The following is a 922,746-nucleotide window of genomic DNA, read 5'->3' as shown; positions in this document are numbered from 1 at the left end:
ACGAGATCGACCTTACGCTCTCCCGCCTGAACAGTTGTCGCAAAAAACGATGTGATGAGAATAGGGAAAAACGGACGGAAAGCGGGCAACTTGCTCATCGCCAATGGATTACGCAGGATTGTGCTCAAAAAAAGAGGGCGGCCGTGATTCCGCGGCCGCCCTCTTGGAATTCTGCGCTGTTCAGCTACTCAACGGCGATTGGGGCGCCCCATGAGGCCCATACGTAGACCGAGAAGAACAGGAACAGCCAGACAACGTCAACAAAGTGCCAGTACCAGGCCGCGGCTTCAAAGCCAAAATGCTTCTGCGGTGTAAAGTCACCACGAATCGAGCGTAGCAGGCATACCGCCAGGAAGATCGTGCCGATAATGACGTGGAAACCGTGGAAGCCCGTCGCCATGAAGAACGTGGCGCCGTAGATCGAATCCTTGAACGCGAATGGCGCATGCACATACTCGTAGCCCTGCACGAAGGAGAAGAGTATGCCGAGCAGAACGGTCAGCGTGAGGCCCGTGATGAGACCCTTGCGATCGTTGTGCAGCAGCGCATGATGCGCCCACGTTACGGTTGTGCCCGAGAGCAGCAGAATGATCGTGTTGTAGAGTGGCAGGTGCAGCGGGTCGAGTACCTCAAGCCCCTTTGGCGGCCACACTCCACCGGTAAATGCCGCACGAGCAACCTGCTCGACTTCTCCCGGGAACAAACTGGCGTCGAAAAAGGCCCAGAACCAGGCAACGAAGAACATCACCTCAGAGGCGATGAACATGATCATGCCATAGCGCAGATGCAGCGAAACGACCCGAGTGTGATGGCCTTCCTTGCTTTCCTTGATCGTGTCCGACCACCAGCCATACATCGTGTAGAGAATGATGACCAAGCCGATCGCGAATATCCAGGGGCTGGTGAGGTTGGCATTGAACAGCACGAGCTCGCCACCGCTGTTATAGCGCATGAAGGCAATGCCGCCGATTGCAAGCACAAATGCGCCAACCGACCCGAGGAAAGGCCAAGGGCTTGGATCAATGATGTGATAATCGTGGTTCTTCTGGTGCGTTTCGGCCATTCTAACCCCCGCAAGGTCTGTTATTGGTTTAGACACCGGCTTTCCAGCCGGCGCAGTTTAAAGCTGTCCCGATGTGCCGTTCTTCTTCACGTCGGTACTGGCAGCAAGCGGTGCTGGCATCGCGATTGGGAAGAACGTGTACGACAGGGTGATTGTGTTGACGCCCTTCAATTCTGGCGCATTGACGATATCCGGATCAACGAAGAATACCACCGGCATTTCGAGGTCCTCACCGGGCTTCAGGACCGTATCGGTAAAACAGAAGCACTCGACCTTGTTGAAATACGCCCCTGCCGCCTGCGGCGTCACATTGAAGGCCGCACGACCGGCCGTGGGCTTCTCGGCAATATTCCTGGCTTCGTACTTGATCAGCTTGGTCTCGCCGATATTCATCGTCACATCGCGCTGGACTGGCTCGAACTGCCAAGGTAAGCCCCCGGATGTATTGGCATCAAAACGGACCGTGATCTTCTTGTCGAGGATCGTGTCTGACATCTGTTCGACACGCTGGGTTGTTCCGCCATAACCGGTCACCTGACAGAACATCGCATAGAGGGGGACGGCGGCGAACGCCATTCCCACCATGCCGAAGAAAAATGCGAGGCACGAGATGGCTATGGTGCGATCCGAAACCTTGCGCTTCGGCACCACGGCGTTCTCGGTGATCTGATGCGTATCGTCAGTCATTTCTCCGCTCACATCGGCCTGATGAGAATATTGGCACCGAGTTTTGCCCAGGTACCGACATAGACGAGAATAACGAAGGCAGCCAAAGCAAGCGCGAGTGCTATCGAACGGCTGCGCTGCGCCTTCCGTTGTTTGTCGGTGAGAGTTACACGATCATTGCTCATATCAAGCACCTGCTACCAAGAGTGCTTTACGCACGAGAATTTCACCAAGAAGCACCGCATAGAGGCTGAAGAGATAGAAGATCGAGAATGCGAACATCTTCTTCGCCGGCTTCATCATCGCCTCGCCGACAGGGGCACGCCACACAGTCCAGGCGTATCCCAGGAAGGCCGCACCCATTGCTATCGAAAACACGCCATATACGGGACCGGCAAAGCCCATCATCCACGGCAGGACCGCAACGGGCGCAACGAGAAGCGTATAAAGGAAAATCTGGAACTTCGTCGATGCCTCACCCATGACATTCGGCATCATCGGGATTTTCGCCTTTTCATAATCGTCCGACATGAAAAGCGACAGGGCCCAGAAATGCGGCGGGGTCCATAGAAAGATGATCAGGAAAAGCACGATGCTTTCCATGCTCACCGAATTGGTCACCGCGGCCCAGCCGATCATAGGAGGGAATGCACCTGCAGCCCCACCGATCACGATGTTCTGCGGGGTCGAGCGCTTCAACCACATCGTGTAAACAACAGCATAGAAGAATATGGTGAAGGCCAGCAGAAAGGCGGACAAAAGGTTGACGAAGAGACCAAGCGTCACGACCGAAAAGGCGGAAAGCAACAGACCAAAAGTCAGAACTTCTTCGCGCGATATCCGTCCTGCAGGAATCGGACGCTTGGCGGTGCGCTTCATAATGGCGTCGATGTCAGCATCGTACCACATATTGAGCGCGCCGGACGCTCCTGCACCAACGGCAATGCAGAGGATAGCAATGGCAGCCAGGACCGGATGGATCTGCCCTGGCGCCGCCATCAAACCAACAAAACCGGTGAACACGACAAGCGACATCACCCGTGGCTTGAGCAACGCAATATAATCCGACGCATTGGCTTCGGAGAGGCCAATGCTCGTATCCAGGCTCGCGTTTTTCTCAACCAAAGGCATTCGTTCAATCTTGTCGTTTACAGGCGGCAATTGCGTCTTGGCGGATATCCGGGCCACTGGTTTCAACGGTCCGGACATCACATTTCCTACTTGATGCGCGGGAGCTGTTCCCACTGATGGAACGGCGGCGGTGAAGACAGCTGCCATTCGAGCGTGGTTGCGCCTGCACCCCAGGGATTGGCACCAGCTTCACGCTTCTTGGCAAACGCCTCGAAGACACCGAACAGGAAGATAAGGACCGCTACACCGGAAATATAGGAACCGATGGACGAAACCTCGTTCCAGCCCGCGAATGCATCCGGATAGTCGATGTAACGGCGCGGCATGCCCGCCAGTCCAAGGAAATGCTGCGGGAAGAACACCAGATTGACGCCGATGAACATCACCCAGAAGTGCGTATGGGCAATTGTGTGATTGTACATGTAGCCAGTCATTTTCGGGAACCAATAGTACCAGCCCGCGAAAATACCGAAGACAGCTCCCAGTGACAGCACGTAATGGAAGTGCGCGATAACATAGTAAGTGTCGTGCATGGCCCGGTCGAGACCTGCATTGGCAAGCTGGACACCCGTCACACCACCCACGGTAAACAGGAAGATGAAGCCGATCGCCCAAACCATAGGCGGTTTGAACTCGATGGAACCGCCCCACATCGTAGCGATCCACGAAAAGATCTTCACGCCAGTTGGCACGGCGATGACCATCGTTGCGAAGACGAAGTAACGCTGCGTGTCGAGTGACAAACCAACCGTATACATGTGGTGAGCCCAGACGATGAACCCGACGACACCGATGGCGACCATGGCGTAGGCCATTCCAAGGTAGCCGAAAATCGGCTTTTTCGAGAAGGTCGAGACGATGTGGCTGATAATGCCGAATGCGGGCAGGATCATGATGTACACTTCAGGGTGACCGAAGAACCAGAACAAATGCTGGAACAGCAGCGGATCACCGCCGCCTTCCGGCGAGAAGAACGTTGTCCCGAAGTTGCGGTCCGTCAAAAGCATCGTGATGCCGCCAGCCAGAACCGGCAGAGCCAGAAGCAGAAGGAAGGCAGTGATCAGTACCGACCAGGCAAATAGCGGCATCTTGTGCAGTGTCATGCCCGGCGCACGCATATTGAAGATCGTGGTGATAAAGTTGATGGCCCCGAGGATCGAAGATGCACCCGCGATGTGCAGCGAGAGGATGGCAAAATCCATCGCCGGACCTGGCTGACCCGACGTCGAGTAAGGTGGATAGATCGTCCAGCCGCCGCCTGTCCCGAAACCACCGGCCGGGCCCGGAACAAACATCGACAGAATCAACAGGAGAAGAGCCGGAGGAAGCAGCCAGAACGAAATGTTGTTCATGCGCGGAAATGCCATGTCTGGCGCACCGATCATGATCGGCACCATCCAGTTGGCAAAACCACCAATCAACGCGGGCATGACCATGAAGAAGATCATGATGAGGCCATGCGCGGTCGAGAACACATTGTACATTTGCTTGCCGGCGTCGATGGCTGCATCGCCTTCGTAGCCGTAAACCATGGACGCCAGACCATGGAAAATCTGAATGCCGGGCTGCTGCAGCTCGGCGCGCATGGCGATCGAAAGACAACCACCGATGATACCGGCAATGATCGCGAAGATCAGATATAGTGTGCCGATGTCCTTGTGATTGGTCGAATAGACCCAGCGCGTCCAGCCAGTTGGCTTATGAGCGTCATGGGCTTCGTGAGCTGCAGAACCTGCCATCAAAGTGCTCCCGTTCCTCAATAATTCGCGTCGACCAGCTTAGTTGCCGGCCACGTTTACGTTCTTGTCTGTGTCGATTTTAGCGGTCAGTGCCTTGTACGCACCCGGAAGATCTTTGCCGGCTGCAGCGAACCAAGTGTCGTACTGAGCCTGAGAAACGACGTGGATTGCGATCGGCATGTAAGCATGGTCCTTGCCGCAAATCTGCGAACACTGACCGTAGTACATGCCTTCCTTGTCTGCCTTGAACCAGGTTTCGTTGCTCCGGCCAGTGACGGCATCCATCTTCACGCCGAACGCCGGCATCGAGAATGAATGAATCACGTCGGCGCCGGTAACCAGAAGACGAACCGTCGTGTTCACGGGTACGACCATTTCATTATCGACAGCCAGCAATCGCGGATAAGCCTTGCGATCTTCTTTGCCAGCGGCAGCACGGTCTGCATCTTTCAGCAAAACGGAATCGAACGAAACGGGTGCGTCCCCAGCCTGGTACTCATATCCCCAATACCACTGATAGCCGGTTGCCTTGACAGTCAGCTTGGGTTCTTCGGGAGAATATTGTGCCGTCAGAAGCTGGAAGGATGGGATTGCAAGGAAGAGGAGGATAACAACGGGACCAACCGTCCAGACGATTTCCACTGCCGTATTGTGGCTGGTCTTTGAGGGAACCGGATTGGCACTGGCGCGATAGCGAATCATGACCCAGGCCAGTAGGACCATCACGAAAAGCGTAATCGGGATGATGAACCACAACGTGTAGCGTTCGAACCAAACGATCTGCTCCATAATAGCGGAGGCAGCGGGCTGGAAGGTCATCTGCCAAGGTTCCGGCTGTGCAGCATAGGCAGATCCGGCACCGAGCAGGCCACTCAGGACACCCATCAGCGTGACAATATTCTTCTTCACCTAGAAATCTCCCGAATGAAGCTTTGATTCCATACGTTAAGGCCGGGCGTAGACAAGGCCCGGGTATATGCCGCGTTCAAACCACACATTAGCTTACATCGCAAGGAAGGCGAACGTGATCTCATGCGGCATTTTTGCGCGCAGCTTCTCTCTTCTCGACGATGGGTATATACAATGAAGCGTGTTTTTTCTCGTTCGCGGTGATTTTGCTGCGTAAGGCGCGGGTTGGCTCACAATCCGGCCATTTTTGCACTACACCACAGATTGCTGGGCCGCTGTATGCTGGGGAGTGTTTGAGCGGCATTCTTTTCATCCGCGGCGTGGCGGTTTAACGTCTGGATGATCTCGTTTTGGAGCCTACATGTTCTCTTTCGCGCTACGTAGCATCGCCGTTGGTTTGCTCACCCTGTCCATGAATGCCTTTGCAGGCACTGCGATGGCAGCTCAGCAAAGCGGCACGGTCAAATCCACGCACGGGGCATGGTCTATCCTTTGCGACACGCCAGCGGGCGCCAAATCTGAGCAATGCGCGCTAATTCAGAATGTGGTTGCAGCCGATCGCCCGGAAATGGGACTTTCCGTCGTCGTTTTGAAAACGGCGGACAATAAAGCCAAGATCCTGCGCGTCCTCGCCCCACTTGGCGTTCTTCTTCCGAACGGCCTGGGTTTGAACGTTGATGGCAAGGATATCGGACGCGCCTATTTTGTGCGCTGCTTCGAAGACGGTTGCTATGCCGAGGTTATCCTGGAAGAACAGCTTGTCCAGACACTCAAAACTGGCAAGGCTGCAACATTCATCGTGTTCCAGACACCGGAGGAAGGCATCGGTATCCCCGTCGAGCTCAATGGCTTTGGTGAAGGCTTCGACGCCCTCCCCTGAGCTTTTACCAAGATTGCTGTTGTCGTGAGCCGATCGAAGGCCTACATCCGGTTTATGCAAATTGAACCGGAACGTTTATCATGAAAAGCCTGATCGACAGTTTTGACGCGCCTCGCGAAAAAATCCTCGATACCGTCAAGCAAAGTCTTGAGGGTGCCGATGATGGCGAGCTTTTCATCGAATACAGAGAATCGGAAGGTCTTGCGTTTGACAACGGCCGGCTGAAGAACGGCTCTTTCAATCAGGACCAGGGCTTTGGTCTCCGCGCTGTCGCTGGCGAAGCCGTTGGCTATGCCCACGCCGGTGAGTTGTCCCTTGGTGCCCTAAAGCGCGCCTCTGACGCGGCTTCGGCAGTCAGGACCGGACATGCCGGAACATATACAGCTGCGCCGCCCGGAACGAATCGCAGCCTGTACAGCGACGAAAATCCCCTCGGCTCGCCAAGCTTCGAGGCAAAAGTGAAGCTTCTGCAGGAAATCGACGCCTATTTGCGTGCCAAGGATCCGAAAGTCCGGCAGGTTTCCGTGTCGCTCGCGGCATCCTGGCAGCAGGTAGAAATCCTGCGTGCCGACGGCCATTTCGTTCGCGACGTTCGCCCGATGGTTCGACTGAACGTATCTGTCGTTGTTGGTGACGGCGACAGGCAGGAAAGCGGCACGTACGGTGCAGGTGGTCGCAAGGGCTTTGGCGAATTCATTGCTTCCGATAAATGGCAATATGCTGCCGACGAAGCACTGAGGCAGGCTCTGGTCAATCTGGAAGCCATTCCTGCACCCGCCGGAACATTTGACATCGTGCTCTCGAGCGGCTGGCCGGGTGTAATGTTGCACGAAGCCGTTGGCCACGGACTTGAAGGCGATTTCAACCGCAAGAAGACGTCTGCCTTTGCCGGACTGCTCGGCCAGAAGGTGGCCTCAAAGGGCGTTACCGTCGTTGACGATGGCACAATCTCGGAACGGCGCGGATCGCTTACCGTCGATGACGAGGGCATGCCGACCAACAAGACAGTGCTGATCGATGACGGCGTTCTGGTCGGGTATATGCAGGATCGTCAGAATGCACGCCTGATGGGAATGGAGCCTACCGGCAACGGACGGCGCGAATCCTACGCGCATGCTCCGATGCCACGCATGACCAACACCTATATGCTCGGCGGGGACAAGACCCCCGAGGAGATCATCGCGTCGATCAAGAAGGGCATATACGCTGTGTCTTTCGGCGGTGGCCAAGTGGACATTACCTCCGGAAAGTTCGTCTTCGGATGCACCGAGGCCTATATGATCGAGAACGGCAAGGTTGGCGCTCCGGTAAAAGGCGCGATGCTGATCGGCAACGGCCCCGATGCCATGCAACGCATTTCCATGATTGGCAATGATCTGCAGCTTGATACAGGCATCGGTAATTGCGGCAAGGGTGGCCAATGGGTACCGGTCGGCGTCGGCCAGCCGCATTTGCGCATGGATCAAATGACCGTTGGGGGCACCGCGGTCTGATCGCCTATTTCTTCGACAACAAGGCCACTGCTTCGACATGCGACGACCACAGAAACTGGTCGATCGGTACCACGCGGTCGACCTTGTAGCCGCCCTTGACGAGAATGCTCAGATCGCGCCCCAGGGTGACCGGGTTGCACGAGACTGCCACTACCTTCGATACCGATGATTTTGCAATTTCAATGGCCTGCGCTTCCGCACCCGCACGGGGCGGGTCGAACACAAGACCGGTGAACGGCGTCAGCTCTCTTGCCAGAAACGGCCGCCGGAACAGATCGCGCCGCTCGATAGTGACGGGCTTCAGGCCCTGAACGTAACGGACGCTGCGATCAATCGCAGCGACTGCCGCCTGATCACTTTCGACGGCATGGACAGCGGATTTTTCCGCTATCCTCAAGGCGAATGTACCTGAACCGCAAAAGAGATCGATCGTCTTCCTGGCCTTGGCAAGATGCCCTGTCACCAGAGCAGACATGGCTTCTTCGGCATCGACTGTTGCCTGAAGAAATCCGCCCGCAGGCAAAAACACCGGCACTTTGCCGAAGTGAATTATAGGTTTTCTCGGCTCGACAATAATTTCACCTTCGAAACTCAGACGGGCAAAATCCTTCTTGATTACCAGCGCGGTCAGTGCCTGACGCTTGGCAGCGTCGGGCGCAGCGCATCCGGATGCCGTAATATCGAGACCAGACGCCGTCGATGTTACAGTCAGTTTGAAGGGCTTCATGCCCCCGCCCAACACGGCGACGAGATCGCGAAGATCATCAAGGCGCGAAACGATTTCGGGAACTGTCACGGGACATTCCGAGATATCGATCAGTTCGTGGCTCAAATGCCGGTTGAAACCGAGAACCGCGCCATGCTCACTCGTCCGTACGGCAAACACCGCGCGGCGGCGCGTATGAGGTGCGCACGGGACGAGAGGATCGAGCGTGAACGCAAGTCCCCTGCCCGCCAGCGCATCTTGAACAAGCGATCGCTTCCAGTTCTGATAGGCGCCGTCCTGCCAATGTTGCAGAGCGCAGCCGCCGCATTCCTCAAAATGCCGGCAAGCGGGGGCAATGCGCTCCGGCGACGGCTCAAGCAGGGCCATGAGTGTAGCCCGCCCATGTTCCAGCGCGACATTGGCGACTTCACCTGGCAACGAAAACGGCACATAGGCGCTGCCAGCTGAGGTCGCGGCAATACCATCGCCACCGGCGCCCATTCGTTCAATCGTCACGCGCGTACTCATCAATCTTTTCTTTTCAATCTTTTATTTTTCAAGCTTCGCTTTTCAGGCCGGCCAGAAGAAATTCGCGATTGCCATCACCACCCTCGATGGGCGAAGGGCAAAGTCCGAGGGCTTTCCAGCCCGGCAATCCATCCAGCCAGTTCCTTAAATCATTTGCAACGCGTTCACCATCCTTGGGATCACGCAAAATGCCACCCTTGCCGATTGCTCCACGGCCAGCCTCGAATTGCGGCTTGACCAGAAGCACGCAATGACTCCCCGGTTCCGCCAGATCCAGTGCAGGCGGCAGGGCAAGCTTGAGCGAAATGAAGCTAACATCAGAAACGACCAGATCAACTATCCGCCCGCCCAGATGTTCGCGTTTCAGTTCACGCGCATTCAATGCTTCAAGATTGCTGACACGAGCATCAGTCCGCAGACTGTCGTGCAACTGATCATGCCCGACATCGACGGCGATGACATGATCCGCTCCGCGTTCGAGCAAAACCTGCGTGAACCCGCCAGTCGATGCGCCAACATCCAGCGCGGTGCATCCTTTTGCATTGATCGCAAAATGCTCGAGGCCCGCAATGAGCTTTAGCGCAGCGCGGGAGACGTAGGCGCTTGCTGGATCATCGACGCTGATTATCACCGTTTGGGGAATTGTTATCCCCGGTTTGGTGACAACAGCTCCATCCACTTGAACCGTGCCACGCACAATGGCATCGCGCGCTCTTGACCGGCTGGCAAACATACCTCTTTCAACAAGAAGCTGATCGAGGCGCATCAAACCGTCTTACGCACGGGCGGGTGCAATCATGTGGTCGCGGCCGAGCGCGCTAAATACCGTTTGCACGATACCTGCACTGTCCAGGCCAGAACGCGCATACATGGTTTCCGGCTTGGCATGGTCCAGATAGAGATCGGGCAATGTCAGGGCGCGAACACGAAGACCATTGTCGAGAAGTCCATCGCGGCTGAGGAAATGCAGCACGTGCGAGGCAAATCCACCAATCGCGCCCTCCTCAACAGTGACAAGCACCTCGTGCTCTCGCGCCAACCGGCGGATCAGATCTTCATCCAGAGGCTTGGCAAACCGCGCATCGGCAATCGTCGTGGAGAGGCCTGCAGCATCAAGTTCATCCGCGGCTGCAATGCATTCCTGCAGGCGCGTGCCAAACGATAACAGCGCCACTTTCGAACCCTCGCGGATAATCCGTCCCCGGCCGATCAGCAGAATCTGACCGCGTTCCGGTAGATCCACGCCAACCCCATCCCCCCGAGGATAGCGGAAGGAAATGGGGCCATCATCATATTCCGCCGCGGTGCGCACCATGTGGCGCAGTTCCGCTTCGTCGGATGCTGCCATGACGACGAACCCCGGCAAAGCGGCAAGGAAACCCGTATCGAACGATCCCGCGTGGGTCGCGCCATCGGCGCCCACCAATCCTGCGCGGTCTATCGGAAAGCGCACCGGCAGGTTCTGCAGCGACACGTCGTGCACCACCTGGTCATAGCCGCGTTGCAGGAATGTCGAATAGATGGCGGCGAACGGCTTGAAGCCCTCGCTCGCCAGACCCGCCGCAAAAGTCACGGCATGCTGCTCGGCGATGCCGACATCGAAAGTCCGTTCAGGAAAAACCTCGCCGAAAAGATCCAGGCCAGTGCCTCCCGGCATAGCCGCGGTGACCGCAACGATCCTGTCGTCGTGACGGGCTTCCTCGATCAGGCTGGTGGCGAAGACCTTCGTATAGCTCGGCGCATTGGCGGGCGGCTTCGCCTGGGCGCCTGTGATCACATCGAATTTGTTGACGCCGTGATATTTGTCCGCCGCCGCTTCGGCAGGGGCGTAGCCCTTACCCTTCTGCGTCACGACATGGATCAGAACCGGACCGTCCATCGTATCCCGGACATTCTTCAGCACGGGCAGCAAGTGATCGAGATTATGCCCGTCGATCGGTCCGACGTAATAGAAACCGAGCTCCTCGAACATTGTGCCGCCGGTCCAGAAGCCGCGCGCATATTCTTCCGAGAGCCGAGCCTTCTCCTGAAGGAATTTCGGAAGTTTCTTCGCAAGCTGCTTGGCAGTCTCGCGGAAGGAACGATAGGCGCGTCCGGAAACAAGACGGGCCAGATAGGCGCTCATCGCGCCGGTCGGCGGCGCTATCGACATGTCGTTGTCATTGAGGATGACGATTAAGCGTGCATCGAGTGCGCCGGCATTGTTCATCGCCTCATAGGCCATGCCCGCAGACATCGCGCCATCGCCGATCACCGAAATGACATTGCGCTTCGTGCCGGAAAGGTCGCTGGCGACAGCCATGCCGAGACCCGCAGAAATCGATGTGGACGAATGGGCGGCGCCGAACGGATCGTATTCGCTCTCGCTGCGCTTTGTGAAACCGGACAACCCGCCTTCCTGCCGCAGCGTGCGGATGCGATCACGCCGCCCGGTCAGTATCTTGTGCGGATAGGCCTGGTGGCCGACATCCCAAATGATGCGGTCATGTGGCGTATCGAAAACATGGTGCAGCGCAACGGTCAGCTCGACAACACCAAGTCCGGCGCCAAGATGACCGCCAGTCGTCGACACCGCATCGATCAATTCCGTTCGTAACTCGTGCGTGAGCTGCGGTAGATCGGATTCCGGCAATTGGCGCAGATCCGAAGGGATTTGCACGCGATCAAGCAGCGGTGTTTCAAAATTCTTGGCCAAAGCGCAGGTTCCAGTTCCAAGCTCAATTCTAGCCAGCCGTCCCTAAAGGAAAACCGTCAAACCAGCAAGAAGCAGAGAATCATCGGATCTCAAGTCAATTTTCGGGCAAGGGAATGAATTCTTCCTCGTCGCCGGGTACGATATCAAATCTGCCGGAACGCCATTCCTCTTTCGCCTGTTCGATCCGTTCTTTGGATGAGGAGACGAAATTCCACCAGATATAGCGTTTGGAAGGTAGAGCAGCACCGCCAAACAGCATGAAATGTGCCCCTTCCGGGGCGTGGATGACGATTTCGTCACGCGCGCGGAACACCAAAAGACGGTCTGCCGGGAACGTTTCACCCGCAATTTGCACCGATCCATCCAGCGTATAGATGGCCCGTTCTTCGGCAGCATCGGCCGGTATCTGTATGTGGCTTCCGGGTTGCAGCCGGATATCGACGTAAAGTGTTTCCGCGTGTTGCTTAACCACGGAACCGGCTCCATGAAACTTACCCATGACGACGCGCGCTTCCACACCGTTTTCGCGCAACATGGGCAGTTCACCGGCTGCTGTATTGGCAAAGGCGGGGTCGATTTCCTCCAGATGATCCGGCAGGGCCAGCCAGGTCTGCAAGCCCGAGATCGGCAAGGGTTCCGTCCGCAATTCTTCCGGCGAACGTTCCGAATGGACAATGCCGCGACCGGCGGTCATCAGATTGACGTCGCCGGGCCTGATGACCATTTCGGTCCCGAGGCTGTCGCGATGGCGGATGTTTCCGTCAAAAAGGTAGGTTACGGTCGAAAGGCCGATATGCGGATGCGGGCGTACATCCAACGCATCGGTCGGGCGAAGGATGGCCGGGCCCATGCGGTCGAAGAAAATGAAAGGTCCGACGAGGCGGCGCTTGGCACTCGGCAAGGCGCGACGCACTTCTAGTCCGCCAATGTCACTGGTACGTGGAATAATCAGCGTCTCGATTGCATCGACGGCTGTTGCATCGCCTGGCTTCGGATCTGGGCAGGGGTAAAAACTCATGGACGCTACTCCGGGTTTGTCGGAGTTCCCACCATAGCGTTTCAGAAAGGTCCTGAATAGCGCGCTGCAGTGTCACTCGGGATCGAGTGGTTCAGTACCGACAGGTTCGCCGTTGCGGCCAAGCCGAGATCTTTTCCACCTTGTCTTCGGCGGCGCGCAGCAGCGTATCGCAATGCTTCTTCAGCGCTTCGCCCCGCTCGTAAATGCGAATCGACTGTTCCAGTGGCACATCGCCACGCTCCAGATCGTCGACGATCTTTTCCAGCTGATCGAGCGCCTGTTCGAAGCTCATGGCGGCGATATCGGAATTGTTCTGTACGTCGGCCATGTGTCATCCTCCCATCAGGCGTTTGATATGTGCGCCCGCCGAGAGCGACATCCCCTTGAGGTCGTACCCGCCTTCCAGAAGGCTGACAAGGCGGTTTGACGCATAGCTCCCAGCTCTTTCCATGAGAGCGCCGGTTGCCCAGTCGAAATCGTCCTCGTTCAGATTGATTTCCGCTAACGGGTCGCGGTGGTGCGCATCGAAGCCCGCTGAAATAATGATCAATTCCGGCCGAAATTCATCAATGGCCGGGAGAATACGCGTGTTGAAAGCCTCTCGGAAATGATCGCTGCCCGTCTGTGGGCTAAGCGGTGCATTGACGATATTACCGACACCGGTCTCACTTTTGGCTCCCGTACCCGGATAAAGCGGCATCTGGTGTGTCGAACAATACAGCACCGAGGGATCGTCCCAGAAGATATCCTGCGTGCCATTGCCGTGATGCACATCCCAGTCAACGATCGCAACGCGCTCGATGCCATGGTTCTTCTGGGCATGGCGGGCGGCAATGGCAGCATTGTTAAATAGGCAAAAACCCATCGCCTTGTTGCGTTCCGCGTGATGACCTGGCGGGCGCGACGCCACGAAGACATTGTCCGCCTTGCCAGTAAGTACGTCATCGACGGCAGCGTTGGCTGCACCTATTGCCGTCAAAGCAGCCTCCCAGCTCTTGGGGCTTACCGTCGTATCTGAATCAACGCGAGTCAGTCCCTCCTCGGGGATCGCACTACGCACCCGCTCAAGGAACGATTCAGGGTGCACATAAAGTATCGCCGTCTCGTCACCGATCGGTGACTGAACCCGATCCAGTGCATCGAAAGCGCTATCTTCCAGCACCTTGTTTAGCGCACGCAACCGATCCGGGCGCTCCGGATGGCCAACAGGCGTCAGATGTTCGAGGTAGATCGGATGCGAATAGAGTCGGGTAACCATGGGAGCTTTCTGCAGCGGCAAATTGGCATCAGCATGGCCGGCACCGGCCATGCCCAAATTTGCACCAGCGCCTTGCTGTTATACAAGAGCGAAGTGAGAAGCGTTTATCAACTCTGCAGAATCATCCGCTCAGGCCACGCTTAGCGCCTGCGTCAGATCGGCGATCAGATCGTCCGGATGCTCGATACCGATCGACAGCCGTATCGTCGAGATCGAGTACGCCGATGCGTTGACGAACATCCACAGGCACGCCGGAATGGGTCATCGTCGCCGGATGACTGGCCAGCGATTCCGTACCGCCAAGGCTGACGGCCAGTTTCAATATCTGCAGCGCGTTAAGGAATTTGAATGCCGCCGGCTGGCCACCGCGAATGTCGAAGGAGAAGGTCGAACCGGCTCCGGTGCACTGAGCCGCAAAAGTGCGTCCAAGCGGCGATGACTCGTCGTGATACGGCAGATAGTGAATCTTCTCGCATTTCGGGTGTTCGCGCAGAAAATTGGCGATCACCAAGGCATTGTTGTTAGCCTTCTCCATGCGAATGCTAAGTGTTTCCAGGGATCGTCCGAGCATCCAGCAAGAGTGCGGATCAAGCTGCGTCCCGATTGCGCCACGCAGCGCCTTGACCTGTTTCATCACTGCCTTCGACCCGAGCGCAGCGCCGGCGATAAGATCGGAATGGCCACCGACATACTTGGTGAGCGAATAGAGCGATATGTCAGCGCCGTGCTCGATTGGTCGCTGGAATACTGGTCCAAGCAAAGTGTTGTCGCAGGCAATCACCGGGCGATGCCCCTGTTTCTCGGCGATTGCTTCGGCAATCCGCCGGATCATGGCGACATCGACGAGACTGTTTGTCGGATTGGCAGGCGTCTCGATGAGAATCACCGAGACACGACCCTTTTGCATCGCCTCTTCGGCTGCAGCCTGCACGGACTCTTCGTTCACTCCATCGGCGAAGCCCACCGCGGCGACGCCCATATTGAGGAACGTCCGGGCGAGAAGTGTTTCTGTACCGCCATAAAGCGGCTGTGAATGCAGGATTGAATCGCCCGGACGCACGAAAGCGAACAAGGTCGTGGCGATTGCGGACATGCCCGAGGAAAACACCGCACAACTTTCCGTTCGTTCATAGACCGCAAGCCGATCCTCGACGATCTCGCTGTTGGGGTGGTTGAAACGCGAATAGACCAGCCCCGCTCCTGTGCCGGCCGGCGGTTCACGACGGCCGGAGACAAAGTCGAAGAAGTCCCGTCCCTCTTCCGCTGATTTGAACACAAACGTCGAAGTCAGGAACACCGGCGGCTTAACCGCGCCCTCCGACAATTCCGGATCAAACCCGTAATTGAGCATCAACGTTTCGGGATGCAGTTCGTGATTGCCGATATGTGTCTTGGAGGGATGGGGAGCGGTCATGGCAGTCTCCTCGCTGGTATGAGCTTCAACCAGCGAGATTATAGCAAATGCAGCGACCAATCCTTGCTAATTCGAAGCGATATTCGCAAGACTCAGAGTGTTCAAACAGCGCACGAGAGCAGTCTAGATAATGTCCGTCTTGGTGATCTGGATACCGAAGCCCTCCAGGCCGACATAATGCCGCTCGCGTGACGAAAGCAGCCGGATCGACGTGATGCCAAGGTCCTTCAGTATCTGCGCGCCCAGACCAATCTGCCGCCACTCTTCTTCCCGCACCCGCGCTTCCGCATGGGCTTCCCGATCCAGCAAGTTTGTGCGGTTGCGGTCATCATCGCGGCCAACGCCCACTGATCCTTCACGCAGGTAAACGATCACGCCGCGCTTTTCCTCGGCAATGCGCTTCATGATGCTGTCGAGCGTGTTCCGGGCACCGAAAACGTCGCTCAAGATGTCCTCGCGCTGCAGGCGCACCGGAACATCTTCGCCATCGCGGATGTCGCCATAGACAATAGCGGCGTGGTGCATTGGCTCCCAGGGAAGAGCATAGGTAATCGCCTTGGCCTTGCCGGCACAGGTGTCGATTTCATATTCACCGATACGCTCGATAAGTGTTTCCTTGCGCTGGCGGTATGCAATGAGATCGGCGACCGTGACCTGCTGCAGGTTGTGGTTTTCTGCGAAGCTCGCCACCTGCGGGCCGCGCATTACCGAACCGTCATCATTGACCAGTTCGCATATCACGCCCACCGGAGGGAGCCCTGCGAGCTTGCACAGGTCAACCGCCGCTTCCGTATGGCCGGAACGCATCAGCACACCGCCCTCGCGAGCGACCAGCGGGAAAATATGGCCGGGACGAACGAAATCCGTCGCCCCGGCGTTGGGATTAGCGAGATTGCGAACCGTCAGTGTGCGGTCATCCGCGGAAATGCCAGTCGTAGTGCCATGCTTGTAATCGACGGTCACGGTGAAAGCCGTCGAATGCGGGGCATCATTGTCCGCCACCATTGGCGCAAGGTTGAGACGGCGCGCGTGATCGCGCGGCATTGGCGTACAAACGATGCCCGACGTATGGCGCACAATGAAGGCCATCTTTTCTGGCGTGCAGTGCACTGCGGCGACGATCAGGTCGCCTTCGTTCTCGCGGCCGTCATCATCCATGACGACGACGATCTCGCCACGTTCGAAGGCGCGAAGCGCATCGACGACCCGTTTTTGATTGTAAGCCATGGAAGCGCCCCTTGGTTAGATACGGCCCGTCTGGCCGCGATGTCTGAGATAATGATCGGCAATGGCGCAAGCAACCATCGCTTCGCCGATCGGTACCGCGCGAATGCCCACACAGGGATCGTGCCTGCCCTTGGTCATCACATCCACCTGGTTGCCATCGGCGTCGATGCTACGGCGAGGGGTCAGGATCGACGATGTCGGCTTCACTGCAAAGCGGGCAACCACGGGTGCACCACTGGAAATCCCACCCAGTATACCACCAGCGTGGTTCGACAGGAAAATCGGTTTTCCGTCATTACCCATGCGCATCTCGTCGGCATTTTCCTCACCCGTGAGTTTGGCCGAGATCAAAACCGTCGCCGATCTCCACGCCCTTCACGGCGTTGATCGACATGAGATAGCTGGCGATATCCTGGTCGAGCTTTCCGTAGACCGGCGCACCCAGGCCTGCGGGGACATTTTCCGCAACAACTTCGATGACGGCGCCGATAGACGAGCCCGCCTTGCGGATGCCGTCCAGATAGGATGCAAATGTTTCGACCGAGCCCGCATCCGGCGTAAAGAATGGATTGTTGTCAACCTCGTCCCAATCCCAGCGGCTGCGGTCGATGGCGTGAATACCCATCCCCACCAGCGCGCCGCGCACAATGAGGCCAGGCACGATCTTGCGTGCGATAGCTCCAGCCGCAACGCGGGCCGCGGTTTCGCGTGCAGACGAACGGCCGCCACCGCGATAGTCGCGGATACCATATTTGACGTCATAGGTGTAATCGGCATGGCCTGGCCGATACTGGCGGGCAATGTCGCCATAATCCTTCGAGCGCTGATCGGTATTCTCGATCATCATCGAGATCGGTGTTCCCGTCGAGATCATGGTGACGCCGTCATCCTGCAGCATCACCCCGGAGAGCACACGCACCTGATCGGGCTCGCGCCGCTGCGTCGTGTATTTCGACTGGCCGGGCTTGCGTTTATCGAGATAGGCTTGGATTTCAGCTTCTGAAAAGGCGATGCCCGGCGGGCAACCGTCCACCACGCATCCAAGCGCAATTCCGTGGCTTTCACCCCAGGTGGTGACGCGAAAAAGATGACCGAAAGTATTGTGCGACATTTACCTATCCGACATTTGTCAGGGGGTTTTATGGGCGTTTACTCCTGTGGTCAAACCCGCCGCTGAAATTCCTTCATCCCTGACGAAAAAAGCAATTGTTTTGCCACAAATGAACGATCTAACTGCAGCACTGACCGGAACACTGATTTGATCTAAAGAGGAAATCAAATGCGCTTCATTGTAGCAACATTCATGTTCGTCGCTTCGCTTTTTCCGGTTGGTGCACTTGCGGACGATGCGCAAGGAAAGATTACCAGCATCGACGCGGACAATTCGACGATCACGCTTCGATGATGGCAAGGTCTACAAATTGCCGGGCGAGTTTGATCTGAGCGTCATCGAAGAGGGTATGAAGGTGACGCTGATGTTCGACGTCGTCAACAAAGAGCGTTTCATCACTGACATCGAAGAGACACAGGAATAGTCACGTCCGGTCCGTTACAACCAGGTAAGTCGACCGTTTTCAAGACGGAGTATGTGATCCTGCGTAATAGCGAGGTTCGCGGCGTCATGGCCATCCAGCCCGTTGACCAGCTGGAAAATAGTTCTCAGACAACCGCCATGCGTTACACACACAGTGGGGCCGCGGACCTCTGCCAACCAGCTTGCCACCCGGACTCCCAGCATTGCGTAACTCTCTCCCGTGGGCCCGGGCGGAACGAAGTTCCACTTGTCCCGCGCCCGTTCTTCGACCAGCTCCGGCGTCTTGGCGGCGATGTCTTCAATCATGAAGCCCTGCCAGTCGCCGAAATTCACCTCCATAATCCGTGGATCTGTGTGGTATGCCATGGGATCGACTCCCATGCGCGTCCTTATCCGTTCCATGGTTTCGCGTGTGCGCCGCAATGGGCTGGCAACGAAATCGAACCCCGCACCATCGCCGATCAATGATTTCATCAGATCGCCGTTGCGATCCGCTTGCGCACGGCCGCGCGCATTGATGTCGATATCTTCCTGGCCCTGGATTCGCTCTGTCACGTTCCAGTCCGTCTCGCCGTGACGCGAGAAGTAGATCAACGAGTCAGGCAAAATCACTTGTGGTTTAATCCTTGACGACAGAGATATCCGGTGCGTCGACCGCTTTCATTCCAACGACATGATAACCACTATCAGCGTGATGTATCTCGCCCGTGACAGAGCGGGACAGGTCGGAGAGGAAATAAAGACCCGCATCTCCAACTTCCTCGATCGTCACGGTACGGCGCAGCGGCGCATTGTATTCGTTCCATTTGAGGATGTAGCGGAAATCACCAATGCCCGAGGCGGCAAGCGTCTTGATCGGACCGGCTGAGATCGCGTTGACGCGAATATTGTCCGGGCCAAGATCCACCGCAAGGTATTTAACGCTTGCCTCGAGCGCTGCCTTGGCAACACCCATAACGTTGTAATTCGGCATGACTTTTTCCGCGCCGTAGTAAGTCAGCGTCAGAATGGAGCCGCCATCCGTCATGAGCTTTTCAGCCCGCTTGGCCACAGCTGTAAGGGAGTAGACCGAAATCAGCATGGTCTTGCTGAAATTTGCTTCCGACGTATCGACGTAGCGCCCTGTCAACTCATCCTTGTCGGAAAAGCCGATGGCGTGGACGACAAAATCAAGCTTGCCCCATTCCTTTTCAAGCGCGGCGAAGCAGGCATCGATGGTTGACGCATCCGAAACGTCGCAATGGCCACAAAGATAAGCGCCGAGTTCCTGCGCAAGGGGCTCGACGCGCTTCTTCAAAGCATCGCCCTGATAGGTGAATGCAAGTTCGGCACCGGCATCGTGAGCTGCCTTGGCAATGCCCCAGGCAATCGACCGATTATTGGCGACACCCATAATGAGGCCGCGTTTACCCTGCATCAAACCAGTTTTGGCGGTCATATACCAACCCTTCATGAGACTTATGATTGATGTGCGGTATCGCACAGCCCGCGCCGGGCTTCAAGCGCACTGTCAACGTCGTTTTGGATTTTCAGTGACTGGTGTCGCGCAAGAATGCTTCAAGGGCAGGATCGCCGTTTTCCGGCAGCATGATGCGGACGTGCACGAACAGATCGCCGTGGCCCTCTGGTTTCTTCGATAAACCTTTGCCTCGAAGCCGTAAAACACGGTCGGAACTGGTCCACGGGGCTACTTTTACAGCGACGCGGCCGTTTAGCGTCTCTACTTCCTGTCGTGATCCGAGAGCGGCATCCCGCAGGGAAACCGGAAGTTCAACGTGAAGATCCCTGCCTTCGATGCGGAATTTCGAATGCGGTTTGAAGCGGACTGTGACCAAAGCGTCACCCGGCGTGCCACCTGGAATCTCTTCTCCCTGGCCTTTCAGGCGAATCGTTTGACCATTTTCCACGTGGGCCGGCAGCTTTATTGCCAAGCGTTTGCCATTTGGGAAAACCGCTTCGACCTTCTCGGCGCCTGCCGCCTGTTCGAGACTAATATCGATCGTTGCCTGCAGGTCGGCACCCTTGCGCGGTCCGGCGCGGCGCGCGCCACCACCTAAGCCGCCCATCCCGGCAGTCTCGCCAAACAGGCTGCTCAAAATATCTTCGGCGCCGAACCCGGAATTACCGCCCATTCCACTGCTGCGGAAATCAAACCCGCCTGAACGCTGCCGGGCGCCGCCGAATCCGGCAAATGGATCGCCTCCTCCCCCGGAAAAACCTTCAAATCCGTGCGGGACGCGCTGTTTGCCTTCAGCGTCAATCTCCCCCCGGTCAAACTGGCCGCGACGTTCCTTGTCGCCGACGATCTCGTAGGCCTGGTTTATCTCGGAGAATTTTGTCTGCGCCTTTGGATCATCCTGGTTCTGGTCAGGATGGTATTTCTTCGCGAGCTTGCGAAACGCCGATTTTATTTCTTCGGGCTTCGCCGTCTTGGCGACGCCCAGCACGGTATAGGGATCGCGCATGTGTCTGCCTTTCCTCGCCTGAGCGAGATACCTTGGGATTATTCCGCTGCTATATGTTCATGAATAGGAAGAAATTCCAGAGATTTGAAGCAAAAAAGCGGAAAAATGGCACAAGATTTACAATCGCCTACATAGGCGCGAAGGATTTCAAGGTCCATTGCCCGCCGTTCTGCATGCAGGTCTCGCCCTTATAGAGCATGACACCATCGAATGATTCGCGCGAAGTCTGGAACTCCCGGCAAAGACCTGTCTCGTCTTTTTTCTCTGCAATGGCGGTGATTGTCCCCTGGCTGCCCGTTTCAGGATTGGACCACGGCACGGGTTTGCTGCCCCATTGTGTGAAATTGAGCGCCGAAACGATGTTCCGTATGGTGGTTTGGTCGGATGAACCCTTGCTGTCAACAGGTTGTGCCGGCGCGACCGATCCCGTAACTGTGGCCTGGTCCGGAACCGCTTTGTCGATGCTGAAGCCCTTCATGGCGCAACCAGACAACAAGCATAGTGCAACACCGGCAACGAAGCCCGAACAAGGCCTGCACCAACGCCGTTTTGTTGCACCGAATTTCTTGCTATCAGATCGTAAAAACGCCAAACACATACCTCTCTTTAACAAGGTCAATCCGAAATGACTATGGGACTATGGATTAAATGAAGTTAACAAGCGATGACTTCACAGAGAAATCCGAGCCATTCGCGCTGTTCGACGAATGGCTCGCCGATGCGACCAAAACCGAGCCCAATGATCCCAACGCCGTTGCGCTGGCAACTGTTGACCAAGATGGGCTGCCAGACGTGCGCATGGTTCTCCTTAAAGGATCTCGACAGCAATGGCTTTGTTTTCTATACGAATTTTGAGAGCCAGAAGGGCCAGGAGATCCTTGGGTCGATGAAGGCCGCCATGTGCTTTCACTGGAAGTCACTTCGCCGCCAGGTCCGCATCCGTGGTCCGGTTGAGGTTGTCAGTGACGAGGAGGCTGACGCATATTACGCCACCCGGCCCCGGGGGAGCCGAATTGGCGCCTGGGCCTCAAAACAGTCGCGTCCACTTGAAAGCCGCTTTGCGCTGGAAAAAGCCGTGGCCGAATACACTGCCCGCTATGCGATCGGTGAAATTCCGCGGCCGGCGCATTGGTCGGGTTTCAGGATCCGGCCCACGTCGATCGAATTCTGGCACGACCGGCCATTCCGCCTGCATGACCGGATGGTTTTCAGTCGCGACGCGCCCGAAGGCGATTGGGACAAGACGCGGCTCTATCCTTGAGTCCAATCAATCTCTCTTGCGAGTGAGAAACGCCATCAAGGCGTTGCGCGCCTCCTCGGACTGGAGGCGTTCGGCGAAATGCTTTGCTTCCAGATTTATACGCTCTACTACCTCTTCGCGAGGCATGCGTAAGAGATCGCGCGAAATCTGCATCGCTTGCGGTGGTTTGGCTGCAATCTCTGTCGCCACTTTCAAAACCGTGGTTTCAAGCTCGTCTGTTTCGACCAGCTTGTAGACCAAGCCGGCTTCCCTGGCTTCCACTGCATTCAAGCCGTCGCCCATCGCCAGAAATGCAAAGGCCCGCTGGTGTCCCATCAAGGCAGGGGCAAGCAAGCTTGAGCCGGCTTCCGGCACCAATCCGAGATCAACGAAAGGTGCCTTGAAGAACGATTGCGGCGTAGCGAACGTCAGGTCGCAGTGGAAATGGATCGTCGTTCCAACGCCGATTGCAAGGCCGTCAACCCCAGCGAGAAGCGGCTTTTTCGCATTGACCAGAGCGATGAGGAAGTCAATGACTTCGCTGCCCATAGTCCCGGTTGTGGCAAAGGCCATGAAATCCTGCAGGTCGTTGCCAGATGAAAATGCCCCGGGTACCCCGAAGAACACATGAGCGCGAACAGCCGCGTCGGCATCACCATCGACAATCGCCTTGGTCATCGCAGCATACATGGCGCGGGTCAGAGCGTTCTTCTTGTCCGGCCGGTTCATGCGAATGGTCTGGACGGCGCCGTGGCGCTCGATTTGGATATGGTCTGGCATGGAATTCCCTTTATGACGCGAGAGCGGAACGAGCGCCAAGCAAGCTGGCCCCGCCGTGAATGATGCGATCTTTCAGCCCATTCGTTTCGGACAGGAGATTTTCGGCAAAGAATCGCGCCAGCGCTATGCGTCCGGCGTTTTCACCACCTAGTGCCCCTTTCGTGAGATAGGTGGCGCCGGCCGCCAGGCCAAAGAGGCGCAGATAGGGCGTGGCACCAGCATATGCCTCGCGGATTTCACCCTTGCCAATTGCCTGTTGCAGCCAGGCGCTGGTTGACTCAAGAGCGTCGAGAGCCGCCTGAAGGCGTTTTCCCGTGTCTCCGAAGTCGGCGCTGTTCAACGCAGTAACAGCATCCGCCACAATGCGCAGTTCGGCGATATAGCCCTTGATATGGTCGCCGCCGCCAAGCGGCAATTTGCGCTGGACGAGGTCGATCGCCTGGATGCCGTTGGTGCCTTCATAGATTGGCGCGATGCGCGCATCGCGGAGAAACTGTGCCGCGCCGGTTTCTTCGATGAACCCCATGCCTCCATGGATCTGGATACCGATCGAGGCAACGTCCACGCCGATGTCAGTCGAGAACGCCTTGGCAACGGGTGTCAGCAGATTGGCACGATCGGTCCAATAACGGGCATCGTCACCGCTACCTGTCTTCGCCATGTCGAGTGCGTGTGCGCAAGCATAGGCTATGGAGCGCGCGGCACCGGTTAGCCCCTTCATCGTCAGCAGGTTACGCTGGACGTCTGGATGTTCGATGATCGGGCTTATCCCCGCACCTGTCCAGCCTGGCGCGCGCATTTGACGGCGCTCTTGGGCAAAGGCAAGGGACTTCTGATAGGCAGCTTCGGCCACCGCTACCCCCTGAATGCCAACGGCGAGACGCGCGTTGTTCATCATGGTGAACATGCAGGCAAGACCACGGTTTTCCTCGCCGATCAGCCAGCCTACGGCGCCAGGCTCCCGATCCTTCGCAAATCCATCGCCGTAGATCATCGTGCAGGTGGGTGAACCGTGAATGCCCAACTTGTGCTCAATGCCGCCGCAAAAGACGTCGTTGCGCGCTCCGGGCGAACCATCTGCATTAACGAGGAACTTTGGCACCAGAAACAGCGAGATGCCCTTGGTACCGGCAGGAGCGTCGGGCAGCCGCGCGAGGACCATGTGAATGATATTCTCCGTCAGATCATGCTCGCCGTAAGTGATAAATATCTTGCTGCCGAAAATCCGGTAAGTGCCGTCCTCGGCCCGCTCTGCTCTGGTCCGCAATGCGCCGACGTCGGAACCCGCCTGCGGCTCTGTCAGGTTCATCGTTCCCATCCACTCACCCGAAACAAGCTTTGGCAGATAGGTTCGCTTCAGCTCGTCGGTCGCGTGGGCATCCAGCGCCTCAATGGCACCGAGTGTAAGAGTCGGACCGATACCGAACGCCATCGAACCCGAGTTCCACATCTCGAAAGTTGCAATGGCCAGCATCATTGGCAGGCCCTGCCCGCCAAACTCTTCCTTTCCGGTCAATGCATTCCAGCCGCTGGAACTCCATTCGTGATAGACGTCTTTCCAGCCCGGCGGCATCGTGACCGCGGCATCCTTGAGCGGCGTGCCGTGTTTGTCGCCAATTTCGAGCAACGGCGCGACGCGCGTCGAGGCAAACTTTCCGGCTTCTTCAAGGATGGCGTCAACCAGATCGTCCGACAGGTCGCCAAAACGGCCTTGCGCAATGGCCCTTTCCAGTCCGGCAACTTTCAGGGTGTGGGCGATTTCCTCGACAGGCGCGCGGTACATGGATCACAGTCTCCTCATGCGGTGATGCTTGTTGCGGGCCGCACATTGCAACTGCGAAGGTGCTCAAGGCAAGCGTATTTTTACGTAAACGTAAGATATTCATTCTTCGGGGTGGAGAATGGGTATCCGATTGCCATTTCAAAACCGCATTTAACGGTGAGTAACGGTATATTAACCGCGATGCAGTGACCATCGTCCGGTACTATGGGGCTGGAGACTTGACCGCGAAGGGTGAGGGAAACCGTATTTGACGATCGGCGTGCGTGCTTTTGCTTTGGTGGTTGCCGCCCTTTTTTCGGGCGGGCCGACGTTTGCGGAGTCCGAATTCCAGTCGCCCTGGTCAAACAAGGAACGGGCAATCGTTCTCGACGGATACGAGCAAAACTCCTTCAACCTGGCTGAAATCGTCAGGGACGAACGGGTCGCCGGCTTCATCCACAAGGGCTCTGATGGTATGCCCGCCAATTACCATTGCACGCGCATCAGGGATCCGATGCAGCAGGAGTTGTGCAAGCGCATATGGCGCAACTATTCGGTGTCGCGCGAATTGTACCAGACGCGCCGGGCCCTCGCTAAAGCGCTCGGTTTGAAATGGGGTGCCTATCACCTTGGGCGTCCCGGGAATCCGATCGAGCAAGCCAATCACTTTATCGACTACACCGAGCCAACCGCCGATGAATTGATCGCGATTGACATCGAGAACAACGACCCCGAGAAATTCATGTCCCTCCGCGATGCGGAGATTTTCGCCGAACACGTCAAATTCCGCGCCGGGCGTTACCCAATTCTTTATACAAATGGCATTACGGCGAAGTACATTGCCGATCACAGACTCGAATTCCCGATCCTCTCGCGCTTGCCGCTCTGGTATGCGCGTTATGAATCGGACATTGCTCCGCATTTCCCCAAGGGCAATTGGCAAGACTATGCGCTCTGGCAATTCACATCCCAGAGCAATTGCAACAAGCAGCGCTGTCCCTACCGCCCGCCCGGGACAAACCGCGACATCGACGTCAATATCGCCGACATGACGGTGCCGGAACTGAAGAGAGCCTGGCCCTTCGGTGAGCTTGTCAAAGCCATACCGCCCAATGATCTGCCAAAGCCCGATACAAAACCGGTCAGCCAGCCCAATGTATTGGTGGCCTCTGCGCGACCTTTGCTCACTGTCAATTCCGGCGGCAAGGCTGCGGTTGATGGGACGATGACGGCGTCCGTGCTGCTGCAGCCAATAAGCCGGTTTCGCGCCAAGACACTGACTGTGGATGCGTTGTCTGCTTCGTTAAGCCGATCCGTCGCCCACCAGATGGACCATATCAACCGCTATCCGATTTTTGCGGTGTCTCCGGCATGTCTGAAGAAAGTTGGCTCTACTTTAGAAGTGACAGACCTCATCCGCCACCCTGCCCTGACGCCATTCCTATAGGCTATCGCCCTTCTCACGCGCGATCGCTCGCCAGCCAATATCGTGCCGGTAGAAGCCTTGCGGCCAATCGATCCTGGCAATTGCGGCATAGGCTGCGTCTTGGGCTTCCTGCACAGTCTTGCCGCTCGCTGTTACGTTCAGCACGCGGCCGCCATTGGCGACAAGTTCGCCATTGTTTTCCGCGGTTCCCGCATGGAATATCTCGACCGCTTCGCTCTCAGCGGCTGCATCGACGCCCCTGATCACGCTGCCTTTTTCCGGCGCTGCAGGATAGCCTCTCGCCGCCATGACCACGGTCAGCGCAGGGTTGTCGTTCCAGCGCACCGACATCTGGTCCAGCGCACCGTCGGCTGCGGCCTTCAACAACAACAGGACGTCGTCCTTCAAGCGCAGCATCAGCACTTGCGTTTCCGGATCGCCGAAGCGCGTGTTGTATTCGATGAGCTTCGGACCATCCTTGGTGATCATCAGACCGGCAAACAGCACACCACTGAAGCGCGAGCCGATTTCCGCCATGCCGCGCACGGTCGGCTCGATCAGTTCGCGCATGGTGCGGTCGATAATGTCCTGCGTCATCACCGGGGCAGGCGAATAGGCGCCCATGCCCCCGGTGTTCGCTCCCGTATCGCCATCACCAACGCGCTTGTGATCCTGCGCCGTCCCGAAGGGCAGTGCCGTCTTGCCGTCGCACAGGCAGAAGAAGCTGGCTTCTTCACCATCCAGATACTCTTCCACCACAACCTCTGCACCGGCACCGCCGAACGCTCCGTCGAAGCATGCGTCCACCGCGTCGAGTGCTTCCTGAATTTCGAAAGCAACGACGACGCCCTTGCCAGCAGCAAGGCCATCGGCCTTGACGACAATCGGTGCGCCCTGCTGGCGGACATAGGCTTTGGCCGCTTCCGCTTGAGTGAAGCGCTGGTAGGCACCTGTCGGTATGTTGAAGCGGGCGCAGAGATCCTTGGTGAAGCCTTTGGAACCTTCCAGACGTGCCGCCGCCTTGGATGGTCCAAACACCGAGATGCCCGCCGCCCGCAGATCATCGGCGATCCCGGCAACCAGCGGAGCCTCGGGGCCAACGACCACGAAGTCGATGGAGTTCTGCTTGCAGAACGCAACGATCTCCGCGTGCTTGGCTGGATCGAGAGCGACACAGTCGGCAACGCTCGCAATCCCCGGATTGCCCGGCGCGCAGTAGAGTTTGGTCAGAACTGGCGAAGCTGCGATCTTCCATGCCAGCGCGTGTTCACGGCCACCGGAACCTATCAGCAAGACATTCATCGAGATTGCTCCGCATTGAGAAGATTTGCCGTGTCGGTATGGCCTTGAGGCCAAGGGGTCAAGCTTACAATCGCAAATTTGCCCTGAAAAACCGCGTATAGTGCTTGACTGCGGAGTTGGCCGCTGGCCAAGGTCAAACCATGACACCAGAAAAAGACATTATCCAGTCAACGGAAACCCGTGGCCGTGTTTTCGATGCGCCGTCGGGCCATTGGGTCTATCGCACCTTGCCGAACTGGCTCTGGCCCTATGCGCAGCTGGCACGCTGGGACCGGCCCATCGGCTGGTGGCTCCTGTTGTGGCCGTGCTGGTGGGCGACTGCGCTTTCGGCGAGCGCAGGTGCAAAAGTCGGCGACCCTTTCTGGTCGGTACTGCCTTCACCCTATCATCTGGCCCTGTTTCTGATTGGCGCCATAGCCATGCGCGGCGCTGGTTGCACCTATAATGATCTTGCCGACGAGGATATCGATAACAAGGTCGCGCGTACCCGCTCGCGGCCGCTTCCCTCCGGTCAGGTGACCCGCAAGCAAGCCAAGATCTTCCTGGTCCTGCAAGCACTGGCAGGACTGGCGGTTGTCCTTCAGTTCAACTTCTTCACAATTGTCCTTGCGATCGGATCGCTGGTGATTGTCGCCATCTATCCCTTCATGAAGCGAATCACCAACTGGCCGCAACTCGTTCTTGGCCTTGCCTTTTCCTGGGGTTCGCTTGTCGGGTGGTCCGCACATTTCGGCTCGCTCGACTGGCCAGCCGTCCTGCTCTATGCGGGATCGATCCTGTGGGTGATCGGCTATGACACGATCTATGCCCATCAGGACAAGGAGGACGACGCACTGGTGGGGGTACATTCGACAGCCAGACTATTTGGCAGCCGGACGCGCGAAGCCCTGGTGGTTCTCTATGGCGGCGCGCTGGGCCTGTTCCTAGGGGCTTTTGCCGTTGCCGAAGTGCAAATGCCCGCCGTTGCCGGGCTGCTGGCTGCCGGCGCGCATATGTACCGGCAGATCATGACCCTCGACATTGACAACCCGACCGAATGCCTGCGGCTGTTCAAGTCGAATACCATCGTCGGCTGGCTGATCTTCCTCGGCCTGGTATTTGGCGGGCTGTGGACCGTCGTCAAGCCACTCTTCTAGACCATCGCGATGTCAAAGAACCGGGTGTGGCTTTCCCCCGCCACGCCCTCATTCTCTGAGTCTGGCCATTGAGTGGTTAGGGAAGACGGGCGGTCGTCGAAGCGCGTCTTGGTAGAAGGTATATGCGATCCGAAGACCGCCCGCTGACGTTTTCCCCCTGCCGGCCGGCTTCTGCCTGTTCCGCGGGGCGAGTGGATGAGCGCCTGGAGTCCGGGCCCATCGTCGCCGTCGGTGCAGTGTCCGCACAATTGGCGTCGGCATCAACAACGCAGGCAATATCTGTGTGTCAGGCAGATTGACCTCCGAAGACGAACAGGTCGGCCGCTGCCCGGGTCCGTTGCCCGCACATCGACACGCCGTCCTCCCCCACTTTCGAACGGCTCCGGAAGCAGCTCCCCATGGAAAGGACGGGGTTAGGATAAACGAGGTTTGCAGGTGTTGGATAAGTTAGCAGCATTATTTTGCGTGCGGTGAGATCGTGCAAGGGTCGACAGGCACCTTCTTCTCCAATAATCGCAGGGTGTCTCCCTCTCCGTCATCCTCGGGCTTGACCCGAGGATGACGGAGAGGAAGGTGCTTTTCAACCACGGCGAGATCATCGCGAAACGATCCCTCTCTTGCGATTTCTGGCACTTGGCCAGCGCGACATCGCTGCCGGGTTAAGAACCGCTACTTCGCGCCCTGAGCAATAATCTCCTCGCCGCCAATCACAAGACGCAGGCCAAGATCGCCAACCTTGCGGCGGGCAAGAAAGCGAGGACGGCGGCGGCGCGGTTCGCGACCCTGACGACGCTCCTTTGGCGCTGAAACTGCAACCGGGCCGATGCTCTGATCGAGCTGCCGCGCAACACCGTCTTCTTCGACGAGCATCATCGGCAGTTTGAAAAGTGACGACCAGGCGCGCCAATCGGCCGCAATGTCATTGAGGTCATGCGCGACCAGCAGCGGCACCGAAAGATGCGGGTCTGTGTGCATCAGCTCCAGAGTTACGGTGATGTCCCCGATGTCATCTTCAGTGGCCCGTGCTGTCACGCCTAAAAAAGCGCAGGCCGGCAAGGCGAGCGAGACTGGCAGATGGCTCGCCGGCAACAACCGCTTCACCACAGCACCCCGTTCGTGCAGCGTGAAGGTGATGTCGCCGCGATCGTCGCGCGTGGCATAGGTGACCGTCTGTGGTAGATGGAATGGGTCAAGCCGGAACTCCCGACCTGCCCAAACCGGCTTGGCTCCGGTTTTCTTCATGTGACGCCTTCTGTCGATCCTGAGAGCCGGTTTTCCGGTCTTCTCTTTGTATTTCCCTGTAGAGCGGACCATTTTCTGGTCTCGTATGGGGAAACAATAGGCGCCAACTTTCCCAATCCCGCTTAACGAACTGGGTTAACTGTTTCTGATCAAAAAGGATGGTTATCGAAACCCAACCAGCCCCAAGATTTTGGTAATAGGCATGAACAAAAGATTGAGAGCCTGGAACTCTCCTGCGCCATTCATCTGACGTGATTTTCTGCGCCAGGTACTCACAGCAACCGCTGCGTTCCGGTTCCCGGAACTCACTCCATCTCAGTCTCCGCAGTGATTTTCCAAATGTGCTCTGAGAACTTCAGAGCACTTTGCCCGGATTCATTATGCCCGCAGGATCGAAGGATTTCTTGATCCGGCGCATCAGATCCAATGCCACGGGCGATTTGGTTTCCGAAAGCTCCTTGCGCTTCAACTGACCTATGCCGTGCTCGGCCGAGATCGAGCCTTTATAGGAACGGACAATGTCATGTACCCGCTTGTTGATTTCTACCCAGCGGGCAAGAAAAGCCTCCTTGTCGGCGCCGACCGGCTGGGAGATGTTGTAGTGCAAGTTGCCATCGCCCATGTGCCCGAAGCAAACGATGCGCGCACTGGGGATCAGATCGAGCACAGCCGCATCGGCTTCTGCGATGAAATCCGGGATCTTTGCGACCGGCACGGAAATATCGTGCTTGATCGATCCGCCTTCCGGTCTTTGCGCAAGCGACATGGCCTCGCGCATATGCCAGAACGATTTTTCCTGGGCCGTGCTGTCAGCGATTGCTGCGTCTTCTACAAGTCCCGCCTCGTAGGCTTCCATCAGAATTGCTTCAATGGTTTCGCGTGCATCTTCCGCGGATCGTGACGAGGAAATGTCGATGAGAACATACCATTGATGCGGGGCATCAAGCGGATCACGCACGCCGTCCGTATGAGCGACGGAGAACTCCACGCCAATACGCGGCATGAGTTCGAAACCGGTAAGCGATGGGCCTGCATGACCCTGCGCCAGTCCAAGGAGTTTCAAAGCATCTTCCGGACTGGCGAGGCCAGCATAGGCGACGCCTTTTCCTCTCGGTAGCGGAAACAGCTTCACCACTGCCGCTGTGATTACCCCAAGCGTACCTTCTGCGCCGACAAACAAATCCTTCAGATCATAGCCCGTATTGTCTTTCTTGACATAACGCAGATCGTTGAGGATCTCGCCCGTCGGCAGAACAACCTCGACGCCGAGGCAAAGCTCACGCGTATTGCCGTAGGCGAGAACCGCAGTCCCACCCGCATTGGAAGAGAGATTGCCGCCAATCTGACAGGAGCCTTCAGAACCGAGCGAGAGCGGAAACAGCCTGCCCTCGTTCTCGGCAGCGTCCTGCAGCGTCTTCAACACAACGCCTGCCTCGACAATGGCGAGATTACCGGCCGGATCGATCGAGCGGATCCTGTTCAACCGCGACAGGGACAGGATAACCTGCTGACCGCTTTCATCCGGCATTTGACCGCCGACGAGGCCCGTATTGCCGCCTTGGGGAATAATAGCCGTTCCGGTTGCGGTCGCCAGCTTGAGAATTGCCGAGACCTCTTCAACTTCGGACGGCCGCAGAACCATCGACGTCTTGCCACCGAATTTCTCGCGCGGCTCGATCAGATAAGGCTCGATATCGCGCGGATCGCGCAGCGCATTCTTTTCACCGACAATCGCAATGAAGCGTTGAACAAGGTCAGGCGTCAGGGTCATTTTATCTGTTCCACAGTCATCGAGGGTATCCGCGGCGCGGCAGCACGGACAAGCCGGTCATTGATGGCCTCGCCAAGTCCGTTAAAAGGGATCGGCTCTACGGCGATCACAGCACTGCCGAGGCGATCAAGGCGTTTCATGTAGTCAAAGAGGTTGGCGGCAGCTTCGCGCAGATTTCCGGCCTCGCTGAGATTGAGGCTTGCCGCGGCAAGGGCAGCGCCACTCGCGCGCACCGGCCCGAAGGCAAGCAAGGCCTCGCCTTCCCGCACCTCATGCACATTGAGCCGAACGCCCGCTGCTGGCGCATAATGCGAGGCCAACATTCCCGGGGCTTCAATGGCAGAACGCTGATCTATGCGTTCAAGCTTTTTGCCGATGAAGGCTTCTATGTCTTCCGCCGCCAGGCCGCCGGGACGGAGCAGCTGAACCGCATCGCCATCGACTTTGACGATCGTGGACTCCAGCCCCACCTCGGATGGACCGGCATCGAGGATCAGGGCAATCCTGGCGCCAAGGTCATCCTCGACGGCAGGCGCACTCGTTCCGCTGATCTTGCCGGATGTGTTGGCGCTGGGGGCCGCCAAGGGGCGGTCGAGGGCAGCGATGATCTTTCCGGCAACGCCGCGCGGCATGCGCAGCGCTATGGTATCAAGTCCCGCCGCGACCAGTGGATGGATTGCCGTGTCTGCCTTCAAAGGCAGCACGAGCGTCAGTGGCCCCGGCCAGAACGCGTCGATGAGCCGCCGCGACTGCGGGTCGATGACCGCATAGCGTTCCGCCATGGAGACATCCGAAACATGGCAGATCAGCGGATTGAAATGCGGCCTGCCCTTCGCCTCGAAAATGCTGGCGACTGCTTCGCCATTGGTGGCATCCGCAGCAAGGCCGTAGACAGTTTCAGTTGGAATGGCGACAAGTTTGCCCTCGGCGAGCACAATGGCTGCCGTCCGTACTGCCTGCTCATCTGTTCCCATGATCCGGGCCAAGGAAATCTCCGATCGTGAGCACTGCCTACACGATGGTGGTAACCTGCTGCAAGTATCAGCTGATGAACGCACTGAATGAGGTCATGCTTAAAATTGAATCGATCCGGCATAAGGCTTGGCAATGAATGGCTGTTAGGAGTGGTCAAGAAACGAACGGGGACTGATTGCCATGCTTCGCCAGATCATTGCCGCAACTGCCATTGCGCTGTTTACGGTATCCGTCCATGCGGGGGATTCCATCGAGGTGATGGGACCTGCGGCAAGGCCGAATTCCGTTTCTTATGTCGGCTATGACAGTTTCGATGCGGAGGGCAATCCGATTTGCACACCCTGTCAGGCCAAGCGTGCCGAAGAGGCCGCGCGCCTCAAGGCCTATGCGGCAAGGCGAGAACGCTCCCGGCAATATATGGCGCGCCTGCAGGGCAAGGAAGTTCCCGCCAGTTCCGACTCGCTGATCGCCGCCAATGCCGCGCCACTGGTTCCGGCCGGCCAGCCACCGCAGGAAAAGGTAATTGTTGACGTGGCGGCAACGCCGCTTCGCGCGGGGGTACAATAGCAAGGCGCGAAGTTTCGCGCCTATCTTCTTATTATCCAACGATTTTCGAGAAGTCCGCTACCGTATTTGTCGCGGTACGAATACGCGAAAGCAGTGCCAAACGGTTGGCGCGAACGTCCGGATTCTCGTCATTAACCAGTACTTTCTCAAAGAATGAATCAACTGGTTCGCGCAAAACGCTAAGCGCGATCATTGCGCCGGAAAAGTCTTCTTTTTGAATCGCTTGCGCTGCCTGGCTCTCAGCTTGATTCACCGCGGCATAGAGTTGCTTTTCCTCATCGAGACTGAAAAGAGCTGGAGCGACGGCGTCGGATACGACCGTGCCCTTCTTCTCTTCGGCGCTCAAGATATTGGCGGCACGCTTGGTGCCGGCCAGAAGGTTCTTGCCGTCTTCGGTGTTGAGGAAGACCACCAGCGCTTCGACGCGGCGTGCGATCAGCAACAGGTTGTCCGCGCCGTCGGTGAGGACCGCATCGATAAGGTCGTGACGGGCACCAAGATCACGCAGGTGCACTTTCAGACGCTCATGGAAGAAGGACAGCAGGTCGAAGAGAACCGGCCGAGCCCGTTGTGCCACCTCGTCGCGCACATGCTTTTCGAAGCTGGAGATCGCGTTGATGACGTCTTCCTCACCATCGACATCGCCGGACTGCTGCGCGGCCTGGCGATCTTCGAACTGTTCGACACGCTGTTCGATATTGTCTTCGCGCAACTGTGCGAAGGCCGAAAGGAAAACAGGCAGAAGTTCGATTTTCCAATCGCTCGAAAGCAGCAGACGAATAACGCCTAGAGCGGCACGCCGGAGGGCGAAGGGGTCCTTCGAACCGGTGGGCTTTTCGTCGATCGCCCAGAAACCGACAAGCGTATCGAGCTTGTCCGCAAGCGCGACCGTGACCGAGACCGAATCGGTTGGCACGAAATCGGACGGACCCTGCGGCTTGTAATGTTCCTCTATCGCGGCGGCAACCGAAGGATGTTCTTTCTGCAGCAGCGCATATTTGCGGCCCATGCCACCCTGCAATTCAGGGAACTCGCCGACGATTTCCGTCGTGAGGTCGGCCTTGGCCAGCACAGCCGCTCGCATGGCCAAAGCAGGATCGGCACCCACCAATGGGGCAATGTCGCGAGCAAGCGCCCTGATGCGGGTGACGCGCTCACCTTGTGTTCCAAGCTTGGCGTGGAATGTGACGTTCAGGGCATCGAGCCGGGCCATGCGCTGATCCAGCGGTTTCTTCAGATCGAGGTCAAACTTGATCCCTGCAGCGGCAAGCGTGTGCATGTCAGGCAGGTCGTGCTGATCGGTATTCCAGAAATACAGCGCATCGGACAGGCGTGCGCGAACCACCTTGCCATTGCCATAGGAGATTTCGCGGCCGCCATCGGTTGCTTCGATGTTGGAAATGAGAATGAACCTGTTCGACAGGCTTTCGCTCTCGCCCTGCTTGCGCGTGACAAAACATTTCTGGTTGGTCTTGATCGTCAAGCGAATGACTTCCGGAGGGATGGCGAGGAATTCTTCCTCGAACTCGCCCATCAGCACCACAGGCCACTCGACCAATCCCGACACCTCTTCGAGGAGCCCCTCGTCCTCGACCAGCTCAAGTCCGGATGCGAACGCAATATTTTGGGCATCGGAAAGGATCATTTCCTTGCGGCGATCAGCATCGAGAACAACCTTGGCCTTTTCGAGCTTCGCCACATAATCGTCGAAACGGCGAACCGTGATCGGCTGGCCGTCGCTCAGGAAGCGATGGCCATAGGTTACATTGCCGGCGCGGAGGCCGTCGATTTCGAAGTCGACGACAACCGGCTCTTCAGTTTCGGGACCGAAAGTGCAGACGATGGATTGCAGCGGACGCACCCAGCGGAGGCTGCCCGGCTTCGATGACGCAGCACCCCAGCGCATGGACTTCGGCCAGGGAAACTCGCGAATGATCTTCGGCATCAGCTCGGCGATGATCTCTTCGGCGCCGCGGCCGGGCCTGGTCAGATGGGCGACGTAGAAATCGCCCTTCTTCGGATCGGTATGAATATGGGCCTCGGAGATATCTGAGAGCCCTGCGGAACGCAGAAAGCCGGCGATCGCCTGTTCTGGCGCGTTGACGCTTGGGCCCTTGCGATCCTCATGCACATCCTTGGAGCGTGCGGTAAGGCCACGAATATCGAGAGTGAGGCGGCGCGGCGTCCAGTAATCGCCTGCAGCCTCGTAGGTCAGGCCGGCCTCCACCAGACCGTCGGTCACGAGCCTCTTCAGGTCTCCCGCGGCCTTGCGCTGCATGCGTGCGGGAATTTCTTCCGAGCGGAGTTCAAGCAAAAGATCAGGCATTATACGGACTCGCTTCTGAAATTGGCTCCGCCGGCTTCCGTCAGAAGGAAGGCCTCGCCACATTGACGAGCGAGGTTGCGTACCCGCAAGATATAGCTCTGCCGCTCGGTCACCGAGATGACGCCGCGCGCGTCGAGGAGGTTGAAGGCGTGCGAGGCCTTGATGCATTGATCATAGGCCGGGAGCACCATCTTGTGCATCGGGCTGTTGTCGCCCTCCTTGGGCGCGCCGGCTTTCAACAGTGCTTCACATTCGGCTTCCGCATCCTCGAAATGGCGGAGCAATGCCGTTGTATTGGCGTGCTCGAAATTGTGCCGCGAATATTCCTGCTCGGCCTGCAGAAATACCTCGCCATAGGTGACCTTCTCATCGCCTTCAAGGCCATTGAAGTTGAGATCATAGACGTTGTCGACGCCCTGAACATACATGGCGAGGCGTTCCAGACCATAGGTCAGTTCGCCGGAAACAGGGGCGCATTCGATGCCGCAGACCTGCTGGAAATAGGTGAACTGCGAAACCTCCATGCCGTCGCACCAGCATTCCCAGCCGAGCCCCCAGGCGCCCAGCGTCGGGCTTTCCCAGTCGTCCTCGACAAAGCGGATATCGTGCATCAACGGGTCGAGACCGATCGTCCGCAGCGAGCCGAGGTAAAGCTCCTGAAGATTGGCTGGAGACGGCTTCATGATGACCTGGTACTGGTAGTAATGCTGCAGCCGGTTGGGGTTTTCGCCGTAGCGCCCATCCTTCGGGCGGCGTGAGGGCTGTACGTAGGCTGCCTTCCACGGTTTGGGACCGAGCGAACGCAATGTGGTTGCGGGATGGAACGTACCGGCGCCCACTTCCATGTCATAGGGCTGCAGGATCACGCAGCCATGCTGCGCCCAATAATTATGAAGCGTCAGAATGAGCCCCTGAAACGAGCGGGTCGGCTGCATATGATCGGGAAGTGGAACGGACACCGGACGGCCTTTTTGACGAGAAGGAATGGAGTGCATATCTTGTTCGGGACACGATCTGATCCGAAAAGTCATGCAACTTTTCGGGATCATGCTCTAAGACCTGCACTCCAGCCGGTCAAGCAAAAGGAGAACTCAACCCTTCTTGTCGGGAGCTGGCACCGGCGCCGGTTCGACAGGTGGCTTCGGCGCGTCGACGCCGTTCTTCGCAACGCCCGGGTCCTTTTCATCGGGCAGGCCGTTCTTCAGCTTTTCCTCGATCTTCACGAGATCTTCAGGCTCAGGCTTGGAGTCACGCGCGTGCGCCCACTGGAACGTCGCCTCCAGCTTGCGTCCCGCCCGCCAGTAGGCATCGCCGAGATGGTCGTTGATCGTCGCATCTTCCGCCCGCAGTTTTACGGCCTGTTCAAGCTGGGTGACGGCATCGTCGTAACGGCCCAGGCGATAATAGGCCCAGCCGAGCGAGATCGACGATGTAACCGTCCTGAGGGCGGGCATCGACGGCTTTCTTGATGAGATCCAGCCCCTGTTCGAGCTTCGTGTTCATGTCGATCCAGGAATAGCCAAGATAATTGAGCACCTGGGGCTGGTCCGGATAAAGTTCCAGTGCCTTCAGGAAGTTCGGCTCCGCCTTGTCCCATTCCTTCAGCCGCTCATAGGCAATGCCACGCTGATAGAAGATCGTCCAGTCGTTGCGCACCGGCTGCTTGAGGACTGCCACGGCCTTGTCATAGGTATCAGCCGCTTTGCGGTAGTCCTTGTCCTGCGAGTAGATGCTGCCGATCGCCAGATAGGTGCGCATGTCCTGCGGATTGCTCTCCAGTAGTCCGTTCAGGTGCTGGATCGCTTCGTCGTTGCGCTTCAGGATCGCCAAGTTTATCGCGAGTTGCATTTGCGCATCGCGGCTATAGGCTGAATCGGCTGAGATCTGGCCAAAATAGTCGATTGCCTTGTCCGACTGATCCAATTTCGCGCTGATGTCACCGAGCTGAAACAGCGTTGCATCATGGTCGGGACGCAGGGGTAGCGACATCTGCAGATAAAGCTTCGAGAAGGCTTCTCCACCATTGCGATTGATTGCGGTAGCAAGTGTATAAAGTACTTCCGCGGCGCCCTGCTGCGGTGTCTGGATCAAGGGTTTGACGGTCTTGGCACCGGCGATCTGCTTGTTGAATTCGACGAGAACCATGCGCCCCGAAAGCATATCAGAGGCTTCCTTCACCAAAGCTTCCGCACCTGTCCGATCACCGGTGCGTATCTTGAAGGAAGCATAGGCTTCAACGAGACGCTCATAGGTGTCGGGCGCGGCAGAAACATTGGCCTTGTCATTGAGAGCGCTTTGATAGAAGGCGGCCGCCTTGTCTTTCTGTCCGGCCATATCGGCAATCAGTGCGGAACTATAGGTCTTGAACAGCGTAAAGCCTTCCGGCCCCTGCAACTTGTCAATCATGGACAAGGCTTCATTCGGCTTGCCGGATCCGGCCTTGGCCCAGGCAGAAATAAGTCCCGTGATCATGCGATCCAGGTCCGACTGGAGCGACAGCATCATCAGGGTGTTAACCTTCTGGTACTGCTTCCTGTTGAGGGCATCGATACCGAGAGCCAACCGCGAAAACCGTTCGATTTCCGGAACCGACTTAAGTTCTTCCGCGATTGGCAATGCCTGCTTGAACTGACCGTCAGTCAAAAGCACCAGCAACAGGCTCTGTCGCAACTCCGTGTTCTTCGGGTCATAGGCCAGGGCCTGACGATAGAAGGAAATCGCGCTGGCAAAATCGTTGCCGCGCTCCGCAGTTCGCGCAGAAAGAAAAGCGCCAGAGAGAGTGCCGGCATTCAAGGCCGGCGCTTTGGTTGTCGCTGCTTCGGCGGCGGCGGCTCCCACGGTAAACGCAGCAAGTGTTGCGCCCATGATCGAGCCAAGCAATTTACTGCGCTGCATAACAAAAACCCTCTTCATTGCCCAAATTTGACATGATTACCCGAATCCTCAAGGAAACCATGGCCTTTTTACGGTTTTCTCTCAAGGTTCATTGAAAGATTGGATCGAAACCGGGCCACGCACCATACAGGGCGTGTCTTCGCGAACCATCAATTGACCCGGCTGATGCAAAAATCGATGACTTCGAGAAGTGCATCTTTTTGCGGTGACTTATCGAGCGGAGCCAACGCGTCCCGTGCGATGCCGCCGAAATGCCGCGCGCGCTGTATTGTATCACCAAGTGCGCCGTAACGCGTCATCAATCCTTTGGCTTTTTCCAATCCCTTGTCGTCATTTGCACCGTTTTCCAGCGCATCCTTCCAGAAAAGCCGTTCTTCGGAAGTGCCGCGACGATAGGTCAAGACGACCGGAAGGGTGATCTTGCCTTCCCTGAAATCATCGCCCGTATTCTTGCCGAGATCCTTGGCATTGCCACCGTAATCCAGAGCGTCATCAACGAGCTGGAATGCCAGCCCGAGATTGAGGCCATAAGAGCGTAGCGCCTGCCGATCGGTCCGCGATGCGGATGCGACAATCGGACCTACCTCGGCGGCAGCAGAGAAAAGCGCGGCCGTCTTGGCCTTGATCACCGCAAGGTACTCATCTTCGGTTGTTTCGAGGTTCTTGGCCGCCGCCAGCTGCATCACCTCGCCCTCGGCAATCACCGACGCCGATGTCGCAAGCACATCGAGTGCTTCCAGAGAACCGACATCGACCATCATCTTGAAGGCCTGGCCAAGCAGGAAATCCCCAACGAGAACGCTGGCCTGATTGCCCCAGATCATGCGCGCCGTGCGCTTGCCGCGGCGCAGATCGCTCTCATCGACCACGTCGTCGTGCAGAAGCGTTGCTGTGTGCATGAACTCGACGCTGGTCGCCAGCTTGATGTGACCGTCGCCCTGGTAACCGAACATGCGGGCCGCAGCGAGCGTGATCATCGGGCGCAGCCGCTTGCCGCCGGATGAGATCAGATGGTTGGCAACTTCCGGAATCATCTCGACGTCAGAACCGGCCTTCGACAGGATAAGTTCATTGACGCGGCCCATATCCGCCTTGGTCAGGTCGATCAGCGGTTGCACTGATCCTGTGTTGTTTTTCTTATCTTCCAGACTGACAACGACGCCCAAAACGAAACTCCTACGGTTCTGGCATGATGCGGCGACACCTTATTTAGACAGCCTATAACCCGCAAGCGGCGAATTGGCGCGCAAAAATGGCACGAGTTACAAATTCGTGATAAGGGCCTGATCAGAATTTCATCTAATGAGGCACGGCGTTTTGCACCATGCCATAACGGGAATGACATGATTGAAATAATGCGCACCAACGATCCGGTACTGATTTCATTTGTGGAATCATTGTTGAAGGAAGCCGGGATCGGGCATTTCATTGCGGATCTGAACATGAGCATTCTTGAAGGTTCACTCGGAGTTCTCGCACGCCGGGTCATGGTGGACGGCGACCTTGAAAAGGAAGCACGGCAACTTCTCAAGGATGCGGGCATTGCACAGGAGCTGCGCGACTGACCGATGCTTGCTACCGACGTTACGATCGACGCATTTCATCGCGGCAGGTTTCATCTGCTGCAGCCAGCGGCGAAAGGACATCGCTCGGGCGTCGATGCCATGGTCCTCGCAAGTGTCGTGCCGAATGAATTTTCAGGCCGTGTCGCCGATCTTGGCGCCGGCGCCGGCGCCGCAGGTCTTGCCGTGCTTTCCCGCTGTCCGGACGCACAGGCAACATTGATAGAACGCTCGGAATTCATGGCTGATTTCGCCCGGCGTTCGCTGGCATTGGAGGAAAACAAAGCGTTTCGCGGCCGGGCCGAGGTCATCGAGGCTGATGTCACGCTGACCGGCAAGTCGCGCACGGCAACCGGCCTCAGCGACAACAGTTTTGATTTTGCCATCATGAATCCGCCATTCAACCTCCCGACCGACCGCTCCACGCCCGACCCGGTCAAGGCGGAAGCCCATGTCATGACGCACGGCATGATGGAACGGTGGATCAGGACTGCGGCTGCCATCGTCAAGCCCGGCGGCTCAATCGGTATCATTGCCCGACCTGCGTCGATCACCGATCTGCTTGATGCCCTACGGGGCCGCTTTGGCGGTTTGATCATCGTTCCCGTACAGCCAAGGCCGCAAGACGCTGCCATACGCATTGTTATCAAAGGCGTTAGCGGGAGCCGTGCGGGCCTGTCGCTATACCCGGCTTTGATCATGCATCATGAGGCGGGTAATGGATTTACCGAGCGGGCAATCGCCATCAACAATGGATTGACCTCGCTTTTTTAGACTGTAGTAGCATTGTGATTTTCCGCACGCCACCTACATGGTCCTGACGGCACCACTTCAAAAGGAGAGACGCTTGGTCCGATTCATCCGGAAATTACTACCTCGCCGCTGGCGTCCCGATTATCAGGAGATACCTGTTGTTCGTCTGCAGGGCGTAATCATGACGGGCGGTGGTCCCTTCCGGCAAAACCTGTCACTCGCGTCGACAGCTGCTGTTCTGGAGAAGGCATTCGCAGAGAAGGATGCACCGGCAGTGGCCATTTCCATCAATTCTCCCGGTGGATCGCCCGTACAATCGCGGCTGATTTACCGGCGTATTCGTGATCTGGCGACGGAAAAGAACAAGAAAGTCTATATGTTCGTCGAGGATGTCGCGGCATCGGGCGGTTACATGATTGCTGTCGCCGGCGATGAGATTATCGCGGACCCCTCGTCCATTGTCGGTTCCATTGGCGTCGTTTCGGCCAGTTTTGGCTTTACCGATCTCATCAAGAAAATCGGGGTTGAACGAAGGGTGCATACGGCCGGCAGGAACAAGGCCACCCTTGACCCGTTCCGGCCCGAAAACAAGGAAGACGTCGAGCATCTGAAGGCGTTGCAGCTCGAAATTCACGAGACCTTCATCAACCTGGTCAAGGAAAGGCGCGGTGAGAAGCTCAGCGACAATCCTGATTTGTTTACCGGCCTGTTCTGGACAGGAACGCGTGGGATGGAACTCGGGCTTGTCGATGGTCTTGGCGACATGCGCTCCTATCTCCAATCGCAATACGGTCCGAAAACCAGGTTGAGGCTGATTTCGGCCCCACGCGGTTTGTTCGGGCGCAAGGTTTCGTCAGTGGATATCAATGGAGGCGGGCTTGGTTCGGGTTTTGCCAACGGGCTCATCGAAGCCGCAGAAGAACGCGCGCTCTGGTCGCGTTTCGGACTTTGAGCGGGCAATAGAGTATTTGGGCCTAAGGCCGGGTCCGTGATATGGTAGGCCTAGGGAAACAATACCGGTAGTCGAGGGATAGACGATGGCACAGTTAATCTTTTTTGCGCTTGTCGGTGCCGCGGCGTACTACGGTTATCGTTCTTTCAAGCGAGAAGCACAACGGGTATCGCAGCGCGTGCGCGAGGCAGAAAAAGAAGTGCAGAACCGTGCACAGGGCACACTGGTGCAGGATCCCGAGACGGGTGAATACCATCTGCGCAAAGACTGACTGCAATGCTTGACAGTCTCGATGGCACGATCAGCCTGATTGCTCCGGCGAAGATCAATCTGGCACTGCATGTGACCGGACGGCGGAGCGATGGATATCATCTTCTCGACAGTCTCGTGGTGTTTGCTCGCTTTGGCGACAGGGTGAGCGTCAAGCGGTCCGCGGCCGATACATTTGAAATGTCCGGGACGTTTGGAAGCAGGTTGCCGGACGATGAAGACAACCTGGTGCTTCAAGCCAGGAATGCGCTGCGCAGACGCTTTCCCGAGCAGGCCATACCGGTCGCCATACACCTTGAGAAATATCTCCCGATCGCCTCTGGCATTGGCGGCGGGTCGAGTGACGCTGCCGCGACGCTGCGTGCTCTGGCGGCGCTTTGGCGCGTCGAAGCAGACGTGGCGCAACTGGCCGAAATCGGGTTGCCGCTGGGAGCAGATGTCCCAATGTGCCTGCAGGGCCGGCCGCTCGTCGCCAAGGGAATCGGCGAAGATATCGAGCGCCTGGCTGCTTTTCCGCACTTGCCCATGGTTCTCGCCAACAGCGGCGTATCAATTTCAACGCCGCAGGTATTTGCTGTGCTGGAAAGACGCGACAATCCTCCCCTGCCCGAAATGCCTGACCTTTTCACCGTTGGCGATGTCTGCACCTACCTGGCCGAGACCGGCAATCACCTGTTTTCAGCGGCTGAAAAGCTGACACCGGCAATCGGCGATACGATGAACGCGCTGCAAAATACCACCCCGCGGCTGGTGCGCATGTCCGGTTCCGGTGGCACGTGCTTTGCGATTTATGATAGCGACGCCGACGCTGAAGCGGCGGCCGCAAAGCTCAAACAGAGCAACCCCGACTGGTTCGTCGTCGCCACAAATAGCGTCATGGAAGGAGACTGAACTTGGCCCGCATCGATGAAACGCGCCCGTTTGTGCCGGTCAAGATCGCCCTCCTGACGGTATCCGATACGCGCACGCTGGAGGACGACAAATCGGGCAGTATACTGGCCGAGCGTCTCCTCGCCGCTGGCCATACATTGGCGCAGCGCGCCATCGTCACCGACGACCGCGAGAAAATTCGCGACCGCGTGCTTTCCTGGTCGAAGGATCCGCAGATCGACGTGGTAATCACCACCGGCGGTACCGGCTTTACCGGACGCGATGTCACGCCTGAAGCACTGGAACCGATCTTCGAGAAGCGCATGGACGGCTTTTCCGAAGTGTTCCACCGCATTTCCTATGACAAGATCGGCACGTCGACGATTCAGTCCCGCGCGACTGGCGGGGTGGTGAACGCGACTTTTGTGTTTGTGATTCCCGGCTCGCCCGGCGCTTGCAAGGATGCCTGGGATAATATTCTGCAATTCCAGCTGGATTACCGGCACATGCCGTGCAATTTCGTCGAGATCATGCCGCGGCTCGACGAGCATCTGAAGCGCAGTGGCGGCAAGAGTTAGAGCTACTATTTCAGCGCTGCTGGAATAATTTCTGCTCTGAGCCGCTTCATGGCGAGCCCACGCGCGAGATCAACCGCCGTCTTCCCGGGATTGAACAAAGCCATCGACTGGCGCTTTGAAATCAGCAGCCCTTCGGCCAGCGGATTGCTGGGTGAGAACACCCGGTTGAGAAATGGCCGGCGGTGCGTGTGAGACCGCGTGAAGCACGCAGGGCCCTGCATGCGCTCCACATGGACAGCCACCGGTTCCATCCATCCGTCGAGCAGCCTTGCTCCGGGTTCGATAAAAAGCAACCAGTCACTCCGAGCCCGCCGGAACCCGTCGATCAGAGTCTGATCCTGCAGGAAGATACAACCCGCCTGATCCGCAACACGGTGGGTTTGGTCAGTAGAGCCGTGGTCGATAATAACGACGTCGCTCAAGAGGCCTTCGACGGCGCCGCCGACAAGAGCGCCAAGCGTCCTGGCCAGGAGTTCATCCGAATTATGCGTTTCAATCAGGACGGAGATCATCAGGAGCCAATATAGTATTATTAAATGAATTTCCATCACTCCTTTTGGCGCAGATTGTTCTTGCTTTGTTCTCCAAATTTGATAGGAATGTATTCATGTTGCGGCCGTGACAAGCGACTCGTTTCGCTTCTTGCCAAGGAGAATGCAAATGAACATTGTGGTGCAAGCCGACAGGGCCGCTTTCGGGCAAGGCCGCGCACAGCATGCCAATGCCCTGATCGAAGAAGCCGGTCTGCGGATCGACCAGGAACGCCGGCGTGGCCGCGGCGCGGGGATGAATCCGTCCGGACGTTTCGAAGCGGAAAGCCGTCATGTCTACGACGATGGCTGGGAAACGATCGAGGATTTGCCGCCGTTCAAAACCGAAGTTCAGATCGAGAAGCCGCGCACCATCATTACCAGAAATGACTCGCCCGATATTGGTTTCGACCGCTCGATCAATCCCTATCGCGGCTGTGAGCACGGCTGCATCTACTGTTTTGCTCGCCCCACCCACAGCTATATGGGCTTGTCAGCAGGATTGGATTTCGAGTCGAAGCTTTTCGCCAAGCCAGACGCTGCCAAGATGCTGGACAAGGAACTGTCGCGACCGGGCTATACGGCAAAAACCATTGCAATTGGCACCAATACCGACCCCTATCAGCCAATCGAAAAGAAATGGCGCATCATGCGTGATATCTTGCAGGTTCTGGAGGCGCACCAGCATCCCGTTGGGATTGTTACCAAATCCGCCCTTGTGATGCGCGATCAGGACATTCTGGGGCGCATGGCAGAAAAAGGTCTCGCCAAGGTCGCCCTGTCAGTTACGACGCTGGATGGAAAGCTGGCGCGTACGATGGAGCCTCGTGCTTCGACGCCAACGCGGCGTTTGCAGGCACTTCGCAGCCTGTCCGACGCGGGTATTCCAGTCAGCGTGATGGTGGCGCCGGTCATTCCAGGGCTCAACGATCACGAGATCGAGCGCGTGCTCGACAGTGCCCGTGCAATGGGAGCGCTGGAAGCAGGATATGTGCTCTTGCGACTCCCGCTGGAAGTCAGCCCGATCTTCAAGGAATGGCTGTTGCGCAACTATCCGGACCGCTATCGCCATGTCCTGTCGCTCGTACGGTCCATGCGCGGCGGCAAGGATTATGACGCGGAATGGGGCAAACGCATGCGCGGCGAAGGCCCCTATGCCTGGCAGATCGGACGGCGGTTCGAAATAGCGGCCAAACGCCTAGGCCTCAACCTGAGCAAGCGGCGGCTGCGAACCGACCTTTTCTCGCCGGCGCCCGGAAACGAACAGCTGTCCTTGTTCTAGAGCGGCGAACATGCGCCGCTCCAGCCAGCACAATTCCGTCAGGCCGAATGCCCATCCCGCCTGACGTGACCCTGGGTAGCCCCGCCCCATCAGCTACCTAAGGGCTTGCAGAGAATCAGAACGAATGCGAGTTTCGTCGCAACATGACTCGATCGCGTTCTGATTCTTCTGCTTCTTCCCATCGAACCTGGCAAGCCTGACTATGCCAGCGAGCGGAAACTCATGCGCAGCGGCGTCGAGTTTATCGTCGGTATCGACGAGGCCGGCCGCGGGCCGCTTGCGGGTCCGGTGGTGGCCGCGGCGGTGATTTTGAACCCGAAGAAAATCCCGGAGGGGCTTGACGATTCAAAGCGCCTGACCGCGCAACGCCGCGAAGAACTCTTTGATATCATTACGGATACAGCGCTTGCCTGCGCTGTCGCCAGCGTTTCTGCCCCCGCCATCGATGCAACTGATATTTTGAAAGCTGCACTTGAGGCTATGCGCCGGGCTGTGTGCGGTTTGGCTATCTTGCCCGGCCACGCTCTCATTGACGGGCGCGATGTGGCACCCGGCCTGCCCTGCCCCGCTACCGCGCTTATCAAGGGCGACCAGCGTTCGGTGTCGATCGCTGCGGCGTCGATCCTTGCCAAGGTCACTCGCGACCGGATGATGGCTCAAACCGGGCAATACTTTCCTCTTTATGGTTTGGAATCGCATGCCGGCTATGGAACCGAGTTCCACCGCAATGCGATGGAGCTGCATGGCCCGGTCGCAGGCCTGCATCGCTTCAGCTTTTCGCCGCTCAAAGACCGCCAGATATAGTCAAAGCGCTCATCTCAACCCATCACCTTCAAATTTCACTCATTGGTTGAAAATTGTGGGCCAAAATCGCTGTTGTTGGAGCAGGATTTGCGGGCTCCCGGGCAAGAATCAAACAATTGCGAGCAAAACGCAGTGCCTATCCAGTTCGAGCCTGGGACACGCCAAAAAAGAAAGCCGCCTTGCGGCGGCTTCATGCAACTTGATTATTCCCGTTCTTAGTTGAGGCGGGATTTCACTTCAGTCAGCGATGACTTGAAGAGATCAGCCGATGTCTTGGCATCGACTTTGTCTGCGAGGATACGGCTGGCAGCGGCGACAGCGATATCGACTGCCGACGCGCGAACTTCGTTGACTGCCTCGACCTCGGCCTGAGCGATCTTCTGCTCGGCGAGCCTGTTGCGGCGGGCAACATATTCCTCGGTCTTCTTCTTGGCTTCCTCGAGCATGCCATGGGCTTCACGCTGCGCTATGGCAACGATCTCGGTGGCCTCTTTCTCGGCTTCCTTGCGCTTGCGCTGGTATTCTGCAAGCAGGGATTGTGCTTCCTCACGCAGGCGGCGTGCCTCTTCAAGCTCGTCGCGGATACGGTCAGCACGGGCATCGAGCGATTTGCCGACGACGCCCGGAACTTTCAGATAGACAACCAGTGCGAGGAAGATGACGAGACCGACCAGGGCGTAGAATGTTGCGTCCAATTCCATAGTAGTTCTCCCTTACTGCGCCATGCGCCCAAAAAGGACGCATCGAGGTTGCAGTAGAATCTAATAGTTTGCGCATAATTTCTTCAAAGACCGGATTTCGGTTTTCAGCAATTAGGCGCGGCTACGCACGGCTTTGACGGCAGCGGAAATGCTTGCCTTGTCGACAGTTCCGCCAACGATTTTCTTGACGATCTCGGCAGCGGTGTCCTCGGCAATCGTGCCGACTTCCTTCATTGCCTTGTCCTTGATGGCGGAAATGCTGGCTTCCGCGCCGCTCAGCTTCTTTTCCAGCTCCGCCGAAATTTTTGCCTGTTCGGCATCGGACTTGGCCTTGGCTTCGTCGTGGGCCGTCTGGGCAATACTCCCAGCCTTTTTCTTGGCGTCAGCGAGATCCTGCTCGTAAGCAGCAAGCGCATCGTCCGACCCTGCTTCATGCGGGCAGCCTGGTCAATATCGGTGGCGATACGATCACGGCGTGTCTCGATGATACCGCCGATGCGCGGCAGAACCACACGCGACAGAAACAGGTAAAAGACGGCGAATGTCAGGGCCAGCCAAAGGATCTGCGATGCAAAATGGCTGGAGTCAAAGGGCGGGAAAACGGCCTTTTCGTGAGCCACACCGGTTTCGGTATGAGTCTCGGCGGCGTGAGCGTCAGGCGTCGTCCCCGGAGCTACCGTTTCGGTATGCGCGGGCGTTTCGCTCTGAGCGACGATTGTTTCCGTTGTGGATGCGGCATGGGCCGATGACACAAACATGCGTTGTCCCCTTGAGTAGTCTTTAAACGATATACCGGCCGCGCAAGGCGCAGCCAGTATTAGCTGTTCTTTGAATTAAACAGCGAAGAGAAGCAGAAGAGCGATGAGCAGCGAGAAGATGCCCAAAGCTTCGGTAACGGCGAAGCCGAATACCAGGCGGCCGAACTGGCCGTCAGCTGCTGAAGGGTTGCGCAACGCACCGGAGAGATAGCTTCCGAAAATATTGCCAAGGCCGAGGGCCGTACCGGCCATACCAAAACAAGCGAGGCCCGCACCGATGTACTTTGCTGCTACCGGATCCATATTAAACTCCTTTGGATAGAATCGTTATTGATAGATTTGCATTTGGCGGAAACCCGCCGGTGACGTTTGCTGAACCGTGACCGTCTTCACCGAAGCCCGGTCACGACCCAATTCTTGGTTAGTGACCGCCGGGATGCACCGCGTCATTCAGGTACATGCAGGTCAGTACCGTGAAGACGTAGGCCTGAAGGAAAGCCACCAGGAACTCGAGGCCGGTCAGCGCGACCGTCATGGCGAGCGGCAGGATCGCGCCGCCGACACCGATAGCGCCCAGCGCGCTCAGTGAAGCAACGAAACCTGCAAAGACTTTCAGCGTGATGTGACCAGCCAGCATGTTGGCGAAGAGACGAACTGAAAGGCTGATCGGACGAGAAAGGAACGAGATGATTTCAATCGGCACCACAAGCAGCAGCAGCGGCGCGGGAACGCCAGACGGCACGAAAACACCGAGAAATTTGAAGCCGTGCTTGGCGAAGCCATAAGCAAGCACCGTTCCTATGACCAAAACCGCTAGGGCAAAGGTGACGATGATCTGGCTGGTAACCGTAAAGAAGTAGGGGAACATGCCGAGCATGTTGGCGACAAGCACGAACATGAACAGCGAGAACACGAAAGGAAAGAACTTCATCCCGGCACTGCCGGCCGATCTGCGCAAGGTTGATGCGACGAACTCATAGGCCATCTCGGAAACCGACTGCAGGCGAGTCGGGATAAGGCCGCGATTGGACGAGGTCAGATAGAGAAATGCCGAAGCTACGCCAACCGTTGCAACCATGAAGGCTGACGAGTTGGTAAAGGACAGATCAACACCGCCCACATGCAGGGGAACCCATTGCGCGATGTGGAATTGATGAATCGGATCGTTGGACACTCTAACCTCGTCTATCTCGTTCCATTCGTGACGGCATTTGCCGCCAAGACTTATTCCGGTTTGTCGCGATCTGCATCTTTAACAGACGTCAGACCACGGTTTTCCGCCACACGTCCCGCAGAGCGCAGGATATTGAGCGTTCCAGCACAAAAACCAAGGAGGAGCAGAATGATAAGCCCCCAAGGTGAAGTACCCAAAAATCGGTCAGCTAACCAGCCCAACCCCGCACCAACCAGAACGCCCGCGATAAACTCGCTCGACAGCTTCATGGCCTGCGCGACACCGGAGGCGGTTTCCGTCCCCTTGCCTTCCGAGCTGGCTTTCGTGCCAGCGCCCTTGGAAGCAAGCTTTGCTTCCAGAGAACGGCGGCGGCTTTCCAGCTCGTCCGAAGTCAGTATCTTCCCAGCACCCTGCGCCTTGTCGACAGAACCTGACTTGTCGGGATCTTTCCCCGTGGCCAATGGCATGTCCTTTACACGCTGAATGCGAGGCTTCACCCCCGCTTCGAAGTCGCGCGCAACATATTGTTACGATCCCCGCTAGTCAAGGCGCAGACCTTAGACTCTCCGAGGTAATTTTCATGGTAAAATTCAATAAGTTAGGCAAATATGACTTTATGTCTCACCTCTTTTGCGGAGATCTCGTGTTCGAATCTCCACTATTCCGGGGCGCCGGCACCGCAATTGCACTTGGCGTCACCCCGCAAATCCTTTTCAGATGCGAGCGAGTTTCATCTGAATGGAGTCGTCATGCCGGTTGGCATGTACAGCCAAGCTGAAGTGCCGGCAAGAACGGATCATTGTTCCCGGAATGCCCGATTGAACTGATCGGCAAGCGGCTTGGAGAGGAATGACATCGCTGTACGTTCCTCGGTGGATACGAACACCTCGACCGGCATCCCCGGAAGCAGCTTGGCGTCACCAAGCTTTTCGAGTTCATCGGCAGGCACAACAACGTCAGCGAGATAATAGACCTGACCGCTGGAAGGATCGCTGCTGGTCGCCGCAGACACATAAGCGACGCTGCCATGCAACTCGGGAGTGGTGCGCTGGTTAAATGCCGAGAAGCGCAGCTTGGCCGGCTGTCCGACGAAAACCTGGTCTATGTCCGTCGGCGATAATTTGGCCTCGATCTTCAAAGCCGCATCGGCAGGCACGAGCGTCACCAGTTTTTCCGCCGGTGAAATGACCCCGCCGATCGTGTGGATCGCAAGTTCGTTGACGGTCCCCGACAGGGGGCGCGGATGTCCGTGCGAGCCAGACGGTCTTCGATCGCCACGCGGCGCTCCCTCAGCTCGGAGAGCTTCGGTTCAATGGAACTCAGTTCGCGCTGCGCTTCCGTACGCGCGGTTTCATCGATCGCAATGATCTGGATGCGAATTTCACTCATCTTGGCTTTTGCGCGGGCAATACTTGCCTCGACCTCGCCCTTCTCACCGACAAGTTTCGCCATCTCACGATCGATAATGTATTTGCGTGAAGTCTCGATCAATCGTTTGTCGGTCAGACCCTTGATCTTGTCATGCTCGACCTTGACGAGGGCGATCTCATCGACCTTCGAATTGCGCTGCGACTCAAGTCCCCTGATCTCTTCGCCGAGCTGATCGATGCCGAGTTCCAGCTGTCCCTTCTGGCTCTGGCGATTCTGGCGGTTGCCTTCAAAGAGGCGGTTTTCGCCAAAGAACACATGCTGAAAATCGTCAAGCCGTGGCGCGAGTTCCGGCGAGAGAATAATCGCATCAAGGTTGTCACGTTCGGCCATCAAGCGGGCCTGCCTTGCCATCAACTCCACAAGCTGTGTGCGGACAATCGAAAGCTCTGCCCGTGTCTGCGCATCATCGAAGCCGCAACATGATCTGGCCTTTCTCGACGAAATCCCCCTCCTTCACGGCAATCTCGCTGACGATGCCGCCATCGCGATGCTGGATCGACTTCATGTTCTGATCGACCTTGACCATGCCCGGTGCGATCACCGCCCCCGTGAGCTGTGCAGTTGCCGCCCACCCGCCGGCACCAACGAACAGGAACACACCAAGCGTAACGCCAGCGAAAACGCGGGTAGCAACCGGGAAGGAACTATCCGTCTCTACGGATAACGGCGAGCGTTCATTTTTTTGATTTCGGCCGAACATTTCTCACTCCCATTCTTACTCAAGCGTTCTCGACGATCATCAGCACGTGATGCCCGGTCAGGTTGATGGTCATTTCGTAGTGTTGATCCTGATCCATATCGACCTCGATCAGTGTTTTCTTCAGCTCGTCCGTTCCCTCATGGCGTACCCGGATAGGGAGCGCTTCGGCGCTCTCCTGATCGCCGTAGACATCTTCGAACCGGTCTTCCAGGGTGTCGATCACTTCTTCGAATATCCGGTATTTCGACATCTCGATCCGGTCGCCGACCATGAAATCAAGGATCTGGTGAATGACCTCGGCGCCGGAGCTTCCGGCCGGAATCTGGAATTCGAAGGTGTCAGCCCCGCCTCCACCCTGCACGACCACCGCCTCCGCTCCGGCCGTGATCTTGTCGGCACCATCTCCGCAGACGACTTTTTCGAAGCCGTCAACGATGTCCTGGCCGATATCGAATCCCGTCGCTGCACCGGTATTGAGGTCGATGAGAACGCCATGCGCCGATTGCGAATAGTCGAGCGTATCGAAGCCTGTATCACCCTCATAACAATCATCGGCCATGTCGGCCGCGGCATGAACGACATCGTCACCAGCCCCGGCAAGCACCGCATCCGCGCCGAGGCCATCACTCATCACGTCGTTGCCGGCATCGCCCAACAGGGTATCCGCGCCGCCTCCACCGGTGATAATGTCGTCTCCCCCGCTGCCGACCAGCGTGTCGTTGCCGCCACTGCCGATAATTTCATCGGCCCCCGCGCCGGTCTTGATCACCTCGAAATTGGTAATGCTGTCGCTGCCGATCTCGTCACCGCTTGCGTTTGCGGCAACAAGGTCGATGACGACCGCCATGAGGGCTGCTGAATAGTCAAGTGTATCGATGCCTGCGCCGCCATCATAACTGTCGGTGGCCTGATCAAGGTCCCCGACGACGGTGTCGCTTCCGGCGCCGCCCTCAACCGTGTCTGCATCATCGCCGCCCGACAGATGATCACTGCCCTCGCCACCGAACAGGCTGTCATCGCCGCCAGCACCCGCGATCAGATCATCGCCGCTGTTGCCGTGGATCTCCTCATCCTCGGCACTACCCTGAACCTCGTCATTGCCCGCCCCGGCCATAAGAATTTCAAAGCTCGAAATCGTATCGTGTCCGATTTCCGTGCCGTTCGCGGTACCGGCCTCGAGATCTATGGTCGTGCCGTGCAATACTGCCGAATAATCGAGCGTGTCGGTTTGGCTGCCGCCATCATAACGGTCAGCCGCCTGATCCGCGTCGCCCGCAACAATGTCCGTTCCCTCACCGCCATTCACCACATCTTCGCCGTCCCCCCGGCGAGGAAATCGTTCCCCGAACCGCCGTCGACAATGTCGATCCCCGCCTGTCCAAGCACGATGTCGTCACCGCCGCCGCCGTCGAGCTTGTCATTTCCTTCATTGCCGTGGATCCGGTCATTGCCCAGATCGCCAGCCACGGTATCGTCGCCTTCGCCGCCAAACAGCAGGTCATCACCAGCGCCGCCACTGATGGCGTCGTTACCGCTTTCCCCTGAAATCGTATCACGGCCTTCATCGCCAAACAGGCGGTCATTGCCACTTCCGCCCCAAATCTGGTCGTCACCCAAGCCGCCAAGAACGATGTCATCACCTGCTCCGGCCATGATGATGTCATTGCCGCTACCGGCGACGATGTGGTCGTCTCCGTCACCGCCATTTACCGTGTCGCTGCCGCTGCGGCTGTCGATATTGTCATTCCCCTCACGTCCATCGATATCGTCGGCGCATTCGGTGCCAACCAGCAGATCGTCACCGGCGGTGCCAATGAGCGGCGGATTTCTGAGCACAGAGAACTGCGCGGTCTGGACCACGGAGAATTCGCCGTCGGTGATCCGATAGGTGATCGTTACAGGTCCAAGTGCTTGCGCATCGAAGTTCCACCCGCCGGCGGTCTGCACCAGCGTTCCCGATGAAACAGTGATGTTCTGGACAAGAAGAGGATCGCCATCGGGATCGGTGGCGCCGCGCAGCAGATCGGAAAGTCCGATCAATGCGATGGCGCAGCCATAGACATCATGCAAATAGACCGGGCCGCTGGTCCGCGGTGCGCGATTGACGGTCTTGACGTTGCCGGTGTCTTCGCCGGTATCGTCATCTTCGACATTTTCGTTCGGTGCGCTACTACTGTCCGGAAGCGCTGGTGCGTTGGCACCGCCGCCCCTTGCCGCGCCAAAATTTGCGACCTTGCCGCCAGCCCAGGCATTGTCATTTGCCGCGTGGAACGTAAAAGACATGCCGCCGAAATTTCGCAGCAGGGCCGACGCTGGAAGATTGAGGTCTTGAAAGTTGAATGCTGGCGAATCAGTGAGCGCATAGCCATCCGGCTTCCGGGAAACGAGCAGTTGCTCGCCGGAGCCCGTTGCTGCTTTTTCCTGCCTCGTTTCTTCACCGACTTCGGCGGACGGGTCCCGCGCCAACACCTGAAATACCTCGGGCGAGCCGGTTTGATCGTCTGACGGCTTTTGTTTGGCGTCCTCCTCGGGCACAGCATTGCCCAAACGCGGGAAAGCACTCTTCAGATAGAGTGCAAGCCCGGTCAGAAAGACCGTGAAGAAAAGCGGCGCTGCCGACCGTTTGTCCTGATTCTTGAAGACATACCGCTCGAAGGATTCCTCGGTATCCGGTTTGGCCGATTTGGTTCCCTTGACCTCGATCATCATGCTGAAACTCTCGATGTGACGCGCGGCGCATGTTGTGCTGCGGGCGCTGGCCTGTTGGCCGGTTCTGCGGGGACGGACGATTTGAGGATCTCGTCCTTTGGTCCAAAAGCCACCATCTTGCCGCTCTGGATAACGGCAACCAGATCGACGGCGGCCAGTGCGCTTGGCCGGTGCGCGATGACGATGGCGATGCCACCGCGTGCACGAATTGATTTGATCGTCTCGGTGAGCGCCAGTTCGCCCTCTCCATCGAGATTCTGAGTTGGGCTCGTCCATGATGACAATGAACGGGTTGCGGTAGAGCGCTCGCGCCAGTCCGATGCGCTGACGCTGACCGGCCGAAAGCGACGCGCCCTGCGGCCCCAAAGCCGTGCGATAGCCATCCGGCATGCGCACGATCATTTCATGAATGCCCGTCGTTTGCGCGGCGTCCACGATCGCGCGCGCGTCCACCTGCGGTTCAAGCCGCGAGATATTTTCTTCGACTGTTGCGTCAAGCAAGGCCACATCCTGTGGAAGATAGCCGACATATTGACCGAGATTGCTGTCCGACCACTGCGTCAGTTCCGCATCGTCCAGCCTGACGCTGCCGCGCAGCGTCGGCCAGATACCCGTCAGGGCGCGCGCGAGCGTCGTTTTGCCGCCGCCACTCGGGCCAATGATTCCTGAGAGCCTGGCCAGCCTTGATCTCGAAGCTCACATCGCTCAAGAGAACACGGCCCGAGCCTGGCGCCGCAACTGTAATCTTCTCGACTTTCAGCGAACCGGCAGGCGCGGGCAATTCCATTGGCGGTTCGCTTCCCGATAGCGCGATGACGGTTTCTTTCAACCGCTGAAAAGCGGTACGCGCCGCGACGACGCTCTTCCAGTTGCCAATCGCCAAATCAACGGGCGCGAGCGCGCGGGCCGAAGCCACCGACGCTGCTATGATGGCGCCGGCGGACAGTTCACCCTGAATCGTCAGCCATGCACCAAGGCCCAGAACGGCCGATTGCAGAACCATACGCAGCACGCGCGACAGTGCGCCGAATGTTCCGCTGATGTCGTTTGTGCGGGTCTGAAGTTCGAGATGCTCCTGGTTGGCGCGATTGAAACGATCGACCGCCCTTCCGGCGAAACCCATCGCCTTCAGGATATCGGCGTTGCGGGCATTGGAATCCGCTATGGCATTGCGCGCAATCGCGGCCTGATGGGTCGCGCTCGCCAAGCGGCGGGTCATCAGTTCCGTTGCGATTGTCAGCATGGACAGAATGAACGCGCCGCCAAAGGTGAGCGCACCCAGATAGGGGTGCAGCATGTAAACAAAAATGAGATAAAGCGGCATCCAGGGCAGATCAAACAAGGCAACCGGTCCCTGGCTGCCCAGAAAGCCGCGCACCGTATCCACATCGCGGCCGCGCTCCAAGGCTTCCGCCGTCGAAAAGCCGAAACGCGGCATATCGATCGCAACCTGATGCGCCATCGGCGCGATCTTGCTGTCAAGACGCGCTCCTACGCGCACCAGTACCTGTGAGCGGATAATGTCGAAAAGCCCCTGGAACAGATAAAGCCCGATGGCCAGGGCCGAAAGCGCCAGCAATGTCGGAACACTGCCGCTGGTCAAGGCGCGATCATAGATCTGCAGCATATAAAAAGAACCGGTCAGCGCCAGAATGTTGATGACGCCGGAGGTGGTGAAGAGAAAAATGAAAATCCCGCGAAAGCCTTGTGTCAGCTTTTCTGCGTTTTTCCGCTTGGTGCCGGTTAAAGGGGTCTTGGAACGCATTTTTCGCTACCGTTTTTGTTGTTGAGCTACTTGGCGCACGGACATCCACCGCCGCCTCGAAGTGGTCGATGTTCACAATTTCAAATTCAGATCCTTGAGGCTGTGTGTCCCCTTGATGCTGAGGCGCATCTCGGCATTGCTGTCGCCTTCGACGCGCCCGCGAATGACCGTGTAGGCTCCGTCTTGCCGTGTCTCGTAGGTTACGAACCAGTGAGCGGTAGCGCCGGCAAATCCCATTGCTTTCAACATCTGCTGATTTTGGGCGTTGGAATCGGCAATCGCCGTACGGACAAGAACCGCTTCATAGGCCGCATTTGCCAGGCGTCGCGTCATCAGTTCCGCTCCGATGGTCAGGACCGCCATCGCAACGGCGAAAGCGAGCAAGCCTGGATAGGGATAGAAAATATAGACAGCGAGGAGGTAAAGAGGCAGGCACTGCAGCTCGAAAGGAGCACTCAATCCTCCAACAGCCGGCACCTCACGTGCTGCATCGACCGCACGCGTCCGCTGCAGCGACCTGGCGGTCGCAAATCCGGGTCGCGGCATATCGATCGTGGCCGCCGGTACAATCCTGCTGTTCAAATGTTCACCAAGGGCGGCCAAAACCCGCATCCGACAAGTTCTGAAAATGTCCCGCGGTTGAAGGCCGGGTTTCTTGCCAGTTCTACTCACAAAAATTTGGGAACGCATTGTCATCACCACTCTTGTTCTTGTTGGTGTGCGGCGAGCCGGAAGTCCCGGCTCGCCGCGCCTCGGGCTACAGATTGAAGTCCGAGGTGGTCAGATTGTGCGTCCCCTTGATGCTGAGCCGCAGTTCTGTTGAGCTGTCCCCGTCAACGCTGCCTTGAACGACTGTGTACTCGCCATCGGCACGCGTCTCATGGGTCACGATCAGCTGGGCGGCGCCACTCAGTGCCGACGCAGTGACGAGCGTGAAGGCCTCATTTCCACCCGTACCATTGTTGGCGTCGATGCCGCTGAGATCGATCTTGTCGCCCGGCTGGAAGCTTACGATGGTGTCACCGTCAGCATTTGATGCCGATCCAAAGCGGAAGATGTCGTTGCCGGCACCGCCGTCCATCACATTCACGGCCGCACTTGCGGTAATCGTGTCATTGCCCGACCCCGTCACGACATTTTCGACGTTCCAGAGGGTATCGTGGCCGGATTGACTGCTCGAAGCACTACCCCGGCCAGAGAAGCCATTACCAAGATCAACGGTCAGGTTGGCAGTGATTGCCGCCATGTCGAGCGTGTCGCCGCCTGCGTCACCGTAGTATGTGTCGTCACCGTCGCCGGCGTCCGTCACAAACGTGTCGTTGCCCTCGCCACCCTGCGCGGTGTCATTGCCCGCGCCGGAATTGATCAGGTCATTTCCACCGTCGCCAAAGATGCGATCTGCTCCTGCATCACCATAGAGCATGTCGTTTCCATCGCCGCCGAGAACATCGTCATTGCCGGCACCGCCGAAGACCATGTCATTGCCGCTGTCCGCACTGAGGAAGTCGTCGCCATCATCGCCGCGCATGACGTCTGCTCCGCCTCCGCCCATGGCGACATCATTGCCGCCAAGTGCGACGATTGTCTCACCGTTCGCTGTGCCAAGAAGCACATCGGCGTTGGCCGTACCGACAACCGGTGCCCCTGTTGACGAACCAGTACCAGGCGCTGGCGGCGGTGTGTCGTCGTCGTCTTCTTCTTCGACCGGAGGATCTTCGTTCTCTCCGATACCCGGCAAGCCGTCGGGCGCGGTGAACGTGATGCTATGATCACCACTGGTCATGGTCGTCACACCATTTTCAGTCGTAGTCGTATAGTCCGCAGCAGTCTTGCCGTCTGGCAGTTCAATCACGTCCTCAGGACGAAGAGTTCCAAGGATGGTGTCATTGCCGCCATTGGATTTGAAGACAATGCGGTGAGCCGAACTCAGAGCCGAGATATCGATCGTATCGTCGCCCGCATTGCCATCGATGGTGATGGTATTGAGGCGAAGGCTCGTGCCTGAGAAGTCGCCGATAGCCAGGAAGCTGTCGCCTGCCCCCGCACCACCGCTCGGTCCTGTCGGATCGACGCTGTTGATGCGGATTTCCTCAATTTCCCGCAGCTCTGCGATGATCGAGGCGGCATTGGTGCCATTGCGCGTGATAATGATCTCCGTCGCGCCATTGATACCGAAGAGAGTGTTGCCGGGGACCGCATCAAAAGCCGCCCGCGTGTAGATGCGATAGGTTTCACCGCTCGCATTTCCGTTGACCACAAAGGTATCGCCGGGACCGCCTTCGGTACCGCCATCAACAACGTCGCGGCCATCGGTCGGTCCACTTGCGTTGGCGTTCCAGATGATCGTGTCATCGCCGGCCGCTCCGCTGATCGTATCGTTCCCCTGGAGGCCGATGATCGTATCGTTGCCGGCTGTGCCGTTCAGCGTGTTGTTCCCATTGGTTGCCCCGCCGACGGGGCCAGCGCCGCTAGCGAGGATATAGTCCGTAACGTCGATAGCGGTATTGGCGATACCGTTGATCTGGATTGTACCGATCGTCGCAAGACTTGCATCCCTGACGGTCAGCAGAGTGTTTCCACCGACTGTCGATCTCGATCACCCGCGCCGCCAGGTTCGCCGCCGTGATGCCCAGTGCACTCAGATCGATGCGGTCCTGTGTGGTCGCCGTGCCGCCCGTCGCGTCGAAGTTAGTAAGAATATCGTCACCGAACCCGCTCGCGTTATAGACGACGATGTCATTGCCGCCATCAACAGCAAGCAGGTTGATCGTATCGTTCCCCGCGCCACCGATGATGTTGTCGGTATCGTTGCCGATGCCGCCGCTCAGCGTATCATTGCCGGCACCGCCATCGATCAGATCGCTGCCATTGCCGCCGTCAACGGTGTCGTTGTCGCCGCCGCCGAAAAGCTGGTTGTTGCCAGTATTGCCGGTGATGACGTTGGCGCCGGCATTGCCGGTACCGTTGATTGCATTGCCGCCGGTCAGGGTAAGATTTTCGATACCAGCAGCCAATGTGTAGCTGATCGAGGCATCGACGCGATCCACGCCCGTTCCGCCGGTTTCGTTCACAACGTCACCCGCATTGTCGACAACGTAGATGTCATTGTCGGCGCCGCCCGCCATGTTGTCCGCCCCGGCACCGCCGTTGAGCGTATCGGTGCCAATACCACCGACAAGCGTATCGTCGTCATCGCCGCCGTTGAGCGTATCGTTGCCATCGCCGCCGTTGAGGGTGTCCTCGCCGAGGCCGCCATTCAATGTGTCGTTGCCGGCAAGTCCGTTCAGTGTGTCGGCCAGGTCACCGCCCGAAATCGTATTGTTGAGAGCATTGCCGGTGCCGACGAACGGATCGGCATCAAGGCCGGTATATTCAAGGTTCTCAACGTTTGCCATGAGTTCGATCGAGAGTGCTGCCATCTCGGTCTCGACCGTGTCCGTACCGGCGTTCAGGGCCTCCACCACCACGTCGGCGAGGTCATCGACAATGTATGTGTCGGAGTCAGCGCCACCGACCATTGTGTCGGCATCCAGTCCGCCATCAAGCAGATCGTTGCCTGAGCCGCCAACCAGCAGATCGTCGCCGGCACCGCCGTCAAGGTCATCGCCGCCGGAATGACCAAACAGGAGATCATTGCCGGTGTTGCCGATCAGATCGTCGCCGCCCGTCGTACCGGAAAGTACGGTATTGACGAGTGCCGCCGCCGTACGGTCGCCGTTGTCGTCGGTGCTGATGGCATAGTCGCCATCAAGCAGGTAGCCGTTAAAGGAGCCGCCATTGAAGTTGACGAACTCGACTGCTTCCCCGGCCGTATCGAAATGATCGACGACCGTGACAGACTGACCGTTGAACGCGATTATCAGATCGTCGTTTCCTGTGCCGACGATATTCTCGTTAAAATTGAGGTCAGTGTAAGCAGCTGCGGCAATCGATATCCGGTCATTCCCACTCGTCTCGACAATCCGGTCAGCCCCGTCGGAGAGACCGAAAGAGTAGGTGTCATCCCCGGCACCACCATTGAGATTGTCGTTTCCAGTGCCGCCAACGAGGATATCGTTGCCGTTATTGCCGTTCAACGTATCGTTGCCTGCGAGCCCCAGAATGAGGTCATCACCCGTGGTGCCGTTGAGCGTATCGTTGCCGGCTGTGCCGACAATCAATCCAACCGTGCCGTCGAGGAATTGCACTCGTTCGATGTTCCGCAATTTATCCGAACCATCCAGGGAGTCCTCGATCGCATGCGTGACAGTGACGTTGCCGTTTGCATCGCTTCCGAACGTGTATTCCGTGCGGTTGCCCTGGTACCTGGCAATATCGATATCGCCAGTGCCGTCGGCAGTCATGATTTCACGCACGATTCTGAGCCGGCCAGGATTGATCTCGCCGGAGAACATTCTCGCAGCCAGGGTCGTCATGCTGTTGTGGTATTCGAGGACCGGTCCGGTGTGCAGGAGATCATTCTCCGCATACACGCCGATGCGCACGTTCAGCCACTTGTCGCCGTCGATGATATCATCGCCGCCGCGGCCCATGATCGTGTCGCTGCCATCGCCGCCAAGAATGATCTCACCGGCACTGAAAGAGGTGACCCCCGCACCCAGGACTGCCTGCAATCCGGCGATAAGAGCAATGCCCTCGGCATCGAAGTGCGCTGCCGGTATATCCTTCCGTCCCGCTGATCTCAGGATCAGGATCGAATGGAAGGCGCTCCGCCGCTGTGACATCAGACCCGGTCAAAAGATCATTGAAAGCCGATCCTGACAGGCCTTCCACCGATCTGTACGCATCAAGCGTAGCATTGGCCGGAGGTGTCGGATTCTCGTCGAACACGATTCCGCGCGTGAAGTCGGCATTGACGCCTGCAGCGTTGTCCTTGTAGGTCGCCCAGTCCCAGCCGGACATGCCGGCCATCTTGCCGCGGCCCGCGCTGCCGACCATGATGTCGTCGCCGCCCTCGGCGATGAACTCGTCAAAGCCGCCATCGCCCAGGAACACATCGTGTCCGTCGATCGCATCACGGGCAAAGATTTCGTCGAAATTGTCGCCCGGGGCACCGTCGAAAGTGCCGGTCTCGATCCAGTCATTGCCTTCGTTGCCAAGAATGCGCTCGGCGTTCTTGTTGCCGTAGATGAAGTCGTTGCCCTCACCCGCGAAGACTTCCGAGCCCATGTCGGTACCGAGGAAGATGAAATCCTGCCCGGAATTGCCCATCACCAGATCGAGACCAGGTCCTGCATGGACCACGTCATTGCCGGCGCCGGCCTTGATGTTGTCGTCGCCGCCGCTGTCCTTGATGATGTCGTCTCCATCACCACCATTGATGATGTCGTTGCCGAAGCCGCCCTCGAGCCTGTCATTGCCGCCATCGCCGAACAACGTGTCGTCACCGATGCCTGCAATGAGGGTATCCGCCTGTTCGGTACCGCCGAGGAGGACATGCTCGTCACCCGTATAGCGCAGGTAGTTTGCTTCTACGCCCGCGGTTGCCGGGTTGTCGCGCAGGACAAGCGGTGTGAGAAGGCTGGTGCCGAGCGGATCCGCCGTGCCGAGCTCGGGGTTGTACTGCTTGGTTTGATCGACTTCGAGAATGAGGCCGGGTGTCGAGAAGACATCCGACGGCAAATGTGTTGCATCGGTGTTGCGCATGATCATGGCAGCGAAGGAATTGTTTTCCATTTCGCCGAACAGGTGCAGGCCATCCAGCCGCTGCAGATAGTAGAACCGGTCGCCGTTCTGCAGTTTTTCCATCTGCACTTCGAAGACGAAGTTGAACGTGGAGCCGAGCATGCCGCCGAAGGGCATGATTTCCTCGGCAAGACCACCGATCCAAAGATCGACGTTTTCGAGACCGCCGAGTACACCGCCCGCATAGGCGCCGGTCGCGTTGAGGAAATCGAGCCTGTCGGCAGGGACCGCCATCACGCCGTCCGCCGAGACGCCGGTGATGATGGTGAGTGCTGCGTCGCGCTTGCCCTCGAGTGTGGTCTGGCTGGTGATCAGCGTGTGGGTACCGTAGGCAGCGATGAAGTTGATGATGGACGCCTCATGTTTGAGGTGCCCGGCAAAATCGACCCAGCTTTCGTATGGCTTGAGCAAGACATCCTGATTGGTTGCCTCGTAAAAATCACGGCGGGCAGCATTCAGCGAGGGAACGCCGGTGTCGCGGCCACGGGCAAGGTTGATTGTCGCAAGGTCGAGAGGCAATCCGAGCAGGTTGTTGCGCAGGGCACTCGTCACGAATTCGTCGATTTCATTGCCGACCTGCCGGGTCATGCCGCGAATGATAGCGCCGGCTGCAATACCGTCCTCGATGGTATGATTGGAGTCGAACTGGACCGGATTGAGAAAGCCTTCGATCAGGCCAATGTCGTTCTCGGCAAAGCTCGGGTCGAAGCGATCAATCGACTCAGTCAGCATGGAGTGGCCGAAGCGGTAGACCACATGGGCAAACTCGGCGACGATCGACGGATCGATCGTGGTGTCAAAGCCGTCCGGAACCAGGAAGACGTTGATATTGGGTTGGATCTTGCGGGCGAATTCCTCAAATACCAGGTGCTGGTATTGCATCTCTGTGCCAAACTTCGCGGCCTGGAACAGGCGCTCGCCGTCCCAGACCAGGCTGGGGATTTGCGCCGCAGTCGGAAGAGCCGCGAGGTCGTCGGCCAGCCATTCGTTGATGAAGGCCAGATCGCCGGTCGCCAGGACCGCTTCCTTGGCGTGGTCGACGAGCCGGTTGTGCTCGGCGTGGAACACATGGTGGACGGCGGTCAGGCCGATATTTTCATTGACGCGGCCGTCGCCGGCGATGAAATGCGCGTCGAGCAGCTCGTTGTCGTATTCGGTATCGCCATTGCCCGGATTTGCCAGGCCGATCGTGATGTCGCCATCGGCGATCTTTCCGATCGGGACGGCTTCGTGGGCGATGTCGGCGAGGAAGGCGTGCCCGGTGCGCAGGGCACCGACCGTCGAAATCGGGGCGGCGGGATTGCCCTCGACCACGATATCGTCAGCCGTGTTGGGAATCCCATCGGCGCCGATCCCGGTGATCAACTGCGGGAAGCCGTTGGGACCGGGAATGAAATTGCCGTATTGATCAGTCCGCAACAGGGGCACGCTGCCCACGTCGCTATCGGTCAGGTCTATCCCGAGCAGAGTCCTGGCCTGCGCCTTGACCTCGCCCCAAGTGGCCATGCCCCCGGCCGCCGCTCCACCGCCTTCGATGAGTTTGCCGGTCGCGACCGGATCCCCAGCGGCGTTGAGAACATACTGGCGCAGGAACACCTGATGAGATGAATGGGACGTGTAGGTCTGGTTCTGGTCGACGAACGATGTTGTCGTGTTGACAGGACGCACGTCGTCATCCGTTCCGAACACACCGTCTGTGCCGGGGGAAACAGTGGCGCGCGTCAAAACCATGAAGTTGGTCTGGCTGCCCTCGACATAGAGGGGGTCGTCCGGCTGCAACGGAATGAACACCGTGCCGCTGCCTCCCTTGTTGACGAGATCGAGCCCGTGATCGAAGAACTGGCCGAACAACGTGAACCAGGAGTTGAATGAGGCCGACAGGCCTTCGTCGGGTGCGATGTTGGGGAGGTGAACGTTATCGCCGTCCATTTCAATGCCGAACGGCAGGACGGCCGCATCGCGCACCGCCCGGGCTCCTTCCAAGGCGGTCACCGTAACTGCATGAGCCGCGGTGGCATCGGCCAGGATGTCAAGGGCGGCCTGCTCTTCCGCCGTTGGAGGCGTGAGAGGATCGCCATCGCCGAGTTCGTCGGCTGCCTTCTTGGCATTCTGCATAACCACGCGCGCTTGATACTCAGCGTCGGAGAATGGCTTGAAAGTTTCATAGACGGCCGTGACGGAAGCCAGATCCGCCATCTGGTTAACCGCGCCGGCACGCTGCAGGGCGGTCAGGATCGCGGCCGGATTTCCCAGCGTCTGGTCGACCAGAAGATTGGAGATCGTGCGCAGGCTTGAATCGAACACCATCGAACCGGGATTGTTCGATGGGTTATAGGATGTGGGTACGGCTGGAGAACCAGGCGGCAAGAATGCAGGCGGAACATTTTCCGCCGGCCGGTAATTCGGATCGAGGAGCCCCGGAAACTGGTTGTCGGCCGCGCCCCACTCCTCCTGGCCGGGAAGCAGGTGATTATAGGTGCCATCGACGGTGCGCAGACCCATGGCAAGATTATATGCGGGCACAAGGCCACCCGGCCCATAGAGAGGCTGGCCAGCGGCGTGGGCCTCGGCAATCTTGATCTGTTCAAGGATGAAATCGAGATCAGAACGAATATAGGTGACCATTTTATTCTCCCTTTGGGCTCACACTAGAAATCGCCGGCTTAAGGCGATGATTCCGGCCTGCGCCTGCCCATGCAGACGCATCATGCGTTGTCCCGTGATCCGGTTTCTCTTGACCGCTCCCAAAACAAAGGAACAAACTGGAACAAAAGAACTTCGACACGAGTTTCGATGGTCGGATGGTGTAGGGGGAAAGGCGAACTTGATAGTTCGGAAGGTCCAGTCAAATGCAAAGACTTTTGTCGATAGAAGGGTGGGACTTTGGGCCCGGACGATGATGCGACCTATGGCCCTAGCGAAGTGAGGAATTCTCCAAACCGGGCGGGTTTCTTTCAACACTGGCAAAGCCTCAGCCTGACTGCTCAATTCCTGATCGTGGCAGCGCTTATCGTCTGCGGATCAATGGCCGTGCTCGGTGAATGGCTGAGCTCACAAATCGCCGCCAACCAGCTGCGAAGCCGGGCGGAATCCGGAGCACTCTATATGGAAGGCTTTCTGGCCCGCCATATCGAGGAGGTCGATGGCAAGCCCAGCGTTTCGGCCAAACGCCAGCAGGAGCTTGACGAGCTGCTGATCGGGACGGATCTCGCGCGGCGCGTGGAGGGGTTCAGGATCTGGGACCATGACGGCACAGTGCTCTACAGCACGGACAAATCCTTGATCGGGAAACGCCTTCCTTCGAAAGACATCGAACAGGCATTTTCCGGAACGGTCGTCGCCCAGTTGGAAATCGGGCATGACGACGATGAAGCCGGCGCCGAGCACCACTCCGACCGGCCGCTCATAGAGATTTACGCCCCCATCTACCGGCCCGGGACGTATGATGTGATTGCCGTCGGCGAACTCTACGAGGCCGCGGAAGAATTCGTTGCACAACGCAGCCAGGCTCAACGCCAGACGTGGGCAATCGTCGGTGCCACAACTTTAACGATCATGGGTCTGCTTTTTCTGATCGTCCGAAGGGCAAGCAGCATAATCAGCACGCAACGCATGACATTGAAAACCCAGCTGAAGAATGCGCAGGCACTGGCCGATCAAAACCGGATACTTCGCAAAACTGCCGACAAAGCCCGAATGGATGCGAGCAAGTCCAACGAGACGCTGCTGAATCGCATCGGCTCGGATTTACACGACGGGCCGGTGCAATTGCTGAGCCTGTTGATTTTGCGGCTGGGTAGCGGGTCTGTCGGCAAGGAACAAGAGCCCCATCACACAGCCCCGCAAGCGGCTGAACTTGAACCCGCGCGTCTGGCCGGTCAGGTGCTTACGGAACTGCGCGAACTCTCAACCGGTCTCGTGCTCCCGGAGATCGAAAACCTGTCACTGGAAGCGGCACTGCGCGTTGCCGTCGAACGTCACGAGTACGCGACCGGATCAGCTGTCGAAGCGAACTACAGCGGCCTTCCCGAACGCGCCGCTCACCCTTTGAAAATTTGCCTCTACCGGGTGATTCAGGAGGGACTGAACAATGCCTTCCGCCACGCAGCTGCGCGCGAACAGCGGGTAATTGCTTCGGCCGATGACAGTGCGATTACGGTTATTGTCAGTGATGCGGGTGCGGGCTCGGAGCAAACCACGGGAGCGACGGGGCGCAGGCACCCGCTGGGGCTTCAGGGTATCCGCAATCGTATTGAAGCATTCGGCGGCTTGATGCAAGTCCAGCAGGAACCAGGTGCCGGAACGCAACTTATCGTCACAGTGCCGTTAGAGAGCAACAGCGTCTGAGGGCGAGGTCTGACCTAATGGCGCGAGATTGGCTCCCCGCGATTGTCGACTTCCAGTTTCTGGGCGGCAATGAGCACTTCCAGGCGATTGCGCGCATGCAGTTTCTGCATCAGGATCGTCATGTAATTCTTGACTGTCTTTTCGCCTATTCCCAGACCGATCGCTATTTCGCGGTTGGTTCGCCCCCGCAACAGCAGACGGACGATTTGCTCCTCGCGGATGCTGAGCTTGATCGGCCCTGCCGCAACCTTCCGCATTGATGCTGTTCTCAACGCCTCGATCACCTTGTATGCAAAGCCTGGCGTAATATAGGTTTCGCCGCAATGGGCGGCGCGTACGCCTTGAAGAAGTTCCTCGGCGCTGCTGCCCTTCAGGATGTAGCCGCTTGCGCCGGCATTGAGCGCCCGAACCGCGTGGTCGCTTCCGGTCATGGCGGTAAAAGCTACGACCTTCGTGCCCGACGATTTCGTCACGATCTCGGAAATCACATCAAAAACATTTCCGGGCATGAACAGGTCCAGGACCATGACGTCCGGGCGAAGCTTCCTATTTAAGTGAAGTGCATCCTCAGACGTGGCTCCTTTGCCAACGACGACAAAATCATCATTTGTCTCGAATAAATTGACGACGCCCGCCAGCATTAGCGGATGATCATCGACCAGCGCGACTGAAATTCGACCCATTGTTATTTGCCCCCTACCCCCCATGCCTTTTCGGCACTTGTTGGCATATTAGGCGCCCGTTCTCGCAATCTGTCCATGTACCCAATTAGGATTAAGTCTTGATTCCTATGAAAGACCCAACGTGCGCCCGGCAAAATTGCTCACGTTACATCGGTTGATTGGCCAAGCGAGATACCGGCAAAAAGACGAAAACTCTGGTGGCAGATTGCGGGCCCGCTGGTTCGAATTCCATTCGCCGAGCCCCCTCAACGGGACCCTGACCCCTCAGTCGAGTCAATCCATTGACACATACCGACCGTATGGTATGTTTGTGTATGTCGAGACCTACCAAACAATCGCCCGAACGCGGCAGCGCAAGGATCCGGCTTCTCGAGGCGGCGCGGGATATCATTCGCGCGAAAGGCTTCGCCGCCACGACAATCGATGACATCTGCAATGCAGCCGACGTCACCAAAGGGGCCTTTTTTCACCACTTCCCGAGCAAGGACGCTCTGGGCGTCGCCGTGGCCGAGTTCTGGGCCGAGACCACCACTGGCTTTTTCGAAGCCGCGCCATATCACGATCCGGCCGATTCCCTGGAACGCGTTCTCGCCTATGTCGCTTTCCGCAAGGCGATCATCACGGGCGACATCGCCGAGTTCACCTGTCTGGCCGGAACCATGGCGCAGGAGATCTACGCAAGCTCCCCTGACATTCGCGATGCCTGTGGCCGCAGCATCTTCGGCCATGCGGCCACGCTGGAGGAGGACATTGAAACTGCGCGACGGGAACGCGGCATCACGGGCGGCTGGACGGCCGAAAGTCTTGCACGCCACACGCAAACGATCATCCAGGGCGGGTTCGTCCTGGCTAAGGCAGGGGACAATCCCGAGCTTGCGCGGGAAAGTCTCGATCATCTGGACCGGTACATCCGGCAATTGTTTCACGTCACGGAGGATGGCGCAAAATGAGCGGAACCACGAATATCGGATGCGTCTGCGGACGGACACGTCTGGAGGTGCTGGGAGAACCAATCCTCGTTTCCGAATGCCTGTGCAACAGCTGCAGGGCTGCTGCGGATCGTCTCGCGACGCTCCCCGGCGCAAGGAACATCCTTACAGCGTATGGCTCGACGCCTTGCGCAGAATACCGCAAGGATCGGGTTCGGATCCTGTCCGGCGCGGATCATTTGCGTGAATTCCGGCTGTCCGCCGATGCGGGTTCACGGCGCGTCGTCGCGACCTGCTGCAATACGCCGGTCTTTCTGGAACTGAAGGGCGCGCACTGGCTCAGTATCTATCTGCACCTCTGGCCGGACGAGGCACGCCCGAGAGCCGAAATGCGAACGATGGCAGGCGACCTGCCCGATGCTCCCAACCTGCCGGAAGACATCCCCAATCTGAGGAGCCATACGGTGTTATTCTACGCAAAGCTTCTGGGGGCGTGGATCGCCATGGGATTCCGCAATCCGAAAATCGAAGTCGCGGGGAAAATTGATGCCTGACGACAAGATCGCAATCGAGAACCCCAATACCCCTGGCCGGACTCAGCAGGCCGATCGCACGAAATACCTGGCAATACGCAAAGCGCTGGAAGAGCGACACTCCAACCTGCCCTAACTTAAATCCAGCCGCCGCCATAGGTGCGGTAGAAGATGTGCTGGCCGATCTTGTCGATGCGCTTCATCGTATGCGCCCAGTTGGCCCGGACATAAACCGCATGGTAATGCGTGGCCGAACCGATTTCGGGCAGGAAAATGCGCCCTGATGTGACAGCCATGGCAACTTCCTGCGCGACTTTCCATTGCTTGGGTTCGGTTACATTCAGCTTCCGGCCTTCGCAGGCAAAGGAAAACTGGCAGCGGTTGATCCAGTCGTTGTTCTGATAGACGACCTTGCAAATGGTCTTCGGATATGCCGGATTGCGGACACGATTGAGAATGACCTGCGCGACCGCAGCCTGTCCCTTGATGCTCTCGCTCCGCGCCTCGAAATAAATGCCTGTTGCCAGGCATTTCTGTTCTTCCCTGGTAAAGACAATCGCGGGCAATGGCGTTGCCAGCCAGTCATGATCACCTTTGCCCAGCTGTGGAATGAACCGGCCCGGCTGTTTTGGTTCGTTCAGGATAGTGTCGAACGGCGACGTCTTGGAGTAATCCGGGGCGGCCGGCGCATAACCCAGCGCCAGAACGTCGGGCTGGTCGTTATTGATCAAACTCGCCAACATTGGCGGGACGTCGTCGGTCGTTTTCACGGGCGCGCGATTGTGGAAGGCGAGTGCAATCTGGATTTCCTTACCGGCAATCTTCGGCTTGGCAAATGCCATCTCGACCTCGACGCCATGGGTCGGCCGGATCAGCATGCTGGAACGCTGCAGGATCGAGCCGGCGCTGAAGGCCTTGGGCGGAGCCTTCTTGCTTATCGAGACAATGCGGCCCTGTTTTTCCGCGCGGTTGATGCGGTCTTCATCTGGCGTCGCATCCGGCGATTTCTGCGAACCGTTGATGGCGATAGAGCCGATGCCGGGGGCCGCAATGCCGCTGGCAGGCACGCCCGAGGTGATCGCCTTCTCGTCGACGAACGACATATTGGCTTTCTGGATCGATCCGGCGGGGGATTTTTCGAGATAGGAGGTCCAGCGGCCCTGGCCCGATCTGGAACCCGACAAAAGGCTGGCCATATCCTGGTAGGCGGTGACAGTGGGCGAAAACAGAAAGATTGCCGCACCCGTGAGAGCAATCGCGCTTTTCTTCGAACCACGGACTTGCTCTCGACGCAATTCCCGACGGAAAACCGCCTGGCACTTTTCCTGGAATTGCCTTAGCGGCCCCATATACTGCCGAATTGTCCGATTCTTCAGCCGGGAGCCCGATGCCCGCAAAAACTCAGAGAAACGCACGCCGATACCCCACTCACAACCGAACAATTCTGGTCGTAAAAATGAAGCATTAACCTTGATGGAGAGTTAACGGCGTCCGGAGAAGTTTAACGGAGCGATGCCAACTTACCTCCCCTTGCGGGGTGGCCGCACCGCCTGACCAATTCTCCTAGCGCTTCTTCTTGGCACGTCCCGCAAAGGGATTGTCGGAGGTGCGCAGCACGAGGCGGATCGGCACGCCGGGCATGTCGAACGTCTCGCGCAGACCATTGGAAAGATAGCGCACATAGGACGTCGGAAAAGCTTCGGGACGCGAGCAGGAGATGACGAAGCCCGGCGGGCGGGTCTTGACCTGCGTGATGTATTTGATCTTGAGGCGGCGGCCGGCAACAGCGGGTGGCGGATGGTGCGTCGTCACGCCTTCCATCCAGCGATTCAACCGGCCAGTGGAAATGCGGCGGTTCCAGATCTCGTCAGTAGTAGCGACAGCGGCCATGAGCTTGTCGATGCCCTGGTTTCTTTCGCCAGAAATCGGCACGGCCCGGATGCCGCGTATCTGCGGCAGCAGCCGCTCGGTCTTTTCGCGCAGATCGGCCAGCACCATCTGCCGATTTTCGACGAGGTCCCATTTGTTGAAGGCGATGATCGGAGCACGGCCTTCGCGAATGATCAGATCGGCAATCTGCAGATCCTGCTTCTCGAAGGGGATCGTGGCATCGAGCACGATGATGACCACTTCGGCAAAGCGGATGGCACGCAAGGCGTCGCCGACGGACAGCTTTTCCAGCTTGCCCTGAACGCGCGACTTTCGGCGCAGACCGGCCGTGTCGAAGAGCTTGATCTTGCGGCCATTCCATTCCCAATCGACAGAGATGGAATCGCGGGTGATGCCGGCTTCCGGCCCCGTCAGCAGACGGTCCTCCCCCACCATCGTATTGACCAGCGTCGATTTGCCGGCGTTCGGGCGGCCGACAATGGCGATGCGCAGCGGCTTTGACGAGATCATAGGCCGGGACTTCCTCGGCATCCGGATCATCGATATCGTCGCCGATGAGATCATCCATGGAACGGGGCGTTGCCGGAATGGTGACGGCGACGGTATCCTCCGCATCAGGCTTTACGTGTTCATCGGGAAAGACGCGTTCCTCGCCCATGATTTCCACGATCGCATCGCGCAGATCGGGAAACCCCTGCCCATGCTCCGCAGAGATCGGACATGGTTCGCCGAGACCAAGCGCATAGGAATCATACATGCCGGATTCGGCGCCGCGTGCTTCGGCCTTGTTGGCCACGAGAATGACCGGCTTGCCCGAGCGGCGAACCAGGTCGGCGAAGGTCACGTCGGTCGGGGTGATACCCGCCTTGGCATCGACGAGGAAGAGGATGAGATCGGCCTCGCCGATTGCCAGTTCCGTCTGGGCGCGCATACGGCCTTCAAGAGATTCGCTGTCAACCTCCTCCAGACCCGCAGTATCGATGACATCGAACTTGAGGTCATAAAGTTTGGCGGCATTGACGCGGCGATCGCGGGTCACGCCCGGAAGGTCATCCACAAGGGCAATCTTGCGACCGACGAGCCGGTTGAACAGCGTGGACTTACCGACATTCGGACGGCCGATAATCGCGAGAGTAAAGCTCATCGGCTCAAAATTCCTATTCTGTTCAGCCAGCAGCCGCAGCGGGGGCGGCGCCGGTGCTCTTCAGCATATCGAGCATGGTGTCGGCAAACTGGCGAATATTGGCCGGCGCCGTCTGATCGTCGGAAATCTGCTGGAACAGCTTGGCTGCGTCTGCACCGCGGCCTGCCTTCCATGCGGCAAGGCCAAGCGCTTCGCGAGCGGAATGCCGCATCGGATTGCTATCGGAGGACAACGCCTCAACCCGGCTGGCCACATCATCGTAGGAGCCGGTGTCGACAAGGATAAGGGCAGCACGAAGCTTGGCAAGATCGCGGATGGCTTGCGGAATCGAAGTATCCGCGGACACTTTGTCGAAAGCGGCGACTGCGCCGGCCAGATCACCCTTCTGAGCGATGACACCTGCCGCCCGCATGCGGGCCAGCACCGGATAGGCGCCGTAGCCATCCTTTTCAAGCTGGTCGAGTGTCTTCAGCGCTTCGTCATTCTTACCGTCGCGGACGAGATTGAGCGCGGCGAGAAACTGGTCACCCGACTGCGACGCCTGCTTTTCCGTCCAATATTCGTAGAAGGCGAAGACGGCGGTGCCGACAACGATGGCGACCACGGCGCCGATGAGCAGCGAGCTGTAACGGGTCCAGATCGCCTTCACCTTGTCGGAACGCAGTTCCTCATTTACCTCACGGAAAAAGCCGTCGTCAGTCATGATGCCTCTTGGGATGGCTTGCGCCATCGGATCAATTGATAAAACGCGGCGCAGCTGGAGCCGCCCCGCGCAATGGAGTTCAGGCGCTTTTAGTCGGAAAACTTACAGGATGGTAGCCCTAAGTGAAAATTAGCACCCGGATACCGTTTGATTTCTCGCTTACATCGGCGAGACGCCGATCAAAAGAACGTGCAATTTCCACACGAAGAGTGCGTAGAGCACCAGGCCGACGACAATCGCGATGATGTCGTTGGAGACCGGGCCAGCAACGATATAGGGCGCCGCGAGGCCCGCCCGCTCCTGCCGCTTGATGGCGATGCGGTCGACGACGGCCCATGCCAGGAAGGATAGAAACAGGATGAGCGAGGCAAGGTCGCCATTGGCAAGGAGATGCGCCAATGCCCAGGTCTTGATGGCGATCAGCATTGGATGCTTGAGCGCCGGTTTCATCTTGCCGGGCTTGGCAATGAAGACGCCGAGGAAGATGAAGGCGAACAGCATCAGCAGTTCGGTGATGTGTTTCATCCACGCCGGTGGCTCGTAAATGATCGGCGCGTCAACGCGGGCCATGCCGTAACCCCAGACGAGGAGCACAAAACCGATCAGCGATATCAGCGAATAGAAGCCTTTCCATCTGCCCTCGCCCCATTCAGCTATCTTGGCGAGGCGCCACTCCGGCGCGACGATGCGCACCGAGTGTACTCCAAGAAAAACGATGATCCCAAGAATCAGTACCAGCATGACCGCTCTCCTCGAATGATGGCGCAGACTATAGCGAGACTGGAATAGTTCCAAGCTGATCGCTTGCGGTGGATCGCCGCGTCCGATCATCGCCACAATTGCCCTGTAGCGACATCGCTTCCCTCCCGGAGCCGCGTCTCAATCATCATGCGTTCGATATGCACCGTTCTCGCTACATCCCTCGCTTTCTCCCTGTCCGTTCCCGCCTTGGCAAACAGCGGCGCGGAGCTGCGTGGCTCTATCGACGCCAAGCCGCAATATGTGCTGATCTCGTTCGATAATTCCGGCAGCAACGCGCTTTGGGATCGAAGCCGGTCGCTGGCCGAGCGTTCCAATGCGAAGTTCACCTATTTTCTCTCGTGTGTGTTCCTGATCGACCATGGCGACCGCAAGAGCTATCAGGCACCGGGGGAGGCGCCGGGCCGCTCGAATATCGGCTTTGCCGTATCGAAAGAGGATATCGCCAAGCGGCTGGACAACATCTGGCGCGCCCGCAACGAGGGCAACGAGATCGCCAGCCATGCCTGCGGCCATTTCGATGGCAAGACCTGGACCAAGGCGGACTGGAAGCGCGAACTGACCACCTACAAGGACGTATTGCGGGACGCCTGGAGCAGATATGGCAGCGATCCCGAGCCCGAAGGCTGGAAGAGTTTCGTGGACAGGGAAATACGCGGCTTCCGCGCACCCTACCTTTCAGAGAGTCCCGCGCTGATCGCCGCTCTCAGGGACATGGGCTACGTCTTTGACGGGAGCGGCGTTTCAAAAGGCCCTGCCCTGCCCGTCTACGCCAATGGCGTCTATCAATTCGGATTGCCGACCATCAATGAAGGTCCGCAAAACCGGCCGGTCATCGCCATGGACTACAATCTGTTCGTTCGCCATTCCGGCGGCTTCGAGCGTACCGATCATCTGAATGAATTCGAGAATCGCGCCTACGATGCATTCAAGGGTGCGTTTGACCGGCAATACCAGGGCAAGCGCATTCCATTCCAGATCGGCCTGCATTTCACCCTGATGAATGGCGATGCCTATTGGCGGGCGCTGGAACGCTTTACCACCGAAGTCTGTACCAAGCCGGATGTGCGCTGCACGACCTATAGCGCGTATTTGAAGGAAACGGGCGCCGCGATTCCTGTCGCCGGCGCGGACTTCAAGCAACCGGTAACGAGCGGCGGCATGTAACCGCCACTCGTTTTCTCGAATATCAAACCTCTTCAGATTGCGTCCGCAGATAACGCTGGTCGATCTCCGGCAAGGGTTCGTCGTAGATCACTGCCTCGAATGCCCGAAGGCGCTTGTAGATGGACAACAGCTCGACGATCGTTGACCACGAGGTGACAAGATACTGGAACGAATTGCTGACCTGACCAAACGCCGTCGCAATCTGCTGCCAGAGACCCAGTGTAATCTTGCCGGTGACAATCGTGGGAATGAGCATGACGTTGAGGAAGATCGCGTCAGCCTGTCCGTATAATCCTCTGGCGACGTTGAAATAAGTGTAGTGAAAATACAGTCGAAAATAGTTGCGGCGGACATTCCGGAACAATTCGGTAACAGTGAGTGGCTGCGCCCTCTTCTCGTCGTCCTCACCAAATACGAGTTCCTTGCGATAGGCGGCCTCGACGCGCTGGTTCTTGAACTCCAGACCGGGCAATTTGATACCGACCACAGCGAGAAGAATGGTGCCCAGCAGCGACCAGCCGATTGCAAGAACAACCAGCGAATAAGGTATTTGTCCAATTATCGGCAACGACGTTATGTGAAGAGAGAGTTGGGCCAACAATGGCAAGAAGGCGATCAGAGTCATCGCCGCCTGAATCAGATTGACGCCAAGACTTTCAACGGTTGTGGAAAATCGCATCGTATCTTCTTGAACGCGCTGAGACGCTCCCTCGATATGGCGCAAGCGGCTCCAGTGATCCATGTAGTATTCGTTCATGGCGGAGCGCCATCGGAAGACGTAGTGGCTGATAAAATAGTTGGAGAAGACGAACAACATTATACTGAGGAAGCCGATTCCGGCGAACAGCCACTGCATCCAATACAATTCTGATGCCGCGACAGAATTGGGTGTCGTTATGGCTTTTTGAAACAGATCGAAGAATGGACCACGCCAGGTATTCAACGCAATATTCAGCTGCACGTCGAAATAGGTAGTGAAAATGATCAGCGCAGAACCCCAGATGGACCACATCTGCCATCGATGCGGCGCATACCACATCCAGAAGGCGGCAAATATCCCGACACATACACCGAAATATATGTAGAGCCAGATAAACGCTTTTGTCGCAAAAACCGAAACACCGACAATTGGTGGAGCATTCGGATCTGCTGGCGGCAGGCCAATATAAGCTCCTAACTGTTCACCGGCGTAAAGCCAGAATAGGACAGCAGCTAGCGACCAAAGCACCGCTGAAATAAAGAAGAGCTTTGGCTTGGGGAAAAATGAGACAAACACGGTGGTAGGTTCCTCGAGTGAAAAGTCCAGCAATGCAAACTTGCACGGAATTGAACTTAACGCACGAATAGGGCAAAGCATGAACCGCAGCAATTAAATTGCTGTAATCTTCAGAGACCCCTCGAAAAACCGCACCAGCTGACCTCATCAGGTTGAATTCTCAAACTGTCTCACGCTCTCCCTGGCGTCTTGCCGCAAACGCGAAAAGCGCCGCCACGACGAGACCCGCCGCGGCAACCAGCGTGGCGGAAGTGAAGTTGCCGGTAATATTGGCGAGGTAGCCGGCGATCAGCGGCCCAATGATCTGGCCGATCCCAAATGCCGCTGTCATCACCGCCATGACCCGGCGCTGCGAATGCGGCAGAAGGACACGCCCGGCCTGAAACCCGAAGGCCGTGATGACGATGAAGGTCAGCCCGAGGAGAACGCCGCCAAGCAAGGGGCCAACGGGCGACGGCAGAACCACACTTGCCGCAACGCCGACGGCCTGGACCGCGCAACCGAGTGCCAGGGCGACGAAGGGACCGACCCGGCGGAGCAATGGCGTCCACAACCAGACGGAGATGGCGCCGGAAACACCGGTCAGCAGCCACACCAGCGCTTCCATCCACGCGCCGCCATGACTGGAACGGACAATGGCGATAATGAATGTGGCGGTAATTATGTAGCCAAAGCCGAAGATGCCATAGGCGATGTTGATTTTGACGAAGGCGGGCGTCCAGACGATGGGCGGCTCCGATACAGCGGAGCCATTGCGGGCCGGGCCCTGGCGGATCAGCATCAATACAGCCAGCAGGCCCAACAGCGAAAGAATTGCCGCGCCGATCCAGTCTTCGCGCCAGCCGAAGCCATTGGCGGAACTGAAGGCGACGAGCAGCGAGGAAATGGCTATGCCGGTGCCGACGCCGCCGAAATGCAGGGCCTGCAAGTCCTGACGGTTGGCCGCGGCCAGGTGGCTGAAAACAATCGTCGCGGTGAACACCAGCATGAAAGCACTGGCCATGCCGGCAAAAAACCTGACAATCGAGAACATGACGACGCCGTCACTGATGCTCATGGCAAAGCACAGGGCAGCGCTCAGCGCGAGTGAAAGATAGACCAACGGCCGCTCGATTCCCGAGGCCCAGCCAAAGCCGGCAACGATGGCGCCGAGAAGATAACCGACATAATTGGCCGAGGCGATAATGCCCGCATCAGCTGGCGTAAGGCCAAGTTCACTCATCATGCCAGGCAGAGATCGGGGTGAAGATAAACCGGCCTATGCCCATGCCGATGGCCATTGCCACGAGACCGCCGAGGGCGAAGCGGACCGGAGAGGATGCGGGTGGATTCATGCGCGGGACATTATCGCCGCGCCGTGCTGTGACAAACCAATTAATTTGATCGTCTGATTACTTTGAGTGATCGGTTATGGCGCTGCAGGGATGTGATGCACGGCCGGAGCCATCGATACGGCATCTGGCGGTCAATGCGCGGCTTTACGCGCCCTGATCACGTAGCGATGTTGAACCGCCCTTGCCCATCCCTTGAACAAGCTGAAATTGCTGGCCTGAGCACGGTGGATCGCACGCATGTTCGTATCGATCGTGATATCGACAAAACCGGTGCGGCGTAGCAGATCCGCCACTGCTTCGGCACGCGCGCCTTGCGAGAAATATACGCGCGAAAGGATGCTGCGGTGCGTCTCCAAAAGTTCATAGGAGGATCTGGCCGGTTCGCCGCTCGCAAGTCCGAAGCGCTGGCAAAATCCCGACAACCGGACAATCAGCTGCTCCAGCCGGTTTGAATTGACGAAATCGCCATCAACGATAAGTAATGTGCCCCCGGGATTGAGCACACGCAGCCATTCGCTGAAAGCCGCCTCCGGGTCTACCAGCGTCCAGACCAGATGCCGGTTGATGATGACATCGTAATGGTTGGATGGTTCCATGGTGTTCTCGGCGTCACCGAGGCGAAAGGTAATCTTTCGTCCCCGCGCCTTCGCCTTGGCACGGGCAAGCTCAAGCATTGGCTCGGCCCAATCAATCCCCGTCACGCTGAAGCCGAGATCATCCATCAGGTGCGATACGACGCCCGTGCCGCTGGCGAGATCAAGCGCGGGACGCCCCTTGCCCTCCCCCAAATGCCTGAGGATGAGTTTATGCCATGCGTCGCGCTCCGCCTCGGAGAAAATCTCATGTCCTGGCGACTGATCAAAAGCCGCCGCGCGCTCGGACCAATAGGCTTTGATTTCGTCGCGAAGATTAAAGTTCGATCCGTCAGCTAGGCTGTCCATCGTGGCTATCCCATGAATTGACTTGGAAGCGTTCTAAAAGATAAATGTTGACTGATAAAGTCATCAAATAATAGAACGCACCAGCTTTTCCACTGGAGTTACGAAGAATGCGGTTGTTTGACAAGGCAGCTTTAGCCGCCATGGGTCTATGCGTTTTCTTTTCCGCCAACGCGTTCGCCGAAAAGATTACCATCAAGGATGTGACCGGGCGCGATGTCGAAATAAATGCACCTGTCGAGCATGTGATTCTTGGCGAGGGCCGCCAGATTTATTTCGCCGCCGTGCTCGACCGGGATGAACCGTTCAAGCGTATCGTCGGCTGGCGCGACGATTTGCCGAAGGCAGATCCGGAGAGTTACGCGGCCTATCTGGCGAAATATCCCGGCATCGCCAAGCTGCCGACCTTTGGCGGCATGAAGGATGGAACGTTCGACGTGGAACAGGCGGTGGCGCTGAAGCCGGACGTCATCATCATGAATGTCGATGCAAAGACCGCGACGGAAGAAGCTGGTTACATCGAAAAACTCGGCAAGGTTGGTATTCCGCTGGTCTACGTCGACTTCCGCGAGAAGCCGATGGAAAACACCGAGCCGAGCATGCGCATCATTGGCAAACTTTTCGGCAAGGAAGACAAGGCCGAGGAGTTCATCAAGTTCCGCGCCGACAGCATCGCCAAGGTCACTGACGTTCTTGCCAGGAAGAATCCGGCAAAGCCGCTCGTCTTCATTGAGCGGGCAGGTGGTTATTCCGATGATTGCTGCATGTCGTTCGGCAATGAGAATTTCGGCAAGATGGTCGAATTCGCCGGCGGCACCAATATGGCGAAGGATATCATTCCCGGTACATTCGGCACGGTGAATCCGGAACAGATCATCGCGTCCAATCCAGATCAGATCATCATTACCGGCGGCAACTGGCAGGGCTATGTGCCCGGCGGCAATTGGGTCGGTGTCGGCTACGGCGCCGATGAGACGGAAGCGCTGCGCAAGCTGGAAAATCTGACGAAGCGCCCGGCCTTTACCGGCGTCAAAGCCGTCCGGGACGGCAATGTCCACGCAATCTGGCACCAGTTCTACAACAATCCCTATCAGTTTGTCGCCATTCAGGAAATTGCCAAGTGGCTGCATCCGGATCTGTTCAAGGATCTCGATCCCGAAGCAACATTCAAGGAGTTGCACGAGCGCTTCCTGCCGCTTCCCTATAAGAGTGGCTATTTCGTATCGCTGCGCGCCGACGGCTAGTTGACCTTCAAATTTTTCTCTAACGGGGTTTTCAAATGATGATTTTGAACAAAGCCATTTTGATGCTTACCGTGGCTTTGCTCCTGGCGGCAACGCCGGCCGTCGCTGAAAAGGCAACCATTACCGACGTCACGGGGCGCCAGGTGGAACTTGAACTTCCAGCCAAGCGCGTCCTTATTGGCGAGGCGCGGCAGATTCACGTGATCGCCGCGCTGAAGGGCGAGCACCTGTTCGATACGATCGTTGGCTGGCGCGATGACATGATCAAGAAGGATCCTGATTCCTACGAGGCTTACCGCGAGCGCTTTCCCGCACTCGAGAGCCTGCCGCAGACAGGCTACATACCCAGCGGGACCTTCAGCCTTGAGGCCGCCATCGCCCTCAACCCGGATGTTCTCACGCTCAATCTCGAAGCGCAAAAATCGGCACAGGAATCCGGCATCGAGGAAAAGGCCGCAGCAGCAGGCATTGCAATCGTTTACCTCGATTTCCGGGTTGATCCGGCGAAGAACAGCGAAAAGAGTATCGAACTGCTTGGCAGCATCTTCGGAGAGAAGGCGAAGGCAGAGGAATTCATCGCCTATCGCCGCGCCCAGATTGCACTTGTCACCGAACGTCTCGCCAAAGCGGGTAATGTTGTGCGCCCCAAGGTCTTCATCGAACGCTCCCCTGGAATCTCCGGCGACAATGTCTGCTGCAGAACCTTCGGGCCGGCCAATTTCGGTGAAATGGTGGAGCTTGCGGGTGGCCACAACATTGCCACCGATGTGATCAGCACCACCTTTGGCGATCTCAATCCCGAGCAGATCATCGTAAGCAATCCGGACCATGTCATTGTTACGGGCGCCAACTGGGCGGCGGAATCCGACATCGACCAGTTTGTCCATGTGGGCCGCGGCGCTGACCCGGCAAATGCCCGCAGCAAGCTCCACGACTTGATGGAACGTCCGGCGTTTTCCAGCCTCACCGTGGTCAAGAATGGCAACGTGCACGCCGCCTGGCACCAGTTTTACGGCGTTCCCTATGAGTTCATACCTATCCAGCAATTTGCCAAGTGGTTCCACCCCGATCTGTTTGCTGATCTCGATCCGGATAAGACGTTCCGGGAATTTCACGAGCGCTTTTTGCCAATAGCCTACCGCCCGGGATATTTTGTTTCTCTTCCGGAAGGCAGCGAATGATGGTCGCTGACGTGGACAAAATGGCAGGTATCGAAGGGCACGGCCGCTACCGTGCCCTTGTCTTGCGCCGGATACTCCTCATCGCCGGGTTGTGCATTGCGCTGTTCCTTTCGGTGGCTATCGACATGGCGCTTGGTCCGGCGAATTATGCCCTTGCCGATGTGCTGAAAGCCCTGTTTCAACCGGGTACCGTCAGCGATCAGCTCCGCGTGGTGATCTGGGATATCCGCATGCCGATTGCACTGATGGCGGTGACGGTCGGCGCTTCTCTTTCGGTGGCGGGCGCGCAGATGCAGACCATTCTCGCCAACCCGCTGGCCAGTCCATTTACCCTGGGCATTTCCGCAGCGGCAGGCTTCGGCGCGGCGCTTGCACTTGTTGGCGGGATCGCGGTTTTTCCTGTCGCAACGCAGTTCATGGTGCCCATCAACGCCTTCCTCATGGCGATGCTGGCGGCGCTCTTCATCCATTTTGCCTCCACCATGCGCGGGGTGACAGTTGAGACAATCGTCCTGCTCGGCATCGCCCTGGTCTTTACGTTCAACGCACTGCTGTCACTGCTTGAATATCTTGCCTCCGAACAGGCACTTGCCGCCGTCGTCTTCTGGACCATGGGGAGCCTCACCAAAGCGACTTGGCCGAAGGTCTGGGTCACTGCTGCCGTCTTGATTGTCACCGTTCCGTTGTTTGCCCGCCGCGCCTGGGCTTTGACGGCCCTGCGGCTCGGCGAAGACAAGGCGGCCAGTTTTGGCATCAATGTCCGCCGCCTGCGGCTTGAGACCATGCTGACCGTGAGCCTTCTTGCCGCCATTCCCGTTTCATTCGTTGGCACGATCGGCTTCGTCGGTCTCGTCGGTCCGCATATTGCACGCATGCTGGTCGGCGAGGATCAACGCTTCTTCCTGCCCGCGTCGGTTATCTGCGGCGCACTGCTCCTGTCGACCACCTCTGTCGTCAGCAAGACGCTTATTCCGGGCGCGGTCCTTCCCATTGGCGTCATAACGGCGCTGGTCGGCGTACCATTCTTCTTCGCCCTCATTTTCACACACCGGAGGCGCTCATGGTAAGCTTGGCGCTGGAAAATATCGGAGCCAAATATGGCAAGCATACGGTGCTGTCCGATGTGAACACGGGATTGCTGGCCGGCGGTGGCATGACCGCTGTCATCGGGCCCAACGCTGCAGGAAAATCCACCCTGTTCAAGCGCATTGCGGGTCTGGCCGCAGGACCGGGCATCGTCCATCTGTCCGACACGGTCAAAGGTGCGGAAACCATCTGCTACATGCCGCAGGATACGGGCGCTAACGCGGTGCTTACCGTTTATGAATCCATTCTGCTCGCATCCAAGCAGGGTTCGGGCTGGAAGGTCCATGATAGCGAGCTGCAGGATATCGACCGGATCCTCGGGGCGCTCAGGATCGATGACCTGGCCTTCCGCAGTCTCGGCGAACTCTCCGGGGGCCAGCGGCAGCTTGTATCCATCGCCCAGGCACTGGTCCGGAAGCCTGAAATTCTGCTAATGGACGAGCCGACATCCGCTCTGGACCTTTTCCGCCAGATTGAGGTTCTCAGCTTCATGAAGAGCCTCTCGTCGCGGTCGAACATGGCGGTGATGATTGCACTGCATGATCTCAACCATGCGTTGCGCTACTGCGACAATACGATCGTCATTGCCAATGGGAAAATGATTGCCAGCGGGCCGACCGGCGAAGTGATCACGCAGGATCTGCTGCGTGACATTTATCGCGTTGATGCCCGGATCGAAAACTGCTCCCAAGGGCGGCCAGTCGTCATCGTCGACGGCTCGCTTGTCTAGGCTCCAGTATCTGGTCAGTAGCTCGCGTCAAGAAAGGGCTTGCCGAGCAACTCCAGATCGACGTCGATACCAAGACCCGGACCATCGGGAATGCCCATTCGGCTGCCAATAACAGGCGGCGCATTTCTGGCGGTGCGGACCGTGACCCATTCATGGAAGGCAATGGCGTGCAGCCGCCGTTCCTCGGGCGTCGATAGCGAGAGATGTGCCATGGCGGCCGTGTCCACCTCCGCCCCGCCCGTATCCTCAACGGTGACCATGAAACCAAGATCGACCGCAAGATCGCGGATCTGGCGGGTCTTCGTCACGCCGCCCAGACGGGAGATCTTCAGGGTCAGCCCGTCTGCAGCTCCTCTGCGGTGAATGTCCAGCATCTCCTCGAGCGATGTGACGGACTCGTCCAGCACCATCGGTTTGTCGAGGGAACGCCGGACCGAAAGACAATCATCTATGGATACGCAGGGCTGCTCCATCGTGTAATCGATTTCACGCGTGGCATCGACGAACTGCCGCGCCTGATAGGCGGACCATCCGGCGTTGGCATCGCAGAAGATCACCGTGCCTTTGGGAACCGACGCCGCAACCGCCGCAACCCGTTCAATATCGTCGTGAACGATGCCACCCACCTTGACCTGCAGGCGATGAAAGCCCTCCGAGACTATTTGTTTTGCATTGGCCGCCATCGTCTCGACCGGACCATGTGTAACGACCCTGTAAAGATCTGCCATATCGCTTTCCCGGCCGCCGAACATTGTCACAAGCGGAACGCCTGCCGCACGCGCGGTCAGATCCGAGCAAGCCATGTCGAGTGCCGACTTGATATAGGGGTGCCCCTTGAACACGGTGTCCATCAGCCTGTTGAGCCGGGTCAGCGCGCGCGGATCTTGCCCGAGAAGGTGAGGTGCGATTTCGGCGACACCGGCCTGAGCTCCTGCCGCAAAGGCGGCGGAATAGAAATTGCCGAGCGGTGCCATCTCGCCCCACCCGGTCAGCCCGGTGTTGGAGGTGACTGACACGATGACCGCGTCGAACCCATCGGCGCCACGCCCCTTCGACATGTTGTAGCGACCCTCAACGAATGGCTGCATGAGGCGGTAGGCTTTTATGGTCTCGATATGCACGATGGACAATCCCAAGGCTGGAGAACAGAAACGGTGTCGAAGCGGGCTCACGCTGCGACTGGTTCGAAAATTCGGAAATGGCCCCGGCCACTTAGTGCTGCGCCGCCATTCAGCCTGACTGCAGCCTTCAGAGAACGAGCCTGAACAAGGCGAAGCCCTCCGAGCCTTCGCCGGCATCCTCGATCCTGACGCTCTTCACATCGGCAAGAAACTGCCTTGCCTTCGGGCCGCTCTCAAAAATCGCCGTCGTGCCCGGCAAAGGCTTGAAGGTCCAGTTGCTGTCGGCGGATGGATTGACGGTACCTGCCTCGACGATATAGCGCACGATAACATCGCGGTTCGTATCCGGCGCTACGAAGACCACCTTGTCGGACGCTATCTCCGGGAACTTGCCGCCACCGCCGGCGCGGTAATTGTTAGTGACAACCACGAATTTCTGTGCCGAATCAATTGGCTTGCCCTCAAATTGCAGATTCTGGATACGATTTGCCTCGTGATTGATGACCTGTCCGTCATTATCAAACCTGCGCGGCTGCGAGAGATCGATCTGGTAAGTGACGCCGTCGATGATATCAAAATTGTAAGACGGAAAATCTTTATTCAGGAGAGCAGCATCCTTGGCGCCTGCTTCCATGTGATTGAACATGCCCGCCGACATTTCCAGCCAGTTTCTTACCTGCTCACCGGTGATGACGACCGCCTGTACCGTGTTGGGATAGAGGTAGAGATCAGCGACATTCTTGATGGCGATATCGCCTGCAGGAACGTCAGTATAGTAATCCGCCCCGCCCCGGCCGCCGGCTTTGAAGGGCGCCGCCGCGGAAAGCACCGGGAGGTCCTTGTGCTCGGTATCCTTCAGCATGTCCTTGATGTACCAGGTTTGCGCCTGGGATACGATTTGCACGGAAGGATCATCGGCAACGAGTGCGAAATAGGAATATAGCGGCGCGGATGTTTTGCCGACCGGCGTGCGGACATAGGTCAATGTTGCCTCATGCTCGGCTTTGGCGGCTTCGATCACTTCCGGCTTGTCGGCAACATCGGCGACGACCTTCTTCTTGTCATCGCGGTGATAGATCGGACGGGCTTCCGCCGTGAAATCGGCGATCTTCCAGCTATTGCCGTCCTTCTCCAGCAACAGGTCGATAAGGCCGAGATGCGATCCCCAGAATCCGGCCATGACCGCGGGCTTGCCGGCGAGAGTGCCCTTCACCGGATCGGTATTGGCGATGCCGTCCCAGCTCTTCGGACCGGGGAAGACCAGATGCTGGTGACCGGTGAAGATCGCATCGATACCTTCGACACCTGCGAGATAGAGCGAGGCATTTTCCATGCGCTCCAACGGGGCGGCTCCGTCGATGCCGGAATGAGACAGCGCTATGACAATATCGGCGCCCTCCTCCTTCATGGCCGGGACCCACGCTTTGGCAGCTTCGACGATATCGCGGGTCTGAGCCTTGCCCTCAAGGTTCTTGATATCCCACAGCATGATCTGCGGCGGAACAAAACCGATAAAGCCGACCTTGACCGGGCTTTCCGCGCCTGCGCCGTCCTTGATCAGTGTTTCGATGATGACATAGGGTTTGAAAAAGAGAGCGTCCTGCTTCGGATCCGAAGCGAGCTGGCCCTTCGTCAGATTGGCGCAGACATACGGAAAATTCGATCCACCGACCACTTTGAACATGTAGTCGAGGCCATAATTGAACTCGTGATTGCCGAGCGTGCCGACATCGTAACCGAGCACATTCATCGCCTTGATGACGGGGTGGACGTCGCCCTCCTTCATGCCGTGCTGATAGGCCATGTAATCGCCCATCGGATTGCCCTGCAGGAAGTCGCCATTATCGATGAGCAGTGAGTTCGTGGCCTCGGCGCGGATGGAATCAATGATCGCAGCCGTGCGGGCGAGACCCATCGTATCGTTCGGCTTGTCGGCATAATAGTCATAGGGGAAAACATTGACGTGAATGTCCGTCGTTTCCATCAACCGTAAATGGGCCTGGTTGGCCGCCGCGCGCGCGGAAAACGGATGCAACAGCACAAGCGCCGATGCGGCCGCCATGCCACTGAGCAAGGAGCGGCGCGAAATCGGGTGCAAATGGAAATTGGAAGACATGGAACACTCCTTCGGGAAACTCGGCATTGCTCAACCCGCGGCAGACTATGACGATTTTGCGAGCCGCGCATCCGTAAAATGACCAGCGCGAAACATGCGGCCAATTGTGATATGCACCCCGTCATTCCAGCACGCCGCACGCGGTGATAGTATCCTCCACTAGGGTTGGTCGCGCTCAATGGAGGCTGCGATGGAAGCTAAAGAGCAGGCTATGCTGGTTCGTATCCATGGCAGGGTACAGGGTGTCAGTTTTCGCGTCTGGACCCGCATGGAAGCCGAAAAGCTTGGGCTTGGCGGCTGGGTTCGCAATGAGGATGACGGGACCGTACGCGCCCTCATCGCAGGACCCGAGCCAGCTATCTCAAAGATGCTGGAGAGATTCTGGCAGGGACCTCCTGGAGCCTCGGTTGCCAACGTCACGTTTGAAAACGTTGACGTTTCCGAGGGCACCGGCACGTTCAGGATCACCACTAGCTAGGTCCAGGCAGAGGAACGTCCCCATGCGCAGATTAATGCTTCTCAGGCATGCCAAATCCGACTGGCCCGACGGCGTCGAGGATCATGAGCGCCCGCTGGCGGAGCGGGGCCGCAGGATGAGCCCGCTGATGGGGAGATTCATGGTGGAAAAAGGGCTATTGCCTGATCTTGCCATGGTCTCGACGGCGCGACGTGCCATGGAGACCTGGAAACTGGTGCATGCCGCTCTTGGGCAGGATATCGTGCATAAGGACGAGCCGCGCATTTACGAGGCCCGGGCGCAGGCGATCCTCGATACTGTCAAGCAAACGCCAGATCGTATTCACGCATTGCTGCTCGTCGGACACAATCCGGGACTTCAGGACCTCGCCCTCCAACTCATTGGAAAGGGACGCGAACCCGATCTTTCGCGGCTGCAGCGAAAATACCCGACCGCAGGGCTCGTTGTAATCGACTTCGATGTCAAACACTGGCGCGAAATATCCGGCGGCCTCGGCCGGCTTGAACGATTCGACACGCCGAATTCCATAGGTCACCGCTGACCCGGAGCGCCTTCAATCAGCGGCCAGAGCGCCCGCCTGCGGACAGGCTCAATTTCATGTGGCGGTTAACATCCTTGTAAAGGAGATAACGGAATTTGCCTGGACCGCCAGCGTAGCAAGCTTGCGGACAGAACGCCCGCAGCCACATGAAATCGCCGGCCTCCACTTCAACCCAGTCCTGATTGAGGCGGTAAACTGCCTTACCTTCGAGCACATACAGCCCGTGCTCCATTACGTGCGTTTCCGCAAACGGGATCACTGCGCCCGGTTCGAACGTAACGATTGTCACATGCATGTCATGGCGTAAGTCAGCGGGATCGACAAATCGCGTTGTCGCCCACTTCCCGTCGGTGCCAGGCATTGCTGTCGGCGTGATATTGGCTTCATCGGCGAAGAAGGCTTCGGGTACGCCAATACCGTCCACGAATTCGTACGCCTTGCGTATCCAATGGAAACGCACCGGCCTGTCACCCTCATTGCGGACCGTCCACTTGCTCGATGGAGGAATGAAAGCGAAGCCGCCGGGTTGCATGACATGTTTCTGGTCGTCAACAACAACGCTCAACTGACCTTCAAGCACAAACAAGACGCCTTCCGCGCCAGCGTCGGGCTCCGGTTTGTCGCTGCCGCCCCCCGGTGCGACTTCCATGATGTATTGCGAGAAAGTCTCTGCGAAACCAGACAGCGGACGGGAGAGTACCCAAAGCCTGGTATTGTCCCAGAATGGCAGGTAGCTGGTGACGATGTCCATCATCACCCCCCTTGGGATGATGGCATAGGCTTCGGTGAACACCGCGCGATCGGTCAAGAGTTGCGTCTGTGCGGGTGCACCGCCGCGAGGTGCAAAGTATGTTCGTCCAGCCATTTCCAGTTCCTTTAGAGGGGTGATATTCTCGCCTCGGCAAAGTGATATTCTCTGCCAACTGGCAGAGAGTTTTTTGTCACCGCGCCTTACTCAATAATCAAAGAATGGCGAATTCATTCCCCTCGAAAATTTTGAAAGTCTTGTGCGATTATGCCATTTCCACTTGGTCAATGCGGAGGAATGCCGAATGGACCCGACCGGCATCGCCCAATAGCCTCATTCCCACTCGATCGTGCCGGGCGGCTTTGACGTGACATCATAGACAACGCGATTTATGCCCTTGACCTCATTGATGATACGCGTGGCCGCCTGACCGAGGAAACTCATGTCGTAGTGGTAGAAATCCGCAGTCATGCCGTCGACCGACGTAACGGCGCGCAGGGCGCAAACGAATTCGTAGGTGCGGCCATCGCCCATGACGCCAACGGTCTGCACCGGCAGCAGCACGGCGAAGGCCTGCCAAATGACATCGTAAAGGCCAGCCTTGCGGATCTCGTCGAGATAGACCGCATCAGCCTCGCGCAGGATCTCCAGTTTTTCGCGGGTGATACCGCCAGGGCAGCGAATGGCAAGACCGGGACCAGGGAAGGGATGGCGGCCGATGAAATGATCCGGCAGGCCAAGCTCCTTGCCGAGCACACGAACCTCATCCTTGAAGAGTTCGCGCAGCGGCTCGACCAGCTTCATGTTCATGCGATCCGGCAGGCCGCCGACATTGTGGTGCGACTTGATCGTCACCGAAGGACCGCCTGTGAAGGACACGCTTTCGATGACGTCGGGATAGAGGGTCCCTTGCGCAAGGAAGTCAGCGCCGCCAAGTTTTTTGGCTTCTTCTTCAAAGACTTCGATGAAGAGCCTGCCAATCGTCTTACGCTTCTTTTCCGGGTCGGATTCGCCTTCGAGCGCGCTGATAAAGCGCTCCGATGCGTCCACAAGAATGAGCGGCAGATTGTAATGTTCGCGGAACATGGCGACGACGTCTGCCGCCTCGTTCTTGCGCATCAGGCCATGGTCGACAAGGATGCAGGTCAGCTGGTCGCCGACCGCCTCGTGGATGAGCAATGCCGCGACGGACGAATCGACGCCGCCGGACAGCGCACAGATCACCTTCTTGTCGCCGACCTGCTTGCGGATAGCATCGACCGCGTGTTCGCGGTACGCATGCATGGTCCAGTCGCCCTTGATGCCGGCGATGCGGTGGACGAAATTCTCAAGGAGTTTCGCGCCGTCTGGCGTATGCACAACTTCCGGGTGGAATTGCACGGCGTAGTATTTCCTGGCTTCGTTGGCGATCGCCGCAAAGGGCGCGCCTGTCGATGTGCCAACAACCTTGAAGCCATCGGGTATTTCGACAACGCGGTCGCCGTGGCTCATCCACACCTGGTGGCGTGTTCCCTTGGCCCAGACGCCTTCAAACAGCGCGCATTCTTCCTGAATGTCGAGGAAAGCGCGACCGAATTCGCGGTGATGCCCGCCCTCCACCTTGCCTCCGAGCTGGGCGCACATCGTCTGTTCGCCGTAGCAGATGCCGAGAACCGGGATATTGGCTTCGAAGATTTGCTGCGGCGCGCGCGGACTGCCGATATCGACCGTGGAATGTGGACTGCCGGAAAGGATGACCGCCTTCGGATTGATGCGGCGGAAAGCTTCATCTGCGGATTGAAAGGGAACGATCTCGGAATAGACACCGGCTTCGCGCACGCGTCGCGCAATCAGCTGCGTTACCTGGCTGCCGAAATCGACAATGAGGACTGTATCGGGATGAGTGGGTGTGTTCATGGCGGGCCTTTAAAGCAATTGTCGAGTCGGCGCAATGGGTTACCGCAAGTGACTGAAAAACTGATTCCGTTTGTTCACAAGGCGGGTGAAGCCATTGCGAATTTGATTCAGAAGACGGCGGTAGGGATCACAGAATCAACACCCTGTCCGCAATTGCCGAGCCCATAGCCTCAACGGCCAGTGCCAGCTTTTCATCGATCACGTGCAGATACTCCGTCCAGTCGCTGACATGGCGCAATTCCTCCGATCCGTCAGAAATGCCGCGCAGACCAATGAGCGGAATTTCGAAACGCTGGCAGGCGCGCAACACAGCGAAGGTTTCCATCTCGACCATATCGGCTTCGATCGTGTCATAGGCCCCGCCGGAAACGATATTGGCGCCGGTTGACAGCGACGCTTCCTTTACGCCCGGAATGCGGTGGCGTAGCGGGACTGTTACTGGCAGGTCGAGGAAGGGCGTTGCCCCTTTCTTGAAGCCAAGCGGCGATGCGTCCATGTCGCGGTAGGAGACACAGGTCGCCTGATAGATTTCCGCCTGTTCCAGAGTGCGCGACCCGGCAGAGCCCAGCGACACGACAAGATCTGGCAGAGATTGGTTGGCGGCCAGACTGGCCAACGTCGCCGAGACACTGACAGCAGCCTCCACCGGGCCAACGCCGGTGATCAGCGGCGTGAACAGACGCTGCAGATGCGGACCATATTCCGCATCGACAGCCATGGCAAAAAGAACTTTTTTGCCGGCAACCGGCGTCAAATAAGCGAGCATATCAACCTGCATTGAGGGTCCAGAGTGACGCATTGAGTAGTGTCGCGAAGGCCACCCAGAGAAGATAGGGCACAAACAGCAGTGCCGATACCCGCTCGGAATTCCAGGTCACGCTGATGAAGCCAACGATCGCGACAAGCAATAGGACGATGACGGCCAGCGCGAGGCCCATCTTCTGGAACCCGAAGAAGGCGGGTGACCAGAGGAAATTCAGTACAAGCAGCGCCCACCAGAATTGTTGGGGTGCTGTCAATTCCCGGTCCCAGACTCGCCAACCGGCAATGGCGATGAGGATATAGAGCACGGTCCAGACGGGGGCGAAAATCCAGTTCGGCGGATTGAACGAAGGCTTGACGAGACCGGCGTACCATTCGCCCGGGAGGGTGAGATATCCTATGGTAAGTCCGCCGCCCACAACCAATACAAGAAACAATAGAAGCGCCTGGGAACGGGACATGTGACCTCTCTCACGCGAAGGATACGGTCACATTTGTAGCTTTATTTTTCCCGTCTGAGAACTGAAATGAAGAAGCCATCAGTGGATGTGGACAAGGGTGAAAGAATGGCTGTTCCATCCTTGAACAGGGGTTGCAATCCGGTCTTTGCAGGTACAGCCTGATCCCAGAGCGGTTGCGTATCGAGGACGCTGTATTCGGGGTTGCCTTCAAGGAAAGCCGCAACCTGGTTGCCATTCTCCGGCGCGAACAGCGAGCAAGTAATATAGACCAGGCGTCCGCCGGCCTTCACATAGGTCTTGGCCGCATCCAGCACCTCGCGCTGTTCCACCTCGCGGCGTTCCAGCTGCTGGTCGCTCAGGCGCCACTTGGCATCGGGCCTGCGCCGCCATGTACCGGAACCCGTGCAAGGTGCATCGACGAGAACCAGATCCATCTGGCCCTCCAAAGGGGCAAGATCGCCAACATTGGCGTGGGCCTGGGCGTTGCGCACCCCTGCGCGCTTCAGCCGATCGAAGATCGGCGCCAGCCGGGCGCGTTCGGCATCATAGGCATGGATCTGGCCCTTGTTGCCCATCTCCGCAGCGAGAGCCAGAGTTTTGCCTCCAGCCCCGGCGCAATAGTCGAGCACCTGTTCGCCAGCCTTGGCGTTGCTGAGTTTTGCAGCGAGTTGTGAACCCAGATCCTGGACTTCGAACAGCCCACGCTGGAAGGCCGGCTCTGCCTGGACGTTGGGATGACGGCCCATGGCGCGCAGCGGCGGCACGCGCACTGCGGTTTCCAATAAAGGCGCGGGATTGGCACCCGCACGGGCGAGCTCCTTCAGCACTTTCTCGCGATCAGCCTTCAGCGTGTTGACGCGAAGGTCGACGGGCGGCCGGTCGCTAAGCGCAGCGGCTTCCTCCACCCAGTTGTCGTTAAAGATGGCCTGGAAATGCGGTACGCACCATTCCGGCACATCGGCGCGGACATGGTCGGGTGCAGAAGCGAGGTCGCGGGATTGCCATGCGGCCATACGCCCGGCCTCCAGCGGTTCGGGGGCAAACTTGTCGCCATCGAGCGCGGTGCCGACCTCGTCAATGTTGAGTTCCGCATCGGAAAGCAAAACGCCAAAGGCGATATGCCGCGCGGCGTCACTGTCCATGCGCCAGCCCAGCGATAGTTTCCGCCTGAGGGCATCATAGACGATATTGCCAATGACAGCGCGGTCCCCGGCACCGGCAAAGCGGTGTGACAACCCCCAGTCCTTCAAAGCGTCGGAGGCCGGCCGCTTGCGGTTTTCAATATCGTCCAGAACTTCGATTGCCGCCTGCAGGCGTCCACCAAGTCGCATGTGCATTCCTTTGTTTTTCTTTGAGTGTCGCATACATGGCTGCGGCAGTAAAAGAAAGCCGGAGCATGGAGCCCCGGCTTTCCTATTTTTCATTTCAGACAGTTTGAGCGCTGATCGGCAGCTGCAGTTGCCGGAAACAGGCGGGTAATTGCTCTAGGCTGTTGGAGGCACCGCGATATGCAGCGCCAGGAGGATCCACAGCATTCCATTGAGGGCACAACCGATTGCAAAGATCGGCTGACGCAATCTGAGCCGGTTTGTTGTGACATGAACGAGGGTGTGGGCGATGCGCATGGCAACAAAACACCACGCGACAATAACCGCAAGCAAGGTAGCGCCGTTTACTGCATAGAGCGCCAGGCAGACCACGTAGAAAAGCATGGGCAATTCAAAAAGATTGATCAGGTTCCGTATGGCCGTGACACTGGCTTCCGGTTCATTGAGGGGAAGCTTGAAATCACGTCGCGGCAGCTTGTCCGCTCGTCACAGCCTTCCTGCGCCGAAGCAGAACCAGTGCATAGACCAGATAGATCAAGGCCGTCAGTGCGATCATCGGCCAGAAAATTGCGGTTTGCGACATGATGCCCTCCTGAACTTGCCTATACGTTCTTTTCAGGGATGTGGACCATGCGCAAGCCCGGCACCTGTTTGAGACCAGAGGCCAGATGATCGATGAAGGCGCGCACCTTGCGCGGCATGAATCGAACAGTCGCATAGACCACATGAATCTCCATCGGCGCATAGGAATAATCCGGCAGCACCCGTACCAGCTTGCGCTCGTCGAGGAGCGATTTAATCAAGGGCACCTGCGCGCCGCCGACGCCAAGGCCAGCGCAGAGTGCTTCATTGAGCACGAAGGCGTTGTTGGCAAGAAAGCTCGAGCGCACCGGCACGGTAACCGGACCGCCCGGCCCGACAAGCGGAATTGCCTCGCCCTGCGGCGACCAGACAAACCGGATGTGCCGGTGCTGCGAGAGATCATGCGGCGTCTGCGGATTGCCATGAGCGGCAAGGTAGGCCGGCGAGGCGACGAGAACACGCTCGAATGTCGCCAGTTTTCTGGCGACGAGATCGGAAGATTTCAGATCGCCGAAGCGGATCGCGACGTCGACACCTTCGGCGATCAGATCGGCAAAACGGTCATCGAGAACAAGTTCGATTGTCAATTCCGGATGCAGACGCTGGAACTTCGATGACAATGGGCGAAAGGTGCATCTGGCCAAACCCCACCGGTCCATGCAACCGCAACTTGCCACGCAGGCCCGCCGAGAATTCACCTGTGCTTTCTTCCGCCTCGTCGACCGCCTGCAGGATCTGCCGTGCATGCTGGTAATAGGTCTCACCACCTTCCGTCAGGGCAAGCTGGCGGGTCGAGCGGTGGAACAGCCGTGTACGGAGGTGCCGTTCCAGCGCCGCGATCTGCTGGCTGACGGCCGGCTGGGTCAGACCAAGCTCGCGCGCCGCAGCTGACAAGGTTCCAAGCTCCGCGACGCGGAGAAAGGTCTTCATCGCAGCGAATCTGTCCATAATTACCTCAAAGAATTTCTTATGAACGATATCAATACTTCGCTACTACGCAAAGATATATGATGGATCATATCTGGTTCAGTGATTTGAACCGGAGATTTCGAAATGACCAAGAAAGCAGTTGTTGTCGGCGCCAATGGCATTATCGGCGGCAATCTCATCACGCATCTCGTTGAGCTCGGAGGTTGGGAAGTCGTTGGCCTGTCGCGGCGCGGCGGTGAAACCGCCGGGAAAGTCAGGCATATTGCAGTCGATCTACTTGATGCGGTAGATGCGAAGGCGAAACTCGCTGATCTTACGGACACGACGCACATCTTCTATGCGGCCTATCAGGACAGGCCAAGCTGGGCAGAACTCGTGCCGCCCAACCTCGCCATGCTGGTCAATGTCGTCAATGCAATCGAGCCGATTGCGCCCGGTCTGGAGCACATCAGCCTGATGCAGGGCTACAAGGTCTATGGCGCGCATCTCGGTCCGTTCAAGACACCGGCGCGCGAATCCGATGCCAACCACATGCCGCCGGAATTCAACATCGATCAGCAAGACTTTCTGGAGGCATCGCAGAAGGGCAAGGCCTGGACCTGGTCGGCGCTGCGCCCGTCCGTCGTTGTCGGCTTTGCGCTCGGCAATCCGATGAACCTCGCTTCTGTTATTGCGGTATATGCATCGATGTCCAAGGAACTTGGGATTCCGCTGCGCTTTCCCGGAAAACCCGGCGCCTATGACAGTCTTCTGGAAATGACCGACGCAGGACTGCTGGCGCGGGCGACAGTGTTCATCGCGACGAACCCGCAATGCGGGAACCAGGCCTACAACATCAATAATGGCGACCTCTTCCGCTGGAGCGAGATGTGGCCAAAGATCGCCAAGTTCTTCGATCTGCAGCTCGCCCCGCCGCTTCCCATGTCGCTAACCGTCGTCATGTCCGACAAGGAGACGCTGTGGAACAGGATGGTCGACAAGCACAGTCTTATGCATACGCCCTACAGCGATGTGTCATCCTGGGGATTTGGCGATGCCGTCTTCGGCTGGAACTATGATTTCTTTGCCGATGGCACGAAATTGCGGCGCGCCGGCTTTCACGAGTATGTCGATACGGAAGAGATGTTCCTGCGCGTGTTCAGCGATCTGCGGGAGCGGAAGATCATTCCATGAGTTGGGAGCCTTACTCCGTAAATGGCTCACCCTGCCGTCGCGGCTTGTCATAGTTCAGGAAGAATTCGTCGAGCTGCGGCGGTGGAACGTTGGTCCCCGCCAGCATGGCATGTGCCTGCCCGCGATGATGAATCTGGTGAACGAAGAGATGCGACAGCACCAGGTAGATGGGTTCCTGCGACGTCTCGCCGGTGCCCCATGTGATCGAGATAATCCTGTCGAGGTCTTCCGGAGCGAGATCATCGCAAAAGCCGATAAGGCTGTTGTCGAACTCGGTCTGGGCAAGCTTTAGTTCCGTAGCTTTCGGATAGGGAATATCGCCAGCGAGGCCAATATTCTTGCGGCCCTTGCCGATCATATCGGCCATGTAAATGTGATCGACGATAAGATTGTGGTTGAGGGTCAGCTGGATGGATGGGAAGAAACTGGTGCGCTCCTGCGCGAATTCCGCATCGGTGAGCTGCTCACAAGCACTCAGGAGCCGATGATCTCGACCAGGCACTGTTGCGGGCCATGGTCGAGAAATGATCGCGAAGGGCGGTGTCAGACATCGCGCCCTCCGCGTTGTTTGTCAGTTGCCGCCCGGATAGTTCGGGCTCTCACGGGTGATGGTGACATCATGGGTGTGGCTCTCGCGCAGGCCAGCATTGGTGATGCGCACGAATGTAGCCTTTTCGCGGAATTCTTCCAAATTCTTTGCGCCTACATATCCCATGGAAGCGCGAAGGCCACCCGCCAGCTGGTGCAGGACGCCGGAGACCGGCCCCTTGTAGGCAACCTGACCTTCGATGCCTTCGGGCACGAGCTTTAGTTCATCACGCACTTCGGCCTGGAAATAACGGTCCGCCGAGCCACGAGCCATGGCGCCAACAGAGCCCATGCCGCGATAGGCCTTGAAGGAGCGGCCCTGGTACAAATAGACCTCACCGGGGCTTTCTTCAGTACCGGCCAGCGCCGAACCGGCCATGGCAGCAGCCGCACCGGCAGCGAGCGCTTTGGCGAAATCACCGGAATACTTGATACCGCCATCGGCAATGACCGGCACGTTCGACTTATGCGCAGCTTCGACTGCGGACATGATGGCGGACAGCTGCGGGACGCCGACACCGGCGACGATACGCGTGGTGCAGATCGAGCCCGGTCCAATGCCGACCTTGACCGCGTCGGCGCCCGCATCGATGAGCGCCTGCGTTCCCGCAGCCGTTGCCACATTGCCGGCGATGATGCGCACGGCGTTGGACATCTTCTTGGCGCGGGTAACGGCATCCAGAACGCGCTGGGAATGGCCGTGGGCCGTATCGATGACAAGCACGTCGACGCCAGCGGCAATGAGGCGCTCGGCACGTTCGAAACCGTCCTCGCCGACGCTGGATGCGGCGGCGACGCGAAGCCGGCCTTGCGAATCCTTGGCGGCATTCGGGTTGAGCTGCGACTTCTCCATGTCCTTGACAGTGATCAGGCCAACACAATAGCCCTTATCGTCGACGACCAGCAGCTTTTCGATACGGTGCTGATGCAACAGGCGCTTGGCTTCTTCATGCTCAACATTGTTTTCGCGCACGGTGATCAGGTTTTCGCGCGTCATCAGCTCGTAGATTTTCTGAGCGGGATCGGAGGCGAAGCGCACGTCGCGGTTGGTGAGGATGCCGACGAGACGGCCTGGCTTGCGGCTGCCCTCTCCCGCATTCTCAACGACCGGAATGCCGGAAATGCCATGGGCACGCATCAGCGCCTGTGCATCGGCCAGTGTCGCATCCGGTCCAATGGTGACGGGATTGACGACCATGCCGGATCTCGAACTTCTTCACCTGGCGAACCTCTTCGGCCTGCAGCTCAGGTGTGAGATTGCGGTGAATGACGCCCATGCCACCTGCCTGCGCCATGGCGATGGCGAGACGCGATCTCGGTGACCGTGTCCATGGCTGCCGACAGCAGCGGCAGATTGAGTTCGATATCGGGTGCGATGCGGGTGCGGATGTCGGTCTGGCCGGGCATGACCTCGGAGTGACCGGGCTGCAGCAGGACATCATCAAATGTCAGTGCGAGTGCGCCTGTCGCGGATTCAACGATTTTTGCCATGACCAATTCCTTACAATACGGCTGATACGACTAAAGGGCGCACCACGGTGGTGGCGCGCCGAGTCAGTTGTGTTCAAGTGAATTGGCACGGGCTGGTAACATGGATATGCCGGTTTGAAAAGACGTAAACGCAATTACTGGCACGCCTGCGACTATCGAGGCGCATAATATTGACGATTCTCGAATCGTGCGGTCCAACGCACGCGCGCCGAACATCACGATCTGCCTAAACATCGAACTGATAGGTAGCCGGTACGAAGCGGTAGCCCGTCTCCTGTTTTTCGACATAGCCGACGGCCGGGAACGGCATATGGTAGCCGATGAAAGGCACTTTGTCGGTCGCGATCATGTCGAATACTTTTTTGCGCGTGGCCGCACCCATCGGCTTGTCGGTGTCGAAGGCGACCTCCCAATCGGGACGCTGCAGCGAAGCGACATAGTGATTGGCTGTATCGGCCGTCAGGACAATATGTTTCCCGGCCGATTCAATATGGAAAATCATGTGTCCCGGCGTATGACCATACGCCGCCTCGCTGGCAATGCCTGAAACGACAGAATCACCAGCCTTGATGAAGGTGGTTTTTTCAGCGAGTGGCTTGACCTTGGCGCTGACACCCTTCGCACCGTTTTCTGCCGGCGTTCCCGTGCGGGCAGGATCGGTCCAGTAGTCATATTCGACCTGGCCGGCGACATAGCGCGCATTGGCAAAGCCTGGCGTCTCGCCATTCATGAGACCGCCAATGTGATCGCCGTGCATATGCGTAATAACGACAATTGTGACCTGGTCCGGTGTATATCCGGCAGCCTTCATATTGGCCTCCAACTGGCCGAGCCCATTTTCGCGGCCGCCGGCGCCAAACCCGGTATCGAACAGCACCAGTTCAGACCCCGTATTCACCAGAACAGGCGTAAAACCATTGACCATTTTTGTTTCTGGCAGAAAGTTCGCCTTCATCAGTTCGGCGACCGCCTCGGGCTTCTGGTTGGCACCAAAGGTTGGATGCGGGCCATCGCCGGGCCGCAATCCGTCAAGCAATGTGGTGATCTCGAAATCTCCCAGCTTGAACCGCTTGAAGCCCGGAGTCTTGGCATCTGATTGCGGCACGGCTGCATCGGCAGTTGTGGTCATTAGTTGCGGTATTACCAATCCTCCTGCCATCGCACTGGAAGCAAGGAAAAGGTCGCGGCGCGAAATCTCGAATGTCGACATGAATTATCTCCTTGAGGCAGCCATTGATACTGCCGCAGTCTACACCGCGCCGCATGGACGTCGCTGGTCTGCACCTTCCAAATCGATCACAAGAACCGGCGGCTGGATCACTTCTGTTTGATCGACGCTTGAGCAAGTACATCTGCAATGCTATCGGAACTCGCACCAACAGACTCAAGTCCCTCCTTCTGGACCTGCCTCCTGTTTTCCTGATCTGTGAGAACTGGAATCCATCGTGAATCGCATCGTTCCGCTCGTGCTTGCCGTAGCTCTGTTTATGGAGCAAATGGACTCGACCGTTATCTCGACGTCGCTGCCGGCGATCGCCGCGGATATCGGTACGAGCCCGATCGCATTGAAACTGGCCCTGACGGCCTATCTCGTTTCCCTCGCCGTCTTCATTCCGGTCAGCGGCTGGATGGCTGACCGATTCGGTGCGAAAAACGTGTTCCGGGCGGCAATTGTAGTATTCGTCCTTGGATCCATCGCCTGCGCTGTGTCTGACTCATTGCTTGCATTCGTTGTATCGCGCTTCTTTCAGGGCGTTGGCGGGGCGATGATGACGCCGGTCGGACGCCTGGTTCTGGTGCGGTCGACACCGCGCAGCGAATTGGTCGGAGCAATGGCCTGGCTGACGATGCCTGCCCTTATCGGACCGCTGCTGGGGCCACCTGTCGGGGGCTTTCTAACCACCTATTTCAGCTGGCACTGGATCTTCCTGATCAATGTGCCGATTGGCGTGATCGGCATCTGGTTTGCCACACGCTATCTTCCCGCGGTCGAAACTCTGATCCAGCGGCCGCTCGATGTCACCGGTTTTTTCCTCAGCGGCATCGCGGCCTCCGGCATCGTCTTCGGCTTGTCCGTCGTCAGTCTTCCGGCCTTGCCCTCATGGGTGGGCCTCTCGACGCTTGCCGTCGGGATCGTATCGGCCATCCTCTACCTCCTGCACGCTCGCAGGACGGCAGAGCCACTGCTGGCCCTCAATCTGTTCAACAATCAGGTGTTCAGGGCGGCGATAATCGGCGGCAGCCTGTTCCGCATTGGTGTTGGCGCCGTGCCATTCCTGCTGCCTCTAATGTTTCAAATCGGTTTCGGCATGACACCATTCCAGTCGGGCATGATCACCTTTGTGTCGGCGCTCGGCGCCATGAGCATGAAGCTCGTGACTACATGGTTCTATCGCAAGACCGGGTTCCGCAATTCGCTGATGTACGGATCGCTGGTCGCTGCTGGCTTCATCGCCATCAACGGGTTCTTCACCCCGGAGACGCCGTACTTGCTGATGATCCTGCTGCTTCTGGCTGGCGGATTCTTCCGTTCGCTGTTCTTCACCGGCACAAATGCCCTCGCCTATGCGGATATTCCGAACGAGCAGACCAGCCAGGCAACCCCCATCAGTTCCGTCGCCCAGCAGATTTCCATCGCACTTGGGGTTGCGGTTGCGGGTGGCATTCTCGAGGTTTCCACCAATATCCATGGCGGACCGCTGCAGCTCTCCGATTTCCACATCGCCTTCTTTATCGTGGCAGCTGTGTCCGCCCTGGCCTGCCTGTCGTTCAGAGGCTTGAACCCGGACGCAGGTGCTGAGGTATCGGGGCATCGGCCACTGATCAAGATTGCAGCGCCGGCCGAATAAGACGCAGCACAAACCTTGCGTTTCCAGTGTACGGCGCGGTTTTGCCTGTGTCCAAGATCGCGGCTCGAGCGTAAGTCAACCCTTGAAGTCGCGCGCCAGCAAATAGAGCTCGACGGACTCCGCCCGGGATGCGGGTGGTTTGACGTGATGCACGGATTTGAAGTGCTTCTTCAACAGGGTAAGCACCTCGTTTTCGGTCCCCCTTGAAATGTCTTGGTGAGGAAATGTCCACCGGGGCTCAGAACGGCAACAGCAAAATCCGCGGCGACTTCGCACAGGTGCGTCGTACGGATGTGATCCGTGCGGCGGTGGCCGGTCGTCGGCGCCGCCATATCCGAAAGCACGATATCAGGCGCTCCGCCAAGTGCTTCCATCAGCCTGTCAGGCGCCGCATCATCAAGGAAATCCATTTCGAGCAATGTTACCCCCGGCAGGGGATCGACATGCAAATAGTCGATGCCGACCACCGTCGGAAAATCATCCGGGGAACCGACGATCGAGGCGGCAATCTGGCTCCAGCCGCCCGGCGCGGCCCCAAGATCGATAATGCGCTGGCCCTTTTTCAGTATTTTGTAGCGATCATTGATCTCGATCAGCTTATAGGCCGCACGTGATCTATAGCCATCCTGCTTCGAGCGCTGGACATAGGGATCGTTGATGTGACGCTCCAGCCAGCGGCGTGAGGATTCCTTGATCGTGCCGGCCTTCTTCTTGATTTTGGTGTGCAGGCCGCGTGTGCCGGTGCCACCGCGACCGCCTGTTGTTGTCTTAGCCATGTGCACTCCGATTTTACGCCCCTTGGGCGCGGTGCCAGCGATTACGCCACGCACCATCGCGCGACATGAGTTCGGTTAGAATACCTTCGCGCAAACCGCGATCGGCCACGCGCAACTTCTGGCTTGGCCAGACATTGCGGATGGCGTCAAGAATGGCGCAACCGGCGAGAACGAGGTCGGCGCGATCAGCGCCGATGCATGGATTGGCAACCCGCTCATCAAAACTCCAGGACAGGAGCCTGCTGGTCATCTCCGTAACATCGTCATTCTGCATCCAGATACCATCGATGCGGCGGCGGTCATAGCGCTCGAGCCCAAGATGAATGCCCGCAAGCGTCGTTACCGTGCCGGACGTGCCGAGCAGGTGAAAGTTCTGGCTCTTGACCAGATCGCCGAGTTTGTGACGCTCGGAAAAATCATTGAGAAGATCGGCGACATGATTGACCATGACGGCGAAATTATCCGTCGTCACATCGCGCCCGCCAAAACGTTCCGCCAGCGTCACCACTCCCACCGGCAGCGATGTCCAGGCGATGATGTGCTCGGCGAGACGCGGCGAGCGGCGTTCGGAAACATCTATCAGGGCGATCTCGGAAGAACCACCGCCTATGTCGAACAAAACGACGGCATCGGTTTCCCGCTCGACCAGGGTACCGCAGCCCGAAACTGCGAGCCGAGCTTCGGTCTGGCGATTGATGATCTCCAGTTCCAGTCCGGTCTCGTCTTTCACCCTGGCAAGAAACTCTGCCCCGTTCTCAGCCTGACGGCAGGCTTCGGTAGCAATGAGACGGGCCTTGCGCACGTCGTGATTGTCGAGCTTGTCGCGGCAGATCTTTAGCGCCTCGATGGCGCGGTTCATGGCATTGGCACTCAGACGCCCGGTAGCACCGAGACCTTCACCGAGACGAACGATTTGCGAGAAAGCATCGACGACGCGAAACTGTCCGGGACGCGTCGGCGACGCTACCAGAAGCCGGCAATTGTTGGTGCCCAGATCAAGAGCTGCATAAAGCGATGCGCCTATGTATTTGGGTTCATGCCGAGGCATTTCCCGTGGAGGTTGTAGAGACCCGCTCGGCAGTGCCGAAACGGCGGGTGCAACGTCAGCCGGCTTGACACCCGAACGTCCTCGACGGCGAAACCTGTTGGGTCGCCGCTTCTTGCCCGTCCGTTGCGGCGCGTTGCTGGCGTCAGCGGCGGCAGCAACGGCAGGCGTTGCGGCAAGCACCTGCTCTGCCGGAACAGTGATCTGTTTCGACTTGCCTCGCCTGCGACGGCGTGCGCGTTTCTTTGGGCTCTTGTCGAAGCGTCTGCCTTCAGAATCGGACTGGCTTTCCTGCTTGTGCGGAGCAGGATCCCCATGTGGCCCGGGTCCGTTCTTGGCGGAATCTGCAGTGCCGTTGAGCACTTTACCACCAGACGCCCCTCCATTCGGCGCGTCTGACACGCCAGATTCGGGGTCTTTCAAAATCTTATCCTTCGAGCGCCGCGCGAACCATCAAGGACGCAGGCAGGACGCTTTGTAATTAACGTTAGCGTTAATGTAACATGCTTTGCCAAATATCCAAGGGCTCGGGGCAAAATAGGAAACGTGCAAGAATACGAACGCCCGCGGTCGATATTCTCCCGCTGTTTCCGATCCGTTCGCACACCTATAGCTCCAAGGGATTAACTTATCGCGGTGGGGCTTGAGATATTTCCGTGCTAGCTTTCGCCGCGGCCCATTGCTTCATTTGAGCTCCAACCCCTTCTTTTGATCGCCCGGCCAAACACATGTTCTTATTGATAATTCGCGCATAAGTTGTATAAGGCGCTCAACACAATTTAGAGACGTACAGAATGTCCGAGCGAGATCACCAGCCGGTTACGATCACCGGCCTTTTGTTGTTGGCTGCGATCGCTTTGATATTTTTAATAGCTATTTGGCTGATCGGATCGGCATTTGCCCAAAAGGCCACACAAGCCGCTCAGATTATTGGAACCAGTTGTCCCCTCGCGCGTTATATTGGGCTGACCCAAATTCTGTCAGCGGGGGCTTGGCGCGGCGCAACTGCAACTTAAACCCTCCCCAGTCGGGCCAAGCCTCACCGCTGCAAAGATGCGAGGCTGGGTGCCTTGAGACTGCACCGGCGTGAGCAGCGGCAGAAGAATGCGCATATCTCCGTTGATTTTACGCAGAACTGAAGTGTGACAGCTTGGCTGAAGCTTTGACTATCGTTTGGTTCCACGATCAGGCCAAAAACCGGCGCCGTGTGAAAACGGCACCGGCGCGACTTGGCAGTTTGTCAGATCAGGCGGTTATGCTCGACAAGCTGCCGCATGCGCCGCAGCTTCCCATCGCTATCCGGGTTTACGCGCCGTGCGAGTGGCCCAACAGACGACGCCGTGGTTTTCACGATTGTTTTCTGTGGTCTGGGAACGGGTGCCTTCAGCTTCTTCAGGAACGTCATTGCGTGCATAAACATCATGGGGCCTCCAAATGCCATAGAACCGCGGTGGGGCGGTGACCCCAGCGGAAAATCGTCGGTTTTTTCGGCAAGTGGCGGCACTCTAACACCATTCGCTTTACCGCGATAGTCTGGCGCCAGGTTGCCAGTCTATTGCTCTTGCCGGATGTGCTACGCTTGAGCCGCAATAAAACCGCAAATGACGGCGAACAATGTTGAATCGTCTTTTGGCCAAGCTTGGCTCTTCGCGGCGTCAGAGGTTCTCGACCCGCCAATCTCATTCCAAAGTGCCGATTTCATACGCACCCAGTTCAATCTGTTTCAATCGGTAGGAGAGCATCATGGCCAAGGGTCAACAGCGCAGCAATCGCGAAGTACGAAAACCAAAAAAGGAAAAGGTTGCGGCCAAGGCGGAAGTGCCCTTCAGCTCAATGCTGAAGAAGGCGGAGAGCGCAACGCCAAAGGGCAAGCCGAAGAGCTGAACTGCCATTTGACGAAATGATCGCCCCGGCAACGCCCGGGGCTTTTGTTGTTAAAGTACCTGGAAGTGCAAATGGGTGACCAGCGGCGACTCGATGACTGCTGTGCGCTTCAAGTCGATCTGTTGGCTGCCAATACGATCGAACAGGCGGATGCCTCGCCCGAGGAGAATGGGCGCAATCTGAAGAACGATCTCGTCTACCTGTCCTGCTTCCAGCAGTTGCTGGGCAACATTTGCCCCCATGACGACAACATCCTTGCCGGCCGCCGCTACCTTTGCTTGCTCCACAACGCTCTCGACGCCATCGGTAGTGAAAGTAAACGTGGCACTCTTCATTTGCATTGGTTCGCGCGTTTCGTGGGTGAGAACGAAGCTTGGAGCGGGAAACGGCGTATCCTCCCAGTGCTCCAACCCTAAATCGAAGGTGCGCCTGCCGAGGATGACCGCACCAACGCGCGAGAAGATGCCGTTCGCCATTTCCTGGTCAACTTCCGACGTCTTGTCGAACAGCCATTGATGCAATTGTTCGCCACCCTCACCCATCGGTTCTTGCTCGCCAACATTGGGCCCGGCGATAAAGCCGTCCAGAGACATCGTAAAAGAGAGTACGACTTTGCCCATGGTCTGCCTCCCGGCTTGATGCGGATCGTTGCCCGTCCTGCAATTTCGACAAACGAGACTAACTTCGCTGGCGTCCCATAACAACTGCTCCGCGTTCAGTAACTATCAATGGCGGCATCGATCTGCGTTCAGATTGATGCCACTGGAAATGTGAACAAAACAGGAACAAATTCCTTTTCTTATATGCCCGGTTGTGGCAATCTTTCCTGAGAAGGAGATTCTGATGAACGCCATATCCAAACAACCGGAAGATGAAATCAATGAAGCACTGGCCTATCATCAGGGCGATGTTCGGGCCACGATTGCCGCCCTTCTAGCCGAACGGGAGTTCCTGTTGCGAGAGATTGAATACGCCTCGCTTGCCATGTCCTATGGATCTCGCGCGAGGCTGGAAGCCTGGTCAGCAAAAGTTTGCACGATAGACTTGGAGGGCCGCGCGTGCGATGGTTGCAAATCCAGCAATGCGAGATGCAATGAAACATAGTCCAAAACAGATGCCTGAAGTTGGTGTCCGACCAAAACGGGTTTTAAGTCCTTCGGAACAGAAGAGTCTGGCAACCACCGCTGCCGCAGCCGCCATCATTAATGATGAAACTGCGAAATGGGAAAACAAGACAGCACGCCTGAAGGCATTGCGTCTTGCCAAGGAAGCCGAAGAGCAGGCGGAGATCGCCGCAAGGCCGCCCGCGGCCGCCAAGACAAAGGCGAAATCTGGCCGTACCGCCAAAGCCAAATAACGCCCCGGAACCGCACATCAAGGCAACATTCGACCGTTCGATCCCTTTTCGAAACGATTTGCGCTGAGCAAATTTGAAGCGTTATACAGCGCCAGTACCGGGATGATGCGAAAATATATCATAATAAAAAGTGCCGAAGGAAGGACGCTTTTTCTGTTTTCCGAATTATTTCTTCAACCTTGGCATTGACGGAACAGCCACTTAGCCCTATGTAACAACCATCGGTATTTGGTAGTTTGTTACTAACTTTTTTGCGCTTCAGGCGCTCTGAAAGATCCTTCTTCAAAAATCGAGCTAAAAACTGCATGGCGCGTCGTGCCCTGTATTACAATATTTCCATTGAAAGGGTTCATCATGAGCACTGGAACAGTTAAGTGGTTCAATTCCACAAAAGGCTTCGGCTTCATTCAACCAGATGATGGTTCAGCAGATGTATTCGTACACATCTCTGCCGTTGAGCGCGCTGGCATGCGCAGCCTCAATGACGGTCAGAAGATCAGCTTCGAGCTGGTCCGTGACAACAAGTCCGGCAAGATGACTGCTGATCAGCTTCAGGCTGGCTAAAAATAATTCGTCTTCGCGTCTTTGACCACGGATGTACTGGCACTGATAGCAGAGATGAATTTGAGAAGGTCGGGTTTTCCCGGCCTTTTATTTTGTCCAAATTCTGGATGAATGGCAAAAAACCAAGACATTTCAGCGCATCGCCAAGAAAAGTCTGGAAAGAAATATTTCGCCATCACACAGTGCGAGTCATCTCTACTGCCCTCTCAAACGGGTATCGCATTGTCTGAAGGAGTCTCCTCATCATGAAAGTTCTTGTCCTTGGCAGTGGCGTTGTCGGTGTCACATCGGCCTGGTATCTGGCGCAGGCGGGACATGAAGTCGTGGTGGTCGACCGGCAGCCTGGACCAGCGCTGGAAACAAGCTTTGCCAATGCAGGGGAAATATCACCCGGTTATTCGTCCCCGTGGGCCGGACCTGGCGTGCCGATCAAAGCAATCAAATGGATGCTTATGCATTTTGGCCCGCTGGTCGTGCGGCCGAAATTCGATCCCTATATGGCGCTTTGGCTCGTGCGTATGCTGCGCAACTGCACCTCTGCACGCTATGCCCGCAACAAGGCGCGCATGGTGCCACTTGCCGAATATAGCCGCGATTGCCTGAAGGCGCTTCGTTCGGAGGTCAGTATTGCCTATGACGAACGCACCCAGGGGACGCTGCAGCTTTTTCGCACGCAAAAACAGTATGACGGTACGGCTGGGGACATCGAGGTGCTAAAGCAATTCGGCGTTCCATATGAGCTTCTCGACCCGGCCGGGTGCATGGCGGCCGAGCCAGCGCTTGCCAATGTCAAAGGCAAGTTCGTCGGCGGTCTGCGCCTTCCCGGCGACGAAACCGGCGACTGCCAGATGTTCACCGAGAAACTGGCGGCCCTGTGTGCGGAGAACGGCGTTACGTTTCGCTTCAACACGACCGTTACCTCCATCAACACGAGCAGCAATCGCATTGCCAGCGTGTCAACCGAAACAGAAGAATTGACGGCGGACGCTTATGTTGTGGCCTTCGGCAGCTATTCGCCCTTCCTGCTGCGCCGGGTCGGGGTGCATATCCCGGTTTACCCGGTAAAGGGCTATTCCATCACCGCCCCGATTGCCGACAAGGATGCCGCGCCTGTCTCCACCATTATGGACGAAACCTACAAAGTCGCAATTACCCGGCTTGGAGACCGCATCCGTGCGGGCGGTACGGCGGAGATTTCGGGCTATGATCTCAACTTGCGGGATGCGCGGCGGGCGACATTGCACCATTCGGTCGGCGACCTGTTCCCTGGCGGCGGCGACCTCAGCAAAGCGACTTTCTGGACGGGATTGCGGCCGATGACGCCGGACGGACCGCCGATCATTGGCGGCGTCACCAAATATTCCAATCTCTACCTCAACACCGGGCACGGCACACTTGGCTGGACGATGTCGTGCGGGTCCGGCAGGGTTTTGGCAGATCTGGTCTCAGGCAAATCGCCGGATGTCGATGCTTCTCCGCTCAATATCAGCCGGTATGGCTGACATTGCACGGGCGAAACAGCAATCAGTGCTAACCCATTTGAAACATTACAAATTATTTAGGTTGGCATTCAGTTTTCATTCATCTCGTCGGGCCTAAAACCAGAGCGTGTCCCCAAGACAACTCGTGGTTTTTAATCCCCACGCAACTGACGAGGAAACGGAATGAAAAAGATCGCTCTGGTAGCACTTGCCATCTCCCTGATCGCAGCACCCGCTGCATTCGCGCAGCAGCAGAATTACAAGGGCCATCTCTATGGCCACCAGCAGAAGCACGTCATCGTCAAGAAGAAGGTCGTGGTAAAGCATGGCAGCCGCTGGTCACGCGGTCACGCCCTTCCTTCGAGCTACCGCCGCAATGTCGTGCGCGACTATCATCGTTACCACCTGCGCACGCCACCACGCGGTTACCAGTGGGTAAGGGCCGACAATGACTACGTGATGATCAGCGTCGCCTCTGGTGTAATTTCGGCACTCGTTCAGGCTCGTTAAGGTCAGAACCTCGACAACAACAAAGGCGGTGTCATCAGACGCCGCCTTTCCAATTCAATCGACGAATATGCGGACACTGGCTGCACGGCCAACTGAGTCAATCACGGTCAACGTCGAATAACCACCACCATCTGGCACCCACTGATTGACGCGGCGACGCGAGGTTTCCGGCAGAGGCTTGCCGTTGGCGAGCCAGCGGAACGGCGCTCGCCCTCCCTGCAGCTTTAATGCAAGCGGCATGATGTCTCCGCCAGCTTTTGCACCAAGTTCGACGCGCGCTCCCTCTGGCGGAAAGATAATCTGCGGCGCGGGTTCGCGCGTTGACGCGGCCAGCAACCCGCTCGCATTCATGGAAAAGCGCCGCTGACTGACCGGCAACTGCGCCTGCGCGATGCGCACGGCCCCGGCGGGTGCCGGTGGCAGTGGTGTAACGGCAATGCCGGACTTGGCAAAGCCTTCGAACAGGATCGGCGCTGCGGCTCCATAACCGGTCAGGCCGGGTACAGCACCATTATCCGGCCTGCCGACCCAGACGCCCAGCACATAATTGCCGTCAAATCCAACCGACCAGGCATCGCGGTAGCCGTAGCTGGTGCCGGTCTTATAGGCGATGCCACGCTGGCCCGCGCCTGCAGGCGGCAAAACGTCCGAGAGAATATCGGCAACGTTCCACGCAGCCACCGGCTCGAGCAGCGGCTCACCTTCGATGGTTTCGGGCTTGTCCTGGATGCCATCGCCAAGCTGCATCGGTCTGCCGCGATTGGCCAGCCCCGCATATAGCTGCACCAGATCCTTCAGCGTGATACCAACACCGCCAAGGCCAATGGCAAGACCCGGCGCCTCGTTGGGCGGCAGGACCGGCCGGACATCTGCGCGGCGAAACCGCACCATCAGCCGCGTTGGGCCGACAGCATCGAGCAGGCGCACCGCAGGCACATTGAGCGACAATTGCAGCGCCTGCCTGATACTGACATCGCCTTGATAGCTCATATCGAAATTGCGTGGCCGATAGCCGAAGAAATCGGACGGCCGATCCTCGATGATTGTTTCCTGGCTGACCAGCCCGTCTTCGAAGGCAAGGCCATAGATAAATGGTTTCAGCGTCGAGCCCGGCGAGCGGTTGATCCGGGTCATGTCGATCCAGCCAGAGCGGCTGGCATCGAAATAATCGGCAGATCCCACCTCGCCGACAATCTCACCAGTGCGCACGTCGGCCATGACCATGGCAACGGAGACTTTCGCTCCCAGCTTGCCTGCTGCATCTTTCGCGACCGTTTCGAGACCCTGCTGGATAGACCGGTGCAATGTGGTCTGGTGGCGCTTGACGTTCGGTTCCTTGCGCTGCGCAGCTTCCGCCAAATGCGCGGCATAGGCCGGCAATTGCAACCGGCGCGACGGGATCGGCGCAAGGCCGGCCCGCTCCGCTTCCCCCTCACCTACAACCTTCTCTACCGCCATGCGCTGCAGCACGCGGCCACGCGCGATTTCGGCCAGAGCCGGATTGCGATCGGGCCTGCGCCGCTCCGGGAGCTGCGGCAATGCAACGAGCAATGCGGATTGCGCTACGGTCAGGCGGCGCGGCTCCTTGCCGAAATAGGCAAGGCTTGCAGCACGGATGCCTTCCAGATTGCCGCCATAGGGTGCAAGCGTCAGATAGAGGTCAAGAATTTCCGGCTTGCCCAGACGGCGCTCGATCTGCAGGGCGCGCACGAGCTGCTGGAATTTTGCGGTGAGAGAGCGTCCCTCTCGCGGTTCGATCAGCCTGGCCACCTGCATGGACAGCGTCGATGCACCCGAAACGATGCGGCCATTGCCGACGAACTGGACCGCAGCGCGGGCCAGGGCGATGGGGTCGACCCCACGATGCTGCCAGAAACGCTGATCCTCGTAGGCGATGAGCATGCGGACGAATTGAGGATCGACATCCGTGGCCGTCGTGCCAAGGCGCCAACGCCCCTCTGACGTCGCGAAAGCTCGCAGCAGTTGGCCCTCGGCATCGAGCACTTCCGCTGAGATCTCCCGCGCATTTTCCAATGGCGGCGGGAAGGCATGATCGGCTGCATCAAGACCAAAGGCCAGCACTGTTGCCAAAACCAGATTGGCCGATACGCCGATGCAGAATATGCGCCAAGCCGCCATTATTGTCCTGCGACGACCTCCATACGACCGGTCGCGGTGCGGGCCGAGTACTGCGGACGGTACATATCCTCGACACTGGCGGCCGGATGATCATAGGTGCCAGGTGTTACGGCGCGCACCACGTAGGCCAGCGTGATTTCACCATTATCGCCGGATGTGCGATCGAAAGCGGCGACGAAACGATCGCTGCGGAATTCCGTATGCGCGGCTTCCACTTCGCCGACCCAGTCGAAATTCGACAGGCTCGCGCTGTTAACGAGGCCAGGATTATCGATCTCGAAACCGGCGGGCAGAAGGTCGGTGATCAACACACGCGACGGCCAGTTGTTGGTTTCCGTCACCTTCAGAACGACCACATAGCGTTCGTTCTGTCTTGCCTCACTGACATTGGCCTGCTGGCCGTCGAGCGTGTAGTAGGTACGTTCGATGCTGAAGCCATCGCCGCCTGCCGGCAGCGGCTGCGACGGAGAAGCAACAGTCGTAACGACGGCAGACACGGGTTCTGCCGAAGCATTGGTGATTGTGACAGGTTGGGCGAGAAGTTCATCACCCGTCAACCGCGCGACATAACCACCGGCGTGTGCGGCGCCGTTTATATCGAGCTTAAGATCCGCATCGCCGCCCTGTATGGCACGTGCTGCCAGAAGCATCCACGTCTGTTCCTGCGTGCTCGTATAAATCTTGCGCTCCCATGCGTTGGCGACGATCTTGGACAGTTGCGGAATGATCGGCGGGACCGGACGGCTCTCGGCTGCTAATGCCAGAACCGCCGCGTCGTCGCGCAACGATGAACCATAGTCGGAGCGGACCAGGCTGACATTGGTCACCAGTGTCGACTGTTGCAGGGCATTGGTGAAAATGCTCTGCGAGCGCTGCGCATCGCCATAGAGCGACAAAGCAGCCGCCAAGTGAGCCCGCGCCAACGGCGTTGGAAACTCAGCGAGCTTGGTGTCGGCATAGTAGCGCAGATCGCTGATCGCGGCCTTGCGGTTGCGCGCCAGAACATAGAGGGCATAGGCAATCTCATTGCCCTGATCCTTCACGTTCACATCATAGCTCAGTGAGTTCTGCAGGTTTTCCAACGCTTGAACCAACGCCTGTTCCGGCACTTCATATTTCTGTTCACGGGCACGGGTCAGGAAATCAGTGACATAGGCATCAAGCCATAAATCGCCTGAACCCGGACTCCACAAGCCAAAGCTTCCAGACGAAGACTGGTATGACAGGACGCGGTGGATGGCCTCTTGCACGCGCTTCTGCACCTCGCCGTCTTCGGCAATGCCGGATTGCTTGGCGAGTTCGCTCATGTAGAGCAATGGCAAGGCGCGGCTGGTGGTTTGCTCGGCACAACCATAGGGGTAGCGGTCGAGCGTCATCAGCAGAGCTGGAATGTCAAAGGCCGCAGAACGGGTGACGTTCAGGCTGACAGAAGCCCCCTGCAGGATGCTGCCCGCCAGGAGTTCGCCATCCACCTTGAGGCTACTGTTCGGTGCCACCCTGATTGGCTTGCGCAACGTGACCGGCAGCGTGGCCGGCCGGACAGGGACATTCAGCGTCTGCTCAAGCGACAGCCCGGCGGCGTTGGATAGCTTGACCGAAACAACACCATCGCCCGGATGCTCGCCGGTCACCGGCAGCGTGATATCGAACTTGCCACCTGCTGTCAGGTTAACCGTCTGTGATGCTCCGGGCTGATCGACGCTCACGACCGGATTGCTTGTCACCTGCAGCTGGTAGTCGCCGGCCGGTGCATCAGTGTTGGCGACATCGAGCCGCAACGAAGCCTTGTCGCCAGGAGCGAGGAATTTCGGCAGGCTCGCGGTGACAACGACCGGATCGCGAATGACCACGTCGGACGTCGCATGACCGACACCGGTCTTTGACCAGGCAACAGCCATGACGCGGGCGGTGCCGTTGAACTGCGGAATGTCGAAGCTGACATTCGCCTTGCCCTGCGGGTCCAGTTTTACAGGACCAGAGAAGAAAGCGACGAGTTTTTCGGTGGGCGGGCTACCCTGCATCGGCATTTGCGCACCATCACCGCCGGTTCGCAGTTTCCCCAGCGCTCCCAATGAACCGTCGATCAGCCGGCCGTAGAGATCGCGAATCTCAAGACCCAATTGGCGCTGGCCGAAATACCAGCCATCGGGATTCGGTGCTTCGTAGCGGGTCAGATTGAGAATGCCGACATCGACCGCGGCAACGGTGACAAAAGCGTCTTCATTGGCGCCAGCGCCCGTTACTTGCAAAGCGATATTCAGCGGCTTGCGCGGCTCGGTTTTCTGGGGCGCATCGAGCTTCATGGAGAGGTGGCGGTCGCCCGGGCTGACATTGAGCCATTTGATGCCAATAGCGCGCATCGGCATGTGGGTTTCCTGTGCATTGCCTGGACGGAACAGAGTGGCGGTGACATAGGCACCGGCGCCCCAATCGGCGTTGACGGAGAATTCCACTTCACCGCCCTCAGCAGGAATGCTGGCCTTCTTGGTTGCCAACAGGTTTTCGGCACCGACCGTGATGAGCAGCTCACCAGCAAAACGCGGCGAAACTTTAAGCTTTGCCGTATCGCCGGCAACGTAATTGTCCTTGTCGAGCGCAATCTCTAGCCCATCTGGCGTTTCCGTCGATGTCGCGGCCACATAGTAGCCGGCATCGAATTCCACGCTCGAAGCCGGGCCATCCGCTTCGGCGCTTTCCACCTCGAGGCGAAAACGTCCCCAGGTGACCGGTACCGAAATCTCAGCGCCGTCCGGTGTTGTACTCACCTGCCCGTTGGCGATCTGCTTGGTCGACAGAATCGGCTCATATTTCCAGGAACTTCCATCACGGTACCACTGGTAATTGCGCTCGACGCTGAGGAGTTTCCACTCCAGACCTTGCATGGCCTGTTTCTGGCCATTCTGGTCGACGGCAATGACATGGAACTTACCAACGGAATTCTCCGCAAGGTCGCCGGAGAATTCCGGCTTGATGCCAATCATCGATCCCTGTGGTTTGACCGGCAGCGTCAGTGTGCGTTCGACGGCACGGCCCCCGGCCTCCTGCATTCGCACGACAACATCGGCGTTGAGCAACTGCGTCGTCGAGGGAACGTCGTTCAGCGAGACGTCGAACGTTGCCTTGCCATTGTCGTCAAGCTGGGCCAAATCCTCCAGTGGGATGCGCGTGTCCTCGCTTGCCTGTTCGTCTGCAAGGCCGAAGAAGTAACCCTTGAAGTCAGTGCTTTCACGCGTCGGCTTGACGGCGATTTCGCCTTCAAGGTCAAGCCCGGCGGCAGGAGCACCATAGAGATAACGCCCGTCGACTTTAACCGGCGTGGATTTGCCGACTTCCAAAGACTTTGCATCGCTGGTCAAATCGAATTCAACCCGATCCGGAACAAAGTCCTCGACCAGAAACTGCTTCTCCGATATCGGCGATCCCTTGGGATCGGTGTATATCTGCATGGTCCAGGTGCCACGCATGGAATTGGCTTGAAGGACAAGGTCCAGCGTATGACCGCCGAGATTGGCACCATCGCTGACCATGCGCCGGTCTTCAACGCCATCCGGCCGCTTGAATACGAAGGTTAGCGGCAACTTCTCGATAGCATTGGCCGCATTGTCACGCGCCAGAGCAGAAGCATGCACGGTTTCTCCAGCGCGATAAATGCCGCGCTCGGTCCAGGCCAGAATGTCTATGGCGCCGGGAGCGGCGCGGCCAGTGACACCGCGATCCGACAGATCGAAGCCCGCGCGGGTCATGTCGAGGAAGACATAATCCGCATCGCCGTTCTTGGCGGTAATGACCGCCGGACCCATTGCCGCCGTGCCACGCATCAGGCCCGCGGTGAAAGTTGCCCTGCCCTCGGTGTCGGTAACGGCGGTGCCGAGAATTTCATTGTTCTTGGCGAGCAGTTGCAATTCGACGCCAATGAGCGGCTGCGCTGTGGCGAGCGAGCGGGCAAAGACGTTGAGGCCGTCGGTGCCCGCATAGGTGGAAAGTCCGATATCGGAGACGACGAACCACTGCGTTGCCTGCGCGTCCCATTCCTCGGTCTTCGCGTCGGGCGAAACCGCAGTCAGCACATAGACACCGGGTTTGCGCTGCGGCAGTGCCTCATCGACAGGGAAGCTGGTGACGACATCCTTGTTAAGGTCAGTCTGGATATCGATGGCGCCTTGCCACACCAGTTCGCCCGCTTCGTCCTGCAGCCGCTGCGCATTGTAGCCGTCAATTTGCGTCAGAAACTGCGAGCTGGTCAAAAGTGGCGCAAGGCCGCGATCACCGATGCGGTAGAGCTTGAGATTGGCGCTCGTCGTGTTGACCGATACGATTGGAATACCACGGCGTGCTGTGCTCGGCAGGACGAAACTGTCGCCGGCAAAGCGCACCATGGCGGAGCGATCCTTGATGTAGATGTCGAGATCAACCGGTGCTTCCAGCGATTCTGCCCACTGATGACGGCAAGCCCGGGCGAAAGGCCAGCTTGTAGCGCTGGCCATGCTCGAGACCTTCGACACAAATCTCGCTTCCCTTGGCTTCGACGGCCTTCGGCGCCGCGCCATTGAGCGTCACGAATGGAGCATAATCCGTGCCCATTTTCACCAGCGGATCAGAGAACTGCACGCAGGCACGCGGCGTGGCACTGTCCGCGTCGATCGTGTGATTGACGACACGGAAACCCTGTCGTGCCCTCAGATCGAGATAGGCGGCCTCTACGGTCTTGTCGTTGACCAGCGTCAGGCTGGTTTTATATGCGCTGAGCGCGGCGCGGTAGTTTTCGACGTTCTGCAGCGCTGCCGCCAACGCCGCCAGCGCGTCTGCCCGGCTCTGCGCAGTGCGCGTCAATTGATAACCGTTCAATGCCGCAAGCGATGCCTGCCCGGCAACGTAGGTGTTCTTGCTATCGCGGTTGGCAGCGCGAGCTGTCTCGATCCACAACGCACCATCGTCGGGTGTGATGGCCAGCGCGCCCTTGAAGGCATTGAGTGCGCTGGCCACATTACCTGCGCCAAGCTCCCGCCGCGCTGTCGCGACGAGCCCATCGACGCCCTGCGCCTTCTGTTCGTCGGTCAGGAACAGGCTTGCCTTGACCTGACGCGCGTCCTGAACGAGCTGGTCGGAGACAAATTGCAACTTCGGCGGAGCACCGATATCGGGTTCGGCAGCAGTTTCGATTACCTTGCCGGCAACCGAGCCCGGCGCGCTTTTCAATTGATTGAAATCAGACTTGAGGAAACACCATTTCACCTTTGGGTTGTAGGTGAAAGCCTTGCAGGACCGGTCCGCAAGACAGACCAGTTCGCACTGATCGAGCGTGACATCCTGTTCCGTGCGCAGGTCAAAACCGAAATAGTCGCCATCCTTCGTCGTGACGACATCGCGATTGGTTTCTGCAGCGCCAGCCGGAATTGCGGCAGCGAAAACGGAGAGAAGAAACGCCGAAAACCCGATTACCGCGCGCATAGACATAGAGCCCTCCAACCGCTGCTAATCCAGATGAGCGGCACTCTTCAAACTTCAGTATAATTTGTCAACAGATCAAACAGTTTAGAGCATCAGACGATGTTCTGTGGTCGCATTGCCCTGTGCAATTTCGCTTCGTATCCAGTTCTGAAAATGAAGCATTTGCGGCGTTGGTTTGCGATTTTTCGGCGAGACCAGCCAATAGGCGATCGACGATGGCACCCGGGTTGGAAATGGCGCGACCAGCCGGCCATCGGCAAGTGCGTCTTCGACAAAGAGATCCCAGGCCAGCATGATGCCCTGGCCGCTGATCGTCGCTTCGAGACCGAGCCATGGGTCGGAGAATGTTGGTCCATCGAATGGCAAGGGACCTGCAAGACCGGTCGCCGCCTGCCAGTCATCCCAGCTGAACATCGGGTTCTCGTAGCAGATGATCGGCTGGTTGAAGATGTCGGCCGGTCCGCGCAAACGTTCGGCAAAGGCGCGGGTGCAAACGGGGAACATTTTCTGCGGCAGCAGACATTCCGGGGTGCCGTCCTGCCAATCGCCACTACCGAGTCTGATCGCCAGGTCGATATCGGAACTTTTGAGATCAAGCACGCCGGGAGAAGGATCGATGCGGATTTTCAGATCCGGATGCGCGGCTCGCAACCGCCCGAGGCGCGGCACGAGCCATTTCGATGCGAATGTCGGGGCAACGGAAAGCAGCAATGTCTGGTCAACGCCATCGGCAAGTGCCACGGCCCTGGAAAGCTGCTGGAACCCTTCCTCGAGCCTGGCGAGAAGGGTCTTGCCAAAGGAGGTCGGAACCAGGCCCGCTCGCGTCCGGTCGAAGATCGCCTGGCCCATCTGTCCCTCGGTGCGTATCAGCTGCTGGCTGACCGCACTCACCGAGACACCGAGTTCCTCGGCGGCCCTTGGCAGCGACCCGAGGCGCCCGATCGCCTCCACTGCCTTCAAACCGTTGAGATGAAACCTGTTGAGGTTCTTCATGAAGATTTTCTTTATAATGGTTTCGGCAATCTTGATTGTGATCGGCACTAATTGCAGACAAAATAGCACATGTTTCCGTGGTCATGGATATGTCAGATGAAGATTTTCTTGTTGATACGAGGCTTGGAGATGTGGCTTCGCAATGGTCTAACCCAGTCTGACCGCGACCCTGCGAATGACTGGTACAGGGATCCGCTATCGCATCCGGCGCTGGAGGCCATGGAGCTCGATGAACTGGCCGACCTGCCCTTCGATCCCCAGGCGGTCCACAGACAATAGGGCAGATAAGAGAACAGGCCCCGACGGGGGCCTGCTGTTGGTTGGTTATTTCCCATACGTCTATTTCTATTTGGCTTCCGCATCCGCGGCTGTGAATGCCAAAGCCATATCCGATACATCCCAGCCCATCCAGTCTGTGTCTGCATTTGTTGTTTCCCTGATGTCACCTGGCACCGGGCCGAAGAATTCCCGATACAGTTCCCGATGCTTGGATGCCTTCATTAGAACGTCCTTCGCTTCCGCCACACTCTTTTTGAGGCGCTCATGAACCCAGAAGGCCGACATTTCTTGAGAAACATTGATCAGACGCTCAATGTAAATATAGTCATAGGGTCTGAATATGCGCGACGGTGTAAGTCCGACAATCTGCACCACGGGATTTGGAATGTCGTCGGCTCCATGCCAAGTGAAATATCCGATGCCTGGGAATGTCTTCGACAGGCCGGCATTAATATAGTCTGGATTAATCTGATTCCCTGGGAATCCTGCCAGATGGCTCCACTGCGTATATTGAATCCCGTTAGGTATCGTCCCGATAGAAGAATAAAGCGCCAATCTTCGCAGATAGGAATTGTATATTTCAGGCGAGGTTTTACCAATGCTCGTGTAGTTATTGGGCAGGAAGTTCCTTGGGGTATAATAGAATTCTGTTCCCTCGGCATCAATCCATTTAGATTCTGGGCGATTCTTGATTTGAAGAAATGACTTGTCGAACCAATCTTGCCATCTTACGATTCCAATTTCGGAATTAGCACCCTGGTACAAACCGGGCATCCCATTAACCATATGTATGCCGTCATCCCACATCCAGACATGCGTAAACCCATCCTTGTTCTGTGGAGTTTTCTTGATCCTGTCATATAGTGTATTGATGTATTTGATCGTATCCGGATACTTGTTTGGGTCGGCTTCGTCACCGCCAATATGGATCGTGTCTGATTTGAACCAAGGCCTGAAATCCCGTATAAGGCTTTCAAAATAAGTGACTGTATTTTCCAGATTTTTACTAGGTGTCCACCGATCACCTACATCATTGGTCAAAATTGAATCAGAGATCGCCCAAGGTTTTGAAAGTAGAGTAAGTCGATCAACAGGAGCATATTGGAGTGAACCAGCACCATCGTCCTTGAACGCACTGGCATGGCCAGGAGCGTCAAATTCAGGGACAAGCTTGATGCCATAGCGGTAGGCTGCCTTTTCGAGATTGGCCCAATCTTTGGAATCGTAAACTGTTTTGCCGGCAGCAAAATCCGGTTTTCCATCTTTTATCGGCTGATCAGCTGGTATCAAAAGTTCACGCGGTTTGGACTCGTTATATAACCGGAAATAACCATTTTTTGCTCCGCCGAGCTCCGGAGCAGTGCTGTCATTGAGATGCAAATGCAACTCATTGAGTTTGTGCATGCTCATCTTGTCCATATAGCCGATGAGCTGATCGACCGGTACAAACTGGCGCGCGACATCCAACATGATGCGGCGGTTTTCATATTGCGGATAGTCGAAGCCGTTTATCCCTTGAATCGTTCTATGTGTTCCAACAGCTTTATCATCATCGTTCATCACCATCAGCGCCGCTGTCTGAAAGCCGCGAAACCCGCCCAGCGTCTTGGCATAGGTGATCGTCAGTCCCGTAGCGTTTGCTGAAAACAGATAGCCCTCTTGCTTATAATTCTTCGTAATCTTTTTCTTTGTTGAATTGGGATCGCTGGGGTTGGCAACCACAAACATACCGTAGCCTGGGGCGATGAAATCAACCGAGTCTACGGGAACCCTCCTGAGGACAATGTCGGATGCTTTCCCGTCCGAGACGTTAGAAACAATCTCCAATTCAAAGCCGGTCGCATAGCGTAGTTTCTGCGCCCAGCCGCGCGGCTCATCCAGAAGCGCGGCAAGGTCGCCCTTGCCATCGGTCTTTCCATTTTCTTCCAGCTTCTCGTCAACATCGCCGACCACGATAATCCTGCTGGCGCTCGTCAGCATAAAATCTCCGGTTATTGAGGAGGGCCACGTTGATTTCAAAAAGAACTCACCGTCCGATATGGCCGCAGCAAACGGCGTCGCGGGCGCTACACCAAGCATCGCCATTGCAAGACACAGACTGAGGCATGTTCGGGATAAAAATCTGAATGGGTTATTTCCCATGGAATCATTCTCCAAATTCATTTGATTAAAACAGTGCAATATTCAATTGGTTCGTCAGTAAGGTATTAGATTGGTTTTAATATACTCCAATCCGTTTCATCGTAGACGCAACCCGGGGAATTTATCAAGTTGCGTATTGAAATAATATGAGCAATACGCAAATGACACTTTTACCAATACCATACCAATTGCGCAGGCGCTCAGAAGGCATCGGGTGTAAGTACCGGGAAGTGCGAAAGCGTTAGACCGGAACCGGGCCCGGCTTGCGGATGTGCTTTGCTGCTTCGACAACGAGTGGATCAAGACCGTTATCGGGTTGCTCAAGTATCGTGAAAAACTGCGCGCGCATGCGCGGCTCCCAAAAATGATTGATGTGATCGGCAACACCTGCCACGGCTTCGTCCTTCGGCTGTGTGTGGAAGAACGTGGCGATCTGGTTGGCCATATAAACCAGCTTGTCTGCGGTCGATTTGTGACTTTCACTATCCATATTGCACCAATCGTACTGTGGGACTTTGAACGAGGCTCGATGCGGCAGAATCCGGATTGGGTTTGGTGGCCGGATTGTTCAGCGTGACATCCTCCGCGAGCGTTTCGCCGGCCAGCGGAATGCGCTCATGCCGCGTGAAAATATCGAACTCGTCGCCGCGCACCAGCGCAATCAGGGTCATTCCAGCTGCCTGCGCCGTGCGGATCGCCAAGGAGGTTGGTGCGGAAACCGCAATCAGGATGGGCGCGCCGATAATGGCTGTCTTCTGCACCATCTCGATGGACACGCGGCTGGTGATGACGACTGCACCGGTTTCACCTCTCATTCCGGTGCGGCAGAGCGCCCCGGCAAGCTTGTCGAGTGCATTGTGGCGGCCGACATCCTCGCGTGCCGCAACGATGCCTTTGCCCGCAACATAGAACCCGGCGGCATGGGCAGCACCCGTCTCACTATGCAGTGGCTGGACCGCTGACAAGAGCCTGACTGCCTCGGCGATTTCGTCCGGCATGAGTTTGAGCCTGGCCCTGTCGACCGATGCGACCGGCTTCAGCGCCTGCTCGATCGACTCGATGCCGCAAAGGCCGCAGCCAACGGGTCCGGCCATGCGGCGGCGGCGATCGGTGAGCTCCTGCCCCGCTTCGCTGGCGAGACGTATCTGGATATCGACGCCATCATCATGTTCCTCGACAGCAATTTCGCTGATCTCTTCGATCCGCGAAATAATACCTTCTGACAGGCTGAAGCCAACGGCGAAATCCTCCATATCGGCCGGAGTCGCCATCATGACCGCATGGGTTGTGCCGTTATAGCTAAACGCAACCGGCGTCTCCTCGGGCACTATCCGCCTGTCCGTCGCATAGACTTCACCGGCACCCTTGCGGCGGCGGGTGATGCGCGGAACAGATAGCCGTGTGAGGCGCTCGACCATGGCTACTCGGCCGCATCCAGAACGGGTGCGATCCTCCGGCTCTGGCGCGCCTGTTCGTCATAATTGACCTGCCAATCGCTCGGACCGTTCGAGGCACCGACCTGAACGGCCGTGACCTTGTATTCGGGACAATTGGTCGCCCAGTCGGAAAAGTCAGTGGTGATGACGTTGGCTTGCGTCGTTGGATGGTGGAAGGTCGTATAGACCACTCCCGTCGATACGCGGTCGGTGATAAGCGCCCGCAGGGTGGTTTCTCCCGAACGGCTGGTGACCTTCACCCAATCGCCGTCGCGGATACCGCGCTGCTCGGCATCGTGGGGGTGAATCTCAAGCCGGTCCTCTTCATGCCAGATGACATTATCCGTGCGGCGAGTCTGCGCACCGACATTATACTGCGAGAGAATGCGGCCAGTCGTGAGCAGCAATGGAAAACGCGGTCCGGTACGCTCGTCCGTTGCAACATATTCGGTGCGGATGAACTTGCCCCGTCCACGAGCAAAGCTCTCAATATGCATGATCGGTGTGCCCAATGGCGCCTTTTCATTGCATGGCCACTGCACCGAACCCCTCCCGATCGAGGAGGTCGAAAGACACACCAGCAAAGCTCGGCGTCGTCAGCGCAACTTCGTCCATGATCTCGGAGGGATGCTGGTAGTTCCAGTTGAGACCCATCGCCTTGGCAAGGTTTTGCGTGACTTCCCAATCGGCATAGCCGTTGAGTGGACTCATCACCTTGCGTACACGATTGATACGGCGCTCGGCATTGGTGAAAGTGCCGTCCTTCTCAAGGAAGGTCGATCCAGGCAGAAAGACGTGTGCGTAGTTGGCGGTTTCGTTGAGAAAGAGATCGTGCACAACGACACATTCCATCGCAGCAAGACCGGCAGCGACATGCTTCGTGTCCGGGTCGGACTGGAGAATGTCTTCGCCCTGGATATAGATGCCCTTGAACGTACCATCGACGGCCGCGTCGAGCATGTTGGGAATGCGCAGCCCCGGTTCATCCTGCAGCTTGATGCCCCAGAGCTTGTCGAAAATATCGCGCGTAGATTCATCGGAGATATGGCGATAGCCCGGCAATTCGTGCGGGAAGGAACCCATATCGCAAGAACCCTGCACATTGTTCTGGCCGCGCAGAGGGTTCACACCGACGCCCTTGCGTCCGATATTGCCGGTCGCCATGGCGAGATTGGCGATGGCCATGACAGTCGTCGAGCCCTGGCTGTGTTCGGTGACGCCAAGGCCATAGTAGATCGAGCCATTGCCGCCGGTGGCGAACAGACGAGCGGCCTCACGCAGCAACTGCGGAGAAACGCCGGAAATCTGCTCGATCGCTTCCGGGCTATGTTCCGGAGAGGATACAAAGGCGGCCCAATCCTGGAATTCGGCCCAATCGCAGCGTTCCCGAATAAACTTCTCGTCGAAGAGACCTTCGGTGACGATCACATGCGCCATGGAGGTGACGACGGCGACATTGGTGCCGGGACGCAGCGGCAGGTGATACGAGGCTACCACATGCGGCGAGCGCACGAGGTCGATGCGGCGCGGATCGACGATGATCAGCTTTGCGCCCTTACGCAGGCGTTTCTTGAGGCGCGAGGCGAAAACCGGATGGCCATCGGTCGGATTGGCGCCGATGATAATCACCACATCGGTATGCTCGACGCTGTCGAAATCCTGTGTGCCTGCCGAAGTGCCAAAGGTCTGCTTCAGGCCGTAGCCCGTTGGCGAATGGCAGACGCGGGCGCAGGTATCGACATTGTTGTTGCCGAAGCCAGCGCGAACCAGTTTCTGGACAAGAAATGTCTCTTCATTGGTGCAGCGCGAGGATGTGATGCCACCAATGGAATTGCGTCCATACTGGTACTGGATACGGCGGAACTCGTTCGCCACGTGCTTGTATGCTTCATCCCAAGTGACTTCGCGCCAGGGATCCGAAATCTTCTCGCGGATCATAGGATTGAGAATGCGGTCCTTGTGGGTCGAGTAACCATAAGCGAAGCGGCCCTTGACACAGGAATGACCGCGATTGGCCTTGCCATCCTTCCACGGCACCATGCGCACCAGTTCCTCGCCGCGCATCTCGGCCTTGAACGAGCAGCCGACGCCGCAATAGGCACAGGTCGTGACTTTCGAATGTTCCGGCTGACCGATCTGAATGACTGATTTTTCCGTCAGCGCCGCCGTCGGGCAAGCCTGGACACAAGCGCCGCAGGACACACACTCGCTCTCGATGAAGCTTTCACGCGCGCCGGAAGCGACCCGGCTGTTGAAGCCACGGCCTTCAATGGTCAGCGCAAACGTGCCCTGCACTTCCTCACAGGCGCGCACGCAAAGCGAGCAGACGATGCATTTCGATGGATCATAGGTGAAATAAGGGTTGGATTCATCCTTCGGCAACCAGCGGTCATTGGCAACAACACCGGCTTTCGCGAAAACGTGGTTGTCACCCTCATAGCCATAGCGAACATCGCGGAGGCCCACGGCTCCTGCCATATCCTGCAATTCACAATCGCCATTGGCAGCGCAAGTCAGGCAATCGAGCGGATGATCGGAAATATAGAGTTCCATCACACCCTTGCGGATGTCTTTCAGCCGCTGGGTCTGAGTGCGGACGACGAGACCTTCCACCGCGGGTGTCGTGCAGGATGCAGGAGTGCCATTGCGGCCTTCAATCTCGACAAGGCAGAGGCGGCAGGAACCGAATGCATCGACCATGTCAGAAGCGCAGAGCTTCGGCACCTTTATCCCGGCTTCCATGGAAGCACGCATAATAGACGTACCTTCGGGCACGGTAACCTCGTTTCCGTCGATGGTCAGCGTGATCATCTTCTCCGAGGTACTGGCGGGTGTGCCGTAATCGATTTCTTGAATCAGGGACATCTTATGCTCCTATTCCGCCGCCACGGCGGCAAAATGCGTGCTTGGCGCCGGGCGGAAATCTTCAGGAAAGTGCGTCAGCGCACTCATGACAGGATAGGGAGTGAAGCCGCCCAGGGCGCATAGCGAGCCGAACTTCATGGTATTGCACAAATCGGTCAAAACTTCGATCTGCTTTTCAGGTTCAATATTGGCCGAGATGCGATCAACGACCTCGACACCGCGTGTCGAGCCTATGCGGCAAGGGGTACACTTGCCGCACGACTCCACCGCGCAGAACTCCATGGCAAACCGCGCCATTTTCAGCATGTCGACGCTGTCATCAAACACCACCAGGCCAGCATGGCCGATCAGGCCATCCTTGGCGGCGAAGGCTTCATAGTCGAACGGCGTATCGAAAAGTGCGCGCGGGAAGTACGCGCCAAGTGGACCACCGACCTGCACGGCCTTGACCGGGCGGCCAGTAGCGGTGCCGCCGCCGATATCATCGACTATTTCGCCGAGTGTGAGGCCAAAGGCAGTTTCGTACAGCCCCGCGTGCTTGACGTTGCCCGCAATCTGCAGCGGGATCGTACCGCGCGAGCGGCCCATACCGAAATCCTTGTAGAAAACCGCTCCCCTGTCGAGAATGACCGGAACGGAAGCGAGCGAGATCACATTGTTAATGACCGTCGGCCTGCCGAAAAGGCCCTTATGCGCCGGGAGGGGCGGCTTGGCCCGAACGATACCACGGCGACCTTCGAGGCTTTCGAGCAGTGCGGTTTCCTCGCCGCAGACATAGGCACCTGCACCGACGCGCACTTCAATGTCGAAAGCATAGGAGGACCCAAGTACGGAAGCACCAAGAACACCCGCCTTGCGGGCAACGTCGAGCGCTTCGTTCATGACGGCGATGGCATGGGGATACTCGGAACGTGTGTAGATGTAGCCTCTGGTGGCGCCGACGGCGATGCCGGCAATGGCCATGCCCTCGATCAGGACGAAAGGATCGCCCTCCATGATCATACGGTCGGCAAAGGTGCCGCTATCGCCTTCATCAGCATTGCAGACGATGTATTTCTGTTCGCCTTTGGTATCGAGAACAGTCTTCCATTTGATCCCGGTCGGGAAACCCGCACCGCCGCGACCGCGCAGGCCGGATTCCGTCACCTGCGCCACAATCTCAGCGGGTGTCAACTTAAGCGCGTTCTCCAGACCCCTAAGACCGTCATGTGCGCGGTAGTCCTCAAGCGAAACTGGATCAGTTATGCCGCAACGAGCAAAAGTCAGGCGAGTCTGTTTCGCGAGAAACGGCATTTGGTCGGTCAATCCGAGCCAAAGCGGATGCACCCTGCCCTCGGCGATGCCGTTGTCGAGGAGCGCAGCCACATCGGAGGCCTTGACCGGGCCATAGGCGACACGACCGTTCGGCGTCTCGACCTCAACCATGGGCTCAAGCCAGTAAAGGCCGCGCGAGCCGTTGCGGACAATCCGCGCATCGAGATTGCGCGATTCGATTTCTGCCTGGAATTTCCTGGCGACCTTTTCGGCGCCCAGCGCAAGAGCGCCAGAATCACGCGGAACGTAGAAGGTGACCGTCATAGCCGTACCTCGGTCGCGATTTCTTCAAGCGTGTCGGCATTGAGACGACCGATGACCTCGCCATCGAGCATTGCCGACGGTGCGCAGGCACAAAGGCCGAGGCAATAAACCGGCTCAAGCGTTACGGCACCGTCAGGGGTGGTTCCATGCCAATCAACGCCGAGAAGCTGACGCGCCCTGTCTGCCAGCGCTGCGCCGCCCATGGACTGGCAAGCTTCGGCCCGGCAAAGCTTCAGCACATGCCTACCCGCGGGATGATCGCGGAAGTCATGATAAAAAGTGAAAACACCATGGACTTCGGCGCGCGAAATATTGAGGGCTGTCGCAATCAACGGCAGCGTTTCCTGCGGCACATAGCCGAATTCGTCCTGCAACTCGTGCAAGATGGGAAGCAGAGGACCTTCTTTGCCCTTCAGTTGATCGATAATGCCTATCGCTCTCGCCGCGATATCGGTACTTGCGCTTTGCATACGGTGCAAGGCCCTCCCTTGTTTTCTTCTCCCCGTTCCTTAGAACAGATCAAATATACCACGAGATATCAATACAGCAGACTCGTTGATCGATAGAAGATTTCTATCGATCTTTATTCAGGCTCAATGCAAGTGCCCTGGCCTCGTGCAGGAGTGCAGAGACCAGCGGCGTGTGGGGCTCACGATCTGCCGCAACGAGGCCGACAAGGTGGCGCGCATCGGGCTCTACAATCGGAATGGAACGGATCGGCTCGGCGAACCCCAGCGTTTCTGCAAGATTAAGCGGCATGATGCTCGCCCATTTTCCGGTGCGGATATGCGAGAAAAGAACGATCATGGAGTTTGATCTGAGCGTGGGGTGAACCTCTACGCCTGCCTCTTCAAGGTGCTTGTTGATAAGGCGGCGGTTCTGCATATCCATGGTCAAAAGGCAGAGCGGCAATTGCCCGACCTCGGCCCAGGTCACCGACTCCCGGTCAGAGTAGGTATTCCCCGCCGAAGTAATCAACTGGTACCGCTCGGAATACAGCGGCACGGAGGTCACGCGTCCGAGTGGTTCATTGTCGAGATAGCTGATACCGACATCGATCTCGAAATTACTGAGCAGCGTAAGCACTTCGAGTGAAGTGCGCGATGTCACTGAAAATGTCACATCCGGGTGTTTTTCGCGGAATGGCGTGGTCAACCGCGAGACCATGGCAAGCGCCGTCGGAATGGCAGCAATTTGAACATGGCCCGCAAGACCAAATCGGGCAGCGCGAATTTCCTCTCGCATGGTGCGCGCATCACCAACGATACGCCGCGACCATTCAAGCACGCGCTGACCTTCGGACGTCAGCCCCTTGAAGCGCGAGCCGCGCTGAACCAGGACGACCCCGAGTGTGTCTTCAAGCTGGCGGATGGCGGCTGAGAGCGTGGGCTGGGTGATACCGCATTCTTCCGCGGCCCTGCCAAAATGCCGATGGCGCGCCAAGGCGATGAAAAATTCCAGCTTGTCTATCATAGGGGTCCATCCTCCGGGGCGACCCTAACGATGATTATATCGTGTCAGCAAGGCAAGTTTTCAAACAGTCAGGAACTTGCGCACTTCCGGCCTGTCAAGACTGGCGGCGTCGCCGGAATGGACGATCTCGCCGCGGTCCATGATGTAGACATGATCGGCAAGTTCACGGCAGAAATCGAGATATTGCTCGACCAGAAGGATCGCAAGGCCGGCCTGATCACGCAGGAACTGGATCGCCCTGCCGATATCCTTGATAATCGATGGCTGGATGCCTTCTGTGGGTTCGTCGAGGACGAGAAGTCTTGGTCGCGTCACCAGTGCTCGGCCAATGGCAAGCTGCTGCTGCTGGCCGCCGGAAAGATCGCCACCGCGTCGCCCGAGCATGGTTTTCAACACCGGAAACAGTTCGAAGACTTCTGGCGGCACAGTGCGATTGCTGCGACTTGCAGCCGCAAAGCCGGTTGCCAGGTTCTCGCGTACGGTGAGCAAGGGGAAAATCTCGCGTCCCTGCGGGACAAATGCGATGCCGGCGCGAGCCCGGTCGTAAGGCGGTTTCTTTCCGAGCGGCGTCCCATCGAAACTGATCGAGCCGGACGATAGCGGATGCTGCCCTACGATGGCTCTCAGCATGCTGGTCTTGCCGACGCCGTTACGCCCGAGGACACAAGTGATCGAGTTCGGCTTCACCTCGAGCGACACACCCCGCAAGGCCTGGGCCGCACCGTAATGAAGGGAGGCATTTTCAACGGTCAGCATGAGACACTTCCTTCTTCACCGGCCAAGATAGACCTCGATCACCCGCTGATCGTTGCTGACGAAATCGAGCGAGCCTTCGGCCAGCACCGTACCTTCATGCAGGCACGTTACCTTGACGTCGAGCTCCCGCACAAAATGCATGTCGTGCTCGACGACGAGCACCGAGCGCGTCTTTGCTATCTCGCGGAGCAGTTTCGCCGTCTCGGCCGTTTCGGCATCGGTCATGCCGGCAACAGGCTCGTCCACCAGTAACAGCTTCGGGTCCTGGGCCAAAAGCATGCCGATTTCGAGCCATTGCTTCTGGCCATGCGACAGGTTCGCAGCGAGCCAGTCACGCTTTTCGCTGAGGCGGATCGTATAAAGAATATCATCGATCCTCTCGGCCTCATCCCGGCTCTGGCGATGGAACAAGGTCGAGAATGCTGACCTTGGACCCGACAAGGCCAACACCAGATTGTCTTCCACCGTATGACTTTCAAACACTGTTGGCTTTTGAAACTTGCGGCCGATCCCGAGCAGCGCAATTTCCGCCTCATCATATTTGGTGAGATCCACATCCCCATTGAAGTAGACGTCGCCTGCATCTGGCCTGGTCTTGCCGGTGATAATGTCCATCATCGTCGTCTTCCCAGCGCCGTTGGGGCCGATGATCGCGCGCATCTCGCCGGCCTGAAGCACGAGCGAGAGATTGTTGATGGCGCGGAATCCGTCGAAGGAGACCGAAACGCCATCGAGATAGAGCAATGTATTCTGAGCTTTCATGATCTATTCCGCTGCCTGAGGTTCGGGGATCTGCAGGGTCTCGTCGGCGGCCGCTGGCGCGCTCTCCTTTTTCCGCGCAACGTGATCAGAGTTCCGCGCCTTCCACGAGCCATAAACGCCGAGAATGCCCTTCGGAAGGAACAGGGTGACGACAATAAACAGCGCCCCCAAGGCAAAAAGCCAGATTTCCGGGAAAGCTGCGGTGAAATAGGTCTTGCCGAAATTGACCAGCACCGCGCCGATGATGGGACCGATGATCGTACCACGACCGCCAACAGCCACCCATATGACCGCCTCGATGGAATTGGCGGGTTCGAATTCCGAGGGATTGATTATGCCAACTTGCGGCACGTATAGCGCCCCGGCGATGCCCGCCATCATGGCCGAGATTGTCCAGACGAAAAGTTTGTAGCGATCGACCCTATAGCCGAGGAAGCGCATGCGGCTTTCCGCATCGCGGACACCGACCAGCACCTTGCCGAGCTTGGATCGGACGATGAAGCTGCTTACAAAGACCGCGAGCGCCAGGAACAGCGCTGTTGCGGCGAAGAGCGCGGAGCGGGTGCTGCCCGCCTGCACGTTAAAGCCGAGTATGTCCTTGAAGTCGGTGAGACCGTTGTTGCCGCCGAATCCCATATCGTTGCGGAAAAACGCGAGCAGCAGCGCATAGGTCAGGGCCTGGGTTATGATCGAGAGATAGACCCCAGTGACGCGCGAGCGAAAAGCCAGCCAGCCGAAACCGAATGCCAGAATGCCTGGCACCAGCACCACCATCAGTGCCGCAAACCAGAAATTGTCGAATCCATGCCAGAACCACGGCAAATCCTTCCAGTTAAGGAAGACCATGAAATCCGGAAGGATCGGGTCGGCATAGACGCCACGCGGCCCGATCTGGCGCATCAGATACATGCCCATGGCATATCCACCGAGAGCGAAGAATGCGCCGTGGCCAAGTGAAAGAATACCGCAGAAGCCCCAGACCAGATCAAGTGCGACTGCCAGCATGGCATAGGTGAGATATTTGCCGATCAACGAAACCAGATAGGTTGGAATATGAAATGGCGAAGTGACCGGCAGTAGTAGATTGGACAGCGGGACCAGCAAGCCGAGTGCAACGAGCAGTACGATGGCAACGCCGCCGCGCCGGTCGACATGGGTGAAAAACCATTGGGTTATCATGCCTCTATAGCCCTTCCCTTGAGTGCGAAGAGACCGCGCGGACGCTTCTGGATGAACAGGATGATCAGGACGAGCACGAGGATTTTCCCGAGGACCGCGCCGGCGAATGGCTCGAGGAACTTGTTGGCGATGCCGAGCGACATGGCTCCGACCAGCGTGCCCCAGAGATTACCGACGCCGCCAAAGACCACGACCATGAAGCTGTCGATGATGTAACCCTGGCCGAGATTGGGACTGACATTGTCGATCTGGCTGAGCGCCACACCGGCGATACCGGCGATACCGGAACCAAGGCCGAAAGTCAGAGCGTCAACCCATGGCGTCCTTATGCCCATGGACGAAGCCATGCGCCGGTTCTGCGTGACGGCACGCATGCGCAGGCCCAGCATGGTCTTCTTTAAAAGAAGTTGCAGAATGGCAAAAACAGCCAGGGCAAAAACGATGATCCACAGCCGCGACCAGGTTAAGGTCAACAGCCCAAGGTCGAACGATCCGGCCATCCAGGATGGATTACCGACTTGCACATTCGATGCGCCGAACCAGGAGCGGATTGCTTGTTGCAGCACCAGGGAGATGCCCCATGTGGCGAGCAATGTCTCAAGCGGACGTCCGTAGAGAAAGCGGATGACGCTCCGCTCGATGACAACGCCGATGGCGCCCGAAGCCAGAAAGGCGGCAGGCAGAGCAATAAGGAGCGAATAGTCGAAGAGCCCAGGTGCAGACGTGCGGATGATCTGCTGAACCACGAACGTGGTGTAGGCGCCGATCATAACCATCTCACCATGCGCCATGTTGATGACGCCCATAACACCGAAGGTGATGGCGAGACCGATAGCGGCGAGCAGCAGAACGGAACCTAAAGACAGGCCATACACAATATTCTGGATGCCGTTCCAGAGGGCGAGTTTAGAGTTGATGCTGTCAATCGCCGCGCGGGCAGCTTCGCCGACCGGACCTTCAACCCCGGCAAGCGGAGTGAGCAGACCCAACGCATCGCGACTGTTACCGGCGCTGACTTCGGCAATGGCCGCGATCTTCACTTCACCGGTGGCGCCCGAATTGAGTACCGCGGCAGCCTTGGCCTGGTTCATCAGTAATTTGATGCTCGCATCCTTTTCCGCAGCAATAGCCTTGTCGAGCAGCGGAATCGATTCCGGGTCTCTGGTCTTCAATATGGCTTCGGCGGCCGAACGGCGCTCATCGGCCTTATCGCTCATCAGCGTCAAACCGCCAATCGCAGCAGCAATATCGCGGCGTAACCGGTTGTTTACCTTGATCTTTTCGGCAGCAGAGCGAGGTACCGGGGCGAGTTTGGAACCCGTAATTGGATCAATTGCGGCATAGTCCGAACCATCGCGCTTGCCGATAAATACCGTCTTGCCGGCCTTGGCAACGTAGAGATCACCAGCGCTAAGGGCATTCAGGATGGAAGATGCGCGCGGGTCACCGGACTTGACCAGATCTGAAACGGCCCTGGTGGTATCGTCGAAATTTTCGCCTGCGAGGGCCTGAATGAGAAGCCCCAATGTTCCGTCATCAACGGTTTGCGCATTTGATCCAACAGTGTGGACAAGGATGCCGAGCATCAGGACAAGTGCAGACAGCAAGCGTGTGAATTGCATGGAATAATCCTGCGTTGAAGGTCTCCAGGGGGTTCCACCCCCGCCGTGGCGGAGGTGGAACCGGCTTCGGACGATGCCCCTGACCCGAAGCCTGGGAGGAGTTCGAACCCTAGTTGGTGACCCCACCGCACTTGCCGCTGACAACGTTGAAGTTGCCGCACGACATCGGCTTGCGCCAATCGGAAATCAGGTCCTTGGAGCCCGGCAGGTAGTCGGACCATTCGTCACCAACGACGAGGCCAGGTGTCTGGTAGACGATGTCAAACTGGCCATCATCCTGCACCTCGCCAATGAGCACCGGCTTGGTGATGTGGTGGTTTGGCATCATGGTGGAAGAACCACCGGAAAGGTTCGGAACCGAAACGCCAACGATGGTGTCAATCACTGCGTCGGAGTCCGTACTGCCTGCAGCTTCAACAGCCTTCACCCACATGTTGAAACCGATATAGGTTGCTTCCATGGGATCGTTGGTCACGCGCTTGTCGTTTTTGGTATAGGCATGCCATTCCTTGATGAATTCGGCATTGACATCGGCATCGACCGACTGGAAGTAATTCCAGGCCGCGAGGTGTCCTACAAGCGGCTTGGTATCGAGACCGGCAAGCTCTTCTTCACCAACAGAGAAGGCAACGACCGGAATGTCTTCTGCCTTGATGCCCTGGTTGGCGAGTTCCTTGTAGAATGGCACATTGGCATCGCCATTGATGGTTGATACAACGGCCGTCTTCTTGCCTGCGGAACCGAATTTCTTGATGTCGGAGACGATCGTCTGCCAATCGGAGTGACCGAATGGCGTGTAGTTGATCATGATATCCTCATCCTTGACGCCCTTGGCGTTGAGATAGGCTTTCAGGATCTTGTTGGTGGTTTGCGGATATACATAGTCAGTACCAGCGAGCACCCAGCGCTCGACGCCCTCTTCCTTGGCAAGGTAATCGACGGCAGGGATGGCCTGCTGGTTTGGAGCCGCGCCTGTGTAGAAGACGTTGCGCGAGCTTTCTTCACCCTCATACTGGACTGGGTAGAACAACAGTGAATTCAGTTCTTCGAATACCGGAAGAACGGATTTGCGCGAGGATGAAGTCCAACAGCCGAATACGGCCGCAACCTTGTCCTGTTCAACAAGCTGACGTGCCTTTTCAGCAAAAAGCGGCCAGTCGGAGGCAGGATCCACAACCACCGCTTCCAGTTTCTTACCAAGAACACCACCTTTCTTGTTCTGCTCATCGATCAGGAACAGCATCGTGTCCTTGAGCGTGGTCTCGGAGATCGCCATCGTCCCGGATAGCGAATGCAGAATACCGACCTTGATCGTTTCCTCTGCGGCTGTCGCCGGCGACAGGGCCAGCGACGCGCCGATTGCCGCGGCTGCCAAGGTACCAATAAATCTGGCTGTTAGATTGCACATTCAGGTAAACCCCTCTTTTGGTTGTATGCACCAAGGGAGTCAAAGCAACGACCATGCCAACTCGGCCGCGTAGGGCATGTTTTATGGATTGTTCAAAATTATCAGCATATTATCGACTTTTGCCTGAGTGCCGCCCGCAATCAGAATTAGACCCGCGAAAGCGGGTGTTCCCGCACAGCTTATACTTTAGTCATGTAAATTAATTTGATTAATTAATAGGCACATACCAATCGTGAAATTGCTTTGATATGGCGTTAACCTTCTTTTGATGTATGGTGGTGTCGACATTAACTCTCTCCAAGGACAGAAAATGGATATCCGTCGAATTGACGAAGGCTTTGCCGTGACCGGGCAGATTTCACCGGATGATGTGCGCGATATTGCTGCTGCGGGCTATAGTGCAATTATTTGCAATCGTCCCGATGGCGAAGCAGCAGATCAGCCTGAATTCGCCGAGATTGCCCAAGTTGCCGAAAAAAGCAGGCATTCCGGTCTATTATGTTCCCGTCGTGTCGGGTCAGTTGACCCAGGATGATGTTGACGCCATGGCCACCGCCCTGGAAGAAGCTGAAGGACCGGTCCTCGCCTATTGCCGCTCCGGCGCACGGTCGACCAATATTTACGGCATTGTTCAGCAGCAAAAAGGCTGAGTGGACATGGTTACAATTGCTGATTTGAACGCCGATGACCTGCAAACGCTGCGCAATAAGGTCCTGGGTGACTACGAAGCTTTTCGTGCCCGCGGCCTCCAGATCGATATGACGCGAGGCAAGCCGAGCCCGGAACAGCTGGATCTTGCCAATGGAATGCTTGCGCTGCCCGGGAATGGCGATCACTTCAGCGAAGCTGGCGAAGACGCACGCAATTACGGTGGTCTGCAAGGCCTGCCGGAGGTGCGCTCGCTGTTTTCCTCAATCATGGGTGCGCCTGCCGACCGCATCGTGGTCGGAGACAATTCCAGCCTTGCTCTCATGCATGATTGTCTTGTTTGGTCGCTGTTCAAAGGCGTTTCAAACGAGATTGAGCCATGGTCGCAACAATCGGGCACACCAGCCTTCATCTGCCCAGTGCCGGGGTATGACCGGCATTTCGCTATTTGCGAAGAATATGGCATTCGCATGCTCCCTGTTCCTCTGACGGGACATGGACCGGATATGGACATGGTCGAGGAACTGGCCGCCGATCCCGATGTAAAGGGCATGTGGTGCGTTCCGAAGTATTCGAACCCTTCGGGAGAGGTCTACTCGACTGAGGTTCTGGAGCGTCTTGCATCCATGCGGACGGGAGCACCTGACTTCCGGCTGTTCTGGGACAATGCCTATGCGGTGCATCACCTGACGGTACATCGGCACGAAATCGCCAACATTCTCGACTTGTGCGAGCAAGCGGGCAATCCTGACAGGGCCTTCGTCTTCGCCTCTACATCGAAGGTAACACTCGCCGGCGCTGGCCTTGCATTGTTCGCGTCTTCCGCAGCGAATGTGAAGTGGTATCTCGCCCGCGCCGGGAAACGCACGATAGGACCCGACAAGCTCAACCAGATCAGGCACGTGCGTTTTCTGAAAAACATCGACGGCCTGCATCAGCACATGGAAGCGCACCGCGCCCTGATTGCTCCAAAGTTTAATACGGTCATCGAAGCGCTGGAAAAGCGGCTGGCCGGGACCGGTGTTGCTAACTGGACCAAGCCCGAGGGCGGCTACTTCATCTGCGTGGACGCCATGGAAGGGACGGCCAAGCATGTTGTCGATCTTGCGCGGCAGGCTGGCGTGGTTCTGACGCCGGCTGGTGCCACCTCCCCGTACGGCCGTGATCCGCACGATCGCACCCTGCGCCTCGCCCCGACCTATCCATCACTTCAGGAAGTTCGGCTGGCTTCGGAAGGCATTGCGCTATGCATTCTTCTGGCCGCGCTTGAAAAGCACTGTACGGCCCTCGCTCACAACCCGTGAATTAATAAGTCTGACCATCGCGATCGATGGTCAGACGTCCACTCCATGCTCAGAAGAACGCCTGAATACCGGTCTGCGCACGGCCAAGGATAAGAGCGTGCACGTCATGCGTGCCTTCATACGTGTTGACCGTCTCGAGGTTCTGCGCGTGGCGCATCACGTGATAGCCGATCTGGATGCCGTTACCGCCATGCATATCGCGGGCGACGCGCGCAATATCGAGTGCCTTGCCGCAATTGTTGCGCTTGACCAAGCTTATCATTTCCGGCGTGACCTTGCCCTCATCGAACAAGCGGCCAACGCGCAGCGAAGCCTGGAGGCCCAACGCAATTTCCGTCTGCATATCCGCGAACTTTTTCTGGAAAAGCTGCGTTGCCGCAAGCGGCCGGCCGAACTGTTTGCGGTCGAGGCCATATTGCACCGTTCGCTGCCAGCAATCTTCCGCGGCACCCAGGACTCCCCAGGAAATACCGTAGCGGGCGCGATTGAGACATCCGAACGGACCCTTCAATCCCGAGACGTTTGGCAGCAGTTGCTCTTCACCAACGACGACGCCATCCATAACAATTTCGCCGGTGATGGAGGCTCGCAGGGAGAGCTTACCGCCGATCTTCGGGGCGGAAAGACCTTTCATGCCTTTTTCCAGCACAAAACCACGGATCTGGCCATCGTGCGCATCGGATTTTGCCCAGACGACGAAAACGTCGGCAATCGGAGAATTGGATATCCACATTTTCGAACCGGACAGGCGGTAGCCATCCGCCACTTTTTCCGCGCGGGTCTTCATGCCAGCAGGATCAGAACCGGCATCGGGTTCGGTCAGTCCGAAACAACCGATCCACTCACCAGATGCGAGCTTTGGCAGGTACTTCTTTCGCTGCTCTTCCGAGCCATATGCATAAATCGGATACATAACCAGCGATGATTGGACGCTCATCATCGAGCGATAGCCACTGTCAACTCGCTCGACCTCACGCGCTACGAGGCCGTAGGCGACATAGGATGCGCCGGCGGTTCCATATTCTTCGGGTAGGGTTACGCCGAGAAGGCCCGATTCACCCATCAGCCTGAAGAGCTCCGGATCAGTCTTTTCCTCAAGATAGGCCTCTTCGATGCGTGGCAAAAGTTCGCCCTCCGCGAAGGCGCGCGCGCTGTCACGGATCATCCGCTCGTCTTCGGTCAATTGATCTTCCAAGAGAAAGGGATCAGTCCAGACAAAGGACGGCTTGGAATTGGCCATGGGTTTTCCTCCTTGATACTTGGAAAAGACCTACCATCAAAATCGTGGTGCTGACCAGATGTTTTCAGCTTAAAATATTTTCCGGGGACTTGTGAAGCGGCCGGATTTCCGCAGTGAACCGAATCCACTATATGTCTTAAATGGCCATCAAACAGCTCACAGAAACCATCATCAACCAGATTGCCGCAGGTGAAGTCATCGAACGGCCCGCGAGTGTCGTGAAGGAGCTTGTCGAAAACGCCATCGATGCGGGTGCGACGCGCATCGAGATCGTCACGGCAGGTGGCGGTAAGAACCTGATACGTGTCACCGACAATGGTTCAGGCATTCCTTCGAACGAGCTGTCGCTAGCCGTTTCACGTCATTGTACATCCAAGCTCACGGACGACGTTCATGATATTCGCGCACTGGGGTTTCGCGGTGAAGCGTTGCCATCGATCGGTTCGGTATCGCGGCTGTCGGTCAAATCACGCAAAGCAGAGGCCGATTCCGGTTTCGAGATCAGCGTGCATGGGGGGAGAATGGATGGTCCGCGCCCAACGCCGATGAATGGCGGAACCATCGCAGAGGTACGCGATCTGTTCTTCGCAACCCCCGCGCGACTGAAATTCATGAAGACGGACCGGGCAGAAGCTTCCGCGATCAGTGACGTGGTGAAGCGCGTCGCCATTGCATTTCCGCATATTCGCTTTTCCATCGCCGGTAGTGACCGTACGCCACTGGACCTCGCCGCAACGGGTGAAGGCTCGGCCGGAATGCTGGAGCGCATTTCGCAAGTGCTGGGTAAGGAGTTTCCGGAAAACGCTATTGCGATCGACGCCATGCGTGATGGTGTGCGTTTGACCGGTTTTGCCGGTATTCCTGCGTTCAATCGCGCCAACAGCCTGCACCAGTTTGCCTATGTCAACGGCCGGCCGGTCCGCGACAAGCAGATATGGGGTGCTATCCGCGGCGCCTATGCCGACGTGATTTCACGCGACCGGCATCCGGTCGTCGTACTTTTTCTTAATCTCGATCCGGCGCTGGTCGACGTCAATGTGCATCCGGCCAAGGCTGATGTACGCTTCCGGGACCCCGGACTGGTGCGTGGGCTTATTGTCGGCGCCATCCGCGAAGCTCTTGGCCAATCGGGCATTCGAGCGGCAACGAGCGGCGCCGAAGCCATGCTGAATTCATTCCGCCTCGGTGGCATGGAACCCAGCCCACCGGGTGTCACCGGGCAGCACTGGCAGGGCGCAAGAGCGGTCAATCAGAATTACCATGTGCAGCGGTCGCCCTATCGCCCGCTTGAGCCGGAATCCGGTTTCAAGAACAGCGAAAATGGTTTTGCCGAAACGGTTCAGACATTCCTCTACGATCGAGCAGAGGCGCTCGCGGCTGATGCGCGCGCCGGAACGATAGAAGTCGCACCGGACCTGCTGTCGAATCCACTCGGCGCGGCCCGAGCGCAAATTCACGCGAATTACATCGTCTCGCAGACCAAGGACAGTCTGGTGATTGTCGATCAGCACGCCGCGCATGAGCGGCTGGTTTACGAGGCGCTTAAGAACGCTCTGCATTCGCGGCCCCTGCCGGCCCAGATGCTGCTCATCCCGGAGATCGTCGATCTTCCCGAGGAGGACGTCGAACGGCTCGTCGCGCATGCCGAGACTCTAGCGCGCTTCGGCCTCGGCATCGAATCCTTCGGCCCTGGCGCTGTTGCGGTGCGCGAGACACCGTCGATGCTAGGTGAAATAGACACGCCGCAGCTCATTCGCGATCTAGCCGACGAGATCGCCGAGCATGACACATCCAATGGCCTGAAAGCCATTCTCGACCATGTCGCGGCAACCATGGCCTGCCATGGTTCAGTCCGGTCCGGCCGGCGCTTGAAACCCGATGAGATGAACGCGCTGCTGCGGCAGATGGAGGAAACGCCGGGTTCCGGCACGTGCAATCATGGCCGGCCAACCTATATCGAGCTCAAACTCAGCGATATTGAGCGGTTGTTTGGCCGCCGCTAAGTCTTGACCGGCGTGACCGCTGGCGCGTAAATGACCCTGAATGATTGAACTGGAACAAATTTAATGAACAGATTTGAGGGGCCGGGCTCCCGTGAGGCCAAAATTCGCTATCTCGACGGCGACTTTCAGGTCCTGTCACCAGGTTCCTATGTGCTCTGCGCGGTGACTTCGGAGAAGATCCCGCTCGACGAGCTCAAATATTGGAGTGTCGCGCGCCAGGAAGCTTATGCGGACGCGCGGATTTCACTGGAGCGAGAAATCCAAATGAATCCCGCCCTGCGCCAGCGAACGAAGGCCTGACAAATGACATCCCGGCGCGCGGCCCTGACTTCAATATTCGCCCTCGGGCTGTTTGCAGTCAGCGCCTGTACGACCGACGGCGCAAGCCGCGCCCCAGCCTACAGCGGACCGACGAAAACCATTCGCGGCTACTTGCAAGGGCCGCCCTATTATCAGCTTACGGCAAGTTCGGTCGTGTTCGTGGCGGCCCATGATGCCACCGGCGGCAACTCTGCGCCCATGCCCAAGCTCGCCTCTACCAGCTTCACTCTCGGTCGCAATGTTACGTTTCCGGTTGGTTATGAGATCGCGGTGCCGGCGTCCGGGCCGAAACGCGTCGCGCTGGCGGTTGAAATTCGCCGCGCAGGCGCGGTGATCTTCTCCAATGATCGGATGTACAGTCAGACGACGGGCAGCAATCTTGATATCCCGATGCGTGAAGCCCCACCAAAGCTCAAGCTCCGCGGAAGACTATGAGCGCTTGATCTCGCGCATCCGGGCGCGCTCACGCGTTTCACGAATAATGCGCGAGGCAGTTTGCGGATGGCTGAAAGCCAGTTCGATTTCCAATACCAATATGCGCTCGGCAAATGCCCTCGAGGCCAGGCCGCCATCTAACAGCCTCACGTGATCTTTCGCCGTAGTGATCAGTGTGAGACCATCCTTGTCGGCGGCATTTATCAACTCTTCGATGTTCTCATTCGTATAGGGGTGATGATCGGGAAATGACCTTGTTTGCGCAACCGTCGCACCTGCCTCCTGCAGTGTCCTGAAGAATTTGGAGGGATCGCCAATACCCGCGAAGGCAAGCAACGGCTCGCGCGAAATCTCTGCTGTCCGGGGTTTCAATACCGCTTCATAGATAGGCTTAGCAGCACGTGCAGCACTACGCACGAGTTGGTCGGCACCACTGGCGGTGCCAATTTTCAACAATGCGTCGGTACGGACAAGCTGGTCAGTCAACGGCGCGCGCAGCGGACCTCCGGGAAACACGCGACCATTGCCGATGCCACGTCCGGCGTCGACGACCATCAAGGCATAATCAAAATGAAGCCGGGCACTCTGGAAACCATCGTCCATGATGATGAAGTCGCAGCCAGCCGCCTGCAGGGCCTTGGCACCGGCCAGTCGATCCGCAGAAACCACCACTGGAGCATGGCGCGCTAGGAGCATGGGCTCGTCGCCGACGTGGCGTGCACTGTCATGATCAGGATCAACGCGGTGCAGGCCGGAAAATGCCCCGCCGTACCCGCGTGAGACTATCCCCGGCTTGAGACCGGCGGCAACAGCCGCTTGCGCAAAGGCGATCGACGTCGGGGTCTTTCCCGCACCACCCAGGGTAAAATTGCCGATACACAGGACCGGCAAGGGCACAGCAGGAGGATTGGCGCGGCGAATGCGCCGGCCCGCGACGGCACCATAGATTCTCGACAAAGGGCTCAAGGCCCGAGCGCGCCAATCCGGCTTTTCCCACCAGAATGGAGGCGCTTCGCTCGTCATTTCCAGCCGCCTTCGCGATTGCTCAGCCGGGCCTGCAACACAAGAGGCTGGATAAACGGTTCCAGGGCCGTCATGGTGCGCGTCAGAGAGCCGCGCATATCTTCGACCGTTTTCAATCCGGCATCGATCATCACCTGGCGCTCTTCCGGATTGTTGAAGAGGTAATTGACCGCACCCGCAAGCATATCCTTGTCGCGCACAAGCTTCGCCCCGCCATTCTTGATGAGACGCTGGTACGAATCCCGGAAGTTCTGGACATTGCGTCCCGACAGGATAGCCGATCTGAGCATGGCCGGTTCAAGCGGATTTTGACCGCCTTGCGCAGTCAGCGAGCGGCCGACAAAGGCGACTTCCGTCACGCGGAGATAAAGCCCCATGTCGCCGATCGTGTCGCCGAGATATATATCCGTATCCGGCGCGATCTGATCGCCGCGGCTACGCAACGCAACCTTCATCCCCATCTTCTCGATTTCAGCAGCGATTTCTATCGCTCGATCCGGGTGGCGCGGTACAATGATCGTGAGCAAATCGCGATGCCGCGCTTTCAACATATGGTGGACCTGCGCCACGATCTGCTCCTCACCCTGATGGGTGGAGATGGCGGCCCAGGTTTTCCGCGATCCGATCATCCGTTGCAACGCGCTTAGTTCCGCGTCGTTCACAGGCGGGATCGCCGTATCGACTTTCAGATTGCCAGAAACCGTTACCGGTCTTGCGCCCAGCGTACGAAACCGTTCACCGTCGATTTCAGACTGCGCTACGACATGCGCGAGGTTTTCGAACAGAGCTTCCGCTATCGAAGGGCGCTTATGCCAGTTGGCAAAGGACCGATCCGACAAGCGGCCATTGACCAGAACCTGCGGAACCCTGCGGGTCCCCAATTCGAGGATGGTCATCGGCCAGATTTCGGATCTGCAGATAATCGCGAGATCCGGCTGCCAATGAGTAAGGAAACGGTCAACAGCGGGCTTTAGATCGAGCGGAACATACTGGTGGATAACACGATCGCCCAACCGGTCCTGAACCATTTTCGCTGATGTAACCGTACCCGTCGTCAACACAACGTGGATGCCCATATCGACAATTGCTTCCACCAGCGGAGTGACTGCGGAAGTCTCGCCGACACTGGCAGCATGGACCCAAATCAGCGGACCGGAGGGGCGTGCGACGCTGGCGACACCATAACGCTCACCATGACGTCCGCGTTCTTCCTTGCCTTTGCTGGCGCGGAACGCAACATAGGCGCCAACAACCGGGAAGGCCGCTGCACCCACCCATCGATAGGTACTCAGGACCAGACGCGCCCATCGCTCACTCATGCCGCGCCATCCACGAGCTCATGCACCCGTCTAGTGTTCTCATTCAAGCTATCAGTCAACTCAACACGCTTGGCTTCCAGCATCGCATCATCGGCGTCCTCGGGAACAAAGATTGGGTCGCCGACAATCAACCCCGATTTGCCGAATGGCAAGGGAATGGTGGTCTTATCCCAGCTCTTCTCCAGAACTTTCCGGCGAGACGTCAGATAACAAATCGGAAGAATAGGACGACCAGACAATTTCGCCAGGAGAATGACGCCAAATCCCGAGTCACGCGGCGTCCCATGAGGAATATCAGCAATCATCGCCGCCGTCTTACCCTCCTTCAATGCCTTTTTCAGAACGAGAAGCGCTCTCGCGCCTCCCTTCTCCGTTCCTCTCGCGCGCTCCCCTCCCCCCAGAGCCGCGCACGATTTCCACCCCGAATCGTTCCGCAACCCGTGCATTGAGTTCCGCATCCTTGCTTTTGGAAAACATCGCAACGAAACGAACGCCACGGGGCATAAGAAATGGCGCCATCAAATGCTGTCCATGCCAGGCAACAGCGATAAACGGTTCGCCGCCGCGCTTCATGTCCTCCAAGTCCGAGGAACCACGCAGCCGGGGATTGGTGATGTGCACGAGCCGGAAAAACTGGGTGATCAGCCAGACGATCAGGGACCGAACCATAGGCGAGTTTGCCAAGGGCCCCCGTACCGACCGCCAAAAACGTTTCAGTGCCCCACCTTTGCGCCGGGGGGCCTTGGTTGTTGCTGAGCTGTTTTCGATCATGCCGTTGTCAATTCGGGACCGCGACGCGCGATCAACCTGCCTTACCCGTATTGGGGTCCAGCAATTTGTGCATGTGGACGATGAAATAGCGCATATGGGCATTGTCGACGGTTTGCTGTGCCTTGGATTTCCATGCGCGCTGCGCGGTCTCGAAATTGGGATAGATGCCGACAATGTCAAGCTTGTCGAGATCGCGGAACTCAACGCCGCCCAATTTTTTCAGCTCGCCACCAAAAACCAGATGCAGCAGCTGTTTCGGCTCGGATGTGTTTTCGCTCATGGTTGCCCGTCCAAAAATTGATCGATGATGATTGTTGCTTGTTTAGCCGAAGGCGGTTTCTGCGACAACGTCCAACATGTTATCCATTAGTAGCCCGCTTGCTGCGACGAGCGCACCGTGGCGGTAATCACCGGTGCTGGTGTTGCGCAAGCCGTAAGTGAGCGCCTTGCCCTCGGCTGTCAAGACATTGCCACCCGCTTCCGAAAGGATGAGATCCGCCGCTGCCAAATCCCAGTCATGGGAATTGGGGCGCACGAACGTCCCGGCAATATCGCCCCGTGCCACCATTGCTATCCTGTATGCCAGAGAGGCTACGTAGGGAGCATGTTCCATCGATGCAAGGAAACGCTCCGGTAGCCGCTTCAGGAATGCGCCTGGTCCTGCAACCTTGAATGGCCTGGTTTCGGCCTGAACTCGAATGACATTGCCATTCTGCTGCGCGCCATGACCAGGCAGTGCGGTAATGATCTCGTTACGGGCGGGGCATTCAAGGACACCTGCGACAGGGCGGCCATTTTCGATGACTGCGACGCTGACGCACCAGACATCAGACCCCTCGATGAAAGCGCGAGTCCCGTCGATTGGATCGACGACAAAGAAACGCTGACGCTGTGACACCGCCCGCTCGTCGTGTGTTTCTTCCGATATCCAGCCGTAGTCGGGCCGGGCCGTCAGCAACATGTCCTTCAGGTATTTGTCCGCCGCCAGATCGGCTTCCGTGACTGGCGAGTTGCCGGTCTTCATCCAGATTTGCGGAGCCTGCTTGAAATAGGACAAGGCAATCTTGCCAGCCCCTTCCGCTGCCTCACGTATAAGCTCGAGATCGTCGCGATTTTGCTTATTTGCCGGCAAGTGTCATGCCTTCGATTACGAGGGTCGGGCTGGCCACGCCGAAATTGCGGTCGATGTCACTGGCTGCGGTAAGATTGAGGAACATCTCTTTCAAATTGGAAGCAATAGTAACTTCGCTCACCGGATAGGAGATCTCGCCGTTCTCAATCCAGAAACCCGATGCGCCGCGGCTATATTCGCCGGTAATCATATCGACACCATGGCCGAAAAGCTCTGTCACATAGAAGCCCGTGCCGACGGCGCGTATGAGCTCTCCCGGGTCCTGTTCACCTGGCTCGATGGCGAAATTTGTCGAAGACGGGACTACCGTGGAACCGGAACGGACGCCCCGGCCATTGGTCGTAAGCCCCAGTTCCTTTGCGGTCGATGTCGACAAGAACCAGTGCTTGAGAACACCATTTTCGATCATGTTCAACGGCACACCCTCCAGACCTTCGCCGTCAAAGGGTCGTGACGAAGGGCCCCGAACCCGCAAAGGATCGTCGGTGACGGTGATTGTTTCGCTCAGTATCTTTTCACCCATGCGATCCTTCAGGAAGCTGGTCTTGCGTGCCACCGATGCGCCATTGATTGCGCTGGCCAAATGGCCGGCCATGCCGCGCGCAACACGAGGATCATAGACCACGTTGACGCGGCCAGTCCTGGCTTGACGTGCGCCAAGCCGCTTGACCGCACGTTCCCCGGCCGAACGGCCGATGGCCGCAGCATCTTCAAGTGCATCGTAATATATTCGTGACGAAAAATCATAATCCCGTTCCATTGCCGTACCACTTCCGGCAATGGCGCTCACGGAACGAGAAAAGCGTGAACCCATATATTGTCCAGCAAACCCATCCGAGGTGACGAGTACGAGCCCCCCATGCCCGCGGATGCGGAGCCGCCACCCGAGTTGGTTACGCCTTCGACTGCGAGTGCCGCCGCTTCGGCGGCAAGGGCAACCTCAGTCAATTGCGCGGCATCGACGACCGTGGCATCGTAGAGGTCGAGATCGCGTATGTTGCGTACTAGATTTTCCCGTGCCGCCAAGCTCTCATAGGCGTCGTCCGGCGAGACTTTTGCCATGGCGACTGCACGCTCGGCGAGCACCTTTGGGTCAGCACCGGCATTCGCCGATATGCTTGCCACCTTACGGCCCACAAAGACCCGCAGAGAAAATTCGTCGCTTTCCGACGATCTCGGTGGACTCAACCTTTCCCAATCGAACGCTGACGCCGGAGGAACGCGACCGTACGACAACCGCATCGGCTGCATCCGCTCCCGCACGCCTGGCAGCTTCGACAAGCGCAGTGGCATTATCTACGAATTCGCGCGAATTTACAGGCTCTGTCATATTCGTCTCTAAGGTTGATTGCATGATAGGATGCAAGGACTTATCTGACACAGGTCAGACGCATACCTTCCTATATGGTGCAAATTGGGGTCTATCAAGGCAACCGAACGCAACAATCTCCCAGTCCGGATAACGAACCTATGCTTTCGCAAAGCGGCAACCTTTATTTTCAGGCATTGGCACTGCTTGCCGGCGCAATCATCGCGGCCCCGCTTTTCAAGCGGCTGGGGCTCGGAACAGTTCTTGGCTATCTCGCCGCGGGTCTGTTGATCGGGCCACTTGCCAATCTTATAACGGATGGCGAACAGGTCCTGCATTTTTCCGAACTCGGCGTCGTGTTCCTGCTTTTTGTAATCGGATTGGAGCTCAAGCCTTCCCGGTTATGGACACTTCGCCACGCGATTTTTGGGTTAGGAGCCGCACAGGTCATCGTCACGGGCGCTGCCTTGACGGCCGTGATCCTGGCATTCAATCTGATGATGTGGCAAGCGGCTGTCGTGACCGGCTTTGGTCTCGCCCTTTCCTCAACGGCATTCGCCATGCAGATTTTGGAAGAACGCGGCGAAACAGCAACGCAGCACGGCCAGACTTCGTTTGCCATCCTGCTGTTCCAGGATCTGGCAATCGTGCCACTCCTCGCAATGATTCCTGTTCTTGCGCCCGACTCGGCGCAGCACCAAGCCGATCCGCTTGGCCAATTTCTCATTGCGGTTATCTGCATTGGCGCGATCGTCGCTGTTGGCCGCTATCTGCTCAATCCACTTTTCCGCTTCATCGCCAATACCGGCGCGCGCGAGGTCATGATTGCGGCCGCACTTTTCGTCGTGATTGGCGCTGCTGTGCTGATGCAGTTCGCCGGTCTCTCCATGGCGATGGGCGCTTTCATTGCTGGCGTCCTTCTGGCGGAATCGTCCTATCGGCATGAACTCGAAGCCGATATCGAACCGTTTCGTGGTGTTTTTCTCGGCCTGTTCTTCATCGCCCTCGGGCTTTCGCTTGACCTTGAGGTAATTCTCAATAATTGGGTCGACATTCTTCTGGCCGTGCCGGTATTCATGGCCATCAAGGCGCTTCTCGTCTACGCACTGGCGCGGCTGTTTCGCTCCAGTCACAACGACGCCATCCGCATCGCCTTCTTCCTGCCGCAGGGTGGTGAGTTCGGTTTCGTATTGTTTTCGACAGCTGCAGCGGCGGGATTGATGAGCGGCTCCACTGCGTCCGAACTGATCGCCGTCGTAACACTGTCAATGGCCGTCATGCCGCTATCCGTTGCGCTCGGAAACAAGTTTCTGGTCAATCATGACACCGATGTTGAAATCGACGAGGATTTTGAAGGTGCTGGCTCCGACGTTATGATGATCGGATTCTCGCGTTACGGGCAGATCGCCGCGCAAATCCTTCTGGCAGGCGGTAGCGATGTGACCGTGATCGATGCTTCGGCCGATCGTATCCGGGCCGCGGGGCGATTCGGGTTCCGCATCTATTTCGGCGACGGTACGCGCAAGGAAGTGCTGGAAGCGGCGGGAATCAGACAGGCGAAAATCGTTGCGGTTTGCACGCACAAAAAGGAAACAACTGACCAGATCGTTGAAATGATCCAGGCGGAATATCCGGACATCAAACTTTTCGTGCGTTCCTATGATCGCGTCCACACACTGAAATTGCGGGCACGCGGCGTTCACTACGAGTTGCGTGAAACGTTCAGAATCCGGTCTGGTCTTTGGCCGCCGGACGCTGGAAGAGCTCGGAGTCAGCGAAGAGCTCGCTTACGAGATCATGCAGGACATCAGGCGTCGCGACGAGGACCGACTGCATATTCAGGCGTCGGAAGGCCTGACAGCCGGCAATGATCTGCTGTTGACTCGGCCTGTTACGCCTGAGCCTTTGATCAGGCCGACCCGTGAAGCCAAGCGTATCGATACGGTAAAAGACGAAGAAATGGATATTGCGGTCGAGGCCGATGCAACACCGGCTGAGTAAGTCCTTTCACTCGGGCTCCCGACGTTCGGCATAGGTGATGGCTGCATCAACGGCCCGCTTCAATTCGTCCTTGATGCCAGCAGAATCCCTCAGAACCTGTTCGACCCTCAGGAAATCGAGGACGCCAAACCGGGCAACGCTCGGACGCAGGAAAATCGCCGGAGGATCAGTGCGAAGCCGTGTTGCGATAATCGACTGCATCATCAATTGGCTGGCCCCGAACATCGCATCAATCGATGATGGGAACCTGCCAATATCCCCTTCTGGGCCGCCGACGACATCAATGGCAATGACAAACTGCGCCTTGTGCTTCAAGTGGTCGAAGGGAACGGGATTGTAGATGCCGCCGTCGATCAGAATTCGATCATCACGCCTGACGGGCCGGAACAATGCCGGTATGGCTGCCGAAGCGCCAATGGCGCTGAAGAGGTCGCCATTGGCGATTGGCACTTCGCGCTGCCCATAGAAATCTGTAGCGGTGACACTCAAGGGAATGCGTAGTTCTTCGAAGGTGTCGGGGATCCGGTCTGGAAGGAAGTTTCTCAGGACCCTTTCGATATTGAATTGGCCGAGCCGGATTCCCCCGCCGAACATTTCTCCGAAACTTGCTGGCCGCAGGCGCCACAACCGGGCAACAATTTCGGCGCGGCGCGACAGCGTGGCCACAGCATATTCATGGATATCGCGCCCGGACATGCCCGCCGCCATGCCGGCTCCCATGATTGCTCCAATGGAGGAGCCGGCGATTGCCACCGGGCGGATGCCAAGTTCATCCATTGCCTCAATGACATTTATATGTGCAAGGCCCCTCGCTCCCCCACCACCGAAAGCGATGGCGAAAGTGGGTTCTCCGGTTGCTCCGGCGTCTTCGGTTGATCCATTTCCCTCGGCCAGACCGCGTGCAACCATGACGTTTTACTCAATCAGGATTGCGGCGGTCCGACGATCAAAACGGCCGGATCTGTATCAAGAAGTTTCCTTGCCACTGTCTTCACCTCATCCAGCGTCACTGCGTTGATCAGGTCCGCGCGCTTGTCTATGTAGTCCCGTCCAAGGTTTTCATCCTGCAGGCCAAGCAGCGTGCTGGCAACTGCCGACGACGAGTCAAGATTGTTCACCGCATAGGAACCAACCAGATATTTCTTGGCCTCGACCAGTTCCTCTTCCGTGGGGCCGTCCTTTGCCATCTTGGCGATTTCCGTTTTCAGGATCTGCAGGGTTTCGTTGGCACGATCTGCCCTCGTGGCGGTCGATATCATGAGGGCCGCCATGTGGTCGCGATTGACCAGGTTTGAACCCGCCGAATAGGCAAGGCCGCGCTTTTCCCGTACTTCATTGTAGATGCGCGAAGAGAATGTGCCGCCGCCCAGAATGTGGTTCATGATGTAGGCAGGGAAGAAATCCGGATCCTGGCGGCGTATACCCGGATAGACCATGGAAATCGAAGTCTGCGGCAGAGCATAGTCGACGCGCGTCGTCTGACCAAAACCGAGTTTGGCGTCGCTTACCGGCTGGAGCTCGGCTTTCGCAGGCAGATCGCCGAAAACCTTGTCGAGAAGCGGGGCCAAATCTTCTGGACTGATCGAGCCGACCACGCCGACGATCAGGTTATCCCGCGCAAAGTTGCGCTTGTGGAAGGCAACCAGATCGTCACGGGTTATCGTGGTCAGACTCTGCTCCGTGCCGTCGGATTGGCGCGCATAGGGATGATCACCATAGAGGGCTTCGGCGAATTTGCGTCCGGCAATCGTATTCGGATCACGTTCGGATGCCTTTATCCCGGCAACCACCTGCTGGCGGATCCGATCGATGGGTGCCTGATCGAAACGAGGCTCGTTGACCGCAACTGCAAGAAGATCGACGGCGGTGTCACGTTTGTCAGCAAGCATGCGAATAGAGCCGGTGATGCGGTCATCATCGGCGTTGAATCCCATTTCAGTCCCGACGTCGTCGAGCTTCGCCTGAAACGTGTCCGAATCCAGATCTCCTGCGCCTTCATCAAAAAGCCCGGTCATCAAATTGGCGAGACCTTCCTTGCCTTTCGGATCTTGCGAAGAGCCCCCCTTGAACGAAAAGCGCATAGAGATCAGAGGCACGAAATCATCCTGCACCAGCCAGGCCCGGATGCCTTTGGGCGAGACGACTTCCTTGATTTCAACGGCGTGGCCCGGCGAAACTGCAAAAAGCATCAACAACAGCGTGGCAGCAAGTCGCCTAAACATTGGTGCGGTCATTGAACGACTCCCTGCGCCGGCGGTTCCGGCAATTGTGTTTCTCCGGCCGCAGGTGTCTCTGCCTCAACCTTCTGGTCAGGCTTGCCTTCCTCGGGCATCAGATAGCTGGTGACTGAGCGGCCATCGACGAGATAGCGCTTCGCAACATCCTGAATGTCCTGAACTTTCACCGCGCGGATCCGGTCCGGCCATTCCTGGATGTCCTTTATGGTTTGCCCGGTAGAGAGCGTGGAACCATAGATACGGGCCATACTCGACTGGCTGTCACGGGCAAAGATCATGCTCTTGAGAAAGCGGTTGCGTGCCTTTTCAAGTTCGTCAGCAGTAATGCCGTCCTTGATGATTCTGGCGATTTGCGCGTCGATGCCGGCCTCGACATCAGTTAGCGTGGCGGAACCGCGCGGGGAACCATAGATACCGAAACTTCCGTCATCAAGCGATCCGCCCTGATAATAGGCACCGGCGCTGGCGGCGAATCCATCCTGTACGACCAGCGCCTGATAGATCCGGCTGCGAGACGAACCGCCGAGCACCTCACTCAAGAGATCAAGCGCCTCTGCTTCGCCAGGTCTTGCACTCGTATAGGACGGCACGAGCCACATTTTCTGGAAACTGGGCTGCGACACGCGCGGATCGGCCATGGAAACCGTCCGTTTGGTGTTCTGTTCCGGCTCTTGCGGACGCACGCGCGCGCCGGGATCCGCCCGGCGCGGTACCTTGCCATAGGTCTTTTCCGTCAGAGCCTTGACCGTATCAAGATCGACGTCACCCGAGACAACCAACGTGGCATTGTTGGGCGTATAGTATTTTTCATAGAATGCCAGCGCATCCTTGAGGTTGAGTTGCTCCATTTCATGCAGCCAACCAATCACTGGCATCCTGTAAGGGTGGTTCTGATAAAGCGTTGCATTGACCTCTTCCGCGAGAAGGGCTCCCGGATCGCCATCTATGCGCGAGCGGCGTTCCTCCAGCACGACATCGCGCTCCGTCTTGACCACGTCCTCATTGAGTATGAGGTTTTCCATGCGGTCCGCCTCATAGGTCATGACCATTTCAAGCGCTTGCGGCGCGACCTGCTGGTAGAACGCGGTGTAGTCATAGGAAGTGAACGCATTTTCCTGACCACCGATCTCGGCAACCTTGCGCGAGAATTCCCCGGCGGGATAGGTCTTGGTGGCCTTGAACATCAGGTGTTCGAAAAAATGGGCAATGCCGGACTTGCCCGGTTCCTCATCCGCGGATCCGACATGATACCATAGCATATGCGTGACCACCGGCGCGCGATGATCGGGGATCACCACGACTTCAAGGCCATTTTCCAAACGAAAAGATGAAACGTCGTCCTCATCAGCCTTGTCGGCTGTTACCGGCGCTGTGGCTAATGTTTCTGCTCTTGCCGCAAGAAAGGAAGCCGGGGCTGTAAGGGCGCCGATCAAGACAAATGCCGCAATCGCGCGGCTCGGAGCAAAGGACATTCAGATCTATCCAGTTCTGTTTCAGGATGACGATACAATCGCGGTCTTTACGACTTCAATGTGACAAGCCTTATAACCGTTCCGCCGTAGGGACGCTCCTCAACAATGCGGAATCGCGGATCGAGATCGACCATCGCCTCGGCCTCTTCTTCAAGCACCAGAAGTGTGTCGGGATTGAGCCAGCCGCCGTCAAGCGCGGATTTGAATGCCATTTCGCCAAAGCCCCTGCCATAGGGCGGATCGGCGAAAACCAGATCAAACGGCTCAATGGTTCCCGCATCTCCAAGCTTGGTCGCGTCGCGACGGAAAATCTTGGTGTTGCCGAGCAGGCCAAATGTTTCGACATTGGTGCGGATCAGCCCACGCCCTTCTGTCGATTCCTCGATGAAAACGCCATAGCGTGCACCGCGTGACAGGGCTTCAAGACCAAGCGCACCCGTCCCGGCGAAAAGATCGAGAACGCGAGTCGATTCAAATTTTTCCGGATAATTGTGTACCAGAATGTTGAAGAGGCTTTCACGCGTCCGGTCGGTCGTCGGCCGGATCGCGTTGGAGCCTGGCGTCGCCAAAGCGCGCCCGCGAAATTTTCCGCCGACAATCCGCATCAGAGCATGCCCTTAAGATTTAGGCTTGTTGCCGCGTGGCGGGCGACCCGCACCACCGCCGGAGCCACCACGTGGTGAGCCGCTACGAGGTGCTGCACTTTTCGGGCCACCATAAGGCCGGTCGCCGCCCTTGCCATCCTGACGGCCAGGAGCACGCGTCGGCTTGCCGCTGGCGCCGTAGGGACGTTCTGAACGGTTTGGCCGCTCAGACTGGGCTGGTTTGTCGCCCCGAGCTTCGCGCTCTTTCAATTCGGCACGTTCTCTCTTGCCTACGCGTGGCGGGCGAGCGGGACGCGTGTCTTCGCGTGTACCTTCGGGTCGGTTCGATCCGAAAGCCCGCTTCGGACGCTCTGCCCCGTCATCATCACCGCGCGGCGGGCGCGGAGAATAGCTGCGCGGCTTGTCGCCGCCGGCAAATCCACCGGCAGGACGGTCCGTTCTTGGCCTGTCGCGATCTTCCCGGGGGCGATCCCCGGCCGAGCGTTCACTGGGAGAACGGGCTGGGCGCGCCGCGCCTTCACCGAAACGCTTTGGCTTGTCGGGACTCGCGCCCTCCGAACGATTGCGCTGGTTACGCGATTCCACAGCTTTGGCACGCGCCGCACCCATGGGACGGGCGCCGGGCGCCATCCAAACATTGGCCGAGCGGGATTTACGCGGAGCAAGTGCCTCGTCCTCCTTGCGCTCGCGATCCGCTTTCGATGCGACGCCGCCGCGTGGCTTTTGTTCACCGTCGCGGGGTGGCCGGGCTGGCCGCTCGTCGCGAGCTCCCCTTGCTGGCCGGTCATCACGGCTCGCGCGCGGTGCTGCCGGTCGGTCCGTAGGGGCCGTCGTCCAGCGCGAAAGATTCTCTTCCCGCTGTTCATCTTTGGATTTGCGCGGCGGGCGCTTCTTAGCCACAGGCGCGCTTGAAATCCATTCGGACGAGCGGCGCACAGGACGTTCGCGTGCTTCTGCAGATGGCTGCTGCACGGCCTCGCCTTTCACAGCTTCGTTTGAAAACACATTGATGATCGGTGCATCGAAATCCGCACCCGACTCTTCGATCAGCCGTTCGCCGAGCTGGTCGCGCAAGGTGCGACCGTTCATTTCCCGTACGGAGCCTTCCGGAAGGTCGCCAAGCTGGAACGGCCCATAGGATATGCGGATCAGGCGATTGACCGAAAGTCCAAGTGCGCCGAGCACATTTTTGACTTCCCGGTTCTTGCCCTCGCGCAGCCCAACCATGATCCAGACATTCGAGCCTTGTTCGCGCTCCAGCCGCCGCTTCGATTGCGCCGTAGAAGACGCCATCGACAGCGATGCCGTCTTTTAATGTATCGAGCTTTTCCTGGGTGACGCTGCCATGCGCGCGAACGCGGTAACGGCGGAGCCAGCCGGTGGAAGGCAACTCCAGCGCGCGGGAAAGTCCCCCATCATTGGTCAGAAGCAAAAGGCCCTCAGTATTAATATCGAGGCGGCCAACGGACAGAACGCGCGGCATATCCTTGGGCAACGATTCAAAGACCGTCTGGCGCCCTTCCGGGTCGCGGTTCGTCGTCACCAAGCCCGCAGGCTTATGATAGAGCCACAGCCGGGTACGCTCCTTTTCCGGCAGCGGCTTGCCATCCACTTCGATGCGATCGGTGCGCAGAACATTGATGGCGGGGCTTTCCAACCGCTTGCCATTTACGGAGACACGGCCGGCGGCAATCATGGTTTCGGCCTCGCGCCGCGAAGCTATGCCGGCACGGGCCAGACGCTTGGCAATTCGCTCACCTTCTTCGACAGGTGCTTGGTCATGCGATGTGCGTGCTACAAAACCGCGCTTTGCGGGAGCTGCATCATCGAACTTGCGTGGCCCCTTGGAACCGAAATGGCTGCCGCCGCCGTCCTTCTTGTCGAAGCTGCGCTTTTCAAAGGGGCGTTTCCCGCCCTTTTTGTCGTCATTTGAACTTGTCATGGAATGTTTGCCTTTCAGCAGGGCTCACTACCAGCTATGACGTGCTCTTGCGAGTAAATTCTGGACAATGAGACGGCGTGAACCAAAAAACTGACCCAATGAGTGTGGCTTTGACTGAAGCGCATGGCGCCGCAGCGCGTGGCGAAGTGCCCATCGGTGCCGCTCTGGTCAAGGATGGAACCATCCTTGCCAGCGCGGGAAACCGTACGCGCGAGTTGAACGATCCCACCGCTCATGCGGAAATTATTGTTATTCGCGAAGCCTGCCAGATTCTCGACAATGAACGCCTTACCGGGTGCGATCTCTATGTGACGCTCGAGCCATGCACCATGTGTGCCGCCGCGATCTCGTTCGCCCGCATCAGGCGGCTCTACTACGGCGCGCAAGATATCAAGGGCGGCGGGGTGGAAAACGGGGCTCGGTTTTACGCGCAGCCCACCTGTCTGCATGCGCCGGAAGTCTATTCCGGATTCAAGGAGCAGGAGGCGGAAGTCATTCTCAAGGAATTCTTCCGCACCAAAAGACTCTAGTTTTCAACGCGGATTTTCGCAGAGAAATCCGGATCATTATCGGCATCCAGGGCGCGCTGGTTGATCAGGGCTGATTTGATCACCTCGACCAGCGGCCGCTGCCGGTCGATGGCGCCAAGGTCGTAAAGGTAGCCCGGCAGATAGCCCGACAGGACAATACGATAGTCGAGCGGAATATCCGGCGTTATCGCACGCACCATGTCGAAAATTACGCTCGTGCAGTTGGCCGTTATCGTGTTGTAGAATTTTGCAGTCGTGGCCAGTTGGTTGGCATTGTTGAGGTAGGACAGAAACAGCGCCTGGCGGGTCTCCGGCTTGAGGTTGATGCGGTAGCGATAGACGTCTTCCTTGCGGATATTGGTGCGCAGGCGAACGATGTCGCGCTCGTCGGCAGCGATCATGGCCAGTTCGAACTCCTTGAAGAAACCACCAATTTCCGAAAATTGCTCGTGCCGTTCCTTGCGGATTTCCGCCGAAAAAACAACGTGATCGCCATTGTTGAAGCCGAAGCTGACCAATGTATGGGCAATGGCAGGATTGGACCAATAGGACAGAAACACATCGACCGATGCCAGATCCTGAAGATCATAGGTACGGACCTCCCAGCGCGGCGTGAAATCCGCCGGCGTCCGCCATTCGAAATTGCGCACATTGGACAACGTCACATAGTTGCCGTTGAGCGTACCGGTCACGGTCTGCGCTACATCTTCAGCCCAGATACGGTTCAGGGACGGCGTGATCGTACTCCACCAGTATCCAAGGCCAATCATCAATGGGATCAAGACGATCAGCGCACGGCGCGGGCGTCCCTTGAATTCAAGCCACAGCACCGCGAAGCCGGCAGCTGCCCAGAGAATAAGACAGCCAATATTTCCGGCAACACCAAATGGCAATTGGTACCAGAGCGCAAATCCGCCCCAGAGGAAACCAAACAACGTCAGCAGGACAAGCAGGATCAGTCCAAGAAAGCGCAGGATGAACAATTGTTGCGGTCCTCGATTGGAAGGATGGAAGCGACGCATTATCCTTATAGAGGAAAACAATGGACCGAGGCATCTGTCCGTTCAATTTTTTGGACGAGGTGGTTCAGACTAGAATCGTACGGTCAGATCGGCCCGCACGCCATGGTCCTGAACCTCGCTGGCAACCTGTCCCTGGTAGTACAGGCTGAAGGTTGTAGCCGATGCGAGATCGACATCGAATCCCACTTCGAGCAGCGCCGCATCGCGCGCTATCGGGAGTCCAGAAATTTCGAACGCATTCATTCCCGTAAAAGCAAGGCGCGATAGCGGTGTGATATCGCCATAAGCATGGCGCCAACCAATCATACCGCGCATCGTCGCTTCCATCGACCCTATTGGCAGCTGCGTCGATGCACGCAGCCCGAGCGTGCTGAATGTTATGTCGGTGTTTGAGGAGCTGGCCGAAAGTACGGCAGAGCCGCCCTCTTCAGCAAAGCCGTCGAGGTGGAGATTGGCATAGGACAGATTGGCGAAAGGTTCGAGGTCGACACTCCCGGCCTTGATCCGATAGCCCAATTCGCCGAAAATCTGGGCCGTTCCGCCATCATAGTCTGCCGTTAGACGCTCCCGCGATCCCGTGAACTGAACCAACCGATCAGTGCTGATATCGTGCCACGTATAGCCTGCGCCGGACCGCAGACTTAGCGCGCCGAATTCTGCGCCACCGTAGATGCCAAGATGGATACTATCGATCGAGGAGGAGGCATCAAGGCTGGTTTCATCGATACTGGCGTAACTATAGCCTGCGAGAATACCTAGCCGCCCATTATCCCCGATGGGAGCGTCGCCGCCGATCAGAAGACCGCCCAGGGATCGGTCCACACCTGGTACATTATCGTTGCTGTCCCAGTCTGCCCATGAACCGAAGCCCTGTCCCCATACAGCAAACTGATCAGTTGCTACGGCATCGGGTTCGGTGCCGGCCGGACCGTAAGCCAGTATTGGTATTGCCGGCGCGGCAACACCACCGAACGCGGCACGCAGCCGATTATTCTCGGCATCCCTGATGAACCGGCTGTCATCGAGCAGCACACTTGTTATGGAGACATGGATCTCGCCCGGAAGCTGGGCAATAGTCAAAGGCGCAGTTGCAGCATCGAGTCCCAACATGTTCTGGACCAGAGGATGATCCCCAGCCGGATTGTTCGCGATAAAATCGTCAATGGACTGCGCGGCATTCCGCTGATTGGGCGTTTCCGCCAGATCCGAAATGGCAATATTGTTGCGGCGCAAAGTCAGCATGACGTTGTTCGGGTCATAGGTCAGCGTGGGATCAAGGAATTGTAGATTGGACGAGACATCCGTGAACCGAGTGCCATTCAAACCCCCCATAGCGGAAAGAATGGTGTAGTCCGTCTGAAAGCGCCATTTTCCTGTTGACGCGATGACATCAACATGTCCGGCGAGGGCGGCAACTCCGGAGACGAGTGTCTTGTCGTTGCTGCCAGCCGGATCGACCTCCACGCGATAGACCGATCCTTGATTGGACGTGAGATCGCCATTAACGCTGATTGTGCCGATGGAGTTGCCCGGCGAGAGCACACCGCCATCGCCGATCGCCGTGGAGCCTAGTGTGCCGTTGCCGCCCAGCAAGGTGCCAGCGCCAATATCGATCACCCCGCCAAGCGTACCGTTGACGATGAGTTGGCCACCCATGACATGGGTGCTACCGGTAAAGCCACCGCTGTTGCCGGTCAGGATTGTCCTGCCGGAGGCCATATTCAACGTTCCGGCACCGCTCATACCAGGCGAGAACACGTACGAGATCTGATTGTGATTGAAATTGATCGCGCCGGTGCCTTGCCCGAAGGCGATGGTATCAGCCTGCAAGGTGCCACCTTCGAGATTGATGGTACCGTTTGCAGCCTGTTGCAGGGCGATACCGATCGATCCGCTGCTTACCACAGCGCCTTCGCCGACCGTCAACGTCCCATTGCCCCGCGAACCGACGTTGAGCACATCGCCGGCCGCAAGGATCGAACCGCTTCCGGTTACGACAACAGTGCCGGTTCCTGCCCCCGGGAGGATGCTCTGAGAGGCAAGACCTTCTCCCCCGCCGATTTCCGTGATTCCGGCACTGCGGACGGAACCACCATTCGCCACAGTCATGGAGCCTGTGCCACCCAGCCCCACAAACAGGTTCTGGCCTGTATCCAGCAGCGCATCTGTCCCTTGAACGGTGACTGTCCCATCACCTCCTGCCAGCCTTCCGATTGCAACTGCAACGGAACTTTGAACGGTACCGCCGGCGGCGATCCCCAACGTGCCGGTTCCGCCTTGCCCAACCAACAGGCGTTCGCCGGGGGCCCAGAATGAATCCGTTCCTGCAACGCGAACGACGCCTATGCCGCCCGGACTGAGCCCTATCGCCGATCGGGGAACAGAGCCATCAATGGCGATACCGTCATTGACCACCCTGGCACCATTCTCGATTGTCAACGAGCCTGTCCCGCTTTCGCCGACGACAAGAAGATTCCCAAAATTGAAAGTGGAACCCTCTCCCGTCACAATGACATCGCCGACGCTTCCGGAGAATACGCCGATGCGGGAATGTTTGAATGACCCGGTGGGATTGTCCGTTCCCAGGAAGACAATACCACCATTGCTGATGGATAACGCGCCCTGTTGCGACGCTCCTACGTAAAGGACATATCCGGCATTCCATGGGTTCGGTTTGACGCCCACGCCGGCATCAGGGTCGGTAAGCACGTCGCCGCTGACCACAACCTCTTGCGCAATGGCGTTATCCCGCACCTCCGCGAGGCCGATAGTGAGCAGGATAAGAAGCAGGTATTTTTTCCAAATACCCCTATTGATCTTGTCCGCCAGTGATCGCGTCACCGGAACAGAAACCACATCAAAACCGCCACCATGGTGAATTTCGCTCATCTTTGCCTTGGCAGTGAAAAACAGCCAATGCCAGAGAACAGAGCGCCCCCAATTCAAGCATGGGGATAATACTATAGTATTAGTGTCATCACAATCTATGCATTTTGATGTAGTTGGTTGTACTTCTGCAATAGCAGCAAGCCTGCCACGCGACCTGCATATCCGGGCACATACTGCCTGTTAAACTGATTCAGAACCTCACATTGAGGTTGGCCCTCAAACCGTGGTCCTGAACCCTGCTGGCGATCTGCCCCTGATAGGACAGGCCAATCGTCGTATTTTGAGCTATGTCCATGTCGAACCCCGCCGCCAGCAATGCCGCGTCGCGCGCGATGGGCAGACCGGAGATGTCAAAGATATTGGCTCCAGCAGAGGCGCTCGTGGAAACAGGTGTGATATCGCCGTAGGCATGACGCCATGCGGCCGTGCCCCGCAGCCTGGTATCGGCAAAACCAAATGATAGTTCTGTCGATGCGTGCAGGCCGAGCGTGGTGTAGGTCACATCATTGTTGGATACCGCACCCGATAGTGCCGCCGTTCCGCCCGTCTCGCTGAAGCCGCCGGATCGCAGATTGGCATAGGCGAGACCGGCGAAGGGTTCAAAATCGACCTTGGCCGTCTTGATATTGTAACCGGCCTCGGCAAAGGCTTGTGCGGTTGCCGTATGATAGTCTGCGGCGAGATACTCGCGCGTGTTGGTGAATTGTACCTGGCGATCGATGCCGATATCGTGCCAGGTATAGCTGGAGCCGGAGCGCAGATTAAACGCGCCCAACTGCGCGCCGCCATAGACACCAAGATAATAACTGTCCACCGAGGCCGAAGCGGCGAGATCCGGTTCATCGAGCTTCGTGTGGCTGTAGCCGCCAACGAGGCCGAGGCGGGCATGATCGCCAATCGCCGCATCGCCGCCGGCAAATATGCCGCCGATGGAACGATCAAGACCGGTAAAGGCCTCGTCGCTCTTCTTGTCTTCCCACGAGCCAAAACCTTGCGCCCACAGCGCGAAACGATCGGTCGTGGCGGCCTGCAGGTCCGCGCCGTCCGGCCCGAAGGCCAGCACGGGCAAGGGCGCGGACGAAACCCCAAAAGCCGAGCGCACCCTGTTGTTGACCGCCTCGTTGATGAAGCGGCTGTCATCGAGCAGCACACCGGAGAGCGAAGGATGAATCCCGCCTTGCACCTGCGCAACGGTGCGTGGTCCCTTTTCCTTATCCAGTTTCTGCAAATTTTCGACCAGCTCAGAATTCCCGTCAATCGGGAGTTCATCCTGCTTCAGGAACAGGATGACGGTATTGGCGTCCGGGTAGCCAATCTCCGGCTTAAGAAAGTAGCGGTTCGTTTCAACGCCGCTAAAATGCCCCGCCACACCCCCGGAAGCCGTGAGGATCGTGTAGGTCGTCGTCGGCTGCCAATTGCCGCTATCGGCTTCAACCTGTACATGCGCGCCATTCAGCGTCGCCACACCGGAAATCTCCGTCTTGTCACCGGTGCCGCCGGCGCTGGTTTCAACCCGATAGGTCGATCCGGAGTTGAAGGTGAGATCGCCCTTGACATGGATCGTACCGATAGAGTTGCCCGGCGCCAACGCCGCCAGATCTTCAATCGTCGTAGAACCCACAGTGCCGATGCCACCGAGTACCCCGCCGCCCAGCACATCGAAGCGTGCCGCCAAGGACACCATTGACGGAGAGAACACTTTTATCGAAGACCTGCGTCCTGCCGCTGAAATTGCCGCTGTCGCCAATCAGATCGACATGGCCGGATTGAATGTTCACATTGCCTGCACCTTCCATGTCGGTTGCGAAGGCATAATCGGCTTTCGTATCGAAATTGAGCGTCCCGGCACCATCGCTGAAGGTTAGAAGGTCGGTATTGAAGGTGCCGCCCTCGCCAATATTGATGGAGCTGGCGTTTGTGATCGCAAGGATCGTCGATTGGCTGTTGACCACGCCGCCATTGCTGATATTGAGCGTGCCGGTGCCGGCGTCACCGACAGTCAGAACACTTTCCGTGTTCCATTGGGCACCCTCTCCGCTGACATTGACCGTGCCGGTTGAACCGGACTGACCCGGTATTACAGACGATTGGCTGGTGACCACGCCGCCGTTGCTGATATTGAGCGTGCCACTGCCGTTCTCGCCAACTGTCAGTACAGTTCCAGTTGTCCATTTTGAGCCCGCTCCGCTGACGCTGGCGATGCCCGCTTCACTCGCTGTCATACCAATCTCAGATGACGCGCCAACGCTGACAAGACCGCCATTCGTAATGTCAAGCGAGCCGCCGAGTTTCATATCAGTGCCCGTATTAAATCCTGACCCGGACCCGTCCACTGTGACAGTGCCCCTACCCCCGACATATGTCTCCCCGGCATTATCGACAAACCCGCCGTCGGTGATCGTCAATCGAGCTGTCCCTCCTACAGCGATATCAAGGCCAGTGCCCGTTTTCCAGACGGATTTTGAACCGTTTACTTCCACTACACCCGTACTGGGGAGGTCACATTGGAAAAGCCGATGGCAGAAAAATACTCTACACTCACGCTTGCGCCATTTTCGATAATCAGGGTGCCAACCCCACCTCTACCACTGCCAACCGCCATCGCACCGTCTGTTGTCTCCCAGGACGAACCGGGACCACTGACACGAACTGTTCCAATACCCCCATTTTCTGTTCCAATCTGAGAGCTTCCCATGCTCTTTACCGTGCCGCCTTTCTCAATGATCAGATTTCCGCTGCCAAATTCCCCCACAGTCAAACCAAAGTGAGTGTTACGCGCCGAACCATTGGCCAATAGTGACGAACCCGGGCCCGACACGATAATTGCTCCGTTGCTACCCATCTGCTGGCCAATCGCCGCGCGTCCAGCAAGTTCGACAACACCGCCAGCTTCGATGAGAAGCCCGCCCTTGCCATTTAGGCCGACCATCAGTCCTATACTGTCTGAACTCCCTTCCTCAGACCACTTTGAATCCGGGCCTGTCACAGTCACCGTTCCGAAGCTGCCCGCCTCGTTGCCGATAACCGCCAGTTCCGTGTGTTTGACAGAACCGCCACCTTCTACCGTCAACGTGCCGGTGCTGGTATTGCCTATGATAAAATTCGTCTTTGCATCCCACTCGCTTGCGGGGTTGGGATCTGTCACCAGCGCATTATTGGAGAATACGTCGCCGCCTACAGTGATCTGCTGCGCAAAAGCCGCTTGCCCCATGGCGGCGAGCGCTAAAGCTGAACATGCTTGCTTCCCGAGATGGCAACGTCAGGTTGTCAAAGGCACCCATGCATTTTGATGAAAGCCGCTGGAGAAATGCTCAAAATTACTTCCTTGGGAAATAAAAGTCCGATTAATTGGCATCACGAAATAGACTTCAATTTGTAGAGTATAATCCGTGTAGTCTGGTCAAAAAAGCCAAGTCAATTAGACCTTGGTAGCGTTGTATGAAAATGAATAGGCAATTGAGGGATGTGTTACCGTCGCAGGAAACCGCCAAAGCCAATTGATATTGATTGTTTATAACTATTTGAAATGATTAATTTATCTGGATTGCGATCATTGCTGCGGCGATGATCAATCAACCTCTCGATCGCCCAAATGCAACCAAAATATTTTCTGCAATCTGCACTAGAAAAAGTCGCTCAAAGTGAGAAATGGAACGCAATTCTGACTTGTTGGATTCAGCCGCTTTATTTGCCTATGGCGTCACGATTCGTGTTTTTGTAGTCACCATATGACAGAAAATAAGCATGCGCTGGTTTTATACTTTACTCGTGTAAACTTTATTCGGAAGCCCTTGCAGGGCGCCGCGCGCATTCTAGACCAGATGGGTGGGACGGCCTTACTCCCAAGGAATAAGGTTGCGCCAGCTGAAGCCCTTGTCCTTGCGGGCAGCTGCCTTGCGCTCGCGCTCTTTCTTGGCTTCGTCCTCACCAAGATCATCGGCAGCAGCGGTGGCCGCGGGCGCGCGGTATTCCAGCGGCGGTTCACTTAAATAGCGGCGTGTCGTGGGCGACCCTGCGGTCGAGGCAAGCTTGCGCGCACGAAACTCGGCGCTTTGGTCCGTTTGCCCGTGAGGTACAACCTTTGGCACCTTGTCACCGAAGAAACCATAATCGGATTTATCCGCATCCGCCTTGGCAAGCGGCATGTCATTCTCGACTTCAGGCGTGAAGTTCGGATTGTTCTGATTTGCCGTTGCCGTGTCGCGGATCCGTTTACGGCGTGCCTCAGGCGACTCAGGCCAGTTTGGGTTGCCCGCCGTATCGACAGCAGCCTGCGGAGCGGGCAATTGCGCCGCTTTGCCCTCGGCAGGACGGACCAGTTCCGGACGCGGGTTGTAGGCGATCTGATTGCGCTTTTTCGGTCCAAACGATGCGAGGTTAGAAACGTCATCCAGCAACTGGCCACCGGCAGTCTTATCCGTGCCATAGGTCGGCGAAGAAACGCAGCCGCCAAGCGCCAGCGACGCGATCAATGCACCGAAAACCGTAATGCGTCCGTTCAAATCCATGCTTGCCACTTCCAACCCGAGCCTTGAGCAGATTGCCTGCTGATCAAATTTGCTTGATCTATGCCCTGCCTCTAAAATCAGGCAGTTCAATGGCAATCCTTTTACATGAGGCCAACTAGTTTAAGCAAGCCAGTGAAAGTTATTGTCAAGAAAGATGCGGATTACGGGAAATCACGATCCGCATCTCTTTTTCAAGCCACCAGCTTTCCGAGTTTGGCCAGTTCGCGCAATGCGGCGGCGTCGCGGGCCGAAACATCAGGATAGGCTGCGTCCGACCCGACATCATGGGTATAACGCCATGAACGGGCGCATTTCGTACCTGTTGCGCGTTCGGGCACCACGGCAACGCCTTTGACTTCATCCGCGATGAAAGCGTCCGCAGGAGCAGTCTCGCCCTTGATTGTGATCGCACTGGTGATGCAGATCTCGGCCATGTCGAGGTCCTTCACCGCGGCCAGCAACTCAGGATCGGTGATGAAGACGACAGGTGCCGCTTCCAGCGACGAGCCGATACGCTTGTCAGCGCGCTCCAATTCGAGCGCGCCAGTGACGACGCGGCGCACGTCGCGCACCTTGCGCCATTTGGCAGCAAGTTCGTCATTCCTCCATTCTGGTCGCGTATCCCGGAACTGCTCAAGATGCACCGATACGGCATCCTTGTGCAGGTCGAGCCATGCTTCCTCGGTCGTGAATGGCAGCATGGGCGCCAGCCATGTGACGATGCGGTCAAACAGGTGGCGGACAACCTGCAGCGCTGCCTTGCGCTTGATGCTCGATGGCGCATCGCAATAAAGGGCGTCCTTGCGGATGTCGAAATAGAACGCCGAGAGTTCGACATTCATGAAGTCGATCAAGGCACGGGTGATGCGCTTGAACTCGAACGTATCGTAACCGGACCGCACGAGTTCATCGAGCTCCGCAAGACGATGCAGCATCAGCTTTTCAAGTTCCGGCATGTCCGCATAGGCAATCTCGTCGCCCTCGTCATGAGCGAGCGTGCCAAGCATCCAGCGGATGGTGTTACGCAGCTTGCGGTAAGCGTCGATATTGGTCTGGATGATGTTCTTACCAAGGCGCTGGTCTTCCCAGTAATCCGTCGTCATGACCCAGAGACGCAGAATATCCGCGCCGGAATCCTTGATGACGTCCTGCGGCGTCACGGTATTGCCGAGCGACTTCGACATCTTACGGCCCTCCTCGTCCATGGTGAAGCCATGGGTGACGAGGGTGTTGTAGGGCGCACGGCCGCGGGTGCCGCAGCTTTCCAGCAGCGAAGAGTGGAACCAGCCGCGATGCTGGTCCGAGCCTTCGAGATAGACATCGGCTGGCCATTTCAGGTCCGGCCGGTCTTCCAGGGTGAAGACATGCGTCGAGCCGGAATCGAACCAGACATCGAGAATGTCGCGAACCTGCGTCCACGGCTCATTCGCCTTCTCGCCGAGGAAGCGCTCACGAGCGCCTTCGGCAAACCAGGCATCGGCGCCCTCCTGCTCGAACGCTTCGAGGATGCGAGCGTTGACACCGTCGTCCTTCAGGACATTGCCGTTCTCATCGGCAAAAACGCAGATCGGCACGCCCCATGCCCTTTGACGTGAAAGCACCCAATCCGGCCGGTCTTCGATCATGGCGCGGAGGCGGTTCTGGCCGCCGGCCGGCACGAAACGGGTTTCGTCGATGGCAGCAAGAGCCCGGGATCGCAACGTGGTCCGGTCGCCGAGATCCTTGTCCATGTATACGAACCATTGCGGCGTGTTGCGGAAGATAACGGGTTTCTTCGAGCGCCAGGAATGCGGATAGGAGTGCTTCAGGCGGCCGCGCGCGAAGAGCGCATTTCGGGAGATTAGTTCATCAATAACAGCCTTGTTCGCGTCACCCTTCTTGCCATTGTCGTCGATGACACGCGCAGCCCCGCCTTCTCGATCCGGACCAAAGCCCGGCGCGTCCTTGGTGTAGTAGCCTGCATCGTCAACCGCGAAAGGGATTGCAGGAGAGATGCCACGTGCTTCGAGGTCGCGCGCGGCATTCATCCAGGCTTCAAAGTCCTCTCGGCCATGGCCGGGGGCGGTATGCACAAAGCCCGTGCCCGCGTCGTCGGTGACGTGATCGCCGTCCAGCATGGGCACCACGAATTCGTAGCCGCCGCCAAAACCTTCAAACGGATGGAGGAGAGTGATCGCCGCGAGCTCATCGGCGGAGACGGTCCGGATACGCTTGAACGTCAATTTGGCCTTCATCGCCGATTCCTCGGCAAGCGCATCAGCAAGGATCAGTTTCTCGCCAGGACGCGGTCCGAAATCATTCTCGACCGCCTCGACCTCGTAGAGGCCATAGGCGACTCGCGGCGAGTAGCTGACGGCACGGTTGCCCGGGATGGTCCAAGGCGTGGTCGTCCAGATGACGACATGCGCCGATGATAAATCAGACGGTCCTTTCGCGACCGGGAACTTCACCCAGATCGTGTCACTTTCAATATCGGCATATTCAACCTCGGCCTCGGCCAAAGCAGTGCGCTCGACCACCGACCACATCACCGGCTTGGAGCCGCGATAAAGCTGGCCGGACATGGCGAATTTCAGCAGTTCGCCGGCGATGCGGCTTTCCGCATGGAAAGCCATCGTCGTGTAAGGGTTTTCGAAATCGCCCTCGATGCCGAGCCGTTTGAACTCCGCCGACTGGACCTTGATCCAGTTGGTGGCGAATTCGCGGCATTCCTTGCGGAACTCGTTGATCGGAACGTCGTCCTTGTCCTTGCCCTTGGCGCGATACTGCTCCTCGATCTTCCATTCGATCGGCAGACCGTGGCAATCCCAGCCCGGCACGTAATTGGAGTTGTAGCCGCGCATCTGGAACGAGCGAGTGATAACATCCTTGAGGATCTTGTTCAGCGCGTGGCCGATATGGATGTTGCCGTTGGCATAGGGGGGCCGTCATGCAGGACATAAAGCGGGCGCTCCCGGGCGTCCTCGCGCAGGTTCTTGTAGAGGTTCATCTCCTGCCAGCGCGCAACGAATTCCGGCTCCTTGGCGGGCAGGCCGGCGCGCATGGGGAAATCCGTCTGCGGCAGATAAAGGGTCTTCGAATAATCGAGTGTCGTGGATTTATCGGTCATTTTTCCAGCTTGTATAAAGGCCCGCGCGTGGTCACAGCAGGCGGGAATCTAAAGAAATCACAATGAAGCGCAACGGCGCCGCCCCGGACCTTCCGCACCGCAAAGCCGAAGCTTCAGGAATGCGGCAAGGCCGGGCCAGTAATTCGTATCGCCTGAATAGGTATGGACTGCACGCAAGTCCAGAAAACGGTTTTCATGACCGCGCTTTTAGCAACGACGCCTGCGAGAATAAAGGGGCAGCCGCAATAAACTTCACGTTTGCCGTCCTGTCCTTCAAAGCGAGAAATCGAAACGATAGGTTGCCTGGACGCCAAACGTGGCTTGATTGGCAGAACCGCGTTCTTTCACCAGGCTGGAGTCTGCTGCCGAGCCCATCAAGCGGCTGTATTCGGCATAGGCGCTGGTGGTGATCTTCTCGGTCGTCTGCCAGGTGATCTGGCCACCGACCCCAAGCGATTTGAGACCGCCACCCGGCGAATATTGCGCGAGGCCGGAGGCCGCCGACTCGCTGGCATTTACCCCGTAATATTCCTTGAAATAATCTTTTGTGGCGAACGTTGCGCGGGGACCGGCGGACACGCGTACGGTCTGCGTCAAGTCCTGGAAGGCATCGATTGCCACATCGGCAACAACACCGTCGTGTGCACCAATGCCACGGCGCACGTCAACGCGGCCACGAATATTGTCCGTCGGATAGAACTCGGCAAAACCACCCAACTCGACGCCCCAGTCGACATCGTTCAGGCCCTTGAGGTCATCGGAATCACCATCATCACGGCCAGTGATCAATTTACCCGTCAGACCGGCACGGAAAACGCCGGTATCGATGAAGCCCAACGATGCATTGTCGTTGAGTGACGAGAAACGAACTGAACTTCCGGCGCGACCGAGCGAGATCACTGGGGCGGCGCTCAGGAGATAGTCCTTGGCGCCCTCGTAACGCGGCGCGACGAAGCCTTTTGCCCCCAGCGTCAGATACCAGTCACCCGACCACCAATGCTCGCCGCGCGGGCTGCTGGTTGTCTGGTTGTCAGCGTAATATTCATCGGCAAAGACTGCTGCTGAGCCCGCAAAAACTATTGCGCTCGAAAGAGCGCCAATAAGACGAATGGACATGAAATCACTCCGGAATCTTGCCTGGGAGGCGGCAAGCTTTGGCGCGAAGCTACTGAAAGATAGATAAAATTGGATTTATTCTTTTGGTAAACGATTTGCCAATTCAATCAAAGTTGATCGTCTGGTCGAGAGCGGAAAGCGGCTTCACGCCCTGTAGAAGCGCTCGCGCTTCTTCCTCATCACGCCTGATCTGCTGCATCATCGGCTCAAGGCCATCGAACTTTTCCTCGCCGCGCAGATATCCAAAGAATGACACCGCACAGATTTCACCGTACAGATCGCCGTTGAAGTCGAAGACGAACGTTTCGAGCAGCGGCTCGCCATCGGTATCGACTGTCGGTCTGCGGCCAAAACTCGCAACGCCGTCGTAAAGCGTGCCGTCCGCACGACGGAAGCGTACGGCGTATATACCATGTTTCAAATGGGTTTCGGGCGGCAAAATCATGTTGGCCGTCGGAAAACCGATAGTCCGGCCAAGCTGCTTGCCGGCAACGACTTCCGCCCTGATCCGGTGACGGTAACCGAGGAGACCGGCAGCTTCCACCACCTCTCCTTCACCAAAAAGCTCACGGATGCGGCTCGACGATATCGCCTGCCCGCCTTCATCGCGAAAAGCATCAACCAGGGTGACGTGAAAGCCGCGTTTCTCGCCGGCGTCCATTAGAAAGGCAGGTCCACCCTGGCGGCCTTTGCCGAAATGAAAATCGAAGCCGGTAACGATGCGGCTTGCCGCCAAGCCACCGACCAGAATCTGATCAACGAAGACATCCGCGGTCAGTTGAGAAAACTCACGGGTGAAATGACATTCAACCACCGCATCGAACCCGAGCGCTTCCAGAATTAAAGCTTTTTCAGCGGCGGGTGTCAGCCGGTCGACCGGTTGGTCCGGGACGAATACGCTGCGCGGATGCGGCTCGAATGTCAGGACGAGTGAAGGTTTACCTGCTGAATCCGCCGCTACCAATGCGCGTTCGAGAACGGCCTGATGTCCTCGATGCACACCATCAAAATTGCCGATCGCCACGACTGCATCCTTGAGATGCTCTGGCAGATGGGATGGATCAGTCAGACGCAAGATCGGCATATAATACCTCAGGCCAAAGCGGGCATCGTGGCGACGGGATTACTGCCATGCTTGTCGAGAAACGCCAGCAGTTTCTCAAGATCATGGACACCGCCCATCACATAGTCCCCCGCATGAATACCGCCGGATATATAGAGCGCATCGATGCCGAATTGGTCGGCACCTTTGATATCAGTCAGCATGCCATCGCCGATAGCTAAAATACGCGAACGATCGACAGGTTTGCCGCGTACTGCTTCAGCGGCGGCAACGGACGCCTCGTAAATCGGGCGGTGCGGTTTGCCGGCAATCAGCGTGCGGCCGCCGAGCTGACTATAGTCGCGAGCAAGCGCGCCAGCGCACCAGATGAGACGATCTCCACGCTCGACGACAATATCGGGATTGGCGCAGATGAAAGGCAGGTTGCGCGAGCGAAGACGCGTCAGCATTTCAGCATAGTCTTCGGGTGTCTCCGTCTCATCGTCGAAAAAGCCTGTGCAGACAACAACGTCCGCTTCACGCTCCTCGACGAGTTCGATATCAAGCCCGTCATACAACGTTTCATCACGATCCGGCCCAAGGTGGAAAATCTGGCGCGGCGCATTTCGGATCAGTTCGCGCGTTACATCTCCGGATGTGACAATGCGATCATAGGACGCTTCTGGCACGCCGAGTGCGTGGATCTGCTGAGCAACGCCAGCGAATGGTCGCGGCGCATTGGTGATGAGAACCACCGTCAGACCGGCCTGCCGCGCGCGCGACAGGGCGCTGGAAGCAGCGGCGAATGAATCCACACCGTTATGCAGGACGCCCCAGACATCGCACAGAAGCACGTCATAACGATCCATCAATGCGTCGAGACGCTGCAAATGTACCATGTCGGTCATGCCGATCCTTTCAGAAGGCGGGTGGTGTTGGCTCCGAGTCCCAGAGATGCAATCGCTTAACCGATCGGGCCAAACGTGTCACGCGGGATTGTGGTGAGGACAGGCGCTCAGGCTGCCTTTGCGTCGCGATGTCTGGTCAGGCGCTCACCGCATTCGCCAAGGACATCGACCAGCGAGCGCAAACGCAGCCCCTCTTCGGTGAGACTGTATTCAACGCGCACGGGAACCTCAGGGTAGACGGTGCGGCGGACGTAACCAGCGGCCTCCAGTGCACGCAAATCCAGCGTCAGCATGCGCTGGGATATCTTTGGCATGTCGCGGCGAAGGTCGCTGAATCGCTTGGTCCCCTCCAGGAGATAATAGATCAACAGGATGCGCCAGCGTCCGGCAAGGACGAGCATAGCGTTTTCAACGGGGCAGTGTGAAACCGTGTCCTTCATTTTCGTCCAATCTTTAGATGCTGGTATAAATTTTGTACCATCATGACATTTTTGTGCCTTCTTTACAATAGTTACCGCCATCGCCATGTTCCATTTCACCGCGGCTCGTGAACTCAAAATCAAGGAAATTGGAAATGGAACCTGTACTGTTTTATGGCGTGCCGCATGGCTGCTCATTCGGATCGATTGTTGCGCTGGAATGGCTGGGACAGCCCTATCGCCTGAGCCGGATCGACATGCTGGCCAAGACGAAGAGCAATATTTATGGGCGCGTCAACAGCCACCAGCAGACGCCGGCTCTGCTTCTGGAGGAAGGCAAACCGCTCAGCGAAAGCTTCGCCATTCTGCAAAACATCGCGGCACGTGATCTGAGCCTCAAGCTGGGGTTTGCGCAGGGAACGAAAGAGTCCGACCGGCTCAACCAGATGCTTGCCTATCTGCACACGAGCTTTCATTCCGCCTTTGCGTCTGGCTGGGTTGCGTTCAAGTTGAAGGATGGCGATCCGGCGATCAAAATACTGCGTGACCTGGCCCGGGAAAAGGCTGCCGAAGGCTACGCCTATCTGCAAACGCATATGAAGGGTCGCGAGTGGCTTGTCGGGGACAGCAAGACGATTGCCGATGCCTACCTCATCGGCATCGCACGCTGGGGCGAAGACTTGAGGCTTTTCGATCTGAAGGTCGAGTATCCAGGGCTTCAGCGCTACCTGCAGAAACTTGAAACAGACAGGGGCGTTATCTTTGCCCACGCCATCGAGGATGGTCAGCCAGCAGTGACAAGCGGCCAATTCCTCGGCCATGTGGATCTCGCCGAGATCGAGCCACGACTCGCCGCATAGGCACTCCCCGATCACGATCCACCGGCCCCGGCGCCGGTGGATCAAATGCTCTGCCCGCCGTTGACAGTAGACATATGAACAAGTATTGATATGTTTGTTAGCAACGAGAGCAAGCCATGTCGCATTCGCACGAAGGTCACGATCACGCGCCGAAGATCACGGCGGACAACCAGCGTAAGGTGTTGATCGCCTTCTTTATTACCTTTGCCTTCATGATCGTTGAAGTGATCGGCGGACTTCTGTCGGGCTCGCTGGCGCTGATTGCCGATGCCGGGCACATGGTAACCGATGCGGCAGCCTTGGCCCTTGCCTATGCTGCCTTCCATTTTGGCAAGCGGGCTGCCGATGAGCGGCGCACTTTCGGTTACTTGCGGTTTGAAGTCATCGCCGGACTGATGAATGCGATCGCGCTCTTTGCCATACTTGTGTGGATTACCATCGAAGCTGTCGATCGTTTTCGCAATCCGGGCGAAGTTCTGGCCGGTCCCATGCTCATCGTGGCGACCATCGGATTGATCGTCAATATAGCGGTGTTCTGGATCTTGACTCGAGGCGATAGCGAGCATGTCAACATCAAGGGCGCTGTGCTGCATGTTCTGGGCGACCTGCTCGGTTCGGTGGGTACCATCATTGCCGCGATCGTCATTTATTATACGAGTTGGACGCCCATCGATCCAATCCTGTCGATCTTCGTCTGCTTGCTGATCCTGCGCAGTGCCTGGGCCCTTCTTCAAAATTCGATGCACATCCTTCTCGAAGGCGCTCCGGCAAATGCTTCGCCGGAAGAAATTGAACAGTATTTGAAGACGACCATTCCTGGCATCGCCAATGTGCGGCATGTCCACGTCTGGATGATCACGTCAGGCAGGGCGCTCGCCACATTGCATGTGCTGCCAAAGGCCGATACCGACCCGCGTCTTCTGGTTAAGGCGGTCGAGGCCGAACTCGCGAAAAAATTCGACATCGAGCATTCGACGATCGCCATCGATTGGCCCGATATGGCCACTGACGACTGCTGTCTCGGTACGAACTCCAACGGCGAGCATGAGCACAGCCACGACCACGGGGACCATGATCACAGCGACCACGATCACGGTGTTCACGCCCACAATCACGAGGGCCACAAGCATTGAGCAAGGTGGTCCTTCCCTCGCAGCCAGAGACGACGATCCTCGCCGAGACATTCCGGCTGCTTGGCGATTCCACGCGTTTGCGTATTCTGTTTTTCTGCCTGGAGGCGCCAAGATCCGTGGGCGACATCGCAGCAAGCCTCGACCTGTCGCAATCGCTGGTCAGCCATCATTTGCGGCTTTTACGGGGTGCGCGTCTGGTGCGTGGCAACCGGCAGGCCAAGCAGATTTTCTACGAGCTGGCCGATAAACACGTCAGCGATATGCTTGTCGATATGGCGCACCACGTCTGCGAGGAGAGTGGCGACGACTAAACCAAGCGGGATTGCCCATCGGTGAACACCCCGCATACGACCAATTGCCAATTGACAGGCTCACCTCACAATAGGAATATTTTCCTTTAAACGGGAAAATATTTCATGGGCTTATCATCCTACCAAATTTCCGAAATCCTTTACCTCAGGTCAATGGTCACCGCTGAGACTGAGCGGTTGAAGCTGATGCGGTCGGCACCGCCAAATACCTATCCCCGCATGGAAATCCGCAAAGTGGAGCTCGGCCTCGATTTTAACCGGTCGAGATTGCGCGTAATGGAGGAGGTCGCCCGCAAATACGACGCAAACCAACCGCGTGTACCGGCGGGTAATCCCGATGGCGGCCAATGGACCGATGGCGGGAGGTTCGGCTCTTTTCGATCGAGCCCATCTGTTGACCCGATCAAGACAGACGCTACATCGGCTCAGCGGCGCAGCAACAACGGTCGTGTCAAACCTGCTTCATATTCCGGTCGAGGACAGCACAGCAATCTTGAATTCAATGAAAGCCAGAAGGCCGAACTCAGAAGCAAAATCGGCAGCGGAAAAGGTGCCTACGTCGAAGCGTATAAATATCTGCATCAGCAAGTTCAAAATCGTCTGCAGAACCCTGGTTTGAGTATTATGGACCGCAAAGAGTTCGAAGCGCAGGAGTTCTGGCTGCGCAAGGCGGGAGAAATCAACGCCGACGATCCGAACAGCCAAGCCAGTTTCTTTATTCGCAACGTAACCCGAAACGGCTTACGTTTTGATGGCATGCCTTTTGATCCTGTGAAGATACAGGCGAACTCCAATCTTATTGGCGAGCATGTCATGGGAAGCGTTTTACAGGATGGCAAGCTGCCATCCATGCAAGAAATCATTGCCAAAGATGCTCTCTCCGCAACAGACCAAGAACGGGGGCACCAAACGATTGGAGGATGGGGCGGAGCTTTCAATTATTGGGATATACCATTGTCAAATGAAATAGGAGATACGGTGGGCTCCCGTATTTCTAAATACCCCGCCGAATATGAAAAGTTCATTTCGGTCAATGCCAAGGCCCTTGCTGATACCGTCAGAAAATTCAGACTTGATCGCTATCCAGAAAATTCAGCCCAAGCGATAATTCAAGGGCTAAACGCACAGGTGCCGGCAAAGATAAAATCTGACATCCTTGATCGCGCAATTGATGGAATCAATGGTGAGCGCGGCGGTTTTGCCGGAGATCCTAATAATATTGATGGCTATCGTCCCCGCTTTGACGAAAATGACAACGTGATCGGCTGGTTTTCGCGGGATAAGCGTCTTAAGGAAATCGACGTAACCGATGGGTCAAAAATCGAAAGGCTCAATATGCGTTACCACATTCGGCAAAGCAAAGGAGAATTTCACCCCTGGCAGAATGCAGATTAGGCCCGAACCCAGCTTACGACGAACGTCGCATTGCCGCGTGACGTTCATCGTTTTAGACTAGGCTTTCCTCTGGGTGAATCTGATGCGGAAGAATACGTTCACCCGTCTGTATATGCTGATCATGTTCGTGTTCGGAACCGCGTCCTTTTGCACGTTCGCTATGGCCGAGGACTACCCGTGCAAGCCTGAAGGTGACATCGAGTCTGCCTGGTTCAGAGTAGAGAATATGGACCCCACATATCCCGTTTTTCGCCGCTTGGAAGATGGGGCGCAGGCTTTCAACATTCCCTATGCTTATCTTTTTTTCAGGCCAACGCCGGAACGTGTAAATTGTTATCCGGATCGTTTTGACTTCGCCTTCTGGATGCCAACCCTCGCTCCCTCGAAGAAAGAAGCATTCTATGCTAATGGATGGACTCCTGAAGAAGGGTATCCTCCAGGCGGGTCCTATCTCGTTCGTGTTCCGTATGTGCGAACCATTCCAGACGGCAAGGATGCACCGGGATTTCCGTTCTCAAGCATTGAATTCATCATGGACATGTACAAGGAGCGCATCCCTTTCAAAAACGAGTTAACCCGAGATCTCGGCTCTCGATTTTTGGTCAGAAATCTACGTAAATCTTGATCAAAAGCAGGGGGACACACGTCTCGATTGCTTCAACATAGGTTGCGAATTCACTTTCTATTTCAGAGATTTGAAAATCGCCGTACAGGGCTCCTTTGCAAAGGATAAGCTGCTGCAATGGAAAGCGATCAAAGCCGGCACCCGCACTTTGCTTGAGCGCTGGATTGTTCGATGATTATGGGAGGCTGCTTTTCGTCTCTGCCGCTTGAATTCCGGAACGGCTTAGCCCCGGAAAGGCAGCTATCCTGAAACTGCTGTCATGAAAATTTCGCACGGCTTTCCCTTGACTCTTCAGCGCCATCCCACTATCTCCGGCCGCAGTTAGCACTCACCTATGGCGAGTGCTAATAACGGGGATGGCGCAGCCGTCCGCGACATCGTTTTGACACCAACATCAAGGGTTCTAACCATGGCCAAGACCAAGTTCCGCCCGCTTCATGACCGCGTCGTTGTACGCCGCGTCGAGATCCGAAGCAAAGACTGCAGGCGGCATCATCATTCCGGATACTGCCAAGGAAAAGCCACAGGAAGGCGAAGTCATCGCTGTAGGCACTGGCGCTCGTGACGAAGCCGGCAAGCTCGTACCGCTCGATGTCAAGGCAGGCGATTTGATCCTGTTTGGCAAGTGGTCCGGTACGGAAGTCAAGATCGGCGGCGAAGACCTGCTGATTATGAAAGAATCCGACATTCTGGGCATTCTCGGCTAATCGCCGGCTGTCCTTTCACCAACGAATTTAGATCAAACCGGGATAACCCCCAGGAGAGATACAATGGCTTCCAAAGAAGTAAAGTTCGGCCGCGACGCGCGTGAGCGCATGCTGCGCGGCGTCAATATCCTTGCAGACGCTGTCAAGGTAACGCTCGGCCCGAAAGGCCGTAACGTTGTCATCGACAAGTCCTTCGGCGCTCCGCGCATCACCAAGGACGGCGTAACTGTTGCCAAGGAAATCGAACTCGAAGACAAGTTCGAAAACATGGGCGCACAGATGGTGCGTGAAGTCGCTTCGAAGACGAACGACATTGCCGGCGACGGCACCACGACCGCTACTGTTCTTGCCCAGGCCATCGTTCAGGAAGGCGGCAAGGCTGTTGCTGCCGGCATGAACCCGATGGATCTGAAGCGCGGCATCGATCTTGCTGTTGCAGAAGTCGTCAAGCAGCTCGGCAAGAGCGCCAAGAAGATCAAGACTTCGGAAGAAGTTGCGCAGGTCGGCACGATCTCTGCCAATGGCGAATCCGAAATCGGTGAAATGATCGCCAAGGCGATGCAGAAGGTTGGCAACGAAGGTGTTATCACCGTTGAAGAAGCCAAGACCGCTGACACCGAGCTGGAAGTTGTCGAAGGCATGCAGTTCGACCGCGGCTACCTGTCGCCATACTTCGTGACCAACCCTGAAAAGATGGTTGCTGACCTCGAAGACGCCTACATCCTTCTCCACGAGAAGAAGCTTTCGAACCTCCAGGCTCTTCTGCCGGTTCTTGAAGCTGTCGTTCAGACCTCCAAGCCGCTCGTCATCATCTCTGAAGACGTCGAAGGCGAAGCGCTTGCTACGCTCGTCGTCAACAAGCTGCGCGGCGGCCTGAAGATTGCTGCTGTCAAGGCTCCTGGCTTCGGCGATCGCCGCAAGGCCATGCTCGAAGACATCGCCATCCTCACCGGCGGTCAGGTCATCTCCGAAGATCTCGGCATCAAGCTCGAAAGCGTTACGCTCGACATGCTCGGCCGCGCCAAGAAGGTGTCGATCACCAAGGAAAACACCACGATCGTTGACGGCAATGGCAAGAAGGGCGAAATCAACGCCCGCGTCGGCCAGATCAAACAGCAGATCGAAGAAACCACTTCCGACTACGACCGCGAGAAGCTGCAGGAACGTCTTGCCAAGCTCGCTGGCGGTGTTGCCGTTATCCGCGTTGGCGGTGCAACGGAAGTTGAAGTGAAGGAAAAGAAGGACCGCGTCGACGACGCCCTCAACGCAACCCGTGCGGCTGTTGAAGAAGGTATCGTTCCTGGCGGTGGCGTTGCCCTCCTGCGCGCTTCGGCTGGTCTTACCCTCAAGGGCGCCAATGCCGACCAGGACGCAGGTATCAACATCGTTCGTCGCGCCCTGCAGGCTCCGGCCCGTCAGATCGCAACCAACGCAGGTGATGAAGCTTCGATCGTTATCGGCAAGATCCTCGACAACAAGAAGGAAACCTTCGGTTACAACGCTGCCAACGGCGAGTATGGCGATCTGATCGCACTCGGCATCGTCGATCCGGTCAAGGTTGTCCGCACCGCCCTGCAGGATGCTGCATCGGTTGCTGGTCTTCTCGTTACGACGGAAGCCATGATCGCCGAAGCTCCGAAGAAGGACAATGGCGGCGCTCCCCAGATGCCAGGCGGCGGAATGGGCGGCATGGGTGGCATGGACTTCTAAGAAGTCCTGTCCCAACGACATATGGAAAAAGGCGGGTTTCGACCCGCCTTTTTTCATTCGTCCGGCGAATGGAGCTATTCAGCAGCTTGTGCGAAGGGAGTCTGGGGTTCCTTGCCGCCGTTAGCTGCATCAGAATCGAGCGCGGGCTTCGCTGACGCGCTGCTCGTTTTTGATCGCCCAATCTCCAAGCGCTTTTACCGGCACCAGCAGATCGCGTCCCAAATCCGTCAGCTCGTAATCCACACGTGGCGGAATGGTCGGATAAACTGTCCGGGTCACAAATCCGTCGCGTTCAAGACCACGCAACGTACTCGTCAGCATCTTTTGAGAGATACCATTGATTGTCCGCTTCAGCTCGTTGAATCGCATCGACCCATTGCCGAGATACTTGACGACCATCACCGTCCATTTGTCGCCGACGCGTGCGAGGAGATGGTGAACCGCCGCACATGCAGGGGTTACTTCGAAGTGATCTGGTTTCAAAAAAGTGCCTCCTTGCGACCGTTTCGAACAGTCACTTATATAGCGCCGGTCACAAATAGTTACCATCCCCCAAGATGAAGGATTCATGAAATGGCTAAAGCTAAAATCGGTATCATTATTGGCAGCACACGTATCGGCCGTTTCGCCGAATTTCCTGCCAAATGGATCGCTGAGGTTGCCGGCAAGCGTGACGATGTCGAGGTGGAGATCGTCGATCTTCTTGACTATCCGATGCATTTCTTTGCTGAAGAGCGTACCACGACGGAGCAAAACGAAACCGCGGAGCGGTGGAAGAAAAAGCTGCGGGAATTCGATGGCTTCGTCGTGACCGTCGCCGAGTACAATCACGGCCCGACCGCCGTGTTGAAGAACGCCATCGATCTTGGTGAGTTCTCGCAACGTCCCGTCGGCTTTGTCGGCTATGGCGGCGTGGGCGGTGCCCGTGCAGTGGAACAGCTTCGTCTGATCTTCGTTGAAATGGGCTCGGCGTCGGTCAAGACCGGGGTTCATATCTCTTATCCCGAATATCTGACCGTCGTTAAAGGCGAGAAGAAACTTGGAGATTATGCGCATCTCAATGAGGCAGCCGACAACCAGCTCGCCCAGCTTGTCTGGTGGGCGAATGCTTTGAGAGCTGCTCGCGCAGCCTGATTCTCGGAAGGGCGGCGGCTTCGGCTGCCGCTCGTTTCATTTGCGGCCATCATCCGGAGAACCATGCCTTGTCTTCCCTCACCCTCATCAGCCATCCTCTTTGCCCCTATGTGCAACGCGCAGCTATAGCCCTTGCCGAAAAAGGCGTTCCATTCGAGAAAATTTACATTGACCTGCAGACGAAGCCCGACTGGTTCCTAAAAGTTTCGCCGCTTGGAAAGGTACCGCTGCTGCAAGTTCCCCGGCCGGATGGCAGCGACGCAATTCTCTTCGAGAGCTCGGTCATTGCCGAATATATCGATGAGTCTCAACCCGGACCGCGCTTGCACCCGCAAGACGCCCTGACGCGTGCCCGCCATCGCGGCTGGATGGAATATGGCTCCTCCATTCTCTCCGAGATATGGGGGCTGGAAACGACCAGGGATGTGCGTGTCTTCGAAGAAAAGCGCAAGGCTCTCATCGACAAATTCGGGCGTGTAGAAGACGAACTCGGCGATGGCCCCTTTTTTGCGGGCGCCAATTTCAGCCTGGTCGATGCGGTCTTCGCGCCCGCCTTCCGGTATTTTGATACGTTCGATGAGATCAGCGACCTTGGGGTGTTTGCGAACTATCCCAAAGTTCGCGCATGGCGCAAGGCACTTGCGGCGCGGCCTAGCGTGCAAACCGCAGTAACGGTCGAGTATCCGCAGCTGTTACGCGAGTTTCTGAAGAAATACGACGCTTACATGCTGACACTGGCGTCCTGATCTGGATCCTATTTATCTGACCAGACCGCAAGCTCATATCCATCGGGGTCGGCGAAATGAAAGCGCCGGCCGCCGGGGAAACTGAATACGGGTTTCAGGATTTTTCCGCCCGCTTTCTCGACTCGCTTCAATGCATCTGCAAGATTATCGGCAAAGAGGATGACCAGCGGGCCGCCCGATCGGACTTCGCCTTCTGACGTAAAGCCGCCCTTAAGACCACCATCGGAAAATTCGCAATAGCTGGGGCCGTAATCAGTGAAGGTCCAGCCGAAGGCATCGCCATAGAAGCGGCGCGCGCGCCCAATATCACTCACATTGAATTCGATATAGTCGATACGTTTGTCTTTGCCTGAACTTGCCATATCTTTTCTCACTCTATGAGTTGTGCTTCGAGCAGATCCTTGAGCTTCTGCAGATCTCGCTTCACCCACGCGGCATCGGCAGTGAATTTCTCATCGTCCATGCCCGGCAGGCGAAACAGGGTGAAGGTGACCTCGCAGCTGTCACCATTGGCAACCGCCCGCAGCGGAATATAGACTTCCTCACCCGTTTCTGTGGTCACCCAATGATCGAGAACACCAAACTTGTTATCAGGTGCGAACCGCAATCGAAGCTTGCCAGAGGGACTATCGGCCAGCCATTCGTCACCGGATTTCTGCAAGCCGGATGTAAGGCCTGACGCCCATTCTGGCAGGTGTTCCGGAACACTGGCGTAGTCATAGACATCACGCCAATTGCGGCCAATGGAAATCTGAAGGGTTCGCGCTTCATGTGTTGCCATGATGTCCTCCCCACACATCAAACTTTCAATTCAAAATTAGCACGAACCAGGAAATTAGTCAGATAATGTCACTCGCATGCGTACTTTCAAATGACCAAGGCAGTCTTGCGAATAGGGCGCTAGCCGTTGCGCACATGTGCGGGGCGCCTCAAGTGGCTTTTTGCCTTTAATCGATTTTATCCCAAACCCGCGTGAATTCCAGGTCGGCATTCCACTCTCGAACCTTGCCTCTCGCGGAGCTTCGCAGTAGTGCTTGCGCCAACTCCCAACAGGAAAAATACACGATGAGCTCTACCCGTACCGAAACAGATACTTTTGGACCCATCGAAGTCGCTTCGGACAAGTATTGGGGCGCACAGACGGAACGCTCGCTGCATAATTTCAGGATCGGCGGCGAGAGGATGCCGATCCCGCTCGTGCGCGCCCTTGGCATTGCCAAGCGAGCCGCTGCGGAAACCAACATGGCACTCGGGAAGCTCGACGAAGTGCTTGGCCGCGCCATCACCGTCGCTGCGGAAGAAGTCATCGAAGGTAAGCTCGACGAGCATTTCCCGCTGGTTGTCTGGCAGACGGGCTCGGGCACACAGTCGAACATGAATGCGAATGAGGTCATTTCCAACCGCGCCATTGAAATGCTCGGCGGAACCAAGGGCTCGAAGAAGCCGGTTCATCCAAACGATCACGTCAACATGAGCCAGTCCTCCAACGACACGTTTCCGACTGCGATCCATATCGCCACGGCCGTGGAGGCAACCGAACGGCTCTATCCCGCGCTGGACCATCTGACTGCCGCGTTGGCGAAGAAGGAAAAGGCATTTGCCGACATCATCAAGATCGGCCGAACCCACACGCAAGATGCAACGCCCGTTACACTCGGTCAGGAATTTTCGGGCTATCGCGCGGCGCTGGAATTCGCGCGCAAACGCATCGAGCAGAGCCTTGCCGACGTCTTCCTGCTGGCACAGGGGGTACGGCCGTTGGGACCGGCCTCAATGCGCCTGTCGGCTTTGAAACAGGTTTTGCCGAAGCGGTTTCCGATATTACCGGCCTGCCGTTCAAGACCGCCCCAAACAAGTTCGAGGCACTCGCGAGCCATGGCGCCCTGGCTAACTTCCATGGCAGCCTCAATGCACTGGCAACGGACCTGTTCAAGATCGCCAATGACATCCGCTTCCTCGGTTCTGGTCCGCGTTCCGGTCTCGGCGAATTGAAACTACCGGAAAACGAGCCCGGCTCGTCGATCATGCCGGGCAAGGTCAACCCGACGCAGGCCGAAGCGCTGACCATGGTCGCGGCGCAAGTTTTCGGCAATCAAACAACGGTCACTGTCGCTGCCAGCCAGGGCCACTTCGAACTCAACGTGTTCAAGCCGGTCATTGCGCTGAACGTTCTTCAGTCGATCCGCCTGCTCTCGGATTCCATGGTCTCCTTCGCAGACAACTGTGTCGAAGGCATCGAAGCTGATGAAGCCCGCATCAAGGACCTGCTTGAGCGCTCGCTGATGCTCGTCACAGCACTGGCGCCGGCGATTGGCTATGACAATGCGGCAAAGATTGCCAAGACTGCCCACAAGAACGGCACGACCTTGCGTGAAGAGGCCCTCGCCAGCGGTCACGTCTCGGCTGAAGATTATGACCGCCTTGTTCGTCCAGAACGTATGATCGCACCAGAGTAGGAATCGAATATCATTTTACTGTGAACAATCTGTCGAGAAAATGGTGGCTTTGCTTGACAATCGAATCTAGATATTGGGCTGTAACGACAAACCCCGGAGAAGTTTCCTAATGTCCAACAATGCTATTGTTACGCTTGTCAGCCGCATCCTGCTTTCGATCCTGTTCATTCCCGCTGGTTTCGCCAAGCTCACAGCTATTGGCGGCACAGCGGGCTATTTCGCCTCCAAGGGGCTCCCACTGCCAACAATCACTGCCGTTATAGTCGGCCTGGTTGAACTTCTTGGCGGTCTCGCCGTTCTGGTTGGCTTCCAGACTCGCTACGCCGCAGTCCTGCTCGGTTTGTTCACGATCGGCGCTGCCCTCGTCGGTCATCTGGTTCCCTGGGATCAGGCGAACCAGATAAACTTCTACAAGAACCTCGCGATTGCCGGCGGTTTTTTTGTGCTGGCTCAGCATGGGGCAGGCGCACTATCTATCGACGCCAAGCGCGGCTGATCGATCCGATACTGAACAAGAAAAAGGCCGCTTCGAGCGGCCTTTTTTGTTGCGTTGTCTCAGTTCGACGCTTTGTTCTCACTGACCAGCACAGGGTTGTCGCGGTAATCCTGCGGGAATAATTTGCTCAGGTTTTCGATCTTCGGGAGATCGTAGTAAGCGATGTAAGGCTGCGAAGGATGGATCGTCGCATAATCCTGGTGGTAGGCTTCGGCGGGGTAGAATTCTTCCAGCGATGAAACCTTCGTAACGATCGGACCCGAGTAGACCTTGGCCTTGTCGAGCTGAGCGATATAGGCTCTCGTAATCTTCTCCTGCTCGCTGCTGGTCGTGAAAACCGCCGAGCGATACTGTGTGCCGGAATCCGGTCCCTGCCGATTCAACTCCGTGGGATTGTGCACCACGGAAAAATAGACTTGCAGTATCTTGCCAAGGCTGACGACTTTCGGATCAAAGGTTACTTCCACCGACTCCGCATGTCCGGTGTCGCCGTTGCTCACAAGTTCATAATTTGCGGTTTCCTTCTTGCCGCCCGAATAACCGGAGACAGCGCTCGTTACACCCTTCATGTGCTGGTAGACCCCTTGGACGCCCCAGAAGCAGCCACCGGCAAGGACGATGGTCTCAGGCTTCGCGGAGGCCGTCTGATCGACCGCAGGTGGCGGAACCATGGTGACAGTTTCGCCAGCAAGCGCGCATCCGGGAGAAATCAAGATCGTCGCAGCGAGCAGGAAATGATAAACTTTCATGGATCTGGGTCCTTTGCTATCTCAGGCAGCTGCCGGTTTGAATGTCAACGCGACGCCATTCATGCAGTAGCGCAGGCCAGTCGGCTTTGGCCCGTCATCGAAGACATGACCGAGATGGCCACCGCAGCGATGGCATTCGACCGCTGTACGCGTCATACCGAAGGAAGGGTCGGGAATCTCGTTTACCGCGCCCTTGATCGGCATCCAGAAACTCGGCCAGCCGGTGCCGCTTTCGAATTTCGTATCTGAATCAAAAAGTGGGAGGTCGCAGCCGGCGCAGGCAAAAATGCCTTTACGCTTTTCGTGATTGAGCGGGCTGGTGAACGGGGCCTCCGTCCCCTCCTCGCGCAGCACGTAATATTGTTCGGCGGTCAGGAGTTTCTTCCACTCCGCATCCGTATGCTTGATTTCGAACGGGCCTGCCGCACGCGCGACTGGTGCGCCAGCAAATCGTGTCGCGACGAATGCGCCGAGCCCCGCTATCGCACCGCCAAAAAGCGTTCGACGTGTCATCATGACTGAACTCCTAGCGTTACTATACCGATCATATTCGGTCTTCTGCTGGGAAATACGTATGGATCGCTGGAAAGGTTACAGAACTCGCTCTAAATCACGCAGAGTTGATAGGATCAGCCGGCCAGAGCCGCCTTAATGCGCTGAGATAGTTCCTCAACAGCATTGGCGTCGGTGGTGCCGCGCGACGAAACCAGGCACGCCTGCGATTTGAGGATCACGCCATCATCCAGAACCTTGAGATGGTTGGCGTGCAAAGTCGATCCGGTCGAGGTGATATCCACAATGATATCAGCGGAACCTGAAGCAGGAGCGCCCTCGGTCGCGCCGAGGCTCTCGACTATGCGATAGACCTGGATTCCATGCATTTGCGAGAAGAACTGCTGGGTCAACCGCCAGTATTTCGTGGCAATGCGCAGACGGCGGCCATGGCGCTGGCGGAAATCCGCGGCGACGTCATCGAGATCGGCCATTGTCGACACGTCATACCAGACGTCCGGCACGGCAACGACAACATCCGCATGGCCAAAGCCGAGGCGGGCTTCGACTTGCACCCGCTCATCGGCAGACGACAGCGTTTCGCGGATGAGATCTTCACCTGTCACGCCAAGATCAACGCTGCCATAGCCAAGCTCGCGAGCAATCTCGGATGCCGAGAGAAACAGGATATCGATCTGACTTTCGCCTTTGACCTGCGCCCGGTAGCTGCGCTGATCTTTCGGCAGGATTACGCTCAAGCCCGCGTTTTCAAGGACTTCGAGGGCCTTTTCCTTGAGGCGGCCTTTGGAGGGAAGCGCCAAGGTGATGGTCATTGCGCATCTCCTGAAACACTCTCGGCAATTTGCTCGAGCCGGTCGAGCCAGATCGAAAATCCGACACCCGGAATGGACCCTACGGCGCCGAGCATCGTCAACAGACGATCATAGCGGCCGCCGCCGACAATAGCGCCTGTGCCGGCGTATTTCAGCGCACGGGTCTCGTAGACCAGCCCGGTATAATAGTCGAGCGGGCGGCCGAATGCGGCATCATAGATGATCGTCTCGTGCCCGATTCCCGCCTCGATAACAGAGGCCGCGCGCGCCTCGAATTGTTCAAGTGCAGGGCCGAGGTCGAATTCGTTCGAACGCGCGAAGCTGAGCAATTGGCCCGCGGCAGATTGCAGCGGCACGCGAATGGCAAGAAAGGTTTCCAACGCCGAGAATGCCTTGGCCGGCAACTTTACCGAAGCGAGCGTTGATTTCTCGATCAGCCGACGCGCAATTTCTATCGGCGCGCGACCAGCACCAGGCGAAATCCCCGCGATTTGCATATCCTGTTCCAACTCAGCCGCCAAACCGGCTTCGTCGCCCTTTGCCACGAGCACTGCAAGACGATCCGGCAGCGCGCCATTTTGGCGATCGGAGGAAAGGTCTTCAAGCAAACCTTTCAATTGCCCAGGATTGCCGAAGGCGCGTGCAAGCTTCTTCTGCCAGCCGCGCGGCAAGCCAAGTGCTGCCAGCACTGCCTCAAAAATTGCCTGGTCACCGAGCAGGGTTTCCAGTTCCGCGTGCGGCGCAACAAGCCGGATGGCAGCCAAGGCATCGGCAAGCGAACGCGCATCGGCACGGGCCCGGTTGGCATCGCCAAGATCCTCGATCCCGGCCTGAAAGAACTCGTTGCCGCCCTCGCGGCGCTGGCGGAACACCTCACCGAGGTAGGCATAGCGTTTCGGCGTCGCGGCGTTGCGTTCGATATGATTTCGGCAAACGGGAATGGTAAATTCGGGCCTGAGGCACAGGCTCTGGCCGTTTTCGTTCTCGGTCAGAAAAATCCGGCGGCGCAGGTCTTCACCGGCCATGTCCAGAAACTGGTCTGCCGGCTGGATGACCGGAATATCGACAAGCTCCGCATCCCGCCCAGCGATAAGCGCGGCAAGTTCGCCAGAAAAAGCAGGGGCGCGTGAAGCGGTCATCGGAAACTACTGACCCTTCGATGCGTTGGCACGATCTTCGGCCTGCGCCTCGAGTATCTTGCGCACCTCGGCCACGAGATCGCCTTCCTTGGCGGTGACCTGCGCCGGACGGCTTTCACGCCACGTGACATTGTCCTCGATCTCAGCCGAAAGGCGTGCGCCTTCGATCAGGTCCTTGATCTGAACTTCGCCGTTGTCGCGTTCCTGCGACCCCTGAATGATGACGCAGGGTGCGCCACGGCGATCAGCATATTTCATCTGCGGCTTCATGCCCGAACCGCCGAGATACATTTCGGCGCGAATACCGGCCTGACGCAGATCCGAGACCATCCTCTGGTAGCGGCCGAGGCTTACTGTATCACGGTCCATGACCAGAACGACGACAGGGCCGATGTTGTCGGAAGTGTCGAGCTTGCCGAGGTTCTTCAGGGCGGTCATCAGGCGCGAAACGCCGATCGAAAATCCGGTTGCCGGAACCGGTTCGCCGCGGAAGCGCGAGACCAGGCCGTCATAACGCCCGCCACCGCCAACCGAGCCGAAGACAACTTTCTCGCCCTTTTCATTCGTGACGTCGAAGGTGAGTTCGGCTTCGAAGACCGGACCAGTGTAATATTCCAGACCACGTACGACCGAGGTTGTAATCCTGATGCGCTGTGTCCCATAGCCCGCTGCTCTCACGAGGCTGCTGATTTGGCGAAGTTCGTTCAACCCCTCTTGGAAAAGCGACAGCTTGTGGGAACCGCTCCTCATAGACGTCAAGAAAGCGGGGATTGGCGATGACTAAGGGTTGTGAACTCTGGCCGCCTTGCAGCAATGCATCATCCTGCATCACTTCATCGGGAGACATTTGCATAAAAAAGTCGGGTGCACGGTCGCTCGCGTGCGTGAAAAGGAGCATGATCGTATCAATGGATTCTTCGTCGAGCCCCGCACCCTTCGTGAAATCGCCCTCACCTTCCTTACCGCCATCCCACCGGCCGGCGCCAAGCAGCAGGCGCACGCCTTGTGGGCCGAATTTGTCGAGCTTGTCGATTGCCCTGAGCACCGTCAGCCTTCGGCCAACATTCTCGTCGCCGCCGAGGCCGATTGCCTCCAGCACCCCGTCGAGAACCTTGCGGTTGTTAACGCGGATCACATAGTCACCGCGCTTGATGCCCAATGCCTCCATGACATCGGCCATCATCATGCACATTTCCGCGTCCGCCGAGACAGAAGGCGCACCGACCGTATCGGCGTCGAACTGCATGAACTGGCGGAAACGGCCCGGGCCCGGCTTCTCATTGCGGAACACCCAGCCGGCACGATAGCTGCGATAGGGCTTTGGAATACTCTCGAAATTCTCGGCGACATAGCGTGCCAGCGGCGCGGTCAGATCGTAGCGCAACGACAACCACTGCTCGTCATCGTCCTGAAACGAGAACACGCCTTCGTTGGGACGATCCTGATCCGGCAGGAACTTGCCGAGCGCATCGGTATATTCGATCAGCGGAGTTTCGACGGGCTCGAAGCCATAAAGTTCGTAGACCTTGCGGATCTGCGCCATCATCTTTTCGGCGGCGCGCAGATCATCGGGCGCACGGTCCACGAAACCGCGCGGCAGCCGCGCTTTTACCCTGTCTGCCTTTGTTGCCATGATGATGATCCAAACCTTTGAAATTCTAGCGATTGCCGGAGCGCGTTTGCTCTAGACTATCAACGCTTCAAGGGCAAGGATTGATGACCCTGACAAAGGATACGCGACTCTATGAAGCCGGAACCGGTCTCTTGAACCTGGCTCGCAGCCTCTCGATCTCCTGGCGGCACTTGCAACCTTCAATGTGATCATTGACAAGGCCCATCGCCTGCATGTGCGCATACATCGTCGTCGGACCAACAAAGGTCCAGCCACGCTTCTTCAGGTCCTTGGACAGGCGGATCGAGGTTGGTGATGTCGGGTTTGCAATGAGGGTGGGATAGTCGACAATCTTGGGGCGCTCGTCTGCCGGTGGCTCAAACTGCCAGAAATAGGCAGCGAGTGATCCCGTTTCCTTGACGAGTTCAATGGCGCGCTTGGCGTTGTTGATCGCGGAATTGATCTTGCCGCGATGGCGGATGATACCTGCATTGCCCAGCAGCCGCTCCACATCCTTCTCGCCATAGCGCGCGATACGATGATAATCGAAACCATCAAAGGCTTCGCGGAAGTTCTGGCGCTTGCGCAAGATGGTCAGCCAGGAAAGGCCGGATTGAAATCCCTCGAGGCAAATCTTCTCGAAAAGCCGGGTGTCGTCGGTGACGGGCCTGCCCCACTCATGATCGTGATAGTGAACATATTCAGGCAATGTTCCGGGCCAGAAGCACCTGATGTCGCCATCCTCGCCGGTGATCAGGCCAGTCTTGACCGGGGTATCGTCTTGCATTTCGCCTGCCTTTTTCGAATGTTAACCAGTTTTGAAAACCTGCCGGTAACCACACCAAATGGTTTCCGCAAAGAATCGCATTTTATTGATCGCGATTCACTTTTTTCTACCTGAGCGCAGGCAAACTCAATCCGAAAACTGACAAGACCTGTCAGCAGAGTTTGCACGCCTAGAGAAAAGACCCGATGAGAATTGCATATTTGCTACTGACATCCTGCCTAACGGCCGGCATTGCCACCGGGGCGATGGCGAGTGAACGCTACGCAACACGCCCGCCAGTTGTCATGAGCCCGGATCTCTCGGCACCTTGGGTGATGCAGCTGCGCGCAAGGCCAGTGGGCTCGCCGGTCAATCCGCGCAATTATGTGGTTTTCAGCGAGCCTCCTGCACGCGGATATACCAAGCAGCGCAATCGTAAAGTTGCCCCAGCAGCCGGAAATCCGGCAGTTCGCGAAGTGTCATTCCAGCGCCCCGAATCGCCCGCGAACGACCGGCAGCCGAAGAAGCGGGCGATGGACCCTGAATTCCTGCCGCAGACAGTTGCCTATGACGGCCCCGAGAAGCCTGGCACCATCGTTATCGATACGTCACAACGTTTCCTTTTCCTGGTTGAAGCCGGCGGAACGGCCCAACGCTATGGAGTCGGTGTGGGCAAGGAAGGTTTTGGCTGGTCCGGCACCAATACGATCAGCCGCAAGGCCGAATGGCCCGACTGGAATCCACCCGCATCGATGATAGAACGCGAGCGACAGAAGGGGCGCATCATACCAGCGCATATGGAAGGCGGTATCGCCAATCCTCTTGGTGCACGCGCGCTTTATCTCGGCTCGACCCTGTATCGCATTCACGGCACCAATGCTCCCTGGACCATTGGCCATGCCGTATCCAGTGGCTGCATTCGCATGCGCAACGAAGACGTCACGGACCTCTACGAGCGCGTCAATGTCGGTACCAAGGTTATTGTGAGATAGCAGTTCTGGGGGCCGGCACCGGGGGCGGTGCCGGGAACTGGGCAGCGGTTCCCTCGGAACCGCTGCCCTCTTTTATTCCGCCTGCAAGAACGCTGGTGCGGCGATACCTTCCGGCTTGGGGCCGCCATAGGCCCAGTCGAGCAACTCCACGGTATGCACAATCGGCAGCTTCGAACCGCTGGCGATCTGGGTGATACAGCCAATGTTGCCGGTAGCGATGAGGGTGGCTCCTGTAGCTTCAATGTTCTTCACCTTGCGGTCACGAAGCGTACGCGCAATCTCTGCCTGCATGATGTTGTAGGTACCGGCCGAACCACAGCAAAGATGACCCTCAGCGGGCTCCTTGACGATGAAACCTGCCGCTTTAAGCAAATCCTTCGGCTGGCGCGTGATCTTCTGCCCGTGCTGCATCGAACAGGCGGAGTGGTAGGCAACGGTGAGGCCCGCCGGTTGCTTTGGCGCCGGCAGGTCGAGCATTGCCAGATATTCGGTGATGTCCCTGGCCAGTGCGGAAACACGTGCTGCCTTGTCCTTATAGTCGGGATCGAGCCGCAGCATGTAGCCGTAATCCTTGATCGTCGTGCCGCACCCCGACGCCGTTACCACGATCGCATCGAGACCGCCCGCATCGAGTTCACGCATCCAGACGTCCACATTGCGGCGGGCCTCGTGGAGTGCTTCTTCCTCGCGGCCCATATGGTGCACCAGCGAACCGCAGCAACCCTCGCCCCCTGGTACGACGACTTCGATGCCAAGCCGTGTCAAAAGCCGGATCGTTGCCTCGTTGATGCCTGGCTTCAACACCGGCTGGGCGCAGCCAGTAAGAATTGCAACCCTGCCTTTTTTCGCTATCTGAGATGCATGCGAACCGGGCCGGGCAAAGCGCGATTTCGCGGGAACGGACTTGGGCGCAAGCTCGAGCATTGCGGCCATCGGCTTCAACGCCGGCACGGATCTGAACAGTGGAGCGAAGGGACGGCCAAGTCTTGCAACACTGAGGGCGAAACGAAAACGGCCGGGATAGGGCAGGACAAGAGCAAGCAGCGCGCGGGTCAGCCGGTTGATGACCGGGCGCTTGTAGGTCTTCTCGATGTGGGCACGGGCGTTATCCACGAGGTGCATGTAGTTGACACCCGAAGGACAGGTTGTCATGCAGGCGAGGCACGACAGACAGCGATCGATGTGCTTGACGATCTGCTCATCCGCCGCGCGGCCATTTTCCAGCATATCCTTGATGAGATAGATGCGGCCCCGCGGGCTGTCGAGCTCATTGCCCAACGTAACGTAGGTCGGGCAAGTGGCGGTACAGAAGCCGCAATGCACACATTTGCGCAGAATCTTTTCCGACTCTGCGACGCCGGGGTCCAGCAACTGCTCGGGGGTAAAGTTTGTCTGCACGTCTATACTCCTGCGACCATGCGGCCCGGGTTCAATATTCCGCTCGGATCGAACTGCTGCTTCAGCCGCTTGGAAAGGGCGGCCAGGGACGCTGGCTGCGGTTCGAATACCGGCAGCGCTGCCCGTATGCTCGTCGGCGCGCGCACCAAAGTTGCATGACCGCCACCATATTTGCGGACCAGCGCACGTACGGCTTCTGCTTCTGGCTCACCTTCCATGCGCAACCAGACGAGGCCGCCCTGCCAATCGTAATAGGCATCGACAGCGGCTCCCATGCGGAGGGAGGCGACAAGCTTGTAGGCTTCCATCGGCACCATGGAAACCCGCCACACCGGGCGCTCGGTGCCGTCGGCAAACGGGACGACGTCACGGATTTCCTGCCAGAGCTTGCGGGATCTTTCGCCGGAAATGGTATCAATCGTCCCGGCAGACGCCAGAAGGCCCTTCAACATTGCCACTCGATCAGCGACGGAGGGCGCGAACCCCTCAAGGCGCAGCACGGTCGAAGCCTCCCCATTCAGCGCTCCGTCGAGGACCCGCCCTGCAACATTGATTGGCAAATGCGCCGCAGATGCCACCTCGCCGCTTGAACCCATGGCAATCGCCATGGCGCGGCCTGCTTCATCGTCGGCAAGACCGCGAATGACAAGCGTCGTCTCGGTCTCCGGAGCAGGGAGGACCTTGAACGTTATTTCCGTGGCGATGCCGAGTGTCCCCCAGGAATTGGCCATCCCCTTCGACAAATCATAGCCCGTGACATTCTTGACGACACGGCCGCCGGATTTGAACAGTTCGCCACGTCCCGACACCACGCGCACGCCCAGCACATGATCACGGGCGGAACCGGACTTCAGGCTACGCGGTCCACACAAATTGGTCGCCAGGAGGCCGCCGAGGCTGCCCTGCCCCGCAAGCTTTCCCAACAGCGGGCCATAATCCATCGGCTCGAACTGGAATGCCTGGCCATTGGCCGCAAGCAATGCTTCCAGTTCGGCGATCGGCGTACCTGCCCTGGCGCCAAGGACCAATTCGTCTGGCTCGTACAACGTCACGCCCGAATAACCCGAGAGCATAATTGTATGCTCGGTCTGTAAAGGGCGGCCGAGATCCCGCTTGGAGCCCTGACCAACGATTTCGACAGGCGCCTGCTCTGCAACCGCCCATTGGACAGCTTCGACGATCTCGCCTTCGGCGTGAGGATTGAATGTGGTCACGCCTAGAATCTCGGAATGTCAGGAAACGGCACCTGACCATGATGCACGTGCATACGGCCAAGTTCAGCGCAGCGGTGCAATTGCGGAAATACCTTGCCGGGATTGAGCAAGTGCTTGTCATCGAAAGCGCATTTGACCCTGATCTGCTGCTTGAGATCGGTTTCGTTGAACATCTCCGGCATCAGGTCGCGCTTTTCCACACCGACGCCATGTTCTCCCGTCAATACACCGCCGACCTTGACGCAGAGCCGCAAGATATCGGCGCCAAAATCCTCGGCCTTATGCAGCTCTTCCGGTATATTCGCATCGTAGAGGATGAGCGGATGCAGATTGCCATCGCCAGCATGGAAGACATTGGCAACGCGCAAGCCATATTTCTCTGACAGTTCGCGCATGCCCGCCAGCACTTTCGGCAGCTCTTTTCGCGGGATCGTTCCGTCCATGCACAGGTAGTCTGGCGAAATGCGCCCGACTGCCGGAAAGGCCGCCTTGCGCCCTGCCCAGAATGCCATGCGCTCCTCTTCGCTTTGCGACACCACGCAGGTCGTTGCACCATTTTTCCGTCCGATTGTCTCAACCATACTGATCAAGTGATCAACTTCGACCACGGGACCATCCAGTTCGATGATCAGCAGGGCTTCCACATCGAGGGGGTATCCCGCATGGACGAAGTCCTCGGCAGCGTGAATGGCAGGGCGGTCCATCATCTCCATGCCGCCCGGAATGATGCCAGCCGCGATGACATCGGCGACGCATTGACCAGCTTCTTCGCTCGTTGGAAAACCCACCATCAGCGCGCGCGCACTCGTCGGCTTCTGCAGGATGCGCACGGTCACTTCCGTGACAACTCCAAGCAGCCCTTCCGAACCGGTCATCAGGCCGAGAAGGTCATAACCTTCGGAATCAAGATGCTTTCCACCGAGCCGCACAACTTCGCCGGTGATCAGCACCATTTCGAGGCCGAGCACGTTATTGGCAGTGAGACCATATTTGAGGCAATGCACGCCGCCGGAATTTTCCGCCACGTTACCTCCAATCGAGCAGGCGATCTGCGACGACGGATCCGGCGCGTAGTAAAAGCCTTCATGCTCGACTGCCTTGGTGATGCCGAGATTTGTCACGCCCGGCTGCACCACGGCAACACGGTTTGGATAGTCGATTTCGAGGATCCGGTTGAAGCGCGACAGGACCAGCAACACCGCATCTTCCAAGGGCAAAGCCCCGCCTGACAATGACGTTCCGGAGCCGCGAGGGACGACTTTCACATTGTTTTCGTAGCAATATTTGAGGACTCGTGATACCTGCGCCACCGTTTGCGGCAGGACGACGACCAGGGGCAGCTGGCGATAGGCCGTAAGGGCATCGGATTCGAAGGCGCGCATTTCGTTGGTGACATCAACCACGCCTTCGCCCGGCACGATGGCTTGCAATGCCGCAACAATCTCTGCACGGCGAGACATGGTCGCGTTATCGGCTTTCGGCATGAGCAATCCGGCCATCTAATCTCGTACTCCCTCGCACCACTGGTAAACTATGTTTACCTCTTGCGCTTCAGTCTTGTAAAGATGCGTTTCTTCGCACGCCCGTCTTTGCACTTGACCTTATCATGGACCGCCGGAAGAGTGCGCGCATGAGCGAGTTCAACGATATGGAAATTTTTGCGCGCGTGGTTTCTGCCGGGAGCATGTCGGCGGCAGGACGGGAGCTTGGACTTTCTCCCGCTGTCGTTTCCAAGCGGTTGCGGCGTCTCGAAGAGCGGCTGGGTACTCGGCTTCTGCAGCGCACGACAAGGCAGATCGCCCTGACGGAAACCGGTCAGGGGTATTACCAGCGCGTGCTGGCGATCCTGTCAGGGGTCGAGGAAGCAGAGGCCTTCGTCTCGCGCCGCTCGGAGCAAGCGCACGGGCTGCTGAAGGTCGCCGTGCCGACGACATTTGGGCGTATGCATATTGCTCCGCATCTCGAGCCATTCATGCGAGCAAATCCCGACCTTTCAGTCAATCTCGTGCTTGCCGACGAATTCGTCGATATTGTCGGCGAGGGTTACGACCTTGCCATCCGCATTGCCGAACTATCAGATTCAAGTCTCGTGGCGCGCAAGCTCGCGCCCGTAGAGCGCTTCCTTGTAGCAGCACCGCGCTATGTCGCAGAACATGGGACACCGAGATCTTTTTCCGATCTAGAGAATCACGTCTGCCTTGCTGCCCACAACGGCGATCCATGGCGGCTTGTCGGGCCCTATGGTGCCGTCAGTTGGCGCCCGGCTGGTCCGCTCCTGACGAACTCCAGCGAGGTGGTGCGGGAAGCCGTGCTCGGCGGACTGGGTATTGCTTTGCGCTCAACCTGGGATATCGGGCCGGAACTCGCAGCAGGCTTGCTTGTGAGAGTTCTTGGAGATTACGCGGCGTCACGCAACATCGCGATCTATGCCGTGTATCCCTCGCGGCAGTACCTGCCGGCGAAAGTACGGCTCTTCATCGACTATCTCGCGGCGCTTTACGGACCAATCCCGCCTTGGGATCGGAATTGATCAATCGTCCGCGTGGGATTTGCGTATGGCCTTGACGACGTACCACATGGCCAGAATGGCGATGGGAACAAAGATCGCCGTCAGCACAGAGGCATGCAGTTCGGGAATATAAGTTTCCGCACCCTTGGCGAGATAGTAGAACAGCCCAACGACATAATAGGAGATCGCTGCAACCGAGAGCCCTTCGACCGTACGCTGCAATCGCAACTGCAATTGCGCACGCTTGTCCATTGAACTGAGCAGGTCACGGTTCTGGCGTTCAAGCTCCACATCGACGGATGTGCGCAGCAATGTCGCGGCGCGGGAGAGCTTTTCTGAAAGGCTCTCCTGGCGTCCACTGACCGAACGGCAGGTCCGCATGGCCGGTGCCATGCGCCGCTGGATGAATGCTCCCCACGTTTCATATCCCGTTACCGGCTCTTCCTGCAGTGCGGCCAAACGCTCCTGGACGATGCCGTTATAAGCTCGGCTCGCACCAAAGCGATACAGGCTGGACGCCGCGTCGGCTTCCAGTTCCGCCGCAAGGGAGGTCAGTTCATCAAGCAATTTGTGGCTGTCTGAAGTCGAATCGCGCATTTCGTTGGTAAGGCCGGCTAGCCGGTCTTCGATCCGCCGGATCTCGCGGCGAAAGCGAATGTGCCAGCGGCAAGCCAAGCATGGCGAGCGTCCGGTAGGTTTCGATCTCGATGACGCGTTGCGATAACGCTCCGGCACGAGCGGGCGACAGGCCATTGTCGAGAATCAGGATGCGCGTCATACCATCGCGGTCCTGCCGGAAGTCAGTAACGATCGAGGCCAAGCCGTTCTCGACATCGCTGTAGCACAGGCTCGCAGGATCGAATTCCGAAACCAACGCGAGCGCATTTCGATCCTTCTTGATGATCTCCAGCCGCACGCCGTCAATCACCGTGCCGGGTGGGTTGAAACCGTGTCCGAAAGGATGCTGGGCAGCATTGTTGTTACGCGGTACCGGACCTTCCCAAAGGTAGGTCGAGAACTCCGTATGCCGCTCCCAGCGTAATGTGCCATTGCCCCACGGCATGATGTGGTGCCGGGCGTCGCGGGCCGGCGGCGCAATGCCAATACTGCGACTGAGTTCTCCCAGTACAGCGTGATCGACGCTCGATCCGCCTTCGGTCATGAAGGCGAGCTGGATCAACAGGCGCGGCGTATCCACCAAGGGGTAGGGTCGCGCATGTACTTCGCCAAGCGCAATGGCGCGCTCCGCATGCGCGGGAAATCCCATGACACCACCTGGGCTCGGCGCAGCGCTCGCAAGCGCTGTTACTGGCTTCAATCTCTTCCCCATCGTCCCCTGACCGGTCTTTTCTTCGCTGATCGGCTGTCACGGGATCGTGAACGGATTGAGCTGCGCTTTCAACCGTTTCTCATACCAAAGGCTGCGGCAAATAGGACCACGATCCCTTCAGAAATTGGATCATTTAATTGACCAGTTTCGTTCTTTGCCGGTACGATATGACTGCAAGTGTTTTCTGCGGATCGAGATCATCCATGAGCAGCAGCCCCATCTTCGCCCGCATCCAGTCTACGCGCACGGCTACTGACATTGTCAGCCAGATCGAGACGCTCATCCTTGAAGGAGTGCTGCGCGTTGGCGACCGTCTGCCGGGAGAGCGTGATCTCTCCGCTCAGTTCGATGTTTCGCGACCTATCCTGCGCAGCGCGCTCAAAACACTGGAAGCCAAGGGCCTGCTCACGACTCGCCATGGCGGCGGAACCTTTGTCGCTGATGTCATTGGCGAGGTGTTTTCCAAGCCGATGATGGACCTCATCTCCAGCCACCGCAAGGCGGCGGCGGATTATCTCGAATATCGCCGCGAAATCGAAAGCATCGCGGCCGACTATGCGGCCCAGCGTGCCACCGAGGATGACCGGCTTTTGCTCCACCGCATCATGGCGGCGATGGAGCAGGCTTACGAGACCGATGACTTCAAAAGGGAAGCGGAACTCGATGTGGAGTTGCACAATGCCATCGGCGAGTGCGCGCACAATATCATCCTGTTACATACGCTGCGCTCGTGCTACCGGCTGCTGGCCGATGACGTCTTCTACAACCGTACGGTAATTTATGGATTTCCCGGTGCACGCGCCAAGCTCCTTGCACAACACCGGGCGATATTCGATGCGATCATGGCGTCGGACCCGGCAGGAGCGCGTACAGCCGCACGCGAACACATCGACTTCATAGAGCAGGCACAAAGAGAAGCGGTGCGCAGCAGCGCCTGGCAGGACGTCTCCCGGCTGCGGCGCAATCAGCGGGAGTTGAACTCGAAATGAACACCGTCGACTTCAAACATGCGCGCGGTCCGGACAAGTTGCGGGTCTATGCGATTGGCGATGTGCATGGCCGGCTGGATCTATTGCAGGCGATGCACCGGCGCATTCTGGTTGAGAATGAAAAATCTCCGCCGTTTGACTGGGTCGTTGTCCACCTCGGCGACTATGTCGACCGGGGCCCCGATTCAAAGGGCGTGCTCGATCTATTGGTCAAGCTACAGAAGAAGACACACCGAATGTTGACGCTCGCGGGAAATCACGACGTTGGTTTACTCGAGTTTCTTGCTACAGGCGACGGCTACGGGCTTTTTGCGCGTAATGGCGGGCGTCAAACAGCGCTTTCCTATGGCATTAATATCGATTTCGAAGACCCGGGTTCTGTCGCAGCGGGACGGAAGGCGCTGGCCGATGCAATTCCACAGTCGCACGTCCAATTCCTGCGCGGTTTGCAGCGATCAATGGTTTTTGGTGACTTTTTCTTTTGCCACGCCGGGATCCGGCCTGGCGTCGACCTTGACCATCAGGACCCCGAAGATTTGATCTGGATCAGATGGGAATTTCTGGAAAATCCACATCTTCACCCCAAAATCATCGTCCATGGCCACACGCCTGTCAGCGACGTGGAAGTCAGGACGAACCGGGTCAATCTCGACACCGGCGCCTATGCCAGTGGCAGGCTCAGCGCGATTGCGATCGACGCAGGAAACAAGTTTTTCCTGGAAGTGAGCGTGTAGAACTGACCTCAGCGTGAAGCCGTGCTGACGCCGTAGCCGTCGCTGGAAACCGCATGTCCACCGGCATCGACCGAGAACAGCCCTGCGCCCATGAAGAGAATGGCTGAGAGCATTACGGCGGTCAAAAGTGCAGCACTCTTGGTGGTCATTTGGTCGTTTCCATCGTTTGTCTTGGCCTGGCTTCATGCCAGTTAACCAGTGCGGCCACTACAGGACACGAACATTACCAACTAGTGAATCAAAGACACGCTCCACATGAATCGTGGCGGGGGGATCTAACTCAGAATTGGGCTGTTGCAGAGTTGCAACTGAATCGCGGAGTCACGCGATCAACTTGACCCACGCGCGAGCAAGCTCCAGGCCAGCCGCATCTGCAGCGGTTCCATGACGGCCGGCATGAGCTTCGAAGTCATCCAGCCATTGCGCATGATTTGTTGCGATCTGATCATGGAAGACATGCGTCCACTCTTGCACGAGCCTTGTGTCGGCTTCGAAGTGAAACTGGATGCCGTAGACAGCGCGGCCGATACGAAAAGCCTGGTTTGCTGTCATGGCACTGGACGCGAGGTGAACTGCACCGTCGGGCAACGAGAACGTATCACTATGCCAGTGAAAGATCGGAAATTGCTGGGGGACTGACGAGAGAACGGGATCTGACACAGCCTCAACCCTACACGTTACCTCATGCCAGCCGAATTCAGTCGGCCGGCCAATAATATTGTGCCCACCGTAGCCGCGCGCGACCAGTTGGCTGCCGAGACAAATGCCGAGTACGGCCTTGTTGGAATCGCCGAACCGCTTGATGAGCCGCGCCAATGCGGGAAGGTAGGGATAGTCGTCGTCGGCAAGGGCATTCTGATCGCCGCCGAGGACGACCAGCGCTTCATGATCAGAGGCATCGGCGGGCAGAGCTTCTCCAAGATAGGCTTGACGCAGATCAACCATAGCGCCCGCCTCGTCCAGTGCGTGGCCAACCTGTCCTAACCCGGTATGCTGATAGTTCTGAACGACGAGAACGCGCATGAAGCCTGCCTGACTGATCGCAATGACTGGGATTCTCGGATAGCATGGGCCCCCAAGAGTCGGAAGCCGTCAAATGCCCCTGCAAAACCGTGTCACGCCCTTTGGCGATATTGTCGCAGTTCCTCAGCGCGGTTTGCTGATGGGCAATCGCGGCATCATTCACGATCCGGCAACCCGGACCTTGCTGAAAAGACGCTGGACGACCCGAGCCTGGATTATCTGCGTGTGTGAATTCAAAGATGTGCGGCGGGACGTGATGGCTCGCCGCAGCTGGACCGAACTGTTCTTCTTTGACGAAGCGGCGGCGCTGGCGGCGGGGCACCGGCCCTGCTTCTATTGCCAGCGGCAACGGGCAAAATCCTTTCAGGCGGCCTGGGCGGAAGGAAATACAACCGCTGCTTTATCGGCTCCAGCGATAGATAAAGTCCTGCATGGTGAGCGGATCGACGCCAAAGGCGGCAAACGGCATCATCATATCGAAGGTTCGATCGCTGATTTACCAGATGGCACCATGGTTGCCAGCGGCGACACTGCCTATGTAGTCATGGAGGGCGAGACGCATCTTTGGTCATGGGAAGGCTATGCACCATCGCAGACACCCCCCATGAATGTCTCGCTGCTTACGCCGCCTTCGACCGTTCGGGCCTTGAGAGCGGGCTATGATCCGCTCATCCGCTTGTAGTCAGGCCCTGATATCGGCGGGGACTGATCTGCGGAATGTCCAGCCGAGGCTGGTGCCGGCAGCGGCGATCAGGATAGCGGCGGAACCGACCAACTGGCTCGGCTGCAACGCATGTCCGAACGTAATGTAGTCCACCATAATGGCAGCGATTGGATAGATGAAGGACAGGGAGCCGGTAATGTGCGTCGGCAGCCTTTGGATTGCGCTGTAGAGCAGGATATACATCAAGCCGGTGTGAACCACACCAATCGTTACAATACTTGCCCACTGGCCTGTGCTTTGCGGCAGGCTCGTGAAGTCGGCAAGCGGCACGAGCATGATAATACCGACGCAGACCTGGATAAGCGCGATAAGGTGCGGCGGCGTACCCTTCAGGCGCTTCGCAACGATGGAGGCGATCGCATAGAGGAAGGCAGCACCGAGCGACAATGCAATACCGGTCATGTAGTCCGAGCCGCTATAAGCACCACCAGGCTTGGCCTGCACGATCAGGAGCATGCCGGCAAAGGCAAAGCCAAGCCAGAACAGCTTGGTGGCCGTGAGCTTCTCCTTGAAAATTAATGCGCCCAAGCCAACCAGCATGAACGGCTGGACATTGTAGACCGTCGTGGCGATGGCGATGGATGCGCGGGAATAGGCAGCAAAGAGCAGCACCCAGTTCAGCACGATCGCGACGCCGCCAATGACGGCAAGGCCGAAAAGCTTGCGCGAGATGACATCTGGCCGCAGCAGGCCCAACGCTGCACAGACCGCGAGCAGCGTGACGGCTCCAATGGCGCAGCGCCAGAAGACGACGGACAAAACCGGCTGACCGGACATCAGTACGAACCAGCCGATTGTCCCTGAAATGATCATGGCGGCAGTCATTTCGACACTGCCTCTGAACAGATCTTTTTCCATGTCACCGCTCCATTTCAACAATGGGTGAAGACTATGCGGCGGACATCCAATTTGATATAAGTTGTGAAAGGCGAAAATTGCACTTCACCTTTATATTGCAGGTAAATTTGGCGAAGCACCTTACGAGGAATCCATGCTTGACGAACTTGACCGAACGATCATCGAGATTCTCATCGATGACGCACGCATATCGTTGAAGGAACTCAGCCAGAAGGTGGGGCTTTCTTCTCCGAGTGTTTCGGAGCGTTTGCGGCGGCTGGAAGAAAAGAAGGTGATCCGCTCGTTCACCGTTGATATCGATCCGGTGGCGCTCGGCTACAGCCTGACGGCAATCGTGCGGGTTCGTCCCCTGCCCGGCATGTTGCATATCGTCGAAAGGCTGATCAAGGAGACGCCCGAAATCACTGAATGCGACAAGGTCACGGGCGATGACTGTTTTATCGGAAAACTGCAGTTTCGAACGATGGAGCAACTCGATACGATTCTTGACCGGCTGGCGGAAAAAGCCGAGACAAACACCTCGATCGTCAAGTCATCACCGGTCAAACGCCGCTTGCCGCCTCTCTCCTGAACCGCTGCTCCACTGGAAATACCATGCGTGCCAACTACAAAATGCAGAGGCTCTATGTCACCGCCGGTCTGACCGCTGGAAAGCGCGCCGAGACCGGTCCTGAGGCCATCAATTACCTTGCCAATGTGCTGCGGATGAAGGAAGGCGATGAAATCCTTGCCTTCAACGGTCGCGACGGCGAATGGCGCGCGGCGCTGCGGTTTGAGAGCAAGAAGAAGCTGTCACTGGAGCCACTGGAACAGACGCGCGAGCAGCCTGCCCCACCCGATCTCATTTATTGTTTCGCCCCGCTGAAACAGGGCCGGCTCGACTATCTGGTGCAGAAGGCGGTGGAAATGGGCGCCGGCACCTTGCAGCCGGTCGTCACCCAGCACACACAGGTCCCACGTATTGGAATCGAGCGTATTGAAGCCAATGCAATCGAGGCAGCAGAACAATGCGGGGTACTGGCGATCCCGCAGACGCGCGAGCCGGTGAAGCTGGAAAAACTGCTCGAAGGCTGGGATGGCAATCGCCGCCTCATCTTTTGCGATGAGGGACACGAGACGTACAATCCCCTGCCACTGTTGCAATCACTTCCACGAGGGCCGCTTGGTGTCCTCATTGGACCGGAGGGCGGCTTCTCGGATCATGAGCGTCAAGTTCTGCGTAAATTGCCCTTTGTCACCGCAATCCCGCTTGGCCAGCGGATCCTGCGCGCGGACACAGCGGCCGTTGCAGCACTCGCTCTGATTCAGGCGACAATCGGCGATTGGTGAGATACAAATTCTCTTGATAAGAGCATAAGCGAAATTTGCTTGCGCTCCTGACCGAAAACCGCCAATCACGCGCAACAATCTCATCTTATCGGAAAGCACCATCCATGGCGCGCGACACGACAGACGAAACACCCATCTCCGGTACCGAAGAACTGGCAGTGTACCTTGCGCAGGGATCCAAGCCGGAATCGGCATGGCGCATTGGTACCGAGCATGAAAAATTCCCGTTCTACACGGAAGACAACAGCCCGGTTCCCTATGATGGCCCGCGTGGAATCCGCGCCATTCTCGAGGGCATGCAGTCGAAGCTTGGCTGGGAACCGATCATCGATGAGGGCAATATTATCGGCCTCGTCGAGCCAACGGGTCAGGGCGCCATCTCGCTCGAACCCGGCGGCCAGTTTGAGCTTTCCGGTGCGCCGCTCCTTTCCATTCATCAGACCTGCCGTGAATCCAATGCGCATCTGGCGCAGGTGCGCGAAATTGCCGAACCACTCGGCATTCGCTTTCTCGGCCTTGGCGGCAGTCCGAAATGGACGCTTGCGGAAACGCCGCGCATGCCGAAATCGCGTTACAACATCATGTCCAACTACATGCCGAAGGTTGGCAAGGATGGGCTGAACATGATGTATCGCACCTGCACGATCCAGGTGAATCTCGACTTCTCGTCCGAAACGGACATGCGCCGCAAGATGCAGGTCTCGGTCAAGCTGCAATCGATCGCAACGGCGCTCTTTGCCATGTCGCCCTTCACCGAAGGCAGGCCGAATGGACTTCTCTCCTGGCGGTCGAATATCTGGCGCGACACGGACAACAATCGCTCCGGTGTCCTGCCCTTCATTTTCAATGAAAATTTCGGCTTTGCCGATTATGTCGAATGGGCGCTAGACGTGCCCATGTATTTCGTCATGCGCCATGGCCGCTATCACGATTGTACCCACGTGACGTTCCGGCAGTTCATGAACGGCGCACTCAAGGATGATATTCCCGAGGGCACGCCCAATATGGGCGACTGGGCAAATCACCTGTCAACGCTGTTTCCGGAAGTACGGCTGAAGCGCTTTCTCGAAATGCGCGGCGCCGATGGTGGCCCGTGGCGGCGTATTTGCGCCCTCCCCGCCTTCTGGGTCGGGCTGCTCTACGATGCCGAAGCTCTCAGTGCCGCCGAGGCGCTAACCCGCGACTGGACCTATCGCGAAGTCCAGGCATTGCGCGATGAGGTTCCCGCGAAGGGCCTGCGGGCAGCTTTGCGCAATCGCACGGCGCACGATATTGCCCGTGATGTGCTGGCAATTTCGCGTCTCGGCCTGACGAACCGTGCGCGGTTGAACAGCGAGGGCTTTGACGAGACGCACTACCTCGCGTCCCTGGAGGAAGTTGTCGCGCGTGGCACGACCTCCGCCGAACAAATGTTATCACAGTACAATACTGCCTGGGGCAGTTCAGTCGAACCGGCCTTTCTGGAATACGCCTACTGATCAAGCGGGGAGGATCATCGATGACCAAGACCATTCTGATTACCGGGGCCAGTCGTGGCATCGGCCGCTCTGCGGCAATCCTCGCCGGCCGGAGGGGCTGGTCTGTCGGCGTCAACTATGTTGGCAATAGATCCGCGGCCGAAGAAGTCGTCAGCGCCATCACCGCCGCCGGTGGCAAGGCGAAGGCCATACAAGGCGATGTCGCCGTTGAAGCCGAGGTAATCTCGGTGTTCGAACAAGCAGCCGAACTCGGCAAACTTCGATGGCGTCGTAGTCAACGCCGGTATCGTAGCACCTGCCTCGCGGCTGGTGGATATGGACATCGAGCGCATGCGCCGCGTCTTCGACGTGAATATTCTCGGCGCCTATCTTTGCGCGCGCGAGGGCGCGCGCCACCTTGCACGCTCCCGCGGAGGAAACGGGGGCTCGATCGTACTCCTTTCCTCTGCTGCTGCACGGCTGGGCGGACCTAACGAATATGTGGATTATGCAGGATCGAAAGGGGCAATGGATTCGCTCACCATCGGCCTCTCCAAGGAACTCGGGCCTGAGAGTATCCGTGTCAATGCCGTTCGCCCGGGGCTGATCGAGACTGACATTCACGCCAGCGGCGGCCAGCCGGACCGGGCGCAGCGTCTCGGCGTTACCGCACCGCTTGGTCGTGCCGGTACTGCCGATGAAGTCGGCGAATCCATCGTCTGGCTGCTCAGTGATGCATCGTCATATGTGACCGGTGCTCTCCTCGATGTGACAGGCGGCCGCTGAAAGCCTGCAGATTCCGACGATTTAGACTCGCGTCGGCGGCCATATGTGTTATGCGGGGGCCGGATCATTTTCAATCGGATTTCTGAACCATGCCGAAACACAAAGCGCTGTCCGAAGCCTATATTCCCGAACTGCCGAACTATTATAGAGGCAAGGTTCGCGAAAATTACGACCTGCCGGATGGACGTCGCATTATCATCGCGACCGACCGCATCAGCGCTTTTGACCGTATCCTTGCGTCCATACCGCTCAAGGGTGAGGTTCTGACCCAAACCGCGCGCTACCAATTCGAGCAGACACAGGACATCTGCCCCAATCATGTTATTGAATATCCTGACCCGAATGTTCTGATCTGCCGCAAGCTGACCATCCTTCCTGTGGAGATCGTCGTGCGCGGCTATCTTGCCGGTACCACCGGAACGTCGATCCTGACGCTCTACAAGACCGGCAAGCGCGATATGTACGGCTTCACTCTGCCCGATGGCATGCAGGACAATGAGAAGCTGCCCGCACCCATTATCACCCCGACCTCCAAGGCCTTCGACGGCGGCCATGACGAACCCCTCACGGCGGATGCCATTTTAGCCCAGAACCTGCTGAGCAAGGAGCAGTGGGAAGCGGTTTCGAACTATGCCCTCAAGCTCTTCGCCCGGGGCCAGGAAATTGCTGCTAGCCGTGGTCTGATCCTCGCCGATACGAAATATGAATTCGGCACCGACGATGAAGGCAACATCGTGCTGGCTGACGAAATCCATACCCCCGATTCGAGCCGCTACTGGTTTGCCGACAGTTATGCCCCCGGCAAGCGGCCGATGAGCTTTGACAAGGATTTCGTCCGCAACTGGGTGGTTGAGCGCTGCGACCCATACAAAGACGACATTCCGGAAATTCCTGAAGACGTGATCGATGCGACAACCAAAGTCTATATTCAGGCCTACGAGACGATCACCAACCGGAAATTTGAACCGGGCGATGCGGCGATAGATCCACTACAGCGCATCCGCAAGAATCTGGCGCGCTTTTTTCTAACTCCATAAAAAGATTGAAGTTCGCGCACTTGCGGCGCTAATCTTCCACGTGCCCAGCGCGAAGGAGGATCTGCGCCATGAATCTCATAGATATGTTCCTGAAGGGACAAGGGGGCCAGAATATCGACGCTCTCGCCCGGCAGTTCAACCTTTCCCAGCAGCAGACGGTTGCAGCGCTCGAAGCACTGATGCCGGCATTTTCGCAAGGTCTGCAGCGAAACGCCGCCGATCCGATGGGCTTTGGCGCGTTCGTCCAGGCTTTGTCGGCCGGCCAGAACGTCAACTATTTTGATAATCCTCAAGCGGCCTTTAATCCATCGGGCATTGCCGATGGCAATTACGTCCTTGGCCAGCTCTTCGGTTCGAAAGACCTGTCGCGCGCCATAGCGGATCATGCTGCCAGCGCAGCAGGTGTCGGCGCCGCCACCTTGAAGCAGATGCTGCCGGTGGTCGCCTCGATGATGATGGGAGGATTGTACAAGAAGTCGACCGGTCAGTTTGCGGCTGCCGGTCTTGGCGGCGGCAATGTCATTGGCGATCTCATCGAGCAGATGATGCGGCAAGGTGGCGGGCAGCCATCCGCCTCCCAACAAGGCGGTGCACCCGCTGCCAATCCTTGGGGCCAGATTCTCGAAGGAATGTTTGGCGGAGGGACTGCGGGACAGCAGCAAGGCCAAACAAATCCACTAGGCGACAATCCACTTGGCAAGATCTTCGAGGAAATGATGCGCGGTGGTATTCCCGGCGCCGCTACACCGCAAGCGCCAACGCCCCGCAGCAGAGCTCCGCAGGACGATCCACCTCAAGACACCGCACAAGGACAAAATCCTTTCGGTGACAATCCGTTCGGCAAAATTTTCGAAGAGATGCTTGGTGGCGGGGCGCAGCGGCGTTCTGCCCCCGAAGCGCCGCCTCAGCCGCAACAACCACAGCAAAAAACTGCTCCATCGGACAACCCGCTGAAAGACATACTCGGCCAGATGTTCGAAACTGGAAAACAGGCGAACGATCAGTACCAGAAGGGTCTGGAATCCATTTTCGATCAATATTTGCGCGGCATGGATCGGAACCGCTAAGCAAGAAAAAGCCCGGCCACGTTGCATGTGCAATGTGGGCCGGGCAGGAGGCAGGCTGGGCGCCGGGAGGGGATTCCGGCGTGAATGGGCGCCTGCTAAACAGTCAAATCGTCAGCCTAGACAATCGAGCGGGCGGCGCGAAGCCGGGCCCGGACATCAGCCAGGGCGCCAAGCCGTTCGCTTGGATCGTCGAGCAGCGAAGTGCCAATAGCCGAATGCAGATCAGCACGCGTGACGCCGATGTCATGCAGCATTTCGTCATTCCATTCGCCGAGGCTCAAAATCGTTTTACGATTACGGCGAGCGACGATCATTCGGGTGACAAAGTTGGCGGCCTGCGACGCAAATGCTGCGATCGAGCGGGTGAAACCATTTACTTCAGTCATTCTCGTTGTCGTCGTCATCGCCGTTACTCCTTTTGAAGGGCGCTGATCAAGAAAGTTAAACCGCGTGGAAACCATTTCTCACGCACCACGCTTCGTACCACTGGCACCGGCGCTTCCTGAACATCTGTAGAATGATCCATAAAAATTGATTATTCAAACGAATGTTTTTAATGTAAACGTTCAATAATAATGATGGATCAAACATACGGGAACACCGCTATGAACGCACCGCTTGATCTCGACCAATTGCAGACATTCACCGCCATCGCCGATCTTGGCAGCTTTACCAGGGCTGCGGATAAGGTGAACAAGACCCAATCTGCCGTATCCATGCAGATGCGCAGGCTTGAAGAACGTGTTTCAAAAGCACTTTTTGAACGGGATGGCCGCACGAACCGGCTCACCGAGGATGGCGAGCGCCTGTTGGCATATGCGCGCCGGATGCTACAGCTCAACAATGAAACCATCGCAGCTTTTGATGATACCCAGCTGCAGGGTCACATCCGCATCGGCACGCCCGACGACTATGCCGACCGTTTCCTGCCCGAAATCATGGCGCGGTTTTCGCGCTCCAATCCGCGCGTCGAACTCTCCGTTGTCTGCGAACCGACGGTCAATCTCGATGAGATGATCCGCAAGGGTCAGCTCGACCTTGCACTGGTAACCCAATGCGACGAGCACCGGCGGTCCGAAGTAGTGCGGAGTGAGCAGCTGCTCTGGGTCACCTCAGCGCATCATAATGTGCATGAAGAACTCGTGCTTCCCCTCGCCGTCGGCCGCCCAACCTGTATCTGGCGGGCAGCCGCCATCGAGGCGCTGAATTCCAAGCACCATGACTACCGAATTCTCTTCACCAGCTGGTCGGCGACGGTGCTTGCCGCCGCCGTGCTGGCTGGCCTTGCCGTTTCCATATTGCCTGAATGCGCCTTGCGTCCTGGAATGCGCGTTTTGACGGAAGCGGACGGATTTGGCCGCCTGCCGGAATTCGGCATTGGTATCATGCGCGGTCACACGAAGCCTTCGGCCATTGTCGATGCACTGGCACAGCACATCGTTGAAAGCCTCGACAATCTTTCGATGCCCACTCCCGTCACCATATCGCAGGCTTCCGCACCAATTCTGGCGAACCAGCGGCTGCGGCAGGTACGCGCGACAGAACTCGTTCCAGGCTGGTAACGCGGACTACATCCCGCCTTGCCAGGCCTTGATCGCGTCCAGAGGATAGAGAAGCATCACGATGTTGAGGGTGAGGTTGTCGCGGATGACCCACCCTGCCAACAATTCAAAGAATATCGCAAGGATCACTGTCAGCCAGACTGGCGCCCGAGCTGCGAAGAAGAAGCCGAGGACCATGAACAATATGTCGCTGACGGAGTTCAGCACACTGTCACCGACATAGCCGAGCGCGATGGTCGCCTCGCGATAGCGGTTGATGACCATGTCGGTGTTCTCGAAGATCTCCCAGGCCGCTTCGACCACAATGGCGACCAGCAGGCGCGCGCCGACCGGCCATTTGCGCGCGGCCAGCCATAGAATTCCGTAGAACAGAAAGCCGTGGATGATATGCGAAAGCGTATACCAATCGGCGATGTGCTGGGAATTGTCGGATGAATTCGTTTCGGCCACCCACAACTTTATCGTACCGCAGGTACATATCGGGTTGCGTCCCATCAGCAGCAGGATTGCGGCCGCTGCCGCAATCAGCAACGCTGCGATCAACAGATAATGGCGCAATTTCAGTCCCTTGGCGGTGACAGACGCTGTTGCTGACATGTTGGCTCCTTTTCCCCCACTTAAAGGCGATATTCTACGCGCTGGCAATGCTGCAATCGACGATTGCCGAGGCTTGACCTTGATCACCACGCGACTAGGAATAGGACATGAGTGAAAAGCCCGAATCGGCATCCAACGTCGCCGAATATACAGTTTCCGAGATTTCCGGGGCGCTCAAGCGTACGGTCGAGGATACTTTTGGTCATGTTCGCGTCCGTGGCGAAATCTCGGGCTTTCGTGGTGCGCATTCATCCGGCCATGCCTATTTCTCGCTGAAGGATGACAAGGCACGCATTGAAGCCGTGATCTGGCGCGGCTCGATGAGCAAGCTGCGCTTCCGGCCGGAAGAAGGCATGGAGGTCATCGCCACCGGAAAGCTGACGACCTATCCAGGCTCGTCGAAATACCAGATCGTCATCGAGCAGATGGAGCCGGCCGGAGCCGGCGCACTGATGGCGCTGCTCGAGGAGCGCAAGCGCAAGCTCGGCGCCGAGGGCCTTTTCGACCCGGCAGCCAAGCGGCGATTGCCATACATGCCGCACATCATCGGCGTGATAACGTCGCCAACCGGTGCGGTTATCCGCGACATTATTCATCGTATCACTGACCGCTTTCCGCTGCATGTTCTCGTCTGGCCGGTGCGCGTGCAGGGCGAGACGTCAGGCTCTGAAGTTGCCAATGCGATCAATGGTTTCAATGGGTTACAGCGTGGTGGAGCTCTTCCAAGACCCGATGTCCTGATCGTCGCGCGCGGTGGCGGCAGCCTCGAAGACCTGTGGGGCTTCAACGACGAAGCCGTCGTGCGCGCCGTCGCCGCCTCGCAAATCCCGCTCATTTCCGCGGTCGGCCACGAGACCGACTGGACGCTGATCGACCTTGCGGCGGACGTCCGCGCCCCGACGCCGACAGGCGCGGCGGAAATGGCGGTGCCGGTCAAGGCGGATTTGCAGGCAACAGTGGCGACATTGGGCGCCCGCCTATCTGCCGGCATGTCGCGCTACCTCGACCGCCGCCGCCAGGCGCAACGGGCGCTGGCCCGCGCCCTGCCCTCGGCCGATCAATTGCTGGCGCTGCCAAGACGGCATTTCGACGAAACGGCGGCACGCCTCGGCCGCGCATTACAGGCAAACACGCAGAAGAAGCGCGGCGAATTCGACGGCTGCGCACGGCAATTGTCACCGCGCCTCCTCGAACAGCGTATCCGCGAAAAACGCCGTGAAATCAGCATCTTATCGTCGCGGCTCCCGCGCGGACTCAAGGTATTCGTGCGTGATCGACGATCGCTTTACGCCAGACGTGCAGGCCGCCTTTCCATCGAACCAACGGCGCGACTTGCCGAACGCGGCCGTCAGCATTTGCAGCAGTTGGACCGCCGTCAAATACAGGCCGTCGGCCTTGTTCTAGACCGGGCGAAACGGCGGAGCGGCGAACTCGAGCGCCTGTTGAAAACCCTGTCATATCAAGGGGTTCTGGAGCGGGGATTTGCGGTTGTTCTTGATCCTTCAGGCGTCCCTATCAAACGGGCGGCAACGATCGCAACAGGTGATGAGCTGACCCTTAAGTTCCAGGATGGTGAGGTCCAGGCCGTGGCGAAAGAGGGAGACGAGCGTCCGCCACGGATACGAACGGAGCGTCCCTCCCCGGTGAAAAAGCCACCCGTTCCGAGCGGGTCGCAAGGTTCGCTGTTCTAGGAACAGCTCGCGTCACCACAACCATTTTTCGCGCTTTGATTGAAGAAGTCGGGTACAGATCGATAATTGTCAGGCCAGAATCGGCCGGTCGCAGGCCAATTTCAAACATTCTTGCGCAAACTTCCCGCCGCAATCGCTCTGGGTCGGTCCGAGAGTGAATCCGCTACTCGCGTGTCCAGGCCGGACTGTTCAACTCAATCAGGGATTGTGACCAGTCCTCGATGAAGCGTTGGCGTTGTGCCCTGTCCTGCACGGCAAGGAGGGCCGGTCCGATGCGGATCGGCTGGGCGATGCCAGACTCTTTCAAGTTCTGCGGACCGTCCACATCCGGCGGCAAACCGCCGGTCTCGGTGAAATAGAAGGCATTGGTGCGGGCGATGGACTGGCCCCGTTCGGACAGGAGATAGTCGAGGAACCGAGCGCCAAGATCGGCCCCCTTGGCACCCTTCGGAATGAGAGCGCCGCGGCTGAGCACCAGCGTATAGTCGCGTGGCACGACCACGCGAAGGTCCGGGTGACGCAGCGCTGCTTCATAGGCATAGGAGCCGAGCATATTGTAGCCGATGTAGAGATTGCCCTTGGCGACCTCCTCCAGAATTTCGCCGGTGCAGCAGCGCGCCACGGCTGAGGCGCGCGCCATGCTTTCCAGCAAGCGGCCGAACACGGTGGTGGTCTGGCGGGCGTCGTTGAAGGCGAGCAGGTAGCCGATGCCGGACAGGCGGATATCGTAGGTGCCGACACGCCCGCGATAATACTCGAGCCGTTCCCGCAGAAGGTCCGCGAGCTCGACATGGGTGCGCGGCACTTCCGCCGGCGGCACAAGTCGCGTGTTGTAGACGAAGACGGCGGGCTCATAGGTGAAGCCGAACACCTCGTCGCGCCAGTTCGCCCAATCGGCAACGCGGGCGGTCTCGAGCGATGTATGGGCCTCGGCACAGCCATCATTGGCAAGCTTCAGCAACTGGTCGACCGACGATGACAGCAACAGATCGCCGAGCGGCTCCTCCTTGCGGCAGGCCTCGCTGGCAAGGGCATTCAGCTCATTGGTCAGATATTCGATATAGTCGATCGCCACGTCCGGGGACGCTTTCTGAAAATCCTCGATGAGCGGCTTCATCGCCGCCAGGTCCGTCGTCGAATAGATCGTCAGCCTGCCAGCTTCGGTCTGCGGTGCAGGGAACCGCGTTTTGTTATCCTCAGCAGCGAGAGCCGCGGTGCCAATCAAAACAGGAATTATGATCGCGAGAAATGTGCGGATCATCTCGCGTCACCCTTATACAGCGGCAGGGTCAACACGACGGTAAATCCCCTCTCGTCGCGGGCCCGGAAGCTCAAAGTGCCGCCATGGGCGCTGGCCACCTCTTGAGCAATGGCGAAGCCGAGACCCGAGCTTCCCTCGTGCGACTTCGATGTGGCGAAGCGCTGCGTCGCCTTCTCCCAGCCTTCGGGCGGAATGCCCGGCCCGTCATCCTCGACCTCCACGAAGGCCTGTTCTGCATTCGCGCCGACGCGCACCTCCAGCCGCTGGTCCGCGCCATGGCGCAGGGCATTGTCGATCACGTTGACAATGGCCTCGCGCAGACTGACCGCATCGCCAAGCACGAAGGGTCGATCATCCGGTGCCTCGAACGAAATGACGATATCGGGATCGACCGTGACCGGAATGGCGGCGCGATAGGCGCGGCGCGCCACATCGACCAGGCTGATCGGCTCCAGCTGCACGGAATCGGCGCGGTGGATGACCATGGCGTGGCTGAGGAGCTGGTTGGTCAGGCGCGCAAGTTCACCCGTCCGTTCCCGTACGCGCTCGTAATGCTGGCGCCCGGCCTTGTCGAGCTTGTCAGCACCGAGCAGATCAATCTGTGCGGACAGGGCGGTCAATGGGGTTCGAATCTGATGGGCAGCATCGGCGATGAAGCGCTGCAGCAAATCGACCCGCTCGTTGAGCCGCCCCATGAAATGGTTGATCGAGCCGACGAAGGGATCGAGTTCCCGCGGCACATCGACGGAAACCGGCGTCAAATCATGGGGATCGCGACAGCCGAACCGCTGCTCCCAGCCGTTCCACCGGCTGCAATGCGTAACGAATTGCGAACATGGCGCCGACGAAAGCCAGCAGGCTCATGATAAAGACAAGGATCGTCGCGCGCAGCGTCAATTCGCGGGTCAGCGCCGATCGCGCCTCGTTGGTCTGCGCCACGATAACGTAGGCCTGGCCCGAGACGGCAGGATCGGCAAGAACGCGCGTTGCCCGGGCGATACGCACCGGTTCGCCCTTGTAGATGCCCTCTTCCACGCTCGATACATCATTGTCCGCATCGAGCGGCGTCGGGCTTTGCAGATCGTCATAGCCGGTCAGGGTCTGACCATGTGTATCGATGACGCGATAGAAAATCCTGTCGCGCTCGGCAAGGCCGAGCAGCTCGAATGCCGATGTCGGCAGGCGGACGGTGAGCGTGCCATCTTCAACGGAGAGGCTCTCGGCCATCTGCAATGCTGCACCCACGAGCAGGCGGTCATAGGCCTTGTTGGCGGCGGTCTCGGCATAATACCAGGCGGCGGTAACGAGCAGTGCGGCGCCGATGCCGAGCACCACGGAAATGCGCCGGGCAAGGCGCGCGAAAAGCGAAGGCTCGTTTCTGCCGGTTTCAGGGCGCATCGTCGGACACCAGTTGATATCCGAGACCGCGCACGGTCACGATGCGCGCCTTGGCGCCTTCCAGCTTCTTGCGCAAGCGGCCGACATAAAGTTCGATCGCGTTGGCGTTCGCGGCTTCGTCGAAGCCGAAAATCTGGTCGAGCAGTTCATCCTTGCTGAAGACGCGGCCAGGACGGGCCACGAGAACCTCAAGCAGCGTGAGCTCACGCCGTTTCAGCTGCACTTCGCGCTTGCCGACATGGACGGAACGCGCGGCACGGTCGACAGCAATGTCGCCGCACTTGATCAGGTTGGTCGCCTCGCCGCCGGTGCGCCGACGCATAAGGACGCGAGCCCGCGCTTCGAGCTCGCGGAAGTCGAACGGCTTGACCAGATAGTCGTCGGCTCCAAGGTCCAGCGCGCCAACACGATCATCGATCTCGGAACGCGCGGTCAGAACGAGAACGGGAACTGCATTGCCTGACTTGCGGATATGTTTGAGAATTTCGAAGCCATTCATGCCCGGCAGCATGACATCGAGGATGATCAGGGCGTATTCGGTGAAATCGATGATCTCGGCTGCGTCACGGCCATTGGTTTCCCAGTCGACGGCATGGCCTGTCGCTTCGAAACGTTTGCAGATGGCTTCCCCCACATCGTGCGTGTCTTCTACGAGCAATATACGCATGGCGTTTCATTCGCATGAAACCGCAAAGCTCGCAAACGGTATGACGATGCGCCATTGATGTGGTTCAGGAGGAGAGCGACGCCAAGCGCCACGCTGCACGCAGGGTTCGTCCGGATGCAATACCGGGGCGCTGCACTTTGAAGGGGCAATGAAGATGGGAGAAATGGTACGGACGGGTGGATTCTGAACCACCGACCTCAGGAGCCACAATCCTGCGCTCTAACCAACTGAGCTACGACCGCGTACCGCCAAGTATTTTTGACAGGCGTCACATACGAAGGATTGACGCTTTTTGCAAGCGCCCGATGCAACAAAAACCACTAGAAAATAGAAAAAGGCCGGAGTAACCGGCCTTTTCAGTATTCGATGTCAGGCGCCTGATCAGGCGACCTTGACGTCCTTGATTGCCTTCTCGACAGCCGACTTGACCGGTGCGGAGATTTCTTCAACGGCCTTGGTGGCAACAGCCTGGAATTCCTTGGCCTGACCAGAGATGGCTTCTGCCTGCTTGCGTACGAATGCGCTCTGCAGTTCGATTACTTCACCGAAAGACTTCACGCCAATCAGGGCTTCGATATGCGCGAAGCTGGCTTCCGTGTTGGCGCGCAATGCAGCCAATGCCTTCAGGGAAAGAGCAGCGGTATTGGACTGGGCGGTCTCGAAAGTGGTTTCAAGCGTCTTCTGTGCAGCTTCGGCCTGATCCTTGATCTTGGCATAAGCTTCCTTGGACTGCGCAACGCCCTTTTCGGTGAATTCGCGAACCTGGTCGGTTACAGCGGTGGCATCGAAAGCAGGGATCGAGAAAGCATCGGCAGTCTGTTTGGTGGTCTTGCTCATGATGGTGTCCTTCCTTGGTGCAGACGGTCGTTTACCTCTGCGCTGATTTGATGAACCGTATATACTTCATTTTTTTGTGCGTTGCAACATTTATTTTGCAGTGCACCATCTGGTACCTCTTTCAACGTGGAAATTATTATGTGGACGGTTGTCCCCCTGCGCCGGAAGTTAACTAAACCAGGAGAAAGGCATGTAAGATAAGGGGCTGCGAGTGGACGAATGGCGACGGGATCACTATTAACAAAGTATTAAGACGGCCGCGTGAACACGGTTGTTCACCCTTGGGAATACTGGTCACATATGGCATCTGGCACCTACCCATTCATCGACATCGCCGTACTGGACGAAATCCGCGAGCATTTCGCCAATGGCGATGCGCTCGTCGTCATTTCGCCGGATCTGGAGAACGTCATCTGGGCGAATGGCCAGGGTGCGGCGATGCTTGGCTATGGGGCGATCGACGAAATCCTGAGCGGCGGCGCAGTGTTCGACATACAGGCGCGGCGGCAGCTCATGGCACTGGATGGCTTTCCGGCCATAGGCCATGGGCGCACCGTTTCACTGCGCGTCGCGCTCGGCCTGTCGAGCCGTATCCTGACATTTCAGGCCAGTGATCTTGCTTTGCCGCGCGGCGAACGCGCCATTCTTCTGTGCATTGCCAATGCCAACCGCACAGGTTCGGAAAAGCAGACTGCTTCCCTCGCAATCAAGGGCTTTGGCGACCAGACCACCCATGCAGCGATGATCGACTCCGCCGGTACTGTCATCGCCGCCTCGCATCGGTTCCAGAATCTGGGTTTCGACGACAAGATACTCGGCGATCTCGTCCGCGAAGTACGGCTCGAACGGAACCGCCTCGTCAAGCGGCCCGTTCAGACCCCGAAAGGCGTGGTGCCTACCGGCATTGCGAGGCTCACCGATAGCCCCGCACTGCACCTGCTCTTCGCGATTGAACCGGAACTTGCAGAAGAGCAAGCGACATTCGCTGTTGCAGATGAAGCACGGCCCGTTGCTGCTCCTGAAACGGGATCAGCGAATAAAAGTGCCCGCGACGCCGATGAGGAAAAGCAGGCACAGTCATCGCTGGCATTGGAACGACCCACGGATCTGCCCATGCCATCCGCTACCGGCGGCCAGCACTCGAACCCGAACGAACGATCATCGGACACCTTTCGGTACACGCCGTCCAAGACGCCGGTTCGCTTCGCGTGGAAGGTTGATGCGCAGGCGAATTTCAGCGAGATTTCACCCGAGTTCGCGGCTGCGGTTGGGCCAGCATCGGCTTCGATCATTGGCAAGTCGTTCCGCGACGTAGCTGCCGGTTACGGGTTTGACACCGGCGCGGAAATCGCCGAATTGCTGGAACGGCGCGATACCTGGTCCGGACGGACTGTACTCTGGCCTATCGAGGGAACCGATCTGCGTGCGCCAATCGACCTTGCCGCGCTGCCGATCTATTCGCGCGACCGTGCATTCATGGGATTTCGCGGTTTTGGCGTGGCGCGAATGGGCGACGTGACCGGCGATCCCAAAGCTGTCGGCATGATGCTGACGGGTGCGCCCGGCGCCGGTGAAGAACAGCACGAAGTGCCTGTTTCCAACGAGGCAGCGGCGAGCGGCGACGCGTTCAACGGCGAAAAGCCTGCACTGACCATTACCGCGGATGTTGCGGGCAATGTCATTCCGCTCAGAACACAGCGCACACCCCGCGATGAAGGCCGGCTGAACGAGGCCGAGCGCAATGCATTCCGCGAGATTGCCGAAAAGGCTGCGCCGCGAAGTATTGGCCGAGAACCCGAAAGACGCCAGCGAGCCCGCGGCGATTTCGGCCGAGGCCGCCGGTGAAACGGGAGAGGCTCCCTTCGCGGCGCGAAGCCAGACTGCGACTGCAAAGATACCCGACGCGGAAGTTGTAGGCCCGGGCTTCGCCAGTGCCAAGGGCACTGAGAAGGACACCGGGCCGGTCCAGGCCAAAGCGCCTGGCGAAGACTTTGCCGAGGATATCCGCACGCAGGCGCGGCAAGGCGTTGACACGTCGATTCTCGCTGCCTTGCCGGTGCCCGTGCTGATCCACCGCCACGGCCGGATCCTTTATGCCAACCCGGCATTGCTCGAGGCAATACGCTATCCCTCCCCTGAGGCCATCAACGAAGTGGGCGGCCTGAGCACGCTCTTTGCCGATGGAGCCGACGACGACGAGGACGAGGCCGGCATGAACCTGCGCCGCAGCGACGGCTCGGTTACGCGGGTGCAGGCACACCTGCAGGCGGTTCGCTGGGATGAAAACGGCGAACGGGCCCTGCTGCTGGCGCTGTCACCCCAAACCCAGACAATCAGTGATTTCGATGCCGGTGAAAGGCAGCTGCTGCAGACACGCATCGACGAGCTCAACGCAATTCTCGATACAGCGACCGACGGCGTAATCCTGCTCGATTCATCGGGCGCTATCCGGTCGATCAATCATTCCGCCGCAGCGCTTTTTGGCTATGAACCGGAAGAAGTGACCGGCAAAGCCTTCTCGCTGCTCTTCGCCATCGAAAGCCAGCGCGCGGCGATGGATTATCTGAACAGTCTTTCGGAAAATGGTGTCGCCAGTCTTTTGAACGATGGACGCGAGGTCATCGGACGTGAAAGCCAGGGACGCTTCATCCCGTTGTTCATGACGATCGGAAAACTCGATGTGTCCAAGGGATATTGTGTCGTGCTGCGCGACATCACCCATTGGAAACGGGCCGAAGAGGAGTTGATCAGCGCCAAGCGCGAGGCTGAGCGCACATCGAGCCAGAAGAGCGAATTTCTCGCGCGTATCAGCCACGAGATCCGTACACCGCTCAACGCTATCATCGGTTTTTCGGAGTTGATGGCGGACGAGAAATTCGGACCCATCGGCAGCGAGCGCTATCGCGACTACCTCAATGACATCAGCCGTTCCGGCAACCATGTCCTGTCGCTCGTCAATGATCTCCTCGACATCTCGAAGATCGAGGCAGGTGCGGTGGAGATGGATTTCGAAGCGGTATCGCTCAACGATGCGCTGACCGAAGCCGTTGCCATCATGCAGCCCCAGGCCAACCGCGAACGCGTCATTATCCGCTCAAGCCTGACCTCGCGGCTGCCCGACATCGTCGCCGATCACCGATCGATCACGCAGATCGCGCTGAACCTGTTGTCAAACGCGATCCGCTTTACAGGGCCTGGCGGACAGGTAATCGTATCGACCAGCTATGAGGCCAGCGGCGACGTGCTTTTGCGCGTGCGCGATACGGGTATCGGCATGACCAGGGCGGAGGTCGAGCAGGCCTTGCGCCCATACAAGCAGATCACGACGCCCAAGCATGCGCGCAGCGACGGTACAGGTCTTGGCCTGCCGCTGACCAAGGCAATGGCCGAAGCCAACCGCGCAAATTTTACGATCGATTCCACGCCCGGACGCGGAACAATGGTCGAGATTACATTCCCTTCGACACGTGTGCTGGCGGAATAGATTGCGCCGGCGGGGCGCTCACTCCCGAAAAGCACGCAATTGTTTCAATATGCAACAATTTGACCGTAATGGGCCTATACCGACTTGAATTGCCCTGCATGATCGCTAAACGGTGGATGGCGAAGCACAGATCCTGCCGGTGCGGATAACCGGCGGGATATGAAATATCGGAAACGCTCATGTCCTGGTACCGGCCGAGGCACTTTCTCGCAACGATCTTGACGATGGCTCTCGTTGCCGGGGGCATCCTTCTCGCCTTGCCGTATCTCGTCAGCACGGATCTGATCCGGGCAAGGCTGATCCAGGAGATCAGCAACTGGACTGGCTACACCGTCGATCTCGCGTCAAACGCCTCAGATATCGTTTTTTCCTGTTTTCAGCGCATCGCTGGGCGAAGTGACCATCCGCAATCCATGGCAAAGTGAAGGCGCGCCGTTCATGCAAGCGGAACGGATCGAGGTTGATCTGTCGCTGATATCGGCTTTGGCCGGCAACATCGAATTCACCGAGACCAAAATCGTCCGGCCGCGGTTTGTCATCGATGAACCAATCAAGAGCCTGTCACAAATCGGCGAGGCTCTGGCCAAGAGTGACGGGCGGATCGGGGATGTCGTGCGGGAAGCGCGAGCGGCCGTTGAAGCCGATCCGGCTAAACCGGACATGAGCACGGTGTCGTCGCAGCCGTTCGGGCGCGTGCGGCTCGAAGATGCGATGGTGACATTCAAACGGCCGATCAATGGCGCGGAGGAACAGATATCGAGCATCAGCGGCGTCTTTGACTGGCCGCAAACATCCGGTGTCGCCAGTTTCCGCGGGACGGCGATATGGCATGGGGAAGAAACGGAAATCGACAGTTCCGCTACCAGGGCATTGCTGCTGCTGGCAGGAGGAACCAGTCCGCTTCAAGTGAATCTCAGTTCGACACCTCTGACATTGTCTTTCAACGGATCGGCAAATATTTCCCGGGATCAATTCTTCGAAGGAACCCTGTCGCTGACCTCGCCCTCGCTGCGCAGGACGCTCGAATGGTCGAGAATGGCCTCGGTGCCCAATGCACCGATCGGCAGCTTCGCGCTGGATGCTTCCGTCTCCGGCTCCGCCAACCGGATGAAGCTGGATGGATTGACGGCCACGCTGAACGACAATCCGGCCAAGGGTGGCATCGAGGTCGTGCTCAACGAGGGCGCGCCAAGTATCACAGGCACCCTCGCCTTTGAAACGCTTGATCTTCATTCGGTTTTCTCGGGTTTCATGCCTCTGCCCGGCGGTTCGACAAGTTCAGATTCAGTCATCAGCACCGACTTCCTGAAACAGCTCACGCTCGACCTGCGCCTTTCCACCCAAAAGGCGACGCTTGGACCAGTAAACCTTTCGAAGGTCGCCGCAACGGCGCAAATCCGCAACGGCCGGGCCATCTTCGATATTGGTGAGGCATCGGCCTTCGACGGTTCGGTGGCCGCCAGCTTCCAGCTTGCGGACGAAGGCGACGGTGTAACGCTGGGAGAGCTGCGCCTCAACGGGACCGACGTGAACAGCACGTCAATCGCATCATTGGTTGGCCTTGGAAGTCGCTTCGAACTCGGAAAGGGTACGATGTCCCTCGTGCTGAAAGGGCCAATATCGCGCTGGTCCTCGGCACTGGCCAACGCGAAAGGAACACTGAGCATGCGCTTCGGCTCGGGTCAGATCCGCAGCCTGGATTTCAACAGCCTGCTCGGCAAGGCGAAGTCCGACCGCTTCTTCAGTCTTAACGAAAAGACTGATGCCTGGCTGGCTTTCGACAGGCTGGAGATCAAGGCCAATATCATGGATGGCGTCGCCGCACTCGATACGGCGCAGATGCAGACCAAATCGGGTATGCTGAACTTCGCCGGCATTGTGACGCTGATCGGCAAGAGCCTCGCGCTGACCGGTGATTTTGCCGCTCCTGTGGCGGCGCCGGCGCCCGCAGAGGGCGCAGCCGCCGATGCACCCAAACCCGAACCGGCATTCAGCCACACGCGCTTCTTCATCGGTGGTTCCTGGGATAATCCTTTTATTTCACCGATCATTTCCCAGTAGACGAAAGACGCTCAGGACGGCAGGGGTTCACTTCAAGAAGAGGGTGATGCCCAGCGGTTCCGCTTTGCATAGGACCGGATCTTGGGTGGAGACGCTATCTCCGGCTCGGGTTGTCCGGGTTTGTCAGTTCCGGGCGGCTGCCTGTTCGTCACGGGCCTTTTGCACTTCACGGCGCTTGTTGGCGATCGATGCAATGATCACACCGACTGCGACGATTGCAATCAGGATGGTACAGGCGGCGTTGATCTCCGGCGTCACGCCGAGCCGGACCTGCGAATAGATGCGCATCGGCAAAGTGGTGGCCCCGGGCCCGGAGGTGAAGCTCGAAATCACGAGATCGTCAAGCGAGAGCGTGAACGCGAGCATCCAGCCGGAAACGACGGCTGGAAGGATTACCGGCAAGGTTACCTTGAAGAAGGTCGTAACCGGCGTTGCACCCAGATCCATGGCAGCTTCTTCCAGGGAGCGGTCGAACGTAACCAGTCGCGACTGCACAACCACCGCCACGAAGCACATGGAAAAGGTGATATGAGCGAGCGTGACCGTCCATATGCCACGATCGAAACCGATCGCCACGAACAGGAGCAGCATTGAAAGCCCCGTGATGACTTCCGGCATGACGAGTGGTGCATAAATCATTGCCGAGAACAGCAGGCGCCCGCGGAAACGCGTGTAGCGGGTCATCGCCAGGGCGCCAAGCGTTCCGAGGACCGTTGCGACCGTTGCCGAGATGAGGCCAACGCGTATTGTCACCCACGCTGCATCGATAAAGCTCTGATTGTTGAACAGCGACACATACCACTTGGTCGAGAACCCGGCCCAGACTGTGACGAGACGGGATTCATTGAACGAATAGACGACCAGAAGCACGATCGGCAGATAGAGAAACGCGAAGCCGAGAACCAGCGAGGCAATATTGAAGCGGGACCATGTGGTGTTCATTTTTATTTCTCGCTTTCCTGCGCCCGTGCTTCAGCCCGCTGGAACAGGACGATCGGGACGATCAGCAGCAGCAGCAAGACCACCGCGACCGCCGATGAAACAGGCCAGTCCCGATTAGAGAAAAACTCGCTCCACAGCGTCTTGCCGATCATCAGGGTCTGCGACCCGCCGAGAAGATCCGGAATGACGAATTCGCCGACAGCCGGAATGAACACCAGGAAACAGCCGGCGATAACGCCCGGCATCGACAGGCGAAAGGTTATTTTCCAGAAAGCGAGTATCGGCGGACAGCCTAGATCCTCGGCTGCCTCAACCAGCGAGTAGTCCATCTTCTCCAATGCCGAATAGATCGGCAGGATCAGGAATGGCAGATAGGAATAGACAATCCCGATAAAAATCGCGGTGTTGGTATTGAGGATGTTGAGCGGCGTGTCGATGACGTGCGCCCACATCAGGAACTGATTAAGCAGGCCTTCGGGCTTCAGGATACCGATCCAGGCATAGACGCGGATCAGGAAGCTGGTCCAGAACGGCAGGATGACCAGCATCAGCAGCGTTGGCCGTATCGTCGCCGGGGCACGCGCCATACCATAGGCGATGGGATAGCCGACGATGAGCGTCAAGACCGTCGAGACGGCGGCGATCAACAGGCTTGACAGGTAGGCCTTGTAATAAAGCGGATCCTCGACAAGCCAGATGTAATTGTCCCACGAGAACTGTCCGAAGCTGTCCTTCAGCCCCTGCCAGCCCGCCGACAGATCAAACGCCGGAGCATAGGGCGGGATCGACATCGCCACTTCCGACAAAGAAATTTTGAAGACGATGATGAAGGGAATGAGAAAGAAGATCAGGAGCCAAAAATAGGGGACCGCTATGACCAGCCGGCTTGCAACGGACGCTATGAATTTCTGCATGACATCGCCTCCTTACGACGTCAGCACGATACCGGCATCGGTATCGAAATTAACCCAGACCATATCGTCATAGCCGAGCGGGTCCTCGACCGTGCGCACCGCGTTCAGGCTCGCAGCCTTGATGATCCTGCCGCTCTCAAGCTTCACGTGGAAAACGGTCATATCGCCGAAATAGGCGATATCCCACATTTCGCCATGGGCGGAATTGATCGACGGGTCTGCTGGCTGCTTGCGGCTAATGCGGATTTTCTCGGGTCTGATGGCAAAGCCCACGGGCTGGCCGACGGCACAGCTTTTCAAAGCGTCCGTGCGGATCGTGAAGTTTTCCGGCTCGACGGCGATGTCGATTTTGCCGTTGGCCACCGCTGCGGCCGTACCTTCGAACATGTTCACATTGCCGATGAAGTCGGCGACAAATTTCGAGTTGGGAGCTTCGTAGACTTCGGCCGGCGTTGCCACCTGCATGACCTTGCCCTTGTCCATGACTGCGATCCGATCGGCCATGGTCATCGCCTCTTCCTGATCGTGGGTCACCACCACGAACGTCAGGCCGAGCTTCATCTGCAGGTCCATCAGTTCGAACTGGGTCTCCTCGCGCAGCTTCTTGTCCAGCGCGCCCAGCGGCTCGTCGAGCAGCAGGACCTTCGGCCGCTTGGCGACGGCGCGAGCAAGCGCCACACGCTGGCGCTGGCCGCCGGAGAGCTGATGCGGCTTGCGCTTGGCGAAGCGTTCCAGCTTGACGAGTTTGAGCATTTCGCCGACGCGCGCCTCGATGTCGCCCTTCTGCATGCCATCCTGCTTGAGTCCGAAGGCGATATTGCCTTCGACCGTCATGTGCGGGAACAGCGCATAGGACTGGAACATCATATTGACCGGACGCTTGTAGGGCGGGATGCCTCGCATATCCTGGCCATCGAGGAGGATGCGGCCAGCGGTCGGTTCCTCGAAGCCGGCAAGCATGCGCAGCAGCGTGGACTTGCCGCAACCTGAGGCACCCAGGAGCGCGAAGAACTCGCGATTGTATATATTCAGGGACAAGTCATCGACGGCTGTGAAATCGGCGAACTTCTTGGTGACGTTCTCGATGGCAATGAAGGGCTTTGCTTCGGGATCATTCCAAGGTGCGAATTTGCGGCGAAAACTTCCCAATGATTTCATGATTTGCCCCGGTATTTCCATTCACCATGTGAAAGACCCCGGCACTGGATGCCGGGGTCTTTTTCTTTGAGTTATTGGCCTGTGACCACTTTCGTCCACAGCCGTGTGACCACACGCTGCACCTTGGTATCATAGGGCGCCACGGTGAAAAGCTTGGCCAGCACCTCCGGTGTCGGATAGATCGCCGGGTCATCCAGGACGTCCTTGTTGATGAACTGCTGCGATGCCTTGTTGCCATTGGCGTAGAAGGTGAAATTGGAGGCCTTTGCAATGACTTCCGGCTTCATCATGTAGTTGATGAATTCATGCGCTTCGGCGACGTGCGGAGCATCGGCCGGAATGGCCATGACGTCGAACCACATCTGCGCACCCTGCGGAGGAATGGAATAATCCACCGTTACGCCAGCCTTGGCTTCCGCAGCGCGGTCGCGGGCCTGGAAAATATCACCCGAGTAGCCGAGGGCCAGACAGATGTCGCCATTGGCCAGGCCATTGATATATTCCGAAGAATGGAATTTACGCACATAGGGGCGGATGGTTTCCAGCAGCGCCCCGGCCTTGGCCAGTTCGTCAGGATCATGGCTGTCGGGATTAAGGCCGAGATAGGCGAGAGCGGAGGGCAGAACATCGGAAGCCGAATCGAGGATATGGATGCCGCAATCCTTGAACTTTGCCGCCAATTCCGGCTTGAACAGCACGTCCCACGTCGGTTTCTCGTCGGTTCCGAGGATAGCCTTCGCCTTGTCGACATTGTAGCCGAGACCTGTGGTGCCCCACATATAATCGACAGAGTACTCGTTGCCGGGGTCGTATTTCTGGATGCGCTCGCTGATCACGTCCCACATGTTGGAGAGGTTCGGCAACTTCGACTTGTCGAGTTTCTGGAACACGCCGGCAGCGATCTGGCGCTGCAGGAAGGATGCGGTTGGAACGACAACGTCGTAACCGGTGCCGCCGGCAAGAAGCTTGGTTTCAAGAATCTCGTTGGAGTCGAACGTGTCGTAGACGACCTTGATGCCCGTCTCCTTGGTGAAATCCGTCAGGATGGAATCATCGATATAATCCGACCAGTTATAGATATTGACAACACGCTCCTGTGCCCATGCCGAACTGGCGAGACCAAGTGTCAAAGTGGCCGTCAATAGAACAGATTTGATACCCATTTATTTCTCCGTGCTGCCGGCACGCCAACTTCTGGCAATGCCCCATGGTTCCCGTTGTTACCCCACCTTTTTAGATTGCGAAGGGTTCGTCAACTGGCTTGAAGCAACACCTTTGTCTAAATTTGCGCAAATGCGAAGTTACGACGAGAGGATGGGCTGAGTCTGACGTTGGCGGCGGTATTCCCAGCCGAGGTGCAAGAGCAGCGCGCACAGGATGATAGCGCCGCCGACGATGGTGCGGGGTGCTGGAACCTCGTTGTGCAGAAGCCAGACCCAGACCGGGCCGAGCACCGGTTCGAGCGTGCTGATCAGAGCGGCCAGTGCCGAAGGGATAAGGCGGGCGCCGCTGACGAAAAGCGCAAGGCCGAGGCCGAGATTGACTGCACCCAGCGCAAAAAGCAGACCGAAGTCGCGTGCGCTTGCGGAAAACCCTCCTGCCAGGAGCGATGCGACACAGGCCGCGATGAACACGCCGAGGAAAACCGCCGGCGTCATCCGCAGATGCGCCTTGCGGCGGGTAATGACAGTCGCCGACGCAAAGGAGACGGCGATCAACAGCGCCAGCATGTCGCCGATGGGCGAAACAGCGCCATCGAGTGAGTCCGATACCATGATGGCAACACCGGCAATGACGACGGCGATGGCGATCCAGGTCGCGGCGCTCACCCGCTCGCGGAACAGCACCCACGAGATCAGGGCCGCAAGCAGCGGCACCCCGGCCTGCAGCAGCAGCACATTGGCGACGGTCGTATAGGATAGCGCGATGATGAAGGAGGATGAGGCGGTGGCGAAGCAGATGGCGACACCGAGACCAGCCAGCCCCATGTGCTGGAAGAGCCGCAACGTTCCGCGCGGGCCATCCCGGACCAGCATGAAGCATAGCAAGAACAATGCGGCAAAGAATGACCGCCAGAAAACAACCGTCCAGTTGTCGCTGACCTCGAGGAAGCGGGTCAGGGCTCCGCCGGTGCTCCAGGCAATCGCTGCACCCGCCACCAGCAAGCAGCCGATCGCTGCTTCCGAAGAGCTTTTTGCAGGGTCAGGCCCGGTGACAGGGGGCAGTGGAACGGCGGAGACACTCATGCGCGCACAATGCCAAGCCTGCATGCAAGGTCAAGACCGGATCACGACCTGATATTGTCGATTTCGCGCCACGTTGACGCTCACCCGGCCATCGTGCGGATCATACGCTCGATCCAATTGAAAATCCTGTGGCTGCCGTTGCCGAAGCGAACGTAGAATTCATCTTCGGTCAGCGTGCGCGGATCGCGGCCCGCGACTTCCCGAAGGGCGAGTGTCCATAGCAAGCAAGGGTCCATGTTTATCTCCATTGAAAATCAACTTGCGGTGGATGCTTAAATTGATCAGAATTTTCGCGATTTCTACAACCGCAGCTGAAATGTGTTTTTCAAAAATGAAAAATGACAATTGGGACGATCTGAAGTTCTTTCTGCATGTTGCGCGTGAGGGCGGGTTGTCTGGCGCGTCGGAGAAAACCGGTATCAGTCCGGCGACAATCGGCCGGCGCGTGCTGGCGCTGGAACGGCAGATGGGGCGCAATCTCTTCGTGCGGCGGCAGACCGGCTATTCGCTGACCAAGGACGGCCAGTCATTGCTGTCGCATGTGGTCGCGATGAACGAGGCCGCCCAGTCGATCAATGCCTGGAACGAAGACGTCCATGAACTGCCGGCGGTGCGCATTTCAGCGGGCAGCTGGATGTCCCATTTCATGGCGGTCAATCTGGACCAGCTTTGGACGCCGGACGACCCGTTCCGGATATGCTTCAAGACAGCGGAAATCCGGCTCGATCTCGTGCATCGCGAGGCCGATATCGGCATTCGCAACCGTTTTCCCGAAAGCGACAATCTGGCGGCCAAACCGGTCGGAGACGTCGCCTACGCGCCCTATTGCGCCAGTCATTTCAACATGGTGCGCGATTGCAACTGGGTGGGCATCGGCGCAGACGATGCCGTGACCCCATCCGCACGCTGGCTGCTGGCGCAAAAGGATTTGTGGGTGACGATCTGGGCCAACACGCCGCGCATGCTGCACGACCTTTTGCGCAGCGGAGCCGGACGCGGTGTCCTGCCCTGCTTCGTCGGCGATGCCGACGCCGCCTTGCTGCGCGCCGGAGGTGAGATCAAGGATCTCTATCACCGGCAATGGCTTGTCATGCACAATGACGACCGGCATCGTCCGGAAATCCGCACGCTGGTCGAACGGCTGGCTCAACTGATCGAAAAGCAGCAACCGCTTTTTCGCGGGCAGAGACCGCGGGCGTGAGGTTGCTGAACAAGCGGCAAACGGTTTGGCGAGCACTTGACACAGAGGCAGCCGGAGGACCCTCTGCTCCCCCGGCAGTTCGTTTGCAATTTGCGATGCGCCTCACTCCTTGTCGTCGGTGGCGAGATCTCGTTTCAGTGGAATCGACTACAAAGACTGCCAAAAGCCGTGCGGGTCGCGTATCGCTATCATTGGCGCTAACGCCATGATGGTCGCCGGGTACTTCAGCGAAGCTCTCGCCGGCTCGATATACTTTCTCCGGGCCGTCATTGACTTTGCTCCGGATCGCGCCCTCGAGGACCGTCGCGTAGATGAACGCAGAGTCGGGGTGGGTGTGTGCCGGCGATGAGCCACCGCGTTCATATTCGACCAGCACACCTTTCATGCTTTTACCCGGGACGTTCGGAAGCGCGTGATCGAAGACCAACGTGATTTTGGACTTGTCGCTCGAAACGTCATGGGCGAATGCTCCAGTCAGGGAAAGCGCCGTCAGTGCAACTCCGCACAGCAATCTATTGAACATTGGATTTTTCCCTGGCTTGAGCTGCGGAATAGCTGAGCCAGTCCTCAAAACGGGTCGAGCCGATACGGGGATTGTCGCCCGGGTTAAGCGATTGATCATTCAACTCGGTGCCAAAATACCGGGCGTGGACATCGGCAACAACTGTCCGCGGGTCGTCCGTGGCATGCAAGTATCGACGCACAATTTCGTCGAGGGGCAGCCGTTCCGGACCTGCGATTTCGATAGTGCCGTTCGCCGGCACGCCAATTGCAATTTTGGCCATGGCGTTTGCAACGTCATCCGACGCGATAGGCTGGAGAAGGGCCGGTGAGAGGCTGACTGTCTGCCCGACGGTGGCCGCCTGGGCAATGCCGCTCATGAATTCAAAGAACTGTGTCGAACGGACGATCGTGTAGGGAATATTCGCGCTCTTGATCAGATTTTCCTGAGCCAGCTTCGCACGGAGGTAACCGCTCGCAGGAAGGCGGTCGGCGCCGACCACCGACAGCGCAACATGATGAGACACGCTGGCGGCGGCTTCCGCAGCAAGCAGGTTGCGACCGGACTTTTCGAAAAACTCCAGCACGGCCTTGTCCTCGAATGAGGGCGAATTCGCCACATCCACGACAACCTTCGCGCCCATGAGCGCTTCAACCAATCCCTCACCCGTGATGGTATTGACGCCCGAATTGGGTGACGCGGGCAAGACCTCATGCCCATGCTGGCGCAGGTTGTTGACCAGCTTCGTTCCAATGAGGCCAGTGCCTCCGATAACGACTATTTTCATGGCTAGATTTCCCTATGATACCGGCCGCATCAATTGCGATCGATTGCCATAGAGATTGCCCGCAAGATGACCGGGAGTCCTTGTGGGGACCTTGCATTGCAATTGACTTAACATTGTAAATTTGTCCAAGAGCCAAGCAGCGATCCGTTCGTGAGGCAGCGAGTGTGGTAGCAATAGCTCGCCACCGACCAGTCCAGCCCCCGGTTCCGTGCCCCGCAAATGGTCTTAAGGAGCGTCCCAGTGCAATTCGTGTTCGCGGACTACATTCTCAACACTGACAAACGGGAACTCACCAAGGGATCCGAGGTGGTTGCTATCGGCCCGAAAGTATTCGACCTGCTGGTTCACCTGGTTGAGAATCGCGAGCGGGTCGTCAACAAGGATAGTTTGCTGGACTCGATATGGGGTGGCCGGATCGTTTCTGAGTCAACCATAACCAGTCATATCAATGCGTTACGCAAGGCGCTCGGCGACAGCGGCGGGGAGCAGCGCTTGATCCGGACAGTCGCTCGCAAAGGCTTCCGGTTTATTGGCGACGTCCGGGAAGTGCCATCGCCGGATACATTCAATCCCCCGGAGACGGAGCCCGCCGAGACGGACGAGCCATCTGGATTTGGCCTGGCCCTGCCCGACAAACCCTCCATTGCCGTGTTGCCGTTCCAGAACTTGAGCGGCGATCCGGAGCAGGAATATTTCACTGAAGGCGTGGTCGAAGACATCATCGCCGCGCTGTCCCATATCCGCTGGCTGTTCGTCATCGCGCGCAATTCGAGCTTCACATATAAAGGCCGGGCGGTTGACGTGAAGCAGGTTGGCCGCGAGCTGGGGGTGCGGTACGTGCTTGAAGGCAGCGTGCGCAAGGCGGCAAACCGCGTGCGCATCACAGGGCAGCTCATCGATGCGACGACCGGCGGGCACCTCTGGGCGGACCGCTTCGAAGGCACTCTCGACGACATTTTCGAGCTTCAGGATCAGTTGGCCGCGAGTGTCGTTGGCGCGATCGCGCCCCAACTCGAGAGAGCGGAGATCGAACGCGCGAAACGAAAACCAACCGAAAGTCTCGACGCCTATGACTGCTATTTGCGTGGAATGGCGAAACTCCAAAAAGGGGCAAGGGAAGACGTCAACGACGCACTGCCGTTCTTCTATAAGGCCATGGAACTCGATCCGGATTTCGCGTCGGCCTACGCTATGGCGGCCTGGTGCTATTTCTGGCGCAAGGTCAACGGCTGGATGACGGACCGGCGGCAAGAACTGGCCGAAGGCACCCGATTGGCCCGCCGGGCCATCGAATTGGGCAGAGATGATGCGGTGGCCCTGACGCGAAGCGGGCATGCGCTTGGCCATCTCATGGGTGACCTCGATGGCGGCATCGCATTGATCGACCGGGCGCTGATGCTCAATCCCAACCTTGCGGCCGCATGGTTCCTGGGCGGCTTCCTCAGAACCTGGCGCGGGGAACCAGACGGAGCCATCGAGCACTTCACGCGCGCAATGCGCTTGAGCCCGCTGGACCCGGAGATGTATCGAATGCAGGCAGGAATGGCCATGGCGCATTTGTTTGCCGGCCGGTTCGACACAGCCTCGTCATGGGCGGAAAAATCGTCCAGGGATTTGCCGAACTTCCTGATGGTCATCGGCATTATCGCAGCAAGCCATGCCCTTGCCGGCCGTGCGGACAAAGCGCGGCAAGCAATGCAGCGCTTGCAGCAGCTCGATCCGGCGCTGCGCATATCCAACGTTACGGATTGGCTTCCGATACGCCGGCCGGAAGACCTCGCAATGTTCGTCGAGGGCTTGCGAAGAGGCGGGCTTCCGGAATGACAGCCGGATACAAGCACCTTGTCCAAATTCAGGGCACGCGCCGCGCTCTACGCCTTACTCATTGAAAATCAAACGCACTCAGCCCGGTCACCATCTCGTCCAGCCCCAGCGGGCGCGTCACCGGCGGTTCGGCGCGGGAGAGGCAGGCCGAGCGCTCGCACAGGCGGCAGGCGGGGCCGACCGGCGTCGAACCAACGAAACGCCCGAGCGGCGGTGCGCTGATGCTCCGGTTGCCGAGTGCGCTGCCATAGACCGTCTGGTCGGCATATTCGATGTCGCAGCCGAGAAGGATCGCCGTGCGGCGCGGGCGCTCGTTGAAAGCGCCCTGCGGTCCTTCCAGCGTGCGGGCGAGGGTCAGGAACTCGGCGCCGTCCGGCATCTCGACGGCCTCGACAAGGATCTGCCCAGGCTGGGCGAAGGCGGCGTGGACGGGAAGCTTCGGGCAATCGCCGCCAAAGCGCGATTGCGGATAGCCCTGCGCCCCTCCCCGGCGGAAACGGTTGCCGGCATGATCGACCTCGAGCATGAAAAACGGAATATCGTTCTTGCCCGTAAGGGTTGTCAGGCGGTTGGCCGCCTGTTCGAACGAAACGTGGAAGCGCGACCGGAGAACGTCAATATCGTAGCGTGCGCGGGTGGCAGCGGTCTGGAATGCCTGCCAAGGCATCATCAGCGCGTGCGCGGCATAACGCCCGAACTCAAAGCGGGCGATGCGCCTCGCCTCATCGGAAGAGAGTTTCAGGTCCTGGATTTCGGCGGCGATGACCACCTGCATGCGCATGAGCACTGCTTCCATCGCCACTTCACGCAGCTGGTCGAAGGGTGACAGGCGTTCGGAGATGAACAGGCGCTGCGAATGGCGGTCATAGCGGCGGCGCCAGTTCGGCATGGTCGCCACGGGAAGAATGCGCACAGATATGCCATGTTCGCTCTTCAGCCAGGCTTTGAGTGCTCCGAACAGATCGTCACCCGGCTTGATCAGGCTGGCGAAACTGTCGACCTCGCCTTCGATGCGCGCAAAGTGGTTGGCGCGGCGCTCCAGCACCTCACGCACCTCATTCAGCGGCAGGCGCGTGGCAGACAGGGAGGGTGCGCGGCCATCCCTGGCGAGGAGTTCCGACAGATCGGAAAGCCGCTCCTGCTGTTCCTTGTAGGCACGATAGAGCTTGATGAAGCCGGTGGTCGCGTTAGGGGCCGCATCGCTGATTTCGATGAGCTCCTGATCGCCCGGCAATTCGCCATTGAGCAGAGGATCGGAAAACATCTCTTTCAGTGCCGCCATGGAGGACCCGGTTTCCATCTGCAGCGTATCGAGCTCGATCTTGTAGGTGAAGGAGAGCTTAAGCAGCAGCTGGACGGTCAGCGGCCGCTGATTGCGTTCGATCAGGTTGAGATAGGACGGCGAAATGCCCAGCGCCTCAGCCATCGCCGTCTGGGTCAGACCGCGTTCGTTGCGAATGCGCCTGATGCGCGGTCCGGCGAAAATCTTGCCTTCGGCCATGGGACTCCTCTACCCTACGCGTTTCGGGGTATTCTTGACAAGATTTACACAAAATTCTCTCAGATCGCAATATTACAATCTTTACAAATTTACAATTCCACTTTGTCAATCACTAGACAGAATAACTCGATAAATTGGCATGAAACCGCGATATTTCTGGACCATATCGCGCCGCAATGTAAATTTAGTCATATCAACGCAGCCGCCAAACTCCCTATCAGGCAGGTTGCGGCGGGACAAAACTCTTTGTGGAGACGATAATGACTGATTTTTACAGCCTCGTACCAAATGCACCGGAGGGCCGCTATGATGGTATCGAACGCCCCTATACACCTGACGATGTCAAGCGCCTGCGAGGCTCGGTTCAGATCAAATATACTCTCGCTGAGAACGGTGCCAACCGGCTCTGGAAGCTCATCCACGAAGATGGTTTCGTCAATGCGCTGGGCGCTCTCTCGGGCAACCAGGCTATGCAGATGGTTCGCGCAGGCCTCAAGGCAATCTATCTTTCCGGATGGCAGGTCGCGGCGGACGCAAACACAGCTTCAGCCATGTATCCTGATCAATCGCTCTACCCGGCCAATGCCGCGCCGGAGCTGGCCAAGCGCATAAACAAGACGCTGCAGCGCGCCGACCAGATCGAGACGGCGGAGGGCAAGGGCCTTTCGGTCGACACCTGGTTCGCGCCGATCGTTGCCGATGCGGAAGCCGGCTTCGGCGGCCCCCTCAACGCCTTCGAGATCATGAAGGCTTTCATCGAGGCAGGCGCTGCCGGTGTCCACTATGAAGACCAGCTCGCTTCGGAAAAGAAGTGCGGCCATTTGGGCGGCAAGGTGCTGATCCCGACGGCAGCGCATATTCGCAACCTGAATGCTGCGCGGCTGGCCGCCGACGTCATGGGGACGCCGACACTGGTCATCGCCCGTACCGACGCGGAAGCCGCCAAGCTTCTGACCTCGGACATCGATGAACGGGACCAGCCCTTTGTCGATTACGATGCGGGCCGGACGACAGAAGGCTTTTATCAGGTCAAGAACGGCCTTGAGTCCTGCATTGCCCGGGCGATAGCCTATGCGCCGCATGCGGATCTCATCTGGTGCGAGACATCGAAGCCCGACCTCGAACAGGCCAGGCGTTTTGCAGAAGGCGTGCGCAGGGAGCACCCGGACAAGCTGCTCGCCTATAATTGCTCGCCTTCCTTCAACTGGAAGAAGCATCTGGACGAGGCGACGATCGCCAAATTCCAGCGCGAGCTGGGCGCGATGGGTTACAAGTTCCAGTTCATCACGCTGGCCGGGTTCCACCAGCTCAACTTCGGCATGTTCGAACTGGCTCGCGGCTACAAGGAACGCCAGATGTCGGCCTATTCGGAACTGCAGGAGGCGGAATTCGCCGCCGAGGTCAACGGCTACACCGCGACCAAGCACCAGCGCGAAGTCGGCACCGGCTATTTCGATGCGGTTTCGCTGGCAATCACCGGCGGCCAGTCTTCGACCACGGCGATGAAGGAATCGACCGAGACGGATCAGTTCCGCCCGGCTGCCGAGTAAGACCCAATACGGACAGGCGGCACGGCCCACATCTGCCGCCTTTCCATCCCGGACGATCAAGGGATCGTTCGCTGCAACGCCAGAAAAGGAGAAGATCATGGCACCGCAGACACGCGTCAAGGAACGGGCCGAGGAGCAATCATCGGCCATGAATGCAGACCAGCAGGCTGTCATTCGCATGGTCGCCAATGACCTGCATCGCCTCAACCAATCCGTCATGAAGGCGGTCGACGCCGGCGTGTCCGTTGAACTGGTCCGATCCGCCCGCCATCATGGCGGCGACGGCAACTGGGGCGATCTGCTGATCCCGGTGGTCGTTACAAGGCAGTAGATCTGCTTTCGCAATTCCGGACGGAGAACCGGTTACCGCTTTTCCCGGGAAGAAGCTGCCGTGGCCTTCTCTGGTTTCGGTCTGGAACCAGCACGGCACGCAGAACCGCTCGCAAGCAATTGCGGGCGGTTTTGCTTTTGGTGATTGAAGTCACTGCGTGGTCCGGTGAGCCTTTCGAACCACGCAGTGCTAACCGGAGCGACCGACCCCACGCCCGTCTGCTCCGATACGTCGTCCCTCCCAAATAACCGCTGTATCGCGTCTTCCCACAAGCTATTGCAGGAACAGCTCTTTTACAGCTTGCACCGATACAGTTTTTTCAATTTGCTGGTCCGCAGCATAGGCAAGCACCAATCCAACGATTGCTCGCGTCGTCTCCTCCGACTGCCATCCGGCTTCGGCCGCCTCGGCGGACAGGCAATCCATGACCCATGTGAATCTTTGACTCAGCGCGATCTGACAATCATAGGCCCGGCGAGGATAATCAGTCGGACGCAGCGGTTTTGCAATATTCATGCCTCCTCCAATCCGCTAGACAACGAACCACTTGAGAATGGCAATTAACGCGACCTGCGTTTGCGTTAGTGGGACTTTAAAAGCCTCAGTTGCATTCGCTCACGCCTCTTGGCCTTCCGCAAGGCTGGCCTTTCGAGCCCCTTTGTCACGGTTAGAGCTTTGAGAAAGAAACCCATCAAATACCTTTCAGTATCGTGGCGTATTCTGACGATATGGCTTCGATCGTGATACGGCCGAACTCCGTAGCTCGCAAAATAGCAAACGTTCTGCACCTAAATCCTTCTCCCAAAAGAAAGAAATATAAAAACCACATATTTTTCAGTTATATTACAAGATTTCGAGTTTATGCTCAATTTTGTGTACGTCAATAGACAATAGTCATTACAAAATTGTTCCGAATGTGGTTTCTAATCTATCAAATCACCCCAATCGGCGTCCCAAAGATCGAGATTTTCGATAATAACGATGACCTTCGCAAAACCGTAATTCTGCCTCACATCCTCGGCCCGTTCGAGCGCGACCGGCACGTATGTCGCATACAAATACGTGCCTGCGCCGGTTTGACCGTTCTCATCCCAGAAAATATCTGCGACTGTTTTTCCTCCATTTTCGAACACGAATACTTTGACTGCGTCATTATTTTCATAACTATCCAAAGTAAATCTTTTATATTTTGCAAAATGTGTCATAATGAAACTCAGAGAAAATATCGCCGATCTTTCGGGAATATATTGATAGACAATGCGAGAATTGTCCATTGGCAGACAATGCATTGTGTCACTTTTTTATTTCGATATTTATACCATTTCATCACGCAGGATTCTCTGTTCCCGCGGGAAGGGAATAGGATGCTAACTCCACAGTCTGCGTATGAGAACAGGCTTCTCAGGCATATGCGTGCAAGCGATTTGGATCTGCTCGCGCCGCATCTCGTGGCCCAGAAACTGCCGTTGAGACACATCGTCGAGAAATCGCAAACACCGGTTGCCGAGGTTTACTTCCTTGAATCCGGTCTGGCCTCGATTGTCGCCAAAATGCCCGACGGCCGTGATATTGAGGTCGGCATTTCCGGCAATGATGGAATGACCAGCTCCGCGGTCGTTCTTGGCGGAATGCAATCGCCGCACGACAGCTACATACAGGTCGCTGGCGACGGTTACAGTATCGCTACCGTGCACCTTCAACATGCCATGGAGACGAGCAAGACATTGCGCAACTACCTGTTGCTCTATGTCCATACAATGATCGTTCAGACTGCATCGACGGCTTTGGCGAATGGCCAGGCCAGTGTTGCGGCGAGAATGGCCCGTTGGCTGCTCATGGTGCATGACCGCACACATGGCCCTGAAATCGTGCTGACGCACGAGTTTCTGGCGATCATGCTTGGAGTAAGGCGGCCATGGGTGACGGAAACACTGCACGTCCTGGAAGACAAGCGGCTGATCCGCGCCAAGCGCGGACTGATAACGATTGTAGATCGCGCAGGGCTCATTGCGGAGGCCGACGGCTTCTATGGGGTGGCCGAGAAAGAGTACAGGCGCCTTCTGGGTGTCAATCTGGCGCGATAAGCGCCTGGACAGGGGCTCGCGACCAGGCGTCGCGCGGCCATTCCACAATTTTCACCGCCCCGCCTCCCATCCCGTCATAATTTGTTCTATCATCCTGTCACCGCAACTCATTCTGGTGATTGATGCCTTCCGAAACTCCTGAAAAGAAACCCGCACGGACGACCACCCGGCGGCGTACGCCCGCTTATGTCAAGGCAACTCGCGGCGTGAAAAACTGGCGTGAAGCTTCCGAGTGGCTGGCCTGGCGGGATATCGAAGACATCGAGTGCATCACGCCGGATCAGGCTGGAGTAGCGCGCGGCAAGATGATGCCGTCGAAGAAATTCACCTCCAATACATCGCTGGCCCTGCCCTCCGCGGTCTTCATGGCGACGATCTCCGGCTCCTATCCGGAAGACGGGCATGGTTTCTCCTATCCGGAAGACGATGGCGACCTGAAGCTGATGCCGGATCTATCCACGCTTTCGGAAGTGCCGTGGGAAAGCGACCCGACCGCGCAGGTCATCTGCGACCTCGTCAACAAGGACGGGCAAGCTGTGGAGTTCACGCCGCGCAATGTGCTGAAGCGCGTGATGGCCGCTTACAGCAAGAAGGGCCTGAAGGCGGTCGTCGCGCCGGAAATCGAGTTCTATCTTGTCAAGAAGAACCCGGATCCGGATTATCCACTCACCCCGCCAGTCGGGCGCTCAGGCCGCGCCATCGGCGGCGGTCAAGGCTACTCCATCGCGGGCGTCAACGAATTCGACGAATTGATCGACGATATCTATCATTTCTCCGAAAGCCAGGGCCTCGAGATCGACACGCTGATCCATGAGGAGGGCGCGGCGCAGCTCGAAATCAATTTGCGTCACGGCGATCCGATCGAGCTTGCCGATCAGGTGTTCCTGTTCAAGCGCACCATCCGCGAGGCGGCGCTGAAGCACGACATGTACGCAACCTTCATGGCCAAGCCGATCCAGGGCCAGCCGGGATCGGCCATGCATATCCATCAGTCGATCATCGACAAGAAGACAGGGCGCAATATCTTCTCCAATCCCGATGGCACGGAGAGCGAGGCCTTCCGTTTTTTCATCGGCGGCATGCAAAAACACGTCCCGGCTTCGCTGGTGATGTTTGCGCCATATGTGAATTCCTACCGGCGATTGACGCCGGCGGCCTCCGCGCCTGTCAACGTCAAATGGGGCTATGACAACCGCACCACGGCCTTCCGCGTGCCGCGTTCCGACCCGGCAGCGCGGCGCGTCGAGAACCGCATTCCCTCCTCCGACGCCAACCCCTATCTGGCGCTGGCGGCCTCGCTCGCCTGCGGCCTTATCGGCATGAACAACAGGATCGAGCCCGATGCGCCGGCTTCGACGACAGTCAATGACAGCCTGATCGAGCTGCCGCGCGGACTGATCGAGGCAACGATCCTGTTCGAGCATGACAAGGATCTCATCGCCATGCTGGGCGAGATCCTTCGCCATCACCTACGCCGCGATCAAACGCGCCGAGTTCGAGACCTTCATGGAGGTTATCAGCCCGTGGGAGCGCGAATTTCTGCTGCTCAATGTGTGATGCTGCAGCCTTATCTCCCTTTGCGGGGAGAAAGCGATTTCAGCATCTTAGCCTGGCTAAGTGCCAGAAATCGCAAGAGAGGGGGTAGTGCTCCGCACATAGAGACAAATCCCCTCACTTGGATTTTCCAAGGATTTAGCAAAGAAGCTAAATCCAAGAAAATCCTTTCTCTCCCACATGGGGAGAGATAGAGCAGCGCCAGTATTTCCAGATCGGAATGCACAATAATGCACTATCAGTCCCCCATCTCCCCCGGCATCTCCTGGTACGAAACCACCATCGATGATCGCATCGAATACCCGGCGCTGGACGGATCGCGGAGCGCCGACGTCGTTATCGTGGGTGGCGGTTTCACCGGCCTGTCGGCCGCCGTACATCTGGCGTCGGCGGGTGTCGACGTCGTCCTGCTTGAGGCCTGGCGCTTTGGCGATGGCGCTTCGGGGCGCAATGGCGGGCAGCTTGGCACCGGACAGCGCGCCTGGGCGGAAGACCTCGAAGCGCAATATGGCTTCACGCGCGCCAAGGCGCTGTTCGATCTGGCCGAGGACGCCAAGGCACATCTGCTTGAATTTGCCGGAACCCACAGGATCGATATCGAATATGTGCCGGGCCAGATGTCTGTCGTGCACAAGAAGCGTTACCTGAAGGACTATCAGCGCCACGCCGAGCTGATGGCCACGCGTTTCGGCTATCCGCACATCCACTACATGGACGCGAACGAGACCGCCGAGCGCCTGGGCTCCACGCGCTATCTCGGCGGCACCTACGATAAGGGCACCGGCCATATCCAGCCGATGAAACTGGTCGTCGGAACCGCCAAGGCTGCGGCACAGGCAGGTGCGCATCTTTACGAGAACACCAAGGTAACCTCCATCAAATCGGAAAATGGCCGGGTGATTGTCACGACGCCATTCGGCAATGTGACGGCAGCGAAGGGCCTGATCGCGGTCAATGCCTATGGCGGCAATCTCGAACCCATCAGCGCGTCGCATGTCATGCCGATCCGCTCGTTCATCGGCGCAACGGTGCCGCTGGCCGACGACAGTCCGGTGCTGCCTGGCGGCGAGAGCGTCGACGATTCCCGCTTCGTCGTGCGCTATTTCCGCCGTTCGAAGGACGGACGGCTGCTATTCGGCGGGCGCGAGGCCTATACGGCGGACAATCCGCTCGATATCAGCACGCATATCCGCCGCCAGATCGCCGAAATCTACCCGGCGCTCGCCAATGTCGAGATCACCCAGGCCTGGGGCGGTTCTGTCGGCATTACCCTGCCGCGCCAGCCTTTCGTGCGCGAGGTCATGCCCAATGTGATCTCGGCAGGCGGCTATTCCGGGCATGGGGTGATGCTGTCGAACTTCGTCGGCAAGCTCTACGCCGAGACGGTGGCGGGCAATCGCGACCGGTTGAAATTGCTGGAGGAGCTGAAAATCCCGGCCTTCCCGGGGGGCGTAAGTTCCGGGCGCCGCTGCTGTTCCTGGCACTCAGCTGGTATGCGCTGGTGGACAGGATTTGATGGGGTAACTGCAAAAATCGGCGTTGAAAGCAAATAAGCCAATAAATACAACGCTCATTTTAGTACAAAAGCATTAGGTCAACAGCAACAATTCATCCTGAACGAACACAAAAATACACTGTTTGATTTATACGCAAACAAAGAGTATTCTACATACGTACGTATTCTCCAGTATAAATGTGGCGAATCACGCAGATAACAGCAAAACAAATTAATGAGATTTACTATTGCAGGGTCAAAGAGCCCCGCGATGGGGTTTGCCCTGCGATAGGATCAGGGAGGGTAACGTTATGGCTACTCAGAATGTATTGGATGCATTTTATATGGGCCTGCTGGGCGTAGGGAATGCAACACCCCAAATCGGCACGGCACGGGGCGACACACAGGCGTTTCTTCTGACTTTGAATTCCAATCACTATTATCAGGGTCTCGACGGCAATGACACCATTACCGGCGGAACCGGAAACGACTACATCGAGGGTGGGGGCGGCGCGGATATCATTCTCGCCGATCTTGGCGGTAACAGCGACACACTTGGATATTTCAATTCCGACGCTGGCGTTAATGTGACACTCAGCTTGCTGGGTGGCATCCAGAGTGCGTCCGGCGGACATGCGCAAGGTGATACTGCGGTCGCCGGTTTCGAAAATCTCGTCGGCTCGACTTTCGGCGACACGCTAACGGGCAATGACGCGCCGAATGTGATTTTCGGTATGGCTGGCGGCGACATCATCAACGGCATGGGCGGCAACGACTCATCATTGAGTGGCCAACAGGGCAATGACACGATCGACGGCGGCGGCGGTAATGACACGCTGTATGGCGGCAGTAATGATGACACGCTTCGTGGCGGTATCGGTAATGACACGCTCAATGGCGACGCTAACAATGATCGGCTCGAAGGAGGCGCCGATAGTGACCAGCTCTTTGGCGGAGATGGTGATGACACGCTGATCGGTGGTCCTGGCGGTGATCTCGTCCAGGGGGGGACTGGCAATAATACGGTCAGCTACGAGACTTCACTGACGGGAGTAAACGTCAGCTTCAACTCAGGAGGCGGAACCGTCAGCGGTGGCGACGCCGAAGGCGACACCATCTTTCAGTGCATTAACATCATCGGCAGCGGGTACGGAGACGACCTCAGAGGCGATCAATTCAGCAATATTATTAGTGGTCTTGCCGGGAACGACGAGCTTCATGGCAGAAGTGGCAGCGATACGCTTAACGGTGGCGATGGTGACGACCGCCTGTGGGGAGACAACAATAATGATACGTTGAATGGAGGCAATGGCAATGACATCCTGCGCGGCGGCGGGCAAGCGGACATAATGAATGGCAATGCTGGAGCAGACACCTACACATTCGACAGTTGGGCCGAGTTGAGCAACAGCGGTAGCACCACGACGCCAACCATATACATGGATAATCTCGACAAGATCGATTTTTCTGCAGTCGATTACTCTGGGCTACCCGGACAGCAGCACCTGGTGTTCAGGGATCATGTTACGGGGGGTATATCCTGGGTTGAGTCTGGTTCAGGATACGACGTCACGATATGGGCGAGCAACCTAACCGTCCAAGGCGAGATAAGGATCGAAGATCCCAGCCATACGCTGAGTCAAAGCGATTTTATCTTGTAGGTCGCTTCGACACTCCAAGCTTCTGTAGCGCAAAGAAGAAACCTGTTTAAACAACAGGTTTCTCTTATCTTCTACACCTTCCGTACAATCACGCTGCCCACAGAATACCCCGCCCCGAACGAGCAGATCACTCCGAGGCTGCCGGGCGCGAGGTCGTCGGAATATTTGGAAAAGGCGATGATCGAGCCTGCGGACGACGTATTGGCATAATCCTGCAGGATGTTCGGCTGTTCGCCAGCCTGTGGCTCGCGGCCGAGCACCTTGACGCCGATCAGGTCGTTCATGCCCTTGTTGGCCTGGTGCAGCCAGAGCCGCGACAGGTGCGCCGGTGCGATGTTCTCGTCAGCAAGGTGAGTGAGGATCAGATCAGCAACGATCGGCACCACCTGCTTGAACACCTTGCGGCCCTCCTGGCGGAATAGCATGTCGCGCCGGTCGGCCATGTGCCCTTCCCGCGTGCGGCGCAGGAACCCGTTATTGTTGCGAATATTGTTGGAAAACTGCGTGAGACAGCGGGTCGAGACGATTTCGAACCGGTCAGCGGCGGTGGCGAGGTCGTCGCGCTCGAGCAGGACGGCGGTGCAGACATCGCCGAAGATGAAGTGGCAGTCGCGGTCGCGCCATTCGAGATGCGCCGAGCAAATCTCCGGATTGACCATGAGGATGGCGCGGGCAGAACCCGAGCGGATCATATCCGCTGCCGCCTGGATGCCGAAGGTCGCCGAAGAACAGGCGACATTCATGTCGAAACCGAAACCCTCGATTCCCAGAGCCTGTTGCACCTCGATGGCGATGGCGGGATAGGCGCGCTCGTGATTGGAGGCGGCGCAGATCACCGCGTCGACCTCCGAGGCCGTCCGTCCGGCTTTGGCAAGTGCCAGCATTGCAGCCTTCACCGCCAGTTCGGCCATCACCGACAGTTCGTCATCGCTGCGTTCGGGGAGAACGGGATGCATGATATCCGGATCGAGAATGCCAGACTTGTTCAGCACATGGCGCCGCTTCGATGCCGGAAGCGCGTACAATGAAATCCTCATTGGACATGGTCATCGGCTCGCGGGTGCCCGCGGCGATCCCGTCAGCATGAATTTCGTTCTGCCTTGTGGCATAGGTATTGAATGCCTCGACGAGTTCGGCATTGCTGATGGACTGTTCCGGCGTGAAGACGCCCGTACCGCTGATGACAACTTTATGCATGGCGCTTCCAGAATTTCTCACTCAAGAAAAGCGATAAAGATTCCCTGCGTTTCACGCAAGGTATCCCGCGTTGTCATCAAGGGTTCACGCCGCGGTCATAGCCTTTGTTCAGCATTCATCAACCACCGGGGATCTGGCCATGACGCTAAGCAATGCAACCGATGCCGGCCTGCTGAAAAGTGAACATCCGCTTGAGAAGCCAAAAAGCCTGGGCAACCTGCCCAACTACGCCGTAATCGCAATCCTGATTGCCGGCCTTTTCTATGTGGGCTATTCGCTGACGCAGGATCTGACCAGTGCCGTCGCCGTTCCGTGGATTTTGCTCGGACTGGCACTTGTCACGGCTCTCGGTTTCGAATTCGTCAACGGTTTTCACGATACCGCAAACGCCGTCGCAACGGTGATCTACACCAACTCCATGCCCGCCGAGATCGCTGTCATCTGGTCCGGTTTCTTCAATTTTCTCGGCGTCCTGACCGCGAGCGGCGCGGTTGCCTTCGGCATCATTTCCCTGCTCCCCGTCGAACTCATCATGCAGGTTGGTTCCAGCGCCGGTCTGGCCATGGTGTTTTCGCTGCTGACGGCGGCGATCCTGTGGAACCTCGGCACCTGGTATCTCGGCCTGCCGGCCTCCAGTTCGCACACTCTGATCGGTTCTATCGTCGGTGTCGGCCTTGCCAATCAGTTTCTGGCACCGGCCGGGACGGCCACCAGCGGCGTCGACTGGTCGAAAGCCACCGAAGTTGGCATGTCGCTGCTGATTTCGCCGCTTTTTGGCTTTGGTGCGGCTGCCTTGCTGCTGCTGGCAATGAAGCTCTTCATCAAGAACAAGGCGCTTTATGAGGCGCCGAAGGGAAGTACCCCGCCGCCATTGTGGATTCGCGCGTTGCTGATTTTCACCTGCACAGGTGTGAGTTTTGCACATGGGTCGAACGATGGCCAGAAAGGGATGGGCCTTATCATGCTTATCCTGATCGGTGTTGTACCAACCGCTTTCGCACTAAACCGTACGCCAGACGTCAACTATCTGGACGCATACAAGTCCGCCGCCACGCAGGCCGGCGCTGCGCTGAAGAAGTATGAAAAGCCCGGGGTCGTCGTGACCGATGCAAAGGCCGTGGTCAGCGAGGCGGTTCGCAACAAGACGTGGAGCGATCAGACAACGGTCGCTATCCAGCAGTTCATCACCGAGACCAATGCAAACATTTCGCCCTATGGATCCGCCGCCAATGTACCCGTCGGCATGGTCAGCAATACGCGCAATGACATGTATCTCACGGGTGAGGCGCTGAAACTGATCGACAAGAAAAAACTACTGCCGATGGACGCGGCGGACCTTGCGACGATCAAGACCTATCACCAGGCGATCGACAATGCGACTAAGTTCATCCCGACCTGGGTCAAGGTGGCGGTGGCGCTGGCACTTGGCCTCGGAACAATGGTCGGTTGGAAGCGTATCGTCATCACCGTCGGCGAGAAGATCGGCAAGACGCACCTCACCTATGGTCAGGGGGCTTCGGCCGAGCTGGTGGCCATGGGCACGATCTTCACCGCGGATACACTCGGGCTGCCGGTCAGCACCACGCACATATTGTCATCCGGCGTCGCCGGCTCGATGGTCGCCAATGGTTCCGGACTGCAGATGTCGACGGTACGCAATCTGCTGATGGCATGGGTACTGACTTTGCCAGTCTCGATCGCGCTGTCCTTCACGTTGTTCGTGATTTTGCGGAATCTGATCTAGAAGCATGCCCAGAAACAAATTGGCCGGCTTTCGCCGGCCACTTTTTTACCAGATTCGGGCAACCCAACCTTTGTGATTGGCAAGCGCGTCGAATGTCGTGTCCGCAGAAACTAATGGCAGATCATGATGGATGGCCGTTGCAGCAAGCATCCGGTCGAATGGATCGCGATGTGCCCAGTCCATCACCGCAGCGGCCAGACTTATTTCCGGCGTGAGCGTTGCAACTTGCGCTCCTGCTTCGTCCAGCAAAATTATTAGCCGGTCTAAGAAAGGTTCCATCTCTGGCCATTTGCCAAGGTGGACTTTCTGACCGATTTCGAAAAAGCTGACTGGAGAAACAAAAACCACGTCAGCCTGTTCGATGATGGATGCAGATTTTGTGGACAATCTTGGGTTTCTATTGAGGGTCCATGCCCACGTATGGGTATCGAGAAGAACCGAGTTCACTCGCCGCCTTCCCAAAGTTTAAGTTCCTCCTCGGACATGGGCTCAAAGAAATCAGGACCATCACCGAGCAGCTGCCCTTCCAATATTCCGATCTTGAAACGGCTCTTGGGAATGGGAACGATCTTGACGACCGGATTCTTGCCTTTGGCGATGATGACCTCTTCACCCGCCAAGGCTGCGTCGATCAGTTTCGAAAGATTGGTCTTGGCTGCGTGAACTGTGACCTGCATTATCCTGCTCCATTAGCTAACTTAGCTAATACCATTGATTTCCGATATCTTCCATCAAAAATTCACGCAGCCATGGGCCTTAAGCCTCCGGATAATCCGCCCCTACGGTAACTTTCTCCCAGGCATCGAAATCGCGCTGCAGCTCGCCGATCTTGTTGCGGGCGTTCTGAAGTGCCTGCTTGCCGAGCAACAGACGCAGCGGCGGATCCTTGGCTTCGACCGCCTGGACAATTGCCTTGGCGGCACGGACCGGATCGCCCGGCTGATTGCCGCTTATGTCCCGTATCATCTGGGCGCGCTGACCCGAGGTGGAACGGTAGTCCTCTATCGTCGAAGGGACCTCGTTGGCGGACCGGCCGGCCCAATCCGTGCGGAAGGGACCCGGCTCGACGATAAGCACTTTGAGGCCAAGCGGCGCGACTTCCTTTGACAGGGCTTCCGACAGGGCTTCGACGCTGAACTTGGTTGCCGTGTAGAAGCTGACGGCCGGGTTCGCCACAAGTCCGCCTTGCGAGGAAATGTTGACAATTGTTCCCGAACGCTGCTGGCGCAAGGTGGGCAGGACAGCGCGCGTCATGTTGGCAAGGCCCCAGACATTGATCTCGAACATCTTGCGGACTTCATCCATTTCGCTCTCTTCGAACGAGCCAAAATATCCAATGCCGGCATTGTTGACGAGCACGTCGATGCGTCCGAAGCGTTCCACCGCGGCCTTGACGGCGCTTTCAATGTCTTCGGCCTTCGTCACGTCGAGCTGCAGGATAAGGCCATTGTCTTCATGTCCCTTGGCGAGGTCCTCGATCTGCGCCGTATTGCGGGCGGTAACGACGGTCGGATAACCGAGTTCCAGTGTATGGCGCGCGAGTTCGCGGCCAAAACCGGTTGAACAGCCAGTGATGAACCAGACAGGTTTCGATGTCATGATAGTGTCCTTGAGAGGTGGGAGCGCCACGGGGTCGCACGGGCCAGGACAGCGCTATGGGAAAATCGGGCTACCCGAACAATGTAGCCCGATCCGATCCTGTTTCAAGGGTGAAGCCGCACTTCACTCAAATGCAGCGGCCGCCATCGACCTCAAGCGCAACACCGGTGATAAAATCAGCCTCGCTGGAGGCAAGCCATAGCGCGGCATTGGCGATATCGAGCGGCGTGGAAAGCCGGCCAAGCGGTACGGTTGCCTTGAACTGCGCACGCTTTTCCGGCGTGTCCTCACCCATGAACAGGCCAAGCATCGGCGTTTCACCGGCCACGGGACAGAGGCAATTGACCCGGATGTTCCTCGGGGCAAGTTCGATCGCCATGGACTTGGTAGCGCTGATGGCCCAGCCTTTCGACGCGTTGTACCATGTAAGACCGGGACGCGGACGCAGCCCGGCCGTCGAGGCGGTGGTGATGATGGACCCGCCCCCTGCATTTCCATGATCGGCACCACGGCGAGCGCCGAATAGTAAATCGCCTTCATGTTGACTCCGGCGATGAGGTCAAAAGTGCTTTCATCGACATCGAGCATCGAGCCGTTGCGGTGGGTGAAGCCGGCATTGTTGACCATGATGTCGATGCGGCCGAATTCATCCATCGCGGTCTGCACCATGGCATCCACTTCCTCCTTGCGCGAGACATCCGCATGAACCGCAATGGCTCCCTTGCCAATATCCCCGGCAACCTTCTGCGCACCCTTCAGATTGAGATCGGCGACAAGAACCCTGGCGCCCTCTTCGGCAAAGCGCTTGGCCATCCCCTCGCCAAAACCTGATGCTGCGCCGGTGATGATTGCTGTCTTGCCTGCCAAACGGGTCATGTTTTCTCCTCATACATGCTGGTGATGGATGTCATGGTTTGCGATCAATCGTGACGGAAGATGATCGTTTTGGTTGCGGACATGTCGTAGAGCGCCTCGAAGCCCTTCTCGCGGCCATGACCGGATTTCTTGAAGCCGCCAAACGGCAATTCGATGCCGCCGCCCGCACCATAGGCGTTGACGAAAACCTGACCGGCCCGAATGCGTTTGGCGGCGCGATGCTGTCGCGCACCATCCTTGGTCCACACTCCCGCAACCAGGCCATATTCAGTACTGTTTGCGAGCCGGATCGCATCCTGTTCATCGTTGAAAGCGAACAGCGAAAGCACCGGTCCAAAAACTTCCTCCTGCGCAATGATGGCCGAGGGGTCGACTGCGCCAAAGAGCACCGGCGCAACATAGAAGCCGGCGGCAGGTGCATTGCTATCTATGGAACCGCGCCCGGCCACATCGATTCCTGCCTCCGCCGCTGCCCTGACATAATTCTCCACACGGCGCTTTTGTGCAGGGTTGATCATGGCGCCGAGATCAAGATCGGCATCGTGGGGGCCGGCAACGAGTTTGTTGAACCTTTCCCCGAGCGCTGTGGCGACCTCGTCATAAATGGGGCGTTCGATGAGGATGCGACTGCCCGCCGAGCAGGTCTGGCCGCCATTCTGGATGATTGCATTGACGAGTACGGGCAGCGCTCGTTCGATATCGGTATCGGCGAAGACGATTTGCGGCGACTTGCCGCCGAGTTCCATGGTGACGCCGCGATTGTTGGTGGCCGCTGCCTGCTGGATCGCCGTGCCGGTCGTGGGGGAGCCGGTGAAGGTCACATAATCGATACCGGGGTGCGACGACAGGGCGGCGCCCGCCTCGCGGCCATAGCCGGTGATGACGTTGAGCACACCATCGGGGAAACCGGCGTCGACGGCAAGTTCGCCGATGCGGATCGTGGAGAGCGATGCGTCTTCCGCAGGCTTGACGACCAGCGTATTGCCCATGGCAAGCGCCGCACCCACCACCCGCGCCATGATCTGCATCGGATAATTCCAGGGAATGATGCCCGCAACAACGCCATGCGGTTCGCGTAAAGTCAGGGCCGTATACCCATCGAGAAATGGAATGGTGTCGCCATGAATCTTGTCGCCCGCCCCGCCATAGAATTCATAATAGCGCATGGCCGCCGCCACATCGGCCCGGCCCTGGCGTATCGGCTTGCCGGTATCGCGCGACTCGAGTGCCGCCAATTCATCGCCATGCTGCTCTATCAACCGACCAAGGCGCGTCAGCAGCCGCCCGCGCTCTACCGCAGTCATCCTCGACCACGGGCCATGATCGAAGGCTTCGCGCGCTGCACTGACTGCCCGGTCGACATCCCCGGCACTGCCGGCCGGAATGGTTGCAAACGCCAGACCATCCGACGGACACAAAACAGTGATCGTTTCTTGCGAGAGTGCAGCAACACGCCGGCCATTGATGATGTTCAGGAAATTCTTATCCTGTGCGATAATTCTGGATAGATTTTGTACCATGACTGCTTCCTGTTCGTTGCAATGGTATTGGAAAGGACGTGAATTGGAAATGCATTTTGACGCAGTTCGCGTATCAGGACTGGTCATTTTAAATCGATTAGATTATACAACCCAGCATCTTCGGACGCGCAGTTCAGGCATAGCGAGATTGTTCTCATGACAAGTCAGATTATCCCGGTTGATCCTTTTGATTGTATTGTTTTCGGTGGTACCGGCGACCTCGCCGAGCGCAAGCTGATTCCGGCATTGTACCAGCGTCAGCGCGATGGCCAGCTCTCGGAACCAACACGCATCATCGGCGCATCGCGTTCGGCCATGTCGAATGCTGATTACCGGAAGTTTGCCGAAGCGGCGATCCGGGAACATGTAAAGGCCGACGAAATCGACGAAAAGCAGCTCGACAAGTTTCTGGAGCGTCTTTCCTATGTCGCTGTCGATGCAACGTCTGACAATGGCTGGGAAGAGCTCAAGGCCGAAGTCGGCAACGATACAAAGAAAATCAGGGCATTCTATCTCGCGGTCAACCCTTCGCTGTTCGGCGATATCACCGGCCGCCTGAAGGGCTACAAGCTGGTTCACGATCACACACGCATCATCGTCGAAAAGCCGATCGGCCGCGATCTTGATTCCGCAATCGCCCTCAATGATACAATCGGACACGTCTTCCACGAACAGCAGATTTTCCGCATCGATCACTATCTTGGCAAAGAGACAGTGCAGAACCTGATGGCATTGCGTTTTGCCAATGCGCTCTATGAGCCGTTGTGGAACTCAGCGCATATCGACCATGTGCAGATCACCGTGGCGGAAGCGGTCGGGCTCGAAAACCGTGCCGGCTATTACGATACGGCCGGAGCACTGCGCGATATGGTTCAGAACCATATGCTGCAGCTTCTCTGCCTCGTGGCGATGGAACCGCCGTCATCGATGGATGCCGACGCGGTGCGCGATGAAAAGCTGAAAGTGCTGCGGTCGTTGAGCCCGATCAATTCCAAAAATTACGAGGAGCTTACCGTACGCGGCCAGTATCGAGCAGGTGCCTCGGCGGGAGGCGCGGTCAAGGGCTATCTGGAAGAACTTGGGCACAAGAGCAATACCGAAACCTTTGTTGCGATCAAAGCCGAAATCGCCAATTGGCGCTGGGCCGGCGTGCCGTTCTACCTGCGCACCGGCAAGCGCCTGGCGACACGCGCTTCCGAAATCGTCGTTTCGTTCAAACCCATTCCGCATTCCATCTTCGGCGAAAGCGCCGGCCGGGTCGTGGCCAACCAGCTGGTTATCCGGCTGCAGCCGGACGAAGGCGTCAAGCAGTGGATGATGATCAAGGATCCGGGCCCCGGTGGCATGCGCCTGCGCCACGTACCGCTCGATATGAGCTTCGCCGAGATCTTTCCAGGCGCGCAGCCCCGACGCCTATGAACGGCTGATCATGGACGTGGTGCGTGGCAACCAGACATTGTTCATGCGGCGCGACGAAGTGGTCGCCGCCTGGACCTGGGTGGATCCGATCCTCAAGGCCTGGGCCGAAAACGATCAGCCACCCTACGGCTACACCGCCGGAACCTGGGGCCCTTCGGCATCGATCGCGCTCATCGAGCGCGACGGCCGCACCTGGCACGAAGCATCATAGAAATTGGTCGCATGGCAATGAAACACGAATTGCACAGTTTCGCAGATGGTGATGCGTTGGCCGAGGCCTTGGCCGCGGCCATCGCCGGACGCCTCGCCGAAGCCTGCAATGCACGCGGTCAGGCTGTCCTCGCCGTGTCAGGGGGCACAACGCCGGCCCGCTTCTTCAAGGCGCTCTCGCACAAGAAGCTGCCCTGGGACCGCATAACGGTGACGCTGGTGGACGAGCGCTTCGTGCCGCCTTCCAGCGACCGCTCGAACCAGAAACTCGTCACCGGCACACTTCTGCAGAATGAAGCGGCCAAGGCGAAATTCGCCGGCCTCTACAATGACGCGCCGGATGCCGAGGAAGGTGCTAAAATAGCGGCTGAGGCAATTGCAAGGCTTGGACAGCCGTTCGATGCGGTCATTCTCGGCATGGGCGGCGACGGACATACTGCATCGTTCTTCCCCGGCGGCGACCGCCTCATCGATGCGATTTCGCCGGAGCAGCCGGCGCTTGTCCTGCCGATGCATGCCGGGGGCGCTGGCGAGCCACGACTGACGCTGACGCTGCCGGTAATCGTCAAGGCGCGGTTCGTCGCGCTGCATATTGAAGGCGCTGCCAAGAAAGCTGTTCTCGAGGAAGCGCTCGGCGACGGCGAGACGGCGGATATGCCGATCCGCGCGGTGCTGCGGCATGAGCCGATCGCGCTTGAAATTTTCTGGGCGCCCTGAAGCCTGGAGTGTGTGATCCATCCGGACAGCTCCCAACGTCCGGATAGACGCCTAGAGGAGATGTAAGATGACCGTCCTGCAACGGGTGAAAAGCATTACCCATCGCATCTGCGAACAGTCGAAGCCGACGCGCGATGTCTATCTCGACCATCTGCGCGAGGCGGCATCGCGCAAGCCCAAACGCTCGGCGCTAGCCTGCGCCAATCTCGCCCATGGATTTGCCGCCTGCAGCCCTTCCGACAAGGCGGCGCTGGCCGGCGACGTGGTGCCCAACCTTGGCATCATCACCTCGTATAATGACATGCTGTCGGCACACCAGCCGTTCGAGACCTATCCTCAACTGATCAAGGCAGCCGCCAAGGAAGCTGGCGGCGTAGCGCAGGTTGCGGGCGGTGTGCCAGCCATGTGCGATGGCGTGACCCAAGGGCAGCCGGGCATGGAGCTTTCCCTGTTCTCGCGCGACGTGATCGCCATGGCGACGGCCATCGGCCTGTCACATGACATGTTCGACGCTGCAGTCTATCTCGGTGTCTGCGACAAGATCGTGCCGGGGCTGACCATTGGCGCTTTGACCTTCGGTCACCTGCCGGCTGTATTCATTCCGGCAGGCCCGATGACCACCGGGTTGCCCAATGACGAGAAGGCGAAAACCCGCCAGCTCTATGCGGAAGGCAAGGTCGGCCGCGATGAACTGCTGGAATCCGAGTCCAAATCCTATCACGGCCCGGGCACCTGTACATTTTACGGCACAGCCAACTCCAACCAGATGCTGATGGAAATCATGGGCCTGCATATGCCGGGCTCCTCGTTCATCAACCCGGGCACCCCCTTGCGCGACGCACTGACTCGCGAGGCGGCAAAGCGCGCGCTCGCCATCACCGCACTCGGCAATGAATACACGCCTGTCGGCGAAATGATCGATGAACGGACCATCGTCAATGGCGTTGTCGGCCTGCATGCCACTGGCGGCTCGACCAATCACACCATGCATCTTGTCGCCATGGCGGCCGCTGCAGGCATCAAACTGACCTGGCAGGACATATCCGACCTCTCCGATGTGGTACCGCTGCTGGCCCGCGTCTATCCGAACGGTCTTGCCGATGTGAACCATTTCCATGCGGCGGGCGGCATGGGCTACATCATCCGGGAGCTACTTGATGCCGGCCTGTTGCATGAAGACGTGAAGACCGTATGGGGTGGAACTGAGGGTCTGCGCGCCTATACGATCGAACCGAAACTCGGCGAGAACGGGACCGTGGTGCGCGAACCGGTCGCTGCGGAAAGTGCCGACAAGAAGGTGCTTTCAACCTGCAAGCAGCCGTTCCAGGTTACCGGCGGCCTGAAAATGCTGAAAGGCAATCTCGGTACGGCGGTGATCAAGACATCGGCGGTCAAGGCGGACCGGCATATCATAGAAGCGCCGGCCATCGTCTTCGACAGCCAGGCGGCGCTGCAGGATGCATTCAAGGCGGGTAAGCTCAATCGGGACTTTGTCGCGGTGGTGCGCTTTCAGGGACCCCGCGCCAATGGCATGCCCGAACTGCACAAGCTGACCCCTGCGCTCGGCGTGCTGCAGGACCGCGGTCACATGGTGGCACTGGTCACGGACGGGCGCATGTCAGGCGCCTCCGGCAAGGTTCCGGCAGCGATCCACGTGACACCGGAAGCGCTTCGATGGCGGCATCATCGGCAAGATCCGTGACGGCGATGTCGTCAGGCTCGATGCCGAGATCGGTACGCTCGACGTGCTGGAGGATCCTGAGGTTCTCGCAGCCCGCCCGACGCCGGAAGTGGATATCAGCCACAACAGCTATGGGATGGGGCGCGAACTTTTCGCGGCGTTCCGCAACGTGGTCGGCAAAGCCGAGAACGGGGCATCGGTTTTCGGGTGATGGATTAGAGCGGTTTGCCCTCATATGGGATCATTCCGCCGGAGAGAGTTCGCGGACAATATCGAGGGATTTGGCGAGGCCAATGCCTTTCCATCGGTGCCGCGCCGGCAAACCGGCGCGGTGCTGGTTCTAGGCGGAAGGACGTGACGATCAGGACTTACCCCGGATCACACGATCTGGATGGAACCGGCATGTGACGAAACGCAGGCCCTGAACGTGTCCACAGTGTACCCTTCCAGCTTTGTGCAGCCATTCCAATTATTGAGAACAACACCGCTTCCGTCCGAGGCCTGCAACACACCGTTCAACACATCCTGTGCGCTGCCATAAAAGGTTGCGGCTGAACTTCAGCACGTCATTGCCATTGACGAAATCGGTGATCGTGTCATCGCGGAAACCCCAGACATTTATCGTATCAAACATCCCAAAGGTCCCATGGGATAGCCAGCCAAACTCGTAATACGCGCCCGGCGAACCGGGCTGCGACCATCCACTGGGCGTATCTGTGCTGATGCCGGGAAACAACACATTCGCGAGCCCCCTTATCCAGCCGGGGACATCAAGCAGATTCAGTTTCAGTGCAAGATTGACGTTCTGATACTGCGCATCTCCTCCTCGAAAATAACATTTGTCAAAATCAGGGCAACGACCAGCCATTGCCGGTTTGCAAAACGCAAACCGGCTCGTTCATCTGCGAATGGAAATTACGCGAACAGAAAAGCGTTCAGGCGTTAATGGACGTCCCCACTCCTCCGGCTTCCCTCACAGCTCCTCCAAGCCAAACGTGAGTTCGAAAGCCGACAAACAATGCACATTGCCCAATATCTTGGCAAGACATTGAATCTATTAGTATTTTTACCCGTTTTAGTTGAAAAAAATTGTATTGAGTTGCGTTTTGCGCAGATCGTGAGCAAAAAAACTGACGAAAAAATGCGCGGCTGGTCTTGGGCCTTTTAGTAGGTTGTGCGCCGCTCGTCCGAGGGAGAACGCCCGAACTGCGCCCGGTAACTTTGGGCGAAATAGGAATGCGACGTGAAGCCCGTTGCCAATGCGACATCGAGAATGGGGGGAATGGGTCTGACGCAAAAGTTCGCGCGCGCGCTCCAGCCGCAGGCTCATGTAGTAACGGCCCGGTGTCATGTTGAGATGGCGCAGGAACAGACGCTCCACCTGCCGGACCGACAAGCCAACCGCCTTGGCGAGCCGCACCGCCGATTTCGGTTGTTCCAGATTGTCGGCCATGAGCTCGACGATCTTGCGCAGCTTTTCCGACTTGCCGGTAAGGTCGCGCTCCGGCCCGATGCGCTGGCGGTCGGTCTGCGAGCGGATGCGCTCATGGTGAAACTGGTTCGCCACTTCATTGGCGAGTGCGGGGCTGAAATCCTGCTTTATGATTTCGAGCATCAGGTCGATCGACGTCGTGCCGCCAGCGCAGGTATAGCGCTTGCGGTCGATCTCGAAGACATTGCCGGTGCAATCGATCTGCGGAAACCGTTCCTGAAATCCGGCGCGGTTTTCCCAGTGGATGGTGCAGCGGTGACCCTCAAGCTGGCCGGCCTCGGCGAGAATGTAGCTGCCGATATTGAGACCGCCAAGCGATGCACCCCGGCGTCCGAGACTGCGCAGGGTCGCGATGACTTTCGGCTTTTCTGCGAATTCGGTCGTCAACCCGGCACATATGAAGAAGATATCAGCCGAAGGAAGGTCTGCCAGCGCGTATTGTACGTTGATCTGCAAACCATTCGAAGCGGTCACTGCTGAGCCGCTGGCAGAAACGGTGATCCAGGAATAGAACGGCTGCTCCGACATGCGATTGGCGGTGCGCATGGTGTCGATAGCCGCCGCGAGGCTGAACATCGGGAATCTGTCGACGAGCAGAAAGGCGAAGGTTCTGGTGGCTTTCAGAGCTTCAGGCATGCGCTTTTCTAACCGGATTCCCCATTAGAAGCGAGGCGGAGTCTTGCCTGCCGAGCGATAGGCAGCAACGAGCGTATTGGCCATGAGCATGGCAATCGTCATTGGCCCGACGCCGCCCGGAACCGGCGTGACGGCCGCGGCGACGGTGGATGCATCGGCAAAATCCACATCGCCGACGAGGCGCGTCTTGCCCTCACCCTTTTCCGGCGCAGGAATGCGATTGATTCCCACATCAATGACAGTTGCGCCAGGTTTTACCCACTCGGCCTTGACCATTTGCGGCCTGCCGACCGCAGCAACCAGAATATCGGCATTGCGGCAGATGCTGGCGAGATCCTTGGTTTTACTGTGCGCGATAGTGACTGTCGCATTGTGTGCAAGCAACAAGTTGAACATCGGCTTGCCGACGATGTTGGAGCGGCCGATGACGACAGCATTGAGGCCGGAGAGATCGCGGCCGAGAATGCGTTCGATCAGAAGCATCGAAGCCAGCCGGCGTGCAGGGCACGAATGCAGTTTCGATCTCACCCGTACCGAGCTTGCCAACATTGATGAAATGGAAGCCGTCGACATCCTTGTCCGGCGAGATCGTCTGGATGATGCGGCCTGAATCGATGTGTTTCGGCAAGGGCAACTGCACAAGAATGCCGTGGATCAGCGGATCGGCATTGAGCTTTTCAACGAGCGCGACCAGTTCGTTCTCGGAAGTCTCTTCCGACAAAGTATATTGGACGGAGTGAAAGCCGCATTCACGCGCCTTCCTGCCCTTTGACGCAACATAGACCTGACTGGCAGGGTCTTCGCCGACGATCACGACCGCAATGCCGGGAGTGATGCCGCTGGTTTCAATCAGGTCAGCGGCGGATGCCTTGACCTTCGAGACCACGTCCTCGGCAATCTCCTTGCCATTGATCGTCACTGCCATGTGCTGCTCCTGAAAATCAACCCTTGGGGGATCAATCAACATACTGTTGATTTTGCGGCCGAATAATACCGTCAAAACGGCGTTCACTGACGCAATAGCGAAAGCGGTACTCAAGGGCAATGCGATGATGTGCCTCAACGATCGATCTTAGGGGCTTGGCGAAGGCAAAAAAGCCAAGCATGATCGATAAACTTCATCCGAATCCGGAATCTCTCATGCGTTATTCAGCTTTCAACCTTCTTAAGAACGCCCTCAACGGCAACAAGGACTGGAAGCCCGCCTGGCGCAAACCCGAACCGAAACCATCCTATGATGTGGTGATCATAGGCGGCGGCCACGGCCTTGCCACTGCCTACTACCTCGCCAAGGAACATGGCATCCGCAATATAGCGGTGGTGGAAAAAGGCTGGCTCGGCTCCGGCAATATCGGCCGCAATACAACGGCGATCCGCTCGAACTATCTGCTGACCGAGAACCAGCACTTCTACGAAGCCTCGATGAAAATGTGGGAGACCTTGTCCCACGATCTCAACTATAATGTGATGTTCTCGCAGCGCGGCGTGGTCAATCTCGCTCACACCCTGCCCCAACTGGACGTCTATGCGCGGCGTGGCAACCAGATGCGATTGAATGGCATCGACTGCGAGCTTATGAATCCGCAACAAATCAAGAAACTGATCCCCGGACTCGATATCAGCGATTCGGCACGCTTTCCCATTCTCGGGGGCCTGATGCAGCGCAGTGCCGGTACCGCGCGGCACGATGCCGTCGTCTGGGGTTATGCCCGCGCCGCCGACCAGCGCGGCGTCGACATCATCGAGAATTGCGAAGTGACCAGCTTTTTGAAAGATGGCGATACTGTTACCGGAGTCATGACGACGCGCGGTCCAATAAAAGCGAAGAAGGTCGCGTGTGCTGTTGCAGGCCACACCAGCGAACTCATGCGCCGCGCGGGTATTGATCGCCTTCCGCTCGAATCGCATGTACTGCAGGCGTTCGTCTCCGAAGCGCTGAAGCCGGTCGTCGATACGGTGGCGACTTTTGGCGGTGGACACCTCTATTTCAGCCAGTCGGACAAGGGCGGCCTGGTCTTTGGCGGCGATATCGACGGCTACAATTCTTATGCCCAGCGCGGCAACCTGCCGGTCGTCGAGGATGTGATGAGCGAATTCGTCGCGCTCATTCCGGCACTGGCACGCGTCAAGCTCCTGCGATCCTGGGGCGGCATCATGGATATGTCGATGGATGGCTCTCCGATCATCACCACCGGCCCATTGCCGGGCATGTATCTGAATACGGGCTGGTGCTATGGCGGATTCAAGGCGACGCCAATTTCAGGCAAATGCTTCGCCTGGACCATCGCCAAGGACGAGCCGCACCCGCTCTCCGCGCCGTTTACGCTGGACCGGTTCTACCGTGGTTATGTGATTGACGACAAGGGGCAAGGCCCAACGCCAAGGTTGCATTAGGTCCACCGCGCGCCGTTATTCTTCCGCGACTAACTGGCTTGCCGGTCAGCGCGAAGCCGCAGAACTTCGCGGATTTCGGCAATATCGGCCAGCATTTCCTCGATATTGGAATTGTCGTGATGCCGCGGCGTGAGCAAATCGGCATGAGCATACAAGAACTCGGCAACCGCGATCTGGTCGGCGACCGCTTGCGCTGCCACGCCGGCTTCAATCACGCCCAAGTCGGTCTCGTCCGAGAGAATGGCCCGAGTCTGCGCGCGTCTGATGGCAGCGCCGAGACGAGATTCCGACGATGCGGCCGGTGCAGGCTCTCCGCCTTCGGCATGCCCGGTGCGCTTGCCGCCGGAGGGTGGTGCCGGATCGACGGGGGCATCGTCTTCGGGATCAACGGGACGGTTGCCGGCGCGAAAGCTCTCGATCATGCCCAGCAGCACGGCGATGCCGAGACCCGTGAAGAGACCGCCCAGCAACCCGGCTATCGCCACGAGCTTGCGCGAGCCGCCAGTGCTTTCAAGTGCGGGACGCGCCGGCGAGATCACCCGTATGTTCGTGGTGTTCATGCCCTCGAGTTCGCCGGTCTCCTTGGCGCGCAGCAGGAACGCTTCATAGACTTCGCGCTTGGCGGTGACTTCCCGTTCGAGTTCGCGCAGCTGGACCATATCCTCGTTGGTGCTGGCCGTACGCGCCTTCAATTGTGCCAACCGCGCGGCCAGATCCTGCTCCTGCTGCACCGAGCGCTTGAGCTCGACCTGCACCGAAGAGGCAATCCGGTTGAGTTCATTGCGGATTTCGTTGCGGATGCCGTCGACTTGCGACTGCGCCTGGATGAGCTGCGGATGGCGCGGCCCCAGTTTTGTGGCAAGACCGTCGGCTTGCTGTTTCAACGCGCCATATTGCGAGCGCAGCGCGACGATGACGCCTGAACGGAATTCCTCCGGTAGCGTATTGCCACCGCCAAGAACGCCTTCAACCGAGGCGCTGCGAATGGAGGCAGCCTGTGCATTGAGCCGGATCGTCTGGTTGCGTGCTGTCGTGAGCTCATCGTTGGTGCGGGAAATCTCATCGTCGCTGATCAGACGCCCTTGCACATCGACAAGATCATTGTCTGCCTTGTATTTCTGCACGGCATTTTCAGCCTCTTCGACGCCGGTGCGCAGATCGTTGAGGCGCGCGGTCAGGGATCTCTGTTGCCTGGCGGGCGGTATCTGATTGAATATTGCCCTGCTCCTCGCGGAACACGTCGGATACCGTATTGGCGATGACGGCCGCTTTTTCCGGGTCGCGCGATTTGACGGTGATATTGAAGATGAAATTCTTGGTGCTGCGCTCGACCTCGAGATGATCATAGAGGTTGCGCAGGAGCAAGGTCTCCCGCGTCGTCGCGTCCGGGGTGCTGTCGGTTGAGAACAGGTCCCGTACAGAGGCGAGGATGCCTCTGTCGCTCAGATCACCGTTGAATTCCGGATCTTTGGCCAGACCTGTACGGTCGATCACCTTGGTCAGGACACTGCTCGACTGGATTACACGCAGCTGGCTTTCAGCAATGGCCAGAGAGGCGTCGACAGGAAGCTGGCTCGACGATATTTCCTTGTCTACGATCTTGAGGTCGCGCGGATCGACCAGCACCTCGACCGTCGATGCATAGAGCTTGGGCAACGTCATGGCATAGCCGGCGCCAAGCAGCGTGCCGAGGATCGTGGTTGCAACGATAAGCGACTTGGAACGGCCAACGCGATTGAGGACAACGCGCGGGTCGACAAGCGGCTTCCATTCGTCGCTTTGCACTTCGATCTGCCGTATTTCTGTCCGGCGGGGCTGCGGCCGGTCAACCGGCATTGGCGCGACAGGTTCGGGCGCGACAGGTTGGGCAATGGCCGGTATCTCCGCCGGTGTTGGGGCCGGTTCATCCGGCAATGGCGGAGGCGTTTGGCGCAGCGGTATGACATGTTCATCGGCATCAACGCGCCGGTTGAGTTCCGCCTTGATTGCCGCCATGTCCGCACGCATGCGGTCAATCGCTTCCTGCTCGGCTTCTTCGGGCGTCAGACCTTCAGAAAAAGCCGTCAGCGCAGGCTGGATTTCGCTGCCAGCAGCGAGACGCAAGGCGCGCATGCGATGATAATGGTCGAGACTGTCTTCGTTACGTACAGGCGTTGTAACGGGTTCGGGGTCGACATGCGTCTCCCCCGCTGGCCCCGGCTGACTGGCAAACGAGAGAAGCGAGCGCCGCGGCCGCTTTGGCATCTCGTTTTCACGATTACTCATCCGTACCTGAACTCCAAAACCGCTGCCTGGCCCGATTCAATAGCGGACCGAACGATCCACGGTTAATTCAACCTAAAGTTCTATGGAAAATAAATGGTTAATTGTCGGCACAGCAAGAACCAAAGCACTTGCGTGTTGAGCACCCTGCATATCACAGCTTGGAGTCGACAACACCAGCCGTTAAGCCTTTTCATATAGAAATCCGCAAAATTGATGTCTGATGCAAAAGGGCGGAACAGTCCAGTACTTCTGGCGTACTCCAACAGGAAAAGAAATTGGTTGCACGCCACTTGAAAGCCAATGCGGGACTTATCCGCGATTACTTCTCGGTGATCAGCGGATCGGCAGGACGGCTTGTCATTTCGCTCGCCTATTTCGTCGCGCTCGCCAATACGCTGTCGATCGCCGAGTTCGGGCTGTTTGCCACCGCATCGGCGACCGGCGTGGTGTTGTCGCGCCTCGTATCCTTCGGCTTTGTCTCGCCGCTTTACCGCATATCCACCGTCAAGCCGCAACTGATCGGCGCCTATACCGGCGGGTTTCTGGCAGCGGTCGTCGTGTCACTGCCGATCTTCATTGTGGCGGCCTATCTGACCCATCTGGCATTCTTTGGCGCCGATCTGGCGCTTGGCACCTATGCCGTCATCGTCGCGGCGGAAGCGCTGTTGTGGCGGTCGCTGGAAGTGGTGGTTATCGTCAATAATGGTCTCAACCGTTTTGGCCGCGCGGCCCTTCTGGTTATCATTGGCACGGCATTGCGCGCTGCCGCCGCCGTCCTCTTTGCCTTCTCGGCAGTGACGACGCTCGCCGCATGGGGCTGGTGGTATGCGGCGGCCAATGGACTGGCGTTGATAATTGCGGTTGTGTTCTTCTATCCAAGGGTACGGCTGCGGCTCGTCCCGCAGCTTTATCGCAGAAGGCTGGCGGATTCCTTTGCGGTCACGGGCGCAGAAGTGCTGTTTTATGTTCAATCGGAGCTCGACAAAGTGCTTGTCCTGGCCGTTGGCGGGCCGCAGACTGCCGGTGTCTACGCAATTATCATGCGCCTCGTCGATCTTACCGCCCTGCCCGTGCGTTCTTTCAACATGATGCTTGTGCAGAAGCTGATGCGAACGCCCGACATGCTCAAATCAATGAAGATTCTGTGGCGGCCTTGAGGCGGGCGTCTTTCTGGTGTCGACGCTTGGCCTGGCGGCGCTTGCCGTGTTTCTGTATATATTCCCGCGGGCGCTGGGTGCGAACGTCGCTTCCGTGATTTCACTGTTGCCACTGGTCCTTCTGGTGCCTGGGCTGCGCAATCTCATTGAATATCAGGCGGAGCTGCTCTATGCGCGCGGTCAGTCCGGATTGCGCGCGATCAATCTCGCGCTGCTGGGACTGGCGAAAGCGGGGCTGCTTTCGTGGATTCTCGTGACATTTCTCGACACCCACGACTGGATGATCTGGCTGAACGCGATGTTCGCGGTGCTTTACCTGTTGTCGGCATCCCTGACCTATCGCGCGATCAAAAAGCCCGCGCGCCGGGTCTGAGAATTTAACCAGCTGGCTCATCAGCCAAAAATTCAAAACTTTGGGCTACGCCAGCAGTTTGCGGATGCGCGCCGTATCATCGCCAATGAATGACTGCATGCCTATCGCAACCTGTTCCGGAGTCATGGCTCCTACGAAGGCGACGAATTCTGCATCCGTCGGAGCCGGGGCAAACCAGTAAACCCGGCAAAACTCGGCGCCGTCGTGATAGTGTCCCGCAGCCATCAGGACTTCATCGGCATAGCGGCCGTAGATCATGCATTCGGAAAAGCGCCGCGATCGGCCGATCGCCGCGATCCAGTGGCGGCCGCTCACCTCCTCGATATGCTTGCACATTGTCAGCAAAGTATCACGCCGCCAGGCAATGAGGGTCCCGATATAGTCATGACCGGCAGGGTTGACCGGACAGATGCCCAGCACCTTTCCGGCATGTTCCGACCAGATCCGCTGATCGCCGGGCACGGGTCGCAACAGATCGCCGTCACGCCGGAACAGCCGCAGATCCTTGCCGTGCCAGACCGATGTGCAATCGAATGGCTTGAGAAAAGCGACATCAGGATCGACGTAGAAGAACGCGTCTTCCTCCGCATGTGCTGCGATGGCGATGCGCCGGAATTGCTGCACATGCCAGCCGCGCAAAGGCAGGGTTCGCGGCGAGATCCAGACACGGCGGCCAAAATTGCTGGGATCGGGAAAGGACTTGATCCAGCCTGGCAAGAGATCGTTCTCATCGATCACGACGCGGTGCGGGCCCTCAAGTTGCCGGAACAGCGCCACGTCACGATGCTCGACAAGGATGTAGTGGTTGGTGAACCCCGTGACAAAACGGTCGATCGTCTCGCAGAGCAGCCTGCAACGCTCGAAATCCGGCGCATAACTCGCCGTGACAAGTGCCGTTCTCATTATGCGCCCCTGCTGCCCTTTAGCTTTGCCCGCATGACGCGTAGCAGAAAAAGCGGATTGCCGACAATATAGCGGCGCCAGAGGCGTGCCGGTTCCTGCGCGAGGCGATAGAGCCATTCAAGGCGGAGCTTCTGTACAAGGCGCGGTGCGCGCGGCACGGCACCGGCTCTGAAATCGAACAACGCCCCGACACCGAAGGCCAGCAGGCAATGTTCGGCCGTAAGGTGCTTCGCCATGAACATTTCCTGTCTGGGAACGCCCATGGCCACAAGAAGGATATGGGGGTGAAAATTCTTCAGGATCTCCAGAATGCGCGGCTCGTCTGCCGTCCTGAAAAACCCGTCGCTTATGACGCGGAACTCATGCTGTGGCGCCAACTGTCTGAAACTTGACGCCGCCTTTTCCACAACATCCGGTCGTGCGCCAATCAGGCCGACGCGCAAGGGATTGATCTGCGCCTGCAACAGGGCCGGCGTGAAATCCGTGCCATTGAGATTGGCCGGAAACGGTGCGCCATGCAGCAGCTTTGAAGCGATATCGACACCCACGCCGTCGGGCAAGACCAGAAAACGTGCGAGTGCCTGGCGGAAATCGTCATTTTCGTGCGCGAGATTTGCGTTGTGGGCGTTCAACCAGGTGATGAGAGCGAAACGCTTGCCGGCAATCATGGCGTGCATTGTCTCAATGGCCCCGTCCCATGGCAACGCAACGACCGGTACGCCAAGAATGGCCCGACGCGGCAAATCCGTCTCACCAGACCGGCCATATGCGCTCATGCCGCAACACGTCCACTGGTGAGTTGGGTTTCGAGCCGGCTCAGACCAAGCAGCATCTGCTGGTCGAGCCGTGCAAGCTGAGCGGCACGAAATGCTTCGCCTGAACGGGTCAGGTCCTCACCAGAACGGACCCGTGCGACCATGGCGTTGATCGCTTGCGCAAAGCGGACAGGATCGTCGGCGACGACGCAATTGTCGGGGAGATCAGCGATGCCGCGTATGGAGAGCGCGGTCGCAACACTCGGCAAGCCCATTTCGAATGTTTCGATCGTCTTGAGCTGCACACCGCTTCCGGCGCGACTGATCAATGGAATGACCGCACAACTGCGGACGAAATCAACAGCGTCGGGCACACGCCCGGCGAAATTGACATTCGGCCATGCAGCCTTCAGATCGGCTGGCGTACTGCCGGCGACGGTAATCGCGATATTCTTTTCCAGGTGCGGCGCGACCTCATGCAGGAACCATTCAAGGCCAATGCGGTTGGGCTGCCATGTCCACGTTCCGATCAGGCCAAGATCGCGTTGGATCTTGCGCCCGGTCATCTTCGCCGTGTCGGCGCCGGTTACGAGGGGAAGTGCGGCGGCGCGGCCGGTTCCCGTCAGTCCCAGCGCGTCAATATCTTCGTCGGCAAGGGTGAAGACAAATGACGCCTTGCCGCATAGCCGCCTCTCGAGCTTGGCCAGCAGGTTGGACTCACGGTTGAACAGATATTTCTGGATGGGGCTCGTTGCGGCATCGGCATTTTCCCGTGCGGAACGATGCTCGACATTGTGGGCGATGAAAACTTGAGGCTTGTCGTTGAAACAATCCTCGAAGGCACCCGCCAGCGGCACGCCATTCAGCACATAGGCATCGAAGGGCCCGGCAGAGGCGATGGCCCTGCGCAACCTTTCCCTCGAGATGATGCGCAGTTTCACCGATGAGACGGTGAGCCCCGCCAGGACGGCCTTGCCCAGCCAGCGCAACTTTTGCGAAAGGTTTGCCGTATCATTGCGCACATCCACTTCGCCAAGGACAATAGTGCTGCCGGGATCGAGAGGCGCGCTGCCCGGCCAGGTAAAGCCAATTACGGTTACACGAGCACCGGCGCGCACCAGACCGTCGATGATAGCCTTGTTGGCGATCTCATAGCCTGTGGTCGGCTTCCCGTCGGGAACCAGGGATGTTACGAACAGCAGATGCGCCATTTGAACCTTGAATTGAGTTTACCACCTGGGCTCGGTACCCTGTGGGGACAAATTACCCATTATTGGATTTGATCGCAGAATGTAATGAAATGTTGAACAACCTGCTCCTATAAGTTGCAAGCATAGCTAACGGGTAAATATTCCGGTGATGAACCTGGACAACCTTCACGCCAATATCAGCGTTGTTGCGCAATCGCCGGACCTTGATCCGGAGTCGGTGGACGTTGTCGTGACGCTACCGACATTCAAGCGGCCGGAGCATTTGCTGAAGACGCTGGCGTCGTTGAAGGCGCAGGTGACCAAGCGCCGCTTTGCGATTATCGTCATGGAGAACGAGGCGGAGAAACGCGAAGGTGCCGAGGCAGCGAAACAGCTGTTCGAGATCGGCGAATACACAGGCCTGTTGATCATCGCCCATGACCGCGGAAATTGTAATGCTTACAATGCCGGATGGCTCACGGCCCTGAAGATGTTTCCAAATTTCTCGTCTTTGCTCGTGATCGACGACGACGAGATTGCGGATGCCAGCTGGATTGAAAACATGTGCATCACGCGGCAGAGCTATGGCGTGGATTTTGTCGGCGGGCCGCAGCTTCCGGTCTTTGCCAGGCAGGAGCATGCCATATGGTCGGCGCATCCGGTTTTCAGCCCGCACTACACGCAAACCGGCATTGTACCGATCATCTATTCATCCGGAAATCTTCTGATTGGCCGCAATGTCCTGGAAGCAATGCCGTTTCCGTTTCTCGACCTCACCTTCAATTTCATGGGCGGCGGCGATCTGGATTTCATCAGCCGCAGCGTGGTCAAGGGCTTCACCATCGCCTGGTGTGCCGAAGCGCCGGTCTACGAAACCATCCCGGCGCGGCGCGTCGAGGCCGACTGGATCAGGGCGCGCGCCCTGCGCAATGGGGTGATCTCAACCCTGATCGAAAAACGCAAGCGGGCGGATGAACCCTTTGGCGCAGCGAAAACGGTTGCGAAAAGCCTGGTGTTACTCGCCCTCTCGCCGTTTCGAGCCGTGGTGAAGGTGGCGCAGACAGGCTCGCTGTCCATCGGAATCTATCAGGTCTATATTGGCCTCGGCCGCGTTCTGGCGGAATTCGGATATTCCAATGAGCAGTATCGACAACCTGAAAAGAACTGACGCACCGGCGATACCAATGCGACTGGCCGCCAGCCTCGCCGCGGCGTCCATTCTGTGCGTCCTGCTGATTTCTTTTCGCCCTTTCCAGCCTGCGAGCACGGCCATCGCCGGCAGCGGTGGCGATCTCGTCAATCAGCTCGGATTCGGCGCACTCGGCGGCCTATCCCTGCTCGGCATGCTGGTGTTCGCCAATCCGCGCACCCTTTTTACGCTCATCAGTCCCATGTGGATCATCATGTTCGGCTTCCTCTTCCTGTCGACCTTTGTGGCGATCGATCCTGGGGCGGCGCAACGTGCGGTCGTTTTCACGCTGATCGGCGTGCTGTGCGTCGTTGCCGTACTGGCACTGCCGCGTGATGCGGATGGGTTTTCGCTGGCGCTGGCCATAGCGGCCTTTGCAGTGCTTGCGCTATCCTATGCCGGTCTCCTCATCGTTCCAGATCTGGCAAAACACACCACCAGCGAGATTGAGGCCGAACACGCTGGGCTTTGGCGCGGCATCTTTGCGCACAAGAACATTGCCGGGCCGGTGATGGCGGCCTTCTCGTTCGGCGGCATCTATCTGATCCGTCGCAGCTGGCGACGTATGGGGATCGCGCTTCTGCTGCTCGCGCTGTGGTTTGTTGCGCATACCGGTTCCAAGACTGCTACGGCGCTCGTGCCAATCGTAATATTTCTCGTCCTGTTTCCGGGCCTGTTCGGCTTGCGCATGGTCGCTGCGCTCCTCATCGGCATCGCACTAGCTGGCTTTTTCTTCTTCACGATCGGCTCGATGTTCTTCCCCGCGTCGCACGATCTCCTCGTCCAGATGGGCGCGGACGCAACTTTTACAGGCCGCACTTCCATTTGGCAGTTTGCACTGGAAAAGCTCGCTGCAACGCCGTGGCGGGGCTATGGCTTTGAAAGCTTCTGGGAAGCGCCCGTCGTGCGGCAGGCCGAGAACCCGAGCTATTATCTCGATTGGGATGTGCGCGGTATCGTCCACGCCCATAATGGCTACCTCGACATCGCTGTCGCCATGGGCTTTCCCGCGATGATCTGCGCCCTCATCGTGCTCGTGTTGCAGCCGCTTTTCGACTATGCCCGCTGCTTGCGCAAGCGGGAGAACGTATTCATGGCGGACTTTTTCATGATGTGCCTGACTTTCTCGCTGATGAACGCCTTTCTCGAGAGCTTCTTCTTCCGCCGCGCCGACCCGGTCTGGCTGCTGGTGGTCATGGCATGCTTCGGATTGCGGATGACTGCGCGTATTCCCATCGCAACGCGCGTGTAAATCGTTATTGCCCTGTTGACCCGGCGCACCACGGCGGACCAAAGTGCCGGCAAACAAGCGGGAGAATAGAATGGTCGATAATGTAGTGCTCGTCGGATGCGGCAATATGGGTTTTGCCATGCTCAAAGGCTGGCTGGATGCAGGCATATTGAAGCCGGACCAGGTTTATGTCGTCGAGCCGACCGATGCTTTGCGCGAACGTGCAGCAACGCTTGGCGTCCATGCCCACGCCGATGCCGGCAGGCTTGAAACGGACCTGTCACCCCGTGTCATTCTCATCGCGGTAAAGCCGCAGGTGATGCGCGATGTCTTGCCCGCCTATGAGCGCTTTGCTGACAAGACAACTTTTGTCAGCGTCGCTGCCGGTATAAAGGTCGCGCTCTTCGAACAGTATCTCGGCGATAAGGCCGCGATAATCCGTACTATTCCCAATACGCCCGCTGCGATCGGCAAGGGCATGATCGTCACTTTCCGCAATGCGCATGTAAGCGGCAGCGATGCCGGGTTTGTCGATACCTTGCTGAAGACAAGCGGTGAAGTTGCCGCAGTGGATGACGAGAGCTTGATCGATGTGGCAACGGCTGTTTCCGGCTCCGGCCCGGCCTATGTGTTCCATTTCATCGAATGCCTGACCGAGGCTGCCGTTGTGGCGGGCCTGGAGCGGAAGACTGCGGAACTGCTGGCGATGCAGACTGTCTACGGCGCCGGCGTCCTGGCGGCCTCCAGCGAGGACACGCCTACGAAACTTCGCGAACAGGTGACGAGCCCCAAAGGTACGACCGCTGCCGCCTTGGACGTGTTGATGGGTCACGACGAGCTCAAGCGCCTGATGATAAGGGCCATATCCAAGGCACACCAGCGCGCCATAGAGCTTGGAAGCCATTGAACTTTCGCGATTTCACCCATTGGTCTGGCGTCTTGAGATGAATGATCATTCTTCCCTCGACCTGACCTTTGAAGCCAGACCACAGCGTGCGTACGGCTCGGCGCGGCTTGCTGTCAAACCAGTCAATGGCCGCACGCGTATCGGTACGCTTTACCAGGAAGGTTGCGCCAAGATCCGCTTGCCGGATACCGATGACCTTTCGCTGGAAGCGGTAATGATCAATACGTCGGGCGGCCTTACGGGCGGCGACGAGATGCGCTGGCAATTCGCGGTTGCGGACGATTGCAGAGCGCAGATCACCACGCAGGCCTGTGAACGCATCTACAGGGCATCCGCCGGCGTCGCGGATGTTGCAAGCGCACTCGAAGCGGGAGAGCAAGCCTCGGTCGCCTGGCTGCCGCAGGAAACGATCCTGTTCGAAGGATCGGCGCTGAAACGGACCCTTACCGTCGATCTTGCGGAGACCAGCCGCGCGCTCATTGTCGAGCCGGTGGTTTTCGGGCGCAAGGCCATGGGTGAAGACGTGCGGAACTGCACCTTCCGCGATCGCTGGCGTATCCGGCGGGGTGGAAAGCTGATCCATGCCGAAGACTTCCTGATTGGTCCGGATGCGGCCTCGATGCTGGGCCGTGCGGCGATGTTTGGGGGAATGCGAACCATGGCCACGATCTTGTTGCTCGATGCGGATGCCGAACGATATCTCGAGCCCAGCCGAAAAATAATTGGAACAAAAGGCGGTGCTACCAGCTGGTCTGGCAAGCTTCTTGCGAGGGTGATCGATGGTGACGCCTATTCGCTGAGGAAGAGGCTGGTGCCGCTGATCGAACTGCTGAACAAAAAGGCAGGCGTGCCTAAAGTATGGTCAATTTAAGCTGCGACCAAAGAGTGATGCCCAAGGGAAAAAATGAATCTGACGCCGCGTGAAAAAGACAAGCTCCTCATCTCCATGGCGGCCATGGTGGCACGCCGCCGCCTCGAGCGCGGTGTCAAGCTCAATCACCCGGAAGCCATTGCCCTGATTAGCGATTTTGTCGTCGAGGGAGCACGCGATGGCCGCTCCGTCGCCGACCTGATGGAAGCTGGCGCGCATGTTCTCACCCGCGATCAGGTAATGGAGGGCATCCCGGAGATGATTCACGATATCCAGGTCGAGGCGACATTTCCTGACGGGACCAAGCTTGTCACCGTACACGAACCCATCCGCTAGGTGACCAGCATGATCCCAGGTGAAATCATTACGGCCAAGGGCGAGATCGAGCTCAATACCGGCGCGAGCAATCTAACGCTGAAAGTGGCAAATACCGGCGACCGTCCGGTGCAGGTCGGGTCGCACTACCATTTCTTCGAAACCAATTCGGCGCTGGCGTTCGAGCGCGACAAGGCGCGCGGCATGCGTCTCGACATTGCCGCCGGAACCGCGGTCCGGTTCGAGCCGGGACAGGAGCGCGATGTCACGCTCGTGCCACTTGGCGGGAACCGGACCGTCTATGGGTTTCAGCAGAAGATCATGGGAAAGCTTTGACCGGCCCGCTTGATTTCGTACCGCAATGCGACCGGGAATGTGCCGATCGCAACGCATACGCCAAAAGCTGTTGGAGCGGGGCCCGCAGGTCAGCTTGGCTTCTTCGTGACGAGGGTCAAAAGGCCCTTGGCATCGAGACTGGCGATGACCACAGCCGCGGAAGTCAAACCCTTTTCCTTCAGTGCCGCTGCAACTTCCGGCGACTTGTCGATCGAGCTGCGCAGTTTCTCCACGTCCGTGTCGCTACGCTTGGCGATAGCTTCATTGACCTGGTTCTTGGTCGCTTCTGGCAATTCGTTGATGTCGACGATGTTGATCGTCGTAATCTGCGTTGCGCCCGGCTGGGCGGGCGTTTCGCTCTTGCCAGCGGGCTGCTGGGCATCGGGAGCCTGCGGCGCTGCGGACTGCGCGTAGGCAACGGAAGTTGCCAGCGGGAATGCCGCACAGAGCGCGAGGACTATCATCTTTCGCATCGTTGTTCCTTTCACATGATTGGCGAACGATCATCTACTGATGATGCGCGCACTTCACATGCCGAATTCGATCTGAAGCGGTCGCTGATCGGGTTATTCCAAGGCAATGTCGCGGCAGAAATGTGGCAAGAGCCCGCAGTCGCCCATGGCACAATTCACCCAAGAGGGAAGTTTCATGCCCGCTAAAATCACTCGTTCCGCCTATGCCCGGATGTTCGGCCCAACCACCGGCGACAAGGTTCGCCTTGCCGATACCGAGCTCTTTATCGAGGTGGAAAAAGACTTCACCGTCTATGGCGAAGAGGTGAAATTCGGTGGCGGCAAAGTCATTCGCGACGGCATGGGCCAGAGCCAGGTGGCTCGCGCAGATGGTGCTGTCGATACTGTGATTACCAATGCGCTGATCGTCGATCACAGCGGCATCTACAAGGCCGACGTGGGCCTGAAGGACGGGTTGATCGTTGCCATCGGCAAGGCGGGCAATCCCGACACACAGCCGGGCGTGACCATTATCATCGGCCCTGGCACGGAGATCATCGCCAGCGAGGGAAAGATACTTACCGCCGGAGGGATGGACGCGCATATTCATTTCATCTGCCCGCAGCAGATCGAGGAAGCGCTGATGTCCGGCATCACCACCATGTTCGGTGGCGGCACAGGTCCGGCACATGGAACATTGGCAACCACCTGCACGCCTGGGCCGTGGCACATGGGACGGATGATCCAGTCTTTTGATGCGATCCCGATGAATATCGGCCTCTCCGGCAAGGGCAACGCGTCGCTGCCGAATGCACTGGAGGAAATGATCCTCGGCGGCGCATGCTCGCTCAAGCTGCATGAGGACTGGGGCACGACACCCGCTGCGATCGACAATTGCCTGTCAGTTGCTGACCAATACGACGTTCAGGTAATGATCCACACCGACACGCTGAACGAGAGCGGCTTTGTCGAGGACACGGTTGCCGCATTCAAGGGCCGTACCATCCACGCCTTTCACACGGAAGGCGCCGGCGGCGGGCATGCACCAGACATCATCAAGATCTGCGGCCTGCCGAATGTCATACCCTCGTCGACCAATCCGACGCGGCCCTATACCAAGAACACCATTGCCGAACATCTCGACATGCTGATGGTCTGTCATCATCTGTCCTCCTCTATCCCGGAAGACGTGGCCTTTGCCGAGAGCCGCATCCGCAAGGAAACGATCGCGGCCGAGGATCTCCTGCACGATATCGGCGCGTTTTCGATCATCTCTTCCGACAGCCAGGCGATGGGACGGGTCGGGGAAGTGCTGATCCGCACCTGGCAGACTGCCGACAAGATGAAGCGCCAGCGCGGGAGTCTGCCACAGGAGACAGGTGACAACGACAATTTCCGCGTGAAGCGCTATATCGCCAAATACACCATCAACCCGGCTATCGCACAGGGCGTTTCGCGGCATGTTGGCTCCATCGAGGTTGGCAAACGTGCCGATGTCGTGCTTTGGAATCCGGCCTTCTTCGGTGTGAAACCAGACATGGTCCTGATTGGCGGCTCGATCGCCGCCGCGCCGATGGGCGATCCGAATGCGTCGATCCCGACGCCACAGCCGGTACACTATCGCTATATGTTCGGTGCCTATGGCAAGAATGTCAGCAATTCGTCGGTGACATTCGTCAGCAAGGCTTCGGTTGAAGCCGGTTTGCGCCAGTCGCTTGGCATCGACAAGCAGTTGATCGGGGTCGAGAACACGCGGGGCGGCATTTCCAAGGCCTCGATGATCCACAATGATGCGACCCCGCATGTGGAGGTCGACCCGGAGACCTATGAAGTGCGCGCCGATGGTGAACTGTTGACCTGCGAACCCGCGACGGTATTGCCGATGGCGCAACGCTATTTCCTGTTTTGAGGACAATGCAATGAAAGACCATTTTCGGCGCCTCGCCTATTACAACAGATGGGCCAATGGGCGAATTTACGCGGCTGTCGCGACACTCGACCCGGAAGACTATTTCGCGGACCGGCGCGCCTTCTTCAAATCCGTCCACGGCACGCTCAACCACATTCTGGCGATCGACAAATTATGGTTCGGGCGTTTTACCGGCAACCTTTATGCCATTCCATCGCTCGACGTTATCCTGCACGACAACTTCGGCGACCTCCATGCCGCCCGCATTGCGCTCGATGATCACATCGTCGGCGTGATCGAGGGCATGAATGAAGCATCGCTCACGGGAGTCTTTCGCTGGATCACCACCGAAGGTGAGCCCTATATCTCAACGCTCGATCGCTGCCTGACACAGATTTTCAACCACCAGACCCATCATCGCGGGCAGGTGCATACGCTGCTGTCACAATTGACTGGCCACGCGCCGCCAATCGATTTCTTCCTGTGCATGAACCACGATTTCAACCCGGAAAACCCAAAATGAAGCGAGTGACGGATCACGGCCACGCCGGACATTATCACGGCACGGCGTTCGATCATGTGGTGCTTGCCCATGACGAGCGGCATTTGCGCCGCAAGGTGCTGACCTTATCAAGGGGCGAGCAAATCCTTGTCGATCTGCCTGATGCGATCGCGTTCGGCCATGGCGATGTGCTCATTCTCGAAGACGGGCGGATGGCAGAGATCATTGCGGCCAATGAGTCGCTCTACGAAATCACTCCTCGCAGCCGGCAGCATTTAACGGAACTGGCCTGGCACCTCGGCAACCGGCATCTGCCGGCTCAACTCGAAGAGAATCGCATCGTCATTTTGAGAGATCACGTCATAAAAGGGATGCTGGAAGGGCTCGGCGCCAAAGTTATCGAGATCACCGCTCCATTCCATCCGCTGCGCGGAGCCTATCACAGCGGGCACGGCCATTCGCATGGGCATGACGATCATGAGCACCACCATCATCACGCCGATGACTGACCTTGACCCAAACGCGGCGCTTTTGCGCCTGATGACGTGGCTCTCCCCGGCCTTCCCGGTCGGGGCGTTTTCCTATAGCCACGGGATCGAGCGGGCCGTGCATGACGGACTGATCCATGACAAGACCTCACTGCAGAACTGGCTGTACGATTTGATGCACCACGGTTCGGTGTGGAATGACGCTGTTCTGTTTGCGGCAAGCTGGCGGGCGTCGGACAGCGGTGTCGATTTCCAGCACATCGCCGAACTCGGCGAAGCCATGGCGGGTTCGAAAGAACGGCATATGGAAACCATGCTCCAAGGCAACGCATTCCTGCATGCCATACGGCATTGGGGCGTAAAAGAATCCGCCTTCGCCGATGACATGCCCTACCCCGTCGCCGTCGCCGCCATTGCTGCCAGCAACGGCGTTTCGCTGAAGCCTGCGCTAGCGGCGTTTCTGCATGCGGTTCTTTCGAACCTTATTCAGGGTGCTGTCCGTCTAATACCGCTCGGTCAAAGCCACGGCGTCGCCCTGATGGCAGCGATGGAAATGCAGATCATAACGATCGCTGCGCAGGCGGCAGATTCTGAATCTTGATGATCTCGGCTCAGCGACCATCATGTCCGACATCATGGCCATGCAACATGAAACACAATATTCGAGGGTATTTCGCTCATGATTTCGCAAAACGGACCGCTCAGGGTTGGCATTGGCGGGCCAGTCGGCTCCGGCAAGACCACTGTCACCGAGATGCTGTGCAAGGCGTTGCGTGACCGCTATTCCATTGCTGTCGTCACCAACGACATTTATACCAAGGAAGACGCGCTGATCCTCAACCGGCTGCAGGCGCTGCCCGAAGACCGCATCATGGGCGTGGAAACAGGGGGCTGTCCGCATACCGCCATTCGCGAGGATGCAACCATCAACCTGCAGGCAATCGCCGAGATGAACAAGCGGCATCCAGATCTCGATATCGTCTTCATCGAGTCGGGCGGCGACAATCTGGCGGCAACCTTCTCGCCCGATCTCGCCGACCTGACGATCTATGTGATTTCCGTCTGCCAGGGCGAGAAAATACCGCGCAAGGGCGGGCCCGGCATCACCCGGTCAGACCTGCTGATCATCAACAAGAAGGATCTGGCGCCATATGTCGGGGCAAATCTCGACGTTATGGACGCCGATACCAGGATTCAGCGCGGCGCCAAGCCCTATGTCTTTACCGACATGCTGCGCAGGAACGGCCTCGACGAAGTCATTGCTTTCATCGAGGCAGCAGGTGGCTTACGCCAAGCGGCTTAGGGGTGCGGCTTCAGGTCGCTTGATCATGACCTCGGCAAGAATCTCGTAGGAGCGTATTCGCGCCGTGTGATCAAAGATCTGTCCTGTCACCATAATTTCATCCGCACCCGTGCGCTGGATAAAATCCTCGACACCGGCTTTGACGGTCTCCGGTGAGCCGACCACAGTGCATGACAGCGCCTGGCGCAAGATCGCCTTGGCATGCAGGTCCAGGGTTTCCTCATAGCCTTCCATGGGCGCAGGGAGCTGGCCGGGGTTACCCGTACGCAAGTTGACGAAAGCCTGCTGTTGCGAGCTTTGCAGCAGCTTCGCCTCGGCATCGGTCTCGGCCGCAAAGACATTGAGGCCCAGCATTACATAAGGCTTGTCGAGGTATTCGGACGGCTCGAACCGGGTGCGGTAGATCTCGATGGCGCGCTCCATTTCCGCCGGGGCAAAATGCGACGCAAAGGCATAGGGCAAGCCGAGCGCCGCTGCGAGCTGCGCACCGAACAGGCTCGAGCCCAGTATCCACACCGGCACCTTGAGCCCCGCTCCAGGCACGGCGACAACGCGCTGGCCAGGTTCGGGATCGCGGAAATAGCCCAGCAGTTCAACCACATCCTGCGGGAAACCGTTAATGTCCTGATCCAGATTGCGCCGCAGGGCCTGGGCGGTGATCTGATCCGTACCGGGTGCGCGGCCAACGCCGAGATCAATCCGGTCCGGATGAAGAGAGGCAAGTGTACCGAAGGCTTCGGCGACCATCAGCGGGGAATGGTTTGGCAGCATGATACCGCCCGCACCGAGGCGAATCTTCGAGGTGCCCGCGGCCACGTGGGCAATCACCACAGCCGTCGCGGCGCTGGCAATTCCGCGCATACTATGGTGCTCGGCGAGCCACAGGCGATTATAACCGAGGCGTTCTGCATGTTGCGCAAGATCGAGCGAGTTGCGGAGAGATTGCCCGGCATTGCTGCCAGCGGTAATCGGTGAAAGGTCGAGGACAGATAAAGGGGTCATTGGCTTCATATAGGCAAGCACCTATCGCGCACAATGAGCGCAGGCGATTTCATGATTCACAAATATTGAAGCTTGATTGAATGGGAGAGATTGCGAGAGCTAGACAGGGCGTGACGATTGCAGACGCAGTTCGAGACCAGCGACAGCACGGGTTTCCTGCGACAATTGCTCATCGGCCTCGCGAATTGCGGTTTCGATAAAGTAGGCGATCATTTCGAAACCTTCATTGTCTGCAACCGTGCACAATTTCGAGAGCTCCGTTTTCAGTGCTTCCAGTGTTTTTGCTCTCTTGCTCATGCTGTTCTCTCCCATATCCCGTGAACCGCAATGGTGAACTACCCCTCGCACCAAACGTTCTCGCATCAGTGTGCAGGCAATAGCCATGCGACCAATGTGCTTATCAACAAATTCCGCGATACTTTCGTGGAAAATTTTGTCGATGGTTAATTGTGCTTGCTGATCGCGATATGACTTTATATCTCACATTAATAGCAAAACAACTGGTTTGAAAAGCCCAGACATTGCTTCAAATATCTGTGATCCTGCAGCGCTTCTATCAAATTTTGTTAAAATTTTACAAAACTATACGTAAGTGCCTGGATGTGTTCAATATTTAATTTGACCATCGAACAATCCCTGCTAGAAATTTGAAAGTTGAACTTTCGCTTTTCCGCATAAAGCTCTCGAGCCTGTCTCTTCTGCCTTGTCGATTATTCCCGAGGCCAGATCAGAGACAATTTCGACCGCTATATCTTCCGGCAGTCCGGTCTCCTTCATTCCCGCCGTCATGGCAGCTTCACTGGCTTCGTCAGTTCCGCAGATATAGGCCCGTGCTTCGAGCACGGCCGCCTGTTGAAACCTTTCATTGCTGACGTCAGTACTCTCCGTAGATGCCTCCGTTTGGTTCTTGATATTGAATGCATGCACCGGAGCCACTGCAGCAGTAGACGCTATGAGCGCCGCAGCCAGAATGGGGATAGATGATCTATAAAATTGCATTGCCCGCCCCTCCCGATCACACTTAGAGGCCCCAGCGGTTATCGCTATTTTTGCCTCGTTCATGGATTATTAACGGATTGGGGACTGGTTCCGTTCCCTATGCATAGTCAACAGCCCGTGATTGGAGCGTGACGGACGGCAAATGCTGCAATGCACCAAACGCAATGCTGCTATGCAATATTGTCTATATTAAATCAGTCGAGTTGAGTTATTCTCAGATCAGGAATTTTCGACAGCGTCACCTCCTCCCGGCTCTGTCGAAACGGATGGCCTCTTCTCCTCCCAGAAGGCCCTCCATAACCAACGAAACCCACCGCACCTCCTCCCGCGGTGGGTTTTGTTGTTTCAGGCACCTTCACTCGACTTCGTCCGATGGGACTGCATCGGCCTCGCCAAACCCCTCCCAGTGGTTATCCCTTGACGCGAAAACGCCGCCCTCAAATCGAAGGCGGCGCTAAAGAACGGGTATCTGGTTACTGTGCAGCCGCGGGCTTCGCCGCGTCCTTTGCGGCAGCTTCAGCCGTTGCCCGCGTCGTCAAGGATTTGGGTGGCGGAACATAATAGGTGTCCTTGGCCGGCGAGGGTCCCGAGGCGGTTACCTTTGGTCCTGTGGTACAGCCCGCAAGAAGAACGAGGGACAGGGCAACCAGGGGCAGTGCAGTTCGCATTCGATTTTCCTTTGCATGGAGGGAATCGGTTTCCGGTTGACCATCCAATCGTGGCGATACCACGTCAATCCGGGCAAACGTTCAGCGAATTAAGATGGCGCGCAAATCATTGACGTTTGTGCCGGTGGGACCCGGCACGAACAGGTCGTCGATCGCGTTGAACGCGGTCCAGGCATCGTTGCTGTTGAGATAGGCCGAAGCGTCGTGACCCTTTGCCAGCAGCCGCGCAATGCTGGTGCTGTCCGCAAACGCACCGGCATTGTCTTCAGATCCGTCTATCCCATCGGTGTCGGCCGCGAAGGCGCTGATGCCATCCGCCCCGTCGATATCGAGGGCAAGCGACAAAAGAAATTCGCTGTTGCGACCGCCCTTGCCCTTACCACGGACGGTCACGGTCGTTTCCCCGCCAGAAAGAATCACGACTGGCCTTGTAAATGGCTGGTTCTTCAACAGAACCTGTTTGGCGAGCGCCGCATGAACATGGGCGACTTCGCGCGCTTCGCCTTCGATGGCATCTGACAGGATAACCGCTTCGACGCCCAGGTCGCGCGCTGCCTTGGCAGTTGCTTCCAACGAGACCGCGGCGGAAGCAATCAGATGATGTTCATGCCCGGCAAAGAGAGCGTCGGAAGGTTTGGGAGCATCGGCTTTGTCCGAATGTAGACGTGCCAGCGCTGCCTTCGGCAAATCGAGATTGTAACGCTCGACAATCCGAAGAGCATCTTCCCGCGTCGTTTCGTCGGTGACCGTCGGGCCAGAAGCGACAAACGCCGGATTGTCCCCCGGAATATCGGAAACAATCAAAGAAAATACCTGGGCAGGATGGGCCGCAGCGGCGAGCCGCCCGCCTTTGATCGTGGAGAGATGTTTGCGCACCGCATTCATTGCCGAGATTGGGGCGCCCGATGCGAGCAGAACCTTGTTGACCGCTATCTCGTCTTCCAGCGTCATGCCTTCCGGCGGCGACGGCAGCAACGCCGAACCGCCGCCCGAAATCAGCGCCACAACCAGGTCGTCTGCGGTAAGACCGGACACGGTTTCAAGCAGACGTTTTGAGGCAACAAGGCCGGCAGCGTCCGGAACCGGATGGGACGCTTCGATAATTTCTATGTATTTGCACGCTGCGCCGAAGCCATAACGGGTAACAACGACGCCTTCGAGCGGGCCGTCCCAAACCTTCTCGAACGCGCTGGCCATCTGCGCCGAACCCTTGCCGGCTCCGATCACAATCGTCCGGCCTTTCGGCTTTGGTGGAAGATGCGCGGCAATCGTCAGCTCCGGATCAGCTGCATCGACAGCGGCCTGAAAGAGTTTTTTGAAGAATTCCTTATCCTGCATCGGTCTCAAACTTCCATATCAAAAACGATAACACCTTCAGCACCGCCCACAGTCGACGACACGATATTCCTGGCTATCGTCTGGTGTTCGGCATCAACGAGGTAGGCGTCTCGAGCGGCGCCATCGGCAAAGTCGAGGATAAACCCTTCGGAGAAGCCCTTGTCCATCCCGGTTTCTGGACTGACATTCTCACCCCATTGAATCGCGTTTGCACCTGGCAGCTTTGCACAGAGGGCCTCAAGGGCAAGGTAGATGGATTGCCGCTCACTCGCCGGCACATCGTCACGAAAACGGAGAAATACACAATGGCGGATCACGGGCGGGGCCTCTTCTTTATTGCAAAGGGGGTAACTTCCGGTGCGCATCCTGACGAGATTGCCGGAAATTGCGAGTGCTATTTCCACCCGCCCTAAAAATAACACCGGCAAATCGCCTGACTATACCGATTTGGATAGAAGCTGTTCCACGGACAAGGCCATAGCAAGGAGCCGGCGGTCCGCGCCATGCTGCGCTATCAGCATCAATCCGGCGGGCAATTGCATGCCCGGCATGGGCAGGCTGATCGCGGTAAGGTCGAACTGGTTGGCGATCTGCGTGTAGCGCAGAAGCTGAGATTCCGTTTCCTTGTAGAAGGCGTCATCATCCATGACCGGGGCGATCAAGGGTGCCACAATCGGTACGGTTGGCATCGCAAACAGGTCAAAATTGCCGATGCGTTCATCCATTTGCCGAACGAGCGCCTGCCGCTTCTGCATCACGCTGATGTAATCCGACTCCGAAACACTCAACCGGCGCAGAAGCGGCCGCCTTACCCGCTGGTCGACATCCAGTGTGTCATCGTGCAGCCAGGAGGCATGAACCCGGCTGCCTTCAATGCCTGCAATCGAACCGACCGAAGTGGCGTCAGCCATTGCATCGATCAGATCGTCGATTGAGCATTCGATGATGAGAGCCCCCGCCTTCTCGCAGGCCTTCAGGGTCTCGTCGAAACCATGGGCAACCGGTTTCTCAAGCGAGTCAAGCAACTGGCTGCGAGGCACGCCGATGCGCAAGCCGTTCAGCGAGACCGGTTCAGGAAGGCCAACCGCCTCCCCCGCCATGATGGAGTCGGCTACCGCGCAATCAGAAACGGAACGCGCTAGGGGGCCGATGGAATCGAGGCTTGGTGACAAGGGAAACGCGCCTTGCAGTGGTATGCGCCTTGCTGTGGGCTTGAACCCCGCAACCCCGTTCAGTGCTGCCGGAATGCGGACCGAGCCACCGGTATCCGATCCGATAGAGATTTCGCTCGTACCTTCCGCCACCGAGATGCCCGCGCCAGTCGATGACCCGCCGGCAATCCGGCGCGGATCAACGGCATTCCCTGCAACGGGATAGTGCGGATTGAGCCCGACGGCGGTGAAGGCGAATTCAGTCATGATCGTCTTCCCGATGATGATTGCCCCTGCTGCCCGCAATCTTTCGACAACGACTGCATCGATGGTTGCGGGCGCTGCAGTTTGCCGAATGATCGAACCGGCCAGTGTCGGTTCACCGGCGACATCGAACAGATCCTTGATCGAGACAATCCTGCCGTCGAGCGGCCCGCGCAGCGCCGCGTCCGCCATGCGCTTGTCGGCCGCATCCGCCTCAAGACGTGCGGTCTCAAAGTACAGCTTGACAAAAACGCGCTCATCAGCGGCGCGTGCAGATAGTCGCGTCAGGATTTGTTCGAGCCTGTCGCGTGCAGATGATTTGTGTTGGGGCACTTTTCTATCCTGAGAGGGGTCGATATCAGCCGATCTTTTATAGCCGGAAGCGGTCCGGAAATGAAAGCCTGTCAAACCCGGGGCCGCGCCGGCCGATTGCTGCTATGCAGCAACATCAATGCTGCCTTGCAACAACGGCAATTTTCAATCGATACAACTCACTGCATATTTTGTTTCAGGGAGGGCAAAAAAACATAAAGGGGTATGAACCATGAGCCTTCGCCACCGTATTCAAAAGTACCGTCAGTACCGGCAGAACCTGCACGAACTGCGCCTTTGCACCGATCGCAATCTTGCCGATCTTGGCATTGCCCGCACCGATATTCGCCGGATCGCCTGGCAAGCCTGCAATTAACTGCACAATGGAATTCAGACAAATGGCGTTCGCGACCCGCGGCCGCCATTTGTCAGAGGGATGACCCGGGTCAGGATTCTCTGAAGGCGCGTGACATACTGTCGATCACCGGCTTTGCAAGATATTCGAAGAATGTACGTTCGTGAGTCTGGATGAGAATATCCGCCGGCATTCCGGGCGTTGGCGTAAAGCCATGGATCCGGGCAAGCTCGTCCGCAGGAATACTGACACGCGCCAGATAGACCTCCTGCTTCTGGTTGCTTGTGGCGTCAGTTACGGAATCGGCTGACACATAGTCGACCCGGCCGTTGATGATCGGCGTCGTGCGCTGGTTGAGCGCGCTCAGGCGCACATGTGCCACCTGGCCTTCCTTGACCTCATCGATCTGCATGCGGGGGATCTGCGCCTCTATGATGAGCGGTACACCTGCGGGAAGAATCTCGATGATCGGCTTTCCGCTTTCGATGACCCCGCCCGGCGTATGATAATAGAGACGGATGATCGTGCCCGAAACGGGAGCCTTGACCACGGTGCGGCTCAGAATATCTTCCGCCTGGCGCGACTGCTCGCGTACGGTGTCGAGTTCGGCTTCGGCGCTCTGGACCTCATCAAGCGCCGCCTGCTTTTCGGTATCCTTCGTCTGTATCATTTCTTTCTGGAATTTCTCGATCTGCGCGTTGACTTCCTGGATTTCTGCGTCAAGCCGCGCAATCGTGCCGTTGCCATCCGCTATGGCGCGTTCGAGAACGCTGACCTCAGAGCGGGCCATGAGCCCTTTTCTATAGAGCGAATACTTGGCCTCATACTCGTCATTGAGCAGAAGGACCTGTTTACGTGTTGCATCAATCTGCGCATTACGCCCGATGCGGCGGAATTCCAGCGCCGAGATATTGCGCTGCATCATCTGGAGTTCATTGGCATATTTTGCATGGGCCGCATTGAAATTGTCGCTCTGGCTATCGTTGACGGCACGTATCTCCGGATTGGCCATATTCTCCAGGATGATCTTCGGCGGCTGATAGCGATCTTCGCCGTGGACAATGGCATGAAGCCGGGCGAGGATTGCTTCAAGACGCGCCTGGCGCAGGAACAGCTGTTGCGAATTGGCGCGCGGCGCTGTCTCGTCAAGGTGGACAAGGTCATCACCTTCCTTGACACGGTCACCTTCTCGGACCAGCAGCTCCTTGATAATTCCGCCTTCCAGATGCTGAACGACCTTGTTCTTGCCTGTGGCTACAAAGCTGCCCGGCGCGATGACTGCAGCTGCAAGTTGTGCGGTTGCAGCCCACGTGCCGAAGCCGCCAAAGCAGACGAAGATCAGCACTATCCCGAATTTTGTATAGGGCCTGATTGATCTTGGAACGCCGTCGTACCATTCCAGGTTATTCATTATGTTTGATGCGGCCATCGCCATTCACCTATTCGGCGGCTCGGATGATTGGAACCGAATCCGCCTCTTTGTTCTTGCGTGAGAGTGCTTCCATCACTGTTGCCCGCGTACCGAACATCGTCACCGTGCCGTTGCTCAGAACCATGATCTTGTCGACACAGTTGAGCAGAGCCGGCCGCTGGGTGATCGTCACGACGGTTATCTTGTGCTTCTTTGCATGAAACAGGGCTTTGGTAAGGGCGGCATCGCCCTGGGAGTCGAGATTGGAGTTGGGCTCATCGAGCACAACGAGGGTCGGATTGCCGAAGAATGCCCGCGCCAGCGCAATGCGCTGCTTCTGGCCTCCGGACAAAGGTGCGCCATCGGCAGCAACGACGGTCTCATAGCCTTGCGGAAAGCCTGCAATCAGTTCGTGAACGTCCGCCAGCACCGCAGCGTCAAAAATCGACTGGTCGCTTACATCGTCGCGCATCCGGGCGATATTTGCCTTGATCGTACCGGGGAAGAGCTGCACATCCTGTGGAAGATAGCCGATGTTTTCACCGAACTGCCGCTGATCCCAGTTTCGCAAGTCCATCAGATCAAGACGAACGCTTCCAGAAGTCGGCAAGATCGATCCAACCAGCATTTTGCCGAGGGTGGTCTTCCCGGCACCTGAATTGCCGATGATCGCCATGGACTCGCCGGGCATCAGCGTGAAGGAAATACCGTTCAAAATGACTTTCTTATTGGGGGGCGGAACGTAGAGAATTCGATCCACGTCAAGTCGGCCCTGCGGGTCCGGCAAGCGCAAGCGTTCAAAGTTCAATGGCGAAGTCTGCAAAAGATTGCGGATACGGCCAAAAGCCGAACGGAATTGGATGAAATTGTTCCAGCCCTCGATCGCGCCTTCGATCGGCGCGAGCGCACGACCGGCAATAATCGACGCGGCGATGACCATACCACCCGTCAGCTGCCCGTCGATCGCCAGATGTGCACCCCAACCAAGCATGGCGACCTGCGTGAGCAAGCGCGAGCATTTGGATATGGTGGCGAAGACGATGTTACGATCCTGGGCTTTGACCTGCGAACGCAATGACCCTGCCATGTCGCGGCCCCAAATGCGTACCGCTTCCGGAATCATCGCCAGCGCATTGATAATCTGGGAGTTCCTCGACATGGAGTCGAGATGCAGCATGGCCCGGCTCTGATAATTGGTCGCCTCGGCAAAGGAAGCGGCGGTTGCCCGCTGATTGATGAAGGCAATGACGATGAGAATGAGTGACGAGACCACGACGATATAGCCAAGGTGTGGATGCACCAGGAAAACTGCCAAGAGAAAAATCGGTGCAATCGGCGCGTCAAAAAATGACAGCAGCGTGCCCGAAGTCAGGAAGGCGCGCAGCTGCTGCAGATCGCCGAGCACCTGATAGTCTTTTCCGTTGCCGTTGAGCGAAGCGCGCGCTGCAGCGCTCAAGATCGGCGCACCCAGTTGCACCGCGACCTCGACTGCCGTGCGCATAAGAATGAAGCGGCGTATCGCATCGAGCACGACCTGAACAACGACGGCTCCGACAATGACAAGCGTCAGCATGATCAGCGTATCGGTCGAACGGCTGGTAAGGACGCGGTCGGATATCTGGAAAAGATAGATCGGGATTGCCAGGACGAGGACGTTCAGAAAGACCGTGAAACCCATGACGATGACAAGGTTCTTACGGACGGCCCTGACGCCATTGTTGAAGCTGTCGCTGAAGCTGACCGCTGCAGTACGCTTGTGAAAGCCGCCGCCATGGCCGGTTTCCCGAATCCTGAGCGGCCCGCGATCACCTTCAATGACCTTCCCGACTTCTGCAGCAGCGGTGTTCGCGGCTGTGGATTGGAAGTGGGGAGCGCTCGCAGCCTTTGCCGGCTCCTCTACCGCGGTGTCCACCGAATCGGCCGGGGTCTCGCCAACCACCAATTCACTCGCCGCAGGTTCGACCATGTTCAGGATGGGCGTTGCATCCGCAGTTGCCGCTTCGGCGACTTTTACTGGCAATGGCGGGACAGGCAGGTCGGTATCCGTCTCCTGCCGAAACAGCATGGTAATCGTGCTTTCCATTTCGGCCAGCAGTTCATCGAGTTCTTCGCGGGCAGCCATTGCCTGCGGCGCGTTCGAGGATGTGGACCGCACTTCGGCCTGCTCGTCATATTTCATGCTTCTCGCTCCCTCCGCGCATCATCGTTCCTATGCGAGAACCGTTTGCATGACATCGACCGAGTGGGTGGTGTCCGGAACGTGAATAGGAGCGGCGTGGTCGTTTGTTGCCGGCGCGTCCGTTTCATGGTCGAGAAACGCCACCACTTCATTTGCCAGCGGCTGACTTTGGCCGGTCGCAGGTATTGCGGTTTGGGAAACGATAATTTCGGCTTGGATCAATATGGCGTCAGAATAAACGGCACCTCCCACATAGGACGTGCCCTCCCCGTGCGTATCGTCATCGACGATCACGGCGACGTTGATCAAAGCGTTCGAGCCCGTGCTGATATCCCATACTGTATCGGATGAAGCGGTCAGGATCCCGTCTTCAAAGTGTGCAACGTAGTCCGCATCACCGAGGATATTGACCTGTTCGATATAGTTCAGATCGTAGACATTGCCGGATATGAAAAGAACGCTCAGGCCTTCGAACCCTTGGAAATTCTGATCATGGTGGAAACCATCGGGCATTTTATAATCGCCATTCGCAAGCCCGTTCATAGCCTGCAGATAATGGTCCGGAAGACCGCTCACCCAATTGATGGTGTCCCCATTCTGGATACTGGCGGCGTTCCACAACAGGTTATCGCTTGTCGACAAAGCGCCATCGTAATTGTTCGCGGCGCCACCCGACGTGAATGTGTCGTTGTCGAACAGGATATTGGTCTGGAAGATGAAATTGCCATCGTAATAATCGCCGCCGATGAGCACGAGATCATAGGAAGTGCAAAGGTCGGCAAAGGAAGCCGAATTGATTGCCATGTTTCCGCCGGTAATGATTGTGGTATAGGCACCGGTCGCCGAAAGCACATGCATGTCATTGTCGGAAATGAAGCTGTACTGGGAGATCCAATCCATCTGGATCAGATCGCCGCTGATGAGCGTAATCTGCCAGTTTTGCGGAAATGCTGAAGCGTTGCCGGAGGCATCCGCCGATTGCAGGTCGTCAACCTGATGAACGAAGTTGGCAATGTTCATTGCATTGGTCGATGGCTGACACATTGACTGCTGAGCCGAAAAACCGTTCTGGAACGTGTCCACATCGCTAAATGCATTGGTCTGAATGACAACATCAATGCGGCAGTAGTTGCCTGCGACGGCAAAATGCGCGCTGACGGTATCGAGACTTTGCAGGACCACCTCATTTACCATGAGGTTGGCGCCGGCCTGAACCGTTATGGAGCCTACAATGTCGGTCCCATTGATCACCGCCGGCTGGCTTGTCGTCACCGTCGCCTGTGAACTGCTGTGATCGGTTTGCTTGATGGCTTCCGGGATTGCATCGATCAAACTCGGTGGACCTGCCACTTGCGAACCATTGACAAAGAGACCATCGATCGTGGGCGCGGAGACCACCGTTACACCAGGCGTCTGGGCCAGCGGTCCTGTCGCTGCTGCGTGGATAAACGCCGACTGATTTGCGAAGAATTGGGCCAACTCAACCCCAGAAGCCGGGATGGAAGCTGACGAAAACGGCTCCGAAATGGAAAAAGCATTGGCGGACAAATGCGCAAAGGCCGCATCATCAACAAAGTCGATATTAACGGGGGCGTGGTCACCCATGATCACGACGTCGTTGTCTTGCATATGATTGGTTTGCTTCAGGACAAGCGATGTCTCGGAAGGGCCTGGCCCAACGAACGGTTCCTGCTCGACACTATGTGGATTTGGATGATGTGAGCTTGAAGCGTGGTGCTTCGGCAGGGGCTGCGGGGACCTGTGTCCTGAGATATCCATTTCAATCGTATCGATATCTACCCATGGCATGGCCGGCTGACCAAGCGGCGACCACACGGGCGGAGCGTAGTGTATATCCGGTTCAAATGATCCGGGATTCAAATACTGGGTCGGATTGGTTTGAACTGAAAGGATGTCATTGAAGTCCGGCTCCTTCGCTGGCGTCGTTTCGAATTCACGGTATTCGAACCGTGCTCTCGCAGCCTCAATGGATGTATGAAAATAGCCTATGAAGTGAGCAATCGATTCTGAAATCTGATCACCAAAACCGAGCATTATGATGGTCCCCGCTAAATTTCACGGCAATCCGCCACCTTGCTGACAAAGAGGTCTGCGCAAAGATTGCGCAGACCAATGTCAATTCAGGCAGAATGCCTGCGTGTTACCGTCACTCGCTGTCGCCACTGATGGTGGTGTGCGTGTAGGTTCCGTTGATAACGGTAGCGTCGAAAGCGTTCTGCTGCAGATTGGCGCCGAGAACTATTTCCTGCGTAAACGCTGTCGATGTAATGTTGGCTGCAGCACTTGCTGCACTGGAACCAGCCAAGTCGTCGTCGGCATGTGCGCCGCCGCCGTCGTTGCCAAACCAGCTGTCCCAACCACCATCGCCACCAGCTCCGATACCATCACCCGCTGTCGCAGCACCCCCGGTTGCATTCAGCGTTACGCTGCCCGAGTTGTCTTGGCTGACGTGAGCGAGCTCGTCATTGTCGACCAGATCTGCCACCTGGTTAACAGCAAATCCGGTGTTCGTACCCGCACCGTTAAACGCGCTGTTGAAGATGTTCGAGAAGTCGACATCGTTGCCCGGATCGAAGTTGATGCTGCCGGAGTCAGTGATAAACATGTTGTCGAAATTGGTATTAATCAGATCGAGATCTGCAAAATCATTGTCAGTAGGCAGATACCCATCCAAGTTCACGCCAACATCAACAGTCACGGTCGTCTCCGACGTGTTGGTATTGGTATTGTGGTTATCACTTTCATTCAGGTTGGCATTCAGATTACCATTGGCATTCAGATTGCCATTGCCATTGAGGTTACCATTGCCGTTGAGGTTACCGTTGCCATTCCAGTTCGAATTGTCCGAACTTGAATGCTGATCCTGGCTTTGGCCTTGCCCCTGTCCTTGCCCCTGCCCCTGAGCCTCCAGTTGCCCCTGAGCTTGCCCCTGTAACTGAAGGGCCAGTGCGGCAGCCACCGCTGATGCATCGGCATCTGCACTCGCTGACGGATCGCCACCCGGGTGGAAATTGTAGTTGTTGTTCTTACCGTTACTCATAAAAAGCCCTCCGATTTTATTGTGGTCGGAGCCAGCAAGAACCTCTATGCATTTCAAACGAGGTTATATTGCGAGCGCCGCATGCTTTTTTTTGAAAACAGACGTCATTTATTTACATAGCACCAGCGTGATTCTGGATACTATTTGCCAATGGTGTTCAATTTTGTTTTTTTCACGGGATTACTACTTGGACATCCCCACACACAACTATGCGCCCAAGCCTTGTAACGTTAATCCCAAAGCGGCCAGACGTTAAGCTACCAATTCTGTTTAGGTGCGGGATTAGGCTGTGATCAGCGGGTATTCACCTCTGAAGTCAAAAAAATGCAATCGTTTCAAGAGCATTTCGGAGCGGGCGCCTTGGAACCTGATTTCGAAGGATTAAAAAGCCTTGCTGCCCATAGTTAATATTGTCGAGAAAACCAGCCGGAGGACCGAGTGTTTAATGCTCTGGCGCGAGCTTCGAGGACCTCATAAACCCAATTAAATGCTAGGTTTTTGCCTGGTCACGGCCACGTCACGCGCGATTTATTAATTCTTTGGTAATCAACACGGATAGTTGGGTTTAGGCAGCGCATAAAAACTGAATAGAAAGAACTTACCCAAATAAAAAACAATAAGAGAACACAAATCCGGAGAGAAAATACTTCTCTCAATAAAGGGTATAGGGGAAAATTATGAGTGGAACAACACAGCGTACAGTATCGAACCATCTTCAACTTGGGTCGAAGAATGACAATGAAACAAAATTCAGGACTGGCATCTTCATTTATGCCGAATCTGGCGTCGTTTTTCAGGGATTGGTCCAATCACTAGAGAGAACATTCCCGGATCTCAAAGTCAGCTTGTCGAGCAAACTTGCAGAGTCCGATGAAACTGACGCTGAAACGGGCCTTGTACTTGTGCATGCCCACGCAGGTTTCGTCTTCGATCTCCCTGATTGTGTAGCGCGATGCAAGCAACGTTTCCCGAACGCTTCCATCACGCTCATGATTGATGAAAACAATGCCGGTATCCATGAATTCAACACCTTGTTTGACAGCAAACTCGTGCAGGGGCTTCTTCCCTTCAGTCTGAAACTCGATATCTGGCTGGCCGTGGTTTGGCTTTTGTTGAATGGCGGTGAATATTATCCGTCCACCATCGTGCGCTCAATGGACAAGGCAGCAGCCGGCAAGGCGCACTTGCACAACAATCAAGCAAAGGGCGGTGCCGGGCCAATGAAGACATTGACCCTCCGCGAGCATCAGATATTGGAGCTTCTTTCGGAGGGCTTGCAGAACAAGATCATCGCTGATCGCCTGGCGCTCTCGGAACACACCGTAAAGGTGCATGTGCACAATCTCATTCGCAAACTGCGTGTTCACAATCGTACCCAGGCGGCGGCAGTTTACCGGGATAGCATTGACCAGGAGGAGTTCCGGCCCCCTTTTAAAGCGTACGGTACGCCGATCGTGCGACCGGAAAACACTTACGCGATGGGTCAGGCCATCTAACGCGATGTCCCGCATCAATGACGTACTGATGCTGGTGGGCAAACTGAACTATACGTGGACGAACACCGAAAGCCTGTTCATCTACCTGATTGCCCACCTGCTCAACACGAACAAAGAAGCGGCGACGGTCATTTTCCTGACGCTGAACACGACGCGAGCGCGCATTGATTTGCTCGAACGGTTGGCAAAGATCAGCTCTACGACGCCGGAGTCGAAAGCCGCGGTTCTCGAAATCACCAGCCGGATGACACGCGAGCAAAGGCTGCGCAACAAATACAACCATTGCATTTATTCGTTCGACGAGATCGGGCGTCATGGCGTCGACGCAGTTGATGCGGATCGTCGACATGAATGACAATTTGAAATACGGAAAGGTCGAAGCGCTCGACGACGAGGAGCTGCAGCGCATTCAAGCAACGATCGATGCGATTATCGAAGTGAACAGGTCCATCTGGTCGTTCATCAAGCAAAAAAATATTCAGGTCTGAACCGTGCTGCGGCGAGGCAGGTTGAATGTCAAAATCCAACAATGCCATACGGCAACGCCACCGGAATCGATGTCGCCGTCGGAGCATGGGAGTAAATCCTTCGCGGCCATCAATAATTATCGCTACGTGTTTGCGGCCGGTTTTAATCACTATTAATTATTGACGAAAAGGCAATATACTATAACTTATTTGTGATACGGAACCAAATTGAGTGCGAATAAGGAAAATCCAAAATATAGTTCTCATTAATTTGGATAAAACCAATTTTATATTGAATAACTTATTTTGGTACTTCTTGGGGGAAGAAGATTTATGCGGATCGCTGACCATACGGGCACGATCCAACAAGTAAGATCCTTCGCTTCGCGCTGAAGCGGCAGGGTTGCGTTTGAGAAATGAAAGGTCGTTGGGGGGCCTATATTATGCTGTACAGACCAGAACCACTGATTGAACAGTGGAAGAAGAACACGCCGCTAATAAGCCGCTTTTCCGCCGGAGCAGCGGCTATCATTTCAGCGATTGCCGGGTACATCGTTCAGTTCCAGGCATTGGCGGGTATTAACCCGGCCACATGTGGCAAAGCGTTCATCCGTTGCAGACCAGGATCCGTCGCGAAGGGCAACCGCCGAGCATAGCACCGGCCCTGCCCACGGCCACACCAACATGCAATTTCACGCAACATTTGCCCAAGGGTATTTATGCGCAACCGTCTGCAGACATTTTGCCCATCAAAGACTGTGCATTCACGGATCGTCAATGCACTCTGGATCGAATATGGCGGTACTCCATGGAATATGCCACCCGACTGGGAGCCTGAGCGTGCCTGGGCCAGGCAGCTGGATCTGACGTTGATACCCAATCTTGGGCCGATGTCGGTAGCCATCCTGGTACAATGGCTTGCCGCCGGTGATGATCACACCGAACAATCCGAGTAGTATCCCGCCTACGGTTTTTCCACACAGCCTGAATCGTGAAACGCGCTAGAACGCGCGTAAAATGGTTACTGTGCGTTGTCGGGATTGGGATGGAGCCGAATTGATTAAGGTCCGATGGAGGCAGTGCTACGCCGAAATTCTAATTTACTAACTATAGAATTCCGGCGTAGGTCCCCCACTGACTGCCCGCTTGCTCCCACACACGCTTGAATGCTTTTTTTGTTTTTGTTTTCATGCGTTAAACTTGCGACCACGGGTTGAGATTATGGCCCCCCCCCGTTACGTCAGCGTGACTCGGATGCAATTTCCGGCACATTTTCCATGGATTGGAATAATTAATTGGGGTTAGGCGCAATTAGAACGCCCTCAATAGTCCTGATTAAACCCTCAGCTTGCGCCATTGCGACGTTGCATTGAACTGCCATCCGGCGAAATCGGAACCCAGTTCCGGTGCCGCCACGCTGTTGCGGTCGAGCAATACATCGAGCAAGGCCTCTGCATCTTCGCGCTTGATATTGCGGATATGCGGCTTCAGCCGTTCGGCCGCCCCATCGATGTCGGGCGACACGACGTTGAAGATGCGCCGCCAGGTGCGCTCCTTGAAAAAGACAGCATCGGCTTTCGCGCGGATGAAACCATGTTCCTCGGCAGTAATCGCTCTGGCGGCAAATGCTGCGTCAAGCGTAGCGTCGATAGTGACCATCGCTTCGCTGAAAGCAACATAGCCGAACTCGGCCGGCGCATGGACCTGAGCCACAGCGGCATCGTCTTCCAAGCCACCAAATGCGTAACGCTCAAACACCGTGCCGATGCCGATCATGCCAAAGGGATGGCACTCGGCAGCGCGCAAGGCTCCCATGCTGGCAGCGCCATAAACCGTAGCACCCGCCGACAACGCGTGCAGGATTTCCTTGTGCCAGACGGCAGCGACGTCTTCGAACCGGCCATCGACCAGACCGATGACGCGAAAGCCCTGATCGACCGCATGGGTAATGTCGCCGCATTTCGCCGGACCACGGCAGGTCAGCGCATACTCGGACAGGACGCGGTCTTCCCCGGTGCGCATGGGCACGAACTCAGTTCCGGAAAGACTTGGACCTGCAAACAGGATCTTCATCACCGCTCCTATTGCCGCAACATGGCGTTAAGACCACGTCCGCCGAAGCGATGCTTGCGCGTGCCCGCCGGGCTTTCAAGCTCATTGACCAGTACGCGGCAGACCGACATGCCATAGTCCTCACCGCCAAGCGGCACGGCGACGACACTGCCAATGCCGCGCTGGCGCAGCGGTTCGAGGTAGGTTTCGAGGCTGGCGCGCAGATGCAGCTCGGGCTCCTCGAACCGCCAGTGGCCGGCAGGTTCTGCGTGAATATAAACGCCGAGATCGGGCGCGAGACGCTGGTGATATTCCGACGGGTCGAAATCATCGCGCGCGCCAGAAATATTGGTGATGCGCGTCTGCGCCGCCTCAGTGATCGCCCGCATGGCGGCAACACGCGGCGAAAGATGACAGCCATAACCGGCAGCCAGGTCGAAGTGCAGATAAGTGCCGTGCTGCGTGGCCGGACTGATCGTCGCCATGAACACCGGCAGGCCGATATCCGAAGTCATGTTGAACAGGCGCAGGACGAAGTTTGCAGCGGTGATACGCTCCGCCAGCCAGTCAATGCTGCCATCGGCAAAAACGGCCGGATCCACGCAGTGCGCCTGCACGCCCGTGTCGCGCTGGAAACGCCACAACTCGGTCGCGTCTCGTTCCACGCGCTCGCACAATCCGTGAATAACCGCCTCCAACAGGCAATTGCCTGAGGCGAGGCCGTCTGTCGACTGGCAATAGTGGAAGGATCGCCGCGCCGAGGTAAAATCGAGCGAGACAAGCTCGCGCGGCACGAACACCGGCTTCTGCTTCAACAGGTCGAAACCTTCGAGCCAATAGTCGGCCACGTCGGGCCCGGGCTCATCGGCACCGCGCATCAACAGCATGCGGCCGTCAAATACCGAATGCCCAGCGTCGAGCAATTCACGGCGGCTTGCGGCGAAAGAGATGAGCGGTATATCTTCGGCAATAGCGATCTCAGCAGCTTCCATTACGGCCGAGGCGCGGGCATGGGCCGCACTGACGCCCTTTCCCTGGCTGACGGCGAGAGTCCGGCTGTTTGGCCGGACCGCCATCCACACCGGGATGCCAATGCGGTCGAGGCCGGTGACTTCGGCCATCCGGACGATGCCCAAACGAGAAAAATGTGGCCGCAACCGGTTTACGGTTTCGTCCGCATCGATCAGTCGTGTCGACGAAGGTTCGTCAGGACGGAAAGCAGAACGAAGGTTCGCTTCGTCTGCCACCAGCCGGTCAGGAACCGGAATCCCGGCCAATGGTTTCATTGCCACTCCATCAGCCCGCAAATACGCACCCATCACAAAACCATCCGAACTCCGGATAGCTGTTTACAACATTCTTCAGTTTATCGCAGCGGGACCCGCTGAAAATGATTTGTCCGACGGATTGATCCGGCCATCACAGGAGTAAGCCCGCTCCGAGGGATCGCTACGCCCATCAAACGAATAGGCACGCTCCGAAGGATCGCTACGGCCATCAAACGAATAGGCGCGTTCCGAAGGATCGCTACGGCCATCAAACGAATAGGCGCGTTCCGAAGGATCACTACGGCCATCAAACGAATAGGCGCGTTCCGAGGGATCACTACGGCCATCAAACGAATAGGCGCGTTCCGAGGGATCACTACGGCCATCAAACGAGTAAGCCCGCTCCGAAGGATCGCTCCGTACATTGTCCGCAACGATGGTTCTTTGACCGCCTATCGTCGCAAGGAAATCGCTGCCTGCCCTGCCAGTTGAATTTATAACATCTCTGTCGAGACATTCGACGCTACGCTGTTCCAGATCAATAAGCCAAAGCTTGTTCGTCTCTGGTTCGTCAATGATGTAAAACTTTGCCATGCGAATAACCTTTCCAAGAGGAGAGCCCACGCGGAAAGGTTATTCCAATTCTTGCATACGTCAATGAAACCAGAGTATTTAATTATTTCTTACCCATATATTTCGTGTAGATATCCATTCTGTCTTAATCATCTACAACGTAGGATTGCGCCTTTGCTCCAGTCCGAGTGCCCGCGGCAATGGCAATGTTAATGCCCTTCACTGTTGTAGTACCAGTCGTCCGGGCCCTGTTTATTTCTTGCAACAAGTTAGAGTCAGCCCCCGTAGAACTCTTGAGTGACGCTTCCGTAACCGGCGTGACTGTGCGGCTGTCGATATCAACGAGCCACAATTCCTTTTCGCCCGTCTCGCCGATAATGAAATATTTCGCCATGAAGATGCCCCCTGTTGAGTGAAGAACCGTTGATTTGATAAGTGTTATTGGAAGCCAGCTTCCCGCAACGAAGTCTCATATTTCTTGCGTTGTTCTGGTAATCTGAGGCACATGCTCTTGGTCCATTCGTCAATCCGAAAGTTCGGATTATCTTCGAGCGCCAAATTCCGATACTCATCTGCCTTTTCGCGTTCGCCAAGCATCGCCCAGCATGCAGCCATAAGTCGGGATGCCACGCGAGGATTTTTCATCTCTTCAATGAATGCGACCGCTTCGGAATGCCTGTCCAACGCGTGAAGAGCACCAGCTCCCACCCAGTAATAATAATCGGGTGCCAGCGGATTGTGGGCAATCGCTTGGCGGATTTTTTCGACAGCTTGCTCCAGCCAACCATAATGCGTCAGCGCATCAGCATAGTCCGCCAGTAGATCGGCATGTTGCGGATTGATGGATCTCGCCCTGGTCGAAATATTCGAGACTGTCGTCGAATTTGCCAAGATACATGCTGATCGTGCCGAGCTCACGCAAGGGGCGCTCGTCGTCCGGATCGGCCGGTGCAGCGCGCTTGGCGATCTGCTCGCCCTCAAGCAGGATGTCCTTTTCGCTGCGCGCCAGCATCAGCCACTCCTTCTGCATCGTCCGCGCGATACCGCTCAGCGCCGGCACGAAATCCGGTGAGGCGGTCAAGGCATTCTTGAAGGACTGCCGTGCCTGACGCAATTTCGGAAGATCGAACTTGTCGATCTCGCGCTTGCCGATCAGATACCAGTAGTACGCATTCGGATCCTGGAACAGCTTGTTGTAGCGGTCGAGTTCCGACTTCTCGATGACCGATACGACCGACAGGATGATGCGGATCGACAGCTGGCGGTATTGCTGCTCGGGCAGGACATAATCGAATTTCTGCTTCTCGGCCCAGACGATTTCCTGAGTGGCTACATCGATCAACTTGACCGACAGGAAGCAGAAGCCGTCGCGGCGAACGATCTTGCTGTCGACAACGTAGTTCACACCGAACTGTTCACTCAGTCCGCCAAAGCTGTCGATGGATGATTCATTCACCACCCTGCTCGATGTATAGGGCGCGACGACGGAAAGCGTGCGCAGGCGGCAAAGCCCGATGGTGATATCGTCGACCAGCGAGGCCGCAAGCTGCTCCATCGGATCCGATGCATTGTGCGGCAGATATAGGACGATGACCCTCGGCAGGCCTGCCTGCCGGTTCTGCTCGATCTGATTTGCAGCGAGGATCGAATGGGGCGTCTGAATTTCGATACCGTTGCCACGCAGGGCAACGCTCGGTTGCGCCATGACGAGCGCACGCGTCGTCGTCGGCGAGAGCTTGGGCAAGAGCTGCTGATAGAGCTCTATCGTCTCTTCTTCCGGCTCTACATCAAGATCGTCGCGCAGCTTCTTCGTGCATTCGCGGAAGGTCCGCTCAACCTTGGCGATCAGGCCCAGTTGCGATGCTGTCTGCATCAAGGTTCGGTAGCCGACTTCCTGATAGGGGTCGATCTCGATCAGCTTGCGGGCACATTGGCGTTTTTCATCGATGCTGACGCCCGCCGGCTTGTTGACCATTCCCAGCAGCATCGTGATCAGATCGTCGCGTAACCTGACGCGCTCCACATCCAGCCACTCGTCGAAATCGGAATTTTGCGGTTCATTCTGGGCGAGAAGATCGCCCGTGTAGAGCTCGCAGAGGCCAAGGACGGACTCGATATCGCCTTTGCGCGCAAGATTAATATATTCGAGCAGATCGATGCGGAGAAGCTCAGCCTTCACCTGCGACAGGTTAAGGTAGACATAGGTCGCGTCGCCCTCGATGAGGTTCAACCCGTATTGTTCCTGGAACTTGCGGATGCGCGCCAGGCTCTGGCGCAAGTTCATCGAGGCGTGTGCCTGGTCCGTGTCGGACCAGAGGACCTGCGAAAGCTTTCCGCGGGAAATGGAATGGTTGTCGTTCGCCAAGAGCAAATAGACGATGATGCGAAGAAAATTCGCAGGTACACGCGGGACGAGTTGTCCGCCCAGACTAACAGTTGCCTCTCCAAAAACCGCCAGCTTCATTCCGACCTAAACCCCGGATTATATTTGATTTTCTATATGCCTATGCCCTGCTATTCCAGTTAGTTCCATGCCTCTTGCAATTTAACTCTACTATAGCTTGAAGTAGTTCTCTATAGGGGGCATCAGCAAAAAGTCTAATAAATACGAATTAAGTTTCTGCTGATTTTAGCAGTATTTTTCCCGTTAAAATCCCCAATCTCCATAATTTCCAGCGTTTTGCCGCTCAACAACCAGCGTCGAAATGCGCCGCTTCGCGGCGGGCCCCCGCTGTCAGAATGTCCGGACAAGGTAACAAAAATACTACAAGTGCAAATATTCGACCGTTGGGTGAAACCGGTTTCTTTCGGCTGGAAACTAATTTTCGGCGGAAAAGCTTGATGCGGCTATAACGAGCCGATCAACCGCCAGTCTTTCTTCGTCGGAAAGCCGGCTACGCACAGGAGCTCAATTTTCAAAGCGAGGCTGCGCTTTCACGACAGCGAAAACCAGGGCGGTGGCGCAGCGGACCGCGGACCGCCAACCTGCAGGAATCCAGCCAAGATTTCCAAAGTAGTTCGATCAGCAAATGATCTTCGATCACTTTCGTTTCCTGATATATCGCAAACGTAGGGATTAAGCTTATCGGGTCGTTTTGACACGAAAAATGCGATTTCACCTACCGCTGAGCTAATCCCGAGGGCTCTATTACCGCATCCACGGCTATGCGGCATCGCCAAACTTGGCATCTATGCGTGCTCTTCGAAAGATGGGACCCTGCCTCACTCAGGCTGGCCGACGGCCACGCAATGGAGAGACGTGCGATGGAACCTGACGAAGACGAGAACGACACGATGGTTGATCAGGACCTGGACGATATCGACTTCAGCGAGGACGACGATGCAGATGACCTCGAAATCGACGTCAGCCAGGATTCCGAGCTTGACGACGATGTCGACACGGACGTGACAATCATCGGTTCACAACCCGTCACCGTCGAAGTCGATACTGAGTTCGATCAAGACGGCGAGCTTGATCAGGATGCAGACGTTGATAGTGACACGGATGGCTCGAGCGGCCGGGCCGTCGATATCAATACTGATCAAAGGCCTGAAGTTGATGAGCAGAATCGAAGTCGACGTCGAAGTCAGCGAAGGCGATGACGGGAAGATACTCGTCGAAATAGACATCGATGTCGAGGACGATATCGAAATAGAAAGCGATGCGGATGTCGACGTGGACGACGATGACGAGGACAGTTTTGAAGTGGGAGTCAACCAGGACACCGAAAGCGACGACAACATCGATGTCGACGTGGAAGTCCGGGACGATCTCGACGCCGATGTCGATGTCGACGTGGCTTCGCTTGTAGGAGCGATAGTGGGCGCGATCGTCGATGGAGAGGATGATGATGACGCCACCAGCCTTGGCGTCGCCCTTGACGAACTCGCCGGTATTGATGGCGATATCGATGTTGTCGTTGACTTGGGCGACATCGACGCCTGAACGCCGACGCTGGGAGGTCACCTAAATGGTTCCCGGAAGCCCGGAACACCGAAGGGCGTCACCGGATTAGGTTAACCCTCACCCAATTAGATAACCCATTCAGCCCAGGTTGATAAGCTAATCAGCACAGCTGAACGAGCCCCTGAGCCTGCGGTATTGCCGGTTCGGTCGAATGCCAATTGGCAGCTTTTTTCCATCCCCTTGAACAGACATCCTGAATCGCATCGATGGTTGCCTAATGACCGCATTGAAACGCGTCATGACCATCGATCCGCTCCGGGGGTTGGTTCGATGGAGCGGGTTTCCTCAAATGTGGGAGTAAGCAGATGGGTGATTTTGAAGACAACGATTTTGACTTCGACTTTGTCGCAGACATCGATCAGGACCTCGACCAGGACCAGGATCTGGATGTAGACGTCGATACCGACCAGGACTCTGACGTCGGTATCGACAATAACAATGATTCGGACGTCGATAACGACTCCGATCAGGACGCAGACACGGACAACGACGCTGATGCGGACGCTGATTCGGATGCCGATACCGACAACGACGCTGATGCTGATGCTGACGCGGATGATGATAGCGACGCCAGACGCTGATGCTGATGCTGATGGCGACGCAGATTCCGATGCGACTGCTGATGCCGACGCTGATGGCGACGCCGACAACGACAATGATACCGACAACGATGTCGACCAAGCCAACCAGAACGCCGTAGACGTCGATCAGGATCAGACAGTCGACGTAGATGTCGATCAGGATCAAGTTGGCGAACAGAATGCCGACATAGATTTCGATTTCGATTTCGACTTCGGTTGATCGCTTCTGATTGCGGCGCCCGGAAACATCCGGGCGCCGCATTTCCGGCCCTTTCGGTTAACGACAGCGAGGAACAGCGCGGCTACGGACGCTTTCCGCCGTTGTGACAGCCACATGGAGACATTTCAGCCATGGCTCTCTCTTGGATGAAAACGCGAGCAACGACCGAAATAGAGCGTGCATTCGATCTCTGCAAACCCTCGTTGCTGCTAGTGTTTGTGCTCAGTTTCTTCGTGAACCTTCTGGCTCTCACGGTCCCCCTTTATCTCTTGCAGATTTATGATCACGTTCTTTCCAGCCGCAGTCTCGACACGCTGACGATGCTGACTTTGATTGTCATTGCCGCGCTGGCCGTCAACGCGATTCTCGATGCGTTGCGCCGTTCAATGCTCAACCGTATCGGTTCCTGGCTTGACGATCGACTCCAAGCTCCAGTGCTCAATGCCGCCGTCCATTCGGCGCTGCGCAGTGATTCAGCGGCCGCCGGCCAGGCCTGGCGCGATATCAGCGGTCTGCGGAGCTTTTTCGCCGGTACAGCCTGCACCGCATTGTTCGATCTTCCCTGGACGCCGATTTTCATCCTGGCCATGATCCTGGTGCACCCGCTTCTCGGCATAATCGGCCTTGGGGCTTCAATAGTCCTTATCGCGCTGGCCCTGCTCAACGAAATGGTAACCCGCAAGCTGTTTGCCCGTTCGAGCGCAGCGTGGGTCGAGAGCCAGCACCGGTTCGGAGGGCTTTTGCGCAATGTCGAGGTCATCAGCGCCATGGGCATGCTGCCGGGCGTTGCCCGCTCATTGCATCACGATCAATATCAGGCGAAAGAGGCACAACTCGCCGCCGCCGGGCGTGCCACCGTGATCCAGGCGATTGCCCGCTTCATACGTCTGCTTGCCCAGGTAATTGTGATGGCCTGTGCCGCCTGGCTGGTAATCCTGCACGATATCAGCCCGGCGGCAATCTTTGCGACTTCGATCCTTCTCGGCCGCTCGCTCGGACCAGTGGAAGGCGCAATCAATACCTGGAAGGCAGTCACAAGCGCGCGCTTGAGCTATGACCGTCTGCGCAAGATTTTGGCGGCCGCTCCAAAAACGCGAAAAGCAATGCAGCTGCCGCGCCCGAATGGTCAACTCTCGATCGAACGGCTGACATTCCTGCCTCCTGGCGCCGAGGCGCCCGCATTGCGCCGGCTCACATTTGTACTCAATCCCGGCGAAGTCCTTGGCGTGGTTGGCGCTTCGGGAGCAGGCAAATCGACACTCGGCCGACTCATCGCTGGAACAATCGTGCCAACCGCAGGGCACGTGCGTCTCGATAGTGCCGACGTAGGTATCTGGCTTGCCTCGGGGGGACACAGGCACTTCGGCTACCTGCCCCAGGACATTGAACTGTTCGGCGGCACGGTTCGCGAGAACATCTCACGCTTGCAAGAGGCGCAGCCGGAAGAGGTGATTGCGGCGGCTTCCATGGTGGGGATGCATGAAATGATCATGCGGCTTCCCATGGGATACGAAACGAATATCGGCGATGGCGGCATGCGCCTGTCCGGGGGACTGCGGCAGCGGCTCGGTCTGGCCCGGGCCTTCTTCGGCCACCCCCGGTTGCTCGTACTGGACGAGCCTAACGCCAGCCTTGACGCCGATGGCGAAGAAGCGCTGCGGCAGGCGATTCAGGAGATGCGGAACCGCGGATCGACCGTCATCATCATCGCGCAGCGCCTTGGCATTCTGAACATGGCCGACAAGGTGCTGGTCCTGGATAATGGCAGCATCAACGCCTTCGGCAACCGCCGGGAGATTGCCGAGAAAATCAGGACCGGCCGCACGAGCATCCCCGTGAGGCGGCCGCGGATCACCGCCGCGACCAGGAGCGTAAGACGGCTGAGCAACAAAGGGACGACAGGATCGTCTGACGCGTCAAATGGGTCCGTTGCCAAAGAACAATCCGAGGGGGCCGTATCATGAAAACTTCCAATCACGCCGAAGCGAGCCACCTTGCAGTTGCCGCAGAACCGCGCATGACACGCTTGCACGGCCTGCATCGATTGGCAGTGCGCTCGATCTCGGCTGTCAGCGCTCGTGTGAAGGGCACCGGCCTTGCCATCAGAAAAATCGCGGCGGCTTCCATGTCGATACTTCGCCTCTGGTTGCTGGATCCGATGCGTTATATCGCCGGCCGGGTGTTTTCCGGCATCAGATCGATCGTGACGGGCTTCCACACCATCGTCAAAAAAAGTGTTGCAATAACCACAACCGAACTGAGCTTGAGGGTGCTTGACCCCATGCGCCTCCTTGTCCGGCGTGCTTTGTCAGTCATGGGTGCAGCGCGAGGCTCTGGCGTTCAACCCACACACCACCGGGCCCTTACGGTGCCCGTGCAAAGCGGTGCACCTGCGGATCGGACTGGCTTGTTCCCAAAGAGCGAGTTCAACGGGGCCAGCACGTTTGCAAATGGCTCCGGCAACAATGTCACACCGCGCCGTGCCGCTGCGAAACGGGAGCTCGGCGCAACACCATTCGCACATCTGCGCGTTCTCGCCGTCACCGCGTTCGCGATCGTTGGCATATTTGTGATCGGCTTCGGCGCCTGGGCATCATTTGCACCACTGGAGAGCGCCGCCATTGCCGGCGGGGCAATCGAGGCGGAGTCCAGCCGCAAGACCATCCAGCATCTGGAAGGAGGTATAATCGGACGCATTCTGGTGAAAGATGGCGACGAAGTCACGGCCGGACAGCCACTCATTCGTCTCGATGACATGCGGGCCCAGGCCAACGTCCTGGTACTGCAGATGCAGCTCTGGGAAGCACAAGCTCTGGAAGCCCGTCTGCTGGCAGAACGTGACGGCCGGCAGGCGATCCAGTTTCCGCGGGCCTCCGGGCAGGTAGCTCAGACCCCCCAGTTCACGGAGATAATCGGGGGGCAAGTCAAGATATTCGAAACACGCCGCAACCTCCTGGCATCGCAGATTGATGTCATTCAGCAGCGCAAGGCTCAAACAGAACAGGAAATCGCCGGTTTGCGGTTCCAGATAGAGGCAGCAAAGGAACGTGCGTCGATCATCAAGGAGGAAGTTGCCGGCGTGGCACCGCTGGTGGCCAAGGGCTTGCAAACAAAAGTGCGACTGCTGCGGCTAAAACGCGAACAGGCAGAGATCGACGGACGGCTTGGTGACCTTCAGTCACAGATCTCCCGCTCGCAGCAGTCTATTGGCGAGTCGCAGGCCATGATCCTCAAGCTGCAGAGCGACCAGCACAGCGAGGTTGCGCAAAGTCTTCGCGAAACGCAGGCCCTGATTTCTCAGCTGGCCGAGCGGATCCAGGCCGCAAACGACATACTCGCCCGTACCGTTGTCCGCGCGCCCGAGGCTGGCACTGTAACAGACTTGCGGATTCACACGCCGGGCGGGGTCGTTGCAGCCGGTGAGCCCCTGCTTGACCTTGTCCCGCGCCAGGATCAGCTGATCGTGCGAGCGCTGGTCAAGCCGGAGGATATCGACCTGGTTCGTCCCGGCCTCGAAGCACATGTCCGTCTCCTTTCCTACAAGCACCGCCGCGTACCTCCGGTCGATGGCGTCCTGACCTATGTCTCCGCCGATAGTCTCATCGACAAGCAAACGGAGCGTGCCTACTACACCGCCCGGGTTCGTATCGACGAGACATCCCTGCGCAATCTGCCGGAGGTGGAGATCATGCCCGGCATGCCAGTCGAAGTGATGATCAATACGGGGGAATTCACGGTCGCCCACTATATGCTGCGCCCTGTGCTGGATAGTTTCAACCGGGCCTTTCGCGAGGATTGAACCATGGACGAGCGTCTGATCGAATTGACGGGCTCCTTGGGACAGGGGGAGAATTCTCATGTTCTTTACTGATAAGGGTACACGCGATCTGCTGCCTCTCATCGAATTACATCTGGATGAGATTACGGGAGCGCCACCGGAATTTGATGGCGATCCCACGCCGGCGGCCAATGTCCCGCTCCAGGCAAACCCCTCTGAAATACCATCGGCAGAAAACGCGCCGCCGGTCGAACTGGAAACGGATAAGGACGGAATGGTAACGTCATCGCCCGGAGATCCGGTGCCGGCGCCCGCCAACAATTCCGTTGCGCAATCAGTTGGCGACGTCGACGCAGCTACAGTTCACGAAATTTCTATCCCGCTGGACCAGAGTTTCTTCGAGGGCAGGCCAGTCATGCTCACGATCCGGGGAGCAACCGGCGAGCTTGAACACAATACCGATGCCGGACAGGCGCCCAGCGCATCCAGTCACGCCGGCGACAGCCCCATTTCGAGTCCGGCTGCTGGCGCGCCCGGTATACCTGGTGCGCCTGGCGAACCAGACGACGCTCATACGATCAATGTCACGCAGTATGCCGAGGTCGAACAGGACGCGAGCATCTTCGTCAGCGGTTATGTCGGAGAAGTGGTCGCACGCGTACATATCGACCAGACACTGGTGATGGATCAGGACGTGGACATTTCGTTCACCATCGACGGCGACGGACACTTTTCCGTCCTGCTCGACCAGGACATGCGTATCGACCAGGATATCTGGATCGATATCAATATCTGGGACGAGGATGGTGTTCTCTATGTGGAATTGTTCCTGCGCGATGCAATCGAAGTCGAACAGGACACGGCAATTGATATGGAGATCAGCGATGGACCGCCTGGCGGCACTGTCGAGGTGAACCAGTTTATTGAACTCGATCAGGACGTCCATGTTCAAATCGACATCGAGGACGAACTTGAAGAGCGTTATATAATCACGACCAAGGTTGACGTCGTCCAGGCGGCCTATGCCGATGAAACAGCCGTCGTTGGCGTTACGGGCCGGGACGGTGAGATCGACCTCGACGTGGACGCCTCGCAAACGGCATTCGTTGACCAGGAGACCGTCGTGCATGCGGATTTTGTCATGGTCTAGAAGAAGCCTTGAACCAAGGGGCAAGACTTACACATTTTGCAGAACCGAGATGTTTGAAACTCGCCGCAAGTCGATGGAATCTGGAGGTATTTCACGCAAACACAACTGCAGGTAGCTAATTGCCCTCAAATTCGGTATTATACTGTCAAAAAAAAATCCGAGGGTTCGCATCTTTGTAAGGAGTAAACGGGGAAAGCGTAAGGGGGGACCTATGTCAGTCTCATTTGCCGCCGAAGTGCACGGCTTCAATGATATGCACAGTATTGCCAATGACCACATTTCAATTGTCATAATCGATTGCCAGACATTATCGCGAAGCTGTCTCATACGTATCCTGCGAGGAGAACTTCCAGAAGTCGCCATCCACGACATTGTAACATCGGACGGACTGGTGGGTATCATCGAGAAGAACATCAACCTTGCAGTCCTGAACATAGAAAACTGCAAACTGACCGATGAGTGGGTTTCGATAAATCTTGCTTATATTCACCAGTTGCGGCCCGACACACCGCTCATGCTCCTGACCCAGCTTGACGAAGCATCGATTACCGATGCGACGATCGCAGAAGTCGCCCGGTGGGGCGTGAAAGGCTATACGACAAACACCGCCCCAGTCGAAGTCGTCCTTGCGGCCATTCGCTTGATCCTGGCCGGCGGTGCTTACTATCCGCGGTCGATGCTGGCCGAAGAGGGAACCTGTCCGAAATCGGTGTCTGGTTCGTCCGATATTATCGCTTCGCTGCCCATGCCGGCCAATGGCGATGTGGATGAATCGTTTGCCCTCACGAATGCATCAACGATTGCGTTCACACAGCGCGAGAAGCAGGTCCTGGCGACGTTGCGGCGCGGCCTTCCGAACAAGATCATCGCCAGCGAGCTGGATCTGTCGGAGAACACGATCAAGGTGCACATCTCGCACATCATGCGCAAGCTCAACGCCACGAACCGGACCGAGGCGGTGGTCTTTTCACAGCAATATGGGTCCGCTGGCGTAAGAAGCAACGGAGCGGCGTTGCGTCCAACACCCAGGCCCAGCCCGACGGAGGCGTATCTCGCTTCACTCGCACTGGTTGGCCTGGCGTTCTTGAGCGAACTTTCCACGCTCGTAACGATCGGCAGCGAATTTCTGAGTCCGCTGTAATTTCGAGGTTGCAGGCGTCCCCACGCCTGCAACCAACCGAGATCGAAACGCTGCAGAATTCGATTGAAAGCGGACTGAATGCGGTGGTCCGCGAACCGGCTCGCCCGTGAACATGAAAACAGCAGCCGTATTGGAATGCTGCGCATCTCCGGTTTGAGATACTCATATCGGTCGATGGAGAAGTGGTGCCCAGACGCGGATTCGAACCACGGACACGCGGATTTTCAATCCGCTGCTCTACCAACTGAGCTATCTGGGCACTCCATGGCGTTTCCGTTATCCGGCAAGCCTTTCGACGGGGTTGGTTTTCCGTCAGAAGCGCGTGGGTTATAACACTAAAAATCCTGCTGTCCAGCATCAACTCACGAAATTTTTGCCGTTTTTCTGCCTCTTGCAAAGGGCATGCATTGATGCGTTTGTTGATGCTGTTGGAGACAGGATTCGTATCTTATGGATGAAACGGGGGAGAAAGTGGCCAAGGGCGAGGCTTTTGGCTGGGGAATCATTGGCAGCGGCGAAGTCGCCCGGCGATTCGCGTCCGATCTCAAGCTTGTTCCCGGTGCGGTCTTGGTGGCCAACCACTCGCGGACCATGGCCCATGCGGAAAGTTTTCGCGAGGCCTTCGGGAGTCGACTCGCCTATTCCGATCTCGATTCCTTCATTGCCGACCCGTCAATCGACGCCGTCTATATCGCCACCCCCAACTCGCTGCATCTGGCGCAGGCCCTGAAGGCCGTGCGGTCCGGCAAAGCTATCCTCACCGAGAAGCCCCTCGCCCCGTCGCATACGGAAGCTTCGGTGATCCAGCGCGAAGCTGAACGGTTGAATGTCTTTGCGATGGAAGCGCTATGGACGAGGTTCCTGCCCGCTGTGGCGGCCGCCAAGGCGAAGATCGACGCGGGGGAGATCGGCGTCATCCGCAAGATTACCGCCGAACTCGCCTATACGCGTGCGTATGAGCCCGAGAGCCGTTTTTTCAGCCGCTTGCTCGGCGGGGGTGCCAGCCTTGATCTCGGCGTTTATTGCGTATCGCTTGCCATGCATTTCCTTGGTCAGCCGCAGAAAGTTTCCGGCCTGTGGTATGCTGCGCCAAACGGCATCGACATGCGCTCGGAAATCAACCTGCACTATGACGAAGCGGAGGCGCAGCTCTCCTGTGGATTCGATACGGAGGGAGCAAATCATTTTGTGATCGAAGGAACGGAGGGCGCGATCCGCTTGGACGCGCCTTTCCTGAAAGCGCAGCGGCTGACAATTTATCATGGCTTCGCCCTGACCCCGCCATTCGGACCGCTTACGCGCCCGTCGGGATTCATCGGCAAGGTAATTGACCGGCTCCCGGTTCCAGGGCGGGCGGCCGAAGAACACCCGTTTGAAGGCTCGGGGCTGCAATTCGAAGCGCTGGCAGTCATGGATGCGATTCGCCGCGGCGAAAACACCTCCACCGTCATGCCACTTTCGGACAGCGTCAACGCCCTGCGCGCCATCAACATGGTGCTGTCGCAGCCGGCGACGCAGCGGGTCATCAAGCTCTAGAAAGTGCTCTGCATCCTGTACGGCTGAGGCAGCGAACCGGCATTGTTCAGGGCAAGTGCCAGTTCAGTGATGTGCAGGGCGACCCTGCCCGACGAAAACAGCGGCTTCCCGAGTTCAATGGCGGCGGCTTGAGCAGCGATGCCTCCAGCGAAATCGATCTGCGAAGGATAAGCTGGAAGTTTCGAGGGCTTCGCCGAATGTTCGTAGGAGAGCCTACGGCCAGGCAGCGGCTTCCAGGGGAGGAAATGCTTCAGGCGGATCTCGAGGTCGCTCGAAGAGCCTCGTGCGCAGCGAGCGGCCCGCTGTGACCGTTTCAAGGTAGACGGGCGAGCGATGATCCCAAAGATCATTCACGGTTATGGTCCCCCCGTCCCCGAGAATCGTCAGGGAACGGTTGCGCGGTGCGGCGAGACCGCAGGTAAGACGAGCAATCACCCCCGAACGGAACAGAAGACAACCGGCGGAGAAATCCGGTGCCATGGCCATCGCCTCCGTTTCGGGCCCCTTGTCGGGAAAAGTAAGCGCCGAGAATGCTGAAAGACTCTCGACCGGACCGAACAGCGACACCAGCCAGGACAGCGCATAACCGGCGTGTTCCAGCGTGCAACCTACTTCGAATTCATGCAGACCCGGCCAGCGCGCACCTGACACCGAGCGCCATTGCTGCCAGTTGGCGCGGAAGACCGGCCCGTCCTCCATCTCGGCATAGACCAGGCGCGGTTTGCCGATTTTATCCAGCGTGCCGGCGACGAGCTCGTGCGCCGCGCTCAGGGCGTTGGCCGGTGCAGAAGCGAGGGTAAGGTCTTGGCGCTCGGCGATGGCGACAAGCTCCGCGGCTTCCTCATAGCGCATGGCGAGCGGCTTTTCGCAGTAGACGTGCTTTCCCGCCTCAAGCGCCTGTTTCGAGAGCGAGTAATGATTCTCCGGTGTCGTCAGATTGACGACTATAACAATCTCCTCGTCGGCGAGGATCGCTTCGAAGCTCGGATAGGTCGAGACCTTGTAGTGATCGGAAAATTGCTTCAGGCGGACCGGATCGCGGTCATAGACACCGCCGAGCTCGAGTTGCGGATAGTTGGCGAGCGTCGTCATGTAGTAGTCGGCGACAAAGCCGATGCCTATGATCGCTATCTTCATGAAGCCGCCCTACGCTGAACCATCCGCAGAAGCTAGCGGCATGAAGTGAAGAGCCCCTTAACTGTCCTGTTCGTCTTCGCTGTCGTCTGCACTTTCGACGGCGGGCAGGACATAGGCGCCGGTCAACCATCGGTTGAGATCGACGTTGCGGCAGCGCGCCGAGCAAAAGGGATAATGTTCGCGCTGCGATGGTCGCTTGCATTCCGGGCAAGGGCGTGTCGGCCGCAGAGGCGTTACGTTCGCCGTGCTTATCTTTTCGTCAGTCAATGTATCTGTCCGTTTAATGTCCTGAAGCTTGCCAATTGGCATAGACCGGATAGCCCTCGCCATGCAAAAGGCTGGCGGTCTCATAGAGCGGCAAACCGACGACATTGCTGTAGGAGCCAACCAATTTGACGACAAATCCGCCTGCCAGCCCCTGGATCGCATAGCCGCCTGCCTTGCCACGCCATTCGCCGGAGGCAAGATAATTCTCCAGCTCCTCGCGCGAAAGACGTTTGAAGCGGACGCGAGTTTCAATCAGGTCCTGGCGGAGCTTGCCCTTGGGTGTGATCAGGCAGAGCCCGGTATAGACCCGGTGGGAACGGCCGGAAAGCAGCCGGAGGCATGCAGCCGCATCGTCGAGGATTTCAGCTTTCGGCAGCACCCGCCGGCCAACCGCGACGACGGTATCGGCAGCCACGATATATGCCTCGCCCAGTTCCGGATCGCTTTTCAGTTCTTCGGCGATCTTCTCTGCCTTCTGACGCGATAAACGGCGCGCCAGCGAACGCGGATGTTCGGCCCGCAGCGGGGTCTCATCCACATCCGCAGGTAACAAGCGATCCGGTTCAATGCCGATCTGACTGAGCAGCGCCAGACGGCGCGGCGAGCCCGATGCAAGAACGAATTTATGCTGATCGCTCATGAAGAGATTTCCTGCGGACAGGCCCGGCGGAGCTGATTATTTGAAACGGTAGGTGATACGACCCTTGGTCAGATCGTAAGGGGTCATTTCGACAAGGACCTTGTCGCCAGCGAGAACGCGGATGCGGTTCTTGCGCATGCGGCCCGCCGTATGAGCGATGATTTCATGATCATTTTCGAGCTTTACCCGGAACATCGCGTTGGGCAACAGCTCCGTCACGAGACCAGGAAACTCCAGTACTTCTTCTTTCGCCATGCGTAGTTCTATCTCCAGAAAGGGAATTTGTGGCCGTACTCGACCGCAATTTTGGGCGGAACCTATAGTATTGCGCAGCATTTGTGAACAAGGGAGTTCAATGCAAATGTGCGGCATTGGCAGGACGTTCAAATCGCCTGATTGAAACGTTCCTGAATGTGATGTTTTAGATTGTCCCGAACATCGCGATAAGCATCCAGTATCTGACTGCGCCGCCCGCGCACAAGCGTTGGGTCGGGGGTGGGCCAATATTCCACATGTACGGAAGTCGTTCGGGTCAACTCCAGTGCCATATGGTGCGCTTTGGGTGACAATGTAATGATCAGATCAAAATAATGGTCTTCCAGCTCCTCGAATGTCTTGGGATGAGTCGAGATCCGTTTCAACCCGACCTCTGCAAGGACCTCGTCGACAAAGTGATCCGGCTCACCTTTTTCTACGCCTGCCGACGCAATATAGACCGTTGATGGCAACAGGCCGCGTGCCAGTGTCTCTGCGATCGGCGAACGGATCGAATTCATGCCGCAGATGAACAATACCGCGCCCGGCGTTGCCGCTTTGGCAGGCTCCAGGTCGTCCGGCAGTTTGTCCGGCTCGGCTGGCATATGTTCGCCTACCCCCGCCAATGCAGCACACATACCAAAGTGAAAAGCCGGCGCGCAGTGTCGAAATCCAGCTCGATTTTGCCGCTGAGCCTGTCCATCAATGCCTGCGACCCTTCATTGTGCAAACCCCTGCGGCCCATGTCGATGGCTTCGATCTTGCTCGGGCTGGAGGAGCGGATAGCATCGTAATAGCTTTCGCAGATCATGAAGTAGTCTTTCACAACCTTGCGCAGGGGCGTGAGCGATAAGATATGGGTGACGACGTCGTCGCCATTTTCGCGGGTGATGGCAAAAATCAGCCGCGATTCAATAAGGGAAATCTTGAGACGATAAGGTCCCGCGCCCTCATCATTCACAGGGCGAAAACTGTTCTCCTCAATCAGATCGAAGATGGCAACGGCGCGCTCATGCTCCACGTCAGGCGTGGAACGGCCGATGGTCTCGTCGAGTTCCACATCTATCAGCCGTGCATCGGTTTCGCCCGTTGCTGTCATTATCTTCCTATAGGTTCAACCGAATCGCGACCGAATTGCCATGCGCATCCAGTCCTTCGGCGCGAGCCAATTCAATGGCCGCCGGACCCAAAGCGCGCAGCTGCTCCACGCCCAGCTTCAGGATGGAGGTTCGCTTGACATAGTCAAGCACCGAGAGACCGGAGGAGAACCGTGCTGATCGCGCGGTGGGCAATACATGGTTTGAGCCGCCTACATAATCGCCGATCACCTCGGGCGTATAACGTCCAAGGAAGATCGCTCCGGCATTGCGCACGCCGGCCAAGAACCGTTCCGGATCAGCCGCAGCGATTTCCAGATGCTCGGCCGCAATGCGATTGACCAGCGGCAGGGAGGCTTCCAGGTCCTGCACCAGAATCACTGCGCCATAATCACGCCAGCTGGCGCTCGCAGTTTCTGTTCGCGGCAGTGTTTGCAGCTGACGCTCTACCGCAGCGATCACTGCATTGCCAAACGCTTCATCGTCGGTAATCAGGATCGATTGCGCCGCTGTGTCATGTTCGGCCTGCGCCAGAAGATCGGCGGCAATCCAGTCCGGATCGTTGTCGCTGTCGGCCATGATCAACACTTCCGAAGGACCCGCGATCATGTCTATGCCGACCGTGCCGAACACGCGGCGCTTGGCAGCTGCCACATAGGCATTGCCGGGGCCGACGATCTTGGCGACGGGAGCAATAGTCCCGGTGCCATAGGCCAGCGCAGCAATGGCCTGCGCGCCGCCGACGCGGTAGATCTCGGAGACGCCTGCCAGACGCGCTGCAACCAGAACGAGTGGATTAAGCTTGCCGTCAGGTGACGGAACCACCATGACGACGCGCTCGACACCGGCAACTTGCGCGGGAACCGCATTCATGAGAACCGAGCTTGGATAGCTCGCCGTGCCACCAGGCACGTAAAGCCCGACGGACTCGATCGCGGTCCAACGCGAGCCAAGCTCGACGCCCAGCGGATCCGTGTAGCGATCGTCCTGGGGCATTTGCCGTAAATGATGCGAATGAATACGATCGCGAGCCAGTTTCAGTGCCTCGACCGTCGCCACCGGGGCGGAAGCCACCGCCGCATCGATCTCCGCGGAGGTAATCGCAATGCCATGCTGGGCGAGATCGATCCGGTCGAAACGCTGCGAATAGTCGATCAGGGCCGCATCGCCCTCAGTGCGAACCCGGTGGATGATCTCGGCAACGGCGCGGTCAACGTCCTCCGACACCTCGCGCTTCGTGGCGAGGAATGCGGAAAACCGGGTTTCAAAATCAGGCTCGGACTGTCTCAGCACAATCGCCACGTCAAATCCTCCTCAGGCTTCATGCTCTGGTTTGAATGACGTTTCCCAAGCAGGTCCAAGATCGGTCAGCTGCGCCTCGATAGCCTCGACTTCCAGCCGCAACGCCTTGCCCGCCGCAAAGGTCAGCTCGACAACACCCGATGGCGCATCCTCAACGATGAAGTGGATCGCCAGCAGCGAGAGGATATCGTCCTTGTGCCGCCGGTCGATTCCAGTGGCCTTGACGCTGCCGACGCGGTCGAAAAGCAGCGCCGTGCGGCGGCGCTCGAAACTGCGGCGGCGCTTGCCGTCAGCTGCCTGTTCCCACACGAAGCGGTTGACACCAAGAACGAGCTTTTTCTCGGGTGCCAGAAACTCGATATCGCCCACCTTCAGCACAGAATCCTGGAGATGTGCAGAAAGAATTTGCAGATCTTCTTCATCAAGTGCGATGAGTTTCAGAGTGTCCATGTCTACCCTTTTGCAATACTTATCAGGATCGTCGTGCCCAACGGTCACCACGCTCCCTTCCCTGTTAGAGGAAAGTGCAGACAAATGGAATTATGCATTGGGCATAATATTCGCCCTTGGTGAAAAACCCAGGATCAGTCGCTGATGCGTTCGACGACCGCACCGCAACGCGTCAGCTTTTCCTCGAGACGTTCAAAACCGCGGTCGAGATGATAGACGCGGTTGACCACGGTTTCGCCCTCGGCGGCAAGACCGGCAATGACCAGTGAGACCGAAGCCCGCAGGTCCGTTGCCATCACGGGCGCGCCCTTCAGCCGTTCGACGCCCTCGATCTTCGCAGTTTGACCCGAAAGGGAAATCTTGGCGCCCAGCCGCGCCAGCTCCTGCACGTGCATGAATCGATTTTCGAAGATCGTCTCCGTGATGTGCGATGTGCCTTTCGCCTTGGTCATCAGACCCATGAACTGCGCCTGAAGGTCAGTGGGAAAGCCGGGAAATGGCTGTGTGGTCACATCGACCGGCATGATGCCGTGGCCATTGCGAACAACGCGCAGGCCGGAATTGGTTTCGGATATTTCGGCGCCGGCCTGGCCGAGCGTCGTCAATGCAGCGCTTAGAAGATTGGCATCGGCACCTTCGAGAATAACATCGCCGCCGGTCATAGCGACGGCCATGGCATAGGTCCCGGTCTCGATGCGATCCGGAATGACGCGAACGCGGGCGCCGGAAAGACTCGTGACACCTTCGATCGTGATCGTTGGCGTACCAGCACCGCGAACCTTCGCACCCATGGCATTGAGGCAGTCGGCCAGATTGACGACTTCCGGTTCCTGGGCGGCGTTCTCGATGACAGTTTCGCCCTTGGCCAGTGTCGCAGCCATCATTAGTACGTGGGTCGCACCGACCGAAACTTTCGGGAAGACATAGCGGGCCCCAACGAGGCCGCCCTTGGCGCTCGCCTTGACATAGCCATTCTCGATCTCGATCTCGGCGCCAAGCGCACGCATACCGTCAATGAAGAGATCGACCGGACGCGTACCGATCGCACAGCCTCCCGGCAGCGATACCGTAGCAACGCCCATGCGCGCCAGAAGCGGGCCGATGACCCAGAAGCTTGCACGCATCTTGGAGACCAGCTCATAGGGCGCGGTCGTATCGACGATATTGCGTGCGGTGAAATGGATCGTACGCGAATAGGCGCCGTCCTGACGTTCGCGGCGGCCGTTGACGGAATAATCGACGCCATGGTTGCCGAGAATGCGGATGAGCTGCTCGACGTCAGCCAGATGCGGCACGTTTTCCAGCGTCAGCGTATCGTCGGTCAGGAGCGACGCGATCATCAACGGCAAAGCCGCGTTCTTGGCACCCGAAATCGGGATGACGCCATTGAGCTTGTTACCGCCAACAATCTTGATGCGATCCATACTGTGTCACTTTCGCGGGAGATTCCCGTCCTGTCGTTGAGACTCTTTGCAGAGCCGGTTGCTGTAAACCATCACACGAAATGGTTCAAGGAAGGCTTATGGCCAGACCTGGGCCACTCATGGCTCCTCCTGGGAGGAACCGGAAGGTTTTTCATTTGCGGCGAAGATTCCCTCATCACGCTCGTCTGCGCTCCCTGACCGGCGTGAGCGCAACTGCTGCTTTCGCCGAGCGAGATCTCGCCCGCAATTGTTCCGAACGCCGCTTCTCGCGGTTGATTTGCTCCGAATTCGGGCTTTTCGACGACGACGTCATTGGTTGTCTCTCAAATCCTGAGAAAATTCTGTGCCGTTTCAGCCGTCAAACCTGACGTTTTTGGGCGATGCACATATTTTGCCCCACAGATTACGAATGCTTGCTTGCGATTTCGGTAATGATATGGCAGAAGTCCGCCGCGTTCGCAAATCGGCTGCGGTAGCTCAGTGGTAGAGCACTCCATTGGTAATGGAGAGGTCGAGAGTTCAATCCTCTCTCGCAGCACCAGCGAAATCCCGTTGAAAATTCGATCTTGTGGCACTGAAGGCAGCGTAGCCGAACGGTCTTGCTGCCTATCAATTGCGCAAATGGAAACAGCGGCCCGAAGGCCGCTGTTGACAGACCAGACCGCCGATGAGTGGCGGCACATTTTTTCGTGTTTATTGACGTGCATCCAGCAATGCATTGACCCGATCGATCTGCGCGTCGGTCAGGGTGCGGCCAAAATCCTCCTCCAACTGAGCGACCGCATCATCAAGTGCCTGTTCCTGAAGTACGGGATCGGTCAGCGCCAACGCATCCTCCCGGGCGCGCTCATAGGTCGCGATCTTGCCGACGGACGAGTTTGGTGAGGCCCGTTCTCTTGCGCGTGCCGACGCGTGGGCAGCATTGAGCGGACCCAGGGTATTTTCGTCATCCACGTTTATCGAAGCTTTTTGAACTTTGGTCTTGTCGTGCTGGATTCTGGATTTTTCGTGCGCGCTGGCAGATTTTCCTCGGTCGGACGACTTGCCGTGGTTGCCACCACCGTTGCCGTTTCCGTTTCCACCGCCATTTCCATTGCCACCACCATTTCCATTGCCACCACCGTTGCCATCCTTGGCAAAAGCCGCTCCGACCGGGCTAAAACTATCTGTGGTTGACAAAGCTGTGCCGCCTACAAACAGGCCAAGACAAGCTGCCAAGACGATACTGCGTTTAAACTGGGGCATGTTCACCTCTCCCATGAGTAATCATTTTCAATAGTAGTCGAAATCAATCGTTCGTTTAAGGCCCGAATGTGGCAACTTGGGACACTGCCGGTAACATACCATTTCGACCGGATATGCTAGGATCTTGCCTTTGCAGAGCCCCAGCGCAAGCCATCCATCAGCAGCGAGACGAGACGGCGGGAGCGGTCGCGCCAATCCGGGGTATCGGGCGCTGAATAAATGCCCGACAACGCCTGCGATATATCGGATATATCGATATCGCTGCGGATGGACCCATCGGCAATAGCGGCATCGACAAGACGCTGCAACGCCAGCGCAACCATGCCGGACGTATTGGCAAAAACTTCGGAATTCGCGTCGAACAGGATACGCAAACTGTTCGCCATGCCGCGCTTTGCGGCAATGTAATCGACGAAACGCTGCATCCATTCCGCCAGGGCAACATCCGGCGCCTCTCGTAGTGCGAGTTCCTCGGCAGCCGCACAAAGCGCCTCGACCTCGCGCCGGTAGAGGACTTCCACCAGATGTTCCCGCGTCGGAAAATGCCTGTAAAGCGTGCCGATACCGACACCAGCCTGCCGCGCTATCTCCTCCAGCGAAGCGTTGCCGCCCCGTTCGGCAAAGGCGGTCGCAGCGATCTCGACCAGCTTTTCCCGATTGCGGCTGGCATCGGCACGCAGGCGCCTGGCAGGCGGAGATGGCTTGATCTCCTTCGGCTCTGGCGGCTCCCTGGTGCCCAATATTACAACTCCAAATGCGATTAGGGCTTGAACCCGCATGGGCAAGCCGCTATGTTTCAGAAACGGAGGCACCTCCGATTAGTCTGTGACTTTCGGACTATTACCCCATTTAGGGCCAGCATGTCATGTTTTTTGCGCCTTGAACGCAACCGAACGATACCGGCCCCATTTAATTCTAATGAGCGTACTGGAGCAGGACGCCTATGACGAACGAAACCATCCTACATCTCGATGTCAACGGTCAGACGCAGACACTCACGGTCGAGCCACGTGTGACCTTGCTGGACGCGCTGCGTGATCATCTTGAATTAACCGGGACCAAGAAAGGCTGCGATCAGGGCCAATGCGGCGCCTGTACGGTGCATGTCGACGGCGAGCGGGTGCTTTCCTGCCTGACGCTCGCAGCGCAGGTAGAGGGCCGCAAGATCACCACCATCGAGGGACTTTCCGACGCGGGAGGCGACCTTCATCCGGTCCAGGAAGCCTTCCTTGAGCATGACGCCTTCCAGTGCGGCTACTGCACGCCGGGACAGATCATGTCCGCCGTCGCCTGCATCCGCGAAGGCCATGCCGGTTCCGACGATGAAATCCGCGAATATATGTCGGGCAATCTCTGCCGTTGCGGTGCCTACCCGCACATTGTCGAGGCGGTCCGCGAAGCTGCAAAGGTGATGTCATGAGAGATTTCTCCTATCTTCGCGCCAACTCGGTCGAGGAAGCACTGCGCGCCGCCGCCATGCCGGCAACCATGCTGCTGGCGGGTGGAACGACCTTACTCGACCTTGCCAAATGCGGCGTCGCCGCGCCGGAGCTGGTCGTCGATATCACCCATCTCAAGGGCCTTGATGCGATCCGCGTCGATGTGGATGGCGCGTTCATCGGCGCTCTGGCAAAGATGAGCCATGTGGCGGCCGATACTGCTATCCAAGCGCAGTATCCGGCGGTCTCGGAAGCCTTGTCGCAAGCGGCATCTGCCCAGCTCCGCAACATGGCGACGATCGGCGGCAACCTGTTGCAGCGGACGCGCTGCGCCTATTTCCGCGATCCGTCGACTTTCCCAGCCTGCAACAAGCGCAACCCCGGCAGCGGTTGCTCAGCACTTGAAGGCGTCAACCGCGGTCATGCGATCCTCGGCACCAGCGTTGCCTGCATCGCAACCTATCCGGGTGACCTTGCCGTGGCGCTCGTCGCTCTCGATGCCGTCGTTCATCTGGGCGAGCGCAAGGTCGCGGTCGATGACTTCTTCCTTCTGCCAGGGACCACGCCGCACAAGGAACATGCCATGCAGTCCGGCGAAATGATCACCGCGATCACCATCCCGGCATCGGTCGCCGCGCGGCATTCCACCTATCTCAAGGTGCGCGACCGCCAGTCCTATGAATTCGCCGCCGCAAGCGCTGCTGTCGGCATCGAAGTTCGAGCCGGACGGCGAAACCATCCGCGACATTCGTATCGGTCTTGGCGGCGCGGCAACCAAACCGTGGCGTGCCCGCGCAGTCGAAGATGCGCTTCGCGGCAAGGCACTGGAGCCGGACACGGTCAAGAGCGCCAGCCGTCTTGCTGTCGAGGGCGCCATCGCCCATGGCGGCAACCACTACAAGATCGAGCTCGCCCCGCGCGTCGTCGAACGCGCCATTCTCAAAACGGGAGCCATGGCATGACAATTATCGACACAAAGATGAAACATGGCGATGCATCGGATGGCATCCTCGGCGGCCGCCTGTCGCGCATCGATGGACCTGCCAAGATCACCGGGACTGCCGACTATGCAATGGAACATTTTCCGGAAGGCATGGCCCATGCCGTCATTATTGACAGCACCATCGCCTCCGGCCGGATCCTTGCCATCGACAGCGCAGCGGCGGAGGCATATCCGGGCGTCCTGCTTGTCCTGACACCGGATAATGCCCTACCGATCAAGACAGCCACGGACTGGACCGGAGCGCCGCCGCCCGCTGTTCCCTATGAACCGTTGGCACGCGACATCACCTTCAGTGGCCAGCATATTGCTGCTGTCATTGCCGGGACGTTCGAGCAGGCGACCGCAGCGGCAGCCCTCGTCAAGGTCACCTATGAGGAGACTACCCCGATTTCGAGCTTCGACGATCCGAGGTCCGGCGAAGGCTACCTGATCGACATGATGACCAAGGAATGGGGTGACGCCGAGGCTGCGCTTGCCACGGCGCCCGTTCGTATCGAGCAGGAATACAGGACTCCGCGTGAATACAATGTGCCGATCGAGCCACACGGGCTGATCGCCCATTGGGAGGGCGATAAGCTGACCCTTTGGGAGCCGAGTCAGTGGATCGATGGCATGTCCCGCACCTATGCGGAATGGTTCGGCATACCGTTCGAGAATGTGCGCATGCTGTCGCCCTATATCGGCGGCGGTTTCGGTTCGAAGGCGCTGCCCACCCGCTATGGCGCAGTTGCCGCCATCGCTGCGAAGATGCTCGACCGCCCCGTCAAGCTTGCGATCACGCGGCCGCAGACCTTTACCGCCTTCGGCGGGCGGCCGGCGACACGGCAGACCATCGCACTTGGCGCTACCCGCGAGGGCAAATTGCTGTCGATCCGGCATCGCGGTGCCAACGAGACTTCCATGGACGATGTCGCGGTCGAACCACTCGGCTCCGTAATATCGATCATGTATGCGACGCCGAATTTCTCCTCGCGCCAGAACATCGTGCCGGTGAACACGGTAAAACCCGGTGCGCTGCGTGCGCCTGGTGAAAACCCGAGCGCGTTCGGCATCGAATGCGCGATCGACGAACTTGCCTACGAGGTCGGCATCGATCCGCTCGATATCCGCCTGCTCAACTATGCCGAGGAGGACCCGAGCGCCAACAAGCCCTGGTCGACCCGCCGGCTGCGCGAAGCCTATGCGGCGGGTGCGGAAGCCTTCGGTTGGGCGAAGCGCAACCCGCGCGTCCGGTCAATGCGCGAGGGCAAGCAGCTGATCGGCTACGGCGTTGCCGCGGGCACCTATCCCGTTCGCCGCACGCCGGGTGAGGCCATGGTCCGCATCTTGAGCAACGGCACGATCGAAGTCGCCAGCAGCGGGATCGACATGGGTCAAGGAACCTATACGATCCTCGCCCAGACGGCGGCCGAGGCGATCGGCGTTCCGGTCGAGACCGTCGTGGTCAAGCTCGGCGATCTCGTCGCTTCCGCGCGCGCCTGTCGCCGGTGGTTCGCAACTTGCGAATCTCATGACCGGCGCCGTGCACAAGGCAGCGCATGCCGCCCGCGACGAACTGATCGGCCTTGCCATCAATGATCCGAACTCGCCGTTCCGCGACCTGCAGGCCAATACGCTGACCATCGAGGCAGGGCAAATCTTGTCGCCGCGCGATGCGGGTTCCAGTGTCTCCATTGCCGAAGTCATGCGCCGCACCGGCCGCGAGCGTATCGAGGCACTGCGCAATACGCTGCCGGAAGAGCACCAGAACGACAAAGATCATTTCCGTAACTTCACGACGATCTCGACAATGAAATCACCGACCGAAGGCGACTATTCGCTTCACAGCTGGTGCGTGCATTTCGTTGAGGTGCGTGTCGACGTGGATTTCGGCACGGTTCGCGTCTCTCGCATGGTGTCCGCATTGGATTCGGGCCGCCTCTACAATCCGAAGCTCGCCGAGAGCCAGTGGAAGGGCGGTATCATCATGGGCATCGGCCAGGCGCTGCTCGAAGAAGGCATTGTCGATCCCCGCCATGGCCGCGTGATGAATAACAATCTCGGCGACTATCTCATACCGACGAATGCCGACATTCCCGATCTCCAGGTCATCTCGGTCGGTATTCCGGATACCCATGCCTCGGTGCTCGGCGGCAAGGCGGTGGGTGAGCTTGCCATTGTCGGCGTCGCGCCCGCGATTGCCAACGCGGTCTACCACGCCACGGGGGTGCGGGTACGGGAACTGCCGGTTACCCTGGAGAAATTGATCTAGATCAATCAGAAGGGGCCGGTCTTCGACCGGCCTCCTTTGAATCATCCGAATCTTTCCAGTTCCTGTTTGAACCGTTCAACCAGCCACGTGCCCGCCGGCCCCAGGGGGCTATCGACGGGATAAATGGCCAGTAGCGGATAGGCAGTTTCCGGATAGGGCTCGAGGTCGAGAAGCACGAGCCGTCCTTCGGCAAGATCGTCCTTCACCATCCATTTTGGCAGGCCGCCCCAGCCCAAACTGGCCAATATCAGGTCATGTTTGGTGCTGACATCTGTCAGTCGCCAGGTCTTGTAGGCAAAAACGCCAAAATCCCGTCCTTTGGTCTGTTCGCTTAGGTCGGTGATCACAAGCTGAATATGATCGCGGATAAAGGATAGTGGTACAGGACCTTCATGGAGAGCCAGCGGATGATCGGGCGCCGCCACGGGCGTCATGGCTGTTTGGCCAACCTGTTGCAGGACGAGTTCGTCTTGCACCTGCATCGGCGGACCGCCAATGCCAAAATCTGCCTGCTTCTTGAGAACGAGGTCCCAGACCATTCCGAGCGCACCGACATGAACGCGCAGGCTGACCGTCGGAAACTGTACCTGGAACGCCTTGAGGACACAGGTCAGGACCGGAGATGGCAACGAGACATCGACGGCGACGGCCACCTCAGCCTCCAACCCATGTTTTAGCCCCTCCGCCCTGGATCGCAGACTCTGCAAGACGGAAACCATGCGCCGCGCGTCCTCCAGCATGGCGGTTCCCGCCTCGGTCAGGCGCGGTTCACGCGTTCCACCACGCTCAAAAAGTTGCAACTCAAGCTGCGCCTCCAGATTGGCGATCGTATAGCTCACCACCGATTGCGAACGATTGAGCCGCCGTGCCGCGGCCGAGAAGCTTCCCGTCTCCGCCACAGCAACAAAGACCTGGAGTTGATCCAGGGTGGGGTTTGGTTGCACCGCCTTACCTATCTACTAATTAGATGGATTGGATCGATATTTTCCCAGTTTTCTAAATGGATGTCGAGAACCAAATTACAGCCATCGGATTGTTCTTCCCAGAGACAACTTAACTGAAGGAACTTAGGCTATGTCTTCCATACTTCTCGTAACATCCAGTCCCCGTGGTGCTGCATCCCATTCGACGCGCGTCGCAACCGAACTTGCACAGAAGCTGCAGGCCAAGACGCCTGGCGCCAAGATTGTCACCCGCGACCTTGCGAATAACCCGCTTCCGCATATCGATGCCGATTATACTTCCGGTATCTATACACCGGCCGAGTCGCGCTCCGCTCAGCAGCAGAGCGTGGTCGGCGTATCGGATGCGATTGTCGATGAGCTATTTGCAGCCGACGCAGTTGTCATTGCGACCGGCCTTATCAACTTCAACATTTCCTCGACGTTGAAATCCTGGATCGACCACATCGCGCGTGCCGGCAAGACGTTCAGCTATGGCGCCGATGGCCCGAAGGGTCTGGTGACCGGCAAGAAGGTATATGTGGTAATTGCCTCCGGCGGCGTTTATTCGAGTGGCCCTGCTGCCTCGTTCGATCATGCCACGCCGTACCTCAAAGCGACTCTCGGTTTCCTTGGCATGACCGACGTTGAAGTTGTCCGCATCGAAGGTGTTGCGATGGGCCCTGAAGCAGAAGCAAAGGCTATTTCTTCTGCTCTTGATTATACAAGCGACCTGGCGCTTGCCGCCTAAGGGTTAGCGCTGGTCGTGAAAGAGGCGGGTTTTTCGACCCGCCTCTTTCATCGCTATTCAGTAAAAACTCAGTTTCAATATTAGCCGCGACGGGCGCGCTCGGCATCATCGAGTCGCTTCAATTGATCAAGAAGACTTTCAGGGACTGTATCTTCGATCTTATAAATGCCTGCCGCGCGTATCGCCGATCTGTAAGACGATTGGGAGATCTGTCGCCTCAGGATCCGTGAGAGTTGTTTTTCGTAGGTACGGTCGTTACCGTCCATCGCATAAGCTCCAACTTTGCTTCGTAGACTAAACCCATCCCTACGAAGAAGGTTCCCCTTTTCTAGACTTGAAGCTTTTGTGACAATGTGGCTCTCCGACGCACCCGCTATTTATTCACAAAGGATCAGCTTTTCGTATTGCGATGCTGCAGTGCTTTTTCCCATTTGAGGGCTGACTCGACGATTGTGTCGAGATCATCCAGTTTGGGTTCCCAGCCCAGATTGGCACGCGCCTTGTTGCTGTCGGCCACAACCGAGGCTGCATCGCCTGGGCGGCGTACGGTCAGGCGCGCATCGATTGGTGATCCATGCACGCGTTCCACGCTTTCGATCACTTCCTTCACGGAATAGCCGCGGCCATATCCGCAATTGGCGACCATGCTGCTGCCACCAGCGCGCAGGCGCTCGAGAGCAAGGCGGTGCGCTGCTACGAGGTCGCTGACATGTATATAGTCACGCACGCATGTTCCATCGGGCGTCGGAAAGTCATGCCCAAAAATTTCCATATAAGGCCGTTTGCCAAGCGCCGTCTCGCAGGCAACCTTGATAAGGTGGGTCGCGCCTCTGGTCGACTGCCCTGTGCGCCCTTTGACATCGGCACCGGCGACATTGAAGTAGCGCAGCGCCGTGTAGTGGAAATCATGGGCGGCCGCCGTATCGCGCAGCATCCACTCGGTCATCAGCTTCGACACGCCATACGGAGATTCAGGCTGGGGCGGCACATCCTCGGTGACTGGCTTTATGCCCCCATCGCCATAGACGGCCGCAGTCGATGAAAAGATAAAATTCTTGACGTCTGATTTTACGACAGCCTCAATCAGCGACCGCGACTTCGTTGTGTTGTTTTCGTAATAGGTCAGTGGGTCCCGGACCGAATCCGGCACGACTACCGACCCGGCAAAATGGATGACCGCGTCGACATAATTGCGTTCAATGATTTGGCGAACCAGACTCTGGTCGGCGATATCACCAACCACCAGCTTCGCCTCCCGAGGCACCGCCCATTCAAACCCAGTTGATAGCCGGTCGAGGACGACAACGGATTCCCCAGCATCCAGCAGTTCCCAGACCATATGGCTGCCGATATATCCGGCACCACCGGTCACTAGCACGGTCATTGGCACAGCCCCTTGATCTCCATTTATGTTGCCCCGAAACGATCTTGCCGGATTTCATCAGGCCTGCAAAGCCGACTGTCGAGCTAACTCTATGCAACTTACGTCTAATTTTGACGAAGGTACTACAGTAGTTTCGGGCAAGGTGAGCGAAAAGTATGCCCTGGGTGATCGGTCAACTTCCGGAGCTGGCGCAAACCGTATCAACCTTGCTCGGCCAAGATTTTGGTTGCCGTCGAGCCGGTTTCGCGTTTCGCCGGAATTTCACGATTTTTGCCCAGCTTCAACATTTAGTGGTTAGAGTTTCGCCAAAGCCGTGGCAAATTGCCCATATTCTCATCATGGATTTTACCGGGCAAAAACGCTAGTAAGTTCATGATACAGGAGCAATTCATGGACTATCGTCGGTTTTTCGAAGACGCGATTGACCAGCTGCACGCTGAAAAGCGCTACCGGGTCTTTGCCAATCTGGAACGGATCGTGGGTAAATTCCCGCGTGCGATTTGGCGTACAGCGGAAGCAACACGCGAAATCACCGTCTGGTGCTCAAACGACTATCTCGGCATGGGGCAACATCCCGACGTCATCGCCGCCATGCACGATGCCTCGAGCCGCATGGGATCCGGCGCCGGTGGGACGCGCAACATTTCCGGCAATAACCATCCGCTGGTTGAGCTCGAAATCGAGCTGGCTGATCTTCACCAGAAGGAAGCCGCGCTGGTTTTCACCTCCGGGTTTGTTTCCAACGAAGCGTCGATCTCGACTATCGCCAGGCTTCTGCCGAATTGCCTCATTCTCTCCGACGAATTGAACCATGCGTCGATGATCGAAGGCGTACGCCGTTCGGGTGCGGAGAAGAAGATTTTCCGTCACAACGATCTTGCGCATCTGGAAGAGCTGCTGACCGCAGCCGGCAAAGAGCGCGCGAAGCTGATCGTGTTCAGATCGATCTATTCGATGGATGGCGATATAGCTCCGGTTGCAGCCATTGCCGAGCTTGCCGAAAAATACAATGCCATGACCTACATCGACGAAGTCCATGCGGTCGGCATGTATGGAAATCGCGGCGGCGGCATCACTGATCGCGAAGGTCTGTCGGACCGCATCGATGTTATCGAAGGCACACTCGCCAAAGCATTCGGAACGCTCGGTGGCTACATTGCCGGACCGAAAACGGTGATTGATGCTGTTCGTTCCTATGCTCCCGGCTTTATTTTCACGACCGCCCTTCCGCCCGTTATTGCTGCAGCTGCGACTCAGTCGATACGGCACCTCAAAGTGTCGCAGGAAGAGCGCCGGATGCATCAATGTCAGGCACAGCTTACCAAAGACGTGCTGGCGCAAGCCAATTTGCCAGTGATGAAGTCAGATACCCACATCGTTCCAATCCATGTGGGGGATCCTGAATTGTGCAAGAAGGCTAGCGACCGCCTCCTCGAGCTTCATGGTATCTACATTCAGCCAATCAACTATCCGACCGTACCACGCGGCACGGAACGTCTGCGTGTAACACCGACACCGTTCCATTCGAATGAACTCGTGATCGAGCTGAAGGATGCTTTGGTTGAGGTCTGGACGGCACTTGGCATACCGTTTTCAAAGGACAGTGCTCCGGCAATCGAGACCAGCGAACGGGTAGTGACGCTGGCCGTATCAAAGGCAGGCGGCTAGAAAATTTTCTCCTTTTACCTGCGAACTTACAACCGGCGCTCCTTCCGAGACGCCGGTTTTAGTTTTTCGCGTTGTCATCGCGTAACCAGCGCGCAAGAAATGGCACGGCGAATGCTATCATCAGGAAGCGCACGACATGATGCGAAGCGACGTAGGATGGGTCGACACCAAGCGAAAATGCAATCACCGTAAGGGCCTCCAGCGCGCCGGGGGCAAAGGCAAGCGCGATTTGCGCGGGATGAATATCGAGCCAATACCAGACCATGAAGGCCGCCAAAAGGGACGCAACCGTCCCTACCACAAAGGCACACAGAGCCGCTGGCAGATAGCGTAACAGCTGGGTTCTGTGCTCCGCGCCGACGCGTGAGCCGATCAGCACACCCAGAACGATCAAGCCGATATCCGCAATCGAGCGCGGAACGACCGCCGTGACGATGGACATGCCGTGCAAGAGGGCGCTGGCCACGAGAGCGCCAAGCATCATGCCGCCCGGCACGCGGCTGAAGTGCCCCAGGATCGCACCACCAAGACCGCAAGCGAGCAAGATCAAAGCTTCCTGCACGGTCCAATCGTAATTCAACTCCACGACCATATGCGGTGCATTTCTGGCGATGATTGCGAGAAGTGGTGCCAGAAAACCGATAAGCAGCAATAGCCGGACGCATTGGATCACGGTGATCTTGACCATATTCGCCTTGGTCCCCATCGCCGCGATCAGAACAAAGGACAGCGCGCCCGGCAGCGATGAAAACAGTGCTGTTGGACCATCCCACCCAAAACCCTTGCGCAGCATGAAATAGGTTAGCCCTGTAACGAGGACCAACGCGACGAACAGCATCATGAAGCTGACGGGCCACGAGACCATCTGATCGATGGTACCCGGAGAAACGCCTGAACCGGCCTGAATACCCAGTGTGAAGAATACAAAGACCCTTAGCCAGTCCGGCAAGTGGATACGAACTCCAGACAGGGATGCTGTCGTTACGGCAATCGTCGAGCCGAGCAGAAAGGGTATAGGCAGACCGATCTGCCTGGCGACCAATGCGCCGGCAGCTGAAATTAACAATGAAAGGATAGCGGCCCGGGTGTTATCGAGATGCGGGAAATTTGACGTCAACGTTTACTGATCCAGTCTGCGAGGCGATCTGCTGCCTCCTCGACCTGATCTAACCGTCTGGCAAAGCATAGCCGCAGGAAGGCCGCGCCACCATCTCCAAATGCGGTGCCGGGCGCAAGACCAACTTTGGCTTCATCGACAATATCGAAAGCCGCACGGTAGGAATCCGTGATGCCTTCAATACCGAACAACAAATAGAATGCGCCGGCCGGTGGAGAGAGGCGCACCCTGCCCGTCGCAGCGAGTTTCGCGCAGAGAATGTCACGCGCCTTATGGGCCCGTTCCACTTGCATGCGAATGAAATCATCACCTTGTTCAAGTGCGGCTACCGCGCCGCGCTGCATGAACTGCGCAACACCGGAGGTTGAATACTGGATGAGATTTTCCATCGTTTTGCCGAGCGACGGATGCACGGTCATCCAGCCGACACGCCAGCCTGTCATCGCCCAGTTCTTCGAAAAGCTGTTGACGAAGATTATGCGCTCATCCGGATCCATGATGTCAAGGAAGGATGGGGCGCGGCGCGCGCCATAGCAAAAATGGGCATAGATTTCATCGGCGATGATCCACAGCCCATGGTGACGGGCGATGGCAAGGATTTCCTTGAGTGTATCGATATCGGCGGTCCAGCCCGACGGATTTGACGGCGTGTTGATGAACAATGCTTTCGTTCTTGGCGTGATGGCATCGCGTATCTTTTGCGGATCGAGACCCCAGCCATTACCGGTGAAATCCTGTATGACGGGAATTGGCGTCGCGCCTGCAATACCGGCGGCGGCGGCAAAGTTGGGCCAGGCGGGCGAGAGATAGACAACCTCATCACCGGCGCCTGCCGTTGCCTGGATAGCCAGCTGAATCGCCTGCATACCTGAACCGGTGACATAGAAATGCTCCACAGGCAGGTCCGCACCGAAATGCCGCTTGTAATAATTGGCGAGGGCCTGCCGTAATTCCGGGATGCCTGCTTGCCAAGTGTAGAAGGTCTCGCCATTGGCAAGCCCGTTGCTCGCGGCCTCACGGATAAAATCGGGTGTCGGCAGATCACCCTCACCTGCCCAAAGAGGAATAACCCCTTCTTGCCGGCGGCCATGATTCATTACGGCAACGATGCCGCTTTCCGGCGCAACGGCAGCTTCGTGACGCAAATGCTGAACAAGACCCATTCGATTTTCTCCGCTCACTTTCTGGCAGACCTATCGCAACCGGTTCTGTTTGGCACGCGTATAATTGTGATGTTTCCATCATTGGGAATGATGATCTGCTGACAGACGCTGACATTACAGACCAAAACCCCGGCACAGGGCCGGGGTCCAAATACAGTGCGATATCTGCCCTTAGCGCTTGGCGAGCAAATCGCGGATTTCCGTGAGCAGAATCTCTTCTTTCTTCGGAGCAGGATCGGCCGCTGCTTCCTTCTTTTTGAAACGATTCATTGCCTTGACCACTATGAACAGAACCCATGCGATAATCAGGAAGTTGATGAGAAGAGTAATGAAGTTGCCATAAGCGATCGTAGCGCCAGCTTCCCGGGCGGCAGCCAAAGTGGGAGCGGGCGCGCCCGAAAGCTGGAAATACAGATTGGAAAAATCAATGCCGCCCGTCATCAGGCCAATGATGGGCATGAAGAGATCAGCCACAATCGACTCAACCAGTCTGCCAAAAGCACCACCGATGATCACACCTATGGCGAGATCAACCATGTTTCCCTTCAAGGCAAATTCTTTGAATTCCTTCAGCATGATATACCACTCTCCAGTATTGTGTGTTAATGCAAATTATTGTCCTCGGTGATGCTATCCCAAGCACGGCCGGACATTAGCAGAAGATTTGAGAATATTAACTTAAAGTTTGATTGCTCTACGGGATTTGAGGGTTGCTTTGGCGTATATTTTGTAACGCCAATGACGGGAAGTCTACTCGGACCGAAGCGGTTACGCTTACTGACGGAAGGTTGAGGCCCATGACGGGCTGGGCTGGCATCTTAATCGCACTCTTGTATTTTTTGTTGCAGTACTCGGCGATCAAAACAGCTGATCGTCAGACTGAAACCAAGAGCAATCTATCACGTCCGTTCCTTTATTCGTTGAGCGTCGCCGCGAGCGGCAGCACTTGGTTGTATTACGGCTCCACCGGCTATGCCGCAAAATATGGCGTTGAATTTATCGGCCTCTATATCGGAATCGTATTGGTCTTTACGCTCGGCTTCCCGCTCCTGCTGAGGATTGTCGAACTGGCGAGATCAGAGGGTATTGCGTCGATCTCCGATTTTATCGGAGCACGATACGGAAAGAGCTTTTCGGTCGCGGCGATCGTTACATTGATCACAACGATCGGCCTCATTCCATACATTTCGCTGCAGATGACGGCGATTCACTACCTGTTTGACGTTTTTGGGGGCGTTTACGATCCACACCGTCACAACGATGAAATGGATGAGCATCTGCTGGTGTTGCTGATGGTCCTTGGTATTGGCTATTTCACAATTACCCATAGCACGCGCTCGACCGATCTCACGGACCGCAATGACGGGCTTCTTCACGCGCTTGCGGTTGATACTGTAATAAAATTCGTCGCGTTCCTGTTCATTGGAATTGCCGTGACCACTTTTCTCTTCGGTCCGCCCGCCGAAGTCCTGCACCGGGTTGCCAGCTCTGAAGCAGCTCTTCCCGTGCCTCAAATGAATGTGTCAGCAGGTAACCTGATCGCATTGGTTCTCATCGGAGCCTCGTCGGTTCTGCTACTGCCGAGCCAATTTTATCTGACTGTCGTGGAAAACCGAAGCGCCAAAGAGCTCCGCACGGCTCGGTGGTTTATCCCCCTGACTCTTTTGCTTGCGGGCTTATTCGTTGTCCCGCTCGCAAGGATTGGTCCAGCCATCCTCGGGGAGCACGCATCGGCCGATTTCTATTTTCTTTCCCTGCCACTCCACGCGGGACAATATTGGCTTGCGGTCATGGCGTTTGCGGGTGGATTGTCAGCGGCAACCACCATGGTTATTTTCCCGTCGATTGTCCTGTCGGTCATGATTTCAAATGATCTTCTTCTGCCTGTTTTGCTCAAGCGGGCTTCGCGAGTCTCGCCAAATCAAACAACCAATTTTGCCAGAACCATCCCCAAACTGAGGCGGGCCGCCGTCCTCGGAATTCTGCTGGTAGCTCTTGCCTATCAGTTTACCATCATCGGGCATGTCGATTTCACAGGACTGGCGTTGGTATCAGCCATTGCGATGATGCAGCTTCTACCGCCGTTTCTGGGGGCATTGTTCTGGCGGCGAGGCACTGCGCGCGGCGCGATATGGGGGATGCTGGGAGGCTTCTGCTTTTGGGTCTATACAATGATATTGCCGACCATGCTCGACACGACGTCATTTCTGCTGACGGATGGACCGTTTGGATTGTCGGTGTTCCGTCCGCAGGCGTTGTTTGGTTTGGACGCCAGCACCTACGTCAACGGTCTGATATGGAGCTTGTCCGCCAATCTGACATTGTTTGTGATCGGGTCGCTCTCTAAAAGTGCAACCCCACTCGAGCGCATCCAGGCATCCGCTTTCATTGCGGAGAACACCCACTCCTTGAGTGCGATCGGTAGTCTCCAACCCAGCGTTACAGTCGATCAACTTAAAACGACAATATCGAAATATATCGGCGGCGAGCAAACCGATAACGCGTTCGCAGCCTTTCACAGGGATGAAAACATATCACTCGAAGGCGCGGACCCGGCCGATTTCAAAACCGTTCATTTTTCCGAACAATTGCTATCGGGAATTGTCGGCTCGCCATCGGCCCGCATGATCCTCTCGCTGGCCATGGGACCGACCGGCATAGCGCAACGGCGGGCGCAGGTACTGCTTGATCATGCAACCGGCGCGCTGGCGCAGAACCGGCACCTTCTGCAGATCGCGCTGGACCAAATGGATCAAGGCATCAGCGTGTTCGACCCGCAGTTCCGGCTCAGTTGCTGGAATACCCAATTCAGGCTTATCCTTGATCTTCCCAAGGAACTGCAGCGGATGGGTACGCCACTCCGTTCGATCGTTTATTGCCTTTTTGAGCGCGGTGACCTTGCTGGTTTTACCAGTCAAACCTTCGTCGAAAAGATTCACCGGCTTTGCAGCACCATGGCGAGATCAAGCTCAAGAACACCGGTCAAACGATTGAAATCCGTTCGAACTCCATGCCTGACGGTGGTCTGGTAACCACCTTTACCGACGTGACCAGCGTTGTGAATGCAGACAGGCTGCTGCGTCAGACAAACGAGTCCCTGGAACTACGGGTGCGCGACCGCACGAAAGAACTTACCCGCGCAAACCAGCAGCTGGCCAACGCACAGCGCAGCGCCGAAGAAGCCAATATCGGCAAGACCCGGTTTCTGGCTGATGCCGGGCACGACATTCTTCAACCATTGAATGCTGCGCGGCTTTACGCTTCCTCGCTGATGGAGCGGCTAGGAAATTCCAGTGAGAAGGAGCTTGTCAATAATGTCGACACGTCACTCGAGGCGGTCGAGTCGATCATCAACGCATTGCTCGATATCTCGCGCCTGGATACGGGTGCGCTGAAGCCCGTCATTTCCGTCTTTTGTCTCGATACGCTGCTGCAGCAGATAGCGCGGGATTTTTCACCGGCCGCGCGTGAAAAGGGCCTGAAACTACGTGTTGTCTCAAGTTCCGCGGTGGTCGTGACCGACCGCAATCTTCTCCGAAGATTGATCCAGAACCTGGTATCCAACGCCATCAAGTACAGCCGGTCTGGATCTGTGCTCGTTGGCGTGCGCAGGCAAGGTGCGACGGTCAAATTTCAGGTTTTCGACACAGGTATCGGCATCCCGACATCCAAACTGGAGTATATATTTCGCGAGTTTGCCCGTCTCTCGGATGGAATGCGGGAATCCGACGGGCTCGGCCTTGGTCTCTCCATCGTTGAACGCATCGCGAAAGTTCTTGACCTCGCTATCGTCGTTCAGTCAACGGTCGGAATGGGATCGGTGTTTTCCGTTACACTGCCGGCTTCGAAGCTCCCATCTCCGCCCGCCAATCAAGAGCTAATGATGCTCAGGCCGCCGGGCGCGCTGACCGGGCTTCTGGTATTGTGTATCGACGACAACGCGCAATCCCTGGCCGGCATGCGGGAATTGTTGACAACATGGGGCTGCAACGTTCTGTCAATGAACGGTGGTAACGCCTTGCGCGCATACTGTCTGGAGCATGGCGCCGCCCCCGATGTAGTCCTTGCCGATTACAATCTTGAAGAGGAAAACGGACTTGAGCTCGTCAGATTTGTCCGGGAGCATTTCGCGCGTGAAATCCCGGCCGCGTTGATCACAGCCGACCGTTCTGATCCATTGCGCGAGCGCGCAACCGCACAAGATGTATCAATCATCAACAAACCTGTCCGCCCGGCAGTTCTGCGCGCACTCCTCTCCCATTTTCGGCAGACTTATACGGTCGAATGAAGTCAGTAATTCAGGCTGCGGGAGGCTCGGCCGGGACAACATCCTCTTTGAACCGCGCGAGCCGGATGACCGCTTGGGTACGGCTTTCAACCCCGAGTTTATACAATACGGCGGAAACGTGCGCCTTGATCGTCGCTTCGGAAACGTTAAGCTCGTGCGCGATCTGCTTGTTCAGCATGCCGTCGGCCATCATGGCAAGTACGCGACCTTGCTGCGGTGTCAATTTGCGCATGCATCGAGATCAGTTCCACTATTTCCGGATCGAGTTCACCCTCCTCGCCGCCTGTCAAAGGTGACCAGATCTCTCCATCGAGAATGGCTCTGACCGCATCATTGATCAATTCGGGACTCGAGGATTTGGATATGAATCCCGATGCGCCGAGCGTCAGTGCAGCGCGCACAGTCAAAGGATCGTCCGTCGCCGAGACGATGGCAATAGGCACTGTTGGCTGGAGTGCGCGCAAACTAACGAGGCCGGTCAGACCGCCGATGCCGTTCAAGGCAAGATCAAGAAGCACAAGGTCAATATCGCTCGAGGTTTGAAGGAGAACCTTCGCGCTTTCGAGGTCACCGGTTTCGACAATATCAACATCGTCTTTCGATGACGAAAGCGCCAACTTCAGCGCTCCGCGAAACAAGGGATGGTCATCGACAATAACAAATCTATATTTCATTATCTTAAAGTCCTTATTGCTGAAATTGCAGCAGTCGTAATCCAAAAGCTCTAATGCTAACGACTAAATCCAATTCGACTGATATATCAAGAACAATTTGGTGCACGTCAAAGCTTCAAACGATGCGGGATTCCCTGCAACCAAGGCTAGGCCATTCAAACGCCTTGGCAAAACCTCATTCCCGAGCGATATTCATCGTGGGGATTATTATTGAAAGTGGGACGCATGATCACAAATATTCTTTACCCTGAGACCCAGCCCTCAACGGAACAGATGCTTCAAGTATCTGAACTGCACAGTATTCATGTGGAGGAATGCGGTAATCCGGACGGCAAGCCGGTAATCATGATCCACGGCGGTCCAGGGGGTGGAATCAATCCGACGATGCGGCGCCTGCACGATCCGGAGCGGTATCGCATCATCCTGTTCGATCAGCGCGGCTGTGGAAAGTCGACCCCTCACGCGGAACTGAACGAAAATACCACGTGGGATCTGGTCGCTGACATGGAGCAGAATCCGCACCCATTTTGGTATCGACAAATGGCAGGTTTTTGGCGGTTCATGGGGATCGACTTTAGGGCTCGCCTATGCACAGACGCACCCGGAACGCGTTAGCGAATTGATTTTGCGCGGCATCTTCATGATCCGCCGTTTCGAGATCGATTGGTTCTACTCCAATGGTGCCAGCATTATCTATCCCGATCGTTTCGAAGCATATCAAGCGCATATTCCGGAGGAAGAGCGCGATGACATGATCGCGGCCTATTACAAACGGCTCACCGATCCGGATCCTGCGATTCAACTGGCTGCCGCCAAGCTGTGGGCGCGCTGGGAGGGGTCCGCCCTTTCGCTCCTTCCTGATCCGGCACGTGAAGAAGCCTTTGCCAGCGACCACTTTGCCATCGCCTTTGCGCGCATCGAATGCCATTACTTTCAGCATAAGGGGTTTTTCGACACCGACGATCACCTTTTGCGCAATGCGCACCTGATCCGCGACATACCTGGTGTAATCGTCCATGGCCGCTACGACATGTGCACGCCTTTGCTCAACGCCTGGCACTTGAAGAAGGTTTGGCCGGAAGCCGATCTGCGCATCGTCGAGGACGCCGGTCATGCGGTCAGCGAACCCGGCATCATTCATGAATTGATTCATGCGACCAAACGGTTTGCGACCTGACGACAGTTCTGCAGCCGGCCGTTCCCGTCCGGTTGCTTTTCTATGCGGCCAAATGCTTTAGCCGCGACTTCACGACCCATAGGTGACCAAAGGGATCGATCAACACTCCTGCGCGATCCCCGCTATCCAGCGTCTCGATCTCGTTGCGGACGCTGCCGCCTTCAGCTACCGCGTGGTGCATTACCCGATCAACATCGTCCACATGGATATCGAGCATGACTGGAGTGGCGCCAATTGCATGAACGGACCGTGGTCCGCCAAGCGACGCATCCGCATCACGCTTGGGGTTTGCTCCGACGATCATGACCACCGACGCCCCCATGCGCAACTCGGCAGCGATCAGTTCGCCGTTGTGCAGATAGGGCCGGCCAACGACCTTTGCCCCGAACACATTGTCATAGAAATCCAGGGCCTTCTGCTGGTCACCATGGCGCACAAAAAGCCTGATCGATACCTCTCCAATCAGTGTTGGCACTGCAATCATTTTACCGCTCCCAGAGAAGATCCTGAGCGACTAAAGTCTACCAAATTGGCGAACAAATCAAGAACAAACTGGTCCAGACCGAGTCAGGCTCCTGCCACCATCCTGCCATCTACAGTCAGCATCATGTCCTTTGGGGGGTGGTCTGCTGCTCGGGTTTCGTATCCTTGTTGTCGTATCCGAATTCCTTGGCAATTCCCATGAAACGGCGCATGAATTTCTCCATGTAGCTCAACCCTTTTTCAAACTCTTCGTCGGATGGGAGTGCATCGCGCACGACGGGCGGGATCTTACCCATGCTCGCCACTGTTGCTTCGAGCTTTGCTACCCGCACTTTGAGGTCAGCAATGTCTTCGTCGTAAGCGGTTCGCTCCTCGGCGGCAAGTTTGCATATGAGCTGCCCAGACCTCTCCTGACAGATCGACATCTCGCCGGTCTTGTTGTTCATGCGGACATAGCCGGTGTCTGTTCGTTCCAGCGTGTATGTCGTTGTTTCCTGGGCAATCGCAGCGCATGACCATAGGGATCCAGCCGCAAGAGCGAAGAACAAAGTGCGCGTTCGTGACATGGATCGACCTCCAGGGTTGGTAGTTGGCAAGCGTGGCTAAATAATACGCCGAAAATCGGAAATCGGGCGAGTTTTCTGTTACCCGCGCCCACTCTACCCTTTGCGCATTGCGGTTTTGCGTCTAGTAAATGCGCTTATGACTGATATCATTTACAAAATTGCTCCGCGCGCGCTTTGGCAGACTGCCGAAGCGAAAGGTGCGTTTGACGGCGCTCCAATCGATCATGCGGACGGTTACATCCATTTTTCAACTGCGGCGCAGGCGGTTGAGACGGCTGCAAAGCATTTTGCCGGGCAGGACGATTTGCTGCTGATAGCTGTTGAAGCCGATCGGCTGGGCGATGCGCTCAAATATGAAGTCTCCCGCGGCGGAGACCTCTTCCCTCATCTCTATGCAACTCTGCCACTCGATGCGGTGGCCTGGGTCCGGCCTTTACCGCTCGGCGGCGATGGCAGGCACCAATTTCCGGAGCTTCAGGCATGAGCGGGTTGTTCCGGTCGATCGGCCGCAAGGTACTGTTCTCTCTCGATCCCGAAGATGCCCATGGTCTTTCGATCAAAGCATTGAAGACTGGCCTGGTGCCAGGCTGCGCGCCACACAACGACCCAGCGCTGCGCGTGACTGTCGCGGGCTTAAGCTTCCCCAACCCGCTTGGCATGGCCGCGGGCTACGACAAGAACGCGGAAGTGCCAGATGCGCTGCTGAACCTCGGGTTTGGCTTCACCGAAGTAGGCACGCTCACGCCGCTGGCCCAATCCGGCAATCCGAAGCCACGGATTTTCCGCCTTGTTGAGGACAACGCGGTGATCAACCGCCTGGGCTTCAACAATGAAGGTCATGAAACGGCATTTCGCCGTCTTAGTGCCCGGCGTTCTCATGCGGGTATTGTCGGAGTGAACATCGGTGCCAACAAGGATTCCACCGATCGCGTCGCCGACTACGTGGCTGGCATCCGGAAGTTTTACTCACTTGCCAGCTATTTCACGGTCAACATCTCCTCCCCCAATACGCCAGGATTGCGCGATCTGCAGGCCCGCGACGGCCTCAAGGAGCTGCTCGGCAGGGTGCTTGAGGCACGCGAAGTCCAATCCGGTGTCAGGCGCCCCGTCTTCCTCAAGATCGCACCGGATCTCCCCGAAGCCAGCCTTGATGATATCGCCGCTGAAATCGCGCTGCACCCTCTGGACGGATTGATCATTTCCAATACGACGCTCTCGCGCACTGGCCTCAAGAGCTCGAGAGCAACCGGAGAGGCGGGTGGCCTTTCCGGTGTGCCGCTGTTCCAACGCTCGACAATCCTCCTTGCCAAGATGCGCCAGCGTGTCGGCGCCGAATTGCCGCTCGTCGGTGTCGGCGGCATTGACAGCGCCGCTACCGCAATCACGAAAATTCGTGCTGGCGCCGATCTCGTTCAGCTCTACACGAGCATGATCTTTCAGGGTCCTGGCCTGGCGGGCATGGTCGTCAAGGATATGTCAGCGGCCATGAAGCGCGACGGTATCAGCACCATTGCCGCCTTACGGGACTGCGATGTCGCCTATTGGGCTGGAAAAGCGATCCCCACCTAGTCGGCAAATTGCAGTCGGGCCCGGCTTGGCAGAATCGACAAGAGTGAAAGGCCGCGCAGGCCGAGAAACAGGTGTAGCGCCAGCCAAAGGCCGTGGTTGCCCAGATATAGCGGCAGGATGAAATAAGCGGCGAAGTAACCGATCAGCGACAGGATCATCATGTTGCGCATGTCGCGCGACCATGTTGCGCCGATGAACACACCGTCCATATGGAAAGCCAGCAGACCGACGACCGGCGCCAAAGCTGCCCAGGGCAAATACAGCGATGCCATCGCTTGGACATCGCCGGACTTGATCAGAAATGCAACAATCGCATCGCCAAAAGTGAGAAAGAATAGCGCCATCGCCGTTGCCAGTATCATCCCCCACAGGAATGACAGCTTCACACCACGATCGAATGCCGGACGATAGTGTGCACCAACCGCGCGTCCGGAAATCTGTTCTGCAGCTGTCGTCACACCATCAATCAAATAGCCTGAAATCAGGAGGAAATTCATGAGCACAGCATTGGTTGCGAGCGTCACGGCTCCTGCTTCTGTTCCGGCCCGTGTGAAAAAGGCATAGGCGATCAGCAGAAGAAATGACCGCAGCATGATATCGCGGTTGACCGTAAACATGCGGCGGACTTCATGCATGTCGAGAATCCGCGCCCGAGACGGGTTGGGTACAGAACGGAACTGCAGATAAACCACTGAAAGGCCGACCAGCAGCGCGGCACTTTCGCCGAGCACCGTGCCCCACGCGATACCGGCAACTCCCCAGCCCAAAACCAGTCCCAGCCAAATGGTCATCACCACATTGACGCCGTTGAGCAGAAGCTGGAGATAGAGGCCCTGCATCGCCTTGCCCTGCCCCAACAACAGGCCGAGCACAACGAAATTGCCCAAGGCCATCGGCGATGAGAGAAGGCGGATGGAGACATAGGTCGACATGGCATCGGCCACGGCTTTGTCCGGGTTCAAAAAGCTGAGCGCCGCCTGGAGCACCAATGGCGTCGCAGCTATGAAGAGCGAGCCCGCGATCACGGCGATTCCGAGCGCGCGCCAGAATATCGCCTCCTGCTCCACATTGTCATGCCGCCCCAAAGCCTGCGCCACCAGACCGGTGGTGCCAGAGCGTAGAAAATTCATGGTGGAAAACAGGAAGTCAAAAACAAGTGCGCCAATGGCAAGGCCACCGAGCAGATGTGGATCGCCTAGCTGGCCGATGACGGCCGTATCGACCAGACCAAGCAGTGGCGTCGTCAGGGAAGCCAACATGACCGGGATCGTAATCGCGAGCATCAGGCGGTTGGTCACCTCAAACGGGCGAACAATCTTTGATCCTGGCGGAGTAGACACTTCGATCGTCATGAGGGGCACCGGAGATTGCAACCTGCAAGGTTGTCAATGTTGTATGCCACCGGATCGCAATGTTTTCCAGTGCAATTGCAGCCTACAGGATTCTCAGCACTTAGCTGGCCAGTACCAGGGCCCAAAAACGCTCGGTCCTGCCATTTGCAGATTCCGCGTAGGCGAGGCCAAACCGGGTGAACTTCGGGTCCAGCATATTGCGCCGGTGCGGCGGCGACGCCATCCATCGCGCAAACAGCTCATCCAGATCCATACCCCCCATCGCGATATTCTCGGCTGCGATGCCGCGAATTTCATTATCTCGAACACGAGAGGCGAAGCCGCGGCCCCAGCTCGTTGTATGGCTCATACGGCCCGCGCTTGCCATGTAACGTGCTTGCTGCAGGGCGGCACCCTCAAGCTGAGGGTCGGCAGACAGTGCACCTAGCCCATTGGCCGAGCGGATCGCCTGCATGTTTGAACTGGCGGATGCAGATGCGCCGTCGCTCTTTCCCAGTGTGCGCATCGCGGTCTGGCAAGCGGCCAACGGAAACAAGGCAGAGGCTGCGGCGAAACCGAGAAAGATGCGCCGGGAACAATGGAAATTCTTATCGGACATGAGCGGGCAATTCCTGTGGGACCACATGCCCGTAGCCAGAAATTGTGGCTCATTCGAGCCGAATTGAGCGGAATTCTGCGGTCAGCGCCGGTAGCTCAGCAACCGCAAGATGATAAAGCATGGAACAACCACCACCGCGCCAAGCAGGAAATAAGCGGCAAAGCGCTTCGATGGCGCCGAAGCCCAGATTCCATATGCGGCGGACGAAATTCTCGATGCCATAGAGAATATCCATCGGAGACCAATCAAACGCGCTCATGACAACGCCGACCACCAGCGAGACGAGAATGAGTTTGACAAGGACGCGGCCGGGCGTATCGCCCAAAAAGCGGTTTATTCCGTCCGACATTTCTTCTCCGACATTGGCGAAACTGCTACGCCTCTCACATACGGCGATACGCCGGTCTGTTCAAGGTGAGCCCATGTTTAGTTTTGTTTTCGTGGGGCGGGGATGGAGCGGGTGAAGGGAATCGAACCCTCGTATGCAGCTTGGGAAGCTGCCGTTCTACCATTGAACTACACCCGCGGACCGTTATCGCAAATCAAGAGCACAAGCGACCGATAGTCAACCGTATTTGTTCCAGGATTGATAGTACGTCCGACTTTATTCCCATTCCTGCAATCATTTGAAGTGCTTGGAAAGTTTCAGCCCCTGCGCCTGATAATTCGAACCGAGATCGGTGCCATAGAGCGCTCTGGGCCGCTCCAGCATGTGCTCGTATATCAGCCGGCCGACAATCTGACCGTGCTCCAATATGAACGGCACTTCGTGGCTGCGTACCTCGAGGACGGCGCGGCTGCCAGTTCCTCCCGCTGCCGTATGCCCGAAGCCGGGATCAAAAAATCCGGCGTAGTGAACGCGAAACTCACCCACAAGCGGATCGAAGGGCGTCATTTCAGCTGCATAAAGCGGTGGCACATGCACCGCTTCGCGAGAAACGAGAATATAGAATTCGTCTGGGTCAAGCACCAGTTCGCGTGCGCCCCGATCGTGAATCGGCTCCCAGAAATCGAAAAGGTCATGCACGCCGCGCTTGTCGACATCGACGACGCCGGTGTGGTGCTTGCCCCGATAACCGACGAGCCCGTTCTTGTCTCCCGTCAGGTCAATTGACAAGGCGATGCCGCCGCCGGAAATATTGGGTGTGTCGGAAGCTACCAGCGTTTCCGCGGCATGCAACGCCGCCAGTTCGGTTTCCTCAAGTTGCGCACGCCCGGTTCGGAACCGGATTTGCGACAGTCGCGAGCCGGTCCTCGCAACGATGGGGAAAGTGCGCGGGCTGACCTCGAGATAGAGTGGTCCGTGATAACCGGCGGGAACCTTGTCGAACTCCTGTGCGCAGTCAGCTATGACCCGCGTGAAAATATCGAGACGTCCGGTCGAGCTCTTCGGATTGGCAGAGGCCGAGACTTCGGGTGGCAAGCTCAGGCTCTCCAGAAGCGGCACGATATAAACGCACCCGGTCTCCAGTACCGCCCCCTCGGTCAGGTCGATTTCATGCAGCTTCAGGCGGTCCAGCTTGTCGATCACAGGCGTTCCCGGTCCCGGCATGAAACTGGCGCGAACCCGATAGGCTTTAAATCCGAGCCTCAGGTCGAGACTTGCCGGCTGGATCTGGTCGCCATCGAAGTCGCGTTGTGTTTTAAGCGCGCCTGCCTGATGCAGCGCCCTGATACCACTATCCGCCAGAATGCCCGCTTCACGTCTCAACATGTCATCCGCCAAAACCAACTAAAAGAGACAAAAGCTTTAGCGTCTCACCCGATTGACGCAAGCCGCCAAGAGGATTAAAGCAATTTTATCCCGTGGTGATTTGGCCGGCCGGCTTGCAGCCACGTAAAATAATTTGCTAAAAGAGGCCCGGTCTCGTCCGGCCTTTTTGCGATTCACGCAAGGCCGGTTTTTTGTTGGCCAGATTCTGGCAGATTGAGAAGACGATGACCAAGACGACCACTCGCAAGCTGCGCACCGCAACAAATCTTGTCCACGCCGGAACCTTGCGCTCCGGCTTCGGTGAGACATCGGAAGCCCTGTTTCTGACGCAAGGTTTTGTCTACCCCAGCGCAGAGGCCGCGGAGGCCCGCTTCAAGGGCGAAGAGCCAGGATTCATCTATTCACGCTACGCCAATCCGACGACCGACATGTTCGAAAAGCGCATGTGCGCTCTCGAGGGCGCGGAAGACGCGCGCGCCACGGCGTCGGGCATGGCAGCGGTGGCTGCGGCCATCATTTGTCAGGTCAAGGCGGGAGATCACGTCCTTGCAGCCCGCGCCATGTTCGGCTCGTGCCGCTATATTATCGAGACGCTCTTGCCGCGATATGGCGTCGACTTCACGCTGATTGATGGCTCGAAGATCGAAAATTGGGAGAGTGCCATCCGCCCCAATACCAAGGTGCTGTTCCTCGAAAGCCCCACAAATCCGACGCTGGAAGTCATCGATATTGCCGCCGTTGCAAATGTCGCCAATTCCGTCGGCGCCAAGCTTATCGTCGACAATGTCTTCGCGACGCCGCTGTTTCAGAAGCCCCTGGAGCTGGGGGCGCATATCGTCGTCTATTCAACGACCAAACACATAGACGGCCACGGCCGTTGTTTGGGCGGAGTGATCCTTTCTGACAAGCAGTGGATCGACGAGAACCTTCACGAATATTTTCGCCATACCGGGCCAGGCCTCAGCCCTTTCAATTCATGGGTGATGCTGAAAGGACTCGAAACGTTGACCGTTCGCGTCCAGCAGCAAACGGCGAACGCGGCAAAGATCGCCGACTTCCTCGCTGGTCACCCTGCTGTTGCCAAAGTTCTCTATCCGGGGCGGGCGGACCATCCACAGGCGGACATCATCGCCAAGCAAATGAGCGGCGGCTCTACATTGATTGCGTTTGAAGTGAAGGGTGGCAAGAGGGAAACATTCAACGTCGAGAACGCATTGGAAATTATCCAGATCTCCAACAATCTGGGTGATTCAAAGAGCCTGATTACACATCCGACCACAACGACGCACAAGAACCTCACCGATGAGGCACGTGCCGAACTCGGCATTTCCGACGGGCTGCTGCGTTTGTCGATCGGGCTCGAAGATGTGAACGATCTGATCGAAGACCTCGATACGGCGCTCAGGGCCGCTCGCTGAGTCACAGGACGTGCCGCGTCGAGACGGATTTCGGCGCGGCCTTCTTCCAGGCCATCGCCATGGCATGGCGTACTGCATCCGCATCGGCGGTATGCAGCATCACAAAGGTCCAACCCTTCTCGCCCCAGCTTCCCGGAACCGGCTCGAATATGTGTGCTGACGTTTCCCGTAAGAGTGCCTGATCGCCCGGTGAAAGCGCCAATACCCCACACTCCTTGTCAGGACGCAAAGTTGCGAAAATTTTTCCACCAACACGGAAATCAGTCGTACTGAAGTGTTTCCCCTGCATGCTCTCCGGAAAAGAAAGGGCCATTTCCGCAAACTCTTCCAAAGTCATCATGACGATTTCTCTCGAGACTGAGCAAGTTTCACCATCACACTAACAATATAAGCGGCGGTTCACGAAGGTTTTAATTCAATACAATATCAGAGTGGTTGACGCGATGGCTTTGAGCCGCGATATCAGGGACATAGGGTCAGGACCCTAGACTGAGAGCAGGTATGTATAAAGCTATCACGCGCGATATCGAAGTGACCGTCGAACCGTTCTATCTGGAGGAGCAGTCCAATCCGGAGGAGAACCGCTATGTTTGGGGTTACCGAATTACCATCGCAAATGAATCCGAGGTTACCGTACAGTTGCGGGCACGCTACTGGAAAATTACCGATGGCAATGGCCATGTAGAAGAAGTGCGCGGGCCGGGCGTGATTGGCGAGCAGCCCATCCTCGATCCTGGCGATAGTTTTCAGTATTCTTCCGGCTGTCCGCTGACGACGACGTCTGGCGTCATGGTTGGACGCTATTCAATGCAGACCAATGACGGTGACCGCTTTGACATCGAAATTCCGGCGTTCTCCCTTGACCTCCCTGACCAGTTGCGGACATTGAATTGATGATCGAAATTGAACGGACGCAATCGCCTTACACCAAGGCCCTGGCCTGCTCTGTTGTCGCCTTCGCGCTGGCAATCGGCGCATTTTTCCTTGGCTATACCTTGCCCAGCCTCAAAACCGGCGTCGAGGCCATCAGCCAATTGCTCGCGCTGGTGCTGATACCCGGCCTGATCGTCGGCTTGCTGGCAAAAAAATCGACCAGAGCCTGGCCACTTTGGCTGATCATTTGCGCGTTTATCGTGATTTTGATCGTGGTCGCTGTTGCCCACGAACTTACGGCGCCAATGCGGGGCTGATCAAGCCTTTTTCAGAAATTCGGTTTTAAGAACAAGGCCCTTGACCTGCTTGGTATTGCACTCGATCTCACCTTCACGGCCGTTCAGCCGGATATTCTTGACAAGCGTACCGCGCTTTATGGTCTCTGACGTGCCCTTGACCTTCAGGTCCTTGATCAGGGTTACGGAATCGCCATCCTGAAGTTCGGTGCCATTGCTGTCTCTTACTTCCATGATGGCATTTCCTTGTCCTCAGTTCTTCGGCAGGAACTCGGCGGGGTCGAATTCATACTGCGTCGAACAGAACTCACAGGTCACACTGATTTTGCCTTCTTCAATACTGTCCGTGATTTCTTCGGCAGTGAATCCCGAAAGCACGCCAGCGATTTTCTCGCGCGAGCAGGAACAATCGTCGTTCACCGGAACGGCGTCGAAGACGCGAACGCCACGTTCGTGAAACAGTCGGTATAGCAGTCGTTCGGCACCAACCTGCGGATCGGTCAGTTCCGAGCTTTCGATCGTCGCAACGAGTGCCTTGACCTCGGCCCAGTCATCATCCTCAACAAGGTTGTCGTCATCTTCGTCTGCGTTGGGCGCGTCGCCAGCCGGAAGATCACGCTGGCGCATCCGCAGCTCCGACTCGGGCAGGAACTGGACAATCAATCCGCCGGCACGCCATTGCTCCACTGGCCTGCCGTCTTCACCCCGCTCAATCAACTTGGCGACAGAGAGCCGCACATCGGTAGGAATCTGTTCGGACTGGCGGAAATAGGTCTTGGCGATTTCTTCAAGATTGGAACCGTCCAACGCAACGATACCCTGGTAGCGTTGGGTGTACTCACCCTGATCGACTGTGAGAGCAAGCGTTCCGCTTCCCATCAGCTCTTCTTGCGAGATCCGGTGTTCCGCTATGGCCTCCGCCAGACGCTCCTCGTCATATCGAGCATAAGCGCGAACCGAATTCGGCGTACGGAAGTCAACAACCAGCATGTCAACCGGGCCGTCGGATTGCGACTGGAAAATAAACTTGCCATCAAATTTGAGCGATGTGCCAAGCAACACGGTAAGAACGATTGCCTCTGCCAGGAGTTTGGCGACCGGCTCCGGGTAATCGTGGCGGCTCAAAATGTCATCAAGGGTTGGACCGAGCTGGACCGCGCGCCCGCGCGCATCCAGTTCAGCAACCTGGAAGGGCACGACAGCGTCGTCGCCAGCAAAAATATACTCATCGGGGCGCATGGCGGTATCAGACAAGCGGGCGACCTCCTTCGAGACACCAGGCGAGAATCGCCTTTTGAGCGTGCAAACGGTTTTCCGCTTCGTCGAAGACCACGGAATGCGGTCCATCGATGACCGCATCCGTTACTTCTTCGCCCCGGTGAGCCGGCAGGCAGTGCATGAACAGCGCATCGGGGTTAGCGTGCTTCAACAATGCGTCATTGACCTGATAGGGCATGAATACATTGTGGCCGCGTGCGCGGCCTTCTTGTCCCATCGACACCCAGGTGTCGGTGACAATGCAATCAACACCCTTCACAGCGGCAACAGGATCGGTCGTGAGCTTGATCCTGCCGCCGGCACCCCTCGCCCATTCCAGGTATTTGCCGGAAGGTTCGCTGCCTTCCGGCGTTGCGATATTGAGATTGAAATCAAAGCGGGCCGCGGCCTCGACGAGAGAATGCAGCACATTGTTGCCGTCACCAGTCCAGGCAAAGGTCTTGCCCGCTACCGGTCCGCGATGTTCCTCGAACGTCATGATATCGGCCATGATCTGGCAAGGATGCGTGTCGTCGGTCAGAGCGTTGATCACCGGAACCGTGGCATTTTCTGCCATCTCCGTCAGGCGCTCATGTGTCGTCGTTCGCATCATGATGATATCGACATACCGCGACAATACCTTGGCTGTATCGGCGATCGTCTCACTACGGCCGAGCTGCATTTCGGAGCCCGTCAGCATGATCGTCTCGCCGCCCAGCTGGCGCATGCCAACGTCGAAGGAAACGCGCGTACGCGTCGAAGGCTTGTCGAAAATCATCGCAAGCACCTTGCCGGCGAACGGTTTTTCGATGTTGCCGGCCTTCAGCCGTGTCTTGCGTGCCCGCGCATCTTCCAGAATGGAGCGCAAATCACCCGAAGAAAGCGCCGAGATGTCCGTAAAGTGCCGGAGGTCCTGCTTGATTGTCATGGATGGTTCCTCAAGCGCTCTTCTGTCTGGCAGGCACGGACAGGCGTTCAGCTGCGGCTTCGATCCGTGTGAGAGCCGTCGCGTGCTTCGTCTTCCGTTGTGACCAGCGGCGGCAGCAGGCGGACGACATTGTCACCCGCGCCAACCGTCAGAAGATGCTCGTCGCGCAACGCTTGCACGAGCGCCGTATTTGGCAGGACACTTTTCATGCCTACTAACAGGCCACGGCCCCGCACTTCGGAAATCACGCCCGGATAGCGATCGGAGATCGACGCCAGCCCCTGTTTCATGAACAGTGCGATTTTCTGTACATGTTCCAGAAAACCCTCTCCAAGAATAATGTCGAGTACGGCATTGCCTACGGCCATGGCCAGCGGATTGCCACCAAAAGTGGTGCCATGCACGCCCGCAGTCATGCCCTTGGCAGCTTCTGCGGTCGCGAGACATGCACCCAATGGAAAGCCACCACCAATCCCCTTCGCCACGGCCATGATGTCCGGCTGAATTCCGGACCATTCATGCGCGAAGAACTTGCCTGTGCGGCCAACGCCCGACTGAACCTCATCCAGGATCAGCAAAAGACCCTCATCGTCGCAAAGTTTGCGCAAGGCACGCAGATCCTCATCGGGAACCGAACGTACGCCACCCTCGCCCTGGATCGGCTCGATCAGGATGGCTGCGGTTTCAGGGCCAATCGCGGCTTTCAGCGCCTTTTCGTCACCAAATGGGACCTGATCGAAGCCCTCGACCTTTGGTCCAAAACCTTCGAGATATTTCACCTGACCACCGGCTGCGATCGTAGCGAGCGTCCGGCCATGAAAGGCACCTTCAAAGGTGATGATACGGAAGCGCTCAGGGCTGCCATTGACATAATGATAGCGCCGCGCGGTTTTTATCGCGCATTCCAGCGCCTCGGCGCCGGAATTGGTGAAGAATACCTTGTCCGCAAAAGTATTATCGACAAGGCGCTGTCCGAGCCGCTTCTGACCGGGAATTTCATAGACATTGGAGACATGCCACAACTTTTCAGCCTGGGTCTTCAGTGTCTCTACGAGGTGTGGATGGGAGTGGCCAAGCGAATTGACGGCGATACCGGCAGCGAAATCAAGGTAACGATCGCCCGACTCTGTCACAAGCCATACGCCCTCACCTCGCTCAAAGCGCAGATCCGCACGAGCAAAAGTGTCGTAAAGCGGTTGCGCGTTTGCGTCCGTCATATCGTTTCGGGCCTCCAATACCCAGTTTTGCCAAACCTGCTGATTATCCAGAAGAAACCGGCAGCGATTAAATCAAAAAGCCGCCCCACAATGCCATTCTTGGGGGCGGCCACACCGGTAATATCATCATTCGAATTGCAATTGTCAAATGAACACTTCGAAATGCTCCGTCGAGGCACCATTGGCATCGGGGTCCGCCTCGCCAGACTCTGCAACTTAAGCGCGCAATTGCGAGAAGGTTTGCCGATGACGGCATAAAGAGTCTTTTATGCAACAGTTCATCGCGCAAGTTGGGGAAAACCCAAAAAAGCATGGTCACGGGCCACGCCCGACTCTTGTCACAGAGTCATTCCATATTGTAGCTTGAGAAACGAAATAGCTAGATTTCGTGCGGCGTCCTCGTCATCTGAATAGATATGGTATCAGGCCAATCTGGAGCAATCCAGATGCGAGGAAGGATTCAGTCCGGCGTCCGCACAAAACAGAGCCCCATATGGAGCTAGGAAACGATGAACTGGACAGATGAGCGCGTAGAACAGCTGAAGAAACTTTGGGCCGAAGGTCTGAGTGCAAGCCAGATCGCAGCACAACTGGGTGGTGTCAGCCGCAATGCTGTCATCGGTAAAGTACATCGGTTGAAGCTCTCGGGACGGGGCAAGACCACTTCAACCCAGACGCGTAGCAAGAAGGTCAATACAAATGCCTCCGGCGGCCAGCGCAATGGCGGCTCTGCCGGTCATATGTCGAGCCGCGTTGTTAGCCGCAGCGTCGGCGCAACTGCTTTGCAGACCGAATACAGCACGGATCTGGTCCCCCACACTGTCATGAAAACCGTGACTGATGTCGTCGTGCCGATTTCACGGCGGCTGGAGCTGGTGCAACTGAGCGAGCGCACCTGCAAATGGCCCGTCGGGGATCCACTTCAACCGGACTTCAACTTCTGCGGCAATGATGTGGGCGAATCCGGTCCCTATTGCACCTACCATTCGCGGCTCGCCTATCAGCCGGCGTCAGATCGCCGTCGCGTTCGATAACTGTCCGCCAGGGGGCGCCGAAAGGCGCCTTCTTTTTAAGAGCCTCGGGCTTGTCAATTTCGCTGCTGTCCGAATACCACCGTAAAAGATGACCCTTCGCCGACCCGGGAGCGAACAACGAGCCGGGCCCGATGGCGTGTCAGAATATGTTTGACGATGGCAAGGCCGAGGCCGGTGCCTTTTTGGGCACGGCTTGTCTCTACATCGATCCGGTAGAATCGCTCGGTCAGCCGCGGAATATGTTCGTCCGGGATGCCCGGGCCGAAATCCTGAACGGTGGCTTTGATCCCGTCGCCGTCCCGCTTCAGTTCGACAATGACCTTCCCACCGGACTGGCCGTATTTGCAGGCGTTTTCGACGAGGTTCTGGAAGACTTGCGTCAACTCATCCCGGTCCCCAAGAACAATGACTGGCCCGGGATCAATGTTGCGCTCGATCTCCAGGCCAAGATCTGCGGCCAGCGGCCGCATGGCGTCGGCCACATGATCAAGCACGACAGTCAAGTCAACCTGATCCTTCACGGCGATATGGGCCTTCATCTCGATGCGCGACAGTGACAATAGATCGTCGATCAGGCGAGCCATGCGCTCAGCTTGCTTCTGCATGATTTCCAGGAAATTGTCGCGCGCCGTCTCATCATTGCGCGCTGGACCGCGCAGGGTCTCGATGAAACCCGAGAGCGATGCCAGCGGGGTCCGCAGTTCGTGACTTGCGTTCGCGATGAAGTCAGACCGCATACGCTCAAGCCGATGCGCTTCCGTCTGGTCGCGGAAAGACAACAGATATTGGCGGTCCCGTCCGCCGAGCTGATCGAGAAGCAGCACGGTCGCGCGATACCAGCGCTCGACCGGCACGCGTTCGGTATAATCGACCGACCGTGCCATCCCGTCAGCCACGACCGATTGCACCAGGGTCTGCATTTCAGGCGCGCGGAAATGCAACAAAAGCGTGCCACCGCGGGTCAGGGGTCCAAAAGCGCCGCTCGCCGCCGGATTGACGTAGAGGATTGTCCCCTCATGGTCGAAAATGATCAAGGGATCCGGCAGTTGCGCAGCCAGCTGCTGGCCGGACAGCCGAAAGATGGCCGGGTCGCTGACGGGCGAGACAGCCGGGTTGTCAGTGCGTGGCAGCGATGCTGAAAGTGCCACAACTGTAATGAGGACAAGCATGAGGACGGCAAAGCTCAACCATCCGGACGCTTCAGAGCTGAGCACGAGCGCCGTAATGAATGCGGCAGCACCCAACACAAAACGTGCTTGAATTAGCCGCCCCAACAACTTTTGCCGCAGCGTACGGCCCTCCTGACCCCATATGCTCATCCACTAAACTCCTGTCCTGCCGTCCTTTTTTGGCTCTGGACGATCCAACGCTCTCCCCATAACATGGCTTTATGTCAATTGAGGATGAATGACGTGGGTAAAGATTCAAAAAAGAAATCCGACCAGGGGCATTCGCCCGATACCACCCTCAAGCTGAAGATTGACGGCAAGAAACGCAGCTTCAATATCGATGATCCGAAACTACCTGACTGGATCGAAGAAGGTGCGCTTGCTTCCGGGGATTTCCCTTATGACGAAAAGATGCCGAACGAAGAATACGCCGAGATTCTTGAGCGCCTTCAGATCGAGCTCGTAAAGATGCAATACTGGCTCCAGGATACTGGGGGCCGGGTCATATCGGTTTTCGAAGGCCGCGACGCCGCTGGCAAGGGCGGGACGATTTTCAACCTTCGCCAATATATGAATCCGCGCACTGCACGCAATGTCGCACTGCCCAAGCCTAGCGAAACCGAGCGCGGGCAATGGTATTTCCAGCGCTATATCTCGCATTTTCCTACCACTGGCGAGTTCGTCACATTCGACCGGTCCTGGTACAATAGAGGCGGTGTCGAACCGGTCTTGGGGTTCTGCACGCCGGAGCAGCATGAATCGTTCCTGGCGCAAGCACCCGGTTTTGAACATATGATCGTCGCCGATGGAATTTATTTCTTCAAGTTCTGGCTTAACATCGGCCAGATCATGCAGCTCAAGCGCTTCCACGATCGCCGTCACAGTCCGCTCAAAAGCTGGAAGTTTTCGCCGATAGACATCCAGGGCGCCAAGAAATGGGACGATTACACCAAAGCACGCGATACAATGCTGGAGCGTACGCATACCCCGCACGCTCCCTGGACTGTGGTGCGATCAAATGACAAGCGCCGCGCCCGAATTGCGGTGATCCGGAGAATTCTCTTGAGTTTGCCCTACAATGGGCGCGATCCCGGAGTGATCGGCAATGAGGACTCGTTGATCATCGGTTCGGGGCCCGGCTTCATCTAGCGCAATTTTTGCTCTAGACGTGAGCTTCATGAGTCTGGCGCGAAGGGAGATGTGGAGTTTTTTCCCACAGAAATGGATCCGTTTGCAATTGCCACAATGCCCGCCAGGCAGCCACGGATATCAACAACCAATAAAGCGGTATCCATGGCAGGACCATCCCGGACATGTCCTCCCGCCGCAGAACACATCGCCCCAATGCGTGGAAAGACAGATACCCCATCAGGATATTGCAGAGATCGAGAATGGGAATCGCCGGGCTCATTGCGGCGTCAGCAAATGTAAGGTGTAAAGTGGTAATCACGATGAATACCAGCATGAGCGGATACAACAATGCCGAAGCGATCATGCCTGTCGTCAAGAGATGATAGATCACGAAGCGAAGGGTACCGAGTTGTTTCACGAGAAGGAGCGGATTGCGCATTTCGACGAGCCAGGTCTGCATCCACCCTTTCAGCCATCGCGTCCTCTGCCGCAGCCACACGCCGGTATCGGTCGGTGCGTCCTCAATAGTCGGGAGGGCGAGCATATCGATGTGAAACCCGCACCGCGCCAGTCTTGTACCAAGCTCGGCATCTTCGGTAACATTGAATGGATCCCAACCGCCGACTGCTTCCAGACAGCTGCGGCGAAAATGGTTTGAGCTTCCACCAAGAGGCAGCACGGAACGCCGGCGGGCAAGCCAAGGCAAAAGCCCACGAAAATGCGCCGCATATTCAAAGGCGAATAGCCGCGCAAGCGGTCCTTCATGGCTATTTGCAATGATCAGCGGGGCCTGCAGGCAACCGAGGTCGTCCTCGCCCGCATTGAACCGCCCCCACGCCTCCAGCAGTTGGTCGCGGTGCGGCCGGTCTTCAGCATCATAGACAACGACATAGTCCCCCTTCACGAGTTGCAGCCCATAATTCAGGGCTTTGGGTTTCGTACGGGGGCCTGAACCGGGTATCGGAATGACCCGAAACCCCGGCGGAAGTTTGTGCCATTGAAGTGTTGCGATGGTTTCCAGGTCGTCTGCTTCACACAGGAAGAGCACTTCAAGTTTCGACCGCGGCCAATTCAACTCTTCCATCGCTCGCACGAGCTGCGGAACAATATCCGCTTCCCTGTAGAGGGCAACCATGACGCTGTAGTTTGGCAGTTCCGCTGGCGAGACGGTTTGCAACGCTCGCGCCACGGCACTGCCGGCGCTATTGCACGCGAGGAGACGTAACAGGATGCACGCCGAGAAGGACAACGAAAACACAATGTGAAGTGCCGACCACAGCCACTCAGGCCGGAGCATGACGGTGAATAAGGCAGACGACAAAAGCAGGCCGATCAATGCCCCCTGGCTGCCGGTCGTCACAATCCGGGCCGAGTGCTCAGAACTTGTGATCTCAACCATGCGAATGGCACCCTCCACGAGAAGTCCCTCGTGGCTTGATCGCATGAATTCAGCAAGGCATGTTGGCGTCGTTATTCGCAGACGCGCCGCAATATCCGGACTTTCCGGCAGATTGGCCTTGATGACGGCAATATCCTGCATGGTGGGCACGATATAGATAAGCGTGGTTTCTTCCGCTGTCAGAACGATCGCATGGCGTAGCGTGCTCAGAGCGGTAAATTGCGCAACGGTTGGGAGGACGACCTGCACATTCGCCGAAATCTGCTCAAACGCCACTCCAGCTTCGTCGGCAATCGATCTGGCAACCCACACGTCATGTATTCTCTCGGACGCATAGAGTTCTTCGATGAACGAGGAGCCGTTTTCAACAGAAAGCTTAAATGCTTCGACAACCGAAGATTTTGGAGCACCCGCACGGCAAAGGCGCGCGGCGAGCGAGGCTTCTATTTCTCGCGTCACCGATAAAACCCCCGTGAAAAGCAACACTCACAAGGCCCTGTAATATTATTCGCGTTCAAAATCGATGATGATGTAATATTAACCTCTCAAAACTTCAATCAAGAATTGTATAATTGTAAATTACACATACCAATAGTAGTATATTTTTCCAAATCTATAAAAAATATTCAAAAATTTATGACCGATAACCAATAACAAAAATATGTCTTTGTCATCAACTTTTCGAACGTGTTGTGGCCCGATCTGTCATGGGCCGACAGATCATGTTAGCCTGGGTCTGGATCTGTTAATCTGGTCCCGACCCTGGATGAGAACATCCAAACCACTGCACACATATCGAGTTCCCATGCATATCCGGACAATCGCCTCACTTACCCTTGGTCTCTTCGTGACCGCACTTTTGCAAGTCGCCGATGCATCGGATTTCCCGCATTACTGGGACGGGCGCGAACACGTTTCCAAACCTGATCTGTCCGCGGTCGAGCGCATCCGCTTTGTGACGACCGTCGATTATCCACCTTTCAATTTCGTCGATGGTACGGGCCGCATTTCCGGCTTCAATGTAGACCTTGTCCGGGCAATTTGTGCCGAACTGGAGGTAACGCCAATCTGTCAGATCGAGGCCCGGCCATGGAATGAGCTGCAACCAACATTGGAGAATGGCGAAGCGGAGGCGATTATCGCGGGGTTGAAGCCAACGACAGCGCTGCGTGGAAAATTTGCCTTTACTGCGCCATATTTGCGTTTGCCTGCCCGTTTCATGACGCTGAAACAGACTGTTCTAAGGGAACCGCTTGCCGACGCGCTTAACGAGAAGACAGTCGGCGTTATTGCCGGTTCGGTACACCAGGCGATATTTGCCGATTATTTCCCGAAAGGTCATTGGGTCGGCTATCCATCCCGCGACCTCCTTTTCAAGGATTTGCAGGCGAAGAAGATCGACGCTGTTTTTGGCGATGGGTCCGACCTGTCATTTTGGATCGGCAGTCCGGGGGCAAAGAATTGTTGTGTGTTTACCGGCGGGCCTTATATCGCACCACACTTTCTTGGTGACGGCATGATGATCGCAACGACGTTGGAGAATAGAGAGCTCGTCGATGCGTTCAACTTTGCTTTGAAAGCCATGGAGGAAAAGGGAACCATTTCGGAACTCTATCTGCGGTACTTCCCAGTAGATTTCTATTAGGGCGGAGACCATTCAATTTTCTCAAAATCATCAATGGATTGCCCTTACAGCGGCACATGCGATTGACGCAGGCAACCTGTCGCCATAGAGCAAGGGATATCCAGACAGCAGGAATACAGGAAAAAAGATGACTTCGCGCCTTAACACCCAAATCGAACTGACCTCCGAATTGATCGCGGCGGCAGCAGAGGCCAAGGCCTGGCCCTTCGAAGAGGCGCAGAAAATAATCAAACGCTATGAGAAGACCGGCTATCCCGACACGATCCTGTTCGAAACCGGCTACGGTCCGTCCGGCTTGCCCCATATCGGCACGTTCGGTGAGGTGGCGCGCACCTCGATGGTGCGCCATGCGTTTCGTGTTCTGACCAACGACAAAGTCAAGACCAAGCTGCTCTGTTTTTCCGATGATATGGACGGGATGCGCAAGATCCCGGACAATGTACCGGATCGTTCGATCCTGGAGCCGCACCTGCACAAGCCACTGTCCGCGGTTCCCAATCCGTTTGGCGGCGACTACAGCAGTTTCGCCGACCACAACAATGTCATGTTGTGCCGCTTCCTCGATACATTCGGTTTCGACTACGAATTCGCCAGCGCAACGCAATATTACAAGGCGGGCCGTTTCGACGAGGTGCTGCTGCGTGCCGCTGAGCGCTACGACGACATTATGAGGGTGATGCTGCCGACACTTGGCGAGGAGCGCCAGGCGACTTATAGCCCGTTCCTGCCAATTTCACCGACCAGCGGCCGGGTACTCTACGTTCCGATGAAGAATATCGACGCGAAGAACGGCACCATAACTTTTGATGATGAGAACGGCGTCGAGACCACCCTTCCTGTGACCGGTGGCAACGTCAAACTTCAATGGAAACCCGATTTCGGAATGCGATGGGCGGCACTCGGTGTCGATTTCGAGATGTTTGGCAAGGACCACCAGACAAATGCAATCATCTACGATCGCATTTGCGAGATTTTGGGTGGCCGCGCGCCCGAACATTTCGTCTATGAGCTGTTTCTCGACAATCTCGGCCAAAAGATATCCAAGTCGAAGGGGAATGGTCTCAGCATCGACGAATGGCTGACCTATGCGCCCACCGAAAGCCTGGGTCTTTATATGTTCCAGAAGCCGCGAACGGCAAAGCGGCTGTATTTTGATGTCATCCCCAAGGCGGTGGACGAGTACTTTACCTACCTTTCCGCTTATGGACGCCAAACCTGGAAGGAACGGCTGAACAACCCTGTCTGGCACCTGCACGACGGCAATCCGCCAGCGGTCGATATGCCGGTTCCATTCGCGCTCCTGCTTAATCTTGTCAGCGCCTCCAATGCGGAAAACACCAGCGTTCTCTGGGGCTTCATCTCGCGTTATGCACCGGGCGTCACCGCACAGAACAATCCGGAACTGGATGCGCTGGTCGGCTATGCGATCCGCTACTTCAACGACTTTGTGAAGCCCTCAAAGAAATTTCGCATGCCTGACGACGTGGAACGCGGCGCACTGGAAGAGCTGGACAAAAAGCTGGCAACGCTTCCCGGCGATGCTGACGGCAATGACATTCAGAACGCCATTCTCGACGTTGCCCGCACGATCGAGCGCTACCAGGATTACACGAAAAAGAGCCCGGAAGGTGGGCCAGGCGTGTCCGTCTCTTTCTTCCAGATGCTCTACGAGGTGCTCATCGGACAGGAACGCGGCCCGCGTTTCGGCTCTTTCGTCGCGCTCTACGGCATCGCCGAGACACGTGCCCTCATTGCAAGGGCGCTGGCAGGGCAACTATCATAGGCTGGAACGCAAAATCAGTTGGAGGACGACTGGATGATCGATCACACGGGCATCATTGCAAGCAACTTCGAACACAGCAAGAAATTCTACCAGGAAGCACTGGCCGCGATCGGGTATGAGTTGGTTGTCGAATTTCCGGCTTCGGTTACAGGAGACGCCGACGTTGCCGGTTTTGGTGAAGGAGGCAAACCGGATTTCTGGGTGATTGGCGGCACGCCGAACAAGCCGCCGGTTCACGTCGCTTTCCGCGTCAACAGCCGTGCTCTCGTCGATGCTTTCCACAAGGCCGCTTTGGCAGCTGGCGGTCGCGACAATGGCCAGCCGGGACTGCGCCCACATTACCATCCCAATTACTACGGAGCCTACGTGCTCGATTCAGACAGCCACAACATCGAAGCTGTTTGTCACGAAGCATAGACCCGGGTTCACTGCGGCCGCGGCGGAAACGGCGCGTCCGGCGCTGACAATGGCGGCGGAGCCGGCAAAGGCTCCTCCGGCGCCAGCGGAGTGTCGCTGAATGATGGCAGCGGCAGTTCGATCAGGGCCGGAAGCGCTGGCGGCGGGTTGCCGAAGATACCGAGTTTCGCCTCCTCGGCCTTTCTCATTGTTTCTGCCATGGGCGAACCGTCTCTGGCGCGTGCCCAGCCATTCTGTACGAGCCATTCAGCAAGATCCTCATTCCCAAGCCTGCACTGAGTGGCAATGAGGTCGTCCGATGGCTGGGGCGGCACGGCACATTCAACAGCCCGCGAGCGCAGCCAGTTGCGAAAAGCCGTCCGCGCAGCCATGCCGCAGGGCCAGGTTGTGCCACCGTCGGAGTTACACGTTTCTTCCGGTGGCAGCGCTTCGATGCCGTCAAGCGCAATCCTGTAGCCGGAAGCCTCGATCGTACCTGCTGTTGTCGCAACCGGGCGGTAGAGCAGCAGCGGTTTTGCCGTGTTGTCGACCGGCACAGCGGGCGGAGGCGGTGCCGGGGGCGATGCCTGCCCGATATCGCTCAACGGCTGACGTGGCTCGATACGTTCCAGCGGAGCTGTTTGGTTGTTTGGAACCAACGGCACGTCCGGATCAACCTGGCGCGCTTCCGGTGACGTTACTCTTTCCTGCGTTGCAGCAGACTCTGACCCTTCATCCGTGACGTCATTTTTCATCTCGTCAGGCAGTTCGAAACTCTCGGGCGTGACATCAACGCCCTGGCTGGAAATTGCCGGCGTATCCAGGCCTCCGGTAAAGGGTGTAACGAATGCGTAGACCAGTCCCAAAGCCACCAGAACGGTCACGACATAAAGCGCTAGGTGACGCATGCGATAAGGATCCTATTGGCTTGCCCACAGGATCTCGGGCGATCCAATCAATATGAACCGCATCAAAAGTGCGATTGGGATGCTCGGGATTCATCGATTGCAATTCGATGGTACGCGGCGTCTGCCGCGCGAGAATCTTGGCCATGACCTCACCGTCCCTGGTCCTGACCACCACGCGGTCGCCACGCCGGACGGCTGCGCCAGGGGCAACAATAATCGTATCACCGTCACGATAAAGCGGCAGCATGGAATCGCCCGAGACCTCGAGTGCATAGACCGCATCACCGGCACCGATAGGAAACTCGACGACATCCCAGCCCTGGCCCACAGGAAAGCCGCCGTCATCAAAGAAGCCGCCTGCACCCGCCTGGGCGAAACCGAGTAGCGGGATTGAGCGCATTGCCCCCCGGCACGTGTTGCCTTACCCGCGACGAGCATCATGAACTCGTCAATCGATGCGCCGGTGGCTTCCATGATTTTGGCTAAGGATTCCGTCGAAGGCCAGCGCGCGCGCCCGTCTACGGCATAGCGTTTGGATTTGTTGAAAGTCGTCGGATCAAGTCCAGCCCGCTTCGCCAATCCGGAAACGGAGAGGGAATGGCGTTCTGCCAGAGCGTCGATGGCCGCCCAGATGCGGTCATGTGAGAACATCGTTCATTCCAAAAAAAGGAAAAAATACCTTCACTATTGTTTTAAATAGGACTTTCAGAAAAGTCGAGCAAAATTGGGGAAAACTTTCTTATTTTCCAAAGGAAAAGCGGGCCGGAGCCCGCGTTAGCGATACTTGGCCGACGCCGCTCAGGCAGCCTGCTTCTTTTCTTCGGCTTGATAGGGATTAAAGCGCTCGTAAAAGCTCTCCCCCTTCCCGGCCATGTCGAGCAGCAGCTTCGGCGCCTTGAACTGTGCCCCATATTTCCGCTGCAGGCCCTTGGCGATTTCGACAAACTTCGCCGCTCCCATGCCGTCGATATAGGACAGGGTCCCGCCAGTATATGGTGCAAAGCCGAAAGCGAGGATCGAGCCGACGTCCGCTTCACGTGGGTCAGTAACGATGCCCTCTTCCATGACGCGGGCCGCTTCAAGCGCGATGGTGAAGAGAAACCGTTGCTTCAGGACTTCGATGTCGATCTTTTCGGGGTCCTGCTGCGGATAAAGCGTCTTGAGTTCGGGCCAAAGCTGTTTCTTGGCGGGCTTCGCCGGATAGTCATAGAAGCCCTTGCCATTCTTCCGGCCACGTCGATCATATTTGTCGACCAGCGTGTTGACCAATTCCACATGCCGGGGGTCGACAGCCTTTGGCCCGAGATCGGCCAGTGTGGCCTTCAGGATCTTCTGTGACAGGTCGATCGCAGTCTCGTCATTCAGTGCCAGCGGTCCGATCGGCATGCCGGCCATGCGCGCAACATTCTCGATCATCGCCGGAGGAACGCCTTCGACGAGCATGTTATAAGCTTCCGACATGTACCGAAGGACGCAGCGGTTGACGTAGAAGCCGCGTGTATCGTTGACAACGATCGGCGTCTTCTTGATTGCGCGCACATAATCAAGCGCAACCGCGAGCGCCTTGTCAGAGGTCTTCTTGCCAAGAATGACTTCCACCAGCAGCATCTTGTCCACGGGCGAGAAAAAGTGAATGCCAACGAAATTCTTCGGACGCTGCGATACCTTGGCAAGGCCGGTGATTGGCAGAGTTGAGGTATTGGAAGCAAAGATTGCTCCTGGTTTCAACACCGCTTCGGCCTTTTCCGTTACCACTCGTTTGACTTCGCGGTCCTCGAACACCGCCTCGATCACGAGGTCGGCGCCTTCGAGGTCCGCGTAGTCAGACGAAGCCGTGATCAGGCCAAGCAGCTTCTCCTTGTCTTCGGCGGTCGCCTTGCCTCTCTGCATTTCCTTGGTGATGAGGTCGCCGGATTGCGCCTTGCCCTTTTCGGCCGCCTCCAGACTCTGGTCGAGCAGCACCACAGGGATACCCGCCTTGGCGGTAACGTAGGCAATGCCTGCCCCCATGAAACCGGCGCCAACGACGCCAATCTTCTTGAACCTGGTCGGCTTCACATCAGCCGGACGGCGTGCGCCTTTGTTCAACTCCTGCAGGGAGACGAACAATGAGCGTATCATCATCCCGGCTTCCGTTGTCTGCAGGATCTTGGTGAAATAGCGCTGCTCGATCTTGAGCGCCGTATCAAACGGCACGAGCAGGCCCTCATAGACCGCTTTCAGGATCGAGGCGGCACCTGGATAATTGCCATAGGTCTCGCGGCGCAGGATCGCCGTCGCGGCCGGCCAGAGATTGGCGCCGGCAGGCGAATAGATGGCGCCGCCCGGAAGCTTGAAGCCCTTTTCATCCCAAGGCTGAATTGGCTTCAGACCGGCCTTGATCATCTTCTTTGCCGCCTCGACCAGCTTCTTTGCTGGGACGACTTCGTGCACCAGTCCCATAGCCTTGGCCCGCGACGCGGTCAGGCTGGAGCCTGTCGTCATCATCTGCAAGGCGTCCTGCTGATTGGTGAGGCGCGGAACGCGCTGCGTACCGCCGGCGCCGGGGAAAATCCCGACCTTGACTTCCGGCAGGGCCATCTTCAAGGCCGGATCGTCTGAGACCACGCGGCCATGGCATGCCAGCGACATTTCGAATGCGCCGCCCATGCAAGTGCCGTTGATTGCCGAAACCCAAGGCTTCCCCGAGGTTTCGAGCTTGCGGAACAGGCCGCCCATCTTGCCGGTGTTCTCGAAGAGAAGTTCGACCGCTTTCTTTGGATCCTTGGCCTTTTCCTCCTGGAAAAGCTGAAACATGCGCTTGAGCATGGTGAGATCCGCGCCGCCGGAGAACGTGTCCTTGCCGGAGGTGATCACCGCGCCCTTGATCGTTTCGTCCTTGGCGACGCGGTCAACGATCGCATCGAGCTCCTTCATCACCTCTTCGGTGAAGACATTCATGGATTTACCGGGCATATCCCAGGTCACGAGAGCAATGCCGTCCGCGTCGACGTCGAATTTGAAGTTTGTATAGCTCATTTTCTGTACTCCTCATGCCTGCCTGTAAAATTTGCCAAGGCGCGGCGAAAATGGTGATTCTGAGAACCGGAGCGCAGTGGACTTCTCGTCCATGAGCACCGGGAGCGCAAAAATCGCCATTTGCAGACCGTCATGGCGAATTTGCTGGCAGGCATATCAGACGCGTTCGATGATGGTTGCAGTGCCCATGCCCGCACCGATGCACAATGTGACGAGTGCAATGTTGAGATCGCGGCGTTCCAGTTCATCCAGGACCGTGCCGAGGATCATCGCGCCGGTGGCTCCAAGCGGATGGCCCATGGCGATCGCCCCGCCATTGACGTTGATCTTGTCGCGCGGAATGTCGAATGCCTGCATGTAGCGCAGGACCACGGCAGCAAAAGCCTCGTTCAGCTCGAACAGATCGATGTCCGAGATCTTCATCTTGGCGCGCTTCAGCAGCTTTTCAGTCACATCTACCGGCCCGGTGAGCATCAGCGCCGGATCAGAACCGATATTGGCAAACGCACGGATACGTGCACGCGGCTTGGCGCTGAGCGCCTTGCCTGCACTCTTGGATCCGAGCAGCACGCCCGCTGCGCCATCGACGATACCGGAGGAATTGCCGGCGTGATGCACATGGTTGATCGTCTCGACTTCCGGATGGGCCTGAATGCCAACGGCATTGAAGCCGCCCATTTCCCCAGGCATGACAAAGGATGGGTTAAGCGCGGCCAGGGCCTGCATGTCGGTCGTCGGGCGCATATGCTCGTCATGGTCGAGAATGGTCAGGCCATTCTGATCCTTGATTTCGAGAACAGAGTTCTTGAAGTAGCCCTTCTTCCAGGCTTCCCCGGCGCGCTTCTGGCTCTCGACGGCATAGGCGTCGACATCATCACGGCTAAAGCCATATTTTGTGGCGATCAAATCGGCAGAAACACCCTGGGGCATGAAATAGCCCGGCAGACCGACGGACGGGTCCATGTACCAGGCACCGCCAGACATGCCCATCCCGACGCGCGACATGGATTCCACACCGCCGGCAATTACGATGTCGTCCGCGCCCTGCACAATCTTGGCAGCGGCGAAATTTACCGCATCGAGACCGGAGGCGCAGAAACGCGAGATCTGCATGCCAGGCGCTTTGAAATCATACCCGGCTTCGAAAGCGGAGGAACGCGGAATGACAGCACCGGCCTCGCCGACCGGATCGACGCAGCCATAGATGATGTCATCGACCAGACCCGTATCGAGACCGTTGCGGTCGCGTAGCGCCTCCAGCACCTTCGCGCCGAGGCGAACAGCAGGCACCTCGTGCAGGCTCCCGTCCTTCTTGCCTCTGCCGCGCGGTGTGCGGACATGGTCGTAAATATATGCCTCAGCCATTTCATTCTCCCTGTTCGAACCGGCAGCTCAAAGGCTGCGGGCGATCAAAAGCTTCATGATTTCGTTGGTGCCGCCATAGATCCGCTGGACGCGTGCGTCCCGGAACATGCGGGCAATTGGAAATTCGTTCATATAACCGTAGCCGCCATGCAGCTGCAGGCACTCGTCGACGATCTTGTTCTGCAGATCCGTCAGCCAGTATTTCGCCATCGAGGCCGTCACCGGATCAAGGCCGCCATTCACGTGGCGCCCGACGCAGTGATTGTAGAATATGCGCCCGATCGTGGCCTCGGTCTTCAATTCGGCCAGCTTGAATTGCGTGTTCTGGAACTCTATTACCGCTTTGCCGAAAGCCTTGCGCTCCTTGACATAGTCCGTGGTGATCGCAATGGCCCGCTCGGCCATGGCAATCGCCGAGCCGCCAATCTGCAAGCGCTCCTGCGGCAATTGCTGCATCAGCTGGACAAATCCCTGCCCTTCCTCGGTGCCAAGAAGGTTGGATGTCGGGACACGGACCTCGTTGAAGAACAGTTCCGAGGTATCGTTCGACTTCAGCCCTACCTTGTCGAGGTTGCGGCCGCGCTCGAAGCCTTCCTGGCCGTCCGTCTCGACAACGATCAGCGAGGTGCCCTTGGCACCCAGCGAAGGGTCGGTCTTCGTCACCACGATGATCAAATTGGCAAGCTGGCCATTGGTGATGAATGTCTTCGAGCCATTGATGACGTAGTGATTGCCATCCTTCTTGGCGCTGGTCTTGACGCCCTGCAGGTCAGAACCTGCGCCAGGCTCGGTCATGGCGATGGCACCGATCAGCTCGCCAGTCGCCATTCTTGGCAGCCATTTCTGTTTCTGCTCTTCCGAGCCATAATGAAGGATATAGGGGGCGACGATAGAATTATGCAGTGCTATGCCGAATCCGTCGACGCCGACATGGCTGATGGCTTCGAGGATCGCGCTCTCATGTGCGTAGGTGCCACCGGCACCGCCATATTCCTCCGGCATCGAGGCGCAAAGAAGGCCATTTTCTCCAGCCAGTTCCCAGACTGAACGGTCGAATATTTCCTGTTTTTCAAATCGCTCATAATGCGGCAGAACTTCGGCCTCGAGGAACTTCGTGGCCATGTCCTCCAGCATCACGACGTCGTCGGTCTTCCAGTCAGGTTTTGGAACACCCAGTACTTCTTCCGGTCGCAGACCCATCACAAACCTCCCGAAACAGTCGTGGACGAGCCGCGAGACTGCGGCTCGAAATTGGCTTGGAGCAGCTTAGAATGCTTCCGCGGCAAGCGCCATCATCGTATCCGCCCCGGTCTGGATGCGGGCAAGATGCGCCGATGTTTCCGGCATGACGCGCTCCATGAAGAACTTGCCGGTGATCAGCTTGGTCTCGTAGAATGCCTTGTTGTCGGCACCTTCCGCCAGTTTGGCATGCGATGCCTTGGCGATGCGTGCCCACATGTACCCCAAAGAAACCAGGCCAAAGAGATGCATGTAGTCCGTCGAGGCAGCGCCGGCATTGTCCGGGTTCGCCATGCCATTCTGCATCAGCCACATGGAGGCGGCCTGAAGATCGTTGAGACCCTTCTTGAGATGCTTGGTGAAGAAGGCCAGCTTCTCGTCGCCGCGATTTTCCTCGCAGAAATCACCGACTTCCTTGAAGAAGGCCATGACCGCACGGCCGCCATTGGCACCTAGCTTGCGTCCGACGAGATCAAGGGCCTGGATGCCATTGGCGCCTTCATAGATCATGGCGATGCGCGCATCGCGCACATACTGGCTCATGCCATGTTCTTCGATATAGCCATGGCCGCCGAAAACCTGCTGAGCCATGCAGGCGTGCTCGAAGCCCTTGTCGGTCAACACACCCTTCAAGACCGGTGTCATGAGACCGAGAATATCGTCGGCCAATTGTCTTTCAGTCGCGCCGCCGGAACGATGCGCAATATCCGATTTCAGTGCTGACCAGAGGATGAAGGCACGACCGGCTTCGTTGTAGGACTTGATCGTCAGAAGGATACGTCGGATGTCCGGATGGACGATAATCGGATCGGCCTTTTTGTCCGGCTCCTTGGGTCCGGTCAGTGCACGGCCCTGAATGCGGTCCCGCGCGTAAATTGCGGCATTCTGGTAAGCCACCTCACCAATGGACAGCCCCTGGAGGGCCACGCCCAGCCGCGCCTCGTTCATCATCGTGAACATGGCGCGCAGACCCTTGTTCTCGCCACCGATCAGATAACCGGTAGCTTCGTCATAGTTCATGACGCAGGTCGAGTTGCCGTGGATGCCCATCTTCTCTTCGATGGAACCGCACGACACACCATTGCGCGTTCCGGGGTTGCCATTCTCGTCGAGCTTGAACTTTGGGACGATGAACAGTGAAATACCCTTGGTACCTTCTGGCGCGCCTTCGATGCGGGCCAGCACCAGGTGGATGATATTCTCCGCCATGTCGTGCTCGCCTGCGGAGATGAAAATCTTCTGTCCCGAAATCCGGTAGGACCCATCCCCATCCGGTACAGCCTTGCTGCGCAACAAACCAAGATCGGTTCCGCAATGCGGCTCGGTCAGGTTCATCGTGCCGGTCCACGTGCCGTCCGTCATCTTGGGCAGATAGGCCTGCTTCTGTTCGTCAGTGCCATGGGTAAGAATGGCTGCGATCGCGCCTTGCGTCAGGCCGGGATACATGACCAGGGCCATATTGGCCGATGCCATATATTCGCCAACGGCTACATGCAGCGCATAGGGCAAGCCCTGTCCCCCGAATTCCTGCGGTACGGCAAGACCGACCCAGCCGCCTTCGCGATACTGGTCGAATGCCTCCTTGAAGCCCTTCGGCGTTGTTACCGATCCATCGTCGAGCCGCACGCAGCCTTCGTGATCACCGGTCTGATTGACCGGGAACAGTGTATTTTCTGCCAGTTTTGCACCTTCGCCGAGAATCGCTTCAACGATATCCGGCGACGCGCCGCCAAATCCCGCCAGGTTGTTGTAGCGTTCAAATCCAAGGACATCGTTCAGGATGAACAGCGTGTCTTCAACGGGCGCGCGGTAACTCGGCATCAGGTTTCCTCCAAAACATAAACGAGCAAATACAGCACCGGGCAGGTGCCGTTCAGGATTTCACCTTTTTTAACAAATTTTGACGTTTCCGTAAACGTCAAAATTTTGTCAATTTGAATTCGGCGCGATTAATCTCTGGCGGACGGTTGCCCCGGTGGGGTTGCAACCTGTCAATCTGGTCCGGACCCTAAGGTTCCACGCCGTGAATCCGGATGAGAAACGCCCCCGCACAGAACTGGCCGAATACATTTTTATCCGCTCCGTCCGCTGCCTTAACCAGTTGTTTACCACGTTTCGCCAATGTCACGTTGTCGGTGATCCGTGTCTATGTGTGATTTGTTTTTCACGGCTTGTCGGACCGCGTGGGGCAATCAATTGTCCCGGCTTTCCGGATTGGCCCGAATGGACGTCCTTGAGGACGCATTCAGCTTCTTTCGGCAAACCGAGGCCAGTGCCACTGCTCCGCAAGCTCAAGTTTTGAACGCGCCAGAAGCTGGCGTCAACCCGGTAGCAGACGTCCATGACGAACCAAAGGTCACTGATGGAACAGGTCAATGTGAATCGCGCGCGCCGTGATGCGACGTCGCTGGACAGTCTCAACCGCACGCTGGAGGCCCTCGAAAGCCAGTTGCGCAACGCCATGAAACCGGAAATCCAGGAAGAGAGCCAGGATATCGCCGACCGCTTTGCCGCCCTCGCTTCACGGGCCGGACAACCCGCATCGCCAAGGCGTGGTGCCGTGCAATCGGCTTCCACCTCAGCAAGCCAGCGTACCGACGGGAAGCATGATCTTTCGGCAATTGCGGCACAACTCAAGCAGCTTCGCGAAGAAATGCGCGACGAGATGGAAGCGCCGGGGCCGGGCCGTTTTGAGCCACACGGCGAAGCGATGAACCGCCTGCGCCAGTCTGCGGCTTCCGATGGCGTCATGAATCGTGGCCATACCGAAAGCGGCCACCTTTCCATGTTGCGCGGCGATCTCAACGAACTCAAACGCACCGTGGACACGCTGGCACGCGAAGAGTCGGTGAAGAGCCTTGGGAATCGCTGGGACGCGATGGATGATCGCTTCGATGCCTTCGCACAGCGCCATCCCGGTGGTGCCGGCGACGCAAACGCCTCGCTTGCCTCGCTGGAAGAGCGTTTGGACGAGATCCGTCAGGCGATGGACGTGTTGCCGCACTCGCTGCAACTGACAAATGTCGAAGACAAGCTGAAACTGCTGGCGGGTGCTGTTGAGCAGATGGCGCGCAAGAACGGCTCATCGCTTCCCGCCAGGTTCATGCAGCAGGTCGACGAGCGTCTGGATGAGATCAGCCGGGCTATCGTCGCCACGTCGCGGCCGGTTACCGCCCAATATGATGCATTCGAGCGGCTCGAAGCGCGCATTGCAGCGCTGGCTTCCAGGTTCGAAGAAGCGTCCAACGACCGTACGACGGACACGATGCTCCAGCGCATGGGCGAACTTGCTCAGCGCGTTGATCATCTGACCGAACAGCACGCAGCACCTGCGCTCAATCTTGACGTCCTGTCGGAACAGCTCTCCGCTGTAACGCGCCACCTGCAGAATGCGCCTGCCTCGATCAGCATTTCCGACTTCCGCGATCTGGAAGACAGGGTGCTGCAAATCATCCATAAACTTGAAACCATGCCGCAGCCGGCCGCTGATCCCGCGTTCATCGAGAAAATCGATCAACGCTTCGAAGAACTTACCCGGCGGCTCGACGACCATCACATGCTGACCGAGCACAGCGATATTCGCCTGACCGACAATCTGGAGGCTCGGTTCGACGATATGGCGCGCTATATAGCGCAGAATGTGCCTCAGGTAGACGGTACACAGGACGCCATCCGCAACCTCGAACGACAGATCGCCGGGCTGGCCGAGCACCTGTCCCAGTCGAATGATCGTCATGCGGAAATGGCTGCCATCCCGACGCGTCTCGAAGCCATTGAAGAGTCGATCGCCGCCAGTCGCGACCTCGTCGTGGAAGCGGCCCGCAATGCTGCCGCTGAAGCCATTCGCAACACAGCGAATTTCGGCAGTACGCAGGACAACACGATCGCCCGCGAACTCGCCGATGATTTGAAAACGCTGGAAATGCTTGCGCGCAAATCCGAAGAGCGCAACACCAAGACCTTTGAGGCCATTCACGACACCCTGCTCAAGATAGTCGACCGGCTGGCTTCGCTGGAAAGCAGTCCTGCGCGACAGCCTCAGGAAGCCACCACAGGCACGACGTTCATTACGGATGAGCCAGCAATGAAGGCAACGCTGGCCTACGATCCCGCCATCGACGTCGAGCCGGTATTCGATGCGCCAATTTTCTCAAAAGTCGAGCAACCGTCACCGGCTCTTTCCGTTGATGCCGAAATCTCGGAGGATGCGCCCCGCGAAAGGAAATCGCTGTTTGGCGGCCTCACACGCGGGTTGAAAGGGCGCAGCAAGCCGGAAGCCGCGCCTCTGGACCCATCGATGGAAACGGCCGAAGAAGCCGAGAAATCCGACATCAAGGTGGAGCTCGATCCGGACATTCTCAATCGTCCGCTCGAGCCGGGTTCCGGTATGCCGGATCTGAATTCCATATTGAAGCGCGTTCGCGATGACCGGCGGGAAACATCGCTGGCCGGTGATGCATCTGCCGGTAAGGCAGATTTCATAACGGCCGCACGCCGGGCAGCGCAGGCAGCCGCTTCGGAAGTCGAAAGCCAAAGGCGATCCACGGCCGTTGTTTCGGACAAAGCCGACGCAGGCGCCAAGGGCAATCTGATTTCACGCCAGCGCAAGCCCATCCTTCTCGCGATCGGAGCAATCATGATTGCGATCGCCGGCCTGCAATTGAAAAATGCACTCCAGGACCACCCGGCAGGGCTGGATATCGCTGTACCGCAGTCTCGCGTCACAACGCCTGAACAGGGCCCCTCTGACCCGCAAGCGGCCACTTCCGCTGCTCCGAAAACGGCCCAGCCCGCTGAATCCGCTGGCGCCAAGGAACCAGTTGCCCCGGCCGAGAACAATGCCTCACGTGAGCTGGCAGCTTCACAGCCCGCCCCCGACAGCGTGGAAAGCGTGATTGCCACCCAGCAGAACACGCCGCCCACTATTGAAGCCACTTCTACCGGTCCCTCTACCGCTACTGAAACCGTGCCGGGCCTGCCGGCCATACCGGCGGAAGCCGGGCCGGAGCCGTTGCGCGAAGCGGCCGCAAAGGGCGACAGCAAGGCGCTCTTCGAAATTGGCGGCCGCTACATGGATGGCCAAGGCGTGACGAGCGATTACGCCAAAGCCGCCGAGTGGTACAATCTCGCAGCAGAACGCGGCTACGCCCCTGCTCAATACCGGATCGGTAATTTCTACGAGAAGGGTATCGGCGTTACCCGCGATCTGGCGAAGGCCAAGACCTATTATCAACTGGCTGCGGAACAGGGCAATGCCAGTGCAATGCACAATCTCGCGGTGCTTTTTGCGGCGGGAACCGACGGCGCACCGGATAACGAATCCGCTGCACGCTGGTTTACCAAGGCGGCCGAACTCGGCGTCAAGGACAGCCAGTTCAACCTTGCCATTCTCTCGGCCAAGGGAATGGGCGTTTCGCAGAACCTTGAGGAAAGCTACAAATGGTTTGCGCTGGCGGCGAATGCAGGGGACAAGGACGCGGCGCAAAAGCGCGATGAAGTAGCGAAAGCCATGGCTCCGGATCAGGTCGAGCGTGCACGCGCCGCGACCTCGTTGTGGAAACCAAAGCCGATGAATCCGGACGCCAATGCCCTCAACGTGCCGGAAGAATGGCGCGAGACTCCGGCCGCAGCGGGCTCCGTCACCACCGGTTCCCTCGACATGAAAAAAGCCATCCGCAACGTCCAGCTTATCCTTAATAAGAATGGCTATGATGCCGGTGGTTCTGACGGCAGGATCGGTGCCAAGACACGCGACGCGATCATGGCGTTTCAGAAAGACAATGGATTGAAGCCAACAGGCAATATCGACAACGACCTCGTCAGGAACCTGCTCCTGAAGAACACACAGAGCTAGAGCAAATTTTGCCGCAAAGCATTGCAAAGAATATTGTTGCGACAAATGGTTTCGTGTTTGAACCGATATGTGGGGCGTCGTTCAGTCAGTGTTTGACCTCGACGCCCGCGAGTGGGCAAGAAACCTTAAAGAATTGCTGTCATTGTGGTGTTACGACCATGTCGTAGCACCATGATGGGTTTGGGGTTCGTATTGGGTATTTATCTGCCTATAGCCGAGATTTCGGTCAATGTCTTCGTGCTCTTCTTTATGGGTGCGGCGGTGGGCTTTCTGTCGGGCATGTTCGGCGTCGGCGGCGGGTTTCTGATCACGCCGCTATTGATTTTCTACAATATCCCGCCGGCGGTCGCAGTTGCCACTGGCGCCAACCAGGTTATCGCTTCGTCGTTCAGCGGGGCCCTGACGCATTTCAAGCGCGGCACGCTCGATTTCAAATTGGGATCCCTGCTTGTTATTGGCGGCGTGGTCGGCGCTGGTGTCGGTATTTATGTATTCGTCCTGCTGCGCGAGCTCGGTCAGCTGGACCTCATTGTCTCACTGCTCTACGTGGTGTTCCTGAGTACGATCGGCGGCCTGATGCTTTACGAGAGCGTTCAGGCAATGCGGCGAACGCGGGCCGGGCAACTTGCGACATTGAAGAAGCCCGGCCAGCACAATTGGGTGCACAAGCTGCCGTTCAAGATGCGTTTTCGAGCATCGAAGATCTATGTCAGCATCATTCCCGTGATGGTCCTTGGTGCAGCTATCGGCTTTCTCTCATCGATCATGGGTGTCGGCGGCGGGTTCATCATGGTTCCGGCCATGATCTACCTGCTCAAGGTTCCGACCAATGTCGTCATAGGAACCTCGCTCTACCAGATCGTTTTCGTTACCGCCTTCACTACAGTCATGCAGGCGACGACCAACCAGTCGGTCGATATCGTGCTTGCGATGCTGCTGATGACGGGCGGTGTCGTGGGCGCACAATATGGCGCCCGCATCGGCCAGAAATTGCGCGGCGAGCAACTGCGCGCCTTGCTGGCTTTGCTGGTCCTCGCGGTCGGCCTGCGCCTCGCCATCGAACTCTTTGTCACGCCCGATGATCTTTACTCCATCACCCTCGCCATGGCGTCGGGGGCATAATGATGATGATGATCGCGGTACGCGCTCTCGCTCTGATTGTACCGATCCTTGCGGGACAGGGAGCGCTTGCGCAACAACCCGTCAACAAGGAGACGGTGGAGATCGGGCTGTCCACTGACACCATCGCCATCACTTCCGGATTCCGCGGCACAGATCTGACGGTTTTTGGCGCGCTGGATAATGCCGATCCATTGATCCAGCGGCAAGGACGCTACGACATCGTCGTCATTCTCGAAGGACCCGCGCGCAATTTCGTCGTACGCCGCAAGGACAGGTACTTCGGAATCTGGGTCAATGCGGAATCGGTGTCGTTCCAGCACATTCCGGCCTCCTACTCCCTTGCCTCGACCCGGAGCCTGCAGGACATCACTACACCCAAAATATTCCGTCAGCTGAGCCTGGGTGTGAACAATATCTTCTACGAGCCGGCCCCCGATGGCTTTGGGTCAAGTGAAGCGCTCCAGGAGTTCACAACGGAGCTGCCACGATTGAAGCTGAAACAGCAACTCTACAGCCAGCGCATGGGCGATGTGCAGTTCCTGTCGTCGACGCTGTTTCGCGCGACGCTCTCTCTGCCTGCCAACGTGCCGGTGGGCAAGCATGTGGCGCGCGCCTATCTTTTCCGCAACGGTGAATTCCTGCGTGAAAGCGCGACCAGCCTCAACATCGTCAAGGCCGGCCTCGAATTCCGCATTTATCGCGCCGCCAACCAGCACAGCCTGCTGTATGGTCTGTTCGCCGTATTCCTCGCAGTCTTGACCGGCTGGATGGGCCGCCTGGTTTTCCGCAAGGATTGATCAGCTGAGGCTCTTCCCTCAATCCACAGGTTTCGCCACAACGATAAGTCCTTGCAGCCGATCGCCGCGATCCATACGGATTGTTTCGCGCTCGATGCTCAAGGGCGCCATTGAATGTTCGGCTAAGACCCTGCGCACATAGTGTTCGGAATGTGTGTATCGCAACGATGGTTGCAGGATCAGGTCGTCGTCACCTGGATGATTTTCAACAGAGAATGCAAACAGTCCGTCGCAGGCCAGGGTCTTTGCCACGTTGGCGAAGGCACGCTGGAGATCACCGACATAGACGAAGACATCGGCGGCGATAACCAGGTCGGCGTTGCGAGATGGCATGTCAAGTTCGTTGACGTCGCCTTTCTCCAACCGGTCATAGATCTGCTTTTCCGCTGCTTTCTGCAACATCACCTCCGAGAGGTCCATCCCGGCAAGGGAGTCTGCCACTTCTCGAAAATAGGGGCCCATGAGACCGGTTCCGCAGCCGAGGTCAACGACCGAACGGAACCGCCTGCCGGGGGCCGCGCGCTTGACGGCGTTCGCGAGCAATTCGGGCACACGGTAGTCCAGCTTATTCAGGAGGGCAGTCTCGAAGGTCGGGGCGTAGGCGTCGAACAGTGTTTCAACATAGGCTGCCGGCGGCGTATCGGGCACTGTTGCATGGCCGGTAGCGGCGAGCTTCAATCCGGCGCCAAAACGATCGGCAGGATCGAGCAGCAAAAGTCTGCGCCAAGTTTCCGCCGCTGCATCGCCCTGCCCCGCTGCCGCTTCCATTTCGCCAAGACGGAACAGTCCGGCCGGCCATTCCGGCACGATCTCGAGCGCTTGGCGCATGAGGTCGGCGGCCGCCGCCTGATCCCCCGTCTCGAAGAGCATATCAGCATATGAAGCGCGGCGATCCGCGATCAGATCACCCGAAGACAGGAACGCGCGGGCCATTTTCGTCTAGTTCGCGATCTGAACGCGAATCGAAATGATATCGACCGGCTTGCCCGACTGGGACACATCAGAATTGATCTTGATCGCGCCGCCGCCCCCTGGCTCCTTGCCGGCGGGAAACTGCATCTGGACGAGATACTCCTTGCTGGCGTCGGAAATGTCGAATCGCTTGCGTCCGCAATCGCCGAGATTGCCGAAGTCGCAGCTCACCGCGATTTGCGTACTCGTCCCATCCTCGGTCTTGGCAATGATGTCGAACACCGCCCGTTTCCCAGCAAGTTGCTCGAGTACGCCCTCTCCGACCTGGAAGCTGATATCGTCGGTCTCGCCTGGTGATTGGATGCGCACGTATTTTTCAAGTTCATCGCCGGCGATAGTGGCGGTCGCCCGGCCCGCAAGCGCGACTTGCGTCATGTCGGACGGATTGAAAATCTCGATCCAGTTACCTTCGGGCGACAATTCACCTTCTTTCACCGGTTCATGGCTGCCGTTGGTGGCAGGATTCCCAGTGCTCGGAGGGATGCTGGATGGCTTCGAATTGATTATTCCGGACGCGACGAGCCAAAGAAGACCGAGTGCAACCGCAAGCATGCCGAGGACGATGATGACCTTGGTGAGCCCGCTCGCTTTCCTGCGTTCGGTTTTACGCTGCAGGCGGGGCCGCAACCGGTCCGGCCGATAATTATCCGCAGCCGCCGGTTCATTTGATGCCAGCTCCGGTGCATCGAATTCCGGCTCCGTGGGGCCCTTGAGCGAAGGCTCAATCCTTGCCGCCTGGCCCGGCGTGCGTGCAGGCTCCACCGCCAGGATCGGCTCTTGCCTTTCAACAATGGGAGCGGGCGCGGGAGGAGGCGTTATCGACCCTGTTGCCTGGACTTCGTCCTCGATCCGGGTGATTGCCGCTTTCAGTCGTTCACGCCGGTCTTCGCGCTGGTTGTCGTCGAGCGCCCCATTGGCAGCGAGTGAACGCTCATGCGCGCCCCACGCGGATCTCGTAGACCTTCTGACGGATCGCGGGATTCCTGGCGTCCGCCTTGGTCAGTGCGTTCCGGATCGCTTGTTCAATCGCTTCCAACTCGACGGTAATCCCTTCAAAGCAGCTCGTATGAATGGCTAGCCATAACGCATCTTACTCCTTATTCAAGACTCTCGCGGCGCAATGATGGCGGTTTCGCCGACAAGGCACCAGCCAACTGCGGCGCTGCGGGCACGCCGACCTCCCCCGTTTTCCATCTACCCCAGCAAATCATCATTCGCAGGGAGGAGACTGATTTTTGCCTTCCCACCACGCTTGTCTGAACGACCAATCGGCAAAACTGGCCCACACTTCCTCGATTATTGCGCAAGAAATGTCGAATATGGCTCAGGTTTTTCCATTTAGGGTTGTCCCTACAATCACAAGTAACTTAGCTTTCACTTGCTCAACGCGAAAGGTCTGATAAAAGAAGTTACGTTTACGCAAACGTCAAAATCTATCGCATTGGGAGATGCATATGGCCTTGCCGGAAATCCTGAAATCCACGCTTCGTATTCCCGTTGTCGGAGCGCCGTTGTTCATCGTTTCGCATCCGGCGCTGGTGCTCGCGCAGTGCAAGGCTGGCATAGTCGGCTCATTTCCGGCCCTTAACGCCCGGCCTGAGGCACAGCTTGACGAATGGCTGGCTGAAATCACTGAAGAGTTACGCAACCACGACGAGAAAAATCCCGATCGCCCTGCCGCTCCATTCGCTGTCAATCAGATCGTCCACCGGTCCAACAAACGGCTCGAACATGATCTAATGATGTGCGTAAAGTACAAGGTTCCCGTGGTTATTTCGTCTTTGGGCGCGGTTCCTGAGGTAAACGAGGCGATTCACTCCTATGGCGGGATCGTACTTCACGACATCATCAATAACCGGCACGCAAATTCTGCCATTCGCAAAGGTGCCGATGGGTTGATTGCGGTTGCAGCCGGCGCGGGCGGTCACGCAGGCCCCCTTTCGCCCTTCGCACTCGTCCAGGAAATCCGCGAATGGTTCGATGGTCCTCTGTTGCTCTCCGGCGCAATCGCCACCGGCGGCGCCATATTGGGCGCGCAAGCCATGGGCGCGGACCTTGCTTACATTGGTTCACCCTTTATCGCGACGAATGAGGCGCGGGCAGTCGACAGCTACAAGCAAATGATTGTCGACTCCGCCTCTTCAGATATCGTCTACTCGAATTACTTCACCGGAATCCATGGCAACTACCTGAAGCCGTCCATATCCAAGGCCGGAATGGACCCGGACCACCTGCCGGAAGCCGACCCGTCAAAGATGGACTTCGAAGCTGCAACGACGGGCGCCAAGGCCTGGAAGGATATATGGGGCTGCGGCCAAGGTATTGGTGCAATTAAGGAAATTCTTCCGGCGAGTGATCTTGTGGCCCGCTTGGAGCGGGAATATCATGCGGCGAAATCGGCACTTTGCACTGCCTAGTGCGGCGCACCCCTGTCTAGCGTGATCTGCAGGAACGTCAGGTTAAGCCATTTGCCGAATTTGGTCCCAACCTCCGGCAGATACCCAACAGTCTCGAAGCCAAGCTGCTTATGCAGCCGGATTGATGCTTCGTTGTTCGCTTCTATTCCGGCGATCATCACATGCTTGCGAAGCTGGCGCGCCCTGTCGATAAGCGCCAGCATCAACGTCCTGCCAATGCCCGCTCCGCGCATCTCTCTGTTTACATAGACGGAATGCTCGACCGTGTGCCGATAGCCCGCAAAGGCACGCCAGTCGCCAAAAGAGGCATAGCCTGTAACGCGGCCCAAATCATCAATGCCGACAATGACCGGAAAACCCTGTCTCTGCCTCTCCTTCAGCCACGTTCTGCGGTTCTCGAGATCGACTTCTGCCTCATTCCAGATCGCCGTCGTGTTCAGGACGGCATCGTTGTAAATTTCAAGGATTTCCGGAAGATCGCTCTCCACAGCATCGCGCACATTCACGGCTTGCACCCCTTAATTTCGTCTACTATAATTTCCTTATGTCTCATAAAATAGATAGTGTCGATCAGAAAATCGGCAGGCGTATCCGTCTGGAGCGAGAAGCACGCAATTGGTCGCTGACCGAGCTTGCGGAAAAATCCGCCGTCTCCCGCGCCATGATCAACAAGGTGGAGCGCGGAGAAAGCAGCCCCACAGCCATGCTCCTCGCCCGATTTTCCGGTGCATTCGGCCTGACGATGTCAACATTGATGGCCCGTGCGGAGATGCAGGAGGGCAGATTGCTCCGTCAGGAGGACCAGCCTCTGTGGATCGATCCCGACAGCGGTTATGTACGCCGGCACGTCTCGCCCGCCTCGGACCTGCCGATGGATGTGGTGCATATCGATCTGCCACCAAAGGCGCGCGTTTCGCTTCCGGCCAGCGCTTTTCTGTTCCTGCGGCAGCTGATCTGGGTCCTGAACGGCACGCTAAGCTTCGCAGAAGGCGAAACCACATACACACTCCACCAAGGAGACTGCCTTGAGCTCGGCGGGCCAAATGATTGTGTCTTCGCCAACGAGGGCGATGAACCATGCCGCTATGCAGTCATCGTCCTTACCCGGCTGTAATGGGTTGTGATCCTGCCAAACCCGAACCATGGCGCTCCCCAGGCTCATGCTCGCGGGCGCTGCCCGCGCCTCCAAAGAACAAGGCATCCTGCCGGCGGCGCAAGTCCAACAGGTGCGAATCCTCCGCGGCAATATCATGGAGGCGGATCGCACTGCCGGCCTTCACCGGCCGGACCAGCCGACGGTCGGCGACCAGATAGAACGGGGCAGGCTGATCGGCTTCGAGTGGCCTTGCCGGTATCAGGGCGGATGAGACGTTATCAATGGAATGATGATGACCTGTCGCTCTCAACAGGGTTCCAGGGCTGAGATCGACATCGGCGACAGCAACGAGGTCGAAGCGTGGTATGGGATGCCGCGAGCCGCTAGAGACGCCATTAAGTCCTGCGTCAAGAACACTTGTGGCTGCTTCCAGGCCGAGAAGATGGCGGGGCAGATAGATCATTGCAGTCGCGCCGCTACGGCTGATGATATGCCCTTTTTCGGCGAGAAGTTCCCAACTTGCCGTATCCCTGCAGCGTATGACGATAAAGACACCCCCAGCGAAGCTAATTTCGCCTGGAAGGCGCAAGCAATGGAAGACATCCATGCGTCGTTCGCCGTCAAGAAGTCCACCGTCATCCCGCGTAGAAAAGAAGGTTGGCACTTCCGAAATTCGGGTGATGGGGCAATGAAGATCCGGGCGGTCGGGAACGAGGTCGACAGAATGAGAGACGACAGCCAGCTCGCAAAGGTCGGGTACGGCACGCTGCGGCAAACTCGCGGCGGCCCGCGACCGCGCACCGGAGAGTTCGGCCACGTCACGTTCTCCCAGGTGAAGATGATCAGCGAAACCCACTGCATCAATGGAAACACCGTTGCTCGTTAGCGTTTCGGTCACAGGATCGAAGACGAAATCATATTCGCTCGATTTTCCGGCACAGACGATCTCGAAACCGAGAACTTCCGCCCAGGTGATCAGGCCGATGAGAAGGCTGGGTTGATCACCATCGACCGGGGTCACCACGGTTTGAGTAGCCATTCGAGCAAGGCCGGGACCGACAACGCTGTCGACTTCCTTTGAAACAAGGGCAAGATGCTTCCCCGCCTCGATCGCGAGCTTGGCGTGACGCGCACCTGCTTCCGGATGTCCCGTCGCCTCAACCAGTACATCGAATGGCAAATGCAGGACATGCGAGAGATTGCCGGCTGCTATCGTAAGTCCGTCGGCCCAAAAGCGGCTGGCCTCTTCCCTGTTTTGGCATTCGGCTACGTTCTCCACTCCGACGGATTTCAGCGCGGCCGCCGCTGTAGCGCTGTCTACGTCCACAGCTATGCGTACGTTCATCAGGGGAACACGCAGGCCCTGCGCCAGAAAACTGCGGCCAAATCCACCTGTGCCAACGATACACGCCTCGACCGGCCGGCTTGCGCCTGGAAATTGTTCGTGATGGTTCATGGCGATTGATCCTTTCGAGGCGGTGAAGGTAGCCGTGCCGTCAGAGCTTGGCCGAATGCGTAGTGGCTGAACCGCGGCGGATGCCGCGCAGGCCAACGGCCTTGGCAACGACGGGCCATGCGAGCATGAGGAGCCCCAGGGCCATGATCCCCCGACCAGCGGGTTGGACCAGAATATGGTCAGCGAGCCATTTGACATCAGCATGGATTGGCGGAATGCATCCTCGGCCTTGTCACCCAGAACCATGGCAAGCACGAGCGGGGCGATTGGATAGTCGAGTTTTTTGAAGAGATAGCCAAGGACACCAAAGCCGAGGACGAGCCACATATCGAAAGTCGAGTTGGCGATCTGATAGGCACCCGAAAAGATTATGGCCACGATCACCGGCCCGACGATCGAGAAAGGCACACGCAGGATCGAGGCGTAAAGCGGCACGGTCGTGAGCACGAGCAGTACCGCAACGACATTGCCGAGATACATCGACGCAATGAGTCCCCAGACAAAATCCGGCCGCTCGATAAAGAGCATGGGTCCTGGCGTCATGCCCCAGATCATTAGTCCGCCCATCATCACGGCAGCCGTTGCCGACCCGGGAACACCAAGGGCGAGCATTGGCAAGAGAGCGGATGTGCCGGCCGAATGGTCGGCAGTTTCGGGCGAAACAATGCCACGCGGGTCGCCCTTGCCGAATTGCGACTTGTCCTTGGCAAACCGGCGAGCCAATCCATAACTCATGAATGACGCCGCAGTCGGCCCGGCAGGTGTTATCCCCATCCAGATTCCAATGAGCGTCGAACGCAGGATCGACCACCCGTATCGCGGCATCTCCTTCAGCGCTTTGAGCACATCAACTGCCCGGACCCGCGCCTTGATCCCATCGAACCGGAGTCCCTCTTCCGTGGTTAGCAGTAACTCCCCGATCCCGAAGAGTCCCATGACCGCAACCAGAAAGGAAACGCCTTTGATGAGATCCGGGATGCCAAAGGTGAGCCGCAACCCGCCCGAGATCGTATCCATTCCGACGGTGGCCAGGGCAAAGCCGAGCATCATCGTGACCAATGTCTTGGCGGGTGCGTTGGCACCCATTCCGATGAAACTGGCAAAGGCAAGAAAATACACCGCAAAGAATTCCGGCGAGGAAAACTGCAGCGCAAAGCGCGCGACCCATGTCGACAGCAGTGTAATCATAACCACGCCGGCCAGCGCTCCAATACCGGCAGACATAAAGGCGAGAGTCAGAGCACGTGTGGCCTGGCCGTTTCGGGCCATGGGATAGCCGTCGAACGTCGTCGCAACTGAGGATGGTTCACCGGGAATGTTGAAGAGGATCGAGGTCGTCGAGCCACCGAAAAGTGCTCCCCAGTACATGCAGGAAAGAAGAATGATGGCCGAAATCGGGTCCATCGTGAAGGTAAGCGGCAGGAGAAGCGACACGCCGTTCGGCGCACCTAGCCCCGGCAGCACGCCGACGAGGATTCCCAGCATGACGCCGATGACCATGATGACAATGTGGTGCGTGGTGATGACGGTGGCAAAGCCATCCATCAGGTAGCCGAAATTGCCCATTGTCTGTTTCCTCCCAAGGGTTCCGGCAATAGCGGTGTCACCGCATTGCGGATCAGTAGATGCCGAGCCAGCCTTCAATCGGTCCCTTAAGCAGGGGAACCTGAAAACCTATCTCGAACACGAGGTAGAAGAGCGCAGTCACGGCCAGTGCTGCGAGGGCAGAAACCCACCAGCGATAACCTCCCTGCCACTTCATTGAGCCAAAGATGTAGAGAGCAGTGCCAACATAGAGGCCCAGAAGAAGCGAAACGACGATGAAAGCGCCGACGGGTAGAAAGAAGCCGAGGACGGGCCTGGCCCTTTTAGAATCGAGGAAGATCTCCCCGTCGTGCTGATAAAAAAATGCGCTGCGCACGAGCGTCACCAGGCTGCCAAGGATAACCAGAACGCCGATATAGAACGGGAAGTAACCTGCTTCCGGCCCCATGTCGCTCCAGCCGATCCCGCTTCGCCAAGACCCGTAGCAGATAGCTAAACCGGCCCCAGCAGTCAGTAACGCCGTAACGATCTCCATCGTTTTGCGGGACACAGATCCCCTCTCGAACTCAACCATGCTCACCTCCAATGCGCTGCGGGAAGCAGGGGCGCCTGCTGGGCGCCCCCCGTTTGGTTTACTCCACCAGCCAACCTTCGCGCTTGAGCACCTTGCGCACGTTCTCGCGGTCACCTGTCTGGTAGGCTTTGAAGTCATCCCCGGCCATGAACTGCGACGTCTGTGAAGTCTTGGCCACGTAATCTGACCATTCCTGCGTTTCGGAGACTTTCTTCAGGACGTCGCGATAAAAGGCTACCGCCGCTTCATCAACCCCGGCCGGCAGCCAGACCGTTCGCGGCATGCGGTAGCTGTCGATCGCCAGCCCAGCCTCAGCGCATGTAGGGATATCGTTCCAGCCTTTGCCATCATGCACCGGCTCGCTTTTCGGAAAGCGGTCGGGCCGGAAGACGCATAACGGCTTTACCATGCCCGCCTGCCACTGACCGCGATTCTCGTTGGGATTGTTCACATTGGCGTCGATGTGACCGCCGGCCAGTTGGACGGCTGCCTCGCCGCCGCTCTTGAACGGAATGTAGCGAAACTCCGCTCCGGTGGCGTCCGCTATCGTCGAAACGAGGATCTGATCGGTATCCTTGGACTGGCTTCCACCGAACTGGATTGCTTTTGGCTCTGCCTTGGCCGCCGCCACAAAGGCTTTGATATCGTCGACCTTGGATTCGCCATTCACCCATACGAGAAATTCGTCCAGTGCGAGCGCGGCTACAGGTGTCAGATCCTCAGCCTTGTAAGGAACGGCTGCGACGCTCGGCAGGAGATATTCATTGTTGGTACCGAATGTCAGCTTGTAGGGATCGCCCTTATGGCCCGCAGCGTAGACAAAACCCTCTGCTCCACTCCCGCCGCCCTTGTTGGTGACGACGATAGACGCATCCATCAGCTTATGCTTGGAGATAATGGATTGCACCGTGCGGGCGAAGTTGTCGGTGCCACCGCCTGGGCCCGAGGTCACCACGAATTCGACCGGCCGCGCCGGCTCGAATGCCAGCGCTGGTGCTGCCGCGATGGTCGCCAGCATCGCCAACGTAATCTGTTTCAACATATCATTTCCTCCCGGTTGTCGAACCATCCGCCGCAAGCTCCTACCCCGGCGGAGTGGTCCGGTTTTCGTCAATCGATATTTTGAGACGCCCTATTCAAGCTTGCCTGTCGCATAGCCATCCTCGCCGCCAACAGCACAGCCTCTCGCGATGCCCCAACATCGGCGATTCCATGACCGGCTATATCGTAGGCTGTTCCATGCGCGGGAGTGCAGAGCGGGAACGGCAGGCCGCCCATCATCGTTACCCCTTTGTCGAAGCCCATCATCTTCATCGCGATCTGACCTTGGTCATGATACATGGTCAACACCGCGTGGAACCCTTCCTTGAGGGCGCGCAGAAATACCGTATCGGCCGGAAATGGCCCCTCCACCGCATATCCCTCGGCTTTGGCCCGCGCCACTGCAGGTTCGATTATTTCGATTTCTTCTAATCCGAAGCTCCCGCCATCACCGGCATGCGGATTGAGTCCCGCCACCGCGATTTTCGGTTCGTCAATCCCCGCGAGCCGCAGACAGGCGGCGGTCAGCTCCACCTCCGCCAAAATAGCATCCTGACTGATATGACCGGAGACTGCCGACAGTGGGATATGCGAGGTTACGCGCGCGTTCCAGATTCTGCTCCAGCACGTTGAACTCCCGCATCTTTCCCGAAAAGGACAGAACGTCGGAAACAAAGCGGATCTCGTCGTCGTAGCCTGGATAGGCATAGCGCATCGCTTTCTTGTTGAAGGGCGTAAAGCAGATGCCATCGACGCGGCCTTCGTTTGCGAGATGAAGCGCAAAACGAAAATTTTCGGTCGCAAAGGTGCCGCCGGCAAGGGTCGCCTCGCCACGTGTGACGTCAGCAGGATCCAGATGCCCAAGATCGACGAAGACTGGCCGCCCTGCTGGTTCGGTCGAAAACTCGTCCGCCGTTCGATAATCAAGATCGAGCGTGACTTTCGCGATCAGTGCGCCCTCCTCCAGGATGCGCCGATCGCCGATAACGATAAAATGCGCGGCACTGCAAAGCTCCGGCAAGGAGAGTATCTTGGCCGTCAGTTCCGAACTGATACCGGCCGGATCGCCCATGGCAAGGGCCAGCACGGGGCGTCTTGTCCGTATCACGGCAGCAGTTTCGCTTGTCGCCATAAAAGCTCCTCCTCTTCAATGATGCCTCTGAGGACTACAAGCAATGCTTTTAGGATGCAAGCATTTTGTATACAGTATAAAAAATAACGTATGAAGGGCTGTATCATTTTACCGCGACCAGTGCGAAAATGAGCGTGAACAACAGACTCGCGCGTTGAGCTGACGAATGAAAATGGAGGGTAATGATGGCTTCAGACGTGATTGAACCGGCCGGACGGCGGACAGTAGCCACGATCTCCCGCCAATCGCTGCATGGCGAGATCGTCACGCGATTGCGCGACATGATCATCGAGGGTGACCTGCAACCGGGAGAGCGCATCTATGAAAACCAGCTCGGCGAAGAACTTGGCGTATCGCGTACACCCCTGCGAGAGGCGCTGAAGTTTCTGGCCAGCGAGGGATTGGTTGAGCTGGTGCCAAGCCGTGGGGCTGTGGTCAAACGCTTTTCGGCGAAAGACGTTGAAGATATGCTCATCGTCATCCGGTCGATGGAAATGCTTGCTGGCCGCCTCGCATGCGTACAGGCGAGTGACGAAGGGATCGCACAGATCCGCGTGCTGCACGATGCGATGGTCAGGCACTACAAGGCGGGGGAGCGGCTCGAATATTACAAGCTGAACCAGCAGATCCATACCGGGATCGTCGCCCTCGCCGATAACGCTCCGCTTGCCGAAGTTCACGGTCTGCTGCAATCGCGCGTCAAACGCATCCGCTTTATCGGGCATGAAGGTGCGGAACGTTGGGCAGGTGCAGTCGCCGAACACGAGCGTATCATCGCCGCGCTTGAAGCACGTGACGCAGAAACCTTGGCGCAGGAGCTGGACACCCATCTGGCCAACGGATGGGAACGCGTGAAATCTGTCGTATGATTGCGGTTGAACGAAGCCGCGCTTTAGAAACGAAGGTGCGTGTTCGCTATGTCAATTGTCGAAGCTAGTGATCGTGGTCATCATGCGAAGGCAGATCAAGGCCGAAGGTGGTAACGAGATCCGCCACCTGTTCCGGGCTAAGGTACCGGGGGTTCAGGTTTCGCAAGATCAGATAGAGTTTTGCTGTCTCCTCCAGCTCCTCAGTCGCAAAAACTGCGGCTTCAAGACTATCACCCGCCACGACGGGGCCGTGATTGGCAAGCAGCACGGATGAATACTTGCCCGCCAGGCCACGAATGGCATCCGTGACAGCCGGATCTCCTGGACGATAGTAGGGCACGAGAGCCGTCTGGCCGGCCCGCATGAGATAATAGGGCGTCATCGGCGGAAGTGCGGCGCGCGGGTCGATCTCTGGCAACATTGTCAGGGCAACGGCGTTGGTCGAATGCAGATGCACGATTGCGCGAGCGCTTCCACGAGTCTCGTAAAGCGCAGAGTGAAGAGGAATTTCCTTAGTCGGCTTATCACCTGATAGCAGCCGTCCTGTGGCGTCGAGCCGGGAGAGTCTGGCCGGGTCGAGGAAGCCCAGCGATGCGTTGGTGGGTGTTACCAGCCAGCCGCCATCATCCATTCGCAAGGATATGTTTCCCGATGAACCCGGCGTCAGTCCCCGCTCAAACAGGGACCGGCCGTATCGGCAGATTTCCTCACGCAATCGTGTATCAGACATTGGAATTCCCTCTTGTCACGCCGTTGCCCCTTCGATCAGTTCAAAACCGAGATCGACAACTTGTGCCGGCGCGTTTTCAACAACGAGTTGCGCCGCCACCTGTCCCGTCGCGACACGGGGTGTGCGGATGGTCGAAAAAGGCTGCGGCGTTACCCGGCCGATATCGAGGCCGTTATAGCCAAAAATTGCCAGCTGCGACGGGATTGAAATCCCGCGCGCCAAGCAATGAAAATAGCCACCCAGCGCCATGTCGTCGTTGGAAAAATACACAGCGTCGAGATCCGGACTTCTCGTCAGCAGCCGTTCGAGCCCCAAGCGCCCGTTTTCGACCGACGACGCCCCGGCGTGAATTTCCCGATCGACAAGCGGGCTGCCGCCCGCACTCAGTGTTTCGCAAAAGCCGGCATAGCGTTTGCCGGCACGGGTATCACGCTCCAGATCGTGACCCACATAGCCGATCCGGCCATAATGCCGCTGCAACAAATAATGTGCGCTTCGGCAGCCCGCATCGTGATTGGAAAAGCCAACCGCCAGATCCAGCGCAACGCCATCGATATCGAGCAATTCCACAATCCGGCAGCTTGCGGCGCGCAGCATCCTGACCGTACCTTGGGTGTGCTCGTAACCCGCCAGCATCACGGCTGCGGGCCGCCAAGCCAACATGGAGGCAACGAGCGCTTCTTCCCTTGCCGGGTCGTAGTCGGTGACGGCGAAAACCGCCTGATGCTGGTTCTGTTCCAGCGTGCTGCTCGCCCCTCGCAGCACATCGGCAAATACGATATTGGAGAGCGAGGGAACCACAAAAGCCACGAGGCGCGAACCGGCGGAGGCCAGCGTTCCGGCTATCCGGTTTGGCACATAGCCCAACCGCTCAACGGCCGCCATAACCCGGTCCCTGGTCTTGCCGGAGAACGAACCATGGTTTCGCAGAACGCGTGAAACCGTGCTTTCCCCGACACCGGCCGCCTCGGCGACCTGCGCAAGTGTCACCGCGGTCTCGTACTTGAAATCCATGTTCCCTCTTGAATTCGCATTCGGCAGTACGCGCCAACTGGACGGCAATATCCGAAGGGCGGTTGCGGATTTTCAGCCAACATCTTCACGGTCTCTTGCCAATAATCAAGTTTTTTGGCAGCGCTACCAATTTCGTGTTGGCAGCGCTGCCAAAATAAACTACAAAAATGACAGCGCTACCATAATCTACCCTGGACGCGCAGGGGAACGTTTAGTCCTTCAGCTGGCGCCTGGAGATATTGCCTTCGCTTGGCAGACTGGAGAACATCGTCATGTCATCGCTCTCTGAAGCTCCTGGTCGCACCGTCGTGGCGGCAGTGATCGGCCTTGGGTCAATGGGACTCGGGATGGCCCGGTCGATGAAACGCGCGGGTCTCGACGTTACCGGATATGACATTGCGCCAACGGCGGTTGATCGCTTCATCGCGGATGGCGGCCGTGGCGCGGCCACACCCGCGAACGCCGCAAAAGACGCGGACATTGTCGTCTCGGTGGTCGTCAATAGCGCACAGACCGAGGCCGTGCTTTTCGGTGCCGGCGGTGTCACGGAAACGATGCGGCCGGGGGCGGTGTTCGTCTCGTCTGCAACCATGGACCCGGCGGTCGCGCGCGACCTTTCACAACGTGTCGAGGCCCTCGGTTTTCATTATCTCGATGCACCGGTTTCCGGCGGGGCAGCAAAGGCGGAGAGCGGAGAACTGACGATCATGGCGTCCGGTTCCCCGCGAGCCTTCGACACCGCCCGTCCGGCTCTTCACGCCATGGCCGGCAAGATTTACGAACTCGGCGACGCGGCCGGAACCGGTGCCGCCTTCAAGATGATCAACCAGCTTCTTGCGGGCGTACATATCGCCGCCGCGTGCGAGGCCATAACCTTCGCTGCGAAGCAGGGGCTCGACCTCGACAAAGTCTACGAGGTGATTACGGCATCGGCCGGAAACTCGTGGATGTTCGAAAACCGGATACCGCATGTGCTGGCGGGGAACTACGCCCCCCTGAGCACGATCGAGATTTTCGTCAAGGATCTCGGCATCGTTCAGGATATGGCCCGTTCGGAGCGCTACCCGGTACCGCTCGTCGCGGCAGCCTTGCAGATGTATCTGGCCGCTTCGGGTGCCGGCATGGGCCGCGACGACGACTCCTCTCTCGCACGGCTCTACGCCCAGCTCTCGGGTACACAACTGCCAGGTCTGAGCGGCAAGCCGCAGAGTTGATAGGAAGGAGCAATGATGCCGGTATTCGCCGCCAATCTGACGATGATGTTTAACGAGTGGCCGTTCCTCGACCGCTTCGACGCTGCCGCCGATGCAGGATTTGCCGCCGTCGAGTATCTCTTTCCCTACGACGTTGCGCCGGAAGCGATCGCCGAGCGACTTGTTCGCAACAACCTGCAGCAGGTGCTGTTCAATTTGCCCCCGGGGGATTGGGCTGCGGGCGAGCGTGGTATTGCCGCTCTTCCCGGACGGTTCAATGCATTGAAATCGGATGTGGAGAGGGGACTCGAATATGCCGCGGCGACGGGCGTAAAGCGGTTACATCTGATGGCGGGCCTTGCTGATTCTCACGACGACGAGGCAGCGGCTATTTACCAGCGCTCGGTGATCTACACTGCGGGGCGGCTTGCCGAAGCGGGAATCGACCTCGTCCTCGAGCCAATCAACGGACGTAACATGCCCGGTTATTTCCTCGACGATTTCAATACAGCCGAAAAGCTGATAGCAAAACTCGGCCTGCCAAACCTGAAACTCCAGTTCGACATTTATCATCGCCAGATCATGCATGGCGACGTGACGATGGCTCTGCGCCATTTGCTGCCGATCATCGGCCATATCCAGATCGCCAGTGTGCCTTCACGCCACGAGCCCGATGGGGAAGAGCTGAACTATCCCTTTCTGTTCGGGGAAATAGACCGGCTTGGCTATGCAGGTTTCGTCGGTTGCGAATACAATCCCCGAGGACATACACTGGACGGTTTGGGTTGGTTCAGACCTTTTGCACGGAGCTAGACGATGGCTATTCTGCTTGGATCCATTGCCGACGACTACACAGGGGCGTCCGATCTCGCCAATACACTGACGAAGAACGGTCTGAGAACCGTCCAGACGGTCGGCATTCCCGATTCGGCACTGGCGTTGCCTGACGTTGATGCGGTCGTTATCGCGCTGAAAATCCGTTCGGTTGCTGCAGCCGAGGCCGTGACATCTGCGACGGTCGCCGATCGGTGGCTGCGCCAACGCGGCGCGAGCCATGTGCTTTACAAAATCTGCTCGACATTCGATTCCACCGATGCCGGCAATATTGGCCCGGTCACCGAAGCACTAAGCGATGGGCTGACATTGGTGACCCCTGCCTTCCCTGAGACCGGCCGTACAGTCTATCTCGGTCATCTCTTCGTCGGTGAACAACCGCTGAACGAAAGTCCGCTCAAGGACCATCCCCTTAATCCGATGCACGATTCCAACCTCGTACGGGTCCTGGCCAGACAGTCACGCGGCACTGTCGGTCTAATCGACCTGGTGACAGTCGCGGCTGGACCAGAGGCCGTAAAGGCACGGCTCGACAGTCTCCAAGCGCAGGGTTTCACCGCGGCGATTGCAGATGCAATATTCGAACATGATCTGGAAACGCTCGGTGCTGTTGCACTCCAAACACGCGCTTCGACTGGCGCATCCGGACTGGGCCTCGGGCTTGCCCGCGCGTTGGTGCGCTCCCGCCCGACGGCTCTGCGGACCGAAGCCGCAGCCGGCGCCGTAGGCCCCGTTGGCGGGCTGGCCGCTATTGTTGCTGGCAGCTGCTCGAAAGCGACGCTCCAGCAAATCGCCGTCGCCGAACAGACAATGCCAGTGCTAAGGCTTGACCCTGAAAAGTTGCTTGCCGGTTCGGACGAGATAAATGCTGCGATCTCCTGGGCCGGCGACCGCATTTCAGCCGGTCCGGTTATTGTCGCGGCAAGTGCGCCCCCGAAACGGTCGCCCGGCTGCAATCGCAATATGGACGCGAAGCTTCGGGTCACGCGATCGAAACGGCCACTTCAACCATTGCGGCCGAGCTCGTGACACGTGGCGTGCGGCGCCTTGTGGTCGCTGGCGGTGAGACATCCGGTGCAGCCGTGGACAGGCTCGGCATCCCAGCATTTCTGATCGGGCCGGAGATTGCCCCCGGGGTGCCGGTGTTGCGGACAATCGGCACGACCCATGGTGATATGCTACTGGCGCTGAAATCGGGGAACTTTGGAGGCGAGGATTTCTTTGCGGCCGCGCTGGCCAAGATGCACTGATCTGAATCAACTTGGGTGGCGTGATAGCACGTGCTGTAAAGTAGTTTTGTTCGATTTCCTCTACGAGCCATTTACCAATGCAAGGATGAGCTGATGGATATTGCCGCCCTTGCTGAGTTCAGTCCGGTCGAAATCCCGACTTCGCTGCCGCTGTGCGAGCGAGAGCGCCGAAAGGCGTTTCGTCAACTCGGTCTTGATTTTTTGGCATTTGGGGTCGTCCGGCACAGACATACCCACGGTTGAGGACTCGATTGCCTGCACCATCTCCTTGATCATATCGCCGTGCACCACTTCGTGGCTGCGGACACCTGCGATGAACGTCTCCCAATTCTTGGCGGCCGCAGGCGGCAGTTGGCCTGCCGGTTCGGGCAGCGTGTAGGTGATGACAAGCTTTGGCCGTGCTGAAACCAAAGTGCAAGCTCCGCCGCCTTGCGCTTCGTATTTCCTCGACCATGTCAGCTTGAAATTGGTATGGGCGATGGTGCGTGTCAAACCGCCGACCTTGGGCCCATTCTCGCCGATCGACGCATAGAGGTCAGCGCCGGATTTGCCAGCAATAGTGTAGGTTTGCACCTTCTCGACAGCTTGCCACTCAGCGCGCGCAATCCCCGGTGACGACGCGAGACAGACCACCAGCAACAAAAGTCGGACGACTATTTTCACGTGACACCCCTGAAGCTCAATCGGTGATCCGGGTAATGGCGATCAGCGCCCCGGATGAGGGCGTCCGCCAAGGCAAAAGCCCCTTCGGCTGCTGCGAAAGGGGCTGGATAACCACAGGTTTCAGTTCACCGACGCGAGTGTCATCGATGTACCGGTCGCCGCGACGTTGAGACCGATCTGACCCGTCAGGCTGACCGCCTGAAGATGGACCGAGCCTGCGGTGCCGCCAAACAGGACGTTTGTGCCGATGCCGGCCCCGACCGTCGCCTCGGCGGTAGCGCCGCTATAAACGCCGCTCAACGAGCCGTGGTGGTAGCCGGCCGTCGGTGCGAACACGGCCCAGATGAGCCGGCTGCGCGTCGTAAAGCCAAGATCGACGCCGACCTTCCTGATCGCTCCGCTGTAGTGATCCAAACGTTCGCTGCCGACTGCCGTATGGAAGCCGCAATCGATTTCCTTGGCCGAGCCAAGGACATAGCCAACCCCGCCGCCGATCGTGCAATCGAGATAACCAATCCGGACGCCACCACGCGGCCCTTGATCCTTGTATGTCCGGACGTCGGCTGCATTAACAGCTGTCGGGCCGGCAAGAGCCAGCGACGCCGCGGCAAGCGTCATCGCAAGAGTCTTCATCATCATGGTCTCCTTCTCAAATCATGATCTGTGCACCGCAACCGGTCTTCCAACCCAACAAATCCAGCAATTGACTACAGACGTTATCGCGGAGCGATCCCGTCGGTCTCATTGAGCTGTTTATGTCTTGAAGGCGCGCGTTACAGACAACCTCACAGATCAATCCCTATTGGGACATTTTGAAGGCATCATGCGGGATTGCAAGCGAGGAGAACGGCACCTCGTATATCTATTTTGGCCATGATGCTGAACAGTCACTGGTGCCGCGCGGAGGAATTCGAATCCTCTGCCCAATTCTTGATCACCGAATGTGCAGCCTTGCAGCAAACCATTTTACATCGGTCTGTTCGCGACCTCAGCCACCGCCCTTTTCGCCATGACTTTCACCAGGTTGGCGCGGTAATCGGCAGATGCGTGCATGTCGGACAGGAGCCCGTCTGGATCGACCGTGAGGCTATCCAGTGCCGCCGGAGTGAAATTGGTGGCCAAGGCGGTTTCTGCGTCTTCAAGGCGGAAAACGCCGTTCTCGCCCGCTCCGGTCACAGCTACCCTTACCTGCTCGCCGGTTTTGGCGACAAAGACTCCCGCCATCGCATAGAGCGATGCTGGATTGGGAAACTTCTTGTAGGCGGCTTTGTCCGGCGCAGTAAATTCCACCGCAGTAACGATCTCCTCCGGCTCGAGCGCCGTTTCGAACAAGCCAACAAAAAATTCCGACGCCGGTAAGGACCGCTGGTTGGTGATGATGGTTGCGTCCAGCGCCAACATCGCCGAGGGGTAGTCGGCCGCTGGATCATTGTTGGCAATGGATCCGCCAATCGTGCCCATATTTCTCACCTGCGGATCGCCGATATGGCTGGCGAGACTGGCGATCGCCGGACAGACCTTTGCGAGTTCCTCGTGGGTCGCGACATCATAGTGAGTGGTTACCGCGCCAATCCGTATCGTGCGGCCATTGATCGTGATGCCTTTCAGCGCCTCGATCCGTCTCAGATCAATAAGATCGCTCGGCGATGCCAGGCGCTGCTTCATGGTCGGGATCAGCGTCATTCCACCGGCAAGAAACTTGCCGTCCTCTGCCTCGCCCATCAGTCTTGCGGCCCCTTCGACTGAGCTGGCACGATGATATTTTGTCTCATACATGGCGCTTCCCCTTCACTTCGCGGCCTGGATGGCGGCCCACACAGTCTGCGGCGTCGCCGGCATGGCCAGGTCGTTGTTGTGGATCGCATCAGTGATGGCATTGATCACGGCAGGCGGCGAACCGATTGCGCCAGCCTCGCCACAACCTTTGATGCCCAGCGGATTGGAGGGACAAGGCGTTTCCGTCGTCATTACGTCGAATGACGGCAGGTTTTGCGCACGTGGCATCGTATAGTCCATGTAGCTGGCCGTCAGCAGCTGCCCGCTATCATCATAGTGTGTGCCTTCCAGCAGCGCCTGTCCGATGCCCTGCGCGATGCCGCCATGCACCTGCCCTTCGACAATCATCGGATTGATAATCTTGCCAAAATCGTCAGCCGCGACGAACTGGATGATTTCGGTCACGCCCGTCTCCGGGTCGACCTCGACTTCGCAGATATGGCAGCCTCCCGGGAAGGTGAAATTGGAAGGATCGTAGAACGCTCCCTCTTTCAATCCGGGTTCCATGCCCGAGGGTAGATTGTGAGCCGTGTAGGCGGCCAGCGCCACCTGGAACCAGGGTAACGATTTGTCCGTGCCTGCAACCCTCACATCACCGTTCTTGATCTCGATATCGCCTTCGTCTGCTTCGAGAAGATGGGCAGCAATTTTTTTCGCCTTGGCTTCAACCTTGTCCAGCGCCTTGACGATGGCCGACATGCCGACCGCGCCGGAACGCGACCCATAGGTGCCCATGCCCATCTGCACCTTGTCGGTGTCGCCATGGACAATCGAAATGCTATCGATCGGAACGCCGAAGCGCTCCGCTGCGAGCTGTGCGAAGGTCGTCTCGTGGCCCTGTCCGTGTGAATGCGAGCCTGTCAGGACCTCGATCGTGCCGACCGCATTGACCCGGACCTCGGCGCTTTCCCACAATCCGACGCCGGCGCCGAGCGAACCGACAGCGGCCGAAGGTGCAATGCCGCAGGCTTCGATGTAGCAACTCAATCCGATCCCACGCAGCTTGCCACGCTTGGCGGCTTCCTCGCGGCGTTGTTCAAAGCCCGCATAGTCCGCGGCCTTTATGGCGGCGTCCAGCGTTGCGTCGAAATCGCCCGCATCATAATTCATGACCACCGGCGTCTGGTGCGGGAAGGACCGTATGAAATTCTTCCTCCGAAGCTCCGCCGGCGAGACTTTCAATTCACGCGCTGCGGTTTCCATAATGCGCTCAAGCACATAACTGGCTTCTGGCCGCCCGGCCCCGCGGTAGGCATCGACCGGCGCCGTGTTCGTATAGACGGTCTTCACATTGGCGTGGATGGCCGGAATGTCATATTGTCCAGAGAGAAGTGTCGCGTAGAGATAGGTCGGTACGGAACTCGAAAACAGCGACATGTAGGCGCCGAGATTGGCGATCGTCTGAACTTTGAGACCAAGGATTTTATTATCCTTGTCAAACGCGATCTCCGCGTGGGTAACATGATCGCGGCCATGGGCATCGGCGAGGAAACTTTCAGTCCGATCGGCCGCCCATTTCACGGGGACGCCGGTCTTTTTCGATGCCCAGAGGCAGATGATTTCTTCCGGATAGATAAAGATCTTCGATCCGAAACCACCGCCGACATCGGGGGCTATGACGCGCAGTTTGTTTTCAGGCGCTACATTGTAGAATGCACTCAACACCAGGCGCGCGACGTGCGGATTCTGTGAGGTCGTCCAGCACGTGTAGTGGTCCTCCGCCGCATCGTAGACGCCAAGTGTGGCTCGAGGTTCCATCGCATTGGGTACAAGGCGATTGTTGACGATGTCCATTTTTGTGACGTGGGCTGCCTTGGCGAAGGCGTCGTTCGCCGCCTTTTCCTCCCCGAGGTCCCAGTCAAAAATCAAATTGCCGGGCGCTTCAGGATGGAGTTGCGGAGCACCCTCCTTGAGGGCCTCGACAACACTGACCACGACAGGCAGTTCTTCGTAGATTATTTCGACCGCCTCGGCAGCATCCCGCGCCTGCCCCTTTGTATCGGCGACCACGATAACCACTGCGTCGCCAACATAGCGCACCGTATCGGTCGCAAGCGGCGACCACGCGCCCATCTTCATGGGACTGCCATCTTTCGAATGAATCATCCAGCCGCAGATCAGATTGCCGATCCCATCCGCTTTCAGCTCCTTGCCCGTCAGGACACCGATGACGCCGGGCATCTTCTTCGCGGCCGCGGTGTCGATGCCCACAATCTTCGCATGGGCATGGGGGCTGCGCACAAAGGCAGCATGCTTCATGCCGGGCACGACCATATCGTCGGTGTAGCGGCCCTTGCCGGTGAGAAACCTCTTGTCTTCCTTGCGAAGAACGCGTGCTCCGATACCTTCGACACCCATGGCTACTTCTCCCTGTCGCAGGCGCTTTGCCTTGAGAAATGTCCAAGTCTCCGGGGCAAGCGGGCTGCAAGACTGAATTCAGATGATCAGGCGGCCTTGACAGCGCCCTTGCTCATTTTGTCCGACGCATCGAGTATGGCTTTGACGATGTTGTGATAGCCGGTGCAACGGCAAATATTGCCCTCGAGCTCCGCGCGCACGGTTGCCTCATCGAGTCCATGCGGATGCCGTCGAATCATATCGACCGAACTCATGATCATGCCCGGCGTACAGAATCCGCATTGAAGTGCGTGGTTTTCACGGAACGCAACCTGGAGTGGGTGCAGCTCACCGTCGGTGCTAATGCCTTCAATCGTCGTAACCGTAGAGCCGGAAGCCTGAGCCGCCAGTATCGTGCACGACTTGACCGCCCGGCCATCGACATGGACGATGCATGCACCGCATTGCGATGTGTCGCACCCAACATGGGTGCCCGTCAGTCCAAGATTTTCACGCAGGAAGTGTACAAGCAGTGTGCGGTCTTCAGCTTCGCCTGTGACGGCACGCCCATTCACGAACAATTCCACTTTGGCCATAGGTTCCTCCCAGAACGTTGACTCATGCGTCTCTTCCGGACTTCATGTGGTAGATGAAGATTAACCGCTCCTGCGCGCTTGTCTATCGGCAAAATAGAAAAATTCTAATTTGCGCCGCCCTCGGCGAATAAGTACACGTGAATTGCCGGCTTCCACCGCTGCGTGTTCAAATGCCACCATGACAAGGCTTGCAATCGCAGCGCAATGAAGGTATCAGGCGCGTCATCCTTCGGCACACGTTACTGATGCCGGTTTCAAGGACCGGGAAGTTACTTCCCTGCCGCTTTAGCTCAGTCGGTAGAGCACATCATTCGTAATGATGGGGTCGCGTGTTCGAGTCACGCAAGCGGCACCATTTTCCCGTAAGTATTGCAATTTGTATGTGCGGCCTCGATCTCGGTCTTCCAAATGACGTTGGATTCTGGCTTCATCGCTGGGACGACTTAGCGGCAGGGGCCTCAGGCATGGACCGACGCATAAAGCTCCTCTGGTTTCTGATCGCTGGTTGGATCGCGTTGGCGGCTTTTGCCTGGAACGCAAAGGCGGCCGGCAATGACTGGAGCCCTGAAACAGTCCGGAAAATAGCAGCTTCGACAGCTTCTCAACCCGCGCAGGTGAACGCGATACCAGGCGATTTCGGATTTCCTGTTCCCGATCCGGAGCCCATGCTGCCTGTCGGCATCGATGCCTTCGATCCCCCGGCCTACGCCATGAGCACTGCGGGCCCGTCAATAGCCGAGATTTCAAAAACAGCGGACCGCGACGAAATTGTCTCGATGACCGGCGTAAAGCTGGACAAAGGGACAAGCTTCGACGTCTTCGCACAAGCGGCGGCTGCGCGAGATGGATCAGTGATCTCAGTTCCATCATTGCGTGCTGACGACGTTGCGGCAACGATACTCCTGCCCCAGTCTCTGCCTGCCTGGTCGATGTATCTGGTTTGGCCGGAACGTGAAGGGATACGCAGCAAGCCGTTCGCCATCAATCGGACCGAGAGCTGGTGGTTAGGACCGGAAAGCGCTGTTTCGGGAACCATGATTTCGGTCTACGGCCGTAATCTGTCCAAGTCTAACGGCACGTCGACATCATTCATTTATATCAAACCCGGGCGCGGTACCGGTCAGTACGTAACGCCCCTTTCCGTCAATCCCTTCAAGGTCGATTTCAAGATTCCGGAACTGGCGGCGGGATCCTACGAAGTCTGGATCCACAATGGTCACGGCGGCCGCTTTGGTTGGAGCGGCCCCCTGACTTTGAGTGTTCTCGACCGGAGCCCCTGGGCGGGTCAGGATCGGCAGATTTTCAACATCAGGGACTTTGGCGCGGCCGGCAGTGGCGTTGCTGATGATACTCGCGCTATCAAGTCCGCATTGGCGGCGGCCCAAAGCGCGGCTCCTTCAACGGTGTACTTTCCGTCCGGCACCTACCTCATAGCGTCCAGGCTTGATGCACCCAGCAACGTCCGCTGGATGGGCGACGGCATGGAGTTCACAGAAATTCGGCTGAATACGAATATCGATGACAGCATGATTGACGGTCCCGGCCAGAATGGGCAATTTGAAAATCTCACGCTCAACGCCAATGGCAAAACCGGCTCCCACCCGCTGTTGTGGATTGCTTCGGTCTCGAACCTGCGCTTACAAACGGTTCGGCTCAACGCCTGGGGTGTGGCCGCTGTGGAATCGCATGACTCCTCGGGTCTATATTTCGACTCTTCCGAACTGGTCGAAAACGGATCGTTCTACGGGAGCAGCCGCCAGATATTCATGACCAGCAACAGATTTCGGATGACCGGATACGGCGAGTCCGTCGTCTCGCTTTGGGGAGGCCGTGATTTTTCAATGATTGGCAACGACCTTGCCAATGCCGATGAGACCCGCGACGACGGATATGGCATCGGCCGGTTTTTCGTCGCCCAAGGTCATTTCGGCAGCATGAAAAACATGTATTGGGGAGACAATAAGTCCCATCAGGCGGCACCCCATGATTGCTCGAAAGTTGATTGCAACAAGGGTGAACAGATCTGTTTTGAGATCGTCAACAGTGAGTTGAAGGGTGGGTTCAAGGACGCCACCGCAAATACGGTCACCTTCGATTCATTGCCGGCCTCGTCGAAACCCGGAGGACAAGATCTGGTTATCGTCGGCGGCAAGGGAGCTGGTCAACGCCGTCACATCTCTTCAGTGAGCCGGGATGTCGCGACTTTGGATAGACCATGGAATGTAATTCCGGATCGCTCAAGCCGGTTCGCATTGGCTGCGACCGCCTCCCAAATGGCGGTGTATAACAACGTGTTTCAGGGCCGCTCAAGCTACGCCGAACACGATTCTGACTCCACCGCGGTGCTGCTTTACGGAAACGTCTACGATGCAATCGTCGACCGCAACCAAATATCCCAGATGCGCCATGGGATGATGACCGTTGCGCTGGCCTCGACCCTTGGCCTGAGCCCCTATTTCCTGCAATATTCGAACAACACGGTCACCGACAGCAATAGCGGCCTCTATGTCGGCACCACCTTCACAGATTCCGGAATTGCCGGAATTTGGGGGGGCCTGGGCAACATCTACCGCAAGAACACATTCAGCAATCTGGCGCACATTGGCGTTGAATACGAGTCTTGGGGTTACAATGGCGCCGACTATAATGGCACCGTTTTTGAAGGAAACAGGTTCAAAGGACTTCCGTATGGATTCATCGACGCGTTCCGTCTGATGTGGACCCATGATGGGAACTTCAAAGCCCCGCCCCTGTATAGTTCGCGCAAGTACAACACGATCCTTTACAAGAATGTCTTCGATCGAGGAACCGCCTCCCTGTCCGGGAGCACTGGTTTCAAATCATTTCAACCAAAGAATACCTGGCTGAATATCAGAATCCACATGGACGGGATTTGCAACAGGGAACACCGGTCCAACGAAGTCGCCCGATCGGTGATCCCAGTGGGTCAAAAAAGTTCCAGACGATCCAACTTGTTCCACTCAGTTGGTGGCAACGTTGCCAGCTCGCGCAAAAGCCCACGGGATGTTGCGATGTCATTGTCCTCGCCCAAGGCATCCTGCAAACGCGAAAGTCGCTTGAACCCAACTTGATGCTTGCCACGTCATTGGGGCACGTAGTATGTTGTCACTGACAACATAGGGTCTCGCCATGAACGCTGTTGAGGAATTCCGTAGATTCAATCGATTCTTCACCAAGGAAATCGGTCTGCTCGACAAGCACTTGCTCGCGAGCGACTACACCTTGGCAGAGGCCCGTGTCCTGTACGAGCTTGCAAAGAATGGTGAGCAAACGGCGGCTGATATCGGCCGCAATCTGGGAATGGATAAAGCTCATCTCAGCAGGATCTTGGCACGGTTCGCCAAGCGCGATCTGGTCAGCGGTCGAGCGAGTCCTGAACATGGAAAGCACCGGCTCATTTCACTTACGCCGGTGGGACGCCAGGCCTTTGCCGTTCTGGACCGGGGCTCGCAGTTACAAATAGAGAAGCTGCTGACACCGCTGGGCCACGACGCACGCCAGCAATTGATCGCATCCATGCGCGAGATCCACGGCATTCTCGACGGCGATAAGCAACAGAATATTGTGACCTATCGCGATCTCCGGCCCGGCGATCTTGGGTGGATTACACACCGGCAGGCTGTTCTCTACCATGAGGAATATGGTTGGGACTGGACGTACGAGGGGCTCGTTTGCGATATCTTTGCAAAATTCGTCGCCAATTTTGATCCCAAGCGCGAAGATGGCTGGGTTGCCGATCATGGAGGCTCGATAGCCGGATCCGTGTTTCTCATGAAGACCGGCGACCCGGCCGTCGCCAGGTTGAGGCTGCTTTATGTAGAGCCAGGCGCCCGTGGTCTTGGCATCGGGCGGGAACTCGTGAACAAGTGCGTGGAGCGCGCACGAGAGCTCGGTTATCGCCAGATTACGCTATGGACGAATGACATACTCACATCGGCGCGGCACATCTACCAGACTACCGGATTTCAGCTCGTCGACGAGGAGGAGCATCATTCGTTCGGGCATGATCTCAAGGGTCAAACCTGGATCCTCGACCTCTAACGAAACCACCGGTTTTCACGATATATTGAATGCGTAGCATGGCTTTTTTTGCAGTTGAGGCAAGCTGACGCCTTTTTTATACCCAGCACGCCTGCTATATGCACGGTCGTTATAAGCTCCCTTATGAATAGCATCCTTCTCATCATGAATAATGCACCGACCCTTGGCTTTCTGCTGCACGACGTCGCCCGGCTGTTGCGCAAGCGATTCGAGCAGCGCGCGAAATGCCTGGGGCTGACCCGGTCGCAGTGGCAAACGCTGGCCTATCTTTCGAAGAATGAGGAATCCATCAGGCCGGTCTTGCGGAAATCCTCGAAATCGAACCGATTACGCTTGTTCGCATTCTGGACAAGCTGGAGGAACGGGGCTTGGTCGAGCGCCGGCGGCATCCGACCGACCGCCGTATCTGGCTGCTGTTCCTGCGGGAGGAAACCCGTCCGCTGCTCGATTCCATCCGCGTGATAGGAGAATCGACACGCGCCGAAGCCCTTGCGGATATTTCGGACGACGATCGCGAACACCTTGTCCGCACCCTGACCCTTATGAAGACAAATTTGATCGGCGCTTGCCAAACGCCGGTCGAGGACAAAGAGAAAAAATCATGGCTGATGGTTCACCTTCCTTACGCATCCCCGCCAAGCCGGATGAAGCCAACGACCTGGTGATGGAAAAGCGCAACACGGCGCCCGAAACGCCGTCTCCGCCGAACGGCGCCGCGGAAACGGCGCCTGTGGCGGCTGCCGCGCCGGCACGCCCCCGCAATCTCAAGCGCCCGATCCTTTTTGCACTGCTTCCGGTGGTTCTGATTGCGGGCGGCTATATCTACGCGACCGGCGGGCAGGTCATGTCTACCGACAATGCCTATGTCCAAGCGGATATTGTCGGCGTCTCCACCGATGTATCCGGTATTGTCCAGTCGATCGAAGTGCACGACAACGAAAAGGTCAAGCAGGGCCAAGTGCTGTTCCGCCTCGACCCCTCCGTCTACAGCATCGCCGTCGCCGGTGCCCAGGCACAGCTTGGCGTCGTGCGCAACCAGATCCTCAATCTCGAAGCCAGCTACAAACAGTCGCTCGCGGAAATCACGCAGGCGGAAGCCGACATCCCATTCTTCCAGAAGTCACTGCAACGCCAGCAGGATCTGAACGCCAACTCGTTTGCCTCGAAAGCGACCTACGATCAGGCCAAGCACGATCTGGACGCGGCACAGCAGAAAGTCGACGTCGCCAAGGCGGAAGCAGCCGCGACTTTGGCGCAGCTTGGCGGGAATGCCGGCCAACCCGTCGAGCAGAACCCATCATTTCTTCAGGCACAATCGGCCGTCGACAATGCCCAGCACAATCTTGACCGGACCATTGTCCGCGCGCCGTTCGACGGCATTGTCACCAATGTCAGCGCGTTGCAGGTTGGCGCCTATCTCCAGGCATCGCAGTCGGGCTTCAGCCTCGTTTCCACCACGCATATGTGGATCGCCGCGAGCCCGAAAGAGACCGAGCTCACCTATGTCCACCAGGGTCAGCCGGTCGCAATCAGCGTCGACACCTATCCGGGGGTGCAGTGGAAGGGCACAGTTGCCAGCATCAGTCCCGCCTCCGGCTCCAGCTTCTCGCTGTTGCCGGCGCAGAACACGACGGGCAACTGGGTCAAGGTGGTTCAGCGCATCCCCATGCTGGTCAGCATCGACGACATGGCAGGCAAGCCTCCTCTGCGCGTCGGCATGAGCGTCACTGTGGGTGTCGACACCGGCCACGCCCGCGGCTTGCCCGAGTTTGCTGAAGACCTGCTCGGGCTATTCGGTCGCAAGGATCATGTCTAGCACTGCTGCCGTCCCAAGCGCCGCGCCGGCTATTGTCAATCGCGGCGCTATCACCGCCTGCGTGATCCTGGCGGTGATCATGCAGGCGCTCGACACGACGATTGCCAATGTGGCGCTGCCATACATTCAGGGCAGCGTCTCGGCGAGCGCCGATCAGATCAATTGGGTCCTGACCTCTTACATCGTCGCCGCTGCGATCATGACGCCGCCCTCCGGCTTCCTTGCAGCACGCTTCGGCCGCAAGAATGTGCTGCTCACTGCCATTGTCGGCTTTGTCGCTGCCTCGGTTCTATGCGGACTTGCCCAGTCCCTGCCGCAGATCGTGGTCTTCCGGCTAATGCAAGGCCTGTTCGGCGCCTCGCTGGTGCCGCTGTCTCAGGGTATCCTCCTCGACATCTACTCGGTGGAGGAGCGCGGCAAGGCCATGGCGCTGTTCGGCGTTTCGGTGATGGTCGGACCGGTTTTAGGCCCGGTCATCGGCGGGTGGCTTACCGATAACATCAGCTGGCGGTGGGTGTTCTACATCAATGTTCCAATCGGCATGCTGGCCTTTTTCGGTATTGTAGCCTTCGTCTCGGAAACGACGCGCGAGGCGAGCGCCAAACTCGACTGGTTCGGCTTCGGTACGTTGAGCCTTGCCATTGCGACGCTGCAGCTTTTCCTCGACCGCGGCGAACAGTTGGATTGGTTTTCGTCAACCGAGATCCAGATCGAGGCCCTGATCTGCGCAGGTGCGTTCTATCTGTTCCTCGTACACACCTTCACGGCGACGAAATCCTTCGTCAATCCGCGCCTGTTCCTTGACCGCAATTTCTCCGTCAGCATGTTCTTCATCTTCGTCATCGGCGTGACCTATCTCGCCTCGCTTGCCCTGATGACACCCTATCTGCAGACCCTGATGGATTACCCGGTTATTACGGCCGGTATCGTCATGGGGCCGCGCGGCATCGGGACGATGGCCTCGATGTTCATTGTCGGGCGGATGATCGGCAAGATCGACACCCGCGCCTTGCTGATCTTCGGCTTCAGCCTGACCGCGTGGGCCATGTATGACATGACCGGCTGGACGCCGGACGTGTCGCAATGGACGATTGTCTCGGTCGGTTTTGTCCAAGGTGCCGGTCTTGGCTTCCTCTTCGTGCCATTGACCACTATCGCCTTTGCTACGCTGCCTGCGCATATGCGCGGCGAAGGTACAGGCCTCTACAATCTCTCCCGCAACATTGGCTCAAGTGTCGGCATTGCTGTCGTTACCGCATTGATCACCGAGAACGTGCAGTCCAATCATGCGTCGATCGCCGCCTATGTCACGCCCTTCAATCACGCGTTCAATGCTCCGGCTGTGATGCAGCATCTCGACCCGCTGAAGGCCGCAGGTCGCGCGGCACTGGATGGGATGATCACGACGCAGGCGACGATCATTGCTTATATGGACGACTTCAAGCTGTTGATGATCATGTCGATCGTGTCTATCCCGCTGGTTCTGCTGCTGCGCAGACCCGCGCCGAACGCCGCGCCTGCGGAACACAGTGCCGTCATGGAATAAGCCGAAGTGCCAATGCACAAACGATGTACGAAGCCATGACCAAGGCCCCGGCTACTGGGAGATCATGGGCTTTTGCAGCGCGATCAGCGCGTCAGTCAGACCTTTCAGCGAAAACTTGATGTTGATATTCTGCCCATTCATAAGCCGAAGGCGGGCGCCGCCGCTCGTCCCCTTCTGCAAGGCACCGACCACTTTTGCATCCAGCTTCTGCTGGGCCCAACAGCCGGCTTCATTGCAATTGCGGTAACTGATTTCAGTGATGGAACTGCCATCCGCTTCAATCAGAAATCCCGATGGGAGGAAAATGTTGAGGGGGACGAGCGCTGTCAGCAGAAGATCTGGCGCCTGCTTCTTGTCTTTCTTAACGGGGTCGAGGGCCGTTGGGGCAATGGCCAAAGTCAGCACGTTGACGTCCGTGTCGCCTTGCTTGACTTGCGCCACCTGCGCCACTTCACAATTCGGGACAATCGTGCCGTCCGCTGCCTTCATGTCCACGCAGCGGTAGAACCAATCCTGATACTGGACCGACCGTACCTGAGGCTCGCTTGCCTGCTGAGGCTGAGGGGGAGCAGCTGCCGCAGATGGCGCTTGCTGGGCACAGGCAGTTCCCGTGGCGCAAAAAATAGCAATTGTGCCCATGGCGAGGCTAAAATCTCTGAACATATCAATCTCACATTCACAATAAATTCAATAAAGCGGAGCGCACGTTGCGGCGGAAAAGCCGCAAGCAATTGGCAAAAAACAACGAACTCAGATGGCAACAAACTCCCGTTGGGCAATAATGAGCGGTTTACAGTCGATATGACATTGGCGTCAATCAACCGCCTACACGTCAGTTCGGCTCGCTGAGGTCACCGAGCAGCGTCGGGATCAACTCGGAGACGGTCGGGTGAATAGGCACAGCCCATTTCAAGGTCGAATAGCCGACATCGGCGTTCATTATGTCAAGTATGCCATGGATGGCCTCGTCGCCGCCGGTGCCCAATATGGCCGCGCCGAGAATCTTCTTGGTTTCGGCGTCCACGACGACCTTCATGAATCCTTGGGTTTCGTCTTTCTCCACTGCGCGGCCAACACGGGTCATCGGACGTTTGGAAACCAGCAGCGCCCTTCCCGTCTTGCGGGCTTGCGTCTCGCTCATTCCCGCGCGTCCCAGCGGCGGGTCGATATAGAGCGCGTAGCCAGGAATGCGATCACTGACCTTGCGGTCTTCGCCATCGAGAAGGTTCGCCGCGACGATCTCGAAATCATTATAGGCCGTATGAGTGAAGGCGCCGCGTCCATTGCAGTCGCCAAGCGCCCACACGCCCGTGACATTCGTTTCAAGCTGGTCGTTGACCTCGACATAACCGCGTTCATCGAGCTTGATGCCGGCCCTGTCGAGGCCGAGATCATCGGTGTTGGGCCGCCTTCCGATCGCCAGCAGCACGTGCGAGCCGACAGCATTGCGTGAACCTGTACTGCAATCGAGATTGACTTGCGTGCCATCCGCATGCCGTTTGAAGGAGATGCATTCCGCGTCGAGCCGGCATGAAATTCCCTCGGCTTCCAGAATATCCTTGATCGCAACTGAAACATCTTCGTCTTCGCGCGCAACGAGCCGTGACCCCTTTTCGACCACGGTCACCTCTGCGCCGAAGCGCCGGTACATCTGCGCGAATTCGAGCCCGATATAGCTGCCGCCAACCACGACCAGATGTCTGGGCAAGGTATCCAGCGCCAGGATCGACGTGTTGGTCAGGAAATCGACATCCTTTACGCCCGGCATGTCGGGAACATTTGCGCGGCCGCCGGCATTGATGAAGATGCGCGGGGCCGTGAAAGCCTGGCCATCGATGTCGATTTCGTGCGGCCCGGTGAAGCGGGCATGCCCCTTGATGACGGTACAATCCGTCATGCCGCGCAGCCATTTTTCGACACCGCCACGCGAGTTCGCGGACACGGTAGCTGCCCGCTGCTTTACGCGCTTCATGTCGATACGGACGGGCGAGTCGATGGTGACACCGTAATCACCTCCACGCCGCGCAAGATGGGCCGCGTAGGCACTGGCGACGAGGGTCTTCGTCGGCATGCACCCCGTATTGACGCAAGTGCCGCCGAACAGATTGCGCTCGACGATGAGGACCTTCATGCCAGCGGCCGTCAGCCGCCCGGCAAGGGATGGCCCAGCCTGTCCCGCCCCGATGATGATTGCGTCGAAAGCCTTGTTCATGGTCGTTCCGCCCCGCTTGCTGATTGCTTGGAATGGCGCGCCTCCCAGCATAGATCAGGGCATGAAAACAAGGAATTGGTAATCTTTCGAAATATCGAGTGAATGTCAGGTTCAGGCAGCGTTCAGGTCAAGACGTATATCATCGCAGCGTTCCACGGGGTATCTGTCATGCTTGTTCAGCGTCTTGGCATTGTGTTTTTTATTTTCCTCGCCTTTGCTTTGTCCTTTGGCAGTATTGTCAACCATGCAAAGTCCAGCCGGCTCGCTCATCCTGATTTTCAGGCCGATCTCATACATCGACAAAACTGAGCGCGAGACGCCTCAATCGCCCTTTTTCTTGCGTGCCTCCGCGGCGTCGAGACGGTCCAGCAGGTCAAGAAAGCGCTTTGGAACGTTTTTTGCGGCTGGTATTGGGTTGGCGCTTTTCATCGCTTGCTGGAATTCCGGTCGCAGAACCTGATCGCGGACGACACTCGCCATGGGGTGGCGCGAAGCCACGGGTTTTGCTGCCATGATCTTTCCAATCGATTCTAAAGCGAGGAAAAAACTCGCTGTTCTCGCGTCACGCGTCTCCCGGATCACCCACTCAAGCCGCAACGCGGCATAGGGTCTTTCGTTTCAAATTGTATGGGGGTATGGTCAACAAATACTGAAGATTACCGACGTGACCGGCGACTGAACCGCACTTGCGCATCAGCGGGGCGTTACCTCATTTATAAATTCCGGGTGTGGAACCTGAACTGGGTCACTGCGTTTTCCTCAAAAGTTGGGAGGGATACCTATGTTGATCCGCGTCGGCTACGAAATTGCCATCAGATGCAATGAACCAACCCCTATGAACACTTATCTCAATCTGGAATCGGCGCGGATACCGGATATTCAGTGCGAGCGGGGTCCCACGGCTACACCGGACGTGCGGCTGGAAACATTTCGCGATCTTTTCGGCAATCGCTGTCTGCGTTTGGTAGCGCCCGCCGGCAATCTGTCATTGAAATACGATGCCGTCGTCAATGATGATGGCAGGCCCGACCCCGTCGACGAGGACGCGGCGGAAGTAAGCGTGGACAAGGTGCCCGTTGAATGCCTTACTTATCTTTCGGCCAGCCGCTACTGCGAAACCGACGAGCTGAGCAACCTTGCATGGAACCTGTTCGGCCATATCAAACCGGGCTGGGGCAGAGTTCAAGCGATCTGCGATTACGTGAATCAGCGCCTGACATTCAGCTATGGTTTTGCGCGGGCGACACGCACTGCCATGCAGGCGCACGAGGAGCGCGCCGGCGTTTGCAGGGATTTCACGCATCTTGCAGTTGCATTCTGCCGATGCATGAATATTCCCGCGCGCTATGTCAATGGCTATCTGGGCGATATCGGGGTTCCGCCCGACCCGGCACCGATGGATTTCAACGCCTGGTTCGAAGTGTTCCTCGGGGGTAAATGGCACACATTCGACGCACGCCACAATCAACGGCGCATCGGCCGGATTGTCGTGGCGCGCGGGCGGGACGCCGCTGATATCCCGTTGATCCATACGTTCGGCCCCCATGAGCTGACGAATTTCAAGGTCTGGACCTTTGAGGAACACGACCCTTCCTTTGCCAGTCAGCGCTTCGAGAAAGTATCGCTGATCACGCCATGGTTCAGCCCGCGATGGTCGCGCCTTTCGCGTCACATAAGGGAAAGGAGCGAGGCCGAGCCGTCCCCGCATTAGTCAGTATCTGGCCCGCCATCTTCAACGGTTCACGCGGTAGGAAGCCGGCTTATTTCATCGGTTCCACTTTGCCATATTTCAAGCGTAACGGACGGGTGCTGCAGTGCGGTAAGCCCTTTCAAATCCGGATGAATTCTTTTCAATTTGCCATGCCACAATTGGCGCGTTACGATTCTTGCGTCGCTGGAGTTCAATGAGAGAGAAAGGAACAATTCCATGCCTTTCGACAATCCTCCTAATCCGACCTACTCCCAGGATGACTGGAATGTGATGCAAGCTGCCTACGATAAGGCGGCGGCGACGCTCGTGGTGAAGTCAAGCACGGACGAAGAAGCGAAAATCATTGCCGAAACAGTGATGACAGCATTCAATCGCGGCAACAGGGACGTCAATTCCCTCGCGGCGCTTGCTGTGATTACCGCCATCAATTCTCATCCCGCCGTGAGCGGGAGCCAGGGTGAACCAGAAAAGCGCTACGCGTAAACCGGCACCGCTGCACTTTGACTTTCAATCGCTTTTACGGCACATCAGACTGCAGGAATTGTCGTGCAGCTGAGGTCGGGGAATGAAATTTATTACTTTCGCAACGCTTTTGAGCAGCCTCTTGCTGACCGCTTGCGGGTCAACCTATGCGAGCTGGTCGCCGCGCAGAAGCGAAATTTCAACTCCGAACCCAGCGAGTTGTCAAAGCGGCTATGGTGTGTGCCCGGGCAGATATGGCCGCGCCAGCCAAATGCGCCATTCATCCTAGGTCAGCCGGCAAAACTCTGGCGGAACAGCCTGTTCAGATCGTCAATGACGTTTCTTGCTTCGTGGTTTTTCAGGAGCCCCGTATTGAGACGGTCTGAAGCGGCCTGCTGAAATGCCATGTACCCATTGTGGCGCGGACGCATCCATGAGCCCTCCAGCGTCTTGCGCGCCGCAAAATAAAAATCCGCCGTTTCCGAATTGACCTTTTCATCCTCCCAGGCATCAGCATGGCCAGGTTGACCGCCGGCAGAAGCATAGGGACCGCGCTGTACCTTCCCGCTTGCTATCCAGTAGGCGAAATCCACCGCCGCGTCCCGATTTGGTGAGAAGGCGGATATGGCGATACCGGTGCCTCCCAGCGCCGAACCAACGGGGCCATTCGTGCCCGCCGCCGGTATGTCGGCAAAGGCTATACGGCCGGGACGGAACCCCTCGATCGCGTAGTTGACATAGCCGTAAATCAAAGGCGAATAGGCGATGGTCGAACCCGCAGCGGACATCTTTTCCAGGACTGCGATCGGATCCATGCCAAAACAGGCCGGGTCGATCAGCGAAACAATCTCACGCATCATGTCAAATGTTCTTGCGCCGTTCTCGGGACAGATCAAATCCCCGAGCTTCGCTGCGGCACAGGGTGATCCCATATTGGCGCTGAGGGTGTAAAAGCTCATCAGCGTATGCGGCGGCCGAAGCGGCAGAAGAACTTTTCCCTCCCGTGCGAGGGTCAAGGCGCCGTTCCATGCGACAGGGGGTTTTGCCAGCAAATCCGGTCGCCACGCAGCGACTTGAGCCGCAGTATCAACAGGAAATGCCCATTGCCGGCCTTGCCAGCGATAACTCTGATAAGACTGCCCGACGCTGCCTTTGACCAGAGCTGCCGCGATCTGCTTGACGTCCAGGAACGTCAAGCGGGGCAAGGCAGCTTTCCGCCGTAATCTGGCCGACATGCGGATGATCGATGACGATCAGGTCATACTCCCGCGCCAGCTCTTCGACCGGAAACGATTCAAAATCCTGCAGTGAACGTTTTTCCCATTCGATGCCGACACCCGTTTGCTCTTCCCATAGCCTGGAGCAGGCAACCATGGGATCGTAGCCGCGCGGATGGTTCCACGTCATGCCTTTCAACTTTATTTCAATCACAGCGCGAACTCCTTGCGGATAGCCTCGCTATGTTCACCGATACGCGGCGCGGCACGATCAAACTTTGCACGCTGGCCATTGACCCGGATGGGCGAGCGCGTGGTGAGGATGGAAACGTTATCGTCCCGCTCCACTTTCTGCAGCATGTCGAGAACCTTGAAGCCTTCGCTCTGCAGGAGTTCCTCCCAATTCAACACCTTGGCGCACCAGATATCGGCAGGTTCAAGGATCGAGAGCCAATGGCCGGTCGTTTCCGTTGCCAGCCTGGCTGCGATGATGCGCTTGATTTCGTCGCGTTGCGTGAACCATGAAGCAGGCTCATCGCGATAGGGAGCAAGTTCTTCAAGTTCCAGAAGATCTGCCAGTTTCGACAATGGGGTCATCGCGAGTGCCAGGTAGCCGTCCCTTGTCTGGTAAACTCCATAAGGGGCAGAAAGGTAGGCGTGCGCACTGCGGAAATCCGACCGCTTCGGCAGGCGGCGGCCATCGTTCAAATGTGTGGTCAGCACCTCGAACTGGAAATCGATCAGCGATTCCATGAGACTGGTTTCGATATGACTGCCCTTGCCGCTGATGCCACGGCGCACCAGCGCGGCGAGGATACCCTGCACCGTCGCGGCTCCCGCCAGCATATCGCCGACGGCAAGGCCGAAGGGCACCGGTCCCTGGCTCTCATCGCCATTGAGCCACATGAGGCCGGAGCGCGATTGCGCCAAAAGGTCCTGACCCGGCCGCGACACCCAAGGGCCCTCTTCGCCATACCCGCTGATGCTGGCATAGACGAGCTGGGGATTGATCGCCTTAACAGTCTCATAGCCGAGGCCAAGCCGCTCGATCACACCGGGGCGGAAATTCTGAATCAGCACATCGGCCCTGGCGAGCAGCGATTTTAACGACGCGACATCGGCCGCGCTCTTGAGGTCTATGGCCAGACTTTCCTTGGCGCGGTTGATCGCATGGAAAATCGTGGAATCGCCGCCGATTTCCGTATCGCTGAGATAAAGCCGGCGGGAGAGGTCGCCACCATCCGGACGCTCGATCTTGATGACGCGGGCACCGAGATCCATCAGCCGCAGCGAAGCATAGGGGCCAGACAGGAACTGGCTCATATCGACGACAAGCAGGCCCGTCAGAGGTAATTCAGTGGTCTCGGCAGTCATTATTTCTCGGTCTTTCCAATGAAATCGGCGGGGTTGTTGTATTTCACCGTTTGCAAATGTTCGCAGTAGAGGACGAGTTCGCCCTCATTCTTGAACACTTCGTAGCTGGCACGGATCAGGCCCAGTTCCTTGTAGCGCGGTCGCTTATCCAGATTGGTGCGGATGGTGTAGATCGTATCGTTGAGGAAGACTGGCTTTATGAAGCGCAACTTGTCATAACCGTAGGAAAAGGCGTTGACGCAATTCGTCGCCACCAGGCCAAGCCCGGCGGAAAACACGAACGCCCCTGCAATCAGCCGTTTGCCAAAAATGCCATCGCTCTCGGCAAACATCTGGTCCTGCACGTATGGGTGGATATCCGTGACCAGCATGTTGAAGAGGTGGCTGTCGCTCTCCGAGATCGTCCGGCGCAGCGAGCGGATTTTCTGCCCGGCCGGCCAGTCCTCGTAGAACCAGTTTTCGGCATTCCACACCGGCAATGCGGCATGATCGGCCGGCATGTCCATCGGATGGGTAGTTGAAACACCGACTGTCGGTGCAAAGGCCGTCATCGTGGCATGTTCCCGTCAGCCGGACGAACGCGCACCCCTGATGGCATCTGTCACCCTCCCATATCTTCTCTTGTGAATATCTTTTTCACATATGGGTACAAATGACAAGACTGTTGAATGGATATCGCCCCTCGCGCCACGTAGATCGACTAGCCGGCCGGGAAGCAAAGCGGTTTCTGTTGGTGGGAACTTGTCCTAGTCCGTCACCGCTCCTTCGCTCGCCGACTTAGCCAGCTTGGCGAATTTGGCCAGCACACCGCGCGTGTACCGCGGCGGCGGCTGCTTCCACTGAGCGCGGCGTGCTTCTATTTCAGCCTCGCCAACCTCGAAGTTGCAGCAATTGCTTATGGGCGTCGATAGTGATCGTGTCGCCTTCCTGGACCAGCGCAATGGTGCCGCCTTCAAAAGCCTCCGGGGTGACATGGCCGACGACCATGCCCCAGGTTCCACCGGAAAAGCGCCCGTCCGTGATCAGTCCGACACTTTCGCCAAGGCCCCGGCCGATAATCGCTGAAGTTGGCGCCAGCATTTCCGGCATGCCCGGGCCACCTTTCGGGCCAAGATAACGCAGCACCACCACATCTCCCGGCCGGATCTTGTCGGAAAGGATCGCGTCCATGGCTGACTGCTCGTCGTCAAAGACGCGTGCGGGTCCCTGGATGACGGGGTTTTTCAACCCTGTGATCTTGGCCACTGCGCCGCCCGTCGCAAGATTGCCCTTGAGGATCGCCAGATGCCCCTGCTTGTAGAGCGCCCTGTCGATGGGCCGTATGACATTCTGATCGGCCGGCGGTGCATCCGGGATATGCACCAGTTCCTCGGCAAGCGTGCGTCCCGTGATGGTAGGGCAGTCGCCGTGCAGGAGACCTGCATTCAACAGGATTTTGAGGACCTGCGGAATGCCGCCGACCTTGTGCAGATCGACCGCCATATACTGGCCGGACGGCCTGAGATTACAGATCACCGGCACCTTGCGGCGCACCCGCTCAAAGTCTTCGAGCGTCCATTCCACTTCCGCCGCATGGGCGATGGCAAGGAAATGCAGCACGCCATTGGTGGAACCGCCCGTCGCCATGATCAGCGCCACGGCATTTTCAATGGATTTGCGTGTGATGATATCGCGCGGGCGGATATTTCTGCGCACGGCTTCAACCAGAACGCGCGCGGATTGTTCTGTACTGTCTACTTTTTCCGCATCGGGATTGGCCATGGTCGACGATGACAGCAGCGACATGCCGAGCGCCTCGAAAGCCGAACTCATCGTGTTGGCCGTATACATGCCACCACAAGAGCCGGTCGATGGACAGGCGTGGCGCTCGATGCCTTCGAAGTCCTCCTCGCTCATCTTCCCGGCCATAAAAGAGCCGACTGCCTCAAAGGAGGAAACAATCGACAGATCCTTGCCCTTCCAATTGCCGGGCTTGATGGTTCCGCCGTAAACATAAATAGAGGGAACATTGGTGCGGGCCATCGCGATCATTCCGCCTGGCATGTTTTTGTCGCAACCGCCGATGACAAGAACGCCGTCCATCCATTGGCCGTTGACGCAGGTCTCGATGCAGTCAGCGATCACTTCGCGCGAGATCAGCGAATATTTCATGCCCTCGGTGCCCATCGCCATGCCATCGGAAATGGTGGGCGTGCCGAAGATTTGCGGGTTGCCGCCCGCCGCTTTTATCGCAGCGACAGCAGCATCGGCCAAAGGCTGCAGCCCCGCATTGCAGGGTGTGATCGTCGAATGGCCGTTGGCAATGCCGATCATAGGCTTGTCGAAATCAGCCTTCTCATAGCCCAGCGCATAGTACATGGCACGATTAGGCGACCGTGCGACGCCCTGGGTAATGTGTTTCGATCGCTCGTTGGCTGGCATGGCTCGGCTCCCATTCTCGATACAAGAATAGTTTTAGAGCTTTTCCAGATAAGTGCGAAAGAGAATCTTCAGCGAATAGCCTTGATCAGGCTCTTGTCGGGAAAGCAGGTCGGGGCCATTCCCTGCTTGAACTGCCAGTCACCGATCGAGCGGCGCGTCTTGAAGCCCGGGAAGCCATCCGCCCCGCCGGCATCATAGCCCTTCTTCTCGAGCACTTTTTGCAGACCGGCAATGTCCGAGCGATACAGGCCTCCGACATCGCCCCAGCCTGTGGAGAAACCCGTCGCACCGTTCGCTATACGATCTCCGGCATGGCCGATGAACAGCGCATAGAGATCACTCATATTGTATTCCTTGAGCACGTAGAAATTCTTCGTGACGATGAACGCTGGGCCGTGCCGCCCCGCCGGCATCACCAGGAAACCTTCGCGCTTTGCTTCGCTGGACGGGAACGGCTTGCCGTTGACGCGGGCGATGCCAAGCTTTTCCCATGCCGCGAACGGTTTGCCTTGGTCCGGTCCCTCGAGCGCACAGCTGACGCTGGCCGGAACGTTGACCTCGTAGCCCCAATCGCGGCCGCGCTGCCAGCCATACTGTGCGAGGTAATGTGCGATTGAACCCAGCGTGTCCGGCACCGAATTCCAGATGTCCCGCTTGCCATCGCCGTCGAAATCTACCGCGTGCTCGATGTAGGAACTCGGCATGAATTGCGGCTGGCCAAGCGCCCCGGCCCAGGAGCTCTTCATGCTGCCGGCGCCGATATAGCCCTTCTGGACAATCTCCAGTGCCGCCACCAGCTCCTCGCGGAACATATCCTTGCGCGTTGCCATGAACGCTTTGGTGCCAAGCACCGTAAAAGCATTGTAGGGAATCTTGACGCTGCCATAACCGCTTTCGCGGCCCCAGATGGCAAGGGCTATTTCGCCTGGAACGCCATACTTGTTCTCTACCGCCTTCAGTATCCGCGCATATTGCCCGGCTCGCGCCTTTCCGCCCGAGGTGACCGCGTTCACCGTCTTGTCGTTGAAATACTTGCCGGGCGAGCCGAATTCGGACTGCACCTGTTTCTGTGGCGTTTGCGGCTTTTCACCCGGCATGACCAGATCCGGCAGGTCGAAGTTCAGCGTCACGCCGGTGAACGCCTGATCGAAGGTTGGCTTGGAAACGCCCTTCGCCCTGGCTTCTGGCCAAAGGTCATTGGCAAGCCATGTTTGAAATTGGGCCTCGATTTCGGGCTTTGACGCCGCCAACCCTGCGCTTGCATCAACAGCGAGCAACATCCCTGCCACCGCCCCAAGGGCATATCTCAATGGACGTTGGATCAAGATGTCCTCCTAGAGTGTCGTTCGGGCGCGCAATGCCGCCGTCAATGTTCCTTCGTCGAGATAATCGAGTTCACCGCCAACGGGAACGCCATGGGCGAGCCTCGTGATGCGAACATCCAGCCCGGCAAGCTGATCGGTGATGTAATGCGCCGTCGTCTGGCCCTCGACCGTCGCGTTGACCGCCAGGATCACTTCCTTGATCTCGCCTTCCGCGACCCGTCCCACGAGCGTCATGATATTGAGATCGTCTGGGCCGATACCGTCGAGCGGCGACAGCCGTCCGCCCAGAACGTGGTAACGCACATTCATCGACCCGGCACGCTCCAGCGCCCAGAGATCGGAGACATCCTCGACGACGATGAGCGCCGCCCGTTCGCGGCGCGGATCGGTGCAGATCATGCAGGGATCGGATGTATCGACATTGCCGCACGTGCTGCAAATCCGCACTTTGTCCGCAGCATCCTGCATGGCCGAACCCAGTGGAATCAGCAGCGCTTCCTTCTTCTTGATCAGATACAGGGCTGCCCGGCGGGCGGAACGCGGCCCGAGCCCCGGCACTTTCGCCAGGAGCTGGATCAGGCGTTCAATTTCGGGACCGGCGATCTCGCTTCGACATGTCGCCGGTTTAAAGCAATTTGCGGTTTTAGGGAATCGGAGAGCGCTGCAAAGCCTCAACTGACTGCAATCAAAATGCTCAAAGAAACACAATCCTGGATTGGTTGTCCCATTTCACAGGCCGGATATTGATTGAGCAGGCGCAAAAAGCGCATGAGTTTGAGGGAAAAGCAGCAGCATCGTGCCAGCCGGTGCATTGGAGAAGATGGGCTTCTCCAACTGCGGCATCAGCCTTTGCTCAAACTTGGAGGTGAAACTATGCGGAGATTTCCGTTTAGCGTTGCTCTCATTATGAAAAAGAACCCGGACCGGCTGGCAGCTGATGATCCGGGTTCATTTCATATAACGAGGAAAGGGGGACGAGCGAAAGCTCGTTCCCCACTCCAAGCATAATATAAACGAGTTGGGCGGCCTTTCCAACAAACTTCTGGTTGCCGCCCAAGTGTCAAAACGGTAGCTTGAAACCGGGCGGTATGGGCAAACCAGCAGTCAGCGCCTGCGTCTTCTCGGCCATGATCGCCTCGACTTTTGCCTTGGCTTCATTGTGCGCAGCGATGATCAGGTCTTCGATGACCTCGATATCATCTTCCTTGAACAGCGACGGATCGATCGTCAGCGCCGTCAGCGCGCCCTTGCCGGAAAGCTTCACTGTGACGAGGCCGCCGCCTGCCTGGCCTTCCGCTTCCAATGCAGAAATCTCTTCCTGCATGGCCGCCATCTTGGCCTGCATTTCCTTGGCCTGTTTCATCATGCCCATAATGTCACGCATGGGAAAACTCCTGTTGTTCAATCGTCTTCTTCGACTGGTGCCAATGTATCATCACCGGGTGCTGCACCGTTTGATATTTCGCCGTCTGCCTGCCCGGCGGGTGTCGCGATGCGCACATTGATGATCTTGGCGCCGGGAAATTTTGACAGGATCGCTGCGACATCCGGATCGGCCCGCGCGTCGCTCAACAGCGAGTCACGTTTTGCCGTTTCGGTTTCATTGATCGTGGCACTGCCCTGCTCGCGCGAGAGCGAGACCATCCAGCGGATTCCGGTCCAGTCAGTCAGCTTCTGCGACAGATCCGTCAAAAGCGTCTTCGGTGCATTGTCGGTCAGGTTGATTTCAAGCCGTCCAGGCTTGAGACTGACAAGGCGCACGCAATTCTTGACCATGATCTTGAACTGCATGTCGCGCTGCTTCTCGGCCAGCGCGATGATGTCCTCGATGCTGTTAACCGGTACAACAGGCGTTGCTTCTTCGACCACCGGCTGCGGCGGAACGATCGGATCGGGCCTGGCGGCTGACGGTTCGACCAGGCGCATGGTGGCGCCGCCGTTGGAGCTGATAGAGCCACGCGATGAAGCGACCGCATCCGTGGTCCCCGGACGAGCCATGGCGGCCCCGCCATTTCCCGGACGAGGTGCGTCATTTCGGGACGATTGCGTGGCCGTCGCCGCCCCATCCTCCAGTGATTTCAACGCCTCGTCGAGCGTCGGCAGATCGGCAGCGTGGGCAAGCCGGATCAACAGCATTTCCGCCGCCTGGACGGGGCGGCTGGAATTGTCCACTTCGGTGATGCCTTTCAGGAGCATCTGCCAGGTGCGTGACAGGACACGGATGGATAGCTTTTCGGCAAAGTCCCTTCCGCGTGTCCGCTCGTCTTCCGAAAGAGAAATGTCATCCGCCACGTCCGGCGTAAAACGGATGCGCGTCACCAGATGGTTGAAATCGGCAAGATCGGTGAGAACCACGCTCGGGTCGGCGCCAACATCATATTGGGCGCGGAATTCCCGCAAGGCGGACGCAACATCGCCCCGCATCAGCATTTCGAACAGATCGATGATACGGGCGCGGTCGGCGAGGCCGAGCATTGAACGTACGGCATCGGCATCGACAGTGCCTGCGCCGTGGGCGATGGCTTGATCGAAAATCGACAATGAATCGCGCACCGACCCTTCGCCTGCCCTTGCGATCATACTCAGCGACGCATCGTCCACCGTGATCGCTTCCAGACCTGCGATCTTCTGCAAATGGCGAGATCAAGACGCTGGTGTCGATGCGGCGCAGGTCGAAGCGCTGGCAGCGCGACAGAACCGTGATCGGGACTTTGCGGATTTCGGTCGTTGCAAAGATGAATTTCACATGGGGAGGCGGTTCTTCCAGTGTCTTCAACAGGCCGTTGAAGGCCTGATTGGAGAGCATGTGCACCTCATCGATGATGTAGACCTTGTAACGCGACGAAACCGGGCGATAACGCACCTGTTCGATGATCTCGCGAATATCGTCGATACCCGTATGCGAGGCGGCGTCCATTTCGATCACGTCGACATGGCGGCCTTCCATGATCGCCTGGCAGTGCTCGCCCGGCGCGGTGAGATCGATTGTAGGTCTATCGATCTCGACCGTTTTGTAGTTAAGCGCGCGCGCCAGAATTCGCGCGGTGGTCGTCTTGCCGACACCGCGCACGCCGGTCAGCATCCACGCCTGCGCGATGCGCCCGGTTTCGAATGCATTGGTCAGCGTGCGAACCATCGGCTCCTGGCCGATCAGATCGTCAAAATTCTGCGGGCGATATTTGCGGGCGAGCACGCGATAGGCGCTATCTGCCATTTTGGTGTCCATCGCGCTGATTCCGCTCCTGCATTAACTTCTCGCGTGCGTCACAAGTTTGGACCGCCATGCACCGCAGCGTCAATGCCGCTTGACGGCTTTGACACAGGCCAGGGCAAGTTGACAAAGAAGAAGGGTGGGAGGCTGGCACGGCGACCCGTGCCTGGCTCGTTGGGGCTGCTTCCTTCCGGACCTGACCCGGTTGGCGAGTGGCTCGTCCACCACCAACCTCCCGAGGCTCATATCGTCAATTCAGACGCAAAAAGCAAGCGGATCGGCAAAAAAACTGTTATCTAATATGAATCATGACTTTTACGCTCGATAGTAAGCTTGCAGCAGAGACATTTTCCATTGCAAGGCTGGGTCTCTGCGATCTGCGCCTGATGAATGACCGCCGCTGGCCCTGGTTGATCCTGGTGCCGCAACGCCCCGGCATCTGCGAAATCCACGAACTGACCCCGCTTGACCAAACCATGCTGACTTTCGAGACCGGGATTGCAGCCCAGGCATTAAAGTCGGTCGTCAATTGCGAGAAAATCAATACGGGCGCGCTGGGCAATATCGTTCGCCAGCTGCATCTGCATGTGATCGCCCGCAATACCGGGGATCCCGCCTGGCCCGGACCTGTCTGGGGACACGGCACTCGCGAACCCTATGGCGAAAAAGACGCAAAGGCCTTTGCGAGCGCCATACTCAAGGCTATCTAGTCAATATAATTGCGCAGTCCCATTCCGGACCAGCTTTCTGGAGTTCCACCCATGTCGTTTCGCCTCTTCGATGTCCCGGAAACGGAAGCAAGTCATTTTGTCGGCTTCGCCGGCAACAGGATCAACCGTCATTCGGAAAAGCGCAGTGATGATGTGGTGACCCTTGCGCTGGGGAATGCCAACGCCCGCATGCTGCTGATCGGTCAGGGTCAGGTGCTGGTAACGCAGCGCGACACGGGCGATGCCCTTTTCAGCCTGGACGAAGCCGCGGCCCTGCTGCCGGCGCAGGACAAGACCGTCTATCTCGGCATGCAGGACGATATGCCGATCCTCGCAGCGCCGAGCGCATTGGATTTCACCGCCTTGCCGGACCTCATCGAGGCTATCGACTATCGCTCGGTCTACACGCAAGGCCTCATCCCGCCTGACCAGCTCGGGGCCATGGCGCAAGCAGTGTCGCTTCTGACCTGGCATGAGAACCACAAATATTGCGGACGCTGCGGCACCGGAACAGTCATGCGCGACGGCGGTTACCGGCGTACCTGCCCCAATTGCGAAGCGCAGCATTTCCCCAGGACTGATCCTGTCGCGATCATGATGGTAGTGCGAGGTGATCGATGCCTGCTGGCGCGCGGCCCGCATTTCGGTCCGGGGATGTATTCCTGCCTTGCCGGTTTCATCGAGCCCGGCGAAACGATAGAAAACGCGGTTCGCCGCGAGACGCTGGAAGAAACCAATCTGCCGGTCGGCCGCGTGCTCTACCACGCCAGCCAGCCCTGGCCATTCCCCTATTCACTGATGATCGGCTGCCACGCCGAGGCACTGTCCGATAAATTCACCCTCGACAGGGCCGAGCTTGAGGATGGACGCTGGTTCTCGCGCGAGGAAGTGGTCACCATGCTCGACCGCACGCACCCGGACGGCTTGATGACACCGCCGCGTGGCGCCATCGCCGCACACCTAATCCGCAGCTGGGTCGAGAGTGGGGTTTAGACAGAACCCTATTCCTCCTCGCCCTGCGCGCTGCGGAATGTCGTATCCGCTGGATAAACACCCAGGATCCGTACTTCCTTGGAGAAGAACTCCAGCTCGTCCAGGGCGTGGGCGACGTTCTTGTCATCGGGGTGACCTTCAATGTCGGCATAGAACTGCGTTGCAGTGAACTTGCCGTCGATCTGGTAACTCTCGAGCTTCGTCATATTAACCATGTTGGTAGCGAAACCGCCCATGGCCTTGTAAAGCGCCGCCGGAACGTTGCGGACGCGGAAGACGAAAGTCGTCATCATGAGTTCATTGGAGGTGCGCGGCGCCCATTTCTTGGTCTTGTTGAGAACGACGAACCGCGTGACGTTGTTTTCCGTATCCTCGACATCCTCTTCCAGAATGTCGAGCCCGTAGAGATCGGAGGCAAGTCGCGGTGCCAGGGCGGCCATCGACTTGTCCTTGACCTCGGCAACGAGCCGCGCTGCGCCAGCCGTATCTCCGGCAATCATCGGCTTCCAGCCATTCTTGCGGATATATTTTCGGCATTGGCCCAGAGCGTGGATGTGGCTATGGACTGACGTGATATCGCTGCGCTTGGTGCCGGGCAGCACCATCAATTGAAAATGAATCGGCAGGAAATACTCGCCGACAATGTGCAGGCGCGATTCCGGCAGGAGATGGTGAATATCAGCGACGCGGCCGGCAATCGTGTTTTCAATCGGGATCATGGCAAGATCAGCCGCACCGCTTTCGACAGCGTTGAACGCATCCTCGAAAGTCGGGCAAGGCATGGGTTCCATCTCTGGAAACATGTTGCGGCACGCGGTATCCGAGTTCGCCCCAGGCTCGCCCTGGAAGGAGATGCGATTGGTCTTGGCCATTATCAATTGCCTTTTATGTGGTGAAGAATGTCACGTGCCCGTTCGAGATCTTCGGGCGTATCGACGCCAAGCGGCACCGAATCAACGATTTCCACATCGATCCGCATGCCTGCTTCCAGTGCGCGCAGCTGTTCCAGCCTCTCGCGGCGTTCCAGCGGGGATGGCCCAAGCCCGACAAAACGCTCCAGTGCAGCACGGCGATAGGCATAGAGCCCGATGTGGTGATAGAGCGGACCATCGCCCCATGGCGCGGTCGCGCGGGTAAAATAAAGCGCGCGCATCTGGTTCTTGCCCGATGGTGAACCGATGATCTTCACGACGTTCGGGTTGGTCTTCTCATCCTCGTGGCGAATTTCGACGCCCAGCGTACCAATATCGGCAGGACCGTTCTGCAAGGGCAGAAGCGCACGCCTTATGATATCGGCGTCGATGGTCGGCAAATCGCCTTGAACATTCACGACAGCGTCAACGCTGCCGTCCGGATCGAGCGCCAGAAGCGCTTCATAGATGCGGTCAGAGCCGGATTCGTGATCATCGCGCGTCATGACGGCTTCAAGCCCATGTGCTTCCACCGCCGACCTCACGGCAAGGCTGTCAGTTGCAACCACGGTGCGGCCAAGACCCGCAGCAGCAGCGCGTTCCGCCACATGCACGATCATCGGCTTGCCGGCAATATCGGCCAGCGGCTTGTCGGGAAGCCGTGTCGAAGCCATTCTGGCAGGAATAAGTGTCAATATTCTCATGCGTCACACATGCCTACGGGTGTCAAAAAGTCTCAGGCAGAACCGCCCTTATATGTGTTGCAAGTCGCGAGCAAAAGACCTAGTTTCCGCGCGATCACGAGGGGCTCTTGTCACAAATGTGCAGCGTTCTGCATTGACCAGATATTGAGAACCTCCGCAAGTGTGCTGAACACGAAGCTCCTGCAATTGCTTTGGCTAACGCAACCGGGCTCTGTATTCAGTGTACTTGAACAGGACACAAGTGGAGCAATGATCGACGATGGATTCGACCCCATTCAACAAATATGCCATGGCGTTTCTGGCAACCGTATTCGTCGTCATGACGGCAGGTATCCTCTCCGATTCTATATTTGACTCCCACGCGCCCGAAAAACCCGGTTTCATCATTCAGGCTGCTGAGGCCGGTGGTGAAGCTGAAGCTGGCGCCCCTGCCGCGGAAGCTGTGCCGATCGCGACGCTCCTGGCCTCTGCCGACGCAACCCGAGGTGAAGCGGTTTTCAAGCGCTGCGCAGCCTGCCACACCGGCGATAAGGGCGGCGCGAACAAGGTTGGCCCCAACCTTTGGGATATCGTTGACCGCCCGATCGCTACCCATGCTGGTTTCAGCTATTCCGGCCCGATGAAGGATTTTTCCAAGGGCGGTCAGGAAAAGTGGACCTATGATCACCTCAACCACTTCCTGACCTCACCGAAGGGCTACATCAAGGGCACTGCCATGGGCTTTGCCGGCGACAAGAAGGACAATGAGCGCGCCGATCTGATCGCCTACCTGCGCACCCTCTCCGATAGCCCGAAGCCGCTTCCCGCCGCCGATGCAGCGCCGGCAGGCGACGCCGCCAAACCTGCTGATGGTGCAGCCGCTCCAGCCGAGGGTGCTGCCCCTGCAGCCGAGAAGCCGGCCGAAGGTGCGGCACCTGCTGCAGAAAAGCCGGCGCCTGCCAACTAACCGCAATTGTCATGCTGCAAAAAGCCGGGCCAAGTGCCCGGTTTTTTTGTATCAATTACCCGTGTTTTTTGGGGAAGGCCTGTTCTCTGCCGCATTTTCTCTTAGACTGCCCGTTGAAGAGAACCTGTGGAGACTTGATTTGCGATTTCGCCCTTTCGTTGCCAGCCTCGCCTTCCTTACCATTGGCGCCATTGGCATTTGCCAGAATGCGCAAGCAGCACAACCCGAATGGCGGCATGCGACAAGTCTCCTCGGCGAACCAAAATACGGTGCCGGCTTCAAGCATTTTGATTATGTCAATCCGGATGCGCCAAAAGGCGGAACGCTAAACCAGACCAGCGAGGGCAGTTTCGATAGCCTCAATCCCTACGTCGTACAAGGCACACCCGCCTCCGGATTGGGTGCATTGGGAGGTGGGCTGCTCTACGATACATTGATGAGCCAATCCCTTGATCAAGTTGGAACAAACTACCCGCTGATTGCTCAAACCCTCGCCTATCCCGACGACTTTTCTTGGGTCAAGTTCAAGCTTGATCCGGCCGCGAAATGGCATGACGGCCAGCCCATCACAGTCGATGACGTGATTTGGTCCTTCAATGTCTTGAAGGCGCAAAGCCCGCTTTACAACAAATATTATCATGATGTTGAAAAGGCCGAGAAAACCGGCGACGGCGAGGTAACCTTCACCTTTGCCAGCGGCGGCAACAGGGAACTGCCGAACATCATGGGCGATCTGGTCGTCCTGCCCAAGCATTGGTGGGAAGGGACCGACACCTCCGGCAGGAAGCGCGACATTGCCAAGCCGACAATGGAAATTCCGCTTGGATCCTCGGCCTACAAGATCGAGAGCGTAGCGCCCGGCAAGACGATTGTCTGGGGCCGTGTCGAAAACTATTGGGGCAAGGACCTTGCGGTCAATGTCGGCCGTAACAATTTCGGCCATATCCGCTATGAGTATTTTCGCGACCAGAATGCCTCTTGGGAGGCCTTCAAGAAGGGCGGCTTTGAGGACTATCGCGGCGAAGCGAGTATTGGCCGGTGGATGCGCGGATATGACTTTCCCGCGGTGGAGCGTGGCGATGTCATCAAGGCGATGTTTCCGCTCCGCTCATCGGGACGCATGCAAGGCTTTCTTATCAACACACGGCGCGACAAGTTCAAAGACCCCAAAGTACGCGAGGCCCTAAACTGGGCCTATGACTTTGAAAGCATGAGCAAGAACCTGTTCTTCGGTCAATACAAACGCATAAACAGCTATTTTGCCGGTTCGGAATTGGCTTCAAGCGGCTTACCGGGCGGCAAAGAGCTGGAAATCCTGGAGACTGTAAAGGATGCAGTGCCTGCAGAGGTTTTCACCAAGGAATTCAAGTTACCCGTCTACGACACGCCGCAATCACAGCGGGATAATCTGCGCCATGCTGTTCAACTGCTGCGAGAGGCCGGTTACGACCAAAAGAACGGCAAGCTCGTTAATACAAAGACGGGGCAGCCGCTGACGATAGAGTTTCTGGCGGACGATCCCAATGATGAGCGCTTTATCGGCCCGTTCATGGCCAATCTCCGCAAGCTCGGCATCGAGGCGCAGATTCGCGTCGTGGACAGCGCACAATACACGGCGCGGCTCAACGATTTCGATTTTGATATTACCACGCCAAATGTCGTCATGTCCCAGACTCTGTCTCCGGGAAATGAGCAGCGGGACTTCTGGAGCTCCGCCGCGGCGGACACGCCGGGAAGCCGCAACTATATGGGCATCAAGAATCCAGCAGTCGACAAGCTGGTCGACCGGGTTATCTTTGCCAAGGATCGCGATGAGCTCGTGGCCGCGACACATGCCCTCGACCGGGTACTGTTATGGAATTACTACGTGGTTCCGCAATGGTATGACGACCGGATAAAAATTGCCTACTGGAACAAATTCGGCATGCCGGAAAAGCAACCCGAATATTCCGGCATCGATCCGTTTTCGTGGTGGATCGATTCCGCCAAAGAGCAGGCTCTGAAGGCGCGGACCGAATGACACTTCTTAACCGCCGCGATGTCCTGAAGGTTTCCAGCGCGACGATCCTGACTGCAATGGCTCCTCGCCTGGCGCTGGCAGAAGTGGTGACGGGTGCCCCTTTGCACGGACTTTCGGCCTTTGGCGAGTTGAAATATCCTAAGGATTTCACGCATTTCGACTATGCCAATCCGGACGCGCCGAAGGGCGGCACATTTGCCTTCTCGCCGCCGAACTGGCTGTTCAACCAGTCGCCGCAAACCTTCAACACGCTCAACACCTTCTCGGCCAAGGGCGACGCACCGCCGCGCATGGAACTATGTTACGATACGCTGATGGCTTCGGCGCTCGACGAGCCGGATTCCGTCTATGGGCTGGTGGCGGAGACCGTGACCGTCTCCGCCGACCGCAATTCGTTCACATTCAAATTGCGGCCGGAAGCAAGATTTCATGATGGTTCGCCCTTGACGGCGCATGATGTCGTCTTCAGCTTCCAGACGATGCAAAAGAAGGGCCACCCCGAGCTTCTGCTGCTTCTCACGGAAATGAAGGAAATCGTCGCGGAAGACGATCACACCCTTCGCCTTACCTTCACCGGCAAGCACTCCGATCGCGCCATTCTCGACGTCGCCGCCAGCATGCCCATCCTGTCAAGGACGTGGTATGCGACCCGCGATTTCGATGCGTCGACGCTGGAGCCGCCGCTCGGCTCGGGCGCCTACCGCGTGGGCAGCATCTCCGCCGGTCAGGGCATCGAGTATGAGCGGGTTGTCGACGACTGGGCCAAAGACCTGCCTGTGCGGCGCGGGCTCAACCATTTCGACCGGATCAAGATTGATTTCTACCGCGACCGACAACCACAATTCGAAGCCTTCAAGAAGGGCGATATTTTCTGGCGTATGGAGCACACGGCCAAGACCTGGGCAACCGAGTATAATTTCCCCGCCATCCAGCAGAAGCGTGTGCTGAAACGCGAGTTCTCGGGCGAGAAACGTCCGCAATTGCAGGCCTGGGCGGTCAACCAGCGCCGCGAGCATTTCCGCGACGCACGCGTACGCGAAGCCATATCACTGTGCTTCGACTTCCAATGGACACAGAAGAACCTGTTCTACGGCATGTACGAGCAGTCCCAATCGCTGTTTGAACAATCCGATTTCCGCGCGACGGGCAAGCCCTCACCGGAAGAACTTGCGCTCATGGAGCCGTTTCGTGACCGGCTGCCGGAGTCCATTTTTGGAGAAGCGTTGATCCAGGCGCCCTCCGACGGCTCGGGACGCGATCGCAAGAATTTGCGGCGTGCGGTGGAACTCCTGACCGGGGCGGGTTTCAAGCGCAACGGCAATCGTTTCGTCGATGCGCAAGACAAGCCCCTCAATCTCGAAATGCTCATCCAGGCCGAGGTATTCGCGCGCGTCTATTCGCCCTTCATCAACAACCTCCAGGCGATCGGCATCAATGCTTCATTGCGGCTTGTCGATCCTGCGCAATACCAGACCAGGCTGCAGGATTTCGATTTCGACATGGTTGGTATGGCCGTTCAACTTAGTGCGACTCCAACGCGAGAATCGCTTGAGTCGATATTCGGCTCGAGATCTGCATCCGCCCCCGGCTCCTACAACCTTCCCGGCATTGCCGATCCGGTCATCGATGCGCTCATTGCTAAAGTCAGTGACGCGCATTCGCGGGCCGAATTGATTTCGATCATGCGTGTTCTTGATCGACTCTTGCGTATAAGACGCGACTGGATTCCAAATTGGTTCTCAGCGAATCACCTGGTCGCCTATTGGGACATGTTCGGCTTCAAGGAGCCAAAACCCGATTATGGCTTTCCGGTTGAGATACTCTGGTGGCTCGACGAAGCAAAGGCAAAGGCAATTGGTAAGGTTTGATATGATCGCGGCGTTGAGAGGGAACTCCTGATGGGAGCCTATATCCTCCGTCGCCTGGCTTTGATGGTCCCGACACTTTTCGGGGTCTTGCTTGTCTGCTTCGTCATTGTGCAGTTCGTGCCCGGCGGACCTGTGGAGCGGATTATCGGTCAGATCACCGGCCAAGGGGGCAATGCCATGGATCGCATTGGCGGTGGCGGTGCCGATTTTGGTCAGAATCAGGATCAGATTGGTCTTGGTGAAGGCAATTCGAAATATCGCGGAGCGCAGGGGTTGGATCCGGCGTTCATCGCCAGCCTGGAAAAGCAGTTTGGACTGGATAAACCGCCGCTTCAGCGTTTCGGTCTGCTCGTCTGGAACTATGTTCGCTTTGATTTCGGCAAGAGTTATTTCCGAGACATCAGCGTCGTGCAGCTGATCAAGGAGAAGCTGCCCGTCTCCATATCGCTCGGCCTGTGGATGACATTGCTTTCCTACATGATTTCGATACCCCTTGGCATCCGCAAGGCCATCAGGGACGGATCGACCTTCGACATCTGGACCAGCGGGATCATCATCGTCGGCTATGCGATACCGGGCTTCCTGTTCGGCATCATGCTGATCGTCTTTTTCGCAGGCGGGTCATTCTTCGACTGGTTTCCCTTGCGTGGCCTGACCTCCAACAATTTTTCGCAGCTCTCGGTGTTCGGCAAGATCGTCGACTATGCCTGGCACCTGGCTTTGCCGCTGACGGCCATGCTGCTTTCGGCCTTCGCCACGACAACGCTTCTCACCAAGAACTCGTTTCTCGATGAAATCCGCAAGCAGTACGTCACCACGGCGCGTGCCAAGGGCCTGAGCGAGCGCAAGATCCTCTACGGCCACGTCTTCCGCAACGCGATGCTCATCGTCATATCCGGCTTTCCGAGCGCTTTCATCTCCATCTTCTTCACCGGCCAGCTCTTGATCGAGGCGATATTCTCGCTCGATGGGCTGGGGCTGCTCGGCTATGAATCGATCATCAATCGCGACTACCCCGTGGTGATCGCCACGGTCTATATCTTTGCGCTTGTCGGCGTCGTCGTCAGCCTCCTGTCCGATCTTCTCTACACATGGATCGATCCGCGCATCGATTTCGAGCGGAGGGACGTCTGATGACCGATATTGTTGGCGCGCAAACGACGCCCCGGGCCCTACCCGTCCGCCGTCCGCGACTGTCGCCGCTCAATGCGCGGCGCTGGCAGAATTTCAAGGCCAACCGGCGTGGCTGGTGGGCGCTATGGATTTTCCTTTTTCTGTTCGTTGCCTCGCTGTTTGCCGAATTCATCGCCAATGACAAGCCGATCCTCGTATCCTACAAGGGTGAAATCCTCTATCCGGTCCTGGTCGATTACCCGGAGGAGAAGTTCGGCGGCTTCTATGCGGTTACCGATTATCGCGACCCGGTGATCCAGGACGAGATCAACGCCAATGGCTGGGCGATCTGGCCGCCGGTCCGCTATTCCTACCGCACCGTCAACAATGAGCTGCCCGATACAGCGCCATCAAAACCCTACTGGCTCTATACACCGGAAGAACGTTGTGCCCGCTATGCGCAAGGCGTCAACGATGCCAACTGCACCTTCGGCAACATGAACATTCTCGGCACCGACGACCAGGCGCGCGACGTCTTTGCCCGCGCGCTCTACGGTTTCCGCATCTCTGTCCTCTTTGGCCTGATCCTGACTGCGGCATCCGCCGTCATCGGCGTCACCGCGGGCGCTTTGCAGGGGTATTTTGGCGGCTGGCTTGATCTCATCGCCCAGCGCTTCATCGAGATATGGTCCTCGGTTCCCACCCTTTACCTGCTGCTGATCATGGCTTCGATCCTTCCGCCGGGATTCTGGATTCTCCTTTGCATCATGCTGCTGTTTTCCTGGGTCAGTTTCGTCGGCATTGTCCGCGCGGAATTCCTGCGGGCCCGCAACTTCGAGTATGTCAACGCCGCGCGAGCGCCTCGGCGTGCGTGACCGGACGATCATGTTCCGGCATCTGCTGCCCAACGCCATGGTAACGACACTGACCTTTCTGCCCTTCATTCTCAATGGATCGATCACTACATTGACCTCGCTCGATTTTCTTGGCTTCGGCCTGCCGCCTGGCTCGCCATCGCTTGGCGAACTGCTGGCGCAGGGCAAGAACAATCTGCAGGCGCCCTGGCTCGGCCTCACGGGTTTCATCGTCATATCGCTGATGCTGTCGCTGCTGATATTTGTCGGCGAAGCGACGCGTGACGCATTCGATCCAAGGAAGGCCTTCAAATGAGTGCCCCCCTCCTCTCCGTCCGCGATCTTTCCGTTGCTTTCACGCAAGGCGGCCGCGACACGCTGGCCGTCGATGGCATTTCCTTCGACATTGCGCAGGGCGAGACCGTGGCGCTCGTTGGCGAGATCCGGTTCCGGCAAATCGGTTTCTGCGCTGTCGATCCTGAAACTTCTGCCCTATCCGCCTGCTTCGCATCCGTCGGGGCAGATCCTGTTCAACGGCGAGGATCTGCTGGACAAGGACGAGACCGATCTGCGCCGTGTCCGCGGCAATGACATCACCATGATCTTCCAGGAGCCGATGACCTCTCTCAATCCGCTCCATACGATCGAAAAGCAGGTTGGCGAGGTGTTGAAGCTGCACCAGGGCATGGGCGACAAGGCGGCCCGCCAGCGGACGCTGGCATTGCTTGAGGAAGTCGGTATTCGCGAGCCGGAAAAGCGCATGGGCGCCTATCCGCACCAGCTCTCCGGCGGACAGCGGCAGCGCGTGATGATAGCCATGGCCCTTGCCAACAAGCCAAAGCTGCTGATCGCCGACGAACCGACCACCGCGTTGGACGTGACAGTCCAGGCTCAGATCCTCAAGCTCCTCGCGGAACTCAAGGCCGCGCAGGGCATGTCGATGCTTTTCATTACCCATGATCTCGGCATCGTGCGCAAGATCGCAGACCGCGTTTGCGTTATGACCGGCGGCAAGATCGTCGAAACCGGCCCGACCAAGCAGATATTTGATAATCCGCAGCACGAATATACGCGGCATCTGCTGGCGGCAGAACCCAAGGGCAATCCTCCTTCGGCGGACCTGACGGCGGACCCGGTCATGCGCGGCGAACAGATCAAGGTTTGGTTCCCCATCAAACAGGGCTTCCTGCGCAAGACAGTCGATCACGTGAAGGCGGTAGACGGCATCGATGTCACCATCCGCGCCGGTCAGACACTCGGCGTCGTCGGTGAATCCGGTTCGGGCAAGACGACGCTCGGCCTTGCCCTGTCGCGGATGATCTCGTCGCAAGGCGTGATCCGCTTTGGGGAAAAGGACATCAATCAATATTCATTCAAGCAAATGCGTCCGCTCCGCCGCGAGTTGCAGATTGTCTTCCAGGATCCCTATGGCTCATTGTCGCCGCGCATGTCGATCTCCGATATTGTTGCCGAAGGTTTGCAGGTGCATGAGCCCGCGCTTTCAGAGGGTGAGCGCGATGCACGTGTTGTCGCCGCGCTGAAGGAGGTCAATCTCGATCCGGAAAACCGTTTCCGCTATCCGCATGAATTTTCTGGCGGCCAGCGTCAGCGCATTGCGATTGCCCGCGCAATGGTGCTCAACCCGCGTTTCGTCATGCTGGACGAGCCGACATCGGCGCTCGACATGAGCGTTCAGGCGCAGGTGGTCGACCTTTTGCGCGCATTGCAGCAGAAGCACAATCTGGCGTATCTTTTCATTAGCCACGACCTGAAAGTGGTCAAGGCGCTTGCTAACGACGTGCTGGTGATGCGCAATGGCAAGGCAGTGGAATATGGTCCGTCGGAGGAAATCTTCGCGCGGCCCAAGACCGACTATACAAAAGCCCTGATGGCTGCGGCCTTCAGGATAGAAACGGCCGAACAGGGAGCAGTTAGCGAATGACGAGCGGTGCGAACGACAAGATTCTGTTGGCGGTTACGGGTTGGGATCCGGAAGTCTGGCAGACTGAGTTTGCCAAGGCTGCGCCCGGCCGCAAGCTCGTGCTTGATGCCAACACGGACAAGGAGAAAATCCGTTACGCTCTCGTGTGGAAACAGCGTCAGGGATCGCTCGCAGGGCTACCCAATCTGGAAGTGATCTTTTCACTCGGCGCAGGCGTCGACCATGTCTTCCACGACCAGCAAATTCCTGATGTTCCAATCGTTCGCATCGTATCGCCAGATCTCACCATGCGCATGAGCGAGTATGTGGTCTGGCAGGTCCTCGATCATCAAAGGCTTGGATTGCGTTATCGCGAGCAGCAGCGCCAGCGCGTGTGGCGAGAGGATCGCCGCCAGCCCGCTGCCCACGAGGTAACCGTTGGCATTCTCGGCCTTGGTGTGCTCGGGCGTGATGCTGCGCAGAAATTGCGCATGCTCGGCTTCAGGGTCAGCGGCTGGAGCCGGCGCCTGCAAACGATCGAAGGTGTCACCACCTATTTCGGCAAGGACGGCCTGCGGGATTTCCTCAAGGACGTGGATATCGTCGTCTGCCTGCTGCCGTTGACGCCGGACACCAAGGGAATTCTGTCCATGACGATGTTCGCGCAGATGAAAGCGGAGGGCCCGCTCGGTGCACCGACGCTCATCAATGCAGGTCGTGGCGGATTGCAGAATGAGCCCGATATTCTGGCAGCATTGGACCGCGGCATGCTGTCGGTGGTGACGCTCGACGTGTTCAACAAGGAGCCCCTGCCGAAGGATAGCCCGCTCTGGACACATCCGCAGGTCATGCTCACGCCGCATGCGGCGGCGAGTTCGAGCCCTCAGGCACTCGTTCCAGAAATCGTCGCGCAGATCGAATCCTATGAACGCGGCGAGCCGTTGAAAAACATCGTCGACAGGGCGGCACAATATTAGCAGCGCAATTGAAGCAGTGCGTGCAACCCGAACCAGCGCTTGACCCATAAGAGCAATCAATTATGGTGCGGCCGTTAAGTGTTCTCAGGGCGGGGCGCAATTCCCCACCGGCGGTAATCACTGGATGCCCTCTCGGTGTCAGGTGCGAGCCCGCGAGCGCTTTCCAGCTACTGCGCCACGTCCCCCTGGACGGGCCATGCGCCTGGAAAGGTCAGCAGATTTCGGTGCAATTCCGAAGCCGACGGTATAGTCCGGATGAAAGAGAACAACTGAATGGCCGAACCGCCGCAAGGCGGTCTTTGCCACCTTTGGTTGTGCCCTGATTCACGTCCACTCGAAGGAGAAAGACATGGATCAGTTCCAGAATAGCAATACCCCATATCATTCAGCACCAGCGCCGCGCATCGCTTTCATACAAGCGCGATGGCATGCGGAGATCGTCGATCAATGCCGGATCGGCTTCGAAGGCGAATTGCAACGCCAGGGCGTCACACCGGAGAGATTCGACGTCTATGACGCGCCGGGCTCATTCGATATCCCGCTTCTTGCCAAGAAGCTGGCAGAGACGGGCCGCTACGAGGCCATCGTTGCTGCGGGTCTGGTCGTCGATGGCGGCATATACAGGCATGATTTTGTTGCTGGAACCGTGGTCAATGCGCTTCTCATTGCGCAGATGGAAACCGGTGTTCCCATGTTATCGGCCGTGCTGACGCCGCACCACTTCCAGGAACATGCACAACGTATCGACTTCTTCACCCGGCATTTCCTGACCAAGGGCCAGGAAGCTGCGCGTGCCTGCCTGCAGATCATCAAGACCTTCCGGCAGGTGGCGGAGCTGACCGCTGCGTGATGCAATGCTGCCCGCTGCGCAAGCGGCGGGCATTTTGCCCTATAACCGCCGTACTGCCGTCGGTTTGCCGTAGAGATAGGCGATGCGGTCAATGGCATCGCGCAACGGCTCAAGGGTTACGCTCATCGTATGACCGCTGGCATGCAGCAGCATGGAATGGCTCGCCATCATGGCAACATGGCCCTTCCAGAAGACGAAATCGCCACGTTGCAGATTTTGATAGTCCTTGTCCGGCTCGATGAGGTCACCGATGGAAGCCGCCTGCATGTCGGTGTCGCGCAAGACAGGCAGCCCGGTCATCAGCAGCGAGAGCTGGACCAGACCTGAGCAATCAACACCGGATCCCGATACTCCGCCCCAGAGATAGGGCGTATGCATCAGCGTTTCGGCAACGGCGACGTGATCGTCCGTCACCTCGTCGACCGGCACCAGGTGCCTGGCTATGACCGCCTCGCCGCTCGGCAGCATACCGTAGAGTGTGCCTCGCCTTTCTTCGCCGCCTGCAATGGTGACCAGCGAGCCCATGGACAGCGCCTTGGTCCTCGGATACTTCAGATCGGAGCCCGGATAGACGAATGTCCGAGGGGCGATGACGATATGCGTTGGCTCGCTCGCGCGTCGATCAAGCGTGGTGTCCACCACATAACCGACATAGCCGTCGCGCTCGTTCTGGATCCAGCACCAGCCGTTGTCGTCCTCGAAGACGAGAACATCATCGCCGTAAAGGACCTGCGTCGTGATGCCGGCATCGCCGCGCGGTTCTGAGCGGACGTCGGCCACGGCGTCGGCAATACGCATCGGCTTGCCGGAGACGAAGCGCTCTGCCTCGACCATGCCGCGCAGGTTCTCATCGGCAAGGTCGGGCCTGAAGGCGTTCAGCCGTTTGTCCAAGGTCGGTGTATCAGCTTTCAAAGCGGCAGTCCTCTTGCTTTGGCGATAACGAGATCGCCGAGCCTTTCAACATAGAGCGCACCTTTTACCGTTCTCTTGACGAGCACGTTGCGCTTGTCCTTTTCATCGCGGTGGCGATCGACCAGACCATAGCCCCCCATTGTGTCAAGGGCGCGGGTGATGACAGGTTTTGTCACGCCAAGTTTCGCCGCCATGCCGCGTATCGTGTGCGGCGGCGGCTCAAGATACACGGTAAGGAGCACTGCCAGCTGCCGCATGGTGAGATCGTGGGCGTCATCGCGCACTTCCGAAAGGGCGATTTCTTTCCACAATGTCAACGCCTGCATCGGCCTCAGTTCTATCAACATGCACGGTTTCCGAGATCATTTCGGCTCCGTTCCATTCTAGACCTGGCCGCGAAGGGTGCAAGCTGTTCATTTGACGGGGAAGCGTTGTTTCAAAAGATGGTAAAGCGCGCGTATTGCCTGCGCTTCGCCGCCAATCGGCGCATGCGGCTTTTCGACAGGATTCCAGCCGAAAATATCGAAATGCGCCCAAACGTTCGCCTTGCTCACAAAGCGCTGCAGGAACAGCGCAGCCGTGATCGACCCGGCAAACCCGTCGCTCGTCACGTTGTTCATATCGGCGACGCGCGAAGAAAGCTTGCTATCGTAGGGCTGCCACAGCGGCATGCGCCAGAGCGGATCGGCAACGGCTTCGGAAGCATTGGCAAGATCGAGAGCAAAGGCGTCATCATTCGAATAGAAGGGCGGCAGGTCCGGACCGAGCGCCACCCGTGCTGCACCGGTCAGCGTTGCCATGTCGATAAGAATCTCGGGTTCCTCGTCATCCGCCAGAGCCAGTGCGTCGGCCAATACCAGGCGTCCCTCCGCATCGGTATTGCCGATCTCCACCGTCAGGCCCTTGCGGCTGGTCAGCACGTCGCTCGGACGGAAGGCATTGGCGGAAATCGAGTTCTCGACAGCCGGGATCAAAACACGCAGACGCACCGGCAATTTCGCGTCCATGATGATGCTTGCCAAAGCCAGGACATTCGCCGCGCCGCCCATGTCCTTCTTCATCAAGAGCATGCTGCTGGAAGGCTTGATATCGAGACCGCCGGTATCAAAGCACACACCTTTGCCGACCAGCGTTACCTTTGGTGCATCCTTCTTGCCCCATTCAAGGTCGATCAATCGCGGTTCCTCGCTGCCGGCACGGCCAACCGCATGGATCATCGGGAAGTTCTTTTTGAGCAATTCATTGCCCTTGATGACACTGACCGAAGCCTTGTGTTCGTCGCCAGCCTTGCGCACCGCCGCCTCCAGCGCATCCGGTCCCATATCATTGGTCGGCGTGTTGATGAGATCCCGCGCAAGCGTGACCGCCTTGGCGAGACGCTTGACATCCGCCTTATCCGCGCCATCCGGCAGCACGAGCGTGACATCAACATCTTCCCTGGCCGTGTAGCGGGCAAATTTGTAACCGCCGAGAAGGAAGGCCAGCGCCGTGAGGTCAGGCTCGCCGACGGAGCTTGCCAGATGCCAGGAACCCTTCGGCAGGCCGGTTGCGAGTTTTCCAGCGATCAGCCTGGAATCATCCTTTCCGGTACCAAGCAGGGCTCCCGAAATGTCACCCCTTTCACCGGGGATCACCAATACCCGTCCCGGCTGTCCATCGAAGCCATTCGCGTTGGCCCAGGCGAGCGCTGCGCTGTCTAAGCCGGCCCTCTCCAGCCCGCCCTTTTGTACGAACCACACGGGCTTGCTAACAGAGGTTTTCTTCCTGGTGATTCCAGCCGGCATGGCAATTTCTCCTCGATCAATCTTCTGCACCCAAGGTAGCGTCGTTAACTGTCCATTAGGGTTAACAGAATATTTCTAAGCGTGGGATTGGGTTAACGCACAGGGATTTGTGCTGCGGATGGGGCAAACTATGGCAAGCGCAGGCATTATTCAACTTAGAGCGAGATTTGATCATATTGAACCAGTTCTGTTTCGCGGAAGGCGAGACAATCCACGAGGAAGGTGGCAGGGCCGATGCGCCCCCATCGGACGAAGCCGCCTGACAAGTGGTTGGCCGCCAGCCGGAAACCCGAAGGGCCGGGTGAATTCGGGCCAAATTCTTCGGGCTTCGGCTTCGTCCCAAATTCCCTCCGGCAGAACGGTTTAATATGATCAATTCTCGCTCTCATCGCCGCTTCATTTTTTCCGTCGCCATTCTCGCAGTGGCGGCGGGCATTGCCGGCTGTGCCACCACGGACAGGACGACCACTGGTTCGATCGCACCTGACAGCGCTGGTACGGCCGTTCCCTCCGGCAATTTCGACCAGATGAACGAACAGCAATTGATGCAGGCATCCACGGGCCTGGGTACGCGATATCAGGCGAACCCAAAGGACAAGACGACGGCGATGAAATTTGCCACCGTGCTGCGCATGACCGGTCGCAGCGACCAGGCGCTCGCCGTGATGCGCAGTCTTGCAATTGCCTACCCGCAGGATCGAGAGGTTCTCGCGGCCTATGGCAAGGCACTTGCGAGCAGCGGAGAGTTTGAAGCTGCACTCGATGCCCTGCGCCGGGCCCAGACCCCGGAATATCCGGACTGGAAACTGCTTTCGGCTCAAGGTGCGATTCTGGATCAGTTGGGAAAGACCAGCGAAGCTCGTGATCTTTACCGGCAGGCCCTGCAGATTAATGCCAACGAAGCGTCGATCCTTTCCAACATGGGCATGTCCTACGTGCTTTCCGGGGAGCTGAACACGGCCGAAAGCTATATGCGCAAAGCCGTGACCGCGCCTGGTTCCGACAGTCGCGTGCGGCAGAACCTGGCACTGGTTATTGGACTGCAAGGCCGCTTTGACGAAGCAGAGACAATCGCGAAGCAGGAACTTTCGCCCCAACAGGCACAAGCGAACGTGCGATATCTGCGATCGATGCTGGCGCAGCAGAGACTCCTGGAACATGCTCAAGGACAAGAGCAAACCGAAGAGCTGATCTTCCGTTGCAAAGCTAAAAAGGCCGCTCCATCCCGGCGGCTTTTCCATGTTCGGGAACGTCCCCGGTCATTTTGGTGTTGCCGGTCCGAATATGCCGCCCTGTGCCGAAATCTGGATGAAAGCGGGGCCGAGGATGACAGCAAAGAGTACCGGAAGCAGGAAGACGATCATCGGCACGGTCAATTTCGGCGGCAGCGCAGCGGCTTTCTTCTCGGCCTCCATCAATCGCGCCTCACGGCTTTCATCGGAAAGGACGCGCAAGGCGCTGCCAATCGACGTTCCATAGCGTTCTGACTGGGTCAATGCCTGCACCACGGACTTGACCGTTTCAAGCCCGGTGCGGGTTGCCAGGTTTTCATAGGCCTGGCGGCGTTCCGGCAGAAATGACAATTCGGCGTTGGTGAGGACCAGTTCCTCCGCCAATTCGGCCGACTGGACACCGATCTCCTCAGAGACTTTCTTGAAGGCCGCCTCGATGGACATGCCGGATTCAACACAGATCAACATCAGGTCAAGCGCATCCGGCCATGCCAGCTTGATGGATTGCTGGCGTTTCGTAGCGCAGTTCCTCACATAGAGGTTTGGCAGATAGAAGCCGACATACGCACCGGCAAAACAGGCGGCAACGCGCAGCATCGTTGACTTCTCCGCCAGACCGCCCAGGCCGAAAATCCAGAAGACCGTTAAACCCAGCGTCACGAATGGCAACCCGAAACGCGCCGCCAGAAAGATGTTCAGAGCATTCTGGCCGCGAAATCCGGCCGTGCGCAGGGAAGTTACCGTCTTTTCATCCGCAAGGGCACGTTGCAGATCCAGTCGCTCGACGAACTGCCTGACCCCTTGCCGCTCCGCCAACCGCAACGAACCGGCGCCATTCTTGCGCCGGCCTTCACTCTCAGTCGCCATCCGGGCGCGCTCGCGTGACCTGATCTGATCCCGCTCCAACGCCACCGATTTCATTCGCGATTTCAGGTCCGAGCCAGACAGCATAGGCATCAGGAAAGTCATGAGGGTCGCAAAGATCGATACGCCGACAAGCACCGCGAAGATAAAGGCCGGGTCGTGCATTGCTTTGGAAATGGTGGTGAGCATCTGGAGCCTCTCTCCCGGAATTCGCATCAGAACTTGAAATTGATCATTTTCTTCATGATCAGGATACCGATGGCCATCCAGGTTGCCGCACAGCCCAGGATCACATGGCCCGTGTCGGTCTGGAACAGCACCATGATGTATTGCGGGCTTGTGAGGTAGACCAGTGTCGCGACGATGAAAGGCAAGGCACCGATGATATAGGCCGACGCCTTTGCTTCCATGGACAACGCCTGGACCTTCGCAGCCATTTTTTTCCGGTCGCGCAACACACGCGAGAGATTGCCGAGCGCTTCGGAAAGGTTGCCGCCCGCTTGTGACTGGATCTGGATGACGATACCGAAGAAGCTTGCTTCCGGACACGGCATATATTCCGACATGCGCATCGAGGATTCCGGAATACTGATGCCAACCTGCTGCGCATCGACCATCCGGCGAAATTCAGTGCGGACAGGTTCCTGCGCTTCCTGAGCAATAAGCCGAATTCCGTCATTGAGCGGCAGGCCGGAGCGAAGCGCGCGCACAATCACATCGATGGAATTGGGAAACTCGTGGAGAAACGCCTTGATGCGACGGCTGCGCCTGAAATAGACCAACCATCGCGGCAGACCGAAGGCACCGGCAAGAAACAATCCGGGCGCCAGATAGAGCGGCGATCCAAGAAACAGGCCCAATATGGTGACGATAACGCCGGCAATGACCGAGTAAACATAAAAGCGCGCAACGGGTACCTTCATTCCGGCCTGGACGATCAGCATCTTCAAAGGCGGAGACTTGATATTCTTGTCACGCAATTTCTGGCGCTGCTCGATATCCTTCAGCGTATCCAGAACAGACTTGCGGCGTTTGACAGCTTCGGCCTGCTTGTCCCGCACAGTAAATTTGCCAAGACTGTCCGTTGCGGCCAGCTTGACGCTTTTCAGCCGCTCATCTGATTTTTTCTGCCAGGCGATCGATTCAAAAAAGACGACATAGGCAAGGGCAGCAAATGTCAGGGCGACGAGAGCGACAAAAAGGATCTGCGCCAGACTAAGCCCGAACATGGATGGGTCCTCCGGTCATGCCTTTGCCGTTTCCATCGAGTCGAGCGCGTGCGCAAGGCGGCGGTCTTCATTGAAATAACGAGCCCTTTCCCAGAAATGGGGCCGGCTGATGCCGGTCGAGACGTGCTGCCCGGTAAGCCGGCCATTGGCGTCCTCGCCGGTGATCTGATAATTCATGAGATCTTGCGTAATGATCACGTCACCTTCCATGCCGGTAACCTCGGTCACATGGGTGATCCGGCGCGAACCGTCGCGAAGGCGCGCCGCCTGAATGATGATGTCGACTGAACCGACGATGATTTCGCGAACCGTTCGTTGCGGCAGGGCAAAACCGCCCATCGCGATCATGGATCTCGATACGGCTGAGGCATTCTCTTGGACTGTTGGAGTGAATGGTTCCCATGGAACCGTCATGGCCGGTGTTCATCGCCGACAGCAGATCAAAGACTTCCGGTCCGCGCACCTCGCCGACGATGATCCGCTCCGGTCGCATGCGCAGGCAGTTCTTGACGAGATCACGCATGGTGATTTCGCCCTCGCCTTCCAGATTGGCCGGTCTTGTTTCAAGGCGCACCACATGCGGTTGCTGCAATTGCAGTTCCGCCGAGTCCTCGCAGGTGATAATGCGCTCATCCTTGTCGATATAATTCGTCAGACAGTTTAGCAGCGTGGTCTTGCCGGAACCCGTACCGCCGGAAATGACGATATTGCAGCGGACGCGGCCAATGATCTGCAGCAATTCCGCCCCGGCTGGAGAAATCGCACCGAAACGCACGAGCTGGTCAAGGGTCAGCTTGTCCTTCTTGAATTTGCGGATGGTCAGGACCGGTCCGTCAATCGCGAGTGGCGGCGCGATGACGTTGACGCGGGAGCCATCCGGCAAGCGCGCATCGCAGATGGGGCTCGATTCATCGACCCGGCGGCCCACCTGGCTGACGATGCGCTGGCAAATATTCAAAAGCTGCTGGTTGTCCCGGAAACGGACGCCAGACTCCTGTACCTTGCCGAGCACTTCGATATAGGTTTTGCGCGCACCATTGACCATGATGTCGGCAATGTCATCCCTAGCCAGCAGCGGCTCGAGCGGGCCATAACCAAGAACATCGTTACAGATGTCGTCGAGCAGTTCTTCCTGCTCGGAAATCGACATGGCGAAGTTCTTGATCGCGATGATGTCATTGACGATATCGCGTATTTCCTCGCGCGCGACTTCAGAATCGAGCTTGGACAGTTGCGCCAGATCGATCGTGTCGATCAGCGCGGCGAACACCTGGGATTTGGTGTCGTAGTAGGCATCGTTCTTTTCGCGCAGCGGCATGAGAGGCTTTGGCGCTTCGACGGGCGAACGCTTTGGCTCGAGAATATCCCGCGGCAGTCGTGCCGCCTCGGTTGCCATTATCCCGGGAGCGGGCAACGCGGTTTCAAGCGCTACCGCCCGAAATTCCTGAACCTGGTGATTTGCACCGGCATTGCCGCGTTTACCGAACATGATGCCTCTTCAATTCCACTATTTCTTGCGCTTCAGCTTGGATAGAACAGCTGCCAGCCCCGGTTTCTTCTTGGCCTTCAGCGTTATGCGGCCGGTGAGAATGTGTGCCATTTCGTTGACAGTCTGGACGATCGGATTGGCAGCATCGGTTTCCGCCAGCATCCGTCCATTGTTTGCCGCGCTGCCGAACAGCGCCGGTTCAAACGGCACGGTGGCGATTGGCAGGATTCCAAGTGGACCACAAAAATCCAATGGCGCGATTTCCGGACGTTTCGGAACGCCAACCTGGTTGAGAACGAGACGCGGCGGCGCATCGTTGGGGCGAAGCTGTTTCAACGTATCAAGCAGGTTCTTGGTATTGCGAAGATTTGCCAGTTCCGGCGATGCGACGATGACGACCTCGTCTGCCCTGGCCAGCGTGGTGCGTGTCCAGCCATTCCATGAATGCGGCACATCGAGAATGACGTGCGGAACGGATCTCTGTGCTACATCGATCAGGTGCGCGAAGGAATCGTCGCGAAAATCGAAGACACGATCAAGTGTCGATGGTGCCGCAAGAAGCGACAGGTTCTCGGCGCATTGCGCAAGCAGCCGATCGAGATAGACGTCGTCGATCCGCTCTGGGGAGAACACGGCTTCCGCGATCCCTTGTGCCGGGTCCTGGTCGAAATTGATGTTTGCCGTGCCATAGGGCAGGTCCATATCGGCAATCACCACCTCGCTCTTGAAGAGCGAGGAGATTGCCCAGGCGATGTTATGGGCAATCGTCGAGGCACCGACCCCTCCCTTGGCACCGATGAATGCAATGGAAGTGCCGAGAGGCTTCGCCTCCGGGTCCACGAACAACCCGCCGATCACGCCAACAATGTCGGGCAAATCGATCGGGGCGACCATGTATTCGGAAACGCCATTGCGGATAAGTTCGCGATAGAGCCAGACATCGTTGAAATGACCGATGATGACAACTTTCGTGCTCGGATCGCAAACCTCCGACAGCGCAGCAAGACTCTGCAGCATGTCGCGCGGCGCGGCCGATGTTTCAAGCAGAACGAGATTGGGCGTCGATACGGTCTGAAACAGTTCTACTGCGCGCTCGATGCCACCCATGTGGACCTGTGCGTGGGTCTTCGCCATGCGGCGGTCTTCATTGGCGCGCGCGATCTGTCTTGCAACCGCGTCCGTCTCGCAAAACGCCTGGATCGAAATGCGAGGAATTGGCCGAAAGGCTTGCAGACCCATTCCTGCGGACCGCTCGCTGCCATCCCCGGATTGATTTTCTGTTTCGAAGGCCAATTGACTCATTTTAGCATTCCGCTTTTCGAAGAGAGGTGCTTATCAGTTGAAATCGTAGATGACTTGTTCCGCCGGGAGCGTATGCGGCCTCTCCGCGGGGACGCCTCTATAGTCCTCGATGACAATACCGCGCCGCTCGGCATCGATCGGCGACGACGCCCTCGGTCCAAGCAGATCGGCCGGATTGGCAACTTGTGCGGCGAGATTATTCTGGCTGGCGCAACCGAAGTTGGCATAATGCTTGTTATCCGCCGTATCGAGCAGATCCTTCGGCCATTGGCCGCAGGGGCCGGTCGATGCGGTCATCGCGGAGTAAGACAGGCGTATGGGTGGAGATCCTTCGGCTCCGGCCTGGTAGCGCTCGCTCGAAATGTTGAACGGCTTTACGCCGCCCTTGCGCAAGGTCGCAGCAATATCGCCGCGCAGGCGGGTGGCGGCACGCTCATTCGGCGACCCGGCAGGCAGCAATATATGAATTACGCCGGAACCGTTGGCGTGATAATTGGCCGCCGCCTGCTGCACGATGCTGCGCTGGGTGATCGACAGTTTGCTGTCCGCGTGACCCACCGGGATGTCAGCGACCTGCTCCTTTTCCGAGATCACGATCGGATGGTTGGTCCGGTAGTCGTCCGGAATACTGCCGGTCATTTCGCGTGGCGCGCATCCGGCAAGGAGCGAGACAGCCAGAACGGCCAGGACCGGCTTCATGCGATGAAAACTGATTGCGTTTGACATGCCCCGGTCCTTGTTCATTTGTAGATGTAACCAACATTGCCTTCGTAGCGTCCGTCCGGCAGCCTGGCTTCCTTTGTGCCGTAGACACGATTGACCTTGCCCAGGAAAATACCGGCAGCATCGCTAGCTGGATTGAGATTGTCGTCTGGCCGGGCGAGCGCCGTTCGCGCCACCGGACGAACCAGGTAGGGCGTGATGATTATGACAAGTTCGCTCTCGTTGCGCACAAACTCCCGGCTGCGGAACAAGGTGCCGAGCACGGGGATCTTGGACATTCCCGGCAGGCCGGAAATGGCAGCCCGGTTCTCGTCGCGCATGAGGCCCGCGATCATCATCGAGCCGCCGGATGGCAATTCAACGGTCGTATCCGCGAGACGCTTGCGCAAGGAAATGAGGTTTGTTGCCGGGCCGAATGTCTTGTTGCGAAGGGGATCACCACCCGAGGACAGGGAAACGGAACCTTCCATGGTAGGCTCAGAAACGGACGTCCGCACCTTCAGGCTTATACGCCCCGGCGAGAGGACGACAGGAACAAATTCGAGGCCGATACCATACTCGACCTTGGTAATTTCGTAGCTGGAACGCTCTGCGCCGGTCACCGAGTTTTCCTCGATAGATTGGCCGGTAATGAGATTGTATTCGCCGCCAACCTTGAACGTTGCCTGCTCACCCGACACTGCCGTAAGGGAGGGCTCCGCCAGCGTTTTCATGACACCGGCTGACTCCATCGCATTCAGATACGAGTTGATGGACGTGCTTCCGATGGACACAGGGATGGATGCGCCGGAACTCGTCAACGCCTTGCCCACGAGCGATGCGATGTTTTCGGAACTGAAGAGGATGCCATCGGACTTGGTGGAAGCGATCATATTGACACCAAGCTGCTTCATAACGCTCCGGCTGACCTCGGCCACCGTTACTTTCAGCGTGACCTGATCGTCGCCGGCAATCTGGATCAGATTGACGATCTTGCTCCTCTGGCGCGCCTCGTCAGGATCGCTGATCGCAACGTCCGAACCACCGCCGCCATTGCTGCCGCCCTGGCCAGACGCCGTGAGCGCATACTGGCCAGTGGTCGCTTCACCGCCCGAAACGAGCAGATTGGCGAGATCACTCGCCCGTTTGGCATCAAGCGGGGTCTGTACCGTCCCGGTCAGGATGACGTTGTCGTTCATCAATTCGACTTTGATATCGGAATCCGGGATGTATTTCCTGAGACTGTCTTCGAGGCCGGCCACATCGCGTTCGATCACCAGATCGAAGCTGGCGAGTTGCTCGCCGTTGGGGCCGAAGACAAAGACATTGGTTTGCCCGACCTGCTTGCCGAAGAGATAGATACGGCGTGCGGTGCGGGTAACAGCATCGGCAACGGTCGGATTGGCGACGAGGATGTCGTAGGCATCCGATGGAAGGTCGACGACCAGCGATTTGCTCAGGCCCAGATTGATCCGCTTGCCGGTGCTCTGGCTCTGGTTCAGTTTTACGACACTGTCCTCGGCGACGGCCACATTTTGCACCGGAAGGAGGGCGAGACCGCAGCCGAGCACAAATGTGATCGCCTTCCACGATCTCGTCCCGCGGGATCCGCATTTGACCTGCATGATGTTTGACTCGTGCCCCATTTTTTATTGCCGCCCCAAAATTTCAATCACCGTCCCGGACTTGATCAATTTGACGTTGCCGCTGCGGCCCGGTGAATTGACGAGATATTCGGCACCGGGTCCGGTCTGTTCCTGTGCGTCCTGAACGGAGCGCAGGACCAGCGAGAGGCGGCTGGCCATCTGCTGGGCAACAGTGATGATTTCGGCCTGTTCCGGTGTCAGTTCGAGCGTGGCTGTTGAACCCACCTTGGTTTTTTCGCCATTCTCGTCTTCCTGGATTGTCTGGTCGATTGCCAGAACCCGGATGTTTTGCAAAATGGTTTCGGTCGCGAATCGCTTCTGCTCGCCTTCTTCCAAGATCCGGATCATGATGACATCGACATAGTCGTCGGGAAGTATAAAGCCGCCTGCGGACGTATCAGCCGCTATTTGCGTCGCCACCGCCCGCATCCCGGCCGGCAGCTGCGCCGACATGAAACTTTGGCCTTTGCCAATAAGTTTTGCTTCGCGGATCGGTTCACCAGGAAAAATCTGCAGGCGAACGGTGGATCCCTTGAGTTCCTCTTCAGCATTGGGGCGGTCGGAGCGCTTGATGTAGCCATCAGCCACCGCGTCAACCGGCCAGGCCTGCCAGCGCATCTGCCCCTGCACTTCTGCACCAACACCAAGGTTTTCCGTGGCGACCAGAACGTCCTGTAATTTGATCTGTGGTGCTGCCGCAGTCTGGACGACTGTCACAGCGGGTTTCATCTGCGTAGCGATATAACCCGCAGCGCCCGCGGCAACGACCGCAACGGTCAAAATGACAAGCCGTGCTTTTTGCATCAATGCACCCCAATAGACTTTCGTCTAAGATTACCCACGGTTGCACATTGACTTACTAATCGTGTAATTAAGGTTAATGCATTGCTTAAAAGTATGATTAACAAACGTTAACCATCAGACTTTCGACTTATCATTTTGATCAACATGACGCCTGCTTGGAAAGCTTGCCTGGTTATGCGTGCGCAAGCCGGTCAATAACCCATTGGCACATTGGCGAAGCCGGGAATGTCAGCAGTCCGGCGCTGCCCAGCGCTATCCCGTAGGGTATCCCCTGATCCTTGCGCGCGAGGCGGCGCATGAATTCAAGGCGATCGGCATAAGCGAGCGCAAGATGTGAATTCCGGTACCTTAAGATGGCCATAGTCAAAAAGCCGCCAAGCACCGACATCACCAGCAAATATTCCGCCAGGCCGAAGTTCCACCCTAGCCAGACGGCTGTTGCCGACATGAGCTTCGCGTCCCCTCCACCCATTGTTCCCATGGCAAACAACGCGAAAGTCGCTGCCAGGACGACTGCTCCCGCAACAAAATGCATCGCGTAGATATCCAGAGCCATTCCAGTCAGAGGTGCGAGAATCGCAAACGACACGATCAAAATGAGGGAAACGCGGTTCTGGATCGTCATGGACAAAAGGTCGGACACAGCTGCGAAGGCCATGGCAAACGGAAAAACGATGAGTATGGCCGCGTCAATCATGGCTAGGATCCGTCATTAACCGTTGGTGGCTTGTGTTACTTGTTCGGCGATGCGATCGAAAAATGTTCTGACCGAACCTCCGAGCATACCGGCCCCCAGGATGATACTGAGGCTGATAATGGAGGCAATCAGCGTGTACTCGATGGCAGTCGCCCCGCATTTGTTTCCGAGGAAGCGGGCGAAAGCATCGAGGGTCGCATTTACAGTGCGTTTCATATCAATTCCCTCGCTATCCCGCTAATATCTTCGTGAATGATGGAAAACTAGCGGTGGCGAATTGCGTTCACCTTAAGAAATACCGTTACGAAAAAGTAAATCAGCCCCATCTGACAATAAAGGTATTGAAAGAGTAAACGGAATTATTACAATTTTCCGAGCTTCCGTTCCTTCCCTGGCGGCTAAACATACTTAATGAATGGTTGGCAGGTTTAAGCTTTCCTTCACCAATCCAAGCCATGGTTTGAGAAGCGATTATTTCGAAGGGTTCTCCCATGGGTTGCAATAGAAACCACATCATCCGGACGGTTGGACTAACAGCTGCAATGACGCTGGCTGCCATCGTTTCGGTCATTCCGGCAGCCCAGGCGGATACCGGCATCCACGTGGTGATGAACCAGGCGAGGATCCTGAAGCTTGCGCGCCCCGCCGATACGGTCGTAGTCGGTGATCCCGATATTGCCGACGCCGTTGTCAAGGATTCGCGCACGGTTGTTCTCACCGGCAAGGGTTTCGGCATCACCAATATCGTCATCATGGATGCGGATGGCGCTGCTATCGTCGACGATCAGGTCATGGTCAGCCGCAGTGTCGCCAACACAACACGCGTCTATCGCCGCGCCTTTGTCCAGACGCTATCTTGCACGCCCTATTGTGAAACGGCACAGAAGAGCAAAGCGGAAAGAGAGTCCGACGCCCAGATCGGCGGCAACTGAACCGCCCGGTGGAATTACGGTTGAAGAATCGTAAATCCATTGGCTGCAATTTGCGTGTGTCCCCAAACGAGATTCTAATATCTGGCATGATATGACTTCTCCCGACCTAAATGGTGCGGAGAAAACCATGTTCCGGAATATAGCGAAGCATCCCGATGATCAGGAACCTGCCGAGACTGCCAATACGCCGGCAATGACTGCGCAGGTGCCGTTGATTGCGCGCTTTCGAGCGAACAGGCGCGGCACCGTGGCCATAGAGTTCGCTATGATCGCCCTTCCCTTCTTCCTGCTGATCTTCGCCATCATTGAAGTCGCATTGAGTTTTACTGCTCAAGAAGTGATGGCGAATGTAACCGACGACCTTGCCCGGCAGTTGCGCACGGGCGAGTTGCGTGCGGCGAATGTCACCGGCAACCAATTGAGAGACCGCATTTGCGCCCGGCTGTTCTTGCCTGAGGCCGGTTGTCCGAACCTGGTCGTGGACCTGCAGACTTATGCGACTTTCGCCGCAGTACCCGTCACAATTCCCCTTACCGCTGGAGGCGACGTCAATGCGGCCGGCTTCAAGAATGCCCCTGGCGGCGCCAGCACGATCAACCAGTTACGGGTGTTCGTTCGCTGGCCAATACTCACCAACCTGATGCGGGATCGCATTGACAGCATTCAGGGTACCGGACGAACCCTGCTCTTCTCAACTTCGACCTGGAAAAATGAACCCTTCATTTGACGGGACAGTCAAAACGCAACCTGCCCAGTATCCTTTCCGAAAGTGTCACGCATGAAAGTCTGTAAAGAACTTATGACGGCAGCGGTATACATGCCTGGAATCGCCCGGCGCTTTGCCCGGGACAGGCGCGGCGTAGCGGGATTGGAATTCGCCTTGATTGCACCGATACTGATCTTGCTCTGGCTTGGCAGTATCGAAGTCACCGGGGGCGCTGACGTCAACAAGAACCTCGGGCGCGCCACCAGTATGGTAGCGGACCTGGTGACGCAGCAGCAGACAATCACCCAGACTCAGATCTCGGGTATCATGGATATCGGCAGGGCTACACTGCTGCCTTACCAGCGCGACACACCGCAAATAACAATTACGGCAATCAACGTTTCCTCAGCGGGAGCCGCGACGGTGGCCTGGTCGAGGCGAAGGGTGAACGGAGCCGATACGACCCCGTTCCAGCCCGGGACCGCCGTGGCACTTGATGCCAACTTGCTCATTCCAGGTACCTCGGTCATTCGCGTCCAGATGAACATTGCCTATGTTCCGATCATCGCTTGGACGATAGCGGGGCACGTCGATACCGCGGCCGGAGATAATGTGGTCGGGCTCAGCATGGCCAAAACCTCCTTTGGACGAGTCCGCCAGGGTGGCGCCGTGGCCTGCTCCAATTGCTCATAGGTACCCGGCCAGTCAAACACGAATCGCACCATCGATTTGTCATGGCGCGTTGTTTGACCTATCTGTGTGGTCTGGTTTTACACGGAGTGAGGCATGTCCCGCGCTTTCCTATTTGTCCTTGATTCTTTCGGCATCGGCGGTGCGCCGGATGCGAAGGCATTCGGCGATGAAGGCTCAAATACCTTTGGTCATATTGTCGAGGCTTGCGCCGCCGGACGCGGCGACAGGGCCGGGCTTCGCTCCGGGAAACTCCTTGTGCCGAATATGGGTTCCCTTGGCCTTTACCACTCGGCAAATCTGGCCGCCGACACGCCGCTTCCGCCACAAGCGCCCGATCCGGTCGGCCTGTGGGGGGCGGCGGAAGAGGTTTCGAACGGCAAGGACACACCGTCCGGCCATTGGGAGATTGCCGGCGTGCCGGTTACGTTCAACTGGGGTTATTTCCCGCAAACCATTCCGGCTTTCCCGGACAGCCTTGTTGCAAATGCCGTGGCCAAAGCAAAACTTCCCGGCATCCTCGCAAACAAGCATGCTTCGGGAACAGATGTCATCGATGAATATGGCGAGGAGCACATCCGGACCGGCAAGCCCATATTCTATACATCGACCGACAGCGTTATCCAGATCGCTGCCCATGAGACCCATTTTGGCCTCGACCGGCTATACGCGCTATGCAGCATCATGCGCGAACTTGTCGATCCCTTGAACATCGGCCGTGTGATCGCGAGGCCCTTTACCGGTGAAACCCGGCAAACTTTCACCCGCACCGGCAATCGCCGCGACTATTCGGTGCCGCCGCCGGAGCCGACCCTGCTCGACCGTTTGACCGCGGCGGGACGCATGGTCATCGCCATCGGCAAGATTGGCGATATTTACGCGCATCAGGGCATCGGCCAGGTGCGCAAGGCCAATGGCAATATGGCGCTCTTCGAAGAAACGCTTGTCGCCATGGATGATGCCCAGGACGGCGATCTTGCCTTCACCAATTTCGTCGACTTCGACATGCTTTATGGCCATCGCCGCGATGTGCCGGGCTACGCCGCCGCTCTCGAGGCCTTTGACAGGCGTTTGCCCGAAGCGCTGGCCAAGTTGCGGGCGGGCGACCTTCTCATCCTCACGGCGGATCACGGCTGCGATCCCACTTACAAGGGCACGGACCATACGCGCGAACGGGTACCGGTTCTTTGTTTTGGTCCGGATCTGCCACGGGGATCGTTTGGCGTGCGCCCGTCCTTCGCTGATATCGGTGAAACAGTCGCAGCGCATCTCGGCATAGCAGCGGGCCCGCATGGCAAAAGCTTCCTGAAGGGCACAGGGGATCGTACGCCTGATGCCTGAACTACCTGAGGTTGAAACGGTAAGGCGCGGCCTGCAGCCATTCATGGAAGGTTCGACCATTCTCACCGTCGAACAACGGCGTCCTGACCTGCGCTTTCCTTTCCCGAAGCATTTTATCGAGCGGCTGACCGGCCGCCGGATCGAGGCGCTGGAGCGCCGCGCCAAGTATCTGATCATTCATCTTGACGACGGGCTTGGGCTCATCAGCCATCTCGGCATGTCCGGCTCGTACCGAATCGAGCAGGATCAGGAGTCCGATACGCCGGGCGTCTTCGAGCATGAGCGATCCCAAAACACCACGCACGACCATGTGGTGATGCACCTTGGCGGGCGAGACCAGCCGAAGCGCCGCATCATCTACAATGACCCGCGCCGCTTCGGTTTCATGCTGTTCGCCGAGCCGGGCAAGCTCAACCTGCATCCGTTGATCAAGGATCTTGGCACGGAACCGACCGGCAACCGGCTGGATGGGGCGCTGCTTGCCAGGTTGTTTCACAACAAGGCAGCCCCACTGAAGGCAGCCTTGCTCGATCAGAAGCTTATTGCCGGACTTGGCAATATTTACGTCTGCGAAGCGATGTGGCGCGCTGGGCTGTCACCGCTGCGGCCGGCCGGCAGCATCGCCGGTGAAAACGGCGTGGCGGCAGAGATGTCAGAGCGCCTTGCCACCTCAATCCGGTCCGTCATCGCCGATGCGATCAAGGCGGGCGGTTCAAGCCTGAAAGATTACCGTCAGGCCGATGGCGAGCTCGGTTACTTCCAGCATTCATTTTCCGTCTACGATCGCGAAGGTTCCCCTTGCCCGCGTGCCGGCTGCGGTGGCACGGTATCGCGTATCGTTCAAAGCGGGCGCTCGACCTTTTACTGCCCGGTTTGCCAGCAGTAGAGCGGAGCTCCGCCCTAATCTACACTCAGGAGGACCATCTGATGACCTATGAAAACATCATCGTCGAGACACGCGAGAAGGTGGGCTTCATCCAGCTCAACCGTCCTCAAGCGCTCAACGCGTTGAATTCCGCCCTGCTGGCCGAACTCGCTACCGCGCTCGAGAGTTTCGACAAGGACAACAACATCGGAGCGATCATCATCACCGGTTCGGAAAAAGCCTTTGCGGCGGGCGCTGACATCAAGGAGATGCAGACGCTGGATTTTGCCGATGCCTATCTCGGCGATTATTTCAGCGAATGGGAGCGTGTGACCCGCCTGCGCAAACCCCTGATCGCCGCTGTGTCCGGCTATGCGCTTGGCGGCGGCTGCGAACTCGCCATGATGTGCGATTTCATCATAGCGGCAGAGACCGCCAAGTTCGGCCAGCCGGAAATAACCCTGGGCGTAATGCCGGGCATGGGCGGATCACAGCGGCTCACCCGCTTTGTCGGCAAGTCCAAGGCCATGGACCTGTGCCTGACCGGCCGTATGATGGACGCCGCCGAAGCGGAGCGCTGCGGACTCGTCTCGCGAGTCGTTCCCGCCAGCGAGCTGATCGAAGAGGCCCTGAAGGCCGCCAGCAAGATTGCCTCGTTCTCGCTGCCCGTCGTGATGATGACGAAGGAGACCGTCAATCGCGCCTATGAGACGACACTCTCGGAGGGTTTGAGGTTCGAACGGCGGGTGTTTCATTCGATGTTCGCCCTTGAGGACCAGAAGGAAGGGATGGCCGCCTTTGCCGAAAAACGCGCGCCGAATTTCAAAAACCGGTGAAGCTAAAATATCCCCTGGTCTCAAGCAGATTCCAAGTTGACGCAAAAGCAAACCTCATCTATAAGCCCGTCAACGTTCGGTGGCCCCTCGGCCACCCTATTATTTTGTGACGGCCGCGTTCAAGCTGCCGACTAGCTGACAGAAAAAGAGAGGCATCATGGCCAACACTCCTTCGGCCAAGAAAGCGGCGCGCAAGATCGAAGCCCGCACCGAAGTAAACAAGTCCCGCCGCTCGCGCGTGCGCACCTTCCTTCGCAAGTTCGAAGATGCGGTGGCAAGCGGCGACCAGGCAGCAGCTTCCCTCGCCTTCAAGGCGGTCGAGCCGGAAGTAATGCGCGCCGCGTCGAAGGGCGTCTTTCACAAGAATACTGCCTCGCGCAAGGTATCGCGTCTGTCGGCCCGTCTGAAGGGCATGTCCGCTTAACAGACCCCCCCGTATTTATATTTGAAAACCCGGCTTGTCTTTAGCCGGGTTTTTTGTTTTGGCGGTTTTTTGGGAATAAATTCGTTTCCGGCGGAAAAGATTGTGGCATATCAAAACCATGACATCTGGCGGTCACAAATCGTTTAGGACAAAAAGCGTCAATCATCATTTTGCCTTTATTTTCAATGGCTTATGGCAGGTAGTCATTATAGCTTAAGCCCAGCCCTTGGAATCCCCCGCCTCAGCCTGTGTCAAGCGAAAATTTAATATTTTTTTTTGCCAACGGGAGTCTGCGGTGCAACAAAATCTATGTCTCAAAAAAGGCTTTGAATCCGAACGGTTTTTCCTCGTTGGACCAGAGACGGTTAAAAAAAATGGAAAAACGTTAACCTTTAATTCATCAAAAAACCCTTGGTCCGCACTTGCTCTTCCTGCAAAGGTTTCTGTAAGGTCCAGACATCGAAGGGGTGGGCAAAACCCATTTAACAGACTTAGTAATTAGTGGGTTCGGGCGCAGATTTAATCGTTTGCGTAGCGAGTGGTTTTTGTCAGTACTCAGGTCCTACGGATTTGGGTTGTTTCACAAATCGAGCGAGTTGGCAGCGCTGGCGTAAGCCGGGCGTAAGGCTTACTGCGCCTAAGTTGAGAGGGATGCGAACGTGGCAGTTAAAGACATTTTGGACATTGCAAAATCAGTCCAACACCGCGTGATCGCCAAAACCTCAATCTGTTAGTTTCGGAACTTTTCAGGCTGGCCACTGGGGCGGCTAGTCAAAAAATCGATGCCAGGCGATGAAACGCCGGCAAGTATAAAAACACGGGCGTGACATCAAATATCGACCCGATCGACATAGACCAGGATGAGGCAATGACAATGACCAGCGGAATAATGGAAAACGGCTCGAACGCCATGGTCCCGCTCCATATGGACGAGGGGAAAGACATGGATTCGGCCGGCAGTCAGGGCGAGTTGATTTTCGAACGCGTCAAGTTGAAGCTCAAAGCCAAGCTTGGAAGTGAGGTCTATTCGAGCTGGTTTGGCCGCCTGAAGCTGGACGAGACCTCCAAGAGCGTTGTCCGCCTGTCTGTTCCGACCGCATTTCTGCGCTCCTGGATCAACAATCACTACTCGGATATGATCGCTGCATTGTGGCGGGAAGAAGATGAGCAGATTCTGAAGGTCGAAATCGTTTTCCGCAGCGCCAGCCGCTGTATCCGGCCGACTCTGGATGCGGAAGTTCCCCTGCGCGCCGATTCTCGTCCCCTCACCCGCGAAAAGCCGGTCTTTCCCGTTGGTAGTACTGCCCAGGAAAAGAAGACCCCCGCACATTTTGCGGATCGCGCGCAGAATTCGGTTTTCGGATCGCCGCTTGACCCGCGTTATACGTTCGACACTTTCGTCGATGGGACTCCCAACCGCGTTGCGCTTGCCGCCGCCCGCACCATCGCCGATGCCGGTGCGAGCGCTGTCCGTTTCAATCCGCTGTTCATCCACGCCTCCGTTGGCCTCGGCAAGACCCATCTGCTTCAGGCCATCGCGGCCGAAGCATTGAAGCGTCCTGAACGTGCCCGCGTGGTCTATCTCACCGCGGAATATTTCATGTGGCGCTTTGCTACCGCCATTCGCGACAACAATGCGCTGTCGTTCAAGGAACAGCTGCGCGACATCGATCTCCTCATTATCGACGACATGCAGTTTCTGCAGGGGAAGTCGATCCAGCATGAATTCTGTCATCTTATCAACACGCTGCTCGACAGTGCCAAGCAGGTCGTCGTCGCTGCGGACCGTCCGCCGTCAGAACTGGAATCGCTCGACCCGCGTGTTCGCTCCCGTCTCCAGGGTGGCGTTGCCCTTGAAATGATCGCCCCGGACTATGCGATGCGCCTTGAAATCCTCAAGCGCCGCCTTGTCGCCGCTCAAGCCGAGGATCATTCGCTCGACATCACGCCTGAAATCCTCGATCACGTCGCACAGTCCGTTACCGGCAGCGGCCGTGAGCTTGAGGGCGCGTTCAACCAGCTTCTGTTCCGCCAGACATTCGAGCCCAACCTTTCAGTCGATCGCGTCGATGAACTCTTGAGCCACCTGATGCGCGGCGGTGAAGCCAAGCGCATCCGCATCGAAGAGATCCAGCGCATCGTCGCGAGGCACTACAACGTTTCGAAGCAGGATCTTCTGTCTAACCGCCGCACGCGCACCATCGTCAAGCCACGCCAGATCGCCATGTATCTCGCCAAGATGCTGACACCGCGCTCGCTGCCGGAAATCGGCCGCCGTTTCGGCGGACGCGATCACACGACGGTTCTCCACGCCGTGCGCAAGATCGAGGATATCGTCGGCAAGGACCAGAAACTGTCGCAGGAGCTGGAGCTGCTGAAGCGTCTTATCAACGATCAGGCCCAATAGTTTATCAACAGAAAGCCTGCGGTATGGCACGCTGATACCCGCCGCAGGCTTGCTTTTTGTCATGAATTTCTGCCAATTTGCTTGACCTTGGGGGAAATATGTCCCCTCGCCAGTAAAGCGCCGCAAGCCCGTGGCGCTTTGGCTGGAATTGATGTCAGCGAGACCGGTTTATCATGCGTGTAACTCTTGAACGTTCCAATCTTCTGAAGTCGCTCAACCATGTCCATCGCGTGGTCGAACGGCGCAACACCATTCCGATCCTTTCGAATGTTCTCCTCAATGCGGATGGCGCAAGCCTCGCTCTGAAAGCGACGGACCTTGATCTCGAAGTGACAGAAGCGACGGCCGCGCAGATCGAGCAATCAGGTGCGACGACTGTTCCGGCCCATCTGCTCTACGATATCGTGCGCAAGCTGCCGGACGGCGCCGAGGTCATGCTCGCGACCAATCCGGACGGCAATTCGATGGCCGTGACGTCTGGCCGGTCGAGTTTCCGCCTGCAGTGCCTGCCGCAATCGGATTTTCCCGAGCTCACGGCGGGTTCTTTCAGCCACACGTTCCGCATACCATCAAGTGCTCTGAAAAGCCTGATCGAGCGGACGCAGTTTGCCATCTCTACCGAAGAGACCCGCTATTATCTCAACGGTATTTATTTCCATGCCATTGAAAGCGACGGCGTCCTGAAGTTGCGTGCAGTCGCCACCGACGGCCATCGCCTCGCCCGCGCCGAACTCGAAGCGCCGTCCGGCGCCGAGGGCATGCCGGGCATCATCATCCCGCGCAAGACCGTCGCGGAACTGCAGAAGCTTGTCGATGATCCTGATGTCGCCGTTACGGTCGAATTGTCGGAAACCAAGATCTCGCTTCACCATCGGCTCCGTTGTCCTTACCTCCAAGCTCATAGATGGTACCTTCCCGGACTACCAGCGCGTTATCCCATCCGGCAACGACAAGAAACTGACGATCGATCGCCAGAGCTTTGCGGCCGCTGTTGACCGCGTCTCGACGATTTCGAGCGAGCGTGGCCGTGCGGTCAAGCTGACGATCGCCGATGGGCAGCTGACACTGACGGTCAACAATCCGGATTCCGGCAGCGCCACGGACGAACTTGCGGCGGACTATGATTCCGATCCGATCGAGATCGGTTTCAATGCCAAGTATCTGCTCGATATAACGGGACAGTTGACCGGCTCCGAGGCGATTTTCATGCTGGCCGATGCGGGATCGCCGACACTGGTGCGGGATACGGGCGATGAAAATGCGCTCTATGTGCTCATGCCGATGCGGGTGTAGTAGCGCCAAGCATTGTTGCCATGACCGATGATCCTCTCACGGACGCGGGCAAACCGGCCCGCGTTGCGATCAGCCGGTTGAAGCTTGCCAATTTCCGCAATTATGAAAGCCTGTCCCTGCGGCTGGCGCCCTCGCACGTCGTACTGACCGGCGAGAATGGTGCCGGCAAGACGAACCTGCTCGAAGCTGTCTCGTTTCTGTCGCCCGGGCGCGGACTTCGCCGTGCGGCCTATGCCGACGTGACCCGCAGCAATGCGCCTGACGGATTTGCCATTCATGCCAGCATAGAGGCCCCCGAGGGATCGGTCGATGTCGGCACCGGTCTTGCCGGCAATGCACCGGGTGATACAGCCCGCCGGGTTCGTATCAATGGCGTCACTGCGGCGACTGCCGATGAGCTTCTCGAATATTCCCGCATTCTCTGGCTGGTGCCGGCGATGGACGGGCTGTTCACCGGCCCTGCCGCTGATCGCAGGCGTTTCCTCGACCGCATGGTTCTCGCCATTGACCCGGCCCACGGCAAGCGTGTTCTCGACTATGAAAAGGCGATGCGAAGCCGTAACCGCCTGCTTACGGAAGAACGCAGCAACGATGCATGGCTCGATGCAATCGAGACGCGATTGGCCGAGCTTGGCATCGCTATCGCTGCCGCGCGCGCGGAATTGATGCGCCTCATCAATGGCATGATCGAGCGATTGCCGGACGACAGCCCCTTCCCTAAGGCCGATTGCCTACTTGAAGGGGAGTTGGAGCAGCGTGTCGGCATTGAAGCTGCGACCGATGTTGAGGAAACCTTTCGCCGCGCGCTGCATGACGGGCGGAGCCGCGACCGTGCCGCGGGGCGTACGCTCGATGGACCGCATCGTTCCGATCTTCTCGTGCGCCACCGGCCGAAGGCGATGCCGGCGGAACTTTGCTCCACCGGCGAACAAAAGGCGCTGCTGATCGGCCTCATCCTCTCCCATGCGCGGCTCACCGGCGAACTCGCCGGCATGGCACCGATCCTCCTGCTCGACGAGATCGCCGCGCATCTCGATGAGGGCCGCCGCGCAGCGCTTTTCGATATTGTCGAGGAACTCGGCGGCCAGGCCTTCATGACCGGCACGGACAAGGCGCTATTCAAGAGCCTGGAAGGCCGCGCCCAGTTTTTCGACGTTTCCCGTGGCGAGGTGCGGGCAGTTTAATTGGATGTTACGGCCATCGGCGAGCCTTGCGGCCCGATTTGCAGTTTTTTACGTTCATGGCAAAAAAATAGTTGGACAGTATTGTCGGTATCGTCATCGGCCAATCGTCCTTCTGACAGTCTTCAGACAATCCCGTTGCATCATTTGGAAGGACATAGTCATGGAATTCACCGCACAGAGCATACAAGTCCCGTCAAGCAGGGCAGTTTGGGTTGGCCGCATTCTCAGCGGCCTTGTCATCCTGTTTCTGATCTTCGACGGTGCCATTAAGCTGGTTCCGCTGGACGTGGTCACGGAAACGACGGCGCAACTCGGCTACCCGGGCAGTGCCGGTTTTGCCCGCTTCCTCGGCATTCTCACGCTGGTTTGCACGCTGCTCTATGCCAATCCGCGCACAGCGGTCCTCGGCGCGATTCTTTTGACCGGCTATCTTGGTGGGGCAATCGCCACGCATGTGCGTATCGGAAACCCGCTCTTCAGCCACACCCTGTTCGGTGTCTATCTTGGCTTGATGATCTGGGGCGGGCTGTACCTGCGGGATCCGCGCATCCGCGCACTGATCCCCTTCATTCGGTAACTTGCATCCGGGATGTGTTGACCATGCGAGGGAGCGGGCGCAATCTCTTAAGCAACCCAATCTCATATGTGTTCACGCTGAGGGAACCAGCCATGACACAACCCGATGTCTACCTGCTTGGACGGGCCGAAGCCGAAGAAATGCGGCTGAAGCGTCAGATCGCCAACCTTGCCCCGGATTCTGGACGCACAATTCGAGAAAATCGGCATCAGACAGGGCGAGCGCGTAGTCGATATCGGTTGCGGTCCCGGAGGTGTCCTGCACCTCCTGGGAAAGCGGGTGGGACCTGCCGGATCCGTTCTGGGTATTGAGCGCAGCGTGCATTTTGTCGAGCTGGCGCGCCGCTTCGTCGCCGACCATGGCCTGACGCAGGTCGAGGTTCGTGAGGGCGACGCCTACGATACGGGCCTGCCCCGCGCATCGTTCGACGGCGCACACATGCGCCTCGTCCTCGTCAATGTGCCGAAGCCCGAACTTATCGTGCGCGAAATGGTGGCGCTGGTGCGCCCGGGAGGCTGGATCGCGAGTTTCGAGGCGGATTTTCTCGCCCATATCTGCGATCCGCCTTTGCCCGAATGGACCCGTCTCCTTGATGCTTACACCGCCTATTCGGCGGCGCAGGGGATCGACCTATATGTCGGGCGGCGTACCCACCGCCTGTTTCGCGAGGCGGGTGTGGCGGACATTCGGACAGATGCCGTCGTCCATGTCTATCCGCCCGGCCATGATCGCCGGACGATCCTGCGCGACTTCATCAACAATGTCGCCGACAAGCTGGTCGAAGGCGGCTTCATCGAGCGCCGCCAGCTGGAAACCGATATTGCAATGCTCGAACTTTATCTTTCCAGACCCGACGCGCTGGTGACGTCGCATATGTTTTTCCAGCTGTGCGGGCGTATCCCGGGCTAGGATGCCGCGCCTTTGCGACGACCTGCCAACAACAGTCAAAGGGAGCCGATTGGCCCCCTCTTTTTAGCAGGATCAAGTCCGGGTGATCGACGCACCGCCATCCACCAGGGATGCCGTGCCAGTAACGAATGCGGCGTCGTCCGACGCGAGATAGAGCACCGAGCGTGCCAGCTCTTCCGGCGTGGCCACACGCTTCAGCGCGTGCAGGCTGGTGATAAAGGCCTGCGATTCAGCAGTATCGTTCATCGCGCGATACATGTCGGTATCGACTGCGCCAGGGAGGATCGCATTCACACGGACATTCTGCGCACCATATTCGGCGGCAAGCGCCTGCGTCAGGCCGATTAGCCCGGCCTTGCTCGCCGCATAGGCCGCTACTCCCGGAAAGGCGAAGCTATAGCCGACAAATGTGGAGGTGAAGATCACAGAGCCGCCGCCATGCTTGACCATCTCGGCGATCTGGTGTTTCGCGCCAAGGAACGAGCCAGTGAGGTTGATCGCAATGGCATCGTTCCAGCCAGCTTCCGAAACGCCCGTACTCGGCCCGGCCTCGCCCAGTACACCGGCATTGTTGAAGGCAATATCGAGCCTGCCGTAACGCCCGGCTGCCAGGGCAACAAGCGCCTTGGCGTAGTCTTCGGAACGCACGTCACCGGCCAGCGCCACCGCTTCTCCGCCGTCAGCTTCGATTTCTGCTACCAGCGCGTCAAGTTCCTGCTTGCGCCTTGCACCTATGACCAGCCTGGCGCCTTCTTGCGCGAAGAGCTTGGCTGTAGCGCGGCCAATGCCGGCGCTCGCGCCGGTCACCAATGCAACTTTTCCAGATAAGCGATTCATGATCTTTCTCCGATTGAGCGGGAGTGGCTCTCCCTTGCTGGCTATTAGTATGGTGGTGCTTCAGTGTCCGGATAAGCCTGCGGAATTCGAACCTTGTATTCGGAATTAGCGGACAATCATGAACCGGGCCGACATGGAAGCTCAGCAATCCTCGTGCTAACGTCAGGCGCGAATCGTCCCCTCAGCCAGACTACGGAGCTCCTATGCCAGATCTGTCCGCTTTTCCCATCGCCAGCCGGTGGCCGGCGAAGTATCCCGATCGCCTGCAGCTTTACTCCTTTCCAACGCCGAACGGCGTCAAGGTCTCGATTGCGCTTGAAGAGCTCGAACTGCCCTATGAACCGCATGCCGTCGATATCGGCAGGAACGAGAGCTGGACGCCGGAATTTCTCTCGCTCAATCCAAACGGCAAGATCCCGGCGATCATCGACCCGGATGGGCCTGACGGCAAGCCTTTGGGCCTGTTCGAATCCGGCGCGATCCTGCTTTATTTGGCCGAGAAGACCGGCAAGCTTATCTCGGCTGGCGCAGCTGCGCACTACGAGACCATCCAGTGGGTGTTCTTCCAGATGGCCGCTATCGGTCCGATATTCGGGCAGGTCGGCTTCTTCCACAAATTCGCCGGCCGCGAGATCGAGGACAAACGTCCCCTCCAGCGCTACGCTGACGAGATCGAAGCGTCTGCTCGGCGTCCTTGAAACCCGCCTTGATGGCCGGCAATGGGTCATGGGCGATGAATACACCATCGCCGACATTTCGATGCTGGGCTGGGTGCGCAATCTGGTCGGTTTCTACGGTGCGGGTGAGCTGGTCGCCTTCGACAGTCTGAAGCGCGTGCCGAAATGGCTGGAGCGTGGCCTTGCCCGCCCGGCGGTGCAGCGCGGCCTCGAAATTCCGAAGCGGCCATAAACGATGATCACCGGCAGTCGTCTCGGCTGTCGGTTGTCCTGTTGCTCATTCGTCCTTGGAAAAACCACAAGGATATGGAGCACGCAAAATGGCGCCGCAGAACAAGATCAAAGTCGAAAACATCAACCATCCCGGCACAGCCAGGCAGGTCGACCGGGCCATGTACGATGCGATGAGACAAGCCTATCTCAAGGTTCTTCCAGGCGAATTGCCGGGCTTGACGCTTGCCCAAATCAGTGAGCGCCTTGCCGGTGAACTGCCGCAAGAGCTGTTTCCCGGCGGCGCAAAGGCCGGCTGGTGGGCAAAGACCGTTCAGCTCGATCTCGAAGCGAAGGGACTGGTCAGGCGTGAAAAAGTCAACCCGATAAGGCTCTATCGCGTGTAAATCTTCGTTCAATGTATGGAAATAATGCCGTCAACGGCCCGCCATTCACGCGGCTCGATCAGGCGCTGATGCACGATGCGAACCGAATGCAATGGCCCCTCGATATCCTTGCACCAGAAATCAAGAAAGCCTTTCAATTCCGGAAAAGTCGGAGCAAGATCATACTCCTGCCATATGTATAGCTGGAGAAAGCTCGGGTGGTCGGGAAGGCGATAATGAATTTCCGCTGTCGTCAGCCCGTAACCCTTCAACTGAAGTTCGAATGCTCTCGTGGTCATGAATATTACCCTTGTGGATCAACTCATGCATCACACTGAATCTTGTCCGATTCTATTGTGTTTTCAAGGGGAGATTACGATTTTTCCTGAAAAAGAGGAGTAAAGATAATGGCTGCAAAAGAAGTCAAATTCAGCGCTGATGCCCGCGATCTGATGTTGCAAGGCGTCGATATCCTTGCTGACGCCGTCAAGGTAACGCTCGGCCCGAAAGGCCGCAACGTCGTCATCGACAAATCCTACGGCGCGCCTCGTATCACCAAAGACGGCGTGACGGTTGCCAAGGAGATCGAACTTGGAGACAAGTTCGAAAACATGGGCGCACAGATGCTGCGCGAGGTTGCGTCAAGGACCAGCGATACGGCCGGCGATGGCACGACGACGGCGACGGTTCTTGCCCAGTCTATCGTCCGCGAAGGCGGCAAGGCCGTTGCTGCCGGCATGAACCCGATGGATCTGAAGCGCGGGATCGATATTGCCGTCGACGCTGTCGTCGAGGAACTCAAGCGCAATGCCCGCAAGATTTCGAACAATTCCGAAATCGCCCAGGTCGCCACGATTTCCGCCAATGGCGATACCGAGATCGGACAATATCTGGCGGATGCCATGGGTAAGGTCGGGCATGAGGGCGTCATTACCGTCGAAGAGGCCAAGACGGCCGATACCGAACTGGAAATCGTCGAGGGCATGCAGTTCGACCGCGGCTATCTCTCACCCTACTTCGTTACCAATCAGGAGAAAATGCGGGTCGAATTCGAAGACCCCTATATCCTCATTCATGAAAAGAAGCTCTCGAACCTGCAGGCGATGCTGCCCATTCTCGAGGCCGTCATCCAGTCCGGAAAACCCCTGCTGATCATTGCCGAAGACGTCGAAGGCGAAGCGCTGGCGACGCTTGTCGTCAACAAGCTGCGCGGGGGCCTGAAAGTGGCCGCGGTCAAGGCTCCGGGATCCGGTGACCGCCGCAAGGCCATGCTGGAAGATATCGCCATCCTTACCGGCGGCACGGCAATCAGCGAGGATCTGGGCATCAAGCTTGAAGGCGTGACGCTCAACATGCTCGGCAGTACCAAGAAGGTAGTCATCGAGAAAGAGACCACCATGCTTGTCGATGGTGGCGGCGCAAAAACCGAAATCGACGGCCGCATCGCACAGATCAAGGCGCAGATCGAGGACACGACCTCCGACTATGACCGCGAAAAACTGCAGGAGCGGCTGGCAAAACTTGCTGGTGGCGTTGCCGTCATCCGGGTTGGCGGTTCAACCGAGGTGGAGGTCAGGGAGAGGAAAGACCGCGTCGACGACGCACTGCATGCAACGCGCGCCGCGGTCGAGGAGGGTATTCTGCCGGGTGGCGGCGTGGCGTTGCTGCGGGCAGCCGTGGCGCTCAAGGGTCTGCAAGGGCGAAATGCCGATCAGAACGTCGGAATCGACATCGTAAGACGCGCGATCGAAGCGCCGGTTCGCCAGATTGCCGAGAATGCCGGAGCCGAGGGATCGATCATCGTTGGCAAGCTGCGCGAAAACGACAATTTTTCCTTTGGCTGGAATGCCCAGACCAATGAATACGGCAACCTCTACGACATGGGCGTCATCGATCCGGCGAAAGTGGTCCGAAGCGCGCTTCAGGGCGCGGCATCCATCGCCGGGCTCCTCGTGACAACCGAGGCGATGATCGCCGAACGGCAGAAGAAGGATCCCAACCCCGGCCCGCCCGCAAGTGCTGCGATGGACTATTGATATCCGGGGCCGGCCCGGCGGAACCGGGCCGGCTTGAGACCGCGGCCATTATTTTTCCTGACTGATTGCAATGCGTTTGGCGCTTGCTCGAGGTTTTGCGGTTTGCGGCAAATTGCGCTGAGAGTTCAACTCGGACGCGCCCCGGTAGCGATGGCGCAGGCATCCGCCTTTGGCGCGCCGGCAAGGCTGAAACTTCATCATTTTTGAATTTGGACTCGGCAACCAAAATGCAACTTTTTGGTTGCTCTTTCGCCTTGAGCATGGCATTGTAAATGCAACCAGGAGGTTGCGCTTATGACTGATCGCATTGAGAAAAGCATCGAGTTGAACGCCCCTGTCGAGCGGGTCTGGCAGGCGCTCACCGACTACAAGGAATTTGGGGAATGGTTCCGGGTCAAACTGGACGGTCCCTTCGTCGCGGGCGAGGTTTCGACCGGCCGCATTACCTATCCCGGCTATGAGCACATCAAATGGGAGGCGACGATCAAAGAGATCGAAGCGCCGCGCCTGTTCTCGCTGACGTGGCATCCCTATGCCATCGATCCCGATGTCGACTACTCGGATGAAAAACCGACGCTTGTCGAATTCCGGCTTGAACCCACGTCGGCCGGCACCCGCCTGACTGTCACCGAGTCCGGCTTCGATGCCGTGCCGAAACACCGCATGCCGGAAGCCTTGCGCATGAACGAAGGCGGCTGGGAGGAACAGGTGAAGAATATCAAGACACATGTTGAGCGATAGCGTCCAGGAATACGACCCCGCGCCGCTCTTTGCGGCATTGGGTGACCGCACCCGCCTGTCGCTTCTGGCAAAGCTCAGCGACGGGCACACTCGTTCGATCGCGGGACTATCGGCAGACACCAGGCTTACCCGCCAGGCAATCACCAAGCATTTGCGTGTTCTCGAAAATGCCGGGCTCGTCATGAGCACCAAAGTCGGGCGGACAAGCCAATTCGCCTTCCGGCCCGAGCCGATCGAGGAGGTGCGAGCCTATCTCGCAGGTGTCTCGCAGCAATGGGACGATGCCCTGTTGCGGCTGCGCTCGTTTGTGGAACGCTGAACGAAACTCTATCGCCTACTACCATTGAGCTAGCCCCGCGCGCATTGTTCGCCTGCGGCAAGGGGCGTATAGTTTCCCCCAACGGGGAGCGAGGGGACATTTCGCGGCCACCGGCGCGGGCCGTGCCGCGCGGGAGGTGTGATATGACCACTTATGTGATGCTCATCAACTGGACCGACCAAGGCGTAAAGAGTGTTCGCGAGGTCACCGGCAAGGCTCGACGCGGCGAGAAAGCTTCTCGCCGAGATGGGTGGCTCCTTCAAGGAATTCTACCTGACCATGGGCGAGTACGACATGGTCGTGATCGGAGAAGCGTCCGACGACGCAGTCATGGCGCGGTTCGCGCTGTCCCTCGCCACGAAAGGCAATGTGCGCACCCGCACGTTGAAGGCCTTCCCGGAGGCCGCCTATCGCGAAATCATCAACTCGCTCGGCTAACCTGTCGCGCCAGACGAAGATAGCATCGTTCAGCCCTCGCGTGCTCGACCATGGCCAGGCGCGAAATCGACGCCTATGGCGATCGCGCCGCGCGCCATTGCCCGGGCAGCGCTATATCCGGGGCCGCAGGCGACATCATCCTTGAATGACGCGTCTTTCTCGGGATCTGTCAGGCCGCCGCTCCTACGACACCTTGCGCTGTTCGGCGGCAAATGTGCTCAAGCCCAGCCATTGCTGCATGGCGCTGGCGATCTTCGGGTCGCCGTCGAATTCGAGATTGCCGGCCTCGACCTCGCGGCGCACGGCAGTCAGTCCCATCCAGATGGCGGTCATGCTCTTCAGCGAGCTCGTCACCAGAAGATCGACATCGAAACCAGGATCGAAACCGCAAAGGTCCACCGAGGTTCCGTCAACGACCAGCCAGTAGTTCTGCTTCGCTTCCGGCAGTTCCGGATACAGAAACTGTATCGTGCAGCGGCGTTGCGGCAGCGGCTTCGGGTTGAGGTTGCGGCGCATGTCCCACATCAGCAGGGCAGGGTCGAGATTTCGGAGCGTCAGCTGAGATTCCACCCAGCGCTGCCCCCACGATCCAATCCCGAGGACGATCGGGCGCAAATCCTCACCCGCCGGCGAAAGATGATACTCGGTGACGCCGTTGGCATTGGGCGCGGCAATGACAACACCCGCCCGCTCCAGTTCCTTCAGCCGTTTCGACAGGAGCGCAGGCGACATGCGCGGTACGCCGCGACGCAGATCGTTGAAGCGCGTCGTGCCAAGCAGGAGCTCGCGAACCACCAGCGTCGTCCACCGCGAGCACAATATCTCGGAAGCCATCGCAACCGGGCAGAATTGGCCGTATCCTCCACGCTGTTCCATAGGTCCCCGCCAACAGATGCAAACGGGAAGGATACCCCAAAAGCCGCGCCGTGAACATCACTGGGGCGGAGTCTCGTCCCTAGTACAGATCGTGTACTGGACAGGGAGCGCATACGGGAGGATTCTGTTCACCGGTCAGCAATGGCCCAATAGGAGGAGAACATGAACACTCTGGCTCATTCATCGCCAATCGAGACACCAGCGCCACCCGGCAATGCGGTCGAGATTGTCCAGACTTTGACACCAACCCTCGCCGCGCGTGCGGCCGAGTTCGACGCCAGCGATACCTTCGTTGCGGAAAACTACGCGCTCTTGCGGGAGGCGGGTCTCGTCGAGATCGGGGTGCCGCGCGAACTTGGCGGCGGCGGCGCCGAAGTTGCCGAGCTTGCCGAAATGCTTCGCGTCATGGCGCATGCCTGCTCGTCGACGGCGCTTGCCTTTTCCATGCATACCCATCAGGTCGCGATCCCCGCATGGCGCTGGCGTCACCAGAAGGTGGCGGCGGTCGAGCCGCTGTTGAAGCGCATCGCCGGCGAGAAGCTGATCCTGCTTTCGAGCGGTGGTTCCGACTGGATCGGCGGCTCCGGCGTTGCCGAAAAGGTCGAAGGCGGCTACCGCGTTTCGGCGCGTAAAGTCTTCACCTCGGGTGCAAATGCCGGCGATATCCTGATGACCGGCGCGATCTGCCAGGCGGAAGACGGTTCGCAGAGCGTCATCCATTTCGGCGCGCCGATGAAAGCCGACGCCGTCAAGATCATCGATACCTGGAAGGCGCTCGGCATGCGCGGTACGGGTTCGAACGACGTCGTCCTGGAAGATCTGTTCGTCCCGGATGCGGGCGTCGCTTTCTCGCGCAAGGCCGGCGAATGGCATCCGGTGTTCCAGGTCATCGCCACCACAGCCTTTCCGCTGATTTATGCGGTCTATCTCGGCGTTGCCGAAAGCGCCCGCGACATCGCCATCCATCTTGCCAAGAAGAAGCAGCCGAACGAAAACGCGCTCAACCTCGCCGGCCGCATGGACACATCCTTGCGCGCGGCAAGGCTGGCGCATGAATGGATGGTGAAGGTCACCGAGCGCAATGCACCCTCCGCGGAGAGCGTCAACGATATCATGATCGGCCGCTCGCTCGTCGCCGAACATGCGATCAAGACCGTCGAACTCGCGCTGGAACTGGCCGGCGGCGCCGGCTTCTACCGCAGCAACGGCCTTGAACAGCGCTTCCGGGACATACAGGGCGCACGCTTTCATCCGCTGCAGCAGGGCCCGCAGGCCCGTTATGCCGGGGCGATGGCGCTGGGCCAGCCCGTGAACTGCATCTTCTGAACCGCGGGCGGAGGCGGGGTACCTGCCCGCCTCCGCGTTTTCATAACCGGCACAAGGTTGCAGTCTTCTTGCCTCTCGCAATTCAGGGTTGAGGGCTTGACGAGCCTCGCCTGATGTGGCCAAAACGTGGTCGTTCCATGTCAGGAAATTGACCGCCCCACAGCCGGAGAGGAAGCCCCATGTTCACCAGAACAGTCCCCCTTCTTGCCGCCGCCATGCTGATCGTCCTTTCTGCCGGATCGTTATTTGCCCAGGGCCAGTCCTTGAACGATGCGCTCGACGGTGCATTCGGCAGCCACGACAACTATCGGGCCGTCATCACCCGTTTTCAGGCTGCGGTGAAGGCGCATGACACGGCCGCCGTCGCCGCCGCAGTGCGCTATCCGATCGGCGTCGAGATCAAGGGCAAGGCGTCGACGATCAAATCGGCCAGCCAGTTCGTTCAGAACTACGATGCAATCATGACCAAAGAGATTACAGACGCCGTGGTCAACCAGAAGCTGGATGACCTTTTCGTCAACTGGAAAGGCATCATGTTCGGCAATGGCCAGATCTGGATCAACGGCGTCTGCAACGACAGCACTTGCAAGAATGTCGATATAAAGGTTGCAACCATCCAGTCTACCGCCAGCATAGCCTCGCCCGCGCCATCCGGCGAAATGCGCTGCGGCTGGATCGAGAACCCGACCCCCGGAGATCTTTTTCTCATCGACAAGGACGCAACCTGGACGATCACCTCGCAGGGCCAGGCGGAGGGCCCCGATGCGGCCGGGGTCGACAACATCCCTGATGGCGATCCGAAGCAGTTCGTCGACACCAGCCGCGGCGCCGGCCATGGCTACAGCTGCGGTTGTCTTTCGGTCGAGACAAGCGCCAAAGACAAGCGCATCACCAAGGTGATTTCCGGCAAGGCGCTGCCGCTGGCGAAGTGCAAGGCCGACAAGGCCCTGCCCAAGCCCTGAGGTTTTGCAGCCCGCTTACCTGGAGGCGAAAAGCGACGATGACGGCATGCGCGCGACGACGACGAGCTGCGTGATCTCGCCCCGCTTGAAGGCGGCGAGGAAGCGGCGGTAATCCTTGATCGACACGCAGCCGTTGGAATCGCCGCGCGGCCCGAGCATATAGGTATGCGCCAGAAGCCCGTCGCGGCCGAAGATCTTGCCGGGTTCGACCGGGTTGAGCCTGATCGCCTCGACACCGTGGAACAGCTTCTCGCGCATGGTCAGCCGGTAGGTATGCGGCGGCGTCGCGCCGCGCATCTTCTTGTGCACGAAGCGCGGATTGTCGAGCATGGGGCCGAGGCCCGAATGCGCTTCCAGTTTCTCGCCATTGGGCAGGTAGACGGTTTTCGCCTCGATACTGTAGATTGCCGTGCGATTGCGGGCGCTGAGCCGGGGCGCCGGCGGTTCGTAGGTGGGCGCGATATCGCGAATATCATTGTCCGGCGGCGCATAGGCGAGCACCTGCGGTGCGCGCTTCAGGGAGGGACGGCTTGGCCGCATTCCCGGCAGCGGGATTTCGGTCGAAGCCTCATCGTCCAATGACGGATCGGCCTCGGCCAGAACGAGGCTGAACGGCCCCTGCGGCAGCGTGCCCACCGGAGGCGGTGCATCTTCCAGCGCGGCGACGGCGGCCGCGACGGACGGTACTGCCACGACGGATTCCGCGTCGAATGTGCTGTAGGTCTGGACCGACGCGACCTGCATCGTGTCGAGCCCGGCCATGCGTTCGCTGAAATCCTCTTGCGCCAATAGTTCAATACCCGACGCACGCGCGCCAAACGCTTCGACAGCCAGAGGTGCCTGCGCCACGGGCCGGGACTTGGGCGAAGAGAGGAAGCTGACATCACCCGAAGGCCCGATCGCCGCGCTTTCTTCCATGCCGGCGGCCTGCCAGGGTGTCGGCGTCAGTTGCGGCACCCGCGGATATTTCGGCTTTTCCGGCACGAACGCACGCGCCGGTGCGAGTGCGATCAAGCTCCCCGAAGAAGCTGTTGGCATCGGGCCATGGGAAACGGCAATGCTGTCGGCGGTACGGGAAAGCAGCGCGCCGTGCAGGGTCATGACCGTAGCGAAAACGCCAAAAAGCCGCCGCGGCGCCAAGACCGGCAAGGAGCGTGGCAGGCACGGCCCTGCGGCCCGGACGGCGGCCAAACTTATCCGATGGCTCGACGCCCGTCTTGACTGCAAACGCCATGAAACCCGTACCCACCTGCACAACCCACACGCCAGCCAGCGCAAAGCCACTACCGCCGTGGCAAAACTGAGGCCACGCCGAACCAAACATCGCCGGATCGTCACTTGCTGACTGAATCGAGAATGAAGAATGATAGTTACCAACCGGTTTATGCAGCGGCGAATGTTTGAATCAAACCTGCCTCAGCCATTCGGCTTGCAATACAGTGGTGCGTGGTTCGACAGGCTCACCATGAGGGAAAGGGTATCTCCCCGAAGCCACCATCTCTCCGTCATCCGTGGTCCTCGGTTCCAACGGCGTCCCGAGGAACCTGCCTTGCTGATCACCACAAAGGGTGTGCTCCCTGATGGCCACTACCTCTCCGTCATCCTCGGGATGGGTCAAACCCGCAGGTAACCAAACGACTCTTGCTCATCACCACGAAAGGATAGCTCCTGATCGCCACTACCTCTCCGTCATCCGTGGTCCCTGGTTCCAACGGCGTCCCGAGGAACCTGCCTTGCTGATCACCACAAAGGGTGTGCTCCCTGATGGCTACTACCTCTCCGTCATCCTCGGGTGGGTCAAACCCGACGGTAGCCAAAGACTCTTGCTCATCACCACGAAAGGATAGCTCCCTGATCGCCACTACCTCTCCGTCATCCTCGGTATGGGTCAAACCCTAAGGTAACCAAACGACTCTTGCTCATCACCACGAAAGGATAGCTCCCTGATCGCCACTACCTCTCCGTCATCCTCGGGATGGGTCAAACCCTAAGGTAACCAAACGACTCTTGCTCATCACCACGAAAGGATAGCTCCCTGATCGCCACTACCTCTCCGTCATCCTCGGGCTTGACCCGAGGACCCACGGCTAAGCAGCGCAGCCATCTCACCGTACCCCGACCTGATCCAGCTGGATCGCGATGGATGTTCATCATTGAACGAGAATCTCGCTAGAATGCCTCGGCTGCACCGGAACAACTGCGCTTCCTTGCCGTGGGTCCTCGGGTCATCCTCGGGTTTAACCCGAGGACCACGGATGACGGATAGGTGGGCGGGCTTCAGGGAGCGCACTCCCCTCCCATGGTGGGTGCGGAAGCTCCAGCACTCCCCTCCCTCATGCTAAAATCAACCCAACTCCCGCATGGTGAGCCTGTCGAACCACGCGCGGCTATTTCGCCGCCTTTAGCTCCGAAGCGCTTTTCAGGACCCTGCCGCCATCGTCCTGCTCGATCATATAGGCGTGCTCCTCTTTGGAAGCCTTGCGCGTTACCTCGACACCCTTGATGGTCCTCGTCACCGACTTCGTGAACGCCTCGACGATCTTGCCGGAGCCAGCGCCCTTCGCCCATTCAACTCTCGCGCCTTTGTGGAAGTGTGTCATGGGGTGTCCGGTTTTGGTGGGGATTATGGAAGCCTACTGGCTTTCCGTCAGGGCTTGATCCGAAGGTGACAGAGCGAGGGCCTCTTTGTTAGAAGCATATACGATCGCTGTCGGTAGATATGATACTCTCTAGCGATATTCCAAACGAGTGTTGAGTGCAGCCGAGCCGTGTGGCATATGCTAGTACTCAACATACAGAATGGGGGCACCGTGGCAGAAGAACATAATAACGAGCTGCGCTCAGGTATTGCGGTTCCGCTGTCAAGTCCGCGCACAGTGCCAACAAATTCGCTAATTCCGAACCCTCACAATCCGCGCATGCTTTTCGACGAATGGCCTGCTGCCGGTTTTTCGGACACGAGGTTAAGCTAATCCCACCTTGGTTTCAAAATCGTTCGGGCTGAGATAGCCCAGTGTTGAGTGGCGACGCCTTGGGTTGTAGAAGCGCTCGATGTAATCGAATACGTCCGCCCTTGCATCATTTCTTGTCCGATAAACCTTTCGTGCCGTTCTCTCCGTTTTCAGTGATGAGAAGAAGCTTTCCATCGCTGCGTTATCCCAGACGTTCCCCGATCTGCTCATGGAGCAGGTGATGCCGTGATCGCCCATCAGGCGCTGGAACTGTTCGCTGGTGTATTGGCTGCCCTGATCGGAATGATGCAACAGCGCATCCGGCTTTCCTCTGCGCCATATCGCCATGATGAGGGCGTCGGTGACGAGCTGCGCCGTCATATTCGCATTCATCGACCAGCCGACGACACGGCGTGAGAACAGGTCGATGACGGCGGCAACATAAAGCCAGCCTTCGGCCGTCCAGATATAGGTGAAGTCGGCCACCCATTTCTGGTTCGGTCGGTCGGCTGCGAACTGGCGATCCAGGACGTTGGGCATGATGACAGATCGGTCGCCGGCATCTTTCGGCAGACCGCGCCGCCGTGGTCTCGCTCGGAGCGCGTTCTGACGCATCAGCCGCTCAATGCGATGAAGACCGCACGACAAGCCTTCAGCCAGCACATCATGCCAGACACGCCGGGCACCATAGGTTCTGTCGCTGTACTTGAAACTCTGCCCAATCTTGTCCAGCAGAACCTCATCGTAGCGGGCATGGTCGCTCGGCGAGCGATTGAGCCAGGCATGGAAGCCGGAACGAGAAACCCCCAGCGCTTCGCAGAGCCATGCCACCGGCCAGATCGAACGGTGCTTTGCAATAAACGCAAACTTCATATCGCGTCCCTTGCAAAGTAGGCTGCGGCCTTTTTTAGAATATCGCGCTCCGCCTTCAGCTTCGCGACCTCGCGCCGCAGCCGTTCGATCTCAAGCTGTTCCGGCTTCATCTGTCCATGCCCTGGAAAGGACTGGACCGGATCGGAGCCATGCTCCCTGATCCATTTGCGCAGTACATTCTCGTGGACATCGAGGTCGCGGGCAGCCTGTGCAACAGCGACACCCCGCTCCTTCACCAGCTTCACCGCTTCAAGCTTGTATTCGCGGCTGAACTTTCGTCTTTGCATTCATACTCTCCGGTTTCACGCAGAACACCTTAACTCAGTGTCTATGAAACCGGCAGCAGGCCAGAATTGCCTTTGAGGACACTCGAGGACTCGATTCGCAAGGTTGGGGTTTTGGTACCCTTAACTGTATTTCAAGCATCGGGTTCGACCAAGTATACTATCTTGGACGGCCAACGCCGATGGATATGCGCACAGAGGATCGGTCTTTCTGAAGTCCCCATTAACGCTGTAGCCGAACCTACCACGGCACAGAATATTGTCACAATGTTCCAAATTCATAAGCTTCGAAAAGATTGGGAGCTTATGCCGACTGCCCTTAAGCTCGGTGTATTGATGGAAGAACTAGACGAGACAAGAGACGCTCATCTTGCAGATCTAACTGGCCTTGATACTGCTGTCGTGACAAGGTGCAAGAAACTACTTTGGTATCCTGAGGAATACCAAGAAATGATGCTGTATGCCGAGCCAGACGACCGTGTAAAAGCTGATTTTTTTATTGAACTTTACTCTATTTTAACTGACAGAGTTGTTGCACGGGCTGAGTGGTATAGCAGATCTAAGCTTATCGAAGTATTTTTGAAAAAATATAAAAACCGACTCTCTGGTTTCAAAGCCATTACGGATTTCCGAAAGATAAAACAGTATATTTCGATCGCACGTGCTGCCGGACATGAAGATGAGATCCTACGTCGGCTGAAAGAATTCATAGCAAATGACAATATGACGATCTCCGATTTGGAAATTGACACAGCCCGAGTTCACCGCCACGCCTCTAACCTAGCAAGAACAGTGTTCAAATTAGGCAAGGAATTAGATGCGTTGAATGCAGATGAGTTTGCGGGTGAAGAGGATCTTTGGGGTGAATTGGAAGCGCTGCTTAATTTACTCCGAATCAAACTGGCGCAGGCTGATCGCCGCGTTGCGGAAGTTTCAAGTGATCACTGATGATGGAGTTGAAGCAAAGTTTAAGGAATGGCTCGAAAAATTTAGATTCTACAGGGATCCTCCAACTGAAAAAAAACTTCGCGAGTGGTTCGCATACTTCAATACCATCGACACTCCGGTTGCGGCCAAAGTTCTTGACCACGTAATGGTGGTTAGCGAAAGGGACATTCAGTCGGGCTACAAGGCTTGCCTCGAAGGATTGGAGGGCTGGAGTTCCGACCCAAGTAAGAGGCAAGGAGACTGGTATTTCGTGGGTTTTGGCAAACCGGGAGAAAGCGGTCCGGCTATGCTGCGACCATTTCGACACGCCAACAACCTTGCCTATGACCGTTTTGATCCCCTCTTTCACAATCTGCGCGATTTGCCGGGCCTTAAACTCACCGCACGTGATCACGTAGTTTTTGTAGACGACTTTTCTGGTTCAGGCAGACAAGTCACTCGGATGTGGCCGCGCGTCACTGAACTCGTGGCATCTGAAGCAACCTGCCATTTGATTCTTACGGCGATCACCACCACCGCCCAATCAGCAATTGCTGAAAAAACAGAGCTTCGAGTTTCCGCTAGCATTCTGTTGGGGCCGGAGATAGCAGTCTTCCACGAAGACAATACAAGCTTTACTGCGGACGAAAAGGCTGTAATCGAGCGGTATTGTGAGAAAGCTGATCCGCAAAATCCGAGGGGATTTGGGAAATTGGGTGTTCTGTTTGTACTCAGCCACACTATTCCTAACAATTCGCTTCCAATTTTACACGTCGACAAGCAAGACTGGAGAGGACTTTTTCCTCGATACTTAAAACCCGGGGGCGATGGTGGCTCAGTTTAGTTATATGGGTACTAAACGGAGGCTCGCTGCGCAAATAGCTGATATTGCAAAGCCGCTTCCCACCGGTCCATTTCTTGATCTTTTCTCTGGTGTGTCCGCCGTGGGAATGGCTGTCAGTCCCGATCGACACGTCTGGTGCAACGACGTGCAACATTTTTCTAATCTTTTGACAAGAGCCCTATACACGTCTTCTAGCGGATACAACGTGCCAGAATTTGCATGGACTCAATTTACGAGCCTGTTTATTGACCATCGAAATTCCCTAATCACTGAGTTCAATGACCTAAGTGCAGCAGAAGATAACGCTCTTCGCGGCACTAGCGCCGCGCAAATTGACATCAATGCTATTATCGTTCAACAAACTAGGGGCCGTTTGAAATCTCTTCGGGACTTGAGCTTGCACTGCCTTTTTACAACCACACATGCTGGCACATATTTTGGGTTCAACCAGAGTTTAGAAATCGATTCCATTAGATTTGCAGCCGATCAAACGCTCAAAATGGGCCTTATTGACGATGAGACCCATCGATGGATGCTGGTTGCACTCTGTCGAGCGGTTTCTGCTGCGTCGAATTCCACAGGGCACTTCGCACAGTATCTGACGCCAAAGCAAAACAATATCAATCGGGTGGTGGCGAAGAGGCGGCGCTCGGTATGGTCTGACTGGTTACAGTATATCTCCGCGACTGAACCGATTGGAACCGTCGAATGGCGCTCACACAATCAGGTATTTCGTGGAGACGCTAACGAAATACTTCAACAATTACTGAATGCGCCCCGACAACCCGCAATTATATACGCCGACCCGCCCTATACCAACGATCAGTACTCTAGGTACTATCATGTACTTGAAAACGTTGTTTGTTATGATTATCCGAATGTAAGTGGAAAAGGCGAATATCGATCTGATCGTTTCGTTAGTGATTTTTCATTGTCGAAAGCGGTTAGTGGCGCGTTTGAACGGTTGATCGCTGGTGCGGCGCGATTAAATGCTGCACTGATGATAAGCTATCCGAGCAATGGTTTGATGCCAAATTCCACTGAACGAATATTGAATTCGCTTAAAATGCATTTCACGATGGTTGGTGATCCAATAGTCATCCCTCATGAACATTCAACGATGGGAGCGTCAAAGGGTCTGCAAAAACATCAAGTTAGCGAGTTGATTTTTACCGCTTACTGAATGCCCCCCCCTTCACTCCCCTTGAACCTAAACACCAAAATTACTCATCCCTTCGTTGTCTTGCCAATTCGCCCGCTCGACCCTAAATAAATCAACGGAGGACGGCCTCCGCGCTTAACGCGTTTCCAGACAATCCGGGACGGCCCGATCAAATCATGAAGGATGGTCGTCATGGCCTGGATTATACTTGTCGTTGCGGGTCTCTTTGAAATCGGCTGGGCCATCGGGCTCAAATATACCGAGGGCTTTACCCGCCTCACCCCCACTGTTCTCACTGTCGCCAGCATGATCATCAGCATCGTGCTGCTCGGCCTTGCCGTGCGCGACCTGCCGGTCGGCAGCGCCTATGCGGTGTGGACAGGCATCGGCACGGTGGGCACGGCGCTGCTCGGCATGTATCTCTTCGCCGAGCCCGCGACGGTGATCCGCCTCGTCTGCATCGCGCTCATCGTTTCGGGCATTGGCGGGCTGAAGTTTCTGGCCTGAGGACGCAGGGTGCGGATTATCTCTCCCCTTGCGGGAAAGATAAAGCAGAGCGGCGTTGTTCCCTATCGGCCCATCATATCCTAGTGTGTCGTCATGACCGAACAGCAAAGCACCGCCCTCTCCCCGTCCGAAATCGAGCGCTATGCCCGCCATATCATCCTTGGCGAGATCGGCGGGCCCGGTCAGCAGAAGCTGAAGCGTGCCCGCGTGCTGGTCGTCGGTGCCGGCGGGCTCGGCGCGCCGGTGCTGCAATATCTGGCGGCGTCGGGCGTCGGCACGCTCGGCATCGCCGATGACGACCGGGTGTCGCTGTCGAATTTGCAGCGGCAGATCATCCATTCGAGCGAGCTCGTCGGCTCGGCCAAGGTGGAAAGCGCGGCGCGCGCCATTGCCGCGATCAATCCGCATGTGACCGTCGAGACGCATGAAACCCGTATCGCGCCGGACAATGCCGCCGGTCTGGTGCGCCGCTACGACATCATCGTCGATGGCTCCGACAATTTCGAGACGCGCTATCTGCTGGCGGATACTTGCCTCGAACAGAAGCGGCCGCTGGTCTCGGCGGCGCTCGGGCGGTTCGACGGCTCGGTGACGACGCTGATGCCTTACGCGGAAAATGCGGCGGGCGAGGCGAACCCGTCCTACCGCGACCTGTTCCCCAATCCGCCGCCACCGGGTCTCCTGCCCGCCTGTGCCGAGGCCGGGGTGCTCGGCGTGCTGCCTGGCGTCATCGGCACGCTGCAGGCGACGGAGGTGATCAAGCTCATCACCGGCATTGGCGAGCCGCTGATCGGCCGGCTGCTGCTTTACGATGCGCTGACCTCGCGCTTCGAGATCATCCGGTACAAGGCCGGCAAGTACAAAGCCCGCAGGGCCTGACGCCATGGCGCTCGAGCTTTCCGCAGAGCAGCAGGCGATCGCGGGCGGCGCGCTGGGGACAAGCGCCGCGATGGCAATGCGCATCGTCGCCGCCACGGCGCGGCTGATGGGTGCGCCGTCGCTGATCCCCATCGCCTCGGCGCATATCGACGGCGCGCTCTATCATGGCGATTCCGGCACGCTGTTTGCCGAAAAGCTGGTTGAGGGCGGCGGCAAGGTCGCGGTGCGCGCGGCGCTCAATGTCGGCTCGCTCGATCTGACCGGCTGTTCGAAGAACCGGCTGCCGGCGCATGAGCGCGCCATGGCGCGGCGGATGATGGACGCCTACCGCAAGCTTGGCTGCGAGCCGAGCTGGACCTGCGCGCCCTATCAGGCCGGTCACCGCCCGGCGCTGGGCAGCGATGTCGCCTGGGGCGAGAGCAACGCCGTGGTGTTCTGCAATTCGGTGCTCGGCGCACGCACCAACCGCTACGGCGATTTCCTCGACATTGCCTGCGCCATTTCCGGCTTCGCCCCCTTTTACGGTTTTCACCTTCCGCAAAACCGCCGCGCCACGGTGATCTTCGACGTGACCGGCCTCGAGCCAGCGTTCCTTCAGTCCGAAGCCGCCTGGCCGATCCTTGGCAGCCTTTACGGCCGCGAGATCGGCGACGCGGTCGGCGTGGTTGCGGGCATTGCAGCGCATCCCGGCGAAGACGCGCTCAAAGCGTTCGGCGCCGCGTCCGCCTCGGCGGGCGCCGTCGGCCTGTTCCATGTGGCGGGCGTCACGCCGGAAGCGCCGGACCTGGCCGCCGCGCTGCATCATCAGCCGCCGCAAGCGGTGATCCGGGTAACGGCGGCGATGATTGCCGATTCGCACCGCCGCCTCTCCACCGCGATGGATACCGGCCGCATCGATGCCGTCGCCATCGGCAGTCCCCACCTCTCGACGGAGGAATTCGCGCGGCTGGAAGCGCTGATCGCCGGGCGCGGGCTCAAGGTGCCGCTCTATGCCTGCACCGGCCGCCATGCGCTCGCCGCGCTGGAGCAGGACGGCCGGCGCCAGACACTCGAAGCCAGCGGCGTCATCATCGTCGCCGATACCTGCGTCGTCGTCACGCCGATCCTGCCGGATATTGCCGGCGCGGTACTGATGACCAATTCCGGCAAGTTCGCCCACTACGCGCCCGGCAACACCGGCTATGGCGTCATTTACGGCTCCATGGCCGAATGTGTGGAAAGCGCCGTCCTTGGCCGCCCCGTGTTCGGGGTTGCGGCATGAGGGGGGAAATCCTTGTCGAAGGTCAGGGCGCCAAGGGCGAGGCGCTGGTCCTCACTGCTCCGATCAGCTTCTGGGGCGGGGTCAATCCGAAGACCGGGCTGATTGCCGATGTGCGCCATCCGCAACATGGCGTGTCGATCAGCGGCAAGGTGCTATGCCTGCCCGGCACGATTGGTTCGTCATCCGCCGCCGCCGTGCTGCTGGAGCTGGTCAGCGCGGGCCTCGCACCCGCCGCCATCATCCTGCACGAGCCGGACGCGATCCTGTTGCTCGGGCTTGTCGTCGCGCAGGAAATGGGCCACCCAACGCCGATTGCGCTCAGATTGGATCGGGGGGAGTTCAAAAAGCTTGCCGGTAATTCGCTTCGGGTGAGCCAGGATGGATCACTTCTTATCTCCCCCGCAGGGGAGAGATAATCGGCCGTCAGAGTGGATCCTCACTGGTCCCGGGGCAGTACCCGGTCCGGCGGGCGATGCCCGTCGATGAAGGTGCGGATGTTGATGATCACCTTCTCGCCCATGTCGATGCGCCCTTCGAGCGTCGCCGAGCCCATATGCGGCAGGATCACGACCTTGCCGTGCTTGGCGAGCTTGCGCAGCTTGGAATTTACCGCAGGCTCGTGCTCAAACACGTCGAGCGCAGCGCCGGCCAATTTGCCGCGTTCGAGCTGCTCGATCAGCGCGTGCTCATCGATGATCTGGCCACGCGCCGTATTGACGATGAAGGCCGTCGGCTGCATCAACGCGAGCCGCCGTGCCGAGAGCAGGTGAAACGTCGCAGGTGTCGAAGGGCAATTGACCGAGATGATGTCCATGCGCGCCAGCATCTGGTCGAGGCTTTCCCAATAGGTTGCCTCCAGTTCCTCTTCGGTCTTCGGGTTCACCGGTTTGCGGTTGTGATAGTGAATCGACAGGCCGAAGGCCTTGGCGCGCCGTGCAACCGCCGTACCGATGCGGCCCATGCCGACTATGCCGAGCCGCTTGCCCCAGATGCGGCGCCCGAGCATCCAGGTCGGGCCCCAGCCTTCCCATTTTCCGTCATCGAGCAGGATGGCTGCGCCTTCAACGAGGCGGCGCGGGGCGGCCAGCATCAGCGCCATGGTCATGTCGGCGGTATCTTCTGTGAGCACGTTCGGGGTGTTGGTGACAGTAATGCCGCGTTTGGCTGCGGCGACCACATCGATATTGTCGGTACCGTTGCCGAAATTGGCGATGAGCTTGAGATTGGGCCCGGCCGCGTGGATGATCTCCTCGCCGATATGGTCGGTGATGGTGGGCACGAGCACAGTGGCGTGGCTCACGGCCTCGATCAGTTCGGCCTTGGACAACCGCCGGTCGTCGACATTCAGCCGCGCCTCAAAGAGCTCGCGCATCCGCGTCTCGATGGAATCCGGCAGTTTACGGGTGATGACGACCAGAGGCTTCTTGCTCACCAATATTCCCCTCCCTTTTAGAGACGCTATTGAGACCTCTTTAACCAAGTCATTGCAAACTGCAATTGCTCTTGTACGCTCCTCCACTTGTCTATCAAGGCGGCGCATCAAAGACAAAGAAAAATAGGGATCGTTCTCCATTCTGCCGCAAAATCGGCCGATTGCAGGTCCGGAACGATGAAGGACTGATTTTGTTGAACCTGAAAAATATCCACGCTTTTCTTAACGCAGGCAGTATTGCGGCCGCCCTGGCCCTGGCCGTGCCACTCAGTTTGCCCATATTGCCGAAAGCCGAAGCTGCAGCGCAGATAGGTCCAAGCGGCCTGCCCCTTCCACGCTTCGTCAGCCTGAAACCTGGCCGCGTCAATCTTCGGGTTGGCCCCGGGCGGGACTATGCTGTGACCTGGCTCTTCCTGAAATCCGGCCTGCCGGTCGAGATCGTCCAGGAATACGACAATTGGCGGCGTATCCGCGATTCAGAAGGCACAGAGGGCTGGGTCTATCAGTCGCTGCTGTCCGGCAAACGTACGGCTATGACGGCACCTTGGCAGCGCGACAAGGATGGGGCCATGCTCAACGTCTATCGAAATGCCGATGACAAATCGGGCGTAATCGCAAAGGTACAACCAGGTGTATTGGGGACTTTGAAGGCGTGTAATGGCGCTTTTTGCCGGGTGGTGTTCAGCGGCGCCAGTGGCTGGATGCGCCAGCCAGACATCTGGGGCGCCTATCCGGACGAGAAGTTCGACGATTAGATTCGGGATCCTGCTACAGGCTTGTATTTTCGTGCTCAATGGACTAAGTAAACTAAACTTAGTTCATTGGGTCTATTCGGATGCGAACGATCAACATTCATGAGGCAAAGACCCATCTGTCCCGCTTGGTCGAGCAGGCGGCCAACGGCGAGCCATTCGTGATCGCGAAGGCCGGAAAGCCGATTGCGAAAGTCGTACCGCTGGACGAACCCATGACGAACCCGCAGCGGTTTGGATTTATGGCAGGGCAGATTAGAGTTCCAGCTGATTTCGACAGTATGGGCCGCACAGAGATTGAGCAACTTTTTGATGGCGAAGAATGAAGCTGCTGCTCGACACACATCTGATTTTGTGGGCAGCGGGATCATTGGAAATTCTTCCTGAGAAAGCCCGCGGTCTAATGGCCGACCCATTCAACGAACTTATGTTCAGTCCGGCGAGCCTGTGGGAGGTCGCCGTCAAATCTGGGTTGGGCCGATCAGATTTCCAGGTTGATTCACGCCTGCTCCGTCGAGGGCTGCTGGACAACGGCTATCAGGAACTACCAATCACCAGTGAACACGCAGTCTTCGTCGCGTCCCTGCCACCCATTCATAAAGACCCATTTGACCGCATACTTGTGGCGCAAGCGACCGTTGAAGGCATTACCCTGCTGACAGCCGACACTATGGTCGCCCAATACCCTGGACCAATACAGATTGTTTAATTCGCTGATCAACCGCGCTTTTTGCGCAGACGGATAATAATATCAACGTTGACGATTTCCATGCCTTCCGGCACGGGCGGCAAATGGCCGACCATGGCCGAGCCATCGGGAATATCGATCACTTCGTTCGCGCCCTCAACGAAAAAGTGATGATGGTCGGAAACATTGGTGTCGAAATAGGTCTTCGCCCCCTCGACCGCGAGAATGCGCAGCATTCCGGCCTGGGTGAACTGGTGCAGGGTGTTGTAAACCGTTGCCAGCGAAACCGGCACATTGGCACCCTGCGCCTCTTCGTGCAGCTCCTCGGCGGATAGATGCCTGTCGCCCTTGGAAAAGATCAAGCTCGCAAGCGCGACACGTTGACGGGTCGGCCGCAATCCTGCAAAGCGCAAGCGCTCCTGCAAGGATACATCGGCATCTATCTCATAAGAAATATGCATGGCCCGTCTGCCACTCCGTTAACTGATATCAAAAGTCACACCATAAACGAGTTGTCTATGGTGTTACATGATTGATATATGCCGTCTTGCGGAATCGATCAATAGGCAGAGAATAAGCCGTTCGTCTAGAGGAAAGTGGAGGATTCCGGAATTGTAATGTCCCTGCCAAATTCGCTGGAGGCTTGATGAGGCCAAGGGTTCCATTTGATCGTGGTTTGCTCTAGACAGCGTTTTCAGGCGGAAACACTCTGTGATAGGTTCCGCAGAATGCCGGATCATCTCGCGTTCCAGGCGCAGTCTGTGAAATAGTTGATGGGAGAAAGAATGCCAGAACAGAAATCAAGCTACGGGTATGAAGAGCTCCTTGCCTGTGCCCGCGGAGAGATGTTCGGTCAGGGCAATGCCCAGTTGCCAGCACCACCCATGCTGATGTTTGACCGCATCACGGAGATTTCTGAAACTGGCGGCGAAAACGGCAAGGGTTACATTCGCGCTGAATTCGACATCAAATCTGACCTGTGGTTCTTCCCCTGCCATTTTATCGGCGACCCCGTCATGCCCGGCTGTCTCGGCCTCGATGCAATGTGGCAATTGACCGGCTTCTACCTCGGCTGGCTTGGCGAACCCGGCAAGGGCCGCGCCCTTTCGACCGGTGAAGTGAAGTTCACCGGCATGGTCACACCAAAAACCAAACTTGTTGAATATGGCATCGACTTCAAGCGCGTGATGCGCGGCAGGTTGGTCCTTGGCATTGCCGACGGCTGGCTAAAGGCCGATGGCGAGACTATCTATAAAGCAACTGACCTGCGGGTTGGCCTGTTCAAGGAAAGCGCTGCCTGACAAATTTGGCGACGTAGTGCCTTCAAGGAGATCGCGATGCGGCGAGTGGTTGTGACGGGCATGGGTATCGTGTCCTCTATCGGTAATAATGTGCAGGAGGTGCTTGAATCCCTGCGTACAGCGAAATCTGGAATTGTCTTCGCTGAAGAATATGCGAAGCATGGTTTTCGCAGTCAGGTTCACGGCGCCCCGACACTTGATCCGTCAACGCTGGTAGATCGCCGCGCCATGCGGTTTCACGGCGGTGGCACAGCTTGGAACCATGTCGCCATGGATCAGGCCATCGCCGATGCAGGGCTCGATGCAAGCCTCATCTCCAATGAGCGTACCGGCATCATCATGGGATCGGGAGGCTCGTCCACACGTACTATCGTCGAAGCCGCCGAGAAAACCATTGAATCCGGCTCGAGCAAGAAGGTCGGTCCGTTTGCCGTGCCGAAGGCCATGTCTTCGACCGCTTCGGCGACGCTTGCCACCTGGTTCAAGATCAAGGGCGTCAACTATTCCATCTCGTCAGCCTGTGCGACCTCCAACCATTGCGTCGGCAACGCCTATGAGATGATCCAGTACGGCAAGCAGGACATGATGTTCGCGGGCGGATGCGAGGATCTCGACTGGACCCTGTCAGTGCTGTTCGACGGCATGGGTGCCATGTCATCCAAATATAACGACCGCCCTTCGGTGGCCTCCCGCGCCTATGACAAGAACCGCGATGGGTTCGTCATTTCCGGTGGAGCGGGTGTTCTGGTTCTCGAAGAACTGGAACATGCCAAGGCGCGCGGCGCAAAGATTTATGGCGAGCTTGTCGGCTATGGCGTGACCTCCGACGGCGCCGACATGGTTGCTCCGAGCGGTGAGGGCGCGGCCCGCTGCATGCGCATGGCGATCGCCAACGTCAAGGGTCCGGTTGACTATATCAATCCGCATGCGACCTCGACGCCCGTAGGCGACCTCAAGGAAATCGAGGCAATCCGCGAAGTCTTTGGTTCGGGCAACCAGTGCCCGCCAATCTCGGCCACCAAATCGCTGACGGGACATTCGCAGGGCGCGACGGGCGTGCACGAGTCGATCTATTCGCTCTTGATGATGAACAATGACTTCATCGCCGAGAGCGCCAATATCGAAGAACTCGATCCGGCATTCAGCGACATGCCCATTGCACGCAAGCGGATCGACAATGTCAAATTGAACACGGTCCTGACCAATTCCTTCGGATTTGGCGGCACGAATGCATCGCTGGTCTACCAGCGCTACGAGGGTTGAGGGGAAGACATGGGTGAGTTGATGAAGGGCAAACGCGGTCTCATCATGGGGGTCGCGAACAGCCATTCCATTGCCTGGGGCATTGCCAAGGAACTGGCCGGCAACGGTGCCGAACTTGCCTTTACCTATCAGGGCGACGCATTCGGCAAGCGCGTTGCGCCACTGGCCGAACAGCTCGGCTCGAAACTCCTGCTGCCATGCGACGTCGAGGATATCGCAACGGTCGATGCGGTTTTCGACACCTTGGAAAAAGAATGGGGCAGCATCGATTTCGTGGTTCACGCCATCGGCTTTTCCGACAAGTCGCAGCTCAAGGGCCGCTATGCCGATGTGACGACGCGTGACAATTTCAGCCGCACCATGGTGATCTCGGCCTATTCGTTCACCGAGGTCGCGCAACGCGCCTCGAAGCTGATGACGGCTGGCGGGTCGATCCTGACGCTGACCTATGGCGGCTCGACCCGGGTCATGCCCAACTATAATGTGATGGGTGTAGCCAAGGCCGCGCTGGAGGCCATGGTCCGTTATCTCGCCGCCGACTACGGCCCCGATGGCATTCGCGTCAATGCAATTTCTGCGGGTCCCGTGCGGACATTGGCAGGTGCCGGCATCGGCGATGCGCGTGCCATGTTTTCCTATCAGAAGCGCAATGCGCCCCTGCGAAGGACTGTCGATATCGAAGACGTCGGCCGGTCGGCGCTCTACCTTTTATCGGATCTGTCCAGTGGCGTCACGGGCGAGATTCATTATGTGGATTCGGGCTACAACATTGTGTCGATGCCAACTTTGGAAGAACTGAAAAAGTCGGATGATGGCAAGGAATAATTCCTGGCCATGCGGTAATAAGACCGGTGCAGGTTTTGAGCGGATCTGTCCGGAAATGGCACAAATATCTGCGGAAGTGGCTCAATAACCTGTCGAAATGGCCAACACTTTTCAACTTGCAGTGGCAATTTAGTTGTGCGGAGTAGAGATCACTTCTTCGCCTCGATGATCTTGTAGCCAGCATCGTCCTCAAGTGACTGCACCGATTTGAACAAGGATTTCAATCCTGCCTCATAGGGCATTTGCCGGTTGGCGACGAGCAAGAGCTTGCCACCCGGCTTCAAGCGTTTGGCGGCGACCGCAATGAACCCCTGCCCCATTGTCGGGTCGGCGCTGCGTCCGGCATGGAATGGCGGGTTCATGACGATCGTATCGTAAATCTCTGTAATCGCTTCACTATTCACGTCATGCCAGTGAAAGCTGACAGGAAGTTCGCCGGCAGCGATGTTTGTTTTTGCCGCTTCCATTGCTTCAAAATCGGCTTCATAGAGTGCCAGCGACTTGAGCTTCTCCGGATGGTTCAGCACTTCGCTTGCAAGGTAGCCCCAGCCTGCACCGAAGTCGGCTACATGGCCGCTGATGCGCCCTTCGAAATGCTTGACCAGCATGGCCGAACCCTTGTCGATGGCAGTGTGCGAGAACATGCCCGGGGCCGTCATGAAGCGATCTTCCAACTTCGTTGGCGCGGGCGCAAGCGATTGAATTTTATTGATATTCAGCTGATCTGGCCGCGTGAACCAGAAGGCGACCGCATGGTGTTTCGAAAGTCTGTCTGTGACCGGCGCTATGGTCTCGACAGTCCTTCGAAAGCTGTCGACGCCGAGCTTCTTGTCGCCTGAAACCACGACCACGCCGCCCGGAACCACATGGTCCAGTGCCTGTGCTAGCCAGGCTTCATTGCGGCCGCGATGTTTGCCGATCAGGATCAGCGCGCCATCGAAGCGCTCCTCGCCTTGCAACCGTGGCACGGCATTAAATCCCGCCTTCTGCAACGCAAGGTAATCGGGCTTGAACGGCTGCAGGCAGGTCAGGACACCCTGCCAGTCGCTTGCAATATCGGGGTCGACTTCCGCACCGAGAAACAGCCAGTGGGCACTCTGGCCTGGCACTGGCAGTATTTCATCTTCAAAAGGCAGAAAGAGCGTCTTGAGCGCACCATGGGCCATAGTCAGATCCATCTATAGATATGTTACCGCAAGAAAAAAGCGCGCCCAGACAGGAATCCGGGCGCGCTTTTATCGTAGTCTTTTTACAGAAGATTACTCAGCGTCTTCCTGAGCTTTCTTTTCCTGAACGATTTCCTTGCCGGTTTCCTGGTCGACAACTTTCATCGACAGGCGAACCTTGCCGCGTTCATCGAAGCCCATGAGCTTGACCCAAACCTTCTGGCCTTCCTTGACCACGTCGGAAGTCTTGGCAACACGATCCGAAGCAAGCTGCGAAATGTGTACCAGGCCATCGCGTGGGCCGAAGAAGTTTACGAATGCGCCGAAGTCAGCGGTCTTTACAACTGTACCTTCATAGATCTCGCCAACTTCAGGCTCTGCAACGATAGAGTGGATCCACTTGCGGGCGGCTTCGATTTCCTTGGCGGACGAAGATGCGATCTTCACCGTGCCATCGTCTTCGATGTTGATCTTCGCACCAGTCTTTTCGACTATTTCGCGAATGACCTTGCCACCGGAACCGATAACGTCACGGATCTTGTCGGTCGGAATGTTCATGACTTCAATGCGCGGTGCAAATTCGCCAAGTTCCGAACGGCCTTCGGTGATTGCCTTCGCCATTTCGCCGAGGATATGCAGACGGCCGTCCTTGGCCTGAGCCAGGGCAACCTTCATGATTTCTTCGGTGATGCCGTCGATCTTGATGTCCATCTGCAGGGCGGTGATCCCGCCTTCCGTACCCGCAACCTTGAAATCCATGTCGCCGAGGTGATCTTCGTCGCCGAGGATGTCGGAAAGGACAGCAAACTTCTCGCCTTCGAGAATCAGGCCCATGGCGATACCGGCAACCGGACGGAGCAGCGGAACACCCGCATCCATCAGGGCCAGCGATGTACCGCAAACTGTAGCCATCGAGGATGAGCCGTTGGATTCGGTGATCTCGGAAACGGTGCGGAGCGTGTACGGGAACTGTTCTTTGGCAGGCAGAACCGGGTGGATAGCGCGCCAAGCAAGCTTGCCGTGACCGATTTCGCGGCGGCCTGGCGAACCCATGCGACCTGTTTCACCGACCGAATAGGGCGGGAAATTGTAGTGAAGCATGAAGGTTTCTTTGTACATGCCGGTCAGCGAGTCGACATATTGCTCATCTTCACCGGTGCCGAGGGTAGCAACCACAATGGCCTGTGTTTCACCGCGGGTGAACAGGGCCGAACCATGGGTGCGCGGCAGAAGGCCGACCTCAGAAACGATCGGGCGTACGGTCGAAAGGTCACGGCCATCGATGCGGCTGCCCGTGTCGAGAATGTTCCAGCGAACGATCTTCGCCTGAACCGACTTGAACACGGTTGCGATTTCTTCTGCTGAAAACTCAGTCTCTTCAACGCCTTCCGGGAAGAAATGCGCCTTGACCTTGGCCTTGGCAGCATCGACTGCAGCGTAACGCTGCTGCTTGTCGGTGATCTTGTAGGCATCGCGCAGATCAGCTTCGGCGACCTTCAAGACGGCGGCTTCAACAGCAGCAAGGTCTTCCGTGGAGAAATCGCGCGGCTCTTTCGCCGCAACTTCAGCGAGCTTGATGATCGCATCGATCACTGGCTGGAAGTTTTTGTGGCCGAACATAACTGCGCCGAGCATGATATCTTCAGCCAATTCCTTGGCTTCCGATTCCACCATCAGAACAGCATCGCCTGTACCGGCAACGACGAGATCGAGGCTCGATTCGACCATTTCATCAACGGTCGGGTTGAGCTTGTATTCGCCACCAATGTAGCCAACGCGCGCACCGCCTATCGGGCCCATGAATGGAACGCCGGAGAGCGTCAGCGCAGCAGACGCACCAATCATCGAGACGATGTCGGGGTTGTTTTCGAGATCGTGCTGGATAACGGTCAGAACAACCTGCGTGTCGTTCTTGTAGCCGTCAGCGAAGAGCGGGCGGATCGGACGGTCGATCAGGCGCGAAACCAGTGTTTCGTTTTCGCTCGGACGACCTTCACGCTTGAAGTAGCCGCCCGGGATCTTGCCGGCGGCATAGGTCTTTTCCTGGTAGTTGACTGTGAGCGGGAAGAAGTCCTGACCTGGCTTCGGTTCCTTGGCGGAAACGACGGTAGCGAGTACGACAGTCTCGCCGTAAGTGGCGAGAACGGCGCCGTCAGCCTGACGGGCGATCTTGCCGGTTTCGAGAATGAGCGGACGACCGCCCCATTCGATTTCAACTTTGTGTTGATTAAACATATCTTGTCCTTCAGTGGGAAAAAACGCGCATCCCTTTGGATTGCCGCATTTGTCCCGTTTCGTTTAGACCAATCACGGGCAAGACAACGTGCAACTCCCTACCGAGTTGCCTGCAATCCTGCCCCATGACCTGTCTCATGGTAGTCCTCATCTCCATTGGAGATGAAAGAGACCGGCGGAGCGACTAACGCACCCGCCGGTCCAATCTGTTAGCGGCGCAGGCCGAGCTTTTCGATCAGCGTCTGGTAGCGGCCCTGGTCAACTTTCTTGAGGTAGTCAAGAAGGCTGCGGCGCGTCGAGACGAGCTTGAGAAGACCACGACGGGAATGATTGTCCTTCTTGTGGTCCTTGAAATGCTCGGTCAGGTTGACAATGCGCTCTGTCAGAACGGCAACCTGGACTTCCGGAGAACCGGTATCGCCTGGCTTGGTTGCATACTCAGAGATCACTGCCTGCTTGCGTTCAGCGGTTATCGACATCGTATATCCTTTCTTTTGAAGAGGAAAACAGGATGCCCACGGCCGGGATGTCGTCCAGCGGGGGCCGGTTAAAGCGATAAGCAAAGCCTATCGCTGCGGGCCGTATAGTCGAAAATGTGACAAATTACCAGTCGCAAATAATTTCGGCCGTTTCACGCAGTAAACACACGCTTCGGCTTGAACTGGCCCTGTTCGACGAAACCTATGGCCAAGACCTTGCCCTTGCTGGTCACGCAGGCCTCGTCGGCTTCAACAGGTGCATCGCGTCCGCGCAGGATTACCGGATTGCCCATGCGAATGCGGTGAGCCTGATCGTCCGAAACCGCTACCTGAGGCAAGCTTTCCAGCGCGGCTCCAGTATCGATCAGGAACGCATCCATCACCGAGAACCGCTCGGCAAGCCTCTCGTAGGAGCGGTCTTCGCCTTCAACCTCGGCAGGGACAGGCGGATGGGCCGCTTCCAGTTCCGCAAGTGTGACGAAATCCGACTCATCGAATGGCGCGACCTCAGTGCGGCGAAGATCGGAGATATGCCCGTAACAGCCGAGATCGCGACCCATATCGCGTGCGAGCGAACGCACGTAAGTGCCCTTGCCGCATTCGACCTCGAAGATCGCAGTCGAGTCATCCGGGCGATCGATCAACTCCAATCGGTCGATCTCGACCTCACGGGAAGGTATTTCGATCTCCTCACCGCCGCGAGCCAGATCATAGGCCCGTTCACCGGCGATCTTGATCGCCGAAAATTTGGGCGGTGTTTGCTGGATGACGCCTGTATATTTAGATAGCAACGCCTTGATGGCCGCTTCATCCGGACGGTTGTCGGACGTTACGGTCACCTCGCCTTCGAGATCATCCGTCGTGCGCTCAGCACCCCAGGTGACCGTGAACCGATAAATCTTTGTCCCATCCATGACATAGGGAACAGTCTTTGTAGCCTCGCCAAGCGCAATCGGCAGCATGCCCGATGCCAGTGGATCAAGCGTACCGGCGTGGCCCGCCTTCTCAGCCTTGAACAGCCATTTGATCTTGGAAACGGCCTCGGTCGACCCCATGCCTTTCGGCTTGTCAAAGATCAGCCAGCCGGATACCGGACGGCCTTTTTTCTTGCGCTGTCTTGTCATTTATCTATCGGCCATTCAATCGTTACCGTCGCCGTGGCCTGGAACATCGCCCGGATTCGGATCGCCGCCGTCATCATCATCGTCATCGGCGAGATCGCGCGTGACTTCGGGCTTGCGCAAAAGCGCATCGATCTTGGCATAATTGTCGAAACTCGTATCGATGCGGAAACGGAATTCCGGCATATATTTCATTTGCTTGAGATGAGCAGCCGCCCGCCCTCGAATAAACTTGGAATGCTTGTTCAGGGCGCTGATAACGCCATCGCTATCCGCTGCCCCGATCGGCGATACGAAGCACGTGGCAATTTTCAGATCAGGCGACATGCGCACTTCGGAAATGGCAACAACAGCATTTTCGAGTGTGTCATCGCGAACGTCGCCGCGCTGGAGCACTTGGGAAACCGCGTGGCGCACTTGCTCGCTGACGCGTAACTGACGTTGTGAGGGGCCTGATCCGGTAGCAAAACGAGCCATTATTATCATATCCAAACAAACAAGAGATCGCCGGATACTATTCCGGCGACCCTGTTATTGTTGATCGAGACGCCGCGCTTAGAGCGTGCGGGTCACATGTTCGACGCGGAAAGCTTCGATCGTATCGCCTGCACGCATGTCGTCGTAGTTCTCGAACGCCATACCGCATTCCTGGCCCGCCGGAACCTCAGCGACTTCGTCCTTGAAGCGCTTGAGCGTCTTGAGCTTGCCTTCGTGGATGACAACGTTGTCGCGGATAAGGCGTACACCTGCACCACGTTCAACCTTGCCTTCGGTAACCCGGCAACCGGCAACCTTGCCCACCTTGGTAATGTTGAAGACCTCGAGAATCTCCGCATTGCCGAGGAAGGTTTCGCGCCGCTCTGGCGAAAGAAGGCCCGACATGGCCGCTTTCACATCGTCCACGAGATCGTAGATGATATTGTAGTAGCGGATTTCGATGCCTTCGCGCTCGGCCAGATCACGTGCCTGCTTGTTGGCACGGACGTTGAAACCGATGATAGCTGCATTGGAGGCTTCTGCGAGGGCGATATCACTCTCGGTGATGCCGCCGGCACCCGAATGGATGATGCGCGCGCGCACCTCGTCGGTTCCGAGCTTATCCAGTGCACCGGCAATGGCTTCGATCGAACCTTGCACGTCACCCTTGATGAGAAGCGGGAATTCCTTCAGACCCGTTACTTGGAGCTGGCTCATCATCTGTTCGAGCGAACCGCGCGAACCGGCCTGCTTTGCCACGGCCTTTTCACGGGCAAGACGTGTGCGATATTCGGAAATCTCGCGTGCCTTGGCTTCGTTTTCGACGACGGCAAAACGATCGCCAGCCTGTGGCGGACCCTGGAGACCCAGAACCTCGACAGGCGTCGCCGGTCCGGCTTCCTTCATGTTCTCACCGCGGTCATTGACGAGCGCACGAACCCGGCCCCATTCACTACCGGCGACGATAATATCGCCTGGATGCAAGGTGCCCTTCTGGACCAGAACAGTGGCAACGGAGCCGCGACCACGGTCGAGCTTGGCCTCGATGACAACGCCTTCGGCCGTCCGCGTCGGATCCGCCTTCAGATCGAGAATTTCCGCCTGAAGCAGGATGGCTTCGAGCAACTTGTCGAGGCCTACGCCAGTCTTTGCCGAAACCTCGACGTCGAGCGTTTCACCGCCCATAGATTCAACGAAGACTTCGTGCTGAAGCAGGCCATTGCGGACCTTCTGCGCATCAGCCGATGGCTTGTCGATCTTGTTGATCGCGACGATGATCGGAACACCTGCCGCCTTGGCGTGGTTGATCGATTCAATCGTCTGCGGCATGACACTGTCGTCAGCTGCTACAACGAGAATGGCGATATCGGTTGCCTGCGCACCGCGGGCACGCATGGCCGTAAAGGCGGCGTGGCCCGGCGTATCGATGAAGGTGATCTTCTGGCCATTCTGTTCGACCTGATAGGCACCAATATGCTGGGTAATGCCGCCGGCTTCGCCGGAAACGACGTTGGCTTGACGGATTGCATCGAGCAATGAGGTTTTGCCGTGGTCGACGTGACCCATAATCGTGACAACCGGCGGACGCGATGCGAATGCGGCCTCATCGTCCTGCACGTTGAAGATACCCTCTTCAACGTCAGATTCGGCAACGCGGCGAACCGTATGACCGAATTCCTCGGCAATCAGCTGGGCTGTATCGGCGTCGATCAGATCGCCCGGCTTCATCATCTGGCCTTCCTTCATCAGGAATTTGATAACATCGACCGAACGCTCGGCCATACGCTGAGCGAGTTCCTGGATGGTGATGGTTTCAGGCAGAATGACTTCACGCGCGATCTTCTCGCGGCTCTCCTGCTGCATGCCCCGTTTGAATTTCTCCTGTCGGCGGCGCATGGCGGACAGCGAACGGCTGCGGCCCTCATCATTGAGCGCAGAGCCCAATGTAAGCTTGCCACGGCGGCGTTCGTCTTCGCCCTTGACGACCTTGGGTGCGCGAACTTCCGGCTTGGCCGGCGCGGCGCTACCACCACGGCGGGCTCCTGCCGGACCACGGCGATCGTCGTCCTCTTCGGCTGCATTTGGCCTGCGCACCGGTGCTTTCGCCGTTCCATCATCAACTGTCTTGACCTCAGGCTGACGCTTGCGGGATTCCTCTTCGGCCTTGTGCTTGGCCTCGGCTTCCTTGCGCAGACGCTCCTCTTCCTCGGCCTGGCGACGGGCGGAATCTTCCCGCTCCTTGGCGCGCAAAGCCTCTTCTTCCGCGCGGCGGGCCGCTTCAATGGCGGCCTTGGCGCGATCTTCGGCATCACGGGCCTTTGAACCTTCAAGCGCTTTGCGGCGAGCTTCTAGCTCGGCAGCCGACAAGGTGTTCAGTACCATGCCAGAGCGGTCGTTCGGACGCTGGCCGGACGGACGGTAGGGCTGTTGTGCCGGACGCTGCTGCGGCGATGGCGCGGCAGGACGTGCGGTTGGCTGGGCCGCGGGTGCAGCTGCGGCTGGTGCTGCCGGACGGGGTGCTGCTGCCGGACTAACCTGCGTTGGAGCAGGCTGAGGCGCAAGCCGCACCGGCGCTGCCGGAGCAGGTGTTGCCACTTGGGCCGGGGCTGGAGCCGGCGCAGCAGGAGGCGCAACCTCCGGCTTGTGGTCCGGAAGGCTAAACTTGCGCTTCTTGGTTTCAACGACAACAGACTTCGTGCGCCCGTGGCTGAAATTCTGGCGCACTGTGCTTTGCTCAACACCCGGCCGCTTCAGGGTCAGGGTTTTCTTGTTGACGCCAAGCGTCTTGTCGTCTGTCGATTTTGTATCGCTCATTCCGTTTCCGTTTCCTTCGCGGCAGCTGCCGCTTTAGCGTCGGCCCGATCGTCACGGCCATCGCGAAAATGCTGTAGCAGCCAGGCTCGTTTAACGAACCCGGCAGCTGCCGTTCCCTTGAGTACGGCAGCATGTATCACATTTACCCCACCCAATGCCAAATCCATTTCACTGCTTTCAAACAATGAAAGGGCGGGTATCTCCGGTCCGCCCGCATAAACTACCGAACGGCGGGCCTGGTCAAGTTTGCGGACACCATCTTCCGCCGCTTCAAACGCGTGAAGGACGAGAGCTGCAGTGCCGTTGCGGATGGCAGCGTCCACTTTTGCGGCCCCTGTTACCACAACACCGGCCTTGCGCGCCAACCCAAAACTTCCAAGCGCGGATTTTGCAAGCATCTGATCCACAGCTAGCCCGAAATCATCCGGAACAAGGACGTTGCTTTTCAACCCGCGCGGAAAGAGCTTTCGCTTGACCGCCTCATCAATGTAACGCCGCTGGGCCTTCACCCAACACCCCCTGCCGGGAAGATTGCGCTTCAAATCGGCGACAATCGTCCCATCGGGAGCGGCGACAAACCGGATCATGTCATCGACAGTACCGCTTTCACGCGTGACAATGCACGTCCTGTCGTTCATTTCCGGTTCCACGCCTTGTTCGCTCTTCATCATTTCCGCATGACCTTGCTCAAAAAAATCATGCACTTTCATGATCGAGCGTTACCCGGCGACCTCTTCATCCGCTTCTGCTTCGGGCTCGGCGGCAGCAAGATCCTCTTCCGTAATCCAGCCAGCTTTAAGGCGCGCAGCAAGTACCATCTGCTCCGCATCGGCGCGGCTGACTTCGAACGACGACAGGATGCCGGGATAGTTGATTGTCTCACCATCCTTGCGTTCACGCCAGCCCGTCAATTCGTCAACCGCATATCCGGCGAAGTCTTCGACCGTCTTGACACCGTCTTCGCCGACCGCAACGAGAATGGCATTCGTCATGCCCGGCAGATCGCGAAGTTCGTCGGAGACACCCAATTCCTTGCGGCGGGCATCGCGCTCCTCTTCGATGCGGCCAAGATATTCCTGGGCGCGCTGCTGGATTTCCGTCGCCGTTTCCTCGTCGAAACCATCGATGGAGGAAATGTCGTCGCTATCTACATAGGCAATTTCTTCGACGCTGGCGAAACCTTCGGAGGCAAGAACCTGACCAACCATCTCGTCAACATCAAGCGCTTCCATGAACAGATTTGAGCGTTCGACGAATTCCTTCTGACGGCGCTCCGACTCTTCCTGCTCCGTGAGGATATCAATATCCCAGCCTGTCAGCTGCGAGGCCAGACGTACATTCTGTCCACGACGGCCGATCGCAAGAGATAGTTGGTCATCCGGGACCACAACTTCAATACGCTCGGCGTCTTCATCGAGAACAACTTTTGCAACTTCAGCGGGCTGAAGCGCATTGACGATGAAGGAAGCAGGCTCCGGTGACCATGGAATGATGTCGATCTTCTCGCCTTGCAACTCGCCGACGACCGCCTGAACGCGTGAACCGCGCATACCAACGCAGGCGCCCACCGGATCAATCGAAGAATCGCGGGAAATCACAGCGATCTTGGCGCGCGAACCCGGATCGCGGGCTACCGACTTGATCTCGATGATACCGTCATAGATTTCCGGCACTTCCATGGTGAACAACTTGGCCATGAACTGCGGATGCGTGCGGCTCAGGAAAATCTGCGGGCCGCGCTGCTCGCGACGCACATCGTAGACGTAGGCGCGAACACGGTCGCCATAGCGGAAAGTTTCGCGCGGGATCAACTCGTCGCGGCGCACAATGGCTTCGCCGCGGCCGAGATCGACGATCACATTGCCATATTCAACGCGTTTGACGCTGCCGTTGATGATCTCGCCGACACGATCCTTGTATTCGTCATACTGACGGTCACGCTCGGCCTCGCGCACTTTCTGCACGATAACCTGCTTAGCGGACTGTGCTGCGATGCGGCCGAAATCCATTGGCGGCAACTGGTCGGCGAGAAAATCGCCGGGCTGGGCATCGGGATTGCGGTCGCGAGCGGCATCCATGCCAATCTGGGTTACCGGATCTTCAACCGTCTCGACCACTTCAAGCAGACGCTGCAACTTGATTTCACCGGTCTTCGCGTTGATATCGGCGCGGATATTGGTTTCCTGGCCATAACGCGAGCGTGCAGCTTTCTGAATGGCATCGGCCATCGCCGCAATCACGATCTCGCGGTCAATCGACTTCTCGCGTGCCACCGCATCGGCGATCTGCAGAAGTTCTAGCCTGTTTGCACTGACTGCCATGTTCTTCTCCTTGAAGGTTCCCCCTCGGGGGTTCACCACCTCGCTTGTCCTGCGGGCGTATGAAATATCAATCCTGTTTTGTCTGTTCCTGCTCGGCGGCCGAAGCGTTTGCCTCGCCTGCCGCGGCATCGGTCTCTTCCGGATCCGGCCCTCGCGCAAATCCTTGTCGCGGCGCAGAGCGTCACGAATGAGGTCATCCGTCAAAACAAGCCGCGCGTCCGCGATCATCTCGAACGGCACCTCGACGACTGGCTTGTCCCCGTAGCTCGCCTGATCGCTTTCCACCGTGACGGCATCAGCGGAAACCTCCGCTATGCGGCCGCGAAACTTCTTGCGCCCCTCCAGAACAGCGGACGTATCAATCTTGACGACGTGTCCGGTCCAGGTGACGAAATCCGATTTACGAACGAGCGGACGGTCAATACCGGGCGACGAAACTTCCAGATGATAATGCCGGTCTATCGGATCCTCAACGTCGAGCACAGGCGACAACGTCCGACTGACGAGCTCGCAATCCTCGACAGTCATGGTGCCATCGTTACGCTCGGTCATGATCTGCAAGGTCAGTCCGTTTAGACCGGAGAGACGAACCCGCACCAAACGGAACCCGATGGATTCCAATACCGGCTCAATAATCCCGGCCACCCGGGCATCGACACCGGTTTCAGTGATAATCCGTTGTTCAAGCCCCTTGGCGGAGGCTGTCTCGTGCTCTGTTTCAGCGCCGTCTGTCACGCAAATTTTTTCCCTGTTTCGGCCCCAAGAAACAAAAAAGAGCGGGACCGGTCTGGACCCACTCCTGTTCTATCGACCAAGAATATGACTTCTATATACCGAAATGACATGCAGGTTTCAAGCACAGACGTGAATTTCTACTCACAGTTTGCCATCGGCGCTTTTTGCAATGCAATTTCGCATGGCTGCCCTGCACTATCGGACCTAAACTTATCTGGTCATCCCTCCTATTTATGTTGCATCGCAGCATCATTGCGAAAGGATAGAGAAATGACAAAGATACATATTCCAACGAAGATCGGCCGCTTCTTGAACGTGTTTGGCAGCGCTGTCGCGGTAGCATCGGCAACGCGCATCGGCCACCAGCCGGTTGCCTCAGACTTGCGCGCCCTCGGCATCGACCCCGTACAGTTCAGCTCCATCCACCGGAACTAATTGGTCCCGGTGGACGCGGGCTGACCTGATCAGTCTTCGCTCGCGGCCAGCGCCGAGAGCACCTTGCCCTTGCCGCGCGCGCGCATGATAAGCGGTACGACGACAGCACAAACGGCGAGCACGAGCAGAATCACCGCGATCGGCGATCCTACAAGCACGGTGGCGTCGCCCTGACTGATCGCCAGTGCACGCCGCAACTGTTGTTCTGCCATCGGGCCCAAAATCAATCCGACAACGACCGGCGCGATCGGATAACCGAAGCGGCGCAAAATATATCCAAGCACACCAAAGGCCAGCAGCATGCCAAGCTCGAATGTCGAAGGATTGGCGCCAATGGTACCGAGCGTGGCGAAGACCAGAATCCCCGCATAGAGCCAATGCCGCGGGATCGACAGCAACCGTACCCAAAGTCCCACGAGCGGCAGGTTCAGAACCAGCAGCATGAAATTGGCGACGAGCAAGCTGGCAATCAGCCCCCAGACGATCTGCGGATTATTGGCAAACAGCAATGGTCCGGGTTGAAGGCCAAATTGCTGGAATCCAGCGAGCATGATCGCAGCGGTCGCGCTCGTCGGCAGACCGAGCGTCAGCAATGGAACCAGCGTTCCGGCAGCCGACGCATTGTTGGCGGCTTCAGGGCCAGCGACGCCTTCAATGGCGCCATGGCCAAACTCTTCGGGCTTCTTCGCCAACTGCTTTTCCACTGAATAGGACAGGAACGTGCCGATCTCGGCGCCGCCCGCAGGCATTGCGCCAATCGGGAAGCCGATGAAGGTTCCGCGCAGCCAAGGCTTCCAGGAACGCGACCAGTCCTCCCTGCTCATCCAGACCGAACCCTTGACGGGCTCAATCTTTTCCTCGCCGTACCGATGGGACGCAGCGACGCTCAGAGTCTCGCCGATGGCAAAAAGGGCCACTGCCAGCGTTGTGACTTCCACACCGTCGAGCAGATCCGGGATACCGAAAGCAAGGCGAGCCTGTCCGGTTTGAAGATCAATGCCGACCAGACCAAGGGCAAGCCCGAGGAACAGCGCCGTCAACCCGCGCAATGTGGAATCGCCGAACGCCGCCGAAACTGTCATAAACGCCAGGATCATCAGAGCGAAGTATTCTGCGGGTCCAAACGACAGGGCGAATTTGACGATCGTCGGAGCGATCAACGCCAGCGCCATCGTTGCGATCAGCCCGGCAACGAACGAACCGATAGCCGCCGTTGCCAGTGCAGGACCGCCTCGCCCGGCCCGCGCCATCTTGTTCCCTTCAAGGGCGGTGACGATCGACGAGCTCTCGCCAGGTGTATTCAGCAAAATCGACGTGGTCGAACCGCCGTACATGCCGCCATAGTAGATGCCCGCGAACATGATAAGCGATCCCCCAGGATCGAGCTTGTAGGTAACCGGAAGCAGCAGCGCGACGGTAAGGGCAGGTCCAATGCCCGGAAGAACCCCGACTGCGGTGCCCAACGTTACGCCAATCAACGCATACAGCAGATTGAGCGGCTGCATTGCAACGGCAAAGCCATGTGCCAATAAGGTAAAACTATCCATAGCGGGATCTAGAGCCTTCCCTTAAATGAGACGTTCAAGTGGCCCGGCAGGGAGCGACAATTGCAGCCCCTTGGCGAAAATGACCCAGACGATGAATGACAGAATTATGCCGATGGGAATTGTCATCCACAGCGGACCCTTGCCAAAACCGCGTGCGGTCGCGGCAAACAGCAGTCCGGTCGCGATGGAAAAGCCCGTGATATGCAGCAGCAGCATCTGGGCTGCCAAACCACCGATTACCCAGATAACAGGCTGAATTTCCTGTTTTTCCCGCGCGGGAAAATCGCCACGCATCGCTTCGAAGGCCGTCCAGATCGAGAGAACGAAGAGGCAACCAGCAATGGCATAGGGGAAGGCCGACGGGCCGATTCTGGTGGCGCTTCCACCATGTGCTGTCGCCGTACTGTAGACGATCACCGCCGCAAGTATCGCAATAATGGCGGCAATTACCAGCGCCGCCCGGTCAGGGCGGCGCGTTTCGGATGTCGGTGACTCTTGCGTCATTTTACCAGGCCAATATCTTTCAGGATTGCCGATGTTGCTTCGGTATCCTTTGCCAGCTGTGCCTTGAAGGCATCGCCGGCGAGATAGGTATCAGCCCAGCCCTTGGCCTTGAGCTGATCCTGCCAGCTCTTTGACTTCACCAGCTTTTCCACGTCGGCGCCGATTGCTGCTTCCTGTTCCGCAGAAATGCCCGGAGCTGCTGCGACCATGCGCCAGTTCTGGATGGAAACGTCAACGCCAGCTTCCTTGAATGTGGGCGCATCGATGCCTTCGACCTTGGCATCGCTCGAGATGCCGATGATGCGCAGGGCCCCCGACTTGATCTGCGATTCGAATTCTCCGTAACCGGAAATGCCGACTGTAACCTGGCCGCCGAGAATGGCAGCCAATGCTTCGCCGCCACCGGAGAAGGCAATATAGTTGACCTTCGTCGGGTCGACGCCGGCGGCCTTTGCGATCAGACCAGCAGTGATGTGGTCAGTGCCGCCCGCGGACCCGCCGCCCCAGGAAACAGCACCGGGATCGGCCTTCAGCTTCTCGACGAGATCGGCCATGGATTTGATCGGCGATGCAGCCGGAACGACCAGGGCTTCAAACTCACCGGTCAGACGCGCAATCGGCGTAACCTGGTCGAGTGTTACCGGCGAGGCATTGGTCAAGATAGCGCCGACCATGACATAGCCGCCAACGATCAGCTGGGATGGATCACCCTTGGCTGAGTTGGCAAACTGTGCCAGGCCAATCGTACCACCGGCACCCGGTACATTGACCACCTGAACGCTGCCGGAGATTTTTTCGTCCTGCATTGCGGTCTGGATCGTGCGTGCGGTCTGGTCCCAACCGCCGCCTGGCGCTGCGGGAGCCATGATTTTGTAGTCGGCGGCAAAAGCCTGGCCGGACAGAACCATCGCTCCGGCGGCAACAAAAGCAAGCAACATCTTACGCATTCTGGAAGTCCTCCCATGATGGCCATCGGCCATCGGTTTTTGATAGGTCTGTGAAGAAGCGGGAAGATGCCGAAAGTCAAAGCTGGTTTGGCAAATGCATACCAAACCGAGACTTCACGATATGAATGTATGGACAGCCTCCCAGCAGTCTCCTCATCCGTAAAATGATACTAGAAAACTGTCAGGAAGCTGTCACGCGAAATGCAAAACAAATTGAAGGGGAGCCGAGAATGTCCTAGCGCCGCAGGAACGTCAGATAGGCGCCGATCCTGCCTTCACGATGGGCCTTCTGTTCGTAGCGCGTGCCGGGCCACGCTTCGTAGGGCGTGTGCCAGTCAGCCGAAGTCTCGGCTTGCCAATCGAATTCCTCGTGGGCACGGCAGTGCTGCAGCGTCCAGTTCACATACGTATCGATATCCGAGGCAAAACGGAAACGGCTTCCTGATTTCAGGACACGGGCAAAGCGGTCGAGATTTTTCTGGCTTACGAAGCGGCGCTTCCAGTGTTTCTTCTTTGGCCAGGGGTCAGGGTAGAATAGATCGATGCCGTCCAGCGATGCGGCCGGCAGCCAATCAAGTACCTGTGTTGCATCATCGTCGTAGAGACGGATATTCTGCAGCGGATTTTCATGCAGATCGACAACCAGTTTCGCCATGCTGTTGACGAACGGCTCGACGCCGATAAATCCGGATTTGGGGCAGCGCGATGCTTCGTGCAACAGATGCTCACCACCGCCGAAGCCGATTTCCATCCGAACCGTCTCGACCTCCGCAGTAAACAGACTGCGAAGGTCGGCAGGTGCCGGTGTGTTCAGATCGAGTTTGAGCAGCGGCAGCAATTCATCGCGGATAGAGCGCTGCATGGGACGCAGCGCTTTACCACTTCTTCTCCCGAAGAATGCTTCCGTCGAACGCTCGCGCCTTGGTTCACTCATCGGTTTATTCGCAATGGCTGCTTACGCGGCCAGAGCAGACTTCAGCTGCTTCGCCAGATCAGTCTTCTCCCAGGAGAAGGAGCCGTCGCGGCCGGGCTTGCGGCCAAAATGGCCGTAGGCGGACGTCTTGGCATAGATCGGCTTGTTGAGGTCGAGATGCTTGCGGATGCCTGAAGGCGAAAGGTCCATGACCTTGCGCAGGGCCGCTTCAACCGCATCCTCCTGCACGTTACCCGTTCCGTGCAGATCAACATAGACCGACAGCGGCTGGGCGACACCGATCGCATAGGAAAGCTGGATCGTGCAGCGGTCGGCAAAGCCGGCAGCAACGACGTTCTTTGCCAGATAGCGTGCAGCGTAAGCGGCCGAACGGTCAACTTTGGTCGTGTCCTTGCCGGAGAATGCACCGCCACCATGGGGAGCAGCACCACCATAGGTGTCGACGATAATCTTGCGGCCGGTCAGGCCGGCATCGCCATCCGGACCGCCAATGACGAACTTGCCGGTCGGGTTGATGTACCAGACGCAATCATCGGCAATCTTCAGGTCGCCCAGGGCTTCACGAATGTAAGGCTCGACGACCTTGCGAACCTTCTTGGAATCCCAGCTCGCATCGAGATGCTGCGTCGACAGAACGATCTGGGTCGTTTCAGCTGCAACGCCATCGACGTAGCGAACCGTGACCTGGCTCTTTGCGTCCGGTCCAAGCTTACCGGCGTCGCCCTCACCCTTGTGGCGGGCAGCAGCCAGAAGTTCGAGAATCTTGTGGGAATAATAGATCGGAGCCGGCATGAGATCCGGTGTTTCACGGCAGGCATAACCGAACATGATGCCCTGATCGCCGGCACCTTCTTCGCCCTGACGGTCGGCAGCGTTGTCGACGCCTTGGGCGATATCCGCGGATTGCGGATGCAAGAGGACCTCGATCTTCGCAGTCTTCCAGTTAAAGCCGTCCTGTTCATAGCCGATATCGCGAATGGCGCGGCGAGCTGCGGCGCGGAATCGTGATGGATTAATGACCGGATGGCCCTTTGCGTCTTTCAGGACGGCACCGCTTTTGTCTTTCTTCAGAAGCGTATCAGGTACACGTACCTCCCCGGCAATTACGACCCGGTTGGTGGTTGCCAGCGTTTCGCAAGCAATGCGCACAGTCCACGGATCAACGCCCGTCTTCTTTGCCTCTTTGTAAATCATGTCGACGATTTCATCGGAAATGCGATCGCAGACTTTGTCTGGATGACCTTCCGATACGGACTCACTGGTAAAAAGATAAGAACTGCGTGTCACGGGGAACCCCTCTTGAAAGCAAACGAACGCCCGCCTGACCAAGTCTGAGCGGAGCTGCGTAGTCTTTGCCAAGGTAGAGGGGTTCAGTCAATTGGTTTCATTTTCAAACAAACGGTACATTGAGAATATTTTTGCGCAACGGGTAAGAATGCGTTCAACGGCCGTACCGAATTTTTAGCTGATCACTCTTCCTCGTCACCCAATGTCCGAACCAGATCAAGTATCTTCCGCCGGACTTTCGCATCCGTGATTTTCGCGAAGGCCCGGGCAAGCTGAATGCCTTCCGAGCTATTGAGAAAGCCCACCACATAGGTAGTCTCGCTTTCTTCATCGAATCCCTTGGGCTTGTCCGATTGACCCGGCATGTCATCAAAGAAAAACGTGACCGGAACATTGAGAATATTGCCAATGGCTTGCAATCGGCTCGCACCGACGCGATTCATGCCCTTTTCGTATTTCTGGATTTGCTGGAACGTTATTCCGAGGCTTTCACCAAGTTTCTCCTGGCTCATTCCTATCATGTTGCGTCGCAAGCGAATTCGCGCTCCAACGTGTACGTCTACTGGATTAGGTCTCTTTTTATTATCGGACATGAAAATCTCATTCGTATGAAATGGGGCTGAAAATGAATTTTATCACCAATATATCAACGGGCCAAATATGTCGTCATTCGACAGGCCTATGCCTGAAATGTCAACCAACCCTTGTCCTGTGGCGTAAAAAATACGCCAGCATTGCAATCAACACCATGCAAATTACAATCCAGAATTGTAGCGGGATAATATCTTCACTTAGAGGTAGCTGAACCTTCGCTGGAAGCGTGGCGTCCACGACACCGACAGCGTTCAACGCAAGGGCGTCGATGATTCGACCATATGGATCGACGATGCCGGAAAGGCCATTGTTGGCAGCTCGAACAAGGGGCAACCCTTGCTCAACCGCACGCAACTGCGCTTGCCGGAAATGCTGGTAAGGGCCGGGCGTATTGCCATACCAAGCATCATTGGTGACATTGATGATCGCATCGGCAGATGGGCCATGGTAGGCCATCTCGGCCGGAAATATTGCCTCGTAGCAAATCAAGGGCAGGATGTTGAAATTTTCCATTACCGTGAGGGAGCGCCGTGTTGGCCCTGCGGTAAATCCACCCGGCATTTCAACAACTTCGCTTACACCAAACCTGCGCAGAACATTCTCTAGCGGGACGTATTCCCCAAAGGGGACGAGATGTACCTTGTCTGCGGCGCCGGTAATCTCACCGCTGCCATCGATGGCATAGATCGAGTTATAATATAGCGGGTCTTCGTTGCCGCCTGGTTCTTCCATGCGGACGGCACCGGCAAGCAAGACCTGATCATCTGTCAGCACGTCGGCAATGCTTTTCAACGCTTCCGGTGCTTTCGTCAGGAGATACGGGACCGATGTTTCCGGCCAGACGATCACTTGCGGTTTGGGCTTGCCGTCCTTGGGCGCTTCTCCGGTCAGGGCAAGGTGCTGATCGAAAATGCCGCGCCGGGCATTGGCATCCCATTTTGCGTCCTGGGCGATCGACGGCTGGACGATACGAATTTGCGGTCCCTTGGCATCACTATGGGCGAAATGCAGTCGATAGGCACCAAATCCGGCGTGAGCACAGACCAGCACAAGCGCAACGGCGAGACCTGATTTGAGATCACGGCGGCTGGCAAGAAGTGCGGGCATCGCGAAGACGATTACCGCAAGCGCATTCATCCCAAGCAGTCCGACAATGACGGACGACTGCATCAGCAATGGCACCGGCATGGCAGCGTATCCGATGGCATTCCATGGAAAGCCGGTAAGGATAAAGGACCGCAACCATTCGGCGATGCCAAAACCAAAGGCGAGAGCCAGAATCCGCCCAAGGCCATCGCTCCAGAACAGCCGGGCGAGCGCGGCAGCAAAGGCATAGAAGATCGCGAGAAACGCAGGCAGGCCAAGGACAGCGAAGGGTACGGCCCAGGCAAAATTTGCCGCGTCCACGAGCAATGCGTTACCGATCCACCAGAGGCCAAAGACGAAGTAGCCGAAGCCAAACCACCAGCCGATCATCGCAGCAGGCACCAGTCGGCGGACTGGACCGGAGCTGGCATTGTCGACGGCGCCGTCAATCAGCCATACGAGCACCGGAAACGACACAAAACAGACTGCAAAGAAATCATATGGAGGAAGCGCGAAACTCGCCATGGCACCCATGAGGAACGCCAAAGCAACCCGTTTCCAACCGGACAGGAGAATGACCTTTCCGGCCAGACGCTGGACCATGCGGTGTCCCACCCTCTCTGATTTTCCCTCAGTCTTAAACGGTGAGACTTGCGCCAATCATTCGTCCGTTTCCGCCGGCTCGTCGGCCGCGCCTTGCCGCACCGTACGCGGACGGCGCTCCGCATGGCGCAACGGTACGATCCGAACCCTGCGTATACGCCGCGGGTCTGCTTCCAGCACATGGAATTCATAACCCGGTACAGCCTGCACCATTTCGCCACGTACGGGGATGCGGCCGAGAATCGAGAAGATCAGCCCGCCGACTGTATCGACGTCTTCACCGTGCTCGCCAATAACAAATCCGCCACCGATCTTTTCTGAAACCTCGTCAAGGTCGGCACGGGCGTCGGCGATGAAGATACCTTCCGGCTCTTCTATGATCATTACCTCATCATCGTCATGCTCGTCTTCAATATCGCCGACAACCATTTCGACGATATCTTCCAGCGAAACCAGACCATCTGTCCCGCCATATTCATCGATGACCAGGGCGATCTGGATGCGCTGCGCCTGCATCCGTCCCATCAGATCATTTGCAAGCATCGACGGCGGCACGAACAGAACCGGCCGCATCAGGCTCAATTCTGAAATCGTTTTGGTGAGATCCACATTGGAAAGATTGAACTTAGCGGCAACCGGCACCTTCGGTGCGCGGGCGGCCGACTTGCGCGGCGCCTTGACCCTCGAAATCTTGGTGATGTGGTTGACGACATCGCGGATGTGCACCATCCCGCGCGGATCATCCAGCGTCTCCGCAAACACCGGCATGCGCGAATGGCCAGACTTTTCGAACATCTCCAGAAGGTCGCCGAGCGTCGTGGTGATGTCGACCGCTTCGATGTCGGCACGCGGGATCATAACATCCTCGACCCGCAATTCGCGCAGACGCAGGATATTGTGCAACATGGCACGTTCTTCGGGCGAAAACGCTGTATCGCCATGATGATCTTCTGCCAGCGCGGCATCAAGATCCTCTCGCAAGGACGTTCCAGGGCGAGCGCGAAGAAATGGAAACAGGGTGGAAAGAAGCGAGCGCTTTTCGGGGCCTTGCGCTCTGGTGATACTTTGCCCTTCGGCATCACTGTCCTGCCCCATTATGCCCTTTGGGGGCGCGGCAGGTTCGTTCTGGTGCGACGTGTCAGACATGGTCCTCAATCGGATTGATCGTCGATGACGGATAGCGCATATGGGTCTGGAATTGCAAGACGCTCCAGAATTTTGCGCTCCAGCCCTTCCATCTCCTCGGCCTCGGCTTCTGTCACATGATCATATCCGACCAGGTGCAGAAATCCATGGATAATAAGATGAGTCAGATGATGATCGAAAGGCTTTTCCTCATCAACAGCTTCTCGCGCTACCGTTTCGCGGGCAATCACGATGTCGCCAAGCATGGGGCCAGGTCTTCCACCTGGCTTTAGTGCGAAAGCCGGAAACGACAGGACGTTGGTCGGCTTGTCCTTGTCGCGCCAGTCATTGTTGAGTTCCCTGATCGCCGCATCATCGGTGAATACGAGGCTCAGTTCGCTCTCCGGCTGTTCACCGCCGTCAAGTTGTTGCCAGGCAGCCGCGATGGCGCGCACTGACAAATCGTGCAGCTTGGCCTCTTCGGGCCAGCCAGCGCTTTCAACGAGTATATCGATATCGATCAAAATCTCATCGCAAGGCCTCAGGCCTTGGCGCCTTCCTTGTCATAGGCCCGCACGATCGCAGCGACAAGCGGATGACGAACCACGTCCACGTCTGTGAACCTGACCGTGACGATGCCACTGACGCCATCAAGGATTCTGAGCGCCTCAACCAGACCGGACTTCTGACCGGGGGGTAAATCGATCTGACTTGGATCGCCCGTAATGATCATTCGGCCGTTTTCGCCAAGACGTGTCAAAAACATCTTCATCTGCATGGCAGTCGTGTTTTGCGCTTCATCGAGAATGATCGCCGAATGGGCCAGCGTGCGGCCACGCATGAAGGCTAGCGGCGCGATCTCGATCACACCTGCGGCGATCGCGCGCTCGACCTTGTCAGCGGGCATCATGTCATAGAGTGCGTCATAGAGCGGACGCAGATAGGGATCGACCTTTTCCTTCATGTCCCCCGGAAGGAACCCCAGCCGTTCACCCGCTTCCACCGCAGGACGCGAAAGGATAATGCGGTCGACAAGTCCGCGTTCAAGAAGCATCGCCGCATGGGCCACCGCCAGATAGGTTTTGCCTGTACCTGCAGGACCTACGCCGAACACCAGTTCCGAGCGATCAAGTGCGCGCATATAGGCGTCCTGCGTCGGTGTACGGGCAAAGATCGTCTTCTTGCGGGTCGATATCTGGGCAGCAGCCATCTTGCTCTTGTTTTCCATAGTGGGAAGCGTCAACTGGTCGTCGGCGGCAATCGCCATACGGAGCGCGCCATCGACATCGGACGCGGAGATGTCATGGCCCTTCTGTAATTGTTCGTAGAGCTGGTCGAGTGCCCTGCGCGCCTGTTCGGTGGCGCCTGGCTCGCCGCGAATAGCAAGCTGGTTGCCCTTTGAGCGGACATCGACACCCAGTTTCTGCTCGATACGGGCTAGATTTTCATCAAACTGGCCGAACAGCGCACTCGCCAGCCGGTTGTTATCAAATGTCAGTACGATATGCGCCAGATCCGAGGCTCCGGACGGAGCGGGTTTCAGTTTTTCGGTGGCGTTCAAACGGCTCTCCTAAAAAAGTGTTCAGCCCGTTATAGTCCCATTGCTCGCCGAGTTCATCTCCCGAACACCAATCAGACTGTTGGTCCCGGTGTCGATGATTCGTAGGCTGATAATGTCGCCGATCTCGACCGCCGTGTACATCTATAATTACAGGTTGTAACCAAGGAGATCGTCCGACCATCTGCCCAGGCACCCTTCCGGCCTTTTCGACCAGTACATCCATTGATTTTCCGACGAGACTGCGCTGGAAGGCATATTGCTGTTCGCTAAGCAGAGCCTGCAACCGCTGCAGCCTCTCATCCTTCACCGATTCTTCGACATGATTCTCCATATCGGCACCGGGTGTGCCGGGCCGCGGTGAATATTTGAACGAATAGGCCGCGGCGTAGGTAACGTCGCGTACGATTTGCATCGTCGCCTCGAAATCGGCCTCCGTCTCGCCAGGAAAGCCAACGATGAAATCTCCTGACAGCGCGATGTCCGAACGGGCACCGCGGATGCGTTCAATCAGGCGCAGATAGTCAGCTCCGGTGTGTCGGCGGTTCATCGCCTTGAGGATGCGATCGGAACCCGACTGAACCGGCAGATGCAGATAAGGCATCAGTATGGCAAGGTCGCGATGGGCGTTGATCAGCGTGTCGTCCATGTCCCGCGGATGACTGGTCACGTAACGTAAACGGGCAATACCGGGAATCTCGGCCAGACGATAGAGCAGTTCGCCCAGGCCCCACTCGCGTCCGTCATCGCTCATCCCATGCCAGGCGTTGACGTTCTGGCCAAGCAGCGTCAGTTCGCGTACACCGGCATCGGCAAGCTTTTCGGCTTCCTTAAGGATTTGGGCGACGGGCCGTGATACTTCCGAACCACGGGTGTAGGGCACCACACAGAATGTGCAGAACTTGTCGCACCCTTCCTGCACGGTCAAAAAGGCAGTTACGCCACGGCTTCTGGTCTGCTCTTTCGCTGGAGCTGGCAGATGTTCAAATTTGTCTTCGATCGCATAATCGGTCTCGACGACACGTTCGCCCTGGCGCACACGGGCGAGCGCCTGCGGCAGCCGGTGATAGGTCTGCGGGCCAACGACCAGGTCCACGACCGGGGCCCGGCGCGTGATCTCGTCACCTTCGGCCTGTGCGACGCAGCCAGCGACACCAACAGTCAGCTCGCGGCCTTCTTTCGCCCGCGCATCCTTCATCTTGCGCAGACGACCCAGTGCTGAATAAAGCTTTTCCGACGCCTTTTCGCGAATGTGACAGGTATTGATCAGCACCAGATCCGCGTCCTCGGCCGTATCGGTCGGGCTATAGCCTTCCGCCGCCAGACTGTCGGTCATGCGCTGACTGTCATAGACATTCATCTGGCAGCCATAGGTCTTCACATAGACCTTGCGCGTATTGGCGAGCGCTGGCGAAAGCGTCAGGGTTCCGGAGGCTGCATCCGGCTCGGTGGTAATGTTGATATCGTCCATGAGCAGGCTTCTAACGGTTTTTGTCGCCGTTGAGAATAGCCTCTTCGTTGCTTTCGGCCGACGGGTTGACAAGATTGCGGCCCATTAGCGAAGACAGCACCATCGCGCGCACCCGTTTTTCCATGGTCCGCGCCAAAGCCTTGCGATCACTTTTTTCATCGATCACCATGGGCTCGCCAAACCAGACGTCTACATCGACGGCCCCGTCCTTCAAAAGTCCGATGAGGCTCGGCCCGAGTGGCACATCGCCCGGCCAGGCGACGATCGGCCGATGAACGCGCCCCATCGGAATGCCGTGAACCCGGGTATATGCGATCGCCACCGGCTGTACGGTCACTGTCTGCACGTCAGTTTCGCGGATAGCCACCTGGGCAGCACCAAACAGCGAAGTCTTGAAAGGAAGGACGCGATTGCCGTCCGAAGTCGTGCCTTCAGCGAAAAGTACCATCGCATCGCCGGCAGCAAGGCGGGTTGCGATGACACTGGCTTGCTGATGCGTCTTGCCACGTTTTTCCCGTTCGATGAAAACCGTGCGCTGCAATTTGGCGAGCATGCCAAACAACGGCCAGGTTGCCACTTCCGCCTTGGCGATGAAAGCCATTTCACGCAAGGAACCAAGGATGACAATGTCGGTCCAGGAGGTGTGATTGGCGGTGAGCAGAAGCGGGCGATCTTTCGCCATTTCCCCGTGCACATGGATACGGAAACCGAGTAGCCGACTCACGATACGGTGGAAGAGCATCGGCGCTTTGGTTCGCGGCCCCCAGCCCGTCTTCAAGAACACATACTGCAAGGGTACGAGGAAAAGGATCGTAAGGACAAATGCCGTCGCCATCACCATGAAACGCAACCAGGCCACCATGTCAGCGACCCGGTTTCAGATCGCGGCGCATTGTCAGAGCGGCCGAGCGCCCTGAGGCCGTTTGGTAGTAGCCAGGCCGTTTCCCAACCTGTTTGAATCCCAGTCTGCGATAGAGTGCCAGAGCCGGGGCGTTCAGTTCATCCACCTCCAGAAAGAGCATGCCGGCGCGGGCGTTGTGCAAGTGTCGGAGCCGTCGCGTCCATCAATGCATGGCCAAGGCCCCTGCGCTGCGCTTGCGGTGTCACCGCTATTGTGAGGATTTCCGCCTCATCCATCACGAGCCTTGCCAGTACAAAGCCGCCGGGTTGGGCCCTGCGATTTCCTTCTTCCCTGGCGATGAACCCGAACACATTATCGTCAACCAGCAGGGCATGAAAATCGTCATCGCTCCACGGTTGACGGAAAGTCAGACTGTGGATGCCAGCGAGGTTTGCGGCGTCATCGCGAATGAGCGGTTCGATAACGAAGTTGCGTGGCCGCAGATTGTCGAAAGGAAAGCCGATCATTCCGTGACCTGCCTCTTCAGGACAAAGCCCTGTTGGGGTTTGACGTCGAGTCCGCGCAGATAAAGTGGTTTTGGCGATTCGCGGTCGGCAATACGCACTGCGCCAAGCCGGGCGAATGCTTCGATGCTGCCGGTTGCCGCCTTTACGGCAGCGTCGAGCGGGCGATCCAGATTTTCATTGACGAGAGGAGCACCAGAACCCGCAAGGACATAGTCAGGACCACGCTCCGTCAATTGTTCGAGAATCTGGGGTAGGGTCGTCACCATAGGCTCCGACAACGCTGACCCATCCTCGCCGAAGAATTGCGCATAAAGCTCACCGCGCCGGGCATCGATGATCGAAAGAATGGAGTTGCCCGGGATCAGTTTCGCTGCATCGCAGGCCAGCGCCTCGAGTGTACTGATGCCAACCACCGGGCATTTCAGGGCAAGTGCGAAGCCCCGCGCCGTAGATACTCCTACGCGGACGCCAGTGAATGAGCCAGGGCCGACGCTGACCGCGATCTTGCCAATCTCACCAATGGCGATATTGGCCCTTTCGGTAACCTGCCCAATCACCGCCATCAGGCGCTCGGCATGCCCCTTGCCGATATCTTCGCTTATCTCTGCCAGGATAGTCCCGGTTTCGACATCGAGAATGGCAACGGAACAGAGATTGGCAGCGGTATCGAGCGCAAGCAGTTTCATGCGCCATCGCCTAAACAAGAATCAGCCAGCAAACAAGTAGGCAGCATCGCCGCGAGCAATCTATTGCGGCTGACCATGACCGGAAAGAACTTGCACGGCGCCCCGCATGCCATTGCGAAAGGCGTCATCGAAGCCAACACCGCGGATTTGCCAATGATATGTTCTCCCCGGCGAATGCAATCGCCAGTCTGCAATCCAGCCGAGAGCCCTGTCACTCCAGGCCAAGGTTCCAGTCAGTGCGACATCGAAATCTTCAGCTGGTATGTCCCTGCTCTTGCCCCTGAGTGCGAATTGCGTCCGTGTTGGCAACGCCATCCGTAAACCAACCCGTTCAGCGGCCGCTGCGAGTGCGGTACGCATATCGGGATCATGTTCGCTGTCGCTGGTCAATGCGAAGCTCTCCTTTCTCCCGTGCACCGCGAGGAACACCACGACACGCGGCCTGGTTGAGAGCCAGGGCTCCCGACCAAGCGATTGCAAAGCTGCATCGACTTTTGCCTTGTCAAATTCGACGGTAAGATCATGCGGCCTGTCGTAAGAGCCCTGTTCGTCGTGTATGGGAATGCTCGACATACGATCCCGATACCGGAATCTGGCAACAAACCCGGCCGCCTGCCCGGTTAGCTCGACAACCTTTGGGTCTCCGATCAGGCGCGGATCGCCGGAAACCTTGACCAGAACATCTTCCAGACATTGTGCGAGACCGAGGACCCTGTTAGCCTCTCCTTGACCGGAGACGACGGCCTGTGACCGATAGAGACCGGAATCAGAAGCACCGGAGGCAACATTACTTCCGTACGAAAATACCACCACGAGTGCGCTGACGAAACATGCAAGCATTCCAATGCGGCTCATCCGGTTCGACATCTTTCGTCCTCGCGTTGATTGAGAACCTATCAGAACAAACACTTCAGGAAATCGGGCAGTTTCCAGCAATCACGTCGAAGTTCTTCGATATCAGTTCCTCGCCCGATTTATCACGCAGTGAGATCGTCCATGGGCCGGACACGAGCTCGAAGTTTTCCTCGAAAACCCAGCCAGCATAGCGCTGCTGCGGAGCGGCGCTATCGGGCCAGCTGCTCTTCTGCATCGATCTTCCGTCCGGGGTCCTGATCAACGGATGAAGAACGACCACCGTAATGGGAAGGACATTAAGGTGCTCCATCCCGGCAATCCTGTAGAGAATGCCGAAGCTCGTCCCGATGCAGGCCTGAATTTTCGTGGTACGGATCACGTTGACCGGTCCTTCCACCAACCGGTTCAATCCCGTTGGAGTATCGGGGGATGCTTCGGACCCAACTTCCTTGGCGCTGGTCAACCCCCAATCAACAATCTCGATTTCTGCCTGCACCTCCCCCGCAAGCGTCGATGCTGTACTCCCCACGATCGATATGATCAGGAGAGCAAGGCATCGGGCGCGGTACAGGGCAGCCATTTTCGGATCTATGAGGCCAATTGCTTGGCCTTCAGCTCCAACCGGCGGCGATGCAGGACCGGCTCGGTATAGCCATTGGGCTGTTCGCGGCCTTTGAAAACGAGATCGCAGGCAGCCTGGAAGGCGATGGAACCATCAAAATCCGCTGCCATTGGCTGATAGAGCGGATCGCCCGCATTCTGCTTGTCGACGACAGCTGCCATTCGTTTCAGGGTTTCAAGCACTTGCGCCTCCGTTGCGACACCATGGTGCAACCAGTTTGCGATGTGCTGGGCGGAGATGCGTAGCGTCGCGCGGTCTTCCATCAGGCCGACATTGTTGATGTCCGGCACCTTGGAACAACCGACGCCCTGATCGACCCAACGCACGACATAACCGAGTATTCCCTGCGCATTGTTGTCGAGTTCATGCTGGATGTCTTCCGGCGTCCAGTTGGGGCGCGAGGCGACCGGCACAGACAGGATGTCGCTGAGCTTCGCCCGGCCGCGCTTTTTCAACCCGGCCTGCACATCGGCGACATTGACCTTGTGATAATGGGTGGCGTGCAATGTCGCAGCGGTCGGCGATGGTACCCAGGCAGTGTTGGCGCCAGCTTTGGGATGGGCGATCTTCTGTTCAAGCATAGCAGCCATCAGGTCGGGCATCGCCCACATGCCCTTCCCGATCTGAGCGTGGCCGGAAAGTCCGCATTCGAGGCCGACATCGACATTCCAGTTTTCGTAGGCGCCGATCCAGGAAGCCTGCTTCATGTCGCCCTTGCGGATCATCGGGCCAGCTTCCATGGAGGTATGAATTTCATCGCCGGTGCGATCGAGGAATCCGGTGTTGATGAAGACGACTCGCTCCTTGGCGGCGCGAATTGCTTCTTTCAGATTCACCGTCGTGCGGCGCTCTTCGTCCATGATACCCATCTTGATCGTATTCGATCGCAAACCGAGCAATTTCTCGACACGTCCGAACAGTTCGGAGGCGAATGCGACCTCTTCGGGACCATGCATTTTCGGTTTCACGACATACATGGAGCCAGCACGGGAATTCATGTGCCGTCCATTCGGTCCGATATCATGGAGGGAAGCCAAAGCGGTGATAGCCGCATCCATAATGCCTTCGGGTATCTCATTGCCGTCTTTGTCGAGAATGGCTGGATTGGTCATCAGGTGACCAACATTACGCACCAGCATCAGTGAGCGGCCAGGCACTTTCAGCAGCTTGCCATCCTTGCCGGTATAGTCGCGGTCGGCATTGAGCTTGCGCGTGACCGTCTTGCCACCCTTCTCGAATGTGTCTTCGAGATCGCCGTTCATCAGACCGAGCCAGTTGCGATAGACAACGACCTTGTCCTCCGCATCGACCGCGGCAACGGAGTCCTCGCAATCCTGGATCGTCGTCAGCGCGGATTCCAGCAGGACATCGGCAATGTGGGCAGGATCGCTCTTGCCGATCGTGTGGCCGGCATTGACGACAATCTCGACATGCAGGCCATTCTTGACCAGCAGGATTGCGGCCGGCGCCTTGGCATCGCCGCGATAGCCGGCAAACTGGCCTTCGTCCTTGAGCGCAACTGATTTGCCGTTAACGCTTAGGGCAAGCTCCTGATTTTCAATACTAACTCCAGAGACATCCGCCCAATTCGCGCCATCGAGCGGTGCACTTTCATCCAGAAATGCCTTGGCCCAGGCAATGACCTTGGTGCCGCGCAATGGATTGAAAGCCTTGCCCTTTTCGGCACCGCCTTCGTCCGGAATGGCGTCCGTGCCGTAGAGCGCATCATAGAGTGAACCCCAGCGCGCATTTGCAGCGTTCAGCGCGTAACGGGCATTCATCACCGGAACGACGAGCTGCGGGCCGGCGGTGACCGCGATTTCCGGATCGACATTGCTTGTGGACACGGAAAACGGACCGCCTTCGGGCAGCAGATACCCGATCTCCTTCAGGAAGGTCTCATATTCTTCCTGGCTATAGCCGGCGTTGCGCTTCTCTCTATAGAAATCGTCCAGCTTTTGCTGAAAAGCATCGCGTCTTTGCAGCAATTCACGATTTTTCGGCGCCAGATCATCAATAATCTGCGCGAGCCCTGACCAGAATTGTGCAGCATCGATACCGGTTCCCGGAATGGCTTCGTTGACCACAAAGTCGTGGAGCTCCTTCGCCACCTGCAACCCGTTGATTTCGATACGCTCGCCCATGATCGGTTCCTTCAAGATTTTCGTCATCCTACCCTTGAACACATCGGAGCATTCCGCGTCAATTCATCAATAGTGAACAGGATTTATGCCCTGGTGGAAAGAATGATCTAGTGTGCAATCCTCGGTCTGCCCGAAGCAGTGGCAATCAGCACGGCCTCGATGAATTTGCGTTGCTCCTCGACGGTTGCAGCACTGATGTCTCTGGCAATGCTGATCTGCGCTTCGTCGGTTCCAGCCTCCAGCGCCAGTAACCCGGCCTGCTGCTTCAGGACACCTTCTGCAAAGGTGATCGACTCCTCCTCAATCTGGAAATCCCTGACGACCTCACCTGCCATCACCCGGAACAAACCCTCCACGGGTTGGCTGATATGTGCCTCGACCGACACGCGCACCTGTCCGACAACTGCGCCCAAAGCATTGGCAACGTCCGTATCGACTGGAACGATGCATTCCGTGCCGAGCATTTCACCCACTGCCGGATAATAGACCGGGGCAGATGCGCCGAGTCCGATCACTGGCCGGTCAATATCGAGCCGGACGCCGGCAATCCCGCTTTTGCCTGAAAGAGCCCGATGCACCAAGGGGTTTGCCACAGTCTCCGGCCCCTCCAGCCCGTCCTCGGCGAAGACCGTTTCGAGAACGACTTCGGATGACCTGCGGATCAGCGCGTCAAATGTACGGTGGGAAACTTCCTCCGGCGTGTCGCATAGCGGGCGCCCGGCGCCATCCTTGCGCCGTGCATAGAGAATGGCACCGTAGCGTGCCGCTTCCGTGTTCCAGTTGTTCTGCAGGCCAAGCACGTGACAGGCATCCGATGGCGTAAAGCCTGAAAGATGCACAAGTCCCCGCGCAACAAGCCGGTTGATCGTCGCCGCCTGTGAGACAGAATTCAACAGCCGGTCAAGCGGCTGCGGCTCGACGGTGATGCGTTCATAGAGCTCGGCCTCGCCTTTGCTCAAGCCCGACGCCATCTGTGCCGGAACGCCGGTCAGAAGCGCGAAACGCCCGTCGAGCCGCCCGGCATTCGCGGCTTTCACCTGACGCGCCAGATGTTCGATGACTACCGCACCGTGATTGGTTGCAAGCAGCGACAGCGGCACCAGCCGCCTGGGTCCGAGCTTGATGCTAGGGGCCATCGCATTGTCATCGAGTGATACTTCCGAGTCGCCGCCGAGGCCAAAAGTGCGCATGGCTACCGCTTCCACCATGGTGCGGAAGCCACCAACGGTCGCTCCGTTGGGGTCGAGCCGCGGGCGTCCCTTGTCCAGAACCGCCACGTCGGTCGTCGTGCCGCCGATATCCGAGACGATCGCATTGTCGAGGCCGGTCATATGCCGGGCGCCAACCAGACTGGCCGCCGGTCCCGAGAGTATCGTCTCGATCGGCCGGTGGCGGGCAAAGGCGGCCGAGACAAGCGCGCCATCGCCGCGCACCACCATCAGCGGTGCATGGATGCCGCGCCGGTCGAGAAAACCTTCGGTAGCGGCCACGAGCCGGTCAATCATGGCAATGAGCCGGGCATTGAGCACCGTGGTCAGGGCGCGCCGCGGGCCATTCAGCTTGGCCGACAATTCATGACTGCAGGTGACGGGAAGTCCGGTTTCCATGCGCACCAGATCACGGACGGCGATTTCATGCTCCGGATTGCGCACGGCAAAATAGGCACAGACGGCAAAGCCCGTGACTTCCTGCTTCAAACGCGGCAACGCCTCAATCAATGCAGCCGTATCGAACGGTTGGGGGCGGCCATAGACATCGTGTCCGCCAGGAATGAACACCACCGGATCCGAGCCCAGAGCAGTTCCAAGGTCGGCCTTCTCCAGATCGGCTGCAGAGAAGCCCACCATGACGAGCGCGATGCGGCCACCCTGCCCTTCGACCAGCGCGTTCGTTGCAAGCGTCGTCGACATGGATACAAGCCTGATGTCCGCTGGACGCACGGAGGCCTCCGCAACGATGCGCTCAACCGCCCCCGCAATGCCGACGCTCAGATCATGGCGCGTGGTGAGAGCCTTGGCCTTGGCGATGACTCCGCGTTGTTCGGACCACAGAACTGCGTCCGTATAGGTGCCGCCCGTATCGATGCCGAGGAAGATCGCTTGTTCAGTTGTGGATTCAGCCATGATGCCCTGCGCTATTTGCAGGCAGGGTTAGCGCATGAAGCAGGCGACGGCTAGCGCCATTCCGACCTTTTGCTGCCGCAGCCCCGCCAGGCGCGTGCGTTTATCGCGTGGTCGCCAGGCGACGGAACGATTCAAACTATCTGGCGTTGTCGAGCGGATAGGGGGCAGCATGGCATCACATTCAGCAACGACTCATGCCGGATCGAAAAAGGTGATCTATGCCGCGATTATTGGCAATCTGCTGATCGCTGCCACCAAGTTCATTGCCGCATTCTTTACGGGCAGCTCCGCCATGTTGTCGGAGGGGGTTCATTCTCTCGTCGATACCGGCAATGGCGGCCTGCTGCTCTACGGTCTGCGCCGCGCTGCAAGGCCGGCAGACAAGACGCACCCCCTCGGACACGGCCGTGAACTCTACTTCTGGAGCTTCATCGTCGCGCTGCTCGTCTTTGCGGTTGGTGCCGGCGTTTCGTTCTACGAGGGCCTCACCCATATCATGCGCCCAGAACCGGCCGCCAATCCCCTCGTCAATTATGTGGTGCTCGGCTTTGCCATGGTTTTTGAGGGCGCGTCATGGTTCGTTGCCTTGAAAGAATTCCGGACAGTCAAGGGCAAGCTTGGCTATGTGCAGGCGGTGCGTCAAAGCAAGGATCCCAGTGTCTTTACCGTCCTGTTCGAAGACACTGCCGCGCTGCTTGGTCTGATCATCGCTTTCATCGGCATTTCGGCTGCGCAAGTCTTCGACATGCCTGAACTTGACGGCGTTGCCTCAATCGGCATCTCGCTCGTCCTTGGCGCGACGGCAATATTCCTCGCCCGCGAAAGCAAGGGGTTGCTGATGGGTGAAGCAGCGCTACCCGAGGCCGAACAGCAAATTCTCGACATCGCCAACGGAGATCCCGACATTCAAAAAGCCAACGGCGTTCTAACGGTTCACATGGGACCGAAACAGATCGTTGCCGGTCTCAGCGTCGAATTTGAGGATCATGTGCTGGCGCCACAGATCGAGGCCTGTGTCCAGCGCATCGAGACCGCCCTGAAAAAGGCCAACCCGGATATCGTGACGCTATTCATCAAGCCACAGACAACGGGCACCTGGGAAGCCCGGCAAAAGAAGCTCGGGGCCGCTTAGTCCTCGCCATCGACGACGCGCAGCCGCAATTGACCTGTCGCTGATGCGGCAGTACGGGCGGACTCCGCTTCCCTAGCGACATCGCCGACCGGAGCTTCGGCAAATTCCAGCGCCTCGATTTTCTGGCCGCGCTTGGTTACTTTGCCGGAGGAAACGAGAATATCGTCGATATCCTTGTTGGCCTGGCCGAAATGCGTCTGCAGGCGGCGAACGCGATCGTCGAGCCGGCCCACATCTTCCATCAGCCGGATGACCTCGCCCTGGATCAGGTGCGCCTGTTCGCGCATCCGCACATCCTTGAGCACGGCCTGAATGACCTGAATGGACAGCATCAACAGCGATGGCGAGACGATAACGATACGCGAACGATGCGCCTTCTGCACCACGCCTTCGAAATTCTCGTGGATTTCGGCGAAGATCGATCCGGAAGGCACGAACAGGAATGCCGTGTCCTGGGTTTCACCATTGATCAGATACTTCTCGGCGACATCGCGAATGTGGATTTCCACATCGCGGCGGAATTGCGCGAGCGCCATCTTCTTGGCTTCCGGGCTCTCGGACGCCCGGATAGCATTCCACGCCTCCAATGGAAATTTCGCGTCGATCACAAGATTGGGTGCGCCATTCGGCATGCGCACGACGCAGTCCGGGCGGCTGCCGTTGGAAAGCTGTCGCCTGAAACTCATAGGCACCCTGCGGCAGGCCATCGGCGACGATCGCCTCCATCCGCGCCTGACCGAAGGCACCGCGCGTCTGTTTGTTGGCAAGGATCGCCTGCAGCTGCACGACCTGCCCGGCGAGCGCCTGAATATTATTCTGTGCCGTGTCGATGACCGCAAGCCGTTCCTGCAGTTTCGCCAGATTTTCGTGCGTCGACTGCGTCTGTTCGGTCATCGTCTGGCCGATGCGGCTGGTCATCCCGTCGAGCCGTTCGCGGATCGACTGATTGAGCTCGGCCTGGCGGGAGCCGAACAGCTCGGCCATGGTCTGCATGCGGCCTTGCATTTCCGACTGGCTCTTCAGAATTTCGCCCATGCGCGCTTCCGCATCGCGTGCGCGGTCTTCCGCCTGTATTTCGGCGACGAGCCGCAGGCGTCCCGAACGCCACACGGCGATGACAGCGAAAAGCACCACGAGCACGGTGATTGCCGCGGCCGAAAGAAGAGCTGCGCCGACAGAGACCGAGCTGGCGCCGAGTTGAAACAGCGTCTGATTGAGTGAAATTGAAGTTTCCATATTGCGCAGACTAACCGATTCGGATCGCAAATGTGAGATCAAAACGAGAACATTTTTACAAATGACTTGTGCTTCGGATTGACGGCTCAAAGGTGAGATATTAGGTGATGCTCATGTCTATCAAACCGCTTGTCATTCTTCCCGATCCGCTGTTGCGCCAGGTTTCAAAACCTGTGGAGCGCTTTGACGCCGATTTGCGCAAGTTCGCCACCGATATGCTCGATACCATGTATGATGCACCGGGCATCGGCCTTGCCGCCATTCAGGTCGGCGAGCCGCTGCGGATGCTGGTCATCGACCTTTCCAAGGAAGACGAGCCTCGAGCACCCCAAATTCTAATCAATCCGCGGATTTTGTCGTCCAGCGATGAGCGCAATATCTATGAAGAGGGATGCTTGTCCATTCCCGACTACTATGCGGAAGTGGAGCGTCCGGCGGACGTGCGGATTTCCTATCTCGATCTTGATGGCAAGGCCCATGAAGTTGCGGCAGACGGACTCCTGGCGACGTGTCTCCAGCACGAGATCGATCATCTCAATGGCGTTCTGTTCATCGATCATATTTCGCGGTTAAAGCGCGAAATGGTGGTCAAGAAATTCAAGAAGCTCGCCAAGGACCGACCGCCGAGCCGGCTGGCGGTGTAGGCCGATGAGTTTGCGCATCGTCTTTATGGGCACACCGGATTTCTCCGTGCCCATCCTCAATGCCTTGATCGGCCAGGGCCACGAGATCGTCGCCGTCTACAGCCAGCCGCCCCGCCCAGCGGGCCGCCGCGGACTGGAACTGACGCCCTCACCCGTACAACGCAATGCCGAACAGTTCGGCATCGAGGTGCGCACGCCGAAGAGCCTCAAGGGCGAAGACGAGCAGCAGGCATTTCGCGAGCTTCGGGCCGATGTTGCGGTCGTCGTTGCCTATGGGTTGATTCTGCCTCCGGCGATTCTGCAGGGAACCCGCCTTGGCTGTTACAACGGCCATGCGTCGCTGTTGCCACGGTGGCGCGGTGCGGCACCGATCCAACGGGCGATCATGGCGGGGGATCTTGAAACCGGCATCATGATCATGAAGATGGATGAAGGTCTCGATACCGGTCCGGTAGCCATGGCCGAGAAGGTCAAGATCACCGCGGACATGACAGCAGGTGAATTGCATGACCAGCTCAGCGTAGCCGGCGCCGATCTGATGGTGCGCGCGATGGCGGCGCTGGAGCGTGACAGCCTTACTCTGACACCCCAATCTGACGATGGCGTCACCTATGCCTCGAAAATCACCAAGGCCGAAACCCGTATCGACTGGACACAACCCGCGATAGACGTTCACAACCGCATTCGTGGCCTGGCGCCATTCCCCGGTACGTGGTGCGAGATGGAAATCGGCGAAAACCTGGAAAGGGTGAAGCTGCTGCGGTCGATCCGTGCGACCGGAGTTGGTGATGCAGGAACGGTGCTTGATGACAGTTTGCGCATCGCTTGCGGCGAAGGCGCTGTGCGCCTGCGCTCACTGCAGCGTGCTGGCGGCAAGGTCATGGACGGGCGAGAATTTCAGCGCGGCGCCAAGATCGTGCAAGGGACTCGGTTGCCATGAGTGGCATCACCGTCCGCGCGGCGCAATCCGGCGATTATTCCCTCATTTCTGACATCCTCGCGGCAGCTTTCGCGGGAACCGATGAAGAAAACCTGGTCCGGCGCTTGCGCCAGGACAAAGATGTCGTACTCGAACTGGTTGCCCTGAACGACGAGACCGTCATCGGCCAGATCCTGTTTTCGCGCTTGAAGGTGACCGGCGCACAGGAATTCGATGCAGTGGCGCTTGCTCCGCTCGCAGTCCTTCCCGCATGTCAGGGTCAAGGCGCGGGGAGCAAACTGGTGCGAACGGCGCATGCGCAACTGGCTGCTGCTGGGGAGATATTATCGGTGGTCCTCGGCGAACCTGAATATTACGGGCGCTTCGGCTATGAGCGTCAGAGCGCGGCGGGCTTCGAGAGCGCGCACCAGGGCGACTATTTGCAGGCGTTCGCTTTTGGCGACGCGCCACGATCGGGCAAGCTCATCTATGCTCCAGCCTTTGGAGCCCTTTAGTGCCCCGTTACAAACTAACGATCGAATATGATGGCACCCCCTATGCGGGTTGGCAGCGGCAGGAGAATGGACACACTGTTCAAGCTGCCATCGAACAGGCGATCTTCAAGTTCTGCGGCGAAACCATCTCCCTTGGCGCAGCAGGGCGCACCGATTCCGGTGTGCACGCAACCGCACAGGTGGCTCACGTGGATTTGACGAAGGACTGGAGCAGCTCGAAAATTCGGGAAGCACTCAACGCACATCTCGTGATCGCTGGAGAAACCGTCGGTATCATGAATGTCGAACTGGTCGGAGATAATTTCGATGCGCGGTTTTCAGCGACCGGCCGGCGCTATCTCTATCGTATAATCAATCGCCGCCCCCCCGCCCCGCTGGAAGCGAATCGCGCCTGGTGGGTGAAGAAGCCGCTCGACGCTGACGCCATGCACTATGCAGCACAGCGGCTCATCGGTACCCATGATTTCACCACGTTCAGGGCAACGCAGTGCCAGTCGAAAAGCCCTGTCAAAACGCTCGATCACCTAAGTGTCTCACGCAACGGCGAAATCATCGAGATCAGAGCTTCCGCCCGGTCTTTCCTCCACAACCAGATCCGTTCCTTTGCCGGGACGCTCAACGAAGTGGGTTGTGGACGCTGGAGCGCGGATGACGTGAGCGCAGCACTTGCAGCCCACGACCGCAAGGCCTGCGGCCCGGTTGCACCGCCTCACGGACTATATCTTATTGGTGTGGACTATCCGATCACTGCCGGTTCCGGCAGTGAAATACCCAGCACGGCCTGAAGCAGAATCATCAGAAACAGCGACCCGGCAACCAGCACGATAAAGAACGCCGCCGTATAGGCATGCGATTTCTTCAACGCAACCTGCGTCAGGCGATAAGTCAGGAACATGATACCTCCATAGAGCAGGAGGCCAAAACCGGTAGCCAAGCCAGGCCAGCCGGGCAACAGGACTCGCGCCAGTGTCGCAGGCACCATGAGCCACGCGGCAATCGCTGTCCCCCAATTGCTTGCGACGACATAGGGGCTGAAGCGCTTGGCCAAGCCAAGCCGCCGGGCGCTTAAAGCCAGAACAACCAGCGGCAGAACCCATGCAGCGAGGTCAACGAAAGCCACCCGCCCCATAATGGAAAACCGGTTTCCTGTTTCGGGGCGCAGCGCGATCATGTCATTTGCGAAGATGATCCAGCCGAGAATGAGCGGCGGCAGCGAAATTGTAATCGCATGGAATGACTGCCAGAAGCCGTCTTCGGAAAAATCGAGAAGGTCAAGCCCGTCGGCATGACCATTCATCATCCGCCAGGCGCCCCACAGATATCGCTGAACCTCATCAAAATCCGGCATATCACCCATGTACATTCATGCAAAAAAGTCCGCAATAAAGCGTTCATAGATTTGCGTTAGCGTTTCAAGGTCGGCGACTGCCACCCGCTCATCAACCATATGCATCGTCTTGCCCACAAGACCGAACTCGACCACCGGGCAATAATCCTTGATGAAGCGGGCGTCGGAGGTGCCGCCGGAGGTGGAAAGTTGCGGCCGCTTGCCGGTTACAGCTTCGACCGACGATGTCAGCGTTCCAATCAGTTTCTCGTCATGGGTGAGAAAAACGTGACTTGGCCGGTGACGCCAGATCAGGTCGTAGTTCACCGGCTCCTTCTTGCCCGGGCGCAATTTGCGGCGTCCGGACGCCTTGTCGAGGCGGTTGTGAATTTCCGCCATAAGGGTTTCATCCGTCCACGTGTCGTTGTAGCGAATGTTGAATACCGCCGTTGCCTTGGCCGGAATGACATTTACCGCCGTATTGCCGACATCGATAGTGGTAATTTCCAGATTGCTAGCCTGAAAGTCCTTCGTGCCCTTGTCAAAGGCGGGATAAAGCAAGCTGTCAACCAGCGTTACCAGACCGCGTACCGGATTGTCGGCAAGATGCGGATAGGCGGCATGACCCTGCACACCGTTGACCACAACCGTACCGGACAGCGAGCCCCTCCGCCCGATCTTGATCATGTCGCCAAGTTTGTCCGGATTTGTCGGCTCCCCGACGATGGAGGCATCCCAGCTTTCGCCTTTCGCCTTGGCCCATTCCAGCAGTTTGCCCGTCCCGTTGATAGAAGGGCCTTCTTCATCACCGGTGATCAGGAATGAAATGGAGCCGTTAAGTTCGCCATTCTTGTCAAGATAGCGCGCCACCGCGGCGGCAAAACAGGCAATGCCACCCTTCATGTCGACCGCACCGCGCCCATACATCTCGCCTTGGTGGATGGCGGCAGAGAACGGGGGATAAGTCCATGCTGTTTCGTCGCCGACCGGCACGACATCCGTGTGCCCTGCAAACATCAGATGCGGCCCGTTGCCGGACCGCCGCGCATAGAGATTCTCGACATCGGGCGTGCCGTCCTCGCTGAAGACCGGCCTTTCCACGGAAAAGCCGAGCGGCAAAAGCATGGCTTCCAGAGCGGACAGCGCGCCGCCTTCGTTGGGCGTCACTGACGGGCAAGCAATGAGTTTGGTGAGGTTCTGTACGGGATCAGCGGAGGATTTCATGTCCAAAGCGATAATGGAAAAGCAGGATCGTGTCACGCACTGGATCATAGTTTCTGCATCTGTTTTAATGCCTTATGAGCAGTCAATCAGGGGCAAAGACGATGATCGCAAGTGACAGCCGGGTTGTCATTGCCGGCGCCGGTTCGATTGGCTGCTATGCCGGCGGTTGTCTTGCCGCAGCGGGAAAGAGGGTAACCTTCCTGACGCGACCGCGGATCGAGGCCACACTCAAGCGGCAAGGACTCAAGATCATCGATCTGGATGGTACGGCGCGGCAGGTCGGGCCAGAGCACTTTTCCCTGGCGAGCGACCCTGCAGTGGCCTTCGGAAGAGCCGACATCATCCTCGTGGCTGTCAAGAGCGGCGCGACCGAGGAAATGGCCAAGTTGATCGCCAAAAATGCGCCCGCAGCGGCAATCGTGGTCAGCCTGCAGAATGGCGTGACTAACGCCGGGGTGTTGCGTCAGTATCTGCCGGCCAAGACGAGTGTGATTTCGGGGATGGTACCGTTCAACGTCGTACAATCCGATCCGGACGACGTCCCGTTGACGGTCAGGCGAACGACGGGGGGAACGATCCTGATCGACGACATGCTGGACGGTTTGGCGGAATTTCTCTCCGTTCTCGGCCTTGCCGTCAACGACGACCCGGATATGCAGGGCGTTCTCTGGGGCAAGTTATTGATGAACCTCAACAACGCGCCCAATGCCTTGTCGAATTTACCACTTGCGGCACAGCTTGCCGATCGAAAGTGGCGACTGCTTCTGGCCGATCAGATGAGCGAAGGTCTGGAGGTTATGAAGGCGCATGGTATCACTCCCTCCAAGATCCAGGGCGTATCGCCGGCGCTGCTTCCCTGGATACTGCGGCTGCCAAATTTTCTTTTTCCGTGCTATCGCACGAAAAATGCTCGCCATCGACCCGAGAGCACGTTCGTCCATGTGGGAAGATTTTTCACGCGGACGCCCCACTGAAATTGATTACCTGCAGGGTGAGATCATTCGATTGGCGGCTGGAAAGAATATTGCAGTCCCGCTCACCCGCAAAGTGGTCGTCCGTGTGAAGCAAGCAGAGGGCAAGCCCCTGCGAAGCCATTCGGTTGAGGAGATTAGGGCAGCACCCGGCTGAAGGTCCGCCGGAGAGGGGCAGGCCCCTCTCCGCATATCAATATCAGTCGCGCAGCAGTTCGTTGATCGATGTCTTTGAACGGGTCTTTTCATCGACGCGCTTGACGATAACCGCGCAGTAGAGGCCCGGCCCCGGCTGGCCATTCGGGAATGGCTTGCCCGGCAATGTACCAGCGACCACCACCGAATAAGGCGGAACTTCCCCGTAGAAAATCTCGCCGGTCGCGCGGTCAACAATCTTTGTCGACTTGCCGATGAACACGCCCATGCCGAGGACAGCACCTTCGCGGACAATGCACCCCTCAACCACTTCGGAACGTGCCCCGATGAAGCAATTGTCTTCGATGATCGTTGGTCCTGCCTGCATCGGCTCCAGAACGCCGCCGATGCCAACGCCGCCGGAAAGATGCACATGCTTGCCGATCTGCGCACACGAACCCACGCCCGCCCAGGTATCGACCATTGTACCCTCGTCGACATAGGCGCCGAGATTGACGAAGGACGGCATCAGAATCACCCCCGGTGCGATATAGGCCGAGCGGCGGACGATCGCGCTCGGGACTGTGCGGATACCCGCCTTGGTGAACTCAGTCGCGCCCCAGCCGTCGAATTTCGAGGGCACCTTGTCCCACCAGGCTGCGCCGCCTGGACCGCCCTCGATGATGCCCATCGGATTGAGGCGGAACGACAGAAGAACTGCCTTTTTGAGCCATTGATTGGTCTTCCAGACCCCATCTGACTGCTTCTCGGCAACGCGTACCGTACCGCTATCGAGCAAAAGCAAAGACGTTTCGACGGCTTCGCGAATTTCGCCGCGCGTTTCGGTGCTGACGGCATCGCGTTCATCGAAGGCCTTGTCGATCGTCATTTCGAGACTGGTCAGATCGGGCTTGGACATTTTCACATCACTCCATTACACGGGCGGATAGACTAACGATAAGGGCTAGTAAGTTAAGTCTGGGAGAGGGTCAATCTCAGCGTTACCATGTTGGATCACGAACGGATTTTCTGTAAGCGCCATGAGTGTCCGCAGAAGGAGTAGAACAATTGAATACCGATGAAAAAAATAGCTGGACGCCATTCTCGCACTCCTCCGAGGCGGTCCGCCGCGTCGAAACCGCACCGGAAACGCCGCAAACCCAATCGGACACTTACCGTCTGGCCTTCGCCGACCCGGAGTTCATGACACGCCGCGACCTGCGCGCGGTCCGGCTTCAACTGGAGTTGCTGAAGCCGGAAATGGCTCTCGCCGAGCGCGGTATCCGCTCGACAGTTGTCATGTTCGGCGGAGCCCGCATTCCTGAGCCGGGCGGGGCTGCCTGGGCCGCCAAGAACGAAACACAGAAGAAAAACCTCGAAGCCAATTCCCATTATTACGCCGAGGCGCGCAAGTTCGCGCAACTATGCTCGATCTACTCTTCGACCACATACAATCGCGAGTTCGTTGTAGTCACAGGCGGAGGCCCAGGGGTGATGGAAGCCGGCAATCGCGGCGCGGCCGATGTCGGTGCGCCGACGATCGGTCTCAACATCGTTCTGCCACATGAACAGACGCCAAATGCCTATGTCACACCCGAACTCTGCTTCAATTTTCACTATTTCGCCATCCGCAAAATGCACTTTTTGATGCGCGCCAAAGCCATGGCCATCTTTCCGGGAGGCTTCGGCACCATGGACGAGACGTTTGAAGCGCTTACGCTTATTCAGACGGGCCGTATGGAGCGCATTCCCTTCCTGCTGTTCGGCAAATCATTCTGGGAAAAAGCGATCAACTTCGATTTTCTGGTCGACCAGGGGGTTATTTCACCATCAGACCGCGAGTTGATAACCTTCGTCGACAAGGCAGAGCAAGCCTGGGAAGTGATCCGAACGTTTTACGAGTTGGATTGACGGTATCAGACAGTCTCGCTCACATTCACCGGCCGTGGCAGGATTGAATTGAGAAACGAGGAAAGGTTGTCCGTGACATAGTCGACGTGGTCCGTATTGCCCGGATCACGTTCCCATATCTCCGAAAATGTCGGTTCGAAATTGTGGGGAACGATCAAGACCGTGGTCATCCCCAAGGCTTTCGGTTCAACGAGATTGCGTGCAAGGTCTTCGAACATCACGCTGCTTGCCGCCTCGATCTTGTGCATATCGAGAAACCGGTCATAGGTTTCACGGGCGGGCTTCGGGGTTAATTCTGCAGCCACGATATCGAAAATATCGTCGAACTGTTCGAGAACGCCAAGCTGGCGCGCTGCACGTTCTGCATGACCGCGATCACCATTGGTGAAGATGAATTTGCGGCCCGGCAATTGCTTGATGGCAGTTGCCAAGGACGGATCGGGCACCAGCCAGGAATAGTCGATGTCGTGGACCTTCTGCAGAAAATCATCCGGATCGATATCGTAACGGTCCATCAGCCCTTTGAGCGTGGTACCATAATCCTTGTAAAACCGCTTCTGGAGCTCGCGCGCATCCGTATGGGATAGCTTCAGGAGATCTGCGACATATCCCGTCATCTTCACATCGATCTGGGAAAACAGATTGGAATGATGCGGGTAAAGGGTATTGTCGAGATCGAAGACCCAGTCGGTCACATGGGCAAAATTCAGTGGATCAGGTTGGTTTGTCATATGCGATTCAGGTTCCGCCGTTTCTCAAGACGCAAAATCAGATGCAAGAAAATCTGTTTCGCTCCCGAATCAATAGACGAAAAAAGTCTGAACTACGACCGTTTTTAAATTTTCTGCTAACAGGCGCTTCATCAATTCGTCGTAGTACCTGAAGTTGGTTCAAGAGGTCCGATGTCCAGAATTCTCTTCAAATGTGCAATGGTCATGGTCATTTCGGTAACGTGCTCTCTGCTGATCACGGGCGCCCTCATGTCCGCCAATGACATGCACGACCCGCGGGGATACATGATCGCAACTGTCTGTCCGCTGCTGATCTCTCCGGCCATCTCCTTCCTTGTTTTCCGGCAGGCCGAGAAATTGCGGCTGACGCTTGAAACGCTCAACCGGGTCATGCAAGAGCTGGAGATCACCAATGCCAAACTCTTTGAAAAATCGTCACGCGACAGCATGACGGGCCTGCTCAATCGCGAGGCCTTCTTCAACTACGTGGACGGGGCGCGAGCACAGCTGGCCGGTTCCCTGCTGATCATCGACGCTGATCATTTCAAGAAAATCAATGATTTGCACGGCCACTACAATGGTGACGGTGCCCTGATGGCCATCGCGCAATGTATCACGACCTGTGTTGGGCTGCAGGACAGTATCGCGCGCATCGGCGGCGAAGAATTCGCAGTTTATCTTGCGACGGACGATGAGAGCCAGGTGAAATCCATTGCCGAAACCATTCGCGAAGAAGTAACCAGGATTGAATTCCGGACTCCGAGAATCAACGCGTACCGCTCAGCGTCAGCATTGGCGGCGTCGTCGGCATGTCGAAAGGCTCCATAGCCGACTTTTTCCAGATTGCGGACCGCAGGCTTTATGAAGCCAAGCGCAACGGCCGCAACTGCGTATGTGTTCAGTCCAATATCAAAAACGCAGCTTGAGGGGCGGCAACCGGCGGACCGGTTGCCGGATAGCGTCAGACGGTCGCCGGGTCCAGCGGCTCCACGTCTTTCCAGCGCGCAATCAACTTTGCCATATCAGCCTTTTCGAAGGCATCTTTCAGCGCTGCAAACGATGGCAGGACGAAATAGGCCCGTTGGAATTTGTCGATTTCATAGCTGGTGTGCATCACTGTCTCCAGATCGAACGGCACATGATGCGCATCCGGGCTTGTGACAGCAAACTGCAACTCGCTGAATGAAGACATGAGGCCAGCGCCAAACGCCTTGAGCGGTGCACCCTCCTCTCTCATCAGCCCAAACTCAGCCGTATACCAGTAAAGCCGAGCCGCAAGCTGTTCGCCGCCCATGCGTGATGCGGCACCACCCTTCTCGCCGTATAGCTGCATGAAATCGGCAAAGATTGGCTGACTAAGGATCGGCACATGGCCAAAGAAGTCGTGGAACATGTCCGGTTCGACGATATAGTCGAGTTCCTTCTTGCTTCGCAGCCAGTTCGTCACCGGAAAGCGCCGATTGGCGAGATGATCGAAAAACGGCTCGTTCGGGATCAATCCCGGGACGGCGACAATTTCCCATCCGGTCAATTTGCGCAGCCGCTCGCTGACCTCATGGAAATCCGGAATGCGGTCCAGCAGGCCGAGCGCGTCCACGCCGTCGAGATAACTGTGATGGGCGAGCTTCGACGTCAATTTCGTCTGACGATCGCATAGGGTGCGCCACACTTCCTGATCCTCATCCGAGTAGCCGTATTGCTGCTCAACGGTGAAATCCGGTTGGCACACTGCGTAATTGCCACGCAACCCCTGCTCCGCACATTCGCGGGCATAGGCTTCAATACTGATAGTCATAGGATGCTCCTCCAGTCCTAACTCTTTCCAACAGGATAAAACGGGAAAACGAGAGAATTTGACCTAAACAGCTCAATAGCGCATTATTTTGGGTGAACTATCTCTTATTATGGAGAAAACTGAGTGACATCCCCTCAATTGAGCGACTTTGAAATAAAGATGCTGCAAATCCTGCAGGGCAATGGGCGCATTGCTGTAACGGATCTTGCACAAATGATCGGCCTGTCGGCGACGCCCTGCGCACGGCGCTTCGAACACCTTCAGGAGAGTGGCGTCATCAAGGGCTTCGCCGCCAACATTGACAGGCGGGCGATAGGGCTCATGGTCGAGGTCTTTGTGCAGGTCCGCCTCAATACACACAGTGACGACTCACCCGAGCGCTTCATCGCCGAGATCCAGCGCATGGACGAGGTTTCCTCCTGCTGGACCATGACGGGTGAGCACGATTTCCTGTTGCACGTCATGGTGCCGACTGTGGACGATCTCAATGATTTCGTCATGCACAGGTTGATGCGGCTGAAGGGTGTGCGCGACGTGCACACCCAGCTCGTCCTGCAGAATATCAAGGGACCGGGAAAGATCCCGCTGGATCACCTCAAGAGGTGATCAGGGAACGATTAGAGTTCCCGCGCCGCGCTCGGTGAAGAGTTCGAGCAGAACCGAATGCGGCGTCTTGCCATTGAGGATGACGACGCCCTCGACGCCGCGATTGATCGCATCGATGCATGTTTCCACCTTTGGAATCATGCCGCCAGAGATCGTACCATCCTTGATAAGGGCGCGCGCCTGGCCAACGGAAAGCTCCTTGATCAGTTCCTTGTTCCCGTCGAGTACACCTGGCACGTCAGTCAGGAAAAGAAGCCGAGAAGCTGCAAGCGCACCCGCAATGGCACCCGCGAAAGTATCGGCATTGATATTGTAAGTATGTCCGTCACGGCCCGGCGCGACGGGGGCGATGACCGGGATCATTTCGGAACGGGCGAGCAGGTCCAACAGCGTACGATCGATCTCCACGGGTTCCCCAACGAAACCGAGGTCGACGATCTTTTCAATGTTGGAGTCAGGATCTATCACGGTTTTCTTGGCCTTTTCGGCAAAGACCATGTTGCCGTCCTTACCGCACAGACCAATCGCCCACTCCCCTTCGGCATTGATGAGTGCAACGATTTCCTTGTTGATCGAGCCGGCCAGAACCATTTCAACGATTTCCAGCGTCTTCGCGTCGGTGACCCGCAGGCCGCCCTCGAATTTAGATTCAATGCCCATTCGCGCCAGCATGGATGCGATCTGCGGGCCGCCGCCATGAACGACAATGGGATTGATGCCTGATTGTTTCAGAAGCGCAATATCGCGGGCAAAAGCCTTGCCAAGTGTGGCGTCACCCATGGCATGGCCGCCATACTTCACGACCACGGTCTTGTTTTCATAGCGCTGCATATAGGGCAGAGCGGCAGAGAGAAGATTTGCCTGGATTTCGGCGGTTTGATCGGCGTCGGACGTGGAGGACATGGATGCGCAGGCTCCGGCTTGGGAAGGACGGGGGTTCTTAACGCTAAAGACGGGTTCGAGCAAACATGATTTAGGCTGCTCGCCAACGTTTTTGTAGACGTGCCATTGACAGTGCAACCCGTCGCCAGATTTAAATTACGCGAACAAGACGCTGGAAACGCCATTCCCATGACGCCTGAAGGCATATCGGAGCTGATCTCGCGGGTCTCACTTCGAGACCGGGCGGCTTTCGATGCGCTTTACACGGCAACGAGCGCGAAACTTTTTGGCGTCTGTCTGCGTATCTTGGGTAACCGGACGGAAGCAGAAGACGCGCTGCAGGATATTTACGTCAAGATATGGAACAAAGCAGATCGATTTGCAGTCGCCGGCACGAGCCCGATTTCATGGCTGGTCGCGATAGCCCGCAATCACTGCATCGATGTGCTGCGCGCGCGTAAGCCTGCCGCAGCAGAGCTGGATCAGGCAGTGGACGTGGCCGAGCCGTCACCCAATCCCGAACAATCCGCGATGGCCACCGGCGAAGCGCGACGCATCTACGATTGCCTTGGCCAGCTCGATACTATGCGAGCCGACGCGGTCCGTGGCGCCTATCTGAACGGCGACAGTTACGAGGCATTGGCAAGACGCTACAATGTGCCTTTGAATACGATGAGAACCTGGCTGCGCCGCAGCCTGTTGAAACTGAAGGAATGCCTGGAGAAATGAGCCCGACCCCACCCGAAGACACAATCCCGGAAGGCGATGATCTCATTGCCGCCGAGTATGTGCTGGGCGTGCTCCCTGCCGAGGAGCGGCGCGAGGTTGCGCGCCGTATCGAAACGGACAAGCCTTTTGCGCAGCTCGTGGTGCGTTGGCAGCAGCATTTCGACCCGTTGAACGATCAGTTTGCACCGGTTGCCGCTCCGCACCACCTGAAAAGCCAGATTGACCATCGCCTGTTCGGAACGGAACCGACCCTGGCCAGCATGCCGTTGTGGACCAGCGTCATTTTCTGGCGCGGACTCGCTTTCGCCGCCCTCGCCCTTGCTGTCATTGGTTTTGGCCGCGATCTGATCGAGCCTCGCGCAACCAGCCCTCAGCTGGTGGCGTCCCTGGAGTCCGCGGGAAGCCCCGTCCGTACCCTGGCGATCTTCGACGAACAGACGAAAAAACTGAAAATGACATTGGTTTCCGGTGACATCCCGCAGGACAAGTCACTCGAACTATGGTTGATCGCCGGAAACGAGGCTCCGGTTTCACTCGGCCTGATAAAATCGCCGCAAGTGACGGAATTCGATCTGCCTCAGCCCGTTTCTGCAAAGTTGCGCGATGGTACGACGTTGGCGATCACCGTTGAACCTGCCGGTGGCGCGCCCGGCGGAGCTCCCACGGGTGCAATCGTTGCAGCTGGCACGGTTCGCGGCATCTAAACAACCTTCCCTCACAATAATAAACACACCCGGCTGAAACTTATATCTGCAGCCTTCCGTATCTTCGCTGACCTCATCCGAGGGGAAACAAACAGTGGAGATAGAGATGTTAACCAAATCACTTCGCCTGATCGCACTTTCAACGGTCCTGATTGCCGGCGCTGCCTTCGCCAAGAACCCGACCGTGGGCGGTGCCCCGATGTACGCGAACAAGAACATCATCGAGAATGCGGTGAACTCAAAGGATCACACGACGCTGGTTGCCGCGGTCAAGGCAGCCGGTCTCGTCGAAACCCTTCAGGGCAAAGGTCCTTTCACCGTGTTCGCGCCGACCAACGCTGCATTCGCGCAACTTCCCAAGGGAACGGTGGAAACGCTGCTCAAGCCGGAAAACAAGGACAAATTGGCCAAGATCCTGACCTGTCATGTGGTCGCGGCTGATGCCTCCGCCAAGACCATCATGAAAATGGTCGATGATGACGAAGGCGCCCATCCGGTCAAGACTGTTGGCGGCTGCGTATGGACCGCCAAGTACAAGGGCAAGAGGCTCACTCTCACCGATGAAAACGGAACCGTCGCCAATGTGACAATTGCTGACGTCAAGCAGTCGAACGGTGTCATCCACGTGATTGACAAGGTTCTCTTGCCGAAAATGTAATTTGGAAAACTTACCTGATTGTGCAGACGGGCACCTGCACAAATGCCCCGCATTGTCCTGGATTGATGCGGGGCCTTTTTATGCCAGCAGCTATTCTTCGAGCAGCAAGGCGATGGCAGCGCGCAACTCGTCCAGCCCTGCGCCTTTCTCAGATGATGTCGCCAAAATCACCGGATAGGCCGCGGCACGCTTCTTGATGACCTGGGCTGTTTCCTCCATGAGGCGCGGTACACCTGCAGCCTTGATCTTGTCGATCTTGGTTAGAACGATCTGGTAGGAGACGGCGGCACGATCGAGAAGATCCAGCACCTCGGCATCGTTCTTCTTCACGCCGTGCCGGGCATCGATAAGAACATAGACGCGCTTGAGCGTCGTCCTGCCCCGCAGATAATCGAAGACGAGTCGGGTCCAAGCGTCGACCTGTTCTTTCGGCGCTTCGGCAAAGCCATAGCCGGGCATATCGACGATGGCGAGTGGCGGAAGATCGCCATTTTCGCCCGAATGCCCTTCTGGAACGAAATAGTTGAGTTCCTGAGTTCGCCCGGGCGTGTTCGATGTGCGCGCCAGGCCTTTCTGGCCGATGATCGCATTGATCAGCGAGGATTTGCCCACATTGGACCGGCCGGCGAAAGCTATCTCAAGCGGGCCTTCTGGCGGCAGAAATTTCATGGCGGGAACGCCGCGGATGAATACCCAGCCCTGCGCGAAGAGCAATCTGCCCGTCTCGATCAGCCTGTTTGTCGTTTCCTGCGCTTCGCTCAATTTTTCTTCCGTCCGTATCTCGGCATGTCGCATACGACCTGCAATCAATGTTTATAGGCACCTTGTCAACTGCAGCAAAACAAAAGCCCCCGGTCAGGCCGGGGGCTTTATACTCCATAGGCAACCGGGAAACCCGTTTATTCAGCCGGCTTGGGCTTTTTCTTGAACATCCCTGCAAGGTTGTCCCACAACTCGACCTTCACACCCTGGCGCTTCATGATGATGCCCTGCTGGATGATCGACAATGTGTTGTTCCAAGCCCAATAGATGACCAGGCCGGCCGGGAAGCTCGACAGCATGAACGTGAAAATCAGCGGCATCCAGTTGAAGATCATCTGCTGTGTCGGATCGGGCGGAGTGGGGTTCATGCGCATCTGCAGGAACATCGTCACGCCCATGATCAGCGGCCAGACACCGATCATCAGGTAGGCCGGAACAGCCCATGGCAACAGCCCGAAGAGGTTGAACAGCGATGTCGGATCCGGCGCTGCCAGGTCCTGGATCCAGCCAAAGAACGGCGCATGGCGCATTTCGATGGTGACGTAGAGCACTTTGTAGAGCGCGAAGAAAACCGGGATCTGGATCAGGATCGGCCAGCAACCGGCGATCGGATTGATCTTCTCCGTCTTGTACAGTTCCATCATCGCCTGCTGCTGCTTGACCTTGTCGTCCGCATATTTCTCGCGGATTTCGGTCATTTTTGGCTGCACGAGCTTCATGCGCGCCATGGATGCATAGGACTTGTTGGCAAGCGGGAAGAACACCGCCTTCAGCAGAACCGTTACTACGAGGATGGCGACACCGAAGTTGCCGATAGCCTTGTAGAGCCAGTCGATCAGGTAGAACATTGGCTTGGTGATGAAATAGAACCAGCCCCAGTCGATCAGCAGTTCGAACTGGCGGATGTTGCGTTCCTTTTCATAGGCATTGATCTTGCCGACTTCCTTGGCACCGGCAAAGATGAGATTCTCAATGGTTGCCGACTGGCCTGGCTCGATCGTCGTCGGATCGGATAGATAGTCGCTCTGAAACCGCGGGCGTCCGTCTTCAAAATAGGACATGCGCGCCTGGAATGGCTTGGCTGCCGAGGGGATGAGCGTCGCCGCCCAGTATTTGTCGGTGATGCCAATCCAGCCACCGGTCGTCGCCTTTGGCAGCGAGACTTCCTTCTCTTTCTCGATCTTCGCGAAGGTGTATTCCTGCAGGCCGTCATCGCCAATCACACCGATCGGACCTTCGTGCAGAACATAGGTGCTCGCATGCAGGGGCTTCGAGAAACGTGTGACGCGGCCATACGAGGCAAGCGAGACCGGTGCAGCGGCTCCATTGGCCACCACGTCCTTGACAGTGAACATGTAGTGGTCGTCGACGCTGAAGGTACGCTTGAAGGTAAGGCCCTTCTCATTGGTGAAAGCCAGCGTAACAGGCGTAGACGGCGTCAATGTATTGTTGCCCTCGACGGTCCAGACCGTCGCCGGACCGGGAACGGTGCCTGTCAGATCATTGCCGGTGAAGCCGATCTCGGCGAAATAGCCATCAGCCAGCGGTGCTGGGCTCAAGAGTTCGATATTCGGCGAACTGTCGTCGACGGTCTCGTGATATTCCTTCAGCTGCAAATCATCGAGACGCGCGCCCGTCAGGCTGATGGAGCCGCGAAGGCTCGGTGTGTCGATCTTGACACGGCTGGACTGACCAAGGGCAGCGGCACGGGTCAGGCTGCCTGCCTGGACAGCATCCTGTGACTGGCCGGGGATATTCGCGCCGGGAGTTGCAGGCGTCGATGCTGGCAGGTTCGTCGTTCCCTCAGCAGTCGTTCCCGCAGGCGTGCTTGCCTGCCCGTCAACGCGCGTCTGTCCTTGCCGCGTGGCCTCGATCTGGGCCTGTTCGCGCTGCGCTTCGATCTTGGGGTTCATGTAGAACACCTGCCAAAGCGTCAGGATCACAATGGACAAGGCAATGGTGATAAAGAAATTACGGTTCGTTTCCATTGTCAGTCCTTGGGGTCGGGTCCTGCCGCGCCGGTTAAGGCTTCGTGGAACGCCGAGTCTGTGTTTTCTTGGAAACCCGTTTCGAGAGTTCCCGGGTCAGATCCGTAAACGGCGCATCAAGCGCGTCACGGCGAGCAACGATCACATAGTCGGTTCCGGGTTGCATGTCATCTGCAACATTGACGCGCACGGCCTCTCGAAGGCGGCGCCTGATGCGATTGCGGATAACGGCATTGCCGTTCTTCTTGGTGACCGTAAAACCAACGCGCGGCGGACCACCCCGATCCTCGCGCTCCTTGACCTCCAGCAGAAAATAAACGCCGCGGCGCTTCTCTCCGTTCCGAACAGCCAAAAACTCCGCTCTCTTGCGAAGGCGGAGTGGTTTTTGCTCATTCATTCTGTAGTGCCAACTTTGGCCAACCGCACGAATCCGCGCGGATCGCCTTATGCCGACAACCGCTTGCGACCACGAGCGCGACGCGCTGCGATTACCTTGCGGCCGCCTGCCGTTGCCATGCGGGCGCGGAACCCGTGACGACGTGCGCGGACAAGTTTGGATGGCTGATAAGTACGCTTCATTTGTTAAATACCGCGGTGTGCGGCCCTTCTTGTGGTCTGTTCTTTGACAGGAGCATATCAGGACCGCCATTGGCGCATAAGAATACGCCGCCGGGGCGGTCAACCCGGACGTGCGCGGCTTATAGAGGGCAGATGCTGATAAGTCAATTGATTGACGTGATTCAAAAACAGGCAAAATCGAGCAACTGGATCTGGCCTTTCTTGTCTGGCCAGAGCCGGTCCTGTTCCCGGATGGCGAGACAGTCGATCCGGAAGCTGGGTAGGCCAATGTTTTGCATCGGACGCCGCCGTTGGCAGCCGAGACAATTAACAAACCGTCAAACCCCCTGGTCGTAACCACCAGCGGGCCGGGATAATTTCGGGCCAAACCCCTTGACCTTGTTGCGAATTCGCTCCGGCAGAACGCTTTTATCCAGGTAAGAAAGGCTCTATTGTGCCGGCAAGGCGTTTGACCTACATCAAACGGCGACGGAGCACAAATGACCGCAAGCCAGCAAAAGCCAGAAAAAATGGACATGGAGCTTCATGCCGGCCAGCGTTTGCCCGTCTTGAAGCGACTGTCGGGTAAGCTGCTGCGTCTCACGCTCCTCTTCGGTCTGCTGGCCGAAGTGATGATTTTTGTACCTACCATGGCCGACATGCGAATTCGCTGGCTGTCCGACCGCCTCAATACGGTCGCGGCGGCCAGCGTTGTTCTTGCAGCGAGTGATGACAAAGACATTCCACAGTCGGTGCAGGATGACGTACTGCTGGCAACGGGCACGAAAGCAATCGTACTGCGCGAAAAGGGTGCATCGCGTCTTCTGGCGGTTTCCGAAATGCCCTCAAAAGTCGACAAACACATCGATATTACAGTGACTGATCCCGTCACGATGATCCGTGATGCCTTCGATACGCTTGTCAATGGCGGGCATCGCGTCATCCGGGTCTATGGTCCGGTCGGGGACACCGGAAAAATAATTGAACTGTTGACTTCCGACGCGCCCTTGCGCAACGCGATGCTGCGCTATGCCCGTAACGTTGCGTTGATCTCACTTTTCATCTCGCTAATTACCGCAAGCCTTGTCTTTCTTACCATCAGCCGCCTGCTGATCCGCCCTATCCAGCGGATGAGTGCCAATATGCTGGCCTTTGCGCAAGCGCCCGATGACCCGCAAAAGATCATCAAGCCAGAGCAACGCGAGGACGAACTGGGCATCGCCCAGCGCGAGCTGGCCGACATGCAGCGCCAATTGCAACGCACGCTTTCGGAACAGAAGCACCTCGCCGATCTCGGCCTCGCCGTTTCCAAGATCAATCACGACATGCGCAATATACTGGCATCCGCCCAACTCATGTCCGACCATCTTGCCAACACCAGCGATCCGGCGATCCAGCGTTTCGTGCCAAAATTGGTGCGCACCATCGACCGCGCAATCAACTATTCGCAGACGGTTCTTGCCTATGGCGGCACGCAGGAAGCGCCACCGCAGCGCAGGCGGGTGAAGTTGCGCACGGTCGTTAGCGACGTCGAGGAAATGCTCAATCTTGACGCGAAGTCCGGGATAGAGTTCAGAAACCTGGTGCCGGAGTCGTTCGAAATTGACGTCGATCCCGATCAATTCTTCCGCATTATCTCCAATCTTTGCCGCAACTCGGTCCAGGCGATGGGCGGCGACACCCGCGGTGACGCGTCTGTGGTCAAGCGGTTGACAATTACTGCCGGACAGATCGGCACAACATCGATTATCGGTGTCGAAGACACAGGGCCTGGACTGCCGCTCAAGGCGCGCGAAAATCTGTTCACGGCTTTTAAAGGCTCGGCCCGCTCTGGCGGTACTGGCCTTGGACTTGCTATTGTACATGAACTGGTGCGGGCTCATGGGGGAACGATTGAATTGCGTGAGGGTGAAGTCGCAGGAACGAGTTTTGAGATCCGCATACCCGACCAGCCGGTCTCGCTGGCCGAATGGCGCTCGCGCCGGGATTCGATGTCTTGACATGAAATCCTCCAGCAATGGCTGATTACCTCCCTACCTATTGGCCGCAAATCCTCTTTGTGTTGTCTATCGTCCTTGGCGTACCAGCGGCTATCCACGCAACGATGACCAAGGAAGAGGTTCGCGCTGCCATTGGCTGGGTCGGCGTGATCATCCTCTCACCGGTCATTGGCGCAGTTATTTATGCGGTCGCCGGTATCAATCGCATCAGGCGCTCCTCGATCTCATCGCAACGCGCCTTCCTGCATGAGATCGGTCAGGACCATTTCATGCGCTTCGATGCGAGCGCGGAAAATATCCTTGCGCATTTCGAGAAGCGATTTGTCGCAATGAAGACCTTGGGTGACCGGGTCAGCCGATGCAGGCTGACAACGGGCAATGACATTGCCATGCTGCAAAGTGGCGATGAAGCCTATCAAGCCATGCTCGACGCGATCGGGGGAGCCAAGCGCAGCATCCTCGTCGAGACCTATATTTTCGACCGTGACAAGATTGGGCTGCGACTGGCCAATGCACTGATCGCGGCCGTCAAGCGCGGTGTAAAGGTCCGTGTACTGATCGATTCTGTTGGTGCCCGCTACTCCATCCCAAGTATCGTAGGCTACCTTGCCAAGCATGGTGTCAAGGTCGACGTCTTCAATGGCAACATCATTATAGGACTGCGTCTACCCTACGCGAATCTTCGCACCCACAGAAAGATCATGATCGTCGACGGCAAGGTCGCCTTTACTGGCGGCATGAATATTCGCGCGGGTTTTTCCGCAGAGATTGTCGGGGAAGACAATGCGCGTGATACACATTTCCGCCTCACGGGCCCAATTGTCACGGATCTCTTCCATATCGCCTCGGAAGATTGGCGGTTTACCACCAAGGAAGTCCTGTCGGGTGAACCCTGGCTCATCGCCACGCCGGAGAAGCATGCTGGCGAACCGGTTTTCATCCGCGCCGTACCTTCCGGTCCTGACAGAAGCGTTGAAGCCAATCACCGCATGCTGATGGGTGCATTTTCTATCGCCCAGACGCGTATACGCATCATGTCGCCCTATTTTCTGCCGGACAGGGAATTGATCAGCGCGCTCGTCACTGCAGCGCGTCGCGGAGTGGAAGTCGACATCGTCGTCCCAGCGATCAACAATCTCAAGCTGGTCGACCGCGCCATGACCGCGCAGTTTGATCAGATACTAAAGGGTCATTGCCGTATCTGGCGTGCCAGCGGCAATTTCAACCACTCCAAGTTGCTGGCGATTGACGGCCTGTGGGCCTATGTGGGTTCGTCCAATCTTGATCCGCGTTCCTTGCGATTGAACTTCGAAGTGGATCTTGAGGTCATGGACGCGCAGTTCGCTTCCGAAGTGGAGGGCCTCATCGAGATGGCGATGGCTTCGGCCAAGCCAGTTCTCTTGCAAAGTCTGCGCGCACGTTCCTTCTGGGTACGTCTGCTCGACCGTATTATCTGGCTAGGATCGCCCTATCTCTGACTTCCGTCGCGGCCAAGGCCGACTTCAGGTTAACATGAGCCTTGATTGGCAAATGATCGGAAGCAACACGAGCCAATGGCGTGTCGTGCACCTCAATGGCTGTGACGAGACTGTGCGGATGGCCGAGAACACGATCGAGCGCCAGCACAGGAAACCGCGACGGGAAGCTTGGTACTGCATTCTTCGCCGGATCGAAAATCGGGTGCAGGAAGTGAAGCGAGGAGCCCTTGCCCACGCGCCATTCGTTCAAATCACCAAGTAATAGCGTTGGACGCGAGGGCTCGGCGTGAACAGCTCGCACGATAGCTTCAGACTGCTGCTGCCGGGAATGCCTGAGCAATCCGAGATGGGCCGCGATGATGCGAAGGGGTCCGGCCTCAAGGTCGATGTCAACCACCAAGGCGCCGCGCGGCTCAAGACCCGGCAGCCCGAGCTGCTGAACGCGGCGAACAACGCCTTCGCGAAACAGCAGGAGATTGCCGTGCCAGCCATGGCCCTTGGGATAAAGCGACGTCACAGGAACCGGAACCAGGCTGTTCTCGCGATGCAGCCGGGCCAAATCCAGAAGTCCCGATCTTTCGCCAAAACGTTTGTCAGCTTCCTGGATGGCAATGACATCCGCGCCGATCTCGCCAATGACGTGGGCGATGCGGTCGGGGTCGAACTTCTTATCGATGCCCACGCATTTGTGCACATTATAGGATGCGATCAGCAAATCATCGCGCACAACTCGGGTCACGCCTGTCGGGCGCTTGTTGCGGTTCCTGACCGCGGCGAGAATGCTGGCGGAGACGCTTGGCCTGGTGTGCCGCATTGGCTTCCTGCTGTCCATTTCCTAGAGATATGCCGGGACCGATAGAATGGCAAGCGATTGCGAATGTCGGGTTAACGCTACATCTCAAAACCTGTTCCCGACCAGATGCGCCAGTTGCGCGCCAACTTCGTAATAGCCTTCGCGGAGAGCCCGCAAGCCTTGTTCCTTTGGTTGGGTCACCGGAAGCGGCAAATCGGCGTCGGTGATCTTGCCAACGATTTGCTCCGCAAGGATACGGCCGAACACCGTACCCGGTGCGATACCGCGGCCATTGTACCCACTGAAGCTGATGATCTTCTGTGCCAGTGTGTGGAAGCGTGGAAGGCTGTCGCTGGTCATGCCGATCTGGCCATACCAGCCTGCTTCGAATGACACATCCTTGATCTGCGGGAACAGCTTGCGAATGGATCGTGCCGCCCAGGCCTTGTGAACGGCCATGCCGGTACCGCGCAAAGCGCCTACGCTGCCGAAAACCAGCCGCCCCGCCTTGTCCATGCGGAAGGAACTCAGGATTTCTTTCGTATCCCAGCCACCCTGACGTTCCGGCAGGATCGTGTTTCTGACGTCTTCAGGCAGCGGGGCCGTGGCGAAATTGAAATAGGGCAGATGCAAGAGTTCCGATCGCAGTTCCGGCCAGGGCGACGTCGTGTAGGCATTGGTGGCAACCACCACCCAGTCAGCTGATACCGAACCCGCCGGCGTGCGAACGATCCAGCGAGTGCCTGAGAGTTCCGTCGTGGTCACTGGCGTTCCGGTATGGATGGCAGCACCGGCGCCAAGGGCCGCCTTTGCCAGCCCGCGGACATAACCCAGCGGCTGGATCGTCCCTGCCCGGCTGTCGAGCAGCGACGCGGCAAAAGCATTGGAACCGACCTTGGCCGCCGTTTCTTTCGCGTCGAGGAGACGTACTGCTGCCCCGCGCGCCAGCCATTGCTCGGCCCTTTGTTCGAGCTGTTTGACTCCGTCTATGCCAACCGCGCAATGCAAGGTGCCGTTGCGTTCAAGTTCGCAATCGATCTTGTGCCTGTCGACAAGGCTAAACACCGACTGGGGTGCATTGCCGAGCAGTTCCAGAAGACGTTCCCCGTGAACCTGTCCCAGGACACCCGGCAGATCATCGGGCATGACCCACATACCGGCGTTGACAAGACCGACATTGCGGCCAGAACCGCCAAATCCGATCTCGACCGCATCGACGACTGCGACCTTTGTTCCAGCCTCAGCCAAATGCAGAGCCGCCGACAATCCGGTGTAGCCAGCGCCAATGACCGCAACATCGACGGAGATATCGCCCTGCAATCGCTCCGTCTTCGGAGCGGGCGGCGCCGTCTTTTCCCATAGGCCGTGGGAACGTTCATCATTCAGCATGGGATCACCGTCGTGGGTCGGACCGGCAGCAACCGGCGCATCAAGTCAATTGTCGTTATAGGGCGCGATTTTGCCAACGGAAATGAAATTCCTCGAAGACATGATGCCGTTAGCGAATGACTGGCGGGACCGCCTGCCGGTCAGTGACCTGATCGGCAATCCAGCTAAAGAAACTCTGTGCCAAGGGATTTTCCTTCTTATGGTCTGGCACAACGAGATAATAGCTGTTCTCGGTCTGCAGCGGCTGGTCAAAGAGCACCAGCAACCGCTCCGATGCGAGCTCCTGCTCGATCAGATAACGCGGCAGCAAGGCAAAGCCGAGCCCGGCCAGTGCTGCCTCGATCACCATCGAAAAATGTTCGAAGCGATGCCCCTTGTAGGGACTGACGATATCCGCCTGTACTGTCTCGAACCAGGTGGCCCATGCCTTGGGCCGCGTTGAAAGATGGAGAAGAGGCGCAGAGTTTGCCAGTTCACCGGGTGTCCCGACCGGATTTGCCGCGCAAAGATCCGGGCTCCCGACCGGCACGATCAATTCGCTGCAGAGATAAGTGCATGTCGCGTGCGCCCAGACCGGCTGGCCGTAATGAATGGCCAGATCGAAGGGCTCCTCCTCGAAATCGAAAGGTCGCGACCGCGACGCGGCACGCTCAGCGCCATTTCCGGGTGGCGGCGCAGAAAATCAGGGAGCCTTGGCATCAGCCAGCGGCTGCCAAAGGTTGGCAAGGTGGCGATGCTCAGCGAGGATGCGGATTGCGATGCCGCCATGGCGCGCAGCATGGTCTCCTCGGTAAGACCCAGCAACCGGCGCACTTCGGGAAGGAATTTCTGTCCCGCGCCGGACAATACTACTCGTTGCCGAACGCGCTCAAACAGCAGCACCCCAATCTGGCTTTCGAGTTCGCTCATCTGACGGCTTACAGCGCTCTGGGTCAGATTGAGCTCCTTCGCCGCCTGGGTGAAACTGCCATGGCGTGCAGCACACTCGAACGTCTGCAGGATATCGATGTCGGGTATCAAACGCCGGCTCAACTTCATTCTTGTCTCGCATCAACCCAGTATGAATCATCGCAATCCGCAGGCTGGTTCCCCATCTATAATCCAGATTGAGCATGACAGGATAAAAATTTTCTGTCGCAATAACAAATCGGAATATTACTCAATGAACGCAGCTACGTTTATCTCGACAGACGTGATCCGGGCGTCATTTTCGGCAGCCATGTCGTCCATGTACCGGACCGAGGTCCCCGCTTACGGAACGCTTCTGTCGCTGGTCGCCAAGGTGAATGCCCAGACCCTCGCCGCCCAGCCGGAACTACGGCACCGGCTTGAGCAGACCGATACCTTGGACCGCATTTCGGAAGAGCGCCACGGCGCTATCCGAGTCGGCACTCCGGCCGAACTCGCCATGCTGCGCCGGGTCTTTGCGGTCATGGGTATGTATCCGGTCGGTTATTACGATCTGAGTGAGGCCGGCGTTCCGGTACACTCCACCGCTTTCCGTCCTGTGGGTGACGCAGCGCTGAAGATCAATCCATTCCGCGTCTTCACCTCGCTGTTGCGGCTTGATCTGATTGCCGACACCCAATTGCGCGAAGAAGCGCGCAAGACGCTCCAGGCGCGGCAGATATTTTCGCCCAGGGCAATTTCCCTGGTCGAAAAGGCGGAGACCCAGGGCGGGCTGGAACTGGATGACGCCGCACTTTTCGTGAAGGAAATTCTCGCGACATTCCGCTGGCATGATCAGGCAAGCGTCAGCGGCGACCTCTATCGCCGGCTGCACGACGCACACCGGCTGATCGCCGACGTCGTATCCTTCAAGGGACCGCATATCAACCACCTGACACCGCGCACGCTCGACATCGATGCCGTGCAGCATCAGATGCCTGCCTACGGGATTTCACCGAAGGCCGTGATCGAGGGTCCGCCCACGCGCGCATGCCCTATCCTCCTGCGCCAGACATCGTTCAAGGCCCTGGAAGAAAGCGTGTCGTTCCGCAATGCTCAAGGCGAGTGGGAAACCGGCTCGCACACGGCCCGCTTCGGCGAGATCGAGCAGCGCGGCGTTGCCCTCACACCCAAGGGCCGGGCGCTCTATGACCGGCTCCTGGCCGAATCGCGCAATGTGGTCCGCTTTGCCCCGGACGGGTCCAATGCCGATGCCTACATCGCAGCGCTCACTGACGCCTTCAAAACCTTTCCGGATGACTGGGACAGCATCCGCCGGCAAGGTCTCGGCTATTTCCGTTACACGGCAGTTGACCATTTCCCGCAGGCGGGTCTCTCAGCCCGCGAGCGCTTACGATATCGAGGCCCTTATAGCCCTCGGGGCTGTCCGCTTTGACCCGATCGTCTATGAGGACTTTCTTCCTGTCAGCGCCGCTGGTATTTTTCAATCCAATCTTGGCGACAATGACAGTCAGAAGTTCACCGCCAGCCCCAGCCAGCGGGAATTCGAAGCCGATCTCGGCACGCCGGTGCTCGATGAATTCGCGCATTATGAAGGCCTGCAAAAAGCCTCGATCGAACGCTGCCGGCAGCATTTCAAACCCGTCGCGCTCGCAAGCTGAAGCGCGGCTGTATCAAAAATCCGTACCGGCTGATAAAAACCGGTCAACGATCAGGCCTTGGGCCATTTGGCCAAACAGGCAAGCACAAAGGGAAGCAAGATGACCATTGCTCAAGAAGTTAAAGCACTCCTTTCCAAGCTGGGTGTGAACGAAGCAGCCCATACGGGCGGAACAATGCCTTCATTCAGCCCCGTGAGCGGCGAGAAAATCGCCGACATAGCCGTGCATTCCGCTGATGATACGGCAAGAGCCATCGAAAAAGCGGCCGGCGCGTTCCGCGAGTGGCGCCTGGTTCCCGCGCCGAAGCGCGGCGAGCTGGTGCGTCTGTTCGGCGAGGAACTGCGGGGGCTAAAGAGCGAACTCGGCCGCCTCGTCTCGATCGAAGCCGGGAAGATTGCTTCCGAAGGTCTTGGCGAAGTGCAAGAGATGATCGATATCTGCGATTTCGCCGTCGGCCTGTCACGCCAGCTCTACGGCCTCACCATTGCAACCGAACGCCCCGGCCATCGCATGATGGAGACCTGGCATCCACTCGGTGTCGTTGGCGTTATCTCCGCCTTCAATTTCCCCGTTGCCGTCTGGTCGTGGAACACGGCGCTGGCCCTCGTCTGCGGCAATGCCGTTGTCTGGAAACCATCGGAAAAGACCCCGCTGACCGCCCTTGCCTGCCAGGCCATCTTTGACCGCGCCGCAGCCCGTTTCGGTGAAGTTCCAGCCGGTCTCGCTCAAGTTCTGATGGGTGATCGCACAGTGGGTGAAGCTCTCGTCGATCATCCTGAGGTTGCGCTCGTTTCGGCAACCGGCTCGACCCGCATGGGCCGTGAGGTCGGGCCGCGTCTCGCCAAGCGTTTCGCCCGTTCGATCCTTGAGCTCGGCGGCAACAATGCAGGCATCGTCTGCCCTTCTGCCGACCTTGATATGGCACTGCGTGCCATTGCCTTCGGTGCCATGGGTACCGCTGGCCAGCGCTGCACGACGCTCCGCCGTCTCTTCGTGCACGAGAGCGTCTATGACACGCTGGTTCCACGCCTGAAGAAGGCCTATGAGAGCGTCACGGTCGGTAGTCCTCTGGAGACGCCGGCGCTGGTCGGTCCGCTCATCGACAGGGCTGCCTTTGATAATATGCAGAACGCCTTGGCTGCGGCCCGTGACCACGGCGGCAAGGTGACCGGCGGCGCCCGCGTCGATACCGGTCACGACAACGCCTATTATGTCCGCCCTGCCCTCGTTGAAATGCCGAAGCAGGACGGTCCGGTGACGGAAGAAACCTTCGCGCCTATCCTCTATGTCATGAAGTACAGCGATTTCGACAAGGCGATTGCCGATCACAATGCCGTCGGCGCGGGTCTCTCGTCTTCGATCTTCACACTTAACCTGCAGGAGGCGGAGCGCTTCCTCAGCCCGGACGGTTCGGATTGCGGCATAGCCAATGTCAATATCGGCACGTCCGGTGCGGAAATCGGCGGCGCCTTTGGCGGCGAGAAGGAAACCGGCGGCGGACGCGAATCCGGCTCCGACGCGTGGAAGGCCTATATGCGTCGCGCCACCAATACGGTGAATTACTCCTCGGCACTTCCGCTCGCGCAGGGTGTTTCTTTCGACATCGAGTGACCGTCGGAATATTCCAATGCCGTTCCCGTCAAGTCCAGCGGGAACGGCACCTGCTTATTAATATTGGCTCGCGTGAACTTTTGTATCCTTCTCTATTGATTTCGTACAAACCTTCAATAATGAGTCATATTCTCTTTATTTACTTCGTTTCCATCCAGCTGCACTAATAAAAACTCCCTTAATCTCGCCTTAATACGCAAAGAAATAGCATTCTTGACGTTAGAGGCGGGCTATGGGGGACTCGAATGCTGACTGTATACAATTGTATCGTCAACGAGCATGATCTCCGACTTGTTCTTCTTGCAGCAACAGTCTGCATCTTTGCATCCTATGCAGCCGCCAATCTGCTTCGTCACGCGCGCCGTGCCATCCATAAGCAATTCTGGGTGGGCGTTGTGGCTGTCGCCTTCGGCTGCGGCATATGGGCGAGCGCATTTCATTGCGATGCTCGCTTTTTCTCCCAATCTGCCCAATGGCTACAATGCCACGCTGACCGCGGCCTCCCTCCTGATCGCGATAGCCATGACCGGCCTGGGCGCCCTCCATGCCGTGACCAGCGAACGTCCCAATGCGGATCTCGCGGGGGGAGCGATTATCGGTGCAGGGATCGTGTTTATGCATTTCACCGGCATGGCAGCCTTCGAGATCGAGGGGCACATTGCGTGGAATCCGGCATTCGTTGTTGTGGCGATTGCCCTCGGTATTGTCTTTGGTGCCGCTGCGGCTAGCGTTGCGCTGTCGAAAGGCGGCATGGCAAACAGAATTGCGGCAACCGTCCTGCTTGCCCTCGCGATATGCAGCCATCACTTCATCGCCATGGGCGCGGTCTCGATAACACCCGATGCATCGATAACGGTTTCGGCAGGGGCCATTCCTTCTCAGCTTCTGGCCGTGGCGGTTGCTGTCGGCACTATTGTGATCCTCGTCGCCAGTCTTCTGGGTATCGGTATCGACATGCGCGGCCGTCGCCACGCTCGTGAAATCGAGCGTATGCGCAAGCTCGTCAATGCAGCAGTCGAAGGTCTTGTGATCTGCGACGGCGAAACCATCGTTACTGCGAATGACAGTTTTGCTGCACTTGTAGGCATCGCCCATCGCTCGCTGGTTGGAAAGTCGATCGAAACATTCCTGGCGGATCCGAACCTTCTGTCCCGGCTGATGGGCGATCAACACGAGTCAATCGAGGCGAACCTGGTTACGTCGCACGCACCGGTCCCGGTCGAACTGATTGCGCGGACCATCGATTTCGGTGAAAAGCGGCATCGGGCCATCGCCGTGCGCGATCTGCGCTCCCGCAAGGAGGCTGAGGCGCATATCAGTTATCTTGCCCATCATGACGCCCTGACCGCTCTGCCCAACCGCCGAAGCTTCAACGCGCGGCTTGACCAGCAGATCGCAGCGACAGATATCAACTGCGAAAATTTCGTCGCCCTGCTTTGCCTTGACCTTGATCGTTTCAAGGAAACCAACGACCTTTTCGGTCATGCGGCAGGTGACGAGATCCTGCAGCGCGTTGCCAAGACCATCAGCCAGCTCCTCGGGCAGACCGACATGCTTGCGCGGCTGGGCGGTGACGAGTTTGCCATCATCGTTCCTGGTGTCGTCACCCCAACGGCGGCGAGCCGGCTCGCGGACAGCATTCTCGATGCACTACAGGCGGAAAGCGAGAACACACAAACCGGCCTGATGATATCGACCAGCATTGGCATCGCAATCTTTCCCCTCGACGGCAATGACCGCGAAACTTTGCTCAACCATGCGGACCAGGCGCTTTACCGCGCCAAGGCCGAAGGACGGAATACCTACCGTTTCTTCGAAGCAAACATGGGCCTCGAAGCCAAGGAGCGCAGGCTGATCGAGCAAGAGCTTCGCCTCGCCCTTGCGCGCACAGAAATTCGAATGGTCTATCAGCCGCAAATGCAAATCGATACGGGCATCATCACGGGGTTCGAAGCGCTGATGCGTTGGCAAAATCCGCGGCTGGGCGATGTTCCGCCAACAACATTCATTCCGATTGCCGAAGAGAGCGGCGTTATCCTTCAATTGGGTGAGTGGGCGCTCTTCGTGGCCTGCCAGGAGGCAGCGAGCTGGGAGAGACCGCTGACGGTGGCGGTAAATGTTTCTGCGGTGCAGCTTTACAGTCATGATTTTCCACAGAGGGTGCACAACGCCCTGTTGCAGACGGGCCTCCAGCCGCATCGGCTGGAACTTGAAATCACCGAGACCTCCCTGATCAAGGATACCAACAGGGCGCTTGTTACATTGCGTCAGTTGAAATCGCTCGGCGTGCGCATTGCCATGGACGATTTCGGTACGGGCTATTCATCGCTGTCTAATGTCCGGGCGTTTCCGTTCGACATGATCAAGATCGATCGATCCTTCATCAAGTCGGTCGACAAGAACGAACAGGCGGCAGCCATCGTGAAAGCTGTCCTCGGACTTGGGCGCGGCCTGGGCTTGCCCGTTCTTGCCGAGGGCATCGAAACGCCGGACGAACTCAAATTCCTGGCAGCCGAATTATGCACCGCCGGACAAGGATTCTATCTCGGGGAGCCAGCCCCCATGGAAAGCTTCCGTCATCTCATACGCGATCGGGGCCAGATCGGAGGCGAGGTCGTTCCCTTCAAGCGTGGATCTGCCGGCCATCGCCTTCGAAGCTGAGAGCTTGACCCACAGCTTCCTTGCCGCAGAGTGAAATTCGCCATTGAAGCCTTGGCTCGCATCGGTTAGAAACGCTGCGCGCATGCAAACCACCGCATCGTATTTATGCACCCGTAGCTCAGCTGGATAGAGTGCTGCCCTCCGAAGGCAGAGGTCACAGGTTCAGAATCCTGTCGGGTGCGCCAATGTTTTCAAATACTTAGTCATTTTATTGGCCGCGTCTCTCTCTGGAAATCGCCACCGAGTCGCCACGGCCTCCTCCAATTCAGTACAATTCAGGCTCCTATTCAACCTGGTGGCTCTATCTTCAGCCGCAAGCAATAGGTCTCCACTGATTCAAAACTTACCTGAGAGCTACCGCCCTTCATAATTTCAACCCGGTCACCAAACTCCACAGGCGGGCTACTTTCATCGAAGACCGAAATCAAAGGCGCCGTCGCTACGTCGGTAAACTTGATTTCAAACTCAGGTGAATTCTGCCGTAAGTTTCCAATCAATGTTGAGGGGAGGATCAAATCGACGCTAGACACACCTTTACTACCAACCTCGAACCCAAGCCAACAATCGCTACCCGATGAAAGTACCCCTGAATTGGCATTTACTGTCATTGGACCATGTTTACATTCATATTTGGTCAGAGCCGTCATGCTCTCAGTGATTTCGTGAATGTCGATTAACATTGGAGGAACCGCCGACCCCAGCTGCGAAGCTAGTGAGGAGATACCGTTGGAGAGTTTCTTTTTCGTCCGGCTTCGTCGTGTCCAGTTTGGCCGTTACGCAGAATTTCCCATTAGTTGCACATTCCCTTTCACATGTTTGAGTGCGCGTCTCAGTGGGCTTTGGCCCCGGCGTAGGCTTGGAGATGACGCAGCTTCCAGATTCAAAACACGCCGCGATTTTTGAATAACTCCAGATGTCAAATGCTTCCTGCTCACTACCGGTTACCTCACAACCGAGCGGTTCTGGTGTACCTGTCGACACACGAACCGTTTTTACAATAGATTCGTCCGGAAGTAATTGATTGATGTGTCTAACGCGCTCGCGGTAAGTTAAAATGACAACGTCCTTAGGATGGCTGTTGCGGGCCTGGATCAGATTCCCGTTGTTCCAATTAAATGGAAATTGGCACTTGGAGTCATTGACGCTTTTAATCGAGATACACTTTAGAGGATCACTACAGGGTTTAGGTGGCGGTTCCCAAGGTTTGAATTTTCCACAAGATACTGCGGCCAATGCAAGAACTGGAATTAGATAAAAAGAGAACTTCATATGCCCTCCCCCGAGATATATTTAATTACATTGAGAGAGTTTACCTGTGTGCAATACAAATAGACAGTTACCTAAATTGGTGACATGGAAAGGACGCCGCTGGTCCAACCGTTCGGCCCCGCCGTCCATTGGAGCCGCTCTTCGGATAGGAGTCAGCTGGGGCGAGACACCGTGGTTCTCGCTCGCCCCGTATGGCGCGGTGGTTGTTTGGCGAACACGAAGGGATCTCGAACCCTAACCAGGAGAGTAGAAATCTCCCGCACTATCCAGTTGTGCTACGCGTCCAGTAGGTGACCGGGCAGGAAGGAGCCGCCACATGCGGATACCCGCCCGGTCCAGTCGAGTTGCATTGTCACCACCACAGCTAAATGCACCGCGACTGTTTTTGAAGGTCAGTGTCTTCTTCTTCTGCGCGCAAGTATGGCGGCTGCATTGATGGATGTCGGTCTTCTTCTGTTCATTGGCAGTCTCCTCGAGTTACCCGGTTTTCGCCGGCGCGGGTATGGCAGGTTGCCCAGCCATAAAATGGTGAGTGGCGGCGCTATTCGGCGGCCATGAGAAAGAGCTCGCGGTGCTTTGAGAGCCGCGCGTTGTCCGCTGCGATGCTCTGCGAAAGGTAATTGATGTCCTTGTCCCATGTGCCGGCCTCCTCGTTTGATTTTAACAGGATGGCGAGGGCGGACGACTTGGCACGTACTTCGCTGTAGTCAGCGCTCGGCGTCTTGACGATCTCGGCCATTACCGCGTGGTGAGCGTTCATCACGGCATCCATCGCTGCTTCTGGCATCCCTGAATCGACATAAGCTGCTGTGTGGAGTTGGGACAGAAGGCTGGCCATATCGGACACTGCGAAGGCGGGTCTCGGTGTGATTTCGGTGGTTGGCATTGCGTGGGCTCCTCGTGGTTGCTGTAGGGTCTATAATGCTAACCGTAAGGGTTATTTTAATAGCCGTCAAGAACAAATATAACCCTTACGGTTATTTTTATTGCCGTGAGGTCTGCCATGCTTTATGTAAGAGCCATGATAACGCACGCTCAGATAAGGGCAGCCAGGGCACTTATTGGCTGGAAACAAACGGACTTGGCTAAGGCTGCGTCCATATCGGAGATGAGCATCAAAAATATAGAGCGAGGCGACACCGATCCTCGCGTGAGCACCATGCAAGCCATTCAGGCTGCCCTAGAATCTGCCGGCGTGATCTTCGTTCCGGAGAATGGTGAGGGCGTTGGTGTTAGGCTGAGGAAGGGAACAGGTGCATGAGTTCTTTTGAGTGGGTGTGCCCCTTCTGTGACCGCAATCAGGTGGTGATAAGCGAAAATCACGACACGACATTTGAACCATTGGGCATAGGCAAGTCTGTGCACGGCCTTGTTGGAATTCGGATTGTGTCCATCCGATGCGCTTCCCCATCATGCAATGAAGTAACTGTAATTGCCCAGTTAACCGGCGCCGAACTTTCAAGGAAGTCTGGCGAATATGAGCCAATAGCGCCATTGTTGGGTAGATGGAATCTTCGTCCTGAATCAAGCGCAAAGCCTCAGCCAAGTTACATTCCCGCACCTCTTCGTGAAGATTATTTGGAAGCGTGTAAGATACGTGAATTGAGCCCAAAAGCCTCGGCGACACTCTCAAGACGATGTCTCCAAGGGATGATCAGGGATTTTTGCAAAATCCACAAAAGTCGGCTAATTGACGAAATCAAAGAACTGAGAAGGCTTGATGAAGAAGGCCACGCGCCCAAGGGCGTTGAGTCTGAAACCCTGGACGCAATCGATGCCGTGCGCAGCATAGGCAACATCGGGGCTCACATGGAAAAAGACATTGGCTTTATCATCGATGTTGATCCAACAGAAGCACAAGCATTAATTGAACTAATCGAAATGCTGTTCTCTGAATGGTATGTTGCACGCCACCGGCGCACAGAACGATTAGAAAAAGTGAAAGCCATTGCCGCTGACAAGGCCAATCGAAAAAATGGAAGAGATGCTCCTGCAGGTCAAGGGATTCCGCAAGAAGATTTAGGAGAATGATACGAGAAAATATCCCTGTGGATATAGGCGCAAACCTATAGGTTATAAGTCCGCCTATTTGATTAGGACCCGTCCGCGGTCCTAATCTCGGTCGCATGATAGACCACTTAGACAAACGCCTTCTTACACGCCAAGAAGCCGCAAAGTATTGCGGCCTGAAGCCATCGGCATTCTCCGATTGGGTACGCAAAGGAAACCTACCAAATCCGGTTCCAGGCACACGTCGATGGGACAAATGCGCGATCGATGCCAAGCTCGATGCAATGGCTGGTCTTGCCGTCGACGAGGTCGCGACGGAATCACCCCTCCAAAAATGGCGACGCGAGCGCGATGCTCGCAGGAATACTGCATGACCGCTCGCCCCAAACCAGACATCACGCCCCGCGGATTGAATCGCGTGCAGGCTACTGGCTACGCTGGCCTAAGCCCGAGCTTGTTTGACATTCTCGTAAAGGCCGGGGTCATGCCCCATTCAATGGGGTGGTAGGCTCGTCTACGATAGGATCGCAATCGACGGGGTATTCGACAAGGCTATGAAGAAGAAGGATGACGATAAGTGGGAGTGCGCGGTCTAACCGCCATTCCTCGCCGCTTCTAACTTTCGGAACACCTCTTCCGCCCCAGCCCCAAGTGGATCCCTCTCGGCAATCTTTTGCTCAAGCCATTCCTTCCATTCTTCAATTGACCGATCGCCGATTATGGTCGCTCCCTGAGTTGGCAGCGAGCGCAGCGCGAAATAGAATGACTGCAGTTTGGTCTTGTTTTCCCAAGCGTCTGCCATCGCAGTAAATGCATTCCATGATGCTTGATCCCTGGCCTTTTCTTGCAGCTCCGCTTCCTTGATAGCGGCTAGGCGAGCCCTCTCCTCTGCACGATGGGCCCCGACCTTAGCCTCCTCTACGACCGCGTCTCGACTCGCCAGAACCGCGGCAAGAAGCTTGGGCAGTTGCGCTTCTAAGGGCAAAAACTCTTTATCAGTCCAGAGACCCAAGGAATACGATGAGAACTCCACAACGCCCTTTGGCTCCAGAGTCACTGAGGTGTCTCGTCTGGTCAGGCGATAGAGTGTTCTTTCGAGCTCCGTCGCAAAGGAAGTGCGTATTGGATGCGTTACCTTCACCTGTCGGTATTGTTCGCGGAATCTAAAATGAATCCTGTGCGGGCCAGAGACACCGTCAATCCACCAGTTTTTATCTTCTTCAAATCTGTAGCCCTCTAATTCGAGCGCCTTAAGGAGTGTGTCAAGGTTTCGCAGTGCTCGGTTTGTACCCGGCGAGAATGGCGGATCATACTGTTTCGCATTCTCATGGTTGTAGTGCTGGGAATTATAATCTCCGCGCGTAAATCGTTTGACCAGTTCGTGGGGGCGGCTTAGGAGTGCCGGGACTTTTATTTTGGCGAATCTGCGCGCGTATTCTTTCGCTTTGCCCTCCCGCGCCTCGCCACGTTCAGCCCGCTTCTTGAAGCCTGTCTGAAGAGCATGCTGGTAATAGGTCATTGGCTCCAACGCGGGTCGCTTCGGCAATGGCTTTCCGGCAGCCGCTTTGTTCCAATAGCCCAAAGGGGGCGTAGGGATTTTGTTCCTATTACAAAAGGTCCGAAGCTGGTGATAATCGGTGTCGTAAAATTCGATCACCTCCTTCATCGGCATTTCCCAAAGCTTCGCGTACACGGCTTCTCTGGAGACGTTGATGACGCTCATGGTGCAATATTCCGAGATCGTTGATTTGGTGTTTATTTCCAGACCGTTATCATAAGCTCAAAGCCTTCCCAACCTACGGTTGACCCTGTTAATAGCGCTATATGAGCAAAGAAGGTGATCACCATTACGTCCCCCAATTCCACCTAAAAAGATGGGAGGGGCGCGACGAAAAACTCCTCCAGTGGGAGCGGATAAGATTTAATAATAAACTAGTTAGATCGCCTGTCACTACAGCGGCAACCGCCTATGTCCCCGGACTTTACGCTCTTGAAGAGGTGATATCCGATGAGGTCCAACAGATTGAGACGAAGGTATTTGGAAAGATAGAAACAGAAGCAAGCCCCATACTAGAGAAACTCATCAATCAAGGGGCGTCCAAGCTGACCGTTGTTGAGAGGTACTGGTGGACAATGTATCTGAACGCATCGGTGTTTCGTGTCCCTCATGTCATCGCGCGTTTGAAAGCTGAGGGTGCCCAGATTGCTGAGCGTGAATTGTCAAAGGACATCGACGAGTTTGTGGCGTTGAAGGGCAACGCTCCGGAGAAAACACTATTTGAGTGGACCAAAAACCATGCGCCTAGCCGAATAGCAAATTTCGGATTGAAAACCCTTCTTAGGTTGCTCGACAATGAAAGAGCTATCGACCGCATCATCCACCTCCAATGGCATGTCAGGGATGTTACGGCTGCATCTCGCCGATTACTGTTGGGAGATGATCCGTTTTGCCGAGTAAACGATTTGTACAATCCCCGCACTTTGATCGCTATGCCCTTATCTCCAACACGTGTTTTCTTCGGCACAGATGCGGGCGACATCGTCCGGAGCGTAATGACGACAAACACGCCCCGAGAGATTGTTCATCGTATGAACGTTGAAACACTTCGCAAGACAAGGCGGTTCGTATATGGGGATGCCGAGCGCAGTTTTATCGAGAAATATCTGCCCCTCCACCCTCAATAAGGCGTCGTAGAAATCCCTACGTGCTTTGAATCACATTTCGAGCACCGCATCTTTGGTACCAGATCGCAATGCAAGGCACCGTGATTCCGCCCTAGCCGCCCGGCCAAATCGACCAAATCCATTTTACGGGAATGATGACAACCGCGCGCTTGGCAGTGCACCCACAGCGTGTACCCGTGGTCGATTAGCGCGCCTATCGTTCCGTTGTCTGATCCACTCACATCGGCACCGGACGCCAGACGATTCGCTTCTTATTGACCCGGTCGCGGTCATCCTCAAAGGGGACGGCCTCGCAATCGACGACATCGCATTCCTTGCAGCGGAACCTCAAACTCTCGAACGTTCGGCCGTGGCCATTCACGTTGGCCAGATCGCTTGCAAAAAAGAAGCCAACCTTCTCGCATTTGCGGCACATCACCCGCACCAACATGCCTAGGCGAGCCGCCTGCCCTAATGTTTTCATTGTTCTTGTCATGAGAACAGAATAAGAACATATTCCGCGATGCCGTCAAGCCTAGCTGGGCCGGATTTAATCCGTATCTTTTCCATCAAGCCGGCGTGCCAATTGCTAAGCCATGAAGCCGCAGAATTTGATCCATCTGCATGCGGCAGGCACGGTTGACGCGATAAGACAATCGTCAACGAGGCATGCGAGTTGTTGTTTAGTTTTTGTCCTCTTAGTAGGCGACGCCAGGATACCACCCGTTTGGAGTCGGACAATAACACTGAAATCCTCGCTGAACGCCATTCAGCGCGCAAATACCAACCTGCGTTCGACAAGTGGAAGCCCATCGTTGCGCCTGAGGCAGAGGGTCATATCCGGCTGGCGGCCGTTGGGAATTGGAATTCCCGGCCCTAGCCGAAGCAAGTTGATTAAATATTGAGTCCGCAATCTGATCAGCCTTCGACTCCGCCGCCTGCTCGATACTCATGAGATCGTGGACGTTAAAACACTGACAAGCGATTATCTCCGCCGGAACCGCGCTGATATACTCTGTTAGGAATTGCTTTTCCCCCTTCCGCCTGTATTGAACGACATGTTCCAACTCGTGGAGCATCAAATGCACGTCCGCAAATTTCGCGAAATTTAATGAGGCTTCTGGAAAAAAAATCCGGTTGTTCCAAGTGATCGCGTCTCCGTGGACCGTGTCAATTCCGGTTGCGTAACCTACCTTTTTTAGGTCAACTTGGTAGTATTGCTGAGAAACCGCTATGAAATCACGTGGCAAACCTTGAAAACGGTTCACCTGTGAAAACAGATGCTCTTTATAGGTGTCGATTATTGGCCAAAGCGCCTGTGCGGGTGCCCCTTTGATACATCGATCAGGCCGCTGTATACATTCCAGCGATTCCTGAGGAGTAGGCGGTTGAGGAATGGGAAGATTTGTGCCCGGAATCTTCCTTGGCCCCGGGAGGGGACGGTTCGGAGTAGGAATATGGTTTCTAGGATCGAGCGCATCTCCGACGTCGTCCCAGAAATCTGCCGCCGCAGGAGCTGCTAGCGTTAGACTAAACGCTAATACTAGAAGAGCCCCTCTCACTGCAAGAATTTGACGCACGGTCCACCTACCTGCATACAACAAGATGATAAAATTCAGAATCTTATCAAGCAGTATTTATGCGTAATCAATATCCCACATGTAATCGTAACATAAATACTAGATACACTCCACCGAAATCGTAGATTGAAACGGATCGTCTTTAGGGTGCACCATTTGAAACCTTCACCCCATCGCTCGGCACCTTCGAACAGCGTGATGGTCAGATCATTCGAATGGATTAATGCCGGAAACGGCCAGCTCTGATACCGTTTCCTGGCCATGGCCGACTACGAAGACTACAAGCCGTTCAAAATCGTCTCTGTCTTGCAGGGTGCCAAGACATTCAATATCGATTCGGTCTATGACGCTTCCAAGTACATAACGGAGCAATGGCCGGAAGAGGAACATGGCCCGAAATATCTGAACTGCCTGGAAATACTGTTGAAGTGCTTCGAGGGAGGATGCACGGCTGCGGTTGCCCGTGTGGCATTTGTCGAAGCTGCAAGGGAAGCAGGTATCTACGTTGAACCGATGCAGAGACCGCCATCGACCGGCAAGCTGCAAAGGTGGGGGAAGAAGCGTACGTTGGCGAGGGACCGAAGGCCGCGATAGAAAGGGAGTAAAAACCGTGAATGAGTACGATAAGCAAACCGAAATCGAACGACTTGAAAAAGATCTCGAAAATTACGAGCACACCATAAAACAATATGAGGCTGGAACGTACAAGTTTGAGCACCGCGATGCCAACGGGACGGTCGACCTGTCTGAGGCTCATTACAAAGACGCGCTGAGGCTTGTACCAGACATTAAGGACAGGCTAGCCAGGCTTCGGCAGTTATAAAGCGCAAAACCGATATCCGATATATGACACAATATATTGTGCCAAAAGGGGATAAATCCCCTTTTGTTCTCACAGCATCTTGCGTCCGATATGAATCATCATAGAATAAAAGACAAGCAGCGAAATCGCTGCCCGCCTTCTGTCGACACTTAGTTTGATAACGGGTGTAGTCAGGGACTCAGCGCCGAGGGTCGCAGCTTGGTCATACGTCCTGAAGGCCCACTCGTGCAACAGGCTTTTAAACTATGAACCACTTTTTAATATCATATGACCTGCGAAAGCAGCGAAACTACGAGCCCCTATGGGCCCTTCTAAAAAACTCTGGCGCGGTCAAAGTGCTAGAGTCTGTGTGGCTGTTTAGCTCCAGCTCTGGGGCGGCGGCGATACGCGACCAGCTTATGACTGTGATTGATAAGGATGATGGACTAATCGTCCTACCCCTGACTCACGGCGCAGATTGGGGAACGTATGGTGCTCTGCCACCTGGCGTTTCCTGGCTTAACGCGAACATTAGGCGCTACGCAGCCTAACATCCTTTCAAGACATTGACGCCCCTGCCACACGGTCGGGGCGTCATTTATTTTTACGCCCGCGGTCGAGTGCTGCCCTTGGCCTGGTTCTCCAGAATCCTGTCGACTCGCCCAGATAGCCCGTCAACAGATTGCCGAACGGCCGATATAGCGTCCATTACCTGGTCCATTAGCTCTCGATTGCCAGCCTTCGAAACGTATTCCTGCGCGACGTGTATGCGATGCTCCTGGAGTTGAGCAGACACAAGGTCTGCCTTGAGGGATGCGGAATTGGCGGTTTCCATCGCTTCTTTTTTGGCAGAGTCCACTCTGTTTTCCACGCGGCGCCATACGCCGGCAATGGTCCCCATGAGCATGAGGAAGAAGCCAATCGCGGCCATAAGTTCGGTCCCGGTCATTTCTTTGTTCCCATTAGTCGTGCATCTCGATCAGCATAAAATCCAACGAGCGCCTTCTTGCCTGAGCCACACTCGACCAGCGCAATGCGGTCCTGAACCCAGAGGTCTTCGGCTTTGCCCTTGGTCGCGTCGACGGGCTTGGCGCATGGTTCTGTTAGTTTGCTGTCCGGTTGTGCCAGTTGCGGCTTGGGTGCCGGCGCAACATTACCTGACCTGATTGACGCGCAGCCTGGCAGGGCGGTTAAGGCAATCGTCAGTAGAAGTAGGGTCGCTACTCGCTTCATCTTTTAATTTCCTGTGTAGTTCTTGGAGTGCGACTGACTGCGCATCGATCGTTGCAATAGCTGTGGCTTCCGCTGCCTTAGCGTCTGCATTGGCGTTGGCTTGCCGCGTGCCTTCAGCCAGTGCGGCCGAAGCGTAGTTTGCGACGAGGGTGGAGTATTTGGCTTCCCAAGCCAACTGGCGGTTGTCACCACCGAGGTCGTAGACGTACCAGAGGCCAGCCAGCACCAAGCCCGCGGCAAGCCCGTAGGCAATCAGCGTGCCGTATCCGCCAGTGACTGTATTAAAGAATTTGAGCATTTACTCACCCTCTCCTACTGGCGGAGGTCCGTCGTATGGTGCGTAGGGTGGCGTGCCGCGTGCCTGTGCGACTTTGGCAAGCGAGTGCAGATCAAAGCTGCCCGTGCCTGTGTAGAAGCCGAGAATGCCGACGATGATAAAGGCCAGCGGCCAAGCAACGTCGCCAACGGCTGCTGGAGCGAGGAACGCAACCGTTACGAGCACACCCCACGCAGCAATGTTATTGCCGTAGACTAGCCGCTTGGTTGTGGTCCGTGATGGTTTTGCCGGTAGCCCCGCCATCACACCAACTTCCCGAGCGGATCCTTGCGAACGTCGAATGACGGGCAAGCCTTCGCTGCATACTGGTTGTGGCCCGATACTTTCTTCAGACCGTACTTCGCGATTGCCTGCCGCGTTAGCGCAAGCATCGCTTTCTTCTGTGCATCGGTTCGGGTGTCTTTCGGGTTCGTCTTGGCGTCGCAGCCGCCAACGTAGACATAGCCGATCGTGCCAGTGTTATGGCCTGCCGTGTGGGCTCCGACCGTTGCTTCAGGGCGGCCATCCTCGACAGTGCCGTCAAGGTGCACCACCTTGTGGTAGCCGATGTCGGACCAGCCTCGCTCTTTGTGCCACTGGCGGATGGTGGCGACTGACACTTCCCTGCCTTCAGGCGTGGCTGTGCAATGCCAGATCAATTCTTTGATTGGACGCATGGGTATTTCCTTGGTGGTTAGTAGCGTGCCTGCCGCTCTGGTGCGCAAAGCACATACCGAAACAGCATGACTATTATGACGAGATCGAGCGACGCGCAGGCAAGCCATCGGCGGAGGCGCACGACCAAGCGCAGCGCTGCCGCTCTGTTCATTGTCATTTCCTGATTGTGGGATGGAGTTGTCTAGCTTCGCGCGAAATAAATGCGCGTCTGGGTTGCATAAGGTTGGAAAGATCGTATTGGGTATTCGTCTCAGGAGGATCAAATGCTGGCTGGAATTAGAAATCCGACGTTAAGACGATTGTTTAGGCGTGACGGTGCGCCGCAGATAGATCGCGCTCGCATTCTTACATATTCCCAAATCGGCGGGTTCTTCTGTTTCGATGGGGCTGGAACTAGCCGACTTTAAGTCAAGGTCACTTGGCCTTTACGACGGATCTCTCTTTGGTAGTTTTGATGAGTTCGATACCATTCACGAAGTGATCTGATCTAAAATAATCCATCTTCCGCTCGCCCATTTTGACCCAAGCGTTGAGGTAGTATCAGGTCATCTATCATTACCGACCATTCGAACCAAGTTTGCTGCGCGGCGGGTTTTCACAGTGATGCGGGAACCAAGATCGCGCATGCTATCCCAATGGTTATATCTCAGGACGTTTACCAGGGAACAATTGAGCAATTGGGGTGCATGGGCAGATCATGTCGCTCATGCAGATTGCCCGCTTGGAGAGTTCTTAACCAACCCTCACACTGCATCTCGCACTGATAACGTAGTAACCCGAATGCTGTTAGGGAAACATCGTCTTATTCCAACAGGTTCATACATCCCACACGAAGCGGATGTAAGTCTTCTAGCGGACGCAAGGCGAGCTGTCGCCACCCTAGACTTTGTCGGCATAAATGAAGATAAGCACCTCGATCGCAAGATCAGTGATTTTTTAAAAAAACCATATGACCTGCCACGGACAAACGTTACCTTGTCCGCTGATGACAGCAAACAAACAGACATCTCAAAGGAGATGGACCCGACCACCCTGGAGGCCATTTACTCACGGTCGAGGTTAGATCGAGTCCTATGGGACGATGTGGTACGCAAGCTATCTCTTGACCCTGCATCTCTAGCCGAATCAGCGTTTTTGCAAACGATATTTAGGCACATTCGACAGGGCATCAATCACTACGGCAAGGCTGCCTGAATTTTATCTCGCCATAGCCCAGATGCACCATTTGCCCCTGTTGCATTAAGGTGCGTTAAATCGCCAATACGGTTTGTCGCACCGGTCAGAGTGTCAGTGTCCGGTCCCTGAAATACGTTTGGCAAGTCCCACAAAGCGATCTGGCCATTTTGAATAGCAGGATAGACAGATCCGCTTGCATACGACCCTTTCGCCACCATCCAAGGGGCGGCAACCCCTGATGCTGCAACTTTGTTGATCATTGATGAGACATTTGCGGTGTAAGCAGACGCGGTGACCCCCAATAACGAGTCGGATTCTCCTTGTTGCCATGTAACCAGGTCGACGTTCAGTCCTTTTGCTTTGGCACGTTCATTTGCGATCACGACGCGCTGCCATAGCGTTGACTCCCAATTTGCGGAGCTAGTCGCACCAATAGCGATAGGGATAAGAATGATACGCTGACGCCACCCTGCCGTGATGAGTTTGTCAGCCATGCGGAAGAACTGATTCTGGACGTTGCCCTGCGAACTGTTTTCGCAGCCCAATAGCGGGTCATTCGCGACATATATTCCGCCATCGTCCAGAAGCATCATGTCGATTTTCGAACCGTTGGTTGGAGCATACGGAACGTTGTCTTGATCGCCGCTCGTATTTGCCGCAAGTGATTGACCGGCGACGATGAGGACAGCAGTTGTTTCACCAGCCGTATAACCCTGTGCAGCACGAATCGTTCTCGACCGTGTGTCTCTATTCCAACGGTCGGCATCGAAACCCGGTGTCACATAAACGAACGGGTCTTGAAGTGTAGCGTATCCGCTCATATTGTCGCGAACCCCCGTATGCCGTAGATACCGAAGAACCGCCAAGTCCCGGCGATACTAGACGGCGCGGTTTCCAAAGCATAGAAACGATGCATTCCGATACTAGGAACGCCCACGAAACGAGATTTTGGAGTCACAACCTGACCCGGGGCAGATGATACCAAATCTCGTGCAAGACCCGCCGCCGCCGCAATTTCTGTAGTTGTGGAATCTAACCCGAACGACGCGACATATGCCGCCATCGCCCCGGAAGTCGTTACGTCAATACTCACCTGAAGATCGATCAGGGTTGGAAGTCCGCAAAAGATAGAAACCCGGAATGTACTGTCACCGTTGAACGCTCGATAGGCGTTTGTGCCATACGACCACGTGGCTCCCGTTCCTATAAGTGACAAAGGAACCGGCGTTTGATTGTAAGCATTGTAAACCAGACGTTTGAGCGCGCTAAACTCCAGTGTACCAGCGGTTCCGTCATTACCGGTCGAACCAAGATATGTGGCTTGATCTCGCCGGGACCGTCACTGTGTTACCGGCGACCGTTCCAAAGCGAAGAGTAATGGAATTTTTATTCGTATAAATGCCATTCTTTAGCTCGAGTTCAGTGGAACCCGCGCCTGTACCGCGTGCGAACTGCGAACCCGCCACAGCACCTGCGGACCAGTTTGGGCCGTGGCCAAGACGCAAGGTTGCGCCGTCCATGAACACAAACCAGTCGATTTGATTGAATGCGACTTGGTATGTGGCTGACAGCGCGACTGATAAACCTGAGCCAATATCGCGCAACACCATCTGTGTGCCGTCCCAGACTGGAACGCGAGTCCCGATGCACGGAACATAATAAAGCGTGGTGGCAGCAACCACGTCGCTCGTCGGGACCGCCACACCACTGACCAGTGACAATCGGCCTTGAGGTGTCAAGACACCTTGTACGGCACCGTCTGTGCCTTTGGCGCTAAGCAGATTCCAATAAGCATTCGATTGAGAAGGCTGTACAGGCGGTGCATTGCCAGTGGTGGATTGTATCGCTATCCACGAAGAGCCTGCATCTGTTACCACATCATCCTTGAGGTATGCGGTGGCAGGATTGTAAGCACCCTTAATAGTGAAGGTATTGCCAGCAGCGGAGAGCAAGAACCATTGCGTGTTAGACGTCGTGGGAAGGGCTGGTGGCGCATTGCCAGTGGTGTTGACGCGAGCAATCCAAGACGAACCATTCTGCAGAACGACATCGCCCAACTGGTAGGCTGTAGCTCCGCTGTAAATACCCTTCGACTGGAAAGACCCGTTCGGTCCGGTAAGGTAAGCAGGATCAGACCAGTCCCCCGATGTGTTAGAGACCTTGAAGTAAACGGCAGAGCGACCATCTCCGACGTTAGCAACTAGAACCGAGTATCCGGCCGCCTGCCCGTCATACCCTGCTCGCTCGGCTAGAGTCTCGACCTTAACGTCAACGTCGATTCCCTGGGTAAGGTTGATCTTGCTTATGGTCGCCATAGACCCAGCGCCGGTAAAGATTGGAATCTCGTCCAGTGCACCAGTCAACCCAGCCAATGCCAAGACATTGCCGTTGCCGAGCGTATCGACGAGGTCTTTAACCGCAGCGGAATACCTGCTGCCGTCTGGCTGAAAGCGAATGCGGTAAGGGCCGGCAACGAGCGCTGTGCCAGACCATGGTTCGGCAAGTTCGAGGTGAGTGGAGTCAGTGACCGAAGCAATTACAGCGTCAAGGTTTTGCACCTTGAAGGTATCGCCGGCAGTGATAGTGGCAGCGGTGATGTTGGCACCACCTGCAAAGGTGACAGTAGTGCCGCCAACGGCAACGCTTGCGTTACCAGCCTGATAGTCGGGCTTGATTGCCATTATGCACTTTCCTTATTCAACTCGGCGTCGAGAGCCGACTGCACGGAAGCCAGTTCGGCGTTAAGCACTTCGACGGTTCCGGAGAGTTCATGGATGGCTTGAGCCAACTGAAGGTTGCGATTGCGGTAATAGTCGACGAGCGCCGCGTACTCATTGAGTGCGGCCTGCGGTGCGATTTGCACCTGCTTGGATTCAGACATGACTTCTCCTCCCCGCCGCGAGGCAGGTGGTAAAATTGGGAATGTGCGGTGTGGCTAGAGGCTGGCTATAATCGCGTCGATTTCGCTCGCCGTGGTGGCTGCGTCGATGCGTGCCTGTAGGGCTTGGCGTTCGGATTCGATGGAGGCGACGCACTTAGATAGCGCATCGAATCGGTCAATGATTTCTTGAGGATCATCAGACTTGCTAACGAACCCGATACCAATACCGCCCAGAGCCGAGTGCGCCTTCGCCTGATACAAAGCGAACTTCGGTCCCATGGCTGCGTTCAGTTTAGGGATGTAGACAGCATCAACAGCCTCCCTCGCCTCGGCGCGACATACGCCAAGGTCTTTCTTGCCTTCGATTTTCATGGGCTTACCTCGGTGGCTGTCACTCGTATCTTAGCGCCGTCGACGAATGGAAACACGGACTCAAACACATAGGTGCCTGCGTCTGCGGTGGAGAATTCCAGCAGGCCGTCGTCAATCTCTACCAAAACGCCATCCATCAGCACCGTGCAAGGCACAGGCAGGCCTTCAAGCACATAGGCGTCAATGCCGTCTGCTTTAATCTCAACGTCGCCAGCGGGCAGCGTCGGTCGATCTAGCACCACGCCATCCTTCACGTAATGGAAGTCGTGTGTAACGACCAGATGCGTGTAGCCTGGAGACTCGCGCTTAACCTTGCCGTCCTCAATCACTACCTTGCCGTTGTCGTCGCGAACCGCCACAGCAGGCAGAGGTATGACTGGCAGGTGCATCCAGTCGCCCTTCGCCACGAAATTGTCAATGATTTCTTGGCTTTCGGGATCGCTTCTAATGTGGGTAATGAACCCACGATCATCAAATTGTATCAGCATGCTCGCTCCTCATCAGAACCCAATCCGGTAGTCGAAAATCAAATAGTTGATGGTGTAGCTGTACGCAGACGAAGCACTGATCATCTCGAAGTTCACGCGGTCTGTTTGAACATCAACCTTGAACCACGACCATGAGAACGTGAAATCGCTCCAAGGCGTATAGCTGTCGCCGAACCCCTTGATTGGGTACGCAAGACCGGGATTGCTTGAGCCTGAGCCGCCAATGACATTGGTCATAACAAACGGCTTGACTGAGTACGTCTTGCCGAACAGCGCCGTGTGGTTTGAAGTTCCGCCACCACCTCTGCTGCCAGCAATCGAACCCTTGATGAACTTGGCTGGGGATCCATGATCGCCGTTGAATAAGAGGCTGGAGTCGTTGGCTACCGTTACATCAACGCCGGAGCGAGAGAGCCGAAGAACCCCCGGCTGCGTCCAAAAACGATTGACCATTAGGGCAATATGCTCCGCGTGACGATATAATAGACGGTAGCGCTGCCGCTAGGCTGGTCGCTGGAGGCGTCACCGGCGATGTTGCTTACATCTACTTGCGCGCTGGCTGTCGAAAGGTACTGCAACTGCAGTATGAACTTGTCGTTCGACAGGAAGATAATCGGGTAATAGCCAAGGTTAGACCATGAGAACCCCACAGCCGGCGCATCATATGATACGGAGACGCTGCCAGACTGCAGAATTTGGAATTGCTCGTAAATTGTACTCCAAGAAAACTGGAATTTATTGGCCGAAAAAACATCTACGCCAGGAATTGAGACGTAGCCACCCATGCCAAATGTGGGATGGTTGCCGAGCAATATGCGGTTAACCATCTGCCATGCTCCGGAGGATCATGTATCCTGCTGTGTAGGAAAGATACGCTGTGTTGGCGACATTCCGCCGCGCACCGTAAAAGCGAAGCCAATTTTGCGACACGCCAATGGTCAGATACGATCTGTAGGTGATGTCCAGGGTCAGTACGTCGCATGCGGTGATGTCTAGGGAGCCGTTGTACCTCCACGTATAAACGAAAGGTATCTCTGGCATTGTCTCGCCAAACGGCACCTCTACGTATGCCGTCGACCCGCCAGGATACGTAATAGAACCGATCGCATATACGACCGCGCTATCCTTCCAACTGCTATCGAATGACAGTCTTTCTGGGTCTAGTGCAGCGGTAACGTCGTATCCGGGTTTTGAAGCCCGGATACGATAGTCACCACCGCCGAAGTCACCAATGAGAACGCGGTTTGTCATGTTTTTTGTTGTCCTTAGCGTTCTTAGTCCGCAATCAGAATTCGCCTGTTGGTCAGGTCGACCTGCATCTTGCTGTCACTCGAGCGCAGCATTCCCGCCGTAATCGTGTTGACGCGCGTTGCGTTCATCACAGCCACGCCACCCGAGAAGATGAACGGGAATTCCGAGTCTGTGCCGTTTGAGATGACGAACCTGTCGGCGCGGATCATTACTTCCGAAATGCCGCCAGTCTTGGCACTGATGAACAGCGCCGCCGTGTTGGTTGTGCCGCCCGCCGTTGCCGAAGCAGACAGGCCGATCGTCGAGAGCGCACCCGCCTCTGTGGCAACAACCGTTGTACGGAACAAGCCCGACGCAGAGAAGTTGCCTACCGAAGCGGAAAGCGCAGTGATGGCGGTGGCGTTTGCTTCTGCCTTGCCGTCCACAATCGTAATGCTTGCCGACAGCGAACTGATGGCATTTGCAATGTCTGTGTCGACCTTGACAGTTAGCTCTTCAATCCGGATGACCGCGGCTTCGGTTGCCGTGGCTACGACCTTAATCTCACGAGAGTATTTAGCGCTAACGCTACCTACTTCCTTGAGGATTTCGTATTTGTCGAGCGCGGATTGCGCACCAGCGTTTGCCGAGAGTGCGTTGAGACGTTCTAGTTCATCGCGCGGCCAGTGTACGCTTTCACCGATCCACTCAAGGTGTTCGCCTAGCTGCTCATTAATCTCATCAACGATGTCGCCGAGATAAACGTCCTCACTGCCAAGCAGCACGTTTGGTGTCGTGACGTTAAGCCATGCCGACCAAAGTACTGGCCGTGGCGTGCGTGGAATGTAACGCCCTCGCACACCGTAAAGCGTGTTCGGAAGCAATCCTTGGCTGATGAGGATGGAGCCAGCCTCCGGCTGATCCATGCGACCGCTGTAGACCGTCACCAAGCTGGTTGCGAGACGGACCTCGAACTCAACACCGATAACGTCTGGCTGGTCGCCATCCCAACTCAATAGGATGGCTGGTCGCCTTGGGCTGCCGTTATTGTCGAGAACTACGTCGCCAACCGCTGCCCAATCTACGATAGGCTGTGGCTGTGGGCGAACCGGACCTACAGGCCCAAACACCGGAGGCGTGTAGTCTGTCTCTTGATCCCAATCGTAATCGGCAGGATCCACTTCCGTGATGTCGATCATCACGTCAAGGTCAGCCAGATCGGAAACGCCGTCGACGCGGAAGAGCTTGTCTTCGTAGCCGTTGCGGTCTGAATTCCAGACAATCACGTCGCCAGGCTCGAGAACCCACGCCGCAGGCCCAAGCACCAATGTATGTCGTCGAGCGCGCCTTGCCTCTGCCAGCGCTGACTTCATCAGTCGCTGTACTTGGCTCGCCCGATACACCATGTCCATCTGGACATCGGCCATCAGGCGCCTGTTGCCGTCCTGCGCTTCGTACGTTGAGTTGTACAGCGCCGGCGCTGTCTTGGTGTTCCAAGCCTCTGCTGGTTCTGGGTAGGTTGCGCTAATGCCGTTGATGGTATCGGCAAGGCCAAAGAACGGAGTGAAGTCCTGCTCTTCGGTGGAGAGTATATCTCCGTCACTAAACGCAAAGACTGAAGCCCCTGGGGCGCCAACACGAATCTTATAGACGCCACCGGCCTCGGACAGCTTGCCTTGGCAGCCTGTGAGGATAGCTTCGATCGCGTCCGCAATAGGTGCGCCGACCTGAACCTCGCCGCCAGTGTAGTATGTTGGTTCTGGTCCAGCAGGCCCCGCAATATTTGCGCGGCACTTGTTGATTTGTGCAATCCAGTCGGCAACCGGAAGACGTGCGGCCGACAAACCCTGCAGGCCGTACAGCCAGCTTGAATTGTAGGTGATGCCGCGCAACAGATTGTATATCTGCACCGCAGGCAAATCGTCGCCGTCGCCTCCCCAAGTGGATGGTGTATCCCACCGCTGACTGCCGACGCCGCCTACGGTACTGTCGCGCGATGGATCGTAAAGGCGCGCTCCTTGCACTTCGAACTTGAATGACGGGAAGCCCGTAAAGAGCTCAGCGTCCACTTGCGAGGTGACGATTGCGTATGCAACGCCGTGACCTATACGAGTCGATTCCCAAGGATGCGTTGCCGACGAGACAGAGCCAGTAAGCAGAGGATCCGCTGTTGTCTGCGTGCCGTCGTGGAACTTAATCCAAAGATGGTTGTCATCGCCATCCGTGCGGTATTCGTCAATCTGGTATCCGCGTCCGCCAGGGTCGAGCGTAGCGCTGATCGTTACAGGCTCACCGTTCACCCAAAGCTGGGTGACGCCAGTGATCGGCACGTCGGAAATTGCTATGACTTGCGTGAAGTAGGCGTTAGGTGTCTTGCCTGAGTTGCCCCACGAATTGGCATAGACCAGTGAGCCCGCCGTGGTCGTGTGGCCAAGGATGATCGATCGGGGTACGTCGCCGCCAGACTGTAGCGTGCCGTTGACGCTGAACGGCTCTGCCTCTGGCGGCTTGCCTGCCAGCGCTTTGGCGGCGTAGCTAAGCCCGATACCAACGGCTACTTTGAGAAGGATGGCACCAAGACCGCCAGACAGAAACGTGCCGCCTAGCAGGGCGGTTGCCAAGCCGGTAAAAACAGCCATGTGCTTATCCTAGAAATGCGGCCGCATGGCCTGTGGTGGCTGCCTAGAGTGGCTTCATGAAGTGGCGCTCCGCGGCGATGTAGCCGCGGCGCTCGTAGAGCCGTGCAGGTAGAGGGTCGGAGCCGAGGCCAACCATGTTGGAAAAGACGCAGCCACGCTCGCGCGCCCAAGTCTCATATGCGTCGAGCATCGCCAGTGCAGAGCGCCCACGATGTGCGGGCTCAATCCACCAGATAAGCTCCGTAGCGGCTTTGACGGGTGCGAGTGGCAGCAAGCCAGCCTGCGCAGCAAGAACGCCCTGCGCGCCGTCTATGTCGAGTACCAGACACAAGCGGTCTGGTTCTGAAAGGCAGGCATCAAACAGGAGAGAAGCGAACGGTGCGCTGAATGGAATTGGTAGGCCGCTGGCTTCGTGGAAATTGCGCGCAAGGACCAAGGCGCGCGACTTGTCGGCGGGAGTAGCGCGCCTAATCATGCGCCCCTCAAGATAACATTGGTGGCGAGCTTCGATGAGCCCTTGGTGGTGATCTTACCTGCCTTTGAACCCCAGAAGAATTCAGTCTCTCCAACCGTGGTAACGTCCTGATAGAAATTGTCCGTTGCCGATCGGCGCTTCTGGCTATCGTTCGATCGCGTATCTGGATTGGCGCGCGTCATCTCTTGGGTGTGGCTGGCACACGTGAGATCGATGCTGCCCGCGTCATTCTCTTTTGGCGTCTTGATAGACACCGAATCGACAAACCCAACAAAACGGCAGAGCGCCGGCACGAGAAGCTGCCTGCTGGCAACGTCTAATAGGCCGCGATAAATCTCGACGCCAGCCTGCTTCAGATCGTATCCGCGCACAATGTTCTCAACGCCAGGGTCGAGTTGCGACATGGAGATTGAGACTTGCTGAACTGTGATATTCGCGACGAGCGGAATATCGCTGATTTGCACCAGCGAGCCCGAGCCTTCGAAGTTGCGCGTAACCGCAAGTCCAGTGTCAGGATTGATGACCTGCGCCTGTACGTCGCCAACATCAGACCAAAAACCGTAGTTAAACGGTACGCCTGTGCCGAGCTCGCGAGCCTTAATCCATAGGAAGTCACGCGCCACAAGTTGACGCGCCTGAAGCAACGCGAGGTTGCCGGCCGAAATGTTGCGCATAGAGCGAAGTACCTAGTGGAAAGGATGGTGCGACTCAGAAAGAGTCGCCTTGGCAAAAACGGAGGCTTGGATATGAACGAAAAAAAACTAACGCCCGTGGATATGACCGCCGGAACGGCAGAGGATAATTACGCGGCAGCGCTAGTAATAATGGGACATTCGTTCCGTATTTTGCTTGGCAAAGTTGCCGAACAGCACAACAGTCAAGACGGCCCTTGGCTCGATGAGTTGCAGGATGAACTAGTTCTGGAGGCCAAGGGGATGATCACCGAAGGCTTCTCGATACAGACTGACGCGGCAATCGTAAAGTTTGGTATTGATGTTCTTCAAACTACGTTGGATGCTTTTCGCAGAAGTCTCGTCGTCAAAGATTAGGAATGTTGACCTAGTGCCGTCGTTAACAACCATCGTGGCACCATTTCTAATTGTTGATATCGACATGTTGTTCTCCTTTAGCGGGATTCCATCGCCTGAAACGTGATCGCGCCAAAGCCGTTCAACTCAGCGGTGCTGGACAAAGAACCAGGCACAAGCGTCATCAGACAGGACGGCCGCACCACAACAACTGCGTCGTTGACCGCAGTCAGCGGCCAGAGGTGCGGACGGATTTCAAACAATGGAGAAAGGCCAGCTCCGCTTGCCGTGAAATCTTCCATCACTTGGTGCAAATTGCCTGTGCCGATCTGGAAATAATCGCCTACCTTACCAGTGTAACCGGCAGGCAGGTTCTTAATACGGATGGCCTTGCGGCTTGCCGCGATCGTATCCACCTGCAGGCCAGTCACAGTGCCCATACCCACTCCCGCGGGATAAGCGATCGGATAGCAACGACTTTTTGAGAAGGCATAAAACTGGTTTAGACCATTCTCGAGGACACTGAAGCGTGCACGCCAATAATCCAGCACCGGCCTTTGCAGCGGTTTTGACTGCGCAGACATTTGCCACAGCGGCGATCCCAAGTCTTTTACGAAGGTTTGGCCGCCTGCAGTTCTACTCTGCTCTTGCCGCCACAACAGCGAAAAGTCGGTAGTCCAACCTGGAAACGAATGCAGGAACTCCGTCGACAGTGGAAATGTTATGGCCATTGAATATTTCCTATACCCACTGTCGTGTCTTCTTCGCGGTCGTCATAGTGGTCAGCACATTCGCCTTGAATTCACGCTGCTGTTTCGCAACGACCTGCTCAAGCCTAGCGACGGCCTCAACCGATGCGCCACGTGCGTCGATGACTGGTGCGAAGGTAACGCTTGTGCCGCCACTGCCTTTGAGCGCTCTCATGGATGGGGCATGCGGAGTGACCTGAGATCCTTTGGGCAGATTTACTAACTCAGGACCGCGCTCGCCAACCATGGCTAAACCGCCAGGTGCAGACCGCGTTCCGGATGCAAAGCCAGGAATTGGAGGGAAGTAATTTAGATTTCCGCCACCAGCGAATCCACCACCACCCCCGATTCCCAACAGAGAACCGAGAAGACCAAAGCCTCCGCTTTTTCCGCCAGTACCGAATAATTGGTCGAGGCCGCTGTTGAGCAGTTGGTCGCCAACTCTCGCCAGAGCGTTACCGAGGGCTTCCGTCGCACTCTTGCCCTCGATAAGATCAGATATGAATCCGCCAAGGGTGTCACGACCAAGATCGCTGAGCATCGCCATCTGCTCGGTAACCTGGGCTAGCGATTCCTTTTCAGCGTACTGCGCGTCTATGAGACCTGAAATTTGAGCCCTCTGCTCTTCGGTCGCGCCTTTTTCCACCCGGCGAAGTTCGATGGCTTTCTCGCGCTCGACTGCAGTCATCCCAATGATTGAGTTCTCAAAGGTCAACTGGTCGATTAAATCGGTTACCGCCTTGGCCTGACGTTCAGTATCTCTAACTTCTTTGTCGCGAGCCTTATCTGCTGCCGTGCGCTTGGGCTTCGTCACCTTTTCAGGCGCGATGCTTTCACGGTTCGGCTTGTCCTCTGGTGTAGGCATGAGCGACGAGGATATACGTCGCTGTGCATCTCCAAATGCCTTGCCCAAAGCAATGCGTTCTTCGACCGTCTTGGCGTTTGCCAGGCCGTCTGTATAGGCTTTTGTCGCTGCTTCCATATCGGACAACGCCGGCAGCGCAATGCCGGCCAGAGTGCTGATGGCTTTCGACAGGGCGCCAATTTGCCCGACCTGATTACCGGCAGCATCACCAACGCCGTTGATAAAGGTGGTCAACTGGGCAAGCTTCTGCTGTGCCTCAACACTCACCTTACCAGAACTCCACAATCTCTTTAATGATGTCGCGGATTTGCTGGGGTGTTCCGGGCTGGTCGGCGATATCAATCAAGCGATCGATGAAGCTCTTAATGTCTGGGTTGCCTGCAGCTACGCTGTCGTTCAATTTGTTGATGGCGCCGTTCACCTCACCAATGGTGTAGGTGGCGCCCTGAAACACATCGACCGAGAGACTTGTTAGCTGGCCAGAAAGATCACCGGCTGCATCAGTAAGCGCCGATTTGAACTCCTTGATTTTGTCGCGGGTTTCGAACTCAAGTATCTTTTTGCTCGTGGTCGAGTAGTTCTCGGCACCGATCGCAGCTTCACCGTAGGCATCTTTGATCTGGCGAATGAAATCAGCGTGGCCCTTAATCAATTGGTCGGCGGCAGGCGTGTCTTCTCCGACAGAAGTAAAGTAAGCGACAGCGGCACCAGCAGCCCCGATCATCGCGAACGAGGCGAGAGAGACAGGATTGACCATCTGCGCAAAAGCTCCGCCCACAGTCTTCAAGGCGCCGAGCAGACCCTTACCTCCCTGGAGTGCCTGCGCAACTTGGCTACCCTGCTGAATCATGATTGTGAACGGGGATGTGCCAGAGGCAAGTCCCATTGCGATATCATTCAACTGGAACGAGAGATTGGAAACGGCAGCACGTTGAGCACCGACAGATTGCACGACGCCAGTGCCTGCCTTCTTGAATGACTTTTCAATGTTCGCGGCGCCGTTGGAAGCGGATTTGGCAACGGCTGCGAGCTGCTTGTCCAGTTTGTTTTGCGCAACTTCAATACGTACTAATAGACGTGTTGCTGTTTCTTCATCAGCCATTGTAATGTCCTGAAAAAATGGAGGAGGAATTGGACAATCTTCTGAAAACGTTGATTGCCGTTTCATACGTGGCTGTAATTTCGTCTGCCGGGTACTTTTTTGCCATGGAGCGACAAAACGCCAAAAGATCAGAGAGTGAGGCTATTTACCCAATGAAGGTGATTAGCCCGAGCTAAAGCCGACAATCCCCAACTCGGCTAGCTTTTCATCGTCCATTGTAGGCGGAGCATCTTCGACACCATTGGCTCGTTTGTAGCCATCAATGACAGCCGCAAATTCCCAGAACGTCATGGTATCAATTTCTCGCGGAGTGAAGCCGATCGCCCCACCTGCCGCGTAATATCCAGACCAACGCGTGAGACCATTCGGAAGCGGGTTCGGATCTACTTCGCCTCGCCCGCTGCGAGCTCCCCCGGCGAATCCTCCGCGTCCCACATGAGCGCATGCTCCAGGATACGTGATGCCGTCAGTACCAACGAGTGGTAGCTGGCCGTATCCAGCGTATTGTCCAGCAACTGTTTCGCTTCGGATTCCTTCATACCGCCGCCGATCAGACCGAGACGGATGGTGGAAACGATGTCGTCAACTTTCCACTGCGATGCTAGAAGCCGAGTCAGAACAACAAAAGCGCCGGCCCCAGTTCGCTGCTCGAGCGCTCGAAGCTCGCCGATGGCGAGGGCGAACTCATTTTCGCCCCCTGGCCATACCATTGATTTGGACTGCCGCATTAGGCAGCCTTGGCGGTTCGTGTCGGAATGCCATCGAATTCAACTGAGATTTCAGCGGTCACCTTCTGACCACGCTCAGCCTGATTGCTGATGGATACCAAATAGGCTGCGCCAGCCTCAATCTCAGTATCGCCCACAGCAGCCTTGGTGTTTTTGATGCGCACGTTTTTCGTTGCACCCGAATACCACCAATCGAGCATAAGCTCGTGGCTTGTCTGAGCCCAAACGCCTGAACCTGAGACGGTCACCTCCTGCGATTGCACCGCGCGCTCAACTGCCGCTGGGAGGGCTTCATTTTCGCAATCTGGCACCTCAGAGGTGGACATATTGCTCGTTCGGTTGATGCCGCGGGAAGTCAGGCCGCACAGCGCAGCGTAAGTACCGGGCGTTTCGGTTTCGATTTCGAGTACAAATTCATGGAAATTCTCGGTAATGGCGCGTGCCATGGGCTTTCTCCATTAGAAAGAGGCCAGCGAAGCGCCAGCCTGAAAATACGTTGATGGTGATGGGGTTACTTCGAGCGACTGCCGCGCAGGGCTCGCTTCGCTTCGCGCGTGGGTGATTGTGCCTCTTCGGCCCATCCCTTCGTCACGCAGTAGTCAATGAAATCTCGTGGCCGCTCCTGCGGTTCCGGTAACGCGTGTGCATGGAAGGAGTACCGGCTGTTCGGTCGAGACCAGTTGCTTTCAGCCTTGAAGATTGCCCATGCCATCATGCAACCTCGACCATCAATTCAACAGTCAACACACCGTGGCTGGTAACACCATCCGGATCGCGAAAGATACGGGCCAATGTGATGTTTGTTTCAAGTAAAGCATTGCTCGTGAGGCTTAGATGTGCCCTTGCGAGGACTCGCTTGATACGATCAACGATATTCTTTGCGTTGATAAAACCAACTTGTCTGGACCAAACGTCAATTTGAACTGTGTGCGTCTCACCGTCTATGCATTGTGCGTAATCGTCGACGATGTCTAACGGCCCAAATGAAACATAGGCTTGCTTTGGGTCAGCAAACGATACGGCATCATCCGGAACGTGGTCGTATACGTTATTGATCAACGCCATAAGTTGAGCGTCCGCTTTCAACGTCGCGACCAACAGGCGCTGTATTTCCTCGCTTACGTTCAAGCTGAACCTGCCTTAATCGCTTTGTTGACGTTGCGTGTAATGCGGGATCTAACCCGTTTTCTCAATGCTCGCCAAGATGGAAAGAAGAATGCGTGAGCCCGCATTTTGACGGTGCCGAATTCCTGAAAGGCTGCATAGTAAGCCTTCTCATTGCCGGCGAAGATCGTGATGATGGGACCGCCTGTTGCATCTGGATTACTCTTGGCAATCACGCGGGAGCCCTTAGGGGGCTTTCCCCACGTCCAGGAAATCGACATTTGGAGGTCGCCATCGTCGACAGGAGCAAGCTGCTTCATCATCGCGACTACTTCTTCGGCCCCCTGCTCCATTGCAACCTTTGCGGCTTGGCGAATACGAGCAGAAAGCACCTTGGTTAGTTCGGCAGTAAGCGCCGAGACACCGTCAACCATTGGCGACTCCAGACTCGACGAGCAGGTCCAAGAATGCTCGATCGGAAGTTGGTGTGATATCGCGGATGTTGAATGTTTTGGAGTTGCGCGTATCCCTGACACGCCAGTCGGTGCTGATTGCCCGGGTGCTGGTGTTCGAGCGCACCGTGACGATTTGAGGATGTTTGCCTTGGAGCCTATCAGCCATGACGGCCTCGCCTCCCCGCAAATGTTGATATCCCGCAGGACTCTTGAACTGCTCTACCCACTGCCCAACCGTATTGCCGGCGCCGTCGTCAACTTCTTCGCGTTTGTCGAATGCAACCATCTGGTCGAGGTAGCCCGCGCCACGGTTCTTAGACATCACGCAAACCTCCCGACCCGGTACCGCTCAAGAATGCTCTGAACTGCCACTGGCAAATCATAAATTTGGGTTTCAGACACTGCTACGCGGTGCTCGTAGAAGTGCGCAGCAAGCAGCAGCACTGCGGCCTTAAGATCGGCAGGTGGGGTGGAATATCCGCACTCAAATGTCACCTTGACTGCGCCTGGCTCACACCTAATGGCTGGCCAATTGGTATCGCGTGCAGGCCAAATGCGGACAGGCTGCGTATCCAGATCGACGCGCCATGATGTCAAGGTCGCTGGAGCACCCGCAGTGTCCGCATAGGAAATGCTGACGATCTCAGTAACAGGGCCAAATGGCACTGTTATTTCGCAAGGGAAATGGTCCAGCGATAGGCGCCAAGTCTGCGGACGTAGCGCAACGCCGATGCCGTTAGGTCCTTCAATGAAAGCAACAGCGGCATCGATGTAGAGGGGGATTTGAGTATCCTCGTCATCGTGGAAAATTCTGCTCTGCTTTTTGGCTTCAGCTAGCGTCACAACGTCGGCCGTGGCCGCGGTAACAAGAGCTAATCGCGACCACTCGTTCATTATCGTGTTTCCTTGAAAACTTGAGGTTTCACAGCGCGCTCAATTTTCTGTTCAGCGTGCGGAACACTGAGATTTTCGTAGCCGACACCTACCGCAGATTTAAACGTCTCAAGTTCGACGATTTGGCCACATTGATAATCGAAACCTTCACCGGAAAGGCTGGTTGTGACTTTGACTTTCATGAAGCCCTCAATGTAATGCCGCCCCGATCGAGTGATCGAGGCGGCGGTTGCAATTAGCTCGCAGGATGGGCAAGCACCTTTACAGCGGCTGCATCGAGCAGTTCGCCGTCGAACCGAGCAAAGCCGATGAAGCCGACCTGATGGAAGTCGGCGTAACGCTCGACCAAGCGTTTCGTGGTGAGTTCTTTTACGCGACGGACTGCATACTTGCTGAAGTCACCAAAGACGACAGACTTGGCAGACGCGCCAACATTCGCCACATGCTGATTGATCATATACGAATAGTTCAGCAGAGAAGCCGGTGCGCCACCGCGGACATCAGCAGGCTGCCAAATATAGCGGCCTTCGGCATCCTTGATCTTCCGCAACAGCTTCAGCGTATTGTCGTTAAACATCCATCGAATAGACTGGGCAGCGCGATAGGCCGGGTCGATTGAGTGTTCCAACTCAATCAAGTCATCAAACGCGATCGCTGCAGCAGCAGCGGCGGCAGTCGCACCAGCAGCAGTGACAATACCGTTTGGCTGCGCGGAGCCTGTGCCGACCGTCAAGTGACGATTGACGATGCGACCGATACGCTTTGCAAACGCGCCTGCAATGCGGCCCTCAACATCGATCGCCGAGATCCTGCAAGAGTTCCTCAGAAACGCGGATGATCTTCGTGGTGTATTTGTATGCGCCCAGAGTCTTCTGACCCCACTCGAGATCCTGTTCAGTGTCCTGAACATTCTCGCCGAGCAGTGCGCCTTCGTTGGCCGTATCATCTTCGGTCGGCATTTCCAGATCATTGCCGTTGCCGGTATTGATAACATCGAAGACGCCGTCATCAAGCATCGGGCCGTAAGCTTTCAAGCTTTCAATGACGCGAGCGACAAAGAGCGTCGGCGCCAGATATCCGCCCTTGGCGTCTGGACTTACACCTTGAGCACGAGCTTCCTGGATGATCTGGCGCTGCTCGCGCGACAATGCGGATGCGCCATTTCGAAGGAATGTTTCGAACGCATGGCGGTGCAGTTCATCTTTGTCCGCACCAGACTTCACGGAGCGGTTCTCGCCGAGCGGGCGGCGGTCGTCAGCCGCGTTGATTACAGCCTCACGTTCAGCAAGCTTTTCTTCACGGGCGATACGGGCCTCGAGGCGATCATATTCCGCCATGGCCCTGTCGTGCTGGCCTTCGAGTTCAGCTACGCGGGCTTCCGCAGTATCGGACTTGATCTCAGCGAGTGCAGCGCGTGCTTCGGCAACAATCGTGGCCTGTTTTTCGCGCAATTCGGTAACAGTGGACATTAAGTCCCTTTCATAAAAAAAGCCCGCATAAAGCGGGCTGTAGGATGGTGGGTTGCTGGTGCGGTTAGGGAGCGCCTAACTTTTGGTGCGGACCTTTAAGTCAAGATCCATGGAAAGCCGCGCTTTTGTCTGCGCAGCCCTAGTTGCCGGCGCTGCCGGATCTGGTTTCGTGGGATGCGCATCGCGCCATTCCTGTAATGAACGCTTACCGATTTCGGTGTCGTCGTAGGCAGGCCATGCAACGGCAGAAACTTCTGCCAGCTCAACTGCCTGGATGGTGCGGACAGGTGGGTCGATAGTCTCGTCCCACAACTCCTTGGTAACGCGGAAGCCAAAGCTCATGCCGCTGATGTCACCGCGGGTGACCAGTTCCCAAAGGTCGTTGCCGTCCGATGTGTTCGGAACGTCAATCTCCACTTTCAGACCGTGAGCATCTTCGGCCAGCCTTAGCGTTCCTGACTTAGTACGCCCAATAACGCGGCCGGTGTCATGGTCAACCAGCGCGCGTACGTCTGCATTAAGCTGGCTCGAAAACGAGCCTGGTGCGATAGTTTCTGTAAACCACCCGCCAATGTCGGCGGGCGAGTTGAAGACGGCCGCGTAGCCTACAAGCGTACGAACGCCTTCGGCTGCGCGAACCTCGACACCCGCCGAGGCTGAACGCTTCTCAATCTTAGTCATGCGGCGTTAGCCTCTGTGTTTGTGTTGTCGTTCGCTGGTGCAGCCTGCTTGGTCATGCTCTGCATGCCGAGCGGGACAGTTGCGCCCTGGATATGAAGCTTTTCAGCCTCACCGCCCTTGGCTGGCCAATTCTCCATGCCGCGAATTTCGTCGGGCGTGTTGATGGCGTTCTGCACTGCCTTGGCATAGCCTTCCATGCGGGTTTTGAAGTCGCCGCGCATGAGCGCATCGAGGTTAAACTCGCAGAATTTCGTGCGGTTGCGAGCGTTGAACAGTTTAAGGTTCAGTTCCTGCTCCCACGCCTTGAGCCATTGCGACAGCGTGTGCTTCACGAAGTGAAGGTCCTGCTGCTCAGTGTTGGAGAACGTGCCGTGTGTCAGATCCTGCAAAAACACTGGAGGAAGGTCGAATACGCGGGCAATCTCTTCAATCTGGAAGCGGCGAGCCTCTTCCATTTGGGATTTTTGCGGATCGACTCCCACTGGCTTCAATTCATGGCCTGAAGGCATGATCATGACGTTTCGGCGCTCAGCATTGGCGGCTTTAACCGCGTCCTGAACGTCTGAAGCAGCCCTCGATGCGGCTCCAGGCGATGGCATGGGGCCATAAAGCGCCAGAGGAGGCACGCCGCCATTCGCAAAGAACTTCTGAGCATATTGCTCCAGAGCGATAGATAGCCCGACAGCGCCCTTCAGCTTCGAGATTGGGTCTATGTGAGAGACACCATCAAAGCCAATCATGAAGGGAATGTCGATGATTTCCTCTGCACCATACACCACCTGGCGGGAGCCATCCTGGTAGATGTACCGCTTCTTGCCATCGTTGCGCTCTACCGTCGTTTTGCACGGATCAAGCGGCCAAAGGTTCATCACCCTGCCCGCCTTGTTACGCTCGATAAACGTATAAGACCTGCCCTTAATGAGCGTATTGACCATGCAGTACTTGCGCCAGGCAAACGAAGTCCATTCAGGATTCGGAGCATCGTGCAGGATTGCGTAAAGTGGGTCTTTATCCGCCGTATCTCTTCCGCCTTCGCTCTTGGTAAATACCTGCAGTGGCAGAGCAGCTAGTGTGCCGGCAATGAAGTTTACCGCACACCATACTGCGGGAACCTCAAGTGCGGTTTCCGATGTGACCGTAACGCCTGCCACGGAGTTCCATTCTCCGAAAAGCGTTTTCCACGCCTTAACATCGGACAGAGAAACGGTGGGATTCTCGAGCGACGCCCGAACTTCCGCGGCCTGCCTTTCGGCAGCGCGTTTCGTAGTAAGTCCAAACATCAAATCACGCCTATCTTAAATTCGGGGTCTTCCCATGGGGAAACTTCAGGCGGCAAAACCGCAGAGCCGTCGACAGCAGCGCCAATTGCCATACAGAGAGCTAAGGCAACGTCGATACGAACCGAAGCCTTCTGCTTGACGAACCACCTGTTGCCTTGTGGATCACTATCGAAGGTTGCGCCCATAAGGGCGGTCATCAAGACCGGGCTCATCCGAAGCCGAATCCGACCATCAATGATGGCGTCCTCAAGCTCCGTAACCGAACCAGGCATCCACAATCCCTGTGGCGCAGGAAGTCCGGCAGCCTTTGCTGCATCCACCTTCGCCTCATTTGGCTTGGCTCTGATCTTTCCGCCCTGTGGGTGTGGAACGTGCTCAACCTCAACACCAAGCGCGTCGAGCTCCTGACGGAACTTGTCGTACGCATACCGATCGTATGCGATGCCTTGGATATTAAATATTTGATCGAGTTGCTGGACACGTGCCGCCACAAAATCCAACCGGATTCTGGGGCCAGGTGGCGCATTAAGCCAGCCGTCTTCAACCCATTGGCTGTACGGTGCTTTGTCGGCAGCTTCTCTGACTTTCAGTGTGTCGCCTGGTGTCCAAGCTTCAACCCAAGCATCAAACGTCGGCAGGTTAGCAACAGTGCCATCCTCCCGCTCCATCGCCTTAAAGCCTGTAGGCACTACACCAGCGAGCGCGGTCATATCTTTTGATCCCGATAAGTCGGCACCCAAGAATACGTCGGCCCCAGCGTGTTCCTCCTCGGGGTCGAAGTCGGCCATTACCGATTCAACCGTCGCTCTGGCCATCCAAGCCTTGTCGGCATCAGTCCAGCAGCAGAAGTGGAGGCGTAGAATACCGTTAAGCTTGCCAGGCATTTGCTTGGCTTGCGAAACCACGCCGGCCAAATACGCGTCCGTCAGGATCGTACCCAGCAGCGGATTAGCCTTTTTCCAGCAAGTTGGATCCTCTAATGGATCATCACCCTCATCGAGTGCGCAGACGTAAGCGAACGTGCTGTCGTCAATCGCCTCACCAACGTATGTGAAATCATCGTCCGGCGTCGGTGTGCCAGCCGCCACGTTCACAGCATGCTGGTGCTCTTCCCAGCAGACCGAGTTGCGATCGCTGCCTGAGTTGGTGATCATCAGAAGCAATGGTTGCTGGCGAAATTTAAAGCCCCGCTCGAGCATTTCCATCGTGCCGCGGTCTGGGTGTTCGTGCACCTCGTCGCAGAGTGCGAAATGAGGACGCAAACCGGAACCAGTCTTACCAGCCTCTTTCGACAGGGGTCGGAAGAACGACTGGCTACGCAGATGCGCAATGTTGTATTCCTTGCCAGGCCCGCCGCTGGTCGATGTGCGGCCTAGGAGGTCAGGAGACTGGCCACGCATTTTGACGGCGTCGCGGAATAGGATTTGAGCCTGATCCTTGGTAGCGGCTGCCGCAAAGCACTGTGCACCAGGCTCTTTGTCGGCGGTCAATCCGTAGAGTCCAATTCCACCAGCGAACGGGCTTTTGCCGTTGCCTTTACCTTCCTCGACGTAAACGCGACGAAAACGACGCTTGCCGGTCTCGTTCATCCACCCGAATATCGAGCCGATCTTGAATGCTTGCGATGGATGCAACAGGAAAGGACGACCCTCAAACTGGCCTTCGCTAAGCTTTAGCTTCTCCTCAAAGAAGCGCATCGCGCGTTGGGCTGCGGCATCATTCCACTCTAGTCCGCGCTCTGCACCTGTGCGCAGATCGTCAAAATGACGCTTGCAAGCGTTCCGAACATGCGGCCCTGCGACTTCAACGCCATCAATTACCGACTGAGCGTATGCACTCACGCGATCAAGTGCCGGCGTCTCAGTCGTCGAAGATATCGTCTTTTTCTTCGTCTTCATCGGGCACCGTGATCTTTGAGGCGTCGGCAGGAGTCGCGCCCATCTGACCAAGGCATTGCCTCAGCAAGTTCATCGCCTGAACGCCTACGTCCTGGTTGGCCATGATGCGGCCCTGGATGTTGGCAGCCATGCCGACCAACATTCGATGTGACTCGGTGAGCCACGGAATTTCTTTTTGGAACAGCAGCCACGCAGAACGAGCCTTGCTGGTATCCGTGTCGGCCAGCCACTTGGGTGGGGCGCCAAGCGGACCATTCGGCTTTGGTTCTGTGCGCGATTTGAAGCGTTTGGGATTTCGTTTATCGGTGGCCGTGATAGCCGCCAAAGCGCGCGGCTTTCGTGGGGCAGCCATCGTCTATTCTCCTAGTAGGGTCATATTTTCATCTGTGGCAGCGTGTAGGTTCGGGGAACGGCGGTCCGCGGCAGGAGCAGGTCGTCGAAACCCGATGCACCCCTCCCCGTTATGCAGGCCATCCATCGGCGCGGAATGTCACAACAGTCTGGCCAAGGTCCTCGCGCTGGCCTCGTGAGGCGTGGCACGGCTTGCATGTTGAGATGAAAGGGCCGGACCAGAAGAGGTCTACACTGCCCCGATGCGGGGTTGCGTGATGGCATTCGGTCGCTGCTTCCACGACTTCGCGTTCGATGCACCACTGGCACAATGGTTGCTGTGTTAGCTGGTGCTCTCGGATGCGTCTCCAACGCGCTGTTTTATAGAGTTTGCGGTAGTAAGCGGCTTCGGCGCTGCGGTGGTCCGGCTTCGGCATCTTGCTTCCTTGCCTGTTGTCGATATCTTGTTGCTCTCGGGGCGGGGGGTATCAGCGTGAAACTAGAGCATTCGCGATTTGACAGAGGCATGGGCGACAGAACGTCTAATGTTTGGTTGCGACACACAGTTGTTAGCCATGAGATGGAACCAAAAGTTGTAATCGACTATGGAATTGAGTTCGGAGCGGAGTTCACACATTCGCGAGGTAATATTGAAATGTCGGTTTCCGTGCACCACAAGGATTTCGACAAAGTGGTTCAAAGCATGATGGAGGCGGACAAAGCAGCCACTCTTTCTGCATTCATGAAGTATCTCAAATCAAACCTGAAATAATCGGCCTGCCTGGCTAAGGGTCGCCTTGCGCATTTGGGAGCTGCCGCGACGCCTCGAACGCCGATCTCGCTTGCGCGATGTTCTTCCCGCTGAACTACGGCGGCGTAGGGATTGGTTGCTTTGACCTAGTCGAGAACATCCGTGATTAGGATCTCGGTGGCGGGCTCTTCAGGCATTTGAGGAAAGCCTGCTGGCATTTCTGGTCTGTGCTTTGCGGGGGCTTTCGAAAACTCAAACTTAATTTGAGCCGCGGAGAAAGCCCCCATGATTGCGCGCGCTTCCGACGTTATATCTTCGCCGCCAGAGAATGACGTCACACGTATACCGGAAGACGGTCTGTTAGATACCCCCAACGCCTGCCCAAACCGAACCTGCCACCCTGACCGGGTCAGTGCCTTTTCAATCTCGCGAGCGAACTTCTGCGATTTTTGAGCGGCCATGTCGAGCATGAGCGACACCACACCGTGATGGGCATTCAAATGTTGAACGAGCGTGTTTCTTTGACCTTCGGTCAATTCTCGTGGCTCAAGCGCTGCAAGCCTAGCCTCTAAGTTAGAAATCTTCTGCTTTGCTTCGTCCGGCGAAGCTCCTGATAATTTCTGCTTGTAATCGTCAATTGTTTCTTTGAGCGCAGCGATACGCCCGTCTAGTAGGGCGGTCTTCTCAGCGCCGAGAAACCTGGCTACGAGAAATCCAACGGCTAATGCGAAGCAGACCAAGGTAACAAACGCCCAAGGCGCTGCAGCAAGGGAAGCCCAATTGTCCTTGACGAAGTCGATAATCTCCATAAACGATCAATACAAGAACCGTAACAAATCTCCACCTAGTAGAAAAGTTACGCACATCCAAATATAGACGCGGGCCGCTCAACCATCCTTAGACAGGAGCGGCCGGCCTAACCGCTGGCAGCGAGAGGCGCCATAAAGCGCGGCTATTTATGGTTTGATGCTACTCTGGTTCTAATTCATCTAGGAGAAGCACGATGTTCAACCCTAACGCAGAAGTACGGATATTCATCGCAGATGAGTTTCTTACCAGCACAGTCAAGACGTTCGATAATGCCAGGGACGCGCTTGCCGCTATGAGCGAGCATTCAGTCCTCCAGGTAGATGTCGACGGATACGGTCCAATGATCCCAGATGAGTTTGTTGCTTATTGTAAAGAGCTCGGTTTGGGATGACTGAGGGATGGAGTCGAACCGACTACCTATCCTTATCTTGGATTGAGCGATTCTGCCCCATTGTTACAAGGCTACGCAAGGCTTGGGTATGGCGTTAGGAATGGGTCTGGGTATTGGTATTGGCGCGATGCTTGGCAACATGTTGTTTGACAGCATCTCGATTGGGATCATTGTCGGCACGGCGCTCGGTGCTGCGGTGGGGTACATGTTGTCCAAATGATGCAGGACGCTCGTAGAGCGGGAGAGGTACGATTAGCTATCTGCGTTGTTAGGGGTGCAAGCGTTGCGATTTGGCCTGCGTCAACAACCCGGATCTATGAACACCTCGTCCCACAGTTGGGAATGAAACAAATTAGGAACAAAAGGCCCGTAAGTTAGTTTCCTCCTCATAACGAAGGAGGAGAATTCCAAATGAAATCCATTGCTTTGATTATAACCGCTATAGCAGCTACAGCTTTTGCATCCGGCACGGCAATTGCTGCATGCCCTGATACAACGGGTTCCGTAAAAAGTGAAACCAAACAGGGTATAGCAAAGGACGGCACACATGCTCCGATGGAAAATGCTGCCAACAGCGAGACCCAAACGGGAGCAGCAAGCACTGGCACAACAACCACCAGCGCAGAGGCCGCTAAGAAATCCGGTAAAACAACACCCCTCGCCGAACAGGGAGGCACTGTAGACAAAAATCTGGCTACCTCGGGGCAGGACGTGATGGCTCAGCAAAAAGGTGATAAGACAGCCGCCGCGGAAGGCGAGGCTGCCAAGGACTGCATAGAATAGACTCACCGCAGTCAAAGAATGCAGGACGCTCAACGACAACCACTGCGGAGCGTCCTGCGATTCCTGATGGCAGCGGGAGGTGCGCGCCAACGGAATTGTTACCCCTGCCGTAGGCAAGGGTCGCCGCCACATATACTGAGCGTGCGAATGGGCGGAATGCAAAAGGGCCGCTCGAAAGCGACCCTGTGTTTTTACTGCTTCCTCATTTGTAGCCGCTGGCGGCTGAGGGTACGGTACTGTCAGGCTGCGCTGGCAAGCTCCTGCATATTGTTGTCGTTGTCTGCAACGTGCAGGCGCTCAAGTGTAGCGAGGTCATGCCAAGCCCATCGAAGGGTTGCTAAGGCCCTATGACACAGTGCTTTGCCGACAAGGTCAGGCTTGATGGAGAAACCTTCCTTCCTGCCAATCTGTGTCATCGTATAGCCTGCGAGGGCTGCATCCTCGAATGGCGTGAGCAACGGACCTAAAGTGGCGCGCAAACGCCCTAACGTCCTCTTGGCATCGATTTGAGCCTCTATCGCGGACGCACTGAAGTTCTCGTGCAGATTGTCGTAGCCTTGATAGTGACCACTATCGGATTCACCACTCGCATCGACAGGCTTCTTCCTGCGAGCGGCAATGTCCGTCTGGTTGCCTTTGACCCGCACAACCTCGTTTTTGTAACGGATTTCTCCGCGAGGAAGTTCAGGCCATTTGCCGTCGTTTTTCGCGGCTATTGCTGCTGCATCTTCTACATCCTGCTCAGGCTTCAGGCGCTCGCTACGCATCTGGACATTTATGCTGGCGTCGTATCCATGCGACATACCCTGCACAGGCTGCATTGCGGCCGTAGCAGCTAACTTGCGATAAGCCAGTACAAGAGCGGCGAATTCCTCATGGCCTTCACGCTTCAGGTTGGTGAGAAGCGGGCAATCATTGCCGCGATGAGGTTCGCAGTTAGGATCGCCGATCGCCTGCCTCTTTGCTATAGCGCGCACTAGCTTGGCAATGGCTTTGGTTTCATTACCCTTCTCACCGTGTACAGCAGCGTAGCGCTCTCGGCCGGCTGCGCGTTCTTCTGGTGTAGATGTGGATGGCGTATGCGATGCCAAGCGTGGCTTCTTGTTCTGAAACCATGGCTTCTCAATGCTGATTGATTCAGCCTTGATCAGTTCTCGAGGCGCCTGGTCATAGATGCCTTCGGCATTTTTGAAGGGTGGAAGCTTCTGGCGCATAGAGGGCGCATCTGTGCCGCTCCATGCAAAGCCACATGGTCCCGTTGGCATCGGTGTGCGAAAATTCTTAGCTTGTGGTGGATGGCGGGCTGCGAGGTCTTTGAGGAATGCTGTGTATTTGTCGTCGTGTGAAATGGCGTCGACGTTATCGTTGTCTGCAGTCGGCATGGATACTCCGGAATTGGAGTTTCTAGAACGGGCGCAAGGTGCGCGGTGCTGGATGGTAAACCATCGTGGTTGTGGAATGTTAGATTTATAGCATATGCTATAAAAAATGTCAAGAGCTATCTTGTATTCCATACGGAAATACGCAGGATAGTTGCCTTTGGATTTTTGAGATACCGGATTGGACGGCAGTCGTTGTGATTTACTTGTCTCGCGTCTACTAACCGGCTTGGGCAAACTGAATGATTCTAGGTCGAAGCCGAATGTTGAATATTGAATCTGTCTCACATCGATCAAAACTATGGTGGATGGTCTGGGTACTCGGGGCCATTGCGTTGTTCTTGCTATTAAGGGGCATCTCAATCTATGCCGACTGGTGTCCACCTAGGCGGTGCCGTTCCATCGTATTGTCCGACTTTCGAGACTTGCTGAAATTCGAATGGATATATCGATACCAGACCCTCCTCGGTGGATTAGCAGCGCTCGGGGCGGCTGTTGTCGCTAGTCGACCTTTTTACCGGCAGATTGCTGAAATGCGGAGACAGTCCGCTGCCTCGGCTATTCCTTTAGTGAAAGAAATTGCTGTCGAGGTGGAGGTGTTCTCCTCTAAATTATCCATTGCGACGCAAAGGCTATCCCGCGCTTCGCATCTTATGGAAAGCTACGACGACGACGATCCCCATGACAGCTATCAATGGTGGCCTACTGCAATGTATGAGCTTGGTAGCGACATCACGAGTACTCGAGAACTTATTCTCGCATGGATTGATAGGGGTCACTATGAGCGATACGACCAGCTTACTAAGGGCCATCAGGCACTTGATGCACTCCACGCGGCGACCAAGAACCTGGCATATGCCTTCCGCGCACATACAATCGGACCTGACTATGAGCACGGCGAGCACGATGTTTCCCACGACCTCGCCAAGACATATCGCCAGACGATGTGGGAGGCGTTTAGCGCTTGGAGTTCGTGGTATGAAGGCTATATCAACATCGTGTTACACGACAGGCGTCACGCATGGACGCGGGTGCGACATCTGGAAAATCTAGCTACAGCGATAGCCTGAGCAAGGTTGACGGTTAATTATGTTTCGCCAATTCCTTTTTGTCCCAATCGGCTGGTTTGGTTCGGGTGAACTTCGGGCTCGGTAGGGGTGTGTCGAATATCGCTTCGCTCCAGTCGTTCGGTACGCATCCGAACTCCATCTCCTTGACAGCAATCCTATTGCGCATGGCCTCGGCAGCACGCTGGCGCTCCTCTTCGGCAACAGAGCGGGGTACGCTTGCCGAATACAACAATTCCAATTCTGCGATCCTTGCCAACAGTGGCGCCTTAATCTCGTTGATCCGCTTCTCTAGAACCCTGAGTGAAAGGTCTTTCATCTCTCGATCGGACTTTTTACTGGCCCACGTCATGACATTGCGGATGGATTTTGCAGTTAATTTGCCCTTGCTGATCTCGTCGCACATAACGCGGGCGGCGTAGATAATTGGATCCTCATGATCGAGGCGTGGTGTCTTTTCTGTAAAGTGCATGGTGATTGTTCCTTCCATTTTCGTGATTTGTCCGGACAAAGCTAAAAGTCCGGTCAGTATTGCTGACCTATTTTAGCCCCATTCTACAAGGGTTTTGCCCCGGACATTTGGACAGGACACCTATAAGGAAAATGTCTATGTGTCCGTCCGCTGTCTTTCCAAAGCTTTGGGCTACATCACTTCGGAAAATATCCCCCACTTTAGGGTGGGGGGTATATATTTTGCCCTGCGGCTGTGTTTTGTCTTTCCGGACATATCCTTAAATGTCCGGTCCTGTCCGTATCTGTCCGGCTGATTTCAGTCTGGCTTCAGCTTCCAAATCCAATCAAACCCACCCCAATTTCCAGCGGCATACTCACCAGAACCAACGGCACGCTCGAGGCTGCGTCCCATTGCTTTGCGAACCGCTTCCACTCGCTTCATCGGGTCGTCATGATCGGAGATGTATCTCCGGTTGAACTCGAGCATTAGGTCCTGCTTGGTGATGGCCCTGACTTGCGGTGCCGTTGCCTCGCCGTGGACGTGGACCACCTGACACTTGTCCGTGAGTGCAGCAATGAACAGAATCCCTAAACGGGATATCGGCCTTGCTCGTTTTGGTGCGCTTCGGCGGATCCTTGCCATGCGTGTCAAACTTCGAGGACAAGCGTGGTGATTTCGGATCCATCGTCACGGGCACCGATGGCAATAGGTGAAGCCTTGATCGCGGCGATAGGTCCCTCTGGTGCGTCTCGGCTCTTGGCTAGATTCAGGAAGTGATCCTTGGTTAGGCCGGTAATCTCGTCCCGCTCGCACGCCAGCATGAGTGCGAAATCAGCACCGGCACGCGCATTGGATGAGCCGCGAAGACCCGCGCTGGCGTTCTTGCCGGCATGGTGAACGAGTATAATGACGCAATCCAATTTCGTTGAGATTGGCTGCAGGGCGTCGAATATCTTCTGCCATGCGCCAGGGTCGTTCTCCTTATCCTCCGGGATCATGCCCGCGGCGGCCACCGTGTCTATGATTACGGCAACCAGTGGAACATCGAACCGCTTGCGCAGATGGACAGATGCTTCAGTCAGGCGAGTCTCAAGAGCAGCGTAAGCAGCCTTGTCTGAAATGGCGCCCATTCCCGTCAGAAGATAGAACGGCAACACCTCCGCCGGATCGTCTAGCCGTGAGCGCCTGGCCTTCAATCGGCCGTCAATGGTGCCCTCGCCTTCTGCAGCAAGGTAAACCACTCCACCGGTTCGTTCGATTCTGCGGTCTGCCAAGGGCTCCCCCGTCATAAGGCATGTCGACGCATGAATGCCAAAAAAGGTTTTGTATGCGCCGGATTGACCACCGAAGAAACCTACGCCCGTGCGCGGAATGGTATTGCGGACGAGCTCCGGTTTTGGTGTGTATGGACGGTCGTCGCCGATGAATACGAGCGTGCCTCGGCCGTTGTCGTTGGCTGGTTCGGGCATGCCTCCAGTTGTTGCGAAATCAACGCTTAGGACCTTTGGCCTTTCTTGCGGTTGCGGTTGGGTGGTTTCGACTGGCGAGTTGCTCTTTACGTAAAAGCCTTTTGGGAGGGGCGCCATTATGCTGCCTCTTCCAGGATATCGGCGAAGTCCTTGCCCATGTCGGCAGGCATGTTGATGGTAACAGCCCTGCCCGCATCGTGCCACCTTCGACCGCACGCATTCGCCGCCTTGACGCCTGCCCCCTTGATGTCATTGTCGGCAAAGATGGTCAGGCACTCTATACCGGACAGGACGGGGAACTCCTTCATAATTCCAGAAGTCATGGTCGCCCAGATCGGTGTATGGCCAGTTGCTAGAGCCGTCTCGATACCTTCAGCGATGGCCAGACCGTCTGTTACATCCTCATCACCCCACAATCGGATCACGCCGCCCTTAGCTCTTCCGAGCATTTTACGGTCAATCTTCTTTCCTTCCGATGTCAGGAACGTCCTGTGAATGCCGGCTGGCTCTCCACTGATACTATCTGTCACCAGAGCTAACATTGTCGGATGAAAGGCGTTGGTGTTCGTGTATTTTATCGATGGATGAAACCGCAGCGCTTCTCCTTCATACGTGAGGCCGCGCCCTGCCAGATATGTTTCGGCAATAGTGCCCGATATTGGCTTGGCCTGAGCCCAAAGTGATAGACCGTAAGAAATCCTCTTCTTCTCGTCGACCAGCATGGAAACGTCAATTTCTGGAGTTTCACGAATTGGAACTGGGCGATCGTCGGAAAGACCAAGCAGTGCTTTCACATGATCACGGCAGTCCTTAAAATCATCGCCGGCAAAGCTGTATGTGACGAACGAGCCGTCATTGTTGAATGTGACTGATAAACTGCGGTCTGTTCTTCCGTGGCCAGGCCCGGGGCAGAGAACGCGGTTGCTGCCTGCAACATTGCCGCCGAGTTGATGCGCGTAGTATGTGAGATTACCGGCTGACATGGGCTGGATTGCCTTTCAAGATGGCGCCTGCGGCGCTTGATATTGCGATTGCTAACTCTGGGTGAAACGAAGCGCTGTGTTTTCCGAGAGCCTTCGGTGCCAGGATCCGATAACCTCCACCCGGAAGCTCCCGTAATGCGATATTGTAAAGCCGACAATGCTCGCTAAGCTCAACATCTATGAGCGCAACGGTCTTATCGCCCGCGCCCCCCGACGCAGGTCGTATGTCCAGGATTCTCATGGCTATGCAGCCACCGAACTAGTCGCACCAGCGGGAAACGCCGTGAATTTGGAATCCGGAGCCACACCGACGATAACGCCGTCGATTACATCTATGAGGAACTCACGAAACAGCAGTTCCTCAGTATCGTTCCAATTGACGCTGCTAAGGTTGGTGCCGACTGCTACATGATATGCCCTACGTTTGGCATGGTCGTGTTCACTGCCGAACTTGATGCGCACGACATCATGCAACTTCCGCGTGATGAACTTGCCGCCGATAATTTCGATATAGAAGAGTTCAACATCTTTACCGCTGGCGTCGGTTAATGTTTCGGTTGCCTCAATCCAGGCCCGATGCACGCCGTCTGTGATTTCGGATGCGGGGTTGCGTATGCCGTATTCAGCAAAGTAAGGGTTTGCACCTGCCAGGCAAAGTTCGGCCCACATTTTAGACGCGGCAACGTCGCCGGCAATGATTTTTTGGTCGCGACACGCTGCGCGCGCTTGAGTGGGCGTCATGGTACGGTTGCTGCCCTTGTGGTCGGTGCCAAACACGGCTTGAAGCAACTTGTTCTCAGGCGTGATTCTTCTTGTGGCTGTCACGTGGTTGTTCCTCTCTTCATCAGTTAGGTTTTGGTTTTTTAGATAGCTCTTACGGACAGTCCCGCGGGAGTTTGTCATCTTCCGAGAACCGCCCAAGGCGGCGCGTCGTACTGCGCGGTTCATGCCGCTGCCCGAGCGTCGATGCGGGCATTGTCGTTGTCGCCCCACGTCTCTTTACGCGACTTCGAGGCGAGCCATTGGTCGAGCACGTCGGTGCTATAAATGACGGCACGCCCCACCTTGAAGTATTGAGGTCCGCCGCCGAAGCAGCGAAGTTTGTCTAATGATGATTTTGAGAGACCCACGTAATCGGCAGCCTCTTTGACGCGAATGTTTGGCATTCAGCTTCCTTGCGATGTTGGTTCGAATTCGGAAACAATTGCTTGGATCACAGCGTCAACATTGGATGGCTTGTGCTGAAAACCCACCGCGGCCAATTCACGTGACTGCACTTCGTTGAAGTGCTCTGTGGCAATGGACTGATCTTCCGACAGCTCATCGTAGCGATCGCTTAACGGTTGATCCTCACCGCCCTCCTGGGCCAGTTTCTCAAGCAACTCCACTGCGGCGGCATTGCGCCAGTCGCCTGGGTATTTCTTCGCGGTACGGCGCCGCCAATCAGCGGTCTTCTTTAGCTCAAAGCTAAGTTCATTGGTCATGCTCTCTCCTTTTTTGGTCCGCGGTTCTGTTGCGGTCATTTCTTAATTAGTACTTTTTATATCGATTGTAAAGGTATCGATACTAAAAATACCGAAACAAATTTACACAAGGGGAATTCACGTGTACCTAACCTCAATGAGAATCACCGAGGGCGCGCCAAACAGCGCGAAAACAGATGGCAAAACCGGGAGAGCTCGCCGAAATGCTTGCGCGTCTATTTTCAGGCGATTCAGCAAGCATTCGGCAACAAGCGCGCGAGTTACGAGACGCGGGCCTCATGAACAAAGAAAAAGGTGGGCGTGGAATAGGATCCATGACGCCAAGGGACGCAACCAACCTGTTGATAGGGGTTAGTGGCACTTCCAGGGTGAAAGACAGCGCTCGCCCGGTATTGAACCACGGTCGGATGATGGCAAAAGAAGGGGCGTGGCAATTACCCTTCTTCAAGATACCAGAACTCACTGCGCTAGGCGAAGACCACACATTTGCCGATGCCATCGAGGCCCTCGTGCGGTCTGCATCAAGTGGAGCAATGCAGGAAGCCTATAACAAGGCGGCTGGTGGACAATATGTCGATGTTGTGAATGAAATCACACTGCCCGTTCACTTTGAAATCACCTTGCACGAGCCCTTCGTCTGGTCGTCGATCGAGATTATCCAGATGGACTACGAAAATCCCGATGGAGGATACAAAGGGGTGTCGGAAAAAGAGAAACTATGGCCGAGCCAAGCGATTGGATGAAAATAGTCTAAGTTTCGACCCCCCACTCGACACGTCATTTCACAGTGATTTGCGCCATCGACACACCTTTACGCACAAAACGATTGCTGCGATCGGCGATTTGCTGAGGGGGTGAACGGGCTCACTTGCCCTCCTCCATAGCCTTTTCAATTTTATCGGAAATCGCGTCCGCCGCCCGCCGTACCGGATCCGCGTCGAGATGTGCATAGCGAGCGGTCGTCGCCGCCTGGGAGTGGCCCAACAGCTTTCCGATTATCGGAAGCCCCATACCGCCTCCTGCGCCAACGCTCGCAAATGAGTGGCGGAGGTCATGCAGCCTGAGCCCGTCGAGGGCAGCACGTCGCCTGATCATAGCCCATGGCCGCTTCAAGTCGGATCGCGGTTTCTCATCTTCCTGACCAGCCGACTCCGATGCGATGACGTAAATACCTACCCGCTCGATACTGGTCAGCACATCTTGCGCAACTCGTGACAACACCACGGTTTTGCGTCCAGTCTTCGAATCCGGGAGGAAGAGGAGGCCGCGCTCAAGGTCCACATCGCGCCACGCAAGGTGCAGAATTTCGCTCAGTCGGCAGCCTGTGAAAATGAGGAGCCTGATTGCTCCTGCTGCCCATTTGTCGACAACAGTTCTCCGGTTTTTCTTTGGCGTATGTTTCGACGTTGACTCTTTCCACGCGATGCCGATGGTTTCCGCTTCGCGAATTGCTTCGCCAAGTTTCGCCATCTCGGTCGACGTTAAATACCTCTCGCCCGAATTGTCAGGGAACTTTGTAACCGTCGCGACAGGATTGTCCTTTCGAATATTTTCAGACATTGCCCACGTAAAAATTCCGCCTAGCAAACGGACAGTTCGTGTGGCTGTACCTTTTCCGCCCTTGACGATAGAGCGGCCGCGCTTCTTAGTTTTGATGTCTGTGGCGGTCTTTCCATTGGCGACGTCGCGTAAAAATTTCGAAATGTCCTGCGACGTAATTTCGCCAACACGCTTCGAGCCTAAGAGCGGTTTAATATGGCGCTCGATCCGCCCGCGATCGGTGGCGATGGTACTCGCCTTCTTCATCAAACACCCTTCGAGTAGATACCGATCGCACAGTTCGCTCATCGTGATTTCTGCGCGCTCCGCGCTCCGCAAGTCCGCAGGGTCTTCTCCGAGTTCGGCGCGGGCTAGCAGCTTTTTGGCAGCTTCGCGCGCCAATTCGGGATTAAGTGTTGAGGGGGGAGCCTATGACCATGCGCTTCTTCGGAACCGCACGCCCCCCTGCGCCTGGTCGATATTCGACTATCCAAGAACGAACGCCGGTGGGTTGGATCTTAAGACCGAAACCAGTCAGGTCGTCATCATAATAAGTGACTGGTTTTTCACCCGCCACTAGCGAGGCGATTGAGCGGCGATTGATTTTTATGGTCGGCATGGCTGCGTCCTGTTCCGATGCGAATTGGTCTACACGAATCGCCACCGAGTCGCCACCGTTTAGTATCTCGCGCGGAAACGCCCCGAAACGTAATGCAACAAGACATTGTAAAAACTAAGATATTTCGGGCATTCTGCAACGTCAGGAAACAGCGGGAAAGCATTTTTCCTGCCCTCCGAAGGCAGAGGTCACAGGTTCAGAATCCTGTCGGGTGCGCCAAAATCTTCGCGTTGACGAACAATGCCGGGGACCGGCGTCTGCTGTTTTGCCCAAGAGAACGTTCGGGTCTAGCGCCCATGGTAGCTGCGGTGAGACCGGTCTTTCAGCGCGCCCGCAAAACCCGGTCGCAGGCGTTAGGCTCCTTTGCCGATCGAAAGAAGGCTTTCTGGAAGTTCGCCGATAGGGCGGACTACTCGGGATAAGACTCAACGCCCTCCGGCGCCGCCTTGTTGAAAAGGATAAATGCCAAGGGGTTGCCGGGCTCGGACATTACGTCGCTGCGCAGGCCCGCCACCTCTCCGGCCACGCCACTGGTGTACTCCGCAACCACTTCGCCGAAGCTGTTGCGCTGGAGGGCTACCTTCTGTCCGGCTTCGACCTTGTCGTTGAGCTTGACCAGATGCTCGACGAACCCGCCCTCCGTTGCCAGAATCGGAAATGCGCTGTTGCCGACAAAGACACCCGCGTCCTTGCCAGTGCGTCCCATGGGGCCGGCAAGGATGCCATGATGCTTGAGAACGTTCATTGTGCCTTCCACGAACTGGGCGATCATTTCGAGGTCGAGGACGCGCGCAGCACCGACCTCCGGGCAAAAGGACGGGATGCCCGCATCGATGAACGCATTATGCAGGACGCTGGGATAGGTGTGATTGTCGAAAATCTGCCTGACGGGATAAAGATCCACGATCGCCTTGATCTCGGGCACATCCATGCTGGCAATATTGAATGCGGAGACCTCGAAACCGGTTGTCCCGGTGTGGAAGTCTATCGCGATGTCGGCGTTGGGCCGGAGGAGCCGGTTGAACAGCAGCCCGGCGTGCCGGCTGGTTGGGGTGGCACCGTTCTCGTTTCCGGGCCACACCCGGTTCATGTCGACGAGATCGGGGCCCCTGCCCGAATTGGGCCATCTGCGCTGCATGGCCTCGATGGCCGGGCCGGACACGTCCGTGACCGCCATCACAGTGCCGGACATCTCCGCCGGATCGAGCTGATTCATCACGGTCTGCACCGTATGCACTGAACTCATCTCGTCGCCATGCACGCCACTGACCAGAATGACGCGCTTGCCCGGCCTTGCCCCCTTGGCGACAATCACAGACACATACCAGTGCTTCCCCGTGGGCATCTGCACACCCTGAAAATACAGGAAGTGCTTCTGGCCCGGCTCCAGATCGTTGACATCAAGCGCGCTGACGACCTTTTTCCCCTGGATAACATCGCCGGTGTAGACCGTTCCTGATGCCGGATGGGCAGAGGGTGCCGCTGTGTCCTGGGCATTCGCCGGATCAGCGTTGACAGCGAGGGCCGCCGACGCGCCGACCGTAGCTATGGATGCGATTATGAAATCGCGGCGATCGAGGCCTTCCTTAAGGTTATCCGGCATGACGGAGGTCCTTTGTGATTTGAAGAGCTACGTTAGAACTGCGGAATGCACATGGATCGCAGGAAATGCCGTGCGACTTGGGCCACAACCATGTTCCTAACCTCGCAAAGTTGCAAGATTTCTACGGAGCTATGTTTGGGCCTTGCGATCTTGCATCGCCGTTCGGCAGTCCGGAGATGGTGCAAAGCAGACTGGAGATCGACAGACATAACTATCACATGCGAGTTCGCAGTTTCATCTCGTCCGGCGCCACCTCCACAATAAGGCTGTTCCCTAGTTTAGTGCATTCGATGCGCGTTCCAGTGCCCATTCAAGGAGCTCGTCGGCGCGGGAAGCTGACGACGCCTCGGCGTAGCAGCGCAGTTCTGGCGCATTGCCGGATGCCCTGTAATGGATCACTTCTCCGCTCGAAAGAACAACCCGTATGCCGTCGATAGCATCACTTTGCCCGATGATCCCGATCTCGGCAAAATAGACTTGTCGCCGGACTGCGTCGAGAAGACCTTGCAGAAACGGGCCGCTCGCGCTCGACGGCACATGTTCTATGCGGCCGCTGCGCGTGAAGCGTGAAGGCAATCCATTGAGGAGCTCAGCCACGTTGAAACTCTTCATCGCCGCCATGCCAAGAATGCTCAAAATCGGCAGCATCGCGTCCCGTGTCGGGAGAGCGTCCAGCCGGTGGCCGTCGAGGATGACGCCGGAGCCAAGCAGGACACCGCCATTGGCTTCGAAACCAACGATGCGCTGATAACCGTCTTTCGCGGCCCGTTCCATCCCTTCAATGACATAGGGCGAACCGACGCGGGTTCGATAAACCCGCTTGAACAATCCCGACAGCTCGATTGCCGTGTTGGAGGTGACTGGTGTGACCACTGCGTCCGCGCCAAGGAATTGAGCCGTCAACAGCCCAACACTGTCTCCACGCAGAAAAGTACCCCTGTCGTCCGCGACAAGAGGCCGGTCCGCATCCCCATCCGTGGAGACAAGCGCGTCGAGGCCGTGTTCGCGGGTTTCTGACTCCGCAAACGCTATGTCTTCCGGACGCAATGCTTCGGTATCGACCGGCACGAAAATATCCGAGCGCCCGAGCGCGACAACATCAGCTCCGGCTGTCTGCAGAATGTCGACGAGCAGATCACGTGCAACGGAGCTGTGCTGATAGACACCGATCCGCTTGCCGGCCAAGGTGTTGGGCCCGAGAACCGAGCGGCAGCGTTGGGCATAATCTTGCAAAGCACTGTGCGAGATCGGCGACTCATTGCCGGAAAGCGGCGTTGCCGCATCAAATTCGAGAACCGACAGAATGCCTGCTTCATCAGCTTTGTCGATTTCGCCGTCGGGCCGGTAAAACTTGAGACCGTTGCGATCGGCGGGAATATGACTTCCGGTCACCATGATCGCCGGAACCTTCAGGGCAAGTGCCCGAAACGCGAGTGCAGGCGTCGGTAAGGGTCCGCAATTTTCGACCGTCATACCGAAACCCTGCGCCGCTGCAATGCAGGCCGCGGCCATCTGCGGACTACTCGATCGAAGGTCATAACCGACAAGGATTGTTCCATCGCCGGGCATTGCGTGCTGCCTGTGCATATGCGTCAGAAAAGCCCGGGTATACGCTCCGCAAACTGTATCGGAGAGCTCGACAACCAGCCCACGCAGGCCGCTCGTTCCAAATTTCAGACTACTCATGGCTCAACATTCTGGAAATACCGCGGCACGCGCGCGTGAGGATCGTAACCGCATTATATGCAGTCTTCGGCGATTTTGATACTCCAACTGGCAATCGCAGCCATGCAGTGCGAGAAATTCCCTCTGCCGCGCTTTAAATCTTGCGCAGAAGAGCGGCCATATACAATCCCAGCTGACCGAAGATTGTTTGCCGGTAAACCCCTGACCGGAACAAATAATAGAGACGACGGAAAAGACTGGCCTTTCTAACTCCGTTAAACAGGTCGCAGGCTTCACGGGCCTCGCGCGTTAAAAGGTCTCGATTCCTGGACAGTCCTTTCATGTTGAGGTCGGTCCATTCCACGAAACGGCCTTTAAAAAGCAGTCGCAGTCTTCTTATGCGTGCCAGCATTCCAAGATTGGAGCCGATCTGGTTGTTCACGTGCTGGCGATAATGAACGAGCATTTCTGGCGAGTAGTGTACTGTCCCGCCTGCCCCCGAAACGATCAGATATATCCACCAATCATGGCTGACAAAGTCCGATCGACGTGAAGCCTCCGCCAGAATTTCGTGCGCTGCGCGATTATAAAGCATGGTGTTGCCGCCCGCGAGACTCTGGGCAAGCGCATTCTTAAAGCTGGGCGTACGTGTGAAGAGAGGCGATGGACCGATTACACTTCCTTCGTCGGTCACTGCAAGCGTGCGCGAGCAGAACAGGGCCGGTCCTGCCGGTGAATTATGCTCTATCCACCCCACGGATGTTGCTATTTTTTCCGGCTCCCAGAGATCGTCCTGGTCCGAGAAAGCATAATAGGCTGAAATAATGTCAGGGTTGACGATCAGGGAACGGAAATTCTCGGCATAGCCCTTCTGTGGACCTGGAAGGACCGTGAACCTGCCCTTCGCCCATTTCTGCCGCCAGGAATCAAGCAGTTCGAGCGTTGCGTCGGTTGAACCATCGTCCGACACCCAGATATCAATGGCAGGGTAGGTTTGGCTCTCGATCGAAGCCAGCTGTTCGCTGAGGAATGCTGCACCATTATAGGTAGCAAGGAGGACTGATACCACTGCGCGTGATTGGTCTTGAGGCAATTGGGTCAAAATCCTTACTGAGGAATCATTTAGCGCGTGGGCTATCCTACCGGAATACAGTTTTTTTTAGTCATAAATAGCTCAAAAGTGACCCCGCTGGCCAAAGCCACCGAATGAACGCAAGCTTGGAAGCGTCACGAGGAAGACCACTCGTTTACGAAGGCGTTCTTGGACTGTTCGAGCAGGCGTCCAGATTTGGGCCGCGGGTACGCACTCCACTCCCCCGGCGAAATACGAAACAATTGCCAAAAACATGCGATCAGGGGTTTGCTTCCTGGAAGAATTCAACTATATGACGACCCGCACCGGCCATTACCGCCGTCCCTCGCGGGCGGCTGTTGGGGAATAGGTTAACGGTAGACCCACGGACTCTGACTCCGTTAGTCCTGGTTCAGAATCCAGGTTCCCCAGCCAAACTTTCTGCTCCACATTTTTCGATAGCCAGATCGCGTGGGACATGCCGCCCGAAGTCGACTCTGGCTCATCCGATCGGATAGCTTTGCGTGGATCATCAATGGTGACAAGATCGGAAGTCCCTGCCAACTCAGGTAAAAATGGCAATGGACCAAGCGAACCTTTGCAGGCGCCGGATTGGTTTTGGATTAGGCAAGCTGCACCACGTCATTTCCCGCTCGACACGGACGGAGATTGTCCTTGGGGCGCTTGATGCGGGTTTCGCTCACTTTGACCTCGCGGCCGCCTATGGCGATGGCCTATGCGAAGCAGAAGCGGGTCGCATTCTGGAAGGGAAGCGACACTCGGTAACGCTTGCGACCAAATTCGGTATCAACACGTCAGACCTCGGCGCGCGCAACACGTCGCTTTATTTTATCACGAAGGCGTTGCGGAAATCATTTTCACGAACCTACGGCTGTGAATACGCGCAGCGGGATTTTTCACCCGCTGCCGCAGTTACCGGTGTTGAAAATTCGCTTAGGAGGTTGCGAACAGACTACATCGATTTCCTGTTTTTTCATGAACCTCGAGATAGGGCAGACTTCGATAAACTGCCTCTGGTGATCGAAACGCTCGACCGGTTAAAACAGGACGGCAAAGTTAGATTCTATGGCGTCTCCGCTCGCACGGAGCAGCTCTTGAGCAATAGCCAACAGGGATTTCTCGGAGATATTGTCCAGTTCGAGCTTTCGGACCAATCAGCATCACTTGTGCAAGCGATACCGGCAGGCGTTCCTACTTCATCTTTTGGCTTGATCAGATATCTTTCCAGACATGGCGAAGCGCGTGATCGTCTTGATTACGGGAACGTTCTGCGGTGGTTTTCCCAAAGTTACCCTGAAACCATGCCGATTCTTGCGAGCAACCGTAGTTCGGAGATAGCTCGGCTAGGCCGTGCCGCCGAAGGGATCTTTATTTGAACGTCTAGGCTGTGTGCGTGGCTGCCTCAACCGCAATTTGCCGGGCGAGACGGACCGCGAGTGCAATTGCACTCAATGTTGGATTTGCCTGACCCGAGGTAGGAAAGACTGCGCTGCCGGCAAGAAAAAGGTTATCGCAACCGAATGCACGGCAGTTTCTGTCAACCACGCCTTCCCTCGCACTTGCCGCCATTCGCGCCGTTCCGATTTGGTGCACTCCGTCACCGGCGAATTCCAAAACCTTTGCCTCGGTCTGGGCGGGAGTATCGTGCCAGATCAATTCGCCCAGACCAGTACCTTTTAGCCAGTCGCCGAGGTGCTGATGCGTCCTGACGACCGCCTGCGCATCCGCGCTGCTGAAACGCAGGTCAAGAGCTACTTTTCGCAGACCCAGCGCATCGCGATCCTTGGAGAGGTAGACGCGCGAATTGGCGTTGGGCAGGTGCTCCGCGTGGTAATGCAAGGGATACCGACGTGCACCGTTGCACATATGCAGTCCGGGCAAACGCCGCTTGGACAACATCCTTCGATGAACAAACGCCGGGAGGAACCGCGTGATAGCTGGGATGCCGCGCAATACATTGAGCATATGAGCAAGTCTATCCGTCCCTTCCCCCACATTGATGCGCCTCAACGATTCACTCATCAGCGCGCGCCCCAGCGGCGGGAAGGAAAGTGCGAGATATGCAAGTGACAGTATGGGATCGCGATGGCTGGGGTCGGACATGGCCGGAAGTTTGGGCCAGAACGAGATATTTGTGAGATTCTCTTTTGTCTGAAACGCACCGCTCGCTGTCAGGCGCCTGCGGCCATAGGCGCCGTCAGGCGCGCGAAAAAAAGTCGAAACCCTTGTCGAGACCGGCGTGGTTGAGACGAATGTCGGCGATATCACCTGAAAGATGTCCCATATAGTATCGTCCAAGCGGTCCGCCTTCTCCCCCAAAACGGGCAGGCGATTCGGCCTGCGCGGCGAGGAGGAGGCGCGTGGTTTCCACACCGCCGCACGCAAGCACGAAAATACGAGCTCGCAACACACCACTTCCACCACCCGCAGAGCGCACCTCGACACCCGCAAGTCCCCCACCCTCCGCAAAACACAGGCCCGTGACGCTCGCACCGAGACAAGCGGTAATTAACGGTGATTTGGCGATTGCGCTTCGATAGGCCTTGCCGAAACTTGGCGGCTGGGCATAGCGGATTAGTGTATGGGCGGTAAACCTGTCATCGGCCGTGCCAATCCCTGTAACCGGCTCTTCGAAGCTCGTCCCGCAATTGGCATATTGGCAGGCAGTCTTGAGATGTGCCGCGAATTCCTCGTAGGAGAGTGGCCATGCCGCGTCCGCGGTGATCGGCCGGCGAGCGAAATCGACCGGATCAAGGGGGACACAACCGGCGCCCCAGAGGTTCGACGTGCCGCCAAAACTTCTTTGAACTGCCAGGGCCATGTCCCTGTTGCGTTGAGGATCCACGAGGAAAGCCTCGGAAAGAGCTTGAATATTGGCATCGGGTCCCAGCAGGCCCGATTCAAGCAATGTCACGGCTTGGCCAAGACTTGCAAGTTCAAGCGCGGTAACGAGGCCAACCGGCCCCGATCCGACAACACAGATGTGGTGTATTTTGTCAAAAATGTCATTGACGTTGTCGACGAACATCAGCACCACTCTCCCCAACCCGCCCGATCCTGGATCGATGGTTCCTTTGTTACATCGCGTTAGGCCTGTAGCCGACCGCCTTGACTTGGCTGATCCCTGTACGCACACGCCCATGAAGAACGCACGCGTAGTGCATGAGCTTCGGACCCAGAACACCACCGATGATCCACCAGTAGGGTGGCCAACGATGGTGAACGGCATCAGAGCGAATACCGACAAATCCGGCTCTCTTAAGTAAATTGCCGAGGTTACTCGGCGACCAGGTAAAGAGATGGAAATTGGGATCATTTTCGCGGTAGCGCATTTTGAAGGACTCATCGGGAGTAACGATGACGATCTTGCCACCGGGCTTTACCTTGGCCCGCATGAGCCGGATCACTGCAAGTGGATCGTCCACATGCTCGAGCGCGTGATGGGAAATGATGACGTCGGCCCAATCATCCTCGACTTCTTCAAGAGCGGGGACGATCGTGAGCCCGCTTTTACGTGCAGCGTCGGCTGCGACCTCATTGACCTCAACGCCAATTTTCTCCGCCGCCTGCAAGGCTGAGAGCATGTAACCACCGCCACAGCCAAAGTCGATCAGCTTGTCGGTCGGCCTGACTTCATTTTCAAATTTGAATCGGTCTATCACCGAGGAGTATATTGAGGAGTCATTGATAAAAGAAAAGTAATGCTCATTATAGTGGGCATTCCTGGCTTCCGGAAATTCACCTGCGGTCTCGCCCATCGCGTCGCTACCCCCTTTAGCTGCATCGATTTCAAAAAATCTTTCCGGTGGAGATAGTAGAGAGTAGCCGCATTGAGCGCGAGCCACCTATCTGGGCTAGTTGGTCACTCAAGGGATGTAGATACACAACGATCGGACTAGGCCGGCAATTTTGATTGCCGGCGCGCCTGCCTCAACAAGACGTTAGCGATTCTAACGCCCGAATGGCGCTGCGTCTGGCGGTCATGCCGTGCTGAAAGCTGCATTGCCCACGGGATAGTTTCGCGCTCTTGCATAATAGAGGGCGGGGACGAGGAACGCAGCCATATGCACCCAGGCAATGACGATCTCGTTGGTAAAATGAGTGATAACGAGGATGGAGGGCACCGCCGATAACATATAAACGATCTGGAACAGCGTGTTCCCTTTTATGGCATTTGAATAGAACCGGCCCATGGCGAACGCCACCAGGAAGAACTTTACGCAGCCAAAATACCAGAATGAGGAAAAAGCATCGGCCATGCCGGTGGACGTTTCTCCGACGCCAGGAGTGTAATACTTGCTGTGAATTGAGTTTAACGGCGGAATAATCAGGGCACTCTTGATATCTTGGCCCACGAGTTGTGCGGGCACAAAGGTGAAGACCAGATCGTTCCAGTGCTCTATTCCGTAATTGAATTGATGGCTTTCATCGAGGAACTGAATCGAGCTCACTGCGTTGTGTACCTCGTCACCGCCTTCCTTCAGCATCCGATTCCAGTTTTTCTCAAGATCGATGTTCACCACTGCGCTCCAGTCGCGCGTTTCGCCATAGTAGGTCGCCGCCCGGTACTCTCCGGCCCCCAACATCCCGACGACACTGAGTACGAGCCCCCCTACAACAGCAATACGGGGGACGGCCCACCGTCTTTGAAACCAGAAGGCGAGTGCGATCAGCAGACAGAATTCAGCGGTTTCCGCGCGACGGCCGGCGATTACAATTCTCTCGAGATAGAACGTTGCGTCGAATATTATGATGAGGAGCGCTATTCTCGAACCGCGCCGCGCATAGCAAATCAGCGCCAATGCGAGGCCGTATGTAAGTAACTTGGCAAAGAAGAGATAGGCCACCGGCAGGCCGGACAATTGACCGCGCAAGCGCAATTCATCAGGAAGGTGTCCAAACTTGTAGAAAAAGTATGCACCGACCAAAGAGAGGACCGCTGCCGCCTTCAAGAGGCGATCCTCACTGAACATGATGTCTTTGACGATCTTCGGCCGCGTTCCTACGCTCCACCCCACGCCACACATTGCAAGACAGAGACAGGAGAACACCAGCGTCTTGACCAGCGCCTCGTCCTGGACGAAGCGGCTGTTGGCCAATCCTGGCAATTGCGGCAGGATAAAGCTGATGAAAATACCAGCGGCAAAGAAGGGGTAGTGATAGAATCGGCCGGGTACAAGTAACCCGTGAATTAACATCGTGAAACTAAGTATCGTCAGTAACCAGATTAATAACCAGACCATGATGAGTGCCACTCTAAACTCTATATACCAAGTCAACAGGAGGGCAGGGATAAAAGCAATCTGGCTAAAAGGCGTAACGCACCCGCGTCACTTGGGTCGCACGAGATCCGCCACATGCTTTGCGATGGCGAGGCAGGATGTCAGGCCGGGGCTTTCGATACCGAAAAGGTTGACCAGGCCTCCGATCCCATGGGCTGACGGACCCTCGATGACGAAATCTGCGGCGGGCTCGCCGCCGATCATGAGTTTGGGACGAATGCCGCAATATGCGGGCTGCAACGCACCATCCGGCAGGTCGGGCCAATATTTTCGTATTTCGTCATAGAACCGCAATGCGCGCAGCGGATCGACAGAGTATTCGATATCCTCCACCCATTCGACGTCAGGGCCAAAACGCATCCGGCCGGCAAGATCAAGTGTGAGGTGGACCCCCAGCCCTCCCTCTTCCGGGACCGGGTAAACAAGGTGCGTAAATGGGGACTTTCCCGCAGCGGCAAAATAATTGCCCTTGGCGTAACGCCTGCGCGGGATAAACCTATCCGGCAGCCCCGCGATGGCGGACCCCAGGGCAGGCGCTTCAAGACCGCAGGCATTGATGAAAACTGATGCCTGTATCTGGAACAGTTGCGCGCGATCACCTTCAATTGTTTCAACCCGAAAACCATCTTCGTTGACTTCGCCACCGGCAACTCTTGTACGATAGGCTATTGCAGCCCCATGCCTTTCTGCATCGCCGAGGAGCGCAAGCATGAGCCCGTGACTGTCAATGATGCCGGTAGCCGGGGAAAAAAGAGCTGCAGTGCAAGTAAGCTCAGGCTCCCGTCTCTTCGCCTCAAGTTCCGACAGAAGTTGAAGATTATCGATACCATTGGCACTCGCGCGGGCGGCGATGGTGCCTAGGGTTCCGATCTGGCTATCATTGGTTGCAACGATCAACTTGCCGCATCTCGAATGCGCGATGCCATGGCTCTCGGCAAAGGCGTAGAGCGCATCCCTGCCCTCAACGCACAGCCGTGCTTTCAGGCTCCCTTTCGGATAGTATATCCCAGCGTGGATCACTTCGGAGTTGCGGGAACTTATGCCGGTGCCGAAGGTTTCGGCCGCTTCGACGATGAGCGTTTCGATGCCCCTCAGTGAGAACTCACGGGCGATCGCCAAGCCGATGACGCCACCACCTGCAATAAGACAGTCCACACGCTCCAATTTTTCAGTGCCTTCCATGCGTAGCGAAAGGTGCCAGCTTCCGCTCCAGGCTTTGAAGCGTTTCCATGATCTGCAACCCTACTCGCTCATAACATGGATAGTGCAGCAAATGCTCCGTGTCCCAATCTGCCGGGGACAGGCCGCTCCCGCTGTCCTGCGGTGCCGAGTTCTTGAGTTCAGTGAGATACTCCTGGACGGAAAACGAACTGGGCGGCGTGCCGGTCGCCACATGCATGAAGAGCGCGCGCAGCCAGAATTGTGTGGCCATAAGTTCAATCCGTATTTGTTCGTCGTCGATCATCGGCGTTCCGGTCCACATAGTATCGCCATCCTTGGCTATATTAAGCACTGATATTCGTTCGAATGATAATTAGCTTCATGTATACTGGACTACTACCAAAGCGGGAAACCTAGCCGCCAAACTAATGAGACTGGCGCGTCTCCCATATCCGATAACATCAGTTGGGTACTACTGCCCCAGAAGAGGGAGGCTGATGTATCGTCCAACAATCGTGCGCAGAATCAAAAACTTGCTTCCAGAATGAACAGCCAGTTTGCATCGCTGGCTGGAACCGGTCGCCCGGCGGGCCTCAGGCAGATTGTGCCGGATCAACCCGGGCCATGCCGACAAGCGACCTGAGGCGGCTAATGGCGTCAGGCCGACGCCAAAGGTAGCCTAACGGTGGAAGTATAGCGCTCATCGGATGAAGCCGGACTGCGTAGCCGATCAAATCACGCACGCCCGGGTCACCACGCAACAGATGCGAAACAGCGCACCAATAGGCGCGGTCACTCAAACTTCGCCTGGCTTTGCGGAGCAATTCATCCGCGTCACGCAAGGACGCCCCGTAAGCTTCGAAGAATGCTTCAAATGCCGCCTGCGATTCAATGTTCCAATGGTGCACATTCTTCAGCACGGCCGATTGATTGGCTCCATGAATGCGGACGATCGATTGGACACCGTCAAGCCTGACGACAGCTCCAATCGCTCCAAACCTCATCCACATCTCCATGTCGTCCGTGTGTGGCAGATCCGGTCTGTAGTAACCAAGTCGCTTTTGCGCTTCCGTTCTCACCACCGCCATCGGACCATCGATTGGGCTGCGCCCGGTACTGCAGAAACAGCGCAGAAACGCGTCGCCGGCCATATATTGTTCAGCCCCTGTCAACCCGCTCGGGAGAGTTGGCGCTTCTTCGCCCTGGACGAAGACCGTGTGGCCAAACACCAGGTTCGCGTCGGGATGCCGGTCGAGCGATGAGAGGGCAGCGCGCAGCGAACCGGCCGGCAGATAGTCATCTGAGCACAGTATCGTAAAATAATCAGATTGCGCCCAGTCGATTGCTGCATTGAACGATGCGTGAGGACCGAGATTTTTCGGGCGGAGAAGAAGTTCAACTCGAGAGTCCGCGGCTGCGATCTCACGGGCAATTTCGACACTGTCATCGGTTGAGGCATTGTCGATGATGAGAATCCGCATGTCGTCGATGTCCTGGTTCTGCACGCTTGCGACGCAATGGCGCAGAAACCGGCCGTAGTTGTAGTTTGGTATCGCGATGTCCACGCGCGCCATTGAACTATCCTTTCCCCGATCGCAACCGGCTCACCGCTGAACGCTTCTCAGGAAATATGGACGCCAAGCTCGAATATCTCCGGCGCTTTCCATGAAGACGCTGCTAATCTCTTCAAGAAATGGATGCTGTGTTCCTTTTAAACCTATCAGCCAGCCCACGATGGCGAGGAAGCAAACCAGCGCGGTTTGCGCGAGGGTGAAGTCGAAGCGAAAACCTAGACAAACTGCTACTGTCAACGGGCCTGCAATGGTTGCAAGGCTGACATATGCACTGGGTAAGATCGCTTTGCATAGATCCCACCATGCGAACTTGACGTACCGGCGAACAAAGATGAAGCACAATACCATCTGCAGCGGCAGACTGATGAACTGGCTTGCAACAATGGCAAAGACGCCAAAAAAGGCAGCAATGAAGAGAATTACCGCCGAAGCGACCCGGGACAGCATGTTAAAAGCAAATGCCGATCGATTGGCATTCAGCGCAATCAGCAATGGGTAAGTCAGGACAACCGGGAAAAAGAAGATGGAAGAAAGCGTCAGCAACCGCGCAATTGGAATAACGTCATTCCACCCGTTTCCAAGCACGACATGGACGATGGGGTCAGCGATAATCGAAACCATCAGAAGAGCTGGCCAATAGACCACTGTAATGAAGCTAAGCGCGCGCAAATAGGATTTCTTTATGTCCACCTTGTCTCGCACGCCCGCCGCCAATGCCGGAAACGCCACGGAAAAAACCGACGAAAGAACCAATCTGTCGGGAAGATTGGAAATCGTGACCCCGCGATTATATTGACCCACGGCAGCTGAAGACATGAGGCTGCCGAGCATAACCATTGGCAAGGCATCATAGAAGCGATCGACAACGCTTGTCGCACCCCTGTACCGCCCGAATTGCGTTAATGCCTGAATCGACTTGAAAGACGGAATAAAACTCCACCACAACCGGCGCGACATTAATGCGAGCCCGGTTGCCGCAATGCTCGAGACGAGCGCACCTATCGCAAAGCTCATGACGCCCCAATCGAATACGGCAAAGCCTACGGTCGCCAGTGCATTCACAAGAATGCGCACCGTATCGATCAGCGTAACCGTACCGAATTCCATGTCGCGACGAATAAGTGACAGGTTTGGCGCCGCCAGACTCTCAATAACGGCTGCCGCAATCGTCAACGAAAGGAACAGTTTGAGTGTTTCGTTGTCGTAGAACCTGGCTAGCGTTGGAGACGCCAGCAAAAGCACCAATCCCAGGAACGAGGTGAAACAAAGCATTACTGTTCGTGCGGTACAAACGTCCTGGCGTTCGACTGTTTCGAGCTGGATGAGGAAATCCGAGGTAACGAACTCCCGCAGCGAGAAAACCATGGTCGTTACACTCAACCCGATTACCGACAGACCGATCTCGGCCGGCGTCATCAACCGGGACATTACTGCAATGAGGGCAAGGCTGACGATGATGCTGATGTATTGCCCGATAGTGGCCATCAGAACGGCACGACGAACGTGTTTCATGGTTCCGTGCCCTCCTTCGGCAACGTAACTACAAAGCTATAACATCTGTACTGCAAGGAAATGCAGCTATTGGGCGTAGTCGCACAGTCAAGCGGCGTAATGCGGTAAGTGTTCTAATCCGCGCCGACATACATAAGGCTCCGCTCCAGGCACAATCGGGCTCCCATAGACGCCGACACCTAACGGGTGGCGAGTGCGCGCTACATCATAAATCATCCGAAAGAATATATGTCCCTCAGCAGTTTAAAAGCACATTATGGGAGCGGAAAAGCATGTTGCTTTGAGAGAACCATCGATTCTTCGTTAGGAATCCGGAGGGCACGGCATGAGAATTGGGCTCTTCGGGCTCTTTGGTGGCGGCAATAGCGGAAACGACGCATCGCTTGAATCGATGATCGCTTTCCTGCGCCGTCGCGGCTCCGATACGCATCTTGTATGTATCTGCGCAAATCCAGCTCGCGTTGAACAGATGTATGGCATTGCCGCGAAGCGAATGTCTCCCGAGCTCGATGAACAATCAATCGGTAACACCATCAACCGTATGCTGTTTCGCGTACCCTCGCGCCTTCTTGGTATCTGGTACGCAATTCAGGAGACCCGTAAGCTTGACGTCATCATCGTACCGGGAACCGGCTTCCTGGATGATTTTCAGGACAGCCCATTCGGGTGGCCGTTCACGGTTTTCAAGTGGTGCCTCATCGCCTGGCTCTTGCGCAAGAAGATCGTCTTTGTTTGCATCGGTGCTGGGCCCATACGAAACAGGCTCAGCCGGTTCTTCATGAAAAAGGCGGCACAGTTTGCAACCTACAGGTCCTATAGGGATCTCGCGTCGAAGCAGTTCATGCAGAGTATTGGTGTCAACGTCGATCGAGACAACATCTATCCTGACATTGTCTTCAACTTGGCAAGTCCGGCATCGCCTCCACCAGACGGCGATGCGGCCATCAACGTTGGCGTAGGCGTCATGTCCTACTTTGGCTGGTCGAGAGGCAATACAAACCGCGAGAATATCTACCGGCATTATTTGGACAAGTTGAATGCCTTTGTTGCTTGGCTGCTGGACAATGGATTTCGCGTTCGGCTGCTTACGGGAGATGAGGGCGACTGGTCAGCGATCCAGGATTTCATTGAACGGATAAAGTCAACAGATCGGAACGTCTACGATCAAGTAGCAGCTGTGAGGACGCACACTTTGCGAGAACTCATGACTGAAATCGTAAAGACCGATCTTGTCGTCGTCAGCCGCTACCACAACCTTGTAAGTGCCTTGAAACTCGGCCGCCCGGCGATCTCACTGGAATATTCTGTAAAAAATCGCTCACTCATGGTGGACATGAATCTTGATGATTACTGCCAGTCCATAGAAACATTCGATCTGGACCTGCTCAAGCAGCAGTTCAATAGAGTTCTCGATCAACGATCGGATCTGCGCAACCAGATTTTGGGGTGGGATGAGGAATTTGCGAGGCGGCTTTCGACCCAAGAGGATTGCCTCCTTGAGTTCTTGTTCGATCGAAATTCTGCAGTGGCGCTGCCCCTGTGTTCGCTTCCGGCTGACGGCACCCCTCATTCCGATAGGCCTATTGGTTGATGGCTTCGGCCAAAGTGCTGTCCGATACGTCCTTTGCGACACATTCAGCGGACAGGGCTGACACGGCTATCATGCCGGTGATCAGTTTTCACGTTTGGCATGGTTATCACCGGGGATAATGTTCAATGAAGCTCGCTTATTTCGTACGCCCGCACATCGGCGGCACCTATACGGTGTTCAAGCATTTGCGCGAAGGATTGGCCGCGTTCGGTATCGAGGTCTGCTGGCTCGCCATGGGCGAAAGCGAGACACTGCGACAACCCGAGTGGTTCCCCGAATTTGCACTTGGCAACGCGGTACACATTGACGGCCTCGCGACGGAACGGGATCAGGCGAAGGCGCTCGCAAAGGCCATTGAAGCCGGCGGATTCGACGGCGTATTCATTAACGTCCTGAGTGACCGGATACAAACCAACATCGCGCGATATCTGCCCGAGTCGATCATGCGCATCATGATCGTGCACAATATCACCGCCGGTACTTATGCAGCTGCATCGTCCGTCAAGGACCACGTTCATGCTGCCATCGGCGTATCGGAGCGTATCAGGAGCGATCTGGTCCAGGCTATGGGTTTCCAGGCGGAAAGAACCTTTGCAATCCCTCACGCTGCCGACACCCGTTCGTCACGAACGCTCGCGCGCACCCCGCGGACCAAGGAGCCATTGCGCGTTATCTTCCTTGGACGTGTTGAAGATGCCTCAAAGGGGGTATTCTGGTTGCCGGACATCCTCGACAAGCTGGCCCCATCGATTCACCTGACTGTCGCAGGCGACGGGCCAGATTTGCCGGCATTGCGATCGAAGCTCGCGCGTCACGCCCGACGCGTGACGATCCTGGGCGCGGTGCACCCCAAAGATGTTCACGGTCTGCTCATCCAACAGGATGTCATGATCATGCCCTCGCGGTTTGAAGGCTTTGGCCTGACTCTGACCGAGGCGATGGCGGTCGGGTGCATTCCGGTCGTGTCGCGCATCCGGGGCGTGACCGACACGATCGTCGACAACGGCGTCAACGGTTATCTCTTCTCGATCGGCAATACGGCCGAAGCTGCACAAATAATCTCGCAGATCGCAGCAAACCCTGACACCTCAACGTCGGTCTCCACGGCCGCTCGTGACAAGGCAGAGAATGTTTTCACCATCGACGCCATGGCTCGCCGCTATTTCGAGGTGATCAGGCAGCTCCAAGAACGACGGCCCAGCATAGCTGCCCCGCTCGATATCGAGGAGTGGTCAATGCCAAAGGGGCTTCGTTCCGGTTTGCGGACGTTTATTCCGACTCCGATCAAGAATTGGTTGCGGGTGATGCGGGAGAGGATCTGAAGCCGGGCAATTCTCCCGTACTACGTCTTTTGGCGCGTGCGGATGGCTGAATTGCCGAAGTGAAATTCTGCTCCGGGACCGGCATATACTATGATGAGGTCCAACGTGCCCGGGAGGCATTGCGGTCAAGAGGTTCGATAATTGGGGTATTGGCACATGTCCGCATTGATCAGCAATTTTGAAAAGTCGAACCAGCTGCGTGGGCTGGCTCATGACCTTATCCCTGGCGGGTCCCATACCTATGCCAAGGGAGATGATCAATATCCGGTCTTGTCGCCTGGGTTCATTGCGAGGGGCCTGGGCAGCCATGTCTGGGACGCTGATGGCAATGAATACATCGAATACGGTATGGGAAACCGGGCGGTGGGCCTCGGACATGCCTATCCGCCGGTTCTCGAGGCCGTGACCCGCCAGCTGCAACTCGGCTGCAACTTCACGCGACCTGCCGACGTGGAAGTGGAATGCGCGGAGACGTTTCTGGAGACGGTCGCCAGCGCTGATATGGTCAAGTTCTGCAAGGATGGCTCCGACGCGACATCCGGTGCCGTCCGCCTTGCACGCGCAGCGACGGGCCGTGATTACATCGCCCGCTGCAGCGACCATCCATTCTTCTCAACCGATGATTGGTTCATCGGGACGACGGAAATGAACGCCGGCATCCCGCGCGCTGTGCAGGAACTGACGCTTGGTTTTCAGTATAACAATATCGAGAGTGTCAGCAGCCTGTTCGAACGGTATCCGGGCAAGATTGCTTGTTTGATCCTCGAGGCGTCGCGCGGCGACGATCCCGAGAATAATTTCCTCCACGAGGCCCGCAATATTTGCCATCGCAACGGTGCCCTCTTCATCATCGACGAAATGATCACCGGTTTCCGCTGGCATCGTGGTGGAGCTCAGCAATTCTATCGTATTGAGCCTGACCTTTCCTGCTTCGGCAAGGCGCTTGGCAATGGTTTCTCGATCTCGGCACTTGCCGGCAAACGCAAGTACATGGAACTGGGCGGGCTCGAACAAACGGAGAGTCCGCGGGTGTTCCTCTTGTCAACGACGCATGGGGCGGAAACGCACGCCTTGGCCGGGGCAATAGCAACGATGCGCATTTACCAGAACGAACCGGTCATCGAGCACCTCTACGCTCAGGGTCAGGCCTTGAGGGTTGGAATCGCCCAGGCTGTCACCCGCCACGGTCTCGGCGCCTTTGTGAAGGTGACCGGCCGGGCATGCTGTCTCACCTATGCGACACTCGACCAGGACCGCGAGCCTTCGCAGGCGTTCCGGACACTGTTCCTGCAGGAAACGATCAAGCGTGGCGTGCTGATGCCATCGCTCGTCGTCAGCTACACCCACAGCGATGAGGATGTCGCCAAGACGATCGAAGCCGTCGACGGTGCGCTCACAATCTACAAGAAAGCCCTCGAAAACGGTGTTGAAAACTATCTTGTCGGCCGTCCGTCGGAAGTGGTCTTCCGCCGTTTCAACACAAAACCCGCGGCCGTGCGCGAACGGGAACTGGCGGCGCATGGCTGATGTTATCCAGCAATGCTTTCGCTGCCTTTTTGCCGGATTGCTGATTGTCTACTCCTTCGCCGCTGCCGCCCAGGAGACTGTCTTTCCGCTACGGGTTGCAGACAATCACCGGTATCTGGAAGATGCGGCCGGCCGGCCGTTTCTGATCACGGGCGATAGCGCATGGTCCCTGATCGGCGACCTCTCCCGCGAGGATGCGGACAAATATCTCGCCGATCGCCAGCGCCGTGGTTTCAATACGATTCTCGTTTCCCTCATCGAGCACCGGTTCAGCCGGAATAGCCCGCGCAATTTCTACAAGCACGCACCCTTTCTGGTGGACGGTGATTTCACCAAACCCAACGAAGCCTATTTCGGCGGCGCAGAGCTGGATTCTCAATCGCGCACGGGAACGCGGATTTCTCGTTCTGCTCGTTCCGTCATACCTCGGCTCCGATGGAGGCACCGAAGGGTGGTTCCGGGAAATCAAGGCAGCGGGTGCCAAAGCAATGCGAAGCTACGGACGCTACCTCGGCAAGCGTTATCGCGACTATCCGAATATCATCTGGGTCCAGGGCGGCGACTATGATACGCCCGACAAAAGGCTGGTAGACGAACTTGCGCGCGGCATATCCGATGCCAATCCGGCTGCGCTCCAGACCGTTCATCGCGGGGCGAATACCGTCGGCAGCGGGGATTGGGCAGGAGCCCCGTGGTTCACCCTGGACACTCTCTATGCTTATGACGAGATCATCGACCGCGCGCTCCAACGCCAGCGTGCTGGGCCGGCACTCCCGTTTTTCTTCATAGAGGGTCCCTACGAGAATGAGCGTGGATCGGACGAACAATCTCTTCGGCTCAATGCGTACGGTACAATTCTGGCAGGCGCCTGCGGTCAGATATTCGGTAACAATCCCCTTTGGCATTTTGCCGGACCTGGCCTCTACGATGCGCCGGGCACCTGGGAGGATGCATTGGGAAGCCGTGGCTCGCAAAGCGTCAGCTACCTGAAACAATTCTTCGATGCATTGCCCTGGTGGGAATTGGAGCCGGAACGCGGGAGGCTTCTGGCAAAGCCTGACCAATCCGACAAGGGCCTTGCTTTGGGAGCAATGACGAAGGAGGGCAAAGCCGCCGTCCTCTACATCTCCGGAAGAAACAGCATCGCGATTGATACAAGCGCGCTGGCCCCATCCGTTAGGCGTGCGCGATGGTACGATCCCGCTTCCGGCAAGTACACCGAGGCGTCCGAGGCTGGATCCGTAACGCGGGGCATCGTTACGTTTGAAACGCCTGAACCGCGCAATTCCGGAGGTTTCGACGATTGGGTCCTGGTTTTGGGGAGTGGAAGCTAGAGCAAGGTTTGGTCAGATCGGGCAAAAGGCGTAGCACACCTGCCAAAAGTTTAGTCCATATTGCCGTCCCGATCCTCCTAACTCCTCTCTCGCCGTCTACCGCACCTGGAAGTACCGTTCTGAAAAATCAATTACAAATCCGTAGAAGGACAGGATGCAATGAAAGTACTCGTGACAGGACATCGTGGTTATATTGGATCGGTCATGGTGCCCTTCCTCATGAAAGCAGGGCATGACGTTCACGGTTACGACGCGGAGCTTTATCGCAGCTGCTCCTATGCGCCCGGCGGCTCTATCAAGGACATCCCTGGCGTTTGCAAGGATGTGCGCGATGTGGAGATCAATGATCTCAAGGGCTTCGATGCCGTCATCCACCTGGCAGCGTTGTCGAATGATCCATTGAGCAACCTCAATCCGGACATAACCTACGAGATCAACCATCGGGGCAGCGTCAACTTTGCCAGGACGGCCAAGGCCGCCGGGGTGCCTCGCTTCCTCTTCGCCTCATCCTGCAGCAATTATGGCAAGTCCGGTGAGGGCATGATCGATGAAACTGGCGAGCTTAATCCGGTAACGGCCTATGGATGTTCAAAAGTTCTCGCCGAGCGGGATATTGCTGAGCTGGCCGACGACAGTTTCACGCCAACTTACCTGAGGCCCGCTACAGCCTATGGTCTGTCGCCAATGCTGCGGTTCGATATCGTCTTGAATAATCTCGTGGCCTGGGCCGTCACCGAAGGTGTCATCATGCTCAAGTCGGATGGTTCACCGTGGCGTCCGATTGTTCATATCGAAGATATCTCGCGCGCATTCCTGGCCGCCATGGAAGCGCCAAAGGACAAGGTGCACAACGAGGCGTTCAATGTCGGTCAATCCGCACATAATTACCGCATCCGCGAAATCGCCGAGATCGTGGCCCAGGTCGTACCGGGCTGCCGCCTCGAGTTTGCCGAGGACGCAGGACCTGACACCCGATCGTATCGCGTCAGTTTCGAAAAGATTGCGCGGGTGCTCCCGGCCTTCAAGCCGGCCTGGGATGCAAAGGCTGGAGCTGAGCAGCTTCATGCGGCCTATGTCAGCGCCGGCCTGACATTGCAGGAATTCGAAGGGCCGCGCTACCAGCGCATAAGCCATATCCGAAAATCCCTCGACGAAGGCACACTCAACAATAGCCTGCGTCGTGTTCCGTCATCGACACGGCACCCGGCTCTGGCAGACGCAGTCATATGATGGCGAAGCATTTGCCATGAACAGCTTTATGGTCTCGTTCGATACAATCAGATCGGCGGCCGACGCGCAGGTGGATGTTGGTATCCGCATCTACGCACTGGCCGCCCGTCTCTTCCCGATTTGCCGAAGCATAACAGGAGGCGGCGTACGCGAAACGCTGCGTGTTCTCGGCCAGCATATCGATATTACGCAGCATGAGGTGCCCACCGGCACCCAGGTGCTCGACTGGACCGTACCCCAGGAATGGAACATCCGCGACGCCTACATCAAGAACGCGTCGGGGCGAAAAATCGTCGATTTTGCCGATCACAATTTGCATGTGCTTGGTTACAGCAAGGCCGTGCATGAAACGATGCCGCTCAGCGAGCTTAAATCCCATGTCTACACCCTTCCCGAACAGCCGGATCTCATTCCCTACCGGACATCGTATTACAGCGAGCAGTGGGGTTTCTGCATGGCGCACAACGAGCTTGCTCAGCTTGAAGATGGCGAATACGAAGTCTTTATCGATGCGGACAAGACCGACGGACACCTCACTTATGGGGAATATTTCCACAGGGGCCAATCCGACAGGGACGTGCTGCTGTCCGCACATATCTGCCACCCATCGCTCGCCAATGACAATTGTTCCGGTCTGGCCTTGCTCGCCTGTCTCGCCGCGGCCTTGCGGTCGCGAAAGACCCGCTACAATTACCGGTTTCTTTTTGCGCCGGGAACGATCGGGGCGCTAACCTGGCTTGCCTCCAACGAGGACAATATTTCACGCATCGACCATGGGCTGATCGTTTCCTGCGTCGGCGATGGCGGGGGGCCGAATTACAAGCGGAGCCGCCGCGGCAATGCCGTCATCGATCAGGCGATGCAATATGTCCTGAGCTCGGAGGGCCGGCGAGGAATCATCCAGGATTTCAGTCCCTATGGCTACGACGAACGGCAATATTGTTCGCCCGGCTTCAACCTTCCTGTCGGGCTTTTCCAGCGCAGCGCGTTCGGTACCTTTCCGCAATACCATACTTCAGCAGACAACCTGGATTTCATCTCTCCGGAAAATCTGGCCTCATCTTATGGAATGATCATGGAAGTGATCGATATCCTCGAGATGAACTGGACACCCGTCAACCTTTTCCCGAAAGGTGAACCTCAACTCGGCCGGCGCGGCCTCTACTCGGCGCTCGGAGGCGACAAGGCCGCCGGGGAGACCGCAATGGGTTATTTGTGGGTTCTCAATCTGGCGGACGGCAGTCACTCTTTGCTCGATATTGCGCAGCGGTCCGGCATGTCCTTCCGCGACATTGCCCGCGCCGCCCAATTGCTGCGCGCAAATGGCCTCCTTGCTGAAGCCGTATCGTAAGATCAGGCCGATGCCGTATCCAGCAATGGCCAGGCACGATCCTTGTCCGACAAAACAGTCGGCTCTGCCGGCCAATCGATGGCGAATGCCGGATCGTCCCACCGGACACCCGTCGATGCCTGGGGATTATAGAATTCCGAAATGAGGTAGGAAACCACGGCGTCATCTCTGAGCGTCTGAAACCCATGGGCAAATCCCTTGGGGATATAAAGCTGACGGTTGTTACAATCCGATAGTTCATAGGCAGCCCAGCGCCGGTAGTTCGGGGAATGTGGCCGCAGGTCTATGATGACATCCATTATGGCGCCCCGTATGCAGGAGACGACTTTCACCTCCGCATGCGGTGCTGTTTGAAAGTGCATTCCGCGCAGTGTGTGCTTTGTCACCGAATGCGAGACGCTGTGCTGCACGAACTTGGTTTCCAGTCCGTGCTGCTGGAACTCATTGACGCAGAAGGTCCGGGCAAAGGAGCCGCGCTCGTCGGACATTGGAAGTGCCTCGACCAGCCAGGCGCCGTTCAGTTCCGTTTCAGTAAATCTCATCCTGTTTCGCCTCGTGTTCGAACCCTTGCCAGTGGTGCGTGGAGGGTCCGATTTTGTCAAACTCCTTGTCGCAGGGAAACTCACAATAAGGGGTAGGCCGCACGGGTGAATTCCAGCGGCGGCAATCCCGTGGTGTCTGCGGAAACGCCCGCGCGGCGGCGTCTGCGCACTCCGTTTGACGGACGCGGGATGGACACGTTCCACCGTTCGGATGAGCCACCTGATCGCATAGTCATATCGCCCATGAGGCGCGGAGGCCGTACCTTCGTTGCCATGAGGATGATGATCCCGGCACCCAGGGAGTTTGTTTCGGGTGCGGTGATCTCGTTCAGTGGATCAGGAGCCAAGGTATGAATATCCAAACCAGTACTCTCTTATTGGCAAACCGCCCAAGCGATAAAATTCATCATTGTCGCCTGTGCGGTACCGGTTTGAAACACACTTTCATTGATCTTGGAATGTCCCCGCCTTGCGAAAGCTTTGTTCCGCGCGAACAGATCGATTCCATGGAGCCGTACTATCCGCTCCACGTATTCGTTTGCGAAGAATGCCTTCTGGTCCAACTGAAGGAGTATGTGAGCCCGCAGGCCATCTTCGAGGAGTATGCCTACTTCTCCTCCTATTCGACCAGCTGGGTCGCGCATGCGCGAAAATACTGTCATCAAATGGCACGGCAGCTCGAGCTTAACCGCAACAGTCTCGTTGTTGAACTGGCCAGCAATGACGGATATTTGCTCCAGCATTTCATTCCGCTCAATGTACCTGTGCTCGGGATCGAGCCCGCCGCCAACGTGGCAAAGGTCGCGATTGAAAAAGGCGTTCCCACCAGGGTTGAATTCTTCGGTGAAAAATATGCGCGGGACCTCATCAACGAAGGGCTGCGCGCGGACCTGATCGTCGGCAACAATGTCCTTGCGCAGGTTCCGGATCTCAATGATTTTGTCGCAGGCATGAAGCTCCTGTTGAAGCCGGAAGGCGTGATCACACTCGAGTTTCCGCATATCGAGAAGCTGATCGCCGAGAACCAGTTCGACACGATCTATCACGAGCACTTCTCTTACTTCTCACTTCTGACGATTGAGCACATGGCCAAGAAACATGGCTTGAAAGTCATTGACGTAGAGGAATTGGTCACGCATGGCGGATCTCTGCGCGTTCATCTTGCGCATCAGACCAGCGCGCGGCCAACTCAACCCAGCGTTGCGGGCGTGCTGAACAATGAGATCAAGGCGGGTCTCGACAAGATCGCCGTCTATACCTCGTTCGTCGAGCGTGCCCGCAAGGTGAAGCGCGAACTGCTTTCGTTCCTGATCGCAGCAAAGGAAGCCGGCAAGACAATCTGCGGCTACGGAGCGCCGGGCAAGGGCAATACCCTGCTCAACTATTGCGGCATTGGCACCGACTTTCTCGATTTCACCGTGGACAGAAATCCCTACAAGCACGGCCGCTATACGCCGGGAATGCATATTCCGATCGAACCCGTCGAAGCTATCGACCTGTTGAAACCCGACTACATCCTGATCCTGCCCTGGAATCTCAAGGACGAGATCGTTGCACAGATGCGGCATGTCCAGGAATGGGGCGCAAAATTCGTCGTTCCCATTCCAGGTGTCAGCATCATCGACCCGAAGGAACTCAAGCCATGAAAGTCGTTTTGTTCTGCGGTGGAATGGGCACGCGCATCCGCGAATATTCGGAGAACGTTCCAAAACCGATGATCCCGCTCGGCTCACAGCCGATCCTGCGGCATGTCATGCAATATTATGCCGATTACGGACACGATGATTTCATTCTTTGCCTTGGCTACAAGGCAAACGTCGTCAAGGACTTCTTCTTGAATTGCAGACCCCAGACATTCTCGGATTGTGTGGTGACGGGCGATGGCAACGTAGAAGTACTGGGGGATCCCAGAAAGATTGGCGCATCTCGCTGATCGACACCGGCATATGGCGTAACATCGGTGAACGGCTCTGGGCCGTACGCGACCAGGTAAGGAATGAAAAGATCTTTCTCGCCAACTACAGTGATGGCCTGAGCAATGTCGACCTTGACGACATGATCGAAAAGTTCGAAGCGAGCGGCAAGATTGCATGCTTTCTGGCGGTCCGTCCGCCGCTCACCTACCACCTCGCCGATATTGCGGAAGACGGCCGCGTTCGCGAGTTCCGGTCTTCTGACCGCTCCGACATCTGGATCAATGGCGGCTATTTCCTGTTCCGCGGCGAGATCTTCGATTACATGAGGGATCCGAAGAGCTCGTGCTCGAGCCGTTCAGCCGGCTGATCGCAGATGACATGCTCATGGCTTACAAGCACGAAGGATTCTGGCGCTCAATGGACACATTGCGCGATTGGCAGGCACTTCAAGAGATGGTCGAAAGGGGTGAAATGCCCTGGACGATCCATGGCGCTGCGAAAGATACAGCCAACATCCGCTTGGTCAAGGCGCTATGAGACAGCTGCCTTTGGCAAGACGAGGGGAACGTCTCTCCGTCCTTTGCCTCGGCGCTCATTCGGATGATATCGAGATTGGCGCGGGAGGGACCATCCTCAGTCTTATTGCCGAGGGCGTCCTGCTTGATGTCCACTGGTGCGTACTCAGTGCGCCTGGCGTGCGTGCACGGGAGGCGAATGAGTCAGCTATGGCATTCCTTGAAGGGGCTGCGTCCTGCAAGATTGAGCTTGCGGAATTCGAAGACAGTTACTTTCCCAGCCAGACCCGCGAAATCAAACAATGGCTGACCGCCTTGCGCGATCGCATTTCGCCCGGCGTAATCTTCACACATGCCCGCGACGACGCGCATCAGGACCATCGGGAAGTCAACCGGCTGACAACCAATATCTTCCGCAACCACCTTGTGCTGGAATATGAGATCCCCAAGTGGGATGGAGATTTGACCCAGCACAATACCTATGTGCCGCTCACAGCTGCCGTCATGGACCGCAAAGTCCAGCTTCTGCTCGAACATTTCGGTACGCAGCGATCGAAGGACTGGTTTGACGAACTGACGTTCAAGGGACTTGCCCGTTTGCGCGGCATGGAGTGCCGCGCCGCTGAGCGCTTTGCTGAAGCATTCACTAGCCGGAAGCTCACGCTGGCAATCGGCTGATATCCGACAGCTGCCCGCAAACGCTGACACGGGCAAGGCAAATCACCGGGAAGACAAGCTTCGCGCGCCCCCTCTGAGCGCTCCATTCGCGATCGAAATCACAACTACATTCAAGTATAAACTTGTCTTTATGTGCCTCGTTCCGAGGCACATCTGCAGATTCCTAACTAACGGCGGGGCTGCACGAATTAATCCAGTCTATGGTGTCGAGTTACTGCTGCCTACACCGGGCATTTTCCCCACATCGAAGGAATTATGAGAGGATTAAAGACACTAACAAATAAAGAGCGTAGATTAAAAACCGTGAAAAGAAGTGCGGCTGAACGTGGTTGGACGCGTTCAATATATCAATTCGCAACAAATGATAAAAATTGGGGAACTAAAATGGAGAATACTAATCCATCTCACTTGGGGAAAAGTGAAGCAACGTCTTATAATCGCGACATCGTTGTAAATAACAATCACCAACTTAACGAAAAATACAACAATGATCGCCAATTTCAAAAGTATCGTCCAGATGATTATCTAGCAATCGTAGACAAGCGGGCCTTGGAGCGCGAATGTCTGGCGCAAGCGCTGCTTAATCATCACATTGGCCTGAAGGTATTTACTTTCGGAAGCCTTGAGGAATGGCAGGCATCCAAGAAGGAACTGTCGAACTTGCGTGCTGTCCTGATCAACACCGGCAACAGGAGCCTGGACGACGCCGAGCTGACCGCAGAAATAAGCGAACTTGTCGCAACTTTCGAAACCGCAGCTGTTGTTGTTGTCGCTGATAATGACGACCTGACATTTGTCCTGAAGGCTTTGGAGCTCGGTGTCAGGGGATATATTCCGACAACGGTTGGCATCGAGATCTGCATGCAGGCAATCGAGTTGGCCATCGCCGGCGGAAAGTTTGTTCCAGCAAGCAGTGTGCTTGCGCTGCGCAAACTGGTCGGCGGTCGCAGCGATGAATTTCGTCACATTGCGACGTCGTTTACGGCACGCCAGTCAGCGGTAGCGGAAGGTCTGCGACGCGGCAAGGCGAACAAGATTATCGCCTACGAGCTCAATCTTTGCGAGAGCACGGTAAAAGTCCACATCCGCAACATTATGAAAAAACTGGGTGCGACCAACCGGACCGAAGTTGCCTACAAAATTAGCGACATGATTCCGCACGGATCCAGATTCTGACCAGACAACGGTCAGCTAACTGAAATCTGATTATGCAAGGGGTCAAATCATGATCGTTTCTGAAGTCGTGCCCGCACAGGGTGGAATGGTATTTCCGCGACTGGTGTCGCTACTCTGGCGAAGAAAACTCGTCGTTCTGTCAACCGTCACCATCGGGGTTGGCCTGTCGGTGATCGGCTATATGTTCTCTCCGGCGCAATATAGTTCTGAGGCCATCCTTGCGCTCAACGTGCGCAAGCTTCAAGCGCTGCCGACGGAATCGGTGGTTTCGCCGCTACCGCAGGAAAGCCCGGTCCTGCGGACGGAACTCGACATAATTACCTCGCGCATGATGGCCGAGAAAGTGCTGTTGCGGCTGGATCGCGAAGGGTTTGACGCAAATGGCAACATGGTCTCAGCACCAACCGAACGGACCAAAGCTGGGACAGCAGCCCCGGCAAGCGGCAACGCCGCCAGCTTGGAAGACAACAATCGCGCACGTATTGACAAGTTGCTTTCGAACGTGAACGTCGCCAACGACGGCCGGTCCTACACGATCTACATCAGTTACCAGGCAGATAACCCGAAATACTCTGCCGCCGCCGCCAATGCCTTTGGCGAAGCATATCTGGACTACCAGATCGACGTCCAGACCTCGGCTACCAGGCGCGTGAGCGACTGGCTCGGCGGCAAACTCGTCAGTCTGCGTACGACCCTCGAACAATCGGAACGGGCAGCCGCCGATTTTCGCGAAAAGTCGGGCCTTGTAAAGGCTAACGGTATGACACTTCAGTCGCAGCAGATTGCTGCCCTGAATGCCGAACTTGCAAATCTTCGCGCAAAGCTCGCCGGAACCGAAGCTCGCCTTTCCACGGCGATAGAGGCGGCTGAGAGCAAGTCGGGCGTTTCATTGACCGAAGTCCTGAGTTCGCCCGCGATCCTGCAGTTACGGACGGAACAATCCCGTATCGAACGCTCAATTCTGGAAATACAGCAGAGCGGAGCCACTCAGAGCGCACAGCTTCCACAATTGAGGTCTCAGCTCAATTCATTGAAAATTCAGGTCGATGAGGAAGTGCAGCAGATCATCGATAGTTTAAGGAACGAGATCAACGTAACCCATCGGCAACAAGTTGCTGTCGAAGCTAATCTGAAAGAAATTCAAGATAGCATGTCAACGGCGAACCAGGCGCTCGTTCACGCCGACCAGCTGGATCGCGAGGCGGCAGCCAACCGCGCAATCTACGAAAGCTATCTCACCAGATACAAGCAGACGATCGAACAGGACGGTATCGCATCGGCGGATGCGCGTATGATATCGCGTGCCGTGCCGGCAATGTCGAAGTCCAGCCCGCGCCTGAAAACCTGGCTGATGCTGGGCATAATCGCCGGCACTGCCCTCGGCGTCATTGCAGCACTCCTTCTCGAATTTTTCGACCGGTCGATCCGTTCGCCTGAAGCGCTCGAAGCGTTGACCAGACTGCCCATTATCGGAAGGATCCCGATGCTCTCAAACCGTGAGCGAAAGGATGCGGCCCATATGATCAGCGACAACCAGTCCAGCTTCGGACGAGCTGTCGCCGACCTTCAGGCCCACTTGCTGCTATCGGCATCACCGAAAATCTCAAGGGCGATTGCGATAACGTCGGCCGGAGATCAAGAAGGCAAGACGCTGATCGTTGCAGGTCTCGCGCGATCCTTGTCTGCTACGGAATCCGGACTGTCGTCGTTGACGCCAATTTCCAGAACCCCATGGTCGCAAAGGAGTTTGGCGATCAGTTCGGCCCATATCTCGAGGAAGTGATCCGCGGCAGGCAGACATTGGAAGCGGCCGTACAGCACGATATTGCGTCGTCCATCGATTTCGTGGCAACGCAAAGCAGTGAGGTTCCAGCCGAATATCTTCTGGGCCACGAACAATTCTCGAAAATGATCGCCCAGCTCAAACGCCAGTACGATATCGTGCTTATCGACACTCCTGCTGTGAGCAGTGGCGCCGACGCAATCCGTGTATCAGCATTGGTGGATACGACAGTCGTTGTCGTTCGGCGCGATACAGCCCGCGCCGATCAGGTTGTCGCCGCCATCACCAGGCTACGGGCCGACGGCCGCAAAATCGGCGGCATCGTCCTCAATGGCGATCGCCGGCGCGGCAAAGTGGCCAAAAACGATACACCTTTCCTGCCGATGCAGCTTGCACCACAAAAAATGGTCAAGAAGATCGCCGGGCACGTCAAATCACGCTCATTCACGGCAAAGGCATGAGGTCGACAATGTTGATCAAACATAAAAACAAGCGCCCCGGAACGGGCTTCAGAGATCAACAGAATGGTGACGACCTGGACTTTCTCGTCACTGCTCCTGTTATCGTCAACTATCTCGCCGGCATGGGCAGAAGAACCCTACAAGATCGGATCCGGCGACGTCCTGCAAATCACGGTTTATGGCGACGCGGGGCTGTCGGGCACGTTCCCTGTGAGTGTGGGCGGAACAATCGGATATCCCATTCTCGGCAATATTCAGGTTGCTGACCACAGCATATCGGAAATCAGCAGCACGATCAGCCAGGCGCTGCTTCAACATATTCCGGGTCTGTCGGTTTCGGTTGCGGTCAAGGAGTATGCACCTGTTTTCGTCATCGGCGACGTTCAGAAACCGGGTAAATATGAATACCGTCCGGGCATGATCGCGCTAGAGCTCTTTGCCCTGAGTGGCGGCCTGAAGCAGGCTACCGACAAGCTCGATGTCGCCGGCACTCAGCTGGTGGCCGCGCGTCAGGACTACTCCGATACGTCACTCCAGTTGTTCGCGCAGGATGTAAAGCGGGCGCGGCTGGAAGCCGAGCTGAACAACAAAACCTTCGAATATGTATTGGCCAAGGATACCGGAACCGATGATCTTCCTGCCCGTCAGGGTGTGATCGAGTCCGAGCGCAAACTGTTTGAACTGCGGCTTGCTGCGCTGGCCAGCCAGGAGAAAGCACTCAAGGCGCAGAGGCAGAACTATTCGGAAGAAATCCAGACGCTCGAGGAAAGCACAAAGCTGCGCAACGAAGAAATTTCGCTCCTGGAGCAGAACGTGGGCGCTTCGGAAAAGCTCGTCGCGCAGGGTCTCACCGCTCAATCGACATTGCGTGATACACAACGTCAGCTCTCGGCAATGCGGCGCGATGCACTGGAATTCGGATCATTTCTTGCTCGTGCCAAGCAGAACGAAAACGCGATCGAGCAGAGCTTGCAGGCCCTGTACGATCAGCGATCGAATGATGCAGCCAAGGAATTGCGAGACATCGAACTCGACATTATGCGGCTGCGCAAGCGATTGACGTTCATCGTTCAAACCATGGCCGAGATCGGCGCTAGTGCACAGCGGGCAAATACCCGCGAAGAGACGGTCAAACTGGTGTTCACAGTCGTTCGCGACGTCAATGGGGAATACCACGAGACGGAACTTTCCGAACACGATCAGATCAAGGCCGGCGATATCCTCCGCGCACAATTGACGCTGCCGAAAGAGGTTACCGCAAAAGTAAACTGATTGCGTGAAATCAGCTCTCCCGCCGGGCGTCGACAGGCCCGGCGGGCTTTGCTTTTCCAGAGCGGAGAACATTCAAATCCAGGCCAACAAAAAACCGCCGGCGCAGTGAGCGCCGGCGGTTTTTACGGTGTCAGCCGGCGGCCGAAACCGCCAGCGATCCGTCGTTTGGCAAGGTGCTTGATTGCTGCCAGCGCATGTACAGATCGCTTATTCCCGCTTCGAGCCCAATGCTCGGCTTCCAGCCCATTGCCTGCAGGCGCATGGGATCGACCAGCTTGCGCGGTGTACCATCCGGTTTGGATGTGTCGAACACAATGGATCCTTGATAGCCGACTATTCTGGCAATGAGGATCGCCGCATCGTGAATAGAGATCTCCTTGCCCGAACCGATATTGACGATTTCCGGACCGGAGTGCCTTTTCATCACGAACACACAGGCGTCCGCGAGGTCATCGACATGCAAAAACTCGCGTTTTGGTGTTCCGGTACCCCAGACCACAACGCTGGGACTTCTTGCGACCTTCGCTTCATGCATTTTCCTGATCAGGGCGGGAAGGACATGCGCGTTCTGCAGGTCGAAATTGTCATTGGGACCGTAAAGATTGGTCGGCATCGCTGTGATGAACCGCCTTCCATATTGACGTGCATAAGCTTCGGCGAGCTTGAGCCCGGCAATCTTTGCGACGGCGTAAGCTTCATTTGTTGGTTCCAGCGCTCCTGTCAGCAGCGAGTCTTCGCGAATCGGCTGCTCGGCATATTTCGGATAGACGCAGCTCGAACCCAGCCACAACAATTTCTGCACACCAAGCCTGTTCGCCGTGTGCATGATGTTCATGGCAATCATGGCATTGTCGTAAAGGAAGTCAGCCGGGTAAGTTGAATTGGCGACGATACCCCCGACCTTGGCCGCAGCGATGAATATGGCGTCCGGCCGGGCGTTCGCCATCCACTCCTCGGTTTCCTGCTGGCGCGTGAGGTCGAGTTCGTCATGGGAAACTTCAAGCAGTTGACAGTCCTCGCGCCGAAGGCGGCGCGTCAATGCTGAACCCACCATGCCTGAGTGACCGGCAATCCAAATCCGCTTTCCGCGCAGATCGAAGTGGTGATCGTCCCTTTCAGCCATAGAAATCATTTCGGCCCTCCTCGCGCATGATTGTTCGAAGATCGGCTTCCACCATTTCGGCAACCAGGGCATCGAAGGAGACGGTGTGCTGCCAGCCGAGCCTTTGGCGGGCTTTCGCCGGATCGCCGAGCAGGAGTTCGACTTCGGTCGGCCTGAAGTACCGCGGATCGATTTCGATGAGCTCCTTGCCGGATTTGCGGTCGTAGCCGATCTCATCGACACCCGTGCCGGTCCATTCGATCTCTTTTCCCACGGCTCCGAACGCCTTCTCGACGAATTCACGCACCGTATGGGTTTCGCCGGTGGCAAGCACGTAGTCGTCCGGCGCATCCTGCTGCAGGATCCGCCACATGCCGTCGACATAGTCGCGGGCATGACCCCAGTCACGCTTTGCTTCGAGATTGCCGAGCCGCAACCTGTCCTGCAGCCCGCGTTCAATGGCCGCGACCGCCCGCGTAATCTTGCGCGTCACAAAGGTTTCCCCGCGCAATGGGCTTTCATGATTGAAGAGGATTCCGTTGGACGCGTGGAAACCGTAGGCCTCGCGATAGTTGACCGTGATCCAGTAGGCGTAGAGTTTTGCCGCAGCATAGGGACTGCGCGGATAGAACGCCGTCTTTTCGTTTTGCGGCGCTTCGATGCTCTTGCCGAAAAGCTCGGATGTCGAGGCCTGATAGAACCGGCAGGTCTTTTTCAATCTTCATGATCCGCATGGCCTCGAGCAGGCGCAGCGTTGCCAAGCGCATCGGAATTGGCCGTATATTCGGGGGTCTCGAAACTCACCTGCACATGGCTCTGCGCCCCAAGATTGTAAATTTCATCCGGCTGGATTTCCTGGACCACCCGGCAAAGGTTGGTTGCGTCCGTCAGATCGCCGAAGTGCAGGCGAAACCGAATGTCTTCATCATGCGGGTCCTGGTAAAGATGGTCGATACGCGCCGTGTTGAAGGATGACGACCGGCGTTTCAGCCCGTGAACGATATATCCCTTGTTGAGCAGGAACTCACTCAGATACGCGCCATCCTGCCCCGTAACACCAATAATCAATGCGGTTTTCGCAGCCATTCGCCGTTCCCTGGTCAATGCTCTCGAGAGCTTGTTGTTGTCTTGGCCCCCGGACCGGCTTCCCCCGTTTGAAAACAGCCGCCGAAGACAGTGATGAATATCGGATTCACTATAGATGGCGCCGATGCGGATACACTTCGGCAATAGGGATAGGACCGGTATCCAAGGCGATGGAAAGCCGGGTATGCCGGTCAGTTCCAACCCGCTAAAAGGGGCGGATATCGCCGCCGCCTTCTCCGGAAGTGGTAGGTCCACACCACACCACACCAACAATCGTAGTGCCTTTGTTGAACTTGTTCTTGCAGCTCGCGAACTGCAACAATCGGGGTCCAGAATCTCGTTTTTGGGCTGGTGGTGCAGCCATGGCTTGGGACATTCAACATGAAGATCGTCTTTGCAAACCGCTACTTTTTCCCCGATCAGTCGGCGACCAGCCGTATGGTCTCCGGGTTGGCATTCGCGCTCAAACGACGCGGTTTCGAAGTCACCGCAATTGCGAGCCGTACGTTGCATGACAATGCCAATGTGACACTTCCCGATGAGGAATCGGTGGGGGGCCTTTGTGTCACACGGTTGTGGGCGACGCGTTTTGGCCGAAGCAATATTCTTGGCAGGGCGATCGATTATCTAACCTTTCACATATCGGCCTTTCTCTGGTGCCTGTGGAACTTGAAAAGGGGCGATATTTGCGTGGTCTGCACCGACCCGCCTCTGTTGTCTGTCACCACCGCCCTGCCTATCCGCTGGCGCGGCGCAAAAATGGTCAACTGGGTGATGGACCTGTTCCCGGAAGTCGCCATGGAACTTGGCATGCTTTCCAGCAAAAGCCTGCCTGGCACGCTCAGCAGAATAATGCGCAACTGGTCGATGCGGAAATCAGCAATGATCGTCTGTCCGACAGCAACGATGGCGTCCTACCTTACCGGACACGGGCTGGAGGATGACCGGGTATTCGTCATGCATCACTGGTCCGATGGCGACGAAATATATCCGGTGTCCCCCGCCTCCAACAGTTTGAGAACGCGCTGGGGCCTGCAGGACAAGTTTGTCGTCGGCTATTCCGGCAATTTCGGCCGCGCACACGACTTTTCGACACTGCTCGAAGCAGCAGTCCTCCTCAGTCACAATGAGGATATTCAGTTCCTTTTGATCGGCGGCGGACAGCAGCGTGCCCATGTTGAGGAGGTGGTGCGGAATCGCGAGCTCAAGAACGTCATTTTCAAACCACTCCAGCCGTCAGAAAACATTGCGGAGAGCCTAAGCACAGCCGATGCGCATATCGTCTCGCTGATACCCAGGCTCGAGCACTGCATCGTCCCAAGCAAGTTCTATGGTGTCCTGGCTGCGGGCCGCCCAACCCTCTTTGTCGGTGATAGCAACGGCGAAGTTGCACGTGTTGTAGCCTCCGCGGATTGCGGGGCAGCGGTAAAGATCGGCGAAGGCCAACGGCTCGCGAATTGCATCGTTCAGATGAAGGACTCTCCCGATCGCTGCGCGCAGATGGGATTGAATGCCCGGCAGGTTCTCGACACGGTGTTTTCGCGCGAGAATGCCGTGGGTGCGTGGTCGGATGTCATGCACAAGTTCAGGCAGCAATCCGCTGCGACTTCAGAATCCTCAGTTTATGGACCCGCAGAATGAATGGTACCGTTGTCGTCAGTCAATTGGGCGCGCGCATGCACTATGCGGTGCCACGCATCTTCGCATCCGAAGGTCAACTCGCGCATTTCTACACCGATATCTGCGCAACGGACGGTTGGCCGCGCCTCGTCAACAGCCTCCCGCGCGCGCTGTTTCCCTCCTCGGTCAAGCGCCTGACAGGCCGTGTCCCGAAAGGTGTTCCGCCGGAATTGACTTCGACGTTCCCGAGCTTTGGTATCCGGTCAGCAATCCGCAGATTGCAGGAGAAGGATGTCGTCGAACACATGGCCAATGCAGTGTGGGCCGGGTCGCAATTCTCCCGCCTTGTCGCGTCGCGCGGATTTCATGACGCGGCCGGTCTCTATGCTTTCGGTGGTGAGGCACTGGAACAAATGCAGGCCGCCAAGCGGCAAGGCATGTGGACCGTTGTCGAGCAGATGATTGCGCCAAGAGAGGATGTTGAAGAGCTTGTCAAAGGCGAGCACGAGCGGTTTCCAGAGTGGGGCGGTGTCTATAGCGACAATCCGAATGCCATGGCCTTCGCAGAACGGGAAAAGGCTGAATGGGAGCTCGCCGACATTATCGTGTGCCCATCCGAGTTTGTGCGCCGAAATGTCGTCAAACGCGGTGGAAGGGCCGAGCGATGCGTGGTCGTACCCTATGGCTTTGATCCGCATTATCCGCCCCAGGAAATCATCCGTATCGGCGGACCGTTGCGGATCCTGACGGTCGGACAAGTCGGTTTGCGAAAAGGCTCGCCCTATGTTGCCGAAGCAGCCCGTCTGCTTGGTGAAACCGCCTCGTTCCGGATGGCGGGGCCAAGCCACCTGGCACCAGAGGTGAAGGCGCATCTCTCAAAATCCGTCGAACTGCGCGGGATTGTCCCGCGCTCGGAGATGGCAAAAGAGTATGAGTGGGCCGATGTATTCCTTCTGCCCTCGATCTGCGAAGGATCGGCTACCGCGATCTACGAGGCGCTTGCGGCGGGACTTCCAGTGATCTGCACCGAAAACGCCGGCAGCGTTGTGCGCGACGGAATTGAGGGATTCATCGTTCCCGTTTGCGACAGCGAGGCGATCGCCAAGGCAATCAAAAATCTCGCTGAACATCCGGGAATGAGGGCCGCCATGTCGGAGAGTGCCGTCGAACGTGCCTCGGAATTCACCGTCAAGCGTTATGGCGAACGGCTGCTCGATGCTCTTTCTCCCCTTCCCGCTCAACGGCGCCGCGCATGAAAATTGTGCATGTCATCTCCTCCATCGATCCGGCCAAGGGCGGCCCGCAGGCTACCTGCGTGCGTTTGGCGGCGGCTCAATCGGCACTGGGTCACGACGTTCACATCGTCAGCTATGGCGGCCGTGAAATCCAAAAGCGCGCCTTTCAATCGGCCAGGGACGTTCCCCATTTTTCCCGGATCGTCTGGCACCTTCTTCCCGATCCGAACCGGATTGAGCGGGTGCTTGGCCTTGCCGCTGCAAGGAAGTCGCGCACCGTGCTGGAAGGCGCTTCGTTCATGCACATTCACGGTGTGTGGGAGCCCATTCTCAAGAATGCCGCTGCTGTCGCGAGGCGGAACCAAATCCCGTATTGTATCCAGCCGCACGGCATGCTCGACGTCTGGAGCATGCAACAGAAGCGTCTGAAGAAGCATGCGGCACTGGCACTCGGATATCGCAAGATGCTGAACAGGGCCAAGTTCCTTCTTGCACTCAACTCGGACGAGGCGCAATTGCTGGAACCTCTCCATCTTTCCGCGCCAAATCTGATTATACCGAATGGCATATTCCTTGAAGAATTTGCTGAATTGCCTGCAAAAGGCTTTTTTGCGGAACGCCTGCCGCGTCTTGACGGAAAGCGCGTCGTGCTCTTCCTCTCGCGGCTTCATACCAAGAAGGGGCTGGATATTCTTGCCCAGGCGTTCGTCTTGCTTGCCGGGTCTTATCCGGATGTCGATCTCGTCGTGGCAGGTCCGGATGGTGGAGCCAGAGACGCTTTTGTGACGCTGGTCGATCAACTGGGCATAGAGGATCGCGTCCACCTGACCGGTCCACTCTATGGCAACGGCAAGCTGCGGGCTTTGGTGGATGCGAGCTGCTTCTGTCTCCCAAGCCGCCAGGAGGGGTTCAGCGTTGCGATCACCGAAGCGATGGCCTGTGGCTTGCCGGTTGTCGTCAGTGATGCCTGTCACTTTCCCGAGGTCAAATCGGCGCATGCTGGTGCTGTGGTATCTCTTGATCCGGCGGAGGTCGCTTCCGCACTTGCTGGCATCCTGGACAATCCCGCCATGGCTTCAATCATGGGACGAAATGGACAGAGGCTGGTTCGCGAAAATTACACATGGCCGCGGATCGCCGAGCAGACGATCCAGGGCTATCAGTCGGGCGATAACCGCGATGCAAAGATGGCGGAAAATTCGGCAGTGCTCATGCCCGCTGCCGATCACTGAGCAGCGGCGGCTGATCGCTTGCGGGTCCGGACTGGTTTCGCTGGATTTCCCACGTAGATTGTCCATGGTTCGAGCTTGCCAGCCGCTACACCGCGCGCACCGAGTACGGCGCCTTCCCCCACGACGACTCCCGGGCCTACGAAAGCTTCTGCAGCAATCCAGGCGTTGGAATGGATGGTGATAGGCCGGCTTTTCAGCGGAAACCCCTCATCATCGACGTCATGCGTTCCGGTGCACAAATGTGCCCGCTGGGAGACGATGGCGAAATCCTCGATCGTGATTTCCGCCACATTGTAGCAAATCACGCCGGGACCCATCGACGCGTGCTTCCCCATGGTGAGATTGCCGGGCCACCAGATCCTTGCACTGCTCCGGACGATTGCCGTTGAATGGATTCGCGCGCCAAATCGGCGGAGCAGCCAGCCTCTCCATGGGCTCAAGGGAGACGGCGTCCAGGCTGCAAACAACGTCCAGCAGATGGTCCACAGCAACCGCATGATCCGGAATCGAAGCGCAAAAGTCGCGCCGCCGAAGCGAGGCAGTGGCTGCGCAGCGATGTCGAAAGTCGGATCGTTATAGCGTGATCGCATGTCGATATCTCCCGATCTGAACGAACCATTCGTCATGCGTCCGGCCAGCAAACTCTACACCCGTGTGCCGGATCCTGGCCGAGACCGTCATGCGCGTACTTCCCTTGAAGGAAACTGCGGGGGAACAAACATTGAATCGATCCCGAGGTGCCGGCGCAGGGCGTACCACACCGTCTTCGGGTACTCTTTGAGAAGCTGAATTCCATCGATTCTGAGCGCCATTCTCCAAAGCGCCTTATTGGGTTCTACCGGCACCGATATCCAGCGTATATCGGCGGAAGTCGCGGCAAAGCTCGCGAGTGCGCGGCGCGAATGGTACCAACTCGTCACGAGGATGGCGGTGCGTACGTTCATGTGTTTCAGCAGTGGTGCTGAGAACAGAGCGTTTTCCCATGTCGTACCCGACTGACATTCCACGGTGATGACATTCGCATCGACGCCTCGATCGACCATCGCCCTGCGGATCCAATAGCAATCGCCATCGCCACTGATCAGCACACGTGGCGCGGCACCTTGCAACCAGAGTTCGGCACCCCCACTCCGCCCTGGCTGGCCCATCGCCCCCGAGGACGACGATCACGTCCGCCTTGCTGACCCGATCGCGGACGGTGAGAAGCAGGTTGGCCAGAAACGGCGCAAGGATTGCGGAAGCGATCATCAAGGCGCTCACGAGCGACAATCCCGCGGTGATCGATTTGGCTGACAGCGTAGGTATACGACGCTTCCGCAAAGCCGCCACAGGAAAGTTTCGGGCTTTGCTCATATCGAAAGGCCGAGTTCTCGCCGTTGCAATTCTCTCATCTTGATGACGATCATGTACTCGTAAGACGCGATGAGCCGGCAATAGTGATAGCCTTGCCAACCGTCCAGGAAACCACCGCGCAAGAAATACATATAGGCGAGATCGTGCTGCAGGACGGAAAGGCAGCCGGTATGAGAATTCCTTCAGTGCTCGCCGCCTGGCCTCGGGTGTCGCACTGAAAAACCCGGTCCAGGGAATCCGCTTGCTGCGCAGGATCTGCAGGGATTCGCGCGCTTCAAAGCCGGAGTAGCGGTTGTGTTTGTCGAACCAGGCCGTCATCCCCTTGTTGAAGCTGTAGTGGACGAAATGCGACTGCAACCGTCCCGTCGGTCCATCGCCAACGGGCCGCGAATGGCACTCGCGCTCATAGTGAATGCGTTCGGGCCGGCACAGGCGAGTGATCCAGGTCGGATAAAGACTGCTGTGCTTGATCCAGCGGCCCATGAACATGTTCTTGTAACGGGCGCTGAACATCGCTTCCGGCCGGTCTGGATCGGCAGCGATCGCCAGCATTTCGTCGCGCAGATCTTCCGGCGTGATCTCGTCGGCGTCGGGCATGTAGACCCACTCATGCTTGAATTCAATCTCCTTCAGCCCGTACATGCGCTGCCTGGTTTCGGTTTCATATTTGTGCTGATAAACCCGTGCACCGGCTTCCTTGGCAATCTCGACGGTCCGATCGGTACTGAACAGAATCCAGAACCACGATATCGTCGCACCAGGTGAGCGATGCCAGGCACGCCGGCAGGCTGTCTTCTTCATTCAGGGTCATGATCAATACGGATATTGGCAAAGTCTCACTCCACAGTCTTGGAATCTCAAACAGCGTCCGAAAGGATACCGGGCCGCGATTTGGCGGGCGGCGGCGCAGACGCATGGTTTACGTTAAGGTCAGGTCGAACTGCCATGGGTGGCATTGAAGTCAGCTGGGACACGGTGGCTGTGCGGGCGGCGCGCTGAAGCGAGATGGCGCCCGGTTTACTTGCAATGAAGACAAAGGCGCAATGACCGGTGAGGGGCAGCAGCAACGCCACTGTCATGAGAAGGTTCGACAAACCTGTGACAATGCCCGCACATCCAATGCCGCCACAGACCGCAGATGCCGCAACGATGATGATTGTCGTCTTTGCTGGTGATATTGACCGGTCGAGGAGGAGATGATGCAGGTGCCAGCGGTCCGCGGCCAAAGGACTGCGACCAGCATGCATCCGGCGAACGATCAGGCTGAGCGTATCCAGTACCGGGACAATGACAATCCACAACAGGACTGGAAAGGCGATCTCGGCGCAGAATCGAGAGCGCGATCACCAGAAAAGCGATGGTGGCGCCGAGTGCCGTACTGCCGGCGTCGCCGAGAAATATCTTGGCGCGAGCGACCCATGGGCTGCGCATATTAAAGGCAAGGAAGCCGCAAACTGCCGCCAGAAGCACGAGCATCGGCAATACAAGTTCGCCCGCACCCTTCAGTGCGGCGATCACAGCAAGCCAGAAAAGGGCAACCGCCGCCGCCCCGCCTGCCAATCCGTCCACGCCATCTATCATATTCCAGGAATTGATCAGGCCGACAATGAACAGGACGGCCACGAGCGTAAGAAGCGGGAACGATACATTGAGAAGGCCGGGCGGAAGCGCGATACCGGTGACGATGGCGGTTCCTGCAAGCGGATTGACCAGGATGAGCGCGACAACGAATTGGGCTGCCAGCCGCTTGACGGCCGAGAGTTCGTTGCGGTCATCCAGTACCCCGACAAGCAATGTGATAAGCAGGCCCGCCCAAAAGTTCAGGGGAAGCGCGCTGTCTCGGTCCCGAAGGAGCATCACCATTGTAAACGTGGCAAAGATCGCGATTCCGCCGCACAAAGGAACCACGCCATCGTGCCGTTTGCGCAAATCGGGATAATCCACGAGAGCAAACGCAGGCGATACCTTCTTCAGTATGACGATCAGCACCGCACTTACCGACAATGCTGCCAGACAATTGGTGATCCATACAAACAAGACACACCCCCATAGTTGATTAAGCGCTCCCCATGCAAAGTGTGTTCACCTGTCACGGTCATACCGGGCGCATTTTATGGCAGAGTACCGGCGTCGCGGATTCAGCGCCATTTAGGAGAAGTGAGAAGCGGTTCCACCTGATGGATGAACCTTGCTGTGCTGGTGTGTCCCTTTGGATTAATGGATTTGCCGTAATCCGGGCAGAACCCCGGATCCCGGCGCCCTTTCACACGGTATTCCGGTATGCGGAAACACCGTTTTGCCCGTTTCAAGCGGTGCACAACCCATAAGAAACAGACACTGCGCTGGCGCGTCACGGTCGCGTCACGTTGCGTTCACTACCCTCGCTGATTGCATGAATTACAAGGGTTTAGGTGATTCCAAATAATAATGTTTCGATGAAACCGTACACAAAAGGGGACTACTTCATTCGTTGGCGTAGGGTACGATTATGAGTGTGACAGTTGCGCGTATGAAAACCGACCAAATCCAGCATGGCACCCAGCCTGATGACGGCGCCAATTTCAAAGGCGGCATTTTTATATATGCCGAGCCAGGAGTTGTGTTTCAGGGATTGGTTCAGTCACTTGAACGAACCTTCCCCGATATTCAGGTCAATCTGTCCAGCAAGCTTGCTGAGCCCGAGGAATTTGATGCCGGCGTCGGTTTGGTCTTGATCCATGCGGATTTTGTACCTGACATTGCCGATTGCATAGTGCGATGCAAGATGCGCTTTCCGGCCGCTTCGGTCACGCTGATGATGGATGAGCACAGTTCGGCTCTCCAGCAATTCAACTCTCTCTTTGACAACAAGCAAATTCAAGGGCTTCTCCCTTTCAGCCTGAAACTTCGATGTTTGGCTTGCAGTTGTTTGGCTATTGCTGAATGGCGGTGATTATTATCCGTCCAGCATCATTCGTCTGATGGAAAAGACGTCTAACAAATTATCCGGCACGGCAAATTCGCTCTACAATCAACCGAAGGGTAATCCGGCAAGTGCATGGCCGGTGAAAACATTGACGCTGCGGGAACATGAGATATTACAGCTTCTGTCAGAGGGTCTGCAGAACAAGATCATCGCTGACCGGCTGGCACTTTCGGTCCATACGGTAAAGGTGCACGTCCACAATCTTATCCGCAAGCTTCGGGCGCACAATCGCACCCAGGCAACGGCAATCTACCGGAACAGCATGGATAATCATGGTTTGAAGCCGTTTGATGCGACAATCGTGCACTAGGGCAAATTTTGTCCATATAAACAAAACTTGATCAAGGGTCAGGGTCTGAATCCTTGATCCTTTTACAAATGTTTCTTGGCGGACCATCTTGCGCGCGCATTGGCGCCAAGTCTATGATAGCCGATGAAAACAACTTCCGCTAAAATCCTACCTGCAATTGGCCCGGGCGAACGCTCATGGCCCAAGATTCTTTCCAACTATCGCAAACCGCACCGGGGACGCAGCGCATTCGAGCTTGCAGTCACCATCGTTCCATTCGCCATTTTCTGGGCCCTCACTTGGGCAGCAGTGCATTACGGCTTCTGGTGGGGCCTCGTCCTCATCGTTCCGGCTGCCGGCTTCCTGTTGCGCCTGTTCATGATCCAGCACGATTGCGGTCATGGTTCCTTCTTTGCGCATCGCCACACCGACGATTGGACCGGGCGGGTGATTGGTGTTCTCACGCTGACGCCTTATGATTACTGGCGCCGGACGCACGCCCTGCACCACGCCTCCGCAGGTAATCTCGACGGGCGCGGCGATGGCGACATAACCACCCTCACGGTGGCCGAATACCGCGCCTTGTCGCGCTGGGGACGGCTGGGCTACCGGCTCTATCGCCATCCGGCTGTCATGTTCGGCATCGGACCGGTCTGGCTTTTCATCTTCAAGCAACGCCTCCCATTCGGCATGATGCGTTCGGGCGTTGAACCCTGGGTTTCCACGATGGCAACCAATCTTGGGATTGCGCTCATGGCGATCGTCCTGATGTGGCTTATTGGTGTCGGCCCGTTCCTCCTCATCCACCTGCCGATTGTCACCTTGGCGGGGGCCGCCGGTATCTGGCTGTTCTACGTACAGCATCAGTTCGAAGAGACCCATTGGTCGAAGGGCGCGGAATGGGAGTTCCAGGAGGCCGCGCTGCACGGCTCATCCCATTATGTTTTGCCAGGGGTGCTGCGATGGATGACCGGCAATATCGGCATTCATCACGTACATCACCTGTCAAGCAGGGTTCCCTGCTACCGGCTTCCGGAGGTGATCAAGGACTATCCGGAACTCGGCGACATAGGGCGCATAACAATCATGGAAAGCCTGGCTTGCGTGAAACTCGTCCTTTGGGATGAAAATCACCGCAGGCTGATCTCGTTTCGCGAAGCTCGGACGCTCGCGGCCGTTCCCGTCACATAATGGCACGTCGCATCCGGCAGGGAACAATATCCCAGCCGGATCGTTGACTGGACGGCGAGTGTGATGACCGTGTCAACCGGACACGATGGCAAGGTGAACAGGGGCGTTTTTCCGGTTTCCAATCCTGGCCAACGAAACGGCAGTCGAGCGCCTGTCCCATCCGGTCCACACACGCCGGCCATTGCATGGATCCAGGGTCCTGACACTAAATCGAACCGGACAGGGTCTCGAGCTTATCGGATACAATACCTCCATTGCATCGACGGGAACGGTGTCATGAAAACCACAGCAAGAACCATATCCGTTGGCACACTCGCACTTTTCGCTCTAAGCGAGACCGCGGCCGCACAGGAACTATCCGGCAGCGAAATCAAGAGGCGGATCACAGGCGAGCGTGTCTATCTCTCAACTCCGTTCGGCGGCGAACTTCCGCTGACCTACAAGGCCAGCGGCCAGGTTATCGCCGACGTTTCCGGTATTTCGGCCGCGGGCATGTTTGCGCCCAGAGAGGCCGGGCGGTGGTGGGTCGAGGGCAACAGACTCTGTCAGAAGTGGCCGACCTGGCGAAAGGGCCGGCAGTATTGCTTTACCATCAAGCGAACCGGCGAGAACAGGATTTCCTGGTTCCGTAATGACGGCAAGACCGGCACCGCCCGCATCGGCGGATAATTCGTCACGCAATCGACAACTCCTCCTTGCGAACGCCGGTGTTTGCCAGCCGGATCACCACCAGCCCCATGAGCGGGAACAATCCGCCGATCCAGCCGAGATACTCAAGGCCGATATGGGCGATGACCTGCCCGCCGATCATCGAGCCGAACGCCACACCGAGGTAGAGCGCTGAGTAATTCAGCGAAAGAGCAAGCGGCGCGCTTTCCGGGGCGATGGCCAGAACGCGGCTTGCCTGCGCCGGCGGGAACATCCAGGCGATGACGCCCCAGATTACCATGATCGCAATGAGGCTCGGGCCGGCGATATTGTCCGGCAAATTCATGATCCAGCTGACCGACATCAGCACGACAGCATTGAGAACCGAGGCTATGACAACGGTTCGCGTCGCGCCAAAGCGATCGGAGAACTGTCCGCCAAGGAAATTGCCAATCGCCGCACCAATACCGAAAGCCAGCAGGACCACAGGCATCAGCGAGCGGCTGAGACCCGTTCCTTCCACGGCGACCGCGGCAATGTAGGTATACACCGCAAACGGACCGGTCATGTAAAGCAGCATCGTCAGCAGCGCCGGCAACAGGCCAGGATGGCGCACGACGCCAAGTCGCTGTGCGATTGTCAGCCGGTCTGCGTAGAGGCCGCGTGGCAGCATGAACCAGACAACCAGTGCTGCAAGCGCTCCGATGAGCGCGATGAAATAATAGGTGCCGCGCCATCCCGCGAAGGCGCTGATGAAAGCGCCAAGCGGTGCACCGAAGGCCACGGCAAGTGTGGTTCCGCCAACAATGGCTGCAATCGCCCGGGCGCGGTGATGCGGCTCGGAAATGGCGACCGCCGTCGCCTGAGCCGTCGCCGCGTAGAGACCGGCCATCACAGCGATCAGCAGACGTGCCGCCAAGAGCAAAATGTAAGTGGGCGAGACGGCGGCAAGAAGCGCACCGGCGACGAAGACCAGGGTGCTGCCGGTCAGCACAGTGCGCCGGTCGAGCGATCCAGTCAGTGCAGCAGCCACCGGAGCGCCTATTGCATAGGCAAAGGCGTAGGTGACGACGAGATAACCAGCCTGCACCAGCGTGACACCGGTGTCACCGGCGATCTGCGGCAGGAGGCTGGCAACCACGAATCCCCTCGATGCCGATGGCGAACGTGCCAAGCGCCAATCCGACGAGACGAATATCCATGAGATTAGACCTTAATGTTCAATGATCGTTGAACTAAGATACTTTCCCCGCAGAAAGTCAAGCACAAAGTTCAATAAATGTTGAACATTGAAATCTCTCCTGCCAATTGCTATTAAACGCCCATGACAAATTATCTTCCGCATCCGGACACCGAGGATATTGCGCTTCCAAACGTGCTTGCCGCGCTTGGCGACGAAACGCGCCTTACGATGATCGCCATTCTTGCCCGCAACAGCGAAAAGGCGATGAGCTGCGGCCAGTTTCTTCAACTCGGATCAAAGACCGCCCTCAGCTACCATGTGGCAAAGCTGCGTGAAGCGGGCGTCATTCAAGTTCGCCCCGAGGGCACGAAACGCATGCTGACGCTGCGCCGCGACGATCTGGAGAAACGCTTTCCGGGATTTCTCGATTCGGTGGTAGCATCGGTCGACGCAACGCCAGACCCGCAGCAATGGACCGGCGTGCCAGAAACCACAGGAGGTGCGTAATGGATATAAAGGCAGTTGGCTCGGTTCCCTCGCGCCGCGCCCCGTCGGACTGGTTCACCGGCACCGTCTGGCAGGATCCGATCATTGAGGCGCCAGCACCTGCCCGCCTGCAGGCGGTAGCGGTCAGGTTCGAGCCCGGCGCGCGGACGGCTTGGCATACGCATCCTCTCGGCCAGACGCTGCACGTCATTTCCGGTTTCGGGCTCGTCCAGGCTTGGGGAGAGGCTTTGCGGGAAATCAAGGCCGGCGACACGATATGGATCCCGCCGGGTGAAAAGCACTGGCACGGCGCCGGACCGGCCACGACGATGGTTCATATCGCCATGCAGGAAATGCTCGACGGTAAATCTGCCGAATGGATGGAGAAGGTCTCCGATGCGCAATATTCCGGCGGCACATAATCTGCTACCATAGCGGCAGTGCATGAGACGTGAAAGGAACCATCATGGCGTTCGAAGACATCAAGGCGCGGATAGCCCTCCTGCTCGAAGCGATGGTCCAGCGGCCAACGGACGCCCATGAGATTCATGAGAACTTGCGTGAACAGCTGAACGAGCTCAAGGCCATGGGCATGCCGCTGCCCGATGACCTTGTCGAGCTCGAAAAGCAACTCGAAACCGACTTCGACTCCTGAGGCATAGCACCGTCACAGGGAGCGTGCCGGGTAGTCGTTGAGCACTGTGTTCAGATCGTTTGGCTCTTGCCGGTCCCCCCGCATAGGGCGGCCATCGTGCAGGCCAATATCGCGCAGCATGTGATCCGAGAAATCCCCGGTATCGATGTAGGATGGTTTATCTTGCGTTCCGTTTGGCTTCACCGGATTGGCAATCCGGCTCCACCAGGAGCCGTGGGTTGCAACGTGGCTGAGTGGTGTCGATACGGTATTCATAATCTCAACTCCAATTGTTGGCGACGCATTGCGTCTTGGTGTTGAGTACTAGATGCACCTTGCCGCGCTTGTTTTCCAACAAAACGCCGAGTACCATGCATAAGGACACCTTATGCGGAGCCATGCATGAACCTTCCCCCCTTGCCGCAATACGCGCCTTCGAAGCAGCGGCGCGTCATGGCAGTTTCACCAAGGCAGCCGAAGAGCTCGGTATGACGCAGGCGGCCGTCAGCTATCAGATCAAGCTTCTGGAGGAGCGCATCGGTGCAGCGCTGTTCCTGCGCCGTCCGCGGCAGGTGATCCTGACCGAGGTCGGAGCGCGCCTGTCGCCGGTAATGAGTGAGGCCTTCGATATGATGCGTGCGGCAATTGCTGCCACCCGCGAGAGTGCCGATGGCGTCTTGACGATCACAACAATCCCGACTTTCGCCGCCAATTGGCTGGTTCCGCGCCTTGGCTCGTTCCAGCTGGCACAGCCTGCGCTGGCCGTCCGGCTGCAAGCCACCCGCGAAGTCGTTGATTTTTCACGCGAGGACGCCGATGTCGGCATACGCTCGGGCAGCGGGCATTGGCCGGGTATCGTTGCGCACAGGATCTTCGATGCCGACTTCACGCCGATGCTCAGCCCTGCGCTGGCTGCCACCATCGGCGGCGTCAAGGAACCCGAGGACCTGCTCAAATTGCCGATTGTCGATCCGGGCGATCCCTGGTGGAAACTCTGGTTCGGTGCCGCGGGAATTTCCGAACCCGATTTGCGCGGCGATCCCCGCAGCCGCTTTGGCGACCAGCATCTTGAGGGGAAAGCTGTCATTGCCGGACAGGGTGTGGGAATTCTGACCCCCGCATTCTATGAAACGGAGCTGGCACAAGGCCAGCTTATCCAGCCGTTCAGTATTGTTGGCACCGCCGACCATTTCTACTGGCTTGTGTACCCGGAAGCGCGGCGCAATGTGCCGAAAATTCGTGCCTTCCGCGACTGGCTGCTGGGTCAACTGGAAAATCGGTAGAAAGGGCGGAAACCGAAAGCCCCGCCCGCTTTGATGCTAAAACACGGCGAGATACCGCAGCAGCGAAATAATGCCGATGACGATCACGATTACCTGGGCGATCTGCTTGGCGCGACCGTCAAGTGGAAGCATCTGAATGAGGTAGAGTACGAGAAAGATCACCAGAACGGTGATCAGAAGACTGATCAAAATCGACATTGCAAACTTCCTGTTTTCGGGATCCATTCGAGAGTAGCTTTCTACAACTCGCAGTTGGTTCATTTGGTTCCCCCGGCAGCAATGGAAGCCGCAATTCCCGCAACCACGCATTGTCTGCGTTCAGCCTTGCTGCTAGGTTCCAGCGCACTCCCGCCCATCAGGATATCCCCCATGCGTTCGCTGTTTCACCTTGCCTATCACGTAACCGACCTCGACGGCGCGCGCCGATTCTATGGCGGTACCCTTGGTTGCGAGGAAGGCCGCAGCACGGACACCTGGGTGGATTTCGATTTCTTCGGCCATCAGATTTCGCTGCATCTCGGCAAGCCGTTCGAAACCACCAATACCGGCAAGGTCGGCGATCATATGGTGCCGATGCCGCACCTTGGCGTGATCCTGCCGCTCGAAGATTGGAATGTGCTGGCCGGCCGCCTGAAACAGGCAGATGTCGATTTCGTTATGCCGCCGGTGGTTCGCTTCAAGGGTGAGCCGGGCGAACAGTGGACGATGTTCTTCCGCGATCCATCCGGGAACCCGATCGAGGTCAAGGGCTTCGCGGATTTTGCCAGCGTCTACGCGAAATAAACCCAGACGATCATGGAAGTACAGCAATCCAATCTGAAGGCGGCGTTCTGGATGATGGGATCGCTTACCGCCATCATCCTCATGGCGATTTCAGGCCGCGAAGCCTCGCGGGAGCTGAATGTCTTCCAGATCATGGAGATGCGCTCGATCATCGGCCTCGCCATGCTCTATCCGTTGATCCGCTCCTCAGGCGGTTTCAGGGCGATGAAGACCGATCGCATCTGGCAGCATCTGGGACGCAATGGTGCGCACTACGCCGGCCAGTTCGCCTGGCTGCAAGCCTTGTCGATGATCCCGCTGGCACAGGTGATCGCCATCGAATTCACCACGCCCGCCTGGACCGCACTGATGGCTGTCATGTTTCTCGGCGAGCGGCTGAACATCTGGCGGATCCTGACCATCGCGCTCGGAATTATCGGCGTGGTCATCATTGTCCGCCCGGGGATCGGCACCGTCGAGGCAGGTCAGCTGATTGTGCTTGGTGCCGCCTTCACCTTCGGAATATCATTCACCATGGTAAAATCTTTGACCCGCACCGACAGCGTGGTGAAGATTATCTTCTGGATGCTGACCATCCAGTCTGCCATCGGCCTCTTGCCTGCGCTGCATGTGTGGCAATGGCCATCGCTCCAGGTCCTGCCATGGGTCATCATCATCGCTTTCACGGGCACCTTCTCGCATTTCTGCATGGCCAAGGCTCTGCTTTATGCCGATGCGACAGTGGTCATTCCCATGGACTTCCTGCGTGTGCCGCTGATGGCTGTGCTTGGCTGGCTGATCTATGCGGAGCGCATCGACGTGTTCACGGCTGCCGGAGCCGCATTGATACTCTCCGGCAATCTGCTCAACCTGAAGAACCGGACAACCGCGGCGAAAGCCGCCGGTCCGGTGTCATCGCCTCATTCGTAGGCGAAACACCATCCCGGCCCCTTCAGCCAGCATCTTTCATCGGGAATATCGTCAGTGCGGTAAAGGCGCGTCACCCGCTTCAAGCCGCCGTTCCCGAATGCTCTGGCGAGGGCCTTTTCGGAAGTCGCATCCCGCATCCCGGCGCAAGGGTAGATTGCAACGCCTGAAACGCAGCGTGCCTGAAACTCCGCGCCTTTCCGCGTGATGAGGAACACTGCGCCGCGCGGCCGCATGCTGCTATACGACGAGAATCCATCATCGGTGGTCAACGGCAGAACCAGACGGCCACCGTCATTCAGCCGATCCAGCCAAGTATCAGCCGGCCGCGTCGCGCCGGCATTGACGTAGATCACGTCCGCCGGTTCAAACGGCACGATCGTTCCATCGCCTTCGACAATCTCGGCGTTCGGATATGCGGTCAGATATTCCTTTGCTCGCGCTGCCAGATCGGATTCCAGTTCGATGCCGGTTACATGTCCAGTTGGGCCCGCCAGATGCGCCATGATGGCCGTGTAGTAGCCAGTGCCAGTTCCGACATGCACAATATGTTCACCCTCCGATGGCTGCGCAAACCACAACAGGTGGGCGTGCAGCGATGGCTCGCCATTATTGATATGCCGCTCCGGCGCAATCCCGACCAGATCATCCGTGTAGAGGTAGGCGGGATCTGCGCTGGGTGTATAAACATAGCCAAGGCCGAAACGGCTTATCGGCCACGGTCCGGGACCAAGAAAATCTTCGCGCGGCACTTCCGCGAATGCTTGCTCGATACGCGCGTCGTCAACTCCGACGCTAGCCAGGATTCGCCTGGCATAGGCATGTCGCACAGCTTTGAGTTTCTCAGCGTCAGTCATCGCTTTCTCAATCCGGAATAATCATGACCTTGCAGCGCCGTTCGTCAAGGGGCCAGGCATCCCTATGTTCTCCGCCAGAAAATCGACGAAACTGCGCACCCGTGCCGCGAGATATTCATGCCCGACGAAGACGGCGTGGATCAATTCCATGTCCCCAGGGTTGTACTCCTCTAGCAGGACAACGAGACGGCCCTGAAGAATGTCCTCGCTGACGTGGAAATAGCCGAGCCGGGCAATGCCCAGCCCCGCCACACACATCTGCTGTGCCGTCACGCCATTGTTGGAGAGGAAGTTGCCCGAGACCTCCAGCATCTCGGTTTCGCCCGTTTCAGGATTGTTGAAAGGCCATTCATTCAACACGCGGCGGAAATTGAAAGTGAGGCAATTGTGCCGGGCAAGCTCGCGCGGATGAGAGGGCATGCCGTGTTTGGCAAGATAATCTGGCGAAGCAATCACCACGACGCGGCTTTCGAACAGCTTGCGGGCCTTCAAACTTGAGTTGCGCATGGGACCGACGCGGATGGCAATATCTGCGCGCTCTTCGATCAGGTCCACCACTCCATCGGTCAGGGAAACATCGAGCTTCACCTCGGGGTAGCATTGCAGGAATTTCGGCACGAGCGGCAGGATACAGCGTACGCCAACCGGCACCGATGAGTTTACCCGAAGCAGGCCGCGCGGCGCAGCCGATGCGCCAAAAGCCACGGCGCGTTCTGCCTCTTCGATCTCCGCAACGATGCGAAGTGCCCGCTGGTGGTAAATCTCGCCTTCCGGCGTCAGTTGCAACGTCCGCGTCGAACGGACAAGCAGACGTGTGCCGAGCCGCTCCTCGATCCGGGTGATCATCTTGCTGACGGCGGAAGGCGACAGCCCGAGCCGCCGCCCCGCAGCGGAAAAGCTGTTGAGCTCAACCGCCTGTACGAAAACATCCATCTCGCCAGCCCGGTTATCCATGATCGGAGGTCCAATCCACTTGTGAATTCACTTCACAAGTATTGAGCAATATGAGGCGATTATCAAGGTAATAGCGATAGGCCATATTCAGCCTCAACCGGACCCGTTCCGCCATTTTCGCAATTCGCGGGCTGGTTCCCAAGACAGCCTCCACTCAAAGGACAAGACAATGCCTCTCGCTCTTCTGGCGTTGACAATCAGCGCCTATGCCATCGGGACGACAGAGTTCGTCATCGTCGGTCTTCTGCCCACTGTTGCCGGTGATCTGAATATATCGCTGCCGCTGGCCGGCCTCATCGTCAGTGTCTACGCGCTTGGCGTCACCTTCGGCGCACCCATCCGCCCTCACCGGACGCATCGAGCGCAAGCCGCTGCTGCTCGGCCTGATGGCGCTTTTCATTGTCGGCAATACGGCTGCGGCACTCTCGCCAACCTATGAACTGCTGCTTGTCGCGCGTGTGCTGAGTGCCTTCGCCCATGGCGTGTTCTTCTCGGTCGGCGCAACCATTGCTGCCGATCTCGTGGCGCCCAACCGTCGCGCCTCCGCCATCGCCATGATGTTCCTGGGCCTCACCGTGGCCATCGTGACCGGCGTACCGCTCGGCACCTTCATCGGCCAGCAGCTCGGCTGGCGCGCCACATTCTGGGCCGTCTCCGGACTCGGCGTGATCGCGTTCATGGCAATTGCGATCCTGCTTCCGTCACAGATCGCCAAAGCCGCTCCTGCCCGTCTTATCGATCAGGTGCGTGTGCTGGCGAGCGGACGCCTGCTTCTTGCCTTTGCCATGACGGCGCTTGGTTATGGCGGCACCTTCGTCATGTTCACTTTCCTTGCCCCGGTACTGCAGGAGATCACCGGCTTTGCCGGCTCGACAGTCAGCCTGATCCTCGTCCTCTATGGTCTCTCCATTGCGGTCGGCAATATGGTCGGCGGGCGTGTCGCCGATGGCAATCCGGTCGGTGCTCTCGGGGTCATGTTCCTGCTGCAGGCCATCGTCCTTGCAGCCTTCACATTCACCGCCGTATCACCCATATGGTCTCTGGTGACGCTCGCGGCGCTTGGTGCGCTGTCCTTCTCCAATGTGCCAGGCCTGCAGCTTTATGTGGTACAGCTTGCCAAGATCCATACGCCTGATACCGTCGACGTGGCCTCTGCCCTCAATATCGCCGCCTTCAATCTCGGTATTGCCGGTGGTGCATTTCTCGGCGGTCTCATCGTCGCCTCGCCGCTCGGTCTCGGCGCAACGCCGTGGGTCGGTGCTCTTCTGGTGGTCGGCGCGCTCGCTCTGACCCTCTGGAGCCAGATGCTCGACAGACGTGCCGCCGCGCAACTCGTCGCCGCCTGAAATATCGAAAGGAATAACAATGTTCAATGTAGACGCCAATGGCGCAAAGATCCCCGCAATCGGCTTCGGGACGTTCCGTATGCCCGGCGCCGACGTGCTCCGCATGGTCCCGGCTGTCCTCAAACTCGGCTACCGCCATATCGATACCGCCCAGGCCTATCGCAACGAGGCGGAAGTCGGCGAAGCCATCGCCGGTTCGGGTGTCGCCCGCGGCGACGTCTTCCTCACAACCAAGGTGTGGGTCGACAGTTACCGGCACAAGGATTTCATCCGGTCGGTCGAGGAGAGCCTGAAGAAACTCAAGACCGATCATGCCGATCTTCTGCTCTTGCACTGGCCGCAAAGCGATGTGCCCCTGGCTGAGCGCATCGGCGCCTTGAACGAAGTGCGTGATGCCGGCAAGGTTCGCCATATCGGCGTCAGCAACTTCAACACCGCCTTGATGGCGGAAGCGGTTGCGCTGAGCAAGGCACCGATCGTCACCAACCAGGTCGAATATCATCCCTATCTCGGTCAGACTGCCGTGCTCGATGCGGCCCGAAAGGCCGGCATGAGCATCACCGCCTACTACGCCATGGCCGATGGCAAGGTGATCGGCGATACTGCCATCAAGGCGATCGCTGCTGCCCATGGCAAGAGCGAAGCCCAGGTGGTCCTGCGCTGGCTGGTGCAGCAGGAGGGCGTGGTTGCGCTGTCGAAGACCGTCAATGAGGAGCGCGCGAAGAGCAATTTTGAGATCTTCGATTTCGAGCTGTCGCCGGAAGAGATGCGGGCACTGCACGCCCTCGCAAGACCAGACGGCCGCATCGTCAATCCACGCAACCTTGCGCCCGATTGGGACTAGCCGTTCTCATCCGCCGGTGACAGCACCGAAAAAATCAGTAAGGTCAGCATGAGATTCGCGAGAGGTTTTTCATGCTGGCCGAAGTGGCATTGCCCATCAAGCTGACATTCCAGCTCTGGTTGCGCTTCTGGCCCCAGCTGGTCGCAATGGTGCTCCTCGGCCTTCTTGTCTCGGACTTCCTGATGTGGCTGTCGGTCAAGGCCGCCTTCATCAACCACTACGCTGGCCTTGGCTTGCTGACCCTTGTCGCCCTTACCCAACTGGTGACGACCGTCTCCATGATCCAAATCGTGCGGCCGGGGCTACCCTCGATTTCCGCGGCACAAGCAGCGGCGCAAAGGGAAGCGGACGGCGCCAGGCCGGAGCGGGGCCTTTCCCGCCTTGCCACGATCATCGCCGTGGCGCTTCTCCCGTTCTTTGCCTACTACGCCGCCTGGGGGTTTCTCGGCGATACGATACGGCAATATTCGCGCCTTGCCCTGTCCTACGCGCCATTTGGAGAGTCGGGCAATGTGCTTGATGTGCTCGACTCCAAATGGCTTATCCTGTCGGTTGCGGTTTCATGGGTTGTGCGCAAGTTCGCGCAGATCATGAAGGAAAGGACCGGCCGCTCCCTCTGGCAGATCATCGTGGTCGTTTGCGAGACCAACTGGATCTTCATCGGTCTCTATGTGATCAGCCGATGGAAGGACACGTTTCTGGCCTGGTTGACCACCCGCAATATCGGCAACCTGTTCGAGGGACTCTGGACCAGCATCAAATCCCCAATTGCAACTGCCCATGCCGCGACCATCATCCCGGTCGAGCAATCCTCCGTCAGCGTGTCTACCACCATTATCGGACTGTTCTTCTACGCCCTTCTGCCGGTGATCTGGCTGGTGATGGTCGCGCTCGTCTATGGCTATGATGTCCGCGACGACAAGGAACTCATGCGCATTCACCACCGCATCGAACGTTTCGGCGAGCGTTACAAAGCCATCCCGAAGTTCCTGCGCGACTTTGTCGAGCACTTCATCGGCGGTTATCGTTCACGCTATCTTCCCATCGCCAATGGGGTCAGGCTGACGCTGAACTCCGGCCTGTTGCTGATCATTACGTTGATCGTCGGCTACCGCCTGATCGACTGGGCTGCAGCCTGGGCATGGATCGGCGCCACACGACTGATCGGCCCGCTGGCTCTCGATTACTGGCAGGTGATTTCTCACGGCGTGTCACTGCTTTTCGGTAGCCCCTTCGAGGATTCCTCGACCGGCATTCTAGTCGAACCGCTCCGCATCTGTTTCCTCGCAGCTGTTCTCGAGACAGCATTTTCGATGACCAGGAAGGTCACCTCGCGGGCGCATGCCGTTGCCGCCGCACCGGCCATGGATGGTCAATTGGGCACTGCAAACCGCAAGTAGTATGGCCGCTCGCTGCCGAGACCAAGCGTCGGCCGCACTTCGGCCGCCACGTCTTGAGGGACAAGGAAGTTCTCCTCGATGACCATGCGCGCACCGCTTTCAGCCCCGGAAAAGGCCGCCGAGCTGCAGGTCTTGATGCCGTCGGCCGGATAGGGCATGCCCGGGACCGACGCTGGCAGCCACGACCGACCATTGGCATCCACCAATTTGATCGAACAGCCGAGCCATAGGTTTTGCAGATCGGGATTGCCAACCTCGACAAGGAAGCGGGCAATCACTGGAACCGACCCCGCCGGCAGTGAGCCCGCTTTGACGCCATCGACCGTTTTCAGCGAAGCAAACTGCCAGTTGCTGCCCCCGAATGTCACCGTCTGGCTTGCCGCCACATCCCGCGGCCAAAGATCATTGCCCCGCACCAGTTCCTTCACACTGTCATAGGAAATCTCGAGCAATGTCAGCGGTGCCAGCACAATCAGTGCCCAGAGACTGCGGCGGAGCCACTTGCCCTCCGGCTGCGATCCTGTCTCGTCTAACGCGCTCATCGCTCAGTTCCCGGATACGGTTGCGGAATTGCGCAGATCGAAGCTATCGACGATCAAAGGCTGTCCATCGTTGAATTTCCTGAAATCGTCAATGGCGATCCGTGCCTGCGAGATCCAGCCTCGGAAAGAGCTGGTTCGACACGACAAACGTGGCGCCATTGACCTGATCGGGCAGGGTCTCAAAGATAAAGCGCGCAGTTTTCGGCAAACCTGGATTGAGCGAATGCGGGGGCAGCCCCGGCAGATAACCGGCACGATCCGAGCTGTCATATTGCAGTCCAGTCGGTCCGACCCAGCTGGCCTGCGCCACGGCATTGGAGGCATTGGTGGCGGCAAGCTGCGCGGTCACAACCACCCACAATCCCGATGTCGTCAACACTTTGGTGGAGCCAAACCTGTCGAGCGTCAGCTCGCGAGCGAACACCACATTGTCAACTGTCACATCGAACTGCCGCGTGCGCACGGGTTCATGCATCTTGCCGTGCACCGGCATCGGGCCCGTCAAATCCATATAGTGCGGCTTGGATCGCTGCATGCCGTAGAGAACTGCAATCGCCAAGCAAAGCACCAGTATAATTCCCAGCTTGCGTTTCATTGCTGTGCAGCCTGTGCAGAAACCGGGAAACGAACTGTTCCGGCCGTGTGCTCGTTGTACCAGCCGGGACTGCCTGTCAGATTGTCACGCGGTTTGTATACCTTTGCGGTCACCAGAAACTCGACAGCACCGGTGGGGGCGGCATTGGCCGGCACCAGCCAGACATAGGCCATCTTTTTCGGTCATGCCCGGATGCAAATCCGGGAGAAGCGCCATATCGCGTGCAAGATAGATCATCGGCTTTTCAGCTTGTGCGTCGATAGCAGACGGGAAATGGAAAACCCCGTAATAATCCTTTGATGATCTCGCCGTGAGATTCGTCATTTCAGCCTCGAAGACAATGGCCTTCTGGCCCTCCTTCGGCGTCACGCCGAACGCCTTCTCGCTGGTGACGCGGGCGCCGAGCGGCTTGATGCGCCACTGCCCTGCATCTACTGTCTCGTTGGGTGTGAATTGCGGATCCTGCTGCTGCGGCATAGCCTCGAATGCGCCGAGTGCAAACGCGACCGCCAGAGCCGCGAAGGAACCAATACCCGCTGTGAGCCAAGCGATAGCTTGACTGCGCAGGTTCAGAACGTGGGACCACATTAGCCGATCCTTCTCGCCTTGAGCCGGTAGTCCGGATCAAAAATGAGTCGTTATCGTGCCAACCATGCAACGACCAGCGGGTATATTTCAACCCTTGGATTTATCTGGAAGCAACCTGAGGTAGATAAGTGTTCACCAGGCTGACGACCTGTGCATCGCGGGTCTTCGCCGTATTCCCGCCCATGACCACAGCAACGAGCTGGCGGCCATTGTCACTGACGGAGGTGACAATGTTGAAGCCGGAAGCCCGAACATAACCGGTCTTGATGCCGTCTGCGCCATTCAATTGGCTCAGCACGCGGTTGTGACCACGAACCAGCTTGCCGTTGAAGACGAATTCCTGGGTCCCGAAATAATAATATTGCTGCGGATAATGCCGGCGCAGGGCGAGGCCCAGCAGCGCCATATCGCGCGCCGTGGTGATCTGCTGCGGATCAGGCAGACCCGAGGCATTGTGGAACGTCGTGCCCCTCATACCGAGGCGGCGTGCCTTGTCGGTCATCAGCGCGGCGAACTGCTCCTCCGTGCCGCCCAGATATTCGGCAAGCGCTGCCGCCACGTCATTGGCCGATTTCACCACGATCGCCTTGATCGCCGTATCGACATCGATTGTCTGACCGGGTCTGAAGCCGAGCTTGCTCGGCGCCTGCGATCGCAGCGTGTGCCGACACGGGAATCAGCGTCGACTTGGTTATACGCCCGGATTGGAGGGCCTCGAACGTGAGGTAAAGCGTCATCATCTTGGTCAGTGATGCAGGAATGCGCGGCAGATCGGCGCTCGCCTGATAGAGAACGACCCCGGTGCTGCCATCGACGACGATAGAAGCTGATTTTTCGGAAACAGGGCCAGAAACCACCCCGGCCGGATCAAGCGTGGCCGCTGTGGTACAGCCGCTTGCAACCCCTAGGATCAAACCCATCAATGCCACGATTTTCGGAAGTGAATATAAAGACATATAGACTCGCGGCACGTTTATTTTCCGGATCTCTGAACTTGCGAAAGAATAAAAAAATCTAGCGCAGGATGGTTGAAATATTCAGTTTAACCAGTGCTTGTTAGCCGATTTGAACGCCTACGCCAAGCGTGAACATCTACAGCAAATTGTCGCTCCCTGTCCTGTTACCAAATAGGTTTAGGCCGTTAGGACCACCTTGACGCTTCGTGACCTGTCCAAGGCCATCCGGAAAGCTTCAGGCGCCTCGGACAGCCTGTACTCCCCTGTTACCAGCTTGAGCACATCGATCTTGCCTTCGACGATCAACTCGACCGCCTCGAAGAACTCTTCGCCAAAGCGGAACGTTCCGACGAGGTCGAGCTCTTTCGCCATTACGGCATTGGCAGGGACCGGAATTGTCCCGCCGGCAAGGTTGCCGACCTGCACCACCGTGCCGCCGCGCCGTACCGTTCGGATGGCAGAGGCAAGCCCCGCCGCCGTTCCGGAGATTTCGAAGGCGATGTCGAATGGCGTGGCCGCCGCGAGCTCAGCCAGTTGCTCTTCGCCTTTCGAAAGATCGACGATCTGATCGGCGCCAAGCTCTTCGGCAAATTTCAACGGTGCAGCTGCGACGTCGGCCATGGTGACTGAACCCGCATCCGCGTGTTTCAATGCAAGCATTGTCAAAAGACCGATTGGACCGGCGCCAAAGACAATCGTAGAGAAGCCCTTTACATGTCCCGCGCGGCGCACCGCGTGCAGGCAAACCGCCAAGGGTTCGGCCAGCGCGGCCGCCTGAAAGGACAGCTCCGCCGGTACCTTGACACATTGCGCCGCAGTCGCATCGAAAACACTGGCGAACCCGCCCTGCATATGCGGCGTCTTCGACGCCGAGCCCATGAAATAGATGTTCTCGCAAAGATTGGCGCGGCCTTCATGGCAGTAGACGCACCGCTCGCACCAGCGGGACGGATTGACCGCGACCCGTTCACCAATGGTAAGCCCGGTGACGTTGCTGCCAACCCCTACTATCTCGCCGGCTACCTCATGGCCGAGAATGAGCGGCGAGGTGACGACAAAATCGCCGGTTCTGGCATGGCGGAAATAATGCATGTCCGAGCCGCAGATACCTCCGGCGCCGAACTTGACCCGAACCATATTGGGTTGGAGCTCGCCGAGTTCGACGTCGACGACGCGCAGATCTTCCGCGCCGAAGAGAGTTGCAGCAATGCCTTTGGTACTCATTTGATCAGACCCAATTGTGTTGGAAGCCAAAGTGTAATCGCCGGAACGAAGGTGATGGCGATCAGTGCGATGAAAAGCGGAACGAGCCAGGGCAGGATGGCCATGGTTGTGCGCTCGACCGAAAGCTTGGCAACCCGCGACAGCACGAATAGTACCATGCCCAGTGGCGGATGAAGAAGCCCGATCATCAGGTTCAACGTCATGATCAGACCGAAATGCACCGGGTCGATACCGAATTTCAGTACAAGCGGCAAAAGGATCGGCACGAGGATGGTGATTGCGGCGATCGTATCGAGAAAGCAGCCGACGAACAGCATCAGCAGATTGACCAGGATCAGGAACACCCATTTGTTCTCGGTGATCGAGAGAATGGCCGTCGACAGCAGCTGCGCCGCCTGGCTCACTGTCAGCAGCCAGGCGAAGACGGAGGCCGCCGTCACGATGAAAAGCACGGATGCGGTGGTCTCGATCGTGTCGAAGCTGGCCTTGGCAAGGCTCGCGAGTGTCATCGTGCGATAACGCACCAGGCCGAGGAACAGCGACCAGAGCACGGCTGCGACGGCCGCTTCCGTCGGCGTGAACCAGCCCATGGTCATGCCGCCGATCAGGATGACCGGCGTCATCAGCGCCATGACCGCGGAGAAGTCGAAATACCAGTCGACCGCAAGCAGGAGCACGAGTGCGATACCGACGGAGGCATTGACAGACAGGCCGGTCAGGGTCAGCAGATAGATGACCAGTGGAACAGCGAAAACCACGACAATTTCAAGCGAGGCTTCCAGAAGCTGCTTGACCTTGAATGGCGCGTCGGAACCCCACCTCTTGATGTAGGCGAAGATGGCGACGGTAACCATCATCAGCACGGTCATGACGACGCCCGGGAGGATGCCGGCCATGAACAGGGCGCCGATGGAGACATTGGCCATCATGCCGTAGATGACGAAGGGCAGCGATGGCGGGAAAATCGGGCCGAGCGTTGCGGACGCGGCGGTCACGCCGACTGCCGCTTCCACGGGATAGCCGTGATCCTTCATCGCCTTGATCTCGATGGTGCCGATACCGGCAGCGTCGGCAAGCGCTGTTCCCGACATGCCGGAGAAGATCACCGAGCCAATAATGTTGACCTGTGCCAGACCACCCTTCATCCAGCCGACAAGGGCGACGGCGAAGGAATAGATCCGGCCGGTAACGCCCGCCGAATTCATCAGATTGCCCGCCAGGATAAAGAATGGCACGGCGAGCAGCGGGAAGCTTTCGACGCCCGCGATCATACGCTGCGCGACGATGATGTCGGGGGCAACGCCGAAGAACACGAGGTAAAGGACGGACGCCACCGCCATGGAAATGGCCACCGGCACGCCGACGAGCATGAGGACGAGAAAAGTTCCGACAAGCAATAGCATCGATCAATCCTCGATCTTCTGGAATTCTTCGGGGCGTTCCAGAACGGAGTAGCCGCGGCGAATATTGCTGATGAAAACCTGAATGGCGCGAAACAGCATCAGGACGAATGCAAGCAGGACACCGTAGAAAACGATGTTGCGGGGCAGATCCACCGTCACCATGCGCTCGTCGGCAACGATGTCGACATAGCGCCACATCAGCCAGACGGCGTAGACGAAGAAGGCTATGCGCACCAGATCGACGAAGATCGACAGGACGCGGGCAACGGATGCCGTAATGTAGTGGTAGAACACATCCACCTGAATATGGCGGGAGACGCGCACACACATCACCGATCCGAGAAACACCACGCCGATCAGGCAATTGATGGCGATTTCCTCGGTCCAGGCATAGCTGTCGTTCAGGACATAGCGCGTGAAAAATTGCAGAAAGACACAGCCTGTCATCAGCCAGAAGACGATCAGTGTAAGCCAGTCTTCGATTGCATAATCTGCAACATTGGCGACAGGCGCCGCTTCTTCGAAGGAATGGGCGATTTCCTCGGCGGTAATCTGTGTGTGAACTTCATTTGACATGGTTGTCTCCGGTCATCAGGTCTCAGGAGAAATGGCCGGGCAAGAAGAGCGCCCGGCCATCGTCAGTCATTCCTTGATGGCGCGGATGGCTTCCCAGTCGGACTTGTCGTAGCCGAAATCTTCGAACTTCACCTTTTCCATGACGTTCTTTTCGAAGTCGGCCTTGTCGATGTCGGTCACGCTCAAACCGCGTTCCTTGAAGCTCGCGACCAGCGCCTTTTCCTTGTCCGCGATGATCTTTGTCGTCTTTTCTGCCGCCTCTTGCATGACGTCGCTGAAGATCTTCTTGTCTTCATCGGAAAGGCTCGACCAGAGCTGCTTCGAGATCACCGTATTGAGATGATCGACGATGTGACCGGTCAGGATGATGTTCTTCTGCACCTCGAAGAACTTCTTGGCTTCGATGGTGGTCAGCGGGTTTTCCTGCGCCTCGACCGTGCCGTTCTGCAGCGCGAGGTAGACCTCGGCGAAGGCGATGGGCGTGGTATTGGCACCGCAGGCGCGCGGCATGGCGAGATAGGCCGGAACGTCAGGCACACGTATCTTCAGGCCCTGCATATCCGCGCACTTGGCGATGGGCTTGTTCGACGTGGTCTGGCGGGTGCCATAATAACTGACGGCCGCGATGTGGTTGCCGCTCTTTTCCTCATAGCCGGCTGCGAGCCGCTTGAAGACATCACTCTTCGTATAAGCGATAAGATGTTCCGGCCCGCGGAAAATGTAGGGGAAATAAGTTACGCCGATCGGCTTGTAGTCGCGTGCTGCGAAGCTCGAACCGGAAATGATGATATCGACCGTACCCAGCTTCAGGCCCTGGTTGATGTCGGCTTCCTTGCCCAGCTGCGATGCCGGGAATACGTCGATCTTGTAGCGGCCATCGGTCCGCTTGCCGATCTCTTCTGCCGCCCATACGGATTCCGTATGAAATGGCTCGGATGTCTCGTACACATGCGCCCACTTCAGCGCGGTCTGCGCCTGAGCGGCTGCCGCCGAAAGTGCGAGCGCGGCAACCGCGCCCAGAATTGCCGTGAGTTTGATCTTCATACCGTTATCCTCCCAGATTGAATTTCAGATCTTTCCATTTCGGCCGCCCTTCACAGAACGGCCCTTATCGCTTTCCAGATCTTCATCGAAGCTTCTGGAAAATCTCAATTGCGATTGTTGCAGGTGATATCGCATCGCTTCCTTGGCGCGTCCCGGATCGCCGGAAGCGATAGCATCGCGAATGGCCCGGTGCTCCTCGAATGCCTCTCGCCATGAGGCAGGGCTTTCGAAATAGCTGGCCAGCTTTTCGAAATACGGCGTCATGCGCTGGTCGAAGAGCTCACCGACAAAGCGGTTGAGCGCCGAGTTTTCGATGATGTTGGCAATCGTCGTGTGAAAGGTCCGATCGAGCGCAATGGACGTGCGCGGACTGTTGAATGTTTGGGCCATCTTTGTCAGCACCGCGTCCATCGATTCGATGTGATCGGGCGTCACGACCGTTGCGGCTTCCTCGGCGATTGCACACTTTCGATGAGCGATCGCGCGCGCAGGAGTTCGAACGGTCCCTCCAGATCGTCGGCCGGTGCCAGCGCAGGCTTTTCACGCTGCTGGCCCGTGACGTAGATGCCGGAACCCATGCGGATATGCACAAGCCCCTCCACCTCGAGCGCAATCAGCGCTTCACGGATTGTCGGACGGGATACGCCAAGCTCCTCGGCCAGTTCGCGCTCTCCCGGCAACCGCTCGCCAACGGCAAATTTGCCGCCCTCGATCAGTGTGCGTATCTGGTCTGCCACCTGCCGGTATAGCCGGCGCGGCTGAATGGCTGCGAACATGGATCCTCCCCGCACGGCACTCCCTTTCCGCGCTAGACTGGTAAACTGGCCTTACCAATATCTAACTGATACATTGATATATATGCTGGAGTCAACCCATGCGGGAAACACACCCACAACCATCGATGGGACGATTGTAACAATCCGTATTGGAAAGTGATTGCCGCAGATGACCCCGAACAAGCTATGAGGAACCAACCATTGAACATCCGCCCTTCGAACCGGTGACAAATGCTGCTTGAAACTCGATTGCTGCGCGCCTTCGCTTGCCTGACCCTGGCTCTTGCTCTCGGCGCTTGCACGACAACCGATCCGAAACTGCCCAATGCAGCGTCCGCTCCTATTCCCGAGCCATCACCGCGCGTCGCAAGCGCTGCCTCGGAGAACAAACCTGCAGCCCAATCCTCGAACAAATCGGTCGATGGTCTGATCTCGAAATACTCTGTTGCCTATGCCGTACCGGAATCGCTCGTGCGCCGTGTGGTCAAGCGCGAAAGCAGCTTCAATCCCGGTGCACGCAACGGCCCATATTGGGGCCTGATGCAGCTATTGCCCGCAACAGCGCGGGGCCTCGGCCATGATGGCAGCGCCAAGGATTTGCTCGATGCCGAAACCAACCTCAAATATGGCGTGAAGTACCTGGCGGGCGCCTATAAGGTTGCTGACAGCAATCCCGATCAGGCCGTGCGGCTCTATTCCCGCGGCTACTACTATCAGGCCAAGCGCAAGGGTCTTTTGAGTGTGCTGGAGCCGGATTCGGCGCCTGTCGATCCAGCTCCCGTTGCTTTCGCTGCTGCGCCTTCGATAGCAGCCGCCGGTCCCGCTGCAGCAACAACGGCGCTTTCGGAACCAACCCAGCTCGCCTTTGCCGAGGAGCGCGTCGTGCTTCCCTCGGTGGTCCCTCTGCCATTCGAACGGCAAGACATCATGACGGCTGCGCCGTCGGCCACCACCGGTAAAAATGGTGCACGGGCCCGCGTCCCTGCCCCACTCTGAGATTCCCTGCAGCAGCCATTGCTGCCGTCAGGTAGTCCTTCGCTTGCTCCGCCGCGTCGTGCAAATCTGATCCTTTCGCGAGCCCCGCGGTCATCGCCGCGGCGAGCGTGCAGCCCGTACCGTGATCATGACTTGTCGCGATGCGCGGGTGGGAAAAGCGCTGCATGGTCACGCCGTCAAACAGCAGGTCGGTGCTATACTCGCCTTTTGAGTGACCGCCCTTGATCAGCACCGCCGAGGGGCCAAGCGCCAGAAGGAGCTCCGCCTGCCGTGCCATCTGGGCCTCGCCGTCAGCGATCGGCTGCCCCGTCAGCAATGCCGCTTCAGGCAGATTGGGTGTCACTACCACAGCGAGTGGCAGTAGCAGCTGACGCAGAGCCTCGACCGCCTCCGGCTGCAACAGGCGGTCGCCCGATGTCGCCACCATCACTGGATCAAGCACCGCCCTGCGGCCCCAATGCTGCAATGACGCAGCAATGGTCTCGATGGCCTCCGGCGTCGATACCATGCCGATCTTGATCGCCTTCACATCGATATCCGACAGCACGGCATCGATCTGGGCGCGGACAATACCGGGTGACAGATTTTCGATGGCGGTGACCCCGCGCGTGTTCTGCGCGGTGACGGCGGTGAGAACGCTGGTGCCGTAGACGCCAAGTGCCGAGAAGGTCTTCAGATCCGCCTGAATGCCTGCCCCGCCGCCGCTGTCGGACCCGGCGATGGTCAGGGCAATGGCGGTCATGCCCGTGCCTGCAACGCTGCATCGACCACGGAGCGCAGGGCCGCCGCAGCGCCGTTCGGGTCGGCTTGCCGGAAAATCGCCGAAATCACTGCAACGCCATCCGCTCCGGCAGCAATGGCAGGCGGCGTGCGCGCGAGATCAATCCCCGCAATTGCTCCAACCGGCAGGTCTGGTTTCACAGCCCGAATGATTGGCGCCAAGCGGCTGAAGCCGTCGAAGCCAATCGGACCATCGGGATTTGCCTTGCACAGCGTCTCGAACAACCCGCCAATGCAGGCATAGTCGATATCGCTTGTCGTTGCTGCCAGCGCATCGGCCTCGTTTTTCACGGTCAGGCCAATGATTGCATCCGGGCCGAGCAGTAGCCGCGCATCGCGGACCGGCATGTCCTCGCGGCCGATATGCACGCCCTCGGCACCGGCGGCAAGCGCCACATCGATGCGATCATTGACGACCAGCGGCACGCCCGTGTCCTTCAACGCGCTATGGATTGTCCGTGCGCGCTCCACCATCAACCGGGTCGGCGAATTCTTGTCGCGGTACTGGATGATCGTCGCGCCGCCGCGGGCGGCCGCAAGCGCAAGTGCGCCAAGGTCCTTGTCGCCGCCGATCGCGTCGAGATCGACGATGGCATTCAGCCGGAAATCTACTTTTGGTCGCACAGTCTGGACTCCATCATGAACAGGTTGGAGATCCGGATATGTGCGAAGACAAGGCAGAGTGCGCGAAGAAGGCTCAATTCCCGTTCCTACGCCGGCATAACCCGGATCAGGTTCAAGGGTCCAGCTCGACGCCATCTCAGCACTGTACAGTGCCCCCCTCGGAATGAAGTCATGATGGAGCGGGGCAAGATCAAAGTCAATTGCGCCGCCGGATGGACGTCCATTTAGTGGGTCAAGCGAACATTCTCGCCATCAACGGATTTGCAGGCGGCGGTTATGTAGTAAAAGAAGTCCTGCTTCGCAAAACCACCACCATCTTCCCACGCATGATACTGCTTTTCACTGCAGTCGAACAATACGTCCAGCGGCGGGGTGGAACCTAGGGGAAGTTGGGTGCCGTTTACAAAGAGATGGTTTACCGTCGCTTTATCATTTGATTTTAATGTCTTATTATATTTCTTGTACGCGTTATCGCTTGATGCTTTGCACTTTACGATACTCGTATTCGATGAATTGTAATAACCAATGTCACATCCATCAAACTTTATGTCCATTTTTAAGAACAGCTTTTCATATTCTCCGAGTTTGATGCTTCCTGTTGCTGGAACCTTGACAATCGTTCCGTTTCCACGGCCGTTCTCATAACTGTGGTCCTTAGCCGTATAGGTTACCGTTCCGACAGTGTCTTCTGTCGTTCCTCCGGGTCGCACAACGACAATGGAAACTTTCTTGAAGTACCAGCCATAAACCTTGTCAATGTCGATGGTTGCTTCAGAGGGCTTCAACGGCGCCAATGCCGTCGCATTGACCGCAATATCGACCTTGTCCTGGTTCAACAGATGCATGAACAGCGTGTTGGTCTGGCCCCCGATCGTAACGCTTACCTTCTGATTGGAAGCGTTGAAATTCACTGTCACACCATCGGCCTCGTCACCGAGATTGGCCTGAAGATAGGCACGGGCACGGGCTTCCGCCGCTGCCGAGTTCGCGCCGGTGAAGATCGAAGCGCCGGCCAGGGCGGCGGCATCGGCAGCGTTCTGCAATCGCGACCGGTCGTTGCTGGCGCGGCTGTAATCAACGGCAAGGCCGGTCATTCCCATAATTGGTACCAGCAGCAAAGTGAATGTAACGGCCGTCGCCCCGCTGCGGTCTCTCAGGAAATCTCGAATACGCTTCATGTCCCACTCCAGTCGTTGAGTGGAACCATTGATTCCATGGCGTAAATGCCGGCTTAGAAAATTCATTCAGATTTTCATTATTCCGCGCCGGATGGTCGAAATCCGCGGACTCACTTCCAGCATGGTAAAAATCAGATGAACGTTTCTGCCCTAGAGCCGCACGTCCGGCCGGACAAATCCCTGGCTGGCAATCAGCAGGTTGCGCGTGTAGTCCTGCGTCACCTTGCGCATGGCAAGCTCGGCTGCAGTCAGGCGTTCGACTTCGGCGCCATTTTGCATCACCATCAGCCGGTCGCACATATGGGTGACGACCGCGAGATCGTGGCTGACCATGAGGAATGTCAGCTTCCGGTCGCGGCGGATTTGCTCAAGCAAATTCAATACCTCCGCCTGCACTGACGCATCGAGCGCCGAGGTGGGCTCATCGAGCAGCAGGATCGACGGTTCCAGGATCAGCGCCCGGGCAATGGCCACGCGCTGGCGCTGCCCGCCGGAAAGCTGGTGCGAATAGCGGAAACGGAAACTCGACCCGAGCCCCACTTCATCCAGCGCGCGCAGGATGCGCTTTTCAATATCGCCGAAGCCATGAACGGCCAGCGGCTCCAGCAGCAGCCGGTCCACCGTCTGGCGCGGATGCAGCGAACCGTAGGGGTCCTGGAACACCATCTGCACTTCACGGTAGAACGCCTTGGTCCGCTTCGAGCCGAGCGTTTTGCCGTTGACGGTAATCGTCCCGCCGCTCACCGGCGCGAGACCGGCGACGGCGCGCAGGAGCGTGGACTTTCCTGAACCGGACTCTCCGACAAGACCGAATGATTCGCCCGGCGATACCTCAAGGCTCACACCGCGAAGGGCACGAAACCGGTTGAACACCACTTCGAGATTTTCGGTGACCAAAGCTCTCATCATGTGGCCCACTCCGGCTTGCGGTCGAGTACCGGCAGCGGATGCCGGTCATTGTCGATCTGCGGCATGCAGTTGAGCAGGCCTTGCGTATACGGATGCTTCGCCTTGTGCAGGTCCGTCGCGGCGATCTCCTCGACGATTCGCCCGGCATACATGACGATGACCCTGTCACAGAACGACGAGACCAGCCGCAGATCATGCGAGATGAAGATCAGGCCCATGCCGCGGTCGCGCACCAGATTGTCGAGAATGCGCAGCACGTCGAGCTGCACGGTAACATCAAGCGCGGAAGTCGGCTCGTCCGCGATCAGGAGTTCGGGCCCGGTAATCAGCATCATGGCGATCATCGCACGCTGGCCCATGCCGCCGGAGACCTCGTGCGGGTGCAGATCATAGACCCGTTCCGGATCGCGGATCTGCACGGCGGCAAGCATGTCGAGCGCGCGCTGGCGCGCCGCACTCTTGCTCACCTTCTCGTGCGTGCGCAGCGTCTCGACGATCTGCCTGCCGATGCTCATGACCGGGTTGAGCGAGTATTTGGGATCCTGCAGGATCATGGCAATGCGATTGCCGCGCAGTGCCCGCCGCTGCCTCACCGAGGCAGTCTGGAGATCGATACCATCGAAATTCAGCGTCTTGGCGGTGATCCTGGCATGCGGCGGCGTCAAGCCCATGATCGCGCGCCCCGTCTGCGACTTGCCGGAGCCGGACTCGCCGACAATGCCAAGACGCTCGCGGCCAAGTGTAAACGAGACACCGCGCACCGCATCGACCGTGCCCGTGCGCGTGGGAAACTGGACCCGAAGGTCCTCGACGGTCAGCATCGTGCTCATTGGCTGCTGCCTCGCGGATCCAGCGCATCGCGCAGGCCGTCGCCCAGAAGATTGAAGCCGAGACTGACGATCAGGATGGCAAAGCCCGGCATGGCGGCGACCCACCACTGATCCATGATGAAGCGGCGGCCCGAGGCGATCATTGCGCCCCATTCCGGCAATGGCGGCTGCGCACCGAGGCCGAGGAAGCCAAGTCCCGCGGCCGTCAGGATGATGCCGGCCATGTCGAGCGTCACCCGCACGATCAGCGAGGACAGGCACAGCGGCATGATATGGCGCAGCACAATGCGTGTCGGCGAGGCGCCCATAAGCTGCACGGCTGCGATATAGTCGGAATTGCGTACCGTCAGCGTCTCGGCCCGTGCTATGCGCGCATAGGGCGGCCAAGAGGTGATGGCGATGGCAATGACCGCATTTTCGATGCCGGGTCCAAGCGCAGCCACAAAGGCAAGCGCCAGAATGAGTTTGGGAAAGGCGAGAAAAATGTCGGTAATGCGCATCAATATGGAGTCGACCCAGCCTCCGGCATAGCCAGCGATCGTTCCCACAAGCAGGCCGATGGGTGCGGCGATGATAGCGACAAGGATGACAACATAGAGCGTCAGGCGCGAGCCGTAGATCAGCCGCGAGAGAATATCCCGGCCCTGATCGTCCGTTCCGAGGAGATACAGGCCACCCGGCGGCAGCAGGCGGGCATTGCGCAGATCGCCCGCAACCGGCGAGTGCGGGGCAAGCACGTCGGCGAAAGCCGCAACCAGCAGCAGCGCGATGATGATGGCGAGACCGACCACCGCCAGCCGGTTGCTGGCAAAGCGGCTCCAGACCAGATAGGCGCGGCCAAGCCTTGCCTGCATGCGCGATTGCGGCCGGTCGCTCATCAGCCATTCGCGGCGAGAAAGGGGACGTGCGGGGCTAAGTTCACTCATCGTGCGCGTGTCCGTGGGTCAAGCGCCCGATACAGAACATCGGACAACAGATTGATGGCAACGAAGACCGTGCCGATGATGATGGTTCCGCCCAGCACCGCATTCATGTCGGCGTTCTGCAGCGAATTGGTGATATACATGCCGAGGCCCGGCCAGGAGAAAACCGTCTCCGTCAGGACGGATCCTTCCAGCAGCCCGGCATAGGACAGCGCGATTACCGTCACCAAGGGAACAGCCGCATTGCGCAGCGCGTGGCCCCAGATGATGCGGGTTTCCGACAGGCCCTTGGCGCGGGCGGCGACAATATATTCCTGCTCCAGCTCGTTAAGCATGAACGAGCGCGTCATGCGGCTGATATAGGCAAGCGAGAAATAGCCGAGCAGCGAGGCAGGAAGGATGATGAAGCTGAAAATATTCCAGAACGCATCCCAGTTGCGCTGCAGGATCGCGTCGAGCAGGTAAAAGCCCGTTATCGGAGTAAATGTGTACTCGTAGACCACATCGATACGGCCCGGGCCGGAGGTCCAGCCAAGCTTTGCGTAGAATACCAGCAGTGCCAGCAAGCCCAGCCAGAAAATCGGCACCGAATAGCCAATCAGGCCGATGATGCGGACGATCTGATCGATGATGCTGCCGCGCTTGACCGCTGCCAGCACGCCGAGCGGCACACCGAACACGGCACCGAGGAGCGTCCCGAACGTGGCCAGCTCCATGGTGGCGGGAAACACCCGCCTGATATCTGTCATGACCGGGTTGGTGGTCAGCACCGAATTACCGAAATTGCCCTGCAATGCGTCTTTTATATAGATGACGAACTGCTGGTATATTGGCAAGTTGAGGCCATATTCCTCACGCACCCGCTCGACCACATGGGCGGGAGCCCGGTCGCCGACGATGGCCAGTGCCGGATCGATCGGGATGACCCGCCCAATGAAGAACGTGACGGCAAGAAGCCCCAGGAATGTGATGGCGCCAATCAGCAGGAACCTGCCGATAGCCCAAAGGAGGCTGGAGGCCCAGGCGCCTGATCGCCTGGACTCCAATCGTGATTCGGTGCTGCTCATATGATCAACTCTCGGGACTTGTCCCGATCATTTCGATACGTTGAAGACGTAGTTCGTATCGAATGATGGTCCGAGCTTGAACCCCTTCAGGTTCGAGCGAAGACCCGCGACTTCCGTCTGCTGGAAAATCAGGATGAACGGGCTGGTCTCGAGAACCTTCTTCTGCAGGTCCTGATACATCTGGGCACGCTTGGCACCATCGCGCTCGAGCAGGGCCGCCTTGGTTTCCTTGGTCAGGTCCGGCACATCCCAGGCGTTGCGCCAGGCCAGGGTCTTGTTGGTGCCCGCATCCGAATTGTCAGGATTGCTGGTGAAGGTTTCCGCATTGGAGTTCGGATCCCAGTAATCGACACCCCACTGGCCGATATAGGAATCGTGCGTGCGAGCGCGATACTTGGTCAGCGTCTGCTTACCATCGCCGGGAATGATCTCCAGCCTTACACCGGCCTGAGCCAGCGTCTGCTGCACCGATTCCGCAATGCCGGTCACAGGCTGGTTATTGCGCACGTCCATGGAGAACGAGAAGCCTTCCTTCAGCCCTGCCTTCTCCAGCAGCGCCTTGGCTTTTTCAACGTCCAGCTTGTAGGGGTTTTCATCGAGTTCTCCGAGAATTCCCTTTGGCAGGAAGGTCTGGTGGATCTCGCCGATGCCCTTGATCAGCTTCTCGCCAATCGCCTCGTAGTCAACCAGGTACTTCAACGCCTCGCGTACTTCAGGCTTCGCCAGGTTGGGGTTCTTCTGGTTGAGGCTGATATAATAGATCGTGCCCTTCGGGGCGCTGGTCGTCGTGATGTCGCTGTTCTTGACGACCTGCTCCAGGTCGTTCGGCTCGAGATTGCGCGCAACATCGATGTCGCCCTTTTCGAGCAGGAGACGCTGCGCCGCGCTTTCCTTGACGTGGCGGTAGATGACGCGGTTCAGCGCTGCCTTGGTGCCGTAATAATTGTCATTGCGTTCCAGGACGATGATCTCGTTGGCACGCCAGTCGCGGATCTTCATCGGACCGGAGCCGGCATAGCCGGTCTTCATCCAGGCATTGCCGTAATCGTCACCAACGACATGTTCGGAAACCAGCTTCTTGTCGACCACGGAGGCGACCGTCGCCGTCAGGCAGTTCAGCACGAAGCTCGGCGCATAGGGTTGATCGACCGTAAAGACAAAGGTTGACGGATCGGATGCCTTGGCCTTCTCGGCGACATTATCGGCTTTCAATCCGAACTGCGTCAGGATGAATGCCGGGCTCTTGTCGAGCTTGATCGCGCGCTCGAAAGAATAGGCGACGTCGTCGGCGGTGATCGGATTGCCCGAAGCGAATTTCAGCCCCGGCTTGAGCTTGAATGTATAGGTCAGGCCGTCGTCGGAGACAGTCCAGCTCTCGGCGATATCGGCAATGATCTTCGAGGGATCGTTGATATCGAGCCGGACAAGCTTGTCATAGGTGTTGCCGTTGATCTCGCCCATGGTGAGCTCGAAGGCCTCGGCCGGATCAAGCGTGATGACGTCGTCGATGGCAAATGCCTCGACAAGGGTATCGGCCGGCGTTTCCGCCCATGCCGGTACACCGGAAAGCATGATCGCGGAAAGCGCCGCCCCGCCGAGAAGAAGCCGGAATTTGGTATTGATCTGGTTCACCAACATTGTTCTGTTCCCTGTTTTAGAGCGATTGGTTTCTTGGCAATCTTAGTTTTCTTCGTGCCACGCCGATCGCAGCACGCGCAGCCAGTTTTCGCGGCAGATCTTTGCAAGATCATCTCCCAGATATCCGGCGTCCCGCAACGCCGCTACCAGGTTCTGATTTCCGCTTGCATCGGCAATTTCGCCGGGGATTTTAGCACCGTCGAAATCAGAACCAAGTGCCACGCAGTCGATGCCCATGCGGTTCACCATGTAGTCGATGTGGCGTACCATATCAGACAGTGGCGTATCGGCGTTTTCGCGCGCATCGGGGCGCAGCATGGCGACGGCATAGTTGAGCCCGACCAGACCCTTGCTCTCGCGTATGGCGTCCAGCTGCCTGTCTGTCAGGTTGCGTGCAACGGGGGTCAGCGCATGGACATTCGAATGGCTGGCGACGAGCGGTTGATCGCTGATGCGTGCAACGTCCCAAAAGCCTTTTTCGGTGATGTGGGCAAGATCAATGAGAATGCCAAGGCGGTTGCAGGCCTTAACCAGTTCCTCGCCCTCCCGCGTCAATCCGGGGCCCGTATCCGGATGCATCGGATAGGCGAAAGGCACGCCGTGGGCAAAGATATTGTTGCGGCTCCAGACCGGACCCAGCGAACGCAGTCCCGCGGCGTAGAAGACATCGAGCGCTGCCAGATCCGCACCTATCGCTTCGCAGCCTTCCATATGCAGCACGGCGGCGAACATATCCTGGCGCATGCATTCGGCAATCTCGGCTGTAGTGCGGCAGAGCTTCCACCCTCCGGCCCGCTGCAGTTTCAACGCGATCGCCGCCATCTCGAGTGAAATATCGAGCGATGGCGCGCGGTCCAGCGGCGCAGCGAGAGGCGTCGAATAATGGCCGTTGGCATCGGGTGCCTTGAAGGCAAGATCACCGGAAGGGACGTAAATGGCACAGAGGCCACCGATCAAGCCACCCTTGAGCGCCCTGATCTTGTCGATATGGCCGGAAGTCGTCCCATCGATAAACTCCTGGATCGGATCGGCCCCGTCTCTTGAATGTTTCCACAACCGGTAAAGCACATCGTTGTGACCATCAAAGACAGGCTGCATTTCAATTCCCGATCAGGTTGACTCAAAAAAGTACGCCATCTTTGCCGGGCAATCGTTTGGCCTATCCCCGGGACATCGCTTCTTTTTTGACAAAAGATCATGACGCCGCCGAACAGGCAAGAGAGTTGTTGTACAAAAGTATAAAAACGCTGGGGTTCGATTCAACCTGCAGGTCGTGGTGGTGGTTGGTGTCAAACGATAGCATCAGGCATGACCAGACACCGAACCCGATATTTCGTGGACATATGCACGGAAATGGTATATTTCTTATACCAATACTGATCCATGCTGTTTGAGTACGATCCGGCAAAGAGCGCGTCCAATAAAATCAAACACGGTATTGATTTTGAGGAAGCACAACCGCTCTGGAAAGAAGACCGGATGCTGGAAGCTCCAGCCAAAGTGGACGGAGAGCCGCGTTTTCTCGTAATTGGCTTACTCAGAGGCAAACATTGGTCAGCTATCTGCGTTTACAGAAGCGGTAAGGTTCGCATCATTTCGGTTCGCCGGGCCCGAAAACAGGAAATCGAATACTATGAAGACAAGTGATTTTGACCGCAATTTCGACGAGGGAGAAGATATTGCCGAACAGGTGGATTGGTCGAAGGCCCGTCGGCCCAACGAAGAACTCAAGCGGGTGAATGTCGACTTTCCCATGTGGGTAGTGGAAGGTCTGGACAGACAGGCACGGCGGCTTGGCGTGACCAGACAAGCCCTTATCAAGCTCTGGATCGCCGAACGACTGGGTTAGAGCGGTTTTCGTTTAACTATCCGAATAAACGGTGGTGCATTGAAAATCACTGCACCACCGATCCATTCCTAAACGTCGAGATTCGCCACACTCAGCGCATTGTCCTGGATGAACTCGCGGCGCGGTTCCACGTCGTCGCCCATCAACCTGGAGAACAGGCTATCGGCATCGGTGGCGTCGTGGACCTTCACCTGCAACAGCGACCGCGCATTCGGATCGAGCGTTGTCTCCCAAAGCTGGTCGGCATTCATCTCACCAAGACCCTTGTAGCGCTGCAATGACAGGCCTTTGCGTCCCGCCGCGAAAACGGCCTCGAGCAGAGAAATTGGTCCGGCAACAGAGTCGGCTTTTTCCTTGCGGCGCAGCACCGGCGGCTTGGCATAGATCTCGTGCAGGCGGGCGGAGTACCGGTCGAGCTGGCGCGCATCGGCAGAGCCGATCAGCGCCATGTCGAGGGTTACCGTTTCCTTCACGCCGCGCAACGACCGCTCGAAAATATAGCCGTCGAGGCCGTCATCCGGTGTTGCCAGACGGCCGGTCCAGCCCTTTTCGGTTTCCTCGGCGATCAGGTCGAGGCGTCCGGCGACTTCCGTTACCAGGCTTTGTGCCCTTACCGTATCGGAGATGGCTTCCGGATTGAGTGCGCCGGCAATGGTCGCCTGTTCGACGACAGCGCGATCATAGCGGGTGTTCAACCCCTGCAGCAGATGCCGCACTGCGAGCGCATCATTGATGACAGCACGCAGGTCGATACCTGCCCGCACTTCGCCGGTGCTCAATTCGAGCGATGCTTCCTCGAGCCCCGAGTCGATCAGGAACTCCTCGAAGGCGGACTCGTTTTTGATATATTGCGAGGACTTGCCGCGCGATACCTTATAGAGCGGCGGCTGGGCGATATAGATGTGGCCGCGCTCGATCAATTCCGGCATCTGCCGGAAGAAGAACGTCAACAGCAGCGTTCGAATATGCGCTCCATCGACGTCGGCGTCGGTCATGATGATGATCTTGTGGTAGCGCAGCTTGTCCGGGTTGAACTCATCCTTGCCGATGCTGGTACCCAGCGCCAGGATCAGCGTACCGATCTGATCGGAGGAGAGCATGCGATCCAGCTTGACGCGCTCGACATTGAGGATCTTGCCGCGCAGCGGCAGGATCGCCTGGTTCTGGCGCGAGCGTCCGCCCTTGGCGGATCCCCCGGCGCTGTCACCCTCGACGATGAAGATTTCCGACTTGGCAGGGTCTTTCTCCTGGCAATCGGCAAGCTTGCCCGGCAGCGAACTGATGCTGAGCGAGTTCTTGCGGGTGATGTCACGCGCCTTGCGCGCTGCTTCACGGGCCGACGCAGCCTGAATGACCTTGTCGACAAGCACCTTGCCCTCGGCGGGGTGCTCTTCGAGCCAGGTCGAAAGCGCTTCATTGACGAGACTTTCGACAACGGCGCGCACTTCCGAGGATACGAGCTTGTCCTTGGTCTGCGACGAGAATTTGGGGTCGGGAACCTTGACAGACAGCACCGCTGTCAGGCCTTCACGGCAGTCATCGCCAGTCAGCGTTACCTTTGCCTTCTTCGCCTGGCCGGACGTCTCGGCATAGCCGGTCATCTGGCGCGTAAGCGCGCCACGGAAACCGGCAAGGTGCGTGCCGCCATCGCGCTGCGGAATGTTGTTGGTGAAGCAGAGCACGTTCTCGTGGTAGCTGTCGTTCCACCACATCGCGACTTCCACCGTCGTGTCATCCCTTTCGCCGCGAATATAGATCGGCTCGTTGACCAGTTCCTTCTTCGCGCGGTCGAGATAGCGCACATAGGCAGTCAGGCCGCCTTCATAGAACAGTTCGAGGTCGACCGGATCGGCATGCCGGCGATCTGCAAGCAGAATCCGGACACCCGAATTGAGGAAGGCCAATTCGCGCAGGCGGTGTTCGAGCGTCTTGAAGTCGAACTCGACCATGGTGAAAGTATCGGTCGACGGCAGGAACGAGACTTCGGTGCCTGTCAAACCTTCGGAATCGCCCGTGACGCGCAAAGGGGCATCGGCAACACCGTGGGTAAAGCTCATTTCATGGATTTTGCCCTGGCGGCGAGATCTTAAGCTTCAGCCAGACGGACAGCGCATTGACGACCGAAACGCCAACACCGTGCAGACCGCCGGAAACCTTGTAGGAGTTCTGATCGAACTTACCGCCCGCATGCAGCTGGGTCATGATGACCTCGGCGGCCGAAACGCCTTCCTCGTGCATATCTGTCGGAATGCCGCGGCCGTTGTCAGTCACCGTGCATGATCCATCGGGATTCAGCGTCACGGTCACGCGCGTCGCATGACCTGCAAGGGCCTCGTCGATGGCATTGTCGACGACTTCATAGACCATGTGGTGCAGGCCGGAACCGTCGTCCGTATCACCGATATACATGCCCGGGCGTTTGCGGACTGCATCCAACCCCTTGAGAACCTTGATGGATTCCGCACCGTATTCCGGCGAGGTTTCGACTGTCATCTCCGGTGTTTCACTCATGTAATTTCAATCTTTTTTCTCGCGCCTGAATTGGCGCACCCGTCTTTATAACAGAACCGGGCGAGATCATGCCCGGTTACAGTGGTAGATATAGTGTTTAATGCCGGTTTTTCCAATTCATGACACCCGCTCTATCCACGGATCATGGCCAATTGGTGGACTTTTTGGCGATTTATACTCACATCCCCGTTAGCGGCCGTTGGGGAAATCACCTGACGGACACACAGGAACTGGTTCTGTCCATCTGCTCAGGCCCCTGGGACCGGACGCACCCTGTCACTCGATGATTTGTACCTCCGTCTTCCCGATGGTCTGTAGCTCCTTCGATCCAGGTCGCGCAATGGGCGACTGCGCATCGAGAAAATCCTTGACCTCCTTGAAGGAGAGTGCCCCGTCGCTGTCCCGGTCCATATCCGCAAAATGACCGGTGAAATAACCCACGCCCGACTCTTCCGCCGAACTGAGGGTAACAAGCCGTATCGCGGGATCGGCCGCACGATCGAAAAGGGCCTTGATGCGCGCGTCGACGGCGGCGCTTACCGTTTCGCGGGTAAGGGGAACCGCGCCTTGCTTCGAGCCTGTTGATGAAGGAACAATGCTGCGCAACGACCGCCCCGGCATCTGCCTGTCGGGTTTGAACCGCGCCATGGTTTCAGCGGCATCCAATGGCTGTGCATGCCATTGCGCAGCAAGTAGCACTGCCATTCCGGCGGTGAACCAAACTCTCATGGCTGAACCCTTTCAGGACGAGGAGAACGTATGGCCGCCAGTACAATACCTGGCAGTGGCTGATCATAAAATGCTTCAAGGTCGCTCCGTACTCGGATGTAGAGGAAGAGTTTGTCCTTTGGGCCATCTTCAGGACCAATACCGTGACCGGCTTCATACAGTTTGACCGGCACTTTCATCGCTTCCGGCAATGCGGAAAGAACAAGTTCGGACTGATAGAAAGGCGTGTTCAGGTCATAATACCCGTGCTGAACCAAAACCTTCAAATCAGGTTTGAGACTAAGGCTCTCGGAGAGATCGGGAACACTTGACACCAACCTGCCAGGATTGACCGGATCATCGGGATGATGTGACCAGAAATCCCATTTGTCGATGATTTCACCATTGCTTCCCATATAACCTAAATTGGAATGATAGCCGATAAACTGCTCTTGATAGAGTTTAGCAAGCGGATCAAAATCGGATCTGCGGTCAAGTGCTGAATCGGTATCGTCAAATGTAATGGTCGCCCGCCCATCGGCAAGCACGAGTTTCCGGGGTTTGCCTGCATCGTCTTTGCCTGCATCGAAATACCAGCTGAATTCAAAGCTGTTCATATTCGGTTGGGCGATCCACGGATTGTTGGCGGCACTGTCTCCAGGTTTATGAAGCTTGCCAACACCGGTCAGTTCAAACAGGCGATTCAAGAAGGGCGGCGCCGCGGGTTGCTTGAGGAAGGCTTCCCATTTTGCCCGATCGGGGGCCTTGCTATTATCGACACCACTGAACGTCAAATCGTAAAGTTTGTTATACGCGGAGACAAATGGCACTACATTGTCCGGAATTGTATCGATAGGTTTACCTTTAAGTTCAATTGATTTTCCCCAATCGGCCGCAACCGCCGCATAAGTCGGAAGCGAGCCGCCACAAGATGCATCATTGGACATACAATCTGCTTCGTAGTCGAGTATCGGCGAGTTCAGGATCAGACCGGTGAGAACGTTCTTTGAATCTTTCTTGTCGGCATATTTGGCTGTCCCGCTTTCCAAGAGCATGCGTCCGATGACTGGAGCGCGAATGCCCCCATACGAAACTCCATAGACATATTTGGGCGATTCCTGACGATGATTGGCGTTGATGTAACGGATGATGAAATCGGTGAGCACGCTTGCGTCCTCATCGACGCTCCAGAATTCCTCGTTCCGACTGGGATAAACCGCCTTCGAATATCCAGTACCTACCGGATCGACAAAGACGAGGTCTGTCTTTTCGAGCAAGGTGTTGGGGTTGTCGGCCATGGGCAAAGTCGCCGATCCGGGTGCATTCCAGTCGATCCGTTTCGGTCCAAGAAAATTCAGGTCAAGCACGGCCGACGCGCCGCCGGGCCCGCCATTGAAAACGAACGTCACCGGCCGCGTGCCCTCGGGCAGCTCATCGCGCGTATAGGCAGTGTAGAAAATTGCTGCCTTCCCTTGACTGCTCGACGAAGGGTAGCGCGAACTTTCGGCCTTCAGATGTCCGGCAGTTACCGCGAATTTTATCGCATTGCCATTCAGGTAAATCGTGTGCACGTTACTGGTTGGCGTTTCGGTAAAATCGTGCAGACCGAACGTGCCCTCTGGCCCGTAATCGGGATCGCTCCAGGGTATGGCGTCGGCAGGACCCGGGATCGGCACCGGTGGCCGGGGCGGTTCAAACAGGGTTTCAAACGTGCTGGCAGCATGATCCTCCTCCGAATCCGATCCGCCACTACACGATGCAAGGAAAATCGCCAGCAAAAGCCAGCACAGGCGAAAAAGCATGATGAAAAGGCCTCACAATAAAGATTGGTTGAAATCGAATATCTGAAAAGATTGTCTGTGATTGCAGTCATCAGGGCGTATGAAATATGCGCCGAAACAGACCTCATTCGGGCGTTGGCGTCAAGGCGGAACCACCACAGAACCGTGGTCATTGGGCGAAAGTATAATGGTCGATTTGGTGGAAATCACGCGCGCCTGTCCCCACATGGGACCCGAGGAGGCCCAATGAATCCTGTACAAGCCGCGTTTGTTCCACCTGCCCCGATCCCGCGCACCGGGCCGGTCGGCACGCTGCGTCTTATCCGCACCATTTACCGCAATCCGCTCGAATTGTGGGGCGAGCCGTCCTACAACGAGCCTTGGGTCTCAATTGACTGGTCCTTCGCGCATACGATCATCGCCAATGATCCCGGCCTGATCCGCCATGTGCTCGTTGACAATGCCAAGAATTACAAGATGGCCGCGGTGCGCCAGCGCATTCTGCGCCCGATCCTGCGCGATGGGCTGCTGACGGCGGAAGGCGAGGTCTGGAGGCGCTCGCGCAAGGCCATGGCGCCAGTGTTCACACCGCGCCACATCCACGGCTTCGCCGAGGCGATGCAGCGGACAACCGAGGTTTTTGCCGATCGCTACGAAGGTCTCACTGGCACCACCGATGTGTCGCGCGACATGACGATGCTGACCTATGACATTCTCGCCGAAACGCTGTTTTCCGGCGAGATCGCCGGTGATCCCGACCAGTTTTCGCACGAGGTCGACCGGCTGTTTGAGACCATGGGCCGCGTCGATCCGCTCGATCTTCTCGGCGCGCCGGCCTGGCTGCCGCGCTTCACCCAGATTCGCGGGCGCCGCGCCCTTGCTTTCTTCCGCCAGATCGTCGCCAATACGATGGAAATGCGCAAGACCCGCATGGAGAACGAAGGCGACAGGGTCCCCAATGATTTCCTCACGCTTCTCCTCAGGGCCGAAGGGCCCGAAGGCCTGTCGCGCGCCGAGATCGAAGACAATATCATCACATTCATCGGTGCCGGCCATGAGACGACAGCGCGGGCGCTTGGCTGGACGCTGTATCTGCTGGCACGGGCGCCATGGGAGCGCGATCGCATCGAGCAGGAAATCGATGCCTTCATGGATCAGGCCAAGGTCCCGCCGCCACATGCGTGGCTGGACGCCCTGCCCTTGACCCGCGCCGCGTTCGAGGAAGCGATGCGGCTCTATCCTCCGGCTCCCTCGATCAACCGCGAGCCGATCGAAGACGATCAATACCAGGATCTGAAACTGCCGAAGGGCTCGGCGGTGCTTGTTATGCCCTGGACCGTCCACCGCCACCGGCTGTACTGGGACAACCCGGAAGCCTTCATGCCGTCCCGCTTCCATCCGGAGAATCGCGACAAGATCGACCGCTTCCAATATTTGCCGTTCGGGGCGGGGCCGCGCGTCTGCATCGGCGCCAGCTTTGCCTTGCAGGAGGCGATCATTGCTTTGGCAACGCTGCTCCATCGCTACCGGTTCGACATGGCGGGAGCGATCAAACCCTGGCCGGTGCAAAAGCTCACCACCCAGCCGGATGGCGGCCTGCCAATGACCGTGACGGCGCGGCGGTAGATGCGTCAGGAAGGTTGATGCCGATAATCTCTCCCCTTGCGGGAGAGAAAGGATTTTCCTGGGTTTGGCCCCTTTGCTAAACCCTTGGAAAATCCAAGTGAGGGGTAAGTTCAGTGAAGCAAATCCCCTCTCTTGCGATTTCTAGCACTTAGCAAAGTGGCTAAGATGCTGAAATCGCTTTCTCTCCCGCAAGGGGAGAGATTGTCGACCACCCTTGATTTCACCAGAAATTTAATCTATATTTATTTCCAGTGAAAGGGCCGATTCATGGGAACCACTGCACAGCACATACCAGCAACTCCGGGGAAGACCGCCGTGGTCTCCAAGGCATTGCTGCGTGCGGCGGAATTGCTGGGGCTGACCGCCAGGGAGCTCTCCACTGTCGTCGGTCTGTCCGAACCCAGCATATCCCGCCTCAAGCGCAGTGAGGGTAGTGGCCCGCTCACCGGCAAGAGCTATGAACTCGCCCTCCTGTTCATTCGCCTCTACCGCTCGCTCGATGCGATTGTCGGCGGCGACGATGCCGTGGCTCGCCAGTGGATGCGAACTGATAATACGATGCTCGGCGGCAAGCCGCTCAACCGGATCAAAACCATTGACGGTCTCGCCCATGTCCTCGCCTATCTGGACGCCCGCCGCGCTCCGATCTGAATCACGCTCCAGCCACGGGGCCTGCTGGCGTCTCGTCGAGGCGCAGCATCGCGTTTCCACGATGAAGCTGGTCGACACGCTCGACGAACAGGCGTTGCTCGAAGACGAGCTTGAAGCCACCAAACCGCCGCTGCCTCCATCCTGCGTTCATCTCGACTATCTGCTGGCGACGCCGTTCCGCTATGGCCGCTATCCCGGCAATTCACGCTTCCGGCGTGAGGGCTATTCACCCGGCGTGTTCTACGCCAGCGAGCTGGTGGAAACGGCCGTGGCCGAAACTGCGTTCTACAGGCTGCTTTTCTTCGTCGAAAGCCCTGGCACGCCGTGGCCGCGCAATGCCCTCGAATTCACTGCCTTCGAGGCGCGCTACGCGACGACCAGTGCCATCGACCTCACCAGCGCGTCTTTCCTGAGCCAGGCGAAGCAATGGACGCACCTCACCGACTACTCCGCCTGCCTCGACCTTGCCGACGCCGCGCATGAAGCCGGGATCGAGCTCATCCGCTATCGTTCCGTGCGCGATCCGCAGGGCGGCATCAATCTGGCCCTGCTCTCCTGCGGCTGCTTTGCCATGCCGCACCCAACGCGCATGACGACATGGCGCCTGCATTTCTCCAATTATGGGGTCAATGCCATTTGCGACTATCCCGATACGCGGCTCGGCTTCAGCCTTGAAGCATTTGCCAGCGACCCGCGCATCGCTGCAATCACGTAATCACGCTGGGCTTGTCGCGGCCTGTGTGAACCTTGATTCCGGCAAGGTCTTCGGCGGCGCGGATGAGATCCGCCAGCGCGCCTTGCGTCTCCAGATCGTGCCGCTTTGGATCCGGCTCGTAGCGCTCGACATAGACGCGGATCGTCGCACCCGACGTTCCCGTTCCCGACAGGCGGAAGACCACGCGTGAGCCGCCTTCGAAAAGCACGCGGATGCCCTGGTTCTTGCTGACCGATTTGTCGACCGGATCGTGGTAGGCGAAATCATCGGCAGTCTGGATAGTCAAACCCTGGACAGAGGTACCGGGCAGCTTTGGCAGCCTCGCGCGCAGGTCATCGATCAGCGTATTGGCCGCAGCGGTATCGACACCCTCATAATCGTGGCGGGAATAATAGTTGCGGCCGTAGGTTGCCCAATGTTCCCTGGCGATCTCCCGCACGCTGATACGGCGCACTGCCAGAATGTTGAGCCAGAGCAGCACCGCCCAGAGCCCGTCCTTTTCGCGCACATGGTTCGACCCGGTGCCTGCACTCTCCTCGCCGCAGATCGTCGCCATGTCGGCGTCGAGCAGATTGCCGAAGAATTTCCAGCCGGTCGGTGTTTCATACATGCCGATCCCCAGTTTCTCGGCAACGCGGTCGGCGGCGCCGCTGGTCGGCATGGAGCGGGCGATGCCCGCAAGGCCCGCCTTGTAGCCGGGTGCCAGGTGCGCATTGGCGGCGAGCATCGCCAGCGGATCGGACGGCGTGATGAAAATGGCCTTGCCGATGATGAGATTGCGGTCGCCATCGCCATCGGAAGCCGCCCCGAAATCCGGTCCGTTTGCCGACATCAACAGATCATAGAGGTCCTTGGCATAGACGAGATTGGGATCGGGATGATGCCCCCCGAAATCCGGCAGCGGCACGAAATTGACGCAGGTGCCTTCCGGCGCCCCGAGGCGGTGTTCGAGAATTTCCTTGCCGTAAGGGCCGGTGACCGCGTGCATGGAATCGAAGCGCAGGGTGAAGCCCGACTTGATCAGCGCGCGGATTGCGTCGAAATCGAACAGTTCCTCCATCAGCGCGGCGTAATCGGCGACCGGATCGAGAATCTCGACATCCATGCCCGCAAGTTTCTGCGTGCCGATTGTGTCGATATCGGCATCCGGCGCCTCGGCGATGACATATTGCGTTATCGCCTTGGAACGGGCGAAGATCGCCTCGGTGATCTTTTCCGGCGCGGGTCCGCCATTGCCGATGTTGTACTTGATACCGAAATCTTCGGTCGGACCGCCGGGATTGTGGCTGGCTGAAAGGACGAGCCCGCCAAACGCCTTGTATTTGCGGATGACATTGGAAGCAGCTGGGGTCGACAGGATACCGCCCTTGCCGACGAGGACTTTGCCGAATCCGTTGGCGGCCGCCATCTTGAGGGCGATCTGGATAACTTCGCGGTTGTAGTAGCGGCCGTCACCGCCGATCACCAGCGTCTTGCCCTTGAAGCCTTCAAGCGAGATCGAACACCGACTGGATGAAGTTCTCGGCATAGTTTTTCTGCTGGAATTCCGGGACTTTCTTGCGCAAACCGGAGGTTCCGGGCTTCTGGTCGTCGAATGGCGTGGTGGGAACGGTTTTGAACATGATGAGTTTCCAGTCTCTAGCCAGTTTATGCGCTGCTCTGAAGTCTATGGGCGCAATCTATGGGGCGCCTAACGATCAGGTCAACACGACAAAAGTCAGGCAAGCAAATAAAAAAGGCTGCTCGAAAGCGGCCTATCGTCCAATTTATGAGCCAGCAAAATTAGCGGACGATGACCTTTGCACCGACCTGGGCGCGATTGTACAGGTCGATGATGTCCTGGTTCATCAGGCGGATGCAGCCCGAGGACATGGCCTTGCCGATTGACCACCATTCCGGGGTGCCATGCAGGCGATAGCCGGTGTCGCCACCCTTGTTGAAGAGATAGAGCGCGCGGGCGCCGAGCGGATTGGTGATGCCGGGATCCATGCCGTCACGGAACTTGGCGAGCACCGGCTGGCGCTGGATCATCTCACGCGGAGGCGTCCATGTTGGCCATTCGCGCTTCATTGCGGCGCGGGCAGTGCCTGCCCATTCGAAGCCTTCCTTGCCGACACCGATGCCGTAGCGCATCGCCTTGCCGCCGCCGAGCACGTAGTAAAGGTACTTCGCATTGGTATCGACGATGATCGTACCCGCTGCTTCGCCACCGTCGTAGTTGACTTCCTGGCGCAGATACTGCGGCGGAACCTTCATGCGCGGTACGGCCGGGATGACATAACCGGCATCGACAACGGAGTTGTAGGAAGCGGTCGAGTAGCTCAGTCCGATAGTCGAACAGCCCGTTAGAGCAGTTGCACCCATCAGTCCAACTGCAAGGACAATAGTCTTGAATTGCATGGTCACCCCGTTGAATATTATGCAGAATCTGCGATGGCGTTTGCTATTGCCTCTCTAGCGCCATTATTGTTAATGCCTGATTAACCGTAAAGCGCAGTTTTCTGTTAACCATGTTTTCTACAATCTGCTAGTGCATTTTTCCTGCGCATGGTTGCAGATTTGCCGATATCGTTTTGATCATGCCCCTTGTGATTCCAGGTCAGACAAGTCCGCTCATCGATGGACGGCAATCGGAAAACGCCATGCTGGTACGGCGCGGCGTGCAGCGGCTGTTCCTTGAGCTCGGCCTCGCGGTTCTGCCCGAACTGCCGCTGGCATCGGGCAGGCGCGCTGATCTGGTGGCGCTGACGCGCAGCGGCGAAATCTGGATTGTGGAGATCAAATCGTCGATCGAGGATTGGAAGGTCGATCGCAAATGGCCGATTTACCGGGAGCATTGCGACCGCCTGTTCTTTGCCACGCATCCCGGTGTTCCGGCGGACATTTTCCCCGAGGATTGCGGGTTCATTCTTTCCGACGGCTATGGCGCCGAGATCATTCGCGATGCACCGGAGCACAAATTGGCAGGCGCCACCCGCAAAGCCATGACCCTGCGATTTGCCCGCGTCAGCGCGGCACGCATGACACTGGCCGAGCTATCGGGCATCCATCTGCCCGAGACGGATATGGAGTAGCACCTCAGCGCGGCGCGCGCTTGGCGAGGATACGCTGCAGCGTGCGGCGGTGCATGTTGAGACGGCGTGCGGTTTCGGAAACATTGCGGTCGCACATTTCGTAGACGCGCTGGATATGTTCCCAGCGAACCCGGTCAGCAGACATCGGATTTTCAGGTGGAGCAACCTTTTCACCCGACCGGCGGGTCAGGGCCGCAAAAACCTCATCCGCATCGGCCGGCTTCGACAGGTAATCGATGGCGCCGAGTTTGACCGCGTTGACAGCCGTCGCGATATTGCCATAGCCGGTCAGGACAATCGCCCGCGTATCCTCGCGGCGCGCGCGGATCGCCTCAATGATATCAAGGCCATTGCCGTCGCCAAGACGCATATCGACCACCGCATAGGCCGGGGCGTTTACCTTGACACTGGCAAGGCCCGCTTCGACCGAGATCGGCGATGGCGACCGTGAAACCCCTCGTTTCCATGGCGCGCGCAAGGCGCTGCAAGAACGGCTTGTCGTCGTCGACAAGAAGGAGGGTGCGATCTCCGCCAATTGCTTCAATATCGTCCTGATCCGTGTTTTCCATCAGGTTTTCCTGCTCATTTCCTATGAATATACTCCGTAGAGCATTGTACGGTAAATAGAACGCATTTCTGTTTCCCGGATGGCGAGACAATCCACGCGGAAGGTGGCGAGGCCGATGTTTATCCATCGGACGAAGCCGCCTGACAAAGTGGGTGTCCGCCAGCCGGAAACCCGAAGGGCCTGGTGAATTCTGGCCAAATCGTTCGGGCTTTGGCATCGCCCGATGGAAAGACATCGGTCTCGCCAAACCCCTTGACCTTGTCCACGAATTCCCGCCGGCAGAATGCGTTTTATTTACCGTACAATGCTCTAATGGTTTGCAATGAACAAAATGTCAAAGACTATCCATCAGAGACACTTTTTGAGAATTCCGCCTGAAAACCGCTGGCTAAACCTGGCAAGTCAGAGCCGGCTTGTCAGGAGGTCTCCGCAATCAATTGGTGGCGTGGCCACGTCACAACAACTTCAGCGCCTTGGCCCGGGTCATTGCGATTGCGAAAGATGATGGTGGCGCCGGAGCGCTCCAGCAGTGTCTTGGCAATGAACAGCCCTAGCCCCAGCCCACCGCCATGTTCGTTGCTCTCGCGGTCCCGGCCCGTGGTGTATGGCTCGCCGATGCGGTCCAGAATATCGGGCGCAAAACCCTTGCCATCGTCACTGACGATGATCTCCACTGTCTTGTCGGTCCAACCCCAGCGGACATCGATGGTCTCCCGCGCGAAATCGACGGCATTTTCGACCAGGTTGCCGAGGCCATAGATAATGCCGGGATTGCGGCGGATGACCGGCTCGATGCCATCGCCGCGCAGTTTGGTCACTTTGATATTGACCCCGAAATTGCGATTCGGCTCGATGACTTCCTCAATCAGCGACGAAATCTTCAGGCGCGACATATGTTCTTCGCTTGTTGAAGACAGGCTTGTCAGACGTTTCAGGATTTCGCGGCAGCGTTCGGTCTGCGATCGCAGTAACTCGATATCCTCGGCAAAACGGTCATCCTGCTTCAGGCTCCGCTCCATTTCCTTTGCGACCAGCGCGATTGTGGCAAGCGGCGTGCCGAGTTCATGCGCGGCGGCGGCGGCAAGCCCATCCAGCGCGGAAAGATGTTGCTCGCGTTGCAGGATCAGTTCGGTGGCAGTCAGCGCGTCGGCAAGCAGCCGCGCCTCTTCGGCAACGCGGTATGCATAGACGGCGGTAAAGGCCAGCGCCGAGACCACCGAGCACCAGACTCCGGCGATCAGCACGAAGGGCAGTTGCATCGTCTCGTCGGGATACCATGGTAGCGGCAGGTAAACATTGGCCAGAAGGGTGGCGCAGATGGTGACAAGCAGGCCGAGTGCTATCGTTGCGTAGGCCGGCAGCGAAGTGGCGGAAATGATGACGGGAACGATCATCAGCACGGCAAAGGGGTTCTGCAGCCCGCCGGTCATATAAAGCAGGCCCGCCACCTGGAGGATATCGAAGGCGAGAACGGTAATCGCCGCGCGTGGCTCGAGCCGGTGGTTGATCGGATAGCGGAACGACATCAGCAGGTTGAGCCATGCCGAGCAGGCGATCAGCGCGAAGCATATGCTGACGGGGAAGGGAAATTTGAGGTAGAGCGCGACGAAAAGCACGGCGATGCTCTGGCCGGCGACGGCAAGCCAGCGCAGGCGGATGAGCGTCGTCAGCCGCAGGCGGCGCGACAGATAAGATGAGCGTATGCCGAAATCCTGAACCATGCGCGAGCTTTAGAACAAACGCGGTGGAAATGGAATTGTGGAGTTTTTGGGGGTGCATGCTGTGGTTATCTCTCCCCTTGTGGGAGAGAAAGGATTTTCCCGGATTTAGCTTCTTCGCTAAATCCTTGGAAAATCCAAGTGAGGGGGCAGTTCAGTGAGGCAAATCCCTCTCTTGCGATTTCTAGCACTTAGCCCCAAGAGGCTAAGATGCTGAAATCGCTTTCTCCCCCACAAGGGGGGGAGATAGAGGACGCTGCGGCTTTTCAAGTCCCCCTCGGCTTGGCGCGGCTGGTGGGCGATGCATTTGCTGGATCTTCCGGCCAGACATGCTTGGGATAGCGGCCGCGCATGTCGCTGCGCACGCCGGCCCACGAGCCCTTCCAGAAGCCAGGCAGGTCGCGGGTGATCTGGATCGGACGATGCGCAGGCGACAGCAGCTCAAGCAGCAAGGGGATCGTTCCGCCGGCGATAGCGGGATGCGTGGCAAGCCCGAACAGTTCCTGCACGCGCACAGCGAGCACCGGTTCGCCGGCATCGTAGCGGATGGGGATATTGGAACCCGTAGGCACCTCGTAATGTGTCGGTGCCAGCGCATCGATCTTGCGCTGCAGATCGTAGGGTATGCGTGAACGCAAACCTTCGATCAGTACGTGTGCGGAATCTGGCCGAGCTGTGCCGTACCTTTCAGGAAAGGCAAAAGCCAGTCGCCCGCCGTTGCGGTGAGCGCCTCGTCGTCCATCGCCGGCCATGGGAGCCCGAGACCCTGATGCAGCCAGGCGAGTCGGCGGCGCAGGATCGTTGCGTCTTTCGACCACGGCAGGATGTCGAGCCCGTGTGCGCACACCGCGGCGATGACGCCGCGATCCGCCTCTTCGCCACTCGGCGCGGGCAGTGTCTTCTCGGAAAGCGCGATGGCGCCGATGCGGGTGGCGTCGCGCGCCTGCAGGGCATTGCGAGCGGGATCGTAGGTGACCTGCCGTCCACTGACGATGCTTGTCCCCAGAGCCTCGCGGATTTCCGCTTCGGTCACCTCCGCTGCGGCCAGAATGCGCGCTCGTCCTGCACGCCCGGCGAGATCGGCGGCGACCAGCCACGGCGCTTTTGCCAGAGATGTGGCGGGATCGACCTCGCCGCCCCGCCCGTTCGCGAGCGTGAACTGGCCGTTGCCCCGCGCCTTGGCGATGCGGTCGGGATAGGCGCCAAGCAGCAGACGGCCGGCACTGTCCGGTCCCGCTGGTGCCGGTCCGCTATTTCCCGCCAGCCGTTTTGCCAGCCCGCGTGCACGCACGGCGCGGTCACCCCGCTCGCGCTGGAAGCGGGTGAGCCGGACATCGAGATCGATATCGTTGCCGCCGAGGCCGCGTTCGGTGAGAAGCACCGCAAGTTCCGCGGCCTGCAAACCCTGTCCGCGTTCGCGCGCGGTCAGGACCATGTGAGCCAGCCGGACTGGCAGGGCCAGCTCCCGCATGGCGTTGCCCATCGGCGTGATGCGGCCGCCTTGCAGTGCGCCCAGATTCTCCAGGAGTGCCCTGGCCTCCTTGATCGGCGGGGCAGGCGGCGGGTCGAGAAAGCTCAAGCTTGCCGGATCGGCAACGCCCCAGGCCGCGCAGTCGAGCACCAGTCCGGCAAGATCCGCTTCAAGGATTTCCGGCGGCGCGAAAGCTTCGAGCGCTGCCGTCTGCTCGGCGCGCCAGAGACGCAGCGCAATGCCGGGCCCGGTTCGACCGGCGCGTCCGGCGCGCTGATCGACGGCGGCACGCGCCGCCCGGACAGTCTCCAGCCGGGTGAGGCCCGTTGCGGGTTCGAATTTCGGCAGGCGCGCCAGGCCGCTGTCGATGACGACGCGCACGCCATCGATGGTGATCGAGGTCTCGGCGATGGAAGTCGCAAGCACCACCTTGCGCTTGCCGGCGGGTGCCGGCCTGATCGCCTGGTCTTGATCGCGGCCCTCCAGCGCGCCGTAAAGCGGCACGATCAGCGTGTCAGGGGGTACACGCCCTTCCAGCATATCCGCTGTGCGCTCGATCTCACGCTGGCCGGGGAGGAAGGCGAGGATGCTGCCGGTCTCGCTTCCCAGCGTGTCACGAATGGCCTTGGCCATTGCATCCTCGATCTTCTCGTCGGGATTGCGGGCCCGATAGCGGATGTCGATTGGAAAAGACCGGCCTTTGCTTTCCAGCACTGGCGCGTCCCCAAGCAGCGATGCCACGCGCGCACCGTCGAGCGTCGCCGACATGACCAGAAGCTTCAAATCCGGCCTCAGGCCCGCCTGCACGTCGAGCGCCAGCGCCAGGCCGAAATCCGCATCGAGACTGCGCTCGTGGAATTCGTCGAAAAGCACAGCGGCAACGTCCTTCAGGTCCGGATCGTCGAGGATCATCCGGGCGAAGACGCCTTCGGTGACGACGAGCACGCGCGTCTTCGCCGACACCTTGTTATCGAGCCGCATGCGATAGCCGACAGTCGCGCCAGCATCTTCGCCCAGCAGGCTCGCCATGCGGCTTGCGGCGGCGCGCGCGGCAAGCCGGCGCGGCTCGAGCAGGATGATGGTGCGGCCCTGGCGCCAGGGCGCGTTCAGGAGATGCAGGGGAACGAGCGTCGTCTTGCCTGCGCCGGGCGGCGCGACCAGCACCCCCGCATTGCCCCTTGCCAGCGCAGCGTCAAGCGCGGGCAGAATTTCGGTGACAGGAAGGTTGGGTAAGTCTCTCAACAGGTCATTTCCCGCATTTCAATGGTGTGGCGTTTTGACAGGGTTCCGGCCGCCAAGTCCAGCAGGATTGTGCCCCGCGTCATTTCGCTTTGATAAATGTCGCTCATTCGATTGACGACCCCTTATGCCATCCCGATAGTGCAACTTTGCAAATCAGCATGTTGCACAGATGCATAGGGAGACAATCATGAAATCGCGCGCCGCCGTTGCCTGGGAAGCCAAGAAGCCACTGACCATCGAGACGATCGAGATTGGCGGCCCCAAGCCCGGCGAAGTGCTGGTCGAAATCATGGCGACGGGCGTGTGCCATACCGATGCCTACACGCTGTCCGGACTCGACTCGGAAGGCAAGTTTCCGGCGATCCTCGGCCATGAAGGTGCGGGCATCGTGCGCGAGCTTGGCGCCGGGGTGACATCGCTGAAGGTCGGCGACCATGTCATCCCGCTCTACACACCCGAATGCCGTCAGTGCAAAACCTGCCTGTCGCAGCGCTCGAACCTCTGCACCTCGATCCGCGCGACCCAGGGCCAGGGCGTCATGCCCGACGGCACCAGCCGCTTCTCCTGCGATGGCGGCGAAGTGTTCCATTACATGGGCTGCTCGACCTTCTCGAATTTCACGGTCCTGCCGGAGATCGCGCTGGCGAAAGTGCGTGAAGACGCGCCCTTCGACAAGATCTGCTACATCGGCTGCGGTGTGACAACCGGCATCGGCGCCGTCATCTATACCGGCAAGGTCTGGCCGGGCGCCAATGTAGTGGTCTTCGGCCTTGGCGGCATCGGCCTCAACGTCATCCAGGGCGCCCGCATGGTCGGCGCCGACAAGATCATCGGCGTCGATCTCAATCCCGGCAAGGTAGAGATGGCCAGGAAGTTCGGCATGACCCACTTCGTCAATCCGAGCGAAGTCGGCAATGATAAAGTGGTCGCCGCCATCCAGGACCTGACCGACGGCGGCGCGGATTTCTCCTTCGATGCCACCGGCAACACCAATGTCATGCGCCAGGCGCTGGAATGCTGCCATCGCGGCTGGGGCACCAGCATCGTCATCGGCGTGGCTGAAGCCGGCAAGGAAATATCGACGCGGCCGTTCCAGCTCGTCACCGGGCGCAACTGGCGCGGCACGGCTTTCGGCGGCGCACGCGGCCGCACCGATGTTCCGAAGATCGTCGACTGGTACATGGAGGGCAAGATCGATATCGACTCGCTCATTACCCACAAGATGCCGCTTGAAGAGATCAATACCGCCTTCGACCTCATGCATGAAGGCAAGTCGATCCGTTCGGTCGTGACCTTCTGATGGAGGGCGACGCTTACAAGGTCGTGCTCAGCGGGCTCGACGAGCTTAGCCCGCGCGACCTCTATGCCATGCTGAAACTGCGGGTCGATGTCTTCGTCGTCGAGCAAAAATGCCCCTATCCCGAGCTTGACGGCAAGGATGCCGATGCGCTGCATCTTCGCCTGCTTCGGGCCAGGGAACTGGTCGCAAGCGCGCGTATCCGCAAACCGGCGCAAAACGATCCGGCAGCGCGGATCGGCCGGGTCGTCGTCTCACCCGAACACCGCGGCAAGAAGCTTGGCGACCGATTGATGGTCGAGGCAATCGCGCAATGCGAAAGGCTCTACCCGCAAAGCCCGATCAAGCTGTCGGCGCAGAGCCACCTGAAGCGCTTCTATGAATCGTTCGGCTTTGTCGGGGTCTCGGAGGAATATCTCGAAGATAATATTCCACATGTCGACATGCAGCGCCCCGCGGCCATCGCATCGGAGTAGGCAGGAATGTGGAAGCGGCACAATCCCTTCTTTCTTGCCGCGATTGTCGGGCTCATCGCGCTGGCGCTGACTTTGGCGTTCGCGCCGCATGTTGCCTACGCCGCCGCTGCCAATGCATTTTTCTTGGTTTACCTTACGCTCTCTGCCATCAAGGTCCGCAAATTGACGCCGGAATATCTGCGCAAGAATGCCGCGCGTTCGGACGAGCCAGTCTGGATCATTTTCGCCGTCACGTTTGGTACCGTCGTGGTGGCCGTCGGGTCGCTTTTCGTGCTGCTGAATTCCGGCCAGAACCTCAATCCCGTTGATCTTACGCTTGGGCTCGCCGCCGTTTTTCTCGGCTGGATGACGATCCACATGATGGCGGCTATCCACTATGCCCATCTCTACTGGCAGCCGGATGAGTCGGCCGAGGGCGCGAAGCGCGAGCAGCACAAACCTGTGGGCGGACTGGATTTCCCCGGTGGCAAGGAGCCGGGCGGTATCGAGTTTCTCTATTTCTCCTATGTCATCGGCATGACGGCGCAGACTTCGGACACCGCCGTCACCAGTACGGTTATGCGCAAGATTAATTTGTTACACGCCATTGTATCGTTCTTCTTCAACACGGTGCTTGTTGCCGCAGCGGTCAACGTCGCCGTCACGCTCGGCCAATAACGAACACGACACGGGGAATTCATGGAAACACTATCGATTGCCAAGAGTTTCGAGGGTACGCAAGGCGTCTATCGCCATCGCAGTGACGCCTGCCAATGCGACATGACCTTCGCGCTATTCCTGCCGCCACAGGCGAAGGATGGACCAGTGCCGCTGCTTTGGTACCTGTCAGGCCTGACCTGCACCCACCAGAACGTCATGGACAAGGGCGAATACCGCCGCATTGCCGCCGAACTGGGCATAGCCATTATTTGCCCGGATACGAGCCCGCGCGGTGAGCATGTCCCGGACGAAAAGGATAATTGGCAGTTCGGCAGCGGTGCGGGCTTCTATCTGGACGCAACCCAGCAACCGTGGTCAACGAATTATCGCATGGCAACCTATATCGCTTATGAACTGGCTGAACTGGTGGCCGCCAATTTCCCGCTCGACATGCAGCGTCAGGGCATTTTTGGCCATTCCATGGGCGGCCATGGGGCCATAACGCTCGCTCTCAAGAATCCGGGGCGCTTCAAATCCGTTTCAGCCTTTGCGCCGATCACCCGGCCCTCCGTTGCCGGCTGGTCGCGCCCTGCCTTCGAAAAATATCTAGGCCCGGATGAGGCCGCGTGGCGCGCCTATGATAGTGTCGCACTGATAGAGGACAGCCACCGCGTACCTGAACTGCTGGTCGACCAGGGCAAGGCGGACGGCTTTCTTGAGGACGGTCTCAGGCCGTGGCTTCTGGAAGAAGCCTGCGCCAAGGCTGGCATCCGGCTGACGCTGAACATGCGCGACGGCTACGACCACTCCTATTTCTTCATTTCCACGTTCATGGCCGATCATATCGCCTGGCACGCGGACAGGCTGAGGTAAGGCGCAGCGGGGGGACTGCAGGCCACCCCCCATTACCTGGGATCGTTGGCGCCGGTGGCTTCAGTTCTTGCCGCTGCCCGCCTCGTGTAATTTCGCCAACACCTGGTCGAGCGAGAAGCTTCCGGGCTTCTGCCTCGGCGGGAACTCGACATAGCTTTGCAAATGCTCGCCAACGAAGGCCTGGGCTGGTACGAGAAGGTATGTCCGGTCCAGCCGCCAGTTGTCATATTGGTCGGATTCATGCTGGGCACGCTCGAAGGGGTCGGCGCGCAGGTCGAAGATCTTCGGAACCCGCAAGGTGACAAAAGGATCCTGCCACACGTCAAAGCCTTCCGCCCGCTGCTCCATGAACAGAATCTTCCAGCGGTCATAGCGAAACGCTGCGAGGTTGCCGTCGTCGGTCCAGTAGAAGAACTCCTTCCGCTTGCTTGGGCCAGTGCCAGCCAAGAGGTCGTGCTGGTCGTAGCCGTCGAGATGGACCTTGAAGGTCTTGCCCGCTGCCTCGTAGCCTTTCAGCAGCTTATCCTTGACGTCCGGTTCCCCAGCTGCCGCCACGAGAGTGGGAACCCAGTCCTCGTGTGACACAATCTCGTTGATCTCACTGCCCGGCTTGATCACACCCGGCCAGCGCATCATGCCCGGAACGCGGTAGCCGCCTTCCCAACTGGTGTTTTTCTCGCCATGGTATGGCGTCGTGCCACCATCCGGCCACGAGAAAACTTCTGCTCCGTTGTCGGTGGTCCACAGAACGATCGTGTTGTCGGCGATGCCGAGGTTATCGAGCTGTTGGAGAAGCTCACCAACCATGCCATCCATCTCGACCATGCCGTCAGCTTCAACCCCCAGACCCGTCTTGCCTGTCGACTCGGGCTTGAGATGGGTGTGAATGTGCATGCGGGTTGAATTGAACCAGCAGAAGAACGGTTTGCCGGCCTTGTGCTGCCGGTCGATGAAATCCTTGGCAGCCGCCAGGAATTCCTCGTCCACAGTCTCCATTCGCTTCTTGGTCAGCGGACCGGTGTCTTCGATCTTCTGCTTGCCTACCCTTCCGAAACGCGGGTCTTCGGTCGCATCATCCGTGTCAGTCGCAGAGCACTTCATGACGCCGCGCGGGCCGTACTTGGCGCGGAACTCAGGGTTCTTCGGGTAGTCAACGTTTTCTGGCTCCTCCTCGGCGTTGAGGTGGTAAAGGTTGCCGAAGAACTCGTCGAAGCCGTGAACCGTGGGCAGAAACTCGTTGCGGTCGCCGACGTGGTTCTTGCCGAACTGGCCGGTGGCATAGCCCTGCGGCTTCAACAGTTCGGCAAGCGTTGGGTCCTTCTCCGACAGTCCTTCCGGCGCAGCGGGCAGGCCGACCTTGAGCAGTCCCGTGCGGAAGCAGCTTTGTCCGGTGAGGAACGCCGCGCGCCCTGCGGTGCAGGATTGCTGGGCGTAAAGGTCGGTGAAAACCGCACCTTCCTTGGCAATACGGTCAATGTTCGGCGTACGGTACCCCATCTGGCCGCGATTATAGGCGCTGGTGTTCCAGTATCCGATGTCATCACCGAAAATGACGAGGATGTTGGGCTTTTTGCCCGCTGCCTGGGCTATAGCAGTGTTGCTGACAGCTGCATTTGCAACTGCGCCGATCGCTGACATGGCGAGCAGCGACCCGCCGGTCAACAAGATATCGCGCCTGCTCGGATCTCGCATAGTCTGCCATTGTGTCCCTCCCGTTGATCAGGCCAAAGAACAGAGAGACATGTTGCTGCGGGTAGCTCGACGTAATCACGCCCGTAGCACCTGATGTGATGTGCTCTGTAGGGTAGCCGCGCGAAGGGCACGCCGTGATGCTGGTAACAGGGCTGAGCGGCGTGCCCAACCCATCGATCATCGCTTTCGGATTTGTGCACCGCAAGTACGTAACGGTAACAACTCCTATGGGCGAAGATCCAGTGCGAAATCTCGGAAGGATGGCTTCTCACAAGTCCGTCTTGCGTTCCTTGGCGGGTTTCGCCGCAATATAGCGGCGAATGGCGAACTGAACCCGCACTAAAGGACGCATCCAACGCTGCTTGCGCGCTGCATGATATGGCCACGCAAGGAGCAAACCATTGCGGCCAGAGCGTTCAGGCTGAAGTGGTTACGCCCTACTCAAATACGATTGCCGGGGCGGACCGTCCGCCTCTCGCCGCCGCAAGCTGGTCCCATACTCGTGCCGCGATGTCGCGATAGGCCTTTGCCTGCGGGCCGTCGGGATTGCTGACGACGACCGGCTTTCCGCTGTCGGAAGTTTCACGGATCTCCATGACGAGCGGCACTTCGCCGAGAAACGGCACGCCGAGGCGCTCCGCTTCCTTGCGCGCGCCGCCATGGCCGAAAATGTCGTAGCGCGCGCCAGTGTCCGGGGCGATGAAATAGCTCATGTTCTCAACAATGCCGAGCAAAGGCACATCGACCTTCTTGAACATGTTGAGCCCCTTGCGCGCATCGATCAGCGCCAGATCCTGCGGCGTGGAGACGATGACGGCCCCGGCCAGCGGCACCTGCTGTGCCATGGTCAATTGCGCGTCACCGGTGCCGGGCGGCATGTCGACCACCAATACATCCAGATCGCCCCACTGCACCTCGCGCAGCATCTGCGTCAGCGCCGACATGACCATCGGGCCGCGCCAGATCATCGGGGTTTCCTCATCGACCAGGAAGCCGATCGACATGACTTTCAGGCCGTAGCCTTCCATCGGCTTGAGCACCCTGCCCGATATCACTTCCGGCTTGCCATGCAGGCCAAGCAGGCGCGGCATGGAAGGACCGTAAATGTCCGCATCGAGAATGCCGACGCGATGTCCGTTGGCCTGCAACCCCAGCGCGAGGTTGACCGCCGTGGTCGACTTGCCGACACCGCCCTTGCCCGACGCAACCGCGATGATCGCGCCGACGCCCGGCACACCGGCTTTGACCGGTGCAGCAGCGTGGCCATGCGAATGTGCGGGACTTGCGGACGCTCCTTGGGCGGACGCTCCTTGGGCGGGTGCACCTTGAGCCGGTACGCGCGGCGGTGGAACCGCGCCCGCCGGAGCAGGCCGCTGTGCGGGCCGTGGCGAGGGGGTGGCCTTCGGCGGCGCATCGTCGCTGGTCGGCCCGCCTTTCTTCTCGGCTGTCAGGGCAACGACGGCGCCGGTGACGTCCGGCATGTTCTTGACGACGCGCTCGGCGGCGGCACGCAGCGGCTCCAGTTCCTGGGCCCGCTCGGCTGGCACGGTGATCGAGAAGAACACCTTGCCGGCGGCAATGAAAATATCCGACACGAGGCCGAGCTCGACGATGTTGCTGTTGAAGTCGGGACCGGTCACTGTCTTCAGCTGTTCGAGGACCTGGTCTTTCGTCACGCCTGCCATTGCAATTCCATCCCTGTCATTCCTTGGCGCAATTCCAGGAAAAGTGTGAAGCGGCTTCCCAATCGGAATTGCGTATTACGAAGATGCTTTCAAATAGTGCAGTTGAGGCGAAACGCCAATGGCCATTTGTCCACGAAAACCGATCATGCACCGGCCTCGCCGCCAGTTGCTGATGGGTTCATGGCACGAAACACCAAGTCTGACACATGTTTTGCCAAGGTTGGAAAAGTTTCGCTCGAGTGCCATCCAATCTTGCCCGGGAACCGGCGAAAATGGCCGAACAATCATCGATTCTGGCCAAGCATTATCAACCTTGGCGCGCAAAATAGTTGTCTAGAGTTGAGTGACCATCCGATGCGAACCTGGGTGGCTCATGCGAACGAAAGTGATAGGCTTTTGCAGCACGAATGTCAGGCGTTCGATGATGAAAACCGATTCCTTCTCGTCAATGCCAAGGATTTCGGCCTCTTCAATGCCTGCCAGATCAGCGTGGAAAATGATTTCTGCCTGTGAAAACGGCGAGTGCGTGACCAGCCATTCATTGGGGCTGACCGTCTCGAATGTCTCATTGCGAATGGAGGGAACGGCGTCGAGATTGACCCAGCGGTCTTCATATTGATAGGGCTTGCCGTCGGAAAGATGCAGGCAGCGCACATGCAGCATCTCTTTCGTTTTGGCGAGGCCGAGCCGTTTGGTGACGGCCAGCGGCGCCTTCTCAACTCTATTCGAAAGCAGGCGAAACTGATAGATTCCGCCTTTGTTTTCAATCTCTTGACGCACGATCGGGATGACGAAACGCGCCTCCCGCATCGGGTGGAGCGCCACGCGGGTGCCAGCCTTGCGCTTGCGCACCAGGACACCGCCGCGCGCCAGTTCCTGCAAGGCGCGATTGACCGTGGCCCTGGCGCAGCTGAATTCGACGGCCAGCACTTCCTCGCCCGGAATCAACGCTCCGGGCGCCCAGACCCGTTCGGCGATGCGCCGCGCCATCTCGGCCTTGATGGCATGGAACGATTTGCGTGCAGTTGCCGTCACACTCTCTCCAGTATCGCTGCCAAGCGAGTTTTGTAGGTTTTAACGATCGCCGTCCGGTCGCGATGCCGGCCCTCATGCACCACATGGCGCCCAGCCGACCAGACATCGCTGACGGCCTGTCTGTCGCCCGCAAAAATCCAGCCGTCAAGCAGCCTGTCGCCGCTCAGGCCAAAAAGTGCAGCATTTTCAACGTCGATGGCAATCATGTCTGCCCATTTGCCGGGGGCTAGACTGCCGGAATCCCGGCCGAGTGCCTGCGCACCACCCGCCAGCGCGGTGTCGTAAAGCGTCCGGCCGCAGGACTTGCCTTCGACCGAGAGGGTAACGCGCGACACATCCCGCAACCGCTGGCTGTATTCAAGTTGGCGCAACTCTTCCGATGGCGAAATGCGGATGTTGGAATCCGATCCGGTGCCGAACCGGCCGCCTTCGCTCAAGTAATTGACTCCATTGAAAATTCCATCGCCGAGATTGGCTTCGGTCATCGGGCAAAGTCCAACCACGGCGCCGCTTTGTGCAACTCGCTGCGTTTCCTCCGGCGTCATATGGGTGGAATGGACCAGGCACCAGCGCTCATTGACCGGCAGGTGATCGAGCAGCCAGCTCATCGAGCGCTGGCCATAGGCCGCCTGCACCTCTTCGATCTCCGGTATCTGCTCGGCAATATGAATGTGGAAGGGCATCCGGCGGAACTGCTGCTCCAGCGCCTTAAGGTCGCGCTCGTTCACGGCGCGGATCGAATGCGGAGCGACACCGAAACCTGCGTCGAGGCTGACGCTTTTTGCAGTCTTTTCAGCGACTTGCGCCAGTTCAACATAACGCTCCAGATCATTGCCGAAGCGCAGTTGCCCGCCTGTCAGTGCGCGCCCGTCAACGCCGCCCTGCGCGTAGGCGACGGGCAGCAGCGTCAGGCCAATGCCGGTCGCGCTGGCCGCCGCTGCGATCCGCTCCGACAATTCGCTCAAGTTGGCATAGGGCTCACCGCCCGGCTGATGATGAACATAGTGGAATTCCGCGACGCTGGAATAACCCGCCTCGAGCATCTCGGCGAAGGCAAAGGCGGCGATCGCCTCGATGTCTTCTGGGCCAAGAATATCGAGAAAGCGATACATGATCTCGCGCCATGTCCAGAAGCTGTCACGCCCCGCCGGGCTGCGCGCTTCGGAAAGCCCGGCCATGCCGCGCTGGAAGGTATGGCTGTGCAGATTGGCCTGCGCAGGGAGCAGCCGATCAACAACGTAAGCATCAGGAATCGGCTGCACTATTTGGCACGACCGACGCGATGCGGCCCAAAGTGTCGATATGCAAGAGGACGTCATTTTCCCAACCGTTCAGCGTCAGGGCCTTCCGCGCAAAAACAGATTTCATCGCGTCTCTCATTTCTTCTCCCGCAACCGATTGACATAATATGTATATACATAATAATGATATGAGCAAGACCATAAATGGGGACGCTGCGAAGGCCGATGAGAAAAATTCTGTCCGGATTGAAGATCGCCACGCTGGAGCAAACCGGCGCGCCCTATGGCCTGATTGATAATGGCTCGATCGGCATCGATGGCGAGCGGATCGTCTGGGTCGGACAGGAGGTTCCAGGCGACTGGAGCACTGTCGAGCGCCAGGACTTCGGCGGCAGGCTGGCAACCCCGGCCCTCATCGACTGTCATACGCATCTGGTTTTCGGTGGCAACCGTGCCCGAGAGTTCGAGATGCGGCTGGAGGGCGCGAGCTATGAAGAGATCGCGCGAGCTGGCGGCGGCATCATTTCCTCCGTTAAAGCGACCAACGGCTTGGGCGAGGACGAACTTGTCGCGCAAAGCCTGCCCCGGCTCGATACGCTTTTGGCTGAGGGCATTTCGACCATCGAAATCAAGTCCGGCTACGGTCTCAACATCGAGGCTGAACTGAAAATGCTGCGTGTCGCGCGCCGCCTCGGCACAATGCGCCCGGTGCGGATCCTGACGAGCTATCTCGGCGCCCATGCTGTCCCGCCCGAGTATCGCGGCCGTGCTGACGACTATATTTCAGAGGTGGCGCTGCCCGGTCTTGAAGCAGCTCATGCGGAGGGTCTGGTCGACGCCGTGGATGGATTCTGCGAGGGCATTGCCTTCTCGCCCGCGCAAATCTCCCGTGTCTTTGCAAAGGCCGAGGCGCTCGGTCTGCCGGTGAAGCTTCATGCCGAGCAGCTGTCGAACCTCGGTGGGGCCAAGCTTGCGGCATCGTTCGGCGCGCTATCGGCCGACCATCTCGAATATCTCGACGAAGAGGGTGCGAAAGCCATGGCGACGGCAGGAACCGTTGCCGTACTCCTGCCTGGTGCCTTTTACGCGCTGCGGGAAGAACGCGCGCCGCCCGTAGCAATCTTGCGCGATGCAGGTGTTCGCATTGCTGTCGCCACGGATTGCAATCCCGGCACCTCGCCCCTTACCTCGCTCCTATTGACCATGAACATGGCCTGCACGCTCTTTCGCCTGACCGTGGAAGAAGCACTCGCCGGGGCGACACGCGAGGCGGCGCACGCACTTGGCCTGCAAGGCGAGATTGGTACCATCACGCCTGGAAAGCGCGCCGAAATCGCTATCTGGAACGCCGAGCAACCAGCGGAACTCTGCTACCGCATCGGCTTTAACCCGCTCTATCAGCTTGTTTTGAAAGCATAATCATGACCATCACACTTCATCCCGGCTCCGTGCCAATTTCTGTTTTGGAAACAATGTACTGGCAGGGAGGCTCCGCCAGGCTCGATCCTTCCTTTCATCCAGGAATCACGGCCGCGGCACGGCGCATCGCCGAAATTGCCGGCGGCAACGAGCCCGTCTATGGCATCAATACGGGATTTGGCAAGCTCGCGTCGATCAAGATTGAGGCTGCCGACGTTGAGACCCTGCAGCGCAATTTGATCCTCTCCCATTGTTGCGGTGTCGGCAATCCATTACCCGAAAACATCGTTCGCCTGATTATGGTGCTGAAGTTGATCTCGCTGGGACGCGGCGCGTCCGGTGTGCGGCCTGAGCTCATCAGCCTGATCGAATCCATGCTGGAGAAGGGCGTGATCCCGGTCATTCCGGAAAAGGGGTCTGTCGGTGCATCAGGCGATCTCGCGCCGTTGGCGCATATGGCGGCAGCGATGATCGGCGAAGGCGATGTTGTATTTGACGGCATGCAGATGCGTGCGGGCGATGGCCTTGCCAAGGCGGGGCTCAAGCCCGTCGTTCTGGCGGCAAAGGAGGGCCTCGCACTCATCAACGGCACCCAGGTTTCGACCGCCCTTGCCTTGGCGGGTCTCTTCCGCGCCCACCGGGCAGGTCAGTCGGCACTCATTACCGGCGCTCTTTCGACCGATGCCGCCATGGGTTCCTCGGCGCCGTTCCATCCGGATATTCACACTTTGCGCGGTCATCGCGGTCAGATCGATACTGGTGCCGCCTTGCGCCGGCTGCTCGAAAACTCGCCCATACGGATGAGCCATATCGAAGGGGACGAGCGCGTTCAGGATCCCTATTGCATCCGCTGCCAGCCTCAGGTGGACGGCGCCTGCCTCGACCTGTTGCGCATGGCGGCCCGGACGCTGGAAATTGAAGCCAATGCCGTGACCGACAACCCGCTCGTGCTGAGCGATGGCTCCGTCGTGTCGGGCGGCAATTTCCACGCGGAGCCTGTAGCTTTTGCCGCCGATCAAATTGCGCTGGCAATCTGCGAGATCGGTTCTATCGCGCAGCGGCGTATCGCCTTGCTGGTCGATCCGGCGCTGAGCTACGGCTTGCCCGCCTTCCTCGCCCGAAAGCCCGGCTTGAATTCGGGGCTGATGATCGCGGAAGTCACGTCTGCGGCGCTTATGTCGGAAAACAAGCAGATGTCCCATCCGGCCTCGGTCGACTCGACGCCCACTTCGGCCAATCAGGAAGATCACGTGTCGATGGCGTGCCATGGCGCGCGCCGCCTCCTGCAGATGACTGAAAATCTGTTCTCGATCATTGGTATCGAGGCACTGACCGCTGCGCAGGGTATCGATTTACGCAGTCCGCTGCGGACCAGCCCGGAACTGACCCGAGCCCACGGCGTTATTCGTACGGCAGTGCCGACACTGGATGAGGATCGTTACATGGCACCCGATTTGAAAGCTGTTTCCGATCTTATTGCCTCCGGTGCACTCAATGCCGCGATCTCTACTGATATTCTGCCGGTTTTGGACACAGACTTATGAGTGTTGTCGAAGTCGAACGGGGGTTGTCCCCGATCATTCTCGGGTTCCCGCATACGGGGACCGATGTTCCCGCCGATATTTGGAAGCGGCTCAACCAAAACGGCCAGCTGCTTGCCGACACCGACTGGCACATCGATCAGCTCTATGATGGGCTGCTTCCGGAAGCAACGACGGTCCGGGCGACTTTCCATCGTTATGTGATCGATGCAAACCGCGATCCGGAAGGCGTCAGCCTTTATCCTGGGCAAAATACCACAGGGCTGATCCCGGAAACGGATTTTGACGGCAAGCCGATCTGGCGTGACGGTGAAAAGCCCAATGCGGCAGATATAAAATCGCGGCTGGAGCAATTTCATCGTCCCTACCACGCAGCGCTCGCCGATGAGATCAAGCGGGTGCGTGAGGCTTGCGGCCTGGCGATTCTTTATGACTGCCACTCCATCCGGTCGCATATCCCTTTCCTCTTCCAAGGCAAGCTGCCGGATTTCAACATCGGCACCAACGAAGGCAAGAGCTGTTCGCCCGAAATCGCCTCGGCGGTCGGCCGTATCGTCTTTGCCGCACGTGGCTATGACGCCGTCATCAATGGCCGGTTCAAGGGTGGCTGGACGACGCGCCACTACGGCCAGCCACAGCTTGGCATCCACGCCATTCAGATGGAACTGACGCAATCATCGCACTTGGCGACTGAAGCACCGCCCTTTGCCCTTGATGAGGCCAAGGCGGAAAAATTGCGCCGGCATCTCAAGGACGTTCTCGGGATCATCGAACAGACCGCTATCAAATTGGGGAGCAGATAATGAACAATCCAAGGCATAATATCCGGGAAATTCGCAGCCCCCGGGGCAATGAGCTCAACGCCAAATCCTGGATGACCGAAGCGCCGCTGCGGATGCTGATGAACAATCTCGATCCGGAGGTTGCCGAAAACCCCAATGAGCTCGTGGTCTACGGTGGTATTGGCCGCGCGGCCCGCACCTGGGACGACTTCGACAAGATCGTCTCCACGCTGAAGACGCTGAACGAAGATGAGACGCTGCTCGTCCAGTCCGGCAAGCCGGTCGGTGTTTTCAAGACCCATGCCAATGCCCCCCGCGTGCTGATCGCCAATTCCAATCTCGTGCCGCATTGGGCGACCTGGGACCATTTCAACGAACTCGACAAGAAGGGTCTGGCCATGTACGGCCAGATGACCGCCGGTTCGTGGATCTATATCGGCACGCAGGGCATTGTTCAGGGCACCTACGAGACCTTCGTCGAGGCCGGCCGCCAGCATTATGACGGCAACCTCAAGGGCAAATGGATCCTGACCGGCGGACTTGGCGGCATGGGCGGCGCGCAGCCGCTCGCCGCCGTGATGGCCGGTGCATGCTGCCTTGCGGTCGAGTGCAATCCCGACTCGATCGATTTCCGCCTGCGTACCCGTTACGTGGACGCCAAGGCTGAGACGCTGGACGAAGCGCTGGAGATGATCGATCGCTGGACAAAAGCCGGCGAGGCCAAATCCGTCGGCCTACTTGGTAATGCCGCCGATGTTTTACCGGAACTGGTGCGCCGCGGCGTGCGCCCGGATATCGTCACCGACCAGACTTCCGCGCATGACCCGATCAACGGCTATCTGCCAAAGGGCTGGACGATGGCGGAATGGCGTGAAAAGCGCGAAAGTGACCCGAAGGCGGTCGAGAAAGCCGCGCGGGCGTCGATGCGCGAGCATGTCGAAGCAATGATCGCATTCTGGAACCGGGGCATACCGACACTCGACTACGGAAACAATATTCGCCAAGTGGCCAAGGACGAGGGCCTGGAGAACGCTTTCGCCTTCCCGGGCTTCGTCCCCGCCTATATCCGCCCCCTATTCTGCCGGGGCATTGGCCCGTTCCGCTGGGCAGCGCTTTCGGGCGACCCGGAAGACATCTACAGGACCGACGCCAAGGTGAAGGAACTGACCCCGGGCAACACGCATCTGCACAACTGGCTCGACATGGCGCGCGAGCGCATCGCCTTCCAGGGCTTGCCGGCACGCATCTGCTGGGTCGGTCTCGGTGACCGGCATCGCCTTGGCCTCGCCTTCAATGAAATGGTGCGCACGGGCGAGCTAAAGGCGCCGATCGTGATCGGTCGCGACCATCTCGATTCCGGTTCCGTTGCCTCGCCCAATCGCGAAACGGAAGCGATGAAGGATGGGTCCGATGCGGTTTCCGACTGGCCGCTGTTGAATGCGTTGCTTAATACCGCCTCGGGCGCCACCTGGGTATCGTTGCATCACGGTGGCGGCGTCGGCATGGGCTACTCGCAACATTCCGGCATGGTGATCTGCTGTGATGGCACCGGCGATGCCGCGGAGCGTATCGGACGCGTGTTGTGGAACGATCCTGCCACGGGCGTCATGCGTCACGCCGATGCGGGTTATGAGATTGCCATTGAATGCGCCAGGGAAAAGGGCCTGAACCTGCCGGGTATTCTTGGCTGATGCGCATTCTGCGCGCCGGCGATCACCGGCAAATGCCATGGAAGAATGGCGGTGGATTCACGACCGAGATCGCGATTTCACCGTCTGGGGCAGCGGTCAGCGATTTCGACTGGCGCATCAGCATCGCAAAAGTGCCAAGCTCCGGCCCTTTCTCCGCATTTGCCAATATCGACCGGGTTCTTGCCGTCCTGGACGGCGAGATGCGGCTGACGATCGGTGGTGGCAAGGCGGCGTTGATTGGCCCGGCCTCCCCGGCCATCGCCTTTCCCGGTGATGTCCCGACGAGCGCCGATGTTATCCGGGAAGTCACGGATCTCAACGTCATGGTTCGTCGCGGACGATTTTCGGCCAGTGTCAGGCGGCTTGACCAGGCGGATATTACCGCCAGCGCAGACGAAACCTTTGTACTGTTTCGTTCGAATGCGCTGGCTTCGAACAGAGAACAGTTTGGGCTCGATGACCTGATCCATCTGTCCCCGTCTGAAGCGATTGCTTTCGCCGGCACCCCTCAAACCGCCTGGCTAATCGAAATTCAGCGCCTTTAAACATTCGCCGTCGCTTTGCCGCATAGATTTCGGCGCCCGGCTGATGTATTTGAGCTTTCCGGCTGGAACATGAGGCGTTGATGCGCAAGACCTGGAACGATTGGCGATTGGCGGTGCGCATGCTGTGCGCATTGGCGCTCGTTTTCGTTGCTTTCGCGCACCAGCCGATCGAAGCGGGGACGGGCGGCCAGATCGATCTCGCTGCCTATACGCTGCCAGATGGCACTGTTCCCGTATTATGTCTCCCAGGCAGCGGCGACAAGGATCTGCACACGAGCTCCTGGCACGGCACCGGTTGCGAGGCCTGCAGGCTCTCCGGGTCGTTCATCCTGCCTGCGCCCGCCTCCACGGCCGGTCCAAAGGTCCAGCCAGCTCGTTCGCTAGCAATAAAGCGCGAAGCGATCCTGATCGCACGCAGCCTCTATCCCCCATCGGCTCCGCCACAAGCGCCTCCCCTCGCCTGACAGAAACAATGCGCCTTCCGGGGTGCGTCGCGGCGGGCCTGCAGATGCAGTCCGTCACCCTTTCTGCCAGACGAATGGAACACCTATGTCCGTCTCAAGCTTGGCTTCCGAGAAGCCCAATGACATCAGTCTTTCGCTCTACCGCGCCATCTGGCGCTGGCACTTTTTCGCCGGCCTTCTGGTCATACCCTTCATGCTCAATCTGGCCGTCACCGGCAGTCTCTACCTGTTCAAGGACGAGATAGACAATACGGCGTTCGCCTATCGCAATGTGGTGCAGCCGCGCGGCAAAGCCTTGGCTCCATCGCTGTTGATTGATAATGCCAAGGCAGCGGTACCTGGGTCGAAAGTATCGCGCTATCGTGCTCCCGCAGCGCCAACGCAATCTGCTCGCGTTACGGTTGGCACCGATACCGGCAATGTTCTCGTCTTCGTCGATCCCTACAGCGGCTCCGTTCTTGGCAAGGTCGGCGAGAAAGAGGAATTCAACTGGGTCGTCAAGAAGATCCACAGCCTCGACTATTTCGGTTCAGCGTTCAATCGCATCGTCGAGGCGGTCGGGGGTCTCGCGCTCATTCTCGTCATTACCGGCTTTTATCTCTGGTGGCCGCGCAAGCAGACTGGCGGCGTGATCAGCGTGCGGGGCACGCCGGACAAACGCGTGTTCTGGCGGGATATTCATGCGGTGACCGGCGCCGCAGCCGGGGCCCTGATCTTCTTCCTGGCAATAACAGGCATGCCCTGGTCGGGCTATTGGGGCGACAAGGTCAACGCGACGCTGTCTAGCGCTGGCCTCGGTTATCCGGCGCTGCTCTGGGACGATGTGCCGGTGTCAAAAATCCCAACTAAAGAAGTTTTGACCAACTCCGGATGGACCGTCGAAAACGCTCCGGTGCCGACATCGACGCCAAGCGCCACCGCACAGCCTATCGGTCTCGATCAAATTGTCGCTTCGGCCAGTGCTGCGGGTATGGCACCGGGTTTCGAGGTTTCTCTGCCGTCCGGCAAGAAGGGTGTCTATACGGCAGCTATTTTCCCGGACGACATTGCCAAACAACGAACGATCCACTTCGACCAATATACCGGCAAACCGCTCGTTGATCTGAAGTTTGCCGATTATGGCGCGGGGGCCAAGGCTATCGAATTTGGTATCGGCGTACACCAGGGCGAGTATCTGGGCCTAGCCAACCAGATCGTCATGCTCATGACCTGTCTCGCCATTGTTCTGACGTCGGTTTCGGCGGTTGTCATGTGGTGGAAGCGGCGCCCCTCAGGCCGTCTCGGCGTTCCGCCAATGCCATCGCAAAAGAGTGTATTTGCCATGCTGACGCTCGTCATTCTCGGCTTCGGCATCCTCTTTCCGCTTACCGGGTTCGCTATCCTCACTATGCTGGTCCTGGACCAGCTGGTCACGCGCATCCCCTCGCCTTTGCAACGTGTATTCTCTTGAACAATCTGAACTGGAGACATCCGATGAGATCCTTTTCCCGAATTGCCGCGCTCGCGCTGCTGGCCACCTCAGTTTCATTTGCTGCTGCTCAGTCACATGACCACTCCGCCATGGGCAAAGGTGACGCTGCCGCGATGAGTGATGACATGATGGAACCTGTAAAAGCCGGCGATCTTGTCTTGAGCGGCGCATTCACACGCGCGACATTGCCCGGGGCCAAGGTCGGCGGCGGCTATGTAACGATTACGAATCAGTCGAAGCAAGCCGATCGCCTGGTCGGCGGCTCAAGCCCGGCAGCCCAACGTGTCGAAGTGCATGAAATGAAGATGGATGGAAACGTCATGCAGATGCGTCAGTTGAAAGACGGGCTCGAAATCCCGGCTGGCGGCACCGCTGAACTTTCGCCTGGTGGCACGCACCTGATGTTGATCAACCTTACGGCGCCGCTGAAAGAAGGCGACATGATTCCTGTCACGCTTGAGTTTGCCAAAGCCGGCAAGGTCGAGGTTCAGTTCATGGCCGGGCCAGCCAATGCCACCAGCATGGAGCACAACTGATGAATTTCCGTCTTTTGCGCTTTGGGATGTGGGCGGTCATTGCCGCTCTGTCGCTCTTTCTGGTGTTTACATACGCGAATACTCGTTTCGGTAATAAGGCCGAAGCCGTGCAGCTGGGGGCGCCGTTCAATTTGACCGACCAGACTGGCGCGCCAATTACCGAAGCGGCCTTCAAAGGCCATCCGACAGCGTTGTTCTTCGGCTTCACCCATTGTCCGGAAGTCTGTCCGACGACACTGTTCGAGATGGCAGGCTGGCTCAAGACGCTTGGTGACGAAGGCAAGGATTTGCGCGTGTTTTTCATTTCCGTCGACCCCGAACGCGATACGCCCGATGTGATGAAGGGCTATACATCAGCTTTCACAGACCGAATTACCGGTATCACTGGCAAGCCCGACGAGGTGGAGAAATTTCTTAAGGCGTGGAAGATCTATGCCAAAAAAGTCCCAACTGAAAATGGCGACTACACGATGGATCATACCGCGTCGGTCATGCTGCTCGATCGCGATGCCCGGCTGAAAAGCACGATCGACTACAAGGAAAGCCCGGACGTTGCGATGAAGAAATTACGGCTGCTGATCGCAGGTTGATCCCGACAACATTGCCCCCGTTTCGGCGGGGGCGCGCATGCTCATTTTGTGGCAATCCGAACATTTGTATACTAAAAAACTCATAATTTCCTAGAATTATTCTAACCTATTGATATTTTTATAGGTTTTAAACAATTAATGTTTGACATTGGGATTTTCGAAAGCCTTTATGCAAAAGCGCAAGAGCGCACCCCTTTGATGTCTGGGCCTTGAACCCTTTCGATTGGAGGACCCATGATAGGTCTTTTTCTGCCGCGCTTGCGCGTGGTTTCATTGCTGCGCAGGCAGCTTTCAATCTCTGTTGCGGGCCCTAACAGGCCGGCGCAGTCAACCGTTTGCATTGGCCGCAATAGGCCCCCCGCCTTGACCTGCAACAACGAACAGGATGGGGGTGCCGATGTATCCGCGCGTATCTGAAACCGGCCATGGTACAGGCTGTTATTTCGACCGCAGCCGGAAAAGCTTGTGCTCGAGGGTTATCGGCGTTGGGCGGCCGGGTTCGAGACCGGTTCTGTCATCGCATGGGAAATGGCCTACGGACTTTACAGCGAACTCCTCGGTAGCCGTAACGGCAACCGTGCGCTTTCCGAGCTGTCGTTCTTCATCCGCACCTTGCGTCATTGTGCGTTTTGTCCACTTAAAACTTTCCCGTTCGGATCGCATCACGTTTGCCGGGAAGAGTGCCTCACTTTGGGACTGATCGCCGGTCTCCAGAATTGCGACATGGTTGCGGCACGAACCTGCCTCAATGCCATGGCATGTCCCTCACGCCAGGAGGAAGTCGAGAACGCGGCAATCACTTTTGCTGAAACTCTGGTCGAATTGGATCAACTGCTTTTGCCGATTCCCAAATCCGCTATCGACGACATTATTTCCCGCCCGCTTCGGGCGAAATATCACTAGGAAGGGAGACATCATGATCATCAATTCACGCATGGAACGGCGCCTTTCCATCGCTGCAACTGCACTCTTGACGGCAGCGATTTTCGTCATGCCGATCAAAACCCATGCAATTACCGAAACCCGCCTGGCACCCGCCAGCTACGTAACGGTTGCGGATGCCACGCCAGTGAAACTTCTGCACCACAAATAATCACTGGGGTCACTGGCGGCAGCGTTGTCGCCAGCGATCCCTCGCGCTGGAAAATGCCGGTGATGGATCATTTTCTAAAAATGCCCGTTTGCAGCCTTTGCCGCCCATTTTGCGCGCTACCCGCCGATTTTCCCGAGCGAGGGTAAATCACATACTCGCGCTGATTAGACGACTATTTCAGTAGGCTATGCGGATCTGGTAGAATATTCTAATTTTTTCGTATAAAAGGAATTCTTTCTAACGCCCTTATTGAGAGGGGCTCTGCTACGCTTCAGTTGTTATCATACGGAGGCAGGCATGAAACATTCCCGACTTTCCCTATCACTAGCGGCCGCGTTGCTTACGGCGACGGTCGCTTATCAGCCGATGTCTGCTGCCCGTGCGGACACCACACTCTTAAACGTGTCGTATGACCCGACACGCGAGTTTTACAAAGATTTCAATGCGGCTTTCGCGGCCAAATGGAAGGCCGACACGGGCGAGACAGTCACAATCCAGACATCACACGGCGGCTCGGGCAAGCAGGCGCGCGCGGTCATTGACGGACTCGACGCCGACGTGGTGACACTGGCGCTTGAAAGCGATATTTCAGCTATCGTCAAAGCCAACAAGATCAATGCCGACTGGCGTACCAAATACCCGCACAACTCGGCTCCCTATACGTCAACAATCGTCTTTCTCGTGCGCAAGGGCAATCCAAAAGGCATCAAGGATTGGGGCGACCTGGTCAAAGACGGTGTAGAGGTCATCACGCCGAATCCGAAGACCTCCGGCGGTGCACGCTGGAACTATCTGGCCGCTTGGGCGTGGGCTTATGGCCAATTCGGCGGGGATGAAACCAAGATCAAGGAATATATCGGCACCCTTTTCCAGCACGTTCCGGTTCTGGATACCGGTGCGCGCGGTTCGACGACGACTTTTGCGCAACGCCAGCTTGGCGACGTGCTGCTGGCTTGGGAAAACGAGGCCTACCTCTCGCTGGCTGAATTCGGCGAAGACCAGTTTGACATCGTCGTCCCGCCGCAGTCGATCCTTGCTGAGCCGCCAGTTGCCGTCGTTGACGGAAATGTCGATACGAAGGGCACGCGCAAACCGGCTGAAGCCTACCTCAAATATCTCTATTCGGAAGAGGGTCAAACGCTCGCTGCAAAGCATTTTTACCGCCCGGCAGAGCCGGAACTCGTACCAGCTGAAATATTGAAAAAATTACCGCAGTTGAAACTGGTGACAATCGATGATCCAATCTTCGGTGGATGGGCGAAGGCACAGCCCTACCACTTCGGAGATGGCGGAACATTTGATCAGATTTACAAGCCGAAACAGTAACAGCATGATTTCCAACTTCGCGAAAGCGGGTTGGCGGTTTAAGAGGCCGAGCGTCATTCCAGGATTTGGATTGACGCTCGGCTTCACTCTTGCCTACCTCGCATTGATTGTACTTATCCCTTTGGCAGGCCTCGTATGGCGCTCGGCGTCGCTGGGTTTCACAGGATTCTGGAATGTCGCCGTTGACCCGCGTACTGTAAATGCCCTGAAGATCAGCTTCGGCACTTCCTTCGTCGCTGCGCTGGTTAACGTCTTTTTCGGAGTCATCGTCGCGTGGGTGCTTGTACGGTACCGGTTTCCGGGCCGCCGCATCGTCGACGCTATCGTCGACTTGCCCTTTGCCCTGCCGACGGCAGTCGCAGGTATCGCCCTGACGTCGCTTTACGCCAGAAATGGCTGGATCGGCCATTTGCTGGAGCCGCTTGGCATTAAAGTCGCCTTTACGCCCATCGGCATTACCATCGCCCTGATATTCGTCGGTCTCCCTTTCGTGGTCCGGACAGTCCAGCCGGTGATGGAAGAAATTCGCAAGGAGGTAGAGGAGGCTGCGGCAACGCTTGGCGCCAATCGCTTCCAAACGATAACCCAAGTGCTTCTGCCCGGATTGCAACCGGCAATCCTCACCGGTTTCGCGCTCGCATTTGCTCGTGCCGTCGGCGAATATGGCTCAGTCATCTTCATCGCCGGCAACCTGCCTTACGTTTCCGAGATTGCGCCGCTCTTGATTGTGATCCGATTGGAGGAATTCGACTATGCGGGGGCGACTGCGATTGCCACCATCATGCTTCTCATTTCGTTTTTCATGCTCTTTGTGATCAATCTCATTCAGGCGTGGAGCCGCAGGAGGTATGGTTATGGCACTTGATCAGCCGCGAACCAAAGACCCGACGGCCATAGCACGGCACGCGACGACGGAGCGGCGCACGGCGCGCTACCTGTTGACTGGCACTGCACTGGTCTTTCTCGGACTATTCCTGCTTCTGCCGCTCGTTTCGGTTTTTGTTGAGGCCTTCCGGAAGGGACCTGCCGCTTATTTCGCCGCATTTCCTGAGCCCGACGCGCTCGCCGCAATTCGCCTGACATTGCTCGTGGCGGCCATTGCGGTACCGCTCAATGTCATCTTTGGCGTGGTTGCCGCGTGGGCGATCGCCAAGTTCGAATTCAAGGGAAAGGCGTTCCTGACAACCTTGATCGATCTGCCGTTTTCAGTTTCACCGGTTATTTCCGGCCTTGTCTACGTGCTGCTGTTCAGCTCACACAGTCTGCTTGGCCCATGGTTCAAATCGCATGGAATTGAAGTGCTGTTTGCGGTTCCCGGCATAGTCCTGGCTACTGTTTTCGTCACGTTCCCATTTGTTGCAAGGGAATTGATCCCGCTGATGCAGGAACAGGGAACCACTGACGAGGAAGCAGCGCTCTCGCTTGGAGCGAATGGCTGGCAGACATTCTGGCATGTCACCCTGCCCAATATCAAATGGGGCTTGCTCTATGGTGTGCTTTTGTGCAACGCCCGGGCCATGGGGGAATTTGGCGCAGTATCCGTCGTTTCAGGCCATATCCGCGGCTTGACCAATACGATGCCACTGCATGTCGAAATTCTTTACAACGAATATAATTTTGTCGCTGCTTTTGCAGTGGCTTCGCTGCTGGCGTTGCTTGCGCTGGTGACTCTCGTTCTCAAATCCCTTCTGGAACTGAGGTACGGGACGGAGCTTCGCGCAGCCGGCGGACACTGAGAGGAATAAAAATGGACGTTCGCGTAAGTGGTGTACGCAAGGAATTCGATCGCTTTCCGGCGCTGCACGACGTGTCGCTCGATATCAATTCGGGCGAGCTTATCGCCCTGCTCGGACCATCCGGATCGGGCAAGACAACGCTTCTGCGATTGATTGCAGGCCTTGAGACACCGACAGACGGCAAGGTTTTCTTCGGCGATGAAGATGCATCGCTGAAATCGGTCCAGGAGAGAAACGTAGGATTTGTCTTTCAGCATTATGCGTTGTTCCGGCACATGACTGTGATTGACAATGTCGGCTTTGGTTTGAAAGTACGACCTTCCAACACGCGCCCAAGCACTGATGAGATTCGGCGACGCTCTTCAGAACTTCTTGATTTCGTACAGCTTTCCGGCCTTGAGAAGCGTTATCCGGCCCAACTTTCGGGTGGCCAGCGCCAGCGCGTCGCGCTTGCGCGTGCCATGGCGATCGAACCGCGAATACTGCTCCTCGACGAGCCTTTTGGCGCGCTTGACGCAAAGGTGCGCAAGGAACTGCGCCGCTGGTTGCGCGAGATCCATGACAAGACCAAGCACACCACCGTCTTTGTAACGCATGATCAGGACGAAGCGCTGGAACTGGCCGACCGTGTTGTTGTGATGAGTCAGGGCAGGATCGAGCAGATCGGTACCCCCGACGAAGTCTATGACAAGCCGAACTCTCCATTTGTCTATAGCTTCATCGGCGAGATCGAGCACGCTTGGAGTTCGCGTCGAAAACGGCGAACTTTGGCTCGCCGACCGGCCGATCGGCCTCAAGAGCGAGCTTCCCAATGGGGATGCATCGCTCTACTTCAGGCCGCACGATGTCGAGATCGTTGACGGCTCTCAAGCGTGCATCGCTGGAACTGTCGTGGCCAGCCGCCGTGTGGGCGCAACGAGACGCGTCGAGCTTGATCTTCGCGGGTCTGCGGACCGCGTAGAAATCGGAATTACTGCCGATCATCCTGCAACCGAAATGAGTGGAATTGCATTCCGCCCCAAGCATTGGCGTGTGTTTCCAAAAAACTGAAGCGGACACCATCGCGCACAATGGCCGGGACGGGCAAATCCCGGCCTTCTTTATTCGAAAAGCGCGCCTGAACAATCCACATCTGCCGCGGTGACTGCTCAAAATTACATACAAAGCCTAATAGAAATCTGACTCATTTTCATCAAAACTGATCGCTAACGACAAAAGTGATGATAGCTTAATTGCCATGACCCGATTAGATCGTAAACTGACTCACGGGTACTCGACCCATGATCAACTCTGTGCTGCAATCTCGAAGATTTTTTTCTTCCAACCGAAACGAAGGCAAATGCCGGTATTGAGCTTTTTTCAAGCGTTCGCATCCCAGAAGAAAACTGCTGGTCAGATTCTCTCTATCCAGCCTAATCCCATCAGGGCCCATTATAAGTCCATCGATGATTTGAGAGACTTGGGTGCTCGCGTCGCAAAGGGTGAGGATGTCCGTTTGCCGGACTATGAGCCCATGGTCTTTGAGCAGCGCACCGTGGAAAATGCGAGACTCATTCTGCATTCCTATCGTTCTTCCGATGCCGCAGCACGCAACGGGGAGACAATCACACCGGCGGCACAATGGCTGCTCGACAACTACTATCTTGTCGATCAGAATATTCAGCAGGTCGAGCGCGACCTTCCCAAAAAGTTTTTCAGGCAACTGCCATCGCTGGTTAGCAAACCGGGAATCCCGCGGGTCATGGCGTTAGCATGGCTCTATGTCGCCCACACCGATAGTCAGTTCTCATTGAACAGCCTCAGCGCGATCGTCGAAGGCTTCCAGACGGTCCAACCGCTGCATATTGGTGAATTGTGGGCACTGCCTTCCGCTGTCCGATTTATCCTGATCGAGAATGCCCGACGTCTTTCCCTGCGTGTTGAGCGCGCGCGCCGCATGCGTGCCTATGCCAACAGTGTCGCCGACGAAATCACCCTGAACGCGGACAAGGAGACTTTGCCACAGCTTCTGGCCCAATATGCCCCGGCTGCGCGCGATAGCACCTTTGCGACGCATTTGCTCTATCGCCTGCGCGGTGGCGCGACGCATTCCGGCGCTGCTGTAGCCTGGCTCGAAGACGAACTCGAAAAGAACGGCAGCGATGCCGAAGATGCCATCATCCAGGAGCACACACGCCAATCCACCGGCGGTGTGACGATGGGCAATCTCATCCGTAGCCTGAAGTCCATTGACGATGTCGACTGGATTACCTGGTTCGAGACGGTCAGCGGCGTCGACGCCGTCTTGCGAGAGCATTCGAATTTCGATGCGCTCGATTTTCATTCACGCAACGCTTACCGCGTGGCCATCGAAAAGATCGCTCGCCGTTCCGGCAAGAGCGAACAGGACATCACACTGGAAGCCCTCGATCTGGCACAGCAAAGTGCCGAGCAGACGGGTGAGGAGGGCGGCGTTACCGAACAACGCAAACGCGATGTCGGTTATTATCTGGCTGGAGAAGGCCGCCCGGAACTCGAAAAACAATGCGCCTACAGCCCTACTGTGCTTGAGCGCTGGGTGCGCTTCTATCGCAAACTCGGGCTGGCTGGTTTGTGGGTCCCCGCATCCTTCTTCTCGATCGCCATTTTGCTGCTGATCCACTATTGGTTGCGTCACGCGGGGTTGTCCCAGGAAATGACGCTGCTGTTTACTCTGTTGGCTGTTTTCCCAACAATGGAAACCGCCAATGGCTTCGTTAACTGGATCATACCGATGTTCATGCCGCCAACGCGGCTTATCGGCTTCGAGTACAAAAATGGATTGCCGCAGGAGGCGAAAACCCTTGTGGCTGTGCCGACGCTGATTACGTCACGCGACTCTGTCGATGAACATATCCGCAATCTTGAAGTGCACTATCTCACCAATCCGCGTGGCGAAGTCTATTTTGCACTTTTGACAGACTGGGCCGACAGCAAGTTCGAGCAGACTGACGACGACCTTGATATTTTCGACTATGCACGCGAAAAAATTACGGCCCTCAACGAACATTACACGCAGACCAATCCACGCTTTTTCCTTTTACATCGCAAACGTCTCTTCAATGCCCAGGAAGACCGCTGGATGGGTTGGGAGCGCAAGCGGGGCAAGCTGCACGAGCTCAATCTGCTTTTGCGCGGTGACAAGGACACGACCTACTTCCCGTCGAATGAGGAAGTGCCGACCGACATCAAGTTCGTGATGACGCTCGATTCCGACACGCGACTGACCCCGGACTCGGTGAACCGCCTTGCAGGCAAGCTGGTGCATCCGCTCAACCGCCCTATTTACAGGGCCAAGTCGGGTCGTGTCGTCAGCGGCTATTCTGTTCTTCAGCCGCGGGTGACGCCATCACTCACGACGGGCGACGACGCGTCCTTCCTGCAACGCGTCTTTTCGGTGAACCGCGGTATCGACCCTTATGTTTTTGCTGTTTCCGATGTCTATCAGGACGTACTTGGTGAAGGAACCTTCACGGGCAAAGGACTTTACGACGTCGACTTTTTCGAAGCGGCGCTCGATGGCAAGATCGGTGAAAACTCCGTTTTGAGCCACGATTTGCTCGAGGGCGGTTATGCCCGTGCCGCGCTCGTCAGCGATGTCGAAGTGGTGGAAGACTATCCGACAGGCTACAATGTCGATATTTCCCGCCACCATCGCTGGACGCGGGGCGACTGGCAGCTTCTGCCCTATCTGTTCAGCACCAAGCCTGGAGTGACCGCGGTCACCCGCTGGAAGATGGTCGACAATCTGCGCCGCTCCCTGACGCCGATATTCTGGATGATTGCAGCCATTGCCGGATGGACATTGCTGCCGCCCGGACTGGCCACGCTGTGGCAATTCTTCCTGATCTTCAGCATGTTTATCGTGCCGACCATGATACTCTTTACCAACCTCGTGCCGACAGACATGAACCTGTCGCTCAAAGGTCACGTGCAAGCGATTCTGACCGATGTGTTTGCCGGCGCCGCCGATATCGCCTTGCGAATAACTTTCCTGGCCAATATGGCCTGCCTGATGGCCGACGCCATCGTGCGAACGCTCTATCGCCTGTTTATCTCACGCAAGCACCTGCTCGAGTGGCGGGCTGCCGCACAGGCCAAAACCAGTTCCCCCGATACACTCAGCTATTATACGCAGCTGATGTGGCCAGCGATGGTTGTTGCCTTAATTGCCATTGGTCTGCCATTTGCGGCTCATAGCCGCGCATGGTTCCTCGCGGTGCCTTTTGCGTTAATCTGGTTTCTTTCACCGATGATTGCCTGGCTGGTCAGTCGTTCAGCCAAACCTCTGGACGACCTCAATGTCCGTTCATCGGACAAGGGTGAATTGCGTCGTTTTGCGCGCCGTACCTGGCACTATTACGATACATTCGTAACCAAGGAACAAAACTTCATTCCGCCCGATAATTTCCAGGAAGACCCTCATCCCGTCATTGCGACGCGCACATCGCCGACCAATATCGGCATGTATTTGCTCTCCACCGTCGCGGCCCGGGATTTCGGCTGGATCGGCTTCAATGAAACGCTGACACGCATCGATCAGACGCTCGACACCCTTGAACGGATGGAGAAGTATCGCGGCCATCTCTACAATTGGTACGAGACGACTACGTTGCGGCCGCTGCTGCCGTTGTATGTTTCGGCTGTGGACAGTGGCAATCTCGCTGGCCACCTCGTTGCCCTTTCTTCCGCACTCGAGAAATGGGCCGAAGCACCCTCCGTCTATCTGCAGAGCGATCTCGACGGTGTTCTCGACGTTGCCGACATCCTGGAAGAAGCAATCGCTGATATTCCGGATGATCGCCGGGTGCTAAGGCCCTTACGCCGCCGCCTCGAGGAGCGCGTCGCGAACTTCCGCCGCGCGATTACGACGATCAAGGAGGAGCCCGAAACCGCCTCGTTGCGCACAATCAATCTGTCCCTCTTCGCCGGCGATATTCAGCGCCTGACCGAGGAATTGCACGGCGAGCTTGAGAGCACCGTCAGTGAGACCGCCAATGAGTGGGCCCTCTTGCTGGTAAAGACCTGCCAGGCCCATACCGACGATGCCATTGGCACACATGAGGGCACTGACGTTTTGCGCGAGCGGCTGGTTACGCTTGCAACCCGAGCACGGCAATTGGCGTTCGATACCGATTTCACCTTCCTGGAGCGCAAGGAGCGGCGTCTGCTGTCAATTGGCTTCCGTGTTGAGACCAATGAGCTCGATGCGAGCTGTTATGATCTTCTGGCCTCGGAAGCACGCCTGGCCAGCCTGTTTGCGATTGCCAAGGGTGACATTCCGGTCGACCACTGGTTTCGCCTTGGGCGCCTGCTTGTTCCGGTTGGATGGCGCGGCGCGCTGATCTCATGGTCGGGATCGATGTTCGAATATCTCATGCCACCTTTGGTCATGATCGAGCCGCTGGGCAGCATGCTGGATCAGACTAACAAGCTGATCGTGCAACGTCAGATCGAATATGGAGATTCGAAGGGGCTGCCATGGGGCATTTCTGAAGCCGCCTACAACGCGCGCGATCCGGAAATGAACTATCAGTACACCAATTTCGGTGTTCCTACTTTGGGCCTCAAGCGTGGACTGTCGAAGAATTACGTGGTTGCGCCGTATGCAAGCATCATGGCGAGCCAATACCAGCCGGCCGAGGCGGTCAAGAACTTGAAACGGCTGCGCGCGTTGGGTGCGCTTGGTCAATATGGCTTCTATGATGCCGTCGACTTCACCAAGTCGCGCGTCCGCGAAGACGAAGAATATGCCATTGTCCGCAACTACATGGCGCACCATCACGGCATGTCGATCGTGGCGGTCAATAATGTGGTCTTTGAAGGCCGTATGCGCGAGCGGTTCCATGCCGATCCTGTCATCGAAGCAGCAGAACTCCTGCTGCAGGAGAAAGCGCCACGCGAAATTCCGGTTCTGCAGGCGAAAGCCGAGAATCCAATGCGCAAAGCCGTCGAGAGCAGCGAGGAAACCCCTTCCATCCACGTCATCCAGAATCCTCTGAATGCGCCACGCGCGACGCAGGTCATGTCCAATGGGCATTACTCGGTCATGGTGACGGCTAACGGTGGCGGCTACAGCCGCTGGAACGGACTTGCTATCACGCGCTTCCAGCCTGACGCCCTGGAAAGTGGCTATGGGACCTTCCTGTTTCTCAGGGACATGGAAAATGGCGAATGGTGGTCGGCAACCGGCGATCCGGTGCGGCTCGCTGGCGAAAAGAGCACGACGATCTTCGCCGACTACAAGGCGGAATTCATCAAGGAGACAGGGACGCTTCATACGACAGTGGAGGCGATTGTGGCTTCCGACTCAGACGGCGAGGGCCGGCGTATTGTCATTACCAACACTGGCACAAAAGACCGAGATCATCGAGGTTACGTCCTATGCCGAACTGGTTCTGACCAATGATGATACCGACACGGCCCATCCAGCCTTCGCGAAAATGTTTGTGGAAACCGAAATTGACCAGCGTGGCGATACGATTTACGCCACGCGCCGCAAACGCAGCAATGACGAGCCTGACATCCATGTCGCACACATGGTCAGCGACAGTTCCGGTGCGATGCGCGAAGTCCAAGCCGAAACTGACAGACGGGCATTCATTGGCCGCGGACGTTCCCTGCGCAACCCTGCGGCTTTCGATGACGGCGCGACGTTGAGCGGCAGCCATGGTTTCGTGCTTGATCCGATTGCATCACTGCGCTGCCGCGTCCGCGTACCTGCTCACAAGAAGGTTACACTGGTGTTCTGGACGCTCGTCCGGTCAAACCGGCAGGAGCTCGAAGAAGTCGTCGCCCGGTTCCGTCATCCAGATTGCTTTGCACGCGAATTCTCACTGTCCTGGACTAGTTCCCAGGTCCGCCTCCACCATATTGGCATCAATCCTGATGAGGCTCAGGTCTTCCAGCGCGTTGCAACCAGCCTGATCTATCCGGAAAAGGCTTTGCGCATGCCATCCGAGAGCATCGCGAGCGGTCTCGGCAGTCAGTCTGAGCTTTGGCCTATGTCGATCTCCGGCGACTTCCCGATCCTTGCCCTGCGCATCGACGATGAAGCCGACATGGAAACATTGAAGAATCTCCTGCGGGCGCATGAATACTGGCGGGCGAAAGGCCTTGTCGTGGACGTTGTTGTCATCAACGAACGATCCTTCTCCTACGCCCAGGATTTCCAGCGCGGGCTTGAAGCCATCTGCGAAAACAGTCGCGCTCGCGGCGCCCAGCTTGGTCCGCGCGTCCATATCTTCACCGTCCGTCGCGATCAGATGAGCGATGTGAGCTACAATACCTTGCTTGCGTCGGCCCGAATTGTGATGCACGCCCAGAACGGCTCGCTGGCTGAACAGTTGAAACGAATGGAAGGCCTTAGTCTTGACCTGGTTCCCGTCACAGAAACCAGGGGCAAGACAATTGCCACTGCTGAAACGACGCCCGATGACTGGCGTGGGATCGCTCCGGCACCGACGCAACTGCTGAGTACACGCCGCCCAAATGTCTCTGGCGATGATCTGGTGTTCTGGAATGGGTTTGGTGGTTTTGACATGAAGAGCGGCGAATACGTTGTTCGTCTTGGCGGTTCGACCTGTACACCTCAACCCTGGATCAACGTCATTTCCAATCCCGGTTTTGGCTTCCATGTCTCGGCTGAGGGCGCAGGCTTTACCTGGTCTGGCAACAGCCGCGACTATCAACTCACGCAGTGGTCGAACGATCCGGTTATCAACCGTTCCGGCGAAGCGCTCTATATATTGGACCTCGACAAGAATACTGCTTTTGCACCGACTGCCTCGGTGTTGCGGGATCCGTCCGTGCAATACGAAACACGACATGGACAAGGCTATTCAAGCTTCCTCTCACGTCACGGCAATGTCGGCCTGGACCTCACCCACACCGTAGACACCACGCTGCCGGTGCGCGTGTCCCGCCTGCAGATCACCAATCATGGCGGTTCGATCAAACGGTTGCGCATCTACGGCTTTGTTGAATGGATGCTTGGCAATGCCCGTGCAAAAACCGCGCCATTCATCGTGCCTTCATGCGACACGGAAACCGGCGTACTCTTTGCACGCAACCCCTACGGCGTCGACCGCCGCACAAACGTGGCCTTCTTCGCCAGCAATGTGAAGCCGCAATCCGTGACAGCCGATCGGGCCGAATTCCTGGGTGCGCTCGGTACTGTGGACCGGCCGGCGGCCGTGCTTCAAGCAAAGACCTTGTCAAATCTCGTCGAAGCCGGCGGCGATCCATGCGCGGCGCTTGCCATTGATATTGAGCTTGCTGCGGGCGAGACCAAGGAAGTATTGTTTTATATGGGCGATGCCAGCAGCGCCGATGAAGCCCGCCGCATTCTTGCCGAACACAACAAGCGTCCATTCGAGGAAACACTTGCGGCATCCAAGGCGATCTGGGCCGACTTCCTTGATGGATTGCAGGTCGACACTCCGGACAATGCATTCAACGTGATGGTCAATCGCTGGCTGCCTTATCAAAGCCTCGCCTGCCGCATCTGGGCTCGCTCGGCCTTCTACCAAGCCAGTGGCGCTTTCGGTTTCCGGGATCAGCTGCAGGACACACTGTCGATGCTGATACTTGATCCATCCCTTGCCCGAAAGCAGATTTTGAACGTCTCCGCCCGCCAGTTCAAGGAAGGCGATGTCCAACACTGGTGGCTGCCGACGACAGGGGCGGGCGTGCGGACGAAGATATCCGACGATGTCGTCTGGCTTGGATATGCCATTGCCCATTATACCTCCGTCACGGGGGATATGAGCATTCTCGACGAGCAGGTTGCATTTATCGAGGGTCGGGCGCTGGAAGATGGCGAGCACGATGCCTTCTATCAACCTGCCATTTCAAGCGAAAAGGTCAGCGTTTATGAACACGCCGCCCGTGCGCTGGATCTCGCCATCGTCCGTACCGGCTCGCACGGCCTTCCGCTGATGCTGACCGGCGACTGGAACGACGGTATGAATCGCGTCGGCGAAGACGGTAAGGGCGAAAGCGTCTGGCTTGGCTGGTTCCTGATCAGCACATTGCGGGACGTCTTGCCCATAGCAAGGCACTTCAAGGACACGGACCGCATTCAGCGTTGGGAAGCGCACATCGAAAGCCTGAAAGCGGCTCTTGAGAAGGACGGCTGGGACGGTGAATGGTACCGCCGCGGCTATTTCGACGACGGTGCCCCACTGGGATCGAAAAAGAGTGAAGAGTGCAAGATCGACTCGATCGCTCAGTCTTGGAGCGTGCTGTCTGGTTATGGCGATCCGGATCGGGCGAGACAAGCGATGCATTCAGTTGCAACGCATCTCGTCGATGATGAAGTGGATATCATCAAGCTGTTCACACCGCCCTTCAACAAATCACGGCACGATCCCGGCTACATCAAGAGCTATCCGGTCGGCGTGCGCGAGAATGGCGGGCAGTATACCCATGCCGCTACGTGGGCAGTGCTCGCCATGGCGAGACTTGGCGATGCCGATGAGGCGTATCGTTGGTTCAAGAAACTCAATCCGGTGAACCATTCGCTGGACGCGGAAAAGGCCGAGTCCTACCGGGTTGAACCCTATGTGGTAGCGGCAGACGTCTATTCAGTTGATCCGATGCGCGGACGCGGCGGCTGGACGTGGTACACAGGTTCTGCTGGGTGGCTTTACCGTGTTGCAACAGAAGGTATCCTGGGCATCAGCCGGCAGAATAACCGGCTGTTTGTGAACCCGGCGTTGCCCTCTGACTGGGACGGATTCAGTTTTGTGCTGCGGAACGGCGGCGCCCGTTACATTGTTGAGGTAAAGCCAGCTGCAAAGGGCGGCAGGAAGATCACGGTCAACGGCAAGAAGCTGGCGAAAGCTGATGGCGGAATTCCATTGGAGAGCTCTGGGGAACATAAAGTGCTCGTGGAAGTGCTGCCAACAAGCGCAGTGAGTGATGCTGCGGCCATTACCGGATGACTTCAATCCGCCGCCTGTGGTTCTTCGCGGGCGGCGGTTTCTTTTTCCCGGCAAAGGCCAAAAATGAAGCAAGCAAACTGTTTTCGCTGACTTTTCCAGTTGAGAATCTTTGCAACTAGTGTCGATCTGGCGCATAATTGCCGCCATGAAACATGCCCTGAATCACAAGCCGGACTATGAAAAGGAACTCCGCAAGGCAGGCGTACGCATCACGCGCCCCAGGCGTATCATTCTTGATATTCTGACATCCACGGAAGACCATCCGGATGCGATGAAGATTTTCCATCGCGCCATCGAAATTGACAATAGCATTTCACTATCGACCGTTTATCGAACGATGAACTTGTTGGAGGAGTTGGGTGCGATCCATCGCCATGCCTTTAATGGCGGTCCATCCCGTTTCGAGCAGGCGCACGGCGAACACCATGATCATCTGATCGATATCGATACGGGTGCCGTCATCGAATTCAAATCGGACAAGATCGAAAAGCTGCAATTGGAAATCGCAAAATCTTTGGGCTACGATATCGTTCACCACCGATTGGAACTTTACGGGCGAAAGCTGGACCGGCCCTCGTGAAAAGCCACCCGCCGGCAGTGGTTACCGCACCACACGTCTGACCGGCGATCCCTTCCAAGAAATTTTTCGGAATATGCGCTGGAGTAAAACCCTAAGTCAGGCGGCGTTTGACGTCGGCTGCGCTGTCAGCAGTTCATAAATCAAGCTCGCATCATGCGCGGTCCGCAGTTTTGCGATACGCTCTGGGTCCCGCAACATCCGCGCTATACGCGAGAGCGCCTTCAGATGATCCGCACCGGCATTTTCAGGCGCGAGCAAAAGGAACACAATATCGACCGGCTGATCATCCAGCGCCTCAAAATCAACAGGTGTTTCAAGCTGCGCGAAAACGCCAGCAATGCGTTTCACGCTATTGATTTTGCCGTGCGGAATGGCAATGCCATTACCGACACCTGTCGAGCCAAGTCGTTCTCGCTGCAGGACTGTATCAAACACCTCCCGCTCGCTCAAACCGGTCAAGGCGGCCGCCTTTTCCGACATGATCTGCAGAAGTTGTTTTTTGGAATTGACTTTCAGTGCGGGCAGGACAGCATCAGGCTGAATGAGATCACCCAGATCCATTATCTCTCTTCCTTCCAGTTACCGCCCGCGCTCTTACACGAGCGCGAACGATAGTTCAAATTACGCTATGTCTTGCTCATTGCCGGGCAGCGCTTTGGCTAGCCACTGCCGATGGATCGATCCAGCCAATATTTCCGTCAGGGCGACGATATACGATATTAACCTGCGTACTTCCAGAGTTGCGGAAGACAACCACAGGACTATCTTTCAGGTCGAGTTCCACAACCGCTGAGGCCACACTCATACTCCTGAGTGCCATCGACGTCTCAGCGACGATCGTGGGCGCATAATCTTCCGGAAAATCCTCATCATCATCCGGTGCGGGCGCCATGACGCGATAGGAAACGTCGTCAAAGACTCCATTCGATCCCGGGGCCTGATGTGACTTCAGACGACGTTTGTAACGGCGAAGACGTTTGTCTACGCGCTCGCCGGCCGCATCGAAGGCAAGCACAGGATCCTGTGCCTCACCCGCCGCCTGCAGCACCGTACCGGTATCCAGTCGCACCAGGCAATCAGCGATAAATCGCGACCCCTGCTTTTCCACCGTAACGTGGCCGGTATATCCGCCATCGAAATACTTGGTCACCATCTCCCCGATCCGCTCTTCAATCCGAATGCGGAAAGCGTCACCAATGTCCATATGTTTCCCAGATACACGCAGACTCATGATACCTCACCTTCATTGTGATTTTCATTGCCCGACCCAATCTACACTGTTGTTGAGGGACGAGCAAAGACATCCCGCACAATCCGCGCGAGTGATCCATCACATTTCGCTTTTTGATTCTTCATATTCAAACGCGCGCTTTCGCTCCGACTGTCGCAAAGTACCGGCGCTTCTCTCTCCTTGATCCGGACTTCTTTGGTCCAGTTTATTTACCCACTCGAAAAATTCTACACCTCAGTGATGGATGAATCTAGAGCTAGTTTTACGTGAACTGGGTCAACCCATTCAGGCAACATCGGCTCTCGACTTTTCGTCGGCCTTGCGTACAGAAGCCTGTGCTTTTTTCTCGCGCCTCCTCTGCACAGAAGAGGCGATATTCATCGCTTCGCGATACTTGGCAACGGTACGCCGGGCGATATCAACGCCCTGCCCCTTCAATAGGTCCACAATCGTGTCATCTGACAGAATATCGTCTGGCCTTTCCGCATCTATGAGGCGCTTGATCTGGTGGCGCACCGACTGTGATGAATGCTGCTCTCCGCCCTCAGTTGCTGCGATGGCGGCGTTGAAAAAATAGCGCAACTCGAAAACGCCGCGCTTGGTCAGCATATACTTGTTCGCGGTAACACGGCTTACCGTCGATCTCGTGCATGCCAATCGCGTCCGCCACATTACGCAGATTGAGCGGCCTGAGATGGGCCACCCCATGGAGAAGAAATTGCTCCTGCTGGCGCACAATTTCGCTGGCAACCTTCAGGATTGTCTGGGCGCGCTGATCGAGGCTACGCGTCAACCAATTGGCATTCTGTAGACAATCATTGAGAAAAATCTTATCCGCCGCGGATGCCTTTGCTTTCGAAACGGTTGCAAAGTAGTGATTGTTCACAAGCACACGCGGCAGAGCGCTCGGATTAAGCTCAATCCTCCACGTGCCATCAGACCCCAAATCTACCTGCACGTCAGGGATGATACTATCCGCCACTCCTGAGGAAAATGCGGTACCGGGCTTTGGGTCGAGCAGCTGAATCTCCTGCAGCATGTCGAGAATATCGGCGTCTGTCGCTCCGCAAAGCTTTTTCAGACTGTGGAAATCGCGCTTTGCCAATAGCTCCAGATGTTGCAGTAATATTTTCATCGGTGGATCAAGCCGGTTTTTTGCGCACAATTGAATGGCTAGACATTCCGCCAGATCACGGGCGAACAAACCGGCGGGCTCAAAGCCCTGCATGACGGTAATCAGCTTTTCAATGTGAGCGGCTTCGACGCCGAGCCTCTCTGCGATTTCGGCCACATCGGCACGCAAGTATCCCATTTCATCGAGATGATCTGCGAGTTCTGCCGCGATAAGGCGGTCCGTGGCTTTTTCGAAGGCAAAGAGAATCTGCTCGCCAACATGATCGCGTATCGTGACAGGAGATGCCGTAACTTGTTCGAGATTAAAACCTTCGCCCCCCGACGAAACATACCCATCGCCTGACGATGATTTCCATTGAGAAGCAAGATCGCCAGCGATGAAATCATGTGTGCCGGGATCATCGGGAAAGATATTCTCAAGTGAACTGTCAAAAGTATCGGACATCGAGCCTGAACTGGTAATTTCGCCGCTCTCTAGCCAATGATCGCCTGGCTCACTCGAACGATTGCCCTCCGCATCAAGGTCGCCGCTCATGGTGCTTCGCCCGAATTCACCATCATCGCTGGAATTCCGGTCGGCGCCGAACCCTTGTTCGCTTAACGAGAAATGCTCGTCATTCGTTTCAGCACGTTCCAGAAGGGGGTTCTTTTCGATCTCTTGCTCAATGAATTGTTCAAGCTCGACATGAGTCAGTTGCAGCAGCCGAATCGACTGCATAAGCAACGGCGTCATCACCAATGCCTGTGTTTGCCTGAGATCCAGTTTTGGCGACAGGGCCATGATGCAGGCGGATACTCCCGTACGAAATTGCCATCACATTATCCAAAAAAGGACTTGTGGCACGAGGGTGTACAGAACTGGCCCAATCCTTGCTTGTCAATCGCAAGCAGCCAAAAAACCTCCGACCGCGGCAATTTTCAACCAGGACGTGCGCCAGAAAATACCTTTTCTCACGGATACCGTCTGAAAATCGTAAAATCAGAGTTTGAACTGATCACCAAGATAGAGGCGGCGCACATCGGAATTGGCAATTATTTCATCAGGACGGCCATGGGTGAGCACCTGTCCGGCGTGAATGATATAGGCTCGATCAATGAGCTTTAAGGTCTCACGCACATTGTGATCGGTAATGAGCACACCAATTCCGCGGCCAGTCAAATGACGCACCAACTGCTGAATATCTGCAACGGCAATTGGGTCGACACCGGCAAAGGGTTCGTCCAACAACATGAAATTTGGCCGGGACGCCAGAGCACGGGCAATTTCAAGGCGACGACGCTCTCCCCCCGACAACGAAAGCGCCGGAGCTTTGCGCAGATGGGCAATGTGAAATTCCTCAAGAAGAGAATCGAGCTCCTGAGCTCGTGCACCCCGATCTTTTTCGACGACTTCAAGGACTGCCTTGATGTTGTTTTCGACCGAAAGTCCACGAAAAATTGACGCCTCCTGAGGCAGATAACCAATTCCAAGCCGGGAACGGCGATACATCGGCATTGTCGTTACGTCGAGATCCGTCGATTTCGATCGTGCCTTTGTCAACCGGCACCAGACCAGTAACCATGTAGAAACACGTCGTCTTCCCGGCGCCATTAGGGCCGAGAATGCCAACCGCTTCGCCAGAGCGGACGCCGAACGAAACGCCGTTGACGACCTGGCGGCCGTTGTAGCTCTTGGTGATACCACGTGCGACGAGCGTCCCCTTCATACGGTCTTTCGCCGCTGGATCGGCAGGTCGCATTTCAGAGACGCTGGAGTCTGGCCGCGCAGAAATCTTGCTGGTGGAGCGACGCGAAAACAAGGACACTTACAGCTCAGTTCTTCGGGGCGTTCTTGGGTGCAACAACGATCGAGACGCGGCCCGTCTGGCCGCTCTTGCAGCTTTCGAGCTGGGCTTCACCGGTCTTGAGCTGCGCAGTCAATTTGCAGCCAACGGCTACATTGTCTCCCTGCGTCAGGACAACCTTGTCGCCAGTCAGGACAAGCACTTCCGTTTTCATATCAAACGTGCCGTGATCGCCCGTTGCAACCTGATCTTCGGATTTGACGTAAACCTTATCATTCACCTCAAGATGATCGATATCCTGGGAAGCGGGTCCGGCGAGACCTCCCGTCTTCGGCGCGTCCGTGGCCGAGGCGCCGGTAGCGTCTTTCTTTGCGCCTTTGACATAATAGACAATCATCGAGCCAGCCTTCAGAAGCGCTCGCGCCCTGAACGACGGTAACATTGCCTGTAAAGGTAGCGGTACCTTCATTGTCGTGAACAACCAGCTTGTCGGCATCAATCTGGATCGGCTGGTCGCCGGACAGCTTTATACCGCCGTTCGCAGCGCCACCAGCGTCCTGTGCAGCGACGGGAACCATCATGGATGCCAATATACCCAATGCAACGGTCGAAATACCGATCAGTCTTGCCCCGCACGACATCGTCTTCTCTCCTAAATCCGGGATATTCCCTCAAAGTCAAATACCACGTGTCGTAACTACTACGGCGATTTGACTTCCTTGGCACCTTCTTGCAGCTTTGTAGGCTGAATGACAAGCCTCACGCGCTTTTCGAAAGTCATTACCTTGCCGTTTTCGCTAATTTGCATACTGTCTGCGGTTATACTCGAATTGTCATTCTCGACGCGGACCGGCTGATCGGTCGACATGGAATTGCCTGCAATATCGATATCTGCCGATTGCAGCAGCGCGGTAATGCCATCGGAAGTCGTCAGGCTTATGTCGCTGTCGAGCTTTAACTGGCGGTTGGCATTGTCAAATACACCCGACTTTGCCTTCACCTGAGCCCGCAACTCTCTTCCAATCGGAATTTCCGCATCGATCCCTTCCAGGGATATAACGTTGCTATTGCCCACTTCCTGTAACGCCCGTATCGCGCTCATTTTATAGGGCAGCTTGTCTTTGGTAAATCCATCAAGTTTGGGATTGGTCATGACCAGCTTGCCGTTCTCGATGCCGGCATTGTCGAGTGAAATATTGCTCGGCACGCTAGATGCCGAAAAGAACGTGAACCAGGAAAACACTGCAGCACCTGTCAAAGCTACGGCAGGCAAAGCGAATTTGAGAAAACGGACGCGCCGCGAATGGCGCGCCGCAGCACGAAAAACTGTTGAATCCTTGTCCGAGGCAGCAAACTGCCGCGCCACCTCAGCATGGTGGTCAGCATCAGCGGTCGCATCACGTTCCGGATGCGGATCATTTCTTTCAATTGACATAGGTCTGGCTGCGCTTACCGATTACAATAATATGGCTAGTTGAACGCCAATATGGTTATTTTTCGATGAAATGGACGGGTACCCGTCGCATAACTTGCATTTGAGGCAACAAGTATGCCGTCATTGTGCCAGATACAAGGTGTCACTGCGTACCAAACGGCGGAGGGTGAAGTCTGGACTTCGATAGACCGATGTCGCAGAAGAGTATTCGAACTGAACATGAGAGCGAACGGATAGGACGATGGCAAACACTGCTGACGCAATTATCGACAGACGACGGCTCCGCAGGAAGCTCACCTTCTGGCGGGCATTCACGCTCTTCCTTCTTGCTGCTGCATTGATTTCTTTTTATTTTTTGACATCCGACTCAGACGGCTTCTCAGGCAAACGAACACCGCACATCGCCAAAGTTCGCGTCGAGGGGACTATTTTTGAAAACGATGAGTTGCTCAAGCGCCTGCAGGATGTGGAGAATTCGGCTGCGGTCAAAGGCGTGATCCTCACTGTTGATTCTCCAGGCGGAACGACCGCTGGCGGCGAGGCGATTTATGAAGCTGTCCGCAAGGTTGCTTTGAAGAAGCCCGTCGTTGCACAGGTTGGGACGTTGGCTGCATCTGCTGGATACATGATCGCGAGCGCTTCCGATCATATTGTGGCCCGTCAATCATCAATCATCGGTTCTATCGGCGTGCTATTCCAGTACCCCGATATCTCGGAGCTTCTGGCCAAGCTCGGCGTCAAGGTCGAAACCATCAAATCAAGCCCGCTTAAAGCGGAGCCGAATTTTTTCAATCCTGCCAGTGATGAAGCCAAAGCCATGATCCACCGCATGATCATCGATTCTTACGACTGGTTTGTCGGCCTCGTCCAGGAGCGGCGCAAATTCAGCCGTGAACAGGCGCTGGCGCTGGCAGACGGTTCAGTCTTCACTGGACGCCAAGCGATCGCGAACAAGCTCATAGACGAGCTCGGCGGCGAAGATGAAGCCCTTGGCTGGCTCAAAACCAAGGAGGTCAATGACAAACTGCCGGTCATTGAGTGGAAGCCCGTCGAAAAGTCCTCCTTGTTAGGCCTGTTCTTTTCGGATTCGGCTGTGAAAATGCTGACCCGATATCTCGGCATTCCGGAAGAAAGCAGCGGAATGCTGCGTGAATTAACCGGAGATCGTATGTTCCTTGACGGACTCGTTTCTGTTTGGCACGTTGACGGCAAGCCTGTCGGGGCGCAATAAAGATATTAAACCCATAAGATCAGTGACATAGTCTTGGGCCAGTGCTTTTTGACTAGGGACTGATGATCTTGAACCGGAAGGGATTTCGCTGTGATCAAATCAGAGCTCGTGCAGATCATTGCCAACCGCAATCCGCATTTGTTTCAGCGCGATGTGGAGAATATTGTCGGCGCCATCTTCGATGAGATCACCGACGCACTGGCCGAGGGCAATCGCGTCGAGCTCCGTGGTTTTGGTGCATTCTCGGTGAAGAACCGCCCCGCACGCAGCGGACGCAACCCGCGTACTGGCGAAAGTGTCGATGTCGAAGAAAAGTGGGTGCCGTTCTTCAAGACCGGCAAGGAACTACGCGACAGGCTTAATGGCAACGGCTGAGGTGCATCGGCGAAGCGTTTGAAGTTGCGGGGGGAGAGAAATATGATCAATCGCGTTATCATTGTCCTCATTCTTGTGCCGCTTGCCGTCATTCTGATCGCCTTGTCCGTCGCCAATCGCGAGACGGTGTCTCTCACGATCGATCCATTCAATCCGGGCAACCCCGCATTGTCCTACTCGGCTCCGCTTTTTGTCTGGCTCTTCGCGGCGCTTATTCTCGGGCTGATCCTTGGGAGTTTCGCCACATGGTACAATCAGGGAAAGCATCGGAAGCTGGCGCGTCAGCGTAAATTGGAAGCGGAACTCCTGCGCAAGGAAGCGCGAAAAGCATCCGCTGAAACAGCGGCAACCCCAAACCTTCCTTCGCTCCACTAAGCGATACATTGTCAAGGACACACCATGAAACTGATCTCCCCGGCCGAGGTCGACGCATTGCTAAGCTGGCCGGATATGATCGCTGCGATCGAACAGGCCTTTCGTCAGGGTGTCATCCAACCCGTACGTCATCACCACACGGTTGAGCGACCCGATGGTGCAGCATCGACATTGCTGCTGATGCCAGCCTGGTCGGATTTCGATGCCCTCGGCGACTCTTCGAAAGGTTATATGGGCGTCAAGATCGTGACGGTATCGCCCGACAATGGCGCTGTTTCGAAACCGGCGGTCATGGGCGTCTATCTCTTGCTTGACGGTAAGACCGGGGAGCCCAGGGCTTTGATTGACGGACAACGCCTCACGTTGTGGCGCACGGCAGGTGCATCTGCCCTGGCCGCTCGCTATCTGGCACGCGAAGATGCTTCAAAGCTCGTTGTGATCGGTGCCGGTGCGCTTTCTGGCTTCTTGGCAAGGGCCCACAGCGCCGTACGGCCTATCGATCAAATTTCAATCTGGAACCGAAGTCTGGCCGGTGCGGAAAAAGTTGCTGCCGAGCTTGTCCAGGAAGGCTTTAACGCCAGGGCCGTCGACGACAAGGACGCGGCGATCGCCGCAGCCGATATTATTACCGCCGGAACGCTTTCGACAGAACCGCTAATCCTCGGCAAACACCTTAAACCGGGCACCCATGTCGATCTGATCGGCGCGTTCACACCAACGATGCGGGAGAGTGATGATGAATGTGTCAAGCGTGCCCGGGTCTTTGTCGACACCAAGGACGGTGCCATGAAGGAAGGCGGGGATATCGTGCAGCCGATCAAGGCCGGCGTTGTGACGACAACACATGTGATTGGCGATTTGTTTGATTTGACGCGCGGAACGGTCAAGGGTCGCCAATCAGCAGGCGAAATAACGTTGTTCAAATCGGTTGGCGCTGCCTTGGAAGACCTTGCTGCAGGAATTCTTGTCTACGAAAAGGCCATTACGGCATCGTCCTGAGCGTTTTTGCTTTCGCCTTTCCTCGTCATGGCATAGGAAACCTTCAAAGTACTACGAGGAAAGCACGTTTGAAATCGTCTGGTGGAAAAATCAGAAAGGCAAAAGGCGCAGGTCCCAGGAGTAGCGCGCCCAAAAGCGTTGCTCACCGGCAGAACGCGACGAAGCCGCGACCGCAATTCGCCAAGTCGGCAAGGATCGCAGATAGCGATGTGCAACCAAAGGCGGCACCGCGGCCGGAGCCACTACCGAAACGCCTGCTGGTCCGCCGCACTGGCGCACGTCCGCAAGAGAAAACTGGGCTGATCCTCGAAACCCTTCCTTCAAGCGACTATGCATTGCTGGACAGTGGCAATGGCCTGAAGCTGGAGCAGTACGGGCCTTACCGCATTGTCCGGCCCGAAGGCCAAGCCATATGGCTTCCTGCCTGGGAAAAAACAGAATGGGACAAGGCCGACGCCATATTCACCGGCAATACGGATGAGGAAGGCGTTGGCCGCTGGCACTTTCCGAAACTGCCACTCGGCGAGACATGGCCGCTGGCTTTTGATGGCATCCCGTTCTTCGGCCGCTTCACCTCCTTCCGGCATGTGGGCGTATTTCCCGAGCAAGGCACCCATTGGGCTTACATGGATGGTTTGATCCGCAACGCAAAACGTCCTGTGAAAGTGCTCAACCTCTTCGGCTATACGGGCGTTGCTTCGTTGGTCGCTGCGCGGGCCGGCGCCGAAGTCACCCATGTGGACGCTTCGAAGAAGGCTATCATCTGGGCAAGGGAAAATCAGGAAATGGCCGGGCTCGCCGGCAAACCTGTTCGCTGGATCTGCGAAGACGCAATGAAATTCGTCGCGCGCGAAGAACGGCGCGGCAGTGGCTACGATATCATCCTGCTTGACCCGCCGGCCTATGGACGTGGCCCAAACGGTGAAGTCTGGCAATTGTTCGACAATCTACCGGATATGGTTGATCTTTGTCGCGCCATCCTTACACCAAATCCCCTTGCTGTGGTTTTGACCGCCTATTCAATTCGCGCTTCTTTTTTTGCCATCCATGAACTGATGCGGGATGCGTTCACCGGTCTTGGCGGCGAGGTACAGTCCGGTGAACTCATATTGCGCGAGCGCTCATCGGGACGCGCCCTCTCGACCTCACTGTTCAGCCGTTGGGGGACAAAATGAGCAAAAATGAAGATCACCAGCGGGGCACCGGACTGGCCCGCCCCGGCAAGGTGAAAGAGGTCACCAGTCTGACCAACCCCATCGTCAAGGATTTGCGCTCGCTGGCGATGAAGAAATACCGCGATCAACAAGGCGTTTTCCTGGCCGAAGGCCTGAAACTTGTCATCGATGCGCTTGATCTTGGTTGGATCATCAAGACCTTGGTCTATTCCAAGGCGGGCAAGGGCAATTCCCCCGTCGAGCAGGTCGCAGCGCGCACGATTGCCAAAGGCGGTGACGTACTTGAAGTGAGTGAAAAGGTCATCTCCGCCATCACCCGCCGCGACAATCCGCAAATGGTCGTTGGCGTCTTCGAACAGAAAGTTCAGTCCCTTGCTGCAATCAAGCCGCTGGGTAGCGACGTCTATGTGGCGCTCGATCGCGTGCGCGATCCTGGCAACCTCGGCACAATCATCCGCACGGCAGATGCGGTGGGCGCGAAAAGGTATCATTTTGATCGGCGATACGACCGACCCTTTCTCACTCGAGACGGTTCGCGCCACGATGGGATCGGTTTTTGCAATGCCGCTTGTACGCGCGTCGGAAGCCGAGTTTCTTTCCTGGAGAAAGAGCTTTTCGGGATTGATTGTCGGAACGCATCTTAAAGGTGCCGTCGACTATCGTACAATTCCCTATGCCAACAAGCCGGTTATCCTGGTCATGGGCAATGAGCAGCAAGGACTACCGGATCAACTGGCCTCGACCTGCGACAAGCTTGCGCGGATTCCACAGGAGGGCCGTGCCGATTCCCTTAATCTTGCGATTGCGACCGGCGTAATGCTGTTTGAGATCAGGCGCGACGCACTGAAGCTCGACAGCGGAGTTTAGAAAAAAACCGATTCATGAAAAACAAAGCCATTTACCGCCTTTTTTCCGTCGTTGCCTTCGCCGTGATCAGCGACCAGATTGTTAAATACCTGGTTGAGACAGGCATGGACTATCAACAACAGATCGATATCTTGCCATTTCTCGCACTTTTTCGGGTCCACAATAACGGCATCGCATTTTCAATGCTTAGCGGCCTCCACGATCTTGTGCTGATCGGACTCACGATCGTTGTTATTGGTTTCGTCAGCTACCTTTGGTGGAGCACCGCATCGTCACGCTGGATTTCCCGATTCGGTTTTGCGCTGATCATTGGTGGTGCCGTCGGCAACCTTATCGATCGCAGTCTGCACGGCTATGTCATCGACTATATTCTTTTTCACCTGCCATCATGGTCGTTTGCCGTCTTCAATCTGGCCGACGCCTATATATCCATTGGCGCCGCGCTGGTCGTTCTAGAAGAAATTTTGACATGGCTGCGCGACCGCCGGGCCCGAAGTGGCGAACCGGGTGAAAACTGAAACGGAAACGGGAAATTAGCCCATTTCCACGTCATGTAGCCGTCATCCATTTGTTGTATTCGTAGATAAACGATTTACCGATCAACCTCGTAAGAGAGCGAATCGCTATGGGCATCGCCTTGCTTGAACCTGCATCAGCTACTAAAGATCAGCGCATGATGTCGCAGGTTGATTCAACACCCTCGCCGTTTACGGCGCCACCTCTTGTTTCGGTGCTTGGCCGCATCGGCACAATGGAAGTGTGCCTTGCGCAAACCGAGGATGAGATCGCGTCATCACAGCAACTGCGGTTCAAAGTCTTTTTTGACGAACTCGGCGCCAAGGGCTCCGCAACAATGGAACAGCGCGACGCCGACCGTTTCGATCCTTTTTGCGACCATCTACTTGTCTACGATACGTCGATTCCCGGACCGAAGCACAAACAGATCGTTGGTACATATCGACTCCTGCGCTCGGAAAAAGCCTTCGAGACCGGTGGCTTCTATTCTGCCAGCGAATATTCAATCGACCGCCTTGTGGCAGCAAAGCCGGAATTGCGCTTTCTTGAACTTGGGCGTTCCTGCGTGTTGCCGGAGTACCGATCAAAACGTACCGTTGAATTGCTCTGGCAGGGCATATGGACCTATTGCCGGCATCATTCCATTGGCGTGATGTTTGGGTGCGCGTCCTTCCACGGCACAGTCCCGGCCGCCCATGCGCTGCCGCTTTCGTTCCTGCAGCATAATTGCCGCGCCACGCCTGATTGGGACGTTTGCGCCTTGCCAGCGCTTTATCAGCCCATGGATCTCGTTCCCCACGAAGCAATTAACGCCAAGGTAGCGCTGTTTGCCATGCCGCCACTGATCAAGGGATATCTACGCCTTGGCGCGATGATTGGTGATGGGGCTGTAGTTGATCGCGATTTTGGTACGACCGACGTTTTCATAATCCTGCCGGTCAGCCGCATATCAGAACGCTACATCAGTCATTATGCTGCTGAAGCGAAACGCTTCGGCTAAAGCCCGATTCCATACCGCCGTCACCTCATCATCTGTGGAGAAAAGCCATAGTTGAGTTGGGAAGAGGTGTGTAAATCCTGCAATAGCGAATAGATTGCTCCCGTAAATCAGGAGAGCGTCTTGGCCGAACTGGCATCTATCATAGAACCATCCCCTTATGAGGCCGAACCATTGGCGCGACCGACGCCAATGATGGAGCAGTATATCGAGATCAAGGCGACGAACCCGGATAGCCTGCTGTTCTATCGCATGGGCGATTTCTATGAGCTTTTCTTCGACGATGCGGTCGAGGCCTCGCGCGCGCTCGGCATCACGCTGACGAAGCGTGGCAAACATCTTGGTGACGATATTCCGATGTGCGGGGTACCTGTCCACGCCGCGGACGATTACCTGCAAAAGCTGATTGCGCGCGGATTTCGCGTTGCCGTGTGCGAGCAGATCGAGGATCCGGCCGAGGCGAGGAAGCGCGGAGCGAAATCTGTCGTCAAGCGGGACGTCGTACGTCTGGTAACACCAGGAACGATCACGGAGGAGAGGCTCCTTGACCCGTCGGAAGCCAATTACCTGATGACGCTCGGCCGCATCAAGGGATCTGGCCAGGGCCAGTTCGCACTTGCCTGGATCGATATCTCCACCGGGACGTTCCGTGTCAGTGAGACCGATCCCTCCCGGCTTCTCGCCGACATTCTGCGCGTCGATCCGCGCGAGTTGATCGTCGCGGACCCGGTATTCCACGATCCCGAGCTGCGGCCGGTGTTCGACGCGATAGGCCGTTCTGTAAGCCCGCAGCCGCCGAGTCTCTTTGATAGCGCGACGGCGGAAAACCGCATTCAGCGTTATTTCGATGTCAGCACGCTCGATGGCTTCGGACAGTTTTCGCGTGCCGAACTCGCGGCTATTTCCGGCGCCATTGCCTATGTCGAGAAGACTCAGATCGCCGAGCGTCCGCCGTTGATGCGACCGGAACGGGAGTCGGAAGGCTCATCACTTTTCATCGATCCCGCCACACGTGCCAATCTCGAACTCTTGCGCACGCTTTCCGGCAATCGCGACGGGAGCTTGTTGAAGGCCATCGATCGCACGGTGACTGGCGGGGGTGCCCGGCTTCTGGCAGAACGGCTGACCTCCCCGCTTACTGATCCAATAGCCATTGCCGAACGGCTTGATTCCGTTTCCTATTTTCTCTCGCGTCAATCACTAGCCGATCAGATGCGCGAAGCGCTGAAGGGTGTGCCTGACATGCCCCGCGCCCTGTCGCGGCTGGCCGTCGGGCGCGGCAGTCCGCGCGACCTGGGCGCCCTCGCCCGCGGGCTGGAAGTGGCGGGGGAAATCACTCAGCGTTTCCACAGCGAGGAATTGCCGGTCGAACTTGCATCGGTCCTTGAGTATCTGGATAAACTACCGGCCGATGTTGCAATGCATCTCGAACGGGCTCTCGCCGATGAGCTGCCCCTGTTGAAGCGTGATGGCGGATTTGTTCGGGCGCAATACAATGATGAGCTCGACGAAATGCGTGCATTGCGTGATCATTCCCGCCGTATCATTGCCGGCCTGCAGGCCGATTACATGGAAATGACGGGCGTCAAATCGCTGAAAATCAAGCATAATAATGTGCTCGGTTATTTTATCGAGGTAACAGCCAATAACGCCTCCACGATGACAGGCACGGATGAAGCCAAGGGAAAGTTCATCCACCGCCAGACTATCGCCAACGCGATGCGATTCACAACGACGGAACTGGCGGAGCTCGAAACCAAGATTGCCAATGCTGCCGAACGCGCCCTTTCGATCGAGCTCCGTATTTTCGACGCCCTGACCAACGAAACCGTTGCCAATGCCGACGCTATACGAGCAGGGGCTGCAGCCCTGGCGGCTCTTGATGTTTCTGTGTCGCTGGCGGCCCTGGCCGAAGAACAGGGCTATTGCCGCCCCCTCGTCGACAATAGTCTGGCCTTCGAGATCGTTGCCGGACGCCATCCGGTTGTCGAGCAATCGCTGCGCCGGCAGGCCGCCAATCCTTTTGTCGCCAACGATTGCAACCTCTCCCCACAAGGGCCAGGCAAAGGGGCAATCTGGCTGCTGACGGGCCCGAACATGGGTGGTAAATCCACATTCCTGCGCCAGAACGCACTGATCGCAATCCTGGCGCAGATGGGTTCTTTCGTTCCGGCGGGATCCGCTCATATCGGCGTTGTCGATCGTCTGTTCTCACGGGTTGGTGCGTCGGATGACCTTGCGCGCGGACGTTCCACGTTCATGGTCGAAATGGTGGAGACGGCCGCTATCCTCAACCAGGCCAGCGATCATTCGCTTGTGATTCTTGATGAGATTGGACGCGGCACAGCAACCTTCGACGGCCTTTCGATTGCTTGGGCGGCCGTTGAATATCTGCATGAAAAGAACCAGTGCCGGGCAATTTTCGCGACACACTTCCATGAAATGACGGCGCTATCGGAAAAACTCGAGCGCCTGAGCAATGTGACGATGCGGGTCAAGGAGTGGGATGGCGATGTTGTTTTCCTGCATGAGGTCGCCAAAGGTGCCGCGGACCGTTCCTACGGCGTTCAAGTGGCACGCCTGGCCGGATTGCCTGAGGCGGTCGTCAATCGTGCACGCGACGTGCTGCATCAGCTCGAAGCGGAAGAGACTTCGGGCAAGGCGGACAAACTGATCGACGACCTGCCGCTCTTCTCCGTCGAAGTGAAGCGCCAACCACCAAAACAGGTTCAGGGTAAGGATACCGCGCTGTTTGCTGCGATATCCGCCATCAATCCTGACGAGCTGAGCCCGCGCGACGCGCTCGATGCGCTTTACCGGTTGAAGGGCCTCGCGACCACCGCGACATCCTGATTCAACCTGCTTCAAATGTAGTCATTCCGTTTGAGGTAAATTCAGGCTATAGCGAGCCATCATTCATAAAGACGTGTTCATGAGCGCCTCAGACCTGAAACTGGAACAGATCGTCAACCCAACCAAACTTCATCGCCAGTTTGAAGATCTGGTTAAGTCGGCGAGGAAACAAGGCGCCGCTTCCGTCGATCGCAACGACGTTTTGCAACTCGTGAAACAGACACTGGTTGCGGGCCGCAAATCCGCTGAGGATATGCTGATGAAAGACGCAGGCGGCACGCTCTGCTCTATTCGGCTTTCCTGGTTAATGGACCAGATTATCTCGGCGCTCTACGAATTCGCCATCACGCACGTCTATCACGCGGTAAATCCCTCCACAGCGGAACGCATGACCATTATCGCCGTTGGCGGGTATGGGCGTGGCGGGCTGGCCCCTGGGTCAGATATTGATCTGTTGTTTCTGCTGCCGTACAAACAGACGCCCTGGGGCGAACAGGTCGTTGAATACATCCTCTATATGCTTTGGGATACAGGCCTCAAAGTCGGTCACGCCACGAGGAACCTTGACGAGTGCATCCGCCTTTCATTCTCGGATATGACAATCCGCACTACGATCCTTGAAGCACGTTATCTTTGCGGCAATGAAGAGCTTTTCACCAGGCTTGAACAACGTTTCGACGAAGAAGTCGTCAAGGGCACCGGACCTCAATTTATCGAAGCCAAGCTGGCTGAACGCGATGCACGGAACCGCAAGGCAGGGGCGACGCGCTATCTGGTTGAACCCAATGTCAAGGAGGGAAAGGGCGGCCAACGCGATCTGCACACGCTGTTCTGGATTGCCAAATATTATTATCGCGTAAAGACGAGCGATGAGTTGGTAACGCTAGGCGTGCTTTCACCTGCTGAGCATAAGATCTTCCGGAAGGCGGAAGATCTGTTATGGGCAGTTCGCTGCCATATGCATTTCCTAACCGGGAAGGCTGAAGAGCGGCTCTCCTTCGATATTCAGAGCGAGATTGCACGGCGCCTCGGCTATACGGCCCATCCCGGCCAGCGCGATGTCGAGCGCTTCATGAAGCACTACTTCCTTGTTGCCAAGGAAGTTGGTGATCTCACGCGCATTATCTGCGCTGCTCTTGAAGAGGAGCAGGCAAAGCATGTGCCTGGTTTCAATCGTATCTTCCTTACCTTTTCGCGCCGAAAGCGCAAACTTGCGGGCACCAGTGACTTTGTTGTCGACAATCACCGTATCACCATCGCCAATGATGGCGTTTTTCATAAGGATCCGATCAACCTGATCTCGACTGTTTCATCTGGCTGATGTGCACGGCTTGGAATTCCATCCCGACGCGATGCAGCTGGTGACCCGGTCACTGTCGCTGATCAACTCTGATTTACGGGAGAATCCCGAGGCGAACCGGCTTTTTCTGGACATCCTCACGTCGGAGCGCAACCCGGAACTCATATTACGGCGCATGAACGAATCTGGTGTTCTTGGCAAGTTCATCCCCGATTTCGGCAAGGTCGTCGCGATGATGCAATTCAACATGTATCATCACTACACTGTCGACGAGCATCTATTGCGCTGCATTGCGGTTATGTCGGAAATCGATCACGGCGATCTCGGTCAGGAGCACCCGCTCGCCAACCAGATTATGCCGGGCCTGAAAAAGGACCGTAAGCTGCTCTACGTCGCTCTGCTCCTGCACGACATTGCCAAAGGCCGCCCCGAAGATCATTCCGTCGCAGGAGCCCGCATCGCAAGACGCATCGGTCCGCGTCTAGGCCTATCCAAAGCGGATACGGAAACCGTTGCCTGGCTCGTTGAGCAGCACCTGACCATGAGTATGGTGGCGCAGTCGCGCGATCTCAACGACCGCAAGACGATCGAGGATTTCGCTGAAATAGTTCAAACGCTCGACCGGATGAAACTGCTGCTGGTCCTTACGATCTGTGACATCAAGGCAGTCGGACCCGGTGTCTGGAATGGCTGGAAGGGCCAATTGCTGCGCAACCTGTTCTACGAAACGGAATTGTTGCTCACCGGCGGCTTCTCGGAAGTCTCCCGCAAGGAACGCACTGACCATGCCCGGGCACAGCTCGATCATGCCCTGTCATCCTGGCCACAGATCGAGCGCCAATCCTATCTCGCACTGCACTACCAGAACTACCTTCTGACCGTCAGCCTTGACGACCAGATTCGCCACGCCAACTTCGTACGCGAGGTCAGACGCAAGCGAAAAAACGCTTGCAACGATGGTCAAAACCCATGATTTCGAGGGCGTGACGGAAATTACTGTCCTGTCACCTGATCACCCGCGACTGCTCTCGATCATCGCGGGCGCCTGCGCCGGGGCAGGAGCGAATATTGTAGACGCACAGATTTTTACCACCAGCGATGGACGCGCGCTCGATACGATCCTCATCAGTCGCGAATTTCCCACTGATGACGATGAACGACGACGCGCAATGCGGGTGGGCCGCCTGATCGAGGATGTACTGTCCGGCAAATCCTATCTGCCGGAAATGCTGGCCGCCCGTACCAAGCCAAAACGCGCCGTCAAGGCGTTCCGAATCACGCCACGTGTTGAAATCAACAATACACTTTCGAACAAATTCACCGTCATCGAGGTGGAAGGGCTGGATCGTCCCGGCCTACTCTCCGAGATAACCGGCATCATTTCCGATCTGTCGCTTGATATCGCCTCCGCGCATGTGACGACGTTCGGCGAAAAGGTCATAGATGTATTCTATGTCACCGATCTCGTTGGCCATCAGATCACCAATACGGCGAGGCAGAATCGCATCCGCAAGAAACTGCTTGCCCTCTTTGGTGAAGGCGACATCACAACAGCGCAGCCACAACGGCAAAACATCCTCATGGCGGCGGATTAGATGAGCCTGGTAAAGAAATTTGCGACTGTCGCATCCGGCACGCTGATGAGTCGCGTTTTCGGCTTCACGCGTGAGATGCTGATGGCCGCTGCGCTGGGCACGGGACCCATCGCAGACGCCTTTAACGCAGCGTTCCGTTTTCCAAATACATTCCGGCGCCTGTTTGCCGAAGGTGCGTTCAACGCAGCCTTCGTCCCCTTGTTTGCGAAGGAAATCGAAGCCAACGGGCTGGATGGTGCCCGCCGCTTTTCCGAAGAGGTGTTCGGTGTGCTCTTCACAGTGCTTTTGAGCCTGACGATCCTGATGGAACTCACAATGCCGCTGATCGTGCGCTTCATAATAGCGCCGGGTTTTGTCGAAGACGCCTTGAAGTTCGACAACACCGTGTCGATGGCGATTATCATGTTCCCCTACCTGGCCTGCATGTCACTTGCGGCCATGATGAGCGGAATGCTGAATTCCCTGCATCGCTATTTCGCCGCCGCAGTCGCACCCGTCTTCCTGAATGTTATCCTTATCGGCGTGCTTGGTTATGCCTGGCTGAAGGGACATGATGGCACAAAAGTCGGTTACGCCCTGTCGTGGGGGGTGATGGTTTCAGGCGTGGTTCAGCTCGCCATCGTCTGGCTCGCCGTACGCAACGCTGGTATTTCCATCGGGTTCCGCCGTCCGCATTTGACTGCGAATGTCAAACGCCTGCTGGTGCTTGCTCTGCCGGCGGCGGTCACTGGCGGCATTACCCAGATCAATCTCCTGATCAATACAAATATTGCTTCGGCCAAATCGGGCGCCATCTCGTCCCTCGCCTACGCCGACCGGATCTATCAACTGCCCCTCGGTGTCGTCGGCATCGCGGTCGCGACCGTTCTTCTGCCGGAATTGGCTCGTGCCCTTCGCTCCGGCAATCTGAAGGAGGCCGGCAGCCTGCAGAACCGATCAGTGGAATTCACACTGTTCCTCACGCTTCCGGCCGCTGCGGCACTGCTTGTGATGTCTGAACCGATCGTTCGCATGCTATATGAACGCGGCAACTTCTCAACCGCATCCACACATACGGTAGGAAACATCCTTGCCATCTACGGTCTGGGCCTTCCGGCTTTCGTACTAATCAAAGCCTTCTTGCCAGGATTTTTTGCGCGTGAGGACACGCGGACGCCAATGATATTTGCAATCATCGCCGTCATTGTGAATGTCACGCTGGCGCTGACACTTTTCCCGATAATGGCGGAGACGGGGATCGCAACGGCAGAAGTGGTTGCTGGATGGACCAACGCACTTCTACTTTTCGGAACGCTTGTCTGGCGGGGCCATTGGGGGCGGGACATCCCCCTGCTCACACGTATTCCGCGCCTGATCCTTGCGGCAGGTTTGATGGGATCTCGCGCTTTATTACGCGATTATCTGGATGGGCCCCGCCCTTGCACCGCATGCGCCGCTCCATACGCAAGCCATTGCCGTTATGGTTCTGGTTGCGTTGTCGATGATCCTGTACTTTGCGCTTGCTTTCGGCACTGGCGGTGCCAGCCTTGGTATGATCCGGCGGAACGTGAGACGCAGGGCAACGACAGCCGATATCCCGCCGGAGGACACGGCATCGTGAGCCGCTTCATAGGCATGACAACTCTGGTCGTTCGCGACTATGACGAGGCGATTGCCTGGTACACGAATATCCTTGGCTTCACCCTGGTCAGTGACGCGCCAATTTCCGATAACAAACGTTGGGTCGTCGTTGCACCAGAAAAAAATGGCGCGCAGCTGCTTCTGGCCAAGGCCGACGGGGAGACACAAGAAGCGAGTATCGGCAATCAGACCGGCGGGCGTGTCACCTTGTTCCTTTATACAGACAATTTTGAAACGGACTACGCAGCCATGGTTAAGGCGGGGGTACGCTTCCTTGAAGAGCCCCGCTACGAGCCCTATGGGAGCGTTGTGGTCTTCGAAGACCTTTATGGCAATAAATGGGACTTGCTGGAACTCAGATAGGACTTGTCGTCGATAGGGCTTGAATACGACGGCCCGCTCTGCCAAAACCGCGACTTCATTGCTATCGGCGCCTGCAAGCCCGATCCCCGAACGATCAAGGACCATTCATGAGCACTTTTGAGCCGCTCGTCTTTTCCGGTGTCCAGCCAACCGGCAATTTGCATCTCGGTAACTATCTGGGAGCCATTCGCCGTTGGGTTGCGCTACAGGAGAGCAATAATTGCATCTACTGCGTTGTCGACCAGCATGCGATTACTCAAGCCCTTTCCGTCTGGGGTGGTCCCGCGGAACTCATGCGCAACACGCGGGAGGTCACCGCCGCCTTCCTCGCCTCAGGTATCGATGCAACGAAGCACATTGTCTTCAACCAGAGCCGCGTGCGCCAACATGCCGAGCTCGCCTGGGTGTTCAACTGCATTGCCCGTATGGGATGGTTGAACCGTATGACCCAGTTCAAGGACAAGGCAGGCAAGGATCGTGAAAACGCTTCCGTTGGCCTCTTCACCTACCCCAACTTGATGGCTGCCGATATTCTCGCCTACCGTGCCACTCACGTGCCCGTCGGTGAGGACCAGAAGCAGCATCTGGAATTGACGCGCGATATCGCACAGAAATTCAATACGGACTTTTCCGGCCGGATCGCCGAACTTGGCCTCGGTGTCGAGACGCAGTCGGGCGACGAAACGATCGCAAGCTTTTTCCCACTAACGGAGCCGGTGATTGGCGGGCCTGCAGCTCGTGTCATGAGTTTGCGTGATGGCACCAAGAAAATGTCGAAGTCCGACCCTTCCGATCTTTCACGCATCAATTTGATCGACGACTCGGATACGATTTCGAAGAAGATCCGCAAGGCCAAGACAGATTCCGAGCCACTGCCGTCGGAGATCGATGGTCTGAAGGAGCGTCCGGAGGCCGATAATCTCGTTGGTATTTATGCTGCTCTCGTCGACAGCGACAAGGAAAGCGTGATCCGGGATTTTGGCGGACAGCAATTCTCCGTTTTCAAGCCTGCTCTTGCTGACCTTGCTGTCGAGAAACTGGCACCGATCGCTGCGGAGATGCGGCGCATTTCCGCAGATCCAGGCTATGTCGATGCAATTTTGAAAGACGGCGGCGAACGCGCGAGCGTGCTAGCCGAGAAGACGCTGCGCAACGTCCGTGATATTATCGGCTTTCTGCAAGACTAGGCCGAAGCAGTCGGGCAGGTCTTGCGAACGCTCAGTGCATAGGGCAGGTTGAGCACATGGTATCAAAACGTCTGAGCCGCGAAGCCGGCCACCGCCGCAAATTTCTTGCCGTCATCGACGAGACGCCGGAATGCGAACGTGCGGTCGCCTATGCCGCACGCCGCGCCAAGACCACGGGAGGCGTGCTTTTACTTCTTTTCGTTATAGATTCGGCCGATTTTCAAGCATTTCTTGGTGTCGAGCAGATCATGCGCGCCGAAGCTGAGGAGCGAGCCAATTCGACGCTCAGCAAGTTTGCCGCCAGTGTCCGTGAAACGATCGGGATCGAGTCAGAACTTGCCGTGCGCGAAGGCATCACAGCCGAAGAGATTCGGAAGCTCATTGAAGAAGACCAGGATATTGCCATTCTCGTACTGGCCGCCGGTTCCGGCAAGGAAGGTCCGGGGCCCCTTGTCCAGTCATTGGCAGGACGCGAATCCTTCTCCATCCCCGTTACGGTGGTGCCCTACAATCTTTCCGATGAAGACATCGACGCGATTACGTGATCGCGCACCAAAATCGCGCTACAATCTTGACTTGAAGAGTTGGGTTTAAAGGCCTATATCCCCTTTGAACGGTTCTAAACTAGACACGCGAGATCCACCATGTTCATCCAGACCGAAGCAACGCCGAATCCGGCGACCTTGAAGTTCCTGCCTGGAAAGGTGGTTCTTGAGGAAGGCACAGCCGATTTCCGCGATGCGGCAGGCGCTACCGAAGCTTCGCCTCTTGCTGGCAAAATATTTGCCATTCCCGGTATTACCGGCGTTTTCTTCGGATATGATTTCGTCACAGTCACCAAGACCGAAGGCCCGGAATGGCAGCATCTGAAACCGGCAATCCTCGGTGCTATCATGGAACATTTCATGTCTGGCGCGCCGGTCATGGCAAATGCAACCCAGATTGCCGACACAGCACAGCGCGAGACCGATGGCGAGTTTTTCGATAGCGCCGACACGGAAATTGTTGACACGATCAAGGAATTGCTTGAGACCCGTGTGCGTCCAGCTGTGGCTCAAGATGGCGGCGATATCACCTTCCGAGGCTACGAGAACGGCACCGTGTTCCTGCATATGAAGGGTGCGTGCTCGGGTTGCCCGTCCTCGACAGCAACGCTCAAACACGGGATTCAGAATCTTCTTAAACATTTCGTTCCGGAAGTTCAGCAGGTCGAATCGATCTGATTTTTCTGCTTTGATTTAGGAAAAGGCCGCTCGAAGCGGCCTTTTTTATTGCAATCAGTTCACTGCACCGGGTCCCGGTATCGCCCCGGGCGGGCATTTTCCGAGAATGATCATACCGAGCACTTCATCCTCATTGACATCGCCTACCTTGGCGGTGCCGACAACCTGGCCGTTCTTCATTACCGCCACGCGATCAGCGAGATGGAAGACGTCATGAATGTCGTGGCTGATCAGGAAGATACCGATACCTTCGCTCTTAAGCTGCTTGATCAGCTCGCCAACCTGCGCCGTTTCCTGTGGCCCAAGTGCGGCCGTGGGCTCGTCCATGATCAGAATGCGTGCGTTGAAGAGGATCGCCCGGGCGATGGCCACGGACTGGCGCTGACCGCCGGAGAGCGCCTTGACCGGGTCCTTGAAGCGTTGGAATCGTGGATTGAGTCGACCCATGACTTCGCGCGCACTATGCTCCATCGCCACATCGTCGAGTGTGCCCCAAGGCGTCATCAATTCGCGGCCGAGATAGAGATTGGCAGCCGTATCGACATTGTCGGCCAGCGCCAACGTCTGATAGATCGTCTCGATGCCATAGGCTTTGGCATCGCGTGGATTGCTGATCGCCGCCTCCTCACCGTTGACTTTGATCGTGCCGCTGTCACGCTTGTAGGCGCCCGAGAGTATCTTGATCAGCGTCGACTTGCCGGCACCGTTGTGGCCAAGAAGGGCCACCACTTCACCAGGAAAGAGATTGATCGATGCTCCATCGACCGCCCGGATACCCCCGAACGCAATGGAGATATTTTCCATGTCGATGAGAGGTGCTTGTGTGTTGGTCATAATTAGTCCTCCCTCAAGCGGTACGGCGGCGATAGATCGTGTCGAGCCAGACGGCAACAACAAGGACGAGCCCGACAACGATGTTCTGCAACGGCGTATCCAGCCCCAACAGGACCATGCCGGAGCTCAGCGATTGCATCAGCAACGCGCCGATCATGGCACCCGCTATCGTTCCGACGCCGCCAGCCAGCGACGTGCCGCCGATAACGGCAGCGGCGATGGTGAGGAGTTCATCGAGCGTGCCTTGTGCGTTGGTCGCTGCATTCAGGCGCGCAGTAGAGATCGCACCGGCAATGGCGCAGAGGATGCCCATGATGATGAAGATCTTCATCGTCACCCAGCGCGTATTGATACCGGCAAGGTCCGCAGCCTCGGGGTTTCCGCCCATGGCAAAAACATAGCGGCCAAAGCGGGTCCGTGTGGTGACGAAGGTCATGATAATTCCCGTCGCGACAGCAATCAGTACCGGAACTGCGATGCCATGGGAGATGAACAGGCCGCCATCGGGAATAACGATACTGTTAGCCTCCGCATATTTGCGAACGATGCCGATCGGCCAATAATAGGCATTGGCAAGGGCGACTGCGCCAAGAACGAGGAGGCAGCTGATGGCCGCCATGAATATCTCTGCCCAAACGGGCCTGCGCGGAAAATTAAAGCGCTTGCGCTGACGGCGGCTGTTGATGATCATCCCGACAACCGCAAGGCAAGCAACGATACCAACGACCCAGCTCCAGGTCGCCCCAATCGAACCCTCAGGACCACCGCCTATCAAACGGAAGGTCGAGTCCATTGGCGCAACTGTGCGGCCCGAGGTGACCCACCAGGCAGCACCGCGCCAGACAAGAAGTCCGCCAAGCGTGACGATAAATGCCGGAACACCGAGAAATGCAATGATAAATCCCTGAAAGCCGCCAATCAAAGCGCCAGTCACAATGCCGATGCCAAGGGCGATGATCCATGTGGCGGGATGTTCGAAACCAATCAGCTTCGGTAAAAACTCGGCTTGGGTAACGCCCATGATCATGCCGACAAATCCAAGAACGGAGCCGACCGAAAGATCAATATTGCGGGTGACGATGATCAAAACCATGCCCGTCGCCATCACGGCAACCGATGATGTCTGGACAGATAGGTTCCACAGATTGCGCGGTGTCAGAAATTGGCCGCCGGATAGAAACTGGAAGGCAAGCCATATGATGACCAGCGCTCCGATCATGCCGAGAAGGCGTGTATCGAGCTCCGTCGCCTTGAAGAACCTGGCAACGATGCCGAGTTCGGAAGCGCGGGCCCGGTCAAGACTGATGGCCGGATCACTCATGTTATTCTCCCGGTTTCAATTTTCTTTTTGAAACGCCGCTGATCCATTGGAACAGCGGCGTTTGATCTCAGTAGATAACAGCGATATTATTTGCAGGCCGGTACAGAACCCGCCTTGACGCCCTGACAAGCAACGTCTTTCTGCACCCAACCAGCATCGATGACGACATCGAGATTGTCCTTGGTAACCGGAACAGGTGTCAGGAAGACAGCATTGACTTCAACCTTGTTCACGCCGCCCGCAAACTTCTGGACGTTCGCAATTTCTTCCATCTTCTTGCCATCCGCGAGGGCCGAGGCGATGCCTGCAGCCTGCTTGCCAAGCTCGCGTGAGTCCTTCCAGATCGTCACGGTCTGCGTACCGAGCGCTACGCGGTTGAGCGCTGCGAAATCAGCGTCCTGACCTGAAACTGGAACGGTACCGGCAAGCCCCTGGGCCTGCAGGGCAGCAATCGCGCCACCCGCCGTACCGTCATTAGCCGCGACAACAGCGTCGACCTTGTTGTCATTGGCCGTCAGGAACTGCTCCATGTTCTTCTGCGCATTGGCAGGCAGCCAGCCGTCCGTATAGGCCTCACCTACGTTCTTGATCTTGCCGGAGTCGATTGCCTCTTTCAGTACTTCCTGAGCACCGGAGAAGAGGAAATCTGCGTTCGGATCGGATGAGCTACCCTTGATGAATACGTAGTTACCTTCCGGCTTCACGGCGAAAACGCCGCGTGCCTGCATCCGGCCTACTTCCTTGTTATCGAAGGTAATATAGAACGCATCCTTGTTCTCAATCAGGCGGTCATAGCCTACGACCGGGATGCCTTCGGCGACGGCCTTTTCCACAGCCGGCCCGATCGCGCTCGAATCCTGAGCCAGGATGATCAAGGCGTTGGCACCCTGCGATATCAAGCTTTCAACGTCGGTCAACTGCTTCGAAGCGGAGGACTGTGCATCGGCCGAAATGTACTTGTCGCCGTTGGCCTCGAAGTGCCTTCTTGATCGCCGCTTCATCGGTCTTCCAACGCTCTTCCTGGAAGTTTGACCAAGACACACCAACGATCTTGTCTTTCGCCAAAACAGGTCCGGCAAAAGAGACAGCAAGGACAGCAGCGCCCGCCAATGCGGTTGCATATTTTTTCATGGTAACCCTCCCAGTGCACGCAGCACGTTGACTGATCGATGGATGGCCCTTCACCTCCGGCCACCACCGAAACCTCTTTATTTCGAGGCTCGAAAAAAATAGTGACTTAAAACCATTTCCATGTCAACTTAGATTTTCGTAGTGTAAGCTATTGCAACGCAACAATATTTTTTGCGGCGCACAAAAAAAGATTTCGGGAGGAATCATTTTGCTGATCGATGAGATCGCGCGACCTGACGATGTCAGGCGCCAGAATCGCAGGCTCGTCCTGGCGGCCTTACGCCGTCACGGACTTGTATCGCGCACCGATATTGTCGCGCAGACCGGGCTCAGTCCTTCAACCGTATCCGCCATCACAACCGCGCTCATTGCAGAGGGAATCATCGGGGAAAGCCGCGACGGCGATACCACATCACACCGGCGTGGACGACCTCAGGTTGCACTCACGCTGAACCCTGAAATAGCCACGATTGCGACCGTTGAACTCGCGTTGAATCTCATCCATGCGGTACTATACGATTACAAGGGCCACATGATTGCCGAAGAGTTCAGACGCGTCCCGACGCTCGAAGCGACAACGGCCGACCTGATCAAGTCGATATGCAAGATGCTTGACAATCTGCTGGAGGGGCGGCCGGCCACGGCAGGACGGCTAATGCACATTTCGATGGGCGTGCAGGGTGTAACGGATGCGGCAAGTGCCACCATGCTATGGTCGCCAATCACCCCTGACAGCAATATCTCATTTGGAGCAGAGCTTTCCGCGCGATACGGCGTCGCTGTTGCTGTCGCCAACGATTGCAACATGATCGCCGAAGCTTTGCGCTCAATTGACCCGGTTCAATATGCGGAGGATTTTGCCGCGATCCTGCTGTCCCACGGTATCGGCATGGGTCTCTATCTGAAGGGCCAGCAATTTGTTGGCGCCAATTCCTCCGCTGCCGAATTCGGTCATATGCTGCATACGCCGAATGGCGCATTGTGCCGTTGTGGCCGTCATGGCTGCATCGAAGCCTATGCGAGCGACTATGCCATTCTCAGGAGGATATCGGGCCAGGACGAAAACGCCCAGCCAGCACAGGATGTCGATACGGCAACTTTTGACGAAGTTGCCGATCGCGCCCGATCCGCCGATGGTGAGGAGCGTGCAGCATTTCGCAAAGCCGGACAGGCAATTGGCTCGGGTCTACGCAGCCTGTTCTCCCTCATCGACCCGGTACCTGTAGCGCTGGTCGGACCAGGCGCGGGTGTCTTCGACCTCATCGAAGATGAATTGCGCAATATGATTTCCGGCACGTCGGGCTGGGGCGTTACCAAGAACCTCAACATCAATTGCTATCCGGACGAACACCCGCTCATCCTGCAAGGATGCATGATGACATCCCTGCTTCATCTCGATACGCAAATCTTTGCGCCCGGCGACACCAAGGAAGCGCCCTTAAAACGCGCAATATAAGCAAATATTCAGGAGAGAAATCCATGTATTTAGGTCTCGATTTGGGCACATCCGGCGTCAAGGCATTGTTGATCGACGATCACCAGTCGATTGTCGGTTCCGGCACCGGGACACTGGATATCTTGCGCCCGCATTCCGGCTGGTCGGAGCAGGACCCGTCGCACTGGATCAAGGCAACAGAGGACGCTATTGCGGCGCTGAAGGCGACCCATGGCAAGCAGCTCGCTGCAGTCAAGGGCATAGGCCTGTCCGGTCAGATGCACGGAGCAACGCTGCTCGGTGCTGACGATCAGGTGCTGCGTCCCTGTATTTTGTGGAATGATACACGCAGCCACAAGGAAGCTGCGGAGCTGGACAGCGATCCAAAATTTCGAACACTTAGCGGCAATATTGTTTTCCCCGGCTTCACTGCACCAAAGGTCGCGTGGGTGAGGAATAATGAGCCTGCGATCTTTGCGAAACTTCGCCGCGTGCTCCTGCCGAAGGATTATTTGCGCCTGTGGCTGACTGGCGAATATGTATCGGAAATGTCCGATGCGGCGGGTACCTCATGGCTTGATGTCGGCAAACGCACATGGTCTTCAGATTTGCTTGCGGCTACCGGGCTTAATACAAGCCACATGCCGGCGCTGGTCGAAGGAACCGAAGTCTCCGGCGTGCTGAAGGCTGACCTGGCTGCACGCTGGGGTATGGGCAGCAAAGTCGTGGTTGCCGGCGGCGCCGGGGACAATGCCGCCTCTGCTTGCGGCATGGGGACTGTCGGCGAAGATCATGCCTTCGTCTCGCTCGGAACATCCGGCGTGCTTTTCGCCGCCAACAGTGCCTATCTGCCCAATCCAGAAAGTGCAGTTCACACTTTCTGTCATGCGATCCCAAACACATGGCATCAGATGGGCGTCATCCTCTCGGCCACAGACGCCCTGAACTGGTACGCAGGAATCACATCGCGCAAGCCGTCGGAACTCACTGGCGAGCTCGGCGATCAATTACGCTCGCCGGCCGGTGTCACCTTCCTACCCTATCTTTCGGGCGAACGCACGCCTCTCAACGATTCGGCCATCCGCGGTTCCTTCTATGGCCTTGAACATGCCAGCGACCGAGCGACGCTGACCCAGGCCGTTCTCGAAGGCGTGGCTTTTGCCTTCCGCGATTGCCTTCACGCACTTGCTGCGGCTGGTACAAAGCTCGATCGCGTGACTGCAGTCGGCGGCGGTTCCCGCTCGACCTATTGGCTCAAGGCAATTGCGACAGCCCTCAATATTCCTGTCGACGTGCCAGCGGATGGTGATTTCGGTGCGGCCTTTGGTGCGGCACGCCTCGGACTTATCGCAGCCGAGAAGGCCGATCCGGGTGCAATCTGCGTCGCGCCTGCAACCGACTACACCATCGAACCCGAAACGGATTTAACCTCCGAATTCGACGCGGCATACGATCGCTATCACAACCTCTATCCAGCATTAAAAGGAGTTCAGTCATGAGCAGCGGATTTTTTGGTGACACAAAACCAGTCAAGTATGAGGGGCCGGATAGCACCGATCCGCTTGCCTATCGTTTCTACAATCCAAATGAGATTGTGCTGGGCAAGCGCCTTGAAGATCACTTACGCTTTGCGATCGCCTACTGGCATTCCTTCGTCTGGCCGGGGGCGACCCATTCGGCGGTCAAACCTTCGAGCGCCCTTGGTTCAACGACACGGTGGACGGCGCCAAATTGAAGGCTGACGTCGCCTTCGAAATGTTCTCAATCCTCGGCGCCCCATATTTCTGCTTCCACGATGCAGACGTGCGTCCGGAGGGCGAAACGATTGCGGAGAGCAACAAGCGCCTCTATGAAATCGCCGACTATTTTGCCGGAAAGATGGAAAAGACCGGCACCAAGCTGCTTTGGGGGACGGCCAATCTCTTCTCCAACCGCCGTTATATGTCGGGCGCAGCGACCAATCCCGATCCGGATGTCTTTGCCTATGCAGCCGCGACCGTCAAAACGTGTATCGACGTCACGCAGAAGCTGAAGGGCGAGAACTATGTCCTTTGGGGTGGCCGCGAGGGCTATGAAACTTTGCTTAACACCGACATGAAGCGTGAACTCGACCAGATGGGCCGATTCCTTAGCCTCGTTGTCGACTACAAGCACAAGATTGGTTTCAAGGGTGCGATTCTCATCGAACCGAAGCCGCAAGAACCGACCAAGCATCAGTATGATTACGATGCGGCAACCGTTTACGGCTTTCTCAAGCGTTTTGGTCTCGAAAATGAAGTAAAGGTCAATCTCGAACAGGGCCATGCAATCCTTGCCGGCCACTCCTTCGAGCATGAGATCGCAACGGCTGCCGCTCTCGGTATTTTTGGTTCCATCGACATGAATCGCAATGATTACCAATCTGGCTGGGACACGGATCAGTTCCCGAACAACGTTCCGGAGGTGGCACTTGCCTATCATGAAATCCTAAAGGCGGGCGGATTTACCACGGGCGGTACCAACTTCGATGCCAAGCTGCGTCGTCAGTCTCTGGACCCGCAGGATCTGTTGATCGCCCATATCGGCGGCATGGACACCTGCGCACGCGGCCTCAAAGCGGCGGCAAGAATGATCGAAGACAAAGCTCTCACCGGGTTCGTCGAAGACCGCTATGCGGGCTGGTCGAAGCCGGACGCGCAGGCGATGCTATCCGGCAAACTCTCGCTCGAAGCCATAGCCAAACGGGTCGAGGATCAGAAAATCCAACCCCAGCCCAAGTCCGGCCGTCAGGAATATCTGGAAAACGTCGTCAACCGTTACGTTTGACGATTGGATGCAGTACCCTCCCCTTGCGGGGAGGGTTGATCCTAAACGTGTTGACCGCCATTGATGTGGATTTCCGAGCCCGTCACATAGGACGACGACTCGGTGCAAAGAAAATAGATCGTCTCGGCAACTTCGGCCGTCTTGCCGAGACGGCGCAGTGGCAAATGTTCAACAAGCTTGTCGGTCCCCGGCGACAAGATCGCCGTGTCGATCTCGCCTGGCGCTATGGCGTTGACGCGAATGCCATGCGGGCCGAAATCCGACGCCATTTCACGGGTCAGCGAGGCCAGTGCAGCTTTTGAAGTCGCATAAGCGGTACCGGCGAACGGATGGACGCGACTGCCAGCAATCGAGGTCACATTGACCACCGATCCCTGTGCAGCCTCAAGTTCCTGAAACAGGCCGCGCGCCAGCATGATTGGCGCAAAGAAATTCACCTGAAACACGGTCATCCAGGTCTGCATCGGCGTCTCGATCGGATCGAGCCGGTCGCCAGAAGGATTCTTGGGTGAAATACCGGCATTGTTTACCAGCGCGTTCAACTTCCCTCCCTCAGCGGCGAGGCGCTGCCTTATCTCAGATACGGCGTGATCGACATCGGCGGGATCAGCAAGATCCACTTTGATGTGATCCTCGGGACCCGCCGGCCAGGGGCAATTGTCATCAAAGCTCTGGCGTGAGCAAGTAATAACGCGCCAGCCGGCGCGCGAAAAGCGTTTAACAGTTGCGTGGCCGATACCGCGGCTAGCACCGGTCAGCACAAGCACCTTGCGTGGTTCATCATTGGTCATGGCAATTCTCCGTTGGATCAGCCATAGACCATCGCACTGTGAAATTCGAGGCATATCATGTCGCAACGATTGATCTGCCGGGATCAAATAAATATCGTGGCGCCGAAATGAGGGGGAGAGCATGAACGGATACGTCCTGGCCATCGATCAAGGTACCACATCAAGCCGCGCCATAATTTTTGACAAGAACCGCAAGGTCGCTGGCAAGAGCCAGCAGGAATTCACGCAGATCTATCCGCAATCCGGCTGGGTAGAGCACGATCCGGAGGAAATCTGGCAGTCGGTGCTAAGAACATGCGAAGTCGCCATCGAAAATGCCAAGATCCAGGCAGGCGACGTTGCCGCCATCGGCATTACCAATCAGCGCGAAACCGTCATCGTCTGGGACAAGGCAACCGGAAAGCCGATCCATAACGCCATTGTCTGGCAAGACCGGCGGACGGCATCGCTTTGCCAGAAATTGAAGAAGCAGGGCCTCGAAAAGAGATTCAGCAGGAAGACGGGGCTCCTGCTCGACCCCTATTTCTCTGGCACGAAGCTGTCATGGGTACTCGACAAGGTGCCGGGTGCGCGTAAACGAGCAGCCAATGGAGAATTGCTGTTCGGCACTGTCGACTGCTTCCTCATCTGGCGGCTAACCGGCGGCAAGGTGCATGCAACCGATGCCACCAACGCGTCACGGACGCTGCTTTTTAATATCGGTACAAATGAATGGGATGATGAGCTGCTGGAAATTCTCCGCATTCCCCGCGCCATGCTGCCGGAGGTCAAGGATTGCTCTGCCAGCTACGGTGCTGCAGAAGCCGATCTGTTCGGCGCCGCGATACCCATTCTTGGCGTCGCCGGCGACCAGCACGCGGCGACAATCGGACAAGCCTGTTTCGAGCCTGGCATGTTCAAGTCAACGTATGGTACCGGGTGCTTCGCTCTTCTTAACACTGGCAGTGATATGGTCCTGTCAAAGAATCGCCTCCTGACAACGATTGCTTACCGCCTCAATGGCAAAACGACTTATGCCCTGGAAGGCTCCATCTTCATTGCCGGCGCAGCAGTGCAATGGCTGCGGGACGGGCTCAAGATCATCGGCTCAGCACCTGAAACCGGCAAGCTCGCAGATCAGGCCGATCCGAGCCAAAACGTTTACCTGGTGCCGGCCTTTGTCGGACTTGGAGCCCCGTATTGGGATGCGGAAGCACGGGGGGCTATCTATGGTCTCACCCGCAATTCCGGCCCGGCGGAATTTGCGCGGGCGGCGCTGGAATCGGTCGCGTACCAGACACGCGACTTGCTCGATGCCATGCGTAAAGATTGGAAATCCGCCGATACGAAGACCGTATTGCGCGTCGACGGTGGCATGGTCGCCTCGGACTGGACCATGCAGCGTCTCGCCGATATTCTCGATGCGCCGGTCGATCGCCCGGACATCCTCGAAACCACGGCGCTCGGTGCTGCATGGCTCGCCGGATCAAAGGCCGGGATCTGGCCGAACCTCCGTGAGTTCTCCAAGACCTGGGAACGCGACACGCAATTCACTCCGAAAATGGACGAAAAAACCCGCAAGGCGAAGATTGCGGGTTGGAAGTCGGCGGTGAAGCGCACGCTGACTAGCTGATCGAAGCGGTCAGTTCCCCATGATCAGATCAAACAGCGTCGTCTTGCGGCCTTTTTGACCACCGTTGCCGCCAACATTTGCAGGCGGCACCGGCCGGGTTGATCCGGTCTGATCGCCAAGGCCGGCAGGTGGCACAGGTCCAGCCGGATCAAGCTGAGCAGAAGGCACACCTTCAGCCGCCGGAACGGCCGGATCGCCACCTGATGCCGGGAGGATATCGTTGCCGTCATTAACCTGCTGGCGCAGCTGATAGTCGCCCGGCAGTTGGGCTACCGGAACGCCCTTGTGCGCGGCGACCATGAAGTCCTTCCAGGCGATTGCAGGCAGAGACCCGCCGGTGATCTTCTTCGTCGGCTTGCCATCATCATTGCCGAACCACACACCGGTCGTCAGATTTGACGTGTAACCGATGAACCAGGCATCACGGAAATTCTGACTGGTGCCGGTCTTGCCCGCGGCGGGCCAACCGAACTTTGCCTTCGTTGCTGTACCGCTTTCCACCGTCTGGCTAAGCATCGCGTTCATCATGCCGACATTGCGCGGATCGATCACGCGGCTTGGCGCCGGGCTCTTGTATTCGTAGAGCACCTTGCCATCGTTGGTCGTCACGCGGCGTATGATGTGAAGCGGGGCCTTATAACCGCCGTTGGCAAAGGGCACGAAGGAATCGGTCAGTTCAAGCAGCGTGACTTCCGATGTTCCAAGTGCCAGCGATGCATTGGAGGTGAGGTTTGATCTCGATTCCAAGGCGGTGTGCGGTGGATACGACGGTTTTCGGTCCAACTTCCATCACGAGCTGTGCCGAGACAGAATTCAATGAGCGCGCCAGCGCTTCGGCAAGTGTGACCTTGCCGAAGTATTTGCCGTTGTAGTTCCCTGGCGTCCAGTTGCCGATGCGAATTGGCGCATCGTTGCGCACGGATTCCGGTGTAAATCCCTGCTCCAGCGCCGAAAGATAGACGAAAGGCTTGAACGCCGAGCCCGGCTGACGCTTGGCTTCGCTTGCACGGTCGAACTGACTGTTGGCGTAGTCATAGCCGCCAATGAGCGCTCGGACGGCCCCTGTACCGTCCACCGAGACCATCGCGCCTTGCGATACGTTGAGCTTCTCGCCGTTCTTGCTGATAAGGTCACGAATTGATGCTTCGCCGAGCTTCTGCAGGCCAAGATCTACCGTGGTATCGACAATAACGTCGCTACGCACATCGCCGATCAGCGCCGGCAGTTCTTCCATCACACGGTCAGCCACATATTGTTCCGATCCGCTCCAATAGGAAGCGGCGCGCGAGGCCGGCTGTTTCATCGCGAAGTTCAGTTCCTTGTCGCCGATCATGCCCTGGTCGCGCATGGCAGCTAGGACAAGTTGGGCGCGCTCACTGGCAGCCTTCGGATCCCGCGCCGGCGATAGTCGCGACGGCGCTTTCAGCAGCCCGGCAATCAACGCCGCCTCCGGCAGCGTAACTTCCTTGGCCGATTTGTCGAAATAACGCCTGGAGGCGGCGGCTACGCCGTAGGACCCGGAGCCGAGATAGACCCGGTTCAGATACATCTCCAAAATCTGTTTTTTCGTATATTTCCGCTCCAGCCAAAGAGCGAGCAGAACTTCCTGCACCTTGCGCTCGATCGTGCGATCCGGCGTCAGGAACAGGTTTTTGGCTAGCTGTTGGGTAATCGTCGAACCGCCCTGCACCAATCGTCCAGACATGACATTCGCCGCCATGGCACGAGCAAAACCGATCGGATCGACCCCGAAATGAGAGTAGAAGCGCCGATCCTCGATCGCCACCACAGCTTCAGGCAGATATGGCGACATCTCATGCAAGCTGATAGCTTCGCCGCCCGACGCGCCACGATTGGCAATCAGATTGCCTTCTACGGAAACGATCTTGACGTTTGGCGGCCGGTCCGGAATCGACCAAGTCGTTGTCTGTGGCATCTTTGCGGCGAAGTAAATGACTGTTCCCGCCAAGGCGATGCCGCCCCAGATACAGAGCACGAACGACCAATATACCGCTCGCCGCAGCAAGCCAAGAAAACCCCCGCGGCCGCTGCCACGACGGGATCTGGCGCGTTTTGGTTTAATGGGCTTGCGTGCAGTCTTGCGTTTCGCCACAGGCCTGTCCTCCGGATCTGCGCGCAAATCATCGCCTGAACGGCGGCCCGAACTGAACGCCGGCTCAATGCGTTGTCTGCCCTTATCGCGTGATGCCATTAATAAGAAGTCCCGCCCCAAATGAGCCGCAAGAATGATCCGCGACCCGTTGCAGGTTAATTGCGGCGATTTAAGGTGCGGTTAAAGTCCTGATGATTGGATTCCGCACGGCCAAGATCGCATCATTGAGAAACGCCGCAACCAACGCTACTTTGCATCAATCAAATCAGGAGCGAACCAATGCGTTTTGTTGTCCTTGCAGCTCTCGCGGCGATCTTGGGCGGTTGTGGCGGGGGCGCCATTGAACGGCTCAATCCCGCACCAGCATCGGAAGCTCAGTATCGTCTTGGTGGTTGTCAGTTGCGCGGGCGTGGTGTTTGCAAAGACATGCAGGAATTTTCAGATGATAGCGCTCAAACGGGTGCTACAAGCAATTAAAATTGCACCAGAAATCAGGGTGACCGATAAAAAATGCTCGCACGCGTAAAATATTATCTTGCAGCCCTTGAAAAGGGACTAGGGCAGTTCTATTTTCATTCATGCGTAACGAGCGGTTCTCCTCCCATTTTTCGCTCGTTGCGTGTTCCCCTCTGGACGCTTTAGCGTTCACAATTCGCCGGGCTTATGCCCGGCTCTTTTGTTTTTGGGGCTTGCCGGCGTTTCAGACCCATTCATCACTCGAATTTTACTTCCCCTTGTCTAATTTCATCTATGTAAGGAAAATTGGTTGGGGAACAAGATCATGAACACCGGCGAAAACTCGCGCGTCGATTGGGTCGATATTGCCAAGGGCGTGTGCATCATCTTTGTCGTGATGATGCATTCGGTTCTGGGTGTCGAGAACGAAGCAGGAGCACGCGGCTGGATGCACGCCGTCGTTGCCTTTGCACAGCCCTTCCGCATGCCAGATTTTTTCCTGATATCGGGTCTGTTTCTCGGACTTGTGATTGACCGCCCCTGGTTGCGCTACGCCGATCGCAAAGTCGTGCATTTCGCGTATTTCTACTTCCTGTGGCTCACGATCCAGTTCCTGTTCAAAGCACCAGGCATCGTGGCTGAGAGCGGTCTTAGCGGCGCCTTCTCCGCCTACATTCTGGCCTTTGTCCAGCCATTCGGCACCCTTTGGTTCATTTATCTCTTGCCCGTGTTCTTCATCGTCACACGCCTGCTCAAGGGCACCAATGTTTGGCTTATCCTGATTATTGCCGGCGCTCTTGAGACTTTGCCAATTCATACGGGCTGGCTGGTTATCGACGAATTCTGCAGCCGCTTCGTCTACTTTTTCGCCGGATATGCGTTTGCGCCAGCGATTTTCCGGATCGCGGAGTGGTTGCGGCAACGCCCGCAGATAGCGTTGGCGGTTCTCGGAGTATGGGCGCTCATCAATGGATGGCTGGTGTTCCATCCTGCGTCGGAGCCATTTTCGGCCTGGATACCGGAAGAAAGCTACACCTCTGGCGGGCTAGGTGGCTGGAGCAGTGTGCCCTTGATTTCATTGATTGCCGGATTCGCCGGAGCCTTGGCCATCGTGTCGGTTTCCGCGCTCATCGCCGGCTCTCTTTCCTCCTGGCAAAAAGCCGTGGCCCCATTGCGCTGGCTTGGGGCGCATTCGATTGTCGTCTACCTCGCTTTCTTTCTGCCAATGGCGATCGCTCGTACCATCCTGCTCAAGAGCTGGATCATAACCGATATCGGTACGATATCGCTCTTGACGGTCATCAGCGGCGTACTTGGCCCCGTGATTCTGTACGGCCTCATTCAACGGATCGGCTACGGGCAGTTTCTGTTCCAGCGGCCGCAATGGGCACACATCGACCGCACCACAGCTTCGAGAGAAGCTTTGGTTACGGCCGAATCGTCGACTTAGAACGTCGGACGGACGCTATTCTGCTTCAGGCTGGCGGCCATTCACTTGGTCAGGCGCCATCGTCCGATGCTTTTAACTGTGGGCGAAGATATCCTGCTCCGCCCAGCCCATCAGATCCAACCTGGAGCGGGTGGGCAGAAACTCGAAGCAGGCAGCAGCCTCTTCGGCACGCCCATCACGAACCAGCCGCTGCTGTAAAATGGTCCGAAGACGATGCAGGTAGAGAACATCGGACGCCGCATATTCAAGCTGTGCCTGACTTAGCTCTGGTGCTGCCCAGTCTGATGATTGCTGCTGTTTGGAGAGATTTATATCGAGCAATTCGCTACAGATTTCCTTCAACCCATGCCTGTCCGTGTAGGTGCGTACGAGACGCGAGGCAATCTTGGTGCAGAAGACCGGCTTTGGCATGACGCCAAACGTATGAAAAAGGACGGCAAGGTCAAAGCGGCCGAAGTGGAAAATCTTGGTGATGGCATCATCACCAAGAAGCTTTACCAGATTGGGCGCAGCCTTCTGACCCCTGTCGATCTGGATGACATCCGCCGAGCCGTCGCCGGGGGAAATTTGCACGACACAGAGCCGGTCACGATGCGGATTGAGCCCTAATGTCTCCGTATCGATTGCAACGGCGTCAACCTGGTAATTCTTGAGGTCAGGGAGATCGTTGCGGTGAGAGCGAATGGTCATCAGCGTATCTCTTTCAATTACTTGGCGAGCGCTGCAAGGATGCGTGCCCACGACCGCTGACCCTTGTGGAAAGAGTTCAGCTCATATTTTTCATTGGGTGAATGGATCCGGTCATCCTCCAGGCCATAGCCGACGAGCAGCGATTCCATGTCGAGCAGGCGCTGGAAATCGCCGACAATCGGGATCGATCCACCCATGGCGATCAGTACTGCCGGCTTCGGCCATTCATCACTCAAGGCGTTTTTGGCTTTGGTAAGCAGCGGCGAGATCATAGGAAAGCTGAATAGCTGGCGAACCGCCATGCTCGTGGAACTCCACTGAGCAATCGGCCGGAATGCGTTGTCGAACGAACGCCCGGAATGCTTCACGGATTTTTGCAGGATCCTGCTTGTGCACCAAACGGAACGATACTTTGGCGGAGGCCTGCGCCGCGATCACTGTCTTGAATCCCTGACCTGTATAGCCACCGGTTATACCGTTGATTTCAGCGGTTGGCCGTGCCCAGATCAATTCCTGGATCGAGCGGCCCTTTTCGCCAGACGGAACCGAAAGTCCGACGGGGCCGAGAAAGTTCTCGGGTGTTGAACCCAGTCCTTCCCACATCTGCAGGATCTGCGTCGGCGTTTCTTCAACACCGTCATAAAAACCCGGAATGGTAACAGCCCCGTTTTCATCATGCAGATCGGCGAGTACCTTTGTCAGAATACGGATCGGATTTGCAGCGGCGCCGCCGAACATTCCCGAATGAAGATCGCGATCAGCTGCCTTGACTACAATTTCCTCGCCAACCAGACCGCGCAACCCGACGGAGATCGCCGGCGTTTCGGCATCCCACATGCTGGTATCGCAGACGAGGGCGAAATCTGCCTTCAACTCGTCCTTGTGGGCGTTGAGAAACGGCTTCAGCGATGGCGAGCCAGATTCCTCTTCCCCCTCGAACAGGATGGAAACCCTTACGGGCAGCTTGCCATGGACGTCCTTATAAGCGCGACAGGCCTCGACAAAGGTCATCAGCTGCCCCTTGTCATCAGATGTACCACGGCCGGTGAGTATCTTGCGGCCATTACCCGCATCCTTGATTGCCGGAGCGAACGGATCGTTTTCCCACAATTCCAGTGGATCGACCGGCTGCACGTCATAATGTCCGTAGAACAGCACATGCGGCGCGCCGGCGCCCGGTCCCTCATGGTGAGCAACAACCATCGGATGTCCCGGCGTATCACGCACGCTCGCCTCGAAACCGATCGATTTCAGGTCGGCTACCAGCCATTCAGCAGCTTTGCGGCATTCAGTCTTGAAGGCTGGGTCGGTCGATATGGATTTGATCTTCAACAGATCGAAAAGTCGCTCCAGACTTTTGTCGAGGTTGGTATCAAGCGCATTCAAGACAGGATCGAGAGCTGGCATGGTATTTCCTGATTTCTGTGGACCGGGACTCGTGAAGGGAGTTCTTCTTAGCGCATTTTGCTGGCAACGGCACAAAAAAGTGGCATTTCTGGAAGCCACAAAAGAAATGGTCGCCGTGGCGGGGGGACCACAGGCGACCAGATCATTACACTCATTTGCGGTCAACCCTGGAGAGGGGGGATGAGGTTGGCCGCAAGTCCGGGGTCAGGCGGGGGACGAGCCTTGTTCCCGGACATCGATCTAACGTCGACACCTTGGATTTGGGGGTCAAACCGTGGCAATTCAAGGGCACAGAAGATTACATCTTCGTAACAAACGCGTGATGCATCTGTGTCAGTATACAAGCGCTTTCGAACGATCTTTCGGGGAAAGGAAAAGACAGATCATTCCCTTTTTGCAGATCATCATTTAATCCTATCGGCCATGAAAAATGGTGATCATCTCTTCCTCGTCGACGGCTCCGGCTATATCTTTCGGGCCTATCATGCACTCCCACCCCTTACTCGCAAATCGGACGGTTTGCCAGTGGGTGCTGTTTCCGGTTTCTGCAACATGTTGTGGAAGCTGCTTCGGGAAGCTCGGGATACATCGGTAGGGGACACCCCGACGCATTTTGCGGTGATCTTCGACTATTCGTCGCATACTTTTCGCAAGGAAATCTATCCTGAATACAAGGCAAACCGTTCGGCGCCGCCGGAAGACCTGATCCCACAGTTCGGGCTCATTCGCCAGGCAACCAAGGCTTTCAACCTGCCCTGCGTCGAAAAGGAAGGCTTTGAAGCAGACGATCTGATCGCAACCTATGCGCGTCTGGCTGAAGAAGCAGGCGCTGAGGTTACCATCATTTCCTCCGACAAGGATCTCATGCAGCTCGTCACGCCAAACGTGTCGATGTACGACAGCATGAAGGACAAGCAGATCGGTATTCCAGACGTCATTGAGAAATGGGGCGTTCCGCCAGAAAAAATGATCGACCTTCAGGCGCTGACTGGCGATTTGACTGACAATGTGCCGGGTATTCCCGGTATCGGACCAAAGACCGCCGCACAGTTGCTTGAAGAGTTCGGCGATCTGGATACGCTTCTTGCCCGTGCTGGCGAAATCAAGCAACAGAAACGGCGCGAAAACATTCTTCAATATGCCGATCAGGCACGCATTTCACGCCAGCTGGTAACATTGAAGAAAGACACGCCGATCGATGTCGGGATCGAGGACTTCGGACTTGAACCACAAGACGGTCATAAGCTCATCGCCTTTTTGAAGACCATGGAATTCAATTCATTGACCCGCCGTGCCGCGGAAGCAACCGGCGTCGATGCAAGTGAGGTCGAACCTGCCCGCCTGAAGATAGAAGCGGTAGCCGAGGCACATGGACCAGACGTTGACGTAGAGCCGGCCAATGAGCAAATTACAAGCCGTCAAGTATCCGCAGAACCAAATCTGGCAGCGGCTTCGCCGAAGCAATCCGCATCGAATATCGCCGCAACCCCTGCTGACCTTGTAAAATCGCGCACCGACGAGGTGCTCGCCGCCAAGTTCGATCGAAGCGCTTATGTTACGATCTCGCGATGTGGCGACGCTGCAAGTCTGGATCGACGAGGCGATGACATCCGGTGTTGTCGCGTTCGATACTGAGACCAACTCGGCGGATCCAATGCAAGCCGATGTCGTCGGGCTGTCGCTCGCCACACGACCAGGGCGAGCGGCCTATATTCCGATCAATCACAAGTCTGGCGACGGCGATCTCCTCGGTGGAGGTTTGATTGAGCATCAGATATCCGAGCGGGAAGTCTTCCGTTTGTTGAAGCCGTTGCTCGAAGAGCGCTCGGTGCTGAAGATCGCGCACAGCATGAAATATGAATGGTTGGTCATGCATCGCCATGGCATCGACCTTCATCCGCTCGATGACACAATGCTCATCTCCTACGTGCTTGACGCCGGTGAGGGCGGCCACGGCATGGATAGTCTTTGTGACCGCTGGCTTGGACACAAACCCCTGGCCTACAAAGACTTGATTGGTTCGGGGAAATCATCGGTTACATTTGACAAGGTAACGATCGAGCGCGCCACCGAATATGCAGCCGAGGATGCCGACGTCACCTTGCGCTTGTGGCGACTGTTGAAGCCGCGTCTTGTCGCCGATGGGCTTGTCTCGGTCTACGAGCGGCTGGAACGGCCACTCATCCCGGTGCTGGCCCGCATGGAGGAGCGCGGTATTTCCGTCGACCGCCAGATTCTTTCGCGCTTGTCCGGCGACCTCGCCCAGTCCGCCGCAGCCATCGAAGAAGAAATTTACCGCCTGGCCGGCGAAAAGATCAATATCGGCTCGCCGAAACAGATGGGCGATATCCTGTTTGGCAAGATGGGTCTTCCCGGTGGTTCCAAGACCAAGACCGGCCAGTGGTCCACGTCAGCCCAATTGCTCGAAGACCTTGCCGCAGAAGGCCATGAGCTGCCGCGCAAGATCGTCGACTGGCGGCAGCTGACCAAGCTCAAATCCACCTATACGGATGCATTGCCGGGCTATATCAACCCACGTACCAAGCGCGTGCATACTTCCTATGCCATGGCGGCGACCTCTACGGGACGTCTCTCTTCGTCCGAGCCAAACCTGCAAAACATTCCGGTACGCACCAGTGAAGGCCGTAAGATCCGCACCGCCTTCATCGCCGAGCCCGGTAACAAGCTGATTTCCGCCGATTACAGCCAGATCGAATTGCGCGTCCTGGCACACGTCGCCGAGATTCCCCAACTGACGCAGGCTTTCGCCGATGGCATCGACATTCATGCAATGACTGCTTCGGAAATGTTCGGCGTCCCGGTGAAGGACATGCCGTCCGAAGTGCGCCGGCGCGCTAAAGCGATCAATTTCGGCATTATTTACGGTATCTCCGCCTTTGGCCTTGCCAATCAGCTGTCGATTCCACGGGAAGAAGCCGGGCAATATATCCGCACTTACTTCGAACGTTTCCCCGGTATCCGGGACTATATGGAATCGACGAAAGCGTTCGCTCGCCAGCACGGTTATGTCGAGACGATTTTCGGGCGGCGGGCACACTATCCGGAGATTCGTTCATCCAATCCGCAACACCGGGCATTCAATGAACGCGCCGCGATCAACGCGCCGATCCAGGGATCGGCCGCCGATATCATTCGCCGCGCCATGGTCCGCATCGAGCCAGCCTTGGACGAAGCGAACCTCTCGGCGCGCATGCTCCTGCAGGTGCATGACGAACTGATCTTCGAGACGGCGGAAGCGGAAGTGGAAGCGACAATCCCGGTCATTCGCGCGGTCATGGAAAATGCCGCTATGCCGGCGATTTCCCTGTCCGTCCCGCTGCATGTCGATGCACGCGCCGCGAACAATTGGGACGAAGCCCACTAGGGTCAGGGCCCTGGAGCCTGTCATAGGCGCGAACCTTTATTGAAGTGTGTCCAGCACCCTTCGCTGCGCATGCATTTCGAGGAAAATGCGGTAATCGCGATCGAAGCGCTTCCGCGCTTCGGGATTTGGCTGGCGCGGGCGGCCGCCCTGCTTCATCGCGATGCAGGCCGAAGGCAAATCAGGATAAAGCCCTGCTGCAGTTGCCGCAACCATGGCGGTACCAAGAAGAACCGCGTCCTCTGCAGCCGAGGTGATTACGGTGCAGCCCGTTGCATCGGCGTAGAGTTCCATCAGCAGCGGGCTCTTGGTGTGCCCGCCCGTGACGTGCATGGTGTCAATCGCGTAACCCTTGTCATTCAGAGCTTCCAGGATATGGCGGACGCCAAGTGCAATGCCGACTGACGTGCGCCAATAGAGCCTGCACAGGCTGTCAAAGGATGCATCCAGTGTGAGACCACTGATCACGCCGACCGCATGCGGATCGGCGAGGGGAGAGCGATTCCCGTGAAAATCAGGAAGAACGTGCAGCCGGCCGGCGAGATCGAGTCCTTCGTCTGCACGCAGTTCCATTACCCGGTCGGTGATCTTCTTGTGCAACGCTGTATTCGGTTCGCCAACGGCCCCGTGCCAGCGAATGACATGGTCCAGCAAGGCGCCGGTCACCGATTGGCCGCCCTCGCTCAGCCAGCAATCCGGCAAGGCCACCCCATAATACGGGCCCCAGCCGCCGCTGAAGGAAATCGGTTCCTGCGACAGCGCCATCAGACAGCTGGAAGTGCCCGCAATCAGGGCAAGGTGCCGGTCGATCTCGGAGAGGTCACCAGCAAAGCCGCCCAGAACGCCGAGAGCGCCAGCATAGGCATCGATGAGCCCTGCACCGACGTGGCATGCGGTAGTCAGCCCCAAACCTTCGGCTGCTTGAGGTGTCAATGTGCCGACGAACGCGCCCATCGGGCTGGCGTGGTCAGGGAGGTTTCCACGCTCGATCATGTCTTCCAAGCCGATGGTCTCCAGATAGTCCGGCTGCCAGCCTTCACTTTCATGTGCGAGATAGGTCCATTTACACGTCAGCGTGCATTGCGAGCGCGCAAGTGAACCGGAAGCCTTCCAGCTCAGGTAGTCGGCAAGATCGAAGAAATAGCCGGCTTTGTTCCAGCTTTCCGGCAAATGCCGTTTCAGCCACATCAGTTTTGGGGTCTGCATTTCCGGCGACATCACGCCGCCAAGATAGCTCAGCGCTTTATGGCCCGTCGCAGTACATTCATCCGCTTCATCCAGCGCCCGATGGTCCAGCCAGACGATGGTATCCCAGCGGTGCTCACCCGATGTCGACACGGTCAACGGGAGGCCATCCTCGTCGCGTACAACGAGTGAACAAGTTGCATCGAAGCTGATACCGACAACGTGCGACGGATCGACTTTCGAGGCCGCAAGAGCGCCCTGCACTGCTACGCAAACGGATTTCCAGATGTCTTCTGAATCATGCTCCGCATGATCTGCCCGCGGACGGTTCATCAAGATCGGATGTTCGACCCGGCCAAGAAGATTTCCCGCCGCATCGAGAATGCCCGCACGGGCGCTTCCTGTCCCAACATCGACCGCACAGACGAATTTCGGCATCAACGAACTTTCGGTATTACTTGCTGTCATATGGGGCCTTTGAGAACTCAACCTGATAAATCAGCGTCCATGAGCGCCGGAAGCGCAGAAAATCGCATCGGATGGCCATCAGGGTGAAGTTTTTGAAAGGTCTCTGAGCAAGCCGGGCAATTGCAACATGTCGTTGAATATACGGTCTGGTTTAAGAGACGCAAGGGCCGCCTCCAACCGTCCGCCGCGCGAGTGTGTTCCGCCGGTAAAGGCGAAGACCTGCATCCCCGCGGTCTTCGCCGCTTCAATTCCGGCGGGACTGTCTTCGACTACGACACAATCTGTCGGTGCCGTTTTCATCGTTTTTGCGGCTAGCAAGAACAAATCCGGTGCCGGCTTTCCGCGTTTGACCATGGTGGCACTGAAAATATGCGGGTCGAGAAGATCAAGCAGCCCGGTGAGTGTCAGGGACAAGCGGATGCGGTCCGGTTGGCTTGATGAGGCAACGCATCGAGGCACATCCAGCGCGCGAAGCGTTTCGGCAATGCCGGGAATCGGTTTCAAATCCGATCTGAAGCGGGCAAAGAGGTTGGAGCGCATCTCGTCGAGGTCTGCCTCACTTGCGGCAAATCCATAATCCTCATGCAATATCTTGCTGATGGTCGTCATACTGCGCCCGAGGAACCGGTCATAAGCGTCGTCCTCGGACAATGCGGTCCCGCTCTTGGCGATCATGTCAAGGAGGACTGCAATGGAAATCGGCTCGCTGTCAACGAGGACACCATCACAATCGAAAATGACGAGAGCGGGCTTTGCCATCTCAGAGCTTGTCGGCAAGGTAAAGCGTCAAAGTCTCGCGCGCGCCCTTGTCCCATAAAATCCGCAGGATTCGCGAGAACGATTCCACGAAAATCGGCGATGTCCCAACTTCACCGAATATATCGGTCATAGCCAGAAATGCCTTCGGATCGTCCTTTGCCTTCAAAGCTTCTACTTTCAATCGCTCGGCGCTTGCATCGAGATAATTCGTCGGCTTGCCGCTATCGGTCGTCCCGGCACAGAACCGGCACCACAGCGCAGAAACCAGCGAAAGTCCAGTAATACCGTTGCCCGCCTTAAGCCTGTCGGCTGTCGTCGGCAGGATGAATTTCGGCTGGCGGTTGGATCCATCCTGGCACAGGCGCTGGATTGTGTCGCCGATCTTCGGATTGGAAAACCGCCTGACAATGAGGTCGAAATAGGCGTCGAAGGATGTGCCCGGTACCGGAGGCAGAACGGGGATAATCTCCTCCCGTTCCAGCTTTGTCAGGAAGTCGCGGATAAGCGGCTCCTCCATGGCCTCGTGCACAAAATGAATATCCATGAGCGATGCCGGGTAAGCGATTGCCGCGTGACCACCGTTGAGAATGCGGATTTTCATCAGTTCATAGGGGGCGACGTCCTTGACGAAGGTTACACCGACCTTCTCCAGAGCCGGGCGCCCGGCCGGAAAATGATCCTCCAATACCCATTGCTTGAATGGTTCACAAAAAACTGGCCAGTTGTCCTCCACACCGAAATCCGTCGCAAGCAATCCCCTCTCCCGGTCTGTCGTGGCAGGCGTAATGCGATCGACCATGCTGTTGGGAAAAGCGACCTGGTCCTTGACCCACTGAGCCAAATTCGGATCGATAACCGCGGCAAGACCACTGACTGGCGCTCGCAGGTCACATGGCCATTGCCCGGGATATTGTCACAGGACATGACCGTGAATGGTGCCGATCCTTCATCGCGGCGGCGCATCAAACCGGCAAGGATCAAGCCGAAGACGGTACTCGGGTCCTTGATATTGGCCGCGTCGGAAACGATTGCCGGGTGCTGGGGATTGAACACCCCGGACGCCGGATCGATGAAGTAACCGCCCTCCGTGATCGTAAGGGATACGATGCGGATTTCAGGATCGGCAAGGCGAGCAATGGTATTTGCCGTGTCGCCAGGCTGCAGATAGTCGATCATCGACGCGGTGACGTGAGCAGTCCTGTGGCCGCTATCCTGCTCGACAACGGTCGTCAGCCAATCCTGCGCCTGCAGCTTCTGTCGCATGGTTTCGTCGGACGCGAGAACGCCAGCACCGACAAGGCCCCACTCATGATCTATGCCGGCATTAAACAATTCATCGAGATAGACTGCCTGATGCGCACGATGAAAATTGCCGATGCCGAAATGGATTATGCCGGCCTTCAGTCCCGATTGGCTGTAGCCGGGGACGCCAACATTTTTCGGCAAGTTCTGCAGCGTGGCTTTGGAGAGTTTAACAGTCATCGGGCCTAACCCCTCTTTTCATGTAAGATGCGCCTGCATCCTTCTGGCGATGCAGGGAAACGTCAGCTCATCCAATTGCCGCCATCAACATTGTAGGTCTGGGCGACGATATAGTCGCTCTCGCCGCTCGCGAGGAAAATGGCCATGCCAGTAAGATCTTCGGCTGTGCCCATACGGCCAAAGGGAACGGCTTCGCCAACCAGACGCTTTTTCTCGCCCCGCGGTCTGTTCTCATATTTGGCGAAAAGCGCATCGACGCCTTCCCAATGCTCTCCGTCAACCACACCCGGCGCAATCGCGTTCACATTGATGCCGTGCTCGATCAGGTTGAGACCGGCCGACTGAGTGAGGCTGATCACCGCCGCCTTGGTAGCGCAATAGATTGCAACGAGCGGCTCGCCGCGCCGGCCGGCCTGGCTGGCCATGTTGATAATCTTGCCGCCCTTGCCACGCGCGATCATTGCCTTGGCAACGGCCTGCAATGTGAACAATGTGCCAGAGAAATTGACGGCAAAAAGCTTGTCGTAGCTTTCACGCGTAATCTCGACGATTGGCGCGAGATCGAACAGCGCTGCGTTGTTGACGAGCACGTCGATGCCGCCAAACTTGTCGACGGTTTCCTTGACCGCTGCATCGATCGATGCCTGGCTTGTAACATCGAGGCGGACCGCATGCGCTTGGCTGCCAAGTTCCTTTGCCGTCTCCTGTGCACGTTCCAGATTAATATCGGCAATCACCACATGGGCGGCGCCCTCGCGTATGTAAGCTTCCGCAAACGTTCGGCCGATGCCGCGCGCCGAGCCCGTTATGAAAGCCGTCTTGCCAGCAAGTCTGTTCATGTCAAATTGCCCATCGTTTTAAATTGCTTGCCCGTTAGGATCGAACCTATGCAGTCGTGCCGGCTCCGGCGTGAGATAGACCTGCTGGCCAAATTCAGTGCTGAAATCGCCATCGGTTCGCACCGTGATCTTGCCAACGCCATCAACCTGCACGTGGATGAATGTGTCGGACCCGAGATGTTCCGTAACACCGACGGTCCCCTTCCAGGCACCATCGGTCTTGGAGATGCGGATATGTTCCGGCCGCACGCCGAGCGTCGTCGCGTTTTGCTTGGCAGCTTCCTGACCTTCGATGAGGTTCATGCGAGGAGAGCCGATGAAGCCCGCCACGAAAACGTTTCGCGGGCTCCGGTAGAGTTCAAGCGGTGAGCCCACCTGCTCGATACGCCCGGCATTAAGCACGACAATCTTGTCCGCCATGGTCATGGCTTCCACCTGGTCGTGCGTCACATAGATCATCGTGGTCTTCAACTGGTGATGCAGATCGCTGATCTCGAGGCGCATGTTTCCACGCAGGGCAGCATCGAGGTTGGACAGCGGCTCGTCGAAGAGAAACGCTTTAGGCTGACGCACGATGGCGCGGCCTATGGCGACACGCTGGCGCTGGCCGCCCGACAATTGTCCTGGCCGGCGATCGAGATAATTGGTGAGGTTCAGAATATGCGCCGCATCCTTGACCTTCTTGTCGATAGCGGATTTTTCTTGGCCATCCATCTTCAACGGGAAGGCGATGTTGCCGTAGACGCTCATATGCGGATAGAGGGCATAAGACTGGAATACCATCGACAAACCGCGTTTCGCCGGCGCCTCGTTGGACATGTCCTTGCCGTCGATGACGATCCTGCCGCCGCTCAGATCTTCGAGACCCGCGATCATCCGCAGCAGGGTCGATTTTCCACAGCCGGAAGGACCGACGAAGACAACGAATTCACCGTCATCGATTTCAAGGTCGATTTCTGGAATGACCGCAGTGGTTCCAAATGACTTCGATACTTTTTGGAGCGTAATACTTCCCATAATAATCCTCCCTGAAAACCTATTTCACTGCGCCGAAGGTCAGGCCACGAACCAGCTGCTTTTGCGAGAACCATCCCATGATCAGGATAGGCGCAATCGCCATGGTGGATGCGGCCGACAACTTGGCCCAGAACAGGCCCTCTGGACTTGAGTAAGAGGCGATGAATGCAGTGAGTGGCGCCGCATTGGCCGCGGAAAGATTCAGCGTCCAGAATGCTTCGTTCCATGCCAGAATGATGTTCAGCAACATGGTCGATGCGATACCTGGCACGGCCATCGGCGTCAGCACATAGACGATTTCCTTCATCAGCGAGGCGCCGTCCATGCGCGCCGCTTCGAGGATCTCTCCCGGTATTTCCTTGAAGTAGGTGTAGAGCATCCAGACGATGATCGGCAGGTTGATCATGGTCAGGACTGCGACGAGACCAAGGCGCGTATCCAGCAAACCCCAGTCGCGGAAGATCAGGTAAAGCGGCACGAGAACGCCGACAGGCGGCATCATCTTGGTGGACAACATCCACATCAGGACGTCCTTGGTGCGCTTGGTTGGCGAAAATGCCATGGCCCAGGCGGCCGGGATGGCGAGTGCCAGACCAATCAGCGTTGACCCCACCGAGATCACCACGGAATTGGTGACGTGCTTCATGTAGTTCGAGCGGCTTTGCACCTCGTGGTAATTTTCCAGAGTCCAGTCGAAGAACAGGAACTGCGGCGGCGTTGCGACTGCCGTTCCTTCAGTCTTGAAGCTGGTCAGGAATGTCCACAGGATCGGAAAGAAGATCAGGAACCCGATCGTCCAACCGAGGATCGTGAATGTCAGCTTATGCCGTGTGGTGACTGCGCGGGCCATGGCTTTACCTCTCGAGGTTCTTGCCGATAAGGCGAATGAGGAAGAAAGCGACAATGTTGGCGAGGATCACTGCAACAATACCGCCGGCCGAGGCACCGCCCACATCGAACTGCAGGAGCGCCTGCATATAGATGAGATAGGTGATATTCGTCGTCTGGATGCCTGGGCCGCCATTGGTCGTGACCAGGATCTCAGCGAAGACGCTGAGCAGGAAAATCGTCTGGATGAGAATGACAACGGTGATCGCCCGCGACATGTGTGGCAGCACCAGATAGATGAAGCGCGAGATCGCACCCGCTCCATCCATCTCTGCCGCCTCGATTTGTTCACCGTCGAGCGATTGCAGCGCAGTGAGCAGGATCAGCGTTGCGAAGGGCAGCCATTGCCACGCGACGATAAGGACAATCGAGAAGAGTGGCAGTTCCGCAAACCAGTCGATGGGCTGGAACCCGAATGAGCGGGCAATCCACGCAAAAAGGCCATTGACCGGATGCATCAGCATGTTCTTCCACACGAGAGCGGACACCGTTGGCATGACGAAGAACGGCGCTATCACCAGAAGACGGACGATGCCCTGCCCGAAGAATGGCTGGTCAAGCACCAGCGCCAGCAGGATGCCACCGATGACAGTGATCAGCAGCGTGCCGCCGACGAGCATCAGGGTATTGCCGAGTGCGGTGAAGAATGCGGGGTCGGTCAGAAAGTACTGATAGTTGAGAAAGCCGATAAACTCCTCGGTTCCCGGCATCAGCAGATTGTAGCGCAGGAACGAGAAATACAGCGTCATGACAAGCGGCACGATCATCCAGAGAAACAGCAGGATGACGGCGGGCGACATCATGAAACGGGCAGTTGCGCGTGTCTGAAGCGTAGCCATGGTCAGGTTCCAATGCAGTGAACGTTAAAGTGATAATGCAAAAGGAGGCCCGGGCGGCCCCCGACATTCGCGTCAGGAACCGCCCGGAGCCAGGAGGATCCTACTTGATGTAGCCGCCCTTGGTCATCTCACGCGTCGTCAGCGCCTGCGCACCCTGCAAGGCCTGGTCGACGGTCATCGAACCGGCAAGCGCTGCGGAGAACTGCTGGCCGACGGCCGTGCCAATGCCCTGGAACTCAGGGATGGCGACAAACTGGCCACCCGTATAGGGCACCGGCTTGACTGTCGGCTTGCTCGTATTGGCCGCATTCATCGCATCGAGCGTGATCTTGGCGAAGGGAGCAGCCTTCTCATATTCCGGATTGGCATAGAGCGACTTGCGCGTACCCGGAGGAACGTTGGCCCAGCCTTCCTTGCTCGCGACGAGCTCCGTATAGGCCTTGTCGGTCGCCCAGGAGACGAACTTCTGCGCGGCTTCCGCCTTCTTGGTGCCAGCCGGAACGCCAAGGTTCCACGCCCACAGCCAGTTGCCGTGGTTCTCGACGCCGCCGGTCGGGAAGAGCGCATAGCCCACCTTGTCGGCAACCTTGGATTCCTTCGGATTGGTCACGAACGAGGCCGCAACGGTCGCATCGATCCAGATGCCGCATTTGCCGGTCTGGAACAGCGCAAGGTTTTCATTAAAGCCGTTGGACGAGGCGCCGGGAGGTCCGGCTTCCTTCATCAGGTCGACGTAGAACTGCAGGGCCTTCTTCCATTCCGGCTGATCGAACTGCGGAGTCCACTTTTCGTCGAACCAGCGTGCCCCGAAAGAATTGGCCGTCGCGGTCAGGAGCGCCATGTTCTCGCCCCAGCCGGCCTTGCCGCGCAGACAGATGCCGTAGGTTTCGCTCGACTTGTCGGTCATCTTCTTCGCCGCTTCGGCGATCTGGTCCCAGGTCGGCTTTTCCGGAATGGTCACGCCGGCCTTCTCGGCGAGGTCCTTGCGGTACATCACCATGGCGCTTTCGCCGTAGAATGGCGAAGCGTAGAGCTTGCCATCGACAGAGACGGCGTCGCTGATAGCCGGCAAAAGATCGGACTTGTCATAGGCATCGCCCAGGCCATCGAGCGGCAGAAGCCAGCCCTGCTTGGCCCAGATCGGCACTTCATAGGTGCCGATGGTCATGATGTCGTACTGGCCGCCCTTGGTGGCGATGTCGGTGGTGACGCGCTGGCGCAGCACGTTTTCCTCGAGCGTTACCCACTCGAGCTGGATGTCCGGATTTTTCTTGGTGAAGTCCTCGGTCAATTTCTGCATGCGGACCATGTCGCCATTATTGACGGTGGCGATGGTCAGCGTCTCCGCATGGGCAAAACTCGCCATGGCGAGCGCAGATACGGCGCCGAGCAGAAGCGTTCTCGTTAACATTTCATTCCTCCCGAATGTTATGAGCAATTGCTTGTCTTGTGGGCAAATACTCACACAACGGCGAAACAAGTCAAGAGCAATTCGTCGCTGCGATGCAACAATGGGAGGGAATTATCCGGCGAGAAGCGTTTCCGCGGTCCGCTCGTCTGTAATCAGGCCGTTGATTAGATTGCCTTTTATCGCCGCTACAATGCCCGGTAGCTTTTTCGCACCCTTGGCGGTGGCGATGACGGTGGCGGTGTCGCGCGAGGGGATATGCGCGCTGGCGAGCGCGGGCATTGGTCAGCCCCTCGATGGGTTCGCCATAGCGATCGAAGGCACGTCCAAGGATTTCGCACACCGCCCCGGCACGGCGCAGAGCGTCCAGTTCCTCGCGCGAAATGAAGCCATCGATAAACAGCGGAGCGTCTTCCCCGAGGTCGCCTATGCCGACAAAGGCGACATTGGCCCGCGCCGACAATTCCAGCACCGGGCGGATCATCGCCTGGCTGTGCAGCAGCTCGCGCTCCTGCGGCGAAGAGGCTATGACCGGCAGCGGCATGGGAAATGAGCGCGCCTTGATCTTGTCGGCAATGTTGAAAATGACGTTGTAGAAAGCCGCCGAACCATCCGGCGAAATGTTGCCGGTCAGCGACACCACCTTGTGCTGCGGGCACTCGATCGGCGACAGCAGCTCGATCGCCGCCTTGAGCGTGCGGCCGGTGCCGATGCCGAGCACGATCGGCGCTTCCGACTTCAGCCAGCGCGTCATTTCCGCCGCCGCTGCATCGGCCACGCCAAGCGTCGTCGAGCTGGAACCCGGATCGGTCGGCACCACCTCCGCCATCTTCAGGCCGAAGCGCTGCTTGAGCTGTTCGGCGAGATCGAGGCAATGGGCGATCGGATGGTCGAGCCTTACCTTGACCAGCCCTTCCGACACCGCCAGCGATACCATGCGCTGCGCCGACTGGCGCGAAATGCCGAGCTTGGCGGCAATCTCGTCCTGCGTGTTGCCGGCGACATAATACAACCAGCCAGCGCGGGCGGCGTCGTCCAGCTTTGTGGTCGTAACCTCCGGCTTACTCAATTTCTGCCCCGCCCTTAAGCTTCTCGCTGTGCTCGGCGCTGGCGGGGACCCCGTCTACCCCGCCCCTGAGCTTCTCGCTGTGCTCGGCGCTGGCAGGGACCTCAGCCTTATGCCCGTCGGAATGCCCGAGATCGCGCTCGGGCCAGACGATATCGCGCACCTTCTGCTTGAGCACCTTGGCCTCGGGAAAACCGCCGTCGCGCTTGCGTTCCCAGATGAGATCGCCGTCCACGCGGATTTCGAAGACGCCGCCGGTGCCCGGAATCAGCGACACTTCGCCGAGGTCGGCGCCAAAGGTGGAGAGCAGCTCCTGCGCCATCCAGGCGGAGCGGAGGAGCCAGCTGCACTGCGTGCAATAGGTGATGGTGATGCGCGGTTTTGTTGTCATGTTCTGTCTATTATCATTTCCTCATCGGTATGTAAGCTGCTTCGTAGAGGCCAGCTTTCCCCCTTGCCACGCCCTCATCCTGAGTCTGGCCATTGTTTGCATTGTGGGAAGACGGGCGGTCGCCGAAGCGCGTCTTGGTAGATAAGGTATGCGATCCGAAGACCGCCCGCTAACGTTGTCCCCCCTGCCGGCCAGCTTCTGCTTGTTCCGCGGGGCGAGTGGATGAACGCCTGGAGTCCGGGCCCATCGTCGCCGTCGGTGCAGTGTCCGCACGATTGGCGTTGGCGTCAACAATGGAGGCAATATCTGCCTAAAATGCGCAGATTGACCTCCGAAGACGAACAGGTCGGCCAGCGCTTGGGTCCGTTGCCCGCCCGCTGACACGCTGTCCTTCCCCACTTTCGAACGGCTCCGGAAGCAGCTCCCCATGGAAAGGACGGGGATAGAATAACCGAGGTTTGAGGGGCGTGGATAAACAGCCACGATTATTTTCGTGCAAAGGCACTGCGCGTGGTTGGACAAGTTCGGCACCCACAGCCGATACCGATTATCTCTCCCCTTGTGGGAGAGAAAGGATTTTCTTGGATTTAGCCCTCGCTAAATCCTTAGAAAATCCAAGTGAGGGGGTAGTTTAGTGAAGCATATCCCCTCTCTTGCGATTTCTGGCACTTAGCAAGAGCTAAGATGCCGAAATCGCTACCGGGGCGAGCCACTGGTCTCGCCCGCCTTCGGCCCCCCACAGAGGGAGAGAAAGCCGCACTCAACGCACCCAAAACTCCCCTCTCCTCCTGACATCTCCTGACACAAGGTTGTCAGGAGCCCTGCGCTATATTCATCCGCGAAAAGCACGCAGAATGGTGCGCGGGAGGACTAGCGATGGACGCGGAGATACAGACACTTGGCAGTGCGGCGGATTTCGATTTTCTCATCGGCGACTGGAACATCCGCAACCTGCGGCTGAAGGAGCGGTTCAAACAATCGGACGAATGGGATGAGTTCCACGCCACGTCGAGCGTGCGCAAGGCGCTGTATGGCACGGCGAATATCGAGGAAATGGATATGCCGTCACAGGGCTTTGCCGGGTTGACGGTGCGCCTGTTCAACCCGCGCGACGGGTCATGGTCGCTGAATTGGTCCGACAGCCGCAGCAATGTGATGTTTCCGCCGATCATCGGCCATTTCGACAATGGCAAGGGGGTTTTCTACGGCGACGACACCGATGACGGCGTGCCGGTGCGCGTGCGCTTCCTGTGGACGCCCTCGCCCGACATGCCGCTGTGGGCGCAGGCGTTTTCAAAGGATGGCGGCGAAACCTGGGAAACCAACTGGGTGATGGAATTTACGAGAGTGTAGCGTAAAGATCTTCCCAATTTGGGTTGATGCTTTCGATAAGTTCGATCTTCCATTGGCGATGCCAGCGTTTCAGCGATTTCTCGCGCTGGATAGCGTCTACGATCAACCCGTGCTCTTCATACCAGACCAGCCGCGCACAGCCGTATCTCCATGCAAAACCCGGCGTGTGCCCCTCGCGGTGCTGGTAAATGCGGCCGGCAAGATCGGACGTGACCCCGATGTACAGCGTGCCGTGCTTGTGGTTGGCGAGGATATAAACGTAGCCGGACATGCTGCATTTTGAATTGCAAACGGCGCCCGGGTAAATTCAACGAATGGCGTATTTTCAACTTTCCTACATCGTAAGCATCGCCTCTCTGTATGTCGTAGAGCACCTCGGTTTCCATCATTCTGAGGCGCACCTCCCTTTCCGTCATCCTCGGGCTTGACCCGAGGACCCACGGCAAAGAAGCGTTATCATTTCGACAAAACTCGACGAGATTCAGCGGAGTGTCAGCGCTGGTGTGCTTGCCATTGAGAGAGGTAATTCTCTGGAATGCGTTGCGCGGTTGCGAACTCGCGCTTCTTTGCCGTGGGTCCTCGGGTCAAGCCCGAGGATGACGGAAAGGGGGGTGTTTTACGATGAACGGAAAGGGAGGTGTTTTACGATGGACGGAGACGGAGGTGCGCTATGGTATACGAAGAGCCGAGTGCTCGACCCTAGATGAAAGGTGCATTCAGGATGACGAGGTGGCGTTTTACGATAAACGGCGAGCGAAGCGATCTACGATAATCCAAGAGCACGTCCCTCTCTGTCATCCTGCAGCACACACCTCCCGTATATCGCAAAGCACCTCCTCCCTCTCCGATAATCCTGGAGCACCTCCCTTTCCGTCATCCTCGGGCTTGACCCGAGGACCCACGGCAAAGAAGCGTTATCATTTCGACAAAACTCGACGAGATTCAGCGGAGTGTCAGCGCTGGTCTGCTTGCCATTGAGAGAGGTAATTCTCTGGAATGCGTTGCGCGGTCGCAAACTCGCGCTTCTTTGCCGTGGGTCCTCGGGTCAAGCCCGAGGATGACGGAAAGGGGGGTGTTTTACGATGAACGGAGAGGGAGGTGTTTTACGATGGACGGAGACGGAGGTGCGCTATGGTATACGAAGAGCCGAGTGCTCGACCCTAGATGAAAGGTGCATTCAGGATGACGAGGTGGCGTTTTATGATAAACGGCGAGCGAAGCGATCTACGATAATCCAAGAGCACGTCCCTCTCTGTCATCCTGCAGCACACACCTCCCGTATATCGCAAAGCACCTCCTCCCTCTCCGATAATCCTGGAGCACCTCCCTTTCCGTCATCCTCGGGCTTGACCCGAGGATGACGGAAAGGGAGGTGTTTTACGATGAACGGAGAGGGAGGTGTTTTACGATGAACGGAGAGGGAGGTGCGCTATGGTATACGAAGAGCCGAGTGCTCTACGATAGATGGAAAGGTGCATTCAGGATGACGAGGAGACGTTTTACGATAAACGGCGAACGAGGCGCTCTGCGATAATCCCAGAGCACGTCCCTCTCTGTCATCCTGCAGCACACACCTCCCGTATATCGCAAAGCACCTCCTCCCTTTCCGATAATCCCGGCGCACCTCCCTTTCCGTCATCCTCGGGCTTGACCCGAGGACCCACGGCAAAGAAGCGTTATCATTTCGACAAAACTCGACGAGATTCAGCGGAGTGTCAGCGCTGGTGTGCTTGCCATTGAGAGAGGTAATTCTCTGGAATGCGTTGCGCGGTTGCGAACTCGCGCTTCTTTGCCGTGGGTCCTCGGGTCAAGCCCGAGGATGACGGAAAGGGGGGTGTTTTACGATGAACGGAAAGGGAGGTGTTTTACGATGGACGGAGACGGAGGTGCGCTATGGTATACGAAGAGCCGAGTGCTCTACGATAGATGGAAAGGTGCATTCAGGATGACGAGGAGACGTTTTACGATAAACGGCGAACGAGGCGCTCTGCGATAATCCCAGAGCACGTCCCTCTCTGTCATCCTGCAGCACACACCTCCCGTATATCGCAAAGCACCTCCTCCCTTTCCGATAATCCCGGCGCACCCCCCTTTCCGTCATCCTCGGGCTTGACCCGAGGACCCACGGCAAAGAAGCGTTATCATTTCGACAAAACTCGACGAGATCCAGCGGAGTGTCAGCGCTGGTGTGCTTGCCATTGAGAGAGGTAATTCTCTGGAATGCGTTGCGCGGCTGCGAACTCGCGCTTCTTTGCCGTGGGTCCTCGGGTCAAGCCCGAGGATGACGGAAAGGGGGGTGTTTTACGATGAACGGAGAGGGAGGTGTTTTACGATGGACGGAGACGGAGGTGCTCTACGATGCATGGAGAGCCGAGTGCTTTACGATCCGCGATATGCGCTCGGCAAAGCACCCAAAATTCAGCGGCGCGACATCTCGCGCGCAATGCGGGCGAAATCCGCCTGCTTGATGCCAATATCGGCGCGGTCCCGCGCGCTCATGCCCTGCAGCGTGGCAAGCGCCTCGCGATAGGCACTGTCATTGGCGCGGCGGGTGGCGAAATCAATCAGAAAGTTCATGGCCTGTTTCCTTATGGCACTGTTTCAACAGGCACAGGATAGGCGCAGGGATGGTGATTGTGCAGTGCAATATCTGCATGGCTGGTATGTGGTGTTATAGAATGCCACCGAGATCGTAACTGCGTTCAGTCAGGATGCCCGAATGAACCTTTCTAATTTGCGTACCCTCTGCGGGTGGAAGCGCAGTACTCGCAAGAATCGATCTGATAACTAATAGCTTTTCGTGGCTGCACTGTAAGGGCAAACTGTTGTTGGTTGATTTAATGATCGCTTTAAGACGAGAATAGTGCTTTCCGTCATATAATTCATTATGAAAATTCAGCAGCTCGTGCGCCGAGGGTAAGCCCCTATCGGATATCAATCTGTAGAACCGCGCAACAATCGCCGAATCTTCTTTAAGCTGCGGGAGTAGACCGGCTACTAATCTCGAGAGAGCGCTATCGTTGGCCCACACCTTAGCCGATTTTTTTACAGCGTCGTATATAAGCTTTGGGGTTCCAAAACGTGACAGTATCCACAGCCGACCGTATGTCGTAAGATTATCCTTATCGTCGTAATGGCCCAATATCTCCAAAATTGAACTGGCTTCGGATCCATCATATTCTATCGCGCCTTCGACAAGTCTCTTGGCCAAGACCAGCTTGAAATAGTCATCACAGACCAAACCGTTGTGAAAGACGCTTAAGATCGATAGGAACTCGATACGTCGGAAACCACATATTGATGAATTTCTTAGCGTTACATCCCTAAGGTTTGGATGAATCTTCAAGAAGTGCCCATACAATGCATCTGGTATTCTGTATTTATATTTGTTGTACACTCCGACAATTCTTTTAATAATCTTTTCGCCATTGCCCTCTTTTAATTTACCATCGGTGTATAGTCTCTCAAACACAACCGAAAGACCGTTAAAAAAGGCCGTTAGGAGTTTGGGGTCTCCATCTATTTTTTCAATTCGAAGTTCAAGCCCATCTAGAATTCTGTTCTCTTTAACGCGAAAATGCCGATAGGCCTCGCTGGCGCTAAGGATTTTGGTCTTCCCGGCGTTCAACCTCAAGCTGCGCGATTGCAAGACCAAATCTGTGTCTCGCAGGAGCTTTTTCGCCAGTTCAATCGTATTAACTCCCGCATCGATATCATCCATAAATCGTGCATAATTTTTTTGGGAGCGATCTTCCATAAATTTGTCAAGTTCAAAAAGATAGCAGTGAGCGAGTAGCCTAGGCGCATCCAAGTCCATTTGAGGCAGCCCAATTTGCCGCGGTGGCATAAAATCGGGACGCCAAACAAGATTTGATACAATATGAAGTAGAAAATCCAGTAATGGCTCCTCCACTTTTACAAATGACGTTATCACATTTCTCATTTGCACCAGATCTATAAAGTCGTAGTAATTCGATATATCAGTAACTATTACAAATTTGTTTTCTATCGAGAACTTCAGTATCTCTTCTTGAAATTTCTTCCACGATTTAAACGTGCCGTACTCTTGTTCGGCCGTCGTCTTGAAACTGTGGTCACTCGGCTCAAAAAAAGCGTTCTTTGATGGAGATTGTCGTTTGATTTCACTGTACATTTTATCTGAAAGACACTGAAGAATAATCGCCTCCTCTACCGAAGGTTGAACCATCAAACGACACAGCCCCATAGACTTTTCAACATGAAACCCTCTGGGAATCTCTATAGAGAAGGTACCCGTTTTAATATTAGTTCGAATCTTTGAAACAACCCTGTCTATACTTGCTTGCACATCCATGTAGTCAACGGGATCGGGCAGCAGTTGTTTTCTCATGTCGTATCGCGTTTTCTTACGCCATTTTTGCTCCAGCCTCTTGGCTGAGAGAAATTGAAGGATCGATTTCGCTCTTATTTGATACTTCGGGGAATGTTGAGACAAAATGCGCCTGTTCTCGAGCGGTTTCCATACGGTGCCCTCAACTAATCGCAAAAATTTATTAATTTGAAACCAATATTGGGAGGAATTCCGACCACATTCTTAGAGACCATCTAGAAATTTGCTCTTTTTGGAGACGAACAACTGCCCATCCTCAATCAACCTGCTCTTCCTGTTCCACAGTCAGCGGCTTGATGCCGGGCGTCGGGAGTTCGGGGTAGTCGCCCTGGGCAACGGGCATGGCTGCTGGCGGGGTGCGCGGCGCGGTCGTGCTGCACGCCGCCGCGCTGCACAGGATCAGGCTGCCGATGAGGAGATCGTGAACAAGGCGCATCGGGGTCACAGGGACGGGGAATTGAGGGCCGGGAACCCTCAATTATCGCTCATCTTCAGCGCCTGGATGAAGGCTTCCTGCGGGATTTCGACCTTGCCGAACTGCCGCATGCGCTTCTTGCCTTCCTTCTGCTTTTCCAGAAGCTTGCGCTTGCGCGAGACGTCGCCGCCATAGCACTTTGCCGTCACGTCCTTGCGCAGGGCCGAGATGGTTTCGCGCGCGATCACCGTGCCGCCAATGGCCGCCTGGATCGGGATCTTGAACATGTGCTTGGGGATCAGGTCCTTCAGCTTTTCGCAAAGGTCGCGGCCGCGCTTTTCGGCGGCGGCGCGGTGCACCATCATCGACAGCGCATCCACCGGCTCGCCATTCACCAGCACCGACATCTTGACCAGATTGCCCTCGCGGTAATCCGACAGGTGATAGTCGAAGGAGGCATAGCCCTGGCTGATCGACTTCAGCCGGTCGTAGAAATCGAACACCACCTCGTTGAGCGGCAGGTCATAGGTGACCATGGCGCGCTTGCCGACATAATTCAGGTCGATCTGAATGCCGCGGCGGTCCTGGCAGAGCTTGAGGATGGAGCCGAGATAATCATCGGGGGTGAGGATCGTCGCGCGGATCCACGGCTCCTCGATGGTGGCGATCTTCATCACTTCCGGCATGTCGGCGGGATTGTGCAGCTCGCGCTGGGTGCCGTCAGTCATGTTGAGCTTGTAGACGACGCTCGGCGCGGTGGCGATGAGGTCGAGGTTGAACTCGCGCTCCAGCCGCTCCTGGATGATCTCGAGATGCAAGAGCCCCAAGAAGCCGCAGCGGAAGCCGAAGCCGAGCGCGGCGGAGCTTTCCATCTCATAGGAGAAGCTGGCGTCGTTGAGGCGCAGGCGGCCCATGGCGGCGCGCAGATCCTCGAAATCCGCCGCGTCGACGGGGAAAAGGCCGCAGAAAACCACGGGCTGCGCCGGCTTGAAGCCGGGCAGGATCGTATCGGTCGGGCGCTTGTCCTCGGTGATGGTATCGCCAACGCGGGTGTCGGCGACTTCCTTGATCGAAGCGGTGATGAAGCCGAATTCGCCGGGTCCGAGCTCGTCGACGGCGAGCATCTTCGGCGTGAACACGCCGGTGCGCTCGACCGGATATTTGGCGCCGGTGCCCATCATGCGGATGGTCTGGCCCTTTTTCAGCACGCCATCGATGATGCGCACGAGGACGATGACGCCGAGATAGGCATCGTACCAGCTATCGACCAGCATGGCCTTCAGCGGCTTGGTGCGGTCGCCCTCGCGCGGCGGCGGCAGCTGGTTGACGATGGCTTCCAGCACATCCGGAATGCCAAGGCCGGTCTTGGCGGAGATCAGCACGGCCTGGCTCGCATCGATGCCGATGACTTCCTCGACCTGCTCGCGGATACGCTCCGGCTCGGCGGCGGGAAGATCGACCTTGTTCAAAACCACGACGATCTCATGGTTGTTGTCGATGGCCTGGTAGACATTGGCCAGCGTCTGCGCCTCGACACCCTGCGAGGCATCGACGACAAGCAAGGAACCCTCGCAGGCGGAGAGCGAACGCGAGACTTCATAGGCGAAATCGACGTGGCCGGGCGTGTCGATCAGATTGAGGACATAGGTCTCGCCATTGTTGGCCTTGTAGTTGAGCCGGACGGTCTGCGCCTTGATGGTGATGCCGCGCTCGCGCTCGATATCCATCGAGTCGAGCACCTGCTCCTTCATGTCGCGCTGCTCCAGCCCGCCGGTCGATTGGATCAGGCGGTCGGCAAGGGTGGATTTGCCATGGTCGATATGGGCGACGATGGAGAAATTACGGATGTGATCTAGTGGAGTGCTCATGCGCGCCACATAGAGCATTTCGGGGCGTTTTGGAAGGGCGACACGCCGCGCTCGCGACAATCGCCCATAATAATTTTATCCGGGTATATTGACGATAGGGTTTTATCCGGGTAAATTATCGCCTGGATTGAGCAGCGAGTGAGCGCGATGGACGATATAGAGACGAAGTGCACGGCCTTTCAGGGCACGCGCAAGATTGCCAGCGGGACACGCGCCCAAGTGGCGCTCAGCGTGAAGCACGCGGGCGAGACCCACGAGACGATCCTGATCTTCGACGACGCGACTGGCCGGCAGGTCGAGTTCGACCTGCGCGGCAGCGATGCGGAGATCGTGGCGCGGCTGAGCAATAGCGAGCCGCGCAAGCCGGGGCGGCCGAAACTTGGCGTTACGGCACGTGAAGTAACGCTTTTGCCGCGGCACTGGGATTGGCTGAACAGCCAGCCGGGTGGCGCTTCCGTTACGTTACGCAAGCTGGTGGATGCGGCACGCAATGCAACAAGCGGGCGCACCGCCAAGCGGCAGGCACAGGACGCGGCGGACCGCTTCATGATGGCGATGGCCGGCAACCAGCCGCACTACGAAGAAGTGGCGCGGGCGCTTTATGCCGGAAACGTCCAGCAGTTCACCGACCTGACCGAAGGCTGGCCGCAGGATGTGCGCGATCATGCGCGGCAGCTGAGCGAACCGGCTTTCGGTTGGGAGGACGGCACCATTTAGTCTTTAGGCCAAGATCGCGCTTTCTGGCACAGCCCTTGCTTTTGAAATTGCAAGCTAGTGAGCAGGTCCGGCGTTACGGATAGGCCCACAAGCCAGATTTCGTTGTTTTTATTTATTTATTTTGAGGGCATTGGCCCAAGGAGTTTTCAAGATGATGCAATGGGTGAAATCCGGCACGCGCAGCGCGTGTCTGTTTGGCGTACTGCTTGCCGTTTTGGCAGGCTGCAATGGCAGCGACGAGAAGCAAGCGAACTCGACATTCGATACGGTACAAACAGAACAAGAGCCTCTCATCGACGATTCAAAAGTGCCAGACGTGCCGGTGATCGGCACTGTTAAGGCTGTGCCCGGTACCGAGTCGCCGCCGCCGAAAGTCGATGGCGGCAAAGCGACGCCCGCGACCGGCGACAGGCCGACTGTGATGATCGGCACCGGCAATACTGCAGGCCCCGGCGCAGAACAAGCGCCGGGGCCAGCAGGCGGCGCCACGGCGAACGGGGGTGACGATGCCATAGCGCCATTGTTCCGTCATATCGACCCGCCTGCCCCGGAAACCTTGACGGTCAGGGAAGGACCGTTCTCCAAGCCCGTCCCCGAAAAGGCTACCCGCTTCACCGAAACCGCCCCTGACACGATCGGTGGCGCCACGTTCCAGTCGTCGTCGGCGCTCTCCTATGATCTGGGCAATCTCGTCGCAGTCACAAGCGGTGACTCCAGCACATTCAGCAACGGCAAGACTTTCATCACGCCCATCACAGGCTGGCTTCGTTACCCGGAAGAGGCGTTAAATGGGACAACGGAGACTGCAAAATATCCCGTCGTCGTTTTCCTGCATGGGCAGCACGCGATCAATGATCCCAGTTACCAAGGCTATGACTATCTTGCCGCGGATCTCGCCCAGCATGGTTATGTTGTGCTTTCGATCGACGCAAATGCGATCAATGCCGATGGGGATCGATCAAGCCTTTCACGCGCACAGCTGGTCCTCGGAACGCTGGATCGTCTGCGGCAGATCGACGGGGCGGGCCAGATCAACCTTGGCGGCTCGACGGGCAAGCTTGATCCTTTGAAAGGCAGGATCGATTTTACCCGCATCGGTATCATGGGACACTCGCGCGGCGGACAGGGCGTTTCGAACGCGATCAAATTCAACAAGACGCGGCGCGGTGTTACGGAAGCAGATTTGCTGGCTGCCGTGAAAGACGGCGGTGCCGGTAGCTTCAGTACATTTCCCGATCTTGTTGGGGCAGTCGCAAAAAGCGGTGTCGACAAGGCAAGGTCTCGACGCTGCGGTCAAGAAGTACAATATTTTCTATGCCGCTGGCAGTGGCAGCGGGGTCCCTCCCTATGTCTTCAAGGGCGCTTTCATGCTGGCGCCGACGGATTTTGGCGGCAATACCGGCTTGGATAGTGTGCCGCTCGCCGTTCTGTTACCCACTTGCGACGGAGACATGAAGAATCTTCAGGGCGCGCGTGCATTCGATCACAACCGTTTTGGCCCCGATGACGATACAACGCCGCGCTATCAGATCATGGTGAAGGGCGGGAATCACAACTTCTACAACAGGAAGTGGGCATTCGATGACCATAGTACGGCCTATTGCGATTACCCAAGCGCCGGCATCCGTCTGACCCGCGAAGATCAGGAGCGCAATGGCAAATTCATCATCAACTCGTTCATGCGCTCTCATGTCGGAAGCGAGCAGAAATTTGCGGCGTATTGGAACGGAACGGCACAACAGCCCGCCGCAGCTTGCCCCTCCGCTATCGGGCCATGCGATGAGCGTGTGGTGCTTACCGTCCAAAAGGATGCCGGGCGCCGCAAGCTGATCCAGCGCTTCAAACTGGCCGACAGTATGTCGCGAAACCTGCTTGGCGGACCGATTGAATTTACCGGATCTGATGCAACTGCCCTTTGTGACATGCCGACCGGCGCCAGTGACATTGGCGGTGAGTGTAGCCCCAGGCGGTTGGAGGGCTTCGAGTACTATCCAGATCGTGACCACTACGACAAAGGCATGCGATCAGTCGCCGATCATGCCGAGCTTGCCTGGTCGAAAGCTGGCGCTTCGGTCGTGACCGACCTCACCGGCCTTTCCATAACAGGGTATGACACCCTGACCTTCCGCCTTGCGGTGGTACAGCCGATCGGTCAGGAGGCCGAGGTCACACTTGCCGACAGCGCCGGCAATTCTGCTACCCTCATGGCGAGCGATTTCAGCGATGCGCTCTATCTGGCCCCAAGGTCAAAGGATGACGGACGTCCCATGACGAACGATTCCGCAATACGCCCTTCGCCGATGACCAAGTGAAGACACTCCTGAACATGGTTGCGATCCCGCTGAGGGCCTTCGAGGGGGTCGATATGACCAAGCTCAAAGAGCTGAAGCTGACCTTCCCCAAGGAGAGCGGTAAGGTGGCGATCACCGATATCGAGCTGCAGAATCTCGGACGGGAAAAACCGGCTGAGACCGTGGTGGCAAAGCAGTAGTGCTCAACGAGCCCCCTCAGATTGTTGGGGGGCGGCGTGAGCATCGCTGCCCTCAATGGAGCGTATATTACGAGTACGCGGCTGGATCCCGTCGAGTTTATGGAAACGGGACCGTTTCTTTGTCGTGGGTCCTCGGGCCAAGCCCGAGGATGACGGAGAGGGAGGTGCATCGCAAAATCGAACCACTCGTTCGTCAAACCACGAATTGACCACTCAAACCCCGATCTTGCCGCCGCCCTTTTTGGTGATGGCGAGGACCGACGGACGCACCGGCATGTTGTCCTTGAAATCCGGCCAGCGGGTCGAAAGGTCCTCATAGTACGATGGACGGCCGAAGGGCTTCCAATCCTCGCCGCCATCGCCAGGATGCTGGACCGCAACCATCATGGTTGCCATATCGGGCAGCATGAGCGGGCCGCACATTTCGGCGCCTACGGGAACACGGAAGAACAGCTTCGACGTGGCGCGTGCTGCGCCTTCCGTATCCACTGCCCAGATGCCGTCGGTGCGCCCGGTTTCCTTCGGCGAATTGCCGTCGGTGGAAACCCAAAGACGGCCATCCGCATCGACCGCGCAATTATCGGGCATGCCGAACCAGCCGTTTTTCGTCGTGTCGGTGGAGAAAGAAGCACCCACATCGGCGACGGACGGGTCACCGCATTTCAGCAGTATTTCCCATTTGCCCTTGGTGGCAGCGAAATTGCCATCTTCCTCGGCAATCTCGACAATATGACCGAAGGCGTTCTTGGCGCGCGGATTGACTGGGTCGACCTGGTCGTCCTTGCGCTTGGTGTTGTTGGTGAGCATGACATAGACTTTGCCATTGACGCCGTTCGGGCCAATATCTTCAGGGCGATCCATCTTGGTCGCGCCGAGCAAATCGCCGGCGCGGCGGGTTTCGATCAAGACATCGGCCTGCGAGTGGAAGCCATTGGCTTCGGTCAGGGGGCCCTCACCGAAGACAACCGGCAGCCAGGCGATCGTGCCGTCGACATCGAATTTGGCGACGTAGAGCGTGCCTTCATCGAGAAGATCGAGATTGGAGGCACGGTCATCCGGATTGAACTTGCCGGCGGTGACGAATTTATAGACGTAATCGAAACGCTCATCATCGCCGAGATAGAAGACGACACGGCCATCCTTGGCGACGATGGAATCGGCACCCTCATGCTTGAAACGGCCCATGGCCGTACGTTTCTTCGGGATGGAATTGGGATCGTTCACATCGATCTCGACCACCCAGCCGAAACGATTGGCCTCATTCGGGTCCTTCGACAGATCGAAGCGGTCGTGGAAATTGCCCCAGTCATAGACGCCTTCCGGAATGCCCATGCGCTTGTAATTGGCGGCTTCCTTGCTGTCCTCCGGCAGTTTTCCGAGGAAATAGCCGTGAATGTTTTCTTCACCCGACACGTAGGTGCCCCAGGGTGTGACGCCGCCTGAACAATTATTGATCATGCCGAAGACTTTCTTGCCGGAGCTATCGGCATTGGTCTTGACGCGGTCATGCCCGGCAACGGGACCAGACAATTGCATTTCCGTATTGGCGGTGATGCGGCGGTTAAGCTTGCCGTCCTTGACGACCTGCCACTTGCCGCCGGTCTTCCTGATCTCGACGACGGTGCCGCCATGGGCAGCCATCTCGATATCGACACGCTTCTGGTCTGCCGGTGCAACCTCAAGCTTGCCCTCGACAACCTTGACGATGCCGGGGAACATCAGATGTTCATTGGTGTATTCATGGTTGACGACGAGGATGCCATGCTCGGAGGAACCGTCGACCGGAATGTAGCCGACATAATCATTGTTGTAGCCGAACTGCTTGGCCTGGGCTTCCGGCGTCTGGTTCAAAGGATCGAACTCTGGCGAATCCGGAAAGAGTGCATCGCCCCAGCGGAGAAGCACATCGGCATCGTAGCCGGCAGCGACATGGTGTTTTTCGTCAATACCTGCCTCGACTTCCTCGAACGTGAAGGCCGACTTGCTCCCGGCGCGCGCGTCATCGGCAAGCATCAGCGCCATCGGGCTTACGGTGGCGGCAATGGCGGAAACGGCAAGCGAGCCCTTCAGGAAGCCGCGGCGCGAAAACCGCGCGGCAATGAGTTCGCCCATGGTGGCATTGTCGGTCGGGTTGTGGCCGGGACCGTCATTTTCCTCGAGCAGGCTGGTGCGGAATGTCTGAAATTGGTCGTTCATGGCGCTTACCTCTGGCTATCTGGCTGGGAGAACGGATTTCAACCGTATCGACCCGCTATGACGGCAGAGTAACAATATGATGACAGTTCCGTTGTTTCTCCCCACTTGCGACCATAGTTCAAGCAGCCGCGATCAGCCCGCCATAGATGTCGAGATCCACATTGCCGCCGGAAAGAACCACCGCAACGGTCTTGCCCCTGATATCGACCTCACCAGCCGCCAGCGCTGCAAGCGCGACACATCCGCCCGGCTCCACAATCAGCTTCAGATGGTTGGCGGCATCACGCATGGCAGCCCTCACGGCGCTGTCGGAAACGGCTATGCCGCCCGCAAGATTGTGCTTGTTGATCGGGAAGGTCAGCACGCCCGGCTGCGGCGTGAGAATCGCATCACAGATCGAACGGTGACCCGTCTCGTTGGTTACGCGTTCGCCGGCAATGAGCGAGCGGCGCAGATCATCGAAATTTTCCGGCTCAACACCCCAAATGCGCGTTTGCGGCGAGCCCGCCTTGACGGCAACCGAAATACCGCTGATGAGACCGCCACCACCGCTTGGTACGAATAGCTCATCAAGCGTCAATCCGCGTTCCCCGGCCTCGGCAATGAGTTCAAGACCAATCGTGCCCTGCCCCGCCATGATGGACGGGTCGTCATAGGGCGGCACCAGAACCATGCCACGCTCTTCAATGTATGGTACCGCCACCGCCTCGCGGCTTTCGCTGTAGCGGTCGAAAAAGACAACTTCCGCGCCGTAGGACCGGGTATTGGCGATCTTGGTCTGCGGTGCATCGCTCGGCATGATGATGACGGCCTTGATGCCGAAAAGCCGGGCGGAACTGGCGACACCTTGCGCATGGTTACCTGAGGAAAACGCCACGATGCCACGCTCGCGCTCCTTCGGGGTGAACTGGCTGATCCGATTATAGGCGCCGCGAAACTTGAACGAGCCGGTACGCTGCAGGCATTCAGGCTTGAAGAGGATGCGTGCATCGTAACGGGCGTTCAAGGCCTCGGATTCAATGAGCCGGGTGCGTACAAGCTGACCTTCCAGCCGCGTCGCGGCAGCCTCCACGTCGGCTATTCCAACGGCAAAACCCTGACTATCCATGCTGCCCTCGCTTCAAGCTATGATGATAGCGAATTGATAGCACCATGAATGGCTTCAAGCATCCAAATCATTGTCATCATGGCAATTGACGGCTTACGCCGGCGCGGAATTCTCCCGATGCGCCAGATACTGCGGCAGTTCAGCAATCGAGCCCAGAATGGCATCGCTGAGCGGGCCAAGGTCGTCGAGCGTGCTGTTGCCGGAGAGCACGCCAACGGCAAGGCCCGCGCCCGCAGCATGGGCCATCTCAAGATCATGGGCATTATCGCCGACCATGGCGATGGCGGCAGGCGCCAGACCAGTCTTCGCGGCAAACAGATGCAGCTGATCGGCGTGGGGCTTGGCGCGCGCTACGGAATCATAGCCGATGATCACGCTGAACAATGCCGTCAGGCCGAGCGCTTCGGCGGTGGCCCGCGCACCCGCTTCCGAATCATTCGTGGCGATGCCGAGCACAAAGCCCTGCTTGACCAGGGCTTCCAGCGTTACTTGCAGGCCGTCAATGCCGACGGCGCGGCGCGAGCCTTCACGCACGGCGTAGTCATCATAATCGCGGATACGCGCCCGCTTTTCTTCGAGCGTCAGTTCAGGATGCCAGAGATCGACAATGTCATGGATGGTTCCGGCAGCGACGACCGAACCGCCGCGGAACTTTTCCATTTCCCAATCATAACCGCCGGCCTCGATCAGCGCGCGGGCTCGCGCTTCGTCGCCATCCGCCGCCTTCTGCGCCAGTTCCATGGTTATGCCGAACCAGGTGCGGTTGAAATCGACAAGCGTGCCGTCCTTGTCGAAAAGAATGCCGCGGATGCGCGATGAGCGGGCGGTTTTCATCGAGCCTCCAGAGAGCCGGGCCTGGCGTTGTCGGAACGTCTGGTGCCCAGCAGTTTCATCAGGTCATCACCGCGCCTGGTATAACGATGGCTGCGGCGGGTAAGGATCCGGCCCGCCTGGGGTGCGGTCAGAGTGATGTCGCCGTCCGGATCACCGGGGACCGTTACCACCGTGACCAGCCTGGCACCGGCTTCCACCTCGGCGCCGACATCGACATGGAAGAGAACCATGCCGCCCAGCGGCGCGCGAATCATTTCGACATTTTCCAGCGGTGTCACAGGGCCGCTGAAATCTACTTTCAGCTCGACGTCTGGATCAACAATAACGCCGCGATGCACCAAAAACCGGTAGAGGCCCTCGGCATCGGCCCTGCCGGTTTCGATATCGACGTCGTTCAGTCCGCGGAACTCGACCGTCGTTACCGCGCGAGCCTTTCGCTGGGCCTCGGGCAATTGCAAGACGGGATGGGCACAGGCTTCCTCGAACGCGGCGTCGGCCGTGCTGTCCCAGGAGAGGATCGCCGTCGAGCCCAGCGCCGAAGCAAGATCGTACATTTCCGGCAGAAAAGCCCGGTGGATGTAAAGGTAGCTCTCGCTTTCATCGTCGCAGTGCAGATCGAGCACGATTTCATGCGGCAGTGCCAGACGCAGGAGCTGGGCTTTCAGCCGCTCGGCCAGGGCTTTCGGCGCATCGACTTGTGCAAGACCGGACGTGTCGAACGTCTCGAGCAAGGGAAAGGACCGGTTGAAATTGACGTTGGAGAAATATTCGAAGCGGCCGAGATGCTGATGCGATAGCCACTGTGCAGAGCCGATCGGATTGGCCTGCGGGACGACAGTGATGTTGCCGGCGACGCGGCTTTCCCTCTCGGCCTTTTCCAGCATGGGAACGAGGAAATGCAGCGCGGCCTGTCCGGGCAATTCCGAACCGTGCAAGGACGATTGCAGATAGGCTGTCGCAGCCTTTTCATTCTTGCCTTCGAAACGCAGAACGCGCAGTTCGATGCTGTTGCCCGGCACATCGCCGGCCAGCTGGATCATTTCCGTGTTCATCATTCTTTTCCGATTATTTCGTGTGACTTTAGCTCTATTTCTCGCGGCGCTTGCGCAAGTGCGCGACAAGCCCTTGCGTGGAAGCGTCCTTGTCCTTTGGCTTGACCTCGCCGGAGACGACCGGCAGGAGTTCCGTTGCCAGTTCCTTGCCAAGCTCCACACCCCACTGATCGAAGGCATTGATGCCGAAGAGCTGTGCCTCGACGAACACCCGGTGCTCGTAAAGCGCAATCAGACGTCCGAGCGCGTAAGGATCGAGTTTGTCATGGACAATCGTGATCGACGGGCGGTTGCCGGTGAAGACGCGGTGTGGCGCGATGCGGTTTACTTCGGATTTGGGCAGGTTCCTTGCCGCAAGCTGGGCTTTGGCCTCTTCGAGCGTGCGGCCCTTCATCAGCGCTTCGGACTGGGCAAGGCAGTTGGCGAGCAGCATCTCATGCTGGTTGTCGAGATGCGGCTCATGGCCTTTGGCGGCAACGATGAATTCCACCGGGATCGTGTCCGTACCCTGGTGCAGTAGCTGGAAGAAAGCGTGCTGGCCGTTTGTGCCGGGTTCGCCCCAGACGACCGGGCCGGTGGGACCGGCAACGGGTTTGCCATCGACGGTCACGCCCTTGCCGTTGGACTCCATGTCGAGCTGCTGCAGATAGGCAGGCAGGCGTGAGAGGCGCTGGTCGTACGGAATCACGGCACGGCTGGTATAACCGGCGATGGCGCGGTGCCAATAGCCGACCAGGCCAAGAATCATAGGCAGGTTCCTGGGTAGAGCCGCCTTGCGGAAATGTTCGTCCATCGCATGGGCGCCATCGAGGAACCGGCCGAAATCCTCCGGACCAATCGCTATCATCAGCGGCAGACCGATGGCCGACCATATCGAATAGCGGCCGCCGACCCAATCCCAGAAACCGAAAATACGATCCGCGGGAATGCCGAAAGCGTCCACCTTGTCCAGCGCTGTCGAAACGGCGGCGAAGTGTTTGCCGACTGCCTTCTCGCCAAGTGCATCGGCAATCCATTTGCGCGCTGCCTTCGCGTTGGTCATTGTCTCGATGGTGGTGAAAGTTTTCGAGGCGATGATGATCAGTGTCGTCGCAGGATCGAGACCGGCAAGCGTATCAGCGATGTGCGCGCCATCGATGTTGGAGACGAAATGCAGCCTCGGCCCGTCATGGTACGGCGACATGGCGAGCGCTCGCCATGGCGGGTCCAAGATCGGAGCCACCGATGCCGATATTCACGACATCGGTGATCGGTTTGTTCTTCGAGCCCTTGATGCTGCCCGATCGCAGACCATCGGCGAAGGCCGCCATGCGGTCAAGCACCTCCTTGACGCCGGGCATGACATCTTCGCCATCGACCTTGATCGGCTTGCCCGAGCGATTGCGCAGTGCGATGTGCAGCACCGCCCGGCCCTCAGTATTGTTAATTGGTTTGCCGGCAAACATTGCGTCGCGGCAGCTCCTCGACGTTCGCGACTTTTGCCAGATCGCCAAGCAGGGAAAGCGTCTCGTCATTCACCAGGCATTTGGACCAATCAAGCAGAAGATCATCGAGCTGGAGCGAGTAGCGGGAGAAGCGTTTTGAATCGTCGGCAAAGGTCGCGCGCATATTTTTTGGAGCGCCGTTTTTCCAATGTGCTTTCAATGCCTGAACCGACCGCTTGAGGTCGTTCGCTTGTTCTGACGCCATGTCTGTCTCCTGAAGTCACGCTTGATTGTGGGCAAACTGCCATTGGAATGGTTTTAGTTCAATTGATCGAAGGAAGAATCTCTACGCTTTCCATAATAGGGTAAGAGTGTGGGGCAAATGCGGGCGGAACTACGGCGCAGAAGCGCTTCTATTTGTCCAAATATTATTCTAAATTGCGCAAAGTGAGGGAGGGTTCAGCATGGATTTGACGGGAGAAGAACGCATTGCCGCATCGCGTGACGCCGTTTGGAAGGCCTTGAACGATCCCGAAGTCTTGAAAGCGTGCATTCCGGGATGCGAAAGCCTTGAGAAGATTTCCGACACGGAGCTGGAAGCCACGGTCGGGGTCAAGATCGGTCCGGTCAAGGCGCGCTTCAACGGCAAGGTCGAACTCACCAATCTCAACCCGCCATCGTCTTATACAATCTCCGGCGAAGGCAAAGGCGGCATTGCCGGTTTTGCCAAGGGCGGAGCCGATGTGACCCTGACCGAGGAGGGCGCCGAAACAGTGCTGGCCTACGTGGTCAACGCAGATGTCGGCGGCAAGATCGCGCAGCTTGGCAGCCGATTGATTTCGTCGACATCGAAGAAACTCGCCACGCAATTCTTCGAAAACCTCAACCAGACCATCAGCGGAAGCTAAAGCCACTCTCCTGTCGCAATTTCCATAAGCCATGGCGCAAAGCCGTTTGGGTTTATGACACCGAAGCCGGATATCCTCCTCAGATGCGGTTTTGCATCCAGGCTAGGTATTCATGCGCTGTTTTGACTTCATCATCGTTGGATCCGGATCGGCCGGTTCGGTCGTGGCGGAACGGCTGTCTGCGGATGGCCGGTATTCGGTACTGGTCCTGGAAGCCGGCGGCAGCGACCGGCGTTTCTTCGTTTCCATGCCGCTCGGCTATGGCAAGACGTTCTATGACAGATCGGTCAACTGGATGTATCGCGCCGAGCCTGATCCAGGTCTCGGTGGCACTGCCGACTACTGGCCGCGCGGAAAGGTGCTCGGTGGATCAAGTTCAATCAATGCAATGGTCTATGTCCGCGGCGCCGCGGAAGATTTTGATGAATGGCGTGACCGCGGCAATCCCGGCTGGGGCGCTTCGGACCTGCTGCCGGTCTTCCGCTCGCTTGAAAATCACGAAGGGCCGTCCAACAGCCTTGGGCGCGGTGGCCGCCTCCAAGTTACCGATTGCTCGAAACTGTTCCATCCCCTCGCCAACCATTTGATCAAGGCGGCTCAGGAAGCCGGGCTCGGATACAATCCGGATTTCAATGGCGCAACACAGGAAGGGGTTGGTGCGTACCAGCTGACGACCAAGGGCGGAAGGCGGATGTCGGCGGCGCGGGCATTCTTGCGCCCGGCGATGAAGCGCCCGAATGTCACCGTCATCACGCAGGCACTGGTGACCCGCATCGTCTTTGAGGGAACGCGCGCGGCCGGCGTCGAATTCAAGCGTCATGGGACAGGAGAAACGGTCAAGGCAGGGCGAGAAGTGATCCTCTGCGGTGGATCTGTCAACACACCGCAACTCCTCGAGCTTTCAGGCATCGGCGATGCGGCGCGCCTGCGTCAGCTTGGTATTCCGGTCGTTCACGACAACGCACAGGTGGGTGAGAACCTGCAGGATCATCTCGGCATCAATTATACTTTCCGGGCGAATATTCCATCGCTCAACCAGGTGTTGCGACCCTGGTGGGGCAAGGCTCTCGCCGGGATCGAATATCTGTTGTTGCGGACCGGGCCGCTCTCAATCAGCATGAACCAGGGCGGTGGTTTTTTCCGCACCGATCCATCGCGCAAGCGAGCCAACATGCAGCTTTATTTCCAGGCGTTTTCTACCGTCGTACCCAAGACGGGTGAAAGACCAATCCTCACACCGGATCCCTGGCCTGGTTTCTCGATCGGCCTTTCCAATTGCCGCCCGACGAGTACAGGCTCGATTCATATTCGCTCCAACGATCCGCTGGAACAGCCGCGCATCATGCCAAATGCATTTTCGACGGAGCATGACGTTGCCGAGATGCTCGACGCGGTGAAATTCCTGCGCAAGATCGCCGCGACACCGACAATGTCCAGACTGATCGTCGAGGAATTGTTGCCTGGGCCGGCCTGCCGGAGCGACGATGAACTCATTGCGGATTTCAGACGGCGCAGCGGCACCGTCTATCATCCGGTTTCCACTTGCCGCATGGGATCCGACCCTTTGGAGGGCGTAGTCGATCCGCGCCTGAGGGCCCATGGTGTGGACCGCCTGCGTATTATTGACTGCTCAGTGTTCCCGAACCTTATTTCGGGCAATACCAATGCCGCCGCGATGATGGTGGGGGCAAAGGGTGCAGAGCTGGTATTGGAAGATCAGGCGTAATCTGGACAGGTTGCTACTCCTTCCCGCCCATGAGGTATGAAAGGCTCTAGCCATATCTGGCTTCAAGCAGATCGATATCGCGGACCATCTTCGTGGCCATGGTGCTTTCAAGCCGCCTTGCCCGCACCAGACGATATATTTCCTGCCGCTCGGCGTTCAACGCAGTAATATGCAGCAGCTTACCGATCTCCTCGCTTCGAGCCGTCTGTTCGCGTTCCTCGCCGAGATGCATGCGCCCGTCGATCCGCTTGCGGTAGAGTTCCATGATTTGCGTTGCCACATCGGCATAGATGTCAGCGTCGGCGCGTCCGGCAGCGAGATCGTGCTGCGCCCGTTCGACCGCCATGATGGCCGCCTCGGCGGCGGCAATACGCGCATAGTCTTCCTCTTTCTGGTTCAGATCCTCAGCAGGCAGATCGATATTCCTGAGTAACCGGGGAAGGCAAAGGCTGGCCATGAGGAGCGACAGGATGATAACGCCCGTTGCCAGGAAAATGACCAGATCGCGGGCAGGGAAAAGACTTCCGTCATGCAGGAAAAGCGGCAGCGTCAAGATACCGGCCAGCGTGATTGCGCCACGCACACCGGCAAATGACATGGTGGCGACAAGCTGCCAACTCGGCCGTACGATGTTATTCTCCCGACTGGAAGGGCGCGACAGGGCGATGCGCCATGAGGCCCAAACCCATGCGAGATCGAAGTCCCACCAGTGCTGCATAAATCACCACCACATAGACCAATAGCCACCAGGGACTCGAACTCCCTGCCTGCTGCACGTTCTCGACCGCGCCGTAAAATATGCCCGGAAGTTGTTCGCCGAGAAGCACGAAGATAGCACCATTCGCCACAAACTGCGCCGTGTCCCACACGGCAGTGCGCCGCACCCTTGTCAATGCCAGTGACTGGCCGGTGTTTTCGGCATAGCTCATGGTAATGCCGGCGGCGACAGCTGCCAGAATACCGGAAGCGTGAACATGTTCGGCAAGAAGGTAAGCGCCGAAGGGGATGAGCAGGCTTATGAGAATTTGCGAACCGCTCTCCTCGCCAAGATGCCGGGTCAGGAACGCTTTGCCGCGGGTTACTCCAATGGTAACGCCGACGCCGATGGCGGTGCCGGCGATGGCGAGCCACAGGAAGGTGAAGAACGCTTCTGACAAGGAGAACGACCCGGTGAGCATTGCAGCGACGGCAAAGCGCATGCAGACCAGTCCGGATGCATCGTTGAGCAGCGATTCACCTTCCAGTATGTGCATCATGCGTGACGGGATCGGTACACGCGCAGCAATGGCGGAGACGGCGATCGGATCGGTCGGGGAAACGATGGCCGCCAGCGCGAATGCGACAGGGAGGGGTACTGACGGAATCATCCAGTTCACGAAGAAGCCGACGCCAAGCACGGTGAAAATGACCAGGCCCAACGCCATTTCAAGGATGATGCCCTTGTCGCGGAAAAGCCCTTCCTTGGGGATGCGCCAGCCATCGAGGAACAGCAGCGGCGGCAGAAACAGAAGGAAGAAAATATCGGGGTCAAGTTCCACCCGAATGGTGGTCAGGGAAGCTATCACCGCGCCAAGCCCGATTTGCACCAGCGGCAGAGGCACCGGCAGTGGCAGCATGCGGATAATGGAGTCACTGACAACCACGGCCAGGAGCATCAGGAGGACAATGGTTATTGTTTCCACGGTGGATCCAGTTTCGTTCGGTGAACAAGATGAAGGAAGTGCGAATGCTTTGTCGAGGCGAACCTTGGCAACTTTGTGCCAAGAGTGCGCCCTTTGAATGAATTGCGAAAAAACAGCGGACTGACTATTTTTACGTTTACGTCAATGTAAATACTTGCATGGGTGACGCCTCTCGCAATAGATAGGATTGTTGAGTAGCATGGGGCGCGGCTGGAGAACCGCGAACCGGGCTTAGGGAAACAACTGGGAGGTTAATGTGGCGAACGAGACAACACCGGTAAAAACGCTCAGGCGCGCAAGTGCTCAAGCGGCATCTGACAAGGCGAAGACCGCCGCACCTGCTTCAAAAAAGTCAGCCGGTGGTGTCAAGACAGCCGCGGCCAGCAGCCCGGTGAAAGCTCCTGCCAAGACGAGGACCGCAAAGGGGATTGCCGGGGCTCCGATTGCAAAGCCGGCACCGGCGAAACAGGCAGCAAAGCCCGCAGCCAAAGCCAAGACACCGGCTGATGCCAAAACAGTGGAGGCGGCAAACAACAAGACCGTGGCCAGCAAACCGTCAGGTGCGCCTGCAAAGGCGAAGGCTGCAAAGGGGATTGCCAAGGCCCCGGCCGTCACCCCGGCACCAACAGCGAAGACCGCAGCCAAAGGCACAACGCCGGCGTCAAAGAAAGAACCCGTTGCCACAGAGGCGGTTCGCTCAGCCAAAGGGCCCGCAAAGACAAAGGCTGCAAATGTGAAAAATGCGGCCGCTGCACCAGCCCCTGCGAAACCAGCGACAAAGCTCGCGGCCAAAGCCAAGGCATCCAAACCGACATCAAAACCAAAGACCGATGCGGCGCAGCCGGTGAGGCCCACGCCCAGGCTGTGGGTCAAATCATATCCCGACGGTGTACCCGCCGACATCGCCGCTTTGCAGTATGATTCGGTCGGCGATCTGTTTGCCATGGCCTTCAAGCAATATAGCAACCGGCCAGCCTTCAGCTGCATGGGCAAGAGCATCACTTATGCTGAACTCGACCGCTACTCGCAATCGATGGGAGCGTGGCTCCAGTCGCGCGGCCTCGCAAAGGGCGATCGTGTCGCGGTGATGATGCCCAATGTGCTGCAATATCCAATTACCATCGCAGCCATCCTCCGCGCAGGTCTGACCGTCGTCAACATCAATCCGCTATATACGCCGCGCGAGCTTGAGCACCAGCTGAAGGACAGTGGGGCCAAGGCAATCGTCATCCTGGAAAACTTCGCGGCAACCTTGGCGAAGGTGATCACCAAGACCCCTGTCCAGCATGTGATCGTTGCGGCAATGGGTGACATGATGGGCCTTAAGGGCCATTTGGTGAATCTCGTCGTCCGGCGCGTCAAGAAAATGGTCCCTGTCTGGTCACTGCCCGGCCATACGCCGTTCAAGACAGCATTGGTCAAAGGTACAGCCCTGACCCTCAAATCTGTTGAGGTGAAGGGCCCCGATATTGCCTTCCTGCAATATACCGGCGGCACGACCGGTGTTTCCAAGGGCGCGATCCTGACCCACAGCAATATCGTTTCCAATGTTGCGCAGATGCGGCTGTGGTGCGATGTCGCCTACCGTATCAAGCCGCGGCCAAACGATTTGACCTTCATCTGCGCCTTGCCGCTTTATCATATCTTCGCTCTGACAGTGAACGCGATGATGGGCATGGAACAGGGAGCGGTGAATGTGCTCATTCCGAACCCGCGTGACATTCCGGGCTTCGTGAAGGAGCTGCAGAAGCACAAGATGCACATCTTCCCCGGCCTCAACACACTGTTCAACGGTCTCTTGAACAATGAGGATTTCCGCAAGCTCGATTTCTCGGGACTGATCTTGTCACTTGGCGGCGGCATGGCTGTGCAAAAGCCGGTGGCCGATCGCTGGAAGGAAGTGACCGGCTGCCTGATCACCGAGGGCTACGGCTTGTCGGAAACGTCACCTGTGGCATCGGCAAACCGGCTCGACGCTACGGAATTCTCCGGCACCATCGGCGTGCCCCTGCCCTCGACGGATTTTTCCATTCGCGACGACGAAGGCAAGGAACTTCCCTTGCTGGAAGTTGGTGAGATCTGCATTCGCGGGCCGCAGGTCATGGCGGGATACTGGAACCGTCCGGACGAGACGGAGAAGGCAATGACAGCCGACGGTTTCTTCCGGTCCGGCGACATGGGCTATATGGATGAGCGCGGCTACACCAAGATCGTCGATCGCAAGAAGGACATGATCCTGGTGTCGGGCTTCAACGTCTATCCGAATGAAATCGAGGAAGTGGCGATGGAGCATCCTGGCATCCGCGAGGCGGCTGCAATCGGCGTTGCCAACGAACATTCGGGCGAGACGGTCAAGCTATTCGTCGTGCGGAAAGATCCGGCGCTGACGGAAGAAGCGGTGAAAGCATTCTGTGCCGAGCGGCTGACCAATTACAAGCGTCCGCGCTCGGTCGAATTCCGCGACGAATTGCCGAAGAGCAATGTCGGCAAAATTCTGCGCCGGGAACTCAGATCATAGGTCAGGCGGCCTCGCGCACCTGATAATCCTTGATCGCGGCGAAGCGGATCGCCTTCCAGCGTTCCGCCTCGTAGGACAGCGAGAAGGAATTCTGCGCCAGAAATACCGGATCATTGTCGAGGTCATGGGCAATATCGGCGCGATGCGCATTAATGAAGCGCTGCAATTCCGCCGGATCGTCCGCTGAAATCCAGCGGGCGATGGTGAAGCGTGCCGGCTCGAACCCGACGGGGAGCGTATACTCCACCTTTAGCCGTTCCGTCAGAACGTCGATCTGCAGCGCGCCGACAACGCCGACAATGGCGGGCGAACCATCATCCGGCAGGAAGAGCTGGACAACACCTTCTTCCGCCATCTGCTGCAATGCTTCACGCAGCTTCTTGGCTTTCATCGCATCGTCGAGCCGCACGCGGCGGAGAATTTCCGGGGCAAAGTTCGGAACACCCCGGAACAGGAGGTCTTCGCCTTCCGTCAGCGTATCGCCGATGCGCAAGGTGCCGTGGTTCGGAATGCCCACGACATCGCCTGCCCATGCTTCATCGGCAATCTGGCGGCTGCGGGCGAAAAAGAATTGCGGTGCCGACAGGCCCATCGGCTTGCCCGTGCGTACCAGCTTGGCTTTCATGCCGCGCGACAGCTTGCCCGAGCATACACGCAGGAAGGCGATCCGGTCACGATGATTGGGGTCCATATTGGCCTGTATCTTGAAAACAAAGCCGGTCATCTTTTCTTCGGTCGCTTCGACGCGGCGCGTATCGGCATCCTGCGCTCGCGGGCTTGGGCCAAAGTCACAGAAGGCTTCGATCAGATCGCGCACGCCATAGTTGCGCAGTGCCGAACCGAAATAGACCGGGGGTCAAATGACCTTCACGGAAGGACTGCAGGTCGAATGGATTACAGGCATCGCGTGCGAGCGTTACCTCGTCGATCCAAGCCTGACGCTCGTTTTCGGGCAACAGGCCGGACACTTTGGCTGATTCAGGGCCGTTGACCGGCGTCGGCACTTCTTCCGAGTCGCGCTGACGCACCGTGTTGTTCTGCAGATTGTAGGTTCCGGCAAAGCTCTTGCCACGCCCGATCGGCCAGGTGATCGGGGCGGTATCGAGCGCAAGCTTCTGCTCAATCTCGTCGAGTATTTCGTAAGGATCGCGGCTTTCGCGGTCCATCTTGTTGACGAAGGTGACAATCGGGATGTCGCGCATGCGGCAAACTTCGAAAAGCTTGAGCGTGCGCGCCTCGATACCCTTGGCGGCATCGATGACCATGACCGCGCTGTCGACGGCGGTCAACGTGCGGTAGGTATCGTCCGCGAAATCTTCGTGGCCGGGCGTGTCCAACAGATTGAAAATGCAATCCTTGTACTCGAAGGTCATGACGGAGGTGACAACCGAGATGCCGCGTTCGCGCTCGATCTTCATCCAGTCAGAACGCGTCTGGATACGGTCCTTCTTTGCCTTGACTTCGCCTGCAAGCTGGATCGCTCCGCCGAACAGCAGCAGCTTTTCGGTCAGCGTGGTTTTACCGGCGTCGGGATGCGCGATGATCGCGAAAGTACGGCGCTTGGAGACAGGATGGTCGGCAGAAGACATAGAGAAGGCTCAAACTTGAAACGGGAATGGTTGCGCGCCTTCTATCAGCCGCAGCCCTTGCCGTCGACTGCCAATTCTGAATGGCAGATCAGGCAGTTTCGGCGAGCTGCCCGGATTTTTCTTCGCTCATGAAAGGTTCAATGGCGATGCGTTTGGTGTTTTTGATGGTCACGAAGCTATTTGGGGGCACCGGAATCCAGTTTCCCGCTTCACCGTCGAGCGGCTCCGAGACCACACACAGCCCGGCGCTTGCGGCCAGACTCGCCGTGTAGAGCGATGGCGCGAAACGATCCGTGGCATAGCGGACGGCGTAGAGGTGCTCGCCATCCGAAAATGCTGCGGTGAGCCTGACAAACGCCGGAACACCGGCCCGTTCGGCCTCCGCAACAATGTCATTGACGGTTCGGACCAGTGCCTCGGCCGGGTCATCGTCGAGACCATTTTGCAGCATCAGCAGAAAAATCAGTTCAGAATCGGTCGAGCCAAACTTTTGGGCGTAGAGTTCATCGTCGAGACGCGCTTCCAGTCCGCGGCGCAAGCGATCGAAATGGCCGATCTGGCCGTTGTGCATGAAGCTCCATTTGCCGCAGACGAAAGGATGGCAATTCATGCGGCTGGTTGCCCCGCCGGTCGATGCGCGTACATGGGCGAGAAAGAGATGCGAGCGAATCTGCCGCGACAGGCTCTTCAAGTTCTGGTCCGACCATGCCGGCAGGATATCGCGGTATAGGCCCGGTTCATCCCGTTCGCCATACCAGGCGACACCAAAGCCATCGCCATTTGTGCGCGTCTTGGCCTCATGCGCATCATGGCTTTGAGCGATCAGGGAGTGACAGGGAGAGGCGATAACATCTTCAAGATAAAGTTGCGGTCCGAGATAGGCTGCCCAACGACACATGAATCACCTGGTTTTGATCTCATACAGACTGACAATACCGTGTGATTTCATTCTTGGGAATCGCCCGGATGGGGTAGCCTGTTAGAAGGAGATTATGTGCAAAGAATGGATGCACCCCAATCTTGTGAGTTGACGGTGCCCGCCGACTGGTGAAAAAGGACTTTCATGGCTCAAGAAACCGATTCCGCTCATCCGAAAAACCCAGCTCTGGGTCTTGTCCGTTTGCCGCATGGCGAGGGACTCGAACTACCCTCCTACGAAACCTCGGGTTCCGCCGGCATGGACCTTCGTGCTGCCGTACCCGAAGACCGGCCCTTGCTGCTTCTGCCCGGTCGCAGAGCCTTGGTACCTACGGGTCTGATTTTCGAGATTCCCAAGGGCTTCGAAGCGCAGGTAAGGCCGCGTTCAGGTCTGGCGATCAAGAACGGAATTACCTGCCTCAATACGCCGGGCACGATTGATTCCTGACTACCGTGGTGAGGTAAAAGTAATCCTGATCAATCTCGGCGACGACGATTTCTACGTGGAACGCGGCATGCGTATCGCGCAGGTGGTTCTGGCACCGGTTGTCCAGCTCGCCATTGAAGAGCGGCAACATGCAAGTGACACGGCTCGCGGCGCTGGGGGGTTCGGGTCAACGGGCACTTCGTGATTGGATTTTCGACTGGGAGGTCGTCATGGACAAGGGCAGGGTTTTCCGTCAGTTGCATGAGCGATCCGAGATTTTTCTCATGCCCAATCCATGGGACCCCGGGACGACAAAGTTTCTTGCTTCTATGGGCTTTAAGGCCCTGGCGACCAGCAGCGCCGGCTTCGCATTTTCACGCGGCCTTCCCGATGGGACAATTACCTTCGACGTGATGATGCAGCATTGCCGTGATCTCGTCGGGGCGACCGACCTGCCGATTTCCGGTGACCTGGAGAAGGGCAAAGGCGACAGTGCCGACAGTGCCGCAGAGACGATCTTTGCGGCTGAAGCGGCGGGACTTGCCGGCTGCTCCATCGAGGATTTTTCTGGCGATCCAGACAAGCCGATCTACGATTTTTCGCTGGCGGTCGAACGTGTCGCGGCCGCAGCCGAAGCAGCGCGCGCCCTCAAGACCGATTTTGTCTTCACGGCACGGGCCGAAAACTTCCTTCACGGCCAGACTGATTTCGACGACACGATCAAGCGCTTGCAAGCCTTTGAGAAGGCCGGCGCCGATGTACTTTTTGCCCCCGGCATTTCCGATATCGAGCGCATCCGGACAATCTGCGCTTCGGTTTCAAAACCGGTGAGTGTGCTGGCACCCGCATCGCTCACCGTCAGCGAGCTGGCTTCAATCGGTGTGCGCCGCATTTCGCTCGGCCCGCGTTTGACGACGGCCGCCTTTACCGCGGTTCGCGACGCCGCACGTGAGGTTCTGGACAAAGGCACTTTTGAATTTACCAAGACAGGCGTTCCATTTGGCGACCTGCAACAACTCTTTTCACAAGGCATGGATAAGGATAGCTGAATAATGGCACGCCCCGAATTGGTGATCTTCGACTGTGACGGGGTTCTGGTCGATACCGAAACGCTTGCCAACCAGCATCTCGTGAAAATGCTCGGCGCATCCGGCTACCCAATCACCTTCGAAGAGGCACGGAAAAACCTGTGCGGGATGCCGATGCGCGCCGTCAAGGAGAAGGTCGAAGCGGAAGGTTATCCGCTCGGGGAGGATTTCGTCGACCGCTGGTATCAGGCTATTCCCATCATCTTTGAAAATGGTGTCGAAGCCATCCCTCACATTGAATACGTCATTTCTGCAGTGAAGAAAGCCGCACTTCCCTTTTGCGTGGCTTCATCAGCGCATGTCGAAAAGATGTACATAACGCTCGGGAAAACAGGTCTTATCGGCCATTTCCAGAATGTGCTCTATAGCGCTTCCATGGTTGCTCGCGGAAAGCCTTTTCCCGATCTGTTTTTGCACGCCGCAAAAGAGATGGGCTACGAGCCCTCCCAGGCCGTAGTGATCGAGGACAGTGTTGCCGGAACCACAGCGGGAACGGCCGCTGGCATGCGTGTCTTCGCCTATTGCGGCGACGAGCACGCGGACCGCGATGGCCTGACGGCCGCGGGAGGTATTTTGTTCGACGACATGCGCAAATTGCCCGCATTGCTGGAGATTGCCTGATGGATGCCCCACTTAAGGTCGTCGACATGCACACGGGCGGTGAGCCGCTGCGCATCATCACTGGCGGCTATCCCGAATTGCCGAAGGGTACAATCCTCGAGAAACGTGCCTATGTACGCGACAGGCATGATCACCTGCGCAGGATCCTGATGTTCGAGCCGCGCGGACACTTCGACATGTACGGTGCATTGCTGGTTCAGCCGAGATCTTCCCGGCGCCGATCTCGCGGTGCTGTTCATGCACAATGAAGGTTATTCCACCATGTGTGGCCACGCCATCATCGCGCTTGGCCGCTATGCCATTGATTACGGCATTGTTCCCAAGGTGGAGCCGGTGACAACGGTTCATATCGAATGCCCATGTGGCATGGTGGTCGCCTCCGTCGAAGTGCGCGAGGGCAAATCCGGCGGCGTCTCGTTTGAGAGTGTCCCGGCTTTCCTGTTTGCACGGGATCAAAGCATCGACCTGCCCGGTTTTGGGGCAGTGAAGTTCGACGTGTCCTATGGAGGCGCCTTTTATGCGATGGCGGACTGCCATCAATTCGGTCTCGAGTTTGGCCGCGATCCGGCTCAAAAATTCATCGAAGCCGCGACGATCTTAACGGAAGCGGTGAAAGAGGCGGTGCCGCTTGACCACCCCGATCACAAGGATCTGGCGTTCCTCTACGGCTCCATTCTGACCGATGGGGCTGATGCCTGGAATGAAGGTCCGACCAAGAACGTCTGCATCTTCGCCGACGCGCAACTTGACCGTTCGCCCACGGGCTCCGGGGTAACCGCACGCCTCGCGGCGATGCATGCCAAGGGCCAGATCCGCGAGGGCAATGCGCGGATTTTCGAAAGCATCGTCGGGTCAAGGTTCGCGGGCTTCGTCGCCTCCAAAACCAAAGCCGGCGAATACGATGCCATTACCGCCCGTGTTTCCGGTCATGCCTATTACAGTGGCAAGGCGGAATTCATCGTCGAGGAAGACGATCCGCTGGGACAGGGATTTCTGGTTCTTTAGCGCAACGTATCCAATCAACCGCTACTTTGCCGAAAACAGGTAGGTACCAGCCTGTTCGCACCCTTGCGCCTTGTGAAGGGAATTAATGTTGGCAGAATAATATTCAACCATATGGTTGACTAAATTTGGGTTCAATGATATTAAACCATATGGTTGAATTTCAGGCACCTCATCTCGACGCCGTATTCCACGCCCTTTCTGATCCGACGCGAAGGGCGATGCTCCACCGGCTCACGGATGGTCAACGCTCGGTCAGTGAACTCGCGACACCCTTCAACATGTCGCTGGCGGGCGCGTCGAAACATATCAAGGTGCTGGAAGGGGCCGGGCTGGTCCGCAGGCATGTCCAGGGCAGGACTCATATGTGCCAGCTTGAGGCGGCGCGGCTCGCCGAGGCACAGGAGTGGCTGCGCACGTATGAAAGGTTCTGGACCTCGCGTCTGGAAGATCTTGAGGAAATCCTGCGTGAGGAGGATCGCGCCACGGCCCAGGCGGCCGGGAAACTGCCAGAAAAACCGTCAACACCTGAAAATACGTCAAGGAGACAGAAATGAACGAGCATGTTGGAAATGATCGGCTCGGCGTTGTCACCGCGCCTCGTACGGTTCGCATCGAACGCATCCTGCCAGGCCCTATTGAACGGGTCTGGGCATATCTGACGGAATCGGACAAGCGCAAAAAATGGCTGGCGCAAGGCCCGATGGCCGATTACGTCGGCGGTGACGTCAAACTGACCTTTTACCATTCGCAACTTACGGACGAAACGACACCGGCCGAATTCAAGAACTTCGAAGGTGCAACCAATGAAGGCAAGGTTCTTCGTTATGAGCCGCCGCATGTCTTGAGCATTACGTGGCCGGACGGGGGACAGGATTCCGAAGTCACATTCGAACTCGAAGCGAAAGGCGCCGACACATTGCTGAGGGTGACCCATACGCGTCTTGCCAGTGCCGATTCAATGGTCATGGTTGCGAGTGGCTGGCACACCCATCTCGGCGTGCTCATCGATCACCTCAATGGCGACAAGACGCCGGGGTTCTGGGGCAATTTCGAACGACTCAGAAAGGAATACAGCCAGATTATCGTCGAATAGAACTGTAAGTGTTTGCTTACATAACGCCGAGGCTGACACCGTGCCAGCCTCGGCGGCAATTAATTGGGTCGAAACGCCCGTTCCAAAAGTATGACGGGCTCATCCGTATAGGTCGTTTCGAGAACCTTGCTGAAGCCGTTCTTTTCGGCAACTCGCAACGAGGCGGCGTTTTCCGGCGATATGATACAAAGCGCCCGATCCTGCTTGAAGAATGTATCGCCCCACTCAACAACGCTCGCCAGCGCTTCGCTGCCATAGCCCTTGCCGTGAATTTCCGGTGCGAGGACCCAGCCCATTTCCGGCGCGTCACCGAACGGCGGGTTGATCTCCCGCTGAAAGTCGGCAAAGCCGAGCTCGCCGACAAAGCGTCCGGTTGCCTTGTCTTCCATTGCCCAGAAGCCATAACCGATCAGGGGCCAGAGACCCGCATAGCGCAAGAGGCGTGCCCAGGATTGTTCTCGGGTCGATGGTTTTCCCGTTATTTGCGTGTAGATCGCGGGGTGCTGCCACATGGCGTGAACCGCCTCAAAATCCTCGCGCCGATGGGGACGCAGGATAAGGCGATCGGTTTCAAGGGTGGGAATCATGAATGGTACTCCGTTTTCATGCCGACCGGTCTTAGCCCTAAACCTCAACCGCCTGCAATGCGGCGGCGATCCTGGCAGCCAGTCGTTCAGCAACCTCGCCTTTGCTCATGTCCGGCCATTCTTCCACACCTGAACGGCTGACGATGCGCACCGCATTGCGATCGCCGCCCATGACACCCGTGGCATGGCTGACATCGTTGGCGACGATCCAGTCAGCACCCTTCTTGTCGAGCTTTTTGCGCGCGTTCTTCAACAGATCCTGGGTTTCGGCGGCAAAGCCAACGACAAGGCGCGGCCGCAATTTGCTATGACCGATACCTGCGAGGATATCGGGATTCTCGACCATTTGCAGCGCCGGGGCTTTTTCACCCGGCTTTTTCTTGATCTTTTCGCCGGCCTCGTTTGCCGTGCGCCAATCCGCCACCGCAGCGACCATGACAGCGGCATCGGCGGGCAGAAACTGTTCCACCGCATCACGCATTTCCCGTGCCGACTCGACGTGGGTTACCGTAACACCTTCAGGATCGGGAATACTCACAGGTCCGGAAACCAGCCGTACTGTGGCGCCGAGCTTCGCCAGTGCTGCGGCAATAGCGTGGCCCTGCTTGCCGGAAGAACGATTGGCGATGTAGCGCACCGGATCAATCGGCTCATGGGTCGGTCCCGAGGTCATGATTATGGTCTTGCCTGTCAGCGGCTTGGGACGGCGGTCGAGCAGCAGCTCGATCGCCGCAACGATCTCCAGCGGTTCGGCCATGCGTCCCGTACCGCCTTCACCACTCTCTGCCATCTCGCCACTGCTGGGACCAGCAAAATGGATGCCATCCTTCTCCAGAGTCGCGCGATTGCGCTTCGTGGCCGGGTGGTCCCACATTTTCGGGTTCATTGCCGGGGCAATCAACACACGCTTGTCAGTCGCCATCAGCACGGCAGATGCGAGGTCATTGGCAAGACCATTTGCCATCTTGGCCATGAGGTCGGCCGTCGCCGGCGCAACGACGATCAAATCGGCTTCACGCGAGAGGCGGATATGGCCGACATCGTGTTCATCCTCGCGGGAGAAAAGCTCGGTGAAGACTTTGTCGGCAGCAAGCGCGCCGACAGCCAGCGGCGTGACGAACTCTTCAGCCGCTTTGGTCAAAACCGGCCGCACCTGGGCGCCCCGTTCGCGCAACCGCCGAATCAGGTCGAGGCATTTATACGCGGCAATGCCACCGCCGATGATCAGGAGTACGCGCCGCCCGGAAAGGGAGCCCGACGCGACGGAATGAGCATTCACGGCGGCAGGTGCAAGCCCGGTGGGAGTCGTATTTCCCAGTCCCCCGAGGAGAAGCCGGACCTCTTCTTCCATCGAACGTCCATGTGCCGCAGCGCGCAGACGCAATTTTTCCTTGATGGTATCGTCAAGATTTCGGATTGTGATACTGGCCATATGATTGCACTTTCGCGAAAATTATCCCGCAATTTGCAATCAATGATATCACCAATCGCATCGTTTCTTCAAGCGACAAGCTTATAGGTGATCGCGACAAGGCAAATTGCAATCACCCAAAGTGCAGCGCGGCCGGAACGCGTATGCCGCGCCTCGGCCTTGCCAATTGCCTTGGCGGTCTGTTCATCAAAGCGCAATCCATTCGCCGCCATCTGGTCGAGTTCCTGTGACAAGCGATCCGCGCGCGCCAGAAGTTCAGGTGCCTGCCTGGCCAGATGCAGGAGGGCATTTGCGCCGTCGCGGGCGTCAATGAGAATGCCCTGCGGCCCGAGATTGCGGCGGATCCAGCCGCCGACAACGGGCTCGGATGCTTTCCACATGTTGAAATGCGGATCCAGCGTACGTGATACGCCTTCAACAACGACCATGGTTTTCTGCAGCATGACGAGCTCGGGCCTGGTCTCCATATCAAATAGCTCGGTGACCTCGAAAAGCAGCGTCAGCAGTTTCGCCATGGAAATGGTTTCCGCCGGCTGTCCGTGAATCGGCTCGCCAATGGCGCGGATTGCCTGGGCAAAGCTCGATACATCATGATGATGCGGCACATAGCCGGCTTCAAAATGTACTTCGGCGACACGCGCATAATCCCGGGTAATGAAGCCGTACAGGATCTCGGCAAGAAAGCGGCGCTCCTTCTTGCCCAAGCGGCCGGTAATGCCAAAATCCACCGCAACGATATGGCCCTCGGGATCGACGAAGAGATTACCGGGATGCATGTCGGCATGGAAAAAACCATCGCGCAATGTGTGGCGCAGGAACGACTGGATAAGTGTTTCCGCGAGCTTGATGAGATTATGGCCGGCAGCACGCAAACCTTCGATGTCCGACATTTTCACGCCGTCGATCCATTCGAGCGTCAGGACGTCACGTCCGGTGCGCTCCCAATCCACAGTTGGAACACGGAACCCCGGATCGTCCTTGGTGTTTTCGCCAATCTCCGACAATGCCGCCGCCTCAAGCCGCATATCCATCTCAATGCGGGTCGTTTGAGCGAGGGTACGCGTGACTTCGATGGGTCGAAGGCGGCGCGTGGCCGGCACATAACGCTCCTGCCATTTCGCGACCAGGAAAAAACTCTCCAAATCATTGTTGAATCGCTGGCGAACGCCGGGGCGCACCACCTTGACGGCAACCTTCTTGAGCTCGCCATTGTTTCTGACGAACGCCGGATGCACCTGCGCTATCGAGGCCGCGGCCATTGGTTCGTTAAAGCTTACATAAAGGTCCTCGACAGACCGTCCCAGCGAGCCTTCTATTGCCTTGACCGAAGCCTCCATCGGAAAGAAATCAAGCTGGTCCTGCAAGAGCGCCAGATCGTCCGCCACCTCATTTCCGACCACGTCGGGACGCGTTGCCAGGAATTGGCCAAGCTTGACGTAGGATGGACCGAGTTTGTTGATGGCGCGCGACATACGTTCGGAACGCTGTGCGGTCATGGCACGCCTGCGCGCCAGAAGCCCGGCCACCCGATGACCGAACGCAGGAAGGCCGCTCAGACCTTCCGCGGGCAAGGCAGATATGACCCCCTCACGCGTCATGATCCATCCGGCCCGCATCAGGCGAAATGTTGCTGCAAGCTTACTCATTCAGGAATCACAACTCACAACTTCCAGCCGGAATGCAGCGCGGCGATGCCGCCAGTAAAATTGCGCCAGCTCACCCGCTCGAAGCCTGCCTGACGGATCATCTCGGCGAAATCCGCTTGACGCGGAAACTTGCGAGATCGACTCCACCAGATACTGATAGCTATCGGCATCGCCTGTCACTGCCTTGCCTATCTTCGGAATGGCGTTGAACGACCAGGCGTCATAGATCTTGTCAAGGACCGGCAGTTCGACCTCGGAAAATTCGAGGCAGAGGAATCGCCCGCCCGGCTTCAAAACACGGAAGGCCTCGGACAGTGCGCGATCGATATGCGGGACATTGCGGATGCCGAATGCGATCGTGTACGCGTCGAAGCTCGCATCGCCGAAGGGAAGTTCTTCTGCATTGGCTTCGACAAACTCGGCGTTGTCGGCAAGGCCCTTCTTTTCGGCGCGGTCGCGTCCGACGCCAAGCATGGAGCCATTGATATCGAGCACGGTCGCATGGGCATTGCGATTGGAGGCTTCGATGATCCGGAAGGCGACGTCGCCGGTGCCGCCGGCCACGTCGAGCACTTTCCAATTCGCCGTCCTGGAAGGTGAAAGCCAGGCAATCATCAGATCCTTCCAGACCCGATGCAGGCCGCCTGACATCAGGTCGTTCATCACGTCGTAGCGCTTGGCGGCGCGATGGAAGACATCATTGACGCGTGCCTGCTTTTCCCCATCACTGACATCCTGAAAGCCGAAGGATGTTTCCATGCCGCCATGGGCCCCGGTTCGTTGCTGGCTCATTGTGTGTACCTGCTGATCTATGTTGCGGCGAACCATAGAAGATTGAAACGCATAAGGCTATTGTCTGTAGCGCGGTGAAGCGCCGCGTCGATTAATTTGTTTAATTTTTCTGGAGTGACCGGAATGGTCCTGAAAGCCGAATTGCATTGCCACATGGAAGGGGCCGCCTCGCCTGGCCTGGTCGAGCGAAAGGCCACCAAATATGGCGCAGATGTTTCGGCATTCCTTCAGGGTGGCAAATTCGTCTGGCACGACTTTACATCCTTCCTCCGCGCCTATGATCAGGCCTCGATGCTATTTCGTACCGACGAGGACTACGCCGATCTTGCCGAAGACTATCTGCTCTCGCTGAGCAGGCAAGGCGCCATCTATTCGGAAGTGTTCATCTCAACAGACCATGCCATCAGCGCCGGGCTCTCCCCGCGCGCCTACATTGAAGGGCTCGCGGAAGGCATGCGCCGGGCCAAAGGCGCTACCGGCCTGGAATGCCGGATGATCGCGACGGGCTTGCGTCACAAAGGGCCCGAGGCCGTGCTGGCGGCTGCGCAGTATATCGCGGACAATCCGCACCCGCTGGTCACAGGTTTTGGAATGGCCGGCGATGAGCGGATGCATAGCCCCAAGGACTTCGCCGCGGCGTTCGACCTGGCACGCAATGCGGGGCTGGGCATTACCGTGCATGCGGGCGAACTGTCGGGCTGGGAAAGCGTCGCAGACGCCCTGGATGCACTCAGACCCGCGCGCATCGGCCATGGCGTGCGCGCGATCGAAAACCCCGATCTGGTCAAGCGGCTGGCAGATGACCAGATCATGCTCGAATGCTGTCCAGGGTCGAATATTTCGCTGAGCGTCTATCCCGATTTTCCTGCCCATCCCTTTGCAGAGCTTGCGAGAGCTGGAGTTCCGGTGACGCTTAACTCCGATGATCCGCCCTTTTTCCATACGGACCTTGCGCGGGAATACGAGATCGCGGCGACTTATTTTGGTTATGATGAAGAGATGCTCAATGCGGTGACCGAAACAGCGATCAAGGGGGCTTTTGTTGACGAAAATACGCGAACGAAGCTGCTTGAACGTCTTCACCCCGACAAAACTGTGCGCGTTGCCGATGAGCTCTTTGCGGGATCGGTGTCGAGCAGCTAAGGTTCGGCATATTCAGAATGAAGGGGATTTCCCATGGGCGTTACGATCGTTTCCCATCCGCTTGTCCAGCACAAGCTCACAATCATGCGCGACAAGGATACCTCGACAGCCGGATTCCGCCGGTTGCTCAAGGAAATCTCCCTGCTGCTGTGCTATGAGGTGACGCGCGATCTGCAGCTGACGAATATCACCATCCAGACGCCGTTGATGGAGATGCAAGCGCCGGTCATCGAGGGAAAGAAGCTCGTCTTCGCCTCGATCCTGCGTGCCGGCAATGGACTGCTTGAGGGCATGCTCGATCTGGTGCCAGCGGCTCGCGTCGCACATATCGGGCTTTACCGCGACCATGAAACACTGCTGCCGGTGGAGTACTACTTCAAAGCGCCGGAAGACATCGTCAACCGGCTGATAATCGTTGTCGATCCGATGCTGGCAACGGCCAATTCCGCCATAGCCGCCATTCAGAAACTGAAGGATCGCGGCGCAAGCAACATTCGATTCCTCTGCTTGCTCGCCGCACCGGAAGGCATTGAGCGCTTTACCAAAGCGCATCCGGACGTGCAGGTTTTCACGGCGGCCATTGACAGCCATCTGAACGAAAAGGGTTATATCGTCCCCGGTCTCGGCGACGCCGGGGACCGCATGTACGGAACGAAGTGAGTCACGCGCCTATGCGGCGGAAGACGGGGTTGACAGTGCGCGGTTTGCGTTCCGAAAAGCCATAAGCGGATCTCGATGACGCGCACGGCGGCGGCGGCGTCATCGTGGTTGCGAGCATGCACAAGAGCGACCGGTTCGCCTTCGTCCATCCTGGCGCCAATTGGCTGAAGAGCCGTTACCCCTACCGCATGATCAATAGGATCCTGCGGACGGATCCGGCCGCCACCCAGCGTCACAACCGCAACACCAATTGCTCGGGTATCTATCGACGAGACATGACCCGTCTGTGGGGCCCTCACCTCGTGCGTCACGGGGGCAACGGGCAAATGATGGCTGACGCGAGAGACGAAATCTGCCGGACCGCCGAGCCCGGACACCATACGCCCGAAGATTTCCGCCGCTTTGCCGCTGCTCAAGGCATCCCGTGCCTTTTCCGTCGCGACCTTGTGATTTGGTGCGAGCTTGGCTGAGACCAGCATCTCGGCAACCAGCGCCAGTGTGACCGCTTCGAGACGGGCATCACGCCGGTCGCCGGTCAAAAAATCGACGGCATTCTTCACCTCGACTGCATTGCCGGCGGCGAGGGCCAGCGGTTCATTCATATCCGTGAGGAGCGCCGTGGTCGCCAAACCCGCCCCTTGAGCCACCGCCACAATGCTCTCGGCCAAGGATACGGCATCGCGATTTCTGGACATGAAGGCACCATTGCCGGACTTCACATCCAACACCAATGCGTTGAGTCCGGCCGAAAGTTTCTTCGACAGAATCGAGGCAGTAATCAGCGGGATGGATTCCACCGTCGCGGTGACATCGCGGATTGAATAGAAACGCTTGTCTGCGGGAGCGAGATTGGCTGTCTGCCCTATGATCGCACAACCAACTTCGTGCACCACCTTGCGGAACAGCGCATTGTCCGGCTGGCTGCGGTATCCGGGAATCGCGTCCATCTTGTCGAGCGTTCCGCCCGTGTGACCGAGGCCCCTCCCCGAGATCATCGGAATATAAGCGCCGCAGGCGGCGGCTATCGGTGCCAGCATCAGCGAGACATTGTCACCCACGCCACCGGTCGAATGCTTATCGACGGCGGGCCCAGGCAAATCGGACCAGTCAAGAATATCGCCTGAATCGCGCATGGCGAGCGTCAGCGCCACTGCCTCATCACGTTTCATACCGTTGAAGAACACCGCCATGGCAAATGCCGCAACTTGGCCCTCGGTGATCGCACCTGAACTCATGGCATTGACAAAGGCGGTTATGTCCGCCGCATCCAGCGTTTGTCCGTCGCGTTTGCGGCGGATAATTTCCTGGGGCAACAACATCGCCTAACCGATCTCCCGAACCAGCGCCCGGATGATTTTCTGCAGGCGTGCGCCGCCTTTTGGCGCTACATCCTTGGTCTCCTCATGGGAAAGCTCCGCCCCGGTCATGCCGGCTCCGAAATTGGTAATCACCGAGCAAGCTGCGACACGCAGGCCAAAGAAGCGGGCAAGGATGACCTCCGGCACGGTCGACATGCCGACCGCATCAGCACCGAGCGTGCGTGCCATGCGAATTTCTGCCGGTGTTTCAAACGAGGGTCCGGAAAACCACATGTAAACGCCTGGCGCAAGCATTTCCCCAACCTCACCGGCAGCGATGGTCAGGGCGTCCTTGAGCTTCTTGTCATAGGCTGCCGTCATGCCGACAAAGCGCTGATCCGACGGCTCTCCAATCAGAGGATTGAGGCCGGAATAATTGATGTGATCATCGATTAACATCACGCTGCCTGGCACGAGGTCGTGACGGACTGAACCGGCAGCATTGGTGAGGATCAGCATTTCGATGCCAAGATCAGCAAGCGCTGCGATCACGGGCCGCATGACTGAGGCATCACCCTTCTCGTAATAATGGGCACGGCCCGCCAGCATCAGCACCGGCTTGCCCGAGAGATAACCTGCGACGACTTCGCCCGCATGACCCGAGACGCCGCTATGCGGAAAGCCTGGAAGATCGGAATAGGGGATGCGGATGGCATTTTCCACGGCATCAACCAGCGAACCGAGGCCGGATCCAAGCACCAGCGCGATGCGCGGCGCAAGACCATTGAGCTTTTGGATAAGAGCTTCTGTCGCAGGTGCGATCATGCTGCACCTTTGCCAAGAACTTCGGCGTCGAAGCCATAGGGAAAGATTTCCCTCATCGTCAGGGTTTCAACAATTCCATTGTTGTCGCAAAGATGCAGGCGCGTTTCAGGTCCGGCGAATTCGGCCAGGCGCTGACGGCAGCCGCCGCAAGGTGTGCATTTTGCCTTCTTCTCCGCGACAACCGCGATTTCCGTGATCGTGCCACCACCGCCCATGACGAAATGCGACAGGGCAGTGGTTTCGGCACACCAGCCCTCAGGATAGGAAACGACTTCGATATTGCAGCCGGAAAAGATGCGCCCGTCGCTGGTGCGAATTGCCGCCCCGACCGGGAATTGCGAATAAGGTGAATGCGTCTTCTGCATGGCGGCAAACGCCGCATCGAACAGATCCTTGCTCATTTGCAACTTCTCATCTTTCTTTCACATAGGCGACGCCACCGGCCTTTGGCGGGATGGCCTTGCCGATGAACCCGGCCAGGAGGACGACGGTAAGGATATAGGGCAAGGCCTGCATGAATTGCACCGGCACTTCGCCAATGAGTGGCAGGGGATGCCCCTGCATGCGGATTGCCACCGCGTCGAGGAAGCCGAAGAGCAGGCAGGCAAACATGGCCTGCACCGGACGCCATTTCGCAAAGATCAATGCCGCAAGCGCGATATAACCCTTGCCCGCGGTCATGTCCTTGACGAAGCCAGCCCCTTGGGCAGTTGCCAGATAGGCTCCCGCCACGCCACAGAGCACACCGCAGCAGATTACCGCGCGATAGCGCAGCCATGGCACGGACACACCGGCGGTATCCACGGCTGCTGGATTTTCGCCGACCGCCCGCAGGCGCAGGCCAAATCGCGTGCGGTAGAGCACCCACCAGGTAAAGGGAACCATGGCAAAAGCCAGATAGACGAGTATCGAATGGCCGGATATCAATTCATAATAGATCGGGCCGATGACCGGCACATCGCGCAATGCCTGTGCGCCCGGAAGATTGATCGGATTGAAACGCGCATCGTTGGGAAGCGAAGGCGTTCGCCCGCCCTGGCTGAACCACGCCTGCCCGAGAATAACTGTCGTTCCTGCAGCAATGAAGTTGATGGCAACGCCGGAAACGATCTGGTTGCCACGGTGAGTGATGGACGCAAAGCCGTGCACAAGGCCGAGTGCCACCGATATGAGCACTGCAGCGAACAGGCCGATGTAGGCCGAGCCGAACCAGGTGGCGGCAGCACCGGCAGCAAAAGCCCCGGCAAGCATCTTGCCCTCCAGACCAATGTCGAAAATGCCGGCACGTTCGGAATAGAGACCCGCCAGACAAGCAAGCAGCAACGGAACGGAAAGCCGGATCGTCGAATCGAACAGCTGGAGGATTGTAGTGAGCGATTCCATCACTGGCCTCCTCCCGCCACCACTGCTGGTGCCGTCCCGCGTTTCCCCCGGCCAATACGCTGGAAAATACGTTGCAGCGAGGGGCGGAACATGTGCTCCAACGCACCGGCAAACAGGATCACCAGCCCTTGAATGATGACGATCATATCGCGGGAAATGTTGGGCATGTCGAAGGCGATTTCCGCGCCGCCCTGATAGAGCATGCCGAAGAGGATTGCGGCCAAAACGATGCCCGCTGGATGCGATCTGCCCATGAGCGCCACAGCAATGCCGACGAAGCCAGCACCGGCAACAAAATCCAGCTGCACCCGGTGTTGTGCGCCCATGATCGGATTGAGGGCCATCATCCCGGCCAGCGCTCCCGAAATCATCATGGTAATGATAATGATCCGCAGCTCGCTGATGCCAGCATAGCGCGCCGCCTTGGGGCTGAAGCCCATGGTGCGGATTTCATAGCCAAGCTTTGTGCGCCAGATTAGCACCCACACAAGAAATGCAGCCAGAAGGGCAAGCAGGAAACTGATGTTGAGCGGGGCCGAACGCATATTGAGCCCGACCAGGTTCAATAGCCAGCCAAGTCCCGGCAGCTGCCCACCCTCGCCGAAGACGCGGGTCTCCGGGGCTTGGCTGCCTAAAGGCTTCAATGGTCCAACCAGAAGATAGACCATGATACTGGCGGCGATGAAGTTGAACATGATCGTAGTGATGACAACGTGTGATCCGCGCTTGGCTTGCAGCCATGCCGGGATCAATGCCCACAATGCACCGACGAGCGCTGATGCCACGATTGCCAAGGGGAAGGCCAGCCACCAGGGCAGAGCGCTGCCAAGACCAAGCCCCACCAGCGCAACGCCAAGACCGCCAATATAGGCTTGGCCTTCACCGCCAATATTGAACAGGCCGCAGTGAAACGCGACGGCGACACAAAGGCCGGTGAAGATGAAATTCGTCGCATAATAAAGCGTATAACCGACGCCATCGCCCGAACCGAAGGCACCCTTGACCATCAAGATGGCAGCATCGACCGGGCTTTCGCCAACAAGGAGAACGACAAGACCGGCGACGAAAAAGGCGACAATCAGATTGATTAGCGGCAGGAGGCCATAGTCGGCCCAGGCGGGCAATTTGGCAAAGGGCTGGCTCATGGCAAGGTCTCGATGATCGCGTCGGCGGTTGAGATACGGGCATATTCGCCATCAAGGATGGATAGTGCCAAAGCATGGACATCTTCAGCGGCCCAGTGCTTGCCGCAATGATCCTTGCGGTCGATGCTCGCGACAGCATCTTCTGGAACGGTGACCTCGAATCCGAGATTGGCGGCCATACGAACCGTGGCGTCGACAGAGTTTTCGAGCAGCACGCCCGTGATGACGAGACTGTGTACCTGCAATTCGTCCAGGACATCCATGAGGTCCGTCCCGATGAAGGCACTGTTGGTGCGCTTGTCGACGACCGGCTCACCCAATTGCGGCGCTACCTCGGCTTTGAACTCATTACCTTCCGTTCCCGGCCTGTAGGGCGATGTGGGGTCTGTGGAATCGTGGCGCACATGGATAACCGGCAAGCGTCGCTCACGCCAGGCGGCCAGCAGCCGGGCGATCGCGGCTTCGGCTTCAGGCTGACCGCGCCGGCCCCATTTCGGATCATCGATGGCGTTTTGCACATCGATGACGACCAGTGCCTGAGTCGTCATTCCGCCGCCTCCTGCTGTTCGACGCCGGCCATGAGCAAACCAAGCTCGCCTTCGCTGGCGTCCGAGTCGCGTTCGCCAACGATGCGGCCGGCAAACATCACCAGGATGCGGTCGGAGAGCGAGCGGATTTCATCGAGCTCCACGGAGACAAGCAGCACAGCTTTGCCCGCATCGCGCATTTCAATGATGCGCTTGTGGATGAACTCGATCGCGCCCACGTCGACGCCACGCGTCGGCTGGCCGATGATAAGAACACCGGGATCGCGTTCCATTTCACGCGCGAGCACGATCTTTTGCTGATTGCCGCCGGAAAAATTCGCAGTCTTCAGCCGCGGGTCACTGGGGCGAATGTCGTATTTCTCGATCTTCTTGCGTGCATCGGCCTGGATTGCATCGAGATCGAGAAATGGCCCGTTGAGATAGAGCGGATCGTCATGGTAGCCCAGGATTGAATTCTCGTATTCCTCGAAGGCCAGCACCAGGCCCATATGATGGCGGTCTTCCGGCACATGCGCGAGCCCGCGATCGCGCAGCTCACCCGGATCGGCAGCGCCGGTTATGTCGATAACCTGCCCGTCGAGAAGCACACGCCCAGAGACCGCAGTACGTATGCCGGCAATGGTTTCAATCAGCTGCGATTGACCATTGCCAGCCACACCAGCAATCCCGACGATTTCGCCGCCACGTACGGTGAAGGATGCATTTTCGACCATCACAACACCGCGGCTGTCGCGTACGGTCAGGTTCTCGACAGAAAGCTTGATTTCGGCGGGTTTCGCCTCGCCCTTCTGTACCCTGAGGAGCACGCGGCGGCCGACCATCAATTCGGCAAGTTCTTCCACCGTGGTCTCTTCGGTCTTGCGGGTCGCGACCATAGCGCCTTGCCGCATGACAGAAACATTGTCCGTTACTGCCATGATCTCGCGCAGCTTGTGCGTGATCAGAATAATCGTCTTGCCCTGATCCTTCAGTTGCTCAAGGATACGGAAAAGATGATCGGCCTCCGGCGGCGTCAGCACACCCGTGGGCTCATCAAGCACCAGGATCTCCGCACCGCGATAGAGCGCTTTGAGGATTTCGACGCGCTGCTGCAGACCGACGGGGAGCTCCTCGATCAATGCGTCGGGATCGACGTCCAACTGATATTCCCGCTCGAGCCGCTTCAATTCGGCGCGCGCCTTGGCTATGCCATTCTTCAAGAGTGGTGCACCCTCCACGCCCAGCATGACGTTCTCAAGCACCGTGAAGTTTTCTACCAGCATGAAATGCTGATGAACCATGCCGATGCCAAGCGCGATGGCGGCATTGGGATCAGGAATGCTGGCCATGGTCCCATTGATGCGAATGTCTCCAGAATCCGCCTGATAAAATCCGTAAAGGATGGACATCAGCGTCGATTTACCGGCGCCGTTCTCACCAATAATGCCGTGAATCGTGCCTTTCTCGACACGCAGATGAATGTCGCGGTTGGCATGAACGGCACCAAAACGCTTATCAATTCCAACAAGTTCAATCGCCGGCTCGGCCATGTCCCCATCCGCTGTTGTTCAGCTTTTATCGTCTTTTCGGAATTCGACCCTAACACGGGATTTTTTTCTTTCCAGTCAAGAAAACAAGATTCAACAATCATCAAAGCCTATCAAACTTGAACCATGATCGAACCCGGACTAGAGAGAAGCGTGCACGGTGAAGGAGACGAGCAATGACAGCCGATAACACGGACCGTTTGACCCGCCTCGAGATTCTGGTGACCGAGCAGGAAAAGACGATCGAGGAACTTTCCGGCCAGGTAGCCGGGCAATGGAAAGTCATAGAGGGGATGCGCCGCAAACTCGATGCATTGACCGACCGGTTTCTCGTGCTGGAAGAGCAGACGGCCCCCGATATTCCAGTAACCAAACCACCGCACTACTGATGGTGATCTTCGTAGAGCGCTCGAATTTCTTCGCATGGTGCCGGCCGTGGCTTGCTCTTCTTTACGAGCGAGGCCGTTCAATACCGGCGTATCGGCGGGCGGGAATTTGAGACACTCACAGGCGCTGAAACTGGTCCTGTCGTTCTGGCGCGGGAACTTTGATCAGGTTCTCGCCTTGAAAGCCTCGACCATCAGCTTCAGCCCCAGCGCACCCATCACAGCGCCAGCGCCCCGGTCGATCCACCGCTTCAAGCGGGCATAGATCAGCCGAGCGCGCGACCCTGAGAAGGCTACCGCAACGATGGTGTACCAACCCGCTTCCACGCAGAATATTATTGGCGGCAGGGCAAAGAGCAGCCATATCGGCGGCGAGGGCGGCATTAGCGCCGCGAAAATGCTGGCGTAGACGATCGAGGTCTTGGGGTTGCTGAGCTGCGTCATCAATCCGAGCAGGAAGGCACGGAAAACGGAAATGCCCCGGGTTTTCTCGCTTGTTCCCGACGGCGCCAGCGGCTCCGATGCGCCGCGCCAGATCTTGATCGCCAGGTAAATCAGATAGCCACCGCCGAGTATCTTCAGCATGAGATAGAGCCATTCGAACTGCATGAGCAGGGCGGTTAGGCCAAGGACGGCCAAAGCAGCAAAGAACGCGCCACCCACACCCATGCCGAGCGCCGAAGCGAGACCGTGGCTGCGCGACGAGACGACGGCGATGCGGGAAACAAGGACGAAACTCGGACCAGGGCTCATCGCACCAATTGCGATGGCGGCGAGAATACTGAGAAGGACAGCAAAGGCAGTCATGGCGGTCTCCTTTTGCGGCGATCTGAAAAAACAAAGCCGTCGGTCAATAAACCGGCGGCTTTGAATCATTGATAAGTCCGTGCTTATTTGTACGGGCAGGCATTGTCGGTATTGTAATTGTGAACCTTGACCTTGCCGGAAATGATATCCGCCTTGGCAGTCTCAACAGCCTTCTTGACGTCATCGGTCATCAGCTTGGCATTGTTGTCGTCAACAGCATAGTCCACGCCCGCTTCTTTCACGCCGAGCACATTGACGCCGGCGGTGAACTTGCCTTCAGCACCATCTTTGAAGGCATTGTAGGTCGCAACATCAACGCGCTTGAGCATCGAGGTCAAAACCTTGCCCGGGTGCAGGCCGTTCTGGTTGGAGTCGACACCGATGCCCAGCTTGCCGGCGTCGGCAGTTGCCTGCAGGACGCCTATGCCGGTGCCGCCAGCGGCCGCGAAAATGACATCCGAGCCTTGATCCATCTGCGACTTGGCAATTTCACCCCCCTTGGCCGGATCGTTCCACGCAGCCGGAGTATCGCCAGTCATGTTCTGGATCACCTTGGCTTCCGGATTGGTAGCCTTGACGCCGCCGACATAGCCGCAGGCGAAGTTGCGGATGAGCGGGACGTCCATACCGCCAATGAAGCTCACGGTCCCCGTCTTTGAAGATTTGGCGGCAATCACACCAACCAAATAGGACCCCTCATTGTCGTTGAATACGACCGAGCGCACGTTGGGTTTTTCCACTACCGCGTCGATGATGACGAATTTGGTATCCGGGAATTCACCTGCAACCTTTTCGATTGCCGCGGCCGCCGAGAAGCCGGCGATGACGATCGGCGAATTGCCGTCGGTTGCAAACTTGCGCAATGCCTGTTCGCGCTGCGCTTCGTTCTGGATTTCGAACTCGCGATATTTGACACCGGAATCGGCCGTGTATTTCTCTGCGCCATTGAAAGCGGCTTCATTGAAGGATTTGTCGAACTTTCCGCCAAGATCGTAAATGACGGCTGGCTTGTCATCTGCAGCAAAGGCCGAGACGGACATAGCTGTGGCAGCCAGGAGACCAAGAACAATACGCTTCATTTGATACCAACCCCTCTAGATTTTGTTGAGCAGGACCAACTTGCTGTTGAGTCCCAAGATCGTTGCGGCAACGTCAGAGGCAGCCGCCCCGCAAGCAATCTTGCATGTCAGAGGGCAAATTTCACGCGAAATTTTGCCTGATGGTCAAATATTGCCAGAAGCATTGTCCAGCAAATGCAGCGCTCGTCGAAAATTCAGCAAAGTCAGACTGTTAGACTGCTTTTGCCTGTGGAATAGGGCAGGAAATGCCGGTGCCCCGCAGGCCACAATAACCGGCGGGATTCTTGGCGAGATATTGCTGATGATAGTCCTCCGCGTAGTAAAATTCCGGCACTTCCAGAATTTCCGTGGTGATCTTGCCATGGCCAGCAGCGGCAAGCGCTTTCTGGTAGGCATCTCGGCTTGCTTCGGCAGCAACCTTCTGTTCCGGCGTGAAGGTGTAGATGCCCGAGCGATAGGTCGTGCCGATATCATTGCCTTGGCGCATGCCCTGTGTGGGGTCATGCTCTTGCCAGAACAGCGACAATAGTTCGTCATAGGAAATGATGTCCGGATCGAAGACCACGCGCACCACTTCATTGTGGCCGGTCAGCCCGGTGCACGTTTCCTGGTAGGTGGGGTTCGGCGTGATGCCGCCGGCGTAACCTGCGGCGGTGACGTAAACGCCAGGCACTTGCCAGAACAGCCGTTCGACGCCCCAGAAGCGACCCATGCCGAACATCGCGGTCTGCAGACCGTCCGGCCACGGACCGTTCAACGGGCGTCCATTCACAAAATGCGTTTCAGCGGTGGGAATCGCCGTCGCGCGGCCTGGAAGAGCTTCCGCCCTATCAGGCATTCTGGTTTTCTTGTTGAACATATCTATGATGAACATCGGAATACCTCCAGGATAAGGAGTAGTTCCATCGTGCTTCAACGGGCTGCGAAGCGCCCCACCCTGTTCTGGCGCCTGTAACCTATGGCATAGAGCACAAAGGCGAGTAGGGCAAAAACGATAAAAGTCGGCGTTTCGAGCACCCAGAGCATCAACGGATCCCACAAAATCGAGTAAATATGGGTTTTGACGCTGGTTTCGGCAAGCGCAAGCGACGACGCCGATATGGACTGCCAGCTGTCCCGGAGCGATGTCATGATCAAATGTGACGCGCCAACTGAGCGAGCAGCGTCAAGAACGGCGGCAATGATCGCCAGACTGAGGGCAATATAGGCGAGCAGCCTGAAAAGCGAACGGATCACATCTATCTCCAAGAACAAGTCGCCAAATGCGAGAGGGGCATCTGACTGGACGAATGGCATTCTAGCGCCGGATCTCGCTGCAAATGAATTGAATTTTCCTGGTGTTTTGATGGCACCGGCCGAAACATTCGAGAAAATTCCCAGCAATTTCAGTGGGAAAGCGATGAAACTGCGGCAAAGCGCGATTATGTTGAAATAGGTATTGATCGAGTGCCTGTTCTGACTATAGTGCGCGCCGCACGGGTCACTGTCGGCTAACCACCGGCAGGCGTTGCGTGCGCATCCAAAGATTGAGTGACCGATGGTTGACGGTGCTCTCGAAGCCGGGCGTTCCGGCTGAGAAAAATTCACCCGCCCGGCCAGATGCCGGACGTTGAGTGGAGAGGTGGCCGAGTGGTTGAAGGCGCACGCCTGGAAAGTGTGTTTACGTCAAAAGCGTAACGCGGGTTCAGAATCCCGCTCTCTCCGCCATTTTATGCTGATTGTTTCCTTTCACATAGCTACGGTGCTGGATTTGCTTTGATCCACCTTGAGGTCTGCCATATGAGAACGTTTTGAAAGAGCGGGCCGGACAGGAGATAGCCAATCGCCTGACCAAGAGAACATCATGACCAGGATTTTGCCATCGAACCAAATCTGGCAATGAGTGCTGCAAGCGTTGCAACGAACAGCGTGTAGGCAAGCGCAGCCTGCCATGCCCCCATGGGAAAACCAATCAGCAGCAGCGTATCATTACCACCTGGAATGAGCAGCGCACCCATTCCCATAAGTGTGCCGCCGACTGTTCTCCAAACTATGGTGTTAACTGTAGGCCATTTCAACTCAGATCGACGCCTCCTGAACCTTGCTGAGACAAGACTGCCGGCGAACATGCAGCCTAAAGTCATGGGGCCTGCAAGAGGGATCGAAATGACCGATCCAAATGATGCCGTGATCGAGAATCCGGGTGCAATAATTGCCAGGATCGTAAAGGTCGTTCCGATCGCTACCATCGACACCGTCAGCCGCCAGAAGTTGGACTCGGATTTGAAAGACACACCAAGCCTCAATACCAGCGTTGCCAACAATGCGGTTATGAGAAGGACCGGCTCAAATGGCACGGGCGCACTTGCCGGTGACCGCTCCGGAAGCAGTCCAAACAGAGATTCAAAGTAGAACACCGCAAAGATACCAAAAAACGTGAACACAAACTCAGAGTCGCCATTTCCGAAATGTCCAACGGACCCAAACACACACGCGCCGTTCACATGAAGTCCGATTCCGAACAATATGGCTGCGGGAACGATATATCCGAGCGACGACCAACCCCGCTGCATCGTCGGTGACGTTTCGACTATGGCATAGACAAGGGCCGCCCAGACGGCGCATTCGACGATCGCAATAAATCGCGCCGGTCTCTTCTCCGAAACCAATTCCCTCGTGGCGATAACTGTGCAGATCGATCCATAATTGAGGGCGAAACCGAGGACAAATCCCAGTGTGCCGAGCAAAGCCACACCCGCCCAGATCTCCATACTTGCGAAGCCTGACCCAGATACGCTCACGAGGAATTCGTCCACCGCGCCCTGCTCCAGTTCCAGACACGTCCAGAAATTTCACACTGATCACTATCGCTGCGATTCACGCGACTTGCTTCCGGGAGAAATGCTCCTCAAGTGCAGGGGTGCAATCCCGCAAGCTGATAGTAGGCCAATTCCTTACGGTAGGCCAGTGCGGCCTATTCGGCCCGGCCGCCAGGAGAACAGTTTGCTTTGGTTGGCACGCGAGAGATCCTGGGCATGCCGCCGAGCAGCATCGCTCTTCACGCCTGGCATATGCGCCAGGCGTGAAGAGTTGGCTAGAACAATATCCGCCGCTGGATTGGGCAGCTATTCGGCCGCTTTCCGGTGGGGCAGCACCCAGTTGGCGCGAGGGAAATGGCAGGTATAGCCGGTTGGGTAACGCGCCAGGTAGTCCTGGTGCTCCGGCTCTGCTTGCCAGAAATCCGTCACCGGCTCGACCTCGGTCACGGCTTTGCCCGGCCACAACCCCGAAGCGTCCACGTCGGCGATGGTTTCCTCGGCTATTCGCTTCTGCTCGTCGCCGATGTAGTAGATCGCCGATCGGTATGAGCTGCCGATATCATTGCCCTGCCGGTTTTTCGTCGTGGGATCGTGGATCTGGAAGAAATACTCCAGAATCCGCCGATAGCTCGTGATCTCCGGATCAAAGGTGATCTCGATTCCCTCGGCGTGGGTACCGTGATTGCGGTAGGTCGCATTCGGTATGTCGCCGCCAGTGTAGCCTACACGGGTGCCAATCACCCCGGGAAGCTTGCGGATCAAGTCCTGCATGCCCCAGAAACAACCACCAGCCAAAACAGCTCTCTCGGTCATTTAAATATCCTCCACCTGATTGAGATACGCACCATAGCCCTCAGCCTCCATTTCGTCGCGCGGAATGAAACGAAGTGAAGCGGAATTGATGCAGTAGCGTAGCCCGCCCTGATCTTGCGGGCCGTCGGGAAACACATGGCCGAGGTGACTGTCACCATACACCGAGCGTACCTCCGTGCGGGTCATGCCATGCGTGTCGTCCCGCAGTTCGTTGACATTCGCCGGTACGATCGGCCTGGTGAAGCTCGGCCAGCCACAGCCGGAATCGAACTTGTCGGCTGAGGCGAACAGTGGTTCTCCAGAAACGACGTCGACATAAATCCCCGGCTCCTTGTTGTCGTGATACTCGCCGGTGAACGGCCGTTCGGTGCCGTTTTCCTGGGTCACGCGATACTGCACGGACGTAAGCTTGCCGACCGCTTCGTCAGTCTTTGCGTACTTCATTGCCACAACTCCATTGTTGGTCTTGCCTTAATATGGCGAATGGTCGGGAAGATTCCCAATAGAGGATGTGCATAGATTCGATAGCTGCGCGACACGGCAGTCCCGCAAGGTCAAGTCCAGTCGTGCCTAGCAGCCATCTGCGCGATCCTGCGGACCTCACGCGGTGTGCCGGAACCGGAAACCGTTACAAATACCAGCTCGCGTTCCAGTGACATGCCTTGAATTGGGCGGGTTACTAATCCCTGCACGACCGCGGAATGCTCGGGCATAATGCAGATCGCGCGGCCTTCTGCCACTATTTGCTGAACCCAATCCTCTCGCTCGGCACTGAACCGCGGTTGCATAACCGCGTCGTGGTCCATCAGGTGCTCGGTGATCTGGGAGTGGAACTCGCAGGCCAGCCGGTCAACATACGGGTAGGTGGCCAGAGCCTCGGTGGTGATGACGTCATTTCCGGCCAGTGGATGGTCTTTTGCGCAAGCCAGGAGGAATCGCTCACGAAACAACGGCACGACATTGAGCTTGGGATTGGGACGCGGCATTCCCGGCAGGATACAGGCGTGGTACTTGCCCGAAAGCACCTCGTCCGCACTCTCCCCGGACAATAGCTGATGCATGTTGATCTTCACGGAAGGAAGCTGGCCAAGCACGTCGAAAAAAAATGCGGTGAACCTGGCGGGACCAATGGTCGGAGCCACGGCGATGTCGAGAATCCGGCGCCGGCCCAGAACGGTGCTCTCGGAATGCTCACGCACATTCCGGAGGGCGAGCTCGATCCGCATGAACTCGGCTTGTACGTCACGACCAAGCGCCGTAAGGCGGCTGTCCTTACCGTCGCGATAGATCAGTGGACTGCCCAGTTGTTCCTCGAGACGCTGAATTGCCCGCGTTAAACTGGGCTGCGAAACACGGCTACGACGCGCGGCTTCGGTGAAATTCAATGTTTCGGCCAGATTGAGGAAATACCTGACCTGATTGATGTCCATGGATGACGTCCCACTTTTGTTAGCCGGATGCTTGGCGGTACCTGAGATACGCAACCTTCCCCGATCGCTGCTCCCACTAAGCCGCTTTTTCTCCGGGTAGGCGAAGCGGTCAAGATTCCCTGTTGGCCCTGAATGACCTGAGCGAGCAAGTCGGAAACGACGCGGCTACGTTTTGCACGCCGGCTAACGCCGAGTTGCTTGGCCGCGCTCATCAAGCCGCCATGTCGGGCAACGGCAAGGAAATAGCGGATGTCACTCCAATTCATTTTTCTACTTTCAGTAGGCCATAGGCTGATGATAGCCGCATGCATTCACAATTGAAATGAAATAGACTGGTCCAAGCGCTGGACCACAAAATCGCTCTTTGACGTAGTTCCATACTTAAGACCGTTTTGATCGAAACTGAATGGCCAAACTCTCTTATGAAAAATGTATCAACTGCAGGCATCGCGGCAGCTATATTTGCTTCTCTCACATGGTCGATGAATTTTGTCGCACCCTTTGTGATCGGAGATTATTCGATCTTCGACCTTGCCGCTTGCCGATTTCTGCTATCTGGTTTGATCGGGATCGCGATCCTCATTGCCAGCGCAGACCAATGTCGCCAGCTCACGCTACAAGATTGGTTTGCTGCGGCCGGCCTCGCCTTCATCGGATATGTGGGCTACTTCCTGACTGTCATGATCGCCGCCGTATATGCAGGCCCCGTGATCCCTCCCGCCTTTCTCGGTCTGGTGCCTGTCGTCTTGGCGATCGCCGGCAATTATCGCGGGCGGAGTATATCGTGGCTGCCTCTTCTGATCCCCCTTGCGCTGGCGGCGACAGGGCTGCTGCTGGTCAATGGTAGCAGTATAGTGCAGGCGGAAGTGCAGCGGGAAAAATCGCTTGTTATTGGTATCGCGTTTGCCATTGCGGCGGTAGCTCTGTGGACTTGGTTCAGGATCGCAAACCAGAGTGCACTACTGAAAAGGCCCCACATGGATGCGCGCGTCTGGACGGCGCTGATGATGATTGGAGGCAGCATCCAGACATTGGCATTTCTCCCGATCGGCTACGGTATGAGCTTGTTCAGAGCCCCGGAAATCGGTCTTGGCTTTGGCGCCATCAACAATCTCTACCTACCAGCTTTCATGTTGGCAGCTGTAGCCTCAATCGGGGGAGCGTGGGCTTGGACAATAGCATCGCAGCGCCTGCCAGTGGCGCTCACGGGCCAGTTGCTGATGACGGAAATTGTTTTTGCTACCTGTTTTGGGCTGATGGTCCGCCATCGTTGGCCAACCCTTGCGGAGTCGATTGGAATAATGCTGCTCGTTCTCGGCGTTGTGATGGCGATCAATGCCTTCCACTCTCAACGGCAAGACCAGAGCATTGTAAGGTGAGTGAGGCTCACTGGATATTCGTGACAACGAAGGAGCGTAATTATGGCTTTCAATACGCAACGGCTTCAATTTCCCGGGCATTCCGGCGCAACTCTTTCCGCCCGCCTCGACCTGCCCAACGGGCATTTACGCGCCTACGCATTGTTTGCCCATTGCTTCACCTGCTCTAAGGACTTGGCCGCGGCGCGCCGCATTGCAGCGGAGCTTACCCGCGAGGGCATCGCGGTCCTGCGCTTCGATTTCACTGGCCTGGGGTCGAGCGAAGGCGAATTTGCCTCGACGAATTTCACCTCGAATGTCGCCGACCTGATTTCGGCGGCCGACTATTTACGCCATCATTACCAGGCACCCGCGTTGCTGATCGGTCACTCTCTTGGGGGTGCAGCTGTCCTGGCTGTGGCCAAGGACATACCTGAAGTGCGCGCCGTCGCCACGATCGGTGCGCCGGCCGATGTCGGTCACGTCTTGAAGAACTTCGGAGCGAGACTCGAGGAAATAGAGAAGGAGGGTGCCGCTGAAGTCGATCTCGCCGGACGCAAGTTCCTTATTCGAAAGCAATTTGTCGAGGACGTGCGCGCGCAGTCTATCAAAGACGCTGTCGCATCCCTGAAAAAGCCACTTCTTATCCTTCATTCACCACTGGACCAGACGGTCGGTATCGAGAATGCCAACGAAATCTTCCTTGCGGCGAGACATCCCAAAAGCTTTGTTTCGCTTGACAAGGCTGACCACCTGCTCACCAACCTTGAGGACGCGGCCTTTGCAGGACGGATCATATCGGGATGGCTGGCGCGTTATATTGCCGCCGACGCCCCGCAGGGCAACGACCTGATCGAACATGTCCGAGTGACGGAAACGGGCGAGGGCAAGTTTCAGAACTCAGTTCAGGCCGGCAGCCATCGCCTTTTTCGCTGATGAACCAGAAAACGCAGGCGGGTTCGATTCTGGGCCGTCACCATACGACTTCCTGTCAATCGCGCTTGGCGCTTGCACCTCAATGACGCTGCGCCAATATGCCGATTACAAAAATCTGACGCTCGGACGTGTCAGTGTTGATGTCTCCCATGCCAAAATCCATGCCAAGGATTGCGAAGAGTGCACCGAATCGGAACGCAGCGGTAGCAGCAGGATTGATCGTTTCGAGCGGGTCATTTCCGTGGATGGCGAAGTCGCCGAGGAGCTTCGCGCCAAGATTGCCGAAATTGCCGACAAATGCCCGGTCCATCGGACGCTCGAAGCTGTGGCAAAGATAAGAACCGTCGTTAAATCAGGATCCCAAGCAGAGTTGCGTTAGGTTCAACGGCAGCCGTGTGTTGATTCAACTCGAGGACGTACGACGTTGAAGGATCTCAAGAAGGCGGTCACAAGACTTCGCGACGTGCTGTTGGGGGCACGTTGCAATTCCCAACAGAAGACCGGATTGCGCGGATGCAGGCGATGCGTACCAAACCGATAGCGGCGAGGGCGCCAGGCCGAAGGCCAGCGTTTCGCGTACGATCGCTACGTCTGGCGCCCCATCAGTAAACCGGAGCAGGACAGCCAATCCGGGTGTGGTCACAGCAATCTTGTTTGTCCGCGGTTCAAGATATTGCAACACTCCGTCGCGTTGCGCAGCATATGCACGCTTGGTGCGCCGGAGATGACGTAAATAATGGCCTTCACTGATAAATTCTGCGGCCGCAAGCTGTATGGATGGCCCAGGTGAAGGTGCCAAGCATGCGGCCACCTCCGCAAAACGGGATGCCAGACGCTGGGGAACAAGCACAAAGCCAAGGCGCAAAGCAGGGCTTATGGTCTTGCTGAACGAGCCGATATGAATGACCCTTCCTGTACGATCGACCGAGGCGAGTGCCGGCGCGGCACGCCCTTTCAACTGTAACTCGCTTAAATAGTCATCCTCGATGACCCACGCGCCTTCCTGAGCCGCCCACTCCAGAAGACGCAATCGGCGCGATAGCGACAGGGTGGCCCCCAATGGGGCTTGCTGTCCTGGGGTCACCACAGCGAGCCCCGCATCCGGCGCATATCTCAAGCCGTAGTCAACATCGATACCCTCGGAGTCGACGGGGATAGGGACTGGCAACAGTCTCGCGAGCTCGAGCCCGCGTCGCGTGAACGGGAACCCCGGGTCCTCGATCCACGCCTTGCTCCCCTCAAGGCCGAGCACGCGAAGCGTCAATCCGAGGCCGCTTCCAAAGCCACCGGTAACAAGGATTTGAGAGGGCGAGCACTCTATTCCCCGAGCGATGGCGAGATAGGCAGCGATCTCTCGCCTCAACTCGAGTTCTCCACGTGGATCCGGATAGAGTGGCGCCGCACTTGCTTCGGCGCGCACGGCATGCGAGCGAATTCTGGCGAAAAGCTTGGCCGGAAAAGTCTCCTTCGCCGGCACCCCCATCTGGAAGATTGCCGGACCCAAGGTCAGCTCCTGATACATCTCCATGAAGGAGCCTGGCTCAGGTGCGGGATCCCGTGGCAAGGATAAAATTGGTCTTTCCGTTACGCGGGTACCGGCCGCCCGCGACGCAACAATAAGCTGAGCTGCTGACAACTTATCGTATGCGGAACGAACAGTGCCACGTGCGACGCCCAGTTGGATTGCCAGGTCCACCCAGGAAGGAAGGCGCGCACCTGCTGCCAACACACCGCTCTCGATGGCAGCGGTTATGCCCATGCAAATCTGGTCGGCCAGTGGGGTCTTCGTTGTTCGGTCGAGGTGCAACTCAAGCGGTTTGGTCATTCCACCATGGTACATGATTTTTGAGCATTCTTGGTGCTTTTTATAGGACCATTCAAAGGGTATTTATAGTGGGAAAGGAAAACACTCACAAAGGAGAATACCATCATGAACATAAGATCCTTCATTGGCGGAGCGTTCACCGCCATCGCCATAGCGACCGCAATACCTGCGGCAGCGCATGAACCCGCTGAAACAGTTACGCCAAGCTTCGAACAGACCATCCCTAACATTCCTGGCAAGTCAGTTCGGGCCCTGGTTGTGGATTATCCACCGGCAGGAGCATCACTCCCGCACGAGCACGCAAAATCAGCTTTCATTTTTGCCTATGTCCTGTCTGGAGAAATCGAGTCGCAGGTGAATAATGAACCCAAGCGGGTCTATCGTGCCGGTGAAAGCTTTTACGAGACGCCGGGCTCGACACATCTTGTAAGCCGCAACGCCAGCAAGAAAGACCCGGCGAAGCTGCTTGCCGTGTTTATCGTTGACACCGGCGACAAGGAACTGACGACCAACTTAAACACTAAGGAGTGAGAAAATGACCAGCCGTCTGGATTACAATCAAGTCGCTCCTGCTGGAGCAAAAGCGCTAGGGGGCGTCTACGGTTACGTCATGCAAAGCGGTCTTCCCCCCGTTTTGCTTGATCTGGTTTATCTGCGTGTCTCGCAGATCAATAATTGTGCTTATTGCCTCGACATGCATACCAGGGATCTTTTGAAGAAGGGGCAGTCGATCGAGAAGTTAGCATTGCTTCAGGCGTGGCCGGAAGCCGGCAATCTCTTTGACGAGCGCGAACGTACTGCCCTTGCATGGGCTGAAACAGTGACGCGTGTAGCAGAGACAGGTGTGCCGAACAACGCCTACGCAGCTGCACGTGCAGTGTTCAACGAGCGCGAACTCGTCGATCTCACAATCGCGATCAGCTTGATGAACAGCTACAATCGAATGGCTATCAGCTTCAGAAATACACCTCACGCAGCGATCGAAAAATAGCCTGGAAGCACCGCGTTCGCGGGTGGGCGGTAGTCGCGCATCCGCAGCGCGAATTCCATCTGAGCAGGTTCACTGTGCAAGACGACACAACGACTTGATCGTGGGCGCCGTTTTCATTGCATAGTCGCGCTGTTAAAATACGTCATCAAAGTCAGATTGTGTCCGTGCGTACGATTTGGTCATCGTCCTAAAGACTTGGCTCCGTACACCGACAAAAGACGACATAACGCTTGAAACAAGCCAATCTGGTTCGCCCCTCATTTCCATTGAAAGCCAATCTGGGCAGAGCTTTGCCAGGAGCGATCCGTTGCCAGTATCGAAAGGAAAGCAAATGTCGGGAGGTTCAACGAGTTTCTCAGGATTGGTGTGGCGCATCCATGAATTTGGGTCTCCGGATGTAATGCAACTGGAGTTATCGGACACACCCGATCCAGGCACGAACGAAGTCATCGTTAAAGTACATGCAGCGGGTGTCGGCCCTTGGGACGGCTGGATTCGCTCGGGCAATAGTGCGCTGCCCCAACCCCTGCCCCTTATCCTGGGTTCAGACATTTCGGGTGAGGTCGTGGCTGTCGGCGCTGGCGTGACCCAATTCAAGGCTGGGGACCAAGTGTATGGAGTGACCAATAAGCGATTCTGCGGCGGTTATGCGCAATACGCGGTCGCCAGTGCTTCCATGCTTGATCGCAAACCAGATTCCATAGACCATATCGCAGCAGCATCGCTGCCAGTGATAGCGGTCACAGCGTGGCAAGCGCTTTTCGATCAGGCCGGCCTGGAAAGCGGCCAGACGGTATTGATCCACGGGGCGGCAGGAAACGTGGGCGCATATGCCGTGCAATTTGCCAGAGAGGCGGGTCTCCGGACCGTGTGCACTGCCTCGCCAGACGACATCGACGGTGTTGTTGGTCTCGGCGGGGACAAGGTCATCGACTACACAACAACTCGTTTTGAAGATGAAGTTCGCGAGGTGGATGCGGTGATAGATTTGGTAGGTGGAGAAGCGCAAACGCGGTCATTTCAAGTGCTGAAAAAGGGGGGAACGTTGGTTTCGGCAGTTTCCGCCCCGGACCAGACCCTGGCGGCAAAGCACGAAATCCTGGCTAGGTTCTTTCTCGTTGACGTATCCACAGAAAGCCTGGGCCGCATTTCGGCACTGATCTCCAAAGGTGCCCTCAAGATGAATGTCGGAACAACATTGCGGTTCGAACAAGCGCGGGACGCACACCTGATGCTTGAGGGCAAGCTGCCGCGCCCCAAGGGAAAAATCGTGCTTGTAATGGACGAGATCCTCAAGCATTAGCGAAACTTCGCTACAGTTTGAGACGCCCAAACGGCTCGAGCTCTCGAGCCGTTTGCAGATTGGTCAATGCACTTGCCAATCCATTCAGCGAAGTGATTTGAAGGCCGTCCGCACCTCGGCGCTGAAGAGTTCGGGCTCTTCCCATGCCGCAAAATGCCCGCCCTTATCGACCTTGTTGTAGTAGATCAGATTTGGGTACGCCTGCTCAACCCAGTGTTCAGGTGGCCTATAGACCTCTCCAGGGAAAATCGTCACCGCGACCGGAACGGTGATGATGCCGGGCATTGCAGCGTTTGCGGCATTCTCCCAATAAATCCGGGCGCTTGAGGGCCCCGTATTTGTCAGCCAATAGAGAGTAATGTTATCAAGGATTTCGTCTCGGGTGAACGCCCGTTCCGGTTCTCCGCGGAAAAATACCCAGTCGGCGAGCTTGTCATAAAACCAGGCGGCCAGTCCAACGGGCGAGTCAGCGAGGCTATATCCGATAGTCTGGGGGCGCGTCCCCATGATGGCGGCGTAGCCAAACCCCTTGCTCAGAAACTCTCTGGCCTCATTGAAAACCGCTCGCTCTTCTTCGTTGAGATTATCCGGAGCTGGATCCCCATTCATCAGCGCTTTTCCGACTTCCGGCGGGATCGTCGTTGAACGCTCGATCCTGTTGACGTGAATGCCGAGGAGCCCTTTGGGTGCCTGTCGGCCCATGCTGTCGGAAATGATAGCGCCCCAATCTCCGCCCTGTGATACGTACTGACTATATCCAATACGCTTCATCAGAACGTCCCAGGCTCGAGCGATCCGATCGGGATTCCATCCGGTGCCCTGAGGCTTCTGCGAGAAGCCGAAGCCTGGAATGGACGGAAGGACAAGATGGAAGGCGTCCCGGGCGCTGCCACCATGCGCTGTGGGGTTGGTAAGCGGCTCGATCACCTTCAATAACTCAAACATCGATCCCGGCCACCCGTGCGTCATGATGAGCGGCATCGCATCCGCGTGGCGCGAGCGCACATGGATGAAGTGGATGTCCACTCCGTCTATCTCCGTCAGGAACTGTGGCAGTGCGTTGAGCTTTTGCTCCGCTCTGCGCCAGTCGTAATCGCTCTCCCAATAGCGTACGAGCGCCTGAAGTTTGGACAATTGGACACCCTGAGAGCGGTCACCAACGGTTTCCGCTTCGGGCCAACGCGTTGCGCCGAGGCGCCGTTGCAGGTCGGCCAACGCTTCTGCTGGCACATTGATGCGGAACGGCCGGACGCCGTTTGCCGCAAGAGCTTGGGCACTCGCCTCGACAACTGCGATTTGGGATCCGAAAGCCGCTAGAGTTGCTACTGCCGCTCCGCTGACGAGCAATGCCCGGCGGGTGAAAGCGGTTGGCTTATTCGTTTGCTGATCAATCATCTCTGACCCCTAAATGTCCTGCAGATTGTCCGAGCGCCAAAGAACGGTCACTTAGCCGGCGCGACAAGCGTTTTTCCCGTTTCGACGATGTAAGTCGCAAGCTCCGAGGCCTTTGCGTCACCGACGTTCTTGGCAAGGTGATCGACACCAGACGGAATAAACAAGGCCTCACCGGCCTTAAGTGTGACCGGCTGCCGGCCCTCGAGCGTATACTCGAGAGTGCCTTCGAGGACATACGCGATTTCTTCGCCAGGGTGCGAATGTTTGATTGACACTGCGCCTGGCTCAAAGTCAACGCGAACCTGTACCGCCTCGCGGCCCTCCGCGCTGATGGATTCCTGCAAAAGGTCGGTGCGCGAAATTCCATTCTGCTGTGCCGTGGCGACATTCATTGTGAATCCGCTGCCTACGAGAAACATCGCGGTCAAAATTATCGGGGTACGTTTCATTTGGTAATCCTTTTCCTCGTTCGATAGTAGAAGGTGCTTAATCGGGTGACGAATGTTTCCAGCGCGTCGCCAAGGCCGCAGCCGCCTGCGCATGAGTGGCGTAGGTCGCCTTCCGGCTGCATGTCGGCGCCTCTCGACGGCGCGTAGCAACTAACTCTGGTGCGCTTCGGGGATGGTCTCTGATATTCAAGCCCTAACCGAAGTCAGCGACCTCATTTGACCAAAGTGTTGTATTGAGAATGTGTCTGGCTATACGGCGTTTTGTATCTCAATGTGTTCGTGTCGATACGATACCCCGAGAGGGAGTAGCCATACGGTGATCCTCGGCGCATTATCGAAGCGAATTGAAGCCGGCGCACCTGCTAGCGGAACGCCTTGCGAGCTATCTTCGACGGCTTCGTTTTCGGGCCAGCGTGTAGCTGCTATGCGCTGGCGAAGTTCAACCAGTTGCTCCTCTGGAATTGTGAATGCTGAAGGGTCGAATTGATTCTTTACCGCCTGATGCCGCAAGCTGGCCTGGGAACAGACTGATGACGCTTAAGGCCCGTAGACTTGTCGCGCTTGTGTATGTGGAGCGGCTCCATCATCGCTCATCTCCCGTTTGTTTAGCGTTCGTTGAGAAGAGATTCCGATCGCTCGATCTCAGGATCGAGCGATCGGTATTCTACGCCTGAGGGTCAGTCCTGACCAGCGCGGAAGACCAAAAGCTTGTTGCCGTCGAGATCACGGAAGTACGCGCAGTACGGGCCGTCCTGATTTGGGCCGCGCGGACCTGGACGCCCCTCATCGGTGCCACCGAGTTGTAGTGCAAGGGCATATACTTCATCCACATGAGCACGCGAACGGGCGCTCAACGCAACCATGTTACCGTTGCCTACGGTGGCGCGGTCGCCATTGTGGGGGTTGATCACACCGAACTCGAGCATCGTCGTTCCAAAGTATACTGCCCGGCCAGGCTGTTCGAGAATGCGGCCCACGCCGAACAGTTCGAACAATTTGTCATAGAAGTTTGTGGCAGCATCTAAGTTGTTGGTTCCCACAACGGCGTGTCCCAACAATTGATGTGTGGCTTCAGCGGTCATATCTCATCCTTTGTGATTGGTGCAATTTTCGCCGTGGCTCGTTGCTCTTCCGGCTTGCAGGATAAATGCGCGCTGTTCGTGTATGGATTGTTTCTTCCAGCCCGTCGGATTGTAAGCAAATCCGGCAATCTACCAGGCGAGATACAGTTTGATACCATGGGGTGCCAAGTGTGATGCAAACATCGCGCTCAATGATTGATGAAAGGCAGCATAAGAACGCCCGTCCAACGCAGCCAGGCCCAGCCTCCGGTCGGGTTCGGGCGCGCAGGCACGTTCGTGGAATTGGATACCCCGCCCCGGCGCATCCACCCGCACGGCCTACGATGATTACGAGATCGTCGTGGCTGATGAGCGACCGGTGGTGCCGACAGTTCAGCCGGCCCGCTTGCCTTCAGAGCCTTAAATGAAGATGTCCGCGCTAAGCTGGCCCACGCTCCGGGGGTTAAAGATGCCAACCGGGAATGCTGTTCCGCCGCAAGCAGCTGGCTCGCCATGCGTTTGGCCTGCCGTGCGGGCTCGGCGATGCGGGTTATCTGCGCGACAGCGAACGCTCCCTCGTGCAACAGGTTAATCTCGGCTGCGATCCTCTTCGGCTCGGCGAACCGAGCGGCGTGGGCGAGTTCCTCAAAATATGCGAGTACAAGGCGCTTATGCATTTCGGCAGCACGGAATACGGGATTGGTGGGGTCCTTGTGCTCACCGGCCGCGCTCACGAAAATGCAGCCGCGGAACTGTTTATCGTTGAACGAGGTTTCGAGGTAATCGAACGTAATCAGAAGGCGTTCTACCGGATCGCTCGCATTCTGCTCGACAAAGGCACGCATGGCGGCGCGGTCTTCCTCGTCGCGCCGTTCGAGAGCGGCCAGTATCAGGTCCTCCTTGGTTTCGAAGTGCCGGTATAGCGTCGTCTTGGCCACTCCACCCTCGGCGATGATCAGATCGATGCCCGTTGCGTGATAGCCGCGCTGGTTGAACAGCCGCAGCGCGGTGTCGAGCAGGTGATCCCGGATTTCCGAACGGCGCATCTCATCCTCACAATAAGTAACAGATCTGTATCTTTATTTAGCGGCGACTCAAAACAAAGACAAGAGGCGACTGAGCCGGACGTGACTATTTTTGGAGAGAGCACCAGGAAATCAGCCGAAGGGCGGCACCTTTGCGTTCAAAAGATACAGAAATGTTTCTTTTTTGATTAAACAGTGTGCCCTGCCTACCTTCTCCCGCAACGCCGTCAACATGCAACACCATGTGTACTGGCTCTGGAGCGAGCCGCCTTGTTCATGACGAAGCACCGGACACACGCTCAAATACAAGACGACTCTGTACCCATCTATGCCTTTTCTTATGGTATTACGACCCGCTCGTCGCGCCGCGACTGCATCAAAAGCAGGAACGCGCTTAATGAGAGGCGACAATTCTTTGAAAGAAATCTTGCCAAACGATACAGATCGGTATATCAGGGGTTATCGATGCAGATCGGTATTGTTTATTCCGCGTCAAACGGGCAAGTCGCCCACCGCGGACAACCCAAGGAGAAGACCATGCCTCGTGTTTCTATCCACGGCGTCGCGGCGTATCAGAGCGCCCCGGCCCACACCCCTTTGCCCTTCGAATTAATCGAACGACACGGCCGGACCATCGCAGCAGTGGGCCTCTATGCCTCGCTGGTTGTGATTTACGCCTGGTTCGGTGGTATGAAATTCACCGCCTATGAAGCGGAAGGTCTTACAGGCCTGGTCGGCAACAATCCGCTGTTGAGCTGGACCTATTCCCTGTTTAGCGTGCGAGGCTTCTCGAGCCTCCTCGGTGTCCTCGAACTCAGCATCGGTGCCTTGATTGCGGCTCGGCTCGTCAACCCGGCGTACTCGCTCGCCGGTGGCCTGCTCTCTGCCGGGCTGTTCGTGACGACGCTTAGTTTCATGGTGACGACTCCCGGCGTGTTCTTACCGGAGTTCAGCCTTCCAGCGATCTCGGTCGCTCCTGGGCAGTTCCTGCTTAAGGACGTTGGCCTGCTCGCCATTTCTCTCTGGATCGCCATCGACTCGCTCGCAGCGCTCCGCTCGGCCCGTACCTGACCAAAATGAGGGCGGGGCCCCTCGGCTTCGCCCTCGCCCCCGATATTTCGATGATAGCAACCACCCAAAACCGGCTGTGCCGGTCACTTCAACATAAAGGAACGCCCCATGTATGTGGCATATATACTGTCGAAAATCCGCGCCCATCAGCGCTATCGCCAGATCACCCGCGAACTCATGCAACTTACCGATCGCGAGCTCGAGGATATTGGCATCTCCCGCTATGAGATCGATGTCGTCGCATCGCGTCAGAATACGATCTCGTAAGCAAGATCCCGAAAACATCTCCCGCTTGGAGAACGAAATAACCAATGAATACCTCTCACCTCTTGAGGCTGCGCGACGCGAACCAGAGCTGCATTGAACTGCCCGGATCAACGTCGACCGCCAATCGAAAGCGGCTACAGCATGATCGCTAATTCCGACGCACGCACCATGATGGTCTTGTTCGCTGTTGCGATGAGACACAACCAAGGTGGTGAACGGCCTCAACTCATGGTGTATTCGCTAAGGTCAATCCAGACATAAGTCCTGTCACGTTCGGGGCGACCATCAGCACCCAGGGGGTGAGCCCGTCGTTTCGTCGGAAACCGAATGCCATTGGCCGTTACCAAGTCGTGGACATATTGCGCCGCCGGAAAGCTGCCGGAGATATCGACTTGGTAGTCATGGCGACGAAGTAAGAAATCTGGTCCAAAATAGAAATCCTGTACCGGGCAATGACTTTCGATCCCTGCGGGAAACGTTGCCCGCAGCACGCGCCACGTCTCTCCTTCTTCGTTCCATGGCGCGACTTCCTCCGTCTTGAAACCCGGCAGAGCCAGTAAAAAAGGAGTATTCAGGTAAGTCCACATGGCATAGCCATTGAAATAAGCTCGGTGGAGCGCATCCCACGGCGTGTTTAGCGTGTGACTGGCGAAGGCAGTACGCGGATTGTCCCTATCGGCGATGACCATTCCATCTGTCGTCTCAATCACAACGCGTTCGGGTACGAAAGTCATACGCCAGTCGGGATTGCCGTAGGGCATTATGGTCGCCCATTCATGATGTATGGCCGCGGTTACACGACGAGGCGTTGCATCAGCCTCTATCCCTTTCATCCCCCACAATTCACCGCCTGAGATAATCGTCACGTTGGCTTTCTCAAAAGAGTTCCAATGTTCAAGGCCACCATGTGCTGCCAGAACTTCGTCTAATAGATGTGCCATCCTCGGTCCCTCTAAAACGCGAACTGTTGGAGGGTCTGACTCAACCGCTTTCGCTGCCGTCATGCCCCTCATGAGCAATGCAAAATTAGCGATGGGCGCAAGTTCGCTGCGATATGCCGGATAAGCGATTGCGGACGAGATCTGAACTCGATCGCGGCCATGATTTACCGCGCGGCCCGCCGCCAGTAGCGCGCACCAAACAGCCTAAAAGGCTATTCGTGTCCATCACCATTGGGGATCAATAGTACCCTAAAAAAGGTGGTGGAGCGCTTTATCACAACTGTCTTTGGTTCAACTTTATGCGACTATCTGAAAACTCGTTGTAATATCGCTCAATGGAGAGATCGCCGGCGAAGCCTCCGGGTTGGCAAAGGCGGGGTCATCGCTGATTTCGGCTTTCCGCAGATGGCTACTCGCAAGAGGCCGTCGGATTCACGCGGCCACTACAGCCGTCCGGAATTTCGGCGGCTGTTGATCGGCCCCGGCTTCGCCAGCGAGCGGTCCGGAAGATCGAGGATGTCCTGCAACGTTTAAGCCCTAACCATGAAAGGATGCGGAAAATGAACATCAACCCCAAATCCGAGAAGCCGATCCTCGTCACCGGGGCGGCCGGGGATCTTGGTGCCATAGGACGCAACGTCACGGCGATGCTTATCGAGCGCGGAAATAAAGTCCGCGCCCTCGTGCGCCGGGAAGATGAGCGGGCCGAGGCTCTGCGCAAGCTCGGCGCTGAAGTCGTCGTTGGCGATCTGACCGACCTCGCCTCGATGCATCGTGCAATGGAAGGCGTCGAACGCGTCTATTTCGGCATGTCGGTCTCTCCGAACTATCTGGAAGCAACCGTTAATACCGCTGCTGTTGCGCGGCATCACGGCGTTGAGGCGTTCGTCAATATGTCCCAGATGACGGTGACGCAGATGAGCGTAACAGAGACGACTGACAGTCCGCAACACAAGTTGCACTGGCTTTCCGAGCAGGCTTTGGAATGGTCGGGGCTACCTGTCGTTATAGTGCGTCCAACGGTGTTTCTGGAAGGCTTCTTCCTACGGCTTGCCGCGCATGGCGTGAAAGTGAGCAACCAGCTCGTACTGCCCCTTGGACAGAGCAAGACATCGCCGATTTCCTCGCTCGACGTCGCCCGCGTCGTCTCGGTCATCCTCGACGATCCAGCTCCACATATCGGAAAAATTTACAATCTCACCGGACCAGAATCGAGGGATATGAAACAATACGCCAACGCCTTCTCCGACGCACTCGGACGCGCGATCACCTATGTGGACGTACCAGTATCGCCTTGGGTCGAGAAACTGAAGGAACTCGGAGTTCCCCAGCATCTGGCAAGCCACCTTGCGGTTATGGCCGACCTTCACAAGCAGGGCCGGTACGACCGGATGACCGACGATGTATTCAGGATCACCGGCCTGCGGCCGATGACCGTGTTCGACTTCGTGAAGCGACACGCCAACGAGTTCTCGCCCAGCCAAACCACCTGAGCGTAACTAAGAAGAAGGAAATTATGTCTGCATCCCAACGAGACACAAAATCCCTCGCGAAAGTGTCTCGCGAGGGATTTTCATGATCACTCTGTCAGTCTTTTGAACCGCTTTCAGCAGCAAGTTGCGTCAATATTTGGTGGGCCGCGGTAATCCGGTCCTCGTTGGGATAGTACTTGTTTGCCAGAATAACGATGCCCAGCTGTTTCTCCGGAACGAATGCGACATACGCCCCGAAGCCATTGGTCGAACCGGTCTTGTTGATCAACACATCGTCACGCGGCTGCTGCGGCGGGGTCAGTTGCGTGACCGGCGTTGGATTGGAGGAACTCTCTCTGGAATTGCCTCGCAGCAGCGTCCTCAGATCGACCGGATAGGCGTACTGCTCCCATAGCAAATCCTGGGTCATCGCGCCAACCTGGAAGTAGCCGGTGTGCGTATCCGTGATTGCTTGCTGGAGTTTTTCGTCCAGTTTGATCATGTTCATATTCGCCTCCAGGAAGCGGATCATGTCGGTGGCGGTGGTTTTCACGCCATAGGCTTCCGAGGACAGCACGGCCTTGCTTACCCGCACGGGATCATCTTTCTTCGTATAACCTTGGGCATAGTATGGCATTTTGCCCTTCGGCACATTGATGTAGGTGCTCGTCAATCCAAGTGCCGGAAACAATTGGCCTTCCATCAACGGGGCGAAGTCCCCGTTCATGCTTTTCGCCGTTATGACCCCGAGCATTCCAATGCTCGGATTGGCATAGGTCCTGTGCGTGCCAACCTTGTAAGCCGGTTTCCAGCTCCGCAGATACGCCATCAACTGATCGTCGTTGGTGACATCGTCTGGCACCTGCAACGGGAAGCCGCCGGGGGTGTGGGTGCCAAGATGGAGAAGTTCGACTTTGCCGAACTCGGTCCTCTCAAGCGATGGCAGATACTTGCTGGTCTTGTCCGACAATGAGAGATGACCGCTTACCCGCGCATAGGATGCCAGTGTCACGGTGAATGTCTTGCTGATCGATCCAACTTCGAAAATGGTGGAGGGTGTGACAGGTTTCCGGGTTTCCTTGGAGGCTACGCCATAACCGAACATGTAAGGCTTTCCGCCGGCAGTTATGCCGATCGCCATTCCAGGGATGTTGTACTTTTGCATAATTGGCTCGATCGCCGCGTCCACGACAGTTTTAACACGGGCGCGGTGGTCAGCGGCATGGCCGGCCACCGTTGAGGTACAGATGATGGCGAAAGTTACCGTCATGGTGGCGGCTGCTTTGAATTTCATACGAGGACTTCCCCTGTCTCAATTAACGATTCTGGCTCTTGCCAGCTTTCAATATTGCCCCGCACCATGGTTGCTCCAATTCGGCGTGGTATAATGCAAACTTTTGCAAACACAGCAAATCTTGGCATTATCGTATCTATGGACGCTGTATTTGCATGACAAACGATGATATCTGGGGAGAGGCATAAGAAAAACTAGGCTATCCATGGTTCGACCGTACCTCCCACTGAATGGCCTAAGGGCTTTTGAGGCGTCTGCACGGCATTTGAGTTTCACGCGAGCAGCCATTGAGCTGTGCGTTACGCAGGCCGCAGTGAGTCAACAGGTAAAAAGCCTCGAAACACGATTGGGAGTACGGCTGTTCCAGCGCCTTCCCAGGGGCCTCAAGATAACCGCCGAAGGCGAAGCGCTGCTGCCCGTCGTGACTGGTTCCTTTGATCAGTTGGCGCTCAGCCTGGAACGCATCGAGGGCGGCCACGTTCGCGAACTGCTGTTTTTGGGTACGGTTGGAACCTTTGCTGTTGGGTGGCTGCTTCCAAGGTTGCCCGATTTCCAACGGCAATTCCCGTTTGTCGACATCCGATTATCGACAAATAACAATCGTGTGGACATGGCAGCAGAAGGGCTCGACTTCGCCATTCGATTTGGGAACGGATCCTGGCATGGCACCGAGGCGATCCGGCTTTTCGACGCCCCCCTTTCTCCCCTCTGCATCCCCGAACTGGCAGAAATGTTGCGAGAGCCTGCCGACCTCACCAATCAACCACTCCTGAGAAGCTACCGGAAAGACGAGTGGAGCAGTTGGTTCGCGGCGGCTGGTGTTGCTGCATCCCCCCCATTGAGCAGAGGTATCGTGTTTGATTCATCCCTCGGCATGATGGAAGCCGCCCTCCAGGGAATGGGTGTCGCGCTAGCACCGCCTTCCATGTTTTCCCGCCACCTTGCATCTGGCGCTATCGAACAGCCCTTCCCGACTGCCATATCGTTGGGAAGCTACTGGCTTACACGACTTCAATCCCGATCCTTGACGTCAGCAATGATCGCATTCTCCCAATGGATTGCTTCACAGGTGTAGTACGCGGCCGAAATGCATGCACGGGATTTATCGACACGCCTTCAGCGATCAGCCACGGCTCGACGCAGGATTTCAAGGATCATTTCGGATGCTTTAGTGAGGGAACCCACCGGCAAGAACTCATATACCGAATGGAAATTGTGCGCTCCGCAAAAGAGGTTGGGGCAAGGTAGACCCTTTTCGGAAAGTACTGCTCCGTCATACCCGCCACGCATGGCAATGGGAAATGGCTCCACGCCAATCGCCTTCATGGACTCCAGCGCGAGTTCCACCGGATAGCGGTTTTCTCCCTGTAGATGCTCGGCTACATTGCGATAGACCGGTTGATATGCGGCCGTCACCGTTTCGGCACCATGGAGTTGGTTGAAGCTTTCGACAAGCGTTTCGACAAAACGACGTCGCTGCTCGAATCCAACTTGGGTAAAGTCGCGGATGTGGAGATTCAGCTGCGCCTCCGAAACTGTGCCGTGGATGGTTGTGACCCAGTAATACCCTTCCCGGTTCTCAGTATATTCGGGGCGTTCGCCTCCGGGCAGCATCGAGATAAACTGTTGCGCATAAAGTACTGCATTGCGGAGTTTACCCTTGGCAGACATGGGGTGGGCGCTCTGTCCGCGGAACTTTACCTGGAATTCCCCAGCGTTCCAATTTTCAAAGACAATCTCGCCAATCGCGCAGCAATCCAACGTATAGGCGAAGTCAGCATTGAGGGTCTCCACATTCAGTGCCTTAGCACCCAGGAGGCCGATCTCCTCATCGGGCACAAAGACAACTTTCACCTCGCCATGCTGGATTTGCAGGTTCGCCTGTAGGGTCTCTATCGCGTGCATGATCTCGGCGATAGCTGACTTGTTGTCCGCTCCCAGCAGACTTGTACCATCAGTGACAATGATCTCGATCGCCCACATAACGCTTTAGCTCGGGGAAGGCACTCTCGCGCATGACTACCTCAAGCGCTTCGTTCAGCACAATATCTCCGCCTCTGTAATCGATAATCCGGGCGTTGGTATCGGTGGCATACTCATTACTGGTATCCAAGTGAGCGACCCAGGCGATCGTAGGGGCTTTGCGGGTCGCATCGTCCAGATTGGACGGCAGCGTACCAACTACAATGGAATGCTCCCGCTCCTCGACGTTGAGTCCTAAACTGCGCAATTCGCCAGCTAACAACTTCGCCAGCGCTGTCTGACCCGGGCTCGAGGGCAGATGTCCCGCTCCGATTACGGCAGTGCTATTGATGCGGGTATAGTTCAGAAAACGTTCAACAATATCCATTGAGCTTGTTGCCTTCGACGAGGTGCCGGTTTGATTTCGCTGCTTGTAACATAGCGGTAGATTTGTTTGTGTTGCATTGACCAAGGCTCTCGTCAATAAACCCTAAACCTGCAACTACTGGCTTATTGATGCAACAGGGGTCAAAGGGAATGAAAATCTGCGGGAAAATCCTTTCAGCTACGATGCTCGCTCTTGCGCTGAGCGGAATTGCAGCGGCTGGCGCATCGGCCAAGACACTTGTCTATTGTTCGGAGGCCTCGCCAGAAGGGTTTGATGCGGCGCTCTCCATATCGGGCACCACTTACGATGCGTCGGCGCGCAACGTTTCCGATGGCCTTATCAAGATCAAACGAGGTTCAACTGAATTGGAGCCGGGCCTTGCCGAAAGCTGGAGCATCTCCGGCGATGGGAAAGAATATACATTCCAGCTGCGCAAGGGGGTGAAATTCCAGAAAACTAGCTATTTCACGCCAACACGCGAATTCAACGCTGATGATGTGATCTTCACGTTCGATCGTCAGGGCGACAAGGCCAACCCCTACTACGACTACGGCAAGGGCATCTGGCCACAATACGATACGTATTCATTTCCAAGTCTTATCGACAAACTCGAGAAAGTTGACGGCCATACCGTTAAATTCGTCCTTACGCGGCCGGAGGCAACGTTTATCGCCTCTCTCTCCCTGACATTTGCCGCTATCCAGTCCAAAGAGTATGCAGACAAGCTCCTGGCGGAGGGCAAGCGGGAGCAGCTCAATGCAAAGCCGATAGGAACGGGTCCATATCAGTTTGTCGACTACCAGCCAGATGCGGTTATTCGTTACCACGCCAACCCCGAATATTGGGGAGGCAAGCAAAAGATTGATGATCTGATCTTCGTAATCACGCCTGATGCGTCTGTCCGGTATCAGAAACTGAAGGCAGGCGAATGCAATGTAATGGCATACCCGAATCCCGCCGACCTCGCGAAAATGAAGTCCGACCCCGCCATTAATCTTCTGCAAAAGGAAGGTTTAAACATCGCCTATCTGGCCTACAACACAATGGTTGCTCCTTTTGACGATGTCAGGGTGCGCAAAGCCATAAATATGGCGGTCAACAAGCAGGCGATTATCGATGCCGTCTACGGTTCAACAGGTATTGCTGCCATCAATGCCATGCCTCCAGGGGTCTGGTCTTATAACAAAGACATCAAGGACGATCCCTACGATTTGGAACAATCGCGAAAGCTGCTTGCTGACGCTGGCGTAAAAGACCTCGTCATGAATATCTGGGCGATGCCGGTCCAGCGTCCCTACATGCCAAACGCACGCCGTACGGCTGAATTGATGCAGTCTGATTTGGCGAAGGTCGGAATCAAGGCTGAAATCGTTTCGTACGATTGGGCCGAGTATCTAAAAAGATCCCAGGATAAAAATCGGGATGGCGCTGTCATTCTTGGCTGGACTGGAGGAATTGCGGATCCGGATAATTTTCTTGCAGCCATGCTCGGGTGCAAGGCGATCGGCAGCGGCAACCGGGCAAACTGGTGCAATCAGGATTTTGAAAAACTTATTCAGGCGGCCAAACTCACTACGGACCAGGCCGAAAGATCGACGCTGTACGAGCAGGCACAAGCCATATTCAAGCAACAGGCGCCATGGTTGACAATTGCACATCAGGTTGTGGCGCAGCCGGTCAGTACCAAGGTCAAAGATTTCCGGGTTGACCCGTTTGGAGGCAACTTGTTTGAGGGTGTGGATATAGACGAATAGGAAGCAAATTTGCACGCATGTGCCGCGAAGAAAACACACCGGAAAAGCGAAATTTTATTCACGGCGGCGGCATCAAAGGCTACAGCAATTCATCCCTGACGAACATTGGATCAACCCCATGACTGACACTGTTATCGATCGATTCCTCCGTTATGTCGTCATCGACACCCAATCTGATCCCAAGTCGCCGACACAGCCCTCTACCGAAAAGCAGAAGAATCTGGGCCGCATGCTGGTCGAGGAACTTCTGGGTCTGGGCCTGTCCGATGCGCATATGGACGAGCACGGCTACGTCTATGCGACCATTGCATCGAATGTCGACAAGCCCGTTCCGGTCATTTGCTTTTGCTCACACATGGATACCGCGCCCGACTTCACCGGAATGAACGTTAAGCCGCAAATGGTGCGGAACTACGGAGGAGGAGACATACAGCTTTCGGGTGATCCGCAACAGGTCATTCGTGTTAGCGATAATCCGTCGCTGCGTGACCAGATCGGCAACGATATCGTCACCACCGACGGCACGACGCTCTTGGGCGCTGACGACAAGGCCGGCATTGCCGAGATCATGACCGCAGCGCAATTCCTGGTCGGCAATCCCGATATCAGGCATGGAACGATCAAGCTCCTCTTCACGACGGACGAGGAAATAGGCCGAGGGGTAGATAAGGTCGATCTCAAGAAGCTGGGCGCACAGTTCGCCTACACCATCGACGGCGAAACTGCCGGCCATATCGAAGACGAGACATTCTCGGCCGATGGCGTCGAGATCACCATTCGAGGCGTCGCCATCCATCCCGGCTTTGCCAAGGGAAAGATGGAAAACGCGATCAAAATCGCCGGTGCGATCATCAACCGCTTGCCGATCAGCGCTGCGCCAGAGACCACCGCGGGCCGGGAGGGCTTTGTGCACCCGACAGGCGTGACAGGTTCGATGGAGAAGGCCGTTGTCAGCCTTATTGTCCGGGACTTCAACGATGAGGGCCTCACAACCAAGGAAACTATGCTCGAGAACATCGTGAAGGACGTGATGACCGACTATCCCGGCTCATCCTTTACCTTCGAGGTCAAGGAGCAATATCGCAACATGAAGACCATCCTCGACGGTCCTCCGGAGATCGTCGAATATGCAATTGAAGCCGTTCGGCGCGCCGGAATGGTGCCTGTGCGCGGCAGCATCCGAGGCGGCACCGATGGTTCGCTGCTATCGTTCATGGGCCTGCCTTGTGCCAACATCTTTGCTGGCGGCCACGCATTTCATTCGCCGCTCGAATGGGTAAGCCGTCAGGACATGGAAAAGGGTGTTGAGACGCTCGTCGAACTGGCGAGAATCTGGGAGGAGCGCAGCTAGCATCGCTTAGCGAACCGACAGGCCGGCTGCCATAAGTCTGGCACTGTATTCGTCAGCGACATCCGCCAGAGCATCCGCCATGGCATCGACCAGCACGGATGTCGGCTTGTAACTGGGTCGGACGGCAGCCACCTGAAAGGGCACTTCGATCGAAAATCGCCGCACCGCCAAACCCTGATTGGCAAAATCCAACGCTGTCAGCGGATTAATAATCGCGATGCCGATGTTTTCCCGTACCAGACTGCAGGCCGACGCGGCCGTTTTCGTTTCCACACATATGTTGCGATTGACACCCCGTTCTTCGAAAATGCCGTCGAGAACTTTGCGGTAGGGATCGTTCTGCGAAAAACAAACCACCGGTTGGCCGGTGAAGTCCGACGGCTCGAGGCATGTTTTTGCCGCCAGCGCGTGACGTTCAGGAAGAATGCAGACCATAGGGAAGATTCCCAGCCTCCTGCAATGCGTACCTGGAATTCCCTGAATGAGTTCGATCAAGCCAAGGTCATACTGGTGGATTCCCAATCCGTCATCGTGCCTGGGATCTTTCCCATCGACCTCGACCCGCGCATCCGGATACCGCGAAAGCAGCTTCGCCGTCGCTCTTGGCAGAAGTGACTGGCTGAGTGCAGGCTGGCAGGTGACCGCAATCCTCTCCCCCTTTGAAAGGCGCAATGCTTCAACGGTTCGCACGATTTCGTGGAGTCCCAAAAAACTGCGCTTGACCTCTTCATAAAGCATCAGCCCGCGCGCTGTTGGAACCAGCTGCTGATAATTTCGATCGAATAGCGTGAAGCCTGCGAGCGTTTCCAGCCGTTTGAGTTCCCTGCTGACGGTCGGTTGCGAGGTCTTCAACAAGATGGCGGCGCCAGTAACCGTCCGCGACGCCATGACCGCGTGAAATATCTCGATATGGCGAAGGGTGATTTGCAAAAGGATTATTGCTCGGCGCGGACGTTTGGCCTGCACCATATCAAAAGTGAATAGAATCCCGAAGATGTTTTTGTTGTGCACTGCTGCGACAACCTGTCTGCTGGATTTTCAATCAAACAGACGAATGCAAAACAATACAGCGAGACCACAGTGCCACCAAAGCCGAATCCAATCATCGGAGTTACTCTCGACAGCGAAAATCCGGGCGGCTATTCCGACCAACCCTGGTACGCATTGCGACAGAATTATATGTCCAGTCTTGCAGGGCTAGGTGCAGTGCCGATCGCCTTGCCGCACCATCCGGATCTCGTCGGCCCCTACCTTGATCTATGTGATGGTATTGTCGTAACCGGCGGCGCCTTCGACGTCCCCCCACAGATGTTCAACGAGGAAATGCGCAGTGCTGCGATCCGTTTGAAACCCGCACGAACTAAATTTGAAACCGCTTTGGTCGCTGGCGCACTTGGGCGTGACATCCCGGTTCTTGGGATATGCGGCGGCGAACAACTGCTTGCCGTCGTGACCGGTGGTACGCTGATCCAGCATATTCCGGACGAAGTTTCCGAAGCGCTTCAACACAGTTCAAGCGTCGACACCGAGAACGCGGCCGGCCGGAAGCGCGCCAGCCATGATGTTCAGGTTTACGAAGGGACCTTGCTTCGCCAAAGCGTGGAAGCGCCGAGTATTCATGTCAACAGTTCGCATCACCAGGCGATCAAGTCCGTTGGAGCCGGCTGCCGCATCAATGCCGCTGCTGCCGACGGTGTGATCGAAGGTATTGAATGCACTGGTTACCGCTTCTGCCTCGGCGTGCAGTGGCATCCTGAATATCTACAGCATGACGCCGACAGGAAATTATTAAGCGCCTTCGTGGAGGCGTCCGCTCAATTCCAGACTGAAAGCTATCATTCGAAAGTCGCACCGAAGTCCTCAGCAACCCTTTTACAGGATTAGCCATGAACACCATTCTTCACAATGCGATATCAGCGGCCACCCGCAAGTGCCGTCCACTTTCCCTGGCAAGCACCGGTTTTTCCGTAATGCTTATGGGCACCTTTCTAAGCCCCGCATTTGCTGCCGGGACGATAAATCGTGACCTCAGTCTGGAGCTGAGAACACTTCGATGTGCAGAAGTTTCATCTCTTGGCCGAAGAGGACCTCGGACATGATCTCTTCGAGGGACTTACCACCCGGGACAAGGATGGTGTGCTGAAGCCAGGTGTCGCCAAGGAATGGACGGTCAGCGACGACGGCAAGACCTATACGTTCACATTGAACGATACGAAATGGAGCAACGGCGATCCACTAACGGCCAAGGATTTCGTGTTTGCCTTCCGGCGCATTCTCGAACCTTCGCTCGGTGCCGAATATGCGAGCCTGCTCTATCCGATTGCAAATGCAAAAGCCTATAACAAGGGCGAAATAAAAGATGCGGCGACCATTGGTGTGAAGGCGGTCGACGACCATACGCTTGAGATTACGCTAGCGTCTCCGACACCTTATTTCCCTGACTTGATGGCCAATACCGCGGCCTTTCCGCTACACGCAGCAAGTGTCGAAAAGCTCGGCAGCGGTTACGCCAGCCCAGGCAAGCTCGTCTCGAACGGAGCTTTCATGCTTGAGTCCTCCGAGCCGCACGGCAAAATCGTCCTGAAGAAAAACCCCGAATTCTTCGACGCATCGGCCGTCTCGCTCGATGGAGTCGTCTACAATCAAATTCTTGATGGCGGGACGGCAGTCCGCCTGTTTCGAGCCGGCGAGCTGGATATCACTCCCGGCAGCAAAAGCGACGGAAATGCGCTGGCGGTAAAGGAAATGCCCGACTCGGTACGAGTCGAAGTGATCATGGGCACCGAGTACTACGACTTCGGTCTTAGCGGCGACAAGGTGAAAGATCCCGATGTGCGCCTTGCAATCAATATGGCGATCGATCGTGCTGCACTGACCGAGGATATTCTGGGTACCAACGAAGTGAACGCCTACAGCCTCGTCCCTCCTGGTCTGGACGGCTATGAAAGTCCACCCATGGATTTTGCCGACAAGCCGCTGATGCAGCGCGTCGAGGAAGCACAAAAACTCATGCAGAAAGCCGGTTTTGGTCCAAATAAGCATCTAAAGTTAGAGGTGAACTTCAATTCAAGCGACCTGCATAATCGCACGGCGGTTGCACTCAGCGATATGTTGAAGGATATCTGGATCGATCTCAGTCCCGTCAATCGAGATGGCTCGGCGTATTGGGAGTGGCTCGGCAATGCCCGCGGAAAGTTTGATCTGGCGCGCGACAGCTGGATCGCCAACTTTCCCGATCCGGTGAACTTCCTGAACTTGTATTATGCAGGCAAGGAGGGCTCCACGACAGGTTATTCAAATGCCGAATATGACAAGACGCTGGATGCCGCAGCGCTGGAGCTCGATAAGAGCAAGCGCTTTGCGCTCCTTGCCGAGGCAGAAAGAATGCTACTGACGGACGGCGCAATCGTGCCCTTGTACTATTACAACTCCATACGCCTTGTGAACCCGAAGATCACCGGATGGAACAAGAACGGTTTTGCGTTGCACCCTTCCCGCTATCTTGCGATTAACCGTTGATCGTGCTTTGCGATGGCGTTGCGGAGCATCCCCAGCGCCCATCGCATACGCCCAGCGACACCGTTGATTGAAAGTGTATGCGTCTATGGGATTCATCTATTTTCTGTGCAAACGCATTCTCGCAGCGATCATCACCATCGCCGTGACAATCACCGTCTCATTCTTCCTGATGCGACTGGCGCCAGGCGGCCCGTTCGATCTTGGCAGAGATCATGCCGCCGCAGGTCCAAGCTAACCTCAAGCGGCATTTTCATCTGGATCTGCCCATCTTTGATCAATATCTGATTTACATGCGGGATCTTCTGCATGCGGACCTTGGGCCAAGCATGGTATACGTCGACCGATCGGTCTCAAGCATTCTCGCTTCGGGTCTGGTTGCAACGCTGCAGATCGGCATCTGTGCGATTTTGCTGGCGCTTGTGCTGGGCATAGCAGTCGGGATGCTGGCCGCCGTCAGTCCAAATGGTCTCCTGTCACGCCTGATCGTCAATCTGTCGATGATCGGCGTGCTCGTTCCGTCCTTCATTCTGGCGCCACTGCTATCCCTGATTCTCGCGTTTCAATTGCGGTGGTTTGCCATAGCCGGATGGGGCGATGGAAGCTGGTACTATCTTACGCTTCCGGTGATCGCCGTGGCATTGCCGCAAGTTGGAATTATCGCCAAGCTCATGCGGGCCTCGCTTATGGATGTCCTGGGTCAGATGCATGTGCGCACAGCAATCGCCAAAGGCTTGCCGCCGGCGACAGTGCTCGTGAAACATGCGCTGAGACCGGCGCTCTTTCCGGTCATTTCCTACATGGCACCTGCCATGGCAAACATACTGACGGGCTCCGTGGTCGTGGAGCAAGTCTTCGCAATTGATGGCATTGGCCGCTATTTCGTACAAGGTGCTCTCAACCGGGATTATACGACAGTCATGGGCACCGTGATTGTCTATACGAGCTTCATCGTGCTGTTCAACATGCTTACTGACCTCGTGTATGTGCTCGCTGATCCGCGCGTGCAGGTGGGAGTCAGCAATGACTGACCCGGCTGCGCTTCGCGACGTCATACCCCACGAACCCGGCCTATGGCATCAGGCTGCCGGCCGTTTCCTCAAGCGCAGATCCGCCGTTGGCAGTGCGGCGCTGCTGCTTCTTGTCGTCGGTATCTGTGTGATTGGCCCGCTATTGTATCCGCATCCATATAACCAGGTTTACCGGGACTATATCCTTGTTCCACCCGGCCTGACGCCCCGGCCGGACCCCACGACCATTGAGAAAGGGTTCGCCAAGGCAGTGCGCGACGCGGGCGCGAAGGTTGTCGAATACAGGATAGATGATACACGCGTGGTGACGGCTGTCGTGGAAGCGCGCCGCAATCTCGATCTCGACCTGATGAAAAAGTCGTTGGCGATCCGCGGTCTCTTTGCACCGCCTCACATGACAGCCGAACCCGGTACCAGCCGGGCGGCCTTGACTGTAGCAACCAACACGATCGTGTTTCCCCTTGGAACGGATGCCAATGGCCGGGACCTGTTGGCACGGATCATGGTGGGCGGACGGCTGTCGCTCCTGATCGGCTTGACGGCAACTGCGGTCAGCCTCGGCATCGGCGTCATATATGGGGCAATTGCCGGCTATGTCGGTGGCCGCACCGACGCTTTCATGATGCGGGCGGTTGACGTGCTCTATGGTATTCCCTTGCTGTTCTTCGTCATCATACTGGTAACGTTTCTTGGCCGGAATATCCTGCTGATGTTCATCGCCATCGGTGCGATCGAATGGCTGACCATGTCGCGAATTGTTCGCGGCCAGACCATGCAGGTCAAGGCGCAGGAATATATCCTGAGCGCGCGCGTCGCCGCCCTGCCCGGGCGCACGATATTGTTGCGTCACGTTCTGCCCAATATTCTGGGTCCCGTAGTTGTCTACGCCGCGCTCAATCTTCCCGCTGTCGTATTGGCTGAAAGTTTCCTCTCTTTTCTGGGCCTCGGCGTCCAGGAACCGATGGCCAGCTGGGGAGTACTGGTCGCGGACGGCGCCGGCCATATGGAAACGTCTCCCTGGCTCCTCATCTACCCGGGCATCGCTCTCGTGGTGACGCTCCTTTCGGTGACCTGGGTGGGTGAAGCTTTGCATCGTGCCATTGATCCCAAGAACTTGGACTAACCGACAGGATGGAAATGAATTCGCCATTTGCAGAACGTATTGTCAATGCTGGTCCGGAAATCGTAGCTCGCACTTTCCGGAACTTCGGGGATCATCTTGACCCCGAAGAATTTGGCCTTGCCATTCGTCTTTACGAGACATCCCTCACCTCAGGCCGATCGCAAGACAAATTCGATGACGGTCCCTGGTATGGCCACCGCGCAGAACAAAGCTTTTACCCTGCGAGCGTATCGAAGCTTTTTTTCATGGCCAGCTTCTTCGGTTTCGCCGAGGCAGGCAGATTTTTCCCAACCGGAGAAGATTACCGTGCTCTTGATGCGATGATCCGCGTCTCGTCAAATGACGCCACCACATACCTCTTCAATCGGCTTACCGGCAGCAGTGGCGGCGAAATTCTCGATGATATCGATATGGGCACCTGGTGCGCCAAACGCCGCTGTATCGAAGAATGGTTTTATACGTGGTCAAACCCCTCAGTCCATCGAGGCATCCGCCTGCGCCACAGCACCTTCGAAGAAGGGCCCTATGGCCGCGAATACGCGTCCCGGTTGCGCGAAGGAGGAAACCTGCTCACGCCTCTCGCCTCGGCCAGCCTCATGCACGATATTGCAGCAGGTAAAGCTGTTTCGGCAACAGCATCCGCCTCCATGATGACTTTGCTAGCGCGCGATTGGCAGCGTGCCCCACACCATGCCGCTATTGCCAATGAAGATCAGGTCAAGGGTTTTCTTTCCGAGCGGCTTCCCGCAATTGTGCGCTGCTGGAGCAAGGCCGGGCATACCTCTACCACCCGCCACGACGTCCTCTATTGCGAGCATCAGAACGGGCGCAGCGCAATCGTCAGTGTCTTCAGCAGCGGCCGATGGAGCGCCGACAACCAACGATTGCTGCCCAGTCTGGCCGATGACGTACATAGCCTGCTGGTAACCCCGTGAAAATTTCCAAAACAGATCGCCAGCCGCTGTTGATGTGCTCCAGCTTGACGCTTCGCCTTCCGTCCAACGGCCCCGATACGGCCGCGAAGGCAATTCTCAACGAGGTAAGCTTCACCATGGAGCGGGGTGAGACGCTTGCCGTTGTCGGAGAATCGGGCTCGGGCAAATCCACCTTGGGCCTTTGCCTGCTCGGTCTGCTGCCCAAGGGACTTGTTCCCTTCGTCGATGGCGAGATCATTTTTGATAGGACCAACCTCATCGGCCTCGATGAACCTTCCTGGCGCAGGCTCCGTGGCGCTCGCATTTCAATAATCTTCCAAGAGCCAATGACCTCGCTCAACCCTGTGATGCCAATCGGAAAGCAGATCGTCGAAGCAATCCGCGTGCACCGGCTCATGAGCAAGGCTGCAGCATGGGATGAAGCATTGGCTCTCCTGAAAAGGGTGAGGATACCTGATCCGGAGGCAAAAATGTATGCCTATCCCGGGCAGCTTTCTGGCGGTCAACGGCAGCGCGTGATGATTGCCATGGCACTGTCCAACAGTCCCGATCTCCTCATTGCCGATGAACCTACAACGGCGCTCGATGTTACCATTCAGGCCGAGATAATTACGTTGTTGAAGCAGCTGCGCAATGACACAGGCATGGCACTGCTCTTTGTTACGCACGACCTGACTTTGGTGCGAAGCATTGCTGACCGTGTCCTGGTGATGCAAAACGGAGCGGTGGTCGAACAGGGCCCCGCCAACGAAGTCATGCAGACGCCAAAGCATGACTATACGCGATACCTCCTCGCGTGCAGGCCTAGCGGATCGAAACAGCCAATTCCTTCCGGTAGTCCGGAATTGCTAGGCGTCAAGAACCTCACAGTAAACTACACGCGATCATCGAGCTTGTTTTCGAAGCGATCGAAGACGACCGCCTTGGAAGGCGTGAACCTGAGCGTCAAGGCAGGTCAGACGCTGGGTATCGTCGGAGAATCAGGTTCAGGGAAATCAACCCTTGCACGTGCGATCCTGCAACTCGTCTCATATGACGGGCAGATTCGCTTCGCTGGTCAACCCGTCTGCAAGGTGGCGTCACCGGGATTCATCGCTTTCCGAAAGCAGGTGCAGGTTGTATTTCAGGATCCCTACGGCGCTCTCTCGCCGCGCATGACCATCGGTGAATTCATAGCAGAACCCCTGCGCGCGCACTTTCCGGAACTGAGCCAAAACGAACGTCGCCATAGGGTTGCGGAACTTCTTGAAGAGATAGGTCTTGGCCGCGCGGACATGCATCGATATCCGCATTCCTTTTCAGGCGGGCAAAGGCAGCGGATCGCAATTGCCCGAGCTTTGGTTATGAACCCGCAAATGTTGATACTGGACGAGCCCACGTCAGCGCTCGACGTCTCGGTGCAGCTACAGGTACTGAAATTGCTGCGCCGCCTTCAGGAGCAGCACAATCTGACTTATCTCCTGATCACGCATGATCTCGCGGTGGTTTCGGCGATGGCCGATGAAGTACTTGTCCTCAAGGATGGCAGGGAAGTCGAACGGGGTGCAACTCGCCAAATCATGGACGATCCTCAGCAGGAATACACGCGTCGGCTGGTCAGCGCAGCTATGGCCGTTTGATCGCTCGTTATCTGGAGTAGCATTTTCCGTGCTTGGCTAAGAATAGTTTGTCGAAAGGTCTGGTTGCCGACGGCACACTGGCGGGGCCGCCGCGGATTGATCACCAAAGGAATGATCGCACTGGAAGGTCCCAAGAAATGGAACGATTTGGCCGTTTCGCCGTTTGCCATATGCACAATATGTTGATATCAACGTTAGTTGAAGGGGCAAGAGAAGGGTGAACGGCAGACGCTTGAGAAGCCGACATCACATGTGAGAACTGCAACAAAGAGAGGACCCGGTCATGAACACTACTGTCTCCCTGACGCCGGCTACAGAGCTGGCAGAGCGAAACGGAGTTCGGTTTCCAAACGAGAGTAGCGAATATCGGCAAGCACGCGATGCGCTGCTGGCCGAAGAGATCGAATTGAGGCGCCAAATCGAACGGGTCGCGGCGCAAAGACGGGCGTTGCCGCCAGGGGGAGAAGTTATCAAAAACTACCGGTTTGAGAGTGAGGATGGGCCCGTTAGTTTCTCCGACCTGTTCTGCGGCAAACAAACGCTTGCCGCCTATAGCTACATGTTCGGGCCAGAGCGCGAGCGGCCATGCCCAATGTGCACCTCGCTTCTGAGTGCCTGGGACGGCGAGGCTCGTGACGTCGAACAGCGCATCGCGCTTGCGGTGATCGCGCGCTCGCCTATCCAGCGGCTGATCGCCTTCAAGAAGGAACGCGGCTGGCGCAATCTCAGGCTATATTCCGATCCAAGCGGGGACTTCAGCCGAGACTATCACGCGCTGCCGCCCGAGGGCGGAGACGATGCAGCATTTAATGTTTTCATGCGCCGCGACGGAATCATCCGCCATTTCTGGAGCGCCGAGATGGGCTCACCGACGTCTGATCCAGGACAGGATCCGCGCGGGGCGCCGGATCTGATGCCGCTTTGGACAATCCTCGATTCCACTCCCGATGGCCGCGGGACAGACTGGTATCCAAAACTGGAGTACCAAACGGCTGGGTGACGCTTAGAGAAACCGAGATCCCTGCCGGCAACAAAGATCGCACGGCCCGCGCAATATATGATATCTTAGATATAACGCCGGGGAGGTGCATTTTGACACTGGCCGTTGCAAGAGGACCCTCATTGACGGAACAGGCTGCCGCCTATATTCGCGGCCGTATCGTTCATGGCGCATTGCAGTGTGGGGAATCCCTTTCCGAGCTGGCATTGGCGGAAGAACTCGGGGTCAGCAAGACGCCCGTGCGGGAGGCCCTCCTCGAGTTGAAGCGACAGGGCCTCGTTGAGGTCCACCCCCAACGCGGAACATTTGTTTTCGAAATGAGCGCCGATCAGGTGGTTCAACTCGCTGAAGTTCGATCCATTCTTGAACTCGCCGCTCTGAGCCTGGCCATGGATCGCAATCGCGGCGCTTTGCGCCACCGCTGGTCCGAAATTGTCCGCGCAATGGGCGTCGCTTTGGCGAAAGGAAACACCGAAGACTACCGGGTTCTCGACGGCTCGTTTCACCAGGCGATGTTCGATGTTGCCGAAAACCAGTTTCTGTCCGAGACTTTCTCCGTTGTCGCATTCCGCATTCAGGCGCTTCGCAATCGTCTGTCGCTCAATCCGGAGCTGAACCTAACATCCTATGACGAGCATCAACGGCTTTTGAAGCATGTCGGCCGCGGTGAGAAGGACGAGGCGATCAAGTTGCTCGTTTGGCACATCGAATGGACGCGCGAGCGCTATATCAAGTTCCTGCAAGTATCCGTGGCCGACGATATCACGGCACGTAATTATGAACGGCGCCAGAGGGTGGGCAAAACATAGGGATTGGGCAGAAAATCACGATCGGCATGGGAGGGCCGGATCATGGGAGCAGGTCAGGATTTTCTTGTTGGTGATGATCGACGTTTCGCGTCGTTCTTTCCTCAAAGCGCCATACTGGAGCAGATCGCGACGGGGTTCATCTGGGCAGAGGGGCCAGTCTGGCTCGACGACATAGGGGAACTGCGTTTTTCCGATATTCCCAACAACCGGATGATGAGCTGGTCGCAAGACAAAGGGCTTCGGGTTTTCCGGCAACCATCCCAGCGTACCAACGGCAATACCCTTGACCGCACGGGGGCGATGATCTCCTGCGAGCACGGGGGGCGCTGTATCAGCCGCACCGCAAGCGATGGAAGCTACGAGGTTCTTGCCACGCACTGGAATGGCAGGCGATTGAATTCGCCCAATGATGTCGTGGTGAAAGGCGATGGTTCCATCTGGTTCACCGACCCGCCCTACGGCATCATTTCAGATTATGAAGGCATCCGCGCCGAAAGCGAGATCGGCAGCAATAACATTTACCGGATCGACCCTGAAACCCGGCGGGTCGACATGGTTGCCAATGATTTCGACAGACCAAATGGCCTCGCATTTTCCCCCGACGAATCGGTGCTTTACATCGCCGATTCCGGCAGGGCGCGCGGCCATAGCTTTGGCTTTGACGACACACGCCCTCATCACGTGCGCGCACTCGACGTGATTGATGGACGCAAACTCGGCGAGAGCCGTGTCGTTGCTGAAATCGACATGGTGCCTGATGGGCTGCGTGTCGACACTGAGGGCTTGCTCTGGATATCCGCGGAGGACGGCGTCCACTGCTATACACCTTCCGGGACGAGGCTCGGCCGGATCCTCGTGCCGGAAGTGGTTGCCAATCTCACTTTCGGAGGCCCGCAAAGATCGCGTCTCTTCATAAGCGCGACAAGCTCGATCTACGCGCTCGAAACCACGAGGCAAGGTGCACGGCACCCCTAGAGACATAAAAGCATAACAACTAGACAAGGAGGAGGAACAGAAATGAACACGCCACTCAGGAGCATGCTGGTCGCTACCGCTGCCAGTCTAGCCATGTCTGTTGCCGCGTACGCGGCGGGACCAAGAAATTGTGAAAGGCCCAAGCAAAGATGCTGAATGCTTCAAGCCGCTGGCGGCGGAAACGAAGTTTTTCCAGTGGCCAAAGAAGGAAGGACCCTACCGGATAGCCCTTGCCAACGGCTTCATCGGCAACACCTGGCGTATCCAGATGATTCAGACTGCAAAAGCATATGCTGCGCTGCCGGAAGTGAAGGCGAAACTCAAGGAATTCAAGGTGGTCTCGACGGGTGACGACGTCGCCGCACAGATTGCAGCGGTCGACAATTTCATCAATTCCGGTTACGATGCCATCGTCGTCAATGCGCAAAATCCGACCGCTTTCAAACCCGTCATCAAGCGTGCCAACGCTGCCGGCATCGTGCTGGTGGCGTTCGACAACACGCTTGACACCGACGAAGCTATCAATGTGAACGTAGACCAGAAAGGCCTTGGCGAGCTTTGGGGCAACTGGCTGGTCAAGAATATACCCGGTAACAAGGGCAAACTGCTTGAGGTGCGGGGCGTTACCGGAACATCGGTCGATCGCGACCGTCACGAAGGCATTCAGGAAGTCCTGAAAAAATCGGGAGGTAATTGGGAATCCGTGGAAGTCGTCGGCCGCTGGGATGACGGCACCGCGCAAAAGGTCGTGGCTGATGCGATTGCGGTGCACAAGCATTTCGATGGGGTATCAGTACAGGGTGGGTCGACCGGAACGATCCGCGCCATGATCGATGCCAAGCATCCCTTTGTCCCCGTGGGCGGCGAAACGGAGAATGGCTTTCGCAAACTCTGTGCGGAGTACTCCAAGGAAGGACTGAAATGCACCTCTGCCGGCACTGGTCCTGCCCAGGTTGCCGTTGCCATAAAGACCGCTATTGCTGCGCTTGAAGGCGAGGTTGTCCCGCAATCTATAACGCTGCCCCTTTCAATTGTGGAAGATCCCAATTTCAAGGACGGCGATAGCTTCTATTCGAAGGAAACCGACAACTTCTTCGTCGGCAATTCCTTCCCCACATGTGGCATCAATTTCAGTGCGCAGGAAATCATGGGCCAAACCAAAGCTGACCAGTAAGCCTGGCTTGACCGGGGCGAAAATCCTCGCCCCGGTCTTGGGCTTTTGGAGGGAGTTTTAGTGTCCGACGTCGCGCCAATTCTGGAAATGAAACACATTTCGAAACACTATGGAGGCATCGCCGCGCTGAGCGACGTCGATTTTGTCGCCTTTCCGGGCGAGATCCACGCTGTTCTGGGCGAAAACGGTGCCGGCAAATCGACGTTGATCAAAATTGCGGCCGGGGTCACCGATCCGAGTGCCGGTGAACTCTACGTTGCAGGCAAACGCGTCAATTTTCGCAATCCGACCGAGGCGATGGCGGCGGGAGTCGTGTGCGTGTTTCAGGAATTGTCGCTCCTGCCCGACATGACCGTTGCCGATAACCTTTCAATTGTCGCACCACCGCTCCGCGGCGGCCTGATCGATAGCCGTGCACAGCGCGAGCGCGCGCGCGAACTCCTGGCAATGATCGGGTGCGAGGATATCCATCCGCTCGAGCTCGTGCGTAACCTCCCCCTCTCGCGGCGGCAAATGGTAGAAATCGCCAAAGCCTTGGCAAAGCGACCAAAGCTGCTCATTTTGGACGAGGCGACATCGGCGCTGACCGCTGCCGATGTCGAGCGCGTCTACGCCATCATCCGCCGGCTTCGTTCAGAAGGGGCCGGCATACTTTACGTCTCACACCGGATGCATGAAATCGAAGCTCTCGCCGATTGCGCAACCGTCTTTCGCAACGGGCGGCGCATAGAGACCTTCCGAAAAGGTGAGCGATCGGTCAGCGCAATCGTCCAGATGATGATCGGCCGCGAGCTGATCCACCACTACCCCGAGAAGCCAACCCCTGACTCCGGAGCGCGGGTAGCCCTGTCCGTGAAAAACCTCTCATGGGGCCAGCAATTGCGGGATATCTCGTTTGATGTCCGCAAGGGTGAAATTGTCGGACTTGGCGGGCTCGACGGTCAGGGACAGCGGTCCTTGCTGTTTGCACTTTTTGGCGTACTTAAAGGGATTTCGGGTACTGTTGAAGTTCTTGGCAAACCGCTTCGCCTGTCGGGCCCGCGTTCAGCGATGCGTGCGGCCTTGCCCATGGCGTTGATCCCCGAGGATCGGAAAACTGAGGGGCTTTTGTTGTCAATGAACATTCGGGACAATATCAGCCTGGCCTCGCTGTCCCGTTTTCAAAAGGGATTGCGGTTCGACAGGGGCCGCGAACACTTCGCGGTCGAAAGAATGATCGAAAGCCTGAGTATAAAGATCTCCGACCTCGCGGCGGCAGTGTCCACGCTCTCGGGAGGCAATCAGCAAAAGGTGGTGCTGGCCAAATGGTTGATGACGGATCCGGGCATCATCCTTCTCAATGATCCCACGCGCGGCATTGATGTTGGTACCAAACAGGAAGTCTACCGGTTGCTACGAGACCTCGCGGACAGTGGAGTAGCTGTGCTCTTCTACTCGACAGACTATGCCGAATTGATTGGCTGTTGCGATCGCGTGCTCGTCATGTATGGCGGCAGCATCGCACGTGAACTCTCGGGGACGGATCTCAATGAGCGTACGATGATCGAGACTGCCCTCAACGTCGATGACAAGGGGCAAGCGGCATGAGTGATCTTCGCCATCGTCTTTATCACAATGGCGGCCTGCTCGCCGCGATCGGGCTTTTTGGCTTGATGTTCACCATCTACGTTGCCAATCACCCCGTGGGACTTACGGCAGCTGTAGCGGCGACTGCCGCGAACAAGGCGGTGCTATTGGCGCTTGTCGCCATGGCGCAGACGTTACCGGTGCTGACCCGCGGCCTCGATCTCTCGGTCGGCATGGTGTTCATTCTCGCCAATTGCATGGCATCTGCAATCGTGGTTGGCACCATCGGCGAAGGTCTTCTTGGCATTGCCGCTGTTCTGGGCGCGGGTGCGCTGGCCGGATTTCTCAACGGCGCAATTGTCGTCTGGGGCCGGCTTCAGCCGATCATCACGACACTCGCTACTGGCGCCATCTACTATGGCATCGCGCTCTACATCCGGCCGGGCCCCGGCGGCGACGTGCAATCCGATATCGCCGATCTTGCCACCGGTCAGCTATTCGGCGTCGTACCCACAGCGCTGATCATTCTCCTCGGGGTCGTCGTGCTTGTCTGGTTGCCTTACCGGAACAGCGTACTGGGGCGTGCGGCCTATGCCGTGGGTTCGAACGAACAGGCCGCTTATATGTCGGGCGTTCCGGTGCACCGTGCCAAACTGCTGGCCTATACGCTTGCTGGATTTCTCGCCGCCTTCGGCGGCCTGATGCTGACCTTCAACACCTATTCCGGTGAGGCCTCCGCACCAATCGCAGGAAACTACACCCTCAACTCGATCGCAGCTGTCGTGATCGGCGGAACGTCACTCTTCGGCGGTTGGGGCTCAGCGATCGGATCAATCTTTGGTGCGTTCGTATTGCGCACCATCGAGGATTTGCTGTTTGTATTCAATCTCGATCCGCTCTGGCAGCCGTTGTTTCAAGGAGTGGTGCTGCTTGCTGCTGTCAGTCTTGGAGCCCTTCGCGTCTTGCGCATCCGTAATCGCCTGGAACTTTTCGTATGAATGATCCCAAGCTGCAGGTCAGCACCATTCCCGTGGTTCGTTTTTCACTCGACCGATCCGTCGCGACGGCATTCGGCTGCATCATTTTGATGCTCCTTGGTGGAGCACTTTATTCCCGCGAATTCCTGTCCCCCGAATATCTGTTGCAACAGCTGCAGATCAGCGCGTTCCTCGGTATCATTGCCTCGGGCGCCATGATGGTCATCCTAATTGGGCATATTGATCTGTCCATTCCCTGGACCGTGACCCTCGGAGCGATGATGGCAACCGCAGTGGCTGGCTGGTATGGCGATGCCGGCGCCGTGTTTGCAATACCGGCGGGTGTGCTTTGCGGCGCACTGGTGGGGCTTCTGAACGGGCTCGGTGTCGCCTATCTGCGCTTGCCATCGATGATTTTCACGTTAGGCATGAATGCAGTGGTGCAAGGGTTGATGGTGTTGCACACCGGCGGCTTCGCACCACAGGATCATGCTACCGATGCAATGCATTTCCTGGCGGTTGGCCGTCCGATTTTTGGTTTTCCCAATGCGCTGTTTATTTGGATCCTTATCGGAGCATTCACGACTTTTCTCCTGACTCGCACAGTGTTTGGCCGCCGCGTCTATGCTGTCGGCAACCGGGAAACCGCCGCCTATCTCTCTGGAATTAACACCAATGCAGTAATCATCTGGTGTTTCATTCTTTCGGGCGCAGCTGCCGCCTTTGCTGGCGTGCTGCTGGCAGGCTATTCCACCAAGGCCTATCAGGCCATGGGCGACCCCTATTTGCTACCTGCCATCGCAGCGGTTGTGCTGGGCGGAACCAATATTCTTGGTGGGCGCGGCAACTATCTTGGTACGATCGCCGGTGTGATCCTGATCACTCTGCTGCAGTCTATTCTCGCGGTCATGCAAATGCCGGAAGCCGGACGCCAGATCATATATGGCGTTGTCATTCTGGCCATGCTGCTTTCCTATGGACGAAGTGAAATCGACAGAAAGTAGATCGGCACAGTCTGTCGCAAACATTGAAGCCTTCGCAGGCCGCGGGTATATCAATTCATCGCGGCGCCAAAACAAAACGCGCCCCGGAGGAGCGCGTATTAGATGGGCTTTCGCCTGTCGTTTTCTAGACTCTTTTTGACATCATCCCTTTAAACCACAGTGCTAGGCCCATATTCTAACTCAGCTAACTATAGAATTTCGGCCTAGGTCCCCCACTGCCGCTCGCTCGCCCTCACACATGCTTGAATGCTTCTTAAGTTGTTTTTTCATGCGCTGAAACTTACGACCACTTCATAAAATTATGTTACAGAGCGTTACGTCAGCGTGACTCAGTCGCTGCTGGTGAGCAAATTTCTAAAAAAATAGATAACCAATTAGAGTTAGGCGCAATCTGGCCAATGCTATTGACATCCGGTCCCCTTCCGAGATGCGGCACTTGTAACTGACAGCAGATTCGCCATACAAAGAGGCTGGGAACCGGCGAACCGCCGTGTGCCTCTCGCAGTTCGTCAATTACTAACGCATTTGAAGGCAGGCTGATGCGTGAAGGCTTTCTGTTTGACGGAGCGGATAATGCACCCGTCACTATCCTTCTTGCTCATGGTGCAGGCGCGCCGATGGATTCCATGTCGATGGAAGCGACAGCCAAGGCGCTTGTCACCGCCAATTTCCGCGTCGTGCGTTTCGAATTCGGTTATATGGCGGCACGTCGCACATCCGATAGCCGCAAGCCGCCACCCCGCGCCGAGGTGCTCAAACCGGAGTACATGAAGGCAGTCGCTGAACTTGGTGCTACAGGGGCCCTTGTCATCGGCGGCAAGTCAATGGGCGGACGGGTCGCCAGCATGATTGCCGACGATCTTTATTCTGCCAAAAGAATCGCCGGGCTTCTCTGCCTGGGCTATCCATTTCATCCACCCGGAAAGCCGGAGCAGCTTCGTACAAAGCATCTCGCAGGGTTGATGACGCCGACGTTGGTTTGTCAGGGTACACGTGACGAGTTCGGTACCCGGGAAGAAGTTCCAGGTTATACACTCTCGGACAAGATCGAAATTCTCTGGCTTGACGATGGCGATCACGACCTCAAGCCTCGCAAGAGGATATCCGGCCTTTCGCCTGCCGATCACTTAAGAACCATGGCCGAAACGGTCAAAGCGTGGACAGACAGATTGGCACTCTAACAGCGCTGCAATTGCAGAGCTATTAGAGCTCTCCGTTAGGGATCAGCCAGCGCTCAATTGATCGGCTGACATTTTACCGGATCTTTTGTCGCGAACCAGCTCGTAGTTGATCGTTTGATTTTCAGCCAAGGTGCGCATACCGGCGCGCTCAACCGCCGAGATATGCACGAACACATCAGCGCCGCCATCCTGGGGTTGAATGAAACCAAAACCCTTCGTCGAATTAAACCATTTAACAGTGCCGATGGCCATATTTAACCTTCTTCGTAAGAACTGCCTCATTTGCAAATTTGCAAACGGTCGACGTTGCAAATCTGGTTGCAAGTTCATGGCCTGCGGCAGAATTGTCAATCAGTAGAACCCCTGAACAAAGCACGGGTTTTTACCTATCGTCACCCCCGAGTAGAGGGCGATAGCAGAGCGAGCGTGTGTTGGTCGGCGTTTCCGCCGCACCAATGATCCAATGCGTCGCGGAACGGATTATATGTTTCCGGTACAACCATCGAAAACAATGTCATACAAGATCTGAACTTCATGTCATCGGGTGAGCCGAAGATCGAATACAGCGAAGCTCCCTTAATCTCGAGGACCGTGCTTGTGCATAGAACCAGACGTGATCCAAGCAGGGGATGCGCCAGATACGCGCGCGCCTCGTCCAATGAGGCAATGCCGTAGAACTTCGCTCTCGGCGAATGGCCGAGACCACGCAACTGCGGAAAGATAAACCACATCCAATGGCTCTGCTTCCGCCCGCCTTGCAGCTCTTCTATCACGTTCTCGTAAACGGGCGCCTGCGCAACCACAAAACGCTGGAGGTCGAAGGGATCATCCGGAGACATATCTGAACTCTCCTACGCGGCCGACTCGTCCGTGCCCGCTCCATATCTTAGATCGGAGAACATCCAAATGGAATCGTTCTGCAGACGCTAAGTTAGCTCCCACTAAGAAATTATAGCGAGCCAGCGGCTAATTGAACGGTGGCTCGCATCCGTGCAGACTGGAGAGGCTGATTGACCCCAGCAGGGGCCCGGCTATCCCATCCACCCCCAAGCCCGGCCGGGCCTCTTTACCACTCACAAAAACAATCGGATGAACTAAGTCCACTGCAATTCCAGACGCAGGAAGTACCTCACTTCGATGCGCCTGGACGGTTCACGTCATCACGACATCGTGGTGTGCTTGCCTTGACTGTCGATAGCAAAGGCTCCTCATACAGTTAGGAAATCGATATGCGAAAAAGGCCCCGCCTCTTGAAGGCGGAGCCTCTTCTTGTTTGTGTTTCGAGCGAGTGATCAGAAAACCATGTTATTTCTTGTCGCCGCCGCCTTTGCCACCTTTGCCATTTCCGGGACTTCCATCATGGTCAGTTCCATCGCCATTGTTACTCTGACCGGGGTTGGAGCTGTCGTTTCCGTCTGGATCATTCCCATGGCCGTTATTGCCTTGACCACCCTTACCGTGGCCACCCTTGCCATGGCCACCCTTGCCATGGCCACCTTTGCCATGATCACCCTTGCCATGACCGTGTCCATGGTGACCGCCGCCTTTTGGACCTCCATCGCCAGGCCCGCAATTCCCTGGATCACCGCCACCGGGATTGCCGCCACCGGGATCACCACCGCCGGGATTGCCGCCACCGGGATCACCACCGCCGGGATTGCCGCCACCAGGATCACCGCCACCGGGATTGCCGCCACCGGGATCACCGCCGCCGGGATTGCCGCCACCAGGATCACCGCCGCCGGGATTGCCGCCACCTGGATCACCACCGCCGGGATTGCCGCCACCGGGATTGCCACCACCACCAGGACTGCCACCACCGGGACTGCCGCCACCAGGATTGCCACCACCGGGACTGCCGCCACCAGGATTGCCACCACCAGGACTGCCGCCACCTCCTGGGGCACCGCCATTGCCGCCCGTGGCACCACCGGAATTGTCAGCACTGGAAGTTCCGCCTGTGCTGCCACCAGCGGTGCTGCCGCCTGAGTTGCCATTGCTGGAGCGGCCACCACTGCGGCCAGAACGAGCACTACCTGCTTCGCGATCACCGCTCGACGCCGGACTGATTGCCGCAGTTGTCAGCGGCGGACACATCTCAAGTTGTGCGCGCGTCAGGACAGAATCTTTTGTTCAACGCAAAACAGCACTGTGCAGCATTTTCTTCAGTTAGCCTCTTACATTGGGCGGCACTGGCAAACAGCGAGCGCTTGGTCTGGGCGTATGCCGGCTCGCTTTGGACGATTGTTGATATTAGCCCCAAGGTTGAAATCGTCAAAACGGCGAATAAAACGTTGCGTCCGCTCCCATTTTTATTGTTGGTTATTTTACGCATGTTACATTTCCCCAAATGTTATGGTTGTTAAGCAACTCCACACATCAGGAAAATGTTCTATTTTTTCACTTAGCCATTGATGGCTTTATTGCTTGCGTAATATGTAAACTTAAGATTATTTGTTTTCTACGCCACAATACTGCTTAGAATTGATATAAAAAGATTGATGCAATATTTGCCGATATACCCTATTATCTAATTCGAGAGTAAGCGCCGGGTAATGAGGCGCCGTGTGTTCCAGTAGATACTTTCGTAACCCTAAATAAGTAAAACTCAGAAACGACGGCATCGGTGTCGCAATGTTCAATGCCCGTAACAGCATGTTAACGATTGATTCATAAATTCAGGATTCTGGACACGATTTTACCCAGTTGAAGCGCCAGTTCGTCCCCTCGACTTTGGAGAACACCCTATGTTGCGCAAATATTCCCTGCTGGCTCTCACGGCATTGTTCGTGACAGCCATGGTGTCAGTTCCAGCCTTTGCAGATGGGACCGAAATGCAACTCAAGGGCAAGGGTTTCGGTCCTCCAGCTTTTCGTTCGTTCTGCGGACGCTTGGCTGGCCTTTGCAATACTCGCTCCGGGGCCAAGGTGGTTCAACTGACGGAAGACAGGCGCAAGCAGCTGCAATCGGTCAATGTCAGCGTAAATTCGAGCATCAAGCAGCAAAGCGATATGCAGACCAACGGCGTAGAAGACCTCTGGACGATCCCCACAAAAACTGGCGACTGTGAAGATTTTGCCATTCTGAAAAAGCGCGAACTCATGAAGCGCGGCTGGCCGGCGGCGTCGCTTCTCCTCACGGTGGCGCGGTTGCCGTTCAGCAATGAAGGGCACGTCGTGCTGACCGCCCGCACATCTGCCGGCGACCTCATTCTCGACAGCCGCAGCAATTCTGTGAAAGACTGGTCGAGCACCTCGTATCGCTATTATGCACGGCAGTCACAGAATTCCGCGGGTTGGGACCGTATCGGTAAGGCTATTCCGGTCAATAATACCGCCAAGCTGAAGAATGCCGCCCAGCGAACCGCCAGCGTCAGATTGCCGGACCAGGGGCTGATTGAAGTATCCGCACTCCGTTGATCCTGTATGTGCCGTCCGGCTGCTTCACCAATTGATAGATGGCCGTCCAGTCTTTGCCGTCCGGGCCGGTAATCAACACTTCCTGGATCACCTGATCACCGACCACCTTGTTGCGGCCAAAGGCAAAATTTCCGGGCCGGTAAACGGGCTGATAGGTTCGCTTGACCATTTCGAAAAACAGATCCTCGTTGCGAAACTTGCCCTGTATTTCAGGTGAGGCAAAAGAGTATGCGGCTGCCGCATCGTCGTTGAGGAAAGCCATGATCTGTTTTCTGATGATTATTTGCGCAGTGTCCACCGGTTCCTCGGCACGCCCAAGCGCAATGATCGCGAACATCAAATAGAGGGTCGCCGCCAATCCATAGGAAGTCTTGAACATGATGTCGTCCTCGCGCCGTGATGGAAACTCTGCTCACCAATCAACGGCCCACTCATCGTCATGGGACGGCCGGCAATGTCCTTACGACTCGTTGCCGCTTTCCCCGGAGGCAAAAGCAAATTTCGTCTCCATGCCAAATCCTGTTTCCCGGATTGCCCGATGAAGTTGGCCCAAATCCCGCGGGCCTTACCTTCGTCCGATGGATCGACACCGGCCTTGCCAATCCCTTGATCCTGAACCATTCCCTCCGTCGGAACGACTCTCTATAGACAAACTTTGCTCTAGATTGCTATTGCCGCAGAGTGGTGAAAAAATATCGCCTTACCCACGCCCTTGCAATGAGAGACGCATCGGCATCGCGGATGCGGAAATCCGGCTTTCCATGAACATGACACAGCGCGGCGAGAGCCGGCGGGCGGGACGAACATGAGCGCAGCTTACCAACCCGATAATTCGGCGCAATCGCCCTACTGGCGACAAAACCTGATTGTCTGCCTGCTTGGTTCGTTCACTACTATTGTGGCGATGACACTCATTCTACCCTTCCTGCCGCTCTATGTGGAGCAATTGGGCATCACGGATCATGCCGCGATCGTGCAATGGTCAGGCGTCGCTTATGGTGCCACTTTTTTCACAGCAGCGCTTGTTGCCCCGCTCTGGGGACGGCTTGCCGACGTCTACGGGCGGAAGCTGATGCTGATACGGGCCAGCCTTGGCATGGCGATCGCTATGTCTCTTATCGGCATGGCAACCGACGTCTGGCAGTTGGTCTTCTTGCGTCTGCTCACAGGGTTGCTGGGGGGTATGCATCGGGCTCAACCCTACTCGTTGCAACGCAGACGCCAAAGGCACGCATAGCCTGGGCGCTTGGAACACTGTCTTCGGGCATTATGGCCGGCAATCTGGTCGGACCGCTCGTCGGCGGTGCATTGCCACCATTGATCGGAATTCGCGAGACGTTCTGGCTGGCTGGAGGCGTCATCTTCATCACTTTTCTGGCAACCAGCTTTTTCATCAAAGAAGAGCGGCGTACACCCAAGACCAAGGCCGGCAGCCAAGCGAGCGGATGGGCATCCATTCCCGACAAACGTCCTGTGATCGTCATGTTGCTCGCAGGTATGCTGCTGATGCTCGCCAATATGTCAATCGAACCAATCATCACCGTCTACGTGGCACAGATTGTTGGCGATGCGACCAAGGTGACGCTTGTTTCCGGTATCGTCATGTCCGCGGCGGCGCTTGGCAGCATCCTTTCTGCTTCGCGCCTCGGCAAGCTGGCAGACCGGATCGGTCACTGGAACGTCATTATTGTCGCGCTCTTGATCTCGGCCTTGCTTCTTATCCCACAGGCTTTCGTAACACAAAGCTGGCAGCTGATCGTCCTGCGTTTCCTGATGGGACTTTCGCTCGGAGGACTCCTGCCCTGCATCACCGCCGTGATCCGGCACAATGTTCCGGATAATATCGCTGGCAACATTCTCGGATATGCAACGTCGTCCCAATATATCGGACAGGTTGTCGGGCCATTGGCGGGCGGATTTGTCGGCGGCCATTTCGGTATGCGCGCGGTGTTTCTGGGCACCTGCGTGCTGCTCGCCTGTGGCGCCGCCTATGGCTGGTTGGTGCGTCCGCGGGATCGGTGATAACCTTCAAGACAGCAGGTGATTCGCAACAGCGATGATCAAGAATATTTCGCCAAATTGTCATGGAACCAGACTGACTCCCGACGCATTACTGTGATCAGCTCAGCGGAGCGACCGAGCGAAACTGAACTGTCCGACATTCATGGAGGAAGTAATGAACGACAAGCGTTTTCCCATTCCGGTTATGGTTACTCTTGGAGCTACCGGCCAACGAGCGGTCTCCAGTGTGTGGGAAGCGATAGAATGCCTGCGAACGTACTGGCCTTCAAAGAAGGGCCCAAGCTACAGGCGAGCCTTGCAGACTTGTCTCGATGCACTTGACGGCTGGAAACCCGCGCACAAGGCGCGGCATGCCTTTATTAGCGCCGCGCGTGAAGCAGGCGTCTTTCTCGACACAAGATTGCATTAACAGGAATCGGGCGGCGACGGTCGCCGCCCTCTCGTTCGGTTCAGCGGATATAAGCGCGTGCCCGCGGACGCCTCTCATTCATTTCATGGCTGAAGATCGTCGGCGGCAAAGGTGCCACCTGACGGATTATGTCTGCACCCTTTTCGCCCATCATGACCGTTGGCGCATTTGTATTGCACGATGGCACGCGGGGCATCACTGAGCTGTCGCATACGCGTAACCCTTCAAGTCCGCGAACTTTCAATTCAAGGTCAACGACTGCCATGGCGTCCGTGCCCATCTTGCACGTTCCCACCGGATGGTGGTCAGTCTTGGCATTGGCGCAGCCATAGTCGAACAGTTCCTCATCGGAATTATACTTTGGTCCGGGTAGCCGCTCGGCCATCACAAAAGGCTTCAGGGCCGCCTGGCCCATGATCTCCCGTGCAATTTTCAAACCTTCTATCGACATCTTGCGATCGTGCGGATCGCTCCAGTAGTTCGGATCGATCAGGGGCGCCGCGGCGGGATCATTTGAACGGAGGCGGACAGTGCCGCGCGAGCGCGGATGCAGATAGGCGGAGTTCAGCGTTACGCCGGCATTTTTCAACCGTTCAACACCTGCCTCGATGCCGGAGCCGAGCCCCAGATGAAACTGGACATCCGGCGAACGCGCTTCTGGTTCGGCATACCAGAAGCCCCCGGTTTCGAACAGGCTTGATGCCACAGGACCCGACCGGAACAGCACATATTGCAGACCGGCCCACAAGGTCCGATGCAACTTGGCGACGCCATCATAGGTATGGTCGCCTGTGCATTCGCAAATGACGAACAGATCGAGGTGATCCTGCAAGTTTTCGCCGACGCCCGGCAGATCATGCACAACAGGTACGCCGAGGCTTCTGAGATGATCGGCAGAACCTATGCCGGACTGCAACAGCAGCTTGGGTGAGCCTATTGCGCCGGAACTCACCAGAACTTCGCGGTTCGCTCGAATAATCTCGCGCGAATTGCCATGCATGATCTCGACACCAGTGGCGCGCCTGCCGTCCACCACTATTTTTGAAACCTGCGCGCCCATGCGCACCGTCAGATTCTTCCGATCCCTGATCGGTGCAAGATAGGCCATCGACGCCGAAGACCGACGGCGATCGCGCTGAGTCAGCTGGTAAAAGCCAACACCTGCCTGCTGCTGGCCGTTGAAGTCATGGTTATAAGGAATTCCAAGTTCCTGCCCCGCCCTGATATAGGCATCGCAAATGGGCAGTGTCGCGGCAGGCATCGACACGCCGAGAGGCCCGCCATAGGAGTGGTAGTCGTCAGCGAAACGCTGATTGTCCTCGGCGCGTTTGAAATAGGGCAGGACATCACGGTAGCTCCAGCCAGCGCATCCGTCTTCCTTCGCCCACAAATCGTAATCGGTTGCATTTCCGCGCGTATAAAGCTGCGCATTGATGCTCGAGCCGCCACCGATGACCTTGGCCTGCGTGTAGCGGAGAATGCGGTTCTTCATGTGTTTCTGCGGCACCGTTTCCCATCCCCAACTGGCGGCGCCTTTGGTCATCTTGGCAAAGCCAGCGGGCATGTGAAACAGAGGATTCCAGTCGCTCCCGCCTGCTTCCAACAGAAGCACCGTGACGCTGGGATCCTCGCTCAGGCGGTTTGCGAGCACACAGCCCGCTGGTCCCGCACCTGTAATGATATAGTCATAAGTCATTCTACAGCCTGCTTATCGATAGGGCGCCATCCGCATTGATGACGGAGCCAGTGGCAAAATTGAAATCGCCGCTGGCAAGTGCAGCCACGATGCGACCGAGATCATCAGGTTCACCCCAGCGCTTCATCGGCACAAGACCTTCGGCGATCAGCTTGTCATATTTCGCAACAGCCGCCGAAGTCATATCGGAGCGAATTATGCCCGGGCGTACATCGAAAACACTGATACCCTGATCGGCCAATCGCAATGCCAGACCTTGCGTGAAGGCCGCCAGAGCTGCCTTGGTCATGCAATAGTCGAGTCGTTCCGGCGAGGTCATTTCGGCAGAAACTGAAGTGACATTGATGATCGTGCGCGGCGCCTTTTCGTGCTTCCGCTTTAACATTACTCTTAGCGCCGCCTGCGTGAAAAAAACCGTTCCCCGCAAATTGATCGCGAAGATGTCGTCATAATTAGCTGGCTTAAGATCCAGAAAATCGCCACGCACTTTGGACCCAATACCGGCATTGTTTGCTAGGCAATCAATCCGGCCATGAACATCCATGACTGCCTGAATGGTGTGTTCATGACCTGCCACTTCGGCAATGTCCGCTTGCATGAACGACGTTTTTGCGCCCAAGGCTTCAAGTGTCCGAACAGCCGCATCACTTGCTCCATCGCGGACGATGTCGGTAATCGCCAGATCAAAGCCCTTGGCGGCAAGTGCTTTGGCGATACCAAGCCCGATGCCACGCCGGGCTCCTGTGACGAGGGCGACCGGCTTCATTGGGCAAGGTCCTTTGACACAATATGATCAGCGACTCGCAACGCCTGCGCTGCGATAGTGAGTGCCGGATTGACGGCCGCGGACGTCGGCAGAAACGCCGCATCGACCACAAACAGATTAGGGTGATCAAAAGCACGGCAATAGACATCGAGCGGCGCCTGAGCGGGATCGGTACCCATGCGGACCGTGCCGCATTGATGGGATGGCGTCTTGCGATCGAAGGCCTTGGAGAGAACCAGCGGAAATCCGGCAGCGCGCAATACGGTCTTGATCTGTGCGACCAGCTTTTGATGCGCCGGCCAGTTGCTTCGGATCCATTGCAGGATGATCCTGTCCCCATCGACGCGAACTCGGCTCTCGGGCTTCGGCATGTCTTCGCTCATCGCCAGAAAATCCACGGTATGGGCGCAGAAGCGATCAAGCACCCATTCCGGCACCAGCTTCAGGTCAGATTTAAGGACCGGTCCGCTGATGCGTCCGAGCAGTTGAACATTGCCGAGCGGAGCACCACCATTTCCATCGGACAGGTAGAAATCGTTGAAGCCGAAAGTCTTCTGGTAGATGGAATCGTTCCTGAAGCGGGGATCGAAGCCAATGACCGCGGACAAATTGTGGTTCATGAAGTTGCGGCCAACCTGATCGGAACGATTGGCAAGACCGCGTGGATTTGAATCATTGGCCGAGCGCAGCAGCAAAACCGCAGACTGCACAGCACCAGCCGAAAGAATGACAAGCTTCGGCTTAATGAGAAAGCTTCCGCCGTCCTTCTCGTAATGCACCGCTGTGATGGTCTTGCCACCGGGCGCGGTTTCAAGCCGCGTAACCCGCGAGTTGATTTGGAGCCGGACATTCCCATGCCTCAGCGCTGATGCGAGTGCGGTCGTTTCAGCATCCATTTTGCCACTAAAACTATTGGGATGCGCATCCCAGGGTGTCTTGCCATGCGAAAGCCACGTGTCGATATCGACGCCAAGCGGCAGCGACGATGGATGGACACCGACGGCGCTCAGCCGTGTCCGCAAAGCACCAATCGGCGGTTCATCGGGAACAGCCGAAAACTTATACGGTGTCGAGTGGTGCGGCTCCGTCGGATCTTCGCCCAACGTCCCGCGAACCTGAAACAGGGTCTCGGCTTTGCCGTACCATGGTTCAAGTTCCTCATAAGCAAAGGGCCAGGCAGGGGACACCCCCTCAAGATGCTGCATCTCCACAAAATCCTCGGCGCGATAGCGTGTCAGCACCGCTCCGTAGAATTTTGAATTGCCGCCTACATTGTAATAATTGCCCGGATTGAAGGCACTGCCGTTTTCGTCGTACCAGTTTTCCTTTGGCCGGAAAAAGCCGTGCTGGAAGATTGCCCGGGGATCGCGGTTTTCCGGGCGATCAGGCAGATGATCGCCAGCCTCGAGGATGAGAATATCGGCTCCCGAGGCGGCAAGCCCTGCTGCCATCGTCGCGCCGCCGATGCCTGAGCCAATGATGACGATATCTGCTGCTGTGGCCGGTTGTATCTCTTGGCTCATGAGCATCTACCGTTCATGAGTTATGTTTCAGGCGCCAATGCGCAATTGCGACTGCGGATCGAAGAATACGGCCTTGTCCAGATTGAAGGCGAGTTGGGTCTTCTGTCCCGCAACGATTTGTGCATCGGCACGTAAACGGGCAACCACTTCCTTGCCGCCCAGCTTGGTTACGGCGAAGGTGTCGGAACCCGCCGGCTCAACCACTTCGATCAGGCATTCGCCTTCGACGAGCGACCCCGCATTGCGGTCTGCCCCATCGGGATCAGTCAGGGCTTCGGGCCGAATGCCGAAAATCACGTCTTTGCCCGCGTATAAGGCAAGCGCGCTATTGGTCTTCTTGATCGGCAGGTGCAGAGGCACTGCGTCGGGACGCTCGAGTACGACCCGCAGGTCGGACGGTCCGCCATCGATCTTGGCCTTCAACAGGTTCATGGCGGGCGAGCCCATGAAATCAGCAACGAAGAGGTTGGTCGGATTGTTATAGATCTCAGCCGGCGTGCCGAACTGCTGCAGCACCCCATCCTTGAGCACCGCAATCTTGCTGGCGAGCGTCATGGCCTCGATCTGATCGTGCGTAACGTAAACGATCGTCGTCTTCATGCGCTGGTGCAGGCGCTTGATTTCCGTGCGCATGTCGACGCGCAGCTTGGCGTCGAGATTGGACAGCGGCTCGTCGAACAGGAACACTTGCGGGTTGCGCACAAGTGCCCGGCCCATGGCGACGCGCTGACGCTGGCCGCCCGATAGCTGGCTCGGCTTACGATCGAGCAGGTGGCCGATCTGCAGCATGTCCGCCACCTGTTTGATCGCCTTGTCGCGTTCGGGCTTCGGGACGCCGCGGATTTCCATGCCGAAAGCAATATTCCCGCCAACGGTCATGTTCGGGTAGAGCGCATAAGACTGGAACACCATGGCGATGTCGCGTTTGGAGGGGTGCAGTCCGCTGATCGATTTGCCCTTGATGGAGATATCGCCGGAGGTGATCGGCTCCAGTCCGGCAATCGTGTTGAGCAATGTAGATTTGCCGCAACCGGAAGGTCCGACGAGCACGAGAAATCCGCCCTCGTCGATCTCGATGTTGATATCCTTGAGGATCGGCACATTGCCGTAGGATTTGTGCAGGTCTTTGATCTGGAGAAATGACATTGATTTATCCCTTCACGGCGCCGGACATGAGGCCGCGGACGAAATAGCGTCCGGAAACGATGTAGACGATGAGAGTTGGCAGCGCGGCCAGGATCGCGCCGGCGAAATGCACGTTGTATTCCTTCACGCCCGTCGAGGAGTTGACGAGATTATTGAGCGCAACTGTCATCGGCGTGCTGTTGAAACCGGAGAAGGAGGCACCAAACAGGAAGTCGTTCCAGATGTTGGTGAACTGCCAGATGACGGAAACAACGATGATTGGGCCCGATGAAGGCAAGAGGATCTCGCCGGAATATCTGGAAGAAGCTGGCGCCGTCAATTTGCGCCGCACGGACAAGCTCCGTCGGAAACGCTTCATAATAGTTGCGGAAATATAGCGTCGTGAATCCGAGGCCATAGATCACATGGACCAGGATAAGGCCCTGAATCGTGCCCGCCATACCGAATAACCCCAGCATGCGTGCCATCGGAATAAGCACGATCTGGAAAGGAATGAAACAGCCGAGCAAGAGCATGCCGAACATGAGGTTGGAACCCGGGAACCGCCACTTGGTCAGGACATAGCCATTCAGAGCCCCGACGATGGTCGATATGGCAACAGCCGGGACCACCATGAGGATCGAATTGATGAAATAAGGCCTAAGCCCGGTCGGCTGTACACCGATCTGTGCCGTAGACCACGCGGAAAGCCAGGGTTCGATCGTCCATTCGCGCGGTGGAGAAAGCATGCCGCCTTGGCGGATCTCATCGAGTGTCTTCAGCGAATTGACCACCATTACGTAGAGCGGCAACAGATAGTAGAACGCGAAGAACAAGAGTGCGGTATAGATCAGCGCACGCGTGAGCTTGCCGCTGGAAATTGCATTGTCTGGGCTCTGGGCACTCATTTCCTGTCTCCCCGGACTTCAGAATAGAGATATGGAATGATGATCGAGAAGATCATGATCAACATGATGATCGCCGAGGATGCGCCGATACCCATGGAATTTCGTGTAAACGTATAGGAATACATGAAGGTCGCCGGCAACTCGGTTGCCTGGCCCGGTCCACCGCCGGTCAGCGCAATCACAAGGTCATAGGCCTTGATAGCAAGATGGGCGAGCACGACAAAGGCAGAGAGGAAAACCGGGCGCATCAGCGGGATGATGATGCGCCGGTAGATCATCCCGGTCGAGGCGCCGTCGATCTGGGCTGCCTTGATGATCTCATTGTCGACCCCGCGGAGCCCCGCAAGAAACATGGCCATGACAAAGCCCGACGACTGCCAGACGGCGGCGATCACCACCGTATAGATCGCCATGTTGCGATCCTTGATCCAGTTGAACGTGAAACTCTCCCAACCCCATTGATGCATGGTGTTTTCCAATCCGATACCGGGGTCGAGAAACCATTTCCAGGCCACGCCGGTTACAATGAAGGAAAGCGCCATAGGATAGAGATAGATCGGACGCAGAAACCCTTCGATGCGGATCTTCTGGTCGAGCAGGATAGCGAGGCCGAGGCCAATGACCGTACAAATGATGATATAGAGCGAGGCAAAAATACCGAGATTCGTGATCGCGCGCCACCAATGCGGCAAGGCCCAGAGCTTGCGGTAATTTTCAAGACCGACAAAGCCGTAGGAAGGCAGCATCTTGCTGTCCGTGAAGGACAGGATTCCCGTGTAGACGATGAAGCCATAAACGAAGATCAGAACGATGAGAAAGCTCGGCCCCAACACCAATTTTGGTATCAGGTCCTGTATGCGGCTGCGGGTATCCATAGCCTCACCCCTCCAACTATTTTAATTCTTATGGTTGCCGCGAAGTGTCGCGGGTAACCTGTCCGGGGCCGATTTGACCCCGGACAGGAAAGCGAAACTTACTGCGCGGCAGCAACAGCGGAAACGAGTTCCTTCACCGCTTCGTCGGAGCTCAACTCACCGTTGAACTCACGCGTAACCACGTCATAGATCGCGTTCTTGACGGCAGCCGGATTGGCATGGCCATGAGCCATGGATCCATAGAGCGTGCCGGCCTTGTTGGCCTCGGCAAGGTCCTTGATGGCCTTCTTGCCGCAAGCATCGAAGGCGGTGTCCGGAACATCCGTGCGTGCCGGGGCGGAGCCCTTCACCACATTGAACGCCGACTGGAAAGTCGGGCTTTCAATGGCCGATGCCATGACCAGCTGTGGGGCCCGTTGTGCATCACTGACCTTGAACATGGCGAACTGGTCAGAGTTGAACGTGACGGAGCCCTGAGTGCCCGGGAAGCGCATGCAAACGAAGTCCTTGCCCGGCTCCTTCTTGGCCTTGACGAATTCGCCCTTGGCCCAATCGCCCATGAACTGCAAACCAGCCTTGTTCTCTATGACCATTGCGGAGGCAAGATTCCAGTCACGACCGGAGAAATTGTCGTCCACATAAGTGCGCAGCTTGGTCATGCGGTCGAAGGCTTCCTTCATCTTGTCGCTACCCAAAGCCTTGGGATCGAGATCGATGAAAGCCGCCTTGTAGAAGTCATTGCCGAGGGACAGAACGACGGCGTCGAAAATCGTTGCATCCTGCCACGGCTGGCCACCATGGGCGATCGGCGTAATACCCTGCTCCTTGAACTTGTCGAGAAGGGCGATCAGCTCATCCCAGTTCGCAGGCTCCTTACCGCCAGCCTTGTCGAGAGCAGCCTTGTTGATCCAGATCCAGTTGGTCGAGTGAACATTGACCGGCGCTGCGATCCAGTGACCATCATATTTGGAGAAACCCTGCAAGGCTGTCGGGATGACGTCATCCCACTTTTCCTTCGCTGCAATATCGTCCAGATTGCCAAGCGCACCCTGCTTCGCCCAATCGAGAATGTCGAAACCGAGCATCTGCACGGCCGTTGGCGGGTTGCCAGCGGTTACACGAGCACGCAAAACGGTCATTGCTTCGGTGCCGCCACCACCAGAAACCGGCATGTCGGACCAGGTAATACCCTTGGTTTCCAGATCCTTCTTCAGAACCTCCAGCGCCGTTGCTTCACCGCCGGACGTCCACCAGTGCAGGACCTCGACGTTTTCGGCTGCGTGCGCCATTGTTGCGGTACCCAGCAACATTGCTGCTGCAGCAACCGTATTCATCCACTTTTTCATTTCATGCCTCCCACGTGAAAAAAGAGAAAAATTTGACAAAATCCGACCGAAGTTTCCCCAAGTCCGGAGCATTCTTACAGTATGCAGAATGGCTATTACAATCGATTTAATTCCCTGACCATACTACTTTCCTCCTACCGATGTGCATGTTCAACGTCTTGGTCTCGGTATAGTCCTCCACTGCATGCCTGCCGAGCTCGCGGCCAAGTCCGGACTGCTTGTATCCGCCGAACGGCAACTCTGATGCACCGTCCATGAATGTATTCATCCAGACCGTTCCGGCACGCACCCGTCTGCCGATTGTCAGGCACGTGTCGAAGTCGCGGCTCCACACGCCGGCCGACAAGCCATAATCTATGGAATTGGCGATACGGACGGCGTCTTCCAGGGTTTCGAATGTTAGCACAGACAGCACCGGTCCGAATACTTCTTCACGCGCCACAGCCATTTCCGGCTGAATCGAAGAAAGGATCGTCGGCGACATGAATTGCCCCATGCCGAGATCAAGCGGTTCGCCACCATGGCTGACATTTGCACCTGCCGATGCAGCCTGACGCACATAGGTATCGATCTTCTTCAGGTGTTCAGGCGTGATGATTGCACCAACCTTGGTTTGGGGATCGAGCGGATCGCCAACCTTCACTTTGGCGGAGAGCGCCGCAACACGCGCAACCACGTCGTCCGCAATATCGCGGTGAACGATCAGGCGGGACCCCGCATTGCAGCATTCACCGGCATTGAAATAGGCCCCGAATACGGCGGCATCGATGAAGTCATCCAGCTCCGCATCGGGAAAAACGATTTGTGGGTTTTTGCCCCCGAGTTCGAGCGAAACCTTTTTCAAAGTCTGGGCTGCATTGGCCATGGTAAGCTTGCCGACCAGCGTCGAGCCCGTGAAAGATATCATGTCGACATCGGGATGTGTCGTCATTGGTGCACCGACCTCGGCGCCCGTTCCAACGACAATATTGACTACACCAGGCGGAACACCGGCTTCGATTAGAATTTCACCGAGCAACAGCGTAGACCCGGACGTGAGTTCTGATGGCTTGACGACAGTGGTACAACCGGCAGCAAGCGCAAATGGTAACTTTTGACTTACAATGAGAAACGGGAAATTCCACGGCGTGATAATCGAGACAACACCGATTGCCTCACGCAGCACGACGCCCAGCGTTCCATCGCCCAGGGTGTTGTAGCTTTCGCCGTGCAGGTCGCGCCCGAGAGCTGCGGCATACCGCCAGATATCGACGGCACCGCCAAGTTCGGCTTTCGCCTGCGAAATCGGCTTTCCGGATTCGATACAGTCGAGATAGGCGAGCTCATCGGAGCGGGCCGCGATTAGATCTGCTGCCTTCAAAATGATGTTTGATCTTTCGGCACCGGTCATGTGCGACCATGGACCGTTGTCGAAAGCATTGCGCGCAGCGGCGATTGCCCGCTCGGCATCGACCTTCGTTCCTGCCTGATAACGCGAAACCACGACGCCATGTCCGGGGCTCTTGCGCTCGATCACGCCACCTTCAGCGCCGTCGGCCCATTTACCGCCGATCAGCATCTGGAATTCACGCACATTGAAATTATCGAGCGCTTGTGGACGTACCAGAACTGTCATTACCATTCTCCCTTGAACACGGGCTCGCGCTTTTCGGCAAAGGCCGAAACACCTTCCTTCAGGTCCGCTGTTTTTGCGACGAGGATCGAGCCCAAAGCCTCGACCGCCGTCCCATTATCTTCGCCATTGGCCGAGGCGATCATCAGTTTTGCCACTTCGACGGCTGCCGGGCCACGCTTGGCGATCCGCTCTGCGTAGGCCTGCGCCGTGGCAACGGCGGCACCCGTCTCGACGACATGGTCCACCAGACCGACGGCTTGCCCCTCGTTCGCACTGAAGATCTCGCCGCCCAATGCCATGCGGCGGACAACCTGTGCGCCAAACCGGCGGACAAGACGTTGCGTTCCGGACCAGCCAGGCACCATGCCAAGCCCGGTTTCCGGCAGGCCTAGCCTGATCTGGGTTTCGGCGATGCGGATATCGGCGGCCGCGGCCAGTTCCAGCCCGCCGCCCAGCGCATGGCCATTGAGCGCTGCGATGAGGGGGACTCTCAGTGTAGCCAAACGCTCAAAAACGCGATGGCCGAAGCGCACCCAGGCATGACCGAATTCGTTCGGCGTCATCGCCGCCCAGGCCTTGATGTCGCCGCCCGCAGAAAAAGCCTTGCCCGCACCGGTCAGGATCGCAACCCGTATCTCCGCGTTGGCTTCGACAGCATCGCAGGCAGCGCTTAATTCCTTCAGCATGTCGAGGTCGAAAGCGTTGAGTTTTTCCGGCCGCGACACCGTGATCGTGGCGATAGGGCCGGCGAAGGTTACTTCGATACGCCGATCAGCCATTGAGTGTCCTTTGCGGTTTCTGCGGTAGTTTCAAACCGAATGGCTGCGGCCCAAACAGTTGAATCTCCATCAGTTTAAGATCGCGGGCAACGACCAGCGGGAATTCCGACTGGTCGAGAATATGCGTTTGCAAATCAATGCCCGGCGCAATTTCAGTCAGTACAAGACCCTCGGGGCGCAGAACCATGACGCAGCGCTCGGTAACATAGGTGATGTCCTGACCCTGCTCGACGGCACGGCGGCCTGAGAAGGTGACGTGCTCGACCTCCCTGACCAGCTTCTTCAGCTTGCCTTCCTTCTCGATCACGAGCTTGCCGTCCTCCACCTGCACTTTCGCGCCGGCATTGAACATACCCGAGAAGACGATCTTGCGTGCCCTGGCCGTGATATCGACAAAGCCGCCGGCACCCGCAGTGACATGCGGACGGAAGCTCAGCTTCGACACGTTGACCGAGCCGGTTTGATCGATTTCAAGGAAGGACAGAAGTGAGGCATCGAAACCTGCGCCCTGGAAATAGGTGAACTGGTGCGGGGACGGTACAAAGGCTTCGGCATTGGAAGCGCAGCCAAAGGCAAAGTCGAGCAACGGAACGCCACCGACAGGACCCTGCTCGATCACCCAGGTGACCGCGCCATGCAGTCCCTCTTCGAGAAGAATGCGCGGCACATTGGCAGAGATGCCGAAACCGAGATTGACGGCGCTTCCCGCCTCAAGCTCCATGGCGACACGGCGGGCGATGACTTTCTGGATATTGAAATCCGGCAGGGCAAAATCTTCCAACGGATGGAAAATTTCACCGGAGATCGCTGGGTCATAGCCGGTTTGCGTCGTCTGCATCTGATCAGGATCGACGACGACATAGTCCACCAGAATGCCCGGAACACGCACGTCATGCGGCTTCATCGAACCACTCTTGGTGATACGTTTCACTTGCGCGATAACGATTCCGCCATTGTTGCGGACCGCCAGCGCCTGATCGAAGCCGCCAAGGTAGGCGCCCTCGTGCTCGTATGTGAGGTTGCCGCGCTCGTCGGCCGTGGTGGCGCGAATGATGGCCACCTGCGGAATTATGGGCTTGAAGAACAGCCATTCCTCGCCCTCGAAGTCGATCTTGCGAACAACCGGCTCCCTGGCCGCCAAAGCGTTCATGGCGCAACCTTGCCGGTCCGGATCGACAAAGGTGTCGAGCCCGACCTTGGTCAGCACGCCCGGGCGTTTCGCGGCCGCCTCGCGGTGCATGTCGAAGAGAATGCCGGACGGGATGTTGTAGGCCGCGACCTCATCATTGCCGATCATCTGCCAGATCAATGGCGGCTCGGCGGTGGAGGGGCCAGACGGGTAGGAGCCGCCGATGATTTTCTTCAGAAGCCCCTTCTTGGCGATGTAATCGACACCCTTGATGCCGCTCATGTCCCCGGCAGCGATAGGGTGCAAGGTCGTCAGATCGCGGGGATGACCGGTCGCATCGAAACGCGCCCCAATCGCCTTCAACATCAGATCCGGACAACCGAGACCACTCGATGAAGAGACCGAAACAATGGCTTCGTCGGGGATGAGGTTCGCGGCCTCCTCAGGAGTTATGTGCTTGTTCATTCTTGTATTTCTATTTTTCAAAGGCCTGGGTTGATATGCTGGACGGTTCCGGTTTTTGCCGCCTCGGCAACAGCGATACCTGCAGCGAGCGACCACACACCATCCTCGCCGCTCGCCGATGGAACGCCATTTCCGGCAATCGCGGCGTGGAACCTGGCGACTCCGGTCTCGTAGAGGTTCTTGTGATCGAGCTTGAGTTCAGTCTCGCCATCGGCATTGCGCAGGGTCACGGTACCAACCGGTCTCTGTGTCATCACATTGCGACCAACGAGCGAGCCTTCGGTGCCGTGCACCTCGAAGCCGGTTTCGGAATATTTGGTGGTGAAGCCATCATGGAACAGGGCGATGAGCCCCGACTTGAACCGCATCACACCCATGACCGCATCCTCAAGCCCGGCCTTGGCAAGCCCGCTTTTTTGAGTGGACGCAATAGCTTCAACAGGATCATCACCGAGCACGTACCGCAGCGTATCCGTATCGTGGACAGTGATGTCGAGGATAACCCCGCCGCCCGCTTCCGGACGGTCGAGCCTCCAGCCCTGCAGATGCGGCGGCAGATAACCCGCATGGAAAACCTTGGCAGCAAGCGGAGTGCCGATCTTGCCGGCCGCAATCGCATCGCGCATCGCCGTGTGACTTGCCGCATTGCGCAGGTGATGGTTAGTTGCAAATACCACATTGGCGGCGCGGCACGCTTCGACCATGACGCGCGCATCGGCAAGGCTGGTTGCAAGCGGCTTCTCGCATAGCACATGTTTTCCAGCTTTTGCAGCGGCAAGAACCTGATCTTTGTGCAATTCGTTGGTGGTGGAAATGTAAACCGCATCAATGGGTTGGTCGTTCAGTAGTGCATCGACACTCGTCACGGAACGGGCGATCCCGTGATCCGTCGCGTATTTCGCGCCGCGTTCGGCATTCGTGCTCATCACCGAAACGATCTCGCCGCCGTTCGCGCGGATCGCATCGATCACCCATTCATGCGCAATGGTGCTTGCCCCGATCAATCCCCAGCGTGTCATGCCATTTCCTCCGGTTGTTTCACGGGCGCACCGCAGCTTTGCCGCACCACAAGCCGCACTGACGTCACGATGGATTCCTGATCGATCTGTCCTGCGTTGATCTGCTTCAAGAGCAGCTGGGCCGCGCGCTGGCCCATTCCCTGCGGGTCAACTGAAACGGTCGTTAGGGCAGGAACAGCGGTCTTGGCTTCGATGACGTCATCGAAGCCTATGATTCCAAAGCCTTTTCCCGGCTCTATATTGTTCGAGCGCAGGCCGTCGCAAACGCCGAATGCCACCGCGTCGTTGAGGCAGAGGGCTGCAGTCGGGCGCTCCGCGAAGAGCATCATGCGCTCGACCGCTGCGACACCGCCGGCGCGCGATGGAGCGGAATGAATGATGAAATTGTCGTTGAGCGGGATACCCGCCTCGACCAGCGCATCGCGATAACCGCGCACCCGGTCGGAGAAAACCGCAGTGTCGACGAAGCCGCCCATAAAGGCGATGCGGCGATGACCAAGGCCGATCAGATGCCGGATGGCAGCCTTGGCACCGGCATAATTGTCGGACAAAAGCGTTGAAACCTTGGCGCCGGGGAGGTTTCGGACAACAACCACAACCGGGATTCCGCTGTCTGCCAAGGACTTGATATCATTGGCTTCCGTGCCCCGCGCCGGCGACAGGATCAGTCCGGCAATGCCATTTTCCCGCATCGATGCAATGACCTGGCGCTGCCGGTCCACACTCTCACCGCTGTGGGCGAGAAACTGCACATAACCTGCCGATTGGACCACCAGATCCATGCCAACAGCCAATTCCGCGAAGAAGCTGTTGGTCAGGTCATTGACGACGATGCCGACGATTTTGGACCTGGCCTGGCGCAAGTTTGCGGCGCCGCGATTATAGACATAGCCAAGCTCATCGATGAGCCCGCTGACCTTCTCGCGGGTCTTGTCATTGACGAGCGGGCTGCCTTGGAGAACCAGGGACACGGTGGATTTCGACACGCCGGCGGCGCGCGCTATGTCCACAATGCTGGTCCGGGTCCGGTTCAAAGGCGTATCTCCCAAGTTGCGGCAACTTTAATTGGAACGTTCCAAATTAGTCAAGCATTTTCTTACACCACAATTTTTTGCGCCAATTACACCCGTCCTGGTTGATTTTCTTGGGACAGATTCAGTGTTTTGCAGACTAATTTGCGGGCATTTTGAGCGAATCTAGTGATTTTTCGTTTTATCTCTTGTTTTTTGGAACGTTCCAAAATAGAAGTTGCGTGTTTGATCGGGAGCGATAGCTATGACCCTTACCCTAAAGTTGCCCAACGCAGACGGGACAACCTCCGATTATCGTCTGACAGGCGAACCGATTGGTACACCGGCCACGATGCCTGTCTTCAACCGCATCGCCTATGCAGCCGCCCATGTGGTTTCCGATCCCTTGCGCGATGTCCAGCCATGGGGCGCTCCGGCTATAGATTGGGATGCGACGATGGCCTTCCGCCATCACCTCTGGTCGCTCGGATTCAAGATCGCCGAGGCCATGGATACGGCGCAACGCGGCATGGGTTTGGACTGGGCTGGAGCGCGCGAGCTGATCCGCCGCTCGCTCGCAGAGTCGCGCTCCGTTGCGGGCGCAGATCTCGCCTGCGGTGCAGGCACTGACCAGCTGGCACCGAACGACACCAAGCATCTTCAAGACGTCATTGACGCCTATGAGACGCAGATCGGTTTCGTCGAGGCCGAGGGCGGACGGGCGGTAATGATGGCAAGCCGCGCACTGGCGCGGGTCGCACGTTCCGGTGACGACTATCGCACCGTCTATGGCGAGCTCCTGAGCCAGACCCGGGAGAAGGCCGTTCTGCATTGGCTCGGCGACATGTTCGACCCCCAGTTAGCCGGCTACTGGGGTTCGCATTCCTTCGACACGGCTCTGGAAACAGTTCTCGCCATCATCAACGACAACAGGGACAAGGTCGAAGGTATCAAGATTTCGCTGCTCGACAACCGGAAGGAAGTCGAGTTGCGCAAGCGGCTGCCCGAGGGTGTGCTGTGCTTCACCGGCGACGATTTCAACTATGCCGAATTGATCGAAGGCGACGGCACACGCTACAGCCATGCGCTGCTCGGTATCTTCGACGCGGTGGCACCTTCGGCGTCGAAGGCGTTGAGTCTCCTCGCCAAAGGCGAGACTCAAGCTTTTCGCGCGGTGATCGAGCCGACGGTTCCGTTGTCCCGCAAGATCTTCGAGGCTCCGACCCAATATTACAAGGCAGGCGTCGTGTTCCTCGCCTGGCTCAACGGCCACCAAAGCCATTTCACCATGCCAGCAGGCATGCAATCGGCACGCGGGATCGTCCACTATGCGGATATTTTCCGGCTGGCTGATCAGGCCAATGTTCTCGACAAGCCTGAGCTGGCCGTGAGTCGCATGATGAACCTTTTGCAGGTCTACGGGCTTTAAGTTCGCACACGTACCTCATTCGATTGGCGACAAGCACTTCTGTGTTAGATTGTGTACAAAACAACACAAGGCTGTAACCATGACTGATACAACTCTGACTATACGCATCAGTTCTGAGATGAAAGACAAGCTGGGCCGATTGGCAAAGGACACGCGACGCAGCAAATCCTTTCTCGCTGCGGAAGCGGTTTCTGCCTATGTCGACCATGAACTCGAGATCGTAGAGGGTATTCAGCGTGGCCTTGACGCCATCACCGCAGGAGACACCGACAGTTTCATGTCGCATGAAGATGCCATGGCAGAAATTTATGCCGTGATTGACGCTGTCGAAAGACGCAAGGCTTGACGCGGCCTGTCGGATGGTTCCGTCCAGCACTGGATGACCTCAAACAACAGGTCTCATATATTGCTGCCGATAATCCAGAAGCAGCAAGGCGAATAGCAGACCGAATTCGAGACGCCGGCAACGATCTTGGCAGTTTTGCGACAGGCCGCCATGGACGAGTAGCCGGAACGTATGAAAAATCGGTGCCGCGCCTGCCTTACATTATCGATTATTCGATCAACCTTATCCATGGGCGAGAAACAGTATCCATCGTGCGCATCATTCATACGGCACGAGATTGGCCTGTTGACGAATGGCCATCCAAATAAAAGGGGCGGCGCCCAAGCGCCACCCCTTCCCCGCTCCAACTGTTTGAAGCTTACTTTACCCAGCTCTTGACCAGCTCATCATAATTGATGGTCTGCGGCTTTTCCTTTTCGTTCTCGACCTTGAGCTGCGGTGCCAGATTGCCTGCCTTCACAGCTTCGGCATTCCAGTAAGCAAGATCATGCTCTTCGGCCAATTTCGGGCCGATGTCGCCCTGAACGCCCGACTTCTCGAGGCGTCCAAGCACCTTTTCCTGTTCCTCGCACAGCGAGTCCATGGCCTCTTGTGCAGTCTTGGCACCCGAGGACGCATCACCGATCGCCTGCCACCAAAGCTGAGCCAGCTTCGGATAGTCCGGAACATTGGTTCCGGTCGGCGACCATTGCAAGCGAGCCGGCGAGCGATAGAACTCGATCAGGCCCCCAAGTTTTGGCGCGCGGTCGGTAAAGGACTTATGGTCGAGCGTCGACTGGCGGATGAAGGTCAGGCCGACATGGCTCTTCTTCACATCGACGGTCTTGGATGTCACAAACTGCGCATAGAGCCATGCGGCCTTGGCGCGATCATCCGGGGTGGATTTCAGCAACGTCCAGGAACCGGCGTCCTGATAGCCAAGCTTCATGCCGTCCTTCCAGTACACGCCATGCGGAGACGGGGCGAAACGCCACTTTGGCGTGCCGTCCTCGTTGACCACCGGCAAGCCTGGCTTGACGAAGTCGGCGGTGAACGCCGTATAGGTGAACATCTGCTGGGCGATTTCGCCCTGCGACGGTACCGGGCCCGATTCGGAGAAGGTCATGCCCTGAGCCGCCGCAGGAGCATAGGCCTTCATCCAATCCAGGTATTTCTGGATGGAATAGACCGCAGCCGGACCGTTGGTGTCACCGCCGCGCGCAACGCAGGAGCCGACCGGACGCGAATTCTCGTCGACCTTGATGCCCCATTCGTCGACCGGCTTGCCGTTCGGAATGCCCTTGTCGCCATTGCCGGCCATGGAGAGCCAGGCATCGGTGAAGCGCCAGCCCAGCGACGGATCCTTCTTGCCATAATCCATATGGCCGTAGACCTTCTTGCCGTCCACCTCGCGGCCGGTGAAGAACTCGGCAATATCCTCATAGGCCGACCAGTTGACCGGCACGCCGAGGTCGTAGCCATACTTCGCCTTGAAGTCTGCTTTGTTCTTCTCGTCGTTGAACCAGTCGTAGCGGAACCAGTAGAGGTTCGCGAACTGCTGGTCGGGCAACTGATAAAGCTTGCCGTCCGGCGCGGTGGTGAAGGATTTGCCGATGAAGTCGTCGATGTCGAGATCCGGGTTGGTGACATCCTTGCCTTCATTCGCCATCCAGTCGGTCAGGCTGCGCGCCTGCTGATAGCGCCAGTGGGTGCCGATCAGGTCCGAGTCGTTGATGTAGGCGTCATAGACGTTTTCACCCGACTGCATCTGTGTCTGCAGCTTTTCCACGACGTCACCTTCGCCGATCAGATCGTGTGTGATCTTGATACCGGTGATATCGGTGAACGCCTTGGCGAGGGTCTTCGACTCGTATTCATGCGTGGTGATGGTTTCCGAGACCACCTTGATGTCCAGGCCGGCAAAAGGCTTTGCCGCATCCACGAACCACTGCATTTCCTTTTCTTGCGCCGCCCGATCGAGCGCCGACATGTCGCCGATTTCCTTGTCGAGGAATGCCTTGGCCTCGTCCATGCCGGCATAGGCACTGCCTGCACCGAAGAGCAGTACGAGAGCTGTCGTTGTCGTCAATATTCGCGTTCGCATTTTAGTCCTCCCAGAGTTGCGATTGCATCGTCAGGTGCGTGGCGGAATGCCTTGCACCTTGTTCCTAGACAAAGCGGAATACGCCGATTGCGTAGACCACAGAGAGAGCCAGAGCCCACCAAAGGTTCGGGCCGACAAGGCCGAGCCAGGCGAGGTGAATGAATGCGCTGCCGAGCAGCGACACGAACAGCCGGTCGCCGCGCGTGGTTTCAAAGCGCAAGATGCCAACCCTTGGGTTGCCACCTGGAGAGGCATATTCCCATACGGCCATAAGCGACATGAGCGCAAAGATGGTGAGGAAGAACAGCGCAGTCGGGAATGTCCAGGCCATCCAACCGCCGGCAACCAGAGGTGCGAACCAGTCGCGCGCGCCATCCTTGACAGGCACAGCCGCAACGAGAAGCCCGACCATGATTGTGAAAGCGGCTGCGACAACCGCCAGCACCACGGGCCAACGCCTTGTCGTTTCCATTATACCCTCCCCAGGGCAAAGCCCTTGGCAATGTAGTTGCGGACGAAATAGATAACGATCGCGCCCGGAATGATGGTCAGCACGCCAGCTGCGGCAAGCACACCCCAATCCAGACCCGAGGCCGAGACCGTGCGTGTCATGATGGCGGCAATTGGCTTTGCGGCAGTCGTCGTCAGGGTGCGGGCGATCAGCAGTTCCACCCACGAGAACATGAAGCAGAAGAAGGCGGCAACACCAATACCGCTTGCGATCAGCGGAACGAAGATCTTCACGAAAAAGCGGGGGAAGGAGTACCCGTCTATATAGGCGGTCTCATCGATTTCCTTCGGAACGCCCGACATGAAGCCTTCAAGGATCCAAACGGCAAGCGGCACGTTGAACAGGCAATGGGCAAGCGCCACGGCGATGTGCGTGTCAATCAGCCCAAATGCCGAATAGAGCTGGAAGAACGGCAGCGCAAATACGGCGGGCGGAGCCATGCGGTTGGTCAGCAGCCAGAAGAACAGGTGCTTGTCGCCGAGGAACCGGTAGCGCGAGAACGCATAGGCCGCCGGCAACGCCACCAGCACCGAGATCACCGTGTTCATCACCACATAGATGATGGAATTTATGTAGCCCTTGTACCAGGACGGATCTGTGAAGATGACCGCGTAATTGTGCAGCGTCGGGCTTTTTGGCCAGAGCGAAAAGGCACCGAGGATTTCCTGGTTGGTCTTGAAGCTCATATTGATGAGCCAGTAAATCGGCAGCATCAGGAAGATGATGTAGAGCGTCGGAATGAGCCACCAGAACTTCGACTCGTCGCCGCGCTTGCGCATCTTGCGGGCAAGCGCCTTGTCGATCTGCCGCTGCTCGGCTTCGGGCCGCTCGCTGGTGCGTGCAAGTGTTTCCTGTCTCACCGACATATCAGCGCTCCGCATCGTAATTGGTCATGATCGTATAGAAGACCCATGACAGCAGCAGGATGATCAGGAAGTAGATGATCGACATGGCCGCTGCCGGACCAAGGTCAAACTGGCCGACAGCCACCTTGACGAGGTCGATCGACAGGAACGTCGTCGAATTGCCGGGGCCGCCGCCGGTGACGACGAAAGGCTCGGTATAGATCATGAAACTATCCATGAAGCGCAGCAGCACGGCGATCAGCAGCACGCGATTCATCTTCGGCAACTGGATGTAACGGAACACCGCCCAGCGCGACGCACCATCGATCTTGGCCGCCTGGTAGAAGGCATCGGGGATCGACACAAGACCGGCATAGCAGAGAAGCACCACCAGGCTGGTCCAATGCCAGATATCCATGATGATGACCGTGAACCAGGCATGCATCGGGTTCTGAACGTAATTGTAATTGATGCCAAGCTTGGCGAGTGTGTAGCCGAGGAGGCCGATGTCGACACGACCGAATACTTGCCAGATGGTACCAACAACATTCCACGGGATAAGCAGCGGCAGGGCCATCAGCACCAGGCAGACCGGAACGCCCCAGCCTTTGCGCGGCATGTTGAGCGCGATGACGATGCCAAGCGGCACCTCGATGGCAAGAATGATGAACGAGAAGACAAGGTTACGCCCGAGCGCGGCATGAAAGCGTTCGGAGTGAAGTATCTCTTCGAACCATTCCGTGCCGGCCCAGAAGAACTGGTTATTGCCGAACGTATCCTGCACCGAATAGTTGACCACGGTCATCAGCGGGATGACGGCGGAAAAGGCCACCAGCAGCAGCACCGGCAGGACCATGAACCAAGCTTTGTTGTTCCAGGTTTTTTCCATGGTTACTGTCCTTCCACCCGCCAGGAATCGGCGTAGATATTGATGCCTTTCGGATCGAAGGCGACATGCGGTTCGGCCGGAATATCCTGACCCTCGCCGACGATGACGGCGATCTCCTGATTTTCGAGCCGGGTGCGGACGATCTTGTGCCGGCCGATATCCTCGACCTTGGCGATCTTGACCGGTATGCCAAGACGTCCGAGACGCACATATTCCGGGCGAATTCCAAGTTCAATCTTGCCTGCGGCGACAGGCATGGCAGGTGATGGCAGCTGAATCTGGTGGCTGCCGATTTGAGCCATGCCGCCGGCGAGCTTTACCGGCATGACGTTCATGCCGGGCGAGCCGATGAAATAACCGACGAAGGTGTGCTTCGGCCGCTCGAACAGTTCCTCGGGCGTACCGATCTGCACGATCTCGCCGTCATACATGACAACGACCTTCTGGGCGAAAGTCAGGGCTTCGGTCTGGTCGTGCGTGACATAGACCATGGTATAGCCGAAGCGCTGGTGCAATTGCTTCAGCTGCGAGCGCAGCACCCACTTCATGTGGGGATCGATAACCGTCAGCGGCTCATCGAACAGGATGGCATTGACGTCGGATCGAACGAGGCCACGGCCCAGCGATATCTTCTGCTTCTGATCGGCGGTGAGACCGCGCGCCTTCTTTTTGGCCCAGCTGGCGAGATCGATCATTTCCAGCGTTTCGCGCACCTTGCGGTCAATCTCCGCTTCGGGCACACCGCGATTGCGCAAGGGAAAGGCAAGATTGTCGTAGACGGTCATGGTGTCGTAGATGACCGGGAACTGGAATACCTGCGCGATATTGCGTTCCTGGGTGGAAAGGTTCGTTACATCCTCGCCGTTGAAGAGCAACTGACCGTGCGAAGGATGGATCAGCCCTGAAATGATATTGAGCAGGGTGGTCTTGCCGCAACCGGACGGCCCAAGCAGAGCATAGGCGCCGCCATCCTCCCAGCTGTGATGCACTTCCTTCAGCGCATAGTCCTTGTCCGATTTCGGGTTGGGGCCGTAGGCATGGCGGATGTGATTGAGGTCGATGCGTGCCATGATCGCTCCTATGCCGCCAGCTTCTGGCGGCGGGTGACGGAATTGCCGCTCGCGTCAAAAATCATCAGATTGCGCGGATCGATGAAGATCTCGATCTCCTCATCGGGCGTGTAGATGTGAATACCATGCGCCAGCATGGTCCAGCGCGCATCTGCAAAAGAGAGATGCACATAACTTTCCGAACCGGTGATTTCCGTCGCGGTGACCGTCGCTTTCAGACCGATCTCGCCGGGATTCGTCCGAACTGTCGCGACATGGTGCGGCTGAAAGCCGATGGTGTAAGTGCCATCTGCGAATTCGGCGAGATGCGCGGGCACCGGCAGAGCGACACCACCCTCCAGCTGGAACACCTTGCCGAACTTGGCCAGCGCAATTGTGTTGAGCGGCGGGTCGGCGAAAGTCTGCGCGGTGATCAGGTCGTCCGGCTTGCGGAAGACATCGATGGTCGGCCCGAACTGGGTGATGCGGCCTTCCGAAAGGGTCGCGGTATTGCCACCAAGAAGCAGCGCCTCATGCGGTTCGGTGGTGGCATAGACGAAGATCGTACCGGATTCGGCGAATATCTTCGGCAGTTCCTGGCGCAATTCCTCGCGCAGCTTGTAGTCGAGATTGGCCAGCGGCTCATCGAGCAGAACCAGTTTGGCATTCTTGACGATGGCACGCGCCAGCGCCGTGCGCTGCTGCTGACCGCCGGAGAGGCTGAGCGGCGTGCGGTCAAGGAACGGCGTGAGTTTCAGCAGTTCCGCGGCCTTGCGCACTTCGCGGTCGATGGTCGCACTATCGGCGCCGGCAACGCGCATGGGCGAGGCGATGTTCTCATAGACCGTGAAAGCCGGATAATTGATGAACTGCTGATAGACCATGGCTACCGAGCGCTTCTGCACCGGCACACCGGTCACATCCTTGCCATCGAACCAGACCGAGCCCGAGGTCGGCGCATCGAGGCCAGCCATGATGCGCATGAGACTGGTCTTGCCGGACAAGGTCGGGCCGAGCAGGACATTCAGCGTGGCATGTTCCAAAGTCAGCGAAATATCGCTGAGATGGGGCTTACCGCCCACCACTTTGGATACATTCCGCAATTCCAACATATGCTCTCCTCCCAGAGACAATGCGGACATTTGTCCACATCGCTCAATCCAAAACTATTCGGCTGCGAGCTTGCGCCGCCGGTCGACCGCATCTTCCATGAAGCGATCAAGCGCGGCTGCCTCGTCAGCGTTCAAATGCAAACCCTTCTTGGTGCGGCGCCACAGCACGTCCTGCGCCGTCACGGCCCATTCATGATCGATCTGGTAGCGAACCTCCGCCTCGTAAAGATCAGAGCCGAAGTGCCTGCCAAGATCGTCGATCGATGCTGCGCGCCCGAGCAATGTCCGGACTTTCGTACCGTAAAGCCGGAACAGGCGGTGCGCATGAACGTCCGGCAGAAAAGGATAATCGACCTTGAGCTTGTGCAACTCGGCATCGAAGGCGGTTGCCGCAAAATCGCCGCCCGGCAAAGTGCCAGTGGCGGTCCAGGGCTTCCCCTTTTTGCCAAGCTGATCCTCGATTTTCTCCAGCATGTGTTCCGACAAACGCCGGTAGGTCGTGATCTTGCCGCCGAATATGTTGAGCAGCGGCGCCTGGCCATGCGGTGCGTCGGCCTTCAGCACATAGTCGCGCGTGGCCTCCTGGGCTTTGGACGCACCATCGTCATAGAGCGGGCGCACACCGGAATAGGTCCACACAACATGTTCCCGCTTGACTGGCTCGACGAAATATTCGCTGGCCGCTGCACAGAGATAATCGATCTCGGCATCGCTGATTTTTACCTCCGCAGGATTGCCGTGATAATCCTGATCGGTGGTGCCGATGAGCGTGAAATCCTGTTCGTAGGGAATGGCGAAAATGATGCGGCCGTCGGTGTTCTGGAAGAAGTAGGCGCGCGGATCGTCGAACTTCTTCCTCACGACGATATGACTGCCCTGCACGAGGCGGACGTTGTGCGCATTGTTGCTGCCAACGACACCGGTCAGCACCTCATCCACCCAGGGACCGGCAGCATTGACCACGAGCCGCGAGCGGATTTCCTCCGTGGTGCCGGTCAGGTCGTCCTGCAGGGTCAGGGTCCAGACATTTGCATCGCGCCGGGCACTGACCACCTTCGTGCGGGTACGGATGACGGCACCGCGATCGGCGGCATCACGGGCATTCAAGGCGACGAAGCGCGCATCGTTGACCCAGCAATCGGAATACTCGAAAGCCTTGGTGTAGAGCGATTTCAGCGGTTTGGCCGCCGGATCGCGGGTCATGTCGAGCGTCCGCGTCGCAGGGAGCCTCTTGCGGCCGCCGATGTGGTCATAAAGGAAGAGGCCAAGCCGCAGGAGCCAGGCCGGGCGCAGGCCGGCATGATGCGGCAGGACAAAGCGCATCGGCCAGATGATATGCGGCGCATTGGCCCACAGCACTTCGCGCTCCATCAATGATTCGCGCACCAGCCGGAATTCATAATATTCGAGATAGCGCAGCCCGCCATGAATAAGCTTGGTGGAGCCGGAAGAAGTGCCGCTGGCGAGATCGTTCATTTCCGCAAGGAACACCGAATAGCCGCGGCCAACAGCGTCCCGCGCGATGCCGCATCCATTGATGCCACCGCCAATAACGAAGATGTCGAAGACGTGTTCGGCCAAACCTGGCAATTCCATCCTCCCGATTTTTCGCAACGCACCATTTCCTCGCAATTGCGAAAGATACACAAATGAATTACGAAAGCAATACGAAACTGAAGTGAACTATACTGCGCATTGCAAAACGGCACAAGTGCCCAATCAGGCCGAGGTTTCGATGAGCCGTACGTCGGCATCGGCACAAATCTGCCGGATTGCCGCGCTTTCGCAGCGATCGGTTATAAAAGTGTGGACCTGCGAGAGATGGCCGATGCGCACGGGCGCCGTGCGCTCGAATTTGGTCGAGTCAGAAACGAGGATCACATGGCGCGCATTGGCCATGATGGCTTGGGCAACCTTCACTTCGCGAAAATCGAAATCGAGCAGAGCCCCGTCGCTGTCGATGGCAGAGGTGCCGATCACCGCGAAATCCACTTTGAACTGGCGAATGAAATCCACTGCGGCTTCGCCGACAATACCTCCATCGGAGCCACGAACCACGCCACCTGCGATGACCACTTCAATGTCGGGGTAAATACGTAACTTATTGGCAACATTAATATTATTTGTGATAATCATCAGGCCTTTGCGATCAAGCAAGGCTTGCCCCACCGCCTCGGTGGTGGTGCCAATGTTGACGAAGAGCGAAGCGTTATCCGGAATGAGATTGGCGGCCGCGCGGCCGATCGCCTCCTTCTCACCTGCCGCGATGAGCCGGCGCGCCTCATATTCGAGATTTTGCACTCCGGAAGGAAACAGCGCACCGCCATGAATGCGGGTAAGCAGGCGCTGGTCGCACAGATCGTTCAGATCCTTGCGAATGGTCTGCGGCGTCAAATTGAAGTGAACGGCGAGATCGTCAACGAGGACGCGGCCATGTTCCTTGGCCATCTCCAGAATTTCGGCATGTCTGGGGGGCAGAAACATCGTGTCAACTTTCATTTTCGTTTTCTGTGACGCCATTCGAAAACGAAAATGAACTTATGTCAATCGGCGCAAAAGCGAAAATGAACCACTCTGACCTATGCGGTCGCACCTTCGATGATTTCATAACCGGTATTGATGATGGTCTTTTCCTCGGGGCGCTCACGGCTTTCGAGCAATTTTTCAGCTGCCGTCTTGCCGATGAGAAAGCGCTTCGACAGGATCGTCGACAACGGCATGGACATCGCCTGCCCGATATCCAGCCCATTGAAGCCGAATATTCCAAGCTGCTGCTTCACGGTAATCCCGACATGCATGCAGTGGAAAATTCCGCCCATCGCCATGTCATCGTTCGGAAACACCACCACGTCGAGACCGGGCTCGGTCGCGAGAAGAATCTCCAGCGAGATCACGCCCCGCCATAGTCGAGCTTGGGCCCGGATGACGATGCTCGGCAACCAGCGAGAGCCCGGCCTCACGCAGCGACGTGCAAAGTCCCTCGTAACGGGCGGTGGCGCGATCATCGAAGACGACACTATGCCCGGCATAGCCGAAGCGGCGATAGCCACGCTGGATGAGGTGCCGGCCGGTGTCATAGCCAGCCTGGCGGTGCGACATGCCAACAGCAATATCAACGGGATCACCGTCAATATCCATGAGTTCGGCAACGCGGAACCTCCCATGCTCCAGATGGCGGCGGGCCGTCGGTGTATGGTGAAGCCCGGCGAGGATGATCGCTGCTGGCTGCCAGGCTAGAAATGAGACAAGAATGCGCTCTTCGACCAGCGGATCATAGTCGGTCACGCCGATCACGGGCTGAAACGCCGTTTGCGTGAGAGCGGTATGAATGCCTCGCAACACATCCGGAAAAACGATATTGGAGAGCGAGGGCAAAAGAACGCTCATCAATGTGGAGCCGGCAGAAGCGAGGCTGCCTGCTGCGCGGTTTGGAATATAGCCGAGTTCTGCAATGGCGTTCAGCACGCGTGTGCGGGTTGCATCGGCAATCGGCCCCTGGGCACGGACGACGCGCGACGCAGTAATCTCACTCACGCCTGCCAGCCGGGCGACGTCGGCCAAGGTCGGCATGTCGGGACTTCGATGAGCGTTGCGTTTGCGCGACATGGCCTCCCGATCCAGTGCGGCTGAAAGAATAATGACAGCGCTACCATAAAACGCTTGATGAATGCTAGTCATTATGCATAACTTTATGACAGCGCTGTCATAGGTTGGTTTTGATAGCGCCCATAAGCCTGAGGAGAGGCTTGCAGGGAGGTCTATCGCATATGCATGTGCTCGTTATCGGTGCAGCCGGAATGGTTGGCCGCAAATTACTGGACAAAATTGCCGCTGAGCCTGGTTTACTGGGTGCAGACATCGACAAGCTGACGCTGGTCGATGTGATTGAACCCGCGGCGCCCACCGCGTTCTCCAGCATTTCCGTATCCAGAGCGGCAGACCTTTCCGACGCCGGGGTCGCTGACTCGCTGATCTCCAGCCGCCCGGACATGATCTTCCATCTGGCGGCCATTGTTTCCGGGGAAGCCGAAGCCGACTTCGAAAAAGGCTACAAGGTAAATCTCGACGGCACACGTGCCTTGTTCGAAGCGATCCGTCTGGAGAGCAATAAGGCCCCCTACCGGCCGCGCGTGGTATTCGCCTCATCAATTGCCGTGTTTGGCACGCCGTTCCCCGACAAGATCGGCGACGAGTTCTTCACAACGCCACTGACCAGCTACGGCACGCAGAAGGCAATCTCCGAACTTCTGCTATCCGACTATAGCCGCCGCGGCTTCTTCAACGGAATCGGCATTCGCCTGCCGACAATCTGCATTCGCCCCGGCAAGCCTAACAAGGCGGCCTCGGGCTTCTTCTCGAACATCCTGCGTGAGCCGTTGGCCGGACAGGAAGCCGTGCTGCCCGTGGACGAAAATGTTCGCCATTGGTTTGCCAGCCCGCGCTCGGCCGTCGGGTTCTTCATTCATGCAGCAACGCTTGACCTCGACAAGGTGGGCCCGCGGCGCAATCTGTCCATGCCGGGCCTCTCTGCACTGGTCGGCGAGGAGATTGCCGCCCTGAAGCGCGTCGCCGGTGAAAAAGCAGTCAAGCTGATCCGCCGCGAACCGGATCCGACGATCCAGAAGATCGTGGCAGGCTGGGCGACAGATTTCGACACGGCACGCGCAACAGAGCTTGGCTTTAGGGCCGAAACGGCTTTTGATGACATCATCAAGGCGCATATTGAAGACGAACTTGGCGGAAACGTTCCAGCATGACCAAAGAAGATTCAGGCAGGGGCAAGATTGCATTGGTGACCGGCGGCGGCACCGGCGTCGGCAAGGCAATTACCAGCGCCTTGCTCGGAGCGGGCTATACGGTCGTGATCTCTGGCCGGCGCAGGGACGTTCTCGATGAGGCAGCGAGGGCACTCGCCGGCGAGACAAGGGGCACGGTCAAGGCAATCACTGCCGATGTGAGTGATCCGGACTCGGTTGCAGCGCTGTTCGAGGCGATCAAATCCGAATTCGGACGGCTTGACCTGCTCGTCAACAATGCAGGGGTCAATGTACCGAACATCCCGATGGAAGAACTTACGTTCGATCATTGGAACGCTATCGTAGGCGCCAATCTGACCGGTGTCTTCCTCTGCACGCAGCAGGCCATGAAACTGATGAAGGCACAATCGCCACGCGGCGGGCGCATCATCAATAATGGTTCGATTTCGGCACAGACACCGCGCCCGTATTCCGCGCCATATACGGCGACGAAACATGCAGTTACCGGTCTCACCAAATCAACCGCGCTGGATGGCAGGCCATTCGACATTGCCTGCGGCCAGATCGACATCGGCAATGCGACGACCGAGATGACATCGAAGATGGCGGCTGGCGTGCTCCAGGCGAATGGCGAGACCGCGAGCGAGCCGACAATTCCGGCGCACTACATCGGCGATGCGGTGGTTCATATGGCCAGCCTGCCGCTTGAGGCAAATGTGCTGACCATGACGATCATGGCGACGAAAATGCCGCTGGTCGGACGAGGATAGAAGGATTTGGACGAGGCTTTGGGAGAAGCATCGTCATGACAATTTGAGAGGAACAGGCATGGCATCTGTCGAATTCGCCGATGTACGAAAATCATTCGGAACGCATCCGGTAATCAAGGGCGTCGATATCGAAATTGCCGATGGCGAATTCGTCATTCTCGTCGGCCCGTCCGGCTGCGGCAAGTCCACGCTGCTGCGCATGCTGGCCGGGCTGGAGAATATTTCCGCCGGCGAGATTCGCATCGGCGGCCAGGTGGTCAACGGCCTTGCACCCAAGGAACGCGACATCGCGATGGTGTTCCAGAACTATGCGCTCTATCCGCACATGACCGTCGCGGACAACATGGCCTTCTCGCTGACGCTGAAGGGTGCACCCAAATCCGAGATCGACAAACGGGTAAAACCAGCGGCGGAGATTCTCGGGCTCACGCATCTCCTCGACCGCTTTCCACGTCAGCTTTCCGGCGGTCAACGCCAGCGTGTGGCCATGGGCCGTGCTATCGTGCGCGATCCGCAAGTCTTCCTGTTCGATGAACCCCTGTCAAACCTTGACGCCAAGCTGCGTGTTGCCATGCGTGCCGAGATCAAGGAATTGCATCAGCGGTTGAAGACCACGACCGTCTATGTCACCCATGACCAGATCGAAGCCATGACCATGGCCGACAAGATCGTGGTCATGCATGATGGCCTTGTCGAGCAGATCGGTGCACCGCTGGAGCTCTACGACCAGCCAGCCAACCTCTTCGTGGCGAGCTTCATCGGTTCGCCAGCGATGAACATGATCAAGGGCAAGCTCGACCCGAACGACACCCAGAAATTCATCACCGACAATGGTGTGGTGCTGCCGGTTGCCAAGGCGCCGGAAAGCGCCAAGGGGCGCGCACTGATCTACGGACTGCGCCCAGAGCATATGACGATCGCAAATGGCGGCATACCGGCCGAGGTCGTGGTGATCGAGCCTACCGGCTCCGAGACGCAAATGATCATGCGGGTTGGCGGCGATTTGATTACGGGCGTGTTCCATCAGCGCATCAACGCCCGCCCAGACGAAATCGTCGGCCTCTCCATTCATGCGGAGGCGACATATCTGTTCGACGCGGAGACAGGCAAACGCCTGGTCTGAGACGTACCTAAGCCGCGCCTGCCAGTCGGGGAGCAGGTGCCGGTCATAAGATCCCCGACAACGGTTGGCCCAGAATGTGGGAGCATTTTGAAAAGAGGCCTGTGTCCATTCGGTCGTTATATGGAGGAGCATCAATGACTATCAACAGAAGACATCTTCTCGGCGCATCTGCCGGGCTCGTCGCCGCCGCCGGGCTCAACCGGTTCGGCCTTACCCCGGCTTTCGCGCAATCCGCGCCGGCCTATAAGCCGGAAGAGGGTGCAACCCTTCGCCTGTTGCGCTGGGTACCATTCGTTCCCGCGGAAGAGGCAGCGTGGCTGGCCAACACCAAGAAGTTTACCGATGCTACCGGCGTCCAGGTACGTATCGACAAGGAAAGCTGGGAGGACGTTCGCCCGAAAGCCGCCGTTGCCGCCAATGTAGGCTCGGGACCGGATATGGTCATGAGCTGGTTTGACGATCCGCAGCAATATCCGGACAAGCTCGTCGACGTGACTGAGCTTGGCGAATATCTCGGCAAGGCGAATGGCGGCTGGTATCCGGGTCTCGAAGGCTATGCAAAACGCGACGGCAAGTTCATCGCCGTGCCGCTCTGCGCTATCGGCAATGCTGTCGTCTATCGCGACAGCCATATGAAGGCCGCCGGCTTCAGCGAGTTCCCGAAAGATACAGCCGGCTTCCTCGAACTGTGCAAGGCGATGCATGCCAAGGGTACGCCTGCAGGCTTCCCGCATGGCAAGGCGGTTGGCGACGGCAACAATTATGCGCATTGGCTGCTGTGGAGCCATGGTGGCAAGATGGTCGATGAAAGCGGCAAGGTGGTGATCAACAGCCCCGAGACGCTGGCATCGGTCAAATACGCGCAAGAACTCTACAAGACCTTCATTCCGGGCACGGAAAGCTGGCAGGACGTCAACAACAACCGCGCCTTCCTTGCCGGACAGGTGTCACTGACCGCCAATGGTGTTTCGGTATATTACGCTGCCAAGAAGGATCCAGCCATGGCTGCGATCGCTGAGGATATGCGTTCGACAAACCTGCCGATCGGCCCGGTTGGCCAGTCGGTCGAACTGCACCAGACTTCCACAATCTCCATCTTCAAGCACACAAAATATCCGGAAGCAGCCAAGGCTTACCTGCAGTTCATGTATCAGGCAGAAAACATGAATGCGTGGATCGAAGGCGCCAGCGCTTATTGCTGCCAGCCTTTGAAAGCATTTGCTGACAATCCGGTGTGGAAGTCGGACCCCATCCACGCAGCGTATGCCAAGGCCTCGAGCACCCTGCGTCCCAACGGTTACGCTGGCCCGCTCGGCGCAGCCTCGGCCGGTGTCATGGCCGACTACGTTCTGGTCGACATGTACGCTACAGCCGTGACCGGTCAGATGACGGCGGAAGACGCCATCGCCCAGGCCGAAAAGCGGGCAAACCGCTACTACGCGGTATAAACCGAACAACTGGCCTTTCGCTGCCCTGGCGGCGGAAGGCCACCCAGCGCTAACGAAGCAACCGGAGATATCCGATGACAATGACGTCAACTGCGAAGCAGCCTTCGGCCTTCGGCAATATCGCCCGGAGCAACACTGCCGTCGGCCTGTTCTTCATGCTGCCAGCTGCAGTTTTCCTGCTGTGCTTTCTGACCTACCCGCTCGGACTTGGGGTTTGGCTCGGCTTTACCGATGCGACAATTGGCAGGGATGGCATTTTCATCGGGCTGGAAAACTACCAGGCGCTTGCCCGCGATTCTGTTTTCTGGATGGCGGTTTACAACACCGTATTCTACACGCTCATCGCTTCGATCCTTAAATTCGGCTTCGGCCTGTGGCTGGCGCTCATTCTCAACGAGCACCTGCCGTTCAAGTCGTTCTTTCGCGCCATCATCCTGCTGCCGTGGGTCGTTCCGACCGTGCTGTCGGCACTCGCCTTCTGGTGGATCTACGACGCACAGTTCTCGATCATTTCCTGGTCGCTGATGCAACTCGGCTGGATCGACGGCCCGATCAATTTTCTCGGCGACCCCAACAATGCGCGCGCTTCGGTGATCGCCGCCAATGTCTGGCGCGGTATTCCCTTCGTTGCCATCTCGCTGCTCGCCGGTTTGCAGACCATTCCGCAATCGCTGCACGAGGCCGCATCGCTGGATGGCGCGACCGGCTGGCAGCGTTTCCGCTTCATCACCCTGCCAATGCTGACGCCGATCATCGCCGTGGTAATGACGTTCTCGGTATTGTTCACCTTTACCGATTTCCAGCTGATCTATGTGCTGACCAAGGGCGGACCGGTCAACGCCACACACCTGATGGCAACATTGTCGTTCCAGCGCGGCATACCCGGGGGCCAGCTTGGCGAAGGCGCCGCAATCGCCGTCGCAATGATCCCCTTCCTGCTTGCCTCGATCCTGTTCTCATTTTTCGGCCTGCAACGCCGCAAATGGCAACAGGGCGGACAAGACTGAGCGCGGCGAGGAGGAGAATTACAATGAGCATTTCCGAACAGACCACCACCCAGCCGCTCACCGACGACGCGCAGGGCATGAGCTATCTCAACCGGCTGCCAAGGCGGATCGTCGTCCTCTACCTTCCGCTCGCCGTCTTCGTCTTCGTTCTGCTGTTCCCGTTCTACTGGATGGCGATCACGGCCGTGAAGCCGAATTCGCAGTTGACCGACTACAGCAATTACAGCCCGTTCTGGGTGGTGCAGCCGACGCTCGATCATATCAAATATCTCCTGTTCGAAACCTCCTATCCTGGCTGGCTCTGGAACACCCTTGTCGTTGCCGTCTGCGCAACCGTGCTGTCGCTTGCAGCCTCGGTCTTTGCCGCCTACGCCATCGAGCGCGTGCGCTTCTCCGGGTCGCGGCCCGTCGGCCTCTTGATCTTCCTGGCCTATCTGGTGCCTCCGTCGATCCTGTTCATCCCACTGGCGGTCATCGTCTTCAAGTTCGGGATGTATGACAGCAAGCTGGCATTGATCTTCACCTACCCGACCTTCCTCATTCCGTTTTGCACCTGGCTTCTGATGGGTTACTTCCGCTCTATCCCGTTCGAGCTGGAAGAGAGCGCCCTGGTCGACGGCGCATCGCGCTGGCAGATCCTCATCCGGATCATATTGCCGCTGGCGGTGCCAGGATTGATCTCGGCCGGCATTTTTGCCTTCACTTTGTCGTGGAATGAGTTCATCTATGCACTGACCTTCATCCAATCCTCGGAAAACAAGACTGTCCCGGTCGGCGTCCTGACGGAACTGGTGCGAGGGGATGTCTTCGAGTGGGGTTCACTGATGGCAGGTGCGCTATTTGGATCGCTTCCTGTCGTCATTCTCTACTCGTTCTTTGTCGATTATTACGTTTCTTCCATGACCGGCGCGGTCAAGGAATAGCTGGAGTTTCCATTCGATGACCACCACCAAAGCCCCGAAAAAGCTGCGCTCGCAGGAATGGTTCGACAATCCTGACAATCCGGGGATGACGGCGCTCTATTTGGAGCGCTATCTGAATTACGGCCTGACGCGGGAAGAATTGCAGTCTGGCAAGCCGATCATCGGTATCGCGCAGACCGGCTCCGATCTTTCTCCATGCAACCGGCACCACATCGAACTCGCCAAGCGCGTGCGCGACGGCATCATTGCGGCAGGCGGCATTCCCTTCGAGTTTCCGGTGCATCCGATCCAGGAGACCGGCAAGCGCCCCGGTGCCGCGCTCGACCGCAATCTCGCCTATCTCGGCCTGGTGGAGGTGCTGTTCGGCTATCCGCTCGACGGCGTTGTGCTGACCATCGGCTGCGACAAGACCACGCCCGCCATGCTCATGGGCGCAGCAACCGTCAATATCCCGGCGATCGCGCTTTCGGTCGGCCCGATGCTCAATGGCTGGCATCGCGGCGAACGCACCGGTTCCGGTACGATCGTATGGAAATCGCGCGAGAAGCTTTCCTCGGGCGAAATCAACTATGACGAGTTCATGGACATCGTCGCGTCTTCGGCGCCCTCTGTCGGCTATTGCAACACAATGGGCACGGCGACCACGATGAATTCGCTGGCCGAAGCGCTTGGCATGGAACTGCCGGGCGGCGCGGCTATTCCTGCGCCCTATCGTGAACGCGGACAAACGGCCTATGACACCGGCAAGCGCATCGTTGACATGGTACGCGAAGACCTGAAGCCATCCGATATCATGACGCGCGCGGCCTTCGAGAACGCGATCGTCATCAACTCGGCCATTGGCGGTTCGACCAATGCGCCGATCCATCTGAATGCAATTGCCCGCCATCTCGACATTCCGCTCGACAATGATGATTGGCAGGCGATCGGCCACGACGTGCCGCTGCTGGTCAATCTGCAGCCCGCCGGCGAGTATCTCGGCGAGGACTATCATCGGGCTGGCGGGGTACCTGCCGTGGTTGCCGAACTGATGAAGGCGCGCAAATTGCCGCATCCGGGCGCCTTGACCGTCAATGGCAAGAGCATCGGTGCGAACTGCGAGAATGCGGAAAATTTCAACACCGACGTCATCAAACCCTATGATGCGCCGCTGAAAAGACAAGCCGGGTTCATCAACCTGAAAGGCAACCTCTTCGACAGCGCCATCATGAAGACCAGCGTGATCTCCGAAGAGTTTCGCGCGCGATATCTCTCGAACCCGGACGATCCCGAGGCTTTCGAAGGCATTGCCGAAGTCTTCGACGGACCGGAAGACTATCATCACCGCATCGACGATCCGAACCTTGCGCTCGACGAGAACAGTATTTTGATCATGCGCGGCACCGGACCGATCGGCTACCCAGGCGCTGCGGAAGTCGTCAACATGCAGCCTCCGGCATACCTGCTGAAGAAAGGCATCCATGCCCTGCCCTGTCTTGGCGACGGGCGCCAGTCAGGCACTTCCGGATCGCCTTCCATCCTCAACGCCTCTCCGGAGGCGGCGGTCAATGGCGGGCTGGCACTCGTGAAGTCCGGGGATCACCTGCGTATCGACCTGCGAAAGGGAACGGCCAATATCCTGATCGACGACGAGGAACTGCAGAAGCGCAAGGACGACCTGATCGCCGCGGGCGGCTATAAATACCCGGCCAGCCAGACGCCATGGCAGGCAATCCAGCGCGGCATGGTCGGACAGCTGGACGAAGGCATGGTCCTGAAGCCCGCAGTCGAGTTCCAGCGCATCGCGCAGACGAAGGGATTGCCGCGCGACAATCATTGATCTGCCACGGGAGGAACGGAAGCAGCATGGCGAATTCCATAAGACGCTATGAGGGGCGGCACGCGGTCATAACCGGGGGCGCCTCGGGCATTGGCTTCAAGACGGCGGAGCGGATCGTGTCGGAAGGCGGCACGGTCAGCCTCTGGGATGTCGATGCGGAAAAGATCGATGAGGCTAAGAAGGCGCTCGGTGCCGCGGCGCATGGCGTGAGGCTCGATGTCTCCGATCCGGACCAAGTGGCGAATGCCGCACAGGAAACGGCGAAGGCATTCGGCAAGATCGATGTGCTGGTCTGCTCTGCCGGTATCACGGGACCCAATGCAAAGGTCGCCGATTATCCAATCGACCAGTGGAAGCGTGTCTTCGACATCAATGTGAACGGACTGTTCTATTGCAATCGCTTCGTCGTGCCCATCATGCAGAAGAACGGCTATGGCCGCATCGTCAATGTCGCGTCGATCGCTGGCAAGGAAGGCAACCCCAACGCCTCTGCCTATAGCGCATCGAAAGCTGCGGTGATCGGCCTTACAAAATCGCTGGGCAAGGAACTTGCAAACGATGGCATCACCGTCAACGCGATCACCCCTGCCACGGTCGATACACCGATCCTTCAGCAGTTGCAGCCGTCATTCATCGATTACATGCTCTCGAAGATCCCGATGCAGCGCTTCGGCAAGGTTGAAGAGCTTGCGTCGCTGATCACCTGGATCGCCAGCGAGGAATGCTCGTTCACGACCGGCGCCGTCTTCGACATTTCCGGTGGCCGTGCCACCTACTGATTCCAAGCTAGAAAGGTTATTCCATGAAACTGTTGCGCTATGGTCCTGCCGGTCAGGAAAAGCCCGGTCTTGTCGACAAGGACGGCCAGGTACGTGATCTGTCTGCCCATGTGAAGGACATTGCCGGCGAGGCGATTTCTCCGGAGGGGTTGAAGAAACTCGCGGCTATCGACGCAGCTTCGCTGCCATTGGTCAACGTGACCCGCTACGGACCCTGCGTGGCGGGGACCGGCAAGTTCATCTGCATCGGCCTCAATTACTCCGACCATGCGGCGGAAACCGGGGCCAAGGTTCCGCCGGAACCAATCATCTTCATGAAGGCTACATCGGCCATCGTCGGCCCGAACGACAATGTCGAAATCCCACGGGAGTCGCTGAAGACTGACTGGGAAGTCGAACTCGGCGTGGTTATCGGCAAGCATGCGAAATATGTTAGCGAAGACAAGGCGCTGGACCATGTAGCGGGCTATTGCCTGATCAATGACGTGTCCGAACGCGCCTTCCAGGCAGAACGTCAGGGCCAGTGGACCAAGGGCAAGAGCTGCGACACCTTTGGTCCGACCGGACCCTGGCTGGTGACCAAGGACGAGATCGCGGATCCGCAGAACCTGAAGATGTGGCTCGAGGTGAATGGCCACCGCTATCAGAACGGCACATCCGCGACGATGGTCTACGGCGTCAAATATCTCGTTTCGTACCTGTCGCAATTCATGAGCCTGCATCCCGGCGACATCATCTCCACCGGCACGCCGCCCGGCGTCGGCCTTGGCCAGAAGCCCAACGTATTCTTGAAGGCAGGCGATGTGATTACCCTCGGCATTGAAGGCCTGGGCGAGCAGCGCCAGGAAGTTGTGCAAGGGTGAGCTGACATCACTTCACGTCCGGTTATCCTCGGGTCAGCCCCGGGGGTGACCCGGCGCGTTCCATGCGAATCTCGGCATCCAGACTTTCAAGGTCTCGATAAATGGTGGCTGTAGCGAGAATGCGTCCGTCCTTCTTGTATTGCACGCTGCAGTCCCTCGCGTTGATGTCGCCATCGACGTCGATCTCCTGCCATTTTTCTGCGTGCCCCACGTAGTTGATCGGGACGTCGTAATGCTGGCTCCAAAAGAACGGCACCGAATCAAATTTTTCTTGCTGCCCCAGCATGTTACGTGCGGCGACCTGCCCTTGGCGTTGTGCGACGACCCAATGCTCGACCCTGATGTTTTCACCGGAATAGGGATCTGGCCAGCGCGCAATATCGCCCGCGGCATAAATTCCCGGCACGCTTGTTTCGAGGTGGGCGTTCACCACGACACCATCATCGATCGTGAGTCCTGCCTGCTCGGCCAATGCCAGGCGCGGTCGTACCCCAATGCCGGCAACGATGAAGTCAGCCTCGTACACGGCGCCGCTCCTGAGCCGGACTTTCGAGCCTTCGATTGCAACGACCGTATCTTCGAGATGAAAAATGACACCATGCTCCTCATGGAGTGCGCGGACGAAATCACCCATTTCCGGTCCGAGGACCCGCTCCATCGGCCGCTTGCCTGGAGCGACGACACGAACATCGATATTGCGGGCGCGCAGAGAAGCGGCGACCTCCAGTCCGATAAAGCTGGCGCCGATCACCACGGCACATCGGGCGCCTTGTGCCGCTGCAATTATGGCGCGGCAATCATCGAGGGTGCGGAGGGTATAAACATTCGGCTGATCCGCGCCGGGAATGGTCAGGCGCACAGGTTCCGCGCCAGTTGCCAACAGGAGCCGGTCATAGGCGATCTGGTCGCCGTTCGCGGTGACGACATTTCGCGCGCTGCTGTCGATCGAAGTCACTTCGGTTCGAAGGCGGAGATCGATTTTCATCCTGGTGTAGTATTTCTCGGACCGCAGCGGCACCCATTCTTCAGGGGCGCTGCCGGCGAGATAGTCCTTGGAGAGGTTTGGCCGGTCGACCGGTCCGGCGGTGTCCGCGCTCAACATGACAATACTGCCCTGGAAATCATGCCGTCGAAGCATTTCCGCCGCAGCGAACCCCGCCGCGCCGCCACCAATGATGACGATCTTTTCGGGCGCGGCCGTTCGGGATGCTGGCCGCATACCGCCAGGCTCGTCGCGTTTGTCCTCGACGAAGATATGGCCATCTCGCTGATCGACCCGCCAGCTGGACAGCGGGCTTATGGCGGGAGCCCGGAGCGCCTCCCCGCTGCGCAGGTCGAAGCAGGCGTGGTGCCAGGGGCAGCGCACAGTGTAGTCCTCCACCAGGCCATCAATGAGCGGACCGTGATAGTGGCTGCAAAAAGCGTCGATTGCTAAAATCTCATCGGCTATCTGCAGCAGGAGCACATCCTGTTTGCCGACATGACCGAGGAGCTTCCCTCCGTCGAGGGCAGAAACCGGAATGCCCTGGGTCAGGTCAGGGCCGCTGGGGGACGGGTTTTCGGTCATGGGTATCTCCTTCGATAAGCGAACAGACCGCAGGTCTGAAGGCGCAGCAGAAGATCAGGGCTCTATGGCCCCGCCATCATACGACCCGTCATCTTGGGATAAAAGAGGCAATAGCAACAGTCGAGCATGTACGGGTGGCTAGAACCCGAACGACTGCTGTGCCGGTGGTGGCGGCTCGACGTGAACACCTTCCAGTTCGAGCATGCGGGCCTTGGCGACGGAGCCACCTGGCGCCGAGAAACCGCCGACTTTGCCGCCGGCCGCCAACACGCGGTGGCAGGGGATGATCAAGGGCACCGGGTTCCTGGCCATCGCCTGGCCGACGTCGCGTGCCGCTTCCGGTCCAGCGCCCAGTTGCTTTGCCAACGCGCCATAGGTGGTCGTATGGCCCCAATCGAGACGCCGCGCCGCCGCATAGATCTGTTCAAAGAACGCGTCCTGTTCACCCAAGTCGAGCTTGAATGCAGAAAAATCCGTTTCCTCGCCGTCGAAATAGCGCCTCACGGCAGCGACGGCTTCCACAATTTCTGCGGTGGGAGTGGCAGGTTCGGCCCCAGGCAGCCGGCGCAACAAATTACGCTCCGTCGCTTCCTCACTCCTTGTCGGCAGCTGGAACTGCGTGATGCCGACGCTGTTCCAGGCGATGGCGCAAAAGCCGCCAGCGGTCTCGAAGACAGAATAGTGATGCATTGCCTGGCCCATCGCTTGGCCCTCACGTTTGATCCGCCATGAGAATCGTGCAGCCGGGCCGGAAATTCAACCCGATTCTTGCACCATGCGGAGCAAACAGCGATCTCGATTTACTTTGGCGGCGAATCATCGATGAAAACACCTGCACGCTGGGCGGCCTTGACAAAAGCCTGCCTCGCCTTTGCAGGCGTCATCCACCCTTCGAGAGCATCACGATTGATGCGGACGGCGCGCTTGTATTCAAGGCCGTCCTGTTGCGGCCATTGATTCTTCAAGCACTCCAGCGCCTCCCATGCGGAGGCGACAAACCGCAGACCCATAGCGCCAACACTGACCCTTACCGGCGATGAAAATGTCTTGTCGCTCATGACGCCCCCTCCCGTTCGTTCTGCCCCCGAACGCGGCACGCAGAGGTTCGCCAAAACCGCGCCGATGATAATGGCGGGTTATTGTCCGCAGCTGTCCGCCGGAATAGTATCCCGCCAAAAGCAGGACCTGAAACCGTATTCGAAGAAATGATGTCGGTATGACCGGAACGTGAAAGCATAGTTGAACTCCTCAAAGAGAATTGCGAACTATGTTTCCTCCTTATACCCCATTCTTTTTTGTTTGCTGTTCAGGGCTGTCCAAACGATCTCAGATTTGAGTTGGAACTGCAATACCCAATTCGGCGCACATGCCGCATCTCTACGTCGATGCAGGCCCCGTTCGGCGCAGCAGGGTCAGCCAAAAGGAGGTCGTCCAGCTCGTCAGCCCGGAAAAAGGCACGACAGCTTCACGGCAATCGGCCGGCCGGGCGAGCGCACCGCCTGCATTACCTGCTTGCGCGATTGCGCAGACCATTGCCATTCGACCGGTGGTACTCTTATGGTTTCGGCGAGAACGCGGCTATCATTGCTTCGCACGTTTGCTTCAGCCGCTGCTGAGGACCGTTGGAACCAACGCTCTGGCGGCAGACACGCGCGCCTTCGGCGAGAAGCACAAGCGCATCCGCCAGCCGCTCGTGCTGTTCGATCCCCGCCCTGCGGCAGAGATCGCTCAAACGCTCCATATGCGCTTTCTTTGCTTCCATAATCACCTTATGGGCAGGATGGCTGGCTTCTTTCAGTTCGACGGCTGCATTGGCCAGATCGCAGCCGTGCGGGTCATCAAAGACGCCTTCGGCCGCTTGCTGCACCCAGCCATGCAACTGACCCATGGGGTCTTGCGGATAGGCATTTTCCAGATCACGCCAAGTCTGCTCGCCCCGTGCGGAAACCTGTCTAAGGCATTCGCACACCAGATCGTCTTTCGATCCGAAGTGACGATAGAGCGTCATCTTGTTGGAATCCGCGGCGTCCGCGATCGCATCGACACCTATTCCCTTGATACCGTGCTGGCGGAAAAGCTCGATGGCGCTTGTAATGATCCGGTCGCGCGGAGGCACACGTCGATCGCTACATTCCGCGATACCAATCGCGGCATCACCAGGATCTGACATTTTCTGGGTAAGGGTGCTTGACATGAATGTTACCGTCCAGTAACTATTGGCCTGTTACTTACCGGTAACACGCATTTGGCTCGGGTGTCAATTCTGACCGGACATTCTGACCGAAGCCGCCAAAGCCTATCCACTTATTCTTGGGCCCACGCCCTCATACCTGTCGAGAAGGAGAGCATCATGCCACAGACATATGCCGATCTTAGCATTTCCGAGGTACTTTCGGATCCCATGATCAACGCCGTCATGCGCGCTGATCATGTAACCCGTCGCGATCTCGAGCTCCTTCTCAAAACTGCAGCCCGGGAAAACTTCGAAACCGCACCCTCCCGGGACTGGGGACAATCGCTTCAAGCCTTGAAGCATAACGGCGTTCTTTCCCTTGCCGGCCGTGCCCGTGCGGCCTGCTGCGAAGGGGCGGCATAAAAATCTTCGGGAACAGGCGCCCGTGGAGCGCCTGTTCCCGGTTCACCGGGAGGGAAGTTTCCAGGCAGCCCGCATGTAAACCCTCGTTTTCCCGAGCGTTATCACGTCTGCCGCGTACCATATGCCCCAGCTGTTGGCGTCGAGATAATAATGGCTTCACCCGCCGCCAGCGTTGTCTGCGCACAGCCAGCCAAGTCTTCGATCCCACCATCAGCCCTCCGCACAGCGTTTTTACCGAATTCCCCGGCTTCACCACCGGAAAGACCATGCGGCCGGATGGTTCTGTGCGACGACAGGATGGCGCAGTCCATCTCCTCGAGGAATCTTATCGTACGGATCGTGCCATTGCCGGCCGCAAATTCGCCCTTCGCGCCAGAATCGGAGCGGATATGAAAGTCCTCCAAAAGGACGGGATAACGGGTTTCGAGAATCTCCGGATCAGTCAGCCGCGAATTCGTCATATGGACATGAACCGCATCCGTCCCGGCAAATCCGCGTCCGTCATTATAGCGGCCCGCCGGTGAACCTGAACAGATCGTCTCGTAATACTGGTAGGTCGCATTGCCGAAGGTGAGGTTGTTCATGGTTCCCTGGCTCGCGGCCATCGCACCAAGCGCGCCGAAGAGGGCGTTGGTGACATGCTGGCTCGTCTCCACGTTACCGGCAACGACAGCCGCCGGATAGACCGGCCTTAGCATAGACCCCTCCGGAACGATTATACGGATGGGCCGGAGGCATCCGGCATTCATCGGAATCGCACTTTCGACCATCACGCGGAAGACGTAGAGAACGGCAGCGCGTGTTACTGGCTCCGGTGCGTTGAAATTGTTCTTCTGCTGCGGGCTGGTGCCGGTGAAATCAACCGTCGCTTCACGCTTCCGGCGGTCAACTGACAACCTGACCCTGATGACGCTGCCTTGGTCGGTCGCGTATTCGAAAGAGGAATCGCTCAGCGTCGCGATCAGCCGCCGCACGCTTTCCTCCGCGTTGTCCTGCACGTGGCCCATATAGGCCGTGACCACGTCGAGGCCGAACTGGTTGATCATCTTGCGCATTTCGTGCACGCCCTTTTCATTGGCGGCGATCTGCGCCCTGAGATCGGCGATGTTCTGGGCGACGTTTCGGGCAGGATAGGGATGATGGGTCAGGAGACCAGCGATCTTTGCTTCGTCGAAGCGTCCGCGGTCGACGAGGAGCACATTATCCAGCAGGACGCCCTCCTCGTCGACGCTTGTCGCCAATGGCGTCATCGAACCCGGCGCCGTTCCGCCAACATCGGCATGATGACCACGCGACGCGACGTAGAAGAGGATATGCGTACCCGCGTCATCGAATACCGGGGTGACGACCGTGATATCCGGGAGGTGGGTGCCGCCATTATATGGTGCGTTGAGCGCAAAGACATCGCCCGGCCGGATGCGGCCGTGATTGGCGGAAATGACGGTTTCGACCGACCGGTCCATGGAGCCGAGGTGCACCGGCATATGAGGTGCGTTCGCCACGAGCGCGCCATTCGCATCGAAAACCGCGCAGGAAAAATCAAGCCGCTCCTTGATGTTTACCGACGACGCCGTGTTCTGGAGCGTGACGCCCATCTGCTCGGCAATGGACATGAAGAGATTGTTGAAGACTTCGAGCAGCACCGGATCGGCCTCCGTCCCGATCGCCTTTCCACGTTCGAACGCACGTATGCGGCGAAGAACTACATGATTGAATCCGGTGATCTCAAACGCCCATCCATCTTCCACGATGATCGTCTGATGCGGCTCCGCCACCAGTGCCGGACCGGTGACCGTTGCACCGGCACGCAGATCCTTGCGGAGAAACACCGGCGCGTCGTGCCATTTGCCACCGGAGAAGAAGCGCGTACTGCGCGAAGACTGCGGTGGCGAGGTGTCGAGTGGCAGGCTCGGCTCAGCTGAATCGGCACCGCCGCCGATCGCTTCGATCTCATAAGCCTCGAAGATTATCTCACGGCCTTCGAACACGAAGCCAAACTGTTTCCGGTGCGCCGTCTCGAAATCCCTCGTCATCGTCGTGACGTCGGATACGGTAATCGGGATCGTCGTGTCCGTTCCGCCGTAGCGGATGTGGGCGCGGTGAATGATCGCGATCTCCGGATCAGGAACGCCCTGGGTCCGCAGTTCAGCGACAACAGCCTCCGTCAGCTCGTCCGTCAACGGCTGAAGCGTTGCAAGGGCGCGTTCAAGCGGATCGGAGATCGTGCGCTGTCGCGTGGCGCGGATATCCGCGAGCCCCATGCCATAGGCGGACAAAATGCCGGAAAACGGATGAATGAGGACCGTCGATATGCCCAGCGCATCCGCGGTCAGGCAGGCATGCTGTCCCCCGGCACCCCCGAAGGAAGTCAGTACATAGTCGGTCACGTCGTAACCGCGCTGAACACTGATCTTCTTGACGGCATTCGCCATGTTCTCGACGGCGATCGCGAGGAAACCGTCGGCGACCTCTTCCGCCGTGCGTCCATCGCCAATCGCCAATGCAAGTTCCTCGAAAGCGGCCCGAACGGAGACGGCGTCCAGCTGCTCATTCCGGTCCGGGCCAAAAATGGAGGGAAATAGTGCCGGATCGAGCTTGCCAAGCATGACATTGGCGTCGGTGACAGTCAGCGGTCCGCCACGGCGGTATGCCTTCGGACCGGGATTGGCGCCGGCAGAATCGGGCCCGACACGAAAGCGGCCGTTGTCAAAGTGGAGGATGGAGCCGCCACCCGCTGCAACCGTGTGTATCGACATCATCGGAGCGCGCATCCTGACACCGGCTACTTCCGTCTCGAAGGAGCGCTCGAGTTCGCCGTCAAAATGCGAGACATCGGTAGAGGTGCCGCCCATGTCAAAACCGATCACTTTGCCGAAGCCGGCGAGCCTGGAGGTTTCGACAGCGCCGACCACTCCACCCGCGGGTCCGGAAAGGATTGCGTCTTTTCCCTGGAAAAGCTGCGCCGCGGTGAGGCCACCCGAAGACTGCATGAACATCAGCTTTGCCCCGTTCTCGCCGTCCGCGCCCAGTGCGCCTGCCACCTGCTCGACGTAACGGCGCAAAATGGGCGAGAGATAGGCGTCGACGACGGTCGTGTCCCCGCGTCCGACGAGCTTGATCAATGGCGAAACCTGATGGCTGACCGAGACCTGTGTGAAACCGGCCTCGCGGGCGAGGCTGGCCGCAATCCTCTCATGATCGGGGTAGCGGAAGGCATGCATGAAGACGATGGCGACAGAACGCAGGCCCAAAGCGAAATGCCGTTCGAGTTCGGCGCGGATGGCACCGGGATCAACAGCTATCTCCACGGTGCTGTCTGCGCGTACGCGTTCATCGATTTCCGCAACGGCGCTGTAGAGGAGCTCCGGCTTGATGATTTCCTTGGCAAAGATGTCCGCGCGCGCCTGATATCCGATTTCAAGTGCATCGCGGAAGCCGCGCGTGATCAGCAGCAGCGTCGGTTCCCCCTTGCGTTCGAGGAGTGCATTCGTCGCGACGGTAGTTCCCATTTTTACTGTGTCGACGGAGCCCGGTGCAATGCTCTCCTCTGGCAACAGCCCCATAAGTTCGCGGATCCCCTGAACTGCGGCATCACGATAAGCTTCCGGATTTTCGGACAGAAGCTTGTGCGCAACAAGCGTACCATCCGGCTGCCGGGCGACAACATCCGTGAACGTGCCGCCGCGATCTATCCAGAAATCCCATTTTCCGTTTGCCATGACCGTTGTTCCACCTTCCAGAAATTGCAGCCTGCGGTTGCCCTGACGTCAACAAAAACATTTTGTCGATAAAACGTCAATGATTAGTTGACAAGAAAATGCCTCCTAATGCATCATGCTTACAGAATGGGCAAGGCGACAGAGAACGCCACCCGGCAACCGGCAACCGAGGGGAGCCGAACAATGTACACATTGGTCATGCGGAGGGCAGCATATGTCCTCTGAGACTTCACGCAGCGCCGCTTCGGTGACGATTGTGCGCAAACTTCTCGATGGTCTCTATCTCTGGTCCGGCTACCTGGCCGGCGCCTTCCTGATCGCCATTTTCCTTATCATGCTGGCCCTGTCCGCCGGACGGCCTCTTGGCATCGATCTGCCGGCGGCCGACGATTTTGCCTCCTGGTGCATGGCGGCCACGGCGTTTCTCGGACTGGCGCACACATTCCGCTCCGGTGAGATCATCCGCGTCGGGCTGCTGATCGATCGATTCAGTGGACGCACGCGGCAGGCGATCGAGATAGTCTGCCTTCTGATCGGGTTGGCCTCGACACTCTATTTCGCCTGGCACGCGGTGCAGATGACGAGTTTTTCCTGGCGCTTCAACGATCTGTCTCAGGGTGTGATAGCGGTCCCTCTCTGGATACCGCAACTCGGATCTCGCCGGCGGGCTGGTGGTCCTTGCGATCGCCTTCATCGACGAACTGATCCACGTGCTCCTCGGCGGCGCCCCGCGCTATGAGAGACCGCCGGCGGAAACCCCCGAGGAGATCATCGAACGCGCCATGCAGAGCGGAGCGTAACACAATGGATACGCTTCAACTGGTTGAAATTGCCGGTGTTGTTCTGGTCGTCCTGCTTGCGCTGCTTGCCAGCGGCGTCTGGATCGGTATCGCACTCCTCGTCTGTGGCTGGATTGCCATGCTGTTCGTACCGGGCGGTATTCCTATCGGTTCGGTGCTTGCCACAAATTCGTGGAGCAACAGCGCCTCATGGAGTCTCGCAGCACTGCCGCTCTTCATCTGGATGGGCGAGATCCTGTTTCGTACGCGCCTCTCGGAAGAAATGTTCCGCGGCCTCGCGCCCTGGCTCGGCTGGCTGCCCGGACGGCTGATGCATGTAAATGTGATTGGTTGCGGACTTTTCGGCTCTATCTCCGGATCGTCGGCGGCGACGACCGCAATGATCGCCAAGATTGCTTTGCCCGAACTCAAGAAGCGCGGCTATGACGAGATGGTAAGTCTCGGTTCGCTGGCGGGCGCAGGGACGCTTGGTATTCTCATTCCGCCTTCGATCACCATGGTCGTATATGCCGTCGCGGCGAATGTTTCCATCATCCAGATATTCCTCGCGGGCTTCCTGCCGAGCGCCGTCGTCATGGTGCTCTACTCCGGCTATATCGCTATCTGGGCACTCATGAATCCGGACAAAATGCCCCCGGCACCACCAAAAATGACGTTGAAACAGAAGCTGAGCGAATCCGTCAACCTCATCCCGGTCATGCTGCTCATCGTACTCGTCTTCGCCACGCTGCTGCTTGGCTGGGCGACGGCAACCGAATGTGCCGCTTGGGGCGTGCTCGGCTCGCTGGGAATCGCGGCATGGTCGGGCACACTGACACGGAGCGCCTTCTGGGAGAGCGTCATGGGCGCGACCCGGCTCACCTGCATGATCATGCTGATCCTGACCGGCGCCGGCTTCATGTCGATCGCCATGGGCTATACGGGCATACCGAATGCGCTTGCCGCCTGGGTCGACAGTTTTCATCTCAGCCCTTATGCGCTGATCACTGTACTCACGATCATGTATATCCTGCTGGGCGCCGCACTCGACGGCCTCTCGATGATCGTGCTGACCACCGTCGTCGTCCTGCCGATGATTCAGCAAGCCGGCTTCGATCTCGTCTGGTTCGGCATCTTCCTGGTGCTGATCGTCGAAATGGCGGAGGTCTCGCCGCCGGTTGGCTTCAATCTTTTCGTTTTGCAAACCATGAGCGGGCGAGACAGTCTGACGGTGGCACGCGCGGCGCTGCCCTTCTTCTTTCTGCTCATGGCGACTGTCGCCATCATCACCATCTTCCCGGAAATCGTGATGGTTCTGCCGCGAATGGCATTCCCGGGATAATCAAAGGAGATAGGAAATGGGAACATCCACGCTCGCCGGTCTTGGCTTTGCTGCCGCGGCTTTGCTCGCAACCGCCGTACCCTCATTAGCGGAAACGCAATGGGTCCTGCCGTCGGCCTATCCACCGGCCAACTATCACGTACAGAATCTGACCCAGTTCGCCGCCGACGTGGATGCGGCCACGAAAGGCGAATTGAAGATTACCATTCACCCCAATGCGGCTCTGTTCAAAGCGCCGGATATCAAGCGGGCGGTGCAGACGAGCCAGGCCCAGGCTGGCGAAGTCCTGCTGTCATTGCACGAGAACGAAAATCCCGTCTTCGGTGTCGACGTGGTGCCCTTCCTCGCCACCAGCTTCGATCAGTCGAAGAAGCTCTGGGCCGCATCAAAGGAGACCGTGGCCGCCGCGCTGGATGCTCAAGGGTTGAAACTGCTTTATGCGACCCCCTGGCCGCCACAGGGCATTTTCACGAAGAAGGACCTGGTGACCGTCGCCGATATGAAGGGCCTCAAATGGCGCGCCTACAATGTCGGCACCTCGCGGATCGCCGAACTTGTCGGCGCTCAGCCAGTTACCATACAGGCAGCGGAATTGCCGCAGGCTCTTGCTACGGGGGTGGTCGACGGGCTCATGACATCGAGCGCCACCGGTGTCGACAGCAAGATCTGGGAGTCGCTGACCCACTATTATGATACGCAGGCCTGGATTCCGAAGAACGTGATCTTCGTCAACAAGGCGAGCTTCGAAGCTCTCGATCCGGCGGTGCAAACGGCGGTCCTGGAGGCAGCAGCCAACGCCGAGACGCGCGGCTGGGAGCTCGCGGCCGCAAAGACCGCAAGCTACATGGACCAGCTCAAGTCCAATGGCATGTCCGTCGAAGCACCGGGCGACGACTTGAAAAACGGACTCGGCGAAATAGGTTCCAAGCTCACCCAGGACTGGCTGACTAAGGCAGGCGACAAAGGTACCGCCATTCTGGATGCCTACAAGAAAATGTAATAGAGCGGAGAGCATTCAAACGCCGCCGGCCGGCGGCGTTTGAAAAAATCTGAATTCCGGCAGGAGAGGCTTGATCGTGGCAAGTGACGAAGAAACGCTCGGACCCATTGTTTCATCGGGGCATCTTGCGACGGGCGCCCTTCCCGCACTCTCTGAGATCGAGTTCGGCATGATCATGCTGAACCATGCTTTCAGCCGCTGGATGGTGCGCTGCATGGCGGCGGCAGGGGTTCCCGATCTCTCGCCGCTGGATGTTCTGGTCCTTCACAACATAAACAGTCGCGGCAAGCCGAAGACGCTCGCCGATATTTGCCTGGTCCTCAACATCGAAGACACGCATGTGGTCAACTATGCGCTGAAGAAACTGGAGCGATTGAAGCTGATCAAGGCCGGCAAACGCGGCAAGGAAAAACTGGTGATGGCCACAAGCGCGGGAGAGGCGGCCTGCGCGCGTTACGCGGCGATCCGGGAGGCACTCCTGGTCAAATCCGTGCTCGCCACGGAAGTTTCCGGCGAAACACTCTCGGTGATCGCAGCACGCATTCGCGCGCTTTCCGGCCATTACGACCAAGCCTGCCGGGCCGCTGCCTCGATGTAGCTTCATCCACGGTGCCGGGGCCGGTCAATAGTCCTTTTCGAAGAACAATCCCGCGCCGGAATCGCCATCGCTACCGATTGAACCCTTGGCTTTCAGGCTGGGGGTGATGTCCAGATTAATGGTGCCCTTCGTCTTGCCGGCGGCACCAGCTTCGACACCCAGATAGACATTGTCGCGGATATAGCGTCCGGCCCGCACACCGGCATTGCCCTGACTGTCGGTCACCACATCAAGATCGTCGAGGCCGGTGCTCTTGCGCAAGCTTTCGAGCAGGGAGGAATTCGAGCCGCCCGCAAGCTCGGCCGCGGCGGCCGCCAGACGGGCCACCTGCAGCGGTGACAATTCGCTGATCGACCGGTTGAAGATCAGCCGCGCCATGACCTCGTCCTGGGGCAGTTCAGGCTGCGACGAGAAGCTGATTTGCAGGTCCGAAACACGGCCCCGGACGGTGACGTTCACAGTGATATCGGTACCTTGCGTGCTGGCAACGAAGTTCAATTCGGGATCGAGATCCCCGACCAGCGTGACCTGACCTTCGGTGAAAGTAATGCGCTGGCCGAGAATGCCGAGGCGGCCACGGATGAGGTCGAATGCACCGACCGGCTGAATATCGGTAGCGGGCCCGGTCAGGCGAACGGAGCCGCCGATTTCCGCATCGAGGCCGCGGCCGCGGATGAAGATCCTGTTGGGGGCGGTAACGTTTATGTCGAGCCGCACGACGCTGGGGCGGGCCGTCGGTGTCGCCACTTGCGGCTGGTCCGCCCTTGCCCGCTTCAGTGTCTGCTCCACGGCCCTGGACGGATCCCTGTGCTTGACGTCGATGACCGCGTTCGAGCCGCCGAAGCTTTCCGGAACCGTGATTTCGGCACGATCGATATTGATGTTGCCGGAAATGACGGGGTCGCGGGTCAGAGGACCTTTGACGGCAAGTGCACCGGTAACCGTAGCGACCACGAGATTGCCGTCGGCATAGCGCGCCTTGTCCAGCCTGATGTCGATATTTGCCGGGAAATTAGCAGCGGCATCCGTAGAAATCGTGCCGGTGGCACTGATCGTTCCTCCGGTCGACAGCGCGGCATTGAGCGTGCGGATGGTGATGGTCGTTCCGTCCATGCTGCCAAGCAGCGTTATGCGCTGCAGCCTGATATTGGCTTCCGGATCGAGGACCTCCGCACCATTGGTCGAAAACATGCCGCGTATCTGCGGTTGTGCAAAACTACCCGTCACCGACGCGGTCACTTCGATGACACCCTTTGCCTGGGTCCCGCGATCGGCCATGAAGCGATTGGCAAGGAACAGCGGGATATTGCCGGTAACATTGATGCCGAGGCCCGACCCGGACAGCGGGACGTTGCCACTGGCCGAAACGGTGAAGCCCTGCGGTCCATCCGCTTTGGCGGAGGAGAGGGTCAGCGTATTGTTGGCAAAGCGGCCGGCGGCGGCAAGCTGCAATGGTGCAAGGCCTGCCTCCTGCAGCGGCCTGGCGGAAAGCCCTGCGCCTTTCAGATCGAACTCGGCATTGGGCCTTTGCAAAGTACCGGTGACCCGGCCACGCCCGGAAATATTCCCGGCCAGGTTCTGGCCCTTCACAACGTCATTCAATGCGTTCAGCGGAAAACTCTTCAGATCGAAATCCACGCCGAGCTGGCCCTGCGCAAGGGGTATCGAACCCTTGGCGGAAGCATCGAGCCCACCGGCGCCGGTGAGATGCGCATCGACATTGAGCCGGTCCGTCGTGGAGGTACCCTTCGCGTCGAGGTTGAGCGCGTCGAGCCCGGCTTTTTTCAATGCGGCAGCTGTGATGGCACGAGCCTGCATGTCAAAATTGACATCCGGCTTCACGCGCGTGCCACCGATCCTTGCCGTACCGTTGATCTCGCCGCCAAGCCCAAGATCCGGCTTGATCGTATTGGCGATATCGAGCGGCAGTCTCTGAATGGCAACTGCCAGGTTAAGCGTCTCTGCAATTTCGCCGCTGACCGTCACCTTGCCATGGCCGACGTCGAGGATGATGTCGCTGAGCGTGAAATTACTGCCCGCAACGTTGATTGTGGCGGGCTGGACGAGTCTGGCGCTCAGTGCCCCACGCGTCAGATCCGCATTGGCGAGAGACAGGAGATAACCCTTGTCGGTCGGCTGCAGCGAGCCGCCCACGGACGTCCTGGCGCCATTCTTCAGGCCGGCATTCATCTTGAAATTGGTGGTCTTGCCGTCCTGCGCCGCCTGGGCGTCGAGGCCGGTTATGTCGATGCCCGATGCCGATACGTCAGATGCCGTCACTGATCCGTTGGCCGATGGAACCTTGAAAATATCCTGCGCCGCCAGCGCAACCGCCGCCTTGCCGATGACAATGTCATTGGCTTTCAAGCCGTCGATCTGACCTTTGATATCGACATTCTGCTTCTCTCCGTCATGCGCGAGAGCGATCGTCGCATCTGCCTTGCCTGTCGCCTCGACCAGAAACAATGCTGCGGCCGTCGACACGTCGCTGGAAGCGAGCGTCAGATTGCCCTGTAGCAATCCCTTTTTATCTTGAGTGACGTCGCCGCGAAGGCGGGTGCCGCCCGCAATGAACTGGATATTGCTGAGACGCTTTTCATCATCGTGGACGGCGATTTCCGTTGCAAGGTCGGCGCGGATACCATCCAGGAAGGCGAGGCCCGACACCTTGCCGTCGACGATGCCCTTGTAAAGCGTGCCGTTAAAGGTCAGATCACCCTGCGTCAGCTTGCGCCCGGACAGGGTGCCTTCGGGTACGCCGGCATTGAAGGCAAGCGCGATGATATTATCCTGACCGCGTGCACTGCCCCTGACCTTGAGCGCGCCACCGGCCTTTTCGGAAAGCAGCGCGAGATCGGTGAGATTGAGCCCGAAATCAAAGTTTGCCGCGCCGCTCGCAAAGGTGCCGTCGGCCGTGACCAGCGTCTGCGGGTTCACGACTTTGAAGTTCCTGGCAGTGAGGCCGTTCGCGTTGCGCGCCAGCCCGCCGGTGATGCGCGTCTCGCCCGCAAGCACCTTGTCGGCCGCATCGATGCCGAGCTGCATGCCGGTGGCATAGCCGTCCAGCATCAGGTCGAAGCCGCCCGTCAATGCCTCGACCAGGCCATTGGCCTTCAGATCGATCGAACCGGCGAGATCGCGACCCGCCAGCGCGGAGAATGGCGCTATGCTCGATGCCTTCACAAAAATGTCGCCGCTATAGGCAAAGTCGTTGATGGTGCCGGTCAGCGACGCGCTCAAGCCATTGGCAGCGATCAGCGCCTGCTTGAGATTGACCGGGTTTCCTGCCTTCCAGTCACCATTGATCTTGAGCTGAATGAGTTCACCCAGCGCTTCAGCGATGTCCGCGCGCTTGGCGGTGACGCCCGAGATATCGCCCGTCACGTCGTAAGTCAGCGAACGCTCCGTCGGGTTGTCGATATTCTGGGCAAGGCCCCGGCCAATCAGATTGATGGATTTCGAAGCGAAGCTGTCCGATGTGAAATTCGTTATCTCGACTGTACTCGTCCAGTCGTCACCCCGGTTGGTTCCATAGGCGACAGCCAGCACAGCCTTGTCGACCGTCGTCTCGCCGCCCTTCACAGGCAGGATCACCTTCTTGCCGGTCGGGTCGGCAATGGTCGCATCGACCTTGAGGCGGCGGAGGAAACCATCATTCGTGGTCTCGCCCGTTGCATCCAGAGCCAATGCATTGCTTTTGATATTCAATCGGTCAAGCGCCACACCTCCGGCGTCACGCAATACCCCATTGACGATGAGTGCTGTTTCATTGCCGAAAAAGTCACGGAAGATTGGCGGTATCAGTCCGGCGATCTCACCATTCACAGTGGTTTGGAAGCCAAGCCCGTCAGTCTGGCGATCAAGCTTCGTTTCACCGGTCAACACACGCTTGCCGGCCGCATCGAGCGTCAACTGCAGAGCGAGGTCACTCAAGGGACCTGAGCCCTTCAGAGCCAGCGCCACGGGTGGTTTGCCTTCGATGTTCAGGAGGTTGGCGACGATGCCATTTTCCGGCTCGTTCAGCGTCAGGTCGAGATCGAGCTTCTGGCTTTCATTTGCGTAGGCGGCCTTGATCTTGAACTCGCCGCCCGGGCCGTCGAGGCGTTGCACCTGCAGGTTGGAATCCAGCGAACCACCTTCAAGCCTCACATTGCCAGCCAGGGAGATTTCCGATTTCAGACCAAAAACTCCATCACCGAATGCGATACGCCCTACCTGTAAGTCCTGCAGGATCACGGCCAATGGCAGTTCCGGCAGGCTGAAGGGTTTTGCTTCGGGTGAAGGCAGGCTCTCATCGGGCAGCGGTTTGCGCAATATGTCGATGCGATCGGCGGCAAGCGTGTTGACGTCGAGGCGGCCACGCAAAAGCGCGAGGCGGCTCCAGACGATTTTCGCATTGGTGACCCTCAGCCAGATGCCTTCGCGATCGGCGACCGTAATACTGCCGATGCTGGCCTCGGACGAGAGAACGCCCCGGATATCCGAGATGACGATCTGGCGATTGGGCGTCGAGAGCTGATTCTGGACAAAGCTCAGGAAGTAGGACTTCTCAGCCTCGGAACTATCCTGCGCCACAGCCGGGGCTGCAAACAGCAGCAGAAATATGACTGCTATGATCCTGGTCAAAACGCCTGTCCTATGCCAACGTAAAATGCAAAATCCGGATCGTCGTCCGTCGGGTCGAGCGGCACGGCGAAATCGAGCCGAATGGGGCCGAGGCCGGTATTATAACGCAGACCGGCGCCCACACCCACTCGCATGTTCTCGGCGAAATCCGGGAAGGACTCCTCGCCAACATAGCCTGCGTCGACAAAACCAACGACGCCGATCGTCTCGGTCATGCGGATGCGTGCCTCCACGGAGCTTTCGATCAGCGAGCGTCCTCCAATGACAAAGTCCTCGCCATCCCTCGTCACGTTAACGCCCACGTTCCGATAAGCATAACCACGTATGGAGCCACCGCCACCGGCGAAGAAGAGCTGGTCAGGCGGCAGTTCGGCGACCTCGGCTCCCACGATCGTGCCAAGTTTCAAGCGGCCAGCGAGAATGAAGCGGCTGTCTGCATCGAAACTGTAATAGGTGCGGCCTTCGGCGGTGAACTTGGTGGCGAAATTGCCGTACTCGAACTCGTAGAATGGCGACAGCAGCCCTTCGAGAAAATAGCCGCGGGAGGGATCCACCTTGCTGTCGCGGCTGTCATAGGTCAGACCGCCAAGCAGACCAGCTGTCAGGAAGTCGCGCTTGCCAAAGAAATCATCGTCGAAGCGGGATTTTGAGATATTCGCAGTGATCTTGCCGGATAGTTCATCGGAGAAAACGTGGGTGAAGCCGGCATCGGCGGTAACCGACGTTTGGGTATAAGCGTCGAGAACTTTGCGCTCGCCGATCAGCGACGAGATGAAATCGGTATCGGGCGTAAAGACGCCCGGCTTGGTGAAACTGACGCCAAGCAGGTAGCTATAATCCTGCGGATCGTAGGACTGATCCCCGATGCCGCTGATCCTCGCGTCGAAGCGCAGCCGCTCTGCCCTGCCGAACAGGTTGCGGTGCAGCCAGAATGCTTCGAAACCGGCGCCATCCAGCGTCGAATAGGAGCCGCCCAAACCGAAACGCCGGAGCTTCTGTTCCTGAACGGCGACTGTAATCGGCAGGAGGCCGCCGCTCGTGATAGCCTCGGCTTCCTCGATGCGGGCCGACCGGAAGACCTCGAGACGCGACAGGCGCTTCCTGGCGCGTTCGATCTCATCGGGGTCATACTCCACCCCAGGCTGCAAGCCGGTGATGAAAGCGACGAATTCCGGGTCCATGCGCTCTGTCCCCGTCACCCCCACCGGCCCGAAAACAGCGCGCCGGTCGGGATCGACCTCAATTGTGGCATCGACCCTGTTGTTGTTATGATCGGCAAGCACTTCGCGCGAGACAATTCTTGCCTTGGGATGCCCCTGTTCACGCCACGCATCGACAGCGAGCCGTTCAGCCTTGACGATGGCCGTCGATCTGGCGACATCACCGGGAGCAAAACCTTGGTCTTCCGGTCGATCCACCACGTCCTTCGGATCGATCGGCGGGGGCGCCATGTTCTCGACGCGGGCGGTGGCGAACAGGAACTGGGGACCCGGATCGACAGAGATCGTCACCGGCGCGGGGTTTGGCAGCGTTGCATCCGGCGGGATATCGCTGGCTTCCTTTCCACCGACCTTGATGCTGATTGTTCCGCCATAGCGGCCATCAGCATAGAGAGCGCCAAGGATGCGGCGATAATCGCCCCTTGCCTTCGCAAGCAGGCCCGCAGCGCCGGACGCCGGCTTGTCCTCGTCGGCTATGAGGCTGGATGCCCCTTCGACAAGCTTTTTCGTTTCCTTGTTGTCAATGGCTGAAATGTCTACGGTGTATTTGTGCGGATCGGCGATTACCGCATCCGCATCCGCATCTTTCCTTTCGCCCCAGAGATGAATGCCGAAAAGGTCGAAAGCCTGCGCTGGCGAAACAAGAGCGGTAAATGCCAGCAGAGCGGCGCCGAAAAAACTGGCCTGTGGGCGCCTCAAGTCGATCAACCAGTTAAATCCCTACTCACGAAAAACACACAAATACGCCGCAGGAACGGAGAAACATTACCTGCGATCGATAAAATTCGCCTCCCGAGCTTAAGAAAACGATAACATGCCGGTACTGGCTGGCCAACCCGCCATAGCCCTGGCGCGGCTGTGCAAGGCGCGGCTTGTGACCTTAAGGCCACAATACCGCCCGTATCCTGCCCGAATTGCGGATCACTTTTTGTTATTCACGTGAAATTTCATGTCCCTGTTGCAGTCCCAGAAGATATCCCTTACTTATATACTATATATACCGTTAAGGATATACCTATGCCGCTTTACATTAAAGACGACAGGATAGACGATCTGGCACGCCGCTATCAGGCAGCGGTCAAGGCGCCCTCCAAAACCGAGGCTGTAAGGCTTGCTTTGCAACAAGCGCTCGACGAACAGCTCAGTCAGCCTACGCTCGTCGAAATAGCCGCGAGTTTCTGCCGCGACCTCAAGTCCAAGGCCAATCTCAATAGAGGTCTTCCTGCAGACAAGGCATTTCGAGACAGTCTTTACGACTAACACAGGGCGGGCCCGATGTTCGTAGATGCTTCGGCCATGGTGGCCATGATGACCGACGAGGACGACGCACGGAACTTCGCAGCGCGCTTACAAGCTTCCGACAATCGCATGACCTCGCCGTCGGCAGTCTGGGAAACTGCGATCAATGTTGCTCGCATTCTTGGTATCGGGATCGCCGAGGCGGCGAATGCCGTACAGGCGTTTCTAACTGCAATGAAAATCCAACTGGTTTCAATACCACCGGAGGCAGCATTCATCGCCATCGCCGCGTTTGATCGTTTTGGCAAGAACCGCCATCCCGCCGATCTGAATTTCGGCGACTGTTTTGCCTATGCGTGCGCACGGCACTACCGCCTGCCCCTACTTTACAAGGGCAATGATTTTTCCAGGACAGATATTGATGCTGCGTAAAAGCAAAAGGAGCGCCTGAATCCACAGGCGCTCCTATCTTGTCTACTCCGCAGCCGCCAACCATTCGGTTTGCGGCTTTGTATCAACCGGCATTGCGGCACTGATGTGACCTGCAACGATCTCCGCCGTTGCCGCCGACAATGTCCAGCCCAGATGACCGTGACCGGTATTGTAGAATACGCCGGGGCGCTTGCCGCTGCCGACCCGTGGCAGCATGTCCGGCATCATCGGACGCAAGCCCGCCCATGGCACGACGTTGGATGTGTCCATCCCCGGAAACAGATCCCGGCTCCAGTCAACCAGCGGCTTGACGCGGTCGTGGCGAATGTCGCGGTTCTCGCCATTATACTCGGCGGTTCCGGCAACGCGCAGGCGCCCGGCGCCGAGACGGCTGGTGACGATCTTCGCATCATCGTCGAGCAGGCTGACCCAGGGCGCAGACTTCTGGCTCTCATCGTCATTGAGATTGATGGTGATCGAGTATCCCTTGACCGGATAAATATTGACGCGGTCACCAAGCTGCGCCGCGAACCTGCGGCTGGCGATGCCCGCGCAGATGACGACGGCATCGAAGCGCGCTGTCTGGACTTTTGACGGCGTGACGGAAGCCTTGTTCCAGGAAACGACGACGCCGTCAGCACCGTGCTTTAGCGTCTGCACATTGGCATCGCCGGCGAAGAGGACTCCGCGCCGGACCGACGCATCGGCAAGCCCACGGGTAAATTTGTGGATGTCGCCAGTCGAATCCGACGGGGTGAAGAAGCCGCCATAGAACGAACCATCAAGAGCCGGCTCGATCGAGCTGATTTCCTCATTGGTCACAGCACGGCGGTCAAGGCCGCCAGCCCGCAGCAGCCTGTTGACCTTGACGGCGTGATCATAACCGTATTTCGAGCGGTAGATGTGCAGTATGCCGCGCTTTTCGAGGTCGAAATCGATCTTCTCTTCGGCAGCGATCTCGAACATGCGCTTGCGCGCTTCGATGGCGAGCTTCGTCGTTGCAATCGTGTTTTTCTCGTAATGCGGAATATTCATCACGAATTCCGCCATCCAGGAATATTTATGCCAGGATGGTTTCGGGTTCATCAGCAGCGGCGCATCCTTGCGCAGCATCCACTTCATGCCCTTGAGAACGGTTGACCAGCTGTTCCACACCTCGGCGTTCGACGCCGAAAGCTGACCGCCATTGGCGAAGGAAGTTTCCATCGCGGCATAGCGGTTGCGGTCGAAAACAGTGACGGAGTAGCCCTGACGGGCGAGCGCATAAGCGGTCGTAACGCCGGTGATACCGGCGCCGATAATGGCGATATTGGTCATGACAGACGAAGTCCTTCAGCAACACATGGTTTCAGTTTCGCCGTTCAAAACGGCACGAAACCCCATCTGTCACGGAACCTGAGAGTTTGGCCCTCACGCGCCCGCCGGGTGTTTGTCACCCATGTCGTTGGCAGCGTAACCGGTGCATCACCGGTCAGGGCTTTCTCCTTCGGTGGGCGAAACCAAATTGGCCACGCCTCTCTCCAGATGTCCGACGCTAGTCTGGTCCTTTTGCCTGAGAGTTTCCGGGGCGGTTGCTCCATCGGCGCCGGTTTTACCGGTCTCTCCCAGATAGCCTGTGCGAACGGTGCCGCTTATATCGCAGTTGCGAGAAGAGAACAACTGGCTAAGCTCGAGCCAACCCATTATGTTGGCGAAGCACAAAACCTGTCCTTCCGGAGTAAATTCATGAAACCCGTCTTCCTGCAGCTGCAATGTTTCCCCGGCAAAACCTATGAGGTAGCGGCTGCGCTCTTCGAACGCGAAATCGTCTCGGAACTCTATTCGACCAGCGGCGACTACGATCTGCTGATGAAGATTTACATTCCCGAGGATCAGGATATCGGCAAGTTCATCAATGACAATGTGCTCGACATCCAGGGCATTGCCCGTTCGCTGACGACAATGACCTTCACAGCGTTCTAGGTCCGCACGAGAACCGAGACATTACGTCCCGTTTCATGCGGCAATGAGCTCCCCTATGTAATCATCGCAATGAAAAGCTCTCATCCGGGTAACAAAATTCCATTCTTTGCCATGGAAGCGGTTTTTCTGTAGAGATGCTGTCCAACTCGCAATTCACCATCAGGATTTTCACAAGATGCCTCCCTATCGTTCACGCACAACCACACATGGTCGAAACATGGCCGGTGCCCGCGGGCTCTGGCGCGCGACCGGCATGAAGGACGAGGATTTCGGCAAGCCGATTATCGCGGTGGTCAACTCGTTCACCCAGTTCGTGCCCGGTCACGTGCATCTGAAGGATCTCGGCCAGCTCGTCGCCCGTGAAATCGAGAGCGCTGGCGGTGTGGCCAAGGAATTCAACACGATCGCCGTTGATGATGGTATCGCCATGGGCCATGACGGCATGCTCTATTCGCTGCCGAGCCGCGAGATCATCGCCGACAGCGTCGAGTACATGGTCAACGCGCATTGCGCGGACGCAATGGTATGCATTTCCAATTGTGACAAGATCACCCCCGGCATGCTGATGGCGGCATTGCGCCTCAACATCCCTGTCGTGTTCGTTTCCGGTGGCCCGATGGAAGCCGGCAAGGTTGTCTGGGAAGACAAGGAAAGGAAGCTCGATCTGGTTGATGCCATGGTCGCGGCTGCCGACGACCGTATATCCGACGAGGAAGTCAAGGCGATCGAACGCTCTGCCTGCCCGACCTGCGGCTCCTGTTCCGGCATGTTCACGGCGAACTCGATGAACTGCCTGACCGAGGCCCTTGGCCTGTCGCTGCCGGGCAACGGCTCGACACTGGCAACCCATGCGGATCGCCGCCGTCTCTTCGTCGAGGCCGGGCATCTGGTGGTGGATCTCGCCCGCCGTTACTACGAGCAGGACGACGAGACCGTACTGCCGCGCTCGATTGCATCCTTTGCAGCTTTTGAAAACGCCATGACACTCGATATCGCCATGGGCGGCTCGACGAATACGGTCCTGCATCTGCTGGCCGCCGCCCATGAAGGCGAGGTCGATTTCACCATGAGCGATATCGACCGCTTGTCCCGCCGCGTGCCTGTCTTGTGCAAAGTGGCGCCTGCGGTCGCCAATGTGCACATGGAAGACGTGCACCATGCGGGCGGTATCATGGGCATTCTCGGCGAACTCGACCGTGCCGGTCTGATCGACACCTCGGTCTATTCGGTGCATGCGGCCAATCTGGGTGCGGCGCTCGATCGCTGGGATGTGGTTCGCACCAAGAACAAGTCCGTGCATGATTTCTTCATGGCAGCACCGGGCGGCGTGCCGACACAGGTCGCATTCAGCCAGGAACGCCGCTTCGCCGATATCGATCTCGACCGTGAGAAGGGCGTCATCCGCAACGCGGAACATGCCTATTCAAAGGACGGCGGACTGGCGGTACTTTATGGAAATCTCGCCGAAGACGGCTGCATCGTCAAAACCGCAGGGGTCGACGAGATCGATCCTGAAATTCTCCGGCCCTGCCCGCATTTTCGAAAGCCAGGACAGCGCCGTGCTCGGCATCCTCAATGGCGGCATCAAGCCAGGCGATATCGTGCTGATCCGCTATGAAGGTCCGCGCGGCGGACCCGGCATGCAGGAAATGCTCTATCCGACCAGCTATCTGAAGTCCAAGGGCCTGGGCAAAGCCTGCGCCCTGATCACCGACGGGCGGTTCTCGGGAGGATCTTCGGGTTTGTCCATCGGCCACGTTTCGCCGGAGGCGGCGGAAGGCGGCTTGATCGGCCTCGTCGAGGAAGGCGATATCATTGATATCGACATCCCCAACCGCAAGATCCATCTTGCCGTTGAAGATGCAGTTCTGGCCGACCGGCGCGCGCATATGGAAACCAGGGGCGCGGCTGCATGGAAGCCGTCCGAGAAGCGTAAGCGCAAGATTACCACAGCGCTGCGCGCCTATGGCGCCATGGCGACAAGTGCCGCAAAGGGTGCGGTACGTCAAATCCCGGATGAGTGGAACTGAGTAACTAGCGTGCCATTATCTCTCCCTTGTGGGAGAGAAAGCGATCTCAGCATCTTAGCCCTTGCTAAGTGCTGGAAATCGCAAGAGAGGGATTTCGAAATGACTGCAAATCCCTCTCTTGGATTATCTCCCCCACAAGGGGGGAGATAAGACCCTACTTCGCCGCGTCGGTGATCTTTGTCGTCCAGGCGCCTTCCGGCTTCTTGGTGATGACCGGATCGGAACCGCCACCGAGCAGCGTTTCCACGGTGCGGTCAGCAGCTGCCACATCCAGCACGCCATCGGAGCCTTCCGTCAGCTTGTTGATTTCCGCCACCATCCGCTTCTGGTGTTTTTCGGTCTGGGCACCACTCGCATCGTTGTCGAGTACGATCGTTGCGGCCTCATCCGGATTGGCACGGGTGTATTCCCAGCCCTTCATCGAGGCCTTGACGAAACGCGCCAGCTTATCGACCATCTTGGGATCATCCAGGCTCTTCTGCAGTACGTAAAGCCCGTCTTCCAGCGTAGCGACTTTCTCGTCCTCATATTTGAACGTCACCAGCTGGTCCTCCGGAATCCCGGCATCGATTACCTGCCAATATTCGTTGTAGGTCATGGTCGAGATGCAGTCGGCCTGCTTCTGGATCAATGGATCGACGTTGAAGCCCTGCTTGAGAACGGTCACGCCCTGCGGCCCGCCATCGGTCTTGAGACCGAGATGGTTCATCCAGGACAGGAACGGATATTCATTGCCGCCGAACCATACACCGAGCGTCTTGCCCTTGAAGTCCTCCGGCTTGGTGATGCCGGTTTCCTTGCGGCAGGTCAGCATCATGCCGGAACGCTTGAAGGGCTGGGCGATATTGACCAGCGGCAGGCCTTTTTCGCGCGTTGCCAGAGCTGAGGGCATCCAGTCGATCACCACATCCGCGCCGCCACCGGCGATCACCTGCGGCGGAGCCACATCCGGACCGCCTGGCTTGATCTCGACATCGAGGCCGGCTTCCTCGTAGAAACCCTTGTCCTTGGCCACGTAATAGCCGGCAAACTGGCCCTGCGTGACCCATTTGAGCTGCAAGGTCAGCTTGTCGGCTGCCAGTGCCGAGCTTGCCATCAAGGTCATGGCAAGGCCGAGTGAGAGTGCAACCGTTTTCTTCATGTTTAGTTCTCCTCTGTTCTTGTTGTTAGGTTCGATAGGATGGGTGCCAGAACGTGACAGCCCTTTCTATGAGTGTAATCAGTCCGTAGGACAGTGAACCGGCGAGCGCTGCGACAAAGATCTCAGCCCAGACCATGTCGACATTCATGCGGCCAACCTCGGCCGATATGCGAAAGCCCATGCCAACGATGGGCGACCCGAAGAACTCGGCGACGATGGCGCCGATCAGTGCCAGCGTAGAATTGATCTTCAGCGCATTGAAGATGAACGGCATTGCCGCGGGCAGCCGCAGTTTCAGCAGCGTCTGGCCATAGCTCGAGCCGTAGGTGCGCATCAGATCGCGCTCCATCGCGCCCGATGCAGCGAGGTCCCGCCACCGTGTTCACCAGCATGGGGAAGAACGTCATGATGACCACCACGGCGGCCTTCGATTCCCAGTAGGAGCCGAACCACATGACCATGATCGGTGCGATGCCGACGACGGGAAGCGCCGCGACGAGATTGCCGATCGGCAGCAGGCCCTTGCGCAGGAAGGGCACACGGTCGACGATGATCGCCGCCAGAAAACCCGAGCCGCAGCCGATGACATAACCGGCAATCGCCGCTTTCAAAAAGGTCTGCTGGAAGTCAGCCCACAGCGTCGGCACCGACGACGCGATGCGCGATGCAATCATCGATGGCGGCGGCAGAAGGATTGCCGGTACGCCGAAGCCGCGCACGACGATTTCCCACAGGATCAAAAGCCATGCCCCGAACAGCACGGGCAGGGCGAGATTGACCAGACGCTGTGCGTCGGGCGATGCCAGTCTCAGTGCAGCAAGCCTTTGCACGCCGAGCCAGGCCAGGAGCCACGCGGCCGCCACCATGCACCAGTAACCGGCCGCAGGACCGGTAATTTCAAAGGAGCCAAGCAGGCCTATCAGGCAGAACGCCGCGACGTGAACCAGCACAAGCAGGGCGACCAATGACGTATTTGAAGGTGGCACGAACAACGCGACAGCCGCCGCAGCAAAGAGTATGGCGGGCGCCGAAAAGAAGAAGAGCCCCGGAGCATCCGCCCCCGTTGGCAGCACCAGGGAACCCGCCGCGAGGATGAAGGCGATGATGGCAAGGGGTGAGCGTTTCATGGCCGCACCCCCATACGCCGGTTGACCATGTTCGCAATGAGCCCGATCAAACTGACAAGAACAGCCGCCATCAAGGCCGCCGCAATCAGCGCCGCCCATATCTGCACTGTCTGACCATAATAGGAACCGGCGAGCAGGCGCGCGCCAATGCCCGCCACGGCGCCTGTCGGCAATTCGCCGACAATGGCGCCGACGAGGCTGATGGCAACGGCAATCTTCATGGAGGTAAAGAGGTAAGGCATGGATGCCGGCCAGCGCAACTTCCAGAATAGCTGCGCCTTCGAGGCGTTGTAGGTGCGCATCAGGTCGAGGTGCATGATCTCCGGCGAGCGCAGGCCCTTCACCATGCCGACAGCGACAGGGAAGAAGGACAGATAGGTCGAGATCATTGCCTTGGGCAGAAGCCCGGTGATGTTCACGGCGTTGAGCACGACGATGATCATCGGCGCGATGGCAAGGATCGGCACGGTTTGCGAGGTGATGATCCACGGCATCAGGCTCTTGTCGAGCGTGCGCGAATGAACGATGGCGATCGCCAGCAAAATGCCCAGAAGCGTTCCGAGACCAAAGCCAAGCAGCGTCGAGGAAAGCGTCACCCAGCCATGGTAGACAAGGCTGCGTTTCGACGTCGGGCTGATATCGAATACGGTCTTGCGGATCTCCGCTGCCACCTGGTGCGGCGCGGGCAGGACGGGGCGCTCCTGCGCCATGGTGTTCGCGATCAATTGGCGAGTCGAAATCGTCGTGTTGGCGCGTGCGGCCTGGTCGCGCTCGAAAGGCGCGTTGAGAATGACAGCAAAGACATACCAGAGCGCGAGAATTGCAATGAGAACGGTGCCCACCGGAATGACACTGTTGCGAATGAAGTTCATGGCTTTGCCTCAGCACTATCCGGTTGCCAGCGATAAAGAATATCCGGCAATTTCTCTTCGTTATCGCCTTCTGTCCGCCTGACTTCCGCAAAACCCTCGTGCTTATAAAATGCTCGCGCGTCGCGGTTGGCGACGAAGGTCCATAGCTGCACCGGCCCGGTGGCTTCCGTCTTCGCACGATCGAGCAACGCCTTGCCGACCCCCTTATGCCGGTAGTCGTCATGCACATAGAGAGCGCTGACAGTGTTATCCGGAGCAAGGGCGATCATGCCGGCGATGTGATTGTCATTCTCGGCCACGAAGACCTGGAACCGCGAAAAGACGGTGTCCCGATAAAACTCAACCACTTCTTCTCGAGGATGAACGCGGGGCATCCAGTTGGTGGCGTCGATCCACGCATTGACGATCTCCGCGCATTCGGGCATGTCGCGCAATTTGGCGGCCCGGATAATCATTCTGCGCCCCGCTTCGGCGTCATAGATGCGCCTCGTCGTAGGAATGACCGTGGCGCAGCCCATCGCGCACCCGGTGGGCGATTTCGAGAAACTTCGGGGTTTCGCGGATATCGAGGGTGCGTTCCGAACCGAGGTTGCAATCGATGATCTCGTGGATCCGGCCGGGCCGAGGACTCATGACCACGATCTTGGTGGAAAGGAAAACCGCCTCCGGGATGGAGTGGGTGACAAAGATCACCGTCTTTTGCGTCTTCGCCCAGAGCTTCAGCAGTTCCTCATTGAGGTGATCGCGAACGATTTCGTCGAGCGCACCAAACGGTTCGTCCATCAGCAGCAAATCGGGATCGAAGGAAAGCGCGCGCGCGATGGAGGCGCGCTGCTGCATGCCCCCGGAAAGTTGCCACGGAAACTTCTTCTCGAAACCGGAAAGATTGACCAGCTCCAGGTTCCTGGCAATGCGCTCCTTGCGTTCCGCCTTGGGCACACCCATCACTTCCAGCGGAAGCGATATATTGCCCCCGATCGTGCGCCACGGGTAAAGTGCCGCAGCCTGGAACACATAGCCATAGCCGCGTTTCTGCCGCGCCTCGGATGGCGTCATGCCATTGACGGAGATCGTACCCGAAGTCGGCTGTTCGAGATCGGCGATCACTCGCAACAGCGTAGTCTTGCCGCAGCCGGACGGGCCGATGAAGGAGACGAACTCGCCGCCGTTTACGGCGAGATTGATGTTGGACAAAGCATTGACGGGTCCGTCATTGGTCTGGAAGACCAGCGACAGGTCCTTGACGTCAATCACATTTTTCGGCGCCGCATCTGCCATCGTCTTCGCCTTGGGTCGGAGCGCGACGACTGTCATCAGACGCCTGCCGGAATATTCTTCGGATCGCGTTCCACTCTACGCGGTGCCGTCAATTCCTTCCAAGTGGAAAGTGCACGATTTGCCGGGGCATTGGCTTCGCGTTCGACAAAGCGGCCGCTGCCCGTTGGCGCCAGCACCTCGCCATCCTTGAAGGCGATCTGGCCGCGTGACAGCGTCATGCGCGGCAGGCCGGTTACTTCGATACCCTCGAAGACATTGTAGTCGATGGCGGATTTCTGGGTCTTGGCCGAAATAACCTTTGATGCGTTCGGATCCCAGATGACGATATCCGCATCGGAACCCGGGAGGATCGCCCCCTTACGCGGGTAGATATTGAGAATGCGGGCAATATTGGTGGAGGTAACAGCCACAAATTCATTTGGCGTCAGGCGCCCGGTACGCACGCCCCTGGTCCACAGCACGGGCATGCGGTCTTCGAGCCCGCCCGTGCCATTCGGGATCTTGGTGAAATCGCCCACGCCAAAGCGCTTTTGCTGCGTGGTAAAGGCGCAATGGTCGGTTGCGACAACCTGCAGGCTGCCCGAGGCAAGACCAGCCCACAGACCATCCTGATGGATCTTGTCGCGGAAAGGTGGCGACATCACCCGGCGCGCCGCATAGTCCCAGTCCTCATTCTTGTATTCGCTTTCATCGAGCGTCAGGTGCTGCACCAGCGGCTCGCCATAGACCCGCATGCCCTTTGCCCTGGCACGGCGAATGGCTTCATGCGCCTGCTCACAGGAGACATGCACGATGTAGAGCGGCACCCCGGCCTGATCGGCGATCATGATGGCACGGTTGGCCGCCTCACCCTCGACTTCCGGCGGGCGCGAATAGCCATGGGCTTCCGGACCAGTATTGCCTTCAGCCAGCAGTTTCTGCTGGAGATGCGCAACCACGTCGCCATTTTCCGCATGCACCAGCGGCATGGCGCCGATCTCGGCGCAGCGCATGAACGACGCGAACATCTCGTCATCATCCACCATCAGCGCACCCTTATAGGCCATGAAATGCTTGAAGGTGTTGATACCGCGCTCGACCACTTTCGGCATTTCGTCGAAAACCTGCTTGTTCCAGCTGGTGATCGCCATGTGGAAGGAATAGTCGGTGCGGGCCTTGCCCGCCTTCTGGAACCAATCCTGCAGGGCAACGAGCAGACCATCGGCGCCCGGCAGAACGAAATCGACGACCATGGTTGTGCCACCCGCGAGGGCGGCAGCCGTGCCCGTATCAAAATCGTCGGAGGAATGCGTGCCCATGAAAGGCATTTCAAGATGGGTATGCGGATCTATGCCGCCCGGCATCAGATAGCATCCCGTCGCGTCTATAGTCTCATCGCCGGAAAGATCAGCACCGATGGCGGCGATGGTTTCGCCGCCGATCAGGACATCCGCCTTATAGGTGCGGTCGGCGGCAATGATTGTACCGCCCTTGATCACTTTCGTCGCCATGTGTCCGTTCCCCTTCTTGGTCTTTTTCCGAACATGTTGCCGTATGTTTGAGCTAACTGTTCAGGACTGGATCTCCGCCGTCTCCAGAACCGCATGCAGCAGGACGTCTGCACCCGCCGCAGCCCATTCCTTCGAAATATCTTCATCCTCATTGTGGCTGAGTCCGTCGACGCAGGGGCACATGACCATGGCAGTTGGCGCAACGCGATTGATCCAGCAGGCATCATGACCCGCGCCGGAAACAATATTGCGGTGTGTGTAACCCAGCCGTTCGGCGGCGTTGCGAACGGCGGTCACGCAGCCTTCATTGAAGGTGACCGGATCGAAATGACCGGCCTCCTCGATTGCTATCTCAAGGCCGAGCTCTTTGGCAATCCGCGGCGCCTTCTCCTCGATTTCCGCCTTCATTGCGCTGAGTGTGGCAAGGTCCGGCGAGCGGATATCAACGGTGAAAACCACCCTGCCCGGAATGACGTTGCGCGAGTTCGGATAGACGTCCACATGGCCGATTGCCCCGACGGCACCCGGCTGGTGCGCCATGGCGATGGTATGCACGAGCTCGGTGATGCGCGCCATGCCGAGCCCGGCATTCTTGCGCATCGGCATGGGCGTCGAACCGGTATGGCTTTCCTTGCCGGTCAGGGTGATCTGCAGCCACCACAGGCCCTGGCCATGGGTGACGACGCCTATATCCTTGCCCTCGGCTTCGAGAATAGGGCCCTGCTCGATGTGCAGCTCGAACAGCGCATGCATCTTGCGCGCTCCTACACTCTCGTCGCCCTTCCAGCCGATGCGATCGAGTTCGTCGCCGAACTTCTTGCCCTTGGCGTCCTCGCGATCGTAGGCCCAATCCTGTTCGTGGATGCCGGCAAAAACTCCGGAGGCCAGCATGGCAGGCGCAAAGCGTGTGCCTTCCTCATTGGTCCAATTGACCACGACGATGGGATGTTTGGTCTGGATGTTGAGATCATTCAGTGTACGGATCAGTTCGAGCCCGCCGAGGACGCCAAGCACGCCGTCAAATTTGCCCCCGGTCGGCTGGGTATCGAGATGGCTGCCGACATAGACCGGCAATGCGTCGGGATCGGTCCCCGCACGCGTAAAGAACATATTGCCCATGGTGTCGACGCCCATGGCAAGGCCTGCCTTTTCGCACCAGGACTGGAACAGCCGGCGGCCTTCGCCGTCTTCGTCGGTCAGTGTCTGGCGGTTGTTGCCGCCACGAACGCCCGGTCCGATCTTCGCCATCTCCATCAGACTGTCCCAGAGACGGTCGCCGTTGATCCTGAGATTTCCCGTGAGCGTCATGGCGCAGCTCCTTATGCGAGGTTCTTCAGAACGTCGGCCAGCGTGTCGAAAAAGATGCTCGATCTGGCCCTTGCTGATGATGAGCGGCGGCGATAGCGCGATGATATCGCCGGTCGTACGGATGAGCACACCTTTTTCGTAGGCGTCGAGGAAGGCCTGGAACGCGCGCTTGGTCGGTGCGCCGTCGATAGGCTGCAACTTCGATGGCGCCGATCAGACCGAGATTGCGGATGTCGATGACATGCGGCAGGCCTTTCAGCGCGTGCAGGGCGTCGCCCCAATATTCCGAAAGATCGGCAGCTCTCGTCATCAGGCCTTCGTCTTCATAGGTATCGAGCGTCGCCAGTGCCGCGGCGCAGGCGATCGGATGGCCGGAATAGGTATAGCCGTGGAACAGCTCGATCATGTTTTCCGGGCCAGTCATGAACGCTTCATAGATCTCCTTCGTAGCGAAGACCGCGCCCATCGGAATCACACCGCTGGTAATGCCCTTGGCCGTGGTTACGAGGTCGGGGATGACGCCGAAATAATCGACGGCAAACGGTGTTCCAAGACGGCCGAAACCGGTGATGACCTCGTCGAAGATCAGCAATATGTCGTGCTTGGTGCAGATCTCGCGCAGGCGCTTCAGGTAACCCTTCGGCGGGATGAGCACACCGGTCGAACCGGCCACCGGCTCGACGATAACCGCAGCGATGTTGGAGGCATCGTGCAGGGCGATAACCTTTTCCAGATCATCGGCAAACTCGACACCAAATTCCGGCTCGCCGCGCGTGTAGGCATTGCGCGCCGGATCGTGCGTATGGCGAATGTGATCGATGCCGCCCAGCGCATTGCCGAAAGTCTTGCGATTACCGGAAATGCCCCCGACGGAAATGCCGCCGAAGCCGACACCATGATAGCCGCGTTCGCGGCCGATCAGCTTGGTCTTGGTGCCGTTACCCTTGGCGCGGTGATAGGCAAGCGCGATTTTCAGCGCCGTATCCACCGATTCCGAACCGGAATTGGTGAAGAATACATGGTCGATCGGCGATGGCAGCATGGCCGCGAGCCGGGCGGCGAGCTCGAACACTTTGGGATGGCCCATCTGGAAAGCGGGCGCGTAGTCGAGTTCGGCAACCTGTTTCTGTACGGCCTCGACGATCTTTGGTCGGGCATGTCCGGCGTTGCAGCACCAGAGCCCGGCCGTTCCATCGAGAATCTCGCGGCCATCATGCGACTTGAAATGCATATCCTTGGCGCTGACCAGGAGACGGGGATTTTGCTTGAACTGCCGGTTTGCCGTGAACGGCATCCAGAACGCATCAAGGTTGTTGGTTCCCAATGCCGGTTGCGACATGTGATCAGGCCTCCAGATTGCGGATGTTACCGCTTGTTTTATGTTCCCGAATGATTGAACCTCTGGCACAATCAAAAACTTGACTACTTGGTCAAAATGCAGGCTAGAAGAGCATAAGAAAGCGGTCAAGCGCTTTGTGGGGTTTTAGAGCAGTTCCGGGATGCGACGAAAGGGCCGGTCGGGCCAGAATCAAAAAGGGATGAGAGGCATGGCGAGGGCCGCAAAGAAAAAGGCGAACGAGACCCCGGAAAAGACGACCCGCATACAAGAGATCAATCGCCGTCTTATTCTTGATGCTGCGCTGGACGTTTTCTCCACTTACGGGTTTCGCGGCACCACGATCGACCAGATCGCGGAGAAAGCCGGCATGTCCAAACCGAACCTCCTCTATTACTTTCCGCGCAAGCAAAACATCTACGTGACCCTGCTGGAGGAGACTCTGGCGGAATGGCTGGCGCCGCTCGCCGAGATCGATCCGGAGGGTGATCCGATCGAACAATTGCGCAAATACATCACGCTGAAGATCAACATGTCGGAGAGCCATCCCGAAGCATCGCGCCTTTTCGCCAACGAAGTGTTGCATGGCGCGCCGGCGATCAGCGATTTTCTCTCCAAACACCTGAAGCCGCTTGTGGACGAGAAGGCCACCGTCATTCGCCGCTGGGTCGGCGAAGGCAAACTCGCGCCGATCGATCCCTACCATCTTATCTTCATGATCTGGGCAACGACCCAGCATTATGCGGATTTCGACGTGCAGGTACGCGCGATCATGGGCAACCAGGTTGGGCGTCCCGGTTTTCGTGAACAGACGGCGCAAGCGGTGTTGAGCATTATTCTCAACGGCATCCGCCCGCGCGCTGTTTAAACAAGAAATCCTACTCCGCCGCCACCTTTGCCATCGGATTGTTCGGGTGCGTCGTCCAGTTGGCATATTCCGGCTGGATCGGCAGCTTGGTGCGCGGATCGACACCGGACGTCATCGGCACCATGCTGATGCAATTGTCGACCGGACAGACATTGACGCAGAGATTGCAGCCGACGCACTCCTCGTCGATCACCTCGAAGTGACGCGCACCGTCGACCATGGAAGTGATCGCCTGGTGAGAGGTATCCTCACAGGCAATGTGGCAGCGGCCGCATTTGATGCAAAGGTCCTGATCGATCTGCGCCTTGGTAATGTAATTGAGGTTGAGATACTGCCAATCCGAGACATTCGGCACGGCAAGTCCCTGGAAATCCTCGATCGTCCGGAAACCGCGCGGATCCATCCAGTCGGATAGGCCGGAAATCATCTCCTGAACGATCTTGAAGCCATAGGTCATTGCCGCGGTGCAGACCTGCACATTGCCGCAGCCGAGCGCGATGAATTCCGCCGCATCGCGCCAGGTAGTAATGCCGCCAATGCCCGAGATTGGCAGGCCCCGCGTTTCGGCATCACGGGCAATTTCCGCCACCATATTGAGCGCAATCGGCTTCACGGCCGGGCCGCAATAGCCGCCATGGGAGCCGCGGCCGTCAATGGAAGGCACCGGAGCAAAATTGTCGAGGTCGACGGAGACGATCGAGTTGATGGTATTGATCAGCGAGACTGCGTCCGTTCCGCCAGATTTTGCCGCGCGCGCCGGCTTGCGGATGTCGGTGATGTTCGGGGTCAGCTTGGTGATAACCGGCATGCGGGTATATTGCTTGCACCAGCGCACGACCATTTCGATATATTCCGGCACTTGGCCGACGGCGGCACCCATGCCGCGCTCGGACATGCCGTGCGGGCAGCCGAAATTCAACTCGATGCCGTCGGAGCCGGTGGCCTCGACCAGCGGCAGGATGGCTTTCCAGGATTCCTCCTCGCAAGGCACCATGATCGAGGCGATGAGGGCGCGATCCGGCCACTTCTTCTTCACCTCGGTCATTTCCCGCAGGTTTACTTCGAGCGGTCGGTCGGTGATGAGTTCGATATTGTTGAAGCCGAGCAAGCGCCGGTCCGGACCGTGGATCGCGCCGTAGCGCGGACCGTTGACATTGACGACCGGCGGCCCCTCTTCGCCGAGGGTCTTCCAGACAACGCCGCCCCAGCCGGCCTTGAAGGCGCGCTCGACATTATAGGCCTTGTCAGTCGGCGGTGCCGAAGCCAGCCAAAATGGGTTTGGAGATTTGATGCCAAGAAAGTTCGATGAAAGATCGGCCATGGTCGTTTCCTTTAGCCGGTGACGTGGCTTGGATGATTGGGGTTCTGCCCCGGTGTGGATGCTCCCTCGGAATTCCCGGCCATGACGGCTTCGACGAAACCGCTGACCTTGTCCGGCTGCTGCATCAGGGTGCGATGAATGGATTCGGCCGCAAGCTTGCCGTCTTGCACCGCCGCGACTGTCAGGTCCTCGCCGCCGGCGATGCAATCGCCGCCCGCCCAGATACCGGGGATCGAGGTTCGACCCTCGTCATCAACGCTGATACGCCCCTTGGACAGTGCAATACCTGCTTCCGTCAGAACGGTTTGAGCCGGCGTCTGGCCGATCGCCTTGAATATCTGGTCGCTGGCCAGCGTAATGCTCTCGCCCGAGGTGCTGAGCCGGCCGTCGGCCATGACGGTGTAGTCCAGCGTAATGCCACAGACTTCGCCATGCGCGTTGCGGGTCAATGCGCGCGGTTGCAGCCAATGGCGGATGATCACGCCGTTTTTCAGTGCAAGTTCCTGCTCATATGCGCTGGCATTCATGTGTTCCGGACCGCGGCGATAGGCGATAATGACATTTTCGGCGCCGAGCAGTTTCGTCTGGACGGCAACGTCGATGGCGGTCATGCCGCCGCCAATGACAACGACATCACGGCCAACCGGGATTTGCGAAAGGTCGTCGCTCTGGCGCAGAACCGAGATGTAGTCCACCGCATCGATGCAACCGGCAGCGTCGTCGCCTTCCAGTCCGAGCTCATTGACGCCGGGAAGGCCCATGCCGAGGAACACCGCATCAAAGCCCGCTCGCAATGCGTCGAGGCTGATATCGCGGCCCAGGGCCTTGTCGTTCTGGATCGTGATGCCGCCGATCTCGAGAATGAAGTCGACTTCCTTCTGGGCAAAATTGTCGACGCTCTTATAGGAGGCGATGCCATATTCATTGAGGCCGCCAGCCTTGGGCCGCGCCTCGAAAATCGTCACGTCGTGGCCATGCATCGCCAGGCGGTGCGCGGCGGACAGCCCTGCCGGTCCGGCGCCGACAATGGCAACGGACTTGCCTGTCGATTCGGCGCGCTTGAAAGGATGCTGGCCATTTGTCATCAGGTGGTCGGTGGCATAGCGCTGCAACAGGCCGATCTTTACCGGCTTGCCTTCGGCGACTTCGCGAACACAGGCCTGTTCGCACAGGGTTTCCGTCGGACAGACGCGGGCACACATGCCGCCAAGGATGTTTTCCGAAAGAATGGTCTTGGCCGATCCGGTGGGATTGTCCGCATTGATCTCGCGAATAAACAGCGGAATGTCGATGCCCGTCGGGCAGGCATTCATGCATGGCGCGTCATAGCAGAAATAGCACCGGTCCGATTCGACAAAGGCTTCATGCCGGGTGAGTGGCGGGTGAAGATCGGAAAACACGTCTGCGTAGGCGTCGGAAGCGAGTCGCCCGGCTCTGACGTCACGGATTCCAGAATCGATCGATCCCATGAAATCGCATCTCCTCTATTGACTTGCGTCCGGTTCCCTGTGGATCGCAGTCATTTTCATGATGGGCCGGTTCGTCCGGCACCTCTCATGCGAAGAATGGCAGATTTTCATAAAAGGTCAAATTTTTTATCAAACGGTCAAGAAAAATTGGCTCGGTAAAAACAGAGCCAGAACATGCAGAGGGACATCAGTCAAATCTGCGCCGCAATGTAATACCGCCAATATTGACGCGGTTGAGTGGCGCCGCGCCGCCGCTGCCACCATAGAGCGCGTTGGATGCGAGATATGACATATTGTAATAGTCGCTGACCCTGATCGTATAGCTCCTACCCTCGACGAGTTTGACCTGAAGGGGTGTTGATTCTGCCCCAGATCGTCCAGTTCAACAGATGTGGCATGACGAGGACGGACTTGGCCACCGTATCGGTACCCTGGACGACCTCCATCTGCTTCACCCCCGCTGTTATGCCCGTCGTGGGGTTGTTGAAGTTGTTGCCGTAGGGCAACAAGATATCATAGGTGCCGCTGATGGTTGGCGTGAATGTGAAAGTCAGCACCTCGCCAGGCGTTCCCCAATCGGCCCAGGAATTCCGACCGTGCTCATCGTCTGCGCGTCGCGTGACAGAACCAGGAACCGAGTTGTTGGTCGCATTAAAGGCACCGAGGAATGTCAATCTGCTGTCACCCCAGTAGCACGCGGGATTGGTCCGCTGCGACACGTTCCTCAACCCCCTGTCATATTGCCGTTCCAGCGAATAGCACAATGCCTGATTGCTGGTGCCGGGGTTGGCGGCATTGCTGTCCGGGTCGCTCCAATTGCTGCCGGTGACGCCGGTCGCAACGCGCGTACCATTACGATAGACGCTGATGGTGGTTCCCTCCGGCGTCCCGTCGGTCCAGGACAGATTGACCAAGCCGTCGGCCCCTTTTGTCGCCGCCCAATTGCCTGGCGTCATGTTGAGACTGACCATAGCCGGACCGTAATAGTCGGAGTCTAAGGTTACCTTTGCCGTTCCGCCATTTTCGGTGTTGTCGATCAGGCCGATCTCAAAGATGTTCGGCCCCTCGCTCTTCAGTTGCGCGGCGAGCGTATGTTTCGTCAGATCGAACTGCTGCTCGCCGTCAACGCTCATGGTCTTGATTGTGTAGGCGCCATCCAGGCTCGCGCCCAGTGCGGGCAAATTCACCTTGACCGTGATTTTCTTCCCCCGGTAGTCGAGATTTCTGAGCTGCAACTGCCTGGCGCCATTGAAAACATCCTTGTGCATCTGCTTGGTGATAAAGGGCGCAAAACGAATGCCGGTCTGATCGGTATCCCGCCCAAACACAACATCCAAGACCGCGCCGATATAGCCGCCGGCGGACCATAGTTGCTTGTCCGAATTGATTGCGGGGGTGACAGGCGACAGATTGTCGAACTGGAAGTTCTCCATGTTCGACAGGTTCAACGCCGCGCCATTGACCAGCGTTGCGAAATTGCGGTTGACCACATCGGCATTGCGCCCCTTGGCGGCGGTCTTGATCAGATAGCTGGAAACAAACGGCCAGATCGCCCTGTTATGATAGACGCCGGCGTCTGCTGTTTGCGGCCAGACGACGGCAGCGCCAACAGCCGTATGCGGTAATTTTGCAGGATGCTCGCTGTCCTTTTATCATCGGCAATACCGTCGCCAATGGCCAGCGCTTCACCCAGCAGCTCATAGCGGCGTACCGGCGCCTGATCGAGCTCGGTGGGTTTCATGATGCTGTAGAGACCGGCATCTTCGAGCCAGAGCTCCTTGTTGATTGCCACTTTTAGCTCAGTGGCCCACGCCGCATATTTTTGGGCTGCCTCGGCGATACCCAGTTCGGCGGCCATGCTCGCTGCGACGTCGAGGATTTTCCAGTGGTTCATATTGGTCGAAAGCGCTTTCGACATGGCAATATGCACGACGGTGTCTTTCGTCCACGAAGGATAGGTTTGTTCGCGCCAATCGAGGAACGAGGTCTCGCCGCGATAGAGTCCGTCGCGACCGTCATAAGCGGCGAGACGGTCGCTTTCGATGGTGCTGGCAATTGCCGCATAGGCGGTGTTTAGGAATGCTATCCGGTCCTCACCATCCAGGTATTTGAGCAGTTCGAAGGCGGCGCGCGCCCAGACGACACGGTCGGTACTGATTGGCCAGCTTCCACCACTGCCGGTGTCCTGGACAATTTCGGTCGTACCGGCTCCGGGACCTGTCGTATTGCGATGCGCCGATATTTTGAAAAGCAGGCTGTTCTTGGCAACTTGCGGATCGATCTGCGCAAGCCCGAGGTCGATCGCACAGGATGTGTCCCGCGTCCAGACATAGGTCCACGACGCTCCGGTCTGGAAACAGCCCGCAGTGCCGCCACAGTCGATAGGCTCGTTGCCATTGTAAGCGCCATCCCTGATCTTGCGCACGGTCAGGTCCCCGGCTTCCTGGATCGCCAGGGCAAACAGGCCGTCGAACAATTTGCTGCCAGTGCGGATCACCGGCCGGCCGGCTTGTTCCGTGATGGCAAGCGACTTGCTCTTGCCGCTGCGCTGTTCCTGAGTACTGGTCAACTGGTAGCTGCGCTGCTCACTTGTCGCAGGGCCAGCCATTATAGTTGCCGATTGTTGCCCCAAGGTGACCCCTGCTTGTCCATCGTCCGGATTGACCGGATCAACCTGTAGAGCAGAAGTCGCTACGCATTCTCCGTCCACCAGTGTACCCGCCGTACACTTGACTTCTGGCGTCACCACGCACTTGCCATCCACGAGTGTACCTTGAACGCACGCCTTGGTGACCACGTCCGGCGTCACTATGCACTGGCTGCCGTCCAGGGCGCTCCCCGCAGGGCATTCCTTGACGGTGACGTCCGGCGTCACCACGCACTTGCCGTCGACGAAGGTACCCTGCTCACAGGCGGCAAACGTGCCGGATGGGTTGTTTTGCTTCACCGAATTGTCTGATCTCGTTGCAACCAGCAAGCATGATACAGCCGAGCAAAGCGGCAAGCGCAAACCTGTTCAACGGCATGAATTCCTCCCGAAATCAATAAAGGATCGTTCTTATGAAAATGTGTGCCCTGGGGTTCAACACCCGAGGACAGGCAATAAAATAGGGTCACCGCACCGGGCAAATCGAGTGAAAGCACTCGGTATATAAAAATACGGTTCTAGTCTCCCAGGCAAAATTCAATCGATTTGATAGCTGTTTTTGCGCCCTTGCGTCAATGAGACCAAGGTATATGACCGTCTGACCCAAGACGATGACGGCGCAGTCTCCGTGGTTCGGGTTGTCTTGGCTGGCCCTTACTCAGCAGCGAGCGGCGGCTGCGAGATGACTTCGAGCAGCTCGCGGTTGAGCCGCGCTTCCTCTTCGGCCTTGGGCTTGGAGAACCCTGCCAGCAGCAGATAGGCGACCGGGGTCAGGAACAATGTCGAGGCGGTTGCCATGCCAAGGCCGCCCACGATGACCCAGCCGAGTGCAATACGGGCTTCGGCACCTGCGCCGCTGGCGAGCACCAGCGGGACACCGCCAAGAATGGCGCAGAGCATGGTCATCACGACGGGCCGCAGGCGAATATTCGACGCCTCCTCGATCGCCTGCCGAACACTTCTGCCCTGATCGCGCAGATGATTGGCGAATTCAACGATCAGAATGCCATTCTTGGCCATGATACCGACAAGCAGAACCAGCCCGATCTGGCTGTAGACATTCATGCTCGTGCCCGTCAGCAGCATTGCGTACACCGCGCAGGCAAGGCCGAGCGGCACTGTTGCCATGACGATGACGGCACTGATGAAGCTCTCGAACTGGGCAGCCAGAACCAGGAGGATAATGAGGAGGGCGAACCCGAACGTGATCGCCATGCTGGAAGAGTTTTCACCCAGCGCCGCCGCTTCGGCGAGCGGGATGAGACGGTATCCGGGTGGCAGCAACGGGGCTGCGACTTCCTGCGCGACCCTGTAGGCATCGCCGAGCGCGAAGTCGGAGCGCAGACCCGACGTTATGGCGACGGAGCGCATCTGCTGTTCACGCGTCAGCGCCGGGGGGACGGCAACTTCGGCGAGCTTTGCAATCGTCGACATCGGGACAAAACGTCCGTCTCCGGTCCGCAGGAAGACATTTTCCAGATCAGTCGGATCGTTGATCGGATTGGTCGTCGAGACGAGCTTCACGTCGAAACTGCGGTCTTCAATGTAGACGGAGCCGATCTTGTAGCCGTCGAGTACCGACTGCAACGCCTGAGCAAGGCCCGTGATATCAATCCCCAGATCGGAGGCACGCTCGCGGTCGATCGACACAGCCAATTGTGGCTGCGTCGGCTCGTTGGTAAGCCGCGGGCGATCGAAGCGGCTGTCCTTTTCCAGCTCTGACACCAGCTTTGCAGCCGTCGTGCCCAGCTCAGAATAGCTGGTACCGACAACGGCAAATTGCAGCCCATTGCCCGCCCCGCGAATGCCAAGCGAATTCGGCTGAGCCGCGAAAACCTGGATGCCGGGAACGTTACGCACGCGCCTCGAAACGTCGGTGATGATTTCCTGCTGGCTTCTCGCCCGGTCTTTCCACGTGGCGAGACTGAGCACCATGAAGCCGCGGTTGGTATTGCCGTTCTGGCCGGCTATGGAGAAAGTGTTCTGGATCTCGCCGGAATCGCGCAACGGCTGGATCAGGGTCTCGATCTTCCGCATCTCGTCACCAAGATATTCAAGGCTGACGCCCTGCGGAGCAGTAATGCGCAGGAAGGCGGACGCGCGGTCTTCGGGCGGCGTCAATTCCTGCTTGAGCAAGGAAAAGGCGCCAAATGCACCGCCGGCAAACAGCAGCGATATCACGACGACAATCCATGGACCCGCCAGGCAGGCATGCAGCAGGCGGCGATAGAGTCCGCCCAGCCATCCGCCGATACGGGCCACCAGCCCCGGCGCGCGCGTAACGTCCTCATGCTTGGCTTCGCTCACGCTCAGCAGCCGTGAGGCAAGCATGGGGCAAAGGGTCAGCGCAACCACCGCGGACAGAAGCACGCAGATTGCAAGCACGAAGCCGAACTCGCGGAAGAGGCCGCCAGTCTGCCCCGGCAGGAAGGAGAGTGGCACAAAGACGGCTGCAAGCGTCACAGTGGTTGCCACGACCGCAAAGAACACCTCTTGCGTGCCAAGGACCGCTGCGGCGCGCGGGCCCATCCCCTGATTGCGCCGGCGCACAATATTCTCAAGCACGACGATCGCATCGTCGACCACAAGGCCCGTGGCCAGAACGAGCGCGAGCAATGTCAGAATATTGATCGAAAACCCGGCGAGATAAATGGCCGAGATCGTGCCGATCAGCGCGACCGGCAGGGCGACAGCCGGGATCAGGGTGGCGCGAATATCCCACAGGAACAGATAGATGATCAGGATGATGATGATGACCGACACCCCGAGCGCGATCTCCACCTCGTGTACCGCGCCGTTGACGAAATCGGCATCGTCGCTGGTCACGCGAATGTCTACGCCTTCGGGCAAGGTCTTCTGGAGCTGCGCGACGGCAGCGCGAACCCCTGTGGATATGTCGAGCGTATTCGACTGCGCCTGGCGGATAATACCAAGGCCGATGCCGGCCTTGCCATTGGCGCGCAAGGTCGAGGTGCCAATATCGGGACCCATCGTCACCGTTGCCACATCGCGGATCTTGGTCTGCCCCTTGATGATGATGTTTTCGAAATCCTCCGGCGTCTGCACCGGCGCCTGTGCCCGCACCACGATGCTTTGATCGTTGCTGTTGAGCTGTCCCGCCGGTGTATCGAAGGCCATCGTGTTCAGAGCGTTGCGAATGTCTGCAATATTCATACCAAGGCTGGCGACTTTGCCCTGATTGATGTCGATCCGAAAAATCTTGCTGCGATTGCCATTGATCTGGACATCGGCGACGCCCGGTACCGAAGCAAGCACATCCTCGATCTGATCCTCGACAAGAACCGTCATGTCCTCCACCGCCATGATGTTGGAGGTGACAGCAAGACGCATGACAGCATCCGAGTTCGCGTCCGCCTTGACGATGCGCGGAGGATCGGCGTCGTCCGGCAGTGTGTTGCTGATACGGCTGATCGCATCGCGCATGTCGGCGGCAGCGACATTGAGATCCACATCATCGTTGAATTCGACGGTGACGCGGCTATTGCCGAACGAGGAGCTGGACGAGATGGATTTGACCCCGGAGACACGCGAAACCGCGCCTTCGATGGCCGACGTCAGCTCGCGATCCACGGTCTCGGCCGCAGCTGATCTCGAAATCCGTCGAAACGGTGACGACCGGACGATCGACATCGGGCAGCTCGCGCACATCGACACCGTAATAGGCGGCAAGGCCGGCAACGACGATCAGGGCGTTGAGCACCAGCGCCATGACCGGACGGCGAATAAAAAGCGCTGTGAAGTCAGCCTGGCTCTGGGACGTGTTCACGGGAAGTCACCCCTGCTCGCCGGCGGAAGCCAACGGTCCTTCGTTCGTGCTGCTGTCCTTGGGAGCTGGCTGCCCCTGAATCTGGACAAGCTCCCCCTGCCGGACCGACTGCACACCCTCGGCAACGATCTGATCGCCGGGCTCGATGGCCGCATCGACCAGCACCGAGGCAGTATTGCGCTGCACGACACGCACCGGCACGCGCGCCGCCTTATTGTCGGTGATCTTCCAGACATAGGCACCGTCGGTGCCCCACTGGATGGCCAGAGGATCAACGGTAGGATAGGTGTCGCCGGGAAAACCGATCGATATCTGAAATGCCATGCCTTCGCGCAAGGCATCGTTCGGATTGGTGATCTTGGCCTGAACGTGCAGCGTGCGGCTTGCCGGATCGACACGGTTGTCGATGGCGCTGATCGCGCCCTTGAAGGTTTCACCCGGACGGGCGATCGATGTCGCCGTTACCGGCAGATCGATGGTGATGGCCGGCGCAAAACGTTCCGGAACCCAGAAATCGACCAGGAGGTCGGATCGGTCATCAATCATCGCGACCGTGGTCGTTGTCGTGATGTAGTTACCCGCATTGATCGGCAGGATGCCGACAATACCGCCGATTGGGGCTTTGATGGCACGGCGATCCAGCGCGAGTTCGGCCTCGCGAACGTTGAGAGCGGCATTGTCGACGGCCAGTTCAGCTTCCGAAAGCTGAACGGCAGATACTGTGTTACTCAAGCGCAGGCTTTCCGCGCGGCTGAGCTTGGTCTGTGCGTCTTTCAGGGCAACCCGCGCCTTATCGACGAGGATGGCTTCTGCTTCGGAATCAAGGCGGGCAATCACATCGCCGTCTTTCACTTTGGTCCCGGATGCCACGAGAATCTCGGTCAAGCGGCCGGCTGTGAACGGGGTGACTGCTACCGAACTCTTCGCCTTACCGGTACCGATCGCCGTCAGCCGGTCGTTGATCTTGGACTCCGCTGCAGTGCGCACGACAACCAGCGGTAGCGCCTGTCCGCTGCGCCTTTGCCCCTGACGGCCCTTGGCTGGTTCTGTCGCTGCCGTTGCATTGCGATCTATACCCGCCTTTTTCAAAAGGTCATTCGCACCGGGAAACAGGAACAGCCAGCCAGCTCCAGCGGCAACCAGAATCACCAACGCCAAAGCCAATTGCTTCCAGACCTTCATATACCACTCCAAAACGCCGGTCCCGCAACAAAAGCAGAGCCAGCGTGACATTGATTATACCCTAACGCGCGCTACAGCGCGAACACGTGCTGGTTGCAGGATAAAGAGCTTTGATGCCTCCGTTAATGACAATTCGGTGAGGTTACAAAGATTTAATGGAAGTGAGCGCAGGTGAACGGATCGCCAAATTTGGCCGGATCTGCTGGTCTCTGCTTGATGGTGCGTTTCTGCCGTGCAAGATGATGGATGAAGAATTCGTAAGGAAAGCAGTCGATGGCGACGAAGACCGATATTGCACGGCGTGTGTTCAACCACACGTGGAAACTCGATCCGATCGTCCGTAGCCTGCTCGACACGGATTTCTACAAATTGCTGATGCTGCAGATGATATGGGGCGTCTATCCGAAGGTGGATGCGACTTTCACGCTGATCAACCGCACGACCAAGGTGCGTCTTTCCGATGAAATCGATGAACAGGAGTTGCGCGAGCAGCTCGATCATGCCCGGACGGTCCGGTTTTCCAAGAAGGAGATGATCTGGCTCGGCGGTAACACGTTCTATGGCAAGCGGCAGATTTTCGAACCGGATTTTCTCGAATGGCTGTCGAATTTCCAGCTGCCGGAATATGAGCTCACCCGGCGTGACGGCCAGTATGAGCTGAATTTCTACGGCCCGTGGATGTATACCACCATGTGGGAGATTCCGGCGCTGACCATTATCAACGAATTGCGCTCGCGCGCCGCCATGAAAAAGATGGGACGCTTCGAGCTTGATGTTCTCTATGCCCGTGCCAAGGCCAAGATGTGGGCGAAGGTGGAACGCCTGCGCGCGCTCCCCGATATCCGGATTTCCGATTTCGGCACGCGCCGCCGCCATTCCTTCCTCTGGCAGCGCTGGTGCGTCGAAGCGTTGAAGGAAGGCATCGGCGAAGCCTTTACCGGCACGAGCAATGTGCTGATGGCGATGGACAACGACCTGGAAGCCCTCGGCACCAATGCGCATGAACTGCCGATGGTGCTTGCTGCCTTGAGCACCACAAAGGCAGAACTGCTGAAATCACCCTACAAGGTGCTGCAGGACTGGAATCGTTACTATGGCGGCAATTTGCTCATCGTATTGCCGGACGCGTTCGGCACAGCCGCATTTCTGCGCGATGCCCCGGACTGGGTGGCGGACTGGACCGGTTTTCGACCCGACAGCGCACCACCGATCGAAGGCGGAGAGAAAATTCTTGCCTGGTGGCGGGCGAGGGGCAAGGACCCGCGCCAGAAGCTTCTGGTGTTTTCCGATGGGCTCGACGTCGATACGATCGAGGAGACCTATCATCACTTCAGAGGCAAGGTGCGCATGAGTTTTGGTTGGGGAACCAATCTCACCAATGATTTCGAAGATTGCGCGCCCCGTTACAACGACCGCCTGAATGCGATCTCACTTGTCTGCAAGGTCAGTGAGGCCAATGGCCGTCCGGCTGTCAAGCTTTCCGACAATCCGAAAAAAGGCCACGGGCGATCCGGCGGAAATCAAACGTTATCTGGAGTTGTTTGGAGCGGTGGACCGCGTGGAACAGGCCGTCAAGGTCTAGAAGCAATTTCCGGCCGAATAGGTCCGTTCTGCCGGGGCATTCGCGGACAAGGTCAAGGGGTTTGGCAAGGCCGATATGGATGCATCGGCCCTGCCATCTTCCGCGTCTAGATCGTTTACTACTGCAGCATAACGGTGCGCAGTTCGTGTTCCTGCGCGCCGACAAGAACGTTGTCGCGTTCATCCGAAAGCACAATCGGGTCGCCATTGGCGGCAAAGAGCGCCCAGAGCTCGACACCGGGGGTCATTGGCGGAAGAGCCGGAAAACTGTGGGCGAGGTCATCGGTTTTGACCTTGCGCATGTAGGCGACCTGTCCGGCGCCAAGGCGCGCGAATTCGAGTTCGCTCAGGAGATTCTTGTGAACAGAGTTTTGCATATTAGCCTCCGTGTTCGGACAGTCTTTTTCCAAGCCCTGTCCTGTTAGAGCTACGATCAGTCCTGTACCGCGATGTTGATGCGCTTGACCAATCGTTCGGGTTCCGGACGGTCGAGATCGATCGACAGAAGCCCATTCTTCAAAGTGGCGGCGCTGACACGCATTCCATCAGCAAGAACGAAAATGCGCTGGAACTGACGTGCGGCTATGCCACGATGCAAATATTCACGCTCGCCTTCATCGGCCTGCCTGCCGCGAATGACCAGTTGATTGTCTTCCGTGGTCACTTCGAGATCGTCGTTCGAGAAACCCGCAACGGCGAGAACAATTCGAAGCTGTTCACAGTCATTCTTGCCGCGGATACGCTCGATATTGTAAGGCGGATAGCCGTCGCCGGATTTGGCAATGCGCTCCAGCGTCTTTTCCATCGAGTCGAAACCAAGCAGCAAGGGGCTTGAAAATGGTGTCATTCGTGTCATTTGTGCAGTCCTTGAGAGAAGCGACCTAAAAGCAAAACCCGTGATCTTGTCCGATCGTTGATGGCATTTCACTTCTGTCCTTTGATATGGTCGATAGAATCTCAGAGTTCAAGAGAGTGCCGGTTTTCCGGTGATAGAAAGTAAGAAATGACGCGTAAAATCATAATCGATACCGATCCGGGACAGGATGATGCACTGGCGATTCTTCTTGCCTTTGCCAGTCCGGAACTGGATGTACTCGGCATCACCGCCGTTGCGGGCAATGTGCCGCTGGCCTTGACCGAGTTGAATGCGCGGAAAATCTGCGAGCTGGCCGGCCGTTCTGACGCCAAAGTCTTTGCCGGTGCGGACCGCCCGCTGATGCGCCCCCTGATCACGGCTGAACATGTGCATGGCAAGACCGGGCTTGATGGTCCTGACTTGCCTGAACCGGCAATGCCATTGCAGACGCAGCACGCCGTCGATTTCATTATCGAGACGCTGCGCAATGAGGAGGCAGGAAGTGTCACTCTCTGCGCGCTCGGGCCTCTCACGAACATTGCCCATGTGCTGATCCGCGCACCGGAATTGGCCTCTCATATCCGCGAGATCGTCCTGATGGGCGGCGGGTTCTTCGAAGGCGGCAATATTACGCCAACGGCGGAGTTCAATATCTATGTCGATCCGCAGGCGGCACAGATCGTATTGCAGTCCGGTGTTCCGGTGGCTATCCTGCCGCTGGACGTGACGCACAAGGCATTGACGACCGCCCGGCGCGTCGACCGTTTCCGCGCCATGGGAACAAGGTCGGGCGATGCCTGCGTAGCTCTGCTCGAGTTTTTCGAACGGTTCGACGAGGAGAAATATGGCAGGGATGGCGGCCCGCTGCACGACCCGAACGTGATTGCTTACCTGCTGAAGCCTGAGCTTTATGGCGGCAGGCGCTGCAATGTAATGGTCGATGCCACCAACGAACTAACGCTCGGCATGACGGTGGTCGACTGGTGGGGCGTGACGGACCGTCCGAGCAACGCCTTCTACATTCGCGATGTGAATGATGAGGAATTCTTCGATCTGCTGATCGAGCGGATATCGCGCCTGCCGTGAGGTGAACCCCTCCGAAACCGCCATCGCCGGATCACCTACCCGCTCGGGCAAGTCACGAAAAGTTGAGCCCACGTAAACCATCGGTCAGCAAATTCCGGACAAAATTCGCCCGGGCGAGTAATGTCCGGCAGGCGGACAGCAGGAAACTTGAGGTTTGCTATGCTGACACGGCGCGGTGTTCTGATGGGTCTTTTTGCAACAGCTCTGGCACCAAAGGCCGCGCTGGCAAGGCCCAAGCGGAAGATTTTCGTCCTCGATCCGGAGTACCGGCCGCAATATGTTTTCTTCGATTCATCCTATAGGCCGGGGACAGTGGTAATCGACCCGCGCGGCCGGTTTCTTTACCTGATTGAAGACGAATTCACCGCGCGCCGCTACGGTATAGGCGTCGGGCGGGCTGGCCGCGCCTTCCACGGCGTTGCCAGAGTTGGCCGCAAGGAAAAATGGCCGCGCTGGATGCCAACCAAGAACATGATCCGGCGCCAGCCGGAGAAATATGCGCGGTACGCCGGAGGCGTAGCGGGCGGGCGAAACAATCCTCTCGGTGCCCGCGCGCTCTATCTCTACCGGAACGGCCGCGATACCTATTACCGCATCCACGGAACAACCGAACCCTGGACTATCGGACGCGCCGTATCCAATGGCTGTATCCGCATGGTCAACGAACATGTGATGGATTTGTACGCGCGTGTACCGGTCGGCGCACGTGTCGTGGTGATCTGACGGCTGAATAGTTTTACCGCATTGCTGCTGTGCGTGGTTCGACACGCACATTGCTGATGCCAGTGGGGATCTAGGCCGCTACGCTTTCCTTTTGCGTATCGGGAGCCAGGGTTATTTCCAGGCCGTTCAGCTCCTCGCTCATGATCAGCTGGCACGAGAGCCGGGAATTGTCCTCGACGTGAAAGGTCACGTCGAGCTGGTCGATTTCCTCGTCCTGCGGCTCGTAGAGCTTTTCCGCCCAATCCTGATCGACATAGACATGGCAGGTGCCGCAGGCGCAGGCGCCGCCGCATTCTGCCTTGATGTCGAGACCCCAATCGCGAATGACCTCCATGACGCGGAAACCCTCGAGGGCTTCCAGCGTATGGCGCTTGCCGTGCTGATCGGTGACGTGGATGTAGAGGGATCTCTGAGCTCATCAGGTTTTACCTATGCCGCCTTCAGCTTCTTCTGCAGGGAGGTGGAGGACGTCGTATACTGGAAAATGATGCGTTCGCCAGGGGCCACGATGCGTTTTGCGGCCTGGGACATCAGCGCGGCCTCATGGAAGCCGGAAAGAATCAGCTTCAGCTTGCCCGGATAGGTGTTGATATCGCCGATGGCGAATATACCGGGCTCCGACGTTTCGAACTTTTCGGTATCGACGGCAATCAGGTTCTGATCGAGATTGAGGCCCCAATCGGCGATCGGTCCGAGCTTCATGGTCAGGCCGAAGAACGGCAGCAGCCGGCCGGCTTCAAGAACCTCCTCGCCTTCGGCACCCTTGAGGATGACCTTGGACAATTGCCCGCCGGCACCTTCGAGACTGCCAACCTGGCCCATGCGGAACTTGACACGGCCCTCCTTTTCAAGCGCCCACATCTTGTTGACGCTATCGGGTGCGGCACGGAATTCCGGGCGGCGGTGCACGAGGGTGACGGACTTTGCCACGGGCTCCAGATTGAGCGTCCAGTCGAGTGCGGAATCGCCGCCGCCGACAATCACCACATCGTGCCCGCGGAACGCTTCGATCTTGCGCACGGCGTAGTGAACGCTGGTGCCTTCATAGAGTTCGATTTCCGGCACTGGCGGACGCTTCGGCTGGAAGGAACCGCCACCGGCCGCAATGACAATAACCTTGGTGATGAACGCTTCATCCGCGTCGGTCTCGACGCGGAAACGGCCATCTTCAAGCTTCTCCAGCGCGGTGACCATCGTCGAGAAATGAAACTGCGGTTCGAATGGCGCAATCTGCTTCAGGAGGTTGTCCGTCAACGCCTGACCTGTGACCTCTGGAAGTCCCGGAATGTCGTAGATCGGCTTTTCCGGATAGAGTTCGGCGCACTGGCCACCCGGACGGTCGAGAATATCGATCACATGCGCGCGCAGATCGAGCAAGCCGAGTTCAAAAACGGCAAAGAG

General features: G+C 57.3%; 774 protein-coding genes, 9 tRNA genes, 1 other RNA gene, 115 pseudogenes and 4 riboswitches (2 of these 903 only partly in view). Of the genes and pseudogenes, 374 read left to right on the top strand and 525 right to left on the bottom strand.

Features of this window, described 5'->3' with window-relative positions; genetic code table 11:
* The 7 genes from N8E89_RS12030 to coxB form a co-directional block, all read right to left on the bottom strand.
* Positions 1-89: the 5' portion of a L,D-transpeptidase family protein gene (locus N8E89_RS12030; protein WP_262259982.1), read on the bottom strand. Its footprint begins 409 nt before the window's first position; the window shows 89 of its 498 coding nt (coding positions 1-89); its start codon is at positions 87-89; its stop codon lies beyond the left edge, outside the window.
* A 95-nt stretch (positions 90-184) separates the two neighbouring features.
* On the bottom strand, positions 185-1,063 hold the full coding sequence (locus N8E89_RS12025) for a cytochrome c oxidase subunit 3 (protein WP_106666416.1): 879 nt from the start codon (positions 1,061-1,063) through the stop codon (positions 185-187).
* A 57-nt stretch (positions 1,064-1,120) separates the two neighbouring features.
* Positions 1,121-1,750 carry a cytochrome c oxidase assembly protein gene (locus N8E89_RS12020; RefSeq protein WP_106666415.1) on the bottom strand — a complete coding sequence of 210 codons (630 nt, stop codon included), beginning with the start codon at positions 1,748-1,750 and terminating at the stop codon, positions 1,121-1,123.
* Between the two features lie 8 nt (positions 1,751-1,758).
* Positions 1,759-1,914, bottom strand: coding sequence for a cytochrome c oxidase system small membrane protein (locus N8E89_RS12015; RefSeq protein WP_170117113.1), 156 nt, complete (start codon positions 1,912-1,914; stop codon positions 1,759-1,761).
* 1 nt (position 1,915) lies between these two features.
* Entirely contained in the window at positions 1,916-2,860 is a 945-nt protein-coding gene (gene cyoE / locus N8E89_RS12010; RefSeq protein ID WP_106666525.1) for a heme o synthase, read from the bottom strand.
* Between the two features lie 86 nt (positions 2,861-2,946).
* Complete coding sequence (gene ctaD, locus N8E89_RS12005; protein WP_106666414.1) at positions 2,947-4,599, bottom strand: cytochrome c oxidase subunit I; 1,653 nt, start codon at positions 4,597-4,599, stop codon at positions 2,947-2,949.
* A gap of 39 nt (positions 4,600-4,638) precedes the next feature.
* Positions 4,639-5,484, bottom strand: coding sequence for a cytochrome c oxidase subunit II (gene coxB, locus N8E89_RS12000; RefSeq protein ID WP_106666524.1), 846 nt, complete (start codon positions 5,482-5,484; stop codon positions 4,639-4,641).
* Between the two features lie 436 nt (positions 5,485-5,920).
* Here coxB and N8E89_RS11995 point away from each other — a divergent pair, with 436 nt between their 5' ends.
* Together N8E89_RS11995 and tldD are read left to right on the top strand one after the other, a co-directional pair.
* Positions 5,921-6,388 carry an invasion associated locus B family protein gene (locus tag N8E89_RS11995; protein WP_245448967.1) on the top strand — a complete coding sequence of 156 codons (468 nt, stop codon included), beginning with the start codon at positions 5,921-5,923 and terminating at the stop codon, positions 6,386-6,388.
* An 80-nt stretch (positions 6,389-6,468) separates the two neighbouring features.
* Positions 6,469-7,881, top strand: coding sequence for a metalloprotease TldD (tldD, locus tag N8E89_RS11990; RefSeq protein ID WP_106666412.1), 1,413 nt, complete (start codon positions 6,469-6,471; stop codon positions 7,879-7,881).
* A gap of 4 nt (positions 7,882-7,885) precedes the next feature.
* Here the strand turns inward: tldD and N8E89_RS11985 are convergent, their stop codons facing one another.
* The 9 genes and pseudogenes from N8E89_RS11985 to aroC form a co-directional block, all read right to left on the bottom strand.
* Entirely contained in the window at positions 7,886-9,115 is a 1,230-nt protein-coding gene (locus tag N8E89_RS11985; RefSeq protein ID WP_106666411.1) for a class I SAM-dependent RNA methyltransferase, read from the bottom strand.
* A 28-nt stretch (positions 9,116-9,143) separates the two neighbouring features.
* Positions 9,144-9,881: a TlyA family RNA methyltransferase gene (locus tag N8E89_RS11980; protein ID WP_106666410.1), complete on the bottom strand. Its 738-nt coding sequence runs from the start codon at positions 9,879-9,881 to the stop codon at positions 9,144-9,146.
* 9 nt (positions 9,882-9,890) lie between these two features.
* Positions 9,891-11,810: a 1-deoxy-D-xylulose-5-phosphate synthase gene (gene dxs / locus N8E89_RS11975; protein ID WP_106666409.1), complete on the bottom strand. Its 1,920-nt coding sequence runs from the start codon at positions 11,808-11,810 to the stop codon at positions 9,891-9,893.
* Positions 11,811-11,904: 94 nt separating this feature from the next.
* Positions 11,905-12,828, bottom strand: coding sequence for a pirin family protein (locus N8E89_RS11970; RefSeq protein ID WP_106666408.1), 924 nt, complete (start codon positions 12,826-12,828; stop codon positions 11,905-11,907).
* Between the two features lie 72 nt (positions 12,829-12,900).
* Positions 12,901-13,156 (bottom strand): annotated as a pseudogene (locus N8E89_RS11965) (exodeoxyribonuclease VII small subunit).
* Between the two features lie 3 nt (positions 13,157-13,159).
* The gene (locus N8E89_RS11960) at positions 13,160-14,086 is read right to left on the bottom strand and encodes a histone deacetylase family protein (RefSeq protein WP_106666523.1); all 927 of its coding nucleotides are present in this window, start codon (positions 14,084-14,086) and stop codon (positions 13,160-13,162) included.
* Positions 14,087-14,215: 129 nt separating this feature from the next.
* Positions 14,216-15,500: pseudogene (locus N8E89_RS11955) on the bottom strand (cystathionine gamma-synthase family protein).
* Positions 15,501-15,623: 123 nt separating this feature from the next.
* Positions 15,624-16,727 (bottom strand): 3,4-dihydroxy-2-butanone-4-phosphate synthase, encoded by a 1,104-nt coding sequence (ribB, locus tag N8E89_RS11950; RefSeq protein WP_106666405.1) that lies wholly within the window; start codon positions 16,725-16,727, stop codon positions 15,624-15,626.
* A gap of 15 nt (positions 16,728-16,742) precedes the next feature.
* Positions 16,743-17,838, bottom strand: a pseudogene (aroC, locus tag N8E89_RS11945) (chorismate synthase).
* A gap of 168 nt (positions 17,839-18,006) precedes the next feature.
* Between aroC and N8E89_RS11940 the strand changes: the two are divergent.
* Positions 18,007-18,262: pseudogene (locus N8E89_RS11940) on the top strand (DUF1344 domain-containing protein).
* Between the two features lie 14 nt (positions 18,263-18,276).
* Here the strand turns inward: N8E89_RS11940 and N8E89_RS11935 are convergent.
* From N8E89_RS11935 to N8E89_RS11920, 4 genes are all read right to left on the bottom strand, one after another.
* Complete coding sequence (locus N8E89_RS11935) at positions 18,277-18,867, bottom strand: histidine phosphatase family protein (RefSeq protein WP_106666522.1); 591 nt, start codon at positions 18,865-18,867, stop codon at positions 18,277-18,279.
* A 13-nt stretch (positions 18,868-18,880) separates the two neighbouring features.
* Complete coding sequence (gene fabI / locus N8E89_RS11930; protein WP_106666402.1) at positions 18,881-19,699, bottom strand: enoyl-ACP reductase FabI; 819 nt, start codon at positions 19,697-19,699, stop codon at positions 18,881-18,883.
* A gap of 91 nt (positions 19,700-19,790) precedes the next feature.
* The gene (locus N8E89_RS11925; protein ID WP_262259975.1) at positions 19,791-20,726 is read right to left on the bottom strand and encodes a DnaJ C-terminal domain-containing protein; all 936 of its coding nucleotides are present in this window, start codon (positions 20,724-20,726) and stop codon (positions 19,791-19,793) included.
* Positions 20,727-20,853: 127 nt separating this feature from the next.
* A complete protein-coding gene (locus N8E89_RS11920; protein ID WP_315975646.1) occupies positions 20,854-21,324 on the bottom strand; it encodes an RT0821/Lpp0805 family surface protein in 471 nt (156 codons plus the stop codon).
* 50 nt (positions 21,325-21,374) lie between these two features.
* On the opposite strand from N8E89_RS11920, the pseudogene pdxH reads away from it, so the two are divergent.
* Positions 21,375-21,987, top strand: a pseudogene (gene pdxH / locus N8E89_RS11915) (pyridoxamine 5'-phosphate oxidase).
* Between the two features lie 6 nt (positions 21,988-21,993).
* Here the strand turns inward: pdxH and N8E89_RS11910 are convergent.
* Both N8E89_RS11910 and N8E89_RS11905 read right to left on the bottom strand, forming a co-directional pair.
* Entirely contained in the window at positions 21,994-22,746 is a 753-nt protein-coding gene (locus N8E89_RS11910) for a crotonase/enoyl-CoA hydratase family protein (protein WP_106666398.1), read from the bottom strand.
* A 10-nt stretch (positions 22,747-22,756) separates the two neighbouring features.
* The gene (locus N8E89_RS11905) at positions 22,757-24,529 is read right to left on the bottom strand and encodes an acyl-CoA dehydrogenase family protein (protein WP_106666397.1); all 1,773 of its coding nucleotides are present in this window, start codon (positions 24,527-24,529) and stop codon (positions 22,757-22,759) included.
* A gap of 247 nt (positions 24,530-24,776) precedes the next feature.
* On the opposite strand from N8E89_RS11905, the gene N8E89_RS11900 reads away from it, so the two are divergent.
* Positions 24,777-25,955 carry a glycoside hydrolase family 25 protein gene (locus N8E89_RS11900; protein WP_106666396.1) on the top strand — a complete coding sequence of 393 codons (1,179 nt, stop codon included), beginning with the start codon at positions 24,777-24,779 and terminating at the stop codon, positions 25,953-25,955.
* Here the strand turns inward: N8E89_RS11900 and purD are convergent.
* On the bottom strand, positions 25,950-27,236 hold the full coding sequence (gene purD / locus N8E89_RS11895; protein ID WP_106666395.1) for a phosphoribosylamine--glycine ligase: 1,287 nt from the start codon (positions 27,234-27,236) through the stop codon (positions 25,950-25,952). The two genes, N8E89_RS11900 and purD, sit on opposite strands and share 6 nt — an antisense overlap.
* 140 nt (positions 27,237-27,376) lie before the next feature.
* Between purD and ubiA the strand changes: the two genes are divergently transcribed.
* Positions 27,377-28,372, top strand: coding sequence for a 4-hydroxybenzoate octaprenyltransferase (gene ubiA, locus N8E89_RS11890; protein ID WP_106666521.1), 996 nt, complete (start codon positions 27,377-27,379; stop codon positions 28,370-28,372).
* A 669-nt stretch (positions 28,373-29,041) separates the two neighbouring features.
* On the opposite strand, the gene N8E89_RS11885 is transcribed toward ubiA, so the two are convergent.
* The 3 genes from N8E89_RS11885 to N8E89_RS11875 all read right to left on the bottom strand — a co-directional run bounded on the left by N8E89_RS11885 (position 29,042) and on the right by N8E89_RS11875 (position 32,371).
* The gene (locus N8E89_RS11885; protein ID WP_106666394.1) at positions 29,042-29,614 is read right to left on the bottom strand and encodes a DUF6101 family protein; all 573 of its coding nucleotides are present in this window, start codon (positions 29,612-29,614) and stop codon (positions 29,042-29,044) included.
* A 355-nt stretch (positions 29,615-29,969) separates the two neighbouring features.
* Positions 29,970-31,385: an FAD-binding oxidoreductase gene (locus N8E89_RS11880; protein ID WP_106666393.1), complete on the bottom strand. Its 1,416-nt coding sequence runs from the start codon at positions 31,383-31,385 to the stop codon at positions 29,970-29,972.
* On the bottom strand, positions 31,382-32,371 hold the full coding sequence (locus N8E89_RS11875; RefSeq protein ID WP_410010304.1) for an L-threonylcarbamoyladenylate synthase: 990 nt from the start codon (positions 32,369-32,371) through the stop codon (positions 31,382-31,384). The genes N8E89_RS11880 and N8E89_RS11875 overlap by 4 nt, the downstream gene beginning before the upstream one ends.
* Before the next feature lie 169 nt (positions 32,372-32,540).
* Here N8E89_RS11875 and N8E89_RS11870 point away from each other — a divergent pair, with 169 nt between their 5' ends.
* Positions 32,541-32,927 carry a hypothetical protein gene (locus tag N8E89_RS11870; RefSeq protein ID WP_106666391.1) on the top strand — a complete coding sequence of 129 codons (387 nt, stop codon included), beginning with the start codon at positions 32,541-32,543 and terminating at the stop codon, positions 32,925-32,927.
* A gap of 31 nt (positions 32,928-32,958) precedes the next feature.
* Here N8E89_RS11870 and glyS read toward each other — a convergent pair whose 3' ends face one another.
* The 4 genes and pseudogenes from glyS to N8E89_RS11845 all read right to left on the bottom strand — a co-directional run bounded on the left by glyS (position 32,959) and on the right by N8E89_RS11845 (position 39,314).
* Complete coding sequence (gene glyS, locus N8E89_RS11865) at positions 32,959-35,253, bottom strand: glycine--tRNA ligase subunit beta (RefSeq protein WP_106666390.1); 2,295 nt, start codon at positions 35,251-35,253, stop codon at positions 32,959-32,961.
* Positions 35,253-36,188, bottom strand: a complete 936-nt coding sequence (locus N8E89_RS11860) for a glycine--tRNA ligase subunit alpha (RefSeq protein ID WP_410010372.1) — start codon at positions 36,186-36,188, stop codon at positions 35,253-35,255. Before N8E89_RS11860 ends, glyS begins: the two co-directional genes overlap by 1 nt.
* Before the next feature lie 156 nt (positions 36,189-36,344).
* A pseudogene (locus N8E89_RS11850) lies at positions 36,345-38,148 on the bottom strand (tetratricopeptide repeat protein).
* A gap of 149 nt (positions 38,149-38,297) precedes the next feature.
* Complete coding sequence (locus tag N8E89_RS11845) at positions 38,298-39,314, bottom strand: polyprenyl synthetase family protein (RefSeq protein ID WP_112760007.1); 1,017 nt, start codon at positions 39,312-39,314, stop codon at positions 38,298-38,300.
* A 177-nt stretch (positions 39,315-39,491) separates the two neighbouring features.
* On the opposite strand from N8E89_RS11845, the gene N8E89_RS11840 reads away from it, so the two are divergent.
* From N8E89_RS11840 to moaB, 6 genes are all read left to right on the top strand, one after another.
* Entirely contained in the window at positions 39,492-39,713 is a 222-nt protein-coding gene (locus N8E89_RS11840) for a putative signal transducing protein (RefSeq protein ID WP_262259969.1), read from the top strand.
* Positions 39,714-39,716: 3 nt separating this feature from the next.
* Positions 39,717-40,484, top strand: a complete 768-nt coding sequence (locus N8E89_RS11835) for a tRNA1(Val) (adenine(37)-N6)-methyltransferase (RefSeq protein WP_106666386.1) — start codon at positions 39,717-39,719, stop codon at positions 40,482-40,484.
* Positions 40,485-40,557: 73 nt separating this feature from the next.
* Positions 40,558-41,415, top strand: coding sequence for a S49 family peptidase (locus tag N8E89_RS11830; RefSeq protein WP_106666385.1), 858 nt, complete (start codon positions 40,558-40,560; stop codon positions 41,413-41,415).
* Positions 41,416-41,500: 85 nt separating this feature from the next.
* Positions 41,501-41,686, top strand: a complete 186-nt coding sequence (locus N8E89_RS11825; protein WP_106666384.1) for a hypothetical protein — start codon at positions 41,501-41,503, stop codon at positions 41,684-41,686.
* Positions 41,687-41,691: 5 nt separating this feature from the next.
* The gene (locus tag N8E89_RS11820; RefSeq protein WP_106666383.1) at positions 41,692-42,576 is read left to right on the top strand and encodes a 4-(cytidine 5'-diphospho)-2-C-methyl-D-erythritol kinase; all 885 of its coding nucleotides are present in this window, start codon (positions 41,692-41,694) and stop codon (positions 42,574-42,576) included.
* A gap of 2 nt (positions 42,577-42,578) precedes the next feature.
* Positions 42,579-43,133 (top strand): molybdenum cofactor biosynthesis protein B, encoded by a 555-nt coding sequence (moaB, locus tag N8E89_RS11815; protein ID WP_106666382.1) that lies wholly within the window; start codon positions 42,579-42,581, stop codon positions 43,131-43,133.
* Between the two features lie 5 nt (positions 43,134-43,138).
* Here moaB and N8E89_RS11810 read toward each other — a convergent pair whose 3' ends face one another.
* Positions 43,139-43,681 (bottom strand): glycosyltransferase, encoded by a 543-nt coding sequence (locus N8E89_RS11810; RefSeq protein WP_106666381.1) that lies wholly within the window; start codon positions 43,679-43,681, stop codon positions 43,139-43,141.
* A gap of 106 nt (positions 43,682-43,787) precedes the next feature.
* Here N8E89_RS11810 and N8E89_RS11805 point away from each other — a divergent pair, with 106 nt between their 5' ends.
* Together N8E89_RS11805 and N8E89_RS11800 are read left to right on the top strand one after the other, a co-directional pair.
* Entirely contained in the window at positions 43,788-44,945 is a 1,158-nt protein-coding gene (locus N8E89_RS11805; protein WP_106666380.1) for a PA0069 family radical SAM protein, read from the top strand.
* Positions 44,946-45,167: 222 nt separating this feature from the next.
* Entirely contained in the window at positions 45,168-45,749 is a 582-nt protein-coding gene (locus N8E89_RS11800; RefSeq protein WP_262259962.1) for a ribonuclease HII, read from the top strand.
* A 215-nt stretch (positions 45,750-45,964) separates the two neighbouring features.
* On the opposite strand, the gene N8E89_RS11795 is transcribed toward N8E89_RS11800, so the two are convergent.
* The 15 genes and pseudogenes from N8E89_RS11795 to N8E89_RS11725 all read right to left on the bottom strand — a co-directional run bounded on the left by N8E89_RS11795 (position 45,965) and on the right by N8E89_RS11725 (position 63,297).
* Positions 45,965-46,444 carry a F0F1 ATP synthase subunit B gene (locus tag N8E89_RS11795; protein WP_162707117.1) on the bottom strand — a complete coding sequence of 160 codons (480 nt, stop codon included), beginning with the start codon at positions 46,442-46,444 and terminating at the stop codon, positions 45,965-45,967.
* 117 nt (positions 46,445-46,561) lie between these two features.
* Positions 46,562-47,208 (bottom strand): annotated as a pseudogene (locus N8E89_RS11790) (F0F1 ATP synthase subunit B).
* Between the two features lie 75 nt (positions 47,209-47,283).
* Complete coding sequence (locus N8E89_RS11785) at positions 47,284-47,511, bottom strand: F0F1 ATP synthase subunit C (RefSeq protein WP_008125314.1); 228 nt, start codon at positions 47,509-47,511, stop codon at positions 47,284-47,286.
* Between the two features lie 118 nt (positions 47,512-47,629).
* Positions 47,630-48,382, bottom strand: coding sequence for a F0F1 ATP synthase subunit A (locus N8E89_RS11780; RefSeq protein ID WP_262259960.1), 753 nt, complete (start codon positions 48,380-48,382; stop codon positions 47,630-47,632).
* 50 nt (positions 48,383-48,432) lie between these two features.
* Entirely contained in the window at positions 48,433-48,843 is a 411-nt protein-coding gene (locus N8E89_RS11775) for an AtpZ/AtpI family protein (RefSeq protein WP_106666519.1), read from the bottom strand.
* 335 nt (positions 48,844-49,178) lie between these two features.
* Positions 49,179-49,568: a beta-barrel domain-containing protein gene (locus N8E89_RS11770; RefSeq protein ID WP_262261884.1), complete on the bottom strand. Its 390-nt coding sequence runs from the start codon at positions 49,566-49,568 to the stop codon at positions 49,179-49,181.
* Complete coding sequence (locus tag N8E89_RS11765; RefSeq protein WP_262259958.1) at positions 49,544-50,143, bottom strand: HlyD family secretion protein; 600 nt, start codon at positions 50,141-50,143, stop codon at positions 49,544-49,546. The genes N8E89_RS11770 and N8E89_RS11765 overlap by 25 nt, the downstream gene beginning before the upstream one ends.
* Positions 50,144-50,216: 73 nt before the next feature.
* Entirely contained in the window at positions 50,217-50,513 is a 297-nt protein-coding gene (locus N8E89_RS11760) for a biotin/lipoyl-binding protein (protein WP_262259956.1), read from the bottom strand.
* 19 nt (positions 50,514-50,532) lie between these two features.
* A complete protein-coding gene (locus N8E89_RS11755; protein ID WP_262259955.1) occupies positions 50,533-51,822 on the bottom strand; it encodes a calcium-binding protein in 1,290 nt (429 codons plus the stop codon).
* Positions 51,816-52,796, bottom strand: a complete 981-nt coding sequence (locus tag N8E89_RS11750) for a calcium-binding protein (protein WP_262261883.1) — start codon at positions 52,794-52,796, stop codon at positions 51,816-51,818. Before N8E89_RS11750 ends, N8E89_RS11755 begins: the two co-directional genes overlap by 7 nt.
* A gap of 422 nt (positions 52,797-53,218) precedes the next feature.
* A pseudogene (locus N8E89_RS11745) lies at positions 53,219-54,987 on the bottom strand (type I secretion system permease/ATPase).
* 72 nt (positions 54,988-55,059) lie between these two features.
* Entirely contained in the window at positions 55,060-55,569 is a 510-nt protein-coding gene (locus N8E89_RS11740; protein WP_146147845.1) for a 6TM ABC transporter family protein, read from the bottom strand.
* 175 nt (positions 55,570-55,744) lie between these two features.
* Positions 55,745-57,244 carry a calcium-binding protein gene (locus tag N8E89_RS11735; RefSeq protein WP_262259953.1) on the bottom strand — a complete coding sequence of 500 codons (1,500 nt, stop codon included), beginning with the start codon at positions 57,242-57,244 and terminating at the stop codon, positions 55,745-55,747.
* A 211-nt stretch (positions 57,245-57,455) separates the two neighbouring features.
* Positions 57,456-59,600, bottom strand: a complete 2,145-nt coding sequence (locus N8E89_RS11730; protein ID WP_262261881.1) for a calcium-binding protein — start codon at positions 59,598-59,600, stop codon at positions 57,456-57,458.
* Positions 59,554-63,297 carry a peroxidase family protein gene (locus tag N8E89_RS11725; protein WP_262259952.1) on the bottom strand — a complete coding sequence of 1,248 codons (3,744 nt, stop codon included), beginning with the start codon at positions 63,295-63,297 and terminating at the stop codon, positions 59,554-59,556. Before N8E89_RS11725 ends, N8E89_RS11730 begins: the two co-directional genes overlap by 47 nt.
* 258 nt (positions 63,298-63,555) lie before the next feature.
* Here N8E89_RS11725 and N8E89_RS11720 point away from each other — a divergent pair, with 258 nt between their 5' ends.
* On the top strand, positions 63,556-65,019 hold the full coding sequence (locus tag N8E89_RS11720; protein WP_106666370.1) for a sensor histidine kinase: 1,464 nt from the start codon (positions 63,556-63,558) through the stop codon (positions 65,017-65,019).
* Positions 65,020-65,033: 14 nt separating this feature from the next.
* Here the strand turns inward: N8E89_RS11720 and N8E89_RS11715 are convergent, their stop codons facing one another.
* Positions 65,034-65,702, bottom strand: a complete 669-nt coding sequence (locus N8E89_RS11715; protein ID WP_106666369.1) for a response regulator — start codon at positions 65,700-65,702, stop codon at positions 65,034-65,036.
* 314 nt (positions 65,703-66,016) lie between these two features.
* Here N8E89_RS11715 and N8E89_RS11710 point away from each other — a divergent pair, with 314 nt between their 5' ends.
* The 3 genes from N8E89_RS11710 to N8E89_RS11700 are packed head-to-tail and all read left to right on the top strand — an operon-like array spanning position 66,017 to position 67,300.
* On the top strand, positions 66,017-66,652 hold the full coding sequence (locus N8E89_RS11710; RefSeq protein WP_106666368.1) for a TetR/AcrR family transcriptional regulator: 636 nt from the start codon (positions 66,017-66,019) through the stop codon (positions 66,650-66,652).
* Positions 66,649-67,185, top strand: a complete 537-nt coding sequence (locus N8E89_RS11705) for a GFA family protein (protein ID WP_106666367.1) — start codon at positions 66,649-66,651, stop codon at positions 67,183-67,185. Before N8E89_RS11710 ends, N8E89_RS11705 begins: the two co-directional genes overlap by 4 nt.
* Positions 67,178-67,300: a hypothetical protein gene (locus N8E89_RS11700; RefSeq protein WP_262259950.1), complete on the top strand. Its 123-nt coding sequence runs from the start codon at positions 67,178-67,180 to the stop codon at positions 67,298-67,300. The genes N8E89_RS11705 and N8E89_RS11700 overlap by 8 nt, the downstream gene beginning before the upstream one ends.
* A 1-nt stretch (position 67,301) precedes the next feature.
* On the opposite strand, the gene N8E89_RS11695 is transcribed toward N8E89_RS11700, so the two are convergent.
* The 4 genes and pseudogenes from N8E89_RS11695 to N8E89_RS11680 form a co-directional block, all read right to left on the bottom strand.
* Positions 67,302-68,579 (bottom strand): cell wall hydrolase, encoded by a 1,278-nt coding sequence (locus N8E89_RS11695; RefSeq protein WP_262259949.1) that lies wholly within the window; start codon positions 68,577-68,579, stop codon positions 67,302-67,304.
* A 148-nt stretch (positions 68,580-68,727) separates the two neighbouring features.
* Positions 68,728-70,198 (bottom strand): annotated as a pseudogene (gene der / locus N8E89_RS11690) (ribosome biogenesis GTPase Der).
* A 22-nt stretch (positions 70,199-70,220) separates the two neighbouring features.
* Positions 70,221-70,901 carry a tetratricopeptide repeat protein gene (locus N8E89_RS11685; RefSeq protein ID WP_106666518.1) on the bottom strand — a complete coding sequence of 227 codons (681 nt, stop codon included), beginning with the start codon at positions 70,899-70,901 and terminating at the stop codon, positions 70,221-70,223.
* A gap of 159 nt (positions 70,902-71,060) precedes the next feature.
* Positions 71,061-71,642, bottom strand: a complete 582-nt coding sequence (locus N8E89_RS11680) for an NnrU family protein (protein WP_106666364.1) — start codon at positions 71,640-71,642, stop codon at positions 71,061-71,063.
* Positions 71,643-71,789: 147 nt separating this feature from the next.
* Between N8E89_RS11680 and N8E89_RS11675 the strand changes: the two genes are divergently transcribed.
* A complete protein-coding gene (locus N8E89_RS11675; protein WP_106666363.1) occupies positions 71,790-72,827 on the top strand; it encodes a polysaccharide deacetylase family protein in 1,038 nt (345 codons plus the stop codon).
* A 22-nt stretch (positions 72,828-72,849) separates the two neighbouring features.
* Here the strand turns inward: N8E89_RS11675 and sbmA are convergent, their stop codons facing one another.
* The 3 genes and pseudogenes from sbmA to N8E89_RS11660 form a co-directional block, all read right to left on the bottom strand.
* Complete coding sequence (sbmA, locus tag N8E89_RS11670) at positions 72,850-74,103, bottom strand: peptide antibiotic transporter SbmA (protein ID WP_106666517.1); 1,254 nt, start codon at positions 74,101-74,103, stop codon at positions 72,850-72,852.
* Between the two features lie 160 nt (positions 74,104-74,263).
* Positions 74,264-75,437, bottom strand: a pseudogene (locus N8E89_RS11665) (YbfB/YjiJ family MFS transporter).
* A gap of 131 nt (positions 75,438-75,568) precedes the next feature.
* A complete protein-coding gene (locus tag N8E89_RS11660; protein WP_106666361.1) occupies positions 75,569-76,378 on the bottom strand; it encodes a class I SAM-dependent methyltransferase in 810 nt (269 codons plus the stop codon).
* A 107-nt stretch (positions 76,379-76,485) separates the two neighbouring features.
* Here N8E89_RS11660 and N8E89_RS11655 point away from each other — a divergent pair, with 107 nt between their 5' ends.
* The 4 genes from N8E89_RS11655 to N8E89_RS11640 are packed head-to-tail and all read left to right on the top strand — an operon-like array spanning position 76,486 to position 80,616.
* The gene (locus N8E89_RS11655; RefSeq protein ID WP_106666360.1) at positions 76,486-77,619 is read left to right on the top strand and encodes an ABC transporter substrate-binding protein; all 1,134 of its coding nucleotides are present in this window, start codon (positions 76,486-76,488) and stop codon (positions 77,617-77,619) included.
* A 38-nt stretch (positions 77,620-77,657) separates the two neighbouring features.
* Positions 77,658-78,800: an ABC transporter substrate-binding protein gene (locus N8E89_RS11650; protein WP_106666516.1), complete on the top strand. Its 1,143-nt coding sequence runs from the start codon at positions 77,658-77,660 to the stop codon at positions 78,798-78,800.
* A complete protein-coding gene (locus N8E89_RS11645; protein WP_106666359.1) occupies positions 78,797-79,867 on the top strand; it encodes a FecCD family ABC transporter permease in 1,071 nt (356 codons plus the stop codon). The genes N8E89_RS11650 and N8E89_RS11645 overlap by 4 nt, the downstream gene beginning before the upstream one ends.
* Positions 79,861-80,616, top strand: a complete 756-nt coding sequence (locus N8E89_RS11640; protein WP_106666358.1) for an ABC transporter ATP-binding protein — start codon at positions 79,861-79,863, stop codon at positions 80,614-80,616. Before N8E89_RS11645 ends, N8E89_RS11640 begins: the two co-directional genes overlap by 7 nt.
* Positions 80,617-80,630: 14 nt before the next feature.
* Here N8E89_RS11640 and N8E89_RS11635 read toward each other — a convergent pair whose 3' ends face one another.
* Both N8E89_RS11635 and N8E89_RS11630 read right to left on the bottom strand, forming a co-directional pair.
* A complete protein-coding gene (locus tag N8E89_RS11635) occupies positions 80,631-81,737 on the bottom strand; it encodes a mandelate racemase/muconate lactonizing enzyme family protein (RefSeq protein ID WP_106666515.1) in 1,107 nt (368 codons plus the stop codon).
* A 127-nt stretch (positions 81,738-81,864) separates the two neighbouring features.
* Complete coding sequence (locus N8E89_RS11630; protein ID WP_106666357.1) at positions 81,865-83,853, bottom strand: bifunctional 2',3'-cyclic-nucleotide 2'-phosphodiesterase/3'-nucleotidase; 1,989 nt, start codon at positions 83,851-83,853, stop codon at positions 81,865-81,867.
* Between the two features lie 190 nt (positions 83,854-84,043).
* Here N8E89_RS11630 and N8E89_RS11625 point away from each other — a divergent pair, with 190 nt between their 5' ends.
* Both N8E89_RS11625 and N8E89_RS11620 read left to right on the top strand, forming a co-directional pair.
* A complete protein-coding gene (locus N8E89_RS11625) occupies positions 84,044-84,331 on the top strand; it encodes an acylphosphatase (protein ID WP_106666356.1) in 288 nt (95 codons plus the stop codon).
* A gap of 22 nt (positions 84,332-84,353) precedes the next feature.
* Positions 84,354-84,872 carry a SixA phosphatase family protein gene (locus N8E89_RS11620; protein ID WP_106666355.1) on the top strand — a complete coding sequence of 173 codons (519 nt, stop codon included), beginning with the start codon at positions 84,354-84,356 and terminating at the stop codon, positions 84,870-84,872.
* A gap of 16 nt (positions 84,873-84,888) precedes the next feature.
* Here the strand turns inward: N8E89_RS11620 and N8E89_RS11615 are convergent, their stop codons facing one another.
* The 9 genes from N8E89_RS11615 to N8E89_RS11575 form a co-directional block, all read right to left on the bottom strand.
* Complete coding sequence (locus tag N8E89_RS11615; protein ID WP_106666354.1) at positions 84,889-85,737, bottom strand: bifunctional allantoicase/(S)-ureidoglycine aminohydrolase; 849 nt, start codon at positions 85,735-85,737, stop codon at positions 84,889-84,891.
* A 216-nt stretch (positions 85,738-85,953) separates the two neighbouring features.
* Positions 85,954-87,516, bottom strand: coding sequence for a glutamine-hydrolyzing GMP synthase (gene guaA / locus N8E89_RS11610; RefSeq protein WP_262259945.1), 1,563 nt, complete (start codon positions 87,514-87,516; stop codon positions 85,954-85,956).
* A gap of 127 nt (positions 87,517-87,643) precedes the next feature.
* Positions 87,644-88,282 (bottom strand): 5'-methylthioadenosine/S-adenosylhomocysteine nucleosidase, encoded by a 639-nt coding sequence (locus N8E89_RS11605; RefSeq protein ID WP_106666352.1) that lies wholly within the window; start codon positions 88,280-88,282, stop codon positions 87,644-87,646.
* A 1-nt stretch (position 88,283) separates the two neighbouring features.
* Positions 88,284-88,739: a TspO/MBR family protein gene (locus tag N8E89_RS11600; RefSeq protein WP_262259944.1), complete on the bottom strand. Its 456-nt coding sequence runs from the start codon at positions 88,737-88,739 to the stop codon at positions 88,284-88,286.
* A 41-nt stretch (positions 88,740-88,780) separates the two neighbouring features.
* Positions 88,781-90,070 (bottom strand): RsmB/NOP family class I SAM-dependent RNA methyltransferase, encoded by a 1,290-nt coding sequence (locus tag N8E89_RS11595; protein WP_106666350.1) that lies wholly within the window; start codon positions 90,068-90,070, stop codon positions 88,781-88,783.
* 153 nt (positions 90,071-90,223) lie between these two features.
* Positions 90,224-90,451, bottom strand: a complete 228-nt coding sequence (locus N8E89_RS11590) for an MAPEG family protein (protein WP_262259943.1) — start codon at positions 90,449-90,451, stop codon at positions 90,224-90,226.
* 76 nt (positions 90,452-90,527) lie between these two features.
* Complete coding sequence (locus N8E89_RS11585) at positions 90,528-90,650, bottom strand: hypothetical protein (protein WP_262259942.1); 123 nt, start codon at positions 90,648-90,650, stop codon at positions 90,528-90,530.
* A 19-nt stretch (positions 90,651-90,669) separates the two neighbouring features.
* Positions 90,670-91,236: a substrate binding domain-containing protein gene (locus tag N8E89_RS11580; protein ID WP_262259941.1), complete on the bottom strand. Its 567-nt coding sequence runs from the start codon at positions 91,234-91,236 to the stop codon at positions 90,670-90,672.
* A complete protein-coding gene (locus tag N8E89_RS11575) occupies positions 91,211-91,597 on the bottom strand; it encodes a LysR family transcriptional regulator (RefSeq protein WP_262259940.1) in 387 nt (128 codons plus the stop codon). Before N8E89_RS11575 ends, N8E89_RS11580 begins: the two co-directional genes overlap by 26 nt.
* A gap of 105 nt (positions 91,598-91,702) precedes the next feature.
* On the opposite strand from N8E89_RS11575, the gene N8E89_RS11570 reads away from it, so the two are divergent.
* Complete coding sequence (locus N8E89_RS11570) at positions 91,703-92,752, top strand: SDR family oxidoreductase (protein WP_113173071.1); 1,050 nt, start codon at positions 91,703-91,705, stop codon at positions 92,750-92,752.
* 10 nt (positions 92,753-92,762) lie between these two features.
* On the opposite strand, the gene N8E89_RS11565 is transcribed toward N8E89_RS11570, so the two are convergent.
* The 3 genes and pseudogenes from N8E89_RS11565 to N8E89_RS11555 all read right to left on the bottom strand — a co-directional run bounded on the left by N8E89_RS11565 (position 92,763) and on the right by N8E89_RS11555 (position 96,041).
* Positions 92,763-93,254, bottom strand: a complete 492-nt coding sequence (locus N8E89_RS11565) for a DinB family protein (RefSeq protein WP_262259939.1) — start codon at positions 93,252-93,254, stop codon at positions 92,763-92,765.
* 69 nt (positions 93,255-93,323) lie between these two features.
* Positions 93,324-94,831 (bottom strand): annotated as a pseudogene (guaB, locus tag N8E89_RS11560) (IMP dehydrogenase).
* Between the two features lie 226 nt (positions 94,832-95,057).
* On the bottom strand, positions 95,058-96,041 hold the full coding sequence (locus N8E89_RS11555) for an MBL fold metallo-hydrolase (protein ID WP_106664300.1): 984 nt from the start codon (positions 96,039-96,041) through the stop codon (positions 95,058-95,060).
* Positions 96,042-96,276: 235 nt separating this feature from the next.
* On the opposite strand from N8E89_RS11555, the gene N8E89_RS11550 reads away from it, so the two are divergent.
* On the top strand, positions 96,277-97,680 hold the full coding sequence (locus tag N8E89_RS11550; RefSeq protein ID WP_106664301.1) for a DHA2 family efflux MFS transporter permease subunit: 1,404 nt from the start codon (positions 96,277-96,279) through the stop codon (positions 97,678-97,680).
* 75 nt (positions 97,681-97,755) lie between these two features.
* On the opposite strand, the pseudogene N8E89_RS11545 reads toward N8E89_RS11550, so the two are convergent.
* Positions 97,756-98,456: pseudogene (locus N8E89_RS11545) on the bottom strand (RlmE family RNA methyltransferase).
* A 13-nt stretch (positions 98,457-98,469) separates the two neighbouring features.
* Positions 98,470-99,924: a Ppx/GppA phosphatase family protein gene (locus N8E89_RS11540; protein ID WP_262259938.1), complete on the bottom strand. Its 1,455-nt coding sequence runs from the start codon at positions 99,922-99,924 to the stop codon at positions 98,470-98,472.
* A 371-nt stretch (positions 99,925-100,295) separates the two neighbouring features.
* Between N8E89_RS11540 and N8E89_RS11535 the strand changes: the two genes are divergently transcribed.
* Complete coding sequence (locus tag N8E89_RS11535; RefSeq protein WP_146147789.1) at positions 100,296-100,517, top strand: hypothetical protein; 222 nt, start codon at positions 100,296-100,298, stop codon at positions 100,515-100,517.
* A 224-nt stretch (positions 100,518-100,741) separates the two neighbouring features.
* Here N8E89_RS11535 and N8E89_RS11530 read toward each other — a convergent pair whose 3' ends face one another.
* Positions 100,742-100,924, bottom strand: coding sequence for a hypothetical protein (locus N8E89_RS11530; RefSeq protein WP_106664304.1), 183 nt, complete (start codon positions 100,922-100,924; stop codon positions 100,742-100,744).
* A gap of 320 nt (positions 100,925-101,244) precedes the next feature.
* On the opposite strand from N8E89_RS11530, the gene N8E89_RS11525 reads away from it, so the two are divergent.
* Positions 101,245-101,385, top strand: a complete 141-nt coding sequence (locus N8E89_RS11525) for a hypothetical protein (protein ID WP_170117031.1) — start codon at positions 101,245-101,247, stop codon at positions 101,383-101,385.
* A 50-nt stretch (positions 101,386-101,435) separates the two neighbouring features.
* Here N8E89_RS11525 and N8E89_RS11520 read toward each other — a convergent pair whose 3' ends face one another.
* The gene (locus tag N8E89_RS11520) at positions 101,436-102,005 is read right to left on the bottom strand and encodes a dihydrofolate reductase family protein (protein ID WP_106664305.1); all 570 of its coding nucleotides are present in this window, start codon (positions 102,003-102,005) and stop codon (positions 101,436-101,438) included.
* Positions 102,006-102,228: 223 nt separating this feature from the next.
* Between N8E89_RS11520 and N8E89_RS11515 the strand changes: the two genes are divergently transcribed.
* The 5 genes from N8E89_RS11515 (at position 102,229) to N8E89_RS11495 (ending at position 105,297) form a co-directional block, all read left to right on the top strand.
* The gene (locus N8E89_RS11515; RefSeq protein WP_315975645.1) at positions 102,229-102,489 is read left to right on the top strand and encodes a hypothetical protein; all 261 of its coding nucleotides are present in this window, start codon (positions 102,229-102,231) and stop codon (positions 102,487-102,489) included.
* Positions 102,479-102,742, top strand: a complete 264-nt coding sequence (locus N8E89_RS11510; RefSeq protein ID WP_245448763.1) for a hypothetical protein — start codon at positions 102,479-102,481, stop codon at positions 102,740-102,742. Before N8E89_RS11515 ends, N8E89_RS11510 begins: the two co-directional genes overlap by 11 nt.
* Before the next feature lie 354 nt (positions 102,743-103,096).
* Complete coding sequence (locus tag N8E89_RS11505; protein WP_091881096.1) at positions 103,097-103,306, top strand: cold-shock protein; 210 nt, start codon at positions 103,097-103,099, stop codon at positions 103,304-103,306.
* A gap of 245 nt (positions 103,307-103,551) precedes the next feature.
* On the top strand, positions 103,552-104,808 hold the full coding sequence (locus tag N8E89_RS11500) for a D-amino acid dehydrogenase (RefSeq protein WP_106664308.1): 1,257 nt from the start codon (positions 103,552-103,554) through the stop codon (positions 104,806-104,808).
* 162 nt (positions 104,809-104,970) lie between these two features.
* Positions 104,971-105,297 (top strand): RcnB family protein, encoded by a 327-nt coding sequence (locus tag N8E89_RS11495; RefSeq protein WP_106664309.1) that lies wholly within the window; start codon positions 104,971-104,973, stop codon positions 105,295-105,297.
* A gap of 54 nt (positions 105,298-105,351) precedes the next feature.
* Here the strand turns inward: N8E89_RS11495 and pbpC are convergent, their stop codons facing one another.
* The 3 genes and pseudogenes from pbpC to N8E89_RS11480 all read right to left on the bottom strand — a co-directional run bounded on the left by pbpC (position 105,352) and on the right by N8E89_RS11480 (position 113,877).
* Positions 105,352-107,436: a penicillin-binding protein 1C gene (gene pbpC, locus N8E89_RS11490; protein WP_106664310.1), complete on the bottom strand. Its 2,085-nt coding sequence runs from the start codon at positions 107,434-107,436 to the stop codon at positions 105,352-105,354.
* Positions 107,436-112,884: pseudogene (locus N8E89_RS11485) on the bottom strand (alpha-2-macroglobulin family protein). The gene pbpC and the pseudogene N8E89_RS11485 overlap by 1 nt, the downstream one beginning before the upstream one ends.
* A gap of 84 nt (positions 112,885-112,968) precedes the next feature.
* Positions 112,969-113,877, bottom strand: a complete 909-nt coding sequence (locus N8E89_RS11480) for a LysR substrate-binding domain-containing protein (RefSeq protein WP_106664589.1) — start codon at positions 113,875-113,877, stop codon at positions 112,969-112,971.
* A 96-nt stretch (positions 113,878-113,973) separates the two neighbouring features.
* Here N8E89_RS11480 and N8E89_RS11475 point away from each other — a divergent pair, with 96 nt between their 5' ends.
* Entirely contained in the window at positions 113,974-114,156 is a 183-nt protein-coding gene (locus N8E89_RS11475; protein WP_106664312.1) for a hypothetical protein, read from the top strand.
* 66 nt (positions 114,157-114,222) lie between these two features.
* On the opposite strand, the gene N8E89_RS11470 is transcribed toward N8E89_RS11475, so the two are convergent.
* The 12 genes and pseudogenes from N8E89_RS11470 to urtA form a co-directional block, all read right to left on the bottom strand.
* Positions 114,223-116,298 (bottom strand): family 20 glycosylhydrolase, encoded by a 2,076-nt coding sequence (locus tag N8E89_RS11470; RefSeq protein WP_262259937.1) that lies wholly within the window; start codon positions 116,296-116,298, stop codon positions 114,223-114,225.
* Between the two features lie 241 nt (positions 116,299-116,539).
* Positions 116,540-116,788 (bottom strand): formate dehydrogenase subunit delta, encoded by a 249-nt coding sequence (locus N8E89_RS11465; protein ID WP_106664314.1) that lies wholly within the window; start codon positions 116,786-116,788, stop codon positions 116,540-116,542.
* Entirely contained in the window at positions 116,781-117,716 is a 936-nt protein-coding gene (fdhD, locus tag N8E89_RS11460; RefSeq protein WP_106664315.1) for a formate dehydrogenase accessory sulfurtransferase FdhD, read from the bottom strand. The genes N8E89_RS11465 and fdhD overlap by 8 nt, the downstream gene beginning before the upstream one ends.
* A 2-nt stretch (positions 117,717-117,718) precedes the next feature.
* Positions 117,719-120,599: pseudogene (fdhF, locus tag N8E89_RS11455) on the bottom strand (formate dehydrogenase subunit alpha).
* 9 nt (positions 120,600-120,608) lie between these two features.
* Positions 120,609-122,177 (bottom strand): formate dehydrogenase beta subunit, encoded by a 1,569-nt coding sequence (locus N8E89_RS11450; RefSeq protein ID WP_262259936.1) that lies wholly within the window; start codon positions 122,175-122,177, stop codon positions 120,609-120,611.
* Positions 122,174-122,647 (bottom strand): formate dehydrogenase subunit gamma, encoded by a 474-nt coding sequence (locus tag N8E89_RS11445; protein ID WP_106664318.1) that lies wholly within the window; start codon positions 122,645-122,647, stop codon positions 122,174-122,176. The genes N8E89_RS11450 and N8E89_RS11445 overlap by 4 nt, the downstream gene beginning before the upstream one ends.
* 103 nt (positions 122,648-122,750) lie before the next feature.
* On the bottom strand, positions 122,751-123,650 hold the full coding sequence (locus N8E89_RS11440) for a LysR family transcriptional regulator (protein ID WP_262259935.1): 900 nt from the start codon (positions 123,648-123,650) through the stop codon (positions 122,751-122,753).
* A 60-nt stretch (positions 123,651-123,710) separates the two neighbouring features.
* Positions 123,711-124,406 carry an urea ABC transporter ATP-binding subunit UrtE gene (gene urtE / locus N8E89_RS11435; protein ID WP_106664320.1) on the bottom strand — a complete coding sequence of 232 codons (696 nt, stop codon included), beginning with the start codon at positions 124,404-124,406 and terminating at the stop codon, positions 123,711-123,713.
* A 15-nt stretch (positions 124,407-124,421) separates the two neighbouring features.
* A complete protein-coding gene (urtD, locus tag N8E89_RS11430; protein WP_106664321.1) occupies positions 124,422-125,168 on the bottom strand; it encodes an urea ABC transporter ATP-binding protein UrtD in 747 nt (248 codons plus the stop codon).
* Between the two features lie 3 nt (positions 125,169-125,171).
* Positions 125,172-126,347, bottom strand: a complete 1,176-nt coding sequence (gene urtC / locus N8E89_RS11425) for an urea ABC transporter permease subunit UrtC (RefSeq protein WP_106664322.1) — start codon at positions 126,345-126,347, stop codon at positions 125,172-125,174.
* Positions 126,344-127,969 carry an urea ABC transporter permease subunit UrtB gene (gene urtB, locus N8E89_RS11420; protein WP_262259933.1) on the bottom strand — a complete coding sequence of 542 codons (1,626 nt, stop codon included), beginning with the start codon at positions 127,967-127,969 and terminating at the stop codon, positions 126,344-126,346. The genes urtC and urtB overlap by 4 nt, the downstream gene beginning before the upstream one ends.
* Before the next feature lie 109 nt (positions 127,970-128,078).
* Positions 128,079-129,377 carry an urea ABC transporter substrate-binding protein gene (urtA, locus tag N8E89_RS11415; protein ID WP_106664324.1) on the bottom strand — a complete coding sequence of 433 codons (1,299 nt, stop codon included), beginning with the start codon at positions 129,375-129,377 and terminating at the stop codon, positions 128,079-128,081.
* 310 nt (positions 129,378-129,687) lie between these two features.
* Here urtA and N8E89_RS11410 point away from each other — a divergent pair.
* Together N8E89_RS11410 and N8E89_RS11405 are read left to right on the top strand one after the other, a co-directional pair.
* Positions 129,688-130,027: pseudogene (locus tag N8E89_RS11410) on the top strand (TIGR01244 family sulfur transferase).
* Between the two features lie 6 nt (positions 130,028-130,033).
* Positions 130,034-131,329, top strand: coding sequence for an aspartate aminotransferase type Ic (locus tag N8E89_RS11405; RefSeq protein WP_112760008.1), 1,296 nt, complete (start codon positions 130,034-130,036; stop codon positions 131,327-131,329).
* 49 nt (positions 131,330-131,378) lie between these two features.
* Here the strand turns inward: N8E89_RS11405 and N8E89_RS11400 are convergent, their stop codons facing one another.
* Positions 131,379-132,569 carry an acyl-CoA dehydrogenase gene (locus N8E89_RS11400; protein ID WP_262259932.1) on the bottom strand — a complete coding sequence of 397 codons (1,191 nt, stop codon included), beginning with the start codon at positions 132,567-132,569 and terminating at the stop codon, positions 131,379-131,381.
* 140 nt (positions 132,570-132,709) lie between these two features.
* Here N8E89_RS11400 and mutL point away from each other — a divergent pair, with 140 nt between their 5' ends.
* From mutL to N8E89_RS11385, 3 genes are all read left to right on the top strand, one after another.
* Positions 132,710-134,572, top strand: coding sequence for a DNA mismatch repair endonuclease MutL (gene mutL / locus N8E89_RS11395; protein ID WP_262259931.1), 1,863 nt, complete (start codon positions 132,710-132,712; stop codon positions 134,570-134,572).
* A 63-nt stretch (positions 134,573-134,635) separates the two neighbouring features.
* Positions 134,636-134,872 carry a DUF2093 domain-containing protein gene (locus N8E89_RS11390; RefSeq protein WP_106664327.1) on the top strand — a complete coding sequence of 79 codons (237 nt, stop codon included), beginning with the start codon at positions 134,636-134,638 and terminating at the stop codon, positions 134,870-134,872.
* Positions 134,873-134,875: 3 nt separating this feature from the next.
* Positions 134,876-135,328: a hypothetical protein gene (locus N8E89_RS11385; RefSeq protein WP_106664328.1), complete on the top strand. Its 453-nt coding sequence runs from the start codon at positions 134,876-134,878 to the stop codon at positions 135,326-135,328.
* Here the strand turns inward: N8E89_RS11385 and lpxK are convergent.
* From lpxK to N8E89_RS11355, 6 genes and pseudogenes are all read right to left on the bottom strand, one after another.
* Positions 135,323-136,351, bottom strand: coding sequence for a tetraacyldisaccharide 4'-kinase (gene lpxK, locus N8E89_RS11380; RefSeq protein ID WP_106664329.1), 1,029 nt, complete (start codon positions 136,349-136,351; stop codon positions 135,323-135,325). The genes N8E89_RS11385 and lpxK overlap by 6 nt on opposite strands.
* Positions 136,348-137,670 carry a lipid IV(A) 3-deoxy-D-manno-octulosonic acid transferase gene (gene waaA, locus N8E89_RS11375; protein WP_262259930.1) on the bottom strand — a complete coding sequence of 441 codons (1,323 nt, stop codon included), beginning with the start codon at positions 137,668-137,670 and terminating at the stop codon, positions 136,348-136,350. The genes lpxK and waaA overlap by 4 nt, the downstream gene beginning before the upstream one ends.
* Positions 137,667-138,441 (bottom strand): annotated as a pseudogene (locus N8E89_RS11370) (lysophospholipid acyltransferase family protein). The gene waaA and the pseudogene N8E89_RS11370 overlap by 4 nt, the downstream one beginning before the upstream one ends.
* A 31-nt stretch (positions 138,442-138,472) precedes the next feature.
* Positions 138,473-138,721, bottom strand: coding sequence for a DUF4170 domain-containing protein (locus N8E89_RS11365; RefSeq protein WP_106664332.1), 249 nt, complete (start codon positions 138,719-138,721; stop codon positions 138,473-138,475).
* 42 nt (positions 138,722-138,763) lie between these two features.
* Positions 138,764-139,573: a 3'(2'),5'-bisphosphate nucleotidase CysQ gene (locus tag N8E89_RS11360; RefSeq protein WP_106664333.1), complete on the bottom strand. Its 810-nt coding sequence runs from the start codon at positions 139,571-139,573 to the stop codon at positions 138,764-138,766.
* Positions 139,560-140,903: pseudogene (locus tag N8E89_RS11355) on the bottom strand (TldD/PmbA family protein). Before N8E89_RS11355 ends, N8E89_RS11360 begins: the two are co-directional and overlap by 14 nt.
* A 140-nt stretch (positions 140,904-141,043) precedes the next feature.
* On the opposite strand from N8E89_RS11355, the pseudogene N8E89_RS11350 reads away from it, so the two are divergent.
* A pseudogene (locus N8E89_RS11350) lies at positions 141,044-142,883 on the top strand (monovalent cation:proton antiporter-2 (CPA2) family protein).
* Between the two features lie 6 nt (positions 142,884-142,889).
* Here N8E89_RS11350 and N8E89_RS11345 read toward each other — a convergent pair.
* From N8E89_RS11345 to N8E89_RS11325, 5 genes and pseudogenes are all read right to left on the bottom strand, one after another.
* Complete coding sequence (locus tag N8E89_RS11345) at positions 142,890-143,792, bottom strand: patatin-like phospholipase family protein (RefSeq protein WP_106664336.1); 903 nt, start codon at positions 143,790-143,792, stop codon at positions 142,890-142,892.
* A 14-nt stretch (positions 143,793-143,806) separates the two neighbouring features.
* A complete protein-coding gene (locus tag N8E89_RS11340) occupies positions 143,807-145,117 on the bottom strand; it encodes a M16 family metallopeptidase (protein ID WP_106664337.1) in 1,311 nt (436 codons plus the stop codon).
* Positions 145,114-146,592 (bottom strand): M16 family metallopeptidase, encoded by a 1,479-nt coding sequence (locus N8E89_RS11335; RefSeq protein ID WP_106664338.1) that lies wholly within the window; start codon positions 146,590-146,592, stop codon positions 145,114-145,116. The genes N8E89_RS11340 and N8E89_RS11335 overlap by 4 nt, the downstream gene beginning before the upstream one ends.
* Positions 146,593-146,639: 47 nt before the next feature.
* Positions 146,640-147,197: a 16S rRNA (guanine(966)-N(2))-methyltransferase RsmD gene (rsmD, locus tag N8E89_RS11330; RefSeq protein ID WP_106664339.1), complete on the bottom strand. Its 558-nt coding sequence runs from the start codon at positions 147,195-147,197 to the stop codon at positions 146,640-146,642.
* Between the two features lie 12 nt (positions 147,198-147,209).
* Positions 147,210-149,139, bottom strand: a pseudogene (locus tag N8E89_RS11325) (pseudouridine synthase).
* Positions 149,140-149,237: 98 nt separating this feature from the next.
* Here N8E89_RS11325 and N8E89_RS11320 point away from each other — a divergent pair.
* Positions 149,238-149,669 carry a nucleoside deaminase gene (locus tag N8E89_RS11320; RefSeq protein ID WP_106664341.1) on the top strand — a complete coding sequence of 144 codons (432 nt, stop codon included), beginning with the start codon at positions 149,238-149,240 and terminating at the stop codon, positions 149,667-149,669.
* Here N8E89_RS11320 and N8E89_RS11315 read toward each other — a convergent pair.
* The 12 genes and pseudogenes from N8E89_RS11315 to N8E89_RS11265 form a co-directional block, all read right to left on the bottom strand.
* On the bottom strand, positions 149,666-150,691 hold the full coding sequence (locus N8E89_RS11315; RefSeq protein WP_106664342.1) for an Lnb N-terminal periplasmic domain-containing protein: 1,026 nt from the start codon (positions 150,689-150,691) through the stop codon (positions 149,666-149,668). The genes N8E89_RS11320 and N8E89_RS11315 overlap by 4 nt on opposite strands.
* Positions 150,692-150,760: 69 nt before the next feature.
* Positions 150,761-153,580 carry an autotransporter outer membrane beta-barrel domain-containing protein gene (locus N8E89_RS11310; RefSeq protein WP_162707114.1) on the bottom strand — a complete coding sequence of 940 codons (2,820 nt, stop codon included), beginning with the start codon at positions 153,578-153,580 and terminating at the stop codon, positions 150,761-150,763.
* A gap of 190 nt (positions 153,581-153,770) precedes the next feature.
* Positions 153,771-155,255 carry an autotransporter outer membrane beta-barrel domain-containing protein gene (locus tag N8E89_RS11305; RefSeq protein WP_262259929.1) on the bottom strand — a complete coding sequence of 495 codons (1,485 nt, stop codon included), beginning with the start codon at positions 155,253-155,255 and terminating at the stop codon, positions 153,771-153,773.
* Positions 155,182-155,985 (bottom strand): hypothetical protein, encoded by an 804-nt coding sequence (locus N8E89_RS11300; protein WP_262259928.1) that lies wholly within the window; start codon positions 155,983-155,985, stop codon positions 155,182-155,184. Before N8E89_RS11300 ends, N8E89_RS11305 begins: the two co-directional genes overlap by 74 nt.
* Positions 155,986-156,009: 24 nt before the next feature.
* A pseudogene (locus N8E89_RS29305) lies at positions 156,010-156,060 on the bottom strand (hypothetical protein); the annotation flags it as partial.
* Positions 156,060-156,791, bottom strand: coding sequence for a hypothetical protein (locus N8E89_RS11295; protein ID WP_262259917.1), 732 nt, complete (start codon positions 156,789-156,791; stop codon positions 156,060-156,062). The pseudogene N8E89_RS29305 and the gene N8E89_RS11295, both read right to left, overlap by 1 nt.
* Positions 156,792-157,416: 625 nt before the next feature.
* A complete protein-coding gene (locus N8E89_RS11290) occupies positions 157,417-158,088 on the bottom strand; it encodes a hypothetical protein (protein ID WP_106664346.1) in 672 nt (223 codons plus the stop codon).
* 191 nt (positions 158,089-158,279) lie between these two features.
* Positions 158,280-161,197: pseudogene (gene ileS, locus N8E89_RS11285) on the bottom strand (isoleucine--tRNA ligase).
* A gap of 273 nt (positions 161,198-161,470) precedes the next feature.
* On the bottom strand, positions 161,471-162,313 hold the full coding sequence (locus tag N8E89_RS11280; RefSeq protein ID WP_106664348.1) for a MipA/OmpV family protein: 843 nt from the start codon (positions 162,311-162,313) through the stop codon (positions 161,471-161,473).
* Positions 162,314-162,416: 103 nt separating this feature from the next.
* Complete coding sequence (locus N8E89_RS11275) at positions 162,417-163,397, bottom strand: bifunctional riboflavin kinase/FAD synthetase (RefSeq protein ID WP_106664349.1); 981 nt, start codon at positions 163,395-163,397, stop codon at positions 162,417-162,419.
* Between the two features lie 8 nt (positions 163,398-163,405).
* Positions 163,406-164,254: a TIGR01459 family HAD-type hydrolase gene (locus N8E89_RS11270; protein ID WP_106664592.1), complete on the bottom strand. Its 849-nt coding sequence runs from the start codon at positions 164,252-164,254 to the stop codon at positions 163,406-163,408.
* 116 nt (positions 164,255-164,370) lie between these two features.
* Positions 164,371-164,703, bottom strand: a complete 333-nt coding sequence (locus tag N8E89_RS11265) for a winged helix-turn-helix transcriptional regulator (RefSeq protein WP_106664593.1) — start codon at positions 164,701-164,703, stop codon at positions 164,371-164,373.
* A gap of 134 nt (positions 164,704-164,837) precedes the next feature.
* On the opposite strand from N8E89_RS11265, the gene N8E89_RS11260 reads away from it, so the two are divergent.
* From N8E89_RS11260 to groL (N8E89_RS11230), 7 genes and pseudogenes are all read left to right on the top strand, one after another.
* On the top strand, positions 164,838-165,542 hold the full coding sequence (locus tag N8E89_RS11260) for a glutathione S-transferase family protein (RefSeq protein WP_106664350.1): 705 nt from the start codon (positions 164,838-164,840) through the stop codon (positions 165,540-165,542).
* 116 nt (positions 165,543-165,658) lie between these two features.
* Positions 165,659-166,675: a cation diffusion facilitator family transporter gene (locus N8E89_RS11255; RefSeq protein ID WP_112760003.1), complete on the top strand. Its 1,017-nt coding sequence runs from the start codon at positions 165,659-165,661 to the stop codon at positions 166,673-166,675.
* The gene (locus tag N8E89_RS11250; RefSeq protein ID WP_106664352.1) at positions 166,672-166,986 is read left to right on the top strand and encodes an ArsR/SmtB family transcription factor; all 315 of its coding nucleotides are present in this window, start codon (positions 166,672-166,674) and stop codon (positions 166,984-166,986) included. Before N8E89_RS11255 ends, N8E89_RS11250 begins: the two co-directional genes overlap by 4 nt.
* A gap of 105 nt (positions 166,987-167,091) precedes the next feature.
* Positions 167,092-168,381 carry a hypothetical protein gene (locus tag N8E89_RS11245; RefSeq protein WP_106664353.1) on the top strand — a complete coding sequence of 430 codons (1,290 nt, stop codon included), beginning with the start codon at positions 167,092-167,094 and terminating at the stop codon, positions 168,379-168,381.
* Between the two features lie 82 nt (positions 168,382-168,463).
* The gene (locus tag N8E89_RS11240) at positions 168,464-169,006 is read left to right on the top strand and encodes a hypothetical protein (protein ID WP_262259912.1); all 543 of its coding nucleotides are present in this window, start codon (positions 168,464-168,466) and stop codon (positions 169,004-169,006) included.
* A gap of 409 nt (positions 169,007-169,415) precedes the next feature.
* Positions 169,416-169,713 (top strand): annotated as a pseudogene (groES, locus tag N8E89_RS11235) (co-chaperone GroES).
* Positions 169,714-169,776: 63 nt separating this feature from the next.
* Positions 169,777-171,423 (top strand): chaperonin GroEL, encoded by a 1,647-nt coding sequence (gene groL / locus N8E89_RS11230; RefSeq protein WP_106664355.1) that lies wholly within the window; start codon positions 169,777-169,779, stop codon positions 171,421-171,423.
* 129 nt (positions 171,424-171,552) lie between these two features.
* Here groL (N8E89_RS11230) and N8E89_RS11225 read toward each other — a convergent pair whose 3' ends face one another.
* A complete protein-coding gene (locus tag N8E89_RS11225; protein ID WP_262259910.1) occupies positions 171,553-171,906 on the bottom strand; it encodes a winged helix-turn-helix transcriptional regulator in 354 nt (117 codons plus the stop codon).
* Between the two features lie 90 nt (positions 171,907-171,996).
* Here N8E89_RS11225 and N8E89_RS11220 point away from each other — a divergent pair, with 90 nt between their 5' ends.
* Positions 171,997-172,557 carry an NADPH-dependent FMN reductase gene (locus tag N8E89_RS11220; RefSeq protein ID WP_106664357.1) on the top strand — a complete coding sequence of 187 codons (561 nt, stop codon included), beginning with the start codon at positions 171,997-171,999 and terminating at the stop codon, positions 172,555-172,557.
* Between the two features lie 68 nt (positions 172,558-172,625).
* Positions 172,626-173,303 carry a glutathione S-transferase family protein gene (locus N8E89_RS11215; protein ID WP_262259907.1) on the top strand — a complete coding sequence of 226 codons (678 nt, stop codon included), beginning with the start codon at positions 172,626-172,628 and terminating at the stop codon, positions 173,301-173,303.
* 8 nt (positions 173,304-173,311) lie between these two features.
* Here the strand turns inward: N8E89_RS11215 and N8E89_RS11210 are convergent, their stop codons facing one another.
* The gene (locus tag N8E89_RS11210; RefSeq protein WP_106664359.1) at positions 173,312-173,665 is read right to left on the bottom strand and encodes a VOC family protein; all 354 of its coding nucleotides are present in this window, start codon (positions 173,663-173,665) and stop codon (positions 173,312-173,314) included.
* 8 nt (positions 173,666-173,673) lie between these two features.
* Positions 173,674-174,084 (bottom strand): SRPBCC family protein, encoded by a 411-nt coding sequence (locus tag N8E89_RS11205; RefSeq protein WP_106664360.1) that lies wholly within the window; start codon positions 174,082-174,084, stop codon positions 173,674-173,676.
* Between the two features lie 284 nt (positions 174,085-174,368).
* Between N8E89_RS11205 and fumC the strand changes: the two are divergent.
* Positions 174,369-175,759: pseudogene (gene fumC / locus N8E89_RS11200) on the top strand (class II fumarate hydratase).
* Between the two features lie 109 nt (positions 175,760-175,868).
* Positions 175,869-176,255, top strand: a complete 387-nt coding sequence (locus N8E89_RS11195; protein ID WP_106664362.1) for a DoxX family protein — start codon at positions 175,869-175,871, stop codon at positions 176,253-176,255.
* Positions 176,256-176,314: 59 nt separating this feature from the next.
* Here N8E89_RS11195 and msrA (N8E89_RS11190) read toward each other — a convergent pair whose 3' ends face one another.
* From msrA (N8E89_RS11190) to N8E89_RS11165, 6 genes and pseudogenes are all read right to left on the bottom strand, one after another.
* Positions 176,315-177,004, bottom strand: a complete 690-nt coding sequence (gene msrA / locus N8E89_RS11190) for a peptide-methionine (S)-S-oxide reductase MsrA (RefSeq protein ID WP_106664363.1) — start codon at positions 177,002-177,004, stop codon at positions 176,315-176,317.
* A 21-nt stretch (positions 177,005-177,025) separates the two neighbouring features.
* Entirely contained in the window at positions 177,026-177,520 is a 495-nt protein-coding gene (gene msrB, locus N8E89_RS11185; protein ID WP_106664364.1) for a peptide-methionine (R)-S-oxide reductase MsrB, read from the bottom strand.
* 113 nt (positions 177,521-177,633) lie between these two features.
* The gene (hisG, locus tag N8E89_RS11180) at positions 177,634-178,329 is read right to left on the bottom strand and encodes an ATP phosphoribosyltransferase (RefSeq protein WP_106664365.1); all 696 of its coding nucleotides are present in this window, start codon (positions 178,327-178,329) and stop codon (positions 177,634-177,636) included.
* Positions 178,326-179,468, bottom strand: a complete 1,143-nt coding sequence (locus N8E89_RS11175; RefSeq protein WP_106664366.1) for an ATP phosphoribosyltransferase regulatory subunit — start codon at positions 179,466-179,468, stop codon at positions 178,326-178,328. Before N8E89_RS11175 ends, hisG begins: the two co-directional genes overlap by 4 nt.
* A gap of 6 nt (positions 179,469-179,474) precedes the next feature.
* Positions 179,475-181,101 (bottom strand): annotated as a pseudogene (gene hisS / locus N8E89_RS11170) (histidine--tRNA ligase).
* 109 nt (positions 181,102-181,210) lie between these two features.
* Positions 181,211-181,867, bottom strand: a complete 657-nt coding sequence (locus N8E89_RS11165; protein ID WP_106664368.1) for a DNA-3-methyladenine glycosylase I — start codon at positions 181,865-181,867, stop codon at positions 181,211-181,213.
* Between the two features lie 185 nt (positions 181,868-182,052).
* Here N8E89_RS11165 and N8E89_RS11160 point away from each other — a divergent pair, with 185 nt between their 5' ends.
* A complete protein-coding gene (locus N8E89_RS11160; RefSeq protein ID WP_106664369.1) occupies positions 182,053-182,838 on the top strand; it encodes a L,D-transpeptidase in 786 nt (261 codons plus the stop codon).
* Between the two features lie 72 nt (positions 182,839-182,910).
* Here the strand turns inward: N8E89_RS11160 and glcF are convergent, their stop codons facing one another.
* Genes glcF through N8E89_RS11145 form a run of 3 tightly spaced genes read right to left on the bottom strand, consistent with a single transcriptional unit; the run spans position 182,911 to position 186,949 of the window.
* Positions 182,911-184,236: a glycolate oxidase subunit GlcF gene (glcF, locus tag N8E89_RS11155; RefSeq protein ID WP_106664370.1), complete on the bottom strand. Its 1,326-nt coding sequence runs from the start codon at positions 184,234-184,236 to the stop codon at positions 182,911-182,913.
* Positions 184,237-184,238: 2 nt separating this feature from the next.
* The gene (locus N8E89_RS11150) at positions 184,239-185,459 is read right to left on the bottom strand and encodes an FAD-binding protein (RefSeq protein WP_410010371.1); all 1,221 of its coding nucleotides are present in this window, start codon (positions 185,457-185,459) and stop codon (positions 184,239-184,241) included.
* Positions 185,453-186,949, bottom strand: a complete 1,497-nt coding sequence (locus N8E89_RS11145; protein ID WP_262259903.1) for an FAD-linked oxidase C-terminal domain-containing protein — start codon at positions 186,947-186,949, stop codon at positions 185,453-185,455. The genes N8E89_RS11150 and N8E89_RS11145 overlap by 7 nt, the downstream gene beginning before the upstream one ends.
* A 131-nt stretch (positions 186,950-187,080) precedes the next feature.
* Here N8E89_RS11145 and N8E89_RS11140 point away from each other — a divergent pair, with 131 nt between their 5' ends.
* Positions 187,081-187,980 (top strand): LysR family transcriptional regulator, encoded by a 900-nt coding sequence (locus tag N8E89_RS11140; protein ID WP_106664373.1) that lies wholly within the window; start codon positions 187,081-187,083, stop codon positions 187,978-187,980.
* On the opposite strand, the pseudogene N8E89_RS11135 reads toward N8E89_RS11140, so the two are convergent.
* Positions 187,981-189,289 (bottom strand): annotated as a pseudogene (locus N8E89_RS11135) (DUF3422 family protein).
* Positions 189,290-189,492: 203 nt separating this feature from the next.
* Between N8E89_RS11135 and N8E89_RS11130 the strand changes: the two are divergent.
* Together N8E89_RS11130 and N8E89_RS11125 are read left to right on the top strand one after the other, a co-directional pair.
* On the top strand, positions 189,493-190,278 hold the full coding sequence (locus tag N8E89_RS11130; protein ID WP_106664374.1) for a FadR/GntR family transcriptional regulator: 786 nt from the start codon (positions 189,493-189,495) through the stop codon (positions 190,276-190,278).
* Entirely contained in the window at positions 190,275-191,012 is a 738-nt protein-coding gene (locus N8E89_RS11125; RefSeq protein ID WP_106664375.1) for a metallophosphoesterase family protein, read from the top strand. Before N8E89_RS11130 ends, N8E89_RS11125 begins: the two co-directional genes overlap by 4 nt.
* Before the next feature lie 8 nt (positions 191,013-191,020).
* Here the strand turns inward: N8E89_RS11125 and N8E89_RS11120 are convergent, their stop codons facing one another.
* Both N8E89_RS11120 and N8E89_RS11115 read right to left on the bottom strand, forming a co-directional pair.
* Complete coding sequence (locus tag N8E89_RS11120; protein ID WP_170117032.1) at positions 191,021-191,161, bottom strand: hypothetical protein; 141 nt, start codon at positions 191,159-191,161, stop codon at positions 191,021-191,023.
* 172 nt (positions 191,162-191,333) lie between these two features.
* On the bottom strand, positions 191,334-192,035 hold the full coding sequence (locus tag N8E89_RS11115) for a type 1 glutamine amidotransferase (RefSeq protein ID WP_106664376.1): 702 nt from the start codon (positions 192,033-192,035) through the stop codon (positions 191,334-191,336).
* Between the two features lie 73 nt (positions 192,036-192,108).
* On the opposite strand from N8E89_RS11115, the gene N8E89_RS11110 reads away from it, so the two are divergent.
* Positions 192,109-192,717 (top strand): hypothetical protein, encoded by a 609-nt coding sequence (locus N8E89_RS11110; RefSeq protein WP_106664377.1) that lies wholly within the window; start codon positions 192,109-192,111, stop codon positions 192,715-192,717.
* Here N8E89_RS11110 and N8E89_RS11105 read toward each other — a convergent pair whose 3' ends face one another.
* On the bottom strand, positions 192,718-193,617 hold the full coding sequence (locus tag N8E89_RS11105) for a DMT family transporter (protein WP_262259900.1): 900 nt from the start codon (positions 193,615-193,617) through the stop codon (positions 192,718-192,720). It lies immediately after the preceding gene.
* 133 nt (positions 193,618-193,750) lie between these two features.
* Here N8E89_RS11105 and N8E89_RS11100 point away from each other — a divergent pair, with 133 nt between their 5' ends.
* The 6 genes and pseudogenes from N8E89_RS11100 (at position 193,751) to N8E89_RS11075 (ending at position 199,293) form a co-directional block, all read left to right on the top strand.
* Positions 193,751-194,188 carry an Lrp/AsnC family transcriptional regulator gene (locus N8E89_RS11100; protein ID WP_106664379.1) on the top strand — a complete coding sequence of 146 codons (438 nt, stop codon included), beginning with the start codon at positions 193,751-193,753 and terminating at the stop codon, positions 194,186-194,188.
* 23 nt (positions 194,189-194,211) lie between these two features.
* Positions 194,212-194,946, top strand: a complete 735-nt coding sequence (locus tag N8E89_RS11095; RefSeq protein ID WP_106664380.1) for a 16S rRNA (uracil(1498)-N(3))-methyltransferase — start codon at positions 194,212-194,214, stop codon at positions 194,944-194,946.
* A gap of 104 nt (positions 194,947-195,050) precedes the next feature.
* Positions 195,051-196,424 (top strand): glutamate--cysteine ligase, encoded by a 1,374-nt coding sequence (locus tag N8E89_RS11090; protein WP_106664381.1) that lies wholly within the window; start codon positions 195,051-195,053, stop codon positions 196,422-196,424.
* A 20-nt stretch (positions 196,425-196,444) separates the two neighbouring features.
* Positions 196,445-197,189: pseudogene (locus N8E89_RS11085) on the top strand (SDR family oxidoreductase).
* An 89-nt stretch (positions 197,190-197,278) separates the two neighbouring features.
* Complete coding sequence (locus tag N8E89_RS11080; RefSeq protein ID WP_262259897.1) at positions 197,279-198,226, top strand: phosphoribosylaminoimidazolesuccinocarboxamide synthase; 948 nt, start codon at positions 197,279-197,281, stop codon at positions 198,224-198,226.
* Positions 198,227-198,294: 68 nt separating this feature from the next.
* Complete coding sequence (locus N8E89_RS11075; protein WP_106664384.1) at positions 198,295-199,293, top strand: DUF937 domain-containing protein; 999 nt, start codon at positions 198,295-198,297, stop codon at positions 199,291-199,293.
* 116 nt (positions 199,294-199,409) lie between these two features.
* Here the strand turns inward: N8E89_RS11075 and N8E89_RS11070 are convergent, their stop codons facing one another.
* A complete protein-coding gene (locus N8E89_RS11070; RefSeq protein WP_162707113.1) occupies positions 199,410-199,697 on the bottom strand; it encodes a DUF1127 domain-containing protein in 288 nt (95 codons plus the stop codon).
* Positions 199,698-199,898: 201 nt separating this feature from the next.
* On the opposite strand from N8E89_RS11070, the gene N8E89_RS11065 reads away from it, so the two are divergent.
* A complete protein-coding gene (locus tag N8E89_RS11065) occupies positions 199,899-200,855 on the top strand; it encodes a LysR substrate-binding domain-containing protein (RefSeq protein ID WP_106664386.1) in 957 nt (318 codons plus the stop codon).
* A 6-nt stretch (positions 200,856-200,861) separates the two neighbouring features.
* Here the strand turns inward: N8E89_RS11065 and N8E89_RS11060 are convergent, their stop codons facing one another.
* Positions 200,862-201,452: a DUF2585 domain-containing protein gene (locus N8E89_RS11060; RefSeq protein ID WP_106664387.1), complete on the bottom strand. Its 591-nt coding sequence runs from the start codon at positions 201,450-201,452 to the stop codon at positions 200,862-200,864.
* Between the two features lie 107 nt (positions 201,453-201,559).
* On the opposite strand from N8E89_RS11060, the gene xseA reads away from it, so the two are divergent.
* Positions 201,560-203,143, top strand: a complete 1,584-nt coding sequence (gene xseA / locus N8E89_RS11055) for an exodeoxyribonuclease VII large subunit (RefSeq protein WP_106664388.1) — start codon at positions 201,560-201,562, stop codon at positions 203,141-203,143.
* Between the two features lie 163 nt (positions 203,144-203,306).
* On the opposite strand, the gene N8E89_RS11050 is transcribed toward xseA, so the two are convergent.
* The 6 genes from N8E89_RS11050 to N8E89_RS11025 all read right to left on the bottom strand — a co-directional run bounded on the left by N8E89_RS11050 (position 203,307) and on the right by N8E89_RS11025 (position 207,306).
* Positions 203,307-204,404, bottom strand: coding sequence for an ABC transporter substrate-binding protein (locus N8E89_RS11050; protein ID WP_106664389.1), 1,098 nt, complete (start codon positions 204,402-204,404; stop codon positions 203,307-203,309).
* Positions 204,401-205,165: a sensor histidine kinase gene (locus N8E89_RS11045; RefSeq protein WP_262259893.1), complete on the bottom strand. Its 765-nt coding sequence runs from the start codon at positions 205,163-205,165 to the stop codon at positions 204,401-204,403. The genes N8E89_RS11050 and N8E89_RS11045 overlap by 4 nt, the downstream gene beginning before the upstream one ends.
* 1 nt (position 205,166) lies before the next feature.
* Positions 205,167-205,802, bottom strand: coding sequence for a sensor histidine kinase N-terminal domain-containing protein (locus tag N8E89_RS11040; protein ID WP_262259891.1), 636 nt, complete (start codon positions 205,800-205,802; stop codon positions 205,167-205,169).
* Entirely contained in the window at positions 205,792-206,469 is a 678-nt protein-coding gene (locus N8E89_RS11035) for a response regulator transcription factor (RefSeq protein ID WP_106664391.1), read from the bottom strand. The genes N8E89_RS11040 and N8E89_RS11035 overlap by 11 nt, the downstream gene beginning before the upstream one ends.
* Positions 206,470-206,633: 164 nt before the next feature.
* Positions 206,634-206,711, bottom strand: a tRNA-His gene (locus N8E89_RS11030).
* 139 nt (positions 206,712-206,850) lie between these two features.
* Positions 206,851-207,306, bottom strand: a complete 456-nt coding sequence (locus N8E89_RS11025; protein ID WP_100000031.1) for a phasin — start codon at positions 207,304-207,306, stop codon at positions 206,851-206,853.
* A gap of 300 nt (positions 207,307-207,606) precedes the next feature.
* Between N8E89_RS11025 and N8E89_RS29300 the strand changes: the two are divergent.
* From N8E89_RS29300 to N8E89_RS11005, 3 genes and pseudogenes are all read left to right on the top strand, one after another.
* Positions 207,607-210,790 (top strand): annotated as a pseudogene (locus N8E89_RS29300) (PAS domain S-box protein).
* A gap of 179 nt (positions 210,791-210,969) precedes the next feature.
* Positions 210,970-211,215, top strand: coding sequence for a hypothetical protein (locus tag N8E89_RS11010; protein WP_262259886.1), 246 nt, complete (start codon positions 210,970-210,972; stop codon positions 211,213-211,215).
* A gap of 13 nt (positions 211,216-211,228) precedes the next feature.
* The gene (locus tag N8E89_RS11005) at positions 211,229-212,851 is read left to right on the top strand and encodes an AsmA family protein (protein ID WP_262259885.1); all 1,623 of its coding nucleotides are present in this window, start codon (positions 211,229-211,231) and stop codon (positions 212,849-212,851) included.
* 123 nt (positions 212,852-212,974) lie between these two features.
* Here the strand turns inward: N8E89_RS11005 and N8E89_RS11000 are convergent, their stop codons facing one another.
* The 6 genes from N8E89_RS11000 to N8E89_RS10975 form a co-directional block, all read right to left on the bottom strand.
* A complete protein-coding gene (locus N8E89_RS11000) occupies positions 212,975-213,793 on the bottom strand; it encodes an ABC transporter permease (RefSeq protein ID WP_106664394.1) in 819 nt (272 codons plus the stop codon).
* Between the two features lie 2 nt (positions 213,794-213,795).
* Positions 213,796-214,707 (bottom strand): ABC transporter permease subunit, encoded by a 912-nt coding sequence (locus N8E89_RS10995; protein ID WP_106664395.1) that lies wholly within the window; start codon positions 214,705-214,707, stop codon positions 213,796-213,798.
* A gap of 12 nt (positions 214,708-214,719) precedes the next feature.
* Entirely contained in the window at positions 214,720-215,865 is a 1,146-nt protein-coding gene (locus N8E89_RS10990; protein ID WP_106664396.1) for an ABC transporter ATP-binding protein, read from the bottom strand.
* A gap of 71 nt (positions 215,866-215,936) precedes the next feature.
* The gene (locus N8E89_RS10985) at positions 215,937-217,028 is read right to left on the bottom strand and encodes a polyamine ABC transporter substrate-binding protein (RefSeq protein ID WP_106664397.1); all 1,092 of its coding nucleotides are present in this window, start codon (positions 217,026-217,028) and stop codon (positions 215,937-215,939) included.
* Between the two features lie 138 nt (positions 217,029-217,166).
* Positions 217,167-218,111, bottom strand: coding sequence for a DMT family transporter (locus N8E89_RS10980; protein ID WP_106664398.1), 945 nt, complete (start codon positions 218,109-218,111; stop codon positions 217,167-217,169).
* Between the two features lie 80 nt (positions 218,112-218,191).
* Positions 218,192-218,347, bottom strand: coding sequence for a hypothetical protein (locus N8E89_RS10975; RefSeq protein ID WP_162707220.1), 156 nt, complete (start codon positions 218,345-218,347; stop codon positions 218,192-218,194).
* 95 nt (positions 218,348-218,442) lie between these two features.
* On the opposite strand from N8E89_RS10975, the gene N8E89_RS10970 reads away from it, so the two are divergent.
* Positions 218,443-219,312 carry a LysR family transcriptional regulator gene (locus N8E89_RS10970; protein ID WP_106664595.1) on the top strand — a complete coding sequence of 290 codons (870 nt, stop codon included), beginning with the start codon at positions 218,443-218,445 and terminating at the stop codon, positions 219,310-219,312.
* A 130-nt stretch (positions 219,313-219,442) separates the two neighbouring features.
* Here the strand turns inward: N8E89_RS10970 and N8E89_RS10965 are convergent.
* Positions 219,443-219,835: pseudogene (locus N8E89_RS10965) on the bottom strand (cupin domain-containing protein); the annotation flags it as partial.
* Positions 219,825-220,601, bottom strand: coding sequence for an SDR family oxidoreductase (locus N8E89_RS10960; RefSeq protein ID WP_106664400.1), 777 nt, complete (start codon positions 220,599-220,601; stop codon positions 219,825-219,827). The gene N8E89_RS10960 and the pseudogene N8E89_RS10965, both read right to left, overlap by 11 nt.
* 240 nt (positions 220,602-220,841) lie before the next feature.
* Here N8E89_RS10960 and N8E89_RS10955 point away from each other — a divergent pair, with 240 nt between their 5' ends.
* Positions 220,842-222,425 (top strand): winged helix-turn-helix domain-containing protein, encoded by a 1,584-nt coding sequence (locus tag N8E89_RS10955; protein ID WP_106664401.1) that lies wholly within the window; start codon positions 220,842-220,844, stop codon positions 222,423-222,425.
* A 58-nt stretch (positions 222,426-222,483) separates the two neighbouring features.
* Here N8E89_RS10955 and N8E89_RS10950 read toward each other — a convergent pair whose 3' ends face one another.
* Complete coding sequence (locus N8E89_RS10950; protein WP_262259882.1) at positions 222,484-223,926, bottom strand: helix-turn-helix domain-containing protein; 1,443 nt, start codon at positions 223,924-223,926, stop codon at positions 222,484-222,486.
* A 260-nt stretch (positions 223,927-224,186) separates the two neighbouring features.
* On the opposite strand from N8E89_RS10950, the gene aceA reads away from it, so the two are divergent.
* Positions 224,187-225,476 (top strand): isocitrate lyase, encoded by a 1,290-nt coding sequence (gene aceA / locus N8E89_RS10945; protein ID WP_106664403.1) that lies wholly within the window; start codon positions 224,187-224,189, stop codon positions 225,474-225,476.
* A 97-nt stretch (positions 225,477-225,573) separates the two neighbouring features.
* Positions 225,574-225,807, top strand: coding sequence for an SMc00767 family acetate metabolism repressor (locus N8E89_RS10940; protein ID WP_027230260.1), 234 nt, complete (start codon positions 225,574-225,576; stop codon positions 225,805-225,807).
* 273 nt (positions 225,808-226,080) lie between these two features.
* Here the strand turns inward: N8E89_RS10940 and N8E89_RS10935 are convergent, their stop codons facing one another.
* Positions 226,081-226,323 (bottom strand): hypothetical protein, encoded by a 243-nt coding sequence (locus N8E89_RS10935; protein ID WP_106664404.1) that lies wholly within the window; start codon positions 226,321-226,323, stop codon positions 226,081-226,083.
* Between the two features lie 407 nt (positions 226,324-226,730).
* Entirely contained in the window at positions 226,731-227,012 is a 282-nt protein-coding gene (locus N8E89_RS10930; protein WP_146147792.1) for a hypothetical protein, read from the bottom strand.
* A 204-nt stretch (positions 227,013-227,216) separates the two neighbouring features.
* On the opposite strand from N8E89_RS10930, the gene N8E89_RS10925 reads away from it, so the two are divergent.
* From N8E89_RS10925 to N8E89_RS10910, 4 genes and pseudogenes are all read left to right on the top strand, one after another.
* The gene (locus tag N8E89_RS10925; protein ID WP_106664406.1) at positions 227,217-227,891 is read left to right on the top strand and encodes a Crp/Fnr family transcriptional regulator; all 675 of its coding nucleotides are present in this window, start codon (positions 227,217-227,219) and stop codon (positions 227,889-227,891) included.
* A 122-nt stretch (positions 227,892-228,013) separates the two neighbouring features.
* Positions 228,014-229,448: pseudogene (locus tag N8E89_RS10920) on the top strand (glutamine synthetase family protein).
* A gap of 227 nt (positions 229,449-229,675) precedes the next feature.
* Positions 229,676-230,961 (top strand): annotated as a pseudogene (locus tag N8E89_RS10915) (NAD(P)/FAD-dependent oxidoreductase).
* 290 nt (positions 230,962-231,251) lie between these two features.
* Positions 231,252-232,601 (top strand): calcium-binding protein, encoded by a 1,350-nt coding sequence (locus N8E89_RS10910; RefSeq protein ID WP_262259879.1) that lies wholly within the window; start codon positions 231,252-231,254, stop codon positions 232,599-232,601.
* Between the two features lie 71 nt (positions 232,602-232,672).
* Here the strand turns inward: N8E89_RS10910 and N8E89_RS10905 are convergent.
* Positions 232,673-233,798 (bottom strand): annotated as a pseudogene (locus tag N8E89_RS10905) (beta-ketoacyl-ACP synthase III).
* Between the two features lie 139 nt (positions 233,799-233,937).
* Here N8E89_RS10905 and N8E89_RS10900 point away from each other — a divergent pair.
* The gene (locus tag N8E89_RS10900) at positions 233,938-235,542 is read left to right on the top strand and encodes an inorganic phosphate transporter (protein ID WP_106664411.1); all 1,605 of its coding nucleotides are present in this window, start codon (positions 233,938-233,940) and stop codon (positions 235,540-235,542) included.
* Between the two features lie 45 nt (positions 235,543-235,587).
* On the opposite strand, the gene N8E89_RS10895 is transcribed toward N8E89_RS10900, so the two are convergent.
* The 5 genes and pseudogenes from N8E89_RS10895 to N8E89_RS10875 form a co-directional block, all read right to left on the bottom strand.
* On the bottom strand, positions 235,588-235,929 hold the full coding sequence (locus tag N8E89_RS10895; RefSeq protein WP_245448769.1) for a type II toxin-antitoxin system VapC family toxin: 342 nt from the start codon (positions 235,927-235,929) through the stop codon (positions 235,588-235,590).
* Positions 235,930-235,985: 56 nt separating this feature from the next.
* On the bottom strand, positions 235,986-236,219 hold the full coding sequence (locus N8E89_RS10890) for a type II toxin-antitoxin system Phd/YefM family antitoxin (RefSeq protein ID WP_100000049.1): 234 nt from the start codon (positions 236,217-236,219) through the stop codon (positions 235,986-235,988).
* A gap of 79 nt (positions 236,220-236,298) precedes the next feature.
* Positions 236,299-237,141 carry an oxidoreductase gene (locus N8E89_RS10885; protein WP_106664413.1) on the bottom strand — a complete coding sequence of 281 codons (843 nt, stop codon included), beginning with the start codon at positions 237,139-237,141 and terminating at the stop codon, positions 236,299-236,301.
* A gap of 127 nt (positions 237,142-237,268) precedes the next feature.
* A pseudogene (locus N8E89_RS10880) lies at positions 237,269-238,017 on the bottom strand (SDR family oxidoreductase).
* A gap of 44 nt (positions 238,018-238,061) precedes the next feature.
* Entirely contained in the window at positions 238,062-239,537 is a 1,476-nt protein-coding gene (locus N8E89_RS10875) for an aldehyde dehydrogenase family protein (RefSeq protein WP_262259874.1), read from the bottom strand.
* Positions 239,538-239,693: 156 nt separating this feature from the next.
* On the opposite strand from N8E89_RS10875, the pseudogene zwf reads away from it, so the two are divergent.
* From zwf to edd, 3 genes and pseudogenes are all read left to right on the top strand, one after another.
* A pseudogene (gene zwf, locus N8E89_RS10870) lies at positions 239,694-241,167 on the top strand (glucose-6-phosphate dehydrogenase).
* Positions 241,168-241,184: 17 nt separating this feature from the next.
* Positions 241,185-241,883: a 6-phosphogluconolactonase gene (gene pgl / locus N8E89_RS10865; RefSeq protein ID WP_106664596.1), complete on the top strand. Its 699-nt coding sequence runs from the start codon at positions 241,185-241,187 to the stop codon at positions 241,881-241,883.
* A gap of 67 nt (positions 241,884-241,950) precedes the next feature.
* Positions 241,951-243,775: pseudogene (gene edd, locus N8E89_RS10860) on the top strand (phosphogluconate dehydratase).
* Positions 243,776-244,033: 258 nt separating this feature from the next.
* Here the strand turns inward: edd and N8E89_RS10855 are convergent.
* The 3 genes and pseudogenes from N8E89_RS10855 to folD all read right to left on the bottom strand — a co-directional run bounded on the left by N8E89_RS10855 (position 244,034) and on the right by folD (position 246,617).
* On the bottom strand, positions 244,034-244,432 hold the full coding sequence (locus N8E89_RS10855; RefSeq protein ID WP_106664418.1) for a hypothetical protein: 399 nt from the start codon (positions 244,430-244,432) through the stop codon (positions 244,034-244,036).
* Between the two features lie 296 nt (positions 244,433-244,728).
* A pseudogene (locus N8E89_RS10850) lies at positions 244,729-245,692 on the bottom strand (GlxA family transcriptional regulator).
* 24 nt (positions 245,693-245,716) lie between these two features.
* Positions 245,717-246,617 (bottom strand): annotated as a pseudogene (gene folD, locus N8E89_RS10845) (bifunctional methylenetetrahydrofolate dehydrogenase/methenyltetrahydrofolate cyclohydrolase FolD).
* Between the two features lie 215 nt (positions 246,618-246,832).
* Between folD and N8E89_RS10840 the strand changes: the two are divergent.
* Positions 246,833-248,086: a sarcosine oxidase subunit beta family protein gene (locus N8E89_RS10840; RefSeq protein WP_162707221.1), complete on the top strand. Its 1,254-nt coding sequence runs from the start codon at positions 246,833-246,835 to the stop codon at positions 248,084-248,086.
* Positions 248,087-248,115: 29 nt separating this feature from the next.
* Here N8E89_RS10840 and N8E89_RS10835 read toward each other — a convergent pair whose 3' ends face one another.
* Positions 248,116-249,210 (bottom strand): GumC family protein, encoded by a 1,095-nt coding sequence (locus tag N8E89_RS10835; RefSeq protein ID WP_262259872.1) that lies wholly within the window; start codon positions 249,208-249,210, stop codon positions 248,116-248,118.
* Between the two features lie 7 nt (positions 249,211-249,217).
* The gene (locus N8E89_RS10830; protein ID WP_262259871.1) at positions 249,218-250,351 is read right to left on the bottom strand and encodes a Wzz/FepE/Etk N-terminal domain-containing protein; all 1,134 of its coding nucleotides are present in this window, start codon (positions 250,349-250,351) and stop codon (positions 249,218-249,220) included.
* 275 nt (positions 250,352-250,626) lie between these two features.
* On the opposite strand from N8E89_RS10830, the pseudogene N8E89_RS10825 reads away from it, so the two are divergent.
* Positions 250,627-251,881: pseudogene (locus N8E89_RS10825) on the top strand (lipopolysaccharide biosynthesis protein).
* 45 nt (positions 251,882-251,926) lie between these two features.
* On the opposite strand, the gene N8E89_RS10820 reads toward N8E89_RS10825, so the two are convergent.
* Genes N8E89_RS10820 through N8E89_RS10810 form a run of 3 tightly spaced genes read right to left on the bottom strand, consistent with a single transcriptional unit; the run spans position 251,927 to position 254,750 of the window.
* On the bottom strand, positions 251,927-252,784 hold the full coding sequence (locus N8E89_RS10820) for a DUF6492 family protein (protein ID WP_262259870.1): 858 nt from the start codon (positions 252,782-252,784) through the stop codon (positions 251,927-251,929).
* Positions 252,784-253,560: a WecB/TagA/CpsF family glycosyltransferase gene (locus tag N8E89_RS10815; protein WP_106664424.1), complete on the bottom strand. Its 777-nt coding sequence runs from the start codon at positions 253,558-253,560 to the stop codon at positions 252,784-252,786. Before N8E89_RS10815 ends, N8E89_RS10820 begins: the two co-directional genes overlap by 1 nt.
* Positions 253,557-254,750: a glycosyltransferase gene (locus N8E89_RS10810; RefSeq protein ID WP_106664425.1), complete on the bottom strand. Its 1,194-nt coding sequence runs from the start codon at positions 254,748-254,750 to the stop codon at positions 253,557-253,559. Before N8E89_RS10810 ends, N8E89_RS10815 begins: the two co-directional genes overlap by 4 nt.
* 148 nt (positions 254,751-254,898) lie before the next feature.
* On the opposite strand from N8E89_RS10810, the gene N8E89_RS10805 reads away from it, so the two are divergent.
* The 6 genes from N8E89_RS10805 to N8E89_RS10780 all read left to right on the top strand — a co-directional run bounded on the left by N8E89_RS10805 (position 254,899) and on the right by N8E89_RS10780 (position 259,578).
* Positions 254,899-255,897 (top strand): glycosyltransferase family 2 protein, encoded by a 999-nt coding sequence (locus tag N8E89_RS10805; RefSeq protein WP_262259869.1) that lies wholly within the window; start codon positions 254,899-254,901, stop codon positions 255,895-255,897.
* On the top strand, positions 255,866-257,170 hold the full coding sequence (locus N8E89_RS10800; RefSeq protein ID WP_106664427.1) for an O-antigen ligase family protein: 1,305 nt from the start codon (positions 255,866-255,868) through the stop codon (positions 257,168-257,170). The genes N8E89_RS10805 and N8E89_RS10800 overlap by 32 nt, the downstream gene beginning before the upstream one ends.
* 70 nt (positions 257,171-257,240) lie before the next feature.
* Complete coding sequence (gene proC / locus N8E89_RS10795; RefSeq protein ID WP_106664428.1) at positions 257,241-258,056, top strand: pyrroline-5-carboxylate reductase; 816 nt, start codon at positions 257,241-257,243, stop codon at positions 258,054-258,056.
* Between the two features lie 37 nt (positions 258,057-258,093).
* Positions 258,094-258,927, top strand: coding sequence for an urease accessory protein UreD (locus N8E89_RS10790; protein WP_106664598.1), 834 nt, complete (start codon positions 258,094-258,096; stop codon positions 258,925-258,927).
* 33 nt (positions 258,928-258,960) lie between these two features.
* Positions 258,961-259,263 carry an urease subunit gamma gene (locus tag N8E89_RS10785; RefSeq protein ID WP_106664429.1) on the top strand — a complete coding sequence of 101 codons (303 nt, stop codon included), beginning with the start codon at positions 258,961-258,963 and terminating at the stop codon, positions 259,261-259,263.
* Positions 259,264-259,272: 9 nt separating this feature from the next.
* Complete coding sequence (locus tag N8E89_RS10780; RefSeq protein WP_106664599.1) at positions 259,273-259,578, top strand: urease subunit beta; 306 nt, start codon at positions 259,273-259,275, stop codon at positions 259,576-259,578.
* Positions 259,579-259,667: 89 nt separating this feature from the next.
* Here N8E89_RS10780 and N8E89_RS10775 read toward each other — a convergent pair whose 3' ends face one another.
* Positions 259,668-260,051, bottom strand: a complete 384-nt coding sequence (locus tag N8E89_RS10775; protein ID WP_106664430.1) for a hypothetical protein — start codon at positions 260,049-260,051, stop codon at positions 259,668-259,670.
* A 175-nt stretch (positions 260,052-260,226) separates the two neighbouring features.
* Between N8E89_RS10775 and ureC the strand changes: the two genes are divergently transcribed.
* The 5 genes and pseudogenes from ureC (at position 260,227) to ureG (ending at position 264,232) form a co-directional block, all read left to right on the top strand.
* Positions 260,227-261,939: an urease subunit alpha gene (gene ureC, locus N8E89_RS10770; RefSeq protein ID WP_106664431.1), complete on the top strand. Its 1,713-nt coding sequence runs from the start codon at positions 260,227-260,229 to the stop codon at positions 261,937-261,939.
* A gap of 10 nt (positions 261,940-261,949) precedes the next feature.
* Positions 261,950-262,462, top strand: coding sequence for a DinB family protein (locus N8E89_RS10765; RefSeq protein WP_106664432.1), 513 nt, complete (start codon positions 261,950-261,952; stop codon positions 262,460-262,462).
* A complete protein-coding gene (locus tag N8E89_RS10760; RefSeq protein WP_106664433.1) occupies positions 262,459-262,950 on the top strand; it encodes an urease accessory protein UreE in 492 nt (163 codons plus the stop codon). Before N8E89_RS10765 ends, N8E89_RS10760 begins: the two co-directional genes overlap by 4 nt.
* Positions 262,919-263,612: pseudogene (locus tag N8E89_RS10755) on the top strand (urease accessory protein UreF). The gene N8E89_RS10760 and the pseudogene N8E89_RS10755 overlap by 32 nt, the downstream one beginning before the upstream one ends.
* Entirely contained in the window at positions 263,609-264,232 is a 624-nt protein-coding gene (gene ureG, locus N8E89_RS10750) for an urease accessory protein UreG (RefSeq protein ID WP_106664435.1), read from the top strand. Before N8E89_RS10755 ends, ureG begins: the two are co-directional and overlap by 4 nt.
* On the opposite strand, the gene N8E89_RS10745 is transcribed toward ureG, so the two are convergent.
* The 7 genes from N8E89_RS10745 to N8E89_RS10715 all read right to left on the bottom strand — a co-directional run bounded on the left by N8E89_RS10745 (position 264,215) and on the right by N8E89_RS10715 (position 269,987).
* Positions 264,215-265,234 carry an LLM class flavin-dependent oxidoreductase gene (locus N8E89_RS10745; protein ID WP_262261879.1) on the bottom strand — a complete coding sequence of 340 codons (1,020 nt, stop codon included), beginning with the start codon at positions 265,232-265,234 and terminating at the stop codon, positions 264,215-264,217. The genes ureG and N8E89_RS10745 overlap by 18 nt on opposite strands.
* A gap of 99 nt (positions 265,235-265,333) precedes the next feature.
* Positions 265,334-265,531, bottom strand: a complete 198-nt coding sequence (locus N8E89_RS10740) for a hypothetical protein (RefSeq protein WP_112760630.1) — start codon at positions 265,529-265,531, stop codon at positions 265,334-265,336.
* Between the two features lie 342 nt (positions 265,532-265,873).
* Complete coding sequence (locus N8E89_RS10735; protein ID WP_262259867.1) at positions 265,874-266,296, bottom strand: hypothetical protein; 423 nt, start codon at positions 266,294-266,296, stop codon at positions 265,874-265,876.
* A 410-nt stretch (positions 266,297-266,706) separates the two neighbouring features.
* Positions 266,707-266,901, bottom strand: coding sequence for a hypothetical protein (locus N8E89_RS10730; RefSeq protein WP_106664438.1), 195 nt, complete (start codon positions 266,899-266,901; stop codon positions 266,707-266,709).
* 81 nt (positions 266,902-266,982) lie between these two features.
* On the bottom strand, positions 266,983-268,239 hold the full coding sequence (locus N8E89_RS10725) for a glycerate kinase type-2 family protein (protein WP_162707222.1): 1,257 nt from the start codon (positions 268,237-268,239) through the stop codon (positions 266,983-266,985).
* 5 nt (positions 268,240-268,244) lie between these two features.
* A complete protein-coding gene (locus tag N8E89_RS10720; RefSeq protein WP_245448797.1) occupies positions 268,245-268,661 on the bottom strand; it encodes a Dabb family protein in 417 nt (138 codons plus the stop codon).
* 15 nt (positions 268,662-268,676) lie between these two features.
* Positions 268,677-269,987 carry an amidase gene (locus tag N8E89_RS10715; RefSeq protein ID WP_106664440.1) on the bottom strand — a complete coding sequence of 437 codons (1,311 nt, stop codon included), beginning with the start codon at positions 269,985-269,987 and terminating at the stop codon, positions 268,677-268,679.
* Positions 269,988-270,198: 211 nt separating this feature from the next.
* Between N8E89_RS10715 and N8E89_RS10710 the strand changes: the two genes are divergently transcribed.
* Positions 270,199-270,342, top strand: a complete 144-nt coding sequence (locus N8E89_RS10710; RefSeq protein ID WP_106664441.1) for a DUF1127 domain-containing protein — start codon at positions 270,199-270,201, stop codon at positions 270,340-270,342.
* Between the two features lie 70 nt (positions 270,343-270,412).
* On the opposite strand, the gene N8E89_RS10705 is transcribed toward N8E89_RS10710, so the two are convergent.
* The 4 genes from N8E89_RS10705 to N8E89_RS10690 form a co-directional block, all read right to left on the bottom strand.
* Positions 270,413-271,750, bottom strand: a complete 1,338-nt coding sequence (locus N8E89_RS10705; RefSeq protein ID WP_106664602.1) for an HlyD family type I secretion periplasmic adaptor subunit — start codon at positions 271,748-271,750, stop codon at positions 270,413-270,415.
* A gap of 10 nt (positions 271,751-271,760) precedes the next feature.
* Complete coding sequence (locus N8E89_RS10700; RefSeq protein WP_410010370.1) at positions 271,761-273,854, bottom strand: type I secretion system permease/ATPase; 2,094 nt, start codon at positions 273,852-273,854, stop codon at positions 271,761-271,763.
* Positions 273,855-273,941: 87 nt separating this feature from the next.
* A complete protein-coding gene (locus N8E89_RS10695) occupies positions 273,942-275,966 on the bottom strand; it encodes a hypothetical protein (RefSeq protein WP_112760631.1) in 2,025 nt (674 codons plus the stop codon).
* A 112-nt stretch (positions 275,967-276,078) separates the two neighbouring features.
* Positions 276,079-276,972: a hypothetical protein gene (locus N8E89_RS10690; protein ID WP_146147793.1), complete on the bottom strand. Its 894-nt coding sequence runs from the start codon at positions 276,970-276,972 to the stop codon at positions 276,079-276,081.
* A gap of 677 nt (positions 276,973-277,649) precedes the next feature.
* On the opposite strand from N8E89_RS10690, the gene N8E89_RS10685 reads away from it, so the two are divergent.
* The 3 genes and pseudogenes from N8E89_RS10685 (at position 277,650) to N8E89_RS10675 (ending at position 279,891) form a co-directional block, all read left to right on the top strand.
* Positions 277,650-278,468 carry a helix-turn-helix transcriptional regulator gene (locus N8E89_RS10685; RefSeq protein ID WP_106664445.1) on the top strand — a complete coding sequence of 273 codons (819 nt, stop codon included), beginning with the start codon at positions 277,650-277,652 and terminating at the stop codon, positions 278,466-278,468.
* Positions 278,469-278,472: 4 nt separating this feature from the next.
* Positions 278,473-278,956, top strand: a pseudogene (locus tag N8E89_RS10680) (hypothetical protein).
* A gap of 698 nt (positions 278,957-279,654) precedes the next feature.
* Positions 279,655-279,891: a hypothetical protein gene (locus N8E89_RS10675; RefSeq protein WP_106664448.1), complete on the top strand. Its 237-nt coding sequence runs from the start codon at positions 279,655-279,657 to the stop codon at positions 279,889-279,891.
* A gap of 379 nt (positions 279,892-280,270) precedes the next feature.
* Here the strand turns inward: N8E89_RS10675 and N8E89_RS10670 are convergent, their stop codons facing one another.
* The 5 genes from N8E89_RS10670 to N8E89_RS10650 form a co-directional block, all read right to left on the bottom strand.
* Entirely contained in the window at positions 280,271-281,008 is a 738-nt protein-coding gene (locus N8E89_RS10670) for a TfuA-like protein (protein WP_106664449.1), read from the bottom strand.
* Positions 281,009-281,016: 8 nt separating this feature from the next.
* Entirely contained in the window at positions 281,017-282,273 is a 1,257-nt protein-coding gene (locus N8E89_RS10665; RefSeq protein ID WP_162707223.1) for a YcaO-like family protein, read from the bottom strand.
* A gap of 75 nt (positions 282,274-282,348) precedes the next feature.
* Positions 282,349-282,849, bottom strand: a complete 501-nt coding sequence (locus tag N8E89_RS10660) for a hypothetical protein (protein WP_106664451.1) — start codon at positions 282,847-282,849, stop codon at positions 282,349-282,351.
* A 124-nt stretch (positions 282,850-282,973) separates the two neighbouring features.
* Positions 282,974-283,222 (bottom strand): hypothetical protein, encoded by a 249-nt coding sequence (locus tag N8E89_RS10655; protein ID WP_106664452.1) that lies wholly within the window; start codon positions 283,220-283,222, stop codon positions 282,974-282,976.
* A 408-nt stretch (positions 283,223-283,630) separates the two neighbouring features.
* The gene (locus tag N8E89_RS10650) at positions 283,631-285,292 is read right to left on the bottom strand and encodes an AfsR/SARP family transcriptional regulator (protein ID WP_262259856.1); all 1,662 of its coding nucleotides are present in this window, start codon (positions 285,290-285,292) and stop codon (positions 283,631-283,633) included.
* A gap of 800 nt (positions 285,293-286,092) precedes the next feature.
* Here N8E89_RS10650 and N8E89_RS10645 point away from each other — a divergent pair.
* Entirely contained in the window at positions 286,093-286,431 is a 339-nt protein-coding gene (locus N8E89_RS10645; protein ID WP_262259855.1) for a hypothetical protein, read from the top strand.
* Here N8E89_RS10645 and N8E89_RS10640 read toward each other — a convergent pair.
* On the bottom strand, positions 286,361-286,795 hold the full coding sequence (locus tag N8E89_RS10640; protein WP_262259854.1) for a hypothetical protein: 435 nt from the start codon (positions 286,793-286,795) through the stop codon (positions 286,361-286,363). The two genes, N8E89_RS10645 and N8E89_RS10640, sit on opposite strands and share 71 nt — an antisense overlap.
* Before the next feature lie 305 nt (positions 286,796-287,100).
* On the opposite strand from N8E89_RS10640, the gene N8E89_RS10635 reads away from it, so the two are divergent.
* The 6 genes from N8E89_RS10635 (at position 287,101) to N8E89_RS10610 (ending at position 293,665) form a co-directional block, all read left to right on the top strand.
* Entirely contained in the window at positions 287,101-287,376 is a 276-nt protein-coding gene (locus N8E89_RS10635; protein ID WP_262259853.1) for a hypothetical protein, read from the top strand.
* Positions 287,309-287,596: a hypothetical protein gene (locus tag N8E89_RS10630; RefSeq protein WP_262259851.1), complete on the top strand. Its 288-nt coding sequence runs from the start codon at positions 287,309-287,311 to the stop codon at positions 287,594-287,596. Before N8E89_RS10635 ends, N8E89_RS10630 begins: the two co-directional genes overlap by 68 nt.
* A 131-nt stretch (positions 287,597-287,727) precedes the next feature.
* On the top strand, positions 287,728-289,560 hold the full coding sequence (locus N8E89_RS10625) for a type I secretion system permease/ATPase (protein WP_106664456.1): 1,833 nt from the start codon (positions 287,728-287,730) through the stop codon (positions 289,558-289,560).
* Positions 289,557-291,395, top strand: coding sequence for an HlyD family type I secretion periplasmic adaptor subunit (locus N8E89_RS10620; RefSeq protein ID WP_245448771.1), 1,839 nt, complete (start codon positions 289,557-289,559; stop codon positions 291,393-291,395). Before N8E89_RS10625 ends, N8E89_RS10620 begins: the two co-directional genes overlap by 4 nt.
* Before the next feature lie 58 nt (positions 291,396-291,453).
* Positions 291,454-292,524: a hypothetical protein gene (locus N8E89_RS10615; RefSeq protein WP_106664457.1), complete on the top strand. Its 1,071-nt coding sequence runs from the start codon at positions 291,454-291,456 to the stop codon at positions 292,522-292,524.
* A 211-nt stretch (positions 292,525-292,735) separates the two neighbouring features.
* Positions 292,736-293,665, top strand: a complete 930-nt coding sequence (locus N8E89_RS10610; RefSeq protein WP_106664458.1) for a helix-turn-helix transcriptional regulator — start codon at positions 292,736-292,738, stop codon at positions 293,663-293,665.
* 183 nt (positions 293,666-293,848) lie between these two features.
* Here N8E89_RS10610 and N8E89_RS10605 read toward each other — a convergent pair.
* A tRNA-Phe gene (locus N8E89_RS10605) sits at positions 293,849-293,924 on the bottom strand.
* A 191-nt stretch (positions 293,925-294,115) separates the two neighbouring features.
* Here N8E89_RS10605 and N8E89_RS10600 point away from each other — a divergent pair.
* Entirely contained in the window at positions 294,116-295,201 is a 1,086-nt protein-coding gene (locus N8E89_RS10600) for a Gfo/Idh/MocA family protein (RefSeq protein ID WP_106664459.1), read from the top strand.
* Here the strand turns inward: N8E89_RS10600 and N8E89_RS10595 are convergent.
* The 9 genes and pseudogenes from N8E89_RS10595 to murA form a co-directional block, all read right to left on the bottom strand.
* Positions 295,198-296,338, bottom strand: a pseudogene (locus N8E89_RS10595) (Gfo/Idh/MocA family protein). The gene N8E89_RS10600 and the pseudogene N8E89_RS10595 sit on opposite strands and share 4 nt — an antisense overlap.
* A 57-nt stretch (positions 296,339-296,395) precedes the next feature.
* Positions 296,396-296,605 (bottom strand): DNA gyrase inhibitor YacG, encoded by a 210-nt coding sequence (gene yacG, locus N8E89_RS10590; protein WP_410010303.1) that lies wholly within the window; start codon positions 296,603-296,605, stop codon positions 296,396-296,398.
* 13 nt (positions 296,606-296,618) lie between these two features.
* On the bottom strand, positions 296,619-297,245 hold the full coding sequence (locus N8E89_RS10585; RefSeq protein WP_106664462.1) for a Maf-like protein: 627 nt from the start codon (positions 297,243-297,245) through the stop codon (positions 296,619-296,621).
* A 36-nt stretch (positions 297,246-297,281) separates the two neighbouring features.
* Positions 297,282-297,500 (bottom strand): translation initiation factor IF-1, encoded by a 219-nt coding sequence (gene infA / locus N8E89_RS10580; RefSeq protein WP_008122731.1) that lies wholly within the window; start codon positions 297,498-297,500, stop codon positions 297,282-297,284.
* A 128-nt stretch (positions 297,501-297,628) separates the two neighbouring features.
* The gene (locus N8E89_RS10575) at positions 297,629-298,105 is read right to left on the bottom strand and encodes an arsenate-mycothiol transferase ArsC (RefSeq protein WP_245448773.1); all 477 of its coding nucleotides are present in this window, start codon (positions 298,103-298,105) and stop codon (positions 297,629-297,631) included.
* A gap of 8 nt (positions 298,106-298,113) precedes the next feature.
* Positions 298,114-298,599: a UPF0262 family protein gene (locus tag N8E89_RS10570; RefSeq protein WP_106664464.1), complete on the bottom strand. Its 486-nt coding sequence runs from the start codon at positions 298,597-298,599 to the stop codon at positions 298,114-298,116.
* Between the two features lie 7 nt (positions 298,600-298,606).
* A complete protein-coding gene (hisD, locus tag N8E89_RS10565) occupies positions 298,607-299,899 on the bottom strand; it encodes a histidinol dehydrogenase (RefSeq protein ID WP_106664465.1) in 1,293 nt (430 codons plus the stop codon).
* 12 nt (positions 299,900-299,911) lie between these two features.
* Entirely contained in the window at positions 299,912-300,349 is a 438-nt protein-coding gene (locus N8E89_RS10560) for a DUF2948 family protein (RefSeq protein WP_106664466.1), read from the bottom strand.
* Between the two features lie 134 nt (positions 300,350-300,483).
* On the bottom strand, positions 300,484-301,773 hold the full coding sequence (murA, locus tag N8E89_RS10555; RefSeq protein ID WP_106664467.1) for a UDP-N-acetylglucosamine 1-carboxyvinyltransferase: 1,290 nt from the start codon (positions 301,771-301,773) through the stop codon (positions 300,484-300,486).
* A 466-nt stretch (positions 301,774-302,239) separates the two neighbouring features.
* On the opposite strand from murA, the gene N8E89_RS10550 reads away from it, so the two are divergent.
* A tRNA-Thr gene (locus N8E89_RS10550) sits at positions 302,240-302,314 on the top strand.
* A gap of 152 nt (positions 302,315-302,466) precedes the next feature.
* On the opposite strand, the gene N8E89_RS10545 is transcribed toward N8E89_RS10550, so the two are convergent.
* Together N8E89_RS10545 and N8E89_RS10540 are read right to left on the bottom strand one after the other, a co-directional pair.
* Positions 302,467-303,018: a Holotricin-3 precursor gene (locus N8E89_RS10545; protein WP_146147794.1), complete on the bottom strand. Its 552-nt coding sequence runs from the start codon at positions 303,016-303,018 to the stop codon at positions 302,467-302,469.
* A 116-nt stretch (positions 303,019-303,134) separates the two neighbouring features.
* Complete coding sequence (locus N8E89_RS10540; protein WP_245448775.1) at positions 303,135-303,758, bottom strand: TetR/AcrR family transcriptional regulator; 624 nt, start codon at positions 303,756-303,758, stop codon at positions 303,135-303,137.
* A gap of 203 nt (positions 303,759-303,961) precedes the next feature.
* Between N8E89_RS10540 and N8E89_RS10535 the strand changes: the two genes are divergently transcribed.
* The 3 genes and pseudogenes from N8E89_RS10535 to N8E89_RS10525 all read left to right on the top strand — a co-directional run bounded on the left by N8E89_RS10535 (position 303,962) and on the right by N8E89_RS10525 (position 307,711).
* Positions 303,962-304,438, top strand: coding sequence for a (2Fe-2S)-binding protein (locus N8E89_RS10535; RefSeq protein ID WP_106664471.1), 477 nt, complete (start codon positions 303,962-303,964; stop codon positions 304,436-304,438).
* A pseudogene (locus N8E89_RS10530) lies at positions 304,435-305,419 on the top strand (FAD binding domain-containing protein). The gene N8E89_RS10535 and the pseudogene N8E89_RS10530 overlap by 4 nt, the downstream one beginning before the upstream one ends.
* A pseudogene (locus N8E89_RS10525) lies at positions 305,416-307,711 on the top strand (xanthine dehydrogenase family protein molybdopterin-binding subunit). The pseudogenes N8E89_RS10530 and N8E89_RS10525 overlap by 4 nt, the downstream one beginning before the upstream one ends.
* 41 nt (positions 307,712-307,752) lie before the next feature.
* On the opposite strand, the gene N8E89_RS10520 reads toward N8E89_RS10525, so the two are convergent.
* Positions 307,753-308,655: a LysR family transcriptional regulator gene (locus N8E89_RS10520; protein ID WP_106664474.1), complete on the bottom strand. Its 903-nt coding sequence runs from the start codon at positions 308,653-308,655 to the stop codon at positions 307,753-307,755.
* 130 nt (positions 308,656-308,785) lie between these two features.
* Between N8E89_RS10520 and N8E89_RS10515 the strand changes: the two genes are divergently transcribed.
* Positions 308,786-309,403: an FMN-dependent NADH-azoreductase gene (locus tag N8E89_RS10515; RefSeq protein ID WP_106664475.1), complete on the top strand. Its 618-nt coding sequence runs from the start codon at positions 308,786-308,788 to the stop codon at positions 309,401-309,403.
* Positions 309,404-309,794: 391 nt separating this feature from the next.
* On the opposite strand, the gene galE is transcribed toward N8E89_RS10515, so the two are convergent.
* Entirely contained in the window at positions 309,795-310,787 is a 993-nt protein-coding gene (galE, locus tag N8E89_RS10510; protein WP_106664477.1) for a UDP-glucose 4-epimerase GalE, read from the bottom strand.
* Positions 310,788-310,942: 155 nt separating this feature from the next.
* Here galE and N8E89_RS10505 point away from each other — a divergent pair, with 155 nt between their 5' ends.
* Positions 310,943-311,152 (top strand): hypothetical protein, encoded by a 210-nt coding sequence (locus N8E89_RS10505; RefSeq protein ID WP_146147795.1) that lies wholly within the window; start codon positions 310,943-310,945, stop codon positions 311,150-311,152.
* A 25-nt stretch (positions 311,153-311,177) separates the two neighbouring features.
* Positions 311,178-312,455 (top strand): 5-aminolevulinate synthase, encoded by a 1,278-nt coding sequence (hemA, locus tag N8E89_RS10500; protein ID WP_262259843.1) that lies wholly within the window; start codon positions 311,178-311,180, stop codon positions 312,453-312,455.
* A 58-nt stretch (positions 312,456-312,513) separates the two neighbouring features.
* On the opposite strand, the gene N8E89_RS10495 is transcribed toward hemA, so the two are convergent.
* From N8E89_RS10495 to mscL, 3 genes are all read right to left on the bottom strand, one after another.
* The gene (locus tag N8E89_RS10495) at positions 312,514-313,572 is read right to left on the bottom strand and encodes an AbrB family protein (RefSeq protein WP_106664479.1); all 1,059 of its coding nucleotides are present in this window, start codon (positions 313,570-313,572) and stop codon (positions 312,514-312,516) included.
* Positions 313,569-314,735 carry a pyridoxal phosphate-dependent aminotransferase gene (locus tag N8E89_RS10490; RefSeq protein ID WP_106664480.1) on the bottom strand — a complete coding sequence of 389 codons (1,167 nt, stop codon included), beginning with the start codon at positions 314,733-314,735 and terminating at the stop codon, positions 313,569-313,571. The genes N8E89_RS10495 and N8E89_RS10490 overlap by 4 nt, the downstream gene beginning before the upstream one ends.
* A gap of 171 nt (positions 314,736-314,906) precedes the next feature.
* Entirely contained in the window at positions 314,907-315,311 is a 405-nt protein-coding gene (mscL, locus tag N8E89_RS10485) for a large conductance mechanosensitive channel protein MscL (protein WP_106664481.1), read from the bottom strand.
* Between the two features lie 221 nt (positions 315,312-315,532).
* Between mscL and N8E89_RS10480 the strand changes: the two genes are divergently transcribed.
* Both N8E89_RS10480 and N8E89_RS10475 read left to right on the top strand, forming a co-directional pair.
* The gene (locus tag N8E89_RS10480; RefSeq protein ID WP_262259842.1) at positions 315,533-317,767 is read left to right on the top strand and encodes a PAS-domain containing protein; all 2,235 of its coding nucleotides are present in this window, start codon (positions 315,533-315,535) and stop codon (positions 317,765-317,767) included.
* Positions 317,746-319,023 (top strand): ATP-binding response regulator, encoded by a 1,278-nt coding sequence (locus tag N8E89_RS10475; RefSeq protein WP_262259841.1) that lies wholly within the window; start codon positions 317,746-317,748, stop codon positions 319,021-319,023. The genes N8E89_RS10480 and N8E89_RS10475 overlap by 22 nt, the downstream gene beginning before the upstream one ends.
* Before the next feature lie 10 nt (positions 319,024-319,033).
* Here the strand turns inward: N8E89_RS10475 and N8E89_RS10470 are convergent.
* Positions 319,034-319,697: pseudogene (locus N8E89_RS10470) on the bottom strand (response regulator).
* Positions 319,698-319,922: 225 nt separating this feature from the next.
* Here N8E89_RS10470 and pip point away from each other — a divergent pair.
* A pseudogene (gene pip, locus N8E89_RS10465) lies at positions 319,923-320,874 on the top strand (prolyl aminopeptidase).
* 40 nt (positions 320,875-320,914) lie between these two features.
* Here the strand turns inward: pip and N8E89_RS10460 are convergent.
* Together N8E89_RS10460 and N8E89_RS10455 are read right to left on the bottom strand one after the other, a co-directional pair.
* Positions 320,915-321,358, bottom strand: coding sequence for a VOC family protein (locus N8E89_RS10460; RefSeq protein WP_106664485.1), 444 nt, complete (start codon positions 321,356-321,358; stop codon positions 320,915-320,917).
* A gap of 121 nt (positions 321,359-321,479) precedes the next feature.
* Positions 321,480-321,923, bottom strand: a complete 444-nt coding sequence (locus N8E89_RS10455; RefSeq protein WP_106664486.1) for a hypothetical protein — start codon at positions 321,921-321,923, stop codon at positions 321,480-321,482.
* 136 nt (positions 321,924-322,059) lie between these two features.
* On the opposite strand from N8E89_RS10455, the gene N8E89_RS10450 reads away from it, so the two are divergent.
* Both N8E89_RS10450 and N8E89_RS10445 read left to right on the top strand, forming a co-directional pair.
* Positions 322,060-322,407 carry a DUF952 domain-containing protein gene (locus N8E89_RS10450; protein ID WP_106664604.1) on the top strand — a complete coding sequence of 116 codons (348 nt, stop codon included), beginning with the start codon at positions 322,060-322,062 and terminating at the stop codon, positions 322,405-322,407.
* Positions 322,404-323,492, top strand: a complete 1,089-nt coding sequence (locus tag N8E89_RS10445; protein ID WP_106664487.1) for a quinone-dependent dihydroorotate dehydrogenase — start codon at positions 322,404-322,406, stop codon at positions 323,490-323,492. Before N8E89_RS10450 ends, N8E89_RS10445 begins: the two co-directional genes overlap by 4 nt.
* Here the strand turns inward: N8E89_RS10445 and N8E89_RS10440 are convergent.
* The 5 genes and pseudogenes from N8E89_RS10440 to N8E89_RS10420 all read right to left on the bottom strand — a co-directional run bounded on the left by N8E89_RS10440 (position 323,489) and on the right by N8E89_RS10420 (position 327,156).
* On the bottom strand, positions 323,489-324,844 hold the full coding sequence (locus N8E89_RS10440; RefSeq protein WP_262259838.1) for an MATE family efflux transporter: 1,356 nt from the start codon (positions 324,842-324,844) through the stop codon (positions 323,489-323,491). The genes N8E89_RS10445 and N8E89_RS10440 overlap by 4 nt on opposite strands.
* A 100-nt stretch (positions 324,845-324,944) precedes the next feature.
* Complete coding sequence (locus tag N8E89_RS10435) at positions 324,945-325,442, bottom strand: CAP domain-containing protein (RefSeq protein WP_106664489.1); 498 nt, start codon at positions 325,440-325,442, stop codon at positions 324,945-324,947.
* A gap of 81 nt (positions 325,443-325,523) precedes the next feature.
* Positions 325,524-325,791 (bottom strand): annotated as a pseudogene (locus tag N8E89_RS10430) (DUF6460 domain-containing protein).
* Positions 325,792-325,894: 103 nt separating this feature from the next.
* Positions 325,895-325,968 (bottom strand) — tRNA-Gly (locus N8E89_RS10425).
* A gap of 96 nt (positions 325,969-326,064) precedes the next feature.
* A complete protein-coding gene (locus N8E89_RS10420; RefSeq protein WP_106664491.1) occupies positions 326,065-327,156 on the bottom strand; it encodes a 2'-deoxycytidine 5'-triphosphate deaminase in 1,092 nt (363 codons plus the stop codon).
* Positions 327,157-327,238: 82 nt separating this feature from the next.
* A riboswitch (SAM riboswitch) is annotated at positions 327,239-327,318 on the top strand.
* Between the two features lie 62 nt (positions 327,319-327,380).
* Between N8E89_RS10420 and N8E89_RS10415 the strand changes: the two genes are divergently transcribed.
* The gene (locus N8E89_RS10415; RefSeq protein WP_106664605.1) at positions 327,381-328,574 is read left to right on the top strand and encodes an O-succinylhomoserine sulfhydrylase; all 1,194 of its coding nucleotides are present in this window, start codon (positions 327,381-327,383) and stop codon (positions 328,572-328,574) included.
* Position 328,575: 1 nt separating this feature from the next.
* Here N8E89_RS10415 and N8E89_RS10410 read toward each other — a convergent pair whose 3' ends face one another.
* Entirely contained in the window at positions 328,576-328,914 is a 339-nt protein-coding gene (locus N8E89_RS10410) for an MmcQ/YjbR family DNA-binding protein (RefSeq protein WP_106664492.1), read from the bottom strand.
* Between the two features lie 161 nt (positions 328,915-329,075).
* On the opposite strand from N8E89_RS10410, the gene apaG reads away from it, so the two are divergent.
* Entirely contained in the window at positions 329,076-329,468 is a 393-nt protein-coding gene (gene apaG / locus N8E89_RS10405) for a Co2+/Mg2+ efflux facilitator ApaG/CorD (protein WP_106664493.1), read from the top strand.
* Complete coding sequence (locus N8E89_RS10400; protein ID WP_106664494.1) at positions 329,468-329,764, top strand: hypothetical protein; 297 nt, start codon at positions 329,468-329,470, stop codon at positions 329,762-329,764. The genes apaG and N8E89_RS10400 overlap by 1 nt, the downstream gene beginning before the upstream one ends.
* Here N8E89_RS10400 and N8E89_RS10395 read toward each other — a convergent pair whose 3' ends face one another.
* From N8E89_RS10395 to N8E89_RS10380, 4 genes and pseudogenes are all read right to left on the bottom strand, one after another.
* Complete coding sequence (locus N8E89_RS10395) at positions 329,765-329,977, bottom strand: alkylphosphonate utilization protein (protein WP_106664495.1); 213 nt, start codon at positions 329,975-329,977, stop codon at positions 329,765-329,767.
* Positions 329,978-329,995: 18 nt separating this feature from the next.
* The gene (locus N8E89_RS10390) at positions 329,996-330,982 is read right to left on the bottom strand and encodes an Hsp33 family molecular chaperone (protein WP_106664496.1); all 987 of its coding nucleotides are present in this window, start codon (positions 330,980-330,982) and stop codon (positions 329,996-329,998) included.
* Positions 330,983-330,989: 7 nt separating this feature from the next.
* Positions 330,990-331,928: an ornithine carbamoyltransferase gene (argF, locus tag N8E89_RS10385; protein WP_106664497.1), complete on the bottom strand. Its 939-nt coding sequence runs from the start codon at positions 331,926-331,928 to the stop codon at positions 330,990-330,992.
* Between the two features lie 10 nt (positions 331,929-331,938).
* Positions 331,939-333,145: pseudogene (locus tag N8E89_RS10380) on the bottom strand (aspartate aminotransferase family protein).
* Positions 333,146-333,654: 509 nt separating this feature from the next.
* On the opposite strand from N8E89_RS10380, the gene N8E89_RS10375 reads away from it, so the two are divergent.
* On the top strand, positions 333,655-334,179 hold the full coding sequence (locus tag N8E89_RS10375) for a GcrA family cell cycle regulator (RefSeq protein WP_106664499.1): 525 nt from the start codon (positions 333,655-333,657) through the stop codon (positions 334,177-334,179).
* A gap of 53 nt (positions 334,180-334,232) precedes the next feature.
* Here the strand turns inward: N8E89_RS10375 and phoR are convergent, their stop codons facing one another.
* On the bottom strand, positions 334,233-335,498 hold the full coding sequence (gene phoR, locus N8E89_RS10370) for a phosphate regulon sensor histidine kinase PhoR (RefSeq protein WP_106664500.1): 1,266 nt from the start codon (positions 335,496-335,498) through the stop codon (positions 334,233-334,235).
* Positions 335,499-335,582: 84 nt separating this feature from the next.
* Here phoR and ppk2 point away from each other — a divergent pair, with 84 nt between their 5' ends.
* Entirely contained in the window at positions 335,583-336,497 is a 915-nt protein-coding gene (ppk2, locus tag N8E89_RS10365; RefSeq protein ID WP_106664501.1) for a polyphosphate kinase 2, read from the top strand.
* Positions 336,498-336,510: 13 nt separating this feature from the next.
* Here the strand turns inward: ppk2 and N8E89_RS10360 are convergent, their stop codons facing one another.
* The gene (locus tag N8E89_RS10360) at positions 336,511-338,337 is read right to left on the bottom strand and encodes a glycosyltransferase (RefSeq protein WP_262259826.1); all 1,827 of its coding nucleotides are present in this window, start codon (positions 338,335-338,337) and stop codon (positions 336,511-336,513) included.
* Between the two features lie 346 nt (positions 338,338-338,683).
* Between N8E89_RS10360 and N8E89_RS10355 the strand changes: the two genes are divergently transcribed.
* From N8E89_RS10355 to N8E89_RS10345, 3 genes are all read left to right on the top strand, one after another.
* Positions 338,684-339,523: a transporter substrate-binding domain-containing protein gene (locus N8E89_RS10355; protein WP_106664503.1), complete on the top strand. Its 840-nt coding sequence runs from the start codon at positions 338,684-338,686 to the stop codon at positions 339,521-339,523.
* Positions 339,524-339,650: 127 nt separating this feature from the next.
* The gene (locus N8E89_RS10350) at positions 339,651-341,306 is read left to right on the top strand and encodes a lysine--tRNA ligase (protein ID WP_113174178.1); all 1,656 of its coding nucleotides are present in this window, start codon (positions 339,651-339,653) and stop codon (positions 341,304-341,306) included.
* 33 nt (positions 341,307-341,339) lie between these two features.
* Entirely contained in the window at positions 341,340-341,723 is a 384-nt protein-coding gene (locus tag N8E89_RS10345; protein ID WP_106664505.1) for a VOC family protein, read from the top strand.
* A gap of 8 nt (positions 341,724-341,731) precedes the next feature.
* On the opposite strand, the gene N8E89_RS10340 is transcribed toward N8E89_RS10345, so the two are convergent.
* From N8E89_RS10340 to N8E89_RS10315, 6 genes and pseudogenes are all read right to left on the bottom strand, one after another.
* Complete coding sequence (locus N8E89_RS10340) at positions 341,732-342,610, bottom strand: thermonuclease family protein (RefSeq protein ID WP_106664506.1); 879 nt, start codon at positions 342,608-342,610, stop codon at positions 341,732-341,734.
* Positions 342,611-342,622: 12 nt separating this feature from the next.
* A pseudogene (locus tag N8E89_RS10335) lies at positions 342,623-343,261 on the bottom strand (S24 family peptidase).
* 147 nt (positions 343,262-343,408) lie between these two features.
* On the bottom strand, positions 343,409-345,628 hold the full coding sequence (locus N8E89_RS10330) for a 3-hydroxyacyl-CoA dehydrogenase NAD-binding domain-containing protein (RefSeq protein WP_106664508.1): 2,220 nt from the start codon (positions 345,626-345,628) through the stop codon (positions 343,409-343,411).
* 156 nt (positions 345,629-345,784) lie between these two features.
* On the bottom strand, positions 345,785-346,993 hold the full coding sequence (locus tag N8E89_RS10325) for an acetyl-CoA C-acetyltransferase (protein WP_106664509.1): 1,209 nt from the start codon (positions 346,991-346,993) through the stop codon (positions 345,785-345,787).
* A 27-nt stretch (positions 346,994-347,020) separates the two neighbouring features.
* Positions 347,021-348,193 carry an acyl-CoA dehydrogenase family protein gene (locus N8E89_RS10320; RefSeq protein WP_106664510.1) on the bottom strand — a complete coding sequence of 391 codons (1,173 nt, stop codon included), beginning with the start codon at positions 348,191-348,193 and terminating at the stop codon, positions 347,021-347,023.
* Between the two features lie 66 nt (positions 348,194-348,259).
* Complete coding sequence (locus N8E89_RS10315; protein ID WP_262259824.1) at positions 348,260-350,053, bottom strand: acyl-CoA dehydrogenase C-terminal domain-containing protein; 1,794 nt, start codon at positions 350,051-350,053, stop codon at positions 348,260-348,262.
* 520 nt (positions 350,054-350,573) lie between these two features.
* Here N8E89_RS10315 and N8E89_RS10310 point away from each other — a divergent pair.
* From N8E89_RS10310 to N8E89_RS10300, 3 genes and pseudogenes are all read left to right on the top strand, one after another.
* Complete coding sequence (locus N8E89_RS10310) at positions 350,574-354,086, top strand: peptidoglycan-binding protein (protein WP_106664512.1); 3,513 nt, start codon at positions 350,574-350,576, stop codon at positions 354,084-354,086.
* A gap of 174 nt (positions 354,087-354,260) precedes the next feature.
* A complete protein-coding gene (locus N8E89_RS10305) occupies positions 354,261-355,208 on the top strand; it encodes a sulfite exporter TauE/SafE family protein (RefSeq protein WP_210203761.1) in 948 nt (315 codons plus the stop codon).
* Between the two features lie 71 nt (positions 355,209-355,279).
* Positions 355,280-356,005 (top strand): annotated as a pseudogene (locus N8E89_RS10300) (TIGR02186 family protein); the annotation flags it as partial.
* A gap of 18 nt (positions 356,006-356,023) precedes the next feature.
* Here the strand turns inward: N8E89_RS10300 and N8E89_RS10295 are convergent.
* Both N8E89_RS10295 and N8E89_RS10290 read right to left on the bottom strand, forming a co-directional pair.
* Positions 356,024-356,938: a class I SAM-dependent methyltransferase gene (locus N8E89_RS10295; RefSeq protein WP_106664514.1), complete on the bottom strand. Its 915-nt coding sequence runs from the start codon at positions 356,936-356,938 to the stop codon at positions 356,024-356,026.
* Positions 356,939-356,944: 6 nt separating this feature from the next.
* Positions 356,945-357,739: a hypothetical protein gene (locus tag N8E89_RS10290; RefSeq protein ID WP_262259821.1), complete on the bottom strand. Its 795-nt coding sequence runs from the start codon at positions 357,737-357,739 to the stop codon at positions 356,945-356,947.
* A 692-nt stretch (positions 357,740-358,431) separates the two neighbouring features.
* Between N8E89_RS10290 and N8E89_RS10285 the strand changes: the two genes are divergently transcribed.
* Entirely contained in the window at positions 358,432-359,394 is a 963-nt protein-coding gene (locus N8E89_RS10285; RefSeq protein ID WP_106664516.1) for an NAD(P)H-dependent flavin oxidoreductase, read from the top strand.
* Here the strand turns inward: N8E89_RS10285 and N8E89_RS10280 are convergent.
* Complete coding sequence (locus tag N8E89_RS10280; protein ID WP_106664607.1) at positions 359,391-359,900, bottom strand: GNAT family N-acetyltransferase; 510 nt, start codon at positions 359,898-359,900, stop codon at positions 359,391-359,393. The genes N8E89_RS10285 and N8E89_RS10280 overlap by 4 nt on opposite strands.
* A 38-nt stretch (positions 359,901-359,938) precedes the next feature.
* Between N8E89_RS10280 and N8E89_RS10275 the strand changes: the two genes are divergently transcribed.
* The gene (locus N8E89_RS10275) at positions 359,939-360,508 is read left to right on the top strand and encodes a helix-turn-helix domain-containing protein (RefSeq protein ID WP_106664517.1); all 570 of its coding nucleotides are present in this window, start codon (positions 359,939-359,941) and stop codon (positions 360,506-360,508) included.
* Here the strand turns inward: N8E89_RS10275 and N8E89_RS10270 are convergent.
* The 5 genes and pseudogenes from N8E89_RS10270 to N8E89_RS10250 all read right to left on the bottom strand — a co-directional run bounded on the left by N8E89_RS10270 (position 360,495) and on the right by N8E89_RS10250 (position 366,238).
* On the bottom strand, positions 360,495-361,529 hold the full coding sequence (locus N8E89_RS10270; protein ID WP_410010369.1) for an SAF domain-containing protein: 1,035 nt from the start codon (positions 361,527-361,529) through the stop codon (positions 360,495-360,497). The two genes, N8E89_RS10275 and N8E89_RS10270, sit on opposite strands and share 14 nt — an antisense overlap.
* Positions 361,530-361,986: 457 nt before the next feature.
* Positions 361,987-363,512 (bottom strand): annotated as a pseudogene (locus N8E89_RS10265) (tripartite tricarboxylate transporter permease).
* Positions 363,513-363,564: 52 nt separating this feature from the next.
* Entirely contained in the window at positions 363,565-364,065 is a 501-nt protein-coding gene (locus N8E89_RS10260) for a tripartite tricarboxylate transporter TctB family protein (RefSeq protein ID WP_106664519.1), read from the bottom strand.
* 58 nt (positions 364,066-364,123) lie between these two features.
* Positions 364,124-365,107: a tripartite tricarboxylate transporter substrate binding protein gene (locus N8E89_RS10255; RefSeq protein WP_106664520.1), complete on the bottom strand. Its 984-nt coding sequence runs from the start codon at positions 365,105-365,107 to the stop codon at positions 364,124-364,126.
* A 68-nt stretch (positions 365,108-365,175) separates the two neighbouring features.
* A pseudogene (locus N8E89_RS10250) lies at positions 365,176-366,238 on the bottom strand (4-hydroxythreonine-4-phosphate dehydrogenase PdxA).
* Positions 366,239-366,420: 182 nt separating this feature from the next.
* On the opposite strand from N8E89_RS10250, the gene N8E89_RS10245 reads away from it, so the two are divergent.
* On the top strand, positions 366,421-367,107 hold the full coding sequence (locus N8E89_RS10245) for a GntR family transcriptional regulator (protein ID WP_106664522.1): 687 nt from the start codon (positions 366,421-366,423) through the stop codon (positions 367,105-367,107).
* A 64-nt stretch (positions 367,108-367,171) separates the two neighbouring features.
* On the opposite strand, the gene N8E89_RS10240 is transcribed toward N8E89_RS10245, so the two are convergent.
* Positions 367,172-367,837 carry a 3-oxo-tetronate 4-phosphate decarboxylase gene (locus tag N8E89_RS10240; RefSeq protein ID WP_106664523.1) on the bottom strand — a complete coding sequence of 222 codons (666 nt, stop codon included), beginning with the start codon at positions 367,835-367,837 and terminating at the stop codon, positions 367,172-367,174.
* A gap of 15 nt (positions 367,838-367,852) precedes the next feature.
* Positions 367,853-368,851: a LacI family DNA-binding transcriptional regulator gene (locus tag N8E89_RS10235; RefSeq protein ID WP_106664524.1), complete on the bottom strand. Its 999-nt coding sequence runs from the start codon at positions 368,849-368,851 to the stop codon at positions 367,853-367,855.
* A gap of 272 nt (positions 368,852-369,123) precedes the next feature.
* On the opposite strand from N8E89_RS10235, the gene ltnD reads away from it, so the two are divergent.
* The 3 genes and pseudogenes from ltnD to otnK all read left to right on the top strand — a co-directional run bounded on the left by ltnD (position 369,124) and on the right by otnK (position 372,128).
* The gene (gene ltnD / locus N8E89_RS10230) at positions 369,124-370,065 is read left to right on the top strand and encodes an L-threonate dehydrogenase (RefSeq protein WP_106664525.1); all 942 of its coding nucleotides are present in this window, start codon (positions 369,124-369,126) and stop codon (positions 370,063-370,065) included.
* Positions 370,066-370,080: 15 nt separating this feature from the next.
* Positions 370,081-370,857, top strand: a complete 777-nt coding sequence (gene otnI / locus N8E89_RS10225) for a 2-oxo-tetronate isomerase (protein ID WP_106664608.1) — start codon at positions 370,081-370,083, stop codon at positions 370,855-370,857.
* A 3-nt stretch (positions 370,858-370,860) separates the two neighbouring features.
* Positions 370,861-372,128, top strand: a pseudogene (gene otnK, locus N8E89_RS10220) (3-oxo-tetronate kinase).
* 60 nt (positions 372,129-372,188) lie between these two features.
* On the opposite strand, the gene N8E89_RS10215 reads toward otnK, so the two are convergent.
* From N8E89_RS10215 to N8E89_RS10195, 5 genes are all read right to left on the bottom strand, one after another.
* Entirely contained in the window at positions 372,189-372,791 is a 603-nt protein-coding gene (locus N8E89_RS10215) for a DUF922 domain-containing Zn-dependent protease (protein ID WP_106664527.1), read from the bottom strand.
* Between the two features lie 120 nt (positions 372,792-372,911).
* Positions 372,912-373,427: a DUF992 domain-containing protein gene (locus N8E89_RS10210; protein WP_106664609.1), complete on the bottom strand. Its 516-nt coding sequence runs from the start codon at positions 373,425-373,427 to the stop codon at positions 372,912-372,914.
* Between the two features lie 330 nt (positions 373,428-373,757).
* A complete protein-coding gene (locus N8E89_RS10205) occupies positions 373,758-374,567 on the bottom strand; it encodes an FAD binding domain-containing protein (RefSeq protein ID WP_106664528.1) in 810 nt (269 codons plus the stop codon).
* A gap of 12 nt (positions 374,568-374,579) precedes the next feature.
* Positions 374,580-376,925, bottom strand: coding sequence for a xanthine dehydrogenase family protein molybdopterin-binding subunit (locus tag N8E89_RS10200; protein WP_106664529.1), 2,346 nt, complete (start codon positions 376,923-376,925; stop codon positions 374,580-374,582).
* An 86-nt stretch (positions 376,926-377,011) separates the two neighbouring features.
* Entirely contained in the window at positions 377,012-377,500 is a 489-nt protein-coding gene (locus N8E89_RS10195; RefSeq protein WP_106664530.1) for a (2Fe-2S)-binding protein, read from the bottom strand.
* 279 nt (positions 377,501-377,779) lie between these two features.
* Between N8E89_RS10195 and N8E89_RS10190 the strand changes: the two genes are divergently transcribed.
* The 6 genes and pseudogenes from N8E89_RS10190 (at position 377,780) to N8E89_RS10165 (ending at position 384,924) form a co-directional block, all read left to right on the top strand.
* A tRNA-Thr gene (locus N8E89_RS10190) sits at positions 377,780-377,855 on the top strand.
* 109 nt (positions 377,856-377,964) lie between these two features.
* Complete coding sequence (locus N8E89_RS10185) at positions 377,965-380,592, top strand: glycosyl hydrolase family 28-related protein (protein ID WP_262259819.1); 2,628 nt, start codon at positions 377,965-377,967, stop codon at positions 380,590-380,592.
* Between the two features lie 58 nt (positions 380,593-380,650).
* Positions 380,651-381,562, top strand: a complete 912-nt coding sequence (locus N8E89_RS10180) for a bifunctional helix-turn-helix transcriptional regulator/GNAT family N-acetyltransferase (protein WP_106664531.1) — start codon at positions 380,651-380,653, stop codon at positions 381,560-381,562.
* A 144-nt stretch (positions 381,563-381,706) separates the two neighbouring features.
* Positions 381,707-382,227: pseudogene (locus N8E89_RS10175) on the top strand (MarR family winged helix-turn-helix transcriptional regulator).
* Positions 382,164-383,378: an HlyD family secretion protein gene (locus tag N8E89_RS10170; protein ID WP_106664533.1), complete on the top strand. Its 1,215-nt coding sequence runs from the start codon at positions 382,164-382,166 to the stop codon at positions 383,376-383,378. The pseudogene N8E89_RS10175 and the gene N8E89_RS10170 overlap by 64 nt, the downstream one beginning before the upstream one ends.
* Positions 383,371-384,924: a DHA2 family efflux MFS transporter permease subunit gene (locus tag N8E89_RS10165; protein WP_106664534.1), complete on the top strand. Its 1,554-nt coding sequence runs from the start codon at positions 383,371-383,373 to the stop codon at positions 384,922-384,924. The genes N8E89_RS10170 and N8E89_RS10165 overlap by 8 nt, the downstream gene beginning before the upstream one ends.
* A gap of 51 nt (positions 384,925-384,975) precedes the next feature.
* Here N8E89_RS10165 and N8E89_RS10160 read toward each other — a convergent pair whose 3' ends face one another.
* The 4 genes from N8E89_RS10160 to N8E89_RS10145 form a co-directional block, all read right to left on the bottom strand.
* Complete coding sequence (locus N8E89_RS10160) at positions 384,976-385,587, bottom strand: invasion associated locus B family protein (RefSeq protein ID WP_245448783.1); 612 nt, start codon at positions 385,585-385,587, stop codon at positions 384,976-384,978.
* A 169-nt stretch (positions 385,588-385,756) separates the two neighbouring features.
* A complete protein-coding gene (locus N8E89_RS10155; protein ID WP_106664612.1) occupies positions 385,757-387,136 on the bottom strand; it encodes an FAD-containing oxidoreductase in 1,380 nt (459 codons plus the stop codon).
* A 111-nt stretch (positions 387,137-387,247) separates the two neighbouring features.
* Positions 387,248-387,406, bottom strand: coding sequence for a hypothetical protein (locus tag N8E89_RS10150; RefSeq protein ID WP_162707224.1), 159 nt, complete (start codon positions 387,404-387,406; stop codon positions 387,248-387,250).
* Between the two features lie 51 nt (positions 387,407-387,457).
* Positions 387,458-387,649, bottom strand: coding sequence for a hypothetical protein (locus tag N8E89_RS10145; protein WP_106664536.1), 192 nt, complete (start codon positions 387,647-387,649; stop codon positions 387,458-387,460).
* 268 nt (positions 387,650-387,917) lie between these two features.
* Here N8E89_RS10145 and N8E89_RS10140 point away from each other — a divergent pair, with 268 nt between their 5' ends.
* Together N8E89_RS10140 and N8E89_RS10135 are read left to right on the top strand one after the other, a co-directional pair.
* A complete protein-coding gene (locus N8E89_RS10140; protein ID WP_106664537.1) occupies positions 387,918-388,847 on the top strand; it encodes a transglutaminase-like domain-containing protein in 930 nt (309 codons plus the stop codon).
* Positions 388,848-389,063: 216 nt separating this feature from the next.
* A complete protein-coding gene (locus N8E89_RS10135; protein ID WP_106664539.1) occupies positions 389,064-389,330 on the top strand; it encodes a hypothetical protein in 267 nt (88 codons plus the stop codon).
* A 269-nt stretch (positions 389,331-389,599) separates the two neighbouring features.
* On the opposite strand, the pseudogene N8E89_RS10130 reads toward N8E89_RS10135, so the two are convergent.
* The 9 genes and pseudogenes from N8E89_RS10130 to ffs form a co-directional block, all read right to left on the bottom strand.
* Positions 389,600-390,737 (bottom strand): annotated as a pseudogene (locus tag N8E89_RS10130) (extracellular solute-binding protein).
* The gene (locus tag N8E89_RS10125; RefSeq protein WP_106664540.1) at positions 390,737-391,900 is read right to left on the bottom strand and encodes a CaiB/BaiF CoA transferase family protein; all 1,164 of its coding nucleotides are present in this window, start codon (positions 391,898-391,900) and stop codon (positions 390,737-390,739) included. Before N8E89_RS10125 ends, N8E89_RS10130 begins: the two are co-directional and overlap by 1 nt.
* On the bottom strand, positions 391,900-392,451 hold the full coding sequence (locus N8E89_RS10120) for a MaoC family dehydratase (RefSeq protein ID WP_106664541.1): 552 nt from the start codon (positions 392,449-392,451) through the stop codon (positions 391,900-391,902). The genes N8E89_RS10125 and N8E89_RS10120 overlap by 1 nt, the downstream gene beginning before the upstream one ends.
* Positions 392,452-392,761: 310 nt before the next feature.
* The gene (gene ilvD, locus N8E89_RS10110) at positions 392,762-394,321 is read right to left on the bottom strand and encodes a dihydroxy-acid dehydratase (protein ID WP_262259817.1); all 1,560 of its coding nucleotides are present in this window, start codon (positions 394,319-394,321) and stop codon (positions 392,762-392,764) included.
* Positions 394,322-394,389: 68 nt separating this feature from the next.
* Complete coding sequence (locus tag N8E89_RS10105; protein ID WP_106664543.1) at positions 394,390-395,601, bottom strand: lytic murein transglycosylase; 1,212 nt, start codon at positions 395,599-395,601, stop codon at positions 394,390-394,392.
* Positions 395,602-395,655: 54 nt separating this feature from the next.
* Entirely contained in the window at positions 395,656-396,249 is a 594-nt protein-coding gene (gene recR / locus N8E89_RS10100; protein WP_262261878.1) for a recombination mediator RecR, read from the bottom strand.
* A 457-nt stretch (positions 396,250-396,706) separates the two neighbouring features.
* On the bottom strand, positions 396,707-397,030 hold the full coding sequence (locus N8E89_RS10095; protein ID WP_106664546.1) for a YbaB/EbfC family nucleoid-associated protein: 324 nt from the start codon (positions 397,028-397,030) through the stop codon (positions 396,707-396,709).
* A 17-nt stretch (positions 397,031-397,047) separates the two neighbouring features.
* Positions 397,048-398,872, bottom strand: a pseudogene (locus tag N8E89_RS10090) (DNA polymerase III subunit gamma/tau).
* Between the two features lie 124 nt (positions 398,873-398,996).
* Positions 398,997-399,093: signal recognition particle sRNA small type (gene ffs / locus N8E89_RS10085), an RNA gene on the bottom strand.
* Between the two features lie 69 nt (positions 399,094-399,162).
* Between ffs and N8E89_RS10080 the strand changes: the two genes are divergently transcribed.
* Both N8E89_RS10080 and nudC read left to right on the top strand, forming a co-directional pair.
* On the top strand, positions 399,163-399,567 hold the full coding sequence (locus tag N8E89_RS10080) for an HIT domain-containing protein (protein ID WP_106664548.1): 405 nt from the start codon (positions 399,163-399,165) through the stop codon (positions 399,565-399,567).
* Between the two features lie 51 nt (positions 399,568-399,618).
* Positions 399,619-400,560, top strand: a complete 942-nt coding sequence (gene nudC, locus N8E89_RS10075) for an NAD(+) diphosphatase (protein WP_106664549.1) — start codon at positions 399,619-399,621, stop codon at positions 400,558-400,560.
* An 8-nt stretch (positions 400,561-400,568) separates the two neighbouring features.
* Here nudC and N8E89_RS10070 read toward each other — a convergent pair whose 3' ends face one another.
* Entirely contained in the window at positions 400,569-401,432 is an 864-nt protein-coding gene (locus N8E89_RS10070) for a prephenate dehydratase (protein WP_210203759.1), read from the bottom strand.
* A gap of 2 nt (positions 401,433-401,434) precedes the next feature.
* A complete protein-coding gene (locus N8E89_RS10065; protein WP_262259814.1) occupies positions 401,435-402,175 on the bottom strand; it encodes a 3-deoxy-manno-octulosonate cytidylyltransferase in 741 nt (246 codons plus the stop codon).
* A 259-nt stretch (positions 402,176-402,434) separates the two neighbouring features.
* Between N8E89_RS10065 and N8E89_RS10060 the strand changes: the two genes are divergently transcribed.
* The 8 genes and pseudogenes from N8E89_RS10060 (at position 402,435) to N8E89_RS10025 (ending at position 412,724) form a co-directional block, all read left to right on the top strand.
* Entirely contained in the window at positions 402,435-403,121 is a 687-nt protein-coding gene (locus tag N8E89_RS10060) for a c-type cytochrome (RefSeq protein WP_106664551.1), read from the top strand.
* Between the two features lie 181 nt (positions 403,122-403,302).
* Positions 403,303-405,141, top strand: a complete 1,839-nt coding sequence (locus N8E89_RS10055) for an extracellular solute-binding protein (protein WP_245448799.1) — start codon at positions 403,303-403,305, stop codon at positions 405,139-405,141.
* Positions 405,138-407,009 (top strand): extracellular solute-binding protein, encoded by a 1,872-nt coding sequence (locus N8E89_RS10050; protein ID WP_106664553.1) that lies wholly within the window; start codon positions 405,138-405,140, stop codon positions 407,007-407,009. Before N8E89_RS10055 ends, N8E89_RS10050 begins: the two co-directional genes overlap by 4 nt.
* Positions 407,010-407,039: 30 nt before the next feature.
* Positions 407,040-408,143, top strand: coding sequence for a microcin C ABC transporter permease YejB (locus N8E89_RS10045; protein WP_106664554.1), 1,104 nt, complete (start codon positions 407,040-407,042; stop codon positions 408,141-408,143).
* Positions 408,143-409,292 (top strand): annotated as a pseudogene (locus tag N8E89_RS10040) (ABC transporter permease). The gene N8E89_RS10045 and the pseudogene N8E89_RS10040 overlap by 1 nt, the downstream one beginning before the upstream one ends.
* Positions 409,289-410,918 (top strand): annotated as a pseudogene (locus N8E89_RS10035) (ABC transporter ATP-binding protein). The pseudogenes N8E89_RS10040 and N8E89_RS10035 overlap by 4 nt, the downstream one beginning before the upstream one ends.
* Positions 410,915-411,874, top strand: coding sequence for a 2-hydroxyacid dehydrogenase (locus tag N8E89_RS10030; protein ID WP_106664557.1), 960 nt, complete (start codon positions 410,915-410,917; stop codon positions 411,872-411,874). The pseudogene N8E89_RS10035 and the gene N8E89_RS10030 overlap by 4 nt, the downstream one beginning before the upstream one ends.
* A 76-nt stretch (positions 411,875-411,950) precedes the next feature.
* Positions 411,951-412,145: riboswitch (FMN riboswitch) on the top strand.
* Between the two features lie 78 nt (positions 412,146-412,223).
* Positions 412,224-412,724 (top strand): 6,7-dimethyl-8-ribityllumazine synthase, encoded by a 501-nt coding sequence (locus N8E89_RS10025; RefSeq protein ID WP_106664558.1) that lies wholly within the window; start codon positions 412,224-412,226, stop codon positions 412,722-412,724.
* A 39-nt stretch (positions 412,725-412,763) separates the two neighbouring features.
* On the opposite strand, the gene N8E89_RS10020 is transcribed toward N8E89_RS10025, so the two are convergent.
* The 3 genes from N8E89_RS10020 to N8E89_RS10010 form a co-directional block, all read right to left on the bottom strand.
* The gene (locus N8E89_RS10020; RefSeq protein WP_262259809.1) at positions 412,764-413,636 is read right to left on the bottom strand and encodes a C40 family peptidase; all 873 of its coding nucleotides are present in this window, start codon (positions 413,634-413,636) and stop codon (positions 412,764-412,766) included.
* Positions 413,633-413,983 carry a MarR family transcriptional regulator gene (locus tag N8E89_RS10015; RefSeq protein WP_106664559.1) on the bottom strand — a complete coding sequence of 117 codons (351 nt, stop codon included), beginning with the start codon at positions 413,981-413,983 and terminating at the stop codon, positions 413,633-413,635. Before N8E89_RS10015 ends, N8E89_RS10020 begins: the two co-directional genes overlap by 4 nt.
* A gap of 66 nt (positions 413,984-414,049) precedes the next feature.
* Positions 414,050-415,420: a leucyl aminopeptidase family protein gene (locus N8E89_RS10010; RefSeq protein WP_106664560.1), complete on the bottom strand. Its 1,371-nt coding sequence runs from the start codon at positions 415,418-415,420 to the stop codon at positions 414,050-414,052.
* Between the two features lie 368 nt (positions 415,421-415,788).
* Here N8E89_RS10010 and N8E89_RS28985 point away from each other — a divergent pair.
* A pseudogene (locus N8E89_RS28985) lies at positions 415,789-416,157 on the top strand (pilus assembly protein TadD); the annotation flags it as partial.
* A 522-nt stretch (positions 416,158-416,679) separates the two neighbouring features.
* On the opposite strand, the gene N8E89_RS10000 reads toward N8E89_RS28985, so the two are convergent.
* The 9 genes and pseudogenes from N8E89_RS10000 to N8E89_RS09960 form a co-directional block, all read right to left on the bottom strand.
* Entirely contained in the window at positions 416,680-417,705 is a 1,026-nt protein-coding gene (locus N8E89_RS10000; RefSeq protein WP_106664562.1) for a type II secretion system F family protein, read from the bottom strand.
* Positions 417,706-417,731: 26 nt separating this feature from the next.
* Positions 417,732-418,745, bottom strand: a complete 1,014-nt coding sequence (locus tag N8E89_RS09995) for a type II secretion system F family protein (protein ID WP_106664563.1) — start codon at positions 418,743-418,745, stop codon at positions 417,732-417,734.
* Positions 418,746-418,760: 15 nt separating this feature from the next.
* A pseudogene (locus N8E89_RS09990) lies at positions 418,761-420,234 on the bottom strand (CpaF family protein).
* A gap of 18 nt (positions 420,235-420,252) precedes the next feature.
* Positions 420,253-421,536, bottom strand: a complete 1,284-nt coding sequence (locus tag N8E89_RS09985; protein ID WP_106664565.1) for a CpaE/TadZ family protein — start codon at positions 421,534-421,536, stop codon at positions 420,253-420,255.
* A gap of 33 nt (positions 421,537-421,569) precedes the next feature.
* On the bottom strand, positions 421,570-422,262 hold the full coding sequence (locus tag N8E89_RS09980) for a CpaD family pilus assembly protein (protein WP_106664617.1): 693 nt from the start codon (positions 422,260-422,262) through the stop codon (positions 421,570-421,572).
* A gap of 14 nt (positions 422,263-422,276) precedes the next feature.
* A complete protein-coding gene (locus tag N8E89_RS09975) occupies positions 422,277-423,863 on the bottom strand; it encodes a type II and III secretion system protein family protein (RefSeq protein ID WP_106664619.1) in 1,587 nt (528 codons plus the stop codon).
* A 24-nt stretch (positions 423,864-423,887) separates the two neighbouring features.
* Entirely contained in the window at positions 423,888-424,688 is an 801-nt protein-coding gene (gene cpaB, locus N8E89_RS09970; protein ID WP_106664566.1) for a Flp pilus assembly protein CpaB, read from the bottom strand.
* A 172-nt stretch (positions 424,689-424,860) separates the two neighbouring features.
* A complete protein-coding gene (locus N8E89_RS09965) occupies positions 424,861-425,385 on the bottom strand; it encodes an A24 family peptidase (RefSeq protein WP_106664567.1) in 525 nt (174 codons plus the stop codon).
* A 15-nt stretch (positions 425,386-425,400) separates the two neighbouring features.
* A complete protein-coding gene (locus N8E89_RS09960; protein WP_106664568.1) occupies positions 425,401-425,601 on the bottom strand; it encodes a Flp family type IVb pilin in 201 nt (66 codons plus the stop codon).
* Positions 425,602-425,927: 326 nt separating this feature from the next.
* Between N8E89_RS09960 and N8E89_RS09955 the strand changes: the two genes are divergently transcribed.
* The 12 genes and pseudogenes from N8E89_RS09955 to N8E89_RS09900 all read left to right on the top strand — a co-directional run bounded on the left by N8E89_RS09955 (position 425,928) and on the right by N8E89_RS09900 (position 437,549).
* On the top strand, positions 425,928-426,317 hold the full coding sequence (locus tag N8E89_RS09955) for a pilus assembly protein N-terminal domain-containing protein (protein WP_106664621.1): 390 nt from the start codon (positions 425,928-425,930) through the stop codon (positions 426,315-426,317).
* A gap of 127 nt (positions 426,318-426,444) precedes the next feature.
* The gene (locus tag N8E89_RS09950) at positions 426,445-427,044 is read left to right on the top strand and encodes a TadE/TadG family type IV pilus assembly protein (protein WP_245448787.1); all 600 of its coding nucleotides are present in this window, start codon (positions 426,445-426,447) and stop codon (positions 427,042-427,044) included.
* 51 nt (positions 427,045-427,095) lie between these two features.
* A complete protein-coding gene (locus N8E89_RS09945; protein ID WP_112760637.1) occupies positions 427,096-427,716 on the top strand; it encodes a TadE/TadG family type IV pilus assembly protein in 621 nt (206 codons plus the stop codon).
* 93 nt (positions 427,717-427,809) lie between these two features.
* On the top strand, positions 427,810-429,054 hold the full coding sequence (locus N8E89_RS09940; protein ID WP_106664570.1) for a phosphopentomutase: 1,245 nt from the start codon (positions 427,810-427,812) through the stop codon (positions 429,052-429,054).
* A complete protein-coding gene (gene mutM, locus N8E89_RS09935; RefSeq protein ID WP_106664571.1) occupies positions 429,047-429,940 on the top strand; it encodes a bifunctional DNA-formamidopyrimidine glycosylase/DNA-(apurinic or apyrimidinic site) lyase in 894 nt (297 codons plus the stop codon). The genes N8E89_RS09940 and mutM overlap by 8 nt, the downstream gene beginning before the upstream one ends.
* A 41-nt stretch (positions 429,941-429,981) precedes the next feature.
* Positions 429,982-430,755, top strand: coding sequence for an enoyl-CoA hydratase (locus N8E89_RS09930; RefSeq protein ID WP_106664572.1), 774 nt, complete (start codon positions 429,982-429,984; stop codon positions 430,753-430,755).
* Between the two features lie 157 nt (positions 430,756-430,912).
* On the top strand, positions 430,913-431,179 hold the full coding sequence (gene rpsT / locus N8E89_RS09925; protein WP_106664573.1) for a 30S ribosomal protein S20: 267 nt from the start codon (positions 430,913-430,915) through the stop codon (positions 431,177-431,179).
* 943 nt (positions 431,180-432,122) lie between these two features.
* Positions 432,123-433,586, top strand: a pseudogene (gene dnaA / locus N8E89_RS09920) (chromosomal replication initiator protein DnaA); the annotation flags it as partial.
* A 173-nt stretch (positions 433,587-433,759) separates the two neighbouring features.
* Positions 433,760-434,879: pseudogene (gene dnaN / locus N8E89_RS09915) on the top strand (DNA polymerase III subunit beta).
* Between the two features lie 20 nt (positions 434,880-434,899).
* A complete protein-coding gene (recF, locus tag N8E89_RS09910) occupies positions 434,900-436,063 on the top strand; it encodes a DNA replication/repair protein RecF (RefSeq protein ID WP_262259805.1) in 1,164 nt (387 codons plus the stop codon).
* Between the two features lie 160 nt (positions 436,064-436,223).
* Complete coding sequence (locus tag N8E89_RS09905) at positions 436,224-436,640, top strand: DoxX family protein (RefSeq protein WP_106664576.1); 417 nt, start codon at positions 436,224-436,226, stop codon at positions 436,638-436,640.
* A gap of 168 nt (positions 436,641-436,808) precedes the next feature.
* Complete coding sequence (locus N8E89_RS09900; protein ID WP_262259804.1) at positions 436,809-437,549, top strand: methyltransferase domain-containing protein; 741 nt, start codon at positions 436,809-436,811, stop codon at positions 437,547-437,549.
* A gap of 72 nt (positions 437,550-437,621) precedes the next feature.
* On the opposite strand, the gene N8E89_RS09895 is transcribed toward N8E89_RS09900, so the two are convergent.
* Entirely contained in the window at positions 437,622-438,386 is a 765-nt protein-coding gene (locus N8E89_RS09895; RefSeq protein WP_106664578.1) for an SDR family oxidoreductase, read from the bottom strand.
* Positions 438,387-438,589: 203 nt separating this feature from the next.
* Here N8E89_RS09895 and N8E89_RS09890 point away from each other — a divergent pair.
* Together N8E89_RS09890 and N8E89_RS09885 are read left to right on the top strand one after the other, a co-directional pair.
* Positions 438,590-439,295, top strand: a pseudogene (locus tag N8E89_RS09890) (glutathione S-transferase N-terminal domain-containing protein).
* 88 nt (positions 439,296-439,383) lie between these two features.
* Positions 439,384-439,680: a DUF6958 family protein gene (locus N8E89_RS09885; protein ID WP_106664580.1), complete on the top strand. Its 297-nt coding sequence runs from the start codon at positions 439,384-439,386 to the stop codon at positions 439,678-439,680.
* A gap of 8 nt (positions 439,681-439,688) precedes the next feature.
* Here the strand turns inward: N8E89_RS09885 and N8E89_RS09880 are convergent, their stop codons facing one another.
* On the bottom strand, positions 439,689-439,958 hold the full coding sequence (locus tag N8E89_RS09880) for an usg protein (RefSeq protein ID WP_100000270.1): 270 nt from the start codon (positions 439,956-439,958) through the stop codon (positions 439,689-439,691).
* Positions 439,959-440,066: 108 nt separating this feature from the next.
* Between N8E89_RS09880 and groL (N8E89_RS09875) the strand changes: the two genes are divergently transcribed.
* From groL (N8E89_RS09875) to N8E89_RS09860, 4 genes and pseudogenes are all read left to right on the top strand, one after another.
* Complete coding sequence (groL, locus tag N8E89_RS09875; RefSeq protein WP_262259802.1) at positions 440,067-441,695, top strand: chaperonin GroEL; 1,629 nt, start codon at positions 440,067-440,069, stop codon at positions 441,693-441,695.
* A gap of 294 nt (positions 441,696-441,989) precedes the next feature.
* Complete coding sequence (locus N8E89_RS09870; RefSeq protein ID WP_106664582.1) at positions 441,990-442,436, top strand: SRPBCC family protein; 447 nt, start codon at positions 441,990-441,992, stop codon at positions 442,434-442,436.
* Complete coding sequence (locus tag N8E89_RS09865; RefSeq protein ID WP_106664583.1) at positions 442,423-442,755, top strand: ArsR/SmtB family transcription factor; 333 nt, start codon at positions 442,423-442,425, stop codon at positions 442,753-442,755. The genes N8E89_RS09870 and N8E89_RS09865 overlap by 14 nt, the downstream gene beginning before the upstream one ends.
* Positions 442,756-442,898: 143 nt before the next feature.
* Positions 442,899-443,193 (top strand): annotated as a pseudogene (locus N8E89_RS09860) (GYD domain-containing protein).
* Positions 443,194-443,376: 183 nt separating this feature from the next.
* Here the strand turns inward: N8E89_RS09860 and N8E89_RS09855 are convergent.
* Entirely contained in the window at positions 443,377-444,069 is a 693-nt protein-coding gene (locus tag N8E89_RS09855) for a winged helix-turn-helix transcriptional regulator (protein ID WP_106664585.1), read from the bottom strand.
* 162 nt (positions 444,070-444,231) lie between these two features.
* On the opposite strand from N8E89_RS09855, the gene N8E89_RS09850 reads away from it, so the two are divergent.
* Together N8E89_RS09850 and N8E89_RS09845 are read left to right on the top strand one after the other, a co-directional pair.
* Positions 444,232-445,395, top strand: a complete 1,164-nt coding sequence (locus N8E89_RS09850) for an acyl-CoA dehydrogenase family protein (protein ID WP_106664586.1) — start codon at positions 444,232-444,234, stop codon at positions 445,393-445,395.
* A gap of 179 nt (positions 445,396-445,574) precedes the next feature.
* Complete coding sequence (locus N8E89_RS09845) at positions 445,575-446,357, top strand: DUF4087 domain-containing protein (RefSeq protein ID WP_262259799.1); 783 nt, start codon at positions 445,575-445,577, stop codon at positions 446,355-446,357.
* 15 nt (positions 446,358-446,372) lie between these two features.
* On the opposite strand, the gene N8E89_RS09840 is transcribed toward N8E89_RS09845, so the two are convergent.
* Entirely contained in the window at positions 446,373-447,458 is a 1,086-nt protein-coding gene (locus tag N8E89_RS09840; protein WP_262259797.1) for a DUF2778 domain-containing protein, read from the bottom strand.
* Here N8E89_RS09840 and N8E89_RS09835 point away from each other — a divergent pair.
* Complete coding sequence (locus N8E89_RS09835) at positions 447,457-447,702, top strand: hypothetical protein (protein ID WP_262259796.1); 246 nt, start codon at positions 447,457-447,459, stop codon at positions 447,700-447,702. The genes N8E89_RS09840 and N8E89_RS09835 overlap by 2 nt on opposite strands.
* A 1,042-nt stretch (positions 447,703-448,744) precedes the next feature.
* Here the strand turns inward: N8E89_RS09835 and N8E89_RS09830 are convergent.
* Positions 448,745-448,957: a hypervirulence associated TUDOR domain-containing protein gene (locus N8E89_RS09830; protein WP_262259795.1), complete on the bottom strand. Its 213-nt coding sequence runs from the start codon at positions 448,955-448,957 to the stop codon at positions 448,745-448,747.
* Positions 448,958-449,320: 363 nt separating this feature from the next.
* Positions 449,321-450,468 (bottom strand): IS3 family transposase gene (locus tag N8E89_RS09825; protein ID WP_106667833.1). Its coding sequence is split into 2 segments (ribosomal slippage): positions 449,321-450,219 and positions 450,219-450,468, totalling 1,149 coding nucleotides; the frame shifts between segments, so codons are not numbered across the junction.
* 66 nt (positions 450,469-450,534) lie between these two features.
* Here N8E89_RS09825 and N8E89_RS29295 point away from each other — a divergent pair.
* The 8 genes and pseudogenes from N8E89_RS29295 to N8E89_RS09790 form a co-directional block, all read left to right on the top strand.
* Positions 450,535-450,630: pseudogene (locus N8E89_RS29295) on the top strand (hypothetical protein); the annotation flags it as partial.
* A 102-nt stretch (positions 450,631-450,732) separates the two neighbouring features.
* Complete coding sequence (locus N8E89_RS09820; RefSeq protein WP_262259794.1) at positions 450,733-451,413, top strand: hypothetical protein; 681 nt, start codon at positions 450,733-450,735, stop codon at positions 451,411-451,413.
* Complete coding sequence (locus tag N8E89_RS09815; RefSeq protein WP_262259793.1) at positions 451,403-452,236, top strand: phosphoribosyltransferase-like protein; 834 nt, start codon at positions 451,403-451,405, stop codon at positions 452,234-452,236. Before N8E89_RS09820 ends, N8E89_RS09815 begins: the two co-directional genes overlap by 11 nt.
* Positions 452,220-453,419 (top strand): DNA adenine methylase, encoded by a 1,200-nt coding sequence (locus N8E89_RS09810; protein ID WP_315975644.1) that lies wholly within the window; start codon positions 452,220-452,222, stop codon positions 453,417-453,419. Before N8E89_RS09815 ends, N8E89_RS09810 begins: the two co-directional genes overlap by 17 nt.
* A 171-nt stretch (positions 453,420-453,590) precedes the next feature.
* Complete coding sequence (sugE, locus tag N8E89_RS09805; RefSeq protein ID WP_106667515.1) at positions 453,591-453,905, top strand: quaternary ammonium compound efflux SMR transporter SugE; 315 nt, start codon at positions 453,591-453,593, stop codon at positions 453,903-453,905.
* 93 nt (positions 453,906-453,998) lie between these two features.
* Positions 453,999-454,784, top strand: coding sequence for a molybdopterin-synthase adenylyltransferase MoeB (gene moeB / locus N8E89_RS09800; RefSeq protein ID WP_262259792.1), 786 nt, complete (start codon positions 453,999-454,001; stop codon positions 454,782-454,784).
* Positions 454,785-454,788: 4 nt separating this feature from the next.
* Entirely contained in the window at positions 454,789-456,045 is a 1,257-nt protein-coding gene (locus N8E89_RS09795) for an aconitase X (RefSeq protein ID WP_262259791.1), read from the top strand.
* Positions 456,042-456,461 carry an aconitase X swivel domain-containing protein gene (locus N8E89_RS09790; protein WP_262259790.1) on the top strand — a complete coding sequence of 140 codons (420 nt, stop codon included), beginning with the start codon at positions 456,042-456,044 and terminating at the stop codon, positions 456,459-456,461. Before N8E89_RS09795 ends, N8E89_RS09790 begins: the two co-directional genes overlap by 4 nt.
* Positions 456,462-456,481: 20 nt before the next feature.
* Here N8E89_RS09790 and N8E89_RS09785 read toward each other — a convergent pair whose 3' ends face one another.
* Positions 456,482-457,417 (bottom strand): 2-hydroxyacid dehydrogenase, encoded by a 936-nt coding sequence (locus tag N8E89_RS09785; protein WP_410010368.1) that lies wholly within the window; start codon positions 457,415-457,417, stop codon positions 456,482-456,484.
* 260 nt (positions 457,418-457,677) lie between these two features.
* On the opposite strand from N8E89_RS09785, the gene N8E89_RS09780 reads away from it, so the two are divergent.
* The 3 genes from N8E89_RS09780 (at position 457,678) to N8E89_RS09770 (ending at position 458,938) form a co-directional block, all read left to right on the top strand.
* Positions 457,678-458,232 carry an SH3 domain-containing protein gene (locus N8E89_RS09780; RefSeq protein WP_410010367.1) on the top strand — a complete coding sequence of 185 codons (555 nt, stop codon included), beginning with the start codon at positions 457,678-457,680 and terminating at the stop codon, positions 458,230-458,232.
* 80 nt (positions 458,233-458,312) lie between these two features.
* On the top strand, positions 458,313-458,555 hold the full coding sequence (locus N8E89_RS09775; protein WP_106667494.1) for a type II toxin-antitoxin system Phd/YefM family antitoxin: 243 nt from the start codon (positions 458,313-458,315) through the stop codon (positions 458,553-458,555).
* A complete protein-coding gene (locus N8E89_RS09770) occupies positions 458,552-458,938 on the top strand; it encodes a type II toxin-antitoxin system VapC family toxin (RefSeq protein ID WP_262259789.1) in 387 nt (128 codons plus the stop codon). Before N8E89_RS09775 ends, N8E89_RS09770 begins: the two co-directional genes overlap by 4 nt.
* 8 nt (positions 458,939-458,946) lie before the next feature.
* Here the strand turns inward: N8E89_RS09770 and irrA are convergent, their stop codons facing one another.
* Positions 458,947-459,378 (bottom strand): iron response transcriptional regulator IrrA, encoded by a 432-nt coding sequence (gene irrA, locus N8E89_RS09765; protein WP_106667492.1) that lies wholly within the window; start codon positions 459,376-459,378, stop codon positions 458,947-458,949.
* Between the two features lie 324 nt (positions 459,379-459,702).
* Between irrA and fabA the strand changes: the two genes are divergently transcribed.
* From fabA to fabI (N8E89_RS09750), 3 genes are read left to right on the top strand one after another with little or no spacing between them, the layout of a single operon-like run.
* Entirely contained in the window at positions 459,703-460,218 is a 516-nt protein-coding gene (gene fabA / locus N8E89_RS09760) for a 3-hydroxyacyl-[acyl-carrier-protein] dehydratase FabA (protein ID WP_106667491.1), read from the top strand.
* 36 nt (positions 460,219-460,254) lie between these two features.
* Positions 460,255-461,481 carry a beta-ketoacyl-ACP synthase I gene (gene fabB / locus N8E89_RS09755; RefSeq protein ID WP_106667490.1) on the top strand — a complete coding sequence of 409 codons (1,227 nt, stop codon included), beginning with the start codon at positions 460,255-460,257 and terminating at the stop codon, positions 461,479-461,481.
* A gap of 9 nt (positions 461,482-461,490) precedes the next feature.
* Positions 461,491-462,306 carry an enoyl-ACP reductase FabI gene (gene fabI / locus N8E89_RS09750; protein WP_106667489.1) on the top strand — a complete coding sequence of 272 codons (816 nt, stop codon included), beginning with the start codon at positions 461,491-461,493 and terminating at the stop codon, positions 462,304-462,306.
* 149 nt (positions 462,307-462,455) lie between these two features.
* On the opposite strand, the gene N8E89_RS09745 is transcribed toward fabI (N8E89_RS09750), so the two are convergent.
* From N8E89_RS09745 to rimP, 9 genes and pseudogenes are all read right to left on the bottom strand, one after another.
* A complete protein-coding gene (locus N8E89_RS09745; RefSeq protein ID WP_262259787.1) occupies positions 462,456-463,472 on the bottom strand; it encodes a class I SAM-dependent methyltransferase in 1,017 nt (338 codons plus the stop codon).
* A 93-nt stretch (positions 463,473-463,565) separates the two neighbouring features.
* On the bottom strand, positions 463,566-465,707 hold the full coding sequence (gene pnp, locus N8E89_RS09740) for a polyribonucleotide nucleotidyltransferase (RefSeq protein ID WP_106667487.1): 2,142 nt from the start codon (positions 465,705-465,707) through the stop codon (positions 463,566-463,568).
* A gap of 209 nt (positions 465,708-465,916) precedes the next feature.
* Positions 465,917-466,270, bottom strand: coding sequence for a 30S ribosomal protein S15 (gene rpsO, locus N8E89_RS09735; protein ID WP_410010302.1), 354 nt, complete (start codon positions 466,268-466,270; stop codon positions 465,917-465,919).
* 68 nt (positions 466,271-466,338) lie between these two features.
* Complete coding sequence (gene truB, locus N8E89_RS09730) at positions 466,339-467,310, bottom strand: tRNA pseudouridine(55) synthase TruB (protein ID WP_262259785.1); 972 nt, start codon at positions 467,308-467,310, stop codon at positions 466,339-466,341.
* Positions 467,311-467,325: 15 nt separating this feature from the next.
* Positions 467,326-467,784 (bottom strand): 30S ribosome-binding factor RbfA, encoded by a 459-nt coding sequence (gene rbfA, locus N8E89_RS09725; RefSeq protein ID WP_113174116.1) that lies wholly within the window; start codon positions 467,782-467,784, stop codon positions 467,326-467,328.
* A 78-nt stretch (positions 467,785-467,862) separates the two neighbouring features.
* Positions 467,863-470,598, bottom strand: coding sequence for a translation initiation factor IF-2 (gene infB, locus N8E89_RS09720; protein WP_262259784.1), 2,736 nt, complete (start codon positions 470,596-470,598; stop codon positions 467,863-467,865).
* Positions 470,595-471,236 (bottom strand): RNA-binding protein, encoded by a 642-nt coding sequence (locus N8E89_RS09715; RefSeq protein WP_410010301.1) that lies wholly within the window; start codon positions 471,234-471,236, stop codon positions 470,595-470,597. Before N8E89_RS09715 ends, infB begins: the two co-directional genes overlap by 4 nt.
* A gap of 81 nt (positions 471,237-471,317) precedes the next feature.
* The gene (nusA, locus tag N8E89_RS09710) at positions 471,318-472,919 is read right to left on the bottom strand and encodes a transcription termination factor NusA (RefSeq protein WP_106667483.1); all 1,602 of its coding nucleotides are present in this window, start codon (positions 472,917-472,919) and stop codon (positions 471,318-471,320) included.
* 192 nt (positions 472,920-473,111) lie between these two features.
* A pseudogene (rimP, locus tag N8E89_RS09705) lies at positions 473,112-473,564 on the bottom strand (ribosome maturation factor RimP); the annotation flags it as partial.
* Positions 473,565-473,924: 360 nt separating this feature from the next.
* On the opposite strand from rimP, the gene N8E89_RS09700 reads away from it, so the two are divergent.
* Positions 473,925-474,089 carry a hypothetical protein gene (locus N8E89_RS09700; RefSeq protein ID WP_170117144.1) on the top strand — a complete coding sequence of 55 codons (165 nt, stop codon included), beginning with the start codon at positions 473,925-473,927 and terminating at the stop codon, positions 474,087-474,089.
* 29 nt (positions 474,090-474,118) lie between these two features.
* On the opposite strand, the gene N8E89_RS09695 is transcribed toward N8E89_RS09700, so the two are convergent.
* The 18 genes and pseudogenes from N8E89_RS09695 to N8E89_RS09610 all read right to left on the bottom strand — a co-directional run bounded on the left by N8E89_RS09695 (position 474,119) and on the right by N8E89_RS09610 (position 493,543).
* Positions 474,119-475,636, bottom strand: a complete 1,518-nt coding sequence (locus N8E89_RS09695; RefSeq protein WP_106667481.1) for a tripartite tricarboxylate transporter permease — start codon at positions 475,634-475,636, stop codon at positions 474,119-474,121.
* Between the two features lie 21 nt (positions 475,637-475,657).
* Entirely contained in the window at positions 475,658-476,140 is a 483-nt protein-coding gene (locus N8E89_RS09690) for a tripartite tricarboxylate transporter TctB family protein (RefSeq protein WP_262259781.1), read from the bottom strand.
* Positions 476,137-477,087 (bottom strand): Bug family tripartite tricarboxylate transporter substrate binding protein, encoded by a 951-nt coding sequence (locus N8E89_RS09685; RefSeq protein WP_106667479.1) that lies wholly within the window; start codon positions 477,085-477,087, stop codon positions 476,137-476,139. The genes N8E89_RS09690 and N8E89_RS09685 overlap by 4 nt, the downstream gene beginning before the upstream one ends.
* Positions 477,088-477,322: 235 nt before the next feature.
* Positions 477,323-478,021 carry a tRNA (guanine(46)-N(7))-methyltransferase TrmB gene (locus N8E89_RS09680; RefSeq protein WP_113174115.1) on the bottom strand — a complete coding sequence of 233 codons (699 nt, stop codon included), beginning with the start codon at positions 478,019-478,021 and terminating at the stop codon, positions 477,323-477,325.
* 21 nt (positions 478,022-478,042) lie between these two features.
* Positions 478,043-479,308 carry a methionine adenosyltransferase gene (gene metK / locus N8E89_RS09675; protein ID WP_106667477.1) on the bottom strand — a complete coding sequence of 422 codons (1,266 nt, stop codon included), beginning with the start codon at positions 479,306-479,308 and terminating at the stop codon, positions 478,043-478,045.
* Between the two features lie 182 nt (positions 479,309-479,490).
* Positions 479,491-479,901: a helix-turn-helix domain-containing protein gene (locus N8E89_RS09670; protein WP_106667476.1), complete on the bottom strand. Its 411-nt coding sequence runs from the start codon at positions 479,899-479,901 to the stop codon at positions 479,491-479,493.
* A 100-nt stretch (positions 479,902-480,001) separates the two neighbouring features.
* Positions 480,002-481,591 carry an apolipoprotein N-acyltransferase gene (gene lnt / locus N8E89_RS09665; RefSeq protein WP_315975643.1) on the bottom strand — a complete coding sequence of 530 codons (1,590 nt, stop codon included), beginning with the start codon at positions 481,589-481,591 and terminating at the stop codon, positions 480,002-480,004.
* A 57-nt stretch (positions 481,592-481,648) separates the two neighbouring features.
* Positions 481,649-482,737 carry a hemolysin family protein gene (locus N8E89_RS09660; protein WP_262259777.1) on the bottom strand — a complete coding sequence of 363 codons (1,089 nt, stop codon included), beginning with the start codon at positions 482,735-482,737 and terminating at the stop codon, positions 481,649-481,651.
* Positions 482,738-482,742: 5 nt separating this feature from the next.
* Positions 482,743-483,240 carry an rRNA maturation RNase YbeY gene (gene ybeY, locus N8E89_RS09655; protein ID WP_106667473.1) on the bottom strand — a complete coding sequence of 166 codons (498 nt, stop codon included), beginning with the start codon at positions 483,238-483,240 and terminating at the stop codon, positions 482,743-482,745.
* 17 nt (positions 483,241-483,257) lie between these two features.
* Positions 483,258-484,277 (bottom strand): PhoH family protein, encoded by a 1,020-nt coding sequence (locus N8E89_RS09650; RefSeq protein WP_245449057.1) that lies wholly within the window; start codon positions 484,275-484,277, stop codon positions 483,258-483,260.
* A 21-nt stretch (positions 484,278-484,298) separates the two neighbouring features.
* Positions 484,299-485,745: pseudogene (miaB, locus tag N8E89_RS09645) on the bottom strand (tRNA (N6-isopentenyl adenosine(37)-C2)-methylthiotransferase MiaB).
* Positions 485,746-485,755: 10 nt separating this feature from the next.
* Complete coding sequence (locus tag N8E89_RS09640; protein WP_262259774.1) at positions 485,756-486,607, bottom strand: lyso-ornithine lipid O-acyltransferase; 852 nt, start codon at positions 486,605-486,607, stop codon at positions 485,756-485,758.
* Between the two features lies 1 nt (position 486,608).
* Positions 486,609-487,113 (bottom strand): annotated as a pseudogene (locus tag N8E89_RS09635) (GNAT family N-acetyltransferase).
* Positions 487,110-487,799 (bottom strand): tRNA (adenosine(37)-N6)-threonylcarbamoyltransferase complex dimerization subunit type 1 TsaB, encoded by a 690-nt coding sequence (gene tsaB, locus N8E89_RS09630; protein ID WP_113174110.1) that lies wholly within the window; start codon positions 487,797-487,799, stop codon positions 487,110-487,112. Before tsaB ends, N8E89_RS09635 begins: the two are co-directional and overlap by 4 nt.
* Before the next feature lie 60 nt (positions 487,800-487,859).
* The gene (locus tag N8E89_RS09625) at positions 487,860-488,666 is read right to left on the bottom strand and encodes a DUF2066 domain-containing protein (RefSeq protein ID WP_262259772.1); all 807 of its coding nucleotides are present in this window, start codon (positions 488,664-488,666) and stop codon (positions 487,860-487,862) included.
* A gap of 43 nt (positions 488,667-488,709) precedes the next feature.
* Positions 488,710-489,234: a DUF3859 domain-containing protein gene (locus tag N8E89_RS09620; RefSeq protein WP_262259771.1), complete on the bottom strand. Its 525-nt coding sequence runs from the start codon at positions 489,232-489,234 to the stop codon at positions 488,710-488,712.
* An 8-nt stretch (positions 489,235-489,242) separates the two neighbouring features.
* Positions 489,243-491,420: a malate synthase G gene (locus N8E89_RS09615; protein ID WP_262259770.1), complete on the bottom strand. Its 2,178-nt coding sequence runs from the start codon at positions 491,418-491,420 to the stop codon at positions 489,243-489,245.
* Positions 491,421-491,527: 107 nt separating this feature from the next.
* The gene (locus N8E89_RS09610) at positions 491,528-493,543 is read right to left on the bottom strand and encodes a hydantoinase/oxoprolinase N-terminal domain-containing protein (protein ID WP_262259769.1); all 2,016 of its coding nucleotides are present in this window, start codon (positions 493,541-493,543) and stop codon (positions 491,528-491,530) included.
* A gap of 169 nt (positions 493,544-493,712) precedes the next feature.
* On the opposite strand from N8E89_RS09610, the gene N8E89_RS09605 reads away from it, so the two are divergent.
* A complete protein-coding gene (locus N8E89_RS09605; RefSeq protein ID WP_106667465.1) occupies positions 493,713-494,675 on the top strand; it encodes a cation diffusion facilitator family transporter in 963 nt (320 codons plus the stop codon).
* Here N8E89_RS09605 and N8E89_RS09600 read toward each other — a convergent pair.
* Positions 494,672-495,911: pseudogene (locus N8E89_RS09600) on the bottom strand (DNA recombination protein RmuC). The gene N8E89_RS09605 and the pseudogene N8E89_RS09600 overlap by 4 nt on opposite strands.
* Before the next feature lie 113 nt (positions 495,912-496,024).
* On the opposite strand from N8E89_RS09600, the gene def reads away from it, so the two are divergent.
* From def to truA, 4 genes are read left to right on the top strand one after another with little or no spacing between them, the layout of a single operon-like run.
* Positions 496,025-496,555, top strand: a complete 531-nt coding sequence (gene def, locus N8E89_RS09595) for a peptide deformylase (RefSeq protein WP_113174184.1) — start codon at positions 496,025-496,027, stop codon at positions 496,553-496,555.
* A 10-nt stretch (positions 496,556-496,565) separates the two neighbouring features.
* Positions 496,566-497,495 carry a methionyl-tRNA formyltransferase gene (gene fmt / locus N8E89_RS09590; RefSeq protein WP_262261876.1) on the top strand — a complete coding sequence of 310 codons (930 nt, stop codon included), beginning with the start codon at positions 496,566-496,568 and terminating at the stop codon, positions 497,493-497,495.
* Complete coding sequence (locus N8E89_RS09585; protein WP_262259766.1) at positions 497,492-497,989, top strand: GNAT family N-acetyltransferase; 498 nt, start codon at positions 497,492-497,494, stop codon at positions 497,987-497,989. The genes fmt and N8E89_RS09585 overlap by 4 nt, the downstream gene beginning before the upstream one ends.
* Complete coding sequence (gene truA / locus N8E89_RS09580; RefSeq protein WP_106667463.1) at positions 497,989-498,774, top strand: tRNA pseudouridine(38-40) synthase TruA; 786 nt, start codon at positions 497,989-497,991, stop codon at positions 498,772-498,774. The genes N8E89_RS09585 and truA overlap by 1 nt, the downstream gene beginning before the upstream one ends.
* Here truA and N8E89_RS09575 read toward each other — a convergent pair.
* Complete coding sequence (locus N8E89_RS09575) at positions 498,726-499,346, bottom strand: hypothetical protein (RefSeq protein ID WP_262259763.1); 621 nt, start codon at positions 499,344-499,346, stop codon at positions 498,726-498,728. The two genes, truA and N8E89_RS09575, sit on opposite strands and share 49 nt — an antisense overlap.
* 6 nt (positions 499,347-499,352) lie before the next feature.
* Positions 499,353-500,540, bottom strand: coding sequence for a succinyl-diaminopimelate desuccinylase (gene dapE / locus N8E89_RS09570; RefSeq protein WP_262261875.1), 1,188 nt, complete (start codon positions 500,538-500,540; stop codon positions 499,353-499,355).
* 101 nt (positions 500,541-500,641) lie between these two features.
* Between dapE and N8E89_RS09565 the strand changes: the two genes are divergently transcribed.
* Positions 500,642-501,514 (top strand): 2-dehydropantoate 2-reductase, encoded by an 873-nt coding sequence (locus N8E89_RS09565; RefSeq protein WP_262259761.1) that lies wholly within the window; start codon positions 500,642-500,644, stop codon positions 501,512-501,514.
* The gene (locus N8E89_RS09560; protein ID WP_315975642.1) at positions 501,447-501,668 is read left to right on the top strand and encodes a ketopantoate reductase C-terminal domain-containing protein; all 222 of its coding nucleotides are present in this window, start codon (positions 501,447-501,449) and stop codon (positions 501,666-501,668) included. The genes N8E89_RS09565 and N8E89_RS09560 overlap by 68 nt, the downstream gene beginning before the upstream one ends.
* Before the next feature lie 42 nt (positions 501,669-501,710).
* Here N8E89_RS09560 and dapD read toward each other — a convergent pair whose 3' ends face one another.
* The gene (gene dapD, locus N8E89_RS09555; protein WP_113174105.1) at positions 501,711-502,565 is read right to left on the bottom strand and encodes a 2,3,4,5-tetrahydropyridine-2,6-dicarboxylate N-succinyltransferase; all 855 of its coding nucleotides are present in this window, start codon (positions 502,563-502,565) and stop codon (positions 501,711-501,713) included.
* Between the two features lie 149 nt (positions 502,566-502,714).
* Between dapD and N8E89_RS09550 the strand changes: the two genes are divergently transcribed.
* Positions 502,715-503,557 carry an LOG family protein gene (locus N8E89_RS09550; protein WP_106667460.1) on the top strand — a complete coding sequence of 281 codons (843 nt, stop codon included), beginning with the start codon at positions 502,715-502,717 and terminating at the stop codon, positions 503,555-503,557.
* A gap of 5 nt (positions 503,558-503,562) precedes the next feature.
* Here the strand turns inward: N8E89_RS09550 and N8E89_RS09545 are convergent, their stop codons facing one another.
* The gene (locus N8E89_RS09545; RefSeq protein ID WP_106667459.1) at positions 503,563-504,288 is read right to left on the bottom strand and encodes a pyrimidine 5'-nucleotidase; all 726 of its coding nucleotides are present in this window, start codon (positions 504,286-504,288) and stop codon (positions 503,563-503,565) included.
* Positions 504,289-504,459: 171 nt separating this feature from the next.
* Between N8E89_RS09545 and N8E89_RS09540 the strand changes: the two genes are divergently transcribed.
* Positions 504,460-505,116 carry a GGDEF domain-containing protein gene (locus N8E89_RS09540; protein ID WP_262259756.1) on the top strand — a complete coding sequence of 219 codons (657 nt, stop codon included), beginning with the start codon at positions 504,460-504,462 and terminating at the stop codon, positions 505,114-505,116.
* A 133-nt stretch (positions 505,117-505,249) separates the two neighbouring features.
* On the opposite strand, the gene phhA is transcribed toward N8E89_RS09540, so the two are convergent.
* Entirely contained in the window at positions 505,250-506,083 is an 834-nt protein-coding gene (gene phhA, locus N8E89_RS09535) for a phenylalanine 4-monooxygenase (RefSeq protein WP_106667457.1), read from the bottom strand.
* Between the two features lie 159 nt (positions 506,084-506,242).
* On the opposite strand from phhA, the gene N8E89_RS09530 reads away from it, so the two are divergent.
* Positions 506,243-506,689: an Lrp/AsnC family transcriptional regulator gene (locus N8E89_RS09530; protein WP_245449059.1), complete on the top strand. Its 447-nt coding sequence runs from the start codon at positions 506,243-506,245 to the stop codon at positions 506,687-506,689.
* On the opposite strand, the gene argB is transcribed toward N8E89_RS09530, so the two are convergent.
* Positions 506,690-507,592, bottom strand: coding sequence for an acetylglutamate kinase (gene argB, locus N8E89_RS09525; protein ID WP_106667455.1), 903 nt, complete (start codon positions 507,590-507,592; stop codon positions 506,690-506,692).
* A 168-nt stretch (positions 507,593-507,760) separates the two neighbouring features.
* On the opposite strand from argB, the gene N8E89_RS09520 reads away from it, so the two are divergent.
* From N8E89_RS09520 to N8E89_RS09510, 3 genes are all read left to right on the top strand, one after another.
* Entirely contained in the window at positions 507,761-508,300 is a 540-nt protein-coding gene (locus tag N8E89_RS09520; RefSeq protein ID WP_113174103.1) for a sigma-70 family RNA polymerase sigma factor, read from the top strand.
* Positions 508,297-509,004, top strand: a complete 708-nt coding sequence (locus N8E89_RS09515; protein ID WP_162739870.1) for an anti-sigma factor — start codon at positions 508,297-508,299, stop codon at positions 509,002-509,004. Before N8E89_RS09520 ends, N8E89_RS09515 begins: the two co-directional genes overlap by 4 nt.
* 106 nt (positions 509,005-509,110) lie before the next feature.
* Positions 509,111-509,662 carry a fasciclin domain-containing protein gene (locus N8E89_RS09510; RefSeq protein ID WP_262259755.1) on the top strand — a complete coding sequence of 184 codons (552 nt, stop codon included), beginning with the start codon at positions 509,111-509,113 and terminating at the stop codon, positions 509,660-509,662.
* A gap of 90 nt (positions 509,663-509,752) precedes the next feature.
* Here the strand turns inward: N8E89_RS09510 and yihA are convergent, their stop codons facing one another.
* The 4 genes from yihA to rpmH all read right to left on the bottom strand — a co-directional run bounded on the left by yihA (position 509,753) and on the right by rpmH (position 512,991).
* Positions 509,753-510,424: a ribosome biogenesis GTP-binding protein YihA/YsxC gene (gene yihA / locus N8E89_RS09505; protein WP_106667503.1), complete on the bottom strand. Its 672-nt coding sequence runs from the start codon at positions 510,422-510,424 to the stop codon at positions 509,753-509,755.
* Positions 510,425-510,561: 137 nt separating this feature from the next.
* The gene (gene yidC / locus N8E89_RS09500; protein ID WP_113174099.1) at positions 510,562-512,412 is read right to left on the bottom strand and encodes a membrane protein insertase YidC; all 1,851 of its coding nucleotides are present in this window, start codon (positions 512,410-512,412) and stop codon (positions 510,562-510,564) included.
* Positions 512,413-512,446: 34 nt separating this feature from the next.
* The gene (gene rnpA, locus N8E89_RS09495; RefSeq protein WP_106667450.1) at positions 512,447-512,809 is read right to left on the bottom strand and encodes a ribonuclease P protein component; all 363 of its coding nucleotides are present in this window, start codon (positions 512,807-512,809) and stop codon (positions 512,447-512,449) included.
* Between the two features lie 47 nt (positions 512,810-512,856).
* Complete coding sequence (rpmH, locus tag N8E89_RS09490) at positions 512,857-512,991, bottom strand: 50S ribosomal protein L34 (protein ID WP_040853797.1); 135 nt, start codon at positions 512,989-512,991, stop codon at positions 512,857-512,859.
* Positions 512,992-513,470: 479 nt separating this feature from the next.
* Between rpmH and N8E89_RS09485 the strand changes: the two genes are divergently transcribed.
* Together N8E89_RS09485 and N8E89_RS09480 are read left to right on the top strand one after the other, a co-directional pair.
* Entirely contained in the window at positions 513,471-514,970 is a 1,500-nt protein-coding gene (locus tag N8E89_RS09485) for a sensor histidine kinase (protein WP_106667449.1), read from the top strand.
* A gap of 17 nt (positions 514,971-514,987) precedes the next feature.
* Positions 514,988-516,448 (top strand): phospholipase D-like domain-containing protein, encoded by a 1,461-nt coding sequence (locus N8E89_RS09480; protein WP_262259751.1) that lies wholly within the window; start codon positions 514,988-514,990, stop codon positions 516,446-516,448.
* On the opposite strand, the gene N8E89_RS09475 is transcribed toward N8E89_RS09480, so the two are convergent.
* The 3 genes and pseudogenes from N8E89_RS09475 to N8E89_RS09465 form a co-directional block, all read right to left on the bottom strand.
* The gene (locus N8E89_RS09475) at positions 516,420-517,262 is read right to left on the bottom strand and encodes an endonuclease/exonuclease/phosphatase family protein (RefSeq protein ID WP_106667447.1); all 843 of its coding nucleotides are present in this window, start codon (positions 517,260-517,262) and stop codon (positions 516,420-516,422) included. The two genes, N8E89_RS09480 and N8E89_RS09475, sit on opposite strands and share 29 nt — an antisense overlap.
* Positions 517,263-517,346: 84 nt before the next feature.
* Entirely contained in the window at positions 517,347-518,630 is a 1,284-nt protein-coding gene (locus N8E89_RS09470; RefSeq protein WP_262259750.1) for an NAD(P)/FAD-dependent oxidoreductase, read from the bottom strand.
* 109 nt (positions 518,631-518,739) lie between these two features.
* Positions 518,740-519,668: pseudogene (locus N8E89_RS09465) on the bottom strand (LysR family transcriptional regulator).
* Between the two features lie 124 nt (positions 519,669-519,792).
* On the opposite strand from N8E89_RS09465, the pseudogene N8E89_RS09460 reads away from it, so the two are divergent.
* From N8E89_RS09460 to N8E89_RS09445, 4 genes and pseudogenes are all read left to right on the top strand, one after another.
* Positions 519,793-521,200: pseudogene (locus tag N8E89_RS09460) on the top strand (VOC family protein).
* A gap of 99 nt (positions 521,201-521,299) precedes the next feature.
* Complete coding sequence (locus N8E89_RS09455) at positions 521,300-522,811, top strand: L-piperidine-6-carboxylate dehydrogenase (RefSeq protein ID WP_113174181.1); 1,512 nt, start codon at positions 521,300-521,302, stop codon at positions 522,809-522,811.
* 444 nt (positions 522,812-523,255) lie between these two features.
* Positions 523,256-525,472 carry a bifunctional diguanylate cyclase/phosphodiesterase gene (locus N8E89_RS09450; protein WP_315975641.1) on the top strand — a complete coding sequence of 739 codons (2,217 nt, stop codon included), beginning with the start codon at positions 523,256-523,258 and terminating at the stop codon, positions 525,470-525,472.
* A gap of 107 nt (positions 525,473-525,579) precedes the next feature.
* Positions 525,580-525,657, top strand: a tRNA-Arg gene (locus N8E89_RS09445).
* 102 nt (positions 525,658-525,759) lie between these two features.
* On the opposite strand, the gene N8E89_RS09440 is transcribed toward N8E89_RS09445, so the two are convergent.
* From N8E89_RS09440 to N8E89_RS09425, 4 genes are all read right to left on the bottom strand, one after another.
* Positions 525,760-526,152 (bottom strand): hypothetical protein, encoded by a 393-nt coding sequence (locus N8E89_RS09440; RefSeq protein ID WP_262259747.1) that lies wholly within the window; start codon positions 526,150-526,152, stop codon positions 525,760-525,762.
* Positions 526,124-526,741: a hypothetical protein gene (locus N8E89_RS09435; protein WP_262259746.1), complete on the bottom strand. Its 618-nt coding sequence runs from the start codon at positions 526,739-526,741 to the stop codon at positions 526,124-526,126. Before N8E89_RS09435 ends, N8E89_RS09440 begins: the two co-directional genes overlap by 29 nt.
* 208 nt (positions 526,742-526,949) lie before the next feature.
* Positions 526,950-527,026: transfer RNA gene (locus N8E89_RS09430), tRNA-Arg, on the bottom strand.
* A gap of 256 nt (positions 527,027-527,282) precedes the next feature.
* On the bottom strand, positions 527,283-527,627 hold the full coding sequence (locus N8E89_RS09425; protein ID WP_262259744.1) for a hypothetical protein: 345 nt from the start codon (positions 527,625-527,627) through the stop codon (positions 527,283-527,285).
* A gap of 117 nt (positions 527,628-527,744) precedes the next feature.
* On the opposite strand from N8E89_RS09425, the gene N8E89_RS09420 reads away from it, so the two are divergent.
* Both N8E89_RS09420 and N8E89_RS09415 read left to right on the top strand, forming a co-directional pair.
* Positions 527,745-528,002 (top strand): helix-turn-helix domain-containing protein, encoded by a 258-nt coding sequence (locus N8E89_RS09420; RefSeq protein WP_262259743.1) that lies wholly within the window; start codon positions 527,745-527,747, stop codon positions 528,000-528,002.
* Positions 527,999-528,772: a DUF4145 domain-containing protein gene (locus tag N8E89_RS09415; RefSeq protein WP_262259742.1), complete on the top strand. Its 774-nt coding sequence runs from the start codon at positions 527,999-528,001 to the stop codon at positions 528,770-528,772. The genes N8E89_RS09420 and N8E89_RS09415 overlap by 4 nt, the downstream gene beginning before the upstream one ends.
* 571 nt (positions 528,773-529,343) lie before the next feature.
* Here the strand turns inward: N8E89_RS09415 and N8E89_RS09410 are convergent.
* Positions 529,344-530,474, bottom strand: a complete 1,131-nt coding sequence (locus N8E89_RS09410) for a hypothetical protein (protein ID WP_262259741.1) — start codon at positions 530,472-530,474, stop codon at positions 529,344-529,346.
* Positions 530,475-530,575: 101 nt separating this feature from the next.
* Here N8E89_RS09410 and N8E89_RS09405 point away from each other — a divergent pair, with 101 nt between their 5' ends.
* Positions 530,576-531,436, top strand: coding sequence for a DUF4238 domain-containing protein (locus N8E89_RS09405; RefSeq protein ID WP_262259740.1), 861 nt, complete (start codon positions 530,576-530,578; stop codon positions 531,434-531,436).
* 217 nt (positions 531,437-531,653) lie between these two features.
* On the opposite strand, the gene N8E89_RS09400 is transcribed toward N8E89_RS09405, so the two are convergent.
* Positions 531,654-531,899 (bottom strand): hypothetical protein, encoded by a 246-nt coding sequence (locus tag N8E89_RS09400; RefSeq protein ID WP_262259739.1) that lies wholly within the window; start codon positions 531,897-531,899, stop codon positions 531,654-531,656.
* Positions 531,900-532,113: 214 nt separating this feature from the next.
* Positions 532,114-532,683 carry an eCIS core domain-containing protein gene (locus N8E89_RS29290; protein ID WP_410010366.1) on the bottom strand — a complete coding sequence of 190 codons (570 nt, stop codon included), beginning with the start codon at positions 532,681-532,683 and terminating at the stop codon, positions 532,114-532,116.
* A gap of 573 nt (positions 532,684-533,256) precedes the next feature.
* On the opposite strand from N8E89_RS29290, the gene N8E89_RS09395 reads away from it, so the two are divergent.
* Both N8E89_RS09395 and N8E89_RS09390 read left to right on the top strand, forming a co-directional pair.
* Positions 533,257-533,589, top strand: coding sequence for a DUF982 domain-containing protein (locus N8E89_RS09395; protein ID WP_262259738.1), 333 nt, complete (start codon positions 533,257-533,259; stop codon positions 533,587-533,589).
* Positions 533,590-533,605: 16 nt separating this feature from the next.
* The gene (locus N8E89_RS09390; RefSeq protein ID WP_262259736.1) at positions 533,606-533,818 is read left to right on the top strand and encodes a hypothetical protein; all 213 of its coding nucleotides are present in this window, start codon (positions 533,606-533,608) and stop codon (positions 533,816-533,818) included.
* A 583-nt stretch (positions 533,819-534,401) separates the two neighbouring features.
* On the opposite strand, the gene N8E89_RS09385 is transcribed toward N8E89_RS09390, so the two are convergent.
* The 15 genes from N8E89_RS09385 to N8E89_RS09315 all read right to left on the bottom strand — a co-directional run bounded on the left by N8E89_RS09385 (position 534,402) and on the right by N8E89_RS09315 (position 545,959).
* On the bottom strand, positions 534,402-534,746 hold the full coding sequence (locus N8E89_RS09385) for a hypothetical protein (RefSeq protein ID WP_262259734.1): 345 nt from the start codon (positions 534,744-534,746) through the stop codon (positions 534,402-534,404).
* A gap of 204 nt (positions 534,747-534,950) precedes the next feature.
* Positions 534,951-535,328: a hypothetical protein gene (locus N8E89_RS09380; protein WP_262259733.1), complete on the bottom strand. Its 378-nt coding sequence runs from the start codon at positions 535,326-535,328 to the stop codon at positions 534,951-534,953.
* Positions 535,329-535,610, bottom strand: coding sequence for a hypothetical protein (locus N8E89_RS09375; protein ID WP_262259732.1), 282 nt, complete (start codon positions 535,608-535,610; stop codon positions 535,329-535,331). It lies immediately after the preceding gene.
* Complete coding sequence (locus N8E89_RS09370; RefSeq protein ID WP_262259730.1) at positions 535,610-536,023, bottom strand: N-acetylmuramoyl-L-alanine amidase; 414 nt, start codon at positions 536,021-536,023, stop codon at positions 535,610-535,612. Before N8E89_RS09370 ends, N8E89_RS09375 begins: the two co-directional genes overlap by 1 nt.
* Positions 536,024-536,040: 17 nt before the next feature.
* Positions 536,041-536,175 carry a hypothetical protein gene (locus tag N8E89_RS09365; protein WP_262259728.1) on the bottom strand — a complete coding sequence of 45 codons (135 nt, stop codon included), beginning with the start codon at positions 536,173-536,175 and terminating at the stop codon, positions 536,041-536,043.
* Between the two features lie 1,024 nt (positions 536,176-537,199).
* Positions 537,200-538,021, bottom strand: coding sequence for a sialate O-acetylesterase (locus N8E89_RS09360; RefSeq protein ID WP_262259726.1), 822 nt, complete (start codon positions 538,019-538,021; stop codon positions 537,200-537,202).
* A gap of 474 nt (positions 538,022-538,495) precedes the next feature.
* Positions 538,496-539,881 (bottom strand): hypothetical protein, encoded by a 1,386-nt coding sequence (locus N8E89_RS09355; protein ID WP_262259724.1) that lies wholly within the window; start codon positions 539,879-539,881, stop codon positions 538,496-538,498.
* Positions 539,881-540,081 (bottom strand): hypothetical protein, encoded by a 201-nt coding sequence (locus tag N8E89_RS09350; protein WP_262259723.1) that lies wholly within the window; start codon positions 540,079-540,081, stop codon positions 539,881-539,883. The genes N8E89_RS09355 and N8E89_RS09350 overlap by 1 nt, the downstream gene beginning before the upstream one ends.
* Positions 540,082-540,135: 54 nt before the next feature.
* The gene (locus N8E89_RS09345; RefSeq protein WP_262259722.1) at positions 540,136-540,453 is read right to left on the bottom strand and encodes a hypothetical protein; all 318 of its coding nucleotides are present in this window, start codon (positions 540,451-540,453) and stop codon (positions 540,136-540,138) included.
* Positions 540,450-540,941 (bottom strand): hypothetical protein, encoded by a 492-nt coding sequence (locus N8E89_RS09340; RefSeq protein WP_262259721.1) that lies wholly within the window; start codon positions 540,939-540,941, stop codon positions 540,450-540,452. The genes N8E89_RS09345 and N8E89_RS09340 overlap by 4 nt, the downstream gene beginning before the upstream one ends.
* Before the next feature lie 12 nt (positions 540,942-540,953).
* Positions 540,954-541,394 (bottom strand): hypothetical protein, encoded by a 441-nt coding sequence (locus tag N8E89_RS09335; protein WP_262259720.1) that lies wholly within the window; start codon positions 541,392-541,394, stop codon positions 540,954-540,956.
* Positions 541,394-541,768, bottom strand: a complete 375-nt coding sequence (locus N8E89_RS09330) for a hypothetical protein (RefSeq protein WP_262259719.1) — start codon at positions 541,766-541,768, stop codon at positions 541,394-541,396. Before N8E89_RS09330 ends, N8E89_RS09335 begins: the two co-directional genes overlap by 1 nt.
* Positions 541,769-542,215: 447 nt before the next feature.
* A complete protein-coding gene (locus N8E89_RS09325; protein WP_262259717.1) occupies positions 542,216-544,810 on the bottom strand; it encodes a phage tail protein in 2,595 nt (864 codons plus the stop codon).
* A 43-nt stretch (positions 544,811-544,853) separates the two neighbouring features.
* Complete coding sequence (locus N8E89_RS09320; protein ID WP_262259716.1) at positions 544,854-545,285, bottom strand: GNAT family N-acetyltransferase; 432 nt, start codon at positions 545,283-545,285, stop codon at positions 544,854-544,856.
* The gene (locus N8E89_RS09315) at positions 545,282-545,959 is read right to left on the bottom strand and encodes a hypothetical protein (protein WP_262259715.1); all 678 of its coding nucleotides are present in this window, start codon (positions 545,957-545,959) and stop codon (positions 545,282-545,284) included. The genes N8E89_RS09320 and N8E89_RS09315 overlap by 4 nt, the downstream gene beginning before the upstream one ends.
* Before the next feature lie 72 nt (positions 545,960-546,031).
* On the opposite strand from N8E89_RS09315, the gene N8E89_RS09310 reads away from it, so the two are divergent.
* Positions 546,032-546,334 (top strand): hypothetical protein, encoded by a 303-nt coding sequence (locus tag N8E89_RS09310; RefSeq protein ID WP_262259714.1) that lies wholly within the window; start codon positions 546,032-546,034, stop codon positions 546,332-546,334.
* A 77-nt stretch (positions 546,335-546,411) separates the two neighbouring features.
* Here the strand turns inward: N8E89_RS09310 and N8E89_RS09305 are convergent, their stop codons facing one another.
* The 17 genes from N8E89_RS09305 to N8E89_RS09220 form a co-directional block, all read right to left on the bottom strand.
* Entirely contained in the window at positions 546,412-547,044 is a 633-nt protein-coding gene (locus tag N8E89_RS09305; RefSeq protein WP_262259712.1) for a hypothetical protein, read from the bottom strand.
* Positions 547,045-547,054: 10 nt separating this feature from the next.
* Positions 547,055-548,269, bottom strand: coding sequence for a hypothetical protein (locus N8E89_RS09300; protein ID WP_262259711.1), 1,215 nt, complete (start codon positions 548,267-548,269; stop codon positions 547,055-547,057).
* Positions 548,196-549,029: a phage tail length tape measure family protein gene (locus N8E89_RS09295; protein ID WP_262259710.1), complete on the bottom strand. Its 834-nt coding sequence runs from the start codon at positions 549,027-549,029 to the stop codon at positions 548,196-548,198. The genes N8E89_RS09300 and N8E89_RS09295 overlap by 74 nt, the downstream gene beginning before the upstream one ends.
* A gap of 383 nt (positions 549,030-549,412) precedes the next feature.
* Complete coding sequence (locus tag N8E89_RS09290) at positions 549,413-549,739, bottom strand: gene transfer agent family protein (RefSeq protein WP_262259709.1); 327 nt, start codon at positions 549,737-549,739, stop codon at positions 549,413-549,415.
* Positions 549,740-549,756: 17 nt separating this feature from the next.
* A complete protein-coding gene (locus N8E89_RS09285; RefSeq protein ID WP_262259707.1) occupies positions 549,757-550,203 on the bottom strand; it encodes a phage tail tube protein in 447 nt (148 codons plus the stop codon).
* Positions 550,204-550,468: 265 nt separating this feature from the next.
* Entirely contained in the window at positions 550,469-550,885 is a 417-nt protein-coding gene (locus N8E89_RS09280) for a DUF3168 domain-containing protein (RefSeq protein ID WP_262259706.1), read from the bottom strand.
* A complete protein-coding gene (locus tag N8E89_RS09275) occupies positions 550,882-551,295 on the bottom strand; it encodes an HK97-gp10 family putative phage morphogenesis protein (RefSeq protein ID WP_262259705.1) in 414 nt (137 codons plus the stop codon). Before N8E89_RS09275 ends, N8E89_RS09280 begins: the two co-directional genes overlap by 4 nt.
* Positions 551,288-551,638, bottom strand: a complete 351-nt coding sequence (locus N8E89_RS09270) for a head-tail adaptor protein (RefSeq protein WP_262259704.1) — start codon at positions 551,636-551,638, stop codon at positions 551,288-551,290. The genes N8E89_RS09275 and N8E89_RS09270 overlap by 8 nt, the downstream gene beginning before the upstream one ends.
* Positions 551,638-552,210 (bottom strand): head-tail connector protein, encoded by a 573-nt coding sequence (locus tag N8E89_RS09265; RefSeq protein ID WP_262259702.1) that lies wholly within the window; start codon positions 552,208-552,210, stop codon positions 551,638-551,640. Before N8E89_RS09265 ends, N8E89_RS09270 begins: the two co-directional genes overlap by 1 nt.
* Positions 552,210-552,392 (bottom strand): hypothetical protein, encoded by a 183-nt coding sequence (locus tag N8E89_RS09260; protein ID WP_262259701.1) that lies wholly within the window; start codon positions 552,390-552,392, stop codon positions 552,210-552,212. The genes N8E89_RS09265 and N8E89_RS09260 overlap by 1 nt, the downstream gene beginning before the upstream one ends.
* Before the next feature lie 53 nt (positions 552,393-552,445).
* A complete protein-coding gene (locus N8E89_RS09255) occupies positions 552,446-552,958 on the bottom strand; it encodes a phage major capsid protein (RefSeq protein WP_262261872.1) in 513 nt (170 codons plus the stop codon).
* Positions 552,959-552,998: 40 nt separating this feature from the next.
* A complete protein-coding gene (locus N8E89_RS09250) occupies positions 552,999-553,679 on the bottom strand; it encodes a phage major capsid protein (protein WP_262259700.1) in 681 nt (226 codons plus the stop codon).
* 75 nt (positions 553,680-553,754) lie between these two features.
* Entirely contained in the window at positions 553,755-554,360 is a 606-nt protein-coding gene (locus tag N8E89_RS09245) for an HK97 family phage prohead protease (RefSeq protein WP_262259699.1), read from the bottom strand.
* The gene (locus N8E89_RS09240; protein ID WP_262259698.1) at positions 554,357-555,640 is read right to left on the bottom strand and encodes a phage portal protein; all 1,284 of its coding nucleotides are present in this window, start codon (positions 555,638-555,640) and stop codon (positions 554,357-554,359) included. Before N8E89_RS09240 ends, N8E89_RS09245 begins: the two co-directional genes overlap by 4 nt.
* Entirely contained in the window at positions 555,640-557,538 is a 1,899-nt protein-coding gene (locus N8E89_RS09235) for a terminase large subunit (protein WP_262259697.1), read from the bottom strand. Before N8E89_RS09235 ends, N8E89_RS09240 begins: the two co-directional genes overlap by 1 nt.
* Positions 557,501-557,863 (bottom strand): hypothetical protein, encoded by a 363-nt coding sequence (locus tag N8E89_RS09230; RefSeq protein WP_262259696.1) that lies wholly within the window; start codon positions 557,861-557,863, stop codon positions 557,501-557,503. The genes N8E89_RS09235 and N8E89_RS09230 overlap by 38 nt, the downstream gene beginning before the upstream one ends.
* Before the next feature lie 902 nt (positions 557,864-558,765).
* Positions 558,766-559,428 (bottom strand): hypothetical protein, encoded by a 663-nt coding sequence (locus N8E89_RS09220; protein ID WP_262259694.1) that lies wholly within the window; start codon positions 559,426-559,428, stop codon positions 558,766-558,768.
* 194 nt (positions 559,429-559,622) lie between these two features.
* On the opposite strand from N8E89_RS09220, the gene N8E89_RS09215 reads away from it, so the two are divergent.
* Together N8E89_RS09215 and N8E89_RS09210 are read left to right on the top strand one after the other, a co-directional pair.
* Positions 559,623-559,820: a hypothetical protein gene (locus N8E89_RS09215; protein ID WP_262259693.1), complete on the top strand. Its 198-nt coding sequence runs from the start codon at positions 559,623-559,625 to the stop codon at positions 559,818-559,820.
* 411 nt (positions 559,821-560,231) lie between these two features.
* Positions 560,232-560,603 (top strand): hypothetical protein, encoded by a 372-nt coding sequence (locus N8E89_RS09210; protein WP_262259692.1) that lies wholly within the window; start codon positions 560,232-560,234, stop codon positions 560,601-560,603.
* 239 nt (positions 560,604-560,842) lie between these two features.
* On the opposite strand, the gene N8E89_RS09205 is transcribed toward N8E89_RS09210, so the two are convergent.
* On the bottom strand, positions 560,843-562,279 hold the full coding sequence (locus tag N8E89_RS09205) for a hypothetical protein (RefSeq protein WP_262259691.1): 1,437 nt from the start codon (positions 562,277-562,279) through the stop codon (positions 560,843-560,845).
* 128 nt (positions 562,280-562,407) lie between these two features.
* Here N8E89_RS09205 and N8E89_RS09200 point away from each other — a divergent pair, with 128 nt between their 5' ends.
* Complete coding sequence (locus N8E89_RS09200; protein WP_262259690.1) at positions 562,408-563,052, top strand: hypothetical protein; 645 nt, start codon at positions 562,408-562,410, stop codon at positions 563,050-563,052.
* 13 nt (positions 563,053-563,065) lie between these two features.
* Here the strand turns inward: N8E89_RS09200 and N8E89_RS09195 are convergent, their stop codons facing one another.
* From N8E89_RS09195 to N8E89_RS09170, 6 genes are all read right to left on the bottom strand, one after another.
* Positions 563,066-563,539 carry a hypothetical protein gene (locus N8E89_RS09195; RefSeq protein WP_262259689.1) on the bottom strand — a complete coding sequence of 158 codons (474 nt, stop codon included), beginning with the start codon at positions 563,537-563,539 and terminating at the stop codon, positions 563,066-563,068.
* 611 nt (positions 563,540-564,150) lie between these two features.
* Positions 564,151-564,972, bottom strand: coding sequence for an AAA family ATPase (locus tag N8E89_RS09190; protein ID WP_262259688.1), 822 nt, complete (start codon positions 564,970-564,972; stop codon positions 564,151-564,153).
* A gap of 116 nt (positions 564,973-565,088) precedes the next feature.
* Positions 565,089-565,955, bottom strand: a complete 867-nt coding sequence (locus tag N8E89_RS09185) for a DUF7146 domain-containing protein (RefSeq protein WP_262259687.1) — start codon at positions 565,953-565,955, stop codon at positions 565,089-565,091.
* A 243-nt stretch (positions 565,956-566,198) separates the two neighbouring features.
* Complete coding sequence (locus N8E89_RS09180; protein WP_262259686.1) at positions 566,199-566,903, bottom strand: hypothetical protein; 705 nt, start codon at positions 566,901-566,903, stop codon at positions 566,199-566,201.
* Positions 566,900-567,121, bottom strand: a complete 222-nt coding sequence (locus N8E89_RS09175) for a helix-turn-helix transcriptional regulator (protein ID WP_262259685.1) — start codon at positions 567,119-567,121, stop codon at positions 566,900-566,902. The genes N8E89_RS09180 and N8E89_RS09175 overlap by 4 nt, the downstream gene beginning before the upstream one ends.
* Positions 567,122-567,439, bottom strand: coding sequence for a hypothetical protein (locus N8E89_RS09170; RefSeq protein WP_262259684.1), 318 nt, complete (start codon positions 567,437-567,439; stop codon positions 567,122-567,124). It lies immediately after the preceding gene.
* Positions 567,440-567,642: 203 nt separating this feature from the next.
* Between N8E89_RS09170 and N8E89_RS09165 the strand changes: the two genes are divergently transcribed.
* Positions 567,643-568,182 (top strand): hypothetical protein, encoded by a 540-nt coding sequence (locus N8E89_RS09165; protein ID WP_262259683.1) that lies wholly within the window; start codon positions 567,643-567,645, stop codon positions 568,180-568,182.
* 121 nt (positions 568,183-568,303) lie between these two features.
* Here the strand turns inward: N8E89_RS09165 and N8E89_RS09160 are convergent, their stop codons facing one another.
* From N8E89_RS09160 to N8E89_RS09145, 4 genes are all read right to left on the bottom strand, one after another.
* Positions 568,304-569,245: a tyrosine-type recombinase/integrase gene (locus N8E89_RS09160; RefSeq protein ID WP_262259682.1), complete on the bottom strand. Its 942-nt coding sequence runs from the start codon at positions 569,243-569,245 to the stop codon at positions 568,304-568,306.
* A 761-nt stretch (positions 569,246-570,006) separates the two neighbouring features.
* Positions 570,007-571,200, bottom strand: a complete 1,194-nt coding sequence (locus N8E89_RS09155) for a succinylglutamate desuccinylase/aspartoacylase family protein (RefSeq protein ID WP_262259681.1) — start codon at positions 571,198-571,200, stop codon at positions 570,007-570,009.
* Positions 571,201-571,473: 273 nt separating this feature from the next.
* Positions 571,474-572,886, bottom strand: a complete 1,413-nt coding sequence (locus N8E89_RS09150; protein WP_262259680.1) for a phosphomannomutase — start codon at positions 572,884-572,886, stop codon at positions 571,474-571,476.
* Between the two features lie 133 nt (positions 572,887-573,019).
* Complete coding sequence (locus tag N8E89_RS09145) at positions 573,020-573,958, bottom strand: glycosyltransferase family 2 protein (protein ID WP_262259679.1); 939 nt, start codon at positions 573,956-573,958, stop codon at positions 573,020-573,022.
* A gap of 339 nt (positions 573,959-574,297) precedes the next feature.
* Between N8E89_RS09145 and N8E89_RS09140 the strand changes: the two genes are divergently transcribed.
* Positions 574,298-574,372 (top strand) — tRNA-Gln (locus N8E89_RS09140).
* 146 nt (positions 574,373-574,518) lie between these two features.
* The gene (locus tag N8E89_RS09135; protein ID WP_162707228.1) at positions 574,519-575,334 is read left to right on the top strand and encodes an aldo/keto reductase; all 816 of its coding nucleotides are present in this window, start codon (positions 574,519-574,521) and stop codon (positions 575,332-575,334) included.
* 4 nt (positions 575,335-575,338) lie between these two features.
* Here N8E89_RS09135 and N8E89_RS09130 read toward each other — a convergent pair whose 3' ends face one another.
* The 8 genes from N8E89_RS09130 to N8E89_RS09095 all read right to left on the bottom strand — a co-directional run bounded on the left by N8E89_RS09130 (position 575,339) and on the right by N8E89_RS09095 (position 583,487).
* Entirely contained in the window at positions 575,339-576,256 is a 918-nt protein-coding gene (locus N8E89_RS09130; RefSeq protein WP_262259676.1) for a GMC family oxidoreductase, read from the bottom strand.
* Complete coding sequence (locus N8E89_RS09125; protein ID WP_262259675.1) at positions 576,156-576,986, bottom strand: GMC family oxidoreductase; 831 nt, start codon at positions 576,984-576,986, stop codon at positions 576,156-576,158. The genes N8E89_RS09130 and N8E89_RS09125 overlap by 101 nt, the downstream gene beginning before the upstream one ends.
* Before the next feature lie 49 nt (positions 576,987-577,035).
* On the bottom strand, positions 577,036-577,716 hold the full coding sequence (locus N8E89_RS09120) for a class I SAM-dependent methyltransferase (protein ID WP_262259674.1): 681 nt from the start codon (positions 577,714-577,716) through the stop codon (positions 577,036-577,038).
* A 222-nt stretch (positions 577,717-577,938) separates the two neighbouring features.
* Positions 577,939-579,213, bottom strand: coding sequence for a hypothetical protein (locus N8E89_RS09115; RefSeq protein WP_146147889.1), 1,275 nt, complete (start codon positions 579,211-579,213; stop codon positions 577,939-577,941).
* 75 nt (positions 579,214-579,288) lie between these two features.
* Entirely contained in the window at positions 579,289-580,404 is a 1,116-nt protein-coding gene (locus N8E89_RS09110) for an NAD(P)/FAD-dependent oxidoreductase (RefSeq protein ID WP_262261871.1), read from the bottom strand.
* A gap of 4 nt (positions 580,405-580,408) precedes the next feature.
* Complete coding sequence (locus N8E89_RS09105) at positions 580,409-580,753, bottom strand: hypothetical protein (RefSeq protein ID WP_146147888.1); 345 nt, start codon at positions 580,751-580,753, stop codon at positions 580,409-580,411.
* 241 nt (positions 580,754-580,994) lie between these two features.
* Positions 580,995-581,975, bottom strand: coding sequence for a glycosyltransferase family 2 protein (locus N8E89_RS09100; RefSeq protein ID WP_262261784.1), 981 nt, complete (start codon positions 581,973-581,975; stop codon positions 580,995-580,997).
* A 30-nt stretch (positions 581,976-582,005) separates the two neighbouring features.
* A complete protein-coding gene (locus tag N8E89_RS09095) occupies positions 582,006-583,487 on the bottom strand; it encodes an oligosaccharide flippase family protein (protein WP_262261783.1) in 1,482 nt (493 codons plus the stop codon).
* 325 nt (positions 583,488-583,812) lie between these two features.
* Between N8E89_RS09095 and N8E89_RS09090 the strand changes: the two genes are divergently transcribed.
* The 7 genes and pseudogenes from N8E89_RS09090 to N8E89_RS09060 all read left to right on the top strand — a co-directional run bounded on the left by N8E89_RS09090 (position 583,813) and on the right by N8E89_RS09060 (position 591,842).
* A complete protein-coding gene (locus N8E89_RS09090; RefSeq protein WP_262261782.1) occupies positions 583,813-585,078 on the top strand; it encodes a polysaccharide pyruvyl transferase family protein in 1,266 nt (421 codons plus the stop codon).
* A gap of 125 nt (positions 585,079-585,203) precedes the next feature.
* Positions 585,204-586,400, top strand: a complete 1,197-nt coding sequence (locus tag N8E89_RS09085) for a glycosyltransferase family 4 protein (protein WP_262261781.1) — start codon at positions 585,204-585,206, stop codon at positions 586,398-586,400.
* A 156-nt stretch (positions 586,401-586,556) separates the two neighbouring features.
* Entirely contained in the window at positions 586,557-587,927 is a 1,371-nt protein-coding gene (locus tag N8E89_RS09080) for a glutamate-1-semialdehyde 2,1-aminomutase (RefSeq protein WP_262261779.1), read from the top strand.
* Positions 587,920-588,228, top strand: a pseudogene (locus N8E89_RS09075) (DUF4038 domain-containing protein); the annotation flags it as partial. The gene N8E89_RS09080 and the pseudogene N8E89_RS09075, both read left to right, overlap by 8 nt.
* 22 nt (positions 588,229-588,250) lie before the next feature.
* On the top strand, positions 588,251-589,261 hold the full coding sequence (locus N8E89_RS09070) for an apiosidase-like domain-containing protein (RefSeq protein WP_262261777.1): 1,011 nt from the start codon (positions 588,251-588,253) through the stop codon (positions 589,259-589,261).
* 159 nt (positions 589,262-589,420) lie between these two features.
* Complete coding sequence (locus N8E89_RS09065; RefSeq protein WP_106667428.1) at positions 589,421-590,491, top strand: NAD-dependent epimerase/dehydratase family protein; 1,071 nt, start codon at positions 589,421-589,423, stop codon at positions 590,489-590,491.
* Positions 590,492-590,519: 28 nt separating this feature from the next.
* Positions 590,520-591,842 carry a DUF4910 domain-containing protein gene (locus N8E89_RS09060; protein WP_113174056.1) on the top strand — a complete coding sequence of 441 codons (1,323 nt, stop codon included), beginning with the start codon at positions 590,520-590,522 and terminating at the stop codon, positions 591,840-591,842.
* A gap of 2 nt (positions 591,843-591,844) precedes the next feature.
* On the opposite strand, the gene rfbC is transcribed toward N8E89_RS09060, so the two are convergent.
* On the bottom strand, positions 591,845-592,384 hold the full coding sequence (gene rfbC / locus N8E89_RS09055; RefSeq protein WP_262261776.1) for a dTDP-4-dehydrorhamnose 3,5-epimerase: 540 nt from the start codon (positions 592,382-592,384) through the stop codon (positions 591,845-591,847).
* Between the two features lie 80 nt (positions 592,385-592,464).
* Positions 592,465-592,731 carry a hypothetical protein gene (locus tag N8E89_RS09050; RefSeq protein WP_106667425.1) on the bottom strand — a complete coding sequence of 89 codons (267 nt, stop codon included), beginning with the start codon at positions 592,729-592,731 and terminating at the stop codon, positions 592,465-592,467.
* Positions 592,732-592,734: 3 nt separating this feature from the next.
* Between N8E89_RS09050 and N8E89_RS09045 the strand changes: the two genes are divergently transcribed.
* The 7 genes and pseudogenes from N8E89_RS09045 (at position 592,735) to N8E89_RS09015 (ending at position 600,185) form a co-directional block, all read left to right on the top strand.
* The gene (locus N8E89_RS09045; RefSeq protein WP_113174054.1) at positions 592,735-594,030 is read left to right on the top strand and encodes a class I SAM-dependent methyltransferase; all 1,296 of its coding nucleotides are present in this window, start codon (positions 592,735-592,737) and stop codon (positions 594,028-594,030) included.
* A pseudogene (locus N8E89_RS09040) lies at positions 594,027-594,837 on the top strand (sugar phosphate nucleotidyltransferase). The gene N8E89_RS09045 and the pseudogene N8E89_RS09040 overlap by 4 nt, the downstream one beginning before the upstream one ends.
* On the top strand, positions 594,834-595,493 hold the full coding sequence (locus N8E89_RS09035) for a PIG-L deacetylase family protein (RefSeq protein WP_106667422.1): 660 nt from the start codon (positions 594,834-594,836) through the stop codon (positions 595,491-595,493). Before N8E89_RS09040 ends, N8E89_RS09035 begins: the two are co-directional and overlap by 4 nt.
* A gap of 384 nt (positions 595,494-595,877) precedes the next feature.
* Positions 595,878-596,669 carry a response regulator transcription factor gene (locus tag N8E89_RS09030; protein ID WP_262261774.1) on the top strand — a complete coding sequence of 264 codons (792 nt, stop codon included), beginning with the start codon at positions 595,878-595,880 and terminating at the stop codon, positions 596,667-596,669.
* Between the two features lie 49 nt (positions 596,670-596,718).
* The gene (locus N8E89_RS09025) at positions 596,719-598,452 is read left to right on the top strand and encodes a GumC family protein (protein ID WP_262261773.1); all 1,734 of its coding nucleotides are present in this window, start codon (positions 596,719-596,721) and stop codon (positions 598,450-598,452) included.
* On the top strand, positions 598,401-598,913 hold the full coding sequence (locus tag N8E89_RS09020) for a P-loop NTPase family protein (protein ID WP_262261772.1): 513 nt from the start codon (positions 598,401-598,403) through the stop codon (positions 598,911-598,913). The genes N8E89_RS09025 and N8E89_RS09020 overlap by 52 nt, the downstream gene beginning before the upstream one ends.
* 63 nt (positions 598,914-598,976) lie before the next feature.
* Entirely contained in the window at positions 598,977-600,185 is a 1,209-nt protein-coding gene (locus N8E89_RS09015; protein WP_106667500.1) for a polysaccharide biosynthesis/export family protein, read from the top strand.
* Positions 600,186-600,315: 130 nt separating this feature from the next.
* Here the strand turns inward: N8E89_RS09015 and N8E89_RS09010 are convergent, their stop codons facing one another.
* Positions 600,316-601,317, bottom strand: coding sequence for a GDP-L-fucose synthase family protein (locus N8E89_RS09010; RefSeq protein WP_262261771.1), 1,002 nt, complete (start codon positions 601,315-601,317; stop codon positions 600,316-600,318).
* Positions 601,301-602,373 (bottom strand): annotated as a pseudogene (gmd, locus tag N8E89_RS09005) (GDP-mannose 4,6-dehydratase). Before gmd ends, N8E89_RS09010 begins: the two are co-directional and overlap by 17 nt.
* Before the next feature lie 381 nt (positions 602,374-602,754).
* Here gmd and N8E89_RS09000 point away from each other — a divergent pair.
* The 3 genes from N8E89_RS09000 to N8E89_RS08990 are packed head-to-tail and all read left to right on the top strand — an operon-like array spanning position 602,755 to position 606,460.
* Positions 602,755-604,014 carry a glycosyltransferase family 4 protein gene (locus N8E89_RS09000; RefSeq protein ID WP_262261769.1) on the top strand — a complete coding sequence of 420 codons (1,260 nt, stop codon included), beginning with the start codon at positions 602,755-602,757 and terminating at the stop codon, positions 604,012-604,014.
* Positions 604,011-605,249 carry a glycosyltransferase family 4 protein gene (locus tag N8E89_RS08995; RefSeq protein WP_113172412.1) on the top strand — a complete coding sequence of 413 codons (1,239 nt, stop codon included), beginning with the start codon at positions 604,011-604,013 and terminating at the stop codon, positions 605,247-605,249. Before N8E89_RS09000 ends, N8E89_RS08995 begins: the two co-directional genes overlap by 4 nt.
* Positions 605,246-606,460, top strand: a complete 1,215-nt coding sequence (locus tag N8E89_RS08990) for a glycosyltransferase (RefSeq protein ID WP_262261768.1) — start codon at positions 605,246-605,248, stop codon at positions 606,458-606,460. The genes N8E89_RS08995 and N8E89_RS08990 overlap by 4 nt, the downstream gene beginning before the upstream one ends.
* On the opposite strand, the gene N8E89_RS08985 is transcribed toward N8E89_RS08990, so the two are convergent.
* The 4 genes and pseudogenes from N8E89_RS08985 to N8E89_RS08970 form a co-directional block, all read right to left on the bottom strand.
* Positions 606,454-607,050, bottom strand: coding sequence for an LbetaH domain-containing protein (locus N8E89_RS08985; protein ID WP_262261766.1), 597 nt, complete (start codon positions 607,048-607,050; stop codon positions 606,454-606,456). The genes N8E89_RS08990 and N8E89_RS08985 overlap by 7 nt on opposite strands.
* 87 nt (positions 607,051-607,137) lie before the next feature.
* Positions 607,138-607,608 (bottom strand): YdcF family protein, encoded by a 471-nt coding sequence (locus N8E89_RS08980; protein WP_410010350.1) that lies wholly within the window; start codon positions 607,606-607,608, stop codon positions 607,138-607,140.
* Positions 607,609-607,809: 201 nt separating this feature from the next.
* Positions 607,810-608,645, bottom strand: a pseudogene (locus N8E89_RS08975) (glycosyltransferase family 2 protein).
* Positions 608,646-608,830: 185 nt separating this feature from the next.
* Positions 608,831-609,850, bottom strand: coding sequence for an MraY family glycosyltransferase (locus N8E89_RS08970; RefSeq protein WP_262261763.1), 1,020 nt, complete (start codon positions 609,848-609,850; stop codon positions 608,831-608,833).
* 451 nt (positions 609,851-610,301) lie between these two features.
* Here N8E89_RS08970 and N8E89_RS08965 point away from each other — a divergent pair, with 451 nt between their 5' ends.
* The 4 genes from N8E89_RS08965 to N8E89_RS08950 all read left to right on the top strand — a co-directional run bounded on the left by N8E89_RS08965 (position 610,302) and on the right by N8E89_RS08950 (position 612,927).
* Complete coding sequence (locus N8E89_RS08965) at positions 610,302-610,745, top strand: hypothetical protein (RefSeq protein WP_262261761.1); 444 nt, start codon at positions 610,302-610,304, stop codon at positions 610,743-610,745.
* A 28-nt stretch (positions 610,746-610,773) separates the two neighbouring features.
* Positions 610,774-611,088, top strand: coding sequence for a response regulator transcription factor (locus tag N8E89_RS08960; protein ID WP_262261760.1), 315 nt, complete (start codon positions 610,774-610,776; stop codon positions 611,086-611,088).
* 123 nt (positions 611,089-611,211) lie between these two features.
* Positions 611,212-612,258, top strand: a complete 1,047-nt coding sequence (locus tag N8E89_RS08955) for a fatty acid desaturase (protein ID WP_106662560.1) — start codon at positions 611,212-611,214, stop codon at positions 612,256-612,258.
* A gap of 276 nt (positions 612,259-612,534) precedes the next feature.
* Entirely contained in the window at positions 612,535-612,927 is a 393-nt protein-coding gene (locus N8E89_RS08950) for a hypothetical protein (protein ID WP_106662559.1), read from the top strand.
* A 4-nt stretch (positions 612,928-612,931) separates the two neighbouring features.
* Here the strand turns inward: N8E89_RS08950 and N8E89_RS08945 are convergent, their stop codons facing one another.
* Positions 612,932-614,080 carry an MFS transporter gene (locus tag N8E89_RS08945; protein WP_262261758.1) on the bottom strand — a complete coding sequence of 383 codons (1,149 nt, stop codon included), beginning with the start codon at positions 614,078-614,080 and terminating at the stop codon, positions 612,932-612,934.
* A 150-nt stretch (positions 614,081-614,230) separates the two neighbouring features.
* On the opposite strand from N8E89_RS08945, the gene N8E89_RS08940 reads away from it, so the two are divergent.
* The 3 genes from N8E89_RS08940 to N8E89_RS08930 are packed head-to-tail and all read left to right on the top strand — an operon-like array spanning position 614,231 to position 615,230.
* Positions 614,231-614,596: an ArsR/SmtB family transcription factor gene (locus tag N8E89_RS08940; protein WP_106662557.1), complete on the top strand. Its 366-nt coding sequence runs from the start codon at positions 614,231-614,233 to the stop codon at positions 614,594-614,596.
* On the top strand, positions 614,596-614,997 hold the full coding sequence (locus tag N8E89_RS08935) for a (R)-mandelonitrile lyase (RefSeq protein WP_106662556.1): 402 nt from the start codon (positions 614,596-614,598) through the stop codon (positions 614,995-614,997). The genes N8E89_RS08940 and N8E89_RS08935 overlap by 1 nt, the downstream gene beginning before the upstream one ends.
* Before the next feature lie 44 nt (positions 614,998-615,041).
* The gene (locus N8E89_RS08930) at positions 615,042-615,230 is read left to right on the top strand and encodes a hypothetical protein (protein WP_113172421.1); all 189 of its coding nucleotides are present in this window, start codon (positions 615,042-615,044) and stop codon (positions 615,228-615,230) included.
* A gap of 12 nt (positions 615,231-615,242) precedes the next feature.
* Here N8E89_RS08930 and N8E89_RS08925 read toward each other — a convergent pair whose 3' ends face one another.
* Positions 615,243-615,485 (bottom strand): hypothetical protein, encoded by a 243-nt coding sequence (locus N8E89_RS08925; protein ID WP_262261756.1) that lies wholly within the window; start codon positions 615,483-615,485, stop codon positions 615,243-615,245.
* Between the two features lie 122 nt (positions 615,486-615,607).
* Here N8E89_RS08925 and N8E89_RS08920 point away from each other — a divergent pair, with 122 nt between their 5' ends.
* Complete coding sequence (locus N8E89_RS08920; protein ID WP_262261755.1) at positions 615,608-616,492, top strand: LysR substrate-binding domain-containing protein; 885 nt, start codon at positions 615,608-615,610, stop codon at positions 616,490-616,492.
* Positions 616,493-616,528: 36 nt separating this feature from the next.
* Here the strand turns inward: N8E89_RS08920 and N8E89_RS08915 are convergent, their stop codons facing one another.
* Positions 616,529-616,690, bottom strand: coding sequence for a Thivi_2564 family membrane protein (locus tag N8E89_RS08915; RefSeq protein WP_100000395.1), 162 nt, complete (start codon positions 616,688-616,690; stop codon positions 616,529-616,531).
* Positions 616,691-616,861: 171 nt separating this feature from the next.
* On the opposite strand from N8E89_RS08915, the gene N8E89_RS08910 reads away from it, so the two are divergent.
* Both N8E89_RS08910 and N8E89_RS08905 read left to right on the top strand, forming a co-directional pair.
* Entirely contained in the window at positions 616,862-617,275 is a 414-nt protein-coding gene (locus N8E89_RS08910) for a VOC family protein (RefSeq protein WP_113172422.1), read from the top strand.
* A gap of 12 nt (positions 617,276-617,287) precedes the next feature.
* Complete coding sequence (locus N8E89_RS08905) at positions 617,288-618,184, top strand: DMT family transporter (RefSeq protein WP_262261754.1); 897 nt, start codon at positions 617,288-617,290, stop codon at positions 618,182-618,184.
* Here the strand turns inward: N8E89_RS08905 and N8E89_RS08900 are convergent.
* Both N8E89_RS08900 and N8E89_RS08895 read right to left on the bottom strand, forming a co-directional pair.
* A complete protein-coding gene (locus tag N8E89_RS08900; protein WP_262261753.1) occupies positions 618,175-619,038 on the bottom strand; it encodes a protein-L-isoaspartate O-methyltransferase family protein in 864 nt (287 codons plus the stop codon). The genes N8E89_RS08905 and N8E89_RS08900 overlap by 10 nt on opposite strands.
* A gap of 21 nt (positions 619,039-619,059) precedes the next feature.
* Positions 619,060-619,992 (bottom strand): LysR family transcriptional regulator, encoded by a 933-nt coding sequence (locus N8E89_RS08895; protein ID WP_106662551.1) that lies wholly within the window; start codon positions 619,990-619,992, stop codon positions 619,060-619,062.
* Between the two features lie 169 nt (positions 619,993-620,161).
* Here N8E89_RS08895 and N8E89_RS08890 point away from each other — a divergent pair.
* The 3 genes and pseudogenes from N8E89_RS08890 to N8E89_RS08880 all read left to right on the top strand — a co-directional run bounded on the left by N8E89_RS08890 (position 620,162) and on the right by N8E89_RS08880 (position 623,582).
* A pseudogene (locus N8E89_RS08890) lies at positions 620,162-621,338 on the top strand (MFS transporter).
* A 19-nt stretch (positions 621,339-621,357) separates the two neighbouring features.
* A complete protein-coding gene (locus N8E89_RS08885; protein ID WP_262261752.1) occupies positions 621,358-622,182 on the top strand; it encodes an aldo/keto reductase in 825 nt (274 codons plus the stop codon).
* Between the two features lie 71 nt (positions 622,183-622,253).
* Positions 622,254-623,582 carry a hypothetical protein gene (locus N8E89_RS08880; protein WP_262261751.1) on the top strand — a complete coding sequence of 443 codons (1,329 nt, stop codon included), beginning with the start codon at positions 622,254-622,256 and terminating at the stop codon, positions 623,580-623,582.
* Here N8E89_RS08880 and N8E89_RS08875 read toward each other — a convergent pair.
* From N8E89_RS08875 to N8E89_RS08835, 9 genes and pseudogenes are all read right to left on the bottom strand, one after another.
* Positions 623,555-624,124, bottom strand: a complete 570-nt coding sequence (locus N8E89_RS08875; RefSeq protein WP_262261750.1) for a hypothetical protein — start codon at positions 624,122-624,124, stop codon at positions 623,555-623,557. The genes N8E89_RS08880 and N8E89_RS08875 overlap by 28 nt on opposite strands.
* Before the next feature lie 88 nt (positions 624,125-624,212).
* Positions 624,213-624,719: a hypothetical protein gene (locus N8E89_RS08870; protein WP_262261749.1), complete on the bottom strand. Its 507-nt coding sequence runs from the start codon at positions 624,717-624,719 to the stop codon at positions 624,213-624,215.
* 84 nt (positions 624,720-624,803) lie between these two features.
* Positions 624,804-625,307: a hypothetical protein gene (locus N8E89_RS08865; protein ID WP_262261748.1), complete on the bottom strand. Its 504-nt coding sequence runs from the start codon at positions 625,305-625,307 to the stop codon at positions 624,804-624,806.
* Positions 625,308-625,407: 100 nt separating this feature from the next.
* Positions 625,408-626,227, bottom strand: a pseudogene (locus tag N8E89_RS08860) (D-alanyl-D-alanine carboxypeptidase family protein).
* A 213-nt stretch (positions 626,228-626,440) separates the two neighbouring features.
* Positions 626,441-627,487, bottom strand: coding sequence for an L-idonate 5-dehydrogenase (locus N8E89_RS08855; protein ID WP_113172430.1), 1,047 nt, complete (start codon positions 627,485-627,487; stop codon positions 626,441-626,443).
* Positions 627,484-628,890, bottom strand: a complete 1,407-nt coding sequence (locus tag N8E89_RS08850) for a TRAP transporter large permease (RefSeq protein WP_106662542.1) — start codon at positions 628,888-628,890, stop codon at positions 627,484-627,486. The genes N8E89_RS08855 and N8E89_RS08850 overlap by 4 nt, the downstream gene beginning before the upstream one ends.
* A 3-nt stretch (positions 628,891-628,893) precedes the next feature.
* Entirely contained in the window at positions 628,894-629,466 is a 573-nt protein-coding gene (locus N8E89_RS08845) for a TRAP transporter small permease (protein WP_262261747.1), read from the bottom strand.
* 66 nt (positions 629,467-629,532) lie between these two features.
* Complete coding sequence (locus tag N8E89_RS08840) at positions 629,533-630,510, bottom strand: sialic acid TRAP transporter substrate-binding protein SiaP (protein ID WP_106662540.1); 978 nt, start codon at positions 630,508-630,510, stop codon at positions 629,533-629,535.
* A gap of 24 nt (positions 630,511-630,534) precedes the next feature.
* Positions 630,535-631,286: pseudogene (locus N8E89_RS08835) on the bottom strand (FadR/GntR family transcriptional regulator).
* A gap of 231 nt (positions 631,287-631,517) precedes the next feature.
* Here N8E89_RS08835 and N8E89_RS29285 point away from each other — a divergent pair.
* The gene (locus N8E89_RS29285; RefSeq protein ID WP_410010349.1) at positions 631,518-632,282 is read left to right on the top strand and encodes a transglycosylase SLT domain-containing protein; all 765 of its coding nucleotides are present in this window, start codon (positions 631,518-631,520) and stop codon (positions 632,280-632,282) included.
* Here N8E89_RS29285 and thiD read toward each other — a convergent pair.
* From thiD to N8E89_RS08785, 9 genes are all read right to left on the bottom strand, one after another.
* The gene (gene thiD / locus N8E89_RS08825) at positions 632,212-633,024 is read right to left on the bottom strand and encodes a bifunctional hydroxymethylpyrimidine kinase/phosphomethylpyrimidine kinase (protein WP_262261746.1); all 813 of its coding nucleotides are present in this window, start codon (positions 633,022-633,024) and stop codon (positions 632,212-632,214) included. The two genes, N8E89_RS29285 and thiD, sit on opposite strands and share 71 nt — an antisense overlap.
* Positions 633,021-633,686, bottom strand: coding sequence for a thiamine phosphate synthase (thiE, locus tag N8E89_RS08820; RefSeq protein WP_113172435.1), 666 nt, complete (start codon positions 633,684-633,686; stop codon positions 633,021-633,023). The genes thiD and thiE overlap by 4 nt, the downstream gene beginning before the upstream one ends.
* Before the next feature lie 66 nt (positions 633,687-633,752).
* Positions 633,753-633,855: riboswitch (TPP riboswitch) on the bottom strand.
* Positions 633,856-633,910: 55 nt separating this feature from the next.
* Positions 633,911-634,864, bottom strand: coding sequence for a TadE/TadG family type IV pilus assembly protein (locus tag N8E89_RS08815; protein ID WP_113172436.1), 954 nt, complete (start codon positions 634,862-634,864; stop codon positions 633,911-633,913).
* A gap of 150 nt (positions 634,865-635,014) precedes the next feature.
* Positions 635,015-635,770: an ABC transporter ATP-binding protein gene (locus N8E89_RS08810; protein WP_262261870.1), complete on the bottom strand. Its 756-nt coding sequence runs from the start codon at positions 635,768-635,770 to the stop codon at positions 635,015-635,017.
* On the bottom strand, positions 635,770-636,603 hold the full coding sequence (locus tag N8E89_RS08805) for an ABC transporter ATP-binding protein (RefSeq protein ID WP_106662533.1): 834 nt from the start codon (positions 636,601-636,603) through the stop codon (positions 635,770-635,772). The genes N8E89_RS08810 and N8E89_RS08805 overlap by 1 nt, the downstream gene beginning before the upstream one ends.
* A complete protein-coding gene (nikC, locus tag N8E89_RS08800) occupies positions 636,600-637,529 on the bottom strand; it encodes a nickel transporter permease (protein WP_106662532.1) in 930 nt (309 codons plus the stop codon). Before nikC ends, N8E89_RS08805 begins: the two co-directional genes overlap by 4 nt.
* Positions 637,526-638,593: an ABC transporter permease gene (locus tag N8E89_RS08795; protein WP_106662531.1), complete on the bottom strand. Its 1,068-nt coding sequence runs from the start codon at positions 638,591-638,593 to the stop codon at positions 637,526-637,528. Before N8E89_RS08795 ends, nikC begins: the two co-directional genes overlap by 4 nt.
* A gap of 27 nt (positions 638,594-638,620) precedes the next feature.
* Positions 638,621-640,231 carry an ABC transporter substrate-binding protein gene (locus N8E89_RS08790; protein ID WP_410010348.1) on the bottom strand — a complete coding sequence of 537 codons (1,611 nt, stop codon included), beginning with the start codon at positions 640,229-640,231 and terminating at the stop codon, positions 638,621-638,623.
* Between the two features lie 42 nt (positions 640,232-640,273).
* Entirely contained in the window at positions 640,274-641,329 is a 1,056-nt protein-coding gene (locus N8E89_RS08785; protein WP_262261745.1) for a dipeptidase, read from the bottom strand.
* Positions 641,330-641,614: 285 nt separating this feature from the next.
* Here N8E89_RS08785 and N8E89_RS08780 point away from each other — a divergent pair, with 285 nt between their 5' ends.
* Together N8E89_RS08780 and brnA are read left to right on the top strand one after the other, a co-directional pair.
* The gene (locus N8E89_RS08780) at positions 641,615-641,878 is read left to right on the top strand and encodes a BrnT family toxin (protein ID WP_262261744.1); all 264 of its coding nucleotides are present in this window, start codon (positions 641,615-641,617) and stop codon (positions 641,876-641,878) included.
* Complete coding sequence (brnA, locus tag N8E89_RS08775) at positions 641,865-642,080, top strand: type II toxin-antitoxin system BrnA family antitoxin (protein WP_106662528.1); 216 nt, start codon at positions 641,865-641,867, stop codon at positions 642,078-642,080. The genes N8E89_RS08780 and brnA overlap by 14 nt, the downstream gene beginning before the upstream one ends.
* Positions 642,081-642,148: 68 nt before the next feature.
* Here brnA and gyrB read toward each other — a convergent pair.
* From gyrB to N8E89_RS08760, 3 genes and pseudogenes are all read right to left on the bottom strand, one after another.
* Positions 642,149-644,591 (bottom strand): annotated as a pseudogene (gene gyrB / locus N8E89_RS08770) (DNA topoisomerase (ATP-hydrolyzing) subunit B).
* 276 nt (positions 644,592-644,867) lie between these two features.
* Positions 644,868-645,320 carry an EF-hand domain-containing protein gene (locus tag N8E89_RS08765; protein WP_262261743.1) on the bottom strand — a complete coding sequence of 151 codons (453 nt, stop codon included), beginning with the start codon at positions 645,318-645,320 and terminating at the stop codon, positions 644,868-644,870.
* Positions 645,317-647,101 (bottom strand): S10 family serine carboxypeptidase-like protein, encoded by a 1,785-nt coding sequence (locus tag N8E89_RS08760; protein WP_262261742.1) that lies wholly within the window; start codon positions 647,099-647,101, stop codon positions 645,317-645,319. Before N8E89_RS08760 ends, N8E89_RS08765 begins: the two co-directional genes overlap by 4 nt.
* 225 nt (positions 647,102-647,326) lie before the next feature.
* Between N8E89_RS08760 and N8E89_RS08755 the strand changes: the two genes are divergently transcribed.
* The 3 genes from N8E89_RS08755 (at position 647,327) to N8E89_RS08745 (ending at position 650,072) form a co-directional block, all read left to right on the top strand.
* Positions 647,327-648,706 (top strand): cytochrome P450, encoded by a 1,380-nt coding sequence (locus N8E89_RS08755; protein WP_106662524.1) that lies wholly within the window; start codon positions 647,327-647,329, stop codon positions 648,704-648,706.
* A gap of 267 nt (positions 648,707-648,973) precedes the next feature.
* Positions 648,974-649,357, top strand: a complete 384-nt coding sequence (locus N8E89_RS08750; protein ID WP_106662649.1) for an MbcA/ParS/Xre antitoxin family protein — start codon at positions 648,974-648,976, stop codon at positions 649,355-649,357.
* On the top strand, positions 649,317-650,072 hold the full coding sequence (locus tag N8E89_RS08745) for an RES family NAD+ phosphorylase (RefSeq protein WP_262261741.1): 756 nt from the start codon (positions 649,317-649,319) through the stop codon (positions 650,070-650,072). The genes N8E89_RS08750 and N8E89_RS08745 overlap by 41 nt, the downstream gene beginning before the upstream one ends.
* On the opposite strand, the pseudogene N8E89_RS08740 reads toward N8E89_RS08745, so the two are convergent.
* Both N8E89_RS08740 and N8E89_RS08735 read right to left on the bottom strand, forming a co-directional pair.
* Positions 650,065-651,694, bottom strand: a pseudogene (locus tag N8E89_RS08740) (alpha-D-glucose phosphate-specific phosphoglucomutase). The gene N8E89_RS08745 and the pseudogene N8E89_RS08740 sit on opposite strands and share 8 nt — an antisense overlap.
* 160 nt (positions 651,695-651,854) lie before the next feature.
* Entirely contained in the window at positions 651,855-652,472 is a 618-nt protein-coding gene (locus N8E89_RS08735) for a L,D-transpeptidase (RefSeq protein ID WP_262261740.1), read from the bottom strand.
* 179 nt (positions 652,473-652,651) lie between these two features.
* Between N8E89_RS08735 and N8E89_RS08730 the strand changes: the two genes are divergently transcribed.
* Positions 652,652-653,146, top strand: a complete 495-nt coding sequence (locus N8E89_RS08730; RefSeq protein WP_106662520.1) for an MmcB family DNA repair protein — start codon at positions 652,652-652,654, stop codon at positions 653,144-653,146.
* 4 nt (positions 653,147-653,150) lie between these two features.
* On the opposite strand, the pseudogene N8E89_RS08725 reads toward N8E89_RS08730, so the two are convergent.
* The 3 genes and pseudogenes from N8E89_RS08725 to hrpB all read right to left on the bottom strand — a co-directional run bounded on the left by N8E89_RS08725 (position 653,151) and on the right by hrpB (position 658,145).
* A pseudogene (locus N8E89_RS08725) lies at positions 653,151-653,715 on the bottom strand (ActR/PrrA/RegA family redox response regulator transcription factor).
* Positions 653,716-654,130: 415 nt separating this feature from the next.
* Positions 654,131-655,435, bottom strand: a complete 1,305-nt coding sequence (locus tag N8E89_RS08720; protein WP_113172442.1) for an ActS/PrrB/RegB family redox-sensitive histidine kinase — start codon at positions 655,433-655,435, stop codon at positions 654,131-654,133.
* A 263-nt stretch (positions 655,436-655,698) separates the two neighbouring features.
* Positions 655,699-658,145 (bottom strand): annotated as a pseudogene (gene hrpB, locus N8E89_RS08715) (ATP-dependent helicase HrpB).
* Positions 658,146-658,332: 187 nt separating this feature from the next.
* Here hrpB and N8E89_RS08710 point away from each other — a divergent pair.
* Genes N8E89_RS08710 through fghA form a run of 4 tightly spaced genes read left to right on the top strand, consistent with a single transcriptional unit; the run spans position 658,333 to position 661,430 of the window.
* A complete protein-coding gene (locus tag N8E89_RS08710; protein ID WP_106662515.1) occupies positions 658,333-659,445 on the top strand; it encodes an S-(hydroxymethyl)glutathione dehydrogenase/class III alcohol dehydrogenase in 1,113 nt (370 codons plus the stop codon).
* A complete protein-coding gene (locus N8E89_RS08705) occupies positions 659,445-659,918 on the top strand; it encodes a GNAT family N-acetyltransferase (protein ID WP_113172444.1) in 474 nt (157 codons plus the stop codon). Before N8E89_RS08710 ends, N8E89_RS08705 begins: the two co-directional genes overlap by 1 nt.
* 6 nt (positions 659,919-659,924) lie before the next feature.
* Positions 659,925-660,575 (top strand): DUF1345 domain-containing protein, encoded by a 651-nt coding sequence (locus tag N8E89_RS08700; protein WP_262261737.1) that lies wholly within the window; start codon positions 659,925-659,927, stop codon positions 660,573-660,575.
* Positions 660,576-660,596: 21 nt separating this feature from the next.
* Complete coding sequence (gene fghA / locus N8E89_RS08695) at positions 660,597-661,430, top strand: S-formylglutathione hydrolase (RefSeq protein WP_262261735.1); 834 nt, start codon at positions 660,597-660,599, stop codon at positions 661,428-661,430.
* 60 nt (positions 661,431-661,490) lie between these two features.
* Here the strand turns inward: fghA and N8E89_RS08690 are convergent, their stop codons facing one another.
* The 5 genes from N8E89_RS08690 to N8E89_RS08670 form a co-directional block, all read right to left on the bottom strand.
* Positions 661,491-663,122, bottom strand: a complete 1,632-nt coding sequence (locus tag N8E89_RS08690; RefSeq protein WP_262261733.1) for an arylsulfatase — start codon at positions 663,120-663,122, stop codon at positions 661,491-661,493.
* Positions 663,123-663,559: 437 nt separating this feature from the next.
* On the bottom strand, positions 663,560-664,807 hold the full coding sequence (locus N8E89_RS08685; RefSeq protein ID WP_262261732.1) for an Mrp/NBP35 family ATP-binding protein: 1,248 nt from the start codon (positions 664,805-664,807) through the stop codon (positions 663,560-663,562).
* 333 nt (positions 664,808-665,140) lie between these two features.
* A complete protein-coding gene (locus tag N8E89_RS08680) occupies positions 665,141-665,842 on the bottom strand; it encodes a histidine utilization transcriptional repressor HutC (RefSeq protein WP_262261731.1) in 702 nt (233 codons plus the stop codon).
* Complete coding sequence (locus tag N8E89_RS08675; protein WP_262261730.1) at positions 665,839-667,104, bottom strand: formimidoylglutamate deiminase; 1,266 nt, start codon at positions 667,102-667,104, stop codon at positions 665,839-665,841. Before N8E89_RS08675 ends, N8E89_RS08680 begins: the two co-directional genes overlap by 4 nt.
* The gene (locus N8E89_RS08670) at positions 667,088-667,210 is read right to left on the bottom strand and encodes a hypothetical protein (RefSeq protein WP_262261729.1); all 123 of its coding nucleotides are present in this window, start codon (positions 667,208-667,210) and stop codon (positions 667,088-667,090) included. Before N8E89_RS08670 ends, N8E89_RS08675 begins: the two co-directional genes overlap by 17 nt.
* A 98-nt stretch (positions 667,211-667,308) precedes the next feature.
* On the opposite strand from N8E89_RS08670, the gene hutI reads away from it, so the two are divergent.
* The 17 genes and pseudogenes from hutI to N8E89_RS08585 all read left to right on the top strand — a co-directional run bounded on the left by hutI (position 667,309) and on the right by N8E89_RS08585 (position 690,822).
* Complete coding sequence (gene hutI / locus N8E89_RS08665) at positions 667,309-668,502, top strand: imidazolonepropionase (RefSeq protein ID WP_262261728.1); 1,194 nt, start codon at positions 667,309-667,311, stop codon at positions 668,500-668,502.
* Positions 668,503-668,504: 2 nt separating this feature from the next.
* The gene (gene hutH / locus N8E89_RS08660) at positions 668,505-670,046 is read left to right on the top strand and encodes a histidine ammonia-lyase (protein WP_113172451.1); all 1,542 of its coding nucleotides are present in this window, start codon (positions 668,505-668,507) and stop codon (positions 670,044-670,046) included.
* Positions 670,043-670,846, top strand: coding sequence for an N-formylglutamate deformylase (hutG, locus tag N8E89_RS08655; protein WP_262261727.1), 804 nt, complete (start codon positions 670,043-670,045; stop codon positions 670,844-670,846). Before hutH ends, hutG begins: the two co-directional genes overlap by 4 nt.
* Complete coding sequence (gene hutU, locus N8E89_RS08650) at positions 670,846-672,516, top strand: urocanate hydratase (RefSeq protein WP_113172452.1); 1,671 nt, start codon at positions 670,846-670,848, stop codon at positions 672,514-672,516. Before hutG ends, hutU begins: the two co-directional genes overlap by 1 nt.
* The gene (locus tag N8E89_RS08645) at positions 672,516-673,061 is read left to right on the top strand and encodes a HutD/Ves family protein (protein ID WP_262261725.1); all 546 of its coding nucleotides are present in this window, start codon (positions 672,516-672,518) and stop codon (positions 673,059-673,061) included. The genes hutU and N8E89_RS08645 overlap by 1 nt, the downstream gene beginning before the upstream one ends.
* An 80-nt stretch (positions 673,062-673,141) precedes the next feature.
* Entirely contained in the window at positions 673,142-673,525 is a 384-nt protein-coding gene (locus N8E89_RS08640; RefSeq protein ID WP_113172454.1) for a hypothetical protein, read from the top strand.
* Positions 673,526-673,610: 85 nt separating this feature from the next.
* Entirely contained in the window at positions 673,611-674,975 is a 1,365-nt protein-coding gene (locus tag N8E89_RS08635; RefSeq protein ID WP_262261723.1) for a PepSY-associated TM helix domain-containing protein, read from the top strand.
* A gap of 23 nt (positions 674,976-674,998) precedes the next feature.
* Entirely contained in the window at positions 674,999-675,532 is a 534-nt protein-coding gene (locus N8E89_RS08630; protein ID WP_262261722.1) for a copper chaperone PCu(A)C, read from the top strand.
* Entirely contained in the window at positions 675,532-676,122 is a 591-nt protein-coding gene (locus N8E89_RS08625) for an SCO family protein (protein ID WP_262261721.1), read from the top strand. Before N8E89_RS08630 ends, N8E89_RS08625 begins: the two co-directional genes overlap by 1 nt.
* Before the next feature lie 397 nt (positions 676,123-676,519).
* Positions 676,520-677,025: pseudogene (locus N8E89_RS08620) on the top strand (hypothetical protein).
* A 13-nt stretch (positions 677,026-677,038) separates the two neighbouring features.
* Complete coding sequence (locus N8E89_RS08615) at positions 677,039-677,215, top strand: hypothetical protein (RefSeq protein ID WP_162739719.1); 177 nt, start codon at positions 677,039-677,041, stop codon at positions 677,213-677,215.
* Positions 677,216-677,581: 366 nt separating this feature from the next.
* A complete protein-coding gene (locus tag N8E89_RS08610; RefSeq protein WP_410010365.1) occupies positions 677,582-678,541 on the top strand; it encodes a sulfate ABC transporter substrate-binding protein in 960 nt (319 codons plus the stop codon).
* Positions 678,542-678,545: 4 nt separating this feature from the next.
* A complete protein-coding gene (gene cysT, locus N8E89_RS08605) occupies positions 678,546-679,406 on the top strand; it encodes a sulfate ABC transporter permease subunit CysT (protein ID WP_106662496.1) in 861 nt (286 codons plus the stop codon).
* Positions 679,390-680,277, top strand: a complete 888-nt coding sequence (cysW, locus tag N8E89_RS08600; protein ID WP_106662495.1) for a sulfate ABC transporter permease subunit CysW — start codon at positions 679,390-679,392, stop codon at positions 680,275-680,277. Before cysT ends, cysW begins: the two co-directional genes overlap by 17 nt.
* A gap of 11 nt (positions 680,278-680,288) precedes the next feature.
* A pseudogene (locus N8E89_RS08595) lies at positions 680,289-681,327 on the top strand (sulfate/molybdate ABC transporter ATP-binding protein).
* A 289-nt stretch (positions 681,328-681,616) separates the two neighbouring features.
* Positions 681,617-690,242, top strand: a pseudogene (locus tag N8E89_RS08590) (GH36-type glycosyl hydrolase domain-containing protein).
* A gap of 145 nt (positions 690,243-690,387) precedes the next feature.
* A complete protein-coding gene (locus tag N8E89_RS08585) occupies positions 690,388-690,822 on the top strand; it encodes a Fur family transcriptional regulator (RefSeq protein ID WP_106662646.1) in 435 nt (144 codons plus the stop codon).
* 96 nt (positions 690,823-690,918) lie between these two features.
* Here the strand turns inward: N8E89_RS08585 and ptsN are convergent, their stop codons facing one another.
* The 6 genes and pseudogenes from ptsN to lptC form a co-directional block, all read right to left on the bottom strand.
* The gene (gene ptsN, locus N8E89_RS08580) at positions 690,919-691,383 is read right to left on the bottom strand and encodes a PTS IIA-like nitrogen regulatory protein PtsN (RefSeq protein ID WP_106662492.1); all 465 of its coding nucleotides are present in this window, start codon (positions 691,381-691,383) and stop codon (positions 690,919-690,921) included.
* Positions 691,384-691,459: 76 nt separating this feature from the next.
* Positions 691,460-692,053, bottom strand: a complete 594-nt coding sequence (gene hpf / locus N8E89_RS08575; RefSeq protein ID WP_106662491.1) for a ribosome hibernation-promoting factor, HPF/YfiA family — start codon at positions 692,051-692,053, stop codon at positions 691,460-691,462.
* A gap of 285 nt (positions 692,054-692,338) precedes the next feature.
* Positions 692,339-693,968: pseudogene (gene rpoN / locus N8E89_RS08570) on the bottom strand (RNA polymerase factor sigma-54).
* Between the two features lie 198 nt (positions 693,969-694,166).
* Positions 694,167-694,896 (bottom strand): annotated as a pseudogene (gene lptB, locus N8E89_RS08565) (LPS export ABC transporter ATP-binding protein); the annotation flags it as partial.
* Between the two features lie 103 nt (positions 694,897-694,999).
* Positions 695,000-695,612: pseudogene (locus N8E89_RS08560) on the bottom strand (LptA/OstA family protein).
* A 59-nt stretch (positions 695,613-695,671) separates the two neighbouring features.
* Positions 695,672-696,406, bottom strand: a complete 735-nt coding sequence (gene lptC, locus N8E89_RS08555) for an LPS export ABC transporter periplasmic protein LptC (RefSeq protein WP_106662487.1) — start codon at positions 696,404-696,406, stop codon at positions 695,672-695,674.
* 241 nt (positions 696,407-696,647) lie between these two features.
* Here lptC and sppA point away from each other — a divergent pair, with 241 nt between their 5' ends.
* The 15 genes and pseudogenes from sppA to N8E89_RS08480 all read left to right on the top strand — a co-directional run bounded on the left by sppA (position 696,648) and on the right by N8E89_RS08480 (position 713,082).
* A complete protein-coding gene (gene sppA / locus N8E89_RS08550; RefSeq protein WP_262261718.1) occupies positions 696,648-697,637 on the top strand; it encodes a signal peptide peptidase SppA in 990 nt (329 codons plus the stop codon).
* A gap of 90 nt (positions 697,638-697,727) precedes the next feature.
* Positions 697,728-698,012 (top strand): integration host factor subunit beta, encoded by a 285-nt coding sequence (locus N8E89_RS08545; RefSeq protein WP_106662485.1) that lies wholly within the window; start codon positions 697,728-697,730, stop codon positions 698,010-698,012.
* A gap of 42 nt (positions 698,013-698,054) precedes the next feature.
* Positions 698,055-698,387: a LapA family protein gene (locus N8E89_RS08540; RefSeq protein ID WP_106662484.1), complete on the top strand. Its 333-nt coding sequence runs from the start codon at positions 698,055-698,057 to the stop codon at positions 698,385-698,387.
* 24 nt (positions 698,388-698,411) lie between these two features.
* Positions 698,412-699,386 carry a bifunctional Delta(1)-pyrroline-2-carboxylate/Delta(1)-piperideine-2-carboxylate reductase gene (locus tag N8E89_RS08535; RefSeq protein WP_106662483.1) on the top strand — a complete coding sequence of 325 codons (975 nt, stop codon included), beginning with the start codon at positions 698,412-698,414 and terminating at the stop codon, positions 699,384-699,386.
* A gap of 68 nt (positions 699,387-699,454) precedes the next feature.
* Positions 699,455-700,561: an RsmD family RNA methyltransferase gene (locus N8E89_RS08530; protein ID WP_410010347.1), complete on the top strand. Its 1,107-nt coding sequence runs from the start codon at positions 699,455-699,457 to the stop codon at positions 700,559-700,561.
* Positions 700,558-701,428 (top strand): annotated as a pseudogene (locus N8E89_RS08525) (TrmH family RNA methyltransferase). Before N8E89_RS08530 ends, N8E89_RS08525 begins: the two are co-directional and overlap by 4 nt.
* A 14-nt stretch (positions 701,429-701,442) precedes the next feature.
* Complete coding sequence (gene lspA / locus N8E89_RS08520; protein ID WP_113172462.1) at positions 701,443-701,946, top strand: signal peptidase II; 504 nt, start codon at positions 701,443-701,445, stop codon at positions 701,944-701,946.
* Positions 701,947-702,104: 158 nt separating this feature from the next.
* A complete protein-coding gene (locus N8E89_RS08515; protein WP_106662644.1) occupies positions 702,105-702,944 on the top strand; it encodes a l-ornithine N(alpha)-acyltransferase in 840 nt (279 codons plus the stop codon).
* 189 nt (positions 702,945-703,133) lie between these two features.
* On the top strand, positions 703,134-705,794 hold the full coding sequence (gene mutS / locus N8E89_RS08510; RefSeq protein ID WP_262261867.1) for a DNA mismatch repair protein MutS: 2,661 nt from the start codon (positions 703,134-703,136) through the stop codon (positions 705,792-705,794).
* Positions 705,795-705,873: 79 nt separating this feature from the next.
* Positions 705,874-708,689 (top strand): annotated as a pseudogene (locus N8E89_RS08505) ([protein-PII] uridylyltransferase).
* Positions 708,690-710,289 (top strand): annotated as a pseudogene (murJ, locus tag N8E89_RS08500) (murein biosynthesis integral membrane protein MurJ).
* 14 nt (positions 710,290-710,303) lie between these two features.
* Positions 710,304-710,672 (top strand): VOC family protein, encoded by a 369-nt coding sequence (locus tag N8E89_RS08495; RefSeq protein WP_262261866.1) that lies wholly within the window; start codon positions 710,304-710,306, stop codon positions 710,670-710,672.
* A gap of 107 nt (positions 710,673-710,779) precedes the next feature.
* Positions 710,780-711,859, top strand: coding sequence for a tryptophan--tRNA ligase (trpS, locus tag N8E89_RS08490; protein WP_106662477.1), 1,080 nt, complete (start codon positions 710,780-710,782; stop codon positions 711,857-711,859).
* Positions 711,860-711,915: 56 nt separating this feature from the next.
* On the top strand, positions 711,916-712,404 hold the full coding sequence (locus N8E89_RS08485; RefSeq protein WP_106662476.1) for a universal stress protein: 489 nt from the start codon (positions 711,916-711,918) through the stop codon (positions 712,402-712,404).
* Between the two features lie 99 nt (positions 712,405-712,503).
* On the top strand, positions 712,504-713,082 hold the full coding sequence (locus tag N8E89_RS08480; RefSeq protein ID WP_106662475.1) for a NifU family protein: 579 nt from the start codon (positions 712,504-712,506) through the stop codon (positions 713,080-713,082).
* Positions 713,083-713,136: 54 nt separating this feature from the next.
* Here the strand turns inward: N8E89_RS08480 and N8E89_RS08475 are convergent, their stop codons facing one another.
* The 3 genes and pseudogenes from N8E89_RS08475 to xylF form a co-directional block, all read right to left on the bottom strand.
* A complete protein-coding gene (locus N8E89_RS08475; RefSeq protein ID WP_106662474.1) occupies positions 713,137-713,916 on the bottom strand; it encodes an ATP-binding cassette domain-containing protein in 780 nt (259 codons plus the stop codon).
* A gap of 13 nt (positions 713,917-713,929) precedes the next feature.
* Positions 713,930-715,237 carry a sugar ABC transporter permease gene (locus tag N8E89_RS08470; protein WP_262261714.1) on the bottom strand — a complete coding sequence of 436 codons (1,308 nt, stop codon included), beginning with the start codon at positions 715,235-715,237 and terminating at the stop codon, positions 713,930-713,932.
* A gap of 86 nt (positions 715,238-715,323) precedes the next feature.
* Positions 715,324-716,368, bottom strand: a pseudogene (gene xylF, locus N8E89_RS08465) (D-xylose ABC transporter substrate-binding protein).
* Positions 716,369-716,576: 208 nt separating this feature from the next.
* Here xylF and N8E89_RS08460 point away from each other — a divergent pair.
* The 3 genes and pseudogenes from N8E89_RS08460 (at position 716,577) to xylA (ending at position 720,608) form a co-directional block, all read left to right on the top strand.
* The gene (locus N8E89_RS08460) at positions 716,577-717,824 is read left to right on the top strand and encodes an ROK family transcriptional regulator (RefSeq protein WP_245448556.1); all 1,248 of its coding nucleotides are present in this window, start codon (positions 716,577-716,579) and stop codon (positions 717,822-717,824) included.
* A 23-nt stretch (positions 717,825-717,847) separates the two neighbouring features.
* Entirely contained in the window at positions 717,848-719,302 is a 1,455-nt protein-coding gene (gene xylB / locus N8E89_RS08455) for a xylulokinase (protein WP_262261711.1), read from the top strand.
* Positions 719,299-720,608, top strand: a pseudogene (gene xylA / locus N8E89_RS08450) (xylose isomerase). The gene xylB and the pseudogene xylA overlap by 4 nt, the downstream one beginning before the upstream one ends.
* Positions 720,609-720,649: 41 nt before the next feature.
* Here the strand turns inward: xylA and N8E89_RS08445 are convergent.
* Positions 720,650-721,399: an SDR family NAD(P)-dependent oxidoreductase gene (locus N8E89_RS08445; protein WP_262261710.1), complete on the bottom strand. Its 750-nt coding sequence runs from the start codon at positions 721,397-721,399 to the stop codon at positions 720,650-720,652.
* A gap of 121 nt (positions 721,400-721,520) precedes the next feature.
* Here N8E89_RS08445 and glpK point away from each other — a divergent pair, with 121 nt between their 5' ends.
* Positions 721,521-723,011 (top strand): glycerol kinase GlpK, encoded by a 1,491-nt coding sequence (gene glpK, locus N8E89_RS08440; RefSeq protein WP_106662468.1) that lies wholly within the window; start codon positions 721,521-721,523, stop codon positions 723,009-723,011.
* 9 nt (positions 723,012-723,020) lie between these two features.
* On the opposite strand, the pseudogene N8E89_RS08435 reads toward glpK, so the two are convergent.
* A pseudogene (locus N8E89_RS08435) lies at positions 723,021-725,223 on the bottom strand (transglycosylase domain-containing protein).
* A gap of 180 nt (positions 725,224-725,403) precedes the next feature.
* Here N8E89_RS08435 and N8E89_RS08430 point away from each other — a divergent pair.
* Positions 725,404-725,601, top strand: coding sequence for a hypothetical protein (locus tag N8E89_RS08430; RefSeq protein WP_106662466.1), 198 nt, complete (start codon positions 725,404-725,406; stop codon positions 725,599-725,601).
* Between the two features lie 304 nt (positions 725,602-725,905).
* On the top strand, positions 725,906-727,030 hold the full coding sequence (locus N8E89_RS08425; protein ID WP_113172470.1) for an acyltransferase family protein: 1,125 nt from the start codon (positions 725,906-725,908) through the stop codon (positions 727,028-727,030).
* Between the two features lie 72 nt (positions 727,031-727,102).
* Here the strand turns inward: N8E89_RS08425 and N8E89_RS08420 are convergent, their stop codons facing one another.
* Both N8E89_RS08420 and N8E89_RS08415 read right to left on the bottom strand, forming a co-directional pair.
* Positions 727,103-727,720, bottom strand: a complete 618-nt coding sequence (locus N8E89_RS08420; RefSeq protein WP_113172471.1) for a ribonuclease D — start codon at positions 727,718-727,720, stop codon at positions 727,103-727,105.
* A 17-nt stretch (positions 727,721-727,737) separates the two neighbouring features.
* Positions 727,738-729,127, bottom strand: a pseudogene (locus tag N8E89_RS08415) (M20/M25/M40 family metallo-hydrolase).
* A 423-nt stretch (positions 729,128-729,550) separates the two neighbouring features.
* Here N8E89_RS08415 and polA point away from each other — a divergent pair.
* Positions 729,551-732,512 (top strand): annotated as a pseudogene (gene polA, locus N8E89_RS08410) (DNA polymerase I).
* Between the two features lie 36 nt (positions 732,513-732,548).
* Here the strand turns inward: polA and N8E89_RS08405 are convergent.
* From N8E89_RS08405 to N8E89_RS08360, 10 genes and pseudogenes are all read right to left on the bottom strand, one after another.
* Complete coding sequence (locus tag N8E89_RS08405; RefSeq protein ID WP_162707237.1) at positions 732,549-734,135, bottom strand: FGGY-family carbohydrate kinase; 1,587 nt, start codon at positions 734,133-734,135, stop codon at positions 732,549-732,551.
* 105 nt (positions 734,136-734,240) lie between these two features.
* Positions 734,241-734,921 (bottom strand): HAD family hydrolase, encoded by a 681-nt coding sequence (locus tag N8E89_RS08400; RefSeq protein ID WP_113172474.1) that lies wholly within the window; start codon positions 734,919-734,921, stop codon positions 734,241-734,243.
* Between the two features lies 1 nt (position 734,922).
* A pseudogene (locus tag N8E89_RS08395) lies at positions 734,923-736,403 on the bottom strand (mannitol dehydrogenase family protein).
* A gap of 62 nt (positions 736,404-736,465) precedes the next feature.
* Positions 736,466-737,242, bottom strand: coding sequence for an L-iditol 2-dehydrogenase (locus tag N8E89_RS08390; RefSeq protein ID WP_106662459.1), 777 nt, complete (start codon positions 737,240-737,242; stop codon positions 736,466-736,468).
* 18 nt (positions 737,243-737,260) lie between these two features.
* The gene (locus N8E89_RS08385) at positions 737,261-738,259 is read right to left on the bottom strand and encodes an ABC transporter ATP-binding protein (RefSeq protein WP_106662458.1); all 999 of its coding nucleotides are present in this window, start codon (positions 738,257-738,259) and stop codon (positions 737,261-737,263) included.
* 19 nt (positions 738,260-738,278) lie between these two features.
* Entirely contained in the window at positions 738,279-739,109 is an 831-nt protein-coding gene (locus N8E89_RS08380; protein ID WP_106662457.1) for a carbohydrate ABC transporter permease, read from the bottom strand.
* A 4-nt stretch (positions 739,110-739,113) separates the two neighbouring features.
* Positions 739,114-739,986, bottom strand: a complete 873-nt coding sequence (locus N8E89_RS08375) for a carbohydrate ABC transporter permease (RefSeq protein ID WP_106662456.1) — start codon at positions 739,984-739,986, stop codon at positions 739,114-739,116.
* A gap of 100 nt (positions 739,987-740,086) precedes the next feature.
* Complete coding sequence (locus tag N8E89_RS08370) at positions 740,087-741,397, bottom strand: ABC transporter substrate-binding protein (protein WP_106662455.1); 1,311 nt, start codon at positions 741,395-741,397, stop codon at positions 740,087-740,089.
* A gap of 111 nt (positions 741,398-741,508) precedes the next feature.
* A pseudogene (locus N8E89_RS08365) lies at positions 741,509-742,463 on the bottom strand (sugar-binding transcriptional regulator).
* 115 nt (positions 742,464-742,578) lie between these two features.
* Positions 742,579-742,851, bottom strand: a pseudogene (locus tag N8E89_RS08360) (SelT/SelW/SelH family protein); the annotation flags it as partial.
* 876 nt (positions 742,852-743,727) lie between these two features.
* On the opposite strand from N8E89_RS08360, the gene N8E89_RS08355 reads away from it, so the two are divergent.
* A complete protein-coding gene (locus N8E89_RS08355; protein WP_106662453.1) occupies positions 743,728-744,204 on the top strand; it encodes a hypothetical protein in 477 nt (158 codons plus the stop codon).
* On the opposite strand, the gene N8E89_RS08350 is transcribed toward N8E89_RS08355, so the two are convergent.
* From N8E89_RS08350 to lepA, 5 genes are all read right to left on the bottom strand, one after another.
* On the bottom strand, positions 744,191-744,475 hold the full coding sequence (locus tag N8E89_RS08350) for a GIY-YIG nuclease family protein (RefSeq protein WP_262261705.1): 285 nt from the start codon (positions 744,473-744,475) through the stop codon (positions 744,191-744,193). The two genes, N8E89_RS08355 and N8E89_RS08350, sit on opposite strands and share 14 nt — an antisense overlap.
* 2,147 nt (positions 744,476-746,622) lie before the next feature.
* On the bottom strand, positions 746,623-746,781 hold the full coding sequence (locus tag N8E89_RS08345; protein WP_262261703.1) for a YjiS-like domain-containing protein: 159 nt from the start codon (positions 746,779-746,781) through the stop codon (positions 746,623-746,625).
* A gap of 94 nt (positions 746,782-746,875) precedes the next feature.
* Positions 746,876-748,573, bottom strand: a complete 1,698-nt coding sequence (locus N8E89_RS08340; protein WP_262261701.1) for an RNA-directed DNA polymerase — start codon at positions 748,571-748,573, stop codon at positions 746,876-746,878.
* 256 nt (positions 748,574-748,829) lie between these two features.
* A complete protein-coding gene (locus N8E89_RS08335; RefSeq protein ID WP_262261699.1) occupies positions 748,830-749,009 on the bottom strand; it encodes a hypothetical protein in 180 nt (59 codons plus the stop codon).
* 38 nt (positions 749,010-749,047) lie between these two features.
* A complete protein-coding gene (lepA, locus tag N8E89_RS08330; protein WP_113172657.1) occupies positions 749,048-750,856 on the bottom strand; it encodes a translation elongation factor 4 in 1,809 nt (602 codons plus the stop codon).
* Between the two features lie 147 nt (positions 750,857-751,003).
* Between lepA and N8E89_RS08325 the strand changes: the two genes are divergently transcribed.
* From N8E89_RS08325 to N8E89_RS08310, 3 genes are all read left to right on the top strand, one after another.
* Complete coding sequence (locus N8E89_RS08325) at positions 751,004-751,573, top strand: DUF2239 family protein (protein WP_262261698.1); 570 nt, start codon at positions 751,004-751,006, stop codon at positions 751,571-751,573.
* A gap of 151 nt (positions 751,574-751,724) precedes the next feature.
* Entirely contained in the window at positions 751,725-752,984 is a 1,260-nt protein-coding gene (locus tag N8E89_RS08320; protein ID WP_262261697.1) for a poly(ethylene terephthalate) hydrolase family protein, read from the top strand.
* Between the two features lie 897 nt (positions 752,985-753,881).
* The gene (locus tag N8E89_RS08310) at positions 753,882-754,064 is read left to right on the top strand and encodes a hypothetical protein (protein WP_262261693.1); all 183 of its coding nucleotides are present in this window, start codon (positions 753,882-753,884) and stop codon (positions 754,062-754,064) included.
* 213 nt (positions 754,065-754,277) lie between these two features.
* On the opposite strand, the gene N8E89_RS08305 is transcribed toward N8E89_RS08310, so the two are convergent.
* From N8E89_RS08305 to pgi, 5 genes and pseudogenes are all read right to left on the bottom strand, one after another.
* Positions 754,278-756,260, bottom strand: a complete 1,983-nt coding sequence (locus tag N8E89_RS08305; protein ID WP_262261692.1) for a PhoX family protein — start codon at positions 756,258-756,260, stop codon at positions 754,278-754,280.
* 118 nt (positions 756,261-756,378) lie between these two features.
* Entirely contained in the window at positions 756,379-757,368 is a 990-nt protein-coding gene (locus N8E89_RS08300) for a threonine ammonia-lyase (protein ID WP_262261691.1), read from the bottom strand.
* Positions 757,369-757,461: 93 nt separating this feature from the next.
* Complete coding sequence (locus N8E89_RS08295; RefSeq protein WP_262261690.1) at positions 757,462-758,202, bottom strand: HAD family hydrolase; 741 nt, start codon at positions 758,200-758,202, stop codon at positions 757,462-757,464.
* Positions 758,199-759,254 carry a succinylglutamate desuccinylase/aspartoacylase family protein gene (locus N8E89_RS08290; RefSeq protein ID WP_113172488.1) on the bottom strand — a complete coding sequence of 352 codons (1,056 nt, stop codon included), beginning with the start codon at positions 759,252-759,254 and terminating at the stop codon, positions 758,199-758,201. Before N8E89_RS08290 ends, N8E89_RS08295 begins: the two co-directional genes overlap by 4 nt.
* 34 nt (positions 759,255-759,288) lie before the next feature.
* Positions 759,289-760,943 (bottom strand): annotated as a pseudogene (gene pgi / locus N8E89_RS08285) (glucose-6-phosphate isomerase).
* Positions 760,944-761,142: 199 nt separating this feature from the next.
* Between pgi and N8E89_RS08280 the strand changes: the two are divergent.
* The gene (locus tag N8E89_RS08280) at positions 761,143-761,586 is read left to right on the top strand and encodes an SRPBCC family protein (RefSeq protein ID WP_106662441.1); all 444 of its coding nucleotides are present in this window, start codon (positions 761,143-761,145) and stop codon (positions 761,584-761,586) included.
* 112 nt (positions 761,587-761,698) lie between these two features.
* The gene (locus N8E89_RS08275) at positions 761,699-763,312 is read left to right on the top strand and encodes a GMC family oxidoreductase (RefSeq protein ID WP_113172490.1); all 1,614 of its coding nucleotides are present in this window, start codon (positions 761,699-761,701) and stop codon (positions 763,310-763,312) included.
* A 46-nt stretch (positions 763,313-763,358) separates the two neighbouring features.
* Here N8E89_RS08275 and N8E89_RS08270 read toward each other — a convergent pair.
* Positions 763,359-764,994 (bottom strand): annotated as a pseudogene (locus N8E89_RS08270) (Na+/H+ antiporter).
* Between the two features lie 517 nt (positions 764,995-765,511).
* On the opposite strand from N8E89_RS08270, the gene N8E89_RS08265 reads away from it, so the two are divergent.
* Positions 765,512-767,512, top strand: a complete 2,001-nt coding sequence (locus N8E89_RS08265; protein ID WP_315975684.1) for a long-chain fatty acid--CoA ligase — start codon at positions 765,512-765,514, stop codon at positions 767,510-767,512.
* A gap of 1 nt (position 767,513) precedes the next feature.
* On the opposite strand, the pseudogene N8E89_RS08260 reads toward N8E89_RS08265, so the two are convergent.
* Positions 767,514-769,101 (bottom strand): annotated as a pseudogene (locus N8E89_RS08260) (peptide chain release factor 3).
* A gap of 88 nt (positions 769,102-769,189) precedes the next feature.
* On the bottom strand, positions 769,190-769,999 hold the full coding sequence (locus N8E89_RS08255) for a class II glutamine amidotransferase (protein ID WP_106662436.1): 810 nt from the start codon (positions 769,997-769,999) through the stop codon (positions 769,190-769,192).
* Between the two features lie 165 nt (positions 770,000-770,164).
* Between N8E89_RS08255 and dut the strand changes: the two are divergent.
* The 6 genes and pseudogenes from dut to N8E89_RS08225 all read left to right on the top strand — a co-directional run bounded on the left by dut (position 770,165) and on the right by N8E89_RS08225 (position 774,253).
* Positions 770,165-770,651 (top strand): annotated as a pseudogene (dut, locus tag N8E89_RS08250) (dUTP diphosphatase).
* A gap of 25 nt (positions 770,652-770,676) precedes the next feature.
* Entirely contained in the window at positions 770,677-771,495 is an 819-nt protein-coding gene (locus N8E89_RS08245; RefSeq protein WP_106662434.1) for an isocitrate lyase/PEP mutase family protein, read from the top strand.
* A gap of 3 nt (positions 771,496-771,498) precedes the next feature.
* Positions 771,499-772,155 carry an HAD family hydrolase gene (locus N8E89_RS08240; protein WP_106662433.1) on the top strand — a complete coding sequence of 219 codons (657 nt, stop codon included), beginning with the start codon at positions 771,499-771,501 and terminating at the stop codon, positions 772,153-772,155.
* A pseudogene (locus N8E89_RS08235) lies at positions 772,155-773,160 on the top strand (proline racemase family protein). The gene N8E89_RS08240 and the pseudogene N8E89_RS08235 overlap by 1 nt, the downstream one beginning before the upstream one ends.
* A gap of 149 nt (positions 773,161-773,309) precedes the next feature.
* Complete coding sequence (locus N8E89_RS08230; protein ID WP_106662431.1) at positions 773,310-773,714, top strand: ArsR/SmtB family transcription factor; 405 nt, start codon at positions 773,310-773,312, stop codon at positions 773,712-773,714.
* Positions 773,711-774,253 carry an SRPBCC family protein gene (locus tag N8E89_RS08225; RefSeq protein ID WP_106662430.1) on the top strand — a complete coding sequence of 181 codons (543 nt, stop codon included), beginning with the start codon at positions 773,711-773,713 and terminating at the stop codon, positions 774,251-774,253. The genes N8E89_RS08230 and N8E89_RS08225 overlap by 4 nt, the downstream gene beginning before the upstream one ends.
* 59 nt (positions 774,254-774,312) lie before the next feature.
* On the opposite strand, the gene N8E89_RS08220 is transcribed toward N8E89_RS08225, so the two are convergent.
* The 4 genes and pseudogenes from N8E89_RS08220 to ubiE all read right to left on the bottom strand — a co-directional run bounded on the left by N8E89_RS08220 (position 774,313) and on the right by ubiE (position 778,710).
* A complete protein-coding gene (locus tag N8E89_RS08220) occupies positions 774,313-774,840 on the bottom strand; it encodes a GNAT family N-acetyltransferase (protein WP_106662429.1) in 528 nt (175 codons plus the stop codon).
* Positions 774,841-774,877: 37 nt separating this feature from the next.
* Positions 774,878-776,272 carry a bifunctional phosphopantothenoylcysteine decarboxylase/phosphopantothenate--cysteine ligase CoaBC gene (gene coaBC, locus N8E89_RS08215; RefSeq protein ID WP_245448554.1) on the bottom strand — a complete coding sequence of 465 codons (1,395 nt, stop codon included), beginning with the start codon at positions 776,270-776,272 and terminating at the stop codon, positions 774,878-774,880.
* A 68-nt stretch (positions 776,273-776,340) separates the two neighbouring features.
* The gene (ubiB, locus tag N8E89_RS08210) at positions 776,341-777,918 is read right to left on the bottom strand and encodes a 2-polyprenylphenol 6-hydroxylase (RefSeq protein WP_262261687.1); all 1,578 of its coding nucleotides are present in this window, start codon (positions 777,916-777,918) and stop codon (positions 776,341-776,343) included.
* Positions 777,919-777,932: 14 nt separating this feature from the next.
* Positions 777,933-778,710, bottom strand: a pseudogene (gene ubiE / locus N8E89_RS08205) (bifunctional demethylmenaquinone methyltransferase/2-methoxy-6-polyprenyl-1,4-benzoquinol methylase UbiE).
* 123 nt (positions 778,711-778,833) lie between these two features.
* Between ubiE and N8E89_RS08200 the strand changes: the two are divergent.
* Together N8E89_RS08200 and upp are read left to right on the top strand one after the other, a co-directional pair.
* Positions 778,834-779,853, top strand: coding sequence for an adenosine deaminase (locus N8E89_RS08200; RefSeq protein ID WP_106662426.1), 1,020 nt, complete (start codon positions 778,834-778,836; stop codon positions 779,851-779,853).
* Positions 779,854-779,886: 33 nt separating this feature from the next.
* Entirely contained in the window at positions 779,887-780,513 is a 627-nt protein-coding gene (upp, locus tag N8E89_RS08195) for a uracil phosphoribosyltransferase (protein WP_106662425.1), read from the top strand.
* A gap of 1 nt (position 780,514) precedes the next feature.
* Here upp and deoA read toward each other — a convergent pair.
* The 7 genes and pseudogenes from deoA to N8E89_RS08160 form a co-directional block, all read right to left on the bottom strand.
* Positions 780,515-781,829 (bottom strand): annotated as a pseudogene (gene deoA, locus N8E89_RS08190) (thymidine phosphorylase).
* A gap of 6 nt (positions 781,830-781,835) precedes the next feature.
* A complete protein-coding gene (locus N8E89_RS08185; RefSeq protein ID WP_106662423.1) occupies positions 781,836-782,636 on the bottom strand; it encodes a purine-nucleoside phosphorylase in 801 nt (266 codons plus the stop codon).
* Positions 782,633-783,037: a cytidine deaminase gene (locus tag N8E89_RS08180; RefSeq protein WP_106662422.1), complete on the bottom strand. Its 405-nt coding sequence runs from the start codon at positions 783,035-783,037 to the stop codon at positions 782,633-782,635. Before N8E89_RS08180 ends, N8E89_RS08185 begins: the two co-directional genes overlap by 4 nt.
* A 10-nt stretch (positions 783,038-783,047) precedes the next feature.
* Positions 783,048-784,019, bottom strand: coding sequence for an ABC transporter permease (locus N8E89_RS08175; protein WP_106662421.1), 972 nt, complete (start codon positions 784,017-784,019; stop codon positions 783,048-783,050).
* Positions 784,019-785,164 (bottom strand): ABC transporter permease, encoded by a 1,146-nt coding sequence (locus N8E89_RS08170; protein ID WP_106662420.1) that lies wholly within the window; start codon positions 785,162-785,164, stop codon positions 784,019-784,021. The genes N8E89_RS08175 and N8E89_RS08170 overlap by 1 nt, the downstream gene beginning before the upstream one ends.
* On the bottom strand, positions 785,161-785,712 hold the full coding sequence (locus tag N8E89_RS08165) for a cysteine hydrolase family protein (protein WP_106662419.1): 552 nt from the start codon (positions 785,710-785,712) through the stop codon (positions 785,161-785,163). Before N8E89_RS08165 ends, N8E89_RS08170 begins: the two co-directional genes overlap by 4 nt.
* Positions 785,709-787,241 carry an ABC transporter ATP-binding protein gene (locus N8E89_RS08160; protein ID WP_106662418.1) on the bottom strand — a complete coding sequence of 511 codons (1,533 nt, stop codon included), beginning with the start codon at positions 787,239-787,241 and terminating at the stop codon, positions 785,709-785,711. Before N8E89_RS08160 ends, N8E89_RS08165 begins: the two co-directional genes overlap by 4 nt.
* Before the next feature lie 173 nt (positions 787,242-787,414).
* On the opposite strand from N8E89_RS08160, the gene N8E89_RS08155 reads away from it, so the two are divergent.
* On the top strand, positions 787,415-787,627 hold the full coding sequence (locus N8E89_RS08155) for a SlyX family protein (RefSeq protein ID WP_106662417.1): 213 nt from the start codon (positions 787,415-787,417) through the stop codon (positions 787,625-787,627).
* Between the two features lie 162 nt (positions 787,628-787,789).
* Here the strand turns inward: N8E89_RS08155 and N8E89_RS08150 are convergent, their stop codons facing one another.
* The 4 genes from N8E89_RS08150 to N8E89_RS08135 all read right to left on the bottom strand — a co-directional run bounded on the left by N8E89_RS08150 (position 787,790) and on the right by N8E89_RS08135 (position 790,746).
* Complete coding sequence (locus N8E89_RS08150; RefSeq protein WP_106662416.1) at positions 787,790-788,431, bottom strand: LysE family translocator; 642 nt, start codon at positions 788,429-788,431, stop codon at positions 787,790-787,792.
* An 83-nt stretch (positions 788,432-788,514) separates the two neighbouring features.
* Positions 788,515-789,510 carry a BMP family lipoprotein gene (locus N8E89_RS08145; protein WP_106662415.1) on the bottom strand — a complete coding sequence of 332 codons (996 nt, stop codon included), beginning with the start codon at positions 789,508-789,510 and terminating at the stop codon, positions 788,515-788,517.
* Positions 789,511-789,721: 211 nt separating this feature from the next.
* Positions 789,722-790,384 carry a peptide-methionine (S)-S-oxide reductase MsrA gene (gene msrA, locus N8E89_RS08140; RefSeq protein WP_106662414.1) on the bottom strand — a complete coding sequence of 221 codons (663 nt, stop codon included), beginning with the start codon at positions 790,382-790,384 and terminating at the stop codon, positions 789,722-789,724.
* 38 nt (positions 790,385-790,422) lie between these two features.
* On the bottom strand, positions 790,423-790,746 hold the full coding sequence (locus tag N8E89_RS08135; protein WP_106662637.1) for a hypothetical protein: 324 nt from the start codon (positions 790,744-790,746) through the stop codon (positions 790,423-790,425).
* Positions 790,747-791,125: 379 nt separating this feature from the next.
* Here N8E89_RS08135 and N8E89_RS08130 point away from each other — a divergent pair.
* Positions 791,126-791,217: transfer RNA gene (locus N8E89_RS08130), tRNA-Ser, on the top strand.
* A 134-nt stretch (positions 791,218-791,351) separates the two neighbouring features.
* Here the strand turns inward: N8E89_RS08130 and N8E89_RS08125 are convergent.
* From N8E89_RS08125 to N8E89_RS08110, 4 genes are all read right to left on the bottom strand, one after another.
* Positions 791,352-792,305, bottom strand: coding sequence for a YeeE/YedE thiosulfate transporter family protein (locus N8E89_RS08125; protein ID WP_262261682.1), 954 nt, complete (start codon positions 792,303-792,305; stop codon positions 791,352-791,354).
* Positions 792,306-792,614: 309 nt separating this feature from the next.
* Positions 792,615-793,121 (bottom strand): peptide-methionine (S)-S-oxide reductase MsrA, encoded by a 507-nt coding sequence (gene msrA / locus N8E89_RS08120; protein ID WP_106662412.1) that lies wholly within the window; start codon positions 793,119-793,121, stop codon positions 792,615-792,617.
* A complete protein-coding gene (gene msrB, locus N8E89_RS08115) occupies positions 793,122-793,565 on the bottom strand; it encodes a peptide-methionine (R)-S-oxide reductase MsrB (RefSeq protein ID WP_106662411.1) in 444 nt (147 codons plus the stop codon). It abuts the gene before it with no gap.
* Between the two features lie 110 nt (positions 793,566-793,675).
* Positions 793,676-794,551, bottom strand: coding sequence for a LysR family transcriptional regulator (locus tag N8E89_RS08110; protein WP_106662410.1), 876 nt, complete (start codon positions 794,549-794,551; stop codon positions 793,676-793,678).
* Between the two features lie 422 nt (positions 794,552-794,973).
* On the opposite strand from N8E89_RS08110, the gene N8E89_RS08105 reads away from it, so the two are divergent.
* Positions 794,974-795,930: a DMT family transporter gene (locus N8E89_RS08105; protein WP_262261680.1), complete on the top strand. Its 957-nt coding sequence runs from the start codon at positions 794,974-794,976 to the stop codon at positions 795,928-795,930.
* Between the two features lie 42 nt (positions 795,931-795,972).
* Positions 795,973-797,224: pseudogene (locus N8E89_RS08100) on the top strand (alpha/beta fold hydrolase).
* Between the two features lie 24 nt (positions 797,225-797,248).
* On the opposite strand, the gene N8E89_RS08095 reads toward N8E89_RS08100, so the two are convergent.
* A complete protein-coding gene (locus N8E89_RS08095; RefSeq protein ID WP_106662636.1) occupies positions 797,249-798,670 on the bottom strand; it encodes a MocR-like pyridoxine biosynthesis transcription factor PdxR in 1,422 nt (473 codons plus the stop codon).
* A gap of 105 nt (positions 798,671-798,775) precedes the next feature.
* Here N8E89_RS08095 and N8E89_RS08090 point away from each other — a divergent pair, with 105 nt between their 5' ends.
* From N8E89_RS08090 to N8E89_RS08080, 3 genes are all read left to right on the top strand, one after another.
* Entirely contained in the window at positions 798,776-799,201 is a 426-nt protein-coding gene (locus tag N8E89_RS08090) for a cupin domain-containing protein (RefSeq protein WP_113172509.1), read from the top strand.
* 4 nt (positions 799,202-799,205) lie between these two features.
* Complete coding sequence (locus N8E89_RS08085; RefSeq protein ID WP_106662406.1) at positions 799,206-799,661, top strand: carboxymuconolactone decarboxylase family protein; 456 nt, start codon at positions 799,206-799,208, stop codon at positions 799,659-799,661.
* A 331-nt stretch (positions 799,662-799,992) separates the two neighbouring features.
* Positions 799,993-800,964 (top strand): NADP-dependent oxidoreductase, encoded by a 972-nt coding sequence (locus tag N8E89_RS08080; protein WP_106662405.1) that lies wholly within the window; start codon positions 799,993-799,995, stop codon positions 800,962-800,964.
* An 84-nt stretch (positions 800,965-801,048) separates the two neighbouring features.
* Here N8E89_RS08080 and N8E89_RS08075 read toward each other — a convergent pair whose 3' ends face one another.
* The 4 genes and pseudogenes from N8E89_RS08075 to N8E89_RS08060 all read right to left on the bottom strand — a co-directional run.
* On the bottom strand, positions 801,049-802,359 hold the full coding sequence (locus tag N8E89_RS08075; protein ID WP_106662404.1) for an epoxide hydrolase family protein: 1,311 nt from the start codon (positions 802,357-802,359) through the stop codon (positions 801,049-801,051).
* Between the two features lie 47 nt (positions 802,360-802,406).
* Positions 802,407-802,808 (bottom strand): cupin domain-containing protein, encoded by a 402-nt coding sequence (locus N8E89_RS08070; RefSeq protein ID WP_106662403.1) that lies wholly within the window; start codon positions 802,806-802,808, stop codon positions 802,407-802,409.
* Positions 802,809-803,485: 677 nt separating this feature from the next.
* Positions 803,486-803,890, bottom strand: coding sequence for a VOC family protein (locus tag N8E89_RS08065; protein ID WP_106662402.1), 405 nt, complete (start codon positions 803,888-803,890; stop codon positions 803,486-803,488).
* Positions 803,891-804,324: 434 nt separating this feature from the next.
* Positions 804,325-804,915, bottom strand: a pseudogene (locus N8E89_RS08060) (TetR/AcrR family transcriptional regulator); the annotation flags it as partial.
* Between the two features lie 444 nt (positions 804,916-805,359).
* On the opposite strand from N8E89_RS08060, the gene N8E89_RS08055 reads away from it, so the two are divergent.
* Positions 805,360-805,965, top strand: coding sequence for a YkgB family protein (locus N8E89_RS08055; protein WP_262261678.1), 606 nt, complete (start codon positions 805,360-805,362; stop codon positions 805,963-805,965).
* Positions 805,966-806,073: 108 nt separating this feature from the next.
* Entirely contained in the window at positions 806,074-806,232 is a 159-nt protein-coding gene (locus N8E89_RS08050) for a DUF1127 domain-containing protein (protein ID WP_106662399.1), read from the top strand.
* A gap of 221 nt (positions 806,233-806,453) precedes the next feature.
* Here N8E89_RS08050 and N8E89_RS08045 read toward each other — a convergent pair whose 3' ends face one another.
* Complete coding sequence (locus tag N8E89_RS08045) at positions 806,454-807,173, bottom strand: hypothetical protein (RefSeq protein WP_106662635.1); 720 nt, start codon at positions 807,171-807,173, stop codon at positions 806,454-806,456.
* Between the two features lie 560 nt (positions 807,174-807,733).
* Here N8E89_RS08045 and N8E89_RS08040 point away from each other — a divergent pair.
* Positions 807,734-808,666 (top strand): SDR family NAD(P)-dependent oxidoreductase, encoded by a 933-nt coding sequence (locus N8E89_RS08040; protein WP_106662398.1) that lies wholly within the window; start codon positions 807,734-807,736, stop codon positions 808,664-808,666.
* Positions 808,667-808,760: 94 nt separating this feature from the next.
* On the opposite strand, the gene ampC is transcribed toward N8E89_RS08040, so the two are convergent.
* Entirely contained in the window at positions 808,761-809,939 is a 1,179-nt protein-coding gene (gene ampC, locus N8E89_RS08035; RefSeq protein WP_262261675.1) for a class C beta-lactamase, read from the bottom strand.
* 205 nt (positions 809,940-810,144) lie between these two features.
* Between ampC and N8E89_RS08030 the strand changes: the two genes are divergently transcribed.
* Entirely contained in the window at positions 810,145-811,014 is an 870-nt protein-coding gene (locus N8E89_RS08030; RefSeq protein ID WP_106662396.1) for a LysR family transcriptional regulator, read from the top strand.
* 41 nt (positions 811,015-811,055) lie between these two features.
* Here the strand turns inward: N8E89_RS08030 and N8E89_RS08025 are convergent, their stop codons facing one another.
* Both N8E89_RS08025 and N8E89_RS08020 read right to left on the bottom strand, forming a co-directional pair.
* On the bottom strand, positions 811,056-811,922 hold the full coding sequence (locus N8E89_RS08025; protein WP_262261674.1) for a peptidase T: 867 nt from the start codon (positions 811,920-811,922) through the stop codon (positions 811,056-811,058).
* On the bottom strand, positions 811,894-812,289 hold the full coding sequence (locus N8E89_RS08020; protein ID WP_262261673.1) for a zinc-binding metallopeptidase family protein: 396 nt from the start codon (positions 812,287-812,289) through the stop codon (positions 811,894-811,896). Before N8E89_RS08020 ends, N8E89_RS08025 begins: the two co-directional genes overlap by 29 nt.
* 149 nt (positions 812,290-812,438) lie before the next feature.
* Between N8E89_RS08020 and N8E89_RS08015 the strand changes: the two genes are divergently transcribed.
* Positions 812,439-814,043: an ABC transporter substrate-binding protein gene (locus N8E89_RS08015; RefSeq protein ID WP_106662394.1), complete on the top strand. Its 1,605-nt coding sequence runs from the start codon at positions 812,439-812,441 to the stop codon at positions 814,041-814,043.
* Between the two features lie 118 nt (positions 814,044-814,161).
* Complete coding sequence (gene pepT, locus N8E89_RS08010) at positions 814,162-815,394, top strand: peptidase T (protein WP_262261672.1); 1,233 nt, start codon at positions 814,162-814,164, stop codon at positions 815,392-815,394.
* Positions 815,395-815,400: 6 nt separating this feature from the next.
* On the opposite strand, the gene N8E89_RS08005 is transcribed toward pepT, so the two are convergent.
* Entirely contained in the window at positions 815,401-816,324 is a 924-nt protein-coding gene (locus tag N8E89_RS08005; protein WP_170116980.1) for a LysR family transcriptional regulator, read from the bottom strand.
* Between the two features lie 150 nt (positions 816,325-816,474).
* Between N8E89_RS08005 and N8E89_RS08000 the strand changes: the two genes are divergently transcribed.
* The 15 genes and pseudogenes from N8E89_RS08000 to N8E89_RS07930 all read left to right on the top strand — a co-directional run bounded on the left by N8E89_RS08000 (position 816,475) and on the right by N8E89_RS07930 (position 832,304).
* Positions 816,475-817,278 carry a gamma-glutamyl-gamma-aminobutyrate hydrolase family protein gene (locus N8E89_RS08000; RefSeq protein ID WP_106662634.1) on the top strand — a complete coding sequence of 268 codons (804 nt, stop codon included), beginning with the start codon at positions 816,475-816,477 and terminating at the stop codon, positions 817,276-817,278.
* A gap of 171 nt (positions 817,279-817,449) precedes the next feature.
* Complete coding sequence (locus tag N8E89_RS07995; RefSeq protein WP_262261671.1) at positions 817,450-818,913, top strand: peptide ABC transporter substrate-binding protein; 1,464 nt, start codon at positions 817,450-817,452, stop codon at positions 818,911-818,913.
* An 85-nt stretch (positions 818,914-818,998) separates the two neighbouring features.
* The gene (locus N8E89_RS07990; protein ID WP_262261670.1) at positions 818,999-819,148 is read left to right on the top strand and encodes a hypothetical protein; all 150 of its coding nucleotides are present in this window, start codon (positions 818,999-819,001) and stop codon (positions 819,146-819,148) included.
* Positions 819,126-819,941 (top strand): ABC transporter permease, encoded by an 816-nt coding sequence (locus N8E89_RS07985; RefSeq protein WP_262261669.1) that lies wholly within the window; start codon positions 819,126-819,128, stop codon positions 819,939-819,941. Before N8E89_RS07990 ends, N8E89_RS07985 begins: the two co-directional genes overlap by 23 nt.
* A complete protein-coding gene (locus N8E89_RS07980) occupies positions 819,934-821,064 on the top strand; it encodes an ABC transporter permease (RefSeq protein WP_162707181.1) in 1,131 nt (376 codons plus the stop codon). Before N8E89_RS07985 ends, N8E89_RS07980 begins: the two co-directional genes overlap by 8 nt.
* Positions 821,065-821,078: 14 nt before the next feature.
* Positions 821,079-821,999: a serine hydrolase gene (locus tag N8E89_RS07975; protein ID WP_162707180.1), complete on the top strand. Its 921-nt coding sequence runs from the start codon at positions 821,079-821,081 to the stop codon at positions 821,997-821,999.
* Positions 821,996-823,618: an ABC transporter ATP-binding protein gene (locus tag N8E89_RS07970; RefSeq protein WP_146147742.1), complete on the top strand. Its 1,623-nt coding sequence runs from the start codon at positions 821,996-821,998 to the stop codon at positions 823,616-823,618. The genes N8E89_RS07975 and N8E89_RS07970 overlap by 4 nt, the downstream gene beginning before the upstream one ends.
* A 283-nt stretch (positions 823,619-823,901) precedes the next feature.
* Positions 823,902-824,618: a DUF899 family protein gene (locus N8E89_RS07965; RefSeq protein WP_106662386.1), complete on the top strand. Its 717-nt coding sequence runs from the start codon at positions 823,902-823,904 to the stop codon at positions 824,616-824,618.
* Positions 824,619-824,710: 92 nt separating this feature from the next.
* Entirely contained in the window at positions 824,711-825,427 is a 717-nt protein-coding gene (locus N8E89_RS07960; RefSeq protein WP_262261668.1) for a GntR family transcriptional regulator, read from the top strand.
* Between the two features lie 42 nt (positions 825,428-825,469).
* Positions 825,470-826,402 carry an SMP-30/gluconolactonase/LRE family protein gene (locus N8E89_RS07955; RefSeq protein WP_106662384.1) on the top strand — a complete coding sequence of 311 codons (933 nt, stop codon included), beginning with the start codon at positions 825,470-825,472 and terminating at the stop codon, positions 826,400-826,402.
* A gap of 118 nt (positions 826,403-826,520) precedes the next feature.
* Positions 826,521-827,576: pseudogene (locus tag N8E89_RS07950) on the top strand (sugar ABC transporter substrate-binding protein); the annotation flags it as partial.
* Positions 827,577-827,663: 87 nt separating this feature from the next.
* Positions 827,664-829,163 (top strand): sugar ABC transporter ATP-binding protein, encoded by a 1,500-nt coding sequence (locus N8E89_RS07945; RefSeq protein ID WP_106662633.1) that lies wholly within the window; start codon positions 827,664-827,666, stop codon positions 829,161-829,163.
* On the top strand, positions 829,160-830,140 hold the full coding sequence (locus N8E89_RS07940) for an ABC transporter permease (protein WP_106662382.1): 981 nt from the start codon (positions 829,160-829,162) through the stop codon (positions 830,138-830,140). The genes N8E89_RS07945 and N8E89_RS07940 overlap by 4 nt, the downstream gene beginning before the upstream one ends.
* The gene (locus N8E89_RS07935; RefSeq protein ID WP_106662381.1) at positions 830,137-831,123 is read left to right on the top strand and encodes an ABC transporter permease; all 987 of its coding nucleotides are present in this window, start codon (positions 830,137-830,139) and stop codon (positions 831,121-831,123) included. The genes N8E89_RS07940 and N8E89_RS07935 overlap by 4 nt, the downstream gene beginning before the upstream one ends.
* A gap of 539 nt (positions 831,124-831,662) precedes the next feature.
* A complete protein-coding gene (locus N8E89_RS07930; protein ID WP_106662380.1) occupies positions 831,663-832,304 on the top strand; it encodes an alpha/beta hydrolase family protein in 642 nt (213 codons plus the stop codon).
* A 42-nt stretch (positions 832,305-832,346) separates the two neighbouring features.
* On the opposite strand, the gene N8E89_RS07925 is transcribed toward N8E89_RS07930, so the two are convergent.
* The 3 genes from N8E89_RS07925 to N8E89_RS07915 all read right to left on the bottom strand — a co-directional run bounded on the left by N8E89_RS07925 (position 832,347) and on the right by N8E89_RS07915 (position 834,355).
* Entirely contained in the window at positions 832,347-832,556 is a 210-nt protein-coding gene (locus N8E89_RS07925) for a cold-shock protein (protein WP_106662379.1), read from the bottom strand.
* Positions 832,557-832,696: 140 nt separating this feature from the next.
* Positions 832,697-833,143, bottom strand: a complete 447-nt coding sequence (locus N8E89_RS07920) for a DUF1810 domain-containing protein (RefSeq protein ID WP_106662378.1) — start codon at positions 833,141-833,143, stop codon at positions 832,697-832,699.
* 453 nt (positions 833,144-833,596) lie between these two features.
* The gene (locus tag N8E89_RS07915) at positions 833,597-834,355 is read right to left on the bottom strand and encodes a hypothetical protein (protein WP_262261667.1); all 759 of its coding nucleotides are present in this window, start codon (positions 834,353-834,355) and stop codon (positions 833,597-833,599) included.
* 78 nt (positions 834,356-834,433) lie between these two features.
* Here N8E89_RS07915 and N8E89_RS07910 point away from each other — a divergent pair, with 78 nt between their 5' ends.
* Together N8E89_RS07910 and N8E89_RS07905 are read left to right on the top strand one after the other, a co-directional pair.
* On the top strand, positions 834,434-834,670 hold the full coding sequence (locus N8E89_RS07910; RefSeq protein WP_162739726.1) for a hypothetical protein: 237 nt from the start codon (positions 834,434-834,436) through the stop codon (positions 834,668-834,670).
* 381 nt (positions 834,671-835,051) lie between these two features.
* Positions 835,052-835,723: a transglutaminase-like cysteine peptidase gene (locus N8E89_RS07905; protein WP_106662376.1), complete on the top strand. Its 672-nt coding sequence runs from the start codon at positions 835,052-835,054 to the stop codon at positions 835,721-835,723.
* On the opposite strand, the gene N8E89_RS07900 is transcribed toward N8E89_RS07905, so the two are convergent.
* Positions 835,677-836,060: a DUF4864 domain-containing protein gene (locus tag N8E89_RS07900; protein ID WP_106662632.1), complete on the bottom strand. Its 384-nt coding sequence runs from the start codon at positions 836,058-836,060 to the stop codon at positions 835,677-835,679. The genes N8E89_RS07905 and N8E89_RS07900 overlap by 47 nt on opposite strands.
* Positions 836,061-836,528: 468 nt before the next feature.
* Here N8E89_RS07900 and N8E89_RS07895 point away from each other — a divergent pair.
* Both N8E89_RS07895 and N8E89_RS07890 read left to right on the top strand, forming a co-directional pair.
* Positions 836,529-837,745 (top strand): annotated as a pseudogene (locus N8E89_RS07895) (MFS transporter).
* Between the two features lie 154 nt (positions 837,746-837,899).
* Positions 837,900-838,154: a DUF982 domain-containing protein gene (locus N8E89_RS07890; protein WP_106662375.1), complete on the top strand. Its 255-nt coding sequence runs from the start codon at positions 837,900-837,902 to the stop codon at positions 838,152-838,154.
* A gap of 40 nt (positions 838,155-838,194) precedes the next feature.
* Here N8E89_RS07890 and N8E89_RS07885 read toward each other — a convergent pair whose 3' ends face one another.
* The 12 genes and pseudogenes from N8E89_RS07885 to N8E89_RS07830 form a co-directional block, all read right to left on the bottom strand.
* Positions 838,195-839,850, bottom strand: coding sequence for a GMC family oxidoreductase (locus N8E89_RS07885; protein WP_262261666.1), 1,656 nt, complete (start codon positions 839,848-839,850; stop codon positions 838,195-838,197).
* A gap of 1 nt (position 839,851) precedes the next feature.
* A complete protein-coding gene (locus tag N8E89_RS07880) occupies positions 839,852-840,616 on the bottom strand; it encodes a 3-ketoacyl-ACP reductase (protein ID WP_106662373.1) in 765 nt (254 codons plus the stop codon).
* A complete protein-coding gene (locus tag N8E89_RS07875; protein ID WP_106662631.1) occupies positions 840,613-842,139 on the bottom strand; it encodes a GMC oxidoreductase in 1,527 nt (508 codons plus the stop codon). Before N8E89_RS07875 ends, N8E89_RS07880 begins: the two co-directional genes overlap by 4 nt.
* A 27-nt stretch (positions 842,140-842,166) precedes the next feature.
* Positions 842,167-843,285, bottom strand: a complete 1,119-nt coding sequence (locus N8E89_RS07870; protein ID WP_106662372.1) for an ABC transporter ATP-binding protein — start codon at positions 843,283-843,285, stop codon at positions 842,167-842,169.
* A 4-nt stretch (positions 843,286-843,289) separates the two neighbouring features.
* A pseudogene (locus N8E89_RS07865) lies at positions 843,290-844,172 on the bottom strand (carbohydrate ABC transporter permease).
* Positions 844,169-845,047: a carbohydrate ABC transporter permease gene (locus N8E89_RS07860; RefSeq protein WP_106662370.1), complete on the bottom strand. Its 879-nt coding sequence runs from the start codon at positions 845,045-845,047 to the stop codon at positions 844,169-844,171. The pseudogene N8E89_RS07865 and the gene N8E89_RS07860 overlap by 4 nt, the downstream one beginning before the upstream one ends.
* A gap of 98 nt (positions 845,048-845,145) precedes the next feature.
* Positions 845,146-846,393 (bottom strand): ABC transporter substrate-binding protein, encoded by a 1,248-nt coding sequence (locus N8E89_RS07855; RefSeq protein WP_106662369.1) that lies wholly within the window; start codon positions 846,391-846,393, stop codon positions 845,146-845,148.
* A gap of 106 nt (positions 846,394-846,499) precedes the next feature.
* Positions 846,500-848,008: an aldehyde dehydrogenase family protein gene (locus tag N8E89_RS07850; RefSeq protein ID WP_106662368.1), complete on the bottom strand. Its 1,509-nt coding sequence runs from the start codon at positions 848,006-848,008 to the stop codon at positions 846,500-846,502.
* Positions 848,008-848,787, bottom strand: coding sequence for an enoyl-CoA hydratase/isomerase family protein (locus N8E89_RS07845; RefSeq protein ID WP_106662367.1), 780 nt, complete (start codon positions 848,785-848,787; stop codon positions 848,008-848,010). The genes N8E89_RS07850 and N8E89_RS07845 overlap by 1 nt, the downstream gene beginning before the upstream one ends.
* Positions 848,780-850,381 (bottom strand): acyl CoA:acetate/3-ketoacid CoA transferase, encoded by a 1,602-nt coding sequence (locus N8E89_RS07840; RefSeq protein ID WP_106662366.1) that lies wholly within the window; start codon positions 850,379-850,381, stop codon positions 848,780-848,782. Before N8E89_RS07840 ends, N8E89_RS07845 begins: the two co-directional genes overlap by 8 nt.
* Positions 850,382-850,398: 17 nt before the next feature.
* The gene (locus tag N8E89_RS07835; protein WP_106662365.1) at positions 850,399-851,400 is read right to left on the bottom strand and encodes a Gfo/Idh/MocA family protein; all 1,002 of its coding nucleotides are present in this window, start codon (positions 851,398-851,400) and stop codon (positions 850,399-850,401) included.
* Positions 851,397-852,434: a LacI family DNA-binding transcriptional regulator gene (locus N8E89_RS07830; RefSeq protein WP_106662364.1), complete on the bottom strand. Its 1,038-nt coding sequence runs from the start codon at positions 852,432-852,434 to the stop codon at positions 851,397-851,399. The genes N8E89_RS07835 and N8E89_RS07830 overlap by 4 nt, the downstream gene beginning before the upstream one ends.
* Before the next feature lie 241 nt (positions 852,435-852,675).
* Here N8E89_RS07830 and N8E89_RS07825 point away from each other — a divergent pair, with 241 nt between their 5' ends.
* From N8E89_RS07825 to N8E89_RS07815, 3 genes are all read left to right on the top strand, one after another.
* The gene (locus tag N8E89_RS07825) at positions 852,676-853,839 is read left to right on the top strand and encodes a dihydrodipicolinate synthase family protein (protein ID WP_106662363.1); all 1,164 of its coding nucleotides are present in this window, start codon (positions 852,676-852,678) and stop codon (positions 853,837-853,839) included.
* A gap of 79 nt (positions 853,840-853,918) precedes the next feature.
* Positions 853,919-854,185 (top strand): CopG family ribbon-helix-helix protein, encoded by a 267-nt coding sequence (locus tag N8E89_RS07820; protein ID WP_106662362.1) that lies wholly within the window; start codon positions 853,919-853,921, stop codon positions 854,183-854,185.
* A complete protein-coding gene (locus N8E89_RS07815) occupies positions 854,182-854,493 on the top strand; it encodes a type II toxin-antitoxin system RelE/ParE family toxin (protein WP_112760457.1) in 312 nt (103 codons plus the stop codon). The genes N8E89_RS07820 and N8E89_RS07815 overlap by 4 nt, the downstream gene beginning before the upstream one ends.
* Before the next feature lie 50 nt (positions 854,494-854,543).
* Here N8E89_RS07815 and N8E89_RS07810 read toward each other — a convergent pair whose 3' ends face one another.
* The 9 genes and pseudogenes from N8E89_RS07810 to N8E89_RS07770 form a co-directional block, all read right to left on the bottom strand.
* Complete coding sequence (locus N8E89_RS07810; protein ID WP_106662360.1) at positions 854,544-856,268, bottom strand: ABC transporter substrate-binding protein; 1,725 nt, start codon at positions 856,266-856,268, stop codon at positions 854,544-854,546.
* A gap of 64 nt (positions 856,269-856,332) precedes the next feature.
* Entirely contained in the window at positions 856,333-856,740 is a 408-nt protein-coding gene (locus N8E89_RS07805) for a DUF2160 domain-containing protein (protein WP_106662359.1), read from the bottom strand.
* A complete protein-coding gene (locus tag N8E89_RS07800) occupies positions 856,740-857,558 on the bottom strand; it encodes a carbohydrate ABC transporter permease (protein ID WP_106662630.1) in 819 nt (272 codons plus the stop codon). The genes N8E89_RS07805 and N8E89_RS07800 overlap by 1 nt, the downstream gene beginning before the upstream one ends.
* A gap of 88 nt (positions 857,559-857,646) precedes the next feature.
* A complete protein-coding gene (locus N8E89_RS07795; RefSeq protein ID WP_106662358.1) occupies positions 857,647-858,513 on the bottom strand; it encodes a carbohydrate ABC transporter permease in 867 nt (288 codons plus the stop codon).
* A gap of 2 nt (positions 858,514-858,515) precedes the next feature.
* Complete coding sequence (locus tag N8E89_RS07790) at positions 858,516-859,583, bottom strand: ABC transporter ATP-binding protein (RefSeq protein WP_106662357.1); 1,068 nt, start codon at positions 859,581-859,583, stop codon at positions 858,516-858,518.
* Positions 859,584-859,591: 8 nt separating this feature from the next.
* Positions 859,592-860,674, bottom strand: coding sequence for an ABC transporter ATP-binding protein (locus N8E89_RS07785; protein ID WP_106662356.1), 1,083 nt, complete (start codon positions 860,672-860,674; stop codon positions 859,592-859,594).
* Positions 860,675-860,728: 54 nt separating this feature from the next.
* Entirely contained in the window at positions 860,729-862,255 is a 1,527-nt protein-coding gene (gene glpD, locus N8E89_RS07780) for a glycerol-3-phosphate dehydrogenase (protein WP_245448584.1), read from the bottom strand.
* Positions 862,256-862,393: 138 nt separating this feature from the next.
* A complete protein-coding gene (locus N8E89_RS07775) occupies positions 862,394-863,158 on the bottom strand; it encodes a DeoR/GlpR family DNA-binding transcription regulator (RefSeq protein ID WP_106662354.1) in 765 nt (254 codons plus the stop codon).
* A 95-nt stretch (positions 863,159-863,253) separates the two neighbouring features.
* Positions 863,254-864,280 (bottom strand): annotated as a pseudogene (locus N8E89_RS07770) (LacI family DNA-binding transcriptional regulator).
* Between the two features lie 161 nt (positions 864,281-864,441).
* On the opposite strand from N8E89_RS07770, the gene denD reads away from it, so the two are divergent.
* The 9 genes from denD to N8E89_RS07725 all read left to right on the top strand — a co-directional run bounded on the left by denD (position 864,442) and on the right by N8E89_RS07725 (position 874,163).
* The gene (denD, locus tag N8E89_RS07765; protein WP_106662352.1) at positions 864,442-865,431 is read left to right on the top strand and encodes a D-erythronate dehydrogenase; all 990 of its coding nucleotides are present in this window, start codon (positions 864,442-864,444) and stop codon (positions 865,429-865,431) included.
* The gene (locus N8E89_RS07760; protein ID WP_262261659.1) at positions 865,428-866,201 is read left to right on the top strand and encodes an SDR family oxidoreductase; all 774 of its coding nucleotides are present in this window, start codon (positions 865,428-865,430) and stop codon (positions 866,199-866,201) included. Before denD ends, N8E89_RS07760 begins: the two co-directional genes overlap by 4 nt.
* 58 nt (positions 866,202-866,259) lie before the next feature.
* Positions 866,260-867,324, top strand: coding sequence for an ABC transporter ATP-binding protein (locus N8E89_RS07755; RefSeq protein ID WP_106662350.1), 1,065 nt, complete (start codon positions 866,260-866,262; stop codon positions 867,322-867,324).
* A 134-nt stretch (positions 867,325-867,458) separates the two neighbouring features.
* Positions 867,459-868,772, top strand: a complete 1,314-nt coding sequence (locus N8E89_RS07750; RefSeq protein WP_106662349.1) for an ABC transporter substrate-binding protein — start codon at positions 867,459-867,461, stop codon at positions 868,770-868,772.
* A 155-nt stretch (positions 868,773-868,927) separates the two neighbouring features.
* Positions 868,928-869,779: a carbohydrate ABC transporter permease gene (locus N8E89_RS07745; protein ID WP_410010364.1), complete on the top strand. Its 852-nt coding sequence runs from the start codon at positions 868,928-868,930 to the stop codon at positions 869,777-869,779.
* 23 nt (positions 869,780-869,802) lie between these two features.
* Positions 869,803-870,702 carry a carbohydrate ABC transporter permease gene (locus N8E89_RS07740; protein ID WP_106662347.1) on the top strand — a complete coding sequence of 300 codons (900 nt, stop codon included), beginning with the start codon at positions 869,803-869,805 and terminating at the stop codon, positions 870,700-870,702.
* Between the two features lie 16 nt (positions 870,703-870,718).
* A complete protein-coding gene (locus N8E89_RS07735) occupies positions 870,719-872,521 on the top strand; it encodes an IlvD/Edd family dehydratase (RefSeq protein WP_106662346.1) in 1,803 nt (600 codons plus the stop codon).
* Between the two features lie 26 nt (positions 872,522-872,547).
* Complete coding sequence (locus N8E89_RS07730) at positions 872,548-873,300, top strand: SDR family NAD(P)-dependent oxidoreductase (protein ID WP_106662345.1); 753 nt, start codon at positions 872,548-872,550, stop codon at positions 873,298-873,300.
* Between the two features lie 23 nt (positions 873,301-873,323).
* Positions 873,324-874,163: a fumarylacetoacetate hydrolase family protein gene (locus N8E89_RS07725; RefSeq protein WP_106662344.1), complete on the top strand. Its 840-nt coding sequence runs from the start codon at positions 873,324-873,326 to the stop codon at positions 874,161-874,163.
* 22 nt (positions 874,164-874,185) lie between these two features.
* Here the strand turns inward: N8E89_RS07725 and N8E89_RS07720 are convergent, their stop codons facing one another.
* The 4 genes from N8E89_RS07720 to N8E89_RS07705 form a co-directional block, all read right to left on the bottom strand.
* Positions 874,186-875,730, bottom strand: a complete 1,545-nt coding sequence (locus N8E89_RS07720; RefSeq protein ID WP_106662343.1) for an FAD-dependent oxidoreductase — start codon at positions 875,728-875,730, stop codon at positions 874,186-874,188.
* Between the two features lie 138 nt (positions 875,731-875,868).
* Positions 875,869-876,432, bottom strand: a complete 564-nt coding sequence (locus N8E89_RS07715) for a methylated-DNA--[protein]-cysteine S-methyltransferase (protein ID WP_106662342.1) — start codon at positions 876,430-876,432, stop codon at positions 875,869-875,871.
* A 98-nt stretch (positions 876,433-876,530) separates the two neighbouring features.
* On the bottom strand, positions 876,531-876,788 hold the full coding sequence (locus N8E89_RS07710) for a DUF982 domain-containing protein (protein WP_106662341.1): 258 nt from the start codon (positions 876,786-876,788) through the stop codon (positions 876,531-876,533).
* A 497-nt stretch (positions 876,789-877,285) separates the two neighbouring features.
* Positions 877,286-877,924 carry a TetR/AcrR family transcriptional regulator gene (locus tag N8E89_RS07705; RefSeq protein WP_262261649.1) on the bottom strand — a complete coding sequence of 213 codons (639 nt, stop codon included), beginning with the start codon at positions 877,922-877,924 and terminating at the stop codon, positions 877,286-877,288.
* Positions 877,925-878,080: 156 nt separating this feature from the next.
* Here N8E89_RS07705 and N8E89_RS07700 point away from each other — a divergent pair, with 156 nt between their 5' ends.
* Positions 878,081-878,326 (top strand): hypothetical protein, encoded by a 246-nt coding sequence (locus tag N8E89_RS07700; RefSeq protein WP_106662339.1) that lies wholly within the window; start codon positions 878,081-878,083, stop codon positions 878,324-878,326.
* Between the two features lie 101 nt (positions 878,327-878,427).
* On the opposite strand, the gene N8E89_RS07695 is transcribed toward N8E89_RS07700, so the two are convergent.
* Positions 878,428-882,045, bottom strand: a complete 3,618-nt coding sequence (locus N8E89_RS07695; protein ID WP_106662338.1) for a hydantoinase B/oxoprolinase family protein — start codon at positions 882,043-882,045, stop codon at positions 878,428-878,430.
* Between the two features lie 214 nt (positions 882,046-882,259).
* Between N8E89_RS07695 and N8E89_RS07690 the strand changes: the two genes are divergently transcribed.
* The 4 genes from N8E89_RS07690 (at position 882,260) to N8E89_RS07675 (ending at position 885,764) form a co-directional block, all read left to right on the top strand.
* The gene (locus N8E89_RS07690) at positions 882,260-882,784 is read left to right on the top strand and encodes a TRAP transporter small permease (RefSeq protein ID WP_262261646.1); all 525 of its coding nucleotides are present in this window, start codon (positions 882,260-882,262) and stop codon (positions 882,782-882,784) included.
* 65 nt (positions 882,785-882,849) lie between these two features.
* Positions 882,850-884,166, top strand: coding sequence for a TRAP transporter large permease (locus N8E89_RS07685; RefSeq protein ID WP_106662336.1), 1,317 nt, complete (start codon positions 882,850-882,852; stop codon positions 884,164-884,166).
* Between the two features lie 16 nt (positions 884,167-884,182).
* Complete coding sequence (locus N8E89_RS07680) at positions 884,183-885,166, top strand: TRAP transporter substrate-binding protein (protein WP_106662335.1); 984 nt, start codon at positions 884,183-884,185, stop codon at positions 885,164-885,166.
* Positions 885,167-885,242: 76 nt separating this feature from the next.
* Entirely contained in the window at positions 885,243-885,764 is a 522-nt protein-coding gene (locus N8E89_RS07675) for a winged helix DNA-binding protein (RefSeq protein WP_106662629.1), read from the top strand.
* A 24-nt stretch (positions 885,765-885,788) separates the two neighbouring features.
* Here the strand turns inward: N8E89_RS07675 and N8E89_RS07670 are convergent, their stop codons facing one another.
* Together N8E89_RS07670 and N8E89_RS07665 are read right to left on the bottom strand one after the other, a co-directional pair.
* Positions 885,789-890,390: a translocation/assembly module TamB domain-containing protein gene (locus N8E89_RS07670; protein ID WP_262261641.1), complete on the bottom strand. Its 4,602-nt coding sequence runs from the start codon at positions 890,388-890,390 to the stop codon at positions 885,789-885,791.
* Positions 890,387-892,309, bottom strand: coding sequence for an autotransporter assembly complex protein TamA (locus N8E89_RS07665; RefSeq protein WP_245448580.1), 1,923 nt, complete (start codon positions 892,307-892,309; stop codon positions 890,387-890,389). Before N8E89_RS07665 ends, N8E89_RS07670 begins: the two co-directional genes overlap by 4 nt.
* A 318-nt stretch (positions 892,310-892,627) precedes the next feature.
* Here N8E89_RS07665 and N8E89_RS07660 point away from each other — a divergent pair, with 318 nt between their 5' ends.
* On the top strand, positions 892,628-892,870 hold the full coding sequence (locus N8E89_RS07660) for a type II toxin-antitoxin system VapB family antitoxin (RefSeq protein WP_106662333.1): 243 nt from the start codon (positions 892,628-892,630) through the stop codon (positions 892,868-892,870).
* A gap of 15 nt (positions 892,871-892,885) precedes the next feature.
* On the top strand, positions 892,886-893,281 hold the full coding sequence (locus tag N8E89_RS07655; RefSeq protein WP_106662332.1) for a type II toxin-antitoxin system VapC family toxin: 396 nt from the start codon (positions 892,886-892,888) through the stop codon (positions 893,279-893,281).
* Between the two features lie 42 nt (positions 893,282-893,323).
* On the opposite strand, the gene N8E89_RS07650 is transcribed toward N8E89_RS07655, so the two are convergent.
* Positions 893,324-894,598 (bottom strand): D-amino acid dehydrogenase, encoded by a 1,275-nt coding sequence (locus tag N8E89_RS07650; protein WP_106662331.1) that lies wholly within the window; start codon positions 894,596-894,598, stop codon positions 893,324-893,326.
* Positions 894,599-894,811: 213 nt separating this feature from the next.
* Positions 894,812-894,898: riboswitch (glycine riboswitch) on the bottom strand.
* A gap of 108 nt (positions 894,899-895,006) precedes the next feature.
* Between N8E89_RS07650 and N8E89_RS07645 the strand changes: the two genes are divergently transcribed.
* Both N8E89_RS07645 and ilvD (N8E89_RS07640) read left to right on the top strand, forming a co-directional pair.
* Complete coding sequence (locus tag N8E89_RS07645) at positions 895,007-895,243, top strand: Lrp/AsnC ligand binding domain-containing protein (protein WP_100000660.1); 237 nt, start codon at positions 895,007-895,009, stop codon at positions 895,241-895,243.
* Between the two features lie 175 nt (positions 895,244-895,418).
* Positions 895,419-897,273, top strand: a pseudogene (gene ilvD / locus N8E89_RS07640) (dihydroxy-acid dehydratase).
* Between the two features lie 154 nt (positions 897,274-897,427).
* Here the strand turns inward: ilvD (N8E89_RS07640) and N8E89_RS07635 are convergent.
* The 8 genes and pseudogenes from N8E89_RS07635 to N8E89_RS07600 form a co-directional block, all read right to left on the bottom strand.
* Entirely contained in the window at positions 897,428-898,414 is a 987-nt protein-coding gene (locus N8E89_RS07635; RefSeq protein WP_106662329.1) for an ABC transporter substrate-binding protein, read from the bottom strand.
* A 25-nt stretch (positions 898,415-898,439) separates the two neighbouring features.
* Positions 898,440-899,541 (bottom strand): annotated as a pseudogene (locus N8E89_RS07630) (ABC transporter permease).
* Positions 899,538-900,413 carry an ABC transporter permease gene (locus N8E89_RS07625; protein ID WP_106662327.1) on the bottom strand — a complete coding sequence of 292 codons (876 nt, stop codon included), beginning with the start codon at positions 900,411-900,413 and terminating at the stop codon, positions 899,538-899,540. Before N8E89_RS07625 ends, N8E89_RS07630 begins: the two are co-directional and overlap by 4 nt.
* Positions 900,410-900,868 (bottom strand): GNAT family N-acetyltransferase, encoded by a 459-nt coding sequence (locus tag N8E89_RS07620; protein ID WP_245448552.1) that lies wholly within the window; start codon positions 900,866-900,868, stop codon positions 900,410-900,412. The genes N8E89_RS07625 and N8E89_RS07620 overlap by 4 nt, the downstream gene beginning before the upstream one ends.
* A gap of 19 nt (positions 900,869-900,887) precedes the next feature.
* Entirely contained in the window at positions 900,888-901,727 is an 840-nt protein-coding gene (locus N8E89_RS07615) for an ABC transporter ATP-binding protein (RefSeq protein WP_106662325.1), read from the bottom strand.
* Positions 901,727-903,181: a dihydropyrimidinase gene (hydA, locus tag N8E89_RS07610; RefSeq protein ID WP_106662324.1), complete on the bottom strand. Its 1,455-nt coding sequence runs from the start codon at positions 903,179-903,181 to the stop codon at positions 901,727-901,729. Before hydA ends, N8E89_RS07615 begins: the two co-directional genes overlap by 1 nt.
* Before the next feature lie 60 nt (positions 903,182-903,241).
* The gene (locus tag N8E89_RS07605; RefSeq protein WP_106662323.1) at positions 903,242-904,489 is read right to left on the bottom strand and encodes a Zn-dependent hydrolase; all 1,248 of its coding nucleotides are present in this window, start codon (positions 904,487-904,489) and stop codon (positions 903,242-903,244) included.
* Between the two features lie 11 nt (positions 904,490-904,500).
* Positions 904,501-905,828: pseudogene (locus N8E89_RS07600) on the bottom strand (aspartate aminotransferase family protein).
* A 208-nt stretch (positions 905,829-906,036) separates the two neighbouring features.
* Here N8E89_RS07600 and rutR point away from each other — a divergent pair.
* Positions 906,037-906,693, top strand: a complete 657-nt coding sequence (gene rutR, locus N8E89_RS07595) for an HTH-type transcriptional regulator RutR (RefSeq protein WP_106662321.1) — start codon at positions 906,037-906,039, stop codon at positions 906,691-906,693.
* A gap of 10 nt (positions 906,694-906,703) precedes the next feature.
* Here rutR and preA read toward each other — a convergent pair whose 3' ends face one another.
* The 6 genes and pseudogenes from preA to N8E89_RS07565 form a co-directional block, all read right to left on the bottom strand.
* Entirely contained in the window at positions 906,704-908,014 is a 1,311-nt protein-coding gene (gene preA / locus N8E89_RS07590) for an NAD-dependent dihydropyrimidine dehydrogenase subunit PreA (RefSeq protein WP_262261633.1), read from the bottom strand.
* Positions 908,015-908,025: 11 nt separating this feature from the next.
* Positions 908,026-909,483 carry an NAD(P)-dependent oxidoreductase gene (locus N8E89_RS07585; protein WP_106662319.1) on the bottom strand — a complete coding sequence of 486 codons (1,458 nt, stop codon included), beginning with the start codon at positions 909,481-909,483 and terminating at the stop codon, positions 908,026-908,028.
* A 326-nt stretch (positions 909,484-909,809) separates the two neighbouring features.
* Complete coding sequence (locus N8E89_RS07580) at positions 909,810-910,973, bottom strand: hypothetical protein (protein ID WP_262261630.1); 1,164 nt, start codon at positions 910,971-910,973, stop codon at positions 909,810-909,812.
* A gap of 32 nt (positions 910,974-911,005) precedes the next feature.
* Complete coding sequence (locus tag N8E89_RS07575) at positions 911,006-912,430, bottom strand: alpha-L-rhamnosidase-related protein (RefSeq protein WP_262261628.1); 1,425 nt, start codon at positions 912,428-912,430, stop codon at positions 911,006-911,008.
* 354 nt (positions 912,431-912,784) lie between these two features.
* A pseudogene (locus N8E89_RS07570) lies at positions 912,785-915,860 on the bottom strand (efflux RND transporter permease subunit).
* Positions 915,861-915,923: 63 nt separating this feature from the next.
* Positions 915,924-917,099 carry an efflux RND transporter periplasmic adaptor subunit gene (locus N8E89_RS07565; protein ID WP_106662315.1) on the bottom strand — a complete coding sequence of 392 codons (1,176 nt, stop codon included), beginning with the start codon at positions 917,097-917,099 and terminating at the stop codon, positions 915,924-915,926.
* 273 nt (positions 917,100-917,372) lie between these two features.
* Between N8E89_RS07565 and pncB the strand changes: the two are divergent.
* A pseudogene (gene pncB, locus N8E89_RS07560) lies at positions 917,373-918,681 on the top strand (nicotinate phosphoribosyltransferase).
* A gap of 118 nt (positions 918,682-918,799) precedes the next feature.
* On the opposite strand, the gene N8E89_RS07555 reads toward pncB, so the two are convergent.
* Together N8E89_RS07555 and N8E89_RS07550 are read right to left on the bottom strand one after the other, a co-directional pair.
* Positions 918,800-919,057, bottom strand: coding sequence for a BQ00720 family protein (locus tag N8E89_RS07555; RefSeq protein ID WP_100000676.1), 258 nt, complete (start codon positions 919,055-919,057; stop codon positions 918,800-918,802).
* A 56-nt stretch (positions 919,058-919,113) separates the two neighbouring features.
* Positions 919,114-919,536: an Hsp20 family protein gene (locus N8E89_RS07550; RefSeq protein WP_106662313.1), complete on the bottom strand. Its 423-nt coding sequence runs from the start codon at positions 919,534-919,536 to the stop codon at positions 919,114-919,116.
* A 147-nt stretch (positions 919,537-919,683) separates the two neighbouring features.
* Here N8E89_RS07550 and N8E89_RS07545 point away from each other — a divergent pair, with 147 nt between their 5' ends.
* Positions 919,684-920,622: a nucleoside hydrolase gene (locus N8E89_RS07545; protein WP_106662312.1), complete on the top strand. Its 939-nt coding sequence runs from the start codon at positions 919,684-919,686 to the stop codon at positions 920,620-920,622.
* Positions 920,623-920,781: 159 nt separating this feature from the next.
* The gene (locus N8E89_RS07540; RefSeq protein WP_106662311.1) at positions 920,782-921,345 is read left to right on the top strand and encodes a L,D-transpeptidase; all 564 of its coding nucleotides are present in this window, start codon (positions 920,782-920,784) and stop codon (positions 921,343-921,345) included.
* 70 nt (positions 921,346-921,415) lie between these two features.
* Here N8E89_RS07540 and N8E89_RS07535 read toward each other — a convergent pair whose 3' ends face one another.
* Both N8E89_RS07535 and N8E89_RS07530 read right to left on the bottom strand, forming a co-directional pair.
* Positions 921,416-921,742, bottom strand: a complete 327-nt coding sequence (locus N8E89_RS07535) for a 2Fe-2S iron-sulfur cluster-binding protein (RefSeq protein WP_262261862.1) — start codon at positions 921,740-921,742, stop codon at positions 921,416-921,418.
* Positions 921,743-921,774: 32 nt separating this feature from the next.
* Positions 921,775-922,746, bottom strand: partial view of an NAD(P)/FAD-dependent oxidoreductase gene (locus tag N8E89_RS07530; protein ID WP_106662309.1) — the 3' portion only. 54 nt of this gene lie beyond the right edge of the window; only the last 972 of its 1,026 coding nucleotides appear in the window; its start codon lies beyond the right edge, outside the window; the stop codon is at positions 921,775-921,777.

The sequence above is a fragment of the Phyllobacterium sp. A18/5-2 genome (assembly GCF_025452215.1).
Lineage (GTDB): Bacteria > Pseudomonadota > Alphaproteobacteria > Rhizobiales > Rhizobiaceae > Phyllobacterium > Phyllobacterium sophorae.
The sequence above is the reverse complement of the archived record's forward strand: the minus strand, read 5'-3'. Positions and strand labels throughout refer to the sequence as shown.

Coding starts and splice junctions, on each gene's coding strand:
- N8E89_RS12025 (WP_106666416.1), bottom strand. CDS start 1,063: ATGGCCGAAACGCACCAGAAGAACCACGATTATCACATCATTGATCCA.
- N8E89_RS12020 (WP_106666415.1), bottom strand. CDS start 1,750: ATGACTGACGATACGCATCAGATCACCGAGAACGCCGTGGTGCCGAAG.
- N8E89_RS12015 (WP_170117113.1), bottom strand. CDS start 1,914: ATGAGCAATGATCGTGTAACTCTCACCGACAAACAACGGAAGGCGCAG.
- cyoE (WP_106666525.1), bottom strand. CDS start 2,860: ATGCCTTTGGTTGAGAAAAACGCGAGCCTGGATACGAGCATTGGCCTC.
- ctaD (WP_106666414.1), bottom strand. CDS start 4,599: ATGGCAGGTTCTGCAGCTCACGAAGCCCATGACGCTCATAAGCCAACT.
- coxB (WP_106666524.1), bottom strand. CDS start 5,484: ATGGGTGTCCTGAGTGGCCTGCTCGGTGCCGGATCTGCCTATGCTGCA.
- N8E89_RS11995 (WP_245448967.1), top strand. CDS start 5,921: ATGAATGCCTTTGCAGGCACTGCGATGGCAGCTCAGCAAAGCGGCACG.
- tldD (WP_106666412.1), top strand. CDS start 6,469: ATGAAAAGCCTGATCGACAGTTTTGACGCGCCTCGCGAAAAAATCCTC.
- N8E89_RS11985 (WP_106666411.1), bottom strand. CDS start 9,115: ATGAGTACGCGCGTGACGATTGAACGAATGGGCGCCGGTGGCGATGGT.
- N8E89_RS11980 (WP_106666410.1), bottom strand. CDS start 9,881: ATGCGCCTCGATCAGCTTCTTGTTGAAAGAGGTATGTTTGCCAGCCGG.
- N8E89_RS11970 (WP_106666408.1), bottom strand. CDS start 12,828: ATGAGTTTTTACCCCTGCCCAGATCCGAAGCCAGGCGATGCAACAGCC.
- N8E89_RS11960 (WP_106666523.1), bottom strand. CDS start 14,086: ATGGTTACCCGACTCTATTCGCATCCGATCTACCTCGAACATCTGACG.
- ribB (WP_106666405.1), bottom strand. CDS start 16,727: ATGGCTTACAATCAAAAACGGGTCGTCGATGCGCTTCGCGCCTTCGAA.
- fabI (WP_106666402.1), bottom strand. CDS start 19,699: ATGACCGCCAAAACTGGTTTGATGCAGGGTAAACGCGGCCTCATTATG.
- N8E89_RS11925 (WP_262259975.1), bottom strand. CDS start 20,726: ATGCGCGATCCCTATACCGTGCTGGGCGTCGCCAAGACGGCGAAGCCC.
- N8E89_RS11920 (WP_315975646.1), bottom strand. CDS start 21,324: ATGTGTTTGGCGTTTTTACGATCTGATAGCAAGAAATTCGGTGCAACA.
- N8E89_RS11910 (WP_106666398.1), bottom strand. CDS start 22,746: ATGCCAGACCATATCCAAATCGAGCGCCACGGCGCCGTCCAGACCATT.
- N8E89_RS11905 (WP_106666397.1), bottom strand. CDS start 24,529: ATGTACCGCGCGCCTGTCGAGGAAATCGCCCACACCCTGAAAGTTGCC.
- purD (WP_106666395.1), bottom strand. CDS start 27,236: ATGAATGTCTTGCTGATAGGTTCCGGTGGCCGTGAACACGCGCTGGCA.
- ubiA (WP_106666521.1), top strand. CDS start 27,377: ATGACACCAGAAAAAGACATTATCCAGTCAACGGAAACCCGTGGCCGT.
- N8E89_RS11885 (WP_106666394.1), bottom strand. CDS start 29,614: ATGAAGAAAACCGGAGCCAAGCCGGTTTGGGCAGGTCGGGAGTTCCGG.
- N8E89_RS11880 (WP_106666393.1), bottom strand. CDS start 31,385: ATGACCCTGACGCCTGACCTTGTTCAACGCTTCATTGCGATTGTCGGT.
- N8E89_RS11870 (WP_106666391.1), top strand. CDS start 32,541: ATGCTTCGCCAGATCATTGCCGCAACTGCCATTGCGCTGTTTACGGTA.
- glyS (WP_106666390.1), bottom strand. CDS start 35,253: ATGCCTGATCTTTTGCTTGAACTCCGCTCGGAAGAAATTCCCGCACGC.
- N8E89_RS11860 (WP_410010372.1), bottom strand. CDS start 36,188: ATGCAGCCGACCCGCTCGTTTCAGGGGCTCATTCTGACGCTTCATAAT.
- N8E89_RS11840 (WP_262259969.1), top strand. CDS start 39,492: ATGATTGAAATAATGCGCACCAACGATCCGGTACTGATTTCATTTGTG.
- N8E89_RS11835 (WP_106666386.1), top strand. CDS start 39,717: ATGCTTGCTACCGACGTTACGATCGACGCATTTCATCGCGGCAGGTTT.
- N8E89_RS11825 (WP_106666384.1), top strand. CDS start 41,501: ATGGCACAGTTAATCTTTTTTGCGCTTGTCGGTGCCGCGGCGTACTAC.
- N8E89_RS11820 (WP_106666383.1), top strand. CDS start 41,692: ATGCTTGACAGTCTCGATGGCACGATCAGCCTGATTGCTCCGGCGAAG.
- N8E89_RS11810 (WP_106666381.1), bottom strand. CDS start 43,681: ATGGAAATTCATTTAATAATACTATATTGGCTCCTGATGATCTCCGTC.
- N8E89_RS11805 (WP_106666380.1), top strand. CDS start 43,788: ATGCAAATGAACATTGTGGTGCAAGCCGACAGGGCCGCTTTCGGGCAA.
- N8E89_RS11800 (WP_262259962.1), top strand. CDS start 45,168: ATGCGCAGCGGCGTCGAGTTTATCGTCGGTATCGACGAGGCCGGCCGC.
- N8E89_RS11785 (WP_008125314.1), bottom strand. CDS start 47,511: ATGGATCCGGTAGCAGCAAAGTACATCGGTGCGGGCCTCGCTTGTTTT.
- N8E89_RS11765 (WP_262259958.1), bottom strand. CDS start 50,143: ATGGCCGAACGTGACAACCTTGATGCGATTATTCTCTCGCCGGAACTC.
- N8E89_RS11760 (WP_262259956.1), bottom strand. CDS start 50,513: ATGTTCGGCCGAAATCAAAAAAATGAACGCTCGCCGTTATCCGTAGAG.
- N8E89_RS11750 (WP_262261883.1), bottom strand. CDS start 52,796: ATGTCTTTTACGTTCCACGCGGCAAATGACAATGCCTGGGCTGGCGGC.
- N8E89_RS11725 (WP_262259952.1), bottom strand. CDS start 63,297: ATGGTCACCTATATTCGTTCTGATCTCGATTTCATCCTTGAACAGATC.
- N8E89_RS11715 (WP_106666369.1), bottom strand. CDS start 65,702: ATGGGTCGAATTTCAGTCGCGCTGGTCGATGATCATCCGCTAATGCTG.
- N8E89_RS11710 (WP_106666368.1), top strand. CDS start 66,017: ATGTCGAGACCTACCAAACAATCGCCCGAACGCGGCAGCGCAAGGATC.
- N8E89_RS11705 (WP_106666367.1), top strand. CDS start 66,649: ATGAGCGGAACCACGAATATCGGATGCGTCTGCGGACGGACACGTCTG.
- N8E89_RS11700 (WP_262259950.1), top strand. CDS start 67,178: ATGCCTGACGACAAGATCGCAATCGAGAACCCCAATACCCCTGGCCGG.
- N8E89_RS11685 (WP_106666518.1), bottom strand. CDS start 70,901: ATGACTGACGACGGCTTTTTCCGTGAGGTAAATGAGGAACTGCGTTCC.
- N8E89_RS11680 (WP_106666364.1), bottom strand. CDS start 71,642: ATGCTGGTACTGATTCTTGGGATCATCGTTTTTCTTGGAGTACACTCG.
- N8E89_RS11675 (WP_106666363.1), top strand. CDS start 71,790: ATGCGTTCGATATGCACCGTTCTCGCTACATCCCTCGCTTTCTCCCTG.
- N8E89_RS11660 (WP_106666361.1), bottom strand. CDS start 76,378: ATGGACAGCCTAGCTGACGGATCGAACTTTAATCTTCGCGACGAAATC.
- N8E89_RS11655 (WP_106666360.1), top strand. CDS start 76,486: ATGCGGTTGTTTGACAAGGCAGCTTTAGCCGCCATGGGTCTATGCGTT.
- N8E89_RS11650 (WP_106666516.1), top strand. CDS start 77,658: ATGATTTTGAACAAAGCCATTTTGATGCTTACCGTGGCTTTGCTCCTG.
- N8E89_RS11645 (WP_106666359.1), top strand. CDS start 78,797: ATGATGGTCGCTGACGTGGACAAAATGGCAGGTATCGAAGGGCACGGC.
- N8E89_RS11640 (WP_106666358.1), top strand. CDS start 79,861: ATGGTAAGCTTGGCGCTGGAAAATATCGGAGCCAAATATGGCAAGCAT.
- N8E89_RS11630 (WP_106666357.1), bottom strand. CDS start 83,853: ATGTCTTCCAATTTCCATTTGCACCCGATTTCGCGCCGCTCCTTGCTC.
- N8E89_RS11625 (WP_106666356.1), top strand. CDS start 84,044: ATGGAAGCTAAAGAGCAGGCTATGCTGGTTCGTATCCATGGCAGGGTA.
- N8E89_RS11620 (WP_106666355.1), top strand. CDS start 84,354: ATGCGCAGATTAATGCTTCTCAGGCATGCCAAATCCGACTGGCCCGAC.
- N8E89_RS11615 (WP_106666354.1), bottom strand. CDS start 85,737: ATGGCTGGACGAACATACTTTGCACCTCGCGGCGGTGCACCCGCACAG.
- guaA (WP_262259945.1), bottom strand. CDS start 87,516: ATGAACACACCCACTCATCCCGATACAGTCCTCATTGTCGATTTCGGC.
- N8E89_RS11605 (WP_106666352.1), bottom strand. CDS start 88,282: ATGCTCGCTTATTTGACGCCGGTTGCCGGCAAAAAAGTTCTTTTTGCC.
- N8E89_RS11600 (WP_262259944.1), bottom strand. CDS start 88,739: ATGTCCCGTTCCCAGGCGCTTCTATTGTTTCTTGTATTGGTTGTGGGC.
- N8E89_RS11595 (WP_106666350.1), bottom strand. CDS start 90,070: ATGCGACTTGGTGGACGCCTGCAGGCGGCAATCGAAGTTCTGGACGAT.
- N8E89_RS11590 (WP_262259943.1), bottom strand. CDS start 90,451: ATGCTTTTCTACGTGGTCTGCCTGGCGCTCTATGCAGTAAACGGCGCT.
- N8E89_RS11585 (WP_262259942.1), bottom strand. CDS start 90,650: ATGTCGCAAACCGCAATTTTCTGGCCGATGATCGCACTGACGGCCTTG.
- N8E89_RS11575 (WP_262259940.1), bottom strand. CDS start 91,597: ATGGACAGATTCGCTGCGATGAAGACCTTTCTCCGCGTCGCGGAGCTT.
- N8E89_RS11570 (WP_113173071.1), top strand. CDS start 91,703: ATGACCAAGAAAGCAGTTGTTGTCGGCGCCAATGGCATTATCGGCGGC.
- N8E89_RS11555 (WP_106664300.1), bottom strand. CDS start 96,041: ATGTCGACATTCGAGATTTCGCGCCGCGACCTTTTCCTTGCTTCCAGT.
- N8E89_RS11535 (WP_146147789.1), top strand. CDS start 100,296: ATGTCCGAGCGAGATCACCAGCCGGTTACGATCACCGGCCTTTTGTTG.
- N8E89_RS11530 (WP_106664304.1), bottom strand. CDS start 100,924: ATGATGTTTATGCACGCAATGACGTTCCTGAAGAAGCTGAAGGCACCC.
- N8E89_RS11525 (WP_170117031.1), top strand. CDS start 101,245: ATGGCCAAGGGTCAACAGCGCAGCAATCGCGAAGTACGAAAACCAAAA.
- N8E89_RS11520 (WP_106664305.1), bottom strand. CDS start 102,005: ATGGGCAAAGTCGTACTCTCTTTTACGATGTCTCTGGACGGCTTTATC.
- N8E89_RS11515 (WP_315975645.1), top strand. CDS start 102,229: ATGAACGCCATATCCAAACAACCGGAAGATGAAATCAATGAAGCACTG.
- N8E89_RS11510 (WP_245448763.1), top strand. CDS start 102,479: ATGAAACATAGTCCAAAACAGATGCCTGAAGTTGGTGTCCGACCAAAA.
- N8E89_RS11505 (WP_091881096.1), top strand. CDS start 103,097: ATGAGCACTGGAACAGTTAAGTGGTTCAATTCCACAAAAGGCTTCGGC.
- N8E89_RS11500 (WP_106664308.1), top strand. CDS start 103,552: ATGAAAGTTCTTGTCCTTGGCAGTGGCGTTGTCGGTGTCACATCGGCC.
- N8E89_RS11495 (WP_106664309.1), top strand. CDS start 104,971: ATGAAAAAGATCGCTCTGGTAGCACTTGCCATCTCCCTGATCGCAGCA.
- pbpC (WP_106664310.1), bottom strand. CDS start 107,436: ATGGCGGCTTGGCGCATATTCTGCATCGGCGTATCGGCCAATCTGGTT.
- N8E89_RS11480 (WP_106664589.1), bottom strand. CDS start 113,877: ATGAAGAACCTCAACAGGTTTCATCTCAACGGTTTGAAGGCAGTGGAG.
- N8E89_RS11475 (WP_106664312.1), top strand. CDS start 113,974: ATGAAGATTTTCTTGTTGATACGAGGCTTGGAGATGTGGCTTCGCAAT.
- N8E89_RS11470 (WP_262259937.1), bottom strand. CDS start 116,298: ATGGGAAATAACCCATTCAGATTTTTATCCCGAACATGCCTCAGTCTG.
- N8E89_RS11465 (WP_106664314.1), bottom strand. CDS start 116,788: ATGGATAGTGAAAGTCACAAATCGACCGCAGACAAGCTGGTTTATATG.
- fdhD (WP_106664315.1), bottom strand. CDS start 117,716: ATGGTCGAGCGCCTCACACGGCTATCTGTTCCGCGCATCACCCGCCGC.
- N8E89_RS11450 (WP_262259936.1), bottom strand. CDS start 122,177: ATGACGGTCACCTTCTACGTTCCGCGTGATTCTGGCGCTCTTGCGCTG.
- N8E89_RS11445 (WP_106664318.1), bottom strand. CDS start 122,647: ATGCAAAGCGCAAGTACCGATATCGCGGCGAGAGCGATAGGCATTATC.
- N8E89_RS11440 (WP_262259935.1), bottom strand. CDS start 123,650: ATGATAGACAAGCTGGAATTTTTCATCGCCTTGGCGCGCCATCGGCAT.
- urtE (WP_106664320.1), bottom strand. CDS start 124,406: ATGCTGACCGTTGAAAATGCCTCCCTTCATTACGGTGCGGCCCAGGCC.
- urtD (WP_106664321.1), bottom strand. CDS start 125,168: ATGAAAGCTCAGAATACATTGCTCTATCTCGATGGCGTTTCGGTCTCC.
- urtC (WP_106664322.1), bottom strand. CDS start 126,347: ATGATAACCCAATGGTTTTTCACCCATGTCGACCGGCGCGGCGGCGTT.
- urtB (WP_262259933.1), bottom strand. CDS start 127,969: ATGCAATTCACACGCTTGCTGTCTGCACTTGTCCTGATGCTCGGCATC.
- urtA (WP_106664324.1), bottom strand. CDS start 129,377: ATGTGCAATCTAACAGCCAGATTTATTGGTACCTTGGCAGCCGCGGCA.
- N8E89_RS11405 (WP_112760008.1), top strand. CDS start 130,034: ATGGTTACAATTGCTGATTTGAACGCCGATGACCTGCAAACGCTGCGC.
- N8E89_RS11400 (WP_262259932.1), bottom strand. CDS start 132,569: ATGGCCAATTCCAAGCCGTCCTTTGTCTGGACTGATCCCTTTCTCTTG.
- mutL (WP_262259931.1), top strand. CDS start 132,710: ATGGCCATCAAACAGCTCACAGAAACCATCATCAACCAGATTGCCGCA.
- N8E89_RS11390 (WP_106664327.1), top strand. CDS start 134,636: ATGAACAGATTTGAGGGGCCGGGCTCCCGTGAGGCCAAAATTCGCTAT.
- N8E89_RS11385 (WP_106664328.1), top strand. CDS start 134,876: ATGACATCCCGGCGCGCGGCCCTGACTTCAATATTCGCCCTCGGGCTG.
- lpxK (WP_106664329.1), bottom strand. CDS start 136,351: ATGACGAGCGAAGCGCCTCCATTCTGGTGGGAAAAGCCGGATTGGCGC.
- waaA (WP_262259930.1), bottom strand. CDS start 137,670: ATGAGTGAGCGATGGGCGCGTCTGGTCCTGAGTACCTATCGATGGGTG.
- N8E89_RS11365 (WP_106664332.1), bottom strand. CDS start 138,721: ATGAGCGAAAACACATCCGAGCCGAAACAGCTGCTGCATCTGGTTTTT.
- N8E89_RS11345 (WP_106664336.1), bottom strand. CDS start 143,792: ATGGTTGCACGCGGTCTGGCCGAGGGAAATGGATCAACCGAAGACGCC.
- N8E89_RS11340 (WP_106664337.1), bottom strand. CDS start 145,117: ATGACCGCACCAATGTTTAGGCGACTTGCTGCCACGCTGTTGTTGATG.
- N8E89_RS11335 (WP_106664338.1), bottom strand. CDS start 146,592: ATGTCCTTTGCTCCGAGCCGCGCGATTGCGGCATTTGTCTTGATCGGC.
- rsmD (WP_106664339.1), bottom strand. CDS start 147,197: ATGCGGATTGTCGGCGGAAAATTTCGCGGGCGCGCTTTGGCGACGCCA.
- N8E89_RS11320 (WP_106664341.1), top strand. CDS start 149,238: ATGAGTGTGGCTTTGACTGAAGCGCATGGCGCCGCAGCGCGTGGCGAA.
- N8E89_RS11315 (WP_106664342.1), bottom strand. CDS start 150,691: ATGCGTCGCTTCCATCCTTCCAATCGAGGACCGCAACAATTGTTCATC.
- N8E89_RS11310 (WP_162707114.1), bottom strand. CDS start 153,580: ATGAGCGAAATTCACCATGGTGGCGGTTTTGATGTGGTTTCTGTTCCG.
- N8E89_RS11295 (WP_262259917.1), bottom strand. CDS start 156,791: ATGGGGCAAGCGGCTTTTGCGCAGCAGATCACTGTAGGCGGCGACGTA.
- N8E89_RS11290 (WP_106664346.1), bottom strand. CDS start 158,088: ATGGATTTGAACGGACGCATTACGGTTTTCGGTGCATTGATCGCGTCG.
- N8E89_RS11280 (WP_106664348.1), bottom strand. CDS start 162,313: ATGTCCATTCGTCTTATTGGCGCTCTTTCGAGCGCAATAGTTTTTGCG.
- N8E89_RS11275 (WP_106664349.1), bottom strand. CDS start 163,397: ATGCCGATCTTGCGTCTGACTGATCCATCCCATCTGCCAGAGCATCTC.
- N8E89_RS11270 (WP_106664592.1), bottom strand. CDS start 164,254: ATGGTACATTTGCAGCGTCTCGACGCATTGATGGATCGTTATGACGTG.
- N8E89_RS11265 (WP_106664593.1), bottom strand. CDS start 164,703: ATGAAGGACACGGTTTCACACTGCCCCGTTGAAAACGCTATGCTCGTC.
- N8E89_RS11260 (WP_106664350.1), top strand. CDS start 164,838: ATGGAACCTGTACTGTTTTATGGCGTGCCGCATGGCTGCTCATTCGGA.
- N8E89_RS11255 (WP_112760003.1), top strand. CDS start 165,659: ATGTCGCATTCGCACGAAGGTCACGATCACGCGCCGAAGATCACGGCG.
- N8E89_RS11245 (WP_106664353.1), top strand. CDS start 167,092: ATGGGCTTATCATCCTACCAAATTTCCGAAATCCTTTACCTCAGGTCA.
- N8E89_RS11240 (WP_262259912.1), top strand. CDS start 168,464: ATGCGGAAGAATACGTTCACCCGTCTGTATATGCTGATCATGTTCGTG.
- groL (WP_106664355.1), top strand. CDS start 169,777: ATGGCTTCCAAAGAAGTAAAGTTCGGCCGCGACGCGCGTGAGCGCATG.
- N8E89_RS11220 (WP_106664357.1), top strand. CDS start 171,997: ATGGCTAAAGCTAAAATCGGTATCATTATTGGCAGCACACGTATCGGC.
- N8E89_RS11210 (WP_106664359.1), bottom strand. CDS start 173,665: ATGGCAAGTTCAGGCAAAGACAAACGTATCGACTATATCGAATTCAAT.
- N8E89_RS11205 (WP_106664360.1), bottom strand. CDS start 174,084: ATGGCAACACATGAAGCGCGAACCCTTCAGATTTCCATTGGCCGCAAT.
- N8E89_RS11195 (WP_106664362.1), top strand. CDS start 175,869: ATGTCCAACAATGCTATTGTTACGCTTGTCAGCCGCATCCTGCTTTCG.
- msrA (WP_106664363.1), bottom strand. CDS start 177,004: ATGAAAGTTTATCATTTCCTGCTCGCTGCGACGATCTTGATTTCTCCC.
- msrB (WP_106664364.1), bottom strand. CDS start 177,520: ATGATGACACGTCGAACGCTTTTTGGCGGTGCGATAGCGGGGCTCGGC.
- hisG (WP_106664365.1), bottom strand. CDS start 178,329: ATGACCATCACCTTGGCGCTTCCCTCCAAAGGCCGCCTCAAGGAAAAG.
- N8E89_RS11175 (WP_106664366.1), bottom strand. CDS start 179,468: ATGACCGCTTCACGCGCCCCTGCTTTTTCTGGCGAACTTGCCGCGCTT.
- N8E89_RS11165 (WP_106664368.1), bottom strand. CDS start 181,867: ATGCAAGACGATACCCCGGTCAAGACTGGCCTGATCACCGGCGAGGAT.
- N8E89_RS11160 (WP_106664369.1), top strand. CDS start 182,053: ATGAGAATTGCATATTTGCTACTGACATCCTGCCTAACGGCCGGCATT.
- N8E89_RS11145 (WP_262259903.1), bottom strand. CDS start 186,949: ATGGCCGGATTGCTCATGCCGAAAGCCGATAACGCGACCATGTCTCGC.
- N8E89_RS11140 (WP_106664373.1), top strand. CDS start 187,081: ATGAGCGAGTTCAACGATATGGAAATTTTTGCGCGCGTGGTTTCTGCC.
- N8E89_RS11130 (WP_106664374.1), top strand. CDS start 189,493: ATGAGCAGCAGCCCCATCTTCGCCCGCATCCAGTCTACGCGCACGGCT.
- N8E89_RS11125 (WP_106664375.1), top strand. CDS start 190,275: ATGAACACCGTCGACTTCAAACATGCGCGCGGTCCGGACAAGTTGCGG.
- N8E89_RS11120 (WP_170117032.1), bottom strand. CDS start 191,161: ATGACCACCAAGAGTGCTGCACTTTTGACCGCCGTAATGCTCTCAGCC.
- N8E89_RS11115 (WP_106664376.1), bottom strand. CDS start 192,035: ATGCGCGTTCTCGTCGTTCAGAACTATCAGCATACCGGGTTAGGACAG.
- N8E89_RS11110 (WP_106664377.1), top strand. CDS start 192,109: ATGCCCCTGCAAAACCGTGTCACGCCCTTTGGCGATATTGTCGCAGTT.
- N8E89_RS11105 (WP_262259900.1), bottom strand. CDS start 193,617: ATGGAAAAAGATCTGTTCAGAGGCAGTGTCGAAATGACTGCCGCCATG.
- N8E89_RS11100 (WP_106664379.1), top strand. CDS start 193,751: ATGCTTGACGAACTTGACCGAACGATCATCGAGATTCTCATCGATGAC.
- N8E89_RS11095 (WP_106664380.1), top strand. CDS start 194,212: ATGCGTGCCAACTACAAAATGCAGAGGCTCTATGTCACCGCCGGTCTG.
- N8E89_RS11090 (WP_106664381.1), top strand. CDS start 195,051: ATGGCGCGCGACACGACAGACGAAACACCCATCTCCGGTACCGAAGAA.
- N8E89_RS11080 (WP_262259897.1), top strand. CDS start 197,279: ATGCCGAAACACAAAGCGCTGTCCGAAGCCTATATTCCCGAACTGCCG.
- N8E89_RS11075 (WP_106664384.1), top strand. CDS start 198,295: ATGAATCTCATAGATATGTTCCTGAAGGGACAAGGGGGCCAGAATATC.
- N8E89_RS11070 (WP_162707113.1), bottom strand. CDS start 199,697: ATGACGACGACAACGAGAATGACTGAAGTAAATGGTTTCACCCGCTCG.
- N8E89_RS11065 (WP_106664386.1), top strand. CDS start 199,899: ATGAACGCACCGCTTGATCTCGACCAATTGCAGACATTCACCGCCATC.
- N8E89_RS11060 (WP_106664387.1), bottom strand. CDS start 201,452: ATGTCAGCAACAGCGTCTGTCACCGCCAAGGGACTGAAATTGCGCCAT.
- xseA (WP_106664388.1), top strand. CDS start 201,560: ATGAGTGAAAAGCCCGAATCGGCATCCAACGTCGCCGAATATACAGTT.
- N8E89_RS11050 (WP_106664389.1), bottom strand. CDS start 204,404: ATGATCCGCACATTTCTCGCGATCATAATTCCTGTTTTGATTGGCACC.
- N8E89_RS11040 (WP_262259891.1), bottom strand. CDS start 205,802: ATGCGCCCTGAAACCGGCAGAAACGAGCCTTCGCTTTTCGCGCGCCTT.
- N8E89_RS11035 (WP_106664391.1), bottom strand. CDS start 206,469: ATGCGTATATTGCTCGTAGAAGACACGCACGATGTGGGGGAAGCCATC.
- N8E89_RS11025 (WP_100000031.1), bottom strand. CDS start 207,306: ATGAGCAAGACCACCAAACAGACTGCCGATGCTTTCTCGATCCCTGCT.
- N8E89_RS11010 (WP_262259886.1), top strand. CDS start 210,970: ATGTCCTGGTACCGGCCGAGGCACTTTCTCGCAACGATCTTGACGATG.
- N8E89_RS11005 (WP_262259885.1), top strand. CDS start 211,229: ATGCAAGCGGAACGGATCGAGGTTGATCTGTCGCTGATATCGGCTTTG.
- N8E89_RS11000 (WP_106664394.1), bottom strand. CDS start 213,793: ATGAACACCACATGGTCCCGCTTCAATATTGCCTCGCTGGTTCTCGGC.
- N8E89_RS10995 (WP_106664395.1), bottom strand. CDS start 214,707: ATGCAGAAATTCATAGCGTCCGTTGCAAGCCGGCTGGTCATAGCGGTC.
- N8E89_RS10990 (WP_106664396.1), bottom strand. CDS start 215,865: ATGAAATCATTGGGAAGTTTTCGCCGCAAATTCGCACCTTGGAATGAT.
- N8E89_RS10985 (WP_106664397.1), bottom strand. CDS start 217,028: ATGGGTATCAAATCTGTTCTATTGACGGCCACTTTGACACTTGGTCTC.
- N8E89_RS10980 (WP_106664398.1), bottom strand. CDS start 218,111: ATGAGTGTCTCCGCCGTTCCACTGCCCCCTGTCACCGGGCCTGACCCT.
- N8E89_RS10975 (WP_162707220.1), bottom strand. CDS start 218,347: ATGGACCCTTGCTTGCTATGGACACTCGCCCTTCGGGAAGTCGCGGGC.
- N8E89_RS10970 (WP_106664595.1), top strand. CDS start 218,443: ATGAAAAATGACAATTGGGACGATCTGAAGTTCTTTCTGCATGTTGCG.
- N8E89_RS10960 (WP_106664400.1), bottom strand. CDS start 220,601: ATGAAAATAGTCGTTATCGGAGGCACTGGCCTCATTGGAACGAAGCTG.
- N8E89_RS10950 (WP_262259882.1), bottom strand. CDS start 223,926: ATGGCCGAAGGCAAGATTTTCGCCGGACCGCGCATCAGGCGCATTCGC.
- aceA (WP_106664403.1), top strand. CDS start 224,187: ATGACTGATTTTTACAGCCTCGTACCAAATGCACCGGAGGGCCGCTAT.
- N8E89_RS10940 (WP_027230260.1), top strand. CDS start 225,574: ATGGCACCGCAGACACGCGTCAAGGAACGGGCCGAGGAGCAATCATCG.
- N8E89_RS10935 (WP_106664404.1), bottom strand. CDS start 226,323: ATGAATATTGCAAAACCGCTGCGTCCGACTGATTATCCTCGCCGGGCC.
- N8E89_RS10930 (WP_146147792.1), bottom strand. CDS start 227,012: ATGACACATTTTGCAAAATATAAAAGATTTACTTTGGATAGTTATGAA.
- N8E89_RS10925 (WP_106664406.1), top strand. CDS start 227,217: ATGCGTGCAAGCGATTTGGATCTGCTCGCGCCGCATCTCGTGGCCCAG.
- N8E89_RS10910 (WP_262259879.1), top strand. CDS start 231,252: ATGGCTACTCAGAATGTATTGGATGCATTTTATATGGGCCTGCTGGGC.
- N8E89_RS10900 (WP_106664411.1), top strand. CDS start 233,938: ATGACGCTAAGCAATGCAACCGATGCCGGCCTGCTGAAAAGTGAACAT.
- N8E89_RS10890 (WP_100000049.1), bottom strand. CDS start 236,219: ATGCAGGTCACAGTTCACGCAGCCAAGACCAATCTTTCGAAACTGATC.
- N8E89_RS10885 (WP_106664413.1), bottom strand. CDS start 237,141: ATGACATCGAAACCTGTCTGGTTCATCACTGGCTGTTCAACCGGTTTT.
- N8E89_RS10875 (WP_262259874.1), bottom strand. CDS start 239,537: ATGGTACAAAATCTATCCAGAATTATCGCACAGGATAAGAATTTCCTG.
- pgl (WP_106664596.1), top strand. CDS start 241,185: ATGAAACACGAATTGCACAGTTTCGCAGATGGTGATGCGTTGGCCGAG.
- N8E89_RS10855 (WP_106664418.1), bottom strand. CDS start 244,432: ATGGCTGGTCGTTGCCCTGATTTTGACAAATGTTATTTTCGAGGAGGA.
- N8E89_RS10840 (WP_162707221.1), top strand. CDS start 246,833: ATGCGTTATTCAGCTTTCAACCTTCTTAAGAACGCCCTCAACGGCAAC.
- N8E89_RS10830 (WP_262259871.1), bottom strand. CDS start 250,351: ATGAGTAATCGTGAAAACGAGATGCCAAAGCGGCCGCGGCGCTCGCTT.
- N8E89_RS10820 (WP_262259870.1), bottom strand. CDS start 252,784: ATGAGAACGGCACTTGTCACGGCGAGTTATGCGCCGGATTTCGAGCGT.
- N8E89_RS10815 (WP_106664424.1), bottom strand. CDS start 253,560: ATGAGCGCATATGGCCGGTCTGGTGAGACGGATTTGCCGCGTCGGGCC.
- N8E89_RS10810 (WP_106664425.1), bottom strand. CDS start 254,750: ATGGCGCATCTGCTGTTCGTAACATCCCTGGTTCCCGACGGGAAGCCG.
- N8E89_RS10805 (WP_262259869.1), top strand. CDS start 254,899: ATGAACCTGGACAACCTTCACGCCAATATCAGCGTTGTTGCGCAATCG.
- N8E89_RS10800 (WP_106664427.1), top strand. CDS start 255,866: ATGAGCAGTATCGACAACCTGAAAAGAACTGACGCACCGGCGATACCA.
- proC (WP_106664428.1), top strand. CDS start 257,241: ATGGTCGATAATGTAGTGCTCGTCGGATGCGGCAATATGGGTTTTGCC.
- N8E89_RS10790 (WP_106664598.1), top strand. CDS start 258,094: ATGAATGATCATTCTTCCCTCGACCTGACCTTTGAAGCCAGACCACAG.
- N8E89_RS10785 (WP_106664429.1), top strand. CDS start 258,961: ATGAATCTGACGCCGCGTGAAAAAGACAAGCTCCTCATCTCCATGGCG.
- N8E89_RS10780 (WP_106664599.1), top strand. CDS start 259,273: ATGATCCCAGGTGAAATCATTACGGCCAAGGGCGAGATCGAGCTCAAT.
- N8E89_RS10775 (WP_106664430.1), bottom strand. CDS start 260,051: ATGCGAAAGATGATAGTCCTCGCGCTCTGTGCGGCATTCCCGCTGGCA.
- ureC (WP_106664431.1), top strand. CDS start 260,227: ATGCCCGCTAAAATCACTCGTTCCGCCTATGCCCGGATGTTCGGCCCA.
- N8E89_RS10765 (WP_106664432.1), top strand. CDS start 261,950: ATGAAAGACCATTTTCGGCGCCTCGCCTATTACAACAGATGGGCCAAT.
- N8E89_RS10760 (WP_106664433.1), top strand. CDS start 262,459: ATGAAGCGAGTGACGGATCACGGCCACGCCGGACATTATCACGGCACG.
- ureG (WP_106664435.1), top strand. CDS start 263,609: ATGATTTCGCAAAACGGACCGCTCAGGGTTGGCATTGGCGGGCCAGTC.
- N8E89_RS10745 (WP_262261879.1), bottom strand. CDS start 265,234: ATGACCCCTTTATCTGTCCTCGACCTTTCACCGATTACCGCTGGCAGC.
- N8E89_RS10740 (WP_112760630.1), bottom strand. CDS start 265,531: ATGAGCAAGAGAGCAAAAACACTGGAAGCACTGAAAACGGAGCTCTCG.
- N8E89_RS10735 (WP_262259867.1), bottom strand. CDS start 266,296: ATGAACGAGGCAAAAATAGCGATAACCGCTGGGGCCTCTAAGTGTGAT.
- N8E89_RS10730 (WP_106664438.1), bottom strand. CDS start 266,901: ATGCGAACTGCACTGCCCCTGGTTGCCCTGTCCCTCGTTCTTCTTGCG.
- N8E89_RS10725 (WP_162707222.1), bottom strand. CDS start 268,239: ATGCAGGATAAGGAATTCTTCAAAAAACTCTTTCAGGCCGCTGTCGAT.
- N8E89_RS10710 (WP_106664441.1), top strand. CDS start 270,199: ATGAGCCTTCGCCACCGTATTCAAAAGTACCGTCAGTACCGGCAGAAC.
- N8E89_RS10705 (WP_106664602.1), bottom strand. CDS start 271,750: ATGGCCGCATCAAACATAATGAATAACCTGGAATGGTACGACGGCGTT.
- N8E89_RS10700 (WP_410010370.1), bottom strand. CDS start 273,854: ATGGCTGCCCGCGAAGAACTCGATGAACTGCTGGCCGAAATGGAAAGC.
- N8E89_RS10695 (WP_112760631.1), bottom strand. CDS start 275,966: ATGCTCGGTTTTGGTGATCAGATTTCAGAATCGATTGCTCACTTCATA.
- N8E89_RS10690 (WP_146147793.1), bottom strand. CDS start 276,972: ATGAGTAACGGTAAGAACAACAACTACAATTTCCACCCGGGTGGCGAT.
- N8E89_RS10685 (WP_106664445.1), top strand. CDS start 277,650: ATGAGTGGAACAACACAGCGTACAGTATCGAACCATCTTCAACTTGGG.
- N8E89_RS10675 (WP_106664448.1), top strand. CDS start 279,655: ATGCGCAACCGTCTGCAGACATTTTGCCCATCAAAGACTGTGCATTCA.
- N8E89_RS10670 (WP_106664449.1), bottom strand. CDS start 281,008: ATGAAGATCCTGTTTGCAGGTCCAAGTCTTTCCGGAACTGAGTTCGTG.
- N8E89_RS10665 (WP_162707223.1), bottom strand. CDS start 282,273: ATGAAACCATTGGCCGGGATTCCGGTTCCTGACCGGCTGGTGGCAGAC.
- N8E89_RS10660 (WP_106664451.1), bottom strand. CDS start 282,849: ATGGCAAAGTTTTACATCATTGACGAACCAGAGACGAACAAGCTTTGG.
- N8E89_RS10655 (WP_106664452.1), bottom strand. CDS start 283,222: ATGGCGAAATATTTCATTATCGGCGAGACGGGCGAAAAGGAATTGTGG.
- N8E89_RS10650 (WP_262259856.1), bottom strand. CDS start 285,292: ATGAAGCTGGCGGTTTTTGGAGAGGCAACTGTTAGTCTGGGCGGACAA.
- N8E89_RS10645 (WP_262259855.1), top strand. CDS start 286,093: ATGGAACCTGACGAAGACGAGAACGACACGATGGTTGATCAGGACCTG.
- N8E89_RS10635 (WP_262259853.1), top strand. CDS start 287,101: ATGGGTGATTTTGAAGACAACGATTTTGACTTCGACTTTGTCGCAGAC.
- N8E89_RS10630 (WP_262259851.1), top strand. CDS start 287,309: ATGCCGATACCGACAACGACGCTGATGCTGATGCTGACGCGGATGATG.
- N8E89_RS10625 (WP_106664456.1), top strand. CDS start 287,728: ATGGCTCTCTCTTGGATGAAAACGCGAGCAACGACCGAAATAGAGCGT.
- N8E89_RS10620 (WP_245448771.1), top strand. CDS start 289,557: ATGAAAACTTCCAATCACGCCGAAGCGAGCCACCTTGCAGTTGCCGCA.
- N8E89_RS10615 (WP_106664457.1), top strand. CDS start 291,454: ATGTTCTTTACTGATAAGGGTACACGCGATCTGCTGCCTCTCATCGAA.
- N8E89_RS10610 (WP_106664458.1), top strand. CDS start 292,736: ATGTCAGTCTCATTTGCCGCCGAAGTGCACGGCTTCAATGATATGCAC.
- N8E89_RS10600 (WP_106664459.1), top strand. CDS start 294,116: ATGGATGAAACGGGGGAGAAAGTGGCCAAGGGCGAGGCTTTTGGCTGG.
- N8E89_RS10585 (WP_106664462.1), bottom strand. CDS start 297,245: ATGAGCGATCAGCATAAATTCGTTCTTGCATCGGGCTCGCCGCGCCGT.
- infA (WP_008122731.1), bottom strand. CDS start 297,500: ATGGCGAAAGAAGAAGTACTGGAGTTTCCTGGTCTCGTGACGGAGCTG.
- N8E89_RS10575 (WP_245448773.1), bottom strand. CDS start 298,105: ATGCCAGCCGAGCCGGACAAACTGCCGGACGACCTGGAGCCTGCCAAA.
- N8E89_RS10570 (WP_106664464.1), bottom strand. CDS start 298,599: ATGACAGCAACGGGCGAAACCGATGCACGGCTGATAGATGTGGAACTC.
- N8E89_RS10560 (WP_106664466.1), bottom strand. CDS start 300,349: ATGGACACTCTGAAACTCATCGCACTTGATGAAGAAGATCTGCAAATT.
- murA (WP_106664467.1), bottom strand. CDS start 301,773: ATGGATCGCATCAAGATTGTTGGCGGTAACAAGCTCAATGGCGTCATC.
- N8E89_RS10545 (WP_146147794.1), bottom strand. CDS start 303,018: ATGCCCCAGTTTAAACGCAGTATCGTCTTGGCAGCTTGTCTTGGCCTG.
- N8E89_RS10535 (WP_106664471.1), top strand. CDS start 303,962: ATGACGAACGAAACCATCCTACATCTCGATGTCAACGGTCAGACGCAG.
- N8E89_RS10515 (WP_106664475.1), top strand. CDS start 308,786: ATGTCTTCCATACTTCTCGTAACATCCAGTCCCCGTGGTGCTGCATCC.
- galE (WP_106664477.1), bottom strand. CDS start 310,787: ATGACCGTGCTAGTGACCGGTGGTGCCGGATATATCGGCAGCCATATG.
- N8E89_RS10505 (WP_146147795.1), top strand. CDS start 310,943: ATGCCCTGGGTGATCGGTCAACTTCCGGAGCTGGCGCAAACCGTATCA.
- hemA (WP_262259843.1), top strand. CDS start 311,178: ATGGACTATCGTCGGTTTTTCGAAGACGCGATTGACCAGCTGCACGCT.
- N8E89_RS10490 (WP_106664480.1), bottom strand. CDS start 314,735: ATGGGTCTTGTTCAGCATTTGCGTCACGAAGCTGCCGTTGCGCCGGAA.
- mscL (WP_106664481.1), bottom strand. CDS start 315,311: ATGCTGAAGGAATTCAAAGAATTTGCCTTGAAGGGAAACATGGTTGAT.
- N8E89_RS10480 (WP_262259842.1), top strand. CDS start 315,533: ATGACGGGCTGGGCTGGCATCTTAATCGCACTCTTGTATTTTTTGTTG.
- N8E89_RS10475 (WP_262259841.1), top strand. CDS start 317,746: ATGCCTGACGGTGGTCTGGTAACCACCTTTACCGACGTGACCAGCGTT.
- N8E89_RS10460 (WP_106664485.1), bottom strand. CDS start 321,358: ATGATTGCAGTGCCAACACTGATTGGAGAGGTATCGATCAGGCTTTTT.
- N8E89_RS10455 (WP_106664486.1), bottom strand. CDS start 321,923: ATGTCACGAACGCGCACTTTGTTCTTCGCTCTTGCGGCTGGATCCCTA.
- N8E89_RS10450 (WP_106664604.1), top strand. CDS start 322,060: ATGACTGATATCATTTACAAAATTGCTCCGCGCGCGCTTTGGCAGACT.
- N8E89_RS10445 (WP_106664487.1), top strand. CDS start 322,404: ATGAGCGGGTTGTTCCGGTCGATCGGCCGCAAGGTACTGTTCTCTCTC.
- N8E89_RS10440 (WP_262259838.1), bottom strand. CDS start 324,844: ATGACGATCGAAGTGTCTACTCCGCCAGGATCAAAGATTGTTCGCCCG.
- N8E89_RS10435 (WP_106664489.1), bottom strand. CDS start 325,442: ATGTCCGATAAGAATTTCCATTGTTCCCGGCGCATCTTTCTCGGTTTC.
- N8E89_RS10420 (WP_106664491.1), bottom strand. CDS start 327,156: ATGTTGAGACGTGAAGCGGGCATTCTGGCGGATAGTGGTATCAGGGCG.
- N8E89_RS10415 (WP_106664605.1), top strand. CDS start 327,381: ATGACCAAGACGACCACTCGCAAGCTGCGCACCGCAACAAATCTTGTC.
- N8E89_RS10410 (WP_106664492.1), bottom strand. CDS start 328,914: ATGATGACTTTGGAAGAGTTTGCGGAAATGGCCCTTTCTTTTCCGGAG.
- apaG (WP_106664493.1), top strand. CDS start 329,076: ATGTATAAAGCTATCACGCGCGATATCGAAGTGACCGTCGAACCGTTC.
- N8E89_RS10400 (WP_106664494.1), top strand. CDS start 329,468: ATGATCGAAATTGAACGGACGCAATCGCCTTACACCAAGGCCCTGGCC.
- N8E89_RS10395 (WP_106664495.1), bottom strand. CDS start 329,977: ATGGAAGTAAGAGACAGCAATGGCACCGAACTTCAGGATGGCGATTCC.
- N8E89_RS10390 (WP_106664496.1), bottom strand. CDS start 330,982: ATGCGCCCCGATGAGTATATTTTTGCTGGCGACGACGCTGTCGTGCCC.
- argF (WP_106664497.1), bottom strand. CDS start 331,928: ATGACAATCAAGCAGGACCTCCGGCACTTTACGGACATCTCGGCGCTT.
- N8E89_RS10375 (WP_106664499.1), top strand. CDS start 333,655: ATGAACTGGACAGATGAGCGCGTAGAACAGCTGAAGAAACTTTGGGCC.
- phoR (WP_106664500.1), bottom strand. CDS start 335,498: ATGAGCATATGGGGTCAGGAGGGCCGTACGCTGCGGCAAAAGTTGTTG.
- ppk2 (WP_106664501.1), top strand. CDS start 335,583: ATGAATGACGTGGGTAAAGATTCAAAAAAGAAATCCGACCAGGGGCAT.
- N8E89_RS10355 (WP_106664503.1), top strand. CDS start 338,684: ATGCATATCCGGACAATCGCCTCACTTACCCTTGGTCTCTTCGTGACC.
- N8E89_RS10350 (WP_113174178.1), top strand. CDS start 339,651: ATGACTTCGCGCCTTAACACCCAAATCGAACTGACCTCCGAATTGATC.
- N8E89_RS10345 (WP_106664505.1), top strand. CDS start 341,340: ATGATCGATCACACGGGCATCATTGCAAGCAACTTCGAACACAGCAAG.
- N8E89_RS10340 (WP_106664506.1), bottom strand. CDS start 342,610: ATGCGTCACCTAGCGCTTTATGTCGTGACCGTTCTGGTGGCTTTGGGA.
- N8E89_RS10330 (WP_106664508.1), bottom strand. CDS start 345,628: ATGAGCTATACAAACTTCAAATTCGACGTCGACGCGGACGGCATTGCT.
- N8E89_RS10325 (WP_106664509.1), bottom strand. CDS start 346,993: ATGGCTGAGGCATATATTTACGACCATGTCCGCACACCGCGCGGCAGA.
- N8E89_RS10320 (WP_106664510.1), bottom strand. CDS start 348,193: ATGGGTCTGCGACCGGAAGAAGTACTGGGTGTTCCAAAACCTGACTGG.
- N8E89_RS10315 (WP_262259824.1), bottom strand. CDS start 350,053: ATGCCGAGTTACCGCGCGCCCGTTGAAGACACGCTGTTCATCCTGAAC.
- N8E89_RS10310 (WP_106664512.1), top strand. CDS start 350,574: ATGACGAACCAAAGGTCACTGATGGAACAGGTCAATGTGAATCGCGCG.
- N8E89_RS10305 (WP_210203761.1), top strand. CDS start 354,261: ATGGGTTTGGGGTTCGTATTGGGTATTTATCTGCCTATAGCCGAGATT.
- N8E89_RS10295 (WP_106664514.1), bottom strand. CDS start 356,938: ATGGCCCGCGCGTTCCTGTCTTCGGGTGATCTGATCGCGGATCGCCGC.
- N8E89_RS10285 (WP_106664516.1), top strand. CDS start 358,432: ATGGCCTTGCCGGAAATCCTGAAATCCACGCTTCGTATTCCCGTTGTC.
- N8E89_RS10275 (WP_106664517.1), top strand. CDS start 359,939: ATGTCTCATAAAATAGATAGTGTCGATCAGAAAATCGGCAGGCGTATC.
- N8E89_RS10270 (WP_410010369.1), bottom strand. CDS start 361,529: ATGGCTACTCAAACCGTGGTGACCCCGGTCGATGGTGATCAACCCAGC.
- N8E89_RS10260 (WP_106664519.1), bottom strand. CDS start 364,065: ATGGTTGAGTTCGAGAGGGGATCTGTGTCCCGCAAAACGATGGAGATC.
- N8E89_RS10255 (WP_106664520.1), bottom strand. CDS start 365,107: ATGTTGAAACAGATTACGTTGGCGATGCTGGCGACCATCGCGGCAGCA.
- N8E89_RS10245 (WP_106664522.1), top strand. CDS start 366,421: ATGATGGCTTCAGACGTGATTGAACCGGCCGGACGGCGGACAGTAGCC.
- N8E89_RS10240 (WP_106664523.1), bottom strand. CDS start 367,837: ATGTCTGATACACGATTGCGTGAGGAAATCTGCCGATACGGCCGGTCC.
- N8E89_RS10235 (WP_106664524.1), bottom strand. CDS start 368,851: ATGGATTTCAAGTACGAGACCGCGGTGACACTTGCGCAGGTCGCCGAG.
- ltnD (WP_106664525.1), top strand. CDS start 369,124: ATGTCATCGCTCTCTGAAGCTCCTGGTCGCACCGTCGTGGCGGCAGTG.
- otnI (WP_106664608.1), top strand. CDS start 370,081: ATGCCGGTATTCGCCGCCAATCTGACGATGATGTTTAACGAGTGGCCG.
- N8E89_RS10210 (WP_106664609.1), bottom strand. CDS start 373,427: ATGATGAAGACTCTTGCGATGACGCTTGCCGCGGCGTCGCTGGCTCTT.
- N8E89_RS10205 (WP_106664528.1), bottom strand. CDS start 374,567: ATGTATGAGACAAAATATCATCGTGCCAGCTCAGTCGAAGGGGCCGCA.
- N8E89_RS10200 (WP_106664529.1), bottom strand. CDS start 376,925: ATGGGTGTCGAAGGTATCGGAGCACGCGTTCTTCGCAAGGAAGACAAG.
- N8E89_RS10195 (WP_106664530.1), bottom strand. CDS start 377,500: ATGGCCAAAGTGGAATTGTTCGTGAATGGGCGTGCCGTCACAGGCGAA.
- N8E89_RS10185 (WP_262259819.1), top strand. CDS start 377,965: ATGGACCGACGCATAAAGCTCCTCTGGTTTCTGATCGCTGGTTGGATC.
- N8E89_RS10180 (WP_106664531.1), top strand. CDS start 380,651: ATGAACGCTGTTGAGGAATTCCGTAGATTCAATCGATTCTTCACCAAG.
- N8E89_RS10170 (WP_106664533.1), top strand. CDS start 382,164: ATGGCTGATGGTTCACCTTCCTTACGCATCCCCGCCAAGCCGGATGAA.
- N8E89_RS10165 (WP_106664534.1), top strand. CDS start 383,371: ATGTCTAGCACTGCTGCCGTCCCAAGCGCCGCGCCGGCTATTGTCAAT.
- N8E89_RS10160 (WP_245448783.1), bottom strand. CDS start 385,587: ATGTTCAGAGATTTTAGCCTCGCCATGGGCACAATTGCTATTTTTTGC.
- N8E89_RS10155 (WP_106664612.1), bottom strand. CDS start 387,136: ATGAACAAGGCTTTCGACGCAATCATCATCGGGGCGGGACAGGCTGGG.
- N8E89_RS10150 (WP_162707224.1), bottom strand. CDS start 387,406: ATGAGCGAGCCGGCTGGACTTTGCATGGTTGACAATACTGCCAAAGGA.
- N8E89_RS10145 (WP_106664536.1), bottom strand. CDS start 387,649: ATGGCAGCAAAACCCGTGGCTTCGCGCCACCCCATGGCGAGTGTCGTC.
- N8E89_RS10140 (WP_106664537.1), top strand. CDS start 387,918: ATGTTGATCCGCGTCGGCTACGAAATTGCCATCAGATGCAATGAACCA.
- N8E89_RS10135 (WP_106664539.1), top strand. CDS start 389,064: ATGCCTTTCGACAATCCTCCTAATCCGACCTACTCCCAGGATGACTGG.
- N8E89_RS10125 (WP_106664540.1), bottom strand. CDS start 391,900: ATGACTGCCGAGACCACTGAATTACCTCTGACGGGCCTGCTTGTCGTC.
- N8E89_RS10120 (WP_106664541.1), bottom strand. CDS start 392,451: ATGACGGCCTTTGCACCGACAGTCGGTGTTTCAACTACCCATCCGATG.
- ilvD (WP_262259817.1), bottom strand. CDS start 394,321: ATGCCAGCCAACGAGCGATCGAAACACATTACCCAGGGCGTCGCACGG.
- N8E89_RS10105 (WP_106664543.1), bottom strand. CDS start 395,601: ATGTTGCTCGCTGTTGATGCAAGCGCAGGGTTGGCGGCGTCAAAGCCC.
- N8E89_RS10095 (WP_106664546.1), bottom strand. CDS start 397,030: ATGCGTGACATTATGGGCATGATGAAACAGGCCAAGGAAATGCAGGCC.
- nudC (WP_106664549.1), top strand. CDS start 399,619: ATGTCGTTTCGCCTCTTCGATGTCCCGGAAACGGAAGCAAGTCATTTT.
- N8E89_RS10070 (WP_210203759.1), bottom strand. CDS start 401,432: ATGGCCAAGACCAATCGCATCTCCTTCCAGGGCGAGCCTGGGGCGAAC.
- N8E89_RS10065 (WP_262259814.1), bottom strand. CDS start 402,175: ATGAGAATATTGACACTTATTCCTGCCAGAATGGCTTCGACACGGCTT.
- N8E89_RS10060 (WP_106664551.1), top strand. CDS start 402,435: ATGGATTCGACCCCATTCAACAAATATGCCATGGCGTTTCTGGCAACC.
- N8E89_RS10050 (WP_106664553.1), top strand. CDS start 405,138: ATGACACTTCTTAACCGCCGCGATGTCCTGAAGGTTTCCAGCGCGACG.
- N8E89_RS10045 (WP_106664554.1), top strand. CDS start 407,040: ATGGGAGCCTATATCCTCCGTCGCCTGGCTTTGATGGTCCCGACACTT.
- N8E89_RS10030 (WP_106664557.1), top strand. CDS start 410,915: ATGACGAGCGGTGCGAACGACAAGATTCTGTTGGCGGTTACGGGTTGG.
- N8E89_RS10025 (WP_106664558.1), top strand. CDS start 412,224: ATGGATCAGTTCCAGAATAGCAATACCCCATATCATTCAGCACCAGCG.
- N8E89_RS10015 (WP_106664559.1), bottom strand. CDS start 413,983: ATGTTGATAGAACTGAGGCCGATGCAGGCGTTGACATTGTGGAAAGAA.
- N8E89_RS10010 (WP_106664560.1), bottom strand. CDS start 415,420: ATGCCGGCTGGAATCACCAGGAAGAAAACCTCTGTTAGCAAGCCCGTG.
- N8E89_RS10000 (WP_106664562.1), bottom strand. CDS start 417,705: ATGCTCACCACCATTTCCAAAGCAATGCACGACCCGGCCTTTATCTTC.
- N8E89_RS09995 (WP_106664563.1), bottom strand. CDS start 418,745: ATGTTCGGGCTTAGTCTGGCGCAGATCCTTTTTGTCGCTCTCGTCGCC.
- N8E89_RS09985 (WP_106664565.1), bottom strand. CDS start 421,536: ATGAGTCAATTGGCCTTCGAAACAGAAAATCAATCCGGGGATGGCAGC.
- N8E89_RS09980 (WP_106664617.1), bottom strand. CDS start 422,262: ATGTCAAACGCAATCAGTTTTCATCGCATGAAGCCGGTCCTGGCCGTT.
- N8E89_RS09975 (WP_106664619.1), bottom strand. CDS start 423,863: ATGCAGGTCAAATGCGGATCCCGCGGGACGAGATCGTGGAAGGCGATC.
- cpaB (WP_106664566.1), bottom strand. CDS start 424,688: ATGCAAAAAGCACGGCTTGTCATTTTGACCGTTGCGGTCGTTGCCGCG.
- N8E89_RS09965 (WP_106664567.1), bottom strand. CDS start 425,385: ATGATTGACGCGGCCATACTCATCGTTTTTCCGTTTGCCATGGCCTTC.
- N8E89_RS09960 (WP_106664568.1), bottom strand. CDS start 425,601: ATGAAACGCACTGTAAATGCGACCCTCGATGCTTTCGCCCGCTTCCTC.
- N8E89_RS09955 (WP_106664621.1), top strand. CDS start 425,928: ATGACGCTGGCTGCCATCGTTTCGGTCATTCCGGCAGCCCAGGCGGAT.
- N8E89_RS09950 (WP_245448787.1), top strand. CDS start 426,445: ATGTTCCGGAATATAGCGAAGCATCCCGATGATCAGGAACCTGCCGAG.
- N8E89_RS09945 (WP_112760637.1), top strand. CDS start 427,096: ATGAAAGTCTGTAAAGAACTTATGACGGCAGCGGTATACATGCCTGGA.
- N8E89_RS09940 (WP_106664570.1), top strand. CDS start 427,810: ATGTCCCGCGCTTTCCTATTTGTCCTTGATTCTTTCGGCATCGGCGGT.
- mutM (WP_106664571.1), top strand. CDS start 429,047: ATGCCTGAACTACCTGAGGTTGAAACGGTAAGGCGCGGCCTGCAGCCA.
- N8E89_RS09930 (WP_106664572.1), top strand. CDS start 429,982: ATGACCTATGAAAACATCATCGTCGAGACACGCGAGAAGGTGGGCTTC.
- rpsT (WP_106664573.1), top strand. CDS start 430,913: ATGGCCAACACTCCTTCGGCCAAGAAAGCGGCGCGCAAGATCGAAGCC.
- recF (WP_262259805.1), top strand. CDS start 434,900: ATGACCGATGATCCTCTCACGGACGCGGGCAAACCGGCCCGCGTTGCG.
- N8E89_RS09905 (WP_106664576.1), top strand. CDS start 436,224: ATGGAATTCACCGCACAGAGCATACAAGTCCCGTCAAGCAGGGCAGTT.
- N8E89_RS09895 (WP_106664578.1), bottom strand. CDS start 438,386: ATGAATCGCTTATCTGGAAAAGTTGCATTGGTGACCGGCGCGAGCGCC.
- N8E89_RS09885 (WP_106664580.1), top strand. CDS start 439,384: ATGGCGCCGCAGAACAAGATCAAAGTCGAAAACATCAACCATCCCGGC.
- N8E89_RS09880 (WP_100000270.1), bottom strand. CDS start 439,958: ATGACCACGAGAGCATTCGAACTTCAGTTGAAGGGTTACGGGCTGACG.
- groL (WP_262259802.1), top strand. CDS start 440,067: ATGGCTGCAAAAGAAGTCAAATTCAGCGCTGATGCCCGCGATCTGATG.
- N8E89_RS09870 (WP_106664582.1), top strand. CDS start 441,990: ATGACTGATCGCATTGAGAAAAGCATCGAGTTGAACGCCCCTGTCGAG.
- N8E89_RS09865 (WP_106664583.1), top strand. CDS start 442,423: ATGTTGAGCGATAGCGTCCAGGAATACGACCCCGCGCCGCTCTTTGCG.
- N8E89_RS09855 (WP_106664585.1), bottom strand. CDS start 444,069: ATGGAACAGCGTGGAGGATACGGCCAATTCTGCCCGGTTGCGATGGCT.
- N8E89_RS09850 (WP_106664586.1), top strand. CDS start 444,232: ATGAACACTCTGGCTCATTCATCGCCAATCGAGACACCAGCGCCACCC.
- N8E89_RS09845 (WP_262259799.1), top strand. CDS start 445,575: ATGTTCACCAGAACAGTCCCCCTTCTTGCCGCCGCCATGCTGATCGTC.
- N8E89_RS09835 (WP_262259796.1), top strand. CDS start 447,457: ATGACCGTAGCGAAAACGCCAAAAAGCCGCCGCGGCGCCAAGACCGGC.
- N8E89_RS09840 (WP_262259797.1), bottom strand. CDS start 447,458: ATGACCCTGCACGGCGCGCTGCTTTCCCGTACCGCCGACAGCATTGCC.
- N8E89_RS09830 (WP_262259795.1), bottom strand. CDS start 448,957: ATGACACACTTCCACAAAGGCGCGAGAGTTGAATGGGCGAAGGGCGCT.
- N8E89_RS09820 (WP_262259794.1), top strand. CDS start 450,733: ATGTTCCAAATTCATAAGCTTCGAAAAGATTGGGAGCTTATGCCGACT.
- N8E89_RS09810 (WP_315975644.1), top strand. CDS start 452,220: ATGGTGGCTCAGTTTAGTTATATGGGTACTAAACGGAGGCTCGCTGCG.
- sugE (WP_106667515.1), top strand. CDS start 453,591: ATGGCCTGGATTATACTTGTCGTTGCGGGTCTCTTTGAAATCGGCTGG.
- moeB (WP_262259792.1), top strand. CDS start 453,999: ATGACCGAACAGCAAAGCACCGCCCTCTCCCCGTCCGAAATCGAGCGC.
- N8E89_RS09795 (WP_262259791.1), top strand. CDS start 454,789: ATGGCGCTCGAGCTTTCCGCAGAGCAGCAGGCGATCGCGGGCGGCGCG.
- N8E89_RS09790 (WP_262259790.1), top strand. CDS start 456,042: ATGAGGGGGGAAATCCTTGTCGAAGGTCAGGGCGCCAAGGGCGAGGCG.
- N8E89_RS09785 (WP_410010368.1), bottom strand. CDS start 457,417: ATGCGCGAGCTCTTTGAGGCGCGGCTGAATGTCGACGACCGGCGGTTG.
- N8E89_RS09775 (WP_106667494.1), top strand. CDS start 458,313: ATGCGAACGATCAACATTCATGAGGCAAAGACCCATCTGTCCCGCTTG.
- N8E89_RS09770 (WP_262259789.1), top strand. CDS start 458,552: ATGAAGCTGCTGCTCGACACACATCTGATTTTGTGGGCAGCGGGATCA.
- irrA (WP_106667492.1), bottom strand. CDS start 459,378: ATGCATATTTCTTATGAGATAGATGCCGATGTATCCTTGCAGGAGCGC.
- fabA (WP_106667491.1), top strand. CDS start 459,703: ATGCCAGAACAGAAATCAAGCTACGGGTATGAAGAGCTCCTTGCCTGT.
- fabB (WP_106667490.1), top strand. CDS start 460,255: ATGCGGCGAGTGGTTGTGACGGGCATGGGTATCGTGTCCTCTATCGGT.
- fabI (WP_106667489.1), top strand. CDS start 461,491: ATGGGTGAGTTGATGAAGGGCAAACGCGGTCTCATCATGGGGGTCGCG.
- N8E89_RS09745 (WP_262259787.1), bottom strand. CDS start 463,472: ATGGCCCATGGTGCGCTCAAGACGCTCTTTCTGCCTTTTGAAGATGAA.
- pnp (WP_106667487.1), bottom strand. CDS start 465,707: ATGTTTAATCAACACAAAGTTGAAATCGAATGGGGCGGTCGTCCGCTC.
- truB (WP_262259785.1), bottom strand. CDS start 467,310: ATGACAAGACAGCGCAAGAAAAAAGGCCGTCCGGTATCCGGCTGGCTG.
- rbfA (WP_113174116.1), bottom strand. CDS start 467,784: ATGGCTCGTTTTGCTACCGGATCAGGCCCCTCACAACGTCAGTTACGC.
- infB (WP_262259784.1), bottom strand. CDS start 470,598: ATGAGCGATACAAAATCGACAGACGACAAGACGCTTGGCGTCAACAAG.
- N8E89_RS09715 (WP_410010301.1), bottom strand. CDS start 471,236: ATGAACGACAGGACGTGCATTGTCACGCGTGAAAGCGGTACTGTCGAT.
- nusA (WP_106667483.1), bottom strand. CDS start 472,919: ATGGCAGTCAGTGCAAACAGGCTAGAACTTCTGCAGATCGCCGATGCG.
- N8E89_RS09700 (WP_170117144.1), top strand. CDS start 473,925: ATGACAAAGATACATATTCCAACGAAGATCGGCCGCTTCTTGAACGTG.
- N8E89_RS09695 (WP_106667481.1), bottom strand. CDS start 475,636: ATGGATAGTTTTACCTTATTGGCACATGGCTTTGCCGTTGCAATGCAG.
- N8E89_RS09690 (WP_262259781.1), bottom strand. CDS start 476,140: ATGACGCAAGAGTCACCGACATCCGAAACGCGCCGCCCTGACCGGGCG.
- N8E89_RS09685 (WP_106667479.1), bottom strand. CDS start 477,087: ATGCGTAAGATGTTGCTTGCTTTTGTTGCCGCCGGAGCGATGGTTCTG.
- N8E89_RS09680 (WP_113174115.1), bottom strand. CDS start 478,021: ATGAGTGAACCAAGGCGCGAGCGTTCGACGGAAGCATTCTTCGGGAGA.
- N8E89_RS09670 (WP_106667476.1), bottom strand. CDS start 479,901: ATGTCCGATAATAAAAAGAGACCTAATCCAGTAGACGTACACGTTGGA.
- lnt (WP_315975643.1), bottom strand. CDS start 481,591: ATGGTCCAGCGTCTGGCCGGAAAGGTCATTCTCCTGTCCGGTTGGAAA.
- N8E89_RS09660 (WP_262259777.1), bottom strand. CDS start 482,737: ATGTCTGACACGTCGCACCAGAACGAACCTGCCGCGCCCCCAAAGGGC.
- N8E89_RS09640 (WP_262259774.1), bottom strand. CDS start 486,607: ATGGTGGCCTGGTTGCGTTTCATGGTGATGGCGACGGCATTTGTCCTT.
- tsaB (WP_113174110.1), bottom strand. CDS start 487,799: ATGAAACTGCTTGCGCTCGATACCGCTGCCAATCTCTGTTCCGTTGCC.
- N8E89_RS09625 (WP_262259772.1), bottom strand. CDS start 488,666: ATGTCGAACCGGATGAGCCGCATTGGAATGCTTGCATGTTTCGTCAGC.
- N8E89_RS09620 (WP_262259771.1), bottom strand. CDS start 489,234: ATGGCTGCCCTGTACCGCGCCCGATGCCTTGCTCTCCTGATCATATCG.
- N8E89_RS09615 (WP_262259770.1), bottom strand. CDS start 491,420: ATGGGCGAGCGTATCGAAATCAACGGGTTGCAGGTGGCGAAGGAGCTC.
- N8E89_RS09610 (WP_262259769.1), bottom strand. CDS start 493,543: ATGGCTGAATCCACAACTGAACAAGCGATCTTCCTCGGCATCGATACG.
- N8E89_RS09605 (WP_106667465.1), top strand. CDS start 493,713: ATGGCATCACATTCAGCAACGACTCATGCCGGATCGAAAAAGGTGATC.
- def (WP_113174184.1), top strand. CDS start 496,025: ATGTCTATCAAACCGCTTGTCATTCTTCCCGATCCGCTGTTGCGCCAG.
- N8E89_RS09585 (WP_262259766.1), top strand. CDS start 497,492: ATGAGTGGCATCACCGTCCGCGCGGCGCAATCCGGCGATTATTCCCTC.
- N8E89_RS09575 (WP_262259763.1), bottom strand. CDS start 499,346: ATGGGTGATATGCCGGATTTTGATGAGGTTCAGCGATATCTGTGGGGC.
- dapE (WP_262261875.1), bottom strand. CDS start 500,540: ATGAAATCCTCCGCTGATCCCGTACAGAACCTCACCAAACTCATTGCT.
- N8E89_RS09565 (WP_262259761.1), top strand. CDS start 500,642: ATGATCGCAAGTGACAGCCGGGTTGTCATTGCCGGCGCCGGTTCGATT.
- N8E89_RS09560 (WP_315975642.1), top strand. CDS start 501,447: ATGCTCGCCATCGACCCGAGAGCACGTTCGTCCATGTGGGAAGATTTT.
- dapD (WP_113174105.1), bottom strand. CDS start 502,565: ATGTCCAAGCCCGATCTGACCAGTCTCGAAATGACGATCGACAAGGCC.
- N8E89_RS09545 (WP_106667459.1), bottom strand. CDS start 504,288: ATGACAAACCAACCTGATCCACTGAATTTTGCCCATGTGACCGACTGG.
- N8E89_RS09540 (WP_262259756.1), top strand. CDS start 504,460: ATGTCCAGAATTCTCTTCAAATGTGCAATGGTCATGGTCATTTCGGTA.
- phhA (WP_106667457.1), bottom strand. CDS start 506,083: ATGACTATCAGTATTGAAGCCTATGCCCGCGAATGTGCGGAGCAGGGG.
- N8E89_RS09530 (WP_245449059.1), top strand. CDS start 506,243: ATGCTGCAAATCCTGCAGGGCAATGGGCGCATTGCTGTAACGGATCTT.
- argB (WP_106667455.1), bottom strand. CDS start 507,592: ATGTCCTCCACGTCCGACGCCGATCAAACCGCCGAAATCCAGGCAAAT.
- N8E89_RS09520 (WP_113174103.1), top strand. CDS start 507,761: ATGACGCCTGAAGGCATATCGGAGCTGATCTCGCGGGTCTCACTTCGA.
- N8E89_RS09515 (WP_162739870.1), top strand. CDS start 508,297: ATGAGCCCGACCCCACCCGAAGACACAATCCCGGAAGGCGATGATCTC.
- N8E89_RS09510 (WP_262259755.1), top strand. CDS start 509,111: ATGTTAACCAAATCACTTCGCCTGATCGCACTTTCAACGGTCCTGATT.
- yidC (WP_113174099.1), bottom strand. CDS start 512,412: ATGGAAACGAACCGTAATTTCTTTATCACCATTGCCTTGTCCATTGTG.
- rnpA (WP_106667450.1), bottom strand. CDS start 512,809: ATGAATGAGCAAAAACCACTCCGCCTTCGCAAGAGAGCGGAGTTTTTG.
- rpmH (WP_040853797.1), bottom strand. CDS start 512,991: ATGAAGCGTACTTATCAGCCATCCAAACTTGTCCGCGCACGTCGTCAC.
- N8E89_RS09485 (WP_106667449.1), top strand. CDS start 513,471: ATGACCGCAAGCCAGCAAAAGCCAGAAAAAATGGACATGGAGCTTCAT.
- N8E89_RS09480 (WP_262259751.1), top strand. CDS start 514,988: ATGGCTGATTACCTCCCTACCTATTGGCCGCAAATCCTCTTTGTGTTG.
- N8E89_RS09475 (WP_106667447.1), bottom strand. CDS start 517,262: ATGCGGCACACCAGGCCAAGCGTCTCCGCCAGCATTCTCGCCGCGGTC.
- N8E89_RS09470 (WP_262259750.1), bottom strand. CDS start 518,630: ATGCTGAATGATGAACGTTCCCACGGCCTATGGGAAAAGACGGCGCCG.
- N8E89_RS09455 (WP_113174181.1), top strand. CDS start 521,300: ATGACCATTGCTCAAGAAGTTAAAGCACTCCTTTCCAAGCTGGGTGTG.
- N8E89_RS09450 (WP_315975641.1), top strand. CDS start 523,256: ATGCTCGCTTTTTCTCCCAATCTGCCCAATGGCTACAATGCCACGCTG.
- N8E89_RS09440 (WP_262259747.1), bottom strand. CDS start 526,152: ATGTTAATCGACATTCACGAAATCACTGAGAGCATGACGGCTCTGACC.
- N8E89_RS09435 (WP_262259746.1), bottom strand. CDS start 526,741: ATGAAGTTCTCTTTTTATCTAATTCCAGTTCTTGCATTGGCCGCAGTA.
- N8E89_RS09425 (WP_262259744.1), bottom strand. CDS start 527,627: ATGCCAACCACCGAAATCACACCGAGACCCGCCTTCGCAGTGTCCGAT.
- N8E89_RS09420 (WP_262259743.1), top strand. CDS start 527,745: ATGCTTTATGTAAGAGCCATGATAACGCACGCTCAGATAAGGGCAGCC.
- N8E89_RS09415 (WP_262259742.1), top strand. CDS start 527,999: ATGAGTTCTTTTGAGTGGGTGTGCCCCTTCTGTGACCGCAATCAGGTG.
- N8E89_RS09410 (WP_262259741.1), bottom strand. CDS start 530,474: ATGAGCGTCATCAACGTCTCCAGAGAAGCCGTGTACGCGAAGCTTTGG.
- N8E89_RS09405 (WP_262259740.1), top strand. CDS start 530,576: ATGAGCAAAGAAGGTGATCACCATTACGTCCCCCAATTCCACCTAAAA.
- N8E89_RS09400 (WP_262259739.1), bottom strand. CDS start 531,899: ATGAAAACATTAGGGCAGGCGGCTCGCCTAGGCATGTTGGTGCGGGTG.
- N8E89_RS09395 (WP_262259738.1), top strand. CDS start 533,257: ATGGCCGACTACGAAGACTACAAGCCGTTCAAAATCGTCTCTGTCTTG.
- N8E89_RS09385 (WP_262259734.1), bottom strand. CDS start 534,746: ATGACCGGGACCGAACTTATGGCCGCGATTGGCTTCTTCCTCATGCTC.
- N8E89_RS09380 (WP_262259733.1), bottom strand. CDS start 535,328: ATGCTCAAATTCTTTAATACAGTCACTGGCGGATACGGCACGCTGATT.
- N8E89_RS09375 (WP_262259732.1), bottom strand. CDS start 535,610: ATGGCGGGGCTACCGGCAAAACCATCACGGACCACAACCAAGCGGCTA.
- N8E89_RS09370 (WP_262259730.1), bottom strand. CDS start 536,023: ATGCGTCCAATCAAAGAATTGATCTGGCATTGCACAGCCACGCCTGAA.
- N8E89_RS09365 (WP_262259728.1), bottom strand. CDS start 536,175: ATGAACAGAGCGGCAGCGCTGCGCTTGGTCGTGCGCCTCCGCCGATGG.
- N8E89_RS09360 (WP_262259726.1), bottom strand. CDS start 538,021: ATGAGCGGATACGCTACACTTCAAGACCCGTTCGTTTATGTGACACCG.
- N8E89_RS09355 (WP_262259724.1), bottom strand. CDS start 539,881: ATGGCAATCAAGCCCGACTATCAGGCTGGTAACGCAAGCGTTGCCGTT.
- N8E89_RS09350 (WP_262259723.1), bottom strand. CDS start 540,081: ATGTCTGAATCCAAGCAGGTGCAAATCGCACCGCAGGCCGCACTCAAT.
- N8E89_RS09345 (WP_262259722.1), bottom strand. CDS start 540,453: ATGAAAATCGAAGGCAAGAAAGACCTTGGCGTATGTCGCGCCGAGGCG.
- N8E89_RS09340 (WP_262259721.1), bottom strand. CDS start 540,941: ATGCTGATACAATTTGATGATCGTGGGTTCATTACCCACATTAGAAGC.
- N8E89_RS09335 (WP_262259720.1), bottom strand. CDS start 541,394: ATGGTCAATCGTTTTTGGACGCAGCCGGGGGTTCTTCGGCTCTCTCGC.
- N8E89_RS09330 (WP_262259719.1), bottom strand. CDS start 541,768: ATGGTTAACCGCATATTGCTCGGCAACCATCCCACATTTGGCATGGGT.
- N8E89_RS09325 (WP_262259717.1), bottom strand. CDS start 544,810: ATGGCTGTTTTTACCGGCTTGGCAACCGCCCTGCTAGGCGGCACGTTT.
- N8E89_RS09320 (WP_262259716.1), bottom strand. CDS start 545,285: ATGATTAGGCGCGCTACTCCCGCCGACAAGTCGCGCGCCTTGGTCCTT.
- N8E89_RS09315 (WP_262259715.1), bottom strand. CDS start 545,959: ATGCGCAACATTTCGGCCGGCAACCTCGCGTTGCTTCAGGCGCGTCAA.
- N8E89_RS09310 (WP_262259714.1), top strand. CDS start 546,032: ATGAACGAAAAAAAACTAACGCCCGTGGATATGACCGCCGGAACGGCA.
- N8E89_RS09305 (WP_262259712.1), bottom strand. CDS start 547,044: ATGGCCATAACATTTCCACTGTCGACGGAGTTCCTGCATTCGTTTCCA.
- N8E89_RS09295 (WP_262259710.1), bottom strand. CDS start 549,029: ATGGCTGATGAAGAAACAGCAACACGTCTATTAGTACGTATTGAAGTT.
- N8E89_RS09290 (WP_262259709.1), bottom strand. CDS start 549,739: ATGGTATGGCCAGGGGGCGAAAATGAGTTCGCCCTCGCCATCGGCGAG.
- N8E89_RS09285 (WP_262259707.1), bottom strand. CDS start 550,203: ATGGCACGCGCCATTACCGAGAATTTCCATGAATTTGTACTCGAAATC.
- N8E89_RS09275 (WP_262259705.1), bottom strand. CDS start 551,295: ATGGTTGACGGTGTCTCGGCGCTTACTGCCGAACTAACCAAGGTGCTT.
- N8E89_RS09270 (WP_262259704.1), bottom strand. CDS start 551,638: ATGTCTAAGAACCGTGGCGCGGGCTACCTCGACCAGATGGTTGCATTC.
- N8E89_RS09265 (WP_262259702.1), bottom strand. CDS start 552,210: ATGAACGAGTGGTCGCGATTAGCTCTTGTTACCGCGGCCACGGCCGAC.
- N8E89_RS09260 (WP_262259701.1), bottom strand. CDS start 552,392: ATGAAAGTCAAAGTCACAACCAGCCTTTCCGGTGAAGGTTTCGATTAT.
- N8E89_RS09250 (WP_262259700.1), bottom strand. CDS start 553,679: ATGTCCACTGTTACCGAATTGCGCGAAAAACAGGCCACGATTGTTGCC.
- N8E89_RS09245 (WP_262259699.1), bottom strand. CDS start 554,360: ATGACTAAGATTGAGAAGCGTTCAGCCTCGGCGGGTGTCGAGGTTCGC.
- N8E89_RS09240 (WP_262259698.1), bottom strand. CDS start 555,640: ATGTTTGGACTTACTACGAAACGCGCTGCCGAAAGGCAGGCCGCGGAA.
- N8E89_RS09235 (WP_262259697.1), bottom strand. CDS start 557,538: ATGAAGACGAAGAAAAAGACGATATCTTCGACGACTGAGACGCCGGCA.
- N8E89_RS09220 (WP_262259694.1), bottom strand. CDS start 559,428: ATGGAGATTATCGACTTCGTCAAGGACAATTGGGCTTCCCTTGCTGCA.
- N8E89_RS09215 (WP_262259693.1), top strand. CDS start 559,623: ATGTTCAACCCTAACGCAGAAGTACGGATATTCATCGCAGATGAGTTT.
- N8E89_RS09210 (WP_262259692.1), top strand. CDS start 560,232: ATGAAATCCATTGCTTTGATTATAACCGCTATAGCAGCTACAGCTTTT.
- N8E89_RS09195 (WP_262259689.1), bottom strand. CDS start 563,539: ATGGAAGGAACAATCACCATGCACTTTACAGAAAAGACACCACGCCTC.
- N8E89_RS09190 (WP_262259688.1), bottom strand. CDS start 564,972: ATGCCCGAACCAGCCAACGACAACGGCCGAGGCACGCTCGTATTCATC.
- N8E89_RS09185 (WP_262259687.1), bottom strand. CDS start 565,955: ATGTCAGCCGGTAATCTCACATACTACGCGCATCAACTCGGCGGCAAT.
- N8E89_RS09180 (WP_262259686.1), bottom strand. CDS start 566,903: ATGAACCGCGCAGTACGACGCGCCGCCTTGGGCGGTTCTCGGAAGATG.
- N8E89_RS09175 (WP_262259685.1), bottom strand. CDS start 567,121: ATGCCAAACATTCGCGTCAAAGAGGCTGCCGATTACGTGGGTCTCTCA.
- N8E89_RS09170 (WP_262259684.1), bottom strand. CDS start 567,439: ATGACCAATGAACTTAGCTTTGAGCTAAAGAAGACCGCTGATTGGCGG.
- N8E89_RS09165 (WP_262259683.1), top strand. CDS start 567,643: ATGCTTGCGCGTCTATTTTCAGGCGATTCAGCAAGCATTCGGCAACAA.
- N8E89_RS09160 (WP_262259682.1), bottom strand. CDS start 569,245: ATGAAGAAGGCGAGTACCATCGCCACCGATCGCGGGCGGATCGAGCGC.
- N8E89_RS09155 (WP_262259681.1), bottom strand. CDS start 571,200: ATGCCGGATAACCTTAAGGAAGGCCTCGATCGCCGCGATTTCATAATC.
- N8E89_RS09150 (WP_262259680.1), bottom strand. CDS start 572,886: ATGAGTAGTCTGAAATTTGGAACGAGCGGCCTGCGTGGGCTGGTTGTC.
- N8E89_RS09135 (WP_162707228.1), top strand. CDS start 574,519: ATGGACCAAGCGAACCTTTGCAGGCGCCGGATTGGTTTTGGATTAGGC.
- N8E89_RS09125 (WP_262259675.1), bottom strand. CDS start 576,986: ATGTTCGTCGACAACGTCAATGACATTTTTGACAAAATACACCACATC.
- N8E89_RS09120 (WP_262259674.1), bottom strand. CDS start 577,716: ATGGGCGAGACCGCAGGTGAATTTCCGGAAGCCAGGAATGCCCACTAT.
- N8E89_RS09100 (WP_262261784.1), bottom strand. CDS start 581,975: ATGGCGCGCGTGGACATCGCGATACCAAACTACAACTACGGCCGGTTT.
- N8E89_RS09095 (WP_262261783.1), bottom strand. CDS start 583,487: ATGAAACACGTTCGTCGTGCCGTTCTGATGGCCACTATCGGGCAATAC.
- N8E89_RS09090 (WP_262261782.1), top strand. CDS start 583,813: ATGAGAATTGGGCTCTTCGGGCTCTTTGGTGGCGGCAATAGCGGAAAC.
- N8E89_RS09085 (WP_262261781.1), top strand. CDS start 585,204: ATGAAGCTCGCTTATTTCGTACGCCCGCACATCGGCGGCACCTATACG.
- N8E89_RS09080 (WP_262261779.1), top strand. CDS start 586,557: ATGTCCGCATTGATCAGCAATTTTGAAAAGTCGAACCAGCTGCGTGGG.
- N8E89_RS09065 (WP_106667428.1), top strand. CDS start 589,421: ATGAAAGTACTCGTGACAGGACATCGTGGTTATATTGGATCGGTCATG.
- N8E89_RS09060 (WP_113174056.1), top strand. CDS start 590,520: ATGGTCTCGTTCGATACAATCAGATCGGCGGCCGACGCGCAGGTGGAT.
- rfbC (WP_262261776.1), bottom strand. CDS start 592,384: ATGAGATTTACTGAAACGGAACTGAACGGCGCCTGGCTGGTCGAGGCA.
- N8E89_RS09045 (WP_113174054.1), top strand. CDS start 592,735: ATGAATATCCAAACCAGTACTCTCTTATTGGCAAACCGCCCAAGCGAT.
- N8E89_RS09035 (WP_106667422.1), top strand. CDS start 594,834: ATGAGACAGCTGCCTTTGGCAAGACGAGGGGAACGTCTCTCCGTCCTT.
- N8E89_RS09030 (WP_262261774.1), top strand. CDS start 595,878: ATGGAGAATACTAATCCATCTCACTTGGGGAAAAGTGAAGCAACGTCT.
- N8E89_RS09025 (WP_262261773.1), top strand. CDS start 596,719: ATGATCGTTTCTGAAGTCGTGCCCGCACAGGGTGGAATGGTATTTCCG.
- N8E89_RS09020 (WP_262261772.1), top strand. CDS start 598,401: ATGGTCGCAAAGGAGTTTGGCGATCAGTTCGGCCCATATCTCGAGGAA.
- N8E89_RS09015 (WP_106667500.1), top strand. CDS start 598,977: ATGGTGACGACCTGGACTTTCTCGTCACTGCTCCTGTTATCGTCAACT.
- N8E89_RS09010 (WP_262261771.1), bottom strand. CDS start 601,317: ATGATTTCTATGGCTGAAAGGGACGATCACCACTTCGATCTGCGCGGA.
- N8E89_RS09000 (WP_262261769.1), top strand. CDS start 602,755: ATGAAGATCGTCTTTGCAAACCGCTACTTTTTCCCCGATCAGTCGGCG.
- N8E89_RS08995 (WP_113172412.1), top strand. CDS start 604,011: ATGAATGGTACCGTTGTCGTCAGTCAATTGGGCGCGCGCATGCACTAT.
- N8E89_RS08990 (WP_262261768.1), top strand. CDS start 605,246: ATGAAAATTGTGCATGTCATCTCCTCCATCGATCCGGCCAAGGGCGGC.
- N8E89_RS08985 (WP_262261766.1), bottom strand. CDS start 607,050: ATGCGATCACGCTATAACGATCCGACTTTCGACATCGCTGCGCAGCCA.
- N8E89_RS08980 (WP_410010350.1), bottom strand. CDS start 607,608: ATGGGCCAGCCAGGGCGGAGTGGGGGTGCCGAACTCTGGTTGCAAGGT.
- N8E89_RS08965 (WP_262261761.1), top strand. CDS start 610,302: ATGAGTGTGACAGTTGCGCGTATGAAAACCGACCAAATCCAGCATGGC.
- N8E89_RS08960 (WP_262261760.1), top strand. CDS start 610,774: ATGGAAAAGACGTCTAACAAATTATCCGGCACGGCAAATTCGCTCTAC.
- N8E89_RS08955 (WP_106662560.1), top strand. CDS start 611,212: ATGAAAACAACTTCCGCTAAAATCCTACCTGCAATTGGCCCGGGCGAA.
- N8E89_RS08950 (WP_106662559.1), top strand. CDS start 612,535: ATGAAAACCACAGCAAGAACCATATCCGTTGGCACACTCGCACTTTTC.
- N8E89_RS08940 (WP_106662557.1), top strand. CDS start 614,231: ATGACAAATTATCTTCCGCATCCGGACACCGAGGATATTGCGCTTCCA.
- N8E89_RS08935 (WP_106662556.1), top strand. CDS start 614,596: ATGGATATAAAGGCAGTTGGCTCGGTTCCCTCGCGCCGCGCCCCGTCG.
- N8E89_RS08930 (WP_113172421.1), top strand. CDS start 615,042: ATGGCGTTCGAAGACATCAAGGCGCGGATAGCCCTCCTGCTCGAAGCG.
- N8E89_RS08925 (WP_262261756.1), bottom strand. CDS start 615,485: ATGAATACCGTATCGACACCACTCAGCCACGTTGCAACCCACGGCTCC.
- N8E89_RS08920 (WP_262261755.1), top strand. CDS start 615,608: ATGCATGAACCTTCCCCCCTTGCCGCAATACGCGCCTTCGAAGCAGCG.
- N8E89_RS08915 (WP_100000395.1), bottom strand. CDS start 616,690: ATGTCGATTTTGATCAGTCTTCTGATCACCGTTCTGGTGATCTTTCTC.
- N8E89_RS08910 (WP_113172422.1), top strand. CDS start 616,862: ATGCGTTCGCTGTTTCACCTTGCCTATCACGTAACCGACCTCGACGGC.
- N8E89_RS08905 (WP_262261754.1), top strand. CDS start 617,288: ATGGAAGTACAGCAATCCAATCTGAAGGCGGCGTTCTGGATGATGGGA.
- N8E89_RS08900 (WP_262261753.1), bottom strand. CDS start 619,038: ATGACTGACGCTGAGAAACTCAAAGCTGTGCGACATGCCTATGCCAGG.
- N8E89_RS08895 (WP_106662551.1), bottom strand. CDS start 619,992: ATGGATAACCGGGCTGGCGAGATGGATGTTTTCGTACAGGCGGTTGAG.
- N8E89_RS08885 (WP_262261752.1), top strand. CDS start 621,358: ATGTTCAATGTAGACGCCAATGGCGCAAAGATCCCCGCAATCGGCTTC.
- N8E89_RS08880 (WP_262261751.1), top strand. CDS start 622,254: ATGCTGGCCGAAGTGGCATTGCCCATCAAGCTGACATTCCAGCTCTGG.
- N8E89_RS08875 (WP_262261750.1), bottom strand. CDS start 624,124: ATGAGCGCGTTAGACGAGACAGGATCGCAGCCGGAGGGCAAGTGGCTC.
- N8E89_RS08870 (WP_262261749.1), bottom strand. CDS start 624,719: ATGAAACGCAAGCTGGGAATTATACTGGTGCTTTGCTTGGCGATTGCA.
- N8E89_RS08865 (WP_262261748.1), bottom strand. CDS start 625,307: ATGTGGTCCCACGTTCTGAACCTGCGCAGTCAAGCTATCGCTTGGCTC.
- N8E89_RS08855 (WP_113172430.1), bottom strand. CDS start 627,487: ATGAGTACCAAAGGCATTGCTGCAACTCTCTTCGGCGCGGAAGATCTG.
- N8E89_RS08850 (WP_106662542.1), bottom strand. CDS start 628,890: ATGCTATTGCTTGTCGGAACTTTTCTCGTCCTCATGCTCGTCGGCGTG.
- N8E89_RS08845 (WP_262261747.1), bottom strand. CDS start 629,466: ATGTCAAATGAAGTTCACACACAGATTACCGCCGAGGAAATCGCCCAT.
- N8E89_RS08840 (WP_106662540.1), bottom strand. CDS start 630,510: ATGAAGATCAAACTCACGGCAATTCTGGGCGCGGTTGCCGCGCTCGCA.
- N8E89_RS29285 (WP_410010349.1), top strand. CDS start 631,518: ATGCTGCTTGAAACTCGATTGCTGCGCGCCTTCGCTTGCCTGACCCTG.
- thiD (WP_262261746.1), bottom strand. CDS start 633,024: ATGACCGCCATTGCCCTGACCATCGCCGGGTCCGACAGCGGCGGCGGG.
- N8E89_RS08815 (WP_113172436.1), bottom strand. CDS start 634,864: ATGAAGCGTATTCGAGATTTCCTGAGAGACCGCAGCGGGGCGACGGCC.
- N8E89_RS08810 (WP_262261870.1), bottom strand. CDS start 635,770: ATGAGAGCTTTGGTCACCGAAAATCTCGAAGTGGTGTTCAACCGGTTT.
- N8E89_RS08805 (WP_106662533.1), bottom strand. CDS start 636,603: ATGAGCACGATGCTGACCGTCGAGGACCTTCGGGTCCAGTTTCCCACG.
- nikC (WP_106662532.1), bottom strand. CDS start 637,529: ATGAGTGAACTTAGCCCCGCACGTCCCCTTTCTCGCCGCGAATGGCTG.
- N8E89_RS08795 (WP_106662531.1), bottom strand. CDS start 638,593: ATGAGCAGCACCGAATCACGATTGGAGTCCAGGCGATCAGGCGCCTGG.
- N8E89_RS08790 (WP_410010348.1), bottom strand. CDS start 640,231: ATGTTGGTGAACCAGATCAATACCAAATTCCGGCTTCTTCTCGGCGGG.
- N8E89_RS08785 (WP_262261745.1), bottom strand. CDS start 641,329: ATGCAGCCTGTCTTTGATGGTCACAACGATGTGCTTTACCGGTTGTGG.
- N8E89_RS08780 (WP_262261744.1), top strand. CDS start 641,615: ATGCTGTTTGAGTACGATCCGGCAAAGAGCGCGTCCAATAAAATCAAA.
- brnA (WP_106662528.1), top strand. CDS start 641,865: ATGAAGACAAGTGATTTTGACCGCAATTTCGACGAGGGAGAAGATATT.
- N8E89_RS08765 (WP_262261743.1), bottom strand. CDS start 645,320: ATGAGAGTTTGGTTCACCGCCGGAATGGCAGTGCTACTTGCTGCGCAA.
- N8E89_RS08760 (WP_262261742.1), bottom strand. CDS start 647,101: ATGCTTTTTCGCCTGTGCTGGCTTTTGCTGGCGATTTTCCTTGCATCG.
- N8E89_RS08755 (WP_106662524.1), top strand. CDS start 647,327: ATGAATCCTGTACAAGCCGCGTTTGTTCCACCTGCCCCGATCCCGCGC.
- N8E89_RS08750 (WP_106662649.1), top strand. CDS start 648,974: ATGGGAACCACTGCACAGCACATACCAGCAACTCCGGGGAAGACCGCC.
- N8E89_RS08745 (WP_262261741.1), top strand. CDS start 649,317: ATGTCCTCGCCTATCTGGACGCCCGCCGCGCTCCGATCTGAATCACGC.
- N8E89_RS08735 (WP_262261740.1), bottom strand. CDS start 652,472: ATGCAATTCAAGACTATTGTCCTTGCAGTTGGACTGATGGGTGCAACT.
- N8E89_RS08730 (WP_106662520.1), top strand. CDS start 652,652: ATGCCCCTTGTGATTCCAGGTCAGACAAGTCCGCTCATCGATGGACGG.
- N8E89_RS08720 (WP_113172442.1), bottom strand. CDS start 655,435: ATGGTTCAGGATTTCGGCATACGCTCATCTTATCTGTCGCGCCGCCTG.
- N8E89_RS08710 (WP_106662515.1), top strand. CDS start 658,333: ATGAAATCGCGCGCCGCCGTTGCCTGGGAAGCCAAGAAGCCACTGACC.
- N8E89_RS08705 (WP_113172444.1), top strand. CDS start 659,445: ATGGAGGGCGACGCTTACAAGGTCGTGCTCAGCGGGCTCGACGAGCTT.
- N8E89_RS08700 (WP_262261737.1), top strand. CDS start 659,925: ATGTGGAAGCGGCACAATCCCTTCTTTCTTGCCGCGATTGTCGGGCTC.
- fghA (WP_262261735.1), top strand. CDS start 660,597: ATGGAAACACTATCGATTGCCAAGAGTTTCGAGGGTACGCAAGGCGTC.
- N8E89_RS08690 (WP_262261733.1), bottom strand. CDS start 663,122: ATGCGAGATCCGAGCAGGCGCGATATCTTGTTGACCGGCGGGTCGCTG.
- N8E89_RS08685 (WP_262261732.1), bottom strand. CDS start 664,807: ATGGCAGGCGTGACGAAAGACCAGGTCCTCGAACAGCTGAAGACAGTG.
- N8E89_RS08670 (WP_262261729.1), bottom strand. CDS start 667,210: ATGAAATCTGTTTTTGCGCGGAAGGCCCTGACGCTGAACGGTTGGGAA.
- hutI (WP_262261728.1), top strand. CDS start 667,309: ATGAGAAAAATTCTGTCCGGATTGAAGATCGCCACGCTGGAGCAAACC.
- hutH (WP_113172451.1), top strand. CDS start 668,505: ATGACCATCACACTTCATCCCGGCTCCGTGCCAATTTCTGTTTTGGAA.
- hutG (WP_262261727.1), top strand. CDS start 670,043: ATGAGTGTTGTCGAAGTCGAACGGGGGTTGTCCCCGATCATTCTCGGG.
- hutU (WP_113172452.1), top strand. CDS start 670,846: ATGAACAATCCAAGGCATAATATCCGGGAAATTCGCAGCCCCCGGGGC.
- N8E89_RS08645 (WP_262261725.1), top strand. CDS start 672,516: ATGCGCATTCTGCGCGCCGGCGATCACCGGCAAATGCCATGGAAGAAT.
- N8E89_RS08640 (WP_113172454.1), top strand. CDS start 673,142: ATGCGCAAGACCTGGAACGATTGGCGATTGGCGGTGCGCATGCTGTGC.
- N8E89_RS08635 (WP_262261723.1), top strand. CDS start 673,611: ATGTCCGTCTCAAGCTTGGCTTCCGAGAAGCCCAATGACATCAGTCTT.
- N8E89_RS08630 (WP_262261722.1), top strand. CDS start 674,999: ATGAGATCCTTTTCCCGAATTGCCGCGCTCGCGCTGCTGGCCACCTCA.
- N8E89_RS08625 (WP_262261721.1), top strand. CDS start 675,532: ATGAATTTCCGTCTTTTGCGCTTTGGGATGTGGGCGGTCATTGCCGCT.
- N8E89_RS08615 (WP_162739719.1), top strand. CDS start 677,039: ATGATCATCAATTCACGCATGGAACGGCGCCTTTCCATCGCTGCAACT.
- N8E89_RS08610 (WP_410010365.1), top strand. CDS start 677,582: ATGTCTGCTGCCCGTGCGGACACCACACTCTTAAACGTGTCGTATGAC.
- cysT (WP_106662496.1), top strand. CDS start 678,546: ATGATTTCCAACTTCGCGAAAGCGGGTTGGCGGTTTAAGAGGCCGAGC.
- cysW (WP_106662495.1), top strand. CDS start 679,390: ATGGTTATGGCACTTGATCAGCCGCGAACCAAAGACCCGACGGCCATA.
- N8E89_RS08585 (WP_106662646.1), top strand. CDS start 690,388: ATGAAACATGCCCTGAATCACAAGCCGGACTATGAAAAGGAACTCCGC.
- ptsN (WP_106662492.1), bottom strand. CDS start 691,383: ATGGATCTGGGTGATCTCATTCAGCCTGATGCTGTCCTGCCCGCACTG.
- hpf (WP_106662491.1), bottom strand. CDS start 692,053: ATGAGTCTGCGTGTATCTGGGAAACATATGGACATTGGTGACGCTTTC.
- lptC (WP_106662487.1), bottom strand. CDS start 696,406: ATGTCAATTGAAAGAAATGATCCGCATCCGGAACGTGATGCGACCGCT.
- sppA (WP_262261718.1), top strand. CDS start 696,648: ATGGCAAACACTGCTGACGCAATTATCGACAGACGACGGCTCCGCAGG.
- N8E89_RS08540 (WP_106662484.1), top strand. CDS start 698,055: ATGATCAATCGCGTTATCATTGTCCTCATTCTTGTGCCGCTTGCCGTC.
- N8E89_RS08535 (WP_106662483.1), top strand. CDS start 698,412: ATGAAACTGATCTCCCCGGCCGAGGTCGACGCATTGCTAAGCTGGCCG.
- lspA (WP_113172462.1), top strand. CDS start 701,443: ATGAAAAACAAAGCCATTTACCGCCTTTTTTCCGTCGTTGCCTTCGCC.
- N8E89_RS08515 (WP_106662644.1), top strand. CDS start 702,105: ATGTCGCAGGTTGATTCAACACCCTCGCCGTTTACGGCGCCACCTCTT.
- mutS (WP_262261867.1), top strand. CDS start 703,134: ATGATGGAGCAGTATATCGAGATCAAGGCGACGAACCCGGATAGCCTG.
- N8E89_RS08495 (WP_262261866.1), top strand. CDS start 710,304: ATGACAACTCTGGTCGTTCGCGACTATGACGAGGCGATTGCCTGGTAC.
- trpS (WP_106662477.1), top strand. CDS start 710,780: ATGAGCACTTTTGAGCCGCTCGTCTTTTCCGGTGTCCAGCCAACCGGC.
- N8E89_RS08485 (WP_106662476.1), top strand. CDS start 711,916: ATGGTATCAAAACGTCTGAGCCGCGAAGCCGGCCACCGCCGCAAATTT.
- N8E89_RS08480 (WP_106662475.1), top strand. CDS start 712,504: ATGTTCATCCAGACCGAAGCAACGCCGAATCCGGCGACCTTGAAGTTC.
- N8E89_RS08475 (WP_106662474.1), bottom strand. CDS start 713,916: ATGACCAACACACAAGCACCTCTCATCGACATGGAAAATATCTCCATT.
- N8E89_RS08470 (WP_262261714.1), bottom strand. CDS start 715,237: ATGAGTGATCCGGCCATCAGTCTTGACCGGGCCCGCGCTTCCGAACTC.
- xylB (WP_262261711.1), top strand. CDS start 717,848: ATGTATTTAGGTCTCGATTTGGGCACATCCGGCGTCAAGGCATTGTTG.
- N8E89_RS08445 (WP_262261710.1), bottom strand. CDS start 721,399: ATGACCAATGATGAACCACGCAAGGTGCTTGTGCTGACCGGTGCTAGC.
- glpK (WP_106662468.1), top strand. CDS start 721,521: ATGAACGGATACGTCCTGGCCATCGATCAAGGTACCACATCAAGCCGC.
- N8E89_RS08430 (WP_106662466.1), top strand. CDS start 725,404: ATGCGTTTTGTTGTCCTTGCAGCTCTCGCGGCGATCTTGGGCGGTTGT.
- N8E89_RS08425 (WP_113172470.1), top strand. CDS start 725,906: ATGAACACCGGCGAAAACTCGCGCGTCGATTGGGTCGATATTGCCAAG.
- N8E89_RS08420 (WP_113172471.1), bottom strand. CDS start 727,720: ATGACCATTCGCTCTCACCGCAACGATCTCCCTGACCTCAAGAATTAC.
- N8E89_RS08400 (WP_113172474.1), bottom strand. CDS start 734,921: ATGGCAAAGCCCGCTCTCGTCATTTTCGATTGTGATGGTGTCCTCGTT.
- N8E89_RS08390 (WP_106662459.1), bottom strand. CDS start 737,242: ATGAACAGACTTGCTGGCAAGACGGCTTTCATAACGGGCTCGGCGCGC.
- N8E89_RS08385 (WP_106662458.1), bottom strand. CDS start 738,259: ATGGGAAGTATTACGCTCCAAAAAGTATCGAAGTCATTTGGAACCACT.
- N8E89_RS08380 (WP_106662457.1), bottom strand. CDS start 739,109: ATGGCCCGCGCAGTCACCACACGGCATAAGCTGACATTCACGATCCTC.
- N8E89_RS08375 (WP_106662456.1), bottom strand. CDS start 739,986: ATGGCTACGCTTCAGACACGCGCAACTGCCCGTTTCATGATGTCGCCC.
- N8E89_RS08370 (WP_106662455.1), bottom strand. CDS start 741,397: ATGTTAACGAGAACGCTTCTGCTCGGCGCCGTATCTGCGCTCGCCATG.
- N8E89_RS08355 (WP_106662453.1), top strand. CDS start 743,728: ATGGACGCGGAGATACAGACACTTGGCAGTGCGGCGGATTTCGATTTT.
- N8E89_RS08350 (WP_262261705.1), bottom strand. CDS start 744,475: ATGTCCGGCTACGTTTATATCCTCGCCAACCACAAGCACGGCACGCTG.
- N8E89_RS08345 (WP_262261703.1), bottom strand. CDS start 746,781: ATGAACTTTCTGATTGATTTCGCCACCCGCCGCGCCAATGACAGTGCC.
- N8E89_RS08340 (WP_262261701.1), bottom strand. CDS start 748,573: ATGAGAAAACAACTGCTGCCCGATCCCGTTGACTACATGGATGTGCAA.
- N8E89_RS08335 (WP_262261699.1), bottom strand. CDS start 749,009: ATGCGCCTTGTTCACGATCTCCTCATCGGCAGCCTGATCCTGTGCAGC.
- lepA (WP_113172657.1), bottom strand. CDS start 750,856: ATGAGCACTCCACTAGATCACATCCGTAATTTCTCCATCGTCGCCCAT.
- N8E89_RS08325 (WP_262261698.1), top strand. CDS start 751,004: ATGGACGATATAGAGACGAAGTGCACGGCCTTTCAGGGCACGCGCAAG.
- N8E89_RS08320 (WP_262261697.1), top strand. CDS start 751,725: ATGATGCAATGGGTGAAATCCGGCACGCGCAGCGCGTGTCTGTTTGGC.
- N8E89_RS08305 (WP_262261692.1), bottom strand. CDS start 756,260: ATGAACGACCAATTTCAGACATTCCGCACCAGCCTGCTCGAGGAAAAT.
- N8E89_RS08300 (WP_262261691.1), bottom strand. CDS start 757,368: ATGGATAGTCAGGGTTTTGCCGTTGGAATAGCCGACGTGGAGGCTGCC.
- N8E89_RS08295 (WP_262261690.1), bottom strand. CDS start 758,202: ATGAAAACCGCCCGCTCATCGCGCATCCGCGGCATTCTTTTCGACAAG.
- N8E89_RS08290 (WP_113172488.1), bottom strand. CDS start 759,254: ATGAACACGGAAATGATCCAGCTGGCCGGCGATGTGCCGGGCAACAGC.
- N8E89_RS08280 (WP_106662441.1), top strand. CDS start 761,143: ATGGATTTGACGGGAGAAGAACGCATTGCCGCATCGCGTGACGCCGTT.
- N8E89_RS08275 (WP_113172490.1), top strand. CDS start 761,699: ATGCGCTGTTTTGACTTCATCATCGTTGGATCCGGATCGGCCGGTTCG.
- N8E89_RS08255 (WP_106662436.1), bottom strand. CDS start 769,999: ATGTGTCGTTGGGCAGCCTATCTCGGACCGCAACTTTATCTTGAAGAT.
- N8E89_RS08245 (WP_106662434.1), top strand. CDS start 770,677: ATGGACAAGGGCAGGGTTTTCCGTCAGTTGCATGAGCGATCCGAGATT.
- N8E89_RS08240 (WP_106662433.1), top strand. CDS start 771,499: ATGGCACGCCCCGAATTGGTGATCTTCGACTGTGACGGGGTTCTGGTC.
- N8E89_RS08230 (WP_106662431.1), top strand. CDS start 773,310: ATGGTTGAATTTCAGGCACCTCATCTCGACGCCGTATTCCACGCCCTT.
- N8E89_RS08225 (WP_106662430.1), top strand. CDS start 773,711: ATGAACGAGCATGTTGGAAATGATCGGCTCGGCGTTGTCACCGCGCCT.
- N8E89_RS08220 (WP_106662429.1), bottom strand. CDS start 774,840: ATGATTCCCACCCTTGAAACCGATCGCCTTATCCTGCGTCCCCATCGG.
- coaBC (WP_245448554.1), bottom strand. CDS start 776,272: ATGGCCAGTATCACAATCCGAAATCTTGACGATACCATCAAGGAAAAA.
- ubiB (WP_262261687.1), bottom strand. CDS start 777,918: ATGAGTAAGCTTGCAGCAACATTTCGCCTGATGCGGGCCGGATGGATC.
- N8E89_RS08200 (WP_106662426.1), top strand. CDS start 778,834: ATGGTCCTGAAAGCCGAATTGCATTGCCACATGGAAGGGGCCGCCTCG.
- upp (WP_106662425.1), top strand. CDS start 779,887: ATGGGCGTTACGATCGTTTCCCATCCGCTTGTCCAGCACAAGCTCACA.
- N8E89_RS08185 (WP_106662423.1), bottom strand. CDS start 782,636: ATGATCGCACCTGCGACAGAAGCTCTTATCCAAAAGCTCAATGGTCTT.
- N8E89_RS08180 (WP_106662422.1), bottom strand. CDS start 783,037: ATGAGCAAGGATCTGTTCGATGCGGCGTTTGCCGCCATGCAGAAGACG.
- N8E89_RS08175 (WP_106662421.1), bottom strand. CDS start 784,019: ATGGAATCGCTCACTACAATCCTCCAGCTGTTCGATTCGACGATCCGG.
- N8E89_RS08170 (WP_106662420.1), bottom strand. CDS start 785,164: ATGAGCCAGCCCTTTGCCAAATTGCCCGCCTGGGCCGACTATGGCCTC.
- N8E89_RS08165 (WP_106662419.1), bottom strand. CDS start 785,712: ATGACGACTCAGGCACTGGTCGTCATCGATGTGCAAAACGCCATCGAT.
- N8E89_RS08160 (WP_106662418.1), bottom strand. CDS start 787,241: ATGGCCGAGCCGGCGATTGAACTTGTTGGAATTGATAAGCGTTTTGGT.
- N8E89_RS08155 (WP_106662417.1), top strand. CDS start 787,415: ATGACAGCCGATAACACGGACCGTTTGACCCGCCTCGAGATTCTGGTG.
- N8E89_RS08150 (WP_106662416.1), bottom strand. CDS start 788,431: ATGACTGCCTTTGCTGTCCTTCTCAGTATTCTCGCCGCCATCGCAATT.
- N8E89_RS08145 (WP_106662415.1), bottom strand. CDS start 789,510: ATGAAGCGTATTGTTCTTGGTCTCCTGGCTGCCACAGCTATGTCCGTC.
- msrA (WP_106662414.1), bottom strand. CDS start 790,384: ATGTTCATCATAGATATGTTCAACAAGAAAACCAGAATGCCTGATAGG.
- msrA (WP_106662412.1), bottom strand. CDS start 793,121: ATGACCGAGAGAGCTGTTTTGGCTGGTGGTTGTTTCTGGGGCATGCAG.
- msrB (WP_106662411.1), bottom strand. CDS start 793,565: ATGAAGTACGCAAAGACTGACGAAGCGGTCGGCAAGCTTACGTCCGTG.
- N8E89_RS08110 (WP_106662410.1), bottom strand. CDS start 794,551: ATGGACATCAATCAGGTCAGGTATTTCCTCAATCTGGCCGAAACATTG.
- N8E89_RS08105 (WP_262261680.1), top strand. CDS start 794,974: ATGAAAAATGTATCAACTGCAGGCATCGCGGCAGCTATATTTGCTTCT.
- N8E89_RS08095 (WP_106662636.1), bottom strand. CDS start 798,670: ATGACCAAACCGCTTGAGTTGCACCTCGACCGAACAACGAAGACCCCA.
- N8E89_RS08090 (WP_113172509.1), top strand. CDS start 798,776: ATGAACATAAGATCCTTCATTGGCGGAGCGTTCACCGCCATCGCCATA.
- N8E89_RS08085 (WP_106662406.1), top strand. CDS start 799,206: ATGACCAGCCGTCTGGATTACAATCAAGTCGCTCCTGCTGGAGCAAAA.
- N8E89_RS08080 (WP_106662405.1), top strand. CDS start 799,993: ATGTCGGGAGGTTCAACGAGTTTCTCAGGATTGGTGTGGCGCATCCAT.
- N8E89_RS08075 (WP_106662404.1), bottom strand. CDS start 802,359: ATGATTGATCAGCAAACGAATAAGCCAACCGCTTTCACCCGCCGGGCA.
- N8E89_RS08070 (WP_106662403.1), bottom strand. CDS start 802,808: ATGAAACGTACCCCGATAATTTTGACCGCGATGTTTCTCGTAGGCAGC.
- N8E89_RS08065 (WP_106662402.1), bottom strand. CDS start 803,890: ATGACCGCTGAAGCCACACATCAATTGTTGGGACACGCCGTTGTGGGA.
- N8E89_RS08055 (WP_262261678.1), top strand. CDS start 805,360: ATGCAGATCGGTATTGTTTATTCCGCGTCAAACGGGCAAGTCGCCCAC.
- N8E89_RS08050 (WP_106662399.1), top strand. CDS start 806,074: ATGTATGTGGCATATATACTGTCGAAAATCCGCGCCCATCAGCGCTAT.
- N8E89_RS08045 (WP_106662635.1), bottom strand. CDS start 807,173: ATGGCACATCTATTAGACGAAGTTCTGGCAGCACATGGTGGCCTTGAA.
- N8E89_RS08040 (WP_106662398.1), top strand. CDS start 807,734: ATGAACATCAACCCCAAATCCGAGAAGCCGATCCTCGTCACCGGGGCG.
- ampC (WP_262261675.1), bottom strand. CDS start 809,939: ATGAAATTCAAAGCAGCCGCCACCATGACGGTAACTTTCGCCATCATC.
- N8E89_RS08030 (WP_106662396.1), top strand. CDS start 810,145: ATGGTTCGACCGTACCTCCCACTGAATGGCCTAAGGGCTTTTGAGGCG.
- N8E89_RS08025 (WP_262261674.1), bottom strand. CDS start 811,922: ATGTGGGCGATCGAGATCATTGTCACTGATGGTACAAGTCTGCTGGGA.
- N8E89_RS08020 (WP_262261673.1), bottom strand. CDS start 812,289: ATGGATATTGTTGAACGTTTTCTGAACTATACCCGCATCAATAGCACT.
- N8E89_RS08015 (WP_106662394.1), top strand. CDS start 812,439: ATGAAAATCTGCGGGAAAATCCTTTCAGCTACGATGCTCGCTCTTGCG.
- pepT (WP_262261672.1), top strand. CDS start 814,162: ATGACTGACACTGTTATCGATCGATTCCTCCGTTATGTCGTCATCGAC.
- N8E89_RS07990 (WP_262261670.1), top strand. CDS start 818,999: ATGGGATTCATCTATTTTCTGTGCAAACGCATTCTCGCAGCGATCATC.
- N8E89_RS07985 (WP_262261669.1), top strand. CDS start 819,126: ATGCCGCCGCAGGTCCAAGCTAACCTCAAGCGGCATTTTCATCTGGAT.
- N8E89_RS07980 (WP_162707181.1), top strand. CDS start 819,934: ATGACTGACCCGGCTGCGCTTCGCGACGTCATACCCCACGAACCCGGC.
- N8E89_RS07975 (WP_162707180.1), top strand. CDS start 821,079: ATGAATTCGCCATTTGCAGAACGTATTGTCAATGCTGGTCCGGAAATC.
- N8E89_RS07965 (WP_106662386.1), top strand. CDS start 823,902: ATGAACACTACTGTCTCCCTGACGCCGGCTACAGAGCTGGCAGAGCGA.
- N8E89_RS07955 (WP_106662384.1), top strand. CDS start 825,470: ATGGGAGCAGGTCAGGATTTTCTTGTTGGTGATGATCGACGTTTCGCG.
- N8E89_RS07945 (WP_106662633.1), top strand. CDS start 827,664: ATGAAACACATTTCGAAACACTATGGAGGCATCGCCGCGCTGAGCGAC.
- N8E89_RS07940 (WP_106662382.1), top strand. CDS start 829,160: ATGAGTGATCTTCGCCATCGTCTTTATCACAATGGCGGCCTGCTCGCC.
- N8E89_RS07935 (WP_106662381.1), top strand. CDS start 830,137: ATGAATGATCCCAAGCTGCAGGTCAGCACCATTCCCGTGGTTCGTTTT.
- N8E89_RS07930 (WP_106662380.1), top strand. CDS start 831,663: ATGCGTGAAGGCTTTCTGTTTGACGGAGCGGATAATGCACCCGTCACT.
- N8E89_RS07925 (WP_106662379.1), bottom strand. CDS start 832,556: ATGGCCATCGGCACTGTTAAATGGTTTAATTCGACGAAGGGTTTTGGT.
- N8E89_RS07920 (WP_106662378.1), bottom strand. CDS start 833,143: ATGTCTCCGGATGATCCCTTCGACCTCCAGCGTTTTGTGGTTGCGCAG.
- N8E89_RS07905 (WP_106662376.1), top strand. CDS start 835,052: ATGTTGCGCAAATATTCCCTGCTGGCTCTCACGGCATTGTTCGTGACA.
- N8E89_RS07900 (WP_106662632.1), bottom strand. CDS start 836,060: ATGTTCGCGATCATTGCGCTTGGGCGTGCCGAGGAACCGGTGGACACT.
- N8E89_RS07890 (WP_106662375.1), top strand. CDS start 837,900: ATGAACGACAAGCGTTTTCCCATTCCGGTTATGGTTACTCTTGGAGCT.
- N8E89_RS07885 (WP_262261666.1), bottom strand. CDS start 839,850: ATGACTTATGACTATATCATTACAGGTGCGGGACCAGCGGGCTGTGTG.
- N8E89_RS07880 (WP_106662373.1), bottom strand. CDS start 840,616: ATGAAGCCGGTCGCCCTCGTCACAGGAGCCCGGCGTGGCATCGGGCTT.
- N8E89_RS07875 (WP_106662631.1), bottom strand. CDS start 842,139: ATGAGCCAAGAGATACAACCGGCCACAGCAGCAGATATCGTCATCATT.
- N8E89_RS07870 (WP_106662372.1), bottom strand. CDS start 843,285: ATGTCATTTCTCCAGATCAAAGACCTGCACAAATCCTACGGCAATGTG.
- N8E89_RS07860 (WP_106662370.1), bottom strand. CDS start 845,047: ATGGATACCCGCAGCCGCATACAGGACCTGATACCAAAATTGGTGTTG.
- N8E89_RS07855 (WP_106662369.1), bottom strand. CDS start 846,393: ATGAAAAAGTGGATGAATACGGTTGCTGCAGCAGCAATGTTGCTGGGT.
- N8E89_RS07850 (WP_106662368.1), bottom strand. CDS start 848,008: ATGACAGTTCTGGTACGTCCACAAGCGCTCGATAATTTCAATGTGCGT.
- N8E89_RS07845 (WP_106662367.1), bottom strand. CDS start 848,787: ATGGCTGATCGGCGTATCGAAGTAACCTTCGCCGGCCCTATCGCCACG.
- N8E89_RS07840 (WP_106662366.1), bottom strand. CDS start 850,381: ATGAACAAGCACATAACTCCTGAGGAGGCCGCGAACCTCATCCCCGAC.
- N8E89_RS07835 (WP_106662365.1), bottom strand. CDS start 851,400: ATGACACGCTGGGGATTGATCGGGGCAAGCACCATTGCGCATGAATGG.
- N8E89_RS07825 (WP_106662363.1), top strand. CDS start 852,676: ATGACCCTTACCCTAAAGTTGCCCAACGCAGACGGGACAACCTCCGAT.
- N8E89_RS07820 (WP_106662362.1), top strand. CDS start 853,919: ATGACTGATACAACTCTGACTATACGCATCAGTTCTGAGATGAAAGAC.
- N8E89_RS07810 (WP_106662360.1), bottom strand. CDS start 856,268: ATGCGAACGCGAATATTGACGACAACGACAGCTCTCGTACTGCTCTTC.
- N8E89_RS07805 (WP_106662359.1), bottom strand. CDS start 856,740: ATGGAAACGACAAGGCGTTGGCCCGTGGTGCTGGCGGTTGTCGCAGCC.
- N8E89_RS07800 (WP_106662630.1), bottom strand. CDS start 857,558: ATGCGCAAGCGCGGCGACGAGTCGAAGTTCTGGTGGCTCATTCCGACG.
- N8E89_RS07795 (WP_106662358.1), bottom strand. CDS start 858,513: ATGGAAAAAACCTGGAACAACAAAGCTTGGTTCATGGTCCTGCCGGTG.
- N8E89_RS07790 (WP_106662357.1), bottom strand. CDS start 859,583: ATGGCACGCATCGACCTCAATCACATCCGCCATGCCTACGGCCCCAAC.
- N8E89_RS07785 (WP_106662356.1), bottom strand. CDS start 860,674: ATGTTGGAATTGCGGAATGTATCCAAAGTGGTGGGCGGTAAGCCCCAT.
- N8E89_RS07775 (WP_106662354.1), bottom strand. CDS start 863,158: ATGTTTCTGCCCCCCAGACATGCCGAAATTCTGGAGATGGCCAAGGAA.
- denD (WP_106662352.1), top strand. CDS start 864,442: ATGCATGTGCTCGTTATCGGTGCAGCCGGAATGGTTGGCCGCAAATTA.
- N8E89_RS07760 (WP_262261659.1), top strand. CDS start 865,428: ATGACCAAAGAAGATTCAGGCAGGGGCAAGATTGCATTGGTGACCGGC.
- N8E89_RS07755 (WP_106662350.1), top strand. CDS start 866,260: ATGGCATCTGTCGAATTCGCCGATGTACGAAAATCATTCGGAACGCAT.
- N8E89_RS07750 (WP_106662349.1), top strand. CDS start 867,459: ATGACTATCAACAGAAGACATCTTCTCGGCGCATCTGCCGGGCTCGTC.
- N8E89_RS07745 (WP_410010364.1), top strand. CDS start 868,928: ATGCTGCCAGCTGCAGTTTTCCTGCTGTGCTTTCTGACCTACCCGCTC.
- N8E89_RS07740 (WP_106662347.1), top strand. CDS start 869,803: ATGAGCATTTCCGAACAGACCACCACCCAGCCGCTCACCGACGACGCG.
- N8E89_RS07735 (WP_106662346.1), top strand. CDS start 870,719: ATGACCACCACCAAAGCCCCGAAAAAGCTGCGCTCGCAGGAATGGTTC.
- N8E89_RS07730 (WP_106662345.1), top strand. CDS start 872,548: ATGGCGAATTCCATAAGACGCTATGAGGGGCGGCACGCGGTCATAACC.
- N8E89_RS07725 (WP_106662344.1), top strand. CDS start 873,324: ATGAAACTGTTGCGCTATGGTCCTGCCGGTCAGGAAAAGCCCGGTCTT.
- N8E89_RS07720 (WP_106662343.1), bottom strand. CDS start 875,730: ATGACCGAAAACCCGTCCCCCAGCGGCCCTGACCTGACCCAGGGCATT.
- N8E89_RS07715 (WP_106662342.1), bottom strand. CDS start 876,432: ATGGGCCAGGCAATGCATCACTATTCTGTCTTCGAGACCGCTGGCGGC.
- N8E89_RS07710 (WP_106662341.1), bottom strand. CDS start 876,788: ATGAGCGACAAGACATTTTCATCGCCGGTAAGGGTCAGTGTTGGCGCT.
- N8E89_RS07705 (WP_262261649.1), bottom strand. CDS start 877,924: ATGTCAAGCACCCTTACCCAGAAAATGTCAGATCCTGGTGATGCCGCG.
- N8E89_RS07700 (WP_106662339.1), top strand. CDS start 878,081: ATGCCACAGACATATGCCGATCTTAGCATTTCCGAGGTACTTTCGGAT.
- N8E89_RS07695 (WP_106662338.1), bottom strand. CDS start 882,045: ATGGCAAACGGAAAATGGGATTTCTGGATAGATCGCGGCGGCACGTTC.
- N8E89_RS07690 (WP_262261646.1), top strand. CDS start 882,260: ATGTCCTCTGAGACTTCACGCAGCGCCGCTTCGGTGACGATTGTGCGC.
- N8E89_RS07685 (WP_106662336.1), top strand. CDS start 882,850: ATGGATACGCTTCAACTGGTTGAAATTGCCGGTGTTGTTCTGGTCGTC.
- N8E89_RS07680 (WP_106662335.1), top strand. CDS start 884,183: ATGGGAACATCCACGCTCGCCGGTCTTGGCTTTGCTGCCGCGGCTTTG.
- N8E89_RS07660 (WP_106662333.1), top strand. CDS start 892,628: ATGCCGCTTTACATTAAAGACGACAGGATAGACGATCTGGCACGCCGC.
- N8E89_RS07655 (WP_106662332.1), top strand. CDS start 892,886: ATGTTCGTAGATGCTTCGGCCATGGTGGCCATGATGACCGACGAGGAC.
- N8E89_RS07650 (WP_106662331.1), bottom strand. CDS start 894,598: ATGACCAATATCGCCATTATCGGCGCCGGTATCACCGGCGTTACGACC.
- N8E89_RS07645 (WP_100000660.1), top strand. CDS start 895,007: ATGAAACCCGTCTTCCTGCAGCTGCAATGTTTCCCCGGCAAAACCTAT.
- N8E89_RS07635 (WP_106662329.1), bottom strand. CDS start 898,414: ATGAAGAAAACGGTTGCACTCTCACTCGGCCTTGCCATGACCTTGATG.
- N8E89_RS07625 (WP_106662327.1), bottom strand. CDS start 900,413: ATGAACTTCATTCGCAACAGTGTCATTCCGGTGGGCACCGTTCTCATT.
- N8E89_RS07620 (WP_245448552.1), bottom strand. CDS start 900,868: ATGATTATCCGGGCCGCCAAATTGCGCGACATGCCCGAATGCGCGGAG.
- N8E89_RS07615 (WP_106662325.1), bottom strand. CDS start 901,727: ATGACAGTCGTCGCGCTCCGACCCAAGGCGAAGACGATGGCAGATGCG.
- hydA (WP_106662324.1), bottom strand. CDS start 903,181: ATGGCGACGAAAGTGATCAAGGGCGGTACAATCATTGCCGCCGACCGC.
- N8E89_RS07605 (WP_106662323.1), bottom strand. CDS start 904,489: ATGACGCTCACGGGAAATCTCAGGATCAACGGCGACCGTCTCTGGGAC.
- rutR (WP_106662321.1), top strand. CDS start 906,037: ATGGCGAGGGCCGCAAAGAAAAAGGCGAACGAGACCCCGGAAAAGACG.
- preA (WP_262261633.1), bottom strand. CDS start 908,014: ATGGCCGATCTTTCATCGAACTTTCTTGGCATCAAATCTCCAAACCCA.
- N8E89_RS07585 (WP_106662319.1), bottom strand. CDS start 909,483: ATGGGATCGATCGATTCTGGAATCCGTGACGTCAGAGCCGGGCGACTC.
- N8E89_RS07565 (WP_106662315.1), bottom strand. CDS start 917,099: ATGAAGGTCTGGAAGCAATTGGCTTTGGCGTTGGTGATTCTGGTTGCC.
- N8E89_RS07555 (WP_100000676.1), bottom strand. CDS start 919,057: ATGCAAAACTCTGTTCACAAGAATCTCCTGAGCGAACTCGAATTCGCG.
- N8E89_RS07550 (WP_106662313.1), bottom strand. CDS start 919,536: ATGACACGAATGACACCATTTTCAAGCCCCTTGCTGCTTGGTTTCGAC.
- N8E89_RS07545 (WP_106662312.1), top strand. CDS start 919,684: ATGACGCGTAAAATCATAATCGATACCGATCCGGGACAGGATGATGCA.
- N8E89_RS07540 (WP_106662311.1), top strand. CDS start 920,782: ATGCTGACACGGCGCGGTGTTCTGATGGGTCTTTTTGCAACAGCTCTG.